The sequence below is a fragment of the Serratia sp. NGAS9 genome, assembly GCF_009905295.1.
In the GTDB taxonomy this organism is placed as follows: Bacteria; Pseudomonadota; Gammaproteobacteria; order Enterobacterales; family Enterobacteriaceae; genus Serratia; species Serratia bockelmannii.
Genome location: NZ_CP047605.1, coordinates 2,109,483 through 3,028,987, shown reverse-complemented (window position 1 = coordinate 3,028,987; position 919,505 = coordinate 2,109,483). Strand labels below are relative to the sequence as shown.

General features: G+C 59.3%; 841 protein-coding genes, 5 tRNA genes, 3 other RNA genes, 6 pseudogenes, 3 riboswitches and 2 other annotated features (2 of these 860 cut by a window edge). Of the genes and pseudogenes, 460 read left to right on the top strand and 395 right to left on the bottom strand.

All coding sequences use genetic code 11. From position 1 onward, the window contains the following. Positions 1-1,023: the 5' portion of a flagellar filament capping protein FliD gene (fliD, locus tag GUC32_RS14495; protein WP_127146012.1), read on the bottom strand. It extends 378 nt beyond the left edge of the window; only the first 1,023 of its 1,401 coding nucleotides appear in the window; it begins with the start codon at positions 1,021-1,023; its stop codon lies off the left edge, out of view. A 281-nt stretch (positions 1,024-1,304) separates the two neighbouring features. Here fliD and GUC32_RS14490 point away from each other — a divergent pair, with 281 nt between their 5' ends. The 7 genes from GUC32_RS14490 (at position 1,305) to tcyN (ending at position 7,261) form a co-directional block, all read left to right on the top strand. Beyond that, on the top strand, positions 1,305-2,342 hold the full coding sequence (locus GUC32_RS14490) for a flagellin FliC (RefSeq protein WP_025303241.1): 1,038 nt from the start codon (positions 1,305-1,307) through the stop codon (positions 2,340-2,342). 181 nt (positions 2,343-2,523) lie between these two features. Further along, on the top strand, positions 2,524-3,246 hold the full coding sequence (locus GUC32_RS14485) for an RNA polymerase sigma factor FliA (RefSeq protein WP_004934752.1): 723 nt from the start codon (positions 2,524-2,526) through the stop codon (positions 3,244-3,246). A gap of 55 nt (positions 3,247-3,301) precedes the next feature. Next, positions 3,302-3,811, top strand: coding sequence for a flagella biosynthesis regulatory protein FliZ (gene fliZ / locus GUC32_RS14480; RefSeq protein ID WP_025303240.1), 510 nt, complete (start codon positions 3,302-3,304; stop codon positions 3,809-3,811). A 123-nt stretch (positions 3,812-3,934) separates the two neighbouring features. Then, positions 3,935-4,927, top strand: coding sequence for a D-cysteine desulfhydrase (locus GUC32_RS14475; protein WP_049295850.1), 993 nt, complete (start codon positions 3,935-3,937; stop codon positions 4,925-4,927). Between the two features lie 115 nt (positions 4,928-5,042). After that, positions 5,043-5,843: a cystine ABC transporter substrate-binding protein gene (gene tcyJ / locus GUC32_RS14470; RefSeq protein WP_025303238.1), complete on the top strand. Its 801-nt coding sequence runs from the start codon at positions 5,043-5,045 to the stop codon at positions 5,841-5,843. Beyond that, positions 5,843-6,505, top strand: a complete 663-nt coding sequence (gene tcyL / locus GUC32_RS14465; RefSeq protein ID WP_025303237.1) for a cystine ABC transporter permease — start codon at positions 5,843-5,845, stop codon at positions 6,503-6,505. The genes tcyJ and tcyL overlap by 1 nt, the downstream gene beginning before the upstream one ends. Before the next feature lie 3 nt (positions 6,506-6,508). Further along, positions 6,509-7,261 (top strand): L-cystine ABC transporter ATP-binding protein TcyN, encoded by a 753-nt coding sequence (tcyN, locus tag GUC32_RS14460; RefSeq protein WP_025303236.1) that lies wholly within the window; start codon positions 6,509-6,511, stop codon positions 7,259-7,261. Between the two features lie 325 nt (positions 7,262-7,586). Here the strand turns inward: tcyN and putA are convergent, their stop codons facing one another. After that, positions 7,587-11,558 carry a trifunctional transcriptional regulator/proline dehydrogenase/L-glutamate gamma-semialdehyde dehydrogenase gene (gene putA / locus GUC32_RS14455; RefSeq protein WP_369435294.1) on the bottom strand — a complete coding sequence of 1,324 codons (3,972 nt, stop codon included), beginning with the start codon at positions 11,556-11,558 and terminating at the stop codon, positions 7,587-7,589. Positions 11,559-12,129: 571 nt separating this feature from the next. Between putA and putP the strand changes: the two genes are divergently transcribed. The 6 genes from putP (at position 12,130) to lpxO (ending at position 19,814) form a co-directional block, all read left to right on the top strand. After that, complete coding sequence (putP, locus tag GUC32_RS14450; protein WP_060447836.1) at positions 12,130-13,614, top strand: sodium/proline symporter PutP; 1,485 nt, start codon at positions 12,130-12,132, stop codon at positions 13,612-13,614. Between the two features lie 244 nt (positions 13,615-13,858). After that, positions 13,859-14,704 carry an iron uptake transporter permease EfeU gene (efeU, locus tag GUC32_RS14445; RefSeq protein ID WP_049209047.1) on the top strand — a complete coding sequence of 282 codons (846 nt, stop codon included), beginning with the start codon at positions 13,859-13,861 and terminating at the stop codon, positions 14,702-14,704. 20 nt (positions 14,705-14,724) lie between these two features. Beyond that, complete coding sequence (gene efeO, locus GUC32_RS14440) at positions 14,725-15,861, top strand: iron uptake system protein EfeO (RefSeq protein ID WP_043138585.1); 1,137 nt, start codon at positions 14,725-14,727, stop codon at positions 15,859-15,861. 11 nt (positions 15,862-15,872) lie between these two features. Next, complete coding sequence (efeB, locus tag GUC32_RS14435) at positions 15,873-17,171, top strand: iron uptake transporter deferrochelatase/peroxidase subunit (protein WP_060433341.1); 1,299 nt, start codon at positions 15,873-15,875, stop codon at positions 17,169-17,171. Between the two features lie 716 nt (positions 17,172-17,887). Then, a complete protein-coding gene (phoH, locus tag GUC32_RS14430; protein WP_015378226.1) occupies positions 17,888-18,676 on the top strand; it encodes a phosphate starvation-inducible protein PhoH in 789 nt (262 codons plus the stop codon). A gap of 235 nt (positions 18,677-18,911) precedes the next feature. Continuing rightward, entirely contained in the window at positions 18,912-19,814 is a 903-nt protein-coding gene (gene lpxO / locus GUC32_RS14425; protein WP_025303230.1) for a lipid A hydroxylase LpxO, read from the top strand. 36 nt (positions 19,815-19,850) lie between these two features. On the opposite strand, the gene chaA is transcribed toward lpxO, so the two are convergent. After that, positions 19,851-20,954, bottom strand: a complete 1,104-nt coding sequence (gene chaA / locus GUC32_RS14420) for a sodium-potassium/proton antiporter ChaA (protein ID WP_025303229.1) — start codon at positions 20,952-20,954, stop codon at positions 19,851-19,853. Between the two features lie 294 nt (positions 20,955-21,248). After that, positions 21,249-22,067, bottom strand: a complete 819-nt coding sequence (locus tag GUC32_RS14415; RefSeq protein WP_025303228.1) for a siderophore-interacting protein — start codon at positions 22,065-22,067, stop codon at positions 21,249-21,251. A gap of 130 nt (positions 22,068-22,197) precedes the next feature. Here GUC32_RS14415 and chaB point away from each other — a divergent pair, with 130 nt between their 5' ends. The 10 genes from chaB to GUC32_RS14365 all read left to right on the top strand — a co-directional run bounded on the left by chaB (position 22,198) and on the right by GUC32_RS14365 (position 33,341). Next, positions 22,198-22,425 (top strand): putative cation transport regulator ChaB, encoded by a 228-nt coding sequence (gene chaB, locus GUC32_RS14410; protein ID WP_025303227.1) that lies wholly within the window; start codon positions 22,198-22,200, stop codon positions 22,423-22,425. 251 nt (positions 22,426-22,676) lie between these two features. Further along, entirely contained in the window at positions 22,677-23,372 is a 696-nt protein-coding gene (locus GUC32_RS14405; protein ID WP_025303226.1) for a gamma-glutamylcyclotransferase, read from the top strand. Positions 23,373-23,673: 301 nt separating this feature from the next. Next, entirely contained in the window at positions 23,674-24,627 is a 954-nt protein-coding gene (cbl, locus tag GUC32_RS14400; protein ID WP_025303225.1) for an HTH-type transcriptional regulator Cbl, read from the top strand. 175 nt (positions 24,628-24,802) lie between these two features. Continuing rightward, a complete protein-coding gene (locus GUC32_RS14395; RefSeq protein WP_261456439.1) occupies positions 24,803-26,371 on the top strand; it encodes an ABC transporter substrate-binding protein in 1,569 nt (522 codons plus the stop codon). Continuing rightward, on the top strand, positions 26,371-27,426 hold the full coding sequence (locus tag GUC32_RS14390; RefSeq protein ID WP_025303223.1) for an ABC transporter permease: 1,056 nt from the start codon (positions 26,371-26,373) through the stop codon (positions 27,424-27,426). Before GUC32_RS14395 ends, GUC32_RS14390 begins: the two co-directional genes overlap by 1 nt. Next, positions 27,423-28,292: an ABC transporter permease gene (locus tag GUC32_RS14385; RefSeq protein WP_016927339.1), complete on the top strand. Its 870-nt coding sequence runs from the start codon at positions 27,423-27,425 to the stop codon at positions 28,290-28,292. The genes GUC32_RS14390 and GUC32_RS14385 overlap by 4 nt, the downstream gene beginning before the upstream one ends. After that, the gene (locus GUC32_RS14380; RefSeq protein WP_025303222.1) at positions 28,282-29,124 is read left to right on the top strand and encodes an ABC transporter ATP-binding protein; all 843 of its coding nucleotides are present in this window, start codon (positions 28,282-28,284) and stop codon (positions 29,122-29,124) included. Before GUC32_RS14385 ends, GUC32_RS14380 begins: the two co-directional genes overlap by 11 nt. After that, complete coding sequence (locus GUC32_RS14375) at positions 29,121-29,792, top strand: ABC transporter ATP-binding protein (protein WP_043138574.1); 672 nt, start codon at positions 29,121-29,123, stop codon at positions 29,790-29,792. Before GUC32_RS14380 ends, GUC32_RS14375 begins: the two co-directional genes overlap by 4 nt. A gap of 132 nt (positions 29,793-29,924) precedes the next feature. After that, positions 29,925-31,499: an ABC transporter substrate-binding protein gene (locus tag GUC32_RS14370; RefSeq protein WP_025303220.1), complete on the top strand. Its 1,575-nt coding sequence runs from the start codon at positions 29,925-29,927 to the stop codon at positions 31,497-31,499. A 231-nt stretch (positions 31,500-31,730) separates the two neighbouring features. Continuing rightward, the gene (locus tag GUC32_RS14365) at positions 31,731-33,341 is read left to right on the top strand and encodes a hypothetical protein (protein WP_369435293.1); all 1,611 of its coding nucleotides are present in this window, start codon (positions 31,731-31,733) and stop codon (positions 33,339-33,341) included. Here GUC32_RS14365 and GUC32_RS14360 read toward each other — a convergent pair. Next, positions 33,338-34,006 carry an A24 family peptidase gene (locus GUC32_RS14360; RefSeq protein ID WP_060433327.1) on the bottom strand — a complete coding sequence of 223 codons (669 nt, stop codon included), beginning with the start codon at positions 34,004-34,006 and terminating at the stop codon, positions 33,338-33,340. The two genes, GUC32_RS14365 and GUC32_RS14360, sit on opposite strands and share 4 nt — an antisense overlap. A gap of 430 nt (positions 34,007-34,436) precedes the next feature. Between GUC32_RS14360 and GUC32_RS14355 the strand changes: the two genes are divergently transcribed. Then, entirely contained in the window at positions 34,437-35,948 is a 1,512-nt protein-coding gene (locus GUC32_RS14355; RefSeq protein ID WP_154618032.1) for a YchO/YchP family invasin, read from the top strand. On the opposite strand, the gene narL is transcribed toward GUC32_RS14355, so the two are convergent. Both narL and narX read right to left on the bottom strand, forming a co-directional pair. Next, on the bottom strand, positions 35,945-36,595 hold the full coding sequence (gene narL, locus GUC32_RS14350; protein WP_025303216.1) for a two-component system response regulator NarL: 651 nt from the start codon (positions 36,593-36,595) through the stop codon (positions 35,945-35,947). The genes GUC32_RS14355 and narL overlap by 4 nt on opposite strands. Positions 36,596-36,605: 10 nt before the next feature. Beyond that, positions 36,606-38,390 carry a nitrate/nitrite two-component system sensor histidine kinase NarX gene (gene narX, locus GUC32_RS14345; RefSeq protein ID WP_060433324.1) on the bottom strand — a complete coding sequence of 595 codons (1,785 nt, stop codon included), beginning with the start codon at positions 38,388-38,390 and terminating at the stop codon, positions 36,606-36,608. A 350-nt stretch (positions 38,391-38,740) separates the two neighbouring features. On the opposite strand from narX, the gene GUC32_RS14340 reads away from it, so the two are divergent. From GUC32_RS14340 to GUC32_RS14210, 27 genes are all read left to right on the top strand, one after another. Continuing rightward, entirely contained in the window at positions 38,741-40,135 is a 1,395-nt protein-coding gene (locus GUC32_RS14340) for a NarK family nitrate/nitrite MFS transporter (RefSeq protein WP_049204107.1), read from the top strand. A 772-nt stretch (positions 40,136-40,907) separates the two neighbouring features. Further along, a complete protein-coding gene (locus tag GUC32_RS14335; protein WP_060433321.1) occupies positions 40,908-41,807 on the top strand; it encodes a helix-turn-helix domain-containing protein in 900 nt (299 codons plus the stop codon). 180 nt (positions 41,808-41,987) lie between these two features. Beyond that, positions 41,988-42,950, top strand: coding sequence for an NAD(P)-dependent oxidoreductase (locus tag GUC32_RS14330; protein ID WP_025303213.1), 963 nt, complete (start codon positions 41,988-41,990; stop codon positions 42,948-42,950). Positions 42,951-43,124: 174 nt separating this feature from the next. Then, positions 43,125-44,174 (top strand): UDP-N-acetylglucosamine--undecaprenyl-phosphate N-acetylglucosaminephosphotransferase, encoded by a 1,050-nt coding sequence (wecA, locus tag GUC32_RS14325; protein ID WP_025303212.1) that lies wholly within the window; start codon positions 43,125-43,127, stop codon positions 44,172-44,174. Between the two features lie 45 nt (positions 44,175-44,219). Next, on the top strand, positions 44,220-45,353 hold the full coding sequence (locus tag GUC32_RS14320) for a polysaccharide export protein (protein ID WP_025303211.1): 1,134 nt from the start codon (positions 44,220-44,222) through the stop codon (positions 45,351-45,353). Between the two features lie 27 nt (positions 45,354-45,380). Next, the gene (locus tag GUC32_RS14315) at positions 45,381-47,564 is read left to right on the top strand and encodes a polysaccharide biosynthesis tyrosine autokinase (RefSeq protein WP_342093531.1); all 2,184 of its coding nucleotides are present in this window, start codon (positions 45,381-45,383) and stop codon (positions 47,562-47,564) included. Between the two features lie 4 nt (positions 47,565-47,568). Further along, positions 47,569-48,867 carry a flippase gene (locus GUC32_RS14310; protein ID WP_049295810.1) on the top strand — a complete coding sequence of 433 codons (1,299 nt, stop codon included), beginning with the start codon at positions 47,569-47,571 and terminating at the stop codon, positions 48,865-48,867. Continuing rightward, positions 48,848-49,696: an ATP-grasp fold amidoligase family protein gene (locus GUC32_RS14305; RefSeq protein WP_025303208.1), complete on the top strand. Its 849-nt coding sequence runs from the start codon at positions 48,848-48,850 to the stop codon at positions 49,694-49,696. The genes GUC32_RS14310 and GUC32_RS14305 overlap by 20 nt, the downstream gene beginning before the upstream one ends. Positions 49,697-49,702: 6 nt before the next feature. Then, positions 49,703-50,857 carry a hypothetical protein gene (locus tag GUC32_RS14300; RefSeq protein WP_369435292.1) on the top strand — a complete coding sequence of 385 codons (1,155 nt, stop codon included), beginning with the start codon at positions 49,703-49,705 and terminating at the stop codon, positions 50,855-50,857. Between the two features lie 3 nt (positions 50,858-50,860). After that, complete coding sequence (locus tag GUC32_RS14295) at positions 50,861-51,766, top strand: glycosyltransferase family A protein (RefSeq protein ID WP_025303206.1); 906 nt, start codon at positions 50,861-50,863, stop codon at positions 51,764-51,766. A gap of 1 nt (position 51,767) precedes the next feature. Continuing rightward, on the top strand, positions 51,768-52,823 hold the full coding sequence (locus GUC32_RS14290; RefSeq protein ID WP_369435291.1) for a glycosyltransferase family 4 protein: 1,056 nt from the start codon (positions 51,768-51,770) through the stop codon (positions 52,821-52,823). A 7-nt stretch (positions 52,824-52,830) separates the two neighbouring features. Then, complete coding sequence (locus GUC32_RS14285) at positions 52,831-53,574, top strand: glycosyltransferase family 2 protein (protein WP_038876984.1); 744 nt, start codon at positions 52,831-52,833, stop codon at positions 53,572-53,574. A gap of 2 nt (positions 53,575-53,576) precedes the next feature. After that, a complete protein-coding gene (locus GUC32_RS14280; RefSeq protein ID WP_369435290.1) occupies positions 53,577-55,445 on the top strand; it encodes a carbohydrate-binding protein CenC in 1,869 nt (622 codons plus the stop codon). Between the two features lie 292 nt (positions 55,446-55,737). Next, entirely contained in the window at positions 55,738-59,499 is a 3,762-nt protein-coding gene (locus tag GUC32_RS14275; RefSeq protein ID WP_369435289.1) for a nitrate reductase subunit alpha, read from the top strand. Further along, positions 59,496-61,040: a nitrate reductase subunit beta gene (gene narH / locus GUC32_RS14270; protein WP_025303201.1), complete on the top strand. Its 1,545-nt coding sequence runs from the start codon at positions 59,496-59,498 to the stop codon at positions 61,038-61,040. Before GUC32_RS14275 ends, narH begins: the two co-directional genes overlap by 4 nt. Next, positions 61,037-61,759: a nitrate reductase molybdenum cofactor assembly chaperone gene (narJ, locus tag GUC32_RS14265; protein WP_025303200.1), complete on the top strand. Its 723-nt coding sequence runs from the start codon at positions 61,037-61,039 to the stop codon at positions 61,757-61,759. The genes narH and narJ overlap by 4 nt, the downstream gene beginning before the upstream one ends. A 2-nt stretch (positions 61,760-61,761) precedes the next feature. Further along, positions 61,762-62,439, top strand: coding sequence for a respiratory nitrate reductase subunit gamma (narI, locus tag GUC32_RS14260; RefSeq protein WP_025303199.1), 678 nt, complete (start codon positions 61,762-61,764; stop codon positions 62,437-62,439). 273 nt (positions 62,440-62,712) lie between these two features. After that, positions 62,713-63,720, top strand: a complete 1,008-nt coding sequence (locus GUC32_RS14255) for a 3-oxoacyl-[acyl-carrier-protein] synthase III C-terminal domain-containing protein (RefSeq protein WP_049204102.1) — start codon at positions 62,713-62,715, stop codon at positions 63,718-63,720. Continuing rightward, positions 63,717-64,733 (top strand): NAD(P)-dependent oxidoreductase, encoded by a 1,017-nt coding sequence (locus GUC32_RS14250; RefSeq protein WP_025303197.1) that lies wholly within the window; start codon positions 63,717-63,719, stop codon positions 64,731-64,733. The genes GUC32_RS14255 and GUC32_RS14250 overlap by 4 nt, the downstream gene beginning before the upstream one ends. After that, positions 64,726-65,532: an MBL fold metallo-hydrolase gene (locus GUC32_RS14245; protein ID WP_369435288.1), complete on the top strand. Its 807-nt coding sequence runs from the start codon at positions 64,726-64,728 to the stop codon at positions 65,530-65,532. The genes GUC32_RS14250 and GUC32_RS14245 overlap by 8 nt, the downstream gene beginning before the upstream one ends. After that, complete coding sequence (locus GUC32_RS14240) at positions 65,529-66,815, top strand: F390 synthetase-related protein (protein WP_369435287.1); 1,287 nt, start codon at positions 65,529-65,531, stop codon at positions 66,813-66,815. The genes GUC32_RS14245 and GUC32_RS14240 overlap by 4 nt, the downstream gene beginning before the upstream one ends. Next, positions 66,812-67,429 carry a phosphatase PAP2 family protein gene (locus tag GUC32_RS14235; protein ID WP_060447828.1) on the top strand — a complete coding sequence of 206 codons (618 nt, stop codon included), beginning with the start codon at positions 66,812-66,814 and terminating at the stop codon, positions 67,427-67,429. The genes GUC32_RS14240 and GUC32_RS14235 overlap by 4 nt, the downstream gene beginning before the upstream one ends. Next, positions 67,426-68,559: a sterol desaturase family protein gene (locus GUC32_RS14230; RefSeq protein WP_369435286.1), complete on the top strand. Its 1,134-nt coding sequence runs from the start codon at positions 67,426-67,428 to the stop codon at positions 68,557-68,559. The genes GUC32_RS14235 and GUC32_RS14230 overlap by 4 nt, the downstream gene beginning before the upstream one ends. Then, entirely contained in the window at positions 68,552-69,634 is a 1,083-nt protein-coding gene (locus GUC32_RS14225) for an acyl-CoA desaturase (RefSeq protein ID WP_164100161.1), read from the top strand. Before GUC32_RS14230 ends, GUC32_RS14225 begins: the two co-directional genes overlap by 8 nt. After that, on the top strand, positions 69,631-70,716 hold the full coding sequence (locus tag GUC32_RS14220; protein ID WP_193402276.1) for an acyl-CoA desaturase: 1,086 nt from the start codon (positions 69,631-69,633) through the stop codon (positions 70,714-70,716). Before GUC32_RS14225 ends, GUC32_RS14220 begins: the two co-directional genes overlap by 4 nt. Before the next feature lie 106 nt (positions 70,717-70,822). Then, positions 70,823-71,047, top strand: coding sequence for a hypothetical protein (locus tag GUC32_RS14215; protein WP_025303190.1), 225 nt, complete (start codon positions 70,823-70,825; stop codon positions 71,045-71,047). Beyond that, a complete protein-coding gene (locus GUC32_RS14210) occupies positions 71,044-71,310 on the top strand; it encodes a hypothetical protein (protein WP_033643416.1) in 267 nt (88 codons plus the stop codon). Before GUC32_RS14215 ends, GUC32_RS14210 begins: the two co-directional genes overlap by 4 nt. A gap of 9 nt (positions 71,311-71,319) precedes the next feature. Here the strand turns inward: GUC32_RS14210 and GUC32_RS14205 are convergent, their stop codons facing one another. The 3 genes from GUC32_RS14205 to GUC32_RS14195 are packed head-to-tail and all read right to left on the bottom strand — an operon-like array spanning position 71,320 to position 73,897. Next, the gene (locus GUC32_RS14205; protein WP_071605360.1) at positions 71,320-71,472 is read right to left on the bottom strand and encodes a DUF2474 domain-containing protein; all 153 of its coding nucleotides are present in this window, start codon (positions 71,470-71,472) and stop codon (positions 71,320-71,322) included. Between the two features lie 14 nt (positions 71,473-71,486). Next, positions 71,487-72,494 (bottom strand): cytochrome d ubiquinol oxidase subunit II, encoded by a 1,008-nt coding sequence (gene cydB / locus GUC32_RS14200; RefSeq protein WP_025303188.1) that lies wholly within the window; start codon positions 72,492-72,494, stop codon positions 71,487-71,489. Between the two features lie 2 nt (positions 72,495-72,496). Beyond that, positions 72,497-73,897: a cytochrome ubiquinol oxidase subunit I gene (locus GUC32_RS14195; RefSeq protein WP_016927376.1), complete on the bottom strand. Its 1,401-nt coding sequence runs from the start codon at positions 73,895-73,897 to the stop codon at positions 72,497-72,499. Positions 73,898-74,041: 144 nt separating this feature from the next. Here GUC32_RS14195 and GUC32_RS14190 point away from each other — a divergent pair, with 144 nt between their 5' ends. The 6 genes from GUC32_RS14190 to GUC32_RS14165 all read left to right on the top strand — a co-directional run bounded on the left by GUC32_RS14190 (position 74,042) and on the right by GUC32_RS14165 (position 81,204). Continuing rightward, positions 74,042-75,460 carry a PLP-dependent aminotransferase family protein gene (locus GUC32_RS14190; RefSeq protein WP_167324384.1) on the top strand — a complete coding sequence of 473 codons (1,419 nt, stop codon included), beginning with the start codon at positions 74,042-74,044 and terminating at the stop codon, positions 75,458-75,460. Between the two features lie 154 nt (positions 75,461-75,614). Next, positions 75,615-77,303: an ABC transporter substrate-binding protein gene (locus tag GUC32_RS14185; protein WP_141998282.1), complete on the top strand. Its 1,689-nt coding sequence runs from the start codon at positions 75,615-75,617 to the stop codon at positions 77,301-77,303. A gap of 48 nt (positions 77,304-77,351) precedes the next feature. Further along, positions 77,352-78,308 carry an ABC transporter permease gene (locus tag GUC32_RS14180; protein WP_004934604.1) on the top strand — a complete coding sequence of 319 codons (957 nt, stop codon included), beginning with the start codon at positions 77,352-77,354 and terminating at the stop codon, positions 78,306-78,308. A 4-nt stretch (positions 78,309-78,312) separates the two neighbouring features. Further along, positions 78,313-79,263 (top strand): oligopeptide ABC transporter permease, encoded by a 951-nt coding sequence (gene opp4C / locus GUC32_RS14175; protein WP_025303184.1) that lies wholly within the window; start codon positions 78,313-78,315, stop codon positions 79,261-79,263. Beyond that, entirely contained in the window at positions 79,260-80,246 is a 987-nt protein-coding gene (locus GUC32_RS14170) for an ABC transporter ATP-binding protein (protein ID WP_025303183.1), read from the top strand. Before opp4C ends, GUC32_RS14170 begins: the two co-directional genes overlap by 4 nt. Next, positions 80,236-81,204, top strand: coding sequence for an ABC transporter ATP-binding protein (locus GUC32_RS14165; RefSeq protein ID WP_025303182.1), 969 nt, complete (start codon positions 80,236-80,238; stop codon positions 81,202-81,204). Before GUC32_RS14170 ends, GUC32_RS14165 begins: the two co-directional genes overlap by 11 nt. 2 nt (positions 81,205-81,206) lie before the next feature. Here GUC32_RS14165 and GUC32_RS14160 read toward each other — a convergent pair whose 3' ends face one another. Next, positions 81,207-82,181 carry an alpha/beta hydrolase gene (locus GUC32_RS14160; RefSeq protein ID WP_369435285.1) on the bottom strand — a complete coding sequence of 325 codons (975 nt, stop codon included), beginning with the start codon at positions 82,179-82,181 and terminating at the stop codon, positions 81,207-81,209. Positions 82,182-82,857: 676 nt separating this feature from the next. Between GUC32_RS14160 and GUC32_RS14155 the strand changes: the two genes are divergently transcribed. The 6 genes from GUC32_RS14155 (at position 82,858) to GUC32_RS14130 (ending at position 90,668) form a co-directional block, all read left to right on the top strand. Beyond that, on the top strand, positions 82,858-84,072 hold the full coding sequence (locus GUC32_RS14155) for an aspartate aminotransferase family protein (RefSeq protein ID WP_025303180.1): 1,215 nt from the start codon (positions 82,858-82,860) through the stop codon (positions 84,070-84,072). Between the two features lie 52 nt (positions 84,073-84,124). Beyond that, positions 84,125-85,159, top strand: a complete 1,035-nt coding sequence (astA, locus tag GUC32_RS14150; RefSeq protein WP_025303179.1) for an arginine N-succinyltransferase — start codon at positions 84,125-84,127, stop codon at positions 85,157-85,159. Then, positions 85,159-86,631 (top strand): succinylglutamate-semialdehyde dehydrogenase, encoded by a 1,473-nt coding sequence (gene astD / locus GUC32_RS14145; protein WP_049209079.1) that lies wholly within the window; start codon positions 85,159-85,161, stop codon positions 86,629-86,631. Before astA ends, astD begins: the two co-directional genes overlap by 1 nt. Positions 86,632-86,683: 52 nt before the next feature. Continuing rightward, the gene (astB, locus tag GUC32_RS14140) at positions 86,684-88,024 is read left to right on the top strand and encodes an N-succinylarginine dihydrolase (protein ID WP_025303177.1); all 1,341 of its coding nucleotides are present in this window, start codon (positions 86,684-86,686) and stop codon (positions 88,022-88,024) included. A gap of 10 nt (positions 88,025-88,034) precedes the next feature. Continuing rightward, positions 88,035-89,018 (top strand): succinylglutamate desuccinylase, encoded by a 984-nt coding sequence (astE, locus tag GUC32_RS14135; protein WP_043143868.1) that lies wholly within the window; start codon positions 88,035-88,037, stop codon positions 89,016-89,018. A gap of 567 nt (positions 89,019-89,585) precedes the next feature. After that, on the top strand, positions 89,586-90,668 hold the full coding sequence (locus GUC32_RS14130) for a porin (protein WP_025303175.1): 1,083 nt from the start codon (positions 89,586-89,588) through the stop codon (positions 90,666-90,668). A gap of 241 nt (positions 90,669-90,909) precedes the next feature. On the opposite strand, the gene GUC32_RS14125 is transcribed toward GUC32_RS14130, so the two are convergent. Next, entirely contained in the window at positions 90,910-91,134 is a 225-nt protein-coding gene (locus GUC32_RS14125) for a biofilm development regulator YmgB/AriR family protein (protein WP_016927388.1), read from the bottom strand. Positions 91,135-91,257: 123 nt separating this feature from the next. Beyond that, the gene (locus GUC32_RS14120) at positions 91,258-91,449 is read right to left on the bottom strand and encodes a YebW family protein (protein WP_004934567.1); all 192 of its coding nucleotides are present in this window, start codon (positions 91,447-91,449) and stop codon (positions 91,258-91,260) included. A gap of 228 nt (positions 91,450-91,677) precedes the next feature. Here GUC32_RS14120 and lysM point away from each other — a divergent pair, with 228 nt between their 5' ends. The 5 genes from lysM to GUC32_RS14095 all read left to right on the top strand — a co-directional run bounded on the left by lysM (position 91,678) and on the right by GUC32_RS14095 (position 94,556). Further along, positions 91,678-92,124: a peptidoglycan-binding protein LysM gene (lysM, locus tag GUC32_RS14115; RefSeq protein WP_025303174.1), complete on the top strand. Its 447-nt coding sequence runs from the start codon at positions 91,678-91,680 to the stop codon at positions 92,122-92,124. Positions 92,125-92,389: 265 nt separating this feature from the next. Then, the gene (locus tag GUC32_RS14110; protein WP_016927390.1) at positions 92,390-92,545 is read left to right on the top strand and encodes a hypothetical protein; all 156 of its coding nucleotides are present in this window, start codon (positions 92,390-92,392) and stop codon (positions 92,543-92,545) included. Between the two features lie 23 nt (positions 92,546-92,568). Next, on the top strand, positions 92,569-92,733 hold the full coding sequence (locus GUC32_RS14105) for a hypothetical protein (protein ID WP_162837923.1): 165 nt from the start codon (positions 92,569-92,571) through the stop codon (positions 92,731-92,733). Between the two features lie 100 nt (positions 92,734-92,833). Further along, positions 92,834-93,775, top strand: a complete 942-nt coding sequence (locus GUC32_RS14100) for a pirin family protein (protein WP_025303173.1) — start codon at positions 92,834-92,836, stop codon at positions 93,773-93,775. Positions 93,776-94,202: 427 nt separating this feature from the next. Next, entirely contained in the window at positions 94,203-94,556 is a 354-nt protein-coding gene (locus tag GUC32_RS14095; RefSeq protein WP_260514727.1) for a DUF1304 domain-containing protein, read from the top strand. A gap of 21 nt (positions 94,557-94,577) precedes the next feature. On the opposite strand, the gene GUC32_RS14090 is transcribed toward GUC32_RS14095, so the two are convergent. Next, complete coding sequence (locus tag GUC32_RS14090; protein WP_004927697.1) at positions 94,578-94,964, bottom strand: helix-turn-helix domain-containing protein; 387 nt, start codon at positions 94,962-94,964, stop codon at positions 94,578-94,580. A 447-nt stretch (positions 94,965-95,411) separates the two neighbouring features. Beyond that, positions 95,412-95,624 carry a YccJ family protein gene (locus GUC32_RS14085; protein WP_004927694.1) on the bottom strand — a complete coding sequence of 71 codons (213 nt, stop codon included), beginning with the start codon at positions 95,622-95,624 and terminating at the stop codon, positions 95,412-95,414. A 183-nt stretch (positions 95,625-95,807) separates the two neighbouring features. Between GUC32_RS14085 and GUC32_RS14080 the strand changes: the two genes are divergently transcribed. Beyond that, entirely contained in the window at positions 95,808-96,047 is a 240-nt protein-coding gene (locus GUC32_RS14080; protein WP_025303170.1) for a DUF2766 family protein, read from the top strand. A 40-nt stretch (positions 96,048-96,087) separates the two neighbouring features. Here the strand turns inward: GUC32_RS14080 and GUC32_RS14075 are convergent, their stop codons facing one another. Then, entirely contained in the window at positions 96,088-96,321 is a 234-nt protein-coding gene (locus GUC32_RS14075; protein ID WP_004927690.1) for a YobH family protein, read from the bottom strand. A gap of 203 nt (positions 96,322-96,524) precedes the next feature. Here GUC32_RS14075 and mgrB point away from each other — a divergent pair, with 203 nt between their 5' ends. Next, the gene (gene mgrB, locus GUC32_RS14070; RefSeq protein WP_019452853.1) at positions 96,525-96,641 is read left to right on the top strand and encodes a PhoP/PhoQ regulator MgrB; all 117 of its coding nucleotides are present in this window, start codon (positions 96,525-96,527) and stop codon (positions 96,639-96,641) included. Positions 96,642-96,722: 81 nt separating this feature from the next. After that, positions 96,723-97,001, top strand: a complete 279-nt coding sequence (locus GUC32_RS14065; RefSeq protein ID WP_025303169.1) for a YebO family protein — start codon at positions 96,723-96,725, stop codon at positions 96,999-97,001. Positions 97,002-97,040: 39 nt separating this feature from the next. On the opposite strand, the gene fos is transcribed toward GUC32_RS14065, so the two are convergent. Then, positions 97,041-97,448: a fosfomycin resistance glutathione transferase gene (fos, locus tag GUC32_RS14060; protein ID WP_025303168.1), complete on the bottom strand. Its 408-nt coding sequence runs from the start codon at positions 97,446-97,448 to the stop codon at positions 97,041-97,043. Positions 97,449-97,617: 169 nt separating this feature from the next. On the opposite strand from fos, the gene GUC32_RS14055 reads away from it, so the two are divergent. The 3 genes from GUC32_RS14055 (at position 97,618) to GUC32_RS14045 (ending at position 99,768) form a co-directional block, all read left to right on the top strand. Continuing rightward, positions 97,618-97,920, top strand: a complete 303-nt coding sequence (locus GUC32_RS14055; protein WP_004927682.1) for a phage protein NinX family protein — start codon at positions 97,618-97,620, stop codon at positions 97,918-97,920. A 74-nt stretch (positions 97,921-97,994) separates the two neighbouring features. Continuing rightward, positions 97,995-98,231: a DUF4060 family protein gene (locus GUC32_RS14050; RefSeq protein WP_369435284.1), complete on the top strand. Its 237-nt coding sequence runs from the start codon at positions 97,995-97,997 to the stop codon at positions 98,229-98,231. Between the two features lie 175 nt (positions 98,232-98,406). Further along, positions 98,407-99,768, top strand: coding sequence for an amino acid permease (locus tag GUC32_RS14045; RefSeq protein WP_025303166.1), 1,362 nt, complete (start codon positions 98,407-98,409; stop codon positions 99,766-99,768). Positions 99,769-99,813: 45 nt separating this feature from the next. On the opposite strand, the gene GUC32_RS14040 is transcribed toward GUC32_RS14045, so the two are convergent. Continuing rightward, a complete protein-coding gene (locus GUC32_RS14040; RefSeq protein WP_025303165.1) occupies positions 99,814-100,104 on the bottom strand; it encodes a hypothetical protein in 291 nt (96 codons plus the stop codon). 220 nt (positions 100,105-100,324) lie between these two features. On the opposite strand from GUC32_RS14040, the gene GUC32_RS14035 reads away from it, so the two are divergent. The 3 genes from GUC32_RS14035 to cspE all read left to right on the top strand — a co-directional run bounded on the left by GUC32_RS14035 (position 100,325) and on the right by cspE (position 102,407). Then, positions 100,325-101,359 (top strand): MBL fold metallo-hydrolase, encoded by a 1,035-nt coding sequence (locus GUC32_RS14035; RefSeq protein WP_043143568.1) that lies wholly within the window; start codon positions 100,325-100,327, stop codon positions 101,357-101,359. A gap of 680 nt (positions 101,360-102,039) precedes the next feature. Then, positions 102,040-102,156, top strand: a complete 117-nt coding sequence (locus GUC32_RS14030; protein WP_002211058.1) for a DUF2627 domain-containing protein — start codon at positions 102,040-102,042, stop codon at positions 102,154-102,156. Positions 102,157-102,197: 41 nt separating this feature from the next. Next, positions 102,198-102,407 (top strand): transcription antiterminator/RNA stability regulator CspE, encoded by a 210-nt coding sequence (gene cspE, locus GUC32_RS14025; protein ID WP_002221949.1) that lies wholly within the window; start codon positions 102,198-102,200, stop codon positions 102,405-102,407. A gap of 52 nt (positions 102,408-102,459) precedes the next feature. On the opposite strand, the gene pgeF is transcribed toward cspE, so the two are convergent. Beyond that, positions 102,460-103,176, bottom strand: a complete 717-nt coding sequence (gene pgeF, locus GUC32_RS14020; RefSeq protein WP_025303163.1) for a peptidoglycan editing factor PgeF — start codon at positions 103,174-103,176, stop codon at positions 102,460-102,462. Between the two features lie 161 nt (positions 103,177-103,337). Between pgeF and rlmA the strand changes: the two genes are divergently transcribed. Then, positions 103,338-104,156, top strand: a complete 819-nt coding sequence (gene rlmA, locus GUC32_RS14015) for a 23S rRNA (guanine(745)-N(1))-methyltransferase (RefSeq protein WP_025303162.1) — start codon at positions 103,338-103,340, stop codon at positions 104,154-104,156. Between the two features lie 61 nt (positions 104,157-104,217). Here the strand turns inward: rlmA and mntP are convergent, their stop codons facing one another. The 5 genes from mntP to manX form a co-directional block, all read right to left on the bottom strand. Continuing rightward, positions 104,218-104,787, bottom strand: a complete 570-nt coding sequence (gene mntP, locus GUC32_RS14010) for a manganese efflux pump MntP (protein ID WP_025303161.1) — start codon at positions 104,785-104,787, stop codon at positions 104,218-104,220. 7 nt (positions 104,788-104,794) lie between these two features. Then, positions 104,795-104,982, bottom strand: a riboswitch (yybP-ykoY riboswitch). 218 nt (positions 104,983-105,200) lie between these two features. Beyond that, a complete protein-coding gene (locus GUC32_RS14005; RefSeq protein WP_025303160.1) occupies positions 105,201-105,659 on the bottom strand; it encodes a DUF986 family protein in 459 nt (152 codons plus the stop codon). Positions 105,660-105,709: 50 nt separating this feature from the next. Next, on the bottom strand, positions 105,710-106,552 hold the full coding sequence (locus GUC32_RS14000; protein WP_015378157.1) for a PTS mannose transporter subunit IID: 843 nt from the start codon (positions 106,550-106,552) through the stop codon (positions 105,710-105,712). Positions 106,553-106,567: 15 nt separating this feature from the next. Then, on the bottom strand, positions 106,568-107,368 hold the full coding sequence (locus GUC32_RS13995; RefSeq protein ID WP_015378156.1) for a PTS mannose/fructose/sorbose transporter subunit IIC: 801 nt from the start codon (positions 107,366-107,368) through the stop codon (positions 106,568-106,570). A 56-nt stretch (positions 107,369-107,424) separates the two neighbouring features. Beyond that, positions 107,425-108,384, bottom strand: coding sequence for a PTS mannose transporter subunit IIAB (gene manX / locus GUC32_RS13990; protein ID WP_025303159.1), 960 nt, complete (start codon positions 108,382-108,384; stop codon positions 107,425-107,427). A gap of 562 nt (positions 108,385-108,946) precedes the next feature. On the opposite strand from manX, the gene GUC32_RS13985 reads away from it, so the two are divergent. Beyond that, positions 108,947-110,491 (top strand): TerC family protein, encoded by a 1,545-nt coding sequence (locus GUC32_RS13985; protein WP_025303158.1) that lies wholly within the window; start codon positions 108,947-108,949, stop codon positions 110,489-110,491. A 16-nt stretch (positions 110,492-110,507) separates the two neighbouring features. Here GUC32_RS13985 and GUC32_RS13980 read toward each other — a convergent pair whose 3' ends face one another. The 4 genes from GUC32_RS13980 to pabB form a co-directional block, all read right to left on the bottom strand. Next, entirely contained in the window at positions 110,508-112,094 is a 1,587-nt protein-coding gene (locus tag GUC32_RS13980) for an EAL domain-containing protein (RefSeq protein ID WP_025303157.1), read from the bottom strand. Positions 112,095-112,362: 268 nt separating this feature from the next. Then, positions 112,363-113,727, bottom strand: a complete 1,365-nt coding sequence (gene sdaA / locus GUC32_RS13975; RefSeq protein ID WP_025303156.1) for an L-serine ammonia-lyase — start codon at positions 113,725-113,727, stop codon at positions 112,363-112,365. Positions 113,728-114,173: 446 nt separating this feature from the next. Further along, the gene (locus GUC32_RS13970; protein ID WP_025303155.1) at positions 114,174-114,752 is read right to left on the bottom strand and encodes a CoA pyrophosphatase; all 579 of its coding nucleotides are present in this window, start codon (positions 114,750-114,752) and stop codon (positions 114,174-114,176) included. Then, on the bottom strand, positions 114,749-116,122 hold the full coding sequence (gene pabB, locus GUC32_RS13965; RefSeq protein ID WP_043143602.1) for an aminodeoxychorismate synthase component 1: 1,374 nt from the start codon (positions 116,120-116,122) through the stop codon (positions 114,749-114,751). Before pabB ends, GUC32_RS13970 begins: the two co-directional genes overlap by 4 nt. 525 nt (positions 116,123-116,647) lie before the next feature. Between pabB and GUC32_RS13960 the strand changes: the two genes are divergently transcribed. Together GUC32_RS13960 and GUC32_RS13955 are read left to right on the top strand one after the other, a co-directional pair. Continuing rightward, positions 116,648-117,649 carry a glycosyltransferase gene (locus tag GUC32_RS13960; protein WP_049209167.1) on the top strand — a complete coding sequence of 334 codons (1,002 nt, stop codon included), beginning with the start codon at positions 116,648-116,650 and terminating at the stop codon, positions 117,647-117,649. A gap of 70 nt (positions 117,650-117,719) precedes the next feature. Next, positions 117,720-117,959, top strand: a complete 240-nt coding sequence (locus GUC32_RS13955) for a YoaH family protein (protein ID WP_149570483.1) — start codon at positions 117,720-117,722, stop codon at positions 117,957-117,959. A gap of 34 nt (positions 117,960-117,993) precedes the next feature. Here the strand turns inward: GUC32_RS13955 and purT are convergent, their stop codons facing one another. Further along, positions 117,994-119,172: a formate-dependent phosphoribosylglycinamide formyltransferase gene (gene purT / locus GUC32_RS13950; protein ID WP_369435283.1), complete on the bottom strand. Its 1,179-nt coding sequence runs from the start codon at positions 119,170-119,172 to the stop codon at positions 117,994-117,996. 246 nt (positions 119,173-119,418) lie between these two features. On the opposite strand from purT, the gene cspC reads away from it, so the two are divergent. The 5 genes from cspC (at position 119,419) to yebF (ending at position 122,348) form a co-directional block, all read left to right on the top strand. Next, complete coding sequence (gene cspC, locus GUC32_RS13945; protein WP_004927572.1) at positions 119,419-119,628, top strand: cold shock-like protein CspC; 210 nt, start codon at positions 119,419-119,421, stop codon at positions 119,626-119,628. 147 nt (positions 119,629-119,775) lie between these two features. Next, on the top strand, positions 119,776-121,158 hold the full coding sequence (gene dbpA, locus GUC32_RS13940) for an ATP-dependent RNA helicase DbpA (protein WP_043143580.1): 1,383 nt from the start codon (positions 119,776-119,778) through the stop codon (positions 121,156-121,158). A gap of 88 nt (positions 121,159-121,246) precedes the next feature. Further along, a complete protein-coding gene (locus tag GUC32_RS13935) occupies positions 121,247-121,570 on the top strand; it encodes a YebG family protein (RefSeq protein WP_025303149.1) in 324 nt (107 codons plus the stop codon). Between the two features lie 39 nt (positions 121,571-121,609). After that, on the top strand, positions 121,610-121,918 hold the full coding sequence (gene yqfB, locus GUC32_RS13930) for a N(4)-acetylcytidine aminohydrolase (protein ID WP_004927562.1): 309 nt from the start codon (positions 121,610-121,612) through the stop codon (positions 121,916-121,918). 70 nt (positions 121,919-121,988) lie between these two features. Continuing rightward, positions 121,989-122,348, top strand: a complete 360-nt coding sequence (gene yebF / locus GUC32_RS13925) for a protein YebF (protein ID WP_043143586.1) — start codon at positions 121,989-121,991, stop codon at positions 122,346-122,348. Between the two features lie 62 nt (positions 122,349-122,410). Here the strand turns inward: yebF and GUC32_RS13920 are convergent, their stop codons facing one another. The 5 genes from GUC32_RS13920 to mdtH form a co-directional block, all read right to left on the bottom strand. Continuing rightward, positions 122,411-122,974, bottom strand: coding sequence for a lipoprotein (locus tag GUC32_RS13920; RefSeq protein ID WP_025303147.1), 564 nt, complete (start codon positions 122,972-122,974; stop codon positions 122,411-122,413). A 152-nt stretch (positions 122,975-123,126) separates the two neighbouring features. Beyond that, a complete protein-coding gene (locus GUC32_RS13915) occupies positions 123,127-124,767 on the bottom strand; it encodes an AarF/ABC1/UbiB kinase family protein (RefSeq protein ID WP_089195965.1) in 1,641 nt (546 codons plus the stop codon). Between the two features lie 34 nt (positions 124,768-124,801). Further along, the gene (grxB, locus tag GUC32_RS13910) at positions 124,802-125,449 is read right to left on the bottom strand and encodes a glutaredoxin 2 (protein ID WP_049295784.1); all 648 of its coding nucleotides are present in this window, start codon (positions 125,447-125,449) and stop codon (positions 124,802-124,804) included. A 127-nt stretch (positions 125,450-125,576) separates the two neighbouring features. After that, positions 125,577-125,825, bottom strand: a complete 249-nt coding sequence (locus GUC32_RS13905) for a hypothetical protein (protein ID WP_043143592.1) — start codon at positions 125,823-125,825, stop codon at positions 125,577-125,579. Positions 125,826-125,898: 73 nt separating this feature from the next. Next, positions 125,899-127,104, bottom strand: a complete 1,206-nt coding sequence (mdtH, locus tag GUC32_RS13900; RefSeq protein WP_319868822.1) for a multidrug efflux MFS transporter MdtH — start codon at positions 127,102-127,104, stop codon at positions 125,899-125,901. Between the two features lie 346 nt (positions 127,105-127,450). Between mdtH and rimJ the strand changes: the two genes are divergently transcribed. From rimJ to GUC32_RS13875, 5 genes and pseudogenes are all read left to right on the top strand, one after another. Then, entirely contained in the window at positions 127,451-128,035 is a 585-nt protein-coding gene (rimJ, locus tag GUC32_RS13895) for a ribosomal protein S5-alanine N-acetyltransferase (RefSeq protein WP_025303142.1), read from the top strand. A 9-nt stretch (positions 128,036-128,044) separates the two neighbouring features. Then, positions 128,045-128,692, top strand: coding sequence for a YceH family protein (locus GUC32_RS13890; RefSeq protein WP_025303141.1), 648 nt, complete (start codon positions 128,045-128,047; stop codon positions 128,690-128,692). After that, positions 128,685-129,605 (top strand): Gfo/Idh/MocA family protein, encoded by a 921-nt coding sequence (locus GUC32_RS13885; protein WP_148123507.1) that lies wholly within the window; start codon positions 128,685-128,687, stop codon positions 129,603-129,605. Before GUC32_RS13890 ends, GUC32_RS13885 begins: the two co-directional genes overlap by 8 nt. Before the next feature lie 106 nt (positions 129,606-129,711). After that, on the top strand, positions 129,712-131,247 hold the full coding sequence (murJ, locus tag GUC32_RS13880) for a murein biosynthesis integral membrane protein MurJ (RefSeq protein WP_043143599.1): 1,536 nt from the start codon (positions 129,712-129,714) through the stop codon (positions 131,245-131,247). Between the two features lie 104 nt (positions 131,248-131,351). Beyond that, a pseudogene (locus tag GUC32_RS13875) lies at positions 131,352-132,597 on the top strand (IS3 family transposase). 17 nt (positions 132,598-132,614) lie between these two features. Here GUC32_RS13875 and argS read toward each other — a convergent pair. Continuing rightward, entirely contained in the window at positions 132,615-134,345 is a 1,731-nt protein-coding gene (argS, locus tag GUC32_RS13870) for an arginine--tRNA ligase (RefSeq protein WP_025303138.1), read from the bottom strand. 829 nt (positions 134,346-135,174) lie between these two features. Here argS and GUC32_RS13865 point away from each other — a divergent pair. Continuing rightward, the gene (locus GUC32_RS13865) at positions 135,175-135,741 is read left to right on the top strand and encodes a VOC family protein (RefSeq protein ID WP_025303137.1); all 567 of its coding nucleotides are present in this window, start codon (positions 135,175-135,177) and stop codon (positions 135,739-135,741) included. Here the strand turns inward: GUC32_RS13865 and GUC32_RS13860 are convergent. Beyond that, complete coding sequence (locus GUC32_RS13860) at positions 135,738-136,886, bottom strand: MalY/PatB family protein (RefSeq protein WP_089195964.1); 1,149 nt, start codon at positions 136,884-136,886, stop codon at positions 135,738-135,740. The two genes, GUC32_RS13865 and GUC32_RS13860, sit on opposite strands and share 4 nt — an antisense overlap. A 101-nt stretch (positions 136,887-136,987) precedes the next feature. On the opposite strand from GUC32_RS13860, the gene cutC reads away from it, so the two are divergent. Further along, positions 136,988-137,746: a copper homeostasis protein CutC gene (gene cutC, locus GUC32_RS13855; RefSeq protein ID WP_043143046.1), complete on the top strand. Its 759-nt coding sequence runs from the start codon at positions 136,988-136,990 to the stop codon at positions 137,744-137,746. A 131-nt stretch (positions 137,747-137,877) separates the two neighbouring features. Here the strand turns inward: cutC and GUC32_RS13850 are convergent, their stop codons facing one another. Continuing rightward, positions 137,878-139,698 (bottom strand): exopolysaccharide biosynthesis protein, encoded by a 1,821-nt coding sequence (locus GUC32_RS13850; protein WP_369435282.1) that lies wholly within the window; start codon positions 139,696-139,698, stop codon positions 137,878-137,880. Positions 139,699-140,135: 437 nt separating this feature from the next. Here GUC32_RS13850 and GUC32_RS13845 point away from each other — a divergent pair, with 437 nt between their 5' ends. Continuing rightward, entirely contained in the window at positions 140,136-140,540 is a 405-nt protein-coding gene (locus tag GUC32_RS13845) for a hypothetical protein (RefSeq protein WP_025303133.1), read from the top strand. After that, positions 140,537-142,585 carry an FKBP-type peptidyl-prolyl cis-trans isomerase N-terminal domain-containing protein gene (locus GUC32_RS13840; protein WP_369435281.1) on the top strand — a complete coding sequence of 683 codons (2,049 nt, stop codon included), beginning with the start codon at positions 140,537-140,539 and terminating at the stop codon, positions 142,583-142,585. The genes GUC32_RS13845 and GUC32_RS13840 overlap by 4 nt, the downstream gene beginning before the upstream one ends. A 36-nt stretch (positions 142,586-142,621) precedes the next feature. Here the strand turns inward: GUC32_RS13840 and cmoB are convergent, their stop codons facing one another. The 5 genes from cmoB to GUC32_RS13815 form a co-directional block, all read right to left on the bottom strand. After that, complete coding sequence (gene cmoB, locus GUC32_RS13835) at positions 142,622-143,593, bottom strand: tRNA 5-methoxyuridine(34)/uridine 5-oxyacetic acid(34) synthase CmoB (protein WP_369435280.1); 972 nt, start codon at positions 143,591-143,593, stop codon at positions 142,622-142,624. Next, on the bottom strand, positions 143,590-144,333 hold the full coding sequence (gene cmoA / locus GUC32_RS13830) for a carboxy-S-adenosyl-L-methionine synthase CmoA (RefSeq protein WP_089180997.1): 744 nt from the start codon (positions 144,331-144,333) through the stop codon (positions 143,590-143,592). Before cmoA ends, cmoB begins: the two co-directional genes overlap by 4 nt. 102 nt (positions 144,334-144,435) lie before the next feature. Continuing rightward, the gene (locus GUC32_RS13825; RefSeq protein WP_004932387.1) at positions 144,436-144,831 is read right to left on the bottom strand and encodes an MAPEG family protein; all 396 of its coding nucleotides are present in this window, start codon (positions 144,829-144,831) and stop codon (positions 144,436-144,438) included. A gap of 102 nt (positions 144,832-144,933) precedes the next feature. Next, complete coding sequence (locus GUC32_RS13820; protein WP_089180536.1) at positions 144,934-145,749, bottom strand: DUF72 domain-containing protein; 816 nt, start codon at positions 145,747-145,749, stop codon at positions 144,934-144,936. Between the two features lie 53 nt (positions 145,750-145,802). Further along, complete coding sequence (locus GUC32_RS13815; RefSeq protein WP_049209178.1) at positions 145,803-146,381, bottom strand: hydrolase; 579 nt, start codon at positions 146,379-146,381, stop codon at positions 145,803-145,805. Between the two features lie 215 nt (positions 146,382-146,596). Here GUC32_RS13815 and GUC32_RS13810 point away from each other — a divergent pair, with 215 nt between their 5' ends. The 7 genes from GUC32_RS13810 to ruvB all read left to right on the top strand — a co-directional run bounded on the left by GUC32_RS13810 (position 146,597) and on the right by ruvB (position 152,225). Continuing rightward, a complete protein-coding gene (locus GUC32_RS13810) occupies positions 146,597-146,827 on the top strand; it encodes a zinc ribbon domain-containing protein (RefSeq protein ID WP_320204121.1) in 231 nt (76 codons plus the stop codon). 74 nt (positions 146,828-146,901) lie between these two features. After that, positions 146,902-148,686, top strand: a complete 1,785-nt coding sequence (aspS, locus tag GUC32_RS13805; RefSeq protein ID WP_369435279.1) for an aspartate--tRNA ligase — start codon at positions 146,902-146,904, stop codon at positions 148,684-148,686. Further along, positions 148,686-149,132, top strand: a complete 447-nt coding sequence (gene nudB, locus GUC32_RS13800) for a dihydroneopterin triphosphate diphosphatase (protein ID WP_004932373.1) — start codon at positions 148,686-148,688, stop codon at positions 149,130-149,132. The genes aspS and nudB overlap by 1 nt, the downstream gene beginning before the upstream one ends. 19 nt (positions 149,133-149,151) lie before the next feature. After that, entirely contained in the window at positions 149,152-149,895 is a 744-nt protein-coding gene (locus GUC32_RS13795; RefSeq protein ID WP_004932370.1) for a YebC/PmpR family DNA-binding transcriptional regulator, read from the top strand. Between the two features lie 57 nt (positions 149,896-149,952). Continuing rightward, positions 149,953-150,474: a crossover junction endodeoxyribonuclease RuvC gene (gene ruvC / locus GUC32_RS13790; RefSeq protein WP_004932367.1), complete on the top strand. Its 522-nt coding sequence runs from the start codon at positions 149,953-149,955 to the stop codon at positions 150,472-150,474. A gap of 112 nt (positions 150,475-150,586) precedes the next feature. Next, positions 150,587-151,201 (top strand): Holliday junction branch migration protein RuvA, encoded by a 615-nt coding sequence (ruvA, locus tag GUC32_RS13785; RefSeq protein WP_025303126.1) that lies wholly within the window; start codon positions 150,587-150,589, stop codon positions 151,199-151,201. 19 nt (positions 151,202-151,220) lie between these two features. Further along, complete coding sequence (gene ruvB, locus GUC32_RS13780; protein WP_025303125.1) at positions 151,221-152,225, top strand: Holliday junction branch migration DNA helicase RuvB; 1,005 nt, start codon at positions 151,221-151,223, stop codon at positions 152,223-152,225. Positions 152,226-152,291: 66 nt separating this feature from the next. Here ruvB and znuB read toward each other — a convergent pair whose 3' ends face one another. Together znuB and znuC are read right to left on the bottom strand one after the other, a co-directional pair. Further along, on the bottom strand, positions 152,292-153,077 hold the full coding sequence (znuB, locus tag GUC32_RS13775; protein WP_025303124.1) for a zinc ABC transporter permease subunit ZnuB: 786 nt from the start codon (positions 153,075-153,077) through the stop codon (positions 152,292-152,294). After that, positions 153,074-153,832, bottom strand: a complete 759-nt coding sequence (znuC, locus tag GUC32_RS13770; RefSeq protein WP_004932357.1) for a zinc ABC transporter ATP-binding protein ZnuC — start codon at positions 153,830-153,832, stop codon at positions 153,074-153,076. Before znuC ends, znuB begins: the two co-directional genes overlap by 4 nt. A 78-nt stretch (positions 153,833-153,910) precedes the next feature. Between znuC and znuA the strand changes: the two genes are divergently transcribed. The 3 genes from znuA to lpxM all read left to right on the top strand — a co-directional run bounded on the left by znuA (position 153,911) and on the right by lpxM (position 157,319). Then, complete coding sequence (znuA, locus tag GUC32_RS13765) at positions 153,911-154,855, top strand: zinc ABC transporter substrate-binding protein ZnuA (RefSeq protein WP_369435780.1); 945 nt, start codon at positions 153,911-153,913, stop codon at positions 154,853-154,855. A 21-nt stretch (positions 154,856-154,876) separates the two neighbouring features. Then, a complete protein-coding gene (mepM, locus tag GUC32_RS13760; RefSeq protein WP_004932347.1) occupies positions 154,877-156,199 on the top strand; it encodes a murein DD-endopeptidase MepM in 1,323 nt (440 codons plus the stop codon). A gap of 151 nt (positions 156,200-156,350) precedes the next feature. Further along, on the top strand, positions 156,351-157,319 hold the full coding sequence (gene lpxM, locus GUC32_RS13755) for a lauroyl-Kdo(2)-lipid IV(A) myristoyltransferase (RefSeq protein ID WP_015378127.1): 969 nt from the start codon (positions 156,351-156,353) through the stop codon (positions 157,317-157,319). A gap of 49 nt (positions 157,320-157,368) precedes the next feature. Here the strand turns inward: lpxM and GUC32_RS13750 are convergent, their stop codons facing one another. From GUC32_RS13750 to GUC32_RS13740, 3 genes are all read right to left on the bottom strand, one after another. Continuing rightward, positions 157,369-158,250: a leucine-rich repeat domain-containing protein gene (locus GUC32_RS13750; protein WP_369435278.1), complete on the bottom strand. Its 882-nt coding sequence runs from the start codon at positions 158,248-158,250 to the stop codon at positions 157,369-157,371. Between the two features lie 85 nt (positions 158,251-158,335). Then, positions 158,336-159,778: a pyruvate kinase gene (gene pyk / locus GUC32_RS13745; RefSeq protein ID WP_004932339.1), complete on the bottom strand. Its 1,443-nt coding sequence runs from the start codon at positions 159,776-159,778 to the stop codon at positions 158,336-158,338. A 190-nt stretch (positions 159,779-159,968) separates the two neighbouring features. Then, a complete protein-coding gene (locus tag GUC32_RS13740) occupies positions 159,969-160,841 on the bottom strand; it encodes a MurR/RpiR family transcriptional regulator (RefSeq protein WP_025303120.1) in 873 nt (290 codons plus the stop codon). A 448-nt stretch (positions 160,842-161,289) separates the two neighbouring features. Between GUC32_RS13740 and zwf the strand changes: the two genes are divergently transcribed. The 4 genes from zwf (at position 161,290) to mdtI (ending at position 164,798) form a co-directional block, all read left to right on the top strand. Continuing rightward, entirely contained in the window at positions 161,290-162,765 is a 1,476-nt protein-coding gene (gene zwf, locus GUC32_RS13735; protein WP_019452799.1) for a glucose-6-phosphate dehydrogenase, read from the top strand. A 154-nt stretch (positions 162,766-162,919) separates the two neighbouring features. Beyond that, positions 162,920-163,561 carry a bifunctional 4-hydroxy-2-oxoglutarate aldolase/2-dehydro-3-deoxy-phosphogluconate aldolase gene (locus GUC32_RS13730; protein WP_025303119.1) on the top strand — a complete coding sequence of 214 codons (642 nt, stop codon included), beginning with the start codon at positions 162,920-162,922 and terminating at the stop codon, positions 163,559-163,561. A 552-nt stretch (positions 163,562-164,113) separates the two neighbouring features. After that, the gene (gene mdtJ / locus GUC32_RS13725; protein WP_025303118.1) at positions 164,114-164,482 is read left to right on the top strand and encodes a multidrug/spermidine efflux SMR transporter subunit MdtJ; all 369 of its coding nucleotides are present in this window, start codon (positions 164,114-164,116) and stop codon (positions 164,480-164,482) included. Continuing rightward, entirely contained in the window at positions 164,469-164,798 is a 330-nt protein-coding gene (gene mdtI, locus GUC32_RS13720) for a multidrug/spermidine efflux SMR transporter subunit MdtI (RefSeq protein WP_016927446.1), read from the top strand. The genes mdtJ and mdtI overlap by 14 nt, the downstream gene beginning before the upstream one ends. A 62-nt stretch (positions 164,799-164,860) precedes the next feature. Here the strand turns inward: mdtI and GUC32_RS13715 are convergent, their stop codons facing one another. After that, positions 164,861-165,205, bottom strand: coding sequence for a RidA family protein (locus tag GUC32_RS13715; RefSeq protein WP_025303117.1), 345 nt, complete (start codon positions 165,203-165,205; stop codon positions 164,861-164,863). Positions 165,206-165,338: 133 nt separating this feature from the next. Here GUC32_RS13715 and GUC32_RS13710 point away from each other — a divergent pair, with 133 nt between their 5' ends. From GUC32_RS13710 to rnd, 5 genes are all read left to right on the top strand, one after another. Beyond that, positions 165,339-167,255, top strand: a complete 1,917-nt coding sequence (locus GUC32_RS13710) for an ATP-dependent DNA helicase (RefSeq protein WP_004932318.1) — start codon at positions 165,339-165,341, stop codon at positions 167,253-167,255. 79 nt (positions 167,256-167,334) lie between these two features. After that, entirely contained in the window at positions 167,335-168,036 is a 702-nt protein-coding gene (tsaB, locus tag GUC32_RS13705; protein WP_025303116.1) for a tRNA (adenosine(37)-N6)-threonylcarbamoyltransferase complex dimerization subunit type 1 TsaB, read from the top strand. Between the two features lie 100 nt (positions 168,037-168,136). Then, positions 168,137-168,727 carry a Slp family lipoprotein gene (locus GUC32_RS13700; RefSeq protein ID WP_021503867.1) on the top strand — a complete coding sequence of 197 codons (591 nt, stop codon included), beginning with the start codon at positions 168,137-168,139 and terminating at the stop codon, positions 168,725-168,727. 209 nt (positions 168,728-168,936) lie between these two features. After that, positions 168,937-170,625, top strand: a complete 1,689-nt coding sequence (fadD, locus tag GUC32_RS13695; RefSeq protein WP_025303115.1) for a long-chain-fatty-acid--CoA ligase FadD — start codon at positions 168,937-168,939, stop codon at positions 170,623-170,625. Positions 170,626-170,706: 81 nt separating this feature from the next. After that, entirely contained in the window at positions 170,707-171,828 is a 1,122-nt protein-coding gene (gene rnd, locus GUC32_RS13690; protein ID WP_369435277.1) for a ribonuclease D, read from the top strand. 237 nt (positions 171,829-172,065) lie between these two features. Here rnd and minE read toward each other — a convergent pair whose 3' ends face one another. From minE to minC, 3 genes are read right to left on the bottom strand one after another with little or no spacing between them, the layout of a single operon-like run. Further along, positions 172,066-172,335 (bottom strand): cell division topological specificity factor MinE, encoded by a 270-nt coding sequence (gene minE / locus GUC32_RS13685; RefSeq protein WP_004932303.1) that lies wholly within the window; start codon positions 172,333-172,335, stop codon positions 172,066-172,068. A gap of 3 nt (positions 172,336-172,338) precedes the next feature. Next, complete coding sequence (gene minD, locus GUC32_RS13680) at positions 172,339-173,151, bottom strand: septum site-determining protein MinD (RefSeq protein WP_016927452.1); 813 nt, start codon at positions 173,149-173,151, stop codon at positions 172,339-172,341. A gap of 25 nt (positions 173,152-173,176) precedes the next feature. After that, positions 173,177-173,872 carry a septum site-determining protein MinC gene (gene minC / locus GUC32_RS13675; protein WP_025303113.1) on the bottom strand — a complete coding sequence of 232 codons (696 nt, stop codon included), beginning with the start codon at positions 173,870-173,872 and terminating at the stop codon, positions 173,177-173,179. A gap of 136 nt (positions 173,873-174,008) precedes the next feature. Here minC and GUC32_RS13670 point away from each other — a divergent pair, with 136 nt between their 5' ends. From GUC32_RS13670 to GUC32_RS13655, 4 genes are all read left to right on the top strand, one after another. Next, positions 174,009-174,281, top strand: coding sequence for a YcgL domain-containing protein (locus GUC32_RS13670; protein ID WP_033643340.1), 273 nt, complete (start codon positions 174,009-174,011; stop codon positions 174,279-174,281). An 88-nt stretch (positions 174,282-174,369) separates the two neighbouring features. After that, positions 174,370-175,332 (top strand): lytic transglycosylase domain-containing protein, encoded by a 963-nt coding sequence (locus GUC32_RS13665; RefSeq protein ID WP_369435779.1) that lies wholly within the window; start codon positions 174,370-174,372, stop codon positions 175,330-175,332. A gap of 58 nt (positions 175,333-175,390) precedes the next feature. Next, complete coding sequence (locus GUC32_RS13660; protein ID WP_004932286.1) at positions 175,391-176,047, top strand: fumarylacetoacetate hydrolase family protein; 657 nt, start codon at positions 175,391-175,393, stop codon at positions 176,045-176,047. 122 nt (positions 176,048-176,169) lie between these two features. Next, positions 176,170-176,616 (top strand): YcgN family cysteine cluster protein, encoded by a 447-nt coding sequence (locus GUC32_RS13655; protein WP_025303110.1) that lies wholly within the window; start codon positions 176,170-176,172, stop codon positions 176,614-176,616. A 120-nt stretch (positions 176,617-176,736) separates the two neighbouring features. Here the strand turns inward: GUC32_RS13655 and GUC32_RS13650 are convergent, their stop codons facing one another. From GUC32_RS13650 to nhaB, 3 genes are all read right to left on the bottom strand, one after another. Beyond that, the gene (locus GUC32_RS13650; RefSeq protein ID WP_325976624.1) at positions 176,737-177,498 is read right to left on the bottom strand and encodes an aspartyl/asparaginyl beta-hydroxylase domain-containing protein; all 762 of its coding nucleotides are present in this window, start codon (positions 177,496-177,498) and stop codon (positions 176,737-176,739) included. Between the two features lie 640 nt (positions 177,499-178,138). Then, the gene (dsbB, locus tag GUC32_RS13645; RefSeq protein ID WP_033632858.1) at positions 178,139-178,669 is read right to left on the bottom strand and encodes a disulfide bond formation protein DsbB; all 531 of its coding nucleotides are present in this window, start codon (positions 178,667-178,669) and stop codon (positions 178,139-178,141) included. A 119-nt stretch (positions 178,670-178,788) separates the two neighbouring features. Further along, positions 178,789-180,354 carry a sodium/proton antiporter NhaB gene (gene nhaB, locus GUC32_RS13640; RefSeq protein ID WP_369435276.1) on the bottom strand — a complete coding sequence of 522 codons (1,566 nt, stop codon included), beginning with the start codon at positions 180,352-180,354 and terminating at the stop codon, positions 178,789-178,791. A gap of 242 nt (positions 180,355-180,596) precedes the next feature. On the opposite strand from nhaB, the gene fadR reads away from it, so the two are divergent. Further along, on the top strand, positions 180,597-181,316 hold the full coding sequence (gene fadR / locus GUC32_RS13635; protein WP_025303107.1) for a fatty acid metabolism transcriptional regulator FadR: 720 nt from the start codon (positions 180,597-180,599) through the stop codon (positions 181,314-181,316). Between the two features lie 60 nt (positions 181,317-181,376). Here fadR and GUC32_RS13630 read toward each other — a convergent pair whose 3' ends face one another. Next, the gene (locus GUC32_RS13630) at positions 181,377-182,912 is read right to left on the bottom strand and encodes a SpoVR family protein (RefSeq protein WP_025303106.1); all 1,536 of its coding nucleotides are present in this window, start codon (positions 182,910-182,912) and stop codon (positions 181,377-181,379) included. A gap of 296 nt (positions 182,913-183,208) precedes the next feature. Between GUC32_RS13630 and zinT the strand changes: the two genes are divergently transcribed. Further along, entirely contained in the window at positions 183,209-183,859 is a 651-nt protein-coding gene (gene zinT, locus GUC32_RS13625; RefSeq protein WP_025303105.1) for a metal-binding protein ZinT, read from the top strand. A 45-nt stretch (positions 183,860-183,904) separates the two neighbouring features. Here zinT and GUC32_RS13620 read toward each other — a convergent pair whose 3' ends face one another. Continuing rightward, positions 183,905-184,222, bottom strand: coding sequence for an antibiotic biosynthesis monooxygenase (locus GUC32_RS13620; RefSeq protein WP_325976620.1), 318 nt, complete (start codon positions 184,220-184,222; stop codon positions 183,905-183,907). 539 nt (positions 184,223-184,761) lie between these two features. Between GUC32_RS13620 and GUC32_RS13615 the strand changes: the two genes are divergently transcribed. Together GUC32_RS13615 and dadX are read left to right on the top strand one after the other, a co-directional pair. After that, the gene (locus GUC32_RS13615; protein WP_369435275.1) at positions 184,762-186,066 is read left to right on the top strand and encodes a D-amino acid dehydrogenase; all 1,305 of its coding nucleotides are present in this window, start codon (positions 184,762-184,764) and stop codon (positions 186,064-186,066) included. 76 nt (positions 186,067-186,142) lie between these two features. Continuing rightward, on the top strand, positions 186,143-187,216 hold the full coding sequence (dadX, locus tag GUC32_RS13610) for a catabolic alanine racemase DadX (RefSeq protein ID WP_369435274.1): 1,074 nt from the start codon (positions 186,143-186,145) through the stop codon (positions 187,214-187,216). Between the two features lie 8 nt (positions 187,217-187,224). Here the strand turns inward: dadX and GUC32_RS13605 are convergent, their stop codons facing one another. The 3 genes from GUC32_RS13605 to GUC32_RS13595 form a co-directional block, all read right to left on the bottom strand. Then, positions 187,225-188,418, bottom strand: coding sequence for a multidrug effflux MFS transporter (locus tag GUC32_RS13605; protein ID WP_025303101.1), 1,194 nt, complete (start codon positions 188,416-188,418; stop codon positions 187,225-187,227). Between the two features lie 83 nt (positions 188,419-188,501). Next, positions 188,502-189,056 (bottom strand): 3'-5' exonuclease, encoded by a 555-nt coding sequence (locus GUC32_RS13600; RefSeq protein WP_038629407.1) that lies wholly within the window; start codon positions 189,054-189,056, stop codon positions 188,502-188,504. Between the two features lie 307 nt (positions 189,057-189,363). Beyond that, on the bottom strand, positions 189,364-189,846 hold the full coding sequence (locus GUC32_RS13595) for a hypothetical protein (protein WP_025303100.1): 483 nt from the start codon (positions 189,844-189,846) through the stop codon (positions 189,364-189,366). Between the two features lie 225 nt (positions 189,847-190,071). Between GUC32_RS13595 and GUC32_RS13590 the strand changes: the two genes are divergently transcribed. Continuing rightward, on the top strand, positions 190,072-190,365 hold the full coding sequence (locus tag GUC32_RS13590) for a hypothetical protein (protein WP_043142999.1): 294 nt from the start codon (positions 190,072-190,074) through the stop codon (positions 190,363-190,365). 265 nt (positions 190,366-190,630) lie between these two features. Here GUC32_RS13590 and GUC32_RS13585 read toward each other — a convergent pair whose 3' ends face one another. Then, positions 190,631-190,807 (bottom strand): GhoT/OrtT family toxin, encoded by a 177-nt coding sequence (locus GUC32_RS13585; RefSeq protein WP_025303098.1) that lies wholly within the window; start codon positions 190,805-190,807, stop codon positions 190,631-190,633. Between the two features lie 821 nt (positions 190,808-191,628). Between GUC32_RS13585 and GUC32_RS13580 the strand changes: the two genes are divergently transcribed. Then, on the top strand, positions 191,629-192,318 hold the full coding sequence (locus GUC32_RS13580) for an alpha/beta hydrolase (protein ID WP_043142997.1): 690 nt from the start codon (positions 191,629-191,631) through the stop codon (positions 192,316-192,318). Positions 192,319-192,518: 200 nt separating this feature from the next. Here GUC32_RS13580 and GUC32_RS13575 read toward each other — a convergent pair whose 3' ends face one another. From GUC32_RS13575 to yeaG, 3 genes are all read right to left on the bottom strand, one after another. Further along, entirely contained in the window at positions 192,519-192,749 is a 231-nt protein-coding gene (locus GUC32_RS13575) for a hypothetical protein (protein ID WP_004932237.1), read from the bottom strand. A gap of 335 nt (positions 192,750-193,084) precedes the next feature. Continuing rightward, the gene (locus GUC32_RS13570) at positions 193,085-194,353 is read right to left on the bottom strand and encodes a YeaH/YhbH family protein (RefSeq protein WP_004932234.1); all 1,269 of its coding nucleotides are present in this window, start codon (positions 194,351-194,353) and stop codon (positions 193,085-193,087) included. A gap of 132 nt (positions 194,354-194,485) precedes the next feature. Next, positions 194,486-196,420, bottom strand: coding sequence for a protein kinase YeaG (gene yeaG / locus GUC32_RS13565; RefSeq protein WP_025303096.1), 1,935 nt, complete (start codon positions 196,418-196,420; stop codon positions 194,486-194,488). 42 nt (positions 196,421-196,462) lie between these two features. On the opposite strand from yeaG, the gene GUC32_RS13560 reads away from it, so the two are divergent. Continuing rightward, positions 196,463-196,738 (top strand): hypothetical protein, encoded by a 276-nt coding sequence (locus GUC32_RS13560; RefSeq protein WP_160310831.1) that lies wholly within the window; start codon positions 196,463-196,465, stop codon positions 196,736-196,738. Between the two features lie 108 nt (positions 196,739-196,846). Continuing rightward, on the top strand, positions 196,847-197,611 hold the full coding sequence (locus GUC32_RS13555; RefSeq protein WP_147823886.1) for a MipA/OmpV family protein: 765 nt from the start codon (positions 196,847-196,849) through the stop codon (positions 197,609-197,611). Between the two features lie 94 nt (positions 197,612-197,705). Here the strand turns inward: GUC32_RS13555 and GUC32_RS13550 are convergent, their stop codons facing one another. Continuing rightward, positions 197,706-198,581, bottom strand: coding sequence for a D-hexose-6-phosphate mutarotase (locus GUC32_RS13550; RefSeq protein WP_025303094.1), 876 nt, complete (start codon positions 198,579-198,581; stop codon positions 197,706-197,708). Positions 198,582-198,664: 83 nt separating this feature from the next. Beyond that, positions 198,665-199,660, bottom strand: coding sequence for a glyceraldehyde-3-phosphate dehydrogenase (gene gapA / locus GUC32_RS13545; RefSeq protein WP_004932222.1), 996 nt, complete (start codon positions 199,658-199,660; stop codon positions 198,665-198,667). 348 nt (positions 199,661-200,008) lie between these two features. Between gapA and msrB the strand changes: the two genes are divergently transcribed. Continuing rightward, the gene (gene msrB / locus GUC32_RS13540) at positions 200,009-200,422 is read left to right on the top strand and encodes a peptide-methionine (R)-S-oxide reductase MsrB (protein WP_004932219.1); all 414 of its coding nucleotides are present in this window, start codon (positions 200,009-200,011) and stop codon (positions 200,420-200,422) included. A 63-nt stretch (positions 200,423-200,485) separates the two neighbouring features. Next, positions 200,486-200,758, top strand: a complete 273-nt coding sequence (locus GUC32_RS13535; protein ID WP_025303093.1) for a YeaC family protein — start codon at positions 200,486-200,488, stop codon at positions 200,756-200,758. A 42-nt stretch (positions 200,759-200,800) separates the two neighbouring features. On the opposite strand, the gene GUC32_RS13530 is transcribed toward GUC32_RS13535, so the two are convergent. The 4 genes from GUC32_RS13530 to sppA all read right to left on the bottom strand — a co-directional run bounded on the left by GUC32_RS13530 (position 200,801) and on the right by sppA (position 205,933). Next, a complete protein-coding gene (locus GUC32_RS13530) occupies positions 200,801-202,078 on the bottom strand; it encodes a glycoside hydrolase family 18 protein (RefSeq protein ID WP_197819119.1) in 1,278 nt (425 codons plus the stop codon). 233 nt (positions 202,079-202,311) lie between these two features. Further along, entirely contained in the window at positions 202,312-202,944 is a 633-nt protein-coding gene (gene pncA, locus GUC32_RS13525; protein WP_049203352.1) for a bifunctional nicotinamidase/pyrazinamidase, read from the bottom strand. Positions 202,945-202,966: 22 nt separating this feature from the next. After that, positions 202,967-203,983, bottom strand: a complete 1,017-nt coding sequence (gene ansA / locus GUC32_RS13520) for an asparaginase (RefSeq protein WP_047730911.1) — start codon at positions 203,981-203,983, stop codon at positions 202,967-202,969. Positions 203,984-204,076: 93 nt separating this feature from the next. Then, entirely contained in the window at positions 204,077-205,933 is a 1,857-nt protein-coding gene (sppA, locus tag GUC32_RS13515) for a signal peptide peptidase SppA (protein WP_025303089.1), read from the bottom strand. A 160-nt stretch (positions 205,934-206,093) separates the two neighbouring features. Here sppA and GUC32_RS13510 point away from each other — a divergent pair, with 160 nt between their 5' ends. From GUC32_RS13510 to GUC32_RS13490, 5 genes are all read left to right on the top strand, one after another. Beyond that, positions 206,094-206,645, top strand: a complete 552-nt coding sequence (locus GUC32_RS13510; RefSeq protein ID WP_004932204.1) for an NAD(P)H nitroreductase — start codon at positions 206,094-206,096, stop codon at positions 206,643-206,645. Between the two features lie 157 nt (positions 206,646-206,802). Continuing rightward, the gene (selD, locus tag GUC32_RS13505) at positions 206,803-207,846 is read left to right on the top strand and encodes a selenide, water dikinase SelD (RefSeq protein WP_369435273.1); all 1,044 of its coding nucleotides are present in this window, start codon (positions 206,803-206,805) and stop codon (positions 207,844-207,846) included. Between the two features lie 8 nt (positions 207,847-207,854). Continuing rightward, a complete protein-coding gene (gene mnmH / locus GUC32_RS13500; RefSeq protein ID WP_038629396.1) occupies positions 207,855-208,964 on the top strand; it encodes a tRNA 2-selenouridine(34) synthase MnmH in 1,110 nt (369 codons plus the stop codon). Next, entirely contained in the window at positions 208,964-210,889 is a 1,926-nt protein-coding gene (locus GUC32_RS13495; protein WP_025303086.1) for a DNA topoisomerase III, read from the top strand. Before mnmH ends, GUC32_RS13495 begins: the two co-directional genes overlap by 1 nt. Then, positions 210,886-211,182 carry a YnjH family protein gene (locus GUC32_RS13490; RefSeq protein ID WP_025303085.1) on the top strand — a complete coding sequence of 99 codons (297 nt, stop codon included), beginning with the start codon at positions 210,886-210,888 and terminating at the stop codon, positions 211,180-211,182. Before GUC32_RS13495 ends, GUC32_RS13490 begins: the two co-directional genes overlap by 4 nt. Positions 211,183-211,203: 21 nt before the next feature. On the opposite strand, the gene GUC32_RS13485 is transcribed toward GUC32_RS13490, so the two are convergent. The 9 genes from GUC32_RS13485 to GUC32_RS13445 all read right to left on the bottom strand — a co-directional run bounded on the left by GUC32_RS13485 (position 211,204) and on the right by GUC32_RS13445 (position 215,495). Then, on the bottom strand, positions 211,204-211,605 hold the full coding sequence (locus GUC32_RS13485) for a pyrimidine (deoxy)nucleoside triphosphate diphosphatase (protein ID WP_197819117.1): 402 nt from the start codon (positions 211,603-211,605) through the stop codon (positions 211,204-211,206). Positions 211,606-211,649: 44 nt separating this feature from the next. After that, the gene (gene xthA / locus GUC32_RS13480; RefSeq protein WP_060427434.1) at positions 211,650-212,456 is read right to left on the bottom strand and encodes an exodeoxyribonuclease III; all 807 of its coding nucleotides are present in this window, start codon (positions 212,454-212,456) and stop codon (positions 211,650-211,652) included. 101 nt (positions 212,457-212,557) lie between these two features. Next, entirely contained in the window at positions 212,558-213,130 is a 573-nt protein-coding gene (locus GUC32_RS13475) for a TIGR00730 family Rossman fold protein (RefSeq protein WP_369435272.1), read from the bottom strand. A gap of 192 nt (positions 213,131-213,322) precedes the next feature. After that, positions 213,323-213,450: non-coding RNA, RtT sRNA (locus tag GUC32_RS13470), on the bottom strand. Between the two features lie 47 nt (positions 213,451-213,497). Continuing rightward, positions 213,498-213,625: non-coding RNA, RtT sRNA (locus tag GUC32_RS13465), on the bottom strand. 47 nt (positions 213,626-213,672) lie between these two features. Further along, a tRNA-Tyr gene (locus GUC32_RS13460) sits at positions 213,673-213,757 on the bottom strand. Positions 213,758-213,853: 96 nt separating this feature from the next. Then, a tRNA-Tyr gene (locus GUC32_RS13455) sits at positions 213,854-213,938 on the bottom strand. Between the two features lie 175 nt (positions 213,939-214,113). Further along, positions 214,114-214,962 carry a formyltetrahydrofolate deformylase gene (gene purU, locus GUC32_RS13450; RefSeq protein ID WP_004932187.1) on the bottom strand — a complete coding sequence of 283 codons (849 nt, stop codon included), beginning with the start codon at positions 214,960-214,962 and terminating at the stop codon, positions 214,114-214,116. A 68-nt stretch (positions 214,963-215,030) separates the two neighbouring features. Further along, positions 215,031-215,495 carry a YchJ family protein gene (locus tag GUC32_RS13445; protein ID WP_025303082.1) on the bottom strand — a complete coding sequence of 155 codons (465 nt, stop codon included), beginning with the start codon at positions 215,493-215,495 and terminating at the stop codon, positions 215,031-215,033. Positions 215,496-215,613: 118 nt separating this feature from the next. Between GUC32_RS13445 and rssA the strand changes: the two genes are divergently transcribed. The 5 genes from rssA to GUC32_RS13420 all read left to right on the top strand — a co-directional run bounded on the left by rssA (position 215,614) and on the right by GUC32_RS13420 (position 221,167). Next, complete coding sequence (gene rssA, locus GUC32_RS13440; protein WP_149570639.1) at positions 215,614-216,516, top strand: patatin-like phospholipase RssA; 903 nt, start codon at positions 215,614-215,616, stop codon at positions 216,514-216,516. A 103-nt stretch (positions 216,517-216,619) separates the two neighbouring features. Then, entirely contained in the window at positions 216,620-217,633 is a 1,014-nt protein-coding gene (gene rssB / locus GUC32_RS13435; RefSeq protein ID WP_025303080.1) for a two-component system response regulator RssB, read from the top strand. A gap of 212 nt (positions 217,634-217,845) precedes the next feature. Next, on the top strand, positions 217,846-218,763 hold the full coding sequence (gene galU / locus GUC32_RS13430) for a UTP--glucose-1-phosphate uridylyltransferase GalU (RefSeq protein ID WP_025303079.1): 918 nt from the start codon (positions 217,846-217,848) through the stop codon (positions 218,761-218,763). 40 nt (positions 218,764-218,803) lie between these two features. Then, positions 218,804-220,147, top strand: coding sequence for a UDP-glucose/GDP-mannose dehydrogenase family protein (locus tag GUC32_RS13425; RefSeq protein WP_369435271.1), 1,344 nt, complete (start codon positions 218,804-218,806; stop codon positions 220,145-220,147). A 9-nt stretch (positions 220,148-220,156) separates the two neighbouring features. Beyond that, positions 220,157-221,167, top strand: a complete 1,011-nt coding sequence (locus GUC32_RS13420; protein ID WP_025303077.1) for an NAD-dependent epimerase — start codon at positions 220,157-220,159, stop codon at positions 221,165-221,167. A 186-nt stretch (positions 221,168-221,353) separates the two neighbouring features. Here the strand turns inward: GUC32_RS13420 and hns are convergent, their stop codons facing one another. Continuing rightward, positions 221,354-221,761 (bottom strand): histone-like nucleoid-structuring protein H-NS, encoded by a 408-nt coding sequence (hns, locus tag GUC32_RS13415; protein WP_004932170.1) that lies wholly within the window; start codon positions 221,759-221,761, stop codon positions 221,354-221,356. Between the two features lie 700 nt (positions 221,762-222,461). Between hns and GUC32_RS13410 the strand changes: the two genes are divergently transcribed. Then, on the top strand, positions 222,462-223,046 hold the full coding sequence (locus tag GUC32_RS13410; RefSeq protein WP_015378091.1) for a thymidine kinase: 585 nt from the start codon (positions 222,462-222,464) through the stop codon (positions 223,044-223,046). A 119-nt stretch (positions 223,047-223,165) separates the two neighbouring features. Here GUC32_RS13410 and adhE read toward each other — a convergent pair whose 3' ends face one another. Continuing rightward, positions 223,166-225,838 carry a bifunctional acetaldehyde-CoA/alcohol dehydrogenase gene (gene adhE, locus GUC32_RS13405; RefSeq protein WP_025303076.1) on the bottom strand — a complete coding sequence of 891 codons (2,673 nt, stop codon included), beginning with the start codon at positions 225,836-225,838 and terminating at the stop codon, positions 223,166-223,168. Between the two features lie 531 nt (positions 225,839-226,369). Between adhE and GUC32_RS13400 the strand changes: the two genes are divergently transcribed. The 7 genes from GUC32_RS13400 (at position 226,370) to oppF (ending at position 235,086) form a co-directional block, all read left to right on the top strand. After that, complete coding sequence (locus tag GUC32_RS13400) at positions 226,370-227,014, top strand: YchE family NAAT transporter (RefSeq protein WP_015378089.1); 645 nt, start codon at positions 226,370-226,372, stop codon at positions 227,012-227,014. Between the two features lie 696 nt (positions 227,015-227,710). Further along, positions 227,711-229,348: an ABC transporter substrate-binding protein gene (locus GUC32_RS13395; protein ID WP_127145981.1), complete on the top strand. Its 1,638-nt coding sequence runs from the start codon at positions 227,711-227,713 to the stop codon at positions 229,346-229,348. 147 nt (positions 229,349-229,495) lie between these two features. Next, a complete protein-coding gene (gene oppA, locus GUC32_RS13390; protein ID WP_025303074.1) occupies positions 229,496-231,133 on the top strand; it encodes an oligopeptide ABC transporter substrate-binding protein OppA in 1,638 nt (545 codons plus the stop codon). Positions 231,134-231,216: 83 nt separating this feature from the next. Further along, positions 231,217-232,137: an oligopeptide ABC transporter permease OppB gene (gene oppB, locus GUC32_RS13385; RefSeq protein ID WP_004932150.1), complete on the top strand. Its 921-nt coding sequence runs from the start codon at positions 231,217-231,219 to the stop codon at positions 232,135-232,137. A gap of 14 nt (positions 232,138-232,151) precedes the next feature. Further along, the gene (oppC, locus tag GUC32_RS13380; protein ID WP_025303073.1) at positions 232,152-233,060 is read left to right on the top strand and encodes an oligopeptide ABC transporter permease OppC; all 909 of its coding nucleotides are present in this window, start codon (positions 232,152-232,154) and stop codon (positions 233,058-233,060) included. An 11-nt stretch (positions 233,061-233,071) separates the two neighbouring features. After that, positions 233,072-234,088, top strand: coding sequence for an ABC transporter ATP-binding protein (locus GUC32_RS13375; RefSeq protein WP_025303072.1), 1,017 nt, complete (start codon positions 233,072-233,074; stop codon positions 234,086-234,088). Then, the gene (oppF, locus tag GUC32_RS13370) at positions 234,085-235,086 is read left to right on the top strand and encodes a murein tripeptide/oligopeptide ABC transporter ATP binding protein OppF (RefSeq protein WP_025303071.1); all 1,002 of its coding nucleotides are present in this window, start codon (positions 234,085-234,087) and stop codon (positions 235,084-235,086) included. Before GUC32_RS13375 ends, oppF begins: the two co-directional genes overlap by 4 nt. Before the next feature lie 72 nt (positions 235,087-235,158). Here oppF and GUC32_RS13365 read toward each other — a convergent pair whose 3' ends face one another. Together GUC32_RS13365 and cls are read right to left on the bottom strand one after the other, a co-directional pair. Further along, positions 235,159-235,482: an HI1450 family dsDNA-mimic protein gene (locus tag GUC32_RS13365; protein WP_004932139.1), complete on the bottom strand. Its 324-nt coding sequence runs from the start codon at positions 235,480-235,482 to the stop codon at positions 235,159-235,161. A 56-nt stretch (positions 235,483-235,538) separates the two neighbouring features. Next, positions 235,539-236,999, bottom strand: coding sequence for a cardiolipin synthase (gene cls / locus GUC32_RS13360; protein WP_025303070.1), 1,461 nt, complete (start codon positions 236,997-236,999; stop codon positions 235,539-235,541). A gap of 242 nt (positions 237,000-237,241) precedes the next feature. Between cls and GUC32_RS13355 the strand changes: the two genes are divergently transcribed. Beyond that, a complete protein-coding gene (locus tag GUC32_RS13355; protein ID WP_025159792.1) occupies positions 237,242-237,418 on the top strand; it encodes a YciY family protein in 177 nt (58 codons plus the stop codon). Positions 237,419-237,463: 45 nt separating this feature from the next. Here the strand turns inward: GUC32_RS13355 and GUC32_RS13350 are convergent, their stop codons facing one another. Both GUC32_RS13350 and smfY read right to left on the bottom strand, forming a co-directional pair. Continuing rightward, positions 237,464-237,955: a Dps family protein gene (locus tag GUC32_RS13350; protein WP_004932132.1), complete on the bottom strand. Its 492-nt coding sequence runs from the start codon at positions 237,953-237,955 to the stop codon at positions 237,464-237,466. Between the two features lie 200 nt (positions 237,956-238,155). Then, entirely contained in the window at positions 238,156-239,628 is a 1,473-nt protein-coding gene (gene smfY / locus GUC32_RS13345; protein ID WP_025303068.1) for a multidrug efflux MFS transporter SmfY, read from the bottom strand. Between the two features lie 127 nt (positions 239,629-239,755). On the opposite strand from smfY, the gene GUC32_RS13340 reads away from it, so the two are divergent. Beyond that, on the top strand, positions 239,756-240,319 hold the full coding sequence (locus GUC32_RS13340) for a TetR/AcrR family transcriptional regulator (RefSeq protein ID WP_197812520.1): 564 nt from the start codon (positions 239,756-239,758) through the stop codon (positions 240,317-240,319). Between the two features lie 142 nt (positions 240,320-240,461). Here GUC32_RS13340 and GUC32_RS13335 read toward each other — a convergent pair whose 3' ends face one another. From GUC32_RS13335 to GUC32_RS13315, 5 genes are read right to left on the bottom strand one after another with little or no spacing between them, the layout of a single operon-like run. Further along, complete coding sequence (locus GUC32_RS13335; RefSeq protein WP_164106195.1) at positions 240,462-241,469, bottom strand: substrate-binding domain-containing protein; 1,008 nt, start codon at positions 241,467-241,469, stop codon at positions 240,462-240,464. A 33-nt stretch (positions 241,470-241,502) separates the two neighbouring features. Continuing rightward, on the bottom strand, positions 241,503-242,540 hold the full coding sequence (locus tag GUC32_RS13330; RefSeq protein WP_015378083.1) for an ABC transporter permease: 1,038 nt from the start codon (positions 242,538-242,540) through the stop codon (positions 241,503-241,505). Between the two features lie 16 nt (positions 242,541-242,556). Then, entirely contained in the window at positions 242,557-244,062 is a 1,506-nt protein-coding gene (locus GUC32_RS13325; protein WP_060433196.1) for a sugar ABC transporter ATP-binding protein, read from the bottom strand. Further along, positions 244,059-245,576 carry a xylulokinase gene (xylB, locus tag GUC32_RS13320; protein ID WP_369435270.1) on the bottom strand — a complete coding sequence of 506 codons (1,518 nt, stop codon included), beginning with the start codon at positions 245,574-245,576 and terminating at the stop codon, positions 244,059-244,061. Before xylB ends, GUC32_RS13325 begins: the two co-directional genes overlap by 4 nt. Positions 245,577-245,580: 4 nt before the next feature. Continuing rightward, positions 245,581-246,615 (bottom strand): NAD(P)-dependent alcohol dehydrogenase, encoded by a 1,035-nt coding sequence (locus tag GUC32_RS13315; RefSeq protein ID WP_319868842.1) that lies wholly within the window; start codon positions 246,613-246,615, stop codon positions 245,581-245,583. Between the two features lie 228 nt (positions 246,616-246,843). Between GUC32_RS13315 and GUC32_RS13310 the strand changes: the two genes are divergently transcribed. From GUC32_RS13310 to GUC32_RS13300, 3 genes are all read left to right on the top strand, one after another. After that, positions 246,844-247,398 carry a D-lyxose/D-mannose family sugar isomerase gene (locus tag GUC32_RS13310; protein WP_025303061.1) on the top strand — a complete coding sequence of 185 codons (555 nt, stop codon included), beginning with the start codon at positions 246,844-246,846 and terminating at the stop codon, positions 247,396-247,398. 70 nt (positions 247,399-247,468) lie between these two features. Beyond that, a complete protein-coding gene (locus tag GUC32_RS13305) occupies positions 247,469-248,470 on the top strand; it encodes a LacI family DNA-binding transcriptional regulator (protein WP_025303060.1) in 1,002 nt (333 codons plus the stop codon). A gap of 172 nt (positions 248,471-248,642) precedes the next feature. Beyond that, entirely contained in the window at positions 248,643-250,529 is a 1,887-nt protein-coding gene (locus GUC32_RS13300; RefSeq protein ID WP_080433021.1) for a hypothetical protein, read from the top strand. 209 nt (positions 250,530-250,738) lie between these two features. Here the strand turns inward: GUC32_RS13300 and GUC32_RS13295 are convergent, their stop codons facing one another. Next, positions 250,739-251,389 (bottom strand): amidohydrolase family protein, encoded by a 651-nt coding sequence (locus GUC32_RS13295; RefSeq protein ID WP_369435269.1) that lies wholly within the window; start codon positions 251,387-251,389, stop codon positions 250,739-250,741. 462 nt (positions 251,390-251,851) lie between these two features. Continuing rightward, positions 251,852-252,148: a YciI family protein gene (locus GUC32_RS13290; protein WP_060433188.1), complete on the bottom strand. Its 297-nt coding sequence runs from the start codon at positions 252,146-252,148 to the stop codon at positions 251,852-251,854. A 175-nt stretch (positions 252,149-252,323) separates the two neighbouring features. Between GUC32_RS13290 and GUC32_RS13285 the strand changes: the two genes are divergently transcribed. Both GUC32_RS13285 and tonB read left to right on the top strand, forming a co-directional pair. Then, on the top strand, positions 252,324-252,977 hold the full coding sequence (locus tag GUC32_RS13285) for an epoxyqueuosine reductase QueH (RefSeq protein ID WP_025303057.1): 654 nt from the start codon (positions 252,324-252,326) through the stop codon (positions 252,975-252,977). 236 nt (positions 252,978-253,213) lie between these two features. Continuing rightward, entirely contained in the window at positions 253,214-253,957 is a 744-nt protein-coding gene (tonB, locus tag GUC32_RS13280; RefSeq protein ID WP_060447752.1) for a TonB system transport protein TonB, read from the top strand. Between the two features lie 68 nt (positions 253,958-254,025). Here the strand turns inward: tonB and yciA are convergent, their stop codons facing one another. Both yciA and GUC32_RS13270 read right to left on the bottom strand, forming a co-directional pair. Further along, positions 254,026-254,454: an acyl-CoA thioester hydrolase YciA gene (gene yciA / locus GUC32_RS13275; protein ID WP_004932085.1), complete on the bottom strand. Its 429-nt coding sequence runs from the start codon at positions 254,452-254,454 to the stop codon at positions 254,026-254,028. 116 nt (positions 254,455-254,570) lie between these two features. After that, entirely contained in the window at positions 254,571-255,110 is a 540-nt protein-coding gene (locus GUC32_RS13270; RefSeq protein WP_193402299.1) for a septation protein A, read from the bottom strand. 222 nt (positions 255,111-255,332) lie between these two features. On the opposite strand from GUC32_RS13270, the gene GUC32_RS13265 reads away from it, so the two are divergent. After that, a complete protein-coding gene (locus tag GUC32_RS13265) occupies positions 255,333-257,036 on the top strand; it encodes a SulP family inorganic anion transporter (protein ID WP_346411598.1) in 1,704 nt (567 codons plus the stop codon). A gap of 52 nt (positions 257,037-257,088) precedes the next feature. Here GUC32_RS13265 and GUC32_RS13260 read toward each other — a convergent pair whose 3' ends face one another. Together GUC32_RS13260 and GUC32_RS13255 are read right to left on the bottom strand one after the other, a co-directional pair. Next, entirely contained in the window at positions 257,089-257,841 is a 753-nt protein-coding gene (locus GUC32_RS13260) for a YciC family protein (RefSeq protein ID WP_016927513.1), read from the bottom strand. A gap of 34 nt (positions 257,842-257,875) precedes the next feature. Then, a complete protein-coding gene (locus GUC32_RS13255; RefSeq protein ID WP_025303054.1) occupies positions 257,876-258,316 on the bottom strand; it encodes a YkgJ family cysteine cluster protein in 441 nt (146 codons plus the stop codon). A 286-nt stretch (positions 258,317-258,602) separates the two neighbouring features. On the opposite strand from GUC32_RS13255, the gene ompW reads away from it, so the two are divergent. Next, complete coding sequence (gene ompW / locus GUC32_RS13250; protein WP_016927514.1) at positions 258,603-259,235, top strand: outer membrane protein OmpW; 633 nt, start codon at positions 258,603-258,605, stop codon at positions 259,233-259,235. Between the two features lie 44 nt (positions 259,236-259,279). Here ompW and GUC32_RS13245 read toward each other — a convergent pair whose 3' ends face one another. The 6 genes and pseudogenes from GUC32_RS13245 to GUC32_RS13220 all read right to left on the bottom strand — a co-directional run bounded on the left by GUC32_RS13245 (position 259,280) and on the right by GUC32_RS13220 (position 266,373). Continuing rightward, positions 259,280-259,594 (bottom strand): BON domain-containing protein, encoded by a 315-nt coding sequence (locus GUC32_RS13245; RefSeq protein WP_025303053.1) that lies wholly within the window; start codon positions 259,592-259,594, stop codon positions 259,280-259,282. 217 nt (positions 259,595-259,811) lie between these two features. Beyond that, positions 259,812-260,618, bottom strand: a complete 807-nt coding sequence (gene trpA / locus GUC32_RS13240) for a tryptophan synthase subunit alpha (protein ID WP_025303052.1) — start codon at positions 260,616-260,618, stop codon at positions 259,812-259,814. Next, complete coding sequence (trpB, locus tag GUC32_RS13235) at positions 260,618-261,808, bottom strand: tryptophan synthase subunit beta (protein WP_025303051.1); 1,191 nt, start codon at positions 261,806-261,808, stop codon at positions 260,618-260,620. Before trpB ends, trpA begins: the two co-directional genes overlap by 1 nt. Before the next feature lie 41 nt (positions 261,809-261,849). Beyond that, entirely contained in the window at positions 261,850-263,211 is a 1,362-nt protein-coding gene (gene trpCF, locus GUC32_RS13230) for a bifunctional indole-3-glycerol-phosphate synthase TrpC/phosphoribosylanthranilate isomerase TrpF (RefSeq protein ID WP_099817284.1), read from the bottom strand. 3 nt (positions 263,212-263,214) lie between these two features. Next, a pseudogene (trpD, locus tag GUC32_RS13225) lies at positions 263,215-264,811 on the bottom strand (bifunctional anthranilate synthase glutamate amidotransferase component TrpG/anthranilate phosphoribosyltransferase TrpD). Then, positions 264,811-266,373: an anthranilate synthase component 1 gene (locus tag GUC32_RS13220; protein WP_301480310.1), complete on the bottom strand. Its 1,563-nt coding sequence runs from the start codon at positions 266,371-266,373 to the stop codon at positions 264,811-264,813. The pseudogene trpD and the gene GUC32_RS13220 overlap by 1 nt, the downstream one beginning before the upstream one ends. A 24-nt stretch (positions 266,374-266,397) precedes the next feature. Further along, positions 266,398-266,501, bottom strand: a sequence feature (Trp leader region). A 252-nt stretch (positions 266,502-266,753) separates the two neighbouring features. Between GUC32_RS13220 and GUC32_RS13215 the strand changes: the two genes are divergently transcribed. From GUC32_RS13215 to rluB, 5 genes are all read left to right on the top strand, one after another. Beyond that, a complete protein-coding gene (locus GUC32_RS13215) occupies positions 266,754-267,635 on the top strand; it encodes a PHP domain-containing protein (RefSeq protein ID WP_043142502.1) in 882 nt (293 codons plus the stop codon). Between the two features lie 47 nt (positions 267,636-267,682). Then, positions 267,683-268,303 carry an L-threonylcarbamoyladenylate synthase gene (locus GUC32_RS13210; protein WP_025303045.1) on the top strand — a complete coding sequence of 207 codons (621 nt, stop codon included), beginning with the start codon at positions 267,683-267,685 and terminating at the stop codon, positions 268,301-268,303. A 115-nt stretch (positions 268,304-268,418) separates the two neighbouring features. Beyond that, positions 268,419-268,778, top strand: a complete 360-nt coding sequence (locus GUC32_RS13205; RefSeq protein ID WP_025303044.1) for a Rap1a/Tai family immunity protein — start codon at positions 268,419-268,421, stop codon at positions 268,776-268,778. Positions 268,779-268,927: 149 nt separating this feature from the next. Then, positions 268,928-269,725, top strand: a complete 798-nt coding sequence (locus tag GUC32_RS13200) for an alpha/beta fold hydrolase (protein WP_089180982.1) — start codon at positions 268,928-268,930, stop codon at positions 269,723-269,725. A gap of 162 nt (positions 269,726-269,887) precedes the next feature. Then, entirely contained in the window at positions 269,888-270,793 is a 906-nt protein-coding gene (rluB, locus tag GUC32_RS13195; protein ID WP_025303042.1) for a 23S rRNA pseudouridine(2605) synthase RluB, read from the top strand. A gap of 38 nt (positions 270,794-270,831) precedes the next feature. Here the strand turns inward: rluB and cobO are convergent, their stop codons facing one another. Together cobO and GUC32_RS13185 are read right to left on the bottom strand one after the other, a co-directional pair. Further along, positions 270,832-271,422, bottom strand: a complete 591-nt coding sequence (cobO, locus tag GUC32_RS13190; protein WP_025303041.1) for a cob(I)yrinic acid a,c-diamide adenosyltransferase — start codon at positions 271,420-271,422, stop codon at positions 270,832-270,834. A 13-nt stretch (positions 271,423-271,435) separates the two neighbouring features. Beyond that, entirely contained in the window at positions 271,436-272,197 is a 762-nt protein-coding gene (locus GUC32_RS13185) for a YciK family oxidoreductase (RefSeq protein ID WP_197822943.1), read from the bottom strand. A gap of 359 nt (positions 272,198-272,556) precedes the next feature. Here GUC32_RS13185 and sohB point away from each other — a divergent pair, with 359 nt between their 5' ends. Then, complete coding sequence (gene sohB, locus GUC32_RS13180) at positions 272,557-273,603, top strand: protease SohB (protein WP_167324352.1); 1,047 nt, start codon at positions 272,557-272,559, stop codon at positions 273,601-273,603. Between the two features lie 51 nt (positions 273,604-273,654). On the opposite strand, the gene GUC32_RS13175 is transcribed toward sohB, so the two are convergent. Next, positions 273,655-273,906, bottom strand: a complete 252-nt coding sequence (locus tag GUC32_RS13175; protein WP_033650243.1) for a YciN family protein — start codon at positions 273,904-273,906, stop codon at positions 273,655-273,657. Positions 273,907-274,333: 427 nt separating this feature from the next. On the opposite strand from GUC32_RS13175, the gene topA reads away from it, so the two are divergent. The 5 genes from topA (at position 274,334) to acnA (ending at position 284,213) form a co-directional block, all read left to right on the top strand. Then, positions 274,334-276,931 carry a type I DNA topoisomerase gene (gene topA / locus GUC32_RS13170; RefSeq protein ID WP_004930691.1) on the top strand — a complete coding sequence of 866 codons (2,598 nt, stop codon included), beginning with the start codon at positions 274,334-274,336 and terminating at the stop codon, positions 276,929-276,931. A gap of 360 nt (positions 276,932-277,291) precedes the next feature. Next, positions 277,292-278,266 (top strand): HTH-type transcriptional regulator CysB, encoded by a 975-nt coding sequence (gene cysB, locus GUC32_RS13165; protein WP_004930690.1) that lies wholly within the window; start codon positions 277,292-277,294, stop codon positions 278,264-278,266. Between the two features lie 333 nt (positions 278,267-278,599). After that, positions 278,600-280,909 carry a type VI secretion system Vgr family protein gene (locus GUC32_RS13160; RefSeq protein WP_197822941.1) on the top strand — a complete coding sequence of 770 codons (2,310 nt, stop codon included), beginning with the start codon at positions 278,600-278,602 and terminating at the stop codon, positions 280,907-280,909. Positions 280,910-280,926: 17 nt separating this feature from the next. Next, positions 280,927-281,322: a hypothetical protein gene (locus GUC32_RS13155; RefSeq protein ID WP_043142513.1), complete on the top strand. Its 396-nt coding sequence runs from the start codon at positions 280,927-280,929 to the stop codon at positions 281,320-281,322. Positions 281,323-281,540: 218 nt separating this feature from the next. Next, a complete protein-coding gene (acnA, locus tag GUC32_RS13150; protein ID WP_176325830.1) occupies positions 281,541-284,213 on the top strand; it encodes an aconitate hydratase AcnA in 2,673 nt (890 codons plus the stop codon). A gap of 56 nt (positions 284,214-284,269) precedes the next feature. On the opposite strand, the gene ribA is transcribed toward acnA, so the two are convergent. Continuing rightward, complete coding sequence (ribA, locus tag GUC32_RS13145; RefSeq protein ID WP_025303036.1) at positions 284,270-284,863, bottom strand: GTP cyclohydrolase II; 594 nt, start codon at positions 284,861-284,863, stop codon at positions 284,270-284,272. A 279-nt stretch (positions 284,864-285,142) separates the two neighbouring features. Here ribA and pgpB point away from each other — a divergent pair, with 279 nt between their 5' ends. Next, the gene (gene pgpB / locus GUC32_RS13140) at positions 285,143-285,904 is read left to right on the top strand and encodes a phosphatidylglycerophosphatase B (RefSeq protein ID WP_369435268.1); all 762 of its coding nucleotides are present in this window, start codon (positions 285,143-285,145) and stop codon (positions 285,902-285,904) included. Positions 285,905-285,926: 22 nt separating this feature from the next. On the opposite strand, the gene GUC32_RS13135 is transcribed toward pgpB, so the two are convergent. Further along, positions 285,927-286,721, bottom strand: a complete 795-nt coding sequence (locus GUC32_RS13135) for a DeoR/GlpR family DNA-binding transcription regulator (protein WP_025303034.1) — start codon at positions 286,719-286,721, stop codon at positions 285,927-285,929. 387 nt (positions 286,722-287,108) lie between these two features. On the opposite strand from GUC32_RS13135, the gene GUC32_RS13130 reads away from it, so the two are divergent. From GUC32_RS13130 to lapB, 11 genes are all read left to right on the top strand, one after another. Further along, the gene (locus tag GUC32_RS13130) at positions 287,109-287,912 is read left to right on the top strand and encodes a transketolase (RefSeq protein WP_369435778.1); all 804 of its coding nucleotides are present in this window, start codon (positions 287,109-287,111) and stop codon (positions 287,910-287,912) included. A 2-nt stretch (positions 287,913-287,914) separates the two neighbouring features. After that, positions 287,915-288,820 (top strand): transketolase family protein, encoded by a 906-nt coding sequence (locus tag GUC32_RS13125; protein ID WP_025303032.1) that lies wholly within the window; start codon positions 287,915-287,917, stop codon positions 288,818-288,820. A 9-nt stretch (positions 288,821-288,829) separates the two neighbouring features. Beyond that, entirely contained in the window at positions 288,830-289,630 is an 801-nt protein-coding gene (locus GUC32_RS13120; RefSeq protein WP_025303031.1) for a GolD/DthD family dehydrogenase, read from the top strand. A gap of 63 nt (positions 289,631-289,693) precedes the next feature. Next, entirely contained in the window at positions 289,694-290,623 is a 930-nt protein-coding gene (locus GUC32_RS13115; RefSeq protein WP_369435267.1) for a D-ribose ABC transporter substrate-binding protein, read from the top strand. A 64-nt stretch (positions 290,624-290,687) separates the two neighbouring features. After that, positions 290,688-291,305, top strand: a complete 618-nt coding sequence (locus GUC32_RS13110) for a DUF2291 family protein (RefSeq protein WP_049295736.1) — start codon at positions 290,688-290,690, stop codon at positions 291,303-291,305. A 9-nt stretch (positions 291,306-291,314) separates the two neighbouring features. Then, the gene (locus GUC32_RS13105) at positions 291,315-292,814 is read left to right on the top strand and encodes a sugar ABC transporter ATP-binding protein (RefSeq protein ID WP_046898951.1); all 1,500 of its coding nucleotides are present in this window, start codon (positions 291,315-291,317) and stop codon (positions 292,812-292,814) included. A 10-nt stretch (positions 292,815-292,824) separates the two neighbouring features. Beyond that, complete coding sequence (locus GUC32_RS13100; protein WP_049295734.1) at positions 292,825-293,889, top strand: ABC transporter permease; 1,065 nt, start codon at positions 292,825-292,827, stop codon at positions 293,887-293,889. Beyond that, the gene (locus GUC32_RS13095) at positions 293,882-295,405 is read left to right on the top strand and encodes an FGGY family carbohydrate kinase (RefSeq protein ID WP_369435266.1); all 1,524 of its coding nucleotides are present in this window, start codon (positions 293,882-293,884) and stop codon (positions 295,403-295,405) included. The genes GUC32_RS13100 and GUC32_RS13095 overlap by 8 nt, the downstream gene beginning before the upstream one ends. Next, entirely contained in the window at positions 295,402-296,199 is a 798-nt protein-coding gene (locus GUC32_RS13090) for an SDR family oxidoreductase (RefSeq protein WP_060433167.1), read from the top strand. The genes GUC32_RS13095 and GUC32_RS13090 overlap by 4 nt, the downstream gene beginning before the upstream one ends. Before the next feature lie 292 nt (positions 296,200-296,491). Further along, positions 296,492-296,794, top strand: coding sequence for a LapA family protein (locus GUC32_RS13085; protein ID WP_025303024.1), 303 nt, complete (start codon positions 296,492-296,494; stop codon positions 296,792-296,794). Between the two features lie 6 nt (positions 296,795-296,800). Then, a complete protein-coding gene (gene lapB / locus GUC32_RS13080) occupies positions 296,801-297,973 on the top strand; it encodes a lipopolysaccharide assembly protein LapB (protein ID WP_025303023.1) in 1,173 nt (390 codons plus the stop codon). Positions 297,974-298,034: 61 nt separating this feature from the next. Here the strand turns inward: lapB and GUC32_RS13075 are convergent, their stop codons facing one another. Both GUC32_RS13075 and GUC32_RS13070 read right to left on the bottom strand, forming a co-directional pair. After that, the gene (locus GUC32_RS13075; RefSeq protein ID WP_025303022.1) at positions 298,035-298,334 is read right to left on the bottom strand and encodes an Arc family DNA-binding protein; all 300 of its coding nucleotides are present in this window, start codon (positions 298,332-298,334) and stop codon (positions 298,035-298,037) included. 172 nt (positions 298,335-298,506) lie between these two features. After that, a complete protein-coding gene (locus tag GUC32_RS13070; RefSeq protein ID WP_025303021.1) occupies positions 298,507-298,767 on the bottom strand; it encodes a YdgH/BhsA/McbA-like domain containing protein in 261 nt (86 codons plus the stop codon). A gap of 329 nt (positions 298,768-299,096) precedes the next feature. Here GUC32_RS13070 and pyrF point away from each other — a divergent pair, with 329 nt between their 5' ends. Further along, positions 299,097-299,825: an orotidine-5'-phosphate decarboxylase gene (gene pyrF, locus GUC32_RS13065; protein WP_049205533.1), complete on the top strand. Its 729-nt coding sequence runs from the start codon at positions 299,097-299,099 to the stop codon at positions 299,823-299,825. Between the two features lie 10 nt (positions 299,826-299,835). Next, a complete protein-coding gene (gene yciH / locus GUC32_RS13060; RefSeq protein WP_261464170.1) occupies positions 299,836-300,162 on the top strand; it encodes a stress response translation initiation inhibitor YciH in 327 nt (108 codons plus the stop codon). Positions 300,163-300,352: 190 nt separating this feature from the next. On the opposite strand, the gene osmB (GUC32_RS13055) is transcribed toward yciH, so the two are convergent. The 4 genes from osmB (GUC32_RS13055) to GUC32_RS13040 all read right to left on the bottom strand — a co-directional run bounded on the left by osmB (GUC32_RS13055) (position 300,353) and on the right by GUC32_RS13040 (position 304,985). Then, on the bottom strand, positions 300,353-300,571 hold the full coding sequence (gene osmB, locus GUC32_RS13055; protein WP_004945176.1) for an osmotically-inducible lipoprotein OsmB: 219 nt from the start codon (positions 300,569-300,571) through the stop codon (positions 300,353-300,355). A 280-nt stretch (positions 300,572-300,851) separates the two neighbouring features. Further along, positions 300,852-301,598, bottom strand: coding sequence for a DNA-binding transcriptional regulator YciT (locus GUC32_RS13050; protein ID WP_004930631.1), 747 nt, complete (start codon positions 301,596-301,598; stop codon positions 300,852-300,854). Positions 301,599-301,648: 50 nt separating this feature from the next. Further along, entirely contained in the window at positions 301,649-304,081 is a 2,433-nt protein-coding gene (locus GUC32_RS13045; RefSeq protein ID WP_369435265.1) for a formate C-acetyltransferase/glycerol dehydratase family glycyl radical enzyme, read from the bottom strand. A gap of 4 nt (positions 304,082-304,085) precedes the next feature. Beyond that, positions 304,086-304,985, bottom strand: coding sequence for a glycyl-radical enzyme activating protein (locus tag GUC32_RS13040; protein WP_049205489.1), 900 nt, complete (start codon positions 304,983-304,985; stop codon positions 304,086-304,088). A gap of 149 nt (positions 304,986-305,134) precedes the next feature. On the opposite strand from GUC32_RS13040, the gene fsa reads away from it, so the two are divergent. Next, positions 305,135-305,800 carry a fructose-6-phosphate aldolase gene (gene fsa / locus GUC32_RS13035; protein ID WP_049205488.1) on the top strand — a complete coding sequence of 222 codons (666 nt, stop codon included), beginning with the start codon at positions 305,135-305,137 and terminating at the stop codon, positions 305,798-305,800. 48 nt (positions 305,801-305,848) lie between these two features. Here the strand turns inward: fsa and GUC32_RS13030 are convergent, their stop codons facing one another. Further along, positions 305,849-307,915 (bottom strand): carbon starvation CstA family protein, encoded by a 2,067-nt coding sequence (locus GUC32_RS13030; RefSeq protein ID WP_025303016.1) that lies wholly within the window; start codon positions 307,913-307,915, stop codon positions 305,849-305,851. 385 nt (positions 307,916-308,300) lie between these two features. Here GUC32_RS13030 and GUC32_RS13025 point away from each other — a divergent pair, with 385 nt between their 5' ends. Both GUC32_RS13025 and GUC32_RS13020 read left to right on the top strand, forming a co-directional pair. After that, positions 308,301-309,464 (top strand): M20 aminoacylase family protein, encoded by a 1,164-nt coding sequence (locus GUC32_RS13025; RefSeq protein WP_025303015.1) that lies wholly within the window; start codon positions 308,301-308,303, stop codon positions 309,462-309,464. Between the two features lie 30 nt (positions 309,465-309,494). After that, a complete protein-coding gene (locus GUC32_RS13020; RefSeq protein ID WP_060447740.1) occupies positions 309,495-310,805 on the top strand; it encodes an MFS transporter in 1,311 nt (436 codons plus the stop codon). Between the two features lie 65 nt (positions 310,806-310,870). Here GUC32_RS13020 and GUC32_RS13015 read toward each other — a convergent pair whose 3' ends face one another. Beyond that, positions 310,871-312,805 (bottom strand): exoribonuclease II, encoded by a 1,935-nt coding sequence (locus GUC32_RS13015; protein ID WP_025303013.1) that lies wholly within the window; start codon positions 312,803-312,805, stop codon positions 310,871-310,873. A 187-nt stretch (positions 312,806-312,992) separates the two neighbouring features. After that, entirely contained in the window at positions 312,993-313,520 is a 528-nt protein-coding gene (gene gloA / locus GUC32_RS13010; RefSeq protein ID WP_060433164.1) for a lactoylglutathione lyase, read from the bottom strand. 99 nt (positions 313,521-313,619) lie between these two features. On the opposite strand from gloA (GUC32_RS13010), the gene GUC32_RS13005 reads away from it, so the two are divergent. Then, positions 313,620-314,474, top strand: a complete 855-nt coding sequence (locus tag GUC32_RS13005; protein ID WP_049205484.1) for a LysR family transcriptional regulator — start codon at positions 313,620-313,622, stop codon at positions 314,472-314,474. Between the two features lie 15 nt (positions 314,475-314,489). On the opposite strand, the gene GUC32_RS13000 is transcribed toward GUC32_RS13005, so the two are convergent. Then, positions 314,490-316,796, bottom strand: coding sequence for an FdhF/YdeP family oxidoreductase (locus GUC32_RS13000; protein ID WP_197832015.1), 2,307 nt, complete (start codon positions 316,794-316,796; stop codon positions 314,490-314,492). Positions 316,797-317,078: 282 nt separating this feature from the next. Here GUC32_RS13000 and dacD point away from each other — a divergent pair, with 282 nt between their 5' ends. Together dacD and GUC32_RS12990 are read left to right on the top strand one after the other, a co-directional pair. Further along, complete coding sequence (gene dacD, locus GUC32_RS12995; RefSeq protein ID WP_369435264.1) at positions 317,079-318,248, top strand: serine-type D-Ala-D-Ala carboxypeptidase DacD; 1,170 nt, start codon at positions 317,079-317,081, stop codon at positions 318,246-318,248. A gap of 64 nt (positions 318,249-318,312) precedes the next feature. Next, positions 318,313-319,218: a LysR family transcriptional regulator gene (locus GUC32_RS12990; RefSeq protein ID WP_025303008.1), complete on the top strand. Its 906-nt coding sequence runs from the start codon at positions 318,313-318,315 to the stop codon at positions 319,216-319,218. A 43-nt stretch (positions 319,219-319,261) separates the two neighbouring features. On the opposite strand, the gene GUC32_RS12985 is transcribed toward GUC32_RS12990, so the two are convergent. From GUC32_RS12985 to sapA, 6 genes are all read right to left on the bottom strand, one after another. Further along, entirely contained in the window at positions 319,262-320,446 is a 1,185-nt protein-coding gene (locus GUC32_RS12985) for a CMD domain-containing protein (protein ID WP_369435263.1), read from the bottom strand. Between the two features lie 424 nt (positions 320,447-320,870). Then, positions 320,871-321,683: a putrescine export ABC transporter ATP-binding protein SapF gene (gene sapF / locus GUC32_RS12980; protein ID WP_016927550.1), complete on the bottom strand. Its 813-nt coding sequence runs from the start codon at positions 321,681-321,683 to the stop codon at positions 320,871-320,873. 1 nt (position 321,684) lies between these two features. After that, positions 321,685-322,677, bottom strand: coding sequence for a putrescine export ABC transporter ATP-binding protein SapD (sapD, locus tag GUC32_RS12975; RefSeq protein ID WP_019452674.1), 993 nt, complete (start codon positions 322,675-322,677; stop codon positions 321,685-321,687). After that, positions 322,677-323,567, bottom strand: a complete 891-nt coding sequence (gene sapC / locus GUC32_RS12970; RefSeq protein ID WP_004930580.1) for a putrescine export ABC transporter permease SapC — start codon at positions 323,565-323,567, stop codon at positions 322,677-322,679. Before sapC ends, sapD begins: the two co-directional genes overlap by 1 nt. Further along, the gene (sapB, locus tag GUC32_RS12965; RefSeq protein ID WP_004930575.1) at positions 323,554-324,519 is read right to left on the bottom strand and encodes a putrescine export ABC transporter permease SapB; all 966 of its coding nucleotides are present in this window, start codon (positions 324,517-324,519) and stop codon (positions 323,554-323,556) included. The genes sapC and sapB overlap by 14 nt, the downstream gene beginning before the upstream one ends. Further along, positions 324,516-326,165, bottom strand: coding sequence for an ABC transporter substrate-binding protein SapA (gene sapA, locus GUC32_RS12960; protein ID WP_025303005.1), 1,650 nt, complete (start codon positions 326,163-326,165; stop codon positions 324,516-324,518). The genes sapB and sapA overlap by 4 nt, the downstream gene beginning before the upstream one ends. Before the next feature lie 204 nt (positions 326,166-326,369). On the opposite strand from sapA, the gene folE2 reads away from it, so the two are divergent. From folE2 to zigA, 3 genes are read left to right on the top strand one after another with little or no spacing between them, the layout of a single operon-like run. Beyond that, the gene (folE2, locus tag GUC32_RS12955; RefSeq protein ID WP_043143648.1) at positions 326,370-327,296 is read left to right on the top strand and encodes a GTP cyclohydrolase FolE2; all 927 of its coding nucleotides are present in this window, start codon (positions 326,370-326,372) and stop codon (positions 327,294-327,296) included. After that, the gene (locus GUC32_RS12950) at positions 327,286-327,846 is read left to right on the top strand and encodes a carbonate dehydratase (protein WP_025303003.1); all 561 of its coding nucleotides are present in this window, start codon (positions 327,286-327,288) and stop codon (positions 327,844-327,846) included. The genes folE2 and GUC32_RS12950 overlap by 11 nt, the downstream gene beginning before the upstream one ends. Positions 327,847-327,856: 10 nt before the next feature. Beyond that, positions 327,857-329,044, top strand: a complete 1,188-nt coding sequence (zigA, locus tag GUC32_RS12945; RefSeq protein WP_043143646.1) for a zinc metallochaperone GTPase ZigA — start codon at positions 327,857-327,859, stop codon at positions 329,042-329,044. A 193-nt stretch (positions 329,045-329,237) separates the two neighbouring features. On the opposite strand, the gene pspF is transcribed toward zigA, so the two are convergent. Then, positions 329,238-330,245 (bottom strand): phage shock protein operon transcriptional activator, encoded by a 1,008-nt coding sequence (gene pspF, locus GUC32_RS12940; RefSeq protein WP_043143644.1) that lies wholly within the window; start codon positions 330,243-330,245, stop codon positions 329,238-329,240. 184 nt (positions 330,246-330,429) lie between these two features. Between pspF and pspA the strand changes: the two genes are divergently transcribed. From pspA to tyrR, 7 genes are all read left to right on the top strand, one after another. Further along, positions 330,430-331,095 (top strand): phage shock protein PspA, encoded by a 666-nt coding sequence (pspA, locus tag GUC32_RS12935; protein ID WP_025303000.1) that lies wholly within the window; start codon positions 330,430-330,432, stop codon positions 331,093-331,095. A gap of 63 nt (positions 331,096-331,158) precedes the next feature. Next, complete coding sequence (gene pspB / locus GUC32_RS12930) at positions 331,159-331,386, top strand: envelope stress response membrane protein PspB (protein ID WP_004930553.1); 228 nt, start codon at positions 331,159-331,161, stop codon at positions 331,384-331,386. After that, positions 331,386-331,745 (top strand): envelope stress response membrane protein PspC, encoded by a 360-nt coding sequence (gene pspC, locus GUC32_RS12925; RefSeq protein ID WP_004930552.1) that lies wholly within the window; start codon positions 331,386-331,388, stop codon positions 331,743-331,745. Before pspB ends, pspC begins: the two co-directional genes overlap by 1 nt. Before the next feature lie 96 nt (positions 331,746-331,841). Then, positions 331,842-332,108 (top strand): phage shock protein PspD, encoded by a 267-nt coding sequence (pspD, locus tag GUC32_RS12920; RefSeq protein WP_072008280.1) that lies wholly within the window; start codon positions 331,842-331,844, stop codon positions 332,106-332,108. Then, entirely contained in the window at positions 332,089-333,486 is a 1,398-nt protein-coding gene (locus GUC32_RS12915) for a YcjX family protein (RefSeq protein ID WP_025302998.1), read from the top strand. The genes pspD and GUC32_RS12915 overlap by 20 nt, the downstream gene beginning before the upstream one ends. After that, complete coding sequence (locus GUC32_RS12910) at positions 333,483-334,544, top strand: YcjF family protein (protein WP_043143639.1); 1,062 nt, start codon at positions 333,483-333,485, stop codon at positions 334,542-334,544. Before GUC32_RS12915 ends, GUC32_RS12910 begins: the two co-directional genes overlap by 4 nt. A gap of 313 nt (positions 334,545-334,857) precedes the next feature. Continuing rightward, positions 334,858-336,429 carry a transcriptional regulator TyrR gene (gene tyrR / locus GUC32_RS12905; RefSeq protein WP_025302997.1) on the top strand — a complete coding sequence of 524 codons (1,572 nt, stop codon included), beginning with the start codon at positions 334,858-334,860 and terminating at the stop codon, positions 336,427-336,429. A 57-nt stretch (positions 336,430-336,486) separates the two neighbouring features. Here the strand turns inward: tyrR and tpx are convergent, their stop codons facing one another. Then, positions 336,487-336,990: a thiol peroxidase gene (gene tpx, locus GUC32_RS12900; protein ID WP_004930536.1), complete on the bottom strand. Its 504-nt coding sequence runs from the start codon at positions 336,988-336,990 to the stop codon at positions 336,487-336,489. Between the two features lie 225 nt (positions 336,991-337,215). Here tpx and ycjG point away from each other — a divergent pair, with 225 nt between their 5' ends. Further along, a complete protein-coding gene (gene ycjG, locus GUC32_RS12895) occupies positions 337,216-338,190 on the top strand; it encodes an L-Ala-D/L-Glu epimerase (protein WP_049207462.1) in 975 nt (324 codons plus the stop codon). Positions 338,191-338,193: 3 nt separating this feature from the next. Here ycjG and mpaA read toward each other — a convergent pair whose 3' ends face one another. Further along, positions 338,194-338,901, bottom strand: a complete 708-nt coding sequence (gene mpaA / locus GUC32_RS12890) for a murein tripeptide amidase MpaA (protein WP_049205472.1) — start codon at positions 338,899-338,901, stop codon at positions 338,194-338,196. Between the two features lie 206 nt (positions 338,902-339,107). Here mpaA and GUC32_RS12885 point away from each other — a divergent pair, with 206 nt between their 5' ends. Further along, positions 339,108-339,458, top strand: coding sequence for a hypothetical protein (locus GUC32_RS12885; RefSeq protein ID WP_025302994.1), 351 nt, complete (start codon positions 339,108-339,110; stop codon positions 339,456-339,458). Positions 339,459-339,616: 158 nt separating this feature from the next. Continuing rightward, a complete protein-coding gene (locus GUC32_RS12880) occupies positions 339,617-341,251 on the top strand; it encodes an ABC transporter substrate-binding protein (RefSeq protein WP_369435262.1) in 1,635 nt (544 codons plus the stop codon). A 161-nt stretch (positions 341,252-341,412) separates the two neighbouring features. Here GUC32_RS12880 and GUC32_RS12875 read toward each other — a convergent pair whose 3' ends face one another. The 4 genes from GUC32_RS12875 to GUC32_RS12860 form a co-directional block, all read right to left on the bottom strand. Continuing rightward, entirely contained in the window at positions 341,413-341,661 is a 249-nt protein-coding gene (locus tag GUC32_RS12875; protein ID WP_004930507.1) for a hypothetical protein, read from the bottom strand. Between the two features lie 194 nt (positions 341,662-341,855). Further along, positions 341,856-342,947, bottom strand: coding sequence for a hypothetical protein (locus tag GUC32_RS12870; RefSeq protein WP_319868861.1), 1,092 nt, complete (start codon positions 342,945-342,947; stop codon positions 341,856-341,858). Then, on the bottom strand, positions 342,899-343,282 hold the full coding sequence (locus GUC32_RS12865) for a hypothetical protein (RefSeq protein WP_369435261.1): 384 nt from the start codon (positions 343,280-343,282) through the stop codon (positions 342,899-342,901). The genes GUC32_RS12870 and GUC32_RS12865 overlap by 49 nt, the downstream gene beginning before the upstream one ends. A gap of 33 nt (positions 343,283-343,315) precedes the next feature. After that, positions 343,316-343,600, bottom strand: a complete 285-nt coding sequence (locus GUC32_RS12860) for a hypothetical protein (protein ID WP_369435260.1) — start codon at positions 343,598-343,600, stop codon at positions 343,316-343,318. A 154-nt stretch (positions 343,601-343,754) separates the two neighbouring features. Between GUC32_RS12860 and zntB the strand changes: the two genes are divergently transcribed. Then, positions 343,755-344,738: a zinc transporter ZntB gene (gene zntB, locus GUC32_RS12855; RefSeq protein WP_025302990.1), complete on the top strand. Its 984-nt coding sequence runs from the start codon at positions 343,755-343,757 to the stop codon at positions 344,736-344,738. A gap of 218 nt (positions 344,739-344,956) precedes the next feature. On the opposite strand, the gene GUC32_RS12850 is transcribed toward zntB, so the two are convergent. Both GUC32_RS12850 and ttcA read right to left on the bottom strand, forming a co-directional pair. Beyond that, positions 344,957-345,355, bottom strand: a complete 399-nt coding sequence (locus GUC32_RS12850; protein WP_049205465.1) for a VOC family protein — start codon at positions 345,353-345,355, stop codon at positions 344,957-344,959. Between the two features lie 146 nt (positions 345,356-345,501). Then, entirely contained in the window at positions 345,502-346,440 is a 939-nt protein-coding gene (gene ttcA, locus GUC32_RS12845) for a tRNA 2-thiocytidine(32) synthetase TtcA (protein ID WP_025302988.1), read from the bottom strand. 294 nt (positions 346,441-346,734) lie between these two features. Between ttcA and GUC32_RS12840 the strand changes: the two genes are divergently transcribed. Then, a complete protein-coding gene (locus tag GUC32_RS12840; RefSeq protein ID WP_025302987.1) occupies positions 346,735-347,049 on the top strand; it encodes a hypothetical protein in 315 nt (104 codons plus the stop codon). Positions 347,050-347,136: 87 nt separating this feature from the next. On the opposite strand, the gene nifJ is transcribed toward GUC32_RS12840, so the two are convergent. Next, entirely contained in the window at positions 347,137-350,670 is a 3,534-nt protein-coding gene (gene nifJ, locus GUC32_RS12835; RefSeq protein ID WP_369435259.1) for a pyruvate:ferredoxin (flavodoxin) oxidoreductase, read from the bottom strand. A 238-nt stretch (positions 350,671-350,908) separates the two neighbouring features. Here nifJ and ssmE point away from each other — a divergent pair, with 238 nt between their 5' ends. Beyond that, positions 350,909-351,241 (top strand): multidrug efflux SMR transporter SsmE, encoded by a 333-nt coding sequence (gene ssmE / locus GUC32_RS12830; RefSeq protein ID WP_025302985.1) that lies wholly within the window; start codon positions 350,909-350,911, stop codon positions 351,239-351,241. 499 nt (positions 351,242-351,740) lie between these two features. After that, positions 351,741-351,995, top strand: coding sequence for a DUF333 domain-containing protein (locus tag GUC32_RS12825; RefSeq protein ID WP_015377999.1), 255 nt, complete (start codon positions 351,741-351,743; stop codon positions 351,993-351,995). A gap of 21 nt (positions 351,996-352,016) precedes the next feature. Here GUC32_RS12825 and hslJ read toward each other — a convergent pair whose 3' ends face one another. From hslJ to GUC32_RS12810, 3 genes are all read right to left on the bottom strand, one after another. Further along, a complete protein-coding gene (hslJ, locus tag GUC32_RS12820) occupies positions 352,017-352,445 on the bottom strand; it encodes a heat shock protein HslJ (protein ID WP_369435258.1) in 429 nt (142 codons plus the stop codon). A gap of 50 nt (positions 352,446-352,495) precedes the next feature. Next, positions 352,496-353,488: a 2-hydroxyacid dehydrogenase gene (locus GUC32_RS12815; RefSeq protein WP_369435257.1), complete on the bottom strand. Its 993-nt coding sequence runs from the start codon at positions 353,486-353,488 to the stop codon at positions 352,496-352,498. 141 nt (positions 353,489-353,629) lie between these two features. After that, positions 353,630-353,920, bottom strand: a complete 291-nt coding sequence (locus tag GUC32_RS12810; RefSeq protein WP_025302982.1) for a putative quinol monooxygenase — start codon at positions 353,918-353,920, stop codon at positions 353,630-353,632. 139 nt (positions 353,921-354,059) lie between these two features. Here GUC32_RS12810 and GUC32_RS12805 point away from each other — a divergent pair, with 139 nt between their 5' ends. From GUC32_RS12805 to GUC32_RS12790, 4 genes are all read left to right on the top strand, one after another. Beyond that, positions 354,060-354,884 (top strand): LysR family transcriptional regulator, encoded by an 825-nt coding sequence (locus GUC32_RS12805; RefSeq protein WP_080287156.1) that lies wholly within the window; start codon positions 354,060-354,062, stop codon positions 354,882-354,884. A 324-nt stretch (positions 354,885-355,208) separates the two neighbouring features. Next, positions 355,209-357,821, top strand: coding sequence for a YdbH family protein (locus GUC32_RS12800; protein WP_369435256.1), 2,613 nt, complete (start codon positions 355,209-355,211; stop codon positions 357,819-357,821). Beyond that, positions 357,818-358,015: a YnbE family lipoprotein gene (locus GUC32_RS12795; protein ID WP_025302979.1), complete on the top strand. Its 198-nt coding sequence runs from the start codon at positions 357,818-357,820 to the stop codon at positions 358,013-358,015. The genes GUC32_RS12800 and GUC32_RS12795 overlap by 4 nt, the downstream gene beginning before the upstream one ends. An 8-nt stretch (positions 358,016-358,023) precedes the next feature. After that, positions 358,024-358,347, top strand: a complete 324-nt coding sequence (locus tag GUC32_RS12790) for a YdbL family protein (RefSeq protein WP_048796882.1) — start codon at positions 358,024-358,026, stop codon at positions 358,345-358,347. Between the two features lie 119 nt (positions 358,348-358,466). Here GUC32_RS12790 and azoR read toward each other — a convergent pair whose 3' ends face one another. Then, positions 358,467-359,072 (bottom strand): FMN-dependent NADH-azoreductase, encoded by a 606-nt coding sequence (gene azoR, locus GUC32_RS12785; protein WP_015377994.1) that lies wholly within the window; start codon positions 359,070-359,072, stop codon positions 358,467-358,469. A 269-nt stretch (positions 359,073-359,341) separates the two neighbouring features. On the opposite strand from azoR, the gene hrpA reads away from it, so the two are divergent. Next, positions 359,342-363,229, top strand: a complete 3,888-nt coding sequence (gene hrpA / locus GUC32_RS12780) for an ATP-dependent RNA helicase HrpA (protein WP_369435255.1) — start codon at positions 359,342-359,344, stop codon at positions 363,227-363,229. 98 nt (positions 363,230-363,327) lie between these two features. Here hrpA and GUC32_RS12775 read toward each other — a convergent pair whose 3' ends face one another. Both GUC32_RS12775 and asr read right to left on the bottom strand, forming a co-directional pair. Continuing rightward, entirely contained in the window at positions 363,328-364,140 is an 813-nt protein-coding gene (locus tag GUC32_RS12775; protein ID WP_043143623.1) for a serine protease, read from the bottom strand. 294 nt (positions 364,141-364,434) lie between these two features. Beyond that, positions 364,435-364,710, bottom strand: a complete 276-nt coding sequence (gene asr / locus GUC32_RS12770) for an acid resistance repetitive basic protein Asr (protein ID WP_025302975.1) — start codon at positions 364,708-364,710, stop codon at positions 364,435-364,437. Positions 364,711-364,895: 185 nt separating this feature from the next. Here asr and GUC32_RS12765 point away from each other — a divergent pair, with 185 nt between their 5' ends. Next, on the top strand, positions 364,896-365,801 hold the full coding sequence (locus GUC32_RS12765) for an alpha/beta fold hydrolase (protein ID WP_049207473.1): 906 nt from the start codon (positions 364,896-364,898) through the stop codon (positions 365,799-365,801). Between the two features lie 166 nt (positions 365,802-365,967). Here the strand turns inward: GUC32_RS12765 and GUC32_RS12760 are convergent, their stop codons facing one another. The 4 genes from GUC32_RS12760 to folM all read right to left on the bottom strand — a co-directional run bounded on the left by GUC32_RS12760 (position 365,968) and on the right by folM (position 370,327). Beyond that, positions 365,968-367,467: a carboxypeptidase M32 gene (locus GUC32_RS12760; RefSeq protein ID WP_127145958.1), complete on the bottom strand. Its 1,500-nt coding sequence runs from the start codon at positions 367,465-367,467 to the stop codon at positions 365,968-365,970. A 35-nt stretch (positions 367,468-367,502) separates the two neighbouring features. Then, positions 367,503-368,807: a two-component system sensor histidine kinase RstB gene (rstB, locus tag GUC32_RS12755; RefSeq protein ID WP_043143616.1), complete on the bottom strand. Its 1,305-nt coding sequence runs from the start codon at positions 368,805-368,807 to the stop codon at positions 367,503-367,505. Then, positions 368,804-369,529 carry a two-component system response regulator RstA gene (gene rstA, locus GUC32_RS12750; RefSeq protein ID WP_004938307.1) on the bottom strand — a complete coding sequence of 242 codons (726 nt, stop codon included), beginning with the start codon at positions 369,527-369,529 and terminating at the stop codon, positions 368,804-368,806. The genes rstB and rstA overlap by 4 nt, the downstream gene beginning before the upstream one ends. A 75-nt stretch (positions 369,530-369,604) precedes the next feature. Further along, positions 369,605-370,327: a dihydromonapterin reductase gene (gene folM / locus GUC32_RS12745; RefSeq protein ID WP_025302971.1), complete on the bottom strand. Its 723-nt coding sequence runs from the start codon at positions 370,325-370,327 to the stop codon at positions 369,605-369,607. Between the two features lie 184 nt (positions 370,328-370,511). On the opposite strand from folM, the gene GUC32_RS12740 reads away from it, so the two are divergent. Next, positions 370,512-370,922, top strand: coding sequence for a hypothetical protein (locus GUC32_RS12740; RefSeq protein ID WP_025302970.1), 411 nt, complete (start codon positions 370,512-370,514; stop codon positions 370,920-370,922). A 99-nt stretch (positions 370,923-371,021) separates the two neighbouring features. On the opposite strand, the gene GUC32_RS12735 is transcribed toward GUC32_RS12740, so the two are convergent. The 4 genes from GUC32_RS12735 to ydgH all read right to left on the bottom strand — a co-directional run bounded on the left by GUC32_RS12735 (position 371,022) and on the right by ydgH (position 374,741). Further along, entirely contained in the window at positions 371,022-371,417 is a 396-nt protein-coding gene (locus GUC32_RS12735; RefSeq protein WP_025302969.1) for a pyridoxamine 5'-phosphate oxidase family protein, read from the bottom strand. A gap of 33 nt (positions 371,418-371,450) precedes the next feature. After that, on the bottom strand, positions 371,451-371,936 hold the full coding sequence (locus tag GUC32_RS12730) for a hypothetical protein (RefSeq protein WP_142590332.1): 486 nt from the start codon (positions 371,934-371,936) through the stop codon (positions 371,451-371,453). A gap of 218 nt (positions 371,937-372,154) precedes the next feature. Next, the gene (locus GUC32_RS12725; RefSeq protein ID WP_369435254.1) at positions 372,155-373,546 is read right to left on the bottom strand and encodes an amino acid permease; all 1,392 of its coding nucleotides are present in this window, start codon (positions 373,544-373,546) and stop codon (positions 372,155-372,157) included. 244 nt (positions 373,547-373,790) lie between these two features. Then, positions 373,791-374,741: a DUF1471 family protein YdgH gene (gene ydgH, locus GUC32_RS12720; RefSeq protein ID WP_025302966.1), complete on the bottom strand. Its 951-nt coding sequence runs from the start codon at positions 374,739-374,741 to the stop codon at positions 373,791-373,793. A gap of 537 nt (positions 374,742-375,278) precedes the next feature. Here ydgH and pntA point away from each other — a divergent pair. Both pntA and pntB read left to right on the top strand, forming a co-directional pair. Further along, positions 375,279-376,808, top strand: coding sequence for a Re/Si-specific NAD(P)(+) transhydrogenase subunit alpha (pntA, locus tag GUC32_RS12715; RefSeq protein WP_369435253.1), 1,530 nt, complete (start codon positions 375,279-375,281; stop codon positions 376,806-376,808). 10 nt (positions 376,809-376,818) lie between these two features. After that, the gene (pntB, locus tag GUC32_RS12710; RefSeq protein ID WP_148123482.1) at positions 376,819-378,213 is read left to right on the top strand and encodes a Re/Si-specific NAD(P)(+) transhydrogenase subunit beta; all 1,395 of its coding nucleotides are present in this window, start codon (positions 376,819-376,821) and stop codon (positions 378,211-378,213) included. Between the two features lie 57 nt (positions 378,214-378,270). On the opposite strand, the gene uspE is transcribed toward pntB, so the two are convergent. From uspE to GUC32_RS12645, 13 genes are all read right to left on the bottom strand, one after another. Continuing rightward, positions 378,271-379,233, bottom strand: coding sequence for a universal stress protein UspE (gene uspE, locus GUC32_RS12705; RefSeq protein ID WP_004938281.1), 963 nt, complete (start codon positions 379,231-379,233; stop codon positions 378,271-378,273). Between the two features lie 126 nt (positions 379,234-379,359). After that, the gene (locus GUC32_RS12700) at positions 379,360-380,124 is read right to left on the bottom strand and encodes an FNR family transcription factor (protein ID WP_004938278.1); all 765 of its coding nucleotides are present in this window, start codon (positions 380,122-380,124) and stop codon (positions 379,360-379,362) included. Positions 380,125-380,395: 271 nt separating this feature from the next. Continuing rightward, positions 380,396-380,920: a methylated-DNA--[protein]-cysteine S-methyltransferase gene (gene ogt / locus GUC32_RS12695; protein WP_025302963.1), complete on the bottom strand. Its 525-nt coding sequence runs from the start codon at positions 380,918-380,920 to the stop codon at positions 380,396-380,398. A 219-nt stretch (positions 380,921-381,139) separates the two neighbouring features. After that, positions 381,140-381,451: a hypothetical protein gene (locus GUC32_RS12690; protein WP_148123481.1), complete on the bottom strand. Its 312-nt coding sequence runs from the start codon at positions 381,449-381,451 to the stop codon at positions 381,140-381,142. A gap of 306 nt (positions 381,452-381,757) precedes the next feature. Continuing rightward, complete coding sequence (locus tag GUC32_RS12685) at positions 381,758-382,612, bottom strand: tagatose bisphosphate family class II aldolase (RefSeq protein WP_148123480.1); 855 nt, start codon at positions 382,610-382,612, stop codon at positions 381,758-381,760. 9 nt (positions 382,613-382,621) lie between these two features. Beyond that, the gene (locus tag GUC32_RS12680) at positions 382,622-383,788 is read right to left on the bottom strand and encodes an SIS domain-containing protein (protein ID WP_043144075.1); all 1,167 of its coding nucleotides are present in this window, start codon (positions 383,786-383,788) and stop codon (positions 382,622-382,624) included. A gap of 26 nt (positions 383,789-383,814) precedes the next feature. Continuing rightward, on the bottom strand, positions 383,815-384,585 hold the full coding sequence (gene agaR, locus GUC32_RS12675; RefSeq protein WP_025302959.1) for a transcriptional repressor AgaR: 771 nt from the start codon (positions 384,583-384,585) through the stop codon (positions 383,815-383,817). 332 nt (positions 384,586-384,917) lie between these two features. Further along, positions 384,918-385,823 (bottom strand): ROK family protein, encoded by a 906-nt coding sequence (locus GUC32_RS12670; RefSeq protein WP_197770403.1) that lies wholly within the window; start codon positions 385,821-385,823, stop codon positions 384,918-384,920. An 18-nt stretch (positions 385,824-385,841) separates the two neighbouring features. Then, positions 385,842-387,125 (bottom strand): Gfo/Idh/MocA family protein, encoded by a 1,284-nt coding sequence (locus tag GUC32_RS12665; protein WP_197824038.1) that lies wholly within the window; start codon positions 387,123-387,125, stop codon positions 385,842-385,844. A gap of 19 nt (positions 387,126-387,144) precedes the next feature. Continuing rightward, positions 387,145-388,257, bottom strand: coding sequence for an ABC transporter ATP-binding protein (locus GUC32_RS12660; protein ID WP_025302956.1), 1,113 nt, complete (start codon positions 388,255-388,257; stop codon positions 387,145-387,147). Between the two features lie 21 nt (positions 388,258-388,278). Further along, complete coding sequence (locus tag GUC32_RS12655; RefSeq protein ID WP_004938251.1) at positions 388,279-389,097, bottom strand: carbohydrate ABC transporter permease; 819 nt, start codon at positions 389,095-389,097, stop codon at positions 388,279-388,281. Positions 389,098-389,107: 10 nt separating this feature from the next. Then, positions 389,108-390,049 (bottom strand): carbohydrate ABC transporter permease, encoded by a 942-nt coding sequence (locus tag GUC32_RS12650; RefSeq protein ID WP_369435252.1) that lies wholly within the window; start codon positions 390,047-390,049, stop codon positions 389,108-389,110. A gap of 78 nt (positions 390,050-390,127) precedes the next feature. After that, positions 390,128-391,381 carry a sugar ABC transporter substrate-binding protein gene (locus GUC32_RS12645; protein ID WP_369435251.1) on the bottom strand — a complete coding sequence of 418 codons (1,254 nt, stop codon included), beginning with the start codon at positions 391,379-391,381 and terminating at the stop codon, positions 390,128-390,130. A 465-nt stretch (positions 391,382-391,846) separates the two neighbouring features. Here GUC32_RS12645 and GUC32_RS12640 point away from each other — a divergent pair, with 465 nt between their 5' ends. The 4 genes from GUC32_RS12640 to GUC32_RS12625 all read left to right on the top strand — a co-directional run bounded on the left by GUC32_RS12640 (position 391,847) and on the right by GUC32_RS12625 (position 397,068). Then, positions 391,847-393,517 carry a DUF4091 domain-containing protein gene (locus GUC32_RS12640; RefSeq protein ID WP_369435250.1) on the top strand — a complete coding sequence of 557 codons (1,671 nt, stop codon included), beginning with the start codon at positions 391,847-391,849 and terminating at the stop codon, positions 393,515-393,517. 155 nt (positions 393,518-393,672) lie between these two features. Beyond that, on the top strand, positions 393,673-395,394 hold the full coding sequence (olsF, locus tag GUC32_RS12635; protein ID WP_025302952.1) for an ornithine lipid synthase OlsF: 1,722 nt from the start codon (positions 393,673-393,675) through the stop codon (positions 395,392-395,394). Positions 395,395-395,495: 101 nt separating this feature from the next. After that, positions 395,496-396,278, top strand: a complete 783-nt coding sequence (locus GUC32_RS12630; protein ID WP_025302951.1) for an N-formylglutamate amidohydrolase — start codon at positions 395,496-395,498, stop codon at positions 396,276-396,278. 76 nt (positions 396,279-396,354) lie between these two features. Next, the gene (locus GUC32_RS12625; RefSeq protein ID WP_025302950.1) at positions 396,355-397,068 is read left to right on the top strand and encodes a flagellar brake protein; all 714 of its coding nucleotides are present in this window, start codon (positions 396,355-396,357) and stop codon (positions 397,066-397,068) included. Positions 397,069-397,111: 43 nt separating this feature from the next. Here GUC32_RS12625 and pdxY (GUC32_RS12620) read toward each other — a convergent pair whose 3' ends face one another. From pdxY (GUC32_RS12620) to GUC32_RS12610, 3 genes are read right to left on the bottom strand one after another with little or no spacing between them, the layout of a single operon-like run. Continuing rightward, entirely contained in the window at positions 397,112-397,954 is an 843-nt protein-coding gene (gene pdxY / locus GUC32_RS12620; RefSeq protein WP_025302949.1) for a pyridoxal kinase, read from the bottom strand. 3 nt (positions 397,955-397,957) lie between these two features. Next, positions 397,958-398,674 (bottom strand): glutamine amidotransferase, encoded by a 717-nt coding sequence (locus tag GUC32_RS12615; RefSeq protein ID WP_043143441.1) that lies wholly within the window; start codon positions 398,672-398,674, stop codon positions 397,958-397,960. Continuing rightward, on the bottom strand, positions 398,671-398,925 hold the full coding sequence (locus GUC32_RS12610) for a hypothetical protein (RefSeq protein WP_025302947.1): 255 nt from the start codon (positions 398,923-398,925) through the stop codon (positions 398,671-398,673). The genes GUC32_RS12615 and GUC32_RS12610 overlap by 4 nt, the downstream gene beginning before the upstream one ends. Before the next feature lie 66 nt (positions 398,926-398,991). Between GUC32_RS12610 and GUC32_RS12605 the strand changes: the two genes are divergently transcribed. Continuing rightward, entirely contained in the window at positions 398,992-400,296 is a 1,305-nt protein-coding gene (locus GUC32_RS12605) for an aminotransferase class I/II-fold pyridoxal phosphate-dependent enzyme (RefSeq protein WP_043143443.1), read from the top strand. Here the strand turns inward: GUC32_RS12605 and GUC32_RS12600 are convergent. From GUC32_RS12600 to GUC32_RS12580, 5 genes are all read right to left on the bottom strand, one after another. Continuing rightward, complete coding sequence (locus GUC32_RS12600; protein ID WP_369435249.1) at positions 400,293-401,279, bottom strand: MsnO8 family LLM class oxidoreductase; 987 nt, start codon at positions 401,277-401,279, stop codon at positions 400,293-400,295. The two genes, GUC32_RS12605 and GUC32_RS12600, sit on opposite strands and share 4 nt — an antisense overlap. 138 nt (positions 401,280-401,417) lie before the next feature. Then, positions 401,418-402,254 carry a D-alanyl-D-alanine endopeptidase gene (pbpG, locus tag GUC32_RS12595; protein WP_369435248.1) on the bottom strand — a complete coding sequence of 279 codons (837 nt, stop codon included), beginning with the start codon at positions 402,252-402,254 and terminating at the stop codon, positions 401,418-401,420. Positions 402,255-402,347: 93 nt separating this feature from the next. Continuing rightward, positions 402,348-402,773, bottom strand: coding sequence for a nucleoside triphosphatase NudI (gene nudI, locus GUC32_RS12590; RefSeq protein WP_049207497.1), 426 nt, complete (start codon positions 402,771-402,773; stop codon positions 402,348-402,350). Between the two features lie 120 nt (positions 402,774-402,893). After that, a complete protein-coding gene (ppk2, locus tag GUC32_RS12585; protein WP_238969390.1) occupies positions 402,894-403,808 on the bottom strand; it encodes a polyphosphate kinase 2 in 915 nt (304 codons plus the stop codon). Positions 403,809-403,834: 26 nt separating this feature from the next. After that, entirely contained in the window at positions 403,835-405,445 is a 1,611-nt protein-coding gene (locus tag GUC32_RS12580; RefSeq protein WP_025302941.1) for an inorganic phosphate transporter, read from the bottom strand. 186 nt (positions 405,446-405,631) lie between these two features. Here GUC32_RS12580 and GUC32_RS12575 point away from each other — a divergent pair, with 186 nt between their 5' ends. Next, the gene (locus GUC32_RS12575; RefSeq protein WP_369435247.1) at positions 405,632-406,660 is read left to right on the top strand and encodes a transporter; all 1,029 of its coding nucleotides are present in this window, start codon (positions 405,632-405,634) and stop codon (positions 406,658-406,660) included. Here the strand turns inward: GUC32_RS12575 and GUC32_RS12570 are convergent, their stop codons facing one another. From GUC32_RS12570 to GUC32_RS12530, 9 genes are all read right to left on the bottom strand, one after another. Then, entirely contained in the window at positions 406,661-407,194 is a 534-nt protein-coding gene (locus GUC32_RS12570) for an SRPBCC family protein (RefSeq protein WP_025302939.1), read from the bottom strand. A gap of 3 nt (positions 407,195-407,197) precedes the next feature. Then, the gene (locus GUC32_RS12565) at positions 407,198-407,545 is read right to left on the bottom strand and encodes a helix-turn-helix transcriptional regulator (protein WP_004938187.1); all 348 of its coding nucleotides are present in this window, start codon (positions 407,543-407,545) and stop codon (positions 407,198-407,200) included. A gap of 83 nt (positions 407,546-407,628) precedes the next feature. Then, complete coding sequence (locus GUC32_RS12560) at positions 407,629-408,855, bottom strand: Zn-dependent hydrolase (RefSeq protein WP_141998168.1); 1,227 nt, start codon at positions 408,853-408,855, stop codon at positions 407,629-407,631. Then, the gene (locus GUC32_RS12555) at positions 408,852-409,343 is read right to left on the bottom strand and encodes an L-2-amino-thiazoline-4-carboxylic acid hydrolase (protein WP_025302937.1); all 492 of its coding nucleotides are present in this window, start codon (positions 409,341-409,343) and stop codon (positions 408,852-408,854) included. The genes GUC32_RS12560 and GUC32_RS12555 overlap by 4 nt, the downstream gene beginning before the upstream one ends. An 18-nt stretch (positions 409,344-409,361) precedes the next feature. Further along, entirely contained in the window at positions 409,362-410,513 is a 1,152-nt protein-coding gene (locus GUC32_RS12550) for a branched-chain amino acid ABC transporter substrate-binding protein (RefSeq protein ID WP_369435246.1), read from the bottom strand. Positions 410,514-410,547: 34 nt separating this feature from the next. Next, positions 410,548-411,261, bottom strand: a complete 714-nt coding sequence (locus GUC32_RS12545; protein ID WP_025302935.1) for an ABC transporter ATP-binding protein — start codon at positions 411,259-411,261, stop codon at positions 410,548-410,550. Further along, the gene (locus GUC32_RS12540; protein ID WP_025302934.1) at positions 411,254-412,024 is read right to left on the bottom strand and encodes an ABC transporter ATP-binding protein; all 771 of its coding nucleotides are present in this window, start codon (positions 412,022-412,024) and stop codon (positions 411,254-411,256) included. Before GUC32_RS12540 ends, GUC32_RS12545 begins: the two co-directional genes overlap by 8 nt. Then, a complete protein-coding gene (locus tag GUC32_RS12535; protein WP_025302933.1) occupies positions 412,021-413,133 on the bottom strand; it encodes an ABC transporter ATP-binding protein in 1,113 nt (370 codons plus the stop codon). The genes GUC32_RS12540 and GUC32_RS12535 overlap by 4 nt, the downstream gene beginning before the upstream one ends. Positions 413,134-413,143: 10 nt before the next feature. Continuing rightward, a complete protein-coding gene (locus tag GUC32_RS12530; protein WP_043143464.1) occupies positions 413,144-414,094 on the bottom strand; it encodes a branched-chain amino acid ABC transporter permease in 951 nt (316 codons plus the stop codon). Between the two features lie 170 nt (positions 414,095-414,264). Here GUC32_RS12530 and GUC32_RS12525 point away from each other — a divergent pair, with 170 nt between their 5' ends. Together GUC32_RS12525 and GUC32_RS12520 are read left to right on the top strand one after the other, a co-directional pair. Beyond that, positions 414,265-415,197, top strand: coding sequence for a LysR substrate-binding domain-containing protein (locus tag GUC32_RS12525; protein WP_369435245.1), 933 nt, complete (start codon positions 414,265-414,267; stop codon positions 415,195-415,197). Between the two features lie 77 nt (positions 415,198-415,274). Beyond that, entirely contained in the window at positions 415,275-415,577 is a 303-nt protein-coding gene (locus GUC32_RS12520; RefSeq protein ID WP_060447724.1) for a cupin domain-containing protein, read from the top strand. On the opposite strand, the gene GUC32_RS12515 is transcribed toward GUC32_RS12520, so the two are convergent. After that, positions 415,574-416,164 carry a TetR/AcrR family transcriptional regulator gene (locus GUC32_RS12515; RefSeq protein WP_049207519.1) on the bottom strand — a complete coding sequence of 197 codons (591 nt, stop codon included), beginning with the start codon at positions 416,162-416,164 and terminating at the stop codon, positions 415,574-415,576. The two genes, GUC32_RS12520 and GUC32_RS12515, sit on opposite strands and share 4 nt — an antisense overlap. Before the next feature lie 140 nt (positions 416,165-416,304). Here GUC32_RS12515 and GUC32_RS12510 point away from each other — a divergent pair, with 140 nt between their 5' ends. Genes GUC32_RS12510 through GUC32_RS12500 form a run of 3 tightly spaced genes read left to right on the top strand, consistent with a single transcriptional unit; the run spans position 416,305 to position 419,170 of the window. Further along, complete coding sequence (locus GUC32_RS12510) at positions 416,305-417,360, top strand: sugar phosphate isomerase/epimerase (RefSeq protein ID WP_049295680.1); 1,056 nt, start codon at positions 416,305-416,307, stop codon at positions 417,358-417,360. Between the two features lie 24 nt (positions 417,361-417,384). Then, the gene (locus tag GUC32_RS12505) at positions 417,385-418,278 is read left to right on the top strand and encodes an alpha/beta fold hydrolase (RefSeq protein ID WP_025302927.1); all 894 of its coding nucleotides are present in this window, start codon (positions 417,385-417,387) and stop codon (positions 418,276-418,278) included. Then, positions 418,268-419,170 carry an alpha/beta hydrolase gene (locus GUC32_RS12500; protein ID WP_025302926.1) on the top strand — a complete coding sequence of 301 codons (903 nt, stop codon included), beginning with the start codon at positions 418,268-418,270 and terminating at the stop codon, positions 419,168-419,170. Before GUC32_RS12505 ends, GUC32_RS12500 begins: the two co-directional genes overlap by 11 nt. Positions 419,171-419,276: 106 nt before the next feature. Here GUC32_RS12500 and tnpA read toward each other — a convergent pair whose 3' ends face one another. Both tnpA and GUC32_RS12490 read right to left on the bottom strand, forming a co-directional pair. After that, positions 419,277-419,735: an IS200/IS605-like element IS1541B family transposase gene (gene tnpA / locus GUC32_RS12495; protein ID WP_141997679.1), complete on the bottom strand. Its 459-nt coding sequence runs from the start codon at positions 419,733-419,735 to the stop codon at positions 419,277-419,279. Positions 419,736-419,927: 192 nt separating this feature from the next. Further along, a complete protein-coding gene (locus GUC32_RS12490; protein ID WP_369435244.1) occupies positions 419,928-421,361 on the bottom strand; it encodes an NAD-dependent succinate-semialdehyde dehydrogenase in 1,434 nt (477 codons plus the stop codon). A 196-nt stretch (positions 421,362-421,557) separates the two neighbouring features. On the opposite strand from GUC32_RS12490, the gene GUC32_RS12485 reads away from it, so the two are divergent. Continuing rightward, a complete protein-coding gene (locus tag GUC32_RS12485; protein ID WP_049207528.1) occupies positions 421,558-422,385 on the top strand; it encodes an AraC family transcriptional regulator in 828 nt (275 codons plus the stop codon). A gap of 98 nt (positions 422,386-422,483) precedes the next feature. Further along, positions 422,484-423,452, top strand: a complete 969-nt coding sequence (locus GUC32_RS12480) for a DMT family transporter (RefSeq protein ID WP_149569996.1) — start codon at positions 422,484-422,486, stop codon at positions 423,450-423,452. A 27-nt stretch (positions 423,453-423,479) separates the two neighbouring features. Here GUC32_RS12480 and fusA read toward each other — a convergent pair whose 3' ends face one another. Both fusA and GUC32_RS12470 read right to left on the bottom strand, forming a co-directional pair. Then, on the bottom strand, positions 423,480-425,585 hold the full coding sequence (fusA, locus tag GUC32_RS12475; RefSeq protein WP_025302922.1) for an elongation factor G: 2,106 nt from the start codon (positions 425,583-425,585) through the stop codon (positions 423,480-423,482). Positions 425,586-425,834: 249 nt separating this feature from the next. Further along, on the bottom strand, positions 425,835-426,083 hold the full coding sequence (locus GUC32_RS12470; RefSeq protein ID WP_016927634.1) for a CsbD family protein: 249 nt from the start codon (positions 426,081-426,083) through the stop codon (positions 425,835-425,837). A gap of 221 nt (positions 426,084-426,304) precedes the next feature. Between GUC32_RS12470 and GUC32_RS12465 the strand changes: the two genes are divergently transcribed. Further along, positions 426,305-427,801, top strand: coding sequence for an alpha/beta hydrolase (locus GUC32_RS12465; protein ID WP_369435243.1), 1,497 nt, complete (start codon positions 426,305-426,307; stop codon positions 427,799-427,801). A gap of 30 nt (positions 427,802-427,831) precedes the next feature. Here the strand turns inward: GUC32_RS12465 and GUC32_RS12460 are convergent, their stop codons facing one another. From GUC32_RS12460 to GUC32_RS12450, 3 genes are read right to left on the bottom strand one after another with little or no spacing between them, the layout of a single operon-like run. Next, positions 427,832-428,869 carry an ABC transporter ATP-binding protein gene (locus tag GUC32_RS12460; protein WP_025302920.1) on the bottom strand — a complete coding sequence of 346 codons (1,038 nt, stop codon included), beginning with the start codon at positions 428,867-428,869 and terminating at the stop codon, positions 427,832-427,834. Continuing rightward, positions 428,866-430,449 carry an iron ABC transporter permease gene (locus GUC32_RS12455; RefSeq protein ID WP_099817247.1) on the bottom strand — a complete coding sequence of 528 codons (1,584 nt, stop codon included), beginning with the start codon at positions 430,447-430,449 and terminating at the stop codon, positions 428,866-428,868. Before GUC32_RS12455 ends, GUC32_RS12460 begins: the two co-directional genes overlap by 4 nt. A gap of 33 nt (positions 430,450-430,482) precedes the next feature. Then, on the bottom strand, positions 430,483-431,499 hold the full coding sequence (locus tag GUC32_RS12450) for an iron ABC transporter substrate-binding protein (RefSeq protein ID WP_049205664.1): 1,017 nt from the start codon (positions 431,497-431,499) through the stop codon (positions 430,483-430,485). Positions 431,500-431,910: 411 nt separating this feature from the next. On the opposite strand from GUC32_RS12450, the pseudogene GUC32_RS12445 reads away from it, so the two are divergent. The 5 genes and pseudogenes from GUC32_RS12445 to GUC32_RS12425 all read left to right on the top strand — a co-directional run bounded on the left by GUC32_RS12445 (position 431,911) and on the right by GUC32_RS12425 (position 436,399). Beyond that, positions 431,911-433,070, top strand: a pseudogene (locus tag GUC32_RS12445) (ABC transporter substrate-binding protein). Positions 433,071-433,212: 142 nt separating this feature from the next. Further along, a riboswitch (M-box (ykoK) riboswitch) is annotated at positions 433,213-433,386 on the top strand. A gap of 75 nt (positions 433,387-433,461) precedes the next feature. Next, positions 433,462-434,484, top strand: coding sequence for a magnesium transporter (locus GUC32_RS12440; RefSeq protein ID WP_369435242.1), 1,023 nt, complete (start codon positions 433,462-433,464; stop codon positions 434,482-434,484). Between the two features lie 132 nt (positions 434,485-434,616). Further along, entirely contained in the window at positions 434,617-434,709 is a 93-nt protein-coding gene (mgtS, locus tag GUC32_RS12435; RefSeq protein ID WP_004938109.1) for a protein MgtS, read from the top strand. Between the two features lie 107 nt (positions 434,710-434,816). Then, the gene (locus GUC32_RS12430; RefSeq protein WP_025302915.1) at positions 434,817-434,996 is read left to right on the top strand and encodes a hypothetical protein; all 180 of its coding nucleotides are present in this window, start codon (positions 434,817-434,819) and stop codon (positions 434,994-434,996) included. 26 nt (positions 434,997-435,022) lie between these two features. After that, positions 435,023-436,399 carry a cation diffusion facilitator family transporter gene (locus tag GUC32_RS12425; protein ID WP_060433122.1) on the top strand — a complete coding sequence of 459 codons (1,377 nt, stop codon included), beginning with the start codon at positions 435,023-435,025 and terminating at the stop codon, positions 436,397-436,399. Here the strand turns inward: GUC32_RS12425 and GUC32_RS12420 are convergent. The 3 genes from GUC32_RS12420 to GUC32_RS12410 form a co-directional block, all read right to left on the bottom strand. Beyond that, positions 436,342-437,187 carry an inositol monophosphatase family protein gene (locus GUC32_RS12420; protein WP_147823833.1) on the bottom strand — a complete coding sequence of 282 codons (846 nt, stop codon included), beginning with the start codon at positions 437,185-437,187 and terminating at the stop codon, positions 436,342-436,344. The genes GUC32_RS12425 and GUC32_RS12420 overlap by 58 nt on opposite strands. Before the next feature lie 66 nt (positions 437,188-437,253). Further along, positions 437,254-437,694, bottom strand: a complete 441-nt coding sequence (locus GUC32_RS12415; RefSeq protein WP_197834160.1) for a GNAT family N-acetyltransferase — start codon at positions 437,692-437,694, stop codon at positions 437,254-437,256. A gap of 47 nt (positions 437,695-437,741) precedes the next feature. Beyond that, positions 437,742-439,472 (bottom strand): ABC-F family ATP-binding cassette domain-containing protein, encoded by a 1,731-nt coding sequence (locus GUC32_RS12410; protein WP_369435241.1) that lies wholly within the window; start codon positions 439,470-439,472, stop codon positions 437,742-437,744. Positions 439,473-439,922: 450 nt separating this feature from the next. Here GUC32_RS12410 and GUC32_RS12405 point away from each other — a divergent pair, with 450 nt between their 5' ends. After that, positions 439,923-442,352, top strand: coding sequence for a DUF3772 domain-containing protein (locus GUC32_RS12405; RefSeq protein ID WP_065424061.1), 2,430 nt, complete (start codon positions 439,923-439,925; stop codon positions 442,350-442,352). Between the two features lie 48 nt (positions 442,353-442,400). Here GUC32_RS12405 and GUC32_RS12400 read toward each other — a convergent pair whose 3' ends face one another. Continuing rightward, the gene (locus GUC32_RS12400) at positions 442,401-442,583 is read right to left on the bottom strand and encodes a hypothetical protein (protein ID WP_025302909.1); all 183 of its coding nucleotides are present in this window, start codon (positions 442,581-442,583) and stop codon (positions 442,401-442,403) included. Positions 442,584-442,697: 114 nt separating this feature from the next. Between GUC32_RS12400 and GUC32_RS12395 the strand changes: the two genes are divergently transcribed. Next, positions 442,698-443,513 carry an alpha/beta fold hydrolase gene (locus GUC32_RS12395; protein WP_149570001.1) on the top strand — a complete coding sequence of 272 codons (816 nt, stop codon included), beginning with the start codon at positions 442,698-442,700 and terminating at the stop codon, positions 443,511-443,513. 50 nt (positions 443,514-443,563) lie between these two features. Here GUC32_RS12395 and GUC32_RS12390 read toward each other — a convergent pair whose 3' ends face one another. Next, complete coding sequence (locus GUC32_RS12390; protein ID WP_369435240.1) at positions 443,564-445,702, bottom strand: TonB-dependent siderophore receptor; 2,139 nt, start codon at positions 445,700-445,702, stop codon at positions 443,564-443,566. A gap of 387 nt (positions 445,703-446,089) precedes the next feature. Between GUC32_RS12390 and GUC32_RS12385 the strand changes: the two genes are divergently transcribed. From GUC32_RS12385 to GUC32_RS12365, 5 genes are all read left to right on the top strand, one after another. Beyond that, entirely contained in the window at positions 446,090-447,532 is a 1,443-nt protein-coding gene (locus GUC32_RS12385) for a diguanylate cyclase (RefSeq protein WP_049295670.1), read from the top strand. Between the two features lie 104 nt (positions 447,533-447,636). Then, positions 447,637-447,987 carry a DUF1428 domain-containing protein gene (locus GUC32_RS12380; RefSeq protein ID WP_025302905.1) on the top strand — a complete coding sequence of 117 codons (351 nt, stop codon included), beginning with the start codon at positions 447,637-447,639 and terminating at the stop codon, positions 447,985-447,987. Positions 447,988-447,998: 11 nt separating this feature from the next. Continuing rightward, positions 447,999-448,472 (top strand): VOC family protein, encoded by a 474-nt coding sequence (locus tag GUC32_RS12375; protein ID WP_142590350.1) that lies wholly within the window; start codon positions 447,999-448,001, stop codon positions 448,470-448,472. Between the two features lie 27 nt (positions 448,473-448,499). Beyond that, positions 448,500-449,189, top strand: coding sequence for a VIT family protein (locus GUC32_RS12370; protein ID WP_369435239.1), 690 nt, complete (start codon positions 448,500-448,502; stop codon positions 449,187-449,189). Positions 449,190-449,298: 109 nt separating this feature from the next. Beyond that, positions 449,299-450,636, top strand: coding sequence for a D-serine ammonia-lyase (locus GUC32_RS12365; protein ID WP_369435238.1), 1,338 nt, complete (start codon positions 449,299-449,301; stop codon positions 450,634-450,636). Positions 450,637-450,684: 48 nt separating this feature from the next. Here the strand turns inward: GUC32_RS12365 and GUC32_RS12360 are convergent, their stop codons facing one another. The 4 genes from GUC32_RS12360 to tet(41) all read right to left on the bottom strand — a co-directional run bounded on the left by GUC32_RS12360 (position 450,685) and on the right by tet(41) (position 455,566). After that, positions 450,685-452,121, bottom strand: coding sequence for a 6-phospho-beta-glucosidase (locus GUC32_RS12360; protein WP_142590352.1), 1,437 nt, complete (start codon positions 452,119-452,121; stop codon positions 450,685-450,687). Between the two features lie 130 nt (positions 452,122-452,251). Next, positions 452,252-452,986 (bottom strand): MurR/RpiR family transcriptional regulator, encoded by a 735-nt coding sequence (locus GUC32_RS12355; RefSeq protein WP_025302900.1) that lies wholly within the window; start codon positions 452,984-452,986, stop codon positions 452,252-452,254. Between the two features lie 258 nt (positions 452,987-453,244). Further along, positions 453,245-454,201, bottom strand: coding sequence for a sulfonate ABC transporter substrate-binding protein (locus GUC32_RS12350; protein WP_089195904.1), 957 nt, complete (start codon positions 454,199-454,201; stop codon positions 453,245-453,247). A 198-nt stretch (positions 454,202-454,399) separates the two neighbouring features. Beyond that, positions 454,400-455,566, bottom strand: coding sequence for a tetracycline efflux MFS transporter Tet(41) (gene tet(41), locus GUC32_RS12345; protein WP_038630269.1), 1,167 nt, complete (start codon positions 455,564-455,566; stop codon positions 454,400-454,402). 76 nt (positions 455,567-455,642) lie between these two features. Between tet(41) and tetR the strand changes: the two genes are divergently transcribed. The 5 genes from tetR to GUC32_RS12320 all read left to right on the top strand — a co-directional run bounded on the left by tetR (position 455,643) and on the right by GUC32_RS12320 (position 461,190). Next, the gene (gene tetR / locus GUC32_RS12340; RefSeq protein WP_043143511.1) at positions 455,643-456,284 is read left to right on the top strand and encodes a tetracycline resistance transcriptional repressor TetR; all 642 of its coding nucleotides are present in this window, start codon (positions 455,643-455,645) and stop codon (positions 456,282-456,284) included. A gap of 175 nt (positions 456,285-456,459) precedes the next feature. Then, positions 456,460-456,933: a (2Fe-2S)-binding protein gene (locus tag GUC32_RS12335; RefSeq protein WP_025302897.1), complete on the top strand. Its 474-nt coding sequence runs from the start codon at positions 456,460-456,462 to the stop codon at positions 456,931-456,933. Further along, positions 456,930-459,188 carry a molybdopterin cofactor-binding domain-containing protein gene (locus GUC32_RS12330; RefSeq protein ID WP_369435768.1) on the top strand — a complete coding sequence of 753 codons (2,259 nt, stop codon included), beginning with the start codon at positions 456,930-456,932 and terminating at the stop codon, positions 459,186-459,188. Before GUC32_RS12335 ends, GUC32_RS12330 begins: the two co-directional genes overlap by 4 nt. Positions 459,189-459,216: 28 nt before the next feature. Further along, on the top strand, positions 459,217-460,515 hold the full coding sequence (locus GUC32_RS12325) for a cytochrome c (protein WP_141998129.1): 1,299 nt from the start codon (positions 459,217-459,219) through the stop codon (positions 460,513-460,515). A 69-nt stretch (positions 460,516-460,584) separates the two neighbouring features. Further along, positions 460,585-461,190 carry a nitroreductase family protein gene (locus tag GUC32_RS12320; protein WP_025302894.1) on the top strand — a complete coding sequence of 202 codons (606 nt, stop codon included), beginning with the start codon at positions 460,585-460,587 and terminating at the stop codon, positions 461,188-461,190. Positions 461,191-461,399: 209 nt separating this feature from the next. Here GUC32_RS12320 and GUC32_RS12315 read toward each other — a convergent pair whose 3' ends face one another. Then, positions 461,400-462,296, bottom strand: a complete 897-nt coding sequence (locus tag GUC32_RS12315) for a DMT family transporter (protein WP_164099677.1) — start codon at positions 462,294-462,296, stop codon at positions 461,400-461,402. Between the two features lie 129 nt (positions 462,297-462,425). Between GUC32_RS12315 and GUC32_RS12310 the strand changes: the two genes are divergently transcribed. Together GUC32_RS12310 and GUC32_RS12305 are read left to right on the top strand one after the other, a co-directional pair. Further along, positions 462,426-462,995 (top strand): XRE family transcriptional regulator, encoded by a 570-nt coding sequence (locus GUC32_RS12310; RefSeq protein ID WP_346420971.1) that lies wholly within the window; start codon positions 462,426-462,428, stop codon positions 462,993-462,995. 123 nt (positions 462,996-463,118) lie between these two features. Beyond that, complete coding sequence (locus GUC32_RS12305) at positions 463,119-465,044, top strand: DUF3857 domain-containing protein (protein WP_164099678.1); 1,926 nt, start codon at positions 463,119-463,121, stop codon at positions 465,042-465,044. A 38-nt stretch (positions 465,045-465,082) separates the two neighbouring features. Here the strand turns inward: GUC32_RS12305 and GUC32_RS12300 are convergent, their stop codons facing one another. The 3 genes from GUC32_RS12300 to GUC32_RS12290 all read right to left on the bottom strand — a co-directional run bounded on the left by GUC32_RS12300 (position 465,083) and on the right by GUC32_RS12290 (position 468,224). Further along, positions 465,083-465,439, bottom strand: coding sequence for a DUF1937 family protein (locus GUC32_RS12300; protein WP_197812584.1), 357 nt, complete (start codon positions 465,437-465,439; stop codon positions 465,083-465,085). A 99-nt stretch (positions 465,440-465,538) separates the two neighbouring features. After that, positions 465,539-466,771 (bottom strand): ethanolamine utilization protein EutH, encoded by a 1,233-nt coding sequence (gene eutH / locus GUC32_RS12295; RefSeq protein ID WP_033643135.1) that lies wholly within the window; start codon positions 466,769-466,771, stop codon positions 465,539-465,541. Then, on the bottom strand, positions 466,764-468,224 hold the full coding sequence (locus GUC32_RS12290; protein ID WP_049205692.1) for a glycerol kinase: 1,461 nt from the start codon (positions 468,222-468,224) through the stop codon (positions 466,764-466,766). The genes eutH and GUC32_RS12290 overlap by 8 nt, the downstream gene beginning before the upstream one ends. Positions 468,225-468,481: 257 nt before the next feature. On the opposite strand from GUC32_RS12290, the gene GUC32_RS12285 reads away from it, so the two are divergent. The 3 genes from GUC32_RS12285 (at position 468,482) to GUC32_RS12275 (ending at position 471,982) form a co-directional block, all read left to right on the top strand. Then, positions 468,482-469,885 carry an NAD(P)/FAD-dependent oxidoreductase gene (locus tag GUC32_RS12285; protein ID WP_099817260.1) on the top strand — a complete coding sequence of 468 codons (1,404 nt, stop codon included), beginning with the start codon at positions 468,482-468,484 and terminating at the stop codon, positions 469,883-469,885. Then, positions 469,875-471,098: an NAD(P)/FAD-dependent oxidoreductase gene (locus tag GUC32_RS12280; protein WP_369435767.1), complete on the top strand. Its 1,224-nt coding sequence runs from the start codon at positions 469,875-469,877 to the stop codon at positions 471,096-471,098. Before GUC32_RS12285 ends, GUC32_RS12280 begins: the two co-directional genes overlap by 11 nt. 113 nt (positions 471,099-471,211) lie before the next feature. After that, a complete protein-coding gene (locus GUC32_RS12275; RefSeq protein WP_033643131.1) occupies positions 471,212-471,982 on the top strand; it encodes a DeoR/GlpR family DNA-binding transcription regulator in 771 nt (256 codons plus the stop codon). Positions 471,983-472,030: 48 nt separating this feature from the next. Here GUC32_RS12275 and GUC32_RS12270 read toward each other — a convergent pair whose 3' ends face one another. The 3 genes from GUC32_RS12270 to GUC32_RS12260 all read right to left on the bottom strand — a co-directional run bounded on the left by GUC32_RS12270 (position 472,031) and on the right by GUC32_RS12260 (position 477,230). After that, the gene (locus tag GUC32_RS12270) at positions 472,031-474,325 is read right to left on the bottom strand and encodes an FdhF/YdeP family oxidoreductase (RefSeq protein ID WP_369435766.1); all 2,295 of its coding nucleotides are present in this window, start codon (positions 474,323-474,325) and stop codon (positions 472,031-472,033) included. A 206-nt stretch (positions 474,326-474,531) separates the two neighbouring features. Then, the gene (ggt, locus tag GUC32_RS12265; protein ID WP_043143523.1) at positions 474,532-476,205 is read right to left on the bottom strand and encodes a gamma-glutamyltransferase; all 1,674 of its coding nucleotides are present in this window, start codon (positions 476,203-476,205) and stop codon (positions 474,532-474,534) included. Positions 476,206-476,366: 161 nt separating this feature from the next. Beyond that, the gene (locus GUC32_RS12260; protein ID WP_025302888.1) at positions 476,367-477,230 is read right to left on the bottom strand and encodes a LysR substrate-binding domain-containing protein; all 864 of its coding nucleotides are present in this window, start codon (positions 477,228-477,230) and stop codon (positions 476,367-476,369) included. A gap of 143 nt (positions 477,231-477,373) precedes the next feature. Between GUC32_RS12260 and GUC32_RS12255 the strand changes: the two genes are divergently transcribed. Next, positions 477,374-478,513 (top strand): agmatine/peptidylarginine deiminase, encoded by a 1,140-nt coding sequence (locus GUC32_RS12255; protein ID WP_197819081.1) that lies wholly within the window; start codon positions 477,374-477,376, stop codon positions 478,511-478,513. A 76-nt stretch (positions 478,514-478,589) separates the two neighbouring features. Further along, positions 478,590-479,285: a bifunctional 2-polyprenyl-6-hydroxyphenol methylase/3-demethylubiquinol 3-O-methyltransferase UbiG gene (locus GUC32_RS12250; protein ID WP_049205705.1), complete on the top strand. Its 696-nt coding sequence runs from the start codon at positions 478,590-478,592 to the stop codon at positions 479,283-479,285. Here GUC32_RS12250 and GUC32_RS12245 read toward each other — a convergent pair. Beyond that, a complete protein-coding gene (locus tag GUC32_RS12245) occupies positions 479,282-479,950 on the bottom strand; it encodes a TetR/AcrR family transcriptional regulator (RefSeq protein ID WP_225735578.1) in 669 nt (222 codons plus the stop codon). The genes GUC32_RS12250 and GUC32_RS12245 overlap by 4 nt on opposite strands. An 82-nt stretch (positions 479,951-480,032) precedes the next feature. Between GUC32_RS12245 and GUC32_RS12240 the strand changes: the two genes are divergently transcribed. The 5 genes from GUC32_RS12240 (at position 480,033) to GUC32_RS12220 (ending at position 487,911) form a co-directional block, all read left to right on the top strand. Next, entirely contained in the window at positions 480,033-481,547 is a 1,515-nt protein-coding gene (locus GUC32_RS12240) for an MDR family MFS transporter (RefSeq protein WP_197758749.1), read from the top strand. Between the two features lie 129 nt (positions 481,548-481,676). Next, positions 481,677-482,819 carry an efflux RND transporter periplasmic adaptor subunit gene (locus GUC32_RS12235; RefSeq protein ID WP_025302883.1) on the top strand — a complete coding sequence of 381 codons (1,143 nt, stop codon included), beginning with the start codon at positions 481,677-481,679 and terminating at the stop codon, positions 482,817-482,819. Between the two features lies 1 nt (position 482,820). Continuing rightward, a complete protein-coding gene (locus tag GUC32_RS12230; protein ID WP_060447148.1) occupies positions 482,821-485,958 on the top strand; it encodes an efflux RND transporter permease subunit in 3,138 nt (1,045 codons plus the stop codon). A 1-nt stretch (position 485,959) separates the two neighbouring features. Then, positions 485,960-487,402, top strand: coding sequence for an efflux transporter outer membrane subunit (locus GUC32_RS12225; protein ID WP_315903098.1), 1,443 nt, complete (start codon positions 485,960-485,962; stop codon positions 487,400-487,402). A 155-nt stretch (positions 487,403-487,557) separates the two neighbouring features. After that, the gene (locus GUC32_RS12220) at positions 487,558-487,911 is read left to right on the top strand and encodes a DUF1493 family protein (protein ID WP_025302880.1); all 354 of its coding nucleotides are present in this window, start codon (positions 487,558-487,560) and stop codon (positions 487,909-487,911) included. Positions 487,912-487,918: 7 nt separating this feature from the next. On the opposite strand, the gene GUC32_RS12215 is transcribed toward GUC32_RS12220, so the two are convergent. After that, a complete protein-coding gene (locus tag GUC32_RS12215; protein ID WP_043143542.1) occupies positions 487,919-488,488 on the bottom strand; it encodes a DJ-1/PfpI family protein in 570 nt (189 codons plus the stop codon). A gap of 277 nt (positions 488,489-488,765) precedes the next feature. Here GUC32_RS12215 and GUC32_RS12210 point away from each other — a divergent pair, with 277 nt between their 5' ends. Then, on the top strand, positions 488,766-489,812 hold the full coding sequence (locus GUC32_RS12210) for an ankyrin repeat domain-containing protein (protein WP_369435765.1): 1,047 nt from the start codon (positions 488,766-488,768) through the stop codon (positions 489,810-489,812). Positions 489,813-489,880: 68 nt separating this feature from the next. Here GUC32_RS12210 and GUC32_RS12205 read toward each other — a convergent pair whose 3' ends face one another. Then, the gene (locus GUC32_RS12205) at positions 489,881-491,155 is read right to left on the bottom strand and encodes a Glu/Leu/Phe/Val dehydrogenase (protein ID WP_043143546.1); all 1,275 of its coding nucleotides are present in this window, start codon (positions 491,153-491,155) and stop codon (positions 489,881-489,883) included. Positions 491,156-491,773: 618 nt separating this feature from the next. On the opposite strand from GUC32_RS12205, the gene GUC32_RS12200 reads away from it, so the two are divergent. Beyond that, complete coding sequence (locus GUC32_RS12200; protein ID WP_025302876.1) at positions 491,774-493,231, top strand: amino acid permease; 1,458 nt, start codon at positions 491,774-491,776, stop codon at positions 493,229-493,231. A gap of 110 nt (positions 493,232-493,341) precedes the next feature. Next, positions 493,342-493,962, top strand: coding sequence for a transcriptional regulator (locus GUC32_RS12195; protein WP_016927684.1), 621 nt, complete (start codon positions 493,342-493,344; stop codon positions 493,960-493,962). Positions 493,963-494,029: 67 nt separating this feature from the next. Here GUC32_RS12195 and GUC32_RS12190 read toward each other — a convergent pair whose 3' ends face one another. Further along, the gene (locus GUC32_RS12190) at positions 494,030-494,944 is read right to left on the bottom strand and encodes a LysR substrate-binding domain-containing protein (protein WP_369435764.1); all 915 of its coding nucleotides are present in this window, start codon (positions 494,942-494,944) and stop codon (positions 494,030-494,032) included. 176 nt (positions 494,945-495,120) lie between these two features. On the opposite strand from GUC32_RS12190, the gene GUC32_RS12185 reads away from it, so the two are divergent. Beyond that, on the top strand, positions 495,121-495,897 hold the full coding sequence (locus GUC32_RS12185; RefSeq protein ID WP_049204054.1) for an SDR family NAD(P)-dependent oxidoreductase: 777 nt from the start codon (positions 495,121-495,123) through the stop codon (positions 495,895-495,897). A 176-nt stretch (positions 495,898-496,073) separates the two neighbouring features. Here the strand turns inward: GUC32_RS12185 and GUC32_RS12180 are convergent, their stop codons facing one another. Continuing rightward, positions 496,074-498,263 carry a TonB-dependent siderophore receptor gene (locus tag GUC32_RS12180; RefSeq protein WP_369435763.1) on the bottom strand — a complete coding sequence of 730 codons (2,190 nt, stop codon included), beginning with the start codon at positions 498,261-498,263 and terminating at the stop codon, positions 496,074-496,076. 201 nt (positions 498,264-498,464) lie between these two features. Here GUC32_RS12180 and fes point away from each other — a divergent pair, with 201 nt between their 5' ends. The 4 genes from fes to entS are packed head-to-tail and all read left to right on the top strand — an operon-like array spanning position 498,465 to position 509,931. Next, positions 498,465-499,772 (top strand): enterochelin esterase, encoded by a 1,308-nt coding sequence (fes, locus tag GUC32_RS12175; protein ID WP_369435762.1) that lies wholly within the window; start codon positions 498,465-498,467, stop codon positions 499,770-499,772. 30 nt (positions 499,773-499,802) lie between these two features. Then, on the top strand, positions 499,803-500,027 hold the full coding sequence (locus GUC32_RS12170) for an MbtH family protein (RefSeq protein WP_049295632.1): 225 nt from the start codon (positions 499,803-499,805) through the stop codon (positions 500,025-500,027). Positions 500,028-500,078: 51 nt separating this feature from the next. Then, entirely contained in the window at positions 500,079-508,589 is an 8,511-nt protein-coding gene (locus GUC32_RS12165; protein WP_369435761.1) for an amino acid adenylation domain-containing protein, read from the top strand. Positions 508,590-508,647: 58 nt separating this feature from the next. Further along, entirely contained in the window at positions 508,648-509,931 is a 1,284-nt protein-coding gene (gene entS / locus GUC32_RS12160; protein ID WP_025302869.1) for an enterobactin transporter EntS, read from the top strand. Positions 509,932-509,935: 4 nt separating this feature from the next. Here entS and GUC32_RS12155 read toward each other — a convergent pair whose 3' ends face one another. Further along, entirely contained in the window at positions 509,936-510,295 is a 360-nt protein-coding gene (locus GUC32_RS12155; RefSeq protein WP_025302868.1) for a helix-turn-helix domain-containing protein, read from the bottom strand. A 102-nt stretch (positions 510,296-510,397) separates the two neighbouring features. Here GUC32_RS12155 and GUC32_RS12150 point away from each other — a divergent pair, with 102 nt between their 5' ends. Further along, on the top strand, positions 510,398-510,952 hold the full coding sequence (locus GUC32_RS12150) for an NAD(P)H-dependent oxidoreductase (protein WP_043137298.1): 555 nt from the start codon (positions 510,398-510,400) through the stop codon (positions 510,950-510,952). Between the two features lie 92 nt (positions 510,953-511,044). After that, positions 511,045-511,695 (top strand): LysE family translocator, encoded by a 651-nt coding sequence (locus GUC32_RS12145; RefSeq protein ID WP_369435777.1) that lies wholly within the window; start codon positions 511,045-511,047, stop codon positions 511,693-511,695. 15 nt (positions 511,696-511,710) lie between these two features. Here the strand turns inward: GUC32_RS12145 and GUC32_RS12140 are convergent, their stop codons facing one another. Beyond that, positions 511,711-512,487: an NAD(P)H-dependent oxidoreductase gene (locus GUC32_RS12140; RefSeq protein WP_025302865.1), complete on the bottom strand. Its 777-nt coding sequence runs from the start codon at positions 512,485-512,487 to the stop codon at positions 511,711-511,713. An 84-nt stretch (positions 512,488-512,571) separates the two neighbouring features. On the opposite strand from GUC32_RS12140, the gene GUC32_RS12135 reads away from it, so the two are divergent. Beyond that, positions 512,572-513,465: a LysR family transcriptional regulator gene (locus GUC32_RS12135; protein WP_369435760.1), complete on the top strand. Its 894-nt coding sequence runs from the start codon at positions 512,572-512,574 to the stop codon at positions 513,463-513,465. Positions 513,466-513,487: 22 nt separating this feature from the next. Here GUC32_RS12135 and GUC32_RS12130 read toward each other — a convergent pair whose 3' ends face one another. The 5 genes from GUC32_RS12130 to GUC32_RS12110 form a co-directional block, all read right to left on the bottom strand. After that, on the bottom strand, positions 513,488-513,649 hold the full coding sequence (locus tag GUC32_RS12130; RefSeq protein ID WP_162837924.1) for a hypothetical protein: 162 nt from the start codon (positions 513,647-513,649) through the stop codon (positions 513,488-513,490). Between the two features lie 141 nt (positions 513,650-513,790). Beyond that, positions 513,791-515,803 (bottom strand): TonB-dependent copper receptor, encoded by a 2,013-nt coding sequence (locus GUC32_RS12125; protein ID WP_343228789.1) that lies wholly within the window; start codon positions 515,801-515,803, stop codon positions 513,791-513,793. A gap of 280 nt (positions 515,804-516,083) precedes the next feature. Further along, the gene (locus GUC32_RS12120; protein WP_230203382.1) at positions 516,084-516,470 is read right to left on the bottom strand and encodes a DUF2946 domain-containing protein; all 387 of its coding nucleotides are present in this window, start codon (positions 516,468-516,470) and stop codon (positions 516,084-516,086) included. A 354-nt stretch (positions 516,471-516,824) separates the two neighbouring features. Then, the gene (locus GUC32_RS12115; RefSeq protein ID WP_025302861.1) at positions 516,825-518,126 is read right to left on the bottom strand and encodes a sorbosone dehydrogenase family protein; all 1,302 of its coding nucleotides are present in this window, start codon (positions 518,124-518,126) and stop codon (positions 516,825-516,827) included. A gap of 10 nt (positions 518,127-518,136) precedes the next feature. After that, positions 518,137-518,562 (bottom strand): DUF2231 domain-containing protein, encoded by a 426-nt coding sequence (locus GUC32_RS12110; RefSeq protein ID WP_025302860.1) that lies wholly within the window; start codon positions 518,560-518,562, stop codon positions 518,137-518,139. A gap of 168 nt (positions 518,563-518,730) precedes the next feature. On the opposite strand from GUC32_RS12110, the gene GUC32_RS12105 reads away from it, so the two are divergent. After that, a complete protein-coding gene (locus GUC32_RS12105) occupies positions 518,731-519,189 on the top strand; it encodes a YbaK/EbsC family protein (RefSeq protein ID WP_025302859.1) in 459 nt (152 codons plus the stop codon). Between the two features lie 85 nt (positions 519,190-519,274). On the opposite strand, the gene GUC32_RS12100 is transcribed toward GUC32_RS12105, so the two are convergent. After that, on the bottom strand, positions 519,275-519,652 hold the full coding sequence (locus GUC32_RS12100) for a VOC family protein (RefSeq protein WP_025302858.1): 378 nt from the start codon (positions 519,650-519,652) through the stop codon (positions 519,275-519,277). Positions 519,653-520,007: 355 nt separating this feature from the next. On the opposite strand from GUC32_RS12100, the gene GUC32_RS12095 reads away from it, so the two are divergent. Further along, positions 520,008-520,355, top strand: coding sequence for a GrpB family protein (locus GUC32_RS12095; protein WP_236689682.1), 348 nt, complete (start codon positions 520,008-520,010; stop codon positions 520,353-520,355). 181 nt (positions 520,356-520,536) lie between these two features. On the opposite strand, the gene GUC32_RS12090 is transcribed toward GUC32_RS12095, so the two are convergent. From GUC32_RS12090 to GUC32_RS12080, 3 genes are all read right to left on the bottom strand, one after another. Beyond that, positions 520,537-520,917: a DUF4440 domain-containing protein gene (locus GUC32_RS12090; protein WP_369435759.1), complete on the bottom strand. Its 381-nt coding sequence runs from the start codon at positions 520,915-520,917 to the stop codon at positions 520,537-520,539. Positions 520,918-521,003: 86 nt separating this feature from the next. Next, a complete protein-coding gene (locus GUC32_RS12085) occupies positions 521,004-521,516 on the bottom strand; it encodes a hypothetical protein (protein ID WP_049295621.1) in 513 nt (170 codons plus the stop codon). 39 nt (positions 521,517-521,555) lie between these two features. Next, a complete protein-coding gene (locus GUC32_RS12080; RefSeq protein ID WP_089195888.1) occupies positions 521,556-522,566 on the bottom strand; it encodes a LacI family DNA-binding transcriptional regulator in 1,011 nt (336 codons plus the stop codon). Between the two features lie 317 nt (positions 522,567-522,883). On the opposite strand from GUC32_RS12080, the gene GUC32_RS12075 reads away from it, so the two are divergent. From GUC32_RS12075 to GUC32_RS12065, 3 genes are all read left to right on the top strand, one after another. Next, positions 522,884-523,807 (top strand): substrate-binding domain-containing protein, encoded by a 924-nt coding sequence (locus GUC32_RS12075; RefSeq protein WP_369435758.1) that lies wholly within the window; start codon positions 522,884-522,886, stop codon positions 523,805-523,807. Positions 523,808-523,874: 67 nt separating this feature from the next. Further along, positions 523,875-525,050 carry a Gfo/Idh/MocA family protein gene (locus GUC32_RS12070; RefSeq protein ID WP_049204042.1) on the top strand — a complete coding sequence of 392 codons (1,176 nt, stop codon included), beginning with the start codon at positions 523,875-523,877 and terminating at the stop codon, positions 525,048-525,050. A gap of 10 nt (positions 525,051-525,060) precedes the next feature. Then, positions 525,061-526,002, top strand: a complete 942-nt coding sequence (locus tag GUC32_RS12065) for a sugar phosphate isomerase/epimerase (RefSeq protein ID WP_025302851.1) — start codon at positions 525,061-525,063, stop codon at positions 526,000-526,002. Positions 526,003-526,045: 43 nt separating this feature from the next. Here GUC32_RS12065 and GUC32_RS12060 read toward each other — a convergent pair whose 3' ends face one another. Continuing rightward, positions 526,046-527,131, bottom strand: a complete 1,086-nt coding sequence (locus tag GUC32_RS12060) for an NAD(P)-dependent alcohol dehydrogenase (RefSeq protein WP_369435757.1) — start codon at positions 527,129-527,131, stop codon at positions 526,046-526,048. 293 nt (positions 527,132-527,424) lie between these two features. Here GUC32_RS12060 and GUC32_RS12055 point away from each other — a divergent pair, with 293 nt between their 5' ends. Beyond that, positions 527,425-527,838: an energy transducer TonB gene (locus GUC32_RS12055; RefSeq protein ID WP_049207593.1), complete on the top strand. Its 414-nt coding sequence runs from the start codon at positions 527,425-527,427 to the stop codon at positions 527,836-527,838. 30 nt (positions 527,839-527,868) lie between these two features. On the opposite strand, the gene GUC32_RS12050 is transcribed toward GUC32_RS12055, so the two are convergent. Further along, entirely contained in the window at positions 527,869-528,183 is a 315-nt protein-coding gene (locus GUC32_RS12050; RefSeq protein WP_049204041.1) for a helix-turn-helix transcriptional regulator, read from the bottom strand. A gap of 185 nt (positions 528,184-528,368) precedes the next feature. Here GUC32_RS12050 and GUC32_RS12045 point away from each other — a divergent pair, with 185 nt between their 5' ends. Both GUC32_RS12045 and GUC32_RS12040 read left to right on the top strand, forming a co-directional pair. Next, on the top strand, positions 528,369-528,791 hold the full coding sequence (locus tag GUC32_RS12045; RefSeq protein WP_025302848.1) for an MAPEG family protein: 423 nt from the start codon (positions 528,369-528,371) through the stop codon (positions 528,789-528,791). Beyond that, positions 528,788-529,144: a thioredoxin family protein gene (locus GUC32_RS12040; RefSeq protein ID WP_049207596.1), complete on the top strand. Its 357-nt coding sequence runs from the start codon at positions 528,788-528,790 to the stop codon at positions 529,142-529,144. Before GUC32_RS12045 ends, GUC32_RS12040 begins: the two co-directional genes overlap by 4 nt. Here GUC32_RS12040 and GUC32_RS12035 read toward each other — a convergent pair. From GUC32_RS12035 to GUC32_RS11995, 9 genes are all read right to left on the bottom strand, one after another. After that, a complete protein-coding gene (locus GUC32_RS12035; protein ID WP_060447167.1) occupies positions 529,125-530,660 on the bottom strand; it encodes a phospholipase D family protein in 1,536 nt (511 codons plus the stop codon). The two genes, GUC32_RS12040 and GUC32_RS12035, sit on opposite strands and share 20 nt — an antisense overlap. 176 nt (positions 530,661-530,836) lie before the next feature. Further along, positions 530,837-531,019 carry a hypothetical protein gene (locus GUC32_RS12030; protein ID WP_164063192.1) on the bottom strand — a complete coding sequence of 61 codons (183 nt, stop codon included), beginning with the start codon at positions 531,017-531,019 and terminating at the stop codon, positions 530,837-530,839. Between the two features lie 4 nt (positions 531,020-531,023). After that, positions 531,024-534,122: an efflux RND transporter permease subunit gene (locus GUC32_RS12025; RefSeq protein WP_369435756.1), complete on the bottom strand. Its 3,099-nt coding sequence runs from the start codon at positions 534,120-534,122 to the stop codon at positions 531,024-531,026. Continuing rightward, a complete protein-coding gene (locus GUC32_RS12020) occupies positions 534,119-535,228 on the bottom strand; it encodes an efflux RND transporter periplasmic adaptor subunit (protein ID WP_060447169.1) in 1,110 nt (369 codons plus the stop codon). The genes GUC32_RS12025 and GUC32_RS12020 overlap by 4 nt, the downstream gene beginning before the upstream one ends. Positions 535,229-535,302: 74 nt before the next feature. Beyond that, positions 535,303-535,917, bottom strand: coding sequence for a TetR/AcrR family transcriptional regulator (locus GUC32_RS12015; RefSeq protein WP_089180905.1), 615 nt, complete (start codon positions 535,915-535,917; stop codon positions 535,303-535,305). Between the two features lie 390 nt (positions 535,918-536,307). Beyond that, on the bottom strand, positions 536,308-537,099 hold the full coding sequence (locus tag GUC32_RS12010; RefSeq protein WP_025302842.1) for a helix-turn-helix domain-containing protein: 792 nt from the start codon (positions 537,097-537,099) through the stop codon (positions 536,308-536,310). A gap of 357 nt (positions 537,100-537,456) precedes the next feature. Then, entirely contained in the window at positions 537,457-537,774 is a 318-nt protein-coding gene (locus GUC32_RS12005) for a cupin domain-containing protein (RefSeq protein ID WP_025302841.1), read from the bottom strand. Between the two features lie 314 nt (positions 537,775-538,088). Next, a complete protein-coding gene (locus tag GUC32_RS12000) occupies positions 538,089-539,135 on the bottom strand; it encodes an NAD(P)/FAD-dependent oxidoreductase (RefSeq protein ID WP_369435755.1) in 1,047 nt (348 codons plus the stop codon). Positions 539,136-539,152: 17 nt separating this feature from the next. Next, positions 539,153-540,325, bottom strand: a complete 1,173-nt coding sequence (locus tag GUC32_RS11995) for a nitrate/nitrite transporter (protein WP_225735576.1) — start codon at positions 540,323-540,325, stop codon at positions 539,153-539,155. A 181-nt stretch (positions 540,326-540,506) separates the two neighbouring features. Between GUC32_RS11995 and GUC32_RS11990 the strand changes: the two genes are divergently transcribed. Next, on the top strand, positions 540,507-541,376 hold the full coding sequence (locus tag GUC32_RS11990) for a LysR substrate-binding domain-containing protein (protein WP_151428521.1): 870 nt from the start codon (positions 540,507-540,509) through the stop codon (positions 541,374-541,376). 82 nt (positions 541,377-541,458) lie between these two features. On the opposite strand, the gene GUC32_RS11985 is transcribed toward GUC32_RS11990, so the two are convergent. The 3 genes from GUC32_RS11985 to GUC32_RS11975 form a co-directional block, all read right to left on the bottom strand. Next, the gene (locus tag GUC32_RS11985; RefSeq protein ID WP_025302837.1) at positions 541,459-541,866 is read right to left on the bottom strand and encodes a DUF2000 family protein; all 408 of its coding nucleotides are present in this window, start codon (positions 541,864-541,866) and stop codon (positions 541,459-541,461) included. Positions 541,867-541,924: 58 nt separating this feature from the next. Continuing rightward, positions 541,925-542,773, bottom strand: a complete 849-nt coding sequence (locus GUC32_RS11980) for an AraC family transcriptional regulator (protein ID WP_151428520.1) — start codon at positions 542,771-542,773, stop codon at positions 541,925-541,927. A 71-nt stretch (positions 542,774-542,844) separates the two neighbouring features. Beyond that, positions 542,845-544,725 carry a diguanylate cyclase gene (locus tag GUC32_RS11975; RefSeq protein ID WP_369435754.1) on the bottom strand — a complete coding sequence of 627 codons (1,881 nt, stop codon included), beginning with the start codon at positions 544,723-544,725 and terminating at the stop codon, positions 542,845-542,847. Positions 544,726-544,905: 180 nt separating this feature from the next. Then, a riboswitch (Fluoride riboswitch) is annotated at positions 544,906-544,981 on the top strand. Positions 544,982-545,021: 40 nt separating this feature from the next. Between GUC32_RS11975 and GUC32_RS11970 the strand changes: the two genes are divergently transcribed. Genes GUC32_RS11970 through eno form a run of 3 tightly spaced genes read left to right on the top strand, consistent with a single transcriptional unit; the run spans position 545,022 to position 547,719 of the window. Next, a complete protein-coding gene (locus GUC32_RS11970; RefSeq protein ID WP_151428519.1) occupies positions 545,022-545,987 on the top strand; it encodes a DHHA2 domain-containing protein in 966 nt (321 codons plus the stop codon). A gap of 3 nt (positions 545,988-545,990) precedes the next feature. Then, positions 545,991-546,419 (top strand): universal stress protein, encoded by a 429-nt coding sequence (locus GUC32_RS11965; RefSeq protein WP_025302833.1) that lies wholly within the window; start codon positions 545,991-545,993, stop codon positions 546,417-546,419. 16 nt (positions 546,420-546,435) lie between these two features. Further along, positions 546,436-547,719, top strand: a complete 1,284-nt coding sequence (gene eno, locus GUC32_RS11960) for a phosphopyruvate hydratase (protein WP_369435753.1) — start codon at positions 546,436-546,438, stop codon at positions 547,717-547,719. On the opposite strand, the gene GUC32_RS11955 is transcribed toward eno, so the two are convergent. Next, on the bottom strand, positions 547,716-548,123 hold the full coding sequence (locus tag GUC32_RS11955) for a MerR family transcriptional regulator (RefSeq protein WP_025302831.1): 408 nt from the start codon (positions 548,121-548,123) through the stop codon (positions 547,716-547,718). The two genes, eno and GUC32_RS11955, sit on opposite strands and share 4 nt — an antisense overlap. Before the next feature lie 70 nt (positions 548,124-548,193). On the opposite strand from GUC32_RS11955, the gene GUC32_RS11950 reads away from it, so the two are divergent. The 3 genes from GUC32_RS11950 (at position 548,194) to GUC32_RS11940 (ending at position 552,790) form a co-directional block, all read left to right on the top strand. After that, a complete protein-coding gene (locus GUC32_RS11950) occupies positions 548,194-549,414 on the top strand; it encodes an NADH:flavin oxidoreductase/NADH oxidase family protein (protein WP_025302830.1) in 1,221 nt (406 codons plus the stop codon). 505 nt (positions 549,415-549,919) lie between these two features. Beyond that, a complete protein-coding gene (locus GUC32_RS11945; protein WP_071826114.1) occupies positions 549,920-551,302 on the top strand; it encodes a diaminobutyrate--2-oxoglutarate transaminase in 1,383 nt (460 codons plus the stop codon). 18 nt (positions 551,303-551,320) lie between these two features. Further along, on the top strand, positions 551,321-552,790 hold the full coding sequence (locus tag GUC32_RS11940; protein ID WP_043137457.1) for an aspartate aminotransferase family protein: 1,470 nt from the start codon (positions 551,321-551,323) through the stop codon (positions 552,788-552,790). Between the two features lie 76 nt (positions 552,791-552,866). On the opposite strand, the gene GUC32_RS11935 is transcribed toward GUC32_RS11940, so the two are convergent. Then, entirely contained in the window at positions 552,867-553,394 is a 528-nt protein-coding gene (locus tag GUC32_RS11935; protein WP_043137372.1) for a carboxymuconolactone decarboxylase family protein, read from the bottom strand. Between the two features lie 3 nt (positions 553,395-553,397). Continuing rightward, positions 553,398-554,186: a cyclase family protein gene (locus GUC32_RS11930; protein WP_369435752.1), complete on the bottom strand. Its 789-nt coding sequence runs from the start codon at positions 554,184-554,186 to the stop codon at positions 553,398-553,400. 127 nt (positions 554,187-554,313) lie between these two features. Here GUC32_RS11930 and GUC32_RS11925 point away from each other — a divergent pair, with 127 nt between their 5' ends. Then, positions 554,314-555,120, top strand: a complete 807-nt coding sequence (locus GUC32_RS11925; RefSeq protein WP_226905806.1) for an AraC family transcriptional regulator — start codon at positions 554,314-554,316, stop codon at positions 555,118-555,120. Between the two features lie 69 nt (positions 555,121-555,189). Next, positions 555,190-556,086, top strand: coding sequence for a LysR family transcriptional regulator (locus GUC32_RS11920; protein ID WP_060447178.1), 897 nt, complete (start codon positions 555,190-555,192; stop codon positions 556,084-556,086). 116 nt (positions 556,087-556,202) lie between these two features. Here GUC32_RS11920 and GUC32_RS11915 read toward each other — a convergent pair whose 3' ends face one another. Continuing rightward, positions 556,203-556,673: a DUF2846 domain-containing protein gene (locus GUC32_RS11915; protein WP_369435751.1), complete on the bottom strand. Its 471-nt coding sequence runs from the start codon at positions 556,671-556,673 to the stop codon at positions 556,203-556,205. 413 nt (positions 556,674-557,086) lie between these two features. Between GUC32_RS11915 and GUC32_RS11910 the strand changes: the two genes are divergently transcribed. The 7 genes from GUC32_RS11910 to pqqF all read left to right on the top strand — a co-directional run bounded on the left by GUC32_RS11910 (position 557,087) and on the right by pqqF (position 563,791). Beyond that, positions 557,087-558,136, top strand: coding sequence for a dipeptidase (locus tag GUC32_RS11910; RefSeq protein ID WP_049207640.1), 1,050 nt, complete (start codon positions 557,087-557,089; stop codon positions 558,134-558,136). A 117-nt stretch (positions 558,137-558,253) separates the two neighbouring features. After that, entirely contained in the window at positions 558,254-558,331 is a 78-nt protein-coding gene (gene pqqA, locus GUC32_RS11905) for a pyrroloquinoline quinone precursor peptide PqqA (protein WP_004937827.1), read from the top strand. A 58-nt stretch (positions 558,332-558,389) separates the two neighbouring features. Continuing rightward, on the top strand, positions 558,390-559,301 hold the full coding sequence (gene pqqB / locus GUC32_RS11900) for a pyrroloquinoline quinone biosynthesis protein PqqB (RefSeq protein ID WP_148123433.1): 912 nt from the start codon (positions 558,390-558,392) through the stop codon (positions 559,299-559,301). A gap of 9 nt (positions 559,302-559,310) precedes the next feature. Beyond that, positions 559,311-560,066, top strand: coding sequence for a pyrroloquinoline-quinone synthase PqqC (gene pqqC, locus GUC32_RS11895; RefSeq protein ID WP_025302820.1), 756 nt, complete (start codon positions 559,311-559,313; stop codon positions 560,064-560,066). After that, positions 560,066-560,344, top strand: coding sequence for a pyrroloquinoline quinone biosynthesis peptide chaperone PqqD (gene pqqD, locus GUC32_RS11890; RefSeq protein WP_016927749.1), 279 nt, complete (start codon positions 560,066-560,068; stop codon positions 560,342-560,344). The genes pqqC and pqqD overlap by 1 nt, the downstream gene beginning before the upstream one ends. After that, the gene (pqqE, locus tag GUC32_RS11885; RefSeq protein ID WP_197770267.1) at positions 560,337-561,473 is read left to right on the top strand and encodes a pyrroloquinoline quinone biosynthesis protein PqqE; all 1,137 of its coding nucleotides are present in this window, start codon (positions 560,337-560,339) and stop codon (positions 561,471-561,473) included. Before pqqD ends, pqqE begins: the two co-directional genes overlap by 8 nt. Before the next feature lie 2 nt (positions 561,474-561,475). Continuing rightward, the gene (gene pqqF, locus GUC32_RS11880; RefSeq protein ID WP_197770266.1) at positions 561,476-563,791 is read left to right on the top strand and encodes a pyrroloquinoline quinone biosynthesis protein PqqF; all 2,316 of its coding nucleotides are present in this window, start codon (positions 561,476-561,478) and stop codon (positions 563,789-563,791) included. A gap of 140 nt (positions 563,792-563,931) precedes the next feature. Here the strand turns inward: pqqF and GUC32_RS11875 are convergent, their stop codons facing one another. After that, the gene (locus tag GUC32_RS11875; RefSeq protein WP_369435750.1) at positions 563,932-566,961 is read right to left on the bottom strand and encodes an autotransporter domain-containing protein; all 3,030 of its coding nucleotides are present in this window, start codon (positions 566,959-566,961) and stop codon (positions 563,932-563,934) included. A 913-nt stretch (positions 566,962-567,874) separates the two neighbouring features. Between GUC32_RS11875 and GUC32_RS11870 the strand changes: the two genes are divergently transcribed. Further along, the gene (locus GUC32_RS11870) at positions 567,875-569,968 is read left to right on the top strand and encodes a bifunctional diguanylate cyclase/phosphodiesterase (RefSeq protein ID WP_197826689.1); all 2,094 of its coding nucleotides are present in this window, start codon (positions 567,875-567,877) and stop codon (positions 569,966-569,968) included. Here GUC32_RS11870 and GUC32_RS11865 read toward each other — a convergent pair. After that, complete coding sequence (locus GUC32_RS11865; protein WP_049204017.1) at positions 569,965-571,161, bottom strand: MFS transporter; 1,197 nt, start codon at positions 571,159-571,161, stop codon at positions 569,965-569,967. The genes GUC32_RS11870 and GUC32_RS11865 overlap by 4 nt on opposite strands. A gap of 149 nt (positions 571,162-571,310) precedes the next feature. Between GUC32_RS11865 and GUC32_RS11860 the strand changes: the two genes are divergently transcribed. Next, a complete protein-coding gene (locus tag GUC32_RS11860) occupies positions 571,311-572,228 on the top strand; it encodes an ABC transporter substrate-binding protein (protein WP_021504584.1) in 918 nt (305 codons plus the stop codon). A 55-nt stretch (positions 572,229-572,283) separates the two neighbouring features. Here the strand turns inward: GUC32_RS11860 and GUC32_RS11855 are convergent, their stop codons facing one another. Then, the gene (locus GUC32_RS11855; RefSeq protein WP_197791005.1) at positions 572,284-574,062 is read right to left on the bottom strand and encodes a sigma-54-dependent Fis family transcriptional regulator; all 1,779 of its coding nucleotides are present in this window, start codon (positions 574,060-574,062) and stop codon (positions 572,284-572,286) included. Between the two features lie 276 nt (positions 574,063-574,338). On the opposite strand from GUC32_RS11855, the gene GUC32_RS11850 reads away from it, so the two are divergent. After that, positions 574,339-575,859, top strand: a complete 1,521-nt coding sequence (locus tag GUC32_RS11850) for an aldehyde dehydrogenase family protein (RefSeq protein WP_025302811.1) — start codon at positions 574,339-574,341, stop codon at positions 575,857-575,859. 52 nt (positions 575,860-575,911) lie between these two features. Here the strand turns inward: GUC32_RS11850 and adhP are convergent, their stop codons facing one another. Beyond that, a complete protein-coding gene (gene adhP, locus GUC32_RS11845; protein WP_261456362.1) occupies positions 575,912-576,928 on the bottom strand; it encodes an alcohol dehydrogenase AdhP in 1,017 nt (338 codons plus the stop codon). Between the two features lie 557 nt (positions 576,929-577,485). On the opposite strand from adhP, the gene GUC32_RS11840 reads away from it, so the two are divergent. The 4 genes from GUC32_RS11840 to GUC32_RS11825 all read left to right on the top strand — a co-directional run bounded on the left by GUC32_RS11840 (position 577,486) and on the right by GUC32_RS11825 (position 587,900). After that, positions 577,486-577,695 (top strand): hypothetical protein, encoded by a 210-nt coding sequence (locus tag GUC32_RS11840; RefSeq protein ID WP_049207659.1) that lies wholly within the window; start codon positions 577,486-577,488, stop codon positions 577,693-577,695. Positions 577,696-578,050: 355 nt separating this feature from the next. Further along, on the top strand, positions 578,051-585,997 hold the full coding sequence (locus GUC32_RS11835; protein ID WP_369435749.1) for an RHS repeat domain-containing protein: 7,947 nt from the start codon (positions 578,051-578,053) through the stop codon (positions 585,995-585,997). 58 nt (positions 585,998-586,055) lie between these two features. Beyond that, positions 586,056-587,540: a Ca2+-dependent phosphoinositide-specific phospholipase C gene (locus GUC32_RS11830; protein WP_049207663.1), complete on the top strand. Its 1,485-nt coding sequence runs from the start codon at positions 586,056-586,058 to the stop codon at positions 587,538-587,540. 66 nt (positions 587,541-587,606) lie between these two features. After that, positions 587,607-587,900 carry a SelT/SelW/SelH family protein gene (locus GUC32_RS11825; RefSeq protein WP_004928553.1) on the top strand — a complete coding sequence of 98 codons (294 nt, stop codon included), beginning with the start codon at positions 587,607-587,609 and terminating at the stop codon, positions 587,898-587,900. A gap of 6 nt (positions 587,901-587,906) precedes the next feature. Here GUC32_RS11825 and GUC32_RS11820 read toward each other — a convergent pair whose 3' ends face one another. Further along, positions 587,907-588,848, bottom strand: a complete 942-nt coding sequence (locus GUC32_RS11820; RefSeq protein ID WP_025302807.1) for a LysR family transcriptional regulator — start codon at positions 588,846-588,848, stop codon at positions 587,907-587,909. A gap of 97 nt (positions 588,849-588,945) precedes the next feature. Here GUC32_RS11820 and GUC32_RS11815 point away from each other — a divergent pair, with 97 nt between their 5' ends. The 7 genes from GUC32_RS11815 to GUC32_RS11785 all read left to right on the top strand — a co-directional run bounded on the left by GUC32_RS11815 (position 588,946) and on the right by GUC32_RS11785 (position 593,566). Continuing rightward, positions 588,946-590,145, top strand: a complete 1,200-nt coding sequence (locus tag GUC32_RS11815) for an MFS transporter (RefSeq protein ID WP_089195874.1) — start codon at positions 588,946-588,948, stop codon at positions 590,143-590,145. Positions 590,146-590,250: 105 nt separating this feature from the next. After that, positions 590,251-590,745: a TIGR00645 family protein gene (locus GUC32_RS11810; protein WP_025302805.1), complete on the top strand. Its 495-nt coding sequence runs from the start codon at positions 590,251-590,253 to the stop codon at positions 590,743-590,745. Positions 590,746-590,934: 189 nt separating this feature from the next. Then, positions 590,935-591,390, top strand: coding sequence for a 3-hydroxyacyl-ACP dehydratase FabZ (gene fabZ / locus GUC32_RS11805; RefSeq protein ID WP_025302804.1), 456 nt, complete (start codon positions 590,935-590,937; stop codon positions 591,388-591,390). Between the two features lie 30 nt (positions 591,391-591,420). Then, positions 591,421-592,209 carry a spermidine synthase gene (locus GUC32_RS11800; protein WP_164063165.1) on the top strand — a complete coding sequence of 263 codons (789 nt, stop codon included), beginning with the start codon at positions 591,421-591,423 and terminating at the stop codon, positions 592,207-592,209. A gap of 80 nt (positions 592,210-592,289) precedes the next feature. After that, positions 592,290-592,484, top strand: a complete 195-nt coding sequence (locus GUC32_RS11795; protein WP_004928567.1) for a ribbon-helix-helix protein, CopG family — start codon at positions 592,290-592,292, stop codon at positions 592,482-592,484. Between the two features lie 141 nt (positions 592,485-592,625). Beyond that, positions 592,626-593,027 (top strand): VOC family protein, encoded by a 402-nt coding sequence (locus GUC32_RS11790; RefSeq protein ID WP_025302802.1) that lies wholly within the window; start codon positions 592,626-592,628, stop codon positions 593,025-593,027. Continuing rightward, positions 593,027-593,566: a dihydrofolate reductase family protein gene (locus GUC32_RS11785; protein ID WP_188016062.1), complete on the top strand. Its 540-nt coding sequence runs from the start codon at positions 593,027-593,029 to the stop codon at positions 593,564-593,566. Before GUC32_RS11790 ends, GUC32_RS11785 begins: the two co-directional genes overlap by 1 nt. On the opposite strand, the gene GUC32_RS11780 is transcribed toward GUC32_RS11785, so the two are convergent. From GUC32_RS11780 to GUC32_RS11770, 3 genes are all read right to left on the bottom strand, one after another. Further along, the gene (locus GUC32_RS11780) at positions 593,551-594,948 is read right to left on the bottom strand and encodes an MFS transporter (protein WP_049204010.1); all 1,398 of its coding nucleotides are present in this window, start codon (positions 594,946-594,948) and stop codon (positions 593,551-593,553) included. The two genes, GUC32_RS11785 and GUC32_RS11780, sit on opposite strands and share 16 nt — an antisense overlap. 113 nt (positions 594,949-595,061) lie before the next feature. Beyond that, entirely contained in the window at positions 595,062-596,129 is a 1,068-nt protein-coding gene (locus GUC32_RS11775; protein WP_369435748.1) for an oxidoreductase, read from the bottom strand. A 12-nt stretch (positions 596,130-596,141) separates the two neighbouring features. Beyond that, entirely contained in the window at positions 596,142-596,891 is a 750-nt protein-coding gene (locus tag GUC32_RS11770; protein WP_025302798.1) for a DeoR/GlpR family DNA-binding transcription regulator, read from the bottom strand. Between the two features lie 152 nt (positions 596,892-597,043). Between GUC32_RS11770 and GUC32_RS11765 the strand changes: the two genes are divergently transcribed. Next, the gene (locus GUC32_RS11765) at positions 597,044-597,919 is read left to right on the top strand and encodes an alpha/beta hydrolase (RefSeq protein ID WP_369435747.1); all 876 of its coding nucleotides are present in this window, start codon (positions 597,044-597,046) and stop codon (positions 597,917-597,919) included. Here the strand turns inward: GUC32_RS11765 and GUC32_RS11760 are convergent. Next, positions 597,846-599,063, bottom strand: a complete 1,218-nt coding sequence (locus tag GUC32_RS11760) for an MFS transporter (protein WP_025302796.1) — start codon at positions 599,061-599,063, stop codon at positions 597,846-597,848. The genes GUC32_RS11765 and GUC32_RS11760 overlap by 74 nt on opposite strands. Then, positions 599,063-600,220, bottom strand: coding sequence for a serine hydrolase domain-containing protein (locus tag GUC32_RS11755; RefSeq protein WP_369435746.1), 1,158 nt, complete (start codon positions 600,218-600,220; stop codon positions 599,063-599,065). The genes GUC32_RS11760 and GUC32_RS11755 overlap by 1 nt, the downstream gene beginning before the upstream one ends. Before the next feature lie 121 nt (positions 600,221-600,341). On the opposite strand from GUC32_RS11755, the gene GUC32_RS11750 reads away from it, so the two are divergent. The 6 genes from GUC32_RS11750 (at position 600,342) to GUC32_RS11725 (ending at position 606,708) form a co-directional block, all read left to right on the top strand. Continuing rightward, positions 600,342-601,229: a LysR family transcriptional regulator gene (locus GUC32_RS11750; protein WP_060433031.1), complete on the top strand. Its 888-nt coding sequence runs from the start codon at positions 600,342-600,344 to the stop codon at positions 601,227-601,229. A gap of 225 nt (positions 601,230-601,454) precedes the next feature. Continuing rightward, complete coding sequence (locus GUC32_RS11745) at positions 601,455-602,759, top strand: MmgE/PrpD family protein (protein ID WP_325976261.1); 1,305 nt, start codon at positions 601,455-601,457, stop codon at positions 602,757-602,759. A 19-nt stretch (positions 602,760-602,778) separates the two neighbouring features. Continuing rightward, positions 602,779-604,116: an LLM class flavin-dependent oxidoreductase gene (locus tag GUC32_RS11740; RefSeq protein ID WP_369435745.1), complete on the top strand. Its 1,338-nt coding sequence runs from the start codon at positions 602,779-602,781 to the stop codon at positions 604,114-604,116. Between the two features lie 17 nt (positions 604,117-604,133). Continuing rightward, positions 604,134-605,048, top strand: coding sequence for an ABC transporter substrate-binding protein (locus tag GUC32_RS11735; RefSeq protein ID WP_049204005.1), 915 nt, complete (start codon positions 604,134-604,136; stop codon positions 605,046-605,048). Then, positions 605,045-605,950 carry an amino acid ABC transporter permease gene (locus GUC32_RS11730; protein WP_025302790.1) on the top strand — a complete coding sequence of 302 codons (906 nt, stop codon included), beginning with the start codon at positions 605,045-605,047 and terminating at the stop codon, positions 605,948-605,950. Before GUC32_RS11735 ends, GUC32_RS11730 begins: the two co-directional genes overlap by 4 nt. Then, positions 605,947-606,708 (top strand): amino acid ABC transporter ATP-binding protein, encoded by a 762-nt coding sequence (locus tag GUC32_RS11725; protein ID WP_025302789.1) that lies wholly within the window; start codon positions 605,947-605,949, stop codon positions 606,706-606,708. Before GUC32_RS11730 ends, GUC32_RS11725 begins: the two co-directional genes overlap by 4 nt. A 39-nt stretch (positions 606,709-606,747) precedes the next feature. Here GUC32_RS11725 and GUC32_RS11720 read toward each other — a convergent pair whose 3' ends face one another. The 3 genes from GUC32_RS11720 to GUC32_RS11710 all read right to left on the bottom strand — a co-directional run bounded on the left by GUC32_RS11720 (position 606,748) and on the right by GUC32_RS11710 (position 608,075). After that, positions 606,748-606,885 carry an AcrZ family multidrug efflux pump-associated protein gene (locus GUC32_RS11720; protein WP_016927779.1) on the bottom strand — a complete coding sequence of 46 codons (138 nt, stop codon included), beginning with the start codon at positions 606,883-606,885 and terminating at the stop codon, positions 606,748-606,750. Positions 606,886-607,078: 193 nt separating this feature from the next. Next, the gene (locus tag GUC32_RS11715; RefSeq protein WP_025302788.1) at positions 607,079-607,549 is read right to left on the bottom strand and encodes an Rrf2 family transcriptional regulator; all 471 of its coding nucleotides are present in this window, start codon (positions 607,547-607,549) and stop codon (positions 607,079-607,081) included. A 130-nt stretch (positions 607,550-607,679) separates the two neighbouring features. After that, on the bottom strand, positions 607,680-608,075 hold the full coding sequence (locus GUC32_RS11710; RefSeq protein ID WP_025302787.1) for a DUF427 domain-containing protein: 396 nt from the start codon (positions 608,073-608,075) through the stop codon (positions 607,680-607,682). A gap of 231 nt (positions 608,076-608,306) precedes the next feature. On the opposite strand from GUC32_RS11710, the gene osmB (GUC32_RS11705) reads away from it, so the two are divergent. Further along, entirely contained in the window at positions 608,307-608,519 is a 213-nt protein-coding gene (gene osmB / locus GUC32_RS11705) for an osmotically-inducible lipoprotein OsmB (RefSeq protein ID WP_004940700.1), read from the top strand. A 154-nt stretch (positions 608,520-608,673) separates the two neighbouring features. Here the strand turns inward: osmB (GUC32_RS11705) and GUC32_RS11700 are convergent, their stop codons facing one another. Further along, positions 608,674-610,221 carry a methyl-accepting chemotaxis protein gene (locus GUC32_RS11700; protein WP_238969612.1) on the bottom strand — a complete coding sequence of 516 codons (1,548 nt, stop codon included), beginning with the start codon at positions 610,219-610,221 and terminating at the stop codon, positions 608,674-608,676. Positions 610,222-610,635: 414 nt separating this feature from the next. Here GUC32_RS11700 and GUC32_RS11695 point away from each other — a divergent pair, with 414 nt between their 5' ends. Further along, on the top strand, positions 610,636-611,874 hold the full coding sequence (locus GUC32_RS11695) for a hypothetical protein (RefSeq protein ID WP_089195870.1): 1,239 nt from the start codon (positions 610,636-610,638) through the stop codon (positions 611,872-611,874). A gap of 49 nt (positions 611,875-611,923) precedes the next feature. After that, complete coding sequence (locus GUC32_RS11690) at positions 611,924-612,319, top strand: polyketide cyclase (RefSeq protein WP_043142743.1); 396 nt, start codon at positions 611,924-611,926, stop codon at positions 612,317-612,319. Between the two features lie 6 nt (positions 612,320-612,325). On the opposite strand, the gene GUC32_RS11685 is transcribed toward GUC32_RS11690, so the two are convergent. Together GUC32_RS11685 and mrdA are read right to left on the bottom strand one after the other, a co-directional pair. After that, positions 612,326-614,044: a penicillin-binding transpeptidase domain-containing protein gene (locus GUC32_RS11685; protein ID WP_025302783.1), complete on the bottom strand. Its 1,719-nt coding sequence runs from the start codon at positions 614,042-614,044 to the stop codon at positions 612,326-612,328. Between the two features lie 107 nt (positions 614,045-614,151). Further along, positions 614,152-616,077, bottom strand: a complete 1,926-nt coding sequence (gene mrdA, locus GUC32_RS11680) for a penicillin-binding protein 2 (RefSeq protein ID WP_060447194.1) — start codon at positions 616,075-616,077, stop codon at positions 614,152-614,154. A 294-nt stretch (positions 616,078-616,371) separates the two neighbouring features. Between mrdA and GUC32_RS11675 the strand changes: the two genes are divergently transcribed. Continuing rightward, the gene (locus GUC32_RS11675; RefSeq protein ID WP_369435744.1) at positions 616,372-616,653 is read left to right on the top strand and encodes a YjcB family protein; all 282 of its coding nucleotides are present in this window, start codon (positions 616,372-616,374) and stop codon (positions 616,651-616,653) included. Between the two features lie 36 nt (positions 616,654-616,689). Here the strand turns inward: GUC32_RS11675 and GUC32_RS11670 are convergent, their stop codons facing one another. Further along, positions 616,690-617,136, bottom strand: a complete 447-nt coding sequence (locus tag GUC32_RS11670) for a MarR family winged helix-turn-helix transcriptional regulator (RefSeq protein ID WP_038629307.1) — start codon at positions 617,134-617,136, stop codon at positions 616,690-616,692. A 251-nt stretch (positions 617,137-617,387) separates the two neighbouring features. On the opposite strand from GUC32_RS11670, the gene GUC32_RS11665 reads away from it, so the two are divergent. Beyond that, positions 617,388-618,587: a multidrug efflux MFS transporter gene (locus GUC32_RS11665; protein ID WP_004940721.1), complete on the top strand. Its 1,200-nt coding sequence runs from the start codon at positions 617,388-617,390 to the stop codon at positions 618,585-618,587. A gap of 171 nt (positions 618,588-618,758) precedes the next feature. Here GUC32_RS11665 and GUC32_RS11660 read toward each other — a convergent pair whose 3' ends face one another. From GUC32_RS11660 to GUC32_RS11645, 4 genes are all read right to left on the bottom strand, one after another. Next, positions 618,759-619,250: a nuclear transport factor 2 family protein gene (locus GUC32_RS11660; protein ID WP_025302780.1), complete on the bottom strand. Its 492-nt coding sequence runs from the start codon at positions 619,248-619,250 to the stop codon at positions 618,759-618,761. Between the two features lie 9 nt (positions 619,251-619,259). Next, positions 619,260-619,712 (bottom strand): MoaF N-terminal domain-containing protein, encoded by a 453-nt coding sequence (locus GUC32_RS11655; RefSeq protein ID WP_142590397.1) that lies wholly within the window; start codon positions 619,710-619,712, stop codon positions 619,260-619,262. A 310-nt stretch (positions 619,713-620,022) separates the two neighbouring features. Further along, positions 620,023-620,457 carry a glyoxalase gene (locus tag GUC32_RS11650; protein WP_369435743.1) on the bottom strand — a complete coding sequence of 145 codons (435 nt, stop codon included), beginning with the start codon at positions 620,455-620,457 and terminating at the stop codon, positions 620,023-620,025. 17 nt (positions 620,458-620,474) lie between these two features. After that, a complete protein-coding gene (locus GUC32_RS11645; protein ID WP_164067056.1) occupies positions 620,475-621,344 on the bottom strand; it encodes a helix-turn-helix domain-containing protein in 870 nt (289 codons plus the stop codon). 181 nt (positions 621,345-621,525) lie between these two features. On the opposite strand from GUC32_RS11645, the gene GUC32_RS11640 reads away from it, so the two are divergent. Both GUC32_RS11640 and GUC32_RS11635 read left to right on the top strand, forming a co-directional pair. Further along, positions 621,526-622,443, top strand: a complete 918-nt coding sequence (locus GUC32_RS11640) for a DMT family transporter (RefSeq protein WP_025302777.1) — start codon at positions 621,526-621,528, stop codon at positions 622,441-622,443. A gap of 54 nt (positions 622,444-622,497) precedes the next feature. Further along, on the top strand, positions 622,498-623,394 hold the full coding sequence (locus GUC32_RS11635) for a PhzF family phenazine biosynthesis protein (RefSeq protein WP_369435742.1): 897 nt from the start codon (positions 622,498-622,500) through the stop codon (positions 623,392-623,394). Between the two features lie 48 nt (positions 623,395-623,442). Here the strand turns inward: GUC32_RS11635 and GUC32_RS11630 are convergent, their stop codons facing one another. The 12 genes and pseudogenes from GUC32_RS11630 to GUC32_RS11575 all read right to left on the bottom strand — a co-directional run bounded on the left by GUC32_RS11630 (position 623,443) and on the right by GUC32_RS11575 (position 636,288). Beyond that, positions 623,443-623,973, bottom strand: a complete 531-nt coding sequence (locus GUC32_RS11630; protein WP_025302775.1) for a hypothetical protein — start codon at positions 623,971-623,973, stop codon at positions 623,443-623,445. Between the two features lie 11 nt (positions 623,974-623,984). Then, positions 623,985-624,740, bottom strand: a complete 756-nt coding sequence (locus GUC32_RS11625; protein ID WP_164100180.1) for an Appr-1-p processing protein — start codon at positions 624,738-624,740, stop codon at positions 623,985-623,987. A 154-nt stretch (positions 624,741-624,894) separates the two neighbouring features. Continuing rightward, the gene (locus GUC32_RS11620; protein WP_049203994.1) at positions 624,895-625,305 is read right to left on the bottom strand and encodes a hypothetical protein; all 411 of its coding nucleotides are present in this window, start codon (positions 625,303-625,305) and stop codon (positions 624,895-624,897) included. Between the two features lie 602 nt (positions 625,306-625,907). Beyond that, the gene (locus GUC32_RS11615; protein ID WP_145957797.1) at positions 625,908-626,294 is read right to left on the bottom strand and encodes a hypothetical protein; all 387 of its coding nucleotides are present in this window, start codon (positions 626,292-626,294) and stop codon (positions 625,908-625,910) included. A 200-nt stretch (positions 626,295-626,494) separates the two neighbouring features. Then, positions 626,495-626,824 (bottom strand): hypothetical protein, encoded by a 330-nt coding sequence (locus tag GUC32_RS11610; RefSeq protein WP_369435741.1) that lies wholly within the window; start codon positions 626,822-626,824, stop codon positions 626,495-626,497. Next, a pseudogene (locus GUC32_RS11605) lies at positions 626,817-628,055 on the bottom strand (RHS repeat domain-containing protein); the annotation flags it as partial. The gene GUC32_RS11610 and the pseudogene GUC32_RS11605, both read right to left, overlap by 8 nt. A 328-nt stretch (positions 628,056-628,383) precedes the next feature. Continuing rightward, positions 628,384-628,746, bottom strand: coding sequence for an SMI1/KNR4 family protein (locus GUC32_RS11600; protein WP_197826670.1), 363 nt, complete (start codon positions 628,744-628,746; stop codon positions 628,384-628,386). A 26-nt stretch (positions 628,747-628,772) separates the two neighbouring features. Beyond that, positions 628,773-630,053 (bottom strand): annotated as a pseudogene (locus tag GUC32_RS11595) (RHS repeat-associated core domain-containing protein); the annotation flags it as partial. Positions 630,054-630,542: 489 nt separating this feature from the next. Further along, positions 630,543-630,830, bottom strand: coding sequence for an Imm26 family immunity protein (locus GUC32_RS11590; protein WP_369435740.1), 288 nt, complete (start codon positions 630,828-630,830; stop codon positions 630,543-630,545). Positions 630,831-631,228: 398 nt separating this feature from the next. Beyond that, complete coding sequence (locus GUC32_RS11585; protein WP_049295562.1) at positions 631,229-631,582, bottom strand: hypothetical protein; 354 nt, start codon at positions 631,580-631,582, stop codon at positions 631,229-631,231. Position 631,583: 1 nt separating this feature from the next. Then, a complete protein-coding gene (locus tag GUC32_RS11580) occupies positions 631,584-635,825 on the bottom strand; it encodes an RHS repeat-associated core domain-containing protein (protein ID WP_369435739.1) in 4,242 nt (1,413 codons plus the stop codon). Between the two features lie 31 nt (positions 635,826-635,856). Then, positions 635,857-636,288 carry a DcrB-related protein gene (locus GUC32_RS11575; protein WP_049207056.1) on the bottom strand — a complete coding sequence of 144 codons (432 nt, stop codon included), beginning with the start codon at positions 636,286-636,288 and terminating at the stop codon, positions 635,857-635,859. A 233-nt stretch (positions 636,289-636,521) separates the two neighbouring features. Between GUC32_RS11575 and GUC32_RS11570 the strand changes: the two genes are divergently transcribed. Both GUC32_RS11570 and GUC32_RS11565 read left to right on the top strand, forming a co-directional pair. Then, entirely contained in the window at positions 636,522-637,526 is a 1,005-nt protein-coding gene (locus GUC32_RS11570) for an alpha/beta fold hydrolase (protein WP_369435738.1), read from the top strand. 69 nt (positions 637,527-637,595) lie between these two features. Further along, positions 637,596-638,246, top strand: a complete 651-nt coding sequence (locus tag GUC32_RS11565; RefSeq protein ID WP_369435737.1) for a dihydrofolate reductase family protein — start codon at positions 637,596-637,598, stop codon at positions 638,244-638,246. 42 nt (positions 638,247-638,288) lie between these two features. Here the strand turns inward: GUC32_RS11565 and GUC32_RS11560 are convergent, their stop codons facing one another. Further along, on the bottom strand, positions 638,289-639,905 hold the full coding sequence (locus GUC32_RS11560; protein ID WP_369435736.1) for a serralysin family metalloprotease: 1,617 nt from the start codon (positions 639,903-639,905) through the stop codon (positions 638,289-638,291). A 411-nt stretch (positions 639,906-640,316) separates the two neighbouring features. Between GUC32_RS11560 and GUC32_RS11555 the strand changes: the two genes are divergently transcribed. Continuing rightward, complete coding sequence (locus GUC32_RS11555; protein ID WP_016927814.1) at positions 640,317-640,670, top strand: protease inhibitor Inh/omp19 family protein; 354 nt, start codon at positions 640,317-640,319, stop codon at positions 640,668-640,670. Between the two features lie 4 nt (positions 640,671-640,674). Here the strand turns inward: GUC32_RS11555 and GUC32_RS11550 are convergent, their stop codons facing one another. Then, positions 640,675-641,196 carry a chromate transporter gene (locus tag GUC32_RS11550; protein WP_025302761.1) on the bottom strand — a complete coding sequence of 174 codons (522 nt, stop codon included), beginning with the start codon at positions 641,194-641,196 and terminating at the stop codon, positions 640,675-640,677. Next, positions 641,193-641,759, bottom strand: a complete 567-nt coding sequence (locus GUC32_RS11545; protein ID WP_127145882.1) for a chromate transporter — start codon at positions 641,757-641,759, stop codon at positions 641,193-641,195. The genes GUC32_RS11550 and GUC32_RS11545 overlap by 4 nt, the downstream gene beginning before the upstream one ends. A 103-nt stretch (positions 641,760-641,862) precedes the next feature. Here GUC32_RS11545 and GUC32_RS11540 point away from each other — a divergent pair, with 103 nt between their 5' ends. Beyond that, on the top strand, positions 641,863-642,777 hold the full coding sequence (locus GUC32_RS11540; protein WP_142590406.1) for a LysR family transcriptional regulator: 915 nt from the start codon (positions 641,863-641,865) through the stop codon (positions 642,775-642,777). On the opposite strand, the gene licT is transcribed toward GUC32_RS11540, so the two are convergent. The 3 genes from licT to GUC32_RS11525 are packed head-to-tail and all read right to left on the bottom strand — an operon-like array spanning position 642,762 to position 646,890. Beyond that, entirely contained in the window at positions 642,762-643,604 is an 843-nt protein-coding gene (licT, locus tag GUC32_RS11535) for a BglG family transcription antiterminator LicT (protein WP_049295550.1), read from the bottom strand. The two genes, GUC32_RS11540 and licT, sit on opposite strands and share 16 nt — an antisense overlap. A 20-nt stretch (positions 643,605-643,624) precedes the next feature. After that, a complete protein-coding gene (locus tag GUC32_RS11530) occupies positions 643,625-645,040 on the bottom strand; it encodes a glycoside hydrolase family 1 protein (RefSeq protein ID WP_099816819.1) in 1,416 nt (471 codons plus the stop codon). Next, positions 645,037-646,890: a beta-glucoside-specific PTS transporter subunit IIABC gene (locus GUC32_RS11525; RefSeq protein WP_197827676.1), complete on the bottom strand. Its 1,854-nt coding sequence runs from the start codon at positions 646,888-646,890 to the stop codon at positions 645,037-645,039. The genes GUC32_RS11530 and GUC32_RS11525 overlap by 4 nt, the downstream gene beginning before the upstream one ends. A gap of 560 nt (positions 646,891-647,450) precedes the next feature. On the opposite strand from GUC32_RS11525, the gene GUC32_RS11520 reads away from it, so the two are divergent. Continuing rightward, complete coding sequence (locus tag GUC32_RS11520; protein ID WP_369435735.1) at positions 647,451-648,620, top strand: cupin domain-containing protein; 1,170 nt, start codon at positions 647,451-647,453, stop codon at positions 648,618-648,620. Between the two features lie 39 nt (positions 648,621-648,659). On the opposite strand, the gene GUC32_RS11515 is transcribed toward GUC32_RS11520, so the two are convergent. From GUC32_RS11515 to GUC32_RS11495, 5 genes are all read right to left on the bottom strand, one after another. Then, entirely contained in the window at positions 648,660-649,961 is a 1,302-nt protein-coding gene (locus GUC32_RS11515) for a c-type cytochrome (protein WP_369435734.1), read from the bottom strand. A gap of 11 nt (positions 649,962-649,972) precedes the next feature. Further along, a complete protein-coding gene (locus GUC32_RS11510) occupies positions 649,973-650,431 on the bottom strand; it encodes a (2Fe-2S)-binding protein (RefSeq protein WP_025302752.1) in 459 nt (152 codons plus the stop codon). Beyond that, complete coding sequence (locus tag GUC32_RS11505; protein WP_197827677.1) at positions 650,431-652,653, bottom strand: molybdopterin cofactor-binding domain-containing protein; 2,223 nt, start codon at positions 652,651-652,653, stop codon at positions 650,431-650,433. Before GUC32_RS11505 ends, GUC32_RS11510 begins: the two co-directional genes overlap by 1 nt. Before the next feature lie 200 nt (positions 652,654-652,853). After that, a complete protein-coding gene (locus tag GUC32_RS11500; protein ID WP_164067029.1) occupies positions 652,854-653,678 on the bottom strand; it encodes a M55 family metallopeptidase in 825 nt (274 codons plus the stop codon). A 16-nt stretch (positions 653,679-653,694) separates the two neighbouring features. Beyond that, complete coding sequence (locus GUC32_RS11495; RefSeq protein ID WP_025302749.1) at positions 653,695-654,750, bottom strand: P1 family peptidase; 1,056 nt, start codon at positions 654,748-654,750, stop codon at positions 653,695-653,697. 103 nt (positions 654,751-654,853) lie between these two features. Between GUC32_RS11495 and GUC32_RS11490 the strand changes: the two are divergent. Continuing rightward, a pseudogene (locus GUC32_RS11490) lies at positions 654,854-655,059 on the top strand (monooxygenase); the annotation flags it as partial. Positions 655,060-655,128: 69 nt separating this feature from the next. Here GUC32_RS11490 and GUC32_RS11485 read toward each other — a convergent pair. Further along, a complete protein-coding gene (locus GUC32_RS11485; RefSeq protein ID WP_043143311.1) occupies positions 655,129-655,395 on the bottom strand; it encodes a hypothetical protein in 267 nt (88 codons plus the stop codon). Between the two features lie 291 nt (positions 655,396-655,686). Beyond that, positions 655,687-656,430 (bottom strand): sulfite exporter TauE/SafE family protein, encoded by a 744-nt coding sequence (locus GUC32_RS11480; RefSeq protein ID WP_038629294.1) that lies wholly within the window; start codon positions 656,428-656,430, stop codon positions 655,687-655,689. Between the two features lie 107 nt (positions 656,431-656,537). Here GUC32_RS11480 and GUC32_RS11475 point away from each other — a divergent pair, with 107 nt between their 5' ends. Further along, positions 656,538-657,419, top strand: coding sequence for a LysR substrate-binding domain-containing protein (locus GUC32_RS11475; protein ID WP_164062499.1), 882 nt, complete (start codon positions 656,538-656,540; stop codon positions 657,417-657,419). 6 nt (positions 657,420-657,425) lie between these two features. On the opposite strand, the gene GUC32_RS11470 is transcribed toward GUC32_RS11475, so the two are convergent. From GUC32_RS11470 to GUC32_RS11455, 4 genes are all read right to left on the bottom strand, one after another. Further along, the gene (locus GUC32_RS11470) at positions 657,426-660,995 is read right to left on the bottom strand and encodes a molybdopterin cofactor-binding domain-containing protein (protein ID WP_369435733.1); all 3,570 of its coding nucleotides are present in this window, start codon (positions 660,993-660,995) and stop codon (positions 657,426-657,428) included. After that, complete coding sequence (locus GUC32_RS11465) at positions 660,988-661,530, bottom strand: (2Fe-2S)-binding protein (RefSeq protein WP_025302744.1); 543 nt, start codon at positions 661,528-661,530, stop codon at positions 660,988-660,990. The genes GUC32_RS11470 and GUC32_RS11465 overlap by 8 nt, the downstream gene beginning before the upstream one ends. Before the next feature lie 85 nt (positions 661,531-661,615). Continuing rightward, positions 661,616-662,089, bottom strand: a complete 474-nt coding sequence (locus GUC32_RS11460; protein WP_043143235.1) for a MarR family winged helix-turn-helix transcriptional regulator — start codon at positions 662,087-662,089, stop codon at positions 661,616-661,618. Between the two features lie 66 nt (positions 662,090-662,155). Beyond that, positions 662,156-663,214 carry a 2,5-dihydroxypyridine 5,6-dioxygenase gene (locus tag GUC32_RS11455; protein ID WP_025302742.1) on the bottom strand — a complete coding sequence of 353 codons (1,059 nt, stop codon included), beginning with the start codon at positions 663,212-663,214 and terminating at the stop codon, positions 662,156-662,158. A gap of 326 nt (positions 663,215-663,540) precedes the next feature. Here GUC32_RS11455 and GUC32_RS11450 point away from each other — a divergent pair, with 326 nt between their 5' ends. The 5 genes from GUC32_RS11450 to GUC32_RS11430 all read left to right on the top strand — a co-directional run bounded on the left by GUC32_RS11450 (position 663,541) and on the right by GUC32_RS11430 (position 668,343). Next, the gene (locus GUC32_RS11450; protein WP_033645813.1) at positions 663,541-664,692 is read left to right on the top strand and encodes an FAD-dependent monooxygenase; all 1,152 of its coding nucleotides are present in this window, start codon (positions 663,541-663,543) and stop codon (positions 664,690-664,692) included. After that, positions 664,689-665,483, top strand: coding sequence for an alpha/beta fold hydrolase (locus tag GUC32_RS11445; RefSeq protein ID WP_025302741.1), 795 nt, complete (start codon positions 664,689-664,691; stop codon positions 665,481-665,483). Before GUC32_RS11450 ends, GUC32_RS11445 begins: the two co-directional genes overlap by 4 nt. 66 nt (positions 665,484-665,549) lie before the next feature. Then, a complete protein-coding gene (locus GUC32_RS11440) occupies positions 665,550-666,251 on the top strand; it encodes an Asp/Glu racemase (protein ID WP_170310522.1) in 702 nt (233 codons plus the stop codon). A gap of 9 nt (positions 666,252-666,260) precedes the next feature. Then, on the top strand, positions 666,261-666,890 hold the full coding sequence (locus tag GUC32_RS11435) for an N-carbamoylsarcosine amidohydrolase (protein ID WP_149570594.1): 630 nt from the start codon (positions 666,261-666,263) through the stop codon (positions 666,888-666,890). 142 nt (positions 666,891-667,032) lie between these two features. After that, positions 667,033-668,343: an MFS transporter gene (locus GUC32_RS11430; protein WP_004938595.1), complete on the top strand. Its 1,311-nt coding sequence runs from the start codon at positions 667,033-667,035 to the stop codon at positions 668,341-668,343. A 127-nt stretch (positions 668,344-668,470) separates the two neighbouring features. Here the strand turns inward: GUC32_RS11430 and GUC32_RS11425 are convergent, their stop codons facing one another. Then, the gene (locus tag GUC32_RS11425) at positions 668,471-669,886 is read right to left on the bottom strand and encodes an aldehyde dehydrogenase family protein (protein WP_025302738.1); all 1,416 of its coding nucleotides are present in this window, start codon (positions 669,884-669,886) and stop codon (positions 668,471-668,473) included. A 105-nt stretch (positions 669,887-669,991) separates the two neighbouring features. Here GUC32_RS11425 and GUC32_RS11420 point away from each other — a divergent pair, with 105 nt between their 5' ends. Beyond that, the gene (locus tag GUC32_RS11420; RefSeq protein WP_025302737.1) at positions 669,992-670,888 is read left to right on the top strand and encodes a LysR family transcriptional regulator; all 897 of its coding nucleotides are present in this window, start codon (positions 669,992-669,994) and stop codon (positions 670,886-670,888) included. 107 nt (positions 670,889-670,995) lie between these two features. Here GUC32_RS11420 and dcp read toward each other — a convergent pair whose 3' ends face one another. Further along, positions 670,996-673,197, bottom strand: a complete 2,202-nt coding sequence (gene dcp, locus GUC32_RS11415; RefSeq protein WP_025302736.1) for a peptidyl-dipeptidase Dcp — start codon at positions 673,195-673,197, stop codon at positions 670,996-670,998. A 300-nt stretch (positions 673,198-673,497) separates the two neighbouring features. On the opposite strand from dcp, the gene GUC32_RS11410 reads away from it, so the two are divergent. The 8 genes from GUC32_RS11410 to GUC32_RS11375 all read left to right on the top strand — a co-directional run bounded on the left by GUC32_RS11410 (position 673,498) and on the right by GUC32_RS11375 (position 685,141). After that, entirely contained in the window at positions 673,498-673,788 is a 291-nt protein-coding gene (locus GUC32_RS11410) for a hypothetical protein (RefSeq protein ID WP_049208108.1), read from the top strand. A gap of 362 nt (positions 673,789-674,150) precedes the next feature. After that, a complete protein-coding gene (locus GUC32_RS11405) occupies positions 674,151-675,677 on the top strand; it encodes a hypothetical protein (RefSeq protein ID WP_050505189.1) in 1,527 nt (508 codons plus the stop codon). 18 nt (positions 675,678-675,695) lie between these two features. After that, entirely contained in the window at positions 675,696-676,145 is a 450-nt protein-coding gene (locus GUC32_RS11400; protein ID WP_369435732.1) for a toxin-activating lysine-acyltransferase, read from the top strand. Between the two features lie 17 nt (positions 676,146-676,162). Then, positions 676,163-679,969: an AMP-binding protein gene (locus tag GUC32_RS11395; RefSeq protein ID WP_060447212.1), complete on the top strand. Its 3,807-nt coding sequence runs from the start codon at positions 676,163-676,165 to the stop codon at positions 679,967-679,969. Further along, positions 679,969-684,114 carry an amino acid adenylation domain-containing protein gene (locus GUC32_RS11390; RefSeq protein WP_369435731.1) on the top strand — a complete coding sequence of 1,382 codons (4,146 nt, stop codon included), beginning with the start codon at positions 679,969-679,971 and terminating at the stop codon, positions 684,112-684,114. Before GUC32_RS11395 ends, GUC32_RS11390 begins: the two co-directional genes overlap by 1 nt. Positions 684,115-684,358: 244 nt before the next feature. After that, positions 684,359-684,619, top strand: coding sequence for a hypothetical protein (locus GUC32_RS11385; RefSeq protein WP_016927848.1), 261 nt, complete (start codon positions 684,359-684,361; stop codon positions 684,617-684,619). 24 nt (positions 684,620-684,643) lie between these two features. Next, positions 684,644-684,811, top strand: coding sequence for a hypothetical protein (locus tag GUC32_RS11380; protein ID WP_016927849.1), 168 nt, complete (start codon positions 684,644-684,646; stop codon positions 684,809-684,811). Between the two features lie 42 nt (positions 684,812-684,853). Next, positions 684,854-685,141 carry a hypothetical protein gene (locus tag GUC32_RS11375; RefSeq protein WP_025302730.1) on the top strand — a complete coding sequence of 96 codons (288 nt, stop codon included), beginning with the start codon at positions 684,854-684,856 and terminating at the stop codon, positions 685,139-685,141. Positions 685,142-685,327: 186 nt separating this feature from the next. Here the strand turns inward: GUC32_RS11375 and GUC32_RS11370 are convergent, their stop codons facing one another. The 3 genes from GUC32_RS11370 to GUC32_RS11360 form a co-directional block, all read right to left on the bottom strand. Next, positions 685,328-687,427: a peptidase domain-containing ABC transporter gene (locus GUC32_RS11370; protein WP_016927850.1), complete on the bottom strand. Its 2,100-nt coding sequence runs from the start codon at positions 687,425-687,427 to the stop codon at positions 685,328-685,330. Continuing rightward, positions 687,420-688,706 carry an HlyD family secretion protein gene (locus GUC32_RS11365; RefSeq protein WP_049295529.1) on the bottom strand — a complete coding sequence of 429 codons (1,287 nt, stop codon included), beginning with the start codon at positions 688,704-688,706 and terminating at the stop codon, positions 687,420-687,422. The genes GUC32_RS11370 and GUC32_RS11365 overlap by 8 nt, the downstream gene beginning before the upstream one ends. Before the next feature lie 437 nt (positions 688,707-689,143). Continuing rightward, positions 689,144-690,058: a LysR family transcriptional regulator gene (locus GUC32_RS11360; protein ID WP_049295526.1), complete on the bottom strand. Its 915-nt coding sequence runs from the start codon at positions 690,056-690,058 to the stop codon at positions 689,144-689,146. 103 nt (positions 690,059-690,161) lie between these two features. Here GUC32_RS11360 and GUC32_RS11355 point away from each other — a divergent pair, with 103 nt between their 5' ends. After that, entirely contained in the window at positions 690,162-691,328 is a 1,167-nt protein-coding gene (locus GUC32_RS11355; protein ID WP_369435730.1) for an MFS transporter, read from the top strand. On the opposite strand, the gene guaD is transcribed toward GUC32_RS11355, so the two are convergent. Continuing rightward, positions 691,310-692,626 (bottom strand): guanine deaminase, encoded by a 1,317-nt coding sequence (gene guaD / locus GUC32_RS11350; RefSeq protein ID WP_369435729.1) that lies wholly within the window; start codon positions 692,624-692,626, stop codon positions 691,310-691,312. The two genes, GUC32_RS11355 and guaD, sit on opposite strands and share 19 nt — an antisense overlap. 187 nt (positions 692,627-692,813) lie before the next feature. On the opposite strand from guaD, the gene GUC32_RS11345 reads away from it, so the two are divergent. The 6 genes from GUC32_RS11345 to ydfG all read left to right on the top strand — a co-directional run bounded on the left by GUC32_RS11345 (position 692,814) and on the right by ydfG (position 698,595). Next, positions 692,814-692,996, top strand: coding sequence for a hypothetical protein (locus GUC32_RS11345; protein ID WP_127146125.1), 183 nt, complete (start codon positions 692,814-692,816; stop codon positions 692,994-692,996). 58 nt (positions 692,997-693,054) lie between these two features. Continuing rightward, complete coding sequence (gene fecI, locus GUC32_RS11340) at positions 693,055-693,579, top strand: ferric citrate uptake sigma factor FecI (protein ID WP_043143252.1); 525 nt, start codon at positions 693,055-693,057, stop codon at positions 693,577-693,579. Further along, entirely contained in the window at positions 693,576-694,532 is a 957-nt protein-coding gene (gene fecR / locus GUC32_RS11335) for a ferric citrate uptake sigma factor regulator FecR (protein WP_060447217.1), read from the top strand. The genes fecI and fecR overlap by 4 nt, the downstream gene beginning before the upstream one ends. 214 nt (positions 694,533-694,746) lie before the next feature. Then, positions 694,747-696,999: a TonB-dependent Fe(3+) dicitrate receptor FecA gene (gene fecA / locus GUC32_RS11330; protein WP_225735585.1), complete on the top strand. Its 2,253-nt coding sequence runs from the start codon at positions 694,747-694,749 to the stop codon at positions 696,997-696,999. 199 nt (positions 697,000-697,198) lie between these two features. Beyond that, positions 697,199-697,720, top strand: a complete 522-nt coding sequence (locus tag GUC32_RS11325) for a GNAT family N-acetyltransferase (RefSeq protein WP_043143257.1) — start codon at positions 697,199-697,201, stop codon at positions 697,718-697,720. Positions 697,721-697,845: 125 nt separating this feature from the next. Continuing rightward, complete coding sequence (gene ydfG, locus GUC32_RS11320) at positions 697,846-698,595, top strand: bifunctional NADP-dependent 3-hydroxy acid dehydrogenase/3-hydroxypropionate dehydrogenase YdfG (RefSeq protein WP_025302722.1); 750 nt, start codon at positions 697,846-697,848, stop codon at positions 698,593-698,595. Positions 698,596-698,631: 36 nt separating this feature from the next. Here ydfG and GUC32_RS11315 read toward each other — a convergent pair whose 3' ends face one another. Further along, positions 698,632-698,958: a YnfA family protein gene (locus tag GUC32_RS11315; RefSeq protein WP_025302721.1), complete on the bottom strand. Its 327-nt coding sequence runs from the start codon at positions 698,956-698,958 to the stop codon at positions 698,632-698,634. 148 nt (positions 698,959-699,106) lie between these two features. On the opposite strand from GUC32_RS11315, the gene GUC32_RS11310 reads away from it, so the two are divergent. After that, positions 699,107-699,475 carry a DUF1283 family protein gene (locus tag GUC32_RS11310; protein WP_019455910.1) on the top strand — a complete coding sequence of 123 codons (369 nt, stop codon included), beginning with the start codon at positions 699,107-699,109 and terminating at the stop codon, positions 699,473-699,475. An 89-nt stretch (positions 699,476-699,564) separates the two neighbouring features. Next, positions 699,565-699,864: a DUF1161 domain-containing protein gene (locus GUC32_RS11305; protein WP_019455911.1), complete on the top strand. Its 300-nt coding sequence runs from the start codon at positions 699,565-699,567 to the stop codon at positions 699,862-699,864. Positions 699,865-699,914: 50 nt separating this feature from the next. Here the strand turns inward: GUC32_RS11305 and GUC32_RS11300 are convergent, their stop codons facing one another. After that, positions 699,915-701,402, bottom strand: coding sequence for an MDR family MFS transporter (locus GUC32_RS11300; protein ID WP_049203477.1), 1,488 nt, complete (start codon positions 701,400-701,402; stop codon positions 699,915-699,917). 510 nt (positions 701,403-701,912) lie between these two features. On the opposite strand from GUC32_RS11300, the gene GUC32_RS11295 reads away from it, so the two are divergent. The 5 genes from GUC32_RS11295 to clcB all read left to right on the top strand — a co-directional run bounded on the left by GUC32_RS11295 (position 701,913) and on the right by clcB (position 706,773). After that, entirely contained in the window at positions 701,913-702,629 is a 717-nt protein-coding gene (locus GUC32_RS11295) for an ABC transporter permease (RefSeq protein WP_043143261.1), read from the top strand. Between the two features lie 64 nt (positions 702,630-702,693). Further along, positions 702,694-703,551, top strand: a complete 858-nt coding sequence (locus GUC32_RS11290; RefSeq protein WP_173888958.1) for a glycine betaine ABC transporter substrate-binding protein — start codon at positions 702,694-702,696, stop codon at positions 703,549-703,551. An 8-nt stretch (positions 703,552-703,559) separates the two neighbouring features. Next, on the top strand, positions 703,560-704,210 hold the full coding sequence (osmW, locus tag GUC32_RS11285) for an osmoprotectant ABC transporter permease OsmW (RefSeq protein ID WP_015377782.1): 651 nt from the start codon (positions 703,560-703,562) through the stop codon (positions 704,208-704,210). Further along, a complete protein-coding gene (gene osmV, locus GUC32_RS11280; protein ID WP_049203479.1) occupies positions 704,207-705,346 on the top strand; it encodes an osmoprotectant ABC transporter ATP-binding protein OsmV in 1,140 nt (379 codons plus the stop codon). Before osmW ends, osmV begins: the two co-directional genes overlap by 4 nt. Before the next feature lie 125 nt (positions 705,347-705,471). Beyond that, on the top strand, positions 705,472-706,773 hold the full coding sequence (gene clcB, locus GUC32_RS11275) for a voltage-gated ClC-type chloride channel ClcB (RefSeq protein WP_025302717.1): 1,302 nt from the start codon (positions 705,472-705,474) through the stop codon (positions 706,771-706,773). Here the strand turns inward: clcB and GUC32_RS11270 are convergent. Next, positions 706,770-707,162, bottom strand: a complete 393-nt coding sequence (locus GUC32_RS11270) for a helix-turn-helix domain-containing protein (protein ID WP_043143268.1) — start codon at positions 707,160-707,162, stop codon at positions 706,770-706,772. The genes clcB and GUC32_RS11270 overlap by 4 nt on opposite strands. Before the next feature lie 69 nt (positions 707,163-707,231). Between GUC32_RS11270 and GUC32_RS11265 the strand changes: the two genes are divergently transcribed. Next, positions 707,232-707,726 carry a DUF2938 family protein gene (locus tag GUC32_RS11265; protein ID WP_043143271.1) on the top strand — a complete coding sequence of 165 codons (495 nt, stop codon included), beginning with the start codon at positions 707,232-707,234 and terminating at the stop codon, positions 707,724-707,726. 5 nt (positions 707,727-707,731) lie between these two features. On the opposite strand, the gene bioD is transcribed toward GUC32_RS11265, so the two are convergent. The 3 genes from bioD to GUC32_RS11250 form a co-directional block, all read right to left on the bottom strand. Then, entirely contained in the window at positions 707,732-708,397 is a 666-nt protein-coding gene (gene bioD / locus GUC32_RS11260) for a dethiobiotin synthase (RefSeq protein ID WP_025302714.1), read from the bottom strand. A gap of 144 nt (positions 708,398-708,541) precedes the next feature. Continuing rightward, entirely contained in the window at positions 708,542-709,759 is a 1,218-nt protein-coding gene (locus GUC32_RS11255; protein ID WP_025302713.1) for an ROK family transcriptional regulator, read from the bottom strand. A gap of 159 nt (positions 709,760-709,918) precedes the next feature. Then, entirely contained in the window at positions 709,919-710,809 is an 891-nt protein-coding gene (locus GUC32_RS11250; RefSeq protein ID WP_025302712.1) for a LysR substrate-binding domain-containing protein, read from the bottom strand. Positions 710,810-710,956: 147 nt separating this feature from the next. Here GUC32_RS11250 and GUC32_RS11245 point away from each other — a divergent pair, with 147 nt between their 5' ends. After that, complete coding sequence (locus GUC32_RS11245; RefSeq protein ID WP_031300458.1) at positions 710,957-712,225, top strand: MFS transporter; 1,269 nt, start codon at positions 710,957-710,959, stop codon at positions 712,223-712,225. Positions 712,226-712,276: 51 nt separating this feature from the next. Here GUC32_RS11245 and GUC32_RS11240 read toward each other — a convergent pair whose 3' ends face one another. After that, positions 712,277-713,440: a glycoside hydrolase family 10 protein gene (locus GUC32_RS11240; protein WP_149570603.1), complete on the bottom strand. Its 1,164-nt coding sequence runs from the start codon at positions 713,438-713,440 to the stop codon at positions 712,277-712,279. Between the two features lie 249 nt (positions 713,441-713,689). Then, entirely contained in the window at positions 713,690-715,486 is a 1,797-nt protein-coding gene (locus GUC32_RS11235; RefSeq protein WP_337146869.1) for a glycoside hydrolase family 3 protein, read from the bottom strand. A gap of 278 nt (positions 715,487-715,764) precedes the next feature. Here GUC32_RS11235 and tus point away from each other — a divergent pair, with 278 nt between their 5' ends. Continuing rightward, positions 715,765-716,703: a DNA replication terminus site-binding protein gene (tus, locus tag GUC32_RS11230; RefSeq protein ID WP_142590424.1), complete on the top strand. Its 939-nt coding sequence runs from the start codon at positions 715,765-715,767 to the stop codon at positions 716,701-716,703. Here tus and GUC32_RS11225 read toward each other — a convergent pair. The 3 genes from GUC32_RS11225 to GUC32_RS11215 form a co-directional block, all read right to left on the bottom strand. Continuing rightward, a complete protein-coding gene (locus GUC32_RS11225; RefSeq protein WP_025302707.1) occupies positions 716,693-717,061 on the bottom strand; it encodes a VOC family protein in 369 nt (122 codons plus the stop codon). The two genes, tus and GUC32_RS11225, sit on opposite strands and share 11 nt — an antisense overlap. Before the next feature lie 90 nt (positions 717,062-717,151). After that, on the bottom strand, positions 717,152-717,841 hold the full coding sequence (locus GUC32_RS11220; protein ID WP_025302706.1) for a YafY family protein: 690 nt from the start codon (positions 717,839-717,841) through the stop codon (positions 717,152-717,154). A 1-nt stretch (position 717,842) separates the two neighbouring features. After that, positions 717,843-718,733 (bottom strand): LysR family transcriptional regulator, encoded by an 891-nt coding sequence (locus GUC32_RS11215; RefSeq protein ID WP_025302705.1) that lies wholly within the window; start codon positions 718,731-718,733, stop codon positions 717,843-717,845. A 103-nt stretch (positions 718,734-718,836) separates the two neighbouring features. On the opposite strand from GUC32_RS11215, the gene GUC32_RS11210 reads away from it, so the two are divergent. Beyond that, positions 718,837-719,502, top strand: coding sequence for a peroxiredoxin-like family protein (locus GUC32_RS11210; protein WP_369435728.1), 666 nt, complete (start codon positions 718,837-718,839; stop codon positions 719,500-719,502). Between the two features lie 49 nt (positions 719,503-719,551). Here GUC32_RS11210 and fumC read toward each other — a convergent pair whose 3' ends face one another. Both fumC and GUC32_RS11200 read right to left on the bottom strand, forming a co-directional pair. Continuing rightward, the gene (fumC, locus tag GUC32_RS11205) at positions 719,552-720,949 is read right to left on the bottom strand and encodes a class II fumarate hydratase (protein ID WP_369435727.1); all 1,398 of its coding nucleotides are present in this window, start codon (positions 720,947-720,949) and stop codon (positions 719,552-719,554) included. Positions 720,950-721,179: 230 nt separating this feature from the next. Continuing rightward, positions 721,180-721,515, bottom strand: a complete 336-nt coding sequence (locus GUC32_RS11200; RefSeq protein ID WP_337146862.1) for a hypothetical protein — start codon at positions 721,513-721,515, stop codon at positions 721,180-721,182. A 476-nt stretch (positions 721,516-721,991) separates the two neighbouring features. On the opposite strand from GUC32_RS11200, the gene manA reads away from it, so the two are divergent. Together manA and GUC32_RS11190 are read left to right on the top strand one after the other, a co-directional pair. Then, on the top strand, positions 721,992-723,170 hold the full coding sequence (gene manA / locus GUC32_RS11195) for a mannose-6-phosphate isomerase (protein ID WP_369435726.1): 1,179 nt from the start codon (positions 721,992-721,994) through the stop codon (positions 723,168-723,170). Positions 723,171-723,310: 140 nt separating this feature from the next. Then, complete coding sequence (locus GUC32_RS11190) at positions 723,311-724,843, top strand: YdgA family protein (RefSeq protein ID WP_025302700.1); 1,533 nt, start codon at positions 723,311-723,313, stop codon at positions 724,841-724,843. Positions 724,844-724,887: 44 nt separating this feature from the next. Here GUC32_RS11190 and GUC32_RS11185 read toward each other — a convergent pair whose 3' ends face one another. Next, positions 724,888-726,051 carry a serine hydrolase domain-containing protein gene (locus GUC32_RS11185; protein ID WP_369435725.1) on the bottom strand — a complete coding sequence of 388 codons (1,164 nt, stop codon included), beginning with the start codon at positions 726,049-726,051 and terminating at the stop codon, positions 724,888-724,890. Positions 726,052-726,153: 102 nt separating this feature from the next. Between GUC32_RS11185 and GUC32_RS11180 the strand changes: the two genes are divergently transcribed. Next, on the top strand, positions 726,154-727,062 hold the full coding sequence (locus tag GUC32_RS11180) for a LysR family transcriptional regulator (RefSeq protein WP_369435724.1): 909 nt from the start codon (positions 726,154-726,156) through the stop codon (positions 727,060-727,062). Positions 727,063-727,088: 26 nt separating this feature from the next. Here the strand turns inward: GUC32_RS11180 and blaSRT are convergent, their stop codons facing one another. Further along, the gene (gene blaSRT, locus GUC32_RS11175) at positions 727,089-728,225 is read right to left on the bottom strand and encodes an SRT/SST family class C beta-lactamase (RefSeq protein WP_025302697.1); all 1,137 of its coding nucleotides are present in this window, start codon (positions 728,223-728,225) and stop codon (positions 727,089-727,091) included. A gap of 206 nt (positions 728,226-728,431) precedes the next feature. Here blaSRT and GUC32_RS11170 point away from each other — a divergent pair, with 206 nt between their 5' ends. Then, positions 728,432-729,313: a LysR family transcriptional regulator gene (locus tag GUC32_RS11170; RefSeq protein WP_043143290.1), complete on the top strand. Its 882-nt coding sequence runs from the start codon at positions 728,432-728,434 to the stop codon at positions 729,311-729,313. Here GUC32_RS11170 and GUC32_RS11165 read toward each other — a convergent pair. Beyond that, positions 729,310-730,341, bottom strand: a complete 1,032-nt coding sequence (locus GUC32_RS11165) for a Mal regulon transcriptional regulator MalI (RefSeq protein WP_147823743.1) — start codon at positions 730,339-730,341, stop codon at positions 729,310-729,312. The two genes, GUC32_RS11170 and GUC32_RS11165, sit on opposite strands and share 4 nt — an antisense overlap. 223 nt (positions 730,342-730,564) lie before the next feature. Here GUC32_RS11165 and malX point away from each other — a divergent pair, with 223 nt between their 5' ends. After that, positions 730,565-732,184 (top strand): maltose/glucose-specific PTS transporter subunit IIBC, encoded by a 1,620-nt coding sequence (gene malX, locus GUC32_RS11160; RefSeq protein ID WP_197825463.1) that lies wholly within the window; start codon positions 730,565-730,567, stop codon positions 732,182-732,184. Then, positions 732,177-733,358, top strand: coding sequence for a MalY/PatB family protein (locus tag GUC32_RS11155; protein WP_043143295.1), 1,182 nt, complete (start codon positions 732,177-732,179; stop codon positions 733,356-733,358). Before malX ends, GUC32_RS11155 begins: the two co-directional genes overlap by 8 nt. A gap of 32 nt (positions 733,359-733,390) precedes the next feature. Here the strand turns inward: GUC32_RS11155 and GUC32_RS11150 are convergent, their stop codons facing one another. Together GUC32_RS11150 and GUC32_RS11145 are read right to left on the bottom strand one after the other, a co-directional pair. Then, entirely contained in the window at positions 733,391-733,759 is a 369-nt protein-coding gene (locus tag GUC32_RS11150) for a hypothetical protein (protein WP_033640470.1), read from the bottom strand. Then, positions 733,756-734,352, bottom strand: a complete 597-nt coding sequence (locus tag GUC32_RS11145; RefSeq protein ID WP_025302691.1) for an NUDIX domain-containing protein — start codon at positions 734,350-734,352, stop codon at positions 733,756-733,758. The genes GUC32_RS11150 and GUC32_RS11145 overlap by 4 nt, the downstream gene beginning before the upstream one ends. A gap of 97 nt (positions 734,353-734,449) precedes the next feature. On the opposite strand from GUC32_RS11145, the gene GUC32_RS11140 reads away from it, so the two are divergent. From GUC32_RS11140 to GUC32_RS11130, 3 genes are all read left to right on the top strand, one after another. After that, positions 734,450-735,205 carry a DeoR/GlpR family DNA-binding transcription regulator gene (locus tag GUC32_RS11140; protein WP_311271834.1) on the top strand — a complete coding sequence of 252 codons (756 nt, stop codon included), beginning with the start codon at positions 734,450-734,452 and terminating at the stop codon, positions 735,203-735,205. Between the two features lie 135 nt (positions 735,206-735,340). Beyond that, a complete protein-coding gene (gene add / locus GUC32_RS11135) occupies positions 735,341-736,339 on the top strand; it encodes an adenosine deaminase (protein ID WP_169541213.1) in 999 nt (332 codons plus the stop codon). A 110-nt stretch (positions 736,340-736,449) separates the two neighbouring features. Beyond that, positions 736,450-736,995 (top strand): AAA family ATPase, encoded by a 546-nt coding sequence (locus GUC32_RS11130; RefSeq protein WP_167324278.1) that lies wholly within the window; start codon positions 736,450-736,452, stop codon positions 736,993-736,995. A gap of 11 nt (positions 736,996-737,006) precedes the next feature. Here GUC32_RS11130 and GUC32_RS11125 read toward each other — a convergent pair whose 3' ends face one another. Both GUC32_RS11125 and GUC32_RS11120 read right to left on the bottom strand, forming a co-directional pair. Next, on the bottom strand, positions 737,007-738,011 hold the full coding sequence (locus GUC32_RS11125) for a bile acid:sodium symporter family protein (protein ID WP_089180848.1): 1,005 nt from the start codon (positions 738,009-738,011) through the stop codon (positions 737,007-737,009). 72 nt (positions 738,012-738,083) lie between these two features. Continuing rightward, the gene (locus GUC32_RS11120) at positions 738,084-739,124 is read right to left on the bottom strand and encodes an oxidoreductase (protein ID WP_127146134.1); all 1,041 of its coding nucleotides are present in this window, start codon (positions 739,122-739,124) and stop codon (positions 738,084-738,086) included. A 222-nt stretch (positions 739,125-739,346) separates the two neighbouring features. Between GUC32_RS11120 and GUC32_RS11115 the strand changes: the two genes are divergently transcribed. From GUC32_RS11115 to rsxC, 4 genes are all read left to right on the top strand, one after another. Beyond that, entirely contained in the window at positions 739,347-739,787 is a 441-nt protein-coding gene (locus GUC32_RS11115) for a DUF2569 domain-containing protein (protein WP_016927891.1), read from the top strand. A gap of 135 nt (positions 739,788-739,922) precedes the next feature. Then, positions 739,923-740,504, top strand: coding sequence for an electron transport complex subunit RsxA (gene rsxA / locus GUC32_RS11110; RefSeq protein ID WP_004938443.1), 582 nt, complete (start codon positions 739,923-739,925; stop codon positions 740,502-740,504). Next, complete coding sequence (rsxB, locus tag GUC32_RS11105) at positions 740,504-741,076, top strand: electron transport complex subunit RsxB (protein ID WP_004938428.1); 573 nt, start codon at positions 740,504-740,506, stop codon at positions 741,074-741,076. Before rsxA ends, rsxB begins: the two co-directional genes overlap by 1 nt. Next, positions 741,069-743,477: an electron transport complex subunit RsxC gene (gene rsxC / locus GUC32_RS11100; protein ID WP_369435723.1), complete on the top strand. Its 2,409-nt coding sequence runs from the start codon at positions 741,069-741,071 to the stop codon at positions 743,475-743,477. Before rsxB ends, rsxC begins: the two co-directional genes overlap by 8 nt. Before the next feature lie 33 nt (positions 743,478-743,510). Here the strand turns inward: rsxC and GUC32_RS11095 are convergent, their stop codons facing one another. Then, positions 743,511-744,404 carry a helix-turn-helix domain-containing protein gene (locus GUC32_RS11095; protein ID WP_025302685.1) on the bottom strand — a complete coding sequence of 298 codons (894 nt, stop codon included), beginning with the start codon at positions 744,402-744,404 and terminating at the stop codon, positions 743,511-743,513. Positions 744,405-744,770: 366 nt separating this feature from the next. Here GUC32_RS11095 and rsxD point away from each other — a divergent pair, with 366 nt between their 5' ends. From rsxD to dtpA, 5 genes are all read left to right on the top strand, one after another. After that, on the top strand, positions 744,771-745,856 hold the full coding sequence (gene rsxD / locus GUC32_RS11090) for an electron transport complex subunit RsxD (protein WP_025302684.1): 1,086 nt from the start codon (positions 744,771-744,773) through the stop codon (positions 745,854-745,856). Positions 745,857-745,865: 9 nt separating this feature from the next. Then, entirely contained in the window at positions 745,866-746,495 is a 630-nt protein-coding gene (gene rsxG / locus GUC32_RS11085) for an electron transport complex subunit RsxG (protein WP_025302683.1), read from the top strand. Next, positions 746,492-747,190 (top strand): electron transport complex subunit E, encoded by a 699-nt coding sequence (locus GUC32_RS11080; RefSeq protein WP_025302682.1) that lies wholly within the window; start codon positions 746,492-746,494, stop codon positions 747,188-747,190. Before rsxG ends, GUC32_RS11080 begins: the two co-directional genes overlap by 4 nt. Next, positions 747,190-747,831: an endonuclease III gene (gene nth / locus GUC32_RS11075; protein WP_019455952.1), complete on the top strand. Its 642-nt coding sequence runs from the start codon at positions 747,190-747,192 to the stop codon at positions 747,829-747,831. Before GUC32_RS11080 ends, nth begins: the two co-directional genes overlap by 1 nt. A 604-nt stretch (positions 747,832-748,435) precedes the next feature. Next, entirely contained in the window at positions 748,436-749,950 is a 1,515-nt protein-coding gene (gene dtpA / locus GUC32_RS11070) for a dipeptide/tripeptide permease DtpA (RefSeq protein WP_025302681.1), read from the top strand. Positions 749,951-750,026: 76 nt separating this feature from the next. On the opposite strand, the gene GUC32_RS11065 is transcribed toward dtpA, so the two are convergent. Together GUC32_RS11065 and GUC32_RS11060 are read right to left on the bottom strand one after the other, a co-directional pair. Continuing rightward, on the bottom strand, positions 750,027-752,120 hold the full coding sequence (locus tag GUC32_RS11065; RefSeq protein WP_049209388.1) for a prolyl oligopeptidase family protein: 2,094 nt from the start codon (positions 752,118-752,120) through the stop codon (positions 750,027-750,029). A 194-nt stretch (positions 752,121-752,314) separates the two neighbouring features. Then, positions 752,315-752,878, bottom strand: a complete 564-nt coding sequence (locus GUC32_RS11060; RefSeq protein WP_025302679.1) for a helix-turn-helix domain-containing protein — start codon at positions 752,876-752,878, stop codon at positions 752,315-752,317. 115 nt (positions 752,879-752,993) lie between these two features. Between GUC32_RS11060 and GUC32_RS11055 the strand changes: the two genes are divergently transcribed. After that, positions 752,994-754,181, top strand: coding sequence for a benzoate/H(+) symporter BenE family transporter (locus GUC32_RS11055; RefSeq protein ID WP_369435722.1), 1,188 nt, complete (start codon positions 752,994-752,996; stop codon positions 754,179-754,181). 100 nt (positions 754,182-754,281) lie between these two features. Further along, positions 754,282-754,785 carry a cupin domain-containing protein gene (locus GUC32_RS11050; protein WP_197836751.1) on the top strand — a complete coding sequence of 168 codons (504 nt, stop codon included), beginning with the start codon at positions 754,282-754,284 and terminating at the stop codon, positions 754,783-754,785. Here GUC32_RS11050 and GUC32_RS11045 read toward each other — a convergent pair. Continuing rightward, positions 754,750-755,604 carry an aminoglycoside phosphotransferase family protein gene (locus tag GUC32_RS11045; protein WP_025302676.1) on the bottom strand — a complete coding sequence of 285 codons (855 nt, stop codon included), beginning with the start codon at positions 755,602-755,604 and terminating at the stop codon, positions 754,750-754,752. The genes GUC32_RS11050 and GUC32_RS11045 overlap by 36 nt on opposite strands. A gap of 182 nt (positions 755,605-755,786) precedes the next feature. Here GUC32_RS11045 and GUC32_RS11040 point away from each other — a divergent pair, with 182 nt between their 5' ends. Next, complete coding sequence (locus GUC32_RS11040) at positions 755,787-756,167, top strand: RidA family protein (protein ID WP_025302675.1); 381 nt, start codon at positions 755,787-755,789, stop codon at positions 756,165-756,167. 712 nt (positions 756,168-756,879) lie between these two features. On the opposite strand, the gene GUC32_RS11035 is transcribed toward GUC32_RS11040, so the two are convergent. After that, positions 756,880-757,260, bottom strand: coding sequence for a nuclear transport factor 2 family protein (locus tag GUC32_RS11035; protein WP_025302674.1), 381 nt, complete (start codon positions 757,258-757,260; stop codon positions 756,880-756,882). Positions 757,261-757,536: 276 nt separating this feature from the next. On the opposite strand from GUC32_RS11035, the gene GUC32_RS11030 reads away from it, so the two are divergent. Continuing rightward, positions 757,537-757,806, top strand: coding sequence for a hypothetical protein (locus tag GUC32_RS11030; protein WP_004938382.1), 270 nt, complete (start codon positions 757,537-757,539; stop codon positions 757,804-757,806). Here the strand turns inward: GUC32_RS11030 and GUC32_RS11025 are convergent. Next, positions 757,803-758,195 carry a nuclear transport factor 2 family protein gene (locus GUC32_RS11025; RefSeq protein ID WP_004938379.1) on the bottom strand — a complete coding sequence of 131 codons (393 nt, stop codon included), beginning with the start codon at positions 758,193-758,195 and terminating at the stop codon, positions 757,803-757,805. The two genes, GUC32_RS11030 and GUC32_RS11025, sit on opposite strands and share 4 nt — an antisense overlap. Before the next feature lie 232 nt (positions 758,196-758,427). On the opposite strand from GUC32_RS11025, the gene GUC32_RS11020 reads away from it, so the two are divergent. The 4 genes from GUC32_RS11020 to gstA all read left to right on the top strand — a co-directional run bounded on the left by GUC32_RS11020 (position 758,428) and on the right by gstA (position 761,395). Continuing rightward, positions 758,428-759,093 carry an HD domain-containing protein gene (locus tag GUC32_RS11020; RefSeq protein WP_025302673.1) on the top strand — a complete coding sequence of 222 codons (666 nt, stop codon included), beginning with the start codon at positions 758,428-758,430 and terminating at the stop codon, positions 759,091-759,093. Between the two features lie 95 nt (positions 759,094-759,188). After that, positions 759,189-759,452 (top strand): DUF3811 domain-containing protein, encoded by a 264-nt coding sequence (locus GUC32_RS11015; RefSeq protein WP_004938373.1) that lies wholly within the window; start codon positions 759,189-759,191, stop codon positions 759,450-759,452. Between the two features lie 360 nt (positions 759,453-759,812). Beyond that, positions 759,813-760,697 (top strand): 4-hydroxy-tetrahydrodipicolinate synthase, encoded by an 885-nt coding sequence (gene dapA, locus GUC32_RS11010; protein WP_025302672.1) that lies wholly within the window; start codon positions 759,813-759,815, stop codon positions 760,695-760,697. A 92-nt stretch (positions 760,698-760,789) separates the two neighbouring features. Continuing rightward, entirely contained in the window at positions 760,790-761,395 is a 606-nt protein-coding gene (gene gstA, locus GUC32_RS11005) for a glutathione transferase GstA (RefSeq protein WP_025302671.1), read from the top strand. 39 nt (positions 761,396-761,434) lie between these two features. Here gstA and pdxY (GUC32_RS11000) read toward each other — a convergent pair whose 3' ends face one another. From pdxY (GUC32_RS11000) to anmK, 5 genes are all read right to left on the bottom strand, one after another. Further along, complete coding sequence (pdxY, locus tag GUC32_RS11000; protein WP_197819026.1) at positions 761,435-762,295, bottom strand: pyridoxal kinase PdxY; 861 nt, start codon at positions 762,293-762,295, stop codon at positions 761,435-761,437. A gap of 84 nt (positions 762,296-762,379) precedes the next feature. Next, positions 762,380-763,654 (bottom strand): tyrosine--tRNA ligase, encoded by a 1,275-nt coding sequence (gene tyrS, locus GUC32_RS10995; RefSeq protein WP_043141190.1) that lies wholly within the window; start codon positions 763,652-763,654, stop codon positions 762,380-762,382. 138 nt (positions 763,655-763,792) lie between these two features. Continuing rightward, the gene (gene pdxH / locus GUC32_RS10990) at positions 763,793-764,446 is read right to left on the bottom strand and encodes a pyridoxamine 5'-phosphate oxidase (protein ID WP_025302668.1); all 654 of its coding nucleotides are present in this window, start codon (positions 764,444-764,446) and stop codon (positions 763,793-763,795) included. Positions 764,447-764,534: 88 nt separating this feature from the next. After that, entirely contained in the window at positions 764,535-764,837 is a 303-nt protein-coding gene (locus tag GUC32_RS10985) for an MliC family protein (RefSeq protein WP_043141183.1), read from the bottom strand. Positions 764,838-764,882: 45 nt separating this feature from the next. Next, on the bottom strand, positions 764,883-766,004 hold the full coding sequence (gene anmK, locus GUC32_RS10980; RefSeq protein WP_025302667.1) for an anhydro-N-acetylmuramic acid kinase: 1,122 nt from the start codon (positions 766,002-766,004) through the stop codon (positions 764,883-764,885). A 351-nt stretch (positions 766,005-766,355) separates the two neighbouring features. Between anmK and GUC32_RS10975 the strand changes: the two genes are divergently transcribed. Then, positions 766,356-766,820: a glycine zipper 2TM domain-containing protein gene (locus GUC32_RS10975; RefSeq protein WP_025159710.1), complete on the top strand. Its 465-nt coding sequence runs from the start codon at positions 766,356-766,358 to the stop codon at positions 766,818-766,820. Positions 766,821-766,912: 92 nt separating this feature from the next. On the opposite strand, the gene slyA is transcribed toward GUC32_RS10975, so the two are convergent. Then, positions 766,913-767,344 carry a transcriptional regulator SlyA gene (gene slyA / locus GUC32_RS10970; RefSeq protein ID WP_004931301.1) on the bottom strand — a complete coding sequence of 144 codons (432 nt, stop codon included), beginning with the start codon at positions 767,342-767,344 and terminating at the stop codon, positions 766,913-766,915. A gap of 180 nt (positions 767,345-767,524) precedes the next feature. Here slyA and GUC32_RS10965 point away from each other — a divergent pair, with 180 nt between their 5' ends. The 3 genes from GUC32_RS10965 to GUC32_RS10955 are packed head-to-tail and all read left to right on the top strand — an operon-like array spanning position 767,525 to position 770,662. Next, positions 767,525-767,761, top strand: coding sequence for a DUF1656 domain-containing protein (locus GUC32_RS10965; protein ID WP_004931303.1), 237 nt, complete (start codon positions 767,525-767,527; stop codon positions 767,759-767,761). Between the two features lie 3 nt (positions 767,762-767,764). Beyond that, entirely contained in the window at positions 767,765-768,628 is an 864-nt protein-coding gene (locus GUC32_RS10960; RefSeq protein ID WP_369435721.1) for an efflux RND transporter periplasmic adaptor subunit, read from the top strand. A 3-nt stretch (positions 768,629-768,631) separates the two neighbouring features. Further along, entirely contained in the window at positions 768,632-770,662 is a 2,031-nt protein-coding gene (locus GUC32_RS10955; protein WP_025302666.1) for an FUSC family protein, read from the top strand. Here GUC32_RS10955 and sodC read toward each other — a convergent pair whose 3' ends face one another. Then, positions 770,663-771,184 (bottom strand): superoxide dismutase family protein, encoded by a 522-nt coding sequence (gene sodC, locus GUC32_RS10950; RefSeq protein ID WP_025302665.1) that lies wholly within the window; start codon positions 771,182-771,184, stop codon positions 770,663-770,665. It lies immediately after the preceding gene. 241 nt (positions 771,185-771,425) lie between these two features. On the opposite strand from sodC, the gene GUC32_RS10945 reads away from it, so the two are divergent. After that, positions 771,426-773,270: a polyurethanase gene (locus tag GUC32_RS10945; protein WP_043141172.1), complete on the top strand. Its 1,845-nt coding sequence runs from the start codon at positions 771,426-771,428 to the stop codon at positions 773,268-773,270. Between the two features lie 61 nt (positions 773,271-773,331). Here GUC32_RS10945 and GUC32_RS10940 read toward each other — a convergent pair whose 3' ends face one another. The 3 genes from GUC32_RS10940 to GUC32_RS10930 all read right to left on the bottom strand — a co-directional run bounded on the left by GUC32_RS10940 (position 773,332) and on the right by GUC32_RS10930 (position 775,520). Next, complete coding sequence (locus GUC32_RS10940) at positions 773,332-774,228, bottom strand: aldo/keto reductase family oxidoreductase (protein ID WP_025302663.1); 897 nt, start codon at positions 774,226-774,228, stop codon at positions 773,332-773,334. A 99-nt stretch (positions 774,229-774,327) separates the two neighbouring features. Then, entirely contained in the window at positions 774,328-774,567 is a 240-nt protein-coding gene (locus tag GUC32_RS10935) for a DUF1289 domain-containing protein (RefSeq protein ID WP_015377731.1), read from the bottom strand. Between the two features lie 23 nt (positions 774,568-774,590). Continuing rightward, positions 774,591-775,520 carry a LysR substrate-binding domain-containing protein gene (locus GUC32_RS10930; RefSeq protein WP_025302662.1) on the bottom strand — a complete coding sequence of 310 codons (930 nt, stop codon included), beginning with the start codon at positions 775,518-775,520 and terminating at the stop codon, positions 774,591-774,593. A gap of 139 nt (positions 775,521-775,659) precedes the next feature. On the opposite strand from GUC32_RS10930, the gene GUC32_RS10925 reads away from it, so the two are divergent. The 6 genes from GUC32_RS10925 to rnt all read left to right on the top strand — a co-directional run bounded on the left by GUC32_RS10925 (position 775,660) and on the right by rnt (position 781,499). After that, positions 775,660-776,301, top strand: a complete 642-nt coding sequence (locus GUC32_RS10925; protein ID WP_043141164.1) for an NAD(P)-dependent oxidoreductase — start codon at positions 775,660-775,662, stop codon at positions 776,299-776,301. A gap of 139 nt (positions 776,302-776,440) precedes the next feature. Further along, the gene (gene eptA / locus GUC32_RS10920; protein ID WP_025302660.1) at positions 776,441-778,078 is read left to right on the top strand and encodes a phosphoethanolamine transferase EptA; all 1,638 of its coding nucleotides are present in this window, start codon (positions 776,441-776,443) and stop codon (positions 778,076-778,078) included. Between the two features lie 117 nt (positions 778,079-778,195). Then, positions 778,196-778,801 carry a TetR/AcrR family transcriptional regulator gene (locus tag GUC32_RS10915; RefSeq protein ID WP_089180521.1) on the top strand — a complete coding sequence of 202 codons (606 nt, stop codon included), beginning with the start codon at positions 778,196-778,198 and terminating at the stop codon, positions 778,799-778,801. An 87-nt stretch (positions 778,802-778,888) separates the two neighbouring features. After that, on the top strand, positions 778,889-779,992 hold the full coding sequence (locus tag GUC32_RS10910; RefSeq protein WP_025302658.1) for an alkene reductase: 1,104 nt from the start codon (positions 778,889-778,891) through the stop codon (positions 779,990-779,992). Between the two features lie 336 nt (positions 779,993-780,328). After that, entirely contained in the window at positions 780,329-780,736 is a 408-nt protein-coding gene (gene gloA, locus GUC32_RS10905; RefSeq protein ID WP_004931325.1) for a lactoylglutathione lyase, read from the top strand. A gap of 79 nt (positions 780,737-780,815) precedes the next feature. Then, on the top strand, positions 780,816-781,499 hold the full coding sequence (gene rnt, locus GUC32_RS10900) for a ribonuclease T (RefSeq protein ID WP_049295485.1): 684 nt from the start codon (positions 780,816-780,818) through the stop codon (positions 781,497-781,499). Between the two features lie 68 nt (positions 781,500-781,567). On the opposite strand, the gene GUC32_RS10895 is transcribed toward rnt, so the two are convergent. Beyond that, positions 781,568-781,915: a Grx4 family monothiol glutaredoxin gene (locus GUC32_RS10895; RefSeq protein ID WP_004931329.1), complete on the bottom strand. Its 348-nt coding sequence runs from the start codon at positions 781,913-781,915 to the stop codon at positions 781,568-781,570. 416 nt (positions 781,916-782,331) lie between these two features. Here GUC32_RS10895 and GUC32_RS10890 point away from each other — a divergent pair, with 416 nt between their 5' ends. Both GUC32_RS10890 and sodB read left to right on the top strand, forming a co-directional pair. Further along, a complete protein-coding gene (locus GUC32_RS10890; RefSeq protein ID WP_043141154.1) occupies positions 782,332-783,150 on the top strand; it encodes a C40 family peptidase in 819 nt (272 codons plus the stop codon). Between the two features lie 198 nt (positions 783,151-783,348). Beyond that, entirely contained in the window at positions 783,349-783,927 is a 579-nt protein-coding gene (gene sodB / locus GUC32_RS10885; protein WP_004931333.1) for a superoxide dismutase [Fe], read from the top strand. A 61-nt stretch (positions 783,928-783,988) separates the two neighbouring features. Here sodB and GUC32_RS10880 read toward each other — a convergent pair whose 3' ends face one another. Further along, the gene (locus tag GUC32_RS10880) at positions 783,989-784,078 is read right to left on the bottom strand and encodes a YnhF family membrane protein (RefSeq protein ID WP_019455989.1); all 90 of its coding nucleotides are present in this window, start codon (positions 784,076-784,078) and stop codon (positions 783,989-783,991) included. Positions 784,079-784,402: 324 nt separating this feature from the next. Here GUC32_RS10880 and purR point away from each other — a divergent pair, with 324 nt between their 5' ends. After that, positions 784,403-785,428, top strand: coding sequence for an HTH-type transcriptional repressor PurR (gene purR / locus GUC32_RS10875; protein ID WP_025302656.1), 1,026 nt, complete (start codon positions 784,403-784,405; stop codon positions 785,426-785,428). Here purR and punR read toward each other — a convergent pair. Then, positions 785,425-786,369: a DNA-binding transcriptional activator PunR gene (punR, locus tag GUC32_RS10870; RefSeq protein WP_025302655.1), complete on the bottom strand. Its 945-nt coding sequence runs from the start codon at positions 786,367-786,369 to the stop codon at positions 785,425-785,427. The two genes, purR and punR, sit on opposite strands and share 4 nt — an antisense overlap. 123 nt (positions 786,370-786,492) lie before the next feature. Here punR and punC point away from each other — a divergent pair, with 123 nt between their 5' ends. Together punC and cfa are read left to right on the top strand one after the other, a co-directional pair. Next, positions 786,493-787,704, top strand: a complete 1,212-nt coding sequence (gene punC, locus GUC32_RS10865; protein WP_049204292.1) for a purine nucleoside transporter PunC — start codon at positions 786,493-786,495, stop codon at positions 787,702-787,704. A 343-nt stretch (positions 787,705-788,047) separates the two neighbouring features. Next, the gene (cfa, locus tag GUC32_RS10860) at positions 788,048-789,199 is read left to right on the top strand and encodes a cyclopropane fatty acyl phospholipid synthase (RefSeq protein ID WP_043141148.1); all 1,152 of its coding nucleotides are present in this window, start codon (positions 788,048-788,050) and stop codon (positions 789,197-789,199) included. 73 nt (positions 789,200-789,272) lie between these two features. Here the strand turns inward: cfa and GUC32_RS10855 are convergent, their stop codons facing one another. Next, positions 789,273-789,566 (bottom strand): I78 family peptidase inhibitor, encoded by a 294-nt coding sequence (locus tag GUC32_RS10855; protein WP_049207088.1) that lies wholly within the window; start codon positions 789,564-789,566, stop codon positions 789,273-789,275. 54 nt (positions 789,567-789,620) lie between these two features. Next, positions 789,621-790,271 (bottom strand): riboflavin synthase, encoded by a 651-nt coding sequence (locus GUC32_RS10850; protein WP_025302652.1) that lies wholly within the window; start codon positions 790,269-790,271, stop codon positions 789,621-789,623. A gap of 239 nt (positions 790,272-790,510) precedes the next feature. On the opposite strand from GUC32_RS10850, the gene GUC32_RS10845 reads away from it, so the two are divergent. The 7 genes from GUC32_RS10845 (at position 790,511) to GUC32_RS10815 (ending at position 795,123) form a co-directional block, all read left to right on the top strand. Beyond that, on the top strand, positions 790,511-791,887 hold the full coding sequence (locus GUC32_RS10845) for an MATE family efflux transporter (RefSeq protein WP_043141143.1): 1,377 nt from the start codon (positions 790,511-790,513) through the stop codon (positions 791,885-791,887). A 181-nt stretch (positions 791,888-792,068) separates the two neighbouring features. Then, a tRNA-Val gene (locus GUC32_RS10840) sits at positions 792,069-792,145 on the top strand. A 20-nt stretch (positions 792,146-792,165) separates the two neighbouring features. Further along, positions 792,166-792,242, top strand: a tRNA-Val gene (locus tag GUC32_RS10835). Between the two features lie 20 nt (positions 792,243-792,262). Continuing rightward, a tRNA-Val gene (locus tag GUC32_RS10830) sits at positions 792,263-792,339 on the top strand. 121 nt (positions 792,340-792,460) lie between these two features. Then, the gene (locus GUC32_RS10825) at positions 792,461-792,766 is read left to right on the top strand and encodes a cupin (protein WP_025302650.1); all 306 of its coding nucleotides are present in this window, start codon (positions 792,461-792,463) and stop codon (positions 792,764-792,766) included. Positions 792,767-793,165: 399 nt separating this feature from the next. Next, positions 793,166-794,578: a pyruvate kinase PykF gene (pykF, locus tag GUC32_RS10820; RefSeq protein ID WP_025302649.1), complete on the top strand. Its 1,413-nt coding sequence runs from the start codon at positions 793,166-793,168 to the stop codon at positions 794,576-794,578. A gap of 308 nt (positions 794,579-794,886) precedes the next feature. After that, a complete protein-coding gene (locus tag GUC32_RS10815) occupies positions 794,887-795,123 on the top strand; it encodes a major outer membrane lipoprotein (protein ID WP_004931354.1) in 237 nt (78 codons plus the stop codon). Positions 795,124-795,263: 140 nt separating this feature from the next. Here the strand turns inward: GUC32_RS10815 and GUC32_RS10810 are convergent, their stop codons facing one another. The 7 genes from GUC32_RS10810 to sufA all read right to left on the bottom strand — a co-directional run bounded on the left by GUC32_RS10810 (position 795,264) and on the right by sufA (position 802,183). Then, the gene (locus tag GUC32_RS10810; protein WP_025302648.1) at positions 795,264-796,277 is read right to left on the bottom strand and encodes a L,D-transpeptidase family protein; all 1,014 of its coding nucleotides are present in this window, start codon (positions 796,275-796,277) and stop codon (positions 795,264-795,266) included. A 296-nt stretch (positions 796,278-796,573) separates the two neighbouring features. Continuing rightward, entirely contained in the window at positions 796,574-796,990 is a 417-nt protein-coding gene (gene sufE / locus GUC32_RS10805; RefSeq protein ID WP_025302647.1) for a cysteine desulfuration protein SufE, read from the bottom strand. 36 nt (positions 796,991-797,026) lie between these two features. Beyond that, a complete protein-coding gene (sufS, locus tag GUC32_RS10800; protein WP_099816795.1) occupies positions 797,027-798,253 on the bottom strand; it encodes a cysteine desulfurase SufS in 1,227 nt (408 codons plus the stop codon). Continuing rightward, positions 798,250-799,536, bottom strand: a complete 1,287-nt coding sequence (sufD, locus tag GUC32_RS10795) for a Fe-S cluster assembly protein SufD (RefSeq protein WP_049209413.1) — start codon at positions 799,534-799,536, stop codon at positions 798,250-798,252. The genes sufS and sufD overlap by 4 nt, the downstream gene beginning before the upstream one ends. After that, positions 799,511-800,257 (bottom strand): Fe-S cluster assembly ATPase SufC, encoded by a 747-nt coding sequence (sufC, locus tag GUC32_RS10790; RefSeq protein ID WP_016927936.1) that lies wholly within the window; start codon positions 800,255-800,257, stop codon positions 799,511-799,513. Before sufC ends, sufD begins: the two co-directional genes overlap by 26 nt. 43 nt (positions 800,258-800,300) lie before the next feature. Then, positions 800,301-801,797, bottom strand: coding sequence for a Fe-S cluster assembly protein SufB (gene sufB, locus GUC32_RS10785; RefSeq protein ID WP_025302644.1), 1,497 nt, complete (start codon positions 801,795-801,797; stop codon positions 800,301-800,303). A gap of 14 nt (positions 801,798-801,811) precedes the next feature. Beyond that, a complete protein-coding gene (gene sufA / locus GUC32_RS10780; RefSeq protein WP_004931368.1) occupies positions 801,812-802,183 on the bottom strand; it encodes a Fe-S cluster assembly scaffold SufA in 372 nt (123 codons plus the stop codon). A gap of 527 nt (positions 802,184-802,710) precedes the next feature. Between sufA and GUC32_RS10775 the strand changes: the two genes are divergently transcribed. Then, on the top strand, positions 802,711-803,115 hold the full coding sequence (locus GUC32_RS10775) for a hypothetical protein (protein WP_004931369.1): 405 nt from the start codon (positions 802,711-802,713) through the stop codon (positions 803,113-803,115). Between the two features lie 45 nt (positions 803,116-803,160). Here GUC32_RS10775 and menI read toward each other — a convergent pair whose 3' ends face one another. Further along, positions 803,161-803,577, bottom strand: a complete 417-nt coding sequence (gene menI, locus GUC32_RS10770) for a 1,4-dihydroxy-2-naphthoyl-CoA hydrolase (protein ID WP_016927938.1) — start codon at positions 803,575-803,577, stop codon at positions 803,161-803,163. Beyond that, a complete protein-coding gene (locus tag GUC32_RS10765) occupies positions 803,574-806,630 on the bottom strand; it encodes an FAD-binding and (Fe-S)-binding domain-containing protein (protein ID WP_369435720.1) in 3,057 nt (1,018 codons plus the stop codon). Before GUC32_RS10765 ends, menI begins: the two co-directional genes overlap by 4 nt. A gap of 245 nt (positions 806,631-806,875) precedes the next feature. Between GUC32_RS10765 and ydiK the strand changes: the two genes are divergently transcribed. Next, positions 806,876-807,976 (top strand): AI-2E family transporter YdiK, encoded by a 1,101-nt coding sequence (gene ydiK, locus GUC32_RS10760; protein ID WP_060432118.1) that lies wholly within the window; start codon positions 806,876-806,878, stop codon positions 807,974-807,976. Between the two features lie 254 nt (positions 807,977-808,230). Continuing rightward, positions 808,231-808,342, top strand: an RNA gene (gene rprA, locus GUC32_RS10755) — antisense sRNA RprA. 109 nt (positions 808,343-808,451) lie between these two features. Here the strand turns inward: rprA and ppsA are convergent. Beyond that, positions 808,452-810,830 (bottom strand): phosphoenolpyruvate synthase, encoded by a 2,379-nt coding sequence (gene ppsA / locus GUC32_RS10750; RefSeq protein WP_141969125.1) that lies wholly within the window; start codon positions 810,828-810,830, stop codon positions 808,452-808,454. 459 nt (positions 810,831-811,289) lie between these two features. Between ppsA and GUC32_RS10745 the strand changes: the two genes are divergently transcribed. From GUC32_RS10745 to GUC32_RS10705, 9 genes are all read left to right on the top strand, one after another. Continuing rightward, positions 811,290-812,150 carry a pyruvate, water dikinase regulatory protein gene (locus tag GUC32_RS10745; RefSeq protein ID WP_161781785.1) on the top strand — a complete coding sequence of 287 codons (861 nt, stop codon included), beginning with the start codon at positions 811,290-811,292 and terminating at the stop codon, positions 812,148-812,150. A 197-nt stretch (positions 812,151-812,347) separates the two neighbouring features. Further along, on the top strand, positions 812,348-813,394 hold the full coding sequence (locus tag GUC32_RS10740) for a 3-deoxy-7-phosphoheptulonate synthase (RefSeq protein WP_004931381.1): 1,047 nt from the start codon (positions 812,348-812,350) through the stop codon (positions 813,392-813,394). A gap of 106 nt (positions 813,395-813,500) precedes the next feature. Next, positions 813,501-813,986, top strand: a complete 486-nt coding sequence (locus GUC32_RS10735; protein ID WP_025302639.1) for a glutathione peroxidase — start codon at positions 813,501-813,503, stop codon at positions 813,984-813,986. Positions 813,987-814,157: 171 nt separating this feature from the next. After that, a complete protein-coding gene (gene hemP / locus GUC32_RS10730) occupies positions 814,158-814,340 on the top strand; it encodes a hemin uptake protein HemP (protein WP_043141213.1) in 183 nt (60 codons plus the stop codon). A gap of 94 nt (positions 814,341-814,434) precedes the next feature. Then, the gene (locus GUC32_RS10725) at positions 814,435-816,477 is read left to right on the top strand and encodes a TonB-dependent hemoglobin/transferrin/lactoferrin family receptor (protein ID WP_043141123.1); all 2,043 of its coding nucleotides are present in this window, start codon (positions 814,435-814,437) and stop codon (positions 816,475-816,477) included. 66 nt (positions 816,478-816,543) lie between these two features. Beyond that, on the top strand, positions 816,544-817,581 hold the full coding sequence (locus GUC32_RS10720) for a hemin-degrading factor (protein ID WP_025302636.1): 1,038 nt from the start codon (positions 816,544-816,546) through the stop codon (positions 817,579-817,581). Beyond that, positions 817,578-818,408 (top strand): hemin ABC transporter substrate-binding protein, encoded by an 831-nt coding sequence (locus GUC32_RS10715; RefSeq protein WP_319869506.1) that lies wholly within the window; start codon positions 817,578-817,580, stop codon positions 818,406-818,408. Before GUC32_RS10720 ends, GUC32_RS10715 begins: the two co-directional genes overlap by 4 nt. Beyond that, positions 818,408-819,412: an iron ABC transporter permease gene (locus tag GUC32_RS10710; RefSeq protein ID WP_016927948.1), complete on the top strand. Its 1,005-nt coding sequence runs from the start codon at positions 818,408-818,410 to the stop codon at positions 819,410-819,412. The genes GUC32_RS10715 and GUC32_RS10710 overlap by 1 nt, the downstream gene beginning before the upstream one ends. After that, positions 819,405-820,190 (top strand): heme ABC transporter ATP-binding protein, encoded by a 786-nt coding sequence (locus GUC32_RS10705; RefSeq protein WP_049209408.1) that lies wholly within the window; start codon positions 819,405-819,407, stop codon positions 820,188-820,190. The genes GUC32_RS10710 and GUC32_RS10705 overlap by 8 nt, the downstream gene beginning before the upstream one ends. 738 nt (positions 820,191-820,928) lie before the next feature. Here the strand turns inward: GUC32_RS10705 and GUC32_RS10700 are convergent. The 25 genes from GUC32_RS10700 to GUC32_RS10580 all read right to left on the bottom strand — a co-directional run bounded on the left by GUC32_RS10700 (position 820,929) and on the right by GUC32_RS10580 (position 846,317). Beyond that, on the bottom strand, positions 820,929-822,371 hold the full coding sequence (locus GUC32_RS10700; RefSeq protein WP_060432953.1) for a YdiU family protein: 1,443 nt from the start codon (positions 822,369-822,371) through the stop codon (positions 820,929-820,931). 257 nt (positions 822,372-822,628) lie between these two features. Further along, a complete protein-coding gene (locus GUC32_RS10695) occupies positions 822,629-823,360 on the bottom strand; it encodes an EAL domain-containing protein (protein WP_147823425.1) in 732 nt (243 codons plus the stop codon). 512 nt (positions 823,361-823,872) lie between these two features. Next, positions 823,873-824,886 (bottom strand): lipoate--protein ligase A, encoded by a 1,014-nt coding sequence (locus GUC32_RS10690; RefSeq protein WP_025302630.1) that lies wholly within the window; start codon positions 824,884-824,886, stop codon positions 823,873-823,875. 59 nt (positions 824,887-824,945) lie between these two features. Further along, entirely contained in the window at positions 824,946-825,410 is a 465-nt protein-coding gene (locus GUC32_RS10685; RefSeq protein ID WP_016927954.1) for an NlpC/P60 family protein, read from the bottom strand. 176 nt (positions 825,411-825,586) lie between these two features. Continuing rightward, the gene (gene arnF / locus GUC32_RS10680) at positions 825,587-825,979 is read right to left on the bottom strand and encodes a 4-amino-4-deoxy-L-arabinose-phosphoundecaprenol flippase subunit ArnF (protein ID WP_089195823.1); all 393 of its coding nucleotides are present in this window, start codon (positions 825,977-825,979) and stop codon (positions 825,587-825,589) included. Next, entirely contained in the window at positions 825,976-826,320 is a 345-nt protein-coding gene (gene arnE, locus GUC32_RS10675; RefSeq protein WP_060432951.1) for a 4-amino-4-deoxy-L-arabinose-phosphoundecaprenol flippase subunit ArnE, read from the bottom strand. Before arnE ends, arnF begins: the two co-directional genes overlap by 4 nt. After that, entirely contained in the window at positions 826,317-827,981 is a 1,665-nt protein-coding gene (gene arnT, locus GUC32_RS10670; RefSeq protein ID WP_025302627.1) for a lipid IV(A) 4-amino-4-deoxy-L-arabinosyltransferase, read from the bottom strand. Before arnT ends, arnE begins: the two co-directional genes overlap by 4 nt. Then, positions 827,978-828,883, bottom strand: a complete 906-nt coding sequence (gene arnD, locus GUC32_RS10665; RefSeq protein WP_025302626.1) for a 4-deoxy-4-formamido-L-arabinose-phosphoundecaprenol deformylase — start codon at positions 828,881-828,883, stop codon at positions 827,978-827,980. Before arnD ends, arnT begins: the two co-directional genes overlap by 4 nt. Then, entirely contained in the window at positions 828,880-830,862 is a 1,983-nt protein-coding gene (gene arnA / locus GUC32_RS10660; protein ID WP_043143392.1) for a bifunctional UDP-4-amino-4-deoxy-L-arabinose formyltransferase/UDP-glucuronic acid oxidase ArnA, read from the bottom strand. The genes arnD and arnA overlap by 4 nt, the downstream gene beginning before the upstream one ends. Beyond that, positions 830,862-831,842, bottom strand: a complete 981-nt coding sequence (gene arnC, locus GUC32_RS10655; protein ID WP_141997921.1) for an undecaprenyl-phosphate 4-deoxy-4-formamido-L-arabinose transferase — start codon at positions 831,840-831,842, stop codon at positions 830,862-830,864. Before arnC ends, arnA begins: the two co-directional genes overlap by 1 nt. Further along, complete coding sequence (gene arnB / locus GUC32_RS10650) at positions 831,829-832,983, bottom strand: UDP-4-amino-4-deoxy-L-arabinose aminotransferase (protein WP_369435719.1); 1,155 nt, start codon at positions 832,981-832,983, stop codon at positions 831,829-831,831. The genes arnC and arnB overlap by 14 nt, the downstream gene beginning before the upstream one ends. A gap of 397 nt (positions 832,984-833,380) precedes the next feature. Next, the gene (btuD, locus tag GUC32_RS10645) at positions 833,381-834,136 is read right to left on the bottom strand and encodes a vitamin B12 ABC transporter ATP-binding protein BtuD (RefSeq protein ID WP_369435718.1); all 756 of its coding nucleotides are present in this window, start codon (positions 834,134-834,136) and stop codon (positions 833,381-833,383) included. Positions 834,137-834,141: 5 nt separating this feature from the next. Continuing rightward, complete coding sequence (locus GUC32_RS10640; protein WP_025302621.1) at positions 834,142-834,693, bottom strand: glutathione peroxidase; 552 nt, start codon at positions 834,691-834,693, stop codon at positions 834,142-834,144. A 45-nt stretch (positions 834,694-834,738) separates the two neighbouring features. After that, positions 834,739-835,746 (bottom strand): vitamin B12 ABC transporter permease BtuC, encoded by a 1,008-nt coding sequence (btuC, locus tag GUC32_RS10635; protein ID WP_025302620.1) that lies wholly within the window; start codon positions 835,744-835,746, stop codon positions 834,739-834,741. A gap of 179 nt (positions 835,747-835,925) precedes the next feature. Then, positions 835,926-836,342 carry a DUF2502 domain-containing protein gene (locus tag GUC32_RS10630; protein WP_025302619.1) on the bottom strand — a complete coding sequence of 139 codons (417 nt, stop codon included), beginning with the start codon at positions 836,340-836,342 and terminating at the stop codon, positions 835,926-835,928. Between the two features lie 553 nt (positions 836,343-836,895). Next, the gene (gene ihfA, locus GUC32_RS10625) at positions 836,896-837,192 is read right to left on the bottom strand and encodes an integration host factor subunit alpha (RefSeq protein WP_004931414.1); all 297 of its coding nucleotides are present in this window, start codon (positions 837,190-837,192) and stop codon (positions 836,896-836,898) included. A 4-nt stretch (positions 837,193-837,196) separates the two neighbouring features. Next, entirely contained in the window at positions 837,197-839,584 is a 2,388-nt protein-coding gene (gene pheT, locus GUC32_RS10620; protein WP_049205172.1) for a phenylalanine--tRNA ligase subunit beta, read from the bottom strand. Between the two features lie 14 nt (positions 839,585-839,598). Further along, positions 839,599-840,582 carry a phenylalanine--tRNA ligase subunit alpha gene (gene pheS / locus GUC32_RS10615; protein ID WP_025302617.1) on the bottom strand — a complete coding sequence of 328 codons (984 nt, stop codon included), beginning with the start codon at positions 840,580-840,582 and terminating at the stop codon, positions 839,599-839,601. A 187-nt stretch (positions 840,583-840,769) separates the two neighbouring features. Then, positions 840,770-840,892 (bottom strand) — a sequence feature (Phe leader region). Beyond that, positions 840,844-840,888: a pheST operon leader peptide PheM gene (gene pheM / locus GUC32_RS10610; RefSeq protein WP_121626058.1), complete on the bottom strand. Its 45-nt coding sequence runs from the start codon at positions 840,886-840,888 to the stop codon at positions 840,844-840,846. Its footprint overlaps the feature before it by 45 nt. A 113-nt stretch (positions 840,893-841,005) precedes the next feature. Then, entirely contained in the window at positions 841,006-841,362 is a 357-nt protein-coding gene (gene rplT, locus GUC32_RS10605) for a 50S ribosomal protein L20 (RefSeq protein ID WP_004931417.1), read from the bottom strand. Positions 841,363-841,405: 43 nt separating this feature from the next. After that, a complete protein-coding gene (gene rpmI / locus GUC32_RS10600; protein WP_004931418.1) occupies positions 841,406-841,603 on the bottom strand; it encodes a 50S ribosomal protein L35 in 198 nt (65 codons plus the stop codon). A gap of 98 nt (positions 841,604-841,701) precedes the next feature. After that, positions 841,702-842,253 (bottom strand): translation initiation factor IF-3, encoded by a 552-nt coding sequence (gene infC / locus GUC32_RS10595; RefSeq protein ID WP_048233542.1) that lies wholly within the window; start codon positions 842,251-842,253, stop codon positions 841,702-841,704. Between the two features lie 3 nt (positions 842,254-842,256). Continuing rightward, positions 842,257-844,185, bottom strand: coding sequence for a threonine--tRNA ligase (thrS, locus tag GUC32_RS10590; RefSeq protein WP_025159696.1), 1,929 nt, complete (start codon positions 844,183-844,185; stop codon positions 842,257-842,259). Positions 844,186-844,403: 218 nt separating this feature from the next. Beyond that, positions 844,404-845,027 (bottom strand): hypothetical protein, encoded by a 624-nt coding sequence (locus GUC32_RS10585; protein ID WP_149570162.1) that lies wholly within the window; start codon positions 845,025-845,027, stop codon positions 844,404-844,406. 240 nt (positions 845,028-845,267) lie between these two features. After that, complete coding sequence (locus tag GUC32_RS10580; RefSeq protein WP_025302615.1) at positions 845,268-846,317, bottom strand: YrzE family protein; 1,050 nt, start codon at positions 846,315-846,317, stop codon at positions 845,268-845,270. A gap of 223 nt (positions 846,318-846,540) precedes the next feature. On the opposite strand from GUC32_RS10580, the gene GUC32_RS10575 reads away from it, so the two are divergent. Together GUC32_RS10575 and GUC32_RS10570 are read left to right on the top strand one after the other, a co-directional pair. Then, positions 846,541-846,768 (top strand): hypothetical protein, encoded by a 228-nt coding sequence (locus GUC32_RS10575; protein ID WP_025302614.1) that lies wholly within the window; start codon positions 846,541-846,543, stop codon positions 846,766-846,768. A 107-nt stretch (positions 846,769-846,875) separates the two neighbouring features. After that, a complete protein-coding gene (locus GUC32_RS10570) occupies positions 846,876-847,562 on the top strand; it encodes a MarC family NAAT transporter (RefSeq protein WP_025302613.1) in 687 nt (228 codons plus the stop codon). A gap of 37 nt (positions 847,563-847,599) precedes the next feature. On the opposite strand, the gene GUC32_RS10565 is transcribed toward GUC32_RS10570, so the two are convergent. From GUC32_RS10565 to GUC32_RS10540, 6 genes are all read right to left on the bottom strand, one after another. Then, entirely contained in the window at positions 847,600-848,733 is a 1,134-nt protein-coding gene (locus GUC32_RS10565) for an ABC transporter substrate-binding protein (protein WP_072627712.1), read from the bottom strand. 150 nt (positions 848,734-848,883) lie between these two features. Beyond that, complete coding sequence (locus GUC32_RS10560) at positions 848,884-850,167, bottom strand: serine/threonine protein kinase (RefSeq protein WP_025302611.1); 1,284 nt, start codon at positions 850,165-850,167, stop codon at positions 848,884-848,886. A 257-nt stretch (positions 850,168-850,424) separates the two neighbouring features. Next, positions 850,425-851,762: a cytochrome c gene (locus tag GUC32_RS10555; RefSeq protein ID WP_369435717.1), complete on the bottom strand. Its 1,338-nt coding sequence runs from the start codon at positions 851,760-851,762 to the stop codon at positions 850,425-850,427. 12 nt (positions 851,763-851,774) lie between these two features. Further along, positions 851,775-853,556, bottom strand: a complete 1,782-nt coding sequence (locus tag GUC32_RS10550; RefSeq protein WP_025302609.1) for a GMC family oxidoreductase — start codon at positions 853,554-853,556, stop codon at positions 851,775-851,777. Positions 853,557-853,558: 2 nt separating this feature from the next. Beyond that, positions 853,559-854,284: a gluconate 2-dehydrogenase subunit 3 family protein gene (locus GUC32_RS10545; protein ID WP_049295472.1), complete on the bottom strand. Its 726-nt coding sequence runs from the start codon at positions 854,282-854,284 to the stop codon at positions 853,559-853,561. A gap of 307 nt (positions 854,285-854,591) precedes the next feature. Next, positions 854,592-855,257, bottom strand: a complete 666-nt coding sequence (locus tag GUC32_RS10540; protein WP_369435716.1) for a transglycosylase SLT domain-containing protein — start codon at positions 855,255-855,257, stop codon at positions 854,592-854,594. Between the two features lie 109 nt (positions 855,258-855,366). On the opposite strand from GUC32_RS10540, the gene ghoS reads away from it, so the two are divergent. From ghoS to GUC32_RS10510, 6 genes are all read left to right on the top strand, one after another. Beyond that, on the top strand, positions 855,367-855,666 hold the full coding sequence (gene ghoS, locus GUC32_RS10535) for a type V toxin-antitoxin system endoribonuclease antitoxin GhoS (RefSeq protein ID WP_342099760.1): 300 nt from the start codon (positions 855,367-855,369) through the stop codon (positions 855,664-855,666). A gap of 131 nt (positions 855,667-855,797) precedes the next feature. Beyond that, positions 855,798-856,742 (top strand): metal ABC transporter substrate-binding protein, encoded by a 945-nt coding sequence (locus tag GUC32_RS10530; RefSeq protein ID WP_025302605.1) that lies wholly within the window; start codon positions 855,798-855,800, stop codon positions 856,740-856,742. Beyond that, positions 856,739-857,629 carry a manganese/iron ABC transporter ATP-binding protein gene (locus GUC32_RS10525; protein ID WP_043143367.1) on the top strand — a complete coding sequence of 297 codons (891 nt, stop codon included), beginning with the start codon at positions 856,739-856,741 and terminating at the stop codon, positions 857,627-857,629. Before GUC32_RS10530 ends, GUC32_RS10525 begins: the two co-directional genes overlap by 4 nt. Next, a complete protein-coding gene (yfeC, locus tag GUC32_RS10520; protein ID WP_015377686.1) occupies positions 857,629-858,489 on the top strand; it encodes an iron/manganese ABC transporter permease subunit YfeC in 861 nt (286 codons plus the stop codon). Before GUC32_RS10525 ends, yfeC begins: the two co-directional genes overlap by 1 nt. After that, complete coding sequence (locus GUC32_RS10515) at positions 858,489-859,343, top strand: metal ABC transporter permease (protein WP_025302603.1); 855 nt, start codon at positions 858,489-858,491, stop codon at positions 859,341-859,343. The genes yfeC and GUC32_RS10515 overlap by 1 nt, the downstream gene beginning before the upstream one ends. A gap of 237 nt (positions 859,344-859,580) precedes the next feature. Further along, positions 859,581-860,450: a fructosamine kinase family protein gene (locus GUC32_RS10510; RefSeq protein WP_342103185.1), complete on the top strand. Its 870-nt coding sequence runs from the start codon at positions 859,581-859,583 to the stop codon at positions 860,448-860,450. A 35-nt stretch (positions 860,451-860,485) separates the two neighbouring features. On the opposite strand, the gene GUC32_RS10505 is transcribed toward GUC32_RS10510, so the two are convergent. Next, complete coding sequence (locus GUC32_RS10505; RefSeq protein WP_025302601.1) at positions 860,486-861,046, bottom strand: YniB family protein; 561 nt, start codon at positions 861,044-861,046, stop codon at positions 860,486-860,488. Positions 861,047-861,231: 185 nt separating this feature from the next. On the opposite strand from GUC32_RS10505, the gene GUC32_RS10500 reads away from it, so the two are divergent. The 4 genes from GUC32_RS10500 to GUC32_RS10485 all read left to right on the top strand — a co-directional run bounded on the left by GUC32_RS10500 (position 861,232) and on the right by GUC32_RS10485 (position 865,785). Then, positions 861,232-862,512 carry an HdeD family acid-resistance protein gene (locus tag GUC32_RS10500; RefSeq protein ID WP_025302600.1) on the top strand — a complete coding sequence of 427 codons (1,281 nt, stop codon included), beginning with the start codon at positions 861,232-861,234 and terminating at the stop codon, positions 862,510-862,512. 64 nt (positions 862,513-862,576) lie between these two features. Beyond that, on the top strand, positions 862,577-863,242 hold the full coding sequence (gene hxpB / locus GUC32_RS10495) for a hexitol phosphatase HxpB (RefSeq protein WP_043143363.1): 666 nt from the start codon (positions 862,577-862,579) through the stop codon (positions 863,240-863,242). A 421-nt stretch (positions 863,243-863,663) separates the two neighbouring features. Further along, entirely contained in the window at positions 863,664-864,212 is a 549-nt protein-coding gene (locus GUC32_RS10490; RefSeq protein ID WP_004931456.1) for a metal-dependent hydrolase, read from the top strand. 181 nt (positions 864,213-864,393) lie between these two features. Beyond that, positions 864,394-865,785 carry an L-cystine transporter gene (locus tag GUC32_RS10485; protein WP_369435715.1) on the top strand — a complete coding sequence of 464 codons (1,392 nt, stop codon included), beginning with the start codon at positions 864,394-864,396 and terminating at the stop codon, positions 865,783-865,785. Positions 865,786-865,848: 63 nt separating this feature from the next. Here GUC32_RS10485 and phnX read toward each other — a convergent pair whose 3' ends face one another. Both phnX and phnW read right to left on the bottom strand, forming a co-directional pair. After that, complete coding sequence (gene phnX / locus GUC32_RS10480) at positions 865,849-866,658, bottom strand: phosphonoacetaldehyde hydrolase (RefSeq protein ID WP_164062558.1); 810 nt, start codon at positions 866,656-866,658, stop codon at positions 865,849-865,851. A gap of 9 nt (positions 866,659-866,667) precedes the next feature. Further along, complete coding sequence (phnW, locus tag GUC32_RS10475) at positions 866,668-867,771, bottom strand: 2-aminoethylphosphonate--pyruvate transaminase (RefSeq protein WP_261456316.1); 1,104 nt, start codon at positions 867,769-867,771, stop codon at positions 866,668-866,670. A 155-nt stretch (positions 867,772-867,926) separates the two neighbouring features. Between phnW and phnR the strand changes: the two genes are divergently transcribed. The 5 genes from phnR to GUC32_RS10450 all read left to right on the top strand — a co-directional run bounded on the left by phnR (position 867,927) and on the right by GUC32_RS10450 (position 872,635). After that, positions 867,927-868,646 carry a phosphonate utilization transcriptional regulator PhnR gene (phnR, locus tag GUC32_RS10470; protein ID WP_033633223.1) on the top strand — a complete coding sequence of 240 codons (720 nt, stop codon included), beginning with the start codon at positions 867,927-867,929 and terminating at the stop codon, positions 868,644-868,646. A gap of 174 nt (positions 868,647-868,820) precedes the next feature. Then, complete coding sequence (locus GUC32_RS10465; protein WP_049205185.1) at positions 868,821-869,831, top strand: 2-aminoethylphosphonate ABC transporter substrate-binding protein; 1,011 nt, start codon at positions 868,821-868,823, stop codon at positions 869,829-869,831. 8 nt (positions 869,832-869,839) lie between these two features. Beyond that, complete coding sequence (gene phnT, locus GUC32_RS10460; RefSeq protein ID WP_050505193.1) at positions 869,840-870,964, top strand: 2-aminoethylphosphonate ABC transport system ATP-binding subunit PhnT; 1,125 nt, start codon at positions 869,840-869,842, stop codon at positions 870,962-870,964. Position 870,965: 1 nt separating this feature from the next. Next, positions 870,966-871,829, top strand: a complete 864-nt coding sequence (gene phnU, locus GUC32_RS10455) for a 2-aminoethylphosphonate ABC transporter permease subunit (protein ID WP_049295462.1) — start codon at positions 870,966-870,968, stop codon at positions 871,827-871,829. 2 nt (positions 871,830-871,831) lie between these two features. Continuing rightward, positions 871,832-872,635, top strand: a complete 804-nt coding sequence (locus tag GUC32_RS10450; RefSeq protein ID WP_238969287.1) for an ABC transporter permease — start codon at positions 871,832-871,834, stop codon at positions 872,633-872,635. 46 nt (positions 872,636-872,681) lie between these two features. On the opposite strand, the gene kdgR is transcribed toward GUC32_RS10450, so the two are convergent. Then, on the bottom strand, positions 872,682-873,473 hold the full coding sequence (kdgR, locus tag GUC32_RS10445; protein ID WP_025302591.1) for a DNA-binding transcriptional regulator KdgR: 792 nt from the start codon (positions 873,471-873,473) through the stop codon (positions 872,682-872,684). A gap of 231 nt (positions 873,474-873,704) precedes the next feature. Here kdgR and GUC32_RS10440 point away from each other — a divergent pair, with 231 nt between their 5' ends. Next, positions 873,705-875,099 (top strand): MFS transporter, encoded by a 1,395-nt coding sequence (locus GUC32_RS10440; protein WP_025302590.1) that lies wholly within the window; start codon positions 873,705-873,707, stop codon positions 875,097-875,099. A gap of 114 nt (positions 875,100-875,213) precedes the next feature. Here the strand turns inward: GUC32_RS10440 and GUC32_RS10435 are convergent, their stop codons facing one another. The 5 genes from GUC32_RS10435 to GUC32_RS10415 form a co-directional block, all read right to left on the bottom strand. After that, a complete protein-coding gene (locus GUC32_RS10435; protein WP_342093801.1) occupies positions 875,214-875,921 on the bottom strand; it encodes a hypothetical protein in 708 nt (235 codons plus the stop codon). Positions 875,922-876,257: 336 nt separating this feature from the next. Continuing rightward, positions 876,258-877,142 (bottom strand): protease HtpX, encoded by an 885-nt coding sequence (gene htpX / locus GUC32_RS10430; protein WP_016927998.1) that lies wholly within the window; start codon positions 877,140-877,142, stop codon positions 876,258-876,260. Between the two features lie 309 nt (positions 877,143-877,451). Beyond that, on the bottom strand, positions 877,452-879,500 hold the full coding sequence (prc, locus tag GUC32_RS10425; protein WP_060432937.1) for a carboxy terminal-processing peptidase: 2,049 nt from the start codon (positions 879,498-879,500) through the stop codon (positions 877,452-877,454). Positions 879,501-879,519: 19 nt separating this feature from the next. Continuing rightward, positions 879,520-880,230: an RNA chaperone ProQ gene (gene proQ / locus GUC32_RS10420; protein ID WP_004931497.1), complete on the bottom strand. Its 711-nt coding sequence runs from the start codon at positions 880,228-880,230 to the stop codon at positions 879,520-879,522. A 96-nt stretch (positions 880,231-880,326) separates the two neighbouring features. Continuing rightward, a complete protein-coding gene (locus tag GUC32_RS10415; protein WP_025302587.1) occupies positions 880,327-880,824 on the bottom strand; it encodes a GAF domain-containing protein in 498 nt (165 codons plus the stop codon). 255 nt (positions 880,825-881,079) lie between these two features. Between GUC32_RS10415 and yebS the strand changes: the two genes are divergently transcribed. From yebS to GUC32_RS10365, 10 genes are all read left to right on the top strand, one after another. Then, a complete protein-coding gene (yebS, locus tag GUC32_RS10410; protein WP_025302586.1) occupies positions 881,080-882,327 on the top strand; it encodes a membrane integrity lipid transport subunit YebS in 1,248 nt (415 codons plus the stop codon). Continuing rightward, positions 882,296-884,926, top strand: coding sequence for a PqiB family protein (locus GUC32_RS10405; protein ID WP_025302585.1), 2,631 nt, complete (start codon positions 882,296-882,298; stop codon positions 884,924-884,926). The genes yebS and GUC32_RS10405 overlap by 32 nt, the downstream gene beginning before the upstream one ends. A 102-nt stretch (positions 884,927-885,028) precedes the next feature. Then, complete coding sequence (gene rsmF, locus GUC32_RS10400) at positions 885,029-886,465, top strand: 16S rRNA (cytosine(1407)-C(5))-methyltransferase RsmF (RefSeq protein WP_369435714.1); 1,437 nt, start codon at positions 885,029-885,031, stop codon at positions 886,463-886,465. 274 nt (positions 886,466-886,739) lie between these two features. Then, positions 886,740-887,279, top strand: a complete 540-nt coding sequence (locus GUC32_RS10395) for a spore coat U domain-containing protein (RefSeq protein ID WP_016928005.1) — start codon at positions 886,740-886,742, stop codon at positions 887,277-887,279. A gap of 2 nt (positions 887,280-887,281) precedes the next feature. Further along, positions 887,282-887,785: a spore coat U domain-containing protein gene (locus tag GUC32_RS10390; RefSeq protein WP_025302583.1), complete on the top strand. Its 504-nt coding sequence runs from the start codon at positions 887,282-887,284 to the stop codon at positions 887,783-887,785. 5 nt (positions 887,786-887,790) lie between these two features. Continuing rightward, positions 887,791-888,339, top strand: coding sequence for a spore coat U domain-containing protein (locus tag GUC32_RS10385; RefSeq protein WP_162838013.1), 549 nt, complete (start codon positions 887,791-887,793; stop codon positions 888,337-888,339). A gap of 25 nt (positions 888,340-888,364) precedes the next feature. Next, on the top strand, positions 888,365-889,129 hold the full coding sequence (locus tag GUC32_RS10380; RefSeq protein ID WP_025302581.1) for a molecular chaperone: 765 nt from the start codon (positions 888,365-888,367) through the stop codon (positions 889,127-889,129). Between the two features lie 67 nt (positions 889,130-889,196). Further along, positions 889,197-891,617, top strand: coding sequence for a fimbria/pilus outer membrane usher protein (locus GUC32_RS10375; protein WP_369435776.1), 2,421 nt, complete (start codon positions 889,197-889,199; stop codon positions 891,615-891,617). A gap of 20 nt (positions 891,618-891,637) precedes the next feature. Further along, positions 891,638-892,570, top strand: a complete 933-nt coding sequence (locus GUC32_RS10370; RefSeq protein WP_025302579.1) for a spore coat protein U domain-containing protein — start codon at positions 891,638-891,640, stop codon at positions 892,568-892,570. Positions 892,571-892,705: 135 nt separating this feature from the next. Next, entirely contained in the window at positions 892,706-892,945 is a 240-nt protein-coding gene (locus GUC32_RS10365) for a DUF1480 family protein (RefSeq protein ID WP_169540712.1), read from the top strand. Between the two features lie 55 nt (positions 892,946-893,000). On the opposite strand, the gene GUC32_RS10360 is transcribed toward GUC32_RS10365, so the two are convergent. Together GUC32_RS10360 and GUC32_RS10355 are read right to left on the bottom strand one after the other, a co-directional pair. Further along, on the bottom strand, positions 893,001-893,600 hold the full coding sequence (locus GUC32_RS10360; protein WP_025302577.1) for a C39 family peptidase: 600 nt from the start codon (positions 893,598-893,600) through the stop codon (positions 893,001-893,003). 4 nt (positions 893,601-893,604) lie between these two features. Then, positions 893,605-893,997 (bottom strand): ASCH domain-containing protein, encoded by a 393-nt coding sequence (locus GUC32_RS10355; RefSeq protein ID WP_004931522.1) that lies wholly within the window; start codon positions 893,995-893,997, stop codon positions 893,605-893,607. A 338-nt stretch (positions 893,998-894,335) separates the two neighbouring features. Between GUC32_RS10355 and yniD the strand changes: the two genes are divergently transcribed. Next, positions 894,336-894,428, top strand: a complete 93-nt coding sequence (yniD, locus tag GUC32_RS10350) for a small membrane protein YniD (RefSeq protein ID WP_016928013.1) — start codon at positions 894,336-894,338, stop codon at positions 894,426-894,428. Positions 894,429-894,466: 38 nt separating this feature from the next. On the opposite strand, the gene GUC32_RS10345 is transcribed toward yniD, so the two are convergent. After that, positions 894,467-894,619, bottom strand: coding sequence for a hypothetical protein (locus tag GUC32_RS10345; protein ID WP_162838012.1), 153 nt, complete (start codon positions 894,617-894,619; stop codon positions 894,467-894,469). A 159-nt stretch (positions 894,620-894,778) separates the two neighbouring features. Here GUC32_RS10345 and GUC32_RS10340 point away from each other — a divergent pair, with 159 nt between their 5' ends. Then, positions 894,779-894,988, top strand: coding sequence for a hypothetical protein (locus tag GUC32_RS10340; RefSeq protein WP_004931526.1), 210 nt, complete (start codon positions 894,779-894,781; stop codon positions 894,986-894,988). A gap of 146 nt (positions 894,989-895,134) precedes the next feature. Here GUC32_RS10340 and GUC32_RS10335 read toward each other — a convergent pair whose 3' ends face one another. Both GUC32_RS10335 and GUC32_RS10330 read right to left on the bottom strand, forming a co-directional pair. Beyond that, positions 895,135-896,553: a serralysin family metalloprotease gene (locus tag GUC32_RS10335; RefSeq protein WP_025302576.1), complete on the bottom strand. Its 1,419-nt coding sequence runs from the start codon at positions 896,551-896,553 to the stop codon at positions 895,135-895,137. Positions 896,554-896,885: 332 nt separating this feature from the next. Continuing rightward, positions 896,886-898,229, bottom strand: coding sequence for a 2-hydroxycarboxylate transporter family protein (locus GUC32_RS10330; protein ID WP_369435713.1), 1,344 nt, complete (start codon positions 898,227-898,229; stop codon positions 896,886-896,888). A 431-nt stretch (positions 898,230-898,660) separates the two neighbouring features. Here GUC32_RS10330 and pckA point away from each other — a divergent pair, with 431 nt between their 5' ends. After that, on the top strand, positions 898,661-900,280 hold the full coding sequence (gene pckA, locus GUC32_RS10325) for a phosphoenolpyruvate carboxykinase (ATP) (RefSeq protein WP_369435712.1): 1,620 nt from the start codon (positions 898,661-898,663) through the stop codon (positions 900,278-900,280). A gap of 56 nt (positions 900,281-900,336) precedes the next feature. Here the strand turns inward: pckA and GUC32_RS10320 are convergent, their stop codons facing one another. Further along, positions 900,337-900,981, bottom strand: a complete 645-nt coding sequence (locus tag GUC32_RS10320) for a TetR/AcrR family transcriptional regulator (RefSeq protein WP_049204082.1) — start codon at positions 900,979-900,981, stop codon at positions 900,337-900,339. 93 nt (positions 900,982-901,074) lie between these two features. Between GUC32_RS10320 and GUC32_RS10315 the strand changes: the two genes are divergently transcribed. The 5 genes from GUC32_RS10315 (at position 901,075) to GUC32_RS10295 (ending at position 906,504) form a co-directional block, all read left to right on the top strand. Beyond that, positions 901,075-901,773: a hypothetical protein gene (locus GUC32_RS10315; protein WP_046898545.1), complete on the top strand. Its 699-nt coding sequence runs from the start codon at positions 901,075-901,077 to the stop codon at positions 901,771-901,773. Positions 901,774-901,855: 82 nt separating this feature from the next. Then, positions 901,856-902,242, top strand: a complete 387-nt coding sequence (locus GUC32_RS10310) for a GFA family protein (protein WP_049209154.1) — start codon at positions 901,856-901,858, stop codon at positions 902,240-902,242. 90 nt (positions 902,243-902,332) lie between these two features. Further along, entirely contained in the window at positions 902,333-903,637 is a 1,305-nt protein-coding gene (locus GUC32_RS10305) for an MFS transporter (protein ID WP_025302570.1), read from the top strand. Between the two features lie 168 nt (positions 903,638-903,805). Next, complete coding sequence (locus tag GUC32_RS10300; RefSeq protein WP_025302569.1) at positions 903,806-905,065, top strand: MFS transporter; 1,260 nt, start codon at positions 903,806-903,808, stop codon at positions 905,063-905,065. Next, positions 905,062-906,504 (top strand): glycoside hydrolase family 32 protein, encoded by a 1,443-nt coding sequence (locus tag GUC32_RS10295; protein ID WP_369435711.1) that lies wholly within the window; start codon positions 905,062-905,064, stop codon positions 906,502-906,504. The genes GUC32_RS10300 and GUC32_RS10295 overlap by 4 nt, the downstream gene beginning before the upstream one ends. Positions 906,505-906,545: 41 nt before the next feature. Here the strand turns inward: GUC32_RS10295 and GUC32_RS10290 are convergent, their stop codons facing one another. The 3 genes from GUC32_RS10290 to GUC32_RS10280 all read right to left on the bottom strand — a co-directional run bounded on the left by GUC32_RS10290 (position 906,546) and on the right by GUC32_RS10280 (position 909,544). Next, complete coding sequence (locus GUC32_RS10290) at positions 906,546-907,547, bottom strand: LacI family DNA-binding transcriptional regulator (protein WP_197824769.1); 1,002 nt, start codon at positions 907,545-907,547, stop codon at positions 906,546-906,548. Between the two features lie 69 nt (positions 907,548-907,616). After that, a complete protein-coding gene (locus tag GUC32_RS10285; protein WP_025302566.1) occupies positions 907,617-908,174 on the bottom strand; it encodes a HutD family protein in 558 nt (185 codons plus the stop codon). Continuing rightward, entirely contained in the window at positions 908,171-909,544 is a 1,374-nt protein-coding gene (locus tag GUC32_RS10280; RefSeq protein ID WP_060447262.1) for a formimidoylglutamate deiminase, read from the bottom strand. Before GUC32_RS10280 ends, GUC32_RS10285 begins: the two co-directional genes overlap by 4 nt. Positions 909,545-909,724: 180 nt before the next feature. On the opposite strand from GUC32_RS10280, the gene hutC reads away from it, so the two are divergent. The 4 genes from hutC (at position 909,725) to GUC32_RS10260 (ending at position 914,442) form a co-directional block, all read left to right on the top strand. Continuing rightward, complete coding sequence (gene hutC, locus GUC32_RS10275; protein WP_025302564.1) at positions 909,725-910,480, top strand: histidine utilization repressor; 756 nt, start codon at positions 909,725-909,727, stop codon at positions 910,478-910,480. Positions 910,481-910,637: 157 nt separating this feature from the next. Further along, the gene (gene hutI / locus GUC32_RS10270) at positions 910,638-911,861 is read left to right on the top strand and encodes an imidazolonepropionase (protein WP_060447263.1); all 1,224 of its coding nucleotides are present in this window, start codon (positions 910,638-910,640) and stop codon (positions 911,859-911,861) included. Then, complete coding sequence (hutG, locus tag GUC32_RS10265; protein ID WP_089180365.1) at positions 911,858-912,661, top strand: N-formylglutamate deformylase; 804 nt, start codon at positions 911,858-911,860, stop codon at positions 912,659-912,661. Before hutI ends, hutG begins: the two co-directional genes overlap by 4 nt. A 245-nt stretch (positions 912,662-912,906) precedes the next feature. Further along, positions 912,907-914,442 (top strand): serine hydrolase domain-containing protein, encoded by a 1,536-nt coding sequence (locus tag GUC32_RS10260; protein WP_369435710.1) that lies wholly within the window; start codon positions 912,907-912,909, stop codon positions 914,440-914,442. 3 nt (positions 914,443-914,445) lie between these two features. Here the strand turns inward: GUC32_RS10260 and GUC32_RS10255 are convergent, their stop codons facing one another. Together GUC32_RS10255 and GUC32_RS10250 are read right to left on the bottom strand one after the other, a co-directional pair. Further along, a complete protein-coding gene (locus GUC32_RS10255) occupies positions 914,446-914,976 on the bottom strand; it encodes a chorismate mutase (protein WP_043141419.1) in 531 nt (176 codons plus the stop codon). A 115-nt stretch (positions 914,977-915,091) separates the two neighbouring features. Beyond that, a complete protein-coding gene (locus GUC32_RS10250; RefSeq protein WP_033640576.1) occupies positions 915,092-915,586 on the bottom strand; it encodes an anti-virulence regulator CigR family protein in 495 nt (164 codons plus the stop codon). Positions 915,587-916,028: 442 nt separating this feature from the next. On the opposite strand from GUC32_RS10250, the gene GUC32_RS10245 reads away from it, so the two are divergent. Then, a complete protein-coding gene (locus GUC32_RS10245; RefSeq protein ID WP_025302559.1) occupies positions 916,029-916,208 on the top strand; it encodes a hypothetical protein in 180 nt (59 codons plus the stop codon). Positions 916,209-916,260: 52 nt separating this feature from the next. Here the strand turns inward: GUC32_RS10245 and GUC32_RS10240 are convergent, their stop codons facing one another. Both GUC32_RS10240 and GUC32_RS10235 read right to left on the bottom strand, forming a co-directional pair. Next, complete coding sequence (locus GUC32_RS10240; RefSeq protein WP_004941293.1) at positions 916,261-917,142, bottom strand: nucleoside-specific channel-forming protein Tsx; 882 nt, start codon at positions 917,140-917,142, stop codon at positions 916,261-916,263. Between the two features lie 356 nt (positions 917,143-917,498). Further along, positions 917,499-918,140 (bottom strand): HD domain-containing protein, encoded by a 642-nt coding sequence (locus GUC32_RS10235; RefSeq protein WP_025302558.1) that lies wholly within the window; start codon positions 918,138-918,140, stop codon positions 917,499-917,501. Between the two features lie 115 nt (positions 918,141-918,255). On the opposite strand from GUC32_RS10235, the gene GUC32_RS10230 reads away from it, so the two are divergent. Then, on the top strand, positions 918,256-919,236 hold the full coding sequence (locus GUC32_RS10230) for a GlxA family transcriptional regulator (RefSeq protein ID WP_025302557.1): 981 nt from the start codon (positions 918,256-918,258) through the stop codon (positions 919,234-919,236). A 2-nt stretch (positions 919,237-919,238) separates the two neighbouring features. Here GUC32_RS10230 and GUC32_RS10225 read toward each other — a convergent pair whose 3' ends face one another. Next, positions 919,239-919,505 carry the 3' portion of a hypothetical protein gene (locus tag GUC32_RS10225; protein ID WP_025302556.1) on the bottom strand. The gene runs 6 nt beyond the window's last position, so the window shows 267 of its 273 coding nt (coding positions 7-273); its start codon lies beyond the right edge, outside the window — the gene reads right to left on this strand; it ends in the stop codon at positions 919,239-919,241.

Here is a 919,505-nt window from a genome sequence, read left to right as displayed (position 1 = left end):
CTCCGGGTTGTCCTGGGCTGCACTCAGGGCGCTTTTGATCGACGACTGAACGCCGCGCAGGGTGTTGTCGCCCAGCAGCGGACCGTTGCTGGGGTTTGGCGCTTCGCCGGTTTTCACCGGGGTGAACTTGGACAACGCGTTGAAGGTATCCAGCAATGAGTTATAGCTGTCGACCCACTCTTTGATTTTGTCGGTGGTGCCGGCGGTGTTGGTGCTGATCACCAGGTGCTGCGGTTCATCGGTTTTGGTTTTGGTTTTCAAATCGATGGTGACGCCCTGCAGGGCATCGCTGATCGAGTTGGTGCTGCGTTTGATGGCAGTGCCGTTCACCATCAGCTCCGCATCCTGCGGCGCGACCGTCTGCTTCATGGCGGTGGAGGTGCCACGCGTGGCGTTGTAGTTCAGGATATCGCCCAGCTTATCGTCGTTATCGACCTGGAGGGAAATCTTGTTGTTTTCGCCGGTGGTGGAGGAACTGACCGCCAATTGATAATCGTTGTCGCCGACGCGCATGATGCTGGCGGTGACGCCGGCTTTGGCACCGTTGATGGCGTCGCGCAGCTCAACCAGCGAAGTTTGATCGTCGCTGAGCGGGATTTTGGTTTCTTTCGGCGGGTTGCCGGCGGTGATGGTCAGCGAGCGGTCGGTGGCGCCTTCGGTACCTAATTTAGCGCCTTGGTCGCTGACTTTCGCCTGAGTGGTCAGAGTTTGCGCCTGCGCCAGGTTCTTGACTTCTACCACGTAGTTGCCCGGCACCGCCTTGGCGTTGGTGGTGATTTTAAAGGCGTCGTGTTCGGTGGCGGTAGTCGCCTTGAAGAAATCCTCCTTCGCCATCTCTTTGCTGAGGTTGTCGAATTTTTCCAGCGCGCCTTTCAACGTGCCGTAACCGGTCAACTGGGCGTTATAGCTGGATTGCTTGGTGGTGTAAGGGGTCAGACGCTGCTGTTCCGCTTTGGTCAGCTTATCCAGCAAGCCGTTGAGGTCGAGTCCTGAGCCGAGACCTAATGAACTGATCGTTGCCATGAGTAATTCTCCTTGATGATGACTTTATTCGCTTTACGCGTTATCGGCCCAGTGATGAAAAAGTTTACCGATAAAAGCAAAAAACCGATGGCGCAATAGAGGAGGGAAAAACCGCGTTATTTCTGCCATTGCCGCAGACGCAAAAAATTTTAAAAAATTGCTAAAGGTTGTTAGGGGAGGGCCGATACCTGAGGAGACGGTGGTTGACGCCGTGGGCAAATAAGCCCGAACCTTTTAACCGTGTTGCGAAGAACGCAACTGACTCGTAAGGAAAGCAAACAATGGCACAAGTAATCAACACTAACAGCCTGTCGCTGATGGCGCAGAACAACCTGAACAAATCTCAGTCTTCTCTGGGCACTGCGATTGAGCGTCTGTCTTCCGGTCTGCGTATCAACAGCGCGAAAGACGATGCTGCGGGTCAGGCGATCTCCAACCGTTTCACCGCGAACATCAAAGGCCTGACTCAGGCTTCTCGCAACGCCAACGACGGTATCTCTCTGGCGCAGACCACTGAAGGCGCACTGAACGAAGTTAACGACAACCTGCAGAACATCCGTCGTCTGACCGTACAGGCGCAGAACGGTTCCAACTCCACCAGCGACCTGAACTCTATCCAGGACGAAATCACTCAGCGCCTGAAAGAGATCAACCGTATCTCCGAACAAACTGACTTCAACGGCGTGAAAGTGCTGAGCAGCGATCAGAAACTGACCATTCAGGTTGGCGCTAACGACGGTGAAACCATCGATATCGACCTGAAAAAAATCGACGCTAAGCAACTGGGCCTGGAAAAATTTGATGTAACTGCAAAACCAGTAGCTATCGCTGACGGCGCTACAATCAATAACGGTACTAAAGACATCACTTACGATTCTAAAACATCGGGTCTGAAAGATGGCGAAGCTTTAGTAACTGCCAAAGATAAAGACGGCAAGGAAGCTTTCTATGTCCAAACCACCGCTTCAGATGGTGCTAAAACTTATAAAGCCGCAACCATCGCTGATGATGGTAAAGTGACTGCTGGTGCAGATGCCGATCTGAAACAAACGCCACTGGACACTCTGGACAAAGCGCTGGCACAGGTTGACGGCCTGCGTTCTTCTCTGGGTGCGGTACAGAACCGTTTCGATTCTGTTATCAACAACCTGAACAGCACCGTGAACAACCTGTCCGCTTCTCAGTCCCGTATCCAGGATGCTGACTACGCGACCGAAGTGTCCAACATGAGCCGTGCCAACATCCTGCAACAGGCTGGCACCTCTGTTCTGGCACAGGCTAACCAGTCTACTCAGAACGTTCTGTCCCTGCTGCGTTAATCGTCTCTCCCGATTAACTGTCGCAAAGAAACCCCGCTTCGGCGGGGTTTTTTATGCTCGCGCACCGCGCGGTTATTACATGGCGCAAATAAAGCCTGTTTTGTGCGACTGTTCAGCCGATTGGCATTTCGCCCCCTACGCATAATAGCGCTGACTCTCTTATCCGCAGGTTTAAGACATAGTGAGCGATCTGTATACCGCCGAAGGCGTGATGGACAAAAATTCTCTCTGGCTGCGCTACGTGCCGTTAGTGCGCCACGAGGCGTTGCGCCTGCAGGTCAGGCTGCCCGCCAGCGTGGAGCTTGACGACCTGCTGCAGGCCGGGGGAATCGGGCTATTGAACGCCGTTGAGCGTTATGACGCCCTACAGGGAACCGCCTTTACCACCTATGCGGTGCAGCGCATTCGCGGCGCGATGCTCGATGAGCTGCGCAGCCGCGACTGGGTGCCGCGCAGCGTGCGGCGCCATGCGCGCGAGGTCGCGCAGGTGATGCGGCAACTGGAACAGCGTTACGGCCGCCCGGCGAGCGAGACGGAAGTGGCGCAGACGCTGAATATCTCGCTGGATGAGTACCGTCAAATTCTGTTGGACACCAATAACAGCCAGCTTTTCTCCTACGACGAATGGCGCGAGGAGCATGGCGAGAACGCGGAACCGATGCTGGAAGGGCATGAAGAGGCCAACCCGCTGCATCACCTGTTGGAAGGCAGCCTGCGCCAACGAGTGATTGACGCCATCGAGGCGTTGCCGGAGCGCGAAAAAATGGTGCTGACGCTGTATTACCAGGAAGAGTTGAATCTCAAAGAGATCGGCGCCGTGCTGGACGTCGGGGAGTCCCGCGTCAGCCAACTGCACAGTCAGGCGATCAAACGGCTGCGTGCGCGGCTGGCGAACGATACCTGACGGCGACCCGCCGCCCCTCAACTCGATGACTCATGCGACAATCGGACTGCCCCTTATGCCAGGAATACTGTTGAAGAAACGGCCGCTTAGCCGTTACCTGAAAGACTACAAGCACAGCCAGACCCATTGCTCCCAGTGCGGCAAACTGTTGGACCGCATGGCGCTGGTGTTTCGCGGCAAGATTATCAATAAAGAAGCCATCGCGCGCATGGATCAGCCGATCGACGATGCGGTCTGGCAAAACGTGCAGCACGAGCTGACCGCGCTGTGCCGCTTTTGCAGCGAGATCTCCTGTAACAGCCACCCGAGCTATTTCGACATCATGGCGTTCAAGCAGTATCTGTTCGAACAGACCGAGATGAGCCACAGCACCATCCGCGAGTATGTGGTGCGGCTGCGCCGGCTGGACGAAATGCTGGTGGCGCGCAACTATCCGGCGGATAAATTCGCCAGCAGCGCCAGCCATCAGCGCATTATCGACGATCTGCCTACCGCGGCGCACAACAACTACCGCATTGCGCTGCGCAAATACGATCAGTATCTCGCCTGGCAGCGCAGCTACTGAGATTTTCCCCGGCCGCAGGGCCGGGGTCTGCGGATCCCCCGTGATAAAGGATGATTATTCAGTTCACATCTGCTAAATCTATCGGTTATCAGATGTTGATATTCGATTCCCTGGGGGGAAGTAGTGAACCTGCAACAACGACTGGCGCAATTTCCGCGTCTGGATCTGGTTGGCACCGCCACACCGCTCGAAAAGCTGTCCCGTCTCTCCGATTACCTCGGCCGCGAAATCTACCTTAAACGTGACGATGTCACTCCAATGGCCATGGGTGGCAACAAGCTTAGAAAGCTCGAGTTTCTGGCCGCCGATGCGCTGAGGCAAGGCGCCGATACGCTGGTCACCGCCGGCGCCATTCAATCCAACCACGTGCGCCAGACGGCGGCGGTGGCGGCGAAGCTGGGCCTGCACTGCGTCGCGCTGCTGGAAAACCCTATCGACACCCGCGCGGAAAACTACCTGACCAACGGCAACCGCCTGTTGCTCGGCCTGTTCAACGCCGAGGTGGTGATGTGCGAAGCGCTGCACGATCCGCAGCAACAGCTGGCGGAACTGGCGACGCGCCTTGAGGCGCAGGGGTTCCGGCCTTACGTGGTGCCGGTGGGTGGTTCCAATGCCCTGGGCGCGCTGGGATACGTGCAGTGCGCATTGGAAATCGCCGAACAGAGCCAACGCAGCAACGTGGCGTTCAGTTCTGTGGTGGTGGCGTCCGGCAGCGCCGGCACTCACGCCGGGCTGGCGGTGGGGTTGCAACAGCTGCTGCCGGAAACCGAGTTGATCGGCGTGACGGTCTCGCGCACCGTGATCGATCAACTGCCGAAGGTGGAGCAGATCCAGAAAGCCCTGGCTTGTTCGCTGAATATCGACGAGCTGGCGCCGATCGCACTTTGGGACGATTATTTCGCGCCGCAGTACGGCATGCCGAACGAAGAGGGCATGGCGGCGGTGCAGCTGCTGGCGCAGCAAGAGGGCGTGTTGCTGGATCCGGTATACACCGGCAAAGCGATGGCCGGTTTGATCGACGGCATCGCCCAGCGGCGCTTCCGCGATGAGGGCCCTATTCTGTTCGTTCACACCGGTGGTGCGCCGGCGCTGTTCGCCTACCATCCGCAGGTGTAAAAACCGCTTGTTATTCCATTTTGAACTATATTTATAAAGTTATATTCCTTTATGCGGGCGGTCGCACTGTTAAAGTGCTGATATCAAAAAAGATAAATAACACACAGGGGTGTTTATGATGTTTGCGAAAGTTCGTCGTCAATGGTTGTTGGGCGTGGTGGGTATTGCGTTGGCCGCCGGTGTGACGACTCAAACCTACGCCGCTGATAACCTGCTGCAGCAGGTGAAACAGCGCGGCACGCTGATCGTCGGGCTGGAAGGCACCTATCCGCCGTTCAGCTTCCAGGGTGAAGACGGCAAGTTGACCGGTTTTGAAGTGGATTTCGCCAACGCGCTGGCGGAACATCTGGGCGTGAAAGCCAAGCTGAACCCGACCAAGTGGGACGGCATGCTGGCGTCGCTGGACTCGAAACGTATCGACGTGGTTATCAACCAGGTGACGCTCTCCGATGAGCGCAAGAAGAAATATGACTTCTCCACTCCGTATACCGTTTCCGGTATTCAGGCGCTGGTGAAAAAGGGCAACGAAGGCACCATCACCAAGCCGGAAGACCTGAAGGGCAAGAAGGTCGGCGTTGGCCTGGGCACCAACTATGAGCAATGGCTGCGCGAGAACGTGCAGGGCGTAGACGTGCGCACCTACGACGACGATCCGACCAAGTATCAGGATCTGCGCGTTGGCCGCATCAACGCCATTCTGGTGGATCGCTTGGCGGCGCTGGATCTGGTGAAGAAAACCGGCGATACGCTGGCGGTAGCCGGCCCGGCGTTCTCTCGCCAGGAATCCGGCGTGGCGCTGCGCAAGAACAACCCAGAGCTGCTGGCCGCGATTGACCAGGCGATCGCCGAGATGCAAAAAGACGGCACGCTGGCGAAGATCTCCGAGAAATGGTTTGGCGCGGACGTAACTAAATAATGCACGAAAGTATTCAACTGGCGCTGGATTCAGCGCCATTTTTATTGAAGGGCGCAATACTGACGCTTCAGCTCAGCCTGGGCGGTATGGCGCTAGGCTTGTTGCTCGGTTTTCTGCTGGCGCTGATGCGCCTTTCGCCGCTGTGGCCGCTGTCGTGGCTGTCGCGTATTTACGTGTCGCTGTTCCGCGGCACGCCGTTGATTGCCCAGCTGTTTATGATCTATTACGGTCTGCCGCAGTTCGGCATCGAATTCGACCCTTTCCCGGCGGCGCTGATTGGCCTGTCGCTCAATACCGCCGCCTACACCTCGGAAACGCTGCGCGCGGCGATTTCGTCGATCGATAAAGGGCAGTGGGAAGCCGCCGCCAGCATTGGCATGACCCGTTGGCAAACCCTGCGCCGGGTGATCCTGCCGCAGGCGGCGCGCACCGCCTTGCCGCCGCTGGGCAACAGCTTTATCGGCCTGGTGAAGGACACCTCGCTGGCCGCCACCATTCAGGTGCCGGAACTGTTCCGCCAGGCGCAGCTGATCACCTCGCGCACGCTGGAAGTGTTCACCATGTACCTGGCGGCATCGCTGATTTACTGGGTGATGGCGACCCTGCTTTCCGCACTGCAAAACCGTCTGGAAGCCCACGTTAATCGCCAGGATCAGGAGTAACGCATGAGTGCCATTGAAGTTAAGCAATTGACCAAGCAGTTCAAGGGTCAGACGGTGCTGCATGGGATCGATCTGGCGGTGGACGCCGGTGAAGTGGTGGCGATCATCGGGCCGAGCGGTTCGGGGAAAACCACCTTGTTGCGCTGCATCAATCTGCTGGAGGAGCCGGATTCCGGCACTATTCGCGTCGGCGATATTCAGATCGACGGCAGCAAGCCGCTGAGCAAACAGAAAAATCAGGTGCGCGCGCTGCGTCAGCAGGTCGGTTTCGTGTTCCAGAACTTCAACCTGTTTCCGCACCGTTCGGTGCTGGAAAACATCATCGAAGGGCCGGTTATCGTTAAAGGCGAGGCGAAAGCCAGCGCTGAACAGCGCGCCCGCGCATTGCTGGCCAAAGTGGGCCTGAGCGGCAAAGAGGCGGCTTATCCGCGTCGGCTGTCCGGCGGGCAGCAGCAGCGGGTGGCGATCGCGCGCGCGCTGGCGATGCAGCCGGAGGTGATTTTGTTCGACGAGCCGACGTCGGCGCTCGATCCCGAGCTGGTGGGGGAAGTGCTCAATACCATGCGCTCACTGGCGGAAGAGAAACGCACCATGGTGATCGTCACCCATGAGATGAGCTTCGCCCGCGACGTGGCCGACCGGGTTATCTTTATGGATCACGGCCGCATTGTTGAACAGGGCCCGGCCAAAGCGCTGTTCGCCAATCCGCAGCATCAGCGCACCCAGCAATTCCTCGACAAGTTCCGGAATCAATAAGGCGTCGGGGGCGTTTCCCCCGACCGCATTCACTCCGCTTTCAACCATTCGTTTCGCGCGGCGGCGGCGAGAAATCCGCTGCGGCTGCCGTATTCCGAATATTGCCGATCCCGAAAGTCAATGCGTCTCGTAGCGCTCTGACGCGGCTTTCAAACAGAATAATCCGTCTATGTTGTTATCGTCCAAGAGCGACGCCCCACCCTGTAAGGATAATAAGGCGCTAACGGCTGATCCGCCTGCGGGCAATAAAAAACCCTGCACGAGTGCAGGGTTTGCGTAGCGGTGAGCCAATCAGGCGGCGATGCATGGCCGCCTTGACGATGCGTTAACCGATGGTCATCAGGCTGGCGTTACCGCCGGCGGCGGCGGTGTTGACGCTCAGCGAACGTTCGATCAGCAGGCGTTCCAACAGGATGTTGGTTTCACCGTGGGCGAAGCCCTGCACCGAAACGATGGCGCCGCCGCGCTGCGCGATCTGCTCGCACAGGGTGCGCAGCTGGTCGGCATCGCCGTGGTAGATGGCGGCGTCGAACTCGACCTTATCCTGCTGCCAGTCTTTGCTGAAGGCGATGCGCGCCTGCACATCGTTCGGCAAGCGGCGGAACAGATTGCGCTGCAGTTCCGCTTCCGGCCACAGCACGCAGCTGCCAACCGCCAGCACGGCGGCCAGTTGGGTCAGCGCGTCGGTTTCGTTATCCGCCAGGCACAGCACGCGTTCACGCGGCAACAGGGCATAGGTATTGCGCTCGCCGGTTGGGCCCGGCAGCGGGCGTACGGTGCCGCCCTGGCCCAGTTCCGCATAGCGCTGCGCCAATGCCGCCAGTTCGCCGTGTTGGCTGGTGACCGCCCATTTCTCCAGCGATTGCAGCGCACCCAGCAGCTGCGGCCGTGCGGTGGCTTCCATCGGGCGCTCTTCGTCCTGACGGTGCAGCGTACGTTGCAGCGCGTCGTCCGGGCGGTTGGCCAGCAGACGGTACAGGTACAGCGGACCGCCGGCTTTCGGGCCGGTGCCTGACAGGCCTTCGCCGCCGAACGGCTGCACGCCGACCACTGCGCCGACCATGTTGCGGTTGACGTACAGGTTGCCGACCTTGGCACGTTCGGTCACCCGGGCGATGGTTTCATCGATACGGGTGTGAATGCCCAGCGTCAGGCCATAACCGGCGGCGTTGATCTGATCGACCAGCGCGTCCAGATTGTTGCGCTGGAAGCGCACCACGTGCAACACCGGGCCGAAGATCTCTTTCTGCAGCTCGTCGAAGCTGTCGAGCTCGATCAGCGTCGGCTTGATGAAGGTGCCGCGCGCCCACTCTTTCTCATCCTGCGCGCTGCCTTTGGCGGCCTGGTACACCTTGCGGCCTTTGGCACGCATCGCTTGGATGTGGCGTTCGATGCCGGTTTTGGCTTCGGCGTCGATCACCGGGCCCACGTCGGTCGACAGGCGCTCCGGATTGCCCATGCGGCATTCGGCCATCGCGCCGCGCAGCATTTGCAGCGTGTGCTCGGCCACGTCTTCCTGAATGCACAGGATTCGCAGCGCGGAGCAGCGTTGGCCGGCGCTGTCGAAGGCGGAGGCCACTACGTCAGTCACCACCTGTTCGGTCAGGGCGGAGGAGTCGACGATCATGGCGTTCAGGCCGCCGGTTTCGGCGATCAGCGGCGTCGGACGGCCTTGCGGATCCAGACGGCCGGCGATGCTGCGTTGCAGAATGCCGGCGACGTCGGTGGAGCCGGTAAACATCACGCCGCGGACGCGGGCATCGTTAACCAGCGTTGAGCCGACGGTTTCACCCTGGCCCGGCAGCAGCTGCAGCACGCCTTGCGGAATGCCGGCTTCCAGCAGGATACGCACCGCCTGCGCGGCCACCAGCGGCGTTTGCTCGGCCGGTTTGGCCAGCACGCTGTTGCCCGCCGCCAGCGCGGCGGCGATTTGGCCGGTGAAGATCGCCAGCGGGAAGTTCCACGGGCTGATGCAGACCACCGGGCCCAGCGGGCGGTGGCTGTCGTTGGCGAAGTCGTCGCGCACCTGGCCGGCGTAGTAGTGCAGGAAGTCGACCGCTTCGCGCACTTCGGCGATGGCGTTGTTGAAGGTTTTACCCGCTTCGCGCACCAGAATGCCCAGCAGGCTTTGCAGCTGGCTCTCCATCAGCTCGGCGGCGCGTTCGAGGATCGCGGCGCGCTCCGTCGGCGGCGTAGCGAACCAGATTGGGCCGGCGGCCGCGGCGGCGTCGAGCGCACGGCTGACTTCGCCTTCGGTGGCTTCACGCACGTAGCCGACCACATCGCCTGGCTCTGCCGGGTTGATCACCGGCTGCTCGACGCCCTGATCCAACTCGGCATCGATGATAGGTTCCGCGCGCCACGGATGGCTGGCGCTGGTGAGCAGGGCACTGGAGAGTGAGGCCAGACGCTGTTCGTTGGACAGATCCAGGCCGCTGGAGTTGGTACGTTTCTCGCCATACAGCTCGCGCGGCAGCGGAATGCGCGGATGCGGCAGACCAATCTGGCCTTCGCTGGCCGCCAGCGCTTCCACGGCGCTGACCGGATCGGCCACCAGCTCGTCGAGCGGCAGGGTGGCGTCGGCGATGCGGTTGACGAACGAGGTGTTGGCGCCGTTTTCCAGCAGGCGGCGCACCAGGTAAGCCAGCAGCGTTTCATGGGTGCCGACCGGTGCATAGATGCGGCAAGGGCGGTTCAGTTTGCCGTCGGCCACTTTGCCCACTACCTGTTCGTACAACGGTTCACCCATGCCGTGCAGGCATTGGAACTCATACTGGCCAGGGTAGTAGTTATTGCCGGCCAGGTGATAAATGGCGCTCAGCGTATGGGCGTTGTGGGTCGCGAACTGCGGATAAATCAGGTTCGGCACCGACAGCAGCTTGCGGGCGCAGGCCAGGTAGGATACGTCGGTGTACACCTTGCGGGTGTAAACCGGATAACCTTCCAGGCCATCCATTTGGGCGCGTTTGATTTCGCTGTCCCAGTAAGCGCCTTTCACCAGACGGATCATCAGGCGACGGCGGCTGCGCTGTGCCATGTCGATCACCGCGTCGATGGCGAACGGGCAACGTTTTTGGTAGGCCTGGATCACGAAACCGATGCCGTTCCAGCCGGCCAACTGCGGCTCGAAGCACAGCTTCTCCAGCAGATCGAGCGAGATTTCCAGGCGGTCGGCCTCTTCGGCGTCGATGTTGATGCCGATATCATACTGGCGTGCCTGCAGGGTCAGCGACAGCAGGCGCGGGTAAAGCTCTTCCATCACGCGTTCGTACTGCGCGCGGCTGTAGCGCGGGTGCAGGGCGGACAATTTGATGGAGATGCCGGGGCCTTCATAGATGCCGCGGCCGTTGGAGGCTTTGCCGATGGCGTGGATCGCCTGCTGGTAGGAAACCAGGTAGGCCTGGGCGTCGGCTTCGGTCAGGGCGGCTTCGCCCAGCATGTCGTAGGAGTAGCGGAACCCTTTTTCTTCCAGCTTGCGCGCGTTGGCCAGCGCCTCGGCGATGGTTTCGCCGGTCACGAACTGTTCGCCCATCAGGCGCATCGCCATGTCCACGCCTTTGCGGATCAGCGGCTCGCCGCTCTTGCCGATAATGCGGTTCAGCGAGCGGGACAGATTGGCTTCGTTATGGGTCGACACCAGCTTGCCGGTGAACAGCAGGCCCCAGGTGGCGGCGTTGACGAACAGCGACGGGCTGCGCCCGAGGTGCGAATGCCAGTTGCCGTTGCTGATCTTGTCGCGGATCAGGGCATCGCGGGTCGGTTTGTCCGGAATGCGCAGCAGCGCTTCCGCCAGGCACATCAGCGCTACGCCTTCCTGCGAGGAGAGGGAGAACTCTTGCAGCAGGCCTTGCACCATGCCGGCGCGGCCGTTTGCACTTTTTTGGTTACGCAACTTCTCGGCGATGCCGTAGGCCATTTTGTGAGTAGCCTGAGCAAGATCGGCAGGTAATCGCGCCTGTTCGAGCAACATCGGCACCGCTTCGGTCTCCGGGCGACGATAGGCGGCGGTGATGGCGGCGCGGGTCACCGATTGCGGCAGAATTTGTTCGGCGAAATCGAGGAATGGCTGGTGTGACTCTTCCTGCGCTTGCGGCATAATGTCGTCCGCTTCAGGCTGGCCCGCAGCGACCAGCGCTGGAATTTCAGGAATATCGGTACCGCTCTCGAGACGCTCGAGGTAATTAAAGATGGCCTGCTTGATGAGCCAGTGCGGCGTGCGATCGATGCGCTGCGCGGCGCTCTTGATCCGGTCGCGTGTTGCCTCGTCGAGTTTCACGCCCATTGTGGTAGTGCCCATGCCTATCCAACTCCTGTGTTTAGAACCTATCCCATCAGGCTAGACAAACAGCAGGCTGGAAAGCCTGTTGGGATAGGTTCGTGTGATGTGTGGTGTCAAGAATGCAGACAATATCCTGCATGTTGCAACTTTGTGCAACCTTGTTAAATCAGGCGGATGAACGAAGTGTGAGTTTCATCGATTTTTTAACACAGGCAGTTGGCACGAATGTTGCGTTATTGAGCGAACGCGGCGGGGTTTATTACGCCGCACGCGCTTTACCTTGCGGTATATGAGGGTAATAGCAGGGTGCAACTCATTTTGTTTGTCGTGAGTGCAACCTTTGAGCCCGGTAAATGTGACGCAGGGTAAACTTTGTGTAACTTTGTTGTTAAATATCTTGTTGGTTGATGAAAGGCTCATCTAGGATAACCGACGGTCAACAATTACGGGCAGAAACTATTTTACCTGCACTTGCTCGCAGGCTGCGCCACGTTCCGGCGCGGCGGCCAGTGAAATGCATTGCGCGTGGGTTTACCGGCGCCGGCTTGGCCGGAGCGAAACGCGAATAATAATGAAAGTGGAGAATTAAATGACAATGAGCACACCTATGCTGGTGACCTTCCTGGTGTACATTTTCGGGATGGTGCTGATCGGCCTGCTTGCCTACCGGGCAACCAACAACTTTGATGACTATATTCTCGGCGGTCGCAGTTTGGGCAGCGTGGTGACCGCGCTGTCCGCCGGCGCTTCCGACATGAGCGGCTGGTTGCTGATGGGCCTGCCGGGCGCCATCTTCCTCTCCGGCATCTCCGAAAGCTGGATCGCCATCGGCCTGACCATTGGCGCTTACCTGAACTGGAAGCTGGTGGCAGGAAGGCTGCGCGTGCATACCGAAGCCAACAACAACGCCCTGACGCTGCCGGACTATTTCACCAGCCGCTTTGAAGACAACAGCAAGTTGCTGCGGGTGATCTCGGCCATCGTCATCCTGGTGTTCTTCACCATTTACTGCGCCTCCGGCATCGTGGCCGGCGCGCGCCTGTTCGAAAGCACCTTCGGCATGAGCTACGAAACCGCCCTGTGGGCCGGCGCCGCAGCGACCATCCTCTACACCTTTATCGGCGGTTTCCTGGCGGTGAGCTGGACCGACACCGTGCAGGCCAGCCTGATGATTTTCGCGCTGATCCTGACGCCGGTGATCGTGATCTTCGCCGTCGGCGGCATCGATACCTCGATGCTGGTGATCCAGGCGCAGAACCCGGCCAACCTTGACATGCTGAAGGGGCTGAACTTCGTCGCCATCCTGTCGCTGCTGGGTTGGGGCCTGGGCTACTTCGGCCAGCCGCATATCCTGGCGCGTTTCATGGCGGCGGATTCTCACCGCACCATCCGCAGCGCGCGTCGCATCAGCATGACCTGGATGATCCTGTGCCTGGCCGGCACCATCGCCGTCGGTTTCTTCGGCATTGCTTACTTCGCCAATAACCCGGATCAAGCCGGTAACGTGTCGCAGAACGGCGAACGCGTGTTCATTGAACTGGCGATGTTGTTGTTCAACCCATGGGTGGCGGGCGTGCTGCTGTCGGCGATTCTGGCGGCGGTCATGAGTACCCTGAGCTGCCAGCTGCTGGTGTGCTCTAGTGCGATCACTGAAGACCTGTACAAGGCATTTCTGCGCAAAGGCGCCAGCCAGCGTGAGCTGGTATGGGTCGGCCGCGTGATGGTGCTGGTGGTGGCGTTGATCGCCATCGCGCTGGCGGCCAACCCGGAAAACCGCGTACTGGGCCTGGTGAGCTATGCCTGGGCCGGTTTCGGCGCCGCCTTTGGCCCGGTGGTGCTGATCTCGGTAATGTGGTCGCGCATGACCCGCAACGGCGCGCTGGCCGGCATGCTGGTCGGTGCGGTGACGGTGATCGTCTGGAAACAGTATGAATGGCTGGGCCTGTACGAAATCATCCCGGGCTTCATCCTGGGCTGTCTGGCCATTGTGGTGGTGAGCCTGATGGGCCGCCAGCCGTCTACCACCATGACCGAACGTTTCGATCAGGCGGAAGCCGAGTACAAAACGGTATAACGCCGTTCGATGTCAGTCAGCAAGGGGCGCGCAGAGCGCCCCTTCTTTTTGCCGGCTTACCCCGTCATCCGGCTGTAACACCTGGCGACATTTGATTAGAAAAAATCACGCTTGCGCCTCTTGTATTTCTTCTTGGCAGAATGATAATCACTCTCGTTGTATTTTACGTTTCTTTACAGAGTTGCCGCCGCTCATTTCGAGTCAGTTTTCTCTGCCGCCGCGGTCTTTTCAGGGGTGTTTATTTATGTTCGTTCCCTTTCTTATCATGTTCCGCGAGGGGCTGGAGGCTGCGTTGATCGTCAGCCTGATCGCCAGCTACCTGAAACGCACGCAGCGCAGCCAATGGCTCGGTGCGGTGTGGATCGGCGTGATTGTCGCCGCGGCGCTGTGTCTGGCGCTCGGCATCTTCATCAATGAGACCACCGGCGAGTTCCCGCAAAAACAGCAGGAGCTGTTTGAAGGCATCGTGGCGGTGGTGGCGGTGCTGATCCTCACCTATATGGTGTTCTGGATGCGTAAGGTGTCCAAATCGGTCAAGGTGCATCTGGAAGGCGCGATCGATCAGGCGCTTAACGCCGGTAAAGGGCAGGGTTGGGCGCTGGTGGCGATGGTGTTCTTCGCCGTAGCGCGAGAAGGGCTGGAGTCAGTGTTCTTCCTGTTGGCGGCGTTTCAGCAAGACGTGGGCGCCGCGGCGCCGATCGGTGCGGTGCTCGGGCTGGTTGCCGCCATCGTGCTGGGCATGATGATTTACTGGGGCGGTGTGAAGCTGCACCTGGCCAAATTCTTCAAATGGACCAGCCTGTTCATTTTGTTCGTCGCCGCCGGCCTGGCCGCCGGGGCGATCCGCGCCTTCCACGAAGCCGGTCTGTGGAACCATTTCCAGGACATCGCCTTCGATTTCAGCAACACCCTGTCGACCCATTCGCTGTTCGGCACCCTGCTGGAAGGCATTCTCGGTTATCAGGAAGCCCCGACGGTCAGCGAAGTGGCGGTCTACTTCCTGTATCTGATCCCGGCGCTGATTTTCTTTTTCCTGCCGCAGCGCGCGGAGCCGGCAGCGGCCCCGGCGCAACGTAAAATCAATCATTAATGTTTAATAGGGAATCTCGTATGTCTACTCCGTTATTTCGCCGCAAGGCGTTGCACGCAGCATTACTGGCTATCCCGGCGTTTGCGCTGAGCATCGACGCCTTGGCGGCGGACGTGCCGCAGGTCAAGGTCACGGTCAACGACAAGCAGTGCGAACCGATGCAGCTGACGGTGCCAGCCGGCAAAACGCAGTTTGTGGTGCATAACACCAGCCAGAAAAATGTCGAATGGGAAATCCTGAAAGGGGTGATGGTGGTGGAAGAGCGCGAAAACATCGCGCCGGGCTTCACCCAGAAAATGACCGCCACGCTGGAAGCGGGCGAATATGACATGACCTGCGGGCTGCTGAGCAATCCGAAAGGCAAACTGATTGTCACTGCGGCGGCCAACGGCGCTACCGACGGCAAGCCGAGCGCGCTGGATCTGGTTGGCCCGATCGCCGAATACAAAGTCTACGTCACCAAAGAAGTCGATGGGCTGGTGAAACAGACCAAGCTGTTCACCGACGCGGTGAAGGCCGGTAACGTGGAGCAAGCGCGCAAGCTGTACGCGCCGACCCGCCAGCACTATGAGCGCATCGAGCCGATCGCCGAGCTGTTCTCCGATCTGGACGGCAGCATCGACGCCCGCGAGGACGACTACGAGAAGAAATCGGCGGATCCGAACTTCACCGGTTTCCACCGCCTCGAGAAGGCGCTGTTTGCCGACAACTCAACCAAAGACATGGGCGCCTACGCCGATCGCCTATACCACGACACCGTAGAGCTGCAAAAGCGCGTGAGTGAACTGACCTTCCCGCCGAGCAAGGTGGTGGGCGGCGCAGCCGGGCTGATCGAAGAGGTGGCAGCCAGCAAGATCAGCGGTGAAGAAGACCGCTACAGCCGCACCGACCTGTGGGACTTCCAGGCCAACGTCGACGGCGCACAGAAGATAGTCAACCTGCTGCGTCCTTTGCTGGTCAAGGCCAATAAGCCGCTGCTGGACAAGATCGACGCCAACTTCAAAACCGTGGACACCATCTTGGCGAAGTACCAAACCAAAGACGGCTATGAGTCCTATGAGAAGCTGACCGATGCCGATCGCAATGCGTTGAAAGGGCCGATCACCACGCTGGCGGAAGATCTTTCCCAACTGCGCGGCGTGTTGGGCCTGGACTGAGGCATAAGGTTATGAGCAACAAGGCAGGCCCGAATAACGGGCCTCATCCGCACTCTCAGGGGGCGGCATCGCCTTCGCGGCGCCGTTTGCTGCAAGGGCTGGGGCTGGGCGCACTGGCACTGGGCGGCACCCGTCTGGTGCAGGCGGCGGACAAAGCGGCGGAGCCGTTGGCGACGCCGCAGGATGAGCGCTGGCAGAAGCAGCCGTTTTATGGCCGCCATCAGGCCGGGGTGCTGACGCCGCAACAGGCGGCGATGATGCTGGTGGCGTTCGATGTGCTGGCGACCGACAAAGCGGGGCTGGAGCGCCTGTTCCGGCTACTGACCGATCGCATCGCCTTCCTGACTCACGGCGGCAAGGCGCCGGAGGTGGACGCCAAACTACCACCGCTCGATTCCGGCATCATGGGGCCGGAGATTTACCCGGACAACCTGACCATCACCGTCTCGGTCGGCGCATCGCTGTTCGACGAACGCTTTGGTCTGCAGGCGCACAAACCGCTGAAATTGCAGAAAATGACCCGCTTCCCCAACGATGCGTTGGACGCCGGGCTTTGCCACGGCGACCTGCTGCTGCAGATCTGCGCCAACACCAACGAAACCGCTCTCCACGCGCTGCGTGATATCATCAAGCACTCGCCGGATCTGCTCAGCGTGCGCTGGAAGCGGGAAGGGTTCATCTCCGCGCACGCGGCGCGCAGCAAAGGCAAAGAGACGCCGATTAACCTGTTGGGGTTCAAAGACGGCACCGCCAACCCGAAGACCGACGACAAATCGCTGATGGATAAAGTGGTCTGGGTCGGCGACAGCGTTGGTGAACCGGCGTGGACGGCCGGCGGCAGCTATCAGGCGGCGCGTATTATTCGTTTCCGCGTCGAGTTTTGGGATCGCACGCCGCTGCAGGAGCAGGAAACCATTTTCGGCCGCGAGAAGCACAGCGGTGCGCCGCTCGGCATGAAGCATGAACATGACGAGCCGAATTACGCGAACGATCCCGATGGTAAGGTGATCCCGATGGATGCGCACATTCGATTGGCTAACCCCCGTACGCCGGAAAGCCAAAGCAACCTGATGCTGCGGCGTGGCTACAGCTATTCGCTGGGGGTATCCAATGCCGGGCAGCTGGAAATGGGGCTGCTGTTTGTCTGCTATCAGGCCGATCTGGAGAAAGGCTTCCTGACGGTGCAAAAAAGGCTGAACGGCGAAGCGTTGGAGGAATACATCAAGCCGATTGGCGGCGGGTATTTCTTCGTGCTGCCGGGCGTGAAAGAGAACGGTGACTATCTGGCCAGCGGCCTGCTCAAGGCCTGAACCCGAAATGACGAGGCGGGATCGCCTGCCTCGTTTTACTTTGTTTTGCCTGCCGTACGGAAGATTGAGCGTCGAAAGTCAATTCAACACCTGGCCTATGGATTAAAAAGCACGCACCGCGTGCGCTTTTGTGGTGTGCAAAATTTAATCAGGAAACCAAAGTGTCATTCGCACTGTTTAATTATAATTTATTGATATTTATAGATTATAAATTCTTGTGGAATGACGTGTCGTGCGTGATATAGTGTTTTAGCGATAACTAAAAACAAAAAATATAAATTTTTTTACATTTTAGTAACGCGACAGGATTGAATGTCATTATACTGTAATCATCTGGCGGTAGTTTTCACACGGTGCACAGCTTGAAGCTGTAAATATCACTGCGGGGATCGCTAATGGTAAAGTCCTTGGTTGGGCTGGAAAGAAAAAATAACACATCTCCCCTGATTTCTCGTTGTAACGAGGGTTCTCTCTCCGACTCTCTTTTACCGGCAACTCCGCACTCTTATCGCTACCGAATCTCACCACTTTTTACTCCACGTTTATTGATGCAGTCCGCGTTGTCCCGTGAAAAAACGGCGCTTAAGCGTTGCCGTCAATTCACATTGTCCCTTGGCTCTTATTGGCTCGGAGGAGGCCAAAACCTAATACGTGTGTGAAACATAATCGCACGGCCTGGCCGTTGCGGTAGGTGAAACAAACTGTAAGGTGCCACTATGGGTAGACAGAAAGCAGTGATCAAAGCACGTCGTGAAGCGAAACGCGTTATTCGTCGTGACGCTCGTAGTCATCGCCAGCTGGAAGAAGAGTCTGTGACCTCGCTGGTGCAAATGGGGGGAGTCGAGTCTATCGGCATGGCGCGAGACAAGCGCGATAGCTCACCCATCGAGGCTAGAACCGAAGCTCAGGGTCATTACTTATCAGCCATAGAGAATAAGCAGCTGATCTTCGCCACCGGCGAAGCGGGCTGTGGCAAAACATTTATCAGCGCCGCCAAGGCGGCGGAGGCGCTGATCCATAAAGAGGTGGATCGGATTATCGTTACCCGTCCTGTTTTGCAGGCGGATGAAGACCTCGGTTTCTTGCCGGGGGATATCTCCGAGAAGTTCGCCCCTTATTTCCGCCCGGTGTATGACATTCTGGTACGTCGTTTAGGATCTTCCTTTATGCAGTACTGCCTGCGCCCGGAAATCGGCAAGGTAGAGATTGCACCGTTTGCTTACATGCGCGGACGCACCTTCGAAAATGCGGTCGTTATCCTGGATGAAGCCCAGAACGTGACCGCCAGCCAGATGAAAATGTTCCTGACCCGCCTGGGGGAAAACGTGACGGTTATCGTTAACGGCGACGTGACCCAGTGCGACCTGCCGCGCGGCGTGAAATCCGGCCTCAGCGATGCCCTGGAACGCTTCGAAGAGGACGAGATGATCGGCGTTATCCGCTTTGAAAAACAGGACTGCGTACGCTCCGCTTTGTGCCAGCGCACGCTCAACGCTTACAGTTAACCTATCCGCTAATGGAAAGGCCGCTTCGGCGGCCTTTTTTATCGCCCCTCATTTATCATTTCGTTTAACCTTTGTGTAAATTATTGTGGTTTTTTGTATGGATTTTCGTTGAGTTAGCGTTAATGATTAATGGGTTCCAGATTGGCGCGCAATTTGCCTGTGCCGCCAAAAGGACATTATCTGGGGTGTGCGCCGCGCGGCGCATAGCGTGTGGGTTCCTTGATGCGATTCAAACATGAAATACATCATTCTGATTTTGCTTATTTTATGCGTCGTCTATGTGCATTACCGCGGACGGGTGCGCTACAACGTGTGGCGACAGCTGTCTGACCATTCCACCTTTACTGCACCGTTGAACGTTTTCATGTATCTGTTTTCCCGTGTGCCGACTACGCCGTACCTGAAGCCGGAGCAGTTCCCTGAGTTGGCGGTACTGCGGGAGAACTGGGAAACCATCCGCGACGAAGGACAGAAGCTGATGGAGATCCAGCAGATCAAGGCGTCCGATCAATTCAACGACGCCGGTTTCAACTCATTCTTCAAGACTGGTTGGAAACGCTTTTATCTTAAATGGTATGAAGACAGCCATCCTTCCGCCATGACCCTGTGCCCGCAGACCACGGAACTGCTGCGCAGCCTGCCTTCGGTCAAGGCGGCGATGTTCGCCGAACTGCCGGACGGCAGCCGGTTGCCGCGCCACCGCGATCCTTACGCCGGTTCGCTGCGTTATCACCTGGGGCTGATTACTCCCAACGATGACCGCTGCTTCATTGAGGTGGACGGCGAACGCTACAGCTGGCGCGACGGTGAAGGCGTGATGTTCGATGAAACCTATCTGCACTATGCGGAAAATCAGAGCGGGCAGAATCGTCTGATCCTGTTCTGCGACATCGAACGGCCGATGCGCTACCGCTGGGCACAGGCGGTTAACCACTGGCTGGGGCGCAATCTGATGAGCGCCGCCACCGCGCCGAACGAAGAGGGCGATCGTACCGGCGGCGTCAACAAGATGTTCAAATACATCTATGCGATACGCCGGGTGGGGAAACGCTTGAAGGCCTGGAACCGCACCGGTTATTACATCATCAAGTGGATTTTGTTCGGGGGGATCGCCGCGGCGATATTCTTCTCGGTATAACGAAGGCAGGGGCGCACAGAGTGCGCCCCTTTTTGATCAGGCGAAGATAGTCATCATGTAGGCGGCGAACAGCGCCAGGTGGGCGGTGCCGTTCAGCACGTTGGTGCGTCCGGTCGAGAACGACAGCTGGCACAGCAGCAGCACCGTCAGCATCACCACGATATGCGGCGTTTGCAGGCCGAAGATCAGCGTCTGCCCGGTCAGGGTGGCGATGATGGTCACCGCCGGCACGGTCAGGGAGATGGTCGCCAGCACCGAACCGAAGAACAGGTTCATGGCGCGTTGCACCTGATTGTTCAACACGGCGCGCAGCGCGCCCAGACCTTCCGGCGACAGGATCAACAGCGCCACCAGGAAACCGGTGAACTGCGCCGGTGCATTCATCTTGGTCAGCAGGCCTTCCAGCGGATTGGCGTTGAACTTGGTGACGGCGATCACTGCGATCAGGTGCACGATGAGCCAGGCGGCGTGCCAGGCGCTGCTGTGCGAAGAGGGCTTGCCGTGATGCGGATCGCCATCGTCGTCTTCATGCTCGTACACGAACAGGCTCTGATGGGTTTTGGTCTGGATCACCAGGAACACGCCATACATGGCGGCGGATATCAACGCCACCAGCAGCGCTTGCCCGGTGCTGAAGTTGCCGCCAGGCAGCGCGCTCGGGAACACCAGCACGATCACCGCCAACGGGAAAATCGCCATCAGATACTGTTTGATGCCGCCGAGGTTGACGTACTGGGTGGCGAACTTGCGCCCGCCGAGGAGCAGCGCGAAACCGACCAGGCCGGCGGAAACGATCATAATGATGGAATACAGCGTGTCGCGCATCAGCGCCGGTGCGGCGTCGCCGGTGGCCATCAGCGCGGAAATCAGGCTGACCTCGAGGATCACCACCGACAGGCTGAGGATCAGCGAGCCGTAGGGTTCGCCCAATCGGTGGGCCAGCACGTCGGCGTGGCGCACCACGCTGAAGGCGCTGCTGAGGATCCCCACCAGCGCGAGAATATTGATGCCGACGATTAGCGGAAAGTTATCGGTGCTACCCCATAGATTTAGCACTACCAACGCGGCGATAGGGAAGATCAGAGAGTATTCGGTGTGGCGAGATTTGGTGGATCGGCCAGGATCGTGTTGCGACTTCATGAGGGTGGCACTCCTTCTCAAACAGCGTAGCCCGTCAGCGCCGGTTGCCGTGATACGGCAACTCTGCGTTTCCAGTAGGTATTTTATATTAGGATACACCCACGGCGCCGGTGTGATGTTGTTTTTATCTGAGAAAGCAATTGCTTGCTTTATGTGATCAGGGTAGCAAAAAAACCGCACGGGGTGCGGTTTTATTTACTTACTTTTACGCAATAACGCCAAGTTTTAACGTTAGATTTGAGAAAAGTCACGTTTACTTGTTTAGTACTCGGTTAATCAAGGAAAATGAGACGATCAGTCGTCAATATTATCCATGATTTCATGCCGTTTATTGTGGTAACCCTCTTCATTTAGCCCCTCACGCCAGTAAGGCACAGCATAAAGACGATTACGATCGCATTGACGTTCACGGCGTAGGTAGCGGCGCAGCTCTACCACCAGGCGATCTTCACCGGCGAGCCAGAAGTGGGTATCGCTCTGCGGCACGGATTGCGCGCGGAACCGAGCGACCAATTCGTCGGTTTTCTCTGTGCCGCCGACAACCCAATTCACCTCAACGCCGGCAGGCTTTTTCAGGTCAATGACGTCAGCGTTGCTGTCGACGCGGACGAAAGCGCGTCCGGCGCTGTGCGGCGGCAGGTTTTCCAACAGCGCGGCCAGCGCAGGCAGTGAGGAGGGATCGCCCGCCAGGGAGTAGAAATCGGCGGCCGGCAGCATCGGTTTGGGGCCGCCTGGGTTGCTGATGCCGATTTTATCGCCGGCTTTCGCCTGGCGCGCAAAGTCGACCGCCGGGCCCTGATGGTCATGAATGGCGAACTCGATGTCCACTTCCGCCAGTTCCGGGCGCACGGCGCGGATGGAATAGGTGCGCACGATCGGGCGTACGGCATCTGCGGCCCAACGCGGGCCGTTTTCGGTCAGCGTCGGCAGGTCCGGCTGCGTCTGGCCGGCGAGCGGCAAAAAGACTTTGATGTGTGCAGCGGCGGCATTGGCCGGGTAGTAACGCAGATCGGGGGCGGTAAAGGTAATGCGGCGCAGGTGCGGCGTAATGTCCTGTACGCGGCTGACGGCGATCAGGTAGGGGGCGCGTGAGCGAGGGGCTTCGGTAGTCACGGGGATCTCCTTATAGTTCGTTTGGCGGTGAGTATAACATGTCGTTTGATAATGAGAATTGTTTGCTAATTGAGACGAAACCGCATGTGGGCTAGGCTTAAGGTTCACTCATCCTGAAAGGGGAGGCCATATGCCCTACCACAGCACGAACGACTTGCCGGACAATGTGAAGCATGTGCTGCCGGAACATGCGCAGGCGATCTATAAAGAAGCGTTCAACAGCGCCTGGCAACAATACCGCGATCCCGATGACCGGCGCGGTGACGACAGCCGTGAAGAGACGGCGCATAAGGTGGCTTGGGCGGCGGTCAAGCAAAGCTATCGTAAGGGCGATGACGAACGTTGGCATAAAAAGTAACGAATTATCACGCAGCAAAAATCGCGCAGACATTATGTGGAGCCCGGCAATTAATATTATTGCTGCTCAGTACAAATACTTTTTCACTTTAACGCCGCTTTGTAACTTGATTGCACGTCAGGAAAAGAATAAGGTCATTCTTATAAGGCGCGGTGATTGAATTAATAAAAATCCGCAGCCGAAAATAAAACATCAAAGGTTCAGCAGTGGCGAGGGAAGGCGAGAAATCGTATTCCCGGGAGGTAATATCAGTGTTAACGCGAGATTTTCTGCAAAAAGCGGATTGCAAAACTGCATTCGGCGCTATTGAGGAGTCGTTGTTGCTGACGCCTGAACAGCGTGCAGCCTCGTTGGATTGCACCTTATCGCGCCGGCCGGGTCACAGCCCCGTATGGATATTCGGTTACGGTTCGCTGATGTGGAACCCGGTTTTCGAATCGGAAGAAGTGCGGCCGGCCAAGCTGCAGGGTTGGCACCGGGCGTTCTGTATGCGCTTGACCGCCGGGCGCGGCACGCTGCATCAGCCGGGGCGCATGCTGGCGTTGAAGGCCGGCGGCCACACTACGGGCCTGGCCTTTCGCTTGCCGGAAAGCAAACTGCGTGAAGAGTTGGAGCTGCTTTGGAAGCGCGAAATGGTGACCGATTGCTACGTGCCGACCTGGTGCGAGCTGGAGTTGGATGGCGGCGAGAAGGTTACTGCGTTGGTATTCGTGATGAACCCGCAGCATCCGCTGTTTGAAGAAGACACCAGCTACCAGGTGATCGCGCCATTGATCGCCAGCGCCAGCGGCCCGCTGGGCACCAACGCGCAATATCTGTTTGCGCTGGATAACGAGTTGAAGCACCACGGCATGCAGGATGATTGCATCGGCGATCTGGTGCGCTGCGTGCAGCAATGGCTGCAGCAGAACCGCACCGGCGGCATCGGCAGTGAGGCCACCGCCTGAGGCTGCTGCGGGAATGCGAACGGTGAGGGGCTCAGCATGCTGAGCCCTTTTTTTATATCTAATGCCTATATTTAATAACTTTAATTTGCACAGTGATTGAAGGCATGTTTTTATTGTGGTTATCTATCCCTTTATTTTTAAAGTCATTCGCTGTTTTTTGTCAGTTTCCCATCCCCTATGCGAAGCAGAATGATCGACTTAGTATTAAATTGCATAAGTAAAGGTTATTTCTTATTTGTTCAGCCCCGCGGGACTCCGTATCAATATGGCTAACGCTACTGGAAGAAACAGGGAGACGGGGATGAACTTTCAACAATTAAAAATTATTCGTGAATCGGCGCGCTGCAACTACAACCTGACCGAGGTCGCCAATACGTTATTTACCTCGCAGTCCGGCGTCAGTCGGCATATTCGCGAGCTGGAAGAAGAGTTGGGCATCGAAATATTCATTCGCCGGGGCAAACGGCTGCTGGGCATGACCGAGCCCGGCAAAGAGCTGCTGGTGGTGGCGGAGCGCATTCTCAACGACGCCAATAACATCCGTCGCCTGGCGGATGTCTTCAGCAGCAACGACTCGGGCCAGCTGCATATTGCGACGACGCACACCCAGGCGCGCTATAGCCTGCCGGGGGTGATCAAAGAGTTTCGCGCGCTTTATCCGCGGGTGCGGGTGGTGCTCAATCAGGGCAGCCCTGAAGAGATCGTCTCGATGTTGGCCGCCGGCGAAGCCGATATCGGCATTGCCAGCGAACGGCTGATGAGCGACGAATCGCTGGCGTCGTTCCCATATTACCGCTGGCATCACACCATTCTGGTGCCGGAAGGGCACGAGTTGACGCGTCAGCCGCAGGTGACGCTGGAGATGCTCAGCACTTTGCCGCTGATCACTTACCGGCAGGGCATTACCGGGCGCGCGAAGCTGGATGCGGCGTTCAAAGCGGCGGGCCTGACCCCGGACATCGCGCTCAGCGCACAAGACTCCGACGTGATTAAAACCTATGTCGAACTGGGATTGGGCGTGGGCGTGCTGGCGGACATGTCGTATGAAAAAGAGCGCGATCGCGGGTTGGTCAGCCTCAACGCCGAGCATTTGTTTGAACCCAATACGGTATGGCTGGGCCTGAAACGCAGCCAGCTGCAGCGCAACTATGCCTGGCGCTTTATCCAACTGTGCAACCCGACGCTGTCGCTGACCGAAATCAAAGACAAGGTCTTCTCGTCGCAGCTGGACGCGGTGATTGATTACCAGATTTAACCGATAAGCGGCAGGCAATTCCTGCCGCGCATTCTGCATTGCCCGCCTAATAATCAAAACCCCATCTATATACATAAAAAGAATATCTATAGTGATTTAAGTACCTTCAGCTGCCGATCGCGCTCGCATACACTCGCAAAATTATTATAAATTCCATCCGCTTGGAGAGTTTCAGATGAAAGCGCTCGTTCCTTCTTTGCTGTTTTTGGCCGTGGCGGCCAGCGTTAACGCACAGGCGGCGACGCCGGCCAACACGTTGGTGATCGCACAGTCTATCGATGACGTGGTCAGCTTTGACCCGGCCCAGGGATTTGAGTTAACCACGGTGCAGTCGTTCAACAGCCTGTATCAACGTTTGATCCAGTCCGATCCGCACAACCCCATCGATCTCAAGCCGACTCTGGCCAGCAGCTGGCAGGCCGGCGCCGATAACCGCAGCCTAACTTTCAGCCTGCGCACGGACGCTAAATTCGCCAGCGGTAACCCGCTGCGGCCGGAGGACGTGATCTTTTCGCTTTCACGGGTGGTGAAATTGAATCTGGAGCCGTCGTTTATCCTGACGCAGCTGGGCTGGAACGCGAAGAACGTGGATCAACACCTGACCAAGGTGGATGACCATACGGTAAAAATCAGCTGGGATGAAAACGTCAGCCCGGCCTTCGTGCTCAGCCTGCTGTCGGCGCCGGTATCCTCGATTGTCGACGCCAAAGAGGCGCTGGCGCACCAGCAGGGCGACGATCTGGGGCACCAATGGTTGAACAGCCACTCCGCCGGCAGCGGCCCTTACAAAATTCGCACCTATGTGCCGCACGAAGTGGTGGTGCTGGACGCGAACCCCGGCTCGCCGGAAGGGGCGCCGACGTTGAAAACCATCCTGATCAAAAACGTGCCCGATCCGGCCGCGCGCCGTTTGCTGATTGAGCAGGGCGATGCCGATATCGCCCGCAACCTGGGGGCGGACCAGATGGCGGCCCTGAAGGGCAAGCCGGGCGTCAAACCGTTGGCCATTCCTTACGCCTCGCTTTATTACCTGCAGTTCAACGCCAAGGCGTCGCCGGTGCTCGGCAACCCGGCGTTTTGGGAGGCGGCGCGCTGGCTGTTCGATTACCAAGGCATCGCCGACGATCTGCTGAAAGGGCAGTTCCAGAGCCATCAGGCATTCCTGCCGGACGGTTATCTGGGCGCGCTCAAGGATCAGCCGTACAGCTTCAATCCACAGAAAGCCAAAGAAATACTGGCCAAAGCGGGGCTGAGCAACGTCAGTTTCCGTCTGGACGTCAACAACCAGCCGCCGTATCTGGATATCGCTCAGGCGTTGCAGGCCAGTTTTGCTCAGGGCGGCGTGAAGGTCGAACTGGTGCCGGGCATCAGCTCGCAGGTCTCCACTAAGGTGAAAACGCTTAACTACGATGCGACGCTGACCTCCTGGGGACCGGATTACTTCGATCCTAACACCAACGCGGCCGCCTTTGCCTACAACCCGGAGGACGGCAGCAAGACGCTGGCCTGGCGAGCCAACTGGCAGATCCCGGCGCTGAGCAAGTTGACGCTGGCCGCCACTGCAGAAAACGACACCGCCAAACGGGTGGCCGACTACCAGCAACTGCAGAAAGAGGTGCAGCAAAGCTCGCCGTTTGTCATCGGCCTGCAGGCGCGCAGCCTGATCGCAGTGCGTGACAACCTTAAGGGCTATGTGCAGGGCATCAACCCTGACATGGTGTTCTACAGCAAGGTCAGCAAGTAATGGCTGCTGACCTGTCCGCCAGCGCCGGGGCGGCCCGGCGGTATTGGCGCTGGGGCGGGCGGCTGCTCGGCGGCGCGCTGTCGCTGGCGTTAACGCTGCTCGGTCTGCTGCTGTTCACCTTCATGCTGTCGCACCTGGCGCCGATCGATCCGGCGCTGCAGGTGGCGGGCGATCACGCCAGCGAAGCCACCTATGCGCAGGTGCGGCACGAGCTGGGGCTGGATCAGCCTCTGCCGGTGCAATTTTGGCGCTATCTGGTGCACCTGGCGCATGGCGATCTGGGTATTTCGCGCATCACCGCCCAGCCGGTGTTGAGCGATCTGCTGCGTACCTTCCCGGCGACGGTGGAACTGGCCACCTGCGCCATTATCCTCGGCGCTCTCGGCGGCATTACGCTGGCGTTTCTGGCGGTGCTCAAACCGGGCAGTTGGCTGGATAACGCGGCGCGCTTGCTGTCGCTGATCGGTTATTCGGTGCCGATTTTCTGGTTGAGCCTGCTCGGGCTACTGCTGTTCTACGCCACGCTGCACTGGTCGGCGGGGCCGGGGCGGCTGGATGACATTTACTTGTACAGCATGGAGCCGCGTACGGGTTTCGTGTTGATTGACAGCTGGCTGTCCGGCGATCGCGAAATGTTCTACAACGCCATCAGCCACCTGTGGCTGCCGGTGGTGGCGCTGGCGCTGCTGTCGATGGCGGGTATCACCCGGCTGCTGCGCGCGGCGATGCTGGAAGAATGCAACAAGGAATACGTGACGCTGGCGCGCTCCAAGGGCGCCGGCCGCCTGCGCATTCTGCTGCGCCATGTGTTCCCCAACGTGCTGGGCACGCTGATCACCGTACTGTCTCTCTCCTACGCCAGCCTGCTCGAGGGCGCGGTATTGACCGAAACGGTGTTCGCCTGGCCCGGCGTCGGGCGTTACCTGACCTCGGCGCTGTTTGCCGCCGACACGCCGGCGATCCTCGGCGCCACGCTGCTGATCGGCACCTGTTTCGTGCTGTTGAATGCGCTGGCTGACGCCTTGACCTATTTAGTGGATCCGCGAACCCGATGAGCCAATATCTCTCTGAACACGAACCGCAAAGCGAGCCGGCCGTCGGTTACCGCCGCGGTCGGCGCCTGACCACGCTGACGCTGGGCGCGGCGCTGGTGGCGATCCTGATCGTCACCGCGCTGCTGGCTCCGTGGCTGGCGCCTTTCGATCCCAATCTGCAGCATATCGAGCTGCGGTTACTGCCGCCTTCCGCCGCACATTGGCTGGGCACCGACGGCTTCGGCCGCGACTTGCTCTCCCGCGTGATTTACGGCGCACGGCCGACGTTGATCCTGGTGTCGTTGATTCTGGTGTTGACCATTCCCATTGGTCTGCTGGTCGGCATTTGCGCCGGTTATCTCGGCGGCTGGGTAGAGCGTATTTTGATGCGTCTGACCGACATTTTCCTGTCGTTGCCGAGCCTGGTGATCGCGCTGGCGTTCGTGGCGGTCATGGGGCCGGGGCTGATGAACGGCGCGCTGGCGTTGGCATTGACCAGCTGGCCGGCCTTTGCCCGCCAAGCGCGGGCCGAAACCCTGGCGCTGCGCCGCAGCGACTACCTGGCGGCAGCGCGTATGCAGGGCATCAACGGGCTGCGGCTGATGGTCGGCCACATTTTGCCTTTATGCCTGCCGAGCGCGGTGGTGCGCGCGGCGTTGAGTCTGGGCGGCATCATCTTGTCCGCCGCCGGTCTGGGGTTCCTCGGCATGGGCGTCGCGCCGCCGACCGCCGAATGGGGATCGATGGTGGCGGAAGGCAGTAAAGTGATTTTCGACCAATGGTGGGTCGCCGCCGCACCGGGCGGGGCGATCCTGTTCGCCAGCCTGGCGTTTAACCTGCTGGGCGATGGCCTGCGCGACAAAATGGATCCTCGTCATGGGCACTGATAACACCTTATTGACCGTTGAACGTTTGGCGATCGGCGTGCCGGGGCCGCAGCCGGTGGCGCTGGTGAAGAATATTTCGTTCAGCATGGGGCGGGAGCGACTGGCGCTGGTCGGTGAGTCCGGCTCCGGCAAATCGTTGACCGCGCGTGCGCTGATGGGGCTATTGCCGCCGCCGTTGCAGCTGCAGGCGCAGCGCCTGACGTTGGGCGATGAAGACTTGACGCGCCTGAGCGAACGCCAGTGGAGCCGCCTGCGCGGCGACCGGGTGGCGATGGTGATGCAAGATCCCAAACATGCGCTGAATCCCAATCAGCCGATCGGCCGTCAGGTGGAGGAACCGCTGGTGCTGCATGCCAAGCTAAGCCGCGCCGAGCGGCGTGAAAAAGTGCTGGATATGTTGGCGGCGGTGGGGTTGCCCGATCCGGCGGCGCTGTGTGGCCGTTATCCGCATCAGCTCTCCGGCGGGATGGGGCAGCGGGTGATGCTGGCCATTGCGTTGATCAACGATCCGCAGCTGTTGATTGCCGATGAACCCACGTCGGCGCTGGATCACCAGATGCGCGATCAGGTGCTGCAACTGATAGACAATCTGGTGGCGCAACGCAACATGGGGCTGATCCTGATCAGCCACGATTTGCAGCAGGTGGCGCACCACTGCGAGCGGGTGCTGGTGATGTACAAAGGCGAGCTGTTGGATCAACTGCCGGCAGCAGAGCTGGCGCAGGCCACGCACCCTTATACTCGCACGCTGTGGGCGTGTCGGCCGAGCCGCGAGACGCGCGGCAAACCGCTGCCGGTACTGGACCGCGCGCTGTTGGAGACGTTGAAATGAGCGTAATTGCACTGGAGAACCTCAGCGTCAGTCACCGTCAGGGCTATGAACAGCGCACCGTGGTGCACGACGTTAACCTGCGCATCGAACCGGGCGAGTGTTTCGGCCTGGTGGGGCCTTCCGGCTGCGGCAAGTCCTCGTTGCTGTGGGTGCTGGCCGGGCTGAACGACAGCTGGCGCGGCGGTTTTGAACTGCTCGGGCGGCAGCTACAACCGGGGCAGGCATTTACCGGCGAACTGCGGCGCGAGGTGCAGATGGTGTTTCAAGATCCCTATGCTTCGCTACACCCTAAACACCGGCTGTTGCGTACGCTGTCGGAACCGCTAAAACTGCTGCAGGAAAGCGACATCGAACGCAAAATCGGCGCGGGCTTTCGCCAGGTGGGGTTGGATCCGCGCCTGCTGGATCGCTATCCGCATCAGCTGTCGGGCGGGCAGCGGCAGCGCGTGGCGATCGTGCGCGCATTGTTGCTGCGGCCGAAGCTGTTGCTGCTGGATGAGCCGACCTCGGCGCTGGACATGTCGGTGCAGGCGGAAATCCTTAACCTGCTTAACGAGCTGAAACAGGCGGGCGATCTGACTATGGTGCTGGTCAGCCACGATGCGGACGTGATTGACCACATGTGCGATCGTTCGGTGGCAATGGCGCACGGCCGCATCATCGTTTGACCCTATGCCCGCCAACGTGGCGGGCATATCCATCTTGGTCATAAATAAAGCAATTTATCGTCGTTCTTCTGTTAATTCTTACCCTCTACACTCGTCAAACAGCGCAACCGCGTGATTGTGGAGAGTGTATCTATGAAACGGTTAATCCCAACCTTGTTGTATGGCGCGCTGGCGGCCGCTTTCGGTGCGCAGGCCGCCACCCCGCAGGATACCTTGGTGGTGGTCAGTTCGCTGGAGGGCATTATCAGCCTCGATCCGGCGGAGAGCTTTGAAACCGTCAGCTCGGCCAATCTGGTCAACCTCTATCAGCGCCTGGTGGCGCCGGATCGCGCCGCGCCGCAAAAGCTGGCGCCGGACGCCGCAGGCAGTTGGCAGGCGGGCGCCGATGGCCACAGCCTGACCTTTACCCTGAAACCGCAGCAACGTTTTGCTTCCGGCAATCCGCTGCGGCCTGAAGACGTGATTTTCTCGCTGGTGCGTGCGGTAAAGCTGAACAAGGCGCCGTCGTTTATTCTCGGTGAGTTTGGCTGGACGCCGGATAACGTTGAGCAGCAGCTGAAGAAGGTGGGGGATAACCAGGTGCAACTCACTTGGCCCGCCAACATCGGCAGCGAGCTGGCGCTGCGGCTGCTGACGGCGAACGTGGCTTCGATCGTGGATGAGAAGCTGCTGAACGAGCACGCGCAGCAGGGGGACTACGGTAACGCCTGGCTGCGCAGCCATTCCGCCGGCGGCGGCCCGTATCGGGTAAATAACTATGTGCCGCATGAGGCGCTGCTGTTTGGCCGCAACGATTACGCGCCGTCGCCGGCAAGGTTGAAAACGGTGCTATTCAAGAACGTCAGCGACGCCGGCACCCGCCGTTTGCTGTTGCTGAAGGGGGATGCCGACGTGGCCTACGATCTGGGCGCCGACCAGTTCGACTCGCTGCGCAACGCGCCGGGCGTGCGCATCGAACAGGCCGATGCGCCCCGGATCTATTACCTCGGTTTCAACACCGGCAGCAAAGACAATCCGGCGCTGGGCAATCCGGCGTTGTGGCAGGCCGCGCGCTGGCTGGTGGATTATCAGAGCATCGCCGAGCAGCTGCTGAAAGGGCAATATCGCGTGCATCAGGCCTTCTTGCCGCAGGGATTGGACGGCGCGCTCGACGATCGGCCATTTAAGCTCGACGTAGACAAAGCCAAACAGATCCTGCGCGATGCCGGCATCGCTGAAGGTACGCGCATCGATCTTATCGTCATCAACCAACCGCCGTATACCGACATCGCGCAGGCGCTGCAGGCCAGTTTTGCGCAGGCCGGACTGCGGTTGGATATCCATCCGGTGGTGGAAAGCGATCTGTGGGGCAAGATGCGCGGCCGCGATTTTCAGGCGATCTTCACCTACTGGGGCGCCGACTACCTGGATCCGAACACCAACGCCAGTGCCTTTGCTTACAACGTGTCAGGCGGGCCGAAAACCTTGGCCTGGCGCACCCAGTGGGGCATTCCCGCCATCAGCGCGGAAACGCGTGCCGCGGCTGCGGAAGGGAATAGCGCCGCGCGCAGCGCACGCTACGTCACGTTGCAACGGGAATTACAGGCCAGTTCGCCCTATGTGGTGGCGCTGCAGGGGCAAACGCTGGTGGCATTGCGGGACAATGTCGAAGGTGCCCGGCTGGATATCGCCAACAGCATGTTGTATCTGGATCGGGTCAGTAAGTGACGGCAACGCCGTGCGCCTGGCCGAGCTTTCTGTCGCGCCATAGGCCGACAGCGCGTGAAATCGCTTGCTGTTGCCACCACGAATCGTGAAATGTTGTGTCAGGGTGAAATAAAATGAAATTTCATAACGTGCTCATATGACGGTGATAGATTGGCTTCGAAAGGCGGCGTTGTTTACGCCTTTCACCGCGGTCGTCCGCAATGATGCGGACACATCACGTCAGGAGAGATTATGGACAATAACGAAAAGGCTTCAGCAGCGCGCGCAGCAACCTTGCTTGCCACCGGTGAGGTGGTTACGCCGGAACAGTTTTATCAGGACAGCGACGGAAGCAACTGGGGGCCGGCGATCAACAAAGCGGCGGCGGCGGCGCTGCAAGCCGGCGGTACGTTGTCCCTGGGGAAGCGGGTGTATACGGTCGCCGGACACGTACTCATTCAGACGACAACGGACATCTACGGCGGCATCGGTTTACGGGTGGTCGGATTGGGGCGGGCGACCAAAATTGTCAAGACGGCAGACAGCAGTTACACCAACGAACAGGGCGAAACGAAGAAAGCGGTGATCGTGGTGAAAGGCTTCGCCAATCTGACGCTGCACGGCTTGACGTTGCGGGATGATACCGGCGTAGACGACACCCACGGCGTGTGGTTCAGCGACCGCAATATGACGAAGTTTGATATTCGCGACATTTACACCAAGGTCGGCGGTTATTCGCTGTTTGTCTCGGGCGACATGTTCATCAACTGGCTGGTGAACGTGCAGATGGAGGCAAACGCCAATCGCCTGGGCGATGGGGTGCTGTGGATGGACAAGTCTGGCACCACCAATTTTATAGACGGCCTCTACGCCGCTCGCGCCAAGGGTACGGCGTTCAGAATTTCAGGGTTTTACTCTACTATCGGCTCGTTGGCTGCGGATGACTGCATCGGCGATATCTACTCTTTCAAAGATTTTAACGGCACGATCAATTCGTTGGGTTGCGAGAACCGCAACACGCGGCGCGCCGCCAATGTCAGCGTGCTGTCCACCAACTTTGCTCAAGGCACGATAGGCAATATCAATATCCAGGACGCGCAGAATGTGGAGAGCGGGGGCGTGTTGTGCCGATTCATCAACGAATCTCGTTGGGATATCGGTCAGTTGACTCTTTACAGCGGTTCTAAGACGCCTTTCCCGGTGGCGATCGCTGCCTGCAGCAACAATACCGAGGTAACCTTCAGTAACGTATACAACGGCGGCGTCCCGGTGGCCGGCAAAAGCACCGTCGATGTGACGTCGTTTTTAAGCGGGGTTGAAGCGATGTACAGCCTGGGCGAGCGGGGAATTGCCCCTTCCGCCACCAGCAATCATTTGCCGCGCAATATCTCGAAACAGCCATCGTGGACTTTTTTAGGCACCCTGACCGCGCCGGATCGGCAGCCTACAACGCGCATTACTCTTCAACAGGGCGTAAGCACCAAGGTGCTGGCGTGCGATTTATACATCACGTTCGATCTGTCTTCGCAGGCGACCGCTTTTGTCGTCAATAAAGGCAGCTATAGTGCGAAAGGCGCCTTTATGTTGCGGCGCTCCGGGCCGTTGAGCTGCGAAATATATTACCGCGTCGAGAAAGATTTCGGCTTTGGCAGTTATCAGGTGCAGACTACGCGCGGCAGCTACTGGCGGCCGGACGGCGTTTCGTTGAGCACGCCGCCCTCCGACGCATTGGAAATCCGCAGCGATGAGGTGTTATCCACGACCAGATTTGCGGTGATCCAACCACTGGCCAATCCGACAACGGCCAGCACGGCAGAAGTGGCCGGATTGCTCAATAGGCTGATCGAGACCCTGAAGAACTAACCGAACAACGCCGGCGCGTTCTGGCCGGCGTCCATCAAGAGCAGCAGCCAGCCGGCGGCCACCAAGGCGATGCCGAAAGGTTGCGGCGTTCGCCAGGCGCGACGGTTGCGTCGGCCGCGCGCCAATGCCATGCCTAATCCGAACATTGCCGCCAGGCAGACCAGCAGCGGCAACATCGTCCAACCGAGCCAGGCGCCCAGTGCCGCCAGCAGTTTGAAATCGCCCTGGCCAATGCCGTTGCGCCGCCGCACCTGTCGATAAAGCGCGTTGAGCAGCCACAATGCCCCGTAACCGGCCACGGCGCCGAGAACCGCGTCGTCAAGCGTTGCCCAGCGAGCGTCAAGATTGCACAGCAGCCCGCCCCACAGCAGCGGCTGGGTTAGCCGGTCCGGCAGCCACCGGTGACGTCCGTCTAGCCAGGCCAGGGCGATCAGCAGTGCCGCGGCCGGCGGTAACCACAGCCGGTGTGCTGCCGGCAGGTCGAAGGGCAACGCCGTCAACGCCAAACCCAGGGCCGTTAGCAGCAGGCTGCGGCGGCGCAATCTCGGCGGGCTGGCGCGCACGGCCGCCGTTCGCTCCAAGCGGGTGATGAGCGCGAAGGCGACCAGACCCGCCGACAGCAGCGCGGTGAAAAACAGCGCGTGCCACAGTGAGGAAATAAACATCAAGGCTCCGCCAGTCGTGAAACAGATGTTTAAAATAACGGCAAAATGCATATTTCATCGGGGTGAAATGCGGTGGATTGTGAGGAATGCGCAGTCGTACACATCACCACTTTACGTATTGCAGAGTGATACAATGCCTTGCGCGGTGGCGCTCAGCAGTGGTGTGCTGTGCTTTTTATCGGCAAAATCGACGCTAAAATGCGGTGAATTCATTTGGCGGCGGGAATGGATCGGTAAATGGTGCAAGTGACGCTGTCACTGAAGCGCGATTGGGGTTTATCCTATTGTTTCTGCTCGTCAAGCCGTTAGGCTTTAAGAGAGAGGCGTCCCCGCCAGGCCGGGACGTAATGTTTTTCAGATCTGCCGTGGGAAAGGCGGCAGCAAAGCAGTGGGTTGGCATGCTCCAGGAGGGAGGGAGGCCAACGGTGTCATGAAAGACGTGATTCAGGCAATACTTATCAAGACCAAAAAACGATTCTGGCGCCGACGCCAGACGGCGTGGCTGGCCGGGCCACTGGTGTGGCTGGCCGGCGCAGCGGCCGCGTGCGCCGAATCCCCGCCGGCGCCGGACAGCGTCATCTCTTCTGAACAGGCCGCCGCGGACCCGGCCGCGAATTTGCCGGAGTTGGGCGGTGCGCCCGACGATGCCGCGCGCGAGAAGCAGTGGGCCGAGATGGCCAAGCAACTCGGCGAAAAAGAGTTGAACAACGTTTCACGTCAACAGATGCGCAGCCGCGCCGAAGATTATTTGCTGGGCCAGGCGACCGGTGCGCTGCAGCAACAGGCGCAGGAGCTGTTGTCGCCGTTGGGTACCGCCAGGCTATCGCTGAAGATGAGCGGCGAGGGGGACTTTACCGGCAGCAACGGGCAGTTATTCAGCCCGCTGTACGACGTCGACGGATTGTTGACCTACAGCCAGATCGGCTGGCTGCAGCAAAGCGCCGGGGCGCTTGGCAATTTCGCGCTGGGGCAACGCTGGATCGCCGGCGACTGGCTGCTGGGGTACAACACGGCGCTCGACAGCGATTTTGCTCGGCAGCGCAATAGAGGCAGCGTCGGTGCGGAAGCCTGGGGGGATTATCTGCGTTTCTCCACCAACTATTACTACCCGCTGTCGGCGTTGTCGCAACAGCCCGGCGATGGGGTATTTTTCAGCCGTCCGGCGCGCGGTTACGACATCACGACGCAAGGTTATCTGCCGTTTTATCGCCAGATCGGCGGTTCGCTCAGTTATGAGCAGTATCTGGGCGATAATGTCGATCTGTTCGGCAGCGGCAAAAAACAAAACGATCCGCGCGCGATGCAGCTGGGGCTCAATTACACTCCGGTGCCGCTGGTGACGATGAAGGCACTGCATAAGATTGGCGCGGGCGGGCAGAGCCAGGATCAGGTCGAACTGGCGCTGAGCTATCGGCTCGGGGTACCGCTGGTGAAGCAGATTTCGCCGGAGTATGTGGCGCAGGCCAAGTCGCTGCGCGGCAGCCGCTACGATCCTATCGAACGCAAGAACGTGCCGGTGCTGGAGTTCCGTCAGCGCAAGTCGCTGCAGGTGTTCCTGGCTACGCCGCCGTGGAGCCTGCAAGCGGGGGAAACCGTGCCGCTGGTGCTGGAAATCAAGGCGCTGAACGGCATCACTCACGTCAGTTGGCAGGGGGATACGCAGGCGCTGAGCCTGACGCCGCCGCACAACGCCAACGATCCGCAGGGCTGGACAGCGATCGTGCCGCCGTGGGACGACGCGCCGGACGCCGCCAACAGCTACCGGCTATCGGTCACGCTGGAGGATGATAAACAGCAGCGCGTGACGTCCAACTGGATAGAGCTGAAAGTGGCGCCGCCGCTGACGGCAACCGCCGGCGATGACGCGGGCCTGCCGCCGATCAAAACCCTGACGCCACCGCTGATCCCGGCGCAAACCGGGCCGCTGTACGGCGGCGATTAACCGTTTTTGCCCTGCAGCACCCATACGGCGGCCTCGACGCGGGATTTTAGCTTCATCTTTTTCAGCAGGTGTTTGACGTGTACCTTGACGGTGCTTTCAGTGATGGTCAGGCGACGGGCGATCAGCTTGTTTGGCAGCCCTTGGGCGATCAGCTTCAGGATATCTCGTTCCCGCGGCGTTAGTTGCTGAATATCACGATCGGCGCTGGGGCGGTTTTCCCGCAGGCTGGCGGCGAGGATCGGCGTCAGCGCTTCGCTCAGTACCATCTGCCCGGCTGCCGCCTGATGCAGCGCCTTCAGCAGATCCTCCGGCTCCATGTCTTTCAACAGATAGCCGTCGGCGCCGCGTTTGAGCGCGCTGACGACGTCATCTTCATGGTTGGACACGCTGAACACCACGATGCGCCCTGACAGGTCGGTTTGGCGCAGACGATCCAGCGTTTCCAGCCCGTTGATGCCGGGCATGTTCAGGTCGAGCAGGATCAGATCCGGATCGTGCTGCTCCGCCAGCGTGACCCCTTGTTCACCGTTGCTGGCTTCGGCAATGACCTGCAGACGAGCGTCCATGCCAATCAGCTGTTTTACGCCGTTGCGCAGCATCGGGTGGTCGTCGATCAGTAAGATGGTGGCGGCGGTTTCTGTCGTCATGGTGTCTCCGTTAGTCGATGGCGTGGTTATCTGGCGTGAAGCTGACCCGCACCTCAGTGCCGCCGCCGCTGCGCGGTAAAATGTCGCAGCGGCCGTGCAGGCTCTTGGCGCGATCGCGCATGATGATCAAGCCGTAATGGTCGGGGCGAGACGTCTCGGCCGGCAGGCCGCGTCCGTTGTCGCAGACGCTTAGGGTCACTTCGCCCCGTTTATTGATGACCTGAATGCTCACCTCACTGGCGGCGGCATGCTTAAGGATGTTGCTGAGCGCCTCGCGGGCGATCTGCAGCAGGTGAATGGCCTGATAGGCCGGAACCGTGCGTGGCCCCAGTTGGTAATCGAGGCTGATGGTCAGGCCCAGCTTGGGATTGAACTCCGCCACCGTCGATTGCAGCGCCGCCAGCAGGCCCGGTTCGGTCAGCTGCAGGCGGAAGGTGGTCAACAACTCGCGCAGCTGGCGATAGGCGCCGTTCAGCTCTTCACGCATCTGTTGCACCAGCGCCTGGCTGGCCGAAGAGAGCGTTTCGCCCTGCATCTGCAGACAGGCGATCTGCATTTTCAGGCAGGAGAGCGATTGGGCGATGGAGTCGTGCAGCTCGCGGGCGATCGCCGCCCGCTCCTCCATCAGCATCAGCTGCTGTTGGTGGTCGACCTGACGCTCGATGGCCAGCACGCTGGTCAGCTGTTCCACCAGGGTATTGATCAGTTGGCGATGTTCATCGTTCAGCGGTTGCTGCGGCGCATGCTGTGCCACGATCACGCCGTAGTCGCCGAGCTTGTCGCTCAGGCTCCAGCTCAGCGACGGATTGTCGGGATGCTGGCGATCGCTGTCGTTCAGGCAGGCGCTGCACACCGGGTTATGGCAATGCTCCGGCCTTAGCGGTTGGTTGCCGCTCAGCTGCAGCAGCGGTTCCCGGCTGTCGTTTTCATACAGCCGCACCTGAATGGCGCGCAACGGCGTCAGGGTTTGCAGTTGGTTGAGCAGCGGCGTCAGGCGGCTGCACAACGGCTCGCTGGCGTGCAGCTGGCGGCTGGCGCGGTAGAGGAAGCTCAGCACCTGATTTTTCTGCTGCAGGTCGGCGGTCTTCTCGGCCACGCGCTGCTCCAGCCCACTGTAGGTCGCCGACAGCTCGTCGGACATGGTGTTCAATGCGCCGCCAAGCGACGCCATTTCATCCTGGTGGCCGCGTTGTGCATAGCGGCGGCTAAAATCGCCGCGGCCTACCGCCAAGGCCATCTCCACCAGTTGCCGCCACGGATGCAGCAACCGGCGCCGCAGGTAGCAGGTGGTGCCGATCAACAGCAGCAGGGTCAGCGCGATGAAGCCGGCCTGCACCAGCGTCACCATCAGCAGGCGGCGCTCGGTTTGCCTGTCGATATCCGAGACCAGCTTGTCCAGCAGCTGCACGAAGTGCGCCACCTGCGGGGCGGCATCGGCCGGGCGCTGCGCGCTGCGCAGGCGAGGTTGCAGAGTCTGTTGCCAGTAATCACGCAAGGCGTCGAACGGTTGCGTCAACCCTTCCTGCTCCACCGAACGCTGCAGATCGGGGCTGTTTTCGTCGCGCTCCAGTTCGCGGATCAACGTTTCATGCCGTTCATCCAGCGGCACCTGCGCCAGCAGTCGGTAGCTTTGCATACGCAGCGAGCCGGCTTTGTTGATGGCATGCGCGTTGCCCTGAATGCTTTGCGACATCCAGGCGGAAATCCCCATGCCGGCCACGCCCAGAATGCCCGACAGCAACATCAGCAGGGCGACCTGATTCACGATCGAAAGCGGGGCCAACAGGCGTTTCATAAGCGCGGGTTCCTGGCATTTGGCGCCGCTGAAGCTCAGGGGCGAAGGCGGCGACGAGGTAAATAAGTAACGATTCAGCCGTATTTTTGATTATCCCTGAGCATAACCCCATACCTCGAATGAAGTACCCATTAGTTTCCAGCAGGACGGTGAAGCGGTAAAAATGACGGAGTGATGCTTTCTAATGCATTGATTAAAAGTGATTTAATTTTTATTCGAGGTGTACCCCTAAGGGGATGAAGGCGCTATTTGTGCCGCCAACTACTTGCATTCGGGTTGATATACATCAACTTTGCCGCCGGGGCCGCCCCCTAGGGTGTGCGGAATGATCCCCCGTGTCTGAGGTTTTTATGTCGCAACTTGCAACGCCTTCATCAAAGAAAACCGGTGCGCTGATTCAGGACTGGCGTCCTGAAGACAGCGCCTTTTGGCAGCAGCGTGGCCATCGCATCGCCACCCGCAACCTGTGGATTTCCATTCCCTGCCTGCTGCTGGCCTTCTGCGTCTGGATGCTGTTCAGCGCCGTTGCGGTCAACCTGAACAAGGTCGGTTTCAACTTCACCACCGACCAACTGTTCCTGTTGACCGCGCTGCCGTCGGTCTCGGGCGCTATTTTACGCGTGCCGTATTCCTTCGTGATCCCGCTGTTTGGTGGCCGTCGCTGGACCGCCATCAGCACCTGCTTCCTGCTGGTGCCGTGCCTGTGGCTGGGGTTCGCGGTGCAGGACAGCAGCACGCCGTACAGCGTGTTCGTCATTATTTCCCTGCTGTGCGGTTTCGCCGGGGCGAACTTTGCCTCCAGCATGGCCAATATCAGCTTCTTCTTCCCGAAAGCGCGTCAGGGCGGTGCGTTGGGGCTCAACGGCGGTCTGGGAAATCTGGGCGTCAGCGTCATGCAACTGGTCGCGCCGCTGGCGATTTCTTTCAGCCTGTTTGGCCTGTTTGGCGGCACGGCGCAAAATCAGGCAGAGGGGGGGCAGCTGTGGCTGGAAAACGCCGCCTGGATCTGGGTACCGTTCCTGCTGGTTGCCACCCTGGCGGCCTGGTTCGGCATGAACGATCTGGCCGCGGCCAAGGCATCGCTGCGCCAGCAACTGCCGGTGCTCAAGCGTGGGCATTTATGGATGCTGAGTTTGCTGTACCTCGCGACCTTTGGTTCTTTCATCGGTTTCTCCGCCGGTTTCGCCATGCTGTCGAAGACGCAATTTCCGGACGTAGTGATCCTGCATTACGCCTTCTTTGGGCCATTCCTCGGTGCGCTGGCACGGCCAGTCGGCGGCGCGCTGTCTGACCGTTTCGGCGGCGTGCGGGTGACGTTGATCAACTTTGTAGTGATGGCCGTGTTCGCCGCGCTGTTGTTCCTGACCTTGCCGATGGCGGGTGAGGGCGGTTCGTTCATCGCCTTCTACGGTATCTTTATGGTGCTGTTTCTCACGGCGGGGCTGGGCAGCGGGTCGACTTTCCAAATGATCGCCGTCATTTTCCGTAAAATCACTGTCGATCGCGTGAAAGCGGCCGGCGGCAGCGACGAGAGCGCGCAGCGTGAAGCGGTGACGGACTCCGCCGCCGCATTGGGTTTTATCTCGGCGATCGGTGCCGCAGGCGGCTTCTTCATTCCCCAGGCATTCGGCACTTCGCTGGCGCTGACCGGTTCCCCGGCGGGGGCAATGAAAGTATTCCTGGTGTTCTATATCTTGTGTGTGGTCATCACTTGGGTGGTGTATGGCCGTAAGAAAAAGGCCTGAGTATCAAACGATTTTCTCAATCCCTCCCGACAGGGGAGGGATATTTCGCTCATTCCGAGTCATCTCTCCTCGCTCTCTCAGTGAAATTTTCTGCCTTTAGGTAAAATTCTCATCTCCGCTTGCCGTTTTTTTCTTTTTTTATAGTTATATCTCTCAATATGGGAATGTCTTCTCCCAAGCGTATTATATTATTTGCACGGTTTTTTCGTTTTGTTGAGAGTATTCTTACATTAAAAGATTAATGTCTTTCCCGCAGGTTAAATGAAATTTCTGGGAGGGTAAGGCATAATTAGTGCGATTGTTATAAAATCAGCAATAGGGTTTTGTCTTAGATGCTGCACGCGCCGTGTGGAATGTGTGACAGGGTTAAATCAGATAACTCTCATTCTGTTTTTTCCGGCTTTTTGTAGTCTATCTGACAATCCGATTAGGTGGAAAAACACAATGAACTCACGGAGAAGAATGAAATTTCACAATTTCATTCGGTTAACAACTGAACAGGGTTGTTATTTTTTTCTTTTTAAATCAATGAGGTGATCATTTGAACTTTACGGTAGTTATGAAGGAAATCCATGTTGCCAACAGGGAAAAAGAGTCATTTGGATAAACGGAACATCCTTAATAAGGCCTAATGTAAAAAATGAAATCAGAAAATTTTTATAAAGGCCAATATCCGATGAATGCAACCTGTTGAGTTTACATTTAATTTCTTGAACATTTTTTGATATTTCTATACAAAGTGTGCAGGACAGGCACGCTAAGGAAATTAAAAGTGAATCTTGATAGAAGAATAAAGATTAGGAATCTCGATGTTCTGACTCCTGCCGGGGAGAAATTTCGTCTGCGTTGGAAGGAGTATCAAATTCTTTCGCTGCTTGTCGCCAGATCACCAGAACTGGTAACCCGAACGGAAATTATAGAAAATATCTGGAAAGGAACTTACTGCTCAGATTCAACGATAAATCAAACAATTAAATCTATTCGCCAAAAAATCAGCGACTCGGAACATACGCTTATCAGAACCATTCCTCGGCTGGGTTACAAGGTGGAAAATCAAGCGGCTTTTCACTTTATATCCGAGGATGAAGACTACGCTGATGATGATATATTAAATAGTGGTGAGGATATTGGTGTTAATATTCAAGCGGAACTTTCTGAAAGTGAAAGTGAGTCCCCTGAGGCACACGATGAAAAAATAGATAAGCCGCGTAAAACGACGCTTGTTGCAGCGCCTGTTGCAACGGTAGAACCCTCCCAGGAACCCACTCGTGATAAAAAGTCGGCGACGGTGCGCCGATTTTTCAGCATGCCCGCCAGTCGCGTAGTGAAATACCTGACGGCATTTGCTTCTTTGCTGGTTATTTCACATTTTTCATATGTGCTCGGCAACCAAACTCGCCCGCCGGTGATCAATGATATTCAGAACAATACGCGCGTCGTGTTGACGCTGACGTTGAATAACCCCCATACCAACAGCCCACAAACCCTGTTCTGCCTGTACCAGGGGGAGAGCATGGAGCAGGCGACCATCGAATGTGTCGACCCTAAGCAGGGGCAGCTTAAATTACCGGTAAAATATGAGACCTCTTCTACGCCGGGTAAAGGTCGGATTAATCTCATATTGCCGAATAAAACCTTGCAATATCAAGTTGCTTACGATGTTAAAAATTAGTGCTAAATGAGGTTTTATCTTTAGCGATAATTTTACATTTGATGAAATATTTTATTTCATTATTTGTTATTTGAAAGCCGGGTTCGATTTGTCCAGTCTGGAACTCATTACCTAACGCATATTAGCGTCCTGTTTCCATCGAGGTGACAGGAATAATGAGAACCTGCTGAGTGACAAATTATGGATAAGCGTAAAGTAGCTATTATCGGGGGTTCCGGTTTTATCGGAACACGCCTGGCGAAACGTCTCAGTGTGCGCGATGATCTGACGTTGGTCATCGTTGATAAACAACCTAGCGCACATTTTCCGGCGCTCTATCAGTATGGCGACGTGACGCAACCCGAGACCCTGCAAGAGCCGCTGGCGGGCTGCGACGCCATCATTAATCTGGCGGCGGAACATCAGGACAACGTCGATCCCATTTCGCTCTATTATCAGGTCAATGTAGAAGGTGCACGGCATGTCTGCATGACCGCCTCCGCGTTGAATATCCACCAAGTCATTTTCACTTCCTCGGTTGCCGTTTATGGGTTCGTCGAGCAGGAAACCGATGAAGGAGGGCGTTTCGATCCTTTCAATCATTACGGCAAATCCAAGCTCGAAGCGGAATACGTTTATGAAGCGTGGCGCAAGGCGGATAGCGCCAACAAATTGACCATCATTCGCCCGACGGTGGTATTCGGTGAAGGCAACCGCGGCAATGTGTATAACCTGTTCCGCCAGATCGCCAGCGGCCGATTCGTGATGATTGGCAGTGGCAATAATATGAAGTCGATGGCTTACGTTGAAAATATTGCCGCGCGGCTGGAGCATGCGTTGGACCAGCAGTCAAGTTATCAGGTCAGCAACTACGTCGATAAACCGGACTTTACGATGAATCAATTGGTCGACGTTATTTCCTCCTCGCTGGGCAGAGAAAATAAGACGATTCGCATTCCTTATGTGGTGGGAATATGCGGGGCGACCGCATTGGATGTCGTGAGTAAAATAAGTCGTAAAAAATTCCCAATCAGTCGCGTCAGAGTGCAGAAATTCTGCGCCAGAACGCAATTTAAAAGTAATGTGCAAAATAATTTCGTGGCGCCGGTTGAACTTGATTCGGCAATCGAAAGAACCATTAAACATGAGTTTTCTGATAGATAACTTAACCGCACGCTGACGTTATTTACTTATTTCCGCCGGCAAGCGGATAAATCTGTATTTTTCAGGATTAATTCATGCTGACTTATATCCTGGCAGGATCAATTTTGTTTTTGTTAATAGCGCATTGGGAGCTGTAACTCAAGGGCGGTAGCGTGCTTATTCGCTGGAGGAACGATGTTATATCAACTGAGCGTGATATTTGTGCTGGCGGTAGCGTGGGTCCTTATTGCCCGCCGGGCCGCCTTAACGGTGGGATTAGTGGATAAGCCCAATGCGCGTAAGCAACATCTGGGACACATTCCGCTGGTCGGCGGTATCGCCGTGTACCTGACGCTGATGCTGATGACGCTGTGGCAACCCGCCTGGCTGCCTGACAGCACCGTCTATCTGCTGTGCATTACGGCGCTGGTGGTGTTGGGCGTGCTGGATGACCGCTTTGATCTGCCCGTGGCGCCACGCGTCATGGTGCAGGGAGGGATCGCGCTGGCGATGATGCTGGCGGCAGGGATGCAGCTTTCCTCATTGGGCTATGTTTGGGGGCATCAGGAAGTGATGCTCGGTTATGGCGCGTTGCTGCTTACGCCGCTGGCGGTATGGGGAGCGATCAACGCCTACAACATGGTGGATGGCATCGATGGGCAACTGGGCGCCTTGTCCTGCGTGACCTTCGTCGCGTTGGCTATCGTGTTCGGATTGGGCGGCAGGGAAGATCTGGCGCTGTGGTGCCTGGGCCTGATCGTCGCGCTGGCGGCCTATCTGTTGTTCAACCTGAGCCTGTTCGGCGCGCGCAACAAGATCTTTATGGGGGACGCCGGCAGCATGGTGATCGGCTTCAGCGTGCTGTGGCTGGTGTTGCTGGCGACGCAGGGGCCACAGGCGGTAATGCGTCCGGTCACCGCGCTGTGGCTGATCGCCATTCCTCTGATGGACATGGTGACTGTGATGGTGCGTCGCCTGTTGCGTCGCCAAAGCCCCTTCAAAGCGGGCCGCGATCATTTGCACCATATTCTGATGCGTCGCGGGCTCAATGCGCGTCAGGCGCTGGCGATGAGCACCATGCTGGCGGTGACGTTGGCCTGCATTGGCATTTGCAGTGAAGTGTTGCAGCTGCAGGAAAGCCAAATGTTGGTGGCGTTTCTGTTCTGTTTTTGCGGTTATTTCGTCATGTTGCGCGAACCGCGTCAGGCGACGGTGTTCAGCGATAATCCGACCGTCGGCCGTTAATCCCCTCACGGGCTGCGGCAGCAGCCCGTTTATCACGGTACTTCCATGAATTTTCATTTGCCTCTTTTGATGCCATTGGCCTTCACCTCCGCGCTGTTGAGTGGATGTACGGTGGTTCCCGGTTCACATTTACCGACCAGCGGAAAAGCCATCGTCGTGCAACAGGACGACGATTTCGATTTGAATGACCAGGTACAGGTTTATCGCATGTCGCCGATGCTGCTGCAGAAAATGCGGCGCGTAGAACCGGTCGCCCGGCCGAACCCGGCGCTGGATCAGCGATTGCAGAGCTATCAATACCGCATCGGCGTCGGCGACGTGTTGAACGTCACCGTCTGGGATCACCCCGAGTTGACCACGCCGGCCGGGCAATACCGCAGCGCCAGCGACACCGGCAACTGGGTGCATGCGGATGGCACGATTTTTTATCCCTATATCGGGCGAGTGGCGGTGGTGGGCAAGACCGTCACCGAAGTGCGCAGCCTGATCGCCGGCCGTCTGGCGCAGTATGTGGAAAGCCCTCAGGTGGACGTCAGTATCGCCGCTTTCCGTTCGCAGAAGGCTTACGTGACCGGCGAAGTGAAAACCTCCGGCCAACAGGCGATCACCAACGTGCCGTTGACCATTCTGGATGCGATTAACGCCGCCGGCGGCCTGACGGACAACGCCGATTGGCGCAACGTGGTGCTGACCCATCAGGGCAAAGAGCGGGCTATCTCGCTGCAGGCGCTGATGCAGCGCGGCGACATCAGCCAGAACGCGCTGCTGCAGCCGGGCGACATCCTCTACATCCCGCGCAATGACGAATTGAAAGTGTTCGTGATGGGCGAGGTGGGCAAGCAAGCGACGCTGAAGATGGATCGCAGCGGCATGACCCTGACCGAGGCCCTCGGATCTTCCGAAGGGATCAGCCAGACGGTGGCGGATGCGACCGGGGTGTTCGTGATCCGGCCGAGCGGCGGTAAAACACCGCAGCGACTGGCGACGCTGTATCAGTTCGATCTCTCCGACGCCAGCGCGCTGGCGATGGGCGCTGAATTTCAGCTGCAACCTTACGACGTCGTGTACGTCACTGCGGCGCCGGTCGCGCGCTGGAACCGTTTGATCAGCCAGCTGGTGCCGACCATCAGCAGCTTTAACGATCTCAGCGAGGCGACCTTGCGCGTGCGCAACTGGTAACTCCGCAGGGTGAATAAGGAACAGAAGATGAAAAATAATGCGCTGTCCGTGATGGTGGCCGAACAAGACGAAAAGCTGGAGTGGGAACGCCTGATTGGGCCGCTGTGGGATAACCGCTGGCGGATCGCCGTCGTGACCGGCGTGGCTGGCATGTTGGGCGTCGCCTACGCCCTGTTGGCCACCCCGGTGTACCAGGCTACGGCGGTGGTGCAGGTGGAGAAGCAGCTGTCCGGCGATTCGCTGCTGCGTGAAACGTTGGACAGTTCAATGATGGGGCAAAATTCGGCGACACAGGATGAGGTGACGCTGGCTAAGTCGCGCTACGTGCTGGGAAAAACGGTGGACACCCTCGGTCTGACGGTGCGCGTCAGCCCGGACTATTTCCCGGTGTTCGGCAAAGGCTTTGCCCGCTTGGGCGGTGAAAAGCCGCCGGTGCTGAGCATTGCCACGCTGACGACGCCGGCGGACATGGAGGGCGAAGCGCTGACGCTGACGGTGCGCGATGGGCAGCATTACGAGCTGAGTTATGACGGCAGCAAACTGTTCAGCGGCGTGGTCGGGCAGCCGGTGGCGCAAGGCGGTTGGAACATGACCGTCTCGGCGCTGGACGCTTCGCCGGGCGCCAGCTTTACCGTGGTCAAAGTCGCGCGTCAAGAAGCGGTGGACGATCTGCGTAAATACCTGGACGTGGTGCCGGGTGGCAAGGATAGCGGCATCATGACCTTTACGCTGCCGAGCGAAGATCCGCAGAGCGCCGAGGCAATGCTGAAGAACATCACCGACAACTACCTGCAGCAGAACGTGGACCGCAAAACGGAAGAAGCTCAGCGAATGCTGGCGTTCCTGCAAGAGCAGCTGCCGCAAACGCAAACCTCGTTGAACAACGCCGAAACCCAACTTAATCAGTTCCGCCAGCAAAATGACTCGGTGGATCTGTCGCTTGAAGCCAAATCGGTGCTGGATACTCAAGTGCAGCTCGAGGCCCAGCTCAACGAGCTGACCTTCAAGGAAGCGGAAATCTCCAAACTCTACACCCGCGCGCACCCGGCTTACCGGGCGCTGCTGGAGAAGCGCGCCACGCTGGAGGCGGAAAAGGCACGGCTGGGTAAACAGGTGCAGACGTTGCCGAAAATGCAGCAGGAGATCCTGCGTCTTACCCGCGACGTGCAGGTGGATCAGCAGGTTTACATGCAGCTGATGAACAAGCAGCAGGAACTGAGCATCAGCAAGGCCGGCACGGTGGGCAATGTGCGCATCATCGACGAAGCGGAAACCGCGCTGCGGCCGATTAAGCCGCAAAAGATGCTGATCGTATTGTTGGCGCTGCTGCTTGGCGCCGGGGGCGGAGCCATCGTAGTGCTGCTGCGTGCGGCCTTCCATCGCGGCATCAATGACATCGATACCCTGGAGAAGCGGGGCATCAACGTCTACGCCACCGTGCCGCTGTCGCCGTGGCAGGTGAAGCGCAACCGCGAGCAACGTCAGCTGCTGCCAAGGTCCGGGGGGCGGCGCTTGCCGATCCTGGCGGTGGCCGAACCGACGGACCTGTCGGTGGAAGCGATCCGCAGCCTGCGCACCAGCCTGCATTTCGCCATGATGGAGGCCAAGAACAACATTCTGATGGTCTCCGGCGCCAGCCCGGAAAGCGGCAAGAGCTTTACCAGCACCAACCTGGCGGTGGTGGTGGCGCAGGCCGGGCAGCGGGTGCTGTTGATCGACGCCGATATGCGCAAAGGCTTCCTGCACCGCTGGCTGACGGATGATGGGCATCAGGGGCTGTCCGACATGCTGGTGGGCAACGTAATGGCGGAACAGGCGGTGCGGAAAACCGCCATCGCCAATCTGGACTTCGTGCCGCGCGGTCAGGTGCCGCCGAACCCGTCCGAACTGCTGATGCACCGCCGATTCGCCGACTTCCTGCGCTGGGCCGGGCAGAACTACGATCTGGTGCTGATCGACACGCCGCCGATTCTGGCGGTGACGGACGCGGCGATCGTCGGCAATCACGCGGGTACCTCACTGCTGGTGGTGCGCTTTGAGGTGAATACCGTCAAGCAGATCGAAACCAGCATGCGTCGTTTCGAACAGAATGGCGTGGCGATCAAGGGCGTGATCCTCAACGGGGTGGTGAAGAAGGCGGCAACCGACATGAGCTATTACAACTTCGCCTACCCAAGCCATCGGGAAGATCACCCGCAGGCAGGGGAATAAGCGGGTGAAGGCCATTATCACCAATGCCCTGTGGCTGATGCTTGAACGCGTTTCGCTCAGCCTGTCCGGCATCTTCGTCTCCATTTACGTTGCGCGCTATCTGGGGCCCGCGCAGTTTGGCACCCTCAACTATCTGTTGGCGACGATCGCCATCGTAGTGCCACTGGTGCAGTTGGGCGCCGACAGCATCATTTTCAACCGCGTCGCCCGCCGACAGCCGAGCGGCATTCGCCTGATGCTGGCGTCAGTACGCCTGCGTCGTTGGCTGTTCCTGGTGGTGGCGCTGCCGATGCTGATATGGAGCTATTTCAGCCAATCGCCCGCCAGCCAACTGATGACGCTGTTGCTGCTTATCAGCGCCTATTTCTCGATTCAGGACGTGTACAAAATTTATTACGATGCCCGCCTGCAGTCGAAACGCAATACGCTGATCAACAACCTGGCGCTGCTGCTGTCGATCGGGCTGCGGCTGGCGCTGGTGAGCGCGGCGCTGCCGCTGGTGTGGTTCGCGGTACCCTACATCCTCAGCAGCGCCGTACCTTACCTGGCGCGCCTCTGGTTATTCCGTGCGGAAGCGGCGGCCTCGCCGCGGGTTACGCCGCGCCAGGCCAGGCGCTATGGCCGTTATTTGCTAAAGGTGGGCCTGCCGTTGGCCATCTCCAGCCTGTCGATAGTGATCTACACCCGCATCGATCAAATCATGCTGGGCAATCTGGTCGGCGAGCAGGCGGTAGGCTGGTTCAGTGCCGCCACCACCCTCAGCCAAGGCTGGGTTTTCGTGCCGATGGCGCTGATCACTTCGTTGATGCCGGGCATTGCCAGCTGTCGCGATCCGTTGGAGCAGGAGTACCGTATTCGGGTGCTTTATCTGGTGGTCTTGGGCCTGTCGTTGCCGGTGTTGCTGGGCCTATGGTGGTTCGCCCACCCGGCGATTGCGCTGCTGTACGGCGCCGCTTTCCAACCGGCCGCCAATATCCTGGCTATTTGCACGCTGACCTCGCTGTTCTCGGTAATGGGGACGGTTTCGTACCGCAGCATCGTGTTGTTCGCCGGCTATCGTTTTATCGCCATCAAGATGCCGTTGGTGGCGGTGGCGAACGTGGTGATGAATCTGCTGCTGATCCCGCGCTACGGCCTGATCGGTGCGGCGGTATCTACGCTGTTGGCGGAGTTCATTTCGTTCTTCGTGCTGAACAGTTTATTCCGTGGCGGAAAAATTACCCGACTGCAGCTGACCTGTTTTTACTGCCTGCCGCGTCTTGTCAGCAAATTAAGGAGAGAGCATGTTAAACATCCTGGTTAAAAATATTTCCAAGCGCCTGCCCGATGCCTGGCACCATCAGGTTAAATACGCGCTCTATTTCAAGAAGCTGCCGCACCTGTCAAAACCGACCGGCTTCAGCGAAAAGATCATGCGCCGCAAAATTTATCCGCGCAGCATCTACACCACTTTGTCGGACAAGTTCAAGGTGCGTGAATTTATCGCCGGCCTGTGGGGCGAGGAGTATCTGGTGGAGCTGTATGCGCATGGCACTGAACTTAGCTACGACATGTTCAGGCAATTGCCTAACGCCTTTGTGCTGAAGGCCAACCACGGCAGCGGCTATAACCGCTTGGTGTTCGACAAGCAGCAGATTAGCTACGCGGAGTTGTACGATCTCAGCAACGCGTGGATGCGCAGCAACTTTTATGAGCAGAGCCGCGAAAAGCATTATCTGGATATCGAACCCTGCATCATGGTGGAGCGCCTGTTGCTGGATGGCGAACAGGTGCCGAACGATATCAAGTTTCATTGTTTCAACGACAATCATGAAATTCGTATGTTCATCCAGGTGGATTACCAGCGTTTCGGCACCCATCGGCGCGATATTTTTGATATCGACTGGAACCGCACCGAAATTCGTATCAACTTGCCGAATGCAGACGAACCGATGCCGCGTCCTACACGGCTGGAGGAAATGATACGTTTGGCTCGCCAGACCGCGCAGCAGTTCTCTTATGTCCGTGTGGATTTCTACCAGGTCGGTGAGAAGGTGTATTTCGGTGAGTTGACGTTTACGCCTGGCGCGGGGTTAAGCAAGCTGATGCCGAAAAACATTGAGCAGGAATGGGGCAGTTATTTTACTGAGTAAACGCTTATGCAAAGAGTCGCCTCCAATTTTCAAATGCATGCCAATGCGGGTTATAATCAGTCGCGAGATTTAGTCAATCAATCAATTGTATTGACCTTCCTGCTGATGTTTTTCGTGAAAACGTTCCTGACCTCGGGATCGTTCAATAGCGAGCTGATTAATAAAGCGGTCATGGGGCTTAATGGCTTGATGTTGCTCTATGTTGGCTATGCATTTTTTATCGCTACGCTGGCGGAAAAGGCGGTTGCGGGTTTTTTGGTTCTGCTGTTTCTTGTTAATATTTCCACCGGTCATGGTGATTATCTGTTTGGTGCGGTATTCAGCACGGCGGTGATCATTTTATTTCGCCGCATAGACATGGGGCGTGGCGCTGAAATGTTTGCCATCACCTTTGTGGTGGCAGGGTTACTGGTGGTTATTCCCTATATCTTTTACACCGATGGGTTTGTTTACCTTGATGAGCGTTACGGCAATCGATTAACGCTGGGGTTCGATAATCCGAATACCCTGGCGTATTATTCTTTTGCCTTGTTCGCCACACTGCTGTGCCTGATCGACCATGCGAAATTAACGCGAGGAATGAAAAATATCGCTTCGCTGGCGGTATCGGCGTTAATTCTCCCGGTGCTGATGTATTCCTATTCTCGCACCTGTTTTATGTTGGCGCTGTTGATGTTGTTGCTGTTTTGGCTGGCGCCGCTGCTGCGTGTCGCGCCGAACAGAAAAGTCTGCATCGCGCTGACGTTGGCCATTGTAGGCTTTCAATTCACCAGCGTTATACGCTGGGGGAGTAATCCGGCCTTGGACGTCCTCTTGAACCAGGCGTTGACCGGGCGAATCTGGTTCTCCTGGCAGATGTTTCAGGCGGTGGGGCTACCCAATCCGCTGTTCGGCATGAATATAGAGCCTTATAAGCCCGTCGATTTCTTCTTCATCGCCATGTTTTATTCGGCCGGTGGCATCGCTTCTGTCGTCATGCTTTTTTGTTATTTTCACCTGTTGGGCAATATGCGCAGGCTGAGTCGGTTCATGCGCTGGGTGGTGGTTGTTTTCCTGCTGACAACCTTTACGGAAACCTATTTTTTGGTCCCGGTATTTAACGTGTCGTTATTGTTGCTTTGCCGTGGAAAAGAAATGATAAATTCTAAGTTGGAGGGTTAAGAAATGGATTTCTCGATCGTTATCCCTATTTATAATAGTGCACGCTACCTGCCGAAAACGCTGAAGCGGATTTTCAACGCTTGCCAAGGATTCGACTATCAGGTGATTTTGGTTGATGATTGCTCTGACGAGGATGATATCAAATATATTCGTCAGATAGCGGCGACGAATAGCAATGTGATGCTGCATGAGAAAAAACAGAAGAGCAATGCGGCGGTGTCGCGCAACTTAGGTACCAAGTTAGCGCAATCGGAGATCGTGTTTTTCCTCGACTCTGATGATTACTTCACGACCAACTATATTATTCGTCGCATGAATAAACATGAGGATCGCCATATTGATATTATCTTCGGCAACTATGCGGAGGTGAGCGGCGATTCGGTGCGTGATTTCAACTTCCATTATAAATCCGGTTCCTCCGGCGAGGATTTTCTTTTTCTGGAAATGGGCGATATTCGTTCATCCACCATCAGCATCCGTAAAAAAAGCGATCGCCGCTTTTTATTTCCCGAGTTCCTCAATAAGCATCAGGACTGGGGTTTTTTGGTCAATGCCACCAATTTGGGCGCGCATGTGGCGCACGACGCCGGCGGAGGGGTGTTTCTCGACGTAGGGCGCTATGGGCGCATGACGGCGAAGCTCAATCTGGAGGCCAGCGACCGGTTTATCAATACCTTCCTCAGCCCCAGCGATCGCCATATCAGCGGATTCGCCTGCAAGCATCTGCTGGCCTCGCTGTATTCGGAAAACGCCCAGGCGTTCAATTATTACTCGTCGCGCATCGTGCGGCACAGCCTGAGCGGCAAGTTCAAGGTGATCAAATGGTATGGCGATTGTCTGGCGCGGTTGGGGTTGTTCTCGGTTGGCGGCCGGCTGCTGCGCAATGTGCGCCAGGGATTCAGGAGATGATATGCAAGCACGCAAGGTAATCATCGTTATCGAAAATATCGCGGGCAAGGGCGGTACTGAACGGGTCGCCAGCGGTTTGGCCAACGCGCTGGCGCGTCTGCCGGGTTATGAGGTGGCGGTGTTTTCGCTGTTTGGCGAGCGGAGCTTCTTTCCGCTGGCGAGTGACGTCCGGTTGCGCTGCGGCGGTGGCGATTCGCTGTTCTGGCCATGGCGGCTGGCATTGGCGCTGCGGCGTGAACGCGCGGACGTGATCATTACCGTTTCTATGGGAAAACTGTCGGTGGTGATGACGCCTTTTCTGCGTTTGTTCTGTGCCCGCAGCCGGTTGCTATTAAGTGAGCACGTCAGCTTTCACCAGTATCCGCGCGTATTTAAGTGGCTGAAGTTGCTGGTTTACCGGCTGAGCGATCGCGTGATTTTCCTGACGCGGCAAGATAGCGACGCCATCGCTCGCTGGGTGGGGGCCGGAAAATGTCGGGTGATCGAGAACGTTTCGCCATTCGGCGCACAGGCGCCGACGCCGGCGCTGCAAAAAAAGGTGGCGCTGGCGGTGGGGCGATTGAGCAATCAGAAAGGCTTCGATCGACTGATCTCACTGTGGCGAGGGGTGGTGGCGCAGGCGCCGGATTGGCGTCTGCTGATTATTGGCGACGGTCCGGAGCGCGACGCTTTGAGGCGACAGATTGAAGACGCCGGGCTGGAGCAGCAGGTGAGTCTGCTGCCGGCCACCGCTAACGTGGCGGACTATTATCGCCAGGCCAGCCTGTATTTGATGACCTCTCGCTATGAGGGATTGCCGATGGTGCTGATCGAAGCCATGAGTTTCGGCCTGCCGCTGGTGGCCTACGACTGCAAGACCGGCCCGGCCGAGTTGATAGACGATGGCGTCAACGGCTATCTGGTGCCCGATGACGACGCCGCCGCCTTCAGCGAAGGGGTGATCAAACTGATGCTCGATCCGGGTTTGCGCGAGCACTTCTCTATCGCCGCGTTAGAGAAGTCTCGTCGTTTTTCTCCCGAACGTATTTATCCCCAGTGGCAACAGCTCACCGAGTGAGGACAGAATGGAAAAGATATCCGTGATAATGCCGGCCTACAATGCTGCGAACTCTATTAAAGAGTCGATTCTAGGCGTGCTGAATCAGCGATTTACCGATTATCACCTGTATGTGATCGATGATGCGTCTACCGACGATACTGCCGAGGTGGTACGGCCGTTCATCCACGATCGCCTCACCTATATCCGTAATGAGCATAACCAGGGCGTGGCGGAAACGCGCAACATCGGCATTGAGGCGGCGAAAGGCGACTATATCGCCTTCTGCGACAGTGATGACGTATGGCTGCCCAACAAGCTGTCGCGCCAGGCGAGCATTTTGCAAACCCGCCGCTACGACGTGGTGTGCTCCCATTATTACACCTTCGAAGACGACCTGAAATTGATCAAAAACACCCGTGGTGCGGATGAGCTTATTGGCTATCAGGATATGTTGAAAAGCAACTGGATTGGCAATCTCACCGGCATCTACAACCAGAAGCGCATCGGTAAGGTGTATCAGCAAAAAGTGGGCCATGAGGACTATTTGATGTGGCTGGCGGTGCTGCAGAAGGCGCGTAACGGCCTGGCCTACTGCATTCCCGAACCGCTGGCCTGTTACCGATTGTCTACCCATTCGCTGTCGGGCAACAAAATCCGCGCCGCGGACTGGCAATGGCGGATTTACCGTCAGCATTTGGGGCTGTCTTACCAGAAATCCTGCTATCTGTTCGCCACCTATCTGTTCAATGCCGTGGTGAAAAGGAAGTGACCATGAGGGGAATGTATCAGAGGGTGGCTCTGGGCTGTTGCGCCTTGTGGAGCGCTTCGGCTCTGGCGCAGAGCTGCCAACCCAATCTGTTGGCCAATCCCGGCTTTGAGCAGGGGCTCAGCGGCTGGCGCGCGCAGGGCGCACAGGGCGACGGCGATACGCACAGCGGCCGTGGCAGTTTGCGTTATGACAATGCAGATGCAGCGCAGTACCGTACCTTCAACCAGGCGCTGCAGGTTGTACCCGGGCAGACGATCGATTTCGGCGTCTGGCTCAAGACCCGCGGCGTACGCGGGCAAAGCCGCGACGGCGGCGCCGGGGTTTATCTGCAAAGCTTTGATGCGCAGGGGCGCTTTCTGGAAGGCAGCTATCCGGCTGGCGTGACCGGCGACAGCGGTTGGCGGCAGGTGAACGCCAGCTATACCGTGCCGCCGCAGGCGGCGCGAATCACTTTTGGCGTTTACCTGCGTAAGGGGAGCACCGGTACCGTCTGGTTTGACGACGCCTATGCGTGTACTCGAGCGCCTAAGCCGGCATTGTATCAGCTCGGCGCGTCGGCGCAGGGAAAGGTCGACACGCTGATAGTCACTGCGCAGCCGCAGCATTTGCAGGTCGATAGCGAATTGCTTAATGCCGAGGGGCAGGTTGTTCACCGTAGCCGCGACCGTTATCAAGTTGAAGGGCAGCGCCGTATCGAATACCCACTGCCGACCGGCCTGGCCCAGGGAGAGTACCGCCTGCGTCAGCAGGTCACCGGTCAGCAATCCCAGCCGGCACAGGGCAGCGAGCTGTCTTTTCGCGTTGGCCAGCCTGAGGCCAAAGTGGCGATCGACAGCAAAGGCTTTACCCTGCGCGATGGTCAACGGCTTTTCCCGTTGGGCATTTACGCCAACGTGGCTACCGATGAACATTTGGCGCGCATCGCCTCGGCGGGATTCAACACGGTGCTGAACTATGATTATGGGGAAAAGAAAGATCCTTACGACTTTTTCCGCAACGCACGCAAGCGCGGGCTGCTGGTCATTTACTCCGTCAAAGATCAGTACCGCGGCAGCCGTTTCGCGCCGGCCGTGCGCGGTGGCGACTACGCGGCGATGACGGCCTGGTACGTGCAGCGCTTGCGCTCTCAGCCCAACCTGCTCGCCTGGTACATCAACGATGAACTGGGGCCGGAATATCTCGATAAGATCGAGGAAAAAAACCTGCAAATAAAGCGGCTTGACGGCGATCACCCCACCTTCCAGGTGTTGAACAAAACCGGGGAGTTGGACGCCTACTTTAACAGCAGCGACATTTTGGCGACCGACCCTTACCCGGTGGGGAACGATCGCGATCTGACGCGCACTACGCGTTATACCGAACTGACGGTGCAGGCCGCCCGCCAGGCACGCGGGGCCTGGGTGGTGATGCAAATCATGGATCACGCCGCTTATGACGCCCGCCGCAAGCCACATCCGCCGTCAGAGGCGGAAATCCGCAACCAGGCCTGGCAGGCGCTGATCGGCGGCGCTAAGGGGCTGTTGTTTTATTCTTATACCGATCTGTTTTACAGGCGTAAAACCGGCCGCTTCGACCAACGGGAGTTTGACGCCACCTGGCGTGGCGTGGCTGCCGTGTCGCAGCAAATTGCCGCTTTCACCCCTTATCTGCTGACGGGAAAATCGACGCCGCTGGCGGGAAGCGACCCGCAAATGCCGGCGCGGATGTTTATTCTGGGCGATCGCGCCTTGCTGCTGGTAGCCAACCCCTACTATCGAGAGGGAAGCACCCGCTTGCGCCTTCCGGCGGGCTGGCGGCAGCAGGGAGAGGGCACGGAGGTCAAGCTGGCGTTGCCCGCAGTGGGCACCGCGACGCTGTGGCTTCAACGCTGAAAGCGACGAGTTAGCATCACGCGGGAGGTTTCTCCCGCGTCCTACCCCCAAATACCCCACCTTGCCCCCGCCCGTCAGTCTGTCATCATGAATTCCTGATTTATTCATTCAAATTCAATTAATTAAAGTTAAGTCTCGCACCTATACTTTGGTGGTATTTCATCCCCGACGCGCGCGTCGCCTCCCGCTTTCTCTTGATCGCAATCAATTTGCCGCCGGTTGGCCGTCAGTAGGCTGGCGGCAGATTGAGCATGTCTTCTTATAACGACAAGAGCCTTCAGGAGCATTCCGGATGAGCAAATTTTTAGACCGTTTCCGCTATTTCAAGCAGTTGGCGGAGCCTTTTTCTGGCGATCACGGCCAGACCTTGAACACCAACCGCGACTGGGAAGACGGCTACCGCAGCCGTTGGCAACACGACAAAGTGGTGCGTTCCACCCACGGCGTGAACTGCACCGGTTCCTGCAGTTGGAAGATCTACGTGAAGAATGGTCTGGTGACCTGGGAAACCCAGCAAACCGACTATCCGCGCACCCGTCCCGATCTGCCTAACCATGAACCGCGCGGCTGCCCGCGCGGCGCCAGCTACTCCTGGTATCTGTACAGCGCCAACCGGCTGAAATACCCGCTGATGCGCAAGCGTCTGCTCAAACTGTGGCGCGAAGCGAAAGCGCAGCACAGCGATCCGGTCGCGGCCTGGGGCTCTATCGTCGGCGATGCGGAAAAAGCCAAAAGCTACAAGGTGGCGCGCGGCCGCGGCGGTTTCGTCCGCTCCAGCTGGCAAGAGGTCAATGAACTGATCGCCGCCGCCAACGTCTATACCGCCAAAACCTTCGGCCCGGACCGCATTATCGGCTTTTCGCCGATCCCGGCGATGTCGATGGTGTCCTACGCCGCCGGCGCCCGCTACCTGTCGCTGATCGGCGGCGCCTGCCTGAGCTTCTACGATTGGTACTGCGATCTGCCGCCGGCCTCGCCGATGACCTGGGGCGAGCAGACCGACGTGCCGGAATCCGCCGACTGGTACAACTCCTCCTACATTATCGCCTGGGGCTCCAACGTGCCGCAGACGCGTACCCCGGACGCCCACTTCTTTACCGAAGTGCGTTACAAGGGCACCAAAACCGTGGCGGTGACGCCGGACTATGCCGAAGTCGCCAAGCTGTGCGACCACTGGCTGAATCCGAAGCAGGGCACCGACAGCGCGATGGCGCTGGCGATGGGCCACGTAATGCTGAAAGAGTTCCATCTCGACCGCGAAGTTGGCTACTTCCGCGACTATGTGCGCCGCTATACCGACATGCCGATGCTGGTGCTGCTGGAGCCGCGTGAAGGCGGCCACTACGCCGCCGGCCGCCTGCTGCGCGCCGCCGATCTGGTGGACGGATTGGGCCAGGAAAACAACCCCGAGTGGAAAACCGTCGCCATCGACAGCCACAGCGGCGATCTGGTGGCGCCGCAGGGTTCCATCGGTTTCCGCTGGGGCGAGAAGGGCAAGTGGAACCTGGAACAGCGCGAGGGCAAATCGCAACAGGAAGTCGAGCTGCAGCTCAGCCTGTTGGGCATGCATGACGACGTCGCCGAGGTGGGCTTCCCGTACTTCGGCGGAGCCGACAGCGAGCATTTCAACAGCGTGGCACTGGACGAGATCCTGCTGCACAAGCTGCCGGTGAAACGCCTGCGGCTGGCGGACGGCAGCGAAGCGCTGGTGACCAGCGTGTATGACCTGACGCTGGCCAATTACGGCCTGGAACGCGGGCTGGACGACGCCAACTGCGCCGCCGACTATGACGAGGTCAAGGCCTACAGCCCGGCCTGGGCCGAACAGATCACTGGCGTGTCGCGCCACAACATCATCCGCATTGCCCGCGAGTTCGCGGAAAACGCCGAGAAGACCCACGGCCGTTCGATGATCATCGTCGGTGCCGGCGTCAACCACTGGTATCACATGGACATGACCTACCGCGGCCTGATCAACATGCTGATCTTCTGCGGTTGCGTCGGCCAGAGCGGCGGCGGCTGGGCGCACTACGTCGGCCAGGAAAAACTGCGGCCGCAAACCGGCTGGCTGCCGCTGGCGTTTGGCCTCGACTGGCAGCGCCCGCCGCGCCACATGAACAGCACCTCGTTCTTCTACAACCATTCCAGCCAATGGCGCTATGAAACTGTCGGCACCGACGAGTTGCTGTCGCCGCTGGCGGACAAGTCGCGCTTCGGCGGCAGCCTGATCGACTTCAACGTGCGCGCCGAGCGCATGGGCTGGCTGCCGTCGGCGCCGCAGCTGGGCACCAATCCGTTGCGCCTGGCGGAGCAGGCCCGCGCCGCCGGCCAGTCACCGGTCGAGTTCACCGTCGACGGCCTGAAAAACGGCACGCTGGGCTTCGCCGCCGAGCAGCCGGACAATCCGCAGAACTTCCCGCGCAACCTGTTCGTCTGGCGCTCCAACCTGCTGGGGTCTTCCGGCAAGGGCCATGAGTACATGCTCAAATACCTGTTGGGCACCGAAAACGGCATCCAGGGGAAAGATCTCGGCCAGCAGGGCGGCGTGAAGCCACAGGAAGTGGAATGGCGCGAGCAGGGCGGCGAAGGCAAGCTGGATCTGGTGGTGACGCTCGATTTCCGCATGTCGAGCACCTGCCTGTACTCCGACGTGGTGCTGCCGACCGCCACCTGGTATGAAAAAGACGATATGAACACCTCCGACATGCACCCGTTCATCCATCCGCTGTCGGCGGCGGTCGATCCGGCCTGGGATTCGAAGAGCGACTGGGAGATTTACAAGGGCATCGCCAAGGCCTTCTCCGAAGTGTGCGTCGGCCATCTGGGCCAGGAAACCGACGTGGTGACCTTGCCTATCCAGCACGACTCCGCCGCCGAACTGGCACAGCCTTACGGCGTGCAGGACTGGAAGAAAGGCGAATGCGATCTGATCCCCGGCAAAACCGCGCCGCACATCATCGAGGTGGAACGCGATTACCCGGCCACCTACGAGCGCTTCACCTCGCTGGGGCCGCTGCTGGACAAACTGGGCAACGGCGGCAAGGGCATCAGTTGGAACACCCAAACCGAGGTCGACTTCCTCAAGCAGCTTAACTACGTCAAGGCCGACGGCCCGGCGGTAGGGCGGCCGAAGATCGAGAGCGCGATTGACGCGGCGGAAGTGATCCTGTCGCTGGCGCCGGAAACCAACGGCCAGGTGGCGGTAAAAGCCTGGGAGGCCCTGAGCAACGTCACCGGCCGCGATCACCGGCATCTGGCGCTGAACAAGGAAGACGAGAAAATTCGCTTCCGCGACATTCAGGCGCAGCCGCGCAAAATTATCTCCAGCCCGACCTGGTCCGGTCTGGAGGATGAACATGTTTCCTATAACGCCTGCTACACCAACGTGCACGAGTTGATCCCGTGGCGCACCCTCAGCGGCCGTCAACAGCTGTATCAGGACCATGAGTGGATGCGCGCCTTCGGTGAAAGCCTGCTGGTATACCGGCCACCGATCGACACCCGTGCCGCGCAGCCGCTGCTGAACAGCAAGCCGAACGGCAACAAGGAGAAGGCGCTGAACTTCCTGACGCCGCACCAGAAGTGGGGCATTCACTCCACCTACAGCGACAACCTGTTGATGCTGACGCTGTCGCGCGGTGGCCCGATCGTCTGGCTGAGCGAAGACGACGCCAAAGATCTGGGCATCGCGGACAACGACTGGATCGAGGCCTTCAACGCCAACGGCGCGCTGACGGCGCGCGCGGTGGTCAGCCAGCGTATCCCGGCCGGCATGACCATGATGTACCACGCGCAGGAGCGCATCGTGAACCTGCCGGGCTCGGAGATCACCAGCCAACGCGGCGGCATCCACAACTCGGTGACCCGCGCCTGTCCGAAGCCGACCCACATGATCGGCGGCTATGCGCAGTTGGCCTACGGCTTCAACTACTACGGCACCGTCGGCTCCAACCGCGACGAGTTCGTGGTGGTGCGCAAGATGAACCGCATTGATTGGTTGGACGACGAAGGCAACGACTACGCGCAGGGCAGTCAGCAGGAGAACAGCAAATGAAAATTCGTTCGCAAGTCGGCATGGTGCTGAATCTGGACAAGTGCATCGGTTGCCACACCTGTTCGGTCACCTGCAAAAACGTCTGGACCAGCCGTGAAGGCATGGAGTACGCCTGGTTCAATAACGTGGAAAGCAAGCCCGGCGTCGGGTATCCGCACGCCTGGGAAGATCAGGAAAAATGGAAGGGCGGCTGGATCCGTAAAATCAACGGCAAGCTGGAGCCGCGCATGGGCAGCCGCGTCGGCGTGTTGGCGAAAATCTTCGCCAACCCGGACGTGCCGGCGCTGGACGACTACTACGAGCCGTTCGATTACGACTACCAGCATCTGCACACCGCCAAACAGGGCAAACACCAGCCGGTGGCCCGCCCGCGCTCGCTGATTACCGGGCAGCGCATGAACAAGATCGAAAGCGGCCCGAACTGGGAGGAGATCCTCGGCGGGGAATTCGAAAAACGCTCGCAGGACAAGAACTTCGATAACCTGCAGAAGGCGATGTACGGCCAGTTCGAAAACACCTTCATGATGTACCTGCCGCGCCTGTGCGAGCACTGCCTCAACCCGGCCTGCGTCGCCACCTGCCCGAGCGGGGCGATCTACAAACGCGGCGAAGACGGCATCGTGCTGATCGACCAGGACAAGTGCCGCGGCTGGCGCATGTGCCTGACCGGCTGCCCGTACAAGAAAATCTATTTCAACTGGAAAAGCGGCAAGTCCGAGAAGTGCATCTTCTGTTACCCGCGTATCGAAGCCGGGCAGCCGACGGTCTGTTCGGAGACCTGCGTGGGCCGCATCCGCTATCTCGGCGTGCTGCTGTACGACGCCGATCGCATCGAGCAGGCGGCGGCGGTGGAGAACGACAAAGATCTGTATCAGAGCCAGCTCGATATCTTCCTCGATCCGCATGATCCTAAGGTGATTGCTCAGGCGCTGGCGGACGGCGTGCCGCAGGGCGTCATTGAAGCCGCCCAGCAGTCGCCGGTGTACAAAATGGCGATGGACTGGAAGCTGGCGCTGCCGCTGCACCCGGAATACCGCACGCTGCCGATGGTGTGGTACGTGCCGCCGTTGTCGCCGATTCAGTCCGCCGCCGACGCCGGCGAGCTGGCGCACAACGGCGTATTGCCGGACGTCGAGAGCCTGCGCATTCCGGTGCAGTATCTGGCGAATCTGCTGACCGCCGGCGATACCGAACCGGTACTGCTGGCGCTGAAGCGCATGCTGGCGATGCGCCACTACAAACGGGCGGAAACCGTCGACGGCGTGGTGGACACCAGCGCGCTGGAGCAGGTTGGCCTGAGCGAAGCGCAGGCGCAGGAGATGTATCGCTACCTGGCGATCGCCAACTATGAAGATCGCTTTGTGGTGCCGTCGAGCCACCGCGAACTGGCGCGCGAAGCCTTCCCGGAAAGCAAGGGGTGCGGCTTCAGCTTCGGCGACGGCTGCCACGGCAGCGATGGCAAGTTCAATCTGTTCAACAGCCGCCGTATCGACGCCATCGACGTGACCGCGAAAACCGCGCGGCCGGAGGATGCCTCATGATCAGCCTGAAAGTGATCGCCCGCCTGCTGGATTATCCGGAGCAGGTGCTGTTTGACCATCAGCAGGCGCTGATCGAAGCGCTGGAGCCGGCCAGCGAGCTGGATCTGCACCACAGCGCGCAGCTGATTCTGTTTATCCGCCGCCTGTGCGCGCGCCCGTTGCTGGATGCTCAGGCTGACTATTGCGAGCTGTTCGATCGCGGCCGCGCCACCTCGCTGCTGCTGTTTGAGCACGTGCACGGTGAGTCGCGCGATCGCGGCCAGGCGATGGTTGACCTGATGGCGCAGTACCGCACCGCCGGGCTGGAGATCGACAGCCGCGAGCTGCCGGACTTCCTGCCGCTGTACCTGGAGTATTTGGCCAGCCGCAGCGCGGCGCAGGCGCGGGAAGGGCTGCAGGACATCGCGCCGATCCTGGCGCTGCTGGGCGCGCGCTTGCAACAGCGTGAAAGCCCGTACGCGGTGCTGTTCGATCTGCTGCTGGCGCTGTCCGGCAGCGAGGTGCAGGCCCAGGCGCTGGAGACCCAGGTGGCGCAAGAGGCGCGCGACGATACGCCGCAGGCGCTGGATGCGGTGTGGGAAGAGGAGCAGGTCAAGTTTCTCGGCGAACAGGGCTGCGCCTCCGCCCAGCAGACGGCGCACCAGCGGCGCTTCGCCGGCGCGGTGGCGCCACAGTATCTGGATCTGACGGATGCGTTAACCGGAACCAAAGGACGCTAATCATGCAATTTTTGAATCAGTTCTTCTTCGATATCTACCCTTATCTGGCCGGCGCGGTATTCCTGATCGGCAGCTGGTTGCGTTACGACTACGGGCAGTACAGCTGGCGCGCCGGCTCCAGCCAGATGCTGGATAAAAAGGGCATGCGGCTGGCGTCCAACCTGTTCCACATCGGGATTATCGGCATCTTCGCGGGCCACTTCCTCGGCATGCTGACGCCGCACTGGATGTATGAGGCCTTCCTGCCGATCGACGTGAAGCAGAAGCTGGCGATGATCGCCGGCGGCGCCTGCGGCCTGATGACGCTGATCGGCGGCGCGCTGTTGCTGAAGCGCCGGTTGACCAACCCACGGGTGCGCGCCACCAGCAGCTTCGCCGACATCATGATCCTGACGTTGCTGGTGGTGCAGGTGTGTCTGGGGCTGCTGACCATTCCGTTCTCCGCCCAGCATATGGACGGCAGCGAAATGATGAAGCTGGTGGCCTGGGCGCAGGCGGTAGTGACCTTCCACGCCGGCGCCTCTGCGCACCTGGAAGGGGTGGCGATTATCTTCAAACTGCACATGGTGCTGGGCATGACGCTGTTCGTGCTGTTCCCGTTCTGCCGCCTGGTGCATATCTGGAGTGCGCCGGTAGAGTACCTGACCCGCCGTTATCAGCTGGTGCGCAACCGCCGCTGAGCCTGACCCCGCCGCCGCCGATCGCCAGCGGCGGCGCTATTCCGATAATTCCCCCGCCGTCTGCCCATTCTCGCCGCCTTGTCGTAAACTAATTATCTCAGTCATGTTACGCTTATGCTTCCGCCGACGGACGTCGGCCCGTGGTAGCCGATAACAAGAGATACCGCCTTGATGAAAGGCATTTTGGGACATAAAAACCGGGGATGATCCGCGCGGCCTTCGTGCCGTGCGGGAGAATCGCTTTATGGATAGTCAGGTTAATCAATAACAATAATGACCACACAATGTCGCTCACCCGAGCTGTTGCCTCTGAAAATCATTGCCACCGGGGCCGCGTTGCCGCCCAACCGCGTGGCGTCTTCTACGCTCGACGCTCGCCTGGGGAAACCGGCCGGCTACGTTGAAAAACGCTCGGGTATCGTTTGCCGCTATCACGCCGCCGACGATGCCAGCCAGGCCGAACTCGCTGCCGCTGCGCTGCAAGATGCGCTGGCTCGCCACGCCATCCCGGCAGCTTCCATTGACCTGCTGATCTCCGCCTCGGCGATATCGGTGCAGGCGCTGCCATGCACCGCCGCGCATATTCTCAAGGTGGCGGGGCTGGCGGCGGGCACGCCGGGCTTCGACATCAACAGCAGCTGCGTCAGCTTTATCTCTGCGCTGCAGGTAGCGGCGGGGCTGTTGAACGCCGGGACGTATCGGCGTATCGCCATCGTTTCGGCGGATCTCGCTTCACGCGGCATCGACTGGCAGCACGAAGAGTCGTCGCTGATTTTCGGCGATGGCGCCGCCTGTGCCATTGTGGAGTGCGGCGACGGCGCCAGCGGTATCCTCGCCAGCCTGGTGGAAACCTATCCCGCCGGGAGCGAACTGTGCGAGATCCGCGCCGGCGGTACGCGTCGTAACCCGCGCGCCGGCATGTGTGAGCAAGACTTCCTGTTCCATATGCAGGGCAAGCCGCTGTTCCGTCAGGCGTCGGCGCTGATTGAGGGCTACCTCGACCGGCTGCTGAACGCCAGCGGCCTGACCCTGGCCCAGATCGCCACCGTGGTGCCGCATCAGGCCAGCCATCTGTCGCTCGAACATATGCGCAAGCGGCTGCACGTCTCCAGCGAGGCGCTGGTCGACATCTACCGCCATCATGGCAATCAGGTGGCGGCGTCCATCCCGACGGCGCTGCATGCCGCTGCGACCACCGGGCGCTTCAATCCCGGTCAGCCGGTGATGCTGATCGGCACCGCCGCCGGGCTGGCGCTGGCCGGCATGGTGTTGCTGCCATGAGGGTGCTGGTCACCGGGGCGACCAGCGGGCTGGGACGCAACGCGGCGCAGTGGTTGCTGGAGGCCGGACATCAGGTGCGCGCCACCGGCCGCGATGAGCGGGCCGGCGCAACGCTGCGCCGGCTGGGCGCCGAGTTTTGCGCGCTCGATCTGGCGCAGGCCACGCCGCAGCAGTGCCGGGAGCTGGTGACCGACTGCGAGTGGGTGTGGCACTGTGCGGCCAAGTCTTCGCCCTGGGGCAGCAAGGCGGAATTTCACCGCATCAACGCCGCGGCGACGGAGAAGCTGGCGGAGGCGGCGGGGCGCTGCGGCGTGCGGCGCTTCGTGCATATCTCCACGCCGGCAATCTACTTCGATTTTCAGCCGCATTACGATCTTGACGAGGGTTACCGCGCCCGGCGCTTCGCCAATCACTATGCCGCCAGCAAGTATGCGGCCGAACAGCGCCTGTTGGCGCAGGCGAAGATCTATCCGCAAACCACCTACATTATGCTGCGGCCGCGCGGCCTGTTTGGCCCGCACGATCGGGTGATCGTGCCGCGGCTGTTGCAGCAGCTCGAACGCGATCGCGGCGTATTGCGATTGCCCGGCGGCGGACAGGCATTGCTGGATCTGACCTTTGCCCCCAATGTGGTGCACGCCATGGAGCTGGCCAGCCGGCAGCGCGGATTGCCGTCCGGCGCCGTGTACAACATCACCAATCACCAACCGCAGCGGCTGGCGGACATGCTGGATGCGCTGCTGCGTCAGGCGCTGGGGCTGAGTTACCGGCTGCAGGCCGTGCCCTATCCGCTGCTGCATTCGCTGGCCGGCGGCATGGAGCTGTGGGCAAGCCTGAGCGGCAAGGAACCGATGCTGACGCGCTACAGCGTGGCGGCGGTGCACTTCGACATGACCCTGAGCCAGACCCGCGCGATCGAAGAACTGGGCTATCGGCCGCGTTACTCGATGGAAGAGGGGATCCGCCTGACCGGCGAGTGGCTGCGGCAGCAAGGAGGCGGACAACATGGCTAAAGTCACCGTTTTTGAAGTGGGCTATTGCACGCATATCGGCTGCATGGCGCTGCGCGGTGCCGGGTTCCGGGTGTGCAAATTCCCGGCGCGCGCCTATCTGCTGGAGGTAGGGGAGCGCCGCTGGCTGTGGGATACCGGCTACGCGCATTATTTTCAGCAGCACACGCAGTCGGGGCTGTTCAGCCTTTACCGCCGCATGACGCCGGTCTATTTCGATCCCGCCGAGTCGTTGGCACACCAGCTGCGCGAAGCCGGTTACACCGAAGGTGACATCCAGGCGCTGATCGTCTCGCATTTTCACGCGGATCACATCGCCGGGCTGCAGGATTTCAGCCAACTCGATTTTATTTGCTCTGGTGAAGGCTGGCAGCAAACCCGTGGGCTGCGCGGTTTTGCGGCGCTGAAGCGCGCCTTTATTCCCGGCCTGATCCCGGCGGGCTTCGAGAGCCGCCTGCAGTTTATGGAGGCTTTTCCCTCGGTGGCGTTGCCCGCGCTGCTGGCGCCGTTCGATCGCGGTTACGCGCTGCCGGGCAGCGAAGGGCAGATCGTGCTGGTGCCGCTGCCGGGGCATGCGGCCGGCCATATCGGCGCCTTTATCCTCACCGATGCCGGTTGGACACTGCTGGCCAGCGACGCCGCCTGGTCGCCGCAGAGCTACCAGACGCTGCGCGGGCCTTCGCGCCTGGCCAATCTGGTGATGGACGACGCGGCGGCGTACACCCGCACGCTGGAGCGGCTCAACCAGCTGTGGGCGGGCGGCCAGGTCAACATTTTGCTGTGTCATGAGGGGGACCTGTGATCCCCTTCATGACCCTTTGGCACTATTTTCGCGCCCGACGCCTGCGCTTTGGCGATCGTGCGGCGCTGGAGGCGTATCAGGCCCGGCAGCTCACGGGCTTTGCCCGCCGGGCGCTGAGCAAGAGCCCCTATTTTCAGCGGTTCAGCCGCCGGCCGTTCGCCGAATGGCCGCAGATGGACAAGGCGCTGATGATGGCGCAGTTCGACCGGATGAATACCGCCGGGCTGCAGCGCGATGCGGTGCTGGCCTGCGCGCAGCGCAGCGAGGCGGATCGCGATTTCACGCCGAAGATCGGGCGCTACAGCGTCGGATTGTCGTCCGGCACCTCCGGGCAGCGCGGCGTGTTTGTCGTCAGCCCGCGCGAACAGCAGGTGTGGGCCGGCGGCATGCTGGCGAAAATGCTGCCGGACGGGCTGTTGGCCGGCGAGCGCGTTGCGCTGTTTCTGCGGGCGGACAATAACCTCTATCACAGCGTGAACAACCGTTGGCTGAGCCTGGCGTTTTACGATCTGCTCGCGCCGTTCAATGCGCATCTGCCCGCCTTGGAACGGCAGGCGCCCAGCATCATCGTGGCGCCGGCGCAGGTGCTGCGCGCCCTGGCGCTGGCGGTGCTGGCCGGGCAGGTGACGCTGCCGGTCAAAAAAGTGATCTCGGTCGCCGAGGTGCTTGAAGAACAGGATCGCCGCCTGCTGATGCAGGTGTTTCCGGCGGTTGGCGAAGTGTATCAGGCCACCGAGGGGTTCCTGGCCGCGACCTGCGCGCACGGCACGCTGCATCTGAACGAAGAGTTTTTGCATATCGAACCGCAGTGGATTGACGAACTGCACTTCACGCCGCTGATCACCGACTTTACCCGCAGTACGCAGCCGATCGTGCGCTATCGGCTGGATGATGTATTGGTGCTGCGCCAGGAACCCTGCCCATGCGGGCAACCGACGCGGGCGATTGCGCGTATCGAAGGGCGGCGCGACGATCAGCTGATGTTACCCGATGCGCAGCGGCAACCGCAGGCGGTGTTCGCCGATGCCTGCAGCCGGACGATCGCCAATGCGTTGCCGCTGACCAGCGATTACCGCCTGATCCAGCGCGGCGAGCAGCGGCTGGAGCTGATTGCCGATTGCAGCCAAGCGGAATTGGCGCACTGCCAGGCGCAGCTGATCGCACTGTTCGCCCGTCAGGGCATCGCCACCGAGCGGCTCGAATGGCGGCTGACGACGCAGGCGGTGCTGCCGCAGTTCGATCGCAAGCGGCGGCGCATCGTGCGCCAGGCGGAGGAGGCATGAAAAGCGCACTGTTCAGGCTATGGCACATGCTGCTGGGATGGGGCACGGTCGGCGTGGTGTATAGCCTGACCGATCGCCTGCAGGGGGCGGGAACCCTGTTGCCGCCGTCGGCGCTTGACCGGGCGATCCCGTTTAACCCGGCGGCCATTTGGCTCTATCTGTCGTTTTTTCTCATCGTCCCGGCTGGCTATTTGCTGGCGCCGCTGCGGCGAATCAAATGGCTGACGCTGGCGATGCAGCTGACGGCGCTGGGCGCCGGAGCGGTTTACCTGCTGTGGCCGACCACCATGGCCTATCCGCAGAACGATGGCGTTGGGATCAGCGCGCAGCTGCTGGCGGCGTTAACGCAGGTGGATTCGGCGCAGAACTGCCTGCCGTCGTTGCACATGGCGCTGACGGTGCTGGCGGTGTGGGCGCTGAGCGACGGCGAGCGCAAAATGCGGACGGCGCTGTGGATGCTGTGGGGCGTGGCGATCGCGTTCTCCATTCTGCAGCTGCGCCGTCACTTGTTTGTCGATTTGGCAGGTGGCGCCTTGCTGGCGCTATGCGCCGGTGGGCTGGCGCTGCGTATAAAGGCCCTGCGCAGGCGCGTGGTTAAAGGAGAAATGGGATGAGCGATCTGGCGTTGCCGATAGTGTTCATGCTGTTCATCGTGGTGGCCGAGGCGGTGGCGCTGCAGTGGGGGCGCCGTGAGCCGGTCAACTGGCACGATCTGGTGTTCAACCTGAACTCCGGCCATATCATGCTGTGGCTGTTCCGCGGGCTGGAGATCACCTGCTACGGCTACGTGGCCGCGCATTTCAGCCTGGGGCTGCTGGACGCCTGGCCGCCGCTGCTGATGTGGCTGTTCGCCCTGCTGGCGTGGGACTTCGGTTTCTACTGGCTGCATCGCCTGCACCACCGCTTCCGCGTGCTGTGGGCGGTACACGTGGTGCACCACCAGGGGGAGCACTTCAACCTGTCGCTGGGGGTGCGCAACTCCTGGTATTCGTCGCTGACGTCGATCCCGTTCTTTTTGCTGCTGGCGCTGGCGGGCGTGCCGCTGTCGGTGTTCGTCGCGGTGTCGATTTTTCACTACAGCATTCAGCTGTTTAACCACAATGCGCTGACGCCGAAGCTGGGCGTGCTGGAAAAAATCCTGGTCACGCCAGCGCACCACCGGGTGCACCACGTCAAGGACATGGCGTATTCCAATAAGAACTTCGGCGGCAGCTTTATCTTTTGGGACAAGCTGTTCGGCACCTTCTGCCCGGCGTTGCCGACCACGCCGTTCAGCTATGGCGTCAGCGGTGACAGGCCGTCTGCCAACCCGTTCTGGGCGAGTAATCTGCCGTTCCTGCGCTATTTGCGTCTGACATGGCGCCCGGCGCCGGGCCGACCACGCGACCGCCGTTCGGCTCTCAGCGTATTCAGCGGCGCCATGCTGTTGTTCACGCTGGTGGTCGGCTACGTCTACCAATACGGCTATGGTTACGGCGACATCAGCTGGCCGCAAGTGGCGCTGCTGGTGCTGCTGGCGTTGGGATCGGTAGCGCTGGGCGGCATGACGGAAGGGCGGCCGTGGGCGAGCGCCGTCTGGCTGCTGATCGCGCTGGGCATGCCGCTGCTGTTTATCGGCTATCTTGGCTGGCCGCAGCGCTATTGGCATATCGCCATGGCCGCCGTGGCGCTGCATGCCCTGTGCATCGCGCTGGGCTGGGGGCGAGTGGCCGCATCGGCCGCCGTGGAGGAACCGCATGGCTGAGTCATTGCCGCCGCTGCGTTTTCCCGCCGATGGCGAGCAGGCGTTTCATCGCGATCTTAAGCGCGCGGCGCACGCCTGCCTGGCGGGCGATCATCGCTATGCCGATGCCGCGCGGCTGGTCAAGGCCGCGCTGTTGTTGGTGTTGTGCGCCGGGTTTTACGCGCTCAGCCTGATGCAGCATCAGCCATGGGCGTTTTTCCTTTGCTATTTCCTGTTCGTGACCATGGGTATGCTGCTCAATGTCAACGTCAACCACGATGCTTCGCATAACGCTTTCCTGCGTGCGCCCTGGGCCAATCGGCTGGTGGGGCGGTTGGTGACGCTGCCGCTGGGCGTCGATCCGGACTATTGGCGCACGCGGCATGTGGATTACCACCACGTTTACGCCAACGTCGAACATTACGATCTGGATACCGAAGAGAACGGCTTTTTCCGCCAGACACCGTTCCAGCGCTGGCGACCCCATATGCGCTATCAGCATCTGTACTGGCCGCTGATCGCCGCGCTCTCGCTGCCCTATATCGCCTGGATTTTCGATTGGTCCGATCGGCTCGATAAAACGCCGCTGCGGGAAAAACGCGTGCTGGCGGGGCGCGGCGGTTGGACGCTGTTCGTGCTGTGCAAGCTCGCGCATCTGGCGCTGGTGCTGGTGGTGCCGCTGATCGTGGGCCACCTGCACGGCATCGGCTGGGGCTGGGTGCTGTTGGCTTACGCGCTCAGCCAGATGTGTGCCTCGCTGCTGGTGGTGTTCCTGCTGCTGGGCACCCATTGGGCGCAGGCCGAGTTTTACCCTGCGCCGACGGGCGACAGCATGCCGCAAGGCTGGTACCGACACAATTTCGCCACCGCCTGCGACTGGCAGCCCGAACCGCGCTGGCTGGAGCACCTGACCGGCGGACTGAACTATCACCTGACCCATCACCTGTTTCCCGGTTGGAATCACCGCCACTATCCGGCGCTGGCCGCCGCGGTGGCGGAAGTGGCACAGCGGCACGGCATGGCGTACCGCTGCATCGGCTATCGCGAACTGCTGGCGCAGCAACAGCGCTTCTTGCGGCGGATGGGGCAGCCATGAAACCGCTGCGTCCGTTGGCCTATCGGCGCGACGACAGCGGGTTGCATCGCGCGCTGATGCAGGCCGCCCAGCACTATCTGGCGGCCAACGGCGATCACCGTTTCGCCGACGGCGGCATGCTGGCGAAGGTGACGCTGCTGCTGGCACTGTGCGGCCTGTGTTACGGGCTGAGCCTGCAGCAGCAAAACGGCTGGGCGTTTTTCGCCTGCTATTTCGGTTTTATCTTTATCGGCATGTTCCTGACGGTGAACGTGGTGCACGACGCTTCGCACAACGCGTTTTTCCGTCGGCCCCGGGCCAACCGTTGGCTGAACGCCCTGGTGAGTGTGCCGCTGGGGCTGGACCCCGACTGCTGGCGCGTGCGGCACGTGCTGTTCCACCATGCCCATAACAATATCGAACATTACGATCCCGACATCGACGCCAACGGCGTGCTGCGGCAAACGCCGTTCCAGCGCTGGCGCCCCTTTATGCGCGCGCAGCGTTACTATTGGCCGCTGGTGGCGGCGCTGACGTTCCCGTACTACATCTGGTTGTTCGATTGGCTGGACAGGGCGGGCCGCACCCGCGTGGCGGCGCGCATGGCGCAGCAGGGCGTGCGTGGCTGGTGCGGGTTTCTGGCGGGTAAGGCGGCACACCTGCTGCTGGCGCTGGCGATCCCATGCTGGCTGCTGCCGCCGGCTATCGGCATCGGGCAAATTCTGCTGGTCTATTTGCTGAGCCAGATGCTTTCTTCCTTGCTGTTCGTGATGTTGATCATCGGCACCCACTGGGCCAAGGCCAACTTTTATCAGGCGCCAGCGCAGGGCACGATGCCGCACGGCTGGTATCACCACGTGTTCGCCACCACCTTCGACTGGCTGACCCGGCCGCGTTGGCTGGGGTACTGGCTCGGCGGGGCGAACCTGCATTTGACGCATCATCTGTTCCCGCACTGGAGCCACCGCCATTACCCGGCGCTGAGCCGCATCATCGGCGAGGTGGCGCCGCGTTTCGGCATCGACTACCGCCTGCTGGAACTGGAGGAGCTGTTGCGTCTGCAGCAACGCTTCCTCAGCGCGATGGGCCGCAAGCCGCACTAGCGTTGCATGCGGATTGTGCGAGGCGTTACGCAGTTCACTAATTGAACGATATTTGCCCTTCCAGTAGACTTTCCCTCTGTGAATCAACGGCCACAGGAGGTGGACTATGCGCAGCTTGCCGATTCGGTTATCGAACAAAATTGATGATGATCTGAACGATATCGCCCGGCGTCACGGGATGGAAAAAACCGAGGTAATCAAAATGGCGTTTGCACTGATTACCCTTGCCGATAAGTACTGGATGAAACAGGATGGTACTTCTCTTGGCATTGTACGGGAGAAGGGTGAACAGCTTGAAGCGGTGGGGCGGGTCGTGGAGATCTTCCCATGAACATCGAAAGCCGTAATCTGCGCGATGAGGCCAGCCAGGTTTATCTGGAGCAGGTCTTGGTCTTCGACGAAATGGAGCGGCTGCGCCTGGCACGCCAGGTGCTGTGCGGGATATTCGCCGTCAGCGTGGGCGTATTCGCCGCCCACGCGTATTGGGAGAAAAACGAAGCGCTGAATCAGGTGTTCGAGCTGGTGAAGATCGGCGCCTTGCCGCTGGTCACGCTGGTGGTCTCTTTTTACTTTCCCAACAGCGCGTCCAGATAAGGCGCCACGTCAATGCGACTTCATGCCCGCCGCGGTCATCAGCAGGCGGAACAGTGAGGCAACCACGAATAACCCCAGCACGCTGGCGCTCCAGATGATCACCAGCCAACCGATGCGTTTCCACCAGGGCGCCGGAGCGGCGGTTGCCGTTTTATCTTGCATAGCGTCCTCCCTTCTCAATGATAGCCGTGTTCATGGCTGATCTTGCCGCGGAACACGTAGTAGCTCCAGAAGGTGTAGACCAGAATGATTGGGATGATGAACAGCGCGCCCACCAGCATAAAGCCGAGGCTCTGCGGTGGTGCTGCGGCGTCCCACAGGCTGATGGCCGGCGGGATCAGGTGCGGCCAGATGCTGATGCCAAGTCCGCTCAGGCCGAGGAACACCAGCAGCAGCGTCAGCATAAACGGCGAGTAGTGCGCGCCGCGTTTCACTCCGCGTTGAATTCCCCAGGCGCTGAGCAGCACCAGCAGCGGTACCGGCAGCAGCCAGAACAGGTTAGGCAGCGTAAACCAGCGGGCGGCGATTTCCGGATGGGCGATCGGCGTCCAGACACTGACCGCAGCCAGCACCAGCAACAGGATGGCCAGCAGCGGCGTCGCCAGGTGATACATGCGTGCCTGCAGTTCACCGGCGGTTTTCATCACCAGCCAGGTACAGCCGAGCAGGGCATAGGTCACCACCAGCCCCAGCCCGCAGAACAGCGCGAACGGCGTTAGCCAGTCCAGCGCGCCGCCGGCGTAGGTGCGGCCTTCTACCGGGAAGCCGTTGATCACGGCGCCCACCACCACACCCTGGCTGAAGGTGGCGAACAGTGAGCCCCAAATAAACGCCTTGTCCCAGATATGGCGCTTCTCCGGCGTCGCCTTGAAGCGAAACTCGAAGGCCACGCCGCGGAAAATCAGCCCGATCAGCATCAGCGTCAGCGGGATCGCCAGCGCGTCGAGGATGACCGAATAGGCCAGCGGGAAGGCGCCGAACAGTGCGGCGCCGCCCAGCACCAGCCAGGTCTCATTGCCGTCCCACACCGGGGCGACGGTGTTCATCATCAGATCGCGGTCGCCGCTCTCTTTCACCCACGGAAACAGGATGCCGATGCCCAGGTCGAAACCGTCCATCACCACGTACATCATGGTGCTGAACACGATGATGACAAACCAAATCAGCGGAAGATCGATACCCATGTTCAGCTCCTGTCGTCCAGAGTGTCGTTGACCGCGGACAGCGGACGCGCCGGCCGGCCCTCGGTATTGTCTTCTTGGTGTTCATGCGGCTGCGGCCCTTTGCGGATCAGGCGCATCATGTAGGAATACCCCACGCCGAACACCGAACAGTAGACGATGATGAACGCCAGCAGGCTGATGCTCATGTGCAGGTCGCCGTGCGCGGAGACCGCATCCTTGGTGCGCAGAAGGCCGTACACCACCCACGGTTGGCGGCCGATCTCGGTGGTGAACCAGCCCGCCAGCAGCGCCAGCAGCCCGGAAGGGCCCATCCACAAAATGAAGTACAGGAACGGACGCGACTGATACAGCCCGCCGCGCCAGCGCAGCCACAGGCTCCACACCCCGGCCAGAATCATCAGCATGCCCAGCCCGACCATGATGCGGAACGACCAGAACACCACGGTGGAGTTGGGGCGATCTTCCGGCGGGAAGGATTTGAGCGCCGGTACCTGTTCGGTCAGGCTGTGCGTCAGGATCAGGCTGCCGAGGTAAGGCACCTCCAGCTTGAAGCGGGTTTCTTCGCGCTGCATGTCCGGCCAACCGACCAGGATCAGCGGCGTGGCTTCGCCCGGCGGATTTTCCCAGTGGCCTTCGATGGCGGCGATCTTCGCCGGCTGGTGTTTCAGCGTATTCAGGCCGTGCGCATCGCCGATCATCGCCTGCACCGGCGCGACGATCAGCGCCATCCACATCGCCATCGACAGCATTTTGCGCATCGCCGGGGTATCACGGCCGCGCAGCAGATGCCAGGCGGCGGAGGCGCCGACGAAGAACGCCGAGGAGAGGAAGGCGGCGGTGGACATGTGCAGCAGGCGGTACGGGAAGGACGGGTTGAAGATCACCTTCAGCCAGTCGACCGGGACCACCTGGCCGTTGATGATTTCATGCCCCTGCGGGGTCTGCATCCAGCTGTTGGAGGCCAGGATCCAGAAGGTGGAGATCAGTGTGCCGAGCGCGACCATGCAGGTGGCGAAGAAGTGCAGCCCTGGGCCGACGCGGTTCCAGCCGAACAGCATCACGCCGAGGAAACCGGCTTCGAGGAAGAAGGCGGTCAGCACTTCATAAGTCAGCAGCGGCCCGGTAATGCTGCCGGCGAACTCGGAGAAGAAGCTCCAGTTGGTGCCGAACTGATAGGCCATCACCAGCCCGGACACCACGCCCATGCCGAAGTTAACGGCGAAAATCTTTGACCAGAAATGGTAAAGCTCACGGTAGGCTTCATTGTGCGTTTTCAACCATAACCCTTCCAGCACCGCCAGATAACTGGCTAAACCGATGGTGATGGCGGGGAAGATGATATGGAAAGACACGGTGAAGGCGAACTGTATTCTGGCGAGTTCCAGTGCATCAAGACCCAGCATGGCGCCTCCTAGGGTTGAACATAAATTAACCTCTTGAGTATAGCTGTCATTTTTATGTGAAAAGCTTGGCGTTAAGTTAATCACGAAGTACAGTGACTATAATAGTGACAGTTATTTTACTTTTTCATATAACAGTTAATGGTTATGACCCGATACGAGCAGCTTGCGCAGCAGATTAGAGAACAGATCCAGAACCGGGTGTGGCGGGCGGGCGACAAGCTGCCTTCGCTGCGCGAGAGCGGAAAACGCGCCGGATTAAGCCTGATGACGGTGGTGCAGTCTTACCAACTGCTGGAGAGCCAGGGGTGGATCGTCGCCCGCCCGCAGTCGGGCTACTATGTGGCGGCGCGTCCGCAGCCGCTGCCTCAGCCTTCGCGCGGCGAGAAACTGTTGCTGAGCGAGCAGGTGGACATCAACGCCTTTATTTTTGACGTGCTGCAGGCCTGCAAGGATCCGGACATCGTGCCTTTCGGTTCGGCCTTTCCCGACGCTACGCTGTTCGCCCAGCCGAAGCTGGCGCGGGCGCTGAGCAGCGTAGCGCGCAAGTTCACGCCGCACAGTTCGCTGGCCAACCTGCCGCCGGGCAACGACGCGCTGCGGCGGCACATTGCCCAACGCTATGCGCTGAGCGGCATGCAGGTTGCCCCGGACGAAATCGTCATCACCGCCGGGGCGATGGAGTCGCTCAGCCTCAGCCTGCAGGCGGTGACCCAGCCGGGCGACTATGTGGCGATCGAATCGCCGGCGTTTTACGGCGCGCTGCAGGCGCTGGAACGGCTGCGGTTAAAGGCGGTGGCGATCGCCACGCATCCGCAGGACGGTATCGATCTGGACGCGCTGCAGCAGGCGGTGGAACAGTATCCGATCAAGGCCTGCTGGCTGATGACCCACTTCCAAAATCCGCAGGGCGCCACCCTGCCGGAGGCCAACAAGCAGCGCCTGGTGGAGCTGCTGCGCGGACGGCAGATTTCGCTGATCGAAGACGATGTCTACGGTGAGCTGTACTTCAGCGCCGAACGGCCGCTGCCGGCCAAGGCGCTCGATAGCGGCGGCCAGATCTTGCACTGCTCGTCGTTTTCCAAATGCCTGGCGCCGGGCTTTCGCGTCGGCTGGGTAGCGGCGGGGCGTTATGCGCAGCAGATCCAGCGTTTGCAGCTGATGAGCACCGTTTCCACCAGCGTGCCGACCCAGATGGCGCTGGCGGATTATCTGCTGCACGGCGGCTACGATACCCATCTGCGGCGGCTGCGGCGCCTGCTGGCTCAACGCCAAAGCGCGATGCGTCAGGCGATCGCCCACCATTTCCCGCCGACGGTGAAGGTCAGCCAGCCCGACGGCGGTTATTTCCTGTGGCTGGAGCTGGATCCGGCGCTGTCGTCGATGGAACTGTACCGGCGGGCCCTTTCCCGGGGCATCAGCATCGCGCCGGGGCGCATGTTCACGACCGGCGACCATTTCAACCACTGCTTCCGCCTCAACGCCTCTTTTGAATGGAATGACCGCTTTGAAGAGGCGATCAAAACCTTAGCCAAACTTATCCGGGGGCTGGCTGCGACCGGTTGAACCGCGATTTGCAGCGGGCTTTGCCCCAGAAAAATTCATAATGCTTTTTTCGGCAATGGAATGCCGGTTTCGTTGTTAGACAGCCCTCCAGCCGCCCATTACTCTGCGATAAATTTTGTCACATTTTTATCAACGGGAAGACGAGGGGCTGTGGGTGAGAAGAATAAAAAATAAGCTAAACAAACTGTTGCGATATCGCCTGACACCGCTGGCGTTGGTCTGCGCGCTGGGGCTGAGCGGCGTCGTTCAGGCGGAAACGCTGGCCGAAGGTATCACGCCGGCCAGCGACACCGCTCGGGTGCCGGCCGCCGCCAAACTGCGTAAAGACACCGTGGTGGCGGGCATCTCTGAGCCGCAGGGGATTTTCAACCCGTATCTGTTCACCAACGGCTGGGACGAGAACGTAACCGACGTGATCTTCAGCCGCCTGATCGGCCTGGACAGCCAGGGCAAGCCAGAAGGGCGATTGGCGGAGTCCTGGCAGGTCAGCCCCGATAATCTGACCTACATCATTAAGCTGCGGCCGAATTTGGTCTACAGCGACGGCTCGCCGCTGAAAGCCGACGATATCGCCTTTACCCTGACGCTGCTGCACGATCCGGCCTATGACGGCGACACCGATATCACGCCGGCGCACATCCAGGGCGGCGCCGAGTATAAAAACGGTACCGCCGCCGGCATCAGCGGGCTGAAGGTGATCGACGATCGCACCATTCAGATCGTCACCACCCAGCCGGGCGCGACCACGTTGCAACTGATTGGCGGGCCGGTATTGTCGCGGGCTTACTACGGCAAAGACTATCAGCGCGGCAAGCTCGACAGCGTGCGCGCCTTGAACGGCAAGCCGCTCGGCAACGGCCCCTATATTTACGACAAGTACGTGCCGGGGCAGGAGATCCGCTTCCACGCCAACCCGAACTTCTACCTCGGCCCGCCGCCGATGGCGCGCTTTATCTACCGCGTCACCAACCCGGCCACCAACTTCCAGCTGTTCCAGACCGGTGAGACCGACTACGACGCCTTTACCGCCAAACCGGACGATATCGAACAGCTCAAGCTGCTCGGCTTCGCCAATATCAACCTTTACAGCTCAAGCGATTACAGCCGCGTTGATTTCAACCTCAGACGCCCGGCGCTGCAGGATAAACGGGTGCGCCAGGCGCTGATCTACGGCCTCGATCGGCAAAAGCTGATCGCCGTGGTGTACCAGGGGTACGGCAAGGTCGCCAACCAGCCGATTTCGCCGATCTCCTGGGCCTATGACGCGAACGGCATCAATCCCTACGCTTACGATCTCGATAAGGCCAAAAAGCTGTTGGACGAGGCCGGTTGGCAGATGGGCGCTGACGGTATCCGGCAGAAAGACGGTAAAAAGCTGGAGCTGACGCTGCTGGTAACCAAAAAGCTGATCAACGACGCGCTGGTGCCGATCGCCAAGGATAACTATCGCCGGCTCGGCGTGGTGCTGAAACCGCAGGTATTGGACTTCAACGCGCTGTTGGCGCAGCGCAAGGCGGGCAATTACGACCTGGCGTCCCTCAGCACCAGTACGCTGAACGATCCGCACGACGGCGTACGCGATTTCATCAGCAGCGAGAGCGAGACCGGTTATCACAACCCGCAGGTAGACGCGCTGATCGCCAGGGCCAATGCCACGCTGGATATCGCCCAGCGCAAGCCGCTGTATCACCAGCTGTATCAAGTGTTGGCGGACGATCCGCCGGTGATCCTGCTCGGCAACCGCGAGATTTTGAGCGCCAGCAGCGCGCGCGTCACCGGCTTTAAACCGGATATCTACAACGGATTGGTCGGCAGCCTGCCGAACGTCAAACCGGCGCCGTAACGCCCTGACGCCGCCGCGCCATTCCGGGCGGCGGCGATGGAACCCGCGATGAGAAACTTTATCCTGCGCCGTCTGTTGCAGACTATCCCGATGCTGTTGTTGGCTTCCTTGCTGATTTTTTGCATTTTCGCCCTGGCGCCCGGCGATTTTATCGACGGCAACATCAATTTGACCGCGCAACGCGCCGCCGAGCTGCGGGCGCTGTATGGGTTGGATCAGCCGTTGTTCAGCCGCTACCTGCACTGGCTCGGCCGCTTGCTGCAGGGCGATCTCGGTTTTTCGCTGCAGTATCAGATCCCGGTCAGCACGTTGCTGAATCAATACATCTGGAACTCGTTCCTGCTGGCGGCGGTGGCGATGGTGCTGTATTGGGGCATCGCGTTGGCGGTGGGGGTGATCTCGGCGATGAAACCCTATTCGCTGTTCGATCATCTGATCACCGTGGCGGTGTTCGCCGCTATGTCGTTTCCGACGTTCTTCCTGTGCCTGTTGCTGATCAAATGGTTCGCCGTCGACCTGCACTGGCTACCGGCGGGCGGCATGTTGCGTACCGGCAGCGAAGCGAGCGGACTGGCCTGGGCGCTGGAGGTGGCGGCGCACCTGCTGTTGCCGGTGCTGGCGCTGGTGATGCTGCAGGCCGGCAGCCTGACGCGCTATTTTCGCGCCAGCATGCTGGAGGTGATCCGCATGGACTATATCCGCACCGCGCGCGCCAAGGGGCTCAGGGAGAAAACGGTGATCCTCAAACACGCGCTGCGCAATGCGCTGTTGCCGATCATCACCCTGCTGGGGTTCGAGCTGCCGGGATTGTTCTCCGGCGCGCTGATCACCGAAAAAATCTTCAACTGGCCGGGCGCCGGACATATCCATATCGATTCGTTGGCGGCGCGTGATTACCCGGTATTGATGGGGTTCACGCTGTTTCTGGCCGCCTTGACCATTCTCGGCAATCTGCTGGCGGATATTCTGTACGCCTACGCCGACCCGCGCATTCGCTTGAGGTAACACGATGTTGGTTACGCTGTTTTTCGGCCGCCGTCGCCGTTGGCGACAGGCACAGCTGCCTGCGCTGGCGCAACTGTCGCCACCGCCCGCCGCTCAGGCCTGGCGACGTTTGCGCCGCCACCGACCGGCGATGATTTCGCTGGCGTTGCTGGTGCTGTTGGCGCTGCTGTGCCTGATTGGGCCGTCGCTGTCGCCGTGGCGCGACGATGCCGGCGACGTGCTGAATATCAACCAGGCGCCGAGCGGCGCGCACTGGTTGGGCACAGACTTTCTCGGCCGCGATATCTGCACCCGGCTGCTGCTGGCGGGGCGGATATCGCTGACCATCGGCCTGGTGTCGATGCTGCTGTCGGTAACGCTGGGCTATGTGCTGGGGGCGCTCGCCGGTTATCTGGGGGGCGTGGCGGACAGGCTGATCATGCGCTTCGCCGATCTGCTGATGACCATTCCCGGCCTGCCGCTGCTGATCATCATGGGGGCGATGCTGACCGAACTCGACGTGTCGCCGGACTACCGCATCTACATGGTGATGATCATGCTGAGCCTGCTGGGCTGGCCGTCGCTGGCGCGGCTGGTGCGCGGCCAGATCCTGTCGCTGCGCGAGCGGGATTTCATGTTGGCTACCGAGGTGCTGGGGCTCTCTACCCGGCGGCGTCTCTTCGGCCATCTGCTGCCCAACACCGTGCCGATTTTGGTGGTGGTCGCCACCATGGCGGTGGCCAACGCCATCCTCAGCGAGTCGGCGTTGAGCTACCTTGGGCTGGGCGTGGTGCCGCCGACGCCGTCGTGGGGCAACATGATGGACGCCGCCAATAGCCTGATCGACTTTCAGCGCCGCCCCTGGCTGTGGATGCCGCCCGGGCTGGCGATCTTCGTCACCGTGGTGGCGATCAATATTTTGGGCGACGGCCTGCGGGACGCGCTCGATCCGAAAATGAACGGGGTAACACGATGAGCCAACCGCTGGTGGCGTTCGAGCGACTGTCGGTGTCGTTTCAGGGGGAACAAGGGCCGGTGCGGGCGGTGCAGCAGGTCAGCCTTGAGCTGCAGGCCGGGCAAACGCTGGGGATCGTCGGTGAGTCGGGCTGCGGCAAAAGCGTGACCGCCATGGCGCTGATGGGGCTGTTGCCGCAGCCGCTGGCGCAGGTAGACGGCGGTAAAATTCGCTTTGAAGGGCAAAACCTGCTGTCGCTGCGGGCCTCCAAGATGGCCGATCTGCGCGGCAACCGACTGGCGATGATCTTTCAGGAACCGATGAGCGCGCTCAATCCGGTGTTGACCCTCGGCGAACAGCTGGTGGAGCCGCTGATTCGCCACCTGACCCTGTCGCCGAAAGCGGCCTGGCGTCAGGCGATTCAACTCTTGACGGAAGTGGGGTTAGCGCGCGCCGAGGCACTGATGCGCTGCTATCCGCATCAGCTTTCCGGTGGCATGCTGCAGCGCGTGATGATCGCTATGGCGATCGGGTGCCGTCCGGCGCTGCTGATTGCCGACGAACCGACCACGGCGCTCGACGTTACGGTGCAAGCGCAGATCCTGGCGCTGCTGCGTGAGCAGAGCCGGCGACACAACATGGCGATGATCTTGATCACCCACGATCTTGGGGTGATCGCCCAGATGGCGGATCGGCTGGCGGTGATGTACGCCGGGCGCGTCGTCGAGCAGGGCACGACGCGGGAAGTGCTGGCCGAACCGCGGCACCCTTATACTCAGGGGCTGATCGCCTCGCGGCCGGTGCCGGGCCAGCGGCTCCGCCGTTTGTACTCCATTCCCGGCCAGGTGCCGGATCTGGCGCGCTTGCCTGATCACTGTGCGTTTGCCGAGCGCTGTGCGCAGGCCACCGCGCGCTGCCGCGATGGCATTCCGCCGCTGTACGGCACGCCGCAGCGCCAGTCCGCCTGTTTCCTCAACGCCGGAGGGCGCCCGCATGTCGACTGAACCTTTGGTGGAAGTGAAAGGATTAAAGAAATATTTTCCGCTGCGCGACGGACTGTTCGGGCGCACCACCGGTCAACTGAAGGCGGTGGACGACGTCAGCTTCAGCATTCGCAAGGGGCGCATTTTCGGGCTGGTGGGCGAGTCAGGCAGCGGAAAAACCACCGTCGGCCGCACGCTGCTCGGCCTGCACGACAAAACCGCCGGTGAGGTAATGTTCAAAGGGCTGGCACTGGATAGCCTGAGTAAAGATGCGCTGCGCGCCCTGCGGCCGAAAATGCAGTTAGTGTTTCAAGATCCGTACAGTTCGCTGAACCCGCGCCTGCGCGTGGGCGACGCCATTGGGGAAGCGCTGTTGCAACACGGCTTGGCGAGCAAGGCGGAACTGCGCGAACGGGTGCTCGATACCCTGGCGATCTGCGGGCTGTCGCCGCAGCATTATGGGCGGTTTCCGCATGAGTTTTCCGGCGGCCAGCGGCAGCGTATCGGCATTGCGCGCGCGTTGATCCTGCAACCGGAATTTATCGTCGCCGATGAGCCGATATCGGCGCTCGACGTGTCGATTCAGGCGCAGATCATCAATCTGTTTTCCGATTTACAGGAGCGGCAGGGGGTGACGCTGCTGTTTATCTCGCACGATCTCGGCGTGGTGGAGCATCTGTGCCAGGATGTGGCGGTGATGTATTTGGGGCAGATCGTTGAGAGCGCCGATCGCGATGCGCTGTTTCGCCAACCGCTGCATCCCTACACGCAGGCCTTGTTGGCGGCGGTGCCGACGCTGGATGCGCAACGCGCGCCGGCGTGGGTGGCCGGCGGCGAGCCGCCGAACCCCGCCAACCCGCCGCGCGGCTGCCGTTTCCATCCCCGCTGCCCGCTGGCCACGGCGCAGTGCCGCGAACAGGCGCCGCAGCTGCGCAGCGTGGCGCCCGGCCATCAGGTGGCTTGCCACCTGGTCGGCTAGCGTCAGGACAGGTAGTGCTTCAACGCGCGCCCGGCCTGGTGGATAGCCGAATGCACCGCCGGGACGTGGGCGAGCGGATTCAACAGGCCGTAGTCGTGGATCAGCCCGTTGTAGCGGGTGGCGGTGACCTCGACGCCGGCGGCATCGAGCAGACGCGCGTAAGCTTCGCCTTCATCGCGCAGCACATCCAGCTCGGCGGTCTGCACCAGCGCCGGCGGCAAGCCCCGCAGCTGTTCCGGCGTGGCGTTGAGCGGCGAAGCGTAGATATCTTTGCGCTGCGCCTTATCGGGCGCGTAGCTGTCCCAAAACCACTTCATCATGTTGCGGGTCAGGAAATGGCCTTCGGCAAACTGATGATAGGAGTCGGTATCAAACTGGGCACGGGTGACGGGCCACAGCAGGATCTGGCAACGCAGTGCCGGTATGCCTTTCTCTTTGGCCATCAGGCTGACCACCGCCGCCATATTGCCGCCGGCGCTGTTGCCGACCACCGCCAGCCGTGAACCGTCGACGTTGATCTTCTCGCCGTACTCGGCCACCCATTCGGTGGCGGCGTAAGCCAGGTTGATCGCCTCGGGGTAGCGCACCTCCGGTGAGCGGGGATAGTTGACGAACACCGCCGCCGCGCCGGAGCTGTAAACCAGATCGCGCACCAGGCGCTCGTGGGTGGGGAAATCGCCCAGCACCCAGCCGCCGCCGTGAAAGAACATGAATACCGGCGGCGCCTCGTTGACCCTGGCCGGCCGCACCAGCTGCAGCAGAATATCCTGACCTTCTACGTGAATCGTTTTTTCGCTGATCTCGACCTCGCGCAGCGGCACCTCGACGCTGCGTTGCGCGCCCTCCAAGACCCTGCGTGCCTCTTTAGGCTTCATCTGTTCCATGGGTTTACCGCCGGCGGCATTCAGCGCGTCGAGAAATGCGCGGATGTCGTGCTGGGCGTGTGGCTGGCTGAGATCGACGGTTTTCTTGGGCATGGTGACTCCTTGGGCGCAGAAGAGAAGGGGCGGTCAGGATCACAGTGTAGCCGCTGGCAAACAAAGCGGGAGTGGAGGCTGACGGCGGTCAGCGCGGCCCGTGTTTTGGGGATGTTGCAGGTGGGATCTCCGCGTCACTGCCGTCTTGCACAATCCTGACGCACCGCTGCACCCAATTGGGGCAAAAAGTGTGAGGGCGAGCAAATTGGGTGAAATTATTTTTGCGAGCCCGATCAGAAATTCTAAAGTTTTTCGTAATTGAATAGGATTTCGCGCGCAATGATGATTTTAGGCCTTATTTTTTAATTTATGCATTACCAATGCATAGAAAATGAATAAATATTCAATATAAGCCGTTGTTTTAACGTAAAAAATAGCAAAATCCGGCAAAAATCCCATTTTGGCACGATAGCTGCTCTACACTCTTTATCAAACGACATGTATTTTAACTGCTCGTTAACATTTACTCCCCGCTCAGGGACCGGATATACGCCATAAATAGTGAAAAATCGATTTTATGTAACAGATTTGTTTCTAAATCAGCGGTAAGGGACAGTATTTTCTCCGCCGCGAAAGTCGGTTTTGAACAACGGTTTTTTTGCATTGTGGCGGCCTAACCGGGCTTGAGCGACCCTTACAGTCAAAATTCAGCCTTTGCTGAGATTATGAGGTCACTATGGAACAGCCAATCGCAGTTACCCGCCAGTCTTTCGATGACTGGATGGTCCCGGTTTATGCCCCTGCCGATTTTATTCTGGTGCGGGGCGAAGGATCGCAGGTGTGGGATCAGCAGGGTAAGTCTTATATCGATTTCGCCGGCGGCATCGCGGTTAACGCGTTGGGGCATGCGCACCCGGCGGTCAAGGCGGCGCTGGTGGAGCAGGCAGGCAAGCTGTGGCATCTGGGCAATGGCTATACCAACGAACCGGTGCTGCGCCTGGCCAAAAAACTGATCGACGCCACCTTCGCCGACAAGGTGTTCTTCTGTAACTCGGGCGCCGAAGCTAACGAAGCGGCGCTGAAACTGGCACGCAAACATGCGCACGATCAGCACGGCGCTGGTAAAGATCAGATTGTGGCGTTCAACAACGCGTTCCACGGTCGCACGCTGTTTACCGTGTCCGCCGGCGGCCAGCCAAAATATTCGCAGGACTTTGCGCCGCTGCCGGGCGGCATCACTCATACGCCGTATAACGATCTGGCCGCAGCGGCCGAGCTTATCAACGATCGCACCTGCGCGGTGATCGTCGAGCCGATCCAGGGCGAAGGCGGCGTGCTGCCGGCGGAAGCCAGTTTCCTGCAGGGGCTGCGTGAACTGTGCGATCGTCATAACGCGCTGCTGATCTTCGACGAAGTACAGACCGGCGTCGGCCGCACCGGCCACCTGTATGCCTATATGCAGTACGGCGTGGTGCCGGACGTGTTGACCACCGCGAAAGCGCTGGGCGGCGGCTTCCCGATCGGCGCCATGCTGACCACCGATGCGCTGGCGAAAACGCTGGGTGTCGGCACCCACGGCACCACCTACGGCGGCAACCCGCTGGCGACGGCGGTGGCGGGGGAAGTGTTCTCCATCATCAACACGCCGGAAGTGCTGGAAGGCGTCAAGCAGCGTCACCAGTGGTTCATCGACGGGTTGAACGACATCAATCGCCAGTACCCGATCTTCGCCGACATTCGCGGCGGCGGTTTGCTGATCGGCTGCCAATTGACGAAGGACTATGCCGGCAAAGCGAAGCAGATCACCCAACTGGCCAACGAAGAAGGCGTCATCGCGCTGATCGCCGGTCCGGACGTGGTGCGTTTCACGCCGTCGCTGATCATCCCTGAGCAGGATGTGAAAGAGGGGCTGGCGCGATTCGCGCGTGCCGTGGCGCGCATTTGCAGCTAATCAGCGGGCTGCGCCTTCACCGGCGCAGCCTGATTCAGAAGAGGTTCGCATTATGATGATTATTCGCCCTATAGAGCGTCGCGATCTGGCGGATTTGTTGACGCTTGCCGGTAAATCTGGCATCGGTCTCACTTCACTGCCGCAAAATGAAGATACCCTGTCGGCACGCATTGAGCGGGCGTTAAAAACCTGGCAAGGCGAACTTCCGCAAAGTGACCAGTGTTATCTGTTCGTGTTGGAGGACAGCGAGCGCCGGAAAGCAGTGGGGGTCTGCGCGATCGAAGTGGCCGTCGGCCTGGCAGAACCCTGGTACAGCTTCCGCGTCGGCACGCAGGTACATGCCTCCAAACAGCTGAATGTCTATAAATCGGTACCGACCCTGTTCCTCAGCAACGATCATACCGGCCATTCGGAGCTGTGCACGCTGTTCCTCGATCCGGACTATCGCCACGGTGAGAACGGCAAACTGCTGTCGAAGGTGCGTTTCCTGTTTATTGCCGCATTCCGCGAGCGTTTCTCCCGCCGTCTGATCGCTGAGATGCGCGGCTTCTCAGATGAAAACGGCCGTTCGCCGTTCTGGGAGAGCGTCGGCCACCGTTTCTTCTCCATCGAGTTCGCCAAGGCGGACTACCTGAGCGGCACCGGACAAAAGGCGTTTATCGCTGAACTGATGCCGAAACATCCGCTGTATGTCGATTTCCTGGCCGAAGACGCGCAGAAAGTGATCGGAGAAGTGCATCCGCAAACCCTGCCGGCACGCCGGTTGCTGGAGGCGGAAGGCCTGAGCTATCAGGGCTACGTCGATATCTTCGACGGCGGCCCGACGCTGGAAGCCGAGATCGACCATATCCGCGCGGTGAAGCAGAGCCGCCTGGTGAAAGTGGTGCTGGATGACACGCCGATGCGCGCCGATGCGCCGGTGCATCTGGTGGCCAACGACAACTATCAGAACTACCGCGCACTGTTGGTCAATGCCGAACTGTATGACGACCGCCTGCATATCAACGCCGCCACCGCTGCGGCGCTGGGCGTCGAGCAGGGCAGCCCGGTGCGGGTGCTCCCCCTTATTGCACAGGAGAAAGCATGATGTCCCATCCTGCTCTGTTGATTAATGGCGTCTGGCGGCAGGGCCGCGGCGCCGAGTTCGGCAAAGCCGATCCGGTCGGCAACCAGCCGCTGTGGCGCGCTAACGCCGCCGATACTGACGACGTCGCCGCCGCCTGCGAGGCCGCGCGTGCCGCGTTTCCCGCCTGGGCGCGTACGCCGTTTGAACAGCGCGAACAGCTGGTGAAACGCTTCGCCGCCTTGCTGGAAGAGCACAAACAGTCGCTGGCGGAAACCATCAGCCGTGAGACCGGTAAACCGCGTTGGGAAACGTTGACCGAAATTCAGGCGATGATCGGTAAAGTAGGCATTTCGCTGCAGGCCTACCAATCGCGCACCGGTTTTAGCCAGACGGCGATGGCCGACGGCGCTTCGGTGCTGCGTCATCGCCCGCACGGCGTGCTGGCGGTGTTTGGGCCTTACAACTTCCCCGGCCATCTGCCGAACGGCCATATCGTGCCGGCGCTGCTGGCCGGAAACTGCGTGGTGTTCAAACCGAGCGAGCTGACGCCGCTGACCGCCGAGGAAACCCTGAAGCTGTGGCAGCAGGCCGGCCTGCCGGACGGGGTGATCAATCTGGTGCAAGGCGGCCGGGAAACCGGCGAAGCGCTGGCGGCCAGTGCGGATATCGACGGCCTGCTGTTCACCGGCAGCGCCGGCACCGGCTATCACCTGCATCGCCAATTGGCGGGGCAGCCGGAGAAGATCCTGGCGCTGGAGATGGGCGGTAACAACGCGCTGATCGTCGATGGCTTCGAGGATCGCGACGCGGCGGTCAACCTGGCTATCCAATCGGCGTTTATCTCCGCCGGCCAACGCTGCACCTGTTCACGCCGCATTTTGGTGAAGCAGGGGGCGGAAGGCGACGCCTTTATCGCGCGTTTGGTTCAGGTCGCGGGCGAACTGCGCGTTGGCCGTTGGGATGCCGAACCGCAGCCGTTCATGGGCGGGGTGGTGTCGGCAGCCGCGGCGGAGAACATGCTGAAAGCGCAGCAAAACTTGCTGGCGCTGGGCGGCAAATCGCTGCTGACCATGCGCCTGCTGGAGCCGGGCAGTTCGCTGCTCAGCCCGGGCATCATCGAGCTGACCGGCGTGGCCGGCGTACCGGACGAAGAGTACTTCGGGCCGTTGACCACGATTGTGCGTTACCGCGATTTCGACGAGGCGCTGCAGCTGGCCAACCGGACGCGCTACGGCCTGTCGGTGGGGCTGGTATCGCCGCAGCGTGAGCTGTTCGAGCGGTTGCTATTGGAAGCGCGTGCCGGCATCGTCAACTGGAACAAGCCGCTGACCGGAGCGTCCAGCGCGGCGCCGTTCGGTGGCGTGGGAGCCTCCGGCAACCATCGCCCAAGCGCCTTCTATGCGGCGGACTATTGCGCCTGGCCGATGGCGTCGCTGGAAAGCGAAAGCCTGTCGCTGCCGGCGACGCTCTCGCCGGGCTTGTCGTTCCGTTAATCGTCTGCGGCGGCGCGATGGCGCTGCCGCAGGCCATCCCCAGGGGATAGCCATGTCAGGATATGAAGTCAATTTCGACGGTTTGGTGGGGCCGACGCACCACTATGCCGGGCTGTCGTTCGGTAACGAGGCCTCTACGCAGCATCAAAACAGCGTATCGAACCCGAAGCTGGCGGCGAAGCAAGGTCTGCTGAAAATGAAGGCGCTGGCCGATCTCGGTTTCCAGCAAGGGGTATTGCCGCCGCAGGAGCGGCCGCATCTGCCGATGCTGCGTCGCCTGGGCTTCAGCGGCAGCGATGAGACGGTGCTGGCGCAGGTGATGCGTCAATCACCGCGTTTGCTGTCGGCGCTCAGCTCGGCGTCTTGCATGTGGACCGCCAATGCGGCCACCGTGTCGCCCTCGGCGGACAGCGCCGACGGCAAGGTGCACTTCACTGCCGCCAACCTGAACAATAAATTCCACCGCGCCATCGAGGCGGAAACCACCACCGCCGTATTGCGGGCGATGTTCAGCGACGATCGGCATTTTGCCCACCACGAGGCGCTGCCGCAGGTGGCGTTATTCGGCGACGAAGGGGCGGCCAACCATAACCGTCTGGGCGGCGACTACGCCAAGCGCAGCGTGCAGATGTTCGTCTACGGTCGTCAGGAATTCGGTGGCGAAACGGCGCCGACGCGTTATCCGGCGCGCCAAACGCGCGAAGCCAGCGAGGCAATCGCTCGCCTGCACCAACTGGACGAGCAGCATACGGTCTTCGTACAGCAAAACCCGGCGGTGATCGATCAGGGCGTATTCCATAACGACGTGATAGCGGTCAGTAACCAGAACGTGCTGTTCCACCACCAGCAGGCGTTTTACCGCCAGCAACAGGCGTTGGATGACGTGCGCCGCAAGATGGCGACGCTGGACAGCGAGCTGGTGGCAATCGAGGTGCCGACAGAGCGCGTCTCGGTGGCGGACGCGGTAGCGACCTATCTGTTCAACAGCCAAATTCTCACCAAGCCGAACGGCAAGATGATGATCGTGGTGCCAGAAGAGTCGCGCCAACATGCCGGCGTGTGGCGTTATCTGAACGACATGGTCGGCAGCGGCGGCCCGATCGATGAAATTCGCGTGTTTGACCTGCGCGAAAGCATGCGCAACGGCGGCGGCCCGGCCTGCCTGCGGTTGCGGGTGGCGCTCAACGAGCAGGAGCTGCGGGCGGTGAATCCACGCGTGATGATGAACGAGCGGCTGTTCGCGACGCTGAACGAGTGGGTGGATCGCCATTACCGCGATCGCCTGACGCAGGATGACCTGGCCGATCCGCTGCTGCTGCGCGAAGGGCGTGAGGCGCTGGATTCGCTGACGTCGATCCTCGGTCTCGGCGCCATTTATCCGTTCCAACGCTAAGGGAGGCGGCATGATCGATCTACTGCCCCTGACGCTGGAAGGGAACGAACCCGTCGAATGGCAAGGTGAAACGCCGCAGCTGCGCTGGCGTTGGCAGGGGGAAGGCGTGCTGGAGCTTATGCCGCGGCAGCCTTACCGCCAGGCGATGGTCATGTCGGCGGGCGTGCACGGCAACGAAACCGCGCCGATTGAACTGCTCAATCAGCTGGTTGGCGATCTGCTGATCGGCCGGTTGCCGCTGACGGTGCGGCTGTTGGTGGTGCTGGGCAACCCGGCGGCGATGCGGGCCGGCAAGCGTTATCTGCACAGCGACATGAACCGCATGTTCGGCGGCCGCTACCGCAACTTCGCCGCCAGCGGCGAGACCGTGCGTGCGCAGCAGTTGGAGCGTGCGCTCGCCGCCTTTTTCGATGGGGAACTGGCGGCGCGTTTCCATTACGATCTGCACACCGCCATCCGTGAATCGCGGTTGCCACGTTTCGGCATTCTGCCTTTCCAGAAACGCCCGTACAGTGAGCCGATGCTGAAGCTGCTGGATGCCGCCGATTTGGATGCGCTGGTGGTGCACAGCGCACCAGGCGGGACGTTTAGCCACTATTCCAGCGAGCATCTCAATGCGGCGAGCTGTACGCTCGAGCTGGGCAAGGCGCGACCGTTTGGCAGCAACGATCTACAGCAGTTTGCTGCCATCGATCGCGCTTTGCGGGCGGCGGTCAGCGAGGGGCCGTTGCCGGAGCGCGAGGGCGAGGCGATCCGGGTATTCCGTGTGATGCATTCGTTGATCAAACACAGCGAGGATTTCAAGCTGCACCTGGATGATGACACGGCCAACTTCACCGAGTTGAAACCGGGGATGTTGCTGTGCGAGCAGCCGCAGGAGGACTATCGCGTTGGCCAAGAGGGCGCGTGGATACTGTTCCCTAACCCCACTGTGGCGCTGGGCCTGCGCGCTGGCATGCTGTTGAGCGAAGTTTCCCGTTCTACGCTCTATTGATTTATCCTCGGCGGCGCCGTCAGCGCGCCGCCGTTATTCCGTTCATTATTTTGCTCTGCTATTTCCCGCTATTTTAATTGCCCTAAGGCGAATTTTATTCGTTCCTAATACCTCCTTTTATACGCGTGAATAAAAGGAGGTATCAGGTCGTTATCTGAAAGCCTTAATTGCCTGGTGAGATTGTTAAGATAAAAATGTGAAATAAGTAACGTTTTTAATAACCATGCTAATTTTGTTGTTACTTTTGAATCGCGCAGAAAGCACGCAAAACGAAACCAAAATGCACCAAAATAGTGCGATGCACCATTTTGGTTATAAGTTATGTGATAAAAAATTCTTATATTCAATAGGTTATATGCTTTCTTATTGGAAATATTTAGTTACAAATAAACATGCTTTCTCCTCGTTGTTTCATGAACTTTTTGATTTTAAGTTTTGATTCATGATGCTAATGTCACATCACCCCACATTAGGGGGGCTCATAAAATACCAAAAGATAAAATCACAGCCCAAACTATAAATTGGGCGTGACGGGCAGGGTTCTAATTATAATATCTAGGAAAATAAATGATGAAACGCAGTGTATTAGCCTTAGCTGTCGCCCTCGGGGCGATCACCTCCTTCGCCAACGCGGCTGAAATCTACAATAAGGATGGTAATAAACTCGACCTGTACGGCCGCGTTAACGCCAAGCATTATTTCAGCGACAGTAAGTCCAATGACGGCGATATGACCTATGTTCGCCTGGGCTTCAAAGGCGAAACGCAAATCAATGACCAGTTGACCGGTTACGGTCAGTGGGAATACAACGTCCAGGCCAATCACGACGAAGCGCAGGGCACCGCCGGCACCAAAACGCGTCTGGGCTTCGCGGGGCTGAAATTCGGCAACTACGGTTCTTTCGACTACGGCCGTAACTACGGTGTGGTGTATGACGCCGAGGCTTACACCGACATGCTGCCAGAATTCGGCGGCGACTCCTACAGCTATACCGATAACTTTATGACCGCCCGTTCCAACGGTTTGGCCACCTACCGTAACCGTGATTTCTTCGGTTTGGTGGAAGGCCTGAATCTGGCGGTGCAGTATCAGGGTAAAAACGACGGCGACGGTCGCAGCGTGACCAAGCAAAACGGCGACGGTTACGGCCTGTCCCTGGACTACCAGGACATCGGCGGTTCCGGCATCGGCGTAGCGGCGGCGTTCTCTGATTCTAACCGCACCAGCAAGCAAAAAGAGCTGCAGTATGGTAAGGGCGACAGCGCCACTGCATGGACCACCGCAGTGAAATACGACGCCAACCAGGTTTACCTGGCCGCGATGTATGCCGAAACCCGTAACATGACGCCGATCAGCGTCAATGGCACCTCCGGCTTCGCCAATAAAACGCAAAACTTCGAAGTGGTGGCCCAGTATCAATTCGAAAACGGCCTGCGTCCTTCCTTGGGCTACGTGCAGTCCAAAGGCAAGGATATCGAAGGGATCGGTGATGCCGACCTGGTGAAATATGTGGAAGTGGGGGCGACTTACTACTTCAACAAAAATATGTACACCTACGTTGATTATCAAATCAACCAGCTGAGCGACAATAACAAACTGAAACTGGCCAACGATGATATCGTTGCCGTCAGCTTGACGTATCGCTTCTAAGCGGCAATTTCATTACCTTCATCCTGTGTCGGGAGTGGTAATCAGGCAGGGCGTAAGCCCTGCCTTAGCTTGCTGACAAAGGAGGAAAAGCGTGGTTTTTCCTCCTTTGTGGTGAGCAGTCGAAAATCAATGAATTGATTTTCCTTATTTTAAAGGTTGTCTTCGGTAAACCTGGTAATGTCATCAGGTTTGTCATTAACCTCAGGCAGGGCGCAAGCCCTGCCTTTGTTTTATCGGGAACTCAGCCTTTGGGTGCCAACCCGACCAGCTCAATGGCGGAACGCAGCGCGGCGAAACGTTGCTGATCCTGCTCCCGCTCTATTTCGGTCACCAGCTGTGAAAGAATATTGCCGCCGGATACTTTTTTATGGTTTTTGATTAACTGCAACACTGCGTCGCCTAACGCCAGGCTGACGTCGCGCAGCAGAGTTTCATATTGCTCGTTGGAATGAGCTGATGCTGGCATGACCTTTCTCTGTCTCTCTCTTCTTCGGGAGCCGCAATTTAGCAAAACAGCGGCCTTATGCCTCGGAGGAAGGCGAAGTTTCTGATGAAATCAGAAATTCCTCAGCATCGCGCGGGGAGGGAATTAAAAATCCGAATATTCGCTGGCTGGCAACCAGAAGCCGTCAATGAACTCTTCCATGGGATAACAACCGGCGTGTCGCAAGTTCTGTTCCTTCATCGCGACCAGGCATTGTGGCTCGTCGCGCAATATGTCGACCACCATTTCACTGCAGCCACCATCCAGATAACAGACAAACATCACCAATGCGTACATCGTTGCACGCCTCCTTCGTCGAGTTGCCTTGTCTGCAACAGTGTAGGTAAAAAAGCACGATTTTTCAGCATCATTGCGCAATTAATCACCGTTGAAACGCCGCTGACGACACTTTCGGAATACTCTACCCGTTTCTGGCGCCGTGAGCGGATGGCATATCCTTTTGACGATGCTAAGCTTAACAAGCCTTACTTAAACGCATTAATGCAACCATCAAAAGGAGTGAATATGGGCTTGTTTAACTTCGTCAAAGAAGCGGGAGAAAAACTGTGGGACACAGTCACCGGCAATGCCTCCGCCGAAGATCAAGGCGCCAAACTCAAGGAGCATCTCGATAAGAGCGGCTTGCCGGGCACCGACAAAGTCGATGTGCAGGTGGTCGATGGTAAAGCCGTAGTGACCGGCGATGCCGTCAGCCAGGAGTTAAAAGAGAAGATCCTGGTGGCTATCGGCAACGTGGCGGGTATCAGCGGGGTGGAAGACAAGGTGGCGGTGACGCAACCCGACGCCGAGAGCCGCTTCTATACCGTGAAGAAGGGCGATACGCTGAGCGCGATCTCTAAAGAGATGTACGGCAACGCCAATCTGTACAACAAGATTTTTGAAGCCAACAAGCCGATGCTGTCGAGCCCGGACAAGATTTATCCGGGGCAGGTATTGCGTATCCCGCAATAACGCGTAGGTCTGCCATAGCCCGGTTGCGTACCGGGCTTTTTTTTGTCCTCTGCAATAGGCGTCTCTTATTTCCCTGCGATCTCCATGCCAGTTACATCTCCCCTGTGTCCCTGCTCGCTCGCCGGCAGGGGCGGTGTTGACCCTGATGGGGAAAATTGATAGCGTCATCTCCCGGTTGAGGCCGGAACGACCAAGGCGCCAACGTGCGTGCCTTATTCTGAGGGGATATTTTGCCCCGTCAAACAGCAATGCAGCAGTTGAACGAGTGAAAACCGATTTAGTGAAACAACAGCGTAACGCCTCAACGGATAAAAATTATCGAGAAACCTTGGGTGATGCGCAATTTGCGATCGTCGTGTTGGCGGTGGCGTCCTGCTCACTGATTATCTTTACGCTGGCGGTCACGCTGTGGGTGACCTGACGCGATTAACTAGGGGAGATAAAATGGAGCCTAATCTCCATGATGAAACCAAACTGCTGGCGATCATCGGCCTGTTGGTGTCCGTGCTGCTGGTGGTATCAATTCTCTTTGGCGTGACCTATTTCTCCGATCTCAGGCACGCGCATGACGATATAGACATCAAGAGCTGCTATATCAAAGCGTCCTGAATCGCGCGAACGCGCTGAGCGTCGCCGCTCTGTGGGGGCTACCCTGTGTTAAGATTGGGGGTACCCTTGGCGAATCGGCGCCATTCAGGAGGTCTTTGCGATGAGTCAGTCACGTCCTACGCTCTCTTCATCTTCACGCGAATGCCCTGTCGTTGACGGCGTGCGCCAGATACAACGTATTGCCGTGCGTAATGCCGAAGTGGGAGGTATCCCGATCAATCGTGCGTTGCCAACTCGGGAGCGGCGCACCGTCGGCGCCTGGTGTTTTCTCGATCACGCTGGACCGACGGTATTCAACGGCACCTCGCCCGGCATGGATGTGGGGCCGCATCCGCACATCGGGCTGCAAACGTTCACCTGGATGATAGAGGGTGAAGTGCTGCACCGTGACAGCCTCGGCAGTGAGCAAGTGATTCGCCCAGGGCAGGTTAATCTGATGACCGCAGGGCGTGGCATTGCGCATACGGAACAGTCGGTGGGCGAGCAGCGGCGATTGCATGCCGCACAATTATGGATCGCGCTGCCGGCCGAACATGCCGACATGGCGCCACGTTTCGATCACTATCCGGACTTGCCACAATGGCAGAATAACGGCGTGAATCACCGTTTGTTGGTCGGGGAATTTGGCGCTTATCGTTCACCGGTGTTTACTTTCTCGCCACTAATTGCCATTGATATGGAGTGGCAGGAAGCGGCGAGGATAGAATTGCCGCTGCGCGATGATTATGAAATCGGCTTTTTGCCCCTTATTGGTGCATTTGAACTTAATGGTGAAACTTTTTCACCTGATGAGTTTGCCTATTTGGGCATGAAGAATAACTCTATTGGGTTAAATGCACGGAAGGGCAGCCGGGGATTATTAATCGGTGGAGTGCCACTAAACGAAGAGATCCTTATCTGGTGGAATTTCGTTGGCCATACCAAAGCTGAAATTACTCAGGCTCAGCATGATTGGGAGCAAGAGGCGCCGCGTTTCCCGGCGGTTGACGGTTATTCTGGTGAGCGCATGACCGCGCCACGCCTGCCCTGGAGCGATGTTTGATAGCGTTAGGATATAATCGCCGCGGTTATTCGGCTTATTTCGCTCTAATAAGACGTAATTAATGTGATCGCGGCTCCAGCTTTAGGACAATATAAGGTTTCTCGGCGGAAAAGTGATCTGGCGCATATAATGACAACGAGAAGAAGTTTAGGATAATCCTCAGGAAGTCAGGTTGTCTCCCGTTAGTCAGATGTCAGTGAGGTCATTATGAGCCAGGTACTCTATCGTGCAAGACTGTCCCATGTCGTGGTTGCCACGGCGTTGTTTTGGGTCTCTGTCGCGGCATTGTTGGTCGCCGTATTAAACTAACCTCAAAAAATGACTCCTGCATAAACCCGCTTCGGCGGGTTTTTTTATCTCTATCGATGGGGAGGTGAGAGGCGGCGTTTATAATTGACGACATCTTCAATAAACGACAGGGATCATCATGAAGCTCTTTGCCGATATTTTGTTGCTGCTCATCGCAGCGCTCCATCTTTATATCCTGGTGTTGGAAATGTTCCTGTGGCGTACGCCACTCGGCAGACGCGCATTTGGCACGACGGCGGAGTTCGCTGCAGCCACGCGGGTGTTGGCCGCCAATCAGGGGTTGTACAACGGCTTTCTGGCGTTGGGGTTGGCATGGAGCTACTGGCGTGAGGATATGGCGCTGCAGCTGTTTTTTCTCGGGTGTGTGCTGGCGGCCGGCGTATTCGGCGGCCTGAGCGCCAGCTGTAAAATTCTCTGGGTGCAGGCTCTGCCGGCCGCGATCGCGATACTGGCGGTCTGGGGGACGCGTTAACCCGCCGGTTTACGGCGGGCTTCAGGCGGATTTTTGATGAATGACGTGCAGCGGCGGATCGATGTGCAGATCGACGCTCAAATCCTGGCGAAAATCATAGGGCGTGATATTAAAACGCTTTCTGAACATGTAGGTGAAGTGGGACTGTGAACCGAAGCCAAAGTCCAGGGCGATATCGAAGATCGACGCTTCACTGCTGCGCAGTTGATAGACCGCGCCGGCCAGACGGCGTTCGCGAATGTATTTGCCGAGCGAAATCCCTGTCGCTTCTTTGAACAGCTTCTGCATGTGCCACAGCGAGTAGCCGGAGTACTCGGCCAACTCTTCGAGATGGATCACTCGTCCGAGGTGAGTTTCGACCCATTTGCTGAGGGCGCAGACCAATGAGAGGTGGTGTTCTTGTATCATCAGTGCGTCAGTGTGAGACCTACATAGCGGTGAAGTATACACAACTTGCCGCCGTGGACAAAAACGCCACCGATGACCGGGGGGGATTATTCGGAAAAACCGTTGAACCGCCGCTTGTCAGCAGAAAGGAAAAACGGCTAATCTGAGACTGTCGCCGCCGCGGTGGGGGACGGAAAGAAGGCCACAGCAAGTAACCGCCAAAACAGAGTCAGCCGTAACAACTCAACGTTGATGGGGTGATCGCATGTTAATGACAGTGATTATTACTCTGGTTGTAATCGTGGGCGTCGGCGCTTTTATGGCGATGCCGGTGATGAGCATGAAAAATGCGGAAAGTGTGGGAGGTGAAGAGCCGTGAGAGCAAGAGACATTGCACGCCGCTGAGCGGGGCGTTCGCTAATCGGGAAAGCCTGGGTCAGAAACCCGGGCTTTTTGTTGCGCGGGCGCTCAAACGTTTTTCCGCTCGACGGTTTCCTCTCCCCAATAAAGCTGGTCGGCGGTGGTTTTGGCAAACGCCTTCTCCAGTGCTTCATCGCTGCCTTCTTCCCAGATTTTCTGCGCCAACACTTCGTCGTTCCCTGCCAGCTCAAAAATGGCTTCGGCGATTTCCACCGAAGTTTCACGCACTGTCGCCCAGGATTTCACATTGTGATTCGCCATAACTTTCTCCTGTTGGTTGTGGCTTATGGGTGGTTTTTGCCACCGTCATGCTGCAAGTATAGGCTAATCCGCCGCGGGCTTTTGCCCGGCGGTGCGCAGAAGGGGAAAAAAACGGGGAGAGCGGGCAATGGCGCGGACGCCGTGCTATTCTGTGCGGCGTTTGAATCAAGAGGGAAAGTTATTATGTCTGACATGCTGAGCAACGAGCAGGAACTGGCTTCCGATCTGGTCGCTTGCCAACTGGTCATCAAACAGATTTTGGACGTTATCGACGTGATTGCGCCGACCGAAGTGCGCGACAAGATGGCGGGTCAGCTAAAAAGCATTGATTTCTCCACGCACCCGGCAGGTGCCGATCCGGTGACACGCCGAGCGATTGACAAGGCGATTGCGCTGATCGAGATGAAATTCACCCGCAGCTGAGGCGGGGCCGCCGCAAAGCGACGGCGTCGGGCGGTGGCGGTTAATCCACCACCGTTTCGATTTTCTTGAACAACGGGCAGTCGGCTACGCCGATGAAACCGTTGTCGCCATTCACGTACTGGGCGATCGCCACGTTGCGCGCCGTCAGGTATTTGCACTGCAATCCCAACCCGCCAACGTTTTTGTTGCTGCCGATCAGCACGCCGTAACCCGAGATCAAAAAACCGCCGTAAATGACCGCTAGCACCAGTACCCACTTAATCAATTTGCTCATTGCGCTTCCTCATTATCCCTGAGGGTTCATCTAGCCATGACTGCCGCGCGACGACAAGGGTAACAGTCTGAAAACCGGGCAATAGCCAGAAATCTAAACGGAAAGTTAAACTTCGTTTAACTTCGCTGTGATAACATGCGCGATAGATTACCCAGATAACAATGAGGCTGCTAAATTTGTTGCGAAAAAAAATCCTCGTGATAATGACGGCCGTCGCTGCCTGCCTGTTTTTCTACCTGCTGGCGCTGGATAGCTATTGCGACGACGGTGGAAATTTTGCGTTGGGCATCTGTTCGGTGACCCGCTTCGTGCCCTGGTAAGCAATTTTCGGTAGGGATGTTCGCACGGCCGCCGCGAGTGCTAAGATGGCGGCCTGAATTTCGCAGTAGATAGGGTTGTCCATGTACGATTTAGGTTTTGGCCAGAACGGCCTGTTGTCGCTGGCGCTCGCCGTTGTGGCATTGTTGGCCGGGCTGTGGGTTTGGTTCCTGGTGAACCGCGCCAGTGTGCGCGCCAACGAGCAGATTCGCCTGCTGCAGGAAATTGCCGAGCAACAACGCCAGCAAACGGCGCTGTTGAAGCGTTTGGCGCACAGCGCAGGCGCTGACGGCGCCGCTGCGGCTGACGACGACGATCTCAGCCCCGCGCTGGATTTCAAAGGTTTTATCCCCGAACGTTGAACATGATGCTCCGGCCGGCGGCAGCGTCGCCGGGGCGTTTCAGTAAAACACCATGCCCTGATACGGTTTTTCCCGGCATGCCGCCAGGCGGCTGGCCAGATCGCCGGCATGGATCTCCAACTGATGCCCATCGGGATCGAGAAAGTAGAGCGATTCGCCTTCGCTGCGATTGCTTTTCCACTCTTCGACGCCGGCCTGGCGCAGCCGCTCGCTGACCCGTTCAATGTGTTCCGGCGCGACGCTGAAGGCGTAATGGGTGTAATCACGCTCCCGTGGTTGCATGCGGGCCTCATCCAATGACAGACACAGCCACAACGCCCCCAACGACAGATAGGCGCCGCCTTGCCAGCGGGCGTGAGGGGTAAACCCCAACAGATGACGATAAAAATCGAAGCTGCGATCGAGATCGCTGACGGCGAGCGTCAGGTGGTTGAGGCCGGTCAACATGCGTGCGTTTCCTGGGCGCTAAACAGAGGAAAAGTGTACGCAGAAGGGGAGAAAAGTTAAAGGGAGCAAAACATTAGTTCAGATAATGTGAAAACCGGCGGCACTGTCATAAAACTGTCTTACAGACATCGTAATGTAGCGCGAACCTTACGAAAGATGGATGAAGCCGATGATTAAATGGTACGAAGAAAGCGATGCCGAAGTGAACCGCAGCATCGCGCTGCTGACCGGAGAGAACCCGGACAAGTGGTATCCCTACGGCGGCGTGAAAGGTAAAGATTACTGCAAGAATCCCTCCGATGCCTGGCCGATCATTTGCGCCAACAAAATCAGTCTGAACCCCGACAACCAAAGCGACAGCCCGCAGTGGCAGGCGCGCATGAGCACCCAGGGCGGTGAATGGCAGGCGGACAGCGCCAGCCCGCTGCGCGCGGCGATGATCTGCTTCCTGATGAGCCGGCAGGCTAACTGAGTCGAACAATACCGGTGATTGGTAAGAGTTTCTCCTTTTTCTAATAACAGAGCTGTCGTTGGCGGAGGCTGTTTATGAAGCGCATTATCAAAGGTGATAAAAACTTGTCTCATCTGGTGATTGCCCATGCGGCGATCGATCGTCATGCCGAAAGCTTTGGCCAGCGTCGTCAGGGTTGGCCCTCGACCTACCTGATAAAATATCAAAACGATCGCGTGGCGGTGGAAGTGGTCACGCGTCGCCAATCTTATGTCGCCACGCTGATGATAGGCGCGCGCAACCTGACCAAAATGTGCGGCATGCCTGGCTGAACGCCGCCATTTCACGCTTTCTCACGGTTAAAAAATCGCGCTCCGCTACGCCGTCTCGGGGCGCTTCTCCTTGATGCTCACGGGGTTAAGTGTTAAAAAGCCGCCCGCAGATACATTTATTGATTGGTGAAATCTTGGCCGATAACGGCAAGGGTGTACGCCATATGAGGATAAGATGGGCGGTCAGCATCAGGATACTCCGCTAAAACGCGGCTTAAAAAACAGACATATACAGCTTATTGCCCTCGGGGGCGCCATTGGCACCGGTTTATTTCTCGGCATTGCGCAAACCATCAAGATGGCCGGCCCCGCCGTGCTGTTGGGCTACGCCATCGGCGGTTTTATCGCGTTTTTGATCATGCGCCAGCTGGGCGAAATGGTGGTGGAGGAGCCGGTCGCCGGATCTTTCAGCCACTTTGCCTATAAGTATTGGGGCGACTTCGCCGGCTTTCTTTCCGGCTGGAATTATTGGGCGATGTTCATTCTGGTCGGCATGGCGGAATTGACCGCCGTCGGCATCTACATTCAGTACTGGTGGCCGGAGATCCCCACCTGGGCCTCCGCCGCGCTGTTTTTCGTGCTGATCAACCTGATTAACCTGGTAAATGTGCGCCTGTATGGCGAAACCGAGTTCTGGTTCGCCATCATCAAGGTGGTGGCGATTGTCGGCATGATCGTGTTCGGCGCCTGGCTGTTGGCGAGCGGCAACGGCGGGCCACAGGCCAGCATCACCAACCTGTGGCAGCAGGGTGGCTTTATGCCGCACGGCTTCTCGGGGCTGGTGATGGCGATGGCGGTGATCATGTTTTCGTTCGGCGGGCTGGAAATGGTCGGCATCACCGCGGCGGAAGCCGCCGACCCGCGTCGCAGCATTCCCAAAGCCACCAATCAGGTGGTGTACCGCATTCTGATCTTCTATATCGGCTCGCTGACCGTGCTGCTGTCGCTCTATCCGTGGGGGCAAGTGGTGGAGGGCGGCAGCCCGTTCGTGTTGATCTTCCATGCGCTGAACAGCAATCTGGTGGCGACCGTGCTCAATGTGGTGGTATTGACCGCCGCGCTGTCGGTCTACAACAGCGGCGTTTACGCCAACAGCCGCATGCTGTTCGGGCTGGCCAGCCAGGGCAACGCGCCGCAGGCGCTGACGCGTGTGAATAAACGCGGCGTGCCGGTGCTGTCCATCGCGCTGTCGGCGTTGATTACCTCGATCGGCGTGCTGATTAACTACCTGATGCCCGGTAAGGCGTTTGAGCTGCTGATGGCGCTGGTGGTTTCAACGTTGGTGATCAACTGGGTGATGATCTGCCTGGCACACCTGAAATTCCGCGCTGCCAAGAACCGTCAGGGCGTCATTCCCAGCTTTAAGGCGCTGTGGTATCCGTACGGCAACTACCTGTGCCTGGCGTTCCTCGGCCTGATTCTGGTGATTATGTATTTCAGCGAAGGGATACGCATTTCGGTGTTGCTGATGCCGGTGTGGATTGCGGTGCTGTGGTGCGGGTTTATGCTGACGCGCCGTAAAGGCGCCAAGCGCTAAACGGTATGCAGCGGAGGCGTAGTCTGCGCCTCCGCGCTTTTCTCGTCAGCCGCGCGGCATAAAGGCGCGCCCCTCAGCGTGACCCCGCCCCAGCAGTTTCCGGCACAGCAGCAGCAGAGTACTGATCACGTCGATGGCCACCACGCTGAGCATCAGCAGGGTTAACATGAAGAATCCGAGCAGCGAACCGCCCAGCAGCACCAGCGGTGCAGGTACGCGCAGACGGCGCAACTTCATGGCGAAATACATTTTCCAGTATTGCTTCTGCGCCAGCAGCGCGCTGCGAATACGGCGCCCCAGGCTTGAGCCTGATTTGCGGGATGTAGAACGACTCATAACTTCTCCTTTTCTGTATGCCCTACAAGTCAATCACAAAGATCTTAAGAGAGTCTTAACGGGCTCTTGGCGGCCCTGGCTGTCTCACCGGAGTGAGACAACAGCATACGGCAAAAGGTCCCGAGATGCAGCGCACGGCTGACAAAGTGCGAGCTTCATCGGGTTTGTTACACTGAAAGTCATGCCCGTGCAGGGCGCAGTGGTCGGGAGAAAAGGCTGGATGAAAAGAATCAACCGTTATTACGACGCGGCCAAGGCGCATCATACGCCGGAGGGATTTCGCAACCTGGAACCTTCGCGGCGTCAGGAGGGGGACCTTCAACGTTGGCAAGATGAACGCAAGCGCCAGGGATTGCCCAAGCCGCCGCAGCAGGGTTACGCACAATTTACCGAACGCTGGTGGCAGCCTGCCGATCTCAGCGGCAACGACGACAGCGTCTGGTGGTTGGGGCATGCCTCGATGCTGCTGCGGTTGAGCGGGCGCTATATCCTGATCGATCCGGTGTTGTCCGAACGTGCATCGCCACTGAGCTTTTACGGCCCGAAGCGCAGAACGCCGCCGCCGCTGACGGTGGAGCAACTGCCGGCGGTGGATGCGGTACTGATCTCCCATAACCATTATGACCACCTTGACAGGCGCACGGTGCGGCAATTGGCGCGGCGTTTCCCTCAGGCCGAGTTCATCGTGCCGCTCGGCTTGAAGCGCTGGTTCCGCCGTTATCGGCTGAAGGTGCATGAGCTGGACTGGTGGCAAAGTCTGCCGTTGGGCGAGCTGACGGTCTACGCCACGCCGGCGCGGCACTGGAGCATGCGCACGCTGTGGGATCGCAATCGCTCACTGTGGTGTGGATGGGTGATCCACCATCCGGGGCTGCGGTTTTATTTTTCCGGCGACAGCGGTTATTCGGAACGGCTGGCGGAGATTGGTCAACGGCTGGGGCCGTTCGACGTGGCGGCGCTGCCCATCGGCGCCTACGCACCGCGCTGGTTTATGCAGGAGCAGCATATGGATCCGCAGCAGTCGGTGACGCTGTACCGTCAACTCAATCAGCCGCGCGCCATTCCCATCCATTGGGGGGTATTCGAATTGGCGGATGAGTCGCTGGACGAACCGCCGCAGCAGTTGAATCTGGCGCTGAGTGAGGCGGGGCTTGAACAGCATCAATTCCACCCGCTGAAGATTGGCGAGCGCATCGCGTTGCAGGATTCTCAGCAAGCGTGGTCTCTTCGCCCTGCGGTACAGAGGAAAGAATAAGAGCAACGGTTTGAAAGCGCGGCAGTAATTAGCAAAATTGATAAGTGCGGGTGGTGATTCAAATAACCACCCGATCTTCAGGATTTAATTCAACGCCACACTTTTGCTATTCATAAGATTATTCCGGTTATTCGGACTGATGGTTTTCGGATTATTTAGGATGAAGCCACTGGCCAGCGGGAGAGGCGTCTGGATGTTGCATGCTTATGCAACCGTTGTGCAGGACGGTAACATCATCGCCCGCCTGTGTGCTGCTCCTGCTCGCGCGGTGTGGCGGCAGGGCTGAAGGCTGATGATGATGCGTTTTCGACGGTAAAGGGGCGGAGCAGCGATGAATAAATTGGCCCCCGTTCATCGATATTCAAATGTTGCATATCAAATTCCATAAAGATTCAAATTTTTTAACGCTATAAGCGGCAAAAAAGCGGAAATGACGAGACGGACATGCGACAAAACGATGAAAGTTTTGTTAAAACTCCACCAGAATGCGGGGTCTGGTGCGGTGGTTTTAGCAAGCAGAAAATAGCCGATGCTTCAACATCTTTTGGCCTATTTAAGCAAATGTGGCTCTCGACCGTTTCAAATATGTGCGACATGTCGTTCAGTGATTAAAAATGGCTTGCCATCGCATACAGAGTATGTGATAACGCATCTGGGTAAAACGAGGTACAGTTCTGTATATGTGTGGCATTTTCAGTAAAGAAGTTCTGAGTAAAGACGTTAGCGTTGAATACCGCTTCTCTGCCGATCCTTATCTTAGTGCCTCAAGCAGTAACGACTCTAGTTTGTCTATGTAACGCCCACGGGCGGTTTAAACAATCCAAAGGAAATACTCAAGATGGCAAAGATCAAAGGTCAAGTTAAGTGGTTCAACGAGTCTAAAGGTTTCGGTTTCATCACCCCGGCTGACGGCAGCAAAGACGTGTTCGTACACTTCTCTGCAATCCAGGGTAACGGCTTCAAAACCCTGGCTGAAGGCCAGAACGTTGAGTTCGAAATCCAAGATGGCCAGAAAGGCCCATCTGCAGTAAACGTTACTGCTATCTAATCAGCGTCAGCTGTACAAAAAGCCCGCCTTCGCGCGGGCTTTTTCGTTTCCGTCATCCGGCGGCGATGACGATGCCTGCGTACTGGTTGCGGCCTTTGATTCCCGGATGCGTCGGATCCTGCGCGCGCCGGTGGCTATTGCGGCGATAGCTGGTGTATTTGAAGCGCTGCGGCCGCTGCGGGTCGACGTCCGGCGTGCAGATGGTGCAACTGCCGGCGCGGTCAACGGCGGCGAAACCGAGCGCCGTCAGCTTGTATTCGGCAATTGCGGCCAGATCCAGATGCCGGTAATGCGGGCTGATCAGCGTGGCGGGCAGCGGCAGGCGCTGTTTAAAATTTTCCACCAGCGCTTCATCGACTTCGTAGCAGCATGGGCCGGCGGCGGGGCCGATAGACACCACCCAATCGGCGGTGTCGCCATCTTGGCGAATGCGGGACGCCATCTGCTCCAGAATGCCGTCCAGTAACCCGCGCCAGCCGGCGTGTACCGCCGCGATAGCGCCACCGTCGCGGCGGCTGAACAGCACCGGCAGACAGTCCGCCGTCAGTACGCTGATCAGAATGCCGGGCTGGCGAGTATAAAAACCATCGGCCTCGCCGCACGCCTGCGCCGGTTGCAGCACGTCGACGATGCGGGTGCCGTGTACCTGCTTTTTTTCCGGCAGCGTGGCGCTGTAGGGCAGCAGATGCCCTGGCAGCAGCGCGAGTTTGCTGCCGAAGCCGTGCTGAATGTGAGGCACCGCATCGAGCAGCGCGGAACGATCGCTCATAAGTTATGTTCACCTGCGTGAGAAAACAGACTCTCAGTGTAGCCAGCTTTTTCCCCGCTTGGCCAGGTGTTGTTGGCGGCGAAAGCGAGTGGGGATGCGCCTTGCATCAAACCGGCGCCTTCTTTAGACTAGCCGCGCCCTGTCTCTCTGGAAGCCCATTCATGTCTTATCAATGTCCCCTGTGTCATCAATCGCTGCATTTTTCATCACAACACTGGCGTTGTGACGGCAATCATCAGTTCGATCAAGCTAAAGAGGGCTACGTCAATCTGCTGCCGGTACAGCACAAGCGATCGAAGCAGCCGGGAGACAGCGCGGAAATGATGCAGGCGCGGCGAGCGTTTCTCGACGGTGGATATTATCAGCCGTTGCAAGAGCAGGTGGCCGAGTGGCTGGATTTGGCGCTGGCGGCCGATGCTGGCGCGTTGTTGGACATAGGCTGTGGGGAAGGGTATTACACTGCCGCGGTGGCCGCCAGGCTGGCCCAGGAGCGCAATATGGCGGTCAATGGGCTGGATGTCGCCAAGGTGGCGATCCGCTACGCCGCTAAACGTTATCCGGCGGTCTCGTTCTGCGTCGCTTCCAGTCACCGTTTGCCGTTCGCCGATGGGGCGTTGGATGCGGTCTTGCGCATTTATGCACCTTGCAAGGCGGAGGAGCTGGCACGGGTAGTGAAGCCGGGCGGCGTGGTGCTGACGGTGTCGCCGGGCCCGCGTCATCTGTACCAGCTGAAAGAGCAGGTGTACCAGCAGGTGCAGCTGCATGCCGAACAGGATGAACAGTTCGCCGGATTCGACTGCGAGCGCAAAGAGGCGCTGGCCTATACGATGACCCTACCGGGCACGCAGGCCGCCAATCTGCTGCAGATGACGCCGTTCGCCTGGCGCGCCACGCCGGAGGTGCAACAGCGGTTGGCCGAGAGCGGCGAGTTTGTGTGCGAGACGGACTTCGTGCTGGCGTTGTACCGACGTCGCGCTTAAGGGGCCTTGAACTCAAAAACAAAAAAACCTGCCGCGGCAGGTTTTTTTCAAAGCGAGCGCTTCAGGCCAGGTAGCCGAGGTGCTCCAGCAGAATGTTGACGCCGATACCGATCAGCACCACGCCGCCGAGGATTTCGGCGCGCTTGCCCAGCAGCGGGCCGATAAAGCGGCCGATCATCATGCCTAGCGTCGCCATGATCATGGTGGCGCAGCCGATGGCCATCGCGGTATGCACGATGTTCACCTGCAGGAAAGCCAGACCGACGCCGATGGCCATCGCGTCGAGGCTGGTGGCGATGGCGGTGGCGACCAGCAACCAGAAACCATGACGTTTGACCTTCTCTTCTTCATCGGGCTTGTTACGTACCCCTTCGACGATCATGCGCATGCCGAGAATGAACAGCAGCGAGAAGGCGACCCAGTGGTCCCATTCCATGATGTATTGACTGGCGAACAGGCCGATGGCCCAACCGATGAGCGGGGTGATCGCTTCGACCACGCCGAAGATCAGGCCGGTGCGGATCGCTTCGCGGAAACGGGGTTGATGCAAGCTGGCACCTTTGCCGATCGACGCGGCGAAAGCATCCATGGACATGCCAAAAGCGAGAATAAGCGTTGCTGAAAGGTTCATGTGAAATAGCCTCGGCCGGGTGGCTCCATATACACGTAACCCACCCCCAACCAAACGACGGAGTTACGTGTCTATGGTCTCGCCAACCTTACCTGGCTGCCCGCACCACGTTTCTTACGGCGAAACGAGTATGTTGATACGGGCGTTTCTGGCTTTTTATTCTCCAGAAACCGGCTACTCCCCAATGACGGCGCAACCATATCATATTATTTCCGCCACGGACAACCTTATTCTATGGCAATGTTTGTTCTTAATTGAGACTCGTTTTCATTAATCTAATTTCATGCGGGAATATAATGTAGCCAGGGGTAACAATGTTGCAGAAATAATAGTCAGAAAGGAGATTGCGCTGCCGATTAATTACCCATAAGCAGCGCAAGGTTTGAGCTAAAATAACGTTAATTTTTCTTTATTTATTGATTATCAACAAAAAAGTGGTAAATCTTCTCCAGGTCGTCCAGGTGGGTCACCTGAACCAACAGCCGGCGCTGTTCCAGGTCGACGGCCAGAATGCCGTCCTCCGATAAATTCATGGCTTTAATGCGGTTATATTCGACAAACACATTGGCGAAGAAAAAACCGTGCGCTTTAAACACCATCTTGGGAGCGCGAATATAAGAAATATAGATGGCGAGCAACGCCAAAGAAATAAGCAGATAGGTGGTTAATACCGCACCGTTGTCGGTGACATTGCGGTAAATCAGAATGGCGATCAGGCCGACGAAAATCAGGCTGTCGAGGCGGTGGCGGCGTTTAAGCGGTACTTTGAGCCGCGTTTTACCTTTCAGCAGATCCATGCCGAATTCGTCGTACAGCGAATACAGCAACAGCAGGGCGATAAACAGCATCAGTACGGCGTCGGTCAGTGACATCTCTTGCTCCATAAAAAAGCCGGGGGTTGCCCCCCGGCCGTTTCGAACGATTACAGGCCCAGCAGGCCAATCCAATAGCCAAAGATACCGATGACGAAGAAGCCGATGATGATCCACAGCGCGTTGACTTTCTTGCGCAGCAGCCACATACAGGCGAAGGTCAGCAGCAACGGCACCAGGCCCGGCATCAGCTGGTCGAGGATGGTCTGCACCGTGGTGACGTTGGTATGCCCGGTCTGGTCGGTTATCTTGGACACCACCAGCGGGATATTCACGTGCGTCCACTTGTTGACCAGCGCCCCCATGACAAACAGGCCGAGAATGGACGCTCCTTCCGTCAGTTTCTGCAGGAAGCCGCCGCCCATGTCGTTGACGATATCGACCCCTTTACGGTAACCGTAGGCCACGCCGTAGTAGCGGGTCAGCAGGCGCACCAGGTTGAACAGCACGAAGAACAGGATCGGTCCAAGCAGGCTGCCGCTCATGGCGATGCCCGCCCCAAGCGCGGCGAACACCGGTCGCACGGTGCCCCAGAAGATCGGGTCACCGACGCCCGCTAAAGGCCCCATCAAACCGACCTTGATGCCGTTGATTGCGGCGTCATCGATCGGCGCGCCGTTGGCGCGTTGCTCTTCCATCGCCATGGTCACACCGAGCACCGGCGCCGCCACGTAAGGGTGGGTGTTGAAGAACTCCAGGTGACGCTTGATCGCCTGTTTGCGATCGTCATTGTTTTCCGGATACAGGCGGCGGATCACCGGCACCATCGAGAAGCAAAAACCCAGCGCCTGCATGCGTTCGAAGTTCCATGAACCCTGGAACAGGTTCGAACGCAGGAATACGCCGCGAATATCGGCCGGCGTGAGTTTCTTTTGAGCAGTTGTATCAACCATTTCTCTCACCTATTCCTAGTCGAGTTCGTTATCGAGATCGTTCGCGTTAGCCGGGCCGGCCTGTACAACTTGAGACTTGTTGTATTTCGGGCTGAGCTGGATATACAGCACGGCCATCACCACGCCAATGACGCCGAGCGCCACCAGGTTGAAGTTGGTGAAGGCGGCGGTAACGAAACCGAGATAGAAGAACGGCATCAGGTAGCCGGCGCGCATCATGTTAATCACCATTGCGTAACCGACCACGACGATCATGCCGCCGGCGATGTTCAGGCCGCTGGTGACCACTTCCGGGATCGAGTTGAGCAAGGCGTGTACCCCGGCGGTGCCGACCGAGATGGCGACAATGACCGCCGGGATGGCGATACGCATCGCCTGCAGCAGCAGGGCACCGACATGGATCCAGCTAATGGCGCGCAGGCTGCCGCGCTCCGCCGCACTGTCTGCTGCGTGCTGGAACGCCACGGTGAGGGTACGCACGATGATGGTCAACACCTGGCCGGCCGCCGCCAGCGGAATGGCCAGGGCGATACCGGCGCCGACGCTTTGCCCGCCGGCGATGACCAGAATGGTCGAAATGATGGACGCCAGGGCAGCATCCGGCGCGACGGCCGCACCGATGTTCATCCAGCCCAGGGCGATCATTTCCAGCGTACCGCCGATGATGATGCCGGTTTTCATATCGCCGAGGATAAAGCCGATCAGGGTACAGGCGACCAGCGGACGGTGGAACTGGAACTCGTCGAGGACGGAACCCATCCCGGCGATACAGGCAACGATAAATATCAGCACAATCTGAAGAGTGGTGATCTCCATTGCACTTCTCCTATGACCAAAAAAGCTCTGAGTAAAATAATTAGCGGCTGGCGCCACTAATTGAGTTTGTTAATCAGGTCCATCATTTTTAGCCGGCTGTCGGACGAGACCTTACGTACCTCCAGCTCGATACCGCGATCGTTCAGTTTCTTAAACGCTTCGATATCTTTTTCATCGACGGAAACGGCGTTGTTCACCTGGGTTTTCCCCTGGCGGAACGCCATGCCGCCGATATTGACGGATGTAATCTCCACGCCGCCTTCCACCAAACGCCAGACGTCGGTCGGGTTGGTGAATAACAGCATCACGCGATCGTTGGCGTATTTCGGGTTGTTCCAGACGCGGATGGCCTTCGCCACGTCCACCACGTGGGCGGTGACGCCCGGCGGGGCAACCTGGGTCAGCAGGGTCTTGCGCACATGGTCGGCGGCGACTTCATCGCTGACGACGATAATGCGGCTGACGTTGGTCTCTTTGGTCCAGCGGGTAGCGACCTGGCCGTGGATTAAGCGGTCATCGATGCGCGCCAGGCCGATTTTCATGTGGTCGTTCGGCCCCAACGGCGCCTGAGGGGCAGCGGCTTTGGCGACGGGTGCTGCGGGTTTTGCGGGTTCTTCCTGCGGTTTTTTCAGCGCTTTCACGCCTTCACGGCCGGTTTCCAACGCCAGCGCCACCAGTTCATCGAAAGCGGGGTTGTCGTCCCGCGCCATGAAGGTTTCCACCAGCATCGGGATGTTGACCCCGGTGACGACCTCATAGTTTTCTTTGTCGACCGCAATGCGGCTGGCGGCGTTGAACGGGCTGCCGCCCCAGGTATCCACCAGGAACAGCACGCCGCCGCTGGTATCCAACCCACTGATTTTTTCGTTGTACTTGACGATTAACGTTTCGGCATTCTCACCGGGAACGAAGTCTATAAAGGCGACGTTGTCCTGCTCGCCCAATAGCATCTCCGCCGTTTTCAGCAGTTGTTCCGCTGCAGCCCCGTGTGTGCCGATGATAATAGCTATTGCCACTCGCTACCTCCTCGTTGAACTCCAGACGCGGTGTGTGTCGTTTCTCCGCGCCGTCTTGGCAGTCACTTCCGCGGTTCAGATACATTATGGTAGAAAAAAAGAAACGCACGCCTAACATTTCTCACGCAGTTTCAAATGCCTGTGCGTGATACTTCACGAACGCGAGATTTATTTTAGTGAGTGAAAAAATATTTTTTGTGACGCTGCTCCGCTATTGAATGCTCGGGGAAATCTTAGCTGTCGCAGACGATATGGTGTGGCGCCACCCTAAACCGCCGTTGAAAAAGCCGCTTTGTCCCCCAGAAAAATCCTGATACAGTAATTTCTTCTTTCATCACTAAGGAGTGAAGGGCCTCAGCCCTCCCTATGGACTGTCACCGAAGTTACTGTTTTTCCAGGTTTCACCCGCCACCTGCTGGCGTTGTATATGCTGTTCGGCCCTTCGGCCATCTCCCGGTAACCCCATCCCGTCACCTTGCTATTGTCGACTGCGCCCATGCAGCGGCGGCATCGTCACGTCTGAGCGGCGAGCGCTCATTCCCACTTTTTTCTGGAGTCTGATATGGAATTTTTAATGGACCCCTCTATTTGGGCGGGGTTGCTTACGCTGGTGGTGCTGGAAATCGTGCTGGGCATCGACAACCTGGTGTTCATCGCCATTTTGGCCGACAAATTGCCGCCGAAGCAGCGCGATAAGGCGCGCGTTATCGGCCTGTCGCTGGCGTTGCTGATGCGTTTGGGCCTGCTGTCGGTGATCTCCTGGATGGTAACCCTGACCACACCGCTGTTCAGCGTCGGCGATTTCAGCTTCTCTGGCCGCGATCTTATCCTGCTGTTCGGCGGGGTATTCCTGCTGTTCAAGGCCACCATGGAGCTGCATGAGCGGCTGGAAGGGCAGACGCACCAGGATGGCGCCAACCGCGGTTATGCCAAGTTCTGGGCGGTGGTGGTGCAAATCGTGATCCTGGACGCAGTGTTTTCGCTTGATGCGGTGATTACCGCCGTAGGCATGGTGAACGATCTGCCGGTAATGATGGCGGCGGTGGTGATCGCGATGGCGGTGATGCTGTTGGCATCCAAGCCATTGACCAACTTCGTCAATGCGCACCCGACCATCGTGGTGCTGTGCCTGAGCTTCCTGTTGATGATCGGCCTGAGCCTGATCGCCGAAGGCTTCGGTTTGCATATTCCGAAAGGCTATCTGTACGCCGCGATCGGCTTCTCGATCCTGATTGAATTGTTCAACCAGATCGCGCGTCGCAACTTCATCAAGCATCAAGCGCGTCGGCCGATGCGCGAGCGCACCGCGGAAGCGATCATGCGCCTGATGGGGCAGCAGCGCGCGCAGCAGTCGGACGATGAGGTCGCTTTGCCGAGGGATGAAACCTTTGCGGCGGAAGAGCGTTATATGATCAGCGGCGTGTTGACGCTCGCCTCGCGTTCATTACGCAGTGTGATGACGCCTCGCACGGACATCTCCTGGGTCGACTGCGAGCGCTCCCGCGAGGAGGTGCGCGCACAGTTGCTGGATACGCCACACAGTCTGTTCCCGGTGTGTCGTGATTCGGTGGATGAGATCGTCGGCGTGGTACGCGCCAAGGATCTGCTGGTAGCGCTGGAGCAGGGTGAAGATATTGCCGAGTTTGCCGCCCGCACGCCGCCGATCGTGGTGCCGGAAACCATGGACGTCATCAAACTGCTGGCGGTGCTGCGCCGCGCCAAAGGGCGTCTGGTGGTGGTCACCAATGAATTTGGCGTCGTGCAGGGGCTGGTGACGCCGCTGGACGTGCTGGAAGCGATTGCCGGTGAGTTCCCGGACGAGGATGAAACGCCGGATATCGTGGCGGAAGGCGACGGCTGGCTGGTGAAGGGGGGAACCGATTTGCACTCGCTGGAACAGGCACTGGCCTGCGATGACCTGGTCAGCCCAACCGCAGACTACGCCACCCTGGCGGGGCTGCTGTTGGCTCACTACGGCCAGATGCCGGTGGTGGGGGACACCATTGAACTGAACCACCTGCGTTTCGATATCGTCGAGGTCTCCGACTATCGCATCGAATTGGTGCGTGTTACCCGCGTCGTCTTTGACGAGCCGACGCAGTCGTAACCCTCCCGCCGGGGGCTCAGGCCTCCGGCGGATCCTCTTCCGCTTTCCTGACGCGCGATTCGTACTGTTGCAACCACAGCGGGAAAACGTGGATCGGCATCGGCTTGGCGAAATAATACCCCTGCAGGGCATTGACCTCGCGTGAGCGCAGATAGTCGGCCTGTTCCTCCGTTTCGACCCCCTCTGCCACCAGTTTCAGCTTCAGCCTCTGCGCCAGCGTAATGATGGTGTCGGTCACCGTGGCGTTGACCGCGTCGGTGCCGATGGCCGCGGTAAACCCGCGGTCGATCTTCAACACGTCCGGGCTGAGGTTTTTCAGGTAGCTCAGCGAGCTGTGGCCGGTGCCGAAATCGTCGATAGCCAGCATGATCCCCATGTCTTTCAGCGTGCGAATCTGGTCATACTGGATCGCCGACAGCGCGGTGCGTTCGGTCAGCTCCAGCATCAATGAGGGCATCGGATGTGCCGGCAGCCAAATCTGGCGGATATCGTCGATGATGTTGAGCGTTTTAAAATGCTCGGCAGCAACGTTAATGCTGATGTAGAAGGACGGTCGTGGCGGGAACAGCTGCAGATTTTCCGTCACGGTGTTCATTAGATAGCGAGTGAGCGGAATGATGAGGTCATGCTGCTCGGCCAACGGAATAAACACGTCTGGCGAGATCCACCCCTGCCGCTTCTTTTTCCAACGCAGCAGCATCTCGACGCCGGCACAGCGCCCGGTATCGCTGTGAATGATCGGTTGGCAGTAAACGCGGAACTCCCGATGGGTAATGGCATGGCCAATGTGGTAAGACAGGCTCATGCGGTTAGCGGTGAGCAGGTAGACCACATAGGCCGCCAGCAGGCTGATCAGCAGCGCCAGCGGGATATGGCGCGGCAGTGCGGAAAACGCCAACATGCCGACCTGCGGGCCGAACAGCGAAATCGAGAACGGGTAACGCTCGGAACCGGCGGTGTAACGCAGATCGTTGGTCAGGGTGTCGCGGCGCAGGATTTCGCGGCGCCCGTATTCCAGGCTGCTGTCGGCTACGTTCAGCACCATGCGCTGAACATAAGGCTCCTGCGGTTCGAGTAAAAAGTTCGATAACAGCTCGATATTGAAGACGTGCAGCACGCCGCTGCTTCTATCGCCGGGGGAGGGTGTCCACATCACCAACGTGGGCAGTCCTTTGCTCACCGCCAACGAAGGGCGCAGCGCCAGCCTGACGTTGCTGTTGACGAAAATCGGCAGCACGGCGGCCAACTGATAATGTCGGGCGCCAAACAGACTGGAGCAGTAGATGATGCCATTTTTTACCAGCAGCATGGCGCGCAGCGCCTGATTTTGCGCGGCGCGAAAGCGCAGGGTCGATGAGACGTTCTCGCAGGGTTGTTCCAGCATGTCCATACTGCGTTCCGCCTGCAGCTGCGCGGGGGACAACAGCTGGTCAATTTTGCCGACGGTGCGGGTGGCCAACGTTTGCTGGCTCTGCTCGATGCTTTTGACCTCTTGATAGTAACGGGTATACAGCGATACCAACAGAATAGCCACGCCCACCGCTCCGGCCAGCAGCCAACGGTAGTAACGATATTGGGACGCGGCGAGGTGGGTCATCAACATCCGGTAAATCCTTGTTCGGTAATCCAGCTCCGAGTCACAGTCAGGCCACAGCTCCTTAAGTTGCGCTCGGCTAATTCTAGCCTGAGGTTATACAAGATTGATGGTAACTCAGTAAATTATTTCGATTTGGCAAAACAGAAGGTCAATTTGCAGGCTAACCGCTGGATCGATGAGAAAAATGCAGGATATTTTCTGGTGACATTGTCACTAAAAGCGGTCAATGAATTGATTGCCCATAAAAAACCCCGCCGGGCGGCGGGGTTGTCTGTCAGTCGCATTGCACCTTGATTGCCAGGCCACCGCGTGACGTTTCTCGGTACTTGGCGTTCATGTCTTTGCCGGTTTCGTACATGGTCTCGATCACCTTATCCAGCGAAACGCGCGGTTCGCTGGTGCGGCGCAGAGCCATGCGGGCGGCGTTGATCGCCTTGACCGAGGCGATGGCGTTGCGCTCGATGCACGGCACCTGTACCTGGCCGGCGACCGGGTCGCAGGTCAGCCCCAGGTTGTGTTCCATGCCGATCTCTGCCGCCACGCACACCTGTTCAGGGCTGCCGCCCAGCAGCTCGGCCAGACCGGCCGCCGCCATGGAGCAGGCCACGCCGACTTCACCCTGGCAGCCGACTTCGGCGCCGGAAATGGACGCGTTCATCTTGTACAACGCGCCGATGGCGCCCGCCGCCATAAAGTAACGGATGTAGATATCCGGGCTGACGGACTCGATGAAGTGATCGTAGTAAGCCAGCACCGCAGGCACGATGCCGCAGGCACCGTTGGTCGGCGCGGTGACCACGCGGCCGCCGGCGGCGTTTTCTTCGTTCACCGCCAGCGCGAACATGTTGACCCAATCGATCACGTTCATCGGATCGTTGGACAGTTTGTCCGACGCCACCAGCATGCGGCGCAACGCGGAAGCACGGCGCGGTACGCGCAGCGGCCCCGGCAGCACGCCTTCGGTGTTCAGACCGCGATCGATACAGGCACGCATGGTTTGCCAGACGTTGCCGAAGTAGGTTTCGATCTCTTGCTTGCTGTGCAGCGCCAGTTCGTTTTGCATCACCATGCCGGACAGTGACAGCCCGGTCTCGCGGCAGTGGTCGAGCATTTCGCGCGCGGAATTGAATGGATAAGGCATTTGCAGCTCTTGCTCGGCGTCCTTACCGAAGTTCTCCTCGTCGACGATGAAACCGCCGCCGATGGAGTAATAGGTCTTGCTGTACACTTCTTTATCGCCGGCGAAGGCGTGGATTTGCATGCCGTTCTCGTGCAGCGGCAGGTTGTCGCTGCGGAAGACCATGCCGCCGTCGCGTGGGAAATCGACTTCATGCAGGCCGTTGGCCAGCATCAGGCGTTGACGTTGTTCTACATCGCGAATAAAGCCAGGAATGCTATCGATATCGACGGTGTCCGGCATGTTGCCGGCCAGGCCGAGAATGATGGCGATATCGGTATGGTGACCTTTACCGGTCAATGAGAGTGAGCCGTAAACGTCTACGGCAACACGCGTGATAGAAGGCATCAGGCCTTTATTTACCAGATCGTCGACAAACTGTTTGCCGGCTTTCATCGGTCCAACCGTATGAGAGCTGGACGGGCCGATGCCGATCTTAAACATGTCGAAAACGCTAATCACGCTAAAACTCCTTAAAGAGACGTATTGTTATGGCTGCGGCGGTTAAAAACCGCGCAGGGAACAGCGATATTGTAAAAGGGCCGTGCGGGTTCGGCTGCCTTTTTCGCATGAAATTAAATAATCCGTGGTGTCGCTTTTTTTACTGATTACCCGGGGCGAACCCTTATGCGAGGTATCCGCTTTCGCCCAAGCTCCATTAGCGGTAATCGCGCCAGCTTTCCGTGCTGAACGCCGCCGGCTTAATCCCTGTTTCTACAGTGGTTTATCTCGGACGGTGGTATTTTACAGGTATTTCGTAAGGTTTAAGAGAGGGTTTACAGTTTTTTTAAAACCATTCAATCGGAACGGTAGTTGAAAAAGCGTTCAAATGAAGTGATTTCGATCGCTTTACCGGCAGCGGAGGCCGTCGGCCATGCCAGATTGCGAGTCAGATCACGTAATATGGGCTAAATACTGACCTGCTGCGCCAGACGCCGAATGATGGCTGCGGTCAGCCCCCAGATAAACTGGCTGTGATACCAGGAGAGGTAAATGCGGTGCGTATGGCCGGCGCGATGAATATCCAGCGGATAGTAACGCGACAGGGTCAGCGCTTCCCTCAAGGGCATCTCGAACACGTCCGCCACTTCACCCTCATTGGCGTGGAACTGCACATCCGGCGAGACCAGGCCGACGATGGGCGTGACCTGAAATCCGGTGCTGCTGTCGAGCGGCGCCATTTGGCCGAGGACGGTCACCGCCTGCGGCGGTATCGCCACTTCTTCCTGCGCTTCTCGCAGCGCCGTGACGATCGCCGACCCGTCTTCAGCGTCGGTTTTACCGCCGGGGAAGGCCACCTGGCCGGCATGTTTGCGCAGCGAGTCGGCGCGGCGGGTCAACAGCAGCGTCGGCTCTGCGCGGCAAACGATCGGGATCAGCACCGCCGCCGGGCGCACATTGTGCGAGATCTGCGCCGCCTGGGGCAGCTGCAGTTGAAAACGGCTGATAAAGGCGTGCAGTGAGGCCGGTGTGTTCGATGGGATCACGACAGGGCACACTCCCCAAGCTGCGGCAGAATACGGCCAACCTTGTCGAAGGTCTCCTGGTATTCCGCCTGCTCCTGGCTGTCCGCCACGATGCCGCCACCGGCGGAGCAGTGGATGCGGCCGTTTTCGGTGACGAGCGTGCGGATGGTGATATTGGTGTCCATGGTGCCGCAGGCGCTTAGGTAACCGATACTGCCGCAATAGGCATTGCGGCGCTGCGGCTCCAGCTCTTCGATGATTTCCATCGCCCGCACCTTGGGCGCGCCGGTGATCGAGCCGCCGGGGAAGCAGGCGCGCAGCAGTTCGGCCGCCGAGGTCTGTTCCGGCAGGGTTGCGGTGATAGTGCTCACCAGGTGATGCACGGCGGGAAACGGCTCCACGGCAAACAGTTCCGGCACCCGTACGCTGCCAGGCTGGGCGACGCGGCCGATATCGTTGCGCAGCAGATCGACGATCATCAGATTTTCAGCGCGATCCTTGGGGGAATCGGCCAAACGGCGAGCCTGAGCGGCGTCCTGTTCCGCGTCCGCCAGCCGCGGCAGCGTGCCCTTGATCGGGCGGGTTTGGATGCGCTGCTGCTCCAGCCACAGGAAGCGCTCGGGAGAGACGCTCAGTACGCTGTTGTGCGGCAGGCGCAGGAAGGCCGAGAACGGCGCGCGGTTGCAGGCGCTCAATCGACAGAAAGCCTGCCACTCATCTCCCTGATAGTCGGCGGAGAACCGTTGCGCCAGATTAATTTGGTAACAGTCACCGCTGCGCAGGTAGCGCTGAATACGTTGGAATTTCTCGCCGTATTGCCGCCGGCTCATATTGGCGCGCCAGTCGCTCAGCAGCGTGAAAGGGCGTTCTGTCGGCGCGGTTTGGCTATTGAGCCAGCACCAGCGCTGTTCCACGTCGCCATAGCTGAGCAGCGTCAGGGTTTGCAGACGGTGATCGGCGATCAGCGCCCAGTCATAAATGCCCACCGCCATGTCCGGCAAGGCGAGGTCGGCTGCGGCCAACTGCGGCAAGCTTTCCACCCGCCGCCCGAGATCGTAGCCGAACAGCCCCAGTGCGCCGCCCTGAAATGGCAGATCCGGGTTAAACGCCGGTTGCCAACCTTGCGCCACCAGGTGTTGCTGCAGCAGGGAGAATGGATCTTCCTTCGACTGAATAGTGACGCCGTCACTTTCTATTTTCGTGCTGGCGCCCTGGGTGGTGAGCGTAACGCACGGCTGCGCGACCAGGATGTCGAAGCGGTTATGCGAATGGTCGGCGAAGCCCGAATGCAGCAGCATCGCCCACGGGTGGGTTGAAATCGGGGCGAAAAGCGTCATCAGGGCACTGCGGCTGTAGGGCAAAGATTTTATGTTTGGGGCGGTTACGCTCATGAACGTCAATAAACCTGGCTGTGAGGACGGCGATATCTGGCGGCTAGTGTGCCATAGACGGTCACGTCATGCATGTTTTGCCACGCGCGACATGGAGCACAGTTCACATAAACGGCAGTTCAATAAACCTGAGATAAGGCATTTTTTGCGCCATTGATTATACTTCGATATGTTAAAAATTTAACGTCAAATGCACTGGACGTTTATTCATCGAGGGCGCAAGACCCGAGAAATATAAAAAAGGTTCGTTAATTTCATACTTTTATTGTTGCTTGCTGTTATTAAGCTGGCGATACGAAACGGTTTTGCCTGTTTTTTTTCATGGTGGCCGTCTTGTGAAAGTTATCCCTTGTTGTGGAGCGCTTTTCTTGCCGAAAGCATGAAAAGACAAACAAGATTAATCTTATTTAGCCTGCGGCGGAAATGTGAAGGTTCGCGTTTTATTTCGCTCGTGTGCTGAAGTGGTTTCTATTTTTTATAAAAATAAAATTATCATTTTGTTACATTATTATTGAAGAGCTACCTATGTCGTTAATGCTGAGCGTCATCGTCCCGATGCACAATGCGGGGGAGTTATTGGAGCCGTTCCTGGTCTCGCTGCTGGCCCAGCGCGAGCAACGGTTGGAGGTGATCATCGTCAACGATGGTTCCACCGACGGTTCGGGAGAGATCGCGCACCGTTACGCGGCGGTGCATCCGCATATTCGCGTGATCGATCAGGCCAATGCCGGCGTTTCTAATGCACGTAATGCCGGGCTCGCCGTTGCCCGAGGTAAATATGTGGCGTTTCCGGACGCCGACGATTTATTGGCGCCGGAGATGTATTCCACGCTGTTGGAACAGGCAGAACGACACCAATTAGACGTGATGCAATGTAATGGTGAACGCTATTTTACCAGCCAAGACGAATTACAGCCGATTTTTCCCGAGGCGCGTTTACGCACTACCGACGTTATCACTGGCGTTCAGTGGTTCGAACGTGCATTGAAGTCGCGAAAGTTTATTCATGTTGTATGGCTGGCAATATATCGCCTCGATTTTATTCGCCAGCATCGGCTTTATTTTGAGCCGGGGTTGCATCACCAGGATATTCCCTGGACGACGGAGGTCATGTTTAATGCCAAACGGGTCAAATATTTAAGCACGCCGCTGTACCGGCAACGGGTGCACGACAAGTCGATCAGTAACCGTCGTCGCACCGGCAAAGCGAACGTAGAGTATCAGCGTCACTATATGAAAATCGTCGAAATGCTGGAGCGGCTCAACCGGCGCTATGCGGGCACTGTCGCCATTCGTCCCGCTTTCCATTGGCAAATCACCCGTGAGGCGTTGGGCATTTGTCACAGTATCCGTCGTGAGCCGGATCCGGCCGCCCAGAGTCAGATTACCGAAGAGTTCTATCAGCGCGGCATCGACAGAGCGATGTTCGCCAATACGCGCGGCCTGAAGCAGGGGTGGCATGTCATGCTGTGGCGGCATCGCCTGAAGCAGTGGCGCAGCGATAACGGCTGTTCGCAACCGGCCTGAGCCACAAGACGTTGGGATCCGCCGCGTTAGCGCGTATACTCGCTCTCCCTTTTGCCGGAGAGAACGACACATGCATGCAGGTATGCCATTACTGAGCCACGCGGAGCAGCAGGAAGCGGCGGATCGCATCCATCAGCTGATGGAACAGGGCATGAGCAGCGGTGAGGCCATTGCTCGCGTTGCGCAGGAAATTCGTGAGCAGCATCAGGGCGCTCATGTCGCGGTGCTGTTTGATGACGAAGACGAACAGCAGGATGCCGCACCGGAGGCGTCGCGGGACGACGATGCTGAAGAAGACGAAGACTATTGATGTTATCGGGGCCGCGTAAGCGGCCCCGTGAGTGTCAACCGTTGGCCGCCACGGCGGCAGCGGCCTGTTTCGCTTGTTCCACCGCGAGTTCCGTGGTGTCCGCCGTCGCCAGCGCTACACCCAGGCGGCGCTGGCCGGCGATTTCCGGCTTGCCGAACAGACGCAGCTGGTTGTGCCCGCGCAGCGCGTTTTCCAATCCGCTGAAGCGCACATCGGTGCTGGTGAGCTGTGGCAGGATCACCGCCGAAGCGGAAGGGCCGAACTGGCGGATAGCGCCGATCGGCAAACCGAGAAACGCGCGCACGTGTAGGGCGAACTCAGACAGATCCTGTGAGATCAACGTAACCATGCCGGTATCGTGCGGGCGTGGCGACACTTCGCTGAAGATCACGTCGTCGCCGCAGACGAACAGCTCCACGCCGAACAGGCCGAAGCCACCCAGGGCTTTCACCACCTTCTCCGCGATAGCCTGAGCACGGCTCAGCGCCGTAGCCGACATACGCTGAGGCTGCCAGGATTCGCGATAATCTCCGTCTTCCTGACGGTGCCCGATCGGCTCGCAGAAATGCACGCCGTCCACGGCGCTGATGGTCAGCAGCGTAATTTCAAAATCAAATCTTATCAGCCCTTCGACGATCACCCGGCCACCACCGGCACGGCCACCCTGTTGGGCGTAATCCCAGGCGCTTTGCAGCTGTTCGGGCGTGCGGATCAGGCTTTGGCCTTTGCCGGAGGAGCTCATCACCGGTTTGACGATGCACGGGTAGCCGATGTGTTCGACCGCCTGCCGGAAGGCGATTTCACTGTCGGCAAAGCGGTAGCTTGAGGTGGGCAGAGCGAGCTCTTCCGCCGCCAGACGGCGGATGCCTTCACGGTTCATCGTCAGGCGGGTGGCTTCGGCACAGGGCACCACGCGGTGGCCCTGGCGTTCAAGCTCGACCAGCATGGCAGTGGCGATCGCTTCGATTTCGGGAACGATATAGTCAGGCCGCTCTTGTTCGATAACGGCTTTCAGCGCGTCACCATCCAGCATATTGATGACGTGGCTGCGGTGCGCCACATGCATGGCGGGGGCGTCGGGATAGCGATCGACGGCGATCACTTCCAGACCGAGGCGCTGGCATTCAATGGCGACTTCTTTACCCAGCTCCCCGGAGCCGAGCAACATAACGCGGGTGGCGGAAGGGCGCAGGGCGGTTCCAATCGTTAACATAGTGTCGTACCTGGATCGGTGAAAGTAAGCGGATTGATGATCGGCGGGCAGTATATACGAAAACGATTGCGTTCACAGCCGCTGCGCCAGGTTTGTTGCTAACTGACTGTTTTTATAACAAACAGAAATATTTGCCCTGCATGAGCGATTATGCGTTAATAACCGACGGCGAAAGAAGGCCTACATATCACAGGGTTTTCGCGTCTCGTGCCGTTAAGGCAGGTTTATCAAGTAAAGGAAACACAAATGAGCAAGATCACTGGTCACGTTAAATGGTTCAACGAAAGCAAAGGTTTCGGCTTCATCACGCCTGCCGACGGTTCTAAAGACGTTTTCGTTCATTTTTCCGCTATCGTTAGCGATGGGTTCAAAACCCTGGCTGAAGGCCAGCAGGTTGAATTCTCCATCCAGGACAGCCAACGTGGCCCTGCTGCAGCCAACGTCGTTGCGATTTAACGACTGCGTTGCCAAGAAACCCGCCGCCGGCGGGTTTTTTTATGCCCGCACCCCGTAACGCCGCCCATCTCTGTTATCATTTACCCCTGATTCGGCGCCAACCTGCGGGCGCGCCGCCATTCCATTCGTCATATAAGAGTTATCGCCGTGAGCACAGTTTCTTTTTCTTCCCTGCCGCTGCCAGCCGAACAGTTGGCCAACCTCAACGAACTGGGGTACGCCGAAATGACGCCGGTACAGGCCGCCGCGTTGCCCGCCATCCTGCAAGGGCGGGATGTGCGCGCCAAGGCGAAAACCGGCAGCGGTAAAACGGCGGCCTTCGGCATTGGTCTGCTGAACAGTATCGTCGTCGGTCAGGTCGCCACGCAGGCGCTGGTGCTCTGTCCCACCCGCGAGCTGGCCGATCAGGTGAGCAAAGAGCTGCGCCGCCTGGCGCGTTTCACGCAAAACATCAAGATCCTGACGCTGTGCGGCGGTCAGCCGATGGGGCCGCAGCTCGATTCGCTAGTGCATGCGCCGCACATCGTGGTGGGGACGCCGGGCCGTATCCAGGAACACCTGCGCAAGAAAACGCTGCAGCTGGACGAGCTGAAGGTGCTGGTGCTGGATGAGGCCGATCGCATGCTGGACATGGGGTTCGCCGACGACATAGACGATGTGATCAGCTATACGCCGCCGCAACGTCAGACGCTGCTGTTTTCCGCCACGTACCCGGCAGGCATCGAGCGCATCAGCGCGCGCGTTCAACGCCAGCCGCTGAGCGTCGAGGTGGACGATGGAGAAGCGCAGGCCTCCATCGAACAACGCTTTTATGAGACTACGCGCGATCAGCGCCCGGCGCTCCTGGTGTCGGCTATTCGCTATCATCAACCCGCGTCCTGCGTGGTGTTCTGCAATACCAAACGCGATTGTCAGACGGTGCTTGAGGCCCTGGAGGCCCGCGGCATCAGCGCGCTGGCGCTGCATGGCGATCTGGAACAGCGCGACCGCGACCAGGTGTTGGTGCGTTTCGCCAACCGCAGTTGCCGGGTATTGGTGGCGACCGACGTTGCCGCACGCGGGCTGGATATTAAAGAGCTGGAGCTGGTGGTCAACTACGAGCTGGCGTTCGATCCCGAAGTGCATGTGCACCGTATTGGCCGTACCGGCCGCGCCGGCATGAGCGGGTTGGCGATCAGCCTGTGCACGCCGCAGGAAATGGCGCGGGCGCACGCGATTGAAGACTACCTGCAGATGAGCGTCGACTGGTCGCCGGTGTCCGAGCTGAGCGGGGCGGCCAACGGCTCGCTGGAGGCGGAAATGGTGACGCTGTGCATCGACGGCGGCCGCAAGGCGAAGATCCGTCCCGGCGATATTCTCGGGGCGCTGACCGGTGATGCCGGGCTGACAGCGGCGGAAGTGGGCAAGATTGACATGTTCCCAGTGCATGCCTATGTCGCAATCCGCAAAGCCAGCGCGCGCAAGGCGCTGCAACAGTTGCAGCAGGGCAAAATCAAAGGCAAAAGCTGCAAGGTGCGGCTGCTGAAATAAGCCGAAGGCGGGCGGCGGTTTGCCTTCCCGCCACGATCTATTTATACTGTACATAATTACAGTAATTTGAGTTTTTGAGGACGCACGCATGGCGGTTGAAGTTAAATATGTGGTGGTGAGAAACGGTGAGGAAAAAATGACTTTCGCGAGCAAGAAAGAAGCCGACGCCTACGACAAAATGCTGGATCTGGCGGACAATCTCGGGGAGTGGCTGCAGCAGGCACCGCTGACTCTGGATGACGAACAGCGCGAAGGCTTGAGCTTCTTCCTGGCGGAGAATAAGGACGCGCTGGGTCTGATTTTGCGTGGCGCTTCGCCGGCGGAAACCCTCAAGAAACCGGCGGAAAGCAAAGCGAAAAAAGCGACATCTAACCCAAAAGAGGGATCTGCGTCAGAAAAGCAAGCAGCATAATGACTTATGTTGCGGTGTTGTGATGAAAAAGGATCTAAAATGAGCCGTGAAATAACTTTCTTCAGCCGCTTTGAGCAAGACATTCTGGCCGGGCGTAAAACCATCACCATTCGGGATGCCAGTGAGTCGCACTTCGAACCGGGCGAGGTATTGCGCGTAAGCCGCAATGAAGACGGCGTCTTTTTCTGTTTTATCGAAGTGCTGTCGGTAACGCCGGTGCGCCTGGATGCGCTGACCGAACGCCACGCACAGCAGGAAAACATGTCGCTCGGCGAACTGAAGCAGGTGATCAAGGAAATCTATCCGGGCCTGGATGCGCTGTTTGTCATCGAGTTCGTCAAACGGTAACTCTTTGCCGAAACCCTGTTGTGAGCCAGGGATGGGCGCCCGGATAGCGCTAATCACAACGGGAGGACATATGAAAAAAATGGGTTTGGCTATCGCCTTGTTGGCCATGATGGGAGCATCAACTGCGGTGTGGGCGCAGGATCAAGAGCAACGCACCGCCAAGGTGGGGCAGTGTGCAGGCCTGCAGCCGGCGGATATCGCCGCCCAGGTCAAGCGCGACTTCTTGCAGAACCGTATCACGCGTTGGGAGGCGGACAAAAAACTGCTGGGCACCGCAACCCCGATCGCCTGGGTGAGCCCGGATGCCATCACCGGCAAGGATCAGGTGTGGCAGGTACCGTTAACGGTGCGTGGCACCAAGGCAGATAAAACCTACAACGTGACGCTCAACTGCAACACCGGCGAGATTGCCTACAGCGAGCCGCAGTAATACTTTCCCGCAATAAAATAAAAAAGCCCGCCGAGCGGCGGGCTTGATGTTATCAGGCAGCGTCAGTCGCTGAACGGGATCACCAATTCACCTGGTTTCACTTCCAACCCTTTCGCCAGTTTTTTCGCCAGCGCTTCGGTTTTGCTGTTGTCAGGATTTAGCACATAAGCTGGCTTTTGGTCGAAGTAAGACTTCAGTGACTGGTTCAGATACGGCGTCAGCGCTTTCATTACCGTCTGCATTTTTTCCGGCTGCACGCTGTAATCAGTCAGCTCCATGTCCTTCAGGAAAATGGCGCCCTGCGCCCGGTCGTAAACCGGCTGCGCCTTCAGCGTCAGCTTCAGATCCGCGGTCTGCGGGCCGAGAATCGACGTGATATTGACCTTGGCGTCGCCGGAAAGGGTAACTTTACCCGGTTCGCTGCGGCCGATTTGGCTTTGCAGCTGAGTCAGCACGATATTGGCGTCCACCAAGCCGGGCACGCCGATCTGCTTCTGATAGTCGTTGTGTTTCTGCAGGTAATCATTCACTTCCTGCTCGCTCAGGGTGTACTGGGTCAGTTGATTGCAACCGGCCAATACGCCGGCGAACAGCAGGGCGGCTGCGCCCATCAGGATCTTCTTCATTAATGCCTCATTGCGACTGCTGGCGAAAAGTGCTGCAGATAATTGATTAATCATTATAAACGTTCCGCCTGCGCGTGAAAACGACAGGCGGCGATGTGCAAAGGATAGTGCGCGCAAAAGCGGGTGAGACCTATCGGATAACGCCGAAAGCATCAGCGCCGCAATCGTAGCGCCAAGAGAATTACGCCGGCCACGCAGGCCGCGCTCCCCAACAGCGGGAACAGCGGGATGCCCCACAGCCGCAGCGAAGAATGCATCAGATAAGGCGCCAGGCCCAGAGCAAAAGCGGCGGTGACGATGGCGATAGCCAGCGTGACGGCGGCGCGTTCCAGCGCTTTGCTCAATTGGCCGAGGTTCTTGACGTTGATCTCGGCATTGAGCTGCCCCCGCTTCAGGCGACGTACCAACAACCGCAGGGTTTGCGGCAGCTCCTCTCCGGCGTCGAGCGCTTCCCCGCCCAGGGCCAACAACCGCTGGCGCACGGCGTCGGGGGCATAGCGCTGCAGCACCGTTTGTTGCAACATCGGCTTGAGCGTGGCGACGATGTCGAAGGCCGGATCCAATCGGTGCAGTACGCCGTCGGCGGTGATTAACGCCTTGAACAGCAGCACCAGATCGGGCGGCAGCGCCAGCTGGTGTTCACGCGCCATCACCAGCAGGTCGGTCAAGGCTTTACCCAGCGTCAGGGTGGCGGCGGCCTGTTTGTCGAGAAAGTTTTGCGCTGCCAACTCCAGATCCAGCAGGTCCAATGGCTCGCTGTCCGACCAAGCGATCAGCGTGTTGACGATGCCTTCTGATTGACGATCGGCGATGGCCTGCAGCAGCAAAAGTAACTGGTTGCGCCGCCGCTCGGACAGCTGGCCCACCATGCCGAAGTCGATAAAGCCGACGCGGTCGCCGCTCAGCGCCATGACGTTGCCGGGGTGGGGATCGGCGTGATACAGCCGATGCTCCAGCACCATGCTCATAAAGGCGCGGGCGCCGCGTTGTGCCAGCAGCGGGCCGTCAAAGCCTGCCGCCGCCAATTGCTGAGGGTTCTCCGGCGCGGTACCGGGCAAGTATTCCTGCACTAACAGACGCGGAGACGACCATTGCCAATAGATTTTCGGCACGACCACGTCGGGTTCTCGTGCAAACATCTTGGCGACGCGATCGCAGTTATGCCCTTCGTGAGTCAAATCCAGCTCGTGATTGAGCGCCGTCGCCAGCGCTCGGACCATCTGCCGCGGCCGATAGCGTGCCAGCGTGGGGCTCTGCTGCTCCACGGTTTCCGCCAGCGAGGCCAGCAGCCGCAGATCGGCGTGGATGGTTTTCGCCAGGCCAGGCCGCAGCACTTTCACCACCACCTGTTCGCCACTGTGCAAGCGGGCGCGGTAAATTTGCGCCATCGACGCTGCCGCCAGCGGCGTGCGATCGAACTCGGCAAACAGGTGCTCGGGCTCGCCCCCCAGATCGGCAACGATCTGCGGCGCCAGTGTCTCCCATGGCAATACCGCCGCTTGGCTGTGCAGGCGATCCAGTTCGTCGGTCCAGGCCGGATCCAGGAGGTCAGAACGCGTGGCCAGGATCTGACCGAATTTGACGAAGGTGGGGCCCAGCGCCTCGAGCGCCTCCCGCAGCCGTTCAGGCAGGGTCTGTGCGTCCTGCAGGGCGGGCTCGCCGCGGACACCGCGCAGCAATGCCCCCAGGCCCAGCAAACGCAGAACGTCTTGCAGACCATAACGAATCAGAACGGAGGTAATTTCCTTCAGCCGCGCCCGATCGCGAGCGGTGGCGAGCACCATTTTCAACATCAGTACGCCATGTCCTTTTTGTGACTCTCGAACGTTATTGTTCCATATCCAGTAGCAACGGCACCTCGCTGCGCTGCGCCATGCGGTTGCGGTAGGCTTCCACGTTATCCGGCAGCGCAACCCCGGCGACGATCGACAACGAACGTAGCAGCGGGAACAGGTGAATGTCGTCCTCGGACAGCTCGCCGTTCACCGCGTCAGCGGAGACGATCAGCGGTGACAGGGTTTGCAGATCGGCCTCCAACTGGGCGATCAGATCGGCGCTGTTGGCGAGATGTTCGGCGAAATCTCCGATTGACGCCTGTTTTTTATCGATAAAGTACTGGCGGGCACTGGCGGTGGCAAACTCTTCGAAATCGGCATGCGCAATACGCGGCAGCAGCAATTTTGCGCTGTAACCGCCGACCCGCTGCAGCCATTCGGCGATAGCCGGGTTGGTGCGGCCGGTCAGGACCGGCTTGCCGTCCAACCCATCGACATAGCGTACGATATCCAGGCTTTCCGGCATCGCTTCACCGTTGTCTTTAATCAGAATCGGCACCATTTTTTTGCCGATCAGGTTGAACGGGGTCGTCTCATCGTCGTTGAGCAACGTGACCAGGCGAATCGGCAAACGTTTCAGGCCGAAAATCATGCGGGCTTTAACGCAGAATGGGCAATGATCGTAAATGAACAGTTTCATGCTTGCTCCGGGTTGTCAGGTTTTAACAGCAATAGTTACCACAGCTTATCGAGGCTGTCTTGACGTGCGTGTGTTGGATGGTGCGTTATTGCGATATTGCCCGCGCACCGGCACGGGCTAGAGGGCGTTATTTCTTGGCCGGTACCGAGTTGAGCACATCGATCAGGTGAATGCGAGCTTCTTCGAGGTCGATTCTGTCACGTTCGTTGGCGGCGGTGACGACCTGCAGCTGCTTGATAATATCGTCCTTCAGGCCGGCGTCGCTGGCGAGGATGTGGGCCAGTGCTTTTTCCACCAGGGTGGAACGCGCATAAATCATGCGCAAGTTCAGTATCATATGTTCGAGTAGTTGCGGTAATTTTGCTTCTTCGCTCATGCCGACGGGCTCCTGTGGGTGTTTTTACTAACAGGATAGCAGCTGTTGCCGATTCGGCCGGATTTCTATGGCGTTAACCGCCGCGCAGCATCATCGGGGCGCTGCGTCGTGGGCTGAACTGCCAGTACAGCGCCAGCAGCGTAGCGAAGCCTACTGCCCCAAGCAGCAACCAGGGCAGCTCCGGCATGTTCATCGTGCGTCCGGTATCGTACATCCAGCCGCCGCCGGTGTAACCCAACGCGCCACCCAGCGCCAGGCCAAGGCGACTGAAGCCCATATAGCTGCCGCGTGCACGCGGATCCGCCAGCGAAGCGCTTAGCGTTTCGCGCGCCGGCTCGGCGATAATCGATCCCAGATAGAAGCAGCAGATCAGTGTGAACACCCCCTGCAGGCTGGTGGCGAGGCCAATCGGCAACAGGCTGAGCGTCATTAGCAACAGGCCCGCCATCAGGCGCTGCTCAAGCCGGAAGTGTTTTTCTCCCCAACGCGCCAACGGATAGAGCAGCGATAATGACAGCGCCGCTTCAATCGCATACATCCATTTTACTGCCGCCGGTGAACCGGCGATTTCGTTGACCACGATCGGCAGCATCAGCATCACCTGTACCGCCAGCATATAGTAACCGGTCAGCGTCAGGACATAGGTGAGGAAGCGGCGATCGCGCAGTACCCGCAACATGCCTTCCTTCATCGGTATACGCACGGTAGAGATGCGGTAAGCCGGCAGTAGCCAAGCGTTCCAGCCAGCGGCGAGCACGAAGATCGCCGCCCCAACCCAGCAGACAAAGTGGAAATCGTACTGCAGCAGCCAACTGCCGATCAGCGCGCCGACCACCGCCCCCGCGCTGTCCTGCATCATCAGCAGCGAGAAAAAACGGCCGCGTTCATGCGGGCGGGTCAACTTGATTACCAAAGCGGTGCGCGGCGGATCGAATAACGTGCCGCCGAGGGCGGACAGCCCGCAGGAGAACCACAGGATCCAAGGTTCATCGGCCATCGCCATGGTAGCGAAACCGGCGGCGCGCAGCAGCATGCCGGTGACGATCATCGGCTTGGCGCCGAAGCGATCGGCGATGGCGCCGCCAAAGATGCCGAGCCCTTGTTGCAGCAGCTGACGCAAACCCAGCGCGATGCCGACGATCAGCGCCGCCCACCCTAATTGATCGACAAAGCGGATCGAAATAAGCGGGAACACGACAAAGAAGCCTAAAACCACCAGCAGGTTGTCGAGCAACAGAAAATATTTACCCAAGCTGCGCGCTTGCGACACCAGAGACATGCATCACCATGAGCAATTAAGAGAGAGGGGGAAGGCAACCCCACCATTCTCTACCCAATTGCCGGGCGGCGACAGGGGCGGAGTAGATAATATTTTTTTATCGTCAAGGTGTTACCTGCACTGCAAAATGGGCGGAAAAACGCCGTAAAACGCGTGTTCGGCGATTTACTGAGCGACCGGGATTTTACCTCGGGGGCGGGCTACGGTTATATTGAATGCAGGGAAGTGCGGTTCTGAGGCGCTATTGGCTAAATAAAGTCATGGCATTAGATCGGCGCCGGATAATTAACCATGCGACTTCCCAATAAATACTTCTTATCGAACCGTTTTGACTGCGGGGGAAATGATGTTCGGCTACCGCTCTGCATCGCCAAAAGTACGTCTTACTACCGACCGGATGGTGGTCCGTTTAGTGCATGAACGGGACGCCTATCGTCTGGCGGACTATTATGCCGAGAACCGGACCTTTCTCAAACCCTGGGAGCCGGTGCGCGATGAAAGCCACTGTTATCCGTCCGGCTGGCAGGCGCGCCTGGGGATGATCGCTGAAATGCAAAAGCAGGGCAGCGCCTACTATTTTATCCTGCTCGATCCGGAAGAGCAGGAAGTCCGCGGTGTGGCGAACTTCAGTAACGTGTTGCGCGGTTCGTTTCACGCCTGTTTCCTCGGCTATTCGCTGGGGGAGAAATGGCAGGGGCAAGGGCTGATGTTCGAAGCCTTGCAGTCCGCCATCCGCTATATGCTGCGCCAACAGCGCATGCACCGCATCATGGCCAACTATATGCCGCACAACCAGCGCAGTGGCGCATTGCTGACGCGTCTGGGATTCGAACGCGAAGGTTACGCCAAGGATTACCTGCTGATCGATGGCCAGTGGCAAGACCACGTTTTGACGGCATACACCAATAAAGAGTGGCTCCCCCCACGTTGAGGCCAAACGATGAAATATGAATTGAACGCCAAAGAGGCCCGGGTCATCGGCTGCCTGTTGGAAAAACAGGTGACGACGCCGGACCAATACCCGCTTTCGCTTAACGCCATTACCCTGGCCTGTAACCAAAAGACCAACCGCGAGCCGGTGATGGATCTGAGCGAGAGTGAGGTGCAGCAACTCCTCGATCTGTTGCTGCGCAAACATTTCCTGCGCACCCTCAGCGGATTCGGCAATCGGGTAGTGAAATACGAGCAGCGGTTTTGCAATTCCGAGTTTGGCCAGCTGAAACTTTCACCCGCCGAACTGGCGGTGATCGCCACTTTGTTGCTGCGCGGTGCGCAAACACCGGGCGAGCTACGCACCCGCACCAATCGGATGCACGAGTTCAGCGATGTCAGCGAGGTCGAACAGGTGCTGCAACAGCTGGCCACGCGGGAAGATGGCCCGTTCGTGGTGCGCCTGGCTCGTGAGCCGGGCAAGCGCGAAAGCCGGTTCATGCATCTGTTCAGCGGCCAGATTGATGAAGCGCCGCCGGCGGCGTTCGAATCCGAGGAAGACAGCGAACTGAGCGCCAGGGTCAGCGCATTGGAAAACGAAGTGGCGGAGCTGAAACGGCAGCTGCAACACCTGTTGGCGAGGGATGCGAATGACTAAATTACGAGTAGGCGTGGTGGGATTGGGCAGTATCGCGCAGAAGGCTTACCTGCCAATCCTCGGCCAAGCGGCGGATTGGACGCTGGTGGGCGGTTTTTCGCCCAATCAGCAAAAAGCGCAGCCGCTGTGCGACAGCTACCGCATGGCCTGTTTCTCCCGGCTGGACAGCCTGGCCGAACAGTGCGACGCGGTCTTTGTGCACAGCAGCACCGCCAGCCATTTTTCGGTCATTGGCGAGCTGCTAAACCGCGGCGTGCACGTTTACGTCGATAAGCCGCTGGCGGAAACGCTGGAGCAGGGCGAGCAGCTGCTTGAGTTGGCCGAGCGGCGGGGCAAAACGCTGATGGTGGGGTTCAACCGCCGTTTCGCACCGCTTTACCGGCAGCTCAAGCAGCAAATGAATCAACCGGCCTCCATTCGCATGGATAAACATCGGGCGGACAGCGTCGGTCCGCACGATCTGCGTTTTACCCTATTGGATGATTACCTGCACGTGGTAGACACGGCGCTGTGGCTGGCGGGCGGACGCGAGCAACTGTTGAGCGGCAGCTTACGGGCCAACGCCGCAGGCGAAATGCTGTACGCCGAGCACCACTTCGCCTGCGGCGACACGCAGGTGACGACCAGTATGCATCGCCGCGGCGGCAGCCAGCGCGAAAGCGTGCAGGCGGTGACCGACGGCGCGCTGTATCAGTTGACCGATATGCGTCACTGGCTGCGTGAAGATGTACAGGGTGAGTTGGAACAGCCGGTGCCGGGTTGGCAAAGCACGCTGGTGCAACGCGGCTTCGACGGGGCGGTACGGCATTTCCTTGATGCCGTCGCCAACCAGAGCGCGCCGGAAACCGGCGGCGAACAGGCGCTGGTCGCCCAGCGGGTGGTCGAGCGTTTGCTGCGGGATAACTCTATGTAACATATGGCGGTAGCTATTCTTTTCCGGATGCGTAAACTGAGCCGATTGTTTCACTGACGCCTGCTGTTGCAGGCGTTGATATTTACGGTACCTATCAGACAACCACATGAACCTACTCAAATCCTTGGCTGCCGTCAGCTCGATGACGATGTTTTCGCGGGTGTTGGGCTTTGCCCGCGATGCGATCGTCGCGCGCGTGTTCGGGGCCGGCATGGCAACGGACGCCTTCTTCGTGGCGTTCAAACTCCCTAATCTGCTGCGCCGTATCTTTGCCGAAGGCGCGTTTTCGCAGGCCTTCGTGCCGATCCTGGCCGAATACAAGAGCCAGCAGGGTGAAGAAGCGACGCGCACTTTTATCGCTTATGTCTCCGGGCTGTTGACGCTGGTGCTGGCGGTGGTGACGGTGTTGGGGATGCTGGCCGCGCCCTGGGTGATCTACATTACTGCGCCGGGCTTTACCGACACGCCCGACAAATTTGCGTTGACCTCGGCGCTGCTGCGCATCACGTTCCCCTACATTTTGTTGATCTCACTGGCGTCGCTGGTGGGGGCTATTCTCAATACCTGGAACCGCTTCTCGATCCCGGCCTTTGCCCCCACGTTGCTTAACGTCAGCATGATCGGCTTCGCGCTGTTCGCCGCCCCGTATTTCCACCCGCCGGTGCTGGCGCTGGCCTGGGCGGTGGTGGTGGGCGGCGTGCTGCAGCTGGGTTATCAGCTGCCGCACCTGCGCAAGATCGGCATGCTGGTATTGCCGCGCCTCAAACTGGGTGATGCCGGGGTCTGGCGCGTGATGCGCCAGATGGGGCCGGCGATCCTCGGGGTGTCGGTCAGCCAAATCTCGCTGATCATCAACACCATTTTCGCTTCGTTCCTGGTGTCCGGCTCGGTGTCCTGGATGTACTACGCTGACCGCCTGATGGAGTTTCCGTCCGGCGTGTTGGGCGTGGCGTTGGGCACCATCCTGCTGCCGTCGCTGGCCAAAAGCTTCTCAAGCGGCAACCACGACGAGTATTCGCGCCTGATGGATTGGGGGCTGCGCCTGTGCTTCCTGCTGGCGTTGCCGAGCGCCATCGCGCTGGGTATTTTGGCCAAGCCGTTGACCGTCTCGTTATTCCAGTACGGCAAGTTCAGCGCCTTTGACGCGGCGATGACGCAACGCGCGTTGGTGGCTTACTCGGTAGGGCTGATGGGGCTGATCGTGGTTAAAGTGTTGGCGCCAGGCTTCTATTCGCGGCAGGACATTAAAACGCCGGTCAAGATCGCCATCATCACGCTCATCATGACACAGGTGATGAACCTGGCGTTTATTGGTCCGCTTAAGCATGCCGGTCTGGCGCTGTCGATCGGTTTGGCGGCCTGCCTGAACGCCACGTTGTTGTATTGGCAGCTGCGCAAGCAGAAGATCTTCCAGCCACAGCCGGGTTGGGCACTGTTCCTCACCAAGCTGGTGATCGCCGTGCTGGTGATGTCGGCGGTGCTGATTGGTGTGATGTGGCTGATGCCGGCCTGGGATCAGGGCAATATGCTGGAGCGTTTGCTGCGCTTGGCGGCGGTGGTCGTGGCCGGCGTGGTGGCCTACTTCGGCGTGCTGGCCGGGTTGGGTTTCCGCCCGCGTGATTTTGCGCGCCGCGTCGCCTGAGTCGAATGCAAGAATAAAAAAGGTCGCCTTGGCGACCTTTTTGCTTTCCGTGACCCGTCCTGAATAGCGTTGACACATTTTACTCACGCACAGAGGAAAATGTGATGAACCAGTATATTAAACGCACACAACGCGATTACTCTCTATCCTTTAAACTGGCTGTCGTCGAACAGGTCGAAAAAGGCGAGATGACATACCGCCAGGCGCAAGATCGCTACGGTATCCAGGGCAGCCAGACTGTCATGAACTGGCTGCGCAAATACGGTCAACTTGACTGGCGAACTTCTCCTTCCACCAGAACGTGCGGAGACAACATGCCCAAACTCCCCCTGACGCCCGAACAGCGTATTAAAGAACTTGAGCAGCAACTGGCTGAATCTGAAGTCAAAGCCCAGTTCTTCGAAGCTGTCGTCAAAGTGATGAACACCGACTTTGGCGCCACGCTGACAAAAAAGCAGCTAACCGCCTTATCGCGCAAACACAAGTACCGGGACTCACAGTAACGCGGGCCTGCCGATGGATGGGCATCAGCCGACAAGCGTGGTATCAGTCCCTGCAGCGTGAAGCAGGCAAAGAGGAGCAGGCCCGGCATCTCGTCGAACAGGTGACGGCCATCCGCTTGCACCAACCCCGACTGGGGACACGTAAGCTGCATCACCTGTTGCGGCAACACCCTGAACCGGCGTTGCATGTGGGCCGTGACCGGCTGTTCAGTATCCTGCGCTGCGCGCGGTTACTGGTGATGCCTAAACGGGCATATCACAAGACGACGCACAGCCATCATCGTTTTTATCGCCATCCCAACCTGCTAAAAGCGGGAGACAATCAAGTAATAGCCAGCCGTCCGGAACAGGTATGGGTGGCGGATATCACCTACCTGCCGCTGAGAACGGGGACGGCGTATGTCAGCCTGGTAACGGATGCCTGGTCGAGAAAAATCGTGGGATATCACGTGCATGACAGTCTGCATACCCGGCATGTCGCCTGCGCGTTCAAAATGGCACTGGCCGGCAGACGCACGGCGTTGCCGTTGGTGCATCATTCGGACAGGGGTATCCAGTACTGCTCGCAGGAATATCAGGCGTTACATCAGCAGTATGGCGTCATCTGCTCGATGACGGACGGGTATGACTGTTATCAGAACGCGCTGGCGGAACGGATAAACGGGATACTCAAAACGGAATACCTGCTCGGCAGGCCAGAAGATATCGCGCAGGCAAGAAAGATGGTCAGGGAATCGGTGAACCTCTACAACACGCGGCGGCCGCACTTGTCGCTGAAATACAAAACGCCCGATGAGGTTCATCGGGCGTTATCCGGCTGAAAAGTGTCAACCTATATCAGGACTAGTCACCGCGCAGTGCGGTTTACATACGTTCGACGGTTTCGATGCCGAGCGTGTCCAGACCCGTTTTCAGCGTTTTAGAGGTCAGCAGCGCCAGCTTCAGGCGGCTCTGACGCGCTTCTTCGCTGTCGGCGTTGAGGATCTGGCAGTGCTCGTAGAAACCGGAGAACAAGCCCGCCAGATCGTACAGGTAGCTGCACATGACGTGCGGCGTGCCTTCACGTGCAACGGTAGTGAGCACCTCTTCGAACTGCAGCAGGCGAGTGGCCAGTGCAATTTCACGCTCTTCGGTCAGTGTCAGCGGCAGCGTCAGGCTGCTTTCGTCGATCCCGGCGCGTTTGAATACCGATGCCACGCGGGTATAGGCGTATTGCATATAAGGCGCGGTATTGCCTTCGAAGGCCAGCATGTTATCCCAGTCGAAAACATAGTCGGTGGTGCGGCTTTTCGACAGATCGGCGTATTTCACCGCGCCGATGCCGACCACGCGGGCCACGGTCTTCATTTCCTCTTCCGGCATGTCCGGGTTTTTGCCGGCGATCAGCTGTTCGGCGCGTTCGATGGCCTCATCCAGCAGATCGGAGAGCTTCACGGTGCCGCCTGAGCGGGTTTTGAACGGCTTGCCGTCTTTGCCCAGCATCATGCCGAACATGTGGTGTTCCAGCGAGACGGACTCAGGCACGTAACCGGCTTTGCGCACGATGGTCCAGGCCTGCATCAGGTGCTGATGCTGGCGGGAGTCGATGTAATACAGCACGCGGTTGGCGCCCAGGGTCTCGTAGCGATATTTGGCGCAGGCGATATCGGTGGTGGTGTAGAGGTAGCCGCCATCCTTTTTCTGGATGATGACGCCCATCGGGTCGCCGTCCTTGTTCTTGTATTCGTCGAGGAACACCACGGTGGCGCCTTCGCTTTCCACCGCCAGCCCTTTGGCTTTCAGATCGGCGACGATGCCCGGCAGCATCGCGTTATACAGGCTTTCGCCCATCACGTCGTCTTCGGTCAGCGTGACGTTCAGGCGGTTATAGGTCAGCTGGTTTTGCGCCATGGTGATGTCGACCAGCTTGCGCCACATTTTCAGGCAGTACTGATCGCCGCCCTGTAGCTTCACGACGTAAGCGCGCGCGCGCTCGGCGAACTCGGCGTCTTCGTCGTAATGTTTCTTGGCTTCGCGATAAAACTGTTCGAGATCGGACAGGCCCATATCGCTGGCGTTTTCATTCTGCATTTTTTCCAGGTAGGCAATCAGCATGCCGAACTGGGTGCCCCAGTCGCCGACGTGGTTGGCGCGGATCACTTTGTGGCCCAGAAACTCCTGGGTACGTGCCGCGGCGTCGCCGATGATGGTGGAGCGCAGATGGCCGACGTGCATCTCTTTCGCCACGTTCGGCGCAGAGTAGTCGATAACGATGGTTTGCGGTTCAACCGGGGCAATGCCCAGCTTCGGTGCATTCAGCACCTGGTCGGCCTGGCGGGCGACCCAGTCGCTGTTCAGGAAAATGTTGATAAAGCCGGGACCGGCGATTTCCACTTTACTGGCGACATCGCCGAGATCCAGCAGTTGCACCACTTTTTCCGCCAGCTGACGGGGCGGCATGCCCAGCTTTTTGGCGACTGACATCACGCCGTTGGCCTGGTAATCACCAAACTGCGCCTTGGCGGAAGGGCGGACCTGCGCTTCGCAATCGGCTGGCGCACCAGCGGCGATCAGCGCCTGGCTGACTTTATCTGAAAGAAGAACCTGAATATTCACCGGGTTACCTTAATGACGAACGAGGAGCTGAAGCCAGCCCCTGCGGGATTCAACGGTGGCGGGCGCGACGGGCGACCTCCACAAAACAGCCTGCAATTGTAACCGATCTGACGGAGCCCGTCAGCAGTTGGCGCGGCCGCTGCGATGAAACAGTTGTCGGGTGCGGCGCGTAGAATGCCTGAAGGTGAAAAGCAGAATGACCTGACCAGAATGTACGGAGGGGAGAGTTATGAGGCTAACGCTTTTTATTGTGACGCCTGGCATCCAGCGTGTTGGTGCGGCGTGATTTAAAATGACGGTAGATGGCGTATACGGCGATAATTATCAACACCAAGGAAATCGTCAGCAATAACATAATGATCATCTCGAATTTAAATTTTCTCCAAAGTAGCTGAGTTGTACTGGTGAATCAATTGTCCGAGGTTAAATTAAGATAATCCTTAGTTTTTTATTAATTATTGAATTTTATTGTCTTTGTTTACAATGGGTTGATTGTTGTTTTTTTGTGAATTTGATAAGTGGATAAAGTGTGATTAAATGAAGCGATTCAATCGGTTTAACCCGCGAATCACGAATGGTTTTGTGAAAAATAACTTAAATCATAACGTCATGATGAAGGGTTATAATGGCTTGCGAAAATTCTTAATTTTTATTTTTCTGTTGACTTAATAAGCTGCATTCTTAATAAAAAGTTGGTTTATTGCTCTCTCCGCACGCAACCGAAAATCATTCTGAATGACTGCTGAAAACCCTCTCAACGCTGGCGAGCGCTGTCGCCACGGTGTAAATTACGGCGTTTAACTTTGTGCTCCGTTGTTTTGAGGTTCCTATGACCACTCCCTTGCAGGCCATTGCCGAGCTTGACGATCTGAAGCTCGACCTGCCGCGTTTCGAGCAGGCGTTGCAACAATTTGCCGCCAGATTGCGGCTTGATCTGTCTGCCTTTATCGCCGATCACATCTCCCTGCGTTGTCACCAGAACGCTACCGCCGAACGCTGGCGCCAGGGATTGATGCAGTGTGGGACACTGCTGTCCGAATCGATGATCAACGGGCGGCCTATCTGTTTGTTTGATTTACAGCAGCCGCTGGCCGTGGGGCCGTGGCGCATAGATTGCGTCGAGCTGCCGTACCCCGGGGAGAAACGCTATCCGCATGAAGGGTGGGAACATGTCGAATTGGTGCTCAGCGGCGATCCGCAGACGCTGCATGCACGGGCGTTGAGTCACCTTGCTGATGAAGCGTTGTTGGCGCCGGGGATCAAGCTGAAGCAAAGTTCGCCAAAAGGCGAAGGCGAACGGCTGCCGAACCCGACGCTGGCCATCACCGATGGAACGGTTACGATCAAGTTTCATCCTTATTCCATTAGAGACATCGTCGCCAGCGAACAAGGCTAGCCAGCCAGTGCCGCACAGGCTTGCGCCATGCGATCGAGCGCTTCATTGAGCAGGGCCCGCCGGCAACCGAAGTTCAGCCGTACAAAGCGCCGATCGCCGAAATCCAAACCGGCGCTTAACCCAACGCCTGCGCGCTCGAAGAACTGATGCGGGTTATCCACCGGCAAAGCGCTGCAGTCGATCCAGGCCAAATAGGTGGCTTCGATCGGTAACAACGTCAATCCCGGCATAGCGTTGATGCGCTCTGTCAACCGATCGCGATTGGCGCGCAGATAAATTAACTGCTCATCCAGCCAGGGTTGCCCGTATTGATAGGCCGCCTGGGCGGCGACCAGCGCCAGCAGATTAACCTCCGGGACAATGCCGCTGCGTGCGCGTTTCAGCTTTTGTCTCAACGCTTCGTTGGGGACGATCGCCATCGAGGCGCCGAGCCCGGCGAGATTGAATGTCTTAGACGGTGACATCAGCGTCACGCTGCGTTGGGCCGCATCTTCATTCAGGGTGGCGAAAGGGATGTGTCGCACGCCGGGTTCAAGTAGCAGCTCGCAGTGGATTTCATCGGAGCAGACGATTAAATCGTGCTCGCGAGCGAACTGATGGTGCTGCAACAGTTCATCCCGGCGATAAACGGTGCCTCCGGGATTTTGCGGGTTGCACAGCAGCAGGAGCTTCTCATTGCCGCTGAGCCGATCATGCATCGCGGAAAAATCCAGCACCCAACGTTGGCCTGCCGCCGTTAGCGGCACCGAGAGGTGTTTACGCCCCGCGAATTTGGCCGCTTTGCGAAACGGCGGATAAATGGGAGAGGGAGCCAGCGTGCTCTGATGTTCTTCGGTGCAGGCGCGCACGCACAGGTTCAGGCCACACACCAACCCAGGCAGGAAAATGATCCATTCAGGCTTGATGTGCCAACCGTAGCGCTCTACCATGCGGCGGATAAAAACCTCAAGAAGATCAGGGGATGGGTGGGTGTAGCCGAATACGCCGTGCGCTACGCGCCGCTGCAAGGCTTCGATCACCGCCGGCGGCGAGGCGAAATCGCTGTCGGCGACCCAAAGCGGGAGGATGTCGCGGCCGCGATATTTATCCCACTTAACGCTGTCACTGTGACTGCGGTCTACCCATTGATCAAAATTGAATGCCATAGTTACAACCCTGAACCGGTTTATGCCTATGCATGAGCCTACGTGAGAAATGAAGAAATGAACAATTGCCGCCGTATGTTGGCCGTTATCTGGGGGTGACAATGATAAAACTGGAAGTTTGTTGCTTTAGCGTCGACTGTGCGCTGACGGCCGAACGGGCGGGCGCCGATCGCATCGAGTTGTGCGCCAGCCAGAGCGAAGGGGGATTGACGCCGAGCTATGGCACGCTGCGTCTGGCGCGCGAGCGGGTTGCGATCCCGGTGCATCCGATCGTTCGCCCTCGCGGTGGCGATTTTTGCTACGGCGCGGTGGATTTCGAGGTGATCAAGCAAGATATCCGCCACATCCGCGAGATGGGATTCCCCGGCGTAGTGGTAGGCATGTTGGACGAAGAAGGGCACATCGATCTGCCGCGCATGCGCGAAGTGATGAGGCTGTGCGAGGGGATGGCGGTGACGTTCCACCGCGCGTTCGACATGTGCCAGAATCCGATGGTGGCGCTGGAGCAACTGACTGAGCTGGGCGTGGCGCGCATTCTGACCTCCGGCCAACAGCAGAGCGCCGAACTTGGCCTGCCGTTGCTGCGTGATTTGCGTCAGGCCAGCCAGGGCCCGGTGATCATGGCGGGTGCCGGTGTGCGCCTCAGCAATCTGCACAAGTTCGTCGATATCGGCCTGCATGAACTGCACAGCTCTTCCGGCCATCTAGCGCCGTCGACCATGCGTTATCGCAAGGCGGGTGTCACCATGTGCTCCGATAACGAGTTTGACGAATTTAGCCATTATTGCGTGGATGGCGAAATGGTGGAGGCGATGAAAAACGCGCTGGCCTTGGTTGATCCCCTGGCGCAAAGCGCATAAACACGCAGCTAACCGTGTTTGATAACCGGTTTCCGGGCCGTAAGACCCCTTTGCGTGTCACCGAGCCCTCGGCGATCACGCAAGTACCAGGCCCCGGCGTTTTGCCGGGGCTTTTTTTATTTTGCGGATGATTAGTGCTGTGCATCGGGCGAGAAGTTGAAGACTTCGCCCGGAGTAATGCCGCAGTTTAAAACGCGCACCGCATTATTGCCACTTCCGGGATTGACCAGGATATCGTGGATAGTGCGATTGTTGTTCATGACAAAACGCGCGTAGTAGAGGTTGCCGATGCGTATCCAGGGAATAGCTTCATTGCTCTCGACAGTGTCGGTATAATTATCGTTGTACGAGCGGGCCCAAATGCCAGTCGAAGCTTGCGCGGTAGATTGATCGCCGATAGAGGATGCGATGGCCCAGAATGTTCTCAATCCCATGCTCCGATGAATACGTTGACCCAAACCTTTATAAGCCGGGTTGTCTCCATTGGCGGTCAGGATATTGCTATCCGCCGTCAGATTCCCGTCAATAAACCAGCCAACAGGCTGTTTGTCAGCACTGATGGCGATCATGTTGCTGTTCGTCAAACAATTTAGCGGAGCCGCATGTAGCTGATAGCTGCGTTGCGCAATGCTCAGTGTGCCTCTAAGAATGTTGTAACCCGCTTCATTGTTCAGACTGCCGTTCGTCCACATTGGCATGACGGTGTTGCTGAATGAAAGTTGATACCCGCCGTTCGCTTCGAAGCGAATGGCCTGAGGGGAGAGTGAACCCTTCGGTCCATTAGCGGTAGCGAAGTTAACATTGCTGATTTGCACTGGGGTGATATTTGATTGGCCAGTAGACTTTCTTAATACCAGGAACCCTCCAACGGTATCACCATAGTCATTAATATAAGAACCGTTGGCGATTTGAATATTGGCGGAGGAATCCGAGTCGATATCAATTCCGGTACCATTTCTGTCTGCCATGAAATTGCTCAGGCTAAGGCCGCCTAAATAGGAGGTTCCTTGTGTTGTAGTTTTGATAAAGATCTTTTTGCCATAAGAGAACACATTCACCATAAACGTATTGTCGTGGCGATCGAGATTGAAAGCACAAGAACCGGCTACGGCGATAGAGGCAGTCACCGCGTTTTCTGTCGGGCGCACGACGTTGGCATTGACGTGAACATTGGTAAATCTGTTGATGTCCCTGCTTTCATAAACCCTGTAGTCGCAGCGTACTGCCCAACCGTAGATATTCTCAAAGCTGTTGGCTTCTCCACGAGCTTCAACAAAATCATAGGCGCCTACATAACGGCAGTTGGCGACTGACAGAGCGCCGGTTGCGGTAATGGTGGCTCCGTATGGAACAAACGCCTCCGGCTGGGTGGCAGTATATTTCTGATCTGGATAGAGGAACGACCAACCATCAAAGACAACGTTCTTATCGCAGGCGAAACAAACCGTACCTGCCGGCTTTTTGATGATGAAAGCACTATCGTCAGCAAGGCCTGCCCGATTAGGGCCATTGTTTGTAAGACTTGCAGGGCCTTGAGCAATACCGCGGCGGGATCCTCTGACTGTGACGCCATTTGCGACGTTGATAGGTTGAGTGCTGGTCAGCAGATATTGAGCATTTTCCGAAGCATAGACCACTTTGTTTTTTAAACTCGCGGCATAGTTTAATGTCGCGCTGATTGCTGCGTCAGAGGCGGAAGTGCCACTAGGATCGGCACCGAAGTGATCGAAAGTCAGTTTCTGATCCAGTCGTTTCCAGCGCGCTCCTCCCGTTGTAACCACCACGGTACCGTTATTGTCCGCACTGGTTGTATCCGTTTTCGCATAATAGAATTCGCCGCCTCCGGTGAAGTGTCCAGCGGTGTGAGAAACTAAAAAGACAATCTGGTCATCTGTAACTGGCGTCAGATTACGCAATTCACTGATGTTATTAACACTAATCATATTGTTCATGAAATTTCTCCTGTTGGTTGGCAACACTATTCTCAATCAGGCTGGACGTTTCAAAAAGTCGATGAGGTTTGCTGGGTGCTGATACAGCGTGAAGTTCAGGTCGCGAAAAGTGGAGCATGGATTGGCCTGGTACCTTGTAAAGACGCAGCACCGTTTCAACGCTGTTATTCGGTCGGCGGCCCCATCTCTTCTTGCGCTCGCTATGCCCTGCTGATAAATTTGTGAGTTAAAATCCTTTAAATATCATGATATTAAATGATTTTTTGGTATTTATTTGCGTGGTGAATGATTTGCGCTCTGCCGCTCATTATCGCGTCTGCATTTTATACCTGCTCACCGCCGGTTTTATGGCCGGAACATCACAGCATCAATTGAGGAGAGCCGTCGGCGCAGCCACAGAACACGCCGACGGCGGACTTTACAAGGAGATAACGATAATGACCCGAACGGCACACTGTTTGACCGCTGCACTTTTGCTGACGTTGGCCCTGACCGGCTGCCAGACCGCCAAGCGGCCTGTTTCTACATTAAGTAAGCCGCCCAGCGCGGAAGAAGTTGCCGAGCAAGACAAACGGCAGCGTGAAGCTGAGCGCATGCAGCAGTGCCAGCGCGAACTGGATGCCATGCGCGGTATGGATAACGAAAAATACCAAAAATTCAAACGCGAGTTCGATACTTTGATGGGCGGCGCGGCGCAGTATGCCGGGGTACGCCAGCGGGTCAACACGGGCACGCAGGAAACCGTTGACGCCCTGTATCGTTATCGCACCAGCCGTCTGTGCGCAGACATCAGTTCTGCCATGATGACCGGCCTGGCTGAGCGCGGAGAACGCGCCCAATGACTCTCCGTGCGAGAAAGGCGCTACTGAGCCTGATGATAGCGTTGGCGTTTGCGCCGGCGGTGGTCGCTGCGGATGACGACGTGCCGGCGTTATTGCAGTTTGCCGAGCGCTATCAGCGGCAAGATGCACCGGCAGCGGATACCGCAGTCACTCAATCCCAGGCCCCACAAAAGTCAGCATCCCGGCCGGTTCAAACGCGTGAGACGGCGGTGCATAAGAAGCAGCTGGCGCAGTGGCAAAAGGCGCTGCGCGAGAAAGAGGCCCGATTGGAGCAACAGCAGGCGGTAATTCAATCACTGCAGCAGGAGCTGACCGCGTTGCGCGTCGCGTCCACCCTGACGGCCGCCGACAAACCGTCACCGGCGCCCGATCTGAGCGCGTTGAGCAACTTCGCCAGCGGCGTGCGGCAGGCGTTGAACCTGACGCCGCAGGAGCGTAAGGCTCAGGCGCAGATCGCCGAAACGCAAGCGGCGTTAGCGCGGCAAAAGCAACAAACTGCGGAGCGCGATCGGCGTATTGCCTTGCTGGAACAACGGCTGGCGGTGCTGCCTGGCCAGGCGGATAACGCCTGGCAGGAGAAATTGGCCGCGGTGCAGACCGCCCACGATAAAGCGCGCCAACGTTATGAGCAGGATAAAAAAGCGGCCGCCGCTGAGCTGGAACAGCAGAAGGCCGAGGCTGCCAGGCTGACGGGCGAACTGCAGCAGCTGGCGAAACTGCAAAAAGAGCAGGAGAGTCAACGGCAGCAGGGGGGGCAGCAAGAGCAAAGCCTGAAGACGGCGCTGGCGCAGCAAAAGGCCGAAACCGCCAAGGCTGCGGGTGAACTTCAGCAGCAGCTGGCGCAGGTGCAAAAAGAGAGGGATATCGTACGCCAACAGGCCGAGCGGCAAGAAAAAAGCCTGAAGACGGCGCTGGCGCAGCAAAAGGCGGAAGCCGCTAAGGCTGCGGGTGAACTTCAACAGCAGCTGGCGCAGGTGCAAAAAGAGAGGGATATCGTACGCCAACAGGCCGAGCAGCAAGAAAAAAGCCTGAAGACGGCGCTGGCGCAGCAAAAGGTCGAAGCCGCCAAGGCTGCGGCTGAACTTCAGCAGCAGCTGACTCAGCTGCAGAAAGAGCGTGATGGTCAACGCCAACAGGCTGAGCAACAAGAGCAAAACCTGAAGATGGCGCTGGCACAGCAAAAGGCCGAGGCCGCCAAAGCGACGGGTGAACTTCAGCAGCAGTTGGCAACGCTGCAGGGAAAAAACAAAACGCAAACCGAGCAGGCTAAGGCGCTGGAACAGCGTCTGGCGGCGCTGACGACGGAAAACGCTCAGACAGTGCAGCTACGGAATAAAGCGGCGCAACAGGCACAGCAAGCCTTGCGCGAGGAACTGGATGGGCTGAGATCGCGGGCTAAATGGCTGCCGGAGAGTCAGACGCTCAAGAAAAAGCCGGAGCAACAGAGCTACGCCGCCGGTGTCGCTTTGGGGCGCGATATTCAAACGATGCTGGCGGAACGTAAAAATTGGGGTATCACGCCCGACAAAACCGTGCTGCTGGCGGGCGTGATCGATACCTTCAGCGGCCATTACCAGTTGAGCGATGCGCAGTTGACCAGCGCACTGGCGGAGTCGGAAAAAGCGGTAAATGACGCCAGAAACCAGGCGGCGAAGACGCAGACCAGCAAGGGTGAGGCGTTCGTCGCCGAGTTTAAAAAGAAGAAGGGTACGCAGAAGTCGCCTGCCGGTTTCTGGTATCGCATCGATTATGCGGGTGATGAGGCCATTAAGGAAAACGCGCGGGTGGACATCGTGGTGAAAGAAAGTTTAACCGACGGTCGCGTGATTCAGGATATGGATCGCAGTGGGAAGGTGATGTCCCAGCCGCTCTCCGCCTATCCGCCGTTGTTCCGCGAGGCGATCGGCCACCTGAAAAATCACGGCTCGCTGACGATGGTGGTGCCGCCGGCGTTGGCGTACGGTGAAACCGGCTATGCGCCGCAGATCCCGCCGAACGCGACGATGGTCTATGAGCTGCGAATTGTCGATGTCAGTAACGGGTGAATTCGGGCCGGCGCAGGCCGGCCCGATTAGCGAGTACTAGGGTTTTTTGGCGGTCAGTACGGCGCGCAGGGGCGCCGGATAGCCTTCGACCGTTTTGCTGCGATCGTTCGGATCGAGGAATTCTGCCAGCGACTCGCTGGTCATCCAGTCGGTGCGGCGCTGCTCCTCGAGGCTAGTGACGCACATATCGGCGATCTTCACGTCGACGAAGCCACACTTCTCTAGCCAGCACTTCAGCGCTTCGGCGGAAGGGATGAAATACACGTTGCGCATCTGCGCATAACGATCGCCCGGCACCAGCACCTGGTGGCGATCGCCTTCCACCACCAGCGTTTCCAGCACCAGTTCACCTTCAGCCACCAGCTGATTTTTCAGCTGATACAGATGATCAAGCGGCGAGCGGCGATGATACAGCACCCCCATCGAGAACACGGTGTCGAACGCCGCCAAATCTGGCAACTGCTCGATGCCGAGCGGCAGCAGGTGGGCGCGCTGATCGCCGCCCAACAGCTTGCGCACCGCTTCGAACTGGCATAGGAACAGCTGCATGGGATCGATGCCTACGGCGAAGTGGGCACCGGCGCCGATCATGCGCCACAGGTGATAACCACTGCCGCAGCCAACGTCGAGAATGGTGCGGCCGGCCAGCGGAGAAATGTGCGGCAGCACGCGATCCCACTTCCAGTCGGAATGCCATTCGGTATCGATATCGATGCCATACAGCGAGAACGGCCCTTTACGCCACGGCATCAGGGTGCGCAGCATTTTCTCGATGCCTTCGAGCTGGCCCGGCGACAGGCCGGGCTCCATTTCGGCGCGCACGCCGTGCAGCAGATCGAGGCGGGTTGGGGTCAGCGTCGGCAAATGTTCTACCGAGTTGAACCATTGTTTGAATTTGCCGTGCAGCGATTCGCGTTGCCAGGCGCTGAGCTGCGCGGGCAGGGTATCCAACCAATGGCTGAGGGGACTCTTGGCAATATGCTGATAGAAATCACCGAACACGATCATTGCGCCTCTCCCGCTTTCAGGGCGATCAGCGAACCGAAGTTGAAGCACTGGAACCACACTTCGGCATGCTCGAACCCGGCCTGTTGCAGTCGCGCTTTGTGTGCTTCTACCGAGTCGGTGAGCATCACATTTTCCAGCATGCTGCGTTTTTGGCTGATCTCCAGCTCGCTGTACCCGTTAGCGCGTTTGAAATCGTGATGCATGTTGAACAGCAGTTCGCCGACTTCGGCGTCTTCAAAGCTGAATTTCTCCGACAGCACCAGTGCGCCGCCTGGGCGCAGGCCGCGATAGATTTTCTCCAGCAGACGCAGGCGATCGGCCGGCTCGAGGAACTGCAGCGTAAAGTTCAGCACCACCATCGAGGCGTTTTCGATGTCGATGTCGCGAATGTCGGCTTCGATGACGTCGACCGGCGTGTCGGCGCGGAAGGCGTCGATATGGCGGCGGCAACGTTCCACCATCGCCGGCGAATTGTCGACGGCGATGATAGTGCAGCCTGGCACCTTGATATTCCGCCGCATCGACAGCGTCGCCGCGCCCAGCGAGCAGCCCAAGTCATACACCCGGCTGTCGGGTTGCACAAAGCGTTCGGCTAGCATGCCGATCATCGAGATGATGTTGGAATAGCCGGGAACGGAGCGTTGGATCATGTCGGGAAACACTTCGGCGACGCGTTCGTCGAAGGTCCAGTCGCCCAGTTTGGCGATGGGGGCGGAGAAAAGGGTATCGCGGTTTGGCATAGCGGCAAATCAGTTCAGAATTCGAAGCTGCGTAGTCTAACAGAAAAGCGTAAAAAAGCGGAGCGGAAGCAGGCGGCGCGGCCGCCTGATGATAAAACGGGATCAATGCAGGCTGAAAATTAGATCCCAGGGCAGATAGAAGATATTTGCCAGAACCATCAACAACAAAGAGATATAGGTCGCGGCCATGCCTGAACGACGCCAGCGAACCTCGCGGTTGCGCAAACCGTAGTAATGCACCAGTCGCCCGGCCATCAGCATCAGGCCGCAAAGGTGAATCATCCAGATTTCCGCGCCGTTCATCTCCATGATCACCAGCAATACGGCAGCGATAGGAATGTATTCAACGGCGTTGCCATGCACGCGGATGGCGGTCTGCAATTCGTAAAAACCGCCGTCGCCGTAGGCTACGCGGTACTGCATCCTTAATCTGACTACGTCATAAGAGAGTTTGATCAACAACAATGCGCCGAGCACTACATAAAGCGCGCTTACCATTTTTAACTCCGTTCCCTAACCAAAACTGGCAGCCAGCATCATAGCCGTCATTGTATTCACTGTCGCGGGGAAATATTTGATGTTATTGGTCAGATTAATAGGTCAAAACAGTGCATCTTGCTCTGGCCAGTCCGGCGGCGCAGGCAAATCGGGGATCGCCCGGCGCAGCTGCTGCCAAATTTTTTGCGCTTGCTGGGGTGAATCGCCGTTGTCCGGCGTATGAATAAACAGATACGGTTGATGTTGTTGCTGCCACAGCGGCAGTTTTTGCTGCCAGGCTTCGAACCAGCGCAGGTTGTCGGCCAATTGGTCGCCGCCGATAAAGCGCACCAGCGGTTGGTCGGCGGTGACCAGAGCGTGCACCGGCAGCTTCGGTTTTTTCTGCTGGGCATCGCGCACGGCGGCGGTATGGGGGGCGGCGTGATGCACCGGGCGGCTGTCGAGGATCACCCGATTGATGCCGCGCTGATGCAGCCCCTGATTCAACGCGCGCTCTTCCTCGCCTTTGGCGAAAAATGCCGGATGACGCACTTCGACGCCGTAGGTGAATTCTTGCGGCAGGCTTTCGAAGAACTGCCACATGCGCGGCAGCTCGTCGGGGCCGAAGGCGGCGGGCAACTGCAGCCACAATTGCCCGATGCGTTGATGCACCGGGCTCAGGCAGTGGTAAAACGCCTGCAGCTCGGCGGCGCAGTTGCGCAGGGCGGCCTTATGGCTGATGTCCGACGGGAATTTGAAGCAGAAGCGAAAATCGTCGCCGGTCATGTCGCGCCAGCGCTGCACGATGTCCAGCTTCGGCAGCGCGTAGAAGGTGGTGTTGCCTTCCACGCAGTTGAAGTAGCGGCTGTAATCCGCCAAGTCACGCAGCCCGATACGATTCCAGGCTGAATGTTGCCACTGGGGCAGTCCGATGTAGATCACGGCGTCGTCTTCCTTTACTTATCCTTGGCTTATCAGGCTACAACTTAACGTTACCGGTCGAGCGCGGCAAGAATTTCGCCGGTGTCGCGCACTCGCGCCAAACGCGGGAAGATGTGTTCGAACGCGAAACGGTGCATTTCCGCGTTCTGCGCGCTGCAGACGTCTTCGGCGATCACCAGCTCATAGCCGTGTTCCCAGGCGGCGCGGGCGGTGGATTCCACGCCGATATTGGTGGAAATACCGCCCAGCACCACAGACTTGATGCCGCGACGGCGCAGCTGCAAGTCCAGATCGGTGCCGTAGAAGGCGCCCCATTGGTGCTTGGTGATCAGAATATCGCTGTCGCAGACCGCCAGCGGCGCGGGGAACTCCCACCAGCTGGCCGGCAAACCGCCGGCGGGCGCGGGAGCCGGTTTATCCACTGGTTGTTTCAGCGCTTCGGCGAAGGAGTCTGACCAACCGACGCGCACCAACAGCACCGGCGCGCCTAGCAGACGAAAACGCGCGGCCAGCAGGGCGGCGTTCGCCACCACCTGCTCGGCGCCGTGCGGGCCGCCGGCGTAGGGCAGAATGCCATTTTGCAAATCGATCAGCACCAGAGCGGTGGTTTGGGCGTCAAGTTTCAGCATGGATTTCATCTCGTTGCGAAGTGGATAAAAACTGTTCGGCGCGTCGGGCGAGCTGCGTTCGGCGCAAAACCGGGGGAGAATCAGGCTACGTGAAAAAACTGTCGCAGGTTAATGGGAAATTTGTTAACCGATGTGTTGATTCGAACAAAAACGCGCCATTTAGTGCGGTAACAATGCTGTGTTCGCACTTATCGGGCGGATGAATTTCCTTTATAATGACTCCCTTTTTTCAACACTCTTTAATCCAACGACCTATGCCGATTTATGAATATGCATGTGGTGCTTGCAACCATCGGTTAGAGAAATTGCAAAAATTTTCCGATGCGCCGCTGGCAGACTGCCCGGCGTGTGGGCAGCCCGCGTTGACCAAGTTGATTTCATCCTCCGGCTTCCAGCTTAAGGGCACCGGGTGGTATGCGACGGATTTTAAACCGGGTAACAAGTAGAATTTATCAGATAACAGCCGCGCGACAGGGGCGCAGTAGCCCGGCGCGGCATCGGCTGTGTAAAAGGATAGCGTATGCGTACTGAATATTGCGGACAGTTGAATCTGTCCCACGTGGGCCAGGAAGTCACTCTGTGTGGTTGGGTCAATCGTCGTCGCGATCTCGGCGGCCTGATCTTTATTGATATGCGCGACCGCGAAGGCATCGTGCAGGTGTTCTTCGATCCGGACGAGAAAGTGGCGTTCGACAAGGCCTACGACCTGCGCAATGAGTTCTGCATCCAGATCGTCGGCACCGTGCGTGCGCGTCCGGACAGCCAGATCAATAAAGATATGGCCACCGGCGAAGTGGAGGTGTTTGCCCACGCGCTGGAGATCATCAACCGCTCCGAGCCGCTGCCGCTGGACTCCAACCAGGTCAACAGTGAAGAAGCGCGCCTGAAATACCGCTACCTGGATCTGCGCCGCCCGGAAATGGCTGAGCGTCTGAAGACCCGCGCCAAAATCACCAGCTTCGTACGCCGCTTCATGGACAGCCATGGCTTCCTCGATATCGAAACGCCGATGCTGACCAAGGCGACGCCGGAAGGCGCCCGCGATTACCTGGTGCCGAGCCGCGTGCACAAGGGCAAATTCTACGCGCTGCCGCAGTCTCCGCAGCTGTTCAAACAGCTGCTGATGATGTCCGGCTTCGATCGTTACTATCAGATCGTCAAATGCTTCCGTGACGAAGACCTGCGTGCGGACCGTCAGCCTGAATTCACTCAGATCGACGTCGAAACCTCCTTCATGACCGCCGATCAGGTGCGTGAAGTGATGGAGAAACTGGCGCGCGAGCTGTGGCTGGACGTGAAGGGCGTGGATCTGGGCGATTTCCCGGTCATGACCTTCGCCGAAGCGATGCGTCGCTTTGGCTCCGACAAGCCGGACCTGCGTAACCCGCTGGAGCTGGTGGACGTGGTCGACCTGGTCAAAGACGTCGAGTTTAAAGTGTTCTCCGGCCCGGCTAACGACGCCAAAGGCCGCGTGGCGGCAATCCGCGTACCGGGCGGCGCACAGCTGACCCGCAAGCAGATCGACGAGTACGGCGCTTTCGTCAACATCTACGGCGCGAAAGGCCTGGCCTGGCTGAAGGTCAACGACCGCGCCGCCGGCATGGAAGGCGTGCAGAGCCCGATCGCCAAATTCCTCAGCGCGGAAGTGCTGGAAGCTGTCCTGGCGCGCACCAACGCGCAGACCGGCGACATCCTGTTCTTCGGCGCAGACAGTTTCAAGATTGTCACCGACGCGATGGGCGCGCTGCGCCTGAAGCTGGGTCGCGATCTGGGGCTGACCCAACTCGACAGCTGGGCGCCGCTGTGGGTGGTCGACTTCCCGATGTTCGAAGAAGACGAAGAGGGCGGCCTGGCGGCGATGCACCACCCGTTCACCTCGCCGCGCGACATGAGCCCGGAAGAGCTGGCGGCAGCGCCGGTCAACGCTATCGCCAACGCCTATGACATGGTGATCAACGGTTACGAAGTGGGCGGCGGTTCGGTGCGTATTCACCGCAGCGAAATGCAGCAGACGGTATTCAGCATTCTGGGCATTAACGAACATGAACAGCGCGAGAAGTTCGGCTTCCTGCTGGACGCGCTGAAGTACGGTACGCCGCCGCACGCCGGCCTGGCCTTCGGCCTGGATCGTCTGGTGATGCTGCTGACCGGCACCGACAACATCCGCGACGTGATCGCCTTCCCGAAAACCACCGCGGCGGCCTGTCTGATGACCGACGCACCGAGCTTCGCCAACCCGGCGTCGCTGCAGGAGCTGGCGATCAGCGTGGTAAAGAAAGCCGGTGCGGAACAAGAGAGCGAGTGATGAGTTATAAGCGCCCTGAATCTATCCTGGTAGTGATTTACGCGAAATCCAGTGGTCGGGTGCTGATGTTACAGCGGCGCGACGATACCGAGTTCTGGCAGTCGGTCACCGGCAGCCTGGAACAGGATGAGTCACCGCCGCATGCCGCGCGGCGTGAAGTCATGGAAGAAGTCGGCATCGATATCGAAGCAGAGCACCTGCCGTTGTTCGATTGCCAACGCTGCGTGGAGTTTGAACTCTTTGTCCATTTGCGACATCGCTATGCGCCGGGAACCACGCGCAATAAAGAGCACTGGTTCTGTCTGGCGTTGCCCGAGGAGCGCGATCCGGTGATTACCGAGCACCACGCTTACCAATGGCTTGAGGCGGCCGAAGCCGTGAAGTTGACCAAGTCATGGAGCAATCAGCAGGCGATTGAAGAGTTTGTGATCAATTCAGTCCAGTAGTTTTTTTCGGAGATTTTTTATGGCAGGTCATAGTAAGTGGGCCAACACAAAGCACCGTAAAGCGGCGCAGGACGCCAAACGCGGTAAAATTTTCACCAAGATTATTCGTGAGCTGGTCACTGCCGCGAAGCTGGGCGGCGGCGATCCGGATTCCAACCCGCGTCTGCGCGCGGCGATGGACAAGGCGCTGTCGAACAACATGACGCGCGACACCATGAACCGTGCGATCGCGCGCGGCGTGGGCGGCGATGATGATACCAATATGGAAACCATCATCTATGAAGGTTACGGCCCTGGCGGCACCGCCGTCATGATCGAATGCCTGAGTGACAACCGCAACCGCACCGTGGCGGAAGTGCGTCACGCTTTCACCAAGTGTGGCGGCAACCTCGGCACCGACGGTTCCGTAGCTTATCTGTTCACCAAGAAGGGCGTGATCACTTACGCACCGGGCCTGGATGAAGACAGCGTGATGGAAGCGGCGCTGGAAGCCGGTGCGGAAGACATCGTGACCTATGACGATGGCGCCATCGACGTGTTCACCGCCTGGGAAAGCCTGGGCGCGGTGAAAGACGCGCTGACCGCGGCGGGCTTCGAGGCCGAAGCGGCGGAAGTGTCGATGATCCCATCGACCAAGGCCGACATGGACGCGGAAACCGCGCCTAAGCTGTTGCGTCTGATCGATATGCTGGAAGACTGCGACGACGTGCAGGAAGTTTACCATAACGGTGAAATCTCCGACGAAGTGGCGGCGACGCTGTAATCCGGTAAAACGGGCGCCGCCGTTCGGCGGCGCCGTGCATGCAAGGTGGATGTAGATATGGCGATCATACTCGGTATCGATCCCGGTTCACGCGTCACCGGCTATGGCCTTATCCGCCAGCAGGGGCGTCAGTTGAGCTATATCGCCAGCGGCTGCATCCGCACGGTGGTGGACGACATGCCGACGCGGCTGAAGCTGATTTACGCCGGCGTCAGTGAGATCATCACCCAGTTTCAGCCCGACTTCTTCGCCATCGAACAGGTGTTTATGGCTAAGAATCCGGATTCGGCGCTCAAGCTCGGCCAGGCACGCGGCGTCGCGATCGTGGCGGCGGTGAATCAGAATCTGGAAGTGTTCGAGTATGCGGCGCGGCAGGTCAAACAGACCGTGGTCGGCACCGGTGCGGCCGAAAAGGCGCAGGTACAGCACATGGTGCGCTCGCTGCTCAAGCTCTCGGCCAACCCGCAGGCGGACGCCGCCGATGCTCTGGCTATCGCCATCACCCACTGCCACCTCAGCCAGAACGTGCTGCGGATGAGCGAAGGGCGGTTGAACCTGGCGCGCGGGCGTTTGCGCTGACGCAAAGCGATGATTGCTCAGGCTGGATATTCATCCAGCCTTTTTTATGTTATAAGCTTTACCAGCAACGGCATGGCAGGGCGCCATGCCCGGTCATTCTGCAGGAGGGTAAATGATAGGTCGTCTCAGAGGAAATATTCTGGAAAAGCAGCCGCCGCTGGTGTTACTGGAGGCGAACGGCGTGGGCTACGAGGTACACATGCCGATGACCTGCTTTTACGAGCTGCCTGAACTGGGGCAAGAGGCCATCGTGTTTACCCACTTCGTGGTGCGTGAAGACGCGCAGCTGCTGTACGGTTTCAACGACAAGCAGGAGCGTGCGCTGTTCCGCGAGCTGATCAAGGTCAACGGCGTCGGGCCGAAGCTGGCGCTGGCGATCCTGTCAGGCATGTCCGCGCAGCAGTTCGTCAGCGCGGTGGAGCGTGAAGAGATCACCGCACTGGTCAAGCTGCCGGGCGTGGGCAAAAAAACCGCCGAGCGCCTGGTGGTAGAGATGAAAGACCGCTTCAAAGGGCTTAACGGCGACCTGTTCAACAGCAGCAGCGAGATCAGCCTGCCGTCCGCCGCCGACAACGCGCCGGAAGCGGACGCGGAAGCCGAAGCCGTTTCGGCGCTGGTGGCGCTGGGCTACAAGCCACAGGAAGCGAGTCGCATGGTCAGCAAAATTGCCAAACCGGGCGCCGACTGCGAGACCCTGATCCGCGACGCGTTGCGCGCTGCTTTGTAAGGCCGCTAAGAGGTAGATAATGATTGAAGCCGATCGCCTGATCTCCGCCGAACCGATCAACGAGGAAGAAGTCCTCGATCGCGCCATTCGTCCCAAGCTGTTGACTGAATACGTGGGTCAGCCGCACGTACGCGAGCAGATGGAGATCTTCATCCAGGCGGCCAAGCAGCGCGGTGACGCGCTCGACCACCTGCTGATCTTCGGCCCGCCGGGCCTGGGGAAAACCACCCTGGCCAACATCGTGGCCAACGAAATGGGCGTGAATCTGCGCACCACTTCCGGCCCGGTGCTGGAGAAGGCGGGCGATTTGGCGGCGATGCTGACCAACCTCGAACCGCACGACGTGTTATTCATCGACGAAATCCACCGTTTGTCACCGGTGGTGGAAGAGGTGCTGTATCCGGCGATGGAAGACTACCAGCTGGATATCATGATCGGCGAAGGGCCGGCGGCGCGTTCGATTAAGCTCGATCTGCCGCCGTTTACCTTGGTGGGTGCAACCACCCGCGCCGGTTCGCTGACCTCGCCGCTGCGCGATCGCTTCGGCATTGTCCAGCGGCTGGAGTTTTATCAGGTGGCGGATCTGCAGCATATCGTCTCACGCAGCGCCGGGTGCCTGGGGTTGGAGCTGTCCGACGAGGGCGCCCATGAGGTGGCCCGCCGCGCGCGCGGTACGCCGCGTATCGCCAACCGCCTGCTGCGCCGGGTGCGTGACTTCGCCGAAGTGCGCGCCAACGGCGTGATCAGCGGCGCAGTGGCGGCGCAGGCACTCGATATGCTCAACGTCGATGCCGAAGGCTTCGACTATATGGATCGCAAGCTGCTGCTGGCGATTATCGACAAGTTTACCGGCGGCCCGGTCGGGTTGGACAACCTGGCGGCGGCGATCGGCGAAGAGCGTGAAACCATCGAAGATGTGATCGAACCGTTCCTGATCCAGCAGGGCTTTATCCAGCGCACGCCGCGCGGCCGTTTGGCGACGCAGCATGCCTACCGGCATTTCGGCCTCGAACGCGAAGCATAAGTTTTCCACCCATCATAAAAAAGGGCCGCATTCGCGGCCCTTGTCATATTCTGCTGCTGGCTTTAATCAAGCCTGCTGTTTTTTGAACAAACTCAGCGTAAACAGCACGGCGGCGCTCAGCACCACCGAAGGGCCGGCCGGCGTATCGTAAAATGCCGAGAAGGTCAGGCCGCCGGTGACGGCCACCATGCCGAGCAGCACTGCGACGCCCGCCATCTGCTCCGGCGTGCGTGCGAAGCGCCGAGCGGTGGCTGCCGGAATGATCAGCAGTGAGGTGATGATCAGCGCGCCGACGAATTTCATCGCCAGACCGATGGTCAAGGCGGTGACCAGCATCAACACGGTGCGTGCGCGCACCAGATTAACGCCGTCGACGTGCGCCAGCTCCGGGCTGATGGTCATCGACAGCAGATCGCGCCACTGCCACCACAGCACCAACAGCACCACGGCGACGCCGCCGGCAATCATCACGATATCGCTCAGCGTAACCGACAGCAGATCGCCGAACAGGTAGGCCATCAGATCGACCCGTACGTTAGACATCAACGCCACCACCACCAGCCCCAGCGACAGCGCGCTGTGGGCCAGAATGCCGAGCAGGGTATCCACCGAGAGCTGCGGGCGACGTTCTAGCCACACCAGGGCCAAAGCCAGCAGCAGCGTAATGGCGATCACCGCATAGAAGGGGTTGATGTCCAGCAGCAGACCAAAGGCGACGCCGAGCAGCGAGGCGTGCGCCAGGGTATCACCAAAGTAGGACATGCGGCGCCAGACCACGAAGGAACCCAGCGGCCCGGCGGCGCTAGCCAGCAACACGCCGGCCAGCCAGCCGGGAAGTAACAGTTCAATCATGCTTCGCGGCTCCCGGTTTTCTTCAAGACAATTCTTCCCTGCAGATCGTGGCGGTGGTTGTGATGGTGGCGATACACCGCCAGCTGCTCTGCGCCGCGGTTGCCGAACATGGCGATGAATTCGGGATGCATCGAGACCACCTCCGGCGCGCCGGAGCAGCAGATGTGCTGATTGAGGCACAACACCTCGTCGGTTTTCGCCATCACCAGATGCAGATCGTGCGAGACCATCAGCACGGCGCACCCCAGCTCTTTACGCAGCTGATCGATCAGATCGTACAGCGCCAGCTGGCCGTTGACGTCCACCCCTTGCGTGGGTTCGTCCAGCACCAGCAGCTGCGGTTTATTCAGCAGCGCTCGCGCCAGCAGCACGCGCTGGTTTTCACCGCCGGAGAGCTTTTGCATCGGCTGGTCGAGCAGGTGGGCGGCGTGCACGCGTTTGAGCGCCGGCAGAATGTCGGCTTTCTTTACGCCAGGTTTAAGACGCATAAAGCGGCTGACGGTCAGTGGCAGGGTGGCGTCGAGGTGCAGCTTTTGCGGCACATAGCCGATGCGCAGATCGGGCTCACGCTCCAGCGTGCCGGCGGTCGGTTTGACCAATCCCAGCACCACGCGCACCAGCGTGGATTTGCCCGCGCCGTTCGGGCCAAGCAGCGTGAGAATACGGCCGGGTTGCAGGCTGAGGGAAATGTTCGACAGCACCTTGCGGCTGCCGAAGGCGACGGAGATATTTTTTAGCGTTATCAGTGTAGACATCTCGAGATTACAGGTTGCAGAACGAAGCGAATGTTATAATATCACGCCTTGTTGATGAAAACGATGGGATTACTGATGATGGCAAAGAAAAATAAATGGCTGCAGCGTACGCTGTTGGCCAGCGCATTGTTGATGGCCGGCCCGCTGAGCAGCGCTTCCGCGGCGGTGGTGACCACGATTCGTCCGCTGGGCTTTATCGCTTCGGCGATCGCCGACGGCGTGACACCGACCGAGGTGTTGCTGCCGGACGGCGCTTCACCGCACGATTTTGCGCTGCGTCCTTCCGATATCCAGCGTTTGTGCTCTGCGGACCTGGTGCTATGGGTTGGGCCGGACATGGAAGCGTTCCTGAACAAGGCGCTGGTGCCTATCTCGGCAACCCGAAAGCTGGCTGTCAGCGAACTGCCGGCGGTGAAGCCATTGCTGATGAAAGGCGAAGATGACGACGATCATGATCATGCAGGTGAAGCGCATAACCATGCCGATGACGATCATGGGCATCATCACGGCGAGTACAATATGCACGTTTGGCTGTCGCCGGAGATAGCAAAAGTGACCGCGATCGCGATTCACGACAGATTGTTGGAACTTATGCCGCAAAATAAGGACAAATTAGACGCAAACCTGCGCCAGTTCGAGAATCTGCTGACGCAAACTGACAAAAATGTTGGTAACATGCTTACGCCTGTGCAAGGTAAGGGTTATTTTGTTTTTCATGATGCTTACGGCTACTTTGAGAAACACTACGGTTTGAGTCCGCTGGGCCATTTCACCGTCAATCCCGAAATTCAGCCTGGAGCACAGCGCCTACACCAAATTCGAACACAGTTGGTTGAGCAGAAAGCGGTATGCGTTTTTGCTGAGCCACAATTCAGGCCGGCCGTAATCAATGCCGTCGCCAAGGGTACCAAAGTGCGTTCCGGAACGCTGGACCCGCTGGGCATCGGCATCGCGCTGGGGAAGGACAGCTACGGGAAATTCCTGACTCAGCTGTCAAACCAGTACGTGAGCTGCCTGAAGTAAAGCTTATGAGGATAATATCGAGTGCAGCAGATAGTCCGAACTATCGCTCTGGCGTATAACAACCTGCCACGGCCCCATCGCGTCATGCTGGGGTCGCTGACAGTCGTCACATTGGCCGTCGCTGTTTGGCGGCCTTTTGTTTACCACCCAGAACACAACCCCATCGCCAAGAGCGTCGAGTTAGAATCCAGCCAGATGCGGTCATTGCTCCCTGAAGCCAGTGAACCGATAGATGTCGACCAACCCACCCCCGATGACGAAATCCCGCAGGATGAGCTGGATCAAAAAGATGCCGGCGATGATGGCGTGCATGAATATGTGGTTTCCACCGGCGATACCCTCGGCAGCATTCTGACGCAGTACGGCATCGATATGTCGGATGTCACGCTGCTGGCTTCGCAAAACCGCGATCTGCGCAACCTTAAGATCGGCCAACAGCTGTCGTGGACTGTGAATGATGCGGGCGATTTGCAGCAGTTGACCTGGGAAGTTTCCCGCCGCGAAACCCGCACCTACGATCGCGTCGGCAACAGCTTCAAAGAGTCGAAAGAGGCGCAGCAGGGCGAATGGCGCAACAACGTGATCAGCGGCCGGGTTAACGGCAGCTTCGTCAGCAGCGCCGGCGACGCCGGGCTGAGCCGTAACGAAATCAACTCGGTGATCAAAGCCCTGCAGTGGCAGCTCGATTTCCGCAAGCTGCGCAAAGGCGACCAGTTCTCCGTGCTGATGTCGCGCGAGCATTTCGACGGTAAGAAATCGCAAAGCCAGCTGTTGGGCGTGCGTCTGCGCACCGGCGGCAAAGATTACTATGCGATCCGCGCCGAAGACGGCAAATTCTACGATCGCCAAGGCTCTGGCCTGGCGCGCGGCTTCATGCGTTTCCCGACCATGAAACAGTTCCGCATCTCCTCCAACTTCAACCCGCGCCGCGTGAACCCGGTGACTGGCCGCGTGGCGCCGCACAAGGGCGTCGATTTCGCCATGCCGGTCGGCACGCCGGTGCTGGCGGTCGGCGACGGTGAGGTGGTGATCGCCAAACGCAGCGGCGCAGCGGGCAACTATGTGGCGATCCGCCACGGTCGTCAGTACACCACGCGCTATATGCACCTGAAAAAACTGCTGGTGAAACCAGGCCAGAAGGTGAAACGCGGCGATCGCATTGCGCTCTCCGGCAACACCGGCCGTTCCACCGGGCCACACCTGCACTTTGAACTGTGGACCGGCCAACAGGCGGTGAACCCGCTGACGGCCAAACTGCCGCGTTCCGAAGGGCTGGGCGGCAAAGACCGCAGCGATTATCTGGCACAGGTGAAGGAAGTGGTTCCTCAGCTGCAGTTGGATTAACGTCCCCCTTTTTTCCGGCGCTCCGGCGCCGTTAATTTCATCGGCCTGATTGCGGGCCGATGCTGTTTTATCTGGGTGGTTCGCGGTTGTTAATTGCAAAATCGGTGATGGCAATTATGATTAGCCGAATCGCTAAGCGAAGAGCACGTGCATGCAAAACGAGAAGAAATCGAACGTAGAGTTCATCCCGCAGTTTCAAAAAGCCTTTTTATATCCGCGCTACTGGGGCGTGTGGTTGGGAACCGGTCTGATGGCCGGCATTTCGCTGGTGCCTGCGCGCCTGCGCGATCCGGTGCTGGGTGCGGTCGGCAAACTGGCCGGCAAGCTGGCGAAGGGCGCGCGCCGTCGTGCCCGCATCAACCTGCTGTATTGCTTGCCTGAGCTGCCTGAAAGCGAACGCGAGCACATTATCGACCAGATGTTCGCCTGCGCGCCGCAGTCGATGGTGCTGATGGCGGAACTGGCCTGCACCAAGCCCGAAAAAGTGCTAAAGCGCGTGCGTTGGCACGGTGAAGAGGTGCTGGACAAGATCCGGGCGGAAGGGCGTAACGTGATTTTCCTGGTGCCTCACGGCTGGGCGGTGGATGTGCCAGCGATGCTGATGGCTGCGCGCGGCCAACCGATGGCGGCGATGTTCCACAACCAGCGCAATCAGCTGATCGACTACCTGTGGAATGCCGTGCGTCGTAAATTCGGCGGCCGCATGCACGCGCGCAACGACGGCATCAAACCGTTTATCAGTTCGGTACGGCAGGGGTACTGGGGCTACTACCTGCCCGATCAGGATCACGGCGCCGAGCACAGTGAGTTCGTCGATTTCTTCGCGACCTATAAGGCGACGCTGCCGGCGGTAGGCCGGTTGATGAAGGTTTGCCGTGCGGCGATCGTGCCTTTGTTCCCGGTGTACGATGGCAAAACCAGCATGCTGGATATTTATATTCGCGAGCCCATGGACGATCTGGCCGAAGCCGATGACCCACGGATTGCGCGCCGCATGAATGAAGAAGTGGAAAACCTGGTGGGCCCGAACCCTGAGCAGTACACCTGGATCCTAAAACTGTTGAAGACGCGCAAGGAAGGGGAGATTGAGCCTTACTCGCGCGACGATCTGTATCGCTAATCCTTCCTAACGTTAACGCCGGTCGGGCTATAACCCGGCCGGTATCACTTCAGATGTGCACCATACAGCCGCGCGCCCGCAGGATGTCGATGACTTTAGGCGTGCGGGTGAAATCATTCCAGCGCAGATCCAGCTTGCGCAGCCGGCTCAGTTCGCCGAGGCTTTCCGGCAGCTCGTTCAGGCGGTTGGCGCGCAGATCCAGACTTCTCAGCGCTGTCAGCTCACCGATATTTTCCGGCAGGCGCGTCAGTTGATTGAAACGCAGGTTCAGCTCGCTCAATCGCGGCAGGCGGCAGAAGGCTGCCGGCAGTTCGGTGATAGCATTGTTGGCCGCATCGAGTATCTCCAACTCACCGAGCAGAGCCATTTCCGCCGGCAGCGTGGTCAGGGCATTTTTCATGATATGCAGTTCGCGCAGCGCGCGCAGCTGCCCGATTTCGGCGGGCAGGCTGCGGATGCGATTGTTGTATAAACGCAGCTCCTGCAACGCCGCCAGCCTCGGTATTGCCTGCGGCAAGGCGGTCAGTTGGTTATCGGTCGCGTTGAGATAGATGAGCTGCTGCAGCTGTGCCAGCGAATGGGGCAGGTCGCTAAAACCGTTATCGCTCAGATAGAGGTATTTCAGCCGGTGCAGTTGCCCCAACGCTTCAGGCAGTTCGCTCGCGCGATTGTGGCCAAAGTCGAACATCTCGAGCTGTTGCAACTGACCAATCTCCGGCGGCAGACGGTCGAGCTGATTGCAGGAGATATTCAGCACCTGCAGATTCTGGTGCCGGAAGATTGGGGTGGGGAAGGCCGTCAGCTGATTGTCGTACAGGCTGACCTTGCGCAGCGCGCGGCCGGCAAGCTGCGATTCGTCGAGCTGCGTCAGGCTACGGCCGTCGAGATCGAGCTCATCAGCGCTCGCTGCGGGGTTGTGTTGGTGGAGCATGGCGTTCTCCGTCGTTTATGGCGATGTCAGCGCAAAAAAAATGCCGGCCAACGTGAGCCGGCCGGCATTTCGTCTGCGGCGTGAATTACTCGACGCGCAGGATACGGCTGGTATTGGTGGTACCGACGGTTTCCATCACGTCGCCCTGGGTGACGATCACCAGATCGCCGGAGACCAGGAAGCCTTTGTCACGCAGGCGATTGACGGCTTCATTGGCGGCGATCACGCCGTCTTTGTGGCTGTCGAAATATACCGGCGTCACGCCGCGATACAGCGCAGTCAGGTTCAGCGTGTGCTCATGACGCGACATGGCGAAGATCGGCAGGCCGGAGCTGATGCGTGACATCATCAGCGCGGTGCGGCCGGACTCAGTCATGGCGATCAGCGCGGTGACGCCTTTCAGGTGGTTGGCCGCATACATCGAAGACATGGCGATCGCCTCTTCGATATTGTCGAACTGCACGTCCAAACGGTGTTTGGAAACGTTGATGCTCGGGATCTTCTCGGCGCCCAGACAAACGCGCGCCATCGCCGCCACGGTTTCCGCCGGGTATTGGCCAGCAGCGGTTTCCGCCGACAGCATGACGGCGTCGGTGCCGTCCAGCACGGCGTTGGCCACGTCCATGACTTCGGCGCGGGTCGGCATCGGGTTGGTGATCATTGACTCCATCATCTGAGTCGCGGTGATCACCGCGCGGTTCAGGGTGCGGGCGCGGCGGATCAGTTTCTTCTGAATGCCGACCAGTTCCGGATCGCCGATTTCGACGCCGAGGTCGCCACGGGCAACCATCACCACGTCGGAGGCCAGAATAATGTCGTCCATCGCTTCGTCGGTGCAAACCGCTTCGGCGCGCTCAACCTTGGACACGATCTTGGCGTTGCAGCCCGCATCGCGCGCCAGGCGGCGGGCATAGTTCAGGTCTTCACCGGTACGCGGGAAGGAGACCGCCAGATAGTCGACGCCAATCTTGGCGGCGGTCACGATGTCCGCCTTGTCTTTTTCGGTCAGCGCTTCGGCTGACAGGCCACCGCCTAGCTTGTTGATGCCCTTGTTGTTGGACAACGGGCCGCCGACGGTCACTTCGGTAAACACTTTCATGCCCTGAACTTCGAGCACTTTTAACTGAACGCGGCCGTCGTCAAGCAGCAGGACATCGCCCGGCACGACGTCGGCAGGCAGGCCTTTATAGTCGATACCGACTTTTTCTTTATCGCCTTCGCCTTTTGACAGGTTGGCGTCCAGCAGGAATTTATCACCCACGTTGAGGAAGATTTTGCCTTCCTTGAAGGTGGATACGCGGATTTTCGGCCCTTGCAGATCGCCGAGGATAGCGACGTGACGTCCCAGTTTGGCAGCGATTTCGCGCACTTTGTCTGCGCGAGCCTGGTGATCTTCCGGGCTGCCGTGGGAGAAGTTAAGCCGAACTACGTTGGCACCGGCGGCAATGATCTTTTCCAGATTATTGTCGCGGTCTGTAGCCGGACCCAGGGTGGTAACGATTTTGGTTCTTCTGAGCCGTCTGGACATGTATTACTCCGTTGACTGGTGAAGCAAATATTGGTGTTGCGATAACGTCGGATAACGAAACCAGGCGTGAAATGTAATTTTACAACACTGATATTTCACCCGGGTTACCCGCATGAGCATGTTAACAGGGTACCGCCTCTGATGCCGTCATTCAAATGTCTGTTGAACGGCGATTTTTTTCTTCGTCGGGTCACGAATCAAAACTGTTGGGAATGACCACGCCTTTATCAAAGCGCGATTCTTTGAGCGCTTCTTTGACCCGCTTCAAGTTATCTCTGAATTTAGCCCCTCGGCGCAAGGTAAATCCGGTGGCAAGCACGTCAATGAGCGTTAATTGCGCGATCCGCGACACCATCGGCATGTAAACGTCGGTGTCTTCAGGCACATCGAGCAGCAACGCGAGGGTCGCCGCTTGGGCGAGCGGGGTGTCGCGCGAGGTGATAGCCAGTACCGTGGCGTCGTTCTCCCGCGCCAGGTGAGCCATCTCCACCAGATTTTTGGTGCGGCCGGTGTGTGAGATCAGCACCACCACGTCGCCCTCGCCGGAGTTCATGCAGCTCATGCGTTGCATGACGATGTCATCGAAGTAGACCACCGGAATGTTGAAGCGGAAAAATTTGTTCATCGCGTCGTGCGCCACCGCCGCGGAGGCACCCAGGCCGAAGAAAGAGATCTTTTTTGCCTGGGTGAGCAGGTCAACCGCACGATTGATTGCGGCAATATCCAAATTTGCCTTTACTGTATCCAGGCTGGCCATGACCGATTCGAAGATCTTGCTGGTATAGGAATCGACGCTGTCGTCTTCCTCAACGTTACGGTTTACGTAGGGCGTGCCGTTAGCCAGGCTTTGGGCGAGGTGCAGTTTGAAATCGGGAAAGCCTTTGGTATCAAGGCGGCGGCAAAAACGGTTGACGGTAGGTTCGCTGACGTCGGCCATGCGCGCCAGCGTGGCAATGCTGGAGTGAATGGCGGTCTGTGGGGAGGCCAGGATCACCTCGGCGACTTTCCTTTCAGATTTGCTCAGGCGTTCCAGATGGTTCTGGATTTTGTCCAGCGTATTCATATAACGAGAGTCACTCATGGTTTTATCCCTGTGGCTTTCAAGCAACAGCGCCGAATTTCGCCCGTGTTCGCCGTGCACGCAGACGCCAAACGAGCGGCTGTAACCTGGAATCGATAGGGTATGTCGATTTCAAACAAAGGAGAAATCAATGCCGGTTTAGTGAAAATATACTACGTGCTGGTAACCGTTGGCAGTCTCGACAGGGCGTATGCAGGCTTTTTTCACCAGAATATGACCTGTGTCTAACTTTCATAATGGTAACAGAGCGTCAAAAAAGACGAAAAATTACAGTTTTGCCCGCCTGTGCGGGCTCTGGCGCGCATTGGCGCTACCGCTGGAATCTTGAGGTCTTTTTTCCTGCTTCTGCACCGGGTTTGCTGGCCGTAGTCAAACAGAGTACATTAGTAATGTAAGAAAATTACAAATATCCTGCAACGAGGAGATGAACATGGCGGTAACCTCTACAGCCCAGGCGTGTGACCTGGTTATTTTCGGCGCGAAAGGTGATTTGGCGCGCCGTAAGCTGCTGCCTTCCCTGTACCAGTTAGAGAAAGCCGGACACATCCACCCGGATACGCGGATTATCGGCGTCGGCCGCGCGGAGTGGGATAAAAAAGCGTATACCGAAGTGGTCAAGGAAGCGCTTGGCACCTTCATGAAGGAAAAACTGGATGACGAACTCTGGGCCACGCTGAGCGCACGCCTGGACTTCTGCAATCTGGACGTCAACGACAGCAAGAACTTTACCAAACTGGGTAAAATGCTGGATCAGAAACACCGCACCACCATCAACTACTTCGCCATGCCGCCAAGCACCTTTGGCGCCATCTGCAAAGGGTTGGGCGAAGCCAAGCTGAACCATGAACCGGCGCGCGTGGTGATGGAGAAGCCGCTGGGTACCGATCTGGCGTCTTCCCGCGTGATCAACGATCAGGTGGCGGAGTACTTCAACGAATCCCAGGTTTACCGTATCGACCACTATCTCGGCAAAGAGACGGTGCTGAACCTGTTGGCGCTGCGTTTCGCCAACTCGCTGTTCGCATCCAACTGGGATAACCGCACCATCGATTCGGTGCAGATCACCGTGGCGGAAGAGGTGGGCATCGAAGGGCGCTGGGGTTACTTCGACCAGGCCGGCCAGATGCGCGACATGATCCAGAACCACCTGCTGCAGATCCTGACCATGATCGCCATGTCGCCGCCGGCGGACCTGACGACCGACCGTATCCGCGACGAGAAGGTGAAGGTATTGCGCTCGCTGCGCCGCATCGATCAGACCAATGTACGGGAAACCACCGTGCGCGGGCAGTACACCGCCGGTTTCGTCCAGGGCAAGAAAGTGCCGGGTTATCTGGAAGAGGAAGGCGCGAACAAGAGCAGCAGCACCGAAACCTTCGTCTCCATCCGCGTGGATATCGACAACTGGCAGTGGGCCGGGGTGCCGTTCTACCTGCGTACCGGTAAACGCCTGCCGACCAAATGTTCGGAAGTGGTGGTGTACTTCAAAAACCCGCCGCTTAACCTGTTCAGCGATTCGTACCAGCAGCTGCCGCAGAACAAGCTGACCATCCGTCTGCAACCGGACGAAGGCATCGAAATTCAGGTACTGAACAAGGTGCCGGGGCTGGATCACAAGCACCGTCTGCAGACCACCAAGCTGGACCTGAGCTTCTCGGAAACCTTCAACCAGGAGCACGTGGCGGACGCCTACGAGCGCCTGCTGCTGGAGACCATGCGAGGCATTCAGGCGCTGTTCGTGCGCCGCGATGAAGTGGAAGAGGCCTGGAAGTGGGTCGACTCCATCATGGATGCATGGAAAGCCGACAACGAGGCGCCTAAACCTTATCAGGCGGGCACCTGGGGGCCGGTGGCCTCGGTGGCAATGATCACCCGCGACGGCCGTTCCTGGAACGAGTTCGAATAATGCGCAATACCGGCAGCCTGTCTGCCGGCTTTTTTTTGCCTGCGATCTGCGCGTGGGCCACATCACTTACGGTACGGCCGGACGTTCGCGCGCTTGCGCGGAGCCCTGTGGCAGGGGCGTGCCATTGTTAACCGCGAGTCATGGAGAAATAACGATGAAAAACTGGAAAACCAGCGCCGAGCAGATCCTGACGGCAGGGCCGGTGGTGCCTGTTATCGTGATCAACAAGTTGGAGCAGGCGGTGCCGCTGGCGAAAGCGTTGGTTGCCGGCGGCGTGCGGGTATTGGAGGTGACGCTGCGCACCGCCTGCGGGCTGGAGGCTATCCGCGCTATCGCCAAAGAGGTGCCGGAGGCGATCATCGGCGCCGGTACGGTGATCAATCCGCAGCAGCTGCGGGAGGTGACCGAGGCGGGGGCGCAGTTCGCCATCAGCCCGGGGCTGACCGACGCTTTGCTGCAGGCGGCGACGGCGGGGTCAATCCCGCTGATCCCGGGCATCAGCACCGTATCTGAACTGATGCTGGGCATGGATTACGGCCTGCGCGAATTCAAATTCTTCCCGGCGGAAGCCAACGGCGGCGTTAAGGCGCTGCAGGCGATCGGCGGCCCGTTCCCCCAGGTGCGTTTTTGCCCGACCGGCGGCATTACGCCGAACAATTACCGCGATTATCTGGCGCTAAAAAGCGTATTGTGCATCGGCGGCTCCTGGTTGGTGCCGGCCGATGCGCTCGAAAGCGGCGACTATGCGCGCATCACTGAACTGGCGCGCAGCGCGGTCAGCGGCGCCGCGTTGTAACCCGCGCCAGGCCTGGGATTGGCGCTTATTTGCTCACCCGCGGATATCGCAAGGCTCAACGCTCCGTTGGGCCTTTTTTAATTTTTATCGCGATTAACTTTCTTATTTTTAACCCGTTTTTTTCTGCTTTTTTATGAAAACGGCAGTTTGCTTTCTAATTTTGGCTGTGGTAAAAATATCTCAGTTGAAAATTTTACTTTTATGAGGATATTGGGCAAATCGCACGGTGTGCGGCTGATAATAGAGAACTATTATGATGACTATTAACGGAACTACCCTCAGAACCTCTACGTGCCAACTCTTCCTGTCTGCGATCCTTGCCAGTGAGCATCACTGGTGCAGCGAGCTATAGCGTCTTTCTCCCTTAACCGGTGCTGGTAGCGGGCTTAGGCCTTCGCATTACCGTTCAGCCGGGCAAACATTCTTTTTGCGTTTGGGTCAGTTTATCCCCAGGGATCTCTGCGTCTTGCGCGCCGCATTGCGGCCGTTCGACGAGATAAATCGGGATAAATATGCCTTGGCGCGCGTTATTCGCCGTTTGGGAGAAAAATTATGATTTATTGGATCTTTTTAGGTTTGGCCATCATGACCGAAATCATCGGCACCTTGTCGATGAAATACGCCAGCGTCAATGGCGGCATGATCGGGCATATCGTGATGTACGTGATGATCACCGCGTCTTATGTATTGTTGTCGGTAGCGATAAAACGCGTGGCGCTCGGCGTGGCCTATGCGCTGTGGGAAGGCATCGGCATTCTGTTCATTACCCTGTTCAGCGTACTGTGGTTCGACGAGCCGATCTCGGCGCTGAAGGTGCTGGGCTTGGCTACGCTGATCGCCGGCATCATGTTGGTGAAATCCGGTACCCGCAAAGAGCGAAAACAGGTCAGCCCGCGAGGTGACAACCATGCAACAGTTTGAGTTGTACCACATTGGGTTCCTGGGGCTGGCCATCGTGCTGGAAATTATCGCCAACATCTTCCTGAAGATGTCGGACGGCTTCCGTAAAATTTGGCTGGGATTGCTGTCGCTGCTGTCGGTGCTCGGTGCGTTCAGCGCCCTGGCGCAGGCGGTTAAGGGTATCGATCTGTCGATCGCCTATGCGCTGTGGGGCGGTTTCGGTATCGCCGCCACCATCGCCGCAGGCTGGATCATGTTCGGCCAGCGGTTGAACGCCAAAGGCTGGATTGGCCTGGCGCTGTTGCTGACGGGGATGGTGATCCTTAAACTGTCTTGATAGCGGGCAATAAAAAACCGCAGGCGTCGCCGTCTGCGGTTTTTTTTCGTCTGCGCTCAGGCTTACAGCGCGGCGATGATTTTGATTTCCACCTTGTACTTCGGATTCATCAGCTGCGCCTGCACCGTGCAGCGCACCGGCGCGCTGCCGGCGACCACCCAGGCGTCCCAGGCGGCGTTCATCGCGGCGAAGTCGGCGCTGTTGGCCAGGAAAATGGTGGCATCCAGAATACGGCTTTTGTCCGACCCTACGCGTTCCAGCAGCACGTCGATGGCGGCGAGGGCGTTGGCGGTCTGCGCGGTCGCGTCGTCGTCCAGGTTCTCCGGCACGCTGGTGTAGTAAACGGTCTCGTTGTGCACTACGGCTTCGGACCAGCGCTGATCGGGATCAATTCTTTCGATATTCATTTGCTTATCTCCATATCATAGTCGCGCTAAGGGTAGCACAGCCGGTGATAAAAAAGCGCGGCGATAAAGTGGGTGGTAGCCGGGCGGCAGGCTTGGCATAATCACCGCTGAATGACACCGGCAGAGAGACAGCGTGACAGACGATTTTGCAACAGACGGCGCATTGGCGCAGGCTATCAAGGGATTCAAACCGCGTGAGCCGCAGCGGCAGATGGCGCAAGCCGTTACCGAAGCGATCAATTTCAAGCAGGAACTGGTGGTGGAAGCCGGCACCGGCACCGGCAAAACCTTCGCTTATCTGGCGCCGGCGCTGCGTGCCGATCGCAAAGTGATCATCTCCACCGGTTCGAAAGCGCTGCAGGATCAGCTGTATGCGCGCGATCTGCCCACCGTCGCCAAGGCGTTGAAGTACAAAGGCAAGCTGGCTCTGCTGAAGGGGCGCTCCAACTACCTGTGTCTGGAGCGTCTTGAGCAACAGTCGATGGCCGGCGGCGAGCTGGCGGGGCAGACGCTGATCGATCTGGTGCAGCTGCGCAAGTGGTCGTCGCAGACCAAAGAGGGTGATATCAGCACCTGTAGCGAAGTGGCGGAAGACAGCTTCGTCTGGCCATTGGTGACCAGCACCAATGACAACTGTCTGGGCAGCGACTGCCCGCTGTATCAGGATTGCTTCGTGGTCAAGGCGCGCCGCCGCGCGATGGATGCAGATGTGGTGGTGGTAAACCATCACCTGTTCCTGGCGGATATGGTGGTGAAAGAGGGCGGTTTCGCCGAGCTGATCCCAGAAGCCGAGGTGATGATTTTCGACGAGGCGCACCAAATCCCCGACATCGCCAGCCAGTATTTCGGCCAGCAGCTCACCAGCCGCCAGCTGCTGGATCTGGCGAAGGACATCACCATCGCCTACCGCACCGAGGTGCGCGATGCGGCTCAGCTGCAAAAGAGCGCCGATCGTCTCAGCCTGAGCACGCAAGATTTCCGTCTGAATCTGGGAGAACCGGGGTTCCGCGGTAATCTGCGTGACGTGCTCGGCGAACCCAACGTGCAGCGTGCTCTGTTGCTGCTCGATGACGCGCTGGAGCTGTGTTATGACGTGATGAAGCTGTCGCTGGGGCGTTCGGCGCTGCTGGACGCCGCCTTTGAGCGCGCCACGCTGTACCGCGCGCGTCTCAAACGCCTCAAGGCGGTAACGGAACCGGGCTACAGCTATTGGTATGAGTGCAATTCGCGCCACTTCGTGCTGGCGCTGACGCCGCTGACGGTAGCCGATCGTTTCCGCGAAATGCTGGACGAGAAGCCGGGCAGCTGGATCTTTACCTCGGCCACGCTGTCGGTCAACGATCAGTTGGGCCACTTCACCGAACGGCTGGGGCTGACCAAGGCCAAAACGCTGCTGTTGCCGAGCCCGTTCGACTATGCCAAACAGGCGTTGCTGTGCGTGCCGCGCTTTTTGCCTTCGCCGAATCAGCCCGGTGGGGCGCGCCAGCTGGCGCGCATGCTGCGCCCATTAATCGAAGCCAACAACGGCCGCTGCTTCTTCTTGTGCACATCGCACCAGATGATGCGCGAGCTGGCGGAAGAGTTCCGCGCCACGATGACGCTGCCGGTCTTATTGCAAGGGGAAACCAGCAAAGGGCAGCTGCTGGCGCAGTTCGTCGCCGCCGGTAACGCGCTGTTGGTGGCGACCAGCAGCTTCTGGGAAGGGGTGGACGTGCGTGGCGATGCGCTGTCGTGTGTCATCATCGATAAGCTGCCGTTTACTTCACCGGACGATCCGCTGCTGAAGGCGCGCATTGAAGATTGCCGCCTGCGCGGCGGCGATCCGTTCAATGACGTACAGTTACCGGATGCGGTCATCACCCTGAAACAGGGGGTGGGCCGTTTGATCCGCGATACCGACGACCGTGGCGTGCTGGTGATTTGCGATAACCGTCTGGTGATGCGCCCTTATGGCGAGGTGTTCCTCAATAGCCTGCCGCCTACGCCGCGTACCCGCGATCTGAAACAGGCCATCGCCTTCCTGCAGGCCGCCGATACGTCGGCCACGTGAAAGATGAAGGGCTTACGGGGCTGTGCTACAATGCGCGCCCTGTATGAAAAACCCAGTTTTATTCCCGCCAGAGGTTGGCATGTCCACGCGAATTTTAGCGATCGATACCGCGACGGAAGCCTGTTCCGTCGCCGTCTGGAATCAAGGCGAAATCCACGCCCTGTTTGAGCTGTGCCCACGCGAGCATACGCAACGAATTTTACCTATGGTGCAGCAGGTGCTGGCGGAATCCGGTCTGGCGCTCAACCAGCTCGATGCGCTGGCCTTCGGCCGCGGCCCCGGCAGTTTTACCGGGGTGCGCATCGGCATCGGCATCGCTCAGGGCCTGGCGCTGGGCGCCGATTTGCCGATGATTGGCATTTCCACGCTGCAAACCATGGCGCAGGGCGCCTGGCGCGTCAGCGGCGCGGCGCGCGTGCTGGCAGCGATCGATGCGCGCATGGGGGAAGTCTACTGGGGGCAGTTCGAACGCCAAGTGGACGGCAGCTGGTTGGAAAGCGAAGGCGAGGCGGTGCTGTCGCCGGCGCAGGCGCTCGAGCGTGCACAGCGTCTGCAGGGCGAATGGGCCCACGTCGGCACCGGCTGGCAAACCTATCCCGACCTGGTCAACGGTTCTACGCTGAGCGTGCGTGACGGCCAAATGCTGCTGCCGCAGGCGCAAGACATGCTGCCGCTGGCGCTGCACGCCTGGCAACAGGGGTTGGCGGTGGCGGTGGAAAACGCCGAGCCGACCTATCTTCGCAATGAAGTCACCTGGAAAAAACTGCCGGGCCGCGAGTAATCGCGGCGTATTGTGCTGTTGTTGATGCCGGGCGATGAAGGCCTGCAACTTGAACGACGAAACGCGGTCAAAGTTACAGGCATTTCAGGAGATTGCGACCATGTTAATCCGCACTGCAAGTAAAAAGCTGTCGCTGCTGGCCGTCGCCTGCGGCGCGCTGGTTCTGACCGGGTGCGTCACCGTACCGGATGCGATCAAAGGCTCCAGCCCTTCGCCGGTGACTCAGCTTTCCTCGGTACAAAATGCACCGAACCTGTTTACTGGCGCGGAAGCCCGCTTCGGCGGCACTGTGGTGAACGTCGCCAACGAACAAGGGCGTACGCTGCTGGAGATCGCGGCGGTGCCGCTCGACAGCGGTGCGCGGCCGATACTGGGTGAACCGTCGAACGGCCGCTTGCTGGCCACGGTGAACGGCTTCCTCGAACCGGTCGATTTCAAAGGCCAACTGGTGACCGTCGTCGGCCCTATCACCGGCCTGAAAGAGGGGCGGATCGGCATGACGCCATATCGTTTCGTAACGATGAACGTGACCGGTTTCAAGCGCTGGCATCTGGTGCAGCAGGTGGTGATGCCGCCTGCGCCGATGGGCCCTTGGGGCTGGCGCGGTGGTCCGTGGGGGCCCGGCTGGGGCGCAGGCTATGGCTGGTACAACCCCGGTCCGGCACAGGTGCAAACCATCGTAACCGAGTAGCATACGCTTGATGTGAACATATTTGACAGGGCGGCTCAGGCCGCCCTTTTGCTTTTTGGGATAGGGAATATCCGACAATTAGTGACGTACATCGCAACCTGAATAATGTTTAAAACCCGAACTGGTCTGCTGAGTTAAAATATTGTTATGGTTAGGCTGCGAGTTTGAGGGCTGCGATGATAATTAGTAATGATTTCAGGAGTAATACCTTGGATAAGGTCTGGTTAAAACGGTATCCGGCAGATGTGCCCGCAGAGATTGATGCCGATCGCTATTCGTCGTTGATCGAAATGTTTGAGCATGCCGTGCAGCGTTATGCCGATCAGCCCGCCTTTATCAACATGGGCGAGGTGATGACCTTCCGCAAACTGGAAGAACGCAGCCGGGCTTTCGCGGCTTACCTGCAAAATGAACTGGGCCTGAAGAAGGGCGACCGTGTCGCGCTGATGATGCCTAACCTGTTGCAATACCCCATCGCTCTGTTCGGCATTCTGCGTGCCGGCATGGTGGTGGTCAACGTCAACCCGTTGTATACCCCGCGCGAGCTGGAGCACCAGTTGAACGACAGCGGCGCCAGCGCCATCGTTATCGTTTCCAACTTTGCCCATACGCTGGAAAAAGTGGTGTTCAACACCCAGGTCAAACACGTGATCCTGACGCGCATGGGCGACCAGCTTTCGGCCGCCAAAGGCACGCTGGTTAACTTCGTGGTCAAATACGTCAAGCGCCTGGTGCCCAAATACAACCTGCCGGACGCCATTTCATTCCGCAGCGCGCTGCAACGCGGCCGCCGTCTGCAATATGTAAAACCGGACATCATTAATAGCGATTTGGCTTTCCTGCAATACACCGGCGGTACCACCGGCGTGGCGAAGGGCGCGATGCTGACGCACCGTAACATGCAGGCCAACCTTGAGCAGGCCAAGGCCGCTTATTCGCCGCTGTTCCGTGAAGGGCAGGAACTGGTGGTGACGGCGTTGCCGCTATACCACATTTTCGCGCTGACGGTGAACTGCCTGCTGTTTATCGATCTGGGCGGGCGCAATTTGCTGATCACCAACCCGCGCGATATTCCGGGGCTGGTGAAGGAGCTGGGTAAATATCCGTTCACCGCCATGAGCGGGGTGAATACGCTGTTCAACGCGTTGCTGAACAACGAAGAGTTCCACAAACTCGATTTCTCTACGCTGCGTTTCTCGGTCGGCGGCGGTATGTCGGTGCAAAAAGCGGTGGCCGAGAAGTGGGAGAAAACCACCGGTAAACACCTGCTGGAAGGCTATGGTCTGACCGAGTGCGCGCCGCTGGTGGCCGGTAACCCTTACGATCTGAAACACTACAGCGGCAGCATCGGCCTGCCGGTGCCGTCGACGGACATTCGGTTGGTGGACGACAACGGCCATGACGTGCCGCCGGGCGAACCGGGCGAACTGTGGGTCAAAGGGCCGCAAGTTATGTTAGGCTATTGGCAGCGCCCGGAAGCCACCGATGAAGTGCTTAAAGATGGCTGGCTGGCGACCGGCGATGTGGTGACCGTGGACGATCAGGGATTTGTGCGCATCGTCGACCGCAAGAAAGACATGATCCTGGTCTCGGGTTTCAACGTGTATCCGAACGAGATTGAAGATGTGGTCAGCCAGCACCCGAAAGTGCTGGAATGTGCGGCAATCGGCGTGCCCAGCGAGGCCTCCGGTGAAACGGTGAAGATCTGCGTGGTGAAGAAAGACGCCTCGCTGACCAAGGAAGAGCTGTTGACCCATTGCCGTCGCCACCTGACCGGGTATAAAGTGCCTAAAATTGTTGAGTTCCGCGATGAACTGCCGAAGTCGAACGTCGGCAAGATTTTGCGGCGAGAACTGCGCGATGAGCTAAAAACGCCGAAGCCGGCCGATGCCGCCTAGGTGTCGCTTTCGCGTCTGACTATCAACAACGCCGGTGAATGCCGGCGTTGTTGTGTTTGAATCCTACAAGAGAATGATGTTTTGAATTATCAGTTGATCACTACCGATGCCGGATTGCAGCAGGTCTGCGAGCAGGCGAGAAAGCATGCCCAGATTGCGCTGGACACCGAGTTTGTCAGAACGCGCACCTACTATCCTCAGCTGGGCCTGATCCAGCTCTACGACGGTGAACAACTCTCCCTCATCGATCCTCTGCCGATCAAGCAATGGCAGCCGTTTGTCGACCTGCTGGCCGACACCGCCGTGGTGAAGTTCCTGCATGCCGGCAGTGAAGATCTTGAAGTGTTTCTCAACGCCTTTAAAACGCTGCCGACGCCGATGATCGACACCCAGATCCTGGCGGCCTTTACCGGTCGGCCGCTCTCCTGCGGTTTTGCGACGCTGGTGGCGGAGTACATGAAGGTTGAACTGGACAAGAGCGAGTCGCGCACCGACTGGCTGGCGCGCCCGCTGACCGAAAGACAGTGCGTGTATGCGGCCGCCGACGTGTTCTACCTGCTGCCGATGGCCAAACAGCTGGTGCAGGAGACCGAAGAGGCCGGCTGGACTGCTGCGGCCCATAACGAGTGCCTGCTGCTGTGCCAACGCCGTAGCGAGACGCTGGCGCCGGAAGTGGCCTATCGCGAAATCAGCAATGCCTGGCAGCTGCGCCCGCGTCAGCTCGGCTGTTTGCAGAAGTTGGCAGAATGGCGGTTGCGCCAGGCGCGCGAGCGCGATCTGGCGGTGAACTTCGTGGTGCGTGAGGAGAACCTATGGCAGGTGGCGCGCTATATGCCGTCTTCGCTGGGAGAACTGGATTCTCTGGAGCTGAGCGGGCCGGAGATCCGTTATCACGGCAAAACGCTGCTGGCGCTGGTGGCCGAAGCCGAAGCGCTGGAGGAGTCCGAGTTGCCCGCGCCGTTGGCTAACCTTATCGATCAGCCGGGCTACAAGAAGGTGTTTAAGGACATCAAGGCCGCTATCGCTACCGTCAGCGAGCAAAGCGGGTTGAGCAGCGAGCTGCTGGCATCCCGTCGCCAAATTAACCAATTGTTGAACTGGCATTGGAAACTGAAGGACGGCGAGAGTCGCCCTGAATTAATCAGCGGCTGGCGCGGCGATTTATTAATGGCGCCGTTGCAGGACATCCTGAAAGATTATTAATCGCTGGTTATCACCAGGGCAGGGTAGGGAAACTCTGCTCGGGTGAATATAGGCAGGAAATAATGCGTTGAAGGTAAATCTGGCCAGAATTTACTTTAAACGAGGTGGCGGCAAAGTTAATTGGGAATTGTCCCAAAGGGAAAAATCGATTTTTTGCTGCCGATAATGCTTAATAACTGGATATACATACAGTTACCCCCTGCATAAAATATACAGGGGGTAATTAATGCGTCGCAATCATTTAGCTGCTTCTTCCGATTCCGGTAATGTCACGTTAAGTTCAAGTACCGAAATATCGTCCCCTTTCTGCTCGAACTGCACATGCAGCATTTCAGGATCGATCTGAATGTATTTGCAAATAACCGCCAGAATATCGCGTTTCAAATCAGGCAGATACGGGGGCTCACTGTCCCCGCGACGACGCTCTGCGACGATAATCTGCAGCCGTTCCTTGGCTATATTGGCTGTCTGTTTTTTGCGGGACAGAAAGAAGTCTAATAAGGCCATGGTTTATCCCCCAAAAAGGCGTTTCAGGAAACCCTTCTTCTCTTCTTCAATGAAGCGGAATGGGCGTTCTTCCCCCAACAAGCGGCAAACGGTATCGTCGTACGCCTTACCGGCGTCTGACTCGGCATCCAGAATGACAGGCTCACCCTGGTTGGAAGCACGCAGTACGGACTGGTCTTCCGGGATCACACCCACCAGCGGAATGCGCAGAATTTCAAGCACGTCTTCCATGCTCAGCATGTCGCCACGGCTGACGCGGCCCGGGTTGTAACGGGTCAGCAGCAGGTGTTCCTTGATTGGCGATTCGCCTTTCTCGGCGCGGCGTGACTTGGAAGAGAGGATACCCAGGATACGGTCAGAGTCGCGTACCGAAGACACTTCCGGGTTGGTGGTGATGATAGCTTCGTCGGCGAAATACAGCGCCATCAGCGCACCGGTTTCGATACCGGCCGGTGAATCGCACACCACGAAGTCAAAATCCATCTCGCCGAGATCGTTGAGGATTTTTTCAACGCCTTCGCGGGTCAACGCGTCTTTGTCGCGCGTCTGCGAAGCCGGCAGGATATAGAGGTTTTCAGTGCGTTTGTCTTTGATCAACGCCTGATTCAGCGTGGCATCGCCCTGAATCACGTTCACGAAATCATACACTACCCGACGTTCGCAGCCCATAATCAGGTCAAGATTACGCAGGCCGATATCGAAATCGATCACGACGGTTTTCTTGCCTTTCTGGGCCAGGCCGGTAGCGATGGCCGCGCTCGAAGTGGTCTTGCCAACGCCCCCTTTACCCGATGTAACAACAATAATGCGTGCCATGAAATGGATTCCTTGTCAAAAGGGCTTAATTTAAAGGTTGTATGGTTAAAGCGTTATCCAACAGGCTGAGTCGTACGGCCTGCCCGACGTAATCGGACGGGATTTGGTCGCTCAACCAGTACTGCCCTGCGATAGAGACTAGCTCAGCCGCCAGGTGGGTGCAAAAAATCTGACATTGCGTGTCGCCTGACGCGCCTGCCAGTGCGCGACCGCGCATCATGCCGTAGACATGAATATTGCCATCGGCAATCAATTCGGCGCCGGCGCTGACGCTGCTGGTCACGATAAGATCGCAGTTGCGGGCGTAAATCTGTTGGCCGGAACGGACAGGCGTACTGATGATGCGCGTTTTGGCGGGGGCGTTATCCGCCACCACGGGCGCAGGTGCAGGCTCCGGCGCAGCCATCTTCTGGCCTTTGCCTTCGCTCAGCAGCGGCAGCCCGGCACGGGCTATCGCGCGCTTTTGACGCTCATCTCTGCAACCGCTGATACCCACAACGCGCAGGCCTGCTGCCGCGACAGCCTGTTGAAGTTCTTTCCAGTTCGCATCGCCTTCCAGCGTTGCGACGTTGATAACAACAGGGGCGTTTTTCAGAAAAGCGGGCGCTTGCTCAACTTTTTCCTGTAACGCCTGACGTATTACCTCGGGCTGTGAATTATGCAAATGAACAACCGATAGGGTAAAACTGCTGCCTTTTAGCTCAATTGGCGATTGTGACATCTATCCTGACTCAGTCTCAGCAACTTTAAATCCCCGGAATACCACTCGGGGTGCGATATTCCGATGTACTATAAGCATGTTATAGTCAGAGTTATATCCAGGCAAGACGCTCCCTCAATTAAATAGAGTTAAAAAAATGCTTTGTGTGATCTATAGAAGCCCGAAACGCGATCAAACTTATCTTTATGTCGAAAAAAAAGACGATTTCTCTCGTGTGCCGGAAGCGCTGATGAAAAGTTTCGGTGTACCGCAATTCGCCATGATGCTGTCGCTCGATGAGCGCAAGAAATTGGCCTCGGCGGATATCGAAAAGGTGAAGCAGGCGTTGAAAGACGAAGGCTATTACCTGCAGTTCCCGCCGCCGGTAGAAAACCTGCTCAACCAGCATCTGGCGGGCGACAAGGCCTGAGACAGTTGCCACGGCCAGGGGAGGCGCGATGACACCTTCGGCAAGAAGAATTGTATTGGCCGCCTGGCTGACGTTGGGCGGGGTGCTGATGCCGGGCGCAGCGCAGGCGGCGCAGGAGACGACGCTGGCGACGAGCGGCCGGGATCCGGCGCAGTTCCCGGCGTATGTCGAACAGCTCAAGCGCCGGGCGCGGGAGCAGGGCATCAGTCAGGCCACCCTCGACCGCGCCTTTGCGCAAATCCATTTCGTCGATCGGGTGATCAAGGCCGATCGCAATCAGCCGGAGCAGAAGGTAACCCTGGACGACTATCTGCGGCGGATGATGACGCCCGTTAAAGTGCGCCAAGGGCGCGAACTGTACCGGCAGCGCCACGCGCAATGGACGCGCGCCGGCGAGCGCTACCGGGTGCCGGGGCGCTATATCATCGCGCTGTGGGGCATGGAGAGCGCCTACGGCAAGATTCAGGGGCGGGAAGATGTGGTGTCCGCGCTGGCGACGCTGGCGTTTGAAGGGCGCCGCGAAGCCTTTTTCAGCCAGGAGCTGATGGCGGCACTGCAGATAGTCGAGCAGGGGCACGTCGGCGATACACCGCTGAAAGGTTCCTGGGCCGGCGCGATGGGGCAATGCCAGTTTATGCCGAGCTCTTTCCTGCGCTATGCGGCGGACGGTGACGGTGACGGGCGCATCGATATCTGGAACAACATTGATGATGTCTTCGCGTCTACGGCCAGTTATTTGTCCAAAGAGGGCTGGCAGCCCGGCATCGGCTGGGGGCGTGAGGTCAAACTGCCCGCCGGTTTCAATCGGGCCGAGCTGGGGTTGAAAGACGCGGAAGCGCGCAGCGTCAACGCCTGGCAACAACGCGGGGTACGTCGTGCGGATGGCAGTGCGTTGCCGCATGCCGTTCAGCGCGGTTGGATCATTGCGCCGGATGATCTGCAGGGCCGGACGTTCCTGGTCTATGATAATTTCCGCACCCTCATGCACTGGAATCGCTCTTACTATTTCGCTATCGCCGTGGGTATGATGGCGGACGCGATCGGACATTGATCCGGCACACCAATAATCGGCTTGGCGCGCCAAGCCTCTACAGTTTGGGAGAAGCGGTATGTATCAACATAGAGACTGGCAGGGTTCGCTGCTCGATTTCCCGGTGAACAAGGTGGTTTGCGTCGGCAGTAACTATGCCGATCACATCAAGGAAATGGGCAGCGCGGTTTCCGTCGAGCCGGTGGTATTCATCAAACCTGAAACGGCGCTGTGCGATATTCGTCAGCCGGTGGCCATCCCCAAAGAGTTCGGTGCGGTGCATCATGAGGTGGAGCTGGCGGTACTGATCGGCACGCCGTTGAAACAGGCCAACGAAGACCGCGTTGCGCGGGCGATCGCCGGCTACGGTGTGGCGCTCGATCTGACGTTGCGCGATTTGCAGGCGGGCTTTAAAAAAGCCGGCCAACCGTGGGAAAAGGCCAAGGCCTTCGACGGTTCCTGCCCGATGTCGGGGTTTATTCCGGTGGCGGAATTCGGCGATCCGCAAAACGCCGAGCTGTCGTTGACCGTCAACGATCAACTGCGCCAGCAGGGCAATACGCGCGACATGATCACGCCGATCCTGCCGCTAATCAGCTATATGAGCCGTTTCTTCACGCTGCGCGCCGGCGACATCATCCTGACCGGCACGCCGCAGGGCGTGGGCCCGATGGCTTCCGGAGACATGCTGAAAATCAGCCTGAACGGCAAAACGCTCAGCACCCGGGTGATCTGATTTCTCCTTGCCGCCGGCGGTGTCGGCGGCAAAGCTTGCATCTTGTGGCTAAAATGTCTATATAGTCCCCCCTCGAACCTGTGCGCAGGTGACTTATCCATTTACCGAAACCGGACGCTAACATGTCACAACTCGCTTTTTGGCAACAGAAAACGCTGGCGGAAATGTCAGAACAAGAGTGGGAATCGCTGTGCGACGGGTGCGGGCAATGCTGTTTGAATAAGCTGATCGACGAAGATACCGACGAGATTTATTTTACCAACGTAGCCTGCAACCAGCTCAACATCAAATCCTGCCAATGCCGTAACTATGAGCGGCGCTTCGAGCTGGAAGAAGACTGCATCAAATTGACGCGCGAGAATCTCACCACCTTCGAGTGGTTGCCGCCGACCTGCGCCTATCGCCTGATCGGTGAAGGCAAGCCGCTGTTCCCCTGGCATCCGCTGCTGAGCGGTTCCAAGGCGGCAATGCACGGCGAGCGCATTACGGTGCGGCATATCGCGGTGCGTGAAAGCGAGGTGGTGGACTGGCAGGACCATATCCTCAACAAGCCGGACTGGGCTAGGTAAAGGCGGGCGCCTGCAGAGCAATACGCGTTTTCATGCAAGAGGGCGGCGTGTTCAGACATGCCGCCCTCTGCGTTATTGAGCTAACCAACGGGTGTGGGGCTCATGGCATAAGCCGCCATTTCACGCTTTTTTGTCGCGGCGATGCCAGTTAGCCAGATTTTTCAGCGGCTGCTTCACATATGGGCTGGCTTTGATCAGGCTGAACAGCAGTTTATTCACCGCCGTACCTACTTTGTCCATTGGCCGGTCGATATCGAGAAACAGCACAGCGCGCAGTTCGTCGGTATCATTGCGAACCTCGTGTTCGTAGGAATCATCAAACAAAATCACCTTGCCTTCATCCCAGTGCAGAATTTGGTCGTCAACGCGGATCCAGAGCTTTTCCCGATCCTTTGGTACGATTAATCCCAAATGCGCGCGCACCACGGCACGAGTCGGGCCTTTGTGGGGGACGATGTGATAGTGCGGCTTAAGGATCGAAAACATGGCGGTGCGCATGCCGGGGATCTCGCTGACCGCCTGTGCGGTGTGCGGGCAAATGGCGCAGTTCTCATCAACCCGCTGCCCGTAGACAAACAGCCCGAAGGTTTTCCAATTATCCCCTTTGGAGATGCGTTGCTGATCCGGTGATATTTGGTGGAACGCGGGGATATCCTCCGGGTGCTCCAGCAACCGATCCAACTCCTCGCGAATGGCAGGCCAACGGGCTTCCAGCGCCGTGACCCAATTAAATTCATGATTACCGATCCGCGGTGTGGTGGAGATCAGCGAATGGCGAGTCTGAAAATCGCCGTTCCAGCGCAGGAATTTTTTCCCTGCTTTGAGCAGCATGCGCCGCAGGAACGGGCGCTGAGACGAAGGGGGCAATGTGGTATCCGGCATAGTATCGTGTCCTTGATGTCATTGGCCTACTGCATTCAGCATAAGGAAAGAATCACGAACGATTTTAATCATTAGTGCGCGAACGGTGGCCGATGAGTGATACCGCGCAGAGTTAAATTTGAATGATTTATTTAAAGGCAGCGGGGACTGACGGTTGGGGGCAGAAGGAAAAAAGCCCCTGCAAAGATGAGGGGCAAGACACACAACAACACCAGGGAAATCGGTAGTACTCACGTTGCCGATACTATAAGGATTTTATGGGTAAACTTCACCAAAATATTGTGCTCTGAATGTGACAAAGGCGCAGTCGTTCATAAGTAACGGTAATTTATTGATGCTCGAAGGTTGAAAGGAAGGGCCGGTTTTAGCCGCCGGTATTGCAGAAGTTTAATGTTATGTAAATTACGTGCTGAACTGAGCCGGGATGCTTCTTTTTAAACGATAAGTTGGGTAATTTGGCCGCTCTCCCGCAAGTTCGAGAGCATAACAATGAAAATGGTCCGACTGTTTGCCGTAGCTGGAGCGCTAATCGTGCTCGTTTACTTCCTTACACATACCTGAAATGGGGTTATCTCTGAATTTGACAGTAATACCCTAAAAAAACGGCGCCTGGTGGCGCCGTTTTTTGTTTGTCTGCCGTTCAGTGGCCGAACAGATCGCGGCGGCGTGGGCGGACAAACTGTGCGATCAGTACAATCAGCGCCACCAGCAGATAGGCGCCGAAGATACCAACCAGCCATTGTGGCATTTCCAGCGTCAGGAACTGCCATTGACGCACGGAACAGTCACCGGAAGCGTGGAACACCGCCGGCAGCCATTTGTCCAGCGGCAGCCAGGACGGGAAGCTGACAAAGAAATCGCAGGTATTGAATGGCGAAGGATGCAACTGGATCATGGTGTGCTTCCACGCCAGCTGTACGCCTTCCCAGGCGCTGTAGATCCACAGCAAGATCGCCGCGTAGCGCAGCGGGGTTTTCGGCGCGATAGCGCCTACCAACGAGGCGCCGAGGATGCCGAATAGCGCGCAACGCTCGTAAATGCACATCACGCACGGCTGCAGCAGCATAACGTGCTGGAAATAGAGCGCGACCAGTTCCAACACCAACGCTGTCAGGGCCATCAGCAGCCAGGCGCCGCGTCCTTGTGAACAGCGGTTAAAGAATTGCAACATATCTAGATTCTTCCATGCAGTAAGCAATTGAACCGGCAGTGTAAACCAATTCCCCCTCGCTGCCAGCCACTTGGGCCGGTTTCAGCGTAAAAATATCGGTTCACCCTGCCGGCGCCGTCTCAGTGGCTGACGGTGTCGATGGGCGGCAGCGTCAGCCAATGCCACTGCGTCAACAGCTCGGTCGCCGGCTCCAAAGTGAATTGGACGCACAGCAGGCCAACTACCGTCAACACCACCGTATAAGGCAGGGCCATCCAGACCATGCGGCCATACGACAGACGCACCAGCGGCGCCAATGCCGACGTCAGCAGGAACAGAAACGCCGCCTGCCCATTAGGGGTGGCGACCGAAGGCAGGTTGGTGCCGGTATTGATGGCGACCGCCAGCAGCTCGAACTGCTTCAGCCCGATCGCGCCGGTTTCCAGCGCGGTGCGCGCCTCGTTGATGTAAACGGTGCCGACGAACACGTTGTCGGAAACCGACGACAGCAGGCCGTTGAACAGGTAGAACAGCGAAAGCTGAGAGGAGGGCTCGGCGCGCAGCACAAACTGGATCACCGGGCTGAACAGGTGCTGTTCGATGATCACTGCGACCACGGTGAAGAACACCGTCAGCAGAGCGGTAAATGGCAGCGCTTCCTGGAACGCTTTGCCGATGGCGTGCTCGTCATTCACGCCGCACAGGGAGGTGGCGAGAACGATGACCGACAGGCCGATCAGCCCAACTTCTGCCAGATGGAAGGCCAACGCCAGCACCAGCCAAACGCCGATCAGCGCCTGCATCACCAATTTAAGCCGTTCTTGTTTGCTACGGCCTGCGCTGGCCTTGCGGTCATACTCTTTCAGCACGTCGCGCACCGCTCCCGGCAATTGCGCGCCGTAGCCAAACAGGCGAAAACGTTCTACCAGCCAACACACCAGCAGGCCGCACACCAACACCGGCAGCGTGACCGGCGCCATACGCAGGAAGAAATCGATAAAACCCCAGCCCGCGTTTTTGGCGATAATCAGGTTCTGTGGCTCGCCCACCATGGTCATGACCCCGCCGAGCGCGGTGCCGACGCCGGCGTGCATCAGCAGGCTGCGCAGAAAAGCGCGGAATTGCTCCAGCGTCTGTTTGCGCTCTTCGCCGGTAAAATCACTGTCATCGCCAATGTCGCCGTCAGGGCGGTTTGACGTCACGTTGTGATAGATGGAATAGAAACCGGTGGCCACGCTGATCACTACCGCCACGACCGTCAGCGCGTCGAGGAAGGCAGAAAGGAAGGCGGCGGCCAGGCAAAACGCCAGCGACAGCAGCGTTTTCGAACGGATGTTGAGCAGCAGCTTGGTGAACACGAACAGCAGCAGCTGCTTCATAAAGTAGATGCCTGCCACCATAAAGATCAGCAGCAGCAACACTTCCAGATTATGTTCGATTTCCTGCGAAACCTGCGCCGGGCTGGTCATGCCGATGGCCACGGCCCCTAGCGCCAGCAGGCCGCCCGGCAGCAACGGGTAGCATTTCAGCGCCATCGCCAGGGTAAAGATGAACTCGACCACCAGCAGCCAACCCGCAATAAACGGGCTGGCGAAAAAGAACACCAGGGGGTTGATCGCCAGAAAAATGAGAATGGTCAGTTTGTACCAGTCGGGAGATTGCCCCAGAAAATTTTTGAGCAGGGCGCTGCGCAGGGTTGTTTCCATTGTCCTCTATGCATCCTTAATCAGTCGTAGCACGTACCCTAACAATGCGGTGGGGGCGTGCGCAACCGGAGCTTGTTTTACGGCGGCAAATTTCCTTCGGCCGGTGTTTTTGCGCGTTTTTTGCCACTTTATGCACACTTTCGTTTATTGTTTTTCGCTCACGCTATGTCATGTCAGCACGATCTGGTATGATGAGCTGATTACTTTTACTGATTTTATCGTCGCAACGGAACGTCAAACACATGGTCATAAAGGCGCAGAGTCCTGCCGGTTTCGCGGAAGAGTACATTATTGAGAGTATTTGGAATAATCGCTTCCCCCCTGGCTCTATTTTGCCCGCGGAGCGTGAGCTTTCGGAATTGATTGGCGTCACGCGCACTACGTTACGTGAAGTGTTGCAACGTCTGGCCCGCGATGGTTGGTTGACCATTCAGCATGGCAAACCGACCAAAGTGAACAATTTCTGGGAAACGTCCGGCCTCAATATCCTTGAGACCGTAGCCCGTCTCGATCACAAAAGCGTCCCGCAGCTGATCGATAACCTGCTGTCCGTGCGCACCAATATCGCGTCGATCTTTATTCGCGCCGCGGTGCGCAATCATCCGGAACAGGCCCAGGAAGTGCTGGCGAAAGCCGCCGAGGTAGAAGATCAGGCAGACGCGTTCAATTTGCTCGATTACGAGATCTTCCGTGGTTTGGCGTTCGCTTCTGGCAACCCGATCTACGGCTTGATTTTCAACGGCCTGAAAGGGCTGTACACCCGCGTGGGCCGTTACTACTTCTCCAACCCGGAAGCGCGCAAGCTGGCGCTGACCTTCTACAGCAAGCTGTCCACGCTGTGCCATGAGAAGCTGTACGACCAGGTGATGGACACCGTGCGCAACTACGGTAAAGACAGCGGGGCGATTTGGCAGAGCATGCAGGGCACCATGCCGAGCGATCTGACCGAAGCGCGTCGCTGATTGCGTATTAATGAAATTAAGAAAGGGCGCCATTTTGGCGCCCTTTGTCGTTATGGCGGATTACAGCGGCGTTGGTCGCGGCGGGCACCGATCGAGCAGCTCCACGCTGCCGTCTTCGTTTTGCTGTTCTAGGATCACGTCGAAGCCCCACAGGCGGTGCAGGTGCTTCAACACGTCGCGACGGCTTTTATCCAACGGCGCACGCTCCTGTGGGATATAACGCAATGTTAGCGAGCGGTCGCCGCGCAGGTCCACGTTCCAGATCTGAATGTTCGGCTCGTGATTGCTCAGGTTGTATTGTGCAGACAGCTCCTGACGGATCGCCCGGTAGCCGGCCTCGTTGTGGATCGCGGCAATTTCCAGATAGTTGTTGCGATCGTCGTCCAGCACGGTGAACAAGCGGAAGTCGCGCATCACTTTGGGCGACAGGAACTGGCTGATAAAGCTCTCGTCCTTGAAGTCGCGCATGGCGAAGTGCAGTGTCTCCAACCAGTCTTTTCCGGCGATGTCCGGGAACCAGTAGCGGTCTTCCTCGGTCGGTGATTGGCAGATGCGCTTGATGTCCTGGAACATGGCGAAGCCCAGTGCATAAGGGTTGATGCCGTTATAGTACGGGCTGTTGTAAGGCGGCTGATACACCACGTTGGTGTGGCTGTGTAAAAACTCCAGCATAAACCGCTCGGTCACACGGCCCTCGTCGTACAAATGGTTGAGGATGGTGTAGTGCCAGAAGGTGGCCCAGCCCTCGTTCATCACCTGAGTCTGTTTTTGCGGGTAGAAATACTGGCTGACTTTGCGTACGATGCGTAACACCTCACGCTGCCAAGGTTCCAGTAGCGGTGCGTTCTTCTCGATAAAATAGAGGATATTTTCCTGCGGTTCGCTTGGATAGCGACGAGCCTGCTCCGGCGACTCTTCGCGCTCGACGCGTGGCAGGGTCTTCCACAGCGTGTTCACCTGGCTTTGCAGATATTCTTCGCGGCTTTTCTGGCGCGCTTTCTCTTCCACCAAGGAGATTTTCTGCGGGCGTTTGTACCTGTCGACGCCGTAGCTCATCAGTGCGTGGCAGGAGTCCAGCAACCGTTCCACTTCTTCTACGCCGTAGCGTTCTTCGCACTGGCTGATGTAGTGACGGGCGAACAACAGATAATCGACGATGGAACTGGCGTCGGTCCAGCTGCGGAACAGATAGTTATTCTTGAAGAACGAGTTGTGGCCATAGCAGGCGTGTGCCATCACCAGCGCCTGCATGGTGATGGTGTTCTCCTCCATCAGGTAGGCGATGCAGGGATTGGAGTTGATGACGATTTCATACGCCAGCCCTTGCTGGCCCTGTTTGTAGCGCTGTTCGGTTTCGATGAACTTCTTGCCGAAGGACCAATGGGTATAGTTGATCGGCATGCCGACGCTCGAATAGGCGTCCATCATCTGCTCGGAGGTGATCACCTCGATCTGATGGGGGTAGGTGTCGAGCCGGTAATGCTTGGCGACGCGGTCGATCTGCTCCAAATACACCTGCAGCAGTTCGAACGTCCAGTCCGGTCCATCGCTCAGACGTTTATCATCCTTAACCTTTTCATGTGTTGAAGTAGTCATCAGCGCACCCTCATTATTCACGGGTCTTGCTCAAACGGCAGACCCTGTAACAAGCATAGTTCAAGTCATAATTAATCATTGCAAATCAGTGAAATAAAAATGCCGGTACGCAAAGGCGCGAACGGCGCTCAATTCGACGCCCGTCCTGGCAGAAGGCGGCACAGCACCGCGCGTCTTCTCCGAGTATAGCCCTGCGGCAAGAGCGTGCAACACATGCCTGTTGTACGACAGGGATTGAAAATTGTTATGTTATATTGTAACTTTTCATTTTCTCAATAACGGACAAGGAGCGCATTTTGGCGAGGCATTTTGGCAAAGTGGCGGTGGCGCTGGCAGCGCTGTTTATCAGCGGGCAGGCGTTTGCCCACGGGCATCATTCACATGGCAAGCCGCTGACGGAAGTGGAAAAAAAGGCCGAGGCGGGCGTGTTCGACGATAAGGACGTCAAAGATCGCGACCTGGCGGATTGGGAGGGTGTGTGGCAATCCGTGTACCCTTACCTGCTCAATGGGGATCTCGATCCGGTGTTCAAGAAGAAAGCGGCGCAGGATAAGAGCAAGACCTTCGCAGAAGTGAAGGCGTATTACCGTAAAGGGTACGCTACCGATGTGGATACTATCGGCATTGAAAACGGCGTCATGGAGTTTCACCGCGGCGACCAAGCCAGCGCTTGTCAGTATAAGTACGCCGGGCATAAGATCCTGACCTATGTCTCTGGTAAAAAGGGCGTGCGTTATCTGTTCGAATGCCAGGAAGCCGGCAGCCTGGCGCCGAAATTCGTGCAGTTCAGCGATCACATTATCGGCCCGCGCAAATCGGCGCATTTCCATATCTTTATGGGCAACACCTCGCAGGAAGCGTTGCTGAAAGAAATGGATAATTGGCCGACTTACTACCCATTCCAACTGCAGACCAAAGAAGTCGTGGACGAGATGCTGCATCATTGATGCCCCCGCTCCCGCGACCCCAAGCCCGCTTAGGTGGGCTTGTCCTCAGTCAAACGGTCTGACTTTCAGATAATCGTCCGTCACTTCCATTTCAAACAGCGTTTTATCCGCCAGCAAGGTCGCACGCATTCGTTCCCGGGCTTGCCGGTAGCGTTCATCCAACTGAATATCACCGGCGCTTTCCCATGCGACTCGGCTTGGCCATTGCGCATAGCCGATAAACTGCCCGCTCACATCCTGATGCAGGCGCGAGCCCAGGCTGTCGCGCTGCAGATAGATACCTTGGGTCAATTCAAGCCAGGCCTGGCGAAAGGCGTGTTCGTGCCCGGTTTTGACTGAAAATTGGTAGATGGCGATGAACATAAGGCGTTCTCCACGATAGCGACAGTGTGAACTTTAGGCGTTGCTTCTGGCGTTAACGTTCATATCGTGCTGCAGCGTTCAATGTAAACGGGAGGGCTAAGGGCTCGGGTGTTTTATTCCAGCACTGAAAGCAAGGTTAACGGTAGCTGTAATTTTACGCGATTTTTCTGCTGCGGAGGGAGGGGGCTCTCTTTGTTTGTTATGTTGGAATTTTTTATTTTATTGGTTTTTTGTTCTGCTTATGTACTGGCTGGTATTTTTATATTCTGTTAAATCAATGTTGCTTATTACGCCTTTTTTGATTGCTATCATTGATAGCATTGCTATCTATTCAGCGGCGGTTTGACGCCATAGGCCCCTCTAAACCGCATCTTATCGCTATTTTCAGGTGGCTATTGCAAATGCATGACCCATCGACGATAAATTAATTGTGAATATTGTCACGTTTGATGACGAAGTTGTTGGACGGATTTTTTCACTGAGTTAATTTCCTGTGAGCAGAAGATTATGCTTTGTGAAGCCTTAGGCTGGAGTCAGCGATGCGAGTGGTAATTTTAGGTAGTGGAGTGGTGGGCGTAGCCAGTGCCTGGTATTTGGCGAAGGCGGGGCATGAGGTGACGGTGATCGATCGTCAGCCAGGCCCCGCACTGGAAACCAGCGCTGCGAACGCTGGGCAGATCTCACCGGGCTATGCCGCACCCTGGGCGGCGCCGGGTGTGCCGCTTAAGGCCATCAAGTGGATGTTCCAGCGCCATGCGCCGCTGGCCATCCGTCTCGATGGCAGCAGCTTCCAGCTGAACTGGATGTGGCAGATGCTGAAAAACTGCAACACCGAACACTACATGACCAACAAAGGCCGCATGGTACGTCTGGCGGAATACAGCCGCGATTGTATCAAGGCGCTGCGTCAGGAAACCGGTATCCAGTACGAAGGTCGCCAGGGTGGCACGCTGCAGCTGTTCCGCACTCAACAACAGTTCGAAAACGCCGCGAAAGACATTGCGGTATTGGAAGATGCCGGCGTGCCTTACCGATTGCTGGAAGCCGGCCAACTCGGTAGCGTCGAGCCGGCGTTGGCGCAGGTGGCGCACAAGCTGACCGGCGGCCTGCAGTTGCCGAACGACGAGACCGGCGATTGCCAGCTGTTTACGCAACAGTTGGCGAAGATGGCAGAGCAGGCGGGCGTAACCTTCCTGTTCAACCGCGGCGTCGATCGTCTGCTGGTTGAAGGCGGCAAGATCGCCGGCGTCCAGTGCGGCGAGGAAGTGTTTAAGGCCGACAGCTATGTGGTGGCGTTCGGCTCGTACTCCACGGCGCTGCTGCGCGGCCTGGTGTCCATTCCGGTTTACCCGCTGAAGGGCTATTCGTTGACCATTCCTATCACCGACGAAGCGGCGGCGCCGTTCTCTACGGTATTGGATGAGACGTATAAAATCGCCATCACGCGTTTTGACCAGCGCATTCGCGTCGGCGGCATGGCGGAGATCGTCGGTTTCAATACCCAGCTGGAGCAAAAACGGCGCGAAACGCTGGAGATGGTGGTGCGCGATCTCTACCCGAACGGCGGCAGAGTGGAAGAGGCGACGTTCTGGACCGGCCTGCGGCCGATGACGCCGGACGGCACGCCAATTGTCGGCCGCACTTCGCTGAAGAACCTGTATCTCAATACCGGGCATGGCACGTTGGGCTGGACGATGGCCTGCGGCTCCGGGCAGTTGTTGTCCGATCTGATGTCCGGCATTACGCCGGCGATCCCTTCCGATGACCTGGCGGTGGCGCGTTACAGCGCCGGGTTTCGCCAGCAACACGCGGTTCCGCTGAACGACGTGCATCCCGCACGTTAATCGTCGACGTTGTCATAGACTTTTCCGGCCACGCGCAGGCGCGCGTGGCCGCTGTACGCTGCCCCAAGGAGAACCGATGCCCCGTCCGATAACCGCCACGATGCATCTCGGCGCGATTGAAAATAACCTGCAGGTGGTGCGCCGTTTCGCTCCCGGCGCCAAAGTTTGGGCGGTGGTCAAGGCCAACGCCTATGGCCACGGCATCAAACACGTTTGGCGCAGCATGGCGCAAACCGACGGCTTCGCCATGCTGGATCTGGCCGAAGCGGTGCTGCTGCGCGAGTCGGGTTGGCAAGGGCCGATTCTTCTGCTGGAGGGATTCTTCCAGCCGCAGGATCTGGCGTTGCTTGACCGTTATCGCCTGACGACGGCGGTGCACAGCGACTGGCAGCTGTCGGCGATCGCCGACGCCACGCTGAACGCGCCGCTCAATGTCTATCTGAAAGTGAACAGCGGCATGAATCGGTTGGGGTTCGCACCCGATCGGCTGCATGAGGTGTGGCGCAGGGCGCAGGCGGTTGCCAATATCGGCGAGCTTATGCTGATGAGCCATTTCGCCACCGCCGACGGCCCGGAAGGCGTGGCCCAGCAGATGGCCACTATCGAGGCAGCGGCAGTCGATATACCGTTGCCGCGCTGCCTGGCCAACTCGGCCGCCACGCTGTGGCACCCTTCGACCCACGGCAGTTGGGTCCGCCCTGGGATTGTTCTCTATGGCGCTTCGCCGAGCGGTTGCTGGAATGATGTTGCGGGGACGGGGCTGCAGCCGGCGATGACGCTGAGCAGCGAGATCATCGGCATTCAGCAACTGAAGTCTGGCGATCGCGTGGGGTACGGCGGCCGTTACAGCGCCGCCGGCACGCAGCGTATCGGCGTGGTGGCCTGCGGTTACGCCGACGGCTATCCGCGTCATGCGCCGACCGGTACGCCGGTGTGGGTTGACGGCGTGCTGACGCGCACCCTGGGAACGGTGTCGATGGATATGCTGGCGGTGGATCTGACGCCCTGTCCACAAGTCGAATTGGGCGCCGACGTGGAGCTGTGGGGGAAACGCCTGCCGGTAGACGAGGTGGCCACGGCGGCAGGAACGTTGGGTTATGAGCTGCTGTCGGCGTTAGCGGCGCGGGTGCCGGTCGTCACCGAAGCCTGAGCCGCGGCTCAGGCGACTTTTTTTATCTGCCCTTTAATCTGCTTGCTGAGCCGCCGTGCGTGCAGCGCCAGCAGGCAGCCCGCCAGCATGACCAATGCCAGCGACAACTTCGGCTGCAACGGCAACGCCATCGCCACCAGTCCCAGTGCGGCACCGCCGGCCATCTGTACGAAACCGACCAGCGCGGACGCGACGCCTGCCTCATTGGAGTACGGCTCCAACGCGTAGCTGGTGGCCGGACCCATCACGAACGCCAACCCGGCGCAGGCGCTGGCGACCGGCAGCATATACGCCAGCCAGTGCGCTTGCGCCGCCGCGGGCAGCAGCATGACGCCCAGCAGCAACCCCAGACAGCCCAGCCCCATCAAAATGCCGCCGGTCGCCAGGCAAACCGGACGGCCTACCTTGTGGATGATGCGGTTGGCGAAGAAGCTGACCAGCATGATCCAGAAACCGTTGGCGCCGAACACCAGCGAAAATTGCAGCGGGGTCAGGCCGGCGGTGCCCATCAGCACGTTCGGTGCCAGGGAAACGTAGGTCAGCGCCATGCCCATCGCCCCGGAGTTCACTACCGCAAAGGAAAGGAAACGCCGTTCGCTGAGGATGCGCGCATATTGGCGTACCGGCAGCCCCTTGACCGGGACGGTGTCGGCAGGGCGGGTTTCCGGCAGGCGCAGCGCGATGAGCACCAACACCAGCAGCGCATAACCGACCAGGAACCAGAAAGGGGCTCGCCAGCCGAAGGCTTCGGCGAGCAGGCCGCCGAGCAGCGGCGCCAGCGCGGGGATGATGTTCAGCGTGCCATTGAGAAAGCCGAAGGCGCGGGCAGCGTCGTCACCATTCAGGCGGTCGCGCACGCCGCTGAAGGCGACGACGGCGGTGCAGCAAACCGCCACCCCTTGCAGCAGACGCGAAGCGATGAAAAGCGTCGGACTGGTAGCCAGCGCCGCCATCGCGGCGCCGATCATGTAGAGGATAATGCCGGCCAGCGCCACCGGCTTGCGGCCATAGTTATCCACCAGCGGGCCGGCGATGACCTGGCCGAGGCCGAGCACCAGAATAAACAGTGAAATGGTGGATTGGATCAGCGCTTCGCTGCTGCCCAGGCCGACGGCAATGGCGGGAATGGTCGGCAGGTAAAGATCGATGCCTAATGGGCCGAGCAGCACCAGGCTGAGAAGCATAAACAGAAACTTTTGCATAACAGGAAAGGCACGTCCGAGTGACAAAGAGGGCTAGAGTAGAGACTCCGGCGACAAATGAAAAGGGGCAAAGCGGGTCAGCGCTACGCCCCCTGGCGGTAATAGAGCGCCGAGACGGCATCGGCCACGTAACGGGCCTGGTGGCGAGCATCATCCAACGCACGGTGCGGCATGCCTTCGAACGGGCGTGTCTTTTTGGGGTTAAAGCCGTGAAGTTCTGCCAACGTTATCACCGTGCGCACGTCCTGAGTATCCCAGAATTTCCACGGGCAGGGCATTTCCAGCTGCTGGAAGGCGTGTTCGAGGATCGCACAGTCGAACTCTTTGCCGTTGCCCCAGACTTTCACCGTATCGGTGCTGTTCATATGGATAAAGCGGCTGAGGCTGCTCAACACGCGTTTCAGGCTCTCGGTGCCGCCGAAGGCCTGTTTGCGCGCTTCGTCGGACTGTTTCGCCCACCAGGCAACCGTATCCAGGCTGATGGTACGGCCCGGTTGCTCTTTCTGGCAACTGACGGCGGCTTCGAATTCGGCGCCCAGTTCCCCGGTTCGGGGATCGAAAAACACCGCCGCAACCACCAGAATGACGGCGCTGGGTTTTGTGTCCAGGGTTTCAATGTCTAACATCAGATGGTGCATCGGCGTTTCCGGTGGTAGGCGTGGTGGCTTAATATTACTACAGAACGTGCGCCGATGCGGGCCGATGCGCACATGAAATCCTTTTAAAGCGCCGCGTTCAGGTTATGATGCTCGGGATACTCTTATCAGGTTGGTCGTTATCGGTGAGAACGCTTATCTTTATTCTGTGCATGGTCGGCTACTTGCTGTTGCTGGGCTACCTTAGCATGTTCGTCACGGACAAGATCTGTGAGAAGGCGGGCAACTTCACTAAAATATGCCGCGTCGTAGACATTTCCGAACCTCATATCCCCAAGTAGCAGTCTGTTTACCCCAGATAGTCGGTGGTAATCAACGGGGTCAGGATGGCCGCCAGCGCCATGAGCGCTCCCCATTGCCGCCAGCCCAGCCGCGCCAGCCAGTCATGTCGCTGCGGCGGCGTGGCCAACTGCCCGACGGCCACGCCGCCGGTCAGCAGCAGCGTCAGAATCAGCAGCACCAGGCCGCGGCTCACCAGCGTGAACTCGACATGCAGCACATTGGCGTAATAGAGGCGCATCAGAATAAAATAGCTCAGCAAGATCCAGGCGAAAACGACGTTCTTCCTGAGTACCTGCTGCAGCATCAACGCGATGAACAGGCTGTGAAAAAGCGACAGTAGCGGGGCTTCGATCGGATGCCGAACGCAGACGTTGTAGACCGCCATGTAAATGTTGAAAACCAGCAGGATATAGATCACGTAAATATACCAGCCGTAGATGACTTTGAGCTTTTTCGGGTTCGGCGGCAGGGAGAGTGCGTCCGGTTTCATTAATGCCTCCTGATGATGCCATGCAAACGCTGCGGTTGAAGACGACGCGGCGACATCGTAATTTTAAATCCACTGGGTATATATCACCCGTGCGCTAAATGACAATTAAACGCATGAACGGCTTTATTTCCGCGTTGACCTGGAACTCTTTGGCGCTTGCGGGGTCGATTAGCGTGCGAATGTCTGGCGGTTTTCCCACCACAATGGAAGACGTAATACATTGATATGAGAGATTATAAAAACACTTCTGGCACAAAAATCCTGCTGCTGTTCAGCCTGACATTTTACACACTGTTGCCACCGTTGTTGACGACGGCCGTGTTCAACCGTTTCAATCTTAATCCGTTCGCGATCGTCAAATTTTTTCACTTTAACCCGTTTTTGGCCGATCGGGGCATACCCAGCTATCAGACTTTCTTCTATTTGCTGATGCTATGGTTGGGGTTCAATGTTTTGCTTTGGCTGCTGGTGTGGGGGGGAGGGCGACTGTATCAGCGCTGGCGAGCGCCGCGCGGCTGATAGTTTTCCAAAGGGAAAAAGTTGCGTGGGGAAATGACTTTACATTCAATAATGAGACGTATTATCATTTGTTTCGCCGGTGAGGGGAAAAGGGTTGTCTCCTTCTGTGCCCCCCGTTCCGGCACGACATTGCTCACATTGCTTCCAGTTTTCATGCCAGCCTTGCGCTGGCGTTTTTTTATCCCTCGCCCAAAACCACGACGTCGGTGGTCAGCCTCATTTCATTAACACGATTGCTTAAAAGCCACCGCGCGGCATGGGGGCATTAGAACAGCGAAAACAGCAACACGACCGGCAGGCTCAACGGCCAGGTTAACCCGATGGTCACTGCGCTGATACAGCGAATTTTGACGGTGTCCCGGCTAACCAGGTAGGTGAAAACCATAGAAACTAAAAGACCAATAAAATAACAGTATTGCGTTGCAACCCACAGCGGCGACATGAAACCCGATCCCAATTGTATTTTTACGCGCGAATTCTAGGAGCTTGGCGGGGGATAATCAATGACCAAAGGCCGTTTATTCAAACCTTTATTCATAAGGACGCATAATTCATTTCTATAAAGAACGTGGGGTTATTAACGGCTTTACGTTTATTACCAAAAGAAATCAACAGCATAGTTACCGGTAACATTCTGCGTCAGGCAAGCCATCGTTTTGGAGGAACTCCGCTGAGCAGTAAAAGGGCCTGTGAGGGGGAGAAACGCGATGAGGCTATAATTCATAAAAATTAATGATGTATTTGCGGCAAAAAGGCTGAGGTGAAGTGCCGTTGTCCGTTCGCGAGCCCTTTAAGCGTCGGTTTTAGCGCATCGTAACGATGCGCCGCTGACGAGTCGGGAAGAGGGATTGTTGTCGTTGTAGGTTTAATGAATGTTAAGACCGTAGACGAACAGCCACGAAAACAGCAGCGCCAGCAGGCATGCCATAAAAACGATGGAGATCATTTCCTTCACAACTTCATTCCTTTTCCCGTGAGTCAAATTTACTTCTCTTTGTTTTTGCGCGAAATTTTAGATCGTCATGGGTAAAAATCCTAGTTTTAATCCCGTTTTTTTCTCTGGCATTGCGGCGTAAGCCGCGTCGATAGGCCGTGGCGACGCCGGAAAAGCAGGGGACGTTAACTCGTCGTAGCTATTGCTGAACGCTGTGGGGCTGACTATATAAAATAGGGACTGTGTGACGTCGAAGGCAGCCAGGCGTGTCTCTTAAGGGGGGCCGTTCATCTGTCTACGGCGCTTTCCTATGAGATGAGGAGTCGGCAATGAGCACAAAACCCACTATCGTGCTGGTACATGGATTCTGGGGCGGCGCCGCGCACTGGAGTAAGGTTATCATCGAGTTGTCACGCAGGGGCTATTCGGCGATTCATGCGGTAGAAATGCCGTTGACCTCGTTGGCTGAGGATGCGGAACGTACGCGTAAGATGGTCGCGCAGCAAGCGGGACCGGTAGTGTTGGTAGGGCACTCTTACGGTGGTGCCGTGATCACGGAAATGGGCAACCAGCCTAACGTGGTTGGCCTGGTCTACATCGCCGCGTTTGCGCCGGATGCCGGTGAAAGTGCCGGCGGTATTACGCAAGCGCATCCTCCTGCGGCAGTCGAGAATTTGACCCCGGACAGCGACGGTTATCTGTGGATCAAAACCGACAAGTTTCACGAAAGCTTTTGCCAGGATCTGACCGCCGACGAGGCGCTGGTGATGGCGGTGGCGCAGAAGGCTCCGCTGGCTGATACCTTTGGTAACACCCTCGGTGAACCTGCCTGGAAACATAAACCGTCATGGTATCAACTCTCCAGCGACGATCGCATGATAGCCCCGGAGAATCAGCGACGTATGGCGCAGCGGCTGCAGCCTAAGAAAGTGATGGTACTCAATGCCAGCCACGCCTCGCTGGTCTCTCACGCCGAGGAGGTGGCGAGTTTGATTGACGAAGCGGCCGGTTCGCAATAAAGCAAGAGCCGAAAGGTTCTTCGGAATAAAAGGTGACAGACTATTCCTCCGCTGCCTATTACGCCGGGCTAAAGAGCCGGCGTAATAGGGGCCCATTAAGGATAAACGCTGATATCGCTATCGATATTAATGATTAACAGCATCATCAGCACGACGGCGGTGGCAATAATGGCGTAGATGTCTGCCTTACGCATATCGCCTTAACGCCCGTTAACCCCGATCATTTCTATTGCCGCACGATGCAGCCTCTGAAAATAATCATCGGGCTGTTTTTCTATCTCCTGGATAAGGCTGGCGAGCAGGTTCTGTTTGGTTATCGGCTTGTTGGCGGTCAGCACCAGAAGCACGTTTTTGCCGAGCAGGCAGCATATTTGCTTATGGTATTCATCAACGTCGTGTTTGTTGAGGCCATAGAGGGTGTAGTCGATCATGATGTTTAACCTGCTGACAGGTAAATGCCCGCCGCAGCGGGCTGAGAAGCCATAGAAAAATAAAATGAGGAAAATTTCGCTTAGGAAAGGTCCCAAGCGATGGGATAACGATAACTGAATGGGAATATTCCTATCAAGCCGTGTGGACGTGGAAGTGAATGTTTAGGAATAACCTCAGAAGAACAAATAATAGAGAGGGTCGTTCTGGGGAACGCGACTTATTATTGACATTGTTATTGTGTAAAAAACAAACACGGATGATGTAAATATAATGCGGAAAAGAAACAGCCGGAAAACGGCGTTTTCCGGCTGTGGTGACATTCATGCGATGTTATTCACACGGTCTGCTTGCGAAACAGTTCGCGGAATACCGGATAGATATCGTCCGGTTCGCGGATATGCTGCATGGCGAAGTTGTCGAACTTCGCCTGCAGATCCTCATATTCACGCCACAGCGTTTGGTGAGCGCGGCGAGTGATCTCTATGTAGCTATAATAACGCACCATCGGCAGGATCTTCTTCGCCAACAGTTCATGGCACAGCGGTGAATCGTCGGCCCAGTTGTCGCCGTCCGAGGCTTGCGCGGCGTAGATATTCCATTGCGCCGGGTCATAACGTTCTTCGACGACGTCGTTCATCAACTTCAGCGCACTGGAGACGATGGTGCCGCCGGTTTCCTGTGAATAGAAGAACTCCTGTTCATCCACCTCTTTTGCCTGGGTGTGATGGCGAATATAGACCACCTCAACGTTTTTGTAGGTTCGGCTCAGGAACAGATAAAGCAGAATGTAAAAACGCTTGGCCATGTCTTTGGTCGCCTGATCCATCGAACCGGACACGTCCATCAGGCAGAACATCACCGCCTGGCTCGAGGGCTCCGGCCGGCGCTCATAGTTTTTGTAGCGCAGGTCGAAGGTATCGATAAACGGCACGCTTTCGATTTTCTTGCGCAGTTCGGCAATTTCTTTGCGCAGCCGCTCCTCTTCCAGCAATTGCACGGGTTCGGTGTTTTCCAACTGGGTCAGCGCGTCTTCCAACTCGTGCAACGCGCGTCTTTTACCGGCGGTCATGGCGGTACGCCGCGCCAGCGAGTTCTGCAGCGAACGCACGACGCTGATGTTGGCCGGCACGCCGTTGGCGGTATAGCCGGCGCGATGGGTTTTGAACTCGGTCAATTGCTTGTACTGATTCTTCTTCAAGTTGGGCAGGGCGAGATCCTCGAACAAAAGATCGAGATACTCATCTTTGGATATCTGGAAGACGAATTCATCCTGGCCCTCACCGTCCTGACTGGCGTTCCCTTGGCCGCCGCCACCGCCTGCGCCGCCCTGAGGCCGCTCAACGCGATCGTTCTGCACGAAGTGGTCATTGCCCGGGTGAACGCGATGGCGAGTGCCGCCGCGCCCCTGATGAAACATCGGTTCGTTGATATCGTCAGTGGGGATGGAGACCGACTCCCCGCTGTCTACGTCGGTGACCGAACGCTTGTTGATGGCTTCGGCAATCGACTGTTTGATTTGCGACTTGTAACGGCGCAAGAAGCGCTGGCGGTTCACCATGCTCTTGTTTTTGCCGTTCAGCCGTCGGTCAATGAAATAGGCCATACTTCCCCCAAACGACGTTGCCAACTCTTCATGTCCCGGCCGCGGCAGCGCAATGTGCCAGCCCCTCCGTGGGCTGCGCTGCAACGTCCATGACTGTGGACATGGCCCTGATAATGCCGCTTACCTGAGGCGTTATGAGGATTTTCTGACCCGCAGATACCATTCACACAGCAGGCGCACCTGCTTGCGGGTATAGCCTTTCTCCATCATGCGGTCAACGAAGTCGTCGTGTTTTTTCTGCTCGTCCGTCGACGTTTTGGCGTTGAACGAAATCACCGGCAACAGCTCTTCGGTATTGGAGAACATTTTTTTCTCGATCACGGTGCGCAGCTTCTCGTAGCTGGTCCAGTTCGGATTGCGGCCGTTGTTGTTGGCACGAGCGCGCAGCACGAAGTTCACGATTTCGTTACGGAAATCTTTCGGGTTGCTGATACCGGCCGGTTTTTCAATTTTTTCCAGTTCGGCGTTCAAAGACTCACGATCGAACAGCTGACCGGTATCGGGATCGCGATACTCCTGATCCTGGATCCAGAAGTCCGCGTAGGTCACATAACGGTCAAAAATGTTCTGTCCGTATTCCGAGTAGGATTCCAGATAGGCGGTCTGGATCTCTTTGCCGATAAACTCGGCGTATTTCGGGATCAGATAGCCTTTCAGGTGTTCCAGGTATTTCTCGGCCAAATCCTGCGGGAACTGTTCGCGTTCGATCTGCTGCTCCAGCACATAGAACAGGTGTACCGGGTTGGCCGCCACCTCGGCGTGATCGAAGTTGAATACCCGCGAGAGGATTTTAAAGGCGAAACGGGTGGAGAGGCCGTTCATGCCTTCGTCAACCCCAGCGTAGTCGCGGTACTCCTGATAGGACTTGGCTTTCGGATCGGTATCCTTGAGACTTTCGCCGTCATACACGCGCATTTTCGAGTAAATGCTCGAGTTTTCCGGCTCTTTCAACCGCGACAGCACGCTGAACCGCGCCAATGTTTCGAGGGTGCCCGGTGCGCAAGGCGCGTGAGTCAGCTCGCTGTGATCCAGCAGCTTGTCGTAAATTTTGATCTCTTCAGACACGCGCAGGCAGTAAGGTACTTTGACGATGTACACGCGGTCGAGGAACGCTTCGTTGTTCTTGTTGTTGCGGAAGGTCACCCACTCGGATTCGTTGGAGTGCGCCAGAATAATGCCGCTGAACGGCAGGGCGGAGATGCCTTCAGTGCCGTTGTAGTTGCCTTCCTGGGTCGCGGTCAGCAGCGGATGCAGCACCTTGATCGGCGCTTTGAACATCTCGACGAACTCCATAATACCCTGGTTGGCGCGGCACAGGGCGCCGGAGTAACCGTAGGCGTCCGGATCGTTCTGCGCGTGGTTCTCCAGTTTACGGATATCCACTTTACCGACCAGCGCCGAGATGTCCTGGTTGTTTTCATCGCCCGGTTCGGTTTTGGCGATGGCGATCTGTTCCAGAATGGAAGGGCGCACCTTCACGACTTTAAATTTGGTGATGTCGCCGCCGAACTCATGCAGGCGTTTCGCCGCCCACGGCGACATGATAGTGCCGAGGTAGCGACTCGGGATGTTGAACTCTTTCTCCAGGATCGAGGCATCTTCCTGCGGGTTGAACAGGCACAGCGGATGATCGTTGACCGGGCTGCGCTCGCCGTTGGCGCTGAGGGTGTAGATGGGCACGCGCTGCATCAACGCCTTAAGACGTTCTGCCAGCGAGGACTTACCGCCGCCCACCGGGCCCAGCAGGTAAAGGATCTGTTTCTTCTCTTCCAGGCCCTGCGCGGCGTGTTTCAGGTAAGAGACGATCTGTTCGATGGCCTCTTCCATGCCATAGAATTCCTCGAAGGCCGGATAGCGTGCGATCACGCGATTGGAGAACAGGCGCGACAGGCGTGATTCTAGCGCAGTGTCGACCATCACAGGTTCACCGATAGCCATCAGCAGACGTTCGGCCGCGTTGGCATAGGCACTGCGATCTTGCCGGCAAATGGTAAGAAATTCCTGCAGTGTGAACTCTTCGTCCTTGGCAGCTTCGTAGCGCTGGCGATAGTGGTCAAATATGTTCATGATGCCCGTCCTTTCGTTATTAGCACAGGTTAAAGAGAGCGTGTGATAGTGTTCTGGCCCCCGGAAGATGAGAATACGCCTGAGTACAGCAACCCGTATGCCAACTTGGTGCGCTTATTATCGCGAGTTGCGCTGTATGCCACTGGGCCCAGGATAAATTCGCCTTCTGATTTAAGCTTAGTTTGCTTGCCGGAAAATTTCCTGCCGCAGAAAAAGCTTTTTTTAAGTCATATCAATGACTCAGTTATTACCGTGTTAGCCAAATGCCTTGTCTGGCGCGGCCTGCGGGATAAAACGTCATCGTTCCGCCATGATTAATTCATAATTCCGCTATAAGTTATTCGATCTTGGTCGTTTTCTATTGTAAAGATTAGGCGCGCAACTAAATTTTCACATAAACTATTGCGGCTATTAACCCTGTAATTTATGGAAAAAGAACCAGTGAAGATTTCAAAACTCAAAACGCTAGCAATTATCGCTTCCGCAATGGTTTGTGCGCAAAGTGCTCAGGCGGGGACCTGGTCACTTGGCGCTGCCGCGCTGGTTAGCCCGGACGCGTATCGCGGTTATCAGGACCGCGTTTATCCGGTGCCCGTCATCGACTATGAAGGTGATGACTTCTACTTCCGTACTCTGACCGCCGGTTACTACCTGTGGAAAGATCAAGAAAACCAGCTGAGCATCATGGGTTACTACACGCCATGGGGCTACCGTCCGGGCGACAGCGACGACGATCGCATGAAGCGCCTCGACAAGCGTCGCGGCACGCTGATGGCCGGCCTGGCCTATTCGCACAACGCGGAGTGGGGCACTATCCGTACTACTTTCACCGGCGACACGCTGAACAACAGCAACGGGCTGGTGGGCGATGTGGCTTACCTGTACAAGTTTGATCTGGACGCATTGACGCTGGTCCCGGGCGTGGGTGTAATGTGGAACAGCAAGAACCAGAACAAATATTACTACGGCGTCAGCGCCAATGAATCCCGCCGCAGCGGCCTGGATAGCTACACCCCAGGCGATAGCTGGGCACCGTATCTCGAGCTGAGCGCCAATTACCAGCTCAACAAGAGCTGGAACGCTTTCTTCGTCGGCCGCTATGTGAAGCTGTCGGATGAAGTGAAAGACAGTCCGATGGTGGATAAATCCTACACCGGTTTGTTGATGACGGGTGTGAGCTACACCTTCTAATCACGCATTGCACGATTATCGTGCATGGCGTGCATCAAAAAGGGGCGCAAGCGCCCCTTTTGCACATCTGCAGTGCGCTGCCGCGCACGATCCATCAGGCTTTTTTACGGCTGCGGAAGGTGACTCCCAAACGGGCGGGTTGCTCGCCGGCGGCGATCAGCGGTTTGCTGACGCGCCCGGTCTCAATACAAACCATGGTCTTGTAACCGTCGTTCGGCATATCCCCCATGCTGCAGGAGAGTTCTGCGCCGGGGTTCCAGGCGATGACGTCGCTCATATGATGGTGGTGAACCTCGATGGTGCGTGCGAGCGCCGGATCGCGGATCTGGCTGAAGGCCTCCGGGCGAGTATAGACACGGTCGGTTTGGCCGACGAAGGTCACTTCACCTGCCTGACGTGCCTCTGCACCGCCCGCCACCTTGTCGATATAAGGCTCGCCCAGACCCGCCACGCTGACCCGTTCGATGTCGCCGACCTGGAAGTAGCTATGTAGCGCCGCCGTGGCCTGATAATCGCCGTGCGATTCCAGTTCGATCTCGCACTCTGCACCCAGTTTGAAGCGGGCAATCAGCGTGAAGGCGTGCGGCCACAGTTTTCGGGTCTGCTCATTGTCTTTCAGCGTGAAGGTCAGAATGACGCCGTTGTCATCTTCATCGTGCGCCGTCAGGCTCCAGGGCTGGTTACGGGCAAAGCCGTGGGAGGGTTGCGCCACTGGACCGAACCACGGCCAGCAGATCGGTACCCCACCGCGGATGGCCTTGCCTTTGGCAAACGGGGTATTGTTGCTGAGCCAAATTACCGGCTGCTCACCGCTGGGCTGCCAGGCCAGCAAATGGGCGCCCTGCAGCGCGACGGCCGCGCGCACTTTCGGGTGCGAGACCACCACCACGCCCAGCTCATCGAGCTGACGTTGGCTGATGTAAGGTGAAATCTGTTCGGAAACGGGCAGGGTGAAAATTTTCTCGTTCATTTCATGACCTATTGTTTGCCGGAGAGACAAATAAAAAAGGGCGACAAAAATGTCGCCCTCATTATCAGCTTAACATCATGCCATTACTTGGAGATGTGAGCGATCAGATCCAAAACCTTGTTGGAATAACCGGTTTCGTTGTCGTACCAGGAAACAAGCTTCACGAAGTTGTCGTTCAGTGCGATACCGGCTTTGGCATCGAACACGGAAGTCAGCACTTCGCCGTTGAAATCGGTGGAAACCACGTCGTCTTCAACGTAGCCCAGAACGCCTTTCATAGAACCTTCAGCGGCGTCTTTGATGGCTTTCTTGATTTCTTCGTAGGTAGCCGCTTTTTCCAGACGTACGGTCAGGTCAACAACGGATACGTTAGGCGTCGGTACGCGGAACGCCATACCGGTCAGTTTGCCTTTCAGCTCTGGCAGAACCACGCCAACCGCTTTCGCTGCGCCGGTAGAAGAAGGGATGATGTTCTGGGATGCGCCGCGGCCGCCGCGCCAGTCTTTGTGGGACGGGCCATCAACGGTTTTCTGAGTAGCGGTGGTCGCGTGAACGGTGGTCATCAGACCTTCAACGATACCGAAGTTGTCGTTGATGACTTTAGCCAGTGGCGCCAGGCAGTTGGTGGTGCAAGAGGCGTTGGACACGATGTCCTGGCCGGCATATTTGTCAAAGTTAGCGCCGCGCACGAACATTGGGGTCGCATCTTTGGATGGGCCAGTCAGAACCACTTTTTTAGCGCCGGCGGTGATGTGTTTACGCGCGGTTTCGTCGGTCAGGAAGATACCGGTCGCTTCAGCAACCACGTCAACGCCTACTTCGTTCCACTTCAGGTTAGCCGGGTCTTTCTCTGCGGTAACACGGATGGTTTTGCCGTTAACAACCAGGTGGCCGTCTTTAACTTCTACCGTACCGTTGAAACGGCCGTGAGTAGAGTCATACTTCAGCATGTAAGCCATGTACTCTGCGTCCAACAGGTCGTTGATTGCAACGATCTCGATGTCAGAACGCTCTTGAGCAGCACGGAAAACAATGCGACCGATACGGCCAAAACCGTTGATACCTACTTTGATAGTCATATATTCCACCAGCTATTTGTTAGTGAATAAAAGGTTGGTTGTAAAATTACAAAAACCTTACCCAGCGTCAAGCGGAATCGTGTCAATTCTTGCGGCAAGTCAAACCAGAAGGGTGGTTTTGCACGCTTATTGCACAGTCCATTTGCGCTTGGCCTCATCCGTTATATGGGGACAAGCCGCCAAGTATAAAGTCAGCATACGCAAGATGTGTGATCGCTATCACATATCATCGTGACGTAGCCTTTATGGGCTACAGTTTAGGCCAAAAACCCCTGCAGCGGTGTTAATTTTTTGTTATTATTAATCATTGTTTTCGTTGACATTATCCACATTCAGAGATAAGCACAAATGGCTAAAGAGACAACCCCCGGTCATCCGGTCACGGAACTGAATGAAATCCAACGTTATGTGACGCAACAGCGTGGTACCGAAGCGCCGTTCAGCGGCAAATTGCTGCACAACAAGCGCGAGGGCGTGTACCATTGCCTGTGCTGCAACCAGCCGCTGTTCTATTCCGAAACCAAATACGATTCCGGCTGCGGTTGGCCGAGTTTTTATGAGCCGGTTTCCGCCGATGCAATCCGCTATCTTGATGATAATTCGCATAATATGCATCGTGTTGAAATCCGCTGCGGCCACTGCGACGCGCACCTGGGGCACGTTTTCCCCGATGGCCCGCAGCCGACAGGCGACCGCTACTGCGTCAACTCCGCCTCGCTGAGTTTCACCGATGGCGAAAATGGCGACCAAACGGCCGGTTAAGTGGTAATTTAACTAACAAAATCGATTCAGCTAATTATTCATCCGTAAGCGAGAAGGGCTCTGATGGACGTGAAAGATCTGATTGCGGCGATGACGCCCGAGATATACCAGCGCCTGGTACTGGCGGTTGAGCTGGGTAAATGGCCGGACGGCGTGGCGCTGACGCCGGAGCAGAAAGAAAATAGCCTGCAGGCGGTGATGCTGTGGCAGTCGATGCACAACGTCGATCCGCAGCACATGAGCATCGGTACCGACGGGCAGATTGTGATGAAGAGCAAGCAAGAGCTGAAACAGCAGTTCGTTGCCGAGCCGCTGGCCAAACTCAAACCGCAGTAACGCGACCCTAAAGCGGGGCGATGTCGCCATCGCCCCGTCGACTCACCGTTTTTCGCCCTTAATCCCCAACGATTCCGCCAGCTGCTGTGCCAGCCGGTTGTTGTCGTCCGCGCCGTATTCCCAGAACATCGCACCGCCTAATCCCTGGCTTTTGATGTATTCGGCCTTGATGGCCACCGAACGCGGGTTCTCGTAGGAGATGGCAAACAGCGGCTTGCCTTCGGCGGATTGCAGCGTCAAGTATGGCACTTTGGCGTCGTCATCCCAGTGTTCGCGAAAACGATGCTGCGGATCGTTGAGCAATTTGCTGACGATATCGTGGTATTTAAAGTAAGTGTCTTTGCTGAGATCCAGCCCCAGCGCGTTGAACAGGGCGGTTTCGCGCGCGCTGAAGTCAGGCTGCGTCACCGGATGCTTGGCGGCGTCCGGTTTGTCCCAGTCGATGCCCGCCTCGGTCGCCCGTTTCGGCACCCGGCCGTAGAAACCGATGCCCAGGTTCATCTGTGCCGGTTTCAGTCCGGCAGCCAGATAATGCTTTACCACGAAATCGGCGCTGTAGCGGTCGGCGGCCGCCACGGTTGGCCAACGCGTTGAATCGTACAGGTTGGCATTGAAGTACTGTGTGCCGTAAGCCATGTCGTAAGTCATCAGATTGATGTAGTCGAGGTAAGGGGCAATGCTTTTCACATCGACCCATTCCTGTGGGCTTTTGACGTTGGCCCCGACGGCGATGGTTAACAGCTTGCCTTGCCCCAGCGCTTGGTGAAGCTCTTTCAGCAGCAGGGTGAAGTTATCGCGATCCGCCGGTTGGCTTTCCACCAGCCCCCAGGCGCCGTTCACCGGGTATTCCCAGTCCAGATCGATCCCATCCAGCCGGTACTGTGCGATCACCTGCAGCGCGGAGCGAATGAATATCGCCCGGTTTTCCGGGGTAGCGGCGGCGGCGGAGAAACCGCGTGCGCCCCAGCCACCGACCGACAGCAGCACTTTCAGCTCGGGGTTCTGTTTGCGCAGCACCGGCAGCCGTTGCAGATCGGCCGTGACTTTCGGCGACAGGTAGATCTGGTGGCGGCGAGCGGGGTCTTTCAGCGCCGCATTGGTTTCGTCTTTCTCGCCGTTGTAGATCAGGCCGAACGAATAGTTGAGGTGGGTGATTTGCGTGACGTCCAGCTTATCGATATCGCCACCGGGGCCGGCGGTGACGTCGCCGCCGCCGTTGAAGTAGCCGACGGAGAGATAGGCCGCCTGGGCCGTGCTTGCGCCAGCCATAGCCAATTGCACCGCCGCCAGCAAAGGCAGCAGTTTTCGGGTTATTTTCATGTCAGTCTCCTTGTGGTCGGCAAGGCCGACCGTACCGCCAGGGGCGGGCACAATAAAGCCGGGCTCAGCGGGCCCCGGATGCGTATAACCGATTGACGCCAAAAGCGTCGCAGTCATAACAGCAAAAGCGCCTGCCGGTCACAAGCTGTTGGGGAAGAAGAAAGGCGGTATTGTGAGCAGCGTCGATAATTTCGCCGCCGCGCAGAGAGGGCGCCGGTGGCGCACGAGCGGATTTAGTTGGCGAGAAACTGTGACAGGGTAACTAGCTGCGCGCCGGCGCGCGCCATGTCCTGCAGCGCTCGCTCACTGTCGTCCGGCTGCAGATTCACGCCGCGGCAGCCGTCGACGATCACTTGCGTCGGATAGCCGGCAGCCAGCGCATCCAGCACGCTGAACTTCACGCAGTAGTCGGTCGCCAGGCCCATGACAGCCAACCGCCGGACGCCCTGCGATTGCAGCCAGCCGTGGAGTTCGGTTTGCGCACGGTGGCCGTTATCGAAGAACGCGCTGTAGCTGTCGATGTTCGTATCTTGCCCTTTGCGAAAGACGGCATTGATGTGTTGCCGCTGTAACTGGGGATGAAAATCGGCGCCGTGGCTCCCTTGCACGCAGTGCACCGGCCACCATACCTGCGGCAGGCCTTCCAGCTCACCGAGGGTGCCGACCTGCGCATCGGAGTTCACCGCAAAGCTGCGGTGATTGGCGGGGTGCCAGTCCTGGCTGGCCACCACCGGCTCGCCCCGCGCCAGGCAGGCGGCGATCGCCTGATTGGCGACCGGGATGACGGCGTCGCCCGCCGTGACCGCCAGCGCGCCGCCGGGGCAGAAGTCGTTTTGCAGATCGATCAACAACAGGGCCGTTTTCATCGCCGCTCCAGAGTTCAGTCGATTAACCGTTGATGCTCAGCTCGCCGCGCAGATCTTGCTGCATCAGGGCGCGGATTTGTTCCGGCGTCAGCGGCTGGCTCAACAGATAGTGCAGCTTGGTCAGGGCGGCTTCCACCGTCATGTCGAAACCGCTGATAACCCCGGCGTGCGCCAGCGCGTTGCCGGTGGCGTAGCCTTCCATATTGACGCGCCCGGAGATGCACTGCGTCAGGTTGACCACCACGATGCCGCGTTCGGAGGCCGCACGCAACTCGTCGATCAGCTCGGCCTTCTGCGGCGCGTTGCCGACGCCGTAGGAGCGCAGGATCAGCGCCTTGACCGGCTGCAGCAGGAAATTGCGCACCACCGCGCCGGAAATACCCGGATAGATAGTGACCACGCCGATCGGCTGCGGCGTGATGTCGTGCACCCGCAGCGCGCCGTTGCAAGCCGGGCTGTCGATGCCGTGCTGGCGACGAATGTGAATGCCGGCTTCCAGCAGCGGCGGCAGATTCGGGGAGGCGAAGGCGTCGAAGCCGTCGGCGTGCGCTTTGGTGGTGCGGTTGCCGCGGAACAGCTTGTTGTTGAAGAACAGGCTGACTTCGTTCACCGGATGGTTGGCCGCCAGATACAGCGCGTTGAGCAGGTTGGTCTGGCCATCGGAACGCAGCTCCGCCAGCGGAATCTGCGAACCGGTGACGATCACCGGCTTAGCCAGGTTTTCCAGCATGAAGGAGAGCGCCGATGCGGTGAACGCCATGGTATCGGTGCCGTGCAGGATCACGAAGCCGTCGTAGCGATCGTAGTTCTGCTTGATGTCGTCGGCGATGTGCTGCCAGTCTTCCGGCGTCATGTCCGAAGAGTCAATCAATGGCGCATATTCATGAATGGTGAAATCCGGCATTTCCGGCCGATGGAATTCCGGCATCAGCGCCAGTTGGCGCTGCAGGTGGCCGGAAACCGGGATATAGCCGTGATCGGAGCGCTGCATGCCGATGGTGCCGCCGGTGTAGGCGACGTAAATGGATTTCTTTTGCATGGTCATGATTTTAACAAAGATAAGATGGGCTGAATTATAGGGGCATGGCGGCAGAAAAAAAGCCCGGCGATGGCCGGGCTGTAGAATTATTTGTTAGCGGACTTCTCCGCAGGTCAGACAGATCGCGTAACGGTTCTGCGGATCGTTCAAGTTATTGAACAAACCCGGCTGCTCTTTCACCGCATTGGCGACCGAGGCCAGCGGGGCAGGCAGCATGGCCTGAATCGCCGCCGGCAGCATGGCGTGAATGGAAACGCCGAACTGGCTGAGCACCATATCGCTCAGGCTCGGGGTATCGACGAACCAGTCAAGCTGCCACTGCTGCAGCTTCGCCAGCTCAGCGGCTTTCTTCACCGCGTCGTCGAAATCGCCCAACTGATCGACCAGGCCGTTGGCCTTGGCGTCGCTGCCGAGCCACACATGGCCCTGCGCGATTTGGTCAACCTGCTGCGGGGTCATCTTGCGTGATTTGGCGACCAGATCGAGGAAGTTCTTATACCCGTTTTCGATATTCAGCTGCATCATCTGTGAGAACTCCTGCGGCAACGCCTTGGTGACCGCGATATCGGCCAGCGGCGAGGTCGCCACGCCGTCGGTGTGCACGCCCAGCGTATCCAGGGTTTTCTCGTAGGTATTGATGATGCCGAAAATACCGATGGAGCCAGTCAGCGTACTCGGGCTGGCGATGATGTAGTCGGCCGGCGTCGAGACCCAGTAACCGCCCGACGCGGCCATGCCGCCCATCGACACCACCACCGGTTTGCCGGCGGCGCGCACGGCGGCCAGCTCGGAGCGGATCACTTCGGACGCGCTGACGCTGCCGCCAGGGCTGTTGACACGGAACACCACGGCTTTGATGGCCGGATCCAGACGTGCCTGACGCAGCTCGGCGGCGGTGGTGTCGCCCCCGACGTTACCCGGCGTCTGCGGGCCGTCCATGATGGCGCCGTTGGCGAAGACGACGGCGATCTTGCCGCCCTGGTTCGCGTCCGGTTTCGGCTGATAGTCGTAGATGCTGATGGCGTTGAAATCATTTACCTGTTTGTCCCAGCCGAAGGTCTTGACCAGCTGATTTTCGATCGCGGTGCGCGACGCCAACTCGTCCACCAGCTTGTTGTCCAGCGCATAGCGAGCGGTGTCGCCACCGGCCGCCTGCAGGCCGCTCAGCACGCCGGCGGCGCCTGGGAACAGCTGCTGCGGCGTCAGCTGGCGGTTGGCCGCGACGGTCTCCAGATAGTTCTGCCACAGGCCGCCAATCCAGCGGCTGTCTGCTTCGCGCGCCGCCGGAGACATATCGTCGCGGATCAGCGGTTCGACCGCCGATTTATAGGTGCCGACGCGGAAGATATTGGTGGTGACCTTGAGCATGTCCAGCAACGACTTGTAATACAGGTTGTTGGTGGCGAAACCGTGCAGATCGACCGCGCCCTGCGGCGACAGGTAGACCTTGTTGGCGTAGCTGGCCAGATAGTATTGCGTCTGGTTGTAGCTGTCGCCGATGGCGAAGATCGGTTTGCCGCTGTCGCGGAACTCGCGCAGCGCTTTGCCGATATAGCGCAGCGACGGCTGATCGGCGCCGACGAAATCATTCAGCTGCAACACCATGCCGGTAATGTTTTTGTCGTCTTTGGCCTTGCGGATGCTGTCGACTACGTCGAACAGCGAGTTTTCCTGCAGGCGGCTGCTGGAGGCGCCCAACAGTTCGCGGCCCCATTGCCGCACTCGGTTGTTTACCGAAGGCTGATCGACCACCACGCCGCTTAAATCGACCAGCAGCGCGCCGCGCGCCGGGGCCGTCGAGGTGGAGGAACTTTGGAAGGACAGATAGATGCCGACCCCAACCAGGATCAGCAAGACCAGGAACAGGTTAAGGATCAGTTCCCTGATAAAATTCAGCAGACGCCATGTCCACCGGAAAATGCCGGCAATAATTTGCCACAATGTGCGCATGTGCTCTCCAACAAGAGTCGAGAATGTTCCGCTATCCTAATGAGCGGCCGGGTAAATGTCAGCTTTAAATCGTGGCACACAGACGCTATCGCCGAGGCTGTAACTCGTCGTTTAGCTATGTTAACGTGGCCGGAATGAAAATTGTTATCAGGAGTTTACGATGGATGCTCTGGATCTTTTATTGAATCGTCGCTCGGCTTCGCGCCTGGCGGAACCGGCGCCGGCGGGGGAAGTGCGCCAAAATATCATCAACGCGGGCCTGCGTGCACCCGATCACGGCGCGCTGCAGCCGTGGCGTTTCGTGATGATCGAGAATCAGGGCCTGGAACGCTTCAGTCAGCTGCTGCAGGCGGCGGCGAAGCAGGATCAACTGGACGAGGCGGCGATCGAAAAAGCCACCAAGGCGCCGTTCCGCGCACCGCTGATCATCACCGTCATCGCGCACTGCACGGAAGAGACCAAAGTGCCGCGCTGGGAGCAGGTGGTTTCCGCCGGTTGCGCGGTGCAGGCGATGCAGATGGCGGCGCTGGCGCAGGGCTTTAACGGCATCTGGCGCACCGGCGCCTGGACCGAGCATGCGCTGGTGCGCGAAGCCTTCGGCTGCCGCGAGCAGGATGAGATTGTCGGCTTCCTCTATCTGGGTACGCCACAGCTGAAGGCCGCCACCAAGGTGACGCCGCCGGACAGCACGCCTTTCGTCAGCTACTTCTGAGTTTTTTCCAACGGGGCGCGGTGAAAATGCGCCAAACCCCGCAAAATTGCATGGTTTCTGAGCAGGCCGTTCGCTTATCGGCGGCCCGCTCTTATCAATCCCCTCGGCAAGCGCTACCCTATGTTATCTTGAGTGCCGTTACCGAAGGGAGTGGACTATGACATCGCCAGCGATCCGTTTAACCCAGTACAGCCATGGCGCTGGCTGCGGCTGCAAAATCTCACCGAAAGTTCTCGAAACCATCCTGCATAGCGAGCGGGAAAAGTTTGTCGATCCGCGCCTGCTGGTCGGCAATGAAACCCGCGACGATGCGGCGGTGTACGACATTGGCAACGGCGTCGGCATCATCAGCACCACCGACTTCTTCATGCCGATCGTCGACGATCCATTCGATTTCGGCCGCATTGCGGCTGCCAACGCCATCAGCGACGTGTACGCCATGGGCGGCAAACCGATCATGGCGATCGCCATTCTCGGCTGGCCGATCGCCAAGCTGCCGCCGGAGGTGGCGCAGCAGGTGATCGACGGCGGCCGTTTCGCCTGCCAGCAGGCGGGGATCGCGCTGGCCGGTGGCCATTCTATCGATGCACCGGAACCTATTTTCGGCCTGGCGGTGACCGGCGTGGTCAATACCGAGCGGGTGAAGAAAAACAGCGCGGCACAGGCCGGATCAAAACTTTATCTGACCAAGCCGTTGGGCATCGGTGTGCTGACGACCGCCGAGAAGCAAAGCAAGCTGCGCCCTGAGCATCAGGGCCTGGCGACTGAAGTGATGTGTCGCCTGAATAAACCGGGTGCTGATTTTGCCGAGGTGGCGGGCGTCACAGCGATGACCGACATCACCGGCTTTGGCCTGCTGGGCCACCTGAGCGAGGTATGCCAGGGCTCCGGTCTGCAGGCGACGGTCTGGTTTGATCGGGTGCTGAAACTGCCGGACGTTGAGGCGTATATCGCCGAGGGCTGTGTGCCGGGCGGCACCGGGCGCAACTTCGACAGCTATGGCCATCTGGTGGGCGAGATGAGCGATTTGCAGCGCCAGCTGCTGTGCGATCCGCAAACCTCCGGCGGCTTGCTGTTGGCGGTATTGCCGGAGGCGGAAGCGCAGGTGCTGGCGATTGCCGAACAGCACGGTATCACGCTCAACGCTATCGGTGAATTGCATGTGGCATCGGCCGATAAGCCGCTGATCGAGGTCGCGTAGTGTCCAACATGCAAGGAAGGGCGGACAGCGACGATTACCAACGCATTTTCCTGCAGGACGTGCCGCTGATTGACGTGCGCGCACCGATCGAGTTTCAGCAGGGCGCCTTCGCTCAGGCACTGAATCTGCCGCTGATGATCGACAGCGAACGCCAGGCGGTCGGCACCTGCTATAAGCAGCATGGGCAACAAGCGGCGATCGCGCTCGGCCACAGCCTGGTGAACGGCAAACTGCGCGAACAGCGCACCGCCGCCTGGCTGGCGGCCTGCGCAGAGCGGCCCGAAGGCTATATTTACTGCTTCCGCGGCGGGCTGCGCTCGCAGCTGGTGCAGCAATGGCTGCATGAGGCCGGCGTCGAGTACCCGCGTATCATTGGCGGTTATAAGGCGCTGCGCAATTATTTGCTCGGCGTGCTGGCGCAAAGCGCGGCATTGCCGATGGCCCTGGTGGGCGGCAATACCGGCAGCGGCAAGACGTTGCTGGTCAACGAACTGGCCGACGGCGTCGATCTGGAAGGCGTGGCGCGCCATCGCGGTTCATCTTTTGGTCGAACGCTGGCGGGCCAGAGCTCGCAGATCGATTTTGAGAATCGTCTGGCTGTGTTATTGCTGAAAAAACAGCATGGTGGCAGCCGCCGTTGGGTGCTGGAAGACGAAGGGCGGATCATCGGCAGCAACAATCTGCCGCTGCCGCTGTTCAATGGGATGCAGCAGGCGCCGGTGGCGGTGATCGACGATCCGTTCGACATTCGTCTGGCGCGTCTGCAGGCGGAATATATCGACGGCATGCGCGAACAGTTCGAACAGGCCTATGGTGTGGAAGACGGCTGGCGACAGTACGACGACTATCTGCACCACGGCCTGTTCGCCATACGCCGCCGCCTGGGGCTGGAACGCTTCCAGCAGCTGACGCAACGACTGGAAGCGGCGCTGCGGGCACAGCGGCTCAGCGGCCAGGGCGAGGCGCACCGCGAGTGGCTGGCGCCCCTGTTGCAGCAGTACTACGATCCGATGTATTGCTATCAGTTGGAAAAGAAAGCCCAGCGGATTGTCTTCCGTGGGAACTATGCAGAAGTAAGAGAATTCTTGATGACGTTCAGCCAGAAAAACGGTGAATAATGCGACTGTTCATAGCCGAGAAACCGAGTTTGGCGCGCGCCATTGCCGACGTCTTGCCCAAGCCGCATCGCCGCGGCGACGGGTATATCGCCTGTGGCAACAACGACGTGGTGACCTGGTGCGTCGGCCACCTGTTGGAGCAGGCTCAGCCTGACGCTTATGACAGCCGCTATGCGCGCTGGTCGTTGGCGGATCTGCCGATCATTCCCGAAAAATGGCGGTTGCAGCCGCGGCCTTCGGTCAGTAAACAGCTCAACGCCATTAAAAAGTTGCTGCTTGAAGCCGATGAAGTGGTTCACGCCGGCGACCCGGATCGCGAAGGGCAACTGCTGGTGGATGAGGTGCTGGACTACCTGGATTTGACGGCGGAGAAGCGCCAGAACGTGCGCCGCTGTCTGATCAACGATCTCAACCCGCAGGCGGTGGAGCGCGCGGTCGAGCGGCTGCGTGACAACCGAGACTTTATCCCGCTGTGCGTGTCTGCGCTGGCACGTTCGCGCGCCGACTGGCTGTACGGCATCAATATGACCCGCGCTTATACGCTGCTGGGCCGCAACGCTGGTTACGACGGCGTGCTGTCGGTGGGCAGGGTGCAGACGCCGGTGCTAGGATTGGTGGTGCGGCGCGATGAAGAGATCGAAAACTTCGTGCCGAAAGACTTCTTTGAGGTCAAGGCGCATATCGTTACGCCGAAAGAAGAACGCTTCGTGGCGCTGTGGCAACCCAGCGACTCCTGTGAGCCTTATCAGGACGAAGAGGGGCGTTTGCTGCACCGGCCGTTGGCGGAGCACGTGGTCAAGCGCATCGAGGGCCAGCCGGCGCTGGTCACGTCCTATAACGATAAACGGGAATCAGATACCGCGCCGCTGCCGTTTTCGCTCTCCACGCTGCAAATTGAAGCGGCCCGGCGTTATAACCTCAGCGCCCAACAGGTGCTGGACGTTTGCCAGCGGCTGTACGAAACCCACAAGTTGATTACCTATCCGCGTTCCGACTGTCGTTACCTGCCGGAAGAGCATTTCGCCGGCCGTCATGCGGTGCTGAACGCCATCAGCGTGCACCAGCCTGAACTGTACCCGCAGCCGGTGATCGACAGCGATCGCCGCAACCGCTGCTGGGACGATAAAAAGGTCGATGCGCACCACGCTATCATTCCTACCGCCCGTGCCGGCAAGATTAATCTGACGCAGGATGAACGGAACGTGTATGGGCTGGTGGCGCGCCAGTATCTGATGCAGTTTTGTCCGGATGCGGTGTTCCGCAAATGCGTGATCGAGCTGGATATCGCCGGCGGCAAATTCATCGCCAAGGCGCGTTTCCTGGCGGAGGCCGGTTGGCGTACGCTGCTGGGCAGCAAGGAACGCGACGAGGAAAATGAGGGCGCCCCGTTGCCGGTGGTGGCTAAAGATGATGAGCTGCTGTGTGAGCGCGGTGAGGTGGTGGAGCGCCAGACGCAGCCCCCGCGGCCGTTTACCGACGCCAGTCTGTTGTCGGCCATGACCGGCATCGCGCGCTTCGTACAAGATAAAGCGCTAAAGAAAATCCTGCGGGCGACCGATGGTTTAGGTACGGAAGCGACGCGAGCGGGGATCATCGAATTGCTGTTCAAACGGGCGTTTCTGTACAAGAAGGGACGCTATATTCACTCCAGCGAAACCGGGCGCGCGTTGATTCACTCGCTGCCGGATCTTGCTGCGCGTCCTGATATGACGGCAAACTGGGAAGCCACGCTGACGCAAATCAGCGAGAAATCCTGCCGTTATCAGGACTTTATGCAGCCGTTGGTCGGCACGTTGCAAGAGCTGATTTATCAGGCCAAGCAGAGCCGGGCGAGCATGGCGTTTCGTGGATTGCCGCCGCCGCCCTCCAGCGGGGGCAAAAAACGCAGGAAAAGCGCCAGCAAGGCGCAGGAGAAAAGTGAATGAAGCGTGGACTCAATGGGGTGCTGGCTGCCGCTGCCCTGGCGTATTGCGGCCTGGCGGCCGCCAACCGGGGCGATGTGGACGTGGTGTTGCCGGTTTCGCCGGAGATTTGGGGCACGGCCAAAAGCGGCGTCAACCCGCCGCCGGCGCAGCCCTGCAACCGCTGTTGCGTCTACCAGAACCAGAACTATTCCGAGGGCGCGGTGCTTAAAGTGGAAGGGGAAGTGCTGCAGTGCGTGCGTGAGCCTAACACCATCGGCACCAACCCCTTGATTTGGGTGCGATTGAAGAAGTGACGATGTAACCTATCGCCGCGCTCAGCGTACATCGCCTTGCGCGGCGATATAGCCCGCCAGCAGTGGAACGTCAGCGGGTGCCAGAGCGTATTCCTGCGCCTGTTGCGGCGTGACCCAGACCAGCGCCGAGTGGCAGCGCTGTTGCAGTTCACCGGAGAACTCCGCGACTTGCCAGGCGTGCAGCCGGATGAGGCGTTCACCTTGCTGCCACTGATTGCTGCCCACATAGTTGCCGATACGGGCGCAAATTCCCAATTCTTCATCCAGCTCGCGCGCCAGCGCCTCTGGCTGGCTTTCGCCGGCTTCAACCTTGCCGCCGGGAAACTCCCACAGACCGGCCTGATCGCTGTCTGCGCCACGCTGGGCCAGCAAAATGCGGCCATTTTGTTCCAGAATGGCGGCTACCACGTCGATAATTTTCATTGGCTTCTCAGAGTAAAACCCCGGCGGGCGCCGGGGTGATGGGGTTACAGCGTAAATTCCGCCCAGACCGGCGCATGGTCGGAAGGTTTCTCCATGCCGCGGGTTTGGTAATCGATGCCGGTGGCGATGCAGCGCGAAGCCAGCGGGGTGCTGGCCAGCAGCAGATCGATACGCAGGCCGCGGTTGTCGTCGAACCCTTTGGAGCGGTAGTCGAACCATGAGAACTCGTCGTTGCGCCCCGGGTTGGCGTGGCGGTAGGTATCGACCAGGCCCCAGTTCAGCAGGCGGTCCATCCATTCACGCTCTTCCGGCAGGAAGGAGCATTTACCGGTGCGCAGCCAGCGTTTGCGGTTGTCTTCGCCGATGCCGATATCGTAATCGCTGGGGCTGATATTCATGTCGCCCATGATCAGCACCGGGGATTCCGCCGATAGCTGCTGCTCCAGGTAGTTTTGCAGATCCTGATAAAAGCGTGTTTTAGCCGGGAATTTGATCGGGTGGTCGCGGCTTTCACCTTGCGGGAAGTAGCCGTTGATCACCGTCAGCGTGCCCTGCGGCGTAGCCAGATCGGCCATGATGATGCGACGCTGCGCGTCTTCTTCATCGGTCGGGAAACCGCGGCGCACGGCCAGAGGCTCCGCTTTGGTCAGCAGCGCCACGCCGTAATGGCCTTTTTGCCCGTGATAGAATACGTGGTAGCCGTGTTGGCTGACGTCTTCCAATGGGAACATGTCATCGTGAACTTTGGTTTCCTGCAGACCGATCACGTCGGGCTGGTGCTGTTCGATAATTGCCGCCAGCTGATGCGGACGCGCGCGCAGTCCATTGATATTAAAAGAGACAAACTTCATGAGCGGTGCCGTTTTCACGAGAAAAATGTGCTGTGATAGTAGCAGAGTTTGGCGGGAAATGTAACGCAGACAGCGGCGGGACCGCTGACTGCGCAGCGGGTTTATTTCGCCCAGCGGTCGTAATTTTTAGGTTGATAGTCGTCAAACTGTTGCAGCAGCATCTGTGCCGATTCGCTGATGTGCAGGGTGCCGAGATAGTCGTGACGCATAAAGCCCTGATCGGCGACGTGCTCGAGGAACTGGCTCAGCGGGCGGTAGAAACCGTTGACGTTCAGCAGGCCGACCGGCTTGTTGTGATAGCCGATTTGCCCCCAGGTCCAAATTTCAAACAGCTCTTCCAGCGTGCCGATGCCGCCGGGCAGGGCGATAAAACTGTCCGCCAGCGCCGCCATACGGGCTTTGCGCGTATGCATATCGGGTACCACTTCCAGTTCGGTCAGGCCGCGATGCGCCGTTTCCGCTTCCACCAGGCGCTCGGGGATAATGCCGACAGCTTCACCGCCCGCTGCCAACACCGCGTCTGCCACGATCCCCATCAATCCTTTTTTGCCGCCGCCGTAGATTAAACGGCGCCCCTGAGCGGCCAGCTGCTGCCCCAGTTGACGAGCCTGCTCGGCATAAGCGGGATTGACGCCCTCACTGGCGCCACAAAAAACGCAAATATTGTTTCGCATCCACCTGTTCCTTACTGCACTAAAGAAGCCAGTGGTATAGCGAATTGTCGGCCGGAGTTCAAGTTACGGGCGGAGGAGAGAAATAAAACGTCTGGATGGAAGCGGTTAATAAGGGGAGATAACTTGATTTATTGATACGAGAACATTGGATGCAACGAGTTTTAAGTAGGGTTTGGATTTTTCTGCAAGAGATGGTGGTGGGGGAAGGATGATTCGTCGCTGCGCGACTCACCCTGCGGGCCGCGCTGAAGCGCGTTGTCTCACTGCGTGAGACTCGAACCTTGGTCGAAGCTTCTCATCCTTCCCCAATACGGAACATTATGGAGGCGATGTGCTTTTAATTCGGTTTGGGGATTTTTGCAAGGGATGGTGGTGGGGGAAGGATGATTCGTCGCTGTGCGACTCACCCTGCGGGCCGCGCTGAAGCGCGTTGTCTCACTGCGTGAGACTCGAACCTTGGTCGAAGCTTCTCATCCTTCCCCAATACGGAACATTATGGAGGCGATGTGCTTTTAATTCGGTTTGGGGATTTCTGCAAGAGATGGTGGTGGGGGAAGGATTCGAACCTTCGAAGTCTGTGACGGCAGATTTACAGTCTGCTCCCTTTGGCCGCTCGGGAACCCCACCATGGTATTCATGGATTTACAAATTGTTGTTCTGGTTTTATCCAGAAGAAACCTGGCCGGTTTCTTTACTGCGTCTTCGCTCCTGGCGGAGAGAAGATGGTGGTGGGGGAAGGATTCGAACCTTCGAAGTCAGTGACGGCAGATTTACAGTCTGCTCCCTTTGGCCGCTCGGGAACCCCACCATATACATGGCTATTTAACTGGCCTTGCTTGCGAGAGCGCTGTCTCGGTAAGCGGGGCGCATCATATCAAATGAAGCGGATGTGTAAAGCATTGAAATGCAGAAAATGAATCGTTTGCCGTTTTTTTATTCTTGGCGGTGCATCCCTGAACGAAATGCACCGATTTATTGAGCGATTACAGAATAACGGTGCGGTTGCCGTAGACGAAGACGCGCTGCGCCAACACCTGATAAAGCGCGCGGCTGAGCACGTTTTTCTCTACGTCGCGGCCGGCGCGCATCATATCCTCGGCGGAATAGGTGTGATCGACGTGGATCACGTCCTGCATGATGATCGGGCCTTCGTCGAGATTGTCGTTAACGTAGTGGGCGGTGGCGCCGATGATTTTTACCCCGCGCTCATAGGCCTGGTGATAAGGGCGTGCGCCGATAAACGCCGGCAGGAACGAATGGTGAATGTTGATCACCTGGTTCGGATAATGTTGCACGAAGGCCGGCGTCAGCACGCGCATATATTTGGCCAACACCACGTAATCCGGCTGATATTGATCGATCTTGGCCGTCATTTCGCGGTCATGCTGCTCCCGCGTCAAGCCTTCGTGGCTCACCAAATGGAAAGGAATATCGAAACGCTCCACCAGCGTTTGCAGCGTGTCGTGGTTGCCGATCACGGCGGCAATTTCAACGTCGAGGCCACCATAGGCGCTTTTCATCAACAGATCGCCCAGGCAGTGGGCCTCTTTGGTGACCAGCACCACGATGCGTCGGCGCCCGGTGCTGTGCAGCTCGCGCAGCGAACCTTCCGGCAGCGCGCTGTCCAGATCGGCCAGCAGCGTGTTGTCGTTGAAAATGCCTTCCAGCTCGGTGCGCATAAAGAAACGCCCGGTGCGGTGATCGACGAACTCATTATTCTGGACGATATTGAGTTCGTGCTTGTAACAGATGTTGGTGATCTTGGCGATCAGCCCTTTGGCGTCCGGGCAGATGGTGCGTAACACTTTTCGTTGTACATTTTGGTGTGGCATGGGTTTGAGGATCCTGTCTGATACTGAACGGCCTGTCTGCGCAGGCGTAAACGTGAAGCGCCGGCCGGTTAGCGCCCGCAGCACTTCTTATATTTTTTCCCTGAGCCACAGGGACACATCGCATTTCTGCCGGGCTGGGGTTTGGTACCGTCGATATAATACCAACGTTGATCGCGACGAAGGAAGCGTGAGCGCTCATGCATCGCTTGCGGTTCGCCGCTTTCGCCATCGGTAAAACGGGCGATGAATTCGACGAAGCCTTCATCCGGCTCATGACCGGCTTTCTCTTCCACGACCGTCAGGCCCAGCCATTCGGTATTCTTAAAACTGTCGACGATTGCATTGCGCCACGCTTCGGCACCGCAGTCGGGGTGCCAGGTGGCGATCAGATAGTCGACGTTATGACTCACGTAGGCGGTGAAGCGTGAACGCATCAGCTGGCCGGGCGTCGGCGCTGGCTGATTGCCGCTGATAAAAGGGGCGCAGCACGCGTTATACGCCAGTCCGCTGCCGCATGGGCATAATTCGGGCAAAATAACTCCTGAGAACACGAGGCAGAAAATGAATTTAGCGCATATGTTACCTAACAATATTCGTCAGTGACAATCTACCCTGAAAGCAGAGAACACCTTTCACCCTGAGGATGGCGCGATGCGGCAAATCAAGATCGGACTGGCGCTGGGAGCGGGCTCGGCCAAAGGCTGGGCGCACATCGGCGTGATCAATGCGATAAAGAAACTGGGGATTGAGGTTGATGTCGTTGCTGGCTGCTCTGTCGGCGCGTTGGTGGGCGCGGCGTTCGCCAGCCATCGTCTGCCGGCGATGGAGCAGTGGGTGCGATCGTTCAGCTATTGGGACGTCATTCGCCTGATGGATTTTTCCTGGCAGCGCGGCGGCCTGTTGCGCGGCGAGCGGGTGTTTAACGCCGTCGGACAGCTGCTGAGGATCAATGATATCGCCGATTGCGCGTTGAAGTTCGGTGCCGTGACCACCAATCTCAGCACCGGGCGCGAGCTGTGGCTGACCGAAGGCGATATTCATCAGGCGATACGCGCCTCCTGCAGCATGCCTGGCCTGTTGGCGCCAGTATGGGCCGACGGCTATTGGCTGGTGGATGGCGCGGTGGTCAATCCTGTGCCGGTGTCGCTTTGCCGCGCCATGGGCGCCGATATCGTCATCGCGGTCGATCTGCAGCATGATGCGCATCTGATGCAGCAGGATCTGTTCTCGATACGTATCGAGGAAGAAAGCCCGGGCGATGCGCCTGCGGCGACCTGGCGCGGGCGTCTGCGGGAACGCATCGGCAAAATGCGACAGCGCAAACCGGCGACGGCGCCGACGGCGATGGAGATTATGAGCACCTCGATTCAAATGCTGGAAAATCGTTTGAAGCGTAATCGGATGGCGAGCGATCCGCCGGATGTGTTGATTCAACCTTTTTGTCCGCAAATCTCGACGCTGGATTTCCACCGCGCCGATGAAGCGATCGCAGCGGGGTTGCTGGCGGTGGAAAAACAACTGGATCGGTTGTTGCCGTTGATAAAAAATAGATAATTCTCGGTTCTCGGTTGGCAATGCGCGGTCAGTCTGTTTCAGACGAGCATAAGTGACCTTTTTGAGCCACTATTACACTATGGAAAGGGACGAGGCTCGGCTGATGGCATTACCACTTACTCACAAGCGCATCTTGATCGTTGAGGACGAACAGGTTTTTCGTTCAGTGCTGGTCGGTTATTTGGCCTCACTGGGTGCTGAAACCGGCGAGGCGACCAACGGTATACAGGCGCTGGGTGCCGTCGATGACTTCAAGCCGGATCTGATCCTGTGCGATCTCGCGATGCCGGAAATGGGGGGGATCGAATTCGTTGAGCACCTGCGTTTGCAGGGGCTGCAAATCCCGGTGCTGGTGATCTCGGCCACCGACAAGATGGCTGACATCGCCAAGGTGCTGAGGTTGGGCGTGCAGGATGTGCTGCTCAAGCCGCTGACCGATCTCAATCGCCTGCGTGAAGCGGTGTTGGCATGCTTATACCCCAATATGTTCACTTCCCAGGCGATTGAAGAGGTTGAACTGTTTCAGGACTGGGATGCGTTGAGCAAAAATCCCTCCGAAGCCGTCAAACTGCTTAAACAATTGCAACCGCCGGTACAGCAGACTATTGCGCATTGCCGGATCAACTATCGGCAGTTAACCACCGGCGAAAATCCTGGCCTGGTGCTGGATATCGCCGCTTTGTCAGAAAAGGATCTGGCATTCTATTGCCTGGACGTCACGCGCGCCGGCGATAATGGCGTATTGGCGGCATTGCTGTTGCGTGCATTATTTAATGGGCTGCTGCAAGACCATCTGGCTAATCAACAGCATCGTCTGCCGCAAATGTCGGCATTGTTAAAGCAGGTTAATCAATTATTGCGGCAGGGGAAATTAGACGGTCAATTCCCGCTGTTGCTGGGATATTATCACGCCGAAAATAAAAACCTGATTCTGGTTTCTGCCGGGCTGCATGCCAACGTCAATACCGGTGACAATCAAATCCAGCTGAGCAATGGCGTGCCACTGGGGACGCTGGGGGCCACCTACATGAATCAGATCAGCCAGCGCTGCACTGCCTGGCAGTGTCAGGTATGGGGAAGCGGTGGTCGGTTGCGACTGATGCTCAGCGCTGAATAACAGGCAACGAACGGCGAGATCTTAAGCTATTCAATTATCGGTAATTAAACCGTTTATTTATTCTCCCGATTATCCGAACGGGTAATAGTCCTAAATGTTTTCTATTTGTGTTCTGGTTAATGCCAGGCGCGCATAAGCTGGTATACTCCGAAGGTTTTTTATATTGAGCCCAAGCTCATAAAATGAGCGCTTTAGCTTCAAGAGAGGAAATAATGCCTGCTGTAAATCGCAAAGTCAGAAAAGCCGTGATCCCGGTTGCAGGCTTGGGTACGCGGATGTTGCCGGCCACCAAAGCCATTCCGAAAGAAATGCTGCCGCTGGTTGATAAACCGCTGATCCAATACGTCGTTAATGAGTGCATTGCGGCGGGGATTAACGAGATTGTGCTGGTCACCCACTCCTCCAAGAACTCGATCGAAAACCATTTTGATACCAGTTTCGAACTTGAAGCGATGCTGGAAAAACGCGTCAAGCGCCAATTGCTGGATGAAGTGCAGTCGATCTGCCCGAAAGGCGTTACCGTGATGCAGGTTCGTCAGGGCAATGCCAAAGGCCTGGGGCACGCGATTATGTGTGCCTACCCGATGGTGGGCGATGAACCGGTGGCGGTGGTGTTGCCGGACGTGATCCTCGACGAATACAGCGCCGATCCGAAAAAAGACAACCTCCGCGAAATGCTGCAGCGCTTCGAAACTACCGGCGTCAGCCAGATCATGGTTGAACCCGTGCCGCATAAAGATGTCGGAAACTACGGCGTAGCCGACTGTAAGGGCGTTGCTTTGCAACCGGGCGAAAGTGCGCCGATGGTGAGTGTGGTTGAGAAACCTTCGCCGGATAAAGCCCCTTCCAACCTGGCGATTGTCGGTCGTTACGTGTTATCCGCCGATATTTGGCCGCTGTTGGCTAAAACGCCCCCTGGCGCCGGCGACGAAATTCAGCTGACTGACAGTATCGAAATGTTGATGCAGCAGGAAACGGTGGAAGCGTATCACCTGAAGGGCGTAAGCCATGACTGCGGTAACAAGTTGGGGTACATGCAGGCTTTTGTAGAGTACGGCATGCGTCATGCCAGCCTGGGCAAAGAATTTTCTCAGTGGCTGCAACAGGTTGTTGCCGCTGACAAGAAGTAATTTGATCTTTCGTATTAATTTGAAAAACTAGGATTTTCACATGAAAGTAACAGTTTTTGGTATTGGTTATGTGGGGCTGGTACAGGCCGCCGTACTGGCTGAAGTTGGCCATGACGTTATGTGCATTGATGTTGATGAGCGAAAAGTCGAAAACCTGAAAAAAGGGAATATCCCGATTTTTGAACCGGGCCTGACGCCGTTGGTACAGCAAAACTATGAGGCTGGGCGCCTGCATTTCACCACCGATGCCAAAGCGGGCGTGGCGCACGGGAATATCCAGTTTATCGCCGTCGGCACGCCGCCGGATGAGGATGGCTCCGCCGATCTGAAATATGTCACCGCGGTTGCACGTACCATCGCCGAACACATGATCGATCGCAAAGTGGTGATCGATAAATCCACCGTGCCGGTCGGTACGGCGGACAAGGTGCGTCAGGTGATGGCGGAAACGCTGGCTAAACGCGGCAGCAACGTGGCGTTCGACGTGGTATCCAACCCTGAATTCCTGAAGGAAGGCGCTGCGGTAGCTGACTGCATGCGCCCTGAACGCATCGTGATCGGTACCGATAATAAAGAGGTAATCGAACCGATTCGCGAACTGTACGAGCCGTTTAACCGCAATCACGATCGTATGATCATGATGGATATCCGCAGCGCAGAGCTGACCAAATACGCCGCCAACTGCATGCTGGCGACCAAAATCAGCTTTATGAACGAAATGTCCAATCTGGCGGAAATGCTGGGTGCGGACATCGAGAAAGTGCGTCAGGGCATCGGTTCCGACTCACGCATCGGTTATCACTTCATCTACCCTGGCTGCGGCTACGGTGGTTCTTGCTTCCCGAAAGATGTCCAGGCGTTGATCCGCACGGCGGAGCAGATCGGTTACCAACCGAAGCTGCTGCAGGCGGTAGAGCAGGTCAACTACCAACAGAAAGATAAGTTGAACAGCTTTATCAAAGATTACTTCGGCAGCGATCTGAAGGGGAAAACCTTTGCGCTGTGGGGCCTGGCGTTCAAGCCGAATACCGATGACATGCGTGAAGCGTCCAGCCGCGTGCTGATGGAGCAATTGTGGGCTGCCGGCGCCACCGTTCAAGCCTACGATCCTGAAGCGATGAACGAAGTTCAGCGCATCTATGGCCAGCGCGACGACTTGAAGCTGATGGGGACCAAAGAGGCTGCATTGCACGGCGCCGATGCTCTGGTGATCTGCACCGAATGGCAGAATTTCCGCGCACCGGACTTCGATGTGATCAAGAGTGCGTTGAAGCAGCCGGTGATCTTCGATGGACGTAACCTGTACGATCCGGAGCGTTTGGAGAATCGCGGCTTTACCTATTACGCGATTGGCCGCGGCGCCTCGATTAAACCGGTTATTTAAGGAGTGGGCATGAAATTCCTGGTTACAGGCGCCGCAGGGTTTATTGGTTATCACGTTGCAGAGCGTTTGTTGACCGCCGGGCATCAGGTTGTCGGCATCGATAACCTGAATGACTATTATGACGTGGGCCTGAAAATGGCCCGTCTGGACAGACTGGCGGATAAGCCGGGATTCCGCTTTATCAAGCTGGATTTGGCCGATCGTGAAGGGATGGCGGCATTGTTCGCCGAGCATCAGTTCCAACGAGTCATTCATTTGGGGGCACAAGCCGGCGTGCGTTATTCGTTGGTTAACCCGTTGGCTTATGCGGACGCCAACCTGATCGGCCATTTGAACGTTCTGGAAGGCTGCCGCCATAATAAGGTCGAGCATTTACTTTATGCTTCCTCCAGCTCTGTTTATGGCCTCAATCGCAAGCTGCCGTTTGCTACCGAAGATTCTGTCGATCACCCTGTGTCACTGTATGCGGCCACCAAAAAAGCCAATGAGCTGATGTCACACAGCTACTCTCATTTATACGGTCTCCCGACGACGGGGTTACGCTTCTTTACCGTATATGGTCCCTGGGGGCGTCCGGATATGGCGCTGTTCAAGTTTACCAAGGCCATATTGGCGGGGGAGAGCATCGATGTATATAACCACGGTGAAATGCACCGTGACTTTACCTACATCGATGATATCACCGAGGCGATTGTGCGGCTGCAGGCGGTTATTCCGCAGGCAGATCCGTCATGGAGCGTTGAACAGGGATCGCCAGCGACCAGTTCCGCACCGTATCATGTTTATAATATCGGCAATAACACCCCCGTTAAACTGATGGAATATATCACGGCGCTGGAGCAGGCTTTGGGGGTAACTGCCCGCAAGAATATGCTGCCGATGCAACCTGGCGACGTGATGGATACCAGTGCGGACACCGCAGAGCTTTATCGTGACATTGGTTTTAAACCGGAAACCAGCGTTGAAGAGGGTGTAAAGCGCTTTGTTGATTGGTATAAGGCATTCTACCAGGTTCAATAATTGAACGAGGGTAAATGCGATAAAGGGGCCTTAGGGCCCCTTTTTTTCATTGGGGCTCCATGCAGGGAAGAAAATGCGAATTAGGATATTTACTAAAAGGAGAGGGGTGAGGTGGGATCACGTCGATAAGCTTTAAAATGAAAAGGCCCCCCGGAGGGAGCCTTTCAGATACGGACTGAATCGCTATTACAGCAGGAAATCGTCCAGAGATTTACCTTGCTCTTCGATAGCTTTCTTAATCACCGCAGGCGTACGGCCTTGGCCGGTCCAGGTTTTCAGTTCGCCGTTTTCATCTTTATATTGGTATTTAGCAGGACGTGCTGCACGCTTTGCTTTGCCGGCAGCCTTGTTGGCAGCCATGGTTTGCAGCAGCTCATTTGGATCGATACCATCAGCAATCAGCATTTCGCGGTATTGCTGCAGTTTACGAGTGCGTTCTTCGATTTCTGCTTGAGCCTGGCTGTCTTCTTCGCGACGTTCGTTCACAACAACTTCCAGTTTCTCGAGCATTTCTTCCAGCGTTTCCAGTGTGCATTCTCTTGCCTGGGCGCGCAGAGTGCGGATGTTGTTCAAAATCTTTAATGCTTCGCTCATTGTCCTAGTCTCAAATTATATTGGTGGGGGGCGTCTCGATAATAATAGAGTGCTATTTTCTTTTCTGCAATAGCCAAATTGACTTGAATACTCAAATTTACCTTTTAAAAAACCGTTAATCGGATCTGTCCGACTAATATAGGAAGGGCTGTTAACTATTATCCTCACCGCACTTAAGTCAAAATTTCAGCAGGCATGCTTTAAAAGGCGCGTGTCGCAAGGCTTTCATCGATAAGTTATCGTCGTAATTTATATCAATATTACAATGAGTTCTGTGGGCTTAATCACGCCATGGTAAGGCAGACATTGTAAACAATAGGGGTATATAGGTAAAGGTTGCGTCAGGAAACGTCGGGGGGATAGCGAAGGTGATTAAATGCCCTGTATTGGCCTCACGTATAATAGACAAGCACTCTCCCGCGGCTGCGGTGCCTGCCGCAGTGAAAGAGGATTATGCATTAATGGGCAAATGTTAGGGGTTAACCATTAGCAAGAATTAATAGTGATGACAGGCATACATTATCCTGTAAATAGCTGTAAAAAGAACGGGCCGACAGAACGATATGTTTCGCTTGAAAGCGCATTATTACGGCGAACGCAATATTCGTTCGCTTTGGGCTGAGCCGGGGGGCGGCTTATGGTACACTTACCGTCCTAATCAACATTTGAATATTTCTTATACCATCGGAGTTGCGGGGCCATGGCTCAACTTTATTTTTATTACTCTGCGATGAATGCCGGCAAGTCCACCGCGCTGCTACAGTCTTCATATAACTATCAAGAACGTGGTATGCGCACGCTGGTGTTCACCGCGGAGATCGATCACCGCTTTGGCGTCGGTAAAGTCAGCTCGCGCATCGGTTTATCCTCGCAGGCCCAGCTCTATAACAACGACTCGATGCTGTACGCCATGATTCAGCAAGAGCATCAACAGCAGCCGGTGCATTGTGTGCTGCTGGATGAAAGCCAGTTCCTGACCAAGGCGCAGGTTGAGCAATTGTGCGATGTGGTGGACCAACTGGACATTCCCGTATTGTGCTACGGCCTGCGTACCGATTTTCTCGGTGAACTGTTTACCGGCAGCCAATATTTGCTGGCCTGGGCCGATAAGCTGGTGGAATTGAAAACCATCTGTCACTGTGGGCGCAAAGCCAACATGGTGTTGCGGTTGGATGAAAACGGCCAGGCGATGCACGCTGGTGAACAGGTGGTGATTGGCGGTAACGAGAGCTATGTCTCCGTCTGTCGCAAGCATTATAAAGAGGCGATTCACTCCTTGGAGTAGGAGCGAAAATGCCGCCAGCGCCCGCTGAGGCGTTTTGGCGGCGGGATAAGAAAAACCGCGCGCCAGGCGCAATAAAAAACCCGCCGTTTGGCGGGTTTTTTTATCGGTTCACGGAACCGTTATTTCTTGGGCTTCTTTACCGCGGTTTTGGCTGCAGCCGGAGCCGCCGCTTCCTCGTCGACCGCTTCGCTGAATTCGCGGCCGTAGAAGGTATCCAGCATGATTTGCTTCAGTTCGGCAATCAGCGGGTAGCGCGGGTTGGCGCCGGTGCATTGGTCGTCGAATGCGTCTTCCGACAGCTTGTCGACTTTCGCCAGGAAGTCCGCCTCCTGCACACCCGCCTCACGGATGGAGGTTGGGATGCCCAACTCGGTTTTCAGCTCGTCCAGCCAGGCCAGCAGTTTCTCAATCTTCTGCGCGGTGCGGTCGCCCGGTGCGCTCAGGCCGAGGTGGTCGGCGATTTCAGCGTAGCGGCGGCGCGCCTGAGGGCGGTCGTACTGGCTGAAGGCCGTTTGCTTGGTCGGGTTGTCGTTCGCGTTGTAGCGAATGACGTTGGAAATCAGCATCGCGTTGGCCAGGCCGTGCGGAATGTGGAACTCCGAACCCAGCTTGTGCGCCATGGAGTGACAAACCCCGAGGAAGGCGTTGGCGAAAGCGATACCGGCGATGGTGGCGGCGTTGTGCACGCGTTCACGGGCAACCGGGTTTTTCGCGCCTTCTTTATAGCTGGCCGGCAGATACTCTTTCAACAGTTTCAGCGCCTGCAGCGCCTGGCCGTCGGAGTATTCGTTCGCCAGCACCGACACGTAGGCTTCCAGCGCGTGGGTTACCGCATCCAGACCGCCGAAGGCGCACAGGGATTTTGGCATGTTCATCACCAGGTTGGCGTCGACAATCGCCATGTCCGGGGTCAGCGCATAGTCGGCCAGCGGGTATTTCTGTCCGGTGGTGTCGTCGGTCACGACGGCGAATGGCGTGACTTCCGAACCGGTGCCTGAGGTGGTGGTGATGGCGATCATCTTCGCTTTCACGCCCATTTTCGGGAACTTGTAGATACGCTTGCGGATGTCCATGAAGCGCAGCGCCAGATCCTCGAAGTGGGTTTCAGGATGTTCGTACAGCACCCACATGATTTTCGCGGCGTCCATCGGCGAACCGCCGCCCAGCGCGATGATGACGTCCGGTTTGAAGGAGTTCATCTGCTCGGCGCCTTTGCGCACGATGCTCAGCGTCGGATCGGCTTCCACTTCAAAGAACACTTCAGTTTCGATACCGTGAGACTTCAGAACCTTGGTGATCTGGTCGGCATAGCCGTTGTTGAACAGGAAACGGTCGGTCACGATGAAGGCGCGTTTCGCCCCGTCGGTCGCCACTTCTTCCAGCGCGATAGGCAGTGAGCCACGGCGGAAGTAGATCGATTTCGGAAGTTTATGCCACAACATGTTTTCTGCTCGCTTCGCTACAGTTTTCTTGTTGATCAGGTGTTTAGGTCCGACGTTTTCAGAGATGGAGTTACCACCCCAGGAACCGCAACCCAGCGTCAGCGAAGGCGCAAGTTTGAAGTTGTACAGGTCGCCGATACCGCCCTGAGAAGCCGGGGTGTTGATCAGAATGCGAGCCGTTTTCATTTTATCGCCGAAGTAGGCGATGCGGGCCGTTTGGTTATCCTGGTCGGTGTACAGGCAGGACGTGTGGCCGATACCGCCCATGGCGACCAGTTTTTCGGCTTTGGCGACGGCGTCTTCGAAGTCTTTGGCACGGTACATCGCCAGGGTAGGCGACAGTTTTTCATGTGCGAAAGGTTCAGACTCGTCGACCAGCTTCACTTCACCGATCAGCACTTTGGTGTTGGCCGGCACTTTGATGCCTGCCATTTCGGCGATTTTCGGTGCGGATTGCCCGACGATGGCCGCGTTCAGGCCGCCGTTTTTCAGGATGATGTCCTGCACCGCTTTCAGTTCTTTACCCTGCAGCAGATAGCCGCCGTGGGAAGCGAAGCGCTCGCGTACCGCATCATAGATAGCGTCAACGACGATGACCGACTGTTCGGAAGCGCAGATAACGCCGCTGTCGAAGGTTTTGGACATCAGGATAGAGGCGACCACGCGTTTGATATCTGCGGTTTCGTCTACCACGACCGGCGTATTGCCGGCGCCGACGCCGATTGCCGGTTTGCCGGAACTGTAGGCGGCTTTCACCATGCCCGGACCACCGGTGGCGAGGATCAGGTTGATGTCAGGGTGGTGCATCAGCTGGTTGGACAGCTCGACGGTAGGTTGGTCGATCCAACCGATAATGTCTTTCGGCGCACCGGCGGCGATAGCGGCTTGCAGCACGATATCGGCGGCTTTGTTGGTGGCATTCTTCGCACGCGGGTGCGGCGAGAAGATGATGCCATTGCGGGTTTTCAGGCTGATCAGCGCTTTGAAGATCGCGGTAGAAGTTGGGTTGGTGGTAGGCACGATACCGCAAATCAGGCCGATAGGTTCGGCGATGGTGATGGTACCGAAAGTGTCATCTTCAGACAGGATGCCACAGGTTTTTTCATCTTTATAGGCGTTGTAGATGTACTCGGAAGCGAAGTGGTTTTTGATCACTTTGTCTTCGACGATACCCATTCCGGATTCTTCCACGGCCATTTTGGCCAATGGGATACGGGCATCAGCAGCGGCGAGGGCGGCAGCGCGGAAGATTTTATCCACTTGCTCTTGAGTGAAGTTGGCATATTCGCGCTGGGCTTTTTTGACACGTGCGACAAGCTCGTTCAGTTCAGCGACATTCGTTACAGCCATAATGCTCTCCTGATAATGTTAAACTCTTTCAGTAAATAAGCCGTGCGAGCCACTAGTATAGTCGTAACGGGGATAAGCGGTGATGAGAATACCGGGGTCTTCCCGCGTTATTTCTTCGCATGCTGCTGATTTGCTTAAAGAGCTTCACCCTACGCCAACCGGAGGGGCAGGCAGTGAGGAGAACAGAACCGGCGATGCCGCGGCCTACTTTGTTCTACTCCCTGACTACGACTAAGAGCTTACCCACAGTTGGGTAGTTGATTTGTGATCTAAATCATGAAAAGTGCAAGCTGACACCTTTCAGCTTGCTGGTGTTGGGAATTATTCTCGATAACTGTGAGCGGTGACTCTTTTTTCAACATAAAAAATCAAAAGGCCATACATCGCTTTAACAAAGGGCATTTGTTTTGTTGCATAACCTGCTGGTAGTCAAAAATGCTGCTCTGGCCGGATGGATTACCCGCGGCAATTCCATTACATTAGCGCGCATAGGCAGCACACCTTTTTATAGTACTTAATGCGGAGCCATCTGTGGGCCAATCTCTGTTGGATCTTTCCGGCTTTATCAAGTTCTTTGTCGGTCTGTTTGCGCTGGTCAACCCGGTGGGCATCTTGCCGGTGTTTATCAGTATGACCAGTTATCAGGCGGAAGCGGGGCGCAACAAAACCAACCTGACCGCCAACCTGTCGGTCGCCATCATTCTGTGGACCTCGCTGTTCCTGGGCGAAGGGATCCTGCGGATGTTCGGCATCTCTATCGATTCGTTCCGCATCGCCGGCGGTATTCTGGTGGTGACCATCGCCATGTCGATGATCAGCGGCAAGCTGGGGGAAGACAAACAGAACAAACAAGAGAAGTCGGAGAGCGCGATCCGCGAAAGTATCGGCGTGGTGCCGTTAGCGCTGCCGCTGATGGCGGGGCCAGGGGCGATCAGTTCTACCATCGTCTGGAGTTCACGTTATCACAACTGGCAAAGCCTGCTCGGTTTTACGGTGGCGATCGCCTTGTTCGCCTTTTGCTGCTGGCTGTTGTTCCGCGCCGCGCCGCTGTTGGTGCGTTTGCTTGGGCAGACCGGCATCAACGTGATCACCCGAATCATGGGCCTGTTGCTGATGGCGCTCGGGATCGAGTTTATCGTTACCGGCATTAAGGCGATATTCCCCGGCCTGTTGTAATACCCTTTGTTTAGCCGCGCACCTTTCGCGTTGGCGCGGCTAAAATTAATTTTAAAATTTAAATTATTTATTGGTTCGCATTATTATAGTGCAGAGGATGAATAAAATTTATTCGGTTGCACCCTTATGTTGCATAAATCTCATCTTGCTGTGCAAAAAAAACGCTAAGCGTTATTTCAGACACTTTTCTTCCTCCATTTCCGCGCGTTTTGTCCCCGTTCAACGGTAAAGCTGTTGTTAAATTAATCACATCATTCTGTGGGGCTTGTCTCACTTTCATCCAGGTGTTATTAGTGATTAACCGACCATAGGCAGGTGTTTGTTCTTTGAATGGCTGGATTGTTAACTGAATGTTTCTTTGTGCGGCGGTGAGATGACGCTGACGGTTTCAAACGAAATGATTTTGGTTTTTTTGTCTTTAAAATCAAAGTGATGATTTTGTTTTTTCGGTGCCCCGCTCTCGGGAAGCGGATCGGGCTTCGTGCGATAAAAGAGAATTGCTTAACATTTTCGTAAAATTTATTGGCTATGGAATTTGGCTTCTGCTAATTTCCGAGCAACTTTCCCGTGGTCAATTAACTGAAATGCGCCATAAAAACGGGAATGATTTTTGCTGGTATCCGTTTATTTAGAATTCTTATAAACACTTCACAAACTTCGATAAGCGATGCTTGTCGGTGAAAAGGAGCCTCGATTATGCAGCAAACCCTGAAGCGTACTTCTTTGACCTTGTTGATTAGCGGCGCGTTGAGCGTCGGCGCCATAAATAACAGTTTGGCGGCGGAAGTGCCGGCCGGCGTTCAGTTGGCGCAGCAACAGAATATTGTGATCAACAACGGCAGCGAAGTGGCTTCATTGGATCCGCATAAGGTCGAGGGCGTACCGGAAAGCAATATCATTCTTAACCTACTTGAAGGGCTGGTGAGCACCGACGCCAACGGGCATGTGGTGCCGGCGGCGGCGGCGAGCTGGGAAAACCAGAATTATCAGCAATGGACCTTCCACCTGCGCCCCGGCGCGGTGTGGAGCGACGGCACTCCGGTGACCGCGCAGGACTTCGTCTACAGCTGGCAGCGCCTGGCCGATCCGAAAATCGCCTCGCCTTACGCCAGCTATCTGCAATACACCAAAGTCGACAATATCGACGACATCCTGACCGGCAAGAAGCCTCCGCAGACCCTCGGCGTCAAGGCGCTGGACGACCAGACGCTGCAGGTGACGCTGAGCGAACCGGTGCCGTATTTCATCAGCATGCTGAGCCACACGTCGCTCAAACCGGTCAAACGGGCGGTGGTGGAGAAATTCGGCGATAAATGGACGCTACCCGCCAACTACGTCGGCAACGGCGCTTACCGCCTGAAAGAGTGGGTGGTGAACGAGCGCATCGTGCTGGAGCGCAGCCCGAGCTACTGGAACAACAAGCAGACGGTGATCAATCAGGCGACCTTCCTGCCGATTACTTCGGAAGTCAGCGACGTCAACCGCTTCCGCAGCGGCGAGATCGACATCACCAACAGCGCGATCCCGCCGTACCTGTACGTCAAGATGAAGCGCGAAATGCCCGAACAGCTGCACGTCAACCCTTATCTGTGCACCTTCTATTACGAGCTCAATAACCAGCGGGCGCCGTTTACCGATCCACGCGTGCGTACGGCGGTGAAGATGACGCTGGATCGCGACATCATCGCCAACAAGATCATGGGCCAGGGACAGATCCCGGCCTACAGTTTCACGCCGACCTTTACGGAGGGCGCGAACTTTACGCAGCCCGCATGGGCCGGCTGGAGCCAGGAACAGCGCAACGCCGAAGCCAGGAAGCTGCTGGCGGAGGCGGGCTACAGCGATGCCAAACCGCTGAAGTTCTCGTTGCTCTACAACACCTCCGATCAAAACAAACAGCAGGCGATCGCCGCCGCATCGATGTGGAAGAAGAACCTCGGTGCCGAGGTCACGCTACGCAATCAGGAGTGGAAGACTTCACTGGAGAGCCGCCATCAGGGGCAATACGATGTGGCGCGCGCCACCTGGTGCGGCGATTACAACGAACCCAGTGCGTTCCTGAACCTGGTGCTGTCCAACAGCAGTATCAATACCGTGTTCTATAAGAGCCCGGCGTTCGACGCCATCATGGCCGCCACGCTGAAGGCGCCGGATGAGGCCGCGCGCGCCGCGCTCTATCAGCAGGCGGAAGCTCAGCTGGACAAAGACTCCGCGTTGGTCCCGGTTTATTACCGCGTCAGCGCACGGTTGATCAAGCCGACGGTAGGCGGGTTCACCGGCAAAGACCCGCTGGACTATACCGACGTTAAAAATCTGTACATTATCAAGCAGTAAAGGGGTATTCCTTGCGCTAACTCGCGGAGGAATATAGGGAAGGCCGGCCGCCGCATTCGTTCCGCGGCGGCGGGAAAACAGAGTCCGCTTACGGGCAACGCAGGTTCCACGAAGAGCCTGTGATAATAAAAACTGGAGTCGATAAGTATGACCAACATCACGAAGAAAACGCTCATTGCCGCCGGCGTCATCGCCGCGCTGGGCATCACAGCAACCACCTCCGCCTTTGCCGCCGACGTTCCTGCCGGCGTGCAACTGGCCGACAAGCAAGAAATTGTCAAAAATAACGGTTCCGAAGTGCAGTCGCTTGACCCGCATAAAATCGAGGGCGTGCCGGAAAACAACGTCACCCGCGATCTGATGGAAGGCTTGGCGAACAACAGCCCGGACGGTTCCATCGTGCCGGGCGTCGCGGAAAGCTGGGATAACAAAGATTTCAAAGTCTGGACCTTCCACCTGCGTAAAGACGCCAAATGGTCCAACGGCAAGCCGGTGACGGCGCAAGATTTCGTCTACAGCTGGCAGCGCGTAGTGGATCCGAAAACTGCATCGCCTTACGCCAGCTACCTGCAGTACGCCCATGTGGAAAACGTCGATGACATCATCGCCGGTAAAAAAGACAAGTCGACGCTGGGCGTGAAGGCCATCGACGACCACACCTTCCAGGTGACCCTGAGCGAGCCGGTGCCTTATCTGGTTGAAATGACCCCACACTACGCCATGAAGCCGGTTTACAAAGACGCGGTGGAGAAGTTTGGCGAGAAGTGGACGCTGCCAGCCAACTACGTCAGCAACGGCGCTTACAAACTGAAAGACTGGATTGTCAACGAACGCATCGTACTGGAACGCAACCCGGAATATTGGGATAACGCCAAAACCATCATCAATAAAGTGACGTTCCTGCCTATTTCATCGGAAGTGACCGACGTTAACCGCTACCGCACCGGCGAAATCGACATGACCTACAACAACATGCCGATCGAACTGTTCCAGAAGCTGAAGAAAGAGATCCCGAAAGAGGTGCATGTCGATCCTTACCTGTGCACCTACTACTACGAAATCAACAACCAGAAGGCGCCGTTCACCGATGCGCGCGTGCGTGAAGCGCTGAAGCTGGGCATGGACCGCGACATCATCGTCAACAAGGTGAAAAACCAGGGCGATCTGCCGGCCTATAGCTTTACGCCGCCATACACCGACGGCGCCAAGCTGACTCCGCCGGAGTGGTTCGGCTGGACGCAGGAAAAACGCAACGAAGTGGCGAAGAAACTGCTGGCGGAAGCCGGCTACGGCCCGGGCAAACCGCTGACCTTCTCCCTGCTGTACAACACCTCCGATCTGCACAAGAAGCTGGCGATCGCCGCCGCCTCCATCTGGAAGAAAAACCTGGGCGTGGACGTGAAGCTGGTGAACCAGGAGTGGAAAACCTTCCTGGATACCCGTCATCAGGGGACCTATGACGTGGCGCGCGCCGGCTGGTGCGCCGACTATAACGAGCCGAGCTCGTTCCTGAACATGATGCTGTCCGACAGCAGCAGTAACACCCCGCACTATAAGAGCGCCGAGTTCGACAAGCTGATGGCCAACGTGTTGACCGCGAAGAGCAAAGACGAGCGCGCCGATCTGTATCAGAAAGCGGAAGTTCAGCTGGATAAAGATTCCGCCATCGTTCCGCTGTATTACTATGTGAACGCCCGTTTGGTGAAACCTTACGTCGGTGGCTACACCGGCAAAGACCCGCTTGATAACGTGTACGACAAAAACCTGTACATCATCAAGCATTGATACGGTAAGAGCCGGCGGCGCATGCCGCCGGCCCATGTTGAGAATAATAAGCCGTCATCAGGCTGTCGCACAGGGTTAGGGCAATGCTTAAATTTATACTTCGTCGCTTATTGGAAGCGATCCCGACACTATTTATCCTTATCACCATCTCATTCTTCATGATGCGCCTGGCGCCCGGCAGTCCATTTACCGGGGAACGCGCATTGCCGCCGGAAGTTATGGCGAATATCGAAGCCAAATACCATTTGAACGACCCGATCTGGAAACAGTACGGTCATTATCTGGCGCAGCTTGCGCAGGGAGACTTCGGCCCGTCCTTTAAATACAAGGACTATTCGGTCAACGATCTGGTCGCCAGCTCTTTCCCGGTTTCCGCCAAACTCGGCCTGGCCGCGTTTCTGCTGGCGGTGGTGCTGGGCGTGAGCGCCGGCGTGATCGCCGCGTTGAATCAGAACACCAAATGGGACTACACGGTGATGGGGTTCGCCATGACCGGGGTGGTGATACCCAGTTTCGTGGTGGCGCCGCTGTTGGTGCTGATCTTCGCCATCACGTTGAAATGGCTGCCGGGCGGCGGCTGGAACGGCGGCGCGCCTAAGTTCATCATCTTGCCGATGGTGGCGCTGTCTCTGGCCTATATCGCCAGCATCGCCCGTATCACGCGCGGCTCGATGATTGAAGTGCTGCACTCCAACTTCATTCGCACCGCGCGCGCTAAAGGCTTGCCGATGCGCCGTATCATTTTCCGCCACGCGCTGAAGCCGGCGCTGTTGCCGGTGCTGTCCTATATGGGCCCAGCGTTCGTCGGGATCATCACCGGTTCGATGGTGATCGAAACCATCTACGGCCTGCCGGGGATCGGCCAGCTGTTCGTTAACGGCGCGCTGAACCGCGACTACTCCCTGGTGTTGAGCCTGACCATTCTGGTGGGCGCTCTGACCATTCTGTTCAACGCGATCGTCGATGTGCTGTATGCGGTCATCGATCCGAAAATCCGTTATTAATCTGGAGCACGCGAATGATGTTGACTAAAAAGAACAGCGAAGCTCTGGAACACTTCAGCGAGAAGCTGGAAGTGGAAGGACGCAGCCTGTGGCAAGACGCGCGCCGGCGCTTTATGCATAACCGTGCGGCGGTCAGCAGCCTGTTCATCCTGGTGTTGATCACGCTGTTTGTGGTGCTGGCGCCGATGCTGTCGCAATTTGCCTACGACGATACCGATTGGGCGATGATGTCCGCCGCGCCAAGCCTGGAATCGGGGCACTATTTCGGCACCGATTCCTCCGGGCGCGACCTGCTGGTGCGCGTGGCGATTGGCGGGCGTATCTCGCTGATGGTCGGCGTGGCGGCGGCGCTGGTGGCGGTGATCGTCGGCACCCTGTACGGCGCGATGTCCGGTTATCTGGGCGGCAAGATCGACTCGGTGATGATGCGTCTGCTGGAGATCCTCAACTCCTTCCCGTTCATGTTCTTCGTGATCCTGCTGGTGACCTTCTTCGGCCAGAATATCCTGTTGATCTTCGTGGCGATCGGTATGGTGTCGTGGCTGGATATGGCGCGTATCGTGCGCGGCCAAACGCTCGGTCTCAAGCGTAAGGAGTTCATCGAAGCGGCGCTGGTGTGCGGTGTCTCCACGCGCAACATCGTGCTGCGGCATATCGTGCCTAACGTGCTCGGCGTGGTAGTGGTGTACGCGTCGCTGCTGGTGCCGAGCATGATCCTGTTCGAGTCCTTCCTCAGCTTCCTGGGGTTGGGCACGCAGGAGCCGCTGAGCAGCTGGGGCGCATTGCTCAGCGACGGCGCTAACTCAATGGAAGTTTCACCGTGGTTGCTGCTGTTCCCGGCGGGTTTCCTGGTAGTCACTCTGTTCTGTTTCAACTTTATCGGCGATGGCCTGCGTGACGCCCTCGACCCGAAAGATCGTTAAGGAGTGCAACCATGAGCACCATTGAACATCCTCAACTACAAACCGGCGCCGGCGTCAAAACGTCGCCGCTGCTGGACGTGAAAGACCTGCGCGTCACGTTTTCCACGCCGGACGGCGACGTGACGGCGGTAAACGATCTGACCTTCGATCTGCGCGCCGGCGAAACGCTGGGCATCGTCGGTGAATCTGGCTCAGGCAAATCGCAGACCGCGTTCGCCCTGATGGGGCTGCTGGCGAGCAATGGCCGCATCGGCGGCTCGGCCAAATTCAACGGCCGCGAGATCCTCAACCTGCCGGAAAATCAGCTTAACAAGCTGCGGGCCGAGGAGATCTCGATGATCTTCCAGGACCCGATGACCTCGCTCAACCCTTATATGCGCGTTGGCGAACAGCTGATGGAAGTGCTGATGCTGCATAAGAAACTGAGCAAAAGCGAAGCCTTCGAAGAGTCGGTCCGCATGCTCGACGCGGTGAAAATGCCGGAGGCGCGCAAGCGCATGCGCATGTACCCGCACGAGTTTTCCGGCGGTATGCGCCAGCGCGTGATGATCGCCATGGCGTTGCTGTGCCGGCCGAAGCTGCTGATCGCCGACGAGCCGACCACCGCGCTGGACGTGACCGTCCAGGCGCAGATCATGACGCTGCTCAACGAGCTGAAGCGCGAGTTCAACACCGCCATCATCATGATCACCCACGACCTGGGCGTGGTGGCCGGCATCTGCAACAAGGTGCTGGTGATGTACGCCGGCCGCACCATGGAATACGGCAGCGCGCGCGAGGTGTTCTACCAGCCGAGCCATCCGTACTCCATTGGTCTGTTGAATGCGGTGCCGCGTCTCGACGCCGAAGGCGAAGCGTTGTTGACCATTCCTGGCAACCCGCCGAACCTACTGCGGTTGCCGAAAGGCTGCCCGTTCCAGCCGCGCTGCCCGTACGCCATGGAACAGTGCGCGAGCGCTCCGCCGTTGGAGCAATTTGGGGAAGGGCGCCTGCGCGCCTGCTTTAAACCGGTGGAGGCGTTGGTATGACAGCGGTAACCGACAAGAAAGTGCTGCTCGAAGTCGCCGATCTGAAAGTGCACTTCGACATTCATGACGACAAACAGTGGTTCTGGCAGCCGCCGAAAACCCTGAAGGCGGTCGATGGCGTCACGCTGCGGCTGTTCGAGGGGGAAACCCTGGGCGTGGTTGGCGAATCCGGCTGCGGCAAATCCACCTTCGCGCGCGCCATCATCGGCCTGGTGAAGGCCACCAGCGGGCGCGTCGCCTGGCTGGGCAAAGATCTGCTGGGCATGAGCGACGCCGACTGGCGTAAAACCCGCAGCGATATCCAGATGATCTTCCAGGATCCGCTGGCTTCGCTCAACCCGCGCATGACCATCGGCGAGATCATCGCCGAGCCGCTGCGCACCTACTACCCGAAAATGCCGCGTCAGGAAGTGAAGGACAAGGTCAAGGCGATGATGCTGAAGGTCGGCCTGTTGCCTAACCTGATCAACCGCTACCCGCACGAGTTCTCCGGCGGTCAGTGCCAGCGTATCGGCATCGCGCGCGCGCTGATCCTCGAACCGAAGCTGGTGATCTGCGACGAGCCGGTCTCCGCGTTGGACGTGTCGATTCAGGCGCAGGTGGTGAACCTGTTGCAGCAGCTGCAGCGCGAGATGGGGCTGTCATTGATCTTTATCGCCCACGATTTGGCGGTGGTGAAGCACATTTCCGATCGCGTGCTGGTGATGTACCTGGGCCATGCGGTGGAGCTGGGCACCTATGACGAGGTGTATCACAACCCACAGCACCCTTACACCAAAGCGCTGATGTCGGCGGTGCCGATCCCGGATCCGGACAAGGAGAAGGAAAAACAGATCCAGCTGTTGGAAGGGGAGCTGCCTTCGCCGATCAACCCGCCGACCGGCTGCGTGTTCCGCACCCGCTGCCCGATCGCCGGGCCGGAGTGCGCCAAGACGCGTCCGCTGCTGGAGGGCAGCTTCCGCCACGCGGTATCCTGCCTGAAGGTCGATCCGCTGTAATGCGCCGCTAGCCGGCAACAAAAAGCCCCGCTGAATAAGCGGGGCTTTTTTATCCGATGCGCTGGCGGCGAATCACTCTTTCCACAGAATATGGCACAGCTTGTGGTCTTTCTCGCGGCAGATCAGCACGCGGGCGAACACGTCGTTGATTGGCTCGCCGTCGCTGTCCGCCAGACCGATCACCACTTCGGCGAAGAAGTCTGGGTTCAGATCGTAGTCCACGTGCTCGCTCCAGTCTTCGGAGGGATCGTACAGTTCTGCGCCGCCGCGCTCTTCAAACTGCAGATTGAACAGCAGAATATCCGCCGGATCCAGATTGTCGCCGGCCAATTCGAGAAAGATGTCGTAGGCCTGTTCCAGCGTTTCGTCTTCGGTAAGGCGGTTATTCAAATCCATAAAAAAATCCTGATAACAAATGATTTGGCGCTATTAAAGCACGCTCGCTGCGGCTTTTACAGCAGCGGGCTGAAAAAGTAGAACAGGCGCTCAACCAGGCGATGCCAGAACGGCCGCTTCAGCCACTCTTTGGCGTTCAGCAACTGGGAACGGGCGATGTAATCTTCCTGCACGCAGGCCAGATCGCTGCCGAAGCCGTCGTCGTCGATCACCAGGGTGATTTCGAAATTCAGCCACAGGCTGCGCATATCCAGATTGACGGTGCCGACCAGGCTAAGCTGGCCGTCAACCAGCACACTCTTGGTGTGCAGCAGACCGCCTTCGAACTGATAAATCTTCACTCCGGCTTCCAGCAGCTCGGAGAAGAACGCGCGGCTGGCCCAGCGCACCATCATCGAATCGTTGTCGCGCGGCACGATGATGCTGACCTCGACGCCGCGCAGAGCGGCGGTGCAGATGGCGTGCAGCAGATCGTCGCTCGGCACGAAGTACGGCGTGGTCATGATCAGCTGCTCGCGCGCGGAATAAACCGCGGTTAGCAGCGCCTGGTGGATCATTTCCTCGGGGAAGCCGGGGCCGGAGGCGATCACCTGAATGGTGTGGCCGCTTTCCTGCTCGAACGGCATGATGTTGACGTCCGGCGGCGGCGGCAGAATGCGCTTGCCGGTTTCAATTTCCCAGTCGCAGGCATAGACGATGCCCATGGTGGTGGCCACCGGGCCTTCCATGCGCGCCATCAGATCGATCCATTGGCCGACGCCCGCATCCTGTTTGAAGTAGCGCGGATCGACCATGTTCATGCTGCCGGTATAGGCGATATAGTTGTCGATCAGCACCACTTTGCGGTGCTGACGCAGATCCATGCGGCGCAGGAACACGCGCAAGAGGTTGACCTTCAACGCTTCGACCACTTCGATGCCGGCGTTGCGCATCATCGCCGGGTAGGGGCTGCGGAAAAATTGCAGGCTGCCGGCGGAGTCCAGCATCAGGCGGCAGTGTACGCCGCGCCGGGCGGCGGCCATCAGCGATTCGGCCACCTGATCGACCAGGCCGCCGGGCTGCCAGATATAGAACACCATTTCGATGTTGTGGCGCGCCAGCTCGATGTCGCGGATCAGCGCTTTCAGCGTGTCGTCGGTGGTGGTGAGCAGCTGCAGCTGGTTGCCCTTGACGCCGTCGATGCCCTGGCGGCGGTTGCACAGCTGGAACAGCGGTTCGGCGACTTTACTGTATTCGGTGGCGAAGATGCGACGGCTCTCTTTCAGTTCCTTCAGCCAGCGCGCGGTCGACGGCCACATGGCCTTGGCGCGCTCGGCCCGGCGCTTGCCCAGATGCAGCTCGCCGAACGATAAATAGGCCACGATGCCGAACAGCGGCAGAATATAGATAACCAGCAGCCAGGCCATGGCAGAGGGAACCGCACGGCGTTTCATCAAAATGCGCATCGTCACGCCGGCGATCAGCAGCCAGTAGCCGAACACCATGAGCCAACTGATTACGGTATAAAATGTTGTCATAAAGGCGAAAAATCCCGTTCGCAAACCACCAATGATGAGTGTACGCACAGATCGGGCAAGGCGAAACCTTTTATCGGCGCTTATGTTACATAAATATGATGAAGTTAAGGCACTTGCCGAAATTGAAAGGGGGGCTTTTGCCGGTGCGACGTCCGGTATGTTGCCGATAACGGCGGCTTGGATCACGGGCGGAAAGGGCTATAATGCCCGCGGTTGGCATTAGACGAACGAGTGACGGAATTATGAGACGCAGTAGAAATGAAGTGGGCCGTTGGCGCATGTTGCGACAGAGCCAACGTCGCCGGCATCGCTGGCTGGAACGCCAGTCGTGCAGCAATCGCCATATTATCCGGGTGCGGCGCCGCCTGGACGATCAGCATCGGCGTGCGTTGCTGTTTGCGGTATCCTGCGAGTGGTAAAACGAAAACAGTCCCGAGAGGGACTGTTTTGTTATGGCGTCAGGGTTATTTGCCGAGGTAGGCGTTGAGCATCCAGACCTGTTTTTCCTGCTCTTTGATATAATCGCTCATCAATGACGCGGTGCCTTCGTCGCCGGCGTCTGCCGCTACCGTCAGCAGTTCACGCTGCTGCTGCAGCAAGATTGAATACCCTTCCAACAGGCCGCGCAGCGTGCCCTTATCATCGGTCACGTTGGTGTGTTCCTTGATGTCGGCGGTTTTCAGATAGTCGCTGAAAGCGTGACGCGGCTGCGAGCCCAGCGTCAGGATACGTTCCGCCAGCTCATCCACCTTGGTCAGCAGATCGTTGTAAGTTTCTTCGAATTTCGCGTGCAGCTCAAAGAACTGCGGGCCGGTAATATTCCAGTGATAGCCGCGCACGTTCATATACAGCACCTGATAATTCGCCAACAGCGCATTCAGCGCTTCGGCGAGTTTTGCCGATTGTTTACTGTCGAGGCCGATATGGGTTTTCGCTGCTTTCTTCGCCGTTGCCATAATAATCTTCTCCTGATTATTCGTTCCAAGGGTAGACAGAATCAATTTCCATAGCTGTTACAGTAACCGGATTTATCGCAGGGTTAAACACGATAACAGGCATCATTACCATCGCTTAAACCGATGAAGATAAATCCGTCGAGCAAATTGCCGAATCAGTTTACGCAGGATCCGCCGGCGAAAAAAGCCGCTTTTATCGGTTACTTGCGCAGCGCCAGTTTTACCACGCCGGCGCCCAGCGCCATTAACAGCGCGGCGGCGATCAGCACTGTAATAAAGGCGCGATCGAAGGCCAAACGCGCCAGCTGCGTCAGCTGCTGCGCGCGATCGGCCGCCATTCCGGCGGCCAGCCGCAGGGCTTCGTCGATACTGTCGTAGGCCAAATCGCTGACCGGCAGCGCCGCCGGCAGCGCCAGGCTGTGACTGTAGACCGCCGTCATCAACCCACCGAGCAGCGTCACGCCCAGCACGCCACCCAGCTCGTAGGAGACGTCTTCGATAGAGGCCGCCATGCCGGATTTCTCCTCCGGCGCGTTCAGCATGATGGCGGTGGACGCGGCGGTGATCACGCCGCCGAGGCCAAAGCCCACCAACGCCAGGCTCACCAGCTGCGGTGCCATGCTGCTTTGATACCACAGGGCGAGGCCGGCGATGCCGAAGGCGGTCAGGACGAAACCGCCGAGGATGATGCTGCGCTCACCGTAGCGCGGCAACAGTAAACCGGCCATTGGCCCCGCCAGCGCCGAGGCCAGCGGGATCGGCAAGATGAACAGCGCAGCCTGCAGCGGGCTGAGGCCGAGCACCAGCTGCAAGCGTTGGCTGAGCACCAGCTCGACGCCGATCAGGGCCACCATCGACAGCAACGCCACGCCGATGCCGCCGGCGAACAGCCGGTTGCGGAACAGGGAGAAATCGATCATCGGGTGAGCGCTGCGCTGCTGACGACGCACAAACAGCACCAGGAACAGGATGCCGATCAGGGCCGCTGCGAGCAACGCGCTGAGGTCAGGCGCCGGCTTGCTCAGTTCCTTCAGCGCATAGATAGCGCCGACCAGACCGATCATGATCTGCACCGAGCCGACGATATCGGCGGGGCGCGGGTTATCGCCGCCGCAGCGCGGGATCAGTTTCCACGCCAGCGGCCAGACCAGCAACACCACCGGTACGTTGATCAGGAACACCGATCCCCACCAGAAATACTCCAGCAGCAGGCCGCCGACCACCGGGCCGATGGCCGCGCCGCCGGAGGCCACCGAGGCCCAGATGCCGATCGCCAGCGCGCGTTCGCGTTCGTCGGTAAAGACGTGGCGCACGATGGACAGCGTGGCGGGCATCATCATTGCCGCGCCAACGGCGAGGAATACCCGCGCGGCGATCAGCCACTCGGCGGTGGGCGAGAAAGCGGCGCACAGCGAAGCGACGGCAAACACCGGCAGCCCGGCGAGAAACAGCCGCTTATGGCCGATGCGATCGCTCAGCATGCCGGCGCCGGGCAGTAGCCCGGCGACCACCAGCGGGTAGGCGTTGACGATCCAGAGTTTTTGCGAGGCGCTGGCGTCCAGCGCCTGGGTTAAGCGTGGCAGAGCGGTATAGAGCACCGTCATGTCGATAACAATCAGGAACAGGGCGCTGGCGACCATTGTCAGGATTAACCAGCGGTTCTTGGCGTACATAAGTCATAATCCAGTTAACGTGGGCGGCGCGAAGGCGCCGCCATTGTGGTAACCCTCCGGCGATGCCGGGTGGTATACTGGCAATAATATATATCCATACGTTCGTATTGAAAAGAAGGGTTTCTTAATGGGACGTCAACGCAGCATCGATCGCGACAAGGTTTTGGACACCGCCGAAGAGATCGTCGCCACCCAGGGCGCCGCCGGCTTGACCATTGACGCTGTCGCCAAAGCGATGGGGATCTCCAAGGGCGGGGTGCAGTACTGTTTCGGCAGCAAAGACGCCCTGATTGATGCCATGTTCGATCGCTGGGGCAGTGCCTATGAGACGCTGTTCGCCGCTATCGCCGGTGACGATCCTTCGCCACAGACCGGCGTGCGGGCGCATATGCTGGCGACGCAAAGCTCGGATCAGACCGCCAGCGCCAAGGCCGCCGGGCTAATGGCGACGCTGATTCAAACGCCGGAGCATCTGGTGAGCACGCGTGAATGGTATCGCAGCCGCATCGCCGGTTTGGATTTGACGACGGAAGAAGGCAAGCGCGCGCGGCTGGCGTTTCTCGCCACCGAAGGCGCCTTTATGCTGCGTTACTTTGGTTTGATGGATATCGACCAGACGGAATGGGAAACGATGTTCACCGATATGCAGGCGTTGATTTTAACTGAGGGTGCCTATCGCACTGATAGCTAGTAAAGCCCGCAGTGAAAGGCGTATGTTTATCGCACAAGATATTCCCTCGAAGAACTTTTTAGCCAGCCACTCCGTGCTGGCTTTTTTTTGCCTGCGGCAAGCTTCGGAGCAAAGGCCCCCTGCGTGCAGGGGGCTCCGGACATTACTTGCGCGCGTCCAACAGTTGCTGGGCATTCTCTGCGGTAACGACGGTCCACGGAATGTAGTAATGCTTCTGCGTGCCGCCCTCCCATTTCAGATCCTTGGCATACTGCTTCCAGATGTCCGACTGTGGTTGATAGCTTTCACCTTTCACGGCGCGCAGCGCGACGTCGATGGAACCCTGCATCTGGCCTTTGGCATCTTGCAGAATAGAGACCATTTCGCCGGCCTGCACCGCATGAATCGCGTCGGAGACGCCGTCAACGCCGGCAATCGCGAAGTCCTTCACATTCAGGCCGGCGCCTTTGATCGCTTCGATAGCGCCCAATGCCATCTCGTCGTTCTGGCCGATCACGCCGTTGATTTTACCCCGGTGCTTCTGCAGCCAGTTTTCCATCAGCGGCTGCGCTTCCGCGCGTGACCAGTTGGCCGTTTTGCGCTCAAGTACCGTGACCTGGCCGGCGCCGCACTCGGCAATCGCTTTATCGTTGCCCTTGCCGCGCTGGATCTCGCCGCTGCCGCCTTTCGGGCCTTCGATAATCACCACGTTCACCTTCTGGTTCTTGCAGTCGAGTTTGTCCAGGACGGCTTTGGCTTCCAGATACCCCCCCAACTCGTCATTAGACACCACTTCAGACGTCATCGCGTCCGTGTTCAGGCGCGCGTTGGTGACCACCACCGGGATTTTGGCTTCGTTGGCATTAGTGACGATATCGATATTGGCTTCAAAATCCATCGGGTTGACGATAATGGCATCGGCGCGCGTTTGGATAGCGGTGGCGGCCTGATCGTTTTGCACCGATGCATCATAACGCCCATCGTAGAAGGTCAGCACGGCTTCGCCGCTTTTCACCGCCGGGTGTTCCTTCCCGAACCTTTCCATCAATTGCACGAACTCGGCTTTGTTGCCGTACATCAATACCGCGATTTTTACCGGGGCGGCCTGAGCTGCCGACAGGCTACCGAGCATCATGGCAGAGGCAAACAACGCTATCTTGGTCTTATTCATGGTTTTCTCCTGGTAGAGTTGGGTCTGATGTTATTAATCGCGCTGTTGCTTACGCGATGGGTCGAGCAATACGGCAAGAACGATCAATGCGCCTTTGATAATTTGTTGGTAATACGATTGCACGCCGAGCAGATCGAGGCCGTTATTCATCACCCCGATAATTAGCACGCCGAAGAAGGTGCCGACCAGCGTACCGACGCCGCCGGCCATGCTGGTGCCACCGATCACCACCGCCGCGATGGCGTCCAGCTCATACCCTGCGCCGGCGTTGGTCTGCGCCGAACCGGTGCGTGCGGTGAGGATCAGGCCGGCGATGCCGGCCAGTGCGCCGCACAGCGTATACACCAGTATTTTGATGCGGGTGACGTTAATCCCCGAGGTGCGCGCGCTTTTCGGGTTGCCGCCGACGGCGTAGATGTAACGCCCGAAGAGGGTTTTATTCAGCACCAGCCAGGCGAGGGCGAACAGCACGATGAAGATGATGACGGGCACCGGAACGCCGCCGACATAGCCATTGCCTAACCAGCGGAAATCGCTGTTCAATTGCGATACTGGATTGCCGTTGGTGGTCAACATGGTTAACCCGCGCGCCGCGGAGAGCATGCCCATGGTGACGATAAACGGCTGCAGCCGATAACGGGCTAACACGGTGCCGTTCACCAGGCCGCAAACGATGCCGATGCCCAGCGCCACAATCAGCGGCGCCATGACGGCGGTCGCGGTGTCGCCGATAGCTAATCCGCTGTTGTTGGTGGCGAAACGGGCGGCGACGATCCCGCTTAACGCCAGCACCGAGCCCACGGAGAGATCGACGCCGGCCGTAATGATGACGAAGGTCATGCCGATCGCCAGAATGCCGTTGATCGAGACCTGGCGCAGGACGATCAGGGTGTTTTCATTGCTGAGAAAATAATTGCTGCTCCAGGCCCCTTGAGCGACCTGATATTCGCCAATCAGCGCCACGATCAGGCACAGGGCGAAAAAGGCGATGATAATGCCGTATTTGTGCATACGGCGCTTATTGCGGGTGAAAAATGAAATTCCTGGTGATAAGGAGTGGGCGCTGCTCATTTTTTTTCTCTCTCTGTTAAACCGCAAGTTTCATCAGTGCTGCCTGGGTCGCATCGGCTGCCGAAAGCTCGCCGGCCAACTGCCCGTCACGAAACACCAATATGCGATCGCTCATGCCGATAATTTCCGAAAGCTCGGAGGAAACCATGATGATCCCTTTGTTTTGCAAGGCGAACTCCGACATAAATCGGTAGATCTCTTTCTTGGCGCCGACGTCGATGCCGCGCGTCGGCTCGTCGAGCAGCAAAACCTCCGGATCCAGCAGCGCCCAACGGCCCAGCACCACTTTTTGCTGGTTGCCGCCGCTCAGGTTACCCACGGGTTGTTCGCCATCGTGGGTTTTAACGTTGAAGCGCTGGATCATGTCGCGGGTTCGCGCCTGCTCCCGTTTCTCGCTGACAAACCCCATCCGGCTGATGCCGGCAAAAGAGGCGATATTGATGTTTTCACTGACGGAACGGCACAGCACCAGGCCGGTTTCCTTGCGATCTTCCGTCACGTAGGCAATACCGCTGTCGATGGCCTTGCGCGGAGAATGGCGGTTCAGCGTCTTGTCACCCAAGCGGATCGTGCCGCTGTCGGCATGCTGAATGCCGAAGATAAGATCGAGAAACTCGCTGCGGCCCGAGCCCACCAGGCCGTAGATGCCCAGGATCTCACCGTGCTTCAGTTGCAGGCTGATATCTTTTATCTTGCTGCGCCAACACAGGTTGTTGACCTCCAGCAAGACCTCTTCACCGGGCTGATTGAATTTGGCGAACTCGCTGTCGTACTCGCCGCCAATAATGTGTTCGATCAGCTGCTCACGGGTAATGTCAGCGATATAGCCTTCATGGATATAGGCGCCGTCGCGGAAAATGGTGTAGCTGTCCGCGATTTGGAATATCTCTGACAAACGGTGGGAGACGTAGATAATGCCTTTACCTTTCGCCGCCAGCTGCTGAAGCGTCTGAAAGATTTTTTGCGCATCCTCCTCGCCAATCGCCGAGGTGGGTTCATCCATGATGATGATGTCGGCATTGGCATGCGACAGCGCTTTGGCGATCTCGACCAACTGCTGCTCGGCGACGCTCAGGTTGCGCATTTTCTCTCGGGCGTCGATCTTGAAATCGAGTTCCTTGAGCAAGCTGGTGGTGCGTTGATTGAGCGTCGCGAAGTCGACGAACCCCAGGCGCCTCGGCTCGCGGCCCAGCCAAATGTTTTCGGCCACCGTCAGATCCGGGATCGCGCTCAGTTCCTGCTGCACGATGGCGATGCCGGCGTTGAGGGCTTCCCGGGGATGATGAAATTCACAGCGTTGGCCATTGATAAAAATGTCGCCGCCATCGGGTTGAATAAAGCCCATCAGAATGCTGAGAAAGGTGGATTTACCCGCGCCGTTGCCGCCGCACAGGGCATGGATGGATCCACGCCGCAGGCAAAACTCCGCATTCTTGAGCGCCACGACCGGGCCAAAAGCTTTCCTGACGCCGCTGACCTCCAGCAGGTAGGCGGGCGCTTGCGTCTGGGGATCTCGCGTCACAGTTGCACCTCCGGATAGGTCTGCTGTAAGCGTTGCAGGTACCGTTGATAAAGCGTCTCGTATTGCGCCTGTCTGTCAGCATGTGGCCGTGTGCGCGTGGCCTCATCCAGCGCAACGAAACGCTGGCACAGTTCGGCCAGCAACGCGCCGGCGTTCCGCTGCGGATCGTCGGCCAACGTCGTCGCCCACATCGCCTGAATGGCGCCGCCCAGCGCGGCGGTCTCTTTGGCTTTCAGACAGACTACCGGGCACCCCATCACGTCCGCGACGATTTGTCGCCAGGCGGCGCTGCGGGCGCCGCCGCCGGTGAGGCGGATCTCGCGCGCTTCGATGCCCTGACGGCGAAACAGCTCGATGCCATAGCGCAACCCATACGTAGCGCTTTCGACTACCGCCAGGCAGAGATTGGCACGGGTAAAATTGTCGCTATCGAGGTTATGCAGACTGGCGCGCGCGTGGGGCAACGGCGGAACACGTTCGCCATTGAAGAACGGCAGCATCTCGACACCGCCTGCACCGGGCGCGGCCTGCGTCAACAAAGCGTTAAAGCCGGCAAGGTTTTCGTCCAGCAGCGTTTGTACCGCAGTGGTGGCCGAGGTGACATTCATGGTGCAAATCAATGGCAGCCACCCGTTGGTGCTGGAGCAGAAGCCGGCAATCATGTCCGACTCCGCCGCGACGGGGGCGGCAGACCAGCCGAATAGCGTGCCGGAGGTGCCCAGACTCAGGGTAAGGGTGCCGGCCTCGATGTTGCCGGAACCGATGGCCGCCATCATGTTGTCGCCGCCGCCGGTCGATACCCGAACTGCCGGGCCGAGGCCGAGTTTTTCCGCGGCGGCGGGGCGCACCGTGCCGATGCAGCATTCCGCGCTTTTGAGCGGCGGCAGGGCTTGCCACAGGCGGCCGCTGTCGTCGATGAGATCGACTGCGGTTTTGCTCCAGCGACGGGTGCGTACATCGAACAACCCGGTGCCGGAAGCGTCGCCATATTCCGCTACGCGCTCCCCGGTCAGCCAGAAGTTCAAATAATCATGAGGCAACAACACGGTGTGCAGTTTTGCCCAGAGCGCCGGATGGTGTGTCTTGAACCAAAGGATTTTTGACGCGGTATAACCGGTGGCGATCCGCAGGCCGAGTGTTTCCAGCGAGCCGTTGGCTCCGCCGAGCTGTTGCAGGAGCCGTTCGTTTTCCTCTGCGGTTTCGGTATCGCACCACAGCTTGACGCTGTGCAGCACGTTGCCGTCTGCGTCCAGTGGCACAAACCCATGTTGTTGGCCCGAGACCCCCAGAGCATGAATCTCCCGTGCATCAACGCCGGCGTTAGTCACGGCTTGGCGAAAAGCGATGACTAACGCCTCAATCCACCAGTCGGCCTCTTGTTCGCGCCGGCCATTGGCTTGGCTGATGAGACGGTGAGGGGCGTTGCCCTCACCGAGGATCACGCCCTGTGTGCTGTCGACAATCACGACTTTCGTGCCTTGCGTACCGCAGTCTATGCCAGCATAGAGCGCCATAGGATCACTCCATTTCCAGCATGATTTTGATGTCCGAGGCATGTCCTGCCGCCGCGCGCTCGAAAGCGGCTACGCTGTCGGAAAACTTGTAGGTTTGGCTTATCAACGGCTGGACGCGCAATTTGCCGCTGCTCAACAGCCGCAGCGTGCGCGGGTACATGTTGGCGTAGCGGAAAATGGTCTTGAAGGTGATTTCCTTGGCCTGCGCGGCGACGATATCTATCGGCGCGGCATCGATCGGCATGCCGACCAGTACGGCGGTCGCCCCGGGCGCCGCATGCTCGGCCAGCGTAGCGATAGCCGGTTTGGCGCCGCTGCATTCAAACACGACATCGGCGCCATTGCCGCTGGTGAGCGCGGCCACTTTCCCCGCCAGGTCGCCGGTTTTGATATTGACGGCGTGCAGCCCCTCATAACTGGCCGCCACGGCGAGTTTTTCGTCAAACAGGTCGCAGATAATGACGTCCGAACAGCCGCCCGCCAGCGCCGCGAGGGCGGTGACCACGCCGATCGGCCCGGCGCCGATCACCAGTGCGATATCGCCGGGTTTGATCCCGGCTTTGGTGGCCGCTTGCATGCCGATGGCTAAGGGTTCCACCATGGCGCCCTCAGCGAAACTGACGTTGTCCGGCAATTTGAACGTGAAGGCGGCGGGGTGGATGACGGTTTCGCGCAGGCAGCCGTGCACCGGTGGCGTCGCCCAGAAGCGAACGGCCGGGTCCAGGTTGTAAATCCCGGCGCGCGTCTGCGCCGAGTTGAGATCGGGAATGCCGGGCTCCATGCAAACGCGATCGCCGATGCTGAGGTGAGTGACGTTTTTACCGGTCGCGAGCACCACGCCGGAGGCTTCATGGCCGAGCACCATCGGGGCGTTAACCACGAACGGGCCAATGCGGCCATGTTGGTAATAGTGCACATCGCTGCCGCAGATGCCCACGGAATGAATTTTTATCTGCACATCATCGGGCCCCAGCGTTTCGGCAAGCTGGACGTCCTCGATAGCGATTTCCCCCGCTTTGGCCAACACTAATGCTTTCATATTGCCTCCTGGTGAATCATTTTTATGGTAACGGTATCATTTCAATGCGGCGATAGTGGGCTAAAGCGGGGGGTTAAACTGTGATCGATGTTGGAATTACTCGACGGGAGTTAATTTTGCTGGTGGGTTGTTATTCAATATAGGGATGAAGATCACAAAATCGGCGATGCAATGACGGTTTTAATATCAGCATGCTGATATCGATACCGTTACTTTGCAGGGGAAATGATGAACAAACAACAACGTGCCATAGCCGCTACGCTGGAATACTTGCGTGAGGCGGACATTGTTTTGACTGAGGAAGAACAGCAACGTATTGAAATTGCGACGTTTGGCTTGGCTGACTATCCCGTCTCAGGGCTGCAACTGCTGACCTATGTCAACTCACCTCGGTATTGCGCGAAAGAGCTGGTGCTGTTTCCTGGTCAGACTTGCCCGGAACATTTACATCCTCCCTTTGCCGGCACACCCGGCAAGCAAGAGACGTTCCGTTGCCGTTGGGGAGAGGTGTTTTTGTTTGTCGATGATGAAAACCTGACGCTTAATGATGCCGGCGGCGAACCGGTATGTCGGGTGCCAGAGGGCGCAGAACCTTGGTACACCTGCAATCGCTATATTCTCTTGCGGCCTGGCGAACAATACACCATCGCCCCCAATACCCGGCACTGGTTTCAGGCTGGAAAGCGGGGCGCAGTGGTGTCCGAGTTCTCTTCCGAGAGCCGTGACGAGCTGGATATCTTTACCGATCCCCGGATTAACCGCCTAGCAGGCGTAAACCATTAGCGCCACGATGAAAGTTCTGTCATGATGTTGCTAATGGTACAAAATGATACTTTAAGCTAAGGAGCTGCATTTGGCAGTGGGTCGAGGACGGAAAGCGACGCTGGCTAGCGTGGCCGCACAGGCAAACGTCAGTAAAATCACCGCGTCGCGGGCATTTTCACAGCCGGACAAGGTTCATCCGGAAACGCTGCGCCGCATTCGGGAGACGGCTGCCGAACTCGGTTATGTGGTCAATGCCGCGGCGCGCAACCTGCGGGCGAAAAGCAGCAGAACCATTGGCATCGTCAACCCGGATATGGCCAACCCGTTCTTTGGCGGCCTGACACGCCTGATGACGCTTGAAGCGCAAAAAATGGGGTACGACACCCTGGTGTTCGACTCCTATGAGTCTCAGGAAAGCGAAGACAGAATCATCGACAAACTGATTGGCTACAACGTCGATGCGATCATTCTCTCGGTCATTTCCAACGATCATCTGTACCAGCCTTCCTATCTAAAACGGTTGGAAACATTGAATATCCCGGTGGTGCTGATCGACCGGGAACTGGACAATCGCCACTGCAGCGGCGTGTATATCGATAACCTGGACTGCGGTCTCCAGGCGGGGCGCTGGCTTTTGGAACAGAAAGCGCAGCGGGTGGTGGTGGTGTCCGGACCGGAGAACTCCAACGTTGCACGGGACAGGGTCACAGGGCTGCAGGCGGCGTTGCAAGGGAAAGTGGCGTCGTTTGAAGTGCTGTATGCCGATTTCTTTATGGACGTCGCCTGGCAAGAGACGAGCCGCTGGCTGGCCAATCACCGCGCGCCGGACTTTTTCGTCGGCTGCAATAACCAGATCTCCCTGGGTATCATCAAGGCCTGTATCGAACATCGGCTGCCGTTGATGCAGGACGTGTCGCTGTTCAGCATCGATGAGGTTTCGCATGCCGAGATCTACGGTTTCCATTTCCCTTGCGTGTCGCATGATTTGCAAGAGATCGCCTGGCAAGCCTTGAATCTGGCGATCCGTCGTATTGCCGACCCCGAGATCAAGCCGGGCAAAGTGGTGGTGCGAGGAAAACTCGTCGCGTAACGTCATGTCTCTGCTTTTGTATGGGGGATAAAAGGAGCAGAAGGAGGCGTTACATCCAATAGACCGGTATGTTCGGTGGGCAACAGAACAACACTCCCGCTATTGATGCACGGTTCATTCGTTCATAGAGTTATATGGCTGTATATAAATACAGTGACTCTGTGAGGATAATATGATGAATACCTGCCCTGATATCGCTACGTTACGAAACACTCTTCCTGGCGCAGTCGGCGAATTGATCGCCGTGACCGCATACTACGGCGATTGGAATGCCGGCAATCGTCAACCCATCGGCGGCGGTATCTTCGTCGCCAAAGCACAATCGACACCGATGGATGATGGCGGGATGTTCATCCGCCCCAACGCCGCTTGGTTGTGGGTGCGCGTCCTGGACGTTGCCGGCACGGTGTCGCCTTATATGTTCGGCGCGAAAGGTGACGGTATTTCAGAGGATGCCGCTGCCATTCAAGCCGCTCACGATTATGCCAGTTCGCAGGCTGTATCCAGCGGTTCACGCGTATTGAAAAACGGGAATCTGCAGTTCGGGAGCGGGCAATTTAAATGTACGGAAACGCTGAAGCTGGATTTGAAAACCGTCGATTACGATTTCTCCGGCGCCTTGCTGGATTTTAGCGCCATGACACAGGGCAACGCCACCGACCGTAAAGTCGCGATTCAATGGCAAAACAACGCCGGTTATACCCAGGGCAATCTCAGCGTGAAAAATTTGCGTATGATTGGCCCTGGCGCCAATTCATTTGTCGATGGCATGACGTTTTCTACTTCGCTCTCGGCAAGCTATGGCCGCAATTCGCTGACCTTTATCGGCGGTGGGATCGAAGGTTTTGCCTATGGCATAACCGGCACTACCGATTTCTACTTCCTGCGTATGTATGGCTTTAGTTTCAATCACTGCGACATTTGCTATTACTTCCCCGACAATACTTCCAATTCCGGTGAAGAGATGAATTTCCACAGCTGCATTTTCGCTCAGAGCAATTGCGGTGTGAAATTACAGGGGGGCTACAGCTATTTCTTAAACTGTTCCTTTGATTACATTTACGGTAAGAACGGGCCGCAAACCTCCTCCAGCCATGTCGGAAAGTATATGCATATCGAGGGTGGGCAGCATATTTTCCGCGATTGTCACGTTGAAGGCTATGGCCCACAAAATTACATCCTGAACATTCCTGATGCTAAACGTTGCAAGGTCAACATTATCGGCGGTCTGTTTACCTTCAAAGCCGGCGGTAGCCCAACGGCCTATCCGACAACCTCTAACCCATTCTATGTGGGTGATTTGGCGCGAGTGGTATTTGATAAAGTCAATATCGGTCAGATGCAACAAGGTGGTGACACCAACGTCAGTGGTTGGATTGATGGCACGGGTTCTGTCTCTTTGCGTAATACGCAATTGCCTATCGCCTGGCCTTATCTGTTAACTCAGGTGCGAACCGATACCGCCGTACAGGACAATTGGCTGGATGGCACGACGTATAGCAACGGTAGCGACAAATGGACTGAGGAAGTTTGGGTTCTGCCGCCGGGAGGCGTTAATACGGTACGCAAATCTCGCTACGGGTGGGGGACGACTAACAGCACCAATTTCAGCCTTATCCGCCAGGCCGATTTCGTTTCATTGGGTCGCAACGCGGCCGCTGGTAATGGCCTGTTCCAGGCGGTGCTGGGAACCCTCAGCCTGAAAGGCTACGGCAGCGTTATTCACCATGTTCGCGCCAACACTTACGCGGGTGATGGGCAACGCTGCCAGGTCAAAATCCTATGGGCGAAACTGCGCGAATATGGTCCGCAACAAGACGTTGAACCCCAAATTCTCAAGCAGCAAACCGGTCACGTTTACACCTATCAATTTAGCGGCAATGAATCTGATCTGAAGAGCGTTATCATCCCAGGCCAAATGCAGGGCTATCCGACACAGCCTCCCGCCTTCGAGCGAGCGCCGGACTGGGCTACGCACGCTTTCTTGCTTATTGACGTCACCGAAATGAAAAGCAACTTTGACCTGCGTATTACGGACGTTTACCTGCGACAGGTCTGACGCAGTTTCCCAACATTGACCGGTTCACGACATGTCGCACATCCCGTTATTACGAGGGGTGTGCGACATTGAGGACGCAGCGTTTTGCGCGGCTGTCGCTGGCCTGCGTGAAGCACAACGTGAAAGAACCGCATAAAACCCACTTGGGCTAACCGAAATCCGGGGGCCGGAATGGAGTCTCTTGCCCGTTACTGAATGAGGACGGATCTTCAGTCCGCACCCAGCCCAAACAGCGCAGCCGCATTGCGATCCAAAATGGCGTTCACGTCTTCCTCCGGCAATCCCGCGCGCCGGATGTAGTCCACCGTGGTTTGAAACAGTTCGCCCGGCTGAAACGGGAAATCGGTGCCGAACAACAGCTGCTCTGCGCCGAACGTCGCTGCTGCCGCTTGCAGTGCGGGCACCTGATCGTGGCCTACCGTGTCGTACCACATGCGCAGGGCGGCGCGGCTTGGCGGTTCCGGCGTGTTCGGCGCCTCCCACGCGACGGTTTGATCGAGACGTTCCAGCGTCATCGGCAGCAGGCCGCCCAGGTGCGGCACAATGATTTTCATCTCAGGAAAGCGTTGGGGGATGCCGTTGAGGATAAAGTGCATGGCGGCGACCGTGTCTTCGATCGGCGCGCCGATCGACCAGGTCAAGGCGTAATCGGCGATGAGCGGCGAGTGCGCGCCGCGGCCGGCGGGATGAATGGCCAGCACGCTGCGGCGGCGATTGAGTTCCTGATAGAGCGGCTCGAACAGCGGATTGGCGATAGACAGCCCGAGCACTGAGGTGGTAATGCAGGCGCCCAGCATATCGAGCTGGGTAAAGGCCCTTTCAAGCTCGCGTAACGCAGCGTCGATATGCGGCAGCGGCAAAGGATAGCCCGGAAGCGAGTGGGATAACGCGCTACCAGCTCCGCATATTCATCATTGATCCGGCGCGCGGCCTCTACGGCGGCCTGTTCGTCTTCCAGATGCGGCGACAGCGGCGTCGCAGACAGGATTTGCATGTCGATGCCGGCGTTGTCCAGCAGGGCGAAACGCGCGTCGAGTTCGCGTTCGGTGCGGCCGGCGCCCAGGTGCCGATAGGCGGCAACGTCGTGTACGCCATGCGCTTGCAAAAGATCCAGATACTCCGTGCTCCACAGGTGAGCGTGTACGTCGAGTCGCATCGGTCGATCTCCAGAGTTCGCGGCGATGCCGCTGGTTCAGGAGAGTATAGGCAGGCGGCGTTATGTCCCCTGGCGAGAGAGCATTTTTTCTACCGACGGGTTAGGGTGAGAGCACGCATTGATCCGGGAACGGTGCTCCGTTCCCGATCAGGCAGCGCGCAGCAGGTCAGAACACCTGTTTGAACGGCTTCACCGTCACGTCGGCATAGACGCCGGCGGCGATATAGGGATCCTGCTGCGCCCAGGCCTGGGCTTGTGCCAGCGAGGCGAATTCGGCGATCACCGTTGAACCGGTAAAGCCGGCGGCGCCGGGATCGTTGCTGTCGATGGCCGGGTTAGGGCCGGCGACCACCAGGCGGCCGGCGTCGCGCAGCGCCTGCAGGCGCGCCAGGTGTGCCGGGCGCACCGCCAGACGGTTTTCCAGCGAGTTGGGGACGTCTTGCGCGTAGATCAGATAAAGCATGTTTCACCTTTAAAATCATGGCTATAAAACGGTGCTACCAAGGTAGCGCAAAAGGCACGGCAGGGGAACGGTACGCGGCGAATTTCCCCGCGGATTGGCGCTTATGCCTTGAAGCCGCTACTTTTTATTCGTATAGTGCGGCGCGCTTAAACTGATATGCCATTGAGGTGAGGACATGACGGAACTGGTAAGGGAAAAACTCGATTTGCCGGCGGGCAAAAGTAAACTGCTGCTGCACTCTTGCTGCGCGCCCTGTTCCGGCGAAGTGATGGAAGCGATCCAGGCGTCCGGGATCGAGTACGCCATTTTCTTCTATAACCCCAACATTCACCCGCAAAAAGAGTATCTGCTGCGCAAGGAAGAGAACATCCGTTTCGCCGAGCAGCACGGGGTGCCGATTATCGATGCCGATTACGACACCGACAACTGGTTCGCCCGCGCCAAGGGGATGGAGAATGAGCCGGAGCGCGGTATCCGCTGCACCATGTGTTTCGACATGCGTTTCGAGCGCACGGCGCTGTATGCGCATGAGCATGGTTATGACACTATCTCCAGCTCGCTGGGTATCTCGCGCTGGAAGAATATGCAGCAGATCACCGACTGCGGCATCCGGGCGGCGGAAAAGTATCCCGATCTGGTGTACTGGGATTACAACTGGCGCAAGAAGGGCGGTTCGTCGCGCATGATAGAGATCAGCAAGCGCGAACGCTTCTATCAGCAGGAATACTGCGGCTGCGTCTATTCGCTGCGCGACACCAACCTGCACCGTAAGGCGCAAGGGCGACCGCTGATCAAACTGGGCGTGCTTTACTATGGTGATGAAGAATAGCGCTGACTCACCGCAATTAACCCGCTCCGGCGGGTTTTTTACTTTTTGACGCCTGGCCAAACGTTAATGAAGCGTGTCGCCCCGGCGGTAAAAAAGCAACGGCCAGGTTAATATCCTTATGAGTTTGCTGGTTTTAGCCGCGCATACTGACGATTAAAGCGATAGTTTGCCTTTCGTTATTGAATATGATTGCTATTTGCATTTAAACTTGGCGAACCAGAGGAAACAGAATCATTATGCCGCTAAAAAAGATGTTCCTTAATCGCCGTATATCCGTGCCTTTCGTCTTGTCCGTAGGCCTGCACAGCGCCCTGGTGGCGGGATTGCTTTACGCTTCGGTAAACGAAGTAGTGGAGCTGCCGAAGCCAGAGGACGCGCCGATCAGCGTCATGATGGTCAATACCGCCGCGATGGCCGAACCGCCTCCGCCGGCGCCGGCCGAGCCGGAGCCGCCGCAGGTCGAACCTGAGCCGGAGCCAGAACCGGAACCTATTGTGGAGCCGCCGCCGAAGGCGATCGTGAAGCCGGAGCCGGTCAAGCCGAAACCAAAACCTAAGCCGAAGCCAAAGGTCGAAAAACAGGTTAAACCGGAGCCGAAAAAAGTCGAGCCGCGCGAACCGTCGCCGTTCGACAACGATTCCCCGGCCAAGCCGATCGACAAAGCGCCGGTGAAACAGGCGCCTGCCGCGCCGGTGCAGGGCAATTCGCGCGAGGTCGGGCCAAGGCCGATCAGCCGCGCCAATCCGCTCTATCCGCCGCGGGCTCAGGCTTTGCAGATCGAAGGCAACGTGCGGGTACAGTTCGATATCGACAGCGACGGGCGCGTCAGCAACGTGCGTATCTTGTCGGCCGAACCGCGCAACATGTTTGAGCGTGAAGTGAAGCAGGCGATGCGTAAATGGCGTTATGAAGCCAAAGAAGCGAAAGATCGCACCGTCACAATCCGCTTCAAGCTGAACGGCACGACCGAATTGAACTGAGGTCGGTCAACACCAAAAAGAAAGGGTCGCCTCGGCGACCCTTTTTGCATTTGCGGTGTAGCGTCAGTTTATTCTTCGAAACCGACGCGGAAATTCATTTTGCCCTCAGGCAGCGCGCGCGAGTTGCCTTCCGCATCGACCGCCACATAGGTGAACACCGCTTCGGTCGCCCGGTAACGCTGGCCGATCGGGGCGGAAGAAACTTTCTTTACCCACACTTCGATATTAATGGTGATCGAGCTGCGCCCGGTGCGGATACAGTGCGCATAGCAGCAAACCACGTCGCCTACCGCCACCGGTTTCAGGAAGGTCATGCCGTCTACGCGCACCGTCACCACGCGCCCCTCGGCGATCTCTTTTGCCTGGATGGCGCCGCCGATGTCCATTTGCGACATCAGCCAGCCGCCGAAAATATCGCCGTTGGCATTGGTATCGGCCGGCATCGCCAGCGTGCGCAGCACCAGCTCGCCGCTGGGTAAAGGTCGTTGTTGTGTCATAGCAGTCTGCTTTTAAAAGGAAGGGATAACATCATACTGCCCGCGGCAAATGCCGCAGGCATTAACAATTTTGTAACTATTTTGTTTCTTCTGCCGGTACGTGCCGGTATTTGTAACTATTTTTTCTGTTCTTCCGGCATGTGCCGGTAAATATAGATACCGCTGAGGAGGGTGAAGACCAGCGTCAGTACCGTCAGGCCAAAGACTTTGAAATTGACCCAGACGCTTTGCGGCAGCCAGAAGGCGACATAGATGTTCGCCAGGCCGCAGGCCAGGAAGAAGATCGCCCAGGCTAGGTTAAGGTTGCTCCACACTTTGTCCGGCAGCGTCAGCTCTTTACCCAGCATGCGCTGAACCAGCGGTTTTTTGAGCACCCATTGGCTGATCAGCAGCGCCAGCGCGAACAGCGCGTAAATCACCGTGACCTTCCATTTGATGAACAAATCGTTGTGGAACACCAGCGTCAGGGTGCCGAATACCAGCACCATCAGGAAGGTGAGCAACGTCATCTTCTCGACCTTGCGGTATTTCACCCAGGTGAACACCAGCGCCAGCGCGGTGGCGACAATTAACGCGCCGGAAGCAACGTAAATGTCGTACAGCTTATAAAAAGCGAAAAAGACAATTAGCGGGAGGAAATCAAGAAACTGCTTCATAAATCAATCCATCATCTGTTCATCGGCCGACTATACCGGATTCGGCGAGCTCTGTGTACCGCCAGGCGTTGCCGATTATCGGCGTTTGGTCGGCGGATTTCTGCCGCGAAAGCAGGAATTTGCATAAACTTACGCAAGAAAGTGCCGGTACATTGCCAGCGCGGGCCGCAGGCCGCATAGTAAGTGTCATAATAACCAGATAATTTACCGCGGAAAACAAGCATGCAGTGGAAATCTCTCCAGGCCCTGACGCCTGGTTTGACGCATTTATTGGGCTATCAACGCAGTTGGCTCAAGCCGGATATTCGCGCCGGCCTTTCCGTCGCCGCCGTCGCCCTCCCGGTGGCCATCGCCTACGCCGAACTGGCCGGGGTCAGCCCGGTGGTGGGGCTCTACTCCTGTATCTTGCCGATGATGGCCTACGCGCTGTTCGGCTCGTCGCGCCAGCTGATCGTCGGGCCCGACGCTGCCACCTGCGCGGTGATCGCCGCAGTGGTGACGCCGCTGGCAGCGGGCAATATGGAACGCCATTGGCAACTGACCATTATGATGACCGCCATGATGGGCGGCTGGTGCCTGCTGGCCAGCCGGTTCAAGCTGGGGGCGCTGGCGGATTTGCTGTCGCGGCCGATCCTCAGTGGGCTGCTGAACGGGGTGGCGATCACCATTATTGTCGATCAGATCGGCAAGGTGTTGGGGTTTACGATGCGCCCGGCACAGCTGATCGAGCGCATCTACGCGCTGCCCGGTAACCTGCTGCACAGCGACTGGCTGACGATGGCGGTGTCGTTGCTGACGCTGGTGACGCTGCTCGGATTTAAAAAATGGCGGCCTAACTGGCCGGCGCCGCTGTTCGCTATCGTGCTGGCGGCGTTCGTGACCTGGGCGGGCGGCCTGCAGCAGCATGGCGTGGTGACGGTGGGCGGTTTCAGCGGCGTGCTGCCGATCGTCCAGTGGCCGGACTTCCAGCCCGGTTTGCTGCGCGACATGGTGATCCCGGCGCTTAACCTGGCGGTGGTGAGTTTTGTCAGCATGATGCTCACCGCCCGCAGCTTCGCCGCCAAAAACGGTTATGAGGTGAACGCCGACGCCGAGTTTCGCGCGCTGGGGCTGGTGAATATCGTCTCTGCGCTGTCGCAAGGTTTCGCCATCAGCGGCGCGGATTCGCGCACCGCGGTGAATGATGCCAACGGCGGCAAGAGCCAACTGGTGTCGATCATCGCCGCCGTGGTCATTGCCTTTGTCTTGCTGTTCCTGATGGCGCCGCTGCAGTTTATTCCGGTGGCCGGGTTGGGCGTGGTGCTGATGTATGCGGCCTGGTCGCTGCTGGACATCCGCGGCATCTGGATCTTGCGCCGTCGCAACGCGCAGGCGTTCCGCCTGGCGCTGTTTACCTTCCTCAGCGTGCTGCTGGTGGGAGTGATCAGCGGCATTGGGCTGGCGGTGTTGCTGGGGCTGATGCAGTTTCTGCGCACCGTCTTCCGGCCGACGGAACAGCTGCTGGGCGTCAACGACGAAGGCATGATCCATTCCATGGGCAATAACAATGGGGTGAAGGCGGTGCCTGGCGTCATGATGTATCGCTTCAATTCGCCGCTGACCTATTTCAACGTGGCGTATTTCAAACGCCGTATTCTCAATTTGGTCGACGGCACGCCGTTCCAGCCACGTTGGGTGGTGGTGGATGCGGTGGCCAGTTTCACCCACGCCGATATCAGCGTGCTGGCGGCCATCGACGAACTGAAACGCGACCTGTTACAGCGTAACGTAAGGCTGGTGCTGGCGGGGCGCCGCACCGAGCTGACGCGTTGGTTCCGCATCAACCGCTTAGGGCGCGACAAAGAGCTGATTTTGGTGCCGGACCTGTATCTGGCCCTGAAACTGATTCAGAGTAAGGAGCAGGCGGAAGCCGCCGTGGTGGGGTAAACAAAAAAGGGGCGCGCCGAAGCGTGCCCCTTGGTTTTTGCTTGCGCCGGCGTTAGCCGCGCAGCAGCATGTACAGACGGAACAGGTAGATCAGCAGCAGAGCAGACACCAGGTTGCTCAACGCGGTCAGTACCACGCTGGCGACGTTCGGCGTCAGTACCGACAGATGGCTCACCAAAAACAGCACCAGCAGCTTGGCCGCCAGCCACAGCATCATCGCCGGCACCAGCACGCGCGCATTGGCGAAGGCTAATTTGCTGCTCAGCTTGAGCGAAGCGAAGACGCCTTTTTTGTCGACGGAGGCGATCACCGGCGCCAGTGCGAAGGCGATAGCCATCAGCACGCCCGGCACCACAAACAGCGTCAGGCCAAGTTGGATCAGCAGGGTGCAGATAAACAGCAGCAACAACAGGCGCGGCAGATCGGGCGCCGAAGCGCCGAGCGCGCGCAGGGCGCTGGTGCGTTGCCCTTGCGACACCAGACGGATCAGCGTCAGCATCCCGCCGACCAGCAGCACGTTGCCGACCAGCGCGGAGAAGGTGGCGGCCGCCGACACTTTCAGCAACACCATCTGCTGTTCCGGCGTCATCTGCTGGATCACTTCCTGAATGCCCATGCCGGTAGAGGAAGCGAAATCGCTGGTGGTGGCAGCGAGCGTCGCCAACTGTTCGGCATCGGGGCTGAAGGCCTGATTCAGCAGCACGGAGATAAACGCCGTCAACAGCGCCAGCATCAGGATGCTGGCCAGTTGATTGCGTAAAAAGTTAAAACTGTCACGGTACAAAGCGTTGGCCGTGATAGGCATGCAGACTCCTTGGCGTCGGGAAAACAGAGATAAATCAGTGGGTGATTGTACCCTGTTCCACGCCGCTGTGGCACCCCGCGAATTGCACTACGCCTATTTCTTCAACGATCGTCGTCTCAGGCAGCGATAGCGGCAAGGGCACCGGCAAGGGGGGCAGGCCGTAGCGTTCCCGGGCGCGATCGCAGGCTTCGTTACGCAGGCCGTTTTCACCGGACTGATCGAACTCTCTGCACGGGCTGGGTCGATTGAGGTAGATCGAGCAGGACACGGCTTTGCCGATCTCGCCGTCCAGCGCGGTGCAGCGGGGGGACTTGCTGTTGGTCCCCTGCATGCAGCGCAGGAACGGGCTCAAAGGCTCCGTCAGGGAAAGGGGGACGGTGCCGCCGCCGTCTTCGGCTTCGGCCCAATAGAATGACACTCGAAAATAACCGCAGCATGCGCCGCAGCTGACACAGGGATTAAGGATTTCGCTCATCTTGATTGCCCGCCGACTCCTCACGGCACCAACCAAAACCAACACGGAAAATGAAATTACCTCAGCCGCATTTTTCTCCGCAACTGAAATTTGAACATGTAGATAATTTGCAACAAAATCGTTTTTTTGATGCAGATCAATCCTTGATTTATTAGACGGTTAGGTAACCTTGTTTTTAGTGGGATTTTAAATTTTTACACATAAGATGTGATCTCGATGGGATCACAAATACCCGAAAGTAGGTATATTCCCCCTCGAGCGATTAACCACACAAATGGAATGGATAATGAAAAAGACAACTCTGATGGTATTGGCGACGATGATGGCGCCTATGTTGGCAAGTGCGCATCAGGCCGGTGATTTCCTGTTCCGCGCGGGAACCGCGACCGTGCGTCCAAATGCAGGTTCAGACAACGTACTGGGGTTGGGCTCGCTGGATGCGAAAAACAACACCCAGCTCGGTCTGACCTTCGGTTACATGGTGACGGACAACATCGGCGTTGAGTTGTTGGCCGCAACGCCATTCCGCCACAAGGTGACGCTGGGCGGTACCGATCTGGCGACTGTTCACCAACTGCCGCCTACGCTGATGGCGCAATACTACTTCGGCGACAAGCAGGACAAACTGCGTCCTTACCTGGGCGTCGGCGTTAACTACACCACCTTCTTCGACGAGAAGTTCAACGACTACGGCAAAAGCGCCGGGTTGAGCGACCTCGATCTGAAAGATTCCTGGGGCGTGGCGGCGCAGGCCGGCCTGGATTACAACCTGGATGAGCACTGGATGCTGAACATGTCGGTGTGGTGGATGAACATCGAAACCAAAACTCGCTTCAACGATGCGAATGGTGGGCACCATAGCTTCGATACGCGTCTGGATCCGTGGGTGTTCATGTTCGGGGCGGGTTACCGCTTCTGATGAAGGCTTCAAGCAGGGAGGCGTTGCGCCTCCCTGTGTCGGTATTATTTAATCTGCATCACGTTTTCAACAGATTTCACGCCGGCTACGCCGCGTGTGACCTGCACCGCACGGTTGGCGTCATCGCTGGACGTCACGAAGCCGCTCAGCTGTACGCGCCCTTTAAAGGTTTCCACGCTAATCTCGCGTGACTTGATGTTTTTATCCGCCAGCAACGCCGATTTCACTTTGGTGGTGACCACGGTGTCATCGATATAACCGCCTGTTCCCTCTGATTTTGCCGTCGGCGCGCAAGCGCTCACCGCGACCGCCACAACGGCTGCCATGCACAAGGCCGAAAGGGTTTTAAACAGCTTCATAAATTACTCTCCATGCAATGTTATGGTTGAAATTCGCTACGGTTTTTCGCCGCAGCGAGCGCATTCCCCAAATCAAACGAAGAAATGCATAGCGAACAAAGTTCATTGTGAGACAAGACTGGGTTTTGTTCAAATTTTTGCTGTAAATAAATGGAACAAACTTTGAGGGGAAACAAGCTGTTAAAGCGAGCGCCGGCAGGGCGCTCGCTAAAGAGGATCACGCCCGGGTGGCGCGCTTCATATTGCTGACAAAGGCCGCCAGCTTAGTCAGCATCTCCGCCGGGTTGGCATGGTGCTGTTCGATGATTTTGACGATTGCCGAGCCGGAGATCGCGCCGGCGGCCCCGGCCTGCAGCGCCGCCTTCACCTGCTCGGGTTCGGAGATGCCGAAGCCCTGCAGCGGCGGCGCGGCGTGATACTCGCGCAGCTTGTTCACCAGGTGATGCAACGGCAGCTGCGCTCGGCTTTCGGTGCCGGTGACGCCGGCGCGCGACAGCAGGTAGGTGTAGCCGCGGCCGTGCGACGCGATTTCACGCAGCAGATCGTCATCGGCGTTCGGCGGGCAGATGAAGATCGGTGCGATACCGTGGCGAATGGCCGCGGCGCGGAACGGCGCAGACTCTTCAAACGGCACGTCGGCGACCAGCACCGAATCCACGCCCACTTCGGCGCAGCGTTGGTAAAACGCATCGATGCCTTTATGGAACACCAGATTGGCGTACATCAGCAGCCCAATGGGAATGGTCGGGTGCTTCTGGCGGATGGCCGCCAGCATCTCGAAGCACTGGGTCGGCGTGACGCCGGCGGCGAAAGCGCGCAGCGTCGCGCTCTGGATAGTGGGGCCATCCGCCAGCGGATCGGAGAAGGGGATGCCCAACTCCAGCGCGTCCGCACCGGCTTCGATCAGGGTGTCGATAATCTGCAGCGATAGCGTCGGATTGGGATCGCCTAACGTCACGAACGGGACGAAGGCGCCTTCCTTGCTGCTTTCCAGACGCGTGAACAGTTGCTGATAACGTTCCATCAGATTTCTCCCCGAGCTTTCAAAATGTCGTGAACGGTAAATATGTCTTTGTCGCCGCGGCCGGACAGGTTGACCACCAAGATTTGCTCTTTCTGCGGCGTTTCACGGATCATTCTCAGCGCGTGCGCCAGGGCGTGTGAGGATTCCAGCGCCGGGATAATGCCTTCATGGCGCGACAGCGCCTTGAAGGCTTCCAGCGCTTCGTCGTCGGTGATCGACACGTATTCGGCGCGGCCAGTGCTGTTCAGGTAGGCGTGCTGCGGCCCGACGGATGGGAAGTCCAGCCCGGCGGAAATCGAATAGGACTCTTCAATCTGGCCTTCGTCGGTCTGCATCATCGGCGCCTTCATGCCGAAGTAGATGCCGACGTGGCCGTGCTTGAGCGGCGCGCCGTGCTGACCGGTTTCGATACCCAGGCCGGCAGGTTCCACGCCGATAAGCCCAACGTCGGCGTCATCGATAAAATCGGCGAACATGCCGATGGCGTTGGAGCCGCCGCCGACGCAGGCGATGACCGCATCCGGCAGGCGGCCTTCGCGCTCCAGCACCTGCGCTTTGGTTTCTTCGCCGATCATGCGCTGGAATTCACGCACGATGGTGGGGTACGGGTGCGGGCCGGCGGCGGTGCCGAGCATATAGTGCGCGGTTTCATAGCTGCCGGACCAGTCGCGCAACGCTTCGTTGCAGGCGTCTTTCAGGGTGGCGGAGCCGCTGTGCACCGGGATCACTTCCGCGCCCATCAGCCGCATGCGGAACACGTTCGGCGACTGGCGCTCGACGTCTTTGGCGCCCATATAGATGCGGCATTTCAGGCCGAGCAGCGCGCAGGCCAGCGCCGACGCGACGCCGTGTTGGCCTGCGCCGGTTTCCGCGATGATCTCGGTTTTGCCCATGCGCTTGGCCAGCAACGCCTGGCCCAGCACCTGGTTGGTCTTGTGTGCGCCGCCGTGCAGCAGGTCTTCACGCTTCAGATAAAGCTTGGTGTTGCTGCCGGCGGTGAGGTTTTTGCACAGCGTCAGCGCCGTCGGGCGGCCTGCGTAGTTCTTTAGCAGATCGATGAATTCCGCCTGAAACGCCGGATCGCGCTGAGCGCTGACAAAGGCTTCTTCCAGTTGTTTCAGGGCCGGCATCAGAATTTGCGGCACATACTGGCCACCAAATTCGCCGAAGTAGGGGTTAAGCAGCGTCATGAGAGTTCCCGTTATTATCCGTTATTAATGTTGAGCCGTATTCAGTAGGCGCGCAGGGTCTGGAAGACCGAGGCCAGGCGCGCGGGATCTTTGATGCCCGGTTCGCTTTCCACGCCGGAGTTGAAGTCCAGCCCGGCGCAGCCGAGCTTGGCCGCTTCGACGCAGTTGTCGGCGCGCAGGCCGCCCGCCAGCATCACGTTAGTCAGATCTTCGTCTTGCAATACCGACCAGTCGAAGCGTTGGCCGGTGCCACCGGCACCGTTGTCGAGCAGGTAGCGATCGACATACTGCAAATCGCGCGCCGGCACCCGATCTTTCACGCTCAGCGCTTTCCAGATGCGGCAATCGGCCGGCAAACGGGCGCGCAGGGCGCTGATATAAGCCTGGTCTTCCGCGCCGTGTAATTGCACCGCGTGCAGACCGAGGCGCTCAACGGTCAACGCCACGGTCTCGACCTGGGCGTCGCAGAATACGCCGACGTACTTCAGCGGCGCGCCGGAAATCACTTCGCGGGCGCGGGTGATATCCACGTAGCGCGGGGAGCGGCCGACGAAAATCAGCCCGCCGTAGATGGCGCCCGCCTGATACGCGGCGGCGGCGTCCTGTGGGCGGGTCAGGCCGCACACTTTGTTGTCGCCCAGGATCACGCGGCGCACGGCGGCGCGCAGATCGGGTTCAGACATCAGCGCGCTGCCGATCAGAAAGCCGTTGGCGTAATGGCTCAGCTCGCGGATCTGCCCGTAGTTGTTGATGCCCGACTCGCTGATCACCGTTACGCCATGCGGCACGCGCGGCGCCAGCTCACGGGTGCGGTTCAGGTCGATGCTCAGATCGCGCAGATCGCGGTTATTGATGCCGACCACGCGCGCTTCCAGCGCGATCGCCCGCTGCAGCTCTTCTTCACTGATCACTTCGGTCAGCACGCCCATATTGAGGCTGTGGGCCACCGCGGCCAGCTGGCGGTACTGCTCGTCGGTCAACACCGACAGCATCAGCAGAATGGCGTCGGCCTGATAGTAGCGCGCCAGGTAAATCTGATACGGGTCGACGATAAAGTCTTTGCACAATACCGGCTGGCTGACGGTCTTACTGACCAGCGGCAGGAAATCGAAGCTGCCCTGGAAGTATTTCTCGTCGGTCAGCACCGAGATCGCCGAGGCGAAATCTTTATAGACCGTGGCGATCTCCACCGGATCAAAGCTCTCGCGAATCAGCCCCTTGGAAGGCGAGGCCTTCTTGCATTCGAGAATGAAAGCCGTACGGGTGCCCTGCAGCGCGTGGTAGAAGCTGCGTTCGCTCGGTACGATGTCATTCTGAAAGCCGGCCAGGGGCTGTTGCTGTTGTCGCGCCGCGATCCATTGCGCTTTGTCGCGGACAATCTTGTGTAGCACGGTTTCCTGCATCATTTATCCTCTTGCCGCCAGTGCGATGACACGCTCATAGGCCTGCCCGCTGTTGATCATATCCAGTGCCTGCCGCGCATTTTGGCGCAGGTCTTCATGTCCGAATAACTTCAGAAGCAACGCGACGTTGGCCGCGACCGCCGCGGCGTGCGCCGGCTCGCCTTTACCTTGTAACAGCCGCGCCAAAATGTCACGGTTTTCTTCCGGCGTGCCGCCCAGCAAGGCTTCCAGCGGATAGGTTTCCAATCCGAAGGACTGCGGCGTGAGCTGGTAGCTGCTGATTTCGCCGTTGTTCAATTCCGCTACGTGCGTCGGGGCGTGGATCGCCACCTCGTCCATGCCGCCACCGTGAACCACCGCCGCACGTTGATAACCCAGCACGCGCAGGGTTTCGGCAATCGGCAGCACCAGTTCCGGGCTGTATACGCCGATCAGCGCCAGCGGCGGACGCGCCGGGTTAATCAGCGGGCCCAGCACGTTGAACAGCGTGCGGGTTTTCAGCTGCTGGCGCACCGGCATGGCGTGGCGAAAACCGGTGTGGTACTGCGGCGCGAACAGGAAGCACACGCCGAGGTCGTCCAGCGCTTTGCGCGCTTCTTCCGCCGGCAGATCCAGACGGATGCCGAACGCCGCCAGCAGATCCGAAGAGCCGGAACGGCTGGAGACGCTGCGGTTGCCGTGTTTGGCGATTTTCGCGCCGCACGCCGCCGCCACAAAGGCGCTGGCGGTGGAAATATTGATGCTGTTGGTGCCGTCGCCGCCGGTGCCGACGATATCGGCGAACAGATAATCCGGGCGCGGGAACGGCTGAGCGTCGTCCAGCAGCGCTTTGGCGGCGCCGGCGATCTCTTCCGGGCGCTCGCCGCGGACTTTCATGCTGATCAGCGCGGCCGCCAGTTGGCTCGGTTCCAGTTCGCCGCGCACGATAGCGCTGAACAGCTGTTGGCTTTCCTGCTGGCTCATCGACTCGGCGCGGTACAGTTTCTCAAGAATAGGTTGCATCGTCGTGTTCCTTATATTACTTCGCCAGCGCCCAGGCGAGGGTCTGCTCAAGCAGGCGCGCGCCATGGGTGGTCAGAATCGATTCCGGGTGGAACTGGAAGCCGCACACGCGGCGGTGGTCGTCGCGCACCGCCATCACCATCTCGCCGAAATGGGCGTTGACGGTGAGATCGGCCGGGATGTTGCTGCCGACCAGCGAGTGGTAGCGCGCCACCGGCAGCGGGTTGGCCATGCCGGCGAACATGCCTTCGCCATCGTGAACGATCGCCGAGGCTTTACCGTGCAGGATCTCACCCGCCTGGCCGACCTGGCCGCCGTAGGCTTCGACGATCGCCTGGTGGCCGAGGCAGATGCCGATGATCGGCAGCCGGCCGCACAGGCGCTGCAGCAGTTCCGGCATGCAGCCCGCTTCGGACGGCGTGCCGGGGCCCGGCGACAGCATCAGCACCGGCTGGGTCATGTGCTCCAGGCGTTCGATGATCACCTCGGCGGCGATCTGGTTACGGTAAATCACCACCTGGTGGCCGCTGGCGCGCAGCTGATCGACCAGGTTGTAAGTAAAGGAGTCGACGTTGTCGAGCAACAGGATATCGGCCATCAGAACACCTCCTTGGCATGGTGCGCAGTGGCGATGGCGCGCAGCACGGCACGGGCTTTATTACGGGTTTCGTCGGCTTCCGCCTGCGGGATGGAGTCCAGTACCACGCCGGCGCCGGCCTGCACGGTGGCGATGCCGTCTTCAACGTAGGCAGAGCGAATGACGATGCAGGTATCCAGATCGCCGGTGGCGGTGAAGTAGCCCACCGCGCCGCCGTAGCTGCCGCGGCGCGTGCCTTCTGAGGCGGCGATCAGCTGCATCGCCCGCACTTTCGGCGCGCCGCTGAGGGTGCCCATGTTCATGCAGGCCTGGTAGGCGTGCAGCACGTCGAGATCGGCGCGCAGGGTGCCCACCACGCGGGAAACCAGGTGCATGACGAACGAATAGCGATCCACCTTGGTCAGGTCGGCCACGTAGCGGCTGCCGGCCTGGCAGATGCGTGCCAGATCGTTGCGCGCCAGATCGACCAGCATCAGGTGCTCGGCCAGCTCTTTGTGGTCGGTGCGCATTTCCAGCTCAATGCGGCTGTCGAGATCCAGATCCAGCGAACCGTCGGCACGGCGGCCGCGTGGGCGAGTGCCGGCGATCGGGTAGATTTCGATTTGGCGATTGCCCGCGTCGTATTTCAGCGCGCTCTCCGGCGAAGCGCCGAACAGGGTGAAGTCATCATCCTGCATGAAGAACATGTACGGGCTGGGGTTGTTGTCTTTCAAGGTCTGGTAGGCCGCCAGCGGCGCCGGGCAAGGCAGGGAGAAGCGGCGCGACGGCACCACCTGGAAAATCTCGCCCTGGCGGATCGCTTCCTGCAGCTCGCTGACCACCGCGCCGTACTCTTCGTCGCTCTGGTTACAGCTCAGCTGCATGTTTTCCAGCGTTTGGTGCGGGATCGGTTGCGGGGTTTGTTGCAACTCGGCCTGAAGTTGTTCCAGACGTTGCTGCAAACGCTGCGCTTCACTCGCTTGTTCACTGAAGACGCTGGCCTGCAGACGGGCCGTACCGCGTTGGTGATCAAGCACCAACAGCGTTTCCGCCAGATAGAAGCAGAAGTCCGGGCAGCGCTGATCCTGGCGCAGTGCCGGCAGGTCTTCGAAACCGGCGACCAAATCGTAGGCGAACAGGCCGCCCAGCATCACGGCTTCGCGCTCGTCCGCCGGTGAGTCCACCAGGGTCAGCAGCGTGCGCAGCGCGTCGAACACCGACAGTGAGCGCAGGCGGGCATCTTCGTCCTGCACCGCGTCGATCGCCGGGAAGGTCAGCTCGCGGCCGTTGGGGCGTGCCTGGTTGCGTACCTCAGGCGGCAGCGCTTCGTCCAGCAGCGGCAGCAGCGCCGCGCCGTTGGCGGTCAGTGCCTGCACGCTGACGGTGTGGCCCAGTGCGGTAATGCGCAGCGCGCTGTCGATCACCAGCAGGCTCTGCAGATTCTGTTTGCTGTTGATTTCCGCCGACTCCAGCAGCAGGGTGGCCGGACGGGCGCCGCACAGCTGGTGGAAAAGGGTGGTGGGGTCGCCCCGGTAGCTGGCTTGCGCCTTCAGCAATGTCAGTTGTGGTTTGGTGTTCATCATCGGTGGTTCCAGTGAATTCTGTCCATAAAAAAGCCCGCATCAAGTGCGGGCTCAGGAAATCTGCATTGTCAGATGACAGCTATGCGCGATTACACCGCCCGCAAGAGGGAGGTACGCCACCAACCGTGAAGAGAAATATAGTTGTTCATTTGCCGACTCTCTCTGTTAACGCTCATCTGACACGGCCGTTGCCGTGAACTTGTGTACTAGTTAACTGGTTCGTGGCGGCAAAGTCAACCCTCTTTTTGCACAATGTTTTAGCGGCCAGCGTGAATTCTATTCATCATCCGCCTGGCGCCTGCGGCCAGGGCAGAATAGATTTCCGTCCGGCCGTCGATCGCGGGTATGATAGAAAACCAAGCCATTGCCGGATAGCCGTTTTGACAGACAGTAACCCCCCATCCACCGCTTTTACTCTGTACGATCTCCACAGCCACACGACCGCCTCCGACGGTTATCTGACGCCGACGCAGCTGGTACTGCGGGCGGTCGAGATGCGTGTAGGCGTGCTGGCGATCACCGATCACGATACCACCGCCGGATTGGCCGAGGCCGCCACGGCCATTGCGGAGCAGGCGTTGCCGTTGCGGTTGGTCAACGGGGTTGAAATCTCGACGCTGTGGGAAAATCATGAAATTCATATCGTTGGGTTGGGCATGGACGTCACGCATCCGGCGCTGGTGGCACTGTTGGCGGAACAAACCGAACGCCGCAACTGGCGGGCGCAGGAGATTGGCGTGCGCCTGGGTAAAGCGCGGATCCCTGACGCCTATGCCGGCGCGCAACGGCTGGCGGGCGCCGGCGCGGTCACCCGCGGCCATTTCGCCCGTTACCTGGTGGAGCTTGGCGTGGCGAACAACATGGCGCAGGTGTTCAAGAAATACTTGGCCAAGGGCAAAACCGGCTACGTGCCGCCGCAGTGGTGTACAATAGAACAAGCCATTGATGCGATTCATCAATCGGGCGGTCAGGCGGTGATGGCGCATCCCGGCCGTTACGATCTGACCGCGAAGTGGTTGAAACGTTTACTGGCGCATTTCGCCGAACACGGCGGCGACGCCATGGAAGTGGCGCAGTGTCAGCAGGCGCCGCATGAGCGCGCGCAGCTGGCGAAATACGCGCAGGACTACCACCTGTTGGCCTCGCAAGGCTCTGATTTCCATCAACCTTGTTCGTGGATCGAACTGGGGCGCAAGCTGTGGCTGCCGGGCGGTGTCGAGCCAGTGTGGCGCGATTGGCCGCAACCGGGCCAGGCGGTCTGATTTTACGCGCGTGGCAACGCGCGCGGGCATCATTTTAGGAGCAAGTCATGAGTCAGCTTTTTTATATTCATCCGGACAACCCGCAACCGCGTTTGATTAACCAGGCGGTCGACGTGCTACGCAAGGGCGGAGTGATCGTTTATCCCACCGATTCCGGCTATGCGTTGGGTTGCATGCTGGAAGAGAAGGCGGCGATGGAGCGCATTTGCCGCATCCGTCAACTGGACGGCAACCACAACTTTACCCTGATGTGCCGCGATCTGTCCGAATTATCGACCTATGCGCACGTCGATAACACGGCCTTCCGCCTGATCAAAAACAATACGCCGGGCCACTACACGTTCATTCTGAAGGCGACCAAAGAAGTGCCGCGCCGCCTGATGAATGAAAAGCGTAAAACTATCGGCCTGCGCGTGCCCTCAAACCCGATCGCGCTGGCGCTATTGGAGGCGTTGAACGAACCGATGATGTCCACCACCCTGATGCTGCCGGGCAATGATTTTGCTGAGTCCGATCCGGAAGAGATCAGCGATCATTTGGGCAAGGTGGTCGATCTGGTGATCCACGGCGGCTTCCTCGGCCAACAGCCGACTACGGTTATCGATCTGACCGAATCCACGCCGGAAGTGGTGCGCGAAGGGGCGGGCGACGCGGCGCCTTTCCGCTGATGTAAAAGGTTGCCACCTTGCCCATTGTCTGAAAATCGGCTGAAGCGAGGCTATTTCGCGTGAAAGCCGCTATTCTTGATTACTTCAGAATTGATAATGGGCAGGATGCGCAGCAATGATTAAACAGGTTTCTTTTTTAGCGGCCTTATTATTTTCCTCAATGGCAAATGCGGGTTTTTATTCAGGCAGCGGTTTGCTGGCGGAATCCGGCGGTTACGTAAAAAATAAAAGCGGTGAAGCCACCGTGGCCGAAGCGCTGAATGGTGGCATGTTTATGGGATACGTCGCCGGCGTATTCGATACCTATTCTATGCAGGGCAATCGCAATATCTGTCCGGCTGCCGGGATGAGCATCGGCGTCGCCGCCGACGCGGTGATGAAGTATTTGAACGAGCACCCAGAGCAACTGCATTATTCCGCTCCGTCGGTGATCATGCTGGCATTAAGCGCTGCCTATCCCTGCGTGCGCCATTAAGTTCCCGTTCCAATTAGTGCGCATTTTTTCTTAAGGTGCGCTCGGGGCGCATTCCGCACGAACTTCAATAGATCAATGCCTGCTGCGCTGTCACCTTATTCCCGTCGGTATTTCCCGAACGGGTCGGGGAGAGACGCGCAGGAGGTAATATGACCGCATTTCACAGTGCCAACATGATGCTCGACTATCAGGATATCGGCTCAGGGCCGCTCACGCTGGTGCTGTTGCCCGGCTGGTGCGAACCGAAAACCGTGTTCGAGCCGTTCATTGCTTTGGCGGCCGAACGTTATCGGGTGATCAGCATCGACTGGCGGGGCCATGGCCTGTCGTCGAAAGCCGCGGAGATGTCGCTGACGGCGGACGATTTGCTGGAGGATGTGCGCCAACTGCTGACGGCGCTGCGTTTGGATAACGTGGTCACCCTGTCGGTGGCGCACGCCAGCTGGCTGGCGGTAGCGTTGGCTGAAGCGTTGCCGCAGAGGGTGCAGGGCATGGTGTTTCTCGACTGGATCATGACGCAGCCGGAACCGGCGTTCTTTACGGCGGTGAGGCGCATGCAGGAGCCGCAGCAGTGGCTGGCGGCGCGCGACGCCTTGTTCGACTTCTGGCAGGGCGGCATCCGCCACGATCGGGTCAAACGCCATCTGGAGGTTGAGATGGCGCAGGAAGATTACCGGCTCTGGCGTGCCGCCGGCGTGGCCATCGAACAGGCCTATCGGCAATTCGGCTCACCGCTGCAACGCCTGGCGGGAATGAGCGCACCGCCGCCGTGCCGGCACATCTACTCGTTGGATCGCCGTGACGACTATCTGCGGCAACAGCAGGCCTTTGCCGCCGAGCAGCCGTTTTTCTCCGTGGTGCGTCTCGGGGAGGCCCGTACTCACCTCGGCATTCTGGAACGGCCTGACTCGGTGCTGTGGGCTGTGGAGGATTTTTTGGCGCCGTGAACGCCGTCTGAAGGGGGGCACCGCCGATAAAGTGGGTTTCAACACCTTAGAAAGCCTGTATAATACACGGTTCGATCCTGATAAACGTATTATGACCGTCGTGGCTGTTGGCCACGACGGTATCCCCCCGACGCCTGTGAAGGCGACATTAGAGGTTGCTCAATGAGCGAAAAGTTACAGAAAGTATTAGCGCGCGCCGGGCATGGCTCGCGTCGTGAAATCGAAACCATGATTGAAGCCGGGCGCGTCAGCGTCGACGGCAAGGTCGCCAAGCTGGGCGACCGCGTTGAAGTGACCCCGGCGATGAAAATTCGTCTGGATGGCCATGTCCTGTCGATCAAAGAATCCGAAGAGGTGGTTTGCCGGGTGCTGGCTTACTACAAACCGGAAGGCGAGCTGTGTACCCGCAGCGATCCTGAAGGCCGCCCGACGGTGTTCGATCGCTTGCCGAAGCTGCGCGGTTCACGCTGGGTGGCGGTAGGGCGACTGGACGTCAACACCTCCGGTCTGCTGCTGTTCACCACCGATGGCGAACTGGCCAACCGTCTGATGCATCCAAGCCGTGAAGTGGAACGTGAGTACGCGGTACGCGTGTTCGGCCAGGTTGACGATGCGAAAGTGAAGCAGCTGAGCAAGGGCGTGCAATTGGAAGACGGCCCGGCCGCCTTCCGCACTATCAGCTTCCAGGGCGGTGAAGGCCTCAACCAGTGGTACAACGTGACCCTGACCGAAGGCCGCAACCGTGAAGTGCGTCGCCTGTGGGAAGCGGTGGGCGTGCAGGTGAGCCGCCTGATCCGCGTGCGTTACGGCGACATCGATCTGCCGAAAGGCCTGCCGCGCGGCGGCTGGGCCGAACTGGACCTGCCGGCGATCAACTACCTGCGCGAGCTGGTGGAACTGAAGCCGGAAACGGTCAGCAAAATGCCGGTGGAGCGTGAGCGCCGCCGCGTGAAGGCTAACCAGATCCGCCGTGCGGTCAAGCGCCACTCGCAGGTAGCCGGCAGCGGCCGCCGCAGCGCGCCTGGCAGCAAACCGGGTAAACCGGGCAAGCCAAGCAAACGCAGCTAATCCCTCATTCTGGCCCCGTTCGGGGCCAGAACTTTTTGTTACCAATCGATCCCTTGTTGCGCCTTCACGCCTGCGTCGAACGCGTGTTTCACCGGTCGCATCTCCGTGACCGTATCAGCCAGTTCCAATAGATCGCGATGGCAACCGCGCCCGGTCAGGATCACCGTTTGGTGCACAGGGCGCCGTAGGAGCGCTTCCTTCAACTCGTCCAGTTCCAGATAGCCGTAGGTCAGCATGTAGGTCACTTCGTCCAGCAGCACCAGGTCCAGGCTGCTGTCGGCCAGCATGCGTTTACCGTGCTGCCACACCGCCTGGCAGGCGGCGGTGTCGCCGGCCTTGTTCTGCGTCTCCCAGGTGAAACCGGTGGCCATTACCTGAAATTCAACGCCGTGTTGCTGTAGCAGATTCTTTTCGCCATTGGGCCATTCGCCCTTGATGAACTGGATCACCCCGGCGCGCATGCCGTGGCCAACCGCCCGGGTGACGGTGCCGAAGGCGGCGGTGGTTTTACCCTTGCCGTTACCGGTAAACACCAGCAGCAGGCCGCGAGTATCCTGCGCCGCGGCGATGCGCGCATCAACCTGTTCTTTCAGGCGCTGCTGGCGCTGTTGATGACGATCTTCCGCCATGAAACGCTCCTTATTATTCGGCCGCGCCGGGTTTACGATTCGGCTGCGCGTCGAAGCTCATGCCAGTTTTGCGGCGGCTGTCCTCGCCCATCAGATACAGGTACAACGGCATGATATCGGCGGGGGTCTTCAGTTTGTTCTTGTCTTCGTGTGGGAAGGCGGATGCGCGCATTTTGGTGCGGGTGCCACCCGGATTGATGCAGTTCACCCGCAAATTGCGAGTTTTGTACTCGTCGGCCAATACCTGCATCATGCCCTCGGTGGCGAACTTCGACACCGCATAGGCACCCCAGTCTGCGCGGCCGGTACGCCCGACGCTGGAGCTGGTGAACACCAGCGAACCGGCGTGGGATTTCAGCAGCAGCGGCAGCAGCGCCTGAGTCAGCATAAAGGTGGCGTTGACGTTAACCTGCATCACCTCTTGCCACATGGTTATCGACAGCTCGGCCATCGGCGCGATGTCGCCGAGCAGGCCGGCGTTGTGCAGCACGCCGTCAAGGCGGGGGATCTGGCTAGCCAGATCGTCGGCTATCTGCCGGCATTGCTCCTGAGTGGCGTGCAGCAAGTCCAGCGTCACTACCAAGGCCGGGGCGCCGCCCTGGGCCGCAATTTCTTGTTGTACCGCCAGCAGTTTGCTCTCGGTACGGCCCAGCAGCACCAGTTGGGCACCGAAGCGCGCGTAGGTCAGCGCCGCTTCACGGCCGATGCCGTCACCGGCGCCGGTAACTAAAATGATACGTTGTTCGAGCAGGTCTTGTTTGGGTTGGTAATGCACGATACATCCTCGCCTGGGTGGCTGTTCTCCCGCGAATATCTGGGAGCAAGGGTGAAACGCGCGGCCGGGGCGGGAGCAAAGGCTCGACCGTCTGCGGGCCGCGCAGCGAATCCGTCTCATCGTATTGATGAATAATGGGTGTTATATGCCTTAATCCGCGGGCATTTTCAATGCGTAGCAGGCTGAAATGGCATTCTTTTGTAACAAAAGCGCGGCAGCGGCGGCTTGGTTCGACCGTAAATCGTCCCCATAGTGATGCTCCGTGCGCAATGAATTTTCATTTAGCCGCGACAGCAGCCGCTGCGGTTGGCTAGAATGGAAAGAAGTATACTAACAACCTGTAAATAAAGGCGGAATCTGTGGAGTTTATATCTGTTTATGGCCTGTTTCTGGCCAAGGTCGCCACGGTGGTGCTCGCCATCGCCGCGTTGGCCATATTGGCGGTCAGCCTGGGGCAACGCAAGAGCCGCCAAAAAGGGGAGTTGCAGCTGACCGACCTCGGCGAACAGTATCGCGAGATGCAGCGCGATATGCGCCTGGCGCGCATGGATGCCGCCGAGCAGAAGGTCTGGCTGAAACAGTTCAAGAAGCAGACCAAATCTGATGACAAATTGAAGAAGCAGCGCGCCAAGTCCGGCGCGGTGGAAGTGGCCAAGCCGTGCCTGTATGTGCTGGATTTCAAAGGCAGCATGGACGCGCACGAGGTGACGTCGTTGCGTGAAGAGATCTCGGCGGTGCTGGCGGTGGCGTCGGCGCAGGATGAAGTCCTGCTGCGCCTGGAAAGCCCTGGCGGGGTGGTGCATGGCTATGGCCTGGCGGCCTCGCAGTTGGAGCGCCTGCGCAAGGGCGGCATTCGCCTGACGGTAGCGGTGGATAAAGTGGCGGCCAGCGGCGGCTACATGATGGCCTGCGTCGCGGATCGCATCGTGGCGGCACCGTTCGCCATCATCGGTTCCATCGGCGTGGTGGCGCAGATCCCGAACTTCCACCGCCTGCTGAAAAAGAATGACATCGACGTGGAGCTGCACACCGCCGGGCAGTTCAAACGCACGCTGACGCTGTTCGGTGAAAACACCGAGCAAGGGCGCGAGAAGTTTCGTGAAGATCTGAACGAAACCCACGAGCTGTTCAAGCGCTTCGTGCATGAGCAGCGCCCGTCGCTGGATATCGATAGCGTCGCCACCGGTGAGCACTGGTTCGGTTCTCAGGCCAAAGAAAAGGGGCTGATCGACGCCATCGGCACCAGCGACGATTTGCTGATCGCCGAGTTGGATAACCACGAAGTGATCGCCGTGCGCTACGCGCGCCGCAAACGCCTGATGGATCGCTTCACCGGCAGCGCGGCGGAAAGCGTCGATCGTTTGCTGTTGCGCTGGTGGCAGCGTGGGGAAAAGCCGTTGTTGTAACGGCGATGAGAGCAGGAATCAACGGGGGCCAGGTGCCCCCGTTTTCTTTACTCAATCGACCAGGTGGTATTTTTCCGAAAGCAGATGGGCCAAATGTTTAAACATATTAAATACCGCGGTGGTTTTGGCGGTGGGCAATCCGTCGGCATCCAAAAAGTATTCGCCTCGAAAAACTAAAACGCCGCTTTTTTGTTCAACGTCGGTGGCGATCATGCCGTGCAGATAATCTTCGTGTTGGCGGATGATGTTATTTGCTTCCGCCAGTAGGGCCTCGCGGCCGATAGGTGCAGTATTCTTGTGCATTTATTAGACTCCAAACAAAAAACGCTGCGCATATTCTAACGCCGGTTCGCTTTTATCCGCAAACCGACTAAGGTTTATTTGCCGTCTGGATGGCCATGGGCGGCCGCCGGTTGGCGAAATCTGCCTTTCCGTGCTAATTAGGTTGCGTGACGCTTTTTATCAGGTACAGTGTGGGATTTTGCGGCGTCGGGTGGAAGGTTTTGTTTACGCCATGAATAAAACTCACACAGCCATACTTCTGGGGCATGGGTGAATAGCAGGCAGGATCAACAACTTGCGTTCAGGTTGAGCAATTGGGCAACCAAAAGAAAAAAATCTGTTGATCTCTTGCCAGACTGCCGCAATATAAAAAAAGAGACACGAATTGCCGCGGCACGGCGAGATAAAAGACTTCTTTTTAGAAGAAATAAATTAGGTAAAGGTAAATATGGGTAAAGCTCTCGTAATAGTTGAGTCCCCGGCAAAAGCCAAAACTATTAATAAATATTTAGGAAGTGACTACGTGGTGAAGTCCAGCGTCGGTCATATCCGTGATTTGCCGACCAGTGGCTCAGCCAGCAAAAAGAGCGCTGACTCAACCGAAGACAAAGCCAAGAAAAAAGTTAAAAAAGATGAGAAGGCGGCGCTGGTAAATCGCATGGGCGTCGACCCTTACCACGGCTGGAAAGCGCATTATGAAATCCTGCCGGGTAAAGAAAAAGTGGTCGCCGAGTTAAAATCGTTGGCGGAAAACGCCGACCACATTTATCTCGCAACCGACCTTGACCGCGAAGGGGAAGCCATCGCCTGGCACCTGCGGGAAGTGATCGGTGGGGATGACAAACGCTTTAGCCGCGTGGTGTTTAACGAAATCACCAAAAACGCAATCCAACAGGCGTTCAAACAGCCGGGCGAGCTGAACATTGACCGCGTCAACGCGCAGCAGGCACGCCGGTTTATGGACCGCGTGGTGGGCTATATGGTCTCGCCGCTGCTGTGGAAGAAAATCGCCCGCGGCCTGTCCGCCGGCCGCGTGCAGTCGGTGGCGGTGCGTCTGGTGGTTGAGCGCGAACGAGACATCAAGGCGTTCGTGCCGGAAGAGTACTGGGAACTGCATGCCGATCTGCTGGCGAAGGGTGAAACCGCGCTGCAGATGGAAGTGACTCACGCGCACGACAAACCGTTCAAGCCGGTCAACCGCGAGCAGACTCACGCCGCGGTCAAGCTGCTGGAAAAAGCCCGCTACACGGTGCTGGATCGCGAAGATAAACCGACCAGCAGCAAGCCGGGCGCGCCTTTCATTACCTCCACGCTGCAACAGGCCGCCAGCACTCGCCTGAGCTTCGGCGTGAAGAAAACCATGATGATGGCGCAACGGCTGTATGAAGCCGGCCACATCACCTATATGCGTACCGATTCCACCAACCTGAGCCAGGATGCGCTCAACATGGTGCGTGGCTACATCGGTGACAACTTCGGCGACAAATACCTGCCGAAGGCGCCGAATCAGTACAGCAGCAAAGAGAATTCGCAGGAAGCGCACGAAGCGATCCGTCCTTCGGACGTGAACGTGCTCGCCGAGCAGTTGAAAGACATGGAGGCGGACGCGCAGAAGCTGTATCAGCTGATCTGGCGCCAGTTCGTTGCCTGCCAGATGACACCGGCGCAATACGATTCCACCACGCTGACGGTGAAAGCCGGCGATTATCAACTGCGCGCCAAGGGCCGTACGCTGCGCTTTGACGGCTGGACCAAGGTGATGCCGGCGCTGCGCAAGGGCGATGAAGATCGCACTCTGCCATACGTCGAAATCGGCAGCGAACTTGATCTGCAGAAACTGATCCCAAGCCAGCACTTCACCAAGCCGCCGGCGCGCTACAGCGAAGCCTCACTGGTGAAAGAGCTGGAAAAACGCGGTATCGGCCGTCCGTCCACCTACGCCTCCATCATCTCGACCATTCAGGATCGCGGTTATGTGCGGGTGGAAAGCCGCCGCTTCTATGCCGAGAAAATGGGCGAGATCGTCACCGATCGCCTGGAAGAGAACTTCCGCGAGCTGATGAACTATGACTTCACCGCGCGCATGGAAGACGGCCTTGATGAGGTCGCCAACAACCAGGCCGAGTGGAAAGCGGTGTTGGACGAATTCTTCGTCGACTTCAGCGAGCAGCTGGAAACGGCGGAGAAGGATCCGGAAGAAGGCGGCATGCGGCCTAACCAGATGGTGATGACCAGCATTGACTGCCCGACCTGCGGCCGCAAGATGGGCATCCGTACCGCCAGCACCGGTGTGTTCCTCGGCTGTTCCGGCTACGCGCTGCCGCCGAAGGAGCGTTGCAAAACCACCATCAACCTGGTGCCTGAAGCGGAAGTGCTCAACATCCTCGAAGGCGACGACGCGGAAACCAACGCGCTGCGCGCACGCCGCCGCTGCCAGAAATGCGGTACGGCGATGGACAGCTATCTGATCGACAACCAGCGTAAGCTGCACGTCTGCGGTAACAACCCGGCGTGTGACGGTTATGAGATCGAAGAGGGCGAGTTCCGTCTGAAAGGCTATGACGGCCCGGTGGTGGAGTGCGACAAATGCGGCTCGGAAATGCACCTGAAAATGGGGCGCTTCGGCAAGTACATGGGCTGCACCAACGAGAACTGCAAAAACACCCGTAAGATCCTGCGTAACGGCGATGTCGCGCCGCCGAAGGAAGATCCGGTACCGTTGCCAGAGCTGCCGTGCGAGAAGTCCGACGCCTATTTCGTGCTGCGTGACGGCGCTGCCGGCGTGTTCCTGGCGGCCAATACCTTCCCTAAATCGCGCGAAACCCGTGCGCCGCTGGTGGAAGAGCTGGCTCGCTTCAAGGATCGTCTGCCGGAGAAACTGCGTTATCTGGCCGATGCGCCGGTCGCGGATGCCGAAGGCAATAAAACGCTGGTGCGTTTCAGCCGTAAAACCAAGCAGCAGTACGTCTCCTCTGAAAAAGACGGCAAGGCGACCGGTTGGTCTGCGTTCTACGTGGACGGCAAGTGGGTTGAAGGCAAGAAGTAAGGCTGATGTCCTGCCTGTAAGATGAAAAACCAGCCCTGGCGGCTGGTTTTTTATTGGTGAAAAGGGGCAAACGGATCTATCCTTTGCTGTTTTTATCCCTCCGTTACCGTCGTTTCACGTTGATACCAATGCAAAATAATCGTTATCATAGTGTGACGCGGATCTATACTTGAAGCTGCAACGTGGTATAGTGGTTATATAAAAAGTTTTTTTATTATTAAAGCTTATTAACAACGGCGCTTTCTTCACCATCAGGGTAGAACACGGTGTTTATGGCTTGTGAGTTTCAGCATACCGGGGCGACACCGATATACCTGGCTGCGGGTAAGCCGCAGTGTTTAACCTAGGATGGTATAAGATATGAAATTGCAGCAGCTTCGTTACATTGTGGAAGTGGTTAACCACAACCTGAATGTCTCCTCGACGGCAGAAGGGCTCTATACCTCGCAACCCGGCATCAGTAAACAGGTGCGCATGCTCGAAGATGAGCTGGGCATCCAGATTTTCGCCCGTAGCGGCAAGCACCTGACCCAGGTCACCCCCGCCGGCCAGGAAATCATTCGCATCGCGCGTGAAGTATTGTCCAAAGTGGACGCCATCAAAGCCGTTGCCGGTGAACACACTTACCCGGACAAAGGCTCGCTGTACGTCGCCACCACGCATACGCAGGCTCGCTACGCCTTGCCCAACGTGATTAAGGGCTTTATCGAGCGTTACCCGCGCGTCTCGCTGCACATGCACCAGGGGTCGCCGACGCAGATCGCCGAAGCGGTCTCCAAGGGCACCGCCGATTTCGCCATCGCCACCGAAGCGCTGCACCTGTACGACGATCTCATCATGCTGCCGTGCTACCACTGGAACCGTGCGGTGGTGGTGAAGCCCGATCATCCTTTGGCGGGCAAAAGCAGCATCAGCATTGAAGAACTGGCGGCTTACCCGATCGTCACTTACACCTTCGGCTTTACCGGCCGCTCGGAGCTGGACACCGCCTTCAACCGCGCCGGCCTGACGCCGCGCATCGTCTTTACCGCCACCGACGCCGACGTGATCAAAACCTATGTGCGTCTGGGACTGGGGGTGGGGGTGATCGCCAGCATGGCGGTGGATCCAGTGCAGGATCCGGATCTGGTGACGGTGGATGCGCGCGATATCTTCACCTACAGTACCACCAAGATCGGCTTCCGCCGCAGCACCTTCCTGCGCAGCTACATGTACGACTTTATTCAGCGCTTCGCGCCGCACCTGACGCGCGACGTGGTCGACAGCGCGGTGGCGTTGCGTTCCAACGAAGAGATTGAAGCGATGTTCAAGGACATCAAGCTGCCGATAAAATAGCCGCCAGCGTTGACGACATCAAACAACACCCGGACAGGCCTGCGCCTCTCCGGGTTTTTTATGCGTAAAACCCTGCGCCATAACACACCCCATTCGCAAGCTGCGCTAATCCAATCTTGGTTGGGGGAACGCGTAATGGCGCTTTAACGTCAGACCGACTCCCTCTGTCATTTCCACTAAGTTTCTGAATAATGCCCATTCGGGCTTAAGACAGCTTATGTCTTCCTTGTTAGGAATCATCTGAAAACAAAGTGTTTTTGTTCTGGCAAAGAGTTTTTTTTCTCTCGGAAGTTAAAGTAATGCTAACCAATTGCCAGCGGAGCCGCTTATCTCATGACCAGCCGTATCTCTGTTCAATTGCCCGTTGAGGGCCTGCTTTTTTGGAAGCTGGCGGGCCGTGAGGCCTTGTCCGAGCCGTTTGCGCTTACGCTGACCTTGCTGGGACGGGATGCCCGCATTAATCGCAGCGAGCTGTTGGGGCAACCGGTCACGGTGAATCTACCGACGGGACTGCTGTCAGCGGATCGCCATATCAATGGCAAAGTGACCCGCGTTGCCGTCAGTGCCGTCGAATTAAGTGGCACGCGTTATGCTGTGTATACGCTGACGGTGGAATCGGATCTATGGCCGATGAAGCGGGATCGCAATCTGCGCATCTTCCAGGGCCAGACGGTGCCGCAAACGGTGCATGCTTTGCTCAGCGAATATCAGGTTAACGTAGAGGATAAACTCACCGGTCGCTATCGGGTGTGGGATTACTGTGTTCAGTATCAGGAGAGCAGTCTCGATTTTATCAGCCGCCTCATGGAGCTGGAGGGTATTGTTTACCATTTTCGCCATGAGGCGGGCCGCCACACGCTGGTGCTGACGGATGCGGCAGGGCAGTATCAGCCGTTTAGCGGCTACGAGACGATTCCTTACCATCAGACTCCGTCTGGCGGCAGCACCCTCGAGCAGGGCATCGGCCAATGGGCACCGGAAGACAGCGTAACGCCGGGCATTTACGGTTTGGACGACTATGACTTTCGCAAACCGAACGCCTGGCTGTTCCAGGCTCGCCAAAACCCGGCCTCGCCGATGCCGGGCAGCATCGACGTCTACGATTGGCCGGGCCGCTATGTCGAGCACGCCGATGGAGAATTCTACGCACGCGTGCGCCAGGAACGCTGGCAGGTGGAACATCAGCAGGTACATGGCACAGCAACGGCGATCGGAATCGCGCCGGGCTATACCTTTACCCTGATCAACGCCCCGTTTTTCAGCGATAACGGCGAATACCTGACGACGGCCGCCGATTATACGTTCTCCGAGAACCGCTACGCCAGCGGCGAAGAAGGAGAGACGATTCATCGCATCGACTTTACGGTTATCCCGGCTGCTACCGTCTTTCGTCCGCTGACGGTGACGCCGTGGCCGCGCACCTATGGCCCGCAAACGGCCAAGGTGGTGGGGCCCGTCGGCGAGAATATCTGGACGGACAAATACGGCCGGATAAAAGTGAAGTTTCACTGGGATCGCCGCGCCAAAGGGGATGATACCAGTTCGTGCTGGGTGAGGGTCTCGAGTGCCTGGGCGGGGCAAGGGTTCGGTTCGGTACAGATACCGCGCGTCGGTGATGAAGTGGTGGTGGACTTTATCAATGGCGATCCGGATCGGCCGATTGTCACCGGGCGCGTCTACAATGAAGCGAGCATGCCACCGTGGGTGTTGCCGGCGGCGGCTACGCAAATGGGCTTTATGACTCGCAGTAAGGACGGAAGCCGGGACAATGCCAGCTATCTGTTTTTCGAAGATAAGGTGGGCAGCGAGGCCGTGGAACTGCACTCCGAAAAGGATATGAAGGTTTCGGTGGAAAATGACCAGCAGGTCAATATTGACGGTAACCGGTCGACAACTATCCTCAAGCAACAGCAAGACGAAGTGACGGGCAATGCCACCTTCCATTACAAGAGCCAGCGCACCACCACGGTGGATAAAAAAGAAACCGGCTATTTTAATGGCGGTGTCGCTACGGAGATCAAGGCAGGGCGGACGTTCGACATTAAGGACGGCGGTGACAAGGTAACGATCAAAGGCGACCGTACCAGCGATATCGACGGGAATGAAAGCCACCATGTCTCCGGCAAACTGACTGAGACCCTGGATAAAGGGCGGGACGTTACGATCGGCGCCGGCGGCCATAAAGAGGACATCACCGGGGGCGTTACCCGCGAGATCAAGGGCGGCGTCAACGAAACGATCAAAGACGGCGTTACCACCAATATCAATAGCGGCGACTGGACGCAAAACGTCAACGCGGGAACCATTACGATTTACAGCCCGCATCAGATCAAAATTGTCAGCGGCGAAAAGATCAGCCTCGAAGCGCCGGAGTCCGTGTTCAATCCCAAGCTGCACAGCCTGACCGTGACTGCCTTCAGTGAAAGCATTACCGGTAATAGCGTATCGGCATCGGCGATAGCCAGCAGCATCGTTGGCGTGTCCAACGGCCTGACGGGGCTATCCAATTCTTATAAGCTGAAAGAGTTTTCAAAGACGGCGTTCAAAACGGAAACGAACGGGGTGGTGGTGAATGTCGAGGTGACCAATATCAGCAACAGAACGCTGAATGTAACGAATAACTCATTGTTTATAATTACATAAAATGGAGCAGCACGCTTATGTCTCTGGCTGATATGTCGAAATACTTCCTGTATGCGGGGATCGCCACCCCTGTCGTGATGGGCATTTTCTTTTACTGTATTTTTAAAAATAACGGCGGTAACTCGACCGAGATGTCTGCAGTTAAAAACTATCTCAACAAGGACAGCTGGCAAGGTGAAATTATCGCCTCACACCTCGAATCCTGTCGGCAAACCAACACTCGATATGGCAATGACTTTTTCTTTGACGTTGATTTTTATCTCCCGGGCGACACCCGACTCCACACTGCCAAGGCCCTGGTTCAACCAGGCCAGATGCATCTACTGCGCAAAGGGATGGACATCAAGGTAAAGAAGGGGCGTAAGAATCAGCTGGCGGTTGTGGAGATGGATTTCCCCGCTGAGCTGTTGTAGCTAACCTTTCCCTGCCAAAGCGCCGCATCGTTGCGGCGTTTTTGTTGGCGTATTGCTTAACCCCTTGGCTGGGCTCGCACTTCCTTTCCGCTGATTGTTCCCACCTATCGTTGTGATCAAATCGTGTTGTTATCAAAACGTTAACTTATCTTTGTGGTATCTTTAAACAAGACCTCACTGATTACCCTGTTTTAGTCACAATAAGAAATGGAGGAGCTATGTCGTCCGATCTTCGTGAAACAAGTCTGGATAAGCTGGTTGCGCTGAATAGCGAATATTACTACTACAGTCTGCCGCTGGCGGCGAAGCAGCTGGGTGATATCGACCGGTTGCCGAAATCAATGAAAGTGCTGTTGGAGAACCTGCTGCGCCATGTGGATGGCGATACCGTGCAGGTTGACGACCTCAAGGCCATCGTCGCCTGGCTGCAAACCGGCCATGCTGACCGTGAGATCGCCTATCGTCCGGCGCGCGTGCTGATGCAGGATTTTACCGGCGTTCCGGCGGTGGTAGATCTGGCCGCGATGCGCGAAGCGGTACGGCGACTGGGCGGCAACGTCGACCAGGTGAATCCGCTGTCGCCGGTGGATCTGGTGATTGACCACTCGGTTACCGTCGATGAATTTGGCGACGATAACGCCTTCGAAGACAACGTGCGTATCGAAATGCAGCGCAACCACGAGCGCTACACCTTCCTGCGCTGGGGGCAGAAAGCCTTCAACCGCTTCCGCGTGGTGCCACCGGGCACCGGCATCTGCCACCAGGTCAACCTCGAATACCTCGGCCAAACGGTCTGGCACAGCGACGAAAGCGGCCGCCGCGTGGCTTATCCGGATACGCTGGTGGGCACCGATTCCCACACCACCATGATCAACGGCCTGGGCATTCTCGGCTGGGGCGTCGGCGGTATCGAAGCGGAAGCGGCGATGCTGGGCCAGCCGGTGTCGATGCTGATCCCGGACGTGGTCGGCTTTAAGCTGACCGGCAAGCTCCGTGAGGGCATTACCGCCACCGACCTGGTGCTGACGGTGACTCAAATGCTGCGTAAGCATGGCGTGGTCGGCAAGTTCGTCGAGTTTTACGGCGATGGGCTGGCCGATCTGCCGCTGGCGGACCGGGCAACCATCGCCAATATGTCGCCGGAGTTCGGCGCCACCTGCGGTTTCTTCCCGGTGGATGACGTTACGCTCGGCTATATGAAGCTCAGCGGCCGCAGCGCCGAACAAATCGCGCTGGTGGAAGCCTACGCCAAAGCGCAGGGCATGTGGCGCAACCCGGGTGATGAACCGGTCTTCACCAGCTCGCTGGCGCTGGACATGTCAACCGTGGAAGCCAGCCTCGCCGGGCCAAAGCGCCCGCAGGATCGCGTTGCGCTGCCGAATGTGCCGCAGGCGTTCAAGGCCGCCACCGAGCTGGATATCGGGGGACACAAGGCCAAGACAGACAGCAAAACCTTTACGCTGGACGGGCAGCAGCACGAACTGCGCGACGGCGCGGTAGTGATCGCGGCGATCACCTCTTGCACCAACACCTCCAACCCGAGCGTCATGATGGCGGCCGGCCTGCTGGCGAAAAACGCCGTCAAGAAAGGGCTACGCAGCAAACCCTGGGTAAAAACCTCGCTGGCGCCGGGTTCCAAAGTGGTGACCGACTACTTTGACAGTGCCAAACTCACCGCCTATCTGGAAGAACTGGGGTTCAACCTGGTGGGATATGGCTGTACCACCTGTATCGGCAACTCCGGGCCGCTGCCGGATCCCATCGAGCAGGCGATCAAAGAGGGCGATCTGACCGTGGGCGCGGTGCTGTCGGGCAACCGTAACTTCGAAGGGCGCATCCACCCGCTGGTGAAAACCAACTGGCTGGCCTCGCCGCCGCTGGTAGTGGCTTATGCGCTGGCGGGCAGCATGAAGATCGATCTGACCAAAGAGCCGCTGGGCGAGGGTAATGACGGCCAGCCGGTCTATTTGAAGGACATCTGGCCGAGCAGCCAGGACATCGCTCAGGCGGTGGAAGAAGTGCGCACCGAGATGTTCCACAAGGAATATGGTGAAGTGTTCGACGGCGACGCCAACTGGCAGGCGATCCAGGTGACCGGTTCGGCGACCTATCAATGGCAGGAGGATTCTACCTATATCCGCCATCCTCCGTTCTTCAGCACCATGAAGGTGAAGCCGGATCCGGTGCAGGACATCAAGGACGCGCGCATTCTGGCGATTCTGGCCGACTCGGTGACCACCGACCACATCTCGCCGGCGGGTAACATCAAGCGCGACAGCCCGGCGGGGCGTTATCTGAGCGAGCACGGCGTGGCGCCGCAGGATTTTAACTCCTACGGTTCACGCCGCGGCAACCACGAAGTGATGATGCGCGGCACCTTCGCCAACATCCGCATTCGCAACGAAATGGTGCCGGGCGTCGAAGGCGGCTATACCCGCCATATTCCGTCGCAACAGCAGCTGTCTATCTACGACGCCGCCATGCAGTACCAGCAGGAGAAAGTGCCGCTGGCGGTGATCGCCGGTAAAGAGTACGGTTCCGGCTCCAGTCGCGACTGGGCGGCGAAGGGGCCGCGCCTGCTGGGCGTGCGGGTGGTGATAGCCGAATCCTTCGAGCGCATTCACCGCTCCAACCTGATTGGCATGGGGATTTTGCCGCTGGAGTTCCCGCAGGGGGTGACTCGCAAAACGCTGGGGCTGACCGGGGATGAGCAGATCAGCGTTGGTGGCCTGCAGCAGCTGCAGCCGGGCCAGACGGTGCCGGTGCATATCACCTATGCCGACGGGCGCAAGGAAGTGGTCGACACCCGTTGCCGCATCGATACCGGCAATGAGCTGACCTACTACGAAAACGACGGTATCCTGCACTATGTGATCAGGAAAATGCTGTAATTAAGCAATAAAAAGGGCGCCGCGAGGCGCCCTGATTGTTTCCACCGCGGTAGCGATCACTTCTGGTCGAGCAAATGGCCCATTTTGGCGGCCTTGGTGGCCAGATAGCGTTCGTTCTTCGGATTGCGGCCGACGATCAGCGGCACGCGCTCGCTGATATTGATACCGGCTTCGGTCAGGATCTCGACCTTTTTCGGGTTGTTGGTCAGCAAACGCACCGCGTCGACGCCCAGCAGTTTGAACATATCGGCGCACAGGGTGAAGTCGCGCTCGTCGGCGGCGAAGCCGAGCTGATGGTTAGCTTCCACGGTGTCTGCGCCCTTATCCTGCAGGGCGTAGGCGCGGATCTTGTTCAACAGGCCGATATTGCGGCCCTCCTGGCGATGATAAAGCAGGATGCCGCGGCCTTCTTCGGCGATCTGTTCCAGTGCGGCTTCGAGTTGAAAACCGCAGTCGCAGCGCAGGCTGAATAAGGCGTCACCGGTCAGACATTCGGAATGCACGCGTGCGAGTACCGGCACTTCGCCGGAAATATCACCGAATACCAGTGCCAGATGGTCATGCCCGGTCGCCAGTTCTTCGAATCCTACCATCAGGAAATCGCCCCAAGGTGTCGGCAGTTTAGCCTCTGCCACCCGTTTAAGCTGCATGTCATTCTCCACAAAAACCTACGATTCAATCATTGTCGCGCATCCTAAGTCCGGTTCAGTGAATTGACCAAGACTAAAACGTGCTACGCCGATCTCTATTTCGTTAATTATCGGCTATTTTGCCACAACTTCTTGCCGGGCGGTGCTCAGCAAACCAGCAGATGGCGTTTTCTGACCACCTATTATTGCGATAGGTTGCCTATCTGTTTAATTTTTCGCGTGTTATCAATATTGCACTCTTGTTACACTGCGGACTGATTCACGCAGAGGAAAACGGGAATGTATGAGATAGCGAAACGTACGGCGGGCGGCGCGCTGCTGCTGCTGTTGATGCCGCTGGTAGTATGGGCATCCGGCTGGCACTGGCAGCCCGGCGGCAATGATCGGCTGCTCAAAGCGCTGTACTGGGTGACCGAAACCGTGACCTCGCCGTGGGGCATTCTGACCAGCGCGATCCTTTGCGGTTGGTTTTTGTGGTGCCTGCGCTTTCGGCTGAAGCCGGCGATCGGTCTGGCGATGCTGCTTTTCACCGCGCTGTTGATTGGGCAGGGCGTGAAGTCGTTGATCAAGGATCGGGTGCAAGAACCGCGTCCTTTCGTGGTGTGGTTGGAGCAAACTCACGGCGTGGACGGCAAGTATTTCTACTCGCTGCAGCGCAAAGAGCGCAGCGCGCTGGTGCGCGAGCAGTTGCAAGATCAGACGCTGGTGCCGAACTGGCTGCGCAAGCACTGGCAGTTTGAAACCGGCTTTGCTTTTCCGTCCGGGCACACCATGTTCGCCGCCACCTGGGCACTGTTGGGCGTAGGGCTGCTGTGGCCGCGCCGCCATTATAAAACTGTCGCGCTGCTGATGGTGTGGGCAACGGGTGTGATGGGCAGCCGTCTGCTACTGGGTATGCACTGGCCGCGCGATCTGGCAATGGCCACGTTGATCAGTTGGTTGCTGGTGGTGATCACCTGCTGGCTGGCGCAGCGTTGGTTCGGTCCGCTGACGCCGCCGCCGCAAGAGCAGCAGGAAATCGCGGCGCGCAAGCCGGAATAATCACTTCTTTCACAGGCGCCGTTCAGGCGCCTGCCACCAAGACCTTAACGCCTACCTTTTCAAATGCCTGCAGTGCGGAATCGCCAATTCCGTTGTCGGTAATCAAATAGTCGATATGCTGCCAGTCACAAGGCAGCGCAAACATTGAAACCTTATCGATCTTGCTTGAGTCGGCCACCACATACACCGTGTTGGCTGCATTGATCATCGCCATTTTCAGTTTGATGTCGGTTTCGCTTGGGAAACTGAGCCCGTGGCGGGGCGAGATGCAGGCCGTCGCGAGGAACAGCTTTTGCGCCAGCACGTTTTCGAAGAAGCTGGCGGCTTTGTCCCCGGAGGTGGAGAGCGTGGGGAATTTGAATGAGCCCCCGGTCAGCAAAATATTCACACCCGGTTCGCCGCCCAGCTGCAGTGCAATATTGACGCCGGTGGTGATAACGGACAGTTTCTTTATGTGATTCAGGTGATTGGCGATAGCCGTGGTGGTGGTGCCCGAATCAAGAATGATGGTGTCGCCGGGCTCGATAAAACCGGCGGCGAGCTTGCCGATGCGATCTTTGGCGGTCAGGTTAACCTGGCGTTCCAGCAGCATGGCATGAGTATTTTGCTTGCCATCAACCAGAGTTGCACCACCGTGGAAGCGCTGCACATAGCCTTGCTGCTGCAGGACGCGCAGATCGGTACGAATGGTCGCCTCGGTCAGCTTGAAGGTATCGGTAAGCATTTTGACCGTCGCCGAGCCGTCTTCGCGGATCATGTCGAGGATCTTTTCGCGCCGTTGCTGCATTTCCGCCAGCTGTTCGCTTTTGCTTTTCAATCGAAAGACTCCTGCACCTATCAGTACCTGTCAGTTCCCGCCGCGCGGTTTGCTACGGCAACTCCTTATTGATGCGTTGAATTTTAGCTCGCGATTATTGATAAAGCCACGGATAAACTGCATTGATTTTTGTTCGAAAGTAACTGGCATTCAATGAAATCAACGATAAAACTAAATTAAATTCGCTTATTTGTTTTTATCATATTGTTATATATGGGGTTTAATCGACTCTGTGATTGTCTGGCAAGCGCTTTTGCTTGAAATTTGATCTTGCCCACATTAATTATCGTTTTTGCTGCATATGATTTCCATTCGAAAATCAATGATGAGTTAACGGATCAATTTCGATGCGATAACGATAATCAGGGCGCTTATGCAGAGGTGACGATGGACTTTCAGGCGATTAAAAACACGGCACGCCAGGCGCGCCGATATGTGGTGACCATGAACCATAAGGCAGGCAAGGGTCATACCGGCGCCGATCTGTCGGAGATCGACATCATCTGCACCTTGTATATGGCGGTGATGGATCGCAGCAATGCCCGGCCCGATCAGGATCGGTTCATTTTGTCTAAAGGGCATGGCGCCGGCGGTTTCTATTGCAGTTGCGCGGCGATGGGCTTGCTGGATCCAGCGGTGCTCGATCAGTTCATGGGCGACGACACCTTGTTGGCCGGGCATCCGGTGCGGCAGAAGCTGCCGGAGCTGGTGGAGATCAACTCTGGCGGTTTGGGGCATGGGCTGCCGATCGCCGTGGGGCTGGCGCTGGGCAACAAGCTGGCGGGGCGTGCGCATCGCCGCGCTTTCGTACTGCTGGGCGACGGCGAACTGGCAGAGGGTTCCAATTGGGAGGCGGCGATGGCGGCCAGCAAATTTAAGCTGGATAACCTGATTGCCATCGTCGATCGCAACCGGCTGCAACTGGCGGGAAAGACAGAGGCCATCATGCCGCTGGAACCGTTGGCGGAAAAATGGCGCGCTTTCGGCTTTGAAACTCTGGAATGTGACGGCCACGATCCGGCGGCGCTGGTGGCGGCGATCCAACGCCCGAGCCAGGACAAGCCGCGAGTGATTTTGGCCAATACCGAAAAGGGGCGCGGTGTGTCGTTTATGGCTAACGTTGCCGCCTGGCATCACGCGGTACCGGACGAACAACAGCTGGCGCAGGCGCTGGCGGAACTGGAGGGGTAAACATGCAGGATTTACGCGATGCCGTTGTGACGGTGTTGATCGAACAGCAACGGGCGGGTGCGGATCTGAGCGTGATGGTGGCGGATTCCACGTCCACGTCAAAAATCGCGCCCTTTGAGCAGGCTTATCCGGAGCGGGTAGTGAACGTCGGTATCGCCGAACAGAACATGGTTGGCATGGCTGCCGGCATGGCGCTCAGCGGCCGTACGGTCTTTACCGCCAACGCGGCACCTTTCCTGTTCGCTCGTTCAAACGAACAGATGAAAAACGATGTTTGCTACACGGAGACCAACGTGAAAATGCTTGGCCTGAATGCCGGATTTGGTTACGGGCCACTGGGCGCGACGCACCACTGCATGAACGATATCGCCATCGCCCGTACGTTGGGCAATCTCAGCGTCTATGCGCCGGCGGATGCAAGGCAAGCGGCAGAGATTGTCCGTCATGTCATCGCGCAACCCGGTCCGGCCTATATCCGTATGGACAGTGACAAGCTGCCGGTGTTGAACGCGGATTACCAATTCCGTCCGGGAGAGCCGGAGGTGTTGCACCAGGGGGAAGATAACCTGGTGTTCTGTTTGGGCACGGTGGCTCATGAGGCGATGAAGGTGCTGGCATTGGGCGATAACCCGACCATTGTCTCTCTCCCTTCGCTCTGGCCGCTCAATGAGGAGGCGGTGGTGGCGTTGATGCGCTCGCACCGCCAGGTGCTGACTATGGAGGAGCATGCGCTCAGCGGTGGTTTAGGCACCATCATCGGTGAATTGTTGCTGCGGCATCAACTGCCGCGGCCGTTTACCGCGCTGGGCGTGCCGGCTTACGAATTTACCCACAGCAGCAGCCGGGCGGCGCTGCGGCGGCAATACGCCATAGATACGGCAGGATTGCACGCACAGTTAACGCAATAGGGGGATGCGATGGAGCGGAACGAATACGACGTTAATTTACGCTACGGTGTCGATAGCCGGATGTCGCTGGCAGGGAAGGTTGCGGTAATCACCGGCGGTTTGGGCGGCATCGCGATGGCAGCCAATCGCCTGCTGTTGGAAAAGGGCGCGCGCCTGGTGTTGATGTATCCGGCCTTTGAACAAGACAAGGCCGCGGCAGCGCTGCGAGAGTTGGGCGATGAACAGGTGTTCTGTCAGGTGTGCGACGTGACCGAACCCGACTCGGTGGCTGCCGCCTTCAACGCGGCTGAGCGGCGCTTTGGCCGGCTCGATATCCTGGTCAACTGCGCCGGCTACGTTAATTTGCAGCCGGCGACAGAAGTCACGCTCGAGGAGTGGCAGCGCCATCTGGCGGTCAATCTCACCGGGCCTTTCCTATGCTCACAAGAACTGGCGCGCCGCGCGATAACCGCCGGCCACGGCGGGAAAATCATCAACATCGCGTCGCAGGCGGCTTCCATCGCCATTGACGATCACTGTGCTTACACCTCCGCCAAGGCGGGGCTACTAGGCATGACCAAGGTGATGGCCAAAGAGTGGGCGCCGCACGGCATCACCGTCAATACGTTATCGCCCACCGTGGTGCTGACGCCTATGGGAGAGAAAGCCTGGCGAGGCGAAAAGGGCGAGGCGATGAAAAAGCTGATCCCACTGGGGCGTTTTGCTTATACCGATGAAATCGCGGCGGCGATCCTGTTTTTTGCCAGCAACGGCAGCGACATGATTACCGGCGCGGACCTGATGATCGACGGCGGTTTTACCATTTGGTAAGCGGCAACCGCAGCGATCGCCAACACCAGACGATGTTCAACACAACGATAAGAGAACACCATCATGAGAAAAATAGCCACTTACCTCACCCTGCTCACCGGTTTTGCCTTCACCTCTGCCATGGCGGCGGAAAAGGGCACGATCGCCATCCTCGTCAACTCATTGGACAACCCTTATTACTCCGCGGAAGCCAAGGGGGCCGAGGCCAAAGCCAAGTCTCTCGGCTATCAGACGCTGGTGCTGTCGCACGGCGAAGACGTTAAGCGCCAGGGAGAGCTCATCAGCCTGGTTATCGGCCGTAAGGTTCAGGGCATCATTTTGGATAACGCCGATTCCCAGGCCAGCGTCGCCGCCGTACAGCAGGCGAAAAACGCCGGCATTCCAGTGGTGCTGATCAACCGCGAGATCCCGGTCGATGGCGTGGCGTTGGCGCAGATCACCCATAACAACTTCCAGGCCGGCTCGGACGTCGCCAACCAGTTTGTGGAAAAAATGGGGGAAACCGGCAAATACGCCGAGCTGACCTGCAACCTGGCGGACAATAACTGCGTTACGCGTTCGCAGTCGTTCCACAACGTGATCGACCAATATCCTGAGATGGTCAGCGTGGCGCGTCAGGATGCCAAGGGTAATCTGCTGGAGGGGAAACGCATCATGGACAGCATTTTGCAGGCGCATCCGGACATCAAAGGTGTGATCTGCGGCAACGGACCGGTGGCGCTGGGCGCAGTGGCGGCGCTGAAAGCTGGCCGGCAGGATGTCACCGTGGTGGGCATCGACGGCAGCAACGATGAACGTGACGCCATTCTCAACGGCAACCTCTACGCCAGCGTGATGTTGCAGGCGCAGGCTATCGCTGCGCAGGGCGTTGAAATCCTCGACGGCTATTTCCAATCCGGCAGCTATACCGGCAAGGAACGCGTGATGTTCCGCGGCATCCTGATCGGCAAAGACAATGCGCAACGGGTCAGTGACTTCAACTTCAAACCGTAACCCGCGCTGAGCGGCGTCTTTCACCACCCCGTCCTGGCGGCGGGGTGCGATCGGAGGTGTTGTTATGTCGATGCGCATTGCGTTGACCCTCATCGTCGTCCTGGCGTTGAGCGGTTGCCGTATCGTCTCGGAGAAAAAGCTGGCGGAGCTTCGCTCCCCGGTGAATCCACATGTGGCGCAGGCAGCGGAGATTTACCGCAGCAAAATCGCCCCGCAAGTGGTCAAAACGGCGCAGCCGCTGGGCGAGCTGATCGCCCGGATCGCCCAGGCCAAGGATTTTGACAGCGCTTGCGGCCTGCTGGGGTACCGTGCTCAACCGGAGTTTCCTTGTTACTTCAACGTTAAGGTCAGCGGTGAAGTTGCGGCGGTCAACACCCGCTCGCGCAGCGGAAAATTAACGCTCGCACTGACCGATGCGCCGCTCAGCAGCGTGGAGGTGCAGATCGGGCCGGTCTACCGCGGTACGGCGTTACGCGACAGCTATCGCGGCCTGAGCTACAGCGATTTCAATGACCAAGCGCTGTTCGGCGATTTTGCCAGGGCGATTAACCAGGCTTCGATCGACGAACTGACCGGATCCCAGCCCAAGGTGGGTGACCACATTACCGTGTATGGCGTATTCAGCAGCTGGCAGGCACCTGCCGAGCCGCTGTTGATCACGCCGGTGCGCATTCAACCTTAAGGGGGCGTGATGAGCGATCCGATCATTATTCAAACGCGCAACGTTTCGCGTCTCTATCCGGGCGTCACCGCGTTGGATAGCGTGAGTTATCAAGTGTTTCGCAACCAGGTCAACGTGCTGATCGGCGAGAATGGCGCCGGCAAGTCGACCATGATGAAGCTGCTGGCGGGGGTGGAAACCCCGTCCTCCGGCACTATCGAGCTGGAGGGGAAAGCGGTGACGTTAACCTCCACGCAGCAGGCGGAGCGGCTCGGGATCAGCATTATTTTTCAGGAGCTGAACCTGTTCCCCAACATGTCGGTCATGGACAACATTTTTATGGCCAACGAGTTCTTCCAGCGCGGCCGTATCAATGTGGACTATCAGTATCAGCTGGCCAAATCCTTGCTGCAGCGGCTGGAGTTGGATATCGATCCGCATACGCCGTTGGGCAGCCTCGGTATCGGTCATCAGCAGCTGGTTGAAATTGCCCGTGCCCTGGCGAAGGACACCCGGGTGCTGATCATGGATGAGCCGACGTCGGCGCTGAGTCAGGCCGAAGTGCGCACGCTGTTTCGGGTGATCGCCGATCTGAAAAAACGCGGCGTCACCATCATCTACATTTCTCACCGACTGGAAGAGCTGATGGAGATTGGCGATCGCATCACGGTGTTTCGCGACGGGCGTTTTGTTGCCGCCGAACCGGTCAGTAACGTCAGCATTCCGTGGATCATCGAAAAGATGGTGGGGGAAAAGAGCAAGCACTTTGATTATTGCGCGGCAGAACAAGGGGATGAAGTGTTGAAGGTCGAACAGCTGACGCTGCCGCGTGAAAACGGCGGCTATTGCCTTAACGACGTCAGTTTTTCACTGCGCAAAGGGGAAGTGATCGGCATTTATGGCCTGCTGGGGGCCGGCCGTACCGAACTGTTCAAAGTGCTCAACGGCGTGATGCGCCAGACGGCAGGTCGCATTTTGCTCAATGGCAAAAGCGTGGAGCGGCTGGGATTCCGTCAACGCATGGCGTTGGGCATGGCGCTGGTGCCGGAAGACAGGCAGGCGGAGGGGTTGGTGCAGATGATGTCGATCAAGGCCAACATGACCCTGGCCAGCCTGGGACGTAATGCGCTACGGCCGTTGGCGTCGGCCGGGGAGTGTACGTTGGTCGATGGCATGATCGAAAAACTGGCGATCAAGGTCAGTGACCGGGAGCTGCCAATTACCAGCCTGAGCGGCGGCAATCAGCAGAAAGTGGTGTTGGGCAAGGCGCTGCTGACCGGGCCGCAGGTGGTGTTTCTTGATGAGCCGACGCGCGGAATTGACGTCGGTGCCAAAACGGACGTTTACCACCTGATTGGCGCGATGGCGCGCCAGGGGTTGGCGGTGATGTTCTCTTCATCGGAGCTGGATGAGGTGGTCTCACTGGCCGACCGGGTGATGGTGATGGCGGACGGGCAGCTGACGGCCGATCTGCCGCGTGAACGGGCCGATCGCGAAACGCTGATCCGCGCCTCAACCCCTCATGCATAAGGATAAGGCAATGCAAACCAAGTATCGGTTGTATATGTATTTGCTGCAGGCGCGCACCTTCATCGCCCTGTTGCTGGTGGTGCTGTTCTTCAGCAGCATGGTGCCGAATTTTCTGACCGTCTCTAATCTGCTGATCATGACACAGCACGTGGCGATTACCGGGCTGCTGGCGGTTGGCATGACGTTGGTGATCCTCACCGGTGGCATCGACTTGTCGGTCGGCGCGGTGGCAGGTTTGTGCGGGATGATTGCCGGTGCGCTATTGACCGTCGGTATCCCGCTGTGGGAGGGCAATCGGCTGTTTCTCAACGTTTTTGAAGTGATCGGCGCGGTGGCGCTGTTGGGCGTGTTGTTGGGTTTGATCAACGGCACGCTGATCACGCGGCTCGGTGTTGCGCCATTCATCTGCACCCTGGGGGCGATGTACGTGGCGCGTGGGGCCGCGTTGCTGACGGCGGACGGCAAAACCTATCCCAATCTGGTGGGCATGGAAGCGCTGGGCAACACTGGTTTCGCGGCCCTGGGGTCCGGCACCTTCCTGGGAATTTACAACCCGATTTGGCTGATGTTGGCCATCGTGTTGTTGGGGATCTATCTCACTAAGAAAACGCCGCTGGGCCGTTATATCTATGCCATTGGCGGCAATGAGCCGGCGGCGCGGCTGTCGGGGGTGCCGATCGTCAAAGTGAAAATGTTCGTCTATGCGTTTTCCGGGCTGTGCGCGGCGCTGGTGGGGCTGGTCATCGCTTCACAATTGCAAACCGCGCACCCGATGACCGGCAATATGTTCGAAATGGACGCCATCGGCGCGACGGTGCTGGGCGGTACGGCGCTCAGCGGTGGTCGCGGCAGGGTATTCGGTTCGATCATCGGCGCCTTTGTGATCGTTTTTCTGGCGGACGGCTTGGTGATGATGGGCGTCAGCGAGTTCTGGCAAATGGTGATTAAAGGGCTGGTGATCGTCACCGCCGTGGTGATTGACCAGTTCCAGCAGCGTTTGCAGAGCAAGGTCATTCTGATGCAGCGCCAGGAAAAAAAAGCGGTGCAGCCGCTGGTTGAGGTGAGCCATGGTTAAAGCAGACTGCATTGTCGCGTTGGACGAGGGCACCAGCAACGTCAAGGCCGTGGTGGTGGATGCGCAGGGTACGATCGTCGCCAGGGCCAGCAGGCCACTGACGTTGCAGACGCCGCAGCCCGGTTGGGTGGAGCAACGGGGCGAGACCTTGCTGGCGGCCTCTCTGGCGGTATTGCGGGAGGCTATTGCGTTGGCCGGAGCATCCCGCATTGCCGGTATCGCCATCAGCAACCAGCGTGAAACCGCCATCGGCTGGCGGCGTTCCAATGGCCAGCCGATCGGGCCAGCACTGACCTGGCAATGCGCACGTTCTGCTGACTTTTGTGAGCGGTTACGACGCGATCGGCAGGAGGAAGCAGTACGTCGCGCCACCGGTTTGCCGCTTTCACCCTTGTTCTCGGCGTCGAAAATGCGTTGGTTGCTCGATCACTGCGAAGAGGGACAGCGGTTGGCGGAGAACGGCGAGCTGTGCCTGGGCACCATCGATGCCTGGCTGCTGTGGCAGTTGAGCGGAGGACAGGCATTCGGTTGCGATATCTCCAACGCCGCTCGCACTCAGCTGCTGAACCTTGTTTCCGGCGATTGGGACGAGCAGATGCTGGCGCTGTTCAATATTCCCCGTCAGGCGCTGCCGACGATCCATCCCTCCAGCCATCTGTTCGGTACGACGTTGGGATTGGACGGCATTGCCGACGGCATTCCAATTGCTGCGATGGTAGGGGATTCGCATGCGGCGCTTTATGGCCATGCGCTGGGTCAGGCTGGGCAGGTCAAAGCCACCTATGGCACCGGATCATCGGTGATGGCGCCAATCGCCGACGCGCAATGCGATACGAGCGCTCTGGCAACGACCATCGCTTGGCATGACGGTGGACGCATGCAGTACGCACTGGAGGGCAATATTCCCCACACCGGCGACGCTATCGCCTGGATGCTGGATATCGCCGCCATGCCGTCGGAGGACGAAGCGCCGTTGAGTGAACTACCTGTTCGCGTGCCCGATAGCGGTGGTGTCTATTTTGTACCGGCGCTGACCGGTGCCGGCGCACCCTGGTGGGATGAGCAGGCGCGCGGCGTGATTTGCGGGCTCAGCCGCGGCACGCGGCGAGAACATTTGGTGCGGGCCGCTTTTGAATCGGTGGCTTATCAAATCGCCGATGTGATCGGCGTACTGCGGCAACAACCGGGTTTTGCGCTGCAGGGGTTGATGGCCGATGGCGGCCCCAGCCGCAATGACTGGCTGATGCAGTTTCAGGCCGATCTGCTGGGTTGCCCGGTGTGGCGCAGCAACACGGCGGAACTGTCGGCCCTGGGGGCGGCGTTGATGGCGATGCGCAGCCTGTGGGGAGCTACCGATCGGCAACTGGCGGCACTGTTGCCTCAACATGATGAGTTTAAACCCGATATGCAGCGCCACCACCAGCTGCAGGAAAGCTACAGCGCGTGGCGGCAGGCGGTACAGCGCACCTTGTGGCGGCCGCAGATGGCCTCATTGATAACAGGAGAACAATCATGAATCGTGACTTCACGGGGAAAACCGTGGTGATTACCGGCGCATGCCGCGGCATTGGCGCCGGTATCGCCGAGCATTTCGCCAGTTTGGGTGCCAATCTGGCGATCGCATCGAATGCGGAGCGCATTCTGACCGCGGCGGAAACGCTGCGCCAGCGTTATCGGGTGGCGGTGCTGCCGGTCATCCTCGACGTTACCGATGAAGCACAGGTAGTTGATTTTTATCGTCAGGTCTGGGAGCGATTTGGCGCGATCGACGTTTCTATTCAGAACGCCGGGGTGATCACTATCGATCGTTTTGACCAGATGCCCAAAAGCGATTTTGAGAAAGTGTTGGCGGTAAATACTACGGCGGTCTGGCTCTGTTGCCGGGAGGCGGCTAAATATATGGTCGGCCAGCGCAAGGGGCGCCTGATCAACACCTCTTCCGGCCAGGGGCGTAACGGGTTTATTTACACACCGCATTACGCCGCCAGCAAAATGGGGGTGATCGGCATTACGCAGAGTTTAGCGCTTGAGCTGGCGCCACATGGCATCACCGTCAATGCATTCTGCCCCGGCATCATTGAAAGCGAGATGTGGGAATATAACGACCGCGTTTGGGGAGAAATTCTCAGCGGCCCGGAAAAAACTTACGGCAAAGGGGAGTTGATGGCCGAGTGGGTGGCGGGTATTCCGCTCAAGCGTGCCGGGCAACCCGAAGATGTGGCGGGTCTCGTGGCCTTCCTTGCCTCAGATGATGCCGATTATATCACCGGCCAAACCATCAATGTGGATGGCGGGTTAATCATGTCTTAACGTGACGATGTCACAAAAAGCGCGGCGTCGGATCGGCGCCGCATCAATCGCTTACATTTTCCCGCCATTGCAATCCACGCGGTTGCCCCCATATCCTTATAAATTCGACGTTTTGAGAAGCTTTCTCATCAATTTGTTCGCTAAAGCCGTTTACTGCCGAATATGCCAGCAGATATGTGGTTTTATCGTGCCGCAGGGTTTCCCTGCCGCAGCGGGAAATGCTAACTTAAGGGTTAGGGACGCCACGTTTTGGCATCGTTCATCCGATTCACTCGGCATCGCGGGAAAGAATGTGAAATATTTGCTGATTTTTTTGTTGGTTCTGGTGATCTTCGTGATTTCCGTCACTTTGGGTGCGCATAACGATCAGGTGGTCAATTTTAACTATCTGGTTGCGCAGGGCGATTATCGCGTATCGACCCTGTTGGCCACGCTGTTTGGCGCCGGCTTCGTTCTCGGCTGGATCATTTGCGGCTTGTTCTACCTGCGCACGCGCATTGCGCTGGGCCGCGCCGAGCGCAAGATCAAAAGGCTGGAGCTGCAGCTTGAGCAGCCCGCTGAACCGGCGGCTCAGGCCGTTGTCAGCAAGGAATAACCCTCTATGTTAGAACTGCTGTTTCTGTTGCTGCCCGTGGCTGCCGCGTACGGTTGGTACATGGGGCGCAGAAGCGCTCAGCAGGATAAACAGCAAGAAGCCAACCGCCTGTCGCGCGAATACGTGGCAGGGGTGAACTTTCTGCTTTCCAACCAGCAGGACAAGGCGGTTGATCTGTTCCTCGATATGTTGAAAGAGGACAGCAACACCGTTGAAGCCCACCTGACGCTAGGTAACCTGTTCCGTTCGCGCGGTGAAGTCGACCGCGCCATCCGCATCCATCAGGCTTTGATGGAAAGCGCTTCCCTGACCTTCGAACAGCGCCTGCTGGCGGTACAGCAGCTGGGCCGCGACTATATGGCGGCCGGGCTGTACGATCGCGCGGAAGACATGTTCAGCCAGTTGACTGACGAAGCGGATTTCCGCGTATCGGCGCTGCAGCAGTTGCTGGTGATCCATCAGGCCACCAGCGATTGGCAGAAAGCCATCGACGTGGCGGAAAAGCTGGTCAAGCTGGGCAAAGAGAAACAGCGCGTCGAGATTGCGCATTTCTACTGTGAGCTGGCATTGCAGGCGATGGGCAGTGACGATCTCGATCGGGCGATGAGCTTACTTAAGCGTGCGGACGCGGCCGATAAACAGTGTGCACGAGTATCTATCATGTTCGGGCGCATCTACATGGCGCAAAACGACTACGCCAAAGCGGCAGAGTCGCTGCAGCGCGTACTGAGCCAGGACAAAGAATTGGTCAGCGAAACGCTGCCGATGCTGCAGGAATGCTACACGCATCTGCCGGAACAACAGCACAACTGGGCTGAATTCCTTAAGCGCTGCGTAGAAGAAAACACCGGCGCTACCGCCGATCTGATGTTGGCCGAGATCATCGAGCAGCACGAAGGGCGCGACGTGGTGCAGGTCTATATCAACCGTCAGCTACAGCGTCATCCTACTATGCGGGTGTTTTATCGGTTGATGGATTATCACCTGGCGGACGCCGAAGACGGCCGTGCGAAAGAGAGTCTGCTGTTGTTGCGCGATATGGTCGGCGAGCAAATTCGCACCAAGCCGCGTTACCGCTGCCACAAGTGCGGATTTACCGCACACTCGCTCTATTGGCATTGTCCGTCGTGCCGCGCCTGGTCATCGGTCAAACCGATCCGCGGTCTGGACGGACAATAACGCGGCGGCGCGACAAAATAAAACGGGGCGATTCATCGCCCCGTTTTTCTACGTTCATCGCTTACTTTTTCTTGCCGCCTTTGGCGCCGGTTTTCAACAGCTGACGCAGTTTCTTCAGCTCTTTCTGGCTCAGCGGCTGTTCAATCTCTTCTTCAGTGCTTTGATTGTCGATCTCGCCGTGGTGCAGCTCATCCGCCTTTTTGGTCGGTTTTTCTGCCTTGGCGGCGGGGGCGCTGAAGCTGCTTTCCAGGCGCTGGCACACTTCCACGCTCAATGAAAACTCGTTTTCAGCGGCGGCGGCGCGGATTTTTTCCTTCAGTGCCAGAGGAATTTTAATGGTAAGTGTCGATATCTCGCTCATTTTGAAAGCCTTTCTGCAGGAAGATGCCTTCAAGCTAAGCCACTGGCGATCGGGTGTCTAGTGTGTAATAAAAATTTAATATTTTTGTAACAGTGTAAGGCGAGCAAGATGCGGTTTTTTCAGGCGGGAAACAGAGGCAGGGCCCGAGCGAGCGGGCCCTGTACCGGAAACATTATTTGTAGATGACCGCGGTGCCGCTCAGCATGTTGTTACCACCGGCGGAGATGATGCGGTAGCTGCTGGCGCCCTGGGCATCCGCTTTAGCGGCCAGTTTTTTCTCCAGGCTGCTGAGGGTGGTCGCATGACCTGCGGAAACGACGCCGGTGGCGGTCAGGCTATCGGCCTGCTGGCTGCTGATCGGCTCAGCGGCGAAAGTGGCGAAAGAGGTCAGTGCGATAGCGGCAGCGGCTGCAAAATATTTGATGGTTTTCATAGGTGACTCCAGTCTGTTTATTTAGGAAGGAAGCCATTCGCTTCCGATGTGGTGAATAATAAAGCATCTTGGCCGATTGAAAATCTGATAATGCTGAGTAATTTATTCAAAATATTTGATTGATAATTTACGCATCTTTACGGCGTTTTACGCTGCGTGGTTTATCGCTGGCGCGCTTTCGTTGACGCGCCATGACAAAGGTGAGAGGTAACATGACAGAGCGCCGGTGCGCGCTGCGGCTGGGATTTCTGGCCCCCTGCATGTAGAATGCGGCGGTCAGTTTCGCGGGTGAGTCCCTGATTATGTCTATTTTACAGAAGGTAGAAGAAATGAAGTCTGAAAATAACGCTAATAACAATGACTTAAAATCATCTCCAATCGTTGTGGCGTTAGATTACGCCGATAAGAATGCCGCGCTGGCGTTCGCCGACCGTATCGATCCGCAAGACTGCCGGCTGAAAGTGGGCAAAGAAATGTTCACGCTGTTCGGGCCGCAGCTGGTGCGCGATCTGCACGGGCGTGGCTTCGACGTATTTCTTGACCTGAAATTCCACGATATTCCCAATACCACCGCGCATGCGGTCGCGGCGGCGGCCGAGCTGGGCGTTTGGATGGTCAACGTCCACGCCAGCGGCGGCGCGCGCATGATGACCGCCGCTAAAGAAGCGCTGACGTCATTCGGGGCGGATGCGCCGCTGCTGATCGCCGTGACGGTGCTCACCAGTATGGAAGCGGAAGACCTGCGCGGCATTGGTATCGAAGCCAGCCCGGCGGAACACGCCGAGCGCCTGGCGCGCCTGACCCGCGACTGCGGGCTGGACGGCGTGGTGTGTTCGGCTCATGAAGCGCAGCGCCTGAAGGCCGCCTGCGGGCAGGCTTTCCAGCTGGTGACGCCGGGGATCCGCCCTGAAGGCAGCGCGGCGGGCGATCAGCGCCGCATTATGACGCCGGTGCAGGCGCAGACCGCTGGCGTGGACTACATGGTGATTGGGCGTCCGATCACCCAATCTGCGGATCCGGCCGCGACGCTGCGCGCGATCCGCGCCTCTTTGGCCTGAGGAACCGCCGATGAATGACGATAACAGCCGCCTGGTGTATTCCACGGACACCGGCCGCATCAAGCAGGAAGACGTTAAACCGCAACGCGCCAAGGGCGACGGCATCGTGCGCATCCAGCGTCAGACTAGCGGCCGCAAGGGGAAGGGCGTGTGCCTGATTACCGGCGTCGATCTGGATGACACTGCGCTCGACAAACTGGCGGCCGAACTGAAAAAGAAATGCGGCTGCGGCGGTTCGGTGAAAGACGGGATCATCGAGATCCAGGGCGATAAACGCGATCTGCTCAAACAGCTACTGGAAGCCAAAGGCATGAAGGTCAAACTGGCGGGCGGTTGAGGCGAATCGCCATGCCGCAGTGCAATGCTGCGGCATGGCTTGAGGCTGTTGCTGCCGGGGGTTAGCCCGTTAACGGCGAAAGAAGCATAGACTTAAAGTAAAGCAGACCTGAAATCATCGTTATTCTGGTTAATACGTCAAAGCGCCTCGGCGCTTTTGCCCGCCTGTCGGCAGAGGAACATCGGAAAGGTTATTTGCCAACCTGGTGACCGATGATGCCCCCTACCGCAGCCCCACCCAGCGTGCCCAACGCGCTGCCGTCTGTCAGCACTGCGCCGCCGACTGCACCGGCGCCGGCGCCGATAGCGGTGTTGCGATCGCGTTTGGACATGTTGGAACAGGCGCTCAGTGAAAACGCCAGAGTCAGAGCCAGAGCGGCGGTGGCGAAACGTTTATTGATAATCATCATAATGACTTCTCCTTAGCATTGGCTATATGGAAGTGCCCTCTAAGTATAGGCGCTAACCATAAATCAGGCCTGCTGTTGATTCCCGTACAGTATCGATATAAAAAATGGCACTTTTTGTTAACGGCCGAATAATTAGCAGGTTACGGCCCAAAAGTGACCGAAACTGAGTATAGATTTCTCTGAAAGGATAAACAGGTAAATAGTCTTAAAATCCCGTTGCACAAGGGAAACGGCGCGCGGCGTGGCCCGCGCGACGCGAGAGGTGCGGTGGCGGCCCGCGTTATTCGTTGACCAGCTCCACCTGTACGCCCTGGCGTTTCAGCTGATGCTGATACTCCAGCGCCAGGCGTGAATCGGTGATCACTCGGCTGATTTGCCCCGGCTGCGCCAGCGGGTTGGGTTGGATCTGGCCGAATTTGCTGGAGTCCGTCAGCACGATATTCTCCACGCCCTTGGCCAGCACCGCGCTGACCACGTCGGCGCGCATCATGTCGCGGCCGGTAAAGCCGGTTTCGGCCTGAAAGCCGTCAATGCCGATAAACGCCTTGTTGAAATGCACCTGCTGAATGCACAGCCGTGTGAGCGGGCCGACCACGGTCTCGCTTTTCTTCTGATACATGCCGCCGAGGACAATCACGTCGCAGTCGGTTTCTTTCAGCAGGTTGGCGATATAGTGGCTGACGGTGATCAGCGTAATACGCTTGCGTTCGGCGATGTAGCGCGCCAGCAGGGCGTTGGCGCTGCCGCTCTCGATGAAGATCGTCTCACCGTCGTTGACCTGCGCCGCAGCGTACTGTGCCAATCGTTGTTTGAGGGTGAAATTGGACATCATGCGAGCGTCGACGTCGTCGCTTTCCAACGCCACGGCGGAACCGTGTACTCGCTTCAAATAACTGCGTTTTTCTAGCAGGTTGAGATCCTGCCGGATGGTGACTTCCGATACGCCCGAGGCCCGCGCCAGCTCATTGACGCTGATCCGCCGGCGATCGTTAACCAACTGCAATATGGTCTGTTGTCGTAAATTCATATCGGCCTGATGATGCGGCCGCCAAGGCGCGGCCGCTAAGAGTCAAAGGTTTAAAGAGTATGTTCTGTGCGCGCAATAATATCATCCTGCGCCTCAGGGGATAATGCGGTAAAGAAAGCGGAATAGCCAGCTACGCGAACCACTAAATCACGATATTGGTCAGGGTGTTGCTTCGCCGCCAGCAGCGTTTCGCGCGACACGATGTTGTACTGCACATGCCAACCGCGATAGCTCTCGAAGAAGGTGCGCAACATCAGCATCAGCTTTTCCCTATCGCGCGGGTTGTCCAGCGTCGCCGGATTCAGCTTTTGATTGAGCAGCACGCCGCCAAGGATCGCCTCGGTTGGCAACTTGGCGAGCGAATTGAACACCGCCGTTGGCCCCAGGTGGTCGGTGCCGGACGCCGGGCTGGCGCCTTCCGCCAGCGGCGCGTGCGCCTTGCGGCCATCCGGCGTGGCCAGGGTAGCGGCGCCGAAGGGCACCTTGGCCGAAATCGACGAGGTGCCGGCGTAGTAGCCGCCGCCGATCGGCCCGCGGCCGAAGCGGGTGTTGCGGTACTGTTTCAGTTCTTCGATGTAGGTTTGGTAGGCGCGCACCAGCAGCCGATCGACCTCGTCCACATCGTTGCCGTATTTGGGCGCGGCGTTGAGCAGCCGCTGACGCAGCTGTTCGCCATCCAGCCCGGCGAAGTCTTCGGCCAGCGCGGTCGCCAGCTGCTGCTGGCCGATCGCCCCTTGATCGAACACCAGTTTGCGCACCGCCGCCAGGCTGTTGCCCAGGTTGGCGATGCCGACCTGCAGGCCGGAAACCCAATCGTATTTGGCGCCGCCTTGCTTGATGCTTTTGCCGCGTTCAATGCAGTCATCCACCAGCGCGGAGCAGAGGATATCGTGAGCGTTCTCCTCCAGCACGCTGTCCACCACGCACTCGATCTCGATCGACTTGCGCGTGTAGTAGCGAATTTGCCGATCCCAGGCGGTTAAGACCTGCTCGAAATCGGCGAAATTTCCTTTGGACAGCGCCTGTTCCTGCGGCAGGAAAATCTGCCCGGACGTGGCGTCGCGGCCTTGTTCCAGCGCCGCCAGCAGCACGCGGGCGAAGTTGATGAAGCTCATGCCGGTGCAGCGATAGCCCCATTTGCCGCCGACGGCGGTCTCGATACAGCCGATGGCGGCGTAGTCGTAAGCGTCCTGCGGCTCGACCCCCAGCTTGATGAACTCGGGAATGACGATTTCGTCGTTATTGAATGCCGGCATGCCGAAGCCGCAGCGGATCACCTGTACGCAGGCGTCGAGGAAATCGGCGCTCATCCCGGCGTGGTAACGCACGCTGAGGTTGGGCTGGGTGGAACGCAGGCGGCCGCAGGATTCGAGAATGGCGTAGGACAGCGGATTGACCGCGTCACACGGCCGCCCATCGACCCGTTTTTGCCCGCCGATGGTGACGTTTTGGTACAGCGGGCTGCCGGCGGAGGCCTTGGAGTGCGAGCCGGAGCGGATCTTGTTGATCTCCAGCAGCTTCAGCCAGCAGCTGTGCAGCAGCTCGATGGCGTCTTCCCGCGCCAGGTTTTGCTCCAGCTCCACGTCGCGCCGATACCAGGGATAAAGATATTGGTCGAGGCGACCGAAGGAAACCGAATGGCCGTTGGATTCGATCTGCAACGTCAGCTGGATGAAATAGCACAGTTGCAGCGCCTGCCAGAAGGTTTGCGGCGGGCGATGGGCGATCAGGTCGCAGTTGTCTGCGATAGCCAGCAGCTCGGTGCGACGCCAGTCGCGGGTTTCGCGTTGCGCCATATCGCGCGCCAGGCGTGCGAAGCGTAGGATGTGCTCACTCAGCGCCGTCAGCACGATATCGATAGCGTTGAGAAACTGCGCTTTGTGCAGATCTTCCCACTCGGTCAGGCGCAGGCGGCTGCGGCGCGCGTTCACTTTTTCGCGCAGGCCGTCGAGGCCTTGTTCCAGTAGCAGCGGGAAGTTGACCGCCAGATGGGCGTCGCCAGAGGTCATGTTGCCCTCGGCCTTGATGATGCCGGTGGTCAGCAGCGCCTTTTGTTCGTCGGTGAACATGCCGTAGCAGCGATCCTGCACCGTTTGGCCGCGCCACCATGGGCACAGACGGTGCAAAATCGCCTTATTCTCTTCGCTGACTGAGAAGCCGGCACCCGGCCGGTCTGCCAACTGGTCTATCTCGTTTTCTATCCAGCCGACGGTGTATTCGGGGAAGATCGGCGCGGCGCGCAGCTCGCTGGCCTGGTTGCCGACGATCAGCTCGTCGTTGGCGATCCAGATGCTGCGCTTCGCCAGGTGGTTGGCCAGCGCCAGCGCACGGCGCACCGGCAGCGGCCGATCCTGATGCTGCTGATAGGCCTCGGTATAGTGCTGCGCGCGTTCGGTGCACACCGGCGGTTTGACGATGTGGATCAGCGCGTTCTTATGCGCCTGAATACGGGCGCTGAGGGTGGTCAAATCCAATGTGGTCATGGCGTTATCCTCGCAAAATGGCGGTCAGGCCTTTGGCGCCGGCGTACGTTTCGGCGAAGGCCAGCAAATCGGGCGCGTCCAGCGGTGTGCGGGCGGCACGGTAGGGTTCGCCGAGCAGGTGATACTTGTTGATGCCCAGCGTGTGGTACGGCAGAAAGTGGATCTCCGATACGCCGATCTCGTCGGCGGCGAAGTCGACAATCGCGCGGACAGAGTGGCGATCGGCATTGAAATCGGGGATCAGCGGTACGCGCACGGTCATTGGCACGCCGTGCGCCGCCAGCCGGCGAAAATTGTTCATCACCCGGCGGGCCGAGCCGCCGGTCCAGGTTTTGAAACGCGCTTCATCGGTGTGTTTGAGATCGGCCAACAGCAGATCCAGCCAGGGCAACGAAGGGGCGATGTAATGCCACGGCACATGCAGACAGGATTCGACGGCGGTGTGGATGCCGGCTTCGCGGCCGCGCCGCAGCAGCTCCGCCGCGACTTCCGGCTGCATAAAGGGTTCGCCGCCGGACAGCGTTAAACCGCCGCCGCTGCGCAGGTAGAAAGGCTTATCCCGCATCACCTCGGCCATGATATCGTCGGGGTTGACCACGCTGCCGCACAGGCTGAGCGCGCCGGTTGGGCAGGCGGCGGCCAGCGCCGCGTAGTCGTCTGCGCTGATGACGTCGCGCCGCAGCGTCAGTGCGCCCTCGTCACGTAGCAGGCCTTGTGGGCAGCGCTCGGTGCACAGCGTACAGCCGCTCAGACACAGGCGCTCGTCAAACAGCAGATCCGCGTGGCGCGAGCGGCTTTCCGGGTTCTGACACCAGCGGCAGCTCAGCGGGCACCCTTTTAAAAAGACCACGCTGCGGATGCCGGGGCCATCATGGGTCGAGTAGCGCTGCAGATTGAAGAACATGAATCACCCGTTTGGCGTTGCTGAATCTTTCGCCATTAAAGATCTTTCGAATGAAAGTTGAATTGATTTTGATCAAAAGGTGACGGGGTTTTTGCCCTATGATGATCAGAGTTTGAATCCGCCCACAGAACATGACACAGGAGTCCGTGATGGAGCTTTATCTCGATACCGCCGATGTGACCGCGGTAAAACGCCTGGCGCGCATTCTGCCGCTGCACGGCGTCACCACCAACCCGAGCATCGTGGCGAAGGAAGGCAAGCCGATCTGGGAAGTGCTGCCTGCGCTGCGCGACGCCCTTGGCGGCACCGGCAAGCTATTCGCGCAGGTGATGGCGGCCGATGCGGAGCGCATGGTGGCGGAGGCGTCGCTGCTCAGCCAGCGGGTACCGGGGCTGGTGGTGAAGATCCCGGCAACCGCGGAGGGATTGGCGGCGATCAAGAAGCTTAAAACGATGTCCATCCCGACGCTGGGCACCGCGGTGTACGGTGCCGGGCAGGGGCTGTTGGCCGCCTTGGCCGGGGCGGAATATGTGGCGCCTTACGTCAATCGGGTTGACGCGCAGGGCGGCGACGGTATTGAAATGGTGCACGAGCTGCAGCAGCTGCTGAGCCTGCACGCGCCGTCGGCGCAGGTGCTGGCCGCCAGCTTCAAAACACCGCGCCAGGCGCTGGAATGCCTGCTGGCGGGCTGCCAGGCCATCACGCTGCCGGTGGATGTGGCGGAGCAGTTCCTCAGTGCGCCGGCGGTGCAGGCCGCGGTCGAGAAGTTCGAGCAGGATTGGCAGGGGGCGTTCGGCTCAACGCTGTTAGGCTAAAGCCAGTAAAAAGGGCGCCGCGGCGCCCTTGCTTGATGCTCGGTTCGCTTAGCCGCGGCCGGTCTCCTCTCGCAGCGCGGCGCCGACCTCGTGCGTCGTCGGCTGTTCGGAACGCAGCGCCCGGCGGATCGCGAAGAAGGCGGCAATCAGCATGGTTACCGCCACCAGCATAAAGAACCCGCACAGCGCGGCGTTGATCTGGTTGCTGAACACGATGGTTTCCATGTCTTTCAAAGACTTGGCCGGCGCAATGATCGTGCCTTGCTCGATGCCGGTGGAGAATTTCTTCGCCTGCGCCAGGAAACCGATGCTCGGTTTCTCGTGGAAGATCTTCTGCCAGCCGGCGGTCATGGAGGTCACGAACAGCCAGGCGGTCGGTAAAATGGTGACCCAAGCGTAGCGCTGTTTTTTCATCTTGAACAGCACCACGGTGCCGAGGATTAGCGCCATCGACGCCAGCATCTGGTTGCCGATACCGAACAGCGGCCACAGGGTATTGATGCCGCCGAGCGGATCGACCACGCCCTGATACACGAAGAAACCCCAACCGGCCACCGCCACCGTGGTGCCCGCCAGGTTGCCGAACCAGGAGCGGTTGTTGGCCAACTGCGGTACCGCCACGCCCACCAAATCCTGCACCATAAAGCGACAGGCGCGGGTACCGGCGTCGACGGCGGTCAGGATGAACAGCGCTTCGAACAGAATGGCGAAGTGGTACCAGAAGGCCATCATCGCCCGGCTGTTGAATACCTCGCTGATGATGTGCGCCATGCCCACGGCGAAGGTCGGGGCGCCGCCGGCGCGCGACAGGATGGAGTTCTCGCCCACCTCTTTGGCGATCAGCGCCAGCGTTTCCGGCGTGACGATAAAGCCCCAGCTGTTGATCACCTGCGAAGCATTTTCCACCGTGGTGCCGATCAGTGCCGCCGGCGAGTTCATGGCGAAGTAAACGCCCGGATCCAGCACCGAGGCGCAGATCAGCGCCATGATGGCGACGAAAGACTCCATCAGCATGGCGCCGTAACCGATAAAGCGAATGTGGCTTTCGCGTTCCACCAGCTTGGGCGTGGTGCCGCTGGAGACCAGCGCGTGGAAGCCGGAAATGGCGCCGCAGGCGATGGTGATGAACAGGAACGGGAACAGGGCGCCGGCGAACACCGGGCCGCTGCCGTCGATGAAGCGCGAGACCGCCGGCATTTTCATCTCCGGCATGGCGAAGACGATGCCGATAGCCAGGCCGATGATGACACCGATTTTCATAAAGGTGGAAAGGTAATCGCGCGGCGCCAGCAGCAGCCACACCGGCAGCACCGAGGCGACGAAGCCGTAGATCACCAGCACCCAGGTCAGGGTGGTGCCGTGCAGCGTGAAGAACGGCCCCCAATAGGGATCTTGCGCCACGTTGCCGCCGTAAACGATCGCCAGCAGCATCAGCACGAAGCCAATCACCGAAATTTCAGCGATTTTGCCCGGCCGGATAAAGCGCATGTAGATGCCCATGAACAGGGCGATCGGGATGGTGGCGGCGATGGTGAACAGCCCCCACGGGCTGTCGGCCAACGCTTTTACCACCACCAGCGCCAGCGCCGACAGGATGATGATCATCACCCCCAGTGCGCCGAGCATGGTGATCACCCCGGCGAACGCGCCCAGCTCTTGCTTGGCCATTTCCCCCAGCGAACGGCCGTCGCGGCGTGTGGAGATGAACAGCACCAGGAAATCCTGCACCGCGCCGGCCAGCATGACGCCGACCAGGATCCAGATGGTTCCCGGCAGGAAGCCCATCTGCGCGGCCAGGATCGGCCCCACCAGCGGCCCGGCACCGGCGATGGCGGCGAAGTGGTGGCCGAACAGCACCCATTTGTTGGTGGGCACGTAGTCCAGGCCGTCGTTGTGACGTTCTGCCGGGGTCAGACGACGGTCATCCAGTTCAAAGACCTTGTCGGCAATGAACCGGCTGTAGAAGCGGTAGGCGATGCTGTAGCAGGCGACGGCGGCGACCACCAGCCAGACGGCGTTGACGTGCTCGCCACGGCTGAGCGCCAGCATGGCGAAAGCGAAGGCGCCGACCAACGCCACCAGCAGCCAGATAAATCCGGACCTGATGTTTTTCATGAAACAACTCCTTGGCGTGCAGAGGTAAAAATCAACGTTGTTATTAGGAATGACGTTTTAACAGTAGAAGTTTTGCCGCCGAACCGCGGCAGGTCGGATGAGAAATGTGAAGCAGGTGGGGTTTTAGTGTAAAAACAACGTGATGAAACCGCGTTGGCGCAGGCTGTCGCCCACACCATCCTGAGCAGTTATTCATTCTGCATTTTCACGGCGCGCACAGCGAATTATCGTCGTTTTTTATCTGGGCACGGTGTCTGGCGGATTATTATTTTATCTGTCGAGGCGTGCCGAAATAAAATTATTCATGCCATGTTATACCTTTATTTTCACCCGCAGGCTTAATCATTCATCAAATAAATAATAAAGCTACGAAAGGAATTTAATTATGATAAATAAAATCATCGAAGGGTATTTACCGCAGCTCACGGCCATTCGGCACGATATTCATCAGCACCCTGAATTGGGTTTCGAAGAGTTTCGCACCAGCGATCTGGTGGCGGATTATCTGAGTTCGTGGGGCTATGAGGTGCACCGCGGATTGGCGGGCACCGGCGTGGTGGGTACGTTGCGGGTGGGCGACGGCGTTAAGCGCCTCGGATTGCGTGCCGATATGGACGCTCTGCCGATCGAAGAGAACAACGGCAAGCCCTGGAGCAGCAGCGTGGCCAACCGCATGCACGCCTGCGGCCATGATGGGCACACCACTATGTTGCTCGGTGCCGCCCGCTATCTGGCGCAAACGCGCAACTTCAACGGCACGCTGCACCTGATTTTCCAACCGGCGGAAGAGATGCTGAACGGCGGCGCGCGCATGGTGGAACAGGGGCTGTTCGAGCGCTTCCCCTGCGACGCCATCTTCGCCATGCACAACATGCCGGGGATGCCGCTCGGCGAGTTCTTCTTCCAACACGGTCCGTTTATGGCCTCGATGGATCAGTTCAACGTGCGGGTGCAGGGGCGTGGCGGCCACGGCGCCATCCCGCAGCTGGCGGTCGATCCCGTGCTGGTGGCCTCGCATATCACTGTCGCCCTACAGAGCATCGTTTCGCGTAATATCGATCCGCTGGAGGCGGCCGTGATCACCGTCGGCAGCATCAAGGCCGGTGAGGCGGCCAACGTGATCCCGGACAGCGCGGAAATGAAGCTCAGCGTACGCTCTCTGGATCGTCAGGCGCGCGCAATCCTGCTGGCGCGCATTCCGGCGCTGATCGAGGCGCAGGCGGCAAGCTTCGGTGCCCACGCGGTGGTGGAGCACGTTAACGGTACGCCGGTGTTGGTCAACGACGAAGCGATGACCCGCTTTGCCCACCGTGTGGCGGAGCAGCAGTTCGGCGCCGCCCGCGCGCACTACGGTGCCCGGCCGCTGATGGGCAGCGAAGATTTCTCCTTCATGCTCGATGCACATCCGCAGGGCTGCTACCTGATCGTTGGCAACGGCGATGGCGAAGGCAGCTGCATGGTGCATAACCCGGGATATGACTTCAATGACGGCTGTCTGGCGGCCGGCAGCCAGTATTGGGGAGCGTTGGCGGAAGCGTATTTAAAATAAACGCGAAAAATAATAACAGGGAAGATAATGATGAGTGAAAATACGGCTGAAACCCAAACGGAAATAATATCGGCCCCGAAGGTCGGTGGCAAAAAGGTCATATTCGCCGCCTCCTTCGGCAATGCGCTGGAGTTTTTCGATTTCGGTATTTATAACTTCTTCGTTATTTATATCAGCGTATTGTTTTTTCCCCCGTCTAGCGATCCGCATCTGGCGTTGCTGTTGGCGTTTGCCACGTTCGGCGTCAGCTTTTTCATGCGGCCGCTGGGCGGCATTCTGATTGGCGCCTATGCCGATCGCTGTGGCCGCAAGCCGGCGATGATCCTGACGATTTCCTTGATGAGCCTGGGCACGGCGATGATCGGCTTTGCGCCTACCTACGCCAGCGCCGGCTATTGGGGAACCGCCACGCTGGTGGCCGCGCGTCTGATCCAGGGCGTAGCGGCGGGCGGCGAGGTGGGGGCGTCGATGTCGTTGCTGGTGGAGTCGGCGCCGCCCCATCGGCGCGGTTTCTATTCCAGCTGGTCACTGGCGACGCAGGGCATCGCCACCGTGGTTGGCGGCGTCACCGCGCTGGCGCTCAGCGCGGCCTTGCCGGTACTTTCCGGCGAACCGAACGCCATGGCCGAGTGGGGATGGCGCATTCCATTCTTTATCGGCGTGGCGCTGGCGCCGCTCGGTTGCTGGCTGCGTCTCGGGCTGGAAAGCGATCGGCCGTCGGTGGCGCGGGCTCACGAGCCGCCTGCTCAGCTGCGCCAGCACTCGCGGGCGGTAGTGCTCGGTGTGATGCTGACCATCGGCGCCACCGTCGCCACTTACATCTCGATGTATTATCTCGGCACCTACGCGGTGAAATACCTGGGAATGGCGCAGGCCTACGGTTATGCCGCGATGCTATTGGCGGGGCTCATCACCTTCGGCGGCAGTCTGCTGGTCGGGCACTGGTGCGATCGTTACGGCCGTCTGCCGCTGATCCGCGGGTCGCGGATCGCGATTCTGATCGTGGCCCTGCCGGCGTTTTGGTGGCTGAGCGCGGTGCCGCATCCTGCGGTGCTGCTGCTGATCGTCGCGGTGCTGGTCGGGTTGACCACGCTCGGTTCGGTGCCGACCATGTTGATGATTTCGGAGCTGTTCCCGCAGCGCATTCGTGCGCTGGGGTTTGCGTTGGTCTACAGCCTCGGGGTGGCGATCTTCGGCGGCTTCGCCCAGTACATCGCTTCGCAGTCGATCGCGCTGAGCGGTTCGCTGCTGGCGCCCGCCGTCTATCTGATGGTGGCTACGCTGGCTTCGCTGGCGGTGCTGCCATTGCTGCGTGAAACCGGCGGAGAGCCGCTGCGCTAGCCGAAAAAAAACGCCGGCGGTTTTCACCGTCGGCGCTTTGCGTTGCGACCGTTTCAGGCTGGCGTTCAGGCCGCCGGGCGGGCGATCACGCTGCGGGTTTCCATGCGCACTTCGGCGATGGTGACCTGCAAGGTATCGCTCTGGCGGTAAACCACTTCGCCTTTAATCTGCACGGTGCCGGTTTCCTGGCTGCACTGCATCTCGTCACGCACCGCGTGAATGAACGGTGCCGGGATGAAGGCAACCGCGCCGTTGTCCAGCAGGCGTACACGCAAGCCGCCACGGGTCACGTCGATGATCTCGGCGTTGAAGCGGGTATCGGTACCGGCCTTGTCCTGCAGGAAGCGGGCGTACAGCCAGTCGCCGACGTCGCGCTCCGCCATGCGGTTCAGGCGGCGGCGCTCCGCCAGCTGCACCGTGACGTCATCCTGTGGCTTTTCCGCCGGTTGCTGGTTGATGATCGCCTTCAGCAGACGATGGTTGACCATATCGCCGTATTTACGGATCGGCGATGTCCAGGTGGCGTAAGCCTCCAGACCCAGACCGAAGTGTGGCCCCGGCGTAGTGCTGATCTCGGCGAAGGTCTGGAAGCGACGGATGCGGCTGTCGAGGAACTGGGTCGGCTGCGCATCCAGGTGGCGGCGCAGTTCGCAGAAACCGTCGAGGGTCAGCAGCTTCTCGGCTTCGGCTTCCACGCCGTTGGCCTGCAGCACGGTGACCGCTTGTTCAACCAGTGCAGGATCGAAACCGGTGTGCACGTTGTACACGCCGAAGCCCAGGCGATCGCGCAGCACGATGGCGGCGCAGACGTTGGCGGCGATCATGCACTCTTCAACGATGCGGTTGGCGCTGCGGCGCTGCTCGGTAACGATCTCCAGCACGTCGCCTTTTTCACCCAGCACGAAGCGGTAGTCCGGACGATCTTTGAACACCAGCGCATGCTGGTGGCGCCAGGCATTGCGCGCATCGCAAACGCGCTTCAGCAGGGTGATTTGTTGCGCGATGGCGTCGCTCGGCGGTTGCCAGCCGGCAATGCCGTCCAGCCAGTCGGAGACTTCGTCGTACACCAGTTTGGCTTTGGATTCGATCTCGGCGGCGAAGAACTGAATATCGTCGCCTAGCGCGCCGTCGGCGGCGATGGTCACGCGGCAAGCCAGCACCTGGCGGCGCTCGTTAGGGCGCAGCGAGCACAGGTTGTCCGACAGATCGCGCGGCAGCATCGGGATGTTGAAGCCCGGCAGGTAGTTGGTGAAGGCGCGCACGCGGGCGATATCGTCCAGCTTGCTGCCTTGTTCGACGTAGGCAGTCGGATCGGCGATGGCGATGGTCAACTGCAGCGAACCGTCACCGTTGTCGGTCACGTACAGCGCATCGTCCATGTCCTCGGTGCTGGCGCTGTCGATGGTGACGAATTCGAGCGCGGTCAGATCTTCACGCACCAGCGCAGCGTCCGGCTCGCTGAGGGCCTGCATCTCCGGCGCCTCTTTTTCCAGGTTGTGACGCGCCAGCGTCACCCACCACGGGGCGAAATGGTCTTCGCCTTCGGTGATAAAGTGGGTCAGGTCGGCGTTGAAGCCGCGATCGCCTTTCAGCGGATGGCGGCGCATTTCCGCCACCGCCCAGTCGCCGGCCTGGAAGTTGTGGGTCAGTTCACGCACCGGGCGGCACGGAATCGCATCTTTCAGCAACGGATGATCGGGCACGATGGACAGGCGATCGTCGCGCTTTTGCACGCGGCCGACAAAGCGCGACAGGAACGGCTCGACCAGGGTTTCCGGCTCGGCGATTTCGCGCTCTTTCTCGGTGTGCAGGGTGGCGATAATGCGATCCCCGTGCATGACTTTCTTCATGTACGGCGGTGGAATGAAGTAGCTTTTTTGACCGTCTACTTCAAGAAAGCCAAAGCCTTTCTCGGTCCCTTTCACGACGCCTTCAACGCGCGGGGTCTGAGAGTGAAGTTGCTGTTTAAGCTGCGCCAGCAGCGGGTTATCTTGAAACATATCGTCCAGTGAATGGGTTGTGAGTGGCAAGATTTGCGGCTGACAGTTTTACGCGAATCACCCGCTGCGAGCAAGCCTAACGTCACGGAACCCCGCGTTGCCGCGCGATTTTGCGCAAGAATGGTCAATCGAAGGGCGAACGATGAAAAACCCCGGCGCGCAGGCCGGGGTGAAGGGCGTGGGACAATCAGTCCCGCAGCGGCGTCGGCTGCAGGATTTCAATCCAGTAATCGTCTGGATCGCGAATGAACGCCACGTAGTTCATGCGGCCTTCATGCAGGCGTTTCTGGAAGGTGACGCCCAGGCGCTCAAACCGCTCGCAGGCGGCGTGCACGTCCGGCACCGTGACGCACAGGTGGCCAAAGCCGCGCGGTTCGCTGTTGCCGTTGTGGTAGTGGAAATCCGCCTGATTTTCGGTGCCGTGGTTATGGGTCAGCTCGAGAATACCCGGCTGGCTCAGCGCCCAGCGTTTGCGTTCGTCGTCATCCTGCGGGATCTGCTCGCGCGGGCTGCGCGTCAGGTAGCAGATGGTGAAAGCGGCTTCTTTGAACTCTTCCAGATAGACCGGGGTAAAGCCCAGCACGCGCGTATAGAAATCCAGCGCTTTGGCCAGATCCTTCACGCGGATCATGGTGTGGTTGAACACGTAACCGTCGGTTACCGCGTCCGGTTGGGCTGCCACGCCGGGCAGCGTCAGTAAATCATTCAGTGGCATCAGTGATCCTCCTCAGGGTGTCGGCAGACTGTAGGTGAAATCGATGCTAATCTAAAGTAATTGTTTTTAACTAAAACACTAACTAAAAGTGAATGATAGATGAAGCTGAGCCAGCTGAAGTTTTTCTGCACCGTGGTGGAACACAAAACCATCGCCGCCGCCGCCCGCGAGCTGCACTGCGTGCCTTCCAACGTCACGCTGCGGCTGCGTGAACTAGAGGAGTCGCTGGGCGGCGAGCTGTTTTTCCGCGACAAGAACCGGCTGTACGTCAATCCCAAAGGACGGCTGTTCTATCAGCAGGCGCGCGACATCGTGGCGCAGGCGGAGCGCAGCAAGCAGCTGTTCGCCGGCGAGCATCAGCATGGGCTGCTGAACCTCGGGGCGCTGGATTTCTCGCTGGTCAGCCATTTACCGGCGCGTATTGCCAGGCTGCGCCGTTTACAGCCTCATCTGCACATCAACGTACTGAGCCGCGACTCGCTGGTGCTGGAACGCATGCTGATCGACAGCGATCTCGACCTGGCGATCACCGACGGCCCGATTGAGCATCCGTTACTGGCCAGCCAAAAGGCATTCGATGAACGGCTGGTATTGCTGATGCCGGCCGATGTCGGGGAACCCGACGCCGCCACGCTGGTGCCGCTGGAGTTTTACACGTTCAGCCGCGAATGTTCGTTTCGCCTGAAGGTGGATCACTGGCTGGCCTCGCGCGGGCTGAAACCGCGCATGACGCTGGAAATGGAGTCTTATGCCGCGATGGCGGCCTGCGTGCAGGCCGGTTGCGGCGTGGCCTGCGTGCCCGGTTCGTTGCTGCCGCTGATCTTGCCGGCACCAGGGTTGAAGGTGGTGGAAATGGGTGAGGAGGGCGTGAGCGATCTGTACTTCGTCTGGCGACGGCATCAGCTGTCCGACGAGTTGCAGACTATCCTGGAAATATTGGCGCGCCCGGCGTGAACCGGGCGCGCATGTTCAGGCAATACGCAGCGAGGGTTGCTGCTCGCTGCGGCGAATCACCACCGGGATCGACTTCGAGGTCGGGGTGCCGGTACCGTCGCCGAAGCTGGCCAGCGGCACCAGCGGGTTGGTTTCCGGGTAGTAGGCCGCCAGGTTGCCACGCGGAATGTCGTAACTCACCAGCTTGAACCCGTCCACTTTACGCACCACGCCATCGTTCCACAGGGTTTCTATCTCTACCCGTTCGCCATCCTGTAGGCCCAGTGCCGCCAGATCCTCCGGATGGATGAACAACACTTCGCGCTGGCCGTAAACGCCGCGATAGCGGTCATCCAGACCATAGATGGTGGTGTTGTACTGATCGTGCGAGCGCAGCGTCTGCAGGGTAAACGGCGCTTGCTCGTCGCCCAGCTGCGGGAACAGGGTGGTCGGCAGCGCGGCGGCGCTGAATTCCGCCTTGCCGCTCGGCGTGGCGAAGCGCAGTTCGGCGGCGGCATTGCCCAGGTAGAAACCGCCGGGCTGGTCGCAGCGCCGGTTGAAATCCTCGAAGCCGGGAATGGTGGCGGCGATATGATCGCGGATCAGCGAATAGTCGTCGGCCAGTTCCAGCCAGTCCAGCTGTTGCGTACCCAGCACGGCGTCGGCGATACCGCAGACGATCGCCGTCTCCGAACGTTGAGTATCCGCCAGCGGTTTGCCGATGCCTTCCGAAGCGTGAACCATGCTGAATGAATCCTCGACCGTGATGTACTGCGAGCCGCTGGCCTGCATGTCCAGTTCGGTGCGGCCGAGCGTCGGCAGGATCAGCGCGTCTTTGCCGGTCACCAGGTGGCTGCGGTTAAGCTTGGTGCTGATATGCACCGTCAAATCGCAGTTGCGCAGGGCGCGGGCGGTGCGCTCGGTGTCCGGCGCTGCGGCGGCCAGGTTGCCGCCCAGCGCGATCAGCACTTTCACTTCGCCGCGCAGCATCGCTTCGATCGCTTCCACCGTGTTGTGCCCCACCGCGCGATTGGCGGTGAAGTTAAAGTGGCGTTCCAGGCTGTCGAGCAGTGCCTTCGGCGACTTCTCATCAATCCCCATGGTGCGGTTACCCTGGACGTTGCTGTGGCCGCGCACCGGGCACAGACCGGCGCCCGGTTTACCCAGTTGCCCGAACAGCAGCTGCAGGTTGGTGATTTCACGCACCGTCGCAATAGAGTGTTTATGCTGAGTCACGCCCATCGCCCAGGTGCAGATCACCCGTTCGGCACCCTGGTAGGTGGCCGCCGCCTGGCGCAATTGCGCTTCGCTCAGGCCCGATTGCGCGGTAATGGTCTGCCACTCGGTCGCGTCCACCTGTGCCAGGTAAGCCTCCACGCCGACGCTGTGCTGTTCGATAAATGCCAGGTCGAACAGGGCGGGTTCACCAGCGGCCATACGCTGGCGGTGAGTTTCCAGCAGCGCTTTCACCATGCCGCGCACCGCTGCCATATCGCCGCCCAGATTTGGCTGGTAATAGGAAGAGCTGATCGGTGAGGATTTTGGCGTCAGCATCTGTACCGGATCCTGCGGATCGGCGAACCTTTCCAGCCCACGTTCGCGCAGGGTGTTGAAACTGACGATACGCGCGCCGCGTCGGGCGGCGTTTTTCAGGCTGTGCAACATGCGCGGGTGGTTGGTGCCGGGGTTTTGACCGAACACGAAGATGGCGTCGGCCTTTTCGAAGTCATCGATGCGGATGGTGCCTTTGCCAACGCCGATGCTCTGCTTCAGCCCGACGCCGCTCGCTTCGTGACACATGTTGGAGCAGTCGGGGAAATTGCTGGTGCCGAGCATGCGGCCGAACAGCTGATAAAGGTACGACGCTTCGTTGCTGGCGCGGCCCGAGGTATACAGCTCGATCTGGTTCGGGTTGTCCATATCGTTGATGTGCTTGGCGATCAGCGCCAGCGCGTCCGGCCAATGGATAGGCTCATAGTGGTCGGTTTCGGCGTTGTAGCGCATCGGATGGGTGAGGCGACCCTGGTATTCGAGGAAATAGTCGCTCTGCTGCTGCAGGGTGCTGACGCTGTGGGCGGCGAAGAACTCAGGCTCCACGGCGCTGCGCGTCGCTTCCCAACTGACCGCTTTGGCGCCGTTTTCGCAGAAGCTGAAGGTGCTGTGGTTGTCGTCGCCCCAGGCGCAACCGGGGCAGTCGAAGCCGCGTGCCTTGTTGACGCGCATCAGGTTGCGCATGTTTTTTAGCGTTTGTTTACTGTCGAGGACAAAGCGGGTGGTGGCTTCAAGCGAACCCCAGCCGCCCGCTGGGCCGGTATAAGGCTTGATTGACGGTTTGAATTTCATGGTGACACTTCGCAGGTGGTTGTAGCTAAAAAGTAAACGCTTTTTTATGCGTCTTGCGTATTTATGTCACAAGTTTAGGGGCGTGGCAGGCAGGCGTCTAATCGAATGGGGCAATGGCGGCATAGAGCGTATCTATCGCAGGCGGACGCTGACCTAAACAAATGGTTGCATAAAGACACCCGCTGCAAAAGAGTAATGGTTTCGTCTGAAAGTGAATTCATGCAGTCTATCTCGCGGATTATATTGGTATTTTATTCAGCCTGCGGGCCTGAGGAACACAGCGTGAAGCGTTCAGTATCAGTGGTGATCGGCGGTATATTACTGCCTTTAGCGGCGCAGGCGGCGGAAACGACGCCCCATTTTCCCACCATGACCCCACCGGCGATAGACGCCGCCTCTTACGTTTTGATGGATTACACTACCGGCCAGGTACTGGCGGCCGACAATGCCGACGAACGGCGCAACCCGGCCAGCTTGACCAAACTCATGACCGGGTTGGTGATCGACCACGCGCTCGATCAGCACAAGATTGGCCTCGACGATGTCGTCACCGTGGGGAAAGACGCCTGGGCGCAGGGCAACCCGGTGTTCAAAGGCTCTTCGTTGATGTTCCTGAAGCCTGGTGACAGGGTCACGGTTCGCGATCTCAGCCGCGGTATCATCATCGATTCCGGCAACGACGCCTGCGTGGCGATGGCGGACTATGTGGCGGGCAGCCAGGCCAACTTCGTCAAGCTGATGAACGAGAAGAGCGCGCAGCTGGGCCTGCAGAACACCTATTTCGAAACGGTACACGGGCTGGATGCGCCGGGGCAATTCACCACCGCCGGCGATCTGGCGGTGGTTGCGCGCGCCATCATCATGAGTGAGCCGGCGGAATACCACATGTACAGCGAGAAATCGCTGACCTGGAACGGTATCACGCAGCAGAACCGCAACGGCCTGCTGTGGGATAAGACGCTGCACGTCGATGGGTTGAAAACTGGGCACACCGCCTCGGCCGGCTTCAACATCATCGCCTCCGCCACCGAAGGGGATCGCCGCCTGATTGCCGTGGTGATGGGCGGCAAAAGTTCCAAAGGCCGCGAGGAACAGGCGCGCAAGCTGCTGAGCTGGGGGCTGCGCGACTTTACCACGGTACACCTGTTCAGCGCCGGCCAGAGCCTGGGGGAAGAGCCAGTCTGGTACGGCGAGAATCACCGGTTACCGGTCGGCAGCGTGCAAGAGCAGTCGCTCAGCCTGCCAAAAAACGAAGCGGACAAGCTGAAGGCGCAGTACGTGATCAATACCGCGCGGCTGGAAGCGCCGATTGGTAAAGGGCAAACCGTCGGCGAGATCCGCATCAGCGACAATGGCCAGGTAGTGAAAACCCTACCGCTGGTGGCGCTGCAGGCGGTACCGCAGGGCGGCGTGTTCTCGCGCCTGGTGGATTACGTGAAGCTGAGGCTCTGACTCGTCGGGCGGGCGGCGGCCCCCGGTGGTATACTGGTGCGAATGCCGATCATTGAGCTGCGCTATGGATATTAAACAACTGATTTATTTGTGCAATCTGGAACGAGAGCGCCACTTCGGCCGGGCGGCGGAGGCCAGCTTCGTCAGCCAGCCGACGCTATCCATGCGATTGAAAAATCTGGAAAAAGAGCTGGGCGTTTCGCTGATTAACCGCGGCAACCATTTCGGCGGTTTTACCGCCGAAGGCGAGCGGGTGTTGGCGTGGGCGCGTGAGATCGTCTCGGTTTATCAGGGGCTGAAGCTGGAAGTGGAGTCGCTCAAGCACGGTTTGCACGGCACGCTGCGCCTCGGCGTGGTGCCGCAGTGCAGTATCTCGGTATCGGAAATGCTCAAGGCGGTCAGCGAACGTTACCCGCATCTCGATTACCGGCTGGCGGTGCTGAGCGCCGATCAGCTGTTGGAGGCGCTGACGGCGCACACCGTCGACATCGGCATCGGCTTTTTCGAGCTGTCGACCTTGAAGGAGCTGCATTTCCAATCGCAACCGCTGGTGGAAACCGGCGTCGAGCTGGTATTTCATCCGCAACATTTCCCGAAGCTGGTGGGCGATACGCCGTTGCCGCTGGAGGCGGTGGCCGCCTTGCCGTTGTGTCTCGCCGAGCCGACGCGTTATTTCCGCCGCTATCTCGATCAACACTTTCGCGACGCCGGGTTGACGCTGCACACGCGGCTTGAGACCGCGTCGATCTTCCAACTGCTCGAAGGTATTTTCGTCGGTTTGGGCTGCGGACTGTTCCCGCGCGGCCAGCTGCAATCGCCGTTGATGCCGGCGTTGCAGCGGCGTCCGGTGGCCATCGGCGCCATGCCGCGTCATGCGGCGGTGGTCGTCGATATGGCGGAGCGCGCTACGCCGTTGGCGCAAAAGTTCTTCGATGCCGCCAGCGAGTGGCTGCGTCAGCAGAATGTCTAAAACGCGCCGTATTGCGGCCGGTAATAAGGCCGCATAGCGGTATTCAGTCGGTGGTGATGGAAGATGTTGCATCGCCCAACGTTTGGCGCAGGCGATTTTCCCAGGCGTAGAGTGCGGCGGTGAGGATCACTTCCAGCGCCTGCGCCTGATTCAGACCGCTGTTGAACAACGGCTGCACGCTCTGCGGGGTAAATTTCTCCGGTGCGCGCGTCAGCTCGGCGGCGGTGTGGACCACCGCGCGTTTGACCGTATCCTCGGTAGAGGCCAATCCCTGAGGCAGCCCGGTGAACAGCGCCTGTACCAATCCGTCATCCTGCATTTCATGCGCCACCGTGGCCGCGCAGTAACGGCTGCCGTTGATGCGCGAGACCACCAGCGTCGCCAGCGCCTTCAGGCGGCTCGATAACCCATACCCTTCGGCATTGATGCCATTGAACACGCCGTTGCGTTCGCGCAGTGCGGCGGCATCGTGCGCTAACAGCAGATAATAAGATTCGGCGCGCGCCTGCGGGTGGCTCTGATCCAACACGTCAAGCTGTTCGGCGGCGGCGGTTTCCGTGTCGATCGGCGACAGCCGCGCAGTCCAGCTCAATTCTTCGGTACTGAAAGCGACGCCATCGGCGTCTTCGACATTCGGGAAGCCGGGCACCACTACCGCCGGTCGGCCGGCTAACGCCGCGATGCCAGCTACCACACGTGCCTGATAGCTGACAAAACCGATGATTTGCGAAAAGGTGACGATATCCGCAGGGCTCAGCCCGACGTCGACAAGCTGTTGCAGCGCCTTGCGGCAAATCAGCGTGGGTTGGCTGGCAAGCTGGCGGGCATATTGGGTGATCTGGGCGAGCCGGATATTGCTTTCCCGGGAGGCGTCCGGGCTGTGCAGCGGGGCGAGGCGGGCGGCATAGTGGCTACAGAGGGACTGCACGCCGGTCACCTGAGCGACGGTCAGTGCGGTGCTGAGGCGATCGTAGGGTGACAATGTCACGTATCGTGATAGCGACACCTGGTCGGGAAACAGGGCGTGGTAACCGGCCAGTGAGGCGTTGAATACCCCGGCGCGGGCGCCGAGCGCGCTGTTTAACGCTTCATCGGCGAAGGCACCCAGCCCCAGCAGAAAACGATCGCGCAGGGTAGCCGCCTGCGGCTCCAACGGCGTATCGCCCCGCACGCTGCTTTGGGTTTCGTGATACCACTGGGCATTATGTTGTCGACGGAGTCGTTCCATAGGGTCAATCCTTAATCATGATCAACAACCACCGCTGCGTACGGCAGCGGTGGCTGGACAAAGAGGCAACATGCCCGCAGGCGGGGCGAAAGGCGGATTTAGCGCAGCTCATCGCAGTACAGTGCGTGGCCGTAAACAGAGAAACCGGTGGCCAGCGTGAGCAGAAACTGCGCGAGGCGGCGATGGCGAAGGCTGTTCATCAGTGCGATATCCTGTCGTATGAGAGGCTCAACGTAGGGGATATCCTCACCGATCGCCCTGGCGAGATAAAATAATGTTACGGACTAATCAATAACTGAAAGGAATAAAATATAAGGATATATAACAAGAATGTAATTTGTATGTGCATTTTCTCGCTAAGCGACCGAGGCGCGCAGCAATAAAAAACCCGCCGCAGCGGGTTTGTTGCAGGCCAGGACGGGGCTCAGAAACGGCCGCCGTCGCGTCGCCAGGCGTCGGCGGTCAGCGCCTCGCCGAAGTGGCTGGCGATAAGACGCTTGGTCAATTCGTGCAGCGGCGCCGCCAACACCTCGGCGGTGCTGCCGCGTTCGACGATCTCCCCTTCGTGCATCACCAGCACCTGGTCGCTGATATGCTTCATCATGCCGAGATGCTGGGTGACGTAGATATAGGAAATGCCGTGTTTTTCCTGCAGTTCCAGCATCAGGTTGATGATTTGCGAGCGCATCGACATGTCCAGCGAGGCCAGCGCCTCATCGGCGACGATCACCTTCGGCTGCAGGATCAGCGCACGGGCCAGCGCGACGCGCTGTTTTTGCCCGGAAGCCAGCATGTGCGGATAGTAGTAAGCGTGATCCGGCAGCATGCCGACCTGGCGCAGCGTCTGGTTGATACGCTGCTCGCGCTCGGCGGGTTCCAGATCGGTGTTCAACCGCAGCGGCGCATCCAGCAGCTGGCCGATGCGCTGACGCGGGTTGAGCGAGGTGCTCGGATCCTGAAAAATCATACGAATGCGCTGGCTGCGGTAGCGATAATCACCGAACGCCAGCGGATGATCGTCGATCAGCAGTTCGCCGGCGGTCGGTTCCACCATGCCGGAGAGCATTTTCGCCAGCGTGGATTTGCCAGAGCCGTTCTCACCGATCACCGCCAGCGTCTGACCTTCACGCAGGGTAAAGCTGACGGACTTCACCGCCTCGACGTGCTGACGGCGGAACAGCCCGGTGCGGTAGCGGTAGGTTTTGCTCAGGTTGCGCACTTCCAACAGCGTTTCCATGTTATTGCTCCTCCATGTTCAGCGGGAAGTGGCAGGCGAAGAAGTGGTTTTTGACCGGGCGCAGGCGCGGCGTTTCGATGCACTTCTTCTGCGCGTAAGGGCAGCGCGGCCCCAGGCGGCAGCCGATCGGCAGGTGTTCCAGCGAAGGAATGGCGCCCGGTAGCGTGTTCAACCGGCTTTTGTGCGGCAGCGAGCGGCCGAAGTCCGGCATGGCGCGGATCAGCGCCTGGGTATAAGGGTGGTGCGGCGCCGCCAGCAGCTCTTCGCACTGGGCGCTCTCCACCGTTTGCCCGCAGTACAAGACGTTCACCCGGTCGGCCCACTTGCTCATCATCTGCAGGTCGTGACTGATCAGCAGAATGGTGGTGTTGTTGTTCTGATTGAGACGCGCCAACAGGCGGAAAATCTGCGCCTGGGTGGTCGGCTCCATGGCGTTGGTCGGCTCATCGGCGATCAGCAGGCGCGGCTGGTTGGCCAGCGCGATGGCGATCATCACTTTCTGGCACTCGCCCTCGGTCAGCTCGTACGGGAAGCTGCCCATGATGTCGTCGTGATCCTTGATGCCGACGCGGTGCAGCAGTTCGATGGCGCGGCGTTTGCGCCAGTTGAAGCGTTGCCACCAGCGGCCCTTGTAGGTCCAGCCCGGTATGGCCTGCGCCAGCTGGCGGCCGATGCTTTCGGAAGGATCGAGACAGGACTGCGGCTCCTGGAAGATCATCGAGACGTTGTGGCCCACCAGCCTGCGCCGCTCGCGCGGACTTAGCTGCAGCAGGTCGATGTCGTCGAAGCGAAAGCGATCGGCGGTGACGCGCCAGTTGTCTTTGGTCACGCCGCAGATGGCCTTGGCGATCAGGCTCTTGCCGGAGCCCGATTCACCCACCAGGCCGCGCACCTCGCCCTCGGTCAGCGTCATGCTGACGCGATCGACCGCCTTGACCGGCCCTTCGGCGGTCATAAATTCAATCGTCAGATTGCGGATATCGAGTAACGGCATTATTCCACCCCGGCATTGATTGCGCGGCGCATACCGTCGCCTAACAGGTTAACCAGCAGCACGCTGACGAGGATGGCCGCGCCGGGCAGCATCACCGTCCAGGGCGCAACGTACACCAGCTCGAGCGAATCGCCGAGCATCGCTCCCCATTCCGGCGAAGGCAGCTGCGCGCCGAGATCGAGGAAGCCGAGTGCGGCGATATCCAAAATGGCCATCGACAGCGCGCGGGTGAATTCGGTCACCAACACCGCCGCGATGTTCGGCATGACCGCGTACCACAAGATCTGCAGCGTGGAAGCGCCGTCAAGCCGGGCCGCCACCACGTACTCTTTCTCCAGTTCGTCGTGCACCGCGCTGTAGATGGTGCGCACCATGCGCGGCAACAAGGCGAGCCACACCGCCAGCATGGCGTGTTCAAGTTTGGGGCCGATAAACGCCACCACCACGATCGCCAGCAGCAGCGAGGGAATCGACAGCAGGGTATCGAGGATGTGGTTGAGCACCGCCGAGCGCAGCCCGTGGGTGACGCCGGCGAACACGCCGAGGATCACCCCGCAGAACGCCGCGGCCAGCGTCACCGCCAGCGCGGAGCCGAAGGTGGCGGCGGTGCCGGTCAACAGGCGGCTGAGGATGTCGCGCCCGAGATCGTCGGTGCCGAGGAAAAACGACACGTTGCCATAGCGCGACCACGACGGCGGCAGCAGCTGATAACCAAGGAACTGCTGATCCAGCGCGTAGGGCGCCAGCAGGCTGCCGAACAGCGACAGTAGCAGCAGGGCGATCACCCCGTAAAAACCGATCATCGCCAGCGCGTCGCCATAGAAAATCCGCCAGGTGTAGCGCAGCGGGCTCGGCATCTTTTTCTCGCGGTATACGTTATCGAAGGGCATACCATTCCTTATGTTTCAGCGGGTTGGTTGCCGCACCCAGAATGTCGGCCAGAACGTTAATGGTGATCACCAGCGTGCCGACCACCATGACGCCGGCGGAAATTGCCGCATAGTCCTGCTGGCGAATTGCGTTGATCAGCCACCGGCCGAGGCCTGGCCAACTGAACACCACTTCGGTGATCATCGCCAGCGTGAGCATGGTGGAGAACTGCAGCCCCAGTTTGGGCACGATCGGCGGCAGCGCGTTGTGCAACACGTGGCGACGAATGATGGTGAAGCGCGACAGGCCGCGGGTGGCGGCGGCCTTGATGTAGTTTTGGCTCAGCACGTCGTCGGTGCTGATGCGCATCAGCCGCACCACTTCGGTGGTGGGCGCCACCGCCAGCGCGGCGATCGGCAGGATCATGTGGCGCAGGGCGCTGCCGATCATCTCGGCGCGATACGGCGAGTCCGACAGCCAGGCGTCGATCAGCGCGAAACCGGTGATAGGCTTCACCTGATACAGCAGATCGAAACGGCCGGAAACCGGCAGCCAGCCGAGATGCAGCGAGAAGAACAGCATCAGCAGCAGCGCCAGCCAGAACACCGGCATTGAAAAGCCCAGCAGCGCGAAGGTGCTGATGGCGGTGTCCTGCCACTTGCCGCGCAGCACGCCGGCGATGATGCCCAGCGGAATGCCGATAAACAGCGCCAGGGCGAACGCCAGCAGGCACAGTTCCATGGTGGCCGGGAATACTTCGCGCAGCTGTTCGCTGATCGCCTGGCCGTTGATGCTGGAGACGCCGAAGTCCCAATGGAGCAGGCTGACGAAGTAGAACTGATAGGCGTCCAGCAGGGCGGCGCCGTTCAGCGGCGCGCGCGGCGTGAAATAGCTCAGGCTGAAGCTGACCAGCGTCAGGAAGAACAGCGTGATCAGCAGCAGCAGAATGCGGCGCAGGGTAAAGATAATCACTTGTTCACCTCCGGCGCGGATTCACGGTACACCCCGGCGAACGAGGCGTTGCCGAACGGGCTCAACACCAATCCCTTGATGTCGTAGCGGTAGGCCTGCAGACGCAAAGAAGAGGCCAGCGGCAGCACCGGCAGTTGCTGCTCGAGGATTTTCTGCGCCTTGCGGTAGTTGTCGATGCGCTGAGACAGCTGCTGCGACAACAGCGCGTTCTGCAGCACCTCGTCGAAGCCTGGGTCACACCAGTGAGCATAGTTGGTTTGCGAACGGATTGCCGCGCAGCTCAGCAGCGGCCGGAAGAAGCTGTCCGGGTCGTTGCTGTCGGTGGCCCAGCCGGTCAGGGTCAGATCGTGGTTCATTTCCATCAGGCGCGCCTCTTGGAAACGGCCTTCTACCGGCACGATGGTGACGTTGATGCCCACCTGGCCGAGATCGGCCTGGATCAGCTCGGCGGTTTTCAGCGGGCTCGGGTTGTAAGACTGCGAGGCGGTCGGCACCCACAGCTTCAGGTTCAGCTGGCCGACGCCGGCCTGCCGCAGCATCTCGCGCGATTTGGCCGGATCGTACTCGGTGACGTGCGCGTCGTTGTCATAGGCCCAGGAGGCGCGCGGCAAGATTGAGGCGGCGGTTTCCGCCGTGCCGTAATAGATCGACTGCATCAATCGTTGGTTGTTGATCGCCAGCGAAATCGCCTGGCGCACATTGAGGTTGTCGAGCGGCGGTTTGCGGGTGTTGAACGCCAGATAGGCGATGTTCATCCCAGGGCGCAGCGTCAGGCGCAGGCGCGGATCGTCGCGCAGGATCGACAGCTGGCTGGCCGCCGGATAAGCCAGTACGTCGCACTCGCCGGTCAGCAGCTTGGAGAGGCGGCCGGTGCCGCCGGCGCCCAGATCGATCACCACCTGCGGCATGCGCGGCAGGCCTTTCCAGTAGGCGGCGTTGCGCGCCAGGCGAATATATTGCCCCGAGCGGTATTCGTTGAGCAGGAACGGGCCGCTGCCGACCGGCTCGCGGTCGATCAGCTCCTGATGGCCTTGGCGCGTCAGCGTGTCGGCGTATTCGGCGGACAGCACCGGCGCGTAGTGGGTCGCCAGGTGCCACAGGAACGAGGCGTCCGGTGACTGCAGGCGAATCTCCACCGTGTAGTCGTCGAGCTTTCTCACGCTCTGCACCGAATCGCCGAACTGCAGGCTGTCGAAATAGGGGTATTCGCCACCGTTGACGTCGTGATACGGGTGTTTTTGGTCAAATACGCGCGCGAAGCTGAACACCACGTCGTCGGCGTTCATCTTGCGGGTGGGCGTAAACCAGGCGGTGGTCTGGAACGGTACGTCCTTGCGCAGATGGAAGCGGTAGGTGGCGCCGTTGTCCAGCACCTCCCAGCTTTGCGCCAGTTCGGGGATCAGCCGGTAGGTGTACGGGTCGACGTCCAGCAGGCGATCGTACAGCTGGGCGGCCAGGGTATCCACCGTCAGGCCGCTGCTGGCCATTTGCGGGTTGAAGGTATTCAGTATGCCGCTGACGCAATAAACAAAGCCGCTCTGGCGAATGTCCGGCAGCGGCGCCGCGCTGGGCACGGGCGGTGTTGTCGCGGCCAGGGCAGAGCCCGTCAGGCACAACGACAGTATCCAAAAGGGTAAACCACGCATAGAGGCTCATGGGTTAATCAGCAATAGCGTTAGTGTATCGTACTCTGACCAGCAGCCCAATCCATTGAACAAAATCGCTGAGTTTTCTGCGACTTGATTAATCAGGCCGTTCAGCGGCAAGAAAAAAGTTTTTCATGTTATGTTATAATATAACAAAACCGTGTTACCGTTCCCCGGCAAAGTCACAATAACGCAAGGGGATGTATGAACGAAGTTGCACTTCCACCACGCCGTTCGCTGCCGGACGCTCAGGCATGGCGCGGCGAAATGAGTGATGTCGGGCTCGATTGGGTCGGGATGCAAGGGATCGCGCTGCCGCTGGAACTGGCTGGCAAGCCATTGATGGCGAAGGTCGACGCCGGCATCAACCTGCGCGCCGAAGCGGCGGGCGAACGCGGTATTCACATGTCGCGGCTGTATCTGGCGCTGGACGAATTGACGCAGGGCGAGCTGACGGCGCAGCGCATCGGCCGGACGCTGCAGGCCTTTCTGGATTCGCAGCCAGAACACAGCGATCGCGCCAGCTTGTCGATCAGCGGCGAGCTGTTGCTGTCACGTCCGGCGCTGCTGTCGCCACAGCGTGGCTGGAAGGCTTACCCGCTGCGCATCGAGGCCACCCTGGCAGACACGCTGACGCTGGCGCTGACCGTCGGCGTGCCTTATTCCTCTACCTGCCCGAGTTCGGCGGCGCTTAGCCGTCAGCTGGCGCAGCAACAGTTTCAGTTTGATTTTGAACAGGCGGCAGAGCGGGTCAGCCAACGCCAGGTGAGCGAGTGGCTGCTGGAGCAAGGTATGCCGGCCACGCCCCACAGCCAACGCAGCTGGGCCTGGATCACCGTGACGCCCGAGAATGAACGGGCGTTCGAACCGGTGAAACTGATTGACCGCATCGAACACGCGCTGGGCACGCCGGTACAAACGCTGGTGAAACGCCGCGACGAGCAGGCCTTCGCATTAGCCAACGGTCAGAACCTGATGTTTTGCGAGGACGCGGCGCGCCGTCTGTATGGCATGCTGCGCAGCCAGTGCGACTACCGCGCTTTTTCGCTGCGCGTCGAGCATCAGGAGAGCCTGCATGCCCACAATGCGGTGGCGGAGCTGAGCTGGCGGGGAGAACACCATGCTGCGTAAAAATCCCAGCGGCCATCTGCCGCAGGTCTCGCCGCTGGCCTACATCGATCCCACCGCCATTATTTGCGGCCGGGTGATCGTCGAAGATTTCGTCTACGTCGGGCCGTATGCGGTAATTCGCGCCGACGAGTTGAACGCCGCCGGCGACATGGAACCGATCGTCATCGGCTCGCACTCCAATATTCAGGACGGTGTGGTGATCCATTCCAAGAGCGGGGCGGCGGTCACCATTGGCCGTTACAGCTCTATCGCCCACCGCGCCATCGTTCACGGCCCGTGTCGCATCGACGATCGGGTGTTTATCGGTTTCAACAGCGTGCTGTTCAACTGCCACATCCAGTCCGGCTGCGTGGTGCGTTATAACGCGGTGGTGGATGGCGTGACGCTGCCGGAAAACCGCTATATCCCCTCGACCGAGCGCGTGGGGCCGGACAGCGACCTGTCGCGCTATCGCCAGGTCGACCGCGGCGCGCTGCAGTTTTCGGAAGAAGTGGCCGCCACCAACGTCGAGCTGGTGCGCGGTTACCAGGCATTACGCAATGAATTTTAGTGAGGCTCTCATGAAACAACTTCCCGTGACCGTGCTTTCCGGCTTTCTCGGCGCCGGCAAGACCACGGTGCTGAACCACATCCTGAACAACCGGCAGGGCATGCGCGTGGCGGTGATCGTCAACGACATGAGCGAGGTGAATATCGACGCCGCGCTGGTGGAGAATGAAGTGCACTTCGATCGCCAGCAGGAAAAGCTGGTGGAGATGAGCAACGGCTGCATCTGCTGTACGCTGCGCGAAGACCTGCTGGTGTCGGTGCGCGAGCTGGCGCAGGACGGGCGCTTCGATTATCTGCTGATCGAATCGAGCGGCATCTCCGAACCGCTGCCGGTGGCGGAAACCTTTACTTTCGAGGATGAAGAAGGGGAAAGCCTGTCGCAGTTCGCCCGGCTGGATACCCTGGTGACGGTGGTCGACGGGGTGAATTTCATCCAGCAATATCAGCAGGCGCAAAGCCTGCAGGAGGCCGGTCAAAGCCTGGGCGAGGACGATCTGCGCAGCGTGGCGGACCTGTTGATTGAGCAGATCGAATTCTGCGACGTGATCCTGGTCAGCAAAACCGATCTATTGACGCCAACCCAGCAGGGCGAAGTGATGGCGCTGCTGGCCAGCCTGAACCCCGACGCCCGCATTGTGCCGATCGCGCCGGGCAAACTGCCGCTGGAGGTAGTGCTGAATACCGGCAGCTTCAGCTTTGAAAAGGCTCAGCAGGCACCCGGCTGGCTGAAAGAGCTGCGCGGCGAACACGTGCCGGAAACGGAAAGCTACGGCATCAGTAGCTTTGTCTATCAGGCGCGGCGGCCGTTTGCGCCAGACAAGTTCTACCGCGTGATCAACGGCGACTGGGGAGGCGGCAAGCTGCTGCGGTCGAAGGGCTTCTTCTGGCTGGCGACGCGGCCGCGGCAGGCCGGGCAGTGGAGCCAGGCGGGCGGCATCGCCCATTATGGCCTCGCGGGCACCTTTTGGCGCGCCATCCCGCAAGATAACTGGCCACAGGATCCCGAAACGCGGGCGCATATTCAGGAGAAATGGGTGGAACCGTTCGGCGACATGCGCCAGGAGCTAGTGTTTATCGGCCAGCATTTGCAGCAGGCGACGATCGTGCGTCTGCTGGACGACTGCCTGTTGAGCGACGATGAAATGGCCGCCGGCGTGGACTATTGGCTGGACATGGCAGACCCGTTCCCTGAGTGGTAATTGCGCAATCTTCGTGTGGAAATGAGAAAAATTCTCAACAAAGTGCTTTACAGACGATACTGATAACTATTATCATCGCCTGGCAGTTCACGGAAGGCCACAGTTTGCGGCTCTGATGTGGAAGGCACGACATTGCTCACATTGCTTCCAGTGTTTTTTAAGCCAGCTCGGGTGCTGGCTTTTTTTTTGCCTGTTATTCCTCGTCCGCTTCGCCGTTTTGCAGCAGCGCATGCTTTTTCAGCATACCGCGCAGCTGATGATAGGTGAGCCCCAGCAGCTGCGCCGCCTTGCGCTGATTGAACCGCCCGTGCTGCAGCGCCGCTTCGATCAATGCCTTCTCCTGCTCCAGCTGCCAGAGTTTCAAATCCAACGGCAGCGGCGGTAACGCGCCGGCGTCTTCAGGAATGGGCGCGACCGGCGTGGCCTCGCGTGGCGCAAACGGGTTGATGACGATCTCATCCAGCGGGCTGTCGCTGTCGCCGTGGCGATAGACTGAACGCTCCACCACGTTTTTCAGTTCGCGCACATTGCCCGGCCAGCCATACTCGAGCAACGTTTGCCTGGCACGTTCGGTAAAGCCGGGAAACAGCGGCAGCGCCAGCTCGCGGCACATTTGAATGGCGAAATGCTCGGCCAACAGCATGATATCGGGCCGCCGTTGGCGCAGTGGCGGCAGTTGCACCACGTCGAACGCCAGCCGATCCAGCAGATCGGCGCGGAATTTGCCCGCCGCCGCCAGCGCCGGCAGATCGTCGTTGGTGGCGCACACCAGGCGCACATCCACCCGCAGCGGCTGGCTGCCGCCCACGCGTTCCAGCTGGCCGTATTCGATCACCCGCAGCAATTTCTCCTGCACCAGCATCGGTGCGGTCGCCAGCTCATCGAGGAACAGCGTACCGCCGTCGGCGCGTTCGAAGCGGCCCAGATGGCGCTTTTGGGCGCCGGTAAACGCGCCGGCCTCGTGGCCGAACAGTTCGGAATCCAGCAGGTTTTCATTCAGCGCCGCGCAGTTAAGCGAGATGAACGGCCCTTGCCAACGGTTGGAGAGGTAGTGCAGACGGTGGGCGATCAACTCCTTTCCGGTGCCGCGTTCGCCGATCACCAGCACCGGCTTGTTCAGCTTGGCGACCTGGGAGACTTGCTCCAAGACTTCGACAAAGGCGTTTGCCTCGCCCAACAAATTCTCTGGCTGTTCGTTCATGATGAAATTCGCCAATGTTTGGTGAAAATAATCACTCTACAGCAAGCGCGCAGAGAGTCAAAAATAAAGTGTTGTTGTTTTTCAATAATTTAAAAGTTGGCACGGGTTTTGATTATCTCTTTGGGCAAGCTGTACGACTTAACGCGGCGCTTCAGACGCCATCAGAACCAAGAGGAAGTGAATTATGGGTATTTTTTCTCGTTTTGCCGACATCGTGAACGCCAACATCAACACCCTGCTGGACAAGGCGGAAGATCCGCAGAAGCTGGTGCGGTTGATGATCCAAGAGATGGAAGACACGCTGGTTGAAGTTCGCTCTACGTCGGCGCGTGCGCTGGCGGAGAAAAAGCAGCTGCTGCGTCGCATCGAGCAGGGTGAAAACCAGGTCAGTGACTGGCAGGAAAAAGCCGAACTGGCGCTGCGCAAAGATAAAGAAGACTTGGCCCGTGCGGCGCTGATCGAAAAACAAAAGGTGGCCGATCTGATCGCTACGCTGACGCAGGAAGTGGCGACCGTAGAAGAAACGCTGGCGCGCATGAAGAGCGAAATCGGCGAGCTGGAAAACAAGCTGACAGAAACCCGTGCGCGGCAGCAGGCGTTGGCGCTGCGTCATCAGGCCGCATCTTCTTCTCGTGACGTGCGCCGCCAGCTCGACAGCGGCAAGCTGGATGAGGCGATGGCGCGTTTCGAACAGTTCGAACGTCGCATCGACCATATGGAAGCCGAAGCGGAAAGCATCAGCATTGGTAAAAAGAAGTCGCTGGACCAGGAGTTTGCCGAGCTGAAAGCCGACGACGCCATCAGTGAGCAGCTGGCGGCGCTGAAAGCCAAAATGAACCGCTCCGAGTAAGGCGAGCCGCGGCCACACGCCGGAGGTGGCCGCCTATCCAGGATCCGATAAGAAGGAACAACAATGAGTGCTTTATTACTTGCCATTCCGCTGACAATTTTCGTGCTGTTTGTCGCGCCGATTTGGCTTTGGCTGCATTACAGCAATCGGCAACAGACCGGCATACAGCTGAGTCAGCAAGAAATGCAGCGCCTGGCGCAGCTGGCGGAAGATGCCAAACGCATGCGTGAACGCATTCAGGCGCTGGAAGAGATCCTCGATGCGGAACACCCGAACTGGAGACAGTCCTGATGAGCACGACGCTGGGCAGTAAAAAGCTTTATCGCGTTCCCGAAGAAGGCATGGTGAAAGGCGTCTGCGCCGGTTTGGCGCACTATTTCGACGTACCGGTGCGACTGATCCGCGTGATGGTGGTGCTGTCGCTGTTCTTCGGGCTGTTCTTCTTCACGCTGGTGGCCTATATCGCGCTGGTGTTCGTGTTGGATGAAGCGCCGGCCAGCCGTTTCGAAGGCGAGCATCAGAAGACGCCGCGCCAACTGCTCGATCAGCTGGAGTATGAGTTGGGCAGCGGCGAGCAGCAGCTGCGTCAGGTCGAGCGCTACGTGACGTCCGATACCTTCGGCGTACAGAGCCGTTTCCGCAAGCTGTAACCCTTCTTGCGATACCCGGCCTGCGCAGGCCGGGCATCTTCGCCGCCGTTATCCCGTTGAATGTAACCTTAATCTCTTGTGCCGGAGGGCATTGTCATGAATAAAATCGATGTTGCAAACACCGCCAGAACGGGTGGATTTAAACGAGGAGCGGCGGCAATGTTGAAGACATTGGCTAAAGTCATCATCATAGTGTTATTGAACTATGGCCCGGCGGGCGCCGCCGGCTGGCTGCTGAAAACCGTCGGCCGTAAACCGGTGCGCGTCGTGCTGGCGCTGGTGCTGGAACCGCTGTTCCGTAAAGGCCTGAACAAGGCATTCGGGCGTTACGTCAAGGAGAGCAATGAAACGACTGCAAAATGAGTTAACCTCGCTGGTCAACCGCGGAATGGATCGCCATCTGCGCCTGGCGGTGACCGGCCTGAGCCGCAGCGGCAAAACCGCCTTTATCACCGCCTTCGTCAACCAACTGCTGCATGTGCACAGCGGCGCGCGCATGCCGCTGTTTTCACCGGTGCGCGAAGAGCGCCTGCTGGGCGTCAAACGCATCCCGCAACGCGATCTCGGCATCCAGCGTTTCACCTATGACGAAGGGCTGGCGCAGCTGTACGGCACGCCGCCGGCCTGGCCGACGCCGACGCGCGGGGTCAGCGAAATCCGGCTGGCGCTGCGTTACCGCTCCAACGACTCGCTGCTGCGGCACTTCAAAGACACTTCCACGCTGTACCTGGAGATCGTCGATTATCCGGGCGAATGGTTGCTGGATCTGCCGATGCTCGAACAGGATTACCTGGCCTGGTCGCGCCAGATGACCGGGCTGCTGCAGGGCGAACGCGCCGAATGGGCCAAGCCCTGGCTTGAACTGTGCAAGGCCTGCGATCCGCTGGCTCCGGCCGACGAAAACCGGCTGGCGGCGATCGCCCAGGCCTACACCGATTATCTGTTGCGCTGCAAAAGCGAAGGGCTGCACTTCATTCAGCCAGGCCGTTTCGTGCTGCCGGGTGACATGGCCGGCGCGCCGGCGCTGCAGTTTTTCCCGTGGCCCGACGTGGCCGCGATCGGCGAATCGAAGCTGGCGCAGGCCGACAAACACACCAACATCGGCATGTTGCGCGCTCGCTTCAACTACTACTGCCAGTCGATCGTCAAAAACTTCTACAAAGAACACTTCGTTCGTTTCGATCGTCAAATCGTGCTGGTTGACTGCCTGCAGCCGCTCAACAGCGGCCCGCAGGCGTTCAACGACATGCGCCTGGCGTTGACCCAACTGATGCAGAGCTTCCATTACGGCAAGCGCACGCTGTTTCGCCGCTTGTTCTCGCCGACCATCGACAAACTGATGTTCGCCGCCACCAAGGCGGACCATATCACCGCCGATCAGCACGCCAATCTGGTGTCATTGCTGCAGCAGCTGGTGCAAGAGGCGTGGCAGAACGCGGCGTTCGAGGGCATTAGCATGGATTGCGTCGGCCTGGCCTCGGTGCAGGCGACCGAGAGCGGCATCGTCGATCACCAGGGGCAACGCATTCCGGCATTGAAGGGCAACCGCCTGAGCGACGGCGCGCCGCTGACGGTGTTCCCCGGCGAAGTGCCCGCCCGCCTGCCGGGACCGGCGTTCTGGCAGAACCAGGGGTTCCACTTCGATGAGTTTCGTCCGCGCGCCATGAGCGTGGACAGCCCGTTGCCGCACATCCGCCTGGATGCTGTGATGGAGTTTTTATTGGGAGACAAATTGCGATGAGCGAGCCGATCAAACCGCGTATCGATTTTGACGAGCCGCTGCAGCCGCCGCAGGAGCCGGCGTTGCGCGCCGGCGTCGCTTTCGATGCCGAACAGGCAGAAAGCTTTTTCCCGGCGGCGCCGGAACTGCAGCAGGAAGAGGAAGAAGGGCGCGCCGAAGGCATCATCAACGCCGCGCTGAAACCTAAACGCAGCCTGTGGCGCAAAATGGTCACTGCCGGGCTGGCGCTGTTCGGCGTCAGCGTGTTGGCGCAGGGCGTGCAGTGGGTGCATACCGCTTGGGTGCAACAGGACTGGATCGCCATGGGCGGCGGCGTGGCCGGCGGCCTGATCGTGTTCGCCGGCGTCGGTTCGGTGGTCACCGAATGGCGGCGTTTGTATCGGCTGCGCCAGCGCGCGGAAGAGCGCGACGTGGCGCGCGAGCTGTTGCACAGCCACGGGCTGGGGCAAGGGCGCGAATTCTGCGAGAAGCTGGCGCGTCAGGCCGGGCTGGATCAGGGGCATCCGGCGTTGCAGCGCTGGCAGGCCTCGCTGCATGAAACCCAAAATGACCGTGAAGTGGTGGAGCTGTACGCCAAGCTGGTACAGCCAGTGCTCGACAACCAGGCGCGGCGCGAAATCAGCCGCTCCGCCGCCGAATCGACGCTGATGATTGCCGTCAGCCCGTTGGCGCTGGTGGACATGGCGTTTATCGCCTGGCGCAACATCCGTTTGATTAACCGCATCGCGGCGCTGTACGGCATCGAACTGGGTTACTTCAGCCGCATTCGTCTGTTCCGGCTGGTGCTGCTCAACATCGCCTTCGCCGGCGCCTCTGAACTGGTGCGTGAAGTGGGCATGGACTGGATGTCGCAGGATCTGGCGGCGCGGCTGTCGGCGCGCGCGGCGCAGGGCATCGGCGCCGGGTTGTTGACCGCGCGGCTGGGCATCAAGGCGATGGAGCTGTGCCGCCCGCTGCCGTGGCTGGAGGGGGAAAAGCCGAAGCTTGGCGATTTCCGCAGCCAGCTGATCGGCCAGTTAAAAGACACGCTGAAAAAGAGCGACGGCAAGGCCAAATAACCCCGCGACGGCGCTCCCAGGAGCGCCGTTTTCTCAACGGCACCGACGCCGGACGTAATCGAGACTTGACGACAGTCGATCCCCCTGTGATTACGTGATAAATCTCTGCAAAATTAATTCTGGTTGTGATAACTCTCTGTTTGTAGGCTAAAGTGACGCCGATGCTGTTATCCGCTTGCGTTTAAAATCAGCAACCACGGCAATAAATCAGAGTTCTGTCAACTTTTGCTGACAGATCGCTTCTACCGCCCGGTGCGAGGGAGTATCATCATCGTCAACGATCCCCGCACCTGCAGAGATAAGGCCAACACTGATGCGTTTGGAAGTATTTTGCGAAGACCGCCTCGGTCTCACTCGAGAATTACTCGATCTTTTGGTATCGCGCAGCATTGACTTACGTGGCATCGAAATCGATCCCATCGGCCGCATTTACCTCAATTTCTCCCAGCTGGATTTCGATACTTTCCGCGCGCTGATGGCGGAGATCCGCCGCATCGCCGGCGTGACCGACGTGCGCACCGTCAGCTTTATGCCTTCCGAACGCGAACATCGCGCGCTGCGTGCGCTGCTGGAATCGATGCCGGAACCGGTGTTCTCTATCGACATGAAGGGCAAGGTCGAGCTGGCCAACCCGGCGGCGCAGGCGCTGTTCAGCCTGAACGAAGACAAGATCCGCAACCAGACCGCCGGGGCGCTGATCGGCGGCTATAACTTCAGCCGTTGGCTGGAGAGCGAGCATACGGCGCCGCACGCCGAGCGGGTGGTGATCCGCAGCCAGGACTTCCTGATGGACATCACGCCTATCTATCTGGAAGACGAACAGCAGCAGGCGGCCGCGGTCGGCGCGGTGGTGATGCTGAAGTCCACCGCGCGCATGGGCCGCCAACTGCAAAATCTGTCGGTGAACGACGATACCGAATTCGACCACATCGTGGCGGTGAGCGCCAAGATGCGTCACGTGCTGGAGCAGGCGCGCAAGCTGGCGATGCTCGATGCGCCGCTGCTGATCGTCGGCGATACCGGTACCGGCAAGGATATTCTGGCCCGCGCCTGCCATTTGCGCAGCCCGCGTGGCAAACAGCCGTTCCTGGCGCTGAACTGCGCCGCGCTGCCGGATGACGTGGTGGAGAGCGAACTGTTCGGCCATGCGCCGGGCGCTTATCCCAACGCGCTGGAAGGCAAGAAGGGCTTCTTCGAGCAGGCCAACGGCGGTTCGGTGCTGCTGGATGAGATCGGCGAAATGTCGCCGCGTATGCAGACCAAGCTGCTGCGTTTCCTCAACGACGGCACGTTCCGCCGCGTTGGCGAAGAGCATGAGGTGCACGTCGACGTGCGCGTGATCTGCGCCACCCAGAAAAACCTTACCGAGCTGGTGCAGCGCGGCGAATTCCGCGAAGATCTCTATTATCGCCTCAACGTACTGACCATCACCATCCCGCCGCTGCGCGAACGTCCGCAGGACATCATGCCGTTGACCGAGCTGTTCGTGGCGCGCTTCGCCGATGAGCAGGGCGTGGCGCGGCCCAAGCTGGCGAACGATCTGGGCGGCTTCCTCAGCAAGTACGGCTGGCCGGGCAACGTGCGTCAGCTGAAAAACGCTATCTACCGCGCGCTGACGCAAACCGAAGGCTACGAACTGCGGCCACAGGATATCGTGTTGCCGGAGTTTGAGGTGGAGATGTCGCTGGGCGACGAGGTGCTGGACGGTTCGCTGGACGACATCAGCAAGCGTTTCGAACGCTCGGTGCTGACGCGCCTGTATCGCACCTATCCCAGCACCCGCAAGCTGGCGAAGCGGCTGGGCGTTTCCCATACCGCCATCGCCAACAAGCTGCGCGAGTATGGCCTGAGCAGCCGCAAAGGCGGCGCTGAGGGCGAAGAATAAGAAAGGCGCCTTGCGGCGCCTTTAATGGGTATCCAAAGCCGGCGTTCGCCGGCTTTGTTATTTCAGCGCAGCCAGCGCCGCGTCGTAGTCAGGCTCGGTGGTGATTTCGTTCACCAGCTCGCTGTACAGCACGTTGTCCTGGCCATCCAGCACCACGACCGCACGCGCGGTCAGGCCTGCCAACGGGCCTTCGGCGATTTCGACGCCGTACGCCTGCTTGAACTCGGCGCCGCGCAGGGTAGACAGGGTAACCACGTTGCTCAGGCCTTCCGCGCCGCAGAAGCGAGACTGCGCGAACGGCAGATCGGCGGAGATGCACAGCACCACGGTGTTATCCAGGCCGCTGGCCAGCTGGTTGAATTTACGCACCGACGTCGCGCAGACGCCGGTATCGATGCTTGGGAAGATGTTCAGGACTTTGCGTTTACCCGCGAAGCTGCTCAGCGCCACGTCTGACAGGTCTTTGGCAACCAGCGAGAAGGCCTTGGCCTGTTCGCCCTGCTGTGGCAGTTTGCCTGCTACGCTGACCGGATTGCCTTGAAAATGTACTGTCTGAGTCATTGCTAGATTCCTTTTACAGGTGTTTATACAAAGGGTATGAACCTGATGAAACGGCGCGCCGGCAACGGCATTTAACATCAGGTTCACACCCTGGCGCCAGTTTATGACAACCGGGGCGGATTGGATATCAAAGTTTGCTAAATAGTTGTATATATTAGGCTGTTCTATAAAACATCACCGGCGCATCAGCCTGGCTGAATGCGCAGTTTTCGCTCAGGAGCCGTTATGAGAGACATGCGTTTTTACCCGGAAGCCTGGCCGCTGCATACTGCCTTCGTGATTGCGCGCGGCAGCCGCACCGAAGCCCGGGTGGTGGTGGTCGAAATCGAACAGCAGGGCGTGCGCGGCACCGGTGAATGTACGCCGTACCCGCGTTACGGCGAGAGCGAGGAATCGGTGATGGCACAGCTGGCAGAGATGGCGCCGGCGATCGCACAAGGCATGACCCGCGAACAGCTGCTGGTGCAGATGCCGGCGGGCGCCGCCCGCAACGCGCTGGATTCGGCGCTGTGGGATCTGGAGTGCCGCCTGCACGGGCAGAGCCTGTGGCAGCGCAGCGGTGTGACGGCCCCGGCGCATATCCGTATGGCGCAGACCGTCAGCATCGGCACGCCGGAAGCGATGGCCTTCGCCGCGCGTGAACTGGAGCAGCAGGGCGCCACGCTGCTGAAGATCAAACTCGACGATCACTATATCAGCGAACGATTGGTAGCGATCCGCGCCGCGGTACCGCAGGCGACGCTGATCGTCGACGCCAATGAGTCCTGGCAGGCGGAAGGGCTGGTGGCGCGCTGCCAGCTGCTGGCCGATCTCGGCGTGGCGATGCTGGAGCAGCCGCTGCCGGCCGGTGACGACGCTGCGTTGGAGCACTTTATCCATCCGCTGCCGATCTGCGCCGATGAGAGCTGCCACACCCGTGCCGATCTGCCGCGGCTGGCGCAACGCTATCAGATGGTCAATATCAAACTGGACAAAACCGGCGGCTTGACTGAGGCGTTGGCGCTGGCGCAGGCCGCGCGCGAACAAGGGTTCGCCATCATGCTCGGCTGCATGTTGTGCACGTCGCGCGCGATATCCGCCGCCTTGCCGCTGGCGCCGGCGGCGCGCTTCGTCGATCTGGACGGCCCGACCTGGCTGGCGCGGGACGTCGAACCGGGTCTGGCGTTCGAATGCGGGGCGATCGTCGATATCGCCCCGTAGGGATTAATTCGGGTAGGTCAGCAGCTCGGTCATCGCGTCGATGTAGCGCTCGCTGGCGGCATCGGCGGAGATCGGCGGGAATTCGGCGGTGATGCACGGCAGCGACAGATCTGCGCACCAGCTGCCGAACGAACCGGGCGTTTCATAGCCGACGCTGGTCACCAGCGGCAGTTCGAATTTGTGCGACAGCCAAACGCCGAGCCGCGAGCTGGCGGGATCTTCGATGCAGGCCAGCGGTTCGTGGAACGACACCACCCAGTGCGGCTTCAGACGATGGATCAGATGACACAGCGCCTGGGTTTCCGGTTCGGAACCGGGGCGCCCACCGGTGGAGAGCTTGACGTCGCGCACCGGCGCCGCGCTGTTCCAGCGGTAGACGGTATCGCCGGAGCGCCAGTTGGCGGCCGGGAAGTTGCGGTTCAGATCGACGCCGTTGGCATTGGCGCGCAGCCCCAGCTGACAGCCGTCGGGGTTGACCGCCAGCACCACGTGGTGGCGCAACTGTTCGGGGGCGATGCTGCGCAGCGCGCAAGATAGGGTCACGATGGCGGCGCTCTCATCGCCGTGGGTGCCGGCGATGATAAGCCCGGTCTCCGGGCCGCTGATCGCCGCCGGGAAATAGAGCAGCGGCGCGCCCAGCAGCGAGCTGCCGTAGTTCTCTCCTGCGATGGCCAACTGGCCACGTTCACTGCGTGGTCGATGTTCGGTCATGGTGTTGTCCCTGGATTAAAGGTCGAGAGTCATTGTCATTTTATTCAGTGTATTACGCTTTGAGGCATCTTTCCCATCGCAATTGTGCGACGTTTGCGCAATCTGTGACGCCGCGGCGGTGAAAATGCCAATTAAACCGCACCTGGCCTGGCGCTGTTGTTATACTAACGGCAGAGCTAAGCCAATCACCCGCAAGAGGATTTAACATGCCAGTAGCCAGAATCATCGCCAGCTATAGCGAAAATGAAAATGACACCATCACGCTGCTGTGCGGCGTGGATGCTGAAAACCAGATCCGTCAGGGGGAATGGTTCGGCGTGGTGAAAAATGACGACGGGCGCGGGGACGAATCGAACTATCCGTTCACCCTGCATATCGATTACCAAAAAGATGTCTTCTACCTCGACTACGGCTACGACGACGCCGACGCGCGCCAGCTGCAAAAAACCGATATCTCGGCCCGTCCGCTGGCCGAGAAAGGCTTTTTCACCGTGTTCGATGAAGAAGAGGGTGAAGAGTTCAGCTACCGCATCAACAGCATCCACCTGTACGACTGACGGTCGCCGCTGCAAACACCGCCCGTGCCGCCCTGCGCCGCACGGGTTTTTTATTGCCTGAATCGCACTTTTTGCAACTTCTCGGCCGTGAGCGCTAGGCCGGACGGATCTTGTGCTATATGATAAAAAATTCAGATGGTTAACGGGGGTAAATCATAATGACGGGAAGAAAAATGCAACGGGGTTTTCGTTTGGCGCTTTGCGCGGCGGCGATCGGCGCCTGTATGAGCAGCGCTATGGCGGCGCAGGTTCCCCCGGGCACCGCGTTGGCGGCCAAACAGGAAATCGTGCGCCACATTAAAGACGAACCGGCCTCGCTCGATCCGATTAAAGCGGTAGGCCTGCCGGAGGCCCAGCTGGCGCGCGACCTGTTCGAAGGGCTGGTCAATCAGGACGCCAATGGGAAAGTGATCCCCGGCGTCGCCACGCGCTGGCAGACCAGCGATAACCAGACTTATATTTTCCATCTGCGCAAAGATGCGCGGTGGTCAAACGGTGACCCTGTCACGGCGAAGGATTTCGTCTACAGCTGGCAGCGGCTGGTCGAACCGAAAAACCTGTCGCCGTTTGCCTGGTTCGCGCAGTTAGCGGGGATCCAGAACGCCGAGCAGATCATCAGCGGCAAACTGCCGGCCGATCGCTTGGGCGTGTCGGCGCCGGACGACTATACGCTTAAAGTACAGCTGGACAAGCCGGTGCCGTACTTCGTCAGCCTGACGGCTAACTTCAGCCTGTTCCCGGTGAATAAGGCGGTGGTGGAAAAATACGGCAACGACTGGACCAAGGTCGGCAATCTGGTGGGCAACGGCGCGTTCAAACTGCAAGAGCGGGTGGTGAACGAGAAGCTGGTGCTGACGCCTAACGATCATTACTGGGATCATGCGCAAACCGTGCTGACCAAAGTGACCTTCGTGCCGATCAATCAGGAATCCAACGCCACCAAGCGTTACCTGGCGGGCGATATCGACATCACCGAATCCTTCCCGAAAAACATGTATCAGAAGCTGCTGAAAGATATTCCGGGGCAGGTGTACACGCCGGATCAGCTCGGCACCTATTACTACGCGTTCAACACCCAGCGCGCGCCGACCAACGACGTGCGGGTGCGCCAGGCCTTGTCCTACGCCATCGATCGCAAGATTATCGCGGAAAAAGTGCTGGGCACCGGCGAAAAGCCTGCCTATCACTTCACGCCGGACGTGACTGCCGGGTTCAAACCGGAGGTGAGTTTGCTGCAACAGCAATCGCAGGCGGAGCTGGATGCGCAGGCCAAGGCGTTGTTGCAGGCGGCCGGTTACGGCCCGAACAACCCGCTGAAGCTGACGCTGTTGTATAACACCTCGGAAAGCCACCAGAAGATCGCCATCGCCGTGGCCTCAATGTGGAAGAAAAAGCTCGGCATTGACGTCAAGCTGCAAAACCAGGAGTGGAAAACCTATATCGACAGCCGTAATACCGGTAATTTCGACGTGATCCGCGCCTCCTGGGTAGGTGACTATAACGAGGCGTCGACCTTCCTGTCGCTGTTGACCTCTACCCACAGCGGCAACATTGCCAAGTTCAAGAACGCGGACTACGACAAGCTGCTGGCGCAGGCGGGGCGGGAAACCAACCCGGCGGCGGTGACCGCCGATTACAACAAGATGGAGCAAATCATTGCCGATCAGGCACCGATCGCGCCGATTTACCAGTACACCAACGGCCGCCTGATCAAACCGTGGGTAAAAGGCTACCCGATCACCAATCCGGAAGACGTGGCCTATAGCCAAACGATGTATATTATCAAACACTGATTGGGCTTATTTTTCACCCCCGCATAACGCGGGGGATTTATTTTTATTGACGGTTAAATGAAGAAGGTAAATTAATTTATCCACGCGATAAACCCCGTTTAATAATAAACAGGGTTGCCATCATCACATTATTTTTTTGCTATTTCAGAGAGCGGTTACGCTTATAGACAGTCCCGCATGGCATCCACCACCACACGGCCGCTCATGTCGGTTTGGGTGATGCGATAGCTGGTGGGATAAGAGCGGCGAGTGCTGAAACGATCGTGGACGGAGACCTTGCCAATCTGCAGGCCAGCGGCGTTTTTTACCACGAATTCACTGATCTCTTCCTGCCCCTGGTTTTGCAAATGGATATTGCTGATTTTTTCCAGCGTATCGCTGGCGTTTATTTTTAAATGGTCGCGTAACATAACTACCTCCTCGTAGTGAGAAAAGTATATGCCCCTAAAATTTGCGCTGAAACAGCTTTATGTTGATTTATTATTATCATTTTGAATTAAAAGTGATAGCAATATGTTAAGTCATAATAATAACGGCATTACCAGTGCTTTATCGGTGATATTGCCCGATTTATCGGCAATGGTTTATTTCATTACCGTTATTATTAGTCTGCATTAATGGGGAAAAGCGCTCGCCTGGCCGCCGGGGCGGGAAAGACGCAGGCGACGTTGTGCCCGCAGCCGGGAACGATCGTTAACCGATGCGGCTTCTTCGGCGCCAGGTAACGCCGATCGTAGTCGGCATAGGCCAGGGCGCGCTGCAACCGGTAGGGGCCCTGCAGCTGGGCGGCGCAGGATTTGTCGAGTATCCGATAGTAGGCGCCCGGCGCGGTGCCGGTATCCTCGGCGGCAGCCAGATAGGTGATATCGGCTGCGGCGTAACGCCGGCGTGCCGTGTCTGCGGTGCGTTGCAGATGAGCGGGAAGCGCTTCCAGACCGTATTTCCACTGGTTAGCCTGTGGGCACTGGCCGCCATTCACCGTTTGCCAACGGAATCGACAGGTTTTTTCACTGCCGCAGCTTCCCCAGCTTGTGGGCTGAGGACGCAGATTCTCAAAGTAGAGCCAGCTGCCGGGATCGGCCACCACATAGCGCAGACGCACCCCGTTTGGCGGATGGGCAAAGCCCACATAGTGCTGCACGAACTGGGCGCCGGCAGAAAAACCGGCCACGGTTATCGACTGCAGCGATGGCCAGCGCCGTTTCAGATCGGCCAGCAGGTTATCCAGGGCGTTGAACGAACCGGTTTTCCCGCTATTATCCAAATCGCCTGCGATCCAGGAACTGCAACGCCACAGGGCCTCGCCGTCTTGCGGTGACGGGAGCCCGGCGGAATGGCAATGAACGGCAAGTTTCTCCGGCACCTGGAACAGCGGGGCGACCAATAAGCCGTTGTCTCCCGCTCCCTGTGCGGCATCGATCGCCGCTTGCAACGTCTTGGCGACATCGCGCGGGCGGCCGTGCATCACCACCAGTGCGGTGCGCGGCTGGCGGGAGTGAGTGTGAGCGACAAAATAAGGCAGTGAACCCGCTGCCGTCGGCGCGTGATAGGGCGTGGCGAGGCGTTCTAATACCGGCTCTGCACGAACCGATTGGTCGAACAGCAGCAGGGCGGCCATTGCGATGCAGCGCAGGCGGCGCATCCTCGTCAGGTTCGGCGCAGCGCAGTGCGCAGTTGTCTCAGGACTTCCCGGCATCGTTGTTCCTCACGCGCTCGTTGATAGTAGCGATAAAAGGCGCGTTCCGAACTGAGGTTACCCGCCAGCGCCAGTTGCCTGAAGATTAAGTATGTCAGACTGAGCATGATGATAATAAATATAAAGCCGGGGAACAGCAGCTGCCAGCCGTCGGTGATGCGCGCACCGGACATAAACACCAGCGACGGCGCGATAACCAGCACGCCAAGCTGCCGCAAGCCCCATTGCGCCAGCACAGGCATTAGCACCAATAGAGTGACGAATAGCAGGTATTTCAACAGATAGCGACAGGAAAGCAGCGAGCGTTTTAACGCACTGTCGGCGTGTCGTTGCAAAACGAAACCCTCGGACGTGGTGCGCAGGATCTGCTATCGGCCGCCAGTAGGTCTGTAGCGCTCCAGCGCCGTTACGCCGTCCGGCAGTGCCAGCAATTGCTGCAACTCCGCCAGCCCGACGGTTTTGCTACCGATGTAATCCCTAAACAGTAAGAGCTGCATGCGCTCACTGTGGGGCTTCTCGACGGATTCGAGTAGCTTGAGCAGCTTGTCATGGTTTTCCCGCCGAATACGAAATGGCGTTTTAACAACGGCGATAAACAGGGTGATAACGGTCAAACTGACTTTGAGAATATCTGCGGCGCTGATCTCAAACATGGGGGCTTCCTGTCGTTGCGATGTGTTCCCTAAGGCCAGAAGTATAGAGCACGTTTTTCACCTGGCGTGAAAACTGGCGTTACAGCTTGGCCTTTGATCTCCAAGGCGTTAAGGCTAGACTCAGCAACATAAGTAAGACTGAGGGGATAAATGAATGGATGTGATTGAGGGGAGCGAGCTGCAGATCGCCGATGCGGTTTACGCCTACCAGTTGGACGGCAAGGGCGGCGTCACGCCGATCGAGCAAGATGACAAGATCACCTGCGACGCGCCGTGCTGGCTGCATCTTGATTACGCGCACCCGGCCAGCGCCGAATGGCTGAGCACCACGCCGCTGCTGCCGGACTCGGTGCGCGAAGCGCTCTCCGGCGAAAGCTCTCGGCCACGCGTCAGCCGCCAGGGCGAAGGCACCATGATCACCCTGCGCAGCATCAACTTCAACGCCAACTCACGGCCGGACCAGTTGGTCACCATCCGTGTGTACATCACCGATAAACTGATTATCTCCACGCGGCACCGCAAGGTGTATTCCATCGATCAGGTGGTGAACGATTTGCAAAGCGGCGCCGGGCCGACCAACAGCGGCAACTGGCTGGTGGAGATTTCCGATGCGTTGACCGATCACACCAGCGAATTCATTGAGGATCTGCACGACAAGATTATCGATCTGGAGGACGCCTTGCTGGAACAGCAGGTGCCGGAGCGTGGTCAGCTGGCGTTGATCCGTAAACAGCTTATCGTGCTGCGCCGTTACATGGCGCCGCAGCGTGACGTTTTCGCACGGCTGGCCAGCGACCGCCTGCCGTGGATGAGCGACGACGATCGCCGCCGCATGCAGGACATCGCCGATCGCCTGGGGCGCGGGTTGGACGATCTGGACGGTAGCATCGCGCGCACCGCTATCTTGTCCGACGAAATCACCACGGTGATGGCCGACGCGATGAACCGCCGCACTTACACCATGTCATTGTTAGCGATGGTCTTTTTACCTACCACCTTCCTGACTGGGCTGTTTGGCGTCAACCTTGGCGGCATACCGGGCGGCGGTAACCCCTTCGGTTTCGCGGCATTTTGCCTGATGCTGGTCGGGTTGGTGCTTGGCGTCGCCTGGTGGCTGAAGCGCAGCCGCTGGCTGTAGGTGAAAATGACGAAAACCCGGTTAACATTGAGCAAAATCAACATTTAGCCGGGGGAAATGGGGCATGATCTCTCTCGCAGGTGAATGCAACGTCAAGCGATGGGCGTTGCGCTCCATAATTGTCTTACTTTCTTATTTTTGAATTACTGCATAGCACATTTGATTCGTACAATGCCGGTTTAATCACCGGCATTTTTTTATTCGGCTTCCCTTCTTCTTCAGGCCGCGCTTTCATCCCAGAAGCTGGCTTCAATCTTGTGCCCATCCAAATCCCGGACAAAGCAGCCGTAGTAAGCCTCACCGTAATGCGGCCGCGAACCGGGCGCGCCTTCATCGACGGCACCGGCCAGCAGCGCCTGGCGATGGAATTCCTCCACCTGTTGCTTACTGGTGGCGAAAAAACCGACGTGCGTACCGTTGCCGGGTGAGGCCGGGCGGCCGTCGATCGGCACCTGCAGCCAAAACTCCGGGTAGTCGCGGCCGTAACCGATGGCGCCGGGATGCTCCAGCACCCGTCGGCATCCCAAGGCGGCCAGCGCACGATCGTAAAAGGCGGCGGCGGCCTCGAAATCGTTGGAGCCCAGCGAGATGTGGGACAGGCAGGGGGTAATATTCATTGCGCGATCTCCATATGACTGTATAAATAAACAGTATAGGGTAAAAACGGCACTGCCCAGTAAATTTTGCGCAAACTGTGAACAGGATCGAGATCGTCGAGAAAGGGAAATGTCGCCGCTCGCAGGATGGCAAGCGGCGAGGGGGCTTATTTGATTTCCAGCACGTTCAAACGTTCTGGCGCAGGTATCGCGTCGTCCGAGTCTTCCGGCTGCCAGCCGACCGGCTGCATCGGGATGTCTTCGCGATCGAAGGCCAAATCGCCGCCGTCTACCACGGCGCTCCCGTGGTGAATGCCCTTGAAATCGAACAGATTGATATCGCTCAGGTGCGAAGGCACCACGTTTTGCATGGCGCTGAACATGGTTTCCAGCCGGCCAGGATAGCGTTTGTCCCAGTCACGCAGCATATCGCCGATCACCTGGCGCTGCAGGTTAGGCTGCGAGCCGCACAGGTTGCATGGAATGATCGGGAACGCTTTGGCGATCGAGAAACGCTCGATGTCTTTCTCGCGGCAATAGGCCAGCGGGCGAATGACCACGTGCTTGCCGTCGTCGCTCATCAGTTTGGGCGGCATGCCTTTCATCTTGCCGCCGTAGAACATGTTGAGGAACAGCGTCTGCAGAATGTCGTCACGGTGATGGCCCAGCGCGATCTTGGTGGCACCCAGTTCGGTGGCGGTGCGGTACAGAATGCCGCGGCGCAGGCGCGAGCACAGTGAACAGGTGGTTTTGCCTTCCGGGATCTTGTCTTTGACGATGCTGTAGGTGTTCTCTTCGACGATCTTGTATTCCACCCCCAGGCTTTCCAGGTAGGCAGGCAAAATATGCTCAGGGAAGCCGGGCTGTTTCTGATCGAGATTCACCGCGATCAGCGAGAAGTTGATCGGCGCGCTCTGCTGCAGGTTACGCAGGATCTCCAGCATGGTGTAGCTGTCTTTACCGCCGGACAGGCAGACCATGATGCGGTCGCCTTCTTCAATCATATTGAAATCGGCGATCGCTTCGCCCACGTTGCGGCGCAGGCGCTTTTGCAATTTGTTCAGGTTGTACTGCTCTTTTTGGCTAACGGATTGCTTTTCTGACATTTAAATCGTGCTCATTCTCAATAGGGGGCACTAGGGGCATGGCGTTGTAGATCGCGAGTTTACCATTCAACCGGCCGATTTTGATCATTATTCATCATCCAGCTTCAACGCGCCCGACGCGAGGCCTGTATGGTACGGATTGTAGCGATGAATACCAGCAGGTTTTTCAGCTCGCCGCTTTATCGGTTTCCCTTAAAAGCCTTCGCCGTCATTTGAACGAAGGCCTTGAGGGAACGTTGTTTCGCGGTGCAGGTCTCATCTCAGACAGAACTTACTTCGAGAGGCACTGAGAGCATGAAAGGAATCGCTGTTGTTGGATTTTACGCATCGTTTTTTGCCTACGCAGAAAACGCACTGGCGTTTGACACGATACCTGTTGGTCTGAGCGAACCGACCGAAACCGTGGTACTGGTACCGCGCGAGCAAAAAGAGCGTCTTGATGGCAAGGATAAGGGAGATGCACTTTATTGTTATTATGACGGGAAATTATTCTCGCTGGGCGCCACGTTCAAAGACAAGGTTTGCGCTTTAGCGGAGATTAAAACGGATAAGCCGTTCTCGGCACGCGTCATGGCCCAATGGATAAAAGAAAAAAGTGCGGCTCGCTAAGTGTGAAACCCCTGAGCATTGAGGCCCACCGCTGATTCAAACGGTATGTGAAAAACAGGGCGCGAATTGCTCGCGCCCTGAGGGAGGTTACTCAGCAGCGGACTTTTCCGCCTTACCGGCCAGCAGGCTGAGGAAATCGTATTTCTCCTTCAGCTCTTTCTCGGCGGCCTGATACAGCGCGCTGGCCACCTCCGGCTGCTGAGCGTTCAGGCGGCGGAAACGCTGTTCTTTCAGCAGCGTTTCCGACAGGTTGCTGTTTGGCGGCCGCGAATCCAACGCTAACGCGGCCTTGCCCTCGGCGCTGCGGCGCGGATCGAAGCGGTACAGCGGCCAGAAGCCGGTGGCGGTCAGCTGTTTCATCTGATCGTGGCTGAGCGCCAGATCGTAGCCGTGTTCTTCGCACGGGCTGTAGGCGATGATCAGCGACGGGCCCGGATAGGCCTCGGCCTCCTGAATCGCTTTCACCGTTTGGTTAAGCTGCGCCCCCAGCGAGATCTGCGCGACGTAGACATGGCCGTACATCATCATGCTGACGCCCAGATCCTTGCGCGCCTTGCGCTTGCCGTGCTCGCCGAACTTGGTCACCGCGCCGAGCGGCGTGGCTTTCGACTGCTGGCCGCCGGTGTTGGAGTAGCATTGGGTGTCGAGCACCAGCACGTTGACGTTCTCCGTCAGGCTGAGGACGTGATCCAACCCGCCGAAGCCGATGTCGTAGGCCCAGCCGTCCCCGCCGATCAGCCAGATGGATTTATCGACCAGGTAATCGGCGTCGGCCGCCAGCTGGCGTGCGTCTTCACCTTCAATACTCGCCAGCAGCGTGCGCAGTTCGGCGATTTGCTTACGGCGCGGCTCCGGCGCCACATCTTCCATCTGCAGGGCATTGACCAACTGCTCCGGCAGCTGCGTCGCCAGCGAATTCAGCAGGCGCAGCACCCGTGCGCGATGTTGATCGACCGTCAGACGGAAGCCCAGGCCGAATTCGGCGTTGTCTTCGAACAGCGAGTTGGCCCACGCCGGCCCGCGCCCTTCGGCGTTGGTGGTGTACGGCGTGGTCGGCAGGTTGCCGCCGTAGATCGAGGAACAGCCGGTGGCGTTGGCGATCAGCAAACGGTCGCCATAGAGCTGGGTCAGCAGCTTGATGTACGGCGTTTCGCCGCAGCCGGAGCAGGCGCCGGAGTATTCGAACAGCGGCGTGATCAGCTGCGAGGTGCGAATGTCGATGCGCTCCAGCTGCGCTGGATCGATTTCCGGCAGCTGCAGGAAGAAGTCGTAGTTGTCTTTTTCCGCCGTCAGATTATCGAGGCGCGAAGCCATGTTGATGGCCTTGATCTCTGGGGTCTGGCGATCTTTCGCCGGGCAGACCTCGACGCACAGGTTACAGCCGGTGCAATCTTCCGGCGCCACTTGCAGTACGTATTTCTGGCCGCGCATATCGCGTGATTTGACATCCAGAGACTGCAGGGAAGCGGGGGCGTGTTCCATCTCCGACGGCTGAACCACTTTGGCGCGAATGGCGGAGTGCGGGCAGGCGGCGACGCAGTGGTTGCACTGGGTGCACAGATCGGGCTGCCAGACCGGGATCGCTTCGGCGATGTTGCGCTTTTCCCACTGGGTGGTGCCCACCGGCCAGGTGCCGTCCGGCGGGAAGGCGGAAACCGGCAGCGCATCGCCCAGCCCGGCCAGCATCGCGGCGGTAACGGTTTTGACGAAGTCCGGCGCGGCGTCCGAGACCACCGGTGGGCGCATCGGGCTGCTGTCGTCGACCGGTTGCAGTGGAATTTCAATCAGTGCGCCACGGGTGGCGCCCAGCGCCTGCCAGTTGCGCTCGACGATCTCCTGGCCCTTGTTGCTGTAGCTGCGCGCGATGGCATCCTGCAGCTGTTGCAGCGCCACGTCGCTCGGCAGGATCTGCGTCAGGTGGAAGAACGCCATCTGCATTACGGTGTTGATGCGCGCGCCGAGCCGGCATTCGCGCGCCAGCTTGGCGGCGTTGATGATATAGAAACGCGCCTGGCGTTGATGCAGCAGCGCCTGTACCTCCTGCGGCAAGCGTGACCAGACCTCGTCGGCGCCGTAAGGGGTATTGAGCAGGAAGGTACCGCCGGGTTTGAGACGTTCAACCATCTGATACTTATCGATAAACTGCAGCTGGTGGCAGCCGACGAAATCCGCCTGGCTGACCAGATAGGCCGAATTGATCGGCTGCTCGCTGACGCGCAGATGCGACACCGTCAGGCCGCCGGCCTTTTTGGAGTCGTAGACGAAATAGCCCTGCGCATACAGCGGCGTGGCGTTGCCGATGATTTTGATGTTGTTCTTGGTGGCCGAGACCGAACCGTCGCTGCCCAAACCGTAGAACAGCGCTTCCAGCGAGGCGCGCTGCGGCAGGATTTCGTCGCTCAGCGGCAGTGAAAGCCCGGTGACATCATCGAAGATGCCGACGGTAAAGCGCGGGCGCGGCTGCGGCTGGGCCAGCTCGCGAAACACCGCCAGCGCACAGTCCGGGCCGAACTCTTTCGACGACAGGCCGTAACGGCCGCCGATCACCCGCGGCAGCGTGGCGCGCTCACCCCGGCTGTAGGCCTCCGCCAGCGCGGTCATCACGTCCAGATACAGCGGTTCGGCCAGCGCGCCCGGTTCTTTGGTGCGATCGAGCACCGCGACGTTGCGCACGCTGTCCGGCAGCGCGCCGAGCAGGTATTTGGCGGAGAACGGCCGGAACAACCGGACTTTCAGCACGCCGACTTTCTCGCCGCGGGCCAGCAGGGTGTCAATCACCTCTTCGCAGGTGCCGGCGGCGGATCCCATCACCACCACCACGCGCTCGGCCTGCGGGTGGCCGTAATAGTCGAACGGCCGATAGTGGCGGCCGGTGAGGGCGGCGAAGGCCGCCATGGCGTCGATCACGTGTTGGCCGGTGGCGTCATACCACGGGTTGGTGGCTTCGCGCGACTGGAAATAGGTGTCCGGGTTGGCGGAAGTGCCGCGCACCACCGGATGATCGGGCGACAGCGCCCGGCGGCGGTGAGCGTCGATCGCCGCCTGCGGCAGCATTTGCCGCAGCGTATCGTCGCTGAGCGGCACGATCTTGTTGATTTCGTGCGAGGTGCGGAACCCGTCGAAGAAGTGGATAAACGGCACGCGCGCGTTGAGAGTGGCGGTCTGTGAGATCAGCGCGAAGTCCTGCGCCTCCTGCACGTTGCTGGCGCACAGCATGGCGCAGCCGGTTTGGCGCACCGCCATCACGTCCGAATGGTCGCCGAAGATCGACAGCGCGTGTGTGGCTACGGTGCGGGCGGCGACGTGCAGCACGAACGGCGTCAGCTCTCCGGCCAGTTTGTACAGCGTCGGGATCATCAGCAGCAGACCCTGCGATGAAGTGAACGAAGTCGACAGTGCGCCGGTTTGCAAGGCGCCGTGCACGGTGGCGATCGCGCCGCCCTCAGACTGCATTTCCACCACCCGCGGAGTATCGCCCCAGATGTTTTGCCGGCCATCGCCGGACCAAGCGTCTGCTTGCTCCGCCATGGTGGAACTTGGCGTGATAGGGTAGATGGCAATCACTTCGTTGGTGCGATAGGCCACGGAAGCGACTGCGTTATTACCATCTGTAGTTATCATCGACATTACCTTTTCATTGCTCACAAAGCCGCGAAAGCACACTTTCGCAGTAATGGGAAAAAGTCTAACAGAGGGTTTGAACGTGGCTTTATCGCGTTTGTGTGGCGGGTGATAAATCGTCAATGGCGTATTTCCTCGCCGAATGAGATGCAGTGGCAATAAATTGTTTTGACCGTTTAAAGACAATTTATTTCCGGCGCGTCATAATTGCGCATCGGCAAACTGACAGAAGAAAATCATGAGCGCATTTATGTATTTGACGATGGCGATAGTCGCGGAAGTGATCGCCACCACCATGTTGAAAGCCTCCGAGGGCTTTACCCGCCTGTGGCCGTCGCTGCTGGTGGTGCTGGGTTACGGCGTGGCCTTTTGGGGGCTGTCGATGGTGGTCAAGAGCATGCCGCTGGGCATCGTGTATGCGATTTGGTCGGGTATGGGCATCGTGCTGGTGTCGATCGCCGCGGTATTCGTTTACCAGCAAAAATTGGATTGGCCAGCGATTGTCGGCATGGGATTAATTATTGCCGGCGTGCTGGTGATTAATTTACTGTCTAAAGCCTCGGTGCACTGAGTGTTATTTTAATGTGAAAAAAGGCCGGCGTGACAGCAAGTCGCGCCGGTTGAAGAATTCAGCCATCATTCACTGAAAATAGTGGAATGCTAATTACTTAGCGCCGCCAGCATAGACGTAAATATCGTCCTCTCCGGTAGCAAAAAATGCGTCGTCTCACTGAAAGCACGTGAAGATAATGAATACCGATATCGCGGGAGAAATCTCTTCGTCAGCAGCGGTGACGTTATCACTTTCTGCGTGCGGCCGGGGCCAGGCACAGGGTGGCGCTGTCACGTTTGGCGTATCGCGCCGGGGCGGAAATATTCTGCAAACAAAATAAATGTCCGGCCGGTGCAAAAAAATGACAAATAATGGCTGGAATATATTTTCATTATTTATATATCGAGCTAGATTAAACAAGTTTGCATCAAAGATAGCGAAACGTGTCCGCTAAGTGACGCGCGTTATCAGCAATGGCGATTTTACACAGCGCAGTTCCGGGTTCAGGAGTGGGATAATGACGACATCAAAATGGTTGCTTGCCAGCGCCGTGCTGCTTTTAGCCGCCTGCAGCAGCAATAACGAAGAGCCAGTACAGCAGGGCAACAGTGCCAGAATCAATACGTTGCAGACCAGCGCCGGTTGCGCGGCGGTCGGTGGCGTTACTACCATCGCGCATAACCTGAACGGTGAAGCGCTGCGCATGTGCCAAATGCCGAATGGCAAGCAGTGCGAAGAACGCACGCTGGGCCTGGGCAGCTGCGCCGGGTAAGCCCGCAGCGACAGGCCCGGATCAATACACCCAGTCGCGCAGGGTATAAACCAGCGTGTGGCCGCTGCCGTTGAGCGTCAGTTGCTGCGCGTTCAGCATCACGTCGGCGCCGTTTTCGAGCACGGTGCCGATCACATGATCCCAGCGGTTGCGCTGCTCATCAGGGCACAGCTTGCGCGTCGAGGCCAACGGTTTTACCGTCAGCACGCCGTCGCGTAACTGCCCCTGGCCGAAGAAGCGGTTGCACATCGCGCCGGAGACATGCAGGTTCTCGCCAAATTCCAAATTGAGCAGGCCGCCATCCGTTCGTGATTGTGCCGCTTCACCATCTACGCTCTGCAACACGAAGTTGTGATGCAACAGATCGCCGGGTGTGACGGTAGACTGTGGTTTCATGCTGCATCCCCCTAGGACCAGCGTCGCAAGGGCGGCCACCGTGGTTTTTCTCATTGCGTTCTCTCAAATAAACAGGGCGCCGCAAGGGCGCCCCGAAGTTACGCTCAGGCGTTCAGCTGGTTCGGGCAGGCTTCGCCGCGATCCAACAGGCTGATGTTCTGCAGCGTGGTTTGCGAAATGCTGGTCAGCGCCTCTTCGGTCAGGAAAGCCTGATGGCCGGTGAACAGCACGTTGTGGCAGGCCGACAGGCGGCGGAACACGTCATCCTGAATCACGTCGTTAGACTTGTCTTCAAAGAACAGATCGCGTTCGTTCTCGTAGACGTCCATCCCGAGCGCGCCGATTTTTTGCTGCTTCAACGCGTCGATGGCGGCGGTAGAGTCGATCAGCGCGCCGCGGCTGGTGTTGATCACCATTACGCCGTTTTTCATCATCGCGAAGGCGTCGGCATTCAGCAGATGGTGGTTTTCCGGCGTCAACGGGCAGTGCAGGGTAATCACGTCGGATTGCGCGTACAGCGTTTTCAGGTCGACATACTCCGCGCCCAGCGCCAGCGCCTGTTCGCTCGGGAACGGATCGTAGGCCAGCAGCTTCATGCCGAAGCCTTTCAAAATGCGCATCGTCGCCACGCCGATTTTACCGGTGCCGATCACGCCGGCGGTGCGGTTGTGCATGTTAAAACCGATCAGCCCTTCCAGCGAGAAATTGGCGTCGCGAGTGCGTTGATAAGCGCGGTGAATACGGCGGTTCAGGCACATCATCATGCCTACCGCGTGTTCTGCCACGGCCTCCGGCGAGTAGGCCGGCACGCGCACTACCTTGATGCCCAGTTCTTTGGCGGCGTCCAGATCGACGTTATTAAAACCGGCGCAGCGCAGGGCGAGGAGCTCGACGCCCAGTGCCGCCAGTTCTTCGAGCACTTCACGGCTGCCGTCGTCGTTGACGAAGATACACACCGCCTTGCAACCGGCGGCCGTTTTGGCGGTTTTTTTGCTGAGTAAAAAGTCGAAGAATTCCAGCTCATAGCCAAACTGCTGATTCACCAGTTCGAGATATTTACGGTCATACTGTTTGGTACTGTATATCGCCAATTTCATCGTGGTTTCTCCACCGTGATTTTGTGATCAATTTAACAGATTTTAGTAAATTCGACAATTGGTTAGCGGTTTGGCCAGCGTGGGGTTTGTTCGGTCAACCAGGAGGATGAAACCGGCCCCATAGGGCCGGTTCACGCGATGTTAGCGAGCGATTTCCGTGTAATGATGCTCATCGTAGTCGTGGGTCAAGTACCCGTTGACGGCATCGTTAAAGGCGACCCAATGCGGGGTTTTCTGGTGTGCCGAAAGCGCCGCCTTATCGTCCCAGTTTTCGATCAGCGCGTAGCTGTTTTCATCGTTCTGGCATTGCCAAAGCTGGTAAAAAGAGCAGCCGGTTTCTTTATTGGATTCCTGCACCATGGTGTTGAGCAGGCTGAGAAACGCGGGGCGTTTGGCCGGATTGACCTGAAAAAAGACATTGAGCGTGATCATGGTTTATTTCCTCAGTCGATAATGAAACTGGAATTTCCAGGTGGCAGCAATGTGCTGACTGCGAGGATTCTACGGACTTGATGGTTGACTAAAAGTGAAATAAAGTTCCGATGCTATTCATTTTTGGTGAAGGTTTGTGATGTTGAAACGTGCTCAGTTGGTGACCTTTTGCATGGTGGTTGAGTCAGAGAGTCTCACGGCAGCGGCTGAGAGGCTGTTTTGCGTGCCCTCTAACGTGACCAAGAAATTAAAAGAGTTGGAAATGGCGTGTGGCGTTACGCTATTTGATCGTGAGCGCAATCGACTGTCGCTCACACCGGAAGGCCGGGCGCTTTACCATAAAGCCAAGCGCTTTTTGGCTATCGAAGAGCGGGCGCGAGCGCAGCTTGAACAGGATCCGGTGCAGGGTGAACTGAAGCTTGGCGCGCTGGATATCGCCTTGAGTCATCATCTGCCGCAAAAGTTGGCGCATTACCGTGCGCAGAACCGCCGCGTTCAGTTGAGTGTGGTACAGGGCTATTCGCTGGATCTGGAGTTTCAATTGCAGAAAGGAACTCTGGACGTGGTGTTTTCAGATGGGCCGATAGAACATCCGCAGCTGCAGAGCCGGCGTGCTTTTCAGGAGCGTTTGGTCTTCATTGGCGGGGCGTATCAGCCAGCGTTGTTGGCAAAAAGCGATCTCTATGTTTATTCGCGTCAATGCCACTATCGCCATCTGGTGGACGCCTGGCTGCAAAAGCAGCAAGTGATCCCCGCCGCGCTGCTGGAGGTGGAATGCTATGACGTGATATTCGCCTGCGTAAGCGCGGGGTTGGGGTATGCGTTTGTCCCTGAGAGCCTGGCGCGACAGCGGGAGGTTGCGTATACCGAGTGCGGGAATGAAATGCGCAGCGATATTTATGCTATCTGGCGTAAAGCGAGCGACAGCCGCATAGTACAGGCTTTTATTGAGGCCGTGATTTGAAATTAGCGGCAAAAAAATCCCCACGGGGGTGTGGGGAATGGCTTCTCTAGTACACAGTTAGCTAGCAGCTAAACTTTTATTAGAATGGTTGCAAGACTATTAATCATCAACGGTAACGACAATAACAAAAGTCTGAAAACCGTCCTATTTATGTGATGTATATGTAACGAAAATCTACAACTTCGCACACGTTTGCGCTAAAAAGGTGCAAATCGCCTTTGCGACCCCGCTCAGCTTCACCCTATGTCAAATTCGTGCCATCATTATTGTCAATTCAGGCATAGACTTAACCAATGCCTAACTCAGGAACGAAGCAATCATTTAATGACCAGGCGATTGAAAGTATTCATAGGGACCGTGGCGGGCTGTGCAATTCTGGTGCTGGCGTTATGGCAAACTTTGCCGCGCTGGCTGCCGGGGGTGTTATCGCATTGGTTGCCGGCGGGAAGCCGACTTGAGTTACAGGGCAAGTTGCATTGGCGCCAGGGCGGCCTGGCGTTGCCGGGGGCACGTTTCACCGCGCAAGATTGCCTGCTGGCCAACGTCGGTCCGACGCGGCTGGCTTACCGCCAAGGCCGCTGGCAGCTGTCGAGCGATAAGGTCAGCGTCGATAGCGCCTGTTTGTCAAAACTGCCGGGCGGCGACGCCAACAGCGCGCCGCTGGCGCTCGATCAATTGCAGCGGCAACTGCCGGCGCTGGATCTCACCATTAATGATCTGACGCTTATTCCCTGGCAGCGCTATGCCGGCAAGCTGCAGCTTTCCTCCGGCCCCGACGGGCAACGTCTGCATTATCGGGGACCGAATCTCAGCGCCGAGGCGCGGCTGGATGAAAAACAGCAGCTGACGTTGCAGAGTCTGACCGTCGTCCCGCCCAACAGCGCGCAACCGCTGCACCTAGCCGGTAAGATAACTCTCCCGCTGGATCTGGCCAGCCTGCCGAAGCAGGGCGCGTTGCAGGGTGAAATGCAGACGGCCTATCTGGAAAAACCGGTTTTGCTGGATATGCGCTGGCAACAGCAGCAGGGCGTGTTGACGGTGAGCGAGAAAGGCGACGATCGGCCGCTGGCGGTGCTGCCGTGGGAAGTGACCTCGCAGCGGGTCAGCATCAAGCAGGGCGAGTGGCGTTGGCCCTACAGCGGACAGCCGTTGAACGGCGGCCTCAGCATCGCGCTGCACGACTGGAGCAAGGGATTGGATGAAACGGAGATCAGCGCGCGGCTGAACGTGATCACCGCCGGCCACAACGGCAAGGGTAATGCGGTGCTCACCCTCGGGCCGGGCAAGGTGGGGTTGACCGACAGCGATCTGCGCTTCCAACTGACCGGGCAGGCCAATCTGGCCGATTTCTCCACCACCGCGTCGATCCCGGGCGTGATCGGCGGCAGCATTCTTAACCCGACGCTGGTTCTGCAGCCAGGTTCGCTGCTGCGTCTGTGGGGCAAAGTGACGCCGGAAATGACGCTGGAAGAGGCGCGTCTACCGCTGGCCGGCGTGAAGGTGACCGCCGCCGGCATCACCGGCCGCCTGCAGGCGATTTTGAGCGCCAGCGACAGTTATTGGGGGCGTTTGAAGCTCCACCTGGACGGCCAGGCGCAGGATTTCTGGCCGGACAAGGGCGACTGGCAGTGGCGTTACTGGGGCAACGGCCGGTTGCCGCCGCTGCAGGCCGCCTGGGACGTCGCCGGCAGCGGTCGTTGGCAGGACAGCGAGCTGGTGCTCGACAAGCTCTCCACCGGTTTCGACAAATTGAAGTACGGTCTGGTGACGGTCGCCGCGCCGCGCTTGAGCCTCAACCAGCCGCTGCGCTGGCAGCGTGATGAACAAAGCCCGCAGTTCAACGGCGAATTCCAGCTGGCGGCGGATAAGGTCAGCTTCAGCGACGGTGGCTATCTGCCGGCGCCGGTGCTGGCGCTGCAGGTGAACGGCCGTTCGCCGGACAGTTTCCAGATGCAGGGCAAGCTGCAGGCGCAACAGATCGGGCCGATCGCGCTGCGCGGCCGTTGGGACGGCGAACGTCTGCGCGGCGAAGGCTGGTGGCCGAAACAGTCGCTGAAGGTCTTCCAACCGCTGTTGGCACCGGATCTCAATCTCACGCTGCGCGACGGCGAGTTTTACGCGCAGTCGGCGTTTTCCGCCGCCCGTGAACAAGGGTTCGAGGCCGGTGGCCACTGGGTGGTGAAAAACGGCGGCATGTGGCTGAAAGACGGCGAAATGAGCGGCCTGGATTTCATCCTGTCGTACCGTTTCAAGCAGCATCACTGGCAATTGGGAGCTAAACAGCCGGTATCGCTGCGCATCAAGTCTTTCACCAACCTGTTCGAGATGCAGAACATTTCCGCCGATCTGCAGGGCACCTATCCTTATAGCGAAGGGCAGCCACTGACGTTGAGCAACGTCGGCGTGGACATGCTCAACGGGCATATCAGCTTGTCGGCGCTGCGGTTGCCGCAGCATGACGCCGCGGTACTGAAGCTGGATAAGGTCGATCTCAGCGCGCTGTTTACCGCCCTGAAACCGAAGCAGTTCGCCATGTCCGGCCGGGTCGACGGCGAGCTGCCGCTGTTCCTGAACCATCCGAAGTGGTTGGTGCAAAACGGCTGGATCGCTAACGCCGGCACGTTGACGCTGCGCCTGGACAAAGACATGGCCGACGCCATCGGCAGCAATAACCTGGCGACCGGCGCGGCGATCGACTGGCTGCGCTACATGGAAATCAACCGTTCGCATGCCCGGGTCGATCTCGACAACCTGGGCGAGTTGACGCTGAGCGCGCGCATCGACGGCATCAACCCGCAGAAAAGCGCCAAGCGCGAGGTGATCCTGAACTATCGCCATCAGGAAAACGTGTTTCAGCTGTGGCGCAGTTTGCGCTTCGGCGACAATTTACAGGAGTGGCTGGAGCAGGCCCTCTCACAACCTGGGGAGCAACAATGAAAATCATGAGTGTGTCGACGCTGGCAGCGGTGCTGTGCGTTTCGCTGCTGAGCGGCTGCGTGCCGCGCATCGAGGTGGCGACGCCGAAGGATCCGATCACCATCAATATGAACGTCAAGATCGAGCATGAAATTCATATCAAGGTGGATAAGGACGTCGAAAACCTGCTGAAAACCCAAAGCGGTCTGTTCTAGGAGCCGACATGAAAAAACGTTATTTGTGGCTGGCCGGCGCCGCCTGGTTGTTCAGTGGCATGGCGATGGCGTTGACGCTGGATGAGGCGAAGCAGCAAGGGCGGGTAGGTGAAACCCTGAGCGGCTACATCGCGCCGGTGAAGCAGGACGCGGAAACCCTGGCGCTGGTGAAACGCATCAACGCCGGCCGCGCCGAGAAGTATCAGGAAGTGGCGGACGGCAACCATATCGCCGTCGACGAAGTGGCGCGCATGGCCGGGCAGAAGCTGGTGACGCGGGCGCAGAGCGGCGAGTATGTGCGCGGCATCAACGGGCAGTGGCTGAAGAAATAAAAAAAAGCGCGCCGTCTGGCGCGCCAAAAGATACGGATAGATGATTATTATGAGGGTAGTGCAGGTTTGACAGGACTTGCCTCTTGTCCGGCAGGGGCTCGGCGCCCCTGCGCAGGGTCTTAGGCAGCAACCACCTGAGACAGGGCCGCCTTGGCGTCTTCCTGTGCTTTGGTCGCCACTTCCGGGCCATAGGCGATGCCTTCCGCGAAGACGAACTCCACGTCGGTGATGCCGATGAAGCCCAGGAACAGACGCAGGTAAGGTTCTACCAGGTCGGTCGGAGTGCCTTTATGGATGCCGCCGCGGCTGGTCAGGATCACGGCGCGTTTGTTTTTCACCAGGCCTTCCGGACCGTTTTCGGTGTAACGGAAGGTCACGCCGGCGCGGGCAACCAGGTCGAAATAGTTTTTCAGCTGGGTCGGAATGTTGAAGTTGTACATCGGTGCGGCAATCACGATGACGTCATTGGCCTGCAGCTCGGCGATCAGCTCGTCCGACAGGGCCAGCGCTTCTTGTTGACGTGGAGTCAACGGAGCATCGGAAGGACGCAGCGCGCCGACCAGTTCACCGTCCAGCACCGGGATTGGCTGTGCGGCCAGATCGCGCACGGTGATGGTGTCGCCGCTGTGGGCGTTGCTCCATTGCTCTACGAAGAAATCGGCCAGTTGGTTAGACTGAGAGTAGGTCGCCAGGATGCTTGATTTCAGAACCAATACGTTGCTCATCGATAATTCCTTACGTTGTGACAGTGACATCAGGACTCAGCGTCCCTTGCATGAAGTACATGCTATTCACATTCCCCCAACAGTGATAGCGCAATATTTCGAGATCTCCGTTCAATTTTATTGAATGACATGGCGACGCTTTACTCGCGGAAGTAGGGGGAGAAAGCCGTTTGTGATAGGCTGTGCGGCTAAAGCAAAAAAATCGCTAAAAAAACATTAAACCGTTGCCAAGCCTGGCCTTGGCGGCGAAGAAACAAGGAACACCGAACGTGAAATCTCCGCTCGAGGCACTGCCGGCCCAACTGGGCGAGCTGATGCTCCGCGATCAACAACGCCTGCGTCGTCGCCTGCAGGGCGCACGAAAAATCAAAAATCCCGATGCCCAGCTGGCGGTCGCCGCCGACGTGGAAAGCGACATCGCGACGGCGCGGCAAAAAGTGCAGGCGCGCGCCGCGTCTTGCCCGCGCATTACCTATCCGGAAAGCCTGCCGGTCAGCCAAAAAAAGCAGGACATCTTAAACGCTGTCCGCGACCACCAGGTGGTGATCGTCGCCGGGGAGACCGGCTCGGGAAAAACCACCCAGTTGCCGAAGATCTGTCTGGAGCTGGGGCGTGGGGTGAAAGGGCTGATCGGCCATACCCAGCCGCGCCGCCTGGCGGCGCGCACCGTCGCCAACCGCATCGCCGACGAGCTGGAAACCCCGCTCGGCGGCAGCGTGGGCTACAAGGTGCGCTTCAACGATCAGGTGGGGGAAAACACCCTGGTCAAGCTGATGACTGACGGTATCTTGCTGGCGGAGATTCAGCAGGATCGCCTGCTGATGCAGTACGACACGTTGATCATCGATGAAGCGCACGAGCGCAGCCTGAATATCGACTTTATTCTCGGCTACCTGCGCGAACTGCTGCCGAAGCGCCCGGATCTCAAGGTGATCATCACCTCGGCGACCATCGATCCGCAGCGTTTCTCGCGCCACTTCAACAATGCGCCGATCATCGAGGTTTCCGGCCGCACCTACCCGGTGGAGGTGCGTTACCGCCCGGTGGTGGACGACGGCGATGATACCGACCGCGACCAGCTGCAGGCGATTTTCGATGCGGTGGACGAGCTTGGGCGCGAAGGGCCGGGTGACATTCTGATCTTCATGAGCGGCGAGCGCGAGATCCGCGATACCGCCGACGCTTTGAACCGCCTCAATTTGCCGCACACCGAGGTGCTGCCGCTGTATGCGCGCCTGTCGAACAGCGAGCAGAACCGGGTTTTCCAGTCGCACCACGGCCGCCGCATCGTGCTGGCCACCAACGTGGCGGAAACCTCGCTGACGGTGCCGGGCATCAAATACGTCATCGATCCGGGCACCGCGCGCATCAGCCGCTACAGCTTCCGCACCAAGGTGCAGCGCCTGCCGATCGAGCCGGTGTCGCAGGCCTCCGCCAACCAGCGTAAAGGGCGCTGTGGCCGCGTGTCGGAGGGCGTGTGCATCCGTCTGTACTCTGAACAGGATTTCCTCTCGCGGCCGGCGTTTACCGATCCGGAAATTCTGCGCACCAACCTGGCGTCGGTCATTCTGCAGATGACCTCGCTGGGGCTGGGCGACATCGCCGCGTTTCCGTTTGTCGAGGCGCCGGACAAGCGCAACATTCAGGATGGCGTGCGCCTGCTGGAAGAGCTGGGGGCGATCACCACCGCCGATAACGGCCACTATCAGCTGACGCCGCAGGGCCGGCAGCTGGCGCAGTTGCCGATCGACCCGCGTCTGGCGCGCATGGTGTTGGAAGCGCAGAAGAGCGGCAGCGTGCGCGAGGTGATGATCATTACCGCCGCGCTGTCGATTCAGGATCCGCGCGAGCGCCCAATGGATAAGCAGCAGGCCTCGGATGAAAAACACCGCCGTTTTGCCGACAAAGACTCGGACTTCCTGGCGTTCGTCAACCTGTGGGATTATCTGCAGGAGCAGCAAAAGGCGAACTCTTCCAGTCAGTTCCGCCGGCTGTGCCGCAACGATTTTCTCAACTACCTGCGGGTGCGCGAGTGGCAGGATATCTATACCCAACTGCGCCAGGTGGTGAAAGAACTGGGGCTGCCGATCAACAGCACGCCTTCCGATTATCGCAGCGTCCACACCGCGCTGCTGACCGGCCTGCTGTCGCACATCGGCCAGAAGGATACGGACAAGCAGGAATTTACCGGCGCGCGCAACGCCCGCTTCTCGATCTTCCCCGGCTCCGGCCTGTTCAAGAAGCCACCGAAGTGGACCATGGTGGCCGAACTGGTGGAAACCAGCCGCCTGTGGGGACGCATCGCCGCGCGCATCGAACCGGAATGGATCGAGCCGCTGGCTCAGCACTTGGTGAAACACAGCTACAGCGAACCGCACTGGTCGAAGTCGCAGGGGGCGGTGATGGCCAGCGAAAAGGTCACGCTGTTTGGTCTGCCGATCGTTGCGGCGCGCCAGGTCAACTACGGCGCCATCGATCCGCTGCTGTGCCGTGAGCTGTTTATCCGCCATGCGCTGGTAGAGGGAGACTGGCAGACGCGCCACGCCTTCTTCCGCGAAAACCAAAAGCTGCGCGCCGAGGTGGAAGAACTGGAGCATAAATCGCGCCGCCGCGACATTCTGGTGGATGACGAAATGCTGTTCGGGTTCTACGATCGCCGCATCCCCAACGACGTGGTGTCCGGCCGTCATTTCGACAGCTGGTGGAAGAGCGCGGCCAAGCAGCAGCCGGATCTGCTGAACTTCGAAAAAGAGATGCTGATCAAAGACGGCGCCAACAAGATCAGCGCGCTGGATTACCCGAACTTCTGGCATCAGGGCAACCTCAAGCTGCGGCTGAGCTACCAGTTTGAACCGGGCACCGACGCTGACGGCGTGACGGTGCACATCCCGCTGCCGATCCTCAACCAGGTGGAGGAGCAGGGCTTCGAATGGCAGATCCCCGGCATCCGCCGTGAGCTGGTGATTGCACTGATCAAGTCGCTGCCGAAACCGGTGCGTCGCAACTTCGTGCCGGCACCGAACTACGCCGAGGCGTTCCTTGGCCGCGTAACGGCGCTGGAATTGCCGCTGCTGGACGCGCTGGAGCGCGAGCTGCGGCGCATGACTGGCATGACCGTGTCACGTGATGACTGGCAGTGGGATCAGGTGCCCGATCATCTGAAGATGACCTTCCGCGTGGTGGGCGAGAAAAACCAGACGCTGCGCGAAGGCAAAGATCTGGCCGCCTTGCGCCTGCAGTTGAAAGAGAAGGTGCAGGAGACGCTGTCGGCGGTGGCCGATGACGGACTGGAGCAGAGTAACCTGCATGTCTGGAGCTTTGGCCAATTGCCGGCGTTTTACGAGCAGAAGCGCGGCGGCTATTCGATGAAGGCATACCCGGCGCTGGTGGATGAAAAGGACAGCGTGGCGATCCGCCTGTTCGACAGCGAAAGCGAGCAGCAACAGGCGATGTGGCAGGGCACGCGTCGCCTGCTGTTGTTGAATATTCCTTCACCGATCAAATACCTGCATGAGAAACTGCCGAACAAAGCCAAGCTGGGGCTCTATTTCAACCCGTACGGCAAGGTGCTGGAGCTGATCGACGACTGCATATCGTGCGGCATCGACAAGCTGATCGCCGAACACGGCGGCCCGGTCTGGCAAGAAGCAGACTTTGCACGGCTGCAGGAGCAGATCCGCGCCGAGCTGAACGACACGGTCGTCGAGGTGGCCAAGCAGGTTGAACAGATCCTGACGGCGGTCTTCAACATCAACAAACGGCTGAAAGGCCGGGTGGACATGTCGTTGGCGCTGGCGCTGTCGGACATCAAGACCCAGCTCGGCGGGCTGGTTTACCGCGGCTTCGTGACTGGCAACGGATGGAAGCGCCTGCCGGATACGCTGCGCTACCTGCAGGCGATCGAGCGGCGGTTGGAAAAACTGGCTATTGATCCGCACCGCGATCGCGCGCAGATGTTGCGGGTGGAGCAGGTGCAGCAGGCGTGGCAGCAGTGGCTGAACAAGCTGCCGCCGAAGCGACAGCAGGAGGAAGAAGTAAAAGCGGTGCGCTGGATGATAGAAGAGCTGCGCGTCAGCCTGTTCGCGCAACAGTTGGGCACGCCTTACCCGATCTCCGATAAGCGCATTTTGCAAACTATCGAGCAGCTTTCGAGCTAAGCTCAGCCGCACCGGCCGGCAAGCGGCCGGCGCAGCGCAAGTTGAAATTCGCAGAGCAGAGCAACAGCAACGGCGCATAATGCGCCGTTGAGAGAGGATTATTTGCCTGCCGCCAGCGCGTCCAGCGCTTCGCGGATACCGGGCACCGCCAGGGCACGGTTATCGGCGCGATAGCGATCTTTCGCCGCCGGTGCCGAGCTTTGGATGGCGATCAGTTGCCAGCCGTCGGCGGTTTTCAACAGCAGCGGCGAACCGCTGTCGCCGGGCAGAGTATCGCACTGGTGCGACAGTACGCTTTGCTGGGCCCAGCCGGTGACCTTGCAGTTTTGGTGGCTGTAGAGGTCATCCAGATGATCCTCCGGGTAGCCCGCTTGAGTTATCAGCCGTTTGGCCTGTTTCAGGGCCTGAGTCAGCGCCTTGCTGTCGCCTTGCCACAGCGGCAAGGGTGCGATCGGCAGCGGTTTTTTGTCTTTCAGACGGATCAGCGCAAAGTCATAAGCGGCCGCGGCGGGCGGGACGATCCAGCCATCACCGTCCGGCTTCAGCTTTTTGCCTAGTTTGCTGTCGACCAGGGTCTCGATATTGTCGGTTTGATACTGCCACGACTTATCACCCGCCACGAAGCGCAGAGCGATGGCTTTATCCAATTGCCCCGGCGGTGCCAGCACGCAGTGGCCGGCGGTCAACGCCAGGTGTGGGGAGATCAGCGTGGCGGTACACAGATTGCCGCTGGCGGTTTCGACCTGGCCGATGGCCTGCCACGGCTTGGCGGCGGTATCCGTGACCTTGATTCGTTCATCTTTGCCGAAAAACAGACGCGTTTGCTCGGCCTTGGACGGGCCGTCTGCGCGTGCCGCCTGAGAAGCGATGAGCGGGAGTGAACACAGCAACAGTAAAACGGATATGCGCATAGATCTCTTGCCTGACAAATACGGATCATCCATAAACACACTGAATGCTAACTATAGACTGATTTAGCAGCCATGTGGATGGGCAATAATTGATTTTTCAATAATTTCCCGCCGGCGATGCGGCAGGCTACAGGTAAAAAAAGACGGCGATCAGTCCGCAAAGGATCAGGGCGGTCAGAACGATCTCGAACAGGTAGCGGCGCAGCATCAATGAGAACCCCCCGATGAAAAAACACCCGGTGAACCGGGTGTCGTACACGTCAAGCCTGAAACGGTGAGGGGACCCTCACGACATTACGCTTTTTTGTGGCTGGCTTTCTTGTGGTGCTTTTTAGCCGCCTGGGCTTTTTGCGCCGGGGCTTTCTTGCCGGCTTTTTTGTGATGCTTTTTGGCCGCCTGAGCTTTCTGAACCGGGGCTTTCTTGCCGTGGTGTTTCACCTGAGCTTTAGCCGGCGCAGCGGTGGCGGTGGTTGCGGTAGCCGCAGGTGCGGTGGTGGCAGCCTCGGCAGCGAAAGCCACGGAAGACAGACCCATTGCAGCGGCAACAACCAGAGCTAATACTTTTTTCATCGCAGAATCCTCAACATGACTTTTGGGTACCAACCCCACTGCGGGGCCGTTGAGATGATAGTAGGCAAACGGCGTCCGGCTTTCCGTGAGTGATTGGTTTCGGCATGTAACCTAATGTACAGGGCGGCGGTGGCGAGGGGGATTGCTGCTATAATGACCGCCAGACAAGAAAAAAGGGATTTAAAATGAACGAGATAACGATTCGTTGTGGCGTGACTGAACAGGGCGAGGTGCCGCTGGCCTATGAGGACTGGGGCGATGAGACGCACCCGCCGTTGTTGCTCATCATGGGCATCGGCGCGCAGCTCCTGTTGTGGCCTGACGACTTCTGCCGCGCCCTGGTGTCCATGGGGTTTCGGGTGATCCGTTATGACAACCGCGACGTCGGCCTTTCAGGAAAAACGCAGGCACAACGCTCACAGCCATTGTGGCTGCTGATGTTGCGCGCCCAGCTTGGCTGGCAAACGCCGGTGCCTTATACCCTGGCGGACATGGCAACGGACGCGGCGCATCTGCTCGATCATTTACGCATTCCGCAGGCTCACGTACTGGGCGCTTCGATGGGGGGGATGATCGCCCAGGTGCTGGCCGCCGAATACCCGCAGCGCGTCGCCTCGTTATGCATCTTGTTTTCCAGCACCAATCAGCCGCTGTTGCCACCGCCGGCGCCTTCGCTGCTGTGGTTGCTGGTGCGCCGGCCTGCCGCCGATATGACGCTGCAGCAGCGCCAGGAAGGGATGAAGGCCTTTCTGCGCGCGCTTGGCACCGCGACTTATCCACCGGAGGAGGCGGAGCTGGATGCCCTGGTGACGCGGTTGCTGAAGCGGGGTGTGGATCCGGCAGGCATGCAGCGGCAACTTTCCGCGTTGCTCGGCAGCGGCGATCTGCGGCGTTACAGCCGGCGCATCGCCGCGCCGACGCTGGTGATTCACGGCGATCGCGATCGGCTGGTGCGCAAGGCCGGCGGGGTGGCGATCGCTCGGGCCGTCGCCAACGCCAGATTGCAGATTATGCCGGGCATGGGGCATGACCTGCCCGCCGCGTTGAGGCCGCAGCTGGCGGCGATGATCGCCCGCCATGCGTTGGGATGAGAGACCGGTTGGTTCGGTATTTTTGCTTTTTTAGTTACAACATACTAATGGTAGATGGCCACCCGCCACTCTGTAGCCAAGGCGTTACCCGCAGGAAAGTGCACTATGGAACAGTGTCAGGTCAACCAGAGGAAAAAAGGGCGCGGCAGGGCCGCGCCAGGAGAGATTACAGGTAGCGGTTTTCCAAATGCTGACGGAAGTAGCGTGGGTTGAGCGCTTCGCCGGTCGCGTTGGCGATCAGCGTCTCGGTCGGGAAGCGGCTACCGTGGCGCCAGATGTTGTGCTGCAGCCAGTGGAACAGCGGCTGCAGATTGCCGGCGGCGATATCCTCGCTCAGCGAAGGTAGGGCCTGGCGCACGCAGTGGAACAGCTGCGCGGCGTACATCGCGCCGAGGGTGTAAGTCGGGAAGTAGCCGAACGCGCCGTCTGTCCAGTGGATATCCTGCATGCAGCCGTTGCGATAGTTGCCGATGGTGTCGAGGCCGAGGTAAGCGTGCATCTTTTCATTCCACAATGCCGGAATGTCTTCCACTTCGACCTCGCCTTCGATCAGCGCTTTTTCAATTTCGTAGCGCAGGATGACGTGGGCAGGATAGCTCACCTCGTCGGCGTCGACGCGGATCAGGCCCGGTTTAACGCGCTGGTTGAGGCGAATGAAGTTGGCTTCTTCCAGCGCCGGCTGTTCGCCAAATTGCGCGGTGACCAGCGGACGCAAGATTTTCAGGAATTCATTGCCGCGCGCCAGCTGCATTTCGAACAGCAGGCTCTGCGATTCGTGGATGGCGGTAGAGCGGGCCAGGGCGACCGGCTGGCCGAGCAGATCGCGCGGCAGGTTCTGTTCGTAACGGGCGTGGCCGGTTTCGTGCACGATACCGAGCAGCGCGGTCAAGAACTCTTTTTCGTTGTAGCGCGTGGTGATGCGTACATCTTCCGGCACGCCGCCGCAGAACGGGTGGGCGCTGACGTCGACACGGCCGTTGTCGAAGTTGAAACCGAGCAGTTTCATGACGCTCAGGCTCAGCTGGCGCTGGGTGTCCACATTGAACGGACCTTGTGGCGCCTGGCAGGGCTCATTAGCCTGTTTGGCCACCACGCGCTGCAGCAGATCCGGCAGCCAGGTTTTCAGATCGCCGAAGATGCGGTCGAGATCGCTGCTGCGCATGCCCGGTTCATACAGATTGAGCAGGGCGTCGTAACGGCTGGTGCCGGCCGCCTGCGCACGGATCTGCGCCTCTTCCCGGCTGAGTTTGACCACTTCGCGCAGGTTCTCGGCGAAGCCGTCCCAGTCGTTGGCCGGGCGCTGGGCGCGCCAGGCGTGTTCGCAGCGCGCGCCGGCGAGCGATTTGGCTTCGACCAGCGACGCCGGTAGCAGCACCGCGTCTTCATACTGGCGGCGCATTTCGCGCAGGTTGGCGCGGTCGATCTCGTCCAGCGTCTCTTGCTGCGCGCGATCCAACAGCGCGCCGGTGCTTTCCGCTGTTAAAAGCTGGTGTTGCAGCACGCTCAGCTCGGCCAGTGCTTCGGAGCGCGCCTTGCTGCCGCCCGGCGGCATCATGGTTTGCATGTCCCAACCGGCGATGGCGGACAGGTGGCCGAAACGCGACAGACGGCTAAAAAGCGCGCGCAGGTGATCGTAAGCAGACGTGTTGGAATGTGCAGATGTCATTATTATTCGACTCCAATGAGAAGGGTCCGGCGGTATTACGCCAGATCGGCTTTTAAACTGAATGTCGGCTTCACCGGCCAACAGAAACGGAAACTGGCGCCGCCGAGCGAACTGCTCTCGACGAACACCTGTCCCTGGTAGGCGACGGCGATGGAATGGACGATGGCCAGCCCCAGTCCGCAGCCGCCGGTGGCGCGATCGCGGCTGGGATCGAGGCGAACGAAAGGCTCGAATACCCGCTCGCGCTCTTCCGGCGGGATACCCGGCCCGTCATCTTCGACCTGCAAACAGGCGAGGTCGCCGTCGAACCACAGACCCACGCGCAGACGCTGCTCGGAATAGCGCAGCGCGTTATTGACCAGGTTATCGAGCACGCGTTCCATCAGGCGCAGATCGACGCCGCCGAAGTCGCCGACGTGCGGGATATCGAGCTGGATGTCGCGTTCCTGATGAATAAGACGGATATCGTCGACCTTGTCCTCCAGCCACTTTGGCAGATCGATGGGTTCAATGTTTAGCGCAACCTGCGGCCGGTCCAGGCGGGCATAGGTCAGCAGCTCGTCGATCAGCGACTCCAACTGGCCGATATCGCGGTTCAGCGCTTGCTGTTCGCCTTCGGACAGGTTATCGCTCATCTCGAGCCGATAGCGCAGGCGCACCAGCGGCGTGCGCAGCTCGTGCGCGATGCCGTCGATCAGCTGTTTCTTGCTGGCGATCAGGGTGTTGACGTTGTCGGCCATCTGGTTGAACGCCACGCCGAGCCGGCTTAGGCTGGAAGTGGGATCGAAGTGGGTGCGTTCATCCAGATGCCCGGCACCGAGCCGCTGGGCGGCGTTTTCCAGTTTGAGCAGGTCTTGCCAGTGCGGCCGCATCCACAGAAACACCGGCAGCGCCAGCGACATGCCGATAAACACCAGCAACACCAGATCCAGCAGGCGCATCTGGTGCAGATAGAACAGATAAGGAATGGGGCCGACCACCAACACATAGTGGCTGCGCGGAATGCGCTGCATAAAGGTGTACTGATCGTCGAGGGCGATGATTTCACCCAGCCGCAGCCGCTTTTTCAGATCCTCGCTCAGTTCCTGTTTGCCGAGCGGTTCGATATGCAGCTTGAACGACAGATTGAGATCCAGCGTGGCGATAGTCTTGTTCCAGTCCTTCAGCGGGATTTCGCGCAGCTCGCTGCGCATCAGGTACAGCGAGCTTTTCATCAAATCGTCCATCGACTGGCGGCCTGCGCGCTCGGCGGTCACCTTGTACACCAGGCCGACCAGCATCGCCATCACCAGAAAACAGACGAATAGCAACAGGAAGAACTGGACGAAAAGTTTTCTCATTGTTGCACCGATGCCCAGGCGTTAGGGGCGAACAGATAGCCTTTGTTGCGCACGGTTTTGATGCGGAACGGCTCCAGCGCATTGTCGTACAGCTTACGACGCAGGCGGGAGATCGCCACGTCGATGCTGCGATCCATACCGTCGTAGCTCACGCCGCGCAGGTTTTGCAACAACGCCTCGCGATCCATGATCTGCCCGGCGTGGGTCGCCAGCTCCCACAGCAGATCGAAATCCGAGGTGGACAGGGTGATGGTTTCTTCGCCCAGCGTAACCTGACGGTTGACCGGATCGATGCACAGCAGCCCGAAATGCAGCGCGTTATGCTGGGTGAGCGGCTGAACCGACTCTTCTTTCGGCTGTTGGCTGTGTTGGCGCAGGTGCAAACGCAGGCGCGCTAGCAACACCGCCGGTGGCGTGGTTTTCAGGATATAGTCGTTGGCGCCCATCTCCAGCGACAGGATATGGTTCATGTCGCTGTCGAGCGAAGTGAGCAGCACGATCGGGCCGGGGAAGGTAGGGCGCAGATCGCGGCACAGCGTCATGCCGTCTTTACCGGGCAGCATGATGTCCAGCAGCACCAAATCGGGTTGCTCGCGCTCGATGCGCGCCTGCGCGCTGTCGCCACGCGGTTCGATCAGCACCTCGATGTCATGTTTGCCCAGATAGGCGGCGATCAGTTTGCCGACTTCAGGATCGTCTTCCACAAAAACAATTTTATGCATATGCCCGTGTTTTAATATAAAAAGCGGATTTGAGCATAGCGCGGCCCGCGACGTTGCGCCATGCGGATCTTGGCGTCAGCGCAGCGGCCGCCCGCCGTCGACGCCGTGGGTGCGGCCGGTGACGTAGCGGCTCTCCAGCAGGTAGTTCACCAGATTGACCACTTCACTTTCGCCGGGTGCGACCTTCATCAGCGATTTCGCCAGCGCCTGCTGGCGATAGGCTTCGTCGTCGCCCGGATTGAAGATGATCAGCGCCGGCGCGATGGCGTTGACCTTGACCTCCGGCGCCAGCTTGCGGGCAAACGAACGAGTCATATTGTCCAGCGCAGCCTTGCTGGCGGCGTAGGCGATATGCTTGTCGCTGCCTTTTTCCACCACGTAGTCGGTGAGATGGATAATGTCGGCGCCAGCCTGGCCCTGGCCGGTCAGACAGGATTCGAGCAGTTGGTTGAGCAAATAGGGCGTGTAAACGTGAATTTGCAGCATTGCTGCCATTACCTGTTCCGGCGGCACCTCCGGTGACTCGGCCTGCCAGGCGCTGGCGTTGTGGATCATCGCGCGCAGCTTGGGCGCCACTTGCCGCACCTGGTCGGCGAAACGGTAGATACCTTCATGTGTGGCAAAGTCGCCCTGAATGCAGCGGGCGCCCAAGGCCTGCAACTCGGCCATCGCCGGATATTCGCTGCGATAGGCGATAATGACCGGAACGCCGCGCTGGAGAAACGCTCTGGCGAGCGCCAGCCCTATGCGCCGCGCGCCGCCGGTAATCAGCACCGGGGCGGAGTTGGGGTGTTCCATTGATTAAAGCTCCTGGACAGACTGGCAAACAATAGGGGAATTATGCCATCATACGGCGGAAAGTCGTTAAAGCTTCGCATGATTATCCATTTCTGGATGTAAGATCCCCAATGCATTTCAGGTTGCCGTCCGGCGGCGGCTTGAAAGACCACGGGTTAACACTGGCCATGAGAGGAATGAGGGGATGAACAGCAATCACCTTGCATCCATCGCGCGCAGTGAGAAAATCTGTTTTGACTACATGGATTTTCTGTCCGCATCGTGCAGGAAGCACTGGCGCTTTGTTGATGCTATTTATGGTGTGATGCCGATCTTCGGCATGGTGTTGAAATCGCGCGTGACCACGTCACAAACGCGCAAAGAGCAGTTGAAAGAGCTGGCGTTGCAGGTGGTGTCAACGCAGGTTAGCGATGAAACCAATATCGTGCGCCTGATTGACCTGGCGCAGCAGCAGGGCCTGACGGTATTTGATATTCAGCTGCCCTATGCGCTGGAGGCGCAACAGCTGGCGGCCATTCAAAAAGAGTGCGCGGAAGGCATTGCGATCGCCCTGGTGGGTGAGCGTATGACCGTCACCATTCCCCCTAAAAGCTGACCGGGAATCAACCCGGCCGCCCGTTCATGGTTAGGCAATTGACCTGCTGAGATGGCCTAACCATGAACGTGAAATCTCACGCCGCGTGACGCGTGCTGTCTAAAGTCGGGTCCCGGCATTGGGACCGGAACGCAGGGTGTAAATACTGTCTATATGTATTAACACCGCGTATTTCGGCGGATTCATCCCGTTTTTTTCTGCAAATGCCAGCGCCTCGTCAAACGGTTTGCCCGTCAGAAACAGTTCGGGTGTACCAACGAAGCGGTAGCCGTCCAGTGCCTCGCGGTCGATGACCACAACGGCCATTTTCGAGCCTTCCTTGATGTTTTGCAGCGTTTGGCCACCGGTATTTTCGTTGTAAATCAGTGTACGGTCATCATAGAGGCGCAGAGAACGCTTGGGGCCGATATCGGGCACGCCGCTCGGGCTGCTGGTTGCCTGCACTGGCAGCTGTTTAGCCAGCATCTTCTTCATCTCGTCATTCAATTCATTCATGGGCAGATTACCCCTCAGGTTGATGTGTCACTGTTAATGCACGGTGGCGGAATGGTGGGTAGCGGGCGCGCAGATGCTGGTTTCCGGCAGACGGTGCTCGCGCAGTAAGTGCAGGGTTTCAATCCTGAAGCGCAGCAGGTGCCGCTCAGCGATCTGCTGCATCTGTTCGCACAGCGACGAATCGGCCAAGAGTTGCTCGATAGCGACTCGGGCCTGATGAACATGCAGCTCGACGCCGCGCAGAGGCTTCTGCCGCAGGCGCAGATGGGTGATGTTGTTGAACGTGACGATCAGCGCGGCAAGGGCAGACTCGAAAATATTCAGCGCTTCAAATCTGGCGGTATAGTCCGCATTCAGCCAAGGCTGCTCGGCGATGATCGCCTGAGCCCCCTCCAGCGCCTGTTGATAGCTGGTCATCGCCTGGCGATCGTGCCGCTGATTAAACGCCGTGTTGCCCTCGGCGATCAGCGCCTCCCAGGCGGCAAACAAAGGTAATGCGTGCAGCAGTTTCTCAGCCATGAAATGCCTTCCATTTTTGCCTGTCTTCATCCGCCGCCTGACGCCTCTCGCCAGGGGCACTCGCGTCTTACCATTAATCAATAAATGATAATGATAATTAATTGCATTTGAGATCGCAAGCGTGGCGCATGGCTGACTGTGCAAAGGGGGGGAGCGTGGTAGCAGGGAAAAAGAGGAAGCAAAATGCGGCTGACGGGCAGCCGCATTGACGGGGCACTTTAGTGCAGCATAAACCAGCCGGCGGGCAGCGTGGCCACCAACAGCAGTAAGATACTGCCTTTTTCCAGGCGATTCAGCAGATTGATATCCTGATGGCCGCGGCGGGCGTACATGAACACCAACAGGCCCGGCGCATACAGCAGCACCGACATCAGCAGGTGCATCAGACCGGAAGCGTACAGCAGCCATAAACCATAGACGCAGGCGCCGGTGGCGGCGAAGATCAGGCGTTTGTCGCGGCGGCGGTAAGCCACCCTGAACAGAAATGCGCCGACCAGGAAGTAAGGCACCAGGATCATTTCCGACGCGATGGTCAACAGCGAGTTGTAGTTGCTACCGGTCAGCCAGATCAGCACCAGCGCCAGCTGCACCGCGATGTTGGTCAGCCACAGCGAAGACGCTGGGGCGTGATGGCGGTTCTGCTTGCCGAACACGCGCGGAAACGCGCCGTGCTGTGCGGCCAGCAGCGGCACTTCCGCCGCCATGATGGTCCAGCTGAGGTAGGCGCCGCACACGGAGATGATAAGACCGGCGGCGATGATCACGTCTCCCCACGGGCCAATCAGTTCCACCATCAGCACCGCCATCGACGGATTGCGCATGTCGGCCAGTTCGCTGCGTGGCACCACGCCCAGCGACAGCAAGGTGACCATCAGGTACACCGCCAGCGCCGACAGCACTGCCAGCATGGTGGCGCGGCCCACGTCTTTCTTATTGCGGGCGCGAGCAGAAACCACCACGGCGCCTTCCACGCCGATAAACACCCACAGGGTGATCAGCATGGTGTCCTTGACCTGTTCCCACACCGGCTTGCCGAGGGCGATACCTTTGAAATCCAGCGTGAACACGTCCATTTTGAAGGCGATCGCCGCCAAAACGGCGAACATCCCCAATGGCAGCAGCTTGGCGAGGGTGGCCGCCAGGTTAATGCTGGCGGCAGTTTGCACGCCGCGCAGTACCAACGCGTGCACGATCCACAGCAGGGCGGATTCGGCGATCAGCGCCTGCCAGGTATTGCCGTCACCGAGAATCACGTTGCCGCCGCGATCGGTAAAAATACTCAGCGCCGCAAACACGATCACCAGATACGAGACGTTGGCGATCACGGCGCACAGCCAGTAACCCCAGGCGGAGCAGAAGCCCATCAGCTCGCCGAATCCTTCTTTGGCGTAGGTGAAGATGCCGCCGTCCAGATCCGGGCGCAGACGCGTAAGCAACAGCATGGCGAACGCCAAAAACAGAATGCCGACGCCGGTGATCCCCCAACCCAGCAGCAACGCGGCGGGGCTGGCGACCTGCGCCATGTTTTGCGGCAGACTGAACACGCCGGCGCCCAGCATCGAGCTGAGCACCAAAGCGGTTAGCGCGGTAAGACCGAGTTTTTTTTCCAATGACGGATCCTGAACGCAGAATAAACAACTGGAAGGGAACTGCTTGGCGGCAACAATGTGTTAACAACCACTGCGCGAATAGACAATAGCCCTAAAAATTGGCGCAAATTCTACGGAGGGATGATTAGAGATGCAATGATTGAATATGCGGAATTTACAAAAAACTATTCAACGAGTGGCGAAAAGAACGGCAATAAAAACGGGCAGCTCAAGGGCTGCCCGATGGTAAACCGAAAAGCGGGTTTTATTTGAACAGATCGGCGCTGACGGTCAGGTTGCCGCCGCTCTTGTTCTGCCATTGGCGAGTGACGTGATAGTACTTGGCGCCTTTCTCGGCCGCGCGTTTCGCCACTTCGGTGGACACGTCGGTCATGCTGTTGAAGTGGCCGGTGAAGGTGACGGAATCGAACGGCACCATCTGCGCGGCGGTCACGTTGTTCACTTCCTGGATCTTGGTGCCGTTAGGCAGCGTGACGGTATAGCGCTGGCCGGTAGAGGACTGCGTTTCGAAGAAACGGCCCACTTCGCGGCTTGGCGAACCGGAAGACGCGACGCCAGGGATTTCGACTTTCGCGGCTGCGGCACCACCGGCGGCCAGTGCGGCGCGGCCGGCGTCAGAATCAGCCGGGATAGCGTCCGGGCTCTGCACGCGGCGTTTCGGCGCATCGGCCTTATAGATGTACGCGGTGACGAACTGGTTGCCGCCGGAGTTGGCGTCAACCTGGCGCACGATGAAGAACGAGGCGGCGCCTTTTTTCTGCGCTTCTTTGGAGATGGCGTCGTTGATGTCCGGCTGGCTGCGGTAGAAACCGCTGACGCTCACGGTATCGTAAGGCTCCAGCAGGTAGGCTTCCTCTTTAGGCAGTTCATTCACGCCGTTAAATACGCGGTATTTTGGTGTTTTGCTCACTTCTGGCGCATCTTTATGATAAAGGTCTGCGGTGACGCGCCAGTTGCCGCCGTTGTTGCTGTTGTTGCTGTCCTGGATATAGAAGGAATCGGCACCCAGTTTGTCTGCACGGCGGGATACGGCGTCGACGGCTTCATTGATGGCATTGAAGCGGCCGGTAATCGTGATGCGATCAAACGGCTTCAGCGCCGCTGCTTTCTCAGGAGTTAACTCTTGCGCCGCATGAGCAGACAGCGCGGTGAGTGATAACAAGGCTGACGCGATGATCGTGGTCTTCAGCTTCATAAAAAATCCTTTCGCCTAGCGCATTAACGTTTATAACGTACTGAACTGTTTAAGTGTAATTCAGCCGTCGATTATTACATGTAATTCTGAAAACTGTCTCAGCATTTTATGTTATCCCGTGCGACAAATCGCTTACGTTGACGCGGGCCGCACGGATGGCGCCATCATCATAAGTTTCCATAATAAAGGCTTTGGTGTCATTAATGTTAATTATTCACAAAATGATAACTTTTATGCTCTTTCGCCGCACGTGGCCATCAATCGTTACGCCGGGCGTAAACCTCTTGTCACGCAGAATGTGCTGTTCTGTATGGATTTTTTCACAGTAAATTGCGATTTGTCATATCACGCGCGGCATTTTTATGTAAAAACAGAGCTGAATGCGTAAGCAATTATGGATCATCGACCTTATTTTCAGTAGGTTATAGTTGGCGTCTGAAATCAGTGCGGGCAAGTTAACGCCTTGCTCGCCGGTGGCGTCGTGCTATGGGCAGGAAAATAATAAACATCATCCAAGACAGGTGAGAAGGGAACATTATGCGTATTGGTGTACCAAGAGAGCGGTTGGCCAATGAAGCCCGGGTCGCAGCCACGCCGAAAACGTTGGAACAACTGCTGAAGCTGGGTTTTACCGTCGCGATTGAACGCGGGGCGGGCAAACTGGCCAGTTTTGACGACGTCGCCTACGAAGCCGCCGGTGCGGCGCTGGTCGACGAAAACGAAGTGTGGCAGTCGGATCTGATCCTGAAAGTCAACGCGCCGCAAGACGACGAGATCGCCTTGATGCGCGAAGGCAGCACGCTGGTCAGCTTTATCTGGCCGGCGCAAAACCCCGAGCTGATGGCCAAGCTGGCGGCGCGCAACGTCACCGCGCTGGCGATGGATTCGGTGCCACGCATCTCGCGCGCCCAGTCGATGGATGCGCTGAGCTCGATGGCCAACATCGCCGGCTACCGCGCGATCGTCGAAGCGGCGCATGAGTTCGGCCGCTTCTTCACCGGCCAGATCACCGCCGCCGGCAAAGTGCCGCCGGCTAAGGTGATGATCATCGGCGCCGGCGTGGCCGGCCTGGCGGCGATCGGCGCTGCGGGCAGCCTCGGCGCCATCGTGCGCGCCTTCGACACCCGCCCGGAAGTGAAAGAGCAGGTGCAGAGCATGGGCGCGGAATTCCTCGAGCTGGATTTTGAAGAGGAAGCGGGCAGCGGCGACGGTTACGCCAAAGTGATGTCCGAAGCCTTTATCAAGGCCGAGATGGCGCTGTTTGCCGCACAGGCGGCGGAGGTTGATATCATCGTCACCACCGCGCTGATCCCAGGCAAACCGGCGCCGAAGCTCATCACCAAAGAGATGGTGGCGTCGATGAAGCCGGGCAGCGTGATCGTCGATCTGGCGGCGCAAACCGGCGGCAACTGCGAACTGACCGTGGCCGACACCATTACCGTGACCGACAACGGCGTGAAAATCATCGGCTATACCGACCTGCCGAGCCGCTTGCCGACCCAATCTTCGCAGCTGTACGGCACCAACCTGGTCAACCTGTTGAAGCTGCTATCGAAAGAGAAAAACGGCGAGATCGACATCGATTTCGACGATACGGTGATCCGCGGCGTTACCGTGGTGCGCAGCGGTGAAGTCACCTGGCCAGCGCCGCCAATCCAGGTCTCCGCCCAGCCGAAAGCGGCACCTGCCGCTGCACCGGTCGCCAAACCCGAAGCCAAACCGACCTCGCCGTGGCTGAAGTACGGCCTGATGGCCCTGGCGATCCTGCTGTTCGGCTGGCTGGCGGACGCGGCGCCGAAAGAGTTCTTGTCGCACTTTACCGTGTTCGCGCTGGCCTGCGTGGTCGGTTACTACGTGGTCTGGAACGTCAGCCATGCGCTGCATACTCCGTTGATGTCGGTCACCAACGCGATATCAGGGATTATCGTGGTCGGTGCGCTGCTGCAAATTGGCCACGGCGGCTGGGTGAGTTTCCTCTCCTTTATCGCCGTGCTGATCGCCAGCATCAACATTTTTGGTGGATTCACCGTCACTCAGCGCATGCTGAAGATGTTCCGCAAGAACTAAGGGGTAACAAATGTCTGGAGGATTGGTTACAGCTGCATACATTGTTGCCGCTATTTTGTTTATTTTCAGCCTGGCGGGCCTGTCGCGTCATGAAACGTCGAAGCAGGGCAACCTGTTCGGCGTCGCCGGTATGGCGATCGCGCTGATCGCCACCATTCTGGGGCCGGATTCCGGCAACGTCGGCTGGATAATCATCGCCATGATCATCGGCGGTTCGATCGGCGTCTATCTGGCGAAGAAGGTCGAGATGACCGAAATGCCGGAACTGGTGGCGGTGCTGCACAGCTTCGTTGGCCTGGCCGCGGTGCTGGTCGGTTTCAATAGCTACCTGGATCACGGCGCGCCGATGGAACCGGTGATGGCGAATATCCATCTGACCGAAGTGTTCCTCGGCATCTTTATCGGTGCGGTGACCTTCACCGGGTCGATCGTCGCCTTCGGTAAGCTGCGCGGCATCATCTCTTCCAAGCCGCTGATGCTGCCGAATCGCCACAAGCTGAACCTGGCGGCGCTGGTGATCTCGTTCCTGCTGCTGGTGGCGTTCGTGCGCGCCGACAGCGTGGGCTGGCAGGTGGTGACGCTGCTGCTGATGACGGCGATCGCGCTGGCGTTCGGCTGGCATCTGGTTGCCTCGATCGGCGGCGCCGACATGCCGGTGGTGGTGTCGATGCTCAACTCTTACTCAGGGTGGGCCGCGGCCGCGGCGGGCTTCATGCTGAGCAACGATCTGCTGATCGTCACCGGCGCGCTGGTGGGCTCTTCGGGGGCTATCCTGTCTTACATCATGTGTAAGGCGATGAACCGTTCGTTTATCAGCGTGATCGCCGGCGGTTTCGGCAGTGACGGTTCATCCACCGGCGATGCCGAAGAGATGGGCGAATACCGTGAAACCACGGCGGAAGAGGTGGCCGAGCAGTTGAAGAACTCCACCTCGGTGATCATCACCCCGGGTTACGGCATGGCGGTGGCACAGGCGCAATATCCGGTGGCGGAAATCACCGAGAAACTGCGGGCGCGCGGCGTGAAGGTCCGTTTCGGTATTCACCCGGTCGCCGGGCGCTTGCCGGGCCACATGAACGTGCTGCTGGCGGAAGCGAAGGTACCGTACGACGTGGTGCTGGAGATGGATGAAATCAACGACGATTTCCCGGATACCGACACCGTGCTGGTGATCGGCGCCAACGACACGGTGAACCCGGCGGCGCTGGAAGATCCGCGCAGCCCGATTGCTGGCATGCCGGTACTGGAAGTGTGGAAAGCGCAGAACGTGATCGCGTTCAAACGGTCGATGAACACCGGCTACGCCGGCGTGCAGAACCCGCTGTTCTTCAAGGAGAACACTCAGATGCTGTTTGGCGACGCCAAAGACAGCGTGGAAGCGATTCTGCGGGCGTTGCAGAAGTAAAATTGGGCAACCAAAGAAAAACGGGCCGCTTAGCGGCCCGTTTTTTATACGCGAAGCTTAATCTTCGTCGTCGTGTTCGTCGTCTTCATCCGCTTCGATCGGGCAGTTGAAGTTTTCCGGTTTAATCACCAGCAGGTCGCATTTCAGATGATCGATCACATGTTCCGCGGTGTTGCCGATAAAGGCGGCTGAAATGCCGGTGCGGCCCAGGGTGCCCAGCACCACCACGCCGGCCTGCAGGTGTTCGGCCAGATCGGGGATCACCTCTTCCGGCAGGCCTTTTTCTACGTGGGTGAACTCTTCCTTAATGCAGAATTTCTGCCGCAGCGCCTTCATGGCGATCAGGTGCTGGCCGCGAATGGCGTCGTTGTAGACGCTCGGGTCGAAGTCGGGCAGTTCGATGGCGATGTTGATCGGCGTGACGGGATAGGCGCCGACCAGGTGAACCTCGGTCTGGTTGACGTTTTGCGCCAGTTCGACGGTTTCTTGCACCAGTTTGATATTGAGCGGGTCGTGATAGGGTTCTTCGCTGGCCAGGTTGACCGCCACCAGCGCTTTGCCGCCTTCCGGCCAGGGCTGGTCTTTCACCATCCACACCGGGCAAGGGCATTTGCGCAGCAGGTGCCAGTCGGTGGGGGTAAAGATCACCGACTCCAACCGGTCGTGCTGGTGCGCCATTTTCAGCAGCAGGTCATGTTGGCCAGAAAGCACTTCCTGAATGATGGCTTCGAAGGGGCGGTTATGCCAGACCACTTTGATTTCGATCGGCACGCCGTCGTTGAGGTAGAAGCGGCACTGTTCATTGATCCAGGCGGCGCGTTGGCTGATCACACCTTGCCGCATCGCCGTTCTTTCGTCCGGGGAGAGCAGGGTCGTCATTTCGTAAGAGAAGTCGTAAATGGGCAGGAAGGCTTTGATGCGCCCGCCGTTCCGTTTTACCAGGTACACGGCGCGGCGCAATGCCGGCTGATCGTCCTGATTGGGGTCAATAGCCACCAGAAGATTCTGATACTTCGCCATAGGGCCTCCTTACAGCTGAAATCAACAGTCTGTTAATTTACAGAGTAACCCAACATTGAAAAACAGAACAACAACAGAAGCGTGCCGGATCAACAATTTCGGGGAAATGGTGATCCGGCAGGGGGATCAGGCGTTGACGGTCACGTTGATACGTGGCGTTCCGGCCAGCACCGACAGGGCGTCGGCATTTTCGATGGTGATGTATTTGCCTTTCACGCTGAGAATTTCGCTTTTCTGGAAGCGGCCCAGCAGGCGGCTGATGGTTTCCACCGTCAGGCCGAGGTAGTTGCCGATGTCGCCACGGGTCATGGTCAACCGGAACTCGCGCGGTGAGAAGCCACGTTCCGCGAAGCGACGCGACAGGTTGTAAACGAACGCCGCCAGGCGCTCTTCGGCATTTTTCTTCGACAGCAGCAGGATCATGTCCTGGTCGCCTTTGATCTCGCCGCTCATCAGCCGCATGATCTGCTGACGCAGGTTGGGCATTTTGCCGGACAGATCGTCGAGGGTCTCGAACGGGATCTCGCACACCATCGAGGTTTCCAGCGCCTGGGCGAAGCTCGGGTGCTTCAGGCCGCCGATGGCATCGAAGCCCACCAGGTCACCCGCCAGGTGGAAACCGGTGATTTGCTCGTCGCCTTGCTCGGTGATGGTGTAGCTTTTGATGGTCCCGGAACGGATCGCGTACAGCGATTTCAGCTCGTCGCCGGCCTTGAACAGGGTCTGGCCTTTCTGGATGGGCTTTTTCCTCTCGATAATGTTGTCGAGCTGGTCCAGCTCGTGAGCATTAAGGGTGAAAGGAATGCACAGCTGGCTGATGCTGCAGTCCTGGCAATGGATCGCACAACCACCAGACTGGATACGACGAATCACGCGTTTTTCCGGGATCATAGATTACGCTCATTCAATAATTGATATGAGTCAATTTTAACATCTTTTGCTGCAGCTGATAAGGGTGGCATTAGCATGAATAGGGGTATTGTGTGCGAATTTTGCGCACACATGCCGCCGATTATTCTGTATGGGACTGAAGTTATGAGTATTATTTGTGACTTATGCGTTTTATTCACACAAGCTATTAATAGTACCCAAGTGGGCACGCGCGCGGCGTAGAGCAATGTGTTTTATTAAGCAGCGCCAAACAATGGCGCTGGATAGGTGGCTACAGCAAATTTTTCGGCAGGTAGCCCTCGTGCTGCAGCAGCCACTGCTTGCGTTGTACGCCGCCGGCATAGCCGGTCAGCGCGCCCTGCGAACCGATCACTCGGTGGCAGGGCACCACGATGCTGATCGGATTTGAACCGTTGGCCATGCCGACCGCGCGCGAGGCGGTCGGACGGCCGATGCGTTGCGCCAGTTGGCCGTAGGTCAGGATCTCGCCGCAGGGGATTTGGCGCAGCTGTTGCCACACGGTGCGTTGGAACTCGGTGCCGGCAGTCATCACCGGCAACCGATCGATAATGCTCAGTTCACCGGCGAAATAGCGCTGCATGGCGTCGGTCAGCCCGCTGGGATCGCGCTGTTCGCGCAGGGTGAAGCGATCGGCGCGGTAGTGGGTATTCAGCAGCTTCATGAGGCGCGCTTCGTGATCGGTCCAGTCAATCGCCCGCAGGCGCCCCTGTTCATCGGCAATCAGCACCAGTTCACCCACCGGCGTAGCGGTACGATCAATCAAAAAAGTCTGCATCTGGATCACTCCTCGGTTTAGTGTGGGGATTATCGCATGAAACGGAGGGAGACGATGGCGGATTTCGGACATGTTGATGGGCAACCGCAGGGTTACCCAAATAGGCGGCTCAGGGGAAGCCAGGGAGTCATTGTTCGACGAATTTATAAAATAAATTTATAAGTTATCAAGACAAGTTGTTTCTTGTTTATTATTTCATCAAGCATTGACACATTGGGGTTACTTATAGCTGATGGTCACACGCTTTAAATGGGGATTGTTATTCACCATTTCACTGGTGACGGCAGAGACTAATTCTTTTGGCATCTCTTTTAACGAAGAAGAAATATACCCGTTCTGATATTCCGTCACTTTGCCGAAACAGTTGGAGATAAACTGTTCATCCTGATGTGTGATGGCGCAGGTTGGCGTAGTAATGGCGCCGGTGAAGCGCACGACGCCGGAGGCGACCTGGCTTCCGGAAAGCGGTTTTGCTTGCAGAGCGAAGGGCAGAATGACCAATGCGCTTAATACGGCTAAGTAATGGTTCATACGCTGTTCCTCTTAGAGTAAAGAATGCTGCCAATTAAAAACAAGCATGCTTGTTTTCATTAAATAAGCTATTTCGTGTGGCGAAATAAAAACGAATGGGCAAAATTCCTACTGCCTTCATCCAATGGATTTGATAATAGGGAGGTAGGGTGAGCAAAACCATGATTTGGATCATAGTGAAGACCGGTTAATGGTTTCCGGTGCGGGCAGGGTAAAAGGCTGTGATCGTTCTCTCAGGAAAGCGGGGAATGGCGGGATGTTTTCGCCCCCGTGGTGTAACGGCAGGAACCGGGGGCGAGAGCGGGCTTACAGCATGCCGCTGCTGCCGCAGATGCGGATCTTTTCCGCTACCACTTCTTTCATCGCCAGCTTGCCGGGGACGATGTATTTGCGCGGATCGTTAGCATCCGGGTGCTGCGAAAAGTAGCTTTTTACCGCATCGGCGAAGGCGATTTTCAGTTCGGTAGCGACGTTGACCTTGCAGACGCCGAGCGAAATCGCGCGCTTGACCATCGCTTCCGGAATGCCGGAGGCGCCGTGCAGCACCAGGGGCACGTCCACCTGTTCGCGGATCAGCGCCAGGCGCTCGAAGTCCAGCTTCGGCTCGCCGTGATACAGGCCGTGGGCGGAACCGATCGCCACCGCCAGCGAATCGATGCCGGTGGCGGCGACAAACTCGCGTGCCGCCATCGGGTCGGTATAGAAGCTGTCCGCGGTATCGACGATCAGATCGTCTTCCTGCCCGCCCAGGCGGCCCAGCTCCGCCTCCACGCTGGCGCCATAGCGGTGGCACAGGGCCACTGCGGCGGCCACCTTGGCGATGTTCTGCTCGAACGGCAGATGGGAACCGTCGATCATCACCGAGCGGATACCGCTTTTCACCTTGTGCTCGATGTCGTCCAGTTCTTCGTGATGATCCAGATGCAGCGCCAGCGGCAAATCGTAGCGGTACGCGGCCGATTGGCAAATGCCGATCAGGTAGTCGGTGCCGGCGTAGCTGAAGGTGCCGGGCGTGCCGGCCATGATCACCGGTGAGCGCAGCTCGGCGGCGGTCTCCGCCACCACCTGCACGGTTTCCAGATTGTGGACGTTAAACGCCGGAACGGCGTAACCCTGGCGCTGTGCCTTGAGCAGCATTTCTCGATTGGCTATCAGATACATGGGATCTCCTTACAACTCAGGGGAGGGAAAACGGTAAATCGTCACGCCTTTCACCACCCGGTTGACCTCGCCGGTCGGGCAAGGGTTGTCCGGGGTCAGCCCCAGCGCCAGCGAACTCTCGAAGGCCAGCATCTGGGTGAACAGCAGATACGGGAACAGCAGCCAGATATCGTCAGCCGCGTCGTGCATATTCAGCAGAGCGTCGGACAGGGGTTGGCGTTCGCCGGTCAATCCGACCAACTGCATCGCCAGCCCGTCGCGCTGCAGCTCGTTCCACAGATCGCGGTCATACTGGCGGGCGTAGTCGTCGTGGGAGAACATCAGCACCACCAACGTCTGGCCGTCGACCATGAATTTCGGGCCGTGGCGCAGGCCGAGCGGCGAGTCGTAGCGTGTAACGATGCGGCCGGCGGTCAGCTCCAGCATCTTAAGTGAGGCCTCTTCGGCGAGGCCGGTAAAGCAGCTGCCGCCGAGGGTGATGTAGCGGCGGAAGCCGCTGGCGGCCAGCGCTTTCACCTGCGCCTGCAGCGTTTCACGCAGTTCTCGGCAGCGCTGCACCATGGCACTCAGCGGTGCCTGGGCGGCCTCGAGCGACGTTGGGCCGAGCAGCAGCGCGGCGCTCAGCATCATGCAGCTGAAGCTGGAGGTCATGGCGAAGCTCTGATCGTTGGAACCTTGCGGCATCACCAGCGAACAGACGTTGTCACGCCGATGCGCGTACTGCGCCAGCCGGCTGTCCGGGTTGCACACTAGCATTAGGTGATAGCTTTCCGGCAGCAGCTGGTCGGCCAGCTCCACCGTCGCCACGCTTTCCGGGCTGTTGCCCGAGCGGGCGAAAGAGACCAGCAGCGTCGGCCGATCAGGGTCGAGATACTGCAGCGGGTTGGCGACGATATCGGTGGTGCCGTAGGCTACCACGTCGCGGCCGGTGCGTTCGCGCAGCCAGGGCGCCAGGGCACGGCCGGCAAATGCCGAACTGCCGGCGCCGCACAGGACGATCTGCAGGCGCGGATTGGCCAGCAGCGGCGCCAGGAACGGCTGCCACTGCGCCTGTTGATCCTGCAGCTGCCGGTGCAGCGCTGCCCACAGATCCGGCTGTTGCCAAATTTCTGCGGCGGTGTGCCAGGCGTTGCGCTGCTTCAGCCAATCCGCCTCGTAAGAGAAATACGCGTTCATGATGACAGCTCCTTAAAAAGCCTCGGTTAACGGTCGGCGATAATCACGTCGATCCCTAAATGGTGCAGCGCTTGCAGGTAGTGCGCCGGAATGCGGCTGTCGGTGACCAGACGGTGGATCTGACCGATTTCGCGGATCATGCAAAAACTGGTGCGGCCGAATTTGCTGGCGTCGGCGATGGCGATCACTTCACGCGCCACCTCGCACATCACGCGGTTCAGCTGCGCTTCGCCCGGATCCGGCGTGGTGATGCCGCTCGTGAGATCGAAACCGTCGACGCCGAGAAACAGCTTGTCGAACCGGTATTGGCGCAGCTGCTGTTCGGCGGCAGGGCCGTAAAGCGACCAGGCTTTGCGGCGCACGCTGCCCCCGACCACCATCAGATCGATCTGCTCGTTGCTGGCTAATTCGAAGGCGATGTTGAGCGCGTTGGTCATCACCACCAGATCCTTTTTCCCCGCCAACTGCGGCGCCATCTGGCTGGTGGTGGAGCCGGAGTCGAGGATGACGGCATCGCCGTCTTCAATCAGCGCCGCGGCCGCGCAGGCGATGACGTGTTTTACGTCGCGATTGAGGCGGCCCTTGTCCTGCAATGGGCGGTCGAAGGCGAACTGTTTGTTCAACATAGCGCCGCCGTAGGCGCGCACCGCGCAGCCGTGTTTTTCCAGCTGGCGCAGATCGCTGCGGATGGTGACGCTGGACACCGAAAACTGCTGGCTGAGCTGCTCCACGCGCACCGTGCCCTCGCGGCACAGCTGGTCGATAATTAATTCCCGGCGTTTTGCGGTATTGATCATTAACGCAGACTCCTGATTTACCTGTAGCCGTGCCCGACCGCGGCTTAATAAGCCGCAGCGATACCGACCGGAGCGCTTTCAGTTGTTCGTGGCGAATTACAGCAAACGAAACACTGAAATGCAATCGATTAATTTTAAAATATCTATATCTATCAGATGGTTATATTTAATTTTGCTTTCAGTTTAATGCCAACCGAAAGCGGTGTTAACGCAAAGTGAAAACGGCAAATTCGTTATTTTTCAGTCGCCAATTCCCGGCATTTAATTATTCAGCCCGTCGAGGCCGAAAGCCGCAACGATCGCTCGACAACCGCCAGGCTTTCACTGTTTTTTTATGCCGGCGCGCGTAAAAGCGCCGCGCCGCGTACGCCGCTGCTGTCACCGTGCACCGGCGGGAACACCGCCGCCGGTTCCACGCCCGGCAGCAGCCAGCGCCGCATCGCCGGCGGCAACAGCCGGTAAAGCTCGCCGACGTTGGACAAGCCACCGCCCAGCACGAAGGCATCAACATCCAGCAGCAGCTGTAAGCCGGCCAGCGCGCTGGCCAGAATGTCGACGTAAATCGTCATCAGCCGATGCGCGAGCGCATCACCGGCACGATAGCTGGCGACCAGCGCTGGCACGTCGGCGGCCGGATGGGCGAAATGGCGGCTCAGCGCCAGCAGTCCGCTGCCGGAGACGTAGCGCTCAAAGCAGCCGGTCAGCCCGCAGTTGCAGCCGAACAGCGGCAGATCGTAACGCTGCGCCAACTGGGCCGAGATCGGCATATGGCCCCATTCACCCGCCACGCCGCTGCGTCCCTTATGCAGTTGCCGGTTCACCACCAGGCCACCGCCGGCACCGGTGCCGATGATGGCGCCGAACACCAGCGGCAGGTGTGCGGTTTGCGGCGTACTGGCTTCCGACAGCGCGAAGCAGCGGCAATCGTTCTCGATGGCGATCGGCCGCGCCAGCGCCTGCGTCAAATCATCCGCCAGGCAATGCCCGGTCAGGCAGGGCACGTTGACCGCCAGCTGGCGGCGGCTGACGGGATCGGTGATCCCCGGTAAACCGATGCCGATGCTGCCGCGCGTATGCAGTTCGCGATCCGCCTGCTCGACCAGCCCGGCGATGCAGGCCACGAATTCGCCGTAATCTCTGGTAGGGGTGCGCACCCGCTGGATCAGCACCTGATTGAGCCGGCGATCGTAAGCGGCCATTTCAATCTTGGTGCCGCCGATGTCGAAGCCGTAACGCATCTCTGTCGTGGCCATGCTTCAGGCTCCGTTCAGGGCGATCACCGCCGCTTCACGGCGTGCGCGTTCGGCGGCGAACACCATCAGGTGGCTCTCCAGCGCTTCGGCCGGGCCGGCCAGCACCTGGCTCGGATCGTTGGCGCGAATGGCCGCGATAAAGTGCTGCATCAGGTAGTAGTCGCCGCCGCCGTGGCCGCCCATCGCGTGCAGATCCTGGCCGGCGTCGGTGTCGTAATGCGTTTCGCCGTCGTCGAGGAACGAGGTGATGCGGATATGGCGGCCGTCGCCTTCCAGGCAGCCGCGGCTGCCGAAGATGCGGGTGTGGCGATCTTCGTGGCGAGTGAAGGCCGTCATGGTGAACGACGCAGTGCGGCCGCCGGCGAACTGCATGTTGACCACCTGATGGTCGACCACGTTATTGTCGCAGCGGTAGACGCAGCGGCCGTAGGGCCCGTCGCGCAGCGCCGCCCGCAGCGTCGTCTGGTCGGGTTCCGGCGTCAGCACCCGCAGAAAACCGGGCGTGGCCTTGTGATCGTCGCCCAGATAGATGCGTTTGGCGGAATAGGGACAGGCTGCCTCCACCGCGCAATCCAGGCAGTTGTCCGCCGCGCCGGCCGGTTGGTTTTCCTGGTGGAAGTGGTGCAGGTTGCCGAAGGAGCTGACCTGTTCGCAGGGCTGTTCCATCACGTAGCGGATCCAGTCGATGTCGTGGCAGGATTTCTGCAACAGCATAAACGCGGCCTGTTGATCGTTGCGCCAGTTGCCGCGCACGAAGGAGTGCGCCTGATGCCAGTAGCCGACCGGTTCTAAGTGTTGCAGGCTGACGATGTCGCCGATCGCGCCATCGCGCAGCAGCTGTTTGAGCTTTTGGGTATAGCGGGTATAGCGCAGTACGTGGCCGACTGAGAAGATCAGCTTTTGGCGCACGACCTCGGCGACGATGGCCCGGCACTCGTCGGCGTCCGGCGACAGCGGTTTTTCCAGCAGCATGGCGTAGCCCTGACGGGCGAAGGCCAGCGCCGGCTCCAGGTGCATCTGATCCTGAGTGCAGATCAGCACCGCGTCGGCCAGCTTGCCGGCGTCGGCGGCCTGGCGCCAGTCGGTGAAGACGTTTTCCGGCGCGATGGCGTGCTGCACCACGAACGGCTCGCGGTAGGCATCGCGCGGTTCCGCCACCGCCACCACCTGCATCAAATCGGGGTGCGCCAGCGCATAGCGCGAGTAGATTTCACCGCGCGCACCGGCGCCGACGACCAGCACTCGCACCGGGCGCTGGGCAACGTTGTTGGGTTGTGTTGGCGACATTGCTGATACTCCGCTGTTGTTATTTGAGGTTTTGGCCGCTGAGCTCGTCGAACAAATGCGCGCGCGTCAGATCGAATGCCAGATGAATGCTTTCGCCGAGGCGCGGCTCCCAGTCCGGCAGCGACGCCATGCGCAGCACGAAGCGCAGGTCAGCCAGTTCGCAGTGCAGCAACTCTTCGTTGCCCATGCGCTCGATGGTGACGATCTGCGCCGGGAAACAGTTGGCGCTGCCGGGCGCACACAGCCGCAGGGACTCCGGCCGGATGCCGAGACACACCCGCGCATGCGGGTAGTCGGCTAACTGCCGTTGCAGCGCCGGCGGCAGATCGAGCTGGTGCTGCAGGCCGATACGCAGCCGCACCGTTTGGCCGTCGCGCACGATCGCCAGATCGTGCAAATTCATCGACGGGCTGCCGATAAACTCGGCGACGAAACGGTTGGCGGGGTGGTGGTACAGATTGATCGGTTTATCCACCTGCATGATGGCGCCGCGATTCATCACGCAAATGCGATCGCCCATGGTCATCGCTTCGACCTGATCGTGGGTGACGTACACCATGGTGGCGGCGGCGCCTTCCTGCTTCAGCTGGTTGTGCAGTTCGATCAGCTGTACGCGCATCGACACTCGCAGCTTGGCGTCGAGGTTGGACAGCGGCTCATCGAACAGGAACACCTTGGGCTTGCGCACGATGGCTCGGCCGACCGCCACCCGCTGGCACTGGCCGCCGGAAAGCTGGCCCGGCTTGCGCTGCAGCAGGTTGGTGATCTCCAGTTTTTCCGCCGCGTCGCGCACCCGGCGGTCGATCTCGGCCTTGCTCTCTTTGCCGATCAGGCCGAACGCCATGTTCTTGTACACCGTCATGTGCGGGTACAGCGCATAGTTCTGGAACACCATGGCGATGCCGCGATCCTTCGGCATGCTGTCGTTGACGCAGCGATCGTGGATCAGGATCTGCCCCTCGCTGACGCTCTCCAGCCCGGCGATCATCCGCAGCAGGGTAGACTTAGCGCAGCCGGACGGGCCGACGAACACCATAAATTCCCCGTCTTCAATTTCCAGATCGACGCCGTGCAGCGCGTGGAAACCGTTGGGGTAGACTTTTTTAACGCTGTTTAACTGAATTCCGGCCATGTCGTTTACCTTGTCTGCGCGTTAGCCTTTCACCCCGGCGCTGGCGATGCCCTGGATGAAATAGCGTTGGAAAATAATGAACAGCATCAACATCGGGATCACCGCCATCAGCGCCCCGGCCATCAGCAACGGGTATTCCACCCCGGCGCGGCTGGAGAGCGAGGCGAGGCCAACCGGCAGCGTCAGCTTCTCGGTGGTGGTATTGACGATCAGCGGCCACATCAGGTTGTTCCAGCTCCACAGGCCATTGATGATGACGCAGGCGATAATGCCTGGCCGGATCAGCGGCAGCATGATGCGCCAGAAGATGGCGAAGTAGCTGTAGCCGTCGATCAAAGCCGCTTCTTCCATTTCCTTCGGTACCGCCAGGAAGAACTGGCGCAGCAGGAAGGTGGCGTAAACGCTGAAAATGCCCGGCAGCACCAACCCGGTGATGCTGTTGACCAGCCCCAGCTTCTGGACCACCAGGAATTGCGGGATCAGAAACGCCTGGCCGGGCACCATCAGGATCGACACGCATACCAGAAACACCGCGTCGCGGCCGCGAAAATGCAGGCGCGAGAAGCCATAGGCGGCCAGGGTAGCGATCGCCATCTGCAGGGTGACGGTGAAGAAAGTCGCCAGCAGCGAGTTGAGATAAAAGCCGGCGAACGGGATTTCGTGCATCACCCGACCGTAGGCCTGCAGGCTAGGGTGCGCCGGCAGCAGCGTCAGCGGGATCTGAATGCTCTCGGCCTGGGTTTTCAGCGAGGTCACCAGCATCCAGATAAAGGGCACCACCGAGGCCAGCGCCGCCAGCCCCATAAACAGGTACACCAGCGTTTTCTTGCTTGCGTTCATGTGCAGCTCCTCAGCTGACTTTCAGGCGCTTGCCGATCGCCATTTGAATCAGGGTGATCACCAGCGTGACGGCGAACAGCACCACGGTGATGGCGGAAGCGTAGCCTTTTTCCTGCAGGTAAAACGCGTACTTGTAGAACAGGTTGGTGACGGTCATCACGTCGTTTTCCACCAGCGCGCGGTCGAACATCAGGAACACCACGTCGAAGATTTGCAGGATCTCGATAAAGCTCATCACCGACACGAAAAACAGCGTCGGCACCATCATCGGCAACGTGATACAGAAGAAGCGGCGCAGGGTGCCGATGCCGTCGATATCCGCCGCCTCGTATAGCTGGCGCGGAATGCTCTGCAGCCCGGCCAGCAAAATGATGATCTTCAGCGCCAGCGACGACCAGATGATGATGATGGACACGCTGATGCGCACCACGTCCGGATCGGACAGCCAGGCGACCGGCGCAATGTGCAGCAGGCCCAGCGCCTGGTTGATCAGGCCGAAATCCTTGTTGAACAGCCATTGCCACACCATGGCCACCGCCGCAGGCATGGTGACCGCCGGCAGGAACAGCAGGGTGCGCAGCAGGCCTTTGCCACGGATGTTCTGATTGAGGCCGATCGCCAGCAGCAGCGACAGGCTCAGGCTGATCGGCACGCACACCACCACGTAGAACAAGGTGTTGGCGGCGGCGGTGTAGAAGTCGTCGTCTTCGAACAGGTTGAGATAGTTATCGACGCTGATGTTGCTCCAGCGCATGAACTGGTTCAGATCGGTAAAGCTGTAAAAAATGTTTTGCAAAAAGGGGATCAGGTAAAACACCGTCACCCCCAACAACAGCGGCAGGATCATCACCCAGCCCCAGAAGCGTTCGGCGCGTTCGAGCCGATTGAGCGCGGGGCGGGCGGTGCGCCGGGATGGTTTCAGGGTGACCGTAGCCGTTTCTGCCAGCGACATGTTGCCATTCCTCACCTATGACGTTCAGCGTGGGTCCACCGCGGCGCGCGCTCGGGGCAGCGCGCCGCGGCGGGGCGATTACTGCTCCATGACGCGCGCGATCTTCTTGACCGATTTGTCCATTTCCTGCTTAGCGTCCGCGCCCATAAAGATCTTCTTCAGGCTGGCTATCCACATGTTCTGCCACTTCGGCGTATTGGTGCCGGCGGTGGGGTAAGCCTGGGTCACTTCAAGGGTCTGGATATAAGGCGAAACGTCGACTTTCTGAATCTGCTGCGCCCAGACCTTGGCCGCCGTCTTGTTGGCCGGGATCACCACCTTGGCCAGCTCCGCCTGCGAGGCTTCGCTGCTCATGAAGGCGATATATTTCCAGGCGGCCTGCTTATGGGCGCTTTTGGCCGACATGGCGAAGGCCAGACTGTGCGCCACGCCGGACTGGCGTTCAATTTTGGGCATCATCACCACGCCGATGTGGTCGTTGATCAGCGGGTTATTGGCGAACGGTGCCGCCAGCCAGGAACCGGCATAGACCATCGCCGCGCGGTTGGACTGGAAGATGTTCTCGGTTTTGACTTCGCTCATCTGCTGGGCGCTTGGCATCAGGCCGTCTTTCATCATGCCCTGCAGCTGCTGGTAGACCCAGAGGGATTTGTCGTTGGCGATGTCGGTGGGCTGGCCGTCTTTCGGCACGATGTGATTGCCGTTTTGGAACAGCAGGTTCATGTAACTGTCCTGACCGTCGATGCTGAGATCCATCACCAGCGGGAAGGCCGTGCCTTTCAGCCCGTTTTTCAGCGCGGTAGCCTTGCTTTTCAGATCGTCCCAGTTCCAGTCGCTGGTGGGGTAGCTGACGCCGGCCTGATCGAACAGTTTTTTGTTGTACCACACGGCGATGGAATCGACGTCGCGCGGGATGGCCATCTGCTGGCCGTCGTACTGGTAGGCTTTCACCGAGCTGGCGACCACGTCGTCCAGCTTAAGGCCGCTGTCTTTAATATAGGGTGCCAGCGGCTCCATAATGCCGTTTTTGGCGTACTGCACAAAATAAGGCATATTAATCCAGAATATATCCGGCGCCACGCCGCCGGCGGCTGCGGAATCTAATTTAACGAAATATTGTGCCGAGGGGGTTAATTCTATTTCTATTTTTATATCCGGGTTGGCCTGCTCAAATCGCTTAGCAATCTCCTGTTCGGATGATAATTGATTTCTGTCCCAAACGGCATAGCGCAATGTTATTTCATCTGCGGCGTGGAGCAGTGTGGGCAATAATAATGCGCTGGCAAGAATAGAGTGCGCCAGCAGGCGGCCGGTATTTTTTATCGGTGACATTGCTTTCCCCTCGGTGAGCGACGAATAGCGTTTTTCGCAACGTAAATTCTTTCTATCCCTTAACTTTCAATGTGTCAATACACCCCCAAATGCCCAAAAATGGGGCGTTGATGTTTCATTGTTGTTAAAATCGAAAGGCTTTGACGGCCAAGTGAAAGGTGTGTTTATTCACAATTCGTTAACCTTTTGACGGGTTTTTTCCCCGGTGGCGCGGCATTTAGCGGCCTTCGCAGGCATAGGAATAACTGATAACCCTTGCACCATAATGGGGATTAAAAACATTTTTATTGTGCAAGCTTCTGCTTCTTTCATTTTTGTGATGCAAATAAACAAAAAAATCTTGCTGTGGCTGTCAGAGGAGGGTGCAGGAACGTTTTTTATTGCCGGCTATTGTCTGTGGCGATAAAAGACGTTAGCCTGAATTTCACAATATTGATTTATCCAAAATAAAGAGGGCCGATTATCATGCGCCTGTCTCTGGTATTTACGCATTGCCTGGAGAAAGTATTTCATTGCCAAAATATGCCGCCCGTTGCCGTAGAAAATCGGCTGAGCGGGTTAAATAACGAGGTGCTTTCCTGGCAGGCGGTGTACTGTTTGCAAACCCCGGGCAACGAGACTCGCCATGAGCTCAGTTATCAACTTGACGGACCGCTGGCGGCGTATATCAGCGTGCGCCAGGTGCAATCGGTACCGAGCGGTTTTCCCTGTTATCGCGAGATCGATGAGAATTACCTGACGACCGAGCCGGGCTTATTTCCCGATCCGCTGATGCCGCTGCCGCAACGGCGTTTTTTTGCCGCCTGCCGCTATTATGGCAGCCTGTGGCTGACCTTGACGCCGCCGGCCGACGCGCAACTGGCTGGTGACTTTCCGTTGACCCTGCGGCTGCGGGATGCCCAGAGCGGCGAGGCGCTGGCCGAGGCCACGCTGACGCTGCATCTGGTGCCGGCGGCGTTGCCGCCGCAAACGCTGTTGCACACCGAGTGGTTGCACACCGACTGCCTGGCGGATTACTACCGTCTGGCGGTGTTCAGCCCGGATTACTGGCGCGCGGTGCGCAACTTTGTGCGCTGTGCGGTTCAGGCCGGGGTTAATATGCTGCTGACGCCGCTGTTTACGCCGCCGCTGGATACCGCCGTCGGCGGTGAACGCACCACGGTGCAGTTGGTGAGGGTGTCGCGTTCGGCGCAGGGGTATGACTTCGATTTCAGTCTCCTGGCGCAGTGGATAGCGTTGGCGCAGGAAGAGGGCATCGAGCACTTCGAAATCGCGCCGCTGTTTACCCAATGGGGCGCGGCACATGCGCCGAAGATCGTGGTGGAGGAGCAGGGCGAGGCGCGACCGCTTTTCGGCTGGCACACCGATGCGCAGGGCGAAGCGTACCAGCGTTTTCTGCAGGCGCTGCTGCCGGCGTTGACCGCCTGGTTCCGCGAACGGGGGCTGGAACGGCAGGTGTGGTTCCATGTTTCCGATGAGCCGACGCTGGACAACCTGGCGGCCTACCAGCGCGCCAGCGCCGCGCTACGCCCATTGCTGGATGGCTTTCGCACCTTCGATGCGCTGTCGGATTTCGCTTTCTATCAGCGAGGCCTGGTGGAAATCCCGGTCGCTGCCACCGATCATATCGAACCCTTTATCGAACACCGGGTGCCTGGCCTGTGGGCCTATTATTGCTGCGTACAGAAGACCGAGGTCGCCAACCGGTTCTTCGCCCAGCCTTCGGCGCGCAACCGCATATTGGGCGTGCAGCTCTATCTGTACCGCATCGCCGGCTTCCTGCATTGGGGATTCAACTTCTATAACAGCGCTCATTCGCGCGAGCGCATCAACCCTTACGCCGTGACCGACAGCGGCCATGCGTTTCCCTCCGGCGATCCGTTCGTGGTCTATCCGGGCGAGGATCTGCAGCCGGTGGAGTCGCTGCGCCTGCGGGTGCTGCATCAGGGGCTGCAGGACATGCGCGCGCTGCAGCTGCTGGAGAGTCTGACCGACCGAGCGACGGTTGAGGCGCTGATCGAACGCGAGCTGGGCATGCGCATTACCTTCAAGCGTTATCCGCACCAGGCCGGGCCGCTGCTGCGCTTGCGCGAAGCGGTGAACCGCCGCATCGAAGCGCTGCTGGCGCCGATGTGAGGGCAAGTGGGGGCGAAAATGCGTCTTTCGCTCCCAATTCGTCATTACTTTGCTATACCTGATAGTCGATGGATTCATTTTATTGTCATGTAACTGACACGTCAGAGTCACGGCTCTGGCTTAAGTTTGCAGCGACTACGTCAGGAGATAACGCGATGTTCAGCCTGGATTCTCTGTTGCAAGATGCATTTCCACACCGCAATACCCCTGCCTGGCAGCGCAGCCTGCTAAGAACCCTTCTCTTCGAAAAAGAATTCAAACAGTTCGCTGCCGACTATCCCCACCTGAAAGGGCTCGATCTGATCGAGCAGGTGGTGGACTACTTCAACCTCAGCTGCGAGCTGGTGGACGGCGATCTGGAAAACATCCCGAGCCAGGGGCCGGTGGTGCTCGTGGCCAATCACCCGATCGGCTCGCTCGACGGCCTGGTGCTGCTGCGCGCCGTCGCGGCGGTGCGCCCGGATGTGAAAGTGGTGGCCAGCCAGCTGCTGACCTATATCGAACCGCTGCGCAACCTGTTCGTGCCGGTGGATAACGTCGCTTATAAAACCAGCCGCAAACAGATTGAAGGGATGCAGCAGCAACTGGACAATCAGGGCGCGCTGATCCTGTTCCCGGCTGGCGAAGTGTCGCGCATGAGCCCGAAAGGCATCCGCGATGGCCACTGGCATACCGGCTTTCTGCGCCTGGCCGCCAAGGCGCGCGCGCCGATCGTGCCGATCCACATCAGCGCGCGCAACAGCAACCTGTTCTACTTTACCTCGCTGGTTTATCGGCCGCTGTCGACGCTGCTGCTGGTGCGTGAAATGTTCCAGCAGCGGGGCGGGCGCATCAAGATCCGCGTCGGCGGCCGTGTGCCGTTCGCCAGCTGGCACGACGGCCACACCAGCGCCAAGGATCTGGCGGAGCGCTTTCGCCGCCACGTCTATCGCCTGGGCCAGGGTAAACCGGGGCTGTTCGCCAGCGAGTCGCCGATCGCACTGCCGGAAGAGCGTCTGGAGCTGAAAAAGGCGTTGGCGAACTGCGAAAGGTTGGGGGTAACGCCGGACGGTAAAACCATCTACCTCTATCGCCGCCGTGACGAAGCGCGTACGCCAATCCTGCGCGAGCTGGGGCGCCTGCGCGAGATCGCCTTCCGCGCGGTGGGGGAAGGATCCGGCCGCCGCCGCGATCTGGATAGCTACGACGACGATTACTACCACCTGGTGCTGTGGGATGAGGAAGAGCTGGAGATCGTCGGCGCCTATCGTTTTATTCCCACCGCCGAACAAATCGAACGCAAAGGGCTGGAAAGCATCTATAGCAACAGCCTGTTCCATTACGACCGCGATATGGAACCGATCCTGGCGCAGGGCATCGAACTGGGGCGCAGCTTCATTCAGCCGGCCTATTGGGGCAAGCGTGGGCTGGACTATTTGTGGCTGGGCATCGGCGCCTATCTGTCGAAATACCCGCAATATCGCTATCTGTTCGGCCCGGTGTCGATCTCCGGCGGCATGCCGCTGGCGGCGCGCGATTTGCTGATCGCCTTCTACCGGCTCTATTTCTCGCCGGATCACGCCTTCGCGCAGTCGCGCCGGCCTTATCCGGCGTCGCTGCCGCAGGTGTTGGCGCAGTTTGCCGGGGACAACTACCAGGAAGATCTGGTACGGCTGAAGAGCCTGCTCAGCAACATCGGCTGTTCGATCCCGACGCTGTACAAACAGTACACCGAGCTGTGCGAACCGGGTGGGGTACAGTTTATCGACTTCGGCACCGATCCGGCGTTCAACAACTGCATCGATGGGCTGGTGCTGGTGGATACCACACGGCTCAAGCCGTCGCGCTATCAGCGTTATATCGCGGTGCACCAGCCACAGCCAGCCGAGACGGCATGACTACAGTCTGACTCATGCCTTTTTGATCTAAGCACGACCTTGGGGCCGGCGACGGGATAGCGCTACGATAAACGTTTTGCTTTCCACCGCCGGAGCCCGCCATGCCCCATTCGTTTATCCCGCCGTTATTGTCCGCCGATGAACCGCCCGCAGCTGCCGTTGAAATCCCGCGCGGCAAAGCGCCTTTTTTGCTGCTGTGCGATCACGCCGGCAAGGCGATACCGCAGTCCCTTGGCGACCTCGGTTTGCCGCCGGGGGAGATTGAACGCCACATCGGCTGGGATATCGGCGCGCTGAGCGTGTCGCGCCATCTGAGCCGCCAACTGGACGCCACGCTGATCCATCAGCGTTACTCACGGCTGGTGATCGACTGCAACCGGGCGCCCGGCATCGCCAGCTCGATCCCGCCTTTGTCCGAACTGACGCCCATCCCCGGCAATATCGGCATCGACGGCGAACACGCGCTGGCGCGCGAGCGTGAGGTATTTTTGCCGTATCACCACGCCATCGACGATCATCTGGGGCAACGCCAACTGCGCGAACTGCCGACGGCGGTGATCGCCATGCACAGCTTCACGCCGGTGTTCAAGGGCGAATCGCGCCCCTGGCAGGTGGGCCTGCTGTTTAACCGCTACCCGGAATTTGCGCTGCTGCTGGCCGAACTGCTGCGCGAAGAGGGGGATTTGCAGGTGGGGATCAACGAACCCTATGCGATGACCGACGCCACCGACTACACGTTGCCGGTGCATGCGGAACGTCGCGGTTTGCCTTATGTCGGCATCGAAATCCGCCAGGATCTGATCGCCGATGAACGCGGGCAGCAGGCGTGGGCGAAACGTTTCGCACGCCTGCTGCCGCAGGCCTGGCAGCGTTGGCAAATTTGACTTTAGGAATATTCCCAGAGATGATAACCGTAAGGAATACGTAATACGTCATTAGAAAAAAAGTCAGGAGAGACGTGTGGAGCACAGCGATAACGGACTGTTTATCAAACGGGAGCGTTTTGAAGTTCTGGCGATTCTGCGTGAAATTTGCAAACAACGCACGCCGCTGCGCGTAGAAAATCAGCAGCACCGGTTTCAAAGTCTGTTATTGAGCGTCGGGCCGGACAATATCGTGTTTAGCGGTGAGGAAGCGGAAAATGCCATCGACGGCGCCTGCACCATCGTGATTGAAAGCAACGACGCCAAAATCGAGTTTTCCGTCGGCCAGGCGGAACTGACCGAACATCAAGGCGTCCAGGCCTGCTCGACCCGGCTGCCGCAGGAGTTGGTCTACATCCAGCGCCGCCGTCAGTTCCGCATCACCACGCCACACTGGCGCCAATTCTTCTGTACCGGCGAATACCCGGACGGTACGCCTTATGAGCTGCGGATCCACGATCTGTCTGCCGGCGGCGTCGGTTTGCGCTTCGACGGGCCGCTACCGGATTTCTTCCAGCCGGGCCTGCAGTTCAAGAAAGCGGAGTTGGATCTGGGCAGCTACGGCAGCTTCAAGGTCAACATGGAGCTGGTGGTGGTCAACGACGATCAGGAAACCGACGATAACGATCAGGTGGTGCACTTCTCGCGCCTGTCATGCCGTTTCCTCAAGCTGGGGTTGGCGATGGAGCGCAAAATTCAGAGCGCCGTGTTCGCCTTCGAGCTGGATTTCAACAAAAAGAAAAAACGCTGATAGTGATCAGGGGCGGCACGCTGCCCCTGACTCTCCACCGGCCTTACGGCTTTAACGCCCGCAGGCTGCCGATTTCTTCCCAACCGAAATGTGCCGCTTCGGCCAGCACGTCGCACACTTCACCCCCGGCGGCGACCACGGCCGCGTCGAGCGCAGCGCCGTGCAGCAGATGGCTGACCAGCAATGCGGCGAACAGATCGCCGGTGCCTTTGACCGCCGATTTAACCTTCGGATGGGTAAAGCACTGTGTTTCCTGCCGGGTGACCAGCATCAATCCCACCTCGTCTTCGTGCTGCGCGACGCCCGGCGCGCTGGTGACCAGCACCCATTCGGTGGTGTCGTTCAACAGCGCCTGCGCGGCGTGCTGCGTCTGCTCCCGGCTGCTCAGTTGTCGGCCGCACAGCTGTTCCAGTTCAAAGCCGTTCGGCGTCAGGCCGTTGGCCAGCCGCAGGAACGGCGATCGATAGCAGTTGACGATGCGCTCATCCACGTAGATCCCTTCACCGTAATCGCCCATCACCGGATCGATATAGATTTTTATCTGAGGATTGAGCGAGCGCACCCGCTGCAGCCAGTTGGCCAGAATATGGCACTGCATCACATCGCCCAGGTAGCCGACAATCACCGCCCGGGTGCGCTTCATCACGCCGCGGGCAATCAGATCGTCGAGAAAGCCGCCGAACCACTCGCCGGAAATGACGCCGCCGTGCGGCTTGCCGTAATAGGGCGGGCAGCCGAACAGCACGCTCGGCACCTGCAGCGCTTCCAGCCCCTTTTTCAGCAGGGCGCGGTAGGCGATGCCGTTGCCGACGCTGCCGTAGACCACCTGAGATTGAATGCTGATCACGTCGATGGACGGTGACCGCAAGGGTGAAGACTGTTGCATGAGTTACATCCTTGGTTCGTTATTATCCAGCCAGCGTGCGAACACCTGCCGCGCGCGTTGTTCCAGCTGTGCGCCGTGGCACGCCGCCTGTTCGCGCAGGCTCTGTGGCGCAACGCCGGCCAGTTCCAGCTCGCAGGCATGGCCAATCAGCCAGCGTTCGATATCGCGATGATCCGCCTCCAGATGGAACTGCAGGCCGAGCGCGAACCCCTGATAGTCGAAAGCCTGATGTGGGCAAATCGCCGTGCCGGCCAGGCAGCGGGCACCGTCCGGGATCATGAACATATCGCCGTGCCAATGCAGCACCGGCGTATCGGCCAGCGGGGCCAGCACCGAGTCGTCTTCCGCCGCGAGCGTGCTCAGCGGGGCGAAGCCGATCTCTTTGACGCCGAGCGAGATCACGTCGGCGCCCAGTGCCTGGGCGATCACCTGCGCGCCGAGACAAACCCCGAGGGTCGGTCGCCGCTGCGCCAGGCGCTGTTTGACCAGCGCTAATTCATGGTCGAGAAAATCATAGCGCTGCTCACCGGAAAAGTGTTGGGCGGCGCTGATCGGCCCGCCGAGCACTACCAACAGATCGGTCTCTTCATTATTGATAGCACGAATATCATCGCGGCCGGCATCGTAATAGTCGATCTGATAGCCGCGCAGCGAGAGCAGAGAACCGAGGATACCCAGGTTTTCAAAATTGACGTGTCGAATGGCGACGGCTTTTTTCATTGTTCAACCTCGCTAGCGTGAGTGAAAGGGGTCAGCGCCAGCGACTCGCCCAGCACAGTGATGCCTTGCGCACCGCTCTGGTAGACGATGCGACGTTCGCTGACCTGGCTGAGCTGCACCTGATAACCCTGAGCGGCCGGGAACAGCGCGCACGCCTGTTCCAGCTGATCGGCTGCCCAGGGAGTGAACATCTGCAGGCGGGCAAAGGCTTTTCCTGCATACTGAATGTCGAGCACGTAATGTTTATCCATGGAACCCCTTACTTTTGGCCGCGGAAACGGGTAATCTATTTTGAACTAGTACAAAAGGATTTATGTATGAATTCATTGTATGCAAAAGGCGGCGGCGCTGTCCAGATTGCCGAGCAGATCGCCGCACGCATCAAAGATGGCGCGCTGCGGCCAGGTGAGCTGTTGCCGCCGGTACGCCAACTGGCGGCGGAGCTGGAGGTCAATCCGAATACCGTCGCCAGCGCTTACGCCCGATTGCGCGACGCCGGTCTGGTGGCGACGCGCGGGCGGGCCGGAACGGTGGTGCTGGAGCCGCCGCTGGCGGCGGTGAGTGCGGCCTATGTGCCGCGTCAGGTGCCTGCAGGGATGTGCGATCTGGCCAGCGGTAACCTGGATGCCGCATTGTTGCCGGTGCTGGCGCTTGGCACGGCGGAGGTGTTCCCGCAGCAAAACGGCTATGACATCAGCGGTGATCTGCCGATATTGACCGGTCTGGGTCGCGAGTGGCTCGGCCGCCAGGGCGTCGCGCTGGGGGAGCCGGCGGTGTTCTCCGGCGCGCTGGATGCGATGGAAAAGGCGCTGCGCTGCCATGTGCAGCCGGGCGCGGCGGTGTGGGTGGAAGATCCCTGCTGGCCGCCGCTATTGACGCTGTTGCGCCACCTGCGCCTGCGGCCGCTGCCGCTGGCGGTAGATGAACAGGGCTGTCGGTTGCCGGAAAGCGGGGCGGCCGCTGCGGTGATCCTGACGCCGCGCGCCCACAATCCGACCGGCGCCTCGCTCTCTGCGCAACGCGCGCAGCAGTGGCGGCGTTTTCTGCACGACAACCCGCAGTGTCTGGCGATCGTCGACGATTTCTGGGGGCCGCTGTCGCAGCAGCCGCTGCATCTGCCGTTCGACGGCGATCGCGGCCTGTACGTGCTGTCGCTGAGCAAGTTTCTCAGCCCGGATCTGCGTATCGCGCTGGCCTGCGGCGACCCGACGTTGCTGCAGGCGATGCGCGCCGATCAGTACATCAGCGAACGCTGGGTCAGCCATATCTTGCAGCAGATCGCCGCCAGACTGTGGGAACAGGCGTTGCAGGAAGGGCAACTGCAGCGGGCTCAACAGGCGTATCAGGCCAGAAGGGATGAACTGGTGCAGCGGCTCAATACGTTGAATCACACTGCGCTGGCGGCGGGTGAAGGGCTGCATCTGTGGTTGCCGGTGAGATCAGAAACCGCCGCCGCGCAGCTGATGGCGCAGCGGGGGTGGTTGGTGCAGGGTGGTGAACCTTTCCGCCTGAAGGGCGGCCCGGCGCTCCGCGTCAGCCTGGCTAACGTCACGCCGGCGCAGTTGGCGCCGCTGGCGCAGGATCTGACCGACGCCATGCGGGCCAGCGCGGCGATCAACTAGGCCGGCGTCAGGCTCTCCTCCGCCAGCAGCTGTAGCGAAGTGAGCCGGGCGCTCGGTTCGCCGATCGGCGTGTCGATGATGAACTCGTCCACGTCGTACCGCTGCTGCAGCTGCGCCAGTTGCTGATGTACCTGCGGCGCGGTACCAAGCAGGATATGGCTTTCCCGCGGCTCGATGCGGTAGTCGGTGGCGCCGGCCTGCTGCACGAAACTCTCTGCCTGCGCCAGGCTGCCGACGGTCACGCTCTGCTCACCGGCGACGTGCACACGGTATTGTCGAATATCGGCCGCCAGCGCCTCAGCCTGTTCCGCGCTTGGGGCCACGATCGCCGCCACCGCCAGCAGCGCCTTGCGGCCGCCGCTCAGTGCGGTGTAGTGCGCTAGCGCCTCGCGGATATCTTGCGGATTGCCGTTCAGATGCGCGGCGAACACGAAGGCCCAGCCGGATTCGGCCGCCAGCGTCGCGCTCTCTTTACTGGCGCCGAGCAGAAAGCGCTGGGCGGCGTGCGGCGGCAGCGGTGTGGCGCTCAGGCCCGGTTCGGCGTCGTCGTTCAGGTAGGCGGTCAGCTGCGACAGCTGCTGCGGGAATGCCGGTTTGTTTTGTCGGTCATGGGCAGCCTGCAGCGCCTGGGTGGCGAGCGGCAGCCCGCCGGGTGCTTTGCCCACCCCGAGATCGACGCGCCCCGGCGCCAGCGCCGCCAGCAGGTTGAAGTTTTCGGCCACCTTGTAGGCGCTGTAGTGTTGCAGCATCACGCCGCCAGAGCCGATGCGAATGCGCGACGTCTGGCCGAGCAGGTAGCCGATCAGTATTTCCGGCGACGGGCAGGCGAGCTGCGGCGTGTTGTGGTGTTCCGCCAGCCAGAAACGCCGATAGCCCCAGCGTTCCGCCTGTTGCGCCAGATGCAGCGTGCGCGCCAACGCCTGCGCGGTGCTTTCCCCGTCGGCGATCGGACTTTTTTCCAATATGCTCAAGGCATAAGCCATTTTCCCGCTCCTTTGATCATCAGATATGCCTGACAAATACCATGCGGGCGGCGTGAGGCTTAATACTGATTGGCGATAGGATATTCCATTGATCCAAAACGGATTTGGATATGCGTGGGACGGTAAAGCGCCACGGTGTTACCCCTCGAGCCAGGCCTTCAGGCGAATGGCGTCACGGTAGTGGCCGTAGCGCGGCTGCGCGCCGAGCAGGATCATCACCACCGGTTGGCCTTTGATGGTGGTGCGCATCATCAGGCAGTGACCGGCCTCGTCGGTAAAGCCGGTTTTCTGCAGCTGGATCTTCCAGGCCGGGTTATTGATTAAGCCATTGGAGCTGCGGTAGACCAGTTGGCCGCGGCCGGGGCGTACGATCTGCTGCTTGTCGGTGCTGAAGCGGCGGATCGACTGATAGCGATAGGCGTGATTGACCATCTTCAGCAGATCGTTGGCGCTCGCCACGTTGCGCGGCGTCAGCCCGGTCGGATCGTAGAAGCGGGCGCGTTTCATGCCGATGGCGCGCGCTTTCTGATTCATTTTCGCCACGAAGGCCTTGCGCCCGCCGGGATAGCTGCGGCTCAGCGCCGCGGCAGCGCGGTTCTCCGAAGACATCAGGGCGATGTGCAGCATGTCGCGGCGGCTGAGCACCGAGCCGATGGTCAGCCGCGAATGGGTTTTCTTCAGCAGATCGCGATCGGCGGCGGTGACTTTGAGCTTGCTGCCCATCGGACGTTTGCTGTCCAGGGCGACCATGGCGGTCATCAGCTTGGTGAGCGAGGCGATCGGCAGTACGCGGTTCGGCTGCTTCTGATAGAGGGTCTTTCCGGTGCGTTGATTGACGACCAGCACCGATTTGGCATTCAGCACCAGCGGTGGCGCAGCGGCATACACGGGCGCCAAAACGAACAGCAGGCTGAACAGAAGGGCGGCGCCGAAGCGCCGGACAGGCAGACGGAGAAAAGCGTGAGATAAAAGCATAACGGCGGAAATAGTGACCCTAAGTGATTAAAAAATATCAAAAGAGTCTGCCCGGCAAATGTGAAGGAAATAGGGCGATAATCGCTCAAACTGTTACAACAATCCCTTTTGCTGCAGCGTGAAGCGGGTAGCCTCGTTCAAATCGTAGTCCCCCAGGCGCTCGCGCGGCACCCAGGCGTAGTCGTCGAACTCGTCGTTGATCGTTACGTCGCGGTTGGCGGCATGGCAGTCGAAAATCAGGTAAATCATGTAGATTTGCTCCTGGCGGCCGTCGGCGTAGGTTTTCATACGCACGTCGTCGCGGAAGGTCCAGGGCGTGATGTTGTCGAGGATCAGCGCGGCGCCCAGCTCTTCGCGCACTTCGCGCCGCAGCGCCTGTTCTATTCGTTCACCCGGCTCGACGCCGCCGCCGGACAGCGCCCACTGGCCGGGAAACACGCCTTTGTGCGCCGCCATTTTGCACAGCAGGAAGGCGTTATCGTTTTCAATCAGCGGGCAAACAATGATGCGTTGGCGCATGGAAGACTCCTGTCAAAATGGAAAACAACCACTTTAACATGGGGTTTGGCACAGTAGCGTGAGAGAAATCAAAGCGTTGTCCTCGTACAGAGAAGCGGCAACCGCTTCTCTGCGCTAAGGTCAGTAGATTTCCGGCACCACCATGTTGTCCGGCACCGGGCTACGGTGGTATTCCGGGCTGCGTTTGCGCTGCGGCAGCGTGATGACGTTGCCTTCGGCCTCCTCATAAGACACCTGCTGCAGCAGGTGAGTGATGCAGTTCAAGCGGGCCTTTTTCTTGTCGACGCCCTGAACTACCCACCAGGGTGCCTCGGCAATGTTAGTGCGCGCTAACATGATCTCTTTGGCTTCGGTGTAGTCTTCCCAGCGGCGGCGGCTTTCCAGATCCATCGGGCTGAGCTTCCACTGTTTGAGCGGATCGTGAATGCGGCTGAGGAACCGCAGCTCCTGCTCGTCATCGGTGATCGAAAACCAATATTTGACGATTTGGATGCCGCTGCGCGTCAGCATTTTTTCGAATTCCGGCACGCTGCGGAAAAACTCCTCATACTCTTCGTCGTTGCAAAAGCCCATCACGCGTTCCACGCCGGCGCGGTTATACCAGCTGCGGTCGAACAGCACTATTTCGCCGGCGGCGGGCAGATGCGCGATGTAACGCTGAAAATACCACTGGGTGCGTTCGCGATCGTTTGGCGCCGGCAGCGCCGCCACGCGGCAAGTGCGCGGGTTGAGGCGCTGGGTGATGCGTTTGATCACGCCACCCTTGCCGGCGGCGTCGCGGCCTTCGAAGATGATCACCAGCCGGTGGCCGGTGCGCATCACCCAATCCTGCAGCTTCACCAGTTCGCCCTGCAGGCGCAGCAGTTCGCGGAAGTATTGTTTGCGCCAGGCTTTTTTCGCGTCGCTGTCGACTTCTGCCGCGTCGAAGCGCAGGTCGTCCAGCTCCATTTCCAGCTCTTCATCGTAGCTGTCGTAAAATTCTTGCAGCAGGCGCTGGTTGAAACCGTCATCGCGGTTGAATTCATGCATGGTCATCAGATTTTCTCCGTATCAGCCCGGTGTTAGAAATGGTTGAAGATCCAGTACAGCACCGCCGACAGCAGCACCGAGGCCGGCAGCGTCAGCACCCAGGCCATCAGTAGATTACGCAGGGTGGCCATCTGTAGGCCGGAGCGGTTGGCGGCCATGGTGCCGGCGATGCCGGACGAGAGTACGTGAGTGGTCGAAACCGGCAAACCGAAGGCATCGGCCGCGCCGATGGTGGTCATCGCCACCAGTTCGGCGCTGGCGCCCTGGGCGTAGGTCAGGTGCGATTTACCGATCTTTTCGCCCACCGTCACCACGATACGGCGCCAGCCGACCATGGTGCCGAGCCCCAGTGCAATCGCCACCACCACTTTCACCCAGAAGGGAATGAAGCGGGTGGCATTATCGAGTTCACCCTTCAGCGCGTCGAGGTTGCGCTGCGCATCGGGATTGATCTGCAGCTGACGCTCTGCTTTGAGGTGCTTGATGGTCTCGGACGCCAGGTACATGTCGTTGCGGGTGTTCGACACCGCCTGCGCCGGGATCTTGTCGACCGAGCCGTACTGACGGATTTGATCGCCGATCGCGCCGGCCAGCTGCGCCAGCGCCGGTACGACTTCCGGCGTCAGTTCGCTGGTGCGCACATAGCCGGTCAACACCTCACGCGGCGGGGTTTGGCCGCCGGCCGGGAACTGGCGCAGCAGCTCGTTTTTGGTCACCTCCGCCAGCGCCGCCACCCGGGGGATCTGCTCCGGCGGCATCGAACGGTTCAGGGCGTAGGCGATCGGCATGGTGCCCACCAGGATCAGCATGATAAGGCCCATGCCTTTCTGCCCGTCGTTGGAGCCGTGGGCAAAGGAAACGCCGGTGCAGGTGAGGATCAGCAGCCCGCGGATCCACAGCGGCGGCGGGGTATTGCCTTTAGGCGCGCTGTACAACTGGCGGTTCTTGACGAACAGCTTTAGCGCCAGCAGCAGCAGGCCGGCGAACACGAAGCCGATCACCGGCGACAGCAGCAGCGCATAGCCCACCTTGATCGCCTGGCCCCAGTCCACGCCGCTGGTGCCGGTGCGGCCGTGGATCAGGGCATTGGCCACGCCGACGCCGATAATCGAGCCGATGAGCGTATGCGACGACGAGGCGGGCAGCCCGAGCCACCAGGTGCCGAGGTTCCAGATGATGGCGGAGAACAGCAGGGCGTACACCATGGCGAAACCGTTGCCGGTGCCGGCTTGCAGGATCAGCTCGACCGGCAGCAGTGAAATGATGCCGAAGGCCACCACGCCGCTGGAGAGCAACACGCCGAGAAAGTTGAAGAAACCGGACCACACCACGGCGACCATCGGCGACAGCGAGTGGGTGTAAATCACCGTCGCGACCGCATTGGCGGTATCGTGGAAGCCGTTGACGAATTCAAAGCCCAGCGCGATCAGCAGCGCCAGCCCCAATAATAAAAACGGAATGTAACTGGTATAGACGGCGCCGGCATCGCTGACGTCGTTAAATAAGTTCACTCCGGCAAACGCGATCCCCAGAATTAATAAGAAAACAAAAAAAAGAACAGTGAGTCGACTGTTCTTTTGATGCAGCTTGGGCAGGCTGGATGCGGCCGGCACACCCGTTTGAACGGCGCTGTTATCGCTCATAATGACCTTCCTGAAAGGATTGAATGCGGTAGCTGTCGCCTGAAAAGTATTCTGAATGAATGTGGCCTTTTTATGACGAAAATATTAATCATCGGGAACGGCGAAAATCATTAACGCCGATAAATAAAGATTGTTATAACAGCGGGGAAGGTCTTGGGTTAACGGCAACAGGCAGGATATGGCGTTATGGTGCAACGGTTAGCGGAAAAGATGCACAAGCTGGATTTTGATGATGAGGTGACCGGGCTGATCTACGGCCATGTGTTCCGCTCCGGTGAGGTGCCGGCGCGCCTGAACTCGCAGCAGGTTTGTCAGGCCTACCAAGCGTTGCCGCCCGGCGACGGCTTTGTCTGGCTGCACCTCAATCTCAACCACGCGGCGGCGGAGAAGTGGTTGAAAAACCATTTCGCCATTTCCGATTTTTTCTTTCACGAGATCCGCCACGGCTCCCACACCACGCGCATCGAGCGCCAGGGCGACGATCTGTTCGCGGTGCTCAACGACGTGATTTTCCACCCTGAGGACAGCAACCCGGAAACGGCGACGCTGTGGCTCTATTGCTGCCGTGGGCTGGTGGTCACCGTGCGTCACAAACCGGTGCGATTGATTGAACGGCTGCTTGGCCGCCTGACGGCGCTGGAGCTGGCGTCGTCTACCGAGCTGCTGGCGCACCTGCTGGAAGAGCAGGAGGACGTGCTGGAGCAGGTGGTGCGGCAGGCCAACCAGTATGTCGATACCATCGAGGATCGTCTGCTGACTCGACGCGTCAAACGCAATCGCGCCGAGCTGGGGCGCATGCGCCGCATGTTATTGCGCTTTCAACGTCTGCTGGCGCCGGAACCGGCCGCGCTGTTTCGCCTGTTGAACCGGCCGCCGACCTGGCTGAGCCGTGAGGTGGTGCAGGATCTGCGGCAGTTTACCGAAGAGTTCACCGTGGTGTTGAACGATCTCGCCAGCCTGACCGAACGCATTCGGCTGCTGCAGGAGGAGCTGAGCGCCAAACTGATGGAGCAGAATAACCGCACGCTTTACACCCTGACGGTGATCACCGTGCTGGCATTGCCGATCAATATCGTCGCCGGTTTCTTTGGCATGAACGTGGGGGGGATCCCGCTGGCCAGCAATCACCACGGTTTTATCCTGCTGGTGTTGCTGGTCGGCAGTTTTACGCTGATCGCCGGTTATTTGGCGTTCAGGCGCAGGGACGAGACGTAATTACAGGCGGGCGCGGTACTCTTCTTCCAGCCGGGCATGGGTGCTCCAGAACGGCTGCGGCGCCCGGTCGTGCAGGCGATCCAGCAGGATATCCAGATGAGTGTGCCAGCCGCCGGCGACGCTGAGCATCTCGTCGCGGTTGGCCAAGCGCCGGTGGGTGACCGTCAGCAGCACCGCGTTTCCCTGCTCCGTCAGTTCGAAGGTCACTTCGGAAGGGCGCCCCTGATCCTGTTCGGCCCAGGTAAAGCTCAGCAGGCGCGGCGGGAACAGGCAGGTGATGTGGCCGCGGTTGCTGACACAGCCGCCGTGCTGTTTGTACTTGGCCGGCGGTTGCTCGTGCTCGCCGGCCAGATCGGAGTTGCGAAACTCCAGCTCCAGCGGTGCGCCGTTTTCCAACTTCATGGCGCCGGACGCCAGCCAGGTGGCGCGCTTGTCGGATTCGGTCAGGTAAGCCCACACCCGCTCGATGGGCCCAGGCAGCAAGCGCTGGATGCGCAGCGTGCCGGGTTCGATAATCATGCCGTAATCATTCATGGTTCACTCCTTGGGAGGAAGCTGTTCGGGCTGTAGCAGCGCCTGTTCGAGCGCATCCAGCCGTTCAGTCCAGAAATGTTCATAGGTTTGCAGCCAGTGCATGGCCTGCGCCATAGGCTCGGGTTCGAGCCGGCAGATATGGTTTCTTCCTTGCACGGTGCGTTGCACCAGGCCCGCATGTTCCAGTGCTTTCACGTGCTTGGAGGCGCCGGCGAACGACATCTGCAACGGCGCGGCCAGTTCGCCGATGCTGCGCTCACCGCCGGCCAGCGCGCGTAACATCGAACGGCGGGTCGGGTCGGCCAGCGCATGAAAAATGGCGTCCAGCTGTGAGGAAGATAATTCAACCATATGGTTGAATATAGAACAGGTGGGCTAATATTCAACCGTTTTGTTGAATATTTTTTTGCCCCGGCGAGAAACCGGGGCGAGGATCAGGCGCAGGTGTGCGCCAGCAGGGCGTTGAGCAACACGTCGGCGCCTGCGGCGGCCCAGGCGGGGGTGATATCTTCCCGCTCGTTGTGGCTGATGCCGTCCACGCAGGGAATGAAAATCATGGCGGTCGGGGCGACGCGGTTAAGGTAACAGGCATCGTGGCCGGCGCCGGAAATCATGTCGCGATGGCGATAGCCCAATGCTTGCGCGGCGTGGCGTACGCTGTCGATGCAGCCCCGATCAAAAGCGATCGGGGGATACTGGAAGATGCGGTCGGCGCGGGCGGTCAGACCACCGCCGTTGACGGCGTTCACCGCCGTCAGCAGACGCTGCTCCATCTGCTCCAGGGTAGACTCCTGCGGATGGCGGAATTCGACGCTGAAAAAGACGCGTCCCGGCACCACGTTGCGTGAATTGGGGGTAATTTGCGCCATGCCCACCGTGGCGCGCGCATCGGGCGCAAAATCCCAACCGATGCGGTTGACCGCCGTGACCAGCGCCGTAAAGCCCAGCAGGGCGTCGCGGCGTCGATCCATTGGCGTGGTGCCGGCATGGGCGCTGAAGCCGACGACCTCCAGCTCATACCAGCGCTGCCCTTGTGCGGCGGTCACCACGCCGATGTCGAGATGTTCCGCTTCCAGAATCGGCCCCTGTTCGATGTGCAGTTCGAAGGCGGCGTGGATCGGCGTGCCGCCCACCGGGTGCTCGCCGGCGTAACCAATGCGTTCCAGTGCGTCGCCAAGGCTGACGCCGTGCTCGTCGCGGCGCGTCAGGCCGTATTCCAGGTCGAATACCCCGGCGAACACCCCGGAGGCGATCATCGCCGGCGCAAAGCGTGCGCCTTCTTCGTTAGTCCAGTTGATCACTTCAATCGGGCGTTCGGTGACGATCTGCCGATCGTTAAGGGTACGAATAACCTCCAATCCGGCCAGCACGCCGTAGATGCCGTCGAAACGGCCGCCGCGGGGCTGCGAGTCGCCGTGAGAACCGGTGACGACCGGCGGCAATTCGGGGCGCGCGCCTTCACGGCGCAGGAACATGTTGCCCATCCGATCGACGCGCACGTTACAACCTGCCTCCAGCGCCCAGGCGCGCAGCTGCTCGCGCGCTTGGCGATCTTCTTCACTCAGCGCCAGCCGGGTGACGCCGTTATCGGCGATGGCGCCGAACTGCGCCATCGCGTGCAGGCTTTGCCACAGGCGCTCGCCGTTGACCCGATACGTCATTGTTCTTCTCCCGACGTTTTGGCGGTGTAGCGAAAATCGCAGCAGGGGGCGCCGGACATGATGGTTTGGCTGCGCTGCAGGTCAACCTCTGGGGCATAGCCGACGATGAACTGGCTGTCGCGGGCGCAGGAGAGCAGGTGGCCGATCTCCCCCAGCCCCATCTCGTGATACATCTCGGCGTAGCGGCAGCGGGTGACGTTATAGTCGAAGTGCTGCGCGTCCTGATTGATCACCTCGACGCGCAGCGCATCGTCTTTTTCCCACAGGTACTGCAAGGCGGCGAAGCTGCGCAGATCCGCGCCGTTCGGTTCCTGGGCGGCGAACTGTTTGCCCGCCTCGATGGCGGCATTCTCGATGGCTTCGCCGATCACCGCCTGGGCGCGCGCCTTGCCGATTTCACGCACCAGGATCTGGTAGATCGGTTTGATGATCTCCGCCTCGATCTTTCTGCGGGCCAAAATGCCCAATTCGTTTTTTGCACAGCTCATCGCCTTGCTCCTCTTGATTTATTGTGACTTGGCGCCGCCCAACACGGTTTGCGGCTGCCATTTGCCGTCAACCACCCGGTACAGGGTGAAGCTCGGCTGTTGCAGGTTGCCTTGCGCATCGAAGGCAATGGCGCCGGTGACGCCCTGGTAATGTATGGCGCGCAGTTTCGGCAGATAATCGGCCGGATTGGCCGAATCGGCTTGCTCAATGGCGGCGATCAGCACCCGGGTGGCGTCGTAGGCGAAGGGCGCATGCAGTTCGATGTGGGTGTGATAACGATCGCGGTAGGCTTGTTCAAACGCCTTGCCGCCCGGCATCTGTTCCAGCGGCAGCCCCGGCTCCAGCGCGACGACGCCTTCGCCTTCCCGCTGCGCCAGCGTCAGGAAGGTTTGGCTGACGAAGCCGCCGGCGCCCATCAGCTGCGCGTTCATGCCCAGCTGTTTCAGCTTGCGTGCCAACGGCGCCGCTTGAGAATCCACGCCGCCGAAGAAAATCAGATCGGCGTGTTTACTGCGCACGGTGGTCAGCACGGCGCTGAAATCGACGGTCTTGTCATCCACATACTCGCGGGTGACCGGCTGCACGCCCTGGGCCTGCAGCGATTTGATAAACTCGTCCGCCAGCCCCTGGCCGAAAGCGGTGCGATCGTCGATTACCGCGATACGCTTGGCTTTCAGCGTTTTCACCGCATATTGCCCGGCGTAGTTGCCGCCGTCGTCGTCGTGGCCCATCACGCGGAAGCTGGTGTCAAAGCCTTGCTGCGTGTAGCCGTGACCGGTCGCCACCGGCGCCACCTGAGCGATACCGGCGTCGTGGTAGATGCGCGCCGCCGGGATGCTGGTGCCGGTGTTCCAGTGGCCGACCACGCCGGCGACGCCTTCGTCGACCAAGCGCTGCGCCACGGCCACGGCGGTGCGCGGGTCGGACTGATCGTCCTCGGACAGTAATTTGAAGGTGACCGGTTTGCCGTTCAGCGTCGGTTTCTGTGCGTTAGCGTCGGCGATCGCCAGCCGTGCGCCGTTTTCGAGATCTTTGCCGATGCGCGCGGAAGGGCCGGTCAGCGGCCCGGCCAGGCCGATCAGCACGGTGTCGTCCGCCAGCGCCGGGAGGCTCAGGATCATTGTCATGGCGGCCAGCGCCAACGGCTTGATGCGAATGTTCTGCTGCATGTCATACTCCTGGTGCGGTTAAAGGTAACAACGGTTATTCACCCAAATAGATCTGTTTGATTTTTTCATCGTCCAGCATGTCGGCGGAGCGGCCGCTGTGGCTCAGGCGGCCGCTGTCCAATACGTAGGCGCGATCGGTGGACGCCAGCGCCAGGCGGGCGTTCTGCTCGACCAACAGCAGCGTGACGCCGTCACGGGCCAACTGCTTGATGACCGAGAAAATGGCCTCCACCACAATCGGCGCCAGCCCCATCGACGGTTCGTCCAATATCAGCAGCCGCGGGCGGCTGAGCAGCGCGCGGCCCATCGCCACCATCTGTTGTTCACCGCCGGAAAGCAGCCCGGCCGGTTGATGCAGGCGCTCGCTCAGCCGTGGGAAGGTGGCGCACACGCGTTCGAAATCTTGCCGCACCGCCGATGCGTCACGCCGCGCATAGGCGCCCAGCTGCAGGTTTTCTCGCACCGTCAGGCGGGTGAAAATGCCGCGTCCCTCCGGCACCATCACCAGCCCCTGTTGCAGCAAGCGGTGCGGCGGCATGCCGCGAATCGAACGGCCGTCGAACAGGATGTCGCCCTCAAACGGCTGCAGGCCGGTCAGCGCCCGCAGGCTGGAGGTTTTGCCCGCGCCATTGGCGCCGATCAGCGTCACCTGTTCGCTGGCGTTCACCGTGAAATCGATGCCTTTGACCGCATGAATGCCGCCATAAGACACTTTGAGTCGTTTAACGCTCAGCAGGGCTTCAGACATGCGCGCCACCTCCCAGATAGGCCTGAATGACCGCCGGTTCGCGCCGCACCTGCGCCGGTTCGCCTTCGGCGATCGCTTTACCGTAATCCAGCACCGTCAGCCGATCGCACAGACCCATCACCAGCTTGACGTCATGTTCAATCAGCAGCAGCGTTTTGCCGCTGTCGCGGATGCGCAGCAGCAGTTCGCGCAGCGCCACTTTTTCTCCGGCGTTCATGCCGGCCGCCGGTTCGTCCAGCGCCAGCAACCGGGGCTCGGTCGCCAGCGCGCGGGCAATCTCCAGCCGCCGCTGATGGCCGTAGGCGAGATCGCCGGCGCGGTAATGAGCGAATTGGCTGATGCCGACGTACTCCAGCAGCGCATGAGATTTATCGCGCACCGCCTGTTCCTCCTCCCTGGCGCGACGGTGCCGGGCGATCGCCGCCCACAGGCCGTTGCGGGTGCGCACGTGGCAGCCGACCATCACGTTTTCCAGCACGCTCATTTCATTGAACAACCGCAGGTTTTGGAAGGTGCGGGCAATGCCGGCCTGCGCCACTTTGTCGATCGCCTGGGGCTTATAGCGCTGGCCCGCCAGGCGGAATTCGCCCGCGTCGGCGCGATACAGGCCGGTGATCAGGTTGAAGCAGGTGGTCTTACCGGCGCCGTTCGGCCCGATCAGGCCGTAGATTTCCCCCTGGCGGATGCTCATGCTGACGTCATCCACCGCCGTCAGGCCGCCGAAACGTTTGCTGACGTGATTTAAAGCGAGCAGTGGCGTCATGCGGCGGTCCTCCCAGCATGGCGAGCCGGCCACAGGCCCGCCGGGCGATAAAGCATCACCAGGATCAACGCCAGGCCGTAAAACAGTTGGCGAATGATTTCCGGGTCGATCAGCACCTGACCGAACAGCGCCTGCTGCAGCGGCCCCATGCTGCTGCGCAGCAGCTCCGGCAGGGCGGCCAGCAGCAGCGCGCCCAGGATCACGCCGGGGATGTGCCCCATGCCGCCGAGCACCACCATCGCCAGTACGGCGATCGATTCCTGCAGAGTGAACGATTCCGGCGACACGAAGCCCTGAAACGCGGCAAACAACGCGCCGGCCACACCGCCAAAGGTGGCGCCGATGGCGAAGGCCAGCAGCTTGAAGTTGCGGGTATTGATGCCCATCGCCCGCGCGGCGTCCTCGTCTTCGCGGATCGCTGTCCATGCGCGGCCAATGCGCGAGTTTTGCAGCCGCAGGCTGATAAACAGGATCGCCAGAAGCAGCGCGGCGAACAGGTAGTAATAGAGATACAGCCCGGAGAAACGCACGCCGAACCACTCATGCATGCCGGAAAACTTCAGGCCGAACAGGCTGACCGGGTCGATGCCGGAAATGCCTTTAGGGCCGTTGGTGAGGTTGACCGGGCGATCGAGGTTACGCATCAGAATGCGCACGATCTCGCCGAAACCGAGCGTGACGATCGCCAGATAGTCGCCGCGCAGCCGCAGCGTCGGCGCGCCAAGCAGGATGCCGCACGCCGCCGCCAGCAGCGCCGCCAGCGGGATCAGCCACAGCATCGACAGGTGCAGCCCGTCGGGGAACCACTGCAGCAGCAGCGGGAATTGCTGCGTCAGATGCGGTGATGACAGCAGCGCGGCCAAATAGGCGCCGACGGCGTAAAAGGCGATAAAGCCCATGTCCAGCAACCCGGTCATGCCCACTACGATGTTCAGCCCGAGCGCCAGCATCAGGTACAGCAGGGCGAAGTCGACGACCCGCACCCAGTAGTTGCCGCCGGCGGCGCCCGCCACCCAGGGCGCCAGCAGCAGCGCGAGAATGAACAGCGTCAGCCCCAGCCTGGCGCGACGCGGCGTGGCCAGAGGAACGGGGGGAGTCAAAACGGTCATGGTGATGTCCTTATGCGCGCGTGGCGATGCGTTCGCCCAAGAGCCCGGAGGGGCGGAAGACCAGTACGGCGATCAGCACCAGAAACGCGAACACGTCCTGGTAGTTGCTGCCGAACACGCCGCCGGTCAGCTCGCCGAGATAGCCGGTGCCCAGCGATTCGAACAGGCCCAGCAGCAATCCGCCGAGCATCGCGCCGCGCAGGTTGCCGATGCCGCCGAGCACGGCGGCGGTAAACGCCTTGATGCCCGGCAGAAAGCCCATCGAGAAACCGGCGTTGCCGTAGTTGCTGGCCATCATGATGCCGGCCACCGCCGCCAGCGCGCCGCCGAGCGCAAAGGTCAGAACGATGATGCGGTCAGGACTGATGCCCATCAGGCCGGCGACCTGCGGGTTTTCCGCCGTGGCGCGCATGGCGCGGCCGAAACGGCTGTGTTCGACCAGCAGCCAGAGGCCGGCCATGACCGCCACGGCCACCGCCAGCGTGACGATCGCCGTGCCGGTGATCACCGCTGGCGCATGCCCGCCGCTGCCTGCAGTCAGGGCGATGGGGGTCATTGGCAGCAGCTGCGGAAACATCAGGGGATTGCGTGACCAGATCAGCATCGCCAGGGTTTGCAGCAGCAGCGAGACGCCGATGCCGCTGATCAGCGGAGCCAGGCGCGGCGCAGTGCGCAACCGGCGGTAGGCGAGACGCTCGATCGCCATCGAGGTAATAGCGCAGACCGCCATGGCGAACAGGGCCGCCAGCAGCAGCGTGGCGTACGGCGATAACGCGGGAAAGTGGTGTTGCAACACGCCGATCGCCGACAACGCGCTCAGCGCACCGACCATCAGCACGTCGCCGTGCGCGAAATTGATGATGCGCAGGATGCCGTACACCATGGTGTAACCGAGCGCGATCAGCGCATAGATGCTGCCGAGCATCAAACCGTTGACGGTTTGCTGTACCAGCGTATCCATAAGGAGAGTCCGGAGATAATGAGTCAGGAGGCTCACAGTAGAGAATTTAAAAAAATTGTAAAATACGGAAAAATACTTTCTTATACAAAAAACGAGTGATTTTAATACGTTGATTTTTATGTATATTGAACCCATCCCTTCAGTGTCGATCTCCCAAAAACAGTCAATATATGAAAAAAAAAGAACAGTACGATGAGCCATTGCCGATGCTGCCGAACGATCCGCCGCTGCGCGCCGTGCGGGCGTTCGAAGCCATCGCGCGCCTGGGTGGCATCAGCGCGGCGGCTAACGAGCTGATGATTTCGCCTTCGGCGGTCAGTCATCAACTCAAAACGCTGGAGGCATTTTTGCAGATGCCGTTGACCGAACGGCAGGGGCGTAACCTGGTGCTGCGCAGCGAGGGGCGGGAGTATTACCGTTCGATTCGCTCGGCGTTTAACGTGCTGCGCCAGGCGACCGAACACGTGCGCGAGCAGTCCGCATCGCGGCAGGTCACCATCAGCCTGATCCCGCTGTTCGGCATGGGCTGGTTCATTCCGCGGCTGCGTGGCTTTTTACGCGAAAATCCGGATATCGACATCAATGTGGTTTACGCCAACCACCGCAATTACCTGAGCGACGCCGCCGATCTGTCGATCCGCTTCGGGGTTGGGCAGTGGACCGGCTATCGCAGCGAAAAGCTGATGTCTGGCCAAATGGTGCCGGTGTGCAGCCGGGCATTCAGTAAACTGCACGGTTTGCTGGATACGCCGGATCAGCTGGCGACGCTGCCGCTGCTGCACGACGAGGAGCGCAATACCTGGATGCAATGGTTTCAGCTGGCCGGCGTTAAACGCCCGCTGCGCAGCATCGGGCCGATGTTTGAAGACGGATTGTTGACACTGGCGGCGGTGCAGGCGGGGCTAGGGTGCGCGTTGATGCGTGAACCGTTAATCGCCCAGTACCTTGAGAGCGGTGAGTTGATCAAAATGTTCGATCTGCCGATCGACGACGGCCGCGATTATTACCTGTGCGCTCGACTGGATAGCGAGCTGTCGCAGGAAGGCGAAAATCTGCGGCAATGGCTGCGGCGTGAGGCGGCGGCTCAGAACGTCGGGGAATAATCTACAACCAACGCGTCTTTCAGCACCTGGCGGCTTGCAGTAGAGTGCGGGTTCCTGTGTCGCGATAAGGTATGACGATGCTGTTCGATTTAAACCAGCAGGCGGACGAACTGCCCGAGGCCTGGCGTTCTGCCGTGCTGGGCCGCGTCGGTGCGGCCAATATCAAAGTGCTGCGCATGGACGCGCGCAGCATTGCGGATGAAGTGCATGATTACAGCGAAGGATTGCTGGTGATCAGCGGCCACCTGCGGCTGCAGGTGGCGGGGGAAGTGGTGGTGGTGCGCGCCGGCCAGCTGTATCAGGCCGCGGCCGGCGTGCCGCATCGCGTGTTGCCGGGCAGCGAAGGCACGCTGGTGATTGTCGATCTGCCGGATGATTAAGCGGCGCCCAGGACCGCCAGCGCCACCTTTACCGCTGCCAATAGCCGCTCTTCAGTGACGCCGTCACGTGCCTGAATCGACAGGCCGTGCAGGAAGACGGCGAAATAGTCACCCAGGCTGTCGGCGTCGGTATCGGCCGGCAATTCGCCGGTTTGCACCGCCTGCCGCAGCCGTTCGACGATCTGCTGCGTACGCTGCAACCGATGCTCTGCCAGCCAGGTTTTGAGCCCATCGTTTTCCGCACTGACACTGGCGGCGGCGGAGACCACCATGCAGCCCTGCGGCAGATCTGGCCGGCTGTAGAGGCGCACGGCATCTTCCAGCATACGTTGGATCGCCGGGCGAATGCCGCTTTCCTGCGCGAAGGCGCGATCGGCGAAGCCGCCTTCCTCGGTTTCGTAACTGGCGATTGCCTCGCGGAACAGCTGCTCTTTGGAGCCGAACGCCTTGTAGATGCGCGCGGAAGCAATGCCCAATTCCGCCACCAGATCCGACATCGAGGTGCCTTCGTAACCTTGCCGCCAAAATAAGTTTCGCGCCTTCAAGAGCGCCTGTTCGCGGTCGAACTCACGCGGTCTGCCAGCCATTCTCTGCTCCAATTTACCTGCCATTCAGCGACATAGGATCGCTTAAATCGGCGGGAATACCAATGTCTTTATAAATTTCGCTTGCGGTGAACTCGCTTTGCCCCTATTGTTTGTTAATCGACAACCAATAGGAGTTTACGATGAAAACCCTCAAAGGTCCAAGCCTACATCTCGCGCAGTTCAGCGATGAGACAGCGCCGTTCAACAGCCTGCCGGCCATCGCCGAGTGGGCGGCGCAAACCGGTTTTACCGCCTTGCAGATCCCGGCCTGGGATCGGCGTTTATTCGACGTGGCCACCGCCGCGGAAAGCCAAACATACTGCGACGATCTGACCGGCATGTTGGCGGAGCAGGGGTTGGTGGTCAGTGAATTGACCAGCCATATCTTCGGCCAGCTGATGGCGGTACACCCGGCTTACGATGCGCTGTTTGACAGCTTCGCGCCGCCGGCGCTGCAGGGCAATCCGCAGGCGCGCGGCGAGTGGGCGCGGCAGCAAATGCTGCTGGCGGTGAAGGCGTCGGCGCGGCTCGGGCTCAGCGAGCTGGGCACCTTTTCCGGTTCGCTGGCCTGGCCCTATCTGTTCCCGTTCCCACAGCGCCCGGAAGGATTGATCGACACCGCGTTCGACGAACTCGCCAAACGCTGGCTGCCGGTGCTCGACGCCTGCGAAGAACAGGGCATCAACCTGTGTTATGAGATTCACCCGAGTGAGGATCTGCACGACGGCGTGACGTTCGAGAAGTTTCTTGAGCGCGTCGGCAACCACCCGCGTTGTCGGGTGCTGTTCGATCCGAGCCATATGGTGCTGCAGCAGCTTAACTATCTGGAGTTTATCGATATCTATAAGGACGTTATCGGCATGTTCCACGTCAAGGACGCCGAGTTCAATCCGACCGGTCGCCAGGGCATTTACGGCGGCTATCAATCCTGGATCGATCGCGCCGGCCGCTTCCGCTCGCTGGGCGACGGCCAGGTTGATTTCAACGGCATCTTTTCGCGCCTGACGCAGTACGGCTATTCGGGCTGGGCGGCATTGGAGTGGGAATGTTGCCTGAAAAAACCGCAGGACGGCGCGCGCGAAGGCGCAGCCTTCATTCGCGATCGCATTATCCGCGTCACCGACAAAGTGTTCGATGACTTCGCCGGTGCGCCGGTCAGCCCGCAGCAGATCAACGCCTTGCTCGGCATTCGCTGAGCCCAACTTTTCAGGGAGTCACCCATGCAATATCTACAGAACGAGGTCCCGTTGGCGGATCTCGCGGCGGAACACGTCTATCTCCAGGTGAACGGCCGGCGCCTTCACTGCGTGGTGGCCGGTGAAGGGCGGCCGGTGCTGCTGATCCCCGGCTGGCCGCAAACCTGGTACACCTGGCGCCATGTGATGCAAGCGCTGGCGGCGGCCGGTTTTCAGGCGATCGCCGTCGATCCGCCGGGCATCGGCGATTCTGACAAGCCCGCTGGCGGCTACGACACCGGCAGCATCGGCGCGGTGTTGCACACAATGATGGCGCAACTGGGCCATGGACGTTACCAACTGGTTGGCCACGACATCGGCATGTGGATCGGTTACGCCATGGCGAGCGATTTCCCGCAGGCGGTGGAGCGTCTGGTGCTGACGGAGGCCGTGATCCCCGGGCTGGCGCCGCCGCCGCCGATTTTCGTTGCGCCGGAGGAGAACATCTTCCTGTGGCATTTCATGTTCAATCAACTGGCGGATTTGCCGGAGACCCTGACCCAGGGGCGCGAACGGGAGTATCTTGGCTATATCTTCAACCGCTGGTCCTATCGGCGCGATCGGGTGGCGGCGGAGGTGTATATCGCCGCCTATTCGGCACCGGGCGGCCTGCGCGCCGGATTCGACTATTACCGGGCGATCCCGGAGACCGTGCGGCAGAACCGGCTGCGCGCCGCTACGCCCTTGACGATGCCGGTGTTGACGGTGGGAGCGGAGCACGCCACCGGCGACGCACCGCTGACGACGCTACAGGGCAATGCGCACGATCTGCGGGGCGAAACCGTCGCCGGCTGCGGCCATTTCATCACCGAGGAGTGTCATGAGGAATTTATTGCACTGATTACGTCATTCCTGGCGGGAGAGCCGTATGCCGCTTGATGAACGCATCGCCGCCTTTTTGACGGCATCGGCCGACGTGCCACCGCCCGCTTCGCTGGCGGCAATGCGCGCGGCCACGGAAACCGGTTTACGCCAGCTGCAGGGCGAGGCGGAACCGAGCGGCGGCGTCAGGGACCATACGGTGGTCGCCGCCGATGGACACCGGATTGCACTGCGCGCCTATCTACCGGCGGGGGAAAACGGCACGACCGCGCAGCCGGCGATGCTGTTCGCCCACGGCGGCGGCTGGTGCCTCGGCTCACTGGCGTTGTACGATCGGCCCTGTCAGGCGTTGGCTAACGCCACCGGCCGGGTGATCCTGTCGGTTGACTATCGTCTGGCGCCGGAATACCCGTTTCCACAGCCGCTGGAAGATGTCTATCAGGCGCTCTGCTGGGTGGCACAACGGGCGCCGCAGTTGGGGATTGACGCGCAGCGCCTGGCAGTGGGCGGTGATAGCGCAGGGGGCAATCTGGCGGCGGCGGTCGCACTGTTGGCGCGGGATCGCAGCGGCCCGTACATCGAACGTCAGCTGCTGCTGTACCCGGCGCTCAGCCGCGAGATGACGACGACGAGCTATCACGAGTTTGCCGAGGGGCACTTTCTGACGCGCGACGCGATGGGGTTTTGTTGGCAGCAGTATCTGGGCCAGCGGCGCGATCCCGGCGCGGAACCGTTGTATGCCGCCACGCTGCGCGGGTTACCGCCGGCCACCATCCTGAGCTGCGAATACGATCCGCTGCGCGATGAGGCCGAGCAGTATGCGCAGCGGCTACGCGAGGCGGGCGTGCCGGTGCGCTGCGAACGGTTGCCGGGCATGGTGCATGCCTGTATTCACATGCTGGGGCTGACCCCGGCGGCGCGGCAGCTGTTCGAACTGGCCGGTGAGTAATAAATATCCTCCGGCATAGCCGGAGGTTTTTCATATGCGCCTATAAGGCTCTCTTGCCAGCTGCGCCCTAACAGGCGCATCGCGATCTGACATTTGCTTCTATCGGTTACTTACGACCCGTAAACGGGCTACCTGGATAGGGGATCGACAACTGCTCACCCATCTTATCCTCTTCCAGTTGGTGCTTTATGTATTCTTGTATCTTGGCTGTATTTTTACCCACCGTATCAACGTAATACCCTCGACACCAAAACTCCCTGTTACGGTATTTGAACTTCAAATCCCCAAACTGCTCATAAAGCATCAGGCTGCTCTTGCCCTTCAGATACCCCATAAACCCCGATACACTCATCTTGGGGGGAATTTCCAGAAGCATATGGATGTGATCCACACAACATTCCGCCTCCAGAATATTCACGCTTTTCCATTCACAAAGCTTTCTTAAGATACTGCCAATTGCTCTGCGCTTTTCCCCGTAGAACACCTGTCTTCGGTACTTCGGCGCAAATACTATGTGATATTTACAGTTCCAGCGCGTGTGCGCTAAGCTCTTTTCGTCCCTCATAGGGACCCCCTTTTGATTTCTTGTTGAACGTTCGCAGTTGCCAGACCGCAAACTGTTTTAACAAATCAAAAGGGGTCTTTATAACTGGCTCAAAGCTGAAAGCTTTACGGAACCCCCAGCCTAGCTGGGGGTTTTTGCATACAAAAAAAAGCCCCGCATTGCGGGGCTTCTGGCTATTCATCCGCCGGGCGATTATCGGCCGGCGACGGTGACAAAGCGCGTTTCCAGGTAGGATTCGATCGCTTCGCTGCCGCCTTCGGTGCCGTGGCCGGAGTCTTTCACGCCACCAAACGGCGTTTCCGGCAGGCCGAAACCGATGTGGTTGATGCTCAGCATGCCGCTCTCCACGTCACGCCCCAGCGCATTGACGGTGGCGATGTTGCGGCTGTAAGCGTAGGCGGCCAGCCCGTACGGCAGGCGGTTGGCTTCGGCGATCGCCTCGTCATAGGTAGCGAACGGGCGCAGCAGGGCGACCGGGCCAAACGGCTCTTCCGACATGGCGTGCGCGCTCAGCGGCACGTCGCGTAGCACCGTCGGCTCGAAGAAGTTGCCTTTGCCCGCCACGCGCTTGCCGCCGGTGCTGGCCTTCGCCCCGTGGGCGACGGCATCCTGCACCAGCGCCTCGATATTGTCGACGCTGCGGCCCAACACCATCGGCCCCATCGTCACGCCGTCTTCCAGCCCGTTGCCGAGCTTGAGTTCACGCACCGCGGCGGTGAATTTTTCCACGAAGGCCTCATAAACGCCTTGTTGGATCAGGAAGCGGGTCGGGGCGATACAGACCTGGCCGGCGTTGCGGAACTTGGACTGCGCCAGCTCTTTGGCCGCCGCGTCGAGATCGGCATCGTCGAAGATCAGCACCGGCGCGTGGCCGCCCAGTTCCATGGTGGCCTTTTTCATATGCTGGCCGGCCAGCGCCGCCAAATGCTTGCCCACGCGAGTGGAGCCGGTGAAGGAGATCTTGCGAATGGTCGGATGGGGGATCAGGTATTCCGAAATGTCCGCCGGGGTGCCATACACCAGCGCGATCACCCCGGCCGGAATACCGGCGTCGGCGAAGGCTTTGATCAGTTCAGCCGGTGAGGCCGGCGTTTCTTCAGGGCCTTTGACGATGATGGAACAGCCCGCCGCCAGCGCGGCGGACAGCTTGCGCACGATCTGGTTGATCGGGAAGTTCCACGGCGTGAAGGCGGCCACCGGGCCGACCGGCAGCTTGAGGGTTTGCTGCTGTACATCGCGGGCGCGGGAAGGAATGATCTGCCCGTAGGTGCGGGTGGCTTCGCCGGCGAACCAGTCGATAACGTCGGCGGCGTTGAGAATTTCGACTTTGGCCTGCGCCACCGGTTTGCCCTGTTCCTGCGTCATGACGGCGGCGATGGCGTTGGCGCGTTCGCGCAGCAGCGCCGCGGCTTTGCGCATCAGGTTGGCGCGCTGGTGCGCGGCGGTGTCGCGCCAGACGTTAAATCCGCGCTCGGTGGCGGCCAGCGCCAGATCGAGATCCTCTGCGGCGGCATGCGCCACTTGACCGATGACCTCGTCGGTAGCGGGATTGGTGACCGGCAGGGTTTTTCCGGCCAGTGCGCTGCGCCATTGTCCATCGATATACAGTTGAGTATCCGGATACATTGTTGCCTCTTGTTTGCGGAGTGTCAGGGGCCGATGAGCTTCGCGATGCGGCCCGTCTGAAAGGGACAGGGGCCTTAACCCTACGCCGAATGGCGGCGATCGTCCAGGCGAGGGGCACGAAAGGAGCAGGGCGGCTACTCAACCGGCGATGTTTTGGCTATGCTGAGCAGATTGTCAGCACGGATGAGGAGGTCGGGTGCAAGGGGTTCCACAACAGTTTCCGTTCGAGAAGGACTGCGCGCAGTTCCGGCATTTGTCGCATCTGCCCGGCGTCGAACTCTATCAGGCGCATATCGAACGCTATGCCTTCGAGCCGCATACCCACGACGCCTTCGCCATCGGCACCGTGGACACCGGGGCGGAGCGTTTTCGCTATCGCGGGGCGCAGCACCTGGCGGCGCCGGGCGCGCTGGTGCTGATGAACCCGGACGAACTGCACACCGGCGAAGCCGAAACGCCGGGCGGCTGGTGTTATCGCATGCTCTACCTGGCGCCCGAGGCGCTGGAGCAGTTGTCCGGCGATCGGTGCCAGTGGTTTACCGATGCGGTGCGCCACGATCCGCGGGCGGCGCAGCGCCTGTCCGCCATTCTCGCCACGCTGTGGCAAACCGACGATCCGCTCACGCTCGACGGCCTGCTGTTGGAGGCGGTCGAGCTGTTGCACCCGCACATCCGCACCGGGCGGCGAGAGAAAGCCGAGGCGGCGCACCGTTTCGAGGTGGTGAAAAGCTACCTGCACGATAACTTCGCCGAGGCCGTGACCCTCAACCAGCTGGCCGATCTGGTATCGCTCAGCCCGTACCATTTCCTGCGCAAGTTCAAGGCCGAATATCACGTCTCGCCGCAGCAGATGCTGATGGCGATCCGGCTGTCGCAGGCCAAACGCATGCTGGAGCGCGGCATGCCCGCTGCACAGGTGGCGGCGGCGGCGGGGCTGACCGATCAGGCTCACCTGACGCGCGCCTTCGCCAACCGTTACGGCGTCACGCCAGTGCGTTTCCAGAAACAGGTGAAATTGGGCTAAAACAGCAACCTGCTACAATAATTCCTCCCCGCGTTTTCGTTACTCTGCCGCTGTCTTGTCGGGCGGGTTGGCCGCGCCGGCCGTTTGTCGGAGTCGTTATGTTGATTGGCGTTGTGTTTGCCCTGGCCGCCGGGCTGATGTGGGGACTGATTTTCGTCGGTCCGCTGCTGGTGCCGGATTATCCCGCCGCGCTGCAGTCCACCGGGCGCTATCTGGCCTTCGGGCTGATCACCCTGCCGCTGGCGTGGTTCGATCGCCGCCGCCTGCGCAAGCTGCGGCGCCAGGATTGGCTGGAAGCGCTCAAGCTGACGGCCATCGGCAATCTGCTGTACTACCTGTGCCTGGCCAGCGCCATTCAGCGTACCGGCGCACCGGTATCGACCATGATCATCGGCACCTTGCCGGTGGTGATCGCCATCTGCGCCAATCTGTTTTACGGGCGGCACGACGGGCGCCTGGCCTGGAGCAAGCTGGCGCCGGCGCTGCTGTTGATCGTCTGCGGGTTAGCGTGCGTAAACATCGCCGAACTGCGCGGCAATGCGGTGCCGATCGACGGCTGGCGCTATCTCAGTGGCCTTGGGTTGGCCGCGTTGGCGGTGGCGTGCTGGACCTGGTTTCCGCTGCGCAATTCGCGTTGGCTGCGGGATAACCCGACGCAGCGGCCGGCCACCTGGGCCACGGCGCAGGGGCTGGTGACGCTGCCGCTGGCGCTGCTGGGCTATCTGGCGGTCTGCGGCCAATTGGCGCTGAGCGAACCGGCGTTTGCCTTGCCGTTCGGCCCGCGCCCCGAGGTATTTATCCCACTGATGCTGGTTATCGGCGTGTTCTGCTCCTGGCTGGGGGCGCTGTGCTGGAACGAAGCCAGCCAGCGGCTGCCGACGGTGTTGGTGGGGCCGCTTATCGTGTTCGAAATTCTGGCGGGGTTGGCCTATACCTTTCTGCTGCGCCAGGCCTGGCCGCCGCTGCTGACATTGGCCGGGATCGTTTGCCTGATCGCCGGCGTGGTGTACGCCATGCGTATCAAGCCGCAGCCGGTGGTGGTGGCGCTGGAGGACAAGCAGGGGTGACGCCCGCCGCGAAGGCGGGCGCGAGGGTTAACGCTTGCTGTGGTGAATGATTTCTTCGGCCACGTTGCGCGGCGCTTCGGCGTAGTGGCTAAATTCCATGGTGTAGGTGGCGCGGCCCTGCGACATCGAACGCAGGGTGGTCGAGTAACCGAACATCTCGGACAGCGGCACCTTGGCGCGAATTTCCTTGCCGCCGCCGCCCGGGATCTCTTCCATACCCTGTACTAGACCGCGGCGTGAGGAGAGGTCGCCCATCACGTTGCCGGCATAATCTTCCGGCGTTTCCACTTCTACCGACATGATCGGCTCAAGGATCACCGGGTCCGCCAGGCGGCAGGCCTCCTTGAAGCCGAAGATCGCCGCCATGCGGAACGCCTGTTCCGACGAGTCGACATCATGGTAAGAACCGAAGGTCAGGTGTACCTTGACGTCCACCACCTGATAACCGGCCAGCACGCCGTTATTCAGCGCCTCAAGCACGCCTTTTTTCACCGCCGGGATAAACTCGCCTGGAATGACGCCGCCCTTGATCTCATCGAAGAACTCGAAGCCTTTGCCAGGGTCGTTGGGTTCGACGGTCAGCACCACGTGGCCGTATTGCCCTTTACCGCCGGACTGGCGCACGAACTTGCCTTCCACGTCGGTTACCCGTTTGCGGATGGTTTCGCGGTACGACACCTGCGGCTTGCCGGTGGTAGTCTCCACCCCGAACTCGCGGCGCATGCGATCGACGATGATCTCCAGGTGCAGCTCGCCCATGCCGTAGATAATGGTCTGGCCGGATTCTTCATCGGTGCGCACGCGGAACGACGGATCTTCCGAAGAGAGCCGCTGCAGCGCAATGCCCATTTTCTCCTGGTCGCCCTTGGTCTTCGGCTCGATCGCTTGGGCGATCACCGGTTCGGGGAAGGTCATGCGCTCCAGCGTGATGATGGCGCCAGGGTCGCACAGCGTATCGCCGGTGGTGACGTCCTTCAGGCCGACGCAGGCGGCGATGTCGCCGGCGTGCAGTTCGTCGATGTCCTTACGATCGTTGGCGTGCATCTGCACGATGCGGCCGATGCGCTCCTTTTTGCCCTTGATTGGGTTGTAAACGCTGCTGCCTTTGGCCAGCACCCCGGAGTAGACGCGCACGAAGGTGAGTTGGCCGACGAACGGATCGGTCATCAGTTTGAACGCCAGCGCCGAGAATTTTTCGTTGTCGTCGGCTTTGCGAGTGATGATTTCATCATGTTCACCGTGGCCTTCCATCGGCGGCACGTCGAGCGGCGAGGGCATCAGTTCAATTACCGCGTCCAGCATGCGCTGCACCCCTTTGTTGCGGAACGCCGACCCGCACAGCATCGGCTGGATTTCGCCGGCGACGGTGCGCACCCGCAGCCCGTGAACGATCTCCTCTTCGCTCAGCGGCACCTGGTTGAGGTATTTCTCCATCAGTTCTTCCGACGCTTCGGCGGCGGCCTCAATCATGTTTTCACGCCACTCCTGTGCCGAGTCGCGCAGCTCTGCCGGGATCTCTTCGAAGCTGAAGTTCATGCCCTGCGAGGCCTCGTCCCACAGAATGGCTTTCATCCGCACCAGATCCACCACGCCGCTGAAGTGATCTTCGGCGCCGATAGGGATAACGATAGGCACCGGGTTGGCTTTCAGGCGCTCGATCATCATTTTGCGCACGCGGAAAAAATCCGCGCCGATGCGGTCCATCTTGTTGACGAACGCCAGCCGCGGCACTTTGTACTTGTTGGCCTGGCGCCAGACGGTTTCCGACTGCGGCTGCACGCCGCCCACCGAGTCATAGACCATCACGGCGCCGTCCAGCACGCGCATCGAACGCTCCACTTCAATGGTGAAATCGACGTGCCCGGGGGTGTCGATGATATTGATGCGATGCTGCGGATAATTATGCTGCATGCCGTTCCAGAAGCAGGTGGTGGCCGCCGAGGTGATGGTGATGCCGCGCTCCTGTTCCTGCGCCATCCAGTCCATGGTCGCCGCGCCGTCATGCACTTCACCCAGCTTGTGGCTGACCCCGGTGTAAAACAGAATCCGCTCGGTGGTGGTGGTCTTGCCGGCATCGATATGCGCGGAGATGCCGATATTGCGGTAACGTTCGATAGGGGTGGTGCGAGCCATAATTAACCTTTCTTAGCCGCATGAAGGAGAGCGGCTTAAACAGCATGGATAATGATGATAATCCTCATAGGGTTATCCGCCGGATTGCAGAGCCTCGCTCTGGTCACAAACTAATCGTAGTAGAAGGCGTTAGTTTTTTTAAGCGATGGCTGTGATAGATGAAAGTTTGCGCGCATAACGGCGCCGGTGCAGAAAAGGGCGAAAAAAAAGGCCCGTAACGGGCCTATTGTCGTAGGGCGCATTCGCCGCTTATTTGCGTCCCAGCAGGAAGCCGAAAACGATGCCGACCGCTGCTGCAACGGCTACGCCGGCCAGCGGGTTGGCTTCCACCTGCGTTCTTACGCTGTCCGCTGCGTCACGGGCGGCATAGCTGGCCTGAGAGGCGTATTTGCGCGCCGCGCCGCGCACCTGATGCTCCGGCGAATCAACGGCTTTGCCGAACGCTTCTTGTACCGCGCCTGCGGCTTCATTGGCTTTGTCTTCCGCTTTACCAAACATGCTGCTCTCCTGTTCCTTGTGGGTTAACGAACACTAAGCCTAGCAGGTGAATGGCATTTTTTGCAGCATTCTGTGCGTTATAAGATCAATCTGAGCAAAGAAAAGTCTTTCCATACGCACGGCGTCGGCTTCACCCGCGCGTTTTTTTATGTTCTATTGGCTAGCGGTTTAACCGAGAATCTTTACCCTTTGACCGATTCGTTGAGTTGAAAGGACTCCCCATGTCAGTACTGCGTATTCTGGCGCTGTTCGCCGCGACTGCCGCCGCGTTGCCCGCCCTGGCCAAGCCGGTGGCTCACGGCACGGCGCTCGAGAACGGCATTCGTTGGCAATCTTGTCTCAACAGCGGTTTTCAGCGCTGGTTCGATGAGGCGCCACCGCCGGGGCTGCGCTGCGGTTACCTCGAGGTGCCGTTAGCCTACGCCACGCCGCCCGCCCATGCGGCGCAGGCGGGCGAACAGACCGTGCGTCTGGCACTGACCCTGCAGCCCGCTACCGGGCCGAAAAAGGGCAGCGTAGTGATGATCAGCGGGGGCCCAGGCCTGCCGGGCATCAACCCCTATCTGGGCAACGACGCCCACGTCGCCAAGCTGCGAAAATCCTACGATATCATCGGTTACGATCCGCGCGGCGTCGGTCAGTCGACGCCGAAAATTTCTTGTCAGCTGGCCGAAGGCGACGAAACCCCGACGCCGGACGATAACGACGTGGCCGGCGCGGAGAATCAGACGCGCACCCTGATTGCCGCCTGCATCAAACAAACCGGCGCGGACGTGTTGCAACACATCGGCACCGACGAGGCGGTCAACGATCTGAACGCAATCCGCCACGCGCTGGGCGAACCGGGGCTGACGGCGGTGGCATACTCTTACGGCACCAAGGTGGCGGCGCTGTATGCCGAACGTTTTCCGAAGAAAACACGCGCGCTGGTGCTGGACGGGGTGGTGGATCTGGCGGAGGACGATTTCACCCAGCGCATGAACCAGGAGCGGGGCTTCCAGCAAAGCTTCCTGCGCTTCGCCGCCTACTGCGGCAAAACCGACAGCTGCCAGCTGGGCGGCGGCGCTAATCAGGCGCTGCAGCGCTATCATGCCTTACTGCGCAAGCTGCACGATCAACCGTTCGTTACCGCCGCGGGCTATGAAATCTCCGCCGACGATGTGCTGACGGTCACGCGTTCGCTGCTGCTGTGGCCGGAGCGCTGGCATGAGCTGGCGACCGTGCTGCGTCAACTCGATGCCGGCATCGCCGGGCAGCAGGTTTCCGATCTGATTGACGAAAGCTATTCGCCGGATGCCGATGACGCCCTGAACGTCATCACCTGCGCCGACGTCGCCAACCCGACAGCCGATCCGCAGCAGTTGCGCAGGCAGCGGCAGGAGATCAATACCGCCGCTTTGTACGCTCACTACCTGCCGCTACACGAGTATCCGCTGGAAATGTGCGATCTATGGCCGTACCGCGGCAAAGATCGGCCGCACACTCCGGTGGCGTCCGCCGCGCTGCCGCCGCTGCTGTTCGTCGCCCAGCGCTACGATCCGACCACGCCGTACCGCAACGCCCAGGTGATGGCCGCCGCCTTTAAAAGCCCGCTGTTCACCCGCGAACGCGACGGACATACGCTGGCGCTGAACGGCATCGACAGCTGCGTTGACGAAAGCGTGGTGGAGTATCTGCTGGCGCCGAAAAAGCCGCGCCGCGACAAGGTTTGCCGCTGAGGAGGCCGGAGCAGCCCGGCCACAAGAGAGTCAGCCGGCGAAAATATGCGCCTGGCCCATCACGTTGAGATTGACTTGTGCACCGGGCCGCAGGCCTTCGCGGCTGACGGTTTTGATCTCGAGCTGTGCGCCGGTGGCCGCCATTTGCAGATTGAGGGTGGAGACGAAGCCGGCGAAATCGATGCCGGTGATCACCGCCTGGCCGCGCTGCGCCGGATCAGACAAACCGATTTGAATCTGCTCCGGGCGCAGCATGATGCGCGCTGAGCCGCTGCGTTGGCGATCGTCGACGGCGATGCGCCCCAATGCGCAGTCTGCCCAGCCCTGCGCCAGTTCGGCGGTCAGCACCAGCGTTTCGCCAAGGAAACTGGCGGTCGGTTCATCGACCGGGCGCAGATAGAGATCTTGCGGCGCGCCCACCTGCGCCAGCCGGCCGTTGCGCATCACCGCCACCTGATCGGCGAACGACAGCGCCTCGCTCTGATCGTGCGTAACCAGAATCGACGCCACTTTGGCCTCCGTCAGCAGTTCGGCCACCGCTTTGCGGGTGGCGGCGCGCAGGCCGGTATCCAACGCCGAGAACGGCTCATCCAGCAACATCAGCCGAGGTTGTTGCGACAAAGCGCGCGCCAGCGCGACCCGCTGCTGCTGTCCGCCGGACAACTCGTGCGGCCACAGCGCGGCCAGGCGGCGATCCAGCGCTACCATTTCCATCAGCGCCTCAATACGGTGCTGTTTCTCGCGTTTGCTTCCTTTAAGGCCAAAACCGATGTTGCCGGCAACGGTAAAGTGCGGGAACAGTGCGCCATCCTGCGGGACGAAGCCGATGCCGCGCAGATGCGCCGGCACCCAGCCGCCGCCGTTGCCCATGGCTTGCCCTTGCAGCAGGATCTGGCCGCCGTCGGGGATTTCAAAGCCGGCGATGATGCGCAGCAGGGTGGTTTTGCCGGAGCCGGAAGGGCCGACGATCGCCGTGCGGCTGCCGGCGGCAACCTGTAGGTCGATGTGTTCCAGCACCCTGATGGCATTGTAAGATTTTCCGATACCGTGCAGTTCGAGCGTGCTCATAGTCCCGCCGTACGTTTAGATTGAGAGTAAAGAAGCCAGGTGAGCGGCAGCGACAGCGCCACCATAATCAGCGCATAAGGCGCGGCGGCGACATAGTCTATCTCGCTGGTCAGCGCCCAAAATCCGGTGGCCAGCGTGCGGGTACCGTTCGGCGCCAGCAGCAGCGTGGCGGTCAGTTCATTGGCGATCGCCAGAAACACCAGCGCGGCGCCCGCAGCGGCGCCCGGCGCCGCCAGCCGCAGCGTGGTGCTCCACAGCGCCTGCGCCGGCGATTTGCCGAGGCTGCGCGCCACGTTTTCCAATTCCACCGGCGCCTGTGCGATACCGGCGCGCAGATTGATCAGCGCCCGCGGCATAAACATCAGCAGATATGCCAGCAGCAGGGTGATTTCGGTCTGGTAAATCGGCCGGAAGCTGTGAATGGTGATGGTCACTAGCGCCAGCGCCACCACGATACCAGGCAGCGAGCTGGTCACGTAGTTGCAGCCTTCCAGCACCCGATACAGCCGGGCCGGATAGCGTACCGACAGCCAGGCCATCGGAATGGCGCACAGCGTAATCAACAATGCGCCAGCGGCGGACAGCGACAGCGTTTGCCACAGCGCGGGCCACAGCTCGGCGTTACGCCACACCTCGAATCCACCCAGCCACAGCCAGCGGGCCAGGGTGATGAAAGGCACGCCCAGCGCCAACGCGGTCAGCGCGATCGGCAGCAGCAGCGCCAGTGCGGCGAACGGCGCTGACAGGCGACGCGGCGTTTGGCTGCGGGCGCTGCCGGAACCGACGCGGGCATAGCGCGCGCGGCCGCGGCTTATCGCCTCAAGCAACAGTAACCCCAGGCAGCACAGCACCAACACGCCGGCCAGCATGTTGGCCGCCGGGCCGTTGAAGGTCGACTGGAACTGATCGAAGATCGCGGTGGTAAAGGTATCGAAACGGATCATGGCGTACAGGCCATACTCCGCCAGCAGGTGCAGCGCGATCAGCAACGAACCGCCCCAGACCGCCAGCTTCAGCTGCGGCAGCACCACGCGGAAAAACACCGCCGGCGGCCGGGAACCAAGCGAGGTAGCGACGTCTTCGATACCGGGATCCAGACGGCGCAAGACCGCGGCGGCCGGTAGGTAAATGAACGGGAAATAGGCGAGCACCGAGATGAAAACGCCGGCGCCCAGGCCGTGCATCGACGGCACCAGGCTGATCCAGGCATAGCTTTGCACAAAGGCCGGCACCGCCAGCGGCGCGGTGGCCAATACCGCCCAGAGACGGCGGCCCGGCAGCGTGGTGCGTTCGGTCAACCAGGCCAGGGCCACGCCCAGCACGGCGCAAATCGGCAGCGTCAACACCACCAACAGTAGGGTGTTCAACAGCAGTTCCGCCACGCGTGGGCGGAAAACCAGAGCTTTGACCATTTGCCAGCCGGTTTCAAACGCCACGCCGATAACGAATCCCAGCGGCAACAGCGCCAGCAGCGACAGCAGCACAGCGCTGGCCACCACGATCGCCCCTGGCCGCGGGTGACGGGGGACAACAGAATAACGCCGCGCGGTCTGCGCGGCGTGGGTACTCAGGTTTGACATAACGATCAAAAACTCTCGGTTTGCCGGCGGGCCTTACAGCAGGCCGGCCTCGGTCATCAGTTCGACCACTTTTTTACTGTTCAGCTGCGCGGCGTCTACTTTCGGTGCGTCCAGATCTTTCAGCGGCACCAGTTTCGGGTTGGAGGCCGCACCGACGCCGACGGCGTATTCGAAGGCATTGTTGGTGCGCAGGATCTCCTGGCCCTGTTTGCCGGTGATCCACTTGATGAAGGCCTGCGCCTGCTGCTGATGCTTGCTGGAAGCCAGCACGCCGCCGCCGGAGATGCTGACGAATGCGCCCGGATCCTGATGTTTGAAGTAATACAGCTTGATGTTTTTGCTGTTCTCGCCGGTTTTAGCGCCGTCGACGAACGGGTAGTAATGATAGATCACGCCGCTGTCGATCTGGCCGGCATTGACCGCTTTCATCACCGTGCTGTTGCCCTTATAGGCGGTGAAATTGGTTTTCATCGCTTTCAGCCACTCCAGCGTGGCTTTCTCGCCTTTCAGCGCCAGCAGCGCGCTGACGATCGCCTGGAAATCGGCGCCCGATGGTGAAGCGGCCCAGCGGCCTTTCCATTCCGGCTTGGCCAGATCCAGCAGCGACTTCGGCAACTGCGCGTCGGTCAGTTTGGCCGGGTTGTAGACGAACACGGTAGAGCGGGCGGCGATGCCGGTCCAGCGGCCGTGGCTGGGGCGATATTGCGGCTCTACCTGGGCCAACGTCGCGGCGTCCAGCGGGGCGAACAGCTTGGCATTATCCACCAACACCATCGCCGGGGAGTTTTCCGTCAGGAACACGTCGGCAGGCGAGGCGCTGCCTTCCTGCACCAGCTGATTGCCCAGCTCGCTGTCGCCGCCGTTGCGCAGCGTGACTTTGATGCCGGTGTCTTTGGTAAACCCGTCGACCCAGGATTTCACCAGATTTTCATGCTGGGCGTTGTAAATAACGATGCCCTGGTCGGCGGAGGCCGCCTGAGCGCCAAAGGCCAGCATCATCGAGGAGGCGAGCAGGGCGACGGGGCCGAGAGATGAAATACGCAGCTTCATGCAGTTATCCTTTTTAGCGTTCGAATGAAGAAAACGAATATCGCCTGGCAAGCGCAAGCAGGCCGATTTTAGCCAAGAACATCAATAATGATAGTGAAAACGATTCGTATTAAATTATTTTTGACGATCGCTCACAAAATGAATTGCCCTAAGGATACGTTAAGCTTCGGCTGGAATAATCTATATTGATTGCCTGAATTTATGTCACCGCCGATTCACGGCGTTCCCGGCGGCAATGCCGGTCTCCGCGTTTATCCTCGTGTTCTTTATCGTTCCGTCACCAGTACTCCTTTGATAATGAAAGAAATTCAACACCGCTTTTGGTTATGACTCATAGCGATTAATGATTTAATTTATTCCACTGCCTCATTGCATATTGAACGCGATAAAACACTCATCAGGGATATCGACGTGAAATATTCATTCAATAGCAAGAAATTGGCTGGTTTAATCATCCTGGCTTTTAACGCGACGGTCGCACAGGCGGCCGAGGTGCCGGCGGGCGCTAAACTGGCGGCGGCGCAAGAACTGGTGCGCGCCAACGGGTATGAACCGGCGACGCTGGATCCAAACCTGGCCGAGAGCAATGTGGAGTTCTACATCTTCAACGATCTGTTCGAAGGCTTGCTGCGCGTCGGAAAAGACGGCGAAGTGATCCCGGCGCTGGCACAGAAGTGGGAGCACCAGGGCAACGTCTGGACTTTCCATCTGCGGCCGCAGGCCAAGTGGTCGAACGGCGATCCGGTCACCGCCGACGATTTCGTCTACAGTTGGCAGCGCCTCACCGATCCGAAAACCGCGTCGCCGTACGGCAGCTATCTGGCTTCGGCCTACGTGCTGAACGCGGCGGCGATCAACGCCGGCAGCAAGCCACCGAGCGAGCTGGGCGTCAGGCGCTGAATCTGGCGCTGGATAAAGAGATCATCGCCGGCAAGGTGCTGGGATATGGCCAGCAGCCGGCCTGGACCTTTACCCCAACGAGGGCGGGCGGCTATCGCCTGCAGCCCGGCGCCGCGGCCGGCTGGACGCCGGAACAACGGCACGCCCAGGCGAAGCAACTGCTGGCGCAGGCCGGTTTCAACGCCGAGCATCCGCTGCGCTTTACCGTGCTGTACAGTAACGACGCCACCATCAAGAAGATCGTCATCGCCGCCGCCGCCATGTGGAAAAAGAACCTCGGGGTAGAGGCCACCTTGCAAAGCCAGGAGCGTAAAGTGACGCTGGATAATATCAACCGCGGGCAGTACGGCGTGGCCTTTACTCGATGGCTGGCGGATTACAACGATCCGTCTACTTTCCTGAACGTGTTCCGTTCCGACAGCAGCGAAAACAGCCCCAAATACCGCAATCCGGAGTACGATCGCATTCTGCATCAGGCGACGGCGGCGCCGACACCGCAGCAGGTGCAGCAGTATTTCCAGCAGGCCGAGGCGGTGCTGGCCGTCGATACGCCGGTCGCGCCGGTGTACTACGAAGCCAACGCCACGCTGGTCAAACCTTACGTGAAGGGGATCGACTTTACCCGTCAGGGCGCGCTATACGATAAAAACGTCTACATTCTCGCGCACTGAGAAATAAAAAAACGGCTGATTTATATCAGCCGTTTTTATAGATTCACATTTAATAAAATTATCCTAAATACTCCATAAACGACGGGCAATCTTTTCTTCCCGCCGGATAAAACAACGCCTATACTGCGCCGGTAGTTTATATGCAGTATCTCGTTTGGCGAGGCTCCTATACAAACACAGGTTACTGATCTGACGACATCGAGAGATGCCCAAGGTTAAGACAGGCTTTATCGGATTAAGGTTCAGCCCAAAGTAACTTCCGAGCAACAATTCGGATACGTTGTATAGTGCTAAAACCTGGACGCGGAGATAGGCAGTCTGCACTCCCTCTGTGGTTACGCCCCTATGCGATTCGCTGTTGAAGTTCACAACAGAAATAGGGACTGACAAAATGATCAAGTCACATCAATACTCTTCTTCTCCGGCGCTGCGCGCGACTGAAACTCTCGATGAAACTTCAGTTGCCGGTTATATGAACGCCGATTTTATTACCGTTCCCTCGACGATGACGGTCACGCATGCCCGGGAATATTTACTTTCGCAGCTAAAAACGGACGAAATTCCCACCCGGGTCTTTATTACCGCGGACGACTATCATTTGCGCGGCACGCTGTCGGTGAAAAAACTGCTGCAGTGCGACGATGAGGATAAAGCGGTCGGCGTAATGATGGATTACAGCTATTTCCAGGTTTCACCCGACGACGATCGCAATGACGTGGCGCATCTGCTGGGCAAAGGCGGTTTGGACGTGGTGCCGGTCGTGGCGAACAACACGCTGGTCGGCGTGCTGGGCGAGCGCGAGATCGCTCGGCTGGTCGAAGATGAAAACACCGAAGACGCGCAGCGTCAGGGCGCGAGCCTGCCGCTGGACAAGCCTTATCTGGAGACCAGCCCGTGGGCGCTGTGGCGCAAACGCTCGGTGTGGCTGCTGATGTTGTTCGTGGCCGAAGCTTACACCGGCAACGTGCTGAAAGCGTTTGAAGATCAGCTCGAAGCGGCGATTGCGCTGGCGTTCTTCATCCCGTTGCTGATCGGCACCGGCGGCAACAGCGGCACTCAGATCACCTCGACGCTGGTGCGTGCTATGGCGCTGGGCGAGGTCAGCCTGCGCAATCTGGGCGCAGTGATCCGCAAAGAGGTCACGACCTCGCTGCTGATCGCCGTCACCATCGGTCTGGCGGCCTGGGTGCGCGCCTGGATCATGGGCGTCGGCATGGAGGTGACGCTGGTGGTCAGCCTGTCGCTGGTGGCGATCACCGTATGGAGCGCCATTGTTTCGTCGATCATCCCGATGCTGCTGAAACGGCTCGGTATCGATCCAGCGGTGGTGTCGGCGCCGTTTATCGCCACCTTTATCGACGGCACCGGCCTGATTATTTATTTCAAAATCGCCCAGCACGTCCTGGGAATTTAAACGGGTCCCGCGCTTGAAAGCGCGGGAATGTTGCCAAAAAGAGGAGGACGTTAAAAAACCATGGATACCGACCAACCCCGATATTTAACGCAAGGGGCTTTTATCGATAACATTTAACCTGAGGACAAAATAATGGGAAACATGACTATTTTTATGGGATTCCTGGCAATGATCAGCTCTCTGGGCCTGTTGGCGGCCTATATGAGCACCAAATGGGATGATTGATGAACGCTAAAGATCCGCCTAGATGCATCCTCCCCGTAACCGCTATTTATTATGGGGAGGATTTAGTGGCGCGCTGAACGCGCGGCCTGATACGGGAGTTGATAATAATGACGATTCTTATTTTGGGATTGCTCTACGCCATTTTAATGATCTCGGTGGGCGTTAATGAGATTTATTTTTATTCCACCGGAAAATCCAATTTTCTTACTAGCCTCATGCTGACATTCTCTGGCAGTATGCTGCTGATCGCCTTTGTCTGGCAATTATCCGCTAAAGTAAAAAAATAAATCACCGTCTGAATGTGAGCAGCATCATGCAGAATGAAAAACAGGCCGTGGCCAGAAACTCGATGATTGCCAGCGGGGTGCTGGCCACGGGCAAATTCGTCGCCGGCATTTTTACCGGCAGTATTGGCCTGATATCCGAAGGGATCCACTCTTTCACCGATTTTATCGCCACCAGCATCACCTGGCTGGCGGTGCGCATCAGCGATAAACCCGCCGATGACGATCACCACTTCGGCCACGGCAAAGTGGAAAACCTGGCGGCGCTGTTCGAAGTGCTGTTGTTGCTGGGCGCCGCCGGTTGGATTGTCTATGAGGCGGGCAGCAGCCTGCTCGGGCAACCGCATGAGATCGTCGCGGCGCCGGTGGTGATCGCGGTGTTGCTGATCTCCATCTGCGTCGATTTCTTCCGCGTGCGGGCGCTCAACCGCGTCGCCAAAGCCACCGACAGCGCGGCGCTGGAGGCGGATGCGCTGCATTTCTTCTCCGACATGCTTTCATCCGGCGTGGTGCTGCTGGGCATGGTGTTTGTGCTGCTAGGCTTTGGCCGTGCGGACGCCATCGCCGCGCTGATCGTCGCCGGTTTTATCTTTGTCGCCGCAATCAAGCTCGGTAAACGCTCCTTCGACTCGTTGATGGATACTGCGCCCGCCGGAGCCACCGAAGCGATTCGCGCCACGCTGGACAGCTTTCCGGCGGTGCTGGCCTGCGACAGCGTGCGCATTCGCAACGCCGGCGCCGTAATGTTTGTCGAGATCACGGTGGCGGTGTGCCGCACCTTGCCGCTGGAGCGCATCGATACGTTGAAGCGAGAAATCATCGAACGGTTGCGGGAGCAGTACGCCAGGGCGGAATTCACCGTCATCGCGGTGCCGCAGACCCGCAGCGACGAAGACATGGCGACGCGCATTCGGGCGATTGCCGCCAACCACGGCGCGCAGGTGCAGAATGTGACCTTGCAGCAGTTGCCGACGCGTATGGCGATCGGCATGGATTTGGCGGTGCCGGCCCACGTCAGCGTGGCGCAGGCGCATGACATCGCCACGGAAATAGAAGGGATCCTGCGCCAGGCGATCGGCGAAGACACTGAAATAGAGACGCACCTGGAGCCGCAGACGCCGCACTGGCTGACCAGCGAGGATGTCGATGCGGTGGAGCTGGCCGCTATTCGCCGCATCCTGCAATCGGCGCTGGAGCAGGGGGAGAATGTGCAAGACGTACACAACATCCGTGCGCGCAAGACCGACGGCGGCATCATCGTCAACTTCCACTGCCGCGTGTCGCCGGTGGTAACCATCGCCGCCGCGCACGATGCGGTCGATCGGGTCGAGCGGCGGCTGCGCGCGCTTTATCCGGCCATCACGCGCGCGATAGGGCACGTCGAGCCGATCAAGCCCGGCATTTGAATCAGCGCGGCCAACTGCGGATAGAGCACCGCGTTGGCCAGCAGCAGCGGGTTGCCGCGCCGCAGCCCGTTGTTGTGCATAAAGTCATTCGCCACGCCGCCGGCTTCGCGTGTCAGCACCAGTCCAGGCAGACTGTCCCAGGCATTCATGTGCGGTTCGTAATAGCCCAGCAGCCGTCCGGCGGCCACCTGGGCGGTCATCAACGCGCCGGAGCCGCTGCGCACAAACATTCCTCCCGCCTGCAGCAGGCGACAGAGAAAGCCGCTGAATTCCGCCGCCGAGGCGCGCGGTGATATCCCGACGCCCATCACGCCATCCGCAACGCTGCGCCCGGCATGCACGCCTATCGGTTCCCCGTTGAGGAAGGCGCCGCCGCCGCGGCAGGCGCGGAACATCTCGCGGTGGTTGGGATCGTAGACCACACCGATCGTCGGCTCGCCGTCGATCACCACGCCTATCGCGATACACCAGGTATGCAATCCGTTCAGGAAGCAGGCGGTGCCATCGATAGGATCGACGACCCAAACGCAGGCGGCGTGCTCGCCGCTGCTGCCGCTCTCTTCGCCGAGAAAGCCATCCTGGGGAAACCGGCGATTGATCATGCGGCGGATCAGCGCTTCGACGCGGCGGTCGGCTTCGCTGACCACGTCCTGCAGCCCCTGTTTAAAGTCGACCGCCAGGCTTTGCCGCCGTTGATAAAAGCTGAAAGCGAGATCGGCGGCGGCGCGGGCGATCTCACGCGCGAAGCGGTAGCGCGCCTCGATGTCCCGTGGGGAAAGTGAAGTCATGGCAGGCTCGATAGCAAAAAACGAATCAGCTTACCCTGCCATAAAAGGATGAAAGTAATGTGTCGCTCAGGGCGGCGGGGATGAAAAGCGCAGCTGCATCATGGCATCGGGGGCCGAAAGTGGTTGAGTCATGGCCCCGGCCGGTACTACCGAGCGCCAAAACGCCAGCCCGCGCGGATTATCCTGGCTGACCGACAGCGACCAACCGCCGGGATGCCGCGCGAACAAGGCGCGGGCAGCCCGTTGCCCCATCCCGTTGCGTCGCCATTCGGGCTTGATGTAGAACTCCGCCATTTCGACGGTGGCGCTATCCAGACGCCTGACCAACGCGAACCCGGCGGTTTGCCGATCGCTCAACATCAAATAGGGGTAGCGGCCGGCCTCGCGCCAGTAGAGCGGCAAATAGGGGTAATCCCCATCGACGCCCAGCTCGCGCAGGCAATCAGACAGCATGGCCGCCAGCAGCGGCCGCTGCGCGAGTGAGGCCTGCTCAAGGGAAAATGCCATGTCGCACTCCGTCAAAAAACAGGCCGCCGGAGGGCGGCCTGTCAAGGTTAGCCCAGATTCAACCGGGCGGTAATGTCGGCAATCTCGCGGCGCCAGCGCGCCTGAAGCTCCGGTTTCTGGTGCTTCGGCTTGCGCGCCAGGTCGTCCTCCAGTTTGTTTTCGAGGGCAAACAGGGCGGTCAGCAGCGCTTCTTCGCCTTCCAAGCGCTCGTCCGGCGTCGGGGCGTCTGCATCGGCCCTGTCCGCCGTCGGTAGCGCCGGTGCTTCGCCCGCCAGGCGCTGATACACCGGCGCCAGATCGTGCCACTCCTCCAGTTTTTGCTGGTCGATCAGCCAAAAGCGGTTGCAGCTCTGTTCGATCAGCATCCGGTCGTGGGTGACCAACATGATGGCGCCGGCGAACTGGCGCAGCGTTTCCGCCAGCTCTTCTTTGCCTGCCATGTCCAGGTGGTTGGTGGGCTCGTCCAGCAGCAGCAGCGAATGGTTGGCCAGCGTCAGACCGACGAACAGCAGCCGCGAACGCTCACCACCGCTCAGCGAACGGATCTGCTGATGGTGGCGCAGGTAAGGAAAACCGGCGCCGATCAGCGCCAGTTTCCGCTGTTCCTCGGTCAGCGGTGCAAACTGCGCCAACGCGTCGCTCAACGTGTCTTCATCGCGCAGCTGTTGCAGGCTCTGATCGTAATAGCCGATGCGCACGCGCGGATGGAACAGCGCCGGGCGCTCCGTTTGTTGCTGATACTCACGCCACAACAGGCGCAGCAGCGACGATTTACCGCAGCAGTTGCGCCCGACGATGGCGATGCGATCGCCGCTTTTCACGCGCAGATGTTCGAGGCTGAACAGCACCGGCGCATCCGGCGCCGGGCGCACCGCCCAGTGCGGCAGCGCCAGCAGGCGATCGGCATCCAGCGCTTCTCCCTGCAGCCGCAACCGCCACGGGCTGCCGGCGGTCAGGGTGGTCTGTTCTTCCTTCAACCGATCGACGCGCTTCTCCATTTGCTTGGCCTTGCGCGCCAGATCTTCGTTGTCGTAGACCTTGCCCCAGGTCGCCAGGCGTTTGGCGCTTTTTTCCACCCGGTCTATCTCTTTCTGCTCGGCGTAGCGCCGCTGTTCGTCCGCGGCGTCCTGTTCCGCCAGCGCGGTGCGCGCCGCAGAGCAGGGCAAACGGAAGAACTGCAGCGTTTTGTCGCGCAGGATCCAGGTGCAGTTAGTCACCTGATCGAGCAGGTAGCGATCGTGCGACACCAGCACGAAGCTGCCGGCCCAGCTGCGCAAGAACTGTTCCAGCCACAGCAGCGTGGGCAGGTCCAGGTGGTTGCTGGGTTCGTCGAGCAACAGCAGATCGGGTTGGCGGATCAACGCGCGCGCCAACAGCAGCCGCGTATGCTGGCCGCCGCTGAGGGTGCCGGCGGTCAACGTCCAGCTCGCCGGTTCAAACCCCAGCTCGGCCAGTAACGCTTCACAGCGCCAGCGTTCACTGAGGTGTTGGCCCGCAGGCAGCCGCGCCAGCACCGCATCCAGCAGGGTGCAGGCGTGCAGCTCCGGCGGCAGGTGCTGCTCGATGCGCGCCATCAGACATTGGTGTGACAATGTCACTGAACCGGTGTGCGCAGGTAGGTCGCCGCTGAGAATTTGCAGCAGGGTGCTTTTGCCGCAGCCGTTATCGCCGATCAAACCGATGCGATCGCCTTTTTTCAGGCTGAAGGATATCTCGCTCAGCAGGACGCCGAACGCGTTGCCGTAACCGACAGATTGTGCAGACAGTAATGTGCTCATTGCTTACTCAAGAGTTACAGGCATGACAATGCCTATCGTCAAACATCGCTGACGACAACCCGGTAAGCCGGAGGGAAGATCCTGGATTTTAGTAAGCTTCGCTCAAGCTGGGTTATCGCAGCACGATACCGGTAATGCTTGAGCGGCGACGATTACCAAAGAAGTGTGAGTGAAAAACCAATTCACACGTCAGCATAGTAAGTCTCCTTTTATTGGTTGCAGGTTAATCGGTGGCTGGAGTATAGAGCGCTTTATGCCGTATCGCCAGTGTAAAAGCGCCTGAATAATCAGCAGGCTAAGGCGAGCACGGGCGCGTGGCACACAATGGGAATAATTACTGTATTTCGGCCGACATTAAGCAGCTATTATAATTAGCGTTTATGGTTAAGCGACGGTTCATCCGCCGCCTTTTCGTCTGTCTATCAGATAATGATGCTGAGCACTGAATTTATGTTAAAGCCCCGTTCGTTCCTGCTGTTGTTGTTATTGCTGTTGGGTTTGCAGCTGACGCCGCTCGGCGCCGTCGCCGCCCCCCAGGATGATCCCACCGCCGAAAGCGCGCCCGATCCCGCTACGCAGCTGAAAGCCGCGCAAAAGCAGTTGGACAGCATGAAGCAGCTGGTTTCAAAGGCTACCACCGACACCCAGCTCAGCAAGCTGCGGCTGGCGACCGACGATCTGGTCGCCAGCATGGATAAATTGTCTGCCGATCTGCAGCCGCTGCAGGAAAAACTGCAGGCACAGCTGGATGTGCTGGGGCCGGCCCCGGCGGCCGGCGCGCTGCCGGAAACCCCGGCTGTCGCCCAGCAGCGTAATGCGCTGAACAGCAGCAAGAAGCAGCTGGACGATGCGGTAAAACGCGCGCAGGCCATCAAGACCAGCGCTTTCGACCTGGGGCAGCAGATCAGCGATCTGCGCCGGGTAGCGTTTAAAACCCAGCTGGCGCTGAACACCGGCAGCATTTTGGGCGTCAAATTCTGGACGCCGGTGGTGCAGCCGTCAGCGGATGACGTGCAGCGGCTGGACCAGTTCAACGCCGAGATGAAAGCGGCCTGGGACGCCAGTTGGCAGGACGAATGGCGTTACGGCACGCTGGCGTTGCTGGCGCTGGCGGTGATCGTCTGGTCCTGGGGGCGCTATTTGTCCGAGCGTTTCCTCGCCTGGGTCAGCATTCGCTTCCTGCCGGACGGGCGCCTGCGCCGCAGCTTTATGGCGATCATCACCGTGGCCGTGACGGTGTTCACTACCTCGATCGCGCTGAATTTGCTGTATTACGTTTTTATTCGCGTTCAGCCGCTGCCGGTGATGCTGGAAGACTTCGCCGAAGGCTTTAACCGTCTGGGGATTTTCTGCGCGCTGATCGCCGGGCTGGGGCGTGCGGCGCTGTCGCTGAATCGCCCGTCGTGGCGTTTGGCTTCGCTGGACAATGAAGTGGCCGCCGGGCTGCGTTACTTCTCGCCGCTGCTGGCCGGTCTGGCGCTGGCGTTCGGCACCGTTGAGCTGATCAACAACGTCGTCAGCGCCTCATTGGCCACCACCATCTTCGGCAACGGCCTGGTAGCGGGATTGATCGGCATGGTGCTGCTGGCGGCGCCGCTGCGCGGCCAGCGCATTCGTCGCCGTCTGGAGCAGCAGGGCGCGCACCTGGAAAAACGCACGCTGGTCGGCGGGCTGGTGCACATCGTCACCCTGGTGTGTTCGGTGGTGATCCTGCTTTCCTTGCTTGTGGGTTACATCGCCTTCGCCCGCTTCCTGACCTACCAGCTGATCTGGGTGGTGCTGGTGCTGATGGCGTTCTACTTCATGGTGTTGTTCGCCACTGACCTGTGCGCCGCGCTGTTTTCGCCGCAGACCGTCAGCGGCAAGATGCTGAAGAAAACGCTCAGCTTCAAGGATCGCCATCTGGAACAGGTGGCGATCATCACCACCGCGCTGGCCAAATGTTCGCTGTTGCTGTTGATGATCGTCGCGTTGTTCAACGGCTCGTTCGGCAGCACCACGCCAGGCTCGCTGATGGAGAAAATCGTCTCGATCCTGACCGGCGAAGGCTTGCAGCGTTTCAACATCGTGCCCGGCAACCTGCTCAACGCCGTGATCTGTCTGGCGATCGGTATCTACATTCTGCGCGCGGTGCGGCGCTGGCTGGGCTCTGAGCTGCTGCCGAAAACCATTTCGGACGTCGGCATCCGGGCCTCGCTGGTGACGCTGTTCAGCAATATCGGTTATGTGCTGGTGATTCTGATCACCCTGGCGGCGCTCGGCATCCAGTGGAGCAACCTGGCGTGGATCGTCAGCGCCTTGTCGGTCGGTATCGGTTTCGGTTTACAGGAGATCGTGAAGAACTTTATTTCCGGCCTGATCCTGCTAACCGAGCGCCCGGTGAAGGTCGGGGATATGATCGGCATCGGCGGCGTGGAAGGCGACGTGCGGCGCATCAACGTGCGCGCCACCGAAATCCAGCTCAGCGACCGCTCCACCATGATCGTACCGAACTCACAGCTGATCTCGCAGAACGTGCGCAACGCCACCATGGGCAACGCGCAAGGGGTAGTGACCATCGCGCTGACGTTCCCGACCTCGATCGATCCGGAGCAGGTGCGCAATATCTTGCTCAGCGCCTATAACGAGTACGAAACCATTCTGGAGACGCCGGCACCTTATGTGCGCTTTAGCCAGCTGGGGCCGGACGGTATTATCCTGAGCGTGACTGGCTACGTGCCGAGCCCGCGCATGGTCGGCGCCACCAAGAGCGAACTGCTGTTCAATATCCTCAAGCTGCTGCGCGCGCAGGAAGTGAGCCTGTCCAGCCCGCAAGAAGTGGTGTTTATGAAACAGCAGGCGACGCGGTATCAGGCCAACGAAGAGGAACACTCCTCCTAACCCAGCCCTGAGGCGGCGGGCCGTTAAGTGACGGCCCGCCGAACGTGGCTAGTACATCGACGGCTCCACCGATTGCGAGCAGTCGCTGTTGGCGCTGGATTTGGTGCAGGTGTAAGGTTCATTCGGCGATGCCGAAGGCGCATTCGATGGGCCGCCGCCTCCGCCGATACAACCGCTCAGCATCAGCATCAAAAACACGAGAATTATCTTCTTCATCTCACCGTCCTCCATTGCGATTCCTCCCTTAAGTATATGTCGGGAAAGCGAACGGCACCGCTCACCGGTGCAATCTATACTCCTTTGATAACGTTTCGGCGCACAACGGCGGCGAACGAGGAGGGAAAGATGCAAACCGACGACGATTTGACCCACTTTGCCGCGCAGGGTGCGCCGCCGTTGCCGCCCTTTACCAAGCAGGGTGATGTCGAACATGACGGCGCGCGCATCTGGTATGCGGCCTATGGCGCGGATCCGACGGTGATCCTGCTGCACGGCGGCCTAGGCCACAGCGGCAACTGGGGGTATCAGCTGCCGACGCTGCTGGCCGCCGGGTACGGCGTGCTGGTCATCGACAGCCGCGGGCACGGGCGCAGCACGCGCGACGCCCGGCCGTATCGTTACGATCGGATGGCCGATGATCTGTTGGCGGTGATGGATGCGTTGCGGATCCCGCACGCCGCGCTGGCGGGCTGGAGCGATGGCGCCTGTGTTGCGCTTATCGCTGCCCATCGGGCGCCGCAGCGGGTGGACGGCGTTTTTTTCTTCGGTTGCAATATGGACGCCAGCGGCGTTAAACCGCCCGCGTCCAACCCCATCGTGGAGCGCTGTTTTGCGCGTCATGCGCAGGACTATGCCGCCTTGTCGCCGACGCCGGAGGAGTTCGATGCGTTCGTCGCTGCCGTGAGCCTGATGATGAGCAGCCAGCCAGACTACCGCGTACAGGAATTGGCAGCCATTCGCGTGCCGGTGACGATCGTTCATAGCGAGCACGATGAGTTTATCCGCGTCGAGCATGCCGTCTACTTGAGCCGCAGCATCCCTGGCGCCCGTCTGGTGATGCTGCCGGGTGTCAGCCACTTCGCGCCGCTGCAGCGGCCGGCGGTGTTCAACCGCGCGCTGTTGGATTTTCTCGCCGATGTGATGTGTCGCAAGGCGTTTTGAGGGCCGCCGCAAAGAAAACGGGCGCCAAACGGCGCCCAAGGCGTGACAGGTTAGAAATCGACCGTTGCCTGCAGGCTCAGGCTGCGCGGCTCACCCTCAATCACGCGTAAATTACCGGCGCTGGAAGCATAGTATTCGCGGTTGAACAGGTTTTTCACATTCAGTTTCAGCTGAGTATGTTTCCCCAGCAGCTTGCTGTCCCAGGCGACAAAGGCATCCGCCACGGTATAGGCCGGCATGGTGAAACTGTTCTCCGGATCGCCGGCGCGGCGACCGACGTAGCGCGCGCCGCCGCCAATGCGCACCTCGCCGGGCACCACCGGCAGCGTCATGCGACGGCTGAGGTACAGGCCGCCCATGTTGGTCGGGGCGTTGACCAGCCGATTGCCGACGTTGGTCGGATTGAGGTTGTCTTCGACGATCTCGGTTTTGTCGTAGCTGTAGTTGGCGGTGAGATCCCAGTTGGGCGCCACTTCGCCGTTCAACTCCAATTCCGCACCGGTGGAGCGCGCTTTGGGAATGCTGCGGGTCACGCCGTTGATAAAGATCGACATATTGCTTTCATCGATGCGATAGAGCGCCAGCGTGGCGTCGAACGCCGGAGTGATCTGCCATTTTCCGCCTACCTCATAGGTGGTGCCGGTTTCCGGCGTGGCGACGTCGCCATTGTCGTCGATGGCGGTGGACGGCGTGAACGAACGGCTGTAATTGCCGTATAGCGACAGGCTCGGCGTCAGCTTATACACCAACCCCGCCTGCGGCAAAAACTGGTCGTCTTTGTCATTGAGCGTATTTTTCGGTTTCTGGAAACCGTTGCTGTTGTTCTGGTAATACGACTGATAGCGCGCGCCCAGCACCGCGATCCATTGATCGGTGAGATGAATGCTGTCCTTGGCGTACAGGGAACGGCTGAACAGCGTGGCGCGCAGGTTGCTTGACGCGTCACTGTAAGTGGTGCTGTCGGTGACCGGCGTTTCGCCATACACCGGATCGTACATGTTGAAGGTCTTCGAGACCTTGCCGCGGTAGGAATAGGCCTTGTAGGTCTGATTTTTCTCGTAGTCCACGCCCAGCAGCAGGTCGTGCTGCATGCCGAACAGCTGCGGCGAACCGGTCAGATCCCAGGAGTAATAGTGGGTTTGATGATTGAAACCGCGATTGGCGTCGGCGCGGCGCGAGACGATGCCGGTCGTGGTGTCGACCGCGGTGGCGCGCACTTCGTTGCTGTCGTAACGGCGTTGCAGCCAGGCGTAGTTGAAGCGGGTCGTCCAGATCGGATCCAGCGCGTACTCATAATGGGCGTTCAGACGTTTGTTCTTGCCCCAGGCATGGTTCGCGTAGTCATCCAAGCGGCGGTCATAGGGCACATCGACCGGTTTGCCGTCGATAAATGCGGTGCCGCGATCGTAAGGAATGTCGTACTTGTATTCGCTGTAGGCGATGTTAAAGGAAGCCTGGTCGCCGAACCAACTGAGCGAGGGGGCGATCAGCGTGTGTTCGTCGCTGCCGAAATTGCGCCAGTAATCTGCGTGCTGGCGTTCGGCGATCAGGCGAAAGGCGAAGCCGCCGCCCAGCGGGCCGGTCACATCGACGCTGCCGCTGCCGCCGCCAACACTGTTGGTGGCGCCGCTGATGCGGGTGTTCCAGTCATATTGCGGTTTTTTGCTGATCAGATTGATGACGCCGCCGGGGCTGAGGATGCCATACAGCAGCGAAGCGGAACCTTTCAGGACCTCAACGCGATCGGTGGTGGCGTCCATGCTCAACCCCTGGTTGCTGCGCACGCCGTCGATGAAGACCGAGCCGTCGGAGTTAACCCCGAACCCGCGTTTGACGAAGCCATCCTCCGTGCCGCCGAGCGTGTTGCCCTGGGTGACGCCGCTGACGAACTTCATCGCGTCATTGACGCTTTTGACCTGGAAGTCGTCAATGACCTGAGAGGTGACGACGCTGACCGATTGCGGTACCTCGGCGATCGGCGCGGCGGTCTTGCCGGCGGTCGAGGCGGTGTCGGCGCTATAGCTGCCAGAAGGCTGGGCCGCGGCGGTCACCGTAATGGATTCCTCCGTTTTTGCGCCGGGTGCGGCGGCGATCGTCAGGGCGGGGAACAGGCCGGCGAACAGGGGCAGCGAGCGAAAAACGTGATTTTTTTTGTTTTTGTTGGGGTGGCGAAGAACTGACTGGCGCATATAATTCCGTAAAAAATAATAAATAGTAACGATTATCATTATAATTATCATTTATCCGTTTTGAATAGTGGGGAATGCCTGTATCCCTTCACTGCGCGATTTAATTTTGTCTTTACGGTAAAAGGTGGCGATTTTGCCGGTAAAAAATCGGCTGGGTGGCAATAACGATCGTAGTGACGGGAGGGGCGCGGCAGTTTGTTCGCCGGAAGGGGGATTCCTGTCAATATATTGATACACAAATATATTTTCCCTTGATGAATAAACAGGTGTCCGGGCAGGCAAAACTGGCAATAATAGGCGGGTCGGCCGTTTATCTTCGCCTCATCGCCGACGGTTGTGACGCGAACAGACTGTCACTTTATGCTAGCGGAAGTCTCTGGATCCAAGATGCAAACCACCTCGTTGTCCGATACCCGGAAAATCTGGCCCGCGCTCATCATTTTTTTGCTGGTGTTCACCCTGTGTCTGCTGGGCATCGTGAGTCGCCCCGGCAGCTTTCTGGCGATATTCTGGCCGGTGAACGCCGTACTGCTGGCCGTTTTGGTGCGGCGGCCACAGTGGGCTACGCGGGCCGGCTGGGGCATGGCGGTGCTGGGCTATCTGGCGGCGGATCTGTTGACCGGCAGTTCGCTGCAAAAGACGCTGCTGCTGAACGTCGCCAATCTGACCGGCGTCGTGGTGGGGTATCTGTTGTTCATGCGGCTGTCGCCGCCGGCGCGCACGTTGCAGCGCGGCACGTCCAGCATGTACCTGTTCGGTATCTGCCTGGCTGCCGCCGCCGCGACCGGCGCGGTGGGCGCCGCAACTTCGCAGTGGCTGTTCGGCAGACCGTATCTGACCTCGCTGGCGCTGTGGTTCTCGTCCGAATTCACCAACTACGTCACGCTGATGCCGTTTATTCTGGCGTTTCCCGCCGATTGGCGACGTCGCCTTGCGGCGGCCGGCGCCCTGTTCACCCAGCGCAGCCACTGGCCGCGGGCGGGGCGAAAACTCACGGTATTGGCGCTGCTGTTACTGGCGGCGGTGTGTAGCGTGCTGATCGGCGGCCCCGGGGCGGTGATCTTTCCCATGCCGGTGCTGCTGTGGCTTGCGATGTCCTTCTCATTGTTCTGCACCATGATTGCGGTGCTGATTTATGTGCTGTGGTGCCATCTGGCGATCGATTTCGGGTTGCTTAGCACGACGCTCGACATGAAGGTGTTGCAAAACGCGGTATCGATGCGTTTGGGCATCGCGCTGCTGGCGCTGGGGCCCATCGCCGTGGCCAGCATGAACTATGCGCGCAATGCGCTGCTGCGCACGCTGGAGCACGTGGCGAATCACGATGCGTTAACGCACGTGCTGACGCGCAATGCGTTTATGCAGCGCGGCGAACGGTTGATAGACCAAAAGGGCGAGCTGGTGTGCGTCATGATGCTCGATATCGACTATTTCAAATCGATTAATGACCGTTTTGGCCATGCCGGCGGCGATCAGGCACTGATGGCCTTTACCCGCGCGATCGCCGCCGATCTGAGCGTCGGTGACCTGTTCGGCCGCATGGGGGGCGAAGAGTTCGCCATCGTTTCGACGCTCGGCCAGCCGCAGCAAGGATGGCAATTGGCCGAACGCCTGCGGCAACGCATCGAAACGGAGTCTATCCTCATGCCGGCCGGGCATCCGCTGCAGATCACCGTCAGCATCGGCATGGTGACCTGCCCGGGCGGCGCCGGCCAAAGCCTGGCGGATCTGCTGAAGCTGGCGGATCTGGCGGTGTACAAAGCGAAAAACGCCGGCCGTAACCGGGTTGCCACACCGGAATCGTCTCCGCCGGCTGCTCATGGCCGCTGAACTTCCGATCCGCGCTCTGCCCCGGCCGTCTAAACTGGTAGGGGGCGCGGGCATTTCCGCCTGCGCCGAACCGACTGTCCTTAATCAGACAAGAGGATGCCAGAATGAAATACGTAGACGGGTTTGTGGTGGCGGTACCGGCCGCCAATAAGGAGGCCTATCACCGGTTGGCGGCCGCAGCGGCGCCGCTGTTCAAAGAGTTTGGCGCCACGCGCATCGTGGAATGTTGGGGCGATGACGTGCCCGACGGCAAACTTACCGACTTTCGCGGCGCGGTGAAAGCCCAGGAAGACGAAGTGGTGGTGTTCAGTTGGATAGAGTACCCCTCCAAGGCGGTACGTGACGCCGCCAACGAAAAAATGATGAACGACCCGCGCATGAAAGCGCTGGGCGAGATGCCGTTCGACGGCAAACGCATGATCTTCGGCGGTTTCGCGCCGATCCTCGATGCGTAAAGGAGGCACAGATGGCCAGAATTACGCAACATCTGTGGTTTGAAAAAGACATGGAAGCGGCGCTGAATTGCTATGTCGCGTTGATCCCCGGTTCGTCCGTGAACTGGTTTTCCGAGCTGCCGGCGGATACGCCGAGCGGCCCGGCCGGCAGCGTGAAGCTGGCTTCCTTCACGTTGGGCGACCAGCGCTATGCGGCGATCGAAGCCGGGCCGTTGGATCCGTTCAATCACAGCTTCTCCGTGATGGTGGAATGTGACGATCAGGCGGAGGTCGACAGGCTGTGGGGTGCGTTGAGCGAGGGCGGCGAGGCGGAGCAGTGCGGCTGGCTGCGCGATCGCTGGGGGCTTTGCTGGCAGATTGTGCCGCGGCGTCTGACCGAGTTGATGAACGATCCCGACGCCGCCCGCGTGCGGCGTGTCACGGAAGCGATGCTGTTGATGGGCAAAATCGACATCGCCGGGTTGGAAGCGGCGGCGCACGAGTAGCGCAACGCTCACTGAGGGAGAGAACGGATGCACCGAGAACGGCACAGTATTGAACGCATCGGCTGGCTGCGGGCGGCGGTGCTCGGCGCCAACGACGGCATCGTTTCAACGGCCAGCCTGCTGCTGGGCGTCGCGGCGGCCAGCGCCTCGCATTCCGCGCTGATGATCGCCGGCGTCGCCGGGTGGGTGGCCGGCGCAATGTCGATGGCCACCGGCGAGTATGTGTCGGTCTCGTCGCAGGCGGATACCGAAAAGGCCGCGCTGGCGGAGGAACAGGCGGAACTGCTTGAAGACTACCCGGGGGAGTTTCGCGAACTGACGTCAATCTACGTGCATCGCGGTCTGGATCCGGCGTTGGCCCGGCAGGTGGCGGAAAAGCTGATGGCGCATGATGCGCTGGAGGCCCACGCGCGCGACGAGCTGGGCATTTCCTCTGCCACCCGCGCCCGGCCGCTGCAGGCCGCGTTGGCGTCGGCCCTGAGTTTCTCTCTCGGCGCGCTGTTGCCGCTGCTGTTGGCGCTGTGGGTACCGGTCGCCTGGACGCGGCCGGCGCTGGTGGCGTCGGCGCTGATTTCCCTCGGCGTTCTCGGCGGCATCGCCGCGAAAACCGGCGGGGCGCCGATCTTGCCGGGCGTGGCGCGCATCCTCATCTGGAGCGCACTGGCGATGGCGGTTTCTTCCGGCGTCGGCCTGCTGTTTGGCGTGACGGCCGGCTAACGTCGCACTTGCATCAATCTATTGCACCTCAAGCTCAGAATTTATCATTTGTCAGCCGCCGGCGTTCGCGGCAAGGTGACGGCAACGCCAACCTCAGTCAGGGACACTTATGCAGAAATCACAGATCCTATCGTGGGTCGCCCAGCATCCGCTGTTGCAACGCATGGTCGCGCTAGAGCCAATCACCTGGTTCAATCCACGCGCGACAACGTTGGCCGCAGGGCTGCCCCACGTCGGGTTGACTGCCGCCGACGTCGCCGACGCGGAGCAGCGCCTGGCGCGCTTCGCGCCTTATCTCGCCGCGGCCTTCCCGGAAACCCAACCCACAAAGGGGATCATCGAGTCCGAGCTGGTGGCGCTCCCCGCCATGCAGCTCGCGTTGGATCGGCGCTATGGGCAGACGTTGGGCGGACGCCTGCTGTTGAAAAAGGACAGCCATCTGCCGATTTCCGGCTCGATCAAGGCGCGCGGCGGCATCTATGAGGTGCTGACGCACGCGGAAAAGCTGGCGCTGGAGGCGGGGCTGCTGCACACCGGCGACGACTACGCCCGGCTGTTTTCCGACGAGTTCCGTCAATTCTTCAGCCAGTACCGCATCGCCGTCGGATCGACCGGCAATCTGGGATTATCCATCGGCATCATCAGCGCCCGGTTGGGGTTTGACGTCAGCGTGCACATGTCGGCGGATGCACGGGCGTGGAAGAAGCAAAAACTGCGCGATAACGGCGTCACGGTGGTGGAGTACGCCGAAGATTACGGCGTGGCGGTCGAGCAGGGGCGCAAACAGGCGGCAAACGATCCGCGCTGTTTCTTTATCGATGATGAAAACTCGCAAACTCTGTTCCTCGGCTACGCGGTGGCCGGCGGCCGCCTGAAGCGGCAGTTCGCCGAACAGGGTATCGTGGTGGACGCGCAGCATCCGCTGTTCGTGTATCTGCCGTGCGGCGTTGGCGGCGGGCCGGGCGGTGTGGCGTTTGGCCTCAAGCTGGCGTTCGGCGATCACGTTCACTGCATTTTCGCCGAGCCGACCCATTCGCCCTGCATGCTGCTCGGCGTCTACAGCGGGCTGCATGACGGCATTGCGGTGCAAGATCTCGGCATCGATAACCGCACCGCGGCGGACGGGCTGGCGGTGGGGCGCGCCTCCGGCTTTGTCGGCCGGGCGATGGAACGTCTGCTGAACGCGTTTTACACTCTCAGCGATGAAGAGATGTTTGCGCTGCTCGGGTTGTTGGACCGGTACGAGCATATCCAACTGGAACCGTCCGCGTTGGCGGGCATGGCCGGACCGTGGCGCGTTGCCGCCCATGCGAAGGCGCTCAGCGAGCAAGGCATCAGCGCCGAGCACCTGGCGCAGGCGACGCATCTGGTGTGGGCGACCGGCGGCGGCATGGTGCCGTCGGCGGAAATGGCGAAGTACCTCGCCGCCGGGCAGGCGGCGGAGTAAGGCACAGTAAAAAGGGGCGAAAATCGCCCCTGATTGTCTGTCGTGCGGTTACAGCTGTTCGCCGTTGCTGGCGATCACCTGGCGGTACCAGTCGAAGCTTTTCTTGCGCGAACGTTCGAGCGTGCCGGTGCCGTCGTCGTGTTTGTCGACGTAGATGAACCCGTAGCGTTTGCTGTACTCACCGGTGGTGAACGACACGCAGTCGATGCAGCCCCACGGCGTGTAGCCGATCAGATCTACACCGTCTTCAATCACCGCTTTCTTCATCTCTTCGATATGGGCGCGCAGATAGTCGATGCGATAGTCATCGTTGATCTGGCCGTCCGCCTCCACCTTGTCGAAGGCGCCGAAGCCGTTTTCCACGATAAACAGCGGCTTCTGGTAACGTTCATACAGCACGTTCAGCGAATAGCGCAGCCCGACCGGATCGATCTGCCAGCCCCAGTCGGAGGCCTTGACGTGCGGGTTCGGCACGTTGCCCGGGAAGCCGAACATGCCGTCGCTGCCGTCCACCGCGTTGGCCTGCAGCGCATTGCTCATGTAGTAGCTGAAACCGATGTAGTCGGTGCAGCCCTCGCGCAGGATCTGCGCGTCCTGCAGCTGCATCTCGATCTTCAGCCCTTTGCGTTCCCAATCGCGCAGCAGGTAGCTTGGGTAGTAGCCGCGCATCTGCACGTCGGTATACAGATAGCGCTGGTGCATCGCTTCCACGGCGTACATCACGTCGTCCGGTTTACAGGAATAAGGATAGAACGGCACGCAGGCCAGCATGCAGCCGATTTTGAATTCCGGGTTGATCTGATGGCCGAGTTTGACCACCTGCGCGCTGGCGACGAACTGGTGGTGCAACACCTGGTACAGCGCCTGTTCCGGGTTGTCTTCCTGGGTGTAATCCACGCCGGAACAGCAGTAGCCGAACAGCGGGTAGCGGTAGTTGCTCTGGTTGTTGATCTCGTTGAAGGTCATCCAGTACTTCACTTTTTCGCGGTAGCGACGCATCACCACCTCGCTAAAGCGCACGAAGAACTCCACCACCCGGCGATTTTTCCAGCCGCCGTAAGCTTTCACCAAATGGTAAGGCATTTCGAAGTGGGACAGGGTGATCACCGGCTGAATACCGTATTTCAGCAGTTCGTCGAACAGGTCGTCGTAAAACTGCAGGCCGGCCTCGTTCGGCGTCGCTTCGTCGCCGTTCGGGAAAATGCGCGTCCAGGCGATCGAGGTGCGAAAACACTTGAAGCCCATCTCGGCGAACAGTGCCACGTCCTGCTTGTAGCGGCCGTAGAAGTCCACCGCTTCGTGGTTGGGGTAACGATAGCCGTCGAGCACGCCGTCGGTCATCACGCGATCCACGCCGTGCGAGCCGCCGGACAGCACGTCGGCGATGCTGGGCCCTTTGCCGCCCCGATCCCAACCGCCTTCAACCTGGTGCGCGGCGACCGCGCCCCCCCACAGAAAATCCTTCGGCAACTGTTTCATCGTCAATGTCTCATCGGTTTATTTAATGAAGGGTAATAACGCTGCGTTGAGAACAGAGTAGCAAGACCGAAAGAAATGTCACGATATAACAAATCACCGTGAAAAGTGATTTGTCACAATAAAAAAACAGCCTGTTTTATTTTTCCGAATTAATATGCCCGAGCCGTTTGCCGATGGTTTCAATAATGTAAAGTACGGGGATCTGCGTGGTAATATTGTGATGCCCGCCGATCAAATGCTGCGGAACGTGGTAGGAGAGGTTGAAGTCCGCCAGCCGCGCCAGCGAAGAGGTTTCGTTGTTGGTGATGCTGATGATCTTGCAGTGGTGCAGGCTGAACTGGCTGGCCAAACGCAGGATCTCTTCGGTCTCACCAGAAACCGACAGCATGATCGCCACCGCGTTTTTATACATATCGCTGTTGACGGGATAATAAGGATCGTCGATATGGGTGCTGAATTTCCCGACGTTGGAAAAGAAACGCGCGCCATATTTCCCCAATGCGCCCGACGTACTGATGCCGACGAAAATAATTCGCTCGGCGGCGGCGATATGTTGCACCGCCTGATCGATCAGCTGATTAAATTCTTCGTTGCTGACGCTTTTAAAAAAGCTGAGGATTTCGCCGATGCCAGAATCGACCGGTGGCGCATCGGTTTGTTCCAGATACAGCTTGAAACGGATGCGAAATTCCGAATAGCCGTCACAGCCCATTTTCTTGCAAAACCGCAGCACGGTGGTGGTGGAGACGCCGGCGGCCTCGGCCAGCTCGCGGATGGTCATGTACATCACTTGATTCTTGTGTTTGCTGACGTAGGTATAAACCATCAGCTCCAGGGCGTTGAGCTCGGCGATTGCTTTATGGGTAAACATGAGTCGGTCCGGCGGCTGAAAACGGGAAGCTTATCTGCGGGTTAACATAGCAAAATTCCCCGCCGCTGGCACTGCCGGGCAAAAAGAAAAGCCGCACCAGTCAGGCGCGGCCCAGGGTTCACGACGAACAAATTAAAGCAAAACGTTCCGGAAGACATGCCATGAAAACGCGTTTCATCACACAGGGTTAGCATAGGTCAGCTTATTCCGGTGGCAAAATGCCGGTTTCTGCTTTCTAAAGCCAAAGCGCGGCAAAGGCTATGGCGTCTCGGGTTTATCTTCGGACCAGCGGGCGGCGTTGACGTCCACCTTAACCGGCAGCAGCCCGATGGCGGTGAATTTATCCGCCAACTGCTGTTGCTGCCTGAACACCTCCGGCGACATGCGCTGGCTGCCGAACGGCATGCGGGCGATGGCTCTGGCCCAAATGGCCTGATCCAGGCCGGTGCTCTGAGCGAGGATCGCCGCCGCTTCCTGCGGATGGCCGTTGGCCCAGTCGCTCAGCACGCCGAGCTGTTGAATCACCTGCTTGGCGCTGTCCGGGTAGGTTTCGGCAAAGCGGCGGCTGGCGAGATAGAAGGTGTAGTGCGGCACGAGGCCTTCCGCGTCTTTCAGCCGACGGGCGTTGGCATGGGTTTCCACCTCGGCGTAGTAGGGATCCCAAATCACCCAGGCGTCGACGCTGCCGCGCTGGAAGGCGGCGCGGGCATCGCTCGGCGGCAGATAGACCGGCGTGATGTCCTTGTAGCTCAAGCCGGCCTGTTCCAGCGCGCTCACCAGCAGGTAATTGACGTCAGACCCTTTGTTCAACGCCACGCGTTTGCCTTTCAGATCGGCCACGGAGCGGATCGGCGAATCCTGCGGCACCACGATGGCTTCGGTTTTCGGGCTGGGCGGCGAATGCGCCAAATAAACCAGATCGGCCTTGGCGGCTTGCGCGAAGGCCGGCGGGGCGTCGCCGGTCGCCGCCAGATCGATGCTGCCGACGTTCAACCCTTCCAACATCTGTGGGCCGGCGGGGAATTCTATCCAGCGAACCTTGATACCCTGCGGCTCCAGGGTTTTTTCCAGCGTACCGCGGTATTTCAGCAGCGCAAAAATGTTGGCTTTTTGGTAACCGATGGTGATTTGCTGCAGTTTCTCCTGCGCGCCGGCCGGCAGGCTAAACAGGCCGAGCAGCAGGGCGGCGATCAGCGGCGTTGTGAGTTTTCTCATCATGATCTTCCGATAGGCGAAGTGAACGGTAGCGATGACGCGCTGGGCGTAACGCCATGAAACGGCATTTAAATTTTCCTGCGGCGGGATAAGGGCGATGATAATGAGCGGCGCAGTGGCGTGTAAAGCGCCCGCTTATGCTGAATAATGCCTTGCTTAGCCATAAATGAGCTTAATCGGGAGAGGGTGAGCTCGACGCTACGCCGCGTCACGCTCACGCGAACGCGCCAGCAACAGCGGAACCAACAGATACAGGGCGGCGGCCAACGCCCAGACCAGGCCGGGCCAGACATCGCGCGTGGCGGCGTACAGCGCCGTCGCGACCAGCGGCCCCGCGACGCCGATCAGGCTGCCCATGCTGGCCAGCGTCCCTTGCAGCTCGCCCTGATGATCGTCGTCCACCTTGTGCGCCATCAACGCCTGCAGCGCCGGCAGCGCCATACCGCCCGCGGCGAAGAACGGCAGCAGCGCAAAGGGCGCCCAGCCGCGGGTGGCGATCGATAACAGCACCAGACCCAGCGCGTCGGCCGCCAGGCCGATCAGCAGTGCCTTGCGCTCGCCGAGCCGTGCGACCAGCGGGCCGATGGCGAAGGCCTGCGACAGCGCGTGGCAGGCGCCGTAACCGGCCAGCGACAGGCCCGCCACCATCATGCTCCAGCCGAAACGATCCTGACCGTATAAAATCCACAGCGTGGCCGGCGCCTGTGAAACCAGCGCCATGATCAGGTAAATACCGGCCAGCGGCAGCAGGCCCGGTTTGCCGTGCAGCCGACGCAATGACGAAAATGGATTAAGGCGGATTTTCTCGGCGGCGCGGGCGCGGGGTTTACGCGATTCCGGCAGCAGGAAAAACGCCATGATCAGGTTGAGGGCATTCATCGCCGCCGCCGCCAGGAAGGGGGCATGCAGATGCCATTCGCCCAGCGATCCACCGAGCAGCGGACCGACGATAAAACCGACGCCGAACACCGCGCCCACCAGGCCAAAACGCCGCGCGCGCTGGCCGGCGGGGGTAATATCGGTGACGTAAGCGGTGGCGACCGCCATGTTGGCGCCGGTGATGCCCGCCAGCAACCGGCCCAGATAGAGCCAGGCCAGCGTCGGCGCGAACGCCATCAGCAGATAGTCGGCCGCCGCGCCGGCGAGCGAAATCAACAGCACCGGACGCCGGCCGAAACGATCGCTCAGTGCGCCGAGGATCGGTGAAAACAGGAATTGCATCAACGCATACGCCGCCAGCAGCGCGCCGTAATGCACGCTGCCGGCGTCGAGGCCGCCCAGTGAGCGCAACAGCGCCGGCAGGATAGGCATGATCAGGCCGATGCCTACCGCATCCAGCAATACCGTCAACAAAATAACCAGCATAGGTTTTTTCAAAATTGCGACTCTAACAGTGATAGAGTATTGAGTATTCCATAGTAACCCTATCAGTGATAGAGAGATGAGCGAAAAAAATACCGCGACGCGTTTAACGCGAGAGACCGTCCTGCGCGGGGCGCTGGCGTTGTTGAATGACATCGGCATCGATGCCCTGAGCACCCGTCGCCTGGCACAACATTTGGGGGTGCAATCTCCCACGCTCTATTGGCATTTCAAGAACAAGGCCGAACTGCTGAAGGCGATGGCGGAAACCATCATGTTGGATCACCGTGAAGAGGTGCCCGCCGACATGCCCTGGCAGGATTGGGTCGTTACCAATGCGAGCCATTTCCGTCGGGCGCTGCTGGCTTACCGCGACGGCGCGCGTCTGCATGCCGGCACCCGGCCGCAGGAACCGCAATTCGCCATCATTGAGGCCAAGGTGGCGCTGTTGTGTCGGGCGGGGTTGACGCCGGAACGCGCCGTTAATCTGCTGTTCGCCGTCGGACGTTTCGTGGTGGGCTGGGTGCTGGAAGAGCAACAAATGCAGTCGGACGATGCGCTGAATGACGCCGATCGCCGGCGTTACCCGCTGCTGTGCGAAGGCTGGGAAACATTGCAGGATAAGGGCGCAGACGCGCTGTTCGAAGCCAGCGTGCGGCTGTTGGTTGACGGCGCCGAGGCCGAATTGACGATCGACAATAATCACGGCCAGCAATCATAAAACCAGGCTTATCTATAGGAAATTTATAGGAAATACCCACTTTTCGTTAAAGCCATGGCGGCTACATTCCCTTAACATCATCATGTCTTTTGATGATAATTATTAGCACGCTGCTCAATTGTTCTTCGCAGTGATGTTACGGATTAAATCCGTTTGTTTAAGGGATAGTTTCACCATGGAAATCAATGTTAATGGCCGGGTGGTTCCACTCGGCAATCTCGCGCCCGACACGCCGCTGCTGTACGTTTTACGCAACGATCTGCAATTGAATGGCCCCAAATACGGCTGCGGCCTGGGGGAATGCGGCGCCTGCACGGTGCTGATCGACGGCGTCGCCGCGCGCTCTTGTTCAATGCCGCTGTCCGCCGTAGGAAGCAAATCCGTCACTACCCTGGAAGGCTTGGGCACACCGGACGCGCTGCATCCAGTGCAGCAGGGGTTTGTCGATGAGCAGGCGGCGCAGTGCGGTTACTGCACCAACGGCATGATCATGACGCTGGTCGCGTTGTTCGAACGCGAGCCGGAGGCGGACGAGCAAACGATCAAGAAAGCGCTGGCCTACAACCTGTGCCGCTGCGGCACTCACCTTGAGATCTTGCACGCCGCCGAGCGCGCCCGCGATCTGTTGGCAGCACGGAGGCAAGCATGAGCCGCCTCGAAATGACTCGCCGCCAGTTGTTGCAGGCCGGCGGGGTGGTGATGGTCAGCAGCCTGCTGCCCGCGCCGTTTAACGCCTTCGCCGCCGAGGCGGTTGTAGCCCCTGCCGATCTGCCGCTGGATCGGGTGGACAGCTTTATCAGCCTCACCGCCGACGGCCGGGTAACGGCCTTCAATGGTCACGTCGATCTGGGTACCGGCATTCGCACCGCGCTGGCGCAGATCGTCGCCGAAGAAATTTGCGTGCCGTTCGAGCACGTCACGATGATCCTTGGCGATACGCAGCGCACGCCGGATCAGGGGCCGACCATCGCCAGCGCCACCATTCAGGTCACGTCGGTGCCGCTGCGACAGGCGGCGGCGCAGGTGCGGCACATGCTGACGGCGTTGGCGGCCAAAGCCTTCGAACTGCCGGCCGAACAGCTGACTGCGGCGGCGGGGCAGGTATTTGTGACCAAAAACCCGGGGCGCTCACTGAGCTATGCGCAGCTGGCGAGTGGGCAGAATCTGCACGTGATGCTGGATAAAAACGTTCAGTTGAACAGCGAACACCAGAATCGCTACGTCGGCCGCGCCGTTGCCCGGGTCGACATTCCGGCCAAAGTGAGCGGTGGGCTGACCTACGTGCACGACCTGCGCTTGCCCGGCATGCTGCATGGCCGGGTGGTGCGCCCGCCTTACGTAGGCGCCGACAGCAGCGCCCCGCTGGGCGGCGGCCTGCTGTCGGTGGATGAAAATTCGATCGCGCACCTGCCGGGCATCGTGAAACTGGTAGTGATCAACGATTTCATCGGCATCGTGGCCGAGCGCGAGGAGCAGGCGATCGCCGCCATGCGCCAGCTGAAAACCAAATGGAAACCCTGGGCCGGGTTGCCGGATCTGTCGCCGGAAGCGCTGCCCGCCGCGCTGGAAGCCAACCCGAAAACCGACCGCGTCCTGCGCGACGATGCGGGCACGGACGCCGCGCTGGCGGCGCTGCATACCGCAGTGCAGGCCGACTATGTCTGGCCCTACCATCAGCACGCCTCGATCGGCCCTTCCTGCGCGGTGGCGGAGGTTAAAGACGGGCGGGCGCAGGTGTGGTCCGGCACGCAAAACCCGCACGATCTGCGCAAAGACATCGCCACGCTGCTGGAATTGCCGCCTGAGCAGGTGCACATCACCCGCATGGAGGCCTCCGGCTGCTATGGCCGCAACTGCGCCGACGACGTCTCGGCGGACGCGGCGCTGTTGGCGCGGGCGACCGGCCGCCCGGTGCGGGTGCAGCTGATGCGCGAACAGGAATCCGGCTGGGAGCCGAAGGGCACCGGCCAGCTGATCCGGGTGCGCGGCGGCCTCGACGCGCAAAACCGGGTGGCGGCCTACGAACTGAAAACCAGCTATCCCTCCAACAATGCGGTGACCTTGCCGCTGGTGTTGACCGGCAAGGTGGCCAACCGGGCCGATGTGCAACAGATGGGCGATCGCACCGCCATTCCGCAATACGCGTATCCGCACATGCGGGTGATTTGTCAGGACGCCGCGCCGATCGTGCGGGCGTCGTGGATGCGCGGCGTTTCGGCGCTGCCCAACGTGTTCGCCCATGAGTCCTGGATCGACGAACTGGCCTGGCACGCCGGCGAGGACCCGATCGCATTTCGCCTGCGTTACCTGAACGATCCGCGCGCGGTGGCCTTGATTGAGGCCCTGAAGCGGCAAGCCAACTGGCAAGACGGCCCGGCGCACCGCTCGCACGCCGCCGGCGCCGAAGTGGTGAGCGGCCGCGGATTCGCCTATGCCCGTTACTTCCACAGCAAATTCCCCGGCTTTGGCGCCGCCTGGGCGGCCTGGGTGTGCGATCTCAGCGTCAACCGCCTTTCCGGGCAGATCACGCTCGATAAAATCTTCGTAGCGCATGACTGCGGGCGCATGATCAACCCGGCAGGGGTGCGCCATCAGGTGCACGGCAACATTATCCAATCCGCCAGCCGGGTACTGAAAGAGTTTGTGACCTTTAACGAGACGGGGGTGACGTCATTGGACTGGGGCGGCTATCCGATCCTGCGCTTCGACGAATTGCCGCAGATCGATATCCAGCTGATTGACCGCCCGGACGAAGCGCCGATGGGTGCCGGCGAGTCCGCCTCGGTACCGAGTGCGGCGGCGATCGGCAACGCGCTGTTTGACGCGCTCGGCGTGCGTCTGCGCGAGGTGCCGTTTACGCCGGCACGGGTGCTCGCCGCGCTGCGCGCCCAGGCCGGCCATTAATCCCCCGTAACGAACAAGGACAGCAAAGATGAGTAAGATGAAAAAAATCGTCGGGTGGGGCGGCGTCACGGTGATCGCCGTTGTGGTGGCCGGCGTGGTCGCCAGTTGGCAGCCGGAAATCGCGCCGCTCGCCGCCGATGCGACCCACCGTTTCAGCGAGGCGCAGATCGCGCGCGGCAAAACGCTGGCCGACCTCGGCGACTGCGCCGTGTGCCACACCCGTGCGGGCGGCGAGCGCAACACCGGCGGGCTGGCGATGGAGATCCCCTTCGGCACCATTTACACCACCAACATCACGCCGGACGTGGAAACCGGCATCGGCAGCTGGAGTTACGCGGCGTTCGAACGCGCCATGCGGCACGGCGTCGATCGCCAGGGCCGCTATCTCTATCCGGCGTTTCCCTATACCGCCTTTACCCGCACTCGCGACGACGATCTGCAGGCGCTGTACGCCTACCTGATGTCACAGCCGGCGGTCAAATACCGGCCACCGGCCACCGATTTGCACTTTCCGTTCAATATTCGCCAGGGCATCTTTGCCTGGAACCTGCTGTTCCTGACGCCGGACGCGATGCCGGAACAGGCGGCCCAAAGCGCCGACTGGAACCGCGGCGCGTACCTGGTCGAAGGGCTGGGGCACTGCAGCGCCTGCCATTCGCCGCGCAACGTGCTGTTCGGCGAGAAAACCGGTGACGAGCACCTGGCCGGCGGCGTGGCGGAAGGCTGGACGGCGCCGGCGTTGACCGGCCGCTCACCCGCGCCGCTCGCCTGGACGCAGCAGGATCTGGTCGATTTCATGCGCACCGGCTACTCGGCCAACCACGGCGTCGCCGCCGGCCCGATGGCGCCGGTGATCGAAGAAGGGCTGTCGCGCTTGCCGCAGGCCGATCTGCAGGCGATCGCCGTCTATCTGCGCAGCTATCATCCTGAAACGGCGGCGGGCGCTACGGCGGCCACGTTAAACGCTCAGGCGGAACGGCAGGTGGAGCCTCTGAGTTCGGAAGGGGCACGGCTGTTTTCCGGCGCCTGCATGGCTTGCCATGCGCAGGAAAAAGGCGCGCAGATGGCGGGGGTGCGGCCGTCTCTGGCGCTGAACACCAACCTGTTCGCCGATGCGCCGGACAACGCCATTCGTGTGGTGCTGGACGGCATACAGCGGCCGGCGAAAGCCGAGCTGGGCTATATGCCGGGTTTTCGCCATAACCTGAATGACGCGCAGATCGCCATTCTGCTCAACTACCTGCGGCAACATTACGCCGGTCAGGCGCCGTGGCCGGACTTGGCGGCGCAGGTCAGCCGTTTGCGCACCGAAACCGCGCAGAAATAGCCGCCTGGGGCTGGACAGCCGCGCCGCGGTGACGACAATAGACCTTTTCACATGGACAGAGGCAGTAAAATGAATACGTTAGACGCGATCCGCCAACGCCGCGCCACCAAGCAGTTCGATACGCAGTACGTGATGACGCTCGAAGAGAAAAAAGCGCTGTTGAACATTGCGCTGCAGGGCGCACCCAGCGCGTTTAACCTGCAGCACTGGCGCCCGCTGCTGATCGAAGATCGCGCGCAGCGCGAGAAAATTCGCGAAGCGGCGTGGGGGCAGGCGCAGGTGACCGACGCATCGATGCTGGTCGTGCTGTGCGGCGATCTGTCGAGCTGGGAGTCACAGGTTAAAAACGTCTGGGCCGAGGCGGCGGAGCCGGTACAGCAGTTCATGATCCCGGCCGTCGATCAGTATTATCGCGGTAAGCCGCAGGTGCAGCGCGACGAAGTGATGCGCAGCAGCGGCATCTTCGCCCAGACGCTGATGCTGGCGGCCAAGGCGCAGGGCTACGACTCTTGCCCGATGGACGGATTTGATTTCGACGCGGTGGGTGAGATTATCAATAAGCCGGCGCACTATCAGATCGCGCTGATGGTCGCCATCGGCAAGGCGGCGGGGCAGCCTTATCCGCGCATCGGCAAACTGCCGTTCGACGACGTGGTGAAAACCGACCGTTTCTGATCTGAGCGGTGAATGACAAAAGGGAAGGCTTGCGCCTTCCCTTATTTTTTGGTGACGCACAGTTCGTTCCAGTAGCTGAAACGGATGCGCCGTTGCAGGCGGTGATGCCACATAGAAAACTCCTTCTACCCTACACGGTTTAAATAAATAGCACCGCGCCGGACACAAGGCGAATGCCTTATTGTGCATAGCTTGCCCGTCGGGCGGGATTAACCGATTTTACCGGCCCGGTGCGCGGCGAGCGTCCATCGCCAGCCGAAGTTCATGCCCGCTGCCGCGCCGAGAATGGCCAGCGTGCCCAGCAACTGCAGCAGGCTGAGACGGTGCCCGAACACTGCCCAGTCCACCACGATCGCCACCGCCGGGTAGATGAACGACAGGGCGCCGACCAGGGCCGTGGGGATCTTCTGAATGGCGCCATAGAGCAACGTGGACATCAAACCGGTATGCACCAGGCCGAGGGTTGCCAGCAGCAGCCAGTCGATGGGGGCCGCAGGCGGCGTGGCCAGGCCGGCGAACGGTGCCAGTGCCAACGTGCCAACGGTCAGTTGAATCAACACGATGAGCTGCGGCGGCAACGCGGCAAGCCGTTTGACGATCGCCGCCGCAATGGCGTACATCAGGGCCGCACCGAGCGCCAGTACCACGCCGAGCAGGTAGTCATCGCCGCTGCCGCCGCTTTGCCGGCCGGCGACGATCAACACCATCCCCGCGAACGCCAGCAGAAGCCAGCCCAGCCGGTTAGCCGTTAGTTTTTCGCCGAACAGCAGCGCCCCCAGCGCCACCAACATAAACGGCTGAAAATGGTAGGTCACGGTGGCGACAGCGATCGAAGCATGCTGATAGGCGGCAAACAATAGCGTCCAGTTGAGCACCAGCGCGATACCCCCGAGGATGGCGACAGCCAGTTGCCACCGGTTGATTGCGCCGGGTTTCAACTGCCCAAGCGCGGCGCAGGTCGCCAGCATGGCCAGCGCGCCGAACGCGCAGCGCCAAAACACCACCGTTGTGGGCGGCTGCCCTAAAACGAGTACCGGCCAACCGACGGTGCCTGAGATGGTCATGGCGAGGATCATTTGCACTGCGCCGCGCGTCTTTGTTTTCATGTTGTTGCCCTCGCTGCCTGACCGTACTTGTGGTGAAGCCGCTTAATCATTAAAATGAACAATTGGACATTATGATGAACACGCATGCGACTGTTCGTCAAGTCGAACAAGCGGATGATATAGCGAACGATGAGCAATAACCTGATGCAGAACATTACGCCGATCGGCCTCTTGTCGGCGGCGATCCGCCGCGAGCGTGAGCGATTGAACCTGTCGGTGACCGATCTGGCGAAGCGCGCGGGCATCGCGAAGTCCACGCTGTCGCAGCTCGAAGCCGGCAGCGGTAATCCCAGCCTGGAAACGCTGTGGGCGTTGGCGATGGCGCTGGACGTGCCGGTCAGCCGACTGATTTCGCAACCCAGCAGGCCGGTGCAAGTGATCCGCGCCCATGAGGGAACGCCGGCGCTGTCGGAGCAGGGCAACTACGCCGCCACGCTGCTGGCCACCTGCCCGCCGGGCGCGCAGCGCGACATTTACCGGCTGCGGGTGCAACCCGGAGAGGCGAAACTTTCCCGGCCACATCCCCCCGGCACCGTCGAGCATGTGATCATCAGCAGCGGGCGAGCGCGCCTCGGGCCGGCGGAGCAGCCGCTGGAGCTGAGCGCCGGCGATTACATCAGCTACTCCGCCGATCGCGAGCACGTTTTCGAAGCGCTGGAGCCGGAGACCACCGCCGTGATGTTGATAGAACAGGGTTAGCCCGGGCGTTGAAGGTCCGTTTATTGAAAATGATTCTCAATTATATTAGTGTGCCCGCCTGTTTTGACGCCGGGGCAGGCGCGTAGCCCGGCGTCGCCGTTTATTGCCCTTCAAGGACCGAAGATGAAAATCGCTATTCCTTCCCTGCTGTTATTCGCCGGTTTGACGGCAACGCACCCGGCCACCGTGTTGGCCGCTACACCGCCCGTCGCGGCGGATCAGGGCCAGAACGACACGGCCAACAACGATTTCAGCTTCGTGCGCTATCGCGCGGATTACCGCGTCAACGCCAACGCCACCAACGTGAAGACGGAAAGCTACGAAGTGCTGCTGAAGACCAAGGCGGCGGTCGAAAAATTCAGCCAGATCCGCCTGAGCTACAGCGAAAAAATGGAAACGCTGGAGGTGGTCGCCGCCTACACGCTGACTGCCGACGGCCAGCGGCACGACGTGGCGCCCGATCGCATCTATACCCAGGAGAGTTACTCCAGCGCCACGGCCCCGCTGTATGCCGACCGCAAAGTGCGCGTCATCGTGTTCTCCAACCTGGCGCCGGGCTCGCGGGTGGTGTATGAGCTGCGCCGCACGCAAAACACCCCGTATTTCCCCGACTATTTCGGCCTGTGGGAGACGTTCAGCGTTTTCGATCAGTTCGACGACGCCGAAGTGACCCTGCAGGCACCGGCCAAGCTGCCGATGCATATCTTCACGCGTGGCGTGGAAGGCGGGGACAAGCCGCAGATCCGCAACGGCCAAGCGCACTGGCGCTGGCATTATTCGCGCAGCGCGCCGATGAAGGCGCAAAACTGGGCAGCGGACAGCTGGACCTTCAGCCCGACCATCATGGCGAGCACCTACCGCGAGTGGCCGCAGTTGGCCAAGGCCTATCAGCTGAAGGCCGGTGCGGCGGCGAAGGTGACGCCGGGCATCCAGGCACTGGCAGACAACATCACCGCCGGCATCAGCGATCGGCGCGAGCAGGCGGAGGCCCTCTATCGCTGGGTGGCGCAAAACATTCGCTACGTGGCGGTGTATCTTGGCAACGGTGGGCTGGAGCCGAATTCGGCGCAGAGCATTCTCGACAACCACTACGGCGACTGTAAGGACCACGTGGTGATCCTGGAGGCGCTGCTCGCTGCCAAGGGTATTGAAAGCTCACCGGTGCTGATCGGTATGGATGAAGGCCCGTTACTGCCTAAAGTGCCGCTGCTCAGCCGCTTTAATCACGCCATCACCTATGTGCCGGAGTTCAAACTGTACCTGGACTCCACCAATCCCTGGGCGCGGTTCGGGCAACTGCCGCAAGGCGATCTGGGGGCGCCGGTGCTGCTGACGCGCGACGCCAAGCTGGCGCGCACGCCGGGCAGCGATGAGCAGCCGGTCAAGAGCGCGCTGAGCGTCGATTTCGTGTTTGACAAAGCGGGCAATCTGCACGGACAAACCGAGCGTCGGCTGAGCGAAGTGGAAGAAATTGACCTGCGGGGCTATTTCTCGCAGATCAACCGGCAGAACCGGGCGCAGGCCGAAGCGTCGATCATGTCCGCCTCCGGTATCGACGGCAGCGGCGAAGTGGCGATGAACAGCGATCCGCTGGATCTCAAAAAACAGTTCGGTTACCGTTTCCGCTTCAAGGCGGACGACTACGTCGATTTCGGCGTGGTGGGCGGCATGACGCTACCTAATCCGCCCGGTGGCAAATCGTTCCGCACGCTGTATACCACCACGGCGGCACCGGACAACGAAACGCCGTTCTACTGCAGCGCGCAGCGCTACGACGAAACCTACCGTCTGCAGCTGCCGGCCAACGTGCCGATCATCGCCATTCCGCAAGACAGACAGTTCCGCAATGCGGCGGGCGACTATCGCGTGGCGTGGCGGCGCGACGGGCAGCAGGTGACCGTCAATCACCACCTGCAGGTGAACGCCATTCGCGGCAAGGAAGCGCTGTGCCAGGCGCAGGATTACCCGGCGTTCCGCGAGCTGTTCCAGCAGGTGCGGCGCGGTTTCCGCGGCCAGGTGGTGTACGGCGAATTGGCCAACGGCAAATAAGCCGCTGCCCCGTCGCGCTTAGCGGCGGGGCGCACGCCTCAGTTGAACTCGCCCGCGACCTCAGACCACAGGCTGACGCGGCAGCCGCGTGCGGCGAAAGCGTCCATCTCGCGCTTGATGCCGCCGCTCTCTTGCCAACCCGGCAAATCGAGCACGATCAACTCATCCATCGCCGCCATGAACAGGGCGTCGATCGGCGCCCACAGCTTGCCGATGGCGGTTTTGTCGAGCTCTTGCAAACACAGGTTGATCGGATGTGACATGCTGACCTGGCTAAAAACGGCGCTGCCGGCGCGTACGATAGCGGCGGCGACGTCGTTGCACGCGATAAAGCGTTGATGCACGACGTTGGCGTCGGCGTGGCTGTAGGGGCAGGCTAAAAATATTTTTCTCATTAGCGTTTGTTCTCTCAATAATTGTTGTCAGGGACGAAAAAAGGGCGCAGCTTCCCCGTGAGGCGGCGCCCCGTTTATTTTTATGGCTTAGGAATAAATTTAGCGAGCGGCGGCGGCGATGGCCGTCGATTGCCTTTGCGTCTGTTCTTTTTCCAGCAATTCGGCTTCCGGCACCGAGATCTTGATGGCGATCAGGACAGCAATCATGCCGCCGAGGAATTTGCCCATCATGATCGGCAACACCAGCGAAGGTTGGAAGTTGGCGGTAAACGCCAGGTGATCGCCCAGCGTGGCCTGTGCGCAGATGCCGAAGGCCACGCACAGCACCTTATCGCGGGCGCGCATGCCTTTGAACAGGTGATAAACGGCGATGATATTGGCCAATACCATAATAAAGCCCAGCGCGCCGGTATCCGATAAACCGAGCTTTTTACCGATGAAATGCATCGGCTTGCGGCAATAGCGCTGGAATAAATAACAAATGGGGAATGTGCCCGCCAACATAATGCCGATATAACCGGCGATCTCGATAGCGCGGAATAATTCGTCTTTGTCGGCAAATAACGGATCGAATACCCAGCCGCCGAACACCTTTTTAAACACACCGGTGAAATGCTCGATGATGCACAGCGCCAACACCAGCTTGATAAAGGCATCCGCCGCCTTGCCGAAGATCAGGAACCCTTTCACCATCGCCGCCGGCCGCAGCTTCAGCCCCAACGCCAGCAGGAAGCACAGGGCGAACAGCGGGGACAGCAGCCGCAGCGCCTGCAGCAAGTCCAACTGCAGATAGTGCGCGGCAGGTGACGTGGTGGAGATAATCTCCCTGACCGGCAGGTTGTTGAAGGTGATGGTCACCAGGGCGATCAGCACGGCGAACGGAATGCTGATCAGGCCCGCCATGGCGCCCAGCGCCAGATATTTATGGTCGTCGCGGTTCAGCATGATAAGCCCGACCGGGATCAGGTACACGATGCTGGCGCCGGAGGTGTAGCCCACCAACATGGCGACGATCCACATGTCGCGGTTGGCGGCGATGGCGTCAGCCAACTGATAGCCGCCCATGTCCACGGCGATCACCGCCAGCGCCGCGATCGAGGCGTCGGAGCCGAGCGCCGAGAAGAAGGGGCCGATGCTGTACATGATCAGGTAAGAGATGATTGGGATCGCCGCCATGATGCCCGCCTGGGCGAGAAACACCGGGCCGATGGCGTGAATGCCGTTGACGAACTCACGTCCCAGTTCGCCTTCCGGTTTGACGATCGACGCCAGCGCACCGATCAGAGTGCCGGCCATGATGATATAGATGATGAAATTACCGAACTCAGCCATGGTGTTCCTCCTGCGATGAACGTAAGCCGCGCGAACGCGCGATGATTTCCTGATAGCGGGCAAACCAGACCGCCATATCGACCTCGGTGGGCTCCGTCACTTCATAGCGGTTGAGCACCTTGAGCGGCTGTTCCACGCCCAGCCCTTTACGCGCCAACAGCGCCACGCCCTGAGCGGTGATCTCTTTATTGGCGGGCGTAACGATGCGCTTTTGGATCAGGTTGGCGAGGAACTGCGTGAAATAGCGGTTGGCGGACAGACCACCGTCCACCGAAATGCTGTCGCCGATCGGTTTCAACTTATCCATGGCGTTGATCACCTCGGCGGAACGCATGGCGATGCCTTCGAGTATTGACTGCAGCAGATCCTTGCGTTCGGTTTCCAGCGACAGGCCGGCCCACATCCCGGCGGCGGAGCGATCCCAGTACGGGCAGGCCAGCCCGGAGAGCGCCGGTACAAAGGCCAGGCCGCGCGCGATGGCCGGCTGGGCCGGGAAATCGCCGAATTCATCGAAATCGTTGAACAGGCCTATCTTTCTCGCCCAGTTAATGGCGGAGGCGGCGTTATAAACGCCGCCGTCCAGGCCATACACCGGCTCGCTGCCGGGCAGCTTCCAGCACAGCGTGGGCAACAGGCCGGACTCGCCGGCATCGATCGGACGCGGCCCGGTGATCGCCTGTAAAAAAGCGCCGGTACCGAAGGTGATCTTCATCTGCCCCGGTTGATGGCAGCCGTGGCCGTATGTACCGGCAAACTGGTCGACGATGCAGGCCGTCAGCGGCACCGGTTTGCCGTTGAGCACGACGTCGCCGAAGTGGCCGATGTTGTCTCTGACCTCGGGCAGGCTGTCGATCGGCACGCCGAACAAACGGCACAGCTCCTCGTCCCACTGCAGGGTATGAATGTTGAACAACGAGGTGCGCGAGGCCGAGTTATAGTCGGTGAGATGCCGGCCGCACAGGTGGAACAGGAAGAAGGCGTCCATGGTGCCGAGCCGCAGGCGGCCGCGTTGCGCCAACTGCCTGGCCCCCGGCGCGTTATTCATCAGCCAGCCCATCTTGCTGGCGGAGAAGTAGGTATCGAGCGGCAGGCCGGTTTTCGCCATCACCAGCGGTTCGACGCCTTCGCGTTTCAGGCGCTGGATCTCCGGCTCGGTGCGCTGATCTTGCCAAACGATGGCGTTGTACAGCGGCAGGCCGCTGTCGGCGTCCCAGGCCAGCAGACTTTCGCCCTGATGCCCTAAACCGATGGCGTCCACCATGTCGCACTGGCTGAGACAGCGGCGGATATTCGCCAGAATCTCCAGGGCGTCGTGTTCCACCCAGCCCGGATTGGGGGTGATCTGCTTGTGCGGCATGCTGGCCGGCGAATGGTGCCTGCCGTCTTCGCCGAACACCACGACCCGGGTGCCGGTGGTCCCCTGATCAATCGCGGCATAACGTTGATTCATCATTGCTTCGCTCTCTTATAGGTTTTGTTTTTTATTGTGCCTGGTGTTGGTTGTATGACTGTTTTAATGATCTATCTTCAATTTCACACATTAAAGCAACATAAATCACAAGATAAAATAACCCCGCGTGATCGACCTCATACTTTTTGCTTATCACCGCGTTCTGCGGCTTTTTTTTGGGAGTTGTGTTGTTTTTACCATTTCAAATGCGGTTATTGTGTGGTTTTATTGTGGTTATCACATCAAAACGGGACATCAGCATGATGGAAGAACAAACGGATTGGGACATTGTCGTGATTGGCGGCGGTGTGGTCGGGTGTGCGGTATTCCGCCAATTCTGCCTGATGGGCGCCCGAACGCTGCTGTTGGAAAAGGGAGGCGATATCCTGTCTGGCGCCAGCAAAGCCAACAGCGCGCTGCTGCACACCGGCTTCGATGCGCCCAGCGGCAGCCTGGAACTGCATTGCATGCAGGCCGGGTACCGGGAATTTATCGCCATCCGCGAACGGATGAATTTGCCGCTGTTACCCACCGGCGCCTTGGTTGTGGCCTGGGATGAGCAGCAGTTGGCGGCGCTGCCCGCGATCGTGCAGCAGGCGCACGACAATGGCGTGCTGGACGTGGCACATATCGACGCCGCCGAGCTGTATCGCCGTGAGCCACAGCTGGCGCCCGGCGCGTTGGCGGCGGTCGAGGTGCCGGGAGAGAGCGTGATCGATCCCTGGAGCACACCGCTGGCGTACCTGACGCAGGGCGTCAAACACGGCGGCAACTATCGCTTCAATACCGAGGTGACCGGCGCCGAACGCGTGCCGACCGGCTGGCGGCTAACCAGCAACCGGGGTGAGTTTCACGGCAAAATCGTCATCAACTGCGCCGGCAATCAGGGCGACCGGGTAGAAAGTTTCTGCCATCAGCCCGAGTTTGAAATTCGCCCGCGCAAAGGGCAGTTTCTGGTGTTCGACAAGGCCGCCGCCGGGCAGGTCAACGCCATTATCTTGCCGGTGCCGACGGCCATCACCAAAGGGGTGCTGCTGTCGAAAACCATCTTCGGCAATCTGCTGCTGGGGCCGACCGCCGAAGAACAGCAGGATCGAGAAACGGCAACGGTAGACGAAACCAAAATGCGCGAACTGATCGAACAGGGCACCCGGCTGCTGCCCTCGCTGGCGAATTACAGCGTGACCGCTAGCTATGCCGGATTACGCCCGGCGACCGAACAGAAACACTACCGCATTCAGCACTATCCCGAGCGGCAGTGGATCTGCGTGGCGGGCATTCGCTCCACCGGCCTGACGGCGGCGCTCGGCATCGCGCAATACGTGGAGCAGCTCTATCGCGACCATTTTACGCCGTGCTTCACGCCGACGGCGCCGCAAACCGTGCATTGGCCGCAGATGCCGATGCTCGCCGACTACGCGCTGCGCGATTACGCGCGCCCGGATAACGGCGGCATCGTTTGCCATTGTGAGCTGGTGACTCAGCGGGAGATTGAGGCGACGTTCGATTCCGCCGTGCCACCGGAGTGCATCGGCGGGCTGCGGCGCCGCACGCGCGTGATGATGGGGCGCTGCAACGGGTTTTATTGCAGCAGCCGGGTGGCGGAAATGGTAGGCGATCGTTTTGGCCAGACGCTGGCCGTAGGGAGCATTGATGAAAACTGAGTATCAGGTGGCGATTGTCGGCGCCGGGCCGGCCGGGATCGCGGTGGCGACCGCGTTGCGGCAGGCGGGCATCGAGGATGTGGTGATCCTGGAACGGGAGCAGCAAGCGGGCGGCGTGCCCAGGCACTGTCGGCACCCCACCTTCGGGCTGCAAACGTTTTACCGGCCGATGTTGGGCTCCACCTATGTCGATAAGATACTGGCGCGCGCCGGGCAGGTGGAGATCCGTACCGGCGTGACGGTGCTCGCCATCAAGCCGGACGGCGAGCTGACCATCACTGACTGCCGCGGCGTCAGCACGTTGAAAGCGCAGCGGGTGATCCTGGCGACCGGCGTGCGCGAAACGCCGCGCCATCCTCGCCTGGTGAGCGGCCTGCGGCCGCAGGGCGTACTCACCGCCGGTGCGCTGCAGCAGTTCGTCTATCTGCGCGGGCTGCAGCCAGGTAAGGCGCCGGTGGTGGTCGGCACCGAGTTGGTCAGTTTCTCCGCGCTGTGGACGCTGCGTAACGCCGGCGTGCGCGCCGTCGCCATGATTGAAAGCGGCGGCAGACCCGTCGCCTGGCGTCTGAGCGCGCTCTATGCGCGTCTGATGGGAGTGCCGATCCACTACTATTCGCGCGTGACCGATATTGCCGGCCGCGATCGGGTTGAATCCATAGAAGTGGAAAATCGCCAGGGGGAGAAACGGCGCATCGCCTGCGACAGCCTGATCTTCACCGGCCGCTTCACCGGGGAGTATACGCTGATCCGCCAGAGCCACCTGGCGCAGCGGCCGGACAGCGGCTGTCCGTTGACCGATCAGTTCGGCCGCTGTTCCGACGCCGCCTATTTCGCCGTCGGCAACATGTTGCACCCGGCGGACATGGGCGACCAGTGTTATCAGGAAGGGCTGCGCGTCGGCGAGGCCGTTGCCCATTCGCTGCAGCGCACGCTGCCGCCGGCGCGGCAAATCCTGCCGGTGCGGCACGACGAACGGATACGCCTGACTGCGCCCGCCCGTGTGGCGCTGATCGGCAATCCCGCCACGGTCACGATCAATATGCGCGTGGAACAGGCGGTGTCCGGTTCGGTGGTGGTACGGCTGGGAGAGAAAGTGCTGTACCGCAAAACGCATCGTTGCCTGCCTGAACGGCGGATCCTGCTGCGCAATATCGTCTTGCCGGCCGAGGCTGAGCGTGATGCGCTGCACATCAGCATCGAATCCGCAGGATGAACGACGGCAACGGCTTGCGTCTAACGCCCTGAAACCCGTAGTATTCCGTCAGTTAACGCCGCAAGTCTCGGCGGAGGCAGTCACTCTTACTAAAGGCAGCGAGTGTAATGTGAATGGATATCTCTAATTCCGTGGAAAGGCGCAATGAAATACTGGCGCTGATCCAGGCCAACGGCCGGGTTTACGTGAATGAGCTGGCGGATAAATTCCAGGTTTCGCAGGAAACCATTCGGCGCGACCTGAACAAGCTGGAAGACTATCGGCTGATCAAGAAGATCCACGGCGGCGCAGTGAGCAGCCAGTTTAAATTCGAGCATGAATTCAACGAGCGGGCCAAAATCGCCGAGGCCGAGAAGCGCGCCATCGCGGAGAAAGCGGCGACGCTGCTCCAACCGGGCGATACGGTGTTCGTGGATTTCGGCTCCACCACGCTGGAGTTTGCCCGGCAGTTGGCGACGATCGATCAACTGACGGTCATCACCAACTCGCCGCTTATCGCCAACGTCTGTCTGGAAAATGACTCCATTGACGTGGTGCTGATCGGCGGGCAGTTCATCGACTCCAAAATGGCGTGCCTGGGCGCGATCGCATTGAATAATATCGAGGCGTTTTTCGCTGACTACGCCATCATCGGCGCCGGCGCGGTCAATCTGCAGACCGGCGTGATGGATCAGAACGTCAATGAAGCGGCCATCGCGCGCAAAATGATTGCCCAGAGCCGCAAGTGCATCGTGCTGGCCGACGAAAATAAGCTGCGCGGACATGCGATGACGCTGGTGGCCAAATGGCCCGAGGTCGATTATCTGGTGACCTCCGACAGCGGTAACGCATTAGAGGGCTTGGTTTTCCCCGCCAACGTTAATGTGTTGGTGGCGCAGGTCTAAAGGGGGAGAAGCCTTTCTCCATGCGGAGAAAGGCTCAAACCGCTTCCGTCAGGCGATATCGACCGCGCGCACCTCTTTGGATCTCAACTTCACGCGGATCGGCACCGATTTATACGAAGGCGTGCCGCTCTCCTCATCGATGTAATGCAGCGGCACCAGCACGTTGGCCTCCGGGTAGTAGGCGCCGACCGAACCGGCTGAGATGTTGTAGGCGATCACCGTGATGCCTTCCAGGCGCTGGGTGCTGCCGGGCAGCGCCGTTTCCAGATCGACCACGTCGCCATGTTCCAGCCCCAAACGTTGCAGATCGCTGTCATTCATGAACAGCACGTCGCGCCGGCCGAAGACCCCGCGGTAGCGATCGTCCAGAGCATAGATGGTGGTGTTGTACTGATCGTGGCTGCGCAGCGTAATCAGCCGCAGCGTGTCTTTGTCTGCCGTTGTCTCGTCCTCATGCAGCCCGCTGAATACGGAAAACATCGCCTTGCCCGTCGCCGTCGGCCACTGGCGCTCGGTCGGCGGCAGCGGCATGCGGAAACCGCCGGGTTGACGAATGCGCGCGTTGTAATCGTCGAAGCCGGGGATGGTTTTTTCGATCAAATCGCGGATCACGTCGTAATCTTCGATCAGTTCATCCCAGGGCACCTTGCTGGCGGGCATCACCGCTTTGGCCATGCCGGCCACAATGGCGGGTTCCGAACGCAACAGCTCCGACGCCGGTTTTAATTTGCCGGACGAGGCGTGAACCATCGACATCGAATCCTCCACCGTCACCGATTGTCGCCCGCCGGCCTGCATGTCCAGTTCGGTACGTCCCAGGCAGGGCAGAATGAGGGTTTCTTTCGCCACCAACAAATGGCTGCGGTTGAGTTTGGTGCCGATATGCACGCTTAATTCCAGCGCTTTCATCGCCGGGAAACTCTGCTCGGGGTCCGGCAGCGCCACGGCGAAGTTGCCGCCCAGGCAGATCAACGCCTTCGAGGCGCCGTCGATCATCGCCTGCATGCATTTCACGGCATCGTGACCGTGGGCTTTGGGCGGCGTGAAGCCAAACACCGTTTCCAGCTTCGCCAAAAAATCGGCCGAGGGTTTTTCGGTGATGCCGACGGTGCGGTTGCCCTGCACGTTGGAGTGGCCGCGCAGCGGGCAGATGCCGGCGCCCGGTTTGCCGATGTTGCCGCGCAGCAACAGCAGATCGGCAATCAGGCGTACGTTGGCGGTGCCTTTATTGTGCTGCGTAATGCCCATGCCGTAGGTCACGATGGTGGCGTTGGATTTCGCGTAAGCGGCGGCGACCTGTTCCAGATCCTGGCGCGCCAGGCCGCTCTCCGCCTCAATCGCATCCCAACCGGTGGCCTTCAGATCGGCGGCAAAATCCGCAAAACCTTCCGTGTGCTCGGCAATAAAGGCGTGGTCCAGCGCATTGCCATGTTCGTCATCCAACTGCAGCAGCGCTTTGGCGATGCCTTTGAGCGCTGCGGCGTCGCCGCCGGCCTTGACCTGATAGTAGGTGGAGGCGATAGGGGTCGAACTGTAGGTCGCCATTTCGATGACGTTTTGCGGATCGGTGAAACGCTCGAGCGCCCGCTCGCGCAGCGGGTTAAACACGATAATCGGCACCTTTTTACGCGCCAGTTCATGCAGCGTGCCCATCATGCGCGGGTGATTGGTGCCCGGATTGTGCCCGATGGAGATAATCAGCTCCGCGCTGTCAAAGTCGTCCAGCGACACGGTGCCTTTACCGATGCCGATCGACTGGGGCAGGCCAACGCTGGTCGGCTCATGGCACATGTTGGAACAGTCGGGGAAGTTATTGCTGCCGAACTCCCGCGCAAACAGCTGGAACAGATAGGCCGCCTCATTGGACGCCCGGCCGGAGGTATAAAACTCCACCTGCTCCGGCGGCAGCGTTTGCAAAACGGCGGCGATGCGTTGAAACGCCTCATCCCAGGCCAGCGGGCGCAATGTGTCCGTCCCGGCGTCATAGCACAGAGGGGTTGTCAGGCGGCCATAGTCTTCCAACTGGTAATCGGTTTTCTGCAGCAGCGACGTTACGGTGTTCTGCGCCAGAAATTCGGGCGTCACGCGCTTGCTGGTCGCCTCCCAGGTCACGGCTTTGGCGCCGTTTTCACAAAACTGGAAGGTAGATCGATGTTCTTTATCCGGCCATGCGCACCCCGGACAATCAAAACCGTCGGGTTGATTGGTGCGCATCAGCGTCACCGGCGCTTCTAAGGTGTCCATCTGCGTGCGCACGGCGATGGCCGTCGCTTTTAGTGCGCCCCAACCGCCGGCGGGCCCATCGTAGGGATGCACCCCGGGTACTGCTCGTCTTTTCGCCATTGTTGATTGCCTCCGACATCGCTTACGATAAATGCAGGTGATTGATTTACTGAAAATATTATTTTTATCGTCCAAGATGGAACGCAAGCGCCGTCGCCGTTAAACGCGAGCCTGTCGATTCAGTATAGATGAGTGAAAAAGGGAGCAACGTCAGTCTGTGCGGGGAGAGCGGCGGCCCGGCGTGGCTGAAGCGGGCCGCCGGCGCGTTACTTTTTCACCACCAGTCCGACGCCGCGGCCGCGCGGATCTGATGCGGTTTCCGGCGTGCGGCCATCGATGCGGATAGCCTGAATATCCCCCATGTTCCAGCCCTGGTCTTCGAGGGTGTAACCCATGGCCTTCAGCTCGTCTGCCGGTTTGCCGGTCAGCGGCGCAAAGCTGTCATAGTAGACGGTGTCCTTCGGCAACAGCTGATGGTGCACGCGCTGGGCGGCCACCGCCTGCGCCAGCGGCAGGTGGTAATCGTAGAGGTTGTTGATCACCTGGAAGATCGAGGTGAAGATGCGTGAACCGCCCGGGGTGCCGATCACCAGAGTGACGTCGCCGTCGCGGGTGATGATGGTCGGGCTCATCGAGGAGAGCATGCGCTTGCCCGGCTCGATGGCGTTGGCGTCGCTGCCCACCACGCCGAAGGCGTTGGCGACGCCGGGTTTGGCGCTGAAGTCGTCCATCTCGTCGTTAAGCAGGAAGCCGGCGCCTTTGACCACCACGCCGCTGCCGAAGTCCCAGTTGAGCGTATAGGTGTTGCTGACCGCGTTGCCGGCGGCATCGACGATCGAGAAGTGGGTGGTTTGGTGGGTTTCCAGCCCCGGCCGCACCTTTTCGGTCGGCGAGATCGCCGTCGGGTTGATCTCGGCGGCGCGTTTTTTCAGGTAGTCGGGGGCGATCAGCTGCGCTTCCGGCACCTGGGTGAAGTCCGGATCGCCGAGGTAGTCGGCGCGATCGGCGAACACGCGTTTTTCGATTTCCGCCAGCAGGTGGATGTAGCGCGCCGAGTTCAGCGGCACGCCCTTGAAGTCGGCGGCGCGATCTTCTTTGATCCCCAGCAGCTGCGCCAGCGCGATGCCGCCGGAGCTGGGCAGCGGGGCGGTATACACGGTGTTGCCGCGCCAGCTGATGCGCATCGGTTCACGCCATTTCACCCGATAGTCGGCCAAATCCGCCGCGCCGATCAGCCCGTTGTCGCGCTGCATTTGCGCCACCAGCAGGCGAGCGGTTTCGCCGTGATAAAAATCGTCGGCGCCCGATTTGGCGATGCGCTCAAGGGTGGCGGCCAGCTCCGGCTGCTTGAACACCGTGCCGGGCTTCATGGCGCCGAAATAGTCGCCGAAGTTGGTTTTACCGGCGAACAGCTTGTTGGCATCTTCGCGGTACTGATACTGCTGATCCGCCACGGTGAAACCTTGCCGGGCGTAACCGATCGCCGGCGTCAGCAGCTCGGCCCAGGGCAACTTGCCGAAGCGTTTATGCGCTTCCCACAATCCCAGCACGGTGCCCGGCACGCCGGCGGCGCGGCTGCCCACCAGGCTGAGATTCTCGATCACTTCGCCTTTCTCGTTCAGATACATAGTTTTGCCGGCGGCCTTGGGCGCCACTTCGCGGTAGTCGAGGAAATAGGGTTTGCCGTCGACGTACAGCGTCATAAAGCCGCCGCCGCCGATATTGCCGGCTTCAGGGTAGGTAACGGCCAGGGTAAAGGCGGTGGCGACCGCCGCATCGACCGCATTGCCGCCGGCCTGCAGAATGTGCGCGGCGACCTTGGCGCCATACTGATCCGGGGCGGCGACCGCGCCGGCGGTCAGTTCGGCGGCAAAGGCAGCGGGAACGGTGCAGGCAAGGGCCACGCTCAGAGCTATCGTTTTCAATAAACCGGCAGACATAGAAGATCCTTTTAGCGATGTTCAGTTATCAGGTGAATTCAACTAATTATTTTGAAACAGCAGGTTAGCGCGTTTTCTTCGGGCTGTTGCGACGCTTTATTGAAAGTAGCAGCGGGCAGGCGGGGCCGCCTGACCAGAGTAGCAAATCGTGACGTGGCGCGTTATGCGCCGGCGGGCAGCGCCGACTGCAGCCATTGGCAGAAGTGCCGGGCGAGCGGATTGTGTTCGCTGTCGCGGTGCAGCAGCCACGCCCAGTTGGCGCCGCGCACGCGTTGCTCGGTTAACGGTTGCAGCAGCCCGGCGTCGCGCGCGTGTTGCGCCAGCAATTGGCTGACCAACGCGATGCCGAGGCCATTGCAGGCGGCGTCCAGCAGCAGACCAGGATCGGAGAAGTTCAGCCCGCTGTCGCGCTGGCCGACGTGCGCGCCGCCCGCCACTGCCCAGTGGCTCCAATCCATCTCGCGTTCGCCGTGCAAGGTCACGCGCTGCTCCGGCGTCAACGCCAGCAGGCTGGGGTGGCAGGCGGGGTAGAGTCGGTCGGTACAGAGAACGTTAAAGGTGCAGTCCGCCTGCGCGCTGAGATCGTCACGGATCGCCAGATCGATGCTGTCCGTCGCCATATCCGGCGGTTCAAAGCTGGTGAACAGCCACAGATCGATCTGCGGATGCTGCCGATTGAAATCGCCCAGCCGCGGCGTCAGCCAGTGGCGGGCAAAGGCCGGGGTGGTGTTGACGATCAGTTGGTTGGGTTTGCGGTACTGATCCAAACGGCGAATGCCGACGGCCAGCTGTTGCAGCATCACCTGTGCGGTGCTGAACAGATCGTGGCCGGCGTCGGTCAGCGCCACGCTGCGGCCGGTGCGGAAGAACAGCGGTTGCTCCAGAAACGCCTCGAGGCTGCGGATTTGCTGGCTGATGGCCGACTGAGTCAGGTGCAGCTCTTCGGCAGCCTGATGAAAACTGCCCAGGCGCGCCGCCGCTTCGAAACCGCGCAGGGCGCTCAAGGGGGGCCAGTGTTTTAACATTATAGATAAGCCTGTCTAATCAGATATCCGCTAAATATATCGTTTGTCGCGGTGGCAGGGGAAGACTAGCATGGGATTCAAGCGCCGGAGCGTAAAAAAACCGGATAACGGTTTGAATTTAAATCAATTTAAAGAGGCTATTTATGTCAACGCGTCGCACCTTTATCAAGCAGCTTTCGGCGGTGGCCGGTGTGAGCTTGACGGCATCATTGGGCATCCCGTTACGCGGTCACGCGAAAGCTGCGCTTAATCCGGCCTGGCGGATGCCCGACGAAGGGGAACCGCAACAGCGGGCGTTTCTCGCTTTCGGCGCGCAGCGTGCGATTTGGGGCGGGTTCACCGCGGACGTGCAGGCAGCGCAGGGGCGCATCGCCCGCGCCATCGCCGACTTTCAGCCGTTGACGGTTTTTTGCCGCGGCAATGAACGGCAATTGGCTGAGGCCACCTGCGGCAGTCACAACGTCAGCTATGTTGTCACTGAGCTGGATGATATCTGGATGCGCGACATCGGCGCCAATTTCGTCGTCAATGACGCCGGCGAACTGGGCGCGGTGGATTTCAACTTCAACGGCTGGGGCGATAAGCAGCAACATGCCAGGGATGCGCGTCTGGCAGGGTTTGTCGCCAGGCGATACGGCGTCGCTCAACCGCGCCGCAGCGCGCTGGTAGGCGAAGGCGGCGGCATCGAGGTGGATGGGCACGGCACCGGCATCATGACCGAGAGCAGTTGGGTGAATGCGAACCGCAACCCGGGCTGGAGCCGAGACCGGGTTGAGCAAGAGCTGAAGGCGATGCTCGGCCTGCGCAAAATTATCTGGCTGCCGGGCATTAAAGGCCGGGACATCACCGATGCCCACGTCGATTTTTATGCCCGTTTCGTGCGGCCTGGCGTGGTGGTGGCCAACCTGGATACCGATCCGGCCTCTTATGATCATGCGGTTACCCAAGCGCATCTGGCGATCCTCAAAGCAGCGACCGACGCCGACGGCCGCACGCTGCAGGTACATACGCTTTCGCCGCCGCGGGCACCGCGCGAAAGCCGATTCAGTCGCCGCAACCCCGATTTCGCGGCGGGCTACATCAACTATTTCGTCATCAACGGCGCGGTGATCGCCCCGGAGTTTGGCGACCTGCAGGCGGACAAGGCGGCGTTTGAACTGCTGTCGGCGCTCTATCCGCAGCGCAAGGTGGTGCAGTTGGAGATCGACGCCATCGCCGCCGGCGGCGGCGGCATTCACTGCGTGACCAGCCAATTGCCGGCGCCTGGCAAGCCAGACCAGTGAATGTTCAAAAAATGCGCGTGCGGTTGTTTGTCGCCATAGGGTGTGATTGGCTGAGTGGAAACATAAGGAGGCCATAATGAACGACTCACCCTTGAGCATTCCCACCTGGTATCGCGATCCGCACGCAGAACAGGCCATGGCCGAAGGCCATGCGCCCATCTGGCGGCATCTGCTGAGCCTGGTGCCGGAACACGAATTGTCCGGCGTCAAGGTGCTGGACTTCGGCTGCAATCAGGGCGGTTTTCTGCGTCTGTTGCACCAAATCCGGCCATTTCGTGAAGGGCTCGGCGTTGATATCGCCCGCCAATCCGTCGAACACGCCAACCGCCTGAAAGGAAACCTGCCGATCGGTTATCAAACCGACACGCGGTTGACGGGTTATGAGAACCACTTCGATATCGCCTTCAGTCATGAAGTCATCTACCTGATCGAAGATATCGCGCAGCATGCCGCCGATATGCTGCGGGTGCTGAAGCCGGGCGGTGTTTATTATGCGGTGACCGGTTGCCACACCGACAACCCGCTGTGGCCGCAATGGCGCGAAAGGGTGGCTGAACAGACGCATACCGTGGTGCGGGATCGCGCTCTGGACGACTATGCGCGCATTTTCTCCGCCGCGGGATTCCAGGTCTCTGCCCGCCGGCTGGGCTTTTCCGGCTTCGTGCCCTATGAGCCGGACGGCTGGATGCCGAATATCGCGGCGGCGATCGACTACTATTGGCACACCAAAACGGTGTTTAGACTGGTTAAACCCCCAGTGCCGGTGAGTTAACGCGCCGGGCCGATGCCGTAGCGCAGCAGGGCAATGGCGTGGCGGGCGATATCCTCGGCGTTTAGCTGGCCTTTATCCCGTTCGCGCCGCCATTTGGGTGCGGTGGCCAGCGGCAGCAGCGTGATGCCGAACAGCGTAAAGAACAGCAGGGCAGGCTCGAGATCGGGATTGAGTTTACCCTGCGCCTGCCAGCGTGCGATGGCTTGCAACGCGATCTGATGGCGTTCATTACCGAATCGTTCATCCATTCTCTGTTTCAATACGCCACTTTCACTCATGACTTCCCGCAGCCACAGCGGGGCGAACCAAGGGTGTTCCAACGCGATGTCGATAAAACGTTGCGCTAGCTGGGTGAACGCGGTGACGGGATCGTCCGCGTTGGCGTCGAACACCTCGCCGGCCATCTTGCGCACTGGCAGAAAGCGCTCTTCGATCAGCACGTCCAGCAACTGTTCCCGGTTATGAAAGTAGTAGTGCAGCATGGCCGGGGTGACGTTTGCTTCGCGCGCAATGGCATTCAATGAGGTGTCTACGATCCCCTGGCGGGCAAACAGGTTCAGCGCGGTATCAAGCAAATGCTCGCGTTTGTCCGCCCCTTTGGCACCGCCGCTCGGCCGGCCGGGGCGGCGAGGCTTGGCGGGAGTTTGAACGTTTCGTGCTGTCATCGCGATAAGATCCATTGACCGGAAAAAAGGATGACTCATATATTAATTATGCGATTAATTAATTACAAGTGAACTGACTCCGATGACGACTGAAAACCCGACAATCCGGCCCGATCACGGCGGGGCGCCTGCCAAGGCGCCTTCGCTCCCGTTGCTGTTTTCCGCGTTGCTGCTGGTGATGCTACTGGCGGCGCTGGATCAAACTATTGTCTCCACCGCGCTGCCGACCATCGTCGGCGAGTTTGGTGGGCTTGAGAAACTGTCCTGGGTGGTGACAGCCTATCTGCTGTCTTCCACTATCGTGGTGCCGCTGTACGGCAAATTCGGCGATCTTTTCGGCCGCAAGATTGTGCTGCAAATCGCTATTTTGCTGTTTTTGCTTGGGTCGGTACTGTGTGGGCTAGCGCAAAACATGACACAGCTGATTATGATGCGCGCGCTGCAAGGGTTGGGCGGCGGCGGGCTGTTGGTGGTCACTTTGGCGGTGGTCGGCGACGTGATCCCGCCGGCGGAACGCGGCCGTTATCAGGGGCTATTCGGTGGGGTATTCGGCCTGGCCACGGTGGTGGGGCCGTTGATCGGCGGCTTACTGGTGCAGCATTTTTCCTGGCGCTGGATTTTCTACATCAATCTGCCGCTGGGCCTGTTTGCCCTGCTGGTGATTGGCGCGGTATTTCAGTCGCAGGTTAATCGAGTGCGACATGAAATCGACTTCCTCGGCGCCGGTTACCTGGCGATGGCGCTCACCTGTATCATCCTGTTCACCAGCCAGGGCGGCACGGTAATGGCCTGGTCGGACGGCCAGCTGTGGTGCATTCTGGCCTTTGGCCTGGTGTCGCTGGGCGGCTTTATCTATGAGGAACGGCTGGCCGGTGAACCGATCATTCCCCTCGGGCTGTTTCGCAACCGCACCTTCGTGCTGTGCGGCCTGATCGGCTTTATCGTCGGCATGTCGCTGTTCGGCTCCGTAACTTTCCTGCCGCTGTATCTGCAGGTGGTAAAAGGCTCGACGCCATCGCAGGCCGGGATGCAGCTGCTGCCGTTGATGGGCGGCCTTATGGTCAGCTCGATCATCAGCGGGCGGATCATCAGCAAACGCGGTAAATATCGCCTGTTCCCGATCGTCGGTACCCTGTGTGCGCTGGGGGCGATGACGCTGCTCGGCACCCTGACCAATAACACGCCGGTGCAACAACTGTATCTGTACCTTTGCCTGCTGGGATTGGGGCTGGGCATGGTGATGCAAGTGATGATTTTGGCGGCGCAAAACAGCGTGGAGCCCCGACATATCGGGGTCGCGACGTCCAGCGCCACGCTGTTCCGCTCTATCGGCGGTTCGATAGGCGTGGCGGTGTTCGGGGCAATTTTCACGCAGGTGTTGCACACCCGTTTGGCGGCGCTGTTGCCGGAAGGCGCGCAGCTGCCGCGCTCGCTCGGCGCAGAAGCGGTGCACCATTTGCCGGCGGCGCTGCAGCAGGATTACCTGCAGGCCTTCGGCGGGGCGATCCATTCGGTGTATCAAATTGCCGCCGGGGTGATGGCGCTGGCTTTTGCGCTGACCTGGCTCTTGAAAGATGTGCCGCTGCGGCACAAATAATCCCGATACCGGCCGCTCCGGCCGGCTCAGCCCGACGGACTTTTACCGAATCCTTACGCAACCCTTTCAGAAGCGAATGTCTGCATTCGATATATTGAGAATAGTCATTCTCAATGGGATCGTATTGCAATGCAGAGAAAAACGCTTTTGGTGCTTGGGCTGTCGCTGTTGCTGTCCGCCTGCGATGGGCAAAACGCCGGTGCGCCGACGGGCGCAGGCGGTGAGCAGGAGGTCGGCGTCGTCACGCTGCGCGGCCAGTCAGTGACCCTGAGCAGCGAGTTGACCGGCCGGGTCAACGCCACCATGACTTCCGACGTGCGGCCGCAGGTCGACGGCATCATCAAGCAGCGGCTGTTTACCGAAGGGGCCGAGGTGAAAGCCGGGCAGGTATTGTACCAAATTGACCCCGCCAGCTATCAGGCCAGCTACGATCAGGCCGCCGCCCAGCTGAAAAACGCCCAGGCCACGGTGCAATCCACCCGGCTCAAATCACAGCGCTATGCGGCGCTGGTGAAAGAGAACGGCGTTTCTCAGCAGGATGCGGACGATGCCAAAGCCGCCTATTTGGCGGCCGTGGCGTCGGTGGCCCAGTATCAGGCAGCGCTGGAGACGGCGCGCATCAACCTCGCCTATACCCAGGTGCGGGCACCGATCGCCGGCCGCATCGGCATCTCATCGGTGACGCCGGGCGCGCTGGTCACCGCCAGCCAGACCGATGCGTTGGCCACCATCCGCGCGTTGGATCCGATCTATGTCGATCTGACCCAGTCCAGCGCCCAGTTGCTTAAACTGCGCCGTCAGCAGGCCGCTTTGCAGCGCGGTGCGGTCACGCCGGTCGCCATCAAGCTGGAGGACGGCACGCCTTATGCCCACGCCGGCAAGCTGGAGTTGACCGAGGTGGCGGTGGATGAGGCCACCGGTTCGGTCACGCTGCGTGCGGTGTTCCCCAACCCCGAGCATGAGCTGCTGCCCGGTATGTACGTCCACGCCACGGTGGATAACGGCGTCGATCCCAAAGCCATTCTGGCGCCGCAGCAGGGCATCACCCGCAACGCCAAAGGGGAAGCCACCGCGTTGGTGGTGGACGAGCAAAACAACGTGGCGCAGCGCACCGTCAGCGCCGAACGGGTGGTGGGCAGCAACTGGCTGATCGGCAGCGGGCTGAACGAAGGCGATCGCCTGATCGTCGAAGGCACCGGCAAGGTCACGATCGGCGCCGCGGTGAAGCCGGTTGAGGTTTCAGTCGACAAAACCCAACGCGGGGAGCAGTGATATGGCGCAGTTCTTTATCCGGCGGCCGGTATTCGCCTGGGTGATTGCCATCATCATCATGCTGTGCGGCCTGATGTCGATCAATTCATTGCCCGTCTCGCAGTACCCGGATGTCTCACCGCCGCAGATTTCCATCTCCGCCACTTACCCGGGCGCGGACGCGGAAACGCTGGAAAACAGCGTCACGCAGGTGATTGAGCAGCAGCTCACCGGCCTGGACGGCCTGCTGTATTTCTCTTCGACCAGCAGCTCCAGCGGCTCGGTCAGCATCAACGTCACCTTTGATCAGGGCACCGATCCGGATATCGCTCAGGTGCAGGTGCAAAACAAGGTGCAGCAGGCGGAAAGCCGTTTGCCGAGCGCGGTCACTGCGCAGGGCGTGACGGTCAAGAAATCCCAGAGCAGCTTCCTGCTGATCGTCGGGCTGTATGACGAAAGCGACAAGGCGACAATGGCCGATATCTCCGACTATCTGGTCAGCAACCTGCAGGATCCGCTGTCGCGCATTGAGGGCGTGGGGGACGTGCAGGTGTTCGGCTCGGAATATGCGATGCGTATCTGGCTGGATCCGACCAAGCTGGCGAGCTATGCGCTGATGCCTTCCGACGTGCAGACGGCGATCGAAGCGCAAAACACCCAGGTGTCTGCCGGCAAGATCGGCGATCTACCGGCTGCCGCCGATCAGCAGCTGACCGCCACGGTAAAGGCGCAGTCGCGGCTGCAAACGCCGGAACAGTTTCGCAATATCATCCTGAAAAGCGACAGCAGCGGCGCGCTGGTGCGGCTGGGTGACGTGGCACGGGTTGAGCTGGGCAACGAAGACTACTCCGCCAGCGCGCACCTCAATGGCCACCCGGCGGCGGGGATCGCGGTCAAGCTGGCGGCGGGCGCCAACGCCCTGAGCACCGCCAAACTGGTTAAGGCCAAGGTGGCGGAATACCAAAGCGCGATGCCGCAGGGCTACAAGGTGGCCTACCCGAAAGACAGCACCGATTTCATCAACATCTCGATCGAGGAGGTGGTGAAAACGCTGTTTGAAGCGGTGGTGTTAGTGGTGGTGGTGATGTTCGTGTTCCTGCAAAACCTGCGCACCACGCTGATCCCGACCATCACCGTGCCGGTGGTGTTGCTGGGCACCTTCGGCGTGCTGGCGGCGTTCGGCTATTCGATCAATACCCTGACGCTGTTCGGCATGGTGCTTGCGATCGGGCTGTTGGTGGACGACGCCATCGTGGTGGTGGAAAACGTCGAACGCGTGATGCGTGAAGATAAACTGCCGCCGCGCGAGGCGACGGAGAAATCGATGCGCGAGATCACCGGCGCGCTGGTCGGCATCGCGCTGGTGCTGTCGGCGGTGTTTCTGCCGATGGCGTTCTTCGGTGGTTCCACCGGGGTGATCTACCGTCAGTTTTCAATCACCGTCGTTTCCTCGATGGTGCTGTCGGTGGTGCTGGCGTTGACGCTGGCGCCGGCGCTGTGCGCCACATTGCTGAAATCGACGCATGAAGAACAGACCGACAAAGGGCTGCTGGGTAGATTCAACCGCGGTTATAACCGGCTGCAGGAGAAGTACGCCGACAAGGTCGGCGCAGTGATCCACCGGCCAACGCGCTATCTGCTGCTGTACGGTCTGCTGTTGATCGCCGCGGCCGTGATGTACCTGCGTTTGCCGACCGGTTTCCTGCCCAATGAGGATCAGGGTTCGGTGATGGTGCAGTACACCTTGCCGGCCGGCGCCACCAACGCCCGCACCTCGGCGGTGAGCGAGGCGGTGACCGCCTATTTCCTCGATCAGGAAAAGGCCAACGTCAGCACCATTTTCACCATCAACGGTTTCGGCTTCAGCGGCAGCGGGCAAAACGCCGGCATGGCGTTCGTCAGCCTCAAAGACTGGAGCCAGCGCAGCGGCAGCGAGAACACCGCCGACGCCATCGCCAAACGCGCCATGGCGCACTTCGCTTCGCTGCGCGACGCCCAGGTGTTCTCCATGAGCCCACCGGCGATCGACGGTTTCGGTCAGTCCGACGGTTTCACCTTCGAACTGCAGGCCAAAGGGGCGACCACCCGCGCCGAGCTGCAGGCGATGCGCGACCAGATCGTCGCCGCCGCCGGCAACAATCCGGCATTGCTGGCAGTGCGCGCCAACACCTTGCCGGACACCCCGCAGCTGCAGGTGGAGATCGACAACGGCAAGCTGCAGGCGCTCGGCCTGAGCGCCGGTGACGTCAACAGCACCCTCAGCAGCGCGTTCGGCAGCACCTACATCAACGACTTTATCGACCGCAACCGGGTGAAAAAAGTCTATATGCAGGGCGACGTGCAGTACCGCGCCAAGCCGGAAGACCTCGACCGCTGGTTTGTGCGCGGCACCAATGCGTCGGGCGCCAGCAGCATGACGCCGTTCTCCGCCTTTGCGTCTTCGCACTGGATCTACGGGCCGGAGAACCTGTCGCGCTATAACGGGCTGTCGTCGTTCGAGATCACCGGGCAGGGCGCCGCCGGCGTCAGCTCCGGTACGGCGATGAGCGAGATGGAGAAACTGGCGGCGAAATACTCCGCCGGCAGCAGCTATTCCTGGAGCGGGCTGTCCTATCAGGAACGGCTGACCAGCGGCCAGGCGTCGTCGCTGTACGCCATTTCGCTCATCGTGGTGTTCCTGTGCCTGGCGGCGCTGTATGAGAGCTGGTCGATTCCATTCGCGGTGATGTTGGTGGTGCCGATGGGTGTGGTGGGCTCGCTGCTGGCGATCACGCTGCGCGGGCTGGAAAACGACATCTACTTCCAAGTGGCGCTGCTCACCATCATCGGCCTGTCGGCGAAGAACGCCATTTTGATCGTCGAGTTCGCCGAGGAGATGCACCAGCGGGGGGAAACGCTGATTGGCGCGGCGGTCCACGCGGCACGCATGCGCCTGCGGCCGATCCTGATGACCTCGCTGGCGTTCACCGCCGGGGTGCTGCCGCTGGCGGTATCCAGCGGCGCCGGCGCCAACAGCCGAATCGCCATCGGTACCGGCATTATCGGCGGTACGATCACCGCCACCGCATTGGCCATCTTTTTCGTACCGCTGTTTTATGTGTTGGTGCGCCGCATGTTTACCCGCCGGCCCACCAACTCGCCGTCTCAGGCAGGAGAATAACGTGTTGCAACGAGTCATGATGTTAACTTTACCGCTGCTGCTGAGCGGGTGTCTGTCGCTGGATCCACACTACCAGCGCCCAGCGGCGCCGGTGCCCGCCAACCTGCCGCAGGGCGAGGCCGCCGGCAAGCAGGCGTTGAGCTACCCGGACGTCGCCTGGCGCGACTATGTGCAGGACGCCAGGCTGCGGCAGGTGGTGGCGCTGGGGCTGGACAGCAGCCGCGATCTGCGCGAGGCGATCGCCAATATCGCCTCGGCGCGCGCCCTGTACGGTGAGCAGCGCTCGGCGCTGTTCCCGACGATCAACGCCACCGCCGACGGCAGCCGCGGGCGTTCGCTGACCGGTAGCGGCAATGCCACCGCCATCAGTCAGAGTTATGAAGCGCAGGCCGGCGTCAGCGCGTTCGAGCTGGATCTGTTCGGCAAAAACGCCAGCCTGTCGCGCGCGGCGTTCGAAACCTATCTGGCCAATTCGGAGGCGGCGAAAAGTACTCGCCTGACGCTGATCGCCGATATCGTCACCGACTGGGTGGCGGTGGCGGCCGAGCGCAGCAATCTGGCGGTGGCGCAGCAGACGATGGAAAGCGCCAAACGTTCGCTGGAGGTGACGCGTAAGAACCAGCAGCACGGCATTGCGTCGCTGGTTGACGTGGCGTCGGCGGAGACCGTTTATCAACAGGCGCGATCGGACGCCGCCAGCTATGCGACCAGCGCCGCGCAGGCGAAAAACGCGCTGGATTTGGCGGTGGGGCAAAGCGTGCCGGAAAATCTGCTGCCGAGCGGTACCGATGGGCTCGGCGAAATCATGCGCAATCTGCCGGCTGGGGTGTCTTCGCAGGTGCTGCTGACGCGGCCGGACGTGCTGCAGGCTGAGCATAACCTGAAATCCGCCAACGCCAACATCGGCTCGGCGCGGGCGGCGTTTTTCCCGTCGATCAGCCTGACCGCCAGCGGCGGCGTGGGCAGCGGTGAACTCTCGTCGCTGTTCAGCCACGGCGCGGGCGTCTGGTCGTTCGCCCCGAGCATCAGCCTGCCGATCTTCAGCGGTGGCTATAACACGTCGCAACTGAACTACAGCAAAGCGCAGAGAGATCTGTATGTCGCCACCTATGAGAAAGCGGTGCAGACGGCATTTCAGGAAACCGCCGACGCGTTGGCGCGTAAAGCGACTCTGCAGGAACAGCTGGCGGCGCAAACCGGCTATGTGGCGGCGGCGCAGCAATATTATCGCCTGGCCGAGTTGCGTTACCGCCAGGGCGTGGACAGCTACCTGACGCTGCTGGACGCGCAGCGCACGCTGTACACGGCGCAGCAGTCTCTGATCGCCGCGCAGCAGACCGCGTACGACAATCAGGCCACCCTGTATAAAGTGTTGGGCGGCGGCATTGCCGCCGAGCGGCAGGGGGACGGCGTCATCGCCGACAAGACGACGCTCAGCCGCTAACCATCGACCGCGCGCGCCAGAAGTGTGGCTGCGCGCGGTTTTTTATGGAAAGTGTAAAGAAACAGAAAACCCGCGCGGCGGCCCGAACTCGCCGCGGCGAGCAGAGTCAGACAGAGAACCGCATTCATCTTTATTCATACCGGCTTGAGGTCGTCATGGCAGAAGACATTCAGCAACAGGTCATCGCGCTTATCGCCGCATTCAACGCGCCTGGGCGGCAGAAGAAGGGCGTGGTCATCACCCCGGAAACCGAGATCAACACCGCGCTCAGTCTGTCGTTCAGCGACTCCAACACGCTGATGCGCCGCTACTTCGATACCTTCGGCGTCGACAGCAGCAATTACAACCACGAGCTGTATTTCCAGCCGCCGGCCAACACCGGGCGCTGGTTTTCCCCCTCCGCCTGCAAAGAACACCCCCGGCCGCTGTGCGTGTCGATGCTGGTACGCTCCGCACGCGCCAAACGCTGGCTGTACGACATCCACTTCCTGATCGAGCAGCTCCGCTAGCACCGCATTACTGCTCCAATACCTCGGCGAATTTCGCCAGCCACTGCGGATGCGCCGGCCAGGCCGGGGCGGTGACCAGATTGCCGTCGACGTGGGCCTGATCGATGCCGATCTCCGCATAATGGCCGCCGCCGAGTCGCACCTCCGGGGCGCAAGCCGGGTAGGCGCTGCAGGTGCGGCCCTTCAACACCCCGGCCGCTGCCAGCAGCTGCGGGCCGTGGCAAACGGCGGCGATCGGTTTTTTCGCGGCGTCAAACGCCTGCACCAGCGCGATCACCTCGGGGTTCAGACGCAGGTATTCGGGCGCCCGACCGCCGGGGATCAAGAGCGCGTCATAGTGTTCTTCTTTGGCGGCGGCAAAGTCGGCGTTCAGGGTGAAACGATGACCGGGTTTCTCGCTGTAGGTCTGTGCGCCGTCAAAGTCGTGGATCGCGGTCTGGATGTAGTCGCCGACGGCTTTGCCGGGGCACACGGCGTCCACCCAATGGCCGATCATCTGCAATGCCTGAAACGGCACCATGGTTTCGTAGTCTTCGGCGTAGTCGCCGACCAGCATCAGGATTTTTTTCTTGCTCATGATCACAACTCCTGCAGGAGGGGGAATGCCTAAGGTATAGCCCAGCCCCCCTGGGAATGCGAACCGCAAAGTGCTGTGGAATACACGATTAAAAAGCATAAAATTGAGTTGACTTTCTTGGTAAGAATAAAGGTCATAATTATCTTGGCGGCCTAATCAGTAATGAATTTGATTTTCGTTTGTTTCCTATGGTAGAAAAACGGCTCCCCACTAAAATGGTAGAGAAATCTGTTAGCACGCTTCATACGAATACTTCAGAGTTCTGTGATTATGACCATTGCGTAATAATGGAAAGCACTTTTTTAATTTTTTTATTATTTTGAAGGAACAAAAAATGCCTATTTTAAATCGCTGTGCCACAGCCTGCGCACTGGCGCTGGGCCTGCTGGGGAGCTCGGTTGCAGCACACGCTGGGGAACAAGAGGAACTTACCCAAAAACTCGATGAGTCGGTAATGACGTATGCTTACTCTAAGAGCAGTAGCGATATGGACACCATTAATGAACTGATAAAAAATGGCGCTCACCCTACTATTCAAACGTTATGGTATGCCGCCTATTACAAACAGCCGGCGCTGCTCGTTCGTTTTCTTGATATGTCGGTGAATGTGAATCAAGCCATCAGTGACAATGGAGAAACCGTATTGTTGTCAGCGTTGGGAAATACCGACAAGTCTGAATTATCCGATGATGACCTTCACATTTTACAGAGCTTGCTAAAAGCAGGTGCCAATACCAACGTCATTGCACAAGGGGGGACTAATACACCACTTATTGCCGCCGCCCAAAGCCAAGGAGCCGCGCCCGCGCTGGTAAAACTGTTGCTGCAATCTGGTGCGGATGCCAAGCAGGTTACCCCGCAGGGATTCTCACCGATAATGGGGGAAGGGGCGGCTAATCTGGAGGTCATCAAACTGCTGGTAGCCGCCGGTACAGATCCTTATGGCGTCAGCAAGGTAGGATCAACGCCTTTGCACTTTGTTTGCACGCGGGATTCTTCCCAAGACGGCCAGCCGGACCCGCAAGCGGCACAGCGTATCGCCTTGTTGCATAAACCCGGAACCTCTATCGATGCTCAACCGCCCCAGCAACAGGCCTGGCCTGTTGGCACACCACTGCTGGAAAGCCTGACCAGCAATAATCCTGACTGCGTCAAGGCGTTGTTGGCTGCGGGTGCCGATAAAGATGCGCTGGCTTTCCCGGCAGAGTATGTGGCAGCAGATCCAAGCGTAAAAGGTAAAACGGTTCGTCAGAATATACTCGGGTCGGCAGAAAAATATCCCGACCTGTATTCGCCAGAAATCGTGGCCTTGTTTCAAAAATAGGTGAAACGAAAAAAGGGGGCTTTCGCCCCCTGAAACAATGGCCCGCTCGCAGGCCAAATAAGCCGGCATCAACCTGGGTAGATGCCGCGCTCTTTACGTGCGGTCAGGATGCGTTCACAAGCCACGATGTAAGCCGCGGTGCGCAGGCTGCACTCTTTCTCTGCGGCCTTGTTCCAGACGTGGACCATCGCGTCGGTCATGATCTTGTCCATACGCTCGTTGATCTCGGACTCGCTCCAGAAGTAGCTCGCCATGTCCTGCACCCACTCGAAGTAACTGACCGTTACGCCGCCGGCGTTACAGATAACGTCCGGAACCACGGTGATGTTGCGGGAACGCAGAATGTCGTCCGCTTCTGGGAAGGTTGGGCCGTTAGCCCCTTCCAGCACCAGCTTGGCGCTGAGGATTTCGGCGCGCTGGCGGGTGATCTGGCCTTCCAGCGCCGCAGGGATCAGGATGTCCATGTCAACCGACCAGAACGCTTCGCTCTCGATCTCGCTGGCACCCGGGAAGCCGGCGATCTGCTTGTGCTTGGCCTGGTATTCGGTCAGCGCGACCAGATCGATACCGTTGGCGTTGAACAGGGTAGCGGAGTGGTCCTGGATGGTGACGACGCGAGCGCCGACGCCGACGAACAGACGGGCCGCTTCGCTGCCCACGTTACCGAAGCCTTGTACCGCCACTTTGGCGCCTTCGATCTGCACGCCCAGACGCTTGGCCACTTCGCTGCCGGTGACGAACACGCCGCGGCCGGTCGCTTTCTCACGGCCCAGGGAACCGCCGAGGTGGATTGGCTTGCCTGTCACTACGCCGGTGATGGTGGTGCCGTGGTTCATGGAGTAGGTATCCATCATCCAGGCCATCACTTTGGCGTTGGTGCCGACGTCCGGCGCAGGGATGTCTTTCTGTGGCCCGATGATGAAGCCGATTTCGCTGGTGTAGCGGCGGGTCAGTCGCTCCAGTTCACCTTCAGACAGTTTGAACGGATCGACGCGGATGCCGCCCTTGGCGCCGCCGTACGGCAGGTTGACCGCGGCACACTTGATGGTCATCCAGGCGGACAGGGCCATCACTTCGTTCAGATCGACGTCAGGGTGGAAGCGGATACCGCCTTTACCCGGCCCGCGCGACAGGTTGTGCTGTACGCGGAAACCTTCGAAGTGACGGATGGTGCCATCGTCCATCTGCAGCGGGATATCAACAATCAAAGCGCGTTTAGGGTGACGCAGCGTATCAACCCAGCGTGAGAGGTCGCCGAGGTAAGGGGCGACGCGATCGATTTGTTGCAGATATGTAGCCCAAGCGGTGGTGCTGCTGTCTGAAGCGTAGGATAGCTTTTCCATAACCAACCTTTATATTTTAGAGGTATTTATTTCGTTTAACCGTGGATTAGCAAGCGCATAACACTTTGCGACGCTAAATTTACCACTAATTATGCCGGTTGTTAGCCCCCCTCTCATCGGGCCAGCGGACGGTTTTTCGCCGCCTGCAGGGCGGCAAATGAATAGTTAATTACTTTTTGTCGACGGTGAGCGAGTTCATGCATATTTTATGCATATAAAGCGCATAAAACCCCTTTTTATCTATTTTTCAGAAGCTTGAATGTGATCAAAAAGTTTCATTTTATTTAACTGCCATGTTGACAATGGCATTTCCCCTCGCCAGAGTTAAATTAATGTTAAAACGACTCCGGCGTCGTTTTTTTGTTGCACAAGGGAAAGCATAACTATTTGATATTGTAGTATTTACCCACCACGCTCAGGCTATGTTCGCCAAACGTGGGCGATACGACGGCTCACGAGAGCATTTTCTCGGTACCCATTATTATTACCTCCCTGTTACAACGGGGCGGGCAGCGTTCGGTCTCACTTTTTTGCCGGTTAGAACGCTCACGGGCGTTTCACTCCTGCTGCAGCCGCATATCGGTTGCTTAATCGCCTTAATGACGGACAGGTAACACCATGACAAAAAATCACTGCGATCGGCTGAACCCAGGTTCAGCCGAGGGGCCAAACTGTGCCCAAACCTTGCAGCGCGGGCTGAGCGCGCGCCACATTCAACTGATTTCGATCGGCGGCGCCATCGGCACCGGGCTGTTTATGGGCGCCGGGAAAACCCTCGCGCTGTCGGGCACCTCCATCGTACTGACTTACGCCATCGTCGGCTTTTTCATGTTCATGGTCATGAGGGCGATGGGGGAGTTGCTGCTCACGCGGCTCGATTACCGTTCGTTCGCCGATTTCGTCTCCGAATACCTGGGGCCGCGCGCCAGCTTTTTTCTCGGCTGGTCCTACTGGCTGAGCTGGGTCGTGACCTGCATTGCCGACGTGGTGGTGTGCGGCGGCTACGTGCAGTATTGGCTGCCTAACGTCTCGCCCTGGTTGCCAGCGCTGCTGACGCTGGGGTTTCTGTGTCTGTTCAACATGCTGTCGGTCAAGATGTTCGGCGAAGCCGAATTCTGGTTTGCGATGATCAAGGTGGTGGCGATCGTCGCGTTGATCGCCACCGGCGCCTGGATGGTGTTCAGCGGATGGACCTCGCCGGACGGCGTGACCGCTTCGCTGCATAACGTCACCGATCCCGCCATTTTCATGCCGCACGGCATCTTCGGCTTTTTCGCCGGGTTCCAGATCGCCATTTTCTCCTGTACCGGCATCGAGCTGTTGGGCACGATGTCGGCGGAGACCAAAAACCCGCAGAAGGTGTTGCCGAAGGCGATCAACGCGATCCCGGCGCGCATCATCGTCTTCTACGTGTGCTCGATGCTGACCATTATCGCCGTCACCTCGTGGAGCCACATCTCGCCGGACAGCAGCCCGTTCGTGATGCTGTTCGATCGGGCGGGGCTGCCGGCTGCCGCCGCGGTGATCAACTTCGTGGTGCTGACTTCGGCGATGTCCTCGGCCAACAGCGGGGTGTATTCCAGCACCCGCATGCTGTACAGCCTGTCGATGGAAAAGCACGCCCACGGTCAGTTCCGCATTCTGTCTCGCACCACGGCCATTCCGATCCGCAGCCTGCTGTTTTCCTGCTTCTGCATGGTGGCCGGCACCTTGCTGCTGATACTGGTGCCGAACGTCATGACGCTGTTCACCATCGTCTCTACCGTGGCGGCAATCCTGGTGGTTTACAGCTGGGGCATGATTTTGGTCGCCTACCTGGTGTATCGCCAGAAGCGACCGGATCTGCACGCCGATTCCAATTTCAAAATGCCAGGCGGGGTCGCGATGGCCTGGCTGACGCTGGCATTCTTCGCCTTTACGCTGGTGCTGATGGTGTTCGATAGCGAGACGCTGATCGCGCTGTGCAGCATGCCGCTGTGGTTTACCACGCTCGGGCTGATCTGGCGCTATCGGGTCCGCGACAGCGTGGCGCGCGAGAGCTACGTGTTTTATCGGCGTGGCGCCGAGGCGGAATAACCGGCAAAGGATACGCCGCTTGCCGCCGCTCCACTCGGCAAGCGGCGGCAACTGCGGTATGCTAAGCGGCTGAACAGCAAACCAAACCGGGCCATACGGAGACCCCCAGCGTGCCGAACTCTTCTTCTCAACTCGAACTTTTGCGCTCGGTCGCTGACGGCATCGCGGCGCTGTTTTTCCCGAATGCGGAAGTGGTGATCCACGATCTGGCCACCAACAAGATTGCCTATCTGGCGAACAACCTGTCGAAGCGCAAACCGGGCGACGACGCCGGGCTGGAAGACTTCGAGCTCGATGGCGGCGCCGGCGTGACCGGCCCCTATGAGAAGCTGAACTGGGACGGCAAAAAGATGCGTTCGGTGAGCATTGCCGCACGCGACGAACAGGGCAAGCCCAGCTATCTGCTGTGCATCAACCTGAGCACCGCGATGTTCGAGGACGCCCGCAACGCGCTGGACATGTTCCTGTCGGTCACGCGATTGCAACCTCAGCCACAAGAGCTGTTCAAAGACGACTGGCAGGAGAAGATCAACACTTTCCTGCACGATTGGCTGCGGCGCGAAAACGCCGCGCTCGGCGCGCTGAGCCGCGAACAAAAACGGCGACTGGTCAGCGATCTCTACCATCAGGGCGCGTTCAAGGCCAAAAGCGCCGCGGACTACATCGCCAATGTGCTGTCGATGGGGCGCGCCACGGTGTACAAGCACTTGCGGGAATTGAAGCAGGAGTAAAGGCGGCGGGAAAGGGCACGACGCCCCAGGGCGAATGCCGAGGTAGCGCAATAGCTGCGATGATCGTTTATGAACGGTCTGAGACGACGTCCTGAAGAAGCCAGTCGTGGAAAATTTTCACTTCATCACGCATGACATGTTGCTGCGGGGTGACCAGATAGTAGGACCATCTAAGTGGCCAGCGATGGTCGGGATGGAGATGAACCAACTGCCCGGTCTCGATAAGCTGCTTTACCAGAGCGTTTCGAACGATGGCCACGCCCCTGCCGCTCAGCGCCGACAGGATCACTGCTGAAGTAGAATTGATATGCAGCCCGCTTTCCCGCGTTTCGGGCGCACCGACCGCTCTCAGTGCATCACCCCATGATGGAAAATCGGCACCAGGATGCGGCGTGTCATCGTGAATGAGTTTTTGCGTGGCGAGCCATTCACTGCAGGCTATTTTCTCGGGGGGAGCCAGGCGTGGACTGCAGACCAGCACGGCTTCCTCATCCATTAGCCAGGTTTTACTCACGCCGGGCCACTCTCCCTGTCCACAGCGAATGCCGATATCTGCCTCGCCATACGACACGTCCATCAGCTTTTCCGTGACGTTAAGCCGCAGATCGATATTCTCATGCGTTTCCGCAAACCGGTTCAGGCGGTCCATCAGCCAGTTCATCATCAGTACCTGGGACGCCGTCACCACGACCACCGAGCGTGACCGGCGACCACGAAGCTTACTTAAACCGGTTTCCAGTTTATCGAGACCTTGAGTGATATCTTGTAGGGCCTCCTGCGCTTCGTCTACCAGCGTCAGTCGCTCCTTGCCGGAGCGGGTGCGGTGAAGAAGCGGGTGTCCGACCCAGTCTTCCAGCGAACGGACCAACTGACCTACGGCGGCGGGTGTGACACCCAGCTCCTGTGCCGCGCCGGTAAAACTGCCATGCCTGGCGGTGGCTTCAAAAGCGTGCAGCCATTTAAGTCGGTTTAACGATCGCATTGTGATCATCTTGATTCATTCTTTTCCTCAGTATACGCCGGCGAGAAAGATTTTCTTTCCTGTGTCGCAATTTCTTCTCAGTCGTCAATCGGTTTTCAGGGTGGCAATCTGGTTTCACACGATGAGAAGCCAGGCTTCTTATTAATGACAACCAGATGAATGTAAAGAGGTTAGCGATGAATACATCTTTTGCTGGCAAAAAACTGTTAGTGGTCGGCGGTACAAGCGGTATGGGCTTCGAAACGGCGAAGCGGGTCCTGAAAAGCGGCGGCAGCGTGGTGCTTGTTGGCCATCGTCAGGACAAAGCCGAGCAGGCCCGTCAGGCGCTGGCTGCAGACGGCCAGGTTTCCGTCATCGTTGCAGACCTGATGAAAGAAGAAGGTCTGCAGCATGTAGTGAACATCATTAACGCCGAACACAAAGATATCAGCCTGCTGGTCAATGCGGCTGGCGTGTTCTTCCCGAAACCGTTTACAGAACATGAAGCGTCAGACTATGACATGTACATGAGCATTAACCGCGCCACGTTTTTTATCACCCGCGACGTAGTGCGCAATATGGTCGAGGCCGATATCAAAGGCGCTATCGTCAATATTGGCTCTATGTGGGCACGACAGGCCATCGGTGCCACACCGTCTTCAGCCTACTCAATGGCCAAAGCCGGTCTGCACGCGCTGACCAAAAACCTGGCTATTGAACTGGGTGAAAAAGGGATCCGTGTGAATGCGGTTTCTCCAGCTGTCGTTCACACGCCGATTTATGAGGGCTTCATTCCGAAAGACGACGTGAAGGATGTGATGAACAGCTTCGACAGCTTTCATCCGATCGGACGCGTGGGTTCACCGGTCGACATCGCGGAAACCATCACTTTCCTGCTTTCTGACAAGACTGGCTGGGTGACCGGCGCTATCTGGGATATCGATGGCGGCGTGATGGCGGGGCGTAACGCCTGATGACCATGCCGCACGAGTTAACCCGCGTGCGGCATGGGGATTGGACAAAGGCGTGGGTTGCAAGGGGCAGCATCTTACGGCCCCTTGCTCATTTTCATTTATCGCCCGAAAATGTCATCAATACCTTCAGAAAAACGCTAACTGACAAACATTACGATGTTGGCCACCCCTTTTTGTTACCAGCGGTAGTTGACCGAAGCGATGATGCTGCGGCCGCTGCCGTAGAAGCAGGCGTACTCGCCGCTGCAGGATGAGACGTATTTCTTGTCCGTCAGGTTCTGCACGTTGAGCTGGAGCGCCGCACCGCGCAGCGCCGACGAAGCCTGGCCGAGGTCATATTTCACCATGGCATCGTACAGCGTGTAGTGCGGCACGTCGTACTGGCCGGTGGCGTCGGCCGGCGCATCGCCGATGTAACGCACGCCGCTGCCGACGGTCAGGCCGTTCAGCGCACCGCTCAGGACGCTGTAGCTGCCCCAGGCGGAGGCCGCGTGGCGCGGGATGCCCGCCGGGCTGTGGCCAATTTCATCCGCCGAGTTGGAGTCTTTGGTCACTACGTCGGTGTAGGTATAAGCGGCGGTCAGCGTGATCTCCGGCGTAGGCTGAGCGTGCACTTCCGCCTCAATCCCTTTGGATTTCACCTCACCGATCTGCTCGTAGGCGGAGGTGAGGCGGTTATAGGACGCCACATTGCGCTGGGTAATGTCGAACCAGGAGAGGGTCAGCAGGGTATTGCCGCCCGGGATCTGGTACTTCACGCCCACCTCGGTTTGTTTGCCGGTGGTCGGCTTGAGCGGATCGGCGCCCGCGGCACTTGGGTACAGGTTAGGATCGAACGAGGTACTGTAGCTGACATACGGTGAAATGCCGTTGTCGAAGGCGTAGAGCAGGCCCGCGCGGCCGGTGAACTGGGCATCGTTATAGGTCTGCTCTTTGCCGCCGCTGGTGCGATCGCGGGTGTTGACCTGCGACCAGTCCTGACGGCCGGACAGCAGCAGGTTCCAGTTATTCCACTCCAGCTGGTCCTGCAGATACACCCCGACCTGATTCAGCGTCTTCAAATCGCTGGAAGCCAGCGCCAACGTGCTGCCATCGATGCTGGGGCGAACCGGGTTGGCCCAGTCGATCGGGTAATCGTTACCGCGATCGCGATACATCTTCGAATCGATATGGCTGTAGCGGTAATCCAACCCGCCCAGCACCGTGTGCTTCACCTCGCCGGTGTCGAACACCCCCTTCAGCTGGTTATCCACGCCAAACTCGTTGGTCATCTGCGTTTCATGCTGCGCCATGCGGGTGACGGTGTGGTCGTTGACCGTCGAGTTTACGTTATAAACCAGATATTTATAGTCTTCATCACGGTGGGTGAAGCGCAGGTTCTGGGTAAACGACAGCGCATCGCTGAAGTTATGCTCGAGGCTGTAGCCGATCGACGCCTGCTCGCGCCGCGACTTGTTGAAGCTGGGTTCGCTGATGTTGAAGTCATAGGGTACATAGCCCGCGCTGGTCGGGAACAGCGTGCCGGAACGCGGCAGGAAGTTACGCGATCCGGCTTTCGGATCGTTCTGGTAACTGGTCAGCAACGTAAAGCTGGTATCTTCGTTCGGCAGCCAGGTGAAGGCCGGGGCGATGGCCACCCGTTGCTGCTTGCTGTCTTTGACAAACTCATGTTCGGTTCGGGCGATACCGTTCAGGCGGTAGAACAGGGTGTTGTCGTCGTTAAGTTTGCCGCCAAAATCAAACGCCGTTTCCGCCAGATGGCGGTTGCCGGTGCTGAATTTCACCTCGTGAATGCTCTGGGCGGTAGGGCGTTTACTGGTCATCACCACCACGCCGCCGGGGCTGACCTGGCCGTACAGCACGCCGGCCGGGCCGTGCACCATCTCCACGCGCTCCAGCAGCCAGGGATCGATCTGCCCGGCGCCGCCGTTTTGGCTCGAGAGGCCAAAGTGCAGGCCGTCGAGCAGCTTGGGCGCATAACGGAAGCCGCGGCTGATCACTTCGTCATTGCGGTTGGAGTTGCCGCGGTAGGTGGTGATCACCCCGCTGGTGTAGTTCAGCGCGTCGGCGACCGACGCCGGCTCCTGATCGTTCATCTGCTCGCGCGTGACCACCGAGATGGCCTGCGGCGTCTTGCGCAGAGCGGTGGCGGTCTTGGTGCCGGCAGCGCTCTCTTTGGCGACGCTCCCTTTGACCGGCGCGGTCACGCTGTTTTGCGCGTCGGCGGTCACCAGAATCGTCTCGTCCGCTGCGGCGGACGCGTGTGGCGCCAAGGGCAGTAAGGCCAGCGCCGATCCCAGCAACAGACGCTTGGCGGACATCGCCTCCGCGTTCGCGTTTTCTATCCCTTTGTTTTTAGTCTTCATTATCTCTCCTGAATACCTGCTTTTGTGTGTCATGCCACCCTGATAAACCCCGAAATGCCGACAAGCGGTCTTGTCCCGTCGACTTGGAGACGTCGTGTTTGCACGACGGTAAAAATCCGACAAATAGTATTGAAAATGATAATGAGTATCAATACGATTGTCAGGTTTTGTAAAAGACATTCTTGTTATGTAAGGGGCGCTATGGAGTTTTTGCCGGAAAAGAGGCCAGAAAACGGTCGTGAGGGATTGGCGGCGCAGTGGCTGCGTGAAGAGGCGGCAGGGCAATCCGCGTGGTGGCAGAAGGTTGCCGCTCAGGGCACGCCTGTCGTCGAACCGCACGATGACAGTCACGTCAAAATGACCTGGCTATGGCGCGATCCCGCCGGCGATGAACGGCACTCGCCGATATGCCGCGTTTACGCCGATATCAACGGCATTACCGATCACCACAGCACGTCCCCCAGCGGCCTGACCCGGCTCCCCGGCACCGACGTTTGGTACGGCTCGGCCGTAGTCGATCGCCGCTGGCGCGGTAGCTACAGCCTGATCCCCATTACCGACCGGGATCTTCCCCCCGCATTCAGCGACGACGAAACGTTGCGCGACCGCCAGCAGCGTGCCTGGTGGGTATCGCTGTTCCCGTTGGCGATTGCCGATCCGCTGAATCGTCTCTCGTTGGGACCGTCTCATCGCCCGCGGCCCGTCTCTCTGGCGCAAGGGCCGGATGCCGACGATCAAAGCGCCTGGCAGGCCGCCGATCGGCCGCTGGAGGAGGCGCGGCTGCAGCTTTTCCAGTGGCAGAGCGAACGGCTCGGCACGCAGCGGCGCGTCTGGCTGTATGCCAGCGGCGACGCGGGGGTGAAAGCGAATCGCCCGCTGGTGCTGCTGCTCGATGGCCAAAACTGGGTCGAAAGGCACGCGCTGTTGCCGGTGATCGAGCACGAAACCGCAAAAGGGCACCTGCCGCCTGCATGTTGGCTGCTGATCGATGCGATCGACGGCGAACACCGGGAAAACGAGCTGCCTTGCAACGCCGCATTCTGGCAGGCGGTGATCAATGAGCTGCTGCCGCAGGCGCAGAAGCGCGAACCGTTCAGCGAGGCAGGGGCGCGCACCGTCGTCGCCGGCCAGAGCTACGGCGGGCTGGCGGCGTTATATGCCGGGTTGCACTGGCCAGAGCGCTTCGGCCACGTGCTGAGCCAGTCCGGCTCCTTCTGGTGGCCTACGGTGCAATTCGTTACCCAGTTCGAAAAACGCCACGAACTGGAGGAAGGCTGGCTGATACGCCAGGTTCGGCAACGCAGCGCAGCGGCGCCCAAGCTCACCGTGATTCAGCAAGCCGGCGATCGGGAGGCGGACATCGAATTCGTCAATCGCCAGATGTATCAGGCGCTGACGGCGGCCGGGCACCGCGCCGAATACCGCGTGTTTTCCGGCGGGCACGATGCGCTCTGCTGGCGCGGTGGCCTGGTGGACGGCGTGCGCCAACTGCTTTCCGCGATGGAATAACCCACACATTTTGACAGACAGGTAAGGCAAATGACTCAGGAACAACAAAACCCGTTCGATGACGAAAATCTCCGTTTCTCCGTGCTGATCAACGCGCAACAGCAATATTCGCTGTGGCCGCAGTTTGCCGATACGCCGCAGGGATGGCGCGTGCTGATGGGGCCGGCGTCGCGCGGTGAATGCATCGACTACATCGAAACGCACTGGCAGGACATGCGGCCGGCGGCGCTGAAAGCGGCGGATGCGGCGCGTTAAGCGCCAGGCAGCCACATCGATACATTCCGTTTGAGGGAAAGGACAGACACCATGTCAGAAACGCTTTCTTTACCGGATACTCAGGTCGAGTATCGGGATTATCCGCTGGTTGCGGCGCAACCGGGGATCTGGATCGCCGACCAAATCGCGCTGCGGCGCAACAGCTTCGCGGTGGCGCACTACACCGAACTGCACGGCGCTATCGATCGTTCGGCGCTGGAGCGCGCGATCCGTCAGGGGCTGGCCGAAGCGGATACGGTTCAGGCGCGGTTCTTTGAGGCGCAGGACGGCCAGCCAATGCAACGTTTACCGCTTAATGCGGACCCCGCACGCGTACAGGCGCCGGAGTGGTTTGATTTCAGCGCGCGCCCAGATGCCGAACAGGCGGCGCTGGCGCTGATGAATGACGATCTGGCGCAGGATCTGCCCGCGGACGGCGAGCGGCCGCTCTATCGGCATGTGATGATCCGTGTCGGCGCCGATCGCTGGTTCTGGTACCAGCGCTTTCATCATCTGACCCTGGACGGCTTCAGTTTCGAGGCCATCACCCGCCGGATCGCCGATATCTATCGCGCGCTGCGCCACGGGCTGTCGCCCGCGGCTTCGCCGTTTACCCCGTTCGGCAAGGTGGTGGAAGAGTTTCAGCAATGGCAAACGTCCGCCGCACGCCAGCGGGCGGCCGAATTCTGGCGCCAGCATCTGCACGAACTGCCGTCGCCGCTGTCATTATCGACGGAAAGCCGGGAGGTTGAACCGGGCGCCCGGCCGCTCAAACAGGTGCTGGTGCTGCCGGAGTCACTGTTTGACGAAGCGCTGCGCGACGACGCGCTGCAGGCGCTGCAACCGGCCGACATCGTCACGGCGGCGCTGGCCATGTATCTGGCGCGCATGAGCGGTGAAACCCGTTTTTCAGTCGGTTTTCCTTTCATGCGCCGGATGGGGTCGCAGGCACTGGCGGCGGTCGGCCCGGTGGTCAACGTGCTGCCGCTGCTGCTGAACGTGACGCCGGAACTGTCGCTGGCGGACGTCTGCCAGGCCACCGTGGCGGAGATCAAGCAGGCGCGCCGCCATCAACGCTATGAGGCGGAGCAGATCAAACGCGATCTCGGCCTGGTCGGCGGTCATCAGGAACTCTATGGCCCAGTGGTCAACGTCAAGGTCTACCACAGCGCCTTGTCGTTTGACGGCCAGGCGGCCGTTACCCATACGCTGGCGATGGGGCCGGTTGATGACCTGGAGTTTGAGATCGGCTTTCGCAACGGCGTGCTGACGCTGTCTTTGGTGGCCAACCCGGCCAAATACTCGCCGCGCAGCTTGCATCATCACGCGGAGCGCATCGGCCATTGGCTGCAGCAGCTGGCGCGGCAGCCGCACCAGCCGAACGGTCAACTGGCGTTGATCGGCGAAGGGGAGCTAAGGCAACTCGCGGCCTGGGGGCGCGGCGCCGATCTGACGCCGCCAACGGGCATGGTGTCAATCATGGATGCATTCCAGCGCCAGGTTGAGCACCAGCCCGAGGCGTTAGCGGTGGCCTGCGGCGATGTGCGTCTCAGCTACCGGCAGCTCTCCGAACGGGTGATGCAGCTGGGGCGCGTGCTGATCGACAGCGGCATCGGCGCCGAAGACGTGGTGGCCATCGGCATTCCGCGCTCGGTGGACACGCTGGTCGCGCTGTTCGGCGTTTTGGCCAGCGGCGCGGCCTATATGCCGCTCGATCTGGACTATCCGCGTGAACGTTTGGCGCTGATGTGCGACGACGCGCGGCCGGTAATGTTGCTGACCCACCGCGCCACGCTGACCAACATGCCGGACCTGCCACAAGTATTGTGCCTGGACGACGCAGCGTGCCTGGCGCGCTGCGCGGCTGCCGAGGCCACGCCGATAACGGACGACGAGCGGCGCATGCCGCTGAGCGAGGCGCATCTCGCCTACATGATTTACACCTCCGGCTCGACCGGCAAACCCAAGGGCGTCATGTCCACGCATCGCGGGCTGCTGAACCTGTTCCTGTCGCACCAGGCCTCTCTGTTCGGCCCGGCGATCGAAAAATTCCAGGCTCGCCACGCGCGCCGCTTGCGTGCCGGCCATACCGCCTCGTTTTCTTTCGACTCCTCCTGGGAACCGCTGTTCTGCATGATGATGGGCAGCGAACTGGTTATCTTCGACGAGGAGCTGCGCCGCGACCCCTGGGCGCTGCTGGAACAAACCCAACAGACGCCGATCGATCTGCTGGACATCACGCCGTCATTCTTCTCGCAACTGGTGGACTGCGGCCTGCTGAAGGGGCAGTTCCCGCTGCCGTCGTTCGTGATGATCGGCGGTGAGGCGGCGACGCCGACGCTGTGGAACCTGATGCAGCAGCATCCGGAGGTGGAGATCCACAACTATTACGGCCCGTCCGAATACACCGTCGATACCCTGGGCGCGCCGGTCACGGCCGCCGATCAGCCGGTGATCGGTCGCCCCCTCGCCAATACCGCCGTCTGGCTGCTCGACAGCCGGCTGCAGCCGGTGCCGATCGGCGCGGCGGGCGAGCTGTACATTTCCGGCAAAGGCATCGCGCGCGGTTACCTGCGGCGCCCGGATCTGACGGCGGCGCGCTTTGTCGCCAACCCGTTCGCCGAAGGCGAGGTGATGTACCGCAGCGGCGATCTGATGCGCTGGAGCGCGGAGGGTCAGCTGGTATTCATTGGCCGTACCGATCACCAAATCAAGGTGCGCGGCTTCCGCGTCGAGCTGGGTGAGGTGGAAAGCGCCTTGGCCGCCTTGCCGGACGTGGGGCGGGCGGTGGTGATCGCCGAGCCGATCGGCGCCACCTATCGTTTGATCGGTTACTGCTCGGTGCAGGATGACGCGCGTCGCGCTTCGCCAACGTTGCAAAGCGAGCTGCTGGGGCAATTGGCGCAGCGTCTGCCGGATTATATGGTGCCGGCGATCCTGGTGGTGATGCCGGAGCTGCCGCTTAACGTCAACGGCAAGATTGACCGTCAGGCGCTGCCCAAACCGCAGGAAACGCTGGCGCAAAGCATTCGCGAGCCGGCCACCGAACAGGAAAGGCTGATTTGCGGCGCCATGGCGCAGCTGCTGGGGATGGAGCGCGTCGGCGCCGACGACGATTTCTTCGCGCTTGGCGGCGACAGCATCTCGGCGATGGGGTTGGGCACCGCCCTGCGGCGCAAAGGCTATCTGCTGCGGCCGCGCGAGATCTTCGCGCTGCACACCCCCGCACGCATGGCGCAGGCGATGCAGCCGCTGGTCGTAGACTCTCAGGCTGCACGCAGCGTGCAGCAAGGCCCGATCGACGGGCTGCCGATCCTGCACTGGTTTGCCGAGACGGGCGATATGCATCGCCGCTTCGCGCACGGCGTTTTCCTGCGCGTACCTGCCGAGCTGCAGCCGCAACAGCTGCGTGATGCGTTGGAACAGCTGCGCACGGCACACCCGGCGCTGGGCGCGCGGATCCGCGACGGTCAGTTGGTGGTTGAAACTGCCGCCGCCGGTGAACTGATGCAGGTTAATACCGTGTCCGGTGAGCTGGAATTAGCGGCGGAACAGGCATTTGATGCCGCACTTGACCTTCTCGATCCGGCGGCCGGCGCCATGATGCAGGCCATCCTGTTGCAGCGTGACGGGCAGAGCCTGGGGCTGGTGCTGGCGATCCACCACCTGGTGGTCGACGGCGTTTCCTGGCGCATCCTGCTCGACGAACTGCGTCAAGTGGCCGACGGCGCCATGCAGGGGCAGCCGATCACGCTGCCGCCGGAAGAAACTTCGCTCTATGAGTGGTCTGCACGCCTACGAGCCGACGTCGAACGTCGCGAAGCCGAGCTGCCGTTCTGGCGGCAGATGCTGGCGGACGACGTGCCGCGTTTGGGCCGGCGCGCGCTGGATCCGCAGACCGATCGCCTCGCCTCGGTGAACGAACGGCGCACGCTGATCGACAGCCGGCTGACCGCCGCGTTGCTCGGCACCTTGCCGCAGAACTATCGCGCCCAGGTTGAAGAGATCATGCTGTGCGCGCTGGCTCAGGCCTGTCGCCAGCGTTTCCAGGCCGCTTCGCTGCGTTTCTCTCTGGAGTCGCACGGCCGCGCCGAACTGGACGACGGCCTCGATCTGGCCCGCACCGTCGGCTGGCTGACGGCGGAGTATCCGCTGCGCATCGAACTGCATGACGCTGAGCACAATGAGGCCGTGCGCGCGGTGAAACGGGCGACGCGTGCGGTAGCCGATCGCGGCATCGGTTACGGCCAGCTGCGTTATCTGCATCCGCGGCGTGACGAACTGGCGGCGCTGGCGCAGCGCAATGCGCCGGAGATTTTATTCAACTACCTCGGGCGCTTCAGCCAGGACGAGGGGAACTGGGCGCCGCAACGCAGCCAAACCCGCTTCCGCGACGCCTTCGCCGTGGCGCAGGATGCGCAGCAGGCGCTGTCGTATGGCCTGGAGGTGAATATTTTTGTCGAAGAGCGGCGCGACGGCGCCTGCCTGGCGATCAACTGGAGCTGGCTGGAGGGGATTTTCAGCGAGAGCGACATTACGCAGCTGCACAGCGACATCGAGCAAGCGGTGCGTGCACTGTGCGAATTTGCCGAACGGCATCCCGATCGCGCGGCGGCAACGTTGGTGGCGGCCGAGATCGCCCAGCCGGGCGCCGACGATGAGGCGGTGCGCGCCTGGGAGCGGGAGTGCGGACCGTTAGCCGCGGCGCTGCCGCTGTTGCCGTTGCAACACGGCCTGCTGTTCCATGCGCAGACGGCGCAGCAGGGCGGCAGCTATAACTCGCTGACGCGCCTGAGCCTTTGCGGAGAATTGGACGCACATCGCCTTCAGCAGGCGCTGGATGCGGTGATCCGCCGCCATCCGCAGCTGGCCGCCCGATTCAACCGCGAGGGCGAACCGCTGCAGCTGATACCGCAGGAAAGCCATTGGCCGCTGGACAGCCACAGGCTGCCGCCGCTGTCCGAAGAGCAAGAAATGCAGGCGCTGAATGAGCTGGAGCAGAAAGAGCTGCAGCGCGATCTGTTCAACCAGCCGGGCGCGATGCTGCATGCGCTGTGGGTCAAACACGGCGATAGCGGACGCCACACGCTGTTCCTCAATGCCCATCACTTGATCGTCGACGGCTGGTCGACGCCGGTGGTGCTCAACGATCTGATGCTGGCCTTGCGTGAAGGCGAGCAGGCGCTGCCGACGCTGCGTTCGAACTACGCCGATATCGTGCGCCGCCTGACCGCGCGGGATGCTGAAGCTTCGCGCCGCATCTGGCGTGAGAGGCTGCAGGATGTGCGCCCAACGTTGCTGTTCGGTGAAGTGCAGGACGATCGCGTGCATGAGCTGGAAATGACGCTGCCGCCGGCCGAGGAAAGACGCTTGCTGACCCTGTGCCGCGAACGCGGGTTGACGCTCAATACCGTGATGCAGGGCATTTGGGCGCTGCAGCTGGCCAGCTATTGCGGCCATCAGGACGTGGTGTTCGGCTCGCCGGTTTCCGGCCGCTTTGGCCAGATAGAAGGGGTCGAGGAACACGTTGGCCTATTCAGCAACACGCTGCCGGTGCGGGTTCGTCTGCAGCATGACCGTTCGTTGACGGAACAGCTGACCGAACTGCAGCACCGGCAGATTGAACTGCTGGAGCACGACGATTTGGGGTTGGGGGAGATCCAGCATCTGGCCGGCGCGGGCACGCTGTTCGATACGTTGTTGGTGGTAGAGAACTACCCGGACAACGACGCTCTGCTGGGCGGCGCAGGTTCCTTGCGCTGCGACGCCATCCGCAACAAAGGCTATACCCACTATCCGCTGACGCTGTTGGTGCTGCCGGGCGAACGTCTGCGCCTGCTGATGGAGTACCGCGCCTCGGTGCCGCAGCCTGAGCGCTTCGCCGCGCGGCTGATGGCACTGCTGCAACAGTGGATCGCCCAGCCGGATCTGCCGCTGCCGCGCTGGCAGTTGCAAATCCCGCAGGAGCAGGCGCTGATCGCGGCGGTCAACTGCACCGGACAGGCGGTGGCGGACACCACCTTGCATCAGGCGATCGCCGATCAAGCGCGGCGCACGCCGGAACGCATCGCGCTGCAGGATGCCGGGCACAGCCTCAGCTACCGTGACATGCAGCGCCAGGCCGCGCTGTTGGCCGAGCGGCTGACGGCGGCCGGCATTCAGCCGGGCGATATTGTCGCGGTGGCGTTACCACGCTCCGTGCGCCTCAGCCTGGCGCTGACGGCGATTGTGCAGACCGGCGCCGCCTGGTTGCCGCTGGACACCGGCTACCCGGACGAGCGGTTGGCCTACATGGTGGAGGACGCCAAACCACGGTTGATTATCACCGAAAGCGCGTTGGACGCCCGCTTTGCCGCACTGGCGCCGACGCTGCGGTTCGATGTGCTGGACGACAGCGGGCGCGAACCGGCGCCGCGCCCACCGGCGGGGAACGGCGATTATCCCGCCTACGTGCTGTATACCTCCGGCTCTACCGGGCGGCCGAAAGGCGTGGTGGTGAACCACCGGGCGATCGTCAACCGCCTGTTCTGGATGCAGCACGAGTATGCGCTCGATGCGCAGGACGTGGTCTTGCAGAAAACGCCGTGCAGCTTCGACGTTTCCGTCTGGGAGTTCTTCTGGCCGCTGATGGTCGGCGCGCGCCTGGTGATGGCGCCGCCGGAGGCGCACCGCGATCCGCAGGCGCTGACGACGTTGATTGACGACTATGGCGTGACCACGCTGCATTTCGTTCCATCCATGTTGGCTATCTGGGTGGAGGCCTTGAACGAGCGGGCGCCACAGCGCGCCGCCGCCAGCCTGAAACGCGTGTTCTGCAGCGGCGAAGCGCTGTCGTGTGAACTGGCTTCCCGCTATCAGGCGTTGGTTACCGCACCGCTGCACAACCTGTATGGCCCGACGGAGGCGGCGGTCGATGTCACCTATCAACCGGCGTCCGGCGCGGCATTGGCGGCGGTGAACGGCGCCGGCGTGCCGATCGGCAAACCGGTCTGGAACACCCAACTGAGCATTCTCGACGCCATGTTGCGGCCGGTGCCCGTCGGCTGCGCCGGCGATCTCTACCTGCGCGGCATTCAGCTGGCCGACGGCTATCTGCATCGGCCGGGATTGACGGCGCAGCGGTTTGTCGCCGATCCCGCCGGCAACGGCGCGCGCATGTATCGCACCGGCGATATCGCCCGCTGGCTGGAAGACGGCAGCGTCGAGTATTTGGGGCGCAGCGACGATCAGCTGAAGATCCGTGGCCAGCGTATCGAGCTGGGCGAAATCGAGCAGGCGCTGCTGGCACAGCCGGGGGTAGCGCAAGCGGCGGTGCACGCCATCGAACTGGGCGAGGGCGCGACGGGGCTGGGCGGGGCCGATATGCGCCAGCTGGTTGCCTGGCTGATCGCCCAACCGGGCGTGACGCTGGATACCGGCGCGCTGCATCAGGCGCTGGAGCAACGTTTGCCGGCGCACATGATGCCGGTCAGCTATGTCATGACCGACAGCTTCCCGCTCAGTGCCAGCGGCAAACTGGATCGCAAGGCATTGCCACGGCCGCAGCTGAGCCACCAGAGCGGCCGCACGCCGGAGAGCGACAGCGAGCGCCTGCTGGCAGCGCTGTTCGGGGAACTGCTGGGGCGTGAGACGGTGTATGCCGACGACGACTTCTTCGCGCTGGGCGGCCATTCGCTGCTGGCGATGCGTCTGGCGGCGGAGCTGCGTCGGCGCGTCCCTCGGCCACTGAGCGTCGGGCAAATCATGTTTGCCCGTAGCCTAGAGAAGATGGCGCACCTGCTCGATGACGCGCAGGCCGCCAACTCGGCCGAGAGCCGTGGCGTCGGCGAGTGCCTGCAGCTGCGGGCGGGTCAAGGCCCCGCGCTGTTCTGTCTGCATCCGGCTTCCGGTTTCGCCTGGCAGTACTCGGGGCTGAGCCGTTATCTGCCGGGGAACTACCCGATCATCGGCCTACAGTCGCCAAGGCCGGATGGCGCTATCGCCACCTGCGAGGACATTGAGCAGATGGTCGATCGTCATCTGGCCAATCTGCGCCGCCTGCAGCCGCAGGGACCTTATTACCTGCTGGGCTATTCGCTCGGCGGCACGCTGGCACACTCGATGGCCGCGCGCCTGAAGCAGCAGGGTGAAGAGGTGGCGTTCCTCGGCATGCTGGATACCTATCCGCCGGAAGGCCAGGATTGGACCGGCCCCAGCGAGGAGGACGCGCAGAAAGAGGTGGCGCAGGAGCAGGCCGAGTTTATGGCGGAAGATCATGGCGATCCGGCGCTGATGGCGGAGAAGGCGGCGATGTTCGACAGCATCGTCGCCAACTACCGCGATGCGGTGCGCATTCTGTCCCAGGCGCGCAGCCAGCGTTTCCACGGCACGGCAACGCTGTTTGTCGCCGACCAGACGCTGCCGCCGGAGATGGATATCGACGCCGTGTGGGCGCCGTATCTGGATGGGCTGATCTGCCATCACCAGCGCTGCGAACACGCGGACATTCTGTCGCCGGTTTCGCTGGAAACGCTCGGCCCGCTATTGCACGAGCTGCTGACGCGGCAATACGGGTTGGTATAACGCAACCGGGCCGGGGGACGTGCGTCCCGGCCCGTACAAAAACATTATGCAGGACACTATGGCCAGACCTTCTTTTTTTCTTGATTTCAGTTTGCTGAGAAGCAATGCGCATTTCCGCGCGATTTTCTGCGCCCGCATGCTGTCGGTGTTTTCCCTCGGCATGTTGGCGGTAGGGGTGCCGATTCAGATCCAGGCGATGACTGGCTCCACCTTGCAGGTGGGCGTGGCGGTGGCGCTGGACGGGGTGGGCATGTTTATCGGCCTGATGCTGGGCGGGGTGCTTGCCGATCGCTACGATCGCCGCAAGCTGATCCTGTTTGCGCGCGGCACCTGCGGGCTGGGCTTTGTCGCCCTGAGCCTGAACGCCTTCGCCCCGGCACCGTCGCTGTGGGCGCTCTACCTGCTGGCGGCCTGGGACGGCTTCTTCGGCGCGCTGGGTATGACGGCGCTGATGGCCGTGATCCCGCTGCTGGTCGGGCGTGAAAACCTGGCGGCGGCAGGTGCCTTGAGCATGGTGACGGTGCGCATCGGCGCGATCCTCGCACCGGCGCTGGGCGGGATTATCATCGTGTTCGGGGGTGTCGGTCTCGCCTTCGCCGTCGCGGCGGCAGGGACGCTGGGCACCCTGGTCCCGCTGGTGCGCTTGCCGACGCTGCTGCCGCAGCAGCAGGAGCCGGAACACCCGCTGCGCGCGCTCGCCAGCGGCTTCCAGTTTGTCTGGCGCAATAAGGTGGTCGGCTCGGTGGTGCTGCTGGGGATGCTGATGAGCATCGTCGGCGCCGTCAGGGTGCTGTTCCCGGCGCTGGCGCAGGACGCTTACCACGTTGGCGCGTCCTCTATCGGCCTGATGTACTCCGCGGTGCCGCTCGGTGCGATGCTGGGCGCGCTGACCAGCGGCTGGGTGGGGCGATACGCTCGCCCTGGCGTGCTGATCCTGATCGCCGCTATCGTCGCGTTCACCGCCATCGCGTCACTGGGGCTGTTCAGCCACCTGGCGCCGGCGCTGCTGGCGCTGGTGTGCTACGGCTACGCCAACGCTATCGCCTCACTTCTGCAGTTCATGCTGATCCAGAGCAATACGCCGGATCATTTGCTGGGACGGGTGAACAGCCTGGGCACCGCGCAGGATGTGACCGGCGATTCGATCGGCGCGCTGGGGCTCGGCGTACTGGGCAGGGTGTTCACCCCGTTGATGAGCGTGCTGTCGTTTGGTGCATTCGCCGCCTTGTTGGGCGTGCTGGTGGCTTTCAGCGTGCGCACGCTGCGCCAGTGCCGGCCGGCGGACGCGTTGGTTGAGCACGACGATCCCGCTCCGGCAACCTCAGCGGCGGCGGACAACTAACCCCTCAGGGCACCGGCTGTTCCGGCCGGTGCTGTTCCCCCCAGTTACACATCATGTCGATCACCGGGATCAGCGAACGCCCGCGTTCGGACAGGCTGTACTCCACCTTGGGCGGGATCTGCGGATACTCCTTTCTCACCACCAGGCGATCTTTTTCCAGCTCTTTCAGCGTCGAACTCAGCGTTTTGTACGAAATGGTGCCGATGCAGCGCTGTAGCTCGTTGAACCGCAATACTGGCTTATACAGCGCCAGCCAGTAGAGAATAATCATTTTATATTTGCCGTTGATCACCGACAGGGTGTAGCCATAGCCGGTGTCTTCGAGACTGATGCCCGTTGGGCTGCAGTGAGATTCGGCGGTCATTTTATACTTTCTCCAAGGTAAGTATGTGTCGTGAGTGTGCGTATTTTACATTCTGTCAGCATACCCTAAGATGCGTCGAAACACCTGACTGGAGAAATCAGTATGAAAACCTTGGTGATCGTGGCCCATCCCGATATGGCGAACTCGGTGGTTAACAAACGTTGGCTGGAGGAACTGCGTCGCTATCCGGAGCGGTATACCGTGCACGAACTGCATCAGGCCTATCCGGACTGGCAGATCGACGTCGCCAAAGAACAGCAGTTGATTGAAGCGCATGACAACATCGTGCTGCAGTTCCCGATTTACTGGTTCAGCAGCCCGCCGCTGCTGAAAAAATGGCTGGACGACGTGCTCACTTACGGCTGGGCCTACGGTTCCCGCAGCGGCTATAAGATGCAGAACAAGAAACTGGCGCTGGCGGTCACGGCGGGCGTGCGCGCAGAAGATTACGCGCGTGAAGGGCGTTATCGCTACTCGCTGGAGGAGATCTTCCGGCCGTTTGAAGTGACCGCCGATTACGTGCGGGCTGATTATGCCTCGTTCTTTGCCTTTTACGGCAAGGAAGCCGCTTCGGACGGGACGGTGGAACCGCTGCAATCCCACGAATTGGATAGCAGCGCGCAAGGCTATCAGGCATTTCTCGCCGCCCTGAGTTAACGACACTCCCAGGATGCGCCTGATAGTGCTGTTGCGAATGTCCGGGGAGGAATATGATTGCCGTATCCTTTGACTCGCCGGTGATAACCCCCATGCCTTTAGCCGAAACGTTTATTGCTTTTCTTGTTGCACTCACCCTTCTGGAACTCTCTCCCGGACCGGACATGATGCTCACGCTGGCCCGGGGTATCGGCCAAGGCCGTCGCATCGCGCTGCTCAATGTTTTCGGCATGGTTTTTGTCGCCGGTATGGTGCAGGTTTCCATGCTGGTGCTCGGCCTCGCCACGCTGCTGCATAGTTATCCGCTGGCGTTGGACGTATTGCGTTGGGTTGGGGCCGCCTATCTGGTCTGGCTGGGGATAAAAATGCTGAAGGTAAGCCGGCAGCGTTCCGATGCCGTGCTGAAACCCCGGATGATGACCGGGTGGCAGGCGGTGAAAGAAGGGGCAATTAACAGCCTGACCAACCCTAAGTCGCTGCTGTTCATGTTTTCTTTCCTCCCGCAGTTTGTTAACCCTGAAACCGGGCCGGTTTGGCTGCAATTGCTCGTTTTAGGTTCCATTCAGAAGCTGGCCGGGATCCTTTCGCTGGGCTCTGTCGCTATGGCCTCCGGCACCGTGGGGCAATGGCTCGCCCGCAATCCTCGGTTGTTGGTGTGGCAGCAGAGATTTACGGGCTTGGTCATGATGGGATTGGGCGCCAAACTCCTCCTCGGGGGCGGCGCTGCGTCAGCGCCGCGATAAGAGGAGCGGTTCGCGCTATTTCAGGTGAATGCTAAAACCGTCTTGCCCCGGCGCGAGATGTGCTTTCAGCGTCAGCTGCGGGATCAGGTAGTCACCGGCGTTCTGCCGCCGAAACGGAATCGGCTCAGTGTGCCACAGATTATCGAGCCGCTGTCCGAGCTGTTCACACAGGGCGGCGAAGCGCGTCTCGTCGGTCTTTCCGGCACGATAGGTGACAAACGGCGGTAACACCTCGAATCCCGGGTAATGCAGTATGCCGTGCTGGATCGGAAACAGGATATCGTCGATCGGCCCGTTGACACCGCGCGGGGCGTAATGGGATTCCCACCCGCCGGCGCTGACGATCAGCATCGCCCGTTTGCCCGCCAACATACCCTCGCCGTAACGGTCGCCCCAATGCGTATCGGAATGCTCACCGACGCCATAGGCAAAACCATAGGCATAGACACGCTCGAACCAGCCTTTCAGAATCGCCGGCATCGAGAACCACCACAGCGGAAACTGTAGCAGCACCGCGTCCGCCCAGCGCAATTTTTGCTGCTCCCGTTCGATATCGGCGCTCTGCACGCCGTTGGCAAACGCGCGCTGGGAATCCAACGAAGGATCGAAACGGGGCCCTGATGCACCTTCCAGGCTGTCGTTGGCGTCAAGTGCCGCTTTCCACTTCATGGCGTACAGATCGGACACCTGTACCTGATGACCGGCCTGCGTCAGGCGCTCAACGGCGAAGTTTTTCAGTGAGCCGGTCAGCGACTGCGGCTCCGGGTGGGCGTAAACAATCAGCACATTCATAGCAACTCTCCTTGGTGTGAGAGCTGCAGGTTAGGGCGTCACAAGGTATATTAGAAATGAATTACCGTTATCCCAGGTATAACCATGAATAATTTAAGGCGGCTGGATCTCAATCTGCTGGTGACGCTCGACGCGCTGCTGGCGGAGCACAACGTTACGCGCGCGGCGCAGCGGCTCAATTTCTCTCAGCCGGCGGTCAGCGTGCATCTCGCCAAACTGCGGGCGATCTTTGACGATCCGCTGCTGTTGCCCGGCCCGCGCGGCATGCGTCCTACCGCCAGAGCGGAGCAGCTGCGGGAACCGCTGCGCCAGGCGCTGGCGGCGCTTGAGTTGGCGGTAACGCCGGCGACGCCGTTCGATCCCGCCGTGGCGACCGATACCTGGCGTGTGGCCGCCTTCGACTACGGCGAATCCACCATCGTCCTGCCGGCGCTGAACGGTTTGCGCACGGCGGCGCCCGGCACCCGGCTGGCGGTGCTGGAAACCGCGCCGTCACGCATCGCCAAACTGGCGGAACAGGGAGAGATCGATCTGGCGTTTCACACCCGTGAAGGGGCGCCGCCCGGTTTGCGTCAGCGCACGCTGTTCAGTGAACGCTATGTGCTGGTGGGCAGAGTCGGCCATCCTAAACTGCATGAAAACCTGACGCTGGCGCAATTTTGCGAATTGGAGCAGGTGATGGTTTCGCCGGACGGCGGCGGTTTCTACGGCATCACCGACCAAGCGCTGGCGGACGTGGGGCTGACGCGGCGCGTGGTGCTTTCCGTGCCGCATTTTCTCTTCGTGATCTCGGTGCTGACGCAGTCCGATTTGGTGGCGATGCTGCCGGAGCGGCTGGTGCGCAACCAGCCTTTATTGCAACAACTCAAGCCGCCGCTGGCGGTGCCGGGGTTTGAAATGACCATGCTGTGGCACGAACGATCGCATCGGGATCCCGCGCACCGGTGGCTGCGCGAACATATCGTGCGGTCAGTGTAAGCGGGTTAAACTGCGCGGGAAATCACATGAACAGGAAGCGGTCGGCCAGCGGAACGCCACGCTCGAGGCGCGGTGGCAACGCGTCGTCGCGATCGTCTGGCTGAGTAGCCTGTGGCGCGACATCGTCGGCTTTTTCGATCATCAGCTCGCCGAGCAGGGCCAGAAAACGAGTGAGCTTTTGCATATTCCCTCCGGATCGTTGATTACGTTGAGGGTGATAGTAATCGCCGCTAAACCGAATGGGAAAAACTTAAAACTCATATCCTAAGAACCGGATCGCATATCGCATGACCGGGCGACGGTTGCCCATCGCCCGGTGGATGGCTTAGAAGGTGACGTTAACCTTGGCCCACAGGGTGCGGCCCGGTTCATTCACCGCGCTGTTGGCCGAATAGCCGAAGGCGCTGTTGCCCGCCAGGTTGAGGTGCTCGCTGTAGGTCTTGTTCAGGATATTATCCAGACCGGCGCTCAGCTTGACGTTTTTATTCACCTTGTAGGCGGCGTTGGCGGAGAGCACGCCGAAGCCGGCGCTTTCGGCAAAGTCTTTGCCCACCACGTTGCCTTCGTTGATCGCCACGCGGTTTTGGCTGCTGACCAAACGCCACAGCCCGGTGCCGCTCCAGTCGCCGTACTCATAGGTGAGCCCCAGACGTGCCTCCAACGGCGGGATCTGCGGCAGCGGGCGGCCGTCGCTGGTGTTTTTACCCCAGGAGTAGGCCAGGCTGGCGTCGGTTTTCCAGTGCTCGCTCAGTTGGTAACCCATGCCCATTTCGCCGCCCATGATGTCGGCGTTGACGTTATCGGCCTGGCTGAGACGCGCATTGTGCGGATCGTATTTGAACAGGATGAAATCATCGACGCGGCCCACATAAGCGGAGACCCAGCCGTTGAAGCGCTTGCCGTTGTATTGTGCGCCGATGTCGAGCTGCGTGGTTTTCTCGCTCTTGACGCTGGAGAACGGATCTTTGCTGCCGTTCGGGCCGAGCTTCGGCGAGAATAACTCCCAGTAATCCGGGAAGCGCTCGGTATAACCGACGCCGGCATACAACATCAGCGGCAGGTCGGCCAGCGTATGCTCAAGACGCATAAAGCCGCTAGGCAGGGTGTCTGAACGCTCCCCATCGCTACCGCTGCGGAAATTCTCCACCAGGGTGCGATCAAGACGCGCGCCACCGATCAGTTTATCCTGCTCGCTGGTGGACCAGGTCAGCTCACTGAAGGCGCCGTAGCTGTTGAACTGGGCGTCTTTTTCCCAGCTGCCGCGGCTCATGCTGCGGTGGGTGTTGGTCTGCGTGTCCAGGCCGCTTTCAAGCTTCACGTCCTGCCACTGCCAGGTGCCCATCACGCGGCCGCCGACGGTGCGGCGATCGAGCTGCATCGTCATGCCGGAAGACATCATGTGCCCGCCGTGGCCCCCCATGCTCATACCGCCATGGCCGCCGTGCCCCCCCATGCCACCGCTGCCCGGCGAGCGCAGGGTGACGTTGTCCATCACGTGGTTGGCGTAGTTGTAGTAGACCTGCGCTTCCAGCTTATCCAGCACCTCGCCGATGTTGGATTTTTCCACCCGCATGCCCAGGCTTTCGCGCTTGAACTGCGAACCGTCCATGCTGCGGCCGGCATAGCGCGCTTCGCCGTTGCCGCGGCCCATGGTCACTTCCAGCAGCGTATCGTTGTCCGGCGTCCAGCCGAGCGCCAGATCGCCGTTCCACTTGTCCCAGCGCGACGGCACACGCGTATTGGTGCCGTCCTGATAATCGTTGGAACGAGATTTGTTGGCCATCACCCGCAAGTAACCTTGCTCGGCGCCGAGGCTGGCGTCGATATTCTCGTCCCAGCGGCCGTTGGAGCCGGTCAGTACGCTGGCGTTGCCCTTGATACCCGGCTCGTCGAAGCGCGGACGTTCACGTTCGAAACGCACGGTGCCCGCCGACGATCCCGGCCCCCACAGCACCGTCTGCGGCCCTTTGGTGATGGTCAGCAGATCGAAGCTTTCCGGCGAGATGTAAGAGGTGGGCGCATCCATTCTCGATGGGCAGGCGCCCAGCATTTCCGAACCGTCGGTGAGGATCTTCAACCGCGAACCGAACATGCCGCGGAACACCGGATCGCCGTTGGTGCCGCCGTTGCGGATCTGAGAAAAGCCGGGAATGGTTTTCAGGTAGTCCGAGCCATCGCTGGCCGGCACCGGCTGGCGCGGAGTTTTCGGTGACGTCACGATGGTCAGCGGAGAGTAGAGCGGTGCGGTAACGGTGATCACGTCGCCATCATTAACCTGGGCGCCGGTAGGGGGTTGATGCGCCTGCGCCGCGTGGCCAGCCAGCAGGAACAACGGCATGGCGGTGGTAATGGCGCGGGTGACGGCGTTCTTTTTATAAGTCGGTTTAAACATCATCTTTCCTTAAGCTAACTCTATTCCGTTCTTGGCCGAGGGATTATTCAGGCGTAGGGCGGCCTGGCGAAAATCACCATCGGTAAATACGGGAGGTTAATTCCATCGACGTGGAAATAACCGGACTAATAATGTCGTCTCGATGATTAACCGTTGGGCGAGTTAATTCCGCCGGGTTGAAGCAATCAACGGCAATACAGAGAACGGCAATGGGTTTGCGGTTAAATCAGAGGAAAGAGACGGGGGGCGCGCGCGGCTGTAATTCGGTGTGAACGACGTGGGCAAACAGGGGAACGAGGTAATGGATCGGCGGCGGGCGTGAAGCCAGCGACTGGGACCAGAACAGCGGGGCGTGGCTCACGTCCAGCAGCGGCGCGTGCAGCAACAGCACGCAGTAGCCGCAGGCGCTGTCGTCCATCATCATCGCCATGTTGTGGTGGCCGCCGCCGTGCTGCATCAGCGCCTGCGAGGCTTTTTCAGGTTCAGACGGCGGCGAGTGCATCCCGTGATGCATCGGCATATCCATGCCGCAATCCGCCATGGCGGTCGTTCCAGCACTTCCGGCGCGTACATGCTCCAGGGATCGCGAGACCACCGGCGCAATGAACAGCATCAGAATGGCAAACATCCCTAACCAGGCGGCGGCCCGATTTCGCGATGCAGAGGGCTGAATTAACGACACAATCAACCTAAAAAAAGGGTTAACACAGGGTAGGGAATTGTACTGGTTTATGTCGAAATGTTAAAACCTTTTATTTCTGGTCAACGCTCTGTTGATGAATATATTATCGGATAAGCGCTTTAATTCTGACCAAAGGCTATTTTTTTTGCGCCAATGACATGACGGGGGCAATATTAATGACGGAAAAACTGGCGAGCACGATTATTCCGCTTTATGACGATCTGGCTGGCGCAGAGGGATGAGTGACAATGTCACGGGCGAGTTCACCGGAACCCGCCCGTAACCTTACTTCGCGCTGACGCGCCAGACGGTGTTGCCGACGTCATCCGCAACCAGCAAAGCGCCGGTCTTGTCGATCGCCAGGCCCACAGGGGCGCCATAGAGTTCCTTCTCATCATCGGAGACAAAACCTGTCACCACGGCTTTGAGCTTGCCGACCGGCTTGCCTTGTTCAAACGCCACGTAGCTGACTCGGTAGCCGTTCAGCGGCGAGCGATCCCAGCTGCCGTGCTCGCTGACAAAGGCGCCGCCGCGATACTCGGCCGGCAGAGCGCTCGCGGTGTAGAACAGCAGCCCCAGCGGTGCGACGTGCGAGCTGAGGGCGTAGTCCGGTTTGATGGCTTTCGCCACCAGATCCGGCCGCGCCGGCTGCACCCGACGATCGACGTGCTGGCCGAAATAGCTGTAAGGCCAGCCGTAGAAGCCGCCGTCCTGCACCGAGGTCAGGTAGTCCGGCACCAGATCGGCGCCGATCTCGTCACGCTCGTTGACGATGGCCCACAGCTTGCCGCTGTGCGGTTCCCACTGTAGCCCGGTCGGGTTGCGCAGCCCGCTGGCGAAGATGCGGCTGGCGCCGGAGGCGGTGTCCACTTCCAGTACCGCGGCGCGCCGGTACTCTACGGCCAGGCCATTTTCGGTGATGTTGCTGTTGGAGCCGACGCCAACATACAGCTTTTTGCCGTCCGGGCTGGCCAGCAGAGCTTTGGTCCAGTGGTGATTGATCGTGTTCGGCAGATCGGCCAGCTCTTTACCCGGATCGCTGATGCGCGTTTCGCCCGGTTGATAGGCGTACTGCATGATATTGCCGGTGTTGGCCACGTACAGCGTATTGCCAATCAGCTGGACGCCGAACGGGGAATCGAGCCCCTCGAGGAAGACATGCTTTTCCCAGTTGCCGCCGGCGGTCGGGCGCAGAAGGGTGATACGATTGCCCCCTTTACCGCCTTTACCGGACTGGCCTTTCACCAGGCCGGCGATCAGCTGCTTGGGCGTGCTCACCGCTTCCGTGCCCGGCCCGTTGGCCTCCACGACCAACACATCGCCATTGGGCAGCGCGAGCAACTGACGCGGATGAAGCAAATCGTCCGCCACCTTATCGATTTTCAAGCCTTCCGCCACTTTCGGCGTCTGATCTTGTTGCCAGCCAACGCCCTTAGGCACCTGCATCGGCGGCATCAGAAAGTCTTGCGCCGCCGGCAACGTCGGGTCCGGGCCCATTTGTTGCTCTGGCGAAATGACGGCGCTGTTATCGCAGCCGGCCAAGGCCAATACGGCGGAAAGGGTGAGCGCCAGAGATGAGAGCTTCATGAAAACCTCCTTATTTTGCGCGGGCGCCAAGGGCCAGCAGAATATTCGCCAGGCTGAGCAGCGCGACCACGATCGCAGACAGCACCAGGCCTTGGGGCACCACGGCATACGCATCCCGGCTATGCACGAAAGCGTTGATAATGGCGAGAACGATGGCCAACAGGTTCAGCCAGAAATGGAGTTTGACCGACGAACCCAGCAGCCGGCCGCTGCCGAACCATACTTGCACCAGGTTAATCAGGCGAGGAATGATGGCAAAAATCAGGCCGATGGCGATTAGCCAGCTGGCGCCATTAACCCACTGAATATTGGCAGTGCAGGCATAAATGATGTCGAAAATTAGCGCCGCGGTGAAAAATCCATAAGGTATCGGGTTGAGCCATTCATAGACGGCCACTGCGGCCGCTGAGGGCCTTGCTGTCGTTTGCGTGGTCATGCAGGCATCTCCATGAAAAATGATGGGTAAAAAGGCCATTGGCCCCTTAAAGCTTTGTTCAGATCCAGCGATTTGAACAATTTTGATTCTCATTTTTAGCATGCGATGTTAAAACCGAAACCATCACTGCGGCATTATCAATGGCTTAGCAATATCAGGAGGAAGGGCATGAGTATAGAGCGCGTTCAGCGATTTCTGGCCGAGCACGCACCGGAGACGACGGTGACGGTGCTGGCAAAGAACACCGCGACGGTAGCGCTGGCGGCGGAAGCCTTTGGCGTGGAGAGCGGGCAGATCGCCAAGACGCTGTCGTTTCGCGTGAACGATGGCGTGGTGCTGCTGGTGATGGCGGGAACCGCCAGAATCGACAACAAGAAGTACAAGCAATTCTTCGGCGTGAAGGCGCGTATGCTGCCGGCGGAAGAGGTTGAAGCATTAACCGGCTATCCGCCCGGCGGCGTTTGCCCCTTTGCCGCACCGGAAACGGTGAGAATTTACTGCGACCGCAGCCTGTGCAGTTACGGTGAAGTGCTTCCGGCAGGCGGTAGCGATAACTCAGGCGTGAGAATTGCGCCGCAACGTCTGGCCAGCATCACCGGAGCGGAGTGGATTGACGTGACAGGGTAACTATAGGTGACCGTGTCACAATTACATTATGTTAAATAGATTGTATCAATTCTTAATTAATAGACTGTTTTAACAGGGAAAATTACTAATCCATCGGGTGATGGCAAACCGCCTCGATATTGTGGCCATCCGGGGCGATCACAAATGCCGCATAGTAATGGGCATGGTAATTGGGCCGCAAGCCGGGCGCGCCATTGTCTTTGCCGCCGGCGTTTAACGCGGCGTGATAGAACGCATCGACCTGTTCACGGCTGCTTGCGGCAAATGCCAGGTGCAGATGCGCCGGTTTTTCATCAGTCTGAAACAGGCATAATGACACGTTATCTCGATCGCGGCACAGCTCAACGCCATAGTCGGGTTCGCCTTCGGCAACGATCTTTACGCCCAGTGGCGCCAGCGCATTGAGGAAAAACGCTTTGCTGAGGGCAAAGTCGCTGACGCCAAATTTCACATGATCAAACATGGGGAGGCTCCTTGAGCGTGAAAGAATGTTCCCATTCAGTATAGCCAACGCCGTGTTGGACGCAGAAAGCGATGCAAACGCACGCCAATGCGCATTTAACAGGCAAATACTGCCCGTTTAAGTGACGCGTTTGGATGAAATCTGCAGTATCGTTAGCCGCCACGTTTTATCAGATTTCACGTAGCGCGATCAAAAAAGCAGAGGATTTCTGGCCAATACCGGCAGGTAGCCGCCATAGAAAATCATGTCCGGTCATCATTACTAGAGCGGGAAATGGCAGAGCGCATACCGGCCGGCATGTTAACGGCAATTCATCAGCAGGCCGGAGCTGCCGGCCAAACCAGCGATTGATACCTTGCTAGAAGTTGAAAGCCTGGCGGCGTTGGATGGTTTGAATGACAGGATGCATGATATGAGAGCTACGCCGCGCGGCGAGAACGGCATAGCCGGCAGGCGTTACTACATCAAGGGAAACGGCAATCATGTATTTACTGCAGTAAGTGAACAGGCGATCCGACATTTGGTGTTCAGAGATTATCTGCGCAAGCATCATGGTGTTGCTCAGCAATATGCGGCAATCAAACGTCAGGCAGCAGAAGACAGTCGGCAAAACCCGGCGGCTTATGGCAGGTTGAAAAACGAATTTGTTCAGCGGCATGAGCAGCTGGCGCTGATATGGTTAACCGCAGGAGAAAGCCCATGATCAGACCTGGACGGCAGAATCCACATATCATTACTTAGGTGCGCATAATGTATATTATGTTAAATAGAATTACTGGGTACGCACGGGGGTTATCCTGCCCGTCCTTTCTCACCTCACCTTCAAGGCTTATCAGGCTGACATCCTTTTTTATGTTTAAGCCCATCTATCAACCCATCTCAGTTTAACCCTTAGTCGGCGTACCTTGATGAAAGCGCATCTGCCAACCCGCCTTTTCCGTCAGGAGCCAAATCGATGAGCGTTCGGTGCAACGAACGGCGCGGCCCTGCGCGTCATGCTGAAAACTTTTATACGTCAGCAACACGGCGCCTTCACTGATTTTCGCCAGCTTAAACCCTTCGGCGAAAATCGGCGGATAATCCGTTTCCATCTCCAGCGCCGCAACGGTTTGGCATTTGTCATAACGTAGGCCTGAACGACCAATCTCTTCAAAGTCTTCATGCAACAATGCCGCGACATGTTTCGGATCGCAGCGCGTTGTTGGCTGGTGCAGTTCAACCTCAAGCGCCTGAATTTGGCTAAGCCACTGTGCAAAATGGGTCAAAATGCCCTCCTTTTTTGATCGCGCTACGTGAAATCTGGCAAACTTCGGCAGTCAATCTACACCAGAATGACACTCGTGAAACCTGACTATTCCCAGGATTCCTTCTCATAGGGTTTTTGCCAGTTCTTTTCCGTGACGGGTACGAGTTCCCCGTTGAACGTATAGGTACAACAGCGGCATCTCACCGGCACATCTTCTGCGGTGAATGCCGGGTTCACTTTCTGCAGTATCCCGTGATCATCTATGCATAGTCCGCTGTAATAGCTCGACTCACCACAGCGGACATAGCTCTGCCAGTTTTTACGGTGCAGCGCCACCAGGTAAAAAATAGGCGCTTCTTTATCCAACCGACTTACCGCTTCGCTATGTACTTCATTCCAGGGTTGGCCCACTTTACTGAGCAGAAATTGAAATAGCGGCGTGTAATCCATGCCATGTTGTATCTGCCCATGCATACTTTCACGCAGTGGCAACTGCTCATCGTCTGCCTGTTTGCCATGGCGTTCCCAGCGGTACTTACCACCGCTGGCGATGGGCCCTCTGGATGTAACGCTTTCTCTTCTATAGAGTTTCTTCTTTCCATCTCGATGTGCTCTCATCAAGCCTCAATAGTGACATTGTCACACAAAAAGAAATCCTTACGCCGGTTTCCCAGCCAAATGCGACCGCCGAACCCGCAATTCCCCGTGCCGCCAGGCTCCGTCTGCCGTGGCGCGATTGTCGATCAGGCGATTCAAGGCCTCTTCGACCAGCCGGTCAATACGTTGGCTGTAGCTGGTCAGCGCCCAGTTGGCTGAGCCGGCCTCGTCGATATCGTCGAAACCTACCACGGCCATCGAAGACGATGGTGCCACTTGCCTGAGCGCTTCGAGCGCCCCCAGCGCCAGCACGTCGTTCTCGCAGAACAGCGCTTCAAGCCGCTCGCTTTCCGGCGTTGCCTGCAGGTATTCACTCATCAGTTGGAAACCGCGCTGGCGATCGTAGTGGCCAGCGGTGAGCACCCGATCCAGCTGAAAACCGGCGGCCATCAGTTTGTCGCGGTAGCCTTCCATGCGCAGCAAATGGCTACTTTGCGTATCCGGCCCCTTCATGTAGCCAAAGCGCCGATGACCTTGCTCTATCAGCAGCGTGGCGATCTCTTCGCCAGCGCGGTAGCCGTCGATGTTCACCACATCAATGTGTTCACTTTCCGTATTGCGGCATACCTGCACCAGCGGGATCTGATGCAGATCTTGCGCAATCGCCGCCCACTCTTGGGTTAACACCGTCGCCAGGAACAGAATGCCATCGACCTGCAGTTGGTCGGCCATCGCCATTACCGCCCGGTAGTTTTCCCCGGCGGTGATGTTCAGCAGCAGCGCCATATAGCCGCGGGTTTGCAGCTGTTTGGTGACCATATCGAGCATCATCATCGAATGCGGGTTCTTCATCTCGTCGATGGCTACGCCTATGATGTGCGTGCGTTTTTGCGACAGGCTGCGCGCCAGCAGATTGGGTCGATAGCCCAGCTCGGCCGCCGCCGCCAGTACGCTTTCACGCGCGCTGTCTGAGATCGACGCGCCGGGCGTAAAAGCGCGCGATACCGTCCATTTGGAGACGCCGGCCTTTTCGGCGACGTCGCTGGCGGTGGCTTTGTGGTGTTTCGTCATGGTTGCGTCGATCCCTGCTTCGGTGAAGTCACACTATACCCTGCTCGCTCAGATCCCCTAAGCGCCTGCCGGCATACCTGCTGCGATTATGTCCCGTTTTTGCACCCGATTGCAATTTGTTATGCAACCGGGTGCAAAAGGTAAAGAGTTTGTGATCGTCCGCGCTGTTTTCACCTTTCCCCTGTTGACCAAATTTTCTTCATGGCCGACATTCACGGTGGCATTCAGAGACTCATCGCGGTTTTGTCTCCTGCTTTGCACCCGGTTGCAAAAGAACTGTTTTTACATAACACCTCTCTTCTCAACAGGATACCGTAATGAATAAAACCAGACTGCTGTTGATGTTAGCCTGCTCGCTGTTTGTCGTGACCGCCCAGGCCAAGACCTACCAGGTCGGCGTGGCGCTGGCCAACTTCGATCTCAACTTCGTCTCCATCCTGCGCAGCCAAATGGCGCGAGAACTGGCTGCGCAACAGCTGCAAGGCCAGTTCGCCGATGCCAAAGGCGATGTCGCCCTGCAGGTGCAGCAGGTAGACGATCTGATTAATCAGGGCGTGGACGCCATTATCCTCAACCCAGTCGATACGCAAGGCGTCCAGCCGATGATAGCGGCCGCCCAACGCGCCGCGGTCCCCCTTATCTTCGTCAACCGCAAGCCCGAAGTGCCGCTCAGCGGCGCGACGGCCTACGTCGGCTCCGACTCGGCGCTCAGCGGCCGCCTGCAGATGGAGGCCCTGGCGAAAAAAATGAATTACCGCGGCAACGTGGCGATCCTGATGGGCGCCCTCTCCAACGAAGAAACTCGCGAACGCACCCGTGCAGTGGAAACGGTGATCGCCAAATACAAAGACCTGAAAGTGGTAGAGAAACAGACCGCCAAATGGCAACGCAATGAAGCGGTCGACGTGGTTTCCGGCTGGTTGCTGAACGGCGCGGCGATCGATGCGATCGCCGCCAACAACGATGAGATGGCCATCGGCGCGATCATGGCGCTGAAACAGGCCAAAAAGCGCGACGTGCTGGTTGCCGGTATCGACGGCACACCCGACGGCCTGCAATTTATCAAAAATGGCGACCTGGCGGTGACCATTTTCCAGGATGCCAAAGCCCAGGCGATCGGCGCGGTGCAGGTGACCCGAGCGATGTTGGATCACGCCAAAACCGAGCCCTATAACTGGGTACCCTACGCCACCGTGACGCGAGAAAACTACCCGCAATTTGCACAGATGAATCAGAAATAAGCCGTTGCCACTCTCTTTATCAACCCACTTTGCACCCGAGTGCAAAACCACAGTATCAGGAGTCAGCATGTTAAATGGTGAAAGAAGCATCCCTCGCCCGCTGCGTTGGGCGATGATCGGCGGCGGCCGCCTCAGCCAGGTGGGCTACAAACACCGTTCCGGCGCACTGCGCGACAACACCGCCTATCGGCTGGTTGCCGGTGCCTTTGATATCGACGCGGCGCGCGGACGTGAGTTTGGCGTCAATCTCGGCGTGCCCGCCGAACGCTGCTATGACAACTATCAACAGCTGCTGGAGCAAGAAGCTAACCGCGAAGATGGCGTTGAGGTGGTAACCATCGCCACTCCCAACGGCACCCACTATGAAATCACGCGCGCCGCGCTGAATGCCGGCCTGCATGTCATCTGCGAAAAGCCGCTGTTCTTCACCACGGCGGAGGCGAGAGAAATCAAGGCGCTGGCGGCGGAGAAAGGCCTTATCGTCGGCGTAACCTACGGCTTCTCCGGCCATCCGCTGCTGATGCAGATGCGCGCCATGATCGCGAACGGCGACATCGGCGAAATACGCATGGTCGAATTGCAGTACACCCACGGCTTCAATGCCAACGAAAGCGCGGACACGTTCGAGGCACAAAAGTGGCGCGTCGATCCGAAAATCGCCGGCCCCTCTTTTGTGCTGGGCGACATCTCCACCCACACCTTCTACATCTCGCAGCTGGTGATGCCCGATATGAAGATTGCCTCCCTGCTGTGCGATCGCCAGAGCTTTATTCCTTCCCGCGCCCCGCTGGAAGACAACGCCATGGTGCTCATGCACTACGAAAACGGCGCCGTCGGCCGCATGTGGGCTTCTGCCATCAACGCCGGCGCGATGGACAGCCAAAGCATCCGCGTGGTGGGCTCACGCGCCAGCCTGCAATGGAGCGATTCCACGCCCGGCGAATTACGCTATGAGATCCAGGGGCGGCCCAGCCAAACGCTGCACCACGGCATGCCCTATCTGGACGACAGCGCGCTGGCAGAAGAGCGGCTTGGCGCGCTGCATACCGAAGGGCTGGCCGAATCCTGGGCCAATATCTACCTCAAGTTCGCCATCGCCATCAGCGCCAGTCAGCGCGGCGATCGGCAGACGCTGGCCGCGCTGATCTATCCGGATATCGATGCCGGATTGGAAGGCGTGCGCTGGATTGAAAACTGCGTTCGCTCCGCCGACAACGGCGCCACCTGGGTCAATTACCAATAAGGAAAGCACCATGAAACTTTCGTTCTGTACCGACAGCCTGGGCCATTTACCCTTCGAGCCGATGCTGGATCGGCTGCTGGAGCTGGGGGTGCGCGGCGTGGAAATGACCACCGGCGGTTGGTCCCCTGCGCCCCATTTGGATGCCGACGATCTGCTGGCCAATCCCGCCAAACGCCGGCAGCTGCAACAGGCGCTGGCCAGCCGCGGCATGGAGATTGCCGCGCTCAATGTCTCCGGCAATCCGCTCGATCCGGGCGAGCTGGGGCAGCGCCATCTGCGGCAAACCGATAATACGCTGGAGCTGGCTGGCCTGTTGGGGGTGAAGAAGATCGTCATGATGAGCGGCCTGCCGCCGGCCAGCCCGCATGACACCATCCCCAACTGGATCACCTATACCGTCAGCTGGCCACCGACGGTGAAAAACTGTCTGGATTATCAATGGAATGAGGTGGCGATCCCCTATTGGCAGGCACTGGTCGCCCGAGCCAAAGCGTGCGGCGTTGAGCGCTTTGCGCTGGAAAACTTCAGCGCCATGCTGGTGTGGAACCCGGAAACGCTGTTCCGGCTGCGCGAGGCCGTTGGCCCGATGGTGGGCCTGAACCTCGATCCCAGCCATTTAATCTGGATGGGCGCGGATCCCATCGCGGTCGCTCGCGCCCTTGGCCCCGCCATTCACCATGTACACGGCAAAGACGTTCGCCTGGAACGCGGTGTCGTCGAAGTTAACGGACTGCTGGAAACCAAACCGATCGATGAGGTGGCCGGCCGCGCCTGGAACTATGTCGCCGTCGGCTGCGGCCGGGATCTGCAGTGGTGGAAGGAATTCTTCTCGGTGGTGCGCATGATGGGTTACAACGACTGGGTGTCGTTGGAAATGGAAGATTTGACCATGTCGGTCGATGCCGGCATCGTCTCTTCCGTTCAGGCGCTACAGCAGACGATCAGCCAATAACACCCTGCGCGGCGGCCACGGCCGCTGCGCAGAGTTCATCACGTTACGGGGTTATCGCCAACTTAATCACGCCATCGCGCTTTTCGGAGAACAGGTGGTAAGCCTCGGCAATATTCTCCAGTTGAAAACGATGCGTCACGAACGGCGTGAGATCCAAACCGCCATGCTGGATCACGTTCATCATTCTGCGCATCCGTTCCTTGCCGCCGGGGCACAGAGCCGACCGAATCGTATGATCGCCAAGCCCATAGGCAAACGCCTCGACAGGCAATTGAATATCGTCGCTATAGACGCCAAGGCTGGACAATGTGCCACCGGGTTTTAAGACTCGCAGCGCCTGATTAAAGGTGGCCTGCGTCCCCAAACACTCGATGCTGGCATCCACGCCGCGCCCTGACGTAATCTTGAATATTTCATCAATCACATCGGTTTCCTTGTAATTCAACAAGACGTTTGCCCCCATTTTTCCCGCCATCATCAGCTTTTCGGGAGAGCTGCTGATGGCAATAATCAGGCTGGCGCCCCGCAGGCGAGCCCCCGCGGTGGCACATAAGCCGATCGGGCCCTGGGCGAAAATGGCTACCGTATCGCCAATGTTAATGTTGGCATTTTCTGCCCCTTTGAAACCGGTAGACATCACATCCGGGCACATCAGCACCTGTTCATCCGTCAGACCGTCGGGGATGAGCGCCAGATTAGCTTCCGCATCAGGCACCAAGACATATTCAGCCTGAGTGCCGTCGATAACGTTGCCGAAGCGCCAACCCGCCGTGGCTTTATAGCCATGGCAGCGGCATTCGGGTAAATAGGAACCGTCCTGCGCGGGAAAGCCGTCCTGACATGAATAGGAGGTAAAAGAGGGGCAAATAGCCCCAGCCAATGCCCGCTGCCCCTCTTGAAAGCCTTTAACATTGCTTCCCAACTTTTCAATAATGCCGACCGGCTCATGGCCAATGGTCAACCTACGCGGCACCGCATACTCTCCCTTGAGGATATGAATATCCGTGCCGCAGATTGTCGTCGTGGTTATTTTGAGCAAGGCATCGTTGGGACCAGGGGAAGGAATAGGTTTTTCAATGAGTTCTATTCGCCCCTTTTCGATAAAGGCAGCGGCTTTCATCATGCGCATGGCGGAAGATCCTTTGGTTTCTGCCGAAGTGGCTACAGAAAAGAATAATCCAATCGGTCATTTTTTCCGATTTTACCGCCTTGGGAAATAATTAAACACGCCAGTAATCTTTATCGGTAAATAATATAAAAAATATAATTCAATAAAATAACATCAAATAAAATCTGCTTTGTCACGCTGCCGAAAAACACGGTCGATTTATATCGACAGACGCTGCATCATTTCTCTTTCCAAATACTCTACGCTCAGCGAAAATATACGTTATCTGATTGATAAGTCATGCAGGAAATGCCATGTCACGACTCACCCTCCTCCCGCTGAGCCTGGCACTTGCCGGCTGCGTGCCAATGCAGCCTGATGGCTGTGAAAAAGCCAGTGCGGTGAATGATTGCGTTTATGCCTGGCGTGCAGGCAGCGATGTTCCAACGGCAAAGCAACCGCCTAACTTGGGATGCGACGGACAAGTTTTTTATGAGCGGCCGCACTATTCCGCCTCTGCGAAGGCAGAAAAACGCGAAGGCGAAGTGAGCGCAACGTTTGATGTTGATGATAAGGGTAAAGCCAGAAATATCGTGCTGACGGGCACCCCAGAGTTCTATCGCGACACCAAAAGCGCCATCGCACGCAGCTGCTGGACACCGGGCCGTGTTCATGAAACGGCGTTGTTTACTTTTAAACTCTCTGGTGATGCGGACGCCAACCGATAAGCGAATCTCGGCCGGCGATCAACGCCCTGTTCACTTCGGCGCGTAAATCTCTCTGAGCGTGGCGATCACTTTCGCCACGTTTGGGTTATCGATGCGGTAAAACAAGGTTTGCGCTTCGCGTCGGTACGTCACCAGACCTTCATTGCGCATTTTCGCCAGGTGCTGCGACAGCGCCGATTGGCTTAGCGGCACCAATTGTTGTAGCTCCCCCACGGCAATCTCATCGTGTTTCAATAGCAGGCAAAGCACCAGCAAGCGGTGTTCGTTGCCTATCGCTTTCAACAGCCTGGCGGCTTCAATCGCCCCTTCGATCAGAAAGGGATCTTGGCTAGCTTTTGCATTCATGGTCAATCACGGCCCCGTCATCATTCAGCCGCATTATAGCGGCTTTCAGACGCTGGCACAGCATTATATTAGCACCACTTAAATTAGATATTGCTAATTTACATAAATCTAATATAACCTTGTATTCATGCCAAGTGGCTCTCCCTGAGGCCGCAGGCCTTCCCCAACACAAGTGAGAATGCATTATGAATATGCCAACCCTGGTACTGCTGGCGTTTGCCGGCTGGACCTTATTGATTCTATTCGGCACCGTCGGCGTTTATCGCTGGTCCAGAATTTTAACCGGCCGTGCCACGGTGAGCGAATGGCAAGCGAACAAACCACAGGGCAGCGATAGCTACCAGCGCGCCATTGCGGCGCATCGCAACTGCATTGAAAATTTGCCGGTTTATACGGCCCTCGTCGTGGCGATAGCCGTATTTCAGGTGGAAAGCACGACGCTGAATGTCTTGTCTCTGGTGCTGCTCGGCGCGCGCATGGCGCAGAGTCTGGTTCACATCGGTTTCGAGCAGACGGAAAACGTCGCCACATGGCGTTTCGCTTTCTTTTTCACACAAATCGTCACGATGTTTTGGATGGGGATAGAGATCGTCGGGAGCCTGCCATGACGATAACGAACCTGGCAGAGCCCCATGAGGTGGCCCATTTCCTCTATGATGCGGATAAACCCAAGGGGCAGCGGGCCATCCTCTACTTTTCCGCCTCCTGGTGTCGCCCCTGCCAGAATATGCAGGGGATCGTTGAACAGCTGCACCGTCACGCCAACGAGATCGCCTTCGGCAGCATTGACGTCGCGCAGGCGCCGACGCTCGCCCCTGCATTCGGCATTAAATCCGTGCCCTCCCTCGCCCTGTTTGAGGATGCGTGCCTCGTTGCGATCATCGCAGGCGAGGTTCCCTTGCAACGGCTATCTCACCGGGTGGCGGCGGCATTCGCCGGCGTTACAACATCCACTCAATAGGCAGCCAGCCGGCCACGGTAAGAACGATGCGTTTTACCCAGCCGGCGCCGGGTTCTTGCTGGTGCACCTCGGTATGGCCGTCTTCGAAGGCTTCTTTCCACACCATTTTGCCTTCGGGCGTCAATGCCGGCCGATAGGCGGCGTACTCGAGCGGGCCATCAAACAGTTGGCGGGTGTCGGCCGCCAGCGCCGGGCTGTCGATCAAGAATCCCATTTCGCAGTTCAGGTGCGCCGAGCGCGGATCGAAATTGAACGAGCCGATAAACACCCGCTTATCGTCGATGGCGAAGGTTTTGGCATGCAGCGCCGCGCCGGACAGCCCCAGCGGCTTGAGCTCCTTGCGCCCGGTCGGTTGACCGGCGCGCAGCTTCAGCTCGAACAGTTCGACGCCCGCCTGCAGCAGCTCACGTCGGTATTTGGCGTAGCCCGCATGCACCACCAGCACGTCGGTGGTGTTCATCGCGTTGGTCAGCACGCGAATGGATTTCCCCTGTTTGGCAAGCGATTCAAAGAAAGTCGCCCCTTCTCGCCCCGGCACGAAATAGGCGGAGACCAGATCCAATTGCTGGCTGACGCCGCCGATGATCTTACCCAGTTGCGTCACCATCAAACGATCGCGCGAAGCCTTGCCCAACCCTTTCGCCGGATCGTCGGCCACCAGCTCTACCTGGGTGAATTCCGGCTGTACGGCGCCATCGCGAAAGCGCACCGCGCTGGTTTCCAGCTGCACCGCCAGTTTACGGGCGCGCTCGCTGGTTTCGGTGGCGGCGGCCTGCGTCAGGAAGGCGGAAAGATCGCCTTTTCCCCGAATAATCTGCTCAACGCCGAACACCGAGGCGCTGTTCCAGTAGCGATCGAAGACCTCGGCGGTCTCCGCCACCACGTTGCCGACGCTCAACACGTCGAGATCGAGGAAATAGTTTTCGTCACCGACCTGAAAATACTCGTCGCCGATGTTGCGGCCGCCGATGATCGCCACGGCGCCGTCGACGATGTAGGACTTGTTATGCATGCGCCGGTTCATGCGCATAAAGTCGAAGGCGTAACCGGCCAGCTTCGGCGTACGTACGGTGGACGGATTGAACAGACGGATCTCGACGTTTTCCTGGGCGTTCAGCGCCGCCAGCGTCTCATCCATGGCGACGCCGTTATCGTCCAGCAGCAGCCGCACGCGCACCCCACGTTGGGCCGCGTCATACAGGGTTTTCAGCAGGATCTGCCCGGAGGTGTCGTTATGCCAGATGTAGTACTGAGCGTCGATAGACCTTTCCGCCATCCGCGCCAGCGCCAGGCGGCTGGCGAACGCATCGTGGCCGCTGACCAGCGGCACCACGCCGCTCAGGCCGGAATGTGCCGCCATCTGTTCGGCGGCCCGCGCCGGCAAGAGCGCGGTAGGATCCGCCGGCAATGCCGCCTGCGGCAGACGCTGCGAAATATCCGGCAAACGAAAGATGACTCTTGCCGCAATAATGGCGATCGTCACGGCGATAATCAGATACACGACAATTTTTATCACGGGAGGCGGCCTCGGAGGTTGACTGCTTTGCTTTATACGTCATTAGGTTGCTTCAATCTATAGGAGAAGCGCGCTATGCGCGAGGTCCGCTTGGAAAACGAAAAATATCTTACGTTACTATCCAAATCATGCCAGTTGCGCCGTATTGCGCAACTGGCATATCTATCGGCTTTAATTTATTCCAGCTTAGGCATGATGCTAAATGACGAACATCCATTTCTGTCAGCGCAACGCCATTCAACGGCGAAGCGCCATCGATATCCCTGACGGTACCAACCTCTGGCTTTAAAAGCCAAGGCGGCAGCCCTGCCAATGCCTGATGAAACGCCGGCAATCAGAACAGCTTTATATTCAGACATTTTTTTATCCTTCAGACGTGGAATGGCTTTCGGTTGGCAAGGTTGTCGTTGGGCTCTTTATCCGGAACCAGATAGCATACATAGCAGGCAGGAACACCAGCGTAATAATGGTTCCACCCAGTGTCCCGCCTATCAGGGTATAGGCCAGGGTTCCCCAGAATACCGAGTGGGTTAACGGGATAAAGGCCAGAATGGCCGCCATCGCCGTCAGCAGTACAGGCCTGGAGCGCTGTACCGTTGCCTCAATGACCGCATGATAGGGTTCAAGCCCTTCCTGCTCGTTGTGATGGATCTGCCCAATGAGGATCAGCGTGTTACGCATCAAGATCCCTGACAGAGCAATCAAACCAACCAGCGCGTTGATACCAAAGGGCTGGTTGAAGAGCAGCAAGGTTGGCACCACACCGACCAGCCCCAGAGGTGCGGTCATAAAGACCATCACCATCGCCGACATCGAACGCACCTGAAGGATAATGATCAGCAATGTCATGGCTATCATGATAGGGAATAACGGCACCATCGCTTGGGTAGCTTTCCCTGACTCCTCAATAGAGCCTGCCTGTTCAACCCGGTATCCATTCGGAAGCGTTGTGATGATGGGCTGCAGTTGTTTAAAAATCGCAGTGGAAACATCAGGTGCCTGAAGGGATTCGGCAATATCGCCTCGCACGGTAATGGTTAGCATACGGTCACGACGTCGCAGGACCGGGTCTTCCATGCGCACTTCGACCTCGCCAACCTGCGATAACGGAATACGCTGCCCTGCAGAACCGACCAGGGTGAAACCCTCTATTTTCGCCGGATCAAGTCTGATATCGCCGGCAGCGCGTCCCACGACCTGCACCGAACGGATATCTTCGCGCACCGCGGTGATAGGAACACCCGAAAGCAAGAATTGAAGCTGCTGGGCCACGGCATTTGACGTCAGCCCCACGGCCTGCAGGCGGTCCTGATTCAGGGTGAAATGCAGTGTTGGCACGCGTGAGCCCCAATCCGTGTTGACCGTTCTCATCAGCGGGCTGGCCTGCATCAGCATTTTCACCTTGTCCGCGATGTCTCGTAATACCGTCGGATCAGGCCCTGTCACACGGAAGGCAACCGGATAGGGTGAGTAAGGGCCAAACACCAGTTGGGTCACGCGAACTCGCGCCTCAGGAGCCAGTCCATCAGCCGCAGCCTGGCGAAGACGGAACTTAAGCGCCTCACGGGCTCCCTCACTGTCCGTCAGGATAACAATTTTCGCAAAAGAGGGATCAGGTAGCTCGGGTGCCATGGCGAGATAAAAACGAGGTGCCCCTTGCCCGATATAAGCCGTCACGATTTTTGCTTCTTTCTGGTGCTTCAGCCAGTCCTCAATTTTCGTCACGGCGGCGCTGGTTCGTTCAATGGACGAGCCATACGGCATCTGGACGTCCACAAGGACCTCTGGCCGGTCAGACGTCGGGAAAAACTGTTTTTTCACCAGCGCCATGCCGAGAACAGCAACGGTGAATACCGCGACGACAGAAGCCGCGACCAGCCATTTTCGCGCGATGACCTGCGCCAGCAACTGACGAAAACGGTTGTAGCGGCGGGTGTTGTAGATAGCTGTGTGCCCCCCTTGAACCGTTTTGATATCCGGCAGCATTTTCACCCCAAGGTAAGGGGTGAACACCACTGCCACCACCCAGGAGGCAATCAATGCAATTCCCACAATCCAGAACATATTGCTGGTATATTCACCCGCCGTGGATTGTGCAAAACCGTTGGGCATAAAGCCAACGGCCGTCACCAGGGTGCCTGCCAGCATCGGCGCAGCAGTGTGGCTCCATGCATAGGCCGAGGCTTTGATTCGGTCGTACCCCTCCTCCATTTTCACCACCATCATTTCAATGGCAATGATGGCGTCATCCACCAACAACCCCAGGGCCAGGATGAGCGAGCCCAGGGTAATACGGTCGAAGTTTTTACCTGACGCCTCCATGACCACAAAGACGACAGCCAGCGTCAGGGGCACAGCAGCAGCGACCACCACACCCACACGCCAACCCATACTGAGAAAGCAGACCACCATCACGACCAGCAACGCGACGAAAAATTTGATCATGAACTCATCTACGGCGGAACTGATGTTAACTGACTGATCGGTGACTTTCACGAATGTCATGCCGAGTGGCATGTCCGCATTGATGCTGGCGGCTTCCTTATCCAGCGCTTTACCCAGCTCCAGACCATTCCAGCCCTCACGCATCACGATACCCAGCAGAAGTGCAGGTTCGCCCTGATTACGCACCATAAAGGTCGCCGGATCTTCGTAGCCACGCTCGACCGTCGCCACATCGGAAAGCTTCAGCGTCCTCCCTTGCACCACAACCGGCGTTTCACGAATTTTTTCCAGTGTGTCAAAAGCCCCATCCAGACGGATAAAAACCTGCGGCCCACGGGTATCTATCGAGCCCGCAGGTGTCAGCACGTTCTGGTTGTTCAGGGCTGCAAAGATATCCTGGGCAGAGACCCCCAGGGTTGCCAGACGGTCATGGGAAAATGAGACAAATATCCGCTCGGCCTGCTCACCGATAATATTGACTTTTTTTACCCCGGGAACATGTAATAAGCGCTGGCGTAATGACTCGGCATCGCGCACCAGTAGCCGCTGTGACTCGCCTTTTGCCTTCAGCGCAAAGAGCGCAAACGTGACATCCGAAAACTCATCGTTAACCATCGGCCCAGACACCCCTGCCGGCAAGTTTTTAGCCTCGTCGCTGAGTTTTTTGCGTGCCTGATAGAACGCTTCCTGGACCTCTGAGGGGGGAGTGCTGTCCAACAATGAGAGCATGGTAAAAGCCAGACCGGGACGCGTGTAGGTCTCTGTGCGGTCATACCACTTGAGCTCCTGGAGACGCTTCTCCAGCGGTTCGGCCACCTGATCCTGCATTTCCTTAGCCGTTGCTCCAGGCCAGGCGGAAATGATGGTCATCTGCTTGACCGTAAAAGGCGGGTCTTCTGCGCGCCCCAGCCCAAGGAACGAGAGAATACCGGCAACGGTGATCAACAGGATAAGAAACAGCGTAACGGAACGCTCGCGTACGGCGAGCGCGGAAAGATTGAAACGTCCGCGACTCATGGACGACTCCCGGCGACACGGATATCGCTCTGCTTCGCCAGCCGGACTGTCTCACCATCATGCAGTAGATGAGCGCCCAGCGCTACGACCTGTTCGCCAGGCTTAAGGCTGCCGGTTACGCTTGCTGCATCATCCCCGAGGCTCACGACCTGTACGGACCGCCAGGTCACTCTGGCGGGATTTCCTGAAATGCTCCAGACCCCCGGACCTTTACCCGCGTCAAAAACAGCCGCTAAAGGCACCTGCAGCAACGGCTGCGATGCTCTGCTCTGCGCAATATGGATGGTGACAGTGGCCCCCAGAGGGGCACCAGACAATGGACCGTCGAGCACGTACCTTGCTTCAAACGTGCGCGTCAGCGGATCGGCTGCATCAGAGAGTAACCGTAGCTTCGCGGAAACAGAGGGTGTATCGCTGCCGTACAGAGAGGCCTGTGCCACGCTTCCAATTACCGGGCGCAGCGTCTCAGGCAGTTGGACGACCGCTTCGCGTTGTCCAGCCCTCGCCAGCCTGATAACTGGCTGTCCGGCACTGACCACCTGACCTGGCTCGGCCAGCGTGTCCATCACCACTCCGTCGGCGTCAGCGACCAGGACTGCATAGCCCATGGCGTTTTGCGCCACATTCGCCTGCGCCTGGGCGGCACTGAGGTCAGCCCTGGCCGTCTCTGCGGCAGCCTTAACCTGATCGTAAGCGGATGCCGACACAGCACCTGTAGTGACCAGACCGCGATAACGCGATTCATCATCCGCTGTCTGTCGGGCTCGCGCTTTTGCTGCGGCGACTGCCTGCTGTTGAGCCTGAGCCTGTAGGCTCAGATCAACCGGATCCAGACGCATTAACGGCTGGCCACGTTTCACGGCCTGGCCGGTATCGACGAGACGTTCCAGGATTTTGCCTTGAACCCTGAAACCAAGGTCGCTCTGAATTCGTGCAACCACCACCCCCGTAAAAGCACGGGAAAAGTCGGTTGCATTGATCGCTGCGGCAGACCTGACCAGAGGTGGCAGACTGCGTGGATCGCGGTTATCGGAAGCCTCACCGCAGGCCACAAGGGCAAACGGCAACAGACAGACAGCAAAGGTGACAGGTTTAAGTCCGAGCATGGGTTCCCTTAATTAATTAACAGGACAGGAACCCATACTTATACTTGTGACCATTATTGTCAATGGTCACAAAGTCAGGGTGACAAACTTCTCAAGATCAGTGATGGCAGCAACACCGCCGCTGCTTGGACGGTGTCCAAATTATATTGCAGCTGAACCGGGCTGATATAGGGACGCATGACCATAAAAATCGCATCCGCCGCCTCATCCAGTGGCGTTTTTCTTTCGAACTCACCTGCCTGGCGCCCTTCAACAATGATCTGCTCGATTAGCTGCCGCAGGTGCTGCTCATGAGCTTGTGCTGAGGGCCATTTATCACGCACAGCAACAGCCGCAATATCGTGCAACTTACGGTCATGAAAAAATAAATCGCAGCCAGATTCTGACAATGCCTTGAATAACCGCCTTATTTTCTCTGCAGCTGTCGGCGCATCCGCAATCGCTGCGTGGACAATATCCCTTATGATCGCCAGCCGATTAGCGCAGATCACTTCTCCAATCGCCTGCTTGGAATCGAAAAATTTATAGATATAAGCTTTTGAAAAACCAATTGCTTTGGCGAGGTCGGAAACCGTTGTTTTTTCGTAGCCATAGTGACCGAAATGCTCAGTGGCCGCGTCAACGACCTGATCGCGGACACTGTGGTCGGAAGGTCCCCTGGAAGGGGTTTCATTCATCTGTTTAGTCATTTTCCCATCCTAGCTCAATGAAGCCCGGCTGACAACGAGTGACCAATTGGTAATATGGTCACAATTCAAATTCGGTTCAAGGCTTCTTCCTGTTTGCCCTAAATACACTTGCACTCTGGCAGACTTTTCGCCGGATGATACAGCGCCCCCGGGCACTCCACTTAATCAACAAAACGGAACATCTCACCATGAATAATGACGTCATCATCATCGGCGGCAGCTTTGCCGGTCTCGCCGCAGCCCTGCTATCAATATGGTTAATGCCCGCGCGGACAGCCTCTCTGATACTCCCTCAGTCACCACGGCGCGATGGCGGGTATCTTCGCTCGGCAGTCGATGCTCACCTGAGTGCAAGCAACAACAATCTCCAAGCGGATCACTGCCATAAGGCTATAGCGTAAAGCGCGAAGGCGAAACGCCAAACAGTTTTTTGAACGCCACCGAATAGGCGCTGTGGCTCTCATAACCGCTTTCGAAGGCGGCGTGGATGATCGAGTTGCCCGCCAGCAGCAGCGGGATGGACGACAACAGCCGTAGACGCTGTTTCCACTGACCAAAGGTGATGCCGGTTTGTTGAGTGAAGTGACGCTGGAAGGTTTTCGCGCTGATCGACAATGAATCCGCCCAGATCTCAATGCCGCGATCGTCGGCCGGCGTGATGACCAACTGCCGGCAAATGTCAGCCATTCTCGCTTCCATCGGCCAAGGGAGATGCAGCGCCAGCTGCGGCTGCAGGCTCAGTTCCTCGAGGAACAATGCTCTGAGCAACGCGTGGCGTTTGGTCTCCTCGCCCTCGGGCGCCAGCGTCGCCAACTGGGCGATCAGCTCGCGCAGCAGCGGCGACACCTGCAAGACGCCGTCGCGCAACGGCAACCGCGCGGCGGTGAATTCATCAACAAAAATCCCGTAAACGCAAATGTTGCTCTGCATGACCAACTGATGTTCTACCCCCGGCCGCAGCCAGACTGCGGTGGTAGGCGGTACGATCCAGCGTCCGCAGCTCGCCTCGACCGCCATAACACCCTGTTGCGAATAGAGCAAATGGCAGCGTTTATGCGAGTGGTAAGGAATGACAAAGCCCGCCGGGTAGTGTTTCACCAGCCCCGTCACCTCGAACGCAGAGTTTTCGTGGCTGCTGAGGTCGATGCGTTTCGTTTCGGCGTTGTCGACGTCGAATCCCATGGTCGTTTGTCCCTTTTGATAACGCGAATGTCTTTTATTTGATAGAGAGGCCGCATGATCCTCCATATAGTGACGTTCTCGCAAGCCACACCAGGGGCCTTATGCGAAGAAACTCACTATTTACACCAAAATTTCATCGTTCTGCTTAAAACGAAGGCGATGACGTTGCGCATGCGCTGCGCAATGGCGGCTCGTTGCGGGGGCGACGCGGCCGAAAGTGATGGAAAGGGAAAGCGCGGTGGCTTAAATCAGGAGGTATGCGCATCAATCAGCAGGTAGCTCAGCCTGGGGGGCGGCTTAATGCTAAAGGGATAGGGAGAGCGCCTAGGCTCTCCTCCATCCAGAATGGTTATCTCGTCAACGGGCCAACTCGGCGCCGTCCAGCTCGGAAATCGCCAGACAAATCACTTCCGTGATGGCCTGTACCGTATAGGCGGTCTTGGCAGGAATGATTAACATCTCATGGGGTTGCAACGTCTGATCGTCAACCTTCAGTTCACCGCTCAGCACCATCAGTTTCACCCAGCCCGGATGAAAACGCGCCGGTTGTTGGCTGCCCGCATCGAGCTTCAGCAACGCCGTATGGCCAGGCGTCTCCCGTTTCAAAATGTGAAAGTGTACCCCATCGTAAGGCATGTTTTCGTAATGCAGTGACGCCAGTGTTCTCTTATGCATGGTAAGTGTCCTCGTGACCTGTGAGTAGCTGCTCCGCCTTCGGTCGCCGTAAAAACGATTGGCGGCTGTCCCTACCGAAAGCACCGGCTCGCAGCCTCTTGGCGAACGGATTAACTGTCGTACTTGCAGCGGCCAGATCGACCGCCGTTTCATGCCTAACCTGCCTCAGGCATGCTACTAAATATATAAGAGCCTCGCCGAGGGCGCAAAAAACCGCTGCAGGGTTGAGCGTATTACGGTGCTGATCCGTAGTCGGAAAACCTGAACGGCGAGACCAAGGCGCCGTCTGCCGGAGATCGCGATGGTCTCCCCCTTCACACCCCATCATTAATAAATCGCGCCGGGCGATAAGCGTGCGGAATGGCGGAATTGACGCCATGCAGCAGCTCGTCTCCGATCAGCCGGCCAAGCGTCGGTGCGCACATCACGGCCGGATGCATCACCGCCACATAGAGGCAGGTGGCGCCCAGCGGCCCAACGATGGGATAACCGTCGCGCGGCCGGGGGCGCATCCCCACCGAACACGCCTGCAGTTGCAAGGGCGCCGTGCCTGGCAGGCGCCCTTCAATCGCCGATTGCGCTTCGCCCTCCACGCGATTTTCATCGCCGTGCGCAGGATAATCTTCCGCCGCCAGCAGATCGCCATTTTGTGCATGACGCACTTCGATGTCGTCGCCCGCAATCAGCGTGTTCACCACCTGCGCCGCCGCGTGATAGCGTAACAAAATGGCCGGCGACGCCTCGATCGGCAGCGAGAATCCGCTGCCGTCCAACAGCGCCGAGATCCCCGTGCCACAGGCGAGCACCACCCGATCGGCGGTAATCGCGCCTTCCTCGGTAACGATGCCGATTATCTGCCCGTCTTCACGCAAAAATCCGCTGACGGTTCGCCCCAGGAACAACTCCCCGCCCCACGCGCGAACGCATTCGAGCAACCGCTGTGTCACCTCTTGCGGATCGACGGCGCCGTCACGCGCCGCAAAATAGGCTTGACTATCGGGCTGCCTGAGCCCCGGTTCCAGCGCGGTCACCTCGGCGGAGGGCAAAAGCCGATTATCGGGTTTTTGCGTCGCCGGCGCCTGACCATAGCTGAGCGCGCCGGACCAATTCACCCAGAGATCCGGGATCTCCTGCGCCAGGCGTATCCAGTCAGCCACGATCTCGCGCCGCAGAAACGCGTCGGGCGCGCCCTCAGGCACGCCTTCGCTGATCCAGCCAAACGAGCGGCCTGTGGCTCCCGCCGCGGGATGCGCCTGCTCAACCACGATAACGTGCTGCCCTTGGCGCGCGAGATGATAGGCGATCGATGCGCCGACAATCCCGGCGCCCACGATAACCATGCGTGATGATGTTCCATTCATTTAATGATGTCCGAACCTCATTTCAAGTGTTGTCGCCAAAGCAATCCTGCCGCCAGGCAGGCTACCCCGCCGCCGCAGGCCAACACGGCATAAGACGTGCCCCAGCTCTGGGTGGTATCCATCACGATGCCAAAGGATAACGGGGCGAACGAACCGATGCCGAACCCCAGCAACGATCGCCAGCCCATCACGCTGCCGAGCTGTTGCGGCGGCACGTTGTCCGCCATCGCCGCCGACAGCACGCCGGAGTCGCCAAGAATAAAGAAACTGCCGATGCTGACGAACAGCAGCGTCCAGCCCGGCCCCCAGTTCGCCGACCACCCCATCAGCAGCGATCCCAACGCACCGGCGGCGCCCACAAACGTCAGCACCGAGGCACGATTGAAATAGTCGGAAACGGTGCCGACAATCAGCGTGGCGATCATGCCGGCCAGGTGGATCACCGCCGCGGCGATCAATCCGGCGCTGAGCGGATCCAGAGAGAAACCGCTCAACGCCTCGCTGACCAGGCTGGGTGCCCAGGCCCAGTTACCGAGCAGTTCCCAGCTGTGAGCGATATACCCGATCAGCAACAGCAGGGTCGCATAGGTGATAGCATAGCTTTCTCGTTTCGTCTTCCTCCCCAGCGTGCGCGGTTGCGGTTCCTGATAACCGACCAGGGCCAACGAACCCGCCAGCGCCCCCAGTAGCGCACCGGCGGCGCACAGGGCAAACGCCACGCCGGCGCCCCAGCGCATGGCGCTCCAACCGGCGATGAAAACCGACAGAAAATACCCCAACGAACTGGCCGCCAGGATCATGCCGATGGCGTAACCGCGTCGGGCCGGGCCGTTCATCCCCATCGCTAACAGCAGCGCCGGCGTATAGGCGCCGCCCTGCGTCAGGCCGACGAAGGCCATCAACACCAGTGCGCCGATATACGAATGGGCAAACACGGCGAACAGCATCAGCGCACCGGCACCCAGCCAGGAAAACAGCAGATACACCCGACGCGCGCCCAGCGAATCACACCACCAGGAAGCCACCAGCAACGCCAGGGCGTTGGTCAGGCTGAACACCGTTTGCACTGTACCGGCGGAGGCGGCGTCGAGCTGCCACTCGCTTCTGATGGTCGGCAGCGCGCCGGCGAACATCATGGTGCCCAGGCAGAGGCCGGCCCGGCTCACGCAAAGCAAAAAGAAAGCTCGCATCTCAGGGGCGCCTCCCTGTCAACCGCAGGGTGAGGATAACGCCATTAACACGCATGACCGATAGCCAAAAGATCCGCATCATAAACTCAGCAATCAGAAGGAGATGCCTCATCATAGTGAGCAAAATCAACGGCTGACAAACGATCTTTCCTCCCTCACTTGGTTGAGCTAGACTCAACCTATGAAAAAAATTCACTCCCTGCCGCACCTGTCCGCTTTCGAAGCCGCCGCCCGTCTCGGCAGCTTCAGCGCCGCTGCGGATGAGCTGTTTCTCACCACCGGCGCGGTCAGTCGCCACATCCGCAGCCTGGAAGAACAGCTGCAGCTCAAACTGTTTTATCGCGGACACAAGTCCGTGCGGCTGACGCAGGCCGGCGAGAATTTTTCCCGCACTGCGTCCCGAGTGATAAGCGAATTGTTTTCGGCGGAAAGCGCACTGAAAGCGAGCGTCGGCCGGCAGCGGCTGGTGGTACACAGCCTGCCGACGTTCACCATGCACTGGCTGATGCCGAAATTGGCAGCGTTCAACGAGATTCATCCGGAGGTCGCGATTGATATCACCACCGCCACTGGGGCCGTCGATCGCAATATGCCGTTTGACCTGGCGATCCGGCGCGATCCCGCGCACTTCTCCGGACTGAAAGCGATCCCTTTTTTGCAGGAAGACAGCCTGCTGGTCTGCAGCCAGAGCTATTTGCGCACCATGCCGATCAGCGCGCCAGACAATCTGGCCGGGCATACCGCCATTCGCATCCGCGCCCGTGAGGATTTATGGCACAGCTGGTTGAATACCTATCCGACGGCACTGGACGCCTCGCCGCCGCCGCTGACGCTCGACCATACCTTCGCCGCCATTCAGGCGGCCGAAGACGGCCTGGGACTGGCCGTCGTGCCTTACCTGTTCTGCGCCAAACATCTGTCGTCTGGCCGGCTGGTGTCGCCTTTCCCAGCGTTGACTATCCGAACCGGCGTTTATTCCCTGCTGCTGCGCGATCGGGACGATGAGGTCGTGAGCCAATTCGCCGCCTGGCTGCAGACGTTCCAGGCGTAAGCGCCGTATCGGAAACGCATCACCCTCCTGGACATGCGCGAGCGTTTCGCGCGTCCAGTCGGTAAGCCAGGCAAAGATATTCTCAGGCGTGGAGCGTCAGGCCTTTTATCGCCTTATCCACCGCTTTCTTCGGCCCGCGCAGCGCCAGACCGACCAAATCCAGATTGTCCGCGTCTTCAGCGAGAAAAACCTGCCGGTTGGCTGCATCGTGCCCGGTCGCAAACATGGCGTGCACATAGGGAACCAACGTCAATTCCCGCTCCAGCCCTTTGCGATGCACATTTTGCAGGCCCGGCAGATCCGCGGCAAAAATCAGCATCGGCTGCCCGGAAATGCCGCCGTAGCGTCTGCCTTGCGCATCCACATAACACTCGCCGATGATTTCCGGGGCGGCGGCGGCGATGCCCGTCGCCAGAAAGGCCACCACATTCAGCCGCTGCCAGGTCTGCAGATCGTCGCGTACGATAAACGCTATCTTGGTATCAAACATGTTTCGCTCTACTCCGTTGTGCTCTTAAAATAAAAGCGCATCATCGGCGATGGGCGAATCAGCGGTATAGAACGTTTGTGCACTGACGTTGATAGGCCGCCGGCGATAAACGGTAGGCGCGCTGGAACCAGCGGCCCAAGTGGCTCTGATCGGCAAAGCCCACCTGCATCGCGACCTGCGCCGGTTCTTCCCCCTGCGCCAACAACAAGCGTGCAGCCCGTAGCCTCAGCCGGATCAGGTAAGCATGCGGCGACTGGCCGAAGGCCCGGGTGAACTGGCGAGTCAGGCGGAAGCGGTCCAGGCCGCACTGAAGCGCAAGTTCATCCAGGCTGGGGTTACCCGCCATGTGCTCGTGCAGGTAGTCTCGTAAGCGATTCATCACAATCAAAGCATCATCGCTTTGGGACGTTGGCCTGACGCGTATATGCCGCGCCAAAAGCGTCAGCAGTTGATCCAGGCTTTGATCGCGCGCCAGCCGGCCTTCCCCCTGATGCAACGCAAAAAAAGCCTGTTGTATCGCGGTCGCCAGCATCGGATCGTCGGTCAACGTGCTGTGGAAGGCGCCTTCCAGCACAGAAACGTCCCCTAATCCGCGGCGGTTCATCGCATCGGAAACCCAATGCTGCGGCAGATAAAGCATGGCATAGGTAAACCCTTCGGCCTGCGGCGCATGACCATCGTGCACCGCGCCCGGCTCGATCAGCATGGCACGTCCCGGCCGGCTGGTATGCAAGGAACGATGACAGTTGAAACGTTGTAAACCTTGCTGCGTCACGCCCACCAGCATTTCGTCATGATCGTGGGGATCGTAGGCATGCCCCTGAAAGTGGGCATTGACGCTTTCGATGCCGGTTTCGTCATCGCGCCGCAGTTCCAGCCAGTCTTTGTGTTGATGATTAGACGCCATGCAGTCAGTCCGGAGTTCTGCCCATAGGAAAGAAGAAAACAGCTTACCCTGAGACGGTCACCGTTTCACGCTCATAACTCGCAGATGGCATAAGTGCCCTTACCGGCCGATTTCGCCTGATACATCGCGCCGTCGGCGCGGGTCAACAGCATCTCCTCCGTCACGTCAGTGTGTGAGGAAATCGCCGCCCCCAGGCTGGCGGACAGGCTCACCGTCTGCTGCCCGATCTGCGAAATATCAGCCAGCCGCGCCAACACGTTTTCGCAAAATTCGCTGACCTCGCGCTGCGGTTCCGCCAACGGCCACAGGATGACCGTGAATTCGTCACCGGCCAGGCGCGAAACGCTATGGCGCTCGCCGGCGCAGGCGCTGAGCAACCTGGCGAACGTCTTGAGGATCAGATCGCCGAAGTCATGGCCATAGCTGTCATTGAGGGCTTTGAAACCATCGAGATCGATGAACACCAGCGCCATTTGCCGCTGTTCGCAACAGGCCTGCACCGTGCTGGACAACCGACGCAGAAAAGCGCGGCGGTTGGTCAATCCGGTCAGCATGTCGTGCGTAGCATCGTACTCCAGCCGTTGCTGCAGGCGCTTCAACTCGGTAATATCCATGGACAGAATGTAAAACCCCTGAGCCTCGCACGGCACCAGCGTAGTGTGGATCATCAGCAACCCCTTCTGGGTCTGGAGCTCATTTTCGAAGCTCACCATTTCCCCCGCCAGGGCCCTGTCTATCATCGGTTTCGCTATCTGATAAACGTTCTCCCCCATAAAATCGCGCACCGTCATTCCTCTAAGGCGGCTTTCTTCCAGGCCAAACCAGGTTTTATAGGCGCTGTTAGCGAACAGGTAGCGTTCATTACCGTCGATTTGGCTGATCAACGCCGGCATGTTGTCAGTAATGGCCCGCAGGCGTTCCTTCTCCGTGCTGAGCTGATATTCGGCGAGTACCCGGGTTTCAATCTCTTCGTTGAGTTTCTTGACGACCACGTTCAGCTCCCGCGTGCGGATTTCGACGCGTTGTTCCAGCTCGTGTTGCAGAGCGAACAGATCGGCCTCCGCCGCCTTGCGCTCGCTGATATCGACGATAACCGAGATGAAATGATCCGGTTTGCCGTTAGGCAGCCGGTTTAACGCCACCGTCAGCTGCACCCAGACGATCGAGCCATCGGCACGGAAATAGCGTTTCTCCAGCGAGTAAGTACTGATCTCGTTTCTCAGCAGTTGCTGCAGTTTTTCTAGATCGGTGTTGAGATCGAGCGGATAGGTAATGTCCTGAAAGGTGCGATCCATCAGCTCGCGCTCGGAATAGTGCAACATTTCGCAGATGCGCGGATTGACCCGCAGCCAATACCCCTGCAGCGACACCAGCGCCATCCCTACCGCCGCCTGGGCGAAGGTCTGTTCGAACAAGGCTTCCGAGCGTTGCAGGTTGGACTTCAGGTTTTCGGTATAGACATGGCGTTCAATGCTCTGCAGGTACTCTTCCACCACGGCGGCGAAGTCGTGCAGGTCGGCCACCTGTTCCGGAGAAAACGGCTGCGGCTGGCTGTCGATAATGCACAGGGTGCCGAGCGGCAAACCGTCGAGCGACAGCAGCGGTTGCCCAACGTAGAAACCGATTCGCGGCCCGCCGATCACCAGCGGATTGTCGAAAAAACGCGGGTCGTTGGCGGCATCAGGCACCACCAGCGCTTCACGTTGCAAGATCGCATGGCCACAAAATGAGATGTTACGCGGCGTTTCCCGGACATCCAGACCGTAGCGCGATAGAAACCATTGGCGATCCCGGTCGATCAATGACACCAGCGCAATGGTGACGCCGAAGTATTTCGCCGCCAGCCGTGTAATACGATCCAGTTTTTCCACCGAGTTCGAATCCAGCACGTTCAGCGAGTTCAGTACCGACAGACGTTCGGCTTCGTTTTCGGGGAAGCAGGGTTCAAGCATGTTGTCTCCCATTGTGTCACCCACGGATCCGGCGCAGCCAGCCTGCGTGATTCCGTTCAGCCTATCCGTCGGTTAGCGGCAAATATCCTTGTCCATCATAGACTCACTCAGTATCAATCCGATTGCGCATTCTCGCCAGCTTTGCCGGGCGTTGCGTTTGCCACCGCGCTGCGCTACAGTCGTTCACAAGGTGATGGTGTTCCACCTTTCCCAACCGCCGCGTTCGCTCGAACCGGATGATGACGCCTGATATACAACTTCGCTTTATTTTTTAGGCAGGTATGTCAGGAGTCGCTATGAATGAAATCTCACGTATTACCCCTTTTCCATCCCAGCCTGATCTCGCCGTGCGGGAAATGCCGCTGTACGTTTTCGGCCATAAAAATCCCGACAGCGACAGCATCTGCAGCGCGCTGGTGGTCGCGGACTGGCTCAATCACCTCGGCAAACCGGCCGTCGCTTTCCGCCTTGGCGAATTGACGCCGGAAACCCGCTACATACTGGCCGCCGCCGGCGTACAAACGCCTGCGCTGCTGAAAGGCGATCTCCGTGACCGCAAAGTCTGGCTGGTGGATTTTACCGACGTCGAACAAGGGCCGGCCTCATTGCCCGACAGCGATGTGGTCGGCGTTATCGATCATCACCGGCTGGGCACCTTGATCACCCGGAACCCGCCCGATGTCTGGATCCGCGCCGTTGGCTGTTGCGCCACCGTGATCCTGTCCATACTGACGTCAGATACGCCGATGCCGCTTTCTTCCGCCCAGGCCACGCTGCTGCTGGGCGCGATTTTGAGCGATACCGTTGCGCTGAGCGCACCGACCACCACCGAACAGGATCGGGTGGCGGTCGCGCGGTTATGCGCAATCTCTCACGTTGACTATGACGCCTTCACCGCCGGATTGCTTGCCGCCAAAACCGATCTTTCGGGGCAATCCGCCCCGCAGTTGCTGCACCGTGACGCTAAGAATTACCGCATCCATAGCGTCTCGCTGCTGCTGTCGCAGATAGAAGTGCGGGCTATGAGCGATATCGATCCGCTGTTGCCCGCGCTGCAACAGGCGCTCGATCAGGCTAAGCAGGAGGCCGGGCTGGAGATGGCCGCGCTGCTGGTTACCGATATCACCCGCCACCGCTCTACCCTGTATTTCTCGTCGAACCGGGTGCTCGCCATTCGGCAGGTGTCGCTGCCCGGCATGACGAGCCGGAAAAAAGAGGTTTTACCGTGGTTAACCCTACAGATTGCTAACGCAGGGAGATAAGTCATGTCGCTCTATCAACATGCTTTACTGCTGGTGCAGGATGAACGCGACGGCCGGCTGCTGTTGCGCCATGCCGAACGCCTCAATCAGCAGATGAATACGCGCATTACCGTGGCGCACATCAGCGCCGACTATGCCGAGCTGGACTACCTCAGCGATGCACAAACCAAAGATCGCCAGTCCAGCGAGGTGATCGCTGCCAAAGCCATGCTCAGCCGGCTGGTGGAAGACTGCACAATCCCCCTGGAGGTGCGCGCAATTGTCAGTATTCACCGCTTCAAAGACATCGAGGCCCTGATTGCCCGTGAAGGCGTCGATCTGTTGCTGCTCGGCCATCAGAACCGTCCGTTCGGCGTCTTTGCCTCCTTCGGCTTCGAGTTCATTAACCATTTGTCGATCGACGTGCTGATAAAGCACGTGCCCACTCCCTAGAATGAGGTGATCATCCATGAGCTATGAAATTGAAAACGTAACCGCCAGAGAGATCCTGGATTCGCGCGGCAACCCCACCGTCGAAGTTGAAATGACTGCGGCGGGCGTCGTGGCACGGGCTTCGGTTCCCTCCGGCGCCAGCACCGGTTCACGCGAGGCGGTGGAACACCGCGACGGCGATCCGCACCGTTACGGCGGTAAAGGCGTTCAGGAAGCGGTGCAAAGCGTCAAAACGGCGATCAATGAAGCGCTGCGCGGGGTGGATGTACGCCAACAAGGGGAGATTGACCGCCGGTTGATCGCACTGGACGGCAGCGAGAACAAGAGCCGATTGGGGGCCAACGCCCTGCTCGGCGTTTCTCTGGCCGCCGCCCGCCTCGCGGCGCAATTGTCGCAGCTGCCGCTGTATCGTTATCTGGGCGGTCCCGGCGCCAACCTGCTGCCGGTGCCCTGCATGAATATCATCAACGGCGGCGTGCATGCCCGCTGGCAAGGTGCGGACTTTCAGGAATTTATGATAGCGCCGCTGGGCGCGCCGTCGCTGCGCGAGGCCGTGCGCTGGGGCAGTGAAGTTTATCAGGCGCTGCGCCAAATTCTGTTGGAGAAAGGCCTGTCGGTCGGCGTTGGCGACGAAGGCGGTTTTGCGCCGGCGGTTGCCTCGAACCGGCAACCGCTGGAGCTGATCGTACAGGCGATAGAGAAAGCCGGTTATCAACCGGGAGACGATATCGCCATTTGCATGGACCCGGCCTCGAGTGAATTCTATGCCAACGGCAAATACCGCCTGCGCAGCGAAAACGCTGAACTGGATGCCGAACAGATGACGACCTATTACCAGCGGCTGGTGCAAGATTTTCCCATCGTGCTGATTGAAGACGGTTTGGCCGAGGACGACTGGGCGGGCTGGCGCATTCTCAGCGACGCCCTGGGCGATCAGGTGGAACTGGTCGGTGACGATCTGTTCGTCACCAACGTGAAATACATCCAGCGCGGGATTGATGAAAGATTGGCCAATGCGGCGCTGATCAAGCTGAACCAGATTGGCACGCTGAGCGAAACTTTCGCCGCCGTGCAGCTTTGCCAGGCAAATGGCTGGGGCGCCTTTATCTCACACCGCAGCGGCGAAACCGTCGACAGCTTTATCGCCGATATGACGGTTGCGATGCGAGCTGGCCATGTGAAAACCGGCGCGCCGTGCCGCGGCGAGCGGATCGAAAAATACAATCAGCTGATGCGCATCGAAGACCAATTGGGCATCGCGGCGGTATATGCCGGGCGCGCCGCCTTTAAACACCGTTAATCTTTGCAGGCCGGCCACGCACCGGCCTGTTTTTCATTTTTTGCGCGGCATAATCCCGCCACGCCGGATTCCAACAGAATACGCCGCGTCGCCATCAACGTCTCACGCTGCTCGTTCAGCGTCGCCATCATCCGCTCGATTTCCGCCAGCCGGCTGTCGACGCCCTGTATCAACCCATCCTGATAGGCGCTGCCCTGCAGCGCCAATACCCCGCGGATCGCCTGCAGCGAAAACCCCAGATTCTGGCCGATTTGGATCAGGTGCAGCCGCTCCAGCGCGCTTTCGCTATACACCCGATATCCGTTAACGCCGCGCACCGCTTTGGGCAGCAGACCCTGCTGTTCGTAGTAACGTATCGCCGAGGCGGCCATGCCGGCGCGCTCCGCCAACTCTCCGATTTTCATGCCCTATTGACCTTAAAGTTAACTTTAACCCTAGTATAGCGCCATTCCCCCTGCGACAGGAACGTACCCGATGTTTACCCCACTGATTCTGCCCAACGGCAGCCGCTTACCCAACCGTCTGGCCAAGGCCGCGTTGGAAGAAAATCTGGCCGATGAGGGCCAACTGCCCGGCCCCGCGCTATGGCGCCTGTATCGCCACTGGGGTATCGGCGGCGCCGGCCTCATCATCACCGGCAACGTGATGATCGACGGACGCGCCATGACCGGCCCCGGCGGCGTAGTGTTGGAACAGGATACGCCGCTCGAGGCGTTCAAAACCTGGGCGGCGGCCTCGCGCCAAGAAGGCGCGCAGGTATGGATGCAGCTCAGCCACCCGGGCCGTCAGGTGATGGCCAACATGGGCGGCAACGCCTGGGCACCCTCCGCCATCCCAATGGCGATGGGCAAGTACAGCAAGCAGTTTGCCCCGCCGCAGGCCATGAGCGAAGCGCAGATTGCCGAGGTGATCGCCCGCTTCGCCGCCAGCGCGCACGCCGCCGAACAGGCCGGGTTTACCGGAGTGCAGATCCATGCGGCGCACGGCTACCTCATCTCCCAGTTCTTGTCGCCGTTGTCCAACCAGCGCAGCGATCGTTGGGGGGGCGAGCTGGCGAATCGCGCCCGCCTGCTGCTGGAGGTGGTGCGCGCGGTGCGCCAGCGTGTCTCGCCAGGCTTTTGCGTGGCGGTCAAACTGAACTCCGCCGATTTTCAGCGTGGCGGCTTTTCGCCGGACGAGGCCCGACAGGTATTGTTGATGCTCAACGAACTGCCGGTCGATCTGGTGGAGTTGTCAGGCGGGAGTTATGAGAGCCCGGCGATGCAGGGCGAAGCGGCGGACGACAGCACCCTGGCGCGCGAAGCCTATTTTCTGACCTTCGCCCGCGATCTCGCCGCAGTGGCCCGCATGCCAGTGATGACTACTGGCGGCATCGCCCGCCCGTCGGTGGCGCAACGGGTGCTGAACAGCGGCATCGCGGTGGTCGGCATCGCCACCGCCATGGCGGAAATTCCCGATCTGCCGCACCGCTGGCAAACCGGCGAAGCCCCTCATGCGCTGCCCGCGCCGGTAAAATGGCGCGATAAAACGCTGACGCTGCTCGCTCGTATGGCGCTGATCAAGCGCCGCATGCACGCCCTGAGCCGCGATCGGACGCGCAACGTGCGTTACTCCCCGCTGTGGTCGCTGCTCATCGACCGGTGGCGCACCCGCCGCACTCTGCGGCGCTATCACGCCTGGTTACGGCAACGTTAATAACCGCGGTGCCGGCAGACTCGCCGGCACCGCACAAAAATCCCGCTTTTTTGATCGCGCTACGTAAAATCTGCAAGAAATCACCACTCTGGGTACTGCGCTTTTAACGCTCGACCGCTTATATTCATCACAAATTTTGTGTATATAACCGCTATAGGACTTAAGGTGGTGAATAGATGAAAATAAGCCGCTATTTTCTATTTATGTTATTAATCGGAAATTCACCTTAATAATAAATGCATTAAAGAAGTAGCCAAAGGAAAGCAGAAAAGGATTTTTACGCAATGTTAAAGAAATGTTGTTTTTTGCTGGCAAAACCAACGGTCAACAAATCAACAACATATTGATGAGCCTAAGAAAAAACTAAACAATTCAAAACAAAATCGGCTATTGAGTCCCAGGCAAAAAAGCCATATATTGGTCGCGCTTTTCACAAGGCAGTTACTTTTCTAATTCATTAATTCAATCGTTGCGTCTTGAGACCTTCGGTTGTAGGAGAGATATGATGACGGATAAAGTCCGTATTGATACTTTAGTTGCAAACTCATTAAACGGAAACAATGAAACCTATTTGGCGCGTCAAGCCGAATTTGAGTCGAATGTTAGGAGTTATCCGCGCAAATTGCCGTTGGCAATTGCGAAAGCCCAGGGCGTTTGGATCACTGATGTTGAGAATAATCAATATCTTGATTGCCTGGCCGGGGCGGGAACGTTGGCTCTTGGACATAATCACCCCGACGTCCTGCAAAGCATCCAAAATGTCATTACCAGCGGCTTGCCGTTACATACTCTCGATCTCACGACCCCGTTGAAAGATCGTTTCTCCGATTACCTGCTCTCTCTGTTGCCTGGCGAAGGCAAAGGGTATTGCCTGCAGTTCTGCGGCCCGTCCGGCGCCGATGCGGTGGAAGCCGCGCTGAAGCTGGCGAAAAAGCACACCGGCCGTTCCGGCGTGATCAGCTTCTCCGGCGGCTATCACGGCATGACCCACGGCGCGCTGTCAGTCACCGGCAACCTGTCGCCGAAGGCGGCGATCAACGGCATGATGCCGGAAGTGCAGTTCATGCCTTATCCGCATGAATACCGCTGCCCGCTGGGCATCGGCGGCGAAGCCGGCGTCAAGGCGCTGACCTACTACTTCGACAACCTGATCAACGACGTGGAAAGCGGCGTGCGTAAACCGGCGGCGGTGATCCTAGAAGCCGTTCAGGGCGAAGGCGGGGTTAACCCGGCGCCGGCCGAGTGGCTGCAGCGCATCCGCAAAGTGACGCAGGAGCATGGCATTCTGCTGATCATCGACGAAGTTCAGGCTGGTTTCGCCCGTACGGGCAAGCTGTTCGCCTTCGAACACGCCGGCATCGAGCCGGACATCATCGTGATGTCGAAAGCGGTCGGCGGCGGCTTGCCGCTCGCGGTGCTGGGCATCAAAAAAGAGTTCGATGCCTGGGAACCGGGCCACCACACCGGCACCTTCCGCGGCAACCAGCTGGCGATGGCCACCGGCCTGACCACCCTGCAGTACCTGAAAGAGCATAAGGTCGCCGATAAAGTGGCCGCTCAGGGCGAATGGCTCAAAGGCAAGCTGACCGAGCTGCAGAAACGTTATCCGGTGATCGGTCACGTCCGCGGTCTGGGCCTGATGATCGGCATCGAGATCGTCAAGCCGAACGAAGCGCAGGATCACATGGGCTGTTACCCGGCCGATGGCGAGCTGTCCGCGCTGCTGCAGAAAAAATGCTTCGAATCCGGCTTGATCCTGGAGCGCGGCGGGCGCAACGGCTGTGTGCTGCGCCTGTTGCCTTCCCTGCTGATCACCAATGATGAGCTGGGTATTTTCCTGGATAAATTTGAGCAGGCGCTGTTGGCCGCCGGCGTCAAGCCTGTCTGATTGGAGCGAATGACCGCGATGTCCAAGTTAAACCCGATTCTGGCTTCCTCGGCGCACAGCGCCGAGGCTTACCGCCAGGCGATCGCACAGAGCAGTGAAGCCGTCGTGCAGTGGCTGCAACAGCCCGAGATGTATCAGGGCAAAAGCGTTGCCGAACTGCGCGAGCGCATCCAGCTAGACTTTACCCCGCAAGGCCTGGGCAACCAGGCGGCGATCGAGCGCGCCATCGAGTACTTTTTGAAAGACAGCCTGTCGGTGCACCACCCACAGTGCGTGGCGCACCTGCACTGCCCGAGCCTGGTGATTAGCCAGGCTGCCGAAGTGCTGATCAACGCCACCAACCAGAGCATGGACTCCTGGGATCAGAGCCCGTCGGCCACGCTGATCGAAATGAAATTGATCGAGTGGCTCCGCGCCCAGGTCGGTTACCCGTCCGGCGACGCCGGGGTGTTCACCAGCGGCGGCACCCAGAGCAACCTGATGGGGCTGATGCTGGCGCGCGACGCGTTCTTCGCGCGTCAGGGCCACTCCGTGCAGCAGGACGGTCTGGTGGGCGATCTGCGCAAGCTGAAGGTGTTCTGTTCTGAAAACGCCCACTTCTCGGTGCAGAAGAACATGGCGCTGATGGGCCTCGGCTATCAGTCCGTCACCCTGGTGAAAACCGATCGCTTCGCCCGCATGGACGTGAACGATCTGGCGGAAAAACTGGCGCAGGCCAAGGCCAACGGCGAGCAGGTGATGGCGATTGTCGCCACCGCCGGCACCACCGACGCCGGTGCCATTGACCCGCTGCGCGACATCGCACGGCTGGCGGCGGAGCAGCAGATTTGGGTGCACGTGGATGCGGCCTGGGGCGGCGCGCTGCTGCTTTCCGAGCAGTACCGCGACTACCTGGACGGCCTGGAGCTGGTGGACTCCATCACCCTGGACTTCCACAAGCAGTTCTTCCAGACCATCAGCTGCGGCGCCTTCCTGCTGAAAGACGAGCGCCACTACGAGCTGATGCGCTATCAGGCGGCCTACCTGAACTCCGAGTTCGACGAAGCGCAAGGCGTGCCGAACCTGGTGTCCAAGTCGCTACAGACCACCCGCCGCTTCGATGCGTTGAAGCTGTGGATGGGGCTGGAAGCGCTCGGGCAGAAGCAATACGCCGAGATCATCGATCATGGCGTGACGCTGGCGCAACAGGTGGCGCGCTACATCGCCGATCAAGAAGCACTGGAACTGGTGATGCAGCCGCAGCTGGCCAGCGTGTTGTTCCGCTACCGTCCGGCGCAGCTGGCGGCGAACGGCGATGCGGCCGTCGCGCTGTTCAACCAGCGTATCGGTGACGCCCTGTTGGAATCGGGCCGTGCCAACGTCGGCGTGACCGAGTTCGATGGCGTGACCTGCCTGAAGATGACGCTGCTGAACCCGATCGTGACGCTGGAAGACATCAAGCTGTTGTTGGCGCTGGTCGAGAAAACCGCCCAGCAGCTGCCCGCGTAACCCTCTGCCACTGCGCATTAAAAGCCGATAACCCCAGGTTATCGGCTTTTTTATCGCGCTCACGCCGTGCGCGTATTCAATCCGTTGACATGTTTTCCCAGGATGTCGCTTGGAGGTCCAGATCGATTTCCAGCGTTTCCAAAAAGCGCGCCGTCATCATGTAGTGCCCAATCATTAATGCCAGTTCAGCCAGTTGAACCTCGTCATAATAGCGCCTGACCGCGTTAAATGTGTCGGCAGAGACCTTCACCTGCTTCACGCATTCATCGACAAAATGCAAGATGGCCGTCCCTCTGGCGTCGATGCCCACACCCTGCTCTATTTTCTCGATGTCGTCATCGCGCCACCCCGCAAGGATCGCCAGCGGATAGTGTTGCATACGCTCATAAGCGCTGTGGCTTAACGCGCCAACCCTTAATATGATCATTTCCCGATCTTTATCACACAGTCGCCCGGCCGGAAAAGAAGCGCCCAGGGACAGATATCCCTGCGCCGAACGGCTGGTTTTCAACAGACCCAGCGTAAGATTGGCGGGAAAACGGGCATATTGCTGCTGCTGCTCAGCCGTTAATTCACTCACTGCCGGCAGTTTTATTCTGGCCATCGCTTATTCTCCCGTTTGAGCTTCGATAATTGCAACCGGCCGAGCCCAGCCGGCGGATGCCTTATAAACCTTCACCGGCAGACTGATCACGTTAAATCCGCAGGGCGGCAGCAATTCAAGATTGCACAGTTTTTCAATCTGGCAATAAGGATATTGACTGCCGGCATAGTGCCCTTCCCAAATAAGCGAAATATCGCCGCTTTGTTCAAATTTGGTGCGCGTATGGCTGAATGGCGCGTCCCAGCTCCAGGCATCGGTGCCCACCACCCTGACACCACGTTCAGTAAGATACAGCGTCGCTTCACGGCCCATGCCGCAACCGCGATGAATAAAATCTTCGCTGCCGTAACGCCCGCCGGCCGCCGTGTTGACCAGGACAATATCGCCGGCGGCGATAGGATGGCCGATCCTCGCTAATTCACGCTCAATATCATGCGCAGTGGCCACATAACCGTCGGGAAAATGCCGAAAATCCAATTTGACGCCAGGGCCGATACACCATTCCAGCGGTATTTCATCAATGGTTTTTGACGCCGATCCGTCGTCCATATGCGAATGGTAGTGATACGGGGCGTCCATATGCGTCCCCGCGTGGGTGCTCATGCGGACAAATTCCACCGCCCAGCCCTCCTGACGCGGCAGCGCTAAGGGATCCAGGCCGGGAAATGATTCCGCCAGCTGCAACGCTCCGCGCTTGTTGTCAACATACTCGATTTCCGGCAGAAACCGCTCCGGATCGGAAGCGATCCCGCTCATCAGCGGCACCGAAAGATCAATGATTTTACCGTACATATTGTTACCTTTATCCGGGGGAATGACCTGCCCAGAGTAAGCTTTCCCCATAGAATAGAAATGCCGATTATCAGACAACTTATTGTTATAATAGGAAGACGCAGCCATGAACGGACAGGAAGGCGTCATGAAACCGTCAGAATTGACCGGGGAAATCCCAATATCGATTTGGTTCAGAAATAAATCCTGGCCGGCAGGAACGCAATTCCCTTTACAGGCGTTGCCATGGGGCAAACTGATGTATTCCATGAAAGGGTTGGCGGAAATAAATATTGAGAACAATATTTATTTATCCACACCGGAATATGCCATTTGGCTCCCCGTTAATACCGAACATGAATCCGTAGCAAAGAGTGCAATTGACTATGTCATTCTTCATGTCAGCCCCTCGCTATGCCAATCCTTACCGAGCAGACCGCAAACCCTGCGGCTGAATAAGATCGTCAAAGCGGTGCTGGCCGATTTTTCAGAAAGGCTTATTGGCTATCCGCACACGCCTCAGGACCAGACGCTGGTTACCGCGTTGCTTGAGCAGCTGGCGCTGTCGGAGCGTTTTGACAGCTACCTGCCGCTCGGCAGCGATGACGTTGTCAAGATCATGACCGAAAAGATGAGCGCCGCGCCGCACGATCTCAACACCCTGACACAATGGTCGGGCATGCTGGGCTTGAGTGAGCGTACGCTGTCGCGGCGATTTCTCGCCGCTACCGGCATCTCTTTCAATGAATGGAAGCTGAGAAGCAAAACCCTCATGGCGATGACGCTGTTACAGGAAGGGAAAGCCGTCAAATATGTCGCCTCTACCCTGGGATATAACGATCCGTCCGCGTTTATCGCCATGTTCAGACGGCAAACGGGCCAGTCCCCCTCCGGTTTTTTAGCGGTAAGTCATGGCACAGCGAAAACAGGCTCAGGCATAATGCATGGCGACTGATGCAGCATTCGCACGCACAAACTGCATCGAACGCCTTCCCCCCTATTCAGCACGACAGGATGCGCACGCATGACCGACCCTGATTTCAACCTGCTGATCGCACTCGACGCGCTGCTGACGGCGGGCAGCGTTGCCGGCGCGGCGCGGCGTCTCGGTTTAAGCGCCTCGGCGATGAGCCGCACCCTCAGCCGGCTGCGCACGGCCACCGGTGATCCTCTGTTGGTGCGCGCCGGCCGTCATATGGTGCTGACGCCTTATGCCGAAACGCTGCGCGAACGGGCGCGAAACGCGGCATTCGAAGCCCGCGCTGTGTTGCGTCCGGCGCAGGGAGCATTGGATCCCGCCGCGCTGGATCGTACCTTCACGCTGCGCGCCAATGACGGCTTCGTCGAGGCCTTCGGCCCGGCGCTGATCGCCGCCGCCGCCGAACAGGCGCCGCGGGTGCGGTTGCGCTTTGCGCCCAAGCCGGAGAAAAGCGACCGCCCCCTGCGTGAAGGTCTGGTCGATCTGGAGATCGGCGTGTTGGGTGACATGGGCCCGGAAATCCGCCTGCAGGCGCTGTTCCGCGATCGCTTCGTTGGCGTGATGAGAACCGCACATCCGCTGGCGCAACAGCCAGAGATTGGCGTCGCCGACTACGCCGCTTGCGGCCACGTGGTGGCCTCGCGCAGCGGGCGCATTCTCGGGCCGGTAGACGCTGCGCTGGCGGAGCTGGGGCTGGCACGCCATATCGCCGCCGTGGTGCCAAGCTTTCCCGCCGCGCTGGCGGTGGCGCAAGCCTCAAACCTGTTGGCGTTGCTGCCCACCTCTTTCCTGCAGGCTCAACCTGCCGATGGCCCGCTGCGCGTCTTCGAGCTGCCGGTGAAAACGCCGCCCATTACCGTCTCGCAAATGTGGCACCCGCGCCTGGACGCCGAGGCGGATCACCGCTGGCTGCGGCAGTTGGTGTTGTCGGTTTGTCATTAAAGAAAAACGGAGTGACATCGTCACTCCATTCATAGCCGTAGGGTAAACAGCGAAGGTTTAAACAGATAATGGGAATTTCAGGAGGAATATCCCTGAAATCCCACGGGCAAGGAGCATTAGCTATCGCAACGGCCGCCCTTGGCAAGCTTTACCGCAGCTTTAGAAATAACACGTTTGCCTTCATCCTCTGTCGATTGACTCAGACCGGCACCGCCGACGAATACACCCATCTTAATATATTGTCTTACGAAGTAATTTTTCCCCGCTTCGGTATAAATGGAAAGATCGTTAGGAGAAAATTCAGATTCGGTAGAGATTTTATGCTGTTGTCCGCCGTCAACCTGGGTATAGAAAAACGTTTTATCCGCGGTCTCACCCACGCATTTGCCGTCAAGATAAACATCTTTCTTCAACGCCTTGCCGACAAAACTGTCACGATAAATATAGAGGCCCGCTTTGTTTTCCTCCAACGCAGGGAAGCTTTTGGCATGCGCTGATTCTTGATCTGTTGCGAGAGGGATGCTTGCACACCCGCTTAATAATAATGCGCTCGCCAGTGAGGCGGAGAGGAGTAGTCTTTTGGTCATGATCAATCCTTCGGTATAAAAATGTAGCAAGGAACAACGCTTAATTCACTGTGAACATTTAATTATCACATTAAATATAACCAACAGTTATTATATTGATAGTGGTGAAATTCATTTTCAAACAGTGAGTTAGGGGGGCCGCGTGCCCAACACACAAGCGATGACGATATTGCCACAAATAAAATTTGATTCAAGAAATCAATGTCTAAAATATTACAGAACCATCAATTTTATTGGCATAATCAACGCTGAACCACACGTTTAAATTACCTTGACCGCTGGCTGAAAATAATTTCGGTCAGGTTAATCTCCGTATGTTCACTGCATTCGAATCTCCCCATCGAGCGAGGGTTGTTCCCCCTCGCTCGATGGGAGAACATAGCGTTCACGATGCCTGACTCAGTGAAACGCCCATGACGCTTCCCCCTCTCTGGCCGGTCTTCGACGGCCATAACGACCTGCTGCTCAATCTGTGGCTGCAGCATGACGACGATCCGGTCGCCGCCTTTTATTCCCGCGTCACGCCGGGCCACCTCGATTTCTCCCGCATGCGGCGCGGCGGATTTTTCGGCGGACTGTTCGCGGTATTTATTCCTCCGGTCAGCTATATCGCCCAGATGCGTAATCAAACGCAGGACGAGGCGCAGGCCGCCTTCGATCCGCTGGCGATCGCCGAACGGCAGATCGCCATCCTGCAGCAGCTGGAGCAGGCTTCTCAGGGGCAGCTGCGCATCTGTCGCACCGCCACCGAAATAGAACAGTGCCGCCTCAACCGGCAAATCGCCGCGGTGCTGCATATCGAAGGCGCCGGCATGATCGATGCAGAACTGACGCAGTTGGAGGCCTTCTACCGGCTGGGCGTGCGCAGCATCGGGCCATTCTGGAATCTGCCAAACGCCTTTGGTACCGGCGTCAGCGGGTCGTTCCCCGGCTCACCCGATACCGGCCCCGGCCTGACGCCGGCCGGCGAGGCGCTGATCCGTGCCTGCAATCAGCGCCGCATCATGATAGACGTCTCGCACATGAACGAGAAAGCCTTCTGGCAAACCGCCGCGTTGAGCACCGCACCGCTGGTCGCTACCCACTCCAATGCCCATGCCCTCTGCCCGCAGCCACGCAACCTGACCGACGCGCAGCTGGACGCCATCGCCCAGAGCGGCGGGATGGTCGGCGTCAATTTCGGCACCGCCTTCCTGCGGGCGGACGGTAAACGTGACAGTGCAACGACCGGCTTAACAGAAATTGTTAAACACGTTGAGTATTTGATCGCTAAACTTGGTGAAGATCGCGTGGGGTTTGGCTCTGATTTTGACGGGGTCAACGTACCGCAACCGTTGGAGGACGCCGCAGGCCTGCCGCGCCTGACGCAAGCGCTGGCGCAGGCCGGGTTCGATAACCGGCTGCTGGAGAAGCTGACCTGGCGCAACTGGCTGAACGTGCTCGCCGCCACCTGGGGTGAATAACCCGGTTACGCTTTAAAGGTTGCGATCTCCGTCACATTTCGCCAACATTGTGCCGGCCGAATGCGAACGTTTCTCATTGGGTTCGACATATTACGATGCATGCTAAGGAGCACCGCTATGACTACCTGGACTAAACCTGAGTTTGTTGACCTGCGTCTGGGGCTGGAAGTAACGCTGTACATTTCCAACCGTTAATCGCCCGTCTGCCCGCCCTTCGCGCGGGCATTTCTTTCCCTCTCTTTCTGGTTTAGACATGCAGATAAAAGTTCTCGGCTCGGCGGCGGGCGGCGGCTTTCCCCAGTGGAATTGCAACTGCGACAACTGTCGGGGCGTTCGCGACCACAGCATCAGCGCCACGCGCCGCACGCAGTCTTCCATCGCTATCAGCGACGACGGTAAAAACTGGGTGCTGTGCAACGTTTCCCCGGACATTTGCCATCAACTGTTGGCCTCGCCCGAATTGAATAACCCCGACGTGCTGCGTGGCACCGGCATCGGCGCGATCGTGCTGACCGACAGCCAGATCGATCACAGCGCGGGCTTACTCAATTTGCGTGAGGGCTGTCCGCACCAGGTCTGGTGCACGCCTGAAGTACATGACGATCTCAGCACCGGCTTCCCGGTGTTTCCCATGCTCTCCCACTGGAACGGCGGGCTGATTCACCACCCGGTGACGCCCGGTGAGCCGTTCCACACGGCGGTCTGTCCGAACGTGCGCTTTACCGCCATTCCGCTGCTCAGCAACGCGCCGCCCTATTCGCCGTACCGCGATCGCCCGCTGCCGGGCCACAACGTGGCGCTGTTTATCGAAGATACCGCACGCGGGGTCGGGCTGCTGTACGCACCGGGCCTGGGTGAGCCGGACGAGGCCCTAATGCCGTGGCTGCGCCGCGCGGACTGCCTGCTGATCGACGGCACGCTGTGGCGCGACAACGAGCTGGCCAACGCCGGCGTGGGCCGCAATACCGGCAAGGACATGGGGCATCTGGCGCTGGCGGAAGAACATGGGCTGGCGGCTCTGCTCGCCACCTTGCCCGCCAGGCGCAAAATCCTGATCCACATTAACAATACCAACCCTATCCTCAATGAAAACTCGGCAGAACGGCAAAGCCTGACCGCCGCCGGCATTGAAGTGAGCTGGGACGGCATGAATATCGAACTGTAGGGAACCGCCATGACGCAACCACTCCCCCTTGACCCACAGGCGTTTGAAGCGGCGCTGCGCGCCAAAGGTGCTTATTACCATATCCACCACCCGTACCACATCGCGATGCACAACGGCGAAGCGACCCGCGAGCAGATCCAGGGCTGGGTGGCCAACCGGTTCTACTACCAGACCAGCATTCCGATTAAGGATGCAGCGATCATGGCCAACTGCCCACAACCGGAAACACGCCGCAAATGGGTACAGCGCATCCTGGATCACGACGGCTACGGCGGCAGCGAAGGCGGCATCGAGGCCTGGCTGCGCCTGGGCGAAGCCGTTGGGCTGCAGCGCGACACTTTGCTCTCTGAAGAGCGGGTACTGCCGGGCGTGCGCTTCGCGGTGGACGCCTACGTCAACTTCGCGCGCCGCGCCTGCTGGCAGGAAGCGGCCTGCAGCTCACTGACCGAACTGTTCGCGCCGCAAATTCACCAATCGCGCCTCGACAGCTGGCCGCAGCACTACCCGTGGATCGACGCCGCCGGCTACGACTATTTCCGCAGCCGCCTCGGCCAGGCCAACCGCGATGTGGAACACGGCCTGGCGCTGGCGCTTGACTATTGCGACACCGTTGAAAAGCAGCAGCGCATGCTGGAGATCCTGCAGTTCAAGCTGGACATTCTGTGGAGCATGCTGGACGCCATGAGCATGGCCTACACCCTGAACCGCCCGCCTTACCACAGCGTGACCGCCGCGCGGGTATGGCACAACCAGAGGCTGGTGTAATGACGCTGAACCCTGAACACACCCCCGTCTTCCGCCGCGGTTACCGCCTGCAATGGGAGCAGGTGCAAAACAGCCATGTGATCCTCTACCCGGAAGGCATGGCCAAGCTGAACGACAGCGCCGCCGCCATTTTGCAACTGGTCGACGGCCACACTACGCTGAACGGCATCATCGCCCAGTTGAACGCCCGCTTCCCCGGCGCCGAAGGGTTAGCGGACGACGTGCTGGAATTTTTCCAGCGCGCCTACGAACAAAAATGGGTGACCTTCCGTGACTGAACCACGTGCGCCGGCGGTGAATCCGCCGCTCTGGCTGCTGGCGGAGCTGACCTACCGCTGCCCGCTGCAGTGCCCCTATTGCTCTAACCCGCTCGATTTTGCCGCGCAGGAAAAAGAGCTGACCACCGCGCAGTGGATCGAGGTGTTTCGCCAAGCGCGGGCGATGGGCAGCGTGCAGCTCGGCTTCTCCGGCGGCGAGCCGCTGGTGCGTAAAGACCTGCCCGAGCTGATCGCCGCCGCCCGCGATCTCGGGTTTTACACCAACCTGATCACCTCCGGCATCGGCCTGACCGAGAAAAAGCTGCAGACCTTCGCCGACGCCGGGCTGGATCACATTCAGATCAGTTTTCAGGCCAGCGATGAAACGTTGAACGCCGCGCTGGCGGGCTCCGCCAAAGCATTTCAGCAGAAGTTGGCCATGGCCAAGGCGGTCAAGGCGCTCGGCTATCCGATGGTGCTCAACTTCGTGCTGCATCGCCATAATATCGGCCAGATCGACCGCATTATCGAACTGGCGATCCAGCTGGACGCCGACGACGTCGAGCTGGCGACCTGCCAGTTCTACGGCTGGGCGCACCTCAATCGCGAGGGCCTGCTGCCGACCCGCGAACAGATCGCCGATGCGGAAACCGTGGTGAAACGCTACCGCGAACGCATGGCCGCCGACGGCAAGCTGGCCAACCTGCTGTTCGTCACGCCGGACTACTACGAGGAGCGCCCCAAAGGCTGCATGGGCGGCTGGGGCGCTATCTTCATGAGCGTGACGCCGGAAGGCATGGCGTTACCCTGTCACAGCGCCCGTCAGTTACCGATCGCCTTCCCGTCGGTGCTGGAGCACGATCTGCAGCATATCTGGTACCACTCGTTCGGTTTTAACCGCTATCGCGGCTATGACTGGATGCAGGAGCCCTGCCGTTCCTGCTCGGAGAAAGAGCAAGACTACGGCGGCTGCCGCTGTCAGGCGTTCATGCTAACCGGCAACGCCGACAACGCCGACCCGGTGTGCGGCAAATCGCCGCACCACGGCACCATTCTGGCGGCGCGGGAAGCGGCGAACCGTTCGCAGATCGGTATCGATCAGCTGCGTTTTCGCAATCAGGCCAACTCCCGTCTGATCTTCAAGGGTTGACGATGGCACTCGCCGGCGCCTCTTGGCAGCTCGAGAACGGTTTGGCCGTCAAGGCGATAAGCGACCCTGCTGTCGGCTGCGCCGCCGCGCTGGTGCGCATTGAGGCGGGCAGTTTTCAGGCGCCCGTCGCCTGGCCGGGCCTGGCGCACCTGCTGGAGCATATGTTGTTTCGCGGCAGCGCGAACTTCAGCGTGCAAGAGGGCCTGATGAGCTGGGTACCGTCGGTCACTGGCCGACTGAACGCCACCACCCAGGCTACGCAAACCGCGTTTTTCTTCGAGGTGGGCACCGAACATTTGGCGCAGGGGTTGACGCGGCTAAGCGATATGCTCGCCGCCCCACAGCTGGCGACCGAGGCGATTGAGCAGGAGATCGAGGTCATCGACGCCGAATACCGCCTGCTGCGCGCCGAGGTAGAAACCCGCTGCGAAGCGGCGCAGCGGCAGATGTTCGGCGGCCTTGGTGCAATGCATCGCTTTCATATCGGCAGCCGCGCCGCTTTCGGCAACGACATTTCCGCGTTGCAGCAGGCGCTGCGGCAGTTTCACCAGTGCTATTTTCGCGCGCCAAACATGACGCTGTGGCTGCAAGGCCCGCAATCGCTGGCGCAGCTGCATGCGCTGGCACAGCGCTACGGCAGCCGCTTGCCATCGGGCAGCGCCATACCGCACGAAGCCTCACCGCCGCTGACCGCTGCGAAAGATTACACCCTGTCTCTTCCCGGCACGCCACAGCTGAGGCTGGTGTTTGCCCTGTCGCGTTCCCATTCACGCGGTTGGCTGCGGCGGCTGGAGCGCCTGCTGTTGGACGAAGCCCCCGGCGGGCTGCTGGCGCGGCTGCGCGCTCAGGCGTGGTGTGACGCCGTTCGGCTGGACTATTCGCGCTGCAGTGAGAACAACGCCCTGCTGAGTTTTATCTTTACCGTCAATCGCGGTTCAGCCGCTGAAGCTGCCCACATCGAAAGCGCCCTGCTGGCGTGGCTACAGGCGCTGCAGGTGCTGACACCGGCTCAGCTTGCGCATTACGAGCGGCTGGCAAATCGCGATTTCCACCGTTTGGCGCCGCTCGATCAGCTGCGGGCCAGAGCGCTTGGGCTACCGCCGGTGGAGTCGAACGACGATTGGCCGCGGCATATTGCGGCGCTGATTAGCGCGCCGCGCCGTCGCCTGGCCGTGCGGTCTGATGGCCCCGGCGAAACCCGTGAAATTCAAGGGCTGCCGCTGGCGCTTGGCCCCTTCGCCGGCGCCGCGCTGACGTCTGCCGCGGAACCATTCCGCTTTTTCGCCACCTCGGCGGCGCTGCCGAGCCCGAGATTGCCTTCCGGCCTGGCGCCGCTGCGGCATCTGCTCCCCGGCGAAGCGCAGCCTGTGCTGCTGCTGCGGCCGACGCCGTCGAGCCGCTTCAGCGATGGACAGGCCTACGGCTTACAGGCGGCGCTGCGCACCGGGGCGGCAGAACTGGCGCATCGGGAGGGACATTTGAGCTTCGAGCGCCATCAGGGCGTGTGGCTGCTGCAACTGGCGGGCAGCCACGCGCTGATCTGCCACGGGCTGAGTGAGGTGAACCGAGCGCTGGCGATGTTACCGCCGACCGTTCTCAGCGAAGCGGCGAGAAACCTGCGCCATACGCAGCTGAAAGAACAAAGCGATATCGCCATTCGCCGCCTGTTAGCTCAATTGCCGGCGGCGCTCAGTGCGCCAACCGAAGCAGCACAATGGCATGCCACCTTGATCGGCGGCGATGGCGAGTTAAAACGGCAGCTGTCGCACCTGCTGTACGACTTCCCCTATTTCGTGGCCGCGGAGCCGCCGCTGCCGACACATCAACATCATTGCCCCATCACGCTGACGGAAAGCGGCGCCGAAAGTGCCTTACTGCAGTTTTACCCGCTGCAAAACGATGAAGCCGAAGGCCGTTGGGCGCTGCGGGTGCTGGCCCAGCTTTACGCGCCGCGCTATTTTCAGCGGCTGCGCGTGGAACGCAACGTGGGTTACGTGGTGCAATGCGCCTTCCACCGCTGCGCCGATGCCGAAGGCCTGCTGTTCGCGCTGCAATCCCCGACGTTCACCGTTGAACAGCTGAGGCAGTTAACCGACGAATTCTTATTGCAGATGCGTCATGAGTTGCCGCACGTTAGCGCGGGTGAACTGGCGCAAATACAACAGGCGACGCAACAAAACTTGCAGCGCCTCAGCACCGAATCGTTGCAGCGCGCCCGAGAAATTGCCTTGGAAGATCGCGTGGCCATGGCTGACGCGGCGCCAGTCACGCTGACCCAACTGTTGCACTGGCAGCAGCGTTTGCTTTCCTCTGATTGATTAACCCGACGGGGAACACCGGCCAGGGGGAATAGGACGCGGAGAAAGTATCACCTCATGCCAAAGAAGGCCGGCTGGCCGCGAAAAAAACCCCCATCGTCACGATGAGGGCTTAATAAAGCGAAGCACGCTAACCGCGATCAGAAGCGCCAGGTCAGACCGGCGTTGACGCTGTTATCCTGGTGGTTGGACGACAGCTGCCCGCCGTAGCCAAGGGACAGGACGGCGTTTTTGTTAATCGACACATCGACGCCCGCTTTCAGAATCGCCCCATCGCGGGAAACCGGCACGCTGTTTACGTCGAACGCCGCATCGGTACGTTTGAACATCAGCTGCGTTTTGCGCTCCAGCTTGCCGTATTGATGCTGCCAACCCAGCTCGCCGCGCAGCGCGATCGCCACACTGTCGGTTTGCCACTCGGTGTCGGCGCGGAGACCCAGCGTCGAGGCGGTGGCGGACTGACTTTGTTTGTCGCCGCGCAGTGCCGCTGCCCCGCCTTGCTCGTTGATCTCCTCGTTACGGTAATGGGTATACGCCAGGTTGGCGAACGGCTCAAGGTTGACCGCATCGCTCGACCAATCGTAGCCGCTTTCGATGAACAGCTGACCGGTACGCGCGTTATACTTGGCCTTCTCGCGATCCGACTGCGCGCCGTAGTTCACCGAGCGCGAGGTGTCGATGCGATGCCAGGTATAGGTGCCGCCTGCTCGCAGGGCCAACGCGCCGAAGCGTTTGTCGCCGTACAGCCCCAGATGGTAGTTGTCGCTGTGGGCATCTGACTGATAACCGCCATCCAGCGAAGTGCGGGTATACCCGGTCATCACCCCAAGCCGGCCGTCGTCAAACAGTTCGCTGTCCAGACCTAACAGTACGCCATAGGTAGAGGTCTGGTAGCCGGTGGCGTTGTCGTTGCCGGAAGCATGCCCCCAGTTGCCCAGCAGTTTCGCCCAGGCCCCATTATCATCCGCCTTGATATCGGAGGCGATACGGCGGCCTTCCGCCTGGCGCAAGCGCTCGGTGGCGGCATCGCGCAGGTAACGGCTTTCGTTAATCTGGGCGGAAGCCATATCCGCGTGGATCTGGCCGGACAGTTGACGGGTCGCCTGTTGCAGCTCTCTGGCCGACGTGAAGCCGAGGAAGCTTTCATACACCGGATGGCCGGTTACGACGCCCGCATCTTCGGTAGCGGCTTGCGCTTTGCCTTCATCACCTTGCAGTGCGCTTAGCGCCTCAGCGGTAGGGGCAGCCACGCTGCGCTTCACCGTTTCCGTGACTGGTTCCGTCGCGTTGAGCGTCTCCACCGCACGAGCTACCGCTTTCTCGTTCTCAGTGCTGGCCAGGCTGTCAAAGCGGGCGTCGGTGCGCGTGATGCCAAGGCCGACGTCATTGCCCTGATAATCCAGCGCGACTTTAACAAACGGATACGATGGGTTGGCGTTTTCGAACCGGCCGTTGACGCCGTCCGTCGTGGTCAGGATGGTGTACTTGTTGCCCAGCAGACTCTGCGCCTCATTCTGCGACAGCAGGTTTTGGCTGCGCTCCAGGCTGACATTCACACTGCCGCCGTTGAGGAAAACGCGCCGCGCGGCGATCTTATCGCTGCGGCCATTGTCCGCCACTTCCACGTTATACTGCGAACCACGATCAAAAATGGCGTCGTGCAACACATGCAGCGTGCCGATGCCGTTACCCGGCGCGACGCTGCCGCCCCGAACCGCTCTGAAGGCGCCTACGGTACCCTCACCGGACAACGTGCCGCTATTTTCGATATAGACGTTGGAGGCCACCGAACCGTTGATCGCCAACACGCCCTGTTTCACCCAGGTATTACCGCGATAGGTGTTATTACCCAACAACGCCAGCGTACCGGCGCCCGTTTTGGTCAAGCCGCCGTGCCCGCTGATGTCGTTACTCCACGAATCGAAGTCGCATTCGCTCGACGTGCAGCGCCGCTCAACAGAGGTACCGGGTTCGACGATATTTCCCAGGCCGGGGATATTCACCACGAACTGTTTTTCACTGTAGGAGCCCGGTACATAATATTCCTGCGGGATATCCTCTTGGGTAATAAACATTTTCGGGCCGTTGATCGCATCGCGTAAATTGACACGTCCCCAGCCGAACAGATTATCAATACCGGCAACACCCAAATCGGTGGCGGTGGTTTTAATTACCGCGGATATTTGATCGGCGCTCATATAAGGGAAACGTTGCATCAATACGGCGGCAACGCCGGTAACGTGCGGCGCCGCCATTGAGGTGCCGGATTTATTGCCGTAGCCGGGATTAACCGACAGCTCGCCCTTATTATAAGCTTCGCGATTCACGGCGCCACCGGTATTGGATTCCAGCCGGCCAACGGTGCTGTAAATATCAGAACCCGGCGCGGAAACGCAGTAGCTGGCCGTTTGTCCGCAGCTGGTCGAGGAAACGCTTAACTGATTTTCGTCACTCAGGTTGGTCACAATCAGGTAATTATTCAGTACGTCCGGGAAAGCGTAAGGCAGTGACTTTTGCGCTTCCGGGATATTGTAGTTGTTGTAATTTCCTGCCGAGAAGACGATCAGCTTGCCGTGCCTGGCCGCCCGCAGCAGCGTCGACATGGCGCTGTGCCCGCCGGTGGGCACCGGTTGTTCGCTGCCCCATTCCACGCTGGATTTGCTGCGCATCATCTCGGCGATCACTTCGTTTTTTACAAATGCCACGTAGTCCGGCCTACCGTTCGGCAACCAGATGATATCGCCTTTGGCGTCTCGCCGTATATCTGGCGCGATCCCCCAGCTGTTATTGATGACGCGGGCTGCGCTCTGAATCAGCTCTTCACGGCCGTTGCGATTACCGTAATCATTCAATTTGGTGCCGATAATATCCGCGTCGAAAGCAACGCCGTGCATACCTGTGCCATCTCTTTTAGCCGCCGCGATACCGGCTACGTGCGTGCCGTGATCGCCGAAAGACATATTATCTTGTTTATCATACGAGAAGTTATAACTGCCGTTATCCAGGCGTGTCAGTTTACCGGCGAATTCAGAATGGGAAAGAATGGCGTTATCGATAATGCCGATGGTTATACCTTTTCCGGTATAGCCTCTGGCATAGGCGAATTCGGCGGAAATAGCCTTAAGCCCCCATTGGCGATTAAACTCCGCGGTTTTCCAACTGTCAGGCACGCCCAATCGACCGGGATCCTGATAAGCGGCAAGAGAAGAATGAATGGATAAGCCATAACAACCCAGAAAAACGCAATACGCTAACTTCAATCTTTTATTAAGTATCATTTTACGCTCCATGTTTATTTATACCCAGAAGAAAACTTACGTTTTAACCGCGCTGAAACCTCCTATGATCGTGAAACGACGGATAACACATGCGAGCCCGACGCGGGCCGCGCGAACAGACAGGCTGAGAGATGCAAATGGGCGCAGACTGACAAAGAGATGCCATCGCGCCGGGCGCCTATGGCGCAGACGTTTGGAGAGGAGGCGAATGTACGCTTGCCGGCGCCGTTGCGCCGAAATGCCCCGACCATCGGGTGCGGGCGTAAGGATCAGGCTGTGGGTGCATTTCGCCTCACCATCCAGTTTTGCTAATGATTATCATTCGCGAGGCTATCTTATACGTAAGCAAAGTGTCAACAGATGAAACAAAACATTTCTTGATTTGCATCATAACTTTTCTCTAAACGCCGGGCGACGGTGCTGCGACAACCGCTGAAGAGTGCATAAAATGGCGGTTATTGCCGCCATAAGTGAGATTTTCGTCAGTGAAGACGCATAGCGCCGGCAGAGCAACCGGTGGAAGAGCATAAAAACACCTGAACATTTCATCAAATAGAAACATCAGATTGATTAATTTTTATGGCAAAACCCCATCGTGGTCCGATCACTTATTTTTCGTTGCAATATAAGGGGGGCTTATAAATAACAGGAGTATTCCTAATGCGTTCACGCTGGATGTATTCCATGCTAGCGGGCTGATTTTTAGCCGCGCCCGCTGGCTATTCCCAATTTCATTGGCAAGACTATATTGAAAGAGGCTCTGCTAGAGAGCGAGAATATGGGTAATTTTCCGAGGAAATGCCGCATGACCCTGTTGCCCAAGCAGACCAATAACAAAAATCCGATTGATCTCTATAGCGAAATCGTAGACGACTTGCCCGGTCTGATTTGCTTCGGCAACCGCCTTGGCGGCTACTTCAATAAACAGTGGCGCGACTATACCGGCGCAATCGCCGGTGAACACGGCGCCGCTGATTGGCTCGATACCCTGCACCCCGACGATCGCGAGCGGCTGGCCACACAATGGCGCCAGGCGATCGTTGCCCTCTCCTCATTCGCCGGTGAGGCCCGCCTGCGCGATCGCAGCGGCGCCTACCGTTGGTTTATGTTGGCGTTTAACGCCCGTCAGGACGGCATGGCGCTGGAGCCCAGCTGGTACCTCACCGCTACCGACATCCACCCGCAAATGCTGCAACGTCAGCAAAACGTTCAGGCGCTCTCTATCCAGCAAGACATGCTGGACGCCAGCGTCGACTGCATCAAAGTGATCAATCGCGACGGCACGCTGCGGCACATGAACCGCTCCGGCAGCCTGGCGCTCGGCCTGGATCCGGCGCAAAAAGAGTTTGGCATGCCCTGGCTGGGGCTGTTGTCGCCCGAAGTCCGCCGCCGTGGCAGCAAGGCGCTGCACAGCGTCAGAGCCGGTAAAAATGCTCGCTTCGCGGGATTAAGCGTGACGCCGCAAGGAAAAAAACAGCATTGGGACAACATTCTCTCTCCCGTCAGCGATGAACACGGCGCAGTGGCCGAGATCTTGTGCGTCTCGCGCGACGTGACGTCGCAACGCGTGATGGAACAGCGTCTGTTGCTCGCCAGCGAATATGACGAATTGACCGGCCTGCCCAACCGGCGCTTATTCAAGAAAAAGCTGAAGCAAGAGATGAAGCGTGCCCTGCATGGCAACAAGTCCCTCGGGCTGATGCTGCTGGATCTTGACCACTTCAAGCTGGTGAACGACACGCTGGGCCACGCGGCGGGCGACCATCTGCTGCGGGTTCTGGGTAAAAGGCTCAGCGCCTGCATGAATACGCATTCGTTCGTCTCCCGCCTCGGGGGGGACGAATTCGCGGTGGTAATCAGCGACGTTGAAAACGAGCAGGATATTTTCCGCATCGCCAACAAGTTTCTGCTGCAGCTGGAGACGCCGATCACCCACGGTGGCAAGACGCTGCATTGCGGCATGAGCATCGGCGGCGCCATCTACCCCAAAGATGCCCGCGACGCTTCGGAACTGATGAAATGCGCCGATACCGCGCTGTATGAGCTGAAAGACGGCGGCCGCGGCGGCGTCTATATGTTCGATCGCAAGATGATGGACAAGGCCCGCGCGCGCGCCAGCCAGCTCAACTACGCGCGCCAGATCGTGCGCGACAACTGCATCCGTCCCAGCTACCAGCCGAAGGTCAGCCTCTCCGACGGCAGCATCGTCGGCTTCGAAGCGTTGCTGCGCTGGCATTGCCCGCAAAACGGCATACAGCTGCCGGCGACGGTCAGCGAAGCCTTCAACGACTACGAGCTGGCGACCAAGATCAGCGAAGCCATGCAGCTGAAGGTCTTCGCCGATATCGCCCGCTGGCGCGCGACCGGCGTGGCGGTACGCCCTATCTCGCTGAACGTGTCGCCGATCGAATTTTTACGCGACAACTACGCCGAAACCTTCCTGCAGCGCCTGCTGAAATTCCATATTCCCCACCACCTGATCGAACTGGAAGTGACCGAGCACGCGTTCAACAAACATGGCTCCAAGTACGTGCTGCGCGCGCTGCAAATGCTCAAAGAGATGGGCATCCGCATCGCACTGGACGACTTCGGCACCGGCCATTCCTCATTCAGCCATATCATGGATTACCCGCTGGACTGCATTAAGCTGGACTGCGATTTCGTTCAACGCATGAACACCGAACCGGCGATCCTGGCGATCGTGGAAAGCATCGGTATCCTCGGTCAGAAGCTGTCGATCGATATCATCGCCGAGGGCGTGGAAACCGAGCAGCAGCGGCAAACGCTGTGCGAAGCCGGTTTCCATATTGGCCAGGGTTTTCTGTTCAGCCGGGCGGTGGAATCCCAGCGGGTGCCCGAGCTGCTGCAAGCGGTGCCGCAATCTGTCGAGGGCCGTTAAGCCCCCTGCCGTGCGCCAAACGGCGCCAGCTGCATACCGATAAGCGTCACTACGCAGATGAGTGCCCCGGCGTAGAAGGTGGAGGCGGAACCGAACAGCTCCCACAAGGTTCCAGCCCCAAGACTCGCCAGCAGCAGCGCCACGCCGCTGATCAGATTGAACATGCCAAACGCGGTGCCGCGCAGATGAGCCGGCGCGGTATGCGCCACCATCGCCGCCAATAGCCCCTGGGTCATGCCCATGTGCACCCCCCACAGCGCTACGCCAAACAGCACCCCGCCCCAATGATCGCTCAGCGCCAATACCAGGTCGGCGGCGATCAGCACCAGCAACCCGGCTTTCAGCAATCCTTCATGGCTCATGCGGTCAGACAGTTTTCCGAACGGATAGGCCGAGCAGGCGTAGACCAGATTCATGGCGACCATCACCAGTGGGATCAGCGCCAGCGGCGTGCCGCCCTGCTGCGCCTTCAACACCAGGAACGCTTCGCTGAAGCGCGCCAGCGTAAAGATCGCGCCGATGCTCACCACCCACCAATAGCTGCGCCCCAGCAGCCGCAGGTTGGCGCGGGTGATCGGGTTGGTACGCTTGTGGGTTATCGCGGCGGTCGGCTCTTTCAGGCCGAAAAACAGCAGCGCAATCGCCAGCGCCGCCGGGACCGTCGCCACCCAAAAGATGGCGCGAAAATCGTTGTGCCACAGCAGCATCAGGCCGACGGCCAGCAGCGGCCCTAAAAAGGCGCCGACGGTATCCAGCGACTGCCGCAGCCCGAAGGCCGCGCCGCGAATTTCCGGCGGCGTCACGTCGGCCACTAGGGCATCGCGCGGCGCCCCGCGGATGCCTTTGCCCACGCGATCCAGCAGGCGCGCGCTCATCACCATGCCGGACGACGATGCGATAGCGAAAAACGGCTTGCTGATGGCGCCCAACCCGTAGCCCAGCAGCGCCAGCCCTTTGCGTTTACCGAGGTAATCGCTGAGCACGCCGGAGAACACCTTGACGATCAATGCCGTCGCCTCCGCGAGCCCTTCGATCAGCCCGATGACGATCACGCTGGCACCGAGCGTCGTCGCCATAAACAGCGGCAGCAGGCTATGGATCATTTCCGAGGAAACGTCCATCAGCAGGCTCACGCCACCCAATACCCACACGCCGCGCGGTATGCGGCCCAACGTAGCGAAACGCGACGACATGCTTCATCCTCGATCGATTCAGCGCCGCCAGAGGCGCCTCATGATTTTTCCAAGATTGGTTAGTTGATTTTGTTCGTTCACAGATCTGCAGCCTTTAGAGATAGTGCAACGACCGTGTGACACCCATAATAATGAAGGTAATTAACATAATGATATATAGCAAAAAGATGATAGTGATTGCGGCGCTGCTGAGTTTTTCCGCCGCCGCCGCACCGGGCGTGGATCTCGTCGCTAACGAAACGCCGATCCACACGGTGAAGAGCGCCGAAGCCGTGGCCAAAATCCCCGCCGGTTTCCGGTTCGTGGAACCCGGCACGCTGACGGTGGCCATTTCCCTGCTGGGCAGCGGCCCGCCGTTCGGCCTGTACGCCCGCGACAATAAAACGGTGATCGGCAGCGAGGCGGACATCGCGCGCCTGGTGGCCGACGGTTTGGGGTTGAAACTCAAACTGGTGCCCACGTCGTGGGAAGACTGGCCGCTGGGGGTGGCCTCCGGCAAATATGACGCCGCGGTTTACAACATCACCGTGACCAACGAACGCAAGACCAAATTCGATTTCGCCACCTATCGGCAGGATACGCTGGGCTTCTACGTCAAGTCCGACAGTAAAATCACCCAGATCAAAACGGCGCCGGATATCGCCGGTAAAAAAATCATCGTCGATTCCGGCACCAATCAGGAAGCGGTGCTGCTGGCCTGGGACAAGGAGAACCGCGCCAAGGGACTGGCACCGCTGCAGCCGGTGTACGTCACCGATAAGGCCGCCTCCACGTTGGCCATTCAGTCTGGCCGCGCCGACGCCACCTTCGGGCCCAACGTCTCCGGCGCTTATCAGGCGCGGCTGACCGGCAAAACCCGGCTGGTGGGCATTGTGCCCGGCGGCTGGCCGAAGACCGCCAACATCGCCGTCACACTGAAGAAAGGCAACGGCCTGGTGGACGCGGTGCAGGCTTCGCTCAACAGCGCCATCGCCAACGGCAGCTATCTGCAGGTGCTGGATCGCTGGGCGGAAAGCGACGAGAAGATTGCCCATTCGGAGATTAACCCGCCGGGACTGGGGGACTAGAGCATGAACCGGCCCCGCATCGAGGGGCCGGTTATTGATGAGCAATCATGACGTTTCATTCCGCCACCGCTTTCTGCCTCCACAACTTGCGGTACAGCGTGCTGCGCGAAACGCCCAGCGCCTTCGCCGCCCGGCTGAGATTGCCGCCCGCCCTGTCGATCGCCGTCTGCAGATCCGCCTGGCCGGTATCGGCGTTCTCCTGACGCGGCGCCAGCACCGCGATGGACTGAGGCAGATCGTCCAGGGTGAGCACCGCATGATCGTCCGCCAATGCCAGCAGCACCTTGAGCGTACTCAACAGCTGCCGCACGTTGCCGGGCCATGGATAGCGCGCCAGCATCGCCAGCGCCTCCGGCAACAGGCGAATGTCACGCCGATCGCCGCCCAGCTCTCGCCACAACTGCAAAATGAAGGTCTCCAGCTGCGCCCGCTCTCTGAGCGGCGGGATGCACAGGCTGTATTCCTGTATGCGGTACAGCAAATCCTCACGAAACGCCCCCGCCTCTACCTGCCGATGCAGATCGTGGTGCGTGGCGCAGACCAGCGCGAAATCGACCGGATAAGCGCTGCGGCTACCGAGCGGCGTGACCGTTTTTTCCTGTAACACCCGCAGCAGGCGCGTTTGCAGGCCCGCCGGCATGTCGCCGATTTCATCGAGGAACAGCACGCCGCCGTCCGCCTCGCGGATCTTGCCGATATACCCTTTCGGGTTGGCGCCGGTAAACGCCCCCGGCGCATAGCCGAACAGTTCGGATTCGATCAGCGGCTCAGGCAGCGCCGCGCAGTTGATCGCCACGAAGTTGCCGTTGCGCCAGCGGCTCTGTTGAAACAAGCGTCGGCTGAAATGCTCTTTACCGCAGCCGGTTTCGCCGGTCACGCACAGCGAAAGGCCGGCGTTGAGAATGCGTAGCGCCTTCTGATGCTGTTCGTCATGCCTTTCCGCCGGCGGCGGAACCGAACGCAGGGCGCTAACGCGGCGCTGCGGCGCCTCGAGCAGCGAATAATAATGCCGTTGATTGCCGGCCAGCGTCTGGTGCGGTGCGCCGGAGGGCTGTCGCAGCAGGTCGGGAAACAGCTGGGCAAACTCAACCGAGCCTAATGCGGCCGGTGAAAGCCGGAACTCCAGCATCGCCAGCCGATTGGCGGCGACCAGCACTTCGTCGTGAAACACCAGCAGCAGCTCCTGCGCGCTGCCCAGGCTCCCGGCGTTGGCGTGCAGGCGCAGCGTCCAGTGACGGTCGGCGATCGCGCTTCTGACCCAGCGGTGTTCGATATGCCGCACCGCCTGCATGATCAGGCGCTGTGCATCACGGTACGGGCGCTGCGCGGGGGCGGAGAGATCCAGTATGCCGGCAATGCGGCCATCCGGCCGATAGATCGGTGCGGCAGTGCAGTTCAAACCGGCATTTTGGTTGAGGAAATGCTGGTCGCCGCGGACCTCGCAGAACGCGCCGAGTGCCAGCGCGGTGCCGATGGCATTGGTACCCCGATCCGCTTCGCCCCACTGGTTGCCCGGCGCCAGCGCAAAGCGCGACGCCTTGTGCAGAAAGTCGGTATTGCCGCGGGTTTCCAGCACCAGTCCGTCGGCGTCGGCGATCACCACGATGGCGGGCTGGCGCGTAATTTGCGCGCCCAGCTGCTCGATCAGCGGCTGTACCCGTTGCGGCACCCAGTCATTGCGGCTGCGTAGCTCTTCGAGTAATCCGGCTTTGATAAAAGGGATATGTTGATCGGCGCGCGTCAGGCCGTAGCCCCAGCTGCGCTGCCAGGATTCCGCCAGCGGGCGGGTCAACAAACTGGCGCCCTCGGTGGGCAAGCGGTCATCAGGCAACATGCGTTTCTCCCCCCGTTTACGAGTGTTGCAAATATGTATCACAGATGTGTATCAGGCGTTGCGACACGGAACACAAAAACCCATCGCCAGCGGCGGTACCGCATGATTCGTCACGTCATATCAATTTTTAACGCGTTAATAAATAAGATCTTTTAACGATCATCTTCGCCATTCATCAATCTGGCACGGGCCGTGCTTCTCCGTGCTGCGGCGACATGCCGCACTCACAGGCGCAGCCCAATAGCGCCGGTTATCATCTGCAGAGAGGTGCTTCACATGAAATATGTCCACCCCGGTTTGCCTGGCTCGCTGGTTTCGTTTCGCAAACGCTATGGCAACTACATTGGCGGCAAATTCGTCGAACCGGTATCCGGCAACTACTTCACCAACACCTCGCCGGTGACCGGCCAGCCGATCGCCGAATTCCCACGTTCCGACGCCAAAGACATCGAACTGGCGCTCGACGCGGCGCATGCGGCGGCGGACGCCTGGGGCAAAACCAGCGTGCAAGAACGCGCCAACGTGCTGCTGGCGATCGCCGATCGCATCGAGTCGCGGCTGGAGATGCTGGCGCTGACCGAAACCTGGGACAACGGCAAACCGATCCGCGAAACCCTGAATGCCGATTTGCCGCTGGCGGTCGACCATTTCCGCTACTTCGCCGGCTGCCTGCGCGCGCAGGAAGGCACTGCGGCGGAGATCGACCAAAATACCGTGGCCTACCATATCTATGAACCGCTGGGCGTAGTCGGTCAGATCATACCGTGGAACTTCCCGCTGCTGATGGCCGCCTGGAAACTGGCGCCGGCGCTGGCGGGCGGTAACTGCGTGGTGCTGAAACCGGCGGAACAGACGCCGCTCGGCATCAGCGTGCTGATGGAAGAGATCGGCGATCTGCTTCCGCCGGGGGTGCTCAACGTGGTGCAAGGCTTCGGCGCCGAGGCCGGCGAAGCGCTGGCGCGCAGCAAACGCATCGAAAAAATCGCCTTCACCGGCTCCACGCCGGTCGGCCGCCACATCCTCGCCTGTGCGGCGGAGAACATCATCCCCAGCACCGTCGAGCTGGGCGGCAAATCGCCGAACATTTATTTTGAAGACATCATGCAGGCGGAGCCGGCGTTTATCGACAAGGCGGTTGAGGGGCTGGTGCTGGGCTTCTTCAATCAGGGGGAGGTGTGCACCTGCCCTTCACGCGCGTTGATCCAGGAATCCATCTACCCGCAGTTTATGGAGAAAGTGCTGGCACGCATCGCCACCATCCGCCAGGGCGATCCCTTCGACACCGAGACCATGATCGGTGCCCAGGCGTCAAAACAGCAGTATGACAAGATCCTGTCGTACATCGACATCGCTAAAAACGAGGGAGGCAAAATCGTTGCGGGCGGCGAACCCGCTCAGCGCGGCGACGAAGTGCAAAACGGTTTCTACCTGCAGCCGACGCTGATTACCGGCAACAACAGTATGCGTTTCTTCCGTGAGGAAATCTTCGGGCCGGTGATTGGCGTCACCACCTTCAAGGATGAGGCCGAAGCTCTAGCGTTGGCCAACGACACCGAGTTCGGACTGGGCGCCGGGCTCTGGACCCGCGACATCAACCGCGCCTACCGCATGGGACGCGCGATCAAGGCCGGGCGCGTGTGGACCAACTGCTACCACCTGTACCCGGCGCACGCCGCGTTCGGCGGCTACAAGAACTCCGGTATCGGGCGCGAAACCCACAAGGCGGCGTTGTCGCACTATCAACAGGTGAAAAATCTGCTGGTCAGCTACGACGCCAAACCGCTGGGCCTGTTCTGAGCCGGGCATAGCGACAAGAAGGCCACCCGCGGGTGGCCTTTTTTAGCGATGCTTATTTCGCCATGCCGAGATCGATCACCATGCGACCGCGAATGGTGCCCGCCTTCATCTCGTCGAAGATGGTGTTGATATCGCCCAATGGCCGTTTGGTCACTTTCGGCGTCACTTTGCCTTCGGCAGCGAACTGGAACGCCTCTTTCAGATCTTCGCGTGTGCCGACCAGCGACCCCACCACCTGAATGCCGTCCAGCACCAGGCGCGGAATGCTCAGATCCATGCTCTCCGGCGGCAGCCCCACGGCCACCACTTTACCGCCGGCGCGCACCGCATTGACCGCCGAATTGAAGGCGGCTTTCGCCACCGCCGTCACCACCGCCGCGTGAGCGCCGCCGGTTTGCTGCTGAATGATCTCCTCCGCATTTTGCGTTTTGGAGTTGATGGTCAGATCGGCGCCAATCTGTTTGGCGAACTCCAACTGGCCGTCGTTGACGTCGATGGCAATCACTTTGGCGTTAAACACGTTTTTGGCGTACTGCAACGCCAGGTTGCCCAGCCCGCCCAGGCCATAGATGGCGATCCACTGCCCCGGCTTGATATCGGAAATTTTCACCGCCTTGTAGGTGGTGACCCCGGCGCAGGTGATACTGCTGGCGGCGAAAGAATCGAGCCCGTCCGGCACTTTCACCGCGTAGTCCGCCACCACGATGCACTCTTCCGCCATGCCGCCGTCAACGCTGTAGCCGGCATTTTTCACCGAGCGGCACAGGGTTTCGTTGCCGCTGACGCAATATTCGCAATGGCCGCAACCCTGGTAAAACCAGGCGACGCTAGCGCGGTCACCCACTTTTAACGAGGTAACGCCCTCACCGACGGCGGAGACCACGCCGATACCCTCATGTCCCAACGTAATGCCCGGCACCTCGCCGAAATCGCCGTTTTTCACGTGCAAGTCGGTGTGGCACACCCCGCAACACTCCATTTTTAACGCCGCCTCGCCGTGCTTCAGCGGGCGCAGCACTTTATCCTGAATGTCTACGGTATGGTTTTTCGTCACTACGGCAGCTTTCATGCTGTATTCCTCCAGCCGGATTATAAAAACGGTCTTGATCACGGTCGTTACTGTCACCCAGGGCGACAATTCACATTCTCTTTTTCCGCTAAACGGTTAGCTTTAAAATATAGCAGAGAAATTTTTTTTATTGAATTAATTGCACGGCATTGCAGAATGCATGAGTGCCATTCACTTAACACAATAAAAACAACGCTCTCTAATTAATGTAACATCACCTGTCACAGAAATACCCTTAGTTCAATAACGACTGAATAAGATTATAATTAACACGCTTAATATCATTGATAAAAAAGTTATTTTATTTATCATCATGATTTTGAAATGGTTTAATTTTATTTATACTTTCATTGACAGAATCAATTACCTCCCCTAGTTTTAACTATGCTGTTTATCTCTGATAAGACTTTTCTTCACCTTCTATTTTTCATCGCCGCTATTTTTAGCGGCGCTACCCACAGCTGTCTAAAAATTCGAGGTTATATATGTCGACGACACAATTTAAAGTTATTAGCGTCAGTTCCGGCTCCACTCAAAGTTTGGATTTTGGTTCACGGGTGATTAATGCTTCCGTCGCCGTTCAGGGGTTTAACGTTTCTTACGGCAACACCGACCACCACCTGAAAACAATCGACGTCTCCAGCGCGATCGCCGGCCTCAGCGGCAGCAGTGTCACGGTGTCCGCCACCTGCTTTATGGAGGACAAATCCAACAATAAAACCTCAGGTACGGTAAGAGTGCTGGTGATCGCCGAATGCGAATCCTGAGACGTTGAGCGGCCGCTGGCCCGCCGTTTGGGCGCAGAGGCGCATCGCCTGGCTTTCAATCGCCCCTGGCGATTGAAAGCCATTTTGTTTCCCTGCGCTTTATCGATGAGGGTATTTAAAAATGAGTGACAAAACCAACGGTCAGATCCCGCCAGTACGGCCAAGCCAATTCGAAAGCAATGAAAAAAACATATTCGAAGACAGCGTCAATCTGTTTCGCGGCGATGTGAATTTATCGCTTGATTTGGTTGCGTTAACCGGAAGGAATCAACTCGACGTCAAAGTCACTGCATTTTATGGCAGCAACATCAAAAATGAAATTTATCAATCAAATGTTAGCGCACCAACCGGAATTATGGGATTAGGCTGGCAATTGCCTTTCGAACGCATTGAAGTCGATCACCGGGATAATGCAACACCCGGTGACAACCTTTATCGAATTTATACCAACAACGCCTCATCAGAATTAATTCGCGCGCCCAACGATTGGCTGAGAGCGAAATTACCAATCGCCGCCACCACCGCGCTCAATAGCGGCAAAGTGGACACCGAAATCCAATCCGCTTTCATCGCCGCCGGCCTGCAGTTGGGTTGCCATGCTCAGGTCGTCACGCGGTTCGACGATCGACAATGGGAAATTATCGACCCAGTCTATCAGCGCACCTTCAACGTGCTGCGCCAGGACGCCGAACTCGCCGTCTTCTCCGGCGGTGAAGCGTTTGAGTGCTTCCACTATGATTTCAGCAAGGTCCTGTATTATCCGCAGTTCGAACGCTGGGAGCTGGTCAAGGACAACGGGGTCAGCTACTTCTACGGCGGCAACGCGCAGGATGATCAGAGCATTCAATGGAAAGTGCGCTGGGGCAACTGGTCGGGACAATCCGCTTTGACCCACTCGCCCCAGGGCGATGCCTTGCAGGCTCGCTTTGCGGCAATCTGGAATCTGGCGCAGGTGGAAAGCCTGTGGGGCGATCGGATCGCCTTCCGTTACGAGGCCGTTGAACAGCCGGTTGGCGAACGAGGCTTAAGTTTTACCAAAGCCTGCTACCTGACGCGCATCACCGACATGTTCGATCGCACCGTCGATTTTGGCTATCAGGAGAAGCGGTACGACACGCAGTCGCCCGCAGGCCCACGGGAATACCTGTCTCCGCATTGGGATACCCCCTACAGCAAGGCCCCCGGCAACGCCGCTTCAGCCTATCAGGATCGCTACGAAACGCGCTATCTGGACAACATCGTCGTCAAAAACTCGCAGGGCACATTGCTCTATGCGGTGCAGCTGAGCTACGACACGCAGAGTAATTTCAGCGGTTACCCGCAAAGCGATCCGCTTTACGGTGATACCGTCAAACGCACGCTCACCGGCGTCCAGCGGCGCTATGCGGAAAATTGTGCGCTGCCGCAGATGCAGTTCAGCTACTGGCCGGCGGGTACGGTCAATGCCGGCGCGCTCAGTGGCGCCGTCACGCCGGACGGTGCGAAAATCGCCTACCGGTATAAGCAACAAACGCTGCCGCTGTGCGATCGCCAGCGGCAGATCGTCAGTCCCTGGCCGCGCAGCGCCAAACCGCGCGTATGGTTCGGCGGCGATTACGCGGTCTGCCTGTGGCTTAACGAGTCGAGCGACCAAATCCACGTCACGTTTTACACCTGGCTTGGGCGCTGGCAATGCTGGGCTCCCGAGCAGCAAACGATCAAGGCCGCTTTCGACATCAACAGTGTCAACGTCGTCACTGCCGGTGATTTCGCCTGCCTGACCTATGCCACCCCGCAGAGCGGCAAATCCTATGCGCATGTCTATCACAAGGATAACCGCAAATGGGGCGAGTGGTTCGACAGCGCGCCAATCGCCGCCAACACCACCCAACTGCAGCTGGCCGCCGGCGACAACTTTTTTGTGGTCTGCGACAAGGATCAACGGACGCTGCTGCGCTACACCTGGGATAACTTCACCAAACGGTGGGCGATCGCCGATAGGTCTGGCGATCTCAACGCCACCGCCCGCCCCTACATCGCGGCGGCCAACGGCTATTACGCCGTCCTGGATTATGCCCCCCTCACCGGCGGCGAACACCGTAATCGGCTGGCGCTTTATTATCAGGATAGCCAAGAACAATGGCGAAACGGCGCCTCACTCCCGCTGGTGTTCACCCTCGGCGGCGATGCGTCGGCCACCCGTTTCGGTTTTGCCGCCGGCGCCTCGTTTATCGCGCTGACCTACATCACGCAGGAGGTTTCGCTCAGCGTTGATTACACCGTCAAGGTCATCGGATGGGACGCGGCATTCGGCGCCATGACCAGCACTGACTTTCCCTGCCGCCTGCCGAAAAGCGCGCCGTCGCAAACCCTCACCATTCCGTTCCTGGCAAAATTCGTCAACAACGCCATGATTGCGTCCGGCCCCTATCTGCTGCGCTATAACGGCGCAGACTGGCTGCGTAACGACAGCCTGCTGTTACGCAGTACCTGCAGCGATCAGGACATCAACTGGTTCGCCTACGGCGCCGATTACGCAATCGCCGTGAGCAACCGCGAATTCGCGGCTCAGGCGCGCATGGTAGCCTACGATCCCAACCGGCAAATCACCGCCTGGAACGATGCGGCGCGCGATCTCTATACCCGTGACGATCCGACGTCGGAAAGAAAAAGACACTACTTCCCGACGGCAGGCGCGGATATCGCCACCATGGGCAACCGCGTCTATCACCGCGGTTCCTGGTGCAATTGGTTGGACGCGGCAGCCGGATATGCCGAAGTGCCCTACGCGATAGACAGCACCACCATGATCAATCAGGGACCGCGCTTTATCTCTTATCTGAACCTGGACGGCACGGCAGCCAAAAACACCACCGTGAAAACCTTCCGCAATCAGGCCTTCGCCGGCGATGACACGCTCACGCAACGTTATTTCACGCAGATTGGCGTCTCCGGCATGGTCAAACCCAATATCAACGGCCAATATCCCGCCGGCCTGTCCGCGTTCGTTACCTATCTACCGCTGAACAAAGACTTCGATAATGCGGAAAGCCTGACGCTGAATCGCTACCTCGACAACACGCTGCAAGGCGCACTGGTGGATTACTGCGTCGACACGGTCAGCATCGATGACGGCTACGCCGTCAGCACCACCTGCTACGTGTTCGACATTGCGACAGCGACCTGCGACCCTACCGGCGCGGTCTTCAAGTACTACAAGAGTGCCAGCTATCCCGGCAGCGAGAGCATGTCCGCGCCGCGCTTCGGCTATCGCGAGAACTATTACTTCAATGGCCTGACGCGCCAGGATCCGCAGGTCGGCCAGCGAGTTCGCGCTGCAGATCAAGCGTCATCCGGGCTGTTGGACGGCCAATTAATCGAGCAAAAGGTGTTTGACGCCGACGGCAATCTGTTGGTTCACGAACAAAAAAACCTGATGGCCTTCACCTCCGTAGCGATCGACGGCGTCGAGCGACCGCTGTTCGGCGGTTATACGCGCTGCATCGCCGACAACAGCCTTAATGATGGCCTGGCGATACGTACCGATTATCGCTATGACTCACGCTTCGGCAAATTGATCCGCGAGCGCTTTGACAATGTGACCGCCACCGGAGAAACGCAGGGCGTTGCCAAACTCTACGGCTATGCGTTCGAAGCCTATCCCTGGTTCTTACTGAAAAATGCGATCGACGCGCCCTTCAGCCAATTCGACGCAGCGGGGAGCGCGGCGCTGGGAGAGGCGCTGCCAATCTACGCCGGCAGTCTGCAACGCTACGGCGCTCTGCAACGGCAACAGCCGCTTGCCGATGAAGCTGCGCCGACAGTGTGGGCCGCCACGCAAGCCTATGTGCTGCAAGCCGCGATTGGCGCCCAGCCCCCCAGCCCGCCGGCGCTGGCAAGCGATCCGGGTGACGCGTGGTTGCCGGTAGGCACAATACTGGCCAGAACATTCTATGGTGCGATCCTCTCCCAGAAAAACAGCGAAAGCCAGGTCGAAAGCACGCTGTGGGACAACAACCAGATCCTGCCGGTGGCGGCGTTCGTCAGCGGCGCGGCGGATGAGTGCGATTTCATCGGTTTCGAACCCTATCAACACAGCACCGATCCCTGGCGGCTCGACGGCGATACGGCGATCGTCGACGACGACGCCTATGTCGGCAGCCGCAGCCTCAAACTCGGCGTCGGTGCGACCCTGACCCGAACGGCGCCGCTGCGGCAAACGCAGCCGGTCGTTGTCTCCGCCTGGATCAAAACCTCGCCCGGTTTCAACGCGGCGCCCGGTGCAGCAAACTTGATCAGCCGTAGTGGCAACGCCGCGCCGCACACCACGCCGATCGTCCCCACGGCAGAAGGCGCTTGGGTTTACTGGCAAAGCGTCATCCCCTATAGCGGCGATCCGGAGCGTCCGCTCGCGCTCGCCTTCGACAACCAAAAATCGGTCGGCTATGTGCTGTTCAACACCGTCAGCGTCACGCCGTTGGCCAGCAAGATGGAGGCCCGCTGCTACGATCCGCTGTATCTGGATGAGATCGCCGTTATGGGTAACAACGCCGATGTCCAGCGCTGCGGCTACGATCCGCTGCGGCAAAAGTTCGTTGAGACCGGGCCACAAGGCGAAAGCAAGAAAGGCGTGGTGAACTATGCGCCACGCAGTTGGCACGATACGCTGCCATTCAGCTACCCGCAGCACGATCCCGCCAGCAGCTGCGAAATTCTGGCCGCCGACGGTGGGCAATACGAAACCTTCACGCAGGGCGAACAAACCTGGACGCGCTGGCGGCGCGACGACGACAGCGCCTGGCGTCTCAGCCAGGGCCGGCTACTGCATTGCGGTACGACGTTCAACCGCCTGCGTTGGTTGGCCACCGCCGGCCGCTACGCGGTGGGCTTCACCCTTTCGTCGCCGGCGACGCAGAACCTCGCCTTCGGCCTGACGATCGGCGACAGTCTGAGCGCCCAGTGGGACGCCATCGCGGGATGGCGGCTGACGCTGGCGGGCAACACCTACACTGACGACGCGACCAACGGCTGCCTGCCCACCTCGGTGCTGCTGGTACCGGGCGACGATGCCGTTCTGTTATATGCCGACGGTCGTCAGGTTTTCGCCCTTCAGACCGATGCGAGGATCGACGGTGAATTCAGCCTGCAGGCACAGGGGGAAATCTATTTTGCCAATGCGGTTACCTTCCGCTCGCCACAGCTGGCCATCACGTATAAAAACGCCAACCGGCAGGAAACGCAGCATCAGGTGCTGAACGAAGGACGATGCCTGGTGCGTGAAACGCTGTACGACGCGCTGGGCAATACGGTTGCCGAAACCAAGATCGCCGCCTTTGAACGCACGTTGTTCGGCTACCGGGCGGCCTTTGTCCGCACACTGGACGCCGCAAACGGCGTGATGACCGGTGAAGTGAGTGATTATTACCCGCAGGACGAAGGTTACCCCTATAGCGGCACCCGTTATGAGGCTTCCTCGCTGAAACGCCCGGTGGCCAAAGGCATGCCAGGCAAAATCTTCGCCATTACCGGCGACAACCCGCATATTACACGGTTCATTTACGCCGTCACCGATCACACGCAGGTGGCAGGTATCGCCTGTCGCCCTGGAGAATTGCGGGTGAGCGCCCTGTACGATGCCGATGGCACCGGCGTGCTGTCACTCAACGATCGCCGTGGCCAGACGCTGAGCAAGCAGACCGAGGCCGGCGGCGTTGTTCGCGACGCTGTCCAACAGATCTTCGACGCGGCGGGCAATATCGTGCAGGTTCGCCACCCGTCGTCTTCCCCGGCGGATGACGCCTTCATCAGCCACAATCGCTACAACTTCCTGTGTCAGCTCGCTGCACGCGTCACGCCGGATGCCGGAGAAACGACGTATATCTACGATCCTGCCGGACGTCTGCGTTTCAGCTCAACGCCGCTGAGCCGCGCGAAAGACCGCGTGTTGTATAAAAAATATGACGTTCTGGGGCGCCTGAGCGAGGATGGCGAAGTGGCGCAAGCCTGGGGTGACGGTTCGGCGCTGCAGGCGATCGCCGATAACGATCCGCACTACCCGCACCATGATGACTGGCAAACGCAAAACGTCTATGACGGCGAAGGCGACGAGCCGACTCTGCGCGGCCGCCTGTGGAAAATGTACCGTCGCGCCGCTGACGGACTCTGCGTCGAAAACTGCTATGGCTACGATACGGGAGGCAATGCGACCCTGTCGCAACTGCGTCTGCCGGACGCTGGCGATTACATCACGGGCTATGCCTACGACAACCTCGGCAACGTCATCCGCATCGATTATCCCGCCGGCGCGCCGCTCGCCAGCGTGGCCTATCGCTATAACGACATGGGACAAACCGCCGCCATCGGCACGCCGGACGATCCGGAGAAGTTCGTTCGCTACCGTTACCATGCCGACGGCAGCCTGGCTGAAGAGCAGTTGAATTCACAGGGGGGGCGGGCGCTGCGACGCACCATGAGTTATAACTCTCCCGGCTGGTTGAATGAAATCAACAACCACTATGCCGACGGCGCACCGCTGTTGAAACATCGCTTCAGCTACACCGACGGCGGCTACGAGGGCGCCGGTTACTTCAACGGCAATATCGCCGGCGTAGTGCACGACAATGCGGTCAGGCCCGAAAACAGCTTCGCTTATCGCTATCGCTACGATCCGCGCGGCCAATTGACGGTCGCCGAGCACAGCGTCAATTCCGCCTACAGCCTCGGCGTCGGCGCGCCGCTGACCTTCGACGCCGGCGGCAACATCCTCCGGCTGCAACAGGGAGACACCCTCTTCAGCTACGAGTATCAGCCGAACAGCGGCAAAGTCGCCGCCGTGCTCGCCAATGACGCGGTCGCGCAGCGTTACGAGTATGACGTCGTCGGTAACGTCACGCTCTCCGCCAGTCGCGGTATTCAGCGTATCGATTACAACCCACTGAATAATCTTCCGTTAACGATCGCACTGGATGACGGCCGCCAGCTTGCGCTGTGCTACAACGGCATCAATCAGCGGGTGCAAAAGCGGTTCGCCGACGGCAGCAAACTCGCTTACGTACACGGCCTGAGCGACGCGCCGCTGATGGAGTTCGGCGCTCGTACGACGCAATATCTCTATGGCGTCGGCGGATTGCTGCTGCTCATCGACGGTGGTGAGGCCCAGTACGTGCTGAAGGATCAGCAAGGTTCGATCCGTGCCGTAGTGGCGGAAAACGGTCAGGTCAACGCATTGCTCGACTACATGCCCTTCGGCCAATCGTTGCCGACTGGCGTCGGCACGTCCTCGTTACTGCGCTATCGCTACACCGGCCAGGAGTTGGACGAAGATTTGGGACTCTATAACTATCGGGCGCGCTTCTACGATCCGCAATTGGGGCGCTTTTACTCCTGCGATCCTAGATTCCAGTATGGCGGCCCTTACGTCTACTGCGGCAACAACCCGGTTAATCAGACCGACCCTTCCGGTGAGATCGCCCCAATCATTATCATCTTGCTGATCGGGGCCGCCGTCGGCGCCGTGCTGGGCGGCGGGGTCGCCCTGTACAGCGGCTATCAGTCCGGATTGCGCGGCGGCGCGCTAGCCGGTTATGTATTCGCCGGCGCAGGGATAGGAGCCCTCGCCGGGGCTCTGTCCGCCGCCGGCGGAGTCGGCGCCTTTGCCGCAGGGTCGGCAGCGGCGGCGGCAGCTTCCACCACCGCCGGCGGCATTGCGGCGGGCCTGGCGGCCGGCGCAGGGGTCGGAGCCACCGTAGGCGCGGCAGTAGGTGCGGCGCAGGGAGTGAGCCAATTCTTCATCAACGACGCCTTTGGCGTCGCCAACAGCGGCAGTTGGCAACAGTCGCTGCTGAAAGGCGCCGTTACCGGTGCCGTCGGCGGCGCGATCAGTGGCGGCGCCGCAGGGGTTGGCGGTGCGGCCGCCTTCCAGCAGGCTGCGCGTTTCGCTGAGCTGACCGGCGGCAACGGCTGGGCCTTCAGCCCGACCTCGCTCACCCAGGTCAGCAACGCCTACAACGCTTTCGGTAGCCTGGGCATCGTGCCGTTGCCAGCCTTCGTCAGCCGCATCCCCAACTACAACCTGCCACTGGTCGGGGGAATGCAAAGTTTCGTCCTGGGGAAATTCAGCCTGCCAACTTTCAGCAGCCTCGGCGGTGCGGTGGCCAAGCAGGCCGTCTCGCCGCTGCTGCCGAGCGGCGGTGGCACGGCGACAGGAACCCCGCCGACGGCCTTCTATGGACAACAGGCCTACAGCCCGGCGATGACCGGCAGCATCGGGCTGCAAACGGCGCTGGTATTGGATCCCGCCGGCTGGAGCAACGGCAAAGCATAACCCACGCAGGGTGCGGGACTGCGCGTCCCGTCCCTGCGTCTTGATGAGAGGCAACGTCATGAATGATGCAACGATTCGCTACCATCAGGTGCGGCAAAAGAGCACCCACAACTCGTATCAACGCACGGAAAGCTACCCGGCTCAGGCGCTGTACTGGCGCATCCGTTCCCTTGAGATCGATATCCACAACAGTAATAACGCCGCCGGTTGGCCGCAGTTAAACGGCAACTGGTACGTTTATCATCTGGCGGTCATCGATCAGGTCAGCTCAGTCAACACCTTGGCGGATGCACTGGATGCGTTGTTGGCGTTTCATCGCGCGGTGCCGCAGCACGAAGTCGTCACCCTGTGGCTGGATTTGAAAGACGACTTCAACGCCGCCCGAGATCAAACACCCGAATCGCTCGATCGTTTGTTGGCCGAGCGCCTGGGGCGCGAACACATTTGGGGACCACCCGATCTGATCGGCGACTGCACCGATCTGCAAGCAGCGATCGCCGCCTATGGGTGGCCGTCGCTCGACACCCTGCGCGGCAAGTTCATTGTTGGCTGCACCACCGGCGATCTCGCCTCGCCGAATTCGGTGCTCAATCAGTATGTGCAAAACGGCGCCACCGCCAATCAACGGCTGGCGTTCGTCACGCCGGAAATCACCCAGGCGCAACAAATCGACCAACACGCCTGCGCCGTGATGTTCAACCTCTCGGCCGCCCACACCGCCCTGGCGAACGCGGTGTTTACCGCCGGCTTTGTCGGCCGCGCCTACGGCCTGAACGACGCAAACAGTTGGGCTACCGGCTGGAACAGTCGCGCGCACCATCTGGCCACCAACAAGGTTAACGCCGATTGGGACGGGTGGGCGCGCACCGATCTGCCGATGACCGGCTATCCGTTTACCGGCATCGACGTCACGCTACCGCCGGATCTGACCGAATCCGGTGCACTCTGCGCCATCAAGGTCGACTCCGGCGATATCTGGAATAAACGCGACAGCGGCTATTTTCGTTTCGATCGTGCCACTATCGGTGCCGAACGCACGCTCAGCGCCTTCGTCGCCAACCCGCAGTCACATACCGACGGCTTTATCAAAGGCGGAGTGATGGCGCGGGCCACGACCGCCGATGACGCCGCCTATATCGCAATATTTCAAACCGCTGCTCACGAAATCCGCATGCAGTACCGGCGGGATAACGGCGCCGGTACGGAAAAAATCGATGCCCGTCTGCCAAATGGCGTCAACGGCAAGCCCGTCGTCAGCAGCAATACGCCGATATGGCTGAAGCTGACGGTTCGGGCCGATGGCCACCAGGCACAAGGCAGTTATTCAATCGACGGCCTGATCTGGCACGCCGTAGGGGAGATCGGCGTCAGCCAAACGCTGCCGCTGCAAGGCTGGGCGGCCTCTTCACACGGCGCCGGCTCCGTAAAATGGCTGTTCGGCGGCGCAAAGACGCCGACAGAGAGCACCGTCTTCGGCAACTCGGCCACCGGCGAATTCATCGCCGACAGCGCCCCTGCCGCGAGCCTCGGCCCCTACCGTTAGGAAAATTGACAACGGCGGTGCGGCAGCTGATGATGCAAGCACCGCTTCCTACTCGATCCGCCAACGATGAAAAATGCCCCCGCAGTGACGATCCACTACTGTTCGCAATGCAACTGGCTGCTGCGCGCCGGCTGGATGGCGCAAGAGCTGCTAAACACCTTTGGTGACGATCTCGCCTCCGTCACCCTGATGCCGGGCACCGGCGGGGTCTACCAAATCAGCGTCGATGGCGTGATGATTTGGGATCGCAAGATTGACGGCGGCTTCCCCGATGCGGCGCAGTTAAAGCAGCGGCTGCGCGATCACAGCTTCCCCGATCGCTCTCTCGGCCACAGCGACGGTAAAAAAGCCAGGCACTGAAGGCCGTCAGCGCCCCGTCGGCGGCTGCGCGCCGATAATGCGCGGCATCGTTTCTTTCATCATTTCCATGAATTTGCGTAAACGCGCGGGATAATAGCTGGCGTAAGGATACAGCAGGTAGATAGGCAGTGGCTCGGCTCGCCACAGGGGCAACAGCGTCTGCAGAGATCCTTGCGCCAACTCTTCTTTCACCACCCAAGACGACACGATCGCTACGCCCAGCCCTTCCAGCGCCGCTTTACGCGCCGCATAAAGGCTGTCGGTGCTCAACCTGGGTGCGATGCCGAAACGCCGCTGCTCGCCGCTGGTCGCGTGGGTCAGGACGACCTCATTGCGATAAAAACTGTTTACCGCCAGCCACGGCAATGATGCCAAATCGTCGAGATCGACGATCGCCGGTCGTTCAGTCAACAGTGCGGGTGACGCCACCGTGCTGCGCGGCACTTCCGCCAACAGCACCGCCACCACCGAAGGATCGGTCACCGCGCCAACGTGAATGGCGCAGTCTACGCCTTCGGAAATGAAATCGGGAGAGTGGTCGTTCAGCGTCCACTCCACGCTGGTTTGGGGATAGCGCCGCAAATACTCCCCGAGCGGCCCGATCAGCTGATCCTGCCCAAAGGCGTGCGGAGCGCGCACGCGCAGTGCGCCAACCGGTTCGTCGCGCGCGCCGCGCAGCGCATCTTCCAGGCTTTGCCATTGCGCGAGCAAGCCGCGCGCTTGCTGATAGCAGCGTTCGCCGTCATCGGTAAGATGGAGCGCATGCGTCGTCCGTTGGATCAACCTGGTGCCCAACAGCTGTTCCAACGCCCGCAGACGTCGGCTGATGGTCGGCTGCGAGGTGCCCAGCTGCTGCGCCGCCGCCGACAGGCTCCCGCTCTCGACAATACGCACCAGGGTTTGCAGCAGGATTATACGGTCGCCGTTGGGTAAATTAATTTTATTCATACGTGTTACGTATAACAGTTCTACCCATATCGGGTCTACCCGCCGATAACATTCACGACAAAAATAGCCGCACATCCACCTTGTCAGGAATTATCGAATGAGCCTCTCACCCACCGGCGGTGCGCTTTCCGCCAAAACCGTTTTCCTGTTGGCCACCGGCGCCGGCCTTAGCGTCGCCTCTATTTACTACAGTCAGCCGATGTTGAGCGTCATGGGTGCCGACTTCCATGTCGGCGTTGGCGATACCGGATTCGTACCGACCCTGACCCAATTGGGGTATGCCTTGGGTATTCTGTTACTGGCGCCGCTGGGCGATCGCCACGATCGCCGCGGGATCATTCTGGTGAAGGGCGTGCTGCTGGCCATGATGCTGCTGTTGTGCAGCCTGGTTTCCTCTTTTTCGCTGCTGTTGCTCAGCAGCCTGACGCTCGGCCTGGCCGCCACCGTCGCGCAGGACATCATCCCCGCCGCCGCGGCTCTGGCTCCTGATGCCCGACGCGGTAAAATCGTCGGCACCGTGATGACCGGGTTGCTGGCCGGTATTTTGCTGTCGCGCGTGTTCAGCGGGCTGGTCGCCGATTATTTCGGCTGGCGCAGTGTTTATGCGTTAGCCGCGCTGGCCGTTTTACCGATCACGCTGGTGATAGGGCGAGCTTTGCCGCGCTTTCAGCCTCACAGCACGCTGAGTTATCCCGCCTTGCTGCGTTCGATGAGCCGGCTTTGGGCCACCTACCCTGAATTGCGGCGCGCGGCGTTGTCTCAGGCCTTTTTGTCCGTCGCCTTCAGCGCCTTCTGGTCCACGCTCGCGGTGATGCTGGCCGATCGCTATCAGCTGGGCAGCGCAGTCGCCGGCGCGTTCGGCCTGGCCGGCGCAGCGGGTGCACTGGCGGCACCGTTGGCGGGCAGTCTGGCTGACCGATACGGCCCAGACGGCGTCACTAAAATCGGCGCTGCGCTGGTAACGGTTTCTTTCGCCCTGATGTTTTTACTGCCGTTACTACCGCAATCGGCGCAATGGGGGCTGATCGCGCTGAGCGCCATCGGGTTTGATCTCGGCATTCAGGCCACGCTGATCGCGCACCAGACCATTATTTACGGCCTCGATCCGGCTGCCCGCAGCCGCCTTAACGCCATTCTGTTCACGCTGGTATTCATCGGCATGGCCACCGGCGCCGCACTGGGCAGCCGCGTACTGGAACACCTGGGATGGCCGGGCGTAGTGGCGCTGACGACGGCCGCGGCGGGTGTTGCTTTGCTGATCCGCATGACGCGCCACTCTTTGCGTGCAACAGCCTGATCCGCGCCGTGATAGGCGCTCGGATAACGCAACCGGTTGATTTCGCCCGGGCCACCTGCGCTATACTGAGCGCCCTTTTTGCCACGCATTTAAAACAATTTTATGATGGAACGCTTGCTAGAAAACGCGATGTACGCCTCCCGCTGGTTGCTCGCACCGGTTTATTTCGGCCTTTCACTGGCCCTGGTCGCCCTGTCGATCAAATTTTTTCAGGAGATCCTGCACGTCCTGCCCAACATTTTTTCTGTCGCGGAAGCCGATCTGATCCTGACCCTGCTGTCGCTGGTCGATATGGCGCTGGTGGGCGGGTTGTTGGTGATGGTGATGTTCTCCGGGTATGAAAACTTCGTCTCGCAGCTGGATATCACCGAAGGGAAAGAAAAACTGAGCTGGCTGGGCAAAATGGACGCCACCTCGCTGAAAAACAAAGTCGCCGCGTCTATCGTCGCCATTTCCTCCATTCACCTGCTGCGGGTGTTTATGGACGCCAAGAACGTGCCGGACAACAAGCTGATGTGGTATGTGATCATCCACCTTACCTTTGTGCTGTCCGCCTTCGTGATGGGCTACCTGGATAAAGTGACCCGCTCCAAGCACTAAAACGTACTGCCACACCCGGTCGTCATGATCGGGTGCCTCCCTCACGCGCCCTTCTTCGCCTGTTTCCCCGCCGTCGTTTTTTTCATCTGGCACATCTGATGATAATTTTATTATAATGTTATTACACTCATCATGGACTGAACGCCGGCCCTTGCACCGGTTTCGCCGCAGACAGGATCACGCTCTCTCATGCCATTGACTGGTCACCCCCTGCAATTCAACGATATTCAGGCGATTTTGCCTCATCGTTATCCCTGCCTGTTGGTCGATCGCGTGCTGCCCGCCGGCACCTGCATTGCCGAAGGGAGGCTGAGCGCCATCAAGAACATCACCGCCAATGAGCCGACGTTCTGGAACGGCCACGCACACTTCGCCGGTTTTCCCGGCGTGCTGTTGGTGGAAGCGCTGGCGCAAAGCACCGGTCTGCTGGCGCATTACTATCTCGGGGCGCTAAACGAGGGGGAGCATTACTATTTTGCGGCCATTCAGCGTGCGCGGTTTTATCGCGCCGCCCGCCCCGGCGATCAGGTGCTGATGGAGGTGGCCTTTGTGCGCCGCCGCGGGGCGATCGCCCGCTTTACCGGCCGCGCCAGCATCGATGGCCAGCGCATTTGCACCGCCGATTTCATGTGCGCCCGTAAATAGGCCGCTTGCCGAAGGAGCCCTGCGAATACCATGTCTCTGGTTGACAGCTTACTCAAAACCCTTGATTTCTCTCCGCGCGGCCAGGTGATCGCTCGCGAAACCGACGCCTGGGGCGAAATCATCGTTTCCGACCACAAGGACTACCGCACGCTGCGGTTTGACGGCATCTGCGAACAGAGCAAGATGAGCCTCAGCAACCCCGTGCAGCCGATCCACAACTACATCAAAGCGATGCTGATGGCGGTGGCCTGGCAGCCGCCGGCCTCGGCGTTGATTTTGGGGTTGGGCGGCGGCAGCTTGCTGCGTGCGCTGCACGCGCTCGATCCGGCGATGCGCCTCGACGTCGTCGAGCTGCGCGCTGCGGTGATCGCCGTCGCACGCCGCTATTTTACGCTGCCGGCCACCGACACCATCAGCCTGCGCACCGCCGACGCCATAGACTTTGTGCGCCCGCCCGCCGAGACGCGTTACGATCTGATCTTCTCCGATCTCTATTCGGCGTTCGCCATGGATCCGCAGCAAGGCACCCAGACATTCCTGGAAAACTGCGCCGCGCGGCTGAACGACGGGGGCTGGCTGGTGCTGAATTACCACGATCTGCCCGACGAAAACAGCCTGCTGTACCACAGCCTGCACCGGATATTCGGCACCGTATTGTTTTGCGTCGCCCCCAGCGGCAACGTGATCATTTACGCCACGCCGGCCCAGGTGACGTTGCCGCTGAGCGCGCTGCGCAACCTGGCCGCCGGCAGCGGCGAGCTGTTCAACTGCGAACTCGGCTACCTGTCACGCAAAATAGAGCGGCTGCATTTCCGCTAAAGACGAGCGGCGACGCGGTCTGGCTGGCCGCTTCGCCCACGTGGTATTATCATTCAGTTATCATTCTCTGGAGGATCCTGATGGAAAAGAAAACGGCGCGGCTAACGGTGCTGATTGACCCGGACAAGAAGAAAGCTCTGGAAGAACTGTGCCTACAGCAGGACGTCACCCCTTCCCAGGTGGTACGCCAGCTGATCCGCGATTATCTGCACAAGCATCAGGTTGACTATCCCAGCCAGCCGACTCACGCCAATCCACGCGTCGAAAGCAATTGAGCGGCTGCCTGTTCCGCCTACTGTGAAGCGCGCGTTGCTCCTGCGCGCGTCCCTAATCCGAATCCTCCGTTACGGTCTGTCCATTCTGCAATATCGCTGCTACTGTTTGCGTTCATACTCTCTCTTCGGAAAGGAAGCGCCATGTTCAGCCATATTACCGTCGGCGTCAGCGATCTGGACGCCGCCGCCGCCTTCTACGACGCCATTCTGTTGCCGCTGGGATTACAGCGGCGGGAAGTGACGCCGGACGGCGGTCCCGCTGCCCGCTGCTGGGTGAAGCCGGGCCAAACGCTGCCGCGTTTCTATGCTTACCAACCCTTCGACAGGCAGCCAGCCAGCGCTGGCAACGGCAGCATGCTGGCCTTTCTCGCCGCCGATGAGCTGGAGGTTAAACGCGCCTACGCTGCTGGTCTGCTGGCGGGCGGCAGCAGTGAAGGCGAGCCCGGCGAACGCGCGCATTACGGCAAGGGCTATTACGGCGCTTACCTGCGCGACCCCGACGGCAACAAGGTCCATGTGGTGTACCGGGGAGATCTCGCCTGATGAAATGTTCGGTTTATATCGCCACCAGCGTAGACGGATTCATCGCCGGCGCGGACGGCGACATCGACTGGCTGCTGCGCCCCGAGTACGCGGTTTCGTTGCTAAACGGCCTGAGTTATGAGGCATTTATCGCCGACATCGACGCACTGGTAATGGGGCGCCATACCTATGAAAAAGTCCGCGCCTTTCCCGAATGGCCCTATGGTGACCTGCCGGTGGTGGTGCTGTCGACGCAGCCGCCCTCGCCGCACGAGACAGGCCACGTTCGCTGGATGAATGGCGAACCGGCGGCCATCGTGGCACAGTTGGCCGAGCAAGGCTGCGGTCACCTGTATATCGACGGCGGCCAGACCGTACAGCGTTTCTTGCAGGCCGGATTGATCGACGAACTGACGATGACCCGCGTGCCGCTGCTGCTGGGTGGCGGCATTCCCTTGTTCGGCGCCGATGGCCCGGAGCAACGCCTTCGCCTGCTCGCCGTCACCCAGTCGGACAATGGTTTCGTGCAAGAACGCTACGCGGTTCAGCGCGCATCGTAACGCAGCATCCGTCGGCGGCCGCCGAAGGCGATGAGCAACGCAGCCAGCGCCAACAGCGCCGCCACGCCGTAAGTCACCCGCATGCCGTCAACCGCGGCCGCCGCCGCAGTACCCGCCACCTGCTGCGAAGCCAGATAAAACAGCGCCCCCATCGCCGAAGCGCCGGTGATCGCCCCGAGATTGCGCGCCAGGTTCACCATGCCGGCGATCAGCCCGCGCCGTTCAGGAAACAGATCCTTCATCAGCATGGTGTTGTTGGCCACCTGAAACAGCGCATAGCCGGCGGTCAGCAGCGCGATGGGGGCGATATAGCCGAGCACGCCCCAGCGGTTAAGCAACGACAGCAATGCCGCCCCGGCGGCCACCGCCGCCAGCCCAAACTGGGCGATGCGCTGCGAGCCAAAACGATCCACCAGATAACCGGCCGGTATGCCGGTCAGGATCGCCACCGCCGGCCCCGCCGACATCACCAGCCCGACCTGCGCAGCGCTTAACCCCAGCGCGCGTGACAGATAGAACGGCCCGACCACCAGCGTGGCGGTCATCACCGTCATCACCAGCGCGCTGGCCGCCAGCCCCGCCGTCAGGGCCGGATGGCGGAACAGCGTCGGCGCCAACAGCGGCGATACGGCGCGGCGTTCCACACCGATGAACAGCGCCCCCGCCAACAGCGCCCCCAGCATCAACGCCAGGTTGAGCGCGCCAAAATTGCCGCGCCCAAGGGTCATCGCCAGTGAATAGCAGAGCAATGCGCCGCCCAGCAGCAGCGTACCGGCGCGATCGAACGGTTCCGGGGGCGCTGCCGCGCGCGGCCCATTCGGCAAGTATCGCCAGGCGAGCCACAGCGCCAGCAGCCCCAGCGGCAGGTTGATCAGGAACATCGCCCGCCAGCCGAAACCGACGATCAGCGCGCCGCCCAACGACGGCCCCAGCGCGGTGCCCACGGCCGACATAGTGCCGAGCAGCCCCATCGCGCGGCCGATTTTTTCCGTGCCCAGCGCCTCGCCCGCCAGCGCCATGGCGATTGACATCATGACTGCGCCCCCCAGCCCCTGCGCCAGGCGCGCCGCCAGCAGCAGCCAAAGCTGCGGAGCCAACGCACAAGCCAACGAAGCGGCGGTAAACAGCGCGATGCCCGCCAGCAGCAGGCGGCGGCGATTGAGGCTGTCGCCCAAGCGGCCGATGCCGATGATGCAGGTGGTGACGGCCAGCAAATAACAGAGCAATACCCACTGCACCGCTTGGAACGAGGCATGGAACGCGGTGGCGAGCGCCGGCAGCCCGACATTGGCGATGCTGATGCCGAGCGATGACAGCAGCATGCTCAAAGACAGTGCGGCCAGTATGCCGCGGACGCCCTGCGGCGAAGGATGGGATAACATGATAAACACTCCTGACATAGACTGAGGATTAGCCTATGTCAGGGGGTAGGATGGCGGAAGACGCACGGCGTGCACTGTATCCATGCGCCTGACGCCTTATCTGATGCGAGCCGTTACCAGGCGGCGATTTCCGCCTCGGTGAGCGGCAACGGCTGAGTCACACCGGTTTCCGCCGCCAGGGTGGCCGCCTCCAGCACCGCCATTACCGCCAGCGCCTGCGGTGCGGTAACCGGATTGCTGCCGGCGCCGCGCAGCGCGTCGCGCACCTGGACGTAATATTGACGCTGGTCGCCATCCGGCGTCGGCAGCGTACGCACCGGCTCCGTGCCGATAAACAGGCTCATCGCATCGTCGTCTTTGCCCCACTCCGCCGAGCCCGGCGTCACGCCAGCCAGCAGTTGGCTCTCCTGCCCGTCGGCGCGCGCTTTGACCACGCTGCCTTTCTCGCCGTGCACGGTAAAGCGTGAGACGCCGCCCGCCACCAGCATGCTGCCGTGCAGGATCACGTGGTGCGTCGGGTAGTTGAGCACCACGTGGGCCCAGTCGTTAATCTGCGCGTTGGGGCGCAGCGTAGCGATGTTGGCCTGCACGCTGTGCGGTAAACCGAACAGCTGCAGCGCCTGATCGACCATGTGTGGCCCCAGATCAAACCACAGCCCGCTGCCCGGCAGGTTCTGCTCGCGCCAGCGCACCCGCACTTCTGGGCGGTAACGATCGATGTGCGACTCAAAGTGCGTCACCTTTCCGATCAGCCCCTGTTCGATCACCTGCTTCACGCCCAGGAAATCGCTGTCCCAGCGGCGGTTCTGGAATACCGACAGCAGGCGATCGTGTTTTTCCGCCGCCGCAATCAGCGTACGCGCCTGCGCCAAATCCAGCGTAAACGGCTTATCCACCACCACGTGCTTGCCCGCCTCCAGTGCGGCCAGCGCCAGCGGCGCATGGGTGTCGTTCGGCGATGCGATCACCACCAAATCCACCTCCGGCCGGCGGATGGCCTCCAGCGGATCGGCGATCACCTGCACGTACGGCAGATCGGCATGCACCTTGGCGGCATCGCGCGAAGCCACCACGCTCAGTTCCAGCCCCGGCACCGCGTTAATCAGCGGCGCGTGAAACGCCTTGCCGACAAAGCCGTAGCCAATCAGCGCCACCTGCAACGGTCGAGCAGTATCGTTCATCAGTGTTCTCCTCTAGCGGTCGTCGGCGACGACACAAAGTTCAATCAATGATTGTTCGTCCAGGTTGTCCCACGGGCGATCGGTAAACAGACGTTGGATCTGCGCCAGATCCGCAACGTGATGCGGCTCGCAGCGGTCCAGTTTCATATGGTCGGCCACCAGCCAGCGCTCGCCGCTGTTGGCCAACATGGCGCGTTTGACCTCTGCATCGGCCTCTTCGCCGGCGCTCAGTCCCAGCTGGGGATGCACCGCACAGGCGCCCAGTAAGGCGATGTCCGCGCGGTAGCGCGCCAGCAACGCCAGCGTGGCGCTGCCGGCGAATAGCCGCTGACGCACATCCCACTGACCGCCAAGCAGGATCAGGTTGATCTCCGGCCTGTCGCTCAGGCACTGCGCGATATCCAGCGAAGCGGTGATCACCGTCGCCGGGCCGCGCAACGCCTGCGCCACCGCCAACAGCGTACTGCCCGCATCCAGCATCAGGGTGCTGCCGGGCGGGATCTGCGCAGCCACCGCGCGGCCGAGCCGCTGCTTGATCTGCGGCAACAGCGCCGCGCGCGCCTGACGTGGCATGCCGGACGGTTCGAGCGCGATCGCCCCGCCGTGATTTTTCTGCGCCAACCCTTGCCGCTCGAGATCGGCCAGATCGCGGCGCACGGTATCGACCGAAACGCCGATGGCGCCGGCCAATTCCGCCACCGCCGCCTGCCCGCGTTCGCTGAGCAAATCCAGTAAATGGCGCTGTCGTGCCGCTTTGTGCATGGGCTTATTCCGCCGTAAAAAGCATAAAACAGCAATATACAGCAGATAACAGCAATGGAGAAGCCGCAATTGTGCGCACCGGCGATCAAACATCTTTTCGCCTGTGGGACGATGATGATGAAGACATAACGCATAACAATCCGGAGAAACGCATGAACATCGATCTGACGTTTGAACACCTGAACGCACGCGCCGTGCAATACAATGCCCGCGCTTCGGTGGAGGATTTTGACGCCTGCATGGCGGAATACGCCGCGCTGGCCCAGCGCGCCAAGGCCCAGACGCCGGGCATTTACGATCTGCGCTACGGCATGAGCGCCGCCGAGCGCCTCGACCTGTTCCCGGCCAGCGCACAACCCGCCCCGCTGCTGATCTTTATTCATGGCGGCTATTGGCATTCACAGCGCAAAGAGGAAGCCTGTTCGATGGCCGCCGCGTTTGCTCGCCGCGGCGTGGCGGTCGCCACGCTGGAATACACGCTGGCGCCGGAAGCGACGCTCGCGGAGATCGTACATGAGGTGCGCAGCGCCGTCGCCTGGCTCTATCATCACGGGGCACCCTTCGGCATCGATCCGGCGCGCATTTTCGTCAGCGGCAGTTCGGCCGGCGGTCACCTGTGCGGCATGCTGATCGCCGACGGTTGGCAGCAACGCTATCGCCTGCCGCCCGACGCGATCAAAGGCGCGCTGGCGCTGAGCGGCCTCTACGATCTGCGCCCGCTGTGCGATATCTACATCAACGACTGGTTGCACCTGACGCCCAAGCAGGCGCAAACCCTCAGCCCGCTGTTTTTACTGCCAGCGAAAGACCATGCGCCGCAGATCCTGCTCGACGTCGGCCAGCGGGAAACGCAAGGTTTCAAAAACCAGACGCAGGCCTATTATGACGCTTGCCGGGCGCATGGCCTCGACGTCCAGCTGCTAGCCGACCGTCACTGCAATCACTTTACGCTGGTCAACGAGCTGGCGGATGCGGAAAGCGCGATGTTCCGGCAGGTGATGGCGATGATCGACGCAACGCAACGGTAGCCTGCCGCTGCAACCGCAGCCTGGCGGCGATCGTAATCACCGCCAGCGCGGCGAACAAGGCTCCGCACAGCAGGCTGCCCTGTAGCCCCCACGCGGTAATAAACCCGCCGCCCGCCAGCGAGCCCAGCGCCACGCCCAGATTGATAAAGGCGATATACAGCCCGGTGGCGAACGCCGGCGCTTGCGGGGCTTCGGAGGTCAGCCAAATCTGCGTGACAATCAAACCGCTGGTGTGCGCCGCTCCCCAATACAGGCAAAGCGCCGTCATCGAGCCAATATTCACGCTGCCATAGCGATACAGCAGCGCATAAGCCGCAATCAAGGCTATCGGATGCAGCAGCACCGTCACCGCACGATGGCGGCTCAGCCATCTGCCGGCCAACAGGTTGCCCACGACACCGCCCACACCGAACGCCACCAGAAGAAAGCCGATGACGCCGCCGCTGAGACCGATTTCGCGGCTGAGGTACTCGGCCGCGTAAGCATAGACGGCAAACATGGCGGCAAAGATCAGCACGCAGGTAGTGATATTCAGCCACAGCGTACCGCTGCGCAGTATCGCCAACTGTTTGCCATAGCTGAGGCGCTGTACGGCCGCATCAGGCAAACGCCACAGCAATCCCAGCGCCGCCAGAAGGTTCACCCAGGCACAGAACCTGAACGACGCTTCATAGCTGAACTGTCCGGCGATCCATTGCGTCAGCGGTATCCCCAGCACCATGCCCATGCTGGTGCCGATGAACGCATAAGCGGTTGCTTTGGTAGCTTGATGCGGCGGATAAAGCGCCGCGGCCGCCACCATGGCCAGTGAAAAATAGATCGGATGAAACAACGCCGGCACAATGCGCAGCAGCATGAGCATGGAGAAGCTGTCCACCTGTGCGGACAGCGCGCTGGCCGCCGCAAACACGGTCAACGCGATCAACAACATGCGTTTGCGATTGAATTGCGACGCCAACAGCACCAACAGCGGCCCGAGCAGCGCAATGGTCAGGGCGAAGATCCCGACCAGCCAGCCTGCCTGCGCCGTGGAGATGCCATACCGTGCAATGATCAGCGGCAAAATGCCCACCACGCCGAACTCGATGCAGTAAACGCCGAACAGCCCCAGCGCGAGGAAGAAAATCGGTGGCATCAGACCCATCACCTCACTCCCGTCGCGGCATAAACCGCCTGACAAATCTCGCCGACAAAGGCGCCGGACATCCCCTCCAGCGCCGTGTTGGTAAACGCCACCACGCTGAGCTGTCGGGCAGGATCGACGAACCACGAGTGGCCATAGGTGCCCCCCATCCGCCAGCTGCCTACGGACTCCGGCGTTTGTGCGGCGACGGGATCTTTCAGCACGGTGATGCCCAGGCCAAACCCGCGCCCTGGCCAAAACGGCATCGTTAAATCGCCGATTTGGTTGGTGGTCAGCGCCGTCACCCACTCGGTTGGCAGTACCGGCTTTCCTCCCTGGCGCAACGCTTCCAGCAAGCGCAGGAAATCCTCGGCCGATCCGACCATACCGGCGCCGCCTGAAGCGTAAGCCTGCGGATCCAAGGCTCGCGCCGGCGACAGAAGAAAACCGGCGCTGCCATCGATGAACGGTAAACGATCCGGTTGGCGCAGGCGGCGTGGCCCACCGGGATGGTCGGCGTAAGCGGCCGCCAGGCGCGCGGCGTCCACCGCCAGGAAGTCGGTATCCGTCATCGCCAGCGGCCCGGTCACCCATTTTTTTACTGCCTGCGCCAGCGGCAGGCCGCTCGCCTGTTCAATAACCGCGCCCAACACATCGGTGGCGATAGAATAGCGCCACGCCGCGCCGGGCGGAGCCAGCAAAGGGGCGCAGGCAATACGCCGCACGTTTTCCTGCAGGCTGACGGACGCGTCATCCATACCGTCGGAGACCGCCGACTGAGCGTAGAATCCCCCTTCCGGCTGGAAAAATCGGTAGCTTAATCCGGCGGTGTGGGTCATCAAATGCCATAACGTCATCAACGGTTGGGTGCCATCCGCCAGTCGCGGACAAAAATTCGGTAGCCAACGCGTGATCGGATCGTCTAACCGCACGGCGCCTTGCGCCATCAACGCCAGCGCCGCCGTGGACACGATCGGTTTGGACACCGAGGCCAGACGAAACAGCGTATTGAGCGCCATCGGCCGGCCGGCTTCGCGATCCGCCATGCCCGCCGCGCGTCGATAAACGATTTCACCGCCCTGCGCCACCAAAACGACCGCGCCAACCAATCGTTTTTCGCGTAAGGCTTTCTCTATCGCGCCGTCAATCGCGTTGGCGGTGGATCCGTATTCATTCATCTTTATTACCCCAGGTAGTCAGCCCATGCTGTCGCCACCGAGCATAGGGCGTGGCGATTAACGAAAAAACAGGCTAGATTTCCTTTCATAGCGGACACTCACGTCCGTAATGGGGCAAGCAATGGATAATCTGTCTGGGGTGAGCGTCTTTGTGCAGACCGCGGAGACGCTGAGTTTCGTTGAGGCCGGGCGCGTGCTCGGCATTTCCGCTTCCGCGGTGGGGAAAAGCATCGCCCGCCTGGAAAACCGGCTGGGCACGCGCCTGTTTCACCGTAGCACGCGCAGCATGACCCTGACCGCCGAAGGCCGGCTGTTTCTGCACCGTTGCCAGCGCATTCTGGAGGAATTGGCGGCGGCGGAACGGGAAATCAGCGATACGCACAGCGCGCCGCGCGGCAAGCTGCGTGTCAGTTTGCCGCTGGTGGGCGGCCTGCTGAATCCGGTGCTGGCGGAATTTGTTCGGCGTTACCCGGAGATTGAGCTGGAAACCGATTTTTCCGACCGTCGAGTCGCGGTGATTGAAGAAGGGTTCGATGCGGTGATCCGCGTGGGCGATACCGAGGACTCTCGCTTAATGAGCCGCCAACTGGGCACGTTTCACCTACAGCTGGTGGCGGCGCCGGACTATCTGCGCCGGGCGGGAATACCCCGCCAGCCGGCAGAACTGCGCGATCACGCCTGCCTGTTATACAGATTCCCCACCACCGGCAAAGTCGAGACCTGGCCGGTGGCGGGCGGAGATAAACTGCTCGACGAAGGCCTGGGCAAGCGCACGGTATGCAACACCGTCGATACGCTGATTTACCTGGCGGAACAGGGCCTGGGCATCGCCTGCCTGCCCGATTTCGCGGTGCGGGAGGCGCTGGAGCAGCAGCGGCTCCAACCCGTGCTTGGCGACCAATGCCGACACAGTGGCAGTCTCAAAATCCTCTGGCCTTCAAGCAAACATCTTACACCGCGTCTCAGGGCATTTATCGACATCATGAGCGTTCGCCTTTTCTCAGCCTAAGTCCTCTACCGTGTTAGAACAAATTCAGCTTTGTTTTGCACAAAAATAGCTAAAGCGCAGCCTGCCGCGCCTGCCAGCAGCCCTGACGGCGGCGCAGTGCCGTCGTGATATTCCATTCAGCGATATAGAAGCGCCGTTCGTTCTTTCGGGACAAAGAAAACCGCCACACAATACCTTTTACCCCGCACTCGTGCATAACCATCTATAAATTCAGGTGTTAACGCCTTGTCATTATCGATAACCGCCCAATTCGCTCATCTGATATTGAACAGCCAGCCGGATCAAACCGCCCTGTCAGCCGCTCGCCGCGGCGTGAAAGATTACTTCGCCTGCGCATTGCCGATTGCCCGCGGGGCGTTGAGCGATGCCGGTCTGGCAGCGATCGGCACGACGTTTCCGCCGACCAGCAGTGAGAACCGTGCACTGCGCTATGGCTATGTCAGCCACTCGTTGGACTTCGATGATTACCATCCTGCGCTGCGTGGCCATCCTAGCACCGTAGTGCTCTCCGCCCTGCTGGCGCTGAACGGTGAGAGTGACAATGTCACTGAGCTGTTAACCGCCTATGTCATCGGTGTAGAGGCCGCTGGCCGGCTGGGATTGGCCGCTGGCACGCAACATTACGTGCTGGGTTTTCACAGCACCGCCACCCTGGGCGCGGTCGCCGCCTGCGCCGCCGTGGCGCGTTATCTGCAGCTTGACCAGCGGCAAACGCAAATTGCTCTCGGCCTGGCGGCCACCCAGGCGGCGGGCCTGCGCAGCCAGTTCGGTTCGGCGGCCAAACCGCTGCACGCAGGGCTGGCGGCACGCAACGCGGTCAATGCCGCCCTGCTGGCTCAGGCCGGTTTCATCGGCCAACCGGAGGGCGTGCTGGACAGCCTGCTGACTTCCCACGGCGACGGCCGGCAAAAACCGGAATGCCTGACCGCCGACTGGGGCACGCCCTGGCGCATCCTGCAACCAGGGCTGGAGTTCAAGCGGTACCCGACCTGCGGTGGCACTCACAGCGCGGCCGAGGCGGCGCTCGCCCTGCGCGCGCGGCTGCTGGAACAAGGCGACGCCCTTGCGGAGATCGCACTGGTTGAGGTCAGTTTTCCGCCCGGCGCAGATACCGCACCCTATATTCGCCAGCCGGCCACCGGTGTGGAAGCGCGCTTTAGCCTCGAATACGTCATAGCCGATGCGCTATACCACGGCGAGATCCCGCTGACGCATTACGGCGAACAGCCGGTCGATGCGGCTATCGCCGCCCTGGCGGCAAAAGTTGAGCGCCATGTCGATCCCGCAGCCCCGCCGGACGCGCTCGATCCGGAGATGCGCTTCCATCGCCTGACCCTGACGCTGCAGGACGGAAGGCAAATAAGTGACATGGTCACAAGAAAGCAAACCGTCGCCCGGCCGACAGACCTCGACGCCAAGCTGCACGCCATTCTGCAGCTGCTTCCGGGCCTCGAAGGCGAAAGCGTTATCCGCGACTGCGCCCTCATGTCCCCTGGCGCGCTGCCGCGACTGATTGCATTGTTAAATTAATAATAAAACAGGAATAATTATGAGTACTTCACCTTCAACACCATCGCGCAAACTCCGTCTCGGCCTGTTCGTTCAGGCGCTGGGACACCACATCGGAGGATGGCGCGCACAAGGCGCCAGCGGTTCACCGACCGATATCGACTGGTTCACCTGGATCGCAAAAAAAGCCGAAGAAGGCACCTTCGATATGTTCTTCGTCGGTGACGCGTTGGCAACCAGCGTGCACCGCCTGCCCTCGACGATGTCACGCCTGGAGCCGCTGACGCTGCTGGCGGCGCTGGCGGTTAACACCCGCCATATCGGGCTGGCGGCGACCGCCTCCACCACTTTCGATCAACCTTTCCACCTGGCACGCGCCATGGCCTCCATCGACCATATCAGCCACGGCCGCGCCGCCTGGAACGTGGTGACCTCTTTCTCCAGCGATGCGGCGCGCAATTTCAGTCGTGAAGACCTGCCGTCGCACGCCGAACGCTATGAAGTGGCGCGGGAATTCCTCGAGGCCAGCTACAAACTGTGGGACGGCTGGGAAAAAGACGCCATCGTGCGCGATAAGCAAAATGGCGTATACGCCATCGACGAGAAAATCCACGCCGCCAACCATAAGGGCAAGCATTTCTCGGTGCAGGGCCCGCTGAATATTTCCCGCTCGCCGCAGGGGCGGCCAGTGATCATTGAGGCCGGCTCTTCCCCGGCCGGCCAACAGTTGGCGGCGGAAACCGCCGAAGTGGTGTTCACCGCCGCCGCCAGCCTGGAAGAAGGACAGGCTTTCTACCGCAGCCAGAAAAAATACGTGGCCGACGCCGGCCGCAACCCGGACCACCTGCTGATCCTGCTAGGTGTGATGCCGATTGTCGGCCGTACCAAAGAAGAAGCGCAGGAAACCTGGTATCAGCTGAATCAACTGGTGGATATCGATAACGGCATTGAGCAGCTGTCGGCGCGCTTTGGCTTCGATTTGAGCGATTACCCGCTGGACGGCCCGGTGCCGAACGTGGGCGCCACCGAAGGCGGCCAAAGCCGCGTGAAACTGCTGACCGATCTGGCCGCGCGGGAAAACCTGACGCTGCGCGAGTTGGCGGCCGTCGCGGCCGGTTCGCGTGGCCACCGCGTGGTGGTAGGCACCGCCGCAGAGATCGCCGACGACTTCCAGCTGTGGCTGGAACAGCAAGGCGCAGACGGCTTCAACATCATGCCGGCGGTGTTGCCCAACCAACTGGAACTGTTCGTCGAGCTGGTGATCCCGGAGCTGCGCCGCCGTGGCCTGTTCCGTGAAGAGTATCAGCATGCAACCCTGCGTGAAAACCTGGGCCTGCCGGAACCGGCAATCAACTTCGCTAACGTAAAATCGGCTTAATCCGCAGGGAAATCATGATGAAAAACACATTCAAACGCACCGTACTGTCCCTGCTGTTGGCTTCCTCCACGCTGGCGCCGTTGGCCGCCGGTCATGCCGCTGAAGGCGATGTTCCCTTCAAGGCGGCGGTGAAAGCTGCCGCCGATCCGGCGCTGCACGACAGCCTGCCTGACGCTATCAAAAAGGCCGGCTATATCGTTGCCGGCACCAACCCGAACACCCCGCCGACCACCTTTTACCAGGCGGACAACAAAACGCTGGCCGGGCGTGAAATCGACGTGATGAGCGCAATTGCCGATCGCCTGGGCGTGGCGATCCACTGGAAGGACACCGGCGGTTTCGACAACATCATCCCCGGCCTGAAGTCCGGCCGTTATGACGTCGCGCTGGCCAACATTGACGCCAACAAAAAGCGCTTCCAGCAGGTGGACTTCGTCGGCTATTACAACGCTTCCAAACTGGCCTTGATCGCCCGCAAAGACGCTGCGCTTGGCCCTTACACCGAGCTGGCCCAGCTGTGCGGCCAGACCGTCGGCGCCGGCGCAGGTACCTCGCAAATCACCCGCCTGCAGCAGGCCAGCGATCAATGCGTCGCCGCCGGCAAGCCGGCCATCACCATGCCGATCTTCCCGGACCGTCCGGCCGGGGTGCAGGCGGTGATCAGCGGCCGCGTGCCGATGTTTTTCGGCCCGTATGAAGGGCTGCGCTACCAGGCCACCCACGTCAAACCGCTGACGCTGGCCGGTGATATCAACATCGACGGTACCACGGTGGCCATCGCCCTGCCGAAAGGCTCCGAACTGGTGAAACCGGTGCAGGCGGCACTAAATTCGCTGATCGCCGACGGCAGCTACCAGAAAATCCTCGACGGCTGGGATATCGGTTTTGGTGCCGTGAAAACCGCCGGCATCAATGAAGAGATCGCAAAATGAGTGGGCAATACCCTGTCGACGACGCGGAACTGAGCATCGTTGGCCACCGGCATTACGGGCGCTGGCTCAGCGCCCTGGTTGTACTGCTGATCGTCGGCGTTATCGTCAATTCCATGCTGCACAACCCGCGCTTTGAATGGTCGGTGGTGGCGGAAAATCTTACCGAGGCGTCCATCCTCAACGGCGTGCTCATGACGCTGAAGCTGACGGTAATTTCGGTGGTGTTCGGCTTCGCCGGCGGCGTGCTGCTGGCGCTGATGCGCCTGTCGGCCAATCCGGTATTGGTGGCGGTAAGCTGGTTCTACACCTGGTTCTTCCGTGCAGTGCCGATGCTGGTACAGCTGTTCCTGTGGTACAACATCGCCGCGCTTTATCCCCGCATCAGCTTGTGGATCCCGTTTCTGGGCGAAGTCGCCAGCGCACCGACCAATACCCTTATCAGCACCTTCAGCGCCGCGGTGATTGCGCTGGTGATGCATCAGTCGGCCTATGCGGCGGAGATCGTGCGAGCAGGCATCCAAAGCGTCGGCAGCGGCCAGTTGGAAGCCGCCAAAGCGCTGGGCTACCGTCGTGGGCAAATCCTGTGGCGCGTGGTATTGCCGCAGGCGATGCGCACCATCCTGCCGCCGGCGGGCAATGAGGTGATCGGGCAGTTGAAAACCACCGCGGTGGTGTCGGTGATTGCCCTGCAGGACGTGCTGTATTCGGCGCAGATCATTTACCAACGCACCTACGAGGTCATCCCGCTGCTGCTGGTCGCCACCCTGTGGTATCTGGCCATGACTTCGATTCTGTCGATTGGTCAATACTACGTGGAGCGCTATTTTGGCCGCGGCACGCAGGCAACGCGCAGCGGCCGGTTCTTCCTCAACCGCAAAGCCCCTCAGGGAGGTGAACAATGAGCGCATCTATCCACATCAACCGGGTGCGGAAATCCTTTTCCGGCACCGACGTGTTGAAAAACATCAGCCTGACCATTCCGGCAGGTTCGGTAACGGTGATCCTCGGCCCTTCCGGCTCCGGCAAATCCACCCTGTTGCGCTGCATCAACCACCTGGAAAAGCTGGACGGCGGCACCATTCGTGTTGGCGAACAGCTGATCGGCTATCGCCAAAAAGGCCGGCATCTGTACGAGCTGAAAGAAGCCGAGGTGGCCGAACAGCGTAAAAGCATTGGCATGGTATTTCAGCAGTTCAACTTGTTTGCACACCGCACCGTGTTGCAAAACGTCAGCGACGCGCCGCTGCGGGTGAAAAAGGAAAAAAAAGCCGAGGTGCAGGAACGGGCGAAACAGCTGCTGACCCGCGTCGGGCTGGAACATCGCATCAACGCCTGGCCGCGTGAACTGTCCGGCGGCCAGCAGCAGCGCGTCGCCATCGCCCGCGCGCTGGCAATGAACCCACAGGTGTTGCTGTTTGATGAACCGACCTCCGCCCTCGATCCTGAATTGGTTGGCGAAGTGCTGCAGGTGATGAAAGACTTGGCGCATTCGGGCATGACCATGGTGGTGGTCACGCACGAAATCGGCTTCGCCCGCGAAGTGGCCGACCAGATTGTCTTTATGGATCAGGGAAAGGTGGTTGAAACGGGCAGCGTGCAGCAGGTTCTGGATGCGCCGGGACATGAGAGGACGCGCAACTTCCTGGCGACGGTATTGTAACCCTCCGTCAGGGGGCGTTGCGTCCCCTGACGTTCAAATTCAGCCGTTATTTTTTCTGCCGATAGCGGAAAAGACGTTGAACACTTCACCCAGGCCGTAAATCGCGCCGAGCAAGACGGCCACCATTACCGGCACCAGGACCACCACGGTGGCCAAGCTTTCAATCATTTCTAACATCGTTCTCTCCTGGTTTATAAGCACAGCGAATCTACGCCGGAAGAAAAGGTTTCCGGCCAATCGATCGATTATCGTGGGGAGGCAGTCTAAAACGTGAGCTACATCACACTTGATGCGAGCTAATGTAACTTACACAATTACATTAACGCAATGCAAAAAATGCTCTGCGCGTAGCGGGAATTTGCGTGGTTTTTTATTGCGTATCCGCTTGATATTGCGGTGAACAAGGGACAAAAGGATAGCCTGCGCACCGTTCGACCTGCCCGGCCATTTCGGCGATGCTAGTTTGCGCCAGGCTGGCTTCCAGCGCGTGACCGACGCGTGCAAATTCTTGCTCCAGCACCGGGGTAATGGCGTGGCCGATATAGCACGCATCGTTAGGCCGGGTACGGTGCAGCATGAAATACGGTTGATCCTCTACCGCGCGATACACGTCCAGCAGCGAGATCGTTTCCGCCGGCCGCGCCAGCAGCGCCCCGCCGCCTTGTCCCATCTGTGAATAGGTCAGCCCGGCCTCCGCCAGCGCGCCGAGGATGCGCCGTACTACCGTCGGATTCGTGTTGACGCTGCGCGCGATGTCTTCGGAACGCACCGTCTGGCCACGACACAGCGTGATATTGGTCAGAATATGGATGGCAACGGCAAATCGCGTAGAGGTAGACACCTTGGCACCTGCTCAGAGTTTCGTTTATGTCGGATTAAAACATAAGGAAAGCGTATCAATTTACGGTAATACACATAATGAGTAGGGATAATGAGAATGTCAACCTGCCCCGCCCGATGGCGGCGGCGGCTCACGCTTCTGTGCGGATCTCCGTCACTTTATCGGGATAAAATGCCAGATGATCCTTGATCGCTACCACGGCGTTGTAGGGCATTTCATAACTCCAGGCCACATTGGCCTCCTGCTCGCCGTTAAGCACAAGGGAGAAATAACTGCAGTCGCCCTTATAAGGGCAGTAGCTGACGTGCTCGTTTTTCTGCAACAGCGCCCGATTCACATCCTCACGCGGAAAGTAAAACACCGGCGGATAGGTGGCTTCCTGCAGGATGAGCACGTTGCGGCTGTCGGCCAGGGTCTGACCGGCTGCACGCACGACAACCCGCGCCGGATGGCGGGTCAAGGTGATTGGGTGGTCCGGGCCGGGGATTTTCACCGGTTTGCCGGATGCGGAAACGAGATCGGACATGGCGGCCTCCAGAGTGTGCGCCCCGCACCCCGCGAGGCGTCTTTCCAGTATAGACCCACGATTTTACCGGCGGCCGCACATTCGGCGAGCAATCGCTTTTCACCGCCGCAAAATTAAGAATTTTTACCTGTTCGATTTTCTTACGGAGGAATACATTCATCCCAACTTCTACCGGCAGGTTAATCGGATTATTTTTAATCCATTAATCAGTCAATTTACCAGGAACTCATTATGAATATTAAACGTGCCGCAGGTGTGTTGGTGGTGGTGATGGCAACGCTTTCCGTTACCGCATGTGGGCATATGTCCAATCGCGATCGCAACACGGCGATCGGCGCTGGCGTCGGTGCAGTCGGCGGTGCGGTGCTGACCGACGGCAGCACGCTGGGTACCCTCGGCGGCGCGGCGCTGGGTGGCATTATCGGCCACCAGACCAGCCGTTAATCATCGCGTTAAAATAATCTCTGCAGGCCGGCACTTTTTTAATCCATAAGCGCCGGTCTGTTTTTTATTTATCGAAATAACGTCCCTCAGCGGTGGAAAATAATAAATAACGTTTAGCGCAGCTTTATTATTCATTAACCTGCGTCAGGGTTATTTATTGCACAGGCAGCCTGAAACGCGCCATCGCTTTTTCCAACCGTTCCGATTCACCCTGCAGCGACTGAGAAGCTTCGGTCACCGCGTTCACCACGGCGCCGGTTTGTTGCACCACCTGATTCAGCGCCGCAATGCGCGCCGTCACGTCCTGAATGCTCTCCCCCTGATTGAAAGACGCCTGCGAGATTTCCCCCATCAGGGCACTGCATTTGTTCACCAGATCGATAATCTGGCGCAGGTTGCCGGTCAGCAGATCCACCGCCTGCGAACCTTGATCGATTTGCCGCAGTGAACGGTTGATCAACTGCTGAATATCGCGCGTCGAATGGCTGCTCTTTTGCGCCAACAGACCCACCTCTTTGGCTACGATGGCAAAGCCGCGGCCGTGAACGCCGGCATGCGCGGCCTCGATCGCCGCATTCAGCGCCAGAATATGGGTCTGGAACGCCACGCTGTCGATCAGCGCGACGATGCCACGCATCTCGGCCGATTGGTTGACGATCCCTTGGATTGAAACATTGACGGTTTCCATCATCTGCTCACCGGCGCCGGCGTACTGCCGGGCTTGTTCGGTTCGTTGGCTGGCCTGCTGGGCGTATTGGCCGTTTTCTTCCACCCGCGCCGCCAGCTGCTGCACGTGCTCGGTCGCCAACTGCAATTCGCCGTCCTGCTTCGCCGATTGTGCCGTCAACTGGCGATTGCCGTCCGCCAGCCGGCCGACGCCACTCAGGATCCCGCTCGCCGCATCGCGCACCTCGCTCACCAGCCGCTGCAGGCCGTTTTGCATATGGCCAATGCTGGTCTGCAGCTGACGCATCTCGCGGTTGAATGCCCGCTCAGGCGGCAGCGGCCGCGAAAGATCGCCGGCGGCCAGCACGTTGAGGTGCGCGATTGCCCGCTGCAACGGTGCGATAACCCAGCGAGAGACGCCGACCCAGACCCCCACGGCAATCAGCGCCAGCGCCGCCAGCGCGCCAAACGCAAAGATCTTGGCCTGCTCCAGCGCCGCCAATTGCCGCACGTTGACGTCATCGCCACGCCGCTCGTTCAGCGTCTGGTAGGCAAGATACTTTTCGTTGAAATCCGCCTGAAACGCCTGGATCGGCACGGCGAAAAACGCATCGACGCTGGCGCTGCTTTGCAACCCTTGCGCCTGTTCCTTCAGGCCGTCATAGAACAGACGATAGCTGTCTTTCAGGGCGCCCGTCGCTTCGGGCGCAGCCGCACTCAAGCGCTCGAACCGGGCAAAGGCCTGCTTTGAAGCCGCCAACGCCGCCAACGATTCATCCAGCAGGCTATGCCAACTGCCCTCGGAGCCGGTGGCTTTATCCTGCAGATAATAGATGCCCGCACGGTTCAGGGTATCGCTGGCCGTCAGCAGCGACAGTCTGGCGCGATCCATTGTCGCCTGCTGGCGATGCAACGCATCGCCCGTCACCAGATTAACCTTGGCGTCGCGCAAAATATTGGAAATAAATAGGGTGGAAAACAATTGCAGCAGAGAAAATAGCGCGATAACGCAAATTACCCCGCTTAATAAGCCCATGCTCTTGCCGAAGCCAAACGCACGCGGTAGCGCTGCCGCAGGTTTTACCCTGCGGCCCAGTGTCAGTTTTATGTTCATGATTTTTAGTCAGTCATACCAGGATGCCGCGAGTCTAACGGGCATTGATGACACGACTATTTCAGCCTGCTCTGCGTCGCCCCCGCCGGCCAAGATCCCCCAATAATCGGTATTGCCCGTCAACTCTCATTTTTATTTCTTGACTTGTTTAATACCGGATTTATAGTTTTTCCATTAAAAAAGAAACAAAGTTTCATATATTAACCGGCGCGAAATTTAATATATGAAACGCTCAATAAAATCGTCTCAAATATAAAACCGATGAGCGTAAATGCCCTGTTCACAGGTGAAACTCGCTCGCCTTAATAAACAGTCTATTTTCTTCAGGGGCCTGCTATGCGCAAGATCACGCTTTGTTTTTTCCTTGTTTCACCAGTGAGTTATGCAACCGTCGCCGCATTGCCCAACGATGTTGCCACCACCGCGGCGCCGGTAAAAAAAAGCCGCCCGGCATTTCCGCATATTCATTGGCAAAGCGAGGATAATAAAAAGAATATTGATATCGGCGGCGCACTGCGCGCCAATTATCGCTATGAAGACTGGCACAGCAGCAATTATCGGAATCCTCCGCATTTACGCTTTGACGCTTTTCGCATCGATGCCGTCGGCCAGGTAAACGATGCATTTTTCGATGGCGGATTCTGGTTTCAGGATCGGCGCAAATACGCCATCGACCGCGCCTATGTCGGCTATCACCTGTCTGAACGTTCCGCCGTGCAACTGGGCGCGCCGTTCAAACCGTTCGGCCTGATGCCCTACCCGCAGTTCGGCTGGTCGTACGGCATTCCGTTTTACCTCGGCTTTGGCGTCAACACCGGGCTGGGCGCCAAATACCAATATCAGCATGACGATTGGGCCTTCGACGCCGCCTATTACCCGCGCATGATGCCGACCGGCGTGCGTTACGCCCCCGACGTCGCCAGCTACGACGATTTGAAAAACACCAACTATGCGTCACAGCACCTGCAGCGCAACGAAAAACGCGATCAGATAAACCTGCGGCTGACGCGCGCTTTCCACCAGGGCGGCTGGGACAATGAGCTCGGCGGTTCGCTGGCGGCCTCACGGCTCTACAACCAGGCTACCGGCGATAACGGCAGCTTCTGGGCGGCGGGCCTGCATACGCTGGTGAATAACGATCCCTGGCATCTGTCCGGCCAGGTGATCCGCTACGGTTACGATGCCAAAGGCCCGGCCGGGGCCAACAATTCGGTGATCCTGATGGGCGGCAACGGCCTGACGCCGGCCTATCTGATCCCGTCGCAGGCCACCACCGCCGCCATCAACCTGGCGCGCGACGTCGACGTACCCTGGGGGCCGGTGAAAAAGCTGCGGTTCTACAACGATTACAGCGTGCTCTGGAAGGATAAGCACGGCGGTTCCGACTCCAAAATGAATACGCTGGGGGTGCAGGTGTTCGCCATGCCGGTGATGCTGTGGGTGGACCTGACCTGGGCGCAGAATGCCAACCCGTGGGGCGGCGTGGAAAACGCCACCGGTTGGACCGGCACGCAATCCTCCGGCAGCAATAAATGGTATTTTCGCACTAACGTGAACATCGGTTACTACTTCTGAGCACGGCGAGATCTACACTGAAGTATCACCGCCAACCGGAGAAGCCACGATGCTGAGCGCGCAAACGCTGCATATTGCCATCAACCGCCCCTGTGACGAGGTGTACGCCTTTCTCAGCCAGCCGGAAAATTTCCCCTTGTGGGCCAAAGGGTTGGCCAACAGTTTACGGCAGGAAGATGAAGAATGGGTGGCAGACACCCCACAGGGAAAACTTCGTATTCGCTTCAGCGCGCCGAATGCCTTCGGCGTGCTGGATCATTGGGTGACGCTGCCGAACGGCGGCGTGGTCTACGTGCCGCTGCGCGCGCTCGCCAACCGGCACGGCACCGAGGTGATCTTCACCCTGTTCCGCCAGCCGGACATGGACGATGCGCTATTCGCCCGCGACGCCGGGCTGGTGAACGCCGATCTGCAGGCGCTGAAGCGCCTGCTGGAATCGCGCTAATCCCCATCAGCCCTTGACCGACGACACCACGTTAAGCGGTTGGGCATCCGGCAGGATATTCATGTGCTCCAGCACCTGGGCCATGATCTTGCCGAACACCGGCCCCGCCACCGAACCGCCGAAGTGCTTGCCGGCTTTCGGGTTGTTGACCATCACCACCAGTGCCACCTGCGGATCGCTGGCCGGCGCCACGCCGGCGGTGTAGTTGATGTAGCCGCCGTCGTATTTGCCGCTGGGGCCCATTTTCTCGGCGGTACCGGTTTTGATCGCCAGCCTATAGCCCGGTACCGCGGCGCTCACCCCGCTGCCGCCAGGCAAGGCGTCGCTCTCCATCATATGCACCACGGATCGTACCGTATCCGCCGGCAGAATACGTTGCCCCATCACCGGCGGCGTCACCTTGGTGATCGACAGCGGCCGATAAATGCCGAAGGAACCGATAGCAGCATATTCGCGTGCCATCTGCAGCGGCGTCACGCGCAGCCCATAGCCGAAGGAGAAGGTAGCGCGTTCGATATCGGCCCAGCGTTCACGGTGCTGCGGCAGATAGCCGCTGCTCTCGTTGCCGATGCCAAGCTCGGTCGGCCGCCCCAGGCCAAAGCTACGGTAGACCGCCGGCAGCACGGTGGCCGGCAGCGCCAGCGCAATGTGCGATACCGCGATGTCGCTCGATTTTTGCAGCACGCCGGTGATGGTCAGTTTCGACCAGTGGCCGACGTCTTTGATCAGGTGACCGTTCACCCGATACGGCGTGGTGTCCAACACGGTATCCGGCCGGATCAGCTTATGTTCCAACCCCACCATCACCACCACCGGTTTCACCGTCGAACCCGGTTCGAAGCTGTCGCTGCTGCACACGTTGCGAATGTCTTTCGCCGGCGTGCTGCCATAGTTGTTCGGGTTGAACGACGGGTAGCTGGCCATGCCGAGGATCTCGCCGGTGTCGATCTTGACCAGCACCGCACAGCCGGAGTCGGCCTGGTTGGCCACCACGCCGTCGCGGATCTGCGCATAAAGCACGTACTGGATAAACTTGTCGATGCTGAGCGTCACGTTCGGCGGCGGCACCGGATCCACGCTTTTTAGCACGCCGATCACCGCGCCGCTGCCGTCCTTCTGATAGACCCGCAGGCCGTTTTTGCCCTGCAACAGCGGGTTGAAGCCCAGCTCGATGCCCTCCAGCCCCTGATTGTCCTGGCCGACGATGCCGATCAGCCCGGCGGCATCCTGGCCCATCGGATAAAAGCGGCTGAAATCCTGCTCGGCGCTGACGCCGGTCAGGTGCAGTTTGCTGATGTAGGCGGCGTTGTCGTCCTCCACCTTGCGCGCCAGGTAGACAAAACGTTTGTGCGCGTTGCTCTGGATCAGATGCTGTACGTCCGCCAGCGGGATCTTCAGCACGTTGGCCATACTCTGCCAGCGTTCGTTACCGGTATCGGTCTGGGTATCGAGAATATGCTTCGGGTCCAGCACGATGTCTTTGGACGACACGCTGACCGCCAGCGCCTCATCGTTGCGATCGGTGATCATAGCGCGGTTGGTCGGCACCACCTGGGTGCGGATCGAACGCTGGTCGGCCTGATCCGCCAACTGCTGGTGTTCCAGCAGCTGCAGGTAGCCGACCCTGAACGCCAACAGAAAAAAACAGACCAGCATGCCGGCGCAAATCCAGCCGAAACGAACTGTGGAATAGGTTTTACCGCTCTTTTTGGTCGATGGCGCCACTGTTGTGTTAACCCTACGTTTTTATTCGGTTTATGGTGTTATTTCAGTCTACCTTGCCGGAAATGGTCAGGAGATTGCAGTTTGTAAGAAAGTAAAAACAAACCGCATCACCGTTGCACATCCGCACTGTCGTTTAACTGCGGTTTACTTTGCGGCATATCACCGGGCTGTGGCGCGTTGGCCGGGTCAAAAATATGGTCGAGGATCGCGCGTGCGGTCGGCCCCGCCACCACGCCGTCGCCACCGCCGTTTTCCAGGATCAGCGCCATCGCCACCCGGGGGTTTTTGTAAGGCGCGAACAGCGTATAGAAGATGTGATCGCGTAGCCGCACCGGGATCATTTTGGCGTTGTAGGTCTGGTTTTGCTTCAGGCTGAACACCTGCGAGGTGCCGGATTTGGCGGCGATCTGGTACGGCGCGGTATGGAACAGCTTGTAACCGGTGCCGTTCGGCAGGTTGGCCATGCCGTACATGCCGTTGCGCACAATGCCCCAGTAAGGCGAGTGGGGATCGCCGATCTGCGCCGCTTGCGCCGGCGGCTGGTAGCGCGTCACCCGGTTGCCCTGCTGCAGCGAATACAGCAGATGCGGCGTTTTCACCTGGCCGTTGTTGATCAGCGTGGTCAGCGCTTTTACCATCTGGATTGGCGTCGCCACCCAATACCCCTGGCCGATGCCCACCGAAACCGTATCCCCCTGATACCAGCCTTTTTTGTGCACCTTCAGCTTCCAGTCGCGGCTCGGCAGCACGCCGCGATACTCTTCGTTCAGATCGATGCCGGTGGACTGGCCGTAGCCGAACTGGCTCAGCCAGTGGTGAATACGATCGATGCCCATCTCATACGCCACCTGATAAAAGAAGGTGTCGGCGGACTCCTCGATCGCTTTGGTGACGTTGAGCATGCCGTGGCCGGTTTTCAGCCAGTCGCGGTAGCGGCGCTCAGTGCCGGGCAGCGTCCAGGTCGGCGCGCCGAAAAAGGTGGTGGTGGGCGTGATCACCCCGGCGAACAGCGCCGAAACGGCCATGTAGGGCTTCACCGTCGACGCCGGCGGGTACAGCCCCTGGGTGACGCGGTTGATTAGGGGCAGATCCGGGTTGCGGAGCAGCGCCTTATAGGCCTGATAGCCGATGCCTTTGACGAAGGGATTGGGATCGTAACTGGGGCTGGAGACCATCGCCAGAATGCCGCCGTCGCGCGGATCTTCCACCACCACCGCGGCGCGTTGCCCCTTCAGCACCGATTCAATGTACTGCTGCAGCGGCAGATCCAGCGTCAGGTAGATGTTTTTGCCGGCCTTCGGCGGCTGCTCCTTCAGCAGGCGGATCACCCGCCCGTGGTTATCCACCTCCACCTCCTGATAGCCGGTGGTGCCGTGCAGCTCGGACTCGTAATAGGCTTCGATGCCCTGTTTGCCGATGTTGCGGTCGGCGGCGTAGTTTTCGCTCAGGCCGGCCTTGTCCAGGCGCTTGAGATCGCTGTCGTTGATCTTCGACACATAGCCCAGAACGTGCGCCAGCTGAGCGCCGTAAGGATATTCACGCTGTTGATAGGTATCGATTGTTACCCCGTCGAAACGGTATTGATTGACGGCAAAACGCGCCACCTCGGTGTCGCTCAGCCCGGTTTTTAGCGTCACCGGCTTGTAACGGCTGTTGTGGTGCATGTCATCGCGAAACGCGCTGATGTCCTCCGGCGTCAGGTCGACGATCGGCGTCAGCGCCTGCAGCAGCGCCGCCATGTCGGTGATTTTGCTGGGCGTGATCTCGATACGATACAGTGTCACGTTTCGCACCAGCGGAGTGCCGTTACGATCAAAGATCAGCCCGCGGCTGGGAGCTAGCGGCAGCATCTTGATGTCGTTCTGGTTGGAGCGCGTCTGGTAAAAGCCGTGCTGGCGGATTTGCAGCCGGTAGAGGTTGACGATCAATACGCCGAAGCACACCACTACCAGCGCCAGCGCCACGCCTGCCCGGCGGATAAACAGTCTTTCTTCCGCAGAGTGGTCGCGAATTGTTTCTTTTAACAGGGCCATGCAGTGCCGGTACCTTTTGCGTCACATTTCCCCGCAAAATCAGGGGGCTGAAAAGCCGGCAAGCATAGCGTTATCGGGCGCGACGCCCCATGAAAAGGTTGCTAATGAAATGGCATAACTGTTTCAGCATATTGGAATGTTACCGGCGGCGATTTTTTCACCGCGATCCCCATTGAGCCCCCGTTCGCCCCAATGCTACAATGTGATCTTAATCACACTATTACCGATATTCCCCCGCATTTCCCTGTCGGCGCCCTGCCGGATGCGGCTTTTTGTTACATAGGATCGAGTTCGATGAGTACCATTGCCACCGGTTTAGTCATGATGCGCTGGGAGTTGCTGAGAGCCGTGATGATGTTCTTCGCCAGCCAGTTAAACGTCGTTTGCCGTAAAACCAGCCGCAACGGCATGGCGTTCATGTTCAGCAGCCTGGGCCTGTTTACCGCCTGCTGGTTCGTGATGGGCCTGATGGGCATCCACCTTACCCTGGAAGCCTTCACCCAGTTCTGGTCATCGGCCTGGGATCGCTACGTGGACGTGGTCAGCACCATGCCGGCCGATTGGCCGATGCCGTAACCTCGCTGCACGGGCGGCGCACCGGCCGCCCAGCGATTATTCCTCGTCCGTTGGCGCCGCCGCCAGCCGCGCCATCAACGCCCCCGCCTCAACCAACAGCGCCTGTTCTTGCTCCGTTAAACAACTTTCCATCGCCGCCAGCAGCCACGCCTCGCGTCGGCTGCGGCTTTGCTGCAGCAGGCCCAGCCCGGCGGGCGTCAGGCGTACCCGCACCCGGCGTTTATCTTCGGCATCCGGCGTGCGCACCAGCAGCCCGTCGGCCTCCAGCTCACGCAACGCGGCCGCCAGATTAGAGGAACGCATGCGCTCCGATTCCGCCAGCAGCGACGGCGTCGCCTCGCCGCCGTGGCGATCGATAGCCCCCAACAGCATCAGCTGGGCCCAGGATTTTTCGTCGCTACGCGACTCGCGCCGTAAACGGCGCACCAGCGACATTAACTGCGTGCGCAGCAGCGTCACGTCTTCAGGGTGATCTTTTTTCATTGGCATCAATCTAGCGTTCAGTTTATCCCTGCTTTCACACCGCCGGATCGCGCAGTGCCCTGCCTGGCTACCGCGCCGCTCTGGCTTAACCTAGTTACCTATGATAATATAGCTATTAATATATAGCAAAAAAGACACTGCATCGGCAGGGTTACGTTTGCTCACGCATTTGCCCCTCGCCGATTAATTTGCAGTGTTATTATTATTTTGATTAATAAATCCCTCCTTATTCAACGTGGTACGGTAAGCCGATGGAAGCGTGGAAAGTCAATCTGATCTCGGTCTGGCTCGGGTGTTTCTTCACCGGGCTGGCGATGAGCCAAATCCTCCCTTTTCTGCCGCTGTACGTCGAACAGCTCGGCGTCAGCGATCACCAATCCCTCAGCCTGTGGTCCGGGCTGGTGTTCAGCGGCACCTTTTTGGTCTCGGCGGTGGTCTCGCCGCTGTGGGGCAGCCTGGCCGACCGCAAAGGCCGCAAGCTGATGCTGCTGCGCGCCTCGCTGGGCATGGCGATCGTCATCGCGCTGCAGGGGCTGGCCACTAACGTGTGGCAGCTGTTCGCGCTGCGCGCCCTGATGGGGCTGACGTCCGGCTATATTCCCAACGCCATGGCGCTGGTCGCCTCGCAGGCGCCGCGCGATAAAAGCGGCTGGGCGCTGGGCACGCTCTCTACCGGGCAGATCTCCGGCGTGATCGCCGGGCCGCTGTTGGGCGGGCTGATGGCCGACCATCTGGGGCTGCGGGTGGTATTTTTCGTCACCGCCGGGCTGATGTTCGTCAGCTTCCTGGTGACGCTGTTCCTGATTAAAGAGCGGCGCATCACGGTGAAAAAAGCGGATCAGCTGAGCGGCAAGGCGGTATTCCGTTCGCTGCCCTATCCGACGCTGATCGTCACCCTGTTCGTTTGTACCCTGATGATCCAGCTGGCTAACTCGTCCATCAGCCCGATCCTGACGCTGTTCATTCGCGAGCTATCGGGCGACGTCAGCAATATCGCCTTTGTCAGCGGCATGATCGCCGCCGTGCCCGGCATTGCGGCGCTGATCTCGGCGCCACGCCTCGGGCGGCTCGGCGATCGCATCGGCACCGCGCGCATCCTGATCGCCGCGCTGCTGTTCACCACCGGCCTGTTCGCCGTGATGGCCTGGGTCAATACGCCGCTGCAGCTGGGCATTCTGCGCTTCCTGCTGGGTTTTGCCGACGGCGCGCTGATGCCGGCGGTGCAGGCGCTGCTGCTGAAGTATTCCTCCGATCAGGTGACCGGGCGCATCTTCGGCTATAACCAATCCTTCATGTACCTGGGGAACGTGGTTGGCCCGCTGCTGGGATCGGGCATTTCGGCGATGATGGGGTTCCGTTGGGTGTTCGCCGTCACGGCAGTCTTGGTGCTTTGCAATGCGCTGCAGCTGCGCCATCAGTTCAAAAAAGTGGAAAATCAACGTGCGGGATAACGGGGAATGTGGGGAAACGCCTCAAGCAGTGGCGGGACAATGACGCCCATCAACCGTACCACCACTGCCAAAGGCGGCCGTAGCCTACTCGACGCGGCGGTCATTTAATATTTATGTAAGTAAATAAAGTGTTGCAGGCGCGTAGAGGGCCGCCGCAGCGGCCCTTGTGGCTCAGAACATGGTATTGTCGTTAGCCGATTTTTCCGGCACATCCTGATTGACGTCCCAATGCTCGGTGATTTTCCCCTGATCGTTCACCCGATAAATATCCACGCTGGCGGTGCCGCGATCCTGCGGGTTATTTTGGTATTTGACGTGAACGTAGACCAGATCGCCGTTGACCGCGCTGCGGTATATTTTGGCGCTGTATTGCGGATTGTCTTTAAAGGTCTGGCTGAAGAAATCGAGGAACGGCTTGATGCCGTCGCCGACGAACGGGTTATGCTGCTTGTAGTTTTCCACAATCAGCCTCTGCGCCACGCCGATGTCGTGGCGGTTGAAGAAGCCCGCGTACAGATCTTCCACCACCTTCAGCTTTTGCTGGGCATGATGATAGCCGCCCTTGCCGGCCGACTTTTGCGACGCCGCCTGATCCGTTGACAACGCCGGGTAACTCGCCAGCAAGCCGCCGACGATCGCACAGGCGATCAATGCCTTTTTCATAACTGCTCCTTAGTTTCCTGAGTGACCTACGATTTTCAGCTGCCCTTTCAGATGGGTGAAGCTGCCGTCCTTGGCGGCGATGTTGGTGTACACCTCGCCGCGCTCAAAGTCCTCGATATGCGTCACGTTGTCGCCGGACTGCGGTTCGTGCCAATAAACCATGTAGACCTTCGGCCGAATCTCCACTGCGGTGTACTGTACCGTGTCGGTAATGCCCTGCGACGCCTCGCCGATACCGGTGAAGGTCATGGTCTTGTCATCGGTAAAATCCAGCTTGAAGGCGAAATCGCCGAAGGTCACCTGCACCACTTTACCGACCGCAATAAACTGCCCGTGTTTTTCCGTCATCGTCGCCGCCTTACTGTTTGTCAGGGAGGGTTGCGCCGCCGTAGCGGCAGGCAATGCCAGGGGGAAAGTCAGGGCTATCGCCAGCGCGATGCCCGTTCGCTTCACTGTTTTCATCGTTCCTTCTCCTTTCCGTGGTTGAAAACGAGAATCATTATTATTTCTTAAGCATTGATGGAAATATAAGAATAATCTCTATTCGCATCAGGCACCTGGCGGCAAAAAAAGACGAGGGAAAATCGCCGTAAAATGGCATGGCAATAGTGCGCTCTGGCCCTTGGTTTTTACGCAATGAACGGGATTACTGCTTTCAAGGAAGGAAACAACTCGGGGATTCGATAGGTCTATAGCGCAGATCGCTTTAAGCTAATGCGTATTTGTTCTTAGGCCGCCCGCCGCTGCAAAACGGCGACGAACGGCACGGCGTTTAACGCAGCCAGGGCGTATAGGTGACGCCAACCAGCAGTCCTTCCGGGCTGAGCAACCGGGTAACGCTTTGCCCCCACGGCTCTTCGCGATTGGCGACCAGCAGCCGATAACCGCGATCGACCAGCCCCTGGGTGGCTACCGCCATGTCGGCTACGTCAAACTCGATCCACGCCTGCGGCACCGCGAGATCCGCCGGCCAGCGATCGTCGCCAAAGCAGGACTGCGCCGCCTGCGCCAGCGGCCACAGGGCAAAATGCTTCACGCCGTCCAGCGCGCCCTGCTCGGCCAGCAGATAGCTCTCGTTGCCCGGCATCGGCTTGAGCGGCAGCCCCAGCGCCTCGACATAAAACGCCTTGCTCTCGTCGCTCTCACGCGTGATGGGCCCGAATCCGGCGACAAACAACACGCCCAGCCCGGCAAATTGTTGATCCATGCTGCACTCCCTTTCGGTTAGCGCCCCTGCCGCACCTGCAGCGGAGCAAATCCATAGGCCGCCTTGAAGCGGTTGCTGAAATGGCTGGCGGAACTGAAGCCGCACGCCAGCGCGATCTCGGTGATCGGCTGTTGGCTATGCCGCAACAGCTGTTCCGCCCGCTGCAGCCGGGCGCGCATCACAAACTGGTGCGGCGCCAGGCCGGTGGCGTGCTTGAACATGCGGGCGAAATGGTATTCGCTCAACCCGGCCTGCGCCGCCAGATCCGCCAACAGCAAAGGCCGATCGAGGTGGCTTGCGATATATTCCCGCACCCGCCTGGCTACCGCAGGGGCCAGGCCGCCGCGCACCGGCGGCAGCTTCCACTGCAGCTGGCTGTAGCGCTGGATCAGGTGTGACATCAGCAGGTTCGACGCGCTGCTGAGCGCCAGCAGATTGGCGCTGTCTTGCCAATCGCAGTTGAGCAAAAACTGGCGGTACAGCAGCGTGATCTGCGGATCTTCGCCGAAGCTGCGCGGCTCCACGTTGATCGCCGCCGGGCTGCGATCCCAGGTTTGCTCCGCCAGCTGCCGCAGATGCCCGTCGGTGCAGTACAGATGCACGAACGACAGATCGCTGCGCACATCCCAGGTGGAGGCGTATTGGCGCGGCATGATGCAGAACCGATCCGGCCCGCCGCCGTTGCGCCAGCCGCCCGGCACCTGCTGGTAGCACTCATAGCCGTCGGCGACGTACAGGCTCAGGGTATGGTGGTCGGCGCTTTCCTGCGTGACGCGATCGTTGCAGTTGGACCAGGCCGCCAGCTCCACGCCGGTGCCCAGCAGCACGCTGCCGTGCAGCCGCGCCTTGTGCTCACGCAGTGTTTCAAACGCCTGATAGTTGGACATCGCCGGCCCCGTTGTTCGACATGCCGACAGTGTAAAGAGTGGCGCCGCCTCATACCAGCCGCCGCCCCGCGCTTTTGGCAAAAAAAGCGCAAGAATATGCAACTGAGCGCAAAGCGCTGCAAGCGCCGCCGCGCGCCAAAGCGGATACTGCGCCATCGGTTTTTTCGGAGTAACAAATAGAATGAATGCGCTGTTGTACCTCGCCGTGGTGCTGATTTGGGGCACCACCTGGATTGCGATCACCCTGCAACAGGAAGGCCCGGTGGCCATTCCCGTCTCAATCGCTTACCGCTTCGCCATTGCCGCCGCGGTGATGTTCGCCGTGCTGTTGCTAACGCGCCGCCTGCGCCGCCTCGCCCCGCGCGATCATCTGTTCTGCGTGCTGCAGGGCTGCTGCGTATTCGGCTTCAACTTCTTCTGCTTCTACCACGCGGCCGCCTACATCAGCAGCGGGCTGGAATCGGTGATCTTCTCGATGGCGGTGCTGTTCAACGCCCTCAACAGCCTGCTGTTTTTCCGCCAGCGCCCCAGCCCCAACCTGCTGCCGGCGGCGCTGCTGGGTTTGACCGGCATCGTGGCGCTGTTCTGGCAAGATCTGGCCGCCACCCGCATGGCGCCGGAGCTGCTTAAAGGCATCGGCCTGAGCGCGCTCGGCACCTACGGCTTCTCGCTGGGCAACATGATCAGCACGCGCCATCAGCGCCGCGGGCTGGATATCTTTTCCACCAATACCTACGCCATGACCTACGGCGCGCTGTTGATGGCGCTGATCGCCTGGGCGCAGGGCGCGTCGTTCCAGATGGAATACAGCAGCCGCTATATCGGCTCCCTGCTGTACCTGGCGATCTTCGGATCGGTGATCGCCTTCGCCGCTTACTTCAGCCTGCTCGGCCGCATCGGCGCCGGCGCGGCGGCCTACAGCACCCTGTTGTTCCCGCTGGTGGCGCTGACCATCTCAACGATCTACGAAGGCTATCAGTGGCACTTCAACGCCGTGCTGGGCCTGTGCCTGATCCTGCTGGGCAACCTGGTGATGTTCGCCAAGCCGACGCTGAAATGGCGGCGGGCGGATATCTCAAAACAAAACTCAACCCTTTGAAGCCATTGGCGAATATCGTTATCATCAGGTTTTGTTGATAATGGATGATGGCAAATGCTCAGAAGTGATGATGTGACACCCCGCGCCTACAAACAGGTGGACGTGTTTACCCGTACGCCGCTGCAGGGCAACCCCGTGGCGGTGGTGCTGGAGGCCGAGGGGCTGAGCAGCGCGCAGATGCTGGCACTGGCCCGCTGGACCAACCTTTCGGAAACCACCTTTGTGCTTAAACCGACGCACCCGGCGGCGGATTATAAGGTGCGCATTTTCACCACCGAAAAAGAGCTGCCCTTCGCCGGCCACCCGACGCTGGGCACCGCCCACGCCCTGCTGGAAGCCGGATTGACACCTAAACGGCCTGGAACGGTGATGCAGGAATGCGGCGTCGGCCTGGTGGCGGTCAATATCCAGCCGGAAGGCACCTTGGCGTTCGCCGCGCCCGAAGTTGAGTTCCGCCCAATGGACGCTGAGGAAACAGAACGGCTGATGGCCGCTTTACGGCCCGCGATGATTGAAGGAGGCCCCCTGCCGGTGATTGCCGAGATGGGCATTCGCTGGCTGATGGTGCGCCTGCCGGACGCACCATCCTGCCTGGCGGTGACGCCGGATCAGGCCACGATTAAACGGCTGCAAACGGCGTGTGATGTAGATGGCGTGGTGATCTATGGCCCCTGCTCCGCAACCGAACCGGCCGATTACGAAATGCGCGCGTTTATGGTGGAATGCGGCGCCTTGATTGAAGATCCGGTGACCGGCAGCGCCAACGCCTGCCTGGCGCGCTTATTGAAGGCCAACCGCTTTCCCGACGGCGGCCAGACCGCACAGGGCTACCAGGTGCGCCAGGGCACCCAACTGAATCGAGATGGCCGCGTGAGCGTACGCTTTATTGACGGCGAACCCTGGATCGGCGGGCACTGCCGCACTCTGATTAACGGGACATTGGGTATTTAGTTTTGGGGGAGGAATAAGAGGATGGTGAGCATCTTTTGGGAACGTCAATTAGCAACTCTCAAAGCCTATGTTTAGCTGTTCTTCATTACATAGGTCAACAAACTGCTGAGAGACAATTATCCTTTCACAATAGATGCTATCCCTAGCAATAAAGAACTCCCTGTCACACTTGTAAGCAGGCACATCAATGAGCTTGCTTCCATCCCCAAGCTCTCTGAACGTCGAGACTTCCTCATCAATAATTGAAAAATAATTATTCACTTTACACAGAAGCATCGTTTCAGTTACGTTTTCTACCGCACATTCATAGAATAACATTTCAGACGAAACCTTGCGTTCAAATACAGCCTTAGCTCTTTTTGAAAAAATTGGAATTCCGAGACTGGCAGGAAAATAGTCATGCAAATTAAAAATGTCGCTACTCAAAGCGCTTGGCACTTTCCCTTTTGGCAGTGAGTAGGATAGGAACTTACCATCACCTTCATTCCAAATAAAAAAGCTGGACAATCTTAATTTCGGATCGAGAAAATAAATCAAGTTATCGCCAAATGTAAAGCTACTGAAAGTATAGAATTTCATGTCACTCTCACTCAACCTAATTTAACGATGTTACATTTTATTCTCTTTCTTGCCAAGCACTCTTTAATTAGAGAAAAAATAGCATCCCAATCACCACCTCCCAATCCTGCACCAATCATAGGCAATTGTATACTAAGCCTTTCTTTTAATGCATAATCAGAAACCAGACTCAGGCATTCTTTCAGTGCTTCATATGAAACATACTGAGCATTATCATCTTTACTTTTCTTTAGTCCATCCTGAGCCAGCATATTTGCAATATATATCCGCTCGTTTCCGTTCACACAGATGAATTGTACATTCCTGAGAAAAAAATCCTTTTTTTCAGAGAACCACTTTAAATATCCTTCCTTTACTGCTGGATAGCGTTTTGATAGAGGAACAACAAAGCCTTTTCCCCACTTACCCTTATTATTCACAATATGAATGATCATTTTAGATTTTGACAAAGGAATAGATTCATCACCATAACTAAAACTGACATAATCATTCAAAACATCAGGGGTGATTGTCTTATCCCATTCACTTTCAAATTCAAGACTAGTTATCAACTTTGACTCAGAAAGATCAAGCTCACTTTTCTTACCATCATAAAGTAAAAAACCTATATCTTCGTGCCAATCTTCCAAAGATGAGGATGAATAATACAAATCATTTATTATAGTTATTTGTCTTGTTGCAACATCGCCATTAAACTCAGTATAGATCCTCCCTTCGCCAGAAATGAGTTCACATTTACCTTTATAATAATTCTTATCGGACTCCACAGTTCTTTCCTCCTCCTACGACAGATGGAATAAGCTATTTCTAACAATCAATCACCATGTTACTTACAATAACCCTCTAATTTTCAATGCCACTATCAAAAAACTCAAAGCTTCAATTAACTACTAGCATTCAATAATCTCGAAATCCTTTGAACTATGAAATGAGAAAACCGAAAAAATTATTTGATTCTAAAGATAATAGCCGCTCATCGTCACCTGCCTTATATTTTAAGAAAACCCCTGAGGACGGATCGTCACTATAATTTACTCCAACTATGATAACCTCCTGCTCAGTTTTAAATGACTGGGAATAAATTGACATCATAGAAAATTGATCATCCACATCTACCTCAAACCACGGAGCGATGTTTTCAACCAAATGTGAATTAACAACCCCATCATTACCGATGTAAACCTCAAAAACAACCTCACCAGATATAAAGTAAATCCTGTCATACATCGGGTGAAAAATCGGTGGTGTATCCGAATCTATGTAGCCAGTGACAACTATATCACTCACCCCAAATTTAATTAAATGTTCACTAAACTCACTCATATATTCCATAAGCTAACGCCAGAATGAAAAATCAGATACGAAAATTTCGTTTATTATCAGACCACTAGGAATATGATTTATCGCATCGGAAATCTCATCATATGGGGATGGGAGGATAAACGAAACACCAAAATCATCATTAATAATGATGGAGCCATTGTATATTTTCTGCGACATCGTCAGCTTTATTATATCTATCACACTCATTCCGGGAAATATGATTCCATTGTAGCCCCTTGATAATGAGCATTACATCCAAGTGACAAAATGACACCGTCTTTATCAGTTACGATGGTCAAGGTATTGTCGACTGTATATGACTTTCGATCACTCCCGTCAGGTAGGAAGTGGTTTTTAATCTTAACACTAAATCTGGAGTGCATCTCATTAATATATAGTGAAATATTTTCATTTAGAACGACATTCCCTATGGAAACACCCGACACAATCCTCGCGTTAAAATCAATCATGTTAGACACCGTAATATTAAATGATTTATCAATGTGTACGGATAGATATTTCAAAATTATCAAACCTGCTCTTTTAGATACTTTTCATTCTAGACATTCAGAACCGACTGAGAATTGTCGGCTCTAGCAACATCACTTATTTTAATCATTAAAAACTAGAGTGTTTCTCTCAAGATTGTGATCTTTTATATAACTATCTTCCCATTCAAAATAATCATTCGGTGCTGTACGAGGAAAACCCTTCTCAAAATATCTATCACCATGTGACATTACCATACCCCAATAATATTCATCCTCATGACCTAACATACAGGCCTCCATGAAATTCTTGGGTGGTGTTGTAAACATAGGCGTATTGTTAATTATGTAACTTGCTTCCTCTTCACTTTTTCTTCCATAAAAAACAATCACTCCATAAATAATATGGACCCAAGAATAAAAATTCATAATGACACTTTCATTTTTACTAGATTCATTCAAAAATACCAGATTGTCAATTAATCTATTATTTTCAAACATATTAATCATTACCCACCTAGATTATACACCGTGTCACTTACTTCCAATAACGCACTAATCCGATCAATGTAACACCAGAAAATATTCGCCGAACAGTCGCCGTTGTCACATCACTCCTGCGACAACCGACGGTGCTGCCACAGGAGGCTTATAAACTCTTCGAACTATGTGGTTAGTAAGAGAGAGTATTACCCTCCTATTAAGATACTTTATCTTGGTTTAAATGGATGAAGACATTGTTTAAAGACTTCCCTCATAGTCTCGTCACTCATTTTATTTAAAGAATCATGTTGACATTTATTAATTTTGTTCATTACTGCAATCTCATTGTCCGGGTTTTGTATGTCATAAAATTTTCGCTCAAACTCTCCAAGATAATCAATAGCAATCAACTTATCAAAGAAACTATTGATTGCATAACTACCAGCATACTCTAATGATTCAACATCATCACAAGAAAACTTAACATACATTATAAGCTTCTTCAGTGCACTAATTTCAGCCTGAGTAACAATTATTTTCTTTTCATTTTCATCCACCACAGCTCCCCCTTGCCTTAATCTGATTAAAGGTTAATTTACTTCTCGTTTCATAATTCATTTTAGATACTATGGAATAAGGATTCCCCCCAGAGTAAAGGACATCTTTTAACTTCAACCTTCCATTATGAATGTATTCAAGGGCAGATGACTGTTTTATGTTACTCATTTGCACAGGATCTGCTTTAAAGATAATAGCATAATCACCTCTTCCTACATGCTTAGGATCATTAATAAGAATGTCCCGCATGACATCGTTAGGTGACATAAGTATATCTGTTATATAAACCTTCCCCTTGGCATTAGCCTCGAGAACTCCTGTTTTCATTATACTCTCAAAACCGCTTTTATCCGTATAATGTATAAAGACACTTTCACCACTCAACCCCAACGGATCCACCCACATCAGCGGGTTCGGCGCATACTGATAAAGGTTCAGCCCGCCGCGCAGCCCTATCGGATCCTGCGTGGTGAAACGCCCCACCTCGGGTTCGTAGTAGCGGAACAGGTTGTAGTGCAGGCCGCTTTCATCGTCCTGGTATTGCCCGGCGTAGCGCAGCGGCTGCTGGTATTGCGCGCCCTGCCGCTTCGCCGCGCCGGCCACCGTCTGGCCCTGCAGCTTGCCGAAGGTGTCGTATTGCCCGGACCAGCACAGGTTGCCCGCTGCATCGGTCACTTCCAGCGGCGCGCTGTTCAGATCGGTGTGGTACCAGTAAATATCCGCCGAGCGGCTGTCGCCCGCCTGCTCCAGCGCCGCCAGCGGGCTCCACGGGCTGGCCGGATCGTAGCTCCAGCTGCGGCGGCTGCCGTCGTCGCGCTGCTCCTGCAGCAACCGGTAGCCCTGCCACAGGAAACGGGTCGTCTGTTCGGTTTTGCCCTTGTAGCGCACCGCCTTGCGGCTGCGGCGGCCCAGCGCGTCGTAATGATACTGTGCCTCGAACTCGCCCTGCGGGCCGCGGCCGTGCGCCTGCACCAGCCGATTGTCGGCGTCGTAGCGGTAGTGCTGTTCATACAGGCCGTTGCGCCGGCTGATCAGGTTGCCCCAGGCATCGTAACGGTAAAACAGTTTTTGCCAGTGCGTCAGGCGATTGTCGGCGATCGGCGCCAGCGGCAGGTGCGCGTCGATATCGCTCTGCGGGCTGCGCTCGCCCAGCAGGTTATCCGCCAGATCGTACACCAGCCGCGCGCCCGGTTTGCCCTGATTGGGTTCGCGGTGTTGCAGCAAGCGGCCTGCCATACAAACCTAACCATTTGATTATATACGATTTTTAAAGAGCCAAACATTACCTTTTCACGCTTTATTTTTTTATCTCACCGAAAATCAGCTGAGAATGGACTGATGTAAAAATAGTTATTCACTTGCCTCCGAAGGAAAACAGTAAATAAATTAGATCTCTTTCTAAATTTAAAAACTATCGCTTCCAACGAAAGCCAGAAAACTTTTAGTTTACGGATTTATCAGTTACAACGAAAATAAAAAGTCCATGAAAATTTAAACCTCGCAGACATAGTAAAGGTCGGGGCATGAATTAATCCACCGACCTTTTCATGAACAATAATTACATACGTAAACTGTAAAGATCTTTTCCTTCTTCATCCATATCCAAACTGCCAAGCGCACCTAGGTCTAAGCTATATATCTTATCACTATCATCACTTAGGTTTATAAAATAACCCAAATCACCATCTTGCCCTATCAATAAAAAGTCAGGTACCGAGTCTTGAATAGCATATGTATCATTACGTTCAACTAGATCTTTATAATTAAATATATAGAGAGCCTCTCCATTTTTCTTTGTGAGTTCATATGCGTCAGAATCACCTACTTCTTCCGATAAAAATTTCTTATATAACACAGGGAATTTACACCCTATATCACTCTCTATTTTACCTAGCTCTTTTAAAATCTCATTTTTATTCACAAAAACCTCCGCATTGAAAATAAAATCTAGATATCAAAGAACGGGTTGCCGATATTCTTTTCTCTCAACCCGTCAAAGTACTTATATGCATCTCCAAGCGATTTCCTCGCTTGTTCAACAGGAACGCCAGAATCAAGCATTTCTCTATAACTAATATTAAACTCTTGTTTTAATGTTGTATCCCAACCTCCTGGTAGAGCACGCCTAGTCCGCTGAACAGCGCTAATTCCTGCATGAGGACTTCCTGAAGCTGATTTCAAGAGTGTTGCTGGCGCAGAGTTCCTTTGATATCCACCAACTCTTTTTTTAGCCCATGCATCTTGAATAGGGTGGTGACTCTGAACAAAACCATCAGTTTTGCTATTTGTGTGCCCTACAGCACGATTCGTTCCTGGTGATAAATTACCATGAGGATCCACGTCACCTGTTTTATATCCTTTCGGGGAATTGCACGCACTCAACCCCAACGGATCCACCCACATCAGCGGGTTCGGCGCATACTGATACAGGTTCAACCCACCGCGCAACCCTATCGGATCCTGCGTGGTGAAACGCCCCACCTCGGGTTCGTAGTAGCGGAACAGGTTGTAGTGCAGGCCGCTTTCGTCGTCCTGGTATTGCCCGGCGTAGCGCAGCGGCTGCTGGTATTGCGCGCCCTGCCGCTTCGCCGCGCCGGCCACCGTCTGGCCCTGCAGCTTGCCGAAGGTGTCGTATTGCCCGGACCAGCACAGGTTGCCCGCTGCATCGGTCACTTCCAGCGGCGCGCTGTTCAAATCGGTGTGATACCAGTAAATATCCGCCGAGCGGCTGTCGCCCGCCTGCTCCAGCGCCGCCAGCGGGCTCCACGGGCTGGCCGGATCGTAGCTCCAGCTGCGGCGGCTGCCGTCGTCGCGCTGCTCCTGCAGCAACCGATAACCCTGCCACAGGAAATGGGTCGTCTGTTCGGTTTTGCCCTTGTAGTGCACCGTTTTGCGGCTGCGGCGGCCCAGCGCGTCGTAATGGTACTGCGCCTCGAACTCGCCCTGCGGGCCGCGGCCGTGCGCCTGCACCAGCCGGTTGTCGGCGTCGTAGCAGTAGTGCTGTTCGTACAGACCGTTGCGCCGGCTGATCAGGTTGCCCCAGGCGTCGTAACGGTAAAACAGTTTTTGCCAGTGCGTCAGGCGGTTGTCGGCGATCGGCGCCAGCGGCAGGTGCGCGTCGATGTCGTTCTGCGGGCTGCGCTCACCCAGCAGGTTATCCGCCAGATCGTACACCACCCGCGCGCCCGGTTTGCCCTGATTGGGTTCGCGGTGTTGCAGCAGGCGGCCTGCCATACAAACTTAACCATTTGACTCTATATGATTTTTAAAGAGCCAGACATTACCTTTTCACGCTTTATTTTTTTATCTCACCGAAAATCAGCTGAGAATGGACTGATGTGAAAATAGTTTTTCACTTGCCTCCTAAGAATAACTAACGTTAAATTTTTTAATATAATTCTCAGACCGTAATCATAAGCCACCCATTTTATTTTCGCTGACACATCATCCCGATATTCCGTCACCCTATTCGAGCCACCCTTAAACTTAGATGGCTCACAATTGAATAATCCATTAGAACATCATCATTTTAAAATCAAATATCTAGCAATTTTCGCACGTGCATGTCATTACTAGGCATATATGGCGGATAACGTTCCGAGTCTTTATCAGAAACATTTTCATTATTCCCATACATATCTACTTTCTTTCTATTCCCTAACGCCCCATACACAAAATAGGTGTTTTCTAATTTTTTAACTTGCCCTTCCTGATGACCTATAATTCTCCACTCACCAGAGATTTTTTATCAAACAGACTATATGCATCCAAAATTATTGGGTGTGATCCCACTTGTGGATTTGAGAACAGACCATCCGGTACTTTCGGCTCTTTAGAGAATACATCAAATATTTCTGCCGAGTGACCAATGCTAATCTTAGATATAATCCGCCCAAAACCATAATTTTCATCTATCAGCTTAAAGCAGAATACATCACCCGGTTTAATAAATCTGAGCATTGTTCTTGATTTCTTTTCCCAACCCCAAAAATCGAGTTTACCCATCAACATTTACTTCCTAACCATTTCTTATTTCCACAAGCATCTTTAAATGCTACTGCGCGAGGTTCTGCACGGCAATTATCGATTGAATTGTATTTATTTCTTCTATTGGTCTGAGATATTTCCCCACCTATAACACCAGTGCGCGTTTTATATTTTTCTATATAATGCTGCTCATAACCACGGGCTTGACCATACTTAACGGCTTCGTAGTTTTAACACGCTACCGCCCACGCCGTTATTGGTTTAACAGCTAATAGGTACAGGTACCTACTCGATGGTATGGAGGCATCAAGTAGTCCTGTTTCGTGGTGTTCTATCAATCCAAAGGCGTCGCGCAGCGACTGTTGTTACTATGCCTCCTACCACTTCGATCTTTTTCTGCGATTCAAAACGCCCCGTTATTCATACAATATTTTAAAATTACCTGTAACATCGAAAACATGATCATAAGTACTTAACGCAACTCTTTTTTTTCCTGAACTGTATTCTTCCAGCAAATCAAAGCTTGACTCTGAATACCTCTCATAAGGGTAGTCATCAACTTTATAAATAGACATCCTTTCTATTTCACTAAAAAAGAACTCTATTTTCACATCTGCCTCATTCAAAACCTCTGGCTCGCATGCCGATAACGAAAGCAACGCTTTAACTTTAAATGTAAAAGGAGAAAGACTGATTTCATGTTCAGAAATGATCAAGGCATCTCGTCCTAGTATGATTCCATACTTAGTTTTTATTGCTTGTACATTCATTTTAAGCACATCCTCTAGTTCTAATTGACCTACCTGAATTCTTAGTTGAAAAACGCCTATTAAGATTAATTTTCGACAATTCTTCCTGTGTTGCCCACCTAGAAGGGATTTTGGCTACACCAGCCTCTTTAGCTGCATAAAGACGCCGGTTATCAAGACTAAAGACAGAATCCTTATGTGCACCTTGGGAAATTAACCTTTCTTGTACATTTTCTGGTAAATCACGCATTCTTACTTTTCTAATAGGTTCTACTTGATTGATATATGACGGATCGTTTTTCAATCTATGAATTAACTCATTAACATTCCTGCCATCATCGAAGACAGGATTAATACTGTCTTGTGAGAAAAGAACAGTTTTTGGGCTTACTGGAGATAACCCCAGCGGATCCACCCACATCAGCGGGTTCGGCGCATACTGATACAGGTTCAGCCCACCTTCCAACCCTATCGGATCCTGCGTGGTGAAACGCCCCACCTCGGGTTCGTAGTAGCGGAACAGGTTGTAGTGCAGGCCGCTTTCGTCGTCCTGATATTGCCCGGCGTAGCGCAGCGGCTGCTGATACTGCGCGCCCTGCCGCTTCGCCGCGCCGGCCACCGTCTGGCCCTGCAGCTTGCCGAAGGTGTCGTACTGCCCGGACCAGCACAGGTTGCCCGCCGCGTCGGTCACTTCCAGCGGCGCGCTGTTCAGATCGGTGTGATACCAGTAGATATCCGCCGAGCGGCTGTCGCCCGCCTGCTCCAGCGCCGCCAGTGGGCTCCACGGGCTGGCCGGATCGTAGCTCCAGCTGCGACGGCTGCCGTCGTCGCGCTGCTCCTGCAGCAACCGGTAGCCCTGCCACAGGAAACGGGTCGTCTGTGCGGTTTTGCCCTTGTAGCGCACCGCCTTGCGGCTGCGGCGGCCCAGCGCGTCGTAATGGTACTGCGCCTCGAACTCGCCCTGCGGGCCGCGGCCGTGCGCCTGCACCAGCCGATTGTCGGCGTCGTAGCGGTAGTGCTGTTCATACAGGCCGTTGCGCCGGCTGATCAGGTTGCCCCAGGCATCGTAACGGTAAAACAGTTTTTGCCAGTGCGTCAGGCGATTGTCGGCGATCGGCGCCAGCGGCAGGTGCGCGTCGATATCGCTCTGCGGGCTGCGCTCGCCCAGCAGGTTATCCGCCAGGTCGTACACCAGCCGCGCGCCCGGTTTGCCCTGATTGGGTTCGCGGTGTTGCAGCAGGCGGCCCTCGGCGTCGTAACCGTAGTGCACTTCGCCGCGCAGCGCGTCGCTCACCCCGGCCAGCTCGCCGCGGCCGGTGTAGCGATAAGCGCGCCACAGCACGCCGTCTTCCGGCCGGGTCAGTTTGTCGTGGCCGAAGGCGCTGCTCTGCCAGCTGCGGCGGCCCATGGCGTCGTAACGCCGCTGCTGCTGCAGCGCGCCCTGACTGCGGCCGGTTTCCCGGTGCAGGCGATCGCGGGTGAACTCGCTCACCACCTGCTGGTTGAATTTGATGGCGCTGGCGTGGCCGGAGCCGTAATACAACCACTGCAGGCGATCGCCCTGCGGCAGCGTCAGCGCCTGCAGGTTGGCCAGCGCATCCCACTGGTATTGCAGCTCGCCGTTCACGCCCTGCTCGCCGAGCAGCCGCCCGGCGGCGTCATAGCGCATCTGCACGCTGTCCGGCTCGATCCCCAACGCCACGCCGCTCGCCGTCGGCAGGCGGTTCAGCTCACGCAGCCGCCCCATGGCGTCGAAACGGCAATGCCATTCCGCACTGGCGTTACTGCGCCAGACCAGCTGCCCGGCCTCGTCGAAGCGGAAGCGCTGTTCGCGCTGAGTCAGCTCGCCCGCGCCGCCCGGCAGGCCGACCTCACGGTGCTCTTCCAGCAGCCCGGCCGCGCCGTAACGATAATAGTGGCGGGTGTCGTCCGGGCGTTCTTCGGCCAGCACGCGGCCCACCGCATCGTAGCTGAAGCGGTAGTCGCCGCCGTTGCCGTTCTCCAGCCGCGTCAGCCAGCCCTGCGGGCTGTAGTGATAGCGCCGGGTGCGGTTGATGCGGTCGGTGATGCTGACCGGCAACCCCAGGGCGTTGTACTGCCAGCGGGTCAGGCTGCCCAGCGCGTCCTGATGTTCGGCCAGCTGGCCGTGCGCATTCCAGTTAAAACGCTCTTCGCCGCCGTCCGGGTGGATCAGGGTGTGCAGGCGCCCGCCGTTATCCCATAGGTAGCGCGTCTGGTGGCCTTCGGCATCGGTCTGCGCCGTCAGTTGCCCCAGCGCATCGTAGGTATAAGCCGTGACGCTGCCGGAACAGTCGGTGTAGCGCGTCAGCTGGCCGCGGGCGTCCCACTCCAGCTTCACTTCCCCGCCCAGCGCGTCGATCACACTGGCCGGCAGGCTCTCTTCGTCATCCGGATAGCGGTACAGCGTGGCATTGCCCAGGGCATCGACATAACGCGTCGGGCGCCCCAGCGTGTCCCAGTGCTGCGCCTCGCTGCTGCCATCCGGGTACGCGACGGCGAACAGCCGGCCGCTGTTGCGCGAATATTGATAGCGCGTCACGCGGCCGAGCGGATCGGTCTCCGACAGCAGGCGGCCATAAGGATCCCATTCGCTCTGGCGCTGCGCGCCGCCGGGCAGCAGCACGCTGCACAGCTCGCCGCGTTGGTAGATAAAACCGTAGCGGCGCTGGTCGAAATCGGTGTACTGCGCCACGTTGTCGTCGTCATCCAGCCGCCACTCCGCGCGCTTGCCGTCGCCGCGCACCGCGCTGCGGCGCCCGCCGGCGAAGTCGTAACCGAACTCAAGGGATTCTCCGGCGCTGTTGCGGTAGGCCGTCACGCGCGGCACGCCGTCGATCTCTTGCCATTGGTATTCGTTCAGCAGCCCGGCGGCGTCCTGGTGGCTGATCATCAGGCCGTCGCGCCAGCCAAAGCGGCGCGTCACCTCACCGGCGCGGTTGCTCACCGTCGTCAGTTGGCCCTGCTCATCGTAACCGTAGCGCGCCAGCGTCCGTTCGCCTTCGGCGGTTTGCAGCGCCACTTCGCGCAGGCGGCCCTGCGCATAGCGGCACATCAGGCGCTGCCCGGCGCTGTCCACCAGTTCGCTCAGCAGCCCCTCGTCGTCGTAAAACAGCGAGGTGGCGTTGCCGATGGCGTCGGTGATCATGCTGAGCCGGCTCGGCTGCTCGCCCGCCAGCGGCGGGTAGTGGAAAATCTGTTCGCCGACGTCAAACAGCTGCCAGCTGCCGTCATCGTTGTGCATCAGCCAGCATTTTTCGGCTTCGCAGTAAGTTTTGTGGCCGCGCGGCACCATAGGGAAAGCGACGAAGTCGCCGGAAGGCGCGCGCCACACCAGGCCGTCCTGATACGGCTGCAGGCTGCTCTCCCAGAACAGATTCCAGCCGCGGCCCAGTACGCTGTCGCCGGGGTTGCCGCTGCGCCAATAGCGCTGCCAGGCGACCGGCAGGCGCGATGGCAGCACGAAATCGAGATCGTCTTCGCCGTCGAGGAATTTCTGGCCGCTGACGATATCCACCGGCCGGGCGATAATGCCAACCGCGGCGGTCGCGGTCATCAGGGTGCCGGCACGGCAGGCGATGCGCGCCAGTTTGTTGATGCCGGGCAGCTTGCCCAGCAGTTTGCCGAGCGCCCCCAACTTGCCGGCGGCGCCGCCCACGCCGCCCACCAGGCCGGCGAACAGCAGCGTCAGGTCAGAGACCTTGTACAGCCAATCCGGCACTTCGGGCTTGATCGGCAAGGTGGTGACGGTGCCGCCGCCGATAAACACGTTGGGCGAACCTTCCATCACCTGCGCGTCGCAGTTGGTTTTGTCCCCCACGCGCGAGGCGGGCTGGCCGTTGATGCTGACCTTGTCGGAGCCCTGCGCCATCTGCATGCTCGGGCCGTCGTCGCTGCAGGCCACCTGGCTATTGGTGGCGAGCGCGGCGGGTTTGCCGTTGATGAAAACGTTGGGGGAACCGGTGACGATATTGCCTTTGGGGGTCAGGCTACCGGCACCGGCGTCGGCAATGCCGTCGCGCGCCGCGGTGGCCGCCTCCCCGGTGAGATACCCCACCGCCAGGCTGGCGCCGATAAGCAGCACGCCGACGCCGATACAGGAGGCCGCCAGGCCGGCGACGAACAGCGCCCCCGCCGCCACCGCGCCTGCGGCGGCGATCAGGCCGCCGACAAGGGTGCCGGCAATCATGCCGGCCAGGGCATGGGAATGCCCGATAATATCGCCGACGCGAGCCGCTTCGGTCATCGTAAGGTCCTTTTACGCAAAGAGTTCATCGTTAGGCCGCCCGGTAGCTGCTCAGCACCTGCTGCAGCAGCGCGTCGTCTTGTGGCGTCAGCTTGCGCGCCATCGCCAGGGTGAACACCAGCACCCGGCCTTCCGCCAGGGCGAACACCGCCTGGTTCTGCCAGATGCGTTTGCCGTCGCGCAGGTAGCTGGCGCGCACCCATTCACCGGCGGCCAGCCCATCGCCCAGCGTCGCCGGCTCGCGGCTTTTGAACGCCCAACCTTTCAGCCCCTGTGCCAGCGCATCGAGCTGGCGGGTGACGTAGCCTTCCAGGTTCTCCGCCGGCTGCAGCGCATCGCGGGAAATATTGACTGAGGGGGAAACATCATCGCCGGCCAACAGGACGTTGACCGTGCGATCGGCATAGCCTTCCGGCAAAGCGACGCTGCCTTCGCTGAAAGCGCAGCGGGATAAAGCGGACATGCGAGGATCCTTTTGCATAAATAATGCTTAAGCATCGCATAACTTAGCCTTGAAATAAAACCATCAGGCGCCGCCAATGTTGCGCGGCGTGACCGCGTTCACTGTGAAAAAGAGCGTTGCCCGGAATCTGGCCGGGAATCAAACCGTCATATACAGAATTATCTGAAACCACTGGCGCGCCGCCGCGCCGATTATGGCTATACTCGGCTCTCGTCCGTTTTCAGGAGATCAGGATGCTGAGATTCACCCGTAGTGCGCTGCTGTGCGCCGCGCTGGCCGCGTTCAACGCCGGCGCCGCCGAAACGCCGACGTTCGGCCCGGAGCTGCAGGGCTTTCACTACCCCTACCCGTTGCAGCAGTTCAGCTTCACCTCGCAGGGGCAGCCGTTAAAAATGGGCTATATGGACGTGCCGCCGGAAGGCGCCGCCAACGGCCGCACCGCGCTGTTGCTGCACGGTAAAAACTTCTGCGCCGCCACCTGGCAGGACACCATCAAGGCACTGAGCAAGGCCGGCTACCGCGTGATCGCGCCGAACCAAATCGGCTTTTGCTCCTCTACCAAGCCGGCGCATTACCAGTACAGCTTCCAGCAGCTGGCGCAAAATACCCACGGCCTGCTGCAGAACCTGAACATCAGCAAGGCCATCGTCATCGGCCACTCCACCGGCGGCATGCTGGCCACGCGCTACAGCCTGATGTATCCGCAGGCGGTGGAACAGCTGGTGATGGTCAACCCGATCGGCCTCGAGGACTGGAAGGCGAAAGGCGTGCCGTGGCGCAGCGTCGATCAATGGTTCGCGCGCGAGCTGAACACCACCGCCGAGGGCATCCGCAATTATGAGCAGCACACCTACTACGGCGGCCGCTGGAAGCCGGAGTACGATCGCTGGGTGGATATGCTGGCCGGGCTGAACAACGGGCCGGGCCACCGCCTGGTGGCGTGGAACTCGGCGCTGATCTACGACATGATCTTCACCCAGCCGGTGTACTACGAGTTCAAGGATCTGCAAACCCCCACCACGCTGATGATCGGCACCGCCGACACCACCGCCATCGGCAGCGATATCGCCCCGCCGGCAGTCAAGGCCAAAATCGGGCATTACGCGGTGCTGGGCAAACAGGCGGCGAAACTCATCCCGCACGCCACGCTGATCGAGTTCGCCGGGCTGGGCCATGCGCCGCAAATGGAGGAGCCGGCGCGCTTCCATCAGGCGTTGCTCAAGGCGCTGCAACCCTGAGCGGCCGGTTGGCGCGGCCGCCGCACGGCGGCTAAACTTTCAGCTGGCACTCAACTGCAGGAGACAGCCATGCGACAGATTATTGCCAGCGCGTTCGTCAGCCTCGACGGCGTGATGCAGGCGCCCGGCGGGCAAGACGAAGACCGCAGCGGCGGCTTTCGCTTCGGCGGCTGGACCGCGCCCTATTGGGATGACGCCGTCGCGGAAACGATGAGCGATCTTTTCTCTGCGCCTTTCGATCTGCTGCTCGGGCGGCGCACCTACGATATCTTCGCCGGCTACTGGCCGCATATCACCGACGAGGCCGACCCGTTTTCCGCCGACATCGCCCGCGTGTTCAATCAGGCCACCAAGTACGTCGCCACCCACCACGGCGAGACGCTGACGTGGGAGAACAGCCAGTGGCTGGGGCAAGACATCCTCGCCCGGCTGCGCGAGCTGAAGCGCACCCAGGGGCCGGTGCTGCTGGTGCAGGGCAGCAGCACGCTGATGCAACAGCTGCTGGCCAACGATCTGGTGGATGAACTGCGCTTGCTCACCTACCCGGTGCTGCTCGGCGGCGGCAAGCGGCTGTTCGATGACAACGCGGCGCCGGCGGCCTTCACGCTGGCCCACTCGGTGGTCTCACCCGGCGGCGTGATCGTGGCTCATTACCGCCGTTCCGGCGAGGTAACGACCGGTTCCTTCGTGGCGGAAAGCGCGGCGGCGGCCCAGCCGTAAAAAAAGGGCCGTTCGGCCCTTTTCTCTTTCCCCTTCATCACCTCAGGCAAACAAAATATCGCTCTGTTCGACCTGCCCGACCACGTGGATCTTGAAGTCGGCGGCGTAGCTGTTGCTCTGGGTGTTCATCAGCAGATCGGTGGTGCCGTTGAAGGCGTCGAAGTTGAGCTGGATCTCGCCTTTCTGGCCGCTGAAGACGCTGCCGCTGTCGATAAAGCGCAGCTCGCTCAGGCTGTTGTTGAAGCGCAGGCCGGAGAGATCGATCTTGTCGATGCCGTGCTCGAAGTCTTCAATCACGTCGAACGCCGCCACCGTGGACTCTTTGGCATTGAGGTAGACGAAATAGTCGGTGAAGTTATTGGCATCTTTGCCGCCCCACAGATGATCCGCCCCCAGGCCGCCGTACAGGATATCGGAGCCGGCGTTGCCCGCCAGCAGGTTGTCCTGATCGTTGCCGATGATCACATCGCGCCCGCTGCCGCCGATGGCGTTCTCGATGATCGCCCCGCGCGCGATGGCGACGTTCTGCGTGCCGCCGCCGACGCTGGAGAACGCGCCGTCGTTCAGATTGATCATCTGCTGCTGGCTGTAGCCGGAGAAGTCCAGCGTGTCGTTGCCGCCGGCGTCCCACACCGCGAAGTTGACCGGTTTGCCGTTGTCCGCCGTGGCGGTCAGGAAATCGCGCCCGGTGTTGGAGTTGAAGCCGTACACCGTGTCGCCGGTGCGGGTGCTCATGTTGGCGCCGTACAATTTTTGGATCGCGGCGATGTCATCCACCATCGGGCCATAGCCATAGACCCCTTTGGTGTCGGCGCCGGTGTAACCGGCGTTGAAATAGCTCATGATCGAGTATTGCAACGAATCCTGATAATAGGCGGCATCGTTCTGGTAGCTCGGGTTGCCCAACGACGCGTCATAAGATCCCGGGTGTGCCAGCCCCAGGGCATGCCCCAGCTCGTGGGTGAAGGTCTGGCTGCTGAAGTCACCGCTAACCGGCGCCTGATGGGTGGCAAAGTTCTTGTTGAACCACACCGTGCCCGCAAAGGCGTTATCGCTGCCCGATTTGGAACTCGGCGGGTAATAGGCGTACGCGTTGATGGCATTCGGGCCGCTGCCGGCGGCGGTGCTGCCGTCGGCGCGCTGGGTGAAGTAAGCGAAGGTGATGTCCGCGCGGTGGTTGATATCGGTGGACGCCGCCTCGGTAAAGGTCACGTTCGCCACGTCGGCCCACGCCTGCATCGATTTCAGCGCCTGAGCCTGCGCCGCCTGGGTCAACGGCTGCAACCCCTTGTCGCCGTCACCGGTCTGGCCGATGCGGTTCAGCGCGCTCTGCGTCAGGAAGGAATAGGTCAGCGCGACCGGCTGGTGATACACCTGGTCGCCGTTGTGCGTCAGGCCCGGCCGCGTCAACTGATCGGCGGCGCGATCGAAGCTGAAGTTATCGCGGATTTTACCCAAATTATTAATCGCCGCCCCGCCGCGCTGGTTGCTGTACAGGTTAGCGTTGTCCAGCGTGAACAGCGCGCCGTAGCCCAATCCGTCATAGGGGCTGCCGGGCTGGTGATAGTAAAACTGATAGTTATGATCGTTGGGGGATGTGGCGGCCAGGCTGGTGAACTCATCGTCATCTTGCAAAATGTCGTTGTGGCGACTGCGCATTGTATTCTCCTTTTACACAATAGGAACCCACTCGCTTTGTAAGACTATTCATCAGTCGTTCTAATCTAAGCCAAGGCTTAGGAATGACCAGTATAGTGACTCACCCCGCTGGCGCGAGCCCACCCGGCCTGGCTTCACCGCGCCGGGCATAGAGATGGAGATACGCATAACAATTTGTATTCTCACTATATTAATGAGAAAAATGAGCGTATTAACGGGTTAATTATTCGTCTTTTTGCGTATTTTATCACCGATCAGATCAGAATAATCGAGGATTAAAAAACCTAATCCTTCCCTCATCATCAAGATAGGTACGTGCTAAAGTGTGAACGGACAGCCGAAAGGAGTGACCCGATGCCAACCCATTTCCTTATGCGCGCCTTGCGCCGCGCCAGCCTGACAGGAGTCGTTATGAGCATATTGTGCAGCAGTGCCCTGGGCAGTTCACTGCCGTTGCTGGAACCCGCCGCGCTGAAGGGCGACTGGCAGCTCGCCGCCATCGGCGACGGTAAAACCGTCTGCGAGGTGCAGCTGAGCGACGAAGCGGTGGCCAACACCAACGCTTTCCGTTTCAGCGCCTCCGCCCAATGCCTGCAGCCGCTGGCGCTGCACGCGCTGCCGGTCGCCTGGCGGCCGACGCCGGACGGCATGACGCTGACCGACGCCGAAGGGAGCATGGTGGCGTTTCTGGCCCTGACCGCGCCGAAGCGCTATGAGCTGATCGACCGCAACGGCCCTTCGCGCTTTGTACTGATCCCGCGCTAACCCTTCAGGCGAACAGTAACCCGAGCAGCGCGCCGCCCGCCAGCACCCACAGCGGATGGAGGCGCTTGCTCATGCTCAACCCCGTCGCCAGCGCCACGATTGCCGCCAGCCGCCAGCTGGGCGCGGAAGCCTCGGCGATCAAGATACCGCTGGCCGCCACCAACCCCACGGTCAGCGGCACCAGTCCGGCCTGCACGATGCGGCGCCACGGGCGATCCTTAAAGCGCCGCCAGGCGCCCATCACCAATAGCGTAACGATGGAAGACGGCCCGAACTTGGCGATCGAAGACACTAACAGCCCCGCCCAGCCGGCGACGTGCCAGCCGACCAGCGGCACGATCATCATGTTCGGCCCCGGCGCGGCCTGCGCCATGGCGAACAGCGCGCTGAACTCCTGGGCGCTCATCCACTGATGCACCTCAACCACCTGCCGCTGCATTTCCGGCAGAATGGTCATGCCGCCGCCGAACGCCAATAAAGAAAGCTCGGTGAAGATCAGCGCCAACGCAATCAACACCCCGCTCATGACGGCCACCGCCACATCAGCAAAATGCTCAGCGGCGCCAGCACCAGCATGGTCGGCAACAGCGGCAGGCGCAGCCAGGCGATGGCGATCAGCGCCAGCGCGACGATCGCCAGCGCCGGCCATTTACCGCGCAGCGGCAGCAGCATCTTGAGCCCGGTCGACAGCAGCAGCCCGGCGGCGGCGGCGGCCAGCCCGGCGAACACATGCTGCACATGCGGATCGTTTTGGAAGCGGGCGTACACCACGCCTAGCCCCACCACGATCGCCGTCGGCGCGCTGATGAGGCCCAGCAAGGCGCACAGCGCGCCGCGCAGCCCGCGAAACTCCATGCCCACCGCCACCGACAGGTTGATCACATTGCCGCCGGGTAGGAACTGGCACAGACCGAGCAGCTCGGTAAACTGTTCGCCGCTCAGCCAGCGCCGGCGCTCCACCAGCATACTGCGCGCCATCGGCAGCACGCCGCCGAAGCCGATCAGCCCCAGCCAGAGAAAGCCCAAAAACAGCTCCGCATTACCCGGCGCTGCCGCCGGGTGCGGTTTTAACGTATTGATATCTGACATGACATTGCCGTTCCACATCGCTTGTTTTGATGTCTGGTATCATGCGCGCCGCCGTGCCATGATGTCTAATGCATTCCGGAGAAACTAACAATACCTTTGAGGTATGGCTATGATCGAACTGCGTCGCCTGCGGGCATTCGTCACCGTGGTGGAAGAAGGCAACATCACCCGCGCCGCCGAGCGGCTGTTTATCCAACAGCCGCCGCTGACCCGCCTGCTGCAGGGGCTGGAAGACGAACTGGGCGTAACCTTGTTGCAGCGTCTGCCGCGCGGCGTGCGCGTCACCGAAGCGGGGGGCGTGCTGTTTGAAGAGGCCCGCGCCCTGCTGGCGCGCGCCGAACGCCTGCGCGAAGCGGTACAGCGCGCCGCCCGCGGCGAGCAGGGCCACATCGCCATCGGTTTCACCAGCTCCGCGGCGCTGCACCCGTTCGTGCCCAACCTGCTGCGCCGCTATCGCGATATCCTGCCGGGCATCACCACCCAGTTGGAAGAAGCCGGCAGCGGCGAACTGATGGAGGCGTTGCTGGAACAGCGCCTCGACGCCGCCTTCGTGCGTTCGCCGGCCAACGGCATTCCCGGCCTGAGCGTCGAGCCGGTGCTCAGCGAGCCGATGATCGTCGCCCTGCCGCTGGGCCACCGGCTGGCGCAAGAAACGCAGCAGCCGCTGCCGCTGGCCGAACTGGCCCACGAGGCGTTTATTCTCTATCGCCGCCCGGCCGGCCAGGGGCTGTACGACGCCATCCTGGCCGCCTGCCACCGCGCCGGCTTCAGCCCGCGCATCGTGCAGGAAGCGCCACGCCTGCCGGCCACCCTCAGCCTGGTCGGCGCCGGGCTGGGGTTGTCAATCGTGCCCGGCTCGATGCGGCGGCTGGGCGGCGACGGCATTGTCTACCGCACTCTCGCCGCAGAAGCGCAGCTCAGCGCCCCGCTTTACCTGGCGCTGCGCCGCAGCCCGGCCTCGCCGATCGTCGAGCGCTTTCGCGAACTGGTCGCCGAGGCGGTTCAGGCCTCGGGCTGATCGGTGATGCGCGTCAGATGGATCATCAAATACAGCAGCTCATCGTTCGACATCTCCATTTGCAGCAGATTCTTCACGTAATCGCGGATCAATAGCGCGCCACGATAGGCATGCGGGTACTCGGCCGTCATCTGGGCAAACAGAAAATCGGCCTTCGAGGTCATCTGTTTGCCGTCGAGCATGCGCTGGATAAAGAACTGCATATGCACTAAAAAGCGCGCGTAGTTCAGCGAATCGGTGTCGATATTGAGGCGAAAGTGATACTTGATGATATTGAAAATATCTTTCAGCATCTTCACCGCCAGCAACGTGTGCTCCATGTTTTGCACTTCGGTCTGGCCGTTGACCAGGTGAAAGGCGATATTGCCCGCTTCCTCTTCAGGCAGATGGATATTCAGCCGCTGGTTAATGTAGGCCAACGCTTGCAGCCCCACCGCAAACTCTCGCGGGTAGAAACGCTTCACCTCGAACAGCAGGCGGTTTTGGATGGCGATACCCTTGTGATGACGTTCGATAGCAAAACTGACGTGATCCACTAGCGTAAAGAAAATCTGTTCATTAATGTTGCCGTTCAGTTGGCGGTTGGCCTCACTGAGGATCATCTGCACAATTTCGATGTGCTCCGTCGGGGCAGTTTCAATCAGCCGCAGATAATCGCGCCCTTTTTGCCCCTCCTGCACCACATACACTTTCTCAATGGCGGCCGAGTTGATCTCGTCTCCGGTTTTGCTGTTAAAACCAATTCCCTTGCCCATGACGATAACCTCACGGTTATCGTCGTCCGCGGTTAACACCAGACTGTTGTTGAGCACCTTAATGACTTTCATCGTCTCGGCCGTCACCTTGCTTATTTGCCCAACCGGCCATTGGCGGCGATAAGCTGCCGATACCAGTCAAAACTGCGTTTTTTGATGCGCCGCAGATCCTTAAGATCCCGTTCTCCGCGGTTCACGTAGATAAATCCATAGCGCTTGGCGTAACCCTGATGCGTACTGACGACGTCAATCGCCGCCCACGGGCAGTAACCGAGCAGCTCGACGCCATCGTTGATCGCCAGCCGCATCTGTTCGACATGCTGCCGCATGAATTCAATGCGATAGTCGTCGTCGATGGTCTCATCCGCCCGCAATTCATCCGGCGCGCCAATGCCGTTCTCCGTGATGAGTATCGGCAGGTGATAGCGTTCGAAGGTCTTGCGCAGCGTTAAGCGCAGGCCAACCGGATCGATCACCCATCCGTAGCGCGTCTTGCCGACAAACGGGTTTTCCGCCGCACGATACACGCCCGGTTCGCCGAGCATGATTTGCTGATCGCCGGCGCGTGCGCTCACGTCTGCACCGTCGCCGCGGCTGGCGGCGATCGTGGCGGTGGAATAGTAATTGATCGCCACATAATCCGGTCGTGCCGCCAACAGCAGCGCCGCATCCTCCGGCTCCCTGTCCGGCGCCCACCCCCGATCCTCAAGGTAACGCCAGGCCAGGGCGTTGTAGCGGCCATGCACCGCCACATCGAGAAAACTCCAACAGCGCAACGTCTCCCAGTTGTGGGCGGCAATGGCATCCAGCGGATTGCAGGTCTCCTGATACATCGAGGTGGTATTGATCGCCGGGCCAATTTTCCCGCCGGGACAGCGCTGATGGCATAATGCCATGACTTTGGCCTGAGCGACCAACATATGATGACTCTGCTGATACAGCGTCCGTTTGTCAGGCAACGCACCGCCTTTGGGCGTGCCGATAGCGCCGGGGTGCAGGATCATGGTGTTCTGTTCATTGATGGTGAGCCAATACTTCACCCGATCGCCGAAGGCGTCGAACAGCACGCCGGCGTAAGTGACAAAAGCCTCGATGGTGGCGCGATTGGACCAGCCGCCCTGCTGCTCCAGCACATAAGGCAGATCGAAATGATACAGCGTCACCACCGGCTCGATGCCGTGCGCCAGCAATTCGTCGATCAACTGCCGGTAAAACGCCAGCCCCGGCGCATTGACTTCGCCGACGCCATCGGGCAACACGCGCGTCCACGCAACCGAAAACCGGTAGGCCTTTAACCCCAGTTCTGCGAACAGCTTCACATCCTCGCGAAAGCGATGATAGTGATCGCTGGCCACCGTAAAATCCGCCGTGCCTGCGGGATGTTCAAGCATATCGACGATCGACGGGCTTTTTCCGTCTTCATTCCATGCGCCCTCCACCTGATAGGCGGAAGTCGACGCGCCCCAGAGAAACTCGGCGGGAAAATCGTGCAAGCGTTGATAAATCATGCCGGCTCCTTATTGGCCTTCAGCGCCATAATCGTCTCACCGGCATGAACGCCATGCGGCTTAGGTAACACCTGAACCTGAAACGCTTCGCTGTTGACGATCAATACCGGCGTCGTCAGATCGAAGCCCAATGCGGCGATCGCGCCGATGTCAAAACGCACCAGCTCGTCGCCGGCCTTCACGCGATCGCCAATCTGCAGTCCGGAGTCAAAGTGTTGGCCACCCAGGTTTACCGTGTCGATGCCGATATGCAGCAACAGCTCCGCACCGTTGTCCCCCTTGATGCCGACCGCATGTTTTGACGGCAGGAAAGTCACGATCTCGCCGTCCAGCGGCGCACGCAGCACCCCTTCCGACGGTATGATCGCCATGCCCTGGCCCAACAAGCCCTGTGAGAAGACGTCATCGTTGACCTGATCCAACGTCACGGCTTTGCCAGTCAGCGGGCTGAAAACCGGCGATATCTCGTCGGCCGCCACCTGAGTCACTTCGTTCGCCTCCTCGACCGGATCGTCGAAGCCAAGGATCCAGGTCAGGGCAAAGGTCACGACGATGGCAATGGCGCAAGTGATCAGCGCATGCACGATATTCATCGGGTTCTCACCGATAAACGCCGGCAAAGCAGCCAGGCCAGGAGAAACGAAGGCATAGCGCACCAACCCGCTCAACCCGGCGTAAATGCCGGCGCAGCCACCGCCGATCATCGCTGCGATCAACGGCTTGCGCAGTTTCAGCGTCACCCCATACAGCGAGGGTTCAGTGATCCCCAACAACGCGGTAAAACCGGCGGAGGACGCCAACTGGCGCAAATTCGTGTTCTTGGTGCGGAATGCCACACATAGCGTCGCCGCACCTTGCGCAATATTGGACGCCAACATGCCCGGCCCGTTAATCATCTCAAAACCATTCTTGGTCAATTGGCCGGTGGCGATCGGTGTCATCGCCCAGGCGGTGCCGGTGATCACCAAAAATGGCTGCAGCCCGCCCATCAACATAGGAATCAGCCAGCTAGCCCTACCATCGACGATCGCCGCACCGGCGGCCACCATGTCATTGAGGAAAATGCCGAACGGCCCGACCACCACCAATGCCAGCGGCGCGGTGACCAGCAGCACAATCATCGGTTTGGTGAAGAACTTGATCATCGTCGGCGAAACCTTCTCGGCAAACCGCTCGATATAGGACATCAGCCACACGGTAAAAATGATCGGCAACACCGAGCCGGCATAATCCGCCAGCCGCACCGGCATGCCGAGAAAATCAATCGCGGTGCCTGCCGCCAGCATCTGAGCCAGATTAGGGTGCAGCAACGCGCCGGCGAGGGTCATCGCCAGGATGGGATTGCACTCGAATTTTATCGCGGCACCGTAAGCCAACAGCACCGGCAGGAAGAAAAACGCCGCATCGGCGACGGTATCCAGCAATCGATAGGTCGTGCCGGCGGGATCTATCGCCCCGGCCAGCTTGAGGATCGCCAGCAGTGCCTTGATCATCCCCGCGCCGGTAATGGCCGGGATCACCGGGGTAAAGGTCGTGGAAATCACGCTGATAATCCGTGACACCACGCCACCTTTCGGCTGCTGCTTTTGAGCGCCGGTTTGCGGCTGGCCAATCTCCTTTTGCAGCACGCGGAACGTTTGCTGCACGTTATTGCCGACCACGATCTGAAACTGGCCGCCGCGCACCACCACGCTGATAACGCCCGGCAGGGCTTCAATCGCCTTCGAATCCACTTTAGCGTCGTCGTTGAATTCCATACGCAAACGGGTCGCGCAGTGTGTCAGCTTGCTGACGTTGCCTTTACCGCCGACCCGCGCCAATATTTCTAAGCCAAGTTTCTGATAGTCCATCGTTTTCCCCAGTAAAATGCAAAAAAAAAGACCAAAATGGAAATGCGCCTCGTCACAAGGAGAAGTGCATTCCTATTTTGGTCTTGCCTGCTTTAGCAGTAACACGCCGCAATAAAAATGGTGTGCGGTCTTCTCGACCGCGCTAAAAGTATCACCATACTCGCGAATACTCGGCAATAGCCATACGTCAGCGTTGTGAAAGGCGTCACGATTTAGCGTAAACGCACTGCAATGTCGCCGCTGCACGCTTTTTGCGCACACCCATAGCGCAACCGGAAGGAAATAACCCAAAATAATGCGCTTTATTGTCACTTTGTTTATTTAATTACAGGGGAAGATTAATTCAGATCCATGACTATTCAACTTCCGGGCAATTAATTAAACCTGCACTCACTTAGTAACAAACGCAAACAAATAAGCGCCTACGCAATACATTCCAGCCGCTAGGATTTAAGGGTCACAGCCTATTCCCGCCGATGACAAAAAATCATTTCAATGGCGATCGCGCCTTCCCCGTCGCCTGCTGCTGCAGGCGCACGGTTTATATTGGAGAAAATGCTATGCTATCGCGTCGTGATATATTGAAAGTCTCCGCCGTCAGCGCGGCCGCCGCCGGCATGATCGGCGGCATCGCCAAAAATGCCGCTGCCGACGACCATCGTAATATCGTGCCTCCCAGCAGCTATCAGCCGCCTGCCGATGCGCAGCATCTCTATAAATACAAATTCACCGACAGCAAAAAACGCAGCCTGCCCAACGGCTGGGCACGCGAAGCCACCGTCGAGCAATTCCCGATCTCCGAAGGCGTGGCGGGCGTCGACATGACGCTGGAGCCGGGCGGCGTGCGCGAACTGCATTGGCACGCCATCGCCGCCGAATGGGCATTCATGCTGGAAGGCCATGCGCGCATCACCATCCTCGATCCCGAGGGAAAATGTGAGGTGGCGGATTTCGGCCCCGGCGACGTCTGGTATTTCCCGAAAGGCTATGGCCATTCCATTCAGGCGCTGGCGGACGGCGCGCATTTTATTCTGGCATTCGATAACGGGCATTTCTCCGAATTCGGCACCTTCAGCATCACCGACTGGGTGGCGCATATGCCGAAAGAGGTATTGGAAAAAAGCGTCGACATGCCGGCGGCGGTATTTTCCAAGGCCAAACAGGGTGAAGCTTATATTGTCGGCGGCGCCGTCCCGCCCACATTACCATTGCCGAAAAACGACGGCGGATTAAATAATGCCCCGCTGACCCACCGCTATGAATTAATGAAGCAAAAGCCGTTCTTTGAAAATGACGCCGGCAGCGTCCATTTGGTGTCGTCGAAAGAATTTCCTATTTCCACCACCATGACCGGCATCATCGAGATCGTGAAACCCGGCGCGATCCGGGAATTGCACTGGCACCCCAACGCCAACGAATGGCAATACTATATTGCCGGCAAAGGCCGGATGACGGTGTTCAGCTCGCACGGCCACGCGCAGACGGAAGAGTACGTCCCTTCAGACGTCGGTTACGTGCCGCAGGGCTTCGGCCATTACATCGAGAACATCGGCGATGAGGATTTGAAGGTGTTGATCGTGATGGACAACGGCATTTATCAGGATATTTCGTTGTCCGACTGGCTGGCGAAAACCCCGGCTTACCTGCTGGCGGACAACTTCAATAATCAGGTTGAGGACTGGCAGGATAGACCGAAAGACAAACGGGTGATGTCGCGGCGCAGCCGCTGACGCCGCGGCGAGGGAGAATCTCCCTCGCCGCTTTCTTTACTACTTGCGCTGCTCCGCCACCTGTTTGGCGGTGACCTTGCCCTGTTTGTCGCCGAAATGGCCGACCACGAAGTTGGCGACCGCCGCCACTTCCTCGTCGGAATAGGCGCTGCCGAACGACGGCATCATCTCATGCCGCTCGCCGACGCTGATGCTCGTCCCCTTCAGGATAGCCTGCACCACGCTGCGCCCCTGCGGATCGTTCACCGCCGTGCTGCCCACCAGCGACGCGTACTCGCTCTGGCGGCCCGGCCCGTTCCACTGGTGGCAGCCGCTGCAGTCGTTGGCGAACATCCGCCGCCCGAGCGAGCTGTCTTGCCCGCCCGGCAGGATCGGGGTGGAAGCCCCCGCGCCCTTCGGCTGCAGATTCACCGCAGCGGCGCCATCGCCGGCAATCGGTTCGATGTCGCGCAGGTATTTCACCAGCGCCAGATTATCTTCCGGCGTCAGGAACTGCAGGCTGTTTTCCACCGCTTCCGCCATCGGGCCGGCGGCGCTGCTGCGCCCCGGCGCATGGCCGGTGGCCAGATATTGCGACAGCTGCTGGTCGCTCCAGCCGCCGATGCCGGTCTGTTTGTCCGGCGTGATGTTGGCGGCGAACCAGCCCTGCACCACTTCACCGCTCAGGTGCTTGCTCTGGTTAAGACCAAACCCCAGATTGCGCGGCGTATGGCACTCGCCGCAGTGGCCGAGCGCCGTCGCCAGATAGGCACCGCGATTCCACTGTTCATCCTTGTTGAGATCCGGCGCGAAACGCTGCTCCTGGAAGAACGCCAGGTTCCAGAATTTCATGCCCCAACGCTGGTTGAACGGGAACGACAGCTCGTTTTGCGGGTTGGCCTGTTTCACCGGCGGCAGACTGAACAGATAATCCTTGATCGCCAGCACGTCATCGCGGCTCAGTTCGGTGTACGAGGTATAAGGCATCGCCGGATACAGGTTGCCCTGTGGGCCGATGCCCTCACGCACCGCGCGTACGAACTGATCGTCGCTCCAGTTGCCGATGCCGGTTTCCTTGTCAGCGGTGATGTTGGTGCCGTAAATGGTGCCGAACGGCAACTTGAAGGCGAAGCCGCCTGCATAAGGCGCGCCGCCCGGCGCGGTGTGGCACGCCACGCAGTCGGCGGCACGCGCCAGGTACTCGCCGCGCGCCAGTTTGTCGGTGATGCCGGCCGGCGCCCCGGCGATCGGCGCCGCAGGCTCAGCGCCGGTGGGCCGCAGCAGCGTATACAGCGCGTATCCTCCCGCCAACACCACCACGGCGATAATCAGCCATAACAGCCCTTTCAAGGCATTGCTCATCGCATCTCTCCCTAACCCAACGCCTTGGCGGCCTGGTGGATGGCGGCGCGAATGCGCACATAGGTGGCGCAACGGCAAACGTTGCCGCCCATCGCCGCGTCGATGTCCGCATCGCTCGGGTTCTTGCTTTGCGCCAGCAGCGCGCTGGCGCTCATGATCTGGCCGGACTGGCAGTAACCGCACTGCACCACGTCCAGATCAAGCCAGGCTTCCTGCACCGCCTTGCCTTCCGGCGTGGCGCCCACGGCTTCGATGGTGGTGATTTTTTTGCCGACGGCGGCGGAGACCGGCGTCATGCATGAACGCACCGGCACGCCGTCCAGATGCACGGTACAGGCGCCGCACATGGCGATGCCGCAGCCGAATTTGGTGCCGGTCAGGCCGGCTTCGTCACGCAAAAACCACAGCAGCGGCATGTGCGGATCGCCCTCGAAGGTCAGCGGCTGCTCGTTTACGGTTAATTGAATCATCAGGTTCTCTCCTTGTCAGACGCCGGATTCGCAGTGGGATTATGCAGCGGCAGGCTCAGCGAGGTGCGCGGCCGCCCGAGCAGCGCCAGCGCGTTGCCAACTGCCGGGGCAATGGTCGGCACCCCCAGCTCGCCCACGCCGGTCGGTTTCTCGGTCGAGGGCACAATGATCACCTCGATCTCCGGCATCTCATCGATGCGCAACGGGCGGAAGTTATTGAAGTTGGACTGTTCGACCACGCCGTCTTTCAGCGTGATATTGCCGTACAGCGCCAGGCTCAGGCCGTAACCGATGCCGCCCTCGATCTGCGCGCGGATCACGTCGGGGTTCACCGCCACGCCGCAATCCACCGCGCACCACACTTTATGCACTTTCGGGATGCCGCCTTCGCCGATCGACACCTCGGCCACCTGCGCCACATAGGTGTCGAACGCCTTGGCGACGCCCACGCCGCGCGCGCGTCCGTCTACCACTTTAGCGCCCTGCCAGTCAGCGGCTTTCGCTACCGCCCGCAGCACGCCCGCCGCGCGCGGCGCATCGCCCATCAGCGCCAGCCGCCCTTCGACCGGATCCTGGCCGGTTTCCTGCAACAGCTGATCGATAAAGCTCTCCACCGCGTGGCCGGTGTGGGTGCTGGCGACCGACCGCAGCGAGGTGGTCGGCACCTTGCCGGGCACGATATGCGCATCGCAGCGGAAGGCTTCGAAGGTGTATGAGACCTCGCTGGCGCCTTCGACCATCATCTGATCGAGGCCGTTGACCACCAGCGCATCCATCGCGCTGTGGCGCGTCCAGGAGTGACCGACCACGGTATCGGTCCAGCCCACCACCTTGCCGCCCCGAATGGCCCCGCGCAGGCGGTGCAGGATCATCGGGCGATACCAGCCGTTGCGGATGTCGTCCTCGCGCGTCCACACCACCTTCACGCCGTGGCCGGGGCCGATGCCCTTGGCCGCCGCCGCCATGTCGGCCGCCAGATCCGGCCCCAGCGTCGGGTTGCCTAAATCGATGCGCCGGCCGAAGCTGCCGCCCGCCAGAATGGTTTCAATCTGTACCTTGTCCGGCGGCAACTCGAACAGATCGCACAGCTGCTTGTGGTCGAGCGTTTGGATTTGGCAGCCGTAGCGCGCCTTGACGCTCTCGCCGTCCCAGAACAGATAGCCGTCCAGCGGCTCCATCGGCGCGTGCGCGACGTACGGGAAGGTGTATTCGGCCTCGATCACCTTGTCGGCCTTGTCGAACACCTCGTCCGGCTTGCCAAGACTCTTCGCCACCACGCCGGTTTTCTGCGCCACCTGACGGAATTCGGCGTAGATTTCCTCGGTGTTGCGTCGCTCCGCCTGCGCGTCGTCCCAGGTGACCCGCAGCCGGTCCCGCCCCTGGATCGCCGCCCAGGTATTGTTGGCGTAAACCGCCACGCCGGTGGTAACCTGTTTCACCGCCACCACGCCCGGTACCGCCAGCGCGCGTTCGGCGTCAAACGTCGCCACCTTGCCGCCGAAACGCGGCGGTTTTTTGATGGTGACGGTCAACATGCCCGGCTCGTGGATATCCTGCGAGAACTGCGCGCTGCCGTTGGTTTTCGCCAGCGAATCGACGCGGTGCAAACCGCGCGTTTTGCCGATCAGGGTGAAATTGGCCGGATCCTTCAGCGTCAGGCTGGCGGGATCGGGCGGCGGCAGCGTGGCGGCCAGCGCGGCGAATTCGCCGAAGCCCGCTTCGCGCCCGCTGGCGGCATGGCGGATCTTGCCCGCCTGCACGGTGATTTCCTGCGCCGAGGTTTTCCAGCTCTGCGCGGCGGCCTGCACCAACAGCGCGCGCGCCATGGCGCCCATGCGCCGCATTTGCTCATAGGCATTGGCCACCGAGCTGGAACCGCCGGTGCCCTGGAATCCGAAGGCCAGGTTTTTGTAGACATTGGTGTCCACCGGCGCGGCCACGACCCGCACCTGTGCCCAGTCGGCATCGAGCTCTTCGGCGACCAGCGTCGCCATGCCGGTATAGACCCCCTGGCCCACTTCGGTGTGTTTACTGATGACGGTGACGACGCCGTCGGCGCCGATCTGAACGAAGGCGTTGGCGTCTAACGCCGCCGCGCCGGAGGCGATCGGGGCAGCCGAACGCGCCAGCGCGCCGGTGGATGGCAGATAGGCGCCGATCACCAACGCCCCGGCGCCGACGATAAACCGCCGCCGCGAAAGCGGAACTTGGGATATGCTCATTGCTCATGACTCCAAAAAAACCGAAGGTGTCACTGCCTTCGGCGAAACAAATCTTGTTATGGGAATGGCTTGTTGCGCCCGTCAGGTGATATAGCGCAACAGAGCAATAATTAGCGTAGCCTATTATCCAGTAGACTTAATGTTGAAGAGGGTTTTTCTATTGGAGAATCGTGCGGTGCGGGCAGGCACCCGCACCGGGGTCAACTCTGCGTCGTCGCCAGATAGGAAAATACGCAGAGCAGGTTGATTTGCGCCGCCATGTTGTCGCTGTCGAAGGCCACGGTCAGCGCGTCCTGGCGCTCCACGCCAGGCACCAGGCTGAACAGATCCGCCAGCACCGGTTTGGCCGCCATCAGCGTCAGCCGGTAAGGCGGCATAAAACGGCGCTCCACCGGCAGTCTGGCGCCCTGGCGCACCTGTTGCATCGCCCGCTCGCGGATCTCCGCCCGCGCCCGCTGTGGGCTGAGCGATTCGGCGGCGGTTTGCGAGAGGGCGCGTTTTACGCAAACATAGCCAGATTGCGGATAACGTTCAGCGATCCAACGTTGCAGCTCGTCGTCACCGCTCACCAGCCACAACGGCACGTTCAACTCCGCCGCCATCGCCGCATACAGATCGCTTTCGCCTACCACTTCGCCGTTCAGGCTGACGCGATAAAAGGCCCGACCGTTGATGGTATGCGCCAGCACGCCGCGTTCGCCGGCGGCGCTGTGATAACCGATGCACATCAGGCCGTCGTAACGTTGATGCTGCAGCCCTTCCACCATCGACAGCCCGCGCGGTTTGCCCTGCACCAGGCGCGCCCGCGCATCAATGCGGTCGGCGCGCAGATTCTGCATCATGGCGTGGCTGTCGGCCACCGTCACCTCGGTAGCGCCGCCGGCGAAAGCGCCGTCGATGGCGGCGTTGACTTCCTGCTCCATCAGCTCGCGCGCCGCCGCATAGTCGGCATGGGCCGGGTTGCACTGCTCCGGCCGCATCACGCCGGCAATACCCTCGATATCCGCAGAGATAAAGACTTTCACATCACACTCCCGTTATTCAATTTGCCGCCAGCCGATCGAGCAGCGGGCCCAACGCCATACGCGCGTGCTGCTGGAAACCGCTGACGCCCTCGGCGCTCAGCAACGCATCCAATACTGCGTATTCGGTGGCATCCGCGGCAGCCGCAAACAGCGGCTCCAGCCGTTCGTCCGGCAGCGTGGCCCCCAGCAACCGGGTGGAGAACGCCAGCGCGATGTCGCCGGAGCCGTGCCCCCAATGGCTGCCCACCCGCCCCAGACCCGCGCCCGCTCGGCGGGCGATACGGTTCAGTTGCCGGCTGTCCAGCGCCCGATCGCAGGCGATGATGATAATGACCGAACCGGCGTCCACCTGCGGCGGTGGGTCCGCCAGCAGCTTGCCCAGCGCCGGGCCGACGCGCACGCCGCTCAGCGTCAACGAGTCGAGGGTACCGAAGTTGGCCAGCACCAGCACGCCGAGCGTGGTGCCAAGCCCCGGGCAATAACGCGAGGCGGTGCCGATGCCGCCCTTCAGGCCGAAGCTGCTCATGCCGCGCCCGGCGCCGACGCTGCCGCGCGCAAAGCGGGTGGAATGGTTATCCAGCGCGCTGAAGACGTGCTCCTCACGCACCGCCATCGCCTGAATATCGTTGAGGTAGCCGTCGTTGCACTCCAGCACCAGCGGGTTGATGGTGGCGCTGCCGCGGCCGATCTGCGGGTAGCGCAAGCAGCTGCGCCGCACCATGGCGTTGAACAGCGTGCCGACGGCGAAGGTGTTGCTCAGCAGGATCGGCGTTTGCAACTCCCCCAGCTCATTCAATTGCACCAATCCCAGCGGCTTGGCGAAGCCATTGAGCACCGCGCTGCCGCACGGCAACGGTTGGTTGAACAGATCGCCCGGCGGCACGATGGCGGTGACGCCGGTCTGGCATTCGCCGTCGGCCAAGGTGTGATGCCCGACGCTGACGCCCGGCACGTCACACAGGCTGTCTGTCGGCCCGGCCGGATAGCGCGCGCCCGGCAGGCGGCGATGGCGCCGCCAATAGCTCAGCAGATTGTCGAGGCTTTGTTGTTCAAACACCTGGCTGTCAATCATGGTTCCCTCATCCGCCGTTAGCCCATCAGAAAACCAGAATATCGCGCAATGCGCCGCGCCGTAAATTGAAAGCGGAAGCGGGCAGCAAAAATCGCCTTGCCCCATCGCCGTTCAGACCCACTCGCAGGGCATCGAAGACACCCTGCTGCGTTATCAAGATCTGGTGCTGAAGGCACGCAAACGCTGCGACGTGGCGCACGGCAAAGACATGGCTATCACCCACGGCGGGTATGAAGACTGAAGAGCGAAATCGGCAAACGCATTCTCGCCGGCATGTGGGAGACCATTTTGGGCGGCCCGCAGGCCTGAGCCTTATTGGGTTTTTAGCGGGCAATCGGATAGTATAAAAAAATGAATGATTCAAAACTGGATTATGGCTCAATTGAATAAATAAACCATGACCATAACAATGACGCAAACAGAGCAAAACAATAAATCACCGGAAAAATTTCTCAATGAGTCCAAATAGTCATTGCTGTTCTTATTTAGTTGGTTAATGGCATCATTTTCGTTCTCAGCTTCTACTTCAATATGATGCTTTCTGAACCCTTTCTGCTTCATATCTTTAATTATTTCTCGTGTAACCACTTCCTTTCTCTGCACCCTTGATTCATCGCTCTTTATAAAAACAACATATTTATTCATCACATACCCCATAAAAGCACAGAATTTTACTTCTGTGCTGGGATTGCAGCTGTTAATTAGCGTTTGGTTCTGGATTCTCTGGCCTCTCTCGGTCCAGTGCCATTGCCGCCATAACCATTTCCTGTAGAACTGCCATTCCCCAGAAACCACTGGCGCAGGAACCGCTGTCATAAGGGCTATTTTTTGACAAGAATGACTGAAGGTGTATTCTCACTGCTGAAAATAATCATATTGGGATAAAATCCAGAATAATATACCGAACCTAATTACACGCAGATGCTATCGATTCAATTAATTGAATCGCCAAATAATCTCAACACCCAAGATTAATAACCCAATAAAGAAGAGGCGACGGAACAGCTGCGGGCGACAATGACGACGCACCCTCTCCCCCAGCCACATGCCGGCAAGCGCCGGCAACAGCGCCAACAGCGAACCGCCGAGCAACGCGCCGGGCAGCGCCTGATGCCAGGCTAATCCGGCGGCCAGCGCCAGCGTCGAGACGGTGAACGACAGCCCCAGCGCCTGCACCAGATCGTCACGCGCCAGGCCCAATGCGTTCAGATAGGGCACCGCCGGTATGACGAATACGCCGGTGGCGCCGGTCAGCACGCCGGTCACCAGGCCGCACAGCGGCCCCAGCCAAGGCTCTGCCGTGGCGGAAACGCGCCAGTCGAAACGGGTGAATCCCAACAGCGCATAGCCGATCAGGCAAACGCCCAGCGCCAGCGGCGCCAGGCGGCCGTCGGTAGCGGTGAGCGCGCCGGCGCTCAGCAACGTGCCCAGCATGACGCACAGCATCATCGGCCAGAGCCGCCGGCACAGCGCCCCCAACCGCGGCCCGCACAGCAACTGCCACAGGTTGGTGATTAGCGAGGGCAACAGCAGCAGCGCGGCGGCCTGCCCCGGCGGCATCATCAGGCTGAGCAACCCCATCGACACCGTCGGCAACCCCAGACCGATCGCCCCTTTGACCGTGCCGGCCAGCGTAAAAATGCCCGTCAGGGCGATAATCTCGAGTAACGTCAGCGACATGCGTCTATCCTTATGGCGAATCAACGGCTCGATTGTGGCCAGCGCCGCGCCGCAGCACAATGCGGCAATGGCAGAGCCTGCCTGCGGCAAAGACAGAGGAAGAACGCATGCATTTTGACTTTATCGATCTGCGGCTGTTGGTGGCGGTGCTCGAAACCGGCAGCATCACCGCCGGCGGCGAGCGCGTCGGGCTGTCGCTGGCCGCCGCCAGCGCCCGCATGCGCGGGCTGGAACAACAGGCCGGCGTGGCGCTGTTGACGCGCAATCCGCGCGGCGTCCAGGCGACGCCCGCCGGTGAGCGCCTGTTGCAACACGCGCGCGTGCTGCTGCAACAGCGCGACCGGCTGCGGGGTGATATGGCCGAGTTCGCGCCGGGCCAGCGCAGCCAGCTGCGCATCGTCGCCAATACCGTCGCCGCCGACGCTTTTCTGCCGGAGCTGTTGGCGGATTTTCTGGTGCTGCACCCGCACACCGACATCGCGCTGGAGGAGCTGCCCAGCCCGGCCATCGCGCTGGCGATCGCCGAACGGGCGGCGGATATCGGCATCGTGGCGGACCACGCCGATCTGCGTGGGCTGGCAAGCTACCCTTTTCGCCAGGATCGTCTGGTGCTGGCGCTGCCGCCAGGGCATGCGCTCAGCGGCCGCCGCTCGCTCAGCTTTGCGGACGCCCTGCCTTTTGATTTCATCGGCCTGCCGGAAGAGAGTGCGCTGCAACAGCATCTGGAACAGCTGGCGATACGCAGCGGCGGCCCGATGCGGCTGCGGGCGCGTGCGGCTCATTTCGACGCCATCTGCCGCATGGTGCTGCGCGGCGCCGGGCTGGCGGTGGTGCCGGAAGAGAGCGCCCAACGCCATCCGGAGATCCGACACGGCGCCCTGCCGCTGACGGACGAGTGGGCAACCCGGCGTCTGTCAATCGCGGTGCGTGACCTGGCGCAGCTGCCGCTGCCGGCGCAGCGGCTGGTGGCGTTCCTGCGCCAAGCCTGAGGCGGCTCAGTGCGTGCCCGGCTCTGCGCGCAGCCGCGCCACCTGAGCCTCCACGTCGCGCCAGGCCGGTTTGTCGCCGGCATAGCGTTGGCGCAGATAATTCACCAGCGCCGTCACCTGCCGATCGGAAAAGCTGTCCTTAAAGCCCGGCATAAAGCCCAATTCGGCGGTGGCCGGCTTGGGGATCCCTTGCAGGATCACCTTGATCAGGTTATCGGGGCGATCGCTGAAGATATTGGTGTTATTGGCCAGATCCGGGCTGACGCCGAACAGCTGCGGCCCGCCGGCGGCGGCGCTGTGGCAGGCCTGGCAAGCGCCCTGGAACAACCGCTCGCCCGCCAGTTGACCCGCAGGCAACGCGCGGGCCGCCAACTGCGCCTGCGGTTCCACATTCAGCGTCGCCTTGGCGCTCAGCGACATCACATAGTTGGCCATCGCCCGCAGATCGCTCTGCGGCAACGTCGCCAGTTCGCTGACCACCGGCCCCATAGGCCCGGCCGCCACGCCGTGCTCGGCGGAATGCCCGGTGCGGAAGTACTGAAACAGCTGCTCCTCAGTCCAGGGCTTGTCCGCATTGGCCAATTGATTCAGCGCCGGCGCTTCCCACCCGTCCACCATCCCTCCCGCCAGGAAGGCCGCGCCGCCCTTTTCCGCCCCCAGCAGATTACGCGGCGAATGGCAGGCGGCGCAGTGGCCAAGGCCGTTGACCAGATAGGCGCCGCGGTTCCACTGCGCGCTTTGCTGCGGATCGGGTTGATATTCCCCCTGGCGCAGGAATAGCCCGTTCCAGCCCGCCATCAGCGGCCGCAGGTTAAACGGGAAGCGCATCTGATTGGCCGGATTGCTCTGGCGCACCGCCGGTTGCGACATCAGATAAGCGTACAGCGCCTGCATGTCGCCGTCGGTCATTTTACTGAAGGCGGTGTAAGGAAATGCCGGATAGAGGTGGCGGCCATCGCGGGCGATGCCCTGACGCATCGCCCGATCGAATGCGGTAAACGACCAGTTGCCGATGCCGGTTGCCACGTCCGGGGTAATGTTGGTGCTGTAGAGCGTGCCGAACGGCGTCGCCATCGCCAACCCACCGGCGTTGGTCGCCCCTTCCGACGCGGTATGGCAAACCGCGCAGTCTCCGGCGGCGGCCAACTGACGGCCGCGCTCCAGCGTGGCGGCCGACCAGGTGCCGGCGCCAGGCGTCGCCACCGGCGCGATCTCCGTCCGCCATGGCAAGGCGCTGCCGGCGATGCCCAGCACCGCGCCGAACAGCCCCGCCGCGCCGCCGAACCACCATTTACCGCGTTTCTTTTTCTTGGGCGGCGCGTCCTGCCGCTCGGCATCCGGCCCGTTCAGGGCCTCACGCAGCTTGTCCGAGGTGATCGGCAGCTCGCGAAAACGAATGCCGGTGGCGTCGAACACCGCGTTGGCGATGGCCGCCGCGCTGGGCACCGACGCCGACTCCCCGGCGCCCAGCGGCGGATCGTAAGGGCGCGGCATCATCACCACGTCCACCTCCGGCACCTCCGGGAAGGTCAGGATCGGGTAAGCCCCCCACTCTTTGGCGGAGACCGTCGATTCCTCAAAGGTCACGCGCTCTTTCAACACCCGGCTGGTCGATTGCAACACGTTGCCATGGATTTGGTGACGCACGCCGTCCGGGTTAACCATCATGCCCGCGTCGTGGCCGACCACGATGCGCGTTACCGCCACTTCGCCGCTGGCTTTGTCGATCGCCACGTCAGCCACCCAGGCGGCCCAGGCCGCGCCAAAGCCGGGAAACTTGCTGTGGATGTAACGGGCATAAGCAAAGCCGCGCCCGCGCAGCACGCCGTCTTCCGCCGGGGTCTGCATCGGTTCGGTATGCGGCGTCCAGCCGGCGCGTTCTGCGGTGCTGCGCATCAGTTCACTGGCGCGTTCATCATGGATGTAGCGCAGCCGATACTCCAGCGGATCGACGCCGGCGGCGTGGGCCAGCTCATCGATATAAGACTCGTGGGCGAAGGTGTTGGGCAAGGCGGAAACGCCGCGCATCCAGGAGGCGCGCACGATCGGCGCCATGTCCTCGATGCTGACGCGCAGCGACGGATATTCGTATGGCGGCACCGAGGTGCGGTCGCCCATTTCATAGGCCACCGGCAGCGGTTCGACGCGGCCGGTCAGCAACAGCGCCAGCGTCGGCGCGCCGTTGGAAGGATAATAGGTGCGAAAATCGTAGGCGACCGGGTGCCCGGCGGCGTCCAGCCCGCCGTCCACCTCCATCAGTTGCGCCGTGCCCTTCGGTTCCCACACATGCTCTTGCTCGCGGGTCAGCTGCACCCGCACCGGCCAGCCCACCGCCCGCGACAGCAGCGCCGCGTCGGCGCAGACGTCATCGGCGCAATTGCGGCCATAGCAGCCGGCCGCCTCCATGCGAACGATCTCGATCTGCGCTTCCGGGTATTCCAGCAGCCAGGCCAGATCGGCGCGCAGCAGGTGCGGATTCTGGCTGCCTGACCAGACCTGCAGGCGCTCCGGCCGATAGTCCGCCAGCGCGCAGGAAGGGCCTATCGAGGCATGCAGCTGATACGGCCACAGGTAGCTGCGGGTGAAGCGCCTGTCGGCCGCCGCCAGCGCCGCGTCCACATCGCCGGTATCGTGCACCACCCGGGTCGAGTGCGGATTGTCGCGCAGCGCCTGCGCCACGTCGGTCATCTGCGGCAAATTGCGGCGCCAGTCTTTCCAACTGACCTGCAGCGCCTGTGCCGCCTTGATCGCCTGCTCTTCGCGCTCGGCGACGATGCCGATGAAATCGCCGATCACCACCAGTTTGACGATGCCGGGAATATGCGCGATCGAGGTTTCGTCCACCGCCAGCAGGCTGGTGCCGACAAATTCGCCGCTGTCGTAGCCGGCATAGGGCGGCCGCACCACCCGGCCGTGCAGCATGTTCGGCAGGCGCATATCGTGTACGTAGGTGGTTTCGCCGGTCGCCTTGGCCGGAATATCGACGCGCGCGGTGCTGGTGCCCACCAGGCGATACTCCGCCTGCGGTTTCAGCGGCGCGTCGCCGGAAATCGACAGCTCGACATGACCGCCGGCCACCAGCTCGGCGTAGCTGAGCGCCTGCCCCTGCGGGCTGCGGATCACGCCCTCCTCCAGCGTCAGCTGTTCCACCGGCGCATCGAAGCGCTGCGCCGCCTGGCGCAACAGCCAACGGCGCGCTTCGGCGGCGGCGTTGCGCAGCGGCACGGCGGAGATCTGCAGCGTGGCGCTGGCGATGGTGGCGCCCTGATTCGGCGCGCGTTCGGTATCGCCCAACACCATTTGCACCTGATCCATGCGCAGGTACAGCTCTTCGGCGACGATCTGCCCGAGCGCGGTGCGCACGCCGGTGCCAAGATCGACATGGCCGTTAAAGGCATAGATTTCGCCGCTGCCGCACAGGGCGATAAACAGCCCCTGCTCTTTGGGCTTCAGCACCGGCGTTTGCCCTTTGGGCACCAGTCCCGGCGGCGGTTGCACGCTGTCGACGATCAGCAGCACGCCGTCGCGCTGCAGCAAGTCGGCCTGGCTCGGCGATGGGACACGGGAATCAGTCATGGGCGTGGGCGTCCTCATCGCGGCAGAGAATGATGGCGCGCTGAACCGCACGCAGGATTTCGAGATGGGTGCCGCAGCGGCACAGGTTGCCGGACAGCGCCTGACGGATCTCCGCCTCGCTCGGGGCGGGATTACGATCCAACAGGGCTTTGGTGGTCATGATCATGCCATTGAGACAGTAGCCGCATTGCGCCGCCTGCTCTTCGATAAAGGCACGCTGCACCGGGTGCGGGCGCTGGCGATCGCCAAGGCCTTCCAGGGTCACGATCGCCCGGCCGGACACGCCGAGCGCCGGGATCACGCAGGAGCGCGCCGCCACGCCGTCGATCAACACGGTACACGCACCGCATTCGCCCAGGCCGCAGCCGTACTTCGGGCCGTTGAGCGCCAGATCGTTGCGCAGTACCAGCAAGAGCGGCGTATCCGCCATCACCTGCGCATGAAGCTGTTCGCCGTTCACCGACAGCATCAGCGGATGCTCCGTCAGCGTGGTTTTCGCGCCATCCCTGAGCGATTGCACTTCAGATATCGCCATTGTTCGCGTCTCCGCCTGCACGTGATGATCTTATGGGCTGGCCTCTCGCCACCGACCACCAGGCAACCGACGTTGCGCGGGCGAATCAGCCGGTGGGCGGATCTTCCAGCATTTTATTCAGCAGGAATATCAGCGCTATCCGTTCGGCCGGGTTCAGCGTACCGAACGTCAGTTCTGTGATTTTCGCCGCCTGCGGCACCGTTTCCGCCAGCAGCGCGCCGCCGGCGTCGGTGAGGCCGACCACCACCTTGCGCCGATCGATCGGATCCGGCGTTACCGTGATCAGATCGCGCGCCTTCAGCCGTTCGACGATGCCGCGGATGGTGGCCTGATCCACCGCCGTCACCTGCACCAGCTCGGTCAGCGAGCTCGGCCCCATATCGCGCACCGCGCACAGGGTGATGAACTGCACCGCCGTCAGCTGCGAATCGCCGACGTTTTGCTGGAAAATCGCCACGTGGCGCTGATAAACCTTGCGCAGCAGGTGCCCGACTTGCTCGGTAAAATGATAATTTTCAGGTTGGCCGCTCACGGCTGACGGGTATTCGGGGGGCGTCATTGCGTTACTCTCACCATCTATGGAATCCACGAGAATAGTACAAACCCCCGCCGTTGGCAGCAACGATTACGCCCGGCGCACGCGCGACGCCTCCGGCGCTACCACTTCACCGTCCGCCACCACCGTTTGCCCGTCGAGGCGAATGTCGCAGCGGCGCAGCGCGATATCCATATGGCAAGGCGTTTTGCGCGTGCCGCCCACTTCGGTGTTCGGCCCGGTGGAGAACAGGAAGTTGCCGTAGAACGCGCGCGCGTCCATGCACATGCCGTCGTTCTTGTCGTGCAGACCCATCGCCGTCCACTGGGCGCGCGGCTGCAGACCCCAGCCGATGTGCGAGATGCCGTACACCTCCGGATCGTCGAAGTATTTCATGTATTCGCGCAGGTATTCCGCCTCGAAGCCGCCGTGAATGCGAGTAACGAACCCTTGTTCGATCTCCAGCGTGATGCGTTCACGCGCATAGCTTTTGAACGGCAGCAAGATATCGCCGACCTCCAGCACCAGCACCCCTTCCGCCTGCTCCTCATTCGGCCAGGTGAACAGGAAACCGCTCGGCCAGTGATCCCAGCGCCCCGGTTCATCGGCATAGCCGTACTCGGTCACCGTCGGGTATTGCCCCAGCGGCGCGCGGAAATCGCTGCCGGCGGCGGAGGTCACCTGCATCAGCTTCGCCTGCTCCAGCACGGCGGCGGCGGCCAGCACCCGCGCCTTGTCCTCCGCGTTGGGCAACATGCGCGCCAGCACCTCCGGCGGCTCCACCGCCAGCAGGATGCGGGTGCCAGTTTTCAGGATCTGTTCCTGCTCCGGCGAATGCAGCAGCATCATGGTATCGACGATCAGGTCGGCGGCCTCCAGCGCACGCTGCGCCGCCAGATTGCCGGTCAGCGCGGTATCGCCGCAATAGGCGGTCATGTCGTTGCCCATCGCTCGCGGATGGTTGAACGCCGGCAGTTCGACGGCATACACCTTGGCGCCCAGCCGCAGCGCTGCGTCGGTCGCGGCGCGCACCGTGCGCGCATCGGAATAATGGCTTTTCAAAATCGCCACGCTCTGCGAAGCATCGACCTTCGACAGCGTAAGCACCTGCTCGAACAGCTGTACCAACTGGGTTTCATTGACCGCCATGGCCTGTCTCCTGTCTTGTCAAGGGTGACCGACGCCCGCAAGGCGGCGGTGATTTTTCAAACAATTTAAAGTGAACACACTCATTTCATCTAAGTCAAAAAAGCAAAGGAAAGCAAGCTGCGAATATCCACCATAAGAAAGTCCTATTTCATCCCGCATCAATCCTGTGATTAACATGAGTTTAACAGTAATACGCCGTCAATTAGCGTGAGCGAGATCTGATTTAACACTTTTGCAACTTTGCGTTATCTAGCGCATACACTATAAATCGATCGTCCAGCCACGCGTTGGGCCTACGCTGAAAAAAGCCAACAGACAGGGGAAACATGATGAGCAAACAACCACGCATCGCCGTCGTCGGCGCCGGGCTGGGGGGCGCCGCCGCCGCCGGGCTGCTGCAAAAAGCCGGCTTTACCGTCGATCTGTATGAACAGAGCCCGGCGTTCTCACGCCTTGGCGCCGGCATTCACATGGGGCCGAACGTACTGAAGATTTTCCGCCGTCTCGGTATTGAGCAGCGGTTGGAGCAGATGGCGTCTCATCCCGATTTCTGGTTCAGCCGCGACGCCGAAAGCGGCGACTACCTGTCGCGCATCGAACTGGGCGCCTTCGCCCGCCGGGAGTACGGCGCCGCCTATGTGACGGTGCACCGCGGCGATTTGCAGGCGTTGCAGCTCTCCGCGCTGCAGCCCGGCACCCTGCACTTCGGCAAATGCCTGAGCAAAATTGAAGATCGCGGTGACGAGGTGGTGCTGAACTTCGTCGACGGCACCTCGGCCCACGCCGACATCGTGATCGGCGCCGACGGCATCAATTCGCGCATTCGTGAGCACCTGCTGGGCGCTGAAGCGCCGACCTACAGCGGCTGGGTGGCCCACCGCGCGCTGATCCGCGGCGAGAAGCTGGCGAAATACAACCTGACGTTCGAAGACTGCGTGAAGTGGTGGTCGGCGGATCGCCATCTGATGGTCTACTACACCACCCAACGGCGCGACGAGTATTACTACGTCAGCGGCGTGCCGCACCCGGCCTGGGATTTCCAGGGCAGCTTCATCGACAGCAGCCGCGAAGAGATGTTCGAGACCTTCGCCGGCTACCACCCGATCGTGCAGGCGCTGATCGAATCCAGCGAGCAGGTCACCAAATGGCCATTGCTGAACCGCAAACCGCTGCCGCTGTGGAGCGAAGGCCGCCTGGTGCTGCTCGGCGATGCCTGCCATCCGATGAAACCGCACATGGCGCAGGGCGCGGCGATGGCGATCGAAGACGCCGCCATGCTGACCCGCTGCCTGCAGGAAACCGGCCTCGGCGACTACCGCACCGCCTTCCAGCTGTATGAAGCCAACCGCAAGGAGCGCGCATCAAGGGTGCAGGCGGTGTCCAACGCCAACACCTTCCTGCGCACCCAGGAAGATCCTGCCTGGGTCTACGGCTATGACCTGTACGCGCAAGCGCTGAAATCGGAGAACGCCGCATGAGCACCTTCCTCTACGGCGCCCACGTTCACGCCAACGACATTCGCCAACACTATCTGCGCTACGGCGGCCACGGCCCAGCGCTGATCCTGGTCCCCGGCATCACCAGCCCGGCGATCACCTGGGGCTTCGTCGCCGAGCGGCTGGGGGAAAAATACGACGTCTACGTGCTCGACGTGCGCGGCCGCGGTCTGTCGTCCAGCGGCCCGGAACTGGCTTATGACGCAGAGACCTGCGCACAGGACGTCAACGCCTTCGCCGCCGCGCTGAACCTGGGCAGTTACGCCCTGCTCGGCCATTCGATGGGCGCCCGCTTCGCCCTGCGCGCCGCCGCTCTGCAGCCCGCCGGCGTGCGGCGGCTGGTGCTGGTCGATCCGCCGGTTTCCGGCCCCGGCCGCCGCGCCTATCCCGGCCAATGGCCGTGGTACGCCGACTCCATCCGGCAGTCGCTGCCGGGCATGAGCGCCGAGCAGATGCGCGCCTTTTGCCCAACCTGGAGCGAAGAGCAGCGCCGGCTGCGCGCCGAGTGGCTGCACACCTGCTACGAGCCGGCGATCCAACGCGCCTACGACGATTTTCATCAGGTGGACAGCCACCGTGACTACCCGCTGCTGACCATGCCGACGCTGCTGATGGCCGCGGGCAAAGGCGGCGTCATTCAGCCCGAAGACCGGGCAGAGATCCGCGCGCTACAGCCGGAGATCGCCATCGTCGAGGTCGAGAACGCCGGACACATGATCCCGTGGGACGATTTCGACGGCTTCTTCCGCGCCCTGGGCGATTTTCTGGATTAACTGAGGAACACCGACATGAGCAACCACTACCGCATCGGCCAGATCGTGCCCAGCTCCAACACCACAATGGAAACCGAGATCCCGGCGATGCTGGGCGCGCGCCAGCTGATACGCCCGGAGCGTTTCACTTTTCACTCCAGCCGCATGCGCATGAAACACGTCAATAAAGAAGAATTGGCGGCGATGGACGCCGAGTCCGATCGCTGCGCGCTGGAGCTGTCCGACGCGCGGGTCGACGTGCTCGGCTACGCCTGCCTGGTGGCCATCATGGCGATGGGGCTGGGCTATCACCGCGAATCGCAGGCCCGGCTGGCGCAGGTGACGAAAGACAATCAGGCCGCCGCGCCGGTTATCAGCAGCGCCGGCGCGCTGGTCAACGGCCTGAAGGTGATCGGCGCCAAACGCATCGCGCTGGTGGCTCCCTACATGAAACCGCTGACCCAGCTGGTGGTGGACTACATCCAGCACGAAGGCATCGAGGTCAAGGTGTGGCGCGCGCTGGAGATCCCGGACAACCTCGACGTCGGCCGGCACGATCCGGCCAGGCTGCCGGGGATCGTCGCCGAGATGGATTTACGCGAGGTCGATGCTATCGTGCTGTCCGCCTGCGTGCAGATGCCTTCGCTGCCGGCCGTCCCGACGGTGGAGGCCCAAACCGGCAAACCGGTGATCACCGCCGCCATCGCCACCACTTACGCGATGCTGACCGCGCTGGAGCTGGAACCGATCGTTCCCGGCGCCGGCGCCCTGCTGTCCGGCGCCTATTGAGGAGGCAGAATGAACGACACCCTCAGCGACAACTACCGCGGCGTCTGGGGCCAGCGCATCGGCTTCGGCCGGCGCCCGGCGCTGCTGGCGATCGATTTTATGCAGGCCTACACCACCGAAGGCGCGCCGCTGTTCGCGCCGGGCGTGGTGAGCGCGGTCGAGGAAAGCCGCGAGCTGCTGGCCTGCGCGCGCCGAACGGGAATTCCGGTGATCCACACCCATATCCGCTATCATGCAGGCCATTTTGCCGATGGCGGCCTGTGGGTGAAGAAAGCGCCGGTGATGAAAGACATGGTGGCGGGCAACCCGCTGGCGGCGTTCTGCCCGCCGGTGGTGCCGCTGGCCGATGAGGTGGTGCTGAGCAAGCAATACGCCAGCGCCTTCTTCGGCACCGCGCTGGCGCCGCTGCTGGTGGCGCAAGGGATCGACACGCTGCTGATGATCGGCTGCTCCACCAGCGGCTGCATCCGCGCCAGCGCAGTGGACGCGGTGCAGCACGGCTTCCGCGCCATGGTGGTGCGCGAGTGCGTCGGCGATCGTCACCCCGGCCCGCACGAAGCCAACCTGTTCGACATCGACAGCAAATACGGCGACGTGGTGCACAAACGGGAGGCGCTCGACTACCTGAACCGGTTATGAGTCAACGATTCACCTGCAACGACAATAACGAAGGCGCAGACAGCACCTCACGCGACCGCCCGAAACAGGGCGGCGTCCATGCAACGCAAACACAACAGGCGCCTCCTGCGGAGGCCAACACGCACCACCTGGAGACAACATCATGGCCATTGTCGACACCCCGCTGGCGGGGAAAGCGGACGCAGAATCGCTGCTGCTGTACCGCAAAATCACCTGGAAACTGATCCCGTTTCTTTGCCTGTGTTACCTGGCGGCCTACCTCGATCGCATCAACGTCGGGCTGGCCAAGCTACAGATGGCCGACGCGCTGCAGCTGAGCGAAGCGGCCTTTGGTCTGGGCGCCGGGCTGTTCTTCGTCGGCTATATTCTGTTCGAGGTGCCGAGCAACCTGATCCTGCAGCGCGTCGGCGCCAAGATGTGGATTGCCCGTATCATGATCACCTGGGGGCTGCTGTCCACCGCCACCATGTTCGTCACCACGCCGACCCAGTTCTACGTCATTCGCTTTCTGCTCGGCGTGGCGGAGGCCGGTTTCCTGCCCGGCGTGCTCTTTTACCTGACGCTGTGGTTCCCGACCTATCGCCGCGGCCGCATCATCGCGCTGTTCATGATCGGCCTGCCGCTCTCCAGCGTGATCGGCGGGCCGCTCTCCGGCTGGATCATGGGCCATTTCGACATGCGCCACGGGCTGCACGGCTGGCAGTGGCTGTTTTTGCTGGAGGGCATTCCCAGCGTGCTGTTGGGCGTGTTGACCTTCTGGCTGTTGCCTAACACTTATCAGCAGGCCAAGTGGCTGACGCCCGAGGAAAAACAGCGCATCGCCGACGATCTGGCGCGCGACGACGCCGAGGCCGATCACGGCAAGCACAGCTTCCGCGACGGCTTCTTCAACCTGAAGGTGTGGATGCTCGGCGGCATCGACTTCGCTATTCTGCTCAGCGCCTACGCCATGGGCTTTTGGATGCCGACCTTCATCAAAACCGCCGGCGTTACCGACATCACCACCATCGGTTACCTGACGGCGATCCCCAGCGTCGCCGCCCTGCTCGGCATGCTGCTGATCGGCAGCAGTTCCGACCGGCTGCGCGAACGGCGCTGGCATATCATCGTGCCGTTTATCGTCGGCGCGCTGGCGATGGCCGGCAGCACCTTCTTCACCCACAATGCGCTGGCCACGGTGCTGCTGTTCTCCATCGCCCAGGCGGCAATCATCGGCGCGGTGCCGGTGTTCTTCAGCCTGCCGGCCACCTTCCTGCGCGGCACGGCGGCGGCGACCGGCTTCGCGCTGGCCTGTTCGCTGGCCAACATCGCCGGGCTGGTGAGCAATTCGCTGATGGGGCTGGCGCTGGATCTGACCGGCAAGAGCGGTGGCGCGCTCTGGGCCTTCGCCGGCTGCCTGCTGCTCAGCTCGCTGCTGGTGGTGGCCCTGCCGGCCAAGGTGGTGAACCGCTGAGCGTTAATAGAAAGGGAAAAGGCGCAAGACAATGACAATGATGATAAGGGACCGTTGTCTGCTTTGATTCTTGCGCCGTTTTCTCCCCCCACAACACGGCATGTCAATAATGACGATGGGCTCTGGGTTACCCCACCAACAACGTTTTTGCTTCCAGATAAGCCTGCATCCCCCATTTGCCCATCTCGCGCCCCAGCCCGGACTGTTTGAAACCGCCAAACGGCGCTTTAGGTTCATGATCCAACGTGTTCAGCAGAACACGCCCGGAGTCAATCTGCTGCGCCACCCGCACCCCGCGTTCGCGATCGCCGCTTAACACCAGCGCACTCAGCCCGTAGGCGGTGTCGTTGGCGATCGCAAGCGCTTCGGCCTCATTGTCGTAAGGGATGATCACCAGCACCGGACCAAAAATTTCTTCCCGGGCAATGCGCATCCGGTTATTGCCCGCAAATACCGTAGGCTTCACGCACCAGCCTTTATCCATACCCGATGGACGGCCAACGCCGCCAACCAACAATGTCGCCCCTTCTTCCTCGCCCAAGCGGATATAATCCTGCACCCGTTGCCACTGTTTTTGGCTCACCATCGGGCCGATTTCCGTATTTTCATCGCGCGGATCGCCCGACCGGACTTTGCCTACCGCGTCGGCAATCGCCTGTTCAAACTCCGCCTGACGGCTGCGCGGCACCAGAATTCGCGTGCCTGCAATGCAGGCCTGGCCGCTATTCATAAAACCGGCGGCAAGCGCCAAAGGCACGGCCTGCATGACATCCGCATCGTCCAGGATCAGCGTCGGCGATTTGCCCCCCAGTTCCAATGTCACCCGTTTCAGCGATTCTGCACCGCTTTCTACGATATGTTTGCCCACCGCCGTGGAACCGGTAAACGAGATCTTGGCAATATCGGGATGTCGATTAATGACCTCACCCACCACCTCGCCTCGCCCGGTGATAATGTTAAATACTCCGGCAGGAATGCCCGCGTCGTGCAACGCTTCGGTGATAACCCGCGTTTGCATCGCGCTCATTTCGCTGGGCTTGATCACCGCGGTGCACCCTGCCGCCATCGCCGTCGCCAGTTTGTTGCAGATAAACCCGGCATCGCTGTTCCATGGCGTAATCAGCCCGGCGACGCCGACAGGCGTCATGATGACCTGCGCCTTACCCGCCTGTTCCGTAAACTCGAAATTTTCCAGCGCGTCGATCGCCTGAGCTATCGCGTCCGCCGGGTAGCTGGCCATCCAGCGCCCACGAATTTTGGGCGCGCCATATTCCATCACGACGGCGTCCATCAGCTCATCTTCACGGGCCATAACCGCTTTGTGCATACGGCGCAATACGGCAAGGCGTTCCGCCTTACTGGTCTTGGACCAGTAAGGAAATGCGGCCTTGGCTGCGGCAATCGCCCGCTCGGCATCCACCTCGTCCGCCAGACGCACAGTGCCAATCACGTCTTCTGTCGCCGGGTTAAACAGCGTGAAGCGTTCTTCACCGTGGGGTGTCACGAATTCACCGTTGATATAAATGCTGTCAATTTTTTGCATGGTGCGCTCCACATGTTCCGATTAGTCAAACGAGTATAGAAACAGATGATCAATACGATAAGTGGGTCTATCCTGTACGAACTGTACCGATAATCGGGATAATCTATGCATCGCAGTGGACTGACAGAGTTGGAAGTCGTGTTGGCGGTGGCGCAGCGACAAAGCTTTCGCGCCGCCGCACGGCAATTAGGCATGTCGGCCACCGCCGTCAGCAATGCGGTGGCCGGGTTGGAAAGCCGCCTGAAAATACGTCTGTTTAACCGTTCGACCCGCAGCGTGGCCCTGACGCCGGCGGGCGCGCGTTATGTAGAACGAATCGCCCCCGCTCTGGCCGAGATTCGGCGTGCATCAGAAGAGATCGCCACCCAACCCGACGCGCCAACCGGCACGCTGCGCATCAGCGCACCGCAGGAGTGCGTCTCCCTGCTCTACGAACCGTTGATCGAAACGTATTTGCGGCGTTACCCGCAAATGCGGCTCGATATCACCAGCGAATCAAGAATGGTGGACATTGTGGCGGAAGGTTACGACGCGGGGATCCGTTTGGCGGAGTCCGTCCCGCAGGACATGATCGCCGTGGAGCTAACGGGAGATATCCGCATGTTGGTGGTCGCTACACCAGACTATTTCGCTGAACATGGCATACCGCAATCGCCGGAGGATCTGTTACGGCACAAAAGCGTCGGGATGCGTATGTCACACGGAGGGATTTACCATTGGGAATTGGAACGCCACCAACAGAAACTTCGAGTCAACGTACCGCCGCGCATTGTATTGAATGAAATGCGCGCCATTCATCGTGCCGCATTGAGCGGTGTGGGGATTGCCTTCGTTTCAGATTGGTTTGCCCGTGAAGATATCGCATCAGGTCGACTTATTAGCGTACTGGACGAATGGTGCCCAGCTTTCGGCGGATTGCGTCTCTATTATCCCGGCAGACGACATGTTCCTCCGGGGCTCAAGGCATTTATCGATTTGGTGCATGAAATTCAGGCCAGGTAGCTTGTCTTCTCTCTGTCGACCAGAAAACGGCACCGCCAAACGTCGGAATGCGACCGGCATTTGGCGTGCCGTTGGTTTACTCACTCTCCTTGTTCATACCCTCGGGACTATTCGTCCTTCAGCCCGCGGTTGATCAGCATCGGTTCGATGCTCGGCTCTTTGCCGCGCCAGTCGATGTACAGCTTCTCCAGATCCTGGCTGTTGCCGCGCGACAGGATCATGTCGCGGAAGCGCTGGCCGTTTTCGGCGGTCAGGCCACCGTGCTCGGTGAACCACTGGAAGGCGTCGTCCGCCAGCATTTCCGTCCACAGATAGGCGTAATAGCCCGCGGCGTAGCCGTTACCCCAGATGTGCTGGAAATAGCTGGAACGGTAGCGCGGCGGCACGTAGCCGAGATCGACCTTGTCTTTTTGCAGCGACTCGGCCTCGAACTTGTCCACGTCTTGCTGCGGCTGGTCGGCGGTCAGCATGTGCCAGTGCATGTCCAGCAGCGCGGCGGACAGCAGCTCGGTCATGCTGTAGCCCTTGTTGAACTTGTCGGCCTTCTTGATCTTGTCGACCAGTTCCTGCGGCATCGCCTCGCCGGTCTGATAATGCTTGGCGAAGTGGCTGAACACTTTCGGATCGCTGACCCAGTGCTCGTTGAACTGCGACGGGAACTCGACGAAATCGCGCGCGGTGTTGGTACCCGACAGGCTCGGGTATTCCTGATCGGCGAACATACCGTGCAGCGCGTGGCCGAACTCGTGGAACATGGTGATCACGTCGTCATACGACAGCAGCGCCGGCTGCCCCGGCGCCGGTTTGGTGAAGTTGGCGACGTTGTAGATCACCGGCTTGGTGCCGTTGAGCTTCGACTGATCGACGAAGTTGCTCATCCAGGCGCCGCCGCCCTTGTTGTCGCGCTTGAAGTAGTCGGTGTAGAACAGCGCCAGCGATTTGCCGTCCTTGTCGAACACTTCATACACCTTAACGTCCGGCTGGTAGACCGGAATGTCCTTGCGTTCTTTGAAACTGATGCCGTACAGCAGGTTGGCGGCGTAAAACACGCCGTTGTTCAGCACGTTGTTCAGCTCGAAGTAAGGTTTGATCTGCGATTCGTCCAGATCGTACTTGGCCTTGCGCACCTGTTCGGCGTAGAACTGCCAGTCCCAGGCCTGCACCTTGAAGTCGCCTTTCTGCTGATCGATCACCGCCTGAATGTCTTTGGCTTCACGCTCGGCGCGCGCGGTGGCCGCCGGCACGATGTTGCGCATAAAGCTCAAGGCGGCATCCGGCGTCTTGGCCATCTGGTTTTGCAGCTTCCAGGCGGCGTAGTTCGGGTAGCCCAACAGCTTGGCCTGCTCGGCGCGTACCTTGGCCAGACGGGAAAGGGTCTGGCGGGTATCGTTGCCGTCGCCCTTCTCCGCGCGCGTCCAGGAGGCGTCGAACAGCGCTTGGCGGGTGTCGCGATCTTTCAGGCTCTGCAGCAGCGGCTGCTGGGTGGTGTTCTGCAGCACCAACAGCCACTGTTTCTCCAGCTTGCGCTCGGCGGCCGCCTGCGCTGCCGCGGCCAGCTCACCTTCGGACAGACCGTCCAGTTTCGCCTGGTCGGTTATCGCCAGCGCGCCGTTTTTGCTCGCCGCCAGCAGTTTGTTGGTGAACTGGGTGCTCAGCGTCGCTGCTTCCTGGTTCAGCGCCTTCAGCTTGGCCTTGTCGGCGTCCGACAGGTTGGCGCCCGCCAGCTCGAAGTTCTTGTAGGTCACTTCCACCAGCCGGCGCGATTCCGGATCCAGCTTCAGCGCATCGCGATCCTGATAGATGGCCTTGATGCGCGCGAACAGCTTGCCGTTGAGCATGATGTCGTCGTTCAGCGCCGCCAGCATCGGCGAGGTTTCTTCATCCAGCTTCTGCAGCGCATCGCTGGTGTTGGCCGAGGTCATGGCGCCGAACACGTTCATCACCCGCGTCAGCAGCGAACCGGCCTGCTCCAGCGCCACGAAGGTATTCTTGACGTTGGGCTTGGCCGGGTTGTTGGCGATCTTCTCCACCTCTTCCCGCTTTTGCTTGATGCCCGCCTCGATCGCCGGCGCGTAGTCGCTTTCCTTGATCAGGTTGAACGGCGGCGCCTGGAACGGCAGACGGCTTTGATAGAAGAACGGGTTTTGGGTCTTTTGCTTGTCGTGCTGATTGGCTTCACCGGTCACGGTAGCCTCCTTCGCCTGGCCGCTGGGCAGGGCACTATGGTCGGCGTGAGGTTGGGTTTCTGCTGCCTGTGCCTGCGAGCCCAGCGCCATGCCGATCGCCAGCACCAATGTGGATAAACGCATCAAATCGAAACTCCTCCATGTTCACGGAATAAGGTCTCGGGGAATGGCTCCCTCAGAGTCATCACCTAGCTTAGGCGCAGTTGGCAGTTTGAGCAAAAACAAGTGATTAGAAGTTAACCGCCTCGCCGACCGCGGCCAAACGCTTCTTTGACATCTTTATTTTTCATCATCGACACATAGTCACAAAAGGTAATCATTTTATGATTAATTAATTCAATACCATGATAAATAAAGAGGAATCATAAAATACCCTGTTGACTTATCAGGTTACCCAATGTAACTTGATGTAAATTTTGATTAATGGAGCTAATCAAATTGCACCTTATAACGGAAATAGTTCTTATTGTCATTTTCATCCTCATTATCAGTGCGATCTATAAAAACGCGAAGAAAAAAGGCGTGCGCACGTACCACATCGTTATGCTGTTCTTGATATTTCCCCTTGCCGTATTTTTAGACTACTGCCTGCAGCGCCAGGCGATCCTTTTGGATACGGCCGCCCTTAAAACCACGGCCAGTTATGGTTTGCCGATGGCGATTATTTTTTCGCTTGTTTTATCTATCACCTCTCGCAAGAAGGAGTTTAAATGAGAGCCTTAACGGAAGTTGAATTGTCATGTATTAACGGATCTGACGGCAACGATTCTTATAATCCGACTTCGCTCATTGTCGGTAGCCTGAGCACAATAGCGAAATTACCCACCCCCGTATCCTTAGCCGTGGGCGTCGGGACGGAAATAGCTATTCAAGCCGCACCACACATGCCGGTTAACGTTGCTATTCCACAGGTTCCTATGGGCCCAACCTGGAATGGCAGTGGCGGTGGCCGCCCTTCACCTTCGTCTTCACTTTCAACACCGGATTCATCAAATTAAAAAAACAGTCTTATTATTCCTTGTGCAATAAGGCCGGGATTTAACTTACTCTGCACCAATAAAAATAACGATTAAAAAATGACAAAGCTCGCCATGCTTCACGAAAGCTTGATCCCTTTCGTCGCAAAAAAGACAGGTTCTCAATTACTCTGGCACAATGCATTAAGCCCTGCTGAACAAGACGAACTGAAAAAAGAGACCAGCTATCTCATCGAAGAAAATAATCGCCATGCTATTTTTGATGATGGTACGCCGCGCTTAAACGATGAAAAAGTCTTTTTCGCCGAACGTTATGGCGGCGGCGCTATTTCGCGCAACGGCGGCGGAGCACGCTGTGGCTTTGATGGGCGTTGGCAGGTTAAAGGTATTGGGGCTAATGCGTTAGTCGGTCAAGGGGCAAAGCATGTCGATGGCGAGTTGACGATGACCGGCGCAGTATTGGAGGCATTATGGGGGAACGTCATGGCCAAACTGCTGCCTTACGGTGCCGTGCCCAATCAGGCGATCTTGGTGACCGATAGCCCCTTAGCCGCCATCTCTCCTGAATCGGCGAGAAGTCCCCATAACCGCAAGGCGTTGCTGGTGCGTGAGCCCGTCGTGCGCCCTGCACATTTTTGCCGCGCACCCTACTATCATCCTCATGATGCGATGCAAAGGCAGCCTTCGGATATTCAGCGGGTCGAAAAGCTGATTGTCGCCGCACCGGCTTTTCTGCCTCGTCCCCCGGAGTTTGACGCCGCAAGCTGGTTGGCATTGCCCCAGGAAGAACAAGCATTCTACGGGCTCTGCGAGCTTGCCCGGCGTCTCGCGACGCAGATCGCGTACTGCCGCACCCGGCATTTGGTGATGATGACCTCACCCTCCAATTGCGATATGGCCGGTAGGCTGCTGGACTTTCATGGTGTTCGCAGTGTTTTTCCCGCAGAACGTCGCGATCCCGGGCGCAGCTACATTCAACACAACAAGCTCAATGAAGACGCCCCTTTGTTGCTGAGAGGCTTGCAAGATCTCGCTTTTTATTTAGCCAAGCATCAATTCGGCCCGGCATTTCTCGCGGCAGCGCACCAAGGCATCGGTGCGGCCTTCAACATGGCCTATAAACGAGCCTGCCTGCTGGATAATCTCGGTATGGCGGGTTTTGACCCTGCATTTTTACAACGCCTGCCTCTCACCGCCGAGTGGTTCTCCTTAGGCGAACGCTTGCAAAAAATGTTCGATTTGGCTCCCGGCGTCTTTACCCGTCGACAAGGTCTTGGCCTGGGGAATGCTCATCCGGCGATTGCCCTATTGCACCGGCTCATCGACGCACCCGTAAGGGTTCCCGCCGAGCAACAGGGTACGACCGCGGAGGAGAGATTTTCTCTGGCGTTCCGTCGGTTATACGCGCAATACCTTCAGGAAACATCAGCAGCTCAAACCTCCGCCGGATTACAACTGGCGATGAAGCAGACCGTCACCAGAAGGTTGGGTTCCCGCACGTTCATGCGCCGTGAAGTGATTTTTCAAGAAATTTCCGGCTGGCGCGGCGAAGTCAGCGAGATCACCGAACAATTGCAAACCTATCTCGACCGTTTCGAGCGCCAGGCGATCAACGTATTACAATAACAACGCTGAGGATATTTCGTGAGTTTTATCAAAGAAAACCAGCAGGGTAAAAGTAGGTTCAGTCAATACGAGAACCTGGGCTTCGCCGTTAACTGTATGTTGATGAATAAAAATTACAGTTTGTACCATATAAAAACGTTGCAGCTATGGACTCAGGAAGCGATTAATCAAAACCAATTTAAAATATTATTCGACCATTTGGATAACCCGATAGGGTATATAACCTGGGCCTACCTGAAAGATGAGACGCTGAGTCGATTTATTAACGATCCGCAGTTTCTTCTCCATAACTCAGAATGGGATGAGGGCGGTACGCTGTGTATTTTAGATTTTTGCTGCAAGCCAGGCAGCGTGCATTTATGTTTGGAACACCTTAAAAGAGTTCACCCCATCGTAGAACGCCGCACGGTTGTGTGGCGCTCCCGCCGAACGGGCAGACTGATGACTGTAAAAAATAAAGAAAAATAATTGTCAGGGATGAGGCAATGAGCAAACATCAATTACTGGATTCACAGGCAGGATTTTACTATGGCACCAAGATCGGCGATGATAAATCGAGCTATAATATCGCGGAATATGTCGAAATAAATCACACTCTCGATATCGCAAGAATGAAACGTGCTATTCATCGTGTCATCAGCCAAACCCCTACGCTGCACGTTCTGTTTGATGAGAATAACGGCACGCCTTATCAATATTCCGTCACCGCCAATATCTCAGTGGAATGGGTAGATCTTTCGCAGAGCGCCAACGATATGGCCACCGCTATCGAATTAATGGAAGCGGATGCTAAGCGCCCCTTCTCGCTGAACGCAGCGCCGTTATTCAGACAAAAAATCATCAGGCTGGGTGAGAAACGCTTTCTGTGGTATTTCTGCAGCCACCATCTGCTGCTTGATGGTTACGGCACTTATTTGCTGATCCATCAAGTGGCGCAGGCCTACCGAGACCAGACACAACAACCGCAAGACGTACCGGCGATCGATGCCTTGCTCAGGGCTGAATCTGAGTATAAACAGTCAGCCGCCTATCAAGCAGACCGACATTTTTGGCAAGCGGCCAGCGCCTCACTGCCAGACCCGATGACATTAGCCTGCGCCAATATTCCCTCGGGACAGACCATCCGCCATGTGACGTCGTTGCCCTATCCTGCCGAGCGGCTTGCGCTGCAAACCGAACATCCTTCTTGGCTGGCGCGCACTTTTGTAGCGGTGATGGCGTATTTGTACCTATGTACCGGCGAGAAGCAGCAAACGATCGGCGTCCCTATGATGGCGCGAACAGACGCCCTGTCGAGGCAGGCGCTAACCTGCAAGACCAACGTTGTTCCTTTGACTCTCGATATTGAGGACACCGCTTCATGCCGACAGTTGGCGCAAACCATTGAACACGCGCTCAAGCAACTCAAGAAACATCAAGCGTTTCGTTACGAAGAGATAAAAAGTCTGAGGAGCGTCGCCAGCCGCTCGCCGTTGTTCAACATCGTGGTCAATATCATTCCCTTTGAAGCGGCAGCCTCATTCTCTCCCGCTCAGCGTAGTGAAATCCGTAACTTACGCTCAGGAGGCGCGCAGGATCTGGTCTTCAACATGCGTCCCGATCTCGATAACCAAACGCTGCGGCTGGAGATCGATGCCGACTCAGGGCTTTACGATGCGGCCAGTCTGGTGCGGCACAGCCAGGGGATACAGACCTTGTGCACCTTGCTGTACGACGATCCGGAAAATCTTTCCGTCGCGGCATTGCGACAACGTTTCCCGCTCTCGCTGCTGGGTAAAACAGCCAACGACAACGTGGTCGATATCATGCAGCGTATCGATCGTGCCGTCGTTCAAGCGCCGCAACGCACGGCGATCCTCACGCCTGAACACGCTTCGTCATCGCTCAGAACGCTGTCTTATGCCGTTTTGCAGCAGCAGTGGCGTGCGCTGGCCGATGTCCTGGCTCCCGTTCGCGCCGCACATACCGTACTGTTGCTCGACTTGCCGCAAGGGCCGGAGGCCATCATCTGCATGCTTGCTGCGTTGCAATTGAAAATGCCCTTCGTCAACCTGAATGCCAAAGGGGATGGAGCGGCTTACCGTCAACTGCTTGAACAGTTTAGCGACGCTATCCTGATTACCGATCGCACGCGTCCCTCCGTTCATTCCGAGCCTGGCGCATTGGCGCATTGGCGCGCATCGACACTCAATATGCCGACGGATTTCGCACACTTCACCGTGTTTCGCCGGCAAACATCGACTGAGGCGCCGGCGTTCCCGGTCGGTACCAGCTATATCATGTTTACCTCCGGTTCGACGGGAATGCCTAAAGGCGTGATAGGCGCCCGACATGCCCTCAACGTTTTTGTCGATGCGGCGATAAAATGCTATGGCATTCAACCGCACGAACGCGTGTTGCAATTTGCGCCCTTGCATTTCGATGCCTGCATCGAAGAAATTTTCATGACGCTGGGGGCCGGCGCCCACCTGTGTATCGCCCCCGAGACCGTCAAGCACAGCTTTGCCGCTTTCTTCACATTCTGCGACGATCATCAAATCAGCCTGTTGGATCTGCCGACCGCCTACTTTAATGAAATGCTGTTCGCCTCCGGCGGTGAACAGACGCTACCGCCGGCCGTCACTACCGTTATCATCGGCGGCGAAAGCCTTTCACCGCGAGCCAAAGAACGCTGGTTCGCGCACTACCCCAAAGGCAGGAAGTTATTCAACTCCTACGGCCCAACCGAAACAACCGTGGTGGCGACGGCCGCAGAAATCAAAAACGATGGCGCCGCCGTGACGATAGGCACACCGCTGGATGGTATATACACGGCGATCGTCGGCGAGGATCTCAGGCCGTTGCCGCTCGGCTGCAGCGGCGAATTACTGATAGCCGGAGCGACCGTCGGCCTGGGATATTGGCATCAACCAACGCTGAGCGCGGAAAAGTTCGTCACCCTTGAGGCCAACGGCCATCTCATGCCCGCCTTTCGTACCGGCGATATCGCCTGCCAGCGCCAAGATGGGCAGTTGGTGTTCCTTGGCCGCAAAATTCGTGAAGCGAAAATCGCCGGGCAGCGCGTCAATATGGGTGAGATAGAAAGCTGTCTGGCCCGCTTGCCCTCCATTGTCGAGATTGCCGTACTGGCCAAAAGCGGCGACGCGGGAACGGAACTGTACGCGCATTATCACAGCCGGCAGCCGCTCAGTGAGGCAATGCGCCGCACACTGTACGGCGAACTGCCCAATGCCCATATTCCTCAGCGCTTCGTGCATCATCCAACGCCGCTGGTCAAACTGGCTAACGGCAAGATTGATTATCGCACCCTGGAGAGACAATCCCGGATGCCTGAACCCACACGGGAGTTGCGTTCGACGACATTCAACACCCTGGTGCATGAAGTTTGGCTGGCGACGCTGGGCAGTGACGATGGCGACTTCTTCACGCTCGGCGGCGAGTCCCTGCAGGCCATAAAAATCATTAACGTGCTTAACGCCCACTGTCGGTTGGATCTGAACCTGAGCGACATTCTTGAACATCCAAGACTCGCCGATTTCTGCCGACACCTGACGCAGTTGGCCCATGCACGCTATGGTCTGGATCCGCAGCATCTGGACATCCGTTGCGCTATCGGCCGCTGTCTATCAACCGAGGCGCCGACCAGCAGCAGGCTGTTTATTCAATCTCCCGAAGGCACAGATGAACGGCTTTTATTGGCCGCCCTCGCCGACAAACGCGGTGTGGACATTCTGTCACCGCAGGCGCTGCCGTTGCCTGCTGAATGGTCGCTGAACGCGGCCATATTCAACGTACCGAACGAAGCCACTCAATATGCCAGTTGGCTCGATGCACTTTCGGCCCTGCTGCACACCCTGCCCGGCCGAGTTAACCACATGATCTTTATGCATGATACGGCCGGCGGAGCCAGACTCACGCAGGGCCTGCTACGCGATTTCCGGCATGAGCGACTACTGTTGCTGCATAAAGTCGATGCGCGCCGCCAAGCCGTCGACGCCGGCGTTACAGAGTTGATAGCCCTCTCTGCGCGGCTGGGTTATTTCCCGCACATTCGGTTCGATACGGCCAATGAGCGATTGAACGGCTGCGTACTGAGGATCTTCGGTTTCGATGATGGCGAGAATATCGACCATCGCGCCGCCTTCACAATGGCGCAGCGGAGAAACCCGGGAGTGCAGTTGTGTAGCTTAGCGCATTGGCTGAATTTGATTTCCGCCCACAGCGACAAACGCCCGAATAAAAGCGGTCGAACAGCGAAAACTATCGACGTCAACATGGAAGGAGCGCACTGATGAGCGTCATCGGCTTGATCAATCTGATGGAAATGGCGAAACAGGGAGCAAAATTCGGCGAGCTGTCGCCTCGACGCCAAACCATCGAGCATGTTGACGCCGCCGCACTCAGTACGGTGCAGGAAGACATTACCGCATTTTTATCTGTCTGTACGCCAGACAATTCAGAGCGGCACACCGGCGAGAAGCCTTGTTACACCGTCAATCACTACGCGGGCCAATACCTGTGGCTGTATGAAAACTTCACCAAGAACAGCCCGCTGTATAACATTCCGATCGCTAAAGAGATCCTGGGGCCCTTTGAACCCGAGCGTTTGCTCGCCGCGTTGAAAAAACTGCTCAAGCGGCACGGTGCGCTTTGCGGCCGCTACCGGCTAGACGGTGAAGCCATCACCGTTGACATCGTGCATCCTGATGAAACCATTTTCGAACACAGCCTCGAGGACATCAGCAGGCTGAACAGTGAAGAGCAGCAAGAAAATATGCTGGCGGCGCTTAACGCCCAGTGTACGATTCCGTTTGACCTCGCGGCTGAGTATCCCCTGCGCTGCCGGATCTTGAGAAAGAGCGCGCAGCACCACTATCTGTTCTTGACCTTCCACCATTGCGTGGTCGACGGCTGGACGGCCAATTTGCTGGTGGATGAACTGAGCCGTGACTATCAAGCGTACGAAGAGCATTGGCATTATGACAACGGTCAGGCGTTTTTCCGCTATCTTGAAGACCCTTTCCTCGCCGTCGCCAATGTCGATGACAGCATGGCGTTTTGGCGCGATGAACTGGATGGTGCGCCGGAAAAACACGCGCTTGAATACGATATCGCCATCACCGCGGGAGGCAAAACACAGAATATCGTCAGAACATCGCTGACGAACGAACTGCAGCCGGCCCTGGCCCAGTTAGCCAAACATAACGGTACGACGCTGTTTACGCTGTTGCACTCCGCCTTCGCATTACTGATTGCCAGAGAATCGGCGACGGATCGCGTGGTCATCGGTAGCCCGATCGCCAACAGGAACGAGCCGACGTTAAACGACGCCGTTGGCAGCTTCGTCAACACGATCGCTCACCAATTTATCATCACTGGCGACGACAGTTTCACCGCGCTGCTGCAAAAGAACGCCAATAAATTTGCGCGCGCTTTCAAACATCAGGGATTGCCCTTCTCTTACCTGGTTGAACAACTCAAGCCCACGCGCGGCAAGTTCCACCCCATTTTTCAAATCATGTTCGTCTGCCAACATCGCAAAAGCAACGAGCTAAATCTTGGCGGTGCGCAGGTTAACACCCTGCCAAGACGCTATGCGCCGCCCAAGTTTGATCTGGTTCTGGAAGTGATTTCCGGCGCAGAAGGCATTCAGTTGGAGTGGCAATACAACGCCAAGCTGTTTACGCCGGAGCGTATTAACGGATTGGCGCAAGCTTACGCATTGCTGTTGCAGCAAATTGCCTGCGATCCTTCGCGGGCCGTCGACCACTATTCGCTGGCGCCAATGGCCGATAACCGGCAATTGCGGCAGCTCTCCGTCGGGCAGGCGATGCCGGTATGCTTGCGGCAACCTCTTTCCGATCGGCTGTTACGCGCTGCCCACCAGCATGGGGATCGCCCGGCGTTGTTCGAGGAAGATCAGGTGTGGCATTACGATCGGCTATTGCGGCACGCCGGCTTCGTGGCGCATTGGCTGAACGCCCATACCGCCCCAGGCGCGCTCATCGCCATCGATCTTCCACGCGGCGCTCATCAAGCTATTGCGGCGCTCGGCGTGATCCTCGCCGGACGCGCCTACTTGCCGTTGGCCGAAGGATTACCGGATGCCCGCGTAGCGGCCATTATGCGAATATCGGGTTGCGCCTGGGTTGTGAGCAATCGGGCTCACCATCGCGCCCGCTATCCGCAGACAACCCGCGTTCAGGATCTGGAGGCGCTGTTTTCTCCCCCTGTCACAGGCACAGCAACCTTCCCACCAGGCGAAGCGGAAGCACTCGCCTATGTCATTTATACATCGGGGACGACAGGCACGCCAAAAGGCGTGGCGATGGAACACGGCGCCGTCACCAATACCTTGCTGACCATGAATCAACTGTTTAACGTTTCACATCGTGACAACGTATTGGCGCTCGCCGACCTGGCCTTCGATTTATCGGTCTATGACCTGTTCGGCAGTTGGCTAGCCGGCGCATCGGTAACCGTGTTATCGCCGCACGACGCTAAAGAGCCGTCAGCATGGCTACATGCGATACGCCAGCGGAAAATCAGCATCTGGAACTCGGTTCCCGCCATCTTGCAAATGCTGGTGCAATACTGCGCGCAAGAAAACATCCTGTCGCTGCCTCAACTGCGGCATATCTGGCTGAGCGGCGATCGTATCTCTCCGCGGCTGATCGCCGAAGCACATCGGCTTTGCCCCAACGCCACCATCACCAGCCTTGGCGGTGCCACCGAAGGGGCAATATGGTCAATTTATCATCCGCTTACACGAGATACGCACTACAGAAACGCCATCCCCTATGGAACCGCATTGCCGAATCAAAGCATGTGGGTGTTGAGTGAAAAACTCGAGCCGTGCGGTTTCGGCGTTACCGGCGACATTTATATCGGTGGCGTTGGCGTTGCCCGCGAGTATTGGCGCGATAGGCAAACCACCGCCGGCAGCTTTGTTCTTCTCCCAACCACCGGAGAACGCGTGTACCGCACCGGCGATCGTGGCCGTTGGCATCGCAGCGGTTACATCGAATTTCTCGGCCGCGAAGACCAACAGGTGAAACTGCAGGGTTTTCGCGTCGAATTGGGTGACGTCGAATTCGCGCTCAAAAGCAGCGAACTGGTCGCTGAAGCGTGCGTCGTCTGTCGCGATGAAACCAGGAACGGCACACCGTATCTGGAAGCCTATTTCACATTGACCGAGGCGGGGAAAGCCAGCGTCCAGGCGGAGCAAAGAATACGCGAGCAGGTTACGGCCGCATTGCCCGCGTATATGGCGCCATCCCACTATCATCTTATCGAACGTTTCCCGCTTTCACGCAACGGCAAATTGGATCGCACCTTGCTATCGCCAGGCACCGAACGGAGTCAGGCCAGCGATGTTGTTCCCGCCGCGTCCGCGGAACTCATGCTGCTACGTGAGTTGTTGGCGGATACGTTAGGCTGTGCTCCAGACAAGATCGACCCCTATGCCAGCTTCTTCAGCAATGGCGGCAGCTCGCTTTCCGGCATTACGTTTTTGGGTAACATCAAGCGCGCCCTTAATGTGGAATTAACCCTGGCGGAAATCCTTGGCTACTCACAGCTCGATAAACTTGCCGAGCGTCTGCGCGATAACGCGCCCCTGCCGTTATCGATGTTGTCCGGCGCAGCCGATCGCCCCTCTCTGCCCACCTTGTATTTGGTGCATGGTGCCGGTGGCCAGGTACATCAATATGCAAAGTGGACAAAACAACTTTACGCCTGCGCCAACATCATCACCATCGCCAGCCCGGGGTTGGCCGCGCCAGGCGCAGACGACACACTCACCCTGCAGCGATTGGCCGCCTCCCATTTGGCGGCCATACCGCGTGCCAAACGCGACACTGCCGTTATCGCCGGCTGGTCATTGGGCGGCCAATTAGCTGTCCATATGGCGGCGCAGGCTACGGAACAAGGCGCGCCCTTTGCGCATGCGGTGCTTGTCGACAGCGGTTTGCCCGCCCAGCACCCCTCAGTGAATCGAGGTTTCAGCGTGGCGCAAAGTTATCTCAGCCTGTTCGACTCTCTCGGTATTGCGCGCCATTTGTGTCGGCATCAAGAAACGAACGCGATAGACAGCTTCGCCAACGAGATAAAAATGCACTATGCGCTGAATCAGAGCGTGCTTGCGGAGAAGATCACGCTGGAACATGCCGAAGCCTTTTGTTGGGCGCTGAAAAAATCCTTTGATCTGACGAATAACGCCGGCCCTCTGCCACAGATAGCGATACCGCTGACGCTTTGGCTCAGCCAGCAACGTCAGCGTAAACACCCCAATCTTGCACAACGCTGGGAGAGGCAATCCTCTCATGACGTTCAACTCAATTATTGTGCAGAAACGCATTACAGCATTTTAAACAACGCTCAACTTCTTCGAGCGCTGACGCGGATGCTGCGCGCGTTGTCCACATCATTGGAATAACGCGAGAAGATACCCCTGGCCAATCAAACCTATCGAGGCACTGATGAAATTACCCAGCAGTTGGATTTTTTTGTTCTGCTTTTACTACACATTCATGGATATTTTTTATTCGTTATTTTTTTCCGAAGACAGGAGGTTTACCAGCACAATCATTCAATCCTTTATCTTTTCAACCTTGCTAGTGGCATTTTTCTGGTATCGGAAAACTGCAAAAACCAAAAACCAATAATATAAGGAAGTCGTTATGAGAGAACTTACGATTAATGAAGTGAACTTTATCGCAGCCGCTGGGGATTTCAGCTATGCGGAGCTGGGCGGGGCCGTCGCGGCCGGCGCGGTTGGTGGGGCGATGACCGGCGCCATGGCTGGCGGTGTCGGTGCCGGCCCAGGCGCTGTTGCCGGTGCCGTTATCGGTGGTGCCGCCTATACCGCAGGCAAAATGGTGGAATCCATGTTGGGTGGCAATAAACAAACATCGACGAACAATCCTGCCGACAGTAACTAATACAGGAAGATTCGTGTTCATCATATGAAAAAGTCACTTATTGTATTGTTCGCCATTTTAATTGGGCTTGTTGCTGGCACGATTGCGGATTATTTCACCCTCAATCGCTTCTTGAAATACGCCCTTATCGCCGTTGCCGTTATCGGCACGCATAAATTGCTCAATAGCGATCGCGGGCAACGCTCGGCATGATAAACGTGGCTTATTTGAAAATTTAATGATTAAGGAGCAAATATGCGCAATCTTACCTCTGAAGAATGTTCAATCATTTCCGGTGCAGGAGATCGCAGCGGTACATTGACGGTTTCCGCGGAAACGGTCGGCGCAGCGATCGGCGGTGGCATCGGCTCTATCGGTGGCGTGGCGGGCGGCGTTGTCGGCACCATTGTCGGCGGTGCTGTCGGTAACTATGTCACTGGCGATCGTGCCCCCGGCTCTGTTGGCCCATCAGGCATTCCCTGGGGCGGGAGCAACGGCGGCGGTACCATGTGGGGGAACAACAACAATACCGATTCGAACTGATCGGGGCCCTGCCAGCCACACGGCTGACCTCCCCGGTTAACGTTGGCTTCAGCGCCTAAAGCGTCATTTCATGCCAGGGTTATCGTTATGATAACCCTTTTTGTCATGGGCCCACCACAGGGTGAGCAGCGCGGTTGGCGTAGCGAAAATGTCGAGATGAAGAAGCCAGGTGAAGCGAAGCTGACGTTACCCGAGTTGAATGACTCTATCCGCAGAGGCAATCGTCGATGGACGGTGCGCAATAATCACGCGGGTAATGTTCAGTTGTGAAATAGCGCGGTTAATATGTGTTTCATTATCGAGATCCAAGTGGCTGGTCGCTTCGTCCATAAACAGAATGCTGGGGCGACGATAGAGAGCACGGGCTATCAATAAACGCTGTTTCTGTCCGCCAGAAAGGCTTCCCCCCAATTCGCCGATCAATGTTTCGTAGCCCATCGGCATGTTTTGAATATCATCATGCATATTGCAACGCCGTGCGCACGCCTCAATACGTTTCAGATCCATTTCGGCGTCAAATCCTGAAATATTTTCAGCGATAGATCCCGCCAGCAGCTTGTCATCTTGCAGCACGCAAGCGATACATTGGCGATAATTATTAACGCCAATGTTGCTGATATCCATACCATCGACCAGCACGGCCCCTTCATCCGGCGACAGCAACCCACACATTAACTTCATCAATGTGGTTTTACCCACGCCGGAGGGGCCGACAATCGCCACGCTTTCTCCCGCAGCAATGCTCAGATTCAAATCCGTGATAATGGGTTTCGCCAAACGATCATACTGGTAGCGCAGATTCCGCACCTGAAGCTCTGCGGCGTTGCCTTTTGTGAAGAGCTGACGCGCGGGCATTTGCGGTTCCGGTGACGAAAGCACAATGTCCGCCACCCTTTCATTGTGCAAGCTTAACATTCGCAGCTGAAGCATCATGTCGATCAAGCTGCTGGCACGCTCCGAGAACTGCCCACGGTAGGCGTTAAACGCGATAAACATGCCGATCGTCATTTGATTGTCTATGACCAATGCCGCGCCGAGCCAAAGGATGATCACCTGATCGCAGGTGGCAATAAACGCCCCCAAACCGCCAAACATCATGTTTAACTTGGTCAGCTTGATACCCGCATTGATCGTTTCTACGTTTAGATTCAGCCAATACTGTGAACGGGTTTCAGATAACCCCAACGCCTTTAACGTACTGATGCTATATAACGTCTCCATGAAATGAGACCCGGCCCGCGCGCCCTTCACCAACTGCTCTTCCGACAGCTGCCGATAATGTTGATAAGTCGACAGCCTGAGAATGACGTATATCGCCGTAAAGCCGAGCACCACCCAAACTAACCAGCCGCCATAGAGCAGCATCATGACAAATACCCCGACAGACATGATGCCATCAATAATGCTGCTGACGATGCTGGTAGTGAAAGTCGCTCTTATCGTATCCAATGAGCCGAAACGGGATTGAATATCACCCAACTTGCGCTTCTCAAAGAAGGAAAGCGGCAATTTCATCAGATGATCAAACACTCCCGCCTTCCATTGCACGTCTATCAACGCGCCCATGACGATAGAGATCCACGAGCGCAACATGGATACGCCGGTGCGGAATAAAATAAAGAACAGCAATCCTATACATATCAGCGCTAAAAGATCATGATCGCCGGCCAAAATCACATGGTCCATGACCAACTGCGTACCAACGGGCAACAGCAGATTAACCGCTTCAATCACGATCGACAGACAGAAGATCTTTAGCAAGGCTCCCTTAAGGCCGCGCACATTGCTCATCAGCTTACGAAAGCGCAATCTGCTTTGCTGTTTGATCGGCTGAAATTCACTGTCTGGCCATAGCTCAAGCGCTACGCCGGTAAAATGCCGCGACAGTTCATGCAACTCCAGCACTTTACGGCCAAAGGCAGGATCATGGATCACCGCCCGCCCTCGGCTGACACTGACAAGCACCACGAAATGCTTCATGTCCCAATGCAGAATACAGGGCATTTTCAACGCTTTAAGCTCATCGATATTCAGCGATAACGCTCTGGATTGCAGCTTGAGGGCGCTCGCGATGTCAATCAACGCGGAGAGCGTCGCCCCGCGTGAAGAAAAGCCGTAGCGGCTGCGCAGATTAAACAGATCGATTTGCAAACCATGGTAATGACATACCATCGCTAAACTGGCCAGCCCGCATTCCGAGGCTTCAGTTTGCAGGATCTGCGGCACTTTACGGCGCAGCGACAAATTGAGTTTGCCCTTTAGCGCGTCTAAATAAGATTCAGTCATTGATTGGCCCCATCAGGCTGTTTTTCATATCGTAGAAAGGTGAGAACATCCATTGATATAGAGGCCTTTCTTCCAGAAACAGCGTGGATTGAGCCCGCATGCCGTTAGTGAGCTGCAACGCTTTGCCCTGGTAACTGACATGCGTTTTATCCAGGGAAACGGTCACCTTGTAAAAAGATGCCGTTTGCGCGCTGGGTTGATGCACGGGAGAACTGCTGTAAGTTGACATTTCTTGAATGGAGGCCGGTACATAAGCGATGCTTTCTATTCTGCCGGGAAACTGACCGAACTTCTCATAAGGGAAAGCGTCATAGCGAATGTTAATGCCGTCCCCCGCAGAAACATAAGGCACACTGGTGTTCGGCAACCATAAAACTAGCTGATAAATCGCGCCGTTACGTGGAATAATCTGTACCAAGCTGTCACCGCTATTGACCATCTGACCCGGCGTAACGCTGAGAGACTCAATGCGGCCATCGCTTGGGGCGTTCACGATCAATGCGCCGCTGGCATCGGCTTCCGCTAACTGCCGTTGCAAATCATTGCGCTGAAACTGGTACTGCGAAATTTGGTTATCAAAATCTGCCGCGCGCGTAACGATGTCACTTTCCAAATTCGTAATTTGCAACGACTCCTGAATGTGTTGACTATGCAGGTTTTGGAACAGACTTTGTTGTTGATAAAATGAATAGGTTTGCCCGCTAAGCTGATCTTTGGTAATCAGACCGCGTTGCTGATATTCCTTATAGGAACGCATGTTGTCCTGAGCAAATGCCACCCCCTCTCGTGCATTATCCAACAGCTGTTTGGACTGCATATGCGCCAATTCATACTGTTTTTTTTGCGCGCGTAGATTTTCCAGCGTCATACGCTTGTTGTCTTGCAACTTAAGAATGATGCTGTCGACATGTTTTAACTGGTTTTCAAGCGCCAGGCGCGTATTGGCGCTCACTTTCCCGTTATCCGTCACTCGGCTGACATCAATCTGATAAAGACGCTGGCCTTTTTTAACCACATCCCCCACTTCGACGAAGCGTTCTGAGATAAAACCCTGTTGGGGCGCAAACACGTTGACTGAGCGGGGGAAGGTGGTGATTTCACCATAAACATTAATGCGGCGTGTATAATGACTGAATATAAGAAAAGAGAGGAAAACAAGAATAAATAAAAACGATAAAAGACCAAAGCACCAGGCAGGCAAGCCGTTTATCAATAAAGCCTTACCCGCCCATTTCGCCCGCTGATGATCCGTGGCTTCCTGTCGAAACAAATCACGCATGACATCCCTTTCCAGAAATAAAATTCAAGCCAGCCTTGGCTCGTAAAATGCGGAAGCATATCGAAAAACAGCAGCAGAGATTAAAACAGATCTGTTGTTTTTAATTAGCGATATCGTAAAGATAATTATTCTCATTATGATATCGGGCGTTCCGAATAAATGCAATGTTTTTTACGCACTTACCCAACCACATAGCCGTATATCACTATGCATATCGATAAAAAACCAATAAAGAGCCTCCTAATCAAATAACTCTATTCATTCTATCTCTCGCCATATGTAATAGGCAGCGGCGTGACCGCCGGATCGAGCAGCAATGTGGATAAACGCATCAAATCGAAACGCCTCCATGTTCACGGAATAAGGTCTCGGGGAATGGCTCCCTCTGAGTCACCTCCTAGCTTAGGGCAGTTGGCAGTTTGAGCAAAAACAAGTGATTAGACGTGAGCCGCCTCGCCGACCTGCTGTATCAGAAAGGTCAGCAGCGCGCGCGTTTTGGCCGGCAGATAGCGGCGACCGGGGTAAACGGCATACAGCTGCAGCGGCGCCGGCGGCAGTGCCAGCGGCACCTCAACCAAACGGCCATCGGCCAGAAACGGCCGGCAGCCGAGCTCGGAGAGCATGGCGAACCCCACGCCGGCCAAGGCCGCCTTCAGCGCCATCTCCCCGCTATTGACGCGATAGCGCGCATTGACCGGGACGGTAACGAAGGTTCCGTCCGGGCGGACGAACTGCCACGGCATGCCCTTCAGCGCATCCACCGTGCTGATGCAGGGCAATTGCGTGAATTGTTCAATCTCCGACGACGGCGACCACTGCGCCAGCAACGCCGGAGCGGCCACCACGATGCAGGGGAAAGACGCCAGCGGCTGCGCGACATAGTCGCTGTCGTCCAGCATGCCCCGGCTGATCATCACCGCCAGATCGACATCGTCAAGCAGCGACGTCATACCCGCCAGGTTGGTCACGCAGCTGATTTCGATCTGCGGATGCTGCAGGGCGAACGCCGCCAGCGGCTCGCCCAACAGGTATGGCCCCACTTCATTGGGCACGCACAGGCGCAGCGGCCCACGCAGCTGTTGCTGCCGTTCGCTGAGGGTTTGCGCGGTGTGTTCCAGCGACGCCAGCAGCGGCTGGGTGCGTTCATGCAACAGCTGGCCGTTCGGCGTCAGCCGCATCGAGCGAGTGCTGCGTTCGAGCAATCGCTGCTCGAGCTGGCGCTCCAGCTGAGAGATATAGCGGCTGACGTTGGAGGTCGGCATCGCCAGCGCCCGCGCCGCCCCGACGAAGCTGCCTTGCTCCACCACCGCCACGAAGATGCGTAACAGGTTTAAATCCAATTTATCGCGCATGATTATCCCTGATTTGATAACAAACCATGCCATTTCTACCATCTAATCCCGATCAACGCCAAGCGCTACACTGCCGGCCTGACTCTGCAACCGATAGATGCTTATGACACCCACGAGAAAGCTGACGGCGATAGCGCTGGTCATCGCCTTTATTCAGTTCACCAACGCACTGGAATACATGGTATTCAACCCGATATTCCTCTACATGGCCGCCGACTTTTCCGTGCCCGTCAGCTACGCCGGCTATGTCAGCGCGGCCTATACGCTGGCGGCGGTGATTTCCGGCATCGGCGCATTTTTCTGGATCGGCGGCGTTGAGAAGCAGCGCTTTCTGATGCTCAATGTCACGCTACTGGCCGTGACCACCTTATTGATCGCCACAACCCAGCAGTTTTACTGGCTGTTAGCGCTGCGGCTGCTGGCCGGGCTGTTGGGCGGCACCACGATGGGCGTCGGGATCGGCTTGCTGCTCAACGCCGCGCCGGCCGCGCTGCACGGCAGAATGCTGGCGACGGTGATCGCGTCTTTTTCGCTGGTGAGCATTGTCGGCATGCCGGGCATGCTGTACCTGTGCGAAGTGGCAAGCTGGCACGTTGCGCTGGCGGCTATCGGCGGGCTGTGTCTGCTGGCGGCGGTGTTGGTGGCGCTGTTCGTTCCCAGGGATGCGCCGCAGCCACAGGCTGCCGCGCCCGTCACGCTCGATCGCCGGTTGTTGCTGTTCGCCGCCGCCGCCGGCCTGACGCAGTTCAGCCCAATGCTGCTGATCCCGGTGCTGGCGCCGCTGCTCACCCAGCGGTTACAGGTGGCAGACGCGCATTTGTCCTGGCTATTTCTCATCGGCGGCGTGGCCGGTTATCTGGCGACCGTGCTGGCAGGCCGCTGGCTGCAACGCTTTGGTGCCGTGACGCTGACGGTGGGCGCCACGCTGTTGCTGCTGGGCAGCCTGTGGCTGGCGGCGCGCGGTGGCGATCGCGGTGAACTGTTCATGGTCGCGTTTCTCGCGGCGGCCTATGCGCGGCTGGTGGCGATCTCTTCCCTGAGCATGCGCTGGCCGGACAATCGGCAACGCGCCGCCTTCGGCGTACTGCAAACCGCCCTGATACACCTGAGCGCCACGGTGGCCTTCTTGCTCTCCTCCACGCTGCTGAGCGGCGGCCTCACCCCGCTCAGTTTGCAACGTCTGTTATGGCTGGGCGCGCTGAGTGCCGTCGCCGTCGCACCGCTCAGCGTTTGGCTGCAGGCGCGGCTGCGTCAGCGCGACGCCTCATAAACCACCTTACCATTCACATAGGTGCGATAAATATTGCGATCGTCCCCCAAGGTCATCAGCACGAACCCTTGTTCCGCCGTCGTGGCACTGTTGGCGTAGCGCAACTGCTGCAGCGGCGTGACCGCCGGATCGAGCACCACGAAATCCGCCTCTTTGCCGACGTTGAAGTTGCCGATTTTGTCGTCCAGCGACAGCGCGCGGGCACCGCCCAGGGTGGCATGATAGAACGCTTCTACGGCGGCGAGCCGGTAATGCTGCAGTTGGCCGACCTTGTACGCCTCACCCAGCGTGCGTAGCATATTGAAGGTGGTGCCGGCCCCCACATCGGTGCCGATACCGAGCTTCACCCGCTTGCGCCAGGCCTGCTGCAGGTCAAACAGCCCGCTGCCGAGAAACAGGTTGGAGGTGGGGCAAAAGGCGATTGCCGAGCGGGTCTCGCACAGGCAGTCCCACTCCTGCTCCTCCAGGTGCAGGCAGTGGGCGAACACGCTTTTGCTGCCGGTCATGCCGTAGCGGTGGTAAACGTCCAGATAGCTTTGGCTCTGCGGGAACAGCGCTTTTACCCAGGCCACTTCCTGCGGATTCTCGCTCAGGTGCGTCTGCAGCCAAACGTCAGGGAATTCTTCGCGCAGCCGCTGCACCTGCGCCAGCAACGCCGGCGTACTGGTGGGGGCAAAGCGCGGCGTAATGGCGTAACCGAGGCGGCCTTTGCCGTGCCAGCGTTCGATCAGTTCACGCGTTTGGCGGTAACTCTGCTCCGGCGTTTCCAGCAGCGCCTCCGGCGCATGGCGATCCATCATCACCTTACCGGCGATCAGGCGCATGTTCAGCGCTGCCGCCTGGCTGAACAGCGTATCGACCGACTGCGGATGCACGGTGCCGAACACCAGCGCGGTAGTGGTGCCGTTGCTCAACAACTCCCGCAGAAAGAAGGCCGACATCGCATCGGCGTGCTGCTCGCAGCCGTAACGGCTTTCGGTCGGGAAGGTGTAATTGTTTAACCAGTCCAGCAGTTGATCGCCATAGGCGCCAATCATTTCGGTTTGCGGATAGTGGATATGGGTATCGATAAACCCCGGTACGATCGGTTTGTCGCGATACTCCGTGACCGCGAAGCCCGGTGGCAGCAGCGCCTCGCCCTGCTGCCAGCTGCCGAACCAGACGATGACGCCGTCGTTCAGCAGCAGCAAACCGTCGGGAACATGCCGCAGGCGTTCCTCGAGCTGTTGCGGCGCCTCCACACAGGCGGCGATATCAAAAAAATTGCCACGAATAGCCGTGGTGAATTGTAGTGCCATTATTTTCTTCCTTGTGACGGCCGGCCAAGCTCACCCGCGTAATAACTTGCGATGATGAAACAAGGCCTTTTTTACCCAAACATAAAGACCGAATTAAGCATAGCAAGCCGTGTGCCAATAGGCGGTCATAAAATATATTTTTATTTAAAAACAGAGTGATACTAATTCAACCAAAGAAAACCAACCGATGAAAAAGAATAAAACGCGCGGCGGTCTTCAACGGCAGACGAATAGCAACCGTTTGCTTGCCGAAATAACACCGCGCCGCTGCACCTTTATTGGGCAAGCGGATAATTTCGCGGCCGTGACGTTTATTCCAACACGATGCAAAGCGGTCTGGCCCATTCCGCAGGCCACCCGACAAACTTGAAACGATAACCATTCTCAATTATCATCCGCGCATCTTTTTGACCAGCAATGCGAAAACCATGTCCGCCACCGCTTCCGCCCCGCACACCGCGCTGTCGCGCCTTTACGCCACCCATCATGCCTGGTTGCAGGGATGGTTGCGCAGGCGGCTGGGCTGCGCGTTCGACGCGGACGATGTGGCGCAGGACACCTTCATGCGCCTGCTGAAAAGCGACGCCGCGGCGACCCTGCGCGAGCCGAAAGATTTTCTGGTCACCGTCGCCAAGCGGGTGATGGTCGATCTGTTCCGCCGCAGAACGCTGGAACGCGCCTATCTGGAGATGCTGGTGCTGATCCCGGAAGGCTACGCCCCGTCGCCGGAGCAGCGCCAGAGCCTGCTGGAAAGCCTGCAGCAGATCGACGCCATGCTCGATGGCCTGGGGCCGAAGGTAAAACAGGCCTTTCTGTTGTCGCAGCTCGAAGGTCTGGGCTATGCGGACATCGCCGCGCGCCTCGGCGTGTCGGTCAGTTCGGTTAAAAAATACATGGCCAAAGCCACCGAGCATTGCCTGCTGTTCAGCCTCGAAAACGACATTTATTCATGAGCAACGCCATCACCCCCGAGCAGCGCCAGGCGCTGAAAATGGCCGCACACTGGTATGCCCTGCTGTGCGATGAGCACGTCACCGAACGCCAGCGCCAACAATGGCAAGCCTGGCACCAGCAGCATGACGATCACCGCTGGGCCTGGCAGCGCGTCGAAGCGCTGCAGAGTCAGTTGCAGGGCGTGCCGGGCAAGTTCAGCTACCGTGCGCTCGATCGCGCCGACCGCCAGTCGGCGATCGATCGCCGCACCCTGCTGAAGAGTCTGCTGTTGCTGCTCGGCGTGGGCGGCGGCGGATTCTTCTACCAGTCGCCGCTCGGCCGGGAGCTGCGCGCCGACTACCGCACCGCCACCGGCGAAATCAAACCCATTGTGTTAAGCGACGGCACCCAACTGGTGTTGAACACCGCCAGCGCGGTAGACGTGCATTACGACGATCGCCAACGGTTGATCCGCTTGCACGCCGGAGAAATCAGCCTGGTGACCGGACGCGATCCCCGGCCGCTGTGGGTACAAAGCCCGCAGGGGGCGATGCGCGCGCTCGGCACCCGTTTTTTGGTGCGCGAGAGCGACGGCGAAACTCGCCTGGCGGTGCTGGAACACGCGGTCGAGGCGCAGCTGGCGCAAGACGCGCAACAAAAGCGCCGGGTGAACGCCGGAGAACAGATCAGCTTCAGCACCACGGCCTTCAGCGACAAACAACCGGCCACGACGGAGGACGGCTGGCTGCGCGGCGTGCTGAGCGTCAGCCAGTGGCGGCTGGACCGGGTGATCGCCGAACTGGCGCGCTACCGGCGCGGCCACCTGAGCTGCGATCCGGCCGTCGCCGGCCTGCGCGTCAGCGGCAGTTTCCCGCTCAACGATACCGATCGCGCCCTCGCCCTGCTCAGCCAGACCCTGCCGGTGCGCCTGCAGAGCTTTACCCGCTATTGGCTGCAAATCGTCCCCGCCTGAATCTTTTTAAATAAAAATGATAAAAAATCGCATTCTTGATTGTCCCTTTTGCTTCGCTCATCCGACTCCCAGGAAAACACTGCAGCAATAAATAAAAAATGATTCAGGAGAAGGTATGAACAACGCTTGGGGAAAGGTCGCTCCGGCTTCGCTTTGGGGAAAACGGGCCACGCCGCTGGCCGTGGCCATTGGCCTGGTCTTCGCTGCACCGCAGATGGCGAGCGCCGCCAGCGCCGCTGCCGCCTATCACATTCCGGCCGGTGAGCTGGACGGCGCGCTGAACGCTTTCGCCGCGCGCGCCGGCATCGCGCTCTCGGTGGACGGCGCACTGACCGCCGGTAAACGTTCGCCGGGCCTGAGCGGCAGCTACGGCGTCGATGACGGCCTGAACGCCCTGCTGGCGGGCAGCGGCCTGCAGGCTAAAGCGCTCGGCAACAACGGCTACACGCTGGCCAAACTGCCGCAGCCGCAGAAAGAAGAGGACATCACCGTGGTCGGCGACTGGTTGGCGGAAGGCCGCCAGATCGACGTGTTCGAACATCCCGGTGCACGCGACGTAGTGCGCCGCGAAGACTTCGTCAAAACCGGCACCACCACCGTGCGCGAAGCGTTGAACCGCGTGCCGGGCGTAGTGGCGCCGGAGAACAACGGCACCGGCAGCCATGACATGGCGCTGAACTTCGGCATTCGCGGCCTCAATCCGCGCCTCGCCAGCCGCTCCACCGTGCTGATGGACGGCATCCCAGTGCCCTTCGCCCCTTACGGCCAGCCGCAGCTGTCGCTGGCGCCGGTCTCGCTCGGCAATATGGATGCGATTGACGTGGTGCGCGGCGGCGGCGCGGTGCGCTACGGGCCGCAGAGCGTCGGCGGCGTGGTTAACTTCGTCACCCGCGCCATCCCGAAAACCTTCGGCATGGAGGCCGGCATGCAGGGGCAGCTCAGCCCGACCTCGCGCCAGGATCACCCGAAAGGCACCGGCAACCTGATGATCGGCGGCACCGCCGACAACGGCTTCGGCGCGGCGCTGCTCTACTCCGGCACCCGCGGCAGCGACTGGCGCGAGCACAGCGCGACCAAGATTGACGACGTGATGCTGAAAAGCCGCTACGCCCCGAACGAGGTGCACACCTTCAACAGCCTGCTGCAATACTACGAAGGCGAAGCGGACATGCCGGGCGGCCTGAGCCGGGCGGACTACAACGCCAACCCATTCCAGTCGACGCGCCCGTACGACAAGTTCTGGGGCCGCCGCCAGTTGGCCAACTTCGGCTATCAGTATCAGCCGGATCAACAGCATAAGTTCGACGTGCAGAGCTTCTACACCTACACCCTGCGCAGCGGCTATCTGGATCAGGGTAAAAACCTGACGCTGTCGCCGCGCGAATACTGGGTGCGCGGCGTGGAACCGCGCTACAGCCAGAGCTTCCGCTGGGGCGATTCGGCGCATGAGGTCGGCGTCGGCTACCGCTACGTCAGCGAATCCACCCACGAGCTACGCTACACCAGCAAGGCCAGCACCGGCAGGCTGCCGTCCACCGCCAGCCCGTACGATCGCGACACCCAGTCCGGCACCGAGGCGCACGCCTTCTATATCGACGATCGCATCGACATCGGCGACTGGACTATCACGCCGGGCATGCGCTACGAGTACATCAAGTCGTATCAGAACAACTACATCAAGAACAACCGCCTCGACGTTAGCTATAACGCACCGCTGCCGGCGTTGAACGTGATGTATCACCTGAACGAATACTGGAACCTGTACGCCAACACCGAAGGCTCCTTCGGCACCGTGCAATACAGCCAGATGGGCAAAGCGGTCGACAGCGGCAAGATTGAACCGGAGAAGGCGCGCACCTGGGAGCTGGGCACCCGCTACGCCGGCGATGCGCTGACCGGCGAGATCGGGCTGTTCCTGATCAACTTCAACAACCAGTACGACTCCAACCAGGTGACCGACAGCGTGACCGCGCGCGGCAAAACCCGCCACGCCGGGCTGGAAGGCAGCCTGCGTTACGATCTGTCGCAGCTGACGCCGAAACTGGACGACCTGACCGCCTACGCCAGCTACGCCTACGTCAACGCCACCATCCGCGAAGACGGCGGCTACAAGGGCAACCAGGTGCCGTTCTCGCCGAAGCATAAAGGCACGCTGGGGCTGGACTACACGCCGGGCAACTGGGCGTTTAATCTTAACGGCGAGTTCCAGTCCAGCCAGTTCGCCGACAACGCCAACACCGTGGCGGAAAGCGCCGACGGCAGCACCGGCCGCATTCCCGGCTATATGCTGTGGGGCGTGCGCGCCGCCTATGATTTCGGCCCGGAAATGGCCGGTCTGAATCTGGGCGTCGGGGTGAAAAACCTGTTCAACCACGAGTATTTCACCCGCGCCTATGACGACAACAACAAAGGTCTGTACATCGGCCAGCCGCGCACGATCTATCTGCAAGGTTCGGTGAAGTTCTGATCTTCAGCGGCGGGCGCGGTTAACCGTGCCCGCCGCCTTTCCCATCAACGTGACGATGTCACATAAAACCACTCCTCCGCGCCGCCGCAACGGCGAAAAATAAGTCGCTTCTGACGCTAATACGCGTAGTATCGACGATCCGCCCCGATTTATGGGCGCGGATTTTTTGCCGTTCTGGCCTGAAAAGCGAGGGAATAAGATGAATCATAATGACCTTTCTCAGTGCCGCGTGGACACCGACCGTTTGTTGATTGCCCCCTTTACCGCAGCAGACGCCGACGATGTTTACCAGGCGATCACCCCCACTCTGACGCGCTTTATGACCTTTGAGCCGGAAGCGTCACCGGAAGATTTCGCCAACGTCTGGCAAGGCTGGCTGCCGCTGATGCGCGAAGGCGAAGAAGTGATCTTCGTCGCCCGCCGGCGCGAAGACCGAGAGTTCGTCGGCGTCGGCGGCGCACACAACCTGCGCAGCCACACCCCGGAGCTGGGCATCTGGGTCAAAGAGAGCCTGCATAGCCAGGGTTACGGCCGCGAAATCGTTGAGAGCATCGCGCGCTGGGTCAGCGAACGCTTTCAGCCGCAGCACCTTATCTACCCGGTGGCCGAACAGAATACCGCCAGCCGCCGCCTCGTCGAGTCGCTGGGCGGCGTGCTGGCCGGCCGTTGCGAACGCGTCAAGTATGACGCCGTAGTGTACCACTTACCGCCTCAGCGCTAATCTGCATCGGGCCGCCGGCCCGGTGTGACCTTTTTTGCTTTCCGCCGTGATAACCGCTGCCACTGCCTGCGGGTTTGTGCTAATGATAGAGGCATGTAGGGTAAAAACAGTTGAGGAACAGCAACATGATTATTTTTGTTACCGGCGCCACCTCCGGTTTCGGCGAAGCCATTGCGCGCCGTTTTATCCGTGAAGGCCACCAGGTGATCGCCGCCGGCCGCCGCCTTGAGCGTCTCGAAGAGCTGCAGGACGAATTAGGGCAAGCGCTGCACATCGTGCGGCTCGACGTGCGCAACCGCGCCGCCATTCAACAGGCGATCGAGGCACTGCCGGCCGAGCTGCGTCAGATCGACGTGCTGGTGAACAACGCCGGGCTGGCGCTGGGGCTGGAGCCGGCGCACAAGGCCAACGCCGATGACTGGGAAACCATGATTGACACCAACGCCAAAGGGCTGGTGAACATGACGCGCGCGCTGCTGCCGGCCATGGTCGAACGCAACGTCGGCCACGTGATCAACATCGGCTCCACCGCCGCCAACTGGCCTTACGCCGGTGGCAACGTGTACGGCGCCACCAAGGCGTTCGTCAAACAGTTCAGCCTGGGCCTGCGTGCCGATCTGCACGGCACGCGCATCCGCGTGACCGATATCGAGCCGGGCCTGGTGGGCGGCACCGAGTTTTCCAACGTGCGCTTCAAGGGCGATGACGGCAAGGTCAATAAAACCTACGAAGGCGCCGATGCGCTGACGCCGGAAGACATCGCCGAGTCGGTGTTCTGGGTCGCCACGTTGCCGGCGCGCGTCAACATCAACACGCTGGAAATGATGCCGGTCAGCCAGTCCTTCGCCGGGCTGAACATCCACCGCGGCGCCTGATCCCTGGCGGCGGGAGGCGACTCCCGCCCTGTTTCCTCAGGCCGCGCGCCAGCCGGAAACGATGATCAGCATGCCCACCAGCGCCACCCCGGCGCCCACCCAGTCCAGCGCAGACAGCTTCACCCCATCCACCACCCGCAGCCACAGCAGCGCCGTCGCCACATACACGCCGCCATAGGCCGCGTAGACTCGCCCGCTGGCCGCCGGATGCAGTGTCAACAGCCAGACAAACAGCATCAGGCTTAATGCCGCCGGCAGCAGCAGCCAGGCGCTGCCCTGCTTCTTGAGCCACAGGTAAGGCAGGAAACAGCCGATAATTTCGGCGAGCGCAGTGGCGAAAAACAACAGCGTGGTTTTTAACATCGGTCGCAGTTTTCTCTCGATAAAGTAAACGAATCGGCGCTTGGCTGGTGAATTCCAGGAACGCAGTGGTATATTTGTCACCACGCCTGCGGGCGAGGTAACGCCAGTGCCGCCATCATCAGGCGCACTCACTCATAAGGATGAAACGATGAAAACATTTTCGACCCAACGACTGCTGCGCGGGATGCTGCCGGTCGCCATGCTGGCCGTTATGGGCGCCTGGCAGGCGCCGGCGCTGGCCGCCACCTGCACTCAGGGCAGCACCTGCGTCACCGTCGATGGCAAAGGCAGCGGCGCGATGAGCACCGAAGAAGCGCGCCAGAGCAAAGAGCAGTGGAATGATACCAAAACCCTGCGCCACAAGGTTAACACTCGCGTCGAGAAAGAGTTCGACAAGGCCGATCGCGCCGCGGATGACGAAGACCGTTGCAACGACAGCAACAACGTCAACGCCTACTGGGAACCGGACACCCGTAAATGCCTGGATCGCCAGACCGGCCGTCGGATTAATCCTTAATCCGCCTGCGGCGGGCGGGCAAGCGTGAAACCCGGTCGCCGTTGCTGCTATCCTGTTACAGGAAGTCCATTGTCTAAAAGGATGACGTGATGAAAAAAACGCTGATATTAACCGCTGTGTTGCTGGCCGGCGCCCCGCTGGCGGCACTGGCCTCCTGCGAAAGCGTGAAAGCGGACATTTCGCAAAAAATCGTCAATAACGGCGTACCGGAGTCCGGCTTCAAACTGGAGATCGTGCCCAACGATCAGGCCGATCAAGCGGGTGGCCAGGTGGTCGGCCACTGCGAAAACGACACCCAGAAGATCGTCTATACCCGCCTGAACAACGGCGACGATCGCGGTGACGCGGCGCAGACCGGCACCAGCCAGGATACCTCCAACACGCAGTAAGCCACACCGGCTATCCCGGGCGCTCTGCAGCAGCGCCCTTTCCTTATCCCTTACGCCTGCTCCGCCTCTTCTTCTTCGCCCTGCGGCCGACAACGCGCCGGGATCAGCATCGCCGCCGCCAGCGCCAGCAACGACACCAGCGCCGACACCAGAAATACCCAATGCAGTGAAGCCGCCACCTGCTGGGTCAGCTGCGCCAACGCCTCGCTCCCCATGCTCTGGCGCACCGCCGGTTCCATCAGACGCTGCACCGGATCGTCAATCTCCGGCAAACGCCACTGCAAGTTGAGATTCAGCGTCGCGCCCAGAATAGCGGTGCCGATGGCCGAGCCCACCATGCGGGTAAACACGGTACAGGCGGTGGCGATGCCGCGAATGCTGTAATGCGCCGCGTTCTGCACCGAAACCAGAAACGTGGTGTTGCACAACCCCATACCGGCGCCGACCATAAACGCCGCCACCCGGCCCCACAGCAGGCCGCCCGCCGGCTGCAACAGCAGCAATATCAGGCCGCCCGCCACCAACAGCAGCGCCCCCAGCAGCGCCGTGGCGCGATACGAGGTCATCAGCATCAAACGGCCGCTCAGCGTGCTGGCCAGCGGCCAACCGATCGACATCAGGGCCAGCGTGGTGCCCGCCTCCAGCGGCGAGCCGCCCATCACGCCCTGAATGAAGGTGGGCAGGAAAGCGCTGATGCCCATCATCGCCGCACCGATCACCAGCCCGCCGATGTTGCCGGCGACGATCACCCGGCTTTGCCACAGCGCCAGCGGGAACAACGGTTCGACCGCACGCCGCTCCTGGCGGACAAGCAGCGCCAGCGACGCCGCCGCCAGCGCAAACAGCGGCGCCACCCACCATCCCAGACTTTCCATCTGCAACAGCGCCAGCAGCAGCGCCGAAACGAACAGCGTCAGCCAGGCGGTGCCCGCCAGATCCAGCGCGTGCCGCCGCAGCTGCTGATGCGCCGGCAGATAGCGCCAGAGGAAGAACATCGCCAGCAGGCCGATCGGCAGGTTAACCCAGAACACCAGCGCCCACGGCAGATGCTGGACGATAAACGCCCCCAACAGCGGGCCGATGATCGCCGACACGCCCCATACGCTCGACAGGTAGCCCATCACCTTCGGCCGCTCGGTGGCGCTGTAGATGTCGCCGATGATGGTGGACGCGATCGGCATGATGGCGCCGGCGCCCAACCCCTGCAGCAGACGAAAGCCGATCAGCCAATACATGTCGGGGGCGAAGCCGCACAGCACCGATCCCAGCAGGAACAGCGTGGCGCCGAAGAAGAACACCCGCTTGCGGCCGTAGAGATCCGCCAGCCGCCCGTAGATGGGGATGGTGATCGCCTGCGCCAGCAAATAGACCGCGAATACCCACCCCAGCAGCGAGAAGCCGCCGAGATCGCCGATAATGGTGGGCATGGCGGTGGCGACGATGGTGGCTTCGATCGCCGACATGAACATCGCCAGCATACAGGCGATCAGAATCAGCGGCCGGTGGGCGATGGGTGCGGGTGAAACGTTATTTGTCATGGCGTTATGCAGCTTTCCTGGCGTTTTTATTTTCTCTGAGTATATCAGCAAGCGCCTGCGCCGAGTCTATCCCCCCTCACATCCTGTCTTTGCCGGCGGCGAATCGCACCATTTGCGACTCATTGTTACGGCGTAACGTTATGCGGCGGATTTTTTTCACTTTCCATGCATCCCAGCGCTGACGCGGGCTGAGGCGCAGATCGGCGTAAACTCAATCACCTGATTTTGTTCATAAAACTTGGCACGACCAACGACAGGGTGCTATACCTTCCCTAGCCGACGCCTTTGGGCTTCGTGCTTTCTTGGGTTTAAATATCAGTATTTTATGCTGATTAACTCACGTATTGAGCCTACGTTCAGCACGCTGTGCCGAACGCACCCTTCGCTCAATGTCGCTAACCTCATGCGAAACGCCCGTTTTGTACCGCCACGCCCGCCGGGCCGTGGGTAACAATCAGAGCGGAATGCGCCGTCTCGTCGGCCGCTCCGCGCAACGGAGGACGCAACATCATGCACAAGTCAGCGCCATACCGGCGCCTGCTCCTCGGGAGCCTGCTGTTTATCGCCGTCATCGCGCTGCTGGTTTACGGCATCGGTTGGGACACCCTCAAGTCGCGCCGGGAAGATTTGATCTATCTCGGCCAGCAACACATGTTCCTGGTGGCCTGCTCCATGCTGCTGTCGCTGCTGGTCGGCATTCCCAGCGGCATCCTGCTGAGCCGCCCCTTTGCCCGCCGCTGGGCGGAACACGTGATGCAGATCTTCAACGTCGGCAACACCCTGCCGCCGCTGGCGGTGCTGGCGCTGGCGATGGTAATCATCGGCATCGGCGATCGGCCGGCGGTGGTGGCACTGTTCCTCGCCTCGCTGCTGCCCATCGTGCGCAATACCTATGCCGGCCTGCGTTCGGTGCCACCGGCGCTGGTCGAGGCCGCCAACGGTATTGGCATGACCGCCGGGCAGCGACTGCGGCAGGTTGAACTCCCTAACGCGCTACCGGTGATCTTCGCCGGGGTGCGCATCGCAATGGCGATTAACGTCGGCACCGCGCCGCTGGCGTTTTTAATCGGTGCCAGCAGCTACGGCGAGCTGATCTTCCCCGGCATCTACCTGAACGACTTCCCGACGCTGATCCTCGGCGCCGCCGCCACCGCGCTGATCGCCCTGCTGCTCGATCTGGCGCTGGCCGGTCTCGGTCGCCGGCTCAGCCCGCACACCGCATCCTGATGGGAGAAACGCGATGACTCGATGGTTACAACCACTCCGCCACGCGCTGCTGTTCTCCTTGCTGATGACCGGCGCGGCCGCCTGGGCCGCCCCGCTGACGCTGGCGAGCAAGAACTTTACCGAACAGCGCATTCTGTCTGCGATTACCGTGCAATACCTGCGGGCCAAAGGTTTTCAGGTCGAACCCAAGACCAATCTGGCCACGGTGATCACCCGCAACGCGATGATCAACAAACAGATCGACATGACCTGGGAATACACCGGCACCTCGCTGATCATTTTTAACCACATCAATAAGCGCATGTCGCCGCAGGAAACCTACGACACGGTGAAAAAGCTCGACGCCAAACTCGGGCTGGTTTGGCTGCAGCCGGCGGACATGAACAACACCTACGCCTTCGCCATGCAGCGACAGCGCGCGGAAAAAGAGCAGATCCGCACGATGTCGCAGCTGGTGGCCAAAGTGGAGCAGGTGCGTAAAACCGACCCTAAACACAACTGGCTGCTGGGGCTGGATCTGGAGTTCGCCGGCCGCTCGGACGGCCTGAAGCCGATGCAGGCGCTGTACGACATGCCGCTCGATCGCCCGCAAATCCGCCAGATGGACCCCGGCCTGGTCTACAACGCCATTCGCGACGGCTTCGTCGACGCCGGGCTGGTGTACACCACCGACGGTCGGGTGAAAGGGTTCGATCTGCAGGTGCTGGAAGACGACAAAGGCTATTTCCCGAGTTATGCGGTCACGCCGGTGGTGCGCGCCGACGTGTTGCAAAACACGCCGGGGCTGGAAGCGGCGCTGAACACGCTGTCGAAACAGTTCAATAACCAGGTCATCACCGAGCTTAACGCCAAGGTAGATATCGACTACCAGACGCCGCAACAGGTCGCCGACGCGTTCCTCAAGCAGCGCGGCCTGATTTAGGAGACATGATGAATACCTTACTTTACGCCTGGCAAAACTGGGCCTATATCGCCGGATTGACGCTGGAACACCTGCTGCTGGTCGGCGTCGCCGTCGGCCTGGCGATCCTGATCGGCGTGCCGCTCGGCGTGCTGATTGTCCGCCACAAATGGTTGGCGACGCCGGTGCTGAGCCTGGCCACGCTGGTGCTGACCGTGCCCTCCATCGCCCTGTTCGGGCTGATGATCCCGCTGTTTTCCTTAATCGGCCACGGCATTGGCTACGTACCGGCGATCACCGCGGTGTTCCTCTACTCGCTGCTGCCGATCGTGCGCAATACCCACACCGCGCTCGACAACCTGCCCGGCGGGCTGCGCGAAGCCGGCCGCGGCATCGGCATGACGTTCTGGCAACGCCTGCGCTGGGTAGAGATCCCGGTGGCACTGCCGGTGATTTTCGGCGGCATTCGCACCGCCGTGGTGATGAATATCGGCGTGATGGCGATAGCCGCAGTGATCGGCGCCGGCGGCCTTGGCCTGCTGCTGCTCAACGGCATCAGCAGCAGCGACATCCGCCAGTTGATTACCGGCGCCGTGATGATCAGCCTGCTGGCGATCGTTCTCGATTGGTTATTGCACCGCTTGCAAATTGCGCTAACGCCCAAGGGGATCCGCTCATGATTAAATTGGAAAATCTGACCAAACAGTTCATGCAGAAGAACGGCACACCGTTCAACGCCGTCGACAACATCAATCTGGACGTGCCGGAAGGTGAAATCTGCGTGCTGCTCGGCCCTTCCGGCTGCGGCAAAACCACCACGCTGAAGATGATCAACCGCCTGATCGAACCCACCGGCGGCACCATTCTGATCAACGGCGAGGACACCAGCGCGCTGGATACCGTCAGCCTGCGCCGCAAAATCGGCTACGTCATCCAGCAGATCGGTCTGTTCCCCAACATGACCATCGAGGAGAACATCACCGTAGTGCCGCGCATGCTGGGTTGGGACAAAAAACGCTGCCACGATCGCGCCGAGGAGCTGATGAGCATGGTGGCGCTGGATCCCAAGCGCTTTTTGCACCGCTACCCGAAAGAGATGTCCGGCGGGCAGCAACAGCGCATCGGCGTGATCCGCGCGCTGGCCGCCGATCCGCCGGTGCTGCTGATGGATGAGCCCTTCGGCGCGGTAGACCCGATCAACCGCGAAACCATCCAGAACGAGTTTCTCGACATGCAGCGCCAGCTGAAAAAGACCGTGATGCTGGTCAGCCACGACATCGACGAAGCGCTGAAGCTCGGCGATCGCATCGCGGTGTTCCGCCAGGGCAAAATCGTGCAGAACGCCAGCGCCGATGAGCTGCTGGCGCGCCCGGCGAACGACTTCGTCGCGTCCTTTGTCGGCCAGGATCGCACGCTGAAGCGCCTGCTGTTGGTGCAGGCCGGCGACGTGGCCGATCAACAGGAAACGGTGACGGTGCGCCGGGAGACGCCGCTAGTGGAGGCGTTCAGGCTGATGGACGATATCGACGCCCGCTCGGTGACGGTGGTGGATGCCGACGGCAAACCGTTGGGATACGTCAAACGCCGTGAGGCGCGCGGCGCGCCCGGGGTCTGCGCCGACAGCCTGCACCGTTTCCGCGTCACCGCCCGTGCGGAGGAGAACCTGCGCGTGGTGCTGTCGAAACTGTACGAGCACAACACCTCCTGGATGCCGATCGTCGATGAAGACGGCCGCTACAGCGGCGAAATCTCGCAGGATTATATCGCCGACTACCTCAGCTCCGGCCGCACGCGCCGGGTGTTGACGCCGCAATAACCCCCGCCGGGGCGCTCGCCGCCCCGCCTATGCCGCAGTTTGCTAAAGATTCACTGGTCATCGGCCGGAGCGCCAAGCACAATGCGCTGATGACCCTTTGATTTTTCTCACGACGCCGCCCACGCATGAAAAGATTGGTCCACCTGCACCACTATCGCGCCCTGCTGCGCAGCCTGCTTATCGCCGTGTTTATCGGCGTCGCCGCCGCCCTGGCGGTGTGGCTGTTCCACCGTTCGATGATTGGTCTCGAGTGGCTGCTGCTCGGCAATGCCGACGGCAGCCTGGTGGCCGCCGCCGCCGCGCTGCCCGGCTGGCGACGCGCGCTGACGCCCGCGCTGGGCGGTCTGGCGGCGGGCCTGCTGCTGTATATTCACCAGCGCTACCGCCACCAGCGTCCAGCGGCGCCCACCGACTATATGGAAGCGATTGAGACCGGCAACGGCAAGCTGGATACCGGCGCCAGTCTGGTGAAGTGTCTGGCGTCGCTGCTGGTGGTGTCGAGCGGCAGCGCCATCGGCCGCGAAGGCGCGATGATCCTGCTGGCGGCGCTGGTGGGCTCGTTGTTTGCCCAGCGCTTTACGCACGAGAAAGAATGGAAACTGTGGGTGGCCTGCGCTGCCGCCGCCGGGATGGCCAGCGCCTATCATGCGCCGCTGGCGGGCAGCCTGTTTATCGCCGAGATCCTGTTCGGCACCCTGATGCTGGCCTCGCTCGGCCCGGTGGTGATCGCCGCAGTGAGCGCCCTGCTGATGACCAACCTGCTCAACGGCGGCCAGGCGCCGCTCTACCTGGTGACGCCGCTATCCGCCCCTCTGCCGACACAATACCTGCTGATGGCGCTGGTCGGCGTGGTGGCCGGCGCCGGCGGGCCGCTGTTTTTATGGCTGATGACCGCCACCGGCCGCGCGTTCCGATCGCTGCGGTTGAAGCCGCCGTTGCAGCTGGCGTTGGGCGGCCTGATCGTCGGGCTGCTTTCGCTGCTGTTCCCACAGGTGTGGGGCAACGGTTACAGCGTGGTACAGGCGCTGCTGATTGCGCCACCGGGGGTGTTGCTGCTGGGGGCGATCCTGGTATGTAAACTGTTGGCAATCCTTGCCAGCAGCGGGTCGGGCGCACCCGGCGGGGTCTTCACCCCGACGCTGTTCGTCGGCGCCGCGCTCGGCTCGATCATCGGTCAGCTGTTTGGCCTGTGGCCGGGCATGGATGCGGCGGTGCCGCTGCTGCTGGCGCTGACCGGCATGGCTACCCTGCTGGCCGCCACCACCCATGCGCCGATCATGGCGGCGCTGATGGTGTTTGAAATGACCGGCGAATACGCGCTGCTGCCCGGCATTCTGCTGGCCTGCGTGATCGCCACCACCGTGTCGCGCGGCCTGCGACCGGTGTCGGTGTACCACACGGCGCCGCCGCCCAAACGCGAGGCTTAGAACTCACCCTGCTGCAATATTTTCCTGAACTGCGGGCACTGCAGGTGCTCGGGTTCAGGACAATCGACCATGTGCCGCAGCCCGTCGCGCACCTGCATCAGGCGCTGGATATGGCGATCAAGCTCATCCGCCCGCGCCGCCAGCAGCCCGCGATCAATCGCGATTTGGCCCCGTTCGTCAAACAAGGCACTCATCTCATCCAACGTAAAGCCGGCCAGGCGCGCGAGCGCAATCAGCCGCAGTTGATCGAGCACCCCGGCGGCGTATTGACGGCGCAAACCGTGGCGGCCTATCGACGCAATCAGCCCCTTTTTCTCGTAATGCCGCAGCGCAGAAGGCGCGACTCCGCTCAGGCGCGCCACCGCGCCGATATCCAGTTCTTTTGCCATTGACTTGAAGCCGACTTTAAGTTGCACACTGTGCGCACATTATCACGTCACTGAGTTAAGGACACCCGTATGACCCCCGATATGTTAGTGCGCATCCTGTTAACCGGCGCCGGCGCCACCCTCTGCATGGATTTGTGGGCGTTGCTGCTGAAGCGGCGCTTCGGCATCCCTTCCCTCGATTACGCGCTGGTGGGCCGCTGGTTTCTCGGCATGTTCGACGGCCGCTGGTTTCACGCCACCATCGTCACGGCGCCGCCGCGCCAGGGTGAGAGAAAAATCGGCTGGATACTGCACTACGCCATCGGCTTGGCGTTCGCCTTTATCCCGCTCGGTTTGGCGGGCATCGAGTGGTATGCGGCGCCGGAACCGCGCATCGCGCTGTTGAGCGGCTGGCTAAGCCTGGCGGCGCCGTTTCTGGTGATGCAGCCCGCGCTGGGCTTTGGCGTGGCGGCGGCGAAAACCGCCAATCCGCGCAGGGCGCGGCTCCTCAGCCTGCTCACCCACACGGTGTATGGGCTGGGCCTGTTGATCGCCGCCCGATTGTTGGCGACGTTCTGTGCCTGAATGGGCTACAGCAACGTGGAAATATCGAGGTAGTGCGCCAGTTCGCGCTGCTCCGCGCGCGGCAGATACGGAATTTCACCCAGCAGCGGCGCGGAAATGCGCTGCTGCAGCGCCGTGATGGTTTCGGCGTAGTGCGCCAACCCCGGATTGATGCGGTTGGCCACCCAGCCCAGCAGCGGCAGGCCGTCGTTGATGATCGACTGCGCGGTCAGCAGCGCGTGGCTGACGCAGCCCAGCTTGATGCCCACCACCAGCACCACCGGCAGTTGCTCCTGCACCACCCATTCGGCGTACGGCCGCAGATCGTTCATCAGCACGCGCCAGCCGCCGCTGCCCTCCACCACCACCGTATCGGCTTTGGCGGACAGATCCCGCAGGCCGCTGCTCATCAGGCCATAGTTGATATCCTCGGTCGCATGCGCGTGAAACACCTCATCCAGACAAGTGATGGGGTTGATCTCCTCGTAGGACAGCGGCAAGGTTGAAGATGCCTGCAACACCAAAGCGTCTTTATTGCGGATGCCCTCGCTGGTTTCCTGGCAGCGCGCGGCGATCGGCTTGTAGCCGGCCACTGAACGGCCTTCGGCGGCCAGCGCCTGCATCAACCCGCGGGAAACCACGGTTTTACCGACGTCGGTATCCGTGCCTGTCACAAATAAACGCTTCAACATGAATAAAATGCCCCAGAATGCCCCGTTAACAATGTGTCGCCGCATCGGCGGCGAAGAAGTCTTTCGGAAAAATTCTAGGGGATGCTGCCACGTAGGGGCTTGAGGTAGCTCAATCTTTTGCGGGATTAATAAGAAGTTCTGATGTTAGCCTTGCAGCAATTGCACCAGCAGCGAACCGTTGTACAGCGCCTCTTTCACCAGCGCGGCGCCGGGCATGGTGCCCTTATTGAAGAACTGCGTGGATTCGACCTTGACCTGCTCGCTGTAGGCCGGCAGCGCCTGCTGGCGAATGCAGGACGCGATGGCCGGGTGCAGGATCTCCGCCGCGCGGTTGAGCGGCGAGCCCACCAGGATCTTCTCCGGATTGAACAGGTTGACCATGATCGCCAGAATGCGCCCCACGCTGTGGCCGACGCCGAGAATGATGTCCCGCGCCAGCTGATCGCCCGCCAGCGCGGCGTCGCACAGCGATTCAACGGTCAGCGGCGCGCCGTGCAGGCTGGAGCTCATCGAACCGCTCAGCCGCTGCTGGGCGATCTCCAGGATGTTCTCGATGCTGGCTACGGTTTCAAGGCAGCCGTGGTTGCCGCAATAGCAGCGTTTGCCGTACGGATCGACCTGGGTGTGGCCGATCTCCACCACGCTGTGGCTGCCGGCGTGCAGCACGTGGCCGCCGGTGATCACCCCGGCGCCGACGTTGTGGTCGATCACCACCTGAATCACGTTCTGGCTGCCGCGCGAGGCGCCATACAGCGCCTCGGCCATGGTCCAGGCGCTGATGTCATGCTGCAAGTAAACCGGCAGGCCGGTGCGGGTTTCCAGCGCCGGGCCGAGCGGCATCTCCAGCACGTCGTAAAACGGCATGCGGTGCACCACGCCGGACTGCACGTCGATCATGCCCGGCAGCGTGATGGCGATCGCCGTCAGCCGCTCCAGCTTGCTTTGGTGGCGGATAAAGAATTGGTCGACTTCGGTCAGGATGCGTTTCAGCAGCGGTTCAGGGTGTTCGGCCGCCAGCGGCAGCAACTCTTCCACCACCAGTTTGCTGCTGAGATCGCGCAGCGCCAGCGTGATGCTGCCGCGGCTGATACGGGCGGAAAGGTAATGCCAAGCCTCGGTGTCCAGCACCAGCCCCACCGCCGGGCGGCCCCGACTGCCGATTTCCTGGTACTCGGTTTCCTTGACCAGATGGGCTTCCAGCAGTTCGCGCACGATCTTGGTGATGCTGGCGGGCGCCAGCTGTGCGCGTTTTGACAGTTCGATACGCGAAATCGGGCCCAGCTGATCGATTAGCCGATAAACCGCCCCCGCATTGGTCTGCTTGATTTGATCGATATGCCCAGGCTGCCCAACCGCAATCACAAACCGGCTCCTACTATTTTTCGCGCTTCTAAATAAAGACTAGGGGTTATGGTGGGGCTTTTGTCATACAGCGTCAACTATTTGATTCGTTATGTGATTTGCTGCACAAATTCCTCGCAATTTCAGCGTGAATTGATTTTTATTTGCCCAACCTCAACGTCATTTCAGCATCAACGCCATCAGCGCCTGCGCCGCGGCGGTCAGCGGCCGGCGGCGGTGATGTACCAGCCAAACTTCGGTGGTGGCGTCCGGCTCCGCCAGCGGCAAATAGCGCACGCCGTCCACCCGCACTCGGGCGAATGACGCTGGCAAAATCGACACCCCCAACCCGGCGGAGACCAGCCCGATGATGGTCATCGCTTCCCCCACTTCCTGGGTGATATAGGGAGTAATGCCGGCCTTGCTGAGCAGCAGCAGGATTTCGTCATACAGCGCGGTGCCCACTTCGCGCGAGAAGAACACGAACGGCTCCTGCGCCAGGTGTTGAAAACGCAGCGCGCCGCCGGGCGTTTCCGCCAGCGGATGCCCCTCCGGCACCACCGCCACCAGCGGTTCGCGCAGCAGCAGCTGATAGTGCAGCGCTTCCGGCAGCCGCGTGTTGCGCATCACCCCCAGATCCAGCTCACCGTTCAGCAGCGGTTCGATCTGCTGTTTGGTGTTGATTTCGCGCATTTTGATATGCACCTGCGGGGACTGCTGACGAAAGGTGCGCAGGCTGCGCGCCACCACGCCGATAAAGGGCGCGGAAGAGGTAAAGCCGATGGTCATTTCCCCCAGTTCGCCACGATCCAGACGCGCCGCCTTTTCCGCCGCGCGCCCGACCTGATCGAGCACCTGGTAGGCTTCTTTGAGGAACATCTCCCCGGCCTGGGTCAAACTGACGTTGCGGTTGTTGCGCGCCAGCAGCCGCGCGCCGACCATCTCTTCCAGCGCCTGGATTTGCTGGCTGAGCGGTGGCTGGGAGATCCGCAACCGCTCGGCGGCACGGCCAAAATGCAGCTCTTCCGCCACGGCAATAAAGTAACGCAGGTGTCTCAGTTCGATATTCATATTTAAAACATCTTAATTTGAATTATTAATATATTAGACAAAAAATTCGCCACTCCCTATCATTTTGTTATCTGCAAAGTGTCTGTTTATCTCCCCGAAGTTCGGTAAGGAAACGCTGTGACAACCCCTGTGCGTTCTGCGGCCGTGATGCCGTCGACGCTGGCCGCCAACGATGACGCGGCCGCTGCGCCAAAAGTAAAACGCTCCACCCTCAACAACAAACTCCCCTATATCGAACGCGGCACGCCGCAGTTTATGCGCGTAACGCTGGCGCTGTTTTCCGCCGGGCTGGCAACCTTCGCGCTGCTCTACTGCGTGCAGCCGATCCTGCCGGTGCTGTCGCAAGACTTCGGCGTATCGCCGGCGGAAAGCAGCCTGTCGCTTTCGGTCTCTACCGGCCTGCTGGCGATCGGCCTGATGTTCACCGGGCCGCTGTCAGACGCCATCGGCCGTAAATCGGTGATGGTGGTAGCGCTGCTGCTGGCGGCGGTCTGCACGCTGATCTGCGCCTTTATGACCAGTTGGCACGGCATTTTGCTGATGCGAGCGCTGATCGGCCTGTCGCTGAGCGGCGTGGCGGCGGTCGGCATGACCTATCTCAGCGAAGAGATCCATCCCAGCTTCGTCGCCTTCTCTATGGGGCTGTACATCAGCGGCAACTCGATCGGCGGCATGAGCGGCCGCCTGGTGACCGGGGTATTGACCGACTTCTTCTCCTGGCGCGTATCGCTCGGGGTCATCGGCCTGTTCGCCCTCGCCGCCGCCTGCATGTTCTGGCGTATCCTGCCTGCCTCGCGGCATTTTCGCGCCAGCTCGCTGCGCCCGCGCACCCTGCTGATCAACTTCAAGCTGCATTGGCACGATAAGGGCCTGCCGCTGCTGTTCGCGGAAGGTTTCCTGCTGATGGGCAGCTTCGTCACCCTGTTCAACTATATCGGCTATCGCCTGCTGGCGGATCCTTACCACCTGAGCCAGGCGATTGTCGGCCTGCTGTCGGTGGTGTACCTCACCGGTTCCTACAGCTCGCCCAAGGCCGGCGCGCTCACCTCGCGCTTCGGACGTGGCCCGGTGCTGCTGGCGTCAATCGTGATTATGCTGATCGGGATCCTGATTACCGCGCTGCCGCAGGTGCCGGCGATCTTTATCGGCATGATGCTGTTCACCGCCGGTTTCTTCGCCGCCCACTCGGTGGCCAGCAGCTGGATTGGCCGCCGTGCGCGCCGCGCCAAAGGCCAGGCGTCGTCGCTGTATCTGTTCTGCTATTACGTCGGCTCCAGCGTGGCCGGCACCCTCGGCGGCGTGTTCTGGCACAGCTTCGGCTGGAATGGCGTAGCGGCGTTTATCAGCCTGATGCTGTTGCTGGCGCTGCTGGTGGTGCATTACCTGAAACGCCTGCCGGAAGCCGCTCGTCTTTGAAAAGAAAAAGCCGCGGCGATTTGCCGCGGCTCGTCCTGCCAGTGCCTGTGGTTATTGACCGGTTTTCCAGCGGGTGCGCAGGTACTCCACGGCCTTATCCGTTTGCGGCTCGGTCAGATAGCGTTGCCGGAACAGGATGGTTCCCCCCATCCCCGGCAGGCTCTCGTTGAGATCCAACTGCCTTTTCAGCTCGGGAACGCCGCCGCCGACGGTCCATGCCGGTTCGCTCGCCGATGGCGTGCCCACTTTATACAGCGCCACCCCGGCATAAAGCCGAACCGGCGTGCCTTTCACCACCTCGGCCCACCAGTTGGCCAGCACGTCGTAGCGGACAATTTCACGATCGAAAGGCCAGTACAGCTGCGGTGCGATGTAGTCGAGCAGCCCCAGTTTGACCCACTGGCGCGTATCGGCATAGGCCGCATCGTACGATGGCGCGCCTGCCCGCGTCGCCGAACCGGCGGGATCGTCCGCTTTGTTTCGCCAGACGCCCGCCGGGCTAACGCCAAACGCGACAGCGGGCTTTAGCGCCCTGACGGTGGCTGAAACCTGTTTTATCAATTGCAGCGTATTGTCTCTTCGCCAACTGGCCTTGTCTGCAAACCCTTTGCCGTATTCGCGATACGTCTTTTCATCATCCAGCGGCGATTGCGGCGTCTCATAATAGAAATAATCGTCAAATTGAATGCCGTCGACGTCATAGTTTTTGACGACTTCAGCCACCACGCCGGTGATCCAGTTGCGCACGTCGGGTAAGCCAGGATCGAGCGCAAAGCGGTCGTTGGCCGTACGTATCCAGTCGGGATGCAGCGCATAGACGCTGGCCGGTGGGGACTGCAACGTCTGATTAAGTGCATCAATCGTTTGCTGTCGGGTATTCATGGAAACCCGATAAGGGTTCAGCCAGGCATGCACTTTGATACCGCGCCGGTGCGCTTCTTGCAGCATAAAGGCCAGCGGATCATAACCCGGATCCTGGCCCACGGTGCCGGTCAAGACCTCAGACCAAGGCAAGATGTCAGAACGCCACAGGGCCGTTCCGTCCGGTTTAACCTGAAAATACACCGTGTTAATCCCGGTTTTCACCATGTCGTCCAGTGCGTCCGTCAGCCCCTGCTGCTGCAGGCGCACCCGCTCTTGCGCCGTTTCCGCTTTCAGGGAGGCCGCCGGCGGCCAGTCCAAGCCAATGACCGTGGCCAGCCAGATGCCCCGCATCGGTGTAACCGGCGGTGTCGGCTGTGCAGGTTTCTCCGGTTCGGGGGGCTTGGCGCATCCGCTCACGCCCAGCATGGCGGCCATCAACAGCCATCCGCCTAGTTTTGTTGCGCCTGTCGGCATAAATATTCTCCTTCCGTGAGTGACGGTTATCCCATGTCGTTTCGTGCAGAGCAAGAAACCGCCCGCTTTCTCAACGCGAGCAAGCTGCCGGCGTCGCCCTTTCTGACGACGCCGGTACTTGTCCCATTACCAGCTCAGCCCCGTCCCGCGAGGGAACGCCACCTTGCCCGTATTGGTTTCCTCATCGTAGTCATGCCAGGTGTTGACCGGCAGTTTGCCCTGGGGTGTGATTTTCCCCGTCAGCACGTGCGCCAAAGCGATCATCGAAGGGCCACGCCATACGCCGCTGTCATACCCGTAGTAAGAATAGGTGGCGACGGCTGCATCCACGTCTGCGGCATAGTTCACGATATCGTAAGGCGCGCGCAATGAGAGGTGAACGCGTTTTTTCCCCTGCTCGGCGGCGTATTTCAACCAGCCCGGGTAAGGGCTGCTGTCATTACTCGCTCCGGTGGCGGAGGTCACGACGCCATCCTGCTCGGCAGGCGTAAAGCGGGTCGAAAGCGTGCCGAGCAGGAACACGTCGCAATCGGCAATATGCGCCCTGATTTGGGCATCGTTCAGTTCCGTTTCCTTCGCGGCAACGACGTTCTGGTAGCCCTCCTGCGTCATCACGTTAGCGATGCCTTTGGCCTGCTCACCCCACGGGGTCAGGATAAAATAGCGCAGCGCCTTGTCTTTCAACGGCAGCAGGCTGTGGCGGTTAATGACCACGGTAATGGAGCGATCGGCAATGCGCTTTTCCAGCTTGTGCGCTGACAACGCGACGTCGTTGGAACAAGGTTTATCGCTATGCCCCATCAGGCCATGGCGTAATTTCAGGCGCAAAATGCGCTCGACCGAAGCATCGATATCGGCCTCGCTGAGATGCCCTGTTTTCACCCTTTCCGCAAGATAACGAATCAGGTCCGGCAGCAGGTTAGCCTGGGCCGGCGAAGCGATGCTGACAGGCATCAGGGCGATATCCACCCCGGCGGCAAAGACGTTTTCAGCCGCCCCCTGTTGGGTGAAGTGCTCAGCAATCGCGCCCATATCCAGCGCGTCTGAAATCGTTACGCCGGCATAACCCAGCTCATCGCGCAGGATGCGGGTCTGAATTTCATACGACATGGTGGCCGGCACCGTGATTTTTTCTCCGCTGCGGGTGTCGATCTGGCGGTTATCCAGCGCGGGGTACTGAATATGCGCGGTCATGACCATGTCCGGCGCCGCACAGCGGTCAATGGCCTGTTTGTAAGGCGCGATATCGATGGCAAACGCCTCTTCCCGCGTACGATCGACGCGCGGCAAACCGGTATGCGAGTCGGTGGAGGTGCTGCCATGGCCAGGGAAGTGTTTGTAAGCGGTGATCAGCCCTTGCTGCTTCATCCCCGCCACTATTTTCTCGGCCAGGCGGGACACGGTGTTCTTATCATCGCTGAAGGCGCGAACGTTAATCACCGGGTTGAACGGGTTGGTGTTGACGTCCACGACCGGGGCAAAGTTGGTATTGATATGCAACGCGCGCATATCCTGGGCCATCAGCTTGCCCTGTTCAACGGCGAGCTGTTTATCCGCACCGCCCTCAATCGCCGCCGCCAGCGCCATATTGCCGGGGAATGAGGCATAGTCGCCGCGCGGCAGCCGGAAAACGTTACCGCCCTCATTATCCGTGCCGATAAACAGGCGAATGCCGGCGTGCGTTTTCATCGCGGCATACCAAGCCGTCAACGTTTTGATCTGCTGCTTGTCTTTCAGATTATTGGCGAACAGGATCACCCCGCCCACGTGGTTATCGGCGATCAGCTTGCCAATGGCTTCATCGGGAACGGTCATATCCTGATTGCTGCTACCGTTCCGATCCCAGTAGCGAAAATCCAGCATGATTTTTTGCCCGATCTTCTCTTCCAGCGTCATGTTTTTGACTTTCTGTTTAATATCCACAGTAAACCTCCTGTTAAAGCACCCGTTAATGACAGAAGAAAAGATAACCCCAAGGGCTCATAGCGTCCTGCCATTCTGTTTGTTCCAGCGATTGGACAACGGCAAACGAGAAATGGACTAAACAAAAAATAAACGAGCGAGAGAATTCCCCCTGCTGCCCGCCCTATTTCCCCCTGGTAAGCCGGGCGGGCAGTTAAGCCGAGTATTTCCCCATCGCCGATGTTGCCCCCAGCCTGCTACTCTCCTATAGTATGTTGTAACTAAAATAGGAGCGTACGATGAGCAGATACGATGTGATTGGCCGAATGAATGCCTGCTTTGTCGAGCTAGAGCAGGCGCTGGGCGCATTGCAGCAGCAGATCACCCCGCTGCGCTTGCTGGCAGCGCGGGTGTTCAGCCTGCCGGAGGTTGAAAAAGGCCAGGAACATCAGGCTATCTCGCATATCGCGGTCGAACAGCATGTGGGACAAGCGGCGCGCGATCTGGCGCTGGAGCATTATCAGCGGCTGTTCATCCACCATAACCGGGAGAATGTCAGCAGCAAGGCCGCCGTGCGGCTGCCCGGCGTTATCTGTCTGGCGGTGGAGCAACCGGAATATCTGACGCTGCAGGCGCAGCTGGCGCTGATCAACCGCCTGAAGGGCGAACTGGAGCAGATTATCACCGTCGATTCCGGTCTGGCGCCGGAGCAGCGTTTCGAGTTCGTACACACCCATCTGCACGGGCTGATTACCCTCAGCGCCTACCGCACCCTCACCGCCCTGACCAACCCCGACTCGGTGCGCTTCGGCTGGGCCAACAAGCACATCATCAAAAACATCAAGCGGGACGACATCCTGGCGCAGCTGGAGAAAAGCCTGAAAGCCGGCCGCGCGGTGCCGCCGCACAGCCGTGAACAGTGGGCCGCCCTGGTCAGCCGCGAAATAGACGATGTCAGCCGTCTGCCGCAGCACGCGACGCTGAAAATCAAGCGGCCGGTCAAAGTACAACCTATCGCCCGCGTGTGGTATCAGCAGCAACAAAAGCAGGTGCAGCACCCCTGCCCGCTGCCGCTGATCGCCCTGTGTCAGGTAGAGAGCGGCGCCGCAGTGCCGAAGATTGGCGAGCTGCTCAACTACGACGTCGACGCGGTGAAACACCGTTACAAACCCGACGCCCGACCGCTGCGGCTGCTGGTGCCGCGCTTGCACCTGTATGCCGATGACGCTACTCGCTGAGGGCATATACTCGCAGGCGATGGCCGTCCGGATCCCGCGCGACGAAGGTGTAACCGAATTCCATCTCGGTCGGCGTTTGCTCGATAGGCAGCCCGAGTTCGCGCCACTGGTTATAGCGCGCTTCGACCTCATGCGGATCCTGGCACAAGAAGCCCAGCTCACCGCCGCCGCCGGTCAACGTGGCAGCGGGTTTTACCCCCTGTTTGGCCCACATCCCCAGCTTGAAGCCGTTGTTGAGCACAAACAGGGCGAAGCCGGGAGAAAGCTCTACCGGCGCCTGTCCCAGTAAACGTTGATAAAAGGCGGCACTGTTCAGCGGATTGTCGACGTAAAGCAGGGTCATGCTGGGAAGGGTCATCGGTCTGTCCTCTGGATGATGGGAACCGGCCGGTTCCCGATAGGCACAGACTAAGGCGCGCGACTGACAGTTTATGGCAGCAGCGTGCCGCTATTGCTCCGCAATGCCCTCGCTGAGGCGCCACTCTTTCAGCAGCCGCCGCCGTCCGCGCGGATAGCGCGGTTCCAACGGCGTGGCGGCCTGGATGCGGTCGAGGCGAAAATGACGAAAGGCCTGGCGTAGCTCGCACCAGGCGACCAACATCTGGAACTGGTCGAAAAAGCCCAGTGCAAAGGGCCACAGCAGGCGTTCGCTGCGCTGCCCCGCCAGGTCAAGATAGTCGATATGCAGCTTGCGCTCGCGGCGGATGGTGTCACGGATCAGCACCCGCAGCTCATCCGCCACCGGCGGCGCCTGAACCGGCGCTATCAACAGCGTGTTGGCCTCAAGCTCCTCCCGCAGTGCCGGCGGCAGCACGTCGGCGATCTTGGCCAGCGCCTGGCCCGCCGCACTCGCCAGCTGACTGTCGCCGTGGCGGCTGACCCAGCGCATCCCCAGCACCAGTGCTTCTGTCTCCGCCTGCGAGAACATCAGCGGCGGTAGCATGAAGCCGGGGCGCAGCACATAACCGACGCCCGCCTCGCCGGCGATCTCCGCCCCCTGCTGCTGCAGCGTGGCGATATCGCGGTACAGCGTGCGCATGCTGATGCCCAGCGTCTGCGCCAGCGCATGGCCCGCCACCGGATAACGGTGGCTGCGCAGCAGCTGCATCAGATCGAGTAAACGTTGTGCGCGCGACATATCACGGCTCCCTGCATAACGCGGTTTGGACAAAATCGGCAAAGGCCCGCGCCTTGGCCGAAACGAAATGGCCGCCGGGGAACACCGCCCACAGCGCCAGCGGCGGCAGTTGCCAGTCCGCTAAGGCCGCAATCGCCGCCCCGCTTTGCAGCTCGTTGCGAAACATGCCTTCGCTGGCGACGGTAGCACCGAAGTCCGCCATCACCAGCTCGCGCACGCACTCCGCCGCGTTGACCCGCATGCGCCCTGGCAGCCGCAGCGTGCGCTGTTCCTCTCCACGGCTGAAGCGCCACTGCTCGCCGCCGCCACGGTGATGGTAAATCACCATCTCGTGCTGCAACAGATCTTCCGGCCGCTGCGGCATACCGGCAGCGGCAAAATAGCCGGGCGTGCCGATCACGCATTGCTTTACCTCACCCAGCTTGCGGGCGGTAAAGCCGGAATCCTCCAATTCGCCAATACACAGGGCAATATCGATGCCCTCTTCAATCAGCGACAAATTGCCGTCATCCAGCAGCAGATCGACGTTCAACCGCGGATTGGCGCGCATAAACGCCGTCAAATCAGGCAAGGGAACGATGCGGGCGAACACCGCCGCCGAAGCGACCCGAAGCCGGCCGCTCAGGGTCTCGCCAGCGCTCTGCACCAGCGCTTCGGTCTCCGCCAGCTCGTTAAGGATACGTCGGGTGCGTTGATACAGCTGCTGTCCCGCATCCGTCGGCTGCAGGCCGTGGGTCGAGCGCAGCATCAGGCGCGTGCCGAGCTGCTGTTCCAGCCGCGCCACCGCTTTTGAGACCGCCGGCTGCCCCACGTGCAGCCGCCGCGCTGCCGCGGTAAAGGAACCGCTCTCGTAAACGCAGGCATAGGTTTCGTAATCGGCAAATTTACCCATGACATTCCTTGATGGAATAACGGTTAGCATCTATTGCAGTCTACACGCGCCATTTAGGAATGGGCAAGATGAGCGCTCCCCCTCATTCCCATCAGGAGAACGCATGACACTGCAAGACAAACTCGATGCCTTCAAAGTGGCATTCGAAGCCGACCAACTGCCGTTCAAACTCGCGGCGCAAGATCACGCGCTGATGCGTGAGGCGATCCAGGCGCAGATCGCGTCGGGCATTACCGAATGCGCGCTGACGGTCGGCGACGCCGCGCCCGGCTTTATCCTACCGGACAGCGAAAACCGGCCATGCTCTTCCGCGGCGCTGTTGGCGCAGGGCCCACTGGTCATCAGTTTCTATCGCGGGGTCTGGTGCCCTTACTGTACGCTCGATCTGCAGGCGCTGCAGGCCGCACTCCCCGCCATCACGCATCACGGCGCGCAGCTCGTGGCCATTTCACCGCAGAGCGCGTTGCATAACCGCCAGGCCGTGCGCGATCACGATCTCACCTTTCCGCTACTCAGCGATGCAGGCAACCGCCTGGCGGCTCAATTCGGCCTGCGTTACCGCCTGCCGGACGCGCTGCTCGCCCTCTATCAACAGCGGCTCGGCCTCGATCTGGCGCAGTTCAACCAGGATGACAGCTGGACGCTGCCGCTGCCGGCGCGGTTCGTCATTACTCCCGATGGCCGTATTGCCTATGCCGAAGCGCACGCCGATTACACCCGGCGGCCGGAGCCGCAGGCGCTGTTGTCGGTGCTGGAAGGATTGGCCTGATAAAGACGGGGCGCAAACGCGCCCCGTTAAGAGATGGTGATGAACGCGGTTACTTCTGCATGCTGCCGACCATCGCCTCCGGGCGTACCCATTCATCGAACTGCGCTTCGGTCAGATGGCCGAGCTTCAGCGCTGCGGCTTTCAACGTCAGCCCTTCCTTGTGCGCTTTCTTGGCGATTTCCGCCGCTTTGTCATAACCGATATGGGTGTTGAGCGCCGTCACCAGCATCAGCGATTCATTCAGCAACTGGGTAATGCGATCGCGGTTCGGTTCGATGCCCACCGCGCAGTGCTCGTTGAAGCCCTGCATACCGTCGGCCAGCAGGCGGATCGACTGCAGGTAGTTGTGGATCACCATCGGGCGGAACACGTTCAGCTCGAAGTTGCCGGAAGCCCCGCCGATGTTCACCGCCACGTCGTTGCCCAGCACCTGCGCGCACAGCATGGTCATCGCTTCACACTGGGTCGGGTTGACTTTGCCCGGCATGATGGAGCTGCCCGGCTCGTTCTCCGGGATCGAGATCTCGCCGATGCCGCAGCGCGGGCCAGACGCCAGCCAGCGCACGTCGTTGGCGATCTTCATCAGCGAAGCCGCCAGCCCTTTCAGCGCGCCATGCCCTTGCACCAGCGCATCGCAGGTCGCCAGCGCTTCGAACTTGTTCGGCGCGGTGACGAACGGCTGATGGGTCAATTCCGCCAGCGCTTTAGCGACGCGCACCGCGTACTCCGGATGGGTATTCAGGCCGGTGCCGACCGCCGTGCCGCCCAGCGCCAGCTCGGCGATGTGCGGAATACTGTCCTCGATGTGTTTCAGATTGTGCGCCAGCATCGCCGCCCAGCCAGAGATTTCCTGCCCCAGGGTCAGCGGCGTGGCGTCCTGCAGGTGGGTGCGGCCGATTTTAACGATGTCGCGGTAGGCTTCGGCCTTGTCGCTCAGCGTCTTGTGCAGCACTTTCAGCTCGGGGATCAGGTGCTCGCGCAGCGCAATCACCGCCGCCACGTGCATCGCGGTGGGAAACACGTCGTTGGAGCTCTGGCTTTTATTGACGTCGTCGTTCGGATGCACCTTGCGCTCTTCACCGCGCACGCCGCCCAGTAGCTCGCTGGCGCGATTGGCCAACACTTCGTTCATGTTCATGTTGGTCTGGGTACCGGAGCCGGTTTGCCAGATGGACAGCGGGAACTGGTCAGCATGACGATCCGCCAGCACTTCGTCGGAGGCGTTGATGATGGCGGCACCCCGCTCGGCCGGTAGCAGCCCCAGATCCACGTTCACCTGCGCGGCGGCGCGTTTGGTCAACGCCAGCGCGTGGATCAGCGCGGTCGGCATCTTTTCGGAGGAAATACGGAAATGTGCCAACGAACGCTGGGTTTGCGCGCCCCACAGCTTGTCGGCCGCGACTTCGATGGGGCCCATAGAGTCTTTTTCGATACGAACGCCTGCCATCATGATCTCCTTAGCATAATTCCTAAAATTGTAGGGTTAGGCCGACGCGCTACCCCCCGTCGGCATGCACTCCCAGTATAGTGACATAATAACTATTCGCATTAAGAGAGTTATCTCACAGCACGTTTCATCTCTTTTACCCATCAATGACGCGGTTATTTTCCGCCGGTTAACCCGCGCCGAAATAAACGGCCGGAAATGAGTCCGGAGAATAAAAGTGTGGGTAGCCATTAGCGCGGATGACGCGAATTAAAATTATTGATGCGTTGCGCCTGTAAATGATTGAGCTCATCGATACGTTGTTGCTGCAGATGATTGATCTCGTCATAGGCGTCCTGCCGTTCATTATGCCGATACACCCCGGTCGCCACCACGCCGGCGGTAAGTGCCAGCGGGTGCGACACGGGTGCGATCGAGGTGGGAACCGCTACCGGCGCGGGTACAACGACGATCGGGGCCGGCGCGATCACCACGGCGCGCGGAGCCGCGTAGGGATAGGCGACAATCACCGCCGCCTGAGCTGCGCCGGTGCAAAAGCCCAACAACAACAACAACAGTTTTTTCATGCAACAGACCTCTTGTTTCGTTAAATCGACTCGTTGGCCGTTACGGTAAAGGGGTCTGACGCGCCGGTTTAAGCTCGACGTGTGATCGCCCGGCGCAGCGCGAAAATAATAATAAGGGAATGGCTCAGACGGTAAAAAATAAATTCAGCCGACATAGTTTGACATGCTGAAGAATAAATAATGACGCAGGATAAGCGGGCTATCGGCAATAACCCATTCTCCCAAAGAATAATCTTGCGACGGATTTTCTGGGCCGCGTTGAGACCTGCGCACCAATTGAGACGCCGATCGTTATCACGCTATACTTTGGCCCCGTTGCCGGGCGCGACGTTATCCGGCGATGTTTTGATCGCGCCCATGATTTTTCCTGCCGACGCGAGGGTATGATGGTCGTCGGCATAGATTGAGTTAACCGTATAAAATCAGAAGGTTAATTGCCAATAGTGCGGCAATGACGTAGAAGGACGTTTATCGACATGCAAAAAATGACCAACGCGGTACAGAATTACGCTTGGGGCAGCCACGACGCGCTGACCCGTCTTTACGGCATCGCCAACCCGGATAATCAGCCGATGGCCGAACTGTGGATGGGCGCCCATCCCAAGAGCCCTTCCCGCGTGCCGGGCGCCGACGGTGAACTGCGTTCGCTGCGCGATCTGATCGACGAAGACCAGCCAAAACAGCTGGGCGCCAACGTCGCCAGCCGTTTTGGCGAGTTGCCGTTCCTGTTTAAAGTGCTGTGCGCCGATCAGCCGCTGTCGATCCAGGTCCACCCGAGCAAAGCGGCGGCCGAGGTCGGCTTCGCGAAAGAGAACGCCGCCGGCATCCCGCTGAGCGCCGCCGAACGCAACTACAAAGATCCCAATCACAAGCCCGAGCTGGTGTTCGCGCTGACGCCGTTCCTGGCGATGAACGGTTTTCGTGAATTGGCCGATATCGTTTCCCTGCTGCAACCTATCGCCGGCGCGCACCACGATATCGCCGCCTTCCTGCAGCAGCCGGACACCGCCCATCTGTCTACCCTGTTCGCCAGCCTGTTGACGATGAGCTGCGAGCAGAAGTCGCTGGCACTCGGCGTGCTGAAAGCCGCGCTCAACAACCAGCAGGGTGAACCCTGGGATACCGTGCGGTTTATCGCCGGTTTCTATCCGGACGACAGCGGCCTGTTCTCACCGCTGCTGCTGAACGTGGTGCAGCTCGCGCCGGGCGAAGCGATGTTCCTGTATGCCGAAACGCCGCACGCCTACCTGAAAGGCGTGGCGCTGGAAGTGATGGCCAACTCGGATAACGTGCTGCGTGCCGGCCTGACGCCGAAATTTATCGACGTGCCCGAGCTGCTGGCCAACCTGCAGTTTCGCCCGCAGCCGGCTTCCGGCCTGCTGACCCAACCGGAGCGGCGCGGCAACGAGCTGTTCTTCCCGATCCCGGTGGAAGATTTCGCCTTCTCACTGCACGATTTGACCACCGCGCCGCAGGCGCTGGCACAGCGGAGCGCGGCTATCGTGTTCTGCGTCAGCGGCGAAGCGACGCTGGAAAAATCCGGGCAGCACCTGACGCTCAAACCGGGTGAATCCTGCTTTATCGGCGCCTTCGAATCCCCGGTCAACGTCAGCGGCAGCGGCCGCATCGCCCGGGTTTATAACCAACTGGCCTAACCGTTGATAAATTTCAGCAAATTGCTTGCTGAAAGCGAGAGCTGCCCCCACAATTAAACGCCTGCGGGCGTTTTTTGGCGGCCCCTATTTGCCCCTCCCACGCAACGGAGGGTGATAAGAAAAAAGGATGAAACAGAGCTATGAAAAAATCGTTAGTCGCTGTCAGCGTCATTGTCGTTCTTGGCGCAGCATGGACCGGGGCATCCTGGTACACCGGGAAACAGATCGAGCAGCACATGGGCGAAGTCGTCGACAACGCCAACGGCCAACTGAAAGCCTACCTGCCGAAAGCCGGCGTCAAGCTGAGCTATGAAAATTACCAACGCGGCCTGTTCAGCAGTAAAGTGCGTTATGTGCTGCGTTCCGACGGCACGGATACCAGTGAAAACGCGGCGCTGAAAGCCGGTGAAGAAGTGGCGTTCCTGGAAACCATCGATCACGGTCCGTTCCCGTTCGCGCAGCTGAAAAAATTCAACCTGCTGCCGAGCATGGCGTCGGTGCATACCGAGCTGGAAAACACCCCGGCGGTGAAAGGCCTGTTTGAAACCACCAAAGGCAAATCGCTGTTTACCGCCGATTCGCGCATCTCGTACAGCGGCGATACCGCGTCCACCATCGACTTTATCCCACTGGACTACCAGAAGGATAAATCTTCGTTGAAATTCAGCGGCGCCACCATTGACGCCGACGTGTCCCGCGATCTGAAAAAATTCGCGCTGGACGCCAATAGCGACACTATCGTGTTCGCCAGCCCGAACGAATTCGGCCAAAACGAGCAGATCACCTTCCAGGGCTTCAACCTGAAAGGCAACAGCAACGAAAGCAAGTTCGGCGTGAAGCTCGGCGATCAGACGATGACCCTGAAACAGTTCAAACTGACGATCGACGGTAAAGACACCGTGGCGTTGGACGGTTTCAATCTGGTGAGCAAGTTCGGCGAGCAAGGCAGCAGCAACATCGGCGGCCAGATCGATTACACCATGGACGCGCTCAAGGTGCAGGGCAACGACTTCGGCGCCGGTAAACTGACGCTGAAAATCGACAACGTCGACGGCAAGGCGCTGAAAGACTTCTCCGACAGCTACAACCGCCAAACCATGGCGCTGCTGCAGCAGGGCGAGAACCTGGATCCGGACGTCTACGAACAGCAGACCTCCGAGATGCTGCAAAAGAACCTGCCGATGCTGCTGAAAGGCAACCCAAGCCTCAGCATCGCCCCGCTGAGCTGGAAAAACAGCAAGGGTGAGAGCCTCTTCACGCTGGATCTGGCGATGACCGATCCGAGCAAGGCCGCCTCCCCGGCACAGTCGCCGGATCAAGTGATCGCTCAGGCGGTTAAAAAGCTGGATCTCAGCCTGACCATTCCGGAAGCGATGGCCACCGAAGTGACCGCGAAGACCGCTCTGTTGCAGGGTTACAATGAGGAAGACGCGCAGAAACTGGCGCAGCAGCAAGTGCAGGGCCTGGCGGCCATGGGCCAGATGTTCAAGCTGACCACCCAGAAAGACGGCGTGATCGCGAGCAAGTTCCACTACGCTGACAATCAGGTTGACCTGAACGGCAACAAGATGTCTCTGCAGGAGTTCATCGGCCAGTTCGCCATGCTGGGCGCCCCGGCGGAAGACGCTGAACCGGCGCAGGAAGCGGAACCAGCTCCGGCACCGGCGCAGTAATCGCCTGAAAGCCTGACAAGGGCCCCCTGCGGGGCCCTTTTTATTTACCCCTGCAGCGCCGCATACACCGCATCGCGGATCTGCTGCGGATAGCGGCCGCACATGCCCTCAAACGCGGTGTTGGTCAGTATCACCACGCTCAGCTGCGCCTGTGGATCAAAGAACCAGCTGTGGCCATAAACGCCGCCCCAGGTCAGCGTGCCGACATGCTGCGGCGTCTGCGCCGCTTCTGCGTCCACCAGCAGCGCACCGCCGAAACCAAATCCCCAGCCCGGCCCTTGCGTTTGCGCCTGCGCCCCCACATGCGGACTGCGCAGCAACGCCACTGTGTCCGGCTGCAAGATGCCCTGCCCGCCGCTGCGCAACGCTTCCACCAGCTGCAGCACATCGTCGGCATCGCCGACCATGCCCGCGCCGCCGGAAGGATAAGCCTCCGCGTTAAGCGCCCGCGCGGGTGAAAACAGCACCTCGCCCCCCGCCATCTCCTCCGGCAGCGCCACCCGCAGGCCTTCATGCATGCGCTGCGGCCCTTGCGGCGTGTTGTAATACGGCGTCGCCAGATTCGCGGCGTCCGTCGTATAAAACGCGGTATTGCCGAGCCCCAGCGGCTGCGCCACCCATTCGACAAACAGCTGCGGCAGCGGCATGCCCGTCACCCGCACCAACACCGCGCCAAGCACGTCGATAGCCAGCGAATAATTGAAGCGCTCTCCCGGTTGCGACAGCAACGGTGCCTGCGCCAACAGCCGCAGGTTTTGCTCCAGCGTCAGCGTCGACAGCTCCACGCCGTCCTGGATCCCCAACTGATGGTAAACGCCTGCCGGCGGTTGGTTCAGCCGATAGTCCAGCCCGGCGGTATGACTCAGCAAATGACGGATCTTGATCGTCGGGCGCCGGCCATCCGCCAGCGCCGGGGTAAACCACGGCAGCCAGTCGCTGACCGCATCGTCCAGGCTCAGCTTGCCCCGTTCAATCAGGCGCAGCGCCGCCAGCGTGGTATAGGGTTTGGAAACCGACGACAGCCGAAACTGCGTTTCTCGCCGCATCGGCCGCCGCGCTTCGCGATCGGCATAACCGGCCGCGCCGGCGTAACAAATCTCGCCCTGCCGCGCCACCAGCACCACGCTGCCCACGATGCGCCCTTCGGCCATCGCCTGTTGATCGATCGCCGCGATCCGTTCTGTTAACGCCCGTTGTGTTGCCGACATGATTTTTATCTCGCTGAGGGAAAGTAAAACCAGTCTAAAACGTTCGTCATAAATTAAAATAAGGCATAATTTAATGAATCATTAAGCACAGGTTATTAATAGATGAGTTCACTCCTGCAACTGCTGCCCTATTTCGAAGCCGTCGCACGCCTGGGCAACTTTACCCGCGCAGCCAACCAACTGGGCGTCACGCCGCCGGCGGTGTCACAAAACATTCAGGCGCTGGAGAATCAGCTGGGGATGCGCTTATTTCACCGCACCAGCCGCTCGGTGCGCCTCAGCGACGAGGGCCGGTTGTTCTATCAGAAGGTCTCGCCGGCCATGAGCCAGATCGACGTGGCGGCAGACGACGTGCGCACCCTGGGCGCACAGCCGGCGGGCCTGCTGCGCATCACGCTGCCGCAACTGGCCGCTTCGCTGCTGGTGATGCCGCACCTGGCGGAATTTCAACGGCGCTATCCCGAAGTACAGCTTGAGCTGTTTACCGAAGACCGCTTTTCCGATCTGGTACTGGGCAGTTTCGATGCCGGCATTCGCATGCACGCGATGCTGCAAAAGGACATGATCGCCGTGCCAATCGACAACGGCCAGCGCCGGGTGCTGGTCGCCTCGCCCGACTATCTGACGCGCTGCGGCGTACCGGCCACGCCGGACGATCTGCCAGCTCACCACTGCCTGCGCTACCGCTTTCCCGGCAGCGGAAAAATGGAGCCCTGGTATTTCAGCCTGGGCGACGATGAACGCGCGCTGGACGTCAGCGGCAGTTTGATCTTTAACGAGGATCGGTTGATCAAGGATGCGGCATTGGCGGGCCTGGGTATCGCACAGCGTTTTCAGGGCACGGTGGTGCAAGAACTGGCGCAGGGGCAACTGGTGGAAGTGCTGCCGGAGTATGCCAGCGAGGCATCGGGATTTTTCATCTACTTTCCCGCCGGCAGGCATCTGCCGCTCAAGCTGCGCGCCTTTATCGATTTCATGCGCGAGCGGCGTGAACGGCAGCATCGGTGGTAGGGGCGCCTCGCCGGCGCCCCTGAGCGTCAGTGCTTCTCCAGCGCCTGGATGATGTGGTAAGCCGCCTCGACGCGATCGTCATTCGGGAACCACTTGTTGGCCAACATCACCACGGCGATATTCTTCGCCGGGATAAACACCGCGTAGGTGGAGAAACCGCCGGTAGAGCCGGTTTTGTTATACCAGCCGGCGCGCAATTCCGGCTGCGGCGGCGTGATGGCGGTGGCCGGCGTGCCGTTCATGATCATCCCGGCGTTGTTGCCTTCAACCAAACGCGACAGCTTCACCGGATACGGGTAGTTCTCCCACATCAGATCCTGCGTGAACGCACCCGCCTTGTAATAACCGACGTGCGTGGCGGCCAGCGCCTCGCGCCACGGCTGCGCCACCTTCACCTGCTGCAGGTTGGCGTCCAGATAGCGAATCAGATCGCGGGCGTTGGACTTGATGCCGTAAGACTCGGCGTCCAGCGGGCCGGGATTGACCCGCACCGGTTTATCGTCCTTGCTGTAGCCCTGCGCATAGTTGGCCATCTGCGCAGCCGGCACCTGAACGTAGGTGTGGCTCATGCCCAACGCCGGCAGCATCCCCTGTTCCATCGCCTGGATAAACGGCTGGTCGAGGCTCTTGGCGGCGATCATGCCCAGCATGCCGATGCCGAGGTTGGAATAGACGCGGTAGCTGCCCGCCGGGTGTTTCGGCTGCCAGGCCCGGTAGTACGCCATCAGTTGGGCGTTGTCGGTTACGTCGTCCGGCACGAACAGCGGCAAACCGGAGGTATGCGTCGCCAGATTCAGCAGGCTGACGCCGTCGAAGGCGCTGCCGCGCAGCTCGGGCAGGTAGCGGCTGGCCGGGTCTTTAAACGACAGTTTGCCCTGCTGCTGCGCATAGACCGCCAGCGTCGCGGTGAAGGTTTTGCTCAGCGAGCCCACTTCGAACAGCGTCTGCTCGGTGATCGGTTTGCCGGTCTGCTTCGAGGCAACGCCATACGGGTAAATCTGCTGTTTGCCGTCGACCGACACGGCGATCGCCATGCCCGGCACGCCATATTTTTTCATCAGCGGCTGAATAACGGCGTCGATATCCTGCTGCTGCGCGGCGTGCGCGGTCGGCAGGATCAGTGCGGCGATCAGCGCGGCCGCCAGGCGGTTCATTTTCGTCATGATAGAAGCTCTTAGGTTGCAGGGCATCGGCCGCGGCCAAAAGTTTTTGTTGGCGTTATACACGGCGCTTTCCCTGATTGATGATGTCATTCCTTTACGGCTGCCGCGACGCTCTCAGCAGCCGCGCCAAATATCGGATTTTGCCGCCGGGTTGACAAGCGATAATAATTTCAGCCAGCATAAAGAAAAACTTATGGCTATCGACAATGCGCAATCGACTTCCCCTCAACGCCCTGCGGGCGTTCGAATCCTCCGCCCGCCACCTGAACTTCACCCGCGCCGGCCTGGAGCTGCGGGTGACCCAGGCCGCCATCAGCCAGCAGGTACGCATGCTGGAAGAACAGCTGGGCATCCAGCTGTTCCGCCGCCTGCCGCGCGGGCTCGATTTGACCGAAGAGGGTCAGGCGCTGCTGCCGGTGTTGAGCGACGCCTTCGACAGCATTGAGGCGGTGCTGCAGCAGTTCGAAGGCGGGCATTTCCACGAGGTGCTGACGGTGGCGGTGGTCGGCACCTTCGCCGTCGGCTGGCTGATGCCGAGGCTGGCGGCGTTCCGCACGGCGCATCCGTTTATCGATCTGCGGGTGCTAACCCACAACAATCTGGTCAATCTGTCGGCCGACGGTATGGATTTCGCCATCCGCTTCGGCGAAGGCCTCTGGCCCGCCACCTGCAATATTAAGCTGTTCGACGCGCCGCTGACGGTGCTCTGCCCGCCGACGGTCGCCGCGCGCCTGAGCACGCCGCAGGATCTGCAGCACGAGCAGCTGATGCGCACCTACCGCAAGGATGAATGGGAGCGCTGGTTCACGGCGGCGCAGGTGACGCCGTGGCGGATCAACGGCCCGGTGTTCGACTCGTCAAGGCTGATGGTGGAAGGCGCGATCCAGTGCGATGGCGTGGCGCTGGCGCCGGTCAGCATGTTCCGCCGCGAACTGGCCGCCGGCGCGCTGCAAAGGCCGTTTGCCACCGAGGCCGCGCTCGGCGCCTATTGGCTGACCCATTTGAAGTCGCGGGATCTGACGCCGGCGATGAAAACCTTTATCGGTTGGATCCGCCGGGAGGCGGAAGAGGAGCAGCGGCGGGACTAGGCGGAGCCGCGCCGGATCAGCGTCGGCGGCAGAATGACGTTCTGCGCCGGCAGGTCGGCGTCACCGATACGCTGCAGCAGGCGCGCAGCGGCACTGCGCCCCACTTCCCGCGCCGAGCTGGAGACGAAGGTCAGCGGCGGTTCGGTCAGCTCGGCCTCCGGCACGTCGCCGAAACCGATCAGCGCTACCTGCCGGCCGTAGTAGGCGTCGACCCCGTCCGAGCCGATGCTGCGGCCGCTGCGCGTCAGGCCAAAATAGGCGCCGAGCGCGACCGACGCCTTGTGGCAAACGATGGCGGTAATGTTCGGGTAGTGGCGCAGCAGCTGTTCCGCCGCTTCCGCCGCCTCACGCTGCCGGCAATCACACTCGACGATCCATTCGCTGCGAAACGGCAGGCCGTACTGTACCAGCGTGGCGCAAAATCCGCCCAGCCGCTCGGCGCGCGTCAATGAGTCGCTCTGGCCGCCGAGGTAAGCAATTTGGCTGTGGCCGCGTTTGATCAAAAATTCGGTGGCCAGCTTGGCGGCCTGCATATTGTCCGGCCGCACCACGTCCACGCCCTCGAGACCGCTGGAGCGCGCCACGCACACCAGCGGCACGCTCTGCTCGGCCGCCTTTTCCTTCAGGCCCGCCGCCGCGCGGATGCCGCCCGCCAGCACGATGCCGTCAACGCCCTGCGCCAGCAGCGCGTCAAACGCCCGCTGCAAGCCTTGGCCATCGCGCCCGCTCTGGGTTAAAAACAGCAGCTTGTCGTGCGCCTCCAGCGCCTCGCTCAGCCCGGCGGTCATTTCGGCATAGAAGGGTTCGCAGATGTCGCGCAGAATAAGGCCAATCACTCCGGACTCCGCGCCGCGCAGCGTCGCCGCCTGGCGATTGCGCACATAACCCAGCTGCTCTATCGCCTGATTGACCTTCTCGACGGTGGTCGGCGAAATGCGCCCCTTGCCGCTCAACACCAGGGAAACCGTGGTGACCGACACGCCCGCCTGCTGCGCCACATCGGTGATGGTGATTTTTTTGATGCTCATAGTCTCTGCGAACCCGTTCCTGGGCAACCCGCGCCGTAATGATCAAGGGTATACCGAATCCGTTAGCTCAGTAAAACGTTTTACTGCCTGCCGCATTGTCGCCAAAAACCGGGCGGCAGATTTGTGATTGGCGGCGCATTTTTGCTAGGTAAAACGTTTTATCTTCTTTTTACCTAATCAGAAGTCCCCTTTTTGCTCGTCTTTTCGCCAGGAGAAGTCGGTTATGTCAGCAGCCAACAAACCCAAAATCACCCTCTGGGAGTTCTTCCAGAGCCTGGGCAAAACCTTCATGTTGCCCGTCGCCTTGCTCTCTTTCTGCGGCATCATGCTGGGGATCGGCAGCTCGCTGAGCAGCCGCGACGTGATCACCCTGATGCCGTTTATCGGCCACCCGATCTTCCAGCTGATCTTTACCTGGATGAGCAAGGTAGGCTCCTTCGCCTTCAGCTTCCTGCCGGTGATGTTCGCCATCGCCATTCCGCTGGGCATGGCGCGTGAGAACAAGGGCGTCGCCGCCTTCTCCGGCTTCGTCGGCTTCGCCGTGCTGAATCTGGGCACCAACTTCTACCTGACCGCCGCCGGCGTGCTGCCCACCAGCGATCCGCTGGTGCTGAAAGCCAACAATATCCAGAACATCCTCGGCATTCAGTCGATCGATACCGGTATCCTCGGCGCGGTGATCGTCGGCATCATCGTCTATCGCCTGCATGAACGCTTCCACACCATCCGCCTGCCGGACGCACTGGCGTTCTTCGGCGGCACGCGCTTCGTGCCGATCGTCACCACCGTGGTGCTGGGCCTGTGCGGCCTGGTAATCCCGCTGATCTGGCCGTGGTTCGCCGCCGGCATCACCGGGCTGGGCTGGGTGATCAACAGCGCCGGCGCCTTTGGCCCGATGCTGTTCGGCACCGGCGAACGCTTGCTGCTGCCGTTCGGCCTGCAGCACATTCTGGTGGCGCTAATCCGCTTTACCGAGGCGGGCGGTACCATGGAGGTGTGCGGCCACAACGTCAGCGGTGCCCTGACCATCTTCCAGGCGCAGCTCTCCTGCCCAACCACCACCGGCTTCGCCGAGAGCGCCACCCGCTTCCTGTCGCAGGGTAAAATGCCGGCGTTTCTCGGCGGCCTGCCGGGCGCGGCGCTGGCGATGTACCACTGCGCCAAGCCGGAGAACCGTCATAAAATCAAAGGGCTGTTGATTTCCGGCGTGGTGGCCTGCGTGGTTGGTGGCACCACCGAGCCGATCGAGTTCCTGTTCCTGTTCGTCGCGCCGTTCCTGTATCTGATCCACGCGCTGCTCACCGGGTTGGGCTTTACCGTGATGGCGCTGCTGGGCGTGACCATCGGCAACACCGACGGCAACATCATCGACTTCGTGGTGTTCGGCATTCTGCACGGCACCGCCACCAAGTGGTATCTGGTGCCGGTGGTGGCCGCCGTCTGGTTCGTCGGCTATTACGCCATTTTCCGCTTCGCCATCCAGCGTTTTAACATCAAAACGCCGGGCCGTGAGAGCGACAGCGCCGTCAGCCAAAGCGCGACGAGTGGCGCGGTGGGCAAATCCGGCTACAACGTGCCGGCGATTCTGGCGGCGCTCGGCGGCCCGGGCAACATTATCACGCTGGACAACTGCATCACCCGCCTGCGCCTGTCGGTCAACGATATGAGTCAGGTGGACGACGCGGCGCTGAAGGCCCACCGCGCCATCGGCGTGGTGCATCTCAACGACCATAATCTGCAGGTGGTGATCGGTCCGCAGGTGCAATCGGTGAAGGATGAATTAGACTCACTGATAGCCACGGCGCAACCTGCCGCGGCGCTGCAGGGAGCCACCCATGTTTGATTTCTCCACCCCGATCGACCGCCACGGCACCTGGTGCACCCAGTGGGACTATATCGCCGATCGTTTCGGCAGCGACGACCTGCTGCCGTTCACCATCTCCGATATGGATTTCGCCACCGCGCCGTGCATTCTCGAGGCGTTGCAGCAGCGCCTGCAGCACGGCGTGCTGGGCTACAGCCGCTGGCAGCATGAGGATTTTCTCGGCGCGCTGCGCCACTGGTATCAGCAACGCTTCAACACCGCTATCGACACCGCAACGGCGGTGTACGGCCCTTCCGTTATCTACATGGCGGCGCAGCTGATCCGCCAATGGTCCATACCGGGCGACTATGTGGTGACCCATACCCCGGCCTATGACGCCTTCTACAAGGTGATCCTCGCCAACCAGCGCCAGCTGCTGGCCTGCCCGCTGCACAAGGCCGGCGACGACTGGCGCTGCGACATGGCGCATCTCGAAGCGCTGCTGGCGCGGCCGCAGACCAAGATCCTGTTGCTGTGCAGCCCGCATAACCCCACCGGCAAAGTGTGGCGCCGCGACGAGCTGCAGCAGATGGCCGAACTGTGCGAGCGCCATGACGTGCGCGTGATCAGCGATGAAATCCACATGGACATGGTCTGGGGTGAACACCGCCATACGCCGTGGAGCCAGGTGGCGACCGGCGCCTGGGCCTTGCTGACCTCCGGCTCCAAGAGTTTCAACATTCCGGCGCTAACCGGCGCCTACGGCTTTATCAGCGACGACGCCAGCCGCGAAGCCTATTTCCAGCAGCTCAAAGCCCGCGATGGCCTCTCCTCGCCGGCGGTGCTGGCGGTGGCGGCGCACGTGGCCGCCTACCGCCACGGCGAACCCTGGCTGGACGCCCTGCGCGACTACCTGCAGGATAATCTGACCTACGTCGCCGAGCGGCTGGAGCAGGCGTTTCCCGCGCTGGGCTGGCGCCCGCCGCAGGCCACCTACCTGGCCTGGATCGATCTGCGGCCGCTGGCCGTGGACGATCGGGCGCTGCAGCAGGTGCTGATCGAGCGTGAAAAGGTGGCGATCATGCCGGGCTTTACCTACGGCGAGGAAGGCCGCGGGTTCCTGCGTCTCAACGTCGGCTGCCCGCGCAGCAAGCTGGAGGCCGGCATGGACAAGCTGATCGCCGGATTGAGGTTGGTGCTGGACGAGCAATAACGCGAGGGGGCGAGCCTCTGCCCGCCCCGGCGTTACGCCTGAACAGACGGGATCTCCTCCAGATGACGATAAACCGTCAATCCCCACTCGTTGGCCAGCCGCACGTCGTTATCGGCCCCCGCAGACGCCCCTTCGATGCGATACACCGCCTGACACTGTGCAATCAGCCGATGCGCCACCGGGTAAAGAAACGCCTCGCTCACCGCATCGCCAACCTGAGTGGAACCTGCCGCCGCCGCCAAAGGCAGCGCCAGCCACTCGCCGATCACCGGCACGTGCCCCCGCTGGTAAACCGCCAGCGCGGCCTGTTCCAGGCGCGCCAGATTGGCGGCGATACGCTGCGGATCGCCATCGGTGCCGCTGCGATAAGGGCCAGCAATCAAGATTTGTTGTGCTTTCATCGTTCTTCCTCCAACGTCCGGTTCAAGGCGACAAACTGCAGCAGCATGATGGTCTTGGCGTCAACGATCGTGCCCTGGCGAATCGCCTGCAGGGCTTGCGCCAGCGGCAGCTCGAGCACCTCCAGATCTTCCCCCTCCGCCGCCAACCCGCCGCCCTCGTTGATGCGGTCGCCCGCCTGATATTCGCCGACGAAAAAGTGCAGCTTCTCGGTGACCGAGCCTGGGCTCATATAGGCTTCGAATACTTTCTCCACGCTCTGCACGAAATAGCCGGTTTCCTCTTCCGCTTCGGCGCGAATGCGTGCCTCCGGCGACGCGTTGTCCAGCAACCCGGCGGCGGCCTCAATCAACATGCCGTCATGGCCGTTGACGAAGGCCGGAAAGCGGAACTGGCGCGTCAGGATCACCGTTTGCGCCTGCCGGTTGAACAGCAAAATGACCGCGCCATCACCGCGATCGTAGGTCTCGCGACTTTGCCGCTGCCAGACGCCGTCGCGCCGCAGAAAATCAAAGGTGGTTTTTTTCAGCAGGTACCAGTCATCGGACAACACCCGGGTTTCGACAATGCGAACCCTGTCTTTAGTGGCTATCATCGGTTTACTCCGCCAGAGGAAGGAAATTGATACTATCGTGCAGTTTCGTGTATGATCAAGATATTTCGTGCAAACCAAATTTGAGAGGAAAATGGCCATGTTGACCAGCCAACGCAAGAAAATCATCCTGGAAAAACTGGCTCAGGACGGCCAGGTGTTAGCCAAGCAGCTCAGCGAAATGTTCGGGCTGTCGGAAGATACGGTCCGGCGCGATCTGCGCGAATTGGACGCCGAAGGGTTGCTACAGCGGGTGCATGGCGGCGCCCTGCCGGTTTCTTCCGCCATTGCCAGCTTTGCCGAACGCAATCAGTTGGAATCCGGCGCCAAACGCGCGATCGCCAAAGCGGCAGCGGCGCTGATCGCCACCGGCCAGGTAGTGATTATCGACGGAGGCACCACCTCTGCAGAGCTGGTCAGGCAACTGCCGGCCAACCTCAACGCCACCATCGTCACCCACAGCCCCAGCGTCGCCGTGGGCCTGGTCGATCACCCCACGGTCGAGGTGATTCTGATCGGTGGCCGGCTGTACAAGCATTCGATCGTCAGCGTCGGCGCCGCCGCGGTGGAAGCGATGTCGCATATTCGCGCCGATCTCTATTTTATGGGCGTGACCGGCGTACACCCCACTGCGGGGCTGAGCACCGGCGATCTGGAGGAGGCTTACATCAAACGCGCGCTGGCGGCCCGCGCGGCGGAAACCGTGGTGCTGGCTTCCGCCGCCAAGCTTAACGCCGCCTCGCAGTATGCGATCGGCGATATTACGCTGGCGCACACCATCATCGTTGAGCGGGCTACCGATGACGCGCTGATCGCGCCGTTGCAGCAGGCGGGCGTCAGCGTGTTGAAAGCCTGATTCACGACGATAATGCGATATATCTCGCATTATTTGTGATTAACATCACTTTTTTATGCAACGCGATGGCAAGTTTCATCCATTTGTTTTTATACTGTTCTGCACTTTACCTACGATAATTAGCGAGTGCCCAGCATGATCGATCCCCGCCTACCGCTTACCGACATTCACCGCCATCTCGACGGCAACATCCGCGCGCAGACCATTCTCGACCTCGGTCGCCAGTTCAATCTCTCCCTGCCGGCCAACGATTTGGAGAGCCTGCGCCCGCACGTGCAGATCACCCATGCCGAACCGGATCTGGTCAGCTTCCTGCAGAAACTGGACTGGGGCGTGGCGGTGCTGGGCGATCTGGACGCCTGCCGCCGGGTGGCTTACGAAAACGTCGAGGACGCCGCCAACGCCGGCCTGCACTACGCCGAGCTGCGTTTTTCCCCTTACTACATGGCGATGAAGCATCAGTTGCCGGTCGCCGGCGTGGTGGAAGCGGTGATCGACGGGATCCGCTCGGGCTGCCGCGATCGCGACATCGACATTCGCCTGATCGGCATCATGAGCCGCACCTTCGGCGAGGCTGCCTGTCTGCAAGAGCTGGAAGGATTGCTGGCGCACCGCGACGGCATTACCGCGCTGGACTTGGCGGGCGATGAGCTGGGCTTCCCCGGTAGCCTGTTCCTCGGCCACTTCAACCGCGCGCGCGACGCCGGCCTGCGCATCACCGTGCACGCGGGCGAAGCCGCCGGCCCGGAAAGCATCTGGCAGGCGATCCGCGAGCTGGGCGCCGAACGTATCGGCCACGGGGTGAAAGCGATCGAAGATCCAGCGCTGATGGACTTCCTGGCGGAACACGGCATCGGCATCGAGTCCTGCCTGACCTCCAACATCCAGACCAGCACCGTGCCGTCGCTGGCGCAGCATCCGCTGGCCACTTTCCTGCGCCACGGCGTGCTGGCGTCGATCAACACCGACGATCCGGCGGTTCAGGGCATCGAGATCGAGCATGAATACCGCGTCGCCGCGCCGCAGGCCGGGCTGACGCCGGAAGAAATCCGCACCGCTCAGGAAAATGGCCTGAAGCTGGCTTTCCTCAGCGAACAGGAAAAACAGGCACTGCGCGCCAAAGTGCAGGGCTAAATCTCCCAAGGCGCCAAACGGCGCCTTCTTCTCATCCCCCGTTTTCTTCCGCCTGCTCGTCTTTATCGCTGTTTTCACCCCATCACTCTGTGGCAAGAGAGGAATTCCGTATGTCTGACAAACTACGCCGCATCGTGCTGACCGGCGGCCCGGGTTCGGGCAAAAGCACGCTCATCGACGTTCTTCATCGCCGTGGTTACCCGCACTCCTTGGAGGCGGGCCGGGCGATTATTCAGCATCAGGTGAATATTGGGGGTAATGCGCTACCGTGGGGCGATCGTCAGGCTTTCGCCGAGCGGATGCTCGATTGGGAACTGCATTCATGGCGCGAAGCGACGGGTGCAACATGTTGGTTCTTCGATCGCGGCCTGCCGGATATCGCCGGTTACCTGACGCTGTGCGGATTATCGATCCCCGCCCCCTTAACGGCGGCGATCGACGCCTTTCGCTATGCCGATACGGTGTTCATCGCCCCACCGTGGCGAGCGATTTATGCGCAGGACAGCGAGAGGAAACAGTCTTTCGCCGAAGCCGAGCAGACCTATCGGGCGATGGTGGCCATCTATCGCCGTTATGGCTATCGGCTGCAAGAGCTGCCGCGCGTTTCACCCGATGAGCGCGCCGACTTTCTGCTCGACGCGCTGAGCCACCGTTAGCGGCCTGCGGCCTATTTGGCCACCAGCGCCTCCGCCTCGGCCCGCTGTTTAGCGGTTTTACGCGCATAGCGCTGCGCCAGCACCGCGCACACCATCAGTTGAACCTGGTGGAAAATCATCAGCGGCAGCACCATGGCGCCCACCGCCGCGGCCGGGAACAGCACGTTGGCCATCGGGATGCCGTTCGCCAGGCTCTTTTTCGAGCCGCAGAAGACGATGGTGATTTCATCGGCGGTGTTGAAGCCCAGCCAACGCGCCGCATAGGTGTTGATCACCAGCACCACCGTCAGCAGCACCAGCGACATCACCAGGATGGTCAGCAGCGACCAACCGTCGATACGGTGCCAAATCCCTTCCACCACCGCCGCGCTGAATGCGGTATACACCACCAGCAGGATCGATGAACGGTCGGTCAAGTTGATCAACTTGCGATGGCGATCGACCCACTTGCCGATCAATGGCCGCGCCAGGTGACCGACCACAAATGGCACCATCAATTGCAGAATGATCGAACCGATGGCGTGCAATACGTCGGTATTGCCGCCCTGGGTATGCATCAATGCTCCCACCAGCAGCGGCGACAGGAACACGCCGAGAATGCTCGACGCCGAGGCGCTGCAGATCGCCGCCGCCACGTTGCCGCCCGCCGCCGACGTAAAGGCGATGGCCGATTGCACCGTGGCCGGCAGCGCGCACAGGTAGAGGAAGCCGAGATAGACCGTCGGCGTCATGATGCCCGGCACCAGCAGGTTCATCGCCAGCCCGAGCAGCGGGAACAGCGCAAAGGTGCTGAGGAACACCAGCAGGTGCAGCTTCCAGTGACTCATGCCGGCGATGATCGCCTCGCGCGACAGCTTGGCGCCGTGCATAAAGAACAGCAGCGCGATGGCGGCGGTGGTCAGGTGTTCAAAGAAGGTTTTCCAGATGCCTTCGCAGGGGAACAGCGAGGCGACGATCACCACAAAAATCAGAACCAGCAAAAATTTATCAATGCGCAAACGCTGCAACCAGGACATGAAACGGATTTCCTTGCACGTAAAGTCGTAAAAAGGCCCGACGTTGCGCCGGGCACAGAGGAATGAACGGGATCAGACCACCGGCAGCGCCTGCTGCAGCCGGGCCGATTCCAACCCCAGTTCGATCAATGCCATTACCGCGATGGCGTCGGCGGCCGGCACCGGATTTTCGCCTATGCCGGCAATCGCGTCGCGCACCGCCGCGTAAAAAGCCGGGTAATTGCCGGGAATATTGAGCAGCGGTTTCTCAGCCAGCAGATCGTCACGTGACAGCGTCACTACACCATCGCGCATGTCATAGCCCCAGTCGGCCTGTGGCAGGCGCTCGCCGGCCTTCAGCCGGTCTTCCTGCGGATCCAGACCGTATTTGACATAGCTGCCACGGGTGCCGTGCACCACGTAGCGCGGGCTCTCTGCCGCAGCCAGCATGCTGGCGTGCAGCACCACACGGCGATCGCCATAGCTCAGCAGCGCGTGGAAATAGTCCACCGCCTGCGCCCCCGGCCGCAGCTCACCCAGATCGACAAACAGCCGTTCGGGTTTGCCGAAGAGTTGCAGCGCCTGATCGAGCAGATGCGGCCCCAAATCGAACCAGATACCGCTGCCGACGCCGCCTTGTTCACGCCAGCGCTGGCGCACCTGCGGCCGATAGCGATCGAAATGTGACTCGAAATACACCACCTCGCCCAGCGAACCGTCGTTTAACAGCGCTTTAAGGGTGAGGAAATCGCTGTCCCAGCGGCGGTTGTGGAACACCGACAGCAATAAACCACTCTGCTGCGCCTGCTGTTGCAGTGCCTGCGCTTGTGACAATGTCACGGTAAACGGTTTATCCACCACCACGTGCTTGCCGGCGGCCAACGCCTGCTGCGCCAGCGGGAAATGGGTATCGTTGGGGGTAGGAATTACGATCAGATCGAGGGCCGGATCGGCGAACAGCGCCTGCGCACCACCCACCACCGTCATCGACGGCCAGTCGGCGTGCACTTTGCCGGCATCGCTGCTGGAGACGGCGGCCAGCGCCAGCCCCGGTGTACCGGCAATCAGCGGCGCATGAAAGGTTTTGCCGGCGTAGCCGTAACCGACCAGCCCGACACGAATTTTCTCAGCCATGGGATTTCCTCTTGCTGGCTCACGACAGACCCTTTCGATTTGACACCATGCGGCCGGATGGAACAAGAAGTAAATGAGATGTTAATTCGAAGCGAGGCCGGCGTAGCCAAACGTGCGGCCCGGCGTCGCGATGCCGAGCTATCCGGTTGATAGAGATGACGAAGCCTATATTACCCGCTAAGCTATGCCGCCTGTGATCCCCGTTTCAATCAGGAAGCCTTTATGTCTCAAGCTGAATACACTCGTATCGGCGGTTGGTTGCTGGCCCCGCTGGCCTATCTGATCGTCACCCTGCTCAGCGCCAGCCTGATGCTGCTCCTGTACGCCATGGCGATCTTCATGCCCGAGTCGCGCGACTATCTGTTGACCAACGCCCAGGCATTTACCCTGCAATGGTACTTTTCGGTGCTGACCACGCTTTTGATGTGGGGCTTCACCCTGTGGCTGGTGTTTCTGTTTTGCCAGCGCTCGCAGCGCTTCCCCAAACTGTTCTTGTTATGGCTGCTGATCACGGTAATTCTGGCGGTGAAAGCCTTCGCCTTCGCGCCGGTGCCGGATGAAGTGGCGGTGCGCAGCCTCGGCTGGCCGCTGCTGATGGCGGCGCTGCTGGTGCCTTACATCAAGCGTTCGCAGCGGGTCAAAGGGACCTTTACCGAACGTTAAAGGGAGTTGCAGCACGTTTTATTGGGTGGTTTGTGTAAATTTTCACCAAAAAAGGCAATACCCCTGCGATTCATATGTTGTCGTCCGGCCGCCGATTCCCGATAATAGGCGGCTTTTATTTTTTTAGGCATCGCAATGACCGAATACCTGCTCCTGTTTGTCGGCACCGTACTGGTGAACAACTTCGTTCTGGTGAAGTTTCTTGGCCTGTGCCCGTTCCTCGGCGTTTCCAAGAAGCTGGAAAGCGCCATCGGCATGGGAATGGCCACCACCTTCGTTATGACGCTGGCCTCCGTCAGCGCCTGGGTGATCAACACCTTTATTCTGGTTCCGCTGGATCTGGTGTATCTGCGCACGCTCTCTTTCATTCTGGTGATCGCCGTCGTCGTTCAGTTCACCGAGATGGTGGTGCGCAAGACCAGCCCGGCACTCTACCGCCTGCTGGGCATCTTCCTGCCGCTGATCACCACCAACTGTGCGGTGCTGGGCGTAGCGTTGCTTAACGTCAACCTCGGCTATAACTTCCTGCAGTCCGCCGTTTACGGCTTCAGCGCCGCCGCCGGTTTCTCGCTGGTGATGGTGCTGTTCGCCGCCATTCGCGAACGTCTGGCGGTCGCCGACGTCCCGGCGCCGTTCCGCGGCTCCTCGATCGCGCTGATCACCGCCGGGCTGATGTCGCTGGCCTTTATGGGCTTTACCGGGCTGGTGAAATTCTAATGACTGCGTTGTGGATAGCTATCGCGGCTTTAAGCGCGCTCGGGCTGCTGTTCGGACTGGTGCTGGGCTACGCCGCGCGCCGTTTTGAGGTGGAAGAGGATCCGGTCGCCGAGCAGGTCGACGCAATCCTGCCGCAGAGCCAGTGCGGCCAGTGCGGCTACCCCGGCTGTCGCCCCTATGCCGAGGCAGTGGCCAACGGCGAGATGATCAACAAATGCGCGCCAGGCGGCGAACAGGTGATGCTGAAACTGGCGGAGCTGCTCAACGTAGAGCCGCAGCCGCTGGGTAGCGAAGCCGCCGCCGAGCCGGAGCGTAAGGTGGCCTATATCGACGAGGCCAACTGCATCGGTTGCACCAAGTGCATTCAGGCCTGCCCGGTGGACGCCATCGTCGGCGCCACCCGCGCCATGCATACCGTCATTACCGACCTCTGTACCGGCTGCGATCTGTGCGTCGCCCCTTGCCCTACCGACTGTATTGAAATGAGACCGGTCGCTACCACCACCGCCAACTGGAAGTGGGACATGAAGACGATCCCGGTGCAAGTGATCCACGTGGAGCAACATGCTTAATCTGTTCGCCGCCTTTAAAAAAGACCGGATCTGGGATTTCGACGGCGGGATCCATCCACCGGAAATGAAAACGCAGTCCAGCGGTACGCCGCTGCGTGTCGCTCCCCTGCCCAAGACCTTTATCATTCCGCTGCAGCAGCACCTGGGGCCGGAAGGCGAACTGTGCGTCAACGCCGGCGATCGGGTGTTGAAAGGCCAACCGCTGACCGTCGGCCGCGGCCGCACCGTGCCGGTGCATGCCCCGACCTCGGGCACCGTCAGCGCCATTACGCCGCACATCACCGCCCATCCGTCCGGGCTGACGGAGCTGTGCGTGATAATCGAGGCAGACGGGGAAGACCGCTGGTGCGAGCGCGATCCGGTGGCGGACTATCGTCAATCCCCTGTTGCGGAACTGATTCAACGTATTCATCAGGCCGGCATCGCCGGTCTGGGCGGCGCCGGTTTCCCGACCGCCAGCAAGCTGCAAGGCGGCATGAGCGGCGTGGAAACGCTGATCCTCAACGCCGCCGAGTGCGAGCCTTACATCACCGCCGACGACCGCCTGATGCAGGAACATGCCGATCAGATCATTGAAGGCACGCAGATCCTGCAACACATTCTGCAACCCAAGCTCACGCTGATCGGCATCGAAGACAACAAACCGGAGGCAATCGCGGCGCTGAAACAGGCGTTACGCGGCCAGTCCAGCATTGCGCTGCGCGTCATCCCGACCAAATACCCGTCCGGTGGCGCCAAGCAGCTGACCAAAATTTTGACCGGCAAGGAAGTGCCGCACGGCAAACACTCCTCCGCTATCGGCGTATTGATGCAAAACGTCGGCACCGCCTTCGCCATCAAGCGAGCGATCGTCAACGGCGAACCGCTGATTGAGCGCGTAGTGACCCTGACCGGCGAGGCGATCGAGCGCCCCGGCAACCTGTGGGCGCGCATCGGCACGCCGGTGCAGCACCTGCTTGACTTCACCGGTTTCCGCCCGCAGGCGCAGCAGATGGTGGTCATGGGTGGCCCGCTGATGGGCTTCACCCTGCCCGCGCTGAACGTGCCAATCGTCAAGATTAGCAACTGCATTCTGGCGCCGACGGTCGATGAAATGACGCCGCAGGAACCCGAGCAATCCTGCATCCGCTGCGGCCTGTGCGTGGACGCTTGCCCCGCCGGGCTGCTGCCGCAACAGCTGTACTGGTTCAGCCGCGGGCAGGAGCACGACAAGGCACGTAACCACAACCTGTTCGATTGCATCGAATGCGGCGCCTGCGCGTTCGTCTGCCCCAGCAACATTCCGCTGGTGCAGTACTACCGGCAGGAAAAGGCCGAAATCAAGGCTATCGATCTGGAGGCGGCGCGCACCGCCGAGGCCAAGGCCCGTTTCGAAGCCAAACAGGCCCGTCTGGAGCGCGAGAAACTGGCGCGCGAAGAGCGACATAAAAAGGCCGCCGTGAAACTGACCGACGACGATCAGGGCGCGGTGCAGGCCGCGCTGGCGCGCGTACGCAGCAAGAATGCCGAAGCGGCGGTTACGCCGGTCGACGGCCAGCAGCCGGACAACAGCGAGATGATCGCTGCCCGCGAAGCACGTAAAGCGCAGGCGCGCGAACGACGTGCCCAGCTGGCTGCCGAGGTGGAAACGAAAGCACCGCCGGCGGCCACCGGCGATGACGCGCGTAAAGCCGCCGTGGCCGCGGCGCTGGCCCGCGTGAAAGCGCGTAAAGAAGCGCCGGCCGCAACAGAGGACGATCCGCGGAAAGCGGCCGTTGCTGCCGCCTTGGCGCGCGTGAAGGCCAAAAAAGCGGAGCAACAATCTGACGCCCCTGCAGCGGCGGAACCGGCTCCGGCAACCGCCGAGGAAGATCCGCGCAAGGCCGCGGTGGCAGCGGCTATCGCCCGCGCCAAAGCCAAAAAAGCCGCGCAGCAGGCCGATGCCCCTGCAGCGGCGGAACCGGCTCCGGCTGCCGCCGAGGAAGACCCGCGCAAAGCCGCGGTTGCCGCGGCACTGGCACGTGTAAAAGCCAAGAAAACCGCGCAACAGGCGGATGCTCCTGCAGCGGCGGAACCGGCTCCGGCAATCGCCGAGGAAGATCCGCGCAAGGCCGCGGTGGCAGCGGCTATCGCCCGCGCCAAAGCCAAAAAAGCCGCGCAGCAGGCCGATGCCCCTGCAGCGGCGGAACCGGCTCCGGCTGCCGTCGAGGAAGACCCGCGCAAAGCAGCGGTTGCCGCGGCACTGGCACGTGTAAAAGCCAAGAAAGCCGCGCAGCAGGCGGATGCTCCTGCAGCGGCGGAACCGGCTCCGGCTGCCGCCGAGGAAGACCCGCGCAAGGCGGCGGTGGCAGCGGCTATCGCCCGCGCCAAAGCCAAAAAAGCCGCCAGGGAATCGCTGACGGCGGAAACGGAAGACAAATGATGACAGCGGCGCCTGGCCACAGCCCGGCGCCGTTTAATCGATAGAAATCAGGTAGGTGTAATCCACTTCAATCTGGCGCAGTTTGGATTCCGGATTCCACTCTTTGGTTTGAATGATCTCCATTTCCATACTGCCGCGCACCTCATCCTTCAGCCCCGGCATCACATGCGACATCAGGTAGCCGAAAAACTGCAGACACTCTTTCGCCGTGCCCTTATGGTTGATGGAGATAAACTCGCGGCTCGGCAGATGGAAGGTGTCGATCTGATGGTTGGAAAGAATATCCTTTTTGTGTTCAGGATCGACCGCCATCACCAACGTGGACGAGAGCTCGTCGCCCTCCCCGGCATGAGGAGAATAAATGCTGTAAATTCGCCGACAGTCAACGTGCAACCCCTTGAAGAAGTCGTTGAAAATCTCGTCCTTCATCGCCATGCAGGAAGAATATTCCAGCTCCTGTTCGGAGGCGAAATCCAACCGGCGCGTGAAGCCGACCAACTGCATGTCGGGCAGCGTCAACCGCTTCACTTCCGGATAATAACCGGCACCGTAGCTGGCTTCGAAGTTAAAGCGCGGCATCAGGTTTTTCACGTCCCAGTGCGCCATCGAGCGGTAGCGATTGGGCGTGGTGCCGAAGCGCTGCTTGAACATGCGGGTGAAGGTCTGCTGTGAATCGAAGCCCAGCTCATCGGAAATGTCGATGATGGAGCGGCGAGTAATGCGCAGCGCCACCGCGGCGCGCGTCAGGATGCGCGAACGGATATAGGTGGCGAGTTGAATGCCGGTAATACGCTTGAATTTACGCTGCAGATGCCACTTGGAATAGCCCGAAATACGCGCGACTTCATCCAGGTTTGGCCGTTTCTCCAGATGTATCTCCACCCACTCAATTAGCTCTTCAATAAAAAAAATGTCTTCATTTGTCATTATTATGGATTCACTGACTCAATAATGTTCGCGATAGTAACCTACACGGATTATGTGAAAGTTGTTATTTTGTGCGGAAATCTGGAGAAAAATGATATCTCATTCAGACGCTTAACCCATTTTCCGCGGTCGATGGCGGCACAAGTTCCACTGACAATTCCTCACGTTAGCCCATTTACCGGCCAAAAAAAAATCAAATCGCGCCGTCCCGATCGCCAGATGTGCGGAAAGCCGAATACCCCTACCATTAAGGCGTATTACCCTCGCATCGAATCAGGTAGAATGCTCGGCTATTATTTTTTGCCGCGCCCGCAATTCGGCGCATCGAAACTGCCGCAGGCGCGGCGCAGAAGGTATCGTTACTCTATGAAGTTCAGGCCGGTATCACCCACAGCCGCCAAAGGCTTACACATCGCCAGCTCGCCGTTCACCCACAACCAGCAAAGCACCAGCCGCATTATGCTGTGGGTGATGTTGGCGTGCATTCCCGGCATCGCGGCGCAGATTTGGTTTTTCGGCTACGGCGTGTTGATCCAGGTGGCGCTGGCGGCGATCGTCGCGCTGGCGGCGGAAGGCGCGATCCTAAAACTGCGCAAGCTGCCGGTGCGCAGCCGGCTGGCGGATAACTCCGCCCTGCTGACCGCGCTGCTGCTCGGCATCAGCCTGCCGCCGCTGGCACCCTGGTGGATGATCGTCATCGGTACGTTCTTCGCCATCGTCATCGCCAAGCAGCTGTACGGCGGCCTTGGGCAGAACCCGTTCAACCCGGCGATGGTCGGTTACGTGGTGCTGCTGATCTCCTTCCCGGTGCAGATGACCAGTTGGCTGCCGCCGGATGAGCTGCGCGCCACCGCGCTACCGTTCCACGACACACTGCTGGCCATTTTCAGCGGCCATACTTCGCAAGGCGCGACGCTGCATGAACTGCAGATGGGCGTGGACGGCATCAGCCAGGCCACGCCGCTCGATGGCTTCAAAACCGGCCTGCGCAGCGGCCACAGCGTGGAACAGGTGTTGCAGCAGCCGCTGTTCGGCGGCGCCCTGGCCGGCATCGGCTGGCAGTGGGTCAACCTCGGCTTCTTGGCCGGTGGTCTGTTTATGCTGGCGCGCCGCCTGATCCATTGGCAGATCCCGTTCAGCATGTTGGCCGCCATCGCTTTCTGTTCCGGTCTGGCCTGGTGGCTCGATCCGGCGCATCAGGCTTCGCCGCTGATCCACCTGTTCTCCGGCGCCAGCATGCTGGGCGCGTTCTTCATCGCCACCGACCCGGTCAGCGCCTCCACTACGCCGAAGGGCCGTTTGATCTACGGCGCGCTGATCGGCGTGCTGGTGTGGCTGATCCGCGTCTATGGCGGCTACCCTGACGGCGTGGCCTTCGCCGTGCTGCTCGCCAACATCACCGTCCCGTTAATCGACCACTACACGCAGCCGCGCGTGTACGGCCATCGCTAAGGAGCCGCCATGCTGAATTCCATGAGAAAGCACGGCACCACGCTGGCGGTGTTTGCGGCGGTCACCACTGGCCTGACCGCCGTGGTCTACGCCCTGACGAAAACCACCATCGCCCATCAGGCGGCGCTGCAGCAAAAAGCACTGCTCGATCAGGTGGTACCGCCAGAAAACTACGACAACATCATGCAGAACGAGTGCTTCCTGGTCAGCGACCCGGCGCTCGGAGACGGCGCGCCGCACCGTTTATACCTGGCGCGCAAAAACGGGCAGCCAACCGCCGCTGCGCTGGAAACCACCGCGCCGGACGGTTACTCCGGCGCCATCAAGCTGCTGGTCGGCGCCGATTTCAACGGCACGGTGCTCGGCACCCGGGTGATTGAGCACCACGAAACCCCGGGGCTGGGTGACAAAATTGAACTACGCATTTCCGACTGGATTTCTTTCTTCAGCGGCAAGAAAATCGAAGGCCCTGACGATAAGCGCTGGGCGGTGAAGAAAGACGGCGGTATGTTCGACCAGTTCACCGGCGCGACCATCACCCCGCGTGCGGTGGTCAATGCGGTGCGGCGCACGGCATTGTATATGGAAACGCTGCCGCCTAAACTTGAAAGCTTACCTGCGTGTGGAGCCAGCGAATGAGTGAAGCCAAAGAATTGATCGTCCAGGGGTTGTGGAAAAATAACTCCGCCCTGGTGCAGCTGCTGGGCATGTGTCCGTTGCTGGCGGTGACGTCCACCGTCACCAACGCGCTGGGCCTGGGGCTGGCCACCACGCTGGTGCTGACGTTGACCAACGCCTCCATCTCCGCGGTGCGCCGCTGGGTACCGAGCGAGGTGCGTATTCCTATCTACGTGATGATCATCGCCGCGGTGGTGAGCATCGTGCAGATGCTGATCAACGCCTATGCCTTCGGGCTGTATCAGTCGCTGGGCATCTTTATTCCATTGATCGTGACCAACTGCATCGTGGTGGGCCGCGCCGAAGCGGTGGCCGCCAAGAAGCCGGTCGGCCTCTCGGCGCTGGACGGCATGGCTATCGGTCTCGGCGCTACTGGCGTGATGGTGACGCTGGGCTCGATGCGCGAACTGCTGGGCAACGGCACGCTGTTCGACGGTGCCGACCTACTGCTGGGCAGTTGGGCCAAGTCGCTGCGCATCGAAGTGGTGCACTTCGACAGCCCGTTCCTGCTGGCGATGCTGCCGCCGGGTGCCTTTATCGGCCTGGGGCTGCTGCTGGCGGTCAAATATCTGATCGACGAAAGAATGAAGGCACGCAAAGCCCGCGCCGTGGCAGTGGAACCGCTGTTGGAACAAGGACGTGCTGAGAAGGCCTGATGAACAAGCAGAAGCGACTGGAAATTCTGACCCGGCTGCGCGACAACAACCCGCACCCGACCACCGAGCTGGTGTACACCACGCCATTTGAACTGCTGATTGCGGTGCTGCTGTCTGCGCAGGCCACCGACGTAAGCGTCAACAAGGCGACCGCCAAGCTTTACCCGGTCGCCAACACCCCCGCCGCCATGCTGGCGCTGGGGGTTGATGGCGTCAAGGAGTACATCAAGACCATCGGTCTGTTCAACAGCAAGGCCGAAAACGTGATCAAGACCTGCCGCATGCTGCTGGAGCTGCACGGCGGCGAAGTACCGGAGGATCGCGCCGCGCTGGAAGCACTACCGGGCGTCGGCCGCAAGACCGCCAACGTGGTGCTCAATACTGCCTTCGGCTGGGCGACCATCGCCGTCGACACCCATATCTTCCGGGTGTGCAATCGCACCCACTTCGCGCCGGGCAAGAACGTCGATCAGGTGGAAGAGAAGCTGTTGAAGGTGGTGCCCGCCGAATTCAAGGTCGATTGCCACCACTGGCTGATCCTGCACGGGCGCTACACCTGCATCGCGCGTAAACCGCGCTGCGGTTCCTGCATTATCGAAGACCTGTGCGAGTATAAAGAAAAGGTTTATCCGGAATCCTGAGCCTGTTGGGTGCGGCAAACCGCACCCGTCGCTTCATCTCTCCCCGCCAGCGCCTCTTTTTTATCGGAAATGTGATATCGCGCAGCAGTAACCCCGGTGTTATCGCGGTTTTCAGTGAAAAACTCAGTGCCGTGTTATTTTCAAGCGAAAAATTAGTCGAAAATTGCGGTGAACGTCACGCTTTCAGGATCACAAGGCGTTCACAAATGCCAGCCCCGTTTTCTTAAATTTCTATAATTTTACAAAATGCGTCATATGCACAACATTCCAATGGATTAATAACCACACATACACTGATGCGCTAAAAAATAGCAATTCAGCAGAATATATCCCTGTTTAAAATCCGTATAGCTTTTAATCAAAACAAAAAATCGGCAAATCATTAAAACCCGAAAGTTAATACTGCATAACATTTGCAACATCGCAGCATAATCCTGCGAGCGTTAAATGTAACCGAATATGACAAACTGCTTGCCACGTTGACAAAGATAGTGAACATTAACCGCCGTCCCCATCCTATAACAACGCAAAAGGATGCCGTTCCGCATCAACTTTTGTACTTTCCCGTCCTCCAAAGACGGGCTGCGAAAAAACAGAGGTACCAGTGTCAACAGCAAACAACCAACACCCGGAGAGCGTTAGCCTTAACGCGTTCAAACAACCGAAAGCGTTCTATCTGATCTTCTCGATCGAACTGTGGGAGCGTTTCGGCTATTACGGCCTGCAGGGCATCATGGCGGTTTATCTGGTCAAGATGCTCGGCATGAGCGAAGCCGACTCCATCACCCTGTTCTCTTCCTTCAGCGCCCTGGTATACGGCTTCGTCGCCATCGGCGGCTGGCTGGGCGACAAGGTGCTGGGTGCCAAACGCGTGATCGTGCTCGGCGCACTGGTGCTGGCCGCCGGTTACGCCATGGTGGCCTACTCCGGCCACGACATCTTCTGGGTCTACATGGGTATGGCGACCATCGCCGTGGGCAGCGGCCTGTTCAAGGCTAACCCGTCCTCCCTGCTGTCCACCTGCTATGAGAAAGACGATCCGCGTCTCGACGGCGCCTTCACCATGTACTACATGTCGGTGAACATCGGTTCCTTCTTCTCCATGCTGGCCACCCCGTGGCTGGCAGCGAAATACGGCTGGAGCGTGGCGTTCTCCCTGAGCGTGGTCGGCATGCTGATCACCCTGGTCAACTTTATGATGTGCCACAAGTGGGTGAAGGAAAACGGCTCCAAGCCTGACTTCAAGCCGCTGCATCTGCCGAAACTGCTGATGGTGCTGGTCGGCATCGTGGCGTTGATCGCCGTGTCCAGCTGGCTGCTGCACAACCAGGTGATCGCGCGCTGGGCGCTGGCCCTCGTTTCCGCCGGCATCGTGCTGGTGTTCGCCAAGGAAACCTTCGCCCTGCACGGCGCCGCACGCCGCAAGATGATCGTCGCCTTCCTGTTGATGCTGGAAGCGGTGGTGTTCTTCGTGCTGTACAGCCAAATGCCAACCTCACTGAACTTCTTCGCCATCCACAACGTGGAACACAGCATCTTCGGCATCGCCTTCGAGCCTGAGCAGTATCAGGCGCTGAACCCATTCTGGATCATGCTCGCCAGCCCGATTCTGGCCGCGCTGTATAACAAAATGGGCGATCGCCTGCCGATGCCGCACAAGTTCGCTTTCGGTATGATCCTGTGCTCCTGCGCCTTCCTGGTGCTGCCATGGGGCGCCAGCTTCGCCAACGAACAGGGCATTGTGTCGGTCAACTGGCTGATCCTGAGCTACGCGCTGCAGAGCATCGGTGAGCTGATGATTTCCGGCCTGGGTCTGGCGATGGTGGCACAGCTGGTGCCGCAGCGTCTGATGGGCTTCATCATGGGTTCCTGGTTCCTGACCACCGCCGCCGCCGCGCTGATCGCCGGTAAGGTTGCCGGTCTGACCGCCGTCCCAAGCGACATCAACGACGCGCACGCTTCGCTGGCCATCTACAGCCATGTGTTTATGCAAATCGGCATCGTCACCGCCGTCATTGCTATCCTGATGATGCTGACCGCGCCGAAACTGTACCGCATGACGCTGGATACCACCGAAGACGCCAATCAGAAAGCGCAGGAAGCCACCGCGGCTCACTGATCGTCGGCAGATTGGGCGTAAATAAAAACACCGAGGTTAACGCCCCGGTGTTTTTTTATGCCCGCAATAAACGGGTTTACGCTGATTTGGGTTTATCGCTCAGGTTGGCCCACATGAATTCGCTTACCAGTGCGCTGTGGAATGCCGCCTGTTGCTTGTCGGCGGCGGCGCTGTGCCCGCCTTCGGTATTTTCATAGAAATAAGCCTGCTGATACCCCATCGCCTGCATGCGCGCCGCCATTTTGCGCGCGTGGGCCGGGTTGACCCGATCGTCGCTGGTCGCGGTATAGAACAACACCGGCGGATAGGCCGTCTGCGTCTGAATGTTGTGGTACGGCGAGAAGGTCTTGATGTAGGCCCACTCCTCCGGCTTGCTCGGGTCACCGTATTCGGCGATCCACGACGCGCCGGCAGAAAGCTGCGTATAGCGCTGCATGTCCAGCAGCGGCACTTCGCAAACGATGCAGCCGAACAGCTGCGGATACAACGTCAGCATATTGCCCACTAACAGGCCGCCGTTGCTGCCGCCGCGCGCGCCCAGATGCGGTGCCGAGGTCACCTTGCGTGCGATGAGATCTTCGGCCACGGCGGCGAAATCCTCGTAGGCGCGATGGCGGTTCTGCTTGAGCGCCGCCTGATGCCAGGCCGGGCCGTATTCGCCGCCGCCGCGGATGTTGGCCACCACGTATACCCCACCGCGATCCAGCCAGGCCGGCGCCTTGCCGCCGAGATAGCCCGGCAGCAGCGGCACTTCAAACCCGCCGTAGCCATACAGCAGCGTCGGCGTGCTGCCGTCCGGTTTGAGATCTTTGGCGGCAATCTGGAAATACGGCACGCGGGTGCCGTCCTTGGAACGCGCAAAATGCTGGCTCACTTGGTAGCCTGACGCGTCAAAATCCTGCGGCGCCTGTTTCAGCAGCGTCGCCTCACCGCCATCGAGGTTGCCCATATACAGCGAGGTCGGTTGCAGGAATCCGCTGACCGTCAGGAAATAGGCGTTACTCTCTTCGTCGATGCCGCCGGCGGAAAGGGTGCTGATGGCGCCGGGGTTGCCCAGCGGACGACGTTGCCAGCTGCCGCCCTGCGGCGTCAGCACTTCCAGACGGTTGACCACGTTATCCATGATACTGAGGATCAGATGATCGCGGGTGCCGCTGTAGCCGCTCAGCGCCTGCTCCGCCGTTGGGGTAAACAGCAGTTGCAGCTCGCGCTTACCCGCCAGATAGTCATCGAAGTTGGCCGCCAGCAGCGCGCCGGACGGATAGCGCTTGCCGCCCACCTCCCAGTCGCTGCTCGGTTTGATCAGCAGCCATTCCCGATGCGTATCCAGCTCGGCGTCGGCCGGGATATCGATTTTTTTCTGCCGGCCGTCCTGCATCAGCAAGAAATAGTCGCGGCGGTAGAAGTCCAGGCTGCGGCCGACGAAATCGCGCTCAAAACCCGGCGTGCGGTCGTGATAGGCGAAGACCGCCATGTCCTCGGGCTGCGCTTCGTACAGCGTTTCGGCGGCGCTCAGCGGCGTGCCGCGCCGCCAGCGCTTGGCGATGCGCGCGTAGCCGGATTGGGTCATCGAGCCGGGGCCGAAATCGGTGGCGATGAACAGCGTATCCCGATCGACCCAGGAGACCCGACTTTTCGCCACCGGTACATTAAAACCGTCTTTGACGAAGCGTTTGGCCACCAGATCGAATTCGCGGATCTCGGTGGCGTCACCGCCGTCCGGCGACAGCTGCATCAGGCAATAACGGTATTCCGGCGCCAGCGGTTGCGAGCCCTGATAGACCCAATCCTTGCCCTCCGCTTTGCCCAACGCATCGATATCCAGCACCGTCTCCCAGGCCGGTTTGGCCTTGCGGTACTCGTCCAGCGTGGTGCGCCGCAGCAGGCCGCGCGGGTTGGCCCGATCCTGCCAGAAGTTGTAATAGTACTCGCCGCGTTTGCTCACCCACGGGATTTGGGTGTCTTTATTAAGGATATCCAGGACTTCGCGCTCAATGCGCTGAAAGTCTTCACCCTGGCCGAAACGCGCCACGGTGCGCTGATTTTCCTGCTGCACCCATTGCAGCGCTTTTTTACCCTGCAGCTCCTCCAGCCACAGGAAGTCATCGCCGGCGGCCGCGCCGCCCTCCGCCGCCATCGCCAGGCGGATACTGTTAGGTAATGAAGTCATCGCGAATACGGCTCCTGCGGTTTGCGCACTGAGTTTAATGAACTGACGTCGATTGGTGACCGGCAAAATCAAGCTCCTTTTGAGTCGGCTACAACGCCGCCCCGTCATGGGCGACAGCCTGTGAAATAAGAGTCATTTTCAACAAGGTAGGCGTTTGGCGGCGCGGAGTCAAAGCCCGCGGGCACCGCGTTGAGTCAGGATTGAGGATAGTGGATCAGATCGTGGATGCGCACCGTTTGTGAACTGGCGTTGCGGTAGGCGTGCGGCCGATCGGCCTGAAAGCGCATCGCTTCGCCGGCCGCCAGGCTGTGCCATTCGCCGTCGATCGCCAATTCTAGTCGGCCGCTGATCACGATCACATGCTCGATCACGCCCGGCTCATGGGGCGACGATTCGCTGAGCGCGCCCGGTGCGAGATCGATGACGAACATATCGAAACCCAGCTGGCGGTCGTAGGGAAACAGCGGCACCACGCGCATATCAGCATTGTCCTGATCGTACACCGGCAGTTCACCGTAGCGGTGCAGCGTCGCCTGTTGCTGAGCGGGCGACGCCTCAAGAAAGGCGGAGAACGCCACGTTGAAGCCGGTGGCGATCTTCCACAGCGTCGCCACCGTCGGGCTGGATTCACCGCGTTCAATCTGCCCGAGCATCGCTTTGCTGACGCCGGTGTATTCCGCCGCCTGCGTCAGGCTCCAGCCGCGCTGTGTGCGCAGCGTGCGAAGGGTGTGCGCCAAATGGCCGGCAAGTTCCTGCATCCTGTTCTCCTCTGCGTATCGTGCCCGATTATACCCGCTTGTGCGCTATAGCGCACGGTGCTATGCTGATTTCTTGTCGTGCGTTATAACGCACAATTACCGATTGGAGCTCCTCATGCGCCCAGCCCTCTCCCTGCGCCATCTGCCCCTGCCCGCCATCATGGCCGGCTTTGTCGCCGTTCTGGTGGGTTACACCAGCTCTGCCGCGATCATTTTCCAGGCCGCCGCCGCCGCAGGCGCCACGCCGGCGCAGATCGGCGGCTGGCTGAGCGCACTGGGGATCGCGATGGGTGTCACCTCGCTCGGGCTCTCGCTTTACTACCGCACCCCGATCCTCACCGCCTGGTCGACGCCCGGCGCGGCGCTGCTGGTCACCAGCCTGCCCGGCACGCCGATCAACGAGGCGATCGGCGTGTTTATCTTCGCTTCCGGTCTGATCCTGCTGTGCGGCGTCACCGGGCTGTTCGCCCGCCTGATGGACTACATCCCGCAGGCGATTTCTGCGGCGATGCTGGCGGGGATCTTGCTGCGTTTCGGGCTGGACGCCTTCGCTTCGTTGCAGCTCAATTTCCCCCTCAGCGCCGGCATGGGGCTGGCCTATCTGCTCAGCCGCCGTTATCAACCGCGCTACGCCATCGTGCTGACGCTGGCGGTTGGGCTGGCGATCGCCGCGCTGCAGGGCAATATCCAGCTGACGCAGCAAGCGCCGGCGTTCGCCATGCCGGAATTTATCGCGCCGCATTTCAATTGGCCGACGCTGCTCGGCATCGGCGTGCCCTTCTTCGTGGTGACCATGGCTTCGCAAAACGCGCCCGGCATCGCCACGCTGCAGGCGGCGGGCTACCGCGTCCCCACCTCGCCGCTGATCGCCTGGACGGCGCTGACCGCGCTGCTGCTGGCGCCGTTCGGCGGCTTCTCGGTGTGCATTGCGGCCATTACCGCCGCCATCTGCATGGGGCCGGACGTGCATCCCGATCCGCAGCGGCGCTATATGGGCGCGGTGGCCGCCGGCGGCTTCTACCTGCTGGCCGGGTTGTTCGGCGGCGCCATCGGCCTGCTGTTCAGCGCGTTGCCGGTCGCCTTGATCCACACCATTGCCGGGCTGGCGTTGCTCGGCACCATCGGCGGCAGCCTGCAACGCGCGCTGCATGATGAAAAACAGCGCGACGCGGCGCTGATCGCCTTCCTCATCACCGCCTCCGGCGTCACGCTGCTCGGCATCGGTTCGGCCTTCTGGGGCATTGTCGGCGGCGCCATCGCCCATCTGCTGCTGTCGCTGCCGCGGCGAGTCTCCGAGGCGTAACGGGCGGTCTACATTGACAAGCGACGCCGTGGCGCCTTCACTTTCTCTGTCGTCTGAATGTCAATTCACCTAACAAGTGACACCGTCACCAAGGAAGCTTATGACCGAGAAAGCCGCGCTGTTGGCCCAGCGCCTGATACGCAATGTCGAACAGGTAGGGATGAAGCATGACCGACGGCCGCCGCTGTATGACAGCGTCGGCGCTCGCCTCGGCACCGGCACCGCCGCCGACAAGCTGGGCGCTTCTTTCGATTGTGTGGCGCCGGGCATGCGCTCCTGCCCCTACCATTTTCACTATGCTCAGGAGGAAATGTTCATCATTTTGGAAGGCAGCGGTACGCTGCGCGTGGCCGGAGAAATGCTGCCGATCGTCAGCGGGGATGTCATTTTCATTCCGCCTGGCCCGGAATACCCGCACCAGATCATCAACACCTCCGATGCGCCGCTGAAGTACCTGTCCGTCAGCACGCGCGAACAGCCGGAAGTGGTGATGTATCCGGACTCAGGCAAATACCAGGCGATGGCGCGCGGCAATGACGGCGAACAGGTGCGTTATCTGCAACGCCCTTCAGCCTCGCTCGATTACTGGCAGGATGAACCCTGAATCGCCGGCCGGCAACGGGAGATCCAACGCGCGCGCCGCCAGCTCGGCCACGCGGAAGTCGATATCCGCCGCCTGCCCGTCTTCCATAAACCAGGCGGCGGAGAGCCCCGCCCAGGCCAGGATCCATTGCAGCAAGCGCCGGCGTTCCAGCCCGGCCAAGCGACAGACCTGTTCCACGCGCCGCTGGAAAATGGCCGGATCGGTGGCGATGCCGTAGTTGGGATTACAGAAGATATTGGCGTAATCGAAGCCCCGTTCGCCGTACAAACGCTTGGGATCGATCGCCAGCCAGCCGCGTTCGCCGAAGTCCAGCACGTTGTCATGGTGGATATCACCGTGCAGCACGCTTTCATCTCGCGGGCTACTCAGCAATTCCGCTGCCGTCGTGGCGCTGAGACGCAGCATGCCGCCGTGCGCCTGCGCCGCCGGCCACAGCGAGCTGAACCACTCTTGCAACGGGATCAATTCGGGCAGCGGTGCCGCGCGCGGCGCATGCAAGGCGGCGATCGCCCGGCACAGGATCGCCGTGGCCTGCTCATCGTCGCCGTCACGCACCAGCTGCGCCAACGAGCTTTCGCCCTGTGCGCGCTCCAGCAGAATGCCGTCTTCGTGCCACGCCAACACCTGCGCGGCGCCTTCCCCGCGCCACCAGCACATCAGCTGGCCGCCGAAGCGCTCCTCCTGCTCGCGGGCGATCTTCAGCATGGCGGCCTCGCCCCGGTAACGCACCGGCATCAGCAGGCTGCTGTGGGTTTCGAAGGCTTTACCGTCCTGTTCCAGTTGCCAGCGTTGCAGGTAGGGAGTAAAAAGCGGGTTCATCGTCTCATGCGTCCTTGTGGCCGATCTGCGCCGCACTGTCACATTCGGGTGAGAGACGACGTATAAAATAAAGAGGGATGATACGCTCATATATCATCGGTGTGCGGCGTCTGGCCGCCGTTTCCTCAGTATCCTAACCAAGTTTGTCGCTTTTATTAACCGGTCTTGCGCGGGGTTTGATCATGACATCATTAAAACGCACGAATTATCCGCAGTTGCCTACGCCGGGCGGCCCCTATGTGCATGCGGTGCGCCACGGCGATCGCCTGTATGTGTCGGGCTTGACGGCCTTCGCCACCGACGCGCAAGGCTTGAACGCGCCGGAACAGACGCAGGAGATCCTCGAGCAATTGGCGACCATCGCCGCCAGCGAAGGCGTGAATCTCAAGGCCTTGATTAAAATCAGCGTGTTCCTGACCGACATCGCCGATCTGGCGGGCGTGCGCCCGGTGCTGTTTGACTATTTCGACGGCGCGCTGCCGGCCTGTTCACTGATGGCGGTCAGCGCGTTGTTCTCACCGCAGGTGTGCGTAGAGATAGAGGCGGTGATGGCGTTGCAATAAGGCGCGGCTAGAGCACAATGCTGATTCAGTTAAGCGTTTTTCTGCAGGCGTTCGTGACATTTTCGGTCGATAAAAGTGAGATGCCCCATGTGGCTCACTCACCTCGACCGAGCCAGGGGCCGAAGGCGCGGCCCCTGGCAACCCGCGCCTTTGCCCTATCAGACGGTTGGCTTTGCCAACTGCCCTCTCTCCGCCATAGCACATTGAGGCCGGTTGCGACAGGCGTCCCTGCCTGTCTCACCTGAAACCGCCGTCCATGGCGGTTTCTCCTAATGCGCTATGCCTGCGTTCGGCGTCTTCAAGGGCGCCCAACACCGCGCTCATCTCCAACTTCTCTGCCATAACCTCATCAGCGGCAGATTTCCCGGTAGCTGCCAGCTCGGGTGTTGACCTTTAACGCGCATCACCGGCTGCCGAGCAAGGCGGCGTTGTCAGGGGCAACCGGCCAGGGAAGGCCGGTTGAGGCGAGACTAACAGGGACGTTTGTCGCAGCCGACCCGCCCGACAATGCAGACACGGCGAGGGTATCCGCGCAGCGGACAGGCGGTGTTAAGCAAAGGCGCGGGTGTAGGGGCCGCGCCATCGGCCCCTACAATTGCCGTTCATGTTGGCCACAAAGAAATGCGGAACATTGACGGCAATTCCCCTGCACAGAACGCCCAGAGGCTGGATAAGAAAAATGCCACTCAGGCTTAAGTGAGCGGCATTGCGGCTAGAGCGCGCCTTCATCCGGCATGCAGGGGCCGATCTTGAACCAGGCTTTGGCGATCTGCCCCTGTTCCACTTCGTAAATGGCGATGACATCCATTTTGCCGCGCCCCTGCGGGAAGTTGCGCGTCACCACTTCCTGATCGACCACCATATTCCCCACCGCCATGCGTTTTATCCGTTCGCCATACAGACTCGGCTCCTGGAAACGCACAAGATGCCGTTCACGGATCGCCGCCTTGCCGCTGGCCAGCAGCGTGTCGGGATGCTCGTAATACTGCGCGTCGTCCGCCCAGCAGGCCATAAAGGCCTCGATGTCGCGGGCGTTATAGGCGTCAAGCTGTTGTTGAACCACATCCTGCGGGCGTGCCGTTTTATCGTTCATCACATCCTCCTGCCGAAGTTAACCGCCGCATACGTCGAACCCATCACGTTAACCGCCCAGTGCTGCAGCTTGATGACACGGCGAGATTTGAATAAAAAACCAAAAATAGCGAATAAATAACCTATCACGCCCGATGGGTAATTCAAGCGCCCGTGCATAAATTTTCTGCGCCGCGCCAGGGGCGGTGAAAACCGCATAACGCCACGCGTTAATCTTTGCGGCGGTTAGGGAAATTCTGCTAATTTAGCGTGAACAGCCTGATGATAACGAAACGCTATGCAGCAAAAACCGGTGTTGGACGAAGCCAGACAGTTAAAACGACTCAACGCCGCCACGCGGCGCCAATCCCATATGTACAAATGGATCGCGCTGATTGCTGCGCTAGATGCGCTGTTGGTGTTTTGGTATGACCGGGATATGCGCAACGTCACCTTCTCGGGAGCGGTTGCGCTGGTGTGCGGCTATTTGTGGATCCGCGATCGCAACAAGGCCCGGGGTTACCGGCGCGAGTTCGACCGCAAATTCGGCAAGCGCAGCGGCGATTAAGGCTGCATTGCTTCCAGCACTTTAGCGCTGTCGACGATCTGCACGAACTTCACGATTTTTCCGGCGCGAAGCGTATAAATATGCGCAAAGGAGGCGCTGAAGGATTTGCCGGTGGCCCGGTAAGTGCCGTGATAAAAACCCTGAGCGATCACGTTGTCGCCGGCATCGTAAAAGTGATCGACGTCGGCGCGGTAACCTTGCCATTCGCTGCCCAGGCGCTGATGCACGTTCTTGATGATGTTCTCCGGGCCGATATAGGTACCGGCGTAAGGGAAACCCGCGGCTTCGGTCCACTCTGCATCGGGGGCCAGCGCCGCCAGCAGATTGCGGCCGTTTTCTTCGGAGCTGCCTTCATAGGTTGCGCGCACTATTTCAAGAGGGGTTGGCATGTCTCTTCTCCAAATGGCTGATGAGGATATTCCGGCCATCCCCGCGGACACAGGCTCTCACCAAGCGGAGACGGCGGAATGCGGCTATTCTAGGTTGCTTGTTTCGCTGCAAAAACCGCAGTTATGACAATAGTGGGTTGCACTTTAGTAAACAATAGCCATTTTTCTGTCATTTTCCCGGCATCCGACACGGCTATGCTGATTGACCGATTTTCCCCAACAGGAGCTGAACGTGTCTTTACCCTCGCTGACGCAAGAGTTGTTACAACCGTTTTCCCCCTACCAAACGCTGGCGCAAACGCTGTTGCCGCTCACCCTCGAGTCGGACGACGGTTCGCATGACGTGGCGCACCTGCATCGAGTCTGGAAGAACTGCCGCCACATCAGCAAGCTGGAAGGCGGCGACCGGCGCATTCTCTGCGCGGCGGTGCTGCTGCATGACGCCGTGGCGGTGGAAAAAAACTCGCCGCAGCGCCATCTGGCCTCGCGCATGGCGGCGGAGCAAGCCACGCTGACGCTGACCCGGCTGGAATGGGCGCCGGCGGACATCGCGGCGGTAGCCCACGCCATTGAAGCGCACAGTTTTTCCGCTGGCATCCCCCCGCAAACGCTGGAGGCAAAGATCCTGCAGGACGCCGATCGTCTCGACGCCATTGGCCTGATTGGCGTGGCGCGCTGCTTCTATATCGGCGGCCGCATGCGCAGTGCGCTGTACGACGCCGCCGACCCGCGGGCCGAACATCGCCAATACGACGACAAACGTTTCAGCCTGGATCACTTCGAAACCAAGCTGTTCAAACTGCAAGACGGCTTCCAGACTGCCGCCGGGCGGCACATGGCCGAGCTTCGTACCGAACGCATGCGGCGTTTTGTCGATGATCTGCTGGAAGAGGTGTAATGCCGGCCTACGGGGCATTTTCGTTATGCCCATAACATTTTCGGTCACATAACACCGTTAAACTGAAAGCCAACTTCACCGAACGGGCGGCACAGATGAAAAAGTTGACGTTGAAAGAGATGACGGAAAGCGAGCAACGGGAAGTCAAAACCGAGCTGGACAAAGCGCGTAAAAGCCACGGCCGGCCGCTGACCAACGCCGAACAGCACAAGGTCAAGGATGAAGTGGTGGCGCGCATCATGGCCGCCAGAGCAAAGCTCGCTAAGGCAGAGCGTGCAGAACGCAAAGCCAACCGCTACCGGCCAAGCGGCGACACCTTCAGTTGGTCTGCCACTATCGGCTCCCGCCCGCCGCGCTGAGCCAGTCAAACCCTCCCCGCCGCGGCGGGGATTTTATTTATTAGCCAAACTCATCCCTGCTGATGAATCATGAATAACAATGTTATCAATCTGTTGTAAATTGACAGCCTGATGAAGAATATTCATTATCACCCCACTTCCCCTTTTCACGAGACTGCCATGGCCTACCCACGCAACGCTGATATTCTGATGACACCTGCGTTGTCCGTTGGCGGTTTGGCGGCGGTTAAATCGAAGAAACAGACGCTCATTTGACCGGGGCGAGCTGTCCCGTCAGATGAGCTGACTGGATGGCCTGCAACGCCCCGCCTTCAATTTTCTCATCTGGCTTCTCTGTCGGTCACACAGAAGGAATATTTTATGGCCTCATTTTCGGGTATTTGGGTGGCGATGGTTACCCCTTTCAATCAAGATGCCGTCGATCTGCCGGCGGTTAAACGCCTGGCGCGGCACCTGCTCGACGCCGGCATCGACGGCCTGGTGGTCTGCGGCTCTACCGGTGAAGCCGCCGCGCTGAGCAAGGAAGAACAGCTGGCGGTGCTCGACGCCGTGCTGGAGGTGGCGCCCGCCCATCAGGTGGTGATGGGCCTTTCCGGCAATAACATGGCCGCCACGCTGCAGATGCAGCAGGCCATTCAGCTGCGCGACATCGCCGGCGTGCTGATCCCGGCGCCTTACTACATCCGCCCTTCGCAATGCGGCCTGATCGACTATTTCACCCAGTTGGCCGACGCCTCCACCGTGCCGGTGATCCTGTACAACATTCCGCAGCGCACCGGCATCGCCATGGAGCTGGCCACGCTGCGCCGGCTCGCACGTCACCCGCGCATCACCGCCATCAAGGACTGCGGCGGCAACCCTGACGCTACCATGGCGCTGATCGCCGACGGCGAAATCGATGTGATGACCGGGGAGGACAATCTGATCCTCACCACGCTGTGCCTCGGCGGCACCGGTGCCATTTCCGCCGCCGCGCATGTTCACCCGGAACGTTTCGTCCAGCTGGTACAGCAAGTCGCCACCGGCGATCTGGCCGCTGCGCGCAGCAACTTCTATGAGCTGCTGCCGATGATCCACCAGATGTTCAGCTTCCCGAATCCGGCGCCGGTCAAGACGGTACTGGCCCAACAGGGGCTGATCGCCAATGAGTTACGTTCGCCCATGCAGGTGGCGCCGCAGGCGCTGCAACAGCAGATCGCCGCAACGCTGGCGCAGCTGCAGACAGCCGAGGCGCTCATCGGTTAAATTTGTAAGCTAAGCCGCTGTAATTTTGGCGCTATGGGACTACGATGAGAGGTTAAGCATGCCCGTCATTCGTCATCAACAAGGAGCTTCCGATGAAACTGTTCTATAAAGCCGGCGCCTGTTCGCTGTCCCCGCATATCGTGCTGCGCGAGGCAGGGCTGGATTTCACGGCGGAGAAGGTCGATCTGGCGCAGAAGAAAACCGAGAGCGGCGCCGATTACCTCGCCATCAATCCCAAGGGACAGGTCCCGGCGCTGCTGCTGGACGATGGCAGCCTGCTGACCGAAGGCGTGGCGATCGTACAATACCTGGCGGACCGCGTGCCGGACCGCAACCTGATCCCGGCGGCGGGCACCCTGTCGCGCTACCACGCGATCGAATGGCTGAACTACATCGCCACCGAACTGCACAAAGGGTTCAGCCCGCTGTTCAACCCGAAGACGCCCGAGGAATACAAAACCATCGCGCGCGCCAGGCTGGAGCAGCAGTTCAGCTATCTGGATTCGGTGCTGGCGAAGCAGCACTTCCTGTTGGGGAGCCGTTTCAGCGTGGCTGACGCCTACCTGTTCACCGTGCTGCGCTGGGCATTCGCCCTGCAGTTTGACGTGCGCAAGCACGCCCATCTGGCGGCCTGGTTCGATCGCGTTGCGGCGCGCCCGGCGGTAGATGCGGCGCTGAACGCCGAAGGATTGAAGTAAACACTCGGCCCCGGTGGCTATCGCCGGGGCCCGATGCACTTACAGTTTTACCGCTTTGAATTCGCTGCGCGGCTGCACGATCCGATCCTGCGCCGCCACTACCTGCAGCTCGTATTCCCCCATCTCCTGAGTCGTCAGCATCACCTCATACACGGCGGCGGTCACGTGCTCCAGCGCTTTCTCCAGCGCCTCGCCCTTCAGCAGATCCACCAGCAGCAGACCGCTGGTCAAATCGCCGACGCCGACCGGCTGACGCGCGCCGAAGTCCACCAGAGGCCGGCTGATGTGCCAGGCCTCGTCCGCTGTCACCAGCAGCATTTCGAAACAGTCGGCGTGATAGCCGGCGCGGGCCAGGTGCTTGACCAGCACCAGCCGCGGCCCTTTGGCGATCAACACGCGGGCGGCCTGCACCGCATCGGCCACGTTGGCGACGGCCATCTGGCTCAGCATTTCCAGCTCCAGCAGGTTCGGCGCCACCATGTCGCTGCACGGCAACGCCTGGCGGCAGTGAAACTCGGCCACGCCCGGCGCCACGATACAGCCTTTTTCCGGATGCCCCATCACCGGATCGCAAAAATACCAGGCGTTCGGGTTCGCCTGCTTAACCTGACGCACGATCTCCAGAATATGGTCACCCTGCTCCGGCGAACCGATATAACCGCTCAGCACCGCATCACAGCGCTTCAGTTGATCGATATTGGCGATACCCTGCGCGATCTCAGTCAGGTGGCTGGCCGGCATGACGCAGCCGGTCCACTGGCCGTATTGCGTATGGTTGGAGAACTGCACCGTGTTCAGCGGCCAGACGTTGACGCCCATGCGGCGCATCGGAAACTCAGCCGCACTGTTGCCGGCGTGACCAAACACCACGTGCGACTGGATAGAAAGAATGTTTTTCATCGACAGAACTCGTTCGGAATACGGCAGCCGGGCGGCTGCGCAAAAATAAAGGGGCCGCCAGGGCCCCTTACCGTCATTATTCGCTTACTGCCAATCCACCAGGCAGTAGTGTTTCTTGCCGCGACGCAGCAGCGTGTAGCGGCCGAACAGACGATCTGAATCGCTGAAGCGGTATTCGGCATCGGACTGTTTCTCACCGTTGATGGTCACCGCGTTGGAACCGATCATGGTGCGCGCCTGGCCGCGTGACGGCACCAGTTCGGCATTCACCAACGCCTGCTGCAGATCGGCGTCGCCATCCAGTTTGATGGTCGGCATACCGTCCTGCGCCAGCTGGGCGAAGTCCGCTTCGGTCATGTCGTGCAGCGCACCGGAGAACAGGCTCTGGGTGATGCGCTTGGCGGCCGCCAGGCCTTCCGCACCGTGCACCATGCCGGTCACTTCCTCCGCCAGCACGTACTGGGCGCGCGGCGCCTTGCCGCTGTTTTTGTCTTCTTCTTCCAGCGCGTTGATGTCTTCCAGGCTCATGAAGGTGAAGAATTTCAGGAAGCGGTAAACGTCGGCGTCGGCGGTGTTGATCCAGAACTGGTAGAACTTGTACGGGCTGGTTTTTTCCGGCGCCAGCCAGACCGCGCCGCCTTCGGTTTTACCGAACTTGGTGCCGTCTGCTTTGGTGATCAACGGCACGGTCAGGCCGAACACCTGCTTCTGGTGCTGACGACGCGTCAGATCGATACCCGAGGTGATGTTGCCCCACTGGTCGGAACCACCGATCTGCAGCTCCACCTGGTGGCGGTTGTACAGCTCGGAGAAATCGTAGCCCTGCAGCAGGTTATAGGAGAACTCGGTGAAGGAGATGCCGGAGTCGTCGCGATTCAGGCGCTGCTTGACCGCTTCCTTGTTGATCATCTGGTTGACGGAGAAGTGCTTGCCGATGTCACGCAGGAAGGTCAGCACGTTCATGCCGCCGAACCAGTCGTAGTTGTTGGCCGCGATGGCGCTGTTGCTGCCGCAGTCGAAATCGAGGAACGGGGAAACCTGTTTGCGGATCTTCTCGACCCACTCGTTCACCGTATCGGTGGTGTTCAGCTTGCGCTCCGCCGCTTTGAAGCTCGGATCGCCGATGAGGCCAGTGGCGCCGCCCACCAACGCTACCGGCTTGTGGCCGGCCAGCTGGAAGCGCTTCAGGCACAACAGAGGAACCAGATGGCCCAAATGCAAGCTGTCAGCGGTCGGATCGAAACCGCAATACAGTGCAATTGGCCCTTGCGCCAGTCGCTCCGCTAACGCTTCCTCATCCGTAACCTGGGCAACGAGGCCCCGCTCTTGCAGTTGTTTAATCAAGTTGCTGCTTGCCATCAATGACTCCATGTATAAACGAATGCACCTTTGCCGGTACACGGCCTTTCGCCCAGTGGCGAAATAAAAATTCAGGGTAGCGCATAGAATAAAGCGCCGGCGGCGTCAGCACCAGCGCTTAGAGGGGATTTTACGTCTTCAAGGTGCCAGTCGGTCAATTTTCCAGTCATTCCCGTCCCGCTGATACAGGAAACGGTCATGCAGGCGATGGGCGCCGCCTTGCCAGAACTCGACGGAGTCAAATTTCACGCGGAATCCGCCCCAGAAACTCGGCAACGGCACTTCGCCCTGCTGGAACTTTTGCTTCAACTCGAGGAATTTGCTTTCCAGCACGCCGCGCGCGGAAATGCGCGACGACTGCTGCGACACCCAGGCGCCGATCTGGCTGTCCTTCGGCCGGCTGTTGAAGTACTTCAGCACGTCGAGGGTCGACAGGCGCTCCACCTGCCCCAGGAAAATCACCTGACGGTCGAGCATGTGCCAGGGGAACAGCAGGCTGATATGCGGGTTTTGCGCCAGCTGCTGTGCCTTGCGGCTGCCGAGGTTGGTGTAGAACACCAGCCCCTGCTCATCGAAATGCTTGAGCAGCACGATGCGCTGATACGGCTGGCCGTGTTCGTCGACGGTGGCGACGCACATGGCGGTAGGATCGGCCAGGCGCGCGTCGCAGGCCTGTTTCAACCAGCGCTCGAACAGTTCGAGCGGGTTGGCGGTCAGATCGTTGCGGCGCAGGCCGCCTCGGGTATATTCACGGCGCAGGTCCGCAACATCAAACTCATTCTTTTCAATCATCTGGTTTATCGACCAACTGAAAAAATCCGTCGTTACATTCTGCGCCTGCGGCGTCAGGAACTCAATCGCTCCGACGCCGCCGTGACCGTCACTCCGTCAACACGCAGTCGCTCATGACTACCTTGCCGTTGCGCTCAAGATAGGCGTTACGATCTTTCGACCAAAAAGTGTATTTACCGTCGCTGTATTTGGCACCGGTCAGCGCCAGCACCTGCTTAAGATGCAGTTGCTCGCCGTCCATCAGCAGGCTGACTTCGCTCGCCTTGCCGTCGAGCCCCACCGTCAGCGGCGTAGTGCCGCACTGGTAGTGCATCGTCTGGCTGCTCTGCGGCAGGATGTAGCTGCAGCCGGACAACGCCAGCGCGCCGGCGACGAAAATGACTTTTTTCATGCTGTTGCTCCTTAGAGAAATCCTTCACAGGTTATCCTAACAGAGCTAACGGCCCCTCAACGGCAAAACCGGATAAATCCCACCCAGCACCGTTTCACGGCTGGCGCCGGTGACCGAAGGCAGGTTGCCGGCCTGGCCGGACAGCGTGCGAAACGCCAGCCAGGCAAAGGCCAGCGCCTCCATGTCGTCTCCGCTGACGCCGCAATCGTCGGTCAGCCCGACCTCCGTGCCCGGCAACAGCGCCGACAGGCGCGCCATCAGCAGCGTGTTGCGCGCTCCGCCACCGCAGACCAGCAGGCGCTCGCACCCGCCGGCCAGTTGTACCTGTTCGCTGATGCTGACGGCGGTCAGCTCTGTCAGCGTGGCCTGCACGTCGACCGGCGCGATCGCCGGCAATCCGGCCAGCTGCCGCTCCAGCCAGGCGATATTGAAATACTCGCGGCCGGTGCTTTTCGGCGCCGGTAGCGCAAAGTAAGGATCCGCCAGCATTTGCTGCAACAGCGGCAAGCAGACTCGCCCCTGCATCGCCCAGCCGCCGTCCTGATCGTAAGGTTGCGCGCGGTGACGCCAGACCCAGGCATCCATCAGCATATTGCCCGGCCCGGTATCGAAACCGCGCACCGGCGCACCGGGCAACAGCAGAGAAAGGTTGGCAATGCCGCCGACGTTCAGCACCATACGCCGCTCGACGGGATGCCCCAGCAGCGCCTGATGAAACGCAGGCACCAGCGGCGCGCCCTGCCCGCCGTAGGCCATATCGCGCCGGCGGAAATCGCCGACGGTGGTGATATTGGTCAGCGCGGCGATGCGGTTGTTGTCGCCGAGCTGCATCGAGAAACGCGCGTCGCCTTCCGGTTCGTGCCACACCGTCTGGCCGTGGCAACCGATGGCGGTGATCTGCTCGGCGTCGATGCCGGTTTGCTTCAGCAGGCCAAGCACCGCCTCGCCAAACAGCGTGCCCAGCTGTGCGTCCAATCGGCCGACGGCGGCCAGCGTGGTCTGCTGCCCCTGGCACATCCCCAGGATCTCTTTTTTCAGCGCGATCGGCATCGGATGGCTATAGCTGGCCTGCTGCGCCACCATGCGATCGTCGATCGCGGCCAATACCACATCGATTCCGTCCAGACTGGTGCCGGACATGACGCCTATATAGCGGCCTGACTTCATAGCAACATCCTCTAACCCGCGCGGTAAGCAAATTTTATCCTGACAAATAAACCAGAATTGCCGGATTAACGCCATGAATTATGATGCTTTTTTTACACGCCGTGAGCCAGGTGCGTCGCGGTGGCACATTTCATGTGTTAAACCGTGCGTTAACCGGCAACGGAATGTCGGTGAGGCTGTCATAAAGGTAAACCGCGGTTTATTATTGGTTGAACAGAGAAAAGTTAAGCTGCGTGCAGCGATGAGGCATGGCGCTGTATCAACTTTCAGCCATACTTTGTCTATCATTTTCACTGAATCTTGCCTGGTGAGCATTGCCAGGTTATGGACTACTACCATCAGGAGTTTTATATGATCAAGCGTCTTCTCGTCGTTGCCGTCGCCGCCGTTACGTTGGCTGGGTGTGCCAATGAATCCATGTCCGGCGATGTCTACTCGTCCTCGCAGGCCAAACAGGTGCAGAACGTCACCTACGGGACGCTGGTTTCCGTGCGTCCGGTGAAAATTCAGGGCGGGGAAGGTTCCAACGCCTTGGGGATGATCGGCGGCGCAGTGATTGGCGGGCTGTTGGGTAACACCGTTGGCGGCGGCACCGGTCGTACGCTGGCTACCGCGGCGGGCGCTATCGCCGGCGGCGCAGCGGGCAACAGCATCGGTGAAGTGGCCGGTCGTACCTCAGGCTACGAGCTGGAAATCAAAACCGACCAGAAAGAGAACATCGTCGTGGTGCAGAAAGCGGGCGACACCAAGTTCAGCCCGGGCCAGCGCGTGCGCATGGCGCGCATGGGCGACACCATCACCGTCTCTCCGCTGTAAGTCAGCCGGCGGCACACGGCAAACCGGAGGCAATCGCCTCCGGTTTTATTTCTGATGCTGTGAAACTGTAATCGTAGAAAATAAGAATATTATTATTTGTTCTGCAGTTCGGTGATATTTTGTTCTAACTTGCCAATCAGCCCTACCAACAGATGCACTTCGTCGGCGGTAATGCCGCTTAAAATCTCACTGCGCGTAGACGTGATCACACTATCGACTTCTCTGATGATCGGATCGGCCGCTTCGGTCAACTTGATGCGCTTCGCACGGCGATCGTTGGCACAGGTGTGACGCGTGATCAGCCCTTTCTCCTCCAGTTGGTCCAGCGTGCGAACCAGTGACGGTTGCTCGATACCGATCGCCTTGGCCAGCTGGATTTGCGACTGCTCCGGCGGCAAGCGATTGATATTGTGCAACGTAACCCAATGCGTTTGGGTCAGCTCCAACGGCTTGAGCCGGTGATCGATGAGCGCTCGCCAAACACGAACCAATCGTGCTAAATCTGAACCTAATGTTGACTCCACTTACCCCTCCTTATAATTAGCATGCTAACATTACCTCCCAGAGCTTAGACTATTTTGGGTAACTCACATTAAAAACACAAATGTATATAATGTATATTGTGGAAATAACCACTATTTTTAGCCGCTATTGTTTAATCGTTATGCAAATATTCAACATATTCACCCTTAGGGATTGTTAATGTGAATACATCATGGTTACACACCTCATCCCCCTTACCCGATTTGGTCCTGGGGGCATCGCTTTATTTTCCACCTATATTTAAAGCTTTTTTACTAGGACTGGTCTTATGGCTGCTGATTCATCAGCTGCTGAGAGACTGGATGTATTCCGGTGAAATCTGGCATCCCATGTTGATGGACCTGTCCATTTTCGTTCTGACCGTCAGCGGTTCCTTATGGATTTTAGCGAGTTGGTAACCCATGCAGCATAAAACATTAAAATACTTCTCTACGGTGATCGTCTGCGCCATTGCCGTCTGCGCCGGTTGGTGGCTCTGGAATTATTATATGCAATCCCCATGGACCCGTGACGGAAAAGTGCGCGCAGAACTCGTCAATATCACCCCTGAAGTCTCTGGAAGATTAGAGAAAATAAGCGCGAATGACAATCAGTTCGTACCTGCGGGAAGTCTGATTTTTACCCTCGACCCGGTGCCCTACCAGATTGCGCTGGACAATGCCGAGGCCGCGGTGGCAAAAGCGCAATCCGATCTGGCCAAAGCGGACCATGAGGCTGCCCGCCGCCGCGGTTTACCGCGTAACGTTATTTCCTCTGAAGACTTGGACGAGTCCAATTTAGCCGCTCAGGCAATGAAGGCCGCCTATAAAGCGGCCCTGGCCAACCTGGAACAGGCCAAATGGAATTTGAGCAAAACCAAAATTTATGCGCCAACCGACGGTTATATCACCAACCTGCAGGCACGCGTCGGAAACTACGCCAACGCCGGCACGCCCCTGGTGGCGTTGGTGGATGTGCATTCGTTTTATGTGCTCGGATATTTCGAAGAAACCAAGCTGAAGCATATAAAAGAAGGCAATAAAGCGGACATCGTTTTATATAACGGCAACACGCCGCTGCAGGGGGAAGTAGAGAGCATCGGACGCGCCATTTACGATCAGAGCGTCGACAGCAGCAACGATCTATTAATGGACGTTAAGCCCAATGTTCCTTGGGTACGTTTGGCCCAGCGTGTGCCGGTGCGGATAAAATTGCTCAACGTGCCCGCCGATTTGACGCTGGTCGCCGGTACCACCTGCACCATTTCGATTCATCAGCGGAACTAAAGTGTGAACCTGCCTTTTCTGGAGTGGAGCCGTACCCCCTGGGGTAAGGCGACCGGCGGCCAATGGCGCTATGCGCTGCGCAACTCGCTGGCGATGTGTCTGGCGTTGTGGGTGGCGTTCGTGCTCGAGCTCGACGAACCCTATTGGGCGCTCACCTCCGCCGCGGTGGTGAGTTTCCCCACCATCGGCGGCGTGATCAGCAAAAGCATCGGCCGCATCTTCGGCAGCCTGGTGGGCGCCGCCGCCTCGGTAGCGATCGCCGGCCACTGCCTGAACGATCCCTGGCTGTTTACGCTGTTCATCGCCGCCTGGATCGGGCTGTGCACCTACGTCTCGAATCATTACCAAAACAACGTCTCTTACGCCTTCGCGCTGGCGGGCTATACCGCCGCCATCATCGCCTTCGGTACGGTCAACGTCACCGATACCCAGCAGATATTCGATATCGCTCAGGCGCGGGTTTGCGAAGTGATCACCGGTATTCTGTGCGGCGGGTTGATGATGATGATCCTGCCCAGCACCTCCGACGGCGAAGCCTTGCTGACCTCGCTGCGGCGCATGCAGCTACGCCTGCTGGAGCACGCCGCCATGCTGTGGCAGCCGGAGGTCACCGCGCAGATGCGCACCTCGCACGAGGGGGTCATCGGCCAGATCCTGACCATGAACCTGCTGCGCATTCAGGCATTCTGGAGCCACTACCGGCTGCGGCGGCAAAATAACCTGCTCAACTATCTGCTGCACCAGCAGCTGCGCATTACCAGCGTCATTTCCAGCCTGCGCCGCATGCTGCTGAACTGGCCGGATCGCCCTGCTAATCTGATGCCGGTGCTGACACAGCTGCTGGACGAGCTGCGCGATCCCGCCACCGATAAATATCGCTTGGCGCGTCTGCTCCAGCAGATCGCCCCGCAAGATGCGACGGACTACCGCCATCGCGCCTTCTGGCTGCGGTTGCGCGATTTCTGTTGGCTTTACCTGCGCTGCAACCGCTGGCTGCTGCGGTTGGAAAGCGCCACGGCGGTCAGCGATCTCCAGCCGCCGCACGTCACCTCACTGGCGCGCCACACCGACAGCTACGAAGCCGCCTATAACGGCCTGCGCACCTTTTTATGCATCGTGATCGGCTGCGCCTACTGGATCAACACGCAGTGGGACGCCGGCAGCGCGGCGCTAACGCTCACCGCCATCAGCTGCGTGCTCTACTCCTCCACGCCTTCGCCGATCAACAGCGTCAGCACCTTGCTCAAGGCGGTGCTGCTGCTCTCGGTCGCCTGCTTCGTGGTGAAATTCGGTTTGATGATCCAGATTGACGACTTCTGGGTGTTCTGCGCCTTCCTGTTCCCTATTCTGGTGACCATGCAAATGCTCAAGCTGCAGAATCCGCCTTATGCCGCGCTCTGGGGGCAGCTGATCGTCTTCATGGGCTCGTTTCTGACCGTCAGCAACCCGCCGAGCTATGACTACCAGTCCTTTATCAATGACAACATCGGTAAAATCGTCGGTGTATTGCTGGCCGGGTTGGCGTTTCAGATCCTACGCCCCAGTTCGGACAAGCGAAAGAGCCGCCGTATTATCCGCGCGCTGCGGCGCGATTTTATCGATCAGTTGAGCAAAAAGCCGCAGCAGAGCGAAAGCCAGTTCGAATCGCTGATCTACCATCGCATCAGCCAACTCAATCAGAGTCAGGATCAGGAGGCCCGCACCTGGCTGCTGCGCTGGGGCGTGGTGCTGCTCAACTGCAGCCATATCGTCTGGCAGCTGCGCGACTGGCAGACCCGTTCCGATCCGCTGTCGGCGGTGCGCAACGTCTGTATCCACTGCCTGCGCGGCATTATGACGGAGAAAGGCGTGCAGCACAGTTCGCTGGACGCCACGCTGCAGGAGCTGCTGCGCATGAGCAACGCGTTGGCGCACCACCCGGAACAGGCGGCGCGCGATCTGGCCGGCCTGATCTGGCGGCTCTACTGCTCACTGCAGCAATTGCAACAGGCGATGGGGCAGCCCGCCGCCGCACCGGCCGTTAGCGGCGGATGATCACTTGACCACGCCGCAGGCGAAGCGTTCGCCGCCGCCGCCGAGCGGCTGTGGATGATCCGAATGGTTATCGCCGCCGGCGTGCACCATCAGCGCCTTGCCCTCTATTTCGCTGATTTTTTTCAGCCGCGGTGCCAGCACCGGGTAGTTTGCCATGCCGTCGGCGGTCACATAGATGGCCGGCAGATCGCCCAGGTGCCCGTCGGCGTACGGCCCGAGGTGTTTCCCGGTCTTTTGCGGGTCGAAATGTCCGCCGGCCGCCAGCGCCGCCACCGCTTTACCTTCCTTCATGCCCGGCTCGCAGCTGCCTTTTTCATGCACGTGGAAACCGTGTACTCCGGCCGGCAACGCTTTCAGGCTCGGCGTGAACAGTAAGCCATACGGCGTTTCGCTGATGACTACCTTGCCGATATCCTGACCGATACCCTGCCCGGTCACCAGATGCATCTCAACGTCAGCTGTCGCCGCCTGAGCCGCGCCACACGCCATCAAGCCGAGCGCCGCATACCAATAACGTTTCATCAATCAGTCTCCTTAATGACTACATCGAGCTATCAGTATAGGAGAGCCTGCGCCGGCACTGTTAACCAACGCACAATCTCGCTAATTTGATTCGCAGGCCTAATATTTAGCACTAATAATAATTCTACCGATGTTGGTCCTCTGACCAGCTGTCGTTCGGCTAACGTTGTTTCCCTGTTTCCACCGCCGACGCATGAGAGTTCACTCCCCGGCCAGGCGGCATACTTCATAAGGAACTGATATGGGCATCTTTAGCTATAAGGATCTGGACGAAAATGCGTCGAAGGCGCTGTTTTCCGACGCCTTGGCCATCTCTACCTACGCTTACCATAATATCGATAACGGCTTCGATGAAGGCTATCACCAGACCGGTTTCGGCCTCGGTCTGCCGCTGACGCTGGTCACTGCGCTGATCGGCAGTACCCAGTCGCAGGGTGGCCTGCCTGGCCTCCCTTGGAATCCCGACTCCGAACAGGCCGCGCAGGAGGCGGTAAACAATGCCGGCTGGTCGGTGATCAGCGCCGCGCAGCTCGGTTACGCCGGCAAAACCGATGCGCGCGGCACCTACTACGGCGAGACAGCCGGTTACACCACCGCGCAGGCCGAAGTACTGGGCAAATATGACAGCGAAGGCAATCTCACCGCCATTGGCATCTCATTTCGCGGCACCAGCGGCCCGCGCGAGTCGTTGATCGGCGATACCATCGGCGATGTGATTAACGATCTGCTGGCCGGGTTCGGGCCGAAAGGCTATGCCGACGGCTATACGCTGAAGGCCTTCGGCAATTTGCTGGGCGACGTGGCGAAATTCGCTAAGGCCCACGGGCTGAGCGGTGAGGACGTGGTGGTCAGCGGCCACAGCCTCGGCGGGCTGGCGGTCAATAGCATGGCGGCGCAGAGCGACGCCAACTGGGGCGGCTTCTACGCGCAGTCCAACTATGTCGCCTTCGCCTCGCCGACCCAGTACGAAGCCGGCGGTAAGGTGATCAACATCGGCTACGAGAACGACCCGGTGTTCCGCGCGCTCGACGGCACCTCACTGACCCTGCCGTCACTGGGCGTACACGATGCGCCGCACGCCTCCGCCACCAACAATATCGTCAACTTCAACGACCACTACGCGTCGGACGCCTGGAACCTGCTGCCGTTTTCCATTCTCAACATTCCGACCTGGCTGTCGCACCTGCCGTTCTTTTATCAGGACGGCCTGATGCGGGTGCTGAACTCCGAGTTTTATTCACTGACCGACAAGGACTCGACCATCATCGTCTCCAACCTGTCGAACGTGACGCGCGGCAATACCTGGGTGGAAGACCTGAACCGCAACGCGGAAACGCACAGCGGACCGACGTTTATCATCGGCAGCGACGGCAATGATTTGATCAGGGGCGGCAAAGGCAACGACTATCTCGAGGGCCGCGACGGTGACGATATCTTTCGCGACGCCGGCGGCTATAACCTGATCGCCGGCGGCAAAGGCCACAATATCTTCGATACCCAGCAGGCGTTGAAAAACACCGAGGTCGCCTACGACGGCAACACGCTTTACCTGCGCGATGCCAAGGGCGGCATTACGCTGGCGGACGACATCAGCACCCTGCGCAGCAAAGAAACCTCCTGGCTGATTTTCAGCAAAGAGGTGGATCACCAGGTGACAGCAACCGGATTGAAATCGGATGCGGGCCTCAAAGCCTATGCCGCCACTACCACCGGCGGCGACGGCGATGATCTCCTGCAGGCTCGCGGCCACGACGCCTGGCTGTTCGGCAACGCCGGCAACGACACGCTGATCGGCCACGCCGGCGGCAACCTGACCTTCGTCGGCGGCAGCGGCGATGACATCCTGAAGGGCGTCGGCAACGGCAATACCTTCCTGTTCAGCGGGGATTTTGGCCGCGACCAGCTGTATGGCTTCAACGCCACCGATAAACTGGTGTTTATCGGTACCGAAGGCGCCAGCGGGAATATTCGCGACTACGCCACGCAGCAAAACGACGATCTGGTGCTGGCCTTCGGGCACAGCCAGGTCACGCTGATCGGCGTCTCGCTCGATCACTTCAATACCGATCAGGTAGTGTTGGCCTAAGGATCGGCATAAAAAAAAGCCGGGCGCTTTCGCCGCCCGGCTTTCCTCTTTCTGCTCCGCCTTAGGGCACGTCATACCCCAGCGCCGCCTTGCGAATGCGGAACCACTGCTGGCGGTTCAACACCAGTTTCTGCGCCTTCAGCGCCGAGCGCACCCGCTCAATCTTGCCGGAGCCGATAATTGGCAGCGGCGAAGACGGCAGGCGCATCACCCAGGCGTACACCACCTGCTCGATGGTCTCGGCGCCGATCTCTTGCGCCACCCGCTGCAGCTCGTCGCGCAGCGGCTGGAACTCAGCATCGTTGAACAAGCGGCCGCCGCCCAGGCAGGACCAGGCCATCGGCTTGATGCGCAGCTGCTGGCACTGGTCGAGCGTGCCGTCCAGGATCGCCGGTTGGTGAATCGGCGAGATCTCCACCTGATTGGTGACCAGCGAGAACGGCAGGCGCGACTGCAGCAGTTGGAACTGCGCAGGCGTAAAGTTGGAGACGCCAAAATGGCGCACCTTGCCGCTTTTGTGCAGCGCGACAAAGGCTTCGGCCACGTCGTCAGCGTCCATCAACGGATCCGGGCGGTGGATCAGCAACAGGTCCAGGTAGTCGGTATGCAGATGACGCAGCGACTGTTCCGCGCTCTGTACGATATGATCGCGGTCGGTGATGTAGTGGCCGATCGGGTTGCCGGGCTTGGCGGTGGTGGCGATGCCGCACTTGGTCACCAATTCCAGCGACTGGCGCAGCGCCGGCTTCAGGCGCAGCGCATCGCCGAACGCCTGTTCGCAGGCATAGCCACCGTAGATATCGGCGTGATCGGCGGTGGTGACGCCCAGTTCGACATGCTGTTCGATGAACGTCAGCAGCTGCTGCGGCGACATGCCCCACTCCATCAACCGCCAGTAACCGCAAATCATACGGGAAAATTCAGGCCCCTGCGGCGCGAGACGAATACGTTCTACCATTGCGAAAACCTCATGACATTAGTTGTCAGTCAGCATACACAAGCCGGTGAGGCACAGGGAAGCGGTAAGCCACACGAACGTGCGGCAGATCAGGAAAGGTTAAAACAGCGACGGCTGCTCCGGCAGCGGCTCGTCGGGCGCTTTATTGGCACGCTGCAGCCGCAGGAAGCGTTGACGGCACAGGCGCAGCACCTCGCGCTTTTGCGCGTCGCTCATGTTCATCCAGCCGAAACGCTCCTCGCGGCTGCGTAGGCAGCCACGGCAGAATCCGCGATCGTCAGCCTGGCAAATGCCGCGACACGGGCTGGGAATGTCGAAAAACTCAAGCTGCTGCGCCACGGGGCTCCTCCTGCGTTCTCTTGCTAATTGAAGACGCCATCGCCGCCGCTGGCAAGTCCCTTTTCGCCATTGCGGCGAAAATAGTCGCGCAAATAGCGCAGCGCCTGGCGGCTTTTCTCCGGCATAGTGCGTTCGAGCGTCAGCGCGTTCAGCCGCAGCGGCGCCGGCCGCCACTCCGGCAACAGCAGCAACAGCTCGCCGCGCTGCAGCTCATCGCCAATTTCATACAGCGGCTGAACGGAAATGCCCAGCCCGGCACGGGTAAAGGCGCGCATTACGTTCATGCTCTCACTGACGATCTGCCCTTCCGCCAGCCGCAGCTTAACCTGCTGGCCGGACTGATGCAGCAAGTCCAGATGGGCCCCGCTGTAGCCGCTGGAGATCCAGCGGTGCTGCACCAAATCCTGCGGTTTTTCCGGCACCCCATGCTGGCTGAGATAACGCGGCGCGGCGCACAGCACCATCGGCCACGCCGTCAGCGGATGCGCGATCATATTGGCGTCCGCCAGTTGACGGTTGGCCCGCAGCGCGATGTCGACCCGCTGTTCTATCATGTCGACGATGCGATCGTCCGCCAGCACCCGCAGCGTCAGCTTGGGGTGCGCCTGCAGCAGCGGCGACAATGCCTCCGCCAACGAACGGCCGCCGATGCCGACCGGGGTGGCGATGCGCAGCTCGCCCACCAGCGTATCCCGCAGCTCCGCCAGCCGCTGCTCCGCCTGCTTCGCCTGTTGCAGCATCGCCTCGCAGCCGGGATAGAACGCGGCTCCCGCCTCGGTCAGCGCCAGACGGCGGGTGGAACGATGCAGCAATGGCACCCCGAGCGCCTTCTCCAGCGAGCGCATATGCTGACTGACCGCCGAAGGCGTCATGCCCAGACGCCGCGCCGCGCCGGCCAGAGATCCCTCCGCCACCACGGTGGCGAATACCGCCATTCGATTGAGTTTATCCACGATTATGAAGTTTTACTTAATCAAGAAAGCATGAATATGGCACTAATCACGGCTATTGTTAAGGACTAGAGTAGACACCACGCAGCAGGCACATCGGCCTGCCTTACGATACTGAACCTATCCCCGAAGGAGCATACAGATGAAAGTAGCCATTATTGGAGCAACCGGTTTTGTTGGCCGCCGCGTGGTAGATGAAGCGCTGGCTCGCGGTATTCAGGTAACGGCAATCGCCCGCCAGAAAAAAGATTTGCCGGAGCACGCCAATCTGACCATCGCACTGGGCGACGTCGCCGACACCGCCTGGCTGGCGGGGCAGTTGCACGGTCAGGATGCGGTGATCAGCGCCTACAATCCCGGCTGGGGCGAAGACAACCTGTATGAGAAGACTACGAGCGGGGCCCAGCAGATCCTTACCGCTGTCGGGCAGGCAGGCGTCAAGCGCCTGTTGGTGGTGGGCGGCGCAGGCAGCCTGGAAGTGGCGCCGGGCGTTGAACTGGTGGATACGCCGCAGTTCCCGGAAAATATCCGCCCCGGCGCGCAGGCGGTGCGCGATCTGCGCAATAAACTGCGCAACGAATCAGCACTCGACTGGACCTATCTCTCGCCGGCCGCCCTGCTGGAGCCGGGCAAACGCACCGGCCAGTTCCGCCTCGGCACCACGCAACTGCTGATGAACGGCGACGCGCCGGCCAGCATTTCGGTGGAAGATCTGGCGGTCGCTATCGTTGATGAGATTGAAAAACCTCAGTTTATTCGCGCGCAATTCACCGCCGCCTACTAAACTGCCCCACCGCCAGGCCATAAGGCCTGGCGGTTTTCACGTATTCTCCGTCGCCAGTATTCTGAATTTCTAAGGTTTTCTTAAGTTTCATCCGGTAGATTTCACGACATTATCTACTTTCAGGATCCCGACATTGGCAATGTGGTTACGTCAACGCTTACAGTGCAACAGCCTCGGTTTTACCCTCGCCACCGCCCTGTTCTTCACTCTATTTCAAAACGCGTTATTCCTGCATCGCGCCTGGTCGTATATCACCTTCGATAGCGTCCACAGCGTGATTTTCGCGGCGAGCATGCCGGTGGTGATCTTCTGTGCGCTGAATATTATCTTCAGCGTGTTGACCGTGCCCTACCTGCGTAAGCCGTTGATCATCTTTTTCTTGCTCGGCAGCGCCGCAGCCAACTATTTCATGTTCAGCTATGGTGTGGTGATCGACGGCAACATGATGCAAAACGCCTTCGAAACCAACCCGCAGGAGGCGACCGCGCTGCTGACGCCGCGCATGGGATTGTGGCTGGCGCTGCTCGGCATTCTGCCGGCGGTAGCGGTCTGCTTCACCCAAATTCGCCAGACTCGCCCCTGGTGGTACATGGTCGGGCTGCGCGCCGCTAACGTCATGCTGTCGTTGGTGGTGATCCTGATCGTCGCCGCGCTGTTCTACAAAGACTACGCTTCGCTGATCCGCAACAATAAAAGCGTGGTGAAGATGTTGACGCCTTCCAACTTCGTGGCCGGCACCATCAAGTTTACCGAACAGCGTTACTTCACCCGCAATCTGCCGCTGGTCAAGATCGGTGAAGACGCGCGTAAAGGGCCGCTGATCGCCAAGCAGACCAAGAAAACGCTGGTGATCCTGGTGGTGGGCGAAACCGCCCGCGCCGAAAACTTCTCCCTCGGAGGTTACGGGCGCGAAACCAACCCGCGCCTGAAGCAGGACGACGTGGTCTACTTCAAGAACGCCAGTTCCTGCGGCACCGAAACGGCGATCTCCGTCCCCTGCATGTTCTCCAACATGCCCCGCAAGGAGTACGACGCGACTCAGGCAACGCATCAAGAAGGCATGCTCGACGTGCTGGCGCATGCCGGCGTCAATGTGCTGTGGCGCGATAATGACGGCGGCTGCAAAGGTGCCTGTGACCGGGTGCCGCACGTGGACATGACCAAGCTGAAACTGCCGCAGGACTGTGACGGTGAGGTTTGCATGGACAACGTGCTGCTGTACAAGCTGAACGACTATATCAATAGTCTGAATGACGACGGCGTGATCGTGCTGCACCAGATGGGCAGCCACGGCCCGGCTTACTACCGCCGCAGCACACCAGAATTCCAGACGTTTTCGCCAACCTGCAACAGCAATCAGATCCAGGATTGCAGCCATGAACAGCTGGTGAACACCTACGACAACTCAATCCTGTATACCGACGCAATGCTCGATGCCACCATCAAGCTGCTGCGGCAGTATGACGATCGGTTCAATACCGCACTGGTCTATTTATCCGATCACGGCGAATCGCTGGGGGAAAACGGCATGTATCTGCACGGCACGCCTTATGTCTTCGCGCCGAGTCAGCAAACGCACGTGCCTTTCCTGATGTGGATGTCTGCCGACTATCAGCGCAATTTCGGCATTGATCGCCAGTGCCTGAACACGCTGGCGGAAAAGGACGACGTGTCGCAGGACAACCTGTTCCACACCCTGTTGGGCATGCTGAACGTACAGACCCGCGAATATCAATCCCAGTTGGATATCCTGCAGCGTTGCCGCAACGCGGCGTAGCGCTTAACTTCCGCGTGCCGCTGGGGCACAATAGTTTGCAGACAACCGGCGTTTTGTGCGCCGGTTTTTTTATTCCCATTGACCTAGACCAATCGGTCTATTATGCTCGGCGCCATGATGACCAAATCAACGCATTGCAACGTGGATACACGTGAACATCTGCTCGCCACCGGCGAAACCCTCAGCCTGCGCCTGGGCTTTACCGGCATGGGGCTGAGCGAACTGCTGGCTACCGCGGGCGTGCCGAAAGGCTCGTTCTACCACTATTTTCGCTCGAAGGAAGCCTTCGGCGAAGCGATGCTGCAACGCTATTTCACGCATTATGACGCACAGATGCAGGCGCTGTTTGCCGACAGACGCGGCGATGCCCGCCACCAGCTGCTCGGCTATTACGCCCAGGCTATCAGCTATCACTGCCGCAGCGAATGCCATAACGCCTGCCTGGCGGTGAAGCTTTCGGCCGAGGTGAGCGATCTGTCGGAACCGATGCGCCATGCGCTGGAAACGGGCACCGCTCGCGTGATCGGCCACTTGCAGGAGGCCATCGAGCGCGGTATCGCAGAGGGCTCGCTGTCGGTGGCCATGAGCCCCGCGGCGACCGCAGAAACGCTGTATTCACTGTGGCTCGGCGCCTCGTTGCGCGCCAAGATCCGTCACTCGCTGGCGCCGTTAACCAGCGCGCTGGAAAGCATCGAGTTGCTGCTGCGCCCGCCGCAGCCGTAACACCACCGTCTTTTTTCGTGAAAATGCAGTTCGTGTTTTTTTATCGCCCATGACTAGACGACCGGTCTATTAAATACAGGATGCACTATGAAGACTGAAAAATTGCTCTCTCCGCTGAAGGTTGGCGCCGTCACCCTGCCCAACCGCGTGTTTATGGCTCCGCTGACGCGTCTGCGCAGCATCGAACCGGGCGATATTCCTACGCCACTGATGGCGGAATATTATGCGCAGCGCGCCAGCGCCGGCCTGATCGTGACCGAAGCGACGCAGATCTCCTTCCAGGCGAAAGGCTACGCCGGTGCGCCAGGCCTGCATACCCCGGAACAGATCGCCGCGTGGAAACACATCACGCAGGCGGTACACGACAAAAACGGCCACATCGCCGTACAGTTGTGGCATGTAGGCCGCATCTCCCACGCCAGCCTGCAGCCGGGCGGGCAAGCGCCGGTCGCGCCTTCGGCCATCAACGCCGACACCCGCACCACCGTGCGTGATGAAACCGGCGCCTGGGTACGCGTACCGACCTCTACGCCGCGCGCGCTGGAAACCAGCGAGATCCCGGGCATCGTTAACGATTTCCGCCAGGCGACCGCCAACGCGCGTGACGCCGGCTTCGACTTCATCGAACTGCATGCGGCCCACGGCTATCTGCTGCACCAGTTCATGTCACCGGCTTCCAACCAACGTACCGATCAATACGGTGGCAGCATTGAGAACCGCACCCGCCTGACGCTGGAAGTGGTCGATGCCACCATTGCCGAATGGGGTTCCGAGCACATCGGTATTCGTATCTCTCCGCTGGGGCCGTTCAATGGGCTGGACAACGGTGAAGATCAGGAAGAAGCGGCGCTGTATTTGGTGGAAGAGCTGAATAAGCGCAACATCGCTTACCTGCACATCTCCGAACCGGACTGGGCCGGTGGCAAGCCGTATTCCGACGCCTTCCGCGACTCGGTGCGCGCCCACTTTAAAGGGGTGATCGTCGGCGCTGGCGCCTACACCGCCGAAAAAGCCGAAGCGTTAATCGAAAAAGGCTTCATCGACGCGGTGGCCTTCGGCCGCAGCTATATCGCCAACCCGGATCTGGTCGAGCGTTTCCGTCAGCACGCCCCGCTGAACGAACCTAAGCCAGAAACCTTCTACGGCGGCGGTGCCGAAGGCTATACCGACTATCCGTTTCTGGCGAAGTAACCCGTCCTGACCCCAACGGCCACGCAATCGCATGGCCGTTTTTTTATGCGTCGCGCGCAAAAAGGCCCGCACAAGGCGGGCCGGGGTTCCCTGGTGTTGTTTATGCTGCAGTTCAATTTCTACACGGTTATGTGGGGAATTGATAATTGATTGTGCAGATCAATTACTTCGTATCGATCGGTAAGCTCGATCAATATTTAAACACCACCGCTCCAAACCCGACAGGTGACATTGTCACTCATTCGTCACATTGAATTCCCTTGTAGGACAAGGCTATACTCGCTTGTGCTTCAATCCACCCGCCGTCTGCCACGGCACAGTCAATTCAGAGGAATTATGCGCTTACTCCATACCATGATCCGCGTCGGTGACCTGCAACGTGCCATCGACTTTTACACCAAGGTATTAGGCATGCGTCTGCTGCGCACCAGCGAAAACCCGGAGTACAAATACTCCCTGGCTTTCGTCGGCTATACGGAAGAGAGCGAAGGCGCGGTTATCGAACTGACCTATAACTGGGGCACCGACAGCTACGACATGGGCACCGCCTTCGGTCACCTGGCGTTGGGTGTAGACGACGTTGCCGCCACCTGCGACAGCATCCGTCGCGCAGGCGGCAAGGTCACCCGCGAAGCCGGCCCGGTGAAAGGCGGCACCACGGTGATCGCCTTCGTCGAAGATCCGGACGGCTACAAAATTGAGCTGATCGAAAACAAACACGCCGGTCAGGGCCTCGGCCATTAAGCCCCCCCTTCAGGGCGCGCTGGCGCCCTGCTGATTCTCCGCGCGATAGCGCCTGCAACCGGGCGCAAAATTTGCCATAATGCGCGCTGCATTCGATGAAGATAAGAAACTGATGGCCGAAAAAAGTGATCTTAACGCCCTGAGTGGTCGTTTTCGTGGGTTTTATCCCGTAGTAATAGATGTTGAAACCGCCGGCTTCAACGCCAATACCGATGCGTTGCTGGAGATCGCCGCCGTGACGCTGAAAATGGATGAAGATGGCTGGCTGCAGCAGGACGAGACTCTGCACTTCCACGTGGAGCCTTTCGAGGGCGCCAACCTGCAGCCGGAAGCGCTGGCGTTTAACGGCATCGACCCGCACAACCCGTTGCGCGGCGCGGTCAGCGAATACGACGCGCTGCACGCCATTTTCAAAGCGGTGCGCAAAGGGCTCAAGGAGCGCGGGTGCAACCGGGCCATTATCGTGGCGCACAACGCCAACTTCGATCACAGCTTCCTGATGGCCGCGGCCGAACGTGCCGGCCTGAAGCGCAATCCGTTCCATCCGTTCGCCACCTTCGACACCGCTGCGCTGAGCGGCCTAGTGCTGGGCCAAACGGTGTTGGCGAAAGCCTGCATCGCCGCCGGTATGCCGTTCGACAGCAGCCAGGCGCACTCTGCGCTGTACGACACCGAGCAAACCGCCCTGCTGTTTTGCGAGCTGGTTAACCGCTGGAAACGTCTCGGCGGCTGGCCGCTGCCCGCCGGCGATCTCGCTGAATAAGCCCAACAAAAAAGGCGGCCCAGTTTGCACTGGCGCCGCCCGTTACGCGATAACCACAAGCCTGTCGATTAAGACTGCTGGTCTTCCTGCGCTTTATACTTTTCTGCCGTTTCTTTGATCAGCTGCTGCAGTTCGCCGCGCTGATACATTTCGATGATGATATCGCAACCGCCGACCAGCTCACCGTCTACCCACAGCTGCGGGAACGTCGGCCAGTTGGCGTATTTTGGCAATTCGGCGCGGATGTCCGGGTTTTGCAGAATATCCACGTAGGCGAAACGCTCGCCGCAGGCGGACAGCGCTTGCACTGCCTGCGCGGAGAAGCCACAGCTCGGCAGCTTTGGCGAACCTTTCATGTACAGCAGAATCGGGTTTTCAGCGATCTGGTGCTGAATTTTTTCAAGTGTCGTCGTCATTTATTGCTTCCTCAAGCCACATTTCATGGCTACAACATGCATCACGCGGGCTATTGTAGCGGCTGGAACAGTCGCAAGAAAACGCCATCTTTTGCAAGGATATTCGCCCGCCGCCGATCGCGTTTCACCGGCCACGTCATTCCGGTCAAAACATACGTTGAGAATAACATTTTTAATCCGACCATTTCACTAATATATTGCGCCGCGATGACGGCGCGACTTAATTACATCCGCCACCGCCGACTGGCGCTTTTTTATACACCAACAGGCTGATTTTGAAACAAAAAAAATGTCATTAACGTTTTCTCACAATATGGATTATTATTTATGAGTTCTTCGCTGTTTTATATGGCGAAATTCGGGAATACTGTAACTCTTTCGATATCCGCTTCGGGGCCAAGGTTGGTGACGTCGACATGCGTTTAATTCTTACGCTCTTTGCGCTGCTGTTTACGCAGCTCTTCTTCAATTTGGCGCACGCTGCGCCACAGGCGCGTGTTGCCGCCGAGCAGCGTAAAAGCCATGCTAATGAAGCGCGGCCCGATGACCGCAGAAAAAAGAAAGCGGACAAAGCCGCTAAAAAAGCCAAAGTGACGGCCCCCGCGAAAAAAACCAAGACCGCCAAGGCGAAAAGCGAGAAAAGCGCGAAAAAGATCGCCAGCGCAAAACCCAAGGCCAAAGCGCAGAAAACTGCCAAGATTAAAGTCACCCCGCCGAAGAAGGGCTATAAAAAAGGCTATGGTCGCCACCGCGAAGCCGGTATGGCCACCGCTAAACTGGTGCGTGACGAGAAGCCGTTAAAACTTAGCCCGGCGCACAAAAAACGCTACCAACACGCCAAGCAGACCGCGATGGCCAAGCTGATGGATCAGATGGGCAAGCCTTATCGCTGGGGCGGCAGTTCGCCGCGCACCGGCTTCGACTGCAGCGGCCTTATCTATTACGCCTATAAAGACGTGGTGAAAATCAAAATGCCGCGCACCGCCAACGAGATGTATCACCTGCGCGACGCGGCGCCGATCAAGAAAAGCGAACTGGAAAGCGGCGATCTGGTGTTCTTCCGCATCAACAACCGCGGCGTGGCGGACCATGTTGGCGTCTACCTCGGCAACGGCAAATTCATCCAGTCACCGCGCACCGGTGAAGAGATCCGCATCAGCCAGCTCGACAACGACTATTGGCAGAACCACTACATCGGCGCACGCCGCGTAGTAACGCCGAAAACTATCCGTTAATTCCCTGCTCTGTGCGGTTGCGGCCCCGGTCGCAACCGCCTGCTCAAGCTATCGCCCATCGCACCTCCCCACGCGCATTTCTCGCTTTTCTTCCTGTTTTTTATGATGAAAATTGTTAAGATTGAATGACCACAATAAAAAACGGCCCATATGACTCTCGCCCGGCGAGAGGCGAATGGCGCTGTAAAGGAGGAAGCAATGTCGTTTGAATTACCTGCATTACCGTATGAGAAAAACGCGCTCGAGCCGCACATCTCCGCCGAGACCCTGGAATACCACTACGGCAAGCACCACAACACCTACGTGGTTAACCTGAACAACCTGGTGAAAGGCAGCGAGTTCGAGGGCAAATCGCTCGAAGAGATCATCAAGACCTCTAACGGCGGCGTCTTCAACAACGCCGCGCAGGTGTGGAACCACACCTTCTACTGGCACTGCCTGTCACCACAGGGCGGCGGTGAACCGCAGGGCGAACTGGCGGCAGCGATCGTCAAATCCTTCGGCTCTTTCGCTGCGTTCAAAGAGCAGTTCACCGATGCCGCAGTGAAAAACTTCGGTGCCGGCTGGACCTGGCTGGTGAAAAAACCGGACGGCGCGCTGGCGATCGTCAACACCTCCAACGCGGCCACCCCGCTGACCGGTGAAGACAAACCGCTGCTGACCGTTGACGTGTGGGAACATGCGTATTACATCGATTACCGCAATGCGCGTCCAAAATACCTGGAAAACTTCTGGGCGTTGGTCAACTGGACCTTCGCAGCGGAAAACCTGGCGTAAGCGCAGGTTCTGAGGTGATGAGGCGCAGCCTGGCTGCGCCTTTTTTATAACCGGGGGTAAATCAGTTCAACGCGGCAACGAAGCTGAAAGCGATAATGACCGCCAGCGCGCAGACGGTAGTGAACAGCGACATCTTCAATTCGGTATCCATGACAACTCCTTTAAAATGGGCTTTCCTAAGGATAAAAGGCGCACAATTAGTACGTCAAATCATTTTCCCACAGTTCGCCGATAAAATCTTGTTATCATTTCCCGGTTTATAATCTCGATTACCTCTTCCACTTTTGTTCAATATGCGACAAAATTCGCAGTTCACAACTGCGTACCGGCATTCATGCCCCTCCTGATTAAGCGCTGAAGACTTCAACACACTAAAAACTCAGTTTTCGCTTCTCTGGAGAAGGATCTACGTAGGCAAACGATTAACATCACACTTACATGCTGTAAACATGTGAGTTCAGGAGTCATTCCTTACATGGCAACGATTAAAGATGTGGCCAAACGCGCGGGCGTTTCCACCACCACCGTTTCGCACGTCATCAATAAGACTCGTTTCGTCGCCGAAGAGACCAAAGCGGCCGTGTGGGCCGCCATTAAAGAGCTGCACTACTCGCCGAGCGCCGTGGCGCGCAGCCTGAAAGTCAATCACACCAAGTCGATCGGCCTGCTGGCCACCTCGAGCGAAGCCCCCTACTTTGCCGAAGTGATCGAGGCGGTGGAAAACAGCTGCTACAGCAAAGGCTACACCCTGATCCTGTGCAACTCGCACAATAATCTCGACAAGCAGCGCGCCTACCTGGCGATGCTGGCGCAAAAGCGCGTCGACGGCCTGCTGGTCATGTGCTCCGAGTATCCGGATCAGCTGCTGGGCATGCTGGAAGACTACCGTAACATCCCGATGGTGGTGATGGACTGGGGCGCCGCGCGCGGCGACTTCACCGATACCATCATCGATAACGCGTTCGAAGGCGGCTATCTGGCCGGCCGTTACCTGATCGAGCGCGGCCACCGCGATATCGGCGCCATTCCCGGCCAACTGTCACGCAACACCGGCGGTGGCCGTCACCAGGGCTTTATGAAGGCGCTGCAGGAAGCGAATATCGACATTCGCGAAGAGTGGATCGTCCAGGGTGACTTCGAGCCGGAGTCCGGCTATAAGGCGATGCACCAAATCCTGTCGCAAAAACAGCGACCGACCGCGGTATTCTGCGGCGGTGATATCATGGCGATGGGGGCCATCTGCGCCGCCGACGAGCTGGGCCTGCGCGTGCCGCAGGATATTTCCGTGATCGGCTACGACAATGTGCGCAACGCCCGCTACTTCACCCCGGCGCTGACCACCATTCACCAGCCGAAAGAGCGCCTGGGCGAAATGGCCTTCACCATGCTGCTAGATCGCATCATCAGCAAGCGCGAAGAGTCGCAGGTGATCGAAGTGCATCCGAAGCTGATCGAACGCCGCTCGGTCGCCGACGGCCCGTTCATCGACTACCGCCGCTAATCCCCCGCGCCGGAAGCCTGCGCAGCTTCCGGCTCCACCTCACTCAGCCACTCCTGATTCAACGTCTCTCCATCACCCAGATACGCCAGCAGCCAGCTCATCGCCGGTGACGGTTTATCCTGCTGCCAGGTCAGGCAGCACGGGCTGGCGGGAAACGGCTGCTGCAGCTGCAACGCCTTCAACTCACCGCGCTGCACCCGCGGCAGCGCCAGATGCGCCGGCATCATACCGACGCACAGCCCGGCGCACAGACAGTCGAACGCCGAGGTCCAGTCCGGCACCACCAGCCGCCGCTGGTTATCCAGCGTCCAAGTGACACGCTTGGGCAGATTGCGCGAAGTGTCCTCCAGACAAAGCGCAGGGTACGGCCTAAGCCGATCGTCATTCAACGCCCCTGCCAATTGCGCCAGCGGGTGCTGCGGGCTGACCACGCACAGCCAGTTCATATCCCCCATGTCGCGAAAGGCGAAGCCGCCGCCGACCGGCACCGCGCGGGTGGCGCCAATCGCCATATCCGCCCTGCCGTCCACCAACGCATCCCACACGCCGTTAAACACCTCGGGTTGCAACATCAGTTCAACGTCGGGGAAATGGCGGTAGAAATCCAGCACCAGTTGGCGGCTGCGCTGCGGTTTGACGATGATGTCCACGGCGATATTCAGCTGACCGCGCCACCCGTTAGCCACCTGCTGACAATGGCGGCGTGTGTCGAGCATTTTTTTGATAACAGCTCGCGCATCCTTGATAAATAACGCGCCGGCCGGTGTCAGCTCCACATCACGGTGACGCCGCTCAAACAGCGGCACCGCCAGCCATTGTTCCAACTGCCGCACGGTGTAGCTCACCGCCGACGGCACCCGGTGCAGCTCCTGCGCCGCCGCGCTGAAACTGCCGGTGCGCGCCACCGCGTCAACCACTTCAAGAGAATATTCAGACCACATCGCTTTGCCTTCAATTTTTTTAACAGCACTTTGCAAATATTACCGTTTCACAAGCAGAGATCCAGCCGGATACACTGGCCGGCGCTAAAAACCTGCGACACTAAAATATTAACGAGAAATACCATGCGAAACTCCTTTGGTTTTATGTTCTATCTCGCCGGCCTGAGCATGCTGGGTTATCTGGCGACCGATATGTACCTGCCCGCCTTTGGCGCCATGCGGGAGGAACTGCAAATATCCGCCGGCGCGGTCAGCGCCAGCCTGAGCATATTTCTGGCCGGCTTCGCCTTCGCGCAGCTGCTGTGGGGGCCGCTCTCCGACCGGCTGGGCCGCAAACCGGTATTATTGATTGGCCTGACGCTGTTCGCGTTCGGCTGCCTGGGCATGCTGTGGGTGGAAAATGCCGTGCAGCTCTGGATACTGCGCTTTATTCAGGCCGTCGGCGTCTGTTCCGCCGCCGCCATCTGGCAAGCGCTGGTGGTCGACCGCTATCGCGAAGGCCAGGCCAATCGCGTATTCGCCACCATCATGCCGCTGGTCGCGCTGTCGCCGGCGCTGGCGCCGCTGCTTGGCGCCTGGCTGCTTAACCACGCCAGCTGGCGTGCGATCTTCGCCGTGTTGCTGGCTATCACCGCCCTGCTGCTGCTGCCGACGTTGCTGCTCAAAGATCGCGCCAAAACTCAACCCGCCGCCGATGCGCCAAAAAGCAGCGTCAGTTTTTGGCAATTATTGAAATCCCCGGTGTTCAGCGGCAACGTCGCCATGTACGCCGCCTGCTCGGCCGGCTTCTTTGCCTGGTTGACCGGCTCGCCGTTCATCCTTGGTGATATGGGCTATGGCCCGAGCGACATTGGTCTGAGCTATGTGCCGCAGACGCTGGCTTTCCTGCTGGGGGGCTATGGCTGCCGCGCCGCGCTCAAACGCATCAATGGCAAAACCCTGCTGCCGTGGCTGCTGGTAGCTTATGGTGTCAGCATGGTGGCGCTGTATCTGGTGGCGACCGTAACCACTCCGACGCTCACCACGCTGCTGATCCCGTTCTGCGTGATGGCGCTGGTCAACGGCGCGGGCTACCCGATCATGGTGGCGAATGCGCTGATGCCGTTCCCGGAAAGCAGCGGCAAAGCCGCCGCGCTGCAAAATACGCTGCAGTTGGGGCTGTGTTTTGTGGCGAGCATGCTGGTGTCGGCGTTTATTGCCCAGCCGCTGCTGGCGACGGTGACGGTGATGGTGTCTACGGTGATCCTCGCCGCGCTGGGCTATTTCCTCCAGCGGGGAAAAGCGGGCGATGCGCAGCAAAAGGCGCAGCGGAAACATGCTAACTCAGCGTCATAATTGCCAAGCTTAATAATCACTTAAAGAATATGCGCGCCGAGTGCGATTTACAGTTGAGTCAACGCCTCGGCACGCCTATACTCAAAAACAACTTTATAAAGTAACACCTTATAATCTCTATATCTCAATTAGCTCTTGTGTACGCGTCTTGCGTCACACTCTTTTTTAAAGAGGCGTTTATCCTGCGCCATTTGCGTCGGGTCGTTTCTTTAAATTTCCTCTGTTCATAGTCGGATATCAGACGCCGCGGGCTTATTTCCCGTCGGTATACGTATGCACCCGCAGAAATTGTCTAAGCTGTTTCCTAACGGGTCATCAGTCAGAAGAAGGTGATGGAGAAGCTATGAGTTCATCGTGTATAGAAGATCTGAGCATCCAGGATAACCAGTGGTATCGCATCGCGCACGAAATGCTCGGTCTGGCCGGTATCGAAATCAATGGATCGCGCCCTTTCGATATTCAGGTTAAAAATCCCGAATTCTTTAAACGCGTTTTGCAACAAGGGTCACTGGGCCTCGGCGAAAGTTATATGGACGGTTGGTGGGAGTGCGAACGGCTGGATATATTCTTCCAGCGCGTGGTCAGCGCCGGGCTGGAGAAGAAACTTCCCCACCACCTGAAAGATACCCTGCGGATCGCCGCCGCGCGCCTGACCAACCTGCAATCGAAAAAGCGCGCCTGGATCGTCGGCAAAGAACATTACGATCTCGGCAACGATCTGTTTACCCTGATGCTCGATCCTTACATGCAGTATTCCTGTGGCTATTGGAAAGACGCCACCACGCTGGAGGAAGCGCAGGAAGCGAAGCTGCGGATGATCTGCGAAAAACTGCAGCTGCAGCCAGGCATGCGCTTACTGGACATCGGCTGCGGCTGGGGCGGCCTCTCCGCCTATGCGGCGAAGCATTACGGCGTGTCGGTGGTCGGCGTGACCATTTCCGCCGAACAACAGAAGCTGGCCCAGGCTCGCTGCGCCGGGCTGGATGTGCAGATCCTGCTGCAGGATTATCGCGATCTTCATCAGCAGTTTGATCGCATTGTCTCGGTCGGCATGTTCGAGCACGTCGGGCCGAAAAACTACCGCACCTATTTCAATGTGGTAGAGCGCAATTTAGCGCCGCACGGCCTGTTCCTGCTGCACACCATCGGTTCCAACAAAACCGACATGAACGTCGATCCGTGGATCAACAAATATATCTTCCCGAACGGCTGCCTGCCTTCAGTGAGCCATATCGCCGAAGCCAGCGAAGGCCATTTCGTGATGGAAGACTGGCACAACATCGGCGCCGACTACGATCGCACGCTGATGGCCTGGTTCGAGCGCTTCAAACAGGCGTGGCCGCAGCTTGCCCCGCGCTACTCCGAACGCTTCGAGCGGATGTTCAGCTATTACCTGAACGCCTGCGCCGGCGCGTTCCGGGCGCGCGATCTGCAACTGTGGCAGGTGGTATTCAGCCCGAAAGGCGTTGAAGGCGGCATCCGCGTCGCCCGCTAAGCCACTTGCCCGACAAAAAAGGCCCCGGTAGTCACATCGCCGGGGCCTTTTTTGCTCGTTCGAAGCGTACGGCTTAGCCGCAGTAAACGCGGATGATTTTATCGTCGCTGTCGCCAAGGAAGTTCAGGCGGCGCAGGTTGAAATCCATGGTGACGGCAGAGTTGTACGGAATGGCTCGCACCTTGGCGTCGATCCGTACGCCTTCCAGCGAGCTCATCGGTTTGCCGACGAAGTTTTGATACTGTGATGCGCCACAGGTATCGTCCGCATCGGCCATTTGCGCGCCCGCGCCCTGCTCAGGCGAACTGCTGCAGGCGCTCAGCGCCAGCAACGCGGTTAACAACAACGTTTTCCCATAAAACTTCACGCGTTTCTCCTCTCTGCTTATGATTCGATTCCGGCGGCAACGCCCGAATCGCTGTCAGTCTTTGTGCGCCGGCGCCACCGCCGCCGCCAGCGTCGCTTCCCGGTTGGCCAGCACGCGCTCGACGGTGTCCACCACCGCCTGCGTTTGCGGATCGATCTCGATGTTCACCTTGTCGCCGAGGCGTTTTTTACCCAGCGTGGTGCGATCCAGCGTTTCCGGGATCAGGTGCACGCAGAAACGGTTATTCACCACTTCGCCGATGGTCAGGCTAATGCCGTCGATGCCGATGAAACCTTTGTGCAGCACATATTTCATCAATTCCGCATCCGGCATGCGCAGCCATACCTGGCGGTTATTTTCCGAGGTATAAATCTTGGCCACCTCCGCCGTGCAGATAATATGGCCGGACATCAAATGGCCGCCAATTTCATCATTGAACTTCGCCGCGCGCTCGATATTGACGATGTCGCCCAGCGCCAGATCGCCGAGGTTGGTCAGGCGCAACGTTTCTTTGATCAAATCGAAGCTGACGCGGTTGCCTTCCACCGCGGTGACGGTCAGGCAGCAGCCGTTATGGGCCACCGACGCGCCCAGCTCCAGCCCCGGCAGCAGCTCGGTAGGCATTTCGATCACGTGGGTGCGGAAATTGGGTTTCTCATCAATGGCGACCAGCGGCGCGGTGCCTTGTACGATACCGGTGAACATATGTGCCTCTTCTTGCTAAATAGGTTAAAACGCTACCGGCAGTTTGCCCCAGTTGGCGCTGAAAACCAAATCCGCGACGGTAAAAAAGGAATGGCTGCGCATTTAATAACTATTTATCTGCGGCGTTTGCTTAACGACGCCGAGCAGGTACAATCTTTTTGACAAAATTCCGCTATTTTAATTGTTGTCCTCTCGCGGCAGCCCTCCCTCCCACATATATAAATAGAAAAGGTGTATGCGTGCAGAAGTACTTAATTGAAGCGCGTAGTTTATTGGCTCTCGCTATCCCGGTCATTATCGCGCAAATATCGCAAACCGCTATGGGCGTGGTGGATACCATCATGGCCGGCGCTTACAGCGCCACCGACATGGCGGCGGTGGCGGTCGGCACCTCAATCTGGCTGCCGGCCATCCTGTTCGGCCACGGTCTGCTGCTGGCGTTGACCCCGGTTATCGCTCAGCTCAACGGTGCCGGCCGCCGCGATCGTATCGGCCATCAGGTGCGCCAGGGTTTTTGGCTGGCCTCCGGCGTCTCCGTACTGCTGATCGTCGTGCTGTATAACTGCAAGTTCGTCATCGACATGATGCACAACATCGATCCGCAGCTGGCGGATAAAGCCGTCGGCTACCTGCACGCCATCATGTGGGGGGCGCCGGGCTACCTGTTCTTCCAGGTGATGCGCAACCAGTGCGAGGGGTTGTCTAAAACCAAGCCCGGCATGGTGATCGGCTTCCTCGGCCTGCTGGTGAATATCCCGATCAACTACATCTTCATCTACGGCAAGTTCGGCATGCCGGAACTCGGCGGCGTCGGCTGCGGCGTCGCCACCGGCAGCGTCTACTGGATCATGTTCCTGATGATGCGCTGGTACGTGAAGCGCGCGCCGTCGCAGCGCGACATCAAACGCCAGGCCGGCGATCTCGGCGGCCCGGACTGGGCGGCGCTGAAGCGCCTGATCGGCATCGGCATGCCGGTGGCGCTGGCGCTGTTCTTCGAAGTCACGCTGTTCGCCGTGGTGGCGTTGCTGGTTTCGCCGCTCGGGATCGTCGCGGTCGCCGGCCACCAGATCGCGCTTAACTTCAGCGCGCTGATGTTCGTGCTGCCGCTGTCGCTGGGCGTCGGCGCCACCATCCGCGTCGGTTATCGTCTGGGGGAAGGCTCGGTCGAAGGCGCGCGCGTCGCCGCCTATTCCGCCATCGGCGTCGGCATCACCATGGCCGTCTGCACCGCGCTGTTTACCGCCACCTTGCGCGAACCGATCGCTCTGCTGTACAACGACAGCCCGGCGGTGGTGGCTATGGCCTCGCAGCTGATGCTGTTGGCGGCGCTGTACCAAATTTCGGACTCGATCCAGGTGATCGGCAGCGGCGTGCTACGTGGTTATAAAGACACCCGAGCGATCTTCTTCATCACCTTTATCGCTTATTGGGTATTGGGCCTGCCGAGCGGCTATCTGCTGGCGTTAACCGACGTGGTGGTGCCGGCAATGGGGCCAAGCGGCTTCTGGATCGGCTTTATCATTGGCCTGACCTTCGCCGCCATCATGATGGCGCTGCGTATGCGCTGGCTGCAGAAACAGCCGACCGCCGTCATCCTGCAGCGATCCACGCGCTGAATCCGCTCCCGGCCGGTTTCATCCCCGGCCGGGCTGCGGTTTGCGGAAAAAAACGCCGGACTGCGCACAACCTCAGCAATCGCGTGAAATACCGAATAAAATTGCGCTTTTCCCCTTGCCAGCGCGCAGGTAGCTCGTTAATATTCGTCCCCGCTGTCAGCCATGACAGACAGGAAAAGATGCGTCCGTAGCTCAGTTGGTTAGAGCACCACCTTGACATGGTGGGGGTCGGTGGTTCGAGTCCACTCGGACGCACCAAATTCCAGAAGCAGTACAGTGCGTCCGTAGCTCAGTTGGTTAGAGCACCACCTTGACATGGTGGGGGTCGGTGGTTCGAGTCCACTCGGACGCACCAAATTCCAGAAGCAGTGCAGTGCGTCCGTAGCTCAGTTGGTTAGAGCACCACCTTGACATGGTGGGGGTCGGTGGTTCGAGTCCACTCGGACGCACCATATTGCTGATTTATCTCTCCCCCTATCGCGTTATACTTCCCGTTGTTTCGTCTCTGCTCGACCGCTCGATTTCTCATGTCGATTGCGCCGAACTACCGCCATCCACCATCAGGAACGCCACATGACCACCTTCACCGCCAAAACCGCCTTTTTACCGCTCGACAATGGCCTTGCCCGCCGTGAAGGGGTGATGAGCGACGGTTCGCCGGCGGCGGAAGTGCGTTTCGAGGCCGGCGCCTTTGGCCAACTGCAAAAGCCCCCGCATGCGCTGCAAACCCGGGTGATATCGGGTGAATTCGAGTTCACCCTCGGCGGCGATACGCGGACAGTACGGGCCGGCGAGAGCCTGATCCTGCCGGCCAACGTCGCCAGCGGCTGCTTCTGCCTGAGCGCCGGCGTGCTGCTGGAAATCCCGCAAACGCGCTAAGCCGCATTTACAGCAAGGTTATTTGCGCAACAAGCTGTACGCAACGCGTTGCATTTGCGCCACATTTGCCCCCGTTTTGACATATCCGCCACACCGCTGCGGTTTTTTATTTTGTTTCCCGCCGCTTAGCCTTTATAATGCGCAACGTCTATCAGTTGAATGGTTTCAGCCCTTGATCTGCGAAAACGCAATAACAACACGATTTCATCTCACCCCGTTGCGCAGCATCTCCGCGCCCCCGCGCGGGCTGAATTTTTCCGCCCCACTTCAACTGTCGTCACCTATCCTTAACTATGTTTTTCACCACCAGGCACAGGCACGGCTCAAATTCCCTATCGGCGTAAATAGCGCCGGTCAAATTCGTTTTTTTATCCATCACAACTTGTAGAAAACTCCGCCATGAAAAAGACCAAAATTGTTTGTACCATCGGTCCAAAAACCGAATCGGAAGAAATGCTGACCAACCTGCTCAATGCGGGCATGAACGTGATGCGTCTCAACTTCTCTCACGGCGACTATGAAGAGCACGGCAACCGCATCAAGAACATGCGCGCCGTGATGGCGAAAACCGGTATCAACGCCGGCATCCTGCTGGATACCAAAGGCCCGGAAATTCGCACCATGAAATTGGAAGGCGGTAAAGACGCCTCGCTGGTCGCCGGCCAAACCTTCACCTTCACCACCGACCAGAGTGTGATCGGCAACAGCGATCGCGTAGCGGTCACCTACGCCGGCTTCGCCGCCGACCTGAAGATCGGTAACACCGTGCTGGTTGACGACGGCCTGATCGGCATGGAAGTCACCAACGTGACCGAGAACGAAGTCGTTTGTAAGGTGCTGAACAACGGCGATCTGGGCGAGAACAAAGGCGTCAACCTGCCGGGCGTGTCCATCCAGCTGCCTGCGCTGGCCGAAAAAGACAAACGCGACCTGATCTTCGGCTGCGAGCAAGGCGTCGACTTCGTGGCGGCGTCCTTCATCCGTAAACGTTCCGACGTGCTGGAGATCCGCGAGCACCTGAAAGCGCACGGCGGCGAGCAGATCCAGATCATCTCCAAGATCGAGAACCAGGAAGGCCTGAACAACTTCGACGAAATCCTCGAAGCATCCGACGGCATCATGGTTGCCCGCGGCGATCTGGGCGTGGAGATCCCGGTCGAAGAAGTGATCTTCGCCCAGAAGATGATGATCGAAAAATGCAACCGTGCGCGTAAAGTGGTGATCACCGCCACCCAGATGCTCGATTCCATGATCAAAAACCCGCGCCCTACCCGTGCGGAAGCCGGCGACGTTGCCAACGCCATCCTGGACGGCACCGATGCTGTCATGCTGTCCGGCGAGAGCGCCAAGGGCAAATATCCGCTGGAAGCGGTCAACATCATGGCGACCATCTGCGAGCGCACCGATCGCGTGATGCCAAGCCGCATCGACTCCCTGAACGATCGCCGCAAGCTGCGCATCACCGAAGCGGTGTGCCGTGGCGCGGTTGAAACCGCCGAGAAACTGGACGCGCCGCTGATCGTCGTCGCCACCAGCGGCGGCAAGTCAGCGAAATCCGTGCGTAAATACTTCCCGAACGCGGTGATCCTGGCGCTGACCACCAATGAGACTACCGCGCATCAGCTGGTGCTGAGCAAAGGCGTCATCCCGCAGATGGTCAAGGAAATCGCTTCTACCGACGACTTCTACCGCATCGGTAAAGAAGCCGCGCTGGCCAGCGGCCTGGCGCAAAAAGGCGACGTCGTGGTGATGGTTTCCGGCGCGCTGGTGCCGAGCGGCACCACCAACACTGCCTCGGTACACGTGCTGTAATATAAAACGTGACATAATTGCCTTGATCAAAACGCCGCTTTGCGGCGTTTTTTTTATCAGCAGTAACCTATTTTTCTCAAAACGCAACCGCGGACCGCTCATTATTTAGCTAATAAAGAATCGGAGTAGTCCCATGGAAGCCGGCTGTTTTCCCTCGTTTTTTTAACTAATTTGTAAAACCAGATGCAAGTTTGAGCGAACGATCAAAATAAAGCACCTCAACACTAAAAAATTATTCTCTTTCGAAAAAAGTTTGTGTAATACTTGTAACGCTACATGGAGATTAACTCAATCTAGAGGGTGTTATAATGAATCGTACTAAACTGGTACTGGGCGCGGTAATCCTGGGTTCCACTCTGCTGGCTGGCTGCTCTAGCAACGCTAAAATCGATCAACTGTCTTCTGACGTTCAGACTCTGAACGCTAAAGTTGATCAGCTGAGCAACGACGTGAACGCAATGCGTTCTGACGTTCAAGCTGCTAAAGACGACGCAGCACGCGCTAACCAGCGTCTGGACAACCAAGCTCACGCTTACAAAAAGTAAGATAGCTTTGGTTATTGAAAACGGCGCACATTGTGCGCCGTTTTTTTTCGCCTGTATCCTGGACTGATTTTTCCTGCATAGCGGGCAAAAAAAGAGGTTCAGCACGCTGAACCCCTCTTCGACCGCTCAATCTTGCAAACTTAGTTCACCGAACTGATTGGCGCTGCCTTGAATGGGCTCTTATTCGCCGCAGGCGCCGCTGCAGGCGTTAAACTCACCTCAGACGGACTCTCCCCTACGTTGACCAGCACCGGCATGCCAGAACGGCGTACAACCGCGCTATCGAACACGGCGCGATCGGTCTGACCATCCGCAGCAAAGGCTTTCTCCGCTTTAGACAACGCGATCGGCATGGTCTGCGGATCGTCGCTTTCTACCCGCGACAGCGGCTGGTGCACTTCCACATAGCGTTTGCCGTCCGGCTCAACCGAAATCTTCACCGGATCGTTGATCACCTGCACCCGTGTACCACGCGGCACCTGATTGAACAGCGCTTCGATGTCCGTCGGACGCAGGCGAATGCAGCCGGAGCTGACACGCATGCCGATACCGAAGTTGGCGTTGGTGCCGTGGATCAGGTATTCACCGCGCCCCATCGCCAGACGCAGGGCGAACAGCCCCATCGGGTTCTCAGGCCCGGCCGGCACCACTGCAGGCAGCGTCACGCCCTGGGACTGATAGCGCTTGCGGATGTTGGCGGTGGGCGTCCAGGTCGGGTTAGGGATCTTCTGGCTGATGGAGGTCACTTCCAGCGGCGTGTGCATCCCGGTCTGGCCGATGCCGATCGGATAGACGATCACTTTGTTCTCGCCTTTCGGGTAGTAGTAAAGACGCAGCTCGGCCAGATTGACGATAATCCCTTCACGCTTAGTGTCAGGCAGCAGCATTTGGGTCGGAATGGTCAGCACCGTGCCTGGCTTGGGCAGGAACGGATCGGTGCCAGGGTTGGCTTCCAGCATGCCCAGCAGGCCAATCTTGTAGTCGGCGGCGATCGCCTCCAGCGGACGGCCGTCGTTTGGCACGGTATAAGTGGTGTTTTCACCGATCAGACGGCTGTCTGGCGGCGGCAGCGGGTACTCGGTCGCACTGGCGGCCTGCGTGCCGGCCAGTACGGTGGCGAAGACCATGCCCATTAAACTCAACGCACGTTTCATTATCATCCCTATATTTTTTATGACGGTTCGCCCCCAAGGCTAACGAGCGCCCGACGGTGGGTAAATCAGACAATACCTGATTAATACTAGCAACGCTGGCATCAAAGGCAATAAGTTCTCTAAAAATCAACACGTTATAACGTAATCGCCGTCGTTGATTGTCAACGAAACGTCAATAGGTAAGCTGCTGAAATATCACTGAATTGGGGGATGGTTCCTGGGGAAAACAACGGATTGTAAAGACTCATTGACAAAGCGAATATATCAATGAGCCTTGAGGAGAAAGGCGTTAAGGATCAGGCCAGCTGCGCCGCTTTACTGCGAATGGCACGGATCATCGCCTCCAGCCCCTGCGAGCGTGAAGGCGTCAGATGTTGGCTGAGCGCCAGTTCGCCGAAAAACGGCCGCACATCGAGATCGACGATCTGTTGTGGCGTTAATTGACGATAAAGAATAAACACCACCGCCAGCAGCCCTTTGACGATCGCCGCATCGCTGTCGCCGTGAAACTCGACCTGCCCCTGCTCATCGAGACGCATCACGATCCACACCTGGCTCTGACAGCCGGAAATCAGGTTGCCGGCCTGCCGCTCGGCCTCGTCCAGCGGCGGCAACTTGGCGCCAAGTTCAATCACGTACAGGTATTTCTCCTCCCAGTTCAGACAGCGGGAGAAATTACGCACCAATTTATCTTTGTCCGGCAAATTCGCCATGGGGATCCTTTTGTACCGCCGGGGACGCGCCCCGGCCTAACCTAATAGCTGATGAATGCGTTGCAGCCCGGCCACCAGCCGGTCCACCTCTTCGCGGGTATTATATAACGCCAGCGAAGCGCGGCACATGCTCGGCACCTGATAAAACGCCATCAGTGGCATGGCGCAGTGATGGCCGGTGCGAATGGCGATGCCATACTGATCGAGGAAGCTGCCGACGTCATAGGCGTGGTGTTCTCCCAAATTAAAGGCGATCACCCCGGCCCGATGTGCCGGACCATAGATTTTCAGCGTCGGCACCTGCTTGAGCGCCTCGAGCGCGTAGTGCATCAGCGACTGTTCATAATCGTGGATCGCATTCAGACCCAGGGCTTCGACGTAATCGAACGCCGCCCCCAGCCCCATGATGCCGGCGGTGTTCGGCGAACCCGCCTCGAAGCGCCACGGCGGATCGGCGAAGGTGGTGCCCGCCGTCAGGCTGACCTGGCGGATCATCGAGCCGCCCCCTTCCCACGGTGGCATCTGCTGCAGCAGCGCCTGGCGGCCATACAGCATGCCGATACCGGAAGGGCCGTACAGCTTGTGGCCGGAAAACACGTAAAAATCGCAGTCTAGCGCCTGGACATCGACGCGCTGGTGCATCACCGCCTGCGCGCCGTCCACCAGCACCGTCAGATCCGGCGCCAGGGCTCTGGCACCGGCGATGATGTCGCGCACCGGGTTGACGGTGCCCAGCACATTGGAGACCTCGGTCAGCGCCAGCAGTTTGCAGGACGCGTCGACCAGCTCCGGCAACCGCGCCAGATCCAGCGTGCCGTCGGGCTGCAGCGGCCAAACCCGCAGCTGCAACCCACGCTCCTGCGCCAGCATCTGCCAGGGCACGATGTTGGCGTGGTGTTCCATCTCGGTGATGAGAATCGCATCGCCCGGCTGCAGCAGGTGGCGGCCAAAGCTGTTGGCCACCAGGTTGATGCCTTCGGTGGTGCCCTTGACGAACACCATCTCTTCCGCCGAGGCGGCGTTGATAAAGCGCGCCGCCTGTTCCCGCACCGCTTCCATCTGCTGAGTCGCCTCGGCGCTCAAGGTGTGAATGCCGCGATGCACCGCGGCATAGCCGTGGCGATAGAAATCCAGCTCGCGGTCGATCACCACCTGCGGTTTCTGCGCGCTGGCGGCGCTGTCGAGATAGGCCAGCGGTTGGCCGTTCACCTCACGCGCCAGCAGCGGGAAATCGCCGCGCACGCGTTCAATCGGATAACTCATGCAGCCTCCCCCGGCAGGCGCTGGGCGATGCGTGCCAGCACCCGCTCCCGGATGATGTCGTTGGCGATGCCTTCGGTCAGCTCGGCGGCGAAGGCGAAGATGATCATCTGCTGTGCCGCGTGCTTGTCGATACCGCGCGACTGCAGATAGAACAGCTGCTCTTCATCGATGCGCCCTACGGTGGCGCCGTGGCTGCACTTGACGTCATCGGCGTAGATCTCCAGCTGCGGCTTAGTGTCCACTTCCGCCACCTTACCCAACAGCAGGTTATGGTTGGTCATCTGGCCGTCGGTTTTAATCGCGTGCTTGGCCACTTTGATCATGCCGTTGAACACCGCCTTGCCGCGATCGCTGACCACGGTTTTATGCAGCTGGCGGCTTTCGCAATAGCCCTTGTTGTGCTCCAGATAGGTACGGGTATCGCAGATCTCTTTGCCCACCGGCAGCACCAGGCTGTTGATCACCAGGTTCGCGCCTTCGCCGTTCAGCTGCGCGCTGGTGTTATGCCGCGTCAAGCCGGCGCCCAGCAGGAAGCTGTCGCTTTTCACCCGCGCGTCGCGGCCAATGACCAAATCGTTATGGGCAAAGTGGTAGCTTGGCTGGCTCTCAAACGCCAGCTTGCAGTGCAACAGTCCGGCGTTGTCCGCCACGTTGGCGGTCAGGCGTGCACCGGTGAAGTGCGCGGCCTCGCCCAGGCTGACGTAGTGTTCGATCACTTCCGCCTCGGCCCCGCGCCCAATCTCCAGATGATGGCGGTGATGCACGGTGTTCACTTCCCCGCTGGCGCCGCGTCCGCTGCTGATATGCAGCAGGTACAGCGGACGAGCCGGGGCCTTGTCGGCCGGCAGGCGAATCAGGCTGGTTTCCTGCGCCAGGCTTTCGGTCAGGTGCAGGAAAATTTCCGGTTGGATCGCCTCCGGCAGCGCCTGTGGCGTGCCGTAGGCGGTCAACTCGAACTGGTAGTCGCCCAGATCGTCATCGCTCAGCGCGGCGCTGTAGCGGCCGTCGATAAACACCAGCCGGCAGGCATCGATGCCGAGCGCCAGCGCCTCGAGCTGCTCTGCGCTCACCAATGCGGGCTGCGGCTCGAGGAACTGCTGCTCCAGCAGGCTCTCCAGCGGCGTGTATTTCCAGTTTTCATGCTTGCGCGTCGGCCAGCCGAGGCGCAGCGCCTGCTGCCAGTGCGCCAGCGCATGCGGCGAACGCTCGCCGCCGCGGCCTTCGAACAGGCGATACAGCTGCTGCAGCGCGTTTGAATTACTGTTGGTCGGTAAGCCAGCCATAGCCCTGCTCCTCCAACTGTTTTACCAGCGAGAAATCGCCGGATTTGACGATGCGCCCCTGCGACAGCACGTGTACGTAATCCGGTTGGATGTAGTCCAGAATGCGCTGGTAGTGGGTGACGATGATAAAGGCGCGCTTGCCGTCCCGCAGCGAGTTGACGCCGTTGGCGACGATCTTGAGCGCATCGATGTCCAGACCGGAGTCGGTTTCATCGAGAATGCACAGATCCGGCTCCAGCGCCGCCATCTGCAGAATGTCGTTGCGCTTTTTCTCGCCGCCTGAGAAACCGACGTTGACCGAACGGGTCAGCAGGTCGGCCGGCATGTCCAGCAGCGCGATTTTCTCTTCGATGAAATCGGCGAAGTCAAAGCGATCCAGCGGCTCCTGCTCGCGGTATTTGCGCACCGCGTTGACCGAGGTCTGCAGGAAGAAGTGGTTGCTGACGCCGGGGATCTCCACCGGGTACTGGAAGGCCAGAAACACGCCCTCGCCGGCGCGGTCTTCCGGATCAAGCTCCAGCAGATCCTTGCCCTTGAAGGTGACTTCCCCTTCGGTCACTTCGTACTCTTCACGCCCGGCCAGCGTGGCGGACAGCGTGCTCTTGCCCGAGCCGTTCGGCCCCATGATGGCATGCACTTCGCCCGGTTTGATCTCCAGATCCAATCCCTTGAGGATCTCGTTGCCTTCCACGCTGACTTTCAAATTCTTGATGCTTAACATGCTGTGTCCTCAGATAGCGCCGACGGCGCTAAAAATGCGGCGATTAACCCACGCTGTGTTCCAGGCTGATGGCCAGAAGTTTCTGCGCCTCGACGGCGAACTCCAGCGGCAGCTCGGAGAAAACGTCCTTGCAGAAACCGTTGACGATCATCGAAATGGCGTCATCCTCGCTGATGCCGCGCTGCAGGCAGTAGAACAGCTGGTCGTCGCCGATCTTCGAGGTGGTGGCTTCGTGCTCCAGCTGAGCGCTGTTGTTGCGCGCTTCAACGTAAGGGAACGTGTGGGCACCGCTGTCCGGCCCGATCAGCATCGAGTCGCACTGGGTAAAGTTACGGGCGTTTTCCGCCCCCGGCAGGATTTTCACCAGGCCGCGATAGGTGTTCTCGCTGTGGCCGGCGGAGATGCCTTTGGCGATGATGGTCGACTTGGTGTTTTTGCCGATGTGGATCATCTTGGTGCCGGTGTCCGCCTGCTGATGGCCGCTGGTCAGCGCCACCGAGAAGAATTCGCCGATCGAATTGTCGCCCTGCAGGATCACGCTCGGGTATTTCCAGGTGATGGCCGAGCCGGTTTCCGACTGGGTCCAGGACATTTTTGAGCCGGCGCCTTCGCACAGCGCGCGCTTGGTGACGAAGTTGAGGATACCGCCCTTGCTCTCACCGCCGGAGAACCAGTTCTGCACCGTCGAGTATTTCACTTCGGCGTCTTTATGCAGGATTACTTCCACCACCGCCGCGTGCAGCTGATAGCTGTCGCGCACCGGGGCAGAACAGCCTTCGATGTAGCTGACATAGCTGCCTTCGTCGGCGATCAGGATGGTTCGCTCGAACTGGCCGGTTTTGGCGGCGTTGATACGGAAATAGGTCGACAGCTCCATCGGGCATCGCACGCCCTTCGGCACATAGACGAAGGTGCCGTCAGAGGCCACCGCGGCGTTCAGCGCAGCGAAGAAGTTATCGTTGGACGGCACTACGCGCCCCAGGTACTGACGCACCAGATCCGGGTATTCCTGGATAGCTTCGCCGAACGAGCAGAAGATCACCCCGCTCTCCGCCAGTTTTTCACGGTAAGTGGTAGCGACCGATACTGAGTCGAAGATGGCGTCCACCGCCACTTCGCTGCCCTCGCGCACCGGCACGCCGAGCTGATTGAACGCCAGCTCCACTTCGCTGGTCAGGTAATCTTTTTCCGTCGCCGCGCCCGGTTGCTGCTCGGCGCCGGGTTGCGAACCGCAGGCATCGTCGCAGCTGCCGCAGGACGGCGCCGAATAGTAACTGTAGTCCTGGTAGTTAAGGCGTTCGTAATTGGCCTTCAGCCAGTGCGGCTCTTCCATCTGCAGCCAGGCGCGGTAGGCCTCGAGGCGGAATTCCAGCATCCACTCGGGTTCGTTGCGCTTGGCCGAGATGGCGCGAACCACCTCTTCGTTGATGCCTTTGGCCAACTCATCGGTTGCCAGCTGGGTGAAGAAACCTTCTTTGTAGCGACCTTCGCTGACCCAAGCCTGCACTTCATTAGGCATTTCTACATTGCTTCGTGTCATGTTGATTGCATCGCTCAAACGCCAAAGCTCTCGCCGCACCCGCAGGCATGCTGAGCTTTAGGGTTGTTGAATTTGAATATCTGATTCAGCCCTTCGCGGACGTAATCTACCGTGGTGCCATCGATGAACGGCATGGCCTTCAGCGGCACATAGAGTTTGGCGCCGTCGCGCTCAAACAGCAGATCGTCATCGGCGGGTTCGCGGGTCAGATCCAGCACATAGGCAAAGCCGGCGCAGCCGGATTGTTTCACCCCTAGCTGCAGCCCTTTCACCTGCGGATCCTGCTGCATCAGTTTCGTTATTTGTCGTACGGCGCTGTCGCTGAGCGAAATGCCTTGCCAGACATTTTCATCCAGAGAAAAAGTGCCGACATTTTCCGTTTGCATAGGGTCTACCTCACACTCGTGTTTGGCCACAGCCAATCTGGGTTGCTTATATGTTAGTGATAACGATTATCACTTCAACCGTTTGTTTTGCGGGGGTATCCACCGCGAGCGCGGTTTTTCGCTGCGGCGTGCGGCAAGCCAGCGGGACATCCGTGGTGGCTTGCGGCATCTGGCGGCAAGGTGTGCATGCTATCCCTATGAATTTGTTCTTTATCCTGCATCACCGTACCGCACTCCCCGGTGGCCCGTCAGCGTTACAGTGCCGCGGTACACTGCCGATCTAAACATTCATAGAAAATACCTATTTCTGCATTCTGTCTGTCGTAAATGTGCGTTTATCGGCATTTCGTGGCGCGGCACCAGCGCGCGCCCCTCAGGTTAAAGTTTAGTCGCTCAGGATTAAATTGGGCCGTCGGCGGCCTTTTACCCCCCCCACGATGAAAAAACGCCGCGCCGGGGATTGATCGGCAACGCGGCAATTTATATGATAATGATTATCATTCAATTTGAATTTGAGCGCGAAGCCAATGACTCTTTCGATCAACGCATGGTTGCTGGGCAAGATTGATGACTACAAATTCAGCGTGCGCGACGCCACGGTGGACTTTTATATGGCCGAAGCGGCGCTGCGGCGCCCGGAATGCAATATCGACCACCTGAAGCGGTACAACAGCGTCAGCCTCACCATGGCCAATCTGTGCCTGGAGAACGGCGATGACGACAGCTACCTGCACGCGCTCAGCAAACTGCATAATCGGCTGATCGTCGAGATCAACAATCCGCAGCGCTGCCAGCTGTTTCGGGTGCAAAGCTACCACTTCGCCCGCCACACGCTGACGCTGATCTGCCAAAAGTATGCGATGGAAGGCACCTGGGAGAAGGCGAACGCGTTTCAGAAGGACTTCGTTAAACGCGTGCCGTTTCAGCTGTAAAGCGAAAGGCTCCGCAGGCCGGCAGCCTGCGGAAACCGGCGAGAATCAGTCGATGACCGCCGTGGTCAGACGCGAGGTGCAGCACAGCCGATCGCGCGCGTCGAAGATCTCGATTTGCCACACCTGATGGCGACGGCCGACGTGCAGTGCGCGACATACCCCGCGCACCTGGCCATCGAACACCGCGCGCAGGTGGTTGGCGTTGATCTCCAGCCCCACCACTTTCTGCTCGCCCTCACTGCACAGGTAACCGGCCATCGATCCCATCGATTCCGCCAGCACCACCGACGCCCCGCCGTGCAACAGCCCGAACGGCTGGCGGGTACGGCCATCGACCGGCATGGTGGCCTCGAGGAAATCCTCACCCAATTGGGTAAACTCGATGCCCACATGGCTGACCATGCAGCCGTCGCCGGCGCGGTTCAGCTGCTCCAGCGATGTTTCACGTTTCCACAATTTCACTCAATCATCTCCAGAAGTGCCTGTAATGGGTGGCGCACGCCATTGCCCTCGATGCGTTTCACCTGACTGCGGCAGGAATAACCGGTCGCCAGGCAGCGCTGCCGCGGCAAACGCTGTAGCGTCGGGTGCCATGATAGCTCATAAATGCCGAGCGAGTTTTGCAGGTTCTTGGCTTCATGGCCGTAAGTCCCCGCCATGCCGCAGCAGCCGACGCTGACATTCTCCAGATTGGCGCCGAAACGGGCGAAGATCGCCGCCCACTGTTGGCCGCTGGCCGGCAGCGCGGTGGTTTCGGTGCAGTGACCGAACAGATACCAGGGCTCGCCGGTCGCCGGCTGTTCGGCGCGATCCGCGATCCGCTGCTGCAACCATTCATGCACCAGCTGCACCTGGAAATCGCCGCGCTCGGCGCCGAGGATCTCGCGGTATTCGTCGCGATAGCACAGCACCAGCGCCGGATCGACACCCACCAGCGGCATGCCGAGCTGCGCCACGCGGTTGAGGAAATCGGCGGTTTTGCGCGCGGTGCGGGCGAACCGCGTCAGGAAGCCCTTCACATGCTGCGCCTTGCCGTTCGGCGAGAACGGCAGCAGCACCGGTTTATAGCCGAGCTTTTCCACCAGCCGAACGAAATCCGCCACCACTTTGGCGTCGTAATAGCTGGTGAACGGATCCTGAACAATCAGCACGTGTTCTGCGCGCTGCTCGGCGCTCAGCCCTTCCAGCTGCTCCAGCGTCAGCGTGGTCGCACGGTGGCCGGACAGCTGTTGACGCAGCGTCGGGCTGGACAGCAGCGGCAGATCGACCATGCCGATGGCGTTGCGGCTCATTTCCCGCAGCCACGGCTGGCGGAAGAAGAAGTTGAACACCTTCGGCGCGCGGGCCATCAACGGGGTATAGCTCTCTACGCCGGCGACCATGTAGTCGCTCACCGGGCGCAGATAGCGGGTGTGGTAGAGCTGCAGGAAGCGCGAACGGAATCCCGGCACGTCAATCTTGATGGGGCACTGGGTGGAGCAGGCCTTGCAGGCCAGGCAGCCGGACATTGCCTCTTTCACTTCGTGCGAGAAGTCGTACTCCCCCTTGCCGGCATGCCAGCTGTTGCGGGTCTTTTCGATCAGGCCACGCAAGCTGAGACGCTGCTGCGGCAGCTGTTTCTCCAGCGCCAGCGGATCGACGCCCTGCTCGGCCAACAGACGCAGCCACTCACGCACCAGCGTCGCCCGCCCTTTTGGTGAATGAATGCGATTGCCGCTGATCTTCATCGACGGGCACATCGGGCTGCGCACGTCGAAGTTGAAGCACAGGCCGTTGCCGTTACACTCCAGCGCGCCGCGGAACGAAGTGCGCACCTCGACCGGGATCTGACGATCGAAGGTGCCGCGTTTGACCGCGTCTACCTCCATCATCGGCGCATCCACCGCCAGCGGCGCACAGATCTTGCCCGGGTTCAAACGGTTATCCGGATCAAACGCCGCCTTGATGCGGCGTAGCTCTTCATACAGCGTTTCCCCGAAGAACTCAGGGCTGTACTCGGCACGGAAGCCCTTGCCGTGCTCCCCCCACAACAGACCGCCGTATTTGGCGGTCAGCGCCACCACCCGATCGGAGATCTGCTTCATCAGCACTTCCTGCTGCGGGTCGCACATGTCGAGCGCCGGACGCACGTGCAGCACCCCGGCGTCGACGTGGCCGAACATGCCGTAGCTCAGGTGGTGGTCGTCAAGCAGTTGACGGAATTCGACGATATAGTCCGCCAGGTGTTGCGGCGGCACACAGGTATCCTCGGCAAACGGAATCGGCTTGGCGCGCCCCTTGGCGTTGCCCAGCAGCCCGACCGCCTTCTTGCGCATGTTGTAAATGCGCTCGATGCCAGCCAGATCGCCGCAGATCTGGTACCCGATCACGCCGCCCTGCCGCTGCGCGATCAGTTCATCCAGCCGTTGGCACAGAGCCTCCATCTGGCCGTCGATCAGCGCCCGATCGTCGCCGGCGAACTCGACGATGTTCAGCCCGAGCATTTCTTTATCCGGCACGTCGGCGATCAGTTCGTTCACCGAGTGCCAAACAATGTCTTCACGCGCCAGATTCAGCACCTTGGAATCGATGGTTTCCACCGACAGCGCCTTGGCCTCGACCATAAAGGGCGCATTGCGCAGCGCCGAGTCGAAGGAGTCGTACTTCACGTTGACCAGGCGGCGCACTTTCGGCAGCGGCGTGATATCCAGCCGCGCCTCGGTGATAAACGCCAGCGTGCCTTCGGCGCCGGTCAGGATGCGCGTCAGATCGAAGGTTTGCAGATCGTCGCTCAGCACGTGGCGCAGATCGTAACCGGTGAGGAAGCGGTTGAGCTTGGGGAATTTCTCCAGGATCAATGCGCGCTGCTCACGGCAGCGATTGAGCACCGTGCGGTAGATGCGCCCTTCCGCGGTCTCTTCCAGAGCAATCGTTTCCGCCAGCGCCGTCGGCATGGCGCGGGTATCGATCATCTCGCCGCCCAGCAGCACCGCCCGCAGGCCCAACACGTGATCGGAGGTTTTGCCGTATACCAGCGAACCTTGGCCGGAGGCGTCGGTGTTGATCATGCCGCCCAGCGTGGCGCGGTTGCTGGTGGACAGTTCCGGCGAGAAGAAGTAGCCGAACGGCCGCAGGTATTGATTCAGCTGATCCTTTATCACGCCGGCTTCGACTTTCACCCAGCCTTGTTCGACGTTGATCTCCAGAATGCGGTTCATATGGCGCGATATATCGACCACGATGCCGGTATTGAGCGACTGGCCGTTGGTGCCAGTGCCGCCGCCGCGCGGGCTGAAGGTCAGCGTATTGAATCGCTCTTCCCCGGCCAGACGCGCAATCAGCGCCACGTCAGCGGTGGAACGGGGGAACACCACCGCATCGGGCAACAGCTGATAGATACTGTTGTCGGTGGCCATCGTCAGGCGGTCGGCGTAGCTGGTGGCGGTATCGCCGTTGAATCCGTTTTGCTTCAGTGCTTCCAAAAAGTCGAGCACCCGTTGAACGAGGCCGGGCGCCTGAGAAATCTGTGGGATCATTCGCTTTTTTGACCCTGTCCGTCTATTTTTTATGCGCTGATGTACGCTGAATCGGGCCTTTAATTCAGACCCACCCTATTTTTTAGTGACACTAAAAACTAACATACTCGTTTAGTGAAGGCATTCACATTATTACCGCCCTGCGAGCGCCGCCACAGGCGGCCGCCCGGCGGCGATAAACCGACCGACAGGCACCCCGATTCGCCGGTGCCAGGGATTTAATTGACCAGGATGAGAAGCCACTGATGCCACTCCCGCAATCGCGTTACGACTTACCGCGAATTATTTTCGGCGTGCTGTTTATCGCCATCATGATCGTTGCCTGTTTTTGGGTGATCCAACCGTTTATTCTCGGCTTCGCCTGGGCGGGCATGGTGGTGATCGCCACCTGGCCGTTGCTGCTCAAACTGCAAAAGCTGCTGTGGGGCCGTCGCTCGCTGGCGGTGTTGGTCATGACCCTGCTGCTGATCCTGCTGTTCATTCTGCCGATTTCCCTGCTGATCAGCAGCGTGGTGGATAACAGCGCGCCGCTGATCGCCTGGGCCAGTTCACCCGGCAAGCTGCACATTCCCGATCTCGCCTGGCTGCAGTCCGTGCCGATGATCGGCGACAGGCTCTATACCAGCTACCACACGCTGATTAACGCCGGCGGCGCCGCGCTGCTGGCGAAAGTGCAGCCGTACTTCGGCCAGACCGCCACCTGGTTCGTGGCGCAGGCGGCGCATATCGGCCGTCTGCTGCTGCACTGCGCGCTGATGCTGCTGTTCAGCGCATTGCTGTATGCGCGCGGCGAGCAGGTAGCGCTGGGTATCCGCCACTTTGCGGTGCGCCTCGGTTCTGCACGCGGCGATGCGGCGGTGCTGCTGGGTGGCCAGGCGATCCGCGCCGTCGCGCTGGGCGTAGTGGTGACGGCGCTGGTGCAGTCAGTACTGGGCGGTATCGGTCTGGCGGTGAGCGGCATTCCGGCCGCCACCTTGTTGACGATGCTGATCTTTATCTGCTGCGTAGCGCAATTGGGGCCACTGTTGGTGCTGGTGCCGGCCATCATCTGGCTGTACTGGCATGGCGACACCACCTGGGGCACCGTGTTACTGGTCTGGAGCTGCGTGGTAGCCACGCTGGATAACGTGCTGCGCCCGGTGCTGATCCGTATGGGCGCCGACCTGCCGCTGCTGCTGATCCTGTCCGGCGTTATCGGCGGCTTGCTGGCCTTCGGCATGATCGGCCTGTTCATCGGCCCGGTGGTGTTGGCAGTATCTTATCGCCTGCTGACCGCCTGGATGAATGAAGCGCCGGAGCCGACCACCGCGCCGGAGCAAGTCATCGAAGATCTGGAAAAACGCTAATTCCCCCTTCCGCCCGCATCGTCGGGCGGAATATTTCCCCCCGTCATTATTCCTACCTCATTCGAGTAATATCTACGCCAAATATAATGCCGCGATATATTGATTGAGGCCCGGCGAATGAAAGGTGCAATGTAAATCTCTGTTTGTTGCAAGCGGCAAAAAGAGATAACGCCCGCAAATAAAATGTGATGACGCTATCGATTAGGATGATTCTTAATGACTAGTCGCGTTCAAAAATCTAGTATTATGGCCATCTATTGCTTCAAATCACTGATTTTAAAGCAACCTTTCTGAACAATGTAATGCCATACATGTGAATTGCTGTGTGTAGTCTTTGCCCATCTCCTACGGTGGGCTTTTTTTTATTCTTTTTTCGCCAAATTGATTATTTTACGCGCCGTTATTTACATTCAGAAATAAAAAGGCCGCAGCGTTAACTGCGGCCCGGCGTTAATGCCTTAGCGATGCCGAGGCATTATTTCTTTTTCGACAAATTAATCCAGGTCTGCACCACGGTGTCCGGATTGAGCGACAGGCTGTCGATGCCCTGCTCCATCAGCCATTCGGCGAAGTCTTCGTGGTCGGACGGGCCCTGGCCGCAGATGCCGACGTATTTGCCGTGGCGCTTGGCCGCCTGAATCGCCATCGACAGCAACGCTTTCACCGCCTCGTTGCGTTCATCGAACAGCTCCGACACCACGCCGGAATCGCGATCCAGCCCCAATGCCAGCTGGGTCATGTCGTTGGAACCGATAGAGAAGCCGTCGAAGTGCTCGAGGAACTGATCCGCCAACAGCGCATTGGACGGGATCTCGCACATCATGATCACTTTCAGCCCGTTTTCGCCGCGCTTCAGCCCCTGACGCGCCAGCTCCGCCACCACCGCTTCCGCCTGGGCCACGGTGCGCACGAACGGCACCATGATTTCGACGTTGGTCAGCCCCATTTCATTACGCACGCGTTTCACCGCCTCGCACTCCAGCGCGAAGCAATCGCGGAAGCTGTCGGCCACGTAACGGCCGGCGCCACGGAAGCCCAGCATCGGGTTCTCTTCGTGCGGTTCATACTTGTCGCCGCCCACCAGGTTGGCGTACTCGTTGGATTTGAAGTCGGACAGGCGCACGATCACGCGCTTCGGCCAGAAGGCGGCGCCCAGCGTCGCGATGCCTTCGGTCAGGCGGCCGACGTAGAACTCGACCGGGTGGTCGTAACCCTGCATCAGCGCGCGAATTTCGTTTTGCAGCGCCGGCGTCTGCTGATCGAACTCCAGCAGCGCGCGCGGGTGCACGCCGATCATGCGGTTGATGATAAATTCCAGCCGCGCCAGGCCCACGCCTTCGTTCGGCAAACGCGCAAAGTCGAAGGCGCGATCCGGGTTGCCGACGTTCATCATGATCTTCAGCGGCAGATCCGGCAGCTCGGTGACTTCGGAGCTCTGCACGCTGAAGTCCAGCATGTCGCTGTAAACGAAGCCGGTATCGCCTTCCGCGCAGGAGACGGTGACTTTTTGGCCGTCTTTCAGCACGTCGGTGGCGTGGCCGCAGCCCACCACCGCCGGAATGCCCAGCTCACGGGCGATGATCGCCGCGTGACAGGTGCGCCCGCCGCGGTTGGTAACGATCGCGGCGGCCTTCTTCATGATCGGCTCCCAGTCCGGGTCGGTCATGTCGGTCACCAGCACGTCGCCTGGCAGGATGCGATCCATTTCGCTGATGTCGTGGATCACTTTCACCGGGCCGGCGCCGATGCGGTGGCCGATGGCGCGGCCTTCCACCAGCACCGGGCTGGAGCCGTTCAGCTGGTAGCGCTCCATGGTTTGTTCGTTGGAGCGCACGGTCTCCGGGCGCGCCTGCACGATCAGCAGCTTGCCGGTATGGCCGTCTTTCGCCCACTCGATATCCATCGGGCGGCCGTAATGTTTTTCGATCAGGATCGCCTGCTGCGCCAGCGCCTGCACTTCGTCATCCGTCAGCGAGAAACGGCTGCGCTGCGCTTCCGGCACGTCTTCGATGCGCACCTGTTTGCCGTGATCCTGCGACGGCGCGTATACCATACGGATCTTTTTCGAGCCCAGGTTGCGGCGCACGATCGCCGGCTTGCCGTTTTGCAGCGTCGGTTTGTGCACGTAGAACTCATCCGGGTTCACCGCGCCCTGCACCACCATTTCGCCCAGGCCGAAGGCGGAGGTGATGAACACCACCTGATCAAAACCGGACTCGGTGTCGATGGTGAACATCACGCCCGAGGAGGCCAGATCGGAGCGCACCATACGCTGTACGCCGGCCGACAGCGCCACGCCGCGGTGGTCATAGCCCTGATGCACGCGATAAGAGATGGCGCGGTCGTTGAACAGCGACGCGAAGACGTGCTTGATAGCCACCATCACGGCGTCGATGCCCTGCACGTTGAGGAAGGTTTCCTGCTGGCCGGCGAAGGACGCGTCCGGCATGTCTTCCGCCGTGGCGGAGGAGCGCACCGCAAAGGAGGCTTCCGGTTCGCCGTCGGCGAGCTGTTGGTAAGCCTGATGAATTTCACGTTCGAACTCGGCGTGGAACGGCGTGTCGATCACCCATTGGCGGATCTGGGCGCCGGCCTTGGCCAGTTGTGCAACGTCGTCAACGTCGGTCTGATCCAGTAGCTGATAGATGCGCTGGTTAACACCGCTTTGTTCGAGGAAATCGTTAAACGCCTGTGCGGTGGTGGCAAAACCGTTCGGCACGGCCACGCCCAAATCGGAAAGATTGGTGATCATTTCACCGAGGGAGGCGTTTTTGCCGCCGACACGGTCAACGTCGTGCATGCCAAGCTGGTTGTACCAAAGCACATTACGCAAGTCTGGGCCATTGTTGGACATCGAGACAATCCTTATTGCTATCAGTAGGGTAAAGACGGATTTAATTCGCTTGCTTTACGGCGCCGCTAACACGGAGCCGAATCAGACTAGCACACTGATCTGGGGAAAATGGAAAGGTGAATCGATCAACCCACTGAAGAAAGTGGTTTTTAAGAGAATGTCCTAACCGGCTGATTTGGCAGGGAACCGTTCCCAATCGCACGAAAAGCTTAGTTCTCAACAAATTACGTTCTTTTTAAACTTCTGTTTTAATGACCGCGCAAACGCTACCGTTTTTGGTGAAAATAACGGCAAATTTACGTTTCGGGTCGAAAAACCTCGTTGCTCCACAATTTTTACCGCCGGCAAAACGCGCTTTTCTTCACGCGCCGGCGCGAAGCGCTTTACCGTCCCGCCGTCACAATTTTTTCCCTCTCCCCTTTACCGACGGATCGTCCGCGGCCCATGATATTGACAGTGATGACAGCAGGAACACCGTTTTCAGGTAAGGAGCCTCGGGTGGAAAGAAGCGTTTTTTATATTTCGGATGGTACGGCGATCACCGCCGAAGTGTTGGGGCACGCGGTGCTGTCGCAGTTTCCGGTCACGGCGACCACCTTTACCCTGCCGTTCGTCGAAACCGAGGCGCGCGCGCGCGCAGTTCGCCAGCAAATCGATGATATTTATAATCAAACCGGCGTGCGGCCACTGGTGTTTTACTCCATCATCTCGCCGGAAGTGCGCGATGTGATCGTGCAGAGCCAGGGCTTCTGCCAGGATATCGTGCAGGCGCTGGTCGGCCCGCTGCAGGGCGAGCTGGAAGTGGAACCGACGCCGGTGCCGAACCGCACCCACGGCCTGACCGCCAGCAACCTCGGCAAGTACGACGCGCGCATTGCCGCCATCGACTATACCCTGGCGCATGACGACGGCATTTCGCTGCGCAACCTCGATCAGGCGCAGGTGATCCTGCTCGGCGTGTCGCGCTGCGGCAAAACCCCCACCAGCCTTTATCTGGCGATGCAGTTCGGCATTCGCGCCGCCAACTATCCGTTTATCGCCGACGATATGGATAATTTGCACCTGCCGGCCTCGCTGAAACCGTTTCAGCATAAATTATTCGGCCTGACCATCGATCCGGAACGCCTGGCGGCGATCCGTGAAGAGCGGCGTGAAAACAGCCGTTACGCTTCATTACGCCAGTGCCGCATGGAGATCGCCGAGGTCGAGGCGCTGTTCCGCAAAAATCAGATCCGCTACCTCAATACCACCAATTATTCTGTCGAAGAGATTTCCACCAAAATCCTCGACATCCTCGGTATGAGTCGCCGCATGTTCTGATCATTTTCTCGCGGGGCCGCCGTGCCCCGCCGCCTGCCGTTTATTTCAACAGCAGCTGATTTTTTTGTGCTTTTTTTCGCGGTTTTGATCAACAGAACACAATCTCTACGGTTGAATTCAGCGCTTTTTGCGTTATTGTGATCGCCATCACTTCCCGGCACTCCTGCCGCAGAGAAGAACAGTTTCCAGGGAACAACATGCACAAAACAGATGAACTGCGGACCGCGCGCATCGACAGCCTCGTCACGCCGCAAGCGTTGGCAGACAAGCTGCCGATCTCGGCGGCCGTCGCCGACAACGTGACAGCGTCACGAAAACGCATTGAAAAAATCCTCACCGGTGAAGACCGCCGCCTGCTGGTGGTGATCGGCCCCTGCTCCATCCACGATCTCGACGCCGCCGTCGATTACGCTGGCCGGTTGAACGCCCTGCGCGAACGCTACCAGGATCGTCTGGAAATCGTGATGCGTACCTACTTCGAAAAACCGCGTACCGTCGTCGGCTGGAAAGGCCTGATCTCCGATCCGGCGCTGGACGGCACCTTCCAGGTCAACCGCGGCATCGAAATGGCGCGCCGCCTCCTGCTGGAAGTGAACCAGCTCGGCCTGCCGACCGCCACCGAATTCCTGGACATGGTCGTCGGCCAATACATCGCCGATCTGATCAGCTGGGGCGCCATCGGTGCGCGCACCACCGAAAGCCAGATCCACCGTGAAATGGCCTCGGCGCTCTCCTGCCCGGTCGGCTTCAAAAACGGCACCGACGGCAACACCCGCATCGCCATCGACGCCATTCGCGCGGCGCGCGCCGGGCACATGTTCCTGTCGCCGGACAAACATGGCCAGATGACCATTTACCAGACCAGCGGCAACCCGTACGGCCACATCATCATGCGCGGCGGAAAAACGCCGAACTACCACGCCAGCGACATCGCCGCCGCCTGTGACAGCCTGCGCGAGTTCGATCTGCCTGAACACCTGGTGATCGACTTCAGCCACGGCAACTGCCAGAAAATGCACCGTCGCCAGCTGGAAGTGGCCGACAACGTCTGCCAGCAGATCCGCGCCGGCTCCGCCGCCATCACCGGCGTGATGGCGGAAAGCTTCCTGGTGGAAGGCACGCAGAAAATCGTCGCCGGCCAGCCGCTGACCTATGGCCAGTCGATCACCGATCCTTGCCTGAGCTGGTCCGACAGCGAGCAGCTGCTGGCGATGCTGGCGGATGCGGTTGATAGCCGTTTCTAACCCAGTAGAGGCCGGGGCCACGCCCCCGGCTTTATTCCTTCTGCCCCGCTCATCTATACTGATTGCAACGCTTTAGCGCCCGCCGAAACGCACTGGGAGCCCCGGCATGATTCACTCTCTGTTATCCATCCCCTGCGTCACGCTGCAGGGCGAGCAAAAAACGCTGGGCGATTTCCCGGCGCGCGCTTACCTGGTGGTCAACACCGCCAGCAAGTGCGGCTTCACCCCGCAATACCGTGGGCTGGAAAATTTGTGGCAATACTATCGCGAACGCGGCCTGGTGGTGCTCGGCTTCCCCTGCAACCAGTTTGGTTCTCAGGAGCCGGGCAGTCCGCTGGAGATCGCCAACTTTTGCAGCCTCAACTACGGCGTCAGTTTCCCGCTGTTCAGCAAGATAGACGTTAACGGTCCCGGCGCGCACCCGCTGTTCAATGAGCTGAAACGCCTGGCACCCGGCATTCTGGGCAGCCGCCGCATCAAGTGGAATTTCACCAAATTCCTGCTCACCGCCGACGGCCAGCGTATCACGCGCTTTGCGCCGATCACTAAGCCCGAGCGTTTGTTTGACCGCATCGAAACCCTGCTGAAATAACGCCCCTTTTTTACGGGCCGAGTGCGCTCGGCCCGCCGCCGGATGTCCGTTCGACAAAAAGGTTCCATCGGTAAGAAAATTTTCCTTGATGTAACCTTTCCTTCACATGATAATGATTCTCAGTTTGATATTAATTACCATTTAATGGTCTGTTTTATAAGCACAATGATGATGGATACTGCCAACACGCCTACCCCCGCCGCCGCGGCCCCGACCGAGCACAGCGCAAACGCGCCGCCCAGCTACGACAGCGCACAGCTGCTCGGCACCGACGGCATCGCGTTCATTACCCATCAGGGCCAGCGCTATCAGCTGCGGCAAACCAAAGCCGGGAAATTGATCCTGACCAAATAACCATAGAACCCTCAAACGCCAGCCACCCCGATCGGTTGATCCAGGCAGCCAGCAAATCTATTGATATGTTTTATTACATACGGAGAGTTGCACCATGCCTCTGACATTTTCCACCCGGCTGCGTTTTTCCGCTTTGAGTCTGGCGATTGCCTGCGCTCTGCCTACGGTGGCCTTGGCACAAAACACCAGCACAACACCCTCTTCCAACGCGGCGCCGGCTAAAAAAGCCAAAGCCGCCGACGAGACCATGACCGTGGTCGCCACCGGCAACCAACGCAGCAGCTTTGAAGCACCGATGATGGTCACGGTCATCGAAGGCAACTCGCCAGAAAGCCAGACCGCCACCTCGGCCGCCGATATGCTGCGCCGCGTGCCGGGCATCACCGTGAACGGCACCGGGCGCAGCAACGGTCAGGACGTAACGATGCGCGGCTACGGCAAAAACGGCGTGCTGACGCTGGTTGACGGCATCCGCCAGGGGACCGATACCGGCCACATCGGCGGCACCTTCCTCGATCCGGCGCTGGTCAAGCGCATTGAAATCGTGCGCGGTCCCTCTGCGTTGCTGTATGGCAGCGGCGCGCTGGGCGGCGTCATCGCCTACGAGACCGTCGATGCCGCCGATCTGCTGCTGCCGGGCCACGATACCGGGTTCCGCGTCTACGGCACCGCCGGCAGCGGCGATCACAGCCTGGGCATGGGCGCCAGCGCCTACGGCAAGACCGATAACCTCGACGGTTTGCTGTCGTTCGGCACCCGCGACGTCGGTAATCTGCGTCAGGGCAACGGCTTCGATGCGCCTAACGACGAAACCATCAGCAACGTGCTGGCAAAAGGCACCTGGAAAATCGACGACAATCAGTCATTGAGCGGCGATCTGCGCTACTACAACAACAGCGCCCAGGAGCCGAAAAACCCGCAGACGCCGGGCAGCTCGAGCGGCAACCCGATGACCAACCGCTCCACCATCCAGCGTGATGCCGCTCTGAGCTATAAGCTCAAGCCGGTCGGCCAGGATTGGCTGGACGCCACCGCCAAGCTGTACACCTCGGAAGTCAAAATCAATGCGCACAACGCCGGTGCGACCGACGAATTCCGCAAGCAGACCACCAACGGCGGCAAGCTGGAAAACCGCACGCGTCTGTTCGCCGACAGCTTTGCGTCACACCTGCTGACCTACGGCTCCGAAGTGTATGAACAGAAACAGCAGCCGGGCGGCGCCACCACCAGTTTCCCGCAGGCCAAGATCAACTTCGCCTCCGGCTGGCTGCAGGATGAAATCACGCTGCGCGACATTCCGATCACCGTGCTGGCCGGCACGCGCTACGACGATTACAAAGGCAGCAGCCAGGGCCACGAAGACGTCAAGGCCGACAAATGGTCGTCCCGCGGGGCCCTGAGCTACTCGCCGACCGACTGGCTGATGCTGTTCGGCTCCTATTCCCAGGCCTTCCGCGCCCCGACCATGGGCGAGATGTACAACGATTCGCGTCACTTCCCCGGCAACTATTGGGTGCCTAATCCGAATCTGCGGCCGGAAACCACCAGCACCACCGAAGCCGGTTTCGGCTTGCGCTTCGACGATCTGCTGCTGGCGGATGACAGCCTGCAATTCAAGGCCAGTTACTTCGATACCGACGCCAAAGACTACATCTTCATGTATGTCACTCGCACGCAGACCGCCTCAGCGAATATCTCTCGCGCCAAGATTTGGGGTTGGGACACCTCGCTGAACTACCAGACCAAGTGGTTTAACTGGGATCTGGCTTACAACCGCACACGCGGCAAGGACAAGTCTCGCAATGGCGAATTGAACGCGAAAAGCGGCGATTGGCTGGCCGACATCAGCCCGGATACCGTCACCAGTTCGCTGGACGTGCCGCTGGGCGAAACCGGTTTGTCCGCCGGCTGGGTCGCCACCTTCGCCGAACGCGCCACCCGCGTACAAACGGGGACGCCGGAGCAAGGCGGCTATGGCGTCAACGACTTCTATCTGAGCTACAAGGGCCGCGATCGGCTGCAGGGCATGACCACCACCGTGGTACTGGGCAACGCCTTCGACAAAGAATATTACTCGCCGCAGGGCGTCCCGCAGGATGGCCGCAACGCCAAACTGCTGGTCAGCTACCAGTGGTAATCATTTGACTATCTGGCGGACAACCCGGTTGTCCGCCGTTCGCATTACAGCGCAGGAGAATCCCGCATGAGCAACACCCTATACGAACGCTACCAACAGGCCAAAATCGACCACCCCGGCAAATACGCCCGCGATCTGGCGGCGATCCTTGGCGTCAGCGAAGCGGAGCTGACGCACGCCCGCGTCGGCCACGACACGCGCCGCCTGCAGGCCGACGCGCGCACCCTGCTGACCGAGCTTGAGCAGGTCGGCGTCACCAAGTCCATCACCCGCAACAGCTATGCGGTGCATGAGCAGATGGGCCGCTACCGCAACCAGCACCTCAACGGCCACGCCGGGCTGATCCTCAACCCGCGCGAGCTGGATCTGCGCCTGTTCCTCAACCACTGGACCAGCGTTTTCGCTATGAGCGAAACCAACAAACGCGGCGTGCGCCACAGCATCCAGTTCTTCGACCAACAGGGCGATGCGCTGCACAAGGTCTACACCACCGAAGAGACCGATCTGCCGGCCTGGATGGCGCTGGTGGAGCGCCACCTGAGCGAAGAAAACCCGGCGCTGGCGCTGCAACCCGCCGAGGTGAGCACCGCGGATGAAACGACGCAGGATCATGCCAAAATCGACGGTGAATGGCGCGCGATGACCGACGTTCACCAGTTCTTCCAGCTGCTGAGCCGCAATAAGCTCACGCGCCAGCAGGCCTTCCGCGCCGTCGGCGACGATCTGGCCTATCAGGTAGACAACAGCGCGCTGTCGCAGCTGCTGCAAGCGGCGCAGCAGCAGCAAAACGAGATCATGATCTTCGTCGGCAACCGCGGTTGCGTGCAGATCTTCACCGGCCAGATCGAACGTTTGATGCCGCAGGAAGGCTGGATCAACGTGTTCAACCGCCGTTTCACGCTGCACCTGATTGAAGGCGCCATCGCCGAAAGCTGGATCACCCGCAAACCGACCAAGGACGGCATCGTCACCAGCCTGGAGCTGTTCGCCGCCGACGGCACGCAGATCGCGCAGCTGTATGGCCAGCGTACCGAAGGCCAGCCGGAACAAACCCAGTGGCGCGAGCAGGTTGCCGCGCTCGCCGCCAAGGACATCGCCGCATGAAATCTTCCTTGATCCGCCGCCTGACGCTGATGATGACGCTGGCGCTGCCGCTCACCGCCGCGGCGGCGCAGCGCATCGTCTCGATCGGCGGCGACGTGACGGAAATCGCCTTCGCGCTCGGCGCCGGCGACGACGTGATCGCCCGTGACAGCACCAGTCTGCATCCGGAGGCGGTGAAAAAGCTGCCGGACGTCGGCTACATGCGCCAACTGAACGCCGAAGGCATTTTGGCGCTGAAACCGACGCTGGTGCTGACGACCGAGCTGGCGCAGCCGGCGCTGGTGCTCAAACAGTTGGCGGACAGCGGCGTCAACGTGGTCAGCGTGCCGGGTGACACCACCCTGCAGGCGGTGCCGCAGAAAATCGCTACGATCGCCGCCGCGTTGCAACGCGTTGAGCAAGGCAAACAGCTGAGCGAGCGCTATCAACAGCAGTTGGCGGCGGTGGATACCTCTCCGCTGCCGGTCAAGGTGCTGTTCGTGATGAGCCACGGCGGCATTACGCCGATGGCTGCCGGGCAACACACCGCCGCCGACGCGGTGATCGCCGCCGCCGGACTGAAAAACGCCATGCAGGGCTTTGACCGCTACCGTCCGCTGTCGCAGGAAGGCGTCATCGCCAGCGCGCCGGATCTGTTGCTGGTCACCACCGACGGCGTGCGCACCCTCGGCGGCGAACAGCAGCTGTGGACGCTGCCGGGCCTGGCGTTGACGCCGGCGGGCAAGCAGCGCCGCGTACTGATCGTCGATGACATGGCGCTGCTGGGCTTCGGTCTGGAAACGCCGGCGGCGCTGGCCAAACTGCGCCACGCGGCGGAGCAAAAGTAATGCGCTGTCGCACCTCGCCTCAGTTGGCCATCATCGGCCTACTGGTGCTGCTGACGTTGCTGGCCCTGGTCGCCGCCAACCTGGGCGCGCTGACGCTGTCGTTTCGCACCCTGTGGCGCGAACCCTTCAGCGACGCCGCCTGGCACATCTGGCTGAACATTCGTCTGCCGCGCGTGCTGCTGGCAGTAGTGATCGGCTGCGCATTGGCAGTGTCCGGCGCGGTGATGCAGGGGCTGTTCCGCAACCCGCTGGCGGATCCGAGCCTGCTGGGCATCAGCAGCGGCGGCGCCCTGTTTGTCGCCCTGTTCATCGTGATGCCGCTGGCGTTGCCGGTGACGATCGCGCTATACGGCCATATGCTGGCGGCGTTCCTCGGCAGCCTGCTGGTATCGCTTTTGATCTACGGCATCAGCCGCAGCGGGCACGGCAATCTGTCGCGGCTGCTGCTGGCGGGCATCGCCATCAACGCCCTGTGCATGGCGGCCATCGGCGTGCTCTCCTACGTCAGCAGCGATCAACAGCTGCGCCAGTTCTCGCTGTGGATGATGGGCAGCCTCAGCCAGTCGCAGTGGCCGACGCTGGCCGTTTCCGCCTCGCTGATCCTGCCTACGGCGCTGCTGACGCTGTTGCAGGCGCGCCGGCTGAATCTGTTGCAGCTGGGGGACGAAGAGGCCCACTACCTCGGGGTGAACGTCCAGCGCGCCAAGCTGCAGCTGCTGTTGCTGAGCGCCCTGCTGATCGGCGCGGCGGTAGCGATGAGCGGCGTGATCGGCTTCGTCGGTCTGGTGGTGCCACATCTGGTGCGCATGCGCCTTGGCGGCGATCACCGCTGGCTACTGCCCTGCTCCGCGCTGGGCGGCGCCTGCCTGCTGCTGGTCAGCGATACGCTGGCGCGCACACTGGTGGCGCCGGCCGAAATGCCGGTAGGCTTGATGACCAGCCTGATCGGCGGTCCTTACTTCTTATGGCTGGTGATGCGCCAGCGGGAGCGAACCGGTGGATAACGCCGCCTGCCTGACAGCCCAAGAGCTGCGTTACAGCCTCGGTACGCGCCGCTTGATCAACGACGTTTCGCTCAGCCTCGCCAGCGGTGAGATGGTGGCGATTATCGGCCCTAACGGCGCCGGCAAATCGACGCTGCTGCGCTTGCTGACCGGCTATCTGACGCCGGACTGCGGCGAATGCCGGCTGCTCGACCGCCCGCTGGAACACTGGGCGCCGCAGCAGTTGGCCAAAGTCCGAGCCGTGATGCGCCAATACAGCGATCTGGCGTTTCCCTTCAGCGTGGAAGAAGTGGTCAGCATGGGGCGATCGCCGCACGGCAAACGCGACGAGCATCAGGCGATCCAACAGGTGATGGAACAAACCGACTGCCTGGCGCTGGCGCAGCGCGATTACCGCCGGTTGTCCGGTGGCGAACAGCAGCGGGTGCAGTTGGCGCGGGTGTTGGCGCAGCTGTGGCAACCGCAACCGTCTCCCGCCTGGCTGTTTCTCGACGAGCCGACCTCGGCGCTGGATCTGTATCACCAGCAGCACACCCTGCGCCTGCTGCGCTCGCTGACACGTCAACAGCCGCTGGGCGTCTGCTGCGTGCTGCACGATCTCAATCTGGCGGCGCTGTACGCCGATCGGATCCTGCTGTTGCATCAGGGCCGCCTGGTGGCGAGCGGCACGCCGCAAGAGGTCCTGCAGACGGAGATCCTCACCCGCTGGTATCAGGCCGATCTCGGCGTGGTGCATCATCCCGAAGTGTCTCTGCCGCAGGTCTATCTGCGACAATGAAACGTTCAAGGGCGCCATGAGGCGTAATGCCGCTCAGTTAATCCTGAGTGGCATTTTTTTATCCAGCCTCTGGGCGTTCTGTGCTGGGGAATTGCCGTAAATGTCCGCATTTCTCTGTGGCCAATATGAACGGCAATTGGAGGGGCCGATGGCGCGACCCCTCCACCCGCGCCTTCGCTTAACACCATCTGTCCGCTACGCGGATACCCTCGCCGCGTCTGCGTTGTCGGGCGGGTCTGCTGCGACAAACGTCCCTGTTAGTCTCGCCTCAACTGGCCTTCCCTGGCCGGTTGACCCTGACAACGCCGTCTTGCTCGGCAGCCGGTGATGCGCGCCCAAGGTCAACACCTGAGCTGGCTGCTACCGGGAAATCTGTCGCTTATGAGGTTCTGGTAGAGAAGTTGGAGATGAGCGCGGTGTTGGGCGCCCTTGAAGACGCCGAACGCAGGCATAGCGCATTAGGCGAAACCGCCATGGACGGCGGTTTCAGGTGAGACAGGCAGGGACGCCTGTCGCAACCAGCCTCAATGCGGTATGGCGGAGAGAGGGGAGTTGGCAAAGCCAACCGTCTGATAGGGCAAAGGCGCGGGTTGCCAGGGGCCGCGCCTTCGGCCCCTGGCTCGGTCGAGGTGTGGGAGCCACATGGGGCATCTCACTTTTATCGACCGAAAATTTCACGAACGCCTGCATAAAAACGCTAACTGACCAGCATTACGCCATGAGGCGCCCTTTTTCATCTCAACTGGAGCAGGAAATCTCCAGATGTTTGCCCCAATCCGGCGGCAGCGCAGCAAGATCGTCATACTCCGGCGCATCGTCGAACGGCCTCAGCAGAGCCTGATGCAACCGCCGCAAACGGCCCACGTCGTCTTTCTCCGCATCCTCAATCGCCTGCTGCGCCAGATAGTTGCGCAGGATCAGGCGCGGGTTCACCGCCTTCATCGCCCGTTGCCGTTCCGCATCGCTGACCTGTTCCTGTTGCAAGCGCTGACGATACTGCTGATACCAGGCGTCGAACGCCGCACGGTCGATAAACTCGTCGCGCAGCGGCGACTGCGCCTGCTGCTGTTCGGTCTCGCTCAACAAGCGGAACGTGCGGGTATAGTCCCGCCCTTCCTGCGCCATCAGGCTCAACAGACCGGTGAGCACGTCATTATCCTGCGCCGTCGGCGTGAAGAAGCCGAGTTTGGCGCGCATCTGTTCACCGTAGGCGCGCATCAGCGCCGGCTCATACGCCGACAGCGCCTGCTGCAGCTGCTCGGTGGTCATCAACCCAGACAGGGTTTGTGCCAGGCGATGCAGGTTCCACAGCGCCACCGCCGGCTGATTGTCGAAGGCGTAACGCCCCTGGTGATCGGAGTGGTTGCAGATATAGCCGGGCTGGTAGTCGTCCAGGAAGCCATAAGGGCCGTAATCGATGGTGATACCGAGAATCGACATATTGTCGGTGTTCATCACGCCGTGGGCGAAACCGACGGTTTGCCAATGGGCGATCAAACGCGCCGTGCGTTCGACCACGTCGGTAAACCACAGCAGGTAACGCTCAGCCAGATCCTGCAACTGTGGCCAGTGACGGGCGATGACGAAATCCGCCAGCTGCCGCACTTGCTCCGGCTGTTTACGGTAATAAAAGTGTTCGAAGTGGCCGAAGCGCACATGGCTTTCCGCCACCCGCATCAGCATGGCGCCGCGTTCTGGCTGCTCGCGATATACCGGTTGCTGGCTGGTGACGATAGTCAACGCTCGGGTGGTGGGGATCCCCAGATGGTGCAGCGCCTCAGAGGCAAGAAACTCGCGGATAACCGAACGCAGCACCGCGCGGCCATCCCCCATGCGTGAATATGGCGTTAGCCCGGCCCCCTTCAGGTGCCAATCGCGGTGGCTGCCATCCGCCATGACCTGTTCGCCCAGCAAAATGCCGCGGCCATCACCCAGTTGCCCGGCCCACACGCCGAACTGGTGGCCGCTGTACACCTGTGCCAGCGGCTGCATGCCGGGCAGCAGCGATTCTCCCGCCCAAATGGGAGTTTTATCCTGGGTAAACCAGCTTTCATCCAGCCCCAGCTCGCGTGCCAGCGGCTCGCTGTGGTACAGCAGGCGTGCATCCTTGAGCGGTGTCGGGTTCAGGGCGGTGTAGAAACCGGGTAACTGTTGGTAGTAAGCGTTATCGAACTGCGGCATAGGCCCTCCGTTTCAGCGTAGTGTAGAGCCTGAACGGGCGGATTAACACCGAAGGAATGCAGGGAGAACGCATCCGCCTGTCACCAGGGCGGATGCGGGGAGTTTGGCGTTGCCCCTCAGCTGAGGAAACGCGCTTTAACGTCGGCTGACAAACGCAGTTATCAGCATAAAGCGATGGTGAATAACGGCGACGGGATCACAGTAACCTCACCCCGTGCATTATTTACCTCATTGTGTGTAGTTTTTTATATCACTTCTTAATTATTGAACTCGCTGGGCCTCGCCAGCAAAGCTTGCAGATTATCCACACCAACGCTGGGCCATAAAAAACCTTGCAGGCCTAAAACACCGGCGTATCTGAGTTTATTAAAGTACTCTTTTTTCTCTATTCCTCCGACGATTACGCCTTTACATAACAGGTTGATATTCTTTAACAACGAGTCGATGACCACGTCATATCCCTGATGGGTAAACAGCTGCCAGTAAAAACGCTTGTCTATCTTTACATAGTCAAACAAACCATCGTACAGCGCGGTCAACGTGGCTTTACCGGAACCGAAATCATCGAGCCACAGCGTAAACATTTCGCTTAATCGCCGCACGCTCGGGTTGTTCTTCCCGGCCGAAAGATTCGGAAAACTCTCACTAATTTCAAATGCAATAAAAGGATATTGCCCGATCCGTTGACATAACGCCGAATCAGAAAGAATAAGTTCGACGATGGTTTCTTCGATATTGATGGTTAACTGCACGTTGTTACCGGTAAACCAAGCCGCATGCTGCTCCGCAAGTTTCAATTGCTCATTAAATAACTCAATCCTTTGTTCAGACGTCAATAAATTAATCCCAATTTCGGCCGGCATGGCTAAATCACCGTCGAGACTGTTGAAACGGCTCAACATTTCAACCGCCAACAGCCCGCCCTCCATTGAGTAAACAGGTTGCAAAACATAGCTACTAATAAAGTCAGCTTCGAGTTGGATGTTCATTTTAATGCCACAGGATGAATGGCTAGCGTATCATCGTATATCAATATATTTTATCGATCAATCCCTCTGGGATTAATCGGAAATATCAATGTAAATACCCATGAAATATCATTTAATTGATAGATTAAAGCTATACGACAATCGTGAAAGGCGCAAAGAAAAGCAGCCTGACTTATGCCATAGCGACCGCCAAACGCGTTATGTGAAAAGGTATTTGGCTTAAGTTGAATGGATTGGCGGCTAAATTTGACTTATCTCCCTTGTTTTATTTAAGAAAAATCTTAAATAAAGTAAAATAATCTTTCCTCCTTAACGCGGATTTTTCCTACCGTTAACGACGACTGATTAAATTTAATAACGCATCAATTCCGCCCGTTATTCTCGGCATTGAAAATGTAAAAAAGTGCCCATCTTGATTTTCAGAAAATCTGCGCTACGCCCCTGCTAAACGCCGATTTCAGCGATAAAAAAAGGGATGAGCACGCTCATCCCCTTCACCATTCCCACTCCGGCTAACGGATCGTTTCGCTCAGCCATTGCCGCAACTCGGCTAATTCGGCCGCCTGTTGAGGATACTCCGCCATCAGTCGGTCACAGCAGGCGGCGACGGGCTCACTGCGGTACGCGCAGCCCACCAGCATGTCCGCCAACCGCTGCAGCGGAGCGGGATTCAGGCTATCGGTGAACACCTGCGCGCGAACAATCGCCCCCTTCTCCACATCGAAGAACAAGTCTACGCCGCCCCAGACGAAACGCTCGTTAAGCAAGTGGCTGAACGCCGGCGCCTTGCCAAAATTCCATTCCCAACTGCTCTGTTTGGCGAACTGCGCGGCAAAATCGGGCAGATCGGGGAACACGTCCGGCGAAATAATCTCCGGCTCGACCGTCTCGCCATAGTGGGCGAAGAAGGCCTGTACGATGGCGTCGCATACCTGCGCATGGCTGATATCCGGCAAAAACTCCGCCAGATTCGCGACGCGCGAACGCACCGAGGTAATCCCCTTGGCCTGCAGCTTTTTGGGATCCGGATTGAGATAGTCCGCCAACCGTTCCAGATCGGCATTCAGCAGCAGCGTACCGTGATGGAAACCGCGATCCTGCGTTTCTCGATAGGCCGAGCCGGATATTTTGCGCGGCCCGTCGGCGGTTTCCATCACCAGATCGTTACGCCCCGACGCGCTGGCCGCCACGCCCAGCTCCCGCAGCGCTTGCAGAATGATGTCGGTCGAGACGCTCTTGTCGTAGCCCGGCTTGCCGGCCATAAAGGTGAAGCAGGTATTGCCCAGGTCGTGAAATACCGCCCCGCCGCCGCTGCTGCGCCGCGCCAGCCGAATGCCATCCTGCTCCATGCGCCGGGTATTGCACTCTTTCCAGGGGTTCTGCGACTGACCAATCACCACCGTTTCGGCATTGCGCCACAGGAAGAGAATTTTTTGCGTGGTCATTTCGCGGAAGATGCACTCTTCCACTGCCAGGTTGAACCAGGGATCGTAGGAGTCGGAGATCAGTAAACGCAGGCTGTTCATGGCAGGCACCGTTCAAAACACGAGATGCCGCCATGATACACCAAATCAACGGGTTAAGGTTAAATGCGTCGCGCCTGCCAGTACACACGCTTCCAATAGACGTTATCGAGCGAGGAGCGGATCACCCCGCGGCTGGTCGAAGCGTGGATAAACTGGTCATTGGTATCGTAAATGCCGACATGCAGGCCGTTCTCACCGCCGCCGGTTTTGAAAAACACCAGATCGCCCGGCATCAACTCATCGCGTGAGACCTTGGTACCCAGTGAGGTCTGTTCTTCGGTCGAACGCGGCAGTTGCATGTCGAAGCGATCGCGGAACGTGCGGTAAACAAAGCCGGAGCAATCTACGCCGCCGCGATCCAGGCCGCCGTAACGGTATGGCGTACCGTACCACTGGCGCAGTTGTTCATTGAGTTGGGCCACCACCACGATAGAATCCGCCAGGCGGCCGCTGGGCGGCGGCGCATGGCTGCTGCAGCCGGCGAGGATCAAACTGGCTAATAAAAACCACACACGCATCCGCATAATATCCCTTCATTGAACACGTTGCCGCATTATGCCATCCGGTACACCACCACACCGCCTGCGAGGCAAAGCCGGCACCACGTAAGGAGAGCGCTATTTGGCGTTAATTTATCTCCCGCACGGGGAAAAAGGCAAGCGCCATGAGGGAGATAATAGCAGGATCGCCGGTTTAGCCCCTATTCCGGCGATTTTGTCTCGGATTTGCTGTTAATCAGCCCGACGCCGAACAGAATAAACAGCGTGCCCAACGTTTTCAGCAGCGTAGCGGACTCGTTAAACCACGGCAGGATCACCGCCGCCAGGTAGACCAGCGCGTAGCTAACGCTCAACAGAGGATAAGCACGATTTAACGGCAGATGGCGCAGCGCGAAAAACCAACACAGCATCGACAGCGCATAGCCGAAGATGCCGCCGCCCACCGCCAGCAGCGGTATCCAGTAATTGCCGATCAACGCCAACGAGACATCGGCGAACGACATCAGCGGGATCTGCACCATGCCCCACTTCATCAGCAACTGCGCCAGCGTCACCAGCAGTACGCTGGCGGCGCCCCAGGCATAGCCCTTCATGAATGCACGCTCATCAGCAGGATCCCCAGCATAATCGACGCCACGCCGCACCAGTGGCGAGCGCTCGTCGGCTCATGAAACAGCCAGCGCGCCGCCAGCGTCACCATCACGAAGTTAAGGCTGAGCATCGGGTAAGCCAGGCTGAGCGGCAGACGCTGCAGCACATTGAGCCACACCGCCATGCCCAGCCCCAGCAGCAGCACCGCCAGCGCCAGCCAGCGCAGCGTCTGTTTCAGCCGCGCCTCGCCCGCCCGTTCCCAACAGTGCGCCGCCTGTTTCTGGCACAGCTGCCCACCACAGGTGAGCAGACTGACCACTATCACCAACAGAAAACCGATCATGGTTGCTGTTTATACCACATCAGCACCAGGCGGTTCATGCGATCCACCTTGTCTGCGGCAGGCAGTTCCTGCGGCAGCGCTTCGCCACGTGACAGTTGCAGCACCAACGATACGTTCCCCTGCTTACGCGCCTGCGCCAGCCACTGCGGGAAATCGGCATCGCTGATCAGGTGGCCTTTGGCGTCCGGATACTCCAGACCATAGGCAACCTCGCCTTTCTGGCTGTACATCAGCACGTCGCTGCGCTTCAGCTCCCAGGCCAGGCCGGCCGCCAGCCCAACGCTGTCGCTTAGCACGTAACGACTGTCGCCCAGCTCGGCCATCGTGGCGCGGGCGAAGTTTTGCGGCAGTTTGGAATCGGTCACCTGTTGCGGAATGGCGTAACCGATCACCAGGCACAGCAGCACCGGGCAAGCCGCCGCCCAGCGCCATTGGCGGCCGTTATCGCGTGCGGAAACCAGTGCGAACAGCAGCCAACCACCGAAGGCGATCAGGCCGAGCACCACTTTCGGCCACTCTTGGGGAGTAAACAGATGCGCTTTCGGCAGCAGACCGGAGCTCAACACCACCAGCGCCACGATGCCAATCAGCCCGAACAGGCCGTTCAACCAGGCATTGGCCTTGAACAGCTTGGCGCGCAGCGTGGCGGCATAGTCTTCCGCATAGGCGGTCATCAGCAGCGCCAGCGGCGCCATGCACGGCAGAATGTAGGTCGGCAGCTTGCCTTTGGCGATGCTGAAGAAGATCAACGGCATCATCGCCCAACTCAGCAGGAAGAACAGCTCCGGGCGCTGCACGCGCTCGCGCCAACCTTTGAGCAGCGCGCCGGGCAGCAGCGCCAGCCAAGGCAGCACCGCCGCCAGCAGAACCGGCAGGTAATACCAGAACGGCGCCTTGTGTTGAGCATTATCTTCGGCGAAACGCTGAATATGCTCGACCCAGAAGAAATAATTCCAGAAGTCGGGTTCGCGTTGCGCGATCGCCAGCGCCCACGGCAGGCTGAGCAGCGTCGCGGTCACGATCGCCACCGGGCCATAGCACAGCAGATCCTTGATGCGGCGTTGCTGGATAACGATCGGGATCACCGCGATCACCGGCACCGCCAGTGCCAGGAAGCCCTTGGTCATAAAGCCCATGCCGCAGGCCAAGCCCAGCAGTGCGTAAGCGCCCAGTTTTCCCTTGACCGAGGAGGCCTTCAGCGTCAGGTAATAACTGACCATCGCCGCCGCCAGCCACAGCGAGATCATCGGATCCAGCACGCTGTAGGTGCCGATGCTGAACACCAGCACCATCGACAGGAACATCAGCGCCGCCAGGCTGGCGCGGCGCGCATTGCGCCACATCAGCATCGCCAGCGCGAACACCAGCAGCGCGGTCATGCCGGTGCTGAACACCGAGCCGAAACGCACCGCAAAGTTGTTTTCGCCAAACAGCCACTGGCTGATGTTATTGAACCAGTAACCCGCTACCGGCTTTTCGAAATAACGCAGCCCCAGCAGGTGTGGCACCACCCAATCGCCGCGCTGCAGCATTTCACGACTGATCTCGGCATAACGCGTCTCATCCGGCTGCCACAGCAGGCGGCCGTTAAGCGGGATCAGGTAAACCAGAGCAAAAAAAACGGCCAGCAGAATGGCCCAGGATCCTTTTAGCGCCTTCATGTAACGTCCTTCACATCGGTTTGACAGCCCAGCCAACCTTCGCGGCCGGGGAAAGGAGCACGCTTGATGCGGCCCAACGGCAGTGACGCCAAATCTTGTGGTAACAGCGCGCTAAGCGGACAGAATTCGATGCCCTGCTGCCGTGCGCGTTGCAATAACTGTTCGAACATCGCCGCTTGCGACATGCCTTCCACTTCGGTGTGAATGGTGTACACCGGCACGCCGCGATCGTTCTCGATGGCGCGCAGAATGTAGTCGTTGAAGTCGGCCATGCTGACTTCGCTGCCGATCACTTCGTCGAAGGTCGGCAACGTCACCGGGATCTGCACCGTGCCGTGGCGCCCGTCGCTCAGCACCGGACGGAACGGATGGGTGCCGCGGCAATCGCTGTTGTAATGAAAGCCGAAGCGCTGCTTGACCTCCAGCACGCGCGTATCGGCACGCCAGCCCGCCACGGCGGAGCATTTCACCGGCTGGCCGGTGCAGGCGCTCAGGGCGTCGACGCCCCGCTGCACCTGTTCGGTCAGCTGCGCTTCGCTCCACTTGCCAACCTTGGCCTGCCACCCTTGGTGATCCCAGGCGTGCAGCCCGACTTCATGGCCGGCTTCGGCGGTGCGCTTCATCAGCGGCCCCAGCGCGCGTGAAATGTTGCGCCCCGGCCAGGCGGTACCAGCCAGCAGAATATCCAGCCCATACAGCGAGGCGGCGTTCGAACGCAGCATTTTCCACAGAAATTTCGGACGCAAAAGGCGCCAAAGATGGCGCCCCATGTTGTCCGGTCCCACGCTGAAGAAGAAGCTGGCCTGAATGTCGTACTTGTCGAACAGGTCCAGCAACTGCGGCACCCCTTCACGGGTGCCGCTGAAGGTATCTACATCAACCCGCAGACCGACTTTCTTCATGCACCGTTCCCTTCCTGAACGGTAGTGCGCAAGAAGTAGTCCAGCGTATCGGCGACGGTTTGCTTCATCTCGATGGTTGGCTGCCAGCCCAGCAGGCGGTGAGCGTTCTTGATGCTCGGCGTGCGGTGCTCGACGTCCTGGTAACCTTTACCGTAGTAGCTGCTGCTCTCCACGTCCTTGAAGCCGGCAAACGGCGGGAAGCGGTCGCGCAGCGGGTGGTTGTTGAAGCTTTCCAGCAGCATTTCCGCCAGCTCGCGGATGCTCGCTTCGTTGGTCGGGTTGCCGATGTTGACGATCTGGCCGTCGCACAGGCCATCACGGTTCTCAATGATGCGGAACAGCGCTTCGATGCCGTCGTTGATGTCGGTGAAGCAACGTTTCTGTGCGCCGCCGTCCATCAGTTTGATCGGCGAACCTTCCACCAGGTTGAGGATCAGCTGGGTGATGGCGCGGGAAGACCCGATGCGCGCGGCGTCCAGGTTATCCAGACGCGGCCCCATCCAGTTGAACGGACGGAACAGCGTGAACTTCAGGCCTTCTTTGGCGCCGTAAGCCCAGATCACCCGATCCAGCAGCTGTTTGGAGACCGAGTAGATCCAGCGTTGTTTATTGATTGGCCCGACGATCAGACGCGAATGGTCTTCATCGAACTCTTTGTCGTCGCACATGCCGTACACTTCTGAGGTGGACGGGAAGATGATGCGCTTGTTGTATTTCACGCAGTCGCGAACGATCTTCAGGTTCTCTTCGAAGTCAAGCTCGAACACGCGCAGCGGGTTACGGGTGTATTCGATCGGCGTCGCGATCGCCACCAGCGGCAGCACCACGTCGCATTTCTTGATGTGATACTCGATCCACTCGGAGTGGATGCTGATGTCGCCTTCCACGAAGTGGAAACGCGGGTTGTCGAGGAAGCGGCTGATGGCGTCAGAGCCGATATCCAGGCCGTAGATGTCGTAGCGATCGTCACGCAGCAGGCGTTCGGTCAGGTGGTTACCGATGAAGCCGTTAACCCCGAGGATCAGCACGCGAGTACGGCGTTTCATTACGGCATTCGGCTTGGCGGCCAGGCGCACGTCGGTGACGATGCCCATTTCTTGCGCCAGGCGGCTGCCCTGCACGTACAGACCGCTGTCGTTCTGGCCGGCGACGATCTCCAGCGCGCCTTCGCCACAGGCGATGACCAGCGGCGAGGCGCTCAGCACGGTGCCCGGTTGTTTATCATGTTGGGTATCCAGCACGCGGGAGCGCCAGACGATCAGCTTGCGCTGGCCGAGGTAGCTGAATGCGCCCGGGTACGGTTCGGTGACGGCGCGTACCAAGTTGTTGATCTCTTTGGCGGACTTGTGCCACAGGATCTCGCCGTCCGCTGCGGTGCGGCGGCCGAAGTAGCTGGCCTGAGACTCATCCTGCTTGGTGAAGGTGGCGGTGCCGTTCTTCAGTTTCGGCAACTGCTCTTGCAACACGACCTGCGCGGCTTCCAGCACTTTTTTGTGCAGCGTCAGCGCGGTGTCGTTGTCTGCGATGGTCACTTTCTGCTGACCAACGATGTCGCCGGCATCCGGGCGTTTCACCATCTTGTGCAGCGTGGCGCCGGTTTCAGTTTCGCCATTCACCAGCGCCCAGTTCACCGGGGCGCGGCCACGGTAGTGCGGCAGCAACGAACCGTGCAGGTTGAAACCGCCCTGCGGCGCCAGCGACAAGATCTCGTCGCTCAGCATGTGGCGGTAGTAGAACGAGAAGATCACGTCCGGCTGCAGTGCGCGGATGCGGTCAACCCATAGCGGGTGATTTACGTCTTCCGGCGCATAGACCGGCAGATCCAATTCGGCGCCCAAACGGGCCACGGAGGAGAAGAAATTGTTCTCACCAGGGTCGTCGGTGTGCGTGAATACGGCCTGCACGTCATAACCCGCCTCAGTCAGCGCTTTCAGACCTGCGCAGCCAATATCGTGGTAAGCAAATACAATAGCTTTCATCATTCTTCTTCCTGAGTATTGTGGTCCTGCTGTGCACCGACCACTTTCTGAACAAAATAGCGAGGACGCGCACGCACGTCGGTATAGATGCGGCCGATGTATTCACCCAGTAGCCCCATGCCAACAAACTGGGCGCCGATAAAGGTGAACAGCACGGCGAAGAGGGTGAACACGCCGCCGGCGGCCCATTCAGGGCCGAGCAGCAGACGCAGCGCAATCAGCACCAGTGCCAATACAAACCCGGACAGCGCCACGATGCTGCCGACCACGCTGAGCAAACGCAGCGGCGTAGTGGTCAGGCAGGTGATCAGGTCGTACATCAGGTTGATCAGCTTCATCAGGCTGTACTTGGAGTCGCCAAACTCACGTTCGGCGTGACGCACGTCGATCTCGGTCGTGCGACGGGCGAAGGTGTTCGCCAGAATCGGGATAAAGGTGCTGCGCTCGTGGCAGTGCAGCATCGCCTCAACGATATGACGACGGTAGGCACGCAGCATGCAGCCATAGTCCCCCATCGACTTGCCGGTGGCGCGTTGAATCATCATATTGATCACGCGCGAGGCGCTTTTGCGGAACCAGGAGTCTTGACGGTTGGCGCGCACGGTGCCCACCACGTCATAGCCCTCTTCCGCCACGCTGACCAGACGAGGGATCTCCTCCGGCGGGTTCTGCAGATCGGCGTCCAGCGTAATCACCAAATCGCCGGTCACCTGATTGAAACCGGCCATAATGGCCGAGTGCTGGCCATAGTTGCGGTTCAGCAGGACAGCGACCACGTTGCTGTCCTGCTTTTCCGCCGCCGCAGTCAGCATGTCGGCGGAATTGTCGCTGCTGCCATCGTCGACGAGGATGATTTCATAGGGTTGAGATAACTGCTTACAGGCGGCAGTAGTGCGTTCCAGCAACGCCGGCAGGCTTTCCTGCTCGTTGTATACCGGGATGACTATCGACACTTTTTTAATCGGTTCAACGCGAGACACGTAAAGACTCCACAACAGAAGACAAGGCATTGACCACGCGATCCACGTCGGCGTCGGTCATATCAGGGAATAGCGGTAAGGTGCACAGCCGCGCCGAGTTCCACTCGGTATTCGGCAAAGAAAGCTGCGGATAGCGCTCACGGTAGAATTTCTGGGTGTGCGCGGCACGGAAATGCAGCCCGGTGCCGATGCCAACCTCTTTCAGGCGCTCCATCAGTTGGTCGCGATCGAGGCCGCAGCGCTCGGGATCGACGCGCACCATAAACAGGTGCCAGGCGTGGTCATGCGGATAATCCGGCACGCCCAACGGTTGGAACGGCGAGCCTTCCAGCGCGCTCAGGTAGCGCTGCGCCAGCGCCTTGCGACGCGCGTTCAGCTCGGCGAAGCGCGAAAGTTGCACCACGGCGATCGCCGCGTGAATGTCGGACAGATTGTATTTGTACCCCGGTTCCACCACTTCGGCCTGCGGTTTGCGGCCAAGCTGCTGGCGATCGAAGGCATCGACGGCCAGACCGTGGAACTTCAGGCAACGCAGGCGATCCGCCAGCGCATCGTCGTCGGTGGCGATCAGGCCGCCTTCGGCGCAGGTCACATTTTTGATCGCATGGAAAGAGAAAATCGCCGTGCCGCGCGCGCCGACCCATTCGCCGTTGTAGCGCGTGCCGACCGCGTGGGCGGCGTCTTCGATCAGCGGCAGACCATGGCGTTCGGCCACGGCGCGCAGCGCATCCATCTGCAGGGGGGCACCGGCGTAATGCACCGGAACAATCGCTTTGGTATTCGGGGTGATGGCAGCCTCGACGTCGGCGGCGCTGACCATCAACGTATCGCGGTCAACATCGATCATCACCGGCGTGGCGCCCAGCAGCTCGATCATGTTGAGGGTGGAGACCCAGGTTTGCGAAGGGGTGATGACTTCGTCGCCAGGGCCGACGCCAAGCGCCATTAACGTGATGTGCATGCCCGCCGTGGCGGAACTGACCGCGATGGCGTGCTTACAGCCGAAGGTGGAACAGAAGCCGCTTTCCAGTTGCTGGTTTTGCGGCCCGGTGGTGATCCAACCGGAGCGCAACACTTTCTCTACCGCGGCGATTTCTTCATCGCCGATGGCCGGACGAGAGAAAGGCAAAAATTGATCCATAGTTAACCCCAAACGTATCGAGCTGCTTTTGATGACACTGTAAATCCCTTTCGTTTAACGAATATTAAACGCCAGAGAAGAATCGTTTCCGTGGATTAACTGACAATGTAAGGCCGCAAGCTTAACTAAACCTTAAGACGAGACTCGTCATCAGTGGGAGAACTGATAGGAAGGTGCCGTCATCATTAATTTAAATTTATTATTAAAATCAATTTCTTATATTTATTAATAATTATTTACTTATTTTATTTTTGCCGAATCAAGCGTAGCACGTCATCGACGTTTTTCAAGAAAATCCACGAGAAAATGAGAGGCAGCACAATAATAGCCGATGATTACCCGGCTATTTATATTCACTACGTTTAGTTTTCGTTTACATTTATGCCGCCGGGGCGAATTAAGCCGTGCGGGTCATGATCCAACGCTGGTTCCCCACCCATTGCAGGTGGAAATCCACTTCATAGATCTGCGACAACAGTGCGGGCACCATCACCTCACGGGTGATGCCCTGCGCGACCAACTGCCCAGCGTGCAACAACCAAACCCGATCGGCCTGCTGCAGGGTATGATTCAGATCGTGCGCACACACTAGCGCGCTGCGCCCACTTTGGCAGAATTCGCGCAGCAGGCGATCCAGCGCAACCTTTTGCGCCACATCCAGGCTATTGGTCGGTTCATCCAGCAACAACAATCGGCTATGCGGGTTGACGCTGGGCCACACCTGCAGCAATACCGCCGCCAGTCGCACCCGTTGCCATTCTCCGCCGGAAAGCTGCGCCAGCATGCGTGACAGTTTATCCACCAGCTTCAACCGCTGGCACAGATAGAGGATGGCTTGCTCCATCTCGGTTTGCGCCGCGCCGGCAGGCCGGTGCAACGCCAAATACTGAAACACCGGCATGAGCGACACCGGCGGCTGTTGCTGGCTGAGATAACCGCGTCGGTGCGCCAGCTCGTCGCCCGAATAACCGGACAGCGCGCGTCCGTCCAGGCAGACTTCGCCCTGCCCCGGCAGCATGCCCGCCGCCCGGGCCAGCAAGGTGCTCTTCCCTGCGCCATTTGGGCCGATCAGGTGAACCTGCAACCCGCCGTCAATCTGTGCCGTAAAAGGCGCCAGGCGCCCCGCCACCCCAACCTCAACGAGTTGCAGCATCCGTATTATCCCGCCAGCGCTTGTTTCACCGCCGCCACCAGCGCCGGATCCTCTGGCGTGGTGTCAGGCGAGAAGCGCTGGATCACCGTGCCGTCGCGTGCGATAAGGAATTTCTCGAAGTTCCACAGAATATCGCCGGTGTGCTTCGGCGCACGCCCTTTGCTGGTCATCCGCGCCAGGAACTCGCTGCCTTCCGGGGCGACAGCTTCCGGCTGGGCGGCAATCAACGCCTGATACAGCGGATGACGGCCTTCGCCGTTCACCTCAATCTTGGCGAACATCGGGAATTGCACGCCGAAGGTTCCGCGGCAAAACGCCAGGATCTCTTCGTTGCTGCCCGGCTCCTGACCCAGAAATTCATTGGACGGGAACCCCAGAACTTCCAGCCCCCGATCGCGATAGGTTTCGTACAGCGCTTCCAGCCCTTCGTACTGCTTGGTCAGGCCGCACTCCGAGGCTACGTTGACCACCAGCAGCACCTTGTCCTGATAGCTCCCCAGCGTGGTGGCCTGATTCTCGATAGTCTGTAACGGCAGATTGTAGATTGGCTTACTCATCGGTTGTCATCCTTTGGTTTTTTAATGGCAGGTGAATAAAGAAAACTACCTTACGCCCTTTGTCCGGGTCAGTAACCAGATAAATAGCGGCGCCCCCAGCGTGGCGGTCACCACGCCGATCGGCAGCTCGGCCGCCAGCAGCGCAACGCGGGCCACCACATCGGCCACCAGCAACACGCCGGCCCCCGCCAGCGCGCAGGCCGGCAACAGATAGCGTTGGTCAGTCAGGCCCGTGAGCCGCAAAATATGCGGGATCACTAGGCCGACGAAGCCGATCACCCCGGCCAGCGCCACGCTGACACCGACCAGCCAGCCGATCGCCAGCACCAGCAGATTGCGCCACAGATGCAGCGACAGCCCGAGCTGTCGCGCCTGCACCTCGCCCAGCGCCATCAGATTGAGCACCCGCCCCTGGCCACACAGCCACAGCAACACCGGCAGCAGCGCCAGCACCAGCCACTTTTGGCGCCAGTCTACGCCGCCGAAGCCGCCCATCATCCAGTACATCAGCTGCCGCAGATCGAGACTGGTACTGAAATAAACGGCCCAGGTCATCAGCGCGCTACACACGATGCCCAGCGCCACGCCGACCAGCAACAACCGCGCATTGGTCAAGCGTCGCCGGCGAGCAAAGCCCAACAGCAAGAAAGTCATCGCCAGCGCACCGACTATCGCGGCGGCGCTCATCAGCGCCACCGGCAACAAACCGTGCCCCAACAACACCGTCAGCACCAGCGCGACACCGGCGCCGTTAGCGACGCCCAGCAGACCGGGCTCCGCCAGCGGGTTTTCAAACAGCGCCTGCATCACCGCGCCCGCCACCGCCAGGGCCGCGCCGACCAGCATCACCGCCAGCGCGCGCGGCAAACGCAGTTGCCAAACGAACAGTTGCGCCCGTTCGCTGAACCATTCTGACGGCCATATCCATTGGTCGCCGGCGCAAAGGCTGAACAGTAAAGCCACCGCCACGCCCAGCGCCAACAGACTGACCTGGCGTTTATCGCAGTAACGTTGATGTTGCAACAGTAAGGTGAAGGTACGGCTGGTTGGCATGGCGCGGCGATTCCCTGCCGGCCGCTGTCGTGGCCGGATAATTGACGTCTGAGTCGAATATTAGGGGGTTAACGCCGCAAGGGGAAGCCTTGCGTAGGCGATGGCGCAGGAAAGCAGCGGCTGGTCCTGCCCGTCATCGCAACGATGATGGCAAAACCAGCCGCCGATAAACTCAGGGATTAACGATGCGGGCCGGCGTTGCCCGGTGGATAAGGCTGACCGCGGGCGTCATCACGGCGGTCATGGTCACCACGATCGTCATGACGGCGGTCGTGGTCGCGATTATCGCGATCGCCGTGGAACGGATTGCCGCTGCGTGCCGGCTGGCGATGTTCATAGCCACGCGGCGGCGAAGGTTGCCAGCGTCCGCCGTCCCAGTACAGACCGCGCGCATTGCGCTCCCCCAGACCTCGGCCCTGGTGCGCATGCCACCACTGCGGTGGGCGCCAGTCGTAGCCATCCCAGTAGTAGCCGCGGCGGTCCTGATCCCCCAGGTGCAGAGAAACGCCCGGCACGTTGATATCGACGGACACATCGGCCTGCGCCGCCAGCGGCAGCAACAGCGGGATACACACCAGCAACAGGATTTTTTTCATTTTACCTTCTCACTCTATTTTTCTTGCTGCAGTGGTTATATCAGCGCATTTATTTAACGACTATCTCATCGATACCTATTTTCAGATCGTTTTCGACGGCCTTACACAATCCCTACACTGTTTGCCGCCGCCTTTAATTATCATAGCCACTGACAAGGCTTAACGAATTGCTGACATCGCTTAAGCGACGCGACAATTATAATTAACTGGATTCCCATCGGAGGATAATAAAATGATTAAACGTATAGGTAGGTTGTTAGCCGTTGTAGCCTTGGCCTCAAGCCTCAGCGCCTGCTGCTGGGGCCCTCACTGGGGCGGCGGCCACCGCGGCGATGGCCCTGGCCATTATTACGGCCGTTACTGAGGAGAGAAAATAGATTCACTCATCAACAATAATAAGATATAAGAATATTCCGCAACTGAGGTTAAATTAATCCCTCCATACCGACTTAACGAACAAATTTAATAGTCGCCTTGAGAATTAGGAATAAACTGAATTTTGTCCCAGAAAAGAAAAAGGCCGCGCAAGCGGCCTTTTTTGATGTCACGTCACTCACCCTTTCGGGCTGGCGTTTTCTACCCGGCTTTTCAGCTTCTGCCCCGGACGGAAGGTCACCACGCGGCGCGCCGTAATCGGAATGTCTTCGCCGGTCTTCGGGTTACGCCCCGGACGTTGGTTCTTGTCACGCAGATCAAAGTTGCCAAAACCCGACAGTTTTACCTGTTCGCCATTCTCAAGGGCCCGACGGACCTCTTCAAAGAACAGTTCCACCAGGTCTTTGGCGTCCCGTTTGCTAAGCCCAAGCTTCTCAAACAGGTGTTCTGACATTTCAGCTTTAGTAAGCGCCATAGGTTCAATCCCTCAAGGATGCTTGGAATCGCTGTTTTAGAGCCTCTACGCATTTTGCAACGGTAGCGGCTATCTCCTCTTCTTCCAGTGTACGAGCGGTATCCTGCAATACCAGACTGATAGCCAGGCTCTTGTCACCTTCTGCCACGCCCTTGCCACGGTACACGTCAAACAAGTTTACGCCAACTACCTGATTTGCGCCAACTTTCTTACACTCGGCCAAAATATCTTCTGCGGGGACGTTTTCAGCCACCACAACAGCGATATCACGGCGGTTTGCCGGGAAGCGCGAAATCTCCCGCGCCTGAGGCACGGCGCGGCTCGCAAGCTTGTTCCACTCCAGTTCAAACACCACGGTGCGGCCGTTAAGATCCAGTTTACGTTCAAGTTCCGGGTGAACCACACCGATGAAACCAACGCGTTCGCCGTGCAAATAAATCGCCGCACTTTGCCCTGGATGCAGGGCCGGATTGGCTTCCGCCCGGAACTGAATTTCGGATAATTTACCGGTCAGCTCGAGGACAGACTCCAGATCCCCTTTTAAATCATAGAAGTCGACGGGCTTGCGCGCCAGATCCCAATGTTCATCGTGCGTATGGCCGGCGATCACGCCTGCCAGCATGACGTCCTGACGGATACCCAGATTTGCCGCACTATCAGGCACAAAGCGCAGGCCGCTTTCGAACAGGCGCAGACGCGTCTGCTGGCGGTTCTGGTTGTACACTACCGCGGACAGCAGGCCGGTCCACAGCGACAGACGCATGGCCGACATTTCGACCGAAATCGGGCTCGGCAGGATCAGCGCTTCTTCATTCGGATGCAGCAACGCCTGCACTTTCGGATCGACGAAGCTATAGGTGATCGCTTCCTGATAACCGTGATCGACCAGCATGGTCTTCACGCGCTTGAGCGTCAGATCGGCTTCGCGATGCTGGGTCATCACCAGATCGGCACGCACCGGCACATCCGGGATGTTGTCGTAGCCGTAAACACGCGCCACTTCTTCCACCAGATCCTCTTCGATCTCCATATCGAAACGCCAGCTCGGCGCGATCGCTTGCCAGCTGTCGCCCTGCTCGGTCACCTGACAACCCAGGCGGCGCAGAATGTCGCTGACCTGCTCACTCGGCACCACGTGGCCGATCAGGCGATCCAACTTCTCGCGGCGCAGCGTGATGGTGGCGCGCTTCGGCAATTCGTTTTCATCGGTCACGTCAATAATCGGACCGGCCTGGCCGCCACAGATGTCGAGCAGCAGGCGCGTGGCGCGCTCCATCGCTTTGTACTGCAGCGCCGGATCGACACCGCGCTCATAGCGATGAGAAGCATCGGTGTGCAGGCCGTGACGGCGTGCACGGCCGGTGATCGACAGCGGGCTGAAGAAAGCGCACTCCAGCAGCACGTCCTGGGTTTCCCCGTTGACGCCGGAATGCTCGCCGCCGAAGATGCCGCCCATCGCCAACGCTTTTTGATGATCGGCGATCACTAAGGTGTCGGCGTTCAGTTTGGCTTCGTTACCGTCCAGCAGCGTCAAGGTTTCCCCTTCTTCCGCCATGCGCACCACGATGCCGCCGTCGATGCGGCTCAGATCGAAGGCGTGCATCGGCTGGCCAAGTTCCAACAGCACATAGTTGGTGACGTCGACGACGGCATCGATAGAACGGATACCGCAACGACGCAGTTTTTCACGCATCCACAGCGGGCTTGGCGCCTTGACGTCGATGCCTTTCACCACGCGGCCCAGATAACGCGGGCACGCCTGCGGCGCGTCAACGCGGATCGGCAGCGTGGCGTCGATGGTGGCGGCCACCGGGCTCATGTCCGGCTCGGTCAGCGCAACCTGGTTCAGTACGCCCACGTCACGCGCAACGCCGATGATGCCCAGGCAGTCGGCGCGGTTCGGGGTAACGCTGATCTCGATGGTGTTGTCGTTCAGTTTCAGATAGTCACGGATGTCGGTGCCGATTGGCGCATCCAGCGGCAGCTCAATGATGCCGTCATGATCGTCGGAAATGCCCAGCTCGGAGAACGAGCACAGCATGCCTTCCGAAGGTTCGCCGCGCAGCTTGGCGGCCTTGATTTTGAAATCGCCCGGCAGCACTGCACCCACGGTGGCGACCGCCACTTTCAGGCCGGTACGGCAGTTCGGCGCGCCGCAGACGATGTCGAGCAGGCGATCGCCGCCTACGTTAACCTTGGTGACGCGCAGTTTGTCGGCGTTCGGGTGTTGGCCGCACTCGACCACTTCGCCCACCACAACGCCGTTAAACGCGCCGGCAACCGGGTCCACGCCGTCCACTTCCAGACCGGCCATGGTGATTTGATCGGATAATGCTTCGCTGCTGATGGCCGGGTTTACCCACTCGCGCAACCAGAGTTCACTGAATTTCATGTGATATTCCCGCCTTACTTAAACTGTTTGAGGAAACGCAGATCGTTTTCGAAGAATGCGCGCAGGTCGGTGACGCCGTAACGCAGCATCGTCAGGCGCTCCATGCCCATGCCGAAGGCGAAGCCGGAGTAAACTTCCGGATCGATGCCCACGTTGCGCAGCACGTTCGGATGCACCATGCCGCAGCCCAGCACTTCTAGCCATTTGCCGTTCTTGCCCATCACGTCCACTTCAGCGGACGGTTCGGTGAACGGGAAGTAGGACGGACGGAAACGAACCTGCAGGTCTTCTTCAAAGAAGTTGTTCAGGAAATCGTGCAGCGTGCCCTTCAGGTTGGTGAAGCTGATGTCTTTATCGACGATCAGCCCTTCCATCTGGTGGAACATTGGGGTGTGGGTCTGATCGTAGTCATTACGATAAACGCGGCCCGGCGCAATGATGCGGATCGGCGGCTGCTGGTTCTTCATGGTGCGGATCTGCACGCCGGAAGTCTGGGTGCGCAGCAGGCGCGTGGCGTCGAACCAGAAGGTATCGTGGTCGGCGCGCGCCGGGTGATGCCCTGGAATGTTCAGTGCGTCGAAGTTATGGTAATCGTCTTCAATCTCCGGGCCGGTGGCAACGGAGAAGCCCAGCTCGCCGAAGAAGGTTTCGATACGGTCGATGGTGCGGGTCACCGGATGCAAACCGCCGTTTTCCATGCGACGGCCCGGCAGGGAGACGTCGATGGTTTCAGCCGCCAGGCGCGCGTTCAGCGCGGCGCTTTCCAGCGCGTTCTTGCGCGCGTTCAGGGCGTCTTGCACCTCTTGCTTGGCCTGGTTGATCACCGCGCCGGCCGCCGGGCGGTCCTCCGCCGGTACGTCGCGCAGAGACTGCATCTGCAAGGTGAAATGACCTTTCTTGCCAAAATATTCGACGCGTACCAAATCTAACGCGGCAATATCCTGGGCATCTTCTACGGCTGCCTTGGCACTGGCAACCAGCTCTGCGAGATGTGGCATTGCTTTCCTCTTCCTCTGGCCGGGATGGCCCTAAGTAATTGTTATCTATTATTCGAACACGCCTTTGAGCAATCTTCAAAGACTTTTCAATGCGTTGTCGGCCGGATGGCTCACCTGCGCGGCACAGGGCCGGCTGAGTACCCGCCGTTCTCACCGCAACGCTTTGCAAGGCGAGCCGATGGCCAAAAACAAAAAAGCCTCCACGAGGGAGGCTTAGGCGCTACTTTTCGTTTCTTTTCTTACGCGCAAAGCCTCCTGAAATCAGGCGCTAAAGTAAAAAAAGAAACGAAAAATAGCTGCGTGCATGATTGCGGTACCTTGTCGATGATTGACCACCAGTGATATAGCGGCGGGCAATGAAAGTCAATATTTGTCGCTGAAAACAAAGATTAAAAGAGGGAGCAAGCTCCCTCTTCTACTGACTTACGCCAGAGCTGCTTTCGCTTTCTCAACCAGTGCGCCGAAGGCCACTTTGTCGAAGACTGCGATGTCAGCCAGGATCTTACGGTCAATTTCGATCGACGCTTTTTTCAAGCCGTTGATGAACTTGCTGTAAGACAGACCGTTCTGACGAGCAGCTGCGTTGATACGTGCAATCCACAGCTGACGGAACTGACGCTTACGTTGACGACGGTCACGGTAAGCATACTGGCCTGCTTTGATTACTGCCTGGAAGGCAACACGATATACGCGCGAACGGGCACCGTAGTAACCTTTCGCCTGCTTCATAATTTTCTTGTGACGTGCGCGTGCAATTACACCACGTTTTACGCGAGCCATATGCTCTCTCCTAAAGTCTTATTCTAAATTCAAAAAAAATGGCTTATGCGTACGGCAGGCACGCGGTAACCAGGACCAGATCGTTTTTAGACACCATGCCTTTCGGACGCAGGTGACGTTTACGCTTGGTTGCTTTTTTGGTCAGAATATGACGCAGGTTGGCATGTTTACGCTTAAAACCACCGCTGCCGGTTTTTTTGAAGCGCTTGGCTGCACCACGTACAGTTTTAATCTTTGGCATTTTAATTAAATCCACTTCGCATTGTTAAACAACGAATCAGTTGGGCGAATAAAACCCACACAGCGCAAGCGCCGCGCGGGTTCCATTACTTGTAAGCCTTACTGTTTCTTCTTAGGAGCGAGCACCATAATCATCTGGCGGCCTTCGATCTTCGTAGGGAAGGATTCGACCACTGCCAGATCCATATCTTCACACAGGTCTTTACGGACGCGGTTAAGCACTTCCATACCGATCTGCTGGTGCGCCATCTCACGCCCACGGAAACGCAGGGTGATTTTGGCTTTATCGCCATCTTCCAGAAAGCGAATCAGGTTGCGTAGTTTGACCTGATAGTCGCCATCATCGGTGCCAGGACGGAATTTGATTTCCTTAACCTGGATAACTTTTTGCTTCTTCTTCTGTTCTTTCGTCGACTTGCTCTTCTCGTAGAGGAATTTGCCGTAATCCATGATTCGGCAAACTGGCGGTTCGGCATTTGGGCTGATTTCTACTAAATCAACGCCCGCTTCCTCAGCTTTTTCAAGAGCTTCATTCAGACTGACAATACCAATCTGCTCGCCATCGACGCCGGTTAGGCGAACTTCTTGCGCGCGAATTTCTCTGTTAATGCGATTAGGACGCGCCGGTTGAACTCGTTTTCCGCCTTTAATACTTTATTCCTCCAGTTGATGAAGACTACGGCTGCGAATCTCTTTCAGCAGCTTGTCTACGACTTCGTTTACGTCCAGGCTTCCCAAGTCTTTGCCACGGCGGGTACGAACGGCAACTTTGCCTGCTTCGACCTCTTTGTCACCGCACACCAACATGTAAGGGACTCGACGTAAAGTATGTTCGCGAATTTTAAAGCCAATCTTCTCATTTCTCAAGTCCGCTTTCACGCGAATACCTGCATCCTGCAGTTTTTTGGTCAATTGCTGGACGTAATCAGACTGGCTATCGGTGATATTCATCACCACCACCTGCACCGGAGCGATCCAGGTCGGGTAGAACCCGGCGTATTCTTCGGTAAGGATACCGATGAAGCGTTCCATGGAGCCCAAAATGGCGCGGTGAATCATTACCGGCACGACGCGATCGTTGTTTTCGCCAACGTACGATGCGCCCAAACGGCCCGGCAAGAAGAAATCGAGCTGCACGGTACCACATTGCCATGCGCGATCCAAACAATCATGCAGGGTAAATTCAATTTTCGGTCCGTAGAAGGCGCCCTCACCCGGCTGATATTCAAACGGAATGCCGTTCTCGGTCAGCGCGGCGGCCAGGTCTTCTTCCGCACGGGTCCACATGTCGTCGGTGCCGATGCGTTTTTCCGGACGCGTGGACAGCTTGACGGCGATCTTGTCGAAGCCGAAAGTGCCGTACACATCATACACCATGCGGATACATTCGTTCACTTCGGCGCGCACCTGCTCTTCGGTACAGAAGATGTGGGCGTCATCCTGCGTGAAGCCGCGCACGCGCATCAAGCCGTGCAGTGAACCCGAAGGCTCGTTGCGGTGGCAACTGCCGAATTCACCCATGCGCAGCGGCAAATCACGGTACGACTTCAGGCCCTGGTTGAAGATCTGCACGTGACCCGGGCAGTTCATCGGCTTGATGCAGTATTCGCGGTTTTCCGACGCGGTGGTGAACATGGCGTCTTTGTAGTTTTCCCAGTGGCCGGTTTTTTCCCACAGCACGCGGTCCATCATGAACGGACCTTTCACTTCCTGGTACTGATACTCTTTGAGCTTCATGCGCACGAAGGCTTCCAGCTCGCGGAAGATAGTCCAACCGTCGTTGTGCCAGAACACCATACCCGGCGCTTCTTCCTGCATGTGATACAGGTCGAGCTGTTTGCCGATCTTGCGGTGATCGCGCTTGGCCGCTTCTTCCAGACGCTGCAGGTAGGCGTTCAGCTGCTTCTTGTCTGCCCAGGCGGTACCGTAGATACGCTGCAGCATTTTGTTTTTGCTGTCGCCGCGCCAGTAAGCGCCGGAGGTTTTCTGCAGTTTGAAATGGTGGCAGAAACGCATGTTCGGCACGTGCGGGCCGCGGCACATGTCGACGTATTCTTCGTGGTGATACAGACCCGGACGATCGTCATGGCTGATGTTCTCATCCAGGATCGCCACTTTATAGATTTCGCCGCGCTCAGCGAAGGTGTCACGGGCTTCTTGCCAGCTGACCTTCTTCTTGATGACGTCGTAATCCTTATCGGCCAACTCGTGCATCCGCTTTTCCAGCAGATCCAGGTCTTCCTGCGTCAGGGTGCGGTCGATGTCCACGTCATAATAAAAACCGTTGTCGATCACCGGACCGATCGCCATTTTGGTATCCGGCCACAGCTGCTTGATCGCATGACCCAGCAGGTGCGCGCAGGAGTGGCGCATGATTTCCAGACCGTCTTCATCTTTGATGGTGATGATGGCCAACTGCGCATCCGATTCGATCAGATCGCCGGCGTCAACCAGCTCGCCGTTGACGCGGCCGGCGATACAGGCTTTCGCCAGGCCAGGGCCGATATCGCGCGCGACATCCATCGGGGAAACGGGGTGGTCGAAATGACGCTGACTTCCGTCAGGAAGGGTAATAACAGGCATTAATAATTCCTTATCTACAGTGGTGACCCACACGACAGATCACATGCAGTACGAAAATTGGATTTTGGGTTTGGTCAGCCAGGTTTCAGATCTCGCCCACAATTGCCAGATTGAAACCTCACTGGGTATACAGAATGGAACGCATACCTTCTCAGCCGCATTCGGCTAAGCGAATAGTATCACTAAAATTGTTCCGGATAAATAAAGTGCCGCCGCCCTCACACTTCCGCCTCATTCGCCGCAAAAACGCCTTTCAGATAGCTGAGGGTAGCCAACAGACACAGGCCGTAGCCCAACAGTTCGCACCCCTCTTCCACCATGTTTTTCACCACTCGGTTGTAGCCGTCCAGCATCAGCGTTTGCCACAGCGCGCTCATGCCGAACAGGCGTGAAAACACCAGAATGCACAGCAGGCCGGCGCACATCATGCCGTAGCCGGGATGCGTCACGAAATAGGCCAGACCGCGCACCGTGGCCGCAATATGCCTTGCAGCATGCCACAGGCAGGCCAAGGCGACCGCCAGTGCGAACCACACCCAGGCGCCATGCCACAACGCATCGAACGCGAAGTCCATCTCGCGGATCAGCATGCAGAGAAAGAAGCCGCCAACCAGCAGCCAGGCGGAACGCCGCTCGGCCTGTCGCCGGGCCGCGGCGAAAAAACCGCCGGAGATGGCGAGCAGCAACAGTTCCTGTGCCGCTTCGGTCAGCGAGGTTTCATGAACGAAGTTATGCAGCCAGTGCACATCGATAAACACCAGGCCGACCAATGCCGCCATGAAGGCGGCGGAAAGCGCGAATGCGCCGATTTTCCCCAGTAAAAGATGCAGTTCTTGTTTCATAATCACACTCATTATTATTTACAGCGCATCTATGGTATCCACCTGTTCTCAGGGATCGTGGCAATTGGTGCCTAATGCCCTGAGCCACGCGAAAGGTGGTCGTTAATTACGCCGAAACAATAAAAAAACCCCGGCACCTGGGCCGGGGTGGGGCCAGTCTTTCCTGGCTGTCACTTCATCGTCGTCAATATTCCAGGCTCTCATCCCTCCATCATCGAGACGAGCAAAGGAGCCCGAAGATTACGCCTGCGCAGGTGATACCGCGATACGGCGGGCATTGGTGTTAACGCCCCACAAGCCTGCCAACGCACTGACCACTGCGCCAATCAACAGCGCAAAGAATGACCATAATGCAGCCCGCGACAATTCGTCTGCAGCAGCGGCAGCCTGTTCGCGCGCCTTCTGTTTCAGCTCCACATACTCCTGTTTTGCCTGATTGATTTTTGCTTCGGCGTCATCCAAACGCTGATTAACCAGCTGTGCAGTTTTATTTTTGGCTTCGACCAAATTCTTCACCGTCTGGTCCACTTCCTGCGGCGTCATATCGGTATTTTCTGCCAAGGCCTTTTTCAGGGCGTCTTGATCCACATCTTGCGAGATGACCTCACCCTGTTTTTTAAGCTTGGCGACCAGTTGATTAATAATGGCGTCGCTATTGTCAGGCTGAAGTGCCAGGGCTTTTACTGCGTCCGCCAAATCAGTTTTGGCCGCATTCAACTGCTGTTGCATGAATTCAGGCTGCAATGACGGGATACCGCTTTTTTTAAGCGCCGTAACCACATCGCCTTGCAGCTGTTCAGGTTCCAAGGTTGTGTCAATGCCCAACTTGTCAAACACTTTACCGCCGGCGTCCGCCAATCCGGATGCCCCTTTGCCAATCGCTGAACCGGCGCCGGAGAGCAAGCTGCCGGAGGTCGAAGCGATAGCGCCCAGCGCATTGCCGGTCGCCTTCACTGCAGACCCGACCAGCATCCCACCCAGCACCGCCGCCACAATCAGTGACGTAGCCCAGACCAGGAAGCCATGAATAAGTCCGTCATTAGCAGCCAAACGCCCAGCAATAAAAGCGCCGGCGGCCAAACTAATAATGATTGAAACAGCGGACCAAATCACTACGGTGGTACCGGCGCCGTTTATCGGATCGTCTGATGTCGGATCCACGATGGAGAATCCAAGACTGGTGCCTAACGTCGACAGCAGCAGTGAAACAGCCAATACGGTGATCACGCCGCCGATGACGCTGCCCCAGGAGATTTTTTTCGCCGCTACCCATTCTTTTGCCACTTCCATAGTAAAACTCCTTTTAAGTTTTCGATTATAAAGAAATGCCAGAAAGCCTTACCATTATAGACTCGCTTCATCAATCAGGCGGTTAAAGGGTGAAAACAGTTAAAAATAATTAATGATAATAACATCAAGAGTGCGTCTACTCTCAGCGGCGATACGCTGACAGACCGTCTTAGCATCACTATTCTTACGCTATCCACCAGTGAACAGGGTCTTAGCGCAAAACATGAACCGGTTACTCGCAGCCCTCATCGTGGCGTGCGCGGCATTGGCGACGTTATATGGGCTGGTGCATTTTGGCGCGCGTTCGGTGCCGCGCGCGATCGCGGTCAACGAGGCGCCGCTGGGGTGTGAGGATGAACCTGAGCTCGCCGGCGAGTGCGGCGATGACGATGAGGCTCCCGCCGACGAATTTCGCCGGCCGGCGACGCTGAACGCCCGGGCCGACGGTTAATTAACGTTACGAGCTATCCCCATTGCCGCCAGGCGTACGGCAGGCTAGGCTGTTCAGCTCATGGGCCGCCGTTTGGCGGCTTGAACGTTGCACAGGGAGTCTATTTTATGACGGGTATTTTGCAGTTATTCCAGGCCATCGGACTGGGTTTGGTGCTGCTGTTGCCGCTGGCCAACCCGCTGACCACGGTGGCGTTGCTGCTCGGGTTGTCCGGCAATATGACGCGCGAAGAGCGTAATCAGCAGTCGCTGATGGCCTCGGTTTATGTGTTCTGCATCATGACGGTGGCGTTTTACGCCGGGCAGGTGGTGATGAACACCTTCGGCATTTCGATCCCCGGCCTGCGCATCGCCGGCGGCCTGATCGTCGCCTTCATCGGTTTTCGCATGCTGTTCCCGCAGCAGAGCCCCGAAGACGCGCCGGAGGTGGAGAGCAAGTCGCACGAGCTGCGCCACAAGACGTCGGCCAACATCGCCTTCGTGCCGCTGGCCATGCCGAGCACCGCCGGGCCGGGCACCATCGCGATGATCATCAGCTCGGCATCGAGCGTCAAAGCGAACTCGCTGGGCTTTGAACCCTGGGTGTTGGCCGTGGCGCCGGTCGCCATCTTCCTGACGGTCGCGGTGATCCTGTGGGCCTGCCTGCTCAGTTCCGGCGCCATCATGCGGTTGGTGGGGAAAAGCGGCATCGAGGCGATCTCGCGCCTGATGGGGTTCCTGCTGGTGTGCATGGGCGTTCAGTTCATCATCAACGGCGTGCTGGAGATCATCTCCACCTATACACCGACCGCCTGATCATACAAAACGGGCGCGATCGTCGCGCCCGTTGCCGTTATTTCCCCGCCGGCGCCTGCGCGCCCAAAATGCCCTTGCCTTCCGGCACTTCGGTAAAGCGACTGAGGATCTCGCTGTAGGTCTTGGCCGGATCCAAATCCGGGAACTGCGCCGGATAGATAAACTTCGCCAGATACTCCAGCCCGACGATGTTGTACGGGTGGTTGTAGAAGTTATGGTAGATGCCGTAGAACCGCCCTTCCTTCACCGCCGACACCTGCGAGAACCCCGGGCGCTGCTTCATGCGGTTGAAGGCCTCATCCACCTGCTGCTGCGTGACGCCATAGCCGAACGGCACCGCGGCGTTGGTCTTGCTGGCCCACTGCGAGCCGGAAACGATATACGCATCCGGTTTCATAGCGATCACTTTTTCCAGCGCCACGTCGCCGGTCGCACCCGGCAGCAGCGCAGAGCCGATGTTGCGCGCGCCGACCGCCTCGACCAGTGCCCCCCAGCCGACGTGCGCATGGGTGAAGCAGCAAGATTCCAGGCCATTCAGGCCGGCCTTGGCTTCGAAGAACACCAACGGTTTGGGTGCCACCGCCTGCGTTTTGGCCAGAATGGCCTGATAATGCTGCTGATAATAATCGGTATATTGCTTGGCTTCGCTTTCACGGTTGAGGGTTTCCCCCAACAGCGTCACGCTTTTCGGCGTGTTTTCCACCGGCTTGAGCATGGTATCGATAAACAGCACCGGCACGTTCAGCGCCTTCAGCTTATCCAGCACGCCGGTTTGGCTCAGCGAAGGCTTGGAGCGCAGCTGGGCGATCATCAGATCGGGGCGCTTGGCGATCACGCTCTCCAGATTCACTTCGCCTTTATCGCTGAATCCCATATCGATGATGTTTTTCGCCGCCGGCCATTTGCTCTGCAAGATTTCCCAGGTCGCCGCGTCGCTTTTCTTCAGCAGGTTATTCCAGGCCACCAGCCGGCCGAACGGGTTGGCGCGATCGAGCAGCGCCAGCGTGAGAATGTCGCGCCCGTCCTGCACCACGATGCGTTTCGGCTCCTGCGGGAGGGTGACCGTCTGGCCAGAGGTGTCGGTCAGGGTCAACGGATAGGTAGTGGCCATCGCCGGAGAGGCGAGTAAGGCGGCGCAGACCAGCGCCGGCAAAGTGATTCGACGGTGCACGAAAGACTCCTTAGTCATGAATACATTCAGGAAATACTAATGAGAATGGCTTGCATTATCAAAGATAACGCCCAGCATGCCGGCGATTAATTGCAAAGGGATGTGTAAAGGAAGGATAAGAGGCGCACCGGAGCCGGCGCGCCCAGGGGATCACATCAGGCCGTAGATCAGCGCCGACAGCGCAATCAAGCCCATCACCAGCACGAAGACGTTGCTCGCCGCGCGATATTGGCGCATGGCCGGCACCGCACGCACCGCGTACATCGGCAGGATGAACAGGATCGCTGCAATCAGCGGGCCGCTGATGGTTTCGATGATGTGCAGCGCGCTGGGGTTCCACACCGTCGCCGCCCAGGTGAGCAGGAACAGTGCCACCGCCGAGATGCGGTGCGTCATGCACGAGCTGAGCGGCTTGCCGACCGCGCGCGTGACGCCATCGATCAGGCTGGTCGCCCCTTCCGTCACCCCCAGCGAGGTGCCGAGATAGGATTTAGCCATTGCCAGCATTGCCATCACCGGGCCGAGATAGGCGATCAGCGGGTTGGAAAACTTGTTGGCCAGCGTGGTCAGCACCGTGATGTTCTGATCTTTCGCCTGCTGCATGTCTTCATGGGACAGGCTCAGCACGCAGCTGAACACGAAAAACAGCACGGTAACGCAGATCAGCACATAGCTGTAGCGCATGATGCGCGCGCAGCGGCGCTCCGCCTTGTCGCCATACAGGCTCTTCTGGGTCGAGGCGAAGGAGGAAATGATCGGCGCATGGCTGAAGGAAAACACCATCACCGGCACCGCCAGCCACAGTGAATGCCACAGCCCCGGCGTGTCGAAGCGGGTGGTGGCCAGGCCGTGCACGAAGTTGGCGGTATTCCAGCTCGGCATCAGGTACAGCGAAATACCCATCAGGAACACCAGCAGCGGGAACACCAGCATGCCCATCGCCGCCACGATGCTGTCTTTGCCACGCAGCAGCACCAGATTGAGCACTACGACCACCGCCAGACTCAGCCAGATACGCGGCAGCGGCGCCACGTGGAACTGGTGGATCAGGAAGCTGTCCAGCGCGTTGGTGATCGAAATGCTGTACACCAGCACGATCGGGAAGAACGCCATCAGATACAGCATCATGATGATTTTTCCGGCCAGCACGCCGAAGTGTTCCACCACCACATCGTGAATATTGCCGTCGCGGCTGGAGCCAGAAAGCACGAAGCGGCTGAGCGCGCGGTGCGGCAAATAGGTCAACGGGAAAGCGAACAGCGCCATCAACAGCAGCACCAGCGGGCCGTTCAAACCGGCGTTGATCGGCAAGAACAATGTGCCGGCGCCCACCGCGGTGGCATAGAGACCGAACATCCAGACGGTGTCGGTTTTGTTCCATTTGGCAGGCTGAGCGGCCGTCAGCGTGCCTGAATCGGGAGAAATCGTACTCATGAGACAGTCTACCTTAATCTGCAGCGCCAACGATTGCGCCTAACGGGATATCCTTCTCCGCGAATTTTTTAATAGTAATCAGTGAATTAAAGCGATATTTCATACTTACGCCTGATGAAAGGACGGCAAAGGATAATGAAAAATCCGCTGCGGGTCTATGTTTTATCGGCTGAACGGATGATTTGCGAACAGAAAATGCTGAAAAAACCGGCACGGGCAGGAAAAACTAAGGGCTCCTTGCGGAGCCCTTAAGCGGTTTACTTCTTCGCGTCCGGATGGTCCGGCACCTCGGCGCTGCCCATCTCCTTCTCGTCGCGGATCATCGAGCGGTCTTTACGCACGTCGGCCACGTCGGAGGCGCCCACCGGTTTGGCGCTGTTGCCCCAGCTGGTACGGATGAAGTTCACCACGTCCGCCACCTGCTGATCGTTCAGACGCCAGCCAAACGGCGGCATGGTGATGTTGGACACCGCGCCCTGCACCGCCGGCGTGGTGTTACCGGTCAGCACGATGTGGATCAGCGAGGTCGCGTCCTCGGTCTGCACCACCGGGTTGCCCTTCAGCGACGGGAAGGCGCGCTTATAGCCCACGCCGTCGGTGCGGTGGCAGGCCGCGCAGTTATCGACATACAGCGCCGCGCCGGGCTTGCTGTCGTCACCGCGCCACAGATCCTTGGCCACGCTGTCTTCGACCGGCGCCGCCTGCTGCTTGCCGTCTTTCGGCGGCAGCGATTTCAGGTAGCGGGCGATGGCGGTCAGATCGTCGTCGCTCAGGTATTGCAGGCTGTGCTCCACCACGTCGCTCATGCCGCCAAACACGATCGCCTTGTCGTTACGGCCGGTTTTCAGGAACTCGGTCAGCTCGGCTTCGTTCCAGCTGCCCAGGCCATCCTTACGGTCGCTGCGCAAGCTGGAAGCCACCCAGCCGTCGATCGGCGCGTTGCTGCCGGACAGGTAGTCGTCGCTTTCGCTGTTGCTCAGCGCTTTTTCCTGCATGGTGATGCTGCGCGGGGTATGGCAGGCACCGCAGTGGCCCAGGCCTTCCACCAGGTAGCGGCCGCGCTCAATCACCGGATCGGCCTTGGCGTCAGCGACGAAATCCGCCGGCGACGGCGCGAACATGCCGCGCCAGATGCTCAGCGGCCAGCGCATCGACAGCGGCCACGGGATGTCGGAGTCCTTGTTGGCCTGCTCCACCGGCTGCACGCCGTGCATGAAATAGGCATACATGGCGCGCATGTCGTCCTCTTTCACCAGCGCGAACGACGGGTACGGCATCGCCGGGTACAGGGTGCTGCCGTTTTTGGCTACGCCCTTACGCACCGCGTTGTCGAAATCCTCGAAGCTGTAATCGCCGATGCCGGTTTTCTTGTCCGGCGTAATGTTGGTCGAGTAGATGGTGCCGATCGGCGTCTCCATCGCCAGACCGCCGGCGAAGGTTTTGCCGCTCTTGCCGTCGGTGTGGCAAGCCACGCAGTCGCCGGCGCGCGCCAGGTATTCACCGCGCTTGATCAGCTCGCTGCTGACGGTGGCGTCCTGCGCCCAAACGGAAAAACTCACTGCACTGAGAACCAGTGCCGGTACAAATGCTTTCATCGTTCGCCGTCCTTATGCCTGCACCAATGGGCCTGGGTTTTTCAGATACTGCTCGCGAATGGCGCGGGCAGACCAGTAAGCCAGCGCCGCCACGGTGCCGGTCGGGTTGTAGCCCAGCCCTTGCGGGAAGGCCGATGCGCCGATCGAGAACACGTTGTGCACGTCCCAGCTCTGCAGATAGCGGTTGACCGCGCTGGTCTTCGGATCTTCCCCCATTACCGCGCCGCCGTTCATATGGGTGGTCTGGTAGCTGGTGGTGTCGAAGTGGCTGTTGGCGTTTTTCGGGCTGCCGGCGATCAGTTTCGGGTTCATCGCCTTGGCGATCGGCGCCATCTTGTCGTACATGAACTGCGCCATCTTGATGTCGTTTTCCTGCCAGTCGAACGTCATGCGCAGCAGCGGCTGGCCAAAGACGTTCTTGTAGTTGGGATCGAGATCCAGATAGTTGTTGCGGTACGACTGGTGCGCGCCGTGGGCGTCCATCGAAACGTGGTGGGTGTAGGCATCCGCCACCGCCGCTTTCCATTTGCTGCCCCAGGCCGGGGTGCCCGGAGGCGTCGGCAGGCCGGAGATCGGCTTGGTGCCAGCCTGGTTGACCCAGAACGGCGAACCGCCGACGAAGCCTTCTTTGGCATGGTCGAAGTTATCGGCGTTGAAGTCGTCCACGCCCACGCCGTTGCCGCCGGCGCCGATGAACGGGTTGGTGAACACGTCTTTATCGAAGAACGCCTTGATGGTGGTCATGTTCTGGTAGGCGAAGTTGCGCCCGACCACGCCTTCGCCGGTCACCGGATCGTAAGGCTTGCCGATGCCGGACAGCAGCATCAGGTGCACGTTGTGGAACTGGAACGCGCCCAGGATCACCAGATCGGCCGGCTGTTCAATCTCGCGGCCCTGCGCATCGACGTAGTTCACGCCGGTGGCGCGGGATTTGTCGTCGGTCAGGTTGACCTTCAGCACGTTGGCGTTGGTGCGCAGCTCGAAACGTTTCTCCATGCGCAGCGCCGGCAAGATGTTGACGTTCGGCGAGGCCTTGGAATACATGTAGCAGGCGTAGCCGCTGCAGAAACCGCAGAAGTTGCACGGGCCCATCTGCGCGCCGTACGGGTTGGTGTAAGAGTCCGAGGTGTTGGCGGACGGCAGGTTGTAAGGGTGATAACCCACCTCCAGCGCCGCTTTCTCGAACAGCTGGGCGGAGTAGGTATTTTTCTGCGCCGGCAGCGGGAAGTCGCTGGAACGATCCGCCGCAAAGCGGTTGCCGCCCTTCTGCGCCACTTTCTGCCCTTTGATGGTCCAGGCGGTGCCGGAGGTGCCGAACACTTTCTCCGCTTTATCGAAGAACGGTTCCAGCTCGTCGTAGGTCACGCCGAAGTCCTGGATGGTCATGTCCTTCGGAATGAAGTTTTTGCCGTAGCGCTCTTCATAGTGGCTGCGCATGCGCAGTTCGATCGGATCAACGCGAAAATGCACGCCCGACCAGTGCAGGCCGGCACCGCCAACGCCGGTGCCCGGCAGGAACGCCGCCAGCTGGCGGTAAGGCACCGCGGTCTGGCTGCTGTTGTGGCGAATGGTGACGGTGCTTTTCGACAGATCCTGGAACAGTTTGCGGCGGATGTTATAGGTCAGCTCGTCGATCACCTGCGGATAAGAACCGTCCGGATAGGTGTCGCGCATCGGGCCACGCTCCAACGCCACCACGTTGAGGCCGGCCTCGGTCAGCTCTTTGGCCATGATCGCGCCCACCCAGCCGAAACCGACGATCACCGCATCTACTTTTTTCATTACCGTTGCCATGATCAGCCCCTCTCCCCACGAATCGAGACCGGCGGGAAGGGATAACGCTCCCCTCGCTCAACCCAGTCCATAAAATCGGCGCGCGCGCCCGGAAAATTAATCAGCTTCCAGCCCACCATGTCTTTGTTGCCGCCATGGATAGGATCGCTGAAGAAACCTTCGCGGGTGTTTTGCAACAGATAGGAGAAGAACAGTTTCGACGGCAGCTGCTGGAACTCCGCCTCGCCGGACTCGAACTTTTGCAGCATGGCGTCTTGCTGCGCGCCATCCAGTTCGGCGAAGGGCTTGCCGGCGGTTTTCTTGCTGTAGGCGTCGGCGTCACTGATGCCGAGGTTGTAGATTTGCTTGGGCACCAGCGGCAGCTGATAACCCATCTCCTTCGGCACATCGGGGTTGAATGGCCCCTGCATGTACCAGATGGAGCCGGTGGCGTATGGGGTATTCATCTGGCGATCGATAAACTCCGGTACGCCGGCTTCCAGTGCGCCAGGGCCGCGTTCGTCGGCCGGGATCAGGCGCGCGACGGCGGCCTTGATGAAGGCCCACTCTTCCGGGGTGAAAAAGGTCGGTTGGTAATCGTTCTGCGTTGAAGTGTTCGGGGCCGCGACCGCTGGTGCCGGTGCCGTCAGCGCGCCAACGCCACTGCCACCAATTACCGCCGCAGGAATTAAGGTCATCGATTTCAACAAGAAATCGCGCCGCGAATTGTTGGTTTTATGATTCGACATGTCACATTCCATCCAAAGATAGTCACAACTATTTAACCGCAACCTTGCGGTCGATACGGGTTTTTAAAATAATTTGTTACTTATTTGTCTATTTATTGAAGGTCAGAATGCGAGCAAATGCAAAAATGTTACCGGTAACTTATTGAATGAACGTAAAGATTTATCTGCTAACGTAAATTTAACTTTTTGTGCGGTTTTTCTGATAACCGGTGAGGAAATAACGAAAAATGAGAGGTGCGTCGTGCTCTTAAGCGGCGCCATAAACAAAATCGGCCGCGTTCAGCGGCCGATTCGACAAAAGAGAGGGTTACTGCGACATCGCCTGGTAGGCGGTGGTCACCTTCCACAAATAGCGCGGCGCCTGCGGTGCGGGGTGCTTTTTCTGGATGTGCTGATAAAACTCGTCCGGACTCATCTGATTGATGCGATTCACCGCCACACGCTTGTCCGAGGAGAAGGTGCGTAACATGGCACCCGCCCCGTTCACGTACGAAACGATGGTGGCATAACGCAGAGTCTGAGGGTTGTTGATCCCGGCTAGCTGCTGGCTTTGAAGAATATTGATATAGGCCGTTCCCAGATCAATATTGACCGCCGGATCCTTCAGCTCACGCGAGCTGGGTTGCCCGTTTCGTCCTTTCATGCGATAGGCGTCGCGGCCGGCGGTAGAAGCCTTAAGCTGCATCAATCCCACTGCGTTCGAGGTGCTGACCACGTTCGGGTTAAACCCGGACTCCACCTGAATAATCGCTTTAATCAGCGTTTCGTCAACGCCGTAGTTGCTGGCGGCCTGACGAATGTAATCGTTATAAGCAACCGGGGTGCCTGTGCGGTTTACCGGTGCCTGCGGAGCGGGTTTTAACCAACCGCCGCGCGTTGTGCCACTGCCTGAAATATTGCTTGCCGTTTGCGGGTCTTTGGCGCACCCCGACAAAAGCAAAATTGCCGTAAGGCAACCTATTTTTGTTTTCACAGAATCCCTCACTCCTTTCAATGAGTTGCGTAGCATATACAACTTGTAAGGACACCTGCAGTAATTTTTTGGGCTAATCTCAAGCTATCCATATACCAAGAGGTGATTTATGAGTCAATCTGCAACAAACTGCTTTGTGGTGACTTTTCGCTATCAGGAATCGGGATTAACCGACCTGGCGAAGCTGACCGGGCAATTGACGCGCGAAGGTTTTGTCACGTCGGTGACAGACGAAAATGGCGTTCACCATGAGCTCGGCAGCAACAGTTTCGCGTTCATAACCGTGCTGGATCAAGAGGATGTACTGCGCCTGGCGCAGGGGTTCGGGCAGTTGGCATTGGGAAAACAGCCGGAGGTGACGATATGCGCCTGTGAGGACTACCTTCAGCGGTTACATACTGATACATAAAATGCTATAACTCCCCGGACGGTATTATTTTTTCAGTTGGAGAAATACCCCGCCGGCGGTGGGCAAGTGACGCTTGACTTCGCTTCAATTGATATTGATAATCATTTTCATTTGAACCAGGAGACGTCATCATGCCATTGATAAGTTGCGCTTTTCGTCGCAGTCGCCCTTCCCGCGCTGCCGCACTGTTACGCCCTTTTACGCTCGCCTGCCTGCTGCTCGGCACCGCCTTGGTCAGTCAACACGCGCTGGCGGATAAAAAGCTGCGCGTGGTGACGACCTTTACCATCATTCAGGACATTGCCCAGAACGTGGCCGGTGACGCCGCCGTGGTGGAATCCATCACCAAGCCGGGCGCCGAGATCCACGACTATCAACCGACCCCACGCGACATCGTCAAAGCGCAGCACGCCGACCTGATCCTGTGGAACGGCATGAACCTGGAACGTTGGTTCCAGCGCTTCTTCGAAAACATCAAACAGGTGCCGGCGGCGGTTGTGACCGAAGGCATCACCCCGCTGCCGATCCGCGAAGGGCCGTATAACGGCAACCCGAACCCGCATGCCTGGATGTCGCCAAGCAACGCGCTGGTGTACATCGAGAACATTCGGAAAGCCCTGGTGGAGCACGATCCGGCACATGCGGAAACCTATAACCGCAACGCCAAAGCCTACGCAGAGAAAATCGGCGCACTGGACGCCCCACTGCGCGAACGCCTGGCGCGCATTCCGACCGCACAGCGTTGGCTGGTGACCAGCGAAGGCGCTTTCAGCTACCTGGCGCAGGACTATCAGCTGAAAGAAGTCTATCTGTGGCCGATCAACGCCGATGAGCAAGGTTCGCCGCAGCAGGTGCGCCGGGTAATCGACGCGGTGCGCGCCCACCATATTCCGGTGGTGTTCAGCGAAAGCACCATTTCCGACAAGCCGGCCAAGCAGGTAGCGAAAGAAACCGGCGCCAAATACGGCGGCGTGCTGTACGTAGATTCGCTGTCCACCCGCGACGGCCCAGTGCCGACCTATATCGACCTGCTTAACACCACCGTGCAAACCATCGCCAAAGGATTCGATCAATGACCCATGAACCGTTTGTCCGCCCTGAATTGAACGTGGACGACGTCACCGTGACCTACAACAACGGACACACCGCCATTCACAACGCCAGCTTTACCCTGAGCGGCGGTTCGATCTGCGCACTGGTCGGCGTCAACGGCAGCGGTAAATCGACGTTGTTCAAAAGCATCATGGGCCTGGTCAGGCCCACCAGCGGCCGGGTGTCGCTCAGCGACAAACCGGTAGCGGACGCGCTGAAAAAGAACCTGATCGCCTACGTGCCGCAGACCGAGGACGTCGACTGGAACTTCCCGGTGCTGGTGGAAGACGTGGTGATGATGGGCCGCTACGGCAAGATGAATTTCCTGCGCATTCCGTCGCGAGAGGACCGGTTGCGGGTTGACAAGGCGCTGGAGCGGGTCGGCCTCAGCGAGCTGCGCGGTCGGCAGATCGGCGAGCTGTCCGGCGGCCAGAAAAAGCGCGTGTTTCTGGCGCGCGCGCTGGCGCAACAGGGCACCGTGCTGCTGCTGGATGAACCGTTCACCGGCGTGGATGTGAAAACCGAGAATGCCATTATCGAGCTGCTGCGCGCATTGCGCGACGAGGGGCATCTGATCCTGGTCTCCACCCACAACCTCGGCAGCGTGCCGGAGTTTTGCGATCGGGTGATCCTCATCAACCGCACGGTGCTGGCCGCCGGCCCAACCGAAACCACCTTCACGCAGAGCAACCTGGAGCAGGCATTCGGCGGCGTGCTGCGCCATATCAACCTCTCAGGCCCGGATCTGCACGACGACAACGATCCGCGCACCGTTACGGTGTTGACCGACGATGAGCGCCCGGCGGTGTTCTACGGCCACACCAAGAGCGATCCGCCGGCCAACAGCCAGGCCAGGGAGAAACAATCCTGATGCTGGACCTTCTGCTGCAACCTTTCAGTTATAACTACATGGTGAAAGCCATCTGGGTCAGCGCCATCGTCGGCGCCGCCTGCGCGTTCCTGTCCGCCTATCTGATGCTGAAGGGATGGTCGTTGATGGGCGATGCGCTGTCGCACTCGGTGGTGCCCGGCGTGGCCGGCGCCTACGCCCTCGGCCTGCCCTACGCCGCCGGCGCCTTCTTTACCGGCATGCTGGCGGCGCTGGCGATGACGCTGGTGCGCCACATCACCCGCCTGCGCGAAGACGCCATCATCGGCTTCATCTTCTCCACCTTCTTCGCCGTCGGCCTGCTGATCGTGTCGCTCAACCCCACCTCAGTCAACGTACAGTCGATCATCTTCGGCAATATCCTCGGCATCGCCGACGAAGACGTGCTGCAGGTGGAAATCATCATCGGCGTTTCGCTGCTGATCCTGTGTCTGGTGTGGAAAGACCTGCTGGCGGTGTTCTTCGACGAAAGCCACGCGGTATCGATCGGCCTGTCGCCGCTGAAGCTGAAGATCCTGTTCTTCACCCTGCTCAGCGCCTGCACCGTCGCCGCGCTGCAAACCGTCGGCGCCATTTTGGTGATCGCCATGGTGATCACGCCGGGCGCCACCGCCTATCTGCTGACCGACCGCTTCAGCCGGCTGGTGATCATCGCCATCATCATCGGCGCATTGACCAGCGGCATCGGCGCCTACCTGAGTTTCTTCCTCGATGGCGCCACCGGCGGGGTGATCGTCACCCTGCAAACGCTGGTGTTCCTGGCGGCGTTCTTCTTCGCGCCGAAACACGGCCTGCTGGCGTCCCGGCGCCGTGTGGCGCATTCGCAAACCGGAGGCCGCTGATGGACACCCTGTATCAACTGCTCAGCGAACCCTTCGCCTACCCGTTCATGCAGCGGGCGATCGTCGCCGCCATCGTCACCGGCGTAGTGTGCGCCGTGCTCTCCTGCTATCTGGTGCTCAAAGGCTGGTCGCTGATGGGTGACGCCATCTCGCACGCGGTACTGCCCGGCATCGTGGTGGCGTTCGTGGTCGGCATCCCGCTGGCGATCGGCGCCTTCCTCTCCGGCATCTTTTGCGCGGTAGCCACCGGCTACCTGAAAGAGAACAGCCGGGTGAAAGAAGACACGGTGATGGGCATCGTCTTTTCCGGCATGTTCGCCTTCGGCCTGGTGCTGTTCTCGCGCATCGACACCGACCAACACCTAAGCCACATTCTGTTCGGCAACATGCTGGGCATCACCGACGGCGAGCTGAAGCAAACCCTGCTGATTGCCGGCATCACCCTGGCGGTGGTGTTGCTCAAGCGCAAAGACTTCATGCTGTACTGTTTCGACCCGCACCACGCCCGGGTGATTGGCCTGCCGGTCAAGCTGCTGCACTACGGGCTGCTTTGCCTGCTGGCGATGACCATCGTCGCCTCGCTGCAGGCCGTGGGGGTGATCCTGGTGATCGCCATGCTGATCGCCCCCGGCATCATCGCCTTTATGCTGTGCCGCCGGTTTGATCGCATGCTGATGGTGGCAACGGTGGTGTCGGTGTTCTCTTGCGTGCTCGGCACCCTGATCAGCTTCCACATCGACGGCGCCACCGGGCCCTGTATCGTCATCGTGCAGGCCGTGCTGTTCGTTGTCGCCTTGTTGTACAGCAAGCTGCGCCCGTTACAGGGTAACCAAAATGCCCCGATGGGCAGTTAAACGCCCCTCTGATGCGGCGGTGTGCCCCGCCGCATCCTATTCCTCCGCTGGCTTATCCGTTGTCATCAAGTTGCAATCGGTATTGCGCTTAAATTAATCAATAGGGTATATACTTTGAGCTGGCGAGGCGCTGAAAAAATCGCCGCCTTTGACGCCGGCTGTGCGCCGCGTCGTGTTTTCACCACGGGAAAGACGCTAACCTAATGAATTATCAGGCAGCACAGAGGGGGAAATACCATGTGGCAAGCCGTTAGCCGTCTGTTAAGTGAACATCTTGGCAGCGCAGAGATACGCGAAAGGATTGAACTGCCCGGGGGCGACATTCACCCGGCGTGGCGCGTGAGTTACGGTGACAACGAGGTGTTCGTGAAATGCGACGCCCGTGAACAACTGCCGATATTCACCGCTGAGGCCGATCAGCTGGCGTTGCTGGCGCGCAGCAAAAGCGTGCGGGTGCCGGAAGTGTACGGCGTCGGCAGCGATCGCGACTACAGCTTCCTGCTGCTGGAGTATCAGCAGTTGAAACCCCTCGACGCCCACGGCGCCTACTGTCTGGGCCAGCAGTTGGCGCACCTGCATCAGTGGAGCGAGCAACCGCAGTTCGGTCTCGACTTCGACAGCGATCTGACCACTACCCCGCAACCCAACGCCTGGCAGCGCCGCTGGTCGGAATTTTTCGCCGAACAGCGCATCGGCTGGCAGCTGCAGCTGGCGGCGGAAAAAGGCATGACCTTCGGCGACATCGACGACATTGTCGATCGGGTGTATCTGCGCTTGCAGCACCACCAGCCGCAGCCTTCGCTGCTGCATGGCAACCTGTGGCCGGGCAACTGCGCGATGACCGCCAACGGGCCGATCCTGTTCGATCCGGCCAGCTACTGGGGCGACCGAGAGTGCGACTTGGCGATGCTGCCGCTGCATCCGGAGCTGCCGCCGCAGATCTACGACGGCTATCAGAGCGTGTGGCCGCTGGAGGCCGGATTTATCGAGCGCCAGCCGCTGTATCAGCTGTACTACCTGCTCAACCGCAGCAATCTGTTCGGCGGCCAGCATTTGGTGGCTGCCCAACGCGCGGTGGAGGCGCTGCTGCAGCCGGAGGCGTCGTAACGTACCGGGGCGCCGAGCGGCGCCCCGGTCATGGTTCAGGCCGCGCCGGCCAACTGCCCCAACAGGCGGATCACGAACCAGGCGATCACCGCAATCACGATAGGCAGGATGTACAGCGGGAAGTATTGCAGGAAGATGGTGTGGTGCGGCAGCGTAATGCGCTCCTCAAGCTGTTGGCGCGTGTGCCCTTCGCTGCCCTTGGCCTGCTCCAGGATCATCTGGTCTTCCAACCCTTCGCGGATGAACTTGACCTGACGCGACATGCGCGCGCCGGAGGCCTGCAGCGCCAGCCCGACGAAGATCAGAATATAGATGATGATGAACATCAGATTGGCGCCGCTGAACAGGCTTTTATCCACGTCAGGCACCGGTGAGTTGTACCAGAAAAGGTTCAGGAACGGCGTGTTGAAACGCACCATGTCCACCATCACGTGGACAAAATCCAGCATCACTGCGTTGATGCCCTTGGTTTTTTCACTGTGCTGATAGATAAAGCCCAGCACGGAAATCAGCGTCGACAGCAACGCCGGGATAAAAACCACCCATCCGAGAATGCGTTTCAAAATGGCGAGACGCCCGGCCTGTTGATACGTCATGTGTTCCCCTTGTTAGCGACGTAACCGAATCGGCTAAGTCTACCTGCTGTTGGCGAAACTCGCCCACCGTTTTCTTCACTCCCTCTGTGCTACAAGCTTAGCCGAATTCGTCGAAATCAAAAACTTAACGGCGCCGGCACACTATCATTGAAGGGGTAACGTTATCCATTCGGACAGAGGCCGCCATGATTCGACTGATTATCTTATTGCTGGGCGCCCAGGCGCTGCACGGCCAGCGCCGCCTGCTGGTGCTGTTCGGTTGGCTGTGGATAGCCGCAGGGGCGCTGATGTTGTTCGACATACTGCAGGATGGCCGGTCGGTGCTGGCGCTGGATGCGCTGGCGGTCATCCTGGCGCTGGAGGGGCTGGTGGCGATATCCGCTGCGCTGGTGATCGGCTCTTCGGCCAGCAGGCCGGTGTTGCTGAAGGGATTGGGTTTCGTGTTTATGGCCTTTTTAATGCTGGACGTGCCCGCAGACGATAACATCGTCGCCACCGTGGTGTTTGGCAGCGCGCTGCTGCTTGACGGCGCCGTGCGCATCGCCTCCTCCACGGTGATTCAACACAGTCGATGGAAAGGCGTGGCGCTGGCGGGCGGCGGCGAGATCCTGCTTTCGTTGATGATTTTTGTCGGCTGGCCGGCGCCGCATCGGATGACGGTGCCCTTTTGCCTCGGCGTGATGATGGTGCTTTCCGGCTGGGCCTTATTGCGTATCGCCCGGAGACTGACAAGCTTCTCTCTGAATCAGCACCCCGCGCGGCAGCCACCGCACCCGGAGGATGAGACTGCGCCACTCACGGTGTACGTCTGGACACCGATTGGTGCGGCTAAAGATCCACGCCGACGTTACATCGTCGACCGATACATCGCGGCGGTCGACGGCGGCGGCAATATCTCCACCGGTCATGCCGCCCTGGCGCTCGCGCCGGATGTGTATATCAGTCACTACCCGCTCAACGACATCAGCCATTCCGTTCAGGATTTCCGCCAGTTGTTGCATGCCGGCGAGCAGAACAACGTCGACGGGCGTTTCCTGCCCGACCTGCCGGGTGAGATCGCCGCCTGGTGCCCACCGGACAAGAAAATTCAATTCTACCGCTATAACCCGGCGGCGCTGCGCGCATTCTGGCTGCGTTATCGGCAAGACGCCACCTACAATCTGACCCGACGCAACTGTTCCACCACGGTCATCGGCGCGCTCGACAGCGCGTTGGAAGGCGTACTGGGCGATAAACACCTGTGGCGCCGCTTTCTGTTGCTGGTGTTGGATCCCAATCTGTGGATGCTGGCGGTACTGCGCAGCCGCGGCGAAAGCATGACCTGGACGCCGGGTTTGGTGCTGGACTACGCACGCATGTTGCAACAGGTCACCGAGCGTCAACATCAGCGCTGGTGGCTAAAATTGCGCGAGGCGTGGAATATCCTGCGTTTTGGCAAAAGCCAAACGCGCAGGCAAAGGTTTTAGTCTCGTCACCGGCGATGATAAAGTGTCGGGCACATTCACCCGCGCCGGCAGGAGTTAACCGTTAATGGCTTATTCGCAACGCATTGAAACCGCAATTTTTGATATGGACGGCTTGTTGATCGACTCGGAACCGCTGTGGCTGCAGGCCGAGCTGGATATCTTCGGCGCGCTGGGTTTGGATCTGTCCGACCGTCACAAGCTGCCGGACACGCTGGGGTTGCGCATCGATCTGGTGGTGAAGATGTGGTACCAGGCGATGCCGTGGCAAGGGGTTTCGCTCGATGAGGTGTCGGCGCGGATTATCGAGCGCGCCATCGAGCTGGTGCACGAGACGCGCCCGCTGCTGCCGGGCGTTCAGCAGGCGCTGGAGCTGTGCCGCAGCCAGGGGCTGAACATTGGCCTCGCCTCCGCCTCGCCGCTGCACATGCAACAGCAGGTGCTGAAGATGTTCGATCTTGAAGGTTACTTCGATCAGCTGGTTTCCGCCGAATACCTGCCGTACAGCAAACCACACCCTGAGGTCTACCTGATCGCCGCCGAGCGCCTGGGCAGCGATCCGCTGCGCTGCATCACGCTGGAAGACTCCTTTAACGGCATGATCGCCACCAAGGCCGCACGCATGCGTTCCATCGTCATCCCGGCGGCCGAATACCGTCACGATCCGCGCTGGGCGCTGGCGGACCACAAGCTGGAGACCCTGGAACAGCTCACTCCCGCCCACTTTGCCTGACCTGCGGCGCCGGCCATCGGCGCCCTGGCTTTCCGCTCTGCGCCATAAAAGGGATCCGTGCCGCAAAACAAACGAAACATCGTTTCATTATTATTGAATCGGCATGCTGTTATTATTATGCTGGGTGGCAGGGAAAGCGACGGCCCACGGCGCGTTGTCACTGCCACGCAGCGCGGTTCAAGGCCGCCGCTTCCTCCCGCCACACGCCAAGCCACCGTCTTTTTTCTCATCTTCATGCATCGCCCATCGCCCGCTTTTTGTTCTCGCCAGTCAAAATCGATGATTTGTTACGCAGCACCGTAACAAGCCGTTGTAAAACAGGGAAAAATAAACAATTGGTTACAGGGTAACTGCTTCCACTACTGGGAATTTTCCCATATACTGGATAAATTAACAGTTTACCAGCCGGAATCGCAACAGCATGACCGCGGAAGGACATCTCATTTTCTCTGTCGCTTGCGCGATCTTCGCCAAGAAGGCGGAAGTGACGCCAGAGCTGGCTACCGGCGACTGGTGGCACATCATACCCGCCGCGCTGCTCACCTCGCTGCTGCCGGACATCGATCACCCCAAGTCGGTACTGGGCCAGCGCCTGCGCTGGATCGCCCTGCCCATCGCCCGCGCCTTCGGCCACCGCGGTTTCACCCACAGCCTGCTGGCGATCGCCGGCGGCATGGCGCTGTTTCAGCTGGACGTGCCGCGTAGCTGGCCGATCCCGGCCGACGCGCTGCACGCCATGATCATCGGTTACTTCAGCCATCTGCTGGCCGACATGCTCACGCCCGCCGGCGTGCCGCTGCTGTGGCCGTGCCGCTGGCGTTTTCGCCTGCCCCTGCTCAACTCGCAAAAAGGCAACCAGCTGGAGCGCGTACTGTGTCTGTGCCTGGTGGCGTTTGCCATCTGCTGGCAAGGCGATTTCACCCTGCCGGTGCAATCCTATGTCGAGCAAATCAGAAATATCAGACTCTGATCACAAAAATACGCCCAATCCATCATCTTGATGTATATAAAACAAACAAAAACACACAAAAAGCTATATCAAATTCCATTTGGATATAAGTAGGCCACTCAGCAAACTGTTACGATATTTACATCGCGACATACGTGATGCGTAGTCGTTTTTATAAGAAAGATTATTGGAGACATTGGGGATGAATCTTCCGCTCGTGATTAACGTGCTGGTGTTTGTCGCGCTTCTTTTGCTGCTGGCGCAAACCCGCCACAAGCAATGGAGCCTGGCGAAAAAAGTGCTGGTCGGCCTGGTGGTCGGCGTAGTATTCGGTCTGGGCCTGCAGCTGGTGTACGGCGCCGACAACCCGGTACTGAAAGAATCCATCAGCTGGTTCAACATCGTCGGCAACGGCTATGTGCAACTGCTGCAAATGATCGTCATGCCGCTGGTGTTCGCCTCAATCCTGAGCGCGGTCGCCAAACTGCATAACGCCTCTTCTCTGGGCAAAATCAGCGTCCTGACTATCGGCACGCTGCTGTTCACCACGCTGATCTCGGCGCTGGTGGGCGTGCTGGTCACCAACCTGTTCAGCCTGACCGCCGAAGGCCTGGTGCAGGGCGCGCAGGAAAGCGCGCGCCTGACGGCGATCCAGACCAACTACGTGGGTAAACTGGCCGATCTGACCGTGCCGCAGATGGTGCTGTCGTTCATCCCGAAAAACCCGTTCGCCGATCTGACCGGCGCCAGCCCGACCTCGATCATCAGCGTGGTGATTTTCGCCACCTTCCTCGGCGTGGCGTCGCTGCAGCTGCTGAAAGACGACAAGCCGAAAGGCGAGCGCGTGCTGGTGGCTATCGACACCCTGCAGGCCTGGGTGATGAAGCTGGTGCGTCTGGTCATGAAGCTGACGCCGTACGGCGTGCTGGCGCTGATGACCAAAGTGGTCGCTGGTTCCAACATTCACGACATCGTCAAGCTCGGCAGCTTCGTGGTGGCCTCGTACATCGGCCTGGCCATCATGTTCGTGGTACATGCCATCTTGCTGGCCTTCACCGGCGTTAACCCGATGAAATTCTTCCGCAAGGTGTGGCCGGTGATCACCTTCGCCTTCACCAGCCGCTCCAGCGCCGCCAGCATTCCCTTGAACGTGGAAGCGCAGACCCGCCGCCTGGGCGTGCCGGAATCCATCGCCAGCTTCTCGGCGTCCTTCGGCGCCACCATCGGCCAGAACGGCTGTGCGGGCCTCTACCCGGCGATGCTGGCGGTGATGGTTGCGCCGACCGTCGGCATCAACCCGTTGGATCCGGTGTGGATCGCCACCCTGGTTGGCATCGTCACCCTCAGCTCCGCCGGTGTGGCGGGCGTGGGCGGCGGCGCCACCTTCGCCGCGCTGATCGTACTGCCGGCGATGGGCCTGCCGGTGACGCTGGTCGCGCTGTTGATCTCGGTCGAACCACTGATCGACATGGGCCGTACCGCGCTGAACGTCAACGGCTCCATGGCGGCAGGCACCATCACCAGCCAGCTGATGAAGCAAACCGACAAAGCCGTGATGGACAGCGAAGACGAAGTCGAATTGGCTCACAGCTAACGCCCTCTCAGATCGAAAAAACCGGGGATTATCCCCGGTTTTTTTATGCCCCGCGTTCGGTCGTTACGGCCGCTCGCCGTTCGCCAGCCGCCGGTTGATATCGGCGATCACATCCGGTAATTGCGCCAGCGTGTCTATCACATAATGCGCGCCCGCCGCGTACAGCTTATCGGCGGCCGCCGTGCGGCGCTGCTCTATTTCCCCTGCCGCCATTTGACGGTACTCCGACCAGGTAGCGCCGAACTCGTTGCCGGACAGCGCCAGCCCGACGCTCCACATCCCGGCGTTCAGCCCTTCGGCAATGCCCGGCACCGCGTCATCGACCTTCACGCAGTGCGCCACCGCATCGATGCCCAGCGCGATGACGTTCTGCAACGCCATCCACGGCCCCGGTCGGCCGCCGGCCGCAAGATCGTCGGTGGCGACCCAATAATCCGGCGCATAGCCGCGCTGCGCGGCGGCCGGCGCCAGCACCTCCATCACCGCGCGCGGATAACCGGAGCAGGAACCGATTTTGATGCCCTGTTCGCGCAGCCCGGCAATCACCTGCGGCACGCCCTCGATGGGATCGGCAAAGTCGATCACTTTGGCGATTTGCAGCGGCATAAACGCCTGATACAGCGCGTCGATATCCTGGTGGCTCATCGAGCGGCCCAGCCTCTGCCGCCAGCGCGCGTCAACCGCCGGCAGTTTGCCCAGCGCCTCGATGTGCTGCCATTTGCCGAGCCCCATCGGAATGCGCGCCTCCGCCAGGCTGATGTCGATATCGAAGGTTTGCTTGAACGCCTCGACAAAAATCTGCGTTGGCGCAAAGGAGCCGAAGTCCACCGTGGTGCCGGCCCAGTCGAGGATCACTGCGTTGATCTGTTTCATGGTTAATCCTTATTGATTCCAGTACATCGCCTGCCCGACGGCCGCCAGCAAGCGTTCGATATCCTGCGGATAAATTTCCCCGATGTTGCCGATGCGGAAACAGTCGCTCTGCGACACTTTTCCGGGATAAATCACGAAGCCTTGCTGCTTCAGGCGCTGATAAAACTCGGCGAAGCGGTAAGTGTCGGCCTTCGGCGAATAGAACGCGGTGATGATCGGCGAGTGCAGCGCATCGTCCAGCAGGGTCTCAAAGCCCAGTTCACGCATGCCCGCCACCAGCCGACGCTGATTGGTCTGATAGCGGTGGTGGCGCGCGGCAATACCGCCCTCTTGTTCCAGCTCTTTCAGCGCCTGCGCGAAGGCCAGCACGGTGTGGGTCGGCGACGTAAAGCGCCATTTGCCGGCCTGGTCTTCCATACAGCGCCACTGGGCATACAGATCCAGCGACAGCGAGCGCGAACGGCCGGCGCATTTCTCCAGCTCGCTGCGGCGGGCGATGACGAAAGCGAAGCCCGGCACGCCCTGAATGCATTTGTTGGCGGAGCTGATCAGAAAATCGATGCCCAGCGCGTCCACATCCAACGGAATGCCGCCAAAGCTGCTCATGGCGTCAACGATAAAGGTTTTACCGTTGCGCGCCGCCAGACCGGCGACCTTCTGCAGCGGGTTGAGCATGCCGGTGGTGGTTTCACAGTGCACCATGGCGATATGGCTGATGCGCGCATCGCTTTTCAGCACCGCCTCCATCGCCGCCACGTCCGGCTCATTGACCTCGCCGCAGTCGAAAGCGTGGTGGTCAATATCCATCAGCCGCGCCATTTCGATCATTCGCGCCCCATAGGCGCCGTTGTTGACGATCAGCAGCTTGTCCTGCGGGCCGATGACCGTGCCCAACACGCCTTCCACCGCAAAACTGCCGCTGCCCTGCAGCAGCACCGAGGTGTAACCGGCGGACGGCGTCGCCAGCGCCACCAACCGTTGGCGGATGCGCTGCACCACGCCCAGGTTGTAATCTTCATCCCAGGTGCAGCTGTCATACAGCATCGCCTCTTTCACCGTTTTCGATGTGGTCAGCGGACCGGGGGTCAACAGCAGGTAGTTACGATCGGACATGTCATTCACCTATTTGGTCTATACCAGATTACAGGCATTGTGGCGGCAAATTCCTTCCCCGGTCAAACGACAAAGCGCGGTGAAACAAAAAATTCATCTGGCTATGTATAATAAGCGCGTGCCGGAATGTCGGGCCGATGCCATAGCGAGATGAAATGAAAGAACATCAGGGCGATATGCCCCATTACCTGCAGATCAAGGATCAGCTTCAGGCGCGCATCACCCGCGGCGCGCTGCAGGCGGGCGACAAGCTGCCTTCGGAGCGCGAGCTGTGCGCCATCTTCTCCACCACCCGCGTTACCATTCGCGAGAGCCTGGCGCAGCTGGAAGCCACCGGCGCCATCTACCGCGCCGATCGCCGTGGCTGGTTCGTCACGCCGGAACGGCTGTGGCTGGATCCGACGCAGAACACCAACTTCCACCGCCTCTGCCAGGAGCAAGGGCGCACGCCGCGTACCGCGCTGCTGTCCGGCGAAAAAACCACGGTGCCGCTCGACGTGATGCAGCCGCTGGCGCTCGAGCCGTTCGATCAGGTGTATCTGCTGCGCCGCGTTCGCTATGCCGACGGCCGCGCCATCTGCTATTGCGAGAACCACTGCCTGCCACAGCGGGTGCCGGAACTGCTCCGCCACGATCTCAACGGCAGCTTGACCGAGGTTTATCAGCAGCATTACGATTTGATTTACAGCAACATGCACCTGTCGTTCTACCCGACCGCCCTGCCTTACCGCGCCGCCAACGCGCTCGGCGCCATGGTCGGCCTGCCCGCCTTATTGCTGCGCCGCTTGAATTACGATCAGCACGGCCGCATTCTCGATTTCGATATCGAATACTGGCGCCACGACAGCCTGCGCATCGAGGTCGATACGCTTTAATCTCCTGAATATCGGGGCTGCGCCTGCCGCCCCCTTTTCTCTCCCACGCCCAATCCCCGTTGCCGGTAAATATATTTTGCCGCTTTCATTTGTTTGTCATATTCGCCGATTAGCTTGGCCGCATATCTGGTGTATACCAGTTTCGCATTAACCCGCAACAGTGAGGCTGAAGCTATGAAACTTTCTCGTCTGGTCGTGATGACCGCCATCGCACTCGGCTCCGCGCCGGCCTGGGCCGCCGATGCGGTGGTGACCGTCTACTCCGCCGATGGCCTGCACGACGGCGATCACAGCTGGTATCAAACCCAGTTTGACGCCTTCACTCAGGCAACCGGGGTCAAGGTGCAGTACGTCGAAGGCGGTTCCGGCGCCATCGTCGAGCGGCTGTCGAAAGAGCGCAGCAACCCGCAGGCCGACGTGCTGGTGACGCTGCCACCGTTCATCCAGCGCGCCGCCGCGGAAAAACTGCTGCAGGACTTCACCCCGCAGGATGCGGCGCAGATCGCCAACGCCCAGCCGCAGTTCGTGCCGCTGGTGAACAACTACCTGAGCTTCATCTATAACGCCAAACTGCTGCCGCAGGCGCCCGCCAGCTACCAACAGCTGCTGGACGCGCAGTTCCGCAACAAGCTGCAGTACTCCACGCCGGGCCAGGCGGGTGACGGTACCGCGGTGATGCTGCAGGCGTTCCACAGCTTCGGCAGCAAAGACGCCGGTTTCGACTACCTCGGCAAGCTGCAAAGCAACAACGTCGGCCCTTCGGCCTCCACCGGCAAGCTGACCGCGCTGGTCAATAAAGGGGAGCTGCTGGTGGCCAACGGCGATCTGCAGATGAACCTGGCGCAGATGCGCAGCAACCCGAACGTGAAGGTGTTCTGGCCGGCCGGGCCGGACGGCAAGCGCAGCACGCTGGTGCTGCCTTACTATGTCGGCCTGGTGCAAGGCGCGCCGCAAAGCGCCAACGGCAAAAAACTGATCGACTTCCTGCTGAGCAAAGAAGCGCAGAGCAGCGTCAGCGCCATTTCCTACGGTATGCCGGTGCGTAAGGACGTCACCCCGACCGACGATAACTTCAAGCAGTCGCAGGCGGCGCTGAAAGGCGTGGACATCTGGGCGCCGGACTGGAATCAGGTGGTGAGCAGCCTGTCCGCCGATATCTCCCGCTGGCACCAGGTGACCGAATGACGCTGACGATGCCTTCTACCCTCTCTTCCCGCGCCGAGGCGCGGGATCGCAGCCAGGACATCGCCGGGCCGTCGGGCATTCAGCTCGACCGCGTCAGCGTGTCGTATCGCGGCACCGAGGTGCTGAAACCCCTGACGCTCGCCATCGCCCCCGGCGAAGTGCTGGCGCTGATCGGCCCCTCAGGCTCGGGCAAAACCACCGTGCTGCGGGCCATTGCCGGATTCGTGCAGCCGTCCGCCGGGCGTATTGCCATCGGTGACGTCGATGTCACCGACGTGCCGCCTTATGAGCGCGGCCTGGGCATGGTGGTACAGAACTACGCGCTGTTTCCGCATATGCGCGTCGAAGACAATGTGGCGTTCGGCCTGCGCGCGCAAGGCAAGCCGCGCGGCCTCACCGCCGAGCGCGTCGAAGAAGCGCTGGCCATCGTCGGCATGTCCGCCTACGCCAAGCGCTATCCCAGCCAGCTTTCCGGCGGCCAGCAGCAGCGGGTGGCAATCGCTCGCGCCATCGCGGTGCGCCCCAAAGTGCTGTTACTGGATGAGCCGCTGTCGGCGCTGGACGCGCAAATTCGCCACAGCATGGTGGAAGAGATCGCCCGCCTGCACCGCGAACTGCCTGACCTGACCATCCTGTACGTCACCCACGATCAGGGCGAAGCGCTGACGCTGGCGGACAAGATTGGCATCATGCGCGACGGCCACCTGATCGCCCACGGCGAGACCCGCGCGCTTTACCATCATCCCACGAACCGCTTCGCCGCCGAGTTCCTCGGCCGCGCCAACCTGCTGCCGGCCACCGCGCTGGAGACCACTACCGGGCAAGGCATGACCACCGTCAGCTGCGCCGGCAAAGTGATCGGCTGTTTCACCTACGGCGCACAACGCGGCTTCGACAAGCTGCTGTGCATCCGGCCGCAGCATATTGCGCTCGATGCCGACGCCCAGCGCAGCAACAGCCTCATCGGCACGCTGCGCGATATTCACTGGCAGGGGGAACTGACGCACCTGCAGTTCGACGTTCAAGGCCATCCTCTGCGCGTGGTCACCACCCATCGCAGCCGGATGCCGCAGATCGGCGAACGCGTGCCGCTCTATTTCGCCCCCGACGATGCGGTACTGATCGAGGACTGACATGATCGACTCTACGCTTATTCGCCCGGCCCTGCGGCTGCGTTTCCCGCGCCGCCTGTGGATCCTGCTGCCGCTGCTGGTGCTGGCGACGCTGTTTTTCTACCCGTTGGCGCTGATCGTCAAACAGGCATTTACCGACGATCAGGGACTATTCAGCGCCGCCGCGCTGCAGCAGGTGTTCGAATCCCGACGCTTTGTCGGCGCCCTGCTCAACACGCTGCAGATTGCGCTGCTGGCGACGCTGGGCTGCCTGGTGCTCGGCACCCTGCTGTCGCTGCTGCTGGTGTTCACGCCGTTCCCCGGCAGCCGACCGATCGCCCGGGTGATCGATACCTTTATCGCCATGCCGACCTTCCTGATCACGCTGGCCTTCACCTTTATCTACGGCTCCGCCGGCCTGCTGAACGGCACGCTGATGGCGACCTTCGGTTTCACCCTGCCGCCGGTAGACTTTCTTTACTCCATCTGGGGGGTGATCCTGGCGGAAATCACCGTGTTTACGCCGCTGGTGATGCGCCCGCTGATGGCGGCATTGTCGCAGATCGATCGCAGCCAGCTCGAGGCCGCCAGCATTCTCGGCGCCCGGCCGGGGCGCGTGGTGCGCCAGGTGATTTTGCCGGCCGCGCTGCCGGCCTTGCTGGCCGGCGGCAGCCTGTGCCTGTTGTTGACCACCAATGAGTTCGGCATCGTGCTGTTTATCGGCGCCAAGGGCGTCACCACTCTGCCGATGATGGTCTACTCCAAAGCGATTCTGGAGTCGGATTACGCCGTCGCCTGCACGATCGCCGTCGTGAATATCGCGCTATCGCTCGGGCTGTTCTCCCTTTACCGCTACGCCGCGGCGCGCGCCGGGCTGAGGAACTGACAATGTTGATTTGGTCCCGCACCGGACGCACCCTGACCTGCACGTTGACGATCACGCTGTTCGCCCTGTTCTTCTGCCTGCCGCTGGCGGTGATCCTGATGTCCAGCCTCAGTGAGCAGTGGAACGGCGTGCTGCCGAGCGGTTTCACCCTCAACCACTTCCGCCAAGCGTTCAGCGGCGCCTCCTGGGACGCGCTGGTCGCCAGCCTGGCTATCGGTTTCAGCGCCAGCCTGTTCGCGCTGCTGTGCGGTACCTGGGCGGCGTTGGCGCTGCGCCACGTGCCTGAACGCGGCCGACAGCTGCTGGGCACGCTGTTTTTCATTCCCAGCGCGGTGCCTTCGGTCTCTATCGGTTTGGGGATGCTGGTGGCGTTCAGCCAGGGGCCGCTGCAGATGAACGGCACCTTCCTGATCGTGCCCGCCGCTCACTTCGTGCTGATTTCCGCCTTTACCTTCGGCAACGTGATGGCCGGGTTGACCCGGCTACCTGGCGACTACGAGAACGTCGCCGCCAGCCTGGGCGCGTCGCCGCTGTTTCGCCTGCGCCACGTCACCCTGCCGATGATCGCCCCCTATATGGTCTCCGCCTTCGCGCTCAGCCTGTCGCTGTCGATGGGGGAGCTGGGCGCGACCATGATGATCTACCCGCCGAGTTGGGCGACGCTGCCGGTCACCATTTTTAGCCTGACCGATCGCGGCAGCATCGCCAACGGCGCGACGCTGACCATGATCCTGGTGGCGGCCACGCTGTTGCTGATGTTAGTACTGGAGCGGATTGCTCAGCGGCTGACGCCGGGCGCAAAATAGCAACAAGGCGCTGCCATGGCGGCGCCTTGTTCTTCGAAGCGAAGGGTCAGAACGGGTAGTCGTGATAGCCCTGCTGTTCGGAAATGCGTCGGGCGGCGACGTGCAGCAACGCCACATACTCCTCCCGCGCCGCTTCGGAAAAGCGCAGCGTCGGGAAAGAGATGCTCAGCCCGGCGATCGCTACCCCGAACCTGTCAAAGACCGGTACCGCGATGCAGCGGATCCCCGCTTCTTGCTCTTCGGCATCTTCGCCGTATCCCTGCGCTCGAACCCGATCTAGCACCGGCAACAGTTCGGCGGCGCTGGCCAAGGTATGTTCGGTGCTGCGGGTAAACTCAATCTGCGACAGGATCTGCGCCACCTCATCCCGCTCGCGCCAGGCCAGCAGCACTTTACCGATGGCGGTGCTGTGCAGCGGGTTGCGGCGACCGATGCGCGAATACATACGCAGGTTATACATCGCGTCGATCTTGTGGATGTAGACGATGCCATCTTCGTCCAGAGCGCCGAGGTGGATGGTCTCGCGGGTAAGATTCGACAATTCGCGCATCTGCACGTCGGCGCTGCGGATCAGATCGACGTTCTGCAACGATTTGGCGCCCAGCTCGAACAGCTTGAGCGTCAGCGCATACTTTTCCGTCTCGCCCTCCTGTGAAACGTAGCCCAGCGCTTTCATGGTCTGCAGAAAACGGTAGACAGTGCTTTTAGACATCATCACCCGCTGGGACAGTTCGGTAATGCCAATCTCGCGCTCATCGCCGAGCGCCTGCAAAATGCCGAACACTTTCATCACGGATGAGACGGCATCCGGTTGCTTGTCTGAATCTGCGTTAGCCATGGTGCATACCCTACTTAACGGTTTTGTTTCAGGAAATTTAAACAAGGGTTTCAGTATAATCGGAACAGATCGCAGCGCGCAACGCAGCTGAGCGCTAAGCAATTGAAGCCAAATGGATAACCGTTGGCCCGCTCACCGCCGTTTACAATTAAGCGGACAAGGGGCATGCAATCACAGGCGAATATGATTAGCATGATAATACTCCCCTGAATAAATACCGCTGAGACCAACATGCGTCCTTGTTCCGACGGCCTCCCCGTCCCGCAACGCTATGGGGCGATCCTCGCCATCGCCCTCGGCATTACCGTATCCGTGCTCGACGGCGCGATAGCCAACGTGGCGCTGCCCACCATCGCTCGCGATCTCAACGCCAGCCCGGCCAGTTCCATCTGGGTGGTCAACGCCTATCAGTTGGCGATCACCGTCTCTCTGCTGTCGCTGGCGTCGCTCGGCGATCTGGTCGGCTACCGCCGTATCTACCAGGCCGGGTTGCTGGTGTTCAGCATCACCTCACTGTTCTGCGCCCTGTCCGACTCGCTGCTCACGCTGACCATCGCCCGCGTGCTGCAAGGCTTTGGCGCCGCCGCTATCATGAGCGTCAACACCGCGCTGATCCGCATCATCTACCCGCAGCGTTTTCTCGGCCGCGGCATGGGTATCAACTCGCTGATCGTCGCCTGCTCCTCGGCGGCCGGGCCGACGGTGGCGGCGGCGATCCTGTCGGTCGCATCCTGGCAATGGCTGTTCGCCATCAACCTGCCGATCGGCATCGTCGCGCTGCTGCTGGGGATGAAATTCCTGCCGGCCAACGGCCAAAAAAGCGATAACCGCCGTTTCGATCCCACCAGCGCCGTGCTGAACGCGCTGACCTTCGGCCTGCTGATCACCGCCATCAGCGGCTTCGCCCAGGGCCAGAGCCTGACGCTGATCTTCAGCGAGATCGCCGCGCTGCTGGCGATTGGCGCGGTGTTCGTGCGCCGTCAGTTACGCCAGGAATTCCCTCTGCTGCCCGTCGACCTGCTGCGCATCCCGATCTTCGCCCTGTCGATGGGCACCTCAATCTGTTCGTTCGCCGCGCAAATGCTGGCGATGGTGTCGTTGCCGTTCTTCCTGCAAAGTGCATTGGGCCGCGACGAGGTGGCGACCGGGCTACTGCTGACGCCGTGGCCGCTGGCGATCGTGGTGATGGCGCCGATCGCCGGCCGGCTGGTGGAGCGCGTGCACGCCGGCCTGCTGGGCTGCATTGGGCTGGCGGTGTTCGCGCTCGGGCTGTTCTCTCTGGCGCTGCTGCCGGCGGCGCCGTCGAATATGGACATCATCTGGCGCATGATACTGTGCGGCGCCGGTTTCGGCCTGTTCCAGTCGCCCAACAACCACACCATCATCTCCGCCGCGCCGCGCAACCGCAGCGGCGGCGCCAGCGGCATGCTGGGCACCGCGCGCCTGCTGGGGCAAACCTCGGGGGCTGCGCTGGTGGCGCTGATGTTCAACCTGTTCCCCACATCCGGCACCCACGCTTCACTGATCCTGGCTGGGGTGTTCGCCACCCTGGCGGCGGCCGTCAGCAGCCTGCGCATCACCCAATCGACGGCGCAAGCGGCGCAGCCGAGCCGCGAGGTGAAATAGCGGGCATAAACGAGCCGGGCTCCCATCGATTGTAAAACCGATGGGGCCAGCACTGACGGCCGGCCTGAGCCGGACCGCGTCGGATGCAATGCCGTGAGCATTGCAGGCCAGGCGTTAGTCTCCGTGCCTCAAGGGGCTTCGGCCTTGTCGTAAACAGGCTAAATAGGCGTCGTCATCCGGATACCAGCCAACAATGCGTTGGCCGTCGTGATCCATCCCCTCGAAGGCTTTCAGTAGGCCGGGGGTGAACATGCGCTTTATCAGATCTTCGGACTGCGCGCTGTCGATTCGACAGTCACAGCGCGTCTCTCCGTCAACCTGAACGAAGTTCTGCAACGAAGCGAGACATCGCGCGTCGAGGTCGCCATGGACATGGATAAACTCCCCCGTTTCTACCAGGGTGAGCGCGGTCAGGTCTCCCCCCACCACGAACGCGCCGTCGTTTCCTGAGCTGCAATAGGCATGGCGTATGCGGACATCGTCACGCACGACCAGTCCGCCCCAGCAAATCAGCGTATCCGCCTGCAGCCGCCCCAGCACGACAATGCCGCCGTCCTCTCGCTGCGGTGACACCGTCAGGCATCCCTCCACGATCACATCGCCGTCCACGATCAGGTAATCGTAATCGTGGCCGTCGTGCTCGTCGGGGAAAAACGCCGGCAGGCGCAGATCGCCTGAATGCCAGCGAATAGCCGGCGGTTCATCATCGTCATCATGCCGGTTCAACAATTCCGCAACCGCATCGGCGACACCGCCAGCCAATGCGGCCAGGCGCGCCGACACCTCATCACCGTTGAGTAAGGGAAGGTGGTTGATTTTCATAGGGCCTCAGGGACAAATGTCATTGCGCCAAAGCATATAACATGCACATCCAAAGCCAAACAGGCGGTCGTGACCGAGCCCGATGCGGCTTGCCCTCTCACCGGATGGACTGGCACCGTGCCGGCCCAGACCGAGAGGCCGAAAGACGCTGTTTGCAGGTGGGCTTCAGGGACTTCGGACGCTGCTGCACCGCGTTAACGCCCGTAAATTCTGGTAAAGCGCTTTACCCCATTCATCGCCGAATTTCATTGCTGAATCCGCCGCCGCTGAAAAAGCGGTTCAGGCATGCCATAAAAAAACCCCGGCAAGCCGGGGTTTTTCATTTCATTCAGCCGATTACTTCAGGTACTGGCCGGAACGCAGCGCTTCGATACGCTTGTCGAGCGGCGGGTGCGACATGAACAGCTCGCTGAACGACTTGGATTTGCCGTTGATGCAGAACGCCATCATGCTGCCCGCTTCCTGCGGTTCGTAGCTGGTTTTCAGGCGCTGCAAGGCGGCGATCATCTTCTCGCGGCCTACCAGTTTGGCAGAGCCTGCGTCGGCATAGAACTCGCGGTGACGCGAGAACCACATGGTGATGATGCTCGCCAGGATGCCGAACACCAGTTCCAGCACCATCGACACGGCGAAGTAAATCATCGGGTTGCCGTTGCCTTCCCCTTCGCCATCACCGTCGCGGTTGCCGAGGAAACCGGCGGCGACCTGCGCGATCAGGCGTGAAATGAAGATGACAAAGGTGTTCACGATGCCCTGAATCAGGGTCATGGTCACCATATCGCCGTTGGCGACGTGGCTGATTTCGTGCGCGATGACCGCTTCCGCTTCGTCGCGGCTCATGCTCTGCAGCAGGCCGGTGCTGACGGCGACCAGCGAGGCGTCGCGGCGTGCGCCGGTAGCGAAGGCGTTGATGTCCGGCGCGTGGTAGATAGCGACCTGCGGCATGGCGATGCCCGCCTGCTGCGACTGACGGCGTACCGTTTCCAGCAGCCAGTTTTCTGTTTCGTTACGCGGTTGTTCAATCACTTCCCCGCCGACGGAGCGCAGCGCCATCCACTTGGACATCAGCAACGACACGAAAGCGCCGCCGAAGCCGAACAGACCGGCCATGATCATCAGGCCCTGAACGCTACTGGATTGGATTCCTGTCAGGCTGAGCACCAGCCCGAAAACCAACATCACCGCCAGGTTGGTGAGCAGGAACAGAGCTATACGCATCATAAATTGTTTACTTCCTCATAAATGTTAACAAAACGCTGTCTAAGATACCCTAGATCGTATGGGCATTCGTCACAGTTTCAAGAGTCGCGCGTCATTAACCTACTAAAAATACGAAACTTTACAAAAACGGCACGCGACCGGGATTTGGCAAATTGTAAACGATTGTTGCGTAAGGCGTAGGGTTTTTTACCCTAAATTTGTCAGGCGATGCATCAGCCCACCTCCCTTCACCCTGCTGGGAAGCCGGCTTTCGCGTCGCCATAAAAAAACGCACCCGAGGGTGCGTTTTTCATCCTGCCGTACGCGGCCTTATTTGGCCGGCGTTGGCTGCTGAGCGGGCTGATCTTTTTCCAGATGAGCCAGGTCCAGCGCGATATGCACGGATTCATCCAGGTACGGATCCGGCTCCTGGTAATCCTTCGGCAGATCGTCGAGCGATTTCAGCGGCTTCTTGCCCGCACGTTCCAGACGCTCGTTGATGCGTTTCAGACGGGTCGCGTCGTCATCGTGGTTCTCTTTCTCGCGCACCGCCAGATTGAGGGACACGATGTTGCGTTTATCCTTCAGCGCCTTGTAATGCGCGATATCCTGCGCGATGTACTGGAACTCTGGATTTTGCGCAATGCGCTGCTGGTGATCTTTCAGCAGCTCCGGCTCGAACGGCGTCATATCGCCTGTCTTGCTGTAGGTCGCCGCATTGATGCTGTCCCACGGCATAGCGTTGTCTTCAAACGCTTCGCCGGTTTCCGCCGGATCGACGCCGGTCGGCATCAGAATGTCCGGCGTCACGCCCTTGCGCTGGGTACTGCCGCCATTGACGCGGTAGAACTTCTGAATGGTGTACTGCACCGAGCCAAGCGCTGGCCACTCAGGGCGCAGCATCTGGTCGTAGATGCGGTTCAGCGAACGGTACTGCTGCACGGTGCCTTTACCGAAGGTCGGTTCGCCGACGATCAGCGCACGGCCGTAATCCTGCATTGCCGCCGCGAAGATCTCGGAGGCGGAGGCGCTGAAGCGATCGACCAGCACCACCAGCGGGCCTTTGTAGTAGGTCACGCCGTCGGTGTCGGCGTCTTCACGCACTTTGCCGTTGTTGTCGCGCACCTGCACCACCGGGCCGCTCGGAATGAACAGGCCGGACAGCGACACCGCTTCAGTCAGCGCGCCGCCGCCGTTGGTGCGCAGATCGATGATCACGCTCTTGACGTTCTGCTTGGCCATCTTCTGCAGCTGCACTTTCACGTCATCGGTCAGACCGACGTAGAAGCCGGGGATGTCGAACACCGCCACCTTCTCTTTACCGACGGTCTTGATGGTCATTTTCACCGCGCGGTCTTCCAGACGGATGCGCTCGCGGGTCAAGGTGACCACGCGGGTTTTGGTGCCCTTGCCGGCCGGCAGGATCTCAAGGCGCACCTTGCTGCCCTTCGGCCCTTTGATCAACGACACCACGTCGTCCAGGCGCCAGCCGATCACGTCCACCATCGGTTTGCCGGCCTGGCCGACGCCGACGATGCGATCGCCTACGGTGATCGCCTTGCTCTTCGCCGCCGGTCCGCCCGGCACCATCGAGTTGATCAGGGTGTAGTCGTCATCCATCTGCAGCACCGCGCCGATGCCTTCCAGCGACAGGCTCATCTCGGTGTTGAACTGCTCGGTGTTGCGCGGAGACAGATAGTTGGTGTGCGGGTCGATTTCATGCGCAAAGGCATTCATCGCCAGCTGGAAGACGTCTTCACTGTTGCTTTGCGTCAGGCGCTTGATGGCGAACTGATAACGCTTGGTCAGCGTGTCGCGGATTTCTTTGTCGGTCTTGCCGGTCAGCTTGAGGTTCAGCTCGTCATACGTGACTTTCGCATCCCACAGGCTATCCAGCTCGGCCTTGTCTTTCGGCCACGGCGCTTTGCTGCGGTCGAGATCGATAGTGCCGTTGCCGGTGAAGTTCATCGGCTTGTCCAGCAACGACAACGCATAGGTGTAACGCTCAAAGCGGCGTTTCTGCGCCAGATTGAACAGCGCGTAGAAGGTGTCCAGCTTGCCGGTTTTCAGCTCTTCGCCAACCTGATTGCGTTTGCCGGCGAACTGCGCCACGTCGGAGGCCAGCAGCACGTTATGGTTGTAGTCCAGCATGTTCAGGTAGCGATCGAAGATCTTGCCTGAAAACTCCGCATCGAGGGCGAACTGGCGGTAATGAGAGCGAGTGAAGCGCGAGGTGACGCGCTCACTCACCGTAGCGTGCTGGGGTTCCTGTTGCAGTTGGGGCAATTGGCCGATGCGGATGTTGGCTGTTTCCGCGCCGTAACTGACACCCGCCCACAGCAGCCCTGCAATCGCTGTTAATCTGACGAATTTGTTCATGCCTGGGTTGGCCTCCGTATCAGAACTGCAAGTGTTCTGCGCGCACAATCATCGCCAGACCGGAAGAGAGCTGCACACGTACGCCATCTTTAGCGATTTCGAGTACGGTAGCATCCATCGCGCTCTTGCCTGCTCTGACTTTGATTTCCTGGCCAATTTGCAGTTTAGAGATATCCGTGACTGGCGCATAACGCGGCTGGCTTTCCTCTTTGGCTGCACGAGGTTGGCGAGCGGGCTGTGGGCGAGTTTGTGGGCGCGGCTTGCGGTTTTCCGGCGCGGCTCCGCCTTCGCGACGTGCAGCGGGCTTTTTACCGGCTGGACGCGGACGGCGCGGAGCGGCATCGGCGGATTCGCCGGCGGCTTCACGTTTTTTGGCGTTTTGTTCGGCACGCTGTGCCTGAACGCGCGCTTTGGCTTCTTCAAGCTGCTGGCGAGCATGATCGACATGCTGCTGCTCAAGTTCACCGCACGGATTGCCGTCCAGATCGACGCGCTGTGCGCCAACCTTGACACCGTACAGATAACGCCAGCTTGAGGTATATAGGCGCAGGGCAGAACGCAATTGCGTTTTGCTGAGATTTTCTTCCCCCTGCACGCGCTCTACCAAATCCTGAAAAATACCGATTTTCAGCGGACGAGCTTCGCCTTCGGCGCTAAAGCAGAGCGGAAAACGCTCGGCAAGAAAAGCAATGACTTCTTTACTAGAGTTCAACTTAGGTTGATTTTCCATGAAATTTCCTGATTACAACGGTATTGCCAACAAGCCACAGGCATGAACAGGCGTCATTATAATGACGCCATCGGTAATTGCCACGTTAACCGTCGATCAACTTGCCGCTACAGTCACATATTTCGCACTGTCACACTGTTCCAGTTGCTCACAAAGCCCCGCCACCACTGCTTTCAGGCCCACTTCATCCTGTTCGTCGAAGCGTTGATAAACCGTGCTGTCGATATCCAAAACGCCGATCGCTCGGCCGCCAACCGCCAGCGGCAGCACGATTTCCGCGTTGCTGGCCGCATCGCAGGCGATATGGCCCGGAAACGCATGCACGTCACCGACGCGCTGCACGCGATTTTCCGCCACCGCCGTGCCGCATACGCCCTTGCCCACCGGAATGCGCACGCAGGCGATCTTGCCCTGGAACGGCCCCAGCACCAGCTGGTCGCCCTCCATCAGATAGAAACCGACCCAGTTCACGTCATCCAGACGCTCGTTGAGCAACGCGCTGGCGTTGGACAGCGCCGCGATAAAGTTGGTTTCCCCGCCGAGCAACGCGCTCAGGTCACGTTTTAATTCCGCGTAGAATTGTTCTTTTGTCATGTGTTAACCATTGAAACAGTGAAGATGGCCAGAAGCCCAAAGCTTAGGCCCTATAAAATAAGCATTAAATGCGTATAGCCACAAGGTTAATCATCTGTTGCTTCACAAAACCCCGTCGCTCGGGGTATGTTTGCCGCTCAGAATCCCGGTTTACCTCGTTTTACCGTCCGGCGCCCGATCGCCGGTGACGCGGCCGGTTTATTTTTCAGCTACGCTGACACTTCCGGCGGGCTCAAGGGCAGCTACTTGTCAAAAATGAAAATACACGCGATCACCGCTCCCCTTTCCAAAGCGCGTCACCAGCGCTGCTGCGAGTGCGACCTGCTGTTCGTGCTGCCGCCGCTCAGCGGCAATCAGGCCGCCTATTGCCCGCGCTGCAACGCCAAGGTGGTGAACGGCCGCGACTGGTCGATGACGCGTCTGACCGCCATGGCGATCGCCATGCTGCTGCTGATGCCGTTCGCCTTCACCGAACCGCTGATCAGCATTCGTCTGCTCGGCACGCGCATCGACGCCAGTTTGCTGGAGGGCATCTGGCAGATGAGCCGCCAGGGCGATCCGCTCACCGCCAGCATGGTGGCGTTTTGCACCCTCGGCGCCCCGCTGACGCTGGTGCTGTCGCTGCTGTACCTGCGCGTCGGCCATGCGCTCGGCATGAACCTGCGCCCGGTGCTGCTGATGCTGGAGCGGCTCAAAGAGTGGGTAATGCTGGACATTTATCTGATCGGCATGGCGGTGGCGGCGATCAAAGTGCAGGATTACGCCGACATCCAGCCCGGCAGCGCGCTGATCGCTTACCTGTCGCTCACGGTGCTGAGCATCCTGACGCTGATCCACGTCAACCTGGAGCAGCTGTGGGAGCGCTACTACCCGCAGGAACAGCCGGAAGGCCCGCCGACGGCGCTGCACATTTGTCTGTCCTGCCACTATACCGGCTATCCCGACGCGCGCGGCCGCTGCCCGCGTTGCCATGTGCCGATGTGCCATCGCCAGCCCTACAGCCTGCAGAAAACCTGGGCGGCGCTGATCGCCGCGATGATCCTGCTGATACCGGCCAACCTGCTGCCGATTTCCATCATTTACGCCAACGGCACACGGCTGGAAGACACCATTTTCTCCGGCGTGGTCTCATTGGCCACCTCCGGCAACGTGCCGATCGCCGCTATCGTGTTCATCGCCAGCGTGCTGGTGCCCTTCACCAAGGTGATCGTGCTGATCATGCTGTTGCTGAGCATCCACTTCAAAACCTCGCACAGCCTGAAAACGCGCATTCGTCTGCTGCGCCTGGTCACCTGGATCGGCCGTTGGTCGATGCTCGATCTGTTCGTTATCGCCTTGATGATGTCGCTGGTAAATCGCGATCAACTGTTATCTTTTACTATGGGACCGGCCGCGTTTTACTTTGGCTCGGCGGTCATTTTGACTATTCTTGCCGTTGAATGGCTCGATAGCCGATTGATTTGGGATGCACATGCAACAGGAAACGCCGACTACACCGACTGAAGCGCGGGTCAAGAACAAACGCCGCATTTCACCGTTCTGGTTACTGCCGTTCATCGCCCTGCTGATCGCCGGGTGGCTGGTCTATAACAATTTCCAGGAGCGCGGCACCACCGTCACCATCGATTTCCAATCAGCGGCAGGCATCGTCGCCGGCCGCACGCCGGTGCGCTACCAGGGCGTTGAGGTCGGCACGGTGCAAAAAATCAGCCTGAGCAAAGATTTACGCAGCATCGTGGTGGAAGCCAGCATCAAAAGCGATCTGGAAGACTCGCTGCGCGAAGGCACCCAGTTCTGGCTAGTGACGCCCAAGGCCTCGCTGGCCGGGGTATCCGGGCTCGATGCGCTGGTCGGCGGTAACTATATCGGCATGATGCCCGGCAGCGGCAAGGAGCAAACCCACTTCACCGCGCTCGATACCCAGCCGAAGTACCGCCTAAACACCGGCGAACTGATGATTCACCTGCATGCCGACGACCTGGGTTCGCTCAACAGCGGCTCGCTGGTCTATTACCGTAAAATCCCGGTCGGTAAGGTGTATGACTACACCATCAGCGAAGGCAACAAGGGCGTGACCATCGACGTGCTGATCGACCGCCGCTTCGCCAACCTGGTGAAGAGCAACAGCCGCTTCTGGAATGTCTCCGGCTTCAAGGGCGATTTCAGCCTGTCCGGCGCCACGGTGCAAATGGAGAGCCTGGCGGCGCTGGTCAACGGCGCCATCGCCTTCGATTCGCCGGCCGATGGCCAGCAGGCCAAGGGCGATCAGAGCTATACCCTGTATCCGGATCTGGCCCACAGCCAGCGCGGCGTCAATATTTTGCTGGATCTGCCGAGCGGCAACAGCCTGAGTGAAAACCGCACGCCGCTGATGTACCAGGGACTGCAGGTCGGCACCCTGACCAAGCTGACGTTGCAACAGGACAGCAAAGTCATCGGTGAACTGACCATCGATCCTTCGGTGGTCGATCTGATGCGCAGCGGCACCCGCATCGTGATGCGCAGCCCGCGCATCAGCCTCAACGACGCCAAGCTCAGCCAACTGCTGACCGGCACCACGCTGGAACTGGTGCCGGGTGAAGGCGAACCGCAGCAGCGCTTCAACGTGCTGGACAGCAGCGAAACGCTGTTGCAACAGCCGGGTGTGCTGACCGTCACGCTGAATGCGCCGCAAAGCTACGGCATCGACGTCGGGCAGCCGCTGGTGGTGCACGGCGTGAAAGTCGGCCAAATCCTGAGCCGCACCTTGACCGCCGGCGGCGTGGTGTTCACCGCCGCCATCGACGCGCAGTACCGCGGCCTGCTGCATAAAGACAGCAAATTCGTGGTCAACAGCCGTCTCGACGTCAAACTGGGCATTGACGGTATGGAAGTACTCGGCGCCAGCGCCCAGGAATGGGTGGACGGCGGCGTGCGCATTATCCCCGGCAGCAAAGGGGAACCAGGCGGCCAGTACCCGCTGTACGCCAACAGCGAAAAAGCCGAGGAAGGCATCGTCGGCAACGCCCCTTCTACCACCCTGACCCTCAGCGCCACCAGCCTGCCGGACGTGCAGGCCGGCTCGGTGGTGCTGTACCGCAAATTCCAGGTGGGCGAGATCGTCAACGTCCGGCCGAAGGCCAACGAGTTTGAGGTGGACGTCTACATCAGCCCGGAATACCGCAAGTTGCTGACTCGCGAAAGCATCTTCTGGGCCGAAGGCGGCGCCAAAGTGCAGCTCAACGGCAGCGGCCTGACGGTGCAGGCCTCCCCGCTCAACCGCGCGCTGAAAGGCGCCATCAGCTTCGATAATCTACAGGGCGTGACGCTGAACAAGGGCGCCAACCGCGTGCTCTACGCCAGCGAAACCGCCGCTCGCGCGGTGGGCAGCCAAATCACGCTGAAAACCTACGACGCCAGCAAGCTGTCGGCGGGCATGCCGCTGCGTTACCTCGGCATCGACGTCGGCCAGGTGGAGTCGCTGCAGCTGGCGCCGGAGCGCAACGAAGTGTTGGCTAAAGCGGTGCTGTATCCGGAATACGTGCAGACCTTCGCGCGCCTCGGCAGCCGCTTCTCGATCGTGTCGCCGGAGATCTCCGCCGCCGGCGTCAGCAACCTCGATACCCTGCTCCAGCCTTATATCAACGTGGAGCCGGGGCGCGGCCGCGAGCTGCGCACTTTCGAACTGCAGCAGGCCAGCATCACCGACTCGCGCTATCTCGACGGCCTGAGCGTCGTGCTCGACGCCGCCGAAACCGGCTCGCTGCAGATCGGCACGCCGGTGCTGTTCCGCGGCGTAGAGGTCGGCACCATCACCGGTTTCTACCTTGGCGCCATGTCCGACCGGGTGCACGTTGCGCTGCGCATCAGCAAGAAGTATCAACATCTGGTGCGCAACAACAGCGTGTTCTGGCTGGCGTCGGGTTACAACCTGCAGTTCGGCCTGACCGGCGGCGTGATCAAGAGCGGCACCTTCCAGCAGTTCATTCGCGGCGGTATCGCCTTCGCCACCCCGCCGACTATTCCGCTGGCGCCGAAAGCGACGCCGAACAAGCACTTCCTGCTGAATCCGGAGGAGCCGAAGGACTGGAAAACCTGGGGCACCGCCATTCCGCGCGATTAACTTTCGCGTTTTCCTCAGGGCCCGGCAATGCCGGGCCCTGTTTTTTTCCGCTTTGTGATAAACTCTCGCCCTTGTCTTTATTGCACCCTGAGAGTTCGCCCCGTGGCCAAATCCACCGCCGTTTTTCTGCCCCCCGCTTTCCTCGACGCCACCCGCGCCATCATGCCCGCCGAGCTGGCGATGGACGATTTTATCGCCGCTTGCCAGCGCCCCCTGCGCCGCAGTCTGCGCGTCAACACGCTGAAAATCAGCGTCGCCGACTTCCTGGCGCTGGTGCAGGATTACGACTGGCGATTGGAGCCCATTCCCTGGTGCGCGGAAGGGTTCTGGATCGAGCGCGACGATGAAGAGCTGCGATTAGGCAGCGCCGCCGAACACCTGAGCGGTCTGTTCTATATTCAGGAGGCCAGCTCGATGTTGCCGGTCAGCGCGCTGTTCTCGGGCGACGCGGTGCCTACTCGAGTGCTGGACGTGGCGGCGGCGCCGGGCTCCAAAACCACCCAGATCGCCGCGTTGATGGGCAACCAGGGCGGCATCGTCGCCAACGAATACTCCGCCAGCCGGGTGAAAGTGCTGCACGCCAATATCAGCCGCTGCGGCGTGAAGAACACCGCGCTGACCCACTTCGATGGCCGGGTGTTCGGCGCTGCATTGCCGGAGAGTTTCGACGCCATTCTGCTCGACGCCCCCTGTTCCGGCGAAGGTGTGGTGCGCAAGGATCCGGACGCCATGAGCAACTGGTCGCCGGACAGCGTCGCCGAGATCGCCGCCACCCAGCGCGAGCTGATCGACAGCGCGTTTCATGCGCTGGCACCGAGCGGCGTGATGGTTTATTCCACCTGCACGCTCAATGCGCAGGAAAATCAGCAGGTGGTGCGCTGGCTGCTGGATACCTATGGCGACGCAGTCAGCGTCGAGCCGCTGGGTGAGCTGTTCCCCGGCGCCGACAAGGCGTTGACCGCCGAAGGCTTCCTGCACGTCTTCCCGCAGATTTACGACAGCGAAGGGTTTTTCGTCGCCCGCCTGCGTAAAAAACACGCCGTGGCGCCGTTGGCGAAGCCGACCTATAAAGTCGGTAAATTCCCGTTCAGCCCGCTATCCGGCAAAGAGGCGGCGCTGGTCGCCCAAGCCGCCGCCGCATCCGGCTTAACCTGGGGCGATGACAGCAGGCTGTGGGAGCGCGACAAGGAAATCTGGCTCTTCCCGGCCGAGCTGGAGCCGCTGTTTGGCAAAGTGCGCTTCTCGCGTATCGGCCTCAAGCTGGCGGAGCGCTTCCCGAAAGGTTTCCGTTGGCAGCACGAAGCGGCGATCGCCCTCGCGGGTGCCGGCGGCAAACAGCATTTCGAGCTGGACGCCGCGCTGGCCCAGGAGTGGTATCACGGCCGCGATCTCTACCCTGAGCAGCCGCCGGCGGGCGACGAGTGCATCGTCACCTATCAGGGGCAACCGCTGGGCATCGCCAAACGCATCGGCAGCCGCATAAAGAATAACCTGCCGCGCGAACTGGTGCGCGACGGCGCGCTGGATTTCCACCTGTAAACGATACCGCGCCGGGGAATGAAATTCCCCGGCAATAAAATAACGCTAATAATATTCCCATCGCCGTTCGTTATTATTCTAATCATTTCACTTTATCGGTATAGCTCGCCTACAAGCCCCGTCAACCGGGGGAATGAGAATAAAAAGTTTCTCGTTTTCATCAAGACAATTCCCGATTCTTATTCTATTAATTAAAGTGCAGCTAAATGAATACGTTCAACTCACCTCTGGGTGGCGTCTTTGCGGGCTTTCTCTCATACGGCAAGGAATTAAGATGAAAAAAACTCTGATGGCATTGACCTCGGTAGCAACCCTGCTGTGCGCCAACGGCGCGGCTAACGCAGCAGGCACCATTCAAGGCACGTTAGGCGTGACGCTGACCATCGGCGCCGGTTGCGTCGTGGGGGGCGGCAGCAGCAGCGGTTCCGTCAACGACTTCGGCTCCATCAGCTTCGGTACTTACTCTTCACTGGCCAACATCATCGACGCCAGCGCCACCGGCGCAGGGGGGGCCGGTACGCTGTCATTGACCTGCACTACCGGCACAGACTACACGGTGGCGCTGGACAACGGGCTCCATGTCACTTCAGGCACCCAACGCCGCATGGCCAGCACGGCAGGCGCCTTCATCAGCTATAACCTGTACCAGGATGCCGCACGCACTACCGCCTGGGGCAGCGGCGCCAACGCGCGGACCGGCACCGGCACCGGCGCCGCCGTTCCGCTGATCGTGTATGGCCGCGTCCCGGCGGCCGGTTCTACCCCGGCGGCAGACACCTATAACGACACCGTCACGATGACGGTCACCTGGTAACGGTGCGGCGCGCGCTTTGCTGCTGCGGATTATGGGCGTGCAGCCTGTTGGCGCAGGCCGACAGTAAAACCGCGACCCTCGGCGTCAGCGCGACCTTGCTCAGCGCCTGTGAGGCCGGCAGCAGCTCAGGCGGCAATGTCAGCTTCGGCACGCTGAATTTCGGCACGCTGTATTTTCTCAGCACCGCAACCAGCGTCGCCGGGCAACAAAACGCCGGCGCCATTCGGGTGAAATGCACCAACGGCACCAGCTACAGCGTTCTGCTTGGCGGCGGGCAAAGCGGCAATACCGCTGCCCGCTACCTGCAAAGCGCGGCCGGCCAACGGGTGAATTACAACCTGTATACCAACGCCGCCCACAGCACCATTTGGGATAATCTGACGGGCGTGTCACAAACCGCCAACGGTTCGGACAACTGGCTGCCGGTCTATGGCATGATTCCGGCGCAATCCACACCCCCGACAGGCAGCTACACCGATACGGTACAGGTCACGATCAATTGGTAATGACGATGCGCGCTTCAATTTGCGGTTTGCTGTTCTGCCTGCCGCTTTCCCCGGCCCAAAGCGATACCGGCGTCAACGACTTGACCAAAAGCCAGCCGTTCACCGTCAATGCAACCGTGGTTAAAGGCTGCGTATTGGGCAGCGGCGTCAGTGACGTGACCACCTTCGGCACCCTGAACTTCGGCCAGTTGTCCTCACTGAGCAACGCAGTCAGCGTCGTATCCAGCAGCGGCGCCGGTTCGGTGCTGTTTCGCTGCAACCCGGGGCTGAGCGTCACGCTGGCCCTCGGCGTCGGCAATCACGTGACCGGATCCATCGCCGGCGGCAGAAAATTACAAAACACCGTCACGTCGGAAACGCTGCTGTATCAACTTTATCAAGACAGCAACTACGCCACCCTTTGGGGCGATGGCGCTAACGGCGGCGCGGCGCAGACCGTCGCCGCCACCGGCAGCACGCAAGAAATCAAGGTTTACGCCCGTCTGTTTTCGACCAGTACCCTGCCCACCAGTGGCGTTTACAGCGATACGGTCTTGTTGACGGTCACTTATTAAGTTTTTTTGCAATAAGGATTGAGTTATGCGCATACCCTTCCGTCTGCCGTTAACGGCAGCCTTGCTCCTGGCAAGCCAACAGCACGCCCTGGCCGCGGCTTCCATACTCATTTGGCCGATCGATCCGGTGATTGAAGATCAACAACAGGCCACCGCGCTGTGGCTTGAAAATCGCGACAGCAAACCGGTCTATATGCAAATTCGCGTGTTGGGTTGGAAGCAAACCGCCGGCAAAGACGATTACAGCAACCAAAGCGACGTGATCGCCAGTCCGCCGGTGGCGTCGATCGCGCCAGGCAAACGCCAGCTGATACGCCTGATCAAACAGTCGGCGCCGGCGGCGGGACAGGAGCGCGCCTATCGCATTTTGGTCGATGAAGTGCCGGTGAAAGAACAATCATCGGATGCCGCCCCCGGCGGTGCAGAGATGGGGCTGAAATTCCAGATGCGCTACTCGGTGCCGCTGTTCGTCAGCGGCAAGGGGATTTGGACCAAACAGGACAGCGAAAAACCGCGCGATTACGCGACCGCCAGCCAACCCAAGCTCAGCTATCGTTTACAGCAGCAAAGCAGCGAACGCTGGCTGGAGGTGCGAAATCAAGGCGCAGTGCATGCCCGAATCTCGAAAGTGACGCTGCAAGGGCGCAGCCTAAATCCCGGCCTGATGGGATACGTGCTGCCCGGTTCACAGATGCGCTTCGCTTTGCCGCCCGCCGGCGGTTTCAGCAGCGGCAAGCTGATGGCCACGGTCAATGACAACAAACAGCCCGTAGCCATTCCGTCTTATTGAGGCCCAAGTGCAGCCGATAGAGAGGCTATCGACGCGGCGTTTCAACCTCAAGCCGCTGGCGTTTGCCATGCTGAGCATGGCGGCCGGCGGCTGGCTGCCGTTTGCGTTCGGCGACGATCTGCCCCCACCGCCCAGTGCCGTCAGCATGCCGGACACCACGCTGTATCTGGAGCCGGTCGTCAACGGGCGCCAAACCGGCAACGTCGTGCCAGTCAACTATCGCGGCGGCCATTACTACATGACGCCCCAGCAACTGCTCGACGCCGGGCTGCCGGTAGCGGATAAACAGGCGAAAGACATCGCCGTCGATCGGCTGGAGAAGGTGGATGTCAGCTACAGCGGCGAGAGCCAGCAGTTGCTGATCAACGTGCCCAACGACTGGTTGCCGCAGCAAACCATCGGCGCCCATTCACCGCTGCAACGCTTGCCGGCGCAAAGCAGCCTGGGTTTGCTGTTTAACTACGACATCTATGCCAGCCAAAGCAACGGCAATGGCCGACCAGGCTACCTGTCGGCGTGGAGCGAACAGCGGCTGTTCGACGGTTTCGGCGTCATCGCCAACACCGGCATCTACCGCAGCGGGTTTAACGGCGGGCCAAACGACGATGGCGGCCGCTATATTCGATACGACAGCTACTGGCGCTTCAACGATGACCAGCGGATGCTGAGTGTGATCGCCGGTGACTTAACCACCGGCTCGCTCCCCTGGAGCAGCGCCGTGCGCATCGGCGGCTTGCAATTGGCGCGCAATTTCGCGGTACGCCCGGATCTTATCACCTATCCGCTACCGCAATTTTCCGGCCAGGCAGCATTGCCCAGCAGCGTCGATTTATACATCAACAGCTATAAAAACAGCACCACCAACATCAATCCCGGGCCGTTCACCCTCAACAGCGTGCCCTACATTAACGGTGCGGGTCAGGCCACGGTCGTCACCACGGACGCCCTCGGCCGTCAGGTCAGCACCACGGTACCGTTCTACGTGGCCAGCAACCTGCTGCAGACCGGCATGAGCGATTTCAGCGTTTCCACCGGTTTGCTGCGGCGCAACTACGGGTTGAATTCTGCCGATTACGGGCAATGGGTTGGTAGCGCCAGTTTACGTTACGGCGTCACTGATTGGTTAACCCTGGAAGGACGCGCCGAAGGCGCAGCCGAATTGGCGGTCGGCGGCGGCGGCGCCGACATTCGCGTTGGGCAATGGGGGGTTTTCAACGCGTCCTACAGCGTCAGCCAGGCCGGCGACGAAGCGTTTAACGGTGGCCGGCCGATACAATCCCCCACGTATTATGACCCGCTGACCGGCAGGCCGTTGCAACAGCCGGATCCCCAGCCCGTCTATCGCTACACCGGCAACCACGGCGATCAGAGCAGTTTTGGCTACACCTACAGCAACTCACGCTTCAGCCTCAACGCGCAACGTATCCTGCGCAGCGCCGATTTTGGCGACATTTCCGTGTATAAAAGCGACTACCGTCTGAGCCGCCGCACCGATCAATTGACCGGCAGCGTCAGCCTGGGCCGGCTCGGCAGCCTCGGCGCCGGTTATTTTGACGTACGCGACGCCATCGCCCAACGAACTCACCTGATGAACCTGTCCTACAGTGTGTCGCTTTGGCGCAACAGCAGCCTGTACGCCTCGCTGAACCGGGAAATCGGCAGCAGCGGTTACAGTGCCCAACTGCAGCTCTCCATTCCGTTCGACAGTTGGGGTACCGCCAGCTTCAGCGCCGCGCGCGACAACAACAACCGCTGGAGCGAACGCGTCAGCTACAGCCGCGCCGCGCCGACTGATGGCGGTTTCGGTTGGAATCTGGCCTACGCCAATAACCCGAGCGGCGGCGATTACCGCCAGGCGGATCTGACCTGGCGCACCCGCAGGCTCGAAGCCCGAGCGGGCGTATACGGTACCCGTGATGAAACCAACCACTGGGGAGAAATCAGCGGTTCGCTGGTCGCGATGAACGGCGGCGTGTATGCTACCAACACCATCAACGATGCCTTTGCGCTGGTGTCCACGCAAGGATACGCCGACATTCCGGTGAGCTATGAGAACCAGCCGATCGGCAAGACCGATGCCCAGGGCTATTTACTGGTGCCGACCGTCACCTCTTACTACCATGCGAAATTCCAGATTGATCCGCTCAGCCTGCCCGCCGACGTCGCGCTGCCGACGGTGGAAAAAACCGTCGCCATTCGCGATCACAGCGGTTTTCTGGTCGAGTTCCCCATCCAACCCATCTCCGCCGCCGACGTCGAACTGGTTGACGAGCAAGGCAAACCGCTGGCCAACGGCAGCCAGGTGGCGGTGGTTGGCGGCCATCAGCAAAGCTATGTCGGTTGGGATGGCATGACCTATATCGACCCGGTGCAACAACACAATCGCCTGAGCGTGATCCCGGCCGACGGCGGCCCGCCGTGCCAGGCGGAATTCAGTCTGGCGAAGCCTCAGGGCATCCAGCGCGTCGGCCCGGTTGTCTGCCGCTAATTCAACGACGGAGAGTCACTATGTTTCGGGGATTGAAAGCCTTATTGTTAACCCTTTCGCTGCTGCTCTGTCAGCGCGCATTCGCCGACTGCGCCACCACCAACGGCACCGTCACCTTACCGGGGAGCAGCTCTTTCGTGGTCTACAATGGGCAGATCAACGCCCAGGGCACCGCCGGCCTCAACTGCACCGGCCTCGGCCTCAATTTGCTCACGCAAAACACCGTCACGGTCAAGATCGCCTCCACCACCAACAATATGGCGGTTGCCAACACCGACGGTTCCGGCGATAAAATCGCTTACCTGATCTACCCCGACGCCAACTACCAATATCCTTACAGCATCGGCCAAACCATCGACTACAGCTCGCTGAACCTGCTGTCGCTGATCCTGATTTCCTCCAACGTCAACTTTCCGCTGTATATCAAAACCACCGCCGGCGCCAACGTGCGCGCAGGCACCTATACCGACAGCATCAACCTGATCTGGAATTACCATATTTGCGGCCTGGGCGTGCTCGGCCTGTGCGTTTGGTGGGACGGCGTCGACAAACCCAGCACGGTCAGCGTCAGCGTCACCATCACCAAAGACTGCCTGATCGGCACCGCGCCCAACGTCAACTTCGGCAGCATGGCGTTGGTCGGGCAGTTCAATCCTGTCAATCAGAGCATCACCCTGACCTGCACCAAAACCGAGGGATACAACACCTATTTCACCAACGGCAATAACCCGGTTTCCGGTTGGCGACGCATGAAAAGCGGTACCAGCAATTTCATGCAGTACCAGATTTACTTGCCTAATACGACGACCGTTTGGGATAGCACCAACAAACAGAGCGGCGCCGGCACCGGCCTGGCGCAAAGCATCCCGTATAAGGCGGCGGTCAATGCGGCGCAGACGGAAGTGGCGGTCGGCAGCTATCAGGACACGCTCAGTTTTGTGGTGGAGTACTAGGCGTTGTGTTTTGCCGGCGTGGAAATTGTTTCCAAAATGTAATTTTTATGTGGCATTTCTTGCTCATTTGGCTATGCTCTTACCAATGGCCAAACTGGTCTAACCTCCTACCACACCATTGAGCAAGGAGTTCCCATGAGCAAAACCGTCGTAAAAATTGGCAGCTTCGAGGTCGATGACGCGCATCTTCACGCCGGCGCCGACCGCACCGGCACCCTGAGCATTCCCTGCAAGTCCGATCCGGATCTGTGCATGCAGCTGGACGGCTGGGATGAACATACCAGCATCCCGGCCATCCTCGACGGCAAACAGTCGCTGCTGTACAAGCAACACTACGATCGGCAAACGGACGCCTGGGTGATGCGGCTGGCATGAAAATGCATCAGAACTGCTGACGACGCGCTGTTTTCATCGGAAACAGCGCGTTTTTTTATGCGATGGCGATGCCGCGGCCGGCAAAGAAAGGGGCGAAGCGGCTGAGCGGCAGGTGCACCCGCTCCCGCGTCGCCGGGCTGTCGCCCGAAGGATTGTGGAAGATCACGCTTTGCGCATCGGCGGCGGTGATCAGCACCAGATGCCCGCCCCGCTGCGGCGGCGTACTCTCCGGCCGGCGAATGGAGGGATGCACCGAGGCGATAAAGTAGCGGCATTCATGAAGCAGCGCCGGCACCTCGGCGGCCTCTAGCCCCACCTTCACCTCCGCTTGCAGCGCGAACTGCTCGCGCACATACTCGACGAACGGCGCATAAATCAGCCCCTTTATCCGCTCACCTTCGCGTACATAGGCGCCGTAGGGCAGGCTGCGGCGCGCCAGCTCCAGCAGCGGCGGCGCTTCGCCGTCGCGGTGGCCCAGCACCATTTTCAGGCAGGCCATGCCGCACACGTGGTTGGCCCACTCGACGTACTCTGCCCGATCGCGGGCGCCGCTGCGTGCCCAATTTTCGTCTTGCGCCAGCGTCGCGCGGCCGGCGATCAGATCGGCGGCCAGCTCCGGGCTCGCCCACTGGCACTCGTAGGGAACGGCGCGCATAAGATTAAAATTTGTCGACGACTTTGAAATTCATCAGCACCAGCGTCATGTCCGGCGAGAACAGGTCATACTCTTCGAAGAAGCGCTGCAGCTCTTTGCGCCAGTGCGCCAGCGAGCGATCGCCCTCGCCTTCGGCAAAGGCGTGCGCTTCATCAACCTGATCGTAAGTTTTCATTTCCACCGCGGTCAACTCGACTGCGCAAACCGGCTCACCCTTGCCGTCCACCACCAGGAACAGATCGCCGGCCTGTGGGATCCCTTCGCCGTCCAGGTTAGAACAGGTGGCCGTTTTGGTGCCATTGAGGATCAATTGCACGACTTCATCGGCCTGCTGCTCGGTATCGCCGAACGCCCAGCGCTCAAGGTGCTCGTATTTCTGTGGAATTGCCGTCGCCATGATTATACCTTTAGGAAAAATGCATCAATGCAGACAGGATAGTACAACGTATTGCCGGCCGTCTGCATCCGTCGCAAGCGCGACTGCGCGTTTTGCCAGCGCCACTTTTACGCGTTTTTACCTTTCTTCGCTGTGCCTGCCGCGCTGCCGGGCGCATACTGTGAACATTATTCACCCAATGGCGACTGCCAGGCGGTAACATGCAGCAAAATGACATCGATGCTGACGATACCTTCAGCGATTTACTCAACGGCGTCGCGTTAGTGACGCTTGTCCTCATCACCCTCGCCGGCGGGTGGTATTTCAGCTAAAAGGGGCGCAACGTGGCAACAAAACGCATGGGCAACAAGCTCAGTAAAATGGTCGTGGTGCTGCTGCTGATCTGCCTGGCGTTGCTGCTGTTGCGTTGGGCGGCGATCGCCTTCGGTTAATGCCGCGAGACGACGCCGGCCGAACGCCGGCGCCCTGTTCATCGCCGCCGTGGCGCGGTCGGCTCCAGCAACTCCTGCAAATAGGCCAAACGCGCCTCCCCCTGAAGCAACCAGCGGCGACACAGCCAATGCTGCGTTTCACCCGTGCGGCTCAGGCGGTAGTACTCCGCCAAGGTTACGACCCAGTTCATGATGTTTTCTCCTGCTTTTCGACACCGTCAGTATTGAGCGTAAAAACCAGAAGAAATACTGATGGCTTGTTTTTTATGCTTCCTGTTTTAGGCGGCGGGTAGCGAAGCCGCAGTTCAGCTGTTACATTGGGCAAAAATCAACCCACCGAGGTGTAGACCATGACGTTCTCGGAACAGGAGATTAAACCCGTATGGGATGAGGTCGCACGCCTGATCGGCGACGGCGTGATGCAGCTGCGCCATCGCGGTGAAGCGCTGTCGGTGGAAACGCTGGAAAAACATCTGGCGCGGCAGTTGGCGGACAGCAACGATATCGAACGGCGCATCCTACTCGGCGCCGCCATCAACATGCTGAAAGGCGGAAAATGAATCGCCAACCGAAAAGGTTGGCGATTCGACAGAAGCCCGAGGTATGCAAGCCCGGCCTTCTGCGCGCTACTATGTCACGCTAATATGACGTAATTAATAGGAATTGTCGGGTTTTTGCCCAAAACGCCCTATTTTTGTTGCCTGCATTACGCCAACACGAAATCGCCGGCATCCAGCGGCTGCCCCACCACTTTCACCAGGAAGTCGTTGCCGTCAAAGGCGCCGCCCAGGTTGATCGCCACATCGCTGACGTGATTTTGCTCATCGTAGCTCAGCTTCGCCTCGCCCGCCTTGCCGCTGAACTGATCGACGAAGCGGATGCCGTCGGCGCTGCCGGTGTTGAACAACGTCAGATCGATCTTGTCCTCGCCGCGCACGAAGTCGCGGATCCAATCCGGCGCCGCCGCCGTCGACTCATCCGCCGCAAAGTAGACGAAGGTGTCCTTGCCGGCACCGCCCCACAGCTGATCCGCCCCTTTGCCGCCGTACAGCACGTCATCGCCCGCGCCGCCCTTGAGCACGTTATCGGCGGCGTTCCCGACCAGCACATCGTTACCCGACCCGCCGATGGCATTTTCAATCGTCACGCCTGCGGCGATAGACACATTGCCTTTCAGGCCACCGACGTCCGAGAACGCCTTTTCATTCAGGTTGATGCGCTGATTTTGACCGAAGCCGGAGAAGTCGAAGGTGTCGTTGCCGCCGGCATCCCAGGCGGTGAAAATTATCTTGTCCTGCGCGCCGGTGGCGGTGAGGAAGTCGCGGTCGGTGTTGGAATTGAAACCGTAAACCGTGTCGCCGGTGCGGGTGTTCATGTTGGCGCCGTAGAAATGCTGGATCGCCGTAATGTCATTGAGCAACGGCCCGGAAGAGTACGCACCTTTAAAGTCCTGCCCGGTGTTACTTTCGCTGAAATAGCTCATCAGGCTGTGCGCGCGGCTGTCCTCAAAGTAGGTCGCGTCTTTAGCGTAGGTGATGCTGACGCCCGGCGCGGCGTTATAGTCGCCCGGATGCTGCAACCCCAGCGCATGGCCGATTTCATGGGTGAAGGTCTGGCGACCGTACTCGTTCTCATGGATCTGGTTGTTGACGAAGGTATGGTTCTTGGCGTTATACCAGGTTTGCCCGGCGACCGAAGGCGAGGTGTCCGGGTTATACGCAAAGGCATAGGAGCCGCGCGAGCTGTAGTCGAACAGGCCGAATTTGATGTTGGCAGCGGCAGTGTTGCTGGTTTCGGTGAAGGTGATGTTAGCCACGTCTGACCATGACTGCAGCGACAGTTTAGCCTGCTCGCGCTGTTCGGCGTTAAAGCTGCTGAAGCCGCTGATGCCCATGCTCGACATGTTGCCCGGCGCCTTTTCCCAGAAGCTGTAGGTCAGAGAGACCGGCGTGTCGGTCACGCCCTTATCGTGCCAACTGCGATCGCCGCGCACCAGCTCCAGGCCGGCGTTTTCGAACGTTTTCGACGGATGAAGCACGGTAATGGTGTCGTCTTCATCGGGTTTATAAGCGCCCAACAGGGCTAATACGCCTTCGGCCTTAACGGAAGCATTGCTTGATGACATAACCTTATCTCCATATTCGTCAATTCAATCGGGGGGATGCCCCAACTGGCGGATTGCCTGAACGGCAGCGGCCCGGTGTTGAATCAATACGGGGATATCGGTAATGCGGTGGCGCCTTCCCTCGGCACTCTGAATGAGAACGATAATCCCTTAAGAGAAAAGAATAGACACATTTTCGTCGAGTACAGAATTTTCTCAGATAAAGTCCGACTATGCATTTGCGCCATACGAATGATTTTCAAGATAATCATCAGCATTATCACGATGAGCGGAAAAAACGCATAAAAAAACCGGGGCAATCCAACCCCGGTTATCCATAAGAAACTCTGGACTCAGACTAACCAACCGAGCAGCAGCGTCGCGCCAATGACCGTGGAAGCGCCGCCAATGCGCGTGGCGATTTGGGCGAATGGCATCAGCCCCATACGGTTCGACGCCGACAGGATCGCCACATCGCCGGTGCCGCCCAGGCCACTGTGACAACAGGTGACGATTGCCGCCTCCACCGGGAACATCTTCAGGTAAGGCGCAATCAGGAAACTGACCAGCCCCATCGACAGCACCACCGAGCCGCAGACCACCACATAACCGACCGAGAACACTGCCACCACGCTTTCCAGCGGCACGTACAGCATGCCCAGACCGATCATCAGCGGCCACACCAGCGCCGTGGAGACGAACTTGTAGAAACTGTGCGCGCCGGTTTCCATCGAGGCCGGGATCACCCGGCAGTACTTGCACAGCACCGCGAACAGGATCATCAGCACCGGGCCGGGAATATGCACGATGTGTTCGAACAGGCCGCCGACGATAAAGAAGGCGCAGATCACCAGCAGCCCGCCGCCCATCAGTTGGAAATCGACGTTGCCGCTTTGCTCCTTGATGGCGAACATCGCGTTCTCCTGCGCCGAACGGATCAGCATGCCGTCGCCGCTCAGCGTCTTGCGCTGCATGCCGATATGCGCCAACACCCCGGCGGTCACGATGGCGAAGATGTTACCCAGCACCGCCGCCGGCGCCAGCTGCGCGACGTAGACGTCCGGCGTCGAGCCCAGGATCGCCGAATAGGCCAGCGACAGCGGTAAAATCCCCTCGCCGATGCCGCCACCGATGATTGGCACGATGATGAAGAAGAAGGTGTGATAGAAGGTAAAGCCGAACAGCTTGCCCACCAGCAGCCCGGTGATCACCGCCGTGATCGTACCCACCACCAGCGGCACGAACATGCGAATCATCCCCTGGATCAGGATCACCCGGTTCATGCCGAGAATGCTGCCGACCACCAGACTGGCGATGACGAAATAAAGCAGGTTGGCGTCTTTCATCAGCAGATGGACGGTGCCCATAACGTTGGGCTGGAAGACATTGAAATAGACCAGCACCGAGGGCACCATCAAACACAGAATGGCCGGCCCGCCGATATCGCGCAGCACGGGAATGCTTTTTCCCAACTGAGCCAGCGCAAAGCCCAGCGTCATTATCACTGCCAGGCCGCCGATCATATTTTTCGGCAGGAAGTTGGCATAGGCGGAAATCGCCACGATGGCGCAAATCGTGATAAACAACGCGATCGGTACCGCGCCGATATCCATTTGACGAAGTTGATTAATTAATCCTGAGGATTCGGACGATGCCGTATTTTTATCACAGGCCAGTTCTGCATTTATCTGTTTCATTATTCACCCTGCTGACAAGCGTACAGTACGGTTAGATTCACCTGGCGCAACATCCCGCCATTGCCAAGCAAAAACAAATGATTACGAAAAATCCTATTGTGGATTTCGCTTTTTCTAATAAGAAATAAAACAGTAGACAGCCCTGAAGATATGATAAAAAATAAAAATGCAAAACTAAATTACACCGACGGAATTCAATATTGTGACCCTCCGCCAAGGTTGGTTTTAATTAATTATCGTCAGCATTTTGTAATTAAAGTAAGCAGGTTTAAATTCGCTGCTATGCTATAGGAGGGCGAAAAATCCCCCTGATTTATTAATAAAGAACCGGAAACGCAGTAGCTGAATCCGGTCAGCTTGATCCGAACCTTAATCCTGCGCGCGGCACCGCTCGGGAAAGAGGCATAATATGACTCATAAGGAAGTAGAATATGTCTTCACGCGCTGTTACCCCACAAACTCTCGCTCGCTACGGCATCCATCAGGCCGCCGATATCGTCTATAACCCTAGCTATGAATTGCTGTTCGCCGAAGAGACCCGCGCCGACCTGCCGCCGCTGGAACGCGGCACCCTCACCCAACTGGGTGCGGTCAACGTCGCGACCGGTGAGTTCACCGGCCGTTCGCCGAAGGACAAATACATCGTGCGCGACGACACCACGCGCGATACCGTCTGGTGGTCGGACAACGGCACCGGCAAGAACGACAACCAGCCGCTCTCGCCGGAAGTCTGGCAGCATCTGAAGACGTTGGTGGGCAACCAGCTCTCCGGCAAGCGTTTGTTCGTGGTGGACGCGTTCTGCGGCGCCAACGCCGACACGCGCATGAAAGTGCGCTTCATTACCGAGGTGGCCTGGCAGGCGCACTTCGTAAAAAACATGTTTATTCGCCCGAGCGACGCCGAACTGGCGGACTTCGAGCCGGACTTCGTGGTAATGAACGGCGCCAAATGCACCAACCCGGACTGGCAGCAGCAAGGGCTGCATTCGGAGAACTTCGTCGCCTTCAACCTGACGGAACGCATGCAGCTGATCGGCGGCACCTGGTACGGCGGCGAAATGAAAAAAGGCCTGTTCTCGATCATGAACTACCTGCTGCCGCTGAAGGGCATCGCCTCGATGCACTGCTCGGCCAACGTGGGCGAGAAAGGCGACGTGGCGGTGTTCTTCGGCCTGTCCGGTACCGGCAAGACCACCCTTTCCACCGATCCGAAACGCCAGCTTATCGGCGATGACGAGCATGGCTGGGACGACGACGGCGTGTTCAACTTCGAAGGCGGCTGCTACGCCAAGACCATCAAGCTGTCGCCGCAGGCGGAGCCGGAAATCTATCAGGCGATCCGCCGCGATGCGCTGCTGGAAAACGTCACCGTGCGGGCCGACGGCAGCATCGACTTCGACGACGCCAGCAAAACCGAGAACACCCGCGTCTCCTATCCGATTTATCATATCGAGAACATCGTCAAACCGGTGTCCAAAGCCGGCCATGCGCGCAAGATCATCTTCCTGACCGCCGACGCCTTCGGCGTACTGCCGCCGGTATCGCGCCTGACGCCTGAGCAAACCCAGTACCACTTCCTGTCCGGCTTCACCGCCAAGCTGGCCGGCACCGAGCGCGGCATCACCGCCCCGACGCCGACCTTCTCCGCCTGCTTCGGCGCCGCTTTCCTGACGCTGCACCCGACGCAGTACGCCGAAGTGCTGGTGAAACGCATGGAGGCCGCCGGCGCCCAGGCTTACCTGGTCAACACCGGCTGGAACGGCAGCGGCAAGCGTATCTCGATCAAAGATACACGCGGCATCATCGACGCCATTTTGAATGGCGACATTGAACAGGCCGACACCTTCACGCTGCCGATCTTCGGGCTGGCAGTGCCGACAGCGCTGCCGGGCGTCGATCGGTCGATCCTCGATCCGCGCAAAACCTACGCCGACGAATCGCTGTGGCAGGAGAAAGCGCAGGATCTGGCGCAGCGCTTTATCGATAACTTCGCCAAATATACCGTCACCCCGGCGGGCGAAAAGCTGGTGAACGCTGGGCCGAAGCTGTAACGCAGACGTTTTGCATACTGTTGTTCAAGGGCCGATTCGTCGGCCCTTTTTTGTATTCACGCTTCCGCCAGCAAACCCGGCATCACCAGCGCCACCGCCGCCGCGATGCGCTCGTCGATCGCGCTGCCCGGCGGCAACAGTCCCAGCGTCATCTGCCGTAGCGGTTCGGCGATGGTCATCGCCAACAGCAGGTCGCTGGTTTGCGCCCAGTCGCGCGCACGCAGCCAGCCGCACTGCTGCTGGCGCTGCAGCCAGTCCGCCACCGTAGCCCGGCCGCGCTGAATGCCGTTGCGCTGATAGCTGTCCAGCAGCGCCTCGCGCCCCGGAAACTCGCTTTGCAGCAGCCGAAACATCCCTACCGCCTCGGCGCTCAATACCTGCTGCGCGATGGCCTTCAGCCCCTTTTCCAACAGCGGCGCCACCGCCTCCCACCGCCCGGCATCCTGGGCGAAGGCCGGCTGAAACGCCTCGGTCCAGCCGCTCACCGCCTGCGCGACCAGTTCGTCGCGATTGGCCGCAAAGCGATACAGGGTTTTTTTAGCCACCCCGGCGCGTTTCGCCACCGCGTCCACCGTTGCTGCGGCATAGCCGCCGTCGAGCAGCAACGCCAGCGTCGCTTGCGCCAGCGCGGCGCGCAGCGCCGTTTCCGGCGTGGCCGGCCGGCCGCGAGCGCGCGGCGGTTCTTCATTCGGGTTCGCCATATTTATTCCTCACAAGCATTGACAGACTCAGCATACCGGCATAGTTTTATTTTGGAAACACAATTCGTTTCCAAAATAAAACAGGAACCCATTATGACACATCCTTCCCTGCTGGCGCCGTGGGGCGTTAACGATATCAACGAGTTGCTCAAGCCTGAACCACTGCGGCTGGAGATGGGGCTGAGCCGCAGCGCCGACGGCCTGCTTACCGTCGCGGTCCGTACCGATCTGCACGGCTGCAAGGGGCGCATGCTGGATTGGTGGTTCACCTTCTTTGAGAACACGCAGCACATCAACTGGTGGCACCCGCACGATCACGTCGAACATCGCGGCTGGGATCGCCATTGGAAAAAAGGGGAAAGCTACGTCGGCGCCAGCATCGAAGCGGTCGAATGGCTGGCGGAACTGCCGCCGATCGCGGCACGCCTCAAGTTTCACGCCGCCGAGGACTTCTTCGCGCCGCAGCCGCTGCGCCAGGCGCGTGATGCGCAGGCGCTCTCCGCCGCCGTGTGTGCGCGCATCGGCTTCGGCGATCAGGTGGCGTTGGATGACAACGGCGATCCCTGCGACGGCGAGATGCTGCATCTGGCGCGCGATACGCCGTACGGGTGCGTGCTGCGCAGCCGTTTCCTGCTGGGTAAAGCCTGCGCCAACGCCCACGACGAACTCTCGGACGACATCGGGTTTAACCTGATGCGCCACTGCTACAACGAGTTCAGCTATCTAGCACAGTTCCTGCCGTCGCTGTACTACGCCGAAAACGGCCGCGAGCCGGCGCCGTTACTCTGGTAAGCCACCGGCGGGGCCTGTTATTTTTTCGCGATGCCGCTATAGTGATTTTCATCACCATTCCCGCGTTTATGACGGAGAACTCATGGAAAATCCAGGCTATAGCGGCGGCTGCCTGTGCGGACATATTCGCTTTCAGGTGCACGGCCTGCCCGGTAACCCACACAGCTGTTCCTGCGAATTTTGCCGGCGCCACTCCGGTGCACCGACGCTCTGCTGGGTCGAATTTCCGCGTCAGGCCGTCGAGTGGAACGGCCCGGGCGGCATGCCCACGCTCTACCGCTCTTCCCCCTATTCCAGCCGCGCCTTTTGCCCGCGCTGCGGCAGCACGCTGGGGGCGATCGACGATGAGCCGACGGTGGCGTTGAGCACCGGCAGCTTCGATCGGGCCGATCTGCCGGAGCTGCGCCCGGCCTCGCACGCGTTCGCCGATGTTTGCCCCGAATGGTGGCATATCGACGGCATGCGCTGAGCGCCTCACAGTTCCCGCTGAAATCAATTGATTGTTTTGTCGTATAAATTTAGAACTGACGAACAATAATTCAAATGTATGGGAACGGGGATGAATCAACAGACTCTCGACGCGCGCCGGTCGCGTCAGGCGTTGCTGGCCGGCTCGGTTGGCAACTTTATCGAATGGTATGAGTTCGGGGTGTACGGGTTCCTGGCTACCGTCATCGCCGCCAATTTTTTCACGCTGCAGGGTGAAAATGAAGTCACCAGCCTGATCCTCACCTACGCCGCCTTCGCGCTGGCGTTTTTCTGCCGGCCGATCGGCGCGGTGATCTTCGGCCGCATCGGCGATCGCATCGGCCGTCGCCCGACGCTGATTGCGGTTCTGTTGTTGATGACGCTGGCCACCGCACTGATCGGCGTCATGCCGACCTATGCCTCGATCGGCGTCGCCGCCCCGCTGCTGCTGACGCTGCTGCGCATGTTTCAGGGGCTGTTCGCCGGCGGCGAATTCGGCGGCGCCGTATCACTGATGACCGAATTCGCCCCGAAGGGCAAACGCGGGCTGTTCGGCGCCTGGCAATCGTTGACCGTCGCGCTCGGCCTGCTGGCCGGGGCCGGGCTGGTGGCGCTGCTGGCCGCGCTGCTCAGCGTGCAGCAGCTGCATGACTGGGGCTGGCGCATTCCCTTCCTGCTGGCGCTGCCGATGGGCGCTGTGGCGCTGTGGCTGCGGCTCAAGCTCGAAGAGACGCCCACGTTTACCCAGGCGCAACAGGCCGCGGAACACAGCGCCGCACCGCAGGAGGCGAGCTTGGGCGGCGTGGCGAAAACCATATTGATCGGCATCGGCCGTATGATGGGCTGGTCGGCCGCCGGCTATACCTTCCTGGTGGTGATGCCTTCCTATTTGCAAACCTCGTTGCACGCCACTTTCCAGCAGGCGCTGGTGGCGACGGTGCTGGCCAACGTCGGCTTCGCCCTGACCATTCTGCCGGCGGGCATCATCAGCGACAAACTGGGGCGTAAAACGGTGATGCTGACGGCGGTGGCGGCGGTGATCCTGTTCACCTTCCCGCTGCTGCACCTGTTGCAGGATGCGCAGAGTTCACTGTGGGCCAAAGGGCTGGCAGTGATGGTCGCCGGCGCCGTAGTCGGCCTGCTGGCCGGCCCCGGCCCGGCGATGCTGGCGGAGATGTTCCCGACCCGGGTGCGCTATACCGGTTTGGGGCTGGCTTACTCGCTGTCCAATGCGGTGTTTTCCGGCTCGGCCGGGCTGATTATCACCGGCCTCATCAAACAGACCGGTAATATCGACATTCCCGCCTACTACGTGGTCGCCACCTCGGTGGTCAGCCTGTTTGCGCTGATGACGCTGCGCCGCGACGATCATCTGCGCTCACTTAACGAACGTTAATCCTCCGGGGGCACATCGCCCCCTTGCCAACTCGTGACCTCGATCACAAGGCACAAATGTTAACGTTAACTTTTGTGATTAACATCTCATGCGTGATATCTGGCCGCTTCATCCCTTCGCGAGTTAACGTTAACAATAGAGCTAACTTCACTCACCGGGGCCCTACCCATGAACCGCGAAACTAAAAAATATTACGTGCTGCTCAGCGGCCTGCTGTTCTTCTTTTTCTTCACCTGGTCTTCCAGCTTTTCGCTGATCTCGCTGTGGCTGAATCAGAAGATCGGCCTGAAAGGCGCCGAGACCGGCCTGATCTTCTCCGCTATCTCGTTGGTGGCGCTGTGCGCCCAGCCGCTGTACGGGTTTATTCAGGATAAACTTGGGCTGCGCAAACACCTGCTGCAGTTTCTCGGCGTGATGCTGCTGCTGACCGGCCCGTTCTTTATCTACGTTTACGCCCCGCTGCTGGCGAGCAGCCTGCCGCTCGGCGCTTTGGTCGGCGGGGTGTTCATCGGCGCGACCTTCTTCGCCGGTATCGGCGCGCTGGAATCTTATACCGAGCGAGTCAGCCGCATCAGCGGTTTCGAATTCGGCCGCGCCCGCATGTGGGGCTCGCTCGGCTGGGCCAGCGCCACCTTTGTGGCCGGTTTTATCTTCAATATCAATCCGAACATCAATTTCTGGCTGGCCTCCGCCGCCGCCGTGGTGTTCCTGGTGCTGCTCAGCCAGGTACGCGAGCTGAAGCCGAACGCCATGGCCGGCCTGGCGTTCGGCAAACCGGAAAACCTGCGGCTGCAGGACGCGCTGGCGCTGCTGCGCATGCCCGGCTTCTGGGCACTGGTGGTGTTTGTGCTGGGGATCAGCGTATACAACGTTTTCGATCAGCAATTTTCGGTCTACTTCGCTTCACAGTTCGCTTCTCGCGCACAGGGCAACGAGATGTACGGTTTTCTCAACTCGCTGCAGGTCTTCCTCGAGGCCGGCGGCATGTTCCTGGCGCCGCTGCTGGTGAACCGCATCGGCGCCAAACAGGGGCTGTTGCTGGCCGGTGGCGTGATGGCGCTGCGCATGTTCGGTTCCGGCTTAGTCAGCGGCGCCCTGATGATCTCCGCCATGAAACTGCTGCACGCCGTAGAATTGCCAATCCTGCTGATCGCTATCTTCAAATACATCGCGAGCCGCTTTGACAGCCGACTCTCCTCCACACTGTACCTGGTAGGCTTCCAGTTCATCACCCAGGTGATGGCCAGCTTCCTGTCGCCGCTGGCGGGCTACGGTTATGACCGCATCGGCTTTGCCGACACCTATCTGCTGATGGGCTGCGCGGTCGCCGCCACGACGCTTGTCTCCTGTTTCCTGCTGCGCGGCGAACGTTCCGCCAGCGTAGCCCCCTTTCAATCCGCCATTAAATCAAGTGAGTCTGTCCAATGAACACTGCCTTAGCTCAAGCCGACCATGCGGTCGAAGCCCTGCGTGCAGAGCGCCGAGACGATTACTACCCGCAGTTCCATCTCGCGCCGCCCGCCGGCTGGATCAACGATCCCAACGGCCTGATCTGTATTGACGGCGTCTATCATGCCTTCTTCCAGCATCACCCCTATAGCGAACACTGGGGCCCCATGCACTGGGGGCACGCGACCAGCCGCGACCTGATACGCTGGCAGCATCAGCCCATCGCCCTGGCACCCGATGCGCCCTATGACAAAGACGGTTGCTTTTCCGGCTGCGCCGTAGATGACAACGGTGTGCTGACGCTGATTTACACCGGCCACGTGTGGCTGGGCGAACCCGGTGACGACAGCCAGGTGCGGGAAGTGCAATGTCTGGCCACCAGCGAAGACAGCATACGCTTCATCAAACACGGGCCGGTACTGGCCCCGCCGGACGGCATTCAGCATTTTCGCGATCCGAAAGTCTGGTGCGAAAACGGCGAATGGTGGCTGGTGGTCGGCGCCAAAGAAAACGGCCTGGGCCAGGTGCGCCTGTACCGCTCTGCCGACCTGCGCGCCTGGCGCTTCGATCGGGTGCTGGCCGGCGCGCAAACGGCGCATCAGGGCTATATGTGGGAATGCCCGGATTTCTTCCCGCTGGGGGAGCAACACCTGCTGCTGTTTTCGCCGCAGGGGTTGGCGGCGCAGGGCTACCGCTATCGCAATCGCTTCCAGAGCGGCTATCTGCTCGGCCACTGGCGGCCGGACGGCGACTTTACGGTGACCCAGCCCTTCTGTGAGCTGGATGCCGGCCACGATTTCTATGCGCCGCAAACCTTCACCGCCGCCGACGGCCGTCGGCTGCTGTTTGCCTGGATGGATATGTGGGAATCCCCAATGCCCAGCAAAGCGCATCGCTGGGCCGGCGCCCTCACCCTGCCGCGCGAACTGACGCTGGCCGCCGACGGCAGCGTCCGCATGAACCCGGCGCGTGAACTGGCGGCGCTGCGCCGAGAGCCACACACGTTTTTGGCGCAGACGCTGACCAATCAGCATCTGCCGCTGACGAACGACGTGCAGGAACTCACCCTGACGTTGAGGCCGGCCGACAACGACGCCGAGCGTTACGGGCTGGCTATCGGGAGTGCGGCGCGCCTGTTTGTCGACAATCAGGCGCACCGACTGGTGCTGGAGCGTTTTCATGAAAACCCCGCCCTGTGCACCTGCCGCAGTGTGCCGCTGCCGGAGGGTGACATCCTGTCGCTGCGGATCTTTATCGATCGCTCATCGCTGGAAATCTTCGTGAATCAGGGAGAGGCCTGCCTGACCAGCCGCATCTATCCGACGGCGGGCGATCGCCGTCTCAGCCTGTTCGCCGAAGGCGGCCGGGCGCAGTTCGAGCCCATCACGGGATGGCAGTTGGCGAGCATCTGGAAGTAATGGGAATGAGCACCGGGCGCACAGCGGCGCGCCCGGTGTGGCTACAGCGAACCACGCTCCAACAGCGGGCAAGGCACTTTCACCGTATCACGCTGTTCCCGCCGCTCAATCACATGCAGCGCCGCAAGACGGCCCAACTCGTAATGCGGCAGCTGCACCGTCGTCAATGCCGGCAGGAACAGCTCACCGGTGCCGACCATATTGTCGTAGCCCAGCACCGCCACCTGTTGCGGTATCCGCCATCCTTGCGCCAGCAATACCTGATAAACCAGAAACGCTATCCGATCGTTTCCGCACACCACGACATCGCAATCGCGCCGTCCTGCAGAGAAATGCCGCTCCAGCAACGCGACGCAGTCGCGATAGCTTTGATCGCCGCCGCTCAGATCGAGATGATACTGCTGCAGCTGTTCAACATCGCGCCCCGCTTCGCGCCAGGCGCGTTCCAGACCGCGGCGGCGCAGGCCCGCCGCCAGCGTATCCGCCGGTAAATGAATGCACAATGGCGCGCGATAGCCTTTGGCGATCAGCGTGCGCGTGGCGTCATACTGCCCTTGCTCATCATCAGGAATGTAGCTGGCGATCGAATGCGCCGGGCTGACGCAGTTGGCCAACACCAGCTTTTTGTCCAGCAGTTTGGCCGGTAGCGTCACCTCACGCAGCCCCATTGTGGTGAATATCACCCCATCCGGTCGATGCGCCAACAGCAGATCGACGGTCTGTTCGGCGTTGTCGTCGGCAAACAGGTTGACGACGAAGCTGTTCCAGCCGCGCTCGCGCGCGGTTTTCTCAATCGACAGGATCATTTCCACCGAGAACGGCGTCGTGGCGGTGTCCAGCGCCAGCACGCCGAGCGTCTGTACACGATTTCCGTCACCGCGAATACGCCGCGCCGACAGATCCGGCACGTAGTCCAACTCGTCGATAGCCTGTTTGACGCGGTGATAAGTTTCCGGCCGCAGCTTGCCGGGTTCATTGATGGCGCGGGACACCGTCATCAACGAGACTCCGGCAAGTTTTGCGACGTCTTTCAGCGAAGCCATGCGCCCTTCTTTATGATTAATGGGGAAAAGTGAATAATCCCATAACCGGGCGCAGGACTCTACTCTGCGTTAGCAGGCTGTGATGTTCGCCCACAGGATCGCGCCGTCGGCCGTCAGCGGCGCCACTTCGCCGCCCGCCGCCGTCCACCAGACACCCTCGCGCGCCCGCAGTTCTCCGCCCTCCGGCAGCGACCAAACGCCGCTCAGCACATACAGCACGCCCGCCCGGTTGGGTGACAGGGTGACGGGCACCGTGCTGCGCAGCACCTCGGCCGCCTGCCGGCCGCGGCGTGTCATGATGTTGAAATCCTGACTGGCGCCGCCCAGCAACGTCGCTTCCAGCGCCACGTCGCCGGAAAAGGCGAACGGCTCCCCGATACGCGCCAACTGATGGTCGATATGCCCGGCGCTGAACAGCCGCACGCCGTCGCCTTCCAGCAACGTTATCGAGCGATCGATGCCCGCAAAGGCGGAAAACGGCCCGTCCTGCGCGATGGTGGCGATACTGGCGCGCCAGTCGAAATCCGGCTCGCCCGGCGGCCAGCTGACGATTTCACGGGTTTCCCCACCGCCGTTGCGCCACGGGCTGACCGGCAGCGCGGCGAAGTTAAAACGGGTCAGGCTCATTGCGCCTCCTGCTGAAAGGTTTTCAGCACCTGCAGGAACTCTGCGCTGCTCTGCTGTTGCAGCGCGTGCCGCCCCTGATCGATCACCTGCCGGCCACCGACGAACACGTCGCGAATTTGCTCCTTGCCGCCGGCGAACAGCCAGCGATTGAGGATCGAGGCGTCCGGCGCCGCCGCCAGATACGGATCGTCGCCGTCCAGCACCAGCCAGTCGGCGCGATAGCCGCTCTGCAGCCGACCGATCGGCGCGCCGCACGCCTGCGCACCGCCCTGCAGCGCCTGCAGGTACAGCACATCGCCCACCGCCGACTGTTCCGGTGTCGTCAGGCGATTGCGACGCTGATCGCGCAGCCGCTGGCCGTATTCAAACCAGCGCAGCTCTTCCACCACGTTGAGCGAAACGTGGCTGTCGGAACCGATGCCCCAGCGCCCCTGCTGCTGCAGGTAAGCGTCGCCAGGGAAAATGCCGTCGCCGAGGTTGGCTTCGGTGGTCAGGCACAGGCCGGCCACCGCGCGGCTGCGCGCCAGCGCTTCCAGCTCGTCGCGATCCAGATGGGTGGCGTGCACCAGACACCAGCGCTGATCTACCGGCAGGTGGTCATACAGCCAGGCCACCGGGCGCTGTCCGCTCCACGCCAGACAGTCGTTCACCTCTTTTTGCTGCTCGGCGATATGAATATGCACCGGCAAGGTGCGATCCGACGCGGCCAAAATCTGCTGCATCTGCCCCAGCTCCACCGCACGCAGCGAGTGGAAGCACAGCCCCTGGTTCTGAAACGGGCGATCCGCCAGCTGACGGGCAATCACCTGCTGCTGATGCAGATAGCTTTCGGCATCCTGGATAAACCGTTTCTGCCCCGGCTGGGCCGGCTGGGCGCCAAAACCGGCGTAGCTGTACAGCACTGGCAGCATCGTCATGCCGATGCCGGCCTGATGCGCGGCCTCGCTGAGGCGGCCGGTCATCTCACCGCGATCGGCGTAAGGCTTGCCGTCGGCGTCGTGATGCAGGTAGTGGAATTCGGCCACCTGGGTATATCCGCCCTTGAGCATTTCGATATACAGTTGACGGGCGACCACCTCCACCTGCTCCGGCGTCAGGCGCTGCACCAGCCGATACATCAGATCGCGCCAGGTCCAGAAGCTGTCCTGCGGGTTGCCCGCCACTTCCGCCAGCCCGGCCATCGCGCGCTGGAAAGCGTGGGAGTGCAGGTTCGGCATGCCCGGCACCGCGTCGCCGTGCAGCCGGATGCAGCCTTGCGGCTCAGCGTTGGCGGTAACTTGAGTCAGATAACCTTGCGCATCGACGTCCAGCCGGACGTTATGCGCCCAGCCCTCAGGGAGCAAAGCACGTGGGGCAAAATAAGCAGGCATGGCAGTATTCCACGGTTAATGTAACGGCGAATAAGGCGCGGCGATGGCGCGTCTTCAGGAATTTTTGGCGGTCGCCGGCAAGTTTCTGGCGCGACGGCCACTAGTTGTATATACATATACATACGCCGACATCAACAGTAAACTGGTGTTATTATTTTTTTATTTGACGAGGTTAACGTCGTGGCTGAACAACAGACCGTGTTACAACTGGCGGCTGCAATGAGCGATGCCCCCGCCCCGATCTACCAACGGGTCAAACAGGCGATCGTGAATCAAATTCGTGCGGGGCATTGGCAACCGCACCAGCGCGTGCCCTCCGAAAGTGAACTGGTGGCGGAACTGGGCGTCAGCCGCATGACCATCAACCGCGCGTTGCGCGAGCTGACCAGCGAAGGTTTTTTGATCCGCATGCAGGGCGTCGGCACCTTCGTCGCCGAAGCCAAGGCGCATACCGCGCTGCTGGAAGTGCACAACATCGCCGATGAGATCGCCGCGCGCGGTCATCGCCACAGCAGCAAGATCCTCGAGCTGAAGGCCCGCCCGGCCAGCGAGGAAGAGGCGACGGCGCTGGGCATTCAACCCGGCCAACGGCTGTTCTACTCGCAGATCGTGCATTACGAAAATGACGTGCCGGTGCAGGTGGAAGACCGCTGCGTCAACCCGCTGGTGGCGCCGGATTACCTGAAGCAGGATTTCGACCGCGTCACGCCTTACACCTATCTGACGCAGGCCGCGCCGCTGACCGCCGGCGAACACATCGTCGAAGCGGTGATCCCCACCCGGCGCGAAAGCGAGCTGCTGCAGCTGGAAGACCACGAACCCGGCCTGCTGATCCACCGCCGCACCTGGTCCGGCAAAACCGTGGTGACCTCGGCCCGGCTGCTGTACCCCGGCAGCCGTTATCAACTGTTCGGCCGCTTCACCAGCGAAGTCTGATCCCCGGCGGGCGCGCCCTGCGCCCGCATCTCCGCTGTCGATCACATCCTGATAACAAAATCTCTCCCGCCTCTTGTGACATCCCGGTGAATGCGTTAGGTTGTTTTTAATTGTATATACAACCATGTGGGAGCTGCGGCTCCGGCGGAGGAAAGCAATGACGTCTGAGATTCACTGTGACAGCCTGTGGCACGGCGCCGATATCGTCACCATGCGCGACGGCAACTATCACACCCTGACCGACGGCGCGATCGCCGTACGCGACGGCAAGATCGTCTGGATTGGCGAACATGCGGCGCTGCCGCCCGGCCTGATCGCGGACGAAACGGTGAAATTCGACGGCGGCATCATCACCCCCGGCTTTGTTGACTGCCACACGCACCTGGTGTTCGGCGGCAACCGCAGCGGCGAGTTCGAACAGCGGCTGAACGGCGTAAGCTACGCCGACATCGCCGCACAGGGCGGCGGCATCATCTCCACCGTGAAAGCCACCCGCGAAGCCGATGAAGCGCTGCTGCTGGAACAGGCGCTGTGCCGCCTGCGTCCGCTGCTGGCAGAAGGCGTCACCTGCGTGGAGATCAAATCCGGCTATGGCCTCAGCCCGGAAAGCGAGCTGAAAATGCTGCGGGTGGCGCGCAAGTTGGGCGAGCTGCTGCCGGTCGAGGTGAAAACCACCTGTCTGGCGGCCCATGCGCTGCCGCCGGAATACGCAAACCGCGCCGACGACTACATCAATCTGGTCTGCGATACCATCATTCCTCAGGCCGCCGCCGCCGGCCTGGCGGATGCGGTTGACGCCTTCTGCGAACACCTGGCGTTCTCACCGGCGCAGGTGGAGCGAGTCTTCGCCGCCGCCGAAGCCGCCGGTTTGCCGGTCAAACTGCACGCCGAGCAACTCTCCGCCCTCGGCGGCAGCACGCTGGCGGCGCGCCATCACGCGCTCTCCGCCGACCATCTCGAATACGCCACCGAGCAAGATGCCCGCGCCATGGGCGACGCCGGCACCGTGGCGGTGCTGCTGCCGGGCGCCTACTACCTGCTGCGCGAAACCCAATGCCCGCCGGTAGAGCTGTTCCGCAAGCACCACGTGGCGATGGCGATCGCCAGCGACGCCAACCCTGGCACGTCGCCGGCGCTGTCGCTGCGTCTGATGATCAACATGGCCTGCACGCTGTTCCGCCTGACGCCGGAAGAAGCGCTGGCGGGCGTTACCACCCACGCTGCCAAAGCGCTGGGGCTGCAACACAGCCACGGCACGCTGGAAACCGGCAAGGTGGCGGACTTTGTTCACTGGCCGCTGTCGCGGCCGGCGGAACTGGCTTATTGGTTGGGCGGCCAGCTGCCCTGTACGGTGATTTTCCGAGGAGAAGTACGTCAATGACCATTCGCGATCCTTTTAGCTTCCAGATCGGCAGCCTGCCGCTGCTGATCAGCATCCCACACGCCGGCACACAACTGACGCCGGCGGTCGAGGCCGGGTTGACCGACGATGCCCGCCCGCTGCCCGATACCGACTGGCATATCCCGCAGCTGTACGACTTCGCCCGGGCGATGGGCGCCAGCGTACTGGTCGGCAACTATTCGCGCTTCGTCATCGACCTGAATCGCCCGGCGGACGACAAGCCGCTGTACACCACCGCCACCACCGGTCTGTATCCCGATGTGCTGTTCGACGGCCGCCCAAGCTTCCTGCCGGGCAAAGCGCCGACGGACGAAGAACGCGCCGGCTATCTGCAGCAAATTTGGCAACCTTATCATCAGCAGCTGCAGGACGAGTTGGTACGCCTCAAAGCGCAGCACGGCTATGCGCTGCTGTTCGACGCGCACTCCATCGCCTCGGTGATCCCGCGGCTGTTCGACGGCAAACTGCCGGATCTCAACCTCGGCACCAACGGCGGTGAAAGCTGCGCCCAGGCGCTGAGCGATCGGCTGGTCGCCTGCTGCGAGCAGCAACAGCAGTACACCCACGTGCTGAACGGCCGCTTCAAGGGCGGTTACATCACCCGCGCCTACGGCCAACCGCAGCAGCAGCAGCATGCGATCCAGCTCGAGCTGGCGCAGGTCAACTACATGTCCGAACAGTATCCTTTCGCGTTCGAACCGCAGCGCGCCGCCTCGCTGCAGCGCCTGCTCAAGCAGATGATTGAAGGCCTGTTGGACAGCGCCGCCAGACTGAACTGATCCCCTTTACAGGCGCCGCCGGGCGCCTGTTTCTCTCCCTGTCCTTAACCGTAACGTCAGCCGCAATCTGCGCGCTATATCAAAGTTTCGCGTGATTCCCTACTGACTGGTCTAAACAGCGCACAAAACAGCGGCCGACGAAAAACGCGCTGCGCCACAATCAGCCGAAAAGCCCGCGCTCATCGTCAGCGCCGGGCGGCGTGTGGCCGAGCTGGCCCGTTTCGAACCATCACTCTGGAGGCCCTATGTCTGTAACACCGTTAAACTGGCGCGCTGCCGGCGCCCTCGCCGAACAATTGCTGGCCGGCTGGCAACGGCGTGGCGAACCCGGCGGCGCCATCACCCTGTTTGACGCCGAACAACTCCGCGCCACCGCCAGTGCCGGCTTGGCCGATCTGGCGCAGAATACCCCCTTCACCGCCGACAGCGTGGTGCGCTACGCCTCAGTGACCAAGCACATCTTCGCCGCGCTGGCGCTGAAGGCCACCGGCCGCGCCATTCGGCTCGATCAGCGCCTGGGCGAACTGCTGCCCACCCTGCAGCCCACGTTGGCGGACGTTACCGTCGGCCAGGCGCTGGACATGACCGGCGGTCTGCCTGACGTGCGCGAGACGCTCGGTCTGCTGGGCATATCGCTGCATGCCGTCAGCGAGGCGCAGCCGGTGATGCAGTTTGTCGAGGGGCTGGAAAGATTGAACTATGAAGCCGGCAGCGAGATCGCCTACAGCAATACCGGCTATCGGCTGCTGGAGGCCGCGCTGCGCAGCAAAGGGTATGATTTCGATCAACTGGTGCAACAGCACATCGCCCGGCCGCTGCAGGTGCAGATGCAAGCGCCGGAAAGCTGGTTCGACGTGGTGCCAGGGTTGGTGCCGGGTTACTGGCGTGCGGCGCGGGGCTGGCAACACGCCAGCGCCGGTCTGCACCTTTCCGCCTCCGGCAGCCTGACCGGCAGCCTCAACGCCCTCACCCGCTGGCTGCAAACGCTGCTGGCCGACCAGGGCCCCGGCCAGGGCGTGCTGGCGCAACTCGGCGCACCGCGCCGCCTCAATCAGGGTCAGCTCAGCGCCTATGGACTGGGGCTGGCGCAGACGCCGCTAGGCCGCCGCCGCTTGCTCGGCCACGGTGGTTCCCACGCCGGTTACAAAACCTATTTCCTGCTGGCGCCCGATCGCCAGGTCGGCGTTGCGCTGGTGGCCAACCGCGAAGACTGCGACAGTTTCGGGATGGCTTTGCAGGTGATGGCAGCGCTGCTGGGCGAACCTTTGCCGCAGCGCAGCACGGCGATCCCCGACGGTCTCTACGCCACGCTGGCGGAGCCGCACTGGCTGGAGGTCAAAGACGGCAACCTGGCCTATCTGGGCAGCGATGAACCGCTGTATCAGGGCGAAGACGGCTACGCGGTGTCGCTGTCCGCCCATATGCCAATCAAATTGAAGTGGACCGGCGAAGCGGTCGAGGGCGAAGTCGGGCATGTGGCGCGCCGTTTCCTGCCGGTCACGGCCAACGGCGACTGCCTGAAGCATGTGCAGGGGTTGTGGTATCACCCGCACTATCGCACCGCCTTTGAAATTCGCGGCAATCGGGTGCATATTGGCGTCGGCCCGGCGGCGCAGACCGGCACGCTCAGCCCGCTCGGCCAGGGCCGCATGCTGGTGGAGTGCCAGGACGGCCCATGGTTGAAACGCTTTTGCCTCTATTTCCGCGGTTACAACGTGGATCTCATCGCCAACCGCAGCCGGATGCTGACCTTCCGCCGCAGCACCGTCGGCCGCGACTGACGCTCAGCGTGCGCTGCCGGTTCTGACCGCCAGCAGCGCATCCGCCAGCCGCCGCTTGTCGGCGGCGCTGAGATTCACCTGATCCACAGACGCCATAAACGCCGCCCGATCCGCCTCGCCGAGCGGGCCGGTACGCAGTCGCTCCGCCAGCCGTTGCAATATCTGGCTGCTCAGCTGCGCGATCTGTGGGCGCACCTGCGCCAACGGGCGCGGCTGCCAGCCGGGCTCCGGGCTCGCCAGCCAGTCGGCGCGATAGCGGTACTGAATCGCCTTGGCGGCGTCCATCTGCGCGGCGATAAAAGGCCGCACCGACGCCGGCTCCAGCCCCAAACGCCCCGCCTCCGCCTGCGCGCTGGCCAACACCTTCGCCTCCTGCGCCAGGTCTTCGATCGGCAAATGCTGCTGCGCCTTGTAACCGGCAACGTCTTTCATCAACGACAGCCGTTGGTTCACCAGTTCGCCGATGGCGGCAGCGCCGTCTGCCAACGCTGGAAAACTGGTCAAACAGCAGGCTATCAATAACGCCCTGAACATGGCGCCTCCCTTATGATGCAGTGAAAAGGTCAGGCGCCAAGTTCACCACGTCAGCCCTGCGCCGGCAAATAAAAAAGGCCCCGCCGCAGCGAGGCCCGATGAGACCCAACCGGCGTTAGTCGAACACGCCGTTGATGACGGAGGCCACAATCGCGGTGCTGAGTGCGACCAGCACCAGATCGTCGCCGGCGATACGCCACTCATAACCCGGGTACTGCGGCAACTCACGCAGCATCGAGTAAGGCACCACTTTTTTGGCGATGCCCGGCGGCAGCGGTTTACCACGCGCCAGATTCTTGGCGATGCCCGGTGGCAGCGAGCTATAGCCGGTCAGGCCGTAGTTGTGCGCCAGCGAACGGGCGCGGTCGCGCGAAAGGCTGACGGAGACCAGATTATCGTCGTTCCTATAGCCGCCTTTATCTTTATTGCCTTTGTTGCCGTGATTACCGTTGTTGCCATGGTTACCGTTATTGCCGTGATTGCCGCTGTTGCCATGGCCGTTCCCGTTGCCGTTACCATTGCCGCCTTTGTCGGCCAAGGCCGGGGCGGATGACAACCCCAGCGATGCAATCAGCGCTAACACCGTGAGAGTCGTACGACGTTTGTTCATGTTGTGTATTCCTGCGTGGGTGACTCTGTTGACTATAGCTAGCCTTTTCCAGACAAAGTATAAGGAAAACTCCGAGATAACGGCGCGCTTTTACGGCATTCGCTTTCAAACCTTGTCTCAACGCAAAACGCCTCGAAAATGCCGATGCTTGTCTCAGATTTTTCTTGAAGAAAAATAAGCCTTACGCTAGCGTGGGAAGGTAACAAAAAAGAGTTAGCGTGCTCTTTTTCGTCGCACCTCAAATCTTATTCTTATCATCCATAATGATAATAGCGAACACTTCCCGCCTCTCCGTGCGGGATTCTTTTTCCCGCCGCCGTCGCCCCAATCTGGTGCTTTATGTTGAGATTTGGTTGCCGATAATTTACATTCGCTGTCTGAGAAACCTCAACCTCCCGCGGTGGCCAGGCTGGCAACGGGTGGGCGTTCAGGAGCAAAAGACGTGCAAATGACCCTCATGGAATACATCACTCGACACTTTAACGGCGATCTTCATCGTTACGCGCAGTCGGAAGGCGTCAGCCGTGAACAAATCATTAGTTGGATAAATAATGAATGTCACGTGATCAAAGGCAGGCTGTTTATGCCGGTGAAGCATCTCCCGGCTGAACAAGCACAGTGATGACAAAAAAACCCCGCCAGGCGGGGTTTTCTGTTTCTGATAGCACGGAAAATCAGAAGTTATAGCCGACCACGAGGTAATAACCCCAACCGGTAGACTTGATCGGGCCCTGCGGGGTACCGATATCCGCGCCATCCTGCCACTGGCCGCCGTTATGGAAATAACGCGCCACGAAAGAATAGTGCCAGTGATCGTAGTTCAGCGCCAAAATGTGGCTGGAGGCGATCGAGTTGCTGGTGCGCACCTGTTTGCCGGTGCCGTCAACCCAATGGCTGTCCTTGCCCAAATCGGAACCGAAATCGAAGTTGGTGAAGCCGATATAGCTCAGATTGCCGCCCCACACCTGGGTCAGCGGCACGAAGTATTTCACCTTGAAGCGGTAACCGTCCCAGCTGTTCTCGTTGGCAGCCTGGTAGTTTTCCCACTGGTATTTGGCATAGATGTTCATCGACAGGCTCATCGGCAGGCCGGTGTCGATATCGGTGCCCAGACCCATGTACCAGGTGTTTTGACGACCGTCGGCGTTGTGGCCCAGGTCATAGATGTAGTTGTTGGCAAAGTACCACTCTTTGAACGGACCGAAGCTCAGATCGGTGCCGGTCAGCTTGTCGATGGAGAAGCGCGGTTCAATCTCCATAAACAGCGGGGAGCCTTTGTCCCAGATGCCGCGATCCGGGGTATTGCCCACGCCGAAGAACTTCGGCACGTCAACGTAACCGTAGAAGTCGAACCAGTCTTTCTTGGCGAAGGCTTCGTATTCGAGATACACGTCGTTATTCAGCTGCGGTCCGAAACGGGTGTGGTAGCTGCCCACCACGTTAACGCTCTGGTGCCACCAGTCGGAGACATATTGACTGTCTTTGCTATCAGCCATTGATGATGCACTGTAAGACGCTGCGAGCAGTACACCTGCTGCGAGAGCTATTTTTTTCATTTTATTACCACATGCTTAAAGGGCCATTTCCTGCCCGTTTAGAAAAGATGACAATGAGTCTGCCGACACCTGGCGTTGTCTTCACACAGAAACTCGGATGACGCGCGCATTATAGAAACCACTGACTGTAAGAATCTGTGATCCAGTTACGCATTTCGCGAATAGGTAATCGATTGCGTTCACATTTGTCAAATTATGTTTCATTCAAATTCACATTCGCTGTGATTTTTGTCATGCACATCGATTTTTAGCGCAGTTTTTGAGCCAACTGTCATCAACCGGCAATGAAGAGGAGTACGGCATTCAAGCGGGAAATGCCGGCGAAAACTCGCCGGCGAGAGAGAAGCGGTAGCCGATCACGCTGGCCACATCGAACGACGAATGAGGCTGCAAAAATTACCGCGAACAAAGCTCGGTTCCTTATCCGCCAGCACGTCCGCTTTGACGTTGCCGAAGGTGCTGTCCGGCTTATGTCGAATCCCGTCGTAAAACGCCTGAATAATCGCTTCCTTGAAGTTTGCCCCGCGGGGATGCAACTCCACTACCTGCTCTCGCAGCGCCGCGTCATAGCCCTGGTAATTGATCCCTAACACATCCATCTCTACTCCCGCGGTCACCAGCGCAATCAGCGGGTGCATGTATTCCGGGATCCCCGGCGTGGTGTGTAACGCGATCGCCGTCCATACCCGATCGATATCCTGACGGCTGACCCCGTGCCCGCGTAAAAACTCGGCCGCCGCATCGGCGCCATCCACTTCGAAACGTTTGTCGCAGCTGCAGTGATCGTGCGTCAGTCCCATATCGTGAAACAGGCAGCCGACGTACAGCAGTTCAGGATCGTAAACCAGCTTGCGCTGCTGCCCCGCCAGCGCCGCCCAGTAATACACCCGGCTGGAGTGGTGAAACAGCAGATCTGATTCGGTGTCGCGCACTAACTCGGTCGCCTGACGCGCCATCGCGCTATCCGGCACGCTGATGCCGTTGATGGTTAAACTCATAACTTGATTCTCCCGTTGTCTGGAACCCGGTTAGATTAGGCGTTACACTGAATGTCCTCAATTGCCATTAATCAACGATTAGGGACATACCCCATCCATCGGGATATCGCATGCCATGAGTAAAACCATCGCTATTCTCGCCGTGCCACAGGTGCAGCTGCTGGACGTTTCCGGTCCTCTGGATGTTTTCGCCGAGGCCAATCTGCAAGCCGGCTATGCCGCCTATCATCTGCAGGTAGTCGGAAAGACGCTGGCGCCGATCGTGTCCTCATCCGGCGTCAAACTCGTGCCGGATCTCGCCATCACCCAATGGCGTGAACAGGCGATCGACACGTTGCTCATCGCCGGTGCACCGGGTATCGCCGACGGCGAAAGCGAAACACGCACGCTGGACTGGCTACGCAGAGTGGTACCCCGCACTCGCCGCTACGGCTCGGTGTGCAGCGGCGCTTTTCTGCTGGCGGAGGCCGGCCTGTTGGATGGGCGGCAAATCACCACCCACTGGGCGGTAGCCGATCAATTGTGTCGCCGCTATCCTCAGGTCACGGTGGATAAAGACGCCATTTATGTGCGTGACGGGCGCCTGCAGACTGCCGCTGGCGTGACCTCAGGGCTGGATCTGGCGCTGATAATGGTGGAAGACGATTTAGGGCGTGAGATCGCGCAGCGGGTCGCGGCCCAGCTGGTGATGTTTTTCCGCCGTCCCGGCGGGCAGATGCAATTCAGCTATCGGGAACAGGCGACCCTGGCCGGGCGCTCAATGCTGCAGGAAGTGCAACGCTGGGCGATAGACAATATCGGGTTACCGCACAACGTAGCCAGCCTGGCGGAACGCGCCGGCGTCACCCCGCGGCATTTCAGCAGGCTGTTCGGCAACGAGGTCGGCACCTCTCCCGCTAAATGGCTCGAGGAAGCCCGCATCGCCGAAGCGCGCAGGTTATTGGAGCTCGGCGTATTGGCGCCAAAACAGGTGGCGGCGCATTGCGGTTTTTCCAGTGCAGAGCTGATGCGGCGGGCATTTATCCGCCGGCTGGGGGTAACGCCGGCGGACTATCGAAAAATGTTTCTCGGTAAACAACTGCGGCGCGAAAGCTGAGATCAGTTTACCGCCGGCACCGCCTTGGCGATGTTTTCCTGGCGGAACGCCACCTCTTCGCCGTTTTTCACCTCCCAGTTGGCAACCGGAATGTCGGTCTTGGGCGCCGCCGCGACGACCGAACCGTAAATCAGCTTGTCGTCGCGGCGCAAAATATAAACGTCGAGCTGATATTCGTGCCGCAGATTCGCCGTGGTCAGGCGCACGGTATCGCCGCGCTCATAGTGATGCACGTCGATTTCAGGCTGTTGAATAAATTGAATGTCGCT

Bases quoted from the DNA above. Each gene is read 5' to 3' on its own strand.
- GUC32_RS14490 (WP_025303241.1), top strand. From the start codon at position 1,305: ATGGCACAAGTAATCAACACTAACAGCCTGTCGCTGATGGCGCAGAAC.
- fliZ (WP_025303240.1), top strand. From the start codon at position 3,302: ATGCCAGGAATACTGTTGAAGAAACGGCCGCTTAGCCGTTACCTGAAA.
- tcyJ (WP_025303238.1), top strand. From the start codon at position 5,043: ATGATGTTTGCGAAAGTTCGTCGTCAATGGTTGTTGGGCGTGGTGGGT.
- tcyL (WP_025303237.1), top strand. From the start codon at position 5,843: ATGCACGAAAGTATTCAACTGGCGCTGGATTCAGCGCCATTTTTATTG.
- tcyN (WP_025303236.1), top strand. From the start codon at position 6,509: ATGAGTGCCATTGAAGTTAAGCAATTGACCAAGCAGTTCAAGGGTCAG.
- putA (WP_369435294.1), bottom strand. From the start codon at position 11,558: ATGGGCACTACCACAATGGGCGTGAAACTCGACGAGGCAACACGCGAC.
- putP (WP_060447836.1), top strand. From the start codon at position 12,130: ATGACAATGAGCACACCTATGCTGGTGACCTTCCTGGTGTACATTTTC.
- efeU (WP_049209047.1), top strand. From the start codon at position 13,859: ATGTTCGTTCCCTTTCTTATCATGTTCCGCGAGGGGCTGGAGGCTGCG.
- efeO (WP_043138585.1), top strand. From the start codon at position 14,725: ATGTCTACTCCGTTATTTCGCCGCAAGGCGTTGCACGCAGCATTACTG.
- efeB (WP_060433341.1), top strand. From the start codon at position 15,873: ATGAGCAACAAGGCAGGCCCGAATAACGGGCCTCATCCGCACTCTCAG.
- phoH (WP_015378226.1), top strand. From the start codon at position 17,888: ATGGGTAGACAGAAAGCAGTGATCAAAGCACGTCGTGAAGCGAAACGC.
- lpxO (WP_025303230.1), top strand. From the start codon at position 18,912: ATGAAATACATCATTCTGATTTTGCTTATTTTATGCGTCGTCTATGTG.
- chaA (WP_025303229.1), bottom strand. From the start codon at position 20,954: ATGAAGTCGCAACACGATCCTGGCCGATCCACCAAATCTCGCCACACC.
- chaB (WP_025303227.1), top strand. From the start codon at position 22,198: ATGCCCTACCACAGCACGAACGACTTGCCGGACAATGTGAAGCATGTG.
- cbl (WP_025303225.1), top strand. From the start codon at position 23,674: ATGAACTTTCAACAATTAAAAATTATTCGTGAATCGGCGCGCTGCAAC.
- GUC32_RS14395 (WP_261456439.1), top strand. From the start codon at position 24,803: ATGAAAGCGCTCGTTCCTTCTTTGCTGTTTTTGGCCGTGGCGGCCAGC.
- GUC32_RS14390 (WP_025303223.1), top strand. From the start codon at position 26,371: ATGGCTGCTGACCTGTCCGCCAGCGCCGGGGCGGCCCGGCGGTATTGG.
- GUC32_RS14385 (WP_016927339.1), top strand. From the start codon at position 27,423: ATGAGCCAATATCTCTCTGAACACGAACCGCAAAGCGAGCCGGCCGTC.
- GUC32_RS14380 (WP_025303222.1), top strand. From the start codon at position 28,282: ATGGGCACTGATAACACCTTATTGACCGTTGAACGTTTGGCGATCGGC.
- GUC32_RS14375 (WP_043138574.1), top strand. From the start codon at position 29,121: ATGAGCGTAATTGCACTGGAGAACCTCAGCGTCAGTCACCGTCAGGGC.
- GUC32_RS14370 (WP_025303220.1), top strand. From the start codon at position 29,925: ATGAAACGGTTAATCCCAACCTTGTTGTATGGCGCGCTGGCGGCCGCT.
- GUC32_RS14365 (WP_369435293.1), top strand. From the start codon at position 31,731: ATGGACAATAACGAAAAGGCTTCAGCAGCGCGCGCAGCAACCTTGCTT.
- GUC32_RS14360 (WP_060433327.1), bottom strand. From the start codon at position 34,006: ATGTTTATTTCCTCACTGTGGCACGCGCTGTTTTTCACCGCGCTGCTG.
- GUC32_RS14355 (WP_154618032.1), top strand. From the start codon at position 34,437: ATGAAAGACGTGATTCAGGCAATACTTATCAAGACCAAAAAACGATTC.
- narL (WP_025303216.1), bottom strand. From the start codon at position 36,595: ATGACGACAGAAACCGCCGCCACCATCTTACTGATCGACGACCACCCG.
- narX (WP_060433324.1), bottom strand. From the start codon at position 38,390: ATGAAACGCCTGTTGGCCCCGCTTTCGATCGTGAATCAGGTCGCCCTG.
- GUC32_RS14340 (WP_049204107.1), top strand. From the start codon at position 38,741: ATGTCGCAACTTGCAACGCCTTCATCAAAGAAAACCGGTGCGCTGATT.
- GUC32_RS14330 (WP_025303213.1), top strand. From the start codon at position 41,988: ATGGATAAGCGTAAAGTAGCTATTATCGGGGGTTCCGGTTTTATCGGA.
- wecA (WP_025303212.1), top strand. From the start codon at position 43,125: ATGTTATATCAACTGAGCGTGATATTTGTGCTGGCGGTAGCGTGGGTC.
- GUC32_RS14320 (WP_025303211.1), top strand. From the start codon at position 44,220: ATGAATTTTCATTTGCCTCTTTTGATGCCATTGGCCTTCACCTCCGCG.
- GUC32_RS14315 (WP_342093531.1), top strand. From the start codon at position 45,381: ATGAAAAATAATGCGCTGTCCGTGATGGTGGCCGAACAAGACGAAAAG.
- GUC32_RS14305 (WP_025303208.1), top strand. From the start codon at position 48,848: ATGTTAAACATCCTGGTTAAAAATATTTCCAAGCGCCTGCCCGATGCC.
- GUC32_RS14300 (WP_369435292.1), top strand. From the start codon at position 49,703: ATGCAAAGAGTCGCCTCCAATTTTCAAATGCATGCCAATGCGGGTTAT.
- GUC32_RS14295 (WP_025303206.1), top strand. From the start codon at position 50,861: ATGGATTTCTCGATCGTTATCCCTATTTATAATAGTGCACGCTACCTG.
- GUC32_RS14290 (WP_369435291.1), top strand. From the start codon at position 51,768: ATGCAAGCACGCAAGGTAATCATCGTTATCGAAAATATCGCGGGCAAG.
- GUC32_RS14285 (WP_038876984.1), top strand. From the start codon at position 52,831: ATGGAAAAGATATCCGTGATAATGCCGGCCTACAATGCTGCGAACTCT.
- GUC32_RS14280 (WP_369435290.1), top strand. From the start codon at position 53,577: ATGAGGGGAATGTATCAGAGGGTGGCTCTGGGCTGTTGCGCCTTGTGG.
- GUC32_RS14275 (WP_369435289.1), top strand. From the start codon at position 55,738: ATGAGCAAATTTTTAGACCGTTTCCGCTATTTCAAGCAGTTGGCGGAG.
- narH (WP_025303201.1), top strand. From the start codon at position 59,496: ATGAAAATTCGTTCGCAAGTCGGCATGGTGCTGAATCTGGACAAGTGC.
- narJ (WP_025303200.1), top strand. From the start codon at position 61,037: ATGATCAGCCTGAAAGTGATCGCCCGCCTGCTGGATTATCCGGAGCAG.
- narI (WP_025303199.1), top strand. From the start codon at position 61,762: ATGCAATTTTTGAATCAGTTCTTCTTCGATATCTACCCTTATCTGGCC.
- GUC32_RS14255 (WP_049204102.1), top strand. From the start codon at position 62,713: ATGACCACACAATGTCGCTCACCCGAGCTGTTGCCTCTGAAAATCATT.
- GUC32_RS14250 (WP_025303197.1), top strand. From the start codon at position 63,717: ATGAGGGTGCTGGTCACCGGGGCGACCAGCGGGCTGGGACGCAACGCG.
- GUC32_RS14245 (WP_369435288.1), top strand. From the start codon at position 64,726: ATGGCTAAAGTCACCGTTTTTGAAGTGGGCTATTGCACGCATATCGGC.
- GUC32_RS14235 (WP_060447828.1), top strand. From the start codon at position 66,812: ATGAAAAGCGCACTGTTCAGGCTATGGCACATGCTGCTGGGATGGGGC.
- GUC32_RS14230 (WP_369435286.1), top strand. From the start codon at position 67,426: ATGAGCGATCTGGCGTTGCCGATAGTGTTCATGCTGTTCATCGTGGTG.
- GUC32_RS14225 (WP_164100161.1), top strand. From the start codon at position 68,552: ATGGCTGAGTCATTGCCGCCGCTGCGTTTTCCCGCCGATGGCGAGCAG.
- GUC32_RS14220 (WP_193402276.1), top strand. From the start codon at position 69,631: ATGAAACCGCTGCGTCCGTTGGCCTATCGGCGCGACGACAGCGGGTTG.
- GUC32_RS14215 (WP_025303190.1), top strand. From the start codon at position 70,823: ATGCGCAGCTTGCCGATTCGGTTATCGAACAAAATTGATGATGATCTG.
- GUC32_RS14210 (WP_033643416.1), top strand. From the start codon at position 71,044: ATGAACATCGAAAGCCGTAATCTGCGCGATGAGGCCAGCCAGGTTTAT.
- GUC32_RS14205 (WP_071605360.1), bottom strand. From the start codon at position 71,472: ATGCAAGATAAAACGGCAACCGCCGCTCCGGCGCCCTGGTGGAAACGC.
- cydB (WP_025303188.1), bottom strand. From the start codon at position 72,494: ATGGGTATCGATCTTCCGCTGATTTGGTTTGTCATCATCGTGTTCAGC.
- GUC32_RS14195 (WP_016927376.1), bottom strand. From the start codon at position 73,897: ATGCTGGGTCTTGATGCACTGGAACTCGCCAGAATACAGTTCGCCTTC.
- GUC32_RS14190 (WP_167324384.1), top strand. From the start codon at position 74,042: ATGACCCGATACGAGCAGCTTGCGCAGCAGATTAGAGAACAGATCCAG.
- GUC32_RS14180 (WP_004934604.1), top strand. From the start codon at position 77,352: ATGAGAAACTTTATCCTGCGCCGTCTGTTGCAGACTATCCCGATGCTG.
- opp4C (WP_025303184.1), top strand. From the start codon at position 78,313: ATGTTGGTTACGCTGTTTTTCGGCCGCCGTCGCCGTTGGCGACAGGCA.
- GUC32_RS14170 (WP_025303183.1), top strand. From the start codon at position 79,260: ATGAGCCAACCGCTGGTGGCGTTCGAGCGACTGTCGGTGTCGTTTCAG.
- GUC32_RS14165 (WP_025303182.1), top strand. From the start codon at position 80,236: ATGTCGACTGAACCTTTGGTGGAAGTGAAAGGATTAAAGAAATATTTT.
- GUC32_RS14160 (WP_369435285.1), bottom strand. From the start codon at position 82,181: ATGCCCAAGAAAACCGTCGATCTCAGCCAGCCACACGCCCAGCACGAC.
- GUC32_RS14155 (WP_025303180.1), top strand. From the start codon at position 82,858: ATGGAACAGCCAATCGCAGTTACCCGCCAGTCTTTCGATGACTGGATG.
- astA (WP_025303179.1), top strand. From the start codon at position 84,125: ATGATGATTATTCGCCCTATAGAGCGTCGCGATCTGGCGGATTTGTTG.
- astD (WP_049209079.1), top strand. From the start codon at position 85,159: ATGTCCCATCCTGCTCTGTTGATTAATGGCGTCTGGCGGCAGGGCCGC.
- astB (WP_025303177.1), top strand. From the start codon at position 86,684: ATGTCAGGATATGAAGTCAATTTCGACGGTTTGGTGGGGCCGACGCAC.
- astE (WP_043143868.1), top strand. From the start codon at position 88,035: ATGATCGATCTACTGCCCCTGACGCTGGAAGGGAACGAACCCGTCGAA.
- GUC32_RS14130 (WP_025303175.1), top strand. From the start codon at position 89,586: ATGATGAAACGCAGTGTATTAGCCTTAGCTGTCGCCCTCGGGGCGATC.
- GUC32_RS14125 (WP_016927388.1), bottom strand. From the start codon at position 91,134: ATGCCAGCATCAGCTCATTCCAACGAGCAATATGAAACTCTGCTGCGC.
- GUC32_RS14120 (WP_004934567.1), bottom strand. From the start codon at position 91,449: ATGTACGCATTGGTGATGTTTGTCTGTTATCTGGATGGTGGCTGCAGT.
- lysM (WP_025303174.1), top strand. From the start codon at position 91,678: ATGGGCTTGTTTAACTTCGTCAAAGAAGCGGGAGAAAAACTGTGGGAC.
- GUC32_RS14105 (WP_162837923.1), top strand. From the start codon at position 92,569: ATGGAGCCTAATCTCCATGATGAAACCAAACTGCTGGCGATCATCGGC.
- GUC32_RS14100 (WP_025303173.1), top strand. From the start codon at position 92,834: ATGAGTCAGTCACGTCCTACGCTCTCTTCATCTTCACGCGAATGCCCT.
- GUC32_RS14095 (WP_260514727.1), top strand. From the start codon at position 94,203: ATGAAGCTCTTTGCCGATATTTTGTTGCTGCTCATCGCAGCGCTCCAT.
- GUC32_RS14090 (WP_004927697.1), bottom strand. From the start codon at position 94,964: ATGATACAAGAACACCACCTCTCATTGGTCTGCGCCCTCAGCAAATGG.
- GUC32_RS14085 (WP_004927694.1), bottom strand. From the start codon at position 95,624: ATGGCGAATCACAATGTGAAATCCTGGGCGACAGTGCGTGAAACTTCG.
- GUC32_RS14080 (WP_025303170.1), top strand. From the start codon at position 95,808: ATGTCTGACATGCTGAGCAACGAGCAGGAACTGGCTTCCGATCTGGTC.
- GUC32_RS14075 (WP_004927690.1), bottom strand. From the start codon at position 96,321: ATGAGCAAATTGATTAAGTGGGTACTGGTGCTAGCGGTCATTTACGGC.
- mgrB (WP_019452853.1), top strand. From the start codon at position 96,525: ATGACGGCCGTCGCTGCCTGCCTGTTTTTCTACCTGCTGGCGCTGGAT.
- GUC32_RS14065 (WP_025303169.1), top strand. From the start codon at position 96,723: ATGTACGATTTAGGTTTTGGCCAGAACGGCCTGTTGTCGCTGGCGCTC.
- fos (WP_025303168.1), bottom strand. From the start codon at position 97,448: ATGTTGACCGGCCTCAACCACCTGACGCTCGCCGTCAGCGATCTCGAT.
- GUC32_RS14055 (WP_004927682.1), top strand. From the start codon at position 97,618: ATGATTAAATGGTACGAAGAAAGCGATGCCGAAGTGAACCGCAGCATC.
- GUC32_RS14050 (WP_369435284.1), top strand. From the start codon at position 97,995: ATGAAGCGCATTATCAAAGGTGATAAAAACTTGTCTCATCTGGTGATT.
- GUC32_RS14045 (WP_025303166.1), top strand. From the start codon at position 98,407: ATGGGCGGTCAGCATCAGGATACTCCGCTAAAACGCGGCTTAAAAAAC.
- GUC32_RS14040 (WP_025303165.1), bottom strand. From the start codon at position 100,104: ATGAGTCGTTCTACATCCCGCAAATCAGGCTCAAGCCTGGGGCGCCGT.
- GUC32_RS14035 (WP_043143568.1), top strand. From the start codon at position 100,325: ATGAAAAGAATCAACCGTTATTACGACGCGGCCAAGGCGCATCATACG.
- GUC32_RS14030 (WP_002211058.1), top strand. From the start codon at position 102,040: ATGTGTGGCATTTTCAGTAAAGAAGTTCTGAGTAAAGACGTTAGCGTT.
- cspE (WP_002221949.1), top strand. From the start codon at position 102,198: ATGGCAAAGATCAAAGGTCAAGTTAAGTGGTTCAACGAGTCTAAAGGT.
- pgeF (WP_025303163.1), bottom strand. From the start codon at position 103,176: ATGAGCGATCGTTCCGCGCTGCTCGATGCGGTGCCTCACATTCAGCAC.
- rlmA (WP_025303162.1), top strand. From the start codon at position 103,338: ATGTCTTATCAATGTCCCCTGTGTCATCAATCGCTGCATTTTTCATCA.
- mntP (WP_025303161.1), bottom strand. From the start codon at position 104,787: ATGAACCTTTCAGCAACGCTTATTCTCGCTTTTGGCATGTCCATGGAT.
- GUC32_RS14005 (WP_025303160.1), bottom strand. From the start codon at position 105,659: ATGTCACTGACCGACGCCGTACTGATGCTGTTTATCGCCCTGCTGTTG.
- GUC32_RS14000 (WP_015378157.1), bottom strand. From the start codon at position 106,552: ATGGTTGATACAACTGCTCAAAAGAAACTCACGCCGGCCGATATTCGC.
- GUC32_RS13995 (WP_015378156.1), bottom strand. From the start codon at position 107,368: ATGGAGATCACCACTCTTCAGATTGTGCTGATATTTATCGTTGCCTGT.
- GUC32_RS13985 (WP_025303158.1), top strand. From the start codon at position 108,947: ATGGAATTTTTAATGGACCCCTCTATTTGGGCGGGGTTGCTTACGCTG.
- GUC32_RS13980 (WP_025303157.1), bottom strand. From the start codon at position 112,094: ATGTTGATGACCCACCTCGCCGCGTCCCAATATCGTTACTACCGTTGG.
- pabB (WP_043143602.1), bottom strand. From the start codon at position 116,122: ATGAGCGTAACCGCCCCAAACATAAAATCTTTGCCCTACAGCCGCAGT.
- GUC32_RS13960 (WP_049209167.1), top strand. From the start codon at position 116,648: ATGTCGTTAATGCTGAGCGTCATCGTCCCGATGCACAATGCGGGGGAG.
- GUC32_RS13955 (WP_149570483.1), top strand. From the start codon at position 117,720: ATGCATGCAGGTATGCCATTACTGAGCCACGCGGAGCAGCAGGAAGCG.
- purT (WP_369435283.1), bottom strand. From the start codon at position 119,172: ATGTTAACGATTGGAACCGCCCTGCGCCCTTCCGCCACCCGCGTTATG.
- cspC (WP_004927572.1), top strand. From the start codon at position 119,419: ATGAGCAAGATCACTGGTCACGTTAAATGGTTCAACGAAAGCAAAGGT.
- GUC32_RS13935 (WP_025303149.1), top strand. From the start codon at position 121,247: ATGGCGGTTGAAGTTAAATATGTGGTGGTGAGAAACGGTGAGGAAAAA.
- yqfB (WP_004927562.1), top strand. From the start codon at position 121,610: ATGAGCCGTGAAATAACTTTCTTCAGCCGCTTTGAGCAAGACATTCTG.
- yebF (WP_043143586.1), top strand. From the start codon at position 121,989: ATGAAAAAAATGGGTTTGGCTATCGCCTTGTTGGCCATGATGGGAGCA.
- GUC32_RS13920 (WP_025303147.1), bottom strand. From the start codon at position 122,974: ATGAAGAAGATCCTGATGGGCGCAGCCGCCCTGCTGTTCGCCGGCGTA.
- GUC32_RS13915 (WP_089195965.1), bottom strand. From the start codon at position 124,767: ATGTTGAAAATGGTGCTCGCCACCGCTCGCGATCGGGCGCGGCTGAAG.
- grxB (WP_049295784.1), bottom strand. From the start codon at position 125,449: ATGAAACTGTTCATTTACGATCATTGCCCATTCTGCGTTAAAGCCCGC.
- GUC32_RS13905 (WP_043143592.1), bottom strand. From the start codon at position 125,825: ATGAGCGAAGAAGCAAAATTACCGCAACTACTCGAACATATGATACTG.
- mdtH (WP_319868822.1), bottom strand. From the start codon at position 127,104: ATGTCTCTGGTGTCGCAAGCGCGCAGCTTGGGTAAATATTTTCTGTTG.
- rimJ (WP_025303142.1), top strand. From the start codon at position 127,451: ATGTTCGGCTACCGCTCTGCATCGCCAAAAGTACGTCTTACTACCGAC.
- GUC32_RS13890 (WP_025303141.1), top strand. From the start codon at position 128,045: ATGAAATATGAATTGAACGCCAAAGAGGCCCGGGTCATCGGCTGCCTG.
- GUC32_RS13885 (WP_148123507.1), top strand. From the start codon at position 128,685: ATGACTAAATTACGAGTAGGCGTGGTGGGATTGGGCAGTATCGCGCAG.
- murJ (WP_043143599.1), top strand. From the start codon at position 129,712: ATGAACCTACTCAAATCCTTGGCTGCCGTCAGCTCGATGACGATGTTT.
- GUC32_RS13865 (WP_025303137.1), top strand. From the start codon at position 135,175: ATGACCACTCCCTTGCAGGCCATTGCCGAGCTTGACGATCTGAAGCTC.
- GUC32_RS13860 (WP_089195964.1), bottom strand. From the start codon at position 136,886: ATGGCATTCAATTTTGATCAATGGGTAGACCGCAGTCACAGTGACAGC.
- cutC (WP_043143046.1), top strand. From the start codon at position 136,988: ATGATAAAACTGGAAGTTTGTTGCTTTAGCGTCGACTGTGCGCTGACG.
- GUC32_RS13850 (WP_369435282.1), bottom strand. From the start codon at position 139,698: ATGAACAATATGATTAGTGTTAATAACATCAGTGAATTGCGTAATCTG.
- GUC32_RS13845 (WP_025303133.1), top strand. From the start codon at position 140,136: ATGACCCGAACGGCACACTGTTTGACCGCTGCACTTTTGCTGACGTTG.
- GUC32_RS13840 (WP_369435281.1), top strand. From the start codon at position 140,537: ATGACTCTCCGTGCGAGAAAGGCGCTACTGAGCCTGATGATAGCGTTG.
- cmoB (WP_369435280.1), bottom strand. From the start codon at position 143,593: ATGATCGTGTTCGGTGATTTCTATCAGCATATTGCCAAGAGTCCCCTC.
- cmoA (WP_089180997.1), bottom strand. From the start codon at position 144,333: ATGCCAAACCGCGATACCCTTTTCTCCGCCCCCATCGCCAAACTGGGC.
- GUC32_RS13825 (WP_004932387.1), bottom strand. From the start codon at position 144,831: ATGGTAAGCGCGCTTTATGTAGTGCTCGGCGCATTGTTGTTGATCAAA.
- GUC32_RS13815 (WP_049209178.1), bottom strand. From the start codon at position 146,381: ATGCTGAAACTTGACGCCCAAACCACCGCTCTGGTGCTGATCGATTTG.
- GUC32_RS13810 (WP_320204121.1), top strand. From the start codon at position 146,597: ATGACTCCCTTTTTTCAACACTCTTTAATCCAACGACCTATGCCGATT.
- aspS (WP_369435279.1), top strand. From the start codon at position 146,902: ATGCGTACTGAATATTGCGGACAGTTGAATCTGTCCCACGTGGGCCAG.
- nudB (WP_004932373.1), top strand. From the start codon at position 148,686: ATGAGTTATAAGCGCCCTGAATCTATCCTGGTAGTGATTTACGCGAAA.
- GUC32_RS13795 (WP_004932370.1), top strand. From the start codon at position 149,152: ATGGCAGGTCATAGTAAGTGGGCCAACACAAAGCACCGTAAAGCGGCG.
- ruvC (WP_004932367.1), top strand. From the start codon at position 149,953: ATGGCGATCATACTCGGTATCGATCCCGGTTCACGCGTCACCGGCTAT.
- ruvA (WP_025303126.1), top strand. From the start codon at position 150,587: ATGATAGGTCGTCTCAGAGGAAATATTCTGGAAAAGCAGCCGCCGCTG.
- ruvB (WP_025303125.1), top strand. From the start codon at position 151,221: ATGATTGAAGCCGATCGCCTGATCTCCGCCGAACCGATCAACGAGGAA.
- znuB (WP_025303124.1), bottom strand. From the start codon at position 153,077: ATGATTGAACTGTTACTTCCCGGCTGGCTGGCCGGCGTGTTGCTGGCT.
- znuC (WP_004932357.1), bottom strand. From the start codon at position 153,832: ATGTCTACACTGATAACGCTAAAAAATATCTCCGTCGCCTTCGGCAGC.
- znuA (WP_369435780.1), top strand. From the start codon at position 153,911: ATGGCAAAGAAAAATAAATGGCTGCAGCGTACGCTGTTGGCCAGCGCA.
- lpxM (WP_015378127.1), top strand. From the start codon at position 156,351: ATGCAAAACGAGAAGAAATCGAACGTAGAGTTCATCCCGCAGTTTCAA.
- GUC32_RS13750 (WP_369435278.1), bottom strand. From the start codon at position 158,250: ATGCTCCACCAACACAACCCCGCAGCGAGCGCTGATGAGCTCGATCTC.
- pyk (WP_004932339.1), bottom strand. From the start codon at position 159,778: ATGTCCAGACGGCTCAGAAGAACCAAAATCGTTACCACCCTGGGTCCG.
- GUC32_RS13740 (WP_025303120.1), bottom strand. From the start codon at position 160,841: ATGAATACGCTGGACAAAATCCAGAACCATCTGGAACGCCTGAGCAAA.
- zwf (WP_019452799.1), top strand. From the start codon at position 161,290: ATGGCGGTAACCTCTACAGCCCAGGCGTGTGACCTGGTTATTTTCGGC.
- GUC32_RS13730 (WP_025303119.1), top strand. From the start codon at position 162,920: ATGAAAAACTGGAAAACCAGCGCCGAGCAGATCCTGACGGCAGGGCCG.
- mdtJ (WP_025303118.1), top strand. From the start codon at position 164,114: ATGATTTATTGGATCTTTTTAGGTTTGGCCATCATGACCGAAATCATC.
- mdtI (WP_016927446.1), top strand. From the start codon at position 164,469: ATGCAACAGTTTGAGTTGTACCACATTGGGTTCCTGGGGCTGGCCATC.
- GUC32_RS13715 (WP_025303117.1), bottom strand. From the start codon at position 165,205: ATGAATATCGAAAGAATTGATCCCGATCAGCGCTGGTCCGAAGCCGTA.
- tsaB (WP_025303116.1), top strand. From the start codon at position 167,335: ATGTCCACGCGAATTTTAGCGATCGATACCGCGACGGAAGCCTGTTCC.
- GUC32_RS13700 (WP_021503867.1), top strand. From the start codon at position 168,137: ATGTTAATCCGCACTGCAAGTAAAAAGCTGTCGCTGCTGGCCGTCGCC.
- minE (WP_004932303.1), bottom strand. From the start codon at position 172,335: ATGGCCTTATTAGACTTCTTTCTGTCCCGCAAAAAACAGACAGCCAAT.
- minD (WP_016927452.1), bottom strand. From the start codon at position 173,151: ATGGCACGCATTATTGTTGTTACATCGGGTAAAGGGGGCGTTGGCAAG.
- minC (WP_025303113.1), bottom strand. From the start codon at position 173,872: ATGTCACAATCGCCAATTGAGCTAAAAGGCAGCAGTTTTACCCTATCG.
- GUC32_RS13670 (WP_033643340.1), top strand. From the start codon at position 174,009: ATGCTTTGTGTGATCTATAGAAGCCCGAAACGCGATCAAACTTATCTT.
- GUC32_RS13665 (WP_369435779.1), top strand. From the start codon at position 174,370: ATGCCGGGCGCAGCGCAGGCGGCGCAGGAGACGACGCTGGCGACGAGC.
- GUC32_RS13660 (WP_004932286.1), top strand. From the start codon at position 175,391: ATGTATCAACATAGAGACTGGCAGGGTTCGCTGCTCGATTTCCCGGTG.
- GUC32_RS13655 (WP_025303110.1), top strand. From the start codon at position 176,170: ATGTCACAACTCGCTTTTTGGCAACAGAAAACGCTGGCGGAAATGTCA.
- GUC32_RS13650 (WP_325976624.1), bottom strand. From the start codon at position 177,498: ATGCCGGATACCACATTGCCCCCTTCGTCTCAGCGCCCGTTCCTGCGG.
- dsbB (WP_033632858.1), bottom strand. From the start codon at position 178,669: ATGTTGCAATTCTTTAACCGCTGTTCACAAGGACGCGGCGCCTGGCTG.
- nhaB (WP_369435276.1), bottom strand. From the start codon at position 180,354: ATGGAAACAACCCTGCGCAGCGCCCTGCTCAAAAATTTTCTGGGGCAA.
- fadR (WP_025303107.1), top strand. From the start codon at position 180,597: ATGGTCATAAAGGCGCAGAGTCCTGCCGGTTTCGCGGAAGAGTACATT.
- GUC32_RS13630 (WP_025303106.1), bottom strand. From the start codon at position 182,912: ATGACTACTTCAACACATGAAAAGGTTAAGGATGATAAACGTCTGAGC.
- GUC32_RS13620 (WP_325976620.1), bottom strand. From the start codon at position 184,222: ATGTTCATCGCCATCTACCAATTTTCAGTCAAAACCGGGCACGAACAC.
- GUC32_RS13615 (WP_369435275.1), top strand. From the start codon at position 184,762: ATGCGAGTGGTAATTTTAGGTAGTGGAGTGGTGGGCGTAGCCAGTGCC.
- dadX (WP_369435274.1), top strand. From the start codon at position 186,143: ATGCCCCGTCCGATAACCGCCACGATGCATCTCGGCGCGATTGAAAAT.
- GUC32_RS13605 (WP_025303101.1), bottom strand. From the start codon at position 188,418: ATGCAAAAGTTTCTGTTTATGCTTCTCAGCCTGGTGCTGCTCGGCCCA.
- GUC32_RS13600 (WP_038629407.1), bottom strand. From the start codon at position 189,056: ATGCACCATCTGATGTTAGACATTGAAACCCTGGACACAAAACCCAGC.
- GUC32_RS13595 (WP_025303100.1), bottom strand. From the start codon at position 189,846: ATGAAACCGGACGCACTCTCCCTGCCGCCGAACCCGAAAAAGCTCAAA.
- GUC32_RS13590 (WP_043142999.1), top strand. From the start codon at position 190,072: ATGAGAGATTATAAAAACACTTCTGGCACAAAAATCCTGCTGCTGTTC.
- GUC32_RS13585 (WP_025303098.1), bottom strand. From the start codon at position 190,807: ATGTCGCCGCTGTGGGTTGCAACGCAATACTGTTATTTTATTGGTCTT.
- GUC32_RS13580 (WP_043142997.1), top strand. From the start codon at position 191,629: ATGAGCACAAAACCCACTATCGTGCTGGTACATGGATTCTGGGGCGGC.
- GUC32_RS13575 (WP_004932237.1), bottom strand. From the start codon at position 192,749: ATGATCGACTACACCCTCTATGGCCTCAACAAACACGACGTTGATGAA.
- GUC32_RS13570 (WP_004932234.1), bottom strand. From the start codon at position 194,353: ATGGCCTATTTCATTGACCGACGGCTGAACGGCAAAAACAAGAGCATG.
- yeaG (WP_025303096.1), bottom strand. From the start codon at position 196,420: ATGAACATATTTGACCACTATCGCCAGCGCTACGAAGCTGCCAAGGAC.
- GUC32_RS13555 (WP_147823886.1), top strand. From the start codon at position 196,847: ATGGAAAAAGAACCAGTGAAGATTTCAAAACTCAAAACGCTAGCAATT.
- GUC32_RS13550 (WP_025303094.1), bottom strand. From the start codon at position 198,581: ATGAACGAGAAAATTTTCACCCTGCCCGTTTCCGAACAGATTTCACCT.
- gapA (WP_004932222.1), bottom strand. From the start codon at position 199,660: ATGACTATCAAAGTAGGTATCAACGGTTTTGGCCGTATCGGTCGCATT.
- msrB (WP_004932219.1), top strand. From the start codon at position 200,009: ATGGCTAAAGAGACAACCCCCGGTCATCCGGTCACGGAACTGAATGAA.
- GUC32_RS13535 (WP_025303093.1), top strand. From the start codon at position 200,486: ATGGACGTGAAAGATCTGATTGCGGCGATGACGCCCGAGATATACCAG.
- GUC32_RS13530 (WP_197819119.1), bottom strand. From the start codon at position 202,078: ATGAAAATAACCCGAAAACTGCTGCCTTTGCTGGCGGCGGTGCAATTG.
- pncA (WP_049203352.1), bottom strand. From the start codon at position 202,944: ATGAAAACGGCCCTGTTGTTGATCGATCTGCAAAACGACTTCTGCCCC.
- ansA (WP_047730911.1), bottom strand. From the start codon at position 203,983: ATGCAAAAGAAATCCATTTACGTCGCCTACACCGGCGGCACCATCGGC.
- sppA (WP_025303089.1), bottom strand. From the start codon at position 205,933: ATGCGCACATTGTGGCAAATTATTGCCGGCATTTTCCGGTGGACATGG.
- GUC32_RS13510 (WP_004932204.1), top strand. From the start codon at position 206,094: ATGGATGCTCTGGATCTTTTATTGAATCGTCGCTCGGCTTCGCGCCTG.
- selD (WP_369435273.1), top strand. From the start codon at position 206,803: ATGACATCGCCAGCGATCCGTTTAACCCAGTACAGCCATGGCGCTGGC.
- mnmH (WP_038629396.1), top strand. From the start codon at position 207,855: ATGCAAGGAAGGGCGGACAGCGACGATTACCAACGCATTTTCCTGCAG.
- GUC32_RS13495 (WP_025303086.1), top strand. From the start codon at position 208,964: ATGCGACTGTTCATAGCCGAGAAACCGAGTTTGGCGCGCGCCATTGCC.
- GUC32_RS13490 (WP_025303085.1), top strand. From the start codon at position 210,886: ATGAAGCGTGGACTCAATGGGGTGCTGGCTGCCGCTGCCCTGGCGTAT.
- GUC32_RS13485 (WP_197819117.1), bottom strand. From the start codon at position 211,605: ATGAAAATTATCGACGTGGTAGCCGCCATTCTGGAACAAAATGGCCGC.
- xthA (WP_060427434.1), bottom strand. From the start codon at position 212,456: ATGAAGTTTGTCTCTTTTAATATCAATGGACTGCGCGCGCGTCCGCAT.
- GUC32_RS13475 (WP_369435272.1), bottom strand. From the start codon at position 213,130: ATGCGAAACAATATTTGCGTTTTTTGTGGCGCCAGTGAGGGCGTCAAT.
- purU (WP_004932187.1), bottom strand. From the start codon at position 214,962: ATGCCACACCAAAATGTACAACGAAAAGTGTTACGCACCATCTGCCCG.
- rssA (WP_149570639.1), top strand. From the start codon at position 215,614: ATGCGGCAAATCAAGATCGGACTGGCGCTGGGAGCGGGCTCGGCCAAA.
- rssB (WP_025303080.1), top strand. From the start codon at position 216,620: ATGGCATTACCACTTACTCACAAGCGCATCTTGATCGTTGAGGACGAA.
- galU (WP_025303079.1), top strand. From the start codon at position 217,846: ATGCCTGCTGTAAATCGCAAAGTCAGAAAAGCCGTGATCCCGGTTGCA.
- GUC32_RS13425 (WP_369435271.1), top strand. From the start codon at position 218,804: ATGAAAGTAACAGTTTTTGGTATTGGTTATGTGGGGCTGGTACAGGCC.
- GUC32_RS13420 (WP_025303077.1), top strand. From the start codon at position 220,157: ATGAAATTCCTGGTTACAGGCGCCGCAGGGTTTATTGGTTATCACGTT.
- hns (WP_004932170.1), bottom strand. From the start codon at position 221,761: ATGAGCGAAGCATTAAAGATTTTGAACAACATCCGCACTCTGCGCGCC.
- GUC32_RS13410 (WP_015378091.1), top strand. From the start codon at position 222,462: ATGGCTCAACTTTATTTTTATTACTCTGCGATGAATGCCGGCAAGTCC.
- adhE (WP_025303076.1), bottom strand. From the start codon at position 225,838: ATGGCTGTAACGAATGTCGCTGAACTGAACGAGCTTGTCGCACGTGTC.
- GUC32_RS13395 (WP_127145981.1), top strand. From the start codon at position 227,711: ATGCAGCAAACCCTGAAGCGTACTTCTTTGACCTTGTTGATTAGCGGC.
- oppA (WP_025303074.1), top strand. From the start codon at position 229,496: ATGACCAACATCACGAAGAAAACGCTCATTGCCGCCGGCGTCATCGCC.
- oppB (WP_004932150.1), top strand. From the start codon at position 231,217: ATGCTTAAATTTATACTTCGTCGCTTATTGGAAGCGATCCCGACACTA.
- oppC (WP_025303073.1), top strand. From the start codon at position 232,152: ATGATGTTGACTAAAAAGAACAGCGAAGCTCTGGAACACTTCAGCGAG.
- GUC32_RS13375 (WP_025303072.1), top strand. From the start codon at position 233,072: ATGAGCACCATTGAACATCCTCAACTACAAACCGGCGCCGGCGTCAAA.
- oppF (WP_025303071.1), top strand. From the start codon at position 234,085: ATGACAGCGGTAACCGACAAGAAAGTGCTGCTCGAAGTCGCCGATCTG.
- GUC32_RS13365 (WP_004932139.1), bottom strand. From the start codon at position 235,482: ATGGATTTGAATAACCGCCTTACCGAAGACGAAACGCTGGAACAGGCC.
- cls (WP_025303070.1), bottom strand. From the start codon at position 236,999: ATGACAACATTTTATACCGTAATCAGTTGGCTCATGGTGTTCGGCTAC.
- GUC32_RS13355 (WP_025159792.1), top strand. From the start codon at position 237,242: ATGAGACGCAGTAGAAATGAAGTGGGCCGTTGGCGCATGTTGCGACAG.
- GUC32_RS13350 (WP_004932132.1), bottom strand. From the start codon at position 237,955: ATGGCAACGGCGAAGAAAGCAGCGAAAACCCATATCGGCCTCGACAGT.
- smfY (WP_025303068.1), bottom strand. From the start codon at position 239,628: ATGTACGCCAAGAACCGCTGGTTAATCCTGACAATGGTCGCCAGCGCC.
- GUC32_RS13340 (WP_197812520.1), top strand. From the start codon at position 239,756: ATGGGACGTCAACGCAGCATCGATCGCGACAAGGTTTTGGACACCGCC.
- GUC32_RS13335 (WP_164106195.1), bottom strand. From the start codon at position 241,469: ATGAATAAGACCAAGATAGCGTTGTTTGCCTCTGCCATGATGCTCGGT.
- GUC32_RS13330 (WP_015378083.1), bottom strand. From the start codon at position 242,540: ATGAGCAGCGCCCACTCCTTATCACCAGGAATTTCATTTTTCACCCGC.
- xylB (WP_369435270.1), bottom strand. From the start codon at position 245,576: ATGGCGCTCTATGCTGGCATAGACTGCGGTACGCAAGGCACGAAAGTC.
- GUC32_RS13315 (WP_319868842.1), bottom strand. From the start codon at position 246,615: ATGAAAGCATTAGTGTTGGCCAAAGCGGGGGAAATCGCTATCGAGGAC.
- GUC32_RS13310 (WP_025303061.1), top strand. From the start codon at position 246,844: ATGAACAAACAACAACGTGCCATAGCCGCTACGCTGGAATACTTGCGT.
- GUC32_RS13300 (WP_080433021.1), top strand. From the start codon at position 248,643: ATGATGAATACCTGCCCTGATATCGCTACGTTACGAAACACTCTTCCT.
- GUC32_RS13290 (WP_060433188.1), bottom strand. From the start codon at position 252,148: ATGCTTTATCTGATCTACGCGCAAGACGTCCCCAACTCGCTGGAAAAC.
- GUC32_RS13285 (WP_025303057.1), top strand. From the start codon at position 252,324: ATGACGGAACTGGTAAGGGAAAAACTCGATTTGCCGGCGGGCAAAAGT.
- tonB (WP_060447752.1), top strand. From the start codon at position 253,214: ATGCCGCTAAAAAAGATGTTCCTTAATCGCCGTATATCCGTGCCTTTC.
- yciA (WP_004932085.1), bottom strand. From the start codon at position 254,454: ATGACACAACAACGACCTTTACCCAGCGGCGAGCTGGTGCTGCGCACG.
- GUC32_RS13270 (WP_193402299.1), bottom strand. From the start codon at position 255,110: ATGAAGCAGTTTCTTGATTTCCTCCCGCTAATTGTCTTTTTCGCTTTT.
- GUC32_RS13265 (WP_346411598.1), top strand. From the start codon at position 255,333: ATGCAGTGGAAATCTCTCCAGGCCCTGACGCCTGGTTTGACGCATTTA.
- GUC32_RS13260 (WP_016927513.1), bottom strand. From the start codon at position 257,841: ATGCCTATCACGGCCAACGCTTTGTACCGTGACAGTTTTAACTTTTTA.
- GUC32_RS13255 (WP_025303054.1), bottom strand. From the start codon at position 258,316: ATGAGCGAAATCCTTAATCCCTGTGTCAGCTGCGGCGCATGCTGCGGT.
- ompW (WP_016927514.1), top strand. From the start codon at position 258,603: ATGAAAAAGACAACTCTGATGGTATTGGCGACGATGATGGCGCCTATG.
- GUC32_RS13245 (WP_025303053.1), bottom strand. From the start codon at position 259,594: ATGAAGCTGTTTAAAACCCTTTCGGCCTTGTGCATGGCAGCCGTTGTG.
- trpA (WP_025303052.1), bottom strand. From the start codon at position 260,618: ATGGAACGTTATCAGCAACTGTTCACGCGTCTGGAAAGCAGCAAGGAA.
- trpB (WP_025303051.1), bottom strand. From the start codon at position 261,808: ATGACGCTGCTTAACCCCTACTTCGGCGAATTTGGTGGCCAGTATGTG.
- trpCF (WP_099817284.1), bottom strand. From the start codon at position 263,211: ATGCAGGAAACCGTGCTACACAAGATTGTCCGCGACAAAGCGCAATGG.
- GUC32_RS13220 (WP_301480310.1), bottom strand. From the start codon at position 266,373: ATGATGAACACCAAACCACAACTGACATTGCTGAAGGCGCAAGCCAGC.
- GUC32_RS13210 (WP_025303045.1), top strand. From the start codon at position 267,683: ATGAGTCAGCTTTTTTATATTCATCCGGACAACCCGCAACCGCGTTTG.
- GUC32_RS13205 (WP_025303044.1), top strand. From the start codon at position 268,419: ATGATTAAACAGGTTTCTTTTTTAGCGGCCTTATTATTTTCCTCAATG.
- GUC32_RS13200 (WP_089180982.1), top strand. From the start codon at position 268,928: ATGACCGCATTTCACAGTGCCAACATGATGCTCGACTATCAGGATATC.
- rluB (WP_025303042.1), top strand. From the start codon at position 269,888: ATGAGCGAAAAGTTACAGAAAGTATTAGCGCGCGCCGGGCATGGCTCG.
- cobO (WP_025303041.1), bottom strand. From the start codon at position 271,422: ATGGCGGAAGATCGTCATCAACAGCGCCAGCAGCGCCTGAAAGAACAG.
- GUC32_RS13175 (WP_033650243.1), bottom strand. From the start codon at position 273,906: ATGCACAAGAATACTGCACCTATCGGCCGCGAGGCCCTACTGGCGGAA.
- topA (WP_004930691.1), top strand. From the start codon at position 274,334: ATGGGTAAAGCTCTCGTAATAGTTGAGTCCCCGGCAAAAGCCAAAACT.
- cysB (WP_004930690.1), top strand. From the start codon at position 277,292: ATGAAATTGCAGCAGCTTCGTTACATTGTGGAAGTGGTTAACCACAAC.
- GUC32_RS13160 (WP_197822941.1), top strand. From the start codon at position 278,600: ATGACCAGCCGTATCTCTGTTCAATTGCCCGTTGAGGGCCTGCTTTTT.
- GUC32_RS13155 (WP_043142513.1), top strand. From the start codon at position 280,927: ATGTCTCTGGCTGATATGTCGAAATACTTCCTGTATGCGGGGATCGCC.
- acnA (WP_176325830.1), top strand. From the start codon at position 281,541: ATGTCGTCCGATCTTCGTGAAACAAGTCTGGATAAGCTGGTTGCGCTG.
- ribA (WP_025303036.1), bottom strand. From the start codon at position 284,863: ATGCAGCTTAAACGGGTGGCAGAGGCTAAACTGCCGACACCTTGGGGC.
- pgpB (WP_369435268.1), top strand. From the start codon at position 285,143: ATGTATGAGATAGCGAAACGTACGGCGGGCGGCGCGCTGCTGCTGCTG.
- GUC32_RS13130 (WP_369435778.1), top strand. From the start codon at position 287,109: ATGGACTTTCAGGCGATTAAAAACACGGCACGCCAGGCGCGCCGATAT.
- GUC32_RS13125 (WP_025303032.1), top strand. From the start codon at position 287,915: ATGCAGGATTTACGCGATGCCGTTGTGACGGTGTTGATCGAACAGCAA.
- GUC32_RS13120 (WP_025303031.1), top strand. From the start codon at position 288,830: ATGGAGCGGAACGAATACGACGTTAATTTACGCTACGGTGTCGATAGC.
- GUC32_RS13115 (WP_369435267.1), top strand. From the start codon at position 289,694: ATGAGAAAAATAGCCACTTACCTCACCCTGCTCACCGGTTTTGCCTTC.
- GUC32_RS13110 (WP_049295736.1), top strand. From the start codon at position 290,688: ATGTCGATGCGCATTGCGTTGACCCTCATCGTCGTCCTGGCGTTGAGC.
- GUC32_RS13105 (WP_046898951.1), top strand. From the start codon at position 291,315: ATGAGCGATCCGATCATTATTCAAACGCGCAACGTTTCGCGTCTCTAT.
- GUC32_RS13100 (WP_049295734.1), top strand. From the start codon at position 292,825: ATGCAAACCAAGTATCGGTTGTATATGTATTTGCTGCAGGCGCGCACC.
- GUC32_RS13095 (WP_369435266.1), top strand. From the start codon at position 293,882: ATGGTTAAAGCAGACTGCATTGTCGCGTTGGACGAGGGCACCAGCAAC.
- GUC32_RS13090 (WP_060433167.1), top strand. From the start codon at position 295,402: ATGAATCGTGACTTCACGGGGAAAACCGTGGTGATTACCGGCGCATGC.
- lapB (WP_025303023.1), top strand. From the start codon at position 296,801: ATGTTAGAACTGCTGTTTCTGTTGCTGCCCGTGGCTGCCGCGTACGGT.
- GUC32_RS13075 (WP_025303022.1), bottom strand. From the start codon at position 298,334: ATGAGCGAGATATCGACACTTACCATTAAAATTCCTCTGGCACTGAAG.
- GUC32_RS13070 (WP_025303021.1), bottom strand. From the start codon at position 298,767: ATGAAAACCATCAAATATTTTGCAGCCGCTGCCGCTATCGCACTGACC.
- pyrF (WP_049205533.1), top strand. From the start codon at position 299,097: ATGAAGTCTGAAAATAACGCTAATAACAATGACTTAAAATCATCTCCA.
- yciH (WP_261464170.1), top strand. From the start codon at position 299,836: ATGAATGACGATAACAGCCGCCTGGTGTATTCCACGGACACCGGCCGC.
- osmB (WP_004945176.1), bottom strand. From the start codon at position 300,571: ATGATGATTATCAATAAACGTTTCGCCACCGCCGCTCTGGCTCTGACT.
- GUC32_RS13050 (WP_004930631.1), bottom strand. From the start codon at position 301,598: ATGAATTTACGACAACAGACCATATTGCAGTTGGTTAACGATCGCCGG.
- GUC32_RS13045 (WP_369435265.1), bottom strand. From the start codon at position 304,081: ATGACCACATTGGATTTGACCACCCTCAGCGCCCGTATTCAGGCGCAT.
- GUC32_RS13040 (WP_049205489.1), bottom strand. From the start codon at position 304,985: ATGTTCTTCAATCTGCAGCGCTACTCGACCCATGATGGCCCCGGCATC.
- fsa (WP_049205488.1), top strand. From the start codon at position 305,135: ATGGAGCTTTATCTCGATACCGCCGATGTGACCGCGGTAAAACGCCTG.
- GUC32_RS13030 (WP_025303016.1), bottom strand. From the start codon at position 307,915: ATGAAAAACATCAGGTCCGGATTTATCTGGCTGCTGGTGGCGTTGGTC.
- GUC32_RS13025 (WP_025303015.1), top strand. From the start codon at position 308,301: ATGATAAATAAAATCATCGAAGGGTATTTACCGCAGCTCACGGCCATT.
- GUC32_RS13020 (WP_060447740.1), top strand. From the start codon at position 309,495: ATGAGTGAAAATACGGCTGAAACCCAAACGGAAATAATATCGGCCCCG.
- GUC32_RS13015 (WP_025303013.1), bottom strand. From the start codon at position 312,805: ATGTTTCAAGATAACCCGCTGCTGGCGCAGCTTAAACAGCAACTTCAC.
- gloA (WP_060433164.1), bottom strand. From the start codon at position 313,520: ATGCCACTGAATGATTTACTGACGCTGCCCGGCGTGGCAGCCCAACCG.
- GUC32_RS13005 (WP_049205484.1), top strand. From the start codon at position 313,620: ATGAAGCTGAGCCAGCTGAAGTTTTTCTGCACCGTGGTGGAACACAAA.
- GUC32_RS13000 (WP_197832015.1), bottom strand. From the start codon at position 316,796: ATGAAATTCAAACCGTCAATCAAGCCTTATACCGGCCCAGCGGGCGGC.
- GUC32_RS12990 (WP_025303008.1), top strand. From the start codon at position 318,313: ATGGATATTAAACAACTGATTTATTTGTGCAATCTGGAACGAGAGCGC.
- GUC32_RS12985 (WP_369435263.1), bottom strand. From the start codon at position 320,446: ATGGAACGACTCCGTCGACAACATAATGCCCAGTGGTATCACGAAACC.
- sapF (WP_016927550.1), bottom strand. From the start codon at position 321,683: ATGGAAACGCTGTTGGAAGTGCGCAACCTGAGCAAAACCTACCGCTAC.
- sapD (WP_019452674.1), bottom strand. From the start codon at position 322,677: ATGCCGTTACTCGATATCCGCAATCTGACGATTGAATTTATGACCGCC.
- sapC (WP_004930580.1), bottom strand. From the start codon at position 323,567: ATGCCCTTCGATAACGTATACCGCGAGAAAAAGATGCCGAGCCCGCTG.
- sapA (WP_025303005.1), bottom strand. From the start codon at position 326,165: ATGCGTGGTTTACCCTTTTGGATACTGTCGTTGTGCCTGACGGGCTCT.
- folE2 (WP_043143648.1), top strand. From the start codon at position 326,370: ATGAACGAAGTTGCACTTCCACCACGCCGTTCGCTGCCGGACGCTCAG.
- GUC32_RS12950 (WP_025303003.1), top strand. From the start codon at position 327,286: ATGCTGCGTAAAAATCCCAGCGGCCATCTGCCGCAGGTCTCGCCGCTG.
- zigA (WP_043143646.1), top strand. From the start codon at position 327,857: ATGAAACAACTTCCCGTGACCGTGCTTTCCGGCTTTCTCGGCGCCGGC.
- pspF (WP_043143644.1), bottom strand. From the start codon at position 330,245: ATGAACGAACAGCCAGAGAATTTGTTGGGCGAGGCAAACGCCTTTGTC.
- pspA (WP_025303000.1), top strand. From the start codon at position 330,430: ATGGGTATTTTTTCTCGTTTTGCCGACATCGTGAACGCCAACATCAAC.
- pspB (WP_004930553.1), top strand. From the start codon at position 331,159: ATGAGTGCTTTATTACTTGCCATTCCGCTGACAATTTTCGTGCTGTTT.
- pspC (WP_004930552.1), top strand. From the start codon at position 331,386: ATGAGCACGACGCTGGGCAGTAAAAAGCTTTATCGCGTTCCCGAAGAA.
- pspD (WP_072008280.1), top strand. From the start codon at position 331,842: ATGAATAAAATCGATGTTGCAAACACCGCCAGAACGGGTGGATTTAAA.
- GUC32_RS12915 (WP_025302998.1), top strand. From the start codon at position 332,089: ATGAAACGACTGCAAAATGAGTTAACCTCGCTGGTCAACCGCGGAATG.
- GUC32_RS12910 (WP_043143639.1), top strand. From the start codon at position 333,483: ATGAGCGAGCCGATCAAACCGCGTATCGATTTTGACGAGCCGCTGCAG.
- tyrR (WP_025302997.1), top strand. From the start codon at position 334,858: ATGCGTTTGGAAGTATTTTGCGAAGACCGCCTCGGTCTCACTCGAGAA.
- tpx (WP_004930536.1), bottom strand. From the start codon at position 336,990: ATGACTCAGACAGTACATTTTCAAGGCAATCCGGTCAGCGTAGCAGGC.
- ycjG (WP_049207462.1), top strand. From the start codon at position 337,216: ATGAGAGACATGCGTTTTTACCCGGAAGCCTGGCCGCTGCATACTGCC.
- mpaA (WP_049205472.1), bottom strand. From the start codon at position 338,901: ATGACCGAACATCGACCACGCAGTGAACGTGGCCAGTTGGCCATCGCA.
- GUC32_RS12885 (WP_025302994.1), top strand. From the start codon at position 339,108: ATGCCAGTAGCCAGAATCATCGCCAGCTATAGCGAAAATGAAAATGAC.
- GUC32_RS12880 (WP_369435262.1), top strand. From the start codon at position 339,617: ATGACGGGAAGAAAAATGCAACGGGGTTTTCGTTTGGCGCTTTGCGCG.
- GUC32_RS12875 (WP_004930507.1), bottom strand. From the start codon at position 341,661: ATGTTACGCGACCATTTAAAAATAAACGCCAGCGATACGCTGGAAAAA.
- GUC32_RS12870 (WP_319868861.1), bottom strand. From the start codon at position 342,947: ATGCCGGGAAGTCCTGAGACAACTGCGCACTGCGCTGCGCCGAACCTG.
- GUC32_RS12860 (WP_369435260.1), bottom strand. From the start codon at position 343,600: ATGTTTGAGATCAGCGCCGCAGATATTCTCAAAGTCAGTTTGACCGTT.
- zntB (WP_025302990.1), top strand. From the start codon at position 343,755: ATGGATGTGATTGAGGGGAGCGAGCTGCAGATCGCCGATGCGGTTTAC.
- GUC32_RS12850 (WP_049205465.1), bottom strand. From the start codon at position 345,355: ATGAATATTACCCCCTGCCTGTCCCACATCTCGCTGGGCTCCAACGAT.
- ttcA (WP_025302988.1), bottom strand. From the start codon at position 346,440: ATGTCAGAAAAGCAATCCGTTAGCCAAAAAGAGCAGTACAACCTGAAC.
- GUC32_RS12840 (WP_025302987.1), top strand. From the start codon at position 346,735: ATGAAAGGAATCGCTGTTGTTGGATTTTACGCATCGTTTTTTGCCTAC.
- nifJ (WP_369435259.1), bottom strand. From the start codon at position 350,670: ATGATAACTACAGATGGTAATAACGCAGTCGCTTCCGTGGCCTATCGC.
- ssmE (WP_025302985.1), top strand. From the start codon at position 350,909: ATGAGCGCATTTATGTATTTGACGATGGCGATAGTCGCGGAAGTGATC.
- GUC32_RS12825 (WP_015377999.1), top strand. From the start codon at position 351,741: ATGACGACATCAAAATGGTTGCTTGCCAGCGCCGTGCTGCTTTTAGCC.
- hslJ (WP_369435258.1), bottom strand. From the start codon at position 352,445: ATGAGAAAAACCACGGTGGCCGCCCTTGCGACGCTGGTCCTAGGGGGA.
- GUC32_RS12815 (WP_369435257.1), bottom strand. From the start codon at position 353,488: ATGAAATTGGCGATATACAGTACCAAACAGTATGACCGTAAATATCTC.
- GUC32_RS12810 (WP_025302982.1), bottom strand. From the start codon at position 353,920: ATGATCACGCTCAATGTCTTTTTTCAGGTCAATCCGGCCAAACGCCCC.
- GUC32_RS12805 (WP_080287156.1), top strand. From the start codon at position 354,060: ATGTTGAAACGTGCTCAGTTGGTGACCTTTTGCATGGTGGTTGAGTCA.
- GUC32_RS12800 (WP_369435256.1), top strand. From the start codon at position 355,209: ATGACCAGGCGATTGAAAGTATTCATAGGGACCGTGGCGGGCTGTGCA.
- GUC32_RS12795 (WP_025302979.1), top strand. From the start codon at position 357,818: ATGAAAATCATGAGTGTGTCGACGCTGGCAGCGGTGCTGTGCGTTTCG.
- GUC32_RS12790 (WP_048796882.1), top strand. From the start codon at position 358,024: ATGAAAAAACGTTATTTGTGGCTGGCCGGCGCCGCCTGGTTGTTCAGT.
- azoR (WP_015377994.1), bottom strand. From the start codon at position 359,072: ATGAGCAACGTATTGGTTCTGAAATCAAGCATCCTGGCGACCTACTCT.
- GUC32_RS12775 (WP_043143623.1), bottom strand. From the start codon at position 364,140: ATGCGCATATCCGTTTTACTGTTGCTGTGTTCACTCCCGCTCATCGCT.
- asr (WP_025302975.1), bottom strand. From the start codon at position 364,710: ATGAAAAAAGTATTAGCTCTGGTTGTTGCCGCTGCAATGGGTCTGTCT.
- GUC32_RS12765 (WP_049207473.1), top strand. From the start codon at position 364,896: ATGAACGAGATAACGATTCGTTGTGGCGTGACTGAACAGGGCGAGGTG.
- GUC32_RS12760 (WP_127145958.1), bottom strand. From the start codon at position 367,467: ATGACATCTGCACATTCCAACACGTCTGCTTACGATCACCTGCGCGCG.
- rstB (WP_043143616.1), bottom strand. From the start codon at position 368,807: ATGAGAAAACTTTTCGTCCAGTTCTTCCTGTTGCTATTCGTCTGTTTT.
- rstA (WP_004938307.1), bottom strand. From the start codon at position 369,529: ATGCATAAAATTGTTTTTGTGGAAGACGATCCTGAAGTCGGCAAACTG.
- folM (WP_025302971.1), bottom strand. From the start codon at position 370,327: ATGGAACACCCCAACTCCGCCCCGGTGCTGATTACCGGCGGCGCGCGG.
- GUC32_RS12740 (WP_025302970.1), top strand. From the start codon at position 370,512: ATGAACAGCAATCACCTTGCATCCATCGCGCGCAGTGAGAAAATCTGT.
- GUC32_RS12735 (WP_025302969.1), bottom strand. From the start codon at position 371,417: ATGAATGAATTGAATGACGAGATGAAGAAGATGCTGGCTAAACAGCTG.
- GUC32_RS12730 (WP_142590332.1), bottom strand. From the start codon at position 371,936: ATGGCTGAGAAACTGCTGCACGCATTACCTTTGTTTGCCGCCTGGGAG.
- ydgH (WP_025302966.1), bottom strand. From the start codon at position 374,741: ATGAAGCTGAAGACCACGATCATCGCGTCAGCCTTGTTATCACTCACC.
- pntA (WP_369435253.1), top strand. From the start codon at position 375,279: ATGCGTATTGGTGTACCAAGAGAGCGGTTGGCCAATGAAGCCCGGGTC.
- pntB (WP_148123482.1), top strand. From the start codon at position 376,819: ATGTCTGGAGGATTGGTTACAGCTGCATACATTGTTGCCGCTATTTTG.
- uspE (WP_004938281.1), bottom strand. From the start codon at position 379,233: ATGGCGAAGTATCAGAATCTTCTGGTGGCTATTGACCCCAATCAGGAC.
- GUC32_RS12700 (WP_004938278.1), bottom strand. From the start codon at position 380,124: ATGATCCCGGAAAAACGCGTGATTCGTCGTATCCAGTCTGGTGGTTGT.
- ogt (WP_025302963.1), bottom strand. From the start codon at position 380,920: ATGCAGACTTTTTTGATTGATCGTACCGCTACGCCGGTGGGTGAACTG.
- GUC32_RS12690 (WP_148123481.1), bottom strand. From the start codon at position 381,451: ATGAACCATTACTTAGCCGTATTAAGCGCATTGGTCATTCTGCCCTTC.
- GUC32_RS12685 (WP_148123480.1), bottom strand. From the start codon at position 382,612: ATGTATCTGATAGCCAATCGAGAAATGCTGCTCAAGGCACAGCGCCAG.
- GUC32_RS12680 (WP_043144075.1), bottom strand. From the start codon at position 383,788: ATGAACGCGTATTTCTCTTACGAGGCGGATTGGCTGAAGCAGCGCAAC.
- agaR (WP_025302959.1), bottom strand. From the start codon at position 384,585: ATGATCAATACCGCAAAACGCCGGGAATTAATTATCGACCAGCTGTGC.
- GUC32_RS12670 (WP_197770403.1), bottom strand. From the start codon at position 385,823: ATGCGTTACGGCTTCGACATCGGCGGCACCAAGATTGAAATGGCCGCT.
- GUC32_RS12665 (WP_197824038.1), bottom strand. From the start codon at position 387,125: ATGTCGCCAACACAACCCAACAACGTTGCCCAGCGCCCGGTGCGAGTG.
- GUC32_RS12660 (WP_025302956.1), bottom strand. From the start codon at position 388,257: ATGGCCGGAATTCAGTTAAACAGCGTTAAAAAAGTCTACCCCAACGGT.
- GUC32_RS12655 (WP_004938251.1), bottom strand. From the start codon at position 389,097: ATGAACGCAAGCAAGAAAACGCTGGTGTACCTGTTTATGGGGCTGGCG.
- GUC32_RS12650 (WP_369435252.1), bottom strand. From the start codon at position 390,049: ATGTCGCTGGCAGAAACGGCTACGGTCACCCTGAAACCATCCCGGCGC.
- GUC32_RS12645 (WP_369435251.1), bottom strand. From the start codon at position 391,381: ATGTCACCGATAAAAAATACCGGCCGCCTGCTGGCGCACTCTATTCTT.
- GUC32_RS12640 (WP_369435250.1), top strand. From the start codon at position 391,847: ATGCGCCTGTCTCTGGTATTTACGCATTGCCTGGAGAAAGTATTTCAT.
- olsF (WP_025302952.1), top strand. From the start codon at position 393,673: ATGTTCAGCCTGGATTCTCTGTTGCAAGATGCATTTCCACACCGCAAT.
- GUC32_RS12630 (WP_025302951.1), top strand. From the start codon at position 395,496: ATGCCCCATTCGTTTATCCCGCCGTTATTGTCCGCCGATGAACCGCCC.
- pdxY (WP_025302949.1), bottom strand. From the start codon at position 397,954: ATGCAACAGTCTTCACCCTTGCGGTCACCGTCCATCGACGTGATCAGC.
- GUC32_RS12615 (WP_043143441.1), bottom strand. From the start codon at position 398,674: ATGAAAAAAGCCGTCGCCATTCGACACGTCAATTTTGAAAACCTGGGT.
- GUC32_RS12610 (WP_025302947.1), bottom strand. From the start codon at position 398,925: ATGGATAAACATTACGTGCTCGACATTCAGTATGCAGGAAAAGCCTTT.
- GUC32_RS12605 (WP_043143443.1), top strand. From the start codon at position 398,992: ATGAATTCATTGTATGCAAAAGGCGGCGGCGCTGTCCAGATTGCCGAG.
- GUC32_RS12600 (WP_369435249.1), bottom strand. From the start codon at position 401,279: ATGGCTTATGCCTTGAGCATATTGGAAAAAAGTCCGATCGCCGACGGG.
- pbpG (WP_369435248.1), bottom strand. From the start codon at position 402,254: ATGCTTTTATCTCACGCTTTTCTCCGTCTGCCTGTCCGGCGCTTCGGC.
- nudI (WP_049207497.1), bottom strand. From the start codon at position 402,773: ATGCGCCAACGCATCATTGTTTGCCCGCTGATTGAAAACGATAACGCC.
- ppk2 (WP_238969390.1), bottom strand. From the start codon at position 403,808: ATGACCATGCATGAATTCAACCGCGATGACGGTTTCAACCAGCGCCTG.
- GUC32_RS12580 (WP_025302941.1), bottom strand. From the start codon at position 405,445: ATGAGCGATAACAGCGCCGTTCAAACGGGTGTGCCGGCCGCATCCAGC.
- GUC32_RS12575 (WP_369435247.1), top strand. From the start codon at position 405,632: ATGGTGCAACGGTTAGCGGAAAAGATGCACAAGCTGGATTTTGATGAT.
- GUC32_RS12570 (WP_025302939.1), bottom strand. From the start codon at position 407,194: ATGAATGATTACGGCATGATTATCGAACCCGGCACGCTGCGCATCCAG.
- GUC32_RS12565 (WP_004938187.1), bottom strand. From the start codon at position 407,545: ATGGTTGAATTATCTTCCTCACAGCTGGACGCCATTTTTCATGCGCTG.
- GUC32_RS12560 (WP_141998168.1), bottom strand. From the start codon at position 408,855: ATGACGTATCGGGTCAACGGCGAGCGCCTGTGGCAAAGCCTGCACGCG.
- GUC32_RS12555 (WP_025302937.1), bottom strand. From the start codon at position 409,343: ATGAGCTGTGCAAAAAACGAATTGGGCATTTTGGCCCGCAGAAAGATC.
- GUC32_RS12550 (WP_369435246.1), bottom strand. From the start codon at position 410,513: ATGCAGCAGAACATTCGCATCAAGCCGTTGGCGCTGGCCGCCATGACA.
- GUC32_RS12545 (WP_025302935.1), bottom strand. From the start codon at position 411,261: ATGTCTGAAGCCCTGCTGAGCGTTAAACGACTCAAAGTGTCTTATGGC.
- GUC32_RS12540 (WP_025302934.1), bottom strand. From the start codon at position 412,024: ATGACGCCACTGCTCGCTTTAAATCACGTCAGCAAACGTTTCGGCGGC.
- GUC32_RS12535 (WP_025302933.1), bottom strand. From the start codon at position 413,133: ATGACCGTTTTGACTCCCCCCGTTCCTCTGGCCACGCCGCGTCGCGCC.
- GUC32_RS12530 (WP_043143464.1), bottom strand. From the start codon at position 414,094: ATGGATACGCTGGTACAGCAAACCGTCAACGGTTTGATGCTCGGCAGC.
- GUC32_RS12525 (WP_369435245.1), top strand. From the start codon at position 414,265: ATGAAAAAAAAAGAACAGTACGATGAGCCATTGCCGATGCTGCCGAAC.
- GUC32_RS12520 (WP_060447724.1), top strand. From the start codon at position 415,275: ATGCTGTTCGATTTAAACCAGCAGGCGGACGAACTGCCCGAGGCCTGG.
- GUC32_RS12515 (WP_049207519.1), bottom strand. From the start codon at position 416,164: ATGGCTGGCAGACCGCGTGAGTTCGACCGCGAACAGGCGCTCTTGAAG.
- GUC32_RS12510 (WP_049295680.1), top strand. From the start codon at position 416,305: ATGAAAACCCTCAAAGGTCCAAGCCTACATCTCGCGCAGTTCAGCGAT.
- GUC32_RS12505 (WP_025302927.1), top strand. From the start codon at position 417,385: ATGCAATATCTACAGAACGAGGTCCCGTTGGCGGATCTCGCGGCGGAA.
- GUC32_RS12500 (WP_025302926.1), top strand. From the start codon at position 418,268: ATGCCGCTTGATGAACGCATCGCCGCCTTTTTGACGGCATCGGCCGAC.
- tnpA (WP_141997679.1), bottom strand. From the start codon at position 419,735: ATGAGGGACGAAAAGAGCTTAGCGCACACGCGCTGGAACTGTAAATAT.
- GUC32_RS12490 (WP_369435244.1), bottom strand. From the start codon at position 421,361: ATGTATCCGGATACTCAACTGTATATCGATGGACAATGGCGCAGCGCA.
- GUC32_RS12480 (WP_149569996.1), top strand. From the start codon at position 422,484: ATGTTGATTGGCGTTGTGTTTGCCCTGGCCGCCGGGCTGATGTGGGGA.
- fusA (WP_025302922.1), bottom strand. From the start codon at position 425,585: ATGGCTCGCACCACCCCTATCGAACGTTACCGCAATATCGGCATCTCC.
- GUC32_RS12470 (WP_016927634.1), bottom strand. From the start codon at position 426,083: ATGTTTGGTAAAGCGGAAGACAAAGCCAATGAAGCCGCAGGCGCGGTA.
- GUC32_RS12465 (WP_369435243.1), top strand. From the start codon at position 426,305: ATGTCAGTACTGCGTATTCTGGCGCTGTTCGCCGCGACTGCCGCCGCG.
- GUC32_RS12460 (WP_025302920.1), bottom strand. From the start codon at position 428,869: ATGAGCACGCTCGAACTGCACGGTATCGGAAAATCTTACAATGCCATC.
- GUC32_RS12455 (WP_099817247.1), bottom strand. From the start codon at position 430,449: ATGTCAAACCTGAGTACCCACGCCGCGCAGACCGCGCGGCGTTATTCT.
- GUC32_RS12450 (WP_049205664.1), bottom strand. From the start codon at position 431,499: ATGAAGCTGCGTATTTCATCTCTCGGCCCCGTCGCCCTGCTCGCCTCC.
- GUC32_RS12440 (WP_369435242.1), top strand. From the start codon at position 433,462: ATGATCAAGTCACATCAATACTCTTCTTCTCCGGCGCTGCGCGCGACT.
- mgtS (WP_004938109.1), top strand. From the start codon at position 434,617: ATGGGAAACATGACTATTTTTATGGGATTCCTGGCAATGATCAGCTCT.
- GUC32_RS12430 (WP_025302915.1), top strand. From the start codon at position 434,817: ATGACGATTCTTATTTTGGGATTGCTCTACGCCATTTTAATGATCTCG.
- GUC32_RS12425 (WP_060433122.1), top strand. From the start codon at position 435,023: ATGCAGAATGAAAAACAGGCCGTGGCCAGAAACTCGATGATTGCCAGC.
- GUC32_RS12420 (WP_147823833.1), bottom strand. From the start codon at position 437,187: ATGACTTCACTTTCCCCACGGGACATCGAGGCGCGCTACCGCTTCGCG.
- GUC32_RS12415 (WP_197834160.1), bottom strand. From the start codon at position 437,694: ATGGCATTTTCCCTTGAGCAGGCCTCACTCGCGCAGCGGCCGCTGCTG.
- GUC32_RS12410 (WP_369435241.1), bottom strand. From the start codon at position 439,472: ATGAGCACATTACTGTCTGCACAATCTGTCGGTTACGGCAACGCGTTC.
- GUC32_RS12405 (WP_065424061.1), top strand. From the start codon at position 439,923: ATGTTAAAGCCCCGTTCGTTCCTGCTGTTGTTGTTATTGCTGTTGGGT.
- GUC32_RS12400 (WP_025302909.1), bottom strand. From the start codon at position 442,583: ATGGAGGACGGTGAGATGAAGAAGATAATTCTCGTGTTTTTGATGCTG.
- GUC32_RS12395 (WP_149570001.1), top strand. From the start codon at position 442,698: ATGCAAACCGACGACGATTTGACCCACTTTGCCGCGCAGGGTGCGCCG.
- GUC32_RS12390 (WP_369435240.1), bottom strand. From the start codon at position 445,702: ATGCGCCAGTCAGTTCTTCGCCACCCCAACAAAAACAAAAAAAATCAC.
- GUC32_RS12385 (WP_049295670.1), top strand. From the start codon at position 446,090: ATGCAAACCACCTCGTTGTCCGATACCCGGAAAATCTGGCCCGCGCTC.
- GUC32_RS12380 (WP_025302905.1), top strand. From the start codon at position 447,637: ATGAAATACGTAGACGGGTTTGTGGTGGCGGTACCGGCCGCCAATAAG.
- GUC32_RS12375 (WP_142590350.1), top strand. From the start codon at position 447,999: ATGGCCAGAATTACGCAACATCTGTGGTTTGAAAAAGACATGGAAGCG.
- GUC32_RS12370 (WP_369435239.1), top strand. From the start codon at position 448,500: ATGCACCGAGAACGGCACAGTATTGAACGCATCGGCTGGCTGCGGGCG.
- GUC32_RS12365 (WP_369435238.1), top strand. From the start codon at position 449,299: ATGCAGAAATCACAGATCCTATCGTGGGTCGCCCAGCATCCGCTGTTG.
- GUC32_RS12355 (WP_025302900.1), bottom strand. From the start codon at position 452,986: ATGTTTACCCATAAAGCAATCGCCGAGCTCAACGCCCTGGAGCTGATG.
- GUC32_RS12350 (WP_089195904.1), bottom strand. From the start codon at position 454,201: ATGAGAAAACTCACAACGCCGCTGATCGCCGCCCTGCTGCTCGGCCTG.
- tetR (WP_043143511.1), top strand. From the start codon at position 455,643: ATGAGCGAAAAAAATACCGCGACGCGTTTAACGCGAGAGACCGTCCTG.
- GUC32_RS12335 (WP_025302897.1), top strand. From the start codon at position 456,460: ATGGAAATCAATGTTAATGGCCGGGTGGTTCCACTCGGCAATCTCGCG.
- GUC32_RS12330 (WP_369435768.1), top strand. From the start codon at position 456,930: ATGAGCCGCCTCGAAATGACTCGCCGCCAGTTGTTGCAGGCCGGCGGG.
- GUC32_RS12325 (WP_141998129.1), top strand. From the start codon at position 459,217: ATGAGTAAGATGAAAAAAATCGTCGGGTGGGGCGGCGTCACGGTGATC.
- GUC32_RS12320 (WP_025302894.1), top strand. From the start codon at position 460,585: ATGAATACGTTAGACGCGATCCGCCAACGCCGCGCCACCAAGCAGTTC.
- GUC32_RS12315 (WP_164099677.1), bottom strand. From the start codon at position 462,296: ATGAAAACAAAGACGCGCGGCGCAGTGCAAATGATCCTCGCCATGACC.
- GUC32_RS12310 (WP_346420971.1), top strand. From the start codon at position 462,426: ATGAGCAATAACCTGATGCAGAACATTACGCCGATCGGCCTCTTGTCG.
- GUC32_RS12305 (WP_164099678.1), top strand. From the start codon at position 463,119: ATGAAAATCGCTATTCCTTCCCTGCTGTTATTCGCCGGTTTGACGGCA.
- GUC32_RS12300 (WP_197812584.1), bottom strand. From the start codon at position 465,439: ATGAGAAAAATATTTTTAGCCTGCCCCTACAGCCACGCCGACGCCAAC.
- eutH (WP_033643135.1), bottom strand. From the start codon at position 466,771: ATGGCTGAGTTCGGTAATTTCATCATCTATATCATCATGGCCGGCACT.
- GUC32_RS12290 (WP_049205692.1), bottom strand. From the start codon at position 468,224: ATGATGAATCAACGTTATGCCGCGATTGATCAGGGGACCACCGGCACC.
- GUC32_RS12285 (WP_099817260.1), top strand. From the start codon at position 468,482: ATGATGGAAGAACAAACGGATTGGGACATTGTCGTGATTGGCGGCGGT.
- GUC32_RS12280 (WP_369435767.1), top strand. From the start codon at position 469,875: ATGAAAACTGAGTATCAGGTGGCGATTGTCGGCGCCGGGCCGGCCGGG.
- GUC32_RS12275 (WP_033643131.1), top strand. From the start codon at position 471,212: ATGGATATCTCTAATTCCGTGGAAAGGCGCAATGAAATACTGGCGCTG.
- GUC32_RS12270 (WP_369435766.1), bottom strand. From the start codon at position 474,325: ATGGCGAAAAGACGAGCAGTACCCGGGGTGCATCCCTACGATGGGCCC.
- ggt (WP_043143523.1), bottom strand. From the start codon at position 476,205: ATGTCTGCCGGTTTATTGAAAACGATAGCTCTGAGCGTGGCCCTTGCC.
- GUC32_RS12260 (WP_025302888.1), bottom strand. From the start codon at position 477,230: ATGTTAAAACACTGGCCCCCCTTGAGCGCCCTGCGCGGTTTCGAAGCG.
- GUC32_RS12255 (WP_197819081.1), top strand. From the start codon at position 477,374: ATGTCAACGCGTCGCACCTTTATCAAGCAGCTTTCGGCGGTGGCCGGT.
- GUC32_RS12250 (WP_049205705.1), top strand. From the start codon at position 478,590: ATGAACGACTCACCCTTGAGCATTCCCACCTGGTATCGCGATCCGCAC.
- GUC32_RS12245 (WP_225735578.1), bottom strand. From the start codon at position 479,950: ATGACAGCACGAAACGTTCAAACTCCCGCCAAGCCTCGCCGCCCCGGC.
- GUC32_RS12240 (WP_197758749.1), top strand. From the start codon at position 480,033: ATGACGACTGAAAACCCGACAATCCGGCCCGATCACGGCGGGGCGCCT.
- GUC32_RS12235 (WP_025302883.1), top strand. From the start codon at position 481,677: ATGCAGAGAAAAACGCTTTTGGTGCTTGGGCTGTCGCTGTTGCTGTCC.
- GUC32_RS12230 (WP_060447148.1), top strand. From the start codon at position 482,821: ATGGCGCAGTTCTTTATCCGGCGGCCGGTATTCGCCTGGGTGATTGCC.
- GUC32_RS12220 (WP_025302880.1), top strand. From the start codon at position 487,558: ATGGCAGAAGACATTCAGCAACAGGTCATCGCGCTTATCGCCGCATTC.
- GUC32_RS12215 (WP_043143542.1), bottom strand. From the start codon at position 488,488: ATGAGCAAGAAAAAAATCCTGATGCTGGTCGGCGACTACGCCGAAGAC.
- GUC32_RS12205 (WP_043143546.1), bottom strand. From the start codon at position 491,155: ATGGAAAAGCTATCCTACGCTTCAGACAGCAGCACCACCGCTTGGGCT.
- GUC32_RS12200 (WP_025302876.1), top strand. From the start codon at position 491,774: ATGACAAAAAATCACTGCGATCGGCTGAACCCAGGTTCAGCCGAGGGG.
- GUC32_RS12190 (WP_369435764.1), bottom strand. From the start codon at position 494,944: ATGCGATCGTTAAACCGACTTAAATGGCTGCACGCTTTTGAAGCCACC.
- GUC32_RS12185 (WP_049204054.1), top strand. From the start codon at position 495,121: ATGAATACATCTTTTGCTGGCAAAAAACTGTTAGTGGTCGGCGGTACA.
- GUC32_RS12180 (WP_369435763.1), bottom strand. From the start codon at position 498,263: ATGAAGACTAAAAACAAAGGGATAGAAAACGCGAACGCGGAGGCGATG.
- fes (WP_369435762.1), top strand. From the start codon at position 498,465: ATGGAGTTTTTGCCGGAAAAGAGGCCAGAAAACGGTCGTGAGGGATTG.
- GUC32_RS12170 (WP_049295632.1), top strand. From the start codon at position 499,803: ATGACTCAGGAACAACAAAACCCGTTCGATGACGAAAATCTCCGTTTC.
- GUC32_RS12165 (WP_369435761.1), top strand. From the start codon at position 500,079: ATGTCAGAAACGCTTTCTTTACCGGATACTCAGGTCGAGTATCGGGAT.
- entS (WP_025302869.1), top strand. From the start codon at position 508,648: ATGGCCAGACCTTCTTTTTTTCTTGATTTCAGTTTGCTGAGAAGCAAT.
- GUC32_RS12155 (WP_025302868.1), bottom strand. From the start codon at position 510,295: ATGACCGCCGAATCTCACTGCAGCCCAACGGGCATCAGTCTCGAAGAC.
- GUC32_RS12150 (WP_043137298.1), top strand. From the start codon at position 510,398: ATGAAAACCTTGGTGATCGTGGCCCATCCCGATATGGCGAACTCGGTG.
- GUC32_RS12145 (WP_369435777.1), top strand. From the start codon at position 511,045: ATGCCTTTAGCCGAAACGTTTATTGCTTTTCTTGTTGCACTCACCCTT.
- GUC32_RS12140 (WP_025302865.1), bottom strand. From the start codon at position 512,487: ATGAATGTGCTGATTGTTTACGCCCACCCGGAGCCGCAGTCGCTGACC.
- GUC32_RS12135 (WP_369435760.1), top strand. From the start codon at position 512,572: ATGAATAATTTAAGGCGGCTGGATCTCAATCTGCTGGTGACGCTCGAC.
- GUC32_RS12130 (WP_162837924.1), bottom strand. From the start codon at position 513,649: ATGCAAAAGCTCACTCGTTTTCTGGCCCTGCTCGGCGAGCTGATGATC.
- GUC32_RS12125 (WP_343228789.1), bottom strand. From the start codon at position 515,803: ATGCCGTTGTTCCTGCTGGCTGGCCACGCGGCGCAGGCGCATCAACCC.
- GUC32_RS12120 (WP_230203382.1), bottom strand. From the start codon at position 516,470: ATGCTGTTCATTGCGCCGGTGGTCTCGCGATCCCTGGAGCATGTACGC.
- GUC32_RS12115 (WP_025302861.1), bottom strand. From the start codon at position 518,126: ATGAAGCTCTCATCTCTGGCGCTCACCCTTTCCGCCGTATTGGCCTTG.
- GUC32_RS12110 (WP_025302860.1), bottom strand. From the start codon at position 518,562: ATGACCACGCAAACGACAGCAAGGCCCTCAGCGGCCGCAGTGGCCGTC.
- GUC32_RS12105 (WP_025302859.1), top strand. From the start codon at position 518,731: ATGAGTATAGAGCGCGTTCAGCGATTTCTGGCCGAGCACGCACCGGAG.
- GUC32_RS12100 (WP_025302858.1), bottom strand. From the start codon at position 519,652: ATGTTTGATCATGTGAAATTTGGCGTCAGCGACTTTGCCCTCAGCAAA.
- GUC32_RS12085 (WP_049295621.1), bottom strand. From the start codon at position 521,516: ATGAGAGCACATCGAGATGGAAAGAAGAAACTCTATAGAAGAGAAAGC.
- GUC32_RS12080 (WP_089195888.1), bottom strand. From the start codon at position 522,566: ATGACGAAACACCACAAAGCCACCGCCAGCGACGTCGCCGAAAAGGCC.
- GUC32_RS12075 (WP_369435758.1), top strand. From the start codon at position 522,884: ATGAATAAAACCAGACTGCTGTTGATGTTAGCCTGCTCGCTGTTTGTC.
- GUC32_RS12070 (WP_049204042.1), top strand. From the start codon at position 523,875: ATGTTAAATGGTGAAAGAAGCATCCCTCGCCCGCTGCGTTGGGCGATG.
- GUC32_RS12065 (WP_025302851.1), top strand. From the start codon at position 525,061: ATGAAACTTTCGTTCTGTACCGACAGCCTGGGCCATTTACCCTTCGAG.
- GUC32_RS12060 (WP_369435757.1), bottom strand. From the start codon at position 527,131: ATGCGCATGATGAAAGCCGCTGCCTTTATCGAAAAGGGGCGAATAGAA.
- GUC32_RS12055 (WP_049207593.1), top strand. From the start codon at position 527,425: ATGTCACGACTCACCCTCCTCCCGCTGAGCCTGGCACTTGCCGGCTGC.
- GUC32_RS12050 (WP_049204041.1), bottom strand. From the start codon at position 528,183: ATGAATGCAAAAGCTAGCCAAGATCCCTTTCTGATCGAAGGGGCGATT.
- GUC32_RS12045 (WP_025302848.1), top strand. From the start codon at position 528,369: ATGAATATGCCAACCCTGGTACTGCTGGCGTTTGCCGGCTGGACCTTA.
- GUC32_RS12040 (WP_049207596.1), top strand. From the start codon at position 528,788: ATGACGATAACGAACCTGGCAGAGCCCCATGAGGTGGCCCATTTCCTC.
- GUC32_RS12030 (WP_164063192.1), bottom strand. From the start codon at position 531,019: ATGTCTGAATATAAAGCTGTTCTGATTGCCGGCGTTTCATCAGGCATT.
- GUC32_RS12025 (WP_369435756.1), bottom strand. From the start codon at position 534,122: ATGAGTCGCGGACGTTTCAATCTTTCCGCGCTCGCCGTACGCGAGCGT.
- GUC32_RS12020 (WP_060447169.1), bottom strand. From the start codon at position 535,228: ATGCTCGGACTTAAACCTGTCACCTTTGCTGTCTGTCTGTTGCCGTTT.
- GUC32_RS12015 (WP_089180905.1), bottom strand. From the start codon at position 535,917: ATGACTAAACAGATGAATGAAACCCCTTCCAGGGGACCTTCCGACCAC.
- GUC32_RS12010 (WP_025302842.1), bottom strand. From the start codon at position 537,099: ATGGGATTCGACGTCGACAACGCCGAAACGAAACGCATCGACCTCAGC.
- GUC32_RS12005 (WP_025302841.1), bottom strand. From the start codon at position 537,774: ATGCATAAGAGAACACTGGCGTCACTGCATTACGAAAACATGCCTTAC.
- GUC32_RS12000 (WP_369435755.1), bottom strand. From the start codon at position 539,135: ATGAATGGAACATCATCACGCATGGTTATCGTGGGCGCCGGGATTGTC.
- GUC32_RS11995 (WP_225735576.1), bottom strand. From the start codon at position 540,325: ATGCGAGCTTTCTTTTTGCTTTGCGTGAGCCGGGCCGGCCTCTGCCTG.
- GUC32_RS11990 (WP_151428521.1), top strand. From the start codon at position 540,507: ATGAAAAAAATTCACTCCCTGCCGCACCTGTCCGCTTTCGAAGCCGCC.
- GUC32_RS11985 (WP_025302837.1), bottom strand. From the start codon at position 541,866: ATGTTTGATACCAAGATAGCGTTTATCGTACGCGACGATCTGCAGACC.
- GUC32_RS11980 (WP_151428520.1), bottom strand. From the start codon at position 542,773: ATGGCGTCTAATCATCAACACAAAGACTGGCTGGAACTGCGGCGCGAT.
- GUC32_RS11975 (WP_369435754.1), bottom strand. From the start codon at position 544,725: ATGCTTGAACCCTGCTTCCCCGAAAACGAAGCCGAACGTCTGTCGGTA.
- GUC32_RS11970 (WP_151428519.1), top strand. From the start codon at position 545,022: ATGAATGAAATCTCACGTATTACCCCTTTTCCATCCCAGCCTGATCTC.
- GUC32_RS11965 (WP_025302833.1), top strand. From the start codon at position 545,991: ATGTCGCTCTATCAACATGCTTTACTGCTGGTGCAGGATGAACGCGAC.
- eno (WP_369435753.1), top strand. From the start codon at position 546,436: ATGAGCTATGAAATTGAAAACGTAACCGCCAGAGAGATCCTGGATTCG.
- GUC32_RS11955 (WP_025302831.1), bottom strand. From the start codon at position 548,123: ATGAAAATCGGAGAGTTGGCGGAGCGCGCCGGCATGGCCGCCTCGGCG.
- GUC32_RS11950 (WP_025302830.1), top strand. From the start codon at position 548,194: ATGTTTACCCCACTGATTCTGCCCAACGGCAGCCGCTTACCCAACCGT.
- GUC32_RS11945 (WP_071826114.1), top strand. From the start codon at position 549,920: ATGACGGATAAAGTCCGTATTGATACTTTAGTTGCAAACTCATTAAAC.
- GUC32_RS11940 (WP_043137457.1), top strand. From the start codon at position 551,321: ATGTCCAAGTTAAACCCGATTCTGGCTTCCTCGGCGCACAGCGCCGAG.
- GUC32_RS11935 (WP_043137372.1), bottom strand. From the start codon at position 553,394: ATGGCCAGAATAAAACTGCCGGCAGTGAGTGAATTAACGGCTGAGCAG.
- GUC32_RS11930 (WP_369435752.1), bottom strand. From the start codon at position 554,186: ATGTACGGTAAAATCATTGATCTTTCGGTGCCGCTGATGAGCGGGATC.
- GUC32_RS11925 (WP_226905806.1), top strand. From the start codon at position 554,314: ATGAAACCGTCAGAATTGACCGGGGAAATCCCAATATCGATTTGGTTC.
- GUC32_RS11920 (WP_060447178.1), top strand. From the start codon at position 555,190: ATGACCGACCCTGATTTCAACCTGCTGATCGCACTCGACGCGCTGCTG.
- GUC32_RS11915 (WP_369435751.1), bottom strand. From the start codon at position 556,673: ATGACCAAAAGACTACTCCTCTCCGCCTCACTGGCGAGCGCATTATTA.
- GUC32_RS11910 (WP_049207640.1), top strand. From the start codon at position 557,087: ATGACGCTTCCCCCTCTCTGGCCGGTCTTCGACGGCCATAACGACCTG.
- pqqA (WP_004937827.1), top strand. From the start codon at position 558,254: ATGACTACCTGGACTAAACCTGAGTTTGTTGACCTGCGTCTGGGGCTG.
- pqqB (WP_148123433.1), top strand. From the start codon at position 558,390: ATGCAGATAAAAGTTCTCGGCTCGGCGGCGGGCGGCGGCTTTCCCCAG.
- pqqC (WP_025302820.1), top strand. From the start codon at position 559,311: ATGACGCAACCACTCCCCCTTGACCCACAGGCGTTTGAAGCGGCGCTG.
- pqqD (WP_016927749.1), top strand. From the start codon at position 560,066: ATGACGCTGAACCCTGAACACACCCCCGTCTTCCGCCGCGGTTACCGC.
- pqqF (WP_197770266.1), top strand. From the start codon at position 561,476: ATGGCACTCGCCGGCGCCTCTTGGCAGCTCGAGAACGGTTTGGCCGTC.
- GUC32_RS11870 (WP_197826689.1), top strand. From the start codon at position 567,875: ATGACCCTGTTGCCCAAGCAGACCAATAACAAAAATCCGATTGATCTC.
- GUC32_RS11865 (WP_049204017.1), bottom strand. From the start codon at position 571,161: ATGTCGTCGCGTTTCGCTACGTTGGGCCGCATACCGCGCGGCGTGTGG.
- GUC32_RS11860 (WP_021504584.1), top strand. From the start codon at position 571,311: ATGATATATAGCAAAAAGATGATAGTGATTGCGGCGCTGCTGAGTTTT.
- GUC32_RS11855 (WP_197791005.1), bottom strand. From the start codon at position 574,062: ATGTTGCCTGATGACCGCTTGCCCACCGAGGGCGCCAGTTTGTTGACC.
- GUC32_RS11850 (WP_025302811.1), top strand. From the start codon at position 574,339: ATGAAATATGTCCACCCCGGTTTGCCTGGCTCGCTGGTTTCGTTTCGC.
- adhP (WP_261456362.1), bottom strand. From the start codon at position 576,928: ATGAAAGCTGCCGTAGTGACGAAAAACCATACCGTAGACATTCAGGAT.
- GUC32_RS11835 (WP_369435749.1), top strand. From the start codon at position 578,051: ATGGGATTAGGCTGGCAATTGCCTTTCGAACGCATTGAAGTCGATCAC.
- GUC32_RS11830 (WP_049207663.1), top strand. From the start codon at position 586,056: ATGAATGATGCAACGATTCGCTACCATCAGGTGCGGCAAAAGAGCACC.
- GUC32_RS11825 (WP_004928553.1), top strand. From the start codon at position 587,607: ATGAAAAATGCCCCCGCAGTGACGATCCACTACTGTTCGCAATGCAAC.
- GUC32_RS11820 (WP_025302807.1), bottom strand. From the start codon at position 588,848: ATGAATAAAATTAATTTACCCAACGGCGACCGTATAATCCTGCTGCAA.
- GUC32_RS11815 (WP_089195874.1), top strand. From the start codon at position 588,946: ATGAGCCTCTCACCCACCGGCGGTGCGCTTTCCGCCAAAACCGTTTTC.
- GUC32_RS11810 (WP_025302805.1), top strand. From the start codon at position 590,251: ATGGAACGCTTGCTAGAAAACGCGATGTACGCCTCCCGCTGGTTGCTC.
- fabZ (WP_025302804.1), top strand. From the start codon at position 590,935: ATGCCATTGACTGGTCACCCCCTGCAATTCAACGATATTCAGGCGATT.
- GUC32_RS11800 (WP_164063165.1), top strand. From the start codon at position 591,421: ATGTCTCTGGTTGACAGCTTACTCAAAACCCTTGATTTCTCTCCGCGC.
- GUC32_RS11795 (WP_004928567.1), top strand. From the start codon at position 592,290: ATGGAAAAGAAAACGGCGCGGCTAACGGTGCTGATTGACCCGGACAAG.
- GUC32_RS11790 (WP_025302802.1), top strand. From the start codon at position 592,626: ATGTTCAGCCATATTACCGTCGGCGTCAGCGATCTGGACGCCGCCGCC.
- GUC32_RS11785 (WP_188016062.1), top strand. From the start codon at position 593,027: ATGAAATGTTCGGTTTATATCGCCACCAGCGTAGACGGATTCATCGCC.
- GUC32_RS11780 (WP_049204010.1), bottom strand. From the start codon at position 594,948: ATGTTATCCCATCCTTCGCCGCAGGGCGTCCGCGGCATACTGGCCGCA.
- GUC32_RS11775 (WP_369435748.1), bottom strand. From the start codon at position 596,129: ATGAACGATACTGCTCGACCGTTGCAGGTGGCGCTGATTGGCTACGGC.
- GUC32_RS11770 (WP_025302798.1), bottom strand. From the start codon at position 596,891: ATGCACAAAGCGGCACGACAGCGCCATTTACTGGATTTGCTCAGCGAA.
- GUC32_RS11765 (WP_369435747.1), top strand. From the start codon at position 597,044: ATGAACATCGATCTGACGTTTGAACACCTGAACGCACGCGCCGTGCAA.
- GUC32_RS11760 (WP_025302796.1), bottom strand. From the start codon at position 599,063: ATGGGTCTGATGCCACCGATTTTCTTCCTCGCGCTGGGGCTGTTCGGC.
- GUC32_RS11755 (WP_369435746.1), bottom strand. From the start codon at position 600,220: ATGAATGAATACGGATCCACCGCCAACGCGATTGACGGCGCGATAGAG.
- GUC32_RS11750 (WP_060433031.1), top strand. From the start codon at position 600,342: ATGGATAATCTGTCTGGGGTGAGCGTCTTTGTGCAGACCGCGGAGACG.
- GUC32_RS11740 (WP_369435745.1), top strand. From the start codon at position 602,779: ATGAGTACTTCACCTTCAACACCATCGCGCAAACTCCGTCTCGGCCTG.
- GUC32_RS11735 (WP_049204005.1), top strand. From the start codon at position 604,134: ATGAAAAACACATTCAAACGCACCGTACTGTCCCTGCTGTTGGCTTCC.
- GUC32_RS11730 (WP_025302790.1), top strand. From the start codon at position 605,045: ATGAGTGGGCAATACCCTGTCGACGACGCGGAACTGAGCATCGTTGGC.
- GUC32_RS11725 (WP_025302789.1), top strand. From the start codon at position 605,947: ATGAGCGCATCTATCCACATCAACCGGGTGCGGAAATCCTTTTCCGGC.
- GUC32_RS11720 (WP_016927779.1), bottom strand. From the start codon at position 606,885: ATGTTAGAAATGATTGAAAGCTTGGCCACCGTGGTGGTCCTGGTGCCG.
- GUC32_RS11710 (WP_025302787.1), bottom strand. From the start codon at position 608,075: ATGTCCGATCTCGTTTCCGCATCCGGCAAACCGGTGAAAATCCCCGGC.
- osmB (WP_004940700.1), top strand. From the start codon at position 608,307: ATGAATATTAAACGTGCCGCAGGTGTGTTGGTGGTGGTGATGGCAACG.
- GUC32_RS11700 (WP_238969612.1), bottom strand. From the start codon at position 610,221: ATGGGCTTATTAAGCGGGGTAATTTGCGTTATCGCGCTATTTTCTCTG.
- GUC32_RS11695 (WP_089195870.1), top strand. From the start codon at position 610,636: ATGCGCAAGATCACGCTTTGTTTTTTCCTTGTTTCACCAGTGAGTTAT.
- GUC32_RS11690 (WP_043142743.1), top strand. From the start codon at position 611,924: ATGCTGAGCGCGCAAACGCTGCATATTGCCATCAACCGCCCCTGTGAC.
- mrdA (WP_060447194.1), bottom strand. From the start codon at position 616,077: ATGGCCCTGTTAAAAGAAACAATTCGCGACCACTCTGCGGAAGAAAGA.
- GUC32_RS11675 (WP_369435744.1), top strand. From the start codon at position 616,372: ATGAGTACCATTGCCACCGGTTTAGTCATGATGCGCTGGGAGTTGCTG.
- GUC32_RS11670 (WP_038629307.1), bottom strand. From the start codon at position 617,136: ATGAAAAAAGATCACCCTGAAGACGTGACGCTGCTGCGCACGCAGTTA.
- GUC32_RS11665 (WP_004940721.1), top strand. From the start codon at position 617,388: ATGGAAGCGTGGAAAGTCAATCTGATCTCGGTCTGGCTCGGGTGTTTC.
- GUC32_RS11660 (WP_025302780.1), bottom strand. From the start codon at position 619,250: ATGAAAAAGGCATTGATCGCCTGTGCGATCGTCGGCGGCTTGCTGGCG.
- GUC32_RS11655 (WP_142590397.1), bottom strand. From the start codon at position 619,712: ATGAAAACAGTGAAGCGAACGGGCATCGCGCTGGCGATAGCCCTGACT.
- GUC32_RS11650 (WP_369435743.1), bottom strand. From the start codon at position 620,457: ATGGATCAACAATTTGCCGGGCTGGGCGTGTTGTTTGTCGCCGGATTC.
- GUC32_RS11645 (WP_164067056.1), bottom strand. From the start codon at position 621,344: ATGTCCAACTATCAGGCGTTTGAAACACTGCGTGAGCACAAGGCGCGG.
- GUC32_RS11640 (WP_025302777.1), top strand. From the start codon at position 621,526: ATGAATGCGCTGTTGTACCTCGCCGTGGTGCTGATTTGGGGCACCACC.
- GUC32_RS11635 (WP_369435742.1), top strand. From the start codon at position 622,498: ATGCTCAGAAGTGATGATGTGACACCCCGCGCCTACAAACAGGTGGAC.
- GUC32_RS11630 (WP_025302775.1), bottom strand. From the start codon at position 623,973: ATGAAATTCTATACTTTCAGTAGCTTTACATTTGGCGATAACTTGATT.
- GUC32_RS11620 (WP_049203994.1), bottom strand. From the start codon at position 625,305: ATGGAATATATGAGTGAGTTTAGTGAACATTTAATTAAATTTGGGGTG.
- GUC32_RS11615 (WP_145957797.1), bottom strand. From the start codon at position 626,294: ATGATTAATATGTTTGAAAATAATAGATTAATTGACAATCTGGTATTT.
- GUC32_RS11590 (WP_369435740.1), bottom strand. From the start codon at position 630,830: ATGGGTAAACTCGATTTTTGGGGTTGGGAAAAGAAATCAAGAACAATG.
- GUC32_RS11585 (WP_049295562.1), bottom strand. From the start codon at position 631,582: ATGAATGTACAAGCAATAAAAACTAAGTATGGAATCATACTAGGACGA.
- GUC32_RS11580 (WP_369435739.1), bottom strand. From the start codon at position 635,825: ATGACCGAAGCGGCTCGCGTCGGCGATATTATCGGGCATTCCCATGCC.
- GUC32_RS11575 (WP_049207056.1), bottom strand. From the start codon at position 636,288: ATGTCCGCTTTATCCCGCTGCGCTTTCAGCGAAGGCAGCGTCGCTTTG.
- GUC32_RS11570 (WP_369435738.1), top strand. From the start codon at position 636,522: ATGCTGAGATTCACCCGTAGTGCGCTGCTGTGCGCCGCGCTGGCCGCG.
- GUC32_RS11565 (WP_369435737.1), top strand. From the start codon at position 637,596: ATGCGACAGATTATTGCCAGCGCGTTCGTCAGCCTCGACGGCGTGATG.
- GUC32_RS11560 (WP_369435736.1), bottom strand. From the start codon at position 639,905: ATGCGCAGTCGCCACAACGACATTTTGCAAGATGACGATGAGTTCACC.
- GUC32_RS11555 (WP_016927814.1), top strand. From the start codon at position 640,317: ATGAGCATATTGTGCAGCAGTGCCCTGGGCAGTTCACTGCCGTTGCTG.
- GUC32_RS11550 (WP_025302761.1), bottom strand. From the start codon at position 641,196: ATGAGCGGGGTGTTGATTGCGTTGGCGCTGATCTTCACCGAGCTTTCT.
- GUC32_RS11545 (WP_127145882.1), bottom strand. From the start codon at position 641,759: ATGTCAGATATCAATACGTTAAAACCGCACCCGGCGGCAGCGCCGGGT.
- GUC32_RS11540 (WP_142590406.1), top strand. From the start codon at position 641,863: ATGGCTATGATCGAACTGCGTCGCCTGCGGGCATTCGTCACCGTGGTG.
- licT (WP_049295550.1), bottom strand. From the start codon at position 643,604: ATGAAAGTCATTAAGGTGCTCAACAACAGTCTGGTGTTAACCGCGGAC.
- GUC32_RS11530 (WP_099816819.1), bottom strand. From the start codon at position 645,040: ATGATTTATCAACGCTTGCACGATTTTCCCGCCGAGTTTCTCTGGGGC.
- GUC32_RS11525 (WP_197827676.1), bottom strand. From the start codon at position 646,890: ATGGACTATCAGAAACTTGGCTTAGAAATATTGGCGCGGGTCGGCGGT.
- GUC32_RS11520 (WP_369435735.1), top strand. From the start codon at position 647,451: ATGCTATCGCGTCGTGATATATTGAAAGTCTCCGCCGTCAGCGCGGCC.
- GUC32_RS11515 (WP_369435734.1), bottom strand. From the start codon at position 649,961: ATGAGCAATGCCTTGAAAGGGCTGTTATGGCTGATTATCGCCGTGGTG.
- GUC32_RS11510 (WP_025302752.1), bottom strand. From the start codon at position 650,431: ATGATTCAATTAACCGTAAACGAGCAGCCGCTGACCTTCGAGGGCGAT.
- GUC32_RS11505 (WP_197827677.1), bottom strand. From the start codon at position 652,653: ATGAGCATATCCCAAGTTCCGCTTTCGCGGCGGCGGTTTATCGTCGGC.
- GUC32_RS11495 (WP_025302749.1), bottom strand. From the start codon at position 654,750: ATGATTGACAGCCAGGTGTTTGAACAACAAAGCCTCGACAATCTGCTG.
- GUC32_RS11485 (WP_043143311.1), bottom strand. From the start codon at position 655,395: ATGAATAAATATGTTGTTTTTATAAAGAGCGATGAATCAAGGGTGCAG.
- GUC32_RS11480 (WP_038629294.1), bottom strand. From the start codon at position 656,430: ATGTCGCTGACGTTACTCGAGATTATCGCCCTGACGGGCATTTTTACG.
- GUC32_RS11475 (WP_164062499.1), top strand. From the start codon at position 656,538: ATGCATTTTGACTTTATCGATCTGCGGCTGTTGGTGGCGGTGCTCGAA.
- GUC32_RS11470 (WP_369435733.1), bottom strand. From the start codon at position 660,995: ATGACTGATTCCCGTGTCCCATCGCCGAGCCAGGCCGACTTGCTGCAG.
- GUC32_RS11465 (WP_025302744.1), bottom strand. From the start codon at position 661,530: ATGGCGATATCTGAAGTGCAATCGCTCAGGGATGGCGCGAAAACCACG.
- GUC32_RS11460 (WP_043143235.1), bottom strand. From the start codon at position 662,089: ATGACGCCCCCCGAATACCCGTCAGCCGTGAGCGGCCAACCTGAAAAT.
- GUC32_RS11455 (WP_025302742.1), bottom strand. From the start codon at position 663,214: ATGGCGGTCAATGAAACCCAGTTGGTACAGCTGTTCGAGCAGGTGCTT.
- GUC32_RS11450 (WP_033645813.1), top strand. From the start codon at position 663,541: ATGATGAGCAAACAACCACGCATCGCCGTCGTCGGCGCCGGGCTGGGG.
- GUC32_RS11445 (WP_025302741.1), top strand. From the start codon at position 664,689: ATGAGCACCTTCCTCTACGGCGCCCACGTTCACGCCAACGACATTCGC.
- GUC32_RS11440 (WP_170310522.1), top strand. From the start codon at position 665,550: ATGGAAACCGAGATCCCGGCGATGCTGGGCGCGCGCCAGCTGATACGC.
- GUC32_RS11435 (WP_149570594.1), top strand. From the start codon at position 666,261: ATGAACGACACCCTCAGCGACAACTACCGCGGCGTCTGGGGCCAGCGC.
- GUC32_RS11430 (WP_004938595.1), top strand. From the start codon at position 667,033: ATGGCCATTGTCGACACCCCGCTGGCGGGGAAAGCGGACGCAGAATCG.
- GUC32_RS11425 (WP_025302738.1), bottom strand. From the start codon at position 669,886: ATGCAAAAAATTGACAGCATTTATATCAACGGTGAATTCGTGACACCC.
- GUC32_RS11420 (WP_025302737.1), top strand. From the start codon at position 669,992: ATGCATCGCAGTGGACTGACAGAGTTGGAAGTCGTGTTGGCGGTGGCG.
- dcp (WP_025302736.1), bottom strand. From the start codon at position 673,197: ATGCGTTTATCCACATTGGTGCTGGCGATCGGCATGGCGCTGGGCTCG.
- GUC32_RS11410 (WP_049208108.1), top strand. From the start codon at position 673,498: ATGGAGCTAATCAAATTGCACCTTATAACGGAAATAGTTCTTATTGTC.
- GUC32_RS11405 (WP_050505189.1), top strand. From the start codon at position 674,151: ATGACAAAGCTCGCCATGCTTCACGAAAGCTTGATCCCTTTCGTCGCA.
- GUC32_RS11395 (WP_060447212.1), top strand. From the start codon at position 676,163: ATGAGCAAACATCAATTACTGGATTCACAGGCAGGATTTTACTATGGC.
- GUC32_RS11390 (WP_369435731.1), top strand. From the start codon at position 679,969: ATGAGCGTCATCGGCTTGATCAATCTGATGGAAATGGCGAAACAGGGA.
- GUC32_RS11385 (WP_016927848.1), top strand. From the start codon at position 684,359: ATGAGAGAACTTACGATTAATGAAGTGAACTTTATCGCAGCCGCTGGG.
- GUC32_RS11380 (WP_016927849.1), top strand. From the start codon at position 684,644: ATGAAAAAGTCACTTATTGTATTGTTCGCCATTTTAATTGGGCTTGTT.
- GUC32_RS11375 (WP_025302730.1), top strand. From the start codon at position 684,854: ATGCGCAATCTTACCTCTGAAGAATGTTCAATCATTTCCGGTGCAGGA.
- GUC32_RS11370 (WP_016927850.1), bottom strand. From the start codon at position 687,427: ATGACTGAATCTTATTTAGACGCGCTAAAGGGCAAACTCAATTTGTCG.
- GUC32_RS11365 (WP_049295529.1), bottom strand. From the start codon at position 688,706: ATGCGTGATTTGTTTCGACAGGAAGCCACGGATCATCAGCGGGCGAAA.
- GUC32_RS11360 (WP_049295526.1), bottom strand. From the start codon at position 690,058: ATGCGCGATAAATTGGATTTAAACCTGTTACGCATCTTCGTGGCGGTG.
- GUC32_RS11355 (WP_369435730.1), top strand. From the start codon at position 690,162: ATGACACCCACGAGAAAGCTGACGGCGATAGCGCTGGTCATCGCCTTT.
- guaD (WP_369435729.1), bottom strand. From the start codon at position 692,626: ATGGCACTACAATTCACCACGGCTATTCGTGGCAATTTTTTTGATATC.
- GUC32_RS11345 (WP_127146125.1), top strand. From the start codon at position 692,814: ATGAAAAAGAATAAAACGCGCGGCGGTCTTCAACGGCAGACGAATAGC.
- fecI (WP_043143252.1), top strand. From the start codon at position 693,055: ATGTCCGCCACCGCTTCCGCCCCGCACACCGCGCTGTCGCGCCTTTAC.
- fecR (WP_060447217.1), top strand. From the start codon at position 693,576: ATGAGCAACGCCATCACCCCCGAGCAGCGCCAGGCGCTGAAAATGGCC.
- fecA (WP_225735585.1), top strand. From the start codon at position 694,747: ATGGCGAGCGCCGCCAGCGCCGCTGCCGCCTATCACATTCCGGCCGGT.
- GUC32_RS11325 (WP_043143257.1), top strand. From the start codon at position 697,199: ATGAATCATAATGACCTTTCTCAGTGCCGCGTGGACACCGACCGTTTG.
- ydfG (WP_025302722.1), top strand. From the start codon at position 697,846: ATGATTATTTTTGTTACCGGCGCCACCTCCGGTTTCGGCGAAGCCATT.
- GUC32_RS11315 (WP_025302721.1), bottom strand. From the start codon at position 698,958: ATGTTAAAAACCACGCTGTTGTTTTTCGCCACTGCGCTCGCCGAAATT.
- GUC32_RS11310 (WP_019455910.1), top strand. From the start codon at position 699,107: ATGAAAACATTTTCGACCCAACGACTGCTGCGCGGGATGCTGCCGGTC.
- GUC32_RS11305 (WP_019455911.1), top strand. From the start codon at position 699,565: ATGAAAAAAACGCTGATATTAACCGCTGTGTTGCTGGCCGGCGCCCCG.
- GUC32_RS11300 (WP_049203477.1), bottom strand. From the start codon at position 701,402: ATGACAAATAACGTTTCACCCGCACCCATCGCCCACCGGCCGCTGATT.
- GUC32_RS11295 (WP_043143261.1), top strand. From the start codon at position 701,913: ATGCACAAGTCAGCGCCATACCGGCGCCTGCTCCTCGGGAGCCTGCTG.
- GUC32_RS11290 (WP_173888958.1), top strand. From the start codon at position 702,694: ATGACCGGCGCGGCCGCCTGGGCCGCCCCGCTGACGCTGGCGAGCAAG.
- osmW (WP_015377782.1), top strand. From the start codon at position 703,560: ATGAATACCTTACTTTACGCCTGGCAAAACTGGGCCTATATCGCCGGA.
- osmV (WP_049203479.1), top strand. From the start codon at position 704,207: ATGATTAAATTGGAAAATCTGACCAAACAGTTCATGCAGAAGAACGGC.
- clcB (WP_025302717.1), top strand. From the start codon at position 705,472: ATGAAAAGATTGGTCCACCTGCACCACTATCGCGCCCTGCTGCGCAGC.
- GUC32_RS11270 (WP_043143268.1), bottom strand. From the start codon at position 707,162: ATGGCAAAAGAACTGGATATCGGCGCGGTGGCGCGCCTGAGCGGAGTC.
- GUC32_RS11265 (WP_043143271.1), top strand. From the start codon at position 707,232: ATGACCCCCGATATGTTAGTGCGCATCCTGTTAACCGGCGCCGGCGCC.
- bioD (WP_025302714.1), bottom strand. From the start codon at position 708,397: ATGTTGAAGCGTTTATTTGTGACAGGCACGGATACCGACGTCGGTAAA.
- GUC32_RS11250 (WP_025302712.1), bottom strand. From the start codon at position 710,809: ATGAATATCGAACTGAGACACCTGCGTTACTTTATTGCCGTGGCGGAA.
- GUC32_RS11245 (WP_031300458.1), top strand. From the start codon at position 710,957: ATGCCGTCGACGCTGGCCGCCAACGATGACGCGGCCGCTGCGCCAAAA.
- GUC32_RS11240 (WP_149570603.1), bottom strand. From the start codon at position 713,440: ATGCGGGGCATCTGGCTGGCCACGGTCATTGGCTTGGACTGGCCGCCG.
- tus (WP_142590424.1), top strand. From the start codon at position 715,765: ATGAGCAGATACGATGTGATTGGCCGAATGAATGCCTGCTTTGTCGAG.
- GUC32_RS11225 (WP_025302707.1), bottom strand. From the start codon at position 717,061: ATGACCCTTCCCAGCATGACCCTGCTTTACGTCGACAATCCGCTGAAC.
- GUC32_RS11220 (WP_025302706.1), bottom strand. From the start codon at position 717,841: ATGTCGCGCGCACAACGTTTACTCGATCTGATGCAGCTGCTGCGCAGC.
- GUC32_RS11215 (WP_025302705.1), bottom strand. From the start codon at position 718,733: ATGGGTAAATTTGCCGATTACGAAACCTATGCCTGCGTTTACGAGAGC.
- GUC32_RS11210 (WP_369435728.1), top strand. From the start codon at position 718,837: ATGACACTGCAAGACAAACTCGATGCCTTCAAAGTGGCATTCGAAGCC.
- fumC (WP_369435727.1), bottom strand. From the start codon at position 720,949: ATGGCAGGCGTTCGTATCGAAAAAGACTCTATGGGCCCCATCGAAGTC.
- GUC32_RS11200 (WP_337146862.1), bottom strand. From the start codon at position 721,515: ATGAAAAAACTGTTGTTGTTGTTGTTGGGCTTTTGCACCGGCGCAGCT.
- manA (WP_369435726.1), top strand. From the start codon at position 721,992: ATGCAAAAAATGACCAACGCGGTACAGAATTACGCTTGGGGCAGCCAC.
- GUC32_RS11190 (WP_025302700.1), top strand. From the start codon at position 723,311: ATGAAAAAATCGTTAGTCGCTGTCAGCGTCATTGTCGTTCTTGGCGCA.
- GUC32_RS11185 (WP_369435725.1), bottom strand. From the start codon at position 726,051: ATGTCGGCAACACAACGGGCGTTAACAGAACGGATCGCGGCGATCGAT.
- GUC32_RS11180 (WP_369435724.1), top strand. From the start codon at position 726,154: ATGAGTTCACTCCTGCAACTGCTGCCCTATTTCGAAGCCGTCGCACGC.
- blaSRT (WP_025302697.1), bottom strand. From the start codon at position 728,225: ATGACGAAAATGAACCGCCTGGCGGCCGCGCTGATCGCCGCACTGATC.
- GUC32_RS11170 (WP_043143290.1), top strand. From the start codon at position 728,432: ATGCGCAATCGACTTCCCCTCAACGCCCTGCGGGCGTTCGAATCCTCC.
- GUC32_RS11165 (WP_147823743.1), bottom strand. From the start codon at position 730,341: ATGAGCATCAAAAAAATCACCATCACCGATGTGGCGCAGCAGGCGGGC.
- malX (WP_197825463.1), top strand. From the start codon at position 730,565: ATGTCAGCAGCCAACAAACCCAAAATCACCCTCTGGGAGTTCTTCCAG.
- GUC32_RS11155 (WP_043143295.1), top strand. From the start codon at position 732,177: ATGTTTGATTTCTCCACCCCGATCGACCGCCACGGCACCTGGTGCACC.
- GUC32_RS11150 (WP_033640470.1), bottom strand. From the start codon at position 733,759: ATGAAAGCACAACAAATCTTGATTGCTGGCCCTTATCGCAGCGGCACC.
- GUC32_RS11145 (WP_025302691.1), bottom strand. From the start codon at position 734,352: ATGATAGCCACTAAAGACAGGGTTCGCATTGTCGAAACCCGGGTGTTG.
- GUC32_RS11140 (WP_311271834.1), top strand. From the start codon at position 734,450: ATGTTGACCAGCCAACGCAAGAAAATCATCCTGGAAAAACTGGCTCAG.
- add (WP_169541213.1), top strand. From the start codon at position 735,341: ATGATCGATCCCCGCCTACCGCTTACCGACATTCACCGCCATCTCGAC.
- GUC32_RS11130 (WP_167324278.1), top strand. From the start codon at position 736,450: ATGTCTGACAAACTACGCCGCATCGTGCTGACCGGCGGCCCGGGTTCG.
- GUC32_RS11125 (WP_089180848.1), bottom strand. From the start codon at position 738,011: ATGTCCTGGTTGCAGCGTTTGCGCATTGATAAATTTTTGCTGGTTCTG.
- GUC32_RS11120 (WP_127146134.1), bottom strand. From the start codon at position 739,124: ATGGCTGAGAAAATTCGTGTCGGGCTGGTCGGTTACGGCTACGCCGGC.
- GUC32_RS11115 (WP_016927891.1), top strand. From the start codon at position 739,347: ATGTCTCAAGCTGAATACACTCGTATCGGCGGTTGGTTGCTGGCCCCG.
- rsxA (WP_004938443.1), top strand. From the start codon at position 739,923: ATGACCGAATACCTGCTCCTGTTTGTCGGCACCGTACTGGTGAACAAC.
- rsxB (WP_004938428.1), top strand. From the start codon at position 740,504: ATGACTGCGTTGTGGATAGCTATCGCGGCTTTAAGCGCGCTCGGGCTG.
- rsxC (WP_369435723.1), top strand. From the start codon at position 741,069: ATGCTTAATCTGTTCGCCGCCTTTAAAAAAGACCGGATCTGGGATTTC.
- GUC32_RS11095 (WP_025302685.1), bottom strand. From the start codon at position 744,404: ATGACAAATGAAGACATTTTTTTTATTGAAGAGCTAATTGAGTGGGTG.
- rsxD (WP_025302684.1), top strand. From the start codon at position 744,771: ATGAAGTTCAGGCCGGTATCACCCACAGCCGCCAAAGGCTTACACATC.
- rsxG (WP_025302683.1), top strand. From the start codon at position 745,866: ATGCTGAATTCCATGAGAAAGCACGGCACCACGCTGGCGGTGTTTGCG.
- GUC32_RS11080 (WP_025302682.1), top strand. From the start codon at position 746,492: ATGAGTGAAGCCAAAGAATTGATCGTCCAGGGGTTGTGGAAAAATAAC.
- nth (WP_019455952.1), top strand. From the start codon at position 747,190: ATGAACAAGCAGAAGCGACTGGAAATTCTGACCCGGCTGCGCGACAAC.
- GUC32_RS11065 (WP_049209388.1), bottom strand. From the start codon at position 752,120: ATGACTTCATTACCTAACAGTATCCGCCTGGCGATGGCGGCGGAGGGC.
- GUC32_RS11060 (WP_025302679.1), bottom strand. From the start codon at position 752,878: ATGCAGGAACTTGCCGGCCATTTGGCGCACACCCTTCGCACGCTGCGC.
- GUC32_RS11055 (WP_369435722.1), top strand. From the start codon at position 752,994: ATGCGCCCAGCCCTCTCCCTGCGCCATCTGCCCCTGCCCGCCATCATG.
- GUC32_RS11050 (WP_197836751.1), top strand. From the start codon at position 754,282: ATGACCGAGAAAGCCGCGCTGTTGGCCCAGCGCCTGATACGCAATGTC.
- GUC32_RS11045 (WP_025302676.1), bottom strand. From the start codon at position 755,604: ATGAACCCGCTTTTTACTCCCTACCTGCAACGCTGGCAACTGGAACAG.
- GUC32_RS11040 (WP_025302675.1), top strand. From the start codon at position 755,787: ATGACATCATTAAAACGCACGAATTATCCGCAGTTGCCTACGCCGGGC.
- GUC32_RS11035 (WP_025302674.1), bottom strand. From the start codon at position 757,260: ATGAACGATAAAACGGCACGCCCGCAGGATGTGGTTCAACAACAGCTT.
- GUC32_RS11030 (WP_004938382.1), top strand. From the start codon at position 757,537: ATGCAGCAAAAACCGGTGTTGGACGAAGCCAGACAGTTAAAACGACTC.
- GUC32_RS11025 (WP_004938379.1), bottom strand. From the start codon at position 758,195: ATGCCAACCCCTCTTGAAATAGTGCGCGCAACCTATGAAGGCAGCTCC.
- GUC32_RS11015 (WP_004938373.1), top strand. From the start codon at position 759,189: ATGAAAAAGTTGACGTTGAAAGAGATGACGGAAAGCGAGCAACGGGAA.
- dapA (WP_025302672.1), top strand. From the start codon at position 759,813: ATGGCCTCATTTTCGGGTATTTGGGTGGCGATGGTTACCCCTTTCAAT.
- gstA (WP_025302671.1), top strand. From the start codon at position 760,790: ATGAAACTGTTCTATAAAGCCGGCGCCTGTTCGCTGTCCCCGCATATC.
- pdxY (WP_197819026.1), bottom strand. From the start codon at position 762,295: ATGAAAAACATTCTTTCTATCCAGTCGCACGTGGTGTTTGGTCACGCC.
- tyrS (WP_043141190.1), bottom strand. From the start codon at position 763,654: ATGGCAAGCAGCAACTTGATTAAACAACTGCAAGAGCGGGGCCTCGTT.
- pdxH (WP_025302668.1), bottom strand. From the start codon at position 764,446: ATGATTGAAAAGAATGAGTTTGATGTTGCGGACCTGCGCCGTGAATAT.
- GUC32_RS10985 (WP_043141183.1), bottom strand. From the start codon at position 764,837: ATGAAAAAAGTCATTTTCGTCGCCGGCGCGCTGGCGTTGTCCGGCTGC.
- anmK (WP_025302667.1), bottom strand. From the start codon at position 766,004: ATGAAGTCAGGCCGCTATATAGGCGTCATGTCCGGCACCAGTCTGGAC.
- GUC32_RS10975 (WP_025159710.1), top strand. From the start codon at position 766,356: ATGATCAAGCGTCTTCTCGTCGTTGCCGTCGCCGCCGTTACGTTGGCT.
- GUC32_RS10960 (WP_369435721.1), top strand. From the start codon at position 767,765: ATGCAGCATAAAACATTAAAATACTTCTCTACGGTGATCGTCTGCGCC.
- sodC (WP_025302665.1), bottom strand. From the start codon at position 771,184: ATGAAACGTTATTGGTATGCGGCGCTCGGCTTGATGGCGTGTGGCGCG.
- GUC32_RS10945 (WP_043141172.1), top strand. From the start codon at position 771,426: ATGGGCATCTTTAGCTATAAGGATCTGGACGAAAATGCGTCGAAGGCG.
- GUC32_RS10940 (WP_025302663.1), bottom strand. From the start codon at position 774,228: ATGGTAGAACGTATTCGTCTCGCGCCGCAGGGGCCTGAATTTTCCCGT.
- GUC32_RS10925 (WP_043141164.1), top strand. From the start codon at position 775,660: ATGAAAGTAGCCATTATTGGAGCAACCGGTTTTGTTGGCCGCCGCGTG.
- eptA (WP_025302660.1), top strand. From the start codon at position 776,441: ATGTGGTTACGTCAACGCTTACAGTGCAACAGCCTCGGTTTTACCCTC.
- GUC32_RS10915 (WP_089180521.1), top strand. From the start codon at position 778,196: ATGACCAAATCAACGCATTGCAACGTGGATACACGTGAACATCTGCTC.
- GUC32_RS10910 (WP_025302658.1), top strand. From the start codon at position 778,889: ATGAAGACTGAAAAATTGCTCTCTCCGCTGAAGGTTGGCGCCGTCACC.
- gloA (WP_004931325.1), top strand. From the start codon at position 780,329: ATGCGCTTACTCCATACCATGATCCGCGTCGGTGACCTGCAACGTGCC.
- rnt (WP_049295485.1), top strand. From the start codon at position 780,816: ATGCGCGCTGCATTCGATGAAGATAAGAAACTGATGGCCGAAAAAAGT.
- GUC32_RS10895 (WP_004931329.1), bottom strand. From the start codon at position 781,915: ATGACGACGACACTTGAAAAAATTCAGCACCAGATCGCTGAAAACCCG.
- GUC32_RS10890 (WP_043141154.1), top strand. From the start codon at position 782,332: ATGCGTTTAATTCTTACGCTCTTTGCGCTGCTGTTTACGCAGCTCTTC.
- sodB (WP_004931333.1), top strand. From the start codon at position 783,349: ATGTCGTTTGAATTACCTGCATTACCGTATGAGAAAAACGCGCTCGAG.
- GUC32_RS10880 (WP_019455989.1), bottom strand. From the start codon at position 784,078: ATGGATACCGAATTGAAGATGTCGCTGTTCACTACCGTCTGCGCGCTG.
- purR (WP_025302656.1), top strand. From the start codon at position 784,403: ATGGCAACGATTAAAGATGTGGCCAAACGCGCGGGCGTTTCCACCACC.
- punR (WP_025302655.1), bottom strand. From the start codon at position 786,369: ATGTGGTCTGAATATTCTCTTGAAGTGGTTGACGCGGTGGCGCGCACC.
- punC (WP_049204292.1), top strand. From the start codon at position 786,493: ATGCGAAACTCCTTTGGTTTTATGTTCTATCTCGCCGGCCTGAGCATG.
- cfa (WP_043141148.1), top strand. From the start codon at position 788,048: ATGAGTTCATCGTGTATAGAAGATCTGAGCATCCAGGATAACCAGTGG.
- GUC32_RS10850 (WP_025302652.1), bottom strand. From the start codon at position 790,271: ATGTTCACCGGTATCGTACAAGGCACCGCGCCGCTGGTCGCCATTGAT.
- GUC32_RS10825 (WP_025302650.1), top strand. From the start codon at position 792,461: ATGACCACCTTCACCGCCAAAACCGCCTTTTTACCGCTCGACAATGGC.
- pykF (WP_025302649.1), top strand. From the start codon at position 793,166: ATGAAAAAGACCAAAATTGTTTGTACCATCGGTCCAAAAACCGAATCG.
- GUC32_RS10815 (WP_004931354.1), top strand. From the start codon at position 794,887: ATGAATCGTACTAAACTGGTACTGGGCGCGGTAATCCTGGGTTCCACT.
- GUC32_RS10810 (WP_025302648.1), bottom strand. From the start codon at position 796,277: ATGAAACGTGCGTTGAGTTTAATGGGCATGGTCTTCGCCACCGTACTG.
- sufE (WP_025302647.1), bottom strand. From the start codon at position 796,990: ATGGCGAATTTGCCGGACAAAGATAAATTGGTGCGTAATTTCTCCCGC.
- sufS (WP_099816795.1), bottom strand. From the start codon at position 798,253: ATGAGTTATCCGATTGAACGCGTGCGCGGCGATTTCCCGCTGCTGGCG.
- sufD (WP_049209413.1), bottom strand. From the start codon at position 799,536: ATGGCTGGCTTACCGACCAACAGTAATTCAAACGCGCTGCAGCAGCTG.
- sufC (WP_016927936.1), bottom strand. From the start codon at position 800,257: ATGTTAAGCATCAAGAATTTGAAAGTCAGCGTGGAAGGCAACGAGATC.
- sufB (WP_025302644.1), bottom strand. From the start codon at position 801,797: ATGACACGAAGCAATGTAGAAATGCCTAATGAAGTGCAGGCTTGGGTC.
- sufA (WP_004931368.1), bottom strand. From the start codon at position 802,183: ATGCAAACGGAAAATGTCGGCACTTTTTCTCTGGATGAAAATGTCTGG.
- GUC32_RS10775 (WP_004931369.1), top strand. From the start codon at position 802,711: ATGACTCTTTCGATCAACGCATGGTTGCTGGGCAAGATTGATGACTAC.
- GUC32_RS10765 (WP_369435720.1), bottom strand. From the start codon at position 806,630: ATGATCCCACAGATTTCTCAGGCGCCCGGCCTCGTTCAACGGGTGCTC.
- ydiK (WP_060432118.1), top strand. From the start codon at position 806,876: ATGCCACTCCCGCAATCGCGTTACGACTTACCGCGAATTATTTTCGGC.
- ppsA (WP_141969125.1), bottom strand. From the start codon at position 810,830: ATGTCCAACAATGGCCCAGACTTGCGTAATGTGCTTTGGTACAACCAG.
- GUC32_RS10745 (WP_161781785.1), top strand. From the start codon at position 811,290: ATGACAGCAGGAACACCGTTTTCAGGTAAGGAGCCTCGGGTGGAAAGA.
- GUC32_RS10740 (WP_004931381.1), top strand. From the start codon at position 812,348: ATGCACAAAACAGATGAACTGCGGACCGCGCGCATCGACAGCCTCGTC.
- GUC32_RS10735 (WP_025302639.1), top strand. From the start codon at position 813,501: ATGATTCACTCTCTGTTATCCATCCCCTGCGTCACGCTGCAGGGCGAG.
- hemP (WP_043141213.1), top strand. From the start codon at position 814,158: ATGGATACTGCCAACACGCCTACCCCCGCCGCCGCGGCCCCGACCGAG.
- GUC32_RS10725 (WP_043141123.1), top strand. From the start codon at position 814,435: ATGCCTCTGACATTTTCCACCCGGCTGCGTTTTTCCGCTTTGAGTCTG.
- GUC32_RS10720 (WP_025302636.1), top strand. From the start codon at position 816,544: ATGAGCAACACCCTATACGAACGCTACCAACAGGCCAAAATCGACCAC.
- GUC32_RS10715 (WP_319869506.1), top strand. From the start codon at position 817,578: ATGAAATCTTCCTTGATCCGCCGCCTGACGCTGATGATGACGCTGGCG.
- GUC32_RS10710 (WP_016927948.1), top strand. From the start codon at position 818,408: ATGCGCTGTCGCACCTCGCCTCAGTTGGCCATCATCGGCCTACTGGTG.
- GUC32_RS10700 (WP_060432953.1), bottom strand. From the start codon at position 822,371: ATGCCGCAGTTCGATAACGCTTACTACCAACAGTTACCCGGTTTCTAC.
- GUC32_RS10695 (WP_147823425.1), bottom strand. From the start codon at position 823,360: ATGAACATCCAACTCGAAGCTGACTTTATTAGTAGCTATGTTTTGCAA.
- GUC32_RS10690 (WP_025302630.1), bottom strand. From the start codon at position 824,886: ATGAACAGCCTGCGTTTACTGATCTCCGACTCCTACGATCCCTGGTTC.
- GUC32_RS10685 (WP_016927954.1), bottom strand. From the start codon at position 825,410: ATGCGGATGCGTGTGTGGTTTTTATTAGCCAGTTTGATCCTCGCCGGC.
- arnF (WP_089195823.1), bottom strand. From the start codon at position 825,979: ATGAAGGGCTATGCCTGGGGCGCCGCCAGCGTACTGCTGGTGACGCTG.
- arnE (WP_060432951.1), bottom strand. From the start codon at position 826,320: ATGATCGGTTTTCTGTTGGTGATAGTGGTCAGTCTGCTCACCTGTGGT.
- arnT (WP_025302627.1), bottom strand. From the start codon at position 827,981: ATGAAGGCGCTAAAAGGATCCTGGGCCATTCTGCTGGCCGTTTTTTTT.
- arnD (WP_025302626.1), bottom strand. From the start codon at position 828,883: ATGAAGAAAGTCGGTCTGCGGGTTGATGTAGATACCTTCAGCGGCACC.
- arnA (WP_043143392.1), bottom strand. From the start codon at position 830,862: ATGAAAGCTATTGTATTTGCTTACCACGATATTGGCTGCGCAGGTCTG.
- arnB (WP_369435719.1), bottom strand. From the start codon at position 832,983: ATGGATCAATTTTTGCCTTTCTCTCGTCCGGCCATCGGCGATGAAGAA.
- btuD (WP_369435718.1), bottom strand. From the start codon at position 834,136: ATGCTGCAACTCGTTGAGGTTGGGGTGGCGGGGCGCCTGGCGCCTTTT.
- GUC32_RS10640 (WP_025302621.1), bottom strand. From the start codon at position 834,693: ATGAGTAAGCCAATCTACAATCTGCCGTTACAGACTATCGAGAATCAG.
- btuC (WP_025302620.1), bottom strand. From the start codon at position 835,746: ATGCCAACCAGCCGTACCTTCACCTTACTGTTGCAACATCAACGTTAC.
- GUC32_RS10630 (WP_025302619.1), bottom strand. From the start codon at position 836,342: ATGAAAAAAATCCTGTTGCTGGTGTGTATCCCGCTGTTGCTGCCGCTG.
- ihfA (WP_004931414.1), bottom strand. From the start codon at position 837,192: ATGGCGCTTACTAAAGCTGAAATGTCAGAACACCTGTTTGAGAAGCTT.
- pheT (WP_049205172.1), bottom strand. From the start codon at position 839,584: ATGAAATTCAGTGAACTCTGGTTGCGCGAGTGGGTAAACCCGGCCATC.
- pheS (WP_025302617.1), bottom strand. From the start codon at position 840,582: ATGCCACATCTCGCAGAGCTGGTTGCCAGTGCCAAGGCAGCCGTAGAA.
- rplT (WP_004931417.1), bottom strand. From the start codon at position 841,362: ATGGCTCGCGTAAAACGTGGTGTAATTGCACGCGCACGTCACAAGAAA.
- rpmI (WP_004931418.1), bottom strand. From the start codon at position 841,603: ATGCCAAAGATTAAAACTGTACGTGGTGCAGCCAAGCGCTTCAAAAAA.
- thrS (WP_025159696.1), bottom strand. From the start codon at position 844,185: ATGCCTGTTATTACCCTTCCTGACGGAAGTCAGCGTCATTTCGACCAC.
- GUC32_RS10585 (WP_149570162.1), bottom strand. From the start codon at position 845,027: ATGAAACAAGAACTGCATCTTTTACTGGGGAAAATCGGCGCATTCGCG.
- GUC32_RS10580 (WP_025302615.1), bottom strand. From the start codon at position 846,317: ATGGAAGTGGCAAAAGAATGGGTAGCGGCGAAAAAAATCTCCTGGGGC.
- GUC32_RS10575 (WP_025302614.1), top strand. From the start codon at position 846,541: ATGAACCGGTTACTCGCAGCCCTCATCGTGGCGTGCGCGGCATTGGCG.
- GUC32_RS10570 (WP_025302613.1), top strand. From the start codon at position 846,876: ATGACGGGTATTTTGCAGTTATTCCAGGCCATCGGACTGGGTTTGGTG.
- GUC32_RS10560 (WP_025302611.1), bottom strand. From the start codon at position 850,167: ATGAGTACGATTTCTCCCGATTCAGGCACGCTGACGGCCGCTCAGCCT.
- GUC32_RS10555 (WP_369435717.1), bottom strand. From the start codon at position 851,762: ATGAAAGCATTTGTACCGGCACTGGTTCTCAGTGCAGTGAGTTTTTCC.
- GUC32_RS10550 (WP_025302609.1), bottom strand. From the start codon at position 853,556: ATGGCAACGGTAATGAAAAAAGTAGATGCGGTGATCGTCGGTTTCGGC.
- GUC32_RS10545 (WP_049295472.1), bottom strand. From the start codon at position 854,284: ATGTCGAATCATAAAACCAACAATTCGCGGCGCGATTTCTTGTTGAAA.
- ghoS (WP_342099760.1), top strand. From the start codon at position 855,367: ATGAGTCAATCTGCAACAAACTGCTTTGTGGTGACTTTTCGCTATCAG.
- GUC32_RS10530 (WP_025302605.1), top strand. From the start codon at position 855,798: ATGCCATTGATAAGTTGCGCTTTTCGTCGCAGTCGCCCTTCCCGCGCT.
- GUC32_RS10525 (WP_043143367.1), top strand. From the start codon at position 856,739: ATGACCCATGAACCGTTTGTCCGCCCTGAATTGAACGTGGACGACGTC.
- yfeC (WP_015377686.1), top strand. From the start codon at position 857,629: ATGCTGGACCTTCTGCTGCAACCTTTCAGTTATAACTACATGGTGAAA.
- GUC32_RS10515 (WP_025302603.1), top strand. From the start codon at position 858,489: ATGGACACCCTGTATCAACTGCTCAGCGAACCCTTCGCCTACCCGTTC.
- GUC32_RS10510 (WP_342103185.1), top strand. From the start codon at position 859,581: ATGTGGCAAGCCGTTAGCCGTCTGTTAAGTGAACATCTTGGCAGCGCA.
- GUC32_RS10505 (WP_025302601.1), bottom strand. From the start codon at position 861,046: ATGACGTATCAACAGGCCGGGCGTCTCGCCATTTTGAAACGCATTCTC.
- GUC32_RS10500 (WP_025302600.1), top strand. From the start codon at position 861,232: ATGATTCGACTGATTATCTTATTGCTGGGCGCCCAGGCGCTGCACGGC.
- hxpB (WP_043143363.1), top strand. From the start codon at position 862,577: ATGGCTTATTCGCAACGCATTGAAACCGCAATTTTTGATATGGACGGC.
- GUC32_RS10490 (WP_004931456.1), top strand. From the start codon at position 863,664: ATGACCGCGGAAGGACATCTCATTTTCTCTGTCGCTTGCGCGATCTTC.
- GUC32_RS10485 (WP_369435715.1), top strand. From the start codon at position 864,394: ATGAATCTTCCGCTCGTGATTAACGTGCTGGTGTTTGTCGCGCTTCTT.
- phnX (WP_164062558.1), bottom strand. From the start codon at position 866,658: ATGAAACAGATCAACGCAGTGATCCTCGACTGGGCCGGCACCACGGTG.
- phnW (WP_261456316.1), bottom strand. From the start codon at position 867,771: ATGTCCGATCGTAACTACCTGCTGTTGACCCCCGGTCCGCTGACCACA.
- phnR (WP_033633223.1), top strand. From the start codon at position 867,927: ATGAAAGAACATCAGGGCGATATGCCCCATTACCTGCAGATCAAGGAT.
- GUC32_RS10465 (WP_049205185.1), top strand. From the start codon at position 868,821: ATGAAACTTTCTCGTCTGGTCGTGATGACCGCCATCGCACTCGGCTCC.
- phnT (WP_050505193.1), top strand. From the start codon at position 869,840: ATGCCTTCTACCCTCTCTTCCCGCGCCGAGGCGCGGGATCGCAGCCAG.
- phnU (WP_049295462.1), top strand. From the start codon at position 870,966: ATGATCGACTCTACGCTTATTCGCCCGGCCCTGCGGCTGCGTTTCCCG.
- GUC32_RS10450 (WP_238969287.1), top strand. From the start codon at position 871,832: ATGTTGATTTGGTCCCGCACCGGACGCACCCTGACCTGCACGTTGACG.
- kdgR (WP_025302591.1), bottom strand. From the start codon at position 873,473: ATGGCTAACGCAGATTCAGACAAGCAACCGGATGCCGTCTCATCCGTG.
- GUC32_RS10440 (WP_025302590.1), top strand. From the start codon at position 873,705: ATGCGTCCTTGTTCCGACGGCCTCCCCGTCCCGCAACGCTATGGGGCG.
- GUC32_RS10435 (WP_342093801.1), bottom strand. From the start codon at position 875,921: ATGAAAATCAACCACCTTCCCTTACTCAACGGTGATGAGGTGTCGGCG.
- htpX (WP_016927998.1), bottom strand. From the start codon at position 877,142: ATGATGCGTATAGCTCTGTTCCTGCTCACCAACCTGGCGGTGATGTTG.
- prc (WP_060432937.1), bottom strand. From the start codon at position 879,500: ATGAACAAATTCGTCAGATTAACAGCGATTGCAGGGCTGCTGTGGGCG.
- proQ (WP_004931497.1), bottom strand. From the start codon at position 880,230: ATGGAAAATCAACCTAAGTTGAACTCTAGTAAAGAAGTCATTGCTTTT.
- GUC32_RS10415 (WP_025302587.1), bottom strand. From the start codon at position 880,824: ATGACAAAAGAACAATTCTACGCGGAATTAAAACGTGACCTGAGCGCG.
- yebS (WP_025302586.1), top strand. From the start codon at position 881,080: ATGAAAATACACGCGATCACCGCTCCCCTTTCCAAAGCGCGTCACCAG.
- GUC32_RS10405 (WP_025302585.1), top strand. From the start codon at position 882,296: ATGCAACAGGAAACGCCGACTACACCGACTGAAGCGCGGGTCAAGAAC.
- GUC32_RS10395 (WP_016928005.1), top strand. From the start codon at position 886,740: ATGAAAAAAACTCTGATGGCATTGACCTCGGTAGCAACCCTGCTGTGC.
- GUC32_RS10385 (WP_162838013.1), top strand. From the start codon at position 887,791: ATGCGCGCTTCAATTTGCGGTTTGCTGTTCTGCCTGCCGCTTTCCCCG.
- GUC32_RS10380 (WP_025302581.1), top strand. From the start codon at position 888,365: ATGCGCATACCCTTCCGTCTGCCGTTAACGGCAGCCTTGCTCCTGGCA.
- GUC32_RS10375 (WP_369435776.1), top strand. From the start codon at position 889,197: ATGCTGAGCATGGCGGCCGGCGGCTGGCTGCCGTTTGCGTTCGGCGAC.
- GUC32_RS10370 (WP_025302579.1), top strand. From the start codon at position 891,638: ATGTTTCGGGGATTGAAAGCCTTATTGTTAACCCTTTCGCTGCTGCTC.
- GUC32_RS10365 (WP_169540712.1), top strand. From the start codon at position 892,706: ATGAGCAAAACCGTCGTAAAAATTGGCAGCTTCGAGGTCGATGACGCG.
- GUC32_RS10360 (WP_025302577.1), bottom strand. From the start codon at position 893,600: ATGCGCGCCGTTCCCTACGAGTGCCAGTGGGCGAGCCCGGAGCTGGCC.
- GUC32_RS10355 (WP_004931522.1), bottom strand. From the start codon at position 893,997: ATGGCGACGGCAATTCCACAGAAATACGAGCACCTTGAGCGCTGGGCG.
- yniD (WP_016928013.1), top strand. From the start codon at position 894,336: ATGGGCAACAAGCTCAGTAAAATGGTCGTGGTGCTGCTGCTGATCTGC.
- GUC32_RS10345 (WP_162838012.1), bottom strand. From the start codon at position 894,619: ATGAACTGGGTCGTAACCTTGGCGGAGTACTACCGCCTGAGCCGCACG.
- GUC32_RS10340 (WP_004931526.1), top strand. From the start codon at position 894,779: ATGACGTTCTCGGAACAGGAGATTAAACCCGTATGGGATGAGGTCGCA.
- GUC32_RS10335 (WP_025302576.1), bottom strand. From the start codon at position 896,553: ATGTCATCAAGCAATGCTTCCGTTAAGGCCGAAGGCGTATTAGCCCTG.
- GUC32_RS10330 (WP_369435713.1), bottom strand. From the start codon at position 898,229: ATGAAACAGATAAATGCAGAACTGGCCTGTGATAAAAATACGGCATCG.
- pckA (WP_369435712.1), top strand. From the start codon at position 898,661: ATGTCTTCACGCGCTGTTACCCCACAAACTCTCGCTCGCTACGGCATC.
- GUC32_RS10320 (WP_049204082.1), bottom strand. From the start codon at position 900,981: ATGGCGAACCCGAATGAAGAACCGCCGCGCGCTCGCGGCCGGCCGGCC.
- GUC32_RS10315 (WP_046898545.1), top strand. From the start codon at position 901,075: ATGACACATCCTTCCCTGCTGGCGCCGTGGGGCGTTAACGATATCAAC.
- GUC32_RS10310 (WP_049209154.1), top strand. From the start codon at position 901,856: ATGGAAAATCCAGGCTATAGCGGCGGCTGCCTGTGCGGACATATTCGC.
- GUC32_RS10305 (WP_025302570.1), top strand. From the start codon at position 902,333: ATGAATCAACAGACTCTCGACGCGCGCCGGTCGCGTCAGGCGTTGCTG.
- GUC32_RS10300 (WP_025302569.1), top strand. From the start codon at position 903,806: ATGAACCGCGAAACTAAAAAATATTACGTGCTGCTCAGCGGCCTGCTG.
- GUC32_RS10295 (WP_369435711.1), top strand. From the start codon at position 905,062: ATGAACACTGCCTTAGCTCAAGCCGACCATGCGGTCGAAGCCCTGCGT.
- GUC32_RS10290 (WP_197824769.1), bottom strand. From the start codon at position 907,547: ATGGCTTCGCTGAAAGACGTCGCAAAACTTGCCGGAGTCTCGTTGATG.
- GUC32_RS10285 (WP_025302566.1), bottom strand. From the start codon at position 908,174: ATGAGCCTGACCCGTTTTAACTTCGCCGCGCTGCCGGTCAGCCCGTGG.
- GUC32_RS10280 (WP_060447262.1), bottom strand. From the start codon at position 909,544: ATGCCTGCTTATTTTGCCCCACGTGCTTTGCTCCCTGAGGGCTGGGCG.
- hutI (WP_060447263.1), top strand. From the start codon at position 910,638: ATGACGTCTGAGATTCACTGTGACAGCCTGTGGCACGGCGCCGATATC.
- hutG (WP_089180365.1), top strand. From the start codon at position 911,858: ATGACCATTCGCGATCCTTTTAGCTTCCAGATCGGCAGCCTGCCGCTG.
- GUC32_RS10260 (WP_369435710.1), top strand. From the start codon at position 912,907: ATGTCTGTAACACCGTTAAACTGGCGCGCTGCCGGCGCCCTCGCCGAA.
- GUC32_RS10255 (WP_043141419.1), bottom strand. From the start codon at position 914,976: ATGTTCAGGGCGTTATTGATAGCCTGCTGTTTGACCAGTTTTCCAGCG.
- GUC32_RS10250 (WP_033640576.1), bottom strand. From the start codon at position 915,586: ATGAACAAACGTCGTACGACTCTCACGGTGTTAGCGCTGATTGCATCG.
- GUC32_RS10240 (WP_004941293.1), bottom strand. From the start codon at position 917,142: ATGAAAAAAATAGCTCTCGCAGCAGGTGTACTGCTCGCAGCGTCTTAC.
- GUC32_RS10235 (WP_025302558.1), bottom strand. From the start codon at position 918,140: ATGAGTTTAACCATCAACGGCATCAGCGTGCCGGATAGCGCGATGGCG.
- GUC32_RS10230 (WP_025302557.1), top strand. From the start codon at position 918,256: ATGAGTAAAACCATCGCTATTCTCGCCGTGCCACAGGTGCAGCTGCTG.